Below are 898,542 nucleotides of genomic sequence, written 5' to 3'. Positions count from 1 at the left end.
GATGGAGTACGTGGCCATCCGCGAAAACGGCAAGCGCGAGTGGATGGAGCAGTACATGGCTGACGCAGGCCGCGAGCAGCGCCTGATGGGCAACCCGATGGGTGCCAGCATCCCGCGCATCATCACCCCCGAATTCGTGCGCGACGAAGTGGCCCGGGGCCGCGCCATCATCCCCGCCAACATCAACCACCCCGAAGTGGAGCCGATGGCAATCGGCCGCAATTTCCTGGTCAAGATCAACGCCAACATCGGCAACTCGGCCGTCACGTCGAGCATTGAAGAAGAGGTGGAAAAGCTCGTGTGGGCGATCCGCTGGGGTGCCGACAATGTGATGGATCTTTCCACTGGCAAGAACATCCACACCACACGCGACTGGATCGTGCGCAACTCGCCGGTGCCGATTGGCACGGTGCCGATCTACCAGGCGCTCGAAAAGGTGGGCGGCGTGGCCGAAGACCTGACCTGGGAAATCTTCCGCGACACGCTGATTGAGCAGGCCGAGCAGGGCGTGGACTACTTCACCATCCACGCGGGCGTGCGCCTGGCCTACATCCACCTCACGGCGCAACGGCGCACGGGCATCGTCTCGCGCGGCGGCTCCATCATGGCCAAGTGGTGCATGGCACACCACCGCGAGAGCTTCCTGTACGAGCACTTCGAGGACATCTGCGACATCATGAAGGCGTACGACGTGTCGTTCAGCCTGGGCGATGGCCTGCGTCCCGGCTGCGCGTCCGACGCCAATGACGAAGCGCAATTCGCCGAACTGCACACGCTGGGCGAACTCACGCAAGTGGCTTGGAAGCACGACGTGCAGACCATGATCGAAGGCCCCGGCCATGTGCCCATGCACATGATCCAGGCCAACATGACCGAGCAGCTCAAGACCTGCCACGAAGCGCCGTTCTACACCCTGGGCCCGTTGACCATCGACATCGCACCGGGCTATGACCACATTGCCAGCGCGATTGGCGCGGCCATGATCGGCTGGATGGGCACGGCCATGCTGTGCTACGTGACGCCCAAGGAACACCTGGGCCTGCCCGACCGTGATGACGTGAAGCAGGGCATCATCGCCTACAAGATCGCCGCCCACGCGGCCGACGTGGCCAAGGGTCACCCGGGTGCCCGCTCGCGTGACGATGCGCTGAGCCAGGCGCGCTTCGACTTCCGCTGGCAGGACCAGTTCAACCTGGGCCTGGATCCGGAAACAGCGAAGGAGTACCACGACGAAACCCTGCCCAAGGACTCGGCCAAGGTGGCGCATTTCTGCTCGATGTGCGGCCCCAAGTTCTGCTCGATGAAGATCACGCAGGAAGTGCGTGACTTTGCAAAGCAAAAGGGTGTGGCCGAGGCTGAAGCCCTGGCCCAGGGCATGCAGACCAAGGCTGCAGAGTTTCAGAAGAGCGGGGGCGAGTTGTACATCCCCCTGAAGCCCGTTTGAGAACAGTGCAATAAGCGCAGCTACTGGCCCCGAGGATTCCCTGAAACAGGGCCTCGGGGCCGTGCTTACCCTGTGCGGTGGATAGCCCCGCCCGGCATATAGTCCCGCCCACCCCCGGTTCAGAAGACCGGGAGGAAGGGCGTGTGGCACTAAATTTGCTATGCTGAGTTACCTGTTAAAAAATGTAAGGAAGAGCCATGAATGCTCTCGGCCGCTTCTCTATCCGCACACGTCTTTACTTCGGAACCGTTTTTTCGCTGATTCTTCTGATCGTCATTGGCGCCATGGGCTACGTGGCCCTGGACCGCACCCGGGGCACATTGCAAGAGCTGTTTTCGCAGCGGGTGCAAACCCTGACCGATATGTCCGACCTGCGCACGACCCTGGGTGACCTGCGCCGGACCGAAAAAGACATCATCATCAATTTCAACAACTCGGTCGAGGTCTCTGCCCTGCGCGAGTCCTGGGCCAAGACCCTGGCTGCCCTGCGCAAGAGCCTGGCCGAGGTGCGCCAGGTGCAGTCGGGCGATGCAGAGTTTGTGGCCTCCATCGACAAATCCCTGGACGAGATCAAGCAGTACGAAACCGGCATTGCCCCCATCTTCGAGAAGATCGAGGGGGCGCAGCTCGATGGTGCGGGGGGCGGTGCCTACGCCGACCGCCTGAAGGTCCACATGGAGGCCACCGACAAGCTGTTCTCCAGCCTGGCCAGCGCGGCCCGCTCGCAGATGGACGAGGCCCGTGCGGCGGTTGAATCGCGCACTTCCACCATGTCGGCGTTGATTGGCATCGGGCTGGTGCTGGGGTTGGCGGTGCTGATTCCGCTCACCTTCTTCAGCGTGCGCTCCATCACCAAGTCGCTGGGGCAGGCGCAGGAACTGGCCGACCGCATTGCCAGTGGTGACCTCTCTCGCGATGTGGCGGCCATGAACCAGGACGAGGTGGGCCAGCTGGTGTCGGCCATGGGCCGCATGCAGGACGCCTTGCGGGGCCTGGTGCGCCAGGTGCAGGACGCGGCAGGCAACATCACCACCGCCAGTTCCGAGATCGCCAGCGGCAACCATGACCTGAGCCACCGCACCGAGCAGACCGCGGCCAATCTGGAGGAAACCGCTTCGTCCATGGAGCTGCTGACCAGCACCGTGCAGCAAAGCGCCCAGTCCTCCCGCCAGGCCAGCGACTTCGCTTCGTCGGCCGCCGAAGTGGCCGCACGCGGTGGTGCCGTGGTGTCGCAGGTGGTGACCACCATGGACCAGATCACCACCAGCTCGCGCAAGATTGCCGACATCACCGGTGTCATCGACTCCATTGCCTTCCAGACCAACATCCTCGCGCTCAACGCGGCCGTGGAAGCCGCGCGCGCCGGTGAACAGGGCCGGGGCTTTGCCGTGGTGGCCAGCGAGGTGCGCAACCTCGCGCAGCGCAGCGCCGAGGCGGCCAAGGAGATCAAGGGTCTGATCGGTTCGTCGGTGGAACGCGTCGAAGATGGATCGCGCCTAGTCAGCCAGGCCGGGCAGACCATGACCGAGATTGTGAGCAGCGTGCGGCGCGTGTCCGACATCATTGCGGAGATCACCGCTTCGTCGGCCGAGCAAAGTGACAACATCGGCCAGATCAGCCAGTCCGTGAGCCAACTCGACCAGATGACGCAGCAGAACGCCGCGCTGGTGGAAGAGTCCACCGCTGCCTCTGAATCGCTGCGCGAACAGGCGCTGCACCTGAGCAGTGCGGTCAGCCAGTTCAAGCTGCAGGACGGCGGGGCTCCTGCACCCTCGGTCTTCAGCGCGGCAGCGGCGCCCGCTGCGCCAGCCGTGGCCCAGGCGCAGCGCAGGCCTGCGCTGCGCATACGTTAATTTTGAGCATTTTTGACCGCTAGGGACCCTCTGCACGAATCACCGCGCCGTGTGCATCTGCGGTCTCGGGAGGTCTGCGGCGTTGCAAAACCTCGCAATAGCTACGGCTATTGCTGCGTTTTGCGCCTTGCAGCCCATCACGATCCGCAGCGCACACTTGCCGCTCGATTCGTGCAGAGGATCCCTAGCGCTTATCTATTAAGCGCTAGTTGCTATCAAAATAATATCAAACTGGCCTCTGCGGCTGGCTAGTCCCGCGTCACCCGCAGCACTTCCTCGCGGCTGGTGATGCCTGCTGCAATCAGCCGTTCCCCATCCTCGCGCATCAGCGCCATGCCGTCGGCCAGCGCGGCGGTGCGGATGTCGGCTTCGGACGCCTGGTTGTGGATTTGCGCGCGGATCGCGTCGGTGGTCACCAGCAACTCGAACACACCGGTGCGGCCCGTGTAGCCCGTCTGGCCGCAGTGCTCGCACCCGCTGCCGTGGCAGTGGCTGCAGTATTTGCGCACCAGCCGCTGGGCCAGCACGCCGAGCAGGGACGACGACAACAGGAACGGCTCCACCCCCATGTCGGTCAGCCGCGTGACGGCGCTGGCTGCGTCGTTGGTGTGCAGCGTGGCCAGCACCAGGTGGCCCGTGAGTGAGGCCTGGATGGCGATCTGTGCGGTTTCGAAGTCGCGGATTTCGCCGATCATGATGATGTCCGGGTCTTGGCGCAGGATGGCGCGCAGGGCCTTGGCAAAGGTCAGCTCGATCTTGCTGTTGACCTGCGTTTGCCCTACCCCGGGCAGCTCGTACTCGATGGGATCTTCCACCGTCATGATGTTGTTGCGCGTGGCATCGAGCCGACCCAGCGCCGCATACAGCGTGGTCGTCTTGCCCGAGCCGGTGGGCCCTGTCACCAGGATGATGCCGTGCGGCTGGCTGATCAGCCCCTCGAAGCGGCGCAGCGTCTCACCCTGCATGCCCACGGCTTCCAGGCTCAGCTTGCTTTCGCTCTTGTCCAAGAGGCGCAGCACCGCGCGTTCGCCATGGGCGCTGGGCAGGGTGGAAACGCGTACGTCGATGGCGCGGGTGCCCAGGCGCAGGCTGATGCGGCCGTCCTGCGGCAGGCGTTTCTCAGAGATGTCCAGGTCGGCCATGATCTTCAGGCGCGAGATCAGCGCGGCGTGCAGTGCGCGGTTGGGTTGCACCACCTCGCGCAGGGTGCCGTCCACGCGAAAACGCACGCTGGAATGGCGCTCGTAGGGCTCGATGTGGATGTCGCTCGCGCCGTCGCGCGCGGCCTGCGTGAGCAGGGCGTTGAGCATGCGGATGATGGGTGCGTCGCCAGCCGATTCCAGCAGGTCTTCCACGGCGGGCAGCTCCTGCATCATGCGCGAGAGGTCCGCGTCGCTCTCGACCTCGCTCACCACGGTGGCGGCGCTTGATTCGCTGTGCGAATACACGGCGCTGATGCGCTGGGCCAGGGCCGGGGCGTCCAGCGGCAGCAACTGCTGCACCGGGTGTTTGCGCAGCACTTCGGACAGCGCACCGGCGTCGGGGTGGGGGCCATGCCACAGCACCAGCTGGTGGCCGTCGTCCTCCAGCAGCAGCTGGGCGGTGCGGGCAAAGGCGTAGGGCAGGGGGTGGCGCATGGGCGTGGGTCCGTCAGAGCGCCTTGGGCGAGACCGTAGCGTTGAGTGCCAGACTGCGCACGGTGGCGGCAGCGGCATTGGCAGCGTCTTCGGTGTTGTAGGGGCCCACACGCACGCGGGTGAGTGTGCCCCGGTTGGTGTCTACCGCCTGGATGGACAGGGGCAGTGCCGTGCTGCGCAGCTTGGTCATGGCGCTGCGCGATTCCGCATCCTTGCCAAACACACCCACGTTCACGTAGTACAGCGGCGCGGGGACCTGCGCCTGGGCTGTGGGGCTGGACTGCTCCACAGGCGCGCTGCTTTGGGGAGCAGTACCCGGTGTGGGTAGAGGGGGCGCTACAGGGGTGAGCTGCTGCATGGGAACGGGCACCGGCGCGGCGGGCTGCACAGGCATGGGGCTGGCGACCGAAGGCGCCCGCTCGGGCAGCGCGGGAAGGATGGGGGCGCCAGAGACCGAATTCATGACAGTGCTGGGGGCGGGCTGCGTGGCCTGCTGCAGCGCGCGGATCGCTTCGTAGCGGTCCACGACCAGTGCGTCGCTGGTGGCGTTGTCGCGCACCACGATGGGGCGCAGGAAGATCATCAGGTTGGTCTTGCGGCGCGAGCGGTTCTCGCTTTTGAACAGGTTGCCCACCACGGGCAGGTCACCCATCAGGGGTACTTTGTCCTCGCCCTGCGAGTAGGTGTCCTCCAGCAGGCCGCCGATGACGATGATGCTGCCGTCGTCCACCACTACGTTGGATTCGACCGCACGTTTGCTGGTGGTGGGGCCGGTGGCATTGGACAGGGTGGAGCGGTCGATCTTGGAGATCTCCTGGTAGATCGCCATTTTCACCGTGCCGTTCTCGCTGATCTGCGGGCGCACCTTGAGCATCAGGCCCACGTCCTTGCGCTCGACGGTGTTGAACGGATTCACGGTGCCGCTGTTGCCGGTGTTCGCATACGAGCCCGTGACGAAGGGCACGTTGTCGCCGATGAGGATGCGTGCCTCCTCGTTGTCCAGCGTCATCAGGTTGGGGGTGGACAGCACGTTGGCATCGCCGCTGTTCTGCAGGAAGTTGGCAAGCGCGCCCAGGTAATACTGGCCGTTGATGCGTGGCGCCAGAGCCAGGTTCAGGCCCCCGCCCAGGCCGCTCGCGGCAGTGGCGATGCTGCTGGTGCTGCCCGAAGCCAGCGCTGCCGTGATCCCCAGGATGTTGGCACCTGCTGCACCGGAGTTGGTGCCGATCACGCCCACCGTGCCATCGCCTTGTTTGCCCAGAATGCCCTGCCACTGGATGCCGAACTGCGCCACCTTGTTGGCGGCAACTTCCACGATCAGGCTTTCCACCAGCACCTGTGCGCGGCGTCCGTCGAGCTTGTCGATCACTGCACGCAACTGGCGGTACAGGGGCTCGGGCGCCGTGATGATGAGCGAGTTGGTGGTGGGGTCGGCCTGGATCTGGCCGCCCGTGGACGGCTGGTTGTTGTTGGTGCTGCTGGTGCCCATGCCACTGCTTCCCGAGCCCAGTCCCCCACTGCTGCCACCTGATAGACCGCTGCCTGTGGACAGCATGTTGCCGCTGGTGCCTCCACCGCCGAGGCCGCCACTGGGCGCGGCCGGTGCGGCGCTTGCGCCCGCGCTGCCACCGCCCGTGTTGCCGGTGCCGCCCATGGCTGCCATGGCGGCACGCAGCGTGGTGGCCAGCTTGGTGGCGTCGGCGTTCTTCAGGTACACCACATGGATGTTGCCGGTGGACGCACTGCTGCCGGGCGCAGGCGCCTGGTCCAGCTGTGCCACCAGCGCGCGCACCTGGGCCACACGGGCCGGGTTGGCGGCGCGCAGGATCAGCGCGTTGCTGCGCGGCTCGGCAATCAGCGTGGTCTTGAACGAGGTGTCCGCCTGCCCCTGTGCGGCGACCGGCGCGGCACCGCTGCCCCCGTCGATCAGGCGCGCCACCAGCGGCGCGAGGTCAGTGGCGACGGCGTTGCGCAGCGGGATCACTTCCACATCGCTGGCGTTGGAGACATCCATGGCCGCCACGATGCGCGCCAGGCGCTGCAGGTTGTCAGCGTAATCGGTGATCACCAGCGAGTTGTTGCCGGGGTTCACGTTGATGGTGTTGTTGGGGCTGATCAGCGGGCGCAGCACGGGCACCAGATTGGCGGCGTTTTCAAAGTTGAGCTTGAAGATCTGGGTGACGATCTGACCGCCACCGGGCGCGCTGCCAGAGCTGCCCTGCACCACGCTCACGCTGCCGCCTTGCAGTTTGGCGTCGGCCTCGGGCACCACCTTGTACAGGCCTGCAGCCTCCACCACCGTAAAGCCCTGCAGCCGCAGCGCGGCCAGGAACTGCTGGAAGGCGGCGGCGGGCGACACGGCGCGTTCGGTGACCAGGTTGAGCTGGCCCTTCACGCGCGGGTCGACCACCACGTTGCGGCCCGTGATGGTGGCCATGGTGCGGGCCACGGCTTCGATCTCGGCGTTGGCGAAGTTCAGGGTGACGGGCTCGCCGGCGCGCACGCTGCCGGTGCCGGTATCAATGGCGGTTTGGGCGATAATTTGCCCGCTAGCGCACGCCAGTATTGCGATAGCTGCTATTGCTTTAAGAGCAAAACCCAGGCGTGGTGACAACAAGGAGTTCATAGGTTCAACCCACGGTGATGATGGAGCGCGCGCCGTTGCGTCGTCCAATGATGTTCAGAAGATTCGACAGGGCGGCTTCGCGCTCGGGGGTGGCGCTGGCCTCGCCCGCAAAGCGCAGGCGGTTGCCCACCCACTGGCCGGTGCCGTTGAGCTGCAGGTGACCGTCCAGCGTGCTCAGCGTGAGCGTGGGCGCCTCGCCGCCCTGCACCGCCAGCCGGTAGCTGCCCATGGGGCGCAGGGTGGACAGGCGGGACGACATGGCCCGTGCATCCAGCTGCACCTGGCCTGCCAGGGACATGCGTCCGGCACTCCAGCGCATGGTGAAGCCACGGGTCTGCAGCGCCAGCTGGCCCTGGGGCTGCAGCGTGTTCCAGGGCGTGCCCAGCCCGGTCAGCACGGAGGCCGGCCACAGGCTCTCGCCGTCGATGATGGTCAGGCGCGTACCGGACCAGCCGGCACTCGCCTGCAGTCGCAGGGGTGTAGGGGTGCAGCAGCTGGCATTCAGTTGCGCGTGCAAGCCACCCCAGCCGGGGCGGATGCGCCAGTCCAGGCGGCTGGGCAGGGCGGCGCTGTCCTGGCTGGCCGAGCCCCCCGTCAGCACCAGTTGGGCCGAACCTGTCCAGACCGTACCGCGTGCCTGCAGCAACTGTACCTGTCCGCCCGTTGCGCTGGCGACACTTTGTGCCAGCCAGTGCGCGGGTGCAAACGCCACCACGGCAGGCACTACGCCCGCCACAGCGCCGACCAGCGCCCAGCCCCATGCGCTGCGGGGAGTGCGGGGTACGGGTTTTCGGTGTCGTGAGGAGGTGGCCACGGGAGAGAGTGTCTGTGCGGGGGCTGATTCAGGGCTGGGCAGGCGGCAGGGCCAGCACCAGAGTGCCGTCCCAACGTGGCATCGCCGTGGCCGCGTTGCCCAGTTTGACCGGTGCCGGGGCGTTGGGTGCGGAGCCTGCAGGGGCGGCGCTGCGCGTCAAGCGCGCCTCCACCGGGGCGGCGCGGGCGTTGCTGCGTGCCTGGGCCAGCCATTGGGCCAGCGCATCGGCGGGAGCGCCTTTGAGCGTGACCGTGGCGCGGTCTCCCACCACATTGAGCTGGGCCGTATTGCCCAGGCGCTGTGTGAGCGCGGTACGCAGCGCACCGACGGAATCGCCGCGCGTGTTGCGCGGGGCCGACTGCAGCTGCTGCGCTTCGGCGCGCAGGCCTTGCATGCGCTGCAGCTGTGAGTCCAGCTCGGCATGGCGCGCGGGTGCGGCGCGCAACGTGGACAGGGCCGGGGCCACGGCCAGCCACCACAGCAGGGCAAACGCGACGAGGCCACCTGCGGCCAGGACCAGGGTCTGCTCCCGGGGGGCCAGGGCCTGCCAGCGGGCGCGCAGGGCGGGAGAGGTGATGACAGTCATGGTGTGCCTTCAGCGCGCAGCAGCAGGCTGCCGTCGTCCAGCCGGGCCCGGTAGCCCGCAGCCTGCAGGCGGGCCGAGAGCACGGTTTCTTCATCGGGGGCCAGCGTGACGCCGCGCAGGCGCAGCTCGCCGGGGGCGTATTCGATGCCCGTGGGCTGGCGGCCGCTGGGGAGGGAGGCTCCGGCGGCGGCAAGCAGGGGCTCCAGGTCGCGGGCCGAAACGGCGCCGGCCGCCTGCCGCAGCTGGGCCAGCTCGCGCTCCATCTGCACCGGGGCATCCACCACCACCTGCACCTTGGGGAAAGTCTGGGTCAGCGTGGACCGCACGGCCGCCTGTTTGGCGGCCAGCGCCTTGCGCTCCTGCCAGGCCCAGGCATTGAGACCCACCAGATGCGCCACCACCAGCAGTGCTGCGCCCCAGCGCGCTGCGCGCCACTGCGGGGCGTTCAGCAGTGCGCTGGCCAGGCTGCCCGCCTTGCGCAGCGCCCGGGTGCGGCCGGTGCTGGCCAGATCGAACTGGGCCAGATCCCAGTCGCCGCGCGCGGCGTCCAGCGCCCGCTGGCTGGCCGTGTGCAGAGCCACGCGCTGGCCCAGCGTGCGCTCTGCCAGGGCCGCGACCGCAGGCTCGGCGCGCACCACGGGCGCATCGTCTCCGTCCGTGGCCGTATCCTGGGGGAGCCCGGCACGGGCCAGCATCACGGAGGCAATGGACAGGGGCAACACGGCCACGCCGTGTTCGGCGCCCTGCCCAGTCAGCACCACGCAGGCGTCTTCGGGGGTGCCCAGGGCGCACAGCTCGGGGCGGCCACTTTGGGTGGGGCCGGGGGCGAATTCAGGCACGACACGCGACACGCGGCGACCAGCGGCTTCCAGGGCCTGCAGGTTGTCGCGCAGCCAGGTGCGGTCGCACACCGCCACCCACACGGGTTCTCCGGGATTGGCATCCGGCTGGATGGCAAAGTGCAGCTGTGATGCGTCGTCGAGCAGGCGGTCTTCAAGCAGACCCTCCAGCACCGATCGCAGGCGCGGTGTCTGCTGGCCCGCGCCCAGTGCCAGGCCGGGCGGCAGTTGCACCCGTTGCCAGGACAGCGCCCGGGCGGGTACCACGGCCACCACTTCGCCGCCGGGGCGCGTGGGTTCGGGCAGCAGCGCGGCCGGGGCAGTGGCGTGGCGAAGGGCAGTGTGGCCGTCCGCCGTCAGCGTGTAGCTGTACTCGGTGGCCGGCCCCGGACGGGCCGGCGGCAGGAAAAGGATGAGGGTGCTCATGGACAGGTTTTGCGGGCCATTTTAGGGGGCGGGCTTGACAGTGCGGGCCGAACCTGCGGATGTGTTGCAGATGTGTCAGATTTCAGCGCTGCGCCTCCCGAGCGCCCGGGGCGGTTTCGCGGTCAAAAGCACCCCGTTCGCGCCACAGTGTGGTGACCTCGATGCCCTGTTTGCGCACCAGGGATCGCTCGTCCACCATGGCATCGCCCAGGCGCAGGCGGCCGCGCACCTCAAAGTACGAAGAGGCCACGGCATGGGCGCCTTCATTGATGTCGATGCTGGCACCCAGCAGGTCGCGCACCTCGCTGAGCGTGCGGAAATGCCGGGCCTCGCGGGCCTGCAGCATCTTTTGGGCGCTGGCCATGTCCAGGCCGTCGATGGCGGCCAGCAGCACGTCGATGTCGGCGGTGTTGAGGTTGACCGGCGCGCGCACGGGCAGCAGCGTCACGTGGGGCGCCAGGCGGGCCACGGTGGTGGGCGCCAGGCCCAGCCAGCCCAGTTGCGACATGGTGGGGGGCAGCAGCGGGGCGTTCGTGCTGTCGGTGCCGGTGGTGGCCTGCGCGCGCCGCAGGGCGTCGGTGAGCAGGCTCAGCTCCTGCAGCGGCAGGCCCAGGCGCTCGAACAGCCGCGTGAACTGCCGCAGTGCCAAGGTCTGAACATTGCCGTTGTCGACTAGGTTGGTCAGATTCATGCGGCCCTGCATGTCCGAGATCTGCCCCGACAAAAAGGCCTCGGTGGTGTCGGTGGTGGCGTCGTCCACCTGGCTGACGTTCTTGTCGGCCGCGAGAAAGGTGGACAGCCGTGCCTCCTGCAGCGGCACGGCCCAGGGCTCGGCCAGGTGGTCCGCACCGCCCGAGCGCCCGTCTTCGCGCAGGATCAGGCGCGACCAGTCGAGCGCGCCGACCAGAATCCAGGTGGACTGCACGCGGCCGCGCTCGGCCGTCTCGACCTCGACCGCGCGCCATTGCTGCCACATGGACGCCGCTGCAAAGGTTGCCACGAGGGTGACCGTGAGCATGGCCAGCAGCAGCGCCGCACCGCGTTCCCTGCGGACCGGGCGCGGCCCCATGTGGCGTCCCCCTGGAGCGCTGTGAAACTGGCGCGGCCCAAGCCCGTGCCACCGTGGAGCTGGCCTTGCCAGGCCACCGGTGGCGTCTCCTTGGGGGGAGGCGGCGCAGCCGCTCAGGGGGGGGCTGATCATGTCCGACCCCCACCCAGCACGGGGTTCACCCAATCGCGTGTGAGCCGCCCCACCAGGGCCTGGCCGGGCGGCAGGGTGATCTGCAGGCGCACGCCGTCGGGGATGGCCGAGGTGCCCACCGGGGTGGTGCCACTACTGGACAGCGGGTTGGACCACGCACCGCCCCGGTAATAGAAGATCTGCCAGTCCTCCAGCGGCAGCAGCGTCATCTCATGGCGCCGCTCGGCGTCGCCCGGGCTGCGCGCCCACTGCGCGGCCAGCTGCCACGCCTCCTGCCATTCGGCGCGCGTGCGCACCGGGGGCGACTGCCAGCGCATCCACTGGCCCACACCCTGGCCGCCCCGGCGCGTCCAGGCCACCACCAGGGCGCCCTCGTCGGGCACTGCGCTGGTGCGCCGCGTCAAACGCAGCACCTGGCCGTCCCAGTCGAGCGGCGTGGTGTTGGCAATGGGCAGCAGTGCATCCAGGTCCGTGCCCCACTGGCCCAGGGCAGACTGCAGCACCAGCATCTCGTCGGCCCGCTGGCGCGTGATCTCCTGCGCCCGCACCATCCCATCCAGCCCCCGCCAGCTCAGGATGGCCAGCAGGCTCATCACCGCAATGGCCAGCAGCAGCTCCACCAGCGTGAAGCCGCGCGCGCCTTTCAAAACCGGCGCGGCGCGAGGCCAGTGCACCCGTGGAACTGGCTCTGCCAGGCCACCGGGTGCGTCCCCCCCATGGGGGAAAGGCGCGAAGCGACTCAGGGGGGACATCTGGTCAATACCTTCCGATGATGGTCGAGATGCGCAGGATCGAGTTGTCGCCATCCAGCACCTGCGCGTCCATCCGGCGAAAGCTCGGGTTGGGCGTGGGCCGCACGATCAGGGCCACGGTGAGCTGGCGCCCGGCCTGTTCGCAGGTGACCTGGCTGTCGCCCACGCTGGGCATCTGGCGCGACAGGCGCGCATAGACCAGTTCGTTCTCGGCGCACAACTGGGCCAGCACGATGTCTGACTGGCGCAGCGCGTTGCGCGTGAGCGCCGTGGTGGCCTGCAGCCCTGCCATCAGTGCAATAGCCACGATGCTGAGCGCCACCAGCACCTCCACCAGCGTGAAGCCGCGCTGCTGCCTGCAACGGCGGTGGGGGGGCAGGGTGGACTTCATTGGACGGTCTCGACGGTGAAGGGGCGCACCCCGTCGGTGGAAATGCGCAGCGTGCGCTCGGGATAGGACTGGTGGGTGATCAGCACCTGCTGGGGGCCAATGAGGGGCTCTGGCCCCAGCACCAGCAGCGTGGGCGCGCGCACCGTGGTGCCCGCATCCAGCCACTGGCCGGGCATCGCCGCCAGTGCGCTGGGCGGCAGGCCCTCGAACCGGAACCCTCCGGCATCGGCACGCCAGCGCACGGGCATTCCCCCGGCGCGCGACTGCGCACGCGCAGATTCCAGTAACGCCGCCAGCCGGGCTGCCTCGCGCTCGACCAGCGTCTGCCCGCTGTCGCGCATGGCGATGCTCACACCGGCGGTGGCCAGGGCAATGATGCTGATGACCACCAGCAACTCAAGGAGGGTGAAGCCCCCCTGAGCCGCCGCGCGGCTTCCCTTCGGGGGGGAGATGCCGATGGCCTGGCGAAGCCAGTTCCACGACATCCCTGGCCGAGGGAGCGCCAGCTTCATGGAGCAGGGGTCTGTCGCGAAGAGCCGGTCGTCATTGCCAACTGCCAATATCAGCATCCTTGCCTTCACCGCCCGACTGCCCATCGGCGCCGAACGACATCACGTCGATCTCGCCCTTGATGCCAGGGTTCAGGTACTGGTACGGACGGCCCCAGGGGTCGTTGGGCAGTTTTTCGAGGTACAGCTTCCAGTTGTTGGGCACGGGGCCCGAGCTGGGCTTGACGATCAGCGATTGCAGGCCTTGCTCGGCCGTGGGGTAGCGCTGGTTGTCCAGGCGGTACAGCTTGAGCGCCTGCATGATGTTGGTGATGTCGGTGCGGGCAGCGGTCACGCGGGCGTCGTCGGCGCGTTCCAGCACATTGGGCACGATGAGGGCGGCCAGCACGCCGATGATGACGAGCACCACCATCAGCTCGATGAGGGTGAAGCCACGGGCCACGTTCGTGGCCAGGCGGTGGCGGGCGGAGCGCAAGAGGAGGGGGAAAGAAGTGTTCACTGCTGGCGGTCTCTGGGATGGTCGAATCGCGTGAATCATAATCCCCGCATGGTGACCAATACGTACAGCAAATGGGGCGTCCGCCTGGGGACTCTGGCGCTATGGGCCGCCGCAGGCGCCAGCGTGGTTTTTTGGGGGCTGCGCCTGTCGGCCCCTGCGGCCGGAGCGGCTGCGCCCGTGGTGCTGCCACCCCCCGTGGCGCCCGATGCGCAGGCTCTGGCCCGGCTGCTGGGGGCTGCGCCCGCTGCCCCGGGGGTGGTCGCAGCCGCCCCGGTGGCAACACTGGCCAGCCGCTTCGCACTGATCGGGGTGCTCTCGGGTCGCAACAGCGGGGGCGGCGCCGCGCTGATCGCGGTGGATGGCAAACCCGCCAAGCCGTTCCGCGTGGGCGCCGCGGTGGATGAAGGGCTGGTGCTGCAGGCGCTGGGCCCACGCCAGGCGCAACTGGGGCGCGATGCTGATGGCCCTGCCACGCTGACGCTGGACATGCCGCTCAAGCGTTGATGCTTGATGCCGGGGCGGGGGGCTCCGGCTCCTATCCCAGTTCGGTCCTCTCCCACTCGCCCCAGCCCGGCGCGGCTACGGGCCATTCTTCCGAGCGCGGCAGCACGCCGTTGCCGTGCGCCCTCAGCCACGCCACGCTGCGGATGACCCCGGCGTGGGTGATCCACACCACATCCTGTGTGGCCCCGGGGCCGTGGTCCTGCAGCGCAGCCGCCACGCGGGCCAGCACCGCTGCCAGGTTTTCCCCCAGGCCAGGGCGGTAGCTCGCGAAGGCGGCCGTCCAGGCGTCGATGTCGCTGCGGGCAATGGACTCCCAGGCCTGCCCCTCCCAGCTGCCAAAGTCCATTTCGCGCAGGCGGGCGTCGGGTTTTGATACCAAATCGGGCCGCAGCGCTTGAAGCTCTAGCGCAAGCTGCTCGCATCTTTGCAGGGTGGAGTGAATCACCCGCGACTGGGGTGGCAGCGCGGCGGCCAGGTGTTCTGCGGCAGCGCGCGTGGCGGCGGGGTCGGCGGGGATGTCCAGCGCCCCATAGCAGGTGCCGGGAGCCACCAGCGGCTGGGCGTGGCGCACCAGCCAAAGGCGAGTTTTGGGGGGGGCGCCGGTCACATCCAGCGCAAGGCCAGCGCCGCGCCCAGGTAAAAGCCGATTTCGCTGACCTGCTGCGTGGCACCCAGGCAGTCGCCGGTAAAACCCTGCAGCCTGCGCGCGAACCAGCGGGCCATCCAGGCGGCGGCAAGGGCGCTGCAGAGTATAGACGCTATAAAATAAATAGCTGATTGCGCTTGATAGACAAGCGCTAGCGGCACAAAACACCACAAAAATGCCGCCAGCAGCGCGCCGCCCGAAATCTGGTCGGCCAGCGGCTTGCTTTTGGACCGGGCGGTGTCGCCCACATGCGGCAGGCTGCGCACGATGAGCAGCGGCCAGAAACGCGACAGCACATGCGCCCCCACCAGCGCGGCCACGGCAGCCAGCAGGCTGTGGGCCCCCAGCAGCGCCAGCAGGCTGAGCTTGGCCAGCAGCGCCAGCACCAGCGCCATGGCCCCGAAGGCGCCGATGCGCGAGTCCTTCATGATGTCGAGTGCCCGCTCGCGATCGGCGCTGCCGCCCAGGCCATCGGCCACATCGGCAAGCCCATCCTCGTGAAAGCCGCCGGTCATCAGCACCGTGGCGATGGTGCAGAACACGGCAGCCACGGCCGGGGCCAGCGGGTTGGGCGCCAGGGCCCAGTGCAATGCGGCATAGATGCCCGTGGACAGCAGCGCGGCCAGCCAGCCAATGCCCGGAAAGTGCGCCGCGCTGGCCCGCAGCATGGCGGGGCTGTAGCCGACCCAGTCTGCCAGCCGACCAGTGACCGGGATGCGGGTGAAAAACTGCACGGCCAGCAGATAGTGGCGCAGGGCTTGCATGGTTTGGCTAGGGCTATGTCAGATTTGATAGCTGCCAGCGCTTGATGGATAAGCGCTGGAGGCCAATTTGGCCCATATTTTGGTTACTTGGATCGCAGGAACAGCCGGTAGGCCGGGTTCAGCGTCTCTTCCACATACGGATAGCCCAGCGTGGCCAGGAAGGCGTCGAACGTGGCGGCGTCTTCGGGCGGCACCTGCATGCCCACGAGGATGCGGCCATAGTCGGCGCCCTGGTTGCGGTAGTGGAACAGGCTGATGTTCCAGGTCGGCTGCATCAGGCTCAAAAACTTGAGCAGCGCGCCGGGCCGCTCGGGGAAGGTGAAGCGCATCAGGCGCTCGTCCTGCGCGAGCGCCGAATGCCCGCCCACCAAGTGGCGCAGATGCTCCTTGGCCAGTTCGTCGTGGGTCAGGTCCAGTGCCTCGAAGCCGTGGCGGCCGAAGTTCTTGGCGATTTTCTCCGACTCGCCCTTGCCATTGGTGGTGATGCCCACGAACACATGGGCCTGGGCGGCATCGCTGATGCGGTAGTTGAACTCGGTCACGTTGCGCGGGCCACCCGGCAGGCCGCCCACCACCTCGCAAAAGCGGCGGAAGCTGCCGCGTTCTTCGGGGATGGTGACGGCCAGAAGCGCCTCGCGCTCCTCGCCCACTTCGGCGCGCTCGGCCACAAAACGCAGGCGGTCGAAGTTCATGTTGGCGCCGCACAGGATGGCGGCATAGGTTTCGCCCTTGGTTTTCTTTTCAGCAACGTACTGCTTGATGGCCGCCACGGCGAGAGCCCCTGCGGGTTCGACGATGCTGCGCGTATCCACAAAGATGTCCTTGATGGCGGCGCAGACGGCGTCGGTGTCCACCGTGATGAATTCGTCCACCAGGCCGCTGTGGGCGATGCGGAAGGTCTCCTCGCCCACCAGCTTGACGGCGGTGCCGTCCGAGAACAAACCCACGTCGGCCAGCGTCACGCGCTCATGTGCGTTGACGGACTGGATCATGGCGTCCGAGTCGTTCATCTGCACGCCGATCACCTTGATCTCGGGCCGCACGGCCTTGATGTAGTTGGCCACGCCCGAGATGAGCCCGCCGCCGCCAATGGCCACAAACACGGCGTCGAGCTGGTTGCTGCCCAGGCTTTGCAGCTGGCGCAGGACCTCCATGGCGATGGTGCCCTGGCCGGCAATGACGTCCGGGTCGTCGAACGGGTGCACGAAGGTCAGGCCCTGTTCCTTCTCCAGCTTCACCGAATGGCCGTAGGCATCGGAATAGCTCTCGCCAAACAGCACGACCTCGCCGCCCAGCGTCTTCACGGCGTCGATCTTGAGCTGCGGCGTGGTGGTGGGCATCACGATGACGGCGCGCGTGCCCAGCTTGTGGGCGCTCATGGCCACGCCTTGCGCGTGGTTGCCGGCCGAGGCGCAGATCACCCCGCGTGCCAACTGCTCGGGCGTGAGGTGCGCCATCTTGTTGTAGGCACCCCGCAGCTTGAAGCTGAACACGGGCTGCTGGTCTTCGCGCTTGAGCAGCACTTTGTTGTGCAGGCGGCGGCTGAGGTTCTTGGCGGGCTCCAGCGCCGACTCCACCGCCACGTCGTACACGCGGGCGGTCAGGATTTTTTTCAGGTAGTCGGCGGGGGTGAGGTGCTGGGTCATGGCAGGGCAGGTGGGCCGCCACGGGGCAGCGGCGGGGGTCCACATCATAGGGGGTCGGTTTTTTGGGGGGCGATGCGCCGCTGAGGGAAGCTATCGAGGCCAGTTCAGCCAAAAAAAAGCCCCAAGCCGTGAGGCCTGGGGCTAATCCATCCTTTGAGGAGATGGAGGAGACAATCGGTGCGGGACAAGTGCCGAAAACCGGGCTTCTTGCCATCTGCCTTTTCCATCCAGAAAAAGCAGCGCTTGGTGGAAGTTTAGCGCGAGTCTTGTTGCATTGCAGCAAAATCAACACCAAATTTTTATTTCGCCGGGCCATTCCGTGCGAAAAAAACCACGCACCAAAAAGGAGATACACCATGGAATGCACAGTCAGCTGGACCGGAGGCACAGGAACCCGTTCTGGCATGGGCTTTGTGGCCGAGACCGGCAGCGGCCATGTTTTAACGATGGATGGCGCGCCCGATGCCGCCAATCCGGCCAACGGCGGGCTGAACCTGGCGCCCCGGCCCATGGAGACAGTGCTGGCCGGCACAGGCGGCTGCACGGCCTACGACGTGGTGCTCATCCTCAAGCGGGGCCGCCACGATGTGCGCGGCTGCAGTGTCAAGCTGACCACCGAACGCGCCCAGACGGACCCCAAGGTGTTCACCAAGATCCATATGCATTTCACCGTGACCGGCAAGGGTATCCCGCCCGCTGCGGTAGAGCGCGCGATCGCCATGAGCCATGACAAATACTGCTCGGCCAGCATCATGCTGGGCAAGACGGCGGAGATCACCACCGGGTTTGAAGTGGTCGAGGCATGAGGTAGACCTCCCCCTGAGTCGCCTGCGGCGCCTTCCCCCTCTCTCGCTGTGCGGGAGGGGGACGCACCCGGTGGCCTGGGAAGGCCAGTTCCACGGCGTCTGCTGGCTTGGGCTGCGCCAGTTTTTGAGGTCGTCGCGCGCGATGCACCCTGGCGCAAGCGGTCAGTGCGTGCGCAGTGCGGCCAGTGCTCAGAGGTAGTGCGCGGTGGTGGTCATCACCTTGGCGGCTACCTTCATCGCCGCCCGGGCGGGGGGCGGCAGTTCCAGCGCTCCGGATGCCCGTGCCTGGGCGGCATGGCGCTCCTCGTCGTCCTTCATACGGGCCACCACGGCCCGCGAGGGCAGGTCTTGTGTGGGAAGCCGTGCGAGGTGGCTTTGAAGGTGCGCCGCCACCTGGTTTTCCGTTTCCGCCACAAAACCCAGACTTGCCCGGTCGCTGACCTTGGCGGCGACCAGCCCCAGCGCGAAGGCGCCCGCAAACCACAGGGGGTTCAGCAGGCTGGGCCGGGCGCCCAGCGCGTCCAGGCGCTGCTGGGTCCAGGCGAGATGGTCTGTTTCTTCGCGGGCGGCCTCCAGCAGATGGGCTTGAAGCGCGGGGTCGCGCGTGATGGCTGCCTGCGCGGTGTACAGGGCTTGTGCGCAGACTTCGCCCACGTGGTTGACACGCATCAGCGCCCCCGCCAGCTTCTTCTGGGTGGGGTCGAGTGCTCCTTCGTCCATGCCGCGCGCCGGCGTGGGCTCCGATGCCCGGGGTGTTGCAAAAAGTGTGCGCAGTGCGGTGTCAGCCGCAATAAGCAAAGAGTCCATGGAGGCTTTCAGTTTGGCAAGAGCGCAGAAACACAATTTTCACTTGGATACAAATCTCAGGCGCTGGCAGGAGCTGCTACAAGGCGCAGCAGATCGATTTTGCCGAGGTTCATGGAAATGTTGCAACACTGCAACGATTTTTCCCTTTCGGGTCGATTGTGGGTGAATTCCTTTGCGAAACCTGGCCGGGTCTGGTGCAATAAGAGCAACTTCCCCACCAGGAGGTTGGCCCGGGGAACCGGCGGGACTGTGCAGGTGCTTTCACCATAGACCCCCCGTACCGGAGCCCGATGTTTAACCTTGGAGTAACTCGCAATGAAAAAATCCCTGATTGCCCTGGCTGTGCTGGCTGCTTCCGGCGCTGCAATGGCTCAATCGTCCGTAACCCTGTTCGGTATCGTTGACGCTACCTACGCATACGGTTCCGGCAGCGTCGCCAACAAGTCCCAACTGACGAACTCCGGCTACAACAGCAGCCGTCTGGGCTTCCGCGGTGTTGAAGATCTGGGTGGCGGCATGTCCGCTTCGTTCTGGCTCGAAGCTGGCGTGAACAACGACAACGGTTCCGGTGGCACCACCAGCACCAACAACCAAGGCGCAAGCGGCGTCACCGGCGGTGGCGGCTTGACCTTCAACCGTCGTTCGACCGTCAGCCTGAACGGCGGCTTCGGTGAAGTGCGTCTGGGCCGTGACTACACGCCCCAATTCTGGAACCTGACCGTGTTCGATCCGTTCGGCACGAACGGTGTTGGCACGACCCAAACCCTGAACTCCAGCCTGGGTGGCCCAACCACCGTGCGCGCTTCGAACTCCATCGGCTACTTCCTGCCTGGCAACCTGGGCGGTTTCTACGGCCAAGCCCAGTACTACATGGGTGAAAACCTGAGCAACGCAGCCAACAAGAAGGACGGCAACGGCCTGGCTCTGCGCGCTGGTTACGCCAATGGCCCCATCAACGTGGCTCTGGCTTTCTCTGACACCAAGTTCCTGTCGGGCAACATCAAGGCTGTGAACCTGGGCGGTCAATACGACCTGGGCGTGGCCAAGATCATGGCTCACTACAACCAAGACGACGTCAAGGGCGGCGCTGAAGGCAAGGGCTTCCTGATCGGTGGTCTGGTGCCCGTGGGCGCTGGTGAAATCCGTCTGGCTTACTCCACCTACAAGATCGACCAAGTTGGTGCTGACCCACGTTCGAACAAGATCGCTCTGGGCTACGTGCACAACCTGTCCAAGCGCACGGCTCTGTACGCAACGTACGCTCACGTGAGCAACAAGAACGGCGCTGCTCAGTCCCTGAACGGTTCCGTGACTGCTGCTGGCGACAACTCCAACGGCTACGACTTCGGTATCCGTCACAGCTTCTAATATCGAGACTGGCTTCTGGCCAGTTACCGGTATCAAAGCTAAAAAAGCCGCCTTCGGGCGGCTTTTTTTTGTCTGCTGATTTGTGCTTGGTGGTTGGTTGTGCGGACTTCCTGTATGTAACTCCGGGTACATCCGCCCTACGGATCGGTCGGATGATGTCGGGCAATGGCGTCCTTCGGCCTGTCTCCGAGGTTTCTTCCTCTTGTTTGCTTTGGTGCAGATTCTTGGCACCATCCTTGCGTGCTGCTTCCCTACAAAATCAGCCCTTAGAGGCCCTTCGTAGTGCCCGGGATTCAGGGATTTCCCGTTGGCTATAGAGCAACCTTTACTGCATAGTAAAACTTTTATTCAAGAGGGTTCCATGAAACTCAAATACAGTCTTTTGTCGGTGGCTGCGGCTGCTGCACTGCTTGTGGCGCCAGCCCTGCATGCCAAGCCCTTCAAATGGGCTAGCCAGGGGGAAATCGCGACCTGGGATATCCATTCCCAGAACAACGCGCTCCAGAATGGCATCCATGCGAATGTGTATGAAAGCCTGGTTTACTACAACAGCAAGACCTTTGACGTAGAGCCCGTGCTGGCAACGGCCTGGAAAGAAATCAGCCCCACGCAGGTGCGTTTCACGCTGCGCCAAGGGGTGAAGTTCCATGATGGTTCGGCCTTCACCGCCGACGATGCGGTGTATTCGCTGCAGCGCGCGATGGCCAAGACATCGAATTTCACCCCCTACATCCAGGGAATCAGCAAGATCAACAAGGTGGATGCGCAAACCATCGACGTCATCCTGACCGCTCCCAACCCTGTGCTGCTGCGCCAGATGACCGAACTGCGCATGATGAGCAAGGCCTGGGCGGAAAAGAACAAGTCGGTCGAGCCCAAAGACATCAAGGGCACCGACGAAAACTTTGCCCACCGCAATGCCATGGGCACCGGTCCTTACACGCTGGAATCGTGGCAGCCTGATGTGAAGATGGTGTTCAAGCGCAACCCCAACTGGTGGGGCAAGATGGACGGGAACGTGACCGAAATCGTCTACACCCCGATCAAGTCTGCTGCCACACGCATTGCAGCCCTGCTGTCGGGCGAAGTGGACATGGTGCTCGACCCCACTCCCCAGGATCTGGGCCGCTTGCGCGCCAGCCCCGACCTCAAGGTGATTGACGGCATTGAGAACCGCACCATCTTCCTGGGCATGGACCAGTTCCGCGACGAACTGCCAGGCTCGAACATCAAGGGCAAAAATCCGCTCAAGGACGTGCGCGTGCGCAAGGCCCTGTACCAGGCGATTGACGCAGAAACCATTTCCCGCAACATCATGCGTGGCCTGGGCAAGCCCACGGGCACCATCGTGGCCCCACAGGTGGCGGGTTATACCGAGGCCGTTGGCAAGCGGTTCCCCTATAGCGTTGAAGCCTCCAAGAAGTTGCTGGCCGAGGCCGGTTACCCCGATGGTTTTGAGGTGGACTTTGCCTGCCCCAACAACCGCTACATCAATGACGAAGCCATCTGCCAGGCCGTGACCGCCATGTGGTCGCGCGTGGGCGTAAAGGCCAAGCTGCGCACGCTGCCCCTGGTCAATTACTTCCCGATGATTCAGCGCTACGAAGCCAGCATCTACATGCTGGGCTGGGGTGTGCCGACCTTCGATGCGCTGTACAGCCTGCAATCGCTGGTCCGCACTGTGGGCCAAGGTGGTGACGGCAACTACAACGTGGGCCGCTACAGCAACCAGCGCATGGACTATCTGGTGGACCGCATCAAGGCAGAAACCGATGCACCGGTGCGCGCCCGCATGCTGACGGAAGCGCTGCAACTGTCCAACGACACCGTGTCCCACATTCCTCTGCATGACCAGGTGATCCCATGGGCCGTGAAGAAGAACATTGAACTGGTTCACCGCGCGGATAACCGCGTGGACATGCGCACCGTCAAGGTGAATTGACCGGTGCCTGACACACTGAGAGCAAGGGCCCCGAGGCCCTTGCTTTCTTTGTTTTGTTTTCTGGTCCGGTTTGACGACCGCTTATTGCCTGCCAGCGCCCTGCCATCAAAAGTGGCTGTGGCGTTCCCATCGAACACTCAATCGACTCTCCGATGCTCGCCTTTATATTGCGCCGCCTGATACAGGCTGTGATTGTCATGGTCACGGTGGCCTTCATCTCCTTCATGCTGTTCCAGTACGTGGGAGACCCTGTGGTGTTCCTGCTGGGCCAGGACGCCACCCCCGAGCAGATCCGCGAACTGCGCGCCTCGCTCGGTCTGGACAAGCCCTTTTTCGTGCAGTTCTGGCATTTTTTGGTCAACGCAGCCCAGGGCGAATTCGGCCTGAGCCTGCGCCAGGGTGCCAAGGTTTCGCGACTGATTGCAGAGCGCTTTCCCGCCACACTGGAGCTGGCTTTGGTGGCTGCTTTCCTGGCCCTGGTCATTGGCGTGCCCATGGGCGTGTATGCAGCCCTCAAGCGCGGCACCTTCACAAGCCAGCTGTTCATGACCATCTCACTGCTGGGCGTGTCGCTGCCAACGTTCCTGATCGGCATCCTGCTGATCCTGGTGTTCGCTGTCACCCTGGGCTGGTTCCCCAGCTTCGGGCGCGGTGAAGTGGTACAGATGGGATGGTGGAGCACGGGCCTGCTCAAGGCCAAGGGCTGGCACCACATCACGCTGCCTGCCATCACGCTGGCGATTTTCCAGCTCACGCTGATCATGCGGCTGGTGCGCGCAGAAATGCTGGAGGTGCTGCGCACCGACTACATCAAGTTCGCACGCGCCCGGGGCCTGTCCAATCGCGCCATTCACTTCGGCCATGCGCTCAAGAACACGCTGGTGCCCGTGATGACCATCACCGGCCTGCAGCTGGGTGGTCTGATTGCCTTCGCCATCATCACCGAGACCGTGTTCCAGTGGCCCGGCATGGGCCTGCTGTTCATCCAGGCCGTGACCTTTGCCGACATTCCGGTGATGGCCGCCTACCTGTGCTTGATTGCCTTGATCTTTGTGGTAATCAATCTGGTGGTGGACCTGTTGTATTTTGCGGTCGATCCTCGCCTGCGCGTAGGCAAGGCAGGAGGGCATTGAATGAACTCCCCCTTGAGTCGCTTCGCGCCATCCCCCCAAAGGGGGGACGCTCCCAGCGCGGCGGGGCGGCCCTTGCGCGGGAGCGCTGGCCTGTGCCGCGCCGGTTTTGCCGGCTGCTGGCGCTGCACGAGCTTTCGGGACGCCTGACATGCAGTCGCTTCGATACAAAGCCGGAGGCCGGGCGTTTGCGCACATCGCGCAGTACCACCCCGAGCTGACCGCGCTGCGCCGGGACCTGCACGCCCACCCTGAGCTGGGTTTCGAGGAGATCTACACCAGCACGCGCGTCAAAGAGGCCCTGAAGCTCTGCGGCGTGGACGAGATCCACGACGGCATTGGCCGCACAGGAGTCGTGGGCGTGATCCGCGGCCGCAGCACCTCCAGTGGCAGCATGGTCGGCCTGCGTGCCGACATGGATGCGCTGCCGCTGGCCGAGCACAACGATTTCTCCTGGAAGTCGTGCAAGCCGGGCCTCATGCATGGCTGCGGCCACGACGGCCACACCGCCATGCTGGTGGGGGCTGCGCGCTACCTGGCCGAGACCCGCAACTTCGACGGCACAGCCGTGCTCGTGTTTCAGCCGGGCGAAGAAGGTTTTGCTGGAGCCCGCGTCATGATGGAAGACGGGCTGTTTGACCGTTTCCCGGTGCAGTCCATCTACGCCATGCACAACTGGCCCGCGATGAAGCCCGGCACCGTGGGCATCAACTCCGGGCCCATGATGGCTGCGGCGGATCGCTTCACCATCGAGATCACGGGACGCGGCGGCCACGGTGCCCATGCCTACCAGACGGTGGACGTGCTGGTTGTGGCCGCGCACATCATTACGGCCGCGCAAAGCATCGTCTCGCGCAATGTGCGCCCCATTGAAAGCGCCGTGGTCAGCATCTGCGCCGCACAGGCTGGCGACCTGGGGGCCTTCAGTGTGCTGCCGGGCTCTGCCACCCTGGTGGGCACCGTGCGGACATTTGATCCGGTCGTGCAGGAGATGGTGGAAAAACGCCTCAAGGAGCTGTGCAACGCCATTGCCCTGGGCTTTGGCGCCACGGCCACGGTGCACTACGAGCGCATCTACCCGGCCACGATCAACAGCGAAAGCGAAGCCATCTTTGCCGGCGACGTGGCCGAATCCCTGCTGGGTGCCGACCATGTGGTGCGTGACCTGGAGCCCAGTATGGGGGCCGAGGACTTCGCCTTCATGCTCCAGACCCGCCCCGGTGCCTATCTGCGCATCGGCCAGGGCACAGGGGCCAGTGGCAGCGCCTTGCACAACAGCCGCTACGACTTCAACGACGACATCCTGCCCCTGGGCTCAGCGCTGCACGCAAGCCTTATCGAGCAGGCCATGCCTTTGGCGGCAGCTTGAAGCACCGTCCAACCAGCCTGCCCATTTGCACTACCGCGCCACGGCCCAACCCTTTCACCCCGCTTTCCCCAACCTGGAGGTTTCCATGAAATTCCATAAAAAAATCGCTCTGACCGCTCTCTTTACCGCGTTGGCGGCGGCGAGCCTGGTGGCCCAAGCTCAGACCATCCGCATCGCCAACCAGGGTGACTCGCTGTCGATGGACCCCCACTCGCTCAATGAGTCGCTGCAGCTGAGCGTCACCGGCAACGTCTATGAGTCGCTGGTCGGCCGCAACAAGGACCTGAGCCTGGCGCCTGCCCTGGCGACGAGCTGGAAGCAGACGTCGCCCACCGTGTGGCGTTTCGAGTTGCGCAAGGGCGTGCAATTCCACGACGGCACCCCTTTCACGGCCGATGACGTGGTGTTCAGCTTCGGGCGCACCCAGGTGGAAGGCTCGGACATGAAGAGCTACACCAACGACTTCAAGGAAGTGCGCAAGATCGACGACCACACGGTCGAAATCGAAACCAAGACCCCCTTCCCGATCCTGCCGGATGTGATCTCGCTCGTGTACATGATGAGCAAGAAGTGGTGCGAGACCAACCAGGCCCTGGGCCCGGTGGACCGCCGCAAGGGCATCGAGAACGCCGCCTCGTTCCGTGCCAACGGCACGGGCCCCTTCCGCCTGCGTGAGCGCCAGCCCAACGTGCGCTCGGTGTTTACACGCAACGGCAGCTACTGGGGCAAGATCGAAGGCAACGTCAGCGAAGTCGTTTTCACCCCCATCGGCAACGATGCGACCCGTGTGGCCGCCCTGCTTTCGGGCGAGGTGGACGTGATGGAACCCGTACCCGTGCAGGACATCGAACGCGTGAACGGCAGCGCTAACACCCGTGCCATCACCGGCCCCGAACTGCGCACCATCTTCCTGGGCATGGACCAAAAGCGTGACGAACTGCTGTACTCCAACGTCAAGGGCAAGAACCCCTTCAAGGACAAGCGTGTGCGCCAGGCCTTCTACCAGGCCATCGACATCGAAGGGATCAAGAAGACCGTGATGCGTGGTGCATCCAACCCCTCGGCCCTGCTCGTGGGTCCCGGCATCAATGGCTTCCAGCCTGACGCGAAGCGCCTTCCCTACGACGTCGAAGCTGCCAAGAAGCTGATGGCCGAAGCCGGCTATCCCAACGGCTTCGAAGTGGCCATGAACTGCCCGAACGATCGCTACGTGAATGATGGCCGCATCTGCCAGACAGTGGCCGCCAACCTCTCGCGCATCAACGTCAAGATCAACCTGCAGGCCGAAACCAAGGGCACCTACTTCCCCAAGGTGCTGCGCCGCGACACCAGCTTTTACATGCTGGGCTGGACGCCCGCCACCTACGACTCGCACAACGCGCTCAACGCCCTCATGCGCTGCGTGGATGACAAGGGGTCCGGCCAGTTCAACCTGGGCGCCTACTGCAACCCCAAGGTCGATGAGCTGACACTCAAGATCCAGGCCGAGACCGACAAGGTCAAGCGCAACGCGATGATCAAGGAAGTCTTCGATCTGCACGCGGCCGATGTAGGCCACATTCCCCTGCACCAGCAAGCGCTGGCCTGGGGCGTGGGCAAGAACGTCAAGCTCGTGCAGCTGGCCGACAACTTCATGCACTTCAAGTGGATGAGCATCACCAAGTAAGAAGGGGCGCAGAAGTCCCTACGTTAGTCGATCGCAGAGAAAAGAGAGAACGACCGGTTCTTTGAAAGTCCACACCAACGCATGGCCGCTACCCGGGCTCTGCGTTGGTGCTTGTTTACTGGTTTCCCACAATGAAAACAACCCTTGCCCGCTGGTTTGACAGCGATGTTGGCTACAGCTTCCGCACATCGCCCATGGCGATGGTGGCCGCTGCCATCGCGCTGATCTGTGTGTTCTGTTCGGTATTTGCCGGATGGGTCGCGCCCCATAACCCCTTTGACCTGGCCACGCTCGAACTCAGCGACGCGCGGCTGCCCCCGGCCTGGAGCGCCGAAGGCTCCATGAAGTACCCCCTGGGCACCGACGACCAGGGCCGGGACATTCTTTCCGCCCTCATCTATGGCGCGCGCATTTCCCTTGTGGTGGGCCTCGCATCGGTGGTGCTCTCCGTGGTGGTGGGCGTGGCGTTTGGACTGCTGGCCGGCTTTCGCGGTGGCTGGATCGATGCCGTGCTCATGCGCCTGTGCGACGTGATGCTTTCGTTCCCCGCCATCCTGGTGGCGCTGCTGATTGCGGGTGTGGGCCGTGCGCTGTTTCCCAACGCGCACGAGTCGCTGGCATTTGGTGTGCTGATCATCTCCATCTCGCTCACGGGCTGGGTGCAATACGCGCGCACGGTGCGCGGCTCCACCCTGGTCGAGCGCAACAAGGAATACGTGCAGGCTGCCCGCGTGACGGGCGTTTCGCCGCTGCGCATCATGCGCAAGCACGTGCTGCCCAACGTCATGGGCCCTGTGATGGTGCTGGCCACCATCCAGGTGGCCACGGCCATCATCACCGAGGCCACATTGTCCTTCCTGGGCGTGGGCGCACCGCCCACCTCGCCTTCGCTGGGCACGCTGATCCGCATCGGCAACGACTACCTGTTCTCCGGCGAATGGTGGATCACCGTGTTCCCCGGTGCCATGCTGGTGCTGATCGCCCTGAGTGTGAACTTGCTCGGCGACTGGTTGCGTGATGCCCTCAATCCGCGCCTGCGCTGAACAAGAACAAGAAAAGCGATATCCCCATGAGTCTCCTAGAAGTCAAAAACCTCGTTGTCGAATTCCCGGGCCGTCGCGGTACCCTGCGCGCCCTGGACGACATTTCCTTCTCCATTGCACCCGGCGAGATCCTGGGGGTGGTGGGGGAGTCCGGCGCGGGCAAATCGCTCACTGGCGCTGCCATCATCGGCCTGCTGGAGCCCCCGGGCCGCGTGGCATCTGGCCAGATCCTGCTCGAAGGCCAGCGCATCGACAACCTGAGCAATGAGGAAATGCGCCACATCCGTGGCCGCCGCATCGGCGCGATCTTTCAAGACCCGCTGACCTCGCTGAACCCGCTGTACACAGTGGGCCGACAGCTCACTGAAACCATCCTGGCCCACCTGCCGGTCACGCCCGCCGAGGCGCGCCAGCGTGCCATTGCGCTGCTGCAAGACACCGGCATTCCGGCCGCTGCAGAGCGCATCGACCACTACCCGCACCAGTTCTCCGGTGGCATGCGCCAGCGCGTGGTGATTGCCCTGGCCCTGGCGGCCGAGCCCAAGCTCATCGTGGCCGATGAGCCCACCACGGCGCTCGACGTGTCCATCCAGGCGCAGATCATCACGCTGCTCAAGAACATCTGCAAATCGCGCGGTGCCGCGGTGATGCTGATCACCCACGACATGGGCGTGATCGCCGAGACCTGCGACCGCGTGGCCGTGCTGTATGCCGGGCGCGTGGCCGAGATCGGCCCCGTGCACGACGTCATCAACAAGCCCTCGCACCCGTACACCAGCGGCCTCATGGCCTCCATCCCCGACATGACGGTGGACCGTGAACGCCTGAACCAGATCGACGGCGCCATGCCCCGTCTGAACGCCATTCCCCAGGGCTGTGCCTACAACCCGCGCTGCCCCCAGACTTTTGACCGCTGCATGACTGATCGCCCCGACCTGATGGACGCAGGCTCCACCCGCGCCGCCTGCTGGCTGCACGCTGGTGCCACGACAAAAACCGAGGTGACCGCATGAGCGCAGCAATGAAAAGCAAGGCTTTGGTGCAGGCGCACGACCTGGCCAAGACTTTTGACGTGTCCGCCCCCTGGCTCAACCGCGTGATCGAGCGCAAGCCCCGCACGCTGCTGCATGCGGTGGACGGCGTGAGTTTCGAGATCGAAAAAGGCAAGACCCTGGCCCTGGTGGGTGAGTCCGGCTGCGGCAAAAGCACCGTGGCGCGCCTGCTGGTGGGTTTGTACGAGCCCACACGCGGCGGCCTCACGTTTGACAACCAGGATGCGCACGCCGCCTTCAAGGGCAACGACGCCAAGGCCATGCGCCGCCGCATCCAGATGATCTTCCAGGACCCGTATGCCAGCCTGAACCCCCGCTGGCTGGTCGAAGACATCATTGGCGAGCCGCTCAAGGAGCATGGCCTCATCACCGACAAGGCTGAGCTCAAGCAGCGCGTGGGTGAACTGCTCAAGTCCGTGGGCCTGTCGCCGCTGGACATGGTGAAATACCCGCACCAGTTCTCCGGCGGCCAGCGTCAGCGCATCTCCATCGCGCGCGCCTTGGCCACCGAGCCCGAGTTCCTGGTGTGCGACGAGCCGACGAGTGCGCTTGACGTGTCGGTGCAGGCCCAGGTGCTCAACATCATGAAGGACCTGCAGCGCGAGCGGCACCTCACCTACCTGTTCATCAGCCACAACCTGGCCGTGGTGCGCCACGTCAGCGACCAGGTCGGCGTGATGTACTTGGGCCGCCTGGTGGAGCTGGCCGACAAACACACGTTGTTTGACACGCCCCGCCACCCGTACACCCGCATGCTGCTCGATGCCATCCCCAAGATGCACGACACCGGCAAGGCCCGCACCCCCGTGCAGGGCGAGGTGCCCAACCCGCTGAACCCACCACCCGGTTGCGCCTTCAACCCCCGCTGCCCGCATGTGAACGACCGCTGCCGCACCGAGCGCCCCCAGCTCAAGAGCATTGGTGGCATCCGCATTGCGTGCCATGCGGTGGAGGAAGGGCGGATCTGATGCCAGCCGCCACGCGGGTTTGCTGACGCGCGGCGGAGGGACTCATCCGGCATTGCTACTGTCGCAGTAGCGATTGCTATCAATAAAATAGCTGCTAGCGCAATGAATACCTGCGCTTGCGGCTATTTTTGCTTGTAAACGCGCAGAAGATGCTCATCCTGGCTCCGCAGTCACTCCTTGGCCGGCTGCCGGCAGGGCCCGCCCCAGCAGGTAGTCAATGCAGGTACGCACCGCACGCGTCTGGTGGCGGTTGGGCATGTAGAGCATGAACATCTGGGTGCCAAAAATGCTCAACCGCCAGTCGTCCAGCGTGGTCAGCACTTCCCCACTGGACACGGCGTCCTGCACCACGTAATCCGGTACCAGCCCTACGCCCAGCCCTGCCAGGATGCCTTGGCGCAGAAACGGAAAGTGCTCCGAAATGAGGGTGGGCTCCAGCAGGGCTTCCTGGCGCTGGTCACCCCGGTACCCGCGCAGGCGCAGCTGCTTGCCCACCACCCCTGCGGTGATCACCGGCGCGGCCTGCAGCGCTTCAAAGCTTTGGGGCAGCCCATGCGCCTCGGCGTACCCCCGCGATGCGCAGGCGATGTAGCGCACGCTGCCCAGGTCGCGCGCCACCAGCGTGGGTGGGGGCTCGGGCATCACGCGGATGGCGATGTCCACCTCATCGCGGATGAGGTCGTCCACCCGATTTTCAAAGCGCACATCCAGCACGATGCCAGGGTACAGCCGCTTGAAGTCGATCAGCCAGTCTGACATCACCATCTGCCCGTAGCCACTGGGCACGCTCAGGCCCACGCGGCCCTGCAGGCCCTGGCCCAGCGTGGCAATGGTCTCGCGCGCAGCCAGCATCTCGTTCTGAATGGCGCGGCCATGGGCATACAGGCGCAGGCCCACCTCGGTGGGCTCCACCCGGCGCGTGGTGCGGCGCACCAACTGCACACCCACTGACTTTTCGAGCTGGTGCAGGTGGTAGCTGACGTTGGCACGGGACATCTTCAGGTTGCGGGCGGCCTGGCTGAGGTTGCCGGCATCGAGGATGTCGACCAGCACGGTGAGGGAGGTGAGTTCCATTGAACAGGGAGGCGGCACGTGATGCCGTTGCGGGGGTGTTTGTCAAAAGATGTTTGACAGTCTGTCAACAGGCTATGTAATTGTCAAGATAACTTCACGCATCAACAATCACCGAGTCATTCACAGGCAGTCAATAGCCATCGACCAGGAGACTTTCCAGCATGGGCGCCGCCATTCCCGCATCTTCCGTTGTCACAACCGCGCTGCAGGGCGATGTGCTTGTCGTCACCATCGACAACCCACCCGTCAACGCCCTGGGCGCCGCCGTGCGCCAGGGCCTGTTGGCCGCCATGCTGCAGGCGCAGGCCGATGCCGCCGTGGCGGCTGTGCTGCTGGTGGGCGCCGGCAAGGCCTTCATTGCCGGGGCGGATATCCGCGAATTCGGCAAGCCACCGGTTGCTCCCATCCTGCCCGAGCTCTGCCGCGCCATCGAAAACCTGAACAAGCCCGTGGTCGCCGTGCTGCACGGCGCAGCGCTGGGCGGTGGGCTGGAGGTGGCTTTGTCGGCCCACTACCGGCTGGCCTTGCCCGCCGCCACGCTGGGCCTGCCCGAGGTGAATCTGGGCCTGCTGCCCGGCTCGGGCGGCACCCAGCGCGCCCCGCGCCTGATGGGCGTGCAGGCCGCCACTGCCCTCATGCTCAGCGGCCAGCCCCTCCAGGCGCAGGCCGCGTTGCAGGCAGGGCTGGTCGATAAGCTGGTGGACGGCACCGACCCGCTGGCCGCAGGCCTGGCCTACGTGCGCGAACTGCTCGCTACCAATGCGCCCGTGCGCCGCACGCGTGACCTCACCATCGCCGAGCCGCAGGCCGCGCTGGCCTGGCTGGAAGCGCAAAAGGCCGAGACCGCCAAAAAGTCGCGTGGACTGTTCTCGCCCCTCAAGATCATCGAATGCGTGCAGGCCGCGTTGCAACTGCCGTTTGACGAAGGCATGGCCCGCGAGCGCGCACTGTTCATGGAGTGCCTGGACAGCCCGCAGCGCGCCGGCCTCATCCACGCCTTTTTTGCCGAACGCGAGGTCGTCAAGGTGCCCGAAGCACAGGCCGCACAGCCGCGCCCCGTGGCCAGCATTGCCGTCATCGGCGGCGGCACCATGGGCGCGGGCATTGCAGTGGCAGCCCTCGATGCCGGCTTGCCGGTGACCATGATCGAGCGCGACGCCGAGTCCATCGCCCGTGGCCGCGCCAATGTCGAGAAGGTTTACAACGCCCTGGTGGCCAAGGGCCGCATGACTGAATCTGCCCAGGCCGCCGTGATGGCGCGCTACACCGGCAGCACCGACTACGCCGACATCGCCCAGGTGGACCTGGTGATCGAGGCCGTGTTTGAAGACATCGAGGTGAAGAAGGCCGTGTTCCGCGAGCTGGACCGCGCATGCAAACCCGGTGCCGTGCTGGCCACCAACACCTCCTACCTCGACATCGACGCCATTGCAGCTGCCACCGGCCGCCCGCAGGATGTGATCGGCCTGCACTTCTTCAGCCCCGCCAACATCATGAAGCTGCTGGAGATCGTGGTGCCCGCCAAGGTGGCGCCCGATGTGGTGGCCACGGCGTTCGAGCTGGCCCGCAAGCTGAAAAAGGTGCCTGTGCGCGCGGGCGTGTGCGACGGCTTTATCGGCAACCGCATCCTGGCCGTGTACAAGCAGGCCGCTGACTACCTGCTGGAAGACGGCGCAAGCCCCTACGAGATCGACGCTGCCGTGCGCGGCTTTGGTTTTGCCATGGGCCCATTCCAGGTGACAGACCTGGCCGGTGGAGACATTGGCTGGGCCACCCGCAAGCGCCGCGCTGCCACGCGCGACCCCAAGGCCCGGTACGTGGAGATTGCCGACCGCATCTGCGAACGCGGCTGGTTTGGTCAGAAGACCGGGCGCGGGTTCTACCTGTACCCCGACGGTGCCCGCACGGGCCAGCCCGACCCGGAAGTGCTGGCCATAGTGGATGCCGAGCGCGCCAAGAAGGGCGTCACCCCCCAAAGCTTTACCGCCGACGAGATCATGCGCCGCTACATGGCCGCCATGGTCAACGAAGGCGCCAATGTGGTGCATGAAGGCATTGCCCTGCGCCCGCTGGATGTGGATGTGACCTTTGTCGCAGGCTACGGCTTTCCGCGCCACCGGGGCGGCCCGATGAAGTGGGCCGACATGACGGGCCTGCCCCAGCTGCTGGCCGACATCGAGGCCTTTGCCAAGGAAGACCCGCTGTTTTGGAAGCCCTCGCCTTTGCTGGTGCAACTGGTGCGGGAAGGGCGCAACTTTGACAGCCTGAACCAGGCTGAAAAGAGCTGAGCCTGCCTCGCGATTCGATTTTCAGATTCATCAAATTCAAATCATTTTGGCCTCTAGCGCTTGATTAATAAGCGCAAGCAGCTATTAAATCAGGAGCAAATCATGCGTGAAGCCGTCATCGTTTCCACCGCCCGCACCCCGCTGACCAAGTCGCACCGGGGCGAGTTCAACGCCACGCCCGGCCCGCAGCTGGCGGCCTTTTCCGTCAAGGCGGCGGTCGAGCGCTCGGGCATCGACCCCGAGCTGATCGAAGACCTGGTGATGGGCTGCGGCTACCCCGAGGGCATCACGGGTAAGAACATTGGTCGTCAGACGGCACTGCGCGCCGGCTTGCCGCTGTCGGTGGCGGGCATGGTGGCCAGCCGGTTTTGCGCATCGGGTCTGCAGTCGGTGGCGATTGCCGCAGGCCGCATCGTGGCCGAGGGCGTACCCGCCATGGTGGCCGGTGGGGTGGAAAGCATCTCGGCCATCCGCGCAGGCAACCCGGCAGACATCGACCCCTGGCTGCAAGAGCACAAGCCCGACCTCTACATGGCCATGATCGATACCGCCGACATCGTGGCCCACCGCTACGGCATCAGCCGCGAAGACCAGGACCTGTTCTCGCTGCAAAGCCAGCAACGCACCGCCGCCGCACAGCAAGGCGGCGTGTTCGCCGACGAGATCGTGCCCTGCACCACGCGCATGATGGAAAAGAACAAGGAGACCGGCGAGGTCACCTACCGCGAGGTGACGGCCACGCACGACAACTGCAATCGCGCCAGCACCACGCTGGAAGGCCTTGCCAAGCTGGAGCCGGTGAAAGGTCCGGGCCAGTTCATCACCGCAGGCAACGCCTCGCAGCTGTCCGACGGCTCCAGCGCCTGCGTGCTCATGGAAGCGAAAGAAGCCGAGCGCCGGGGCCTGCAGCCCCTGGGCGCGTTCCGTGGCTTTGCGGTGGCCGGTTGCGAGCCCGACGAAATGGGCATTGGCCCCGTGTTTGCCGTGCCCAAGCTGCTGGCGCGCCACGGCCTCACGGTGCAGGACATTGACCTGTGGGAGATGAACGAAGCCTTTGCCTCGCAGGCCCTGTACTGCCAGCGCCGCCTGGGCATTCCGTCCGAGCGGCTGAACGTGAACGGCGGAGCGATTGCCATTGGCCACCCCTTCGGCATGACCGGCGCGCGCCTGGTGGGCCACCTGCTGCTCGAAGGCCGCCGCCGCAAGGCCAAGTACGGCGTGGTGACGATGTGCATTGCCGGTGGCATGGGCGCTGCAGGCCTCTTCGAAATCTTCTGACCGTGCGCCACACCACCGAACTCTGAAACTGCAAGCGACCCGATATGGACCTGAATTTCACTCCCCAAGAGGAAGCCTTCCGCGCCGAGGTGCAGGCTTTCTTGAAAGCCAAGCTGCCCGAACGCATCGCCACCAAGGTCAAGGCCGGGCAGCGCCTGACCAAGGCCGACCAGGATGAGTGGCACGCCATCCTGAACGAGCGCGGCTGGCTTGCCAACCACTGGCCCGAAGCCTATGGCGGCCCCGGCTGGGGCGCGGTCGAGAAGTTCATTTTCGACACCGAATGCGCGCTGGCCGGTGGCCCGCGCATCGTGCCCTTTGGCGTGAACATGCTGGGCCCGGTGCTGATCAAGTTTGGCAACGAAGCGCAGAAGCAATACTGGCTGCCGCGCATCCTGAGTGGTGAGGACTGGTGGTGCCAGGGCTACTCCGAGCCCGGCGCGGGCTCGGACCTGGCTTCCGTGAAGACCACGGCAGTGCGAGTCACGGACGAAACAGGTGACCACTACATCGTCAACGGCCAGAAGACCTGGACCACCCAGGGCCAGCACGCCAACATGATCTTCTGCCTGGTGCGCACCGACCGCGAGGCCAAGGCGCAATCGGGTATCAGCTTCTTGCTGGTGGACATGCAATCGCCCGGCGTGGAGCTGCGTCCCATCCGCACGCTCGATGGCGACAAGGAAATCAACGAAGTGTTCTTCACCGACGTGAAGGTGCCCGTCGAAAACCTGGTGGGCGAGGAAAACAAGGGCTGGACGTATGCCAAGTACCTGCTGACCTACGAGCGCACCGGCATCGCAGGCGTGGGCTTCTGCATTGCCGCACTGGCCAAGCTCAAGGTGGTGGCCGCCAAGGTGATGAAGAACGGCCAGCCGCTGGACCAGGACCCGCTGTTTGCCGCCCGCATGGCCCAGGTCGAGATTGACCTGGAGAACATGAAGACCACCAACCTGCGCGTGATTGCCGCCGTGGCAGGTGGCGGAGTGCCGGGGGCTGAAAGCTCCATGCTCAAGATCCGTGGCACCGAGATCCGCCAGGAGATTTTGTCGCTCATCCGCCGCGCTGTGGGCCCGTATGCGCTGCCGTTCATCGAAGAAGCGCAGTACGAGGGCCATGCCGATGAACCCGTGGGCCCGAAGGAGGCAGCGACGGCCGCCGCCAACTACTTCAACTACCGCAAGCTGTCGATCTTTGGCGGCTCCAATGAAATTCAGAAGAACATCATTTCCAAAATGATCCTTGGTTTGTGAGGTTGCCGCGATGAACTTTGAACATACCGAAGACCGCCGCATGCTGGCGGACACCCTGAACCGTTTTGTGGCCGAGCAGTACGGGATCGAAATCCGCAACCACATCGCCTACGGCGACAGCGGCATGGACGCAGCGCTGTGGGGACGCTTTGCGGAGCTGGGTGCGATTGGCGCGCTTTTCCCCGAGGCCGATGGCGGCTTTGGCGGTGCGGGCTTTGATGTGGCCGTGGTGTTTGAAGCCCTGGGCAGTGGCCTGGTGGTCGAGCCGTTTGTGGGTGCACTCATGGTGGGCCGGGCATTGGGCCTGGCGGGCAGCGCTGCGCAAAAGGAACACATCGCCAGCATCATCGACGGCAGCACCGTGGTGACCCTGGCGCACGAGGAAGCCGGCGCGCACTACGCACTGAACCGCGTGACCACCCGCGCCGTGCGCAATGGCGACGGCTGGTTGCTCACCGGCCACAAGGCCGTGGTGCTGCATGGCGACCAGGCTCAACTGCTGTTGGTCAGTGCCCGCACAGCGGGCGCCGTGGACGATGAAGAGGGTATCTCGCTGTTCCTGGTGCCCGCCGATGCCGCGGGCCTGAGCCGCCGTGGCATGGGCCGTGTTGACGGAGGGCGTATGGCTGAAATCACGCTGCAAAACGTGCAAGTCGGCGCCGGCGCGCTGGTGGGCTCGGAAGGCCAAGGTTTTGCCACACTGGAACATGCCGCGGGCTGGGGCATTCTGGCCGTGTGCGCCGAGGCGCTGGGCGCCATGGATGTGGCCAAGAAGCACACGCTGGAATACCTGCAAACGCGCAAGCAGTTTGGTGTGCCCATTGGCAGCTTTCAGGCCCTGCAGCACCGCATGGCCGACCTGCTGCTGGAAGTGGAGCAGGCGCGCTCTGCCGTCATCAACGCAGCGGCCGCGATGGACAGCACCGACCGCACCGAGCGCGAGCGCGCGCTGTCGGCCGCCAAGGTCACCATGGGCCGCATCGGAGCGTTGGTGGCTGAAGAAAGCATTCAGCTGCACGGCGGCATTGGCATGACGTGGGAGCTGCCCCTGTCCCACTACGCCAAGCGCCTCATCATGGTGGACCACCAGTTTGGCGATGAAGACCACCACCTGGCGCGCTTTATCGCGCTGGGTCGGAGTTGAAGCCATGGAGCAGCCACTGCCTCTGCTGCAACGCCGTGAGGGCGCGGTGCTCGTGCTCTCCAACAACAACCCTGCCGCGCGCAATGCGCTGTCGCCCGCGTTCTATGCGGCGCTGACCGAGGCACTGGCACAGGCCGAGGCCGACCCCACCGTGGGCGCCATCGTGCTCACGGGTGAAGGCGGGCACTTTTGCGCGGGCGGCGACCTGCGCCAGTTGGCCAAGCGGCGCGAGCTGCCCGTGGAAGAGCGCCGCGCCAAGCTCGAAGGCCTGCACGACCTGATCCGCACCGTGCGCGATTGCCGCAAGCCGGTCATTGCCGCGGTGGAGGGCGCTGCGGCGGGCGCCGGCCTGTCGCTGGCGCTGGCCTGCGACATGCTGGTGGCTGCGCGCAATGCCGTGTTCTCGGTCGCGTATGTGAAGGTGGGCCTCACGCCCGACGGCGGTGCTACCGCCTTCCTGGCCGAGTTCGTCTCGCGTCAGGTGTTGACCGAGCTGTGCCTCACGGGCGAACGCATCTCCGGCGAGCGGCTGCATGCGCTCGGCCCCGTCAACCGTCTGGCCGAGCCGGGCGAGGCACTCGCCCAGGCCGTGGCCCTGGCTGCGCAAGTTGCCACCGGGCCTGACACCGCGATGGCGAACATCAAGGCCCTGTGCCGCAGCGCCTATGTGCAGTCGCTGGCTGACCAGCTGGAGCTGGAGGCACAGCTGATGGTGATGTCACAGGCCACCGAAGAATCCCGCGAAGGCATCGCTGCGTTTCTGGAAAAGCGCCCCGCCGATTTCGCACGCTTGCGCCAAGCCGCTGCCACTGCCGCTACCCAACCCGACACTACGAAATGACCACTACAACACCGACACCCCCGCTGCCCGAGGGCATGGACTTCCCGCTCGACGGCGTGCGCGTGCTCGACCTCTCGCGCGTGTTTGCCGGGCCGCTGTGCGGCCAGGTGCTGGCCGACTTTGGCGCTGACGTCATCAAGGTGGAGCACCCCGGTCGGGGCGACGACACCCGCGACTGGGGCATGCGCATCGGCAAGACCGAGACCACCTACTACAACAGCATGAACCGCAACAAGCGGTCCATCACGGTGGATTTGCAGACCCCCGAAGGCGTGAAGATCATCCGCGACCTGCTGCCGCAGTGCGACGTGGTAGTCCAGAACTTCAAGACCGGCGGCGCCGAGAAGCTGGGCCTGGGCTACGAGCAGCTCAAGGCCATCAAGCCCGACCTCATCTACTGCTCGGTGGCGGGCTACGACAGTTCCGGCCCCGAGGCCAAGCGACCCGGCTACGACCTGGTGATTCAAGGCGAGGCCGGGCTGATGGCGCTGAACGGCGAGGCCAGCCAGCCACCGCTGAAGTTCGGCGTGGCTGCCGTGGACATGATGACCGGCATGTACGCGGCGCAGGCCGTGCTGGCCGCGCTGTTTCGCCGCAGCACTACGGGCAAGGGCCGCCACATCGAAATGGCGCTGTACGACTGCGGCCTGATGATCACCGGCTACTACGGGCTCGACGCCATGCTGCTGGGCCACGACCCGCAGCGCTACGGCAATGCCCACCCGTCCATCGTGCCCTACGGCATGTTCGAGGCACAGGATGGTCCGCTCATCATCGCCGTGGGCAACAACAGCCAGTTCGACAAGTTCTGCCGCCAGGTGGTGATGCGCCCGGATATCGTCGAAGACCCACGTTACGCCACCAACGTCGAGCGTGCCCGCAATCGACTGACCCTGTTGCCCCAGATGAAGGCGCTGATCGCCAGCTTCCCGCGTGATGTGCTTCTCGAACGCCTGAGCGCTGCTGGCATCCCTTGCGGCAGGGTGGCCGGCCTGCACGAGGCGCTGACCAGCGAGCGTACGCGCCGCGGCGGCCTGCTGCAGGAAATGCCCCACCCCGTGGCGGGCACTACGCATGTGTTCGCGCCGCCTTATCGACTCGATGGGCAGCGCCTGCCCATCCGCAACGCCCCGCCCACGCTGGGCGCCGCCACGCGGGAGGTGCTGCAGCAACTGCTGCAGCTGCCCGAGGCAGAGCTTGAAGCCCTGCGCGACAAGGGCGTGCTCACGCTTCCATCGCTCTAAATACTATAAAAATAATAGCTTTAATCGCTTGTTGGGTAAGCGCTGGAGCAAATTTTCAATCTCAACCAGGAGACAAACATGAAGTTCAATCACCTTCACCGCCGCTGCGTCCTGCAGGGCTTGGCCGCCTTGGCCAGCACCGGCCTGCTGGGTTCCGCCCTGGCCCAGTCGGGCAAGGAGGCCTGGCCCAGCAAGCCCATCAAGCTGATCGTGCCCTACCAGGCCGGTGGCGCCACCGACATCACCGCCCGCACGCTGGGCGAGAAGCTCTCGGCCCGCCTGGGCCAGCCCGTGCTGGTAGACAACCGTGGCGGCGCCGGCGGTGTGACCGGCACCGACCAGGCGCTCAAGTCACCGGCCGACGGCTACACGCTGCTGGTGTCGCTGGGCACCACCATGCTGATCAACCAGTACCTGTACGAGCGCCTGCCGTACCAGCCGCAAAAGGACCAGGCCCTCATCACGCAGATCGCCCTGGCTCCGGTGGTGCTGCTGGTGCATCCGCAGCTGCCGGTGTCCACCGCGGCCGAGCTGATGAGCTATATCGACCGCAACAAGGGCAAGGTCGCCTACGGCTCGTGGGGCATGGGCTCGTATGCCCACCTGGCTGGCGCCTGGCTGTCCGACAAGCACAAGGCCGACATGAATCATGTGGCCTACAGGGGCGAGGCGCCCATGCTGCAGGACCTGGTGGGCGGGCAGTTGCAAATGGCATTTGCCAGCCTGCAGTCGGCCCGGCCGTACATTGATTCCGGCCGCCTCAAGCCGCTGGCCGTGACGGGCACCCAGCGCATGGATGCGCTTCCCAAGCTGGCCACCATGGCCGAGCAGGGCATCAAGGACGAGGTGTTCCAGGTGACAGGCTGGTTGGGCATGAGCGCCCCGGCCAACACCCCGCCGGAGGTCGTGGCCCGCCTGGGCCGTGAGCTGCAGGCCGTGATTGCGCTGCCTGAGGTGCGTGAGCGCATCCAGCAGATGGGTTTCATCCCCGTCGGCAGCAGCCCCGAACAGTTCGGCGCCCAGTTCAAAAAAGATGCACCCGTCTGGGAGCGCGTGGTCAAGGTGTCCGGCGCCAAGCTGGACTGATGCAACCCCTCCAACAACCTGAGCCCGTTTTGACCCCAATGTTTGTCTCTCGCACCTTCGCAGCCCGCCGCGCCGTGCTGGCCGTGTCTGCCGCTCTGGCGGCCAGCGTCCTGTGGGGCACGGCCCCGGCACACGCCCAAGCCTGGCCCAGCAGGATGATCAAGCTGGTGGTGCCCTTCCCGGCAGGCGGCCCTACCGATACTGCCTCGCGCATCGTGGGCCAACGCCTGGCCGAACGGCTGGGCCAGCCCGTGGTGGTGGAAAACCGTGCAGGTGCTTCGGGCTCCATCGCTGCCGCCCAGGTGGCCAAGAGCCCGGCCGACGGCTACACGCTGATGATGCTGGCCACGCCCACGCTGCTGGCGCCGCATCTGTACAAGAAGGCGGGCTACGACACGGTGAAAGACTTCACGCCCGTGGCCACGGTGTACGACCTGCCCATCGTCGTGGTGGTCAATCCTGCCCAGATGCCTTCTGTGACCGACCTGCAAAAGCTCATTACCCATGCCAAGGCCCGTCCAGGTCAGCTCAACTACACCAGCTCAGGTGCGGGCAGCTTTGGCCATTTGAGCATGGAGCTGCTCAAGCAGATGGGGGGCTTTGAAATGCAGCACATTCCCTACAAAGGGGGCGTGCCCGCCATTACCGACACCATCGGCGGCCAGGTGCCGCTGATGTACGCCGATCTGGTGGCTGCGCTGCCGCACATCCAGACGGGGAAGCTGCGCGCCATCGCAGTAGGATCACCCCAGCGCGTGGCCATGCTGCCCGATGTCAAGACCATCGCCGAGCAGGGCTTCAAGGGCTACGAGGCCGTCTCGTGGGGTGGTCTGCTGGCGCAGCCCGGTACGCCCAAAGCCGTGGTGGACCGCATCGCAACCGAGGTGCAGCAAATCCTGGCCGAGAAGGACACGCAGGACAAGTTGTTGACTGCAGGCGCCATCGCTGCATACCAAGCGCCCGACAAGATGGCCCGCCGCATTCAGCAGGACTATGTCAAGTGGGGTACTGTGATCCGCGACAAGGGCATCTCGAACGAGTAAGCCTGCGCACCCGCACTCCCACAACAAAAATCAAGGAAAACAATCCCATGAAAGTTCTCGTCCCTGTCAAGCGCGTGGTGGACTACAACGTGAAGGTCCGCGTGAAGTCGGACAACACGGGTGTGGACATCGCCAACGTGAAGATGAGCATGAACCCCTTTGACGAAATCGCCGTTGAAGAGGCCGTGCGCCTGAAAGAAAAAGGCCTGGTGACCGAAGTCATCGCAGTCTCCTGCGGCGTGGCCCAGTGCCAGGAAACCCTGCGCACTGCCATGGCCATCGGTGCAGACCGCGCCATCCTGGTGGAAACCGACGTCGAGCTGCAGCCCCTGGCCGTTGCCAAGATCCTCAAGGCCCTGGTGGACAAAGAGCAGCCCGGTCTCATCATCCTGGGCAAACAAGCCATCGACGACGACGCCAACCAGACCGGCCAGATGCTCGCGGCCCTGGCAGACCTGCCCCAGGCCACGTTCGCCAACAAGGTCGAACTGACGGCCGACAAGGTCAGCGTGACGCGTGAAGTGGACGGCGGCCTGGAAACCTTGGCGCTGACACTGCCAGCGGTCATCACCACCGACCTGCGCCTGAACGAGCCCCGCTACGTCACCTTGCCCAACATCATGAAGGCCAAGAAAAAGCAGCTCGATACCGTCAAGCCCGAAGACCTCGGCGTGGACGTGGCCCCGCGCCTGAAGACCCTCAAGGTGACCGAGCCCGCCAAGCGCGGTGCTGGCATCAAGGTGGCCGACGTGGCCGCTCTGGTCGAGAAACTCAAGAACGAAGCGAAGGTGATCTAAATGTCGGTACTCGTTATTGCTGAACACAACAACGCGTCCATCAAGGGCGCCACGCTGAACACCGTGACGGCCGCTGTGGCCTGCGGTGGCGACGTGCACGTGCTGGTGGCTGGCCACAACGCCGGTGCAGCCGCCGCCGCAGCCGCCCAGGTCGCCGGTGTCGCCAAGGTCATCCACGCCGACGCCCCTGGCCTGGAACACGGCCTGGCCGAGAACGTGGCCGCGCAAGTGCTCGCCATCGCAGGCAACTACAGCCACATCCTGTTCCCCGCCACCGCCAGCGGCCGCAACGTGGCCCCCCGCGTGGCCGCCAAGCTGGACGTGGCGCAGGTCAGCGACATCACCAAGGTGATTTCTGCCGACACCTTCGAGCGCCCCATCTACGCCGGCAACGCCATTGCCACCGTGCAAAGCGCAGACAGCGTAAAGGTCATCACCGTGCGCGCCACGGGCTTTGACGCCGCAGCCGCCACGGGCGGTTCCGCAGCCGTTGAAACCGCCGCAGCCACCGCAGACGCTGGCAAGAGCAGCTTCATGGGCAGCGAAATCGCCAAGAGCGACCGCCCCGAACTCACGGCCGCCAAGATCATCGTCTCCGGTGGCCGAGCCCTCGGCAGCAAGGAAAAGTTCGACGAAGTGATGACGCCGCTGGCCGACAAGCTGGGCGCCGCTTTGGGTGCCAGCCGCGCCGCAGTGGACGCAGGCTACGCCCCCAACGACTGGCAAGTGGGCCAGACCGGCAAGATCGTGGCGCCGCAGCTGTACATCGCAGCGGGTATCTCGGGCGCCATCCAGCATTTGGCGGGCATGAAGGATTCCAAGGTGATCGTGGCGATCAACAAGGACCCTGAGGCACCGATCTTCAGCGTGGCCGACTATGGGCTGGAAGCGGATCTGTTCACGGCCGTGCCGGAGCTGGTGAAGGCGCTGTAGGAGCAGCGCATACGGAGCAAGGCATCCGGCACCGCGATTCGGGTGCTATTGAAAACATAGCTGTTTGCGCCTGATTGGAAAGCGCTACAGCCTGTTTTGACTAAAAAAGACCAAGGAGACAAGACCATGAACGCTTCCCTTTCCCGCCGCCGTGTCGTGCAAGCCGCTGGCGCAGCGCTGGCCAGCGCTGCCCTGCCCGCGCTGGCACAAACGGCCTGGCCGAGCAAGCCGATCAAGATCATCGTGCCCTACACGGCGGGCGGGTTTACCGACCAGATGGCGCGTCTGCTGACTTTGGGCCTGCAAAAGCAGTTCGGTCAGTCGGTTGTCATCGACAACAAGCCCGGCGCCAACAGCATCATCGGCGTGGATGCTGTCGCCAAGTCCACTCCGGACGGTCACACCTTTGGCGTGGTCATTCCGGCCTTTACCGCCAACACCACGCTCTACCCCAAGCTGCCCTACAACCCGCGCAAGGACCTGGTGGGGGTGTCGCTGCTGGGTGTTTCTCCACTGGTGGCAGCGGTGGCCCCCAATGCACCGTTCAAGACGGTGAAGGAACTCGTGGCCTATGCCAAGGCCAACCCGGGCAAGGTGAGTTTTGCCTCTTCAGGCACGGGCTCTGCCGCGCACCTGACCAGCGAGTTGCTCAAGTCACTCACCAAGACCTTCATGGTCCATATACCCTACCGCGGCGCCGCGCCGGCGCTGACGGATTTGCTCGGCGGCCAGGTGCCTTTGTTCCTCGACCCTCCGCCCAACCTGATTCAGCCCGCCAAGGCAGGCCGCATCACCCTCATCGGCGTGGCCAGCGAAAAGCGCTTGCCCATGTTGCCCGACGTGCCCACCTTCATCGAACAGGGCGTGCCCGGCATGCTGGGCAGCACCTGGGCCAGCATGATTGCTCCCGCCGGCACGTCGCGCGACGTTGTCAAGCGCATGTCGGACGCGGTGAACGCCATCATCCAGAGTGAAGAGACCAAAGCCAAGCTCGAAACCATGGGTACCTTCGGAGAGGGCACCACACCGGAGGCGTGCGATGCCTTCTTGGCTGCTGAAACGACCAAGTGGGGCAAGGTGATCCGCGACGCGGGTGTCACGCTGGACTGAGAAGGTGTGCACCCGGCCTGGCCTGACGGCCAGGATTTACGCGTAGCGCTTGGCCCGCAGGTTCTCTTTCATCTGCTGCAGGATCGGCTGCAGCGAGCTGCCGATGCGCAGCGCCACGCAGGTGGCCAGCACGTCGATGATGAGCAGGTGCATCAGCCGCGACACCATGGGGCTGTAGCGGTCGTAGCCCTCGGGGTGGTCGGCGGCCAGGTGGATCTGGCAGGTGCTGGCCAGGGGCGAGCCGCTGGCGGTGATGGCGATGGTGGTGGCGCCGTTCTTGCGGGCGATGTCGGCGGCGTCCATCAAATCGCGGGTGCGGCCCGAGTTGGAGATGATCACCGCGCAATCGCCCGGGCCGAGCAGGGTCGCGCTCATCACCTGCATGTGGCCGTCGCTGGTGGCAATGGACGTGACGCCCAGACGGAAGAACTTGTGCTGCGCGTCCTGTGCCACGATGCCCGAGTTGCCCACGCCGTAGAACTCGATGCGTTTGCCGGTTTTCCAGGTGGCTGCAATCGCCTCGGCCGCACGCTCCAGCGCCACGGTGCTGGCGGCATTGCGGTATTGCAAAAAGGCCGCCACGGCGTTGTCCACCACCTTCACCAGCACGTCGCCGGTCTTGTCGTCGGCGTCCACGCTGCGGTGGATGAAGGGCACGCCTTCGCTCACGCTGCCTGCCAGCTTGAGCTTGAAATCTGCCAGTCCGTCATACCCCATGCTGCGGCAAAAGCGCACCACCGTGGGTTTGCTCACGTGCGCGCGTTCGGCCAGTTCACGCACGGGCAGGCGTGCAAAAGTGCGTGGGTCGGTTAGCACCAGCCGGGCAACGCGCTGTTCGGCGGGGGCCAGGGAGGGCAGGGAGGCGGTGATGCGGTCGAGCATGTCTCAGTCAGGGTGTGCAGCGCGGGCTGCTCAGGTGAGGCCTTCGAACAGGTTTGGGGGAACCATTCTTAATGTAACTTGGTTCCCAAGGCGGCGGGGAGGGCGCCATCCCTGCCTTTCAACCTGCTTGCACCCGGTCTGGGAGTTTCCCCCCTGACCCTGGCCTGTCTGCAGGACTAGCATCCTTGCATCGCGTTAATCACGTTATCCAGATACTGAGGAGACTCCCATGCGCAAACCTTTGCTGACGAAACTTCTGGCCGGTGCGGCCCTGGTGGCCACCGCCTCCGGCAGCTGGGCCCAGGGCCAGGTCAACATCATCTGTTCGGTGCAGGCCGAGTGGTGCAACCTGATGTCCACGGTGTACGCCAAGACCACCGGCACCAAGGTCAACATGACGGCCAAGGGCTCAGGCGAGGCCCTGGCGCAGCTCAACGCCGAGCGCGCCAACCCCAAGACCGACATCTGGTTTGGCGGCACAGGCGACCCGCACCTGCAGGCGGCCGAGCAGGGCCTCACGCTCGAATACAAATCGCCCCAGTTGCCGCAGCTGTACCCCTGGGCGCAAAAGCAGGCGGCGGATTCCAAGTACCGCACGGTGGGCGTGTACCTGGGCCCGCTGGGCTTTGGCTACAACAAGGAGCTGCTGGCCAAGCGCAAGCTCAACCCCCCGCAGTCGTGGGCCGACCTGCTCAGGCCCGAGTTCAAGGGCGAGGTGCAGATGGCCAACCCGGCATCGAGTGGCACGGCCTACACCATGATCGCTACGCTGGTGCAGATCATGGGCGAGGAAAAGGCGTTTGAATACCTCAAGGCCCTGCACCCCAACATCAGCACCTACACCCGCTCGGGCACGGCGCCCGTCAAGGCGGCCGCCCGGGGCGAGACCACGGTGTCGGTGAGCTTCGTGCACGACGTGACCACTGAGGCGGTCAATGGCTTCCCCGTGGGCTCGGTCACGCCTTCGGAAGGCACGGGCGCCGAGGTGGGCTCCATGAGCATCGTCAAGAACGGCCCCAACACCGAGGCCGCCAAGAAGTTCTACGAATGGGCACTCACGCCAGGCGGCCAGCAGTTTGGCCTGGCGGCCAAGCAGTTCCAGCTGCCCAGCAACACGCAGGTGCCCAAGGACCCGCGCATGACCGACCCTTCCAAGATGAAGCTCATCAACTACGACTACGCCAAATACGGCGCCAGCGCCGAGCGTCGCCGCCTGATTGCGCGCTGGGAAAAAGACGTGCAGAACGCGGCGCGCTAAGGGGTGGTGGTGTCGGCAGCAGCAGCGGCGGCGCACGCAACCCTCCGAACCACGGCACCCAGCGCCTCGGTCAACCGGCCCTTGTGGGTCTGGCTGGTCGTGGGCGTGCTGGGTTATCTCGTGTTCCCCTGGTATGCGCAGCAGGATGCCAATGGCCTGCTCGCGGTGGGCCAGGTTTTCAGCGGCGAACAGGCGGCCAACGGGCTCATGCAGGCGGCATTGTTTGGTCGGCCCTGGCTCTGGCTAGGCCTGGCCGGTCTGGCCGTGGCGGGGCTGGGCGCCTGCCTGCCTGCGGGACGCAAGCAGGGCGCCGTGCTTGCGGCGGGGGGCGCGCTGGGGCTTGTGGCCTTGTTGCTCAGTGGCTTTGCGATTGGCGCACGAGGCTGGGCCTTTGAGTGGATGAACACCAGCCTGGGTGAACTGGGCGCGCGCCAGCCCGGCATGGGCTGGGGCGGGTTTGTGGTGTTGTCAGCACTGCTGGTGCTGCTGTCGTTCGGCGTGGCACGGCGAGGATTTTTCAAAGGCGATCTGTTCGTAGCGGCTGCGGTGGTGGGCTGTGGAAGCCTGCTCGCGCTGTTCATCGTGTTCCCGGTGCTCAAGGCGTTGTCGGCTGCGTTTTTTCTGGAGGATGGCCCGTTCTCGCTGGCCGTGGTGTGGGAGCGCATTGCGCACGAGCGCAACTTTGGTCTCTCGTGCCTGGCCGGTGGCCAGCGCTGCGGCGTGGCCTGGAACACGCTGTTCCTAGGGCTGATGACCGCCACCAGCACCACGCTGCTGGGCACTTTCATGGCGCTGATGGCCGAGCGCGCGTCGCGCCGCTATGCGCGGCCGCTGAACATCGTGGCGCTGCTGCCCATCATCACGCCGCCGTTTGTGGTGGGCCTGGGGCTCATCCTGCTGTTCGGCCGTGCCGGGGTGTTCAACCAGTTTCTGGAGTACGCGTTCGGCATCACGCCCACGCGCTGGTTCTACGGCTGGCTGGGCATCTGGGTGGCGCAGACCTTTGCGTTCACGCCCATCGCCTTCATGATTATGCGCGGCGTGGTACAGGGCGTGGCGCCCAGCCTGGAAGAGGCCGCCCAAACGCTGCGTGCCAGCCCGCACCGCACTTTCATGACCGTGACCCTGCCGCTGCTCAAGCCCGGCCTGGCCAACGCGTTTTTGGTGGGCTTTATCGAAAGCATGGCCGACTTCGGCAACCCCATCGTGGTGGGCGGGCAGTTCTCGGTGCTGTCCACCGAAATTTTCTTTGCCATCGTGGGCGCGCAGTACGACCAGGGCCGTGCCGCGTCGCTGGCCTGGATCCTCACGTTCTTTGCGCTCACCGTGTTTGCCATCCAGCGCGGTTTGCTGGGCAAGCAGAACTTCACCACCGTATCGGGCAAGGGTGATGCAGGCATTGCCATGCCGCTGCCCACCGGTGTGCGCCGCGTGGTGCATTCCATTGCACTGCCCTGGATGGCCTTCACGCTCATCGTCTATCTGTTTGCGCTGGCGGGCGGTTTTGTGCAGACCTGGGGGCGCGACTACACCATCACGCTGGCGCATTTCCGTACCGCGTTCAGCGTGGAATGGGGCGAATTTGGTGTGGTGTGGGCGGGCACCGCGTGGAACTCGTTTTTCACCACGCTCAAGCTCGCGGCCATCTCGGCGCCGCTCACGGCCACGCTGGGCATCGGCATTGCGTGGCTGCTGGCGCGCACCGAGTTCCGGGGGCAGGGCGCGTTCGAGTTTGCAGCGCTGCTGGCCTTCGCCATCCCCGGCACGGTGCTGGGCGTGAGCTACATCCTGGCGTTCAACGTGCCGCCGTTCGAGCTGACAGGCACGGCACTCATCATCGTGCTGTGCTTCATGTTCCGCAATCTGCCGGTGGGCGTGCGTGCGGGCACGGCGGCGTTCAAGCAACTCGACCGGTCGCTCGATGAGGCGTCCGTCATGCTGCGCGCAGGCAGCGTGCAGACGCTGCGCCATGTGGTGCTGCCGCTGCTCAAGCCTGCGCTGGTGGCGGCGCTGGTCTACAGCTTTGTGCGCGCCATCACCACCGTGAGTGCGGTGATCTTCCTGGTCACCGCCGAGAACGAGCTGGCCACCACCTACATCATTGGCCGCGTGGGCAATGGCGACTATGGCGTGGCGCTGGCGTACTGCACGGTGCTCATCATCCTCATGTCGGCCTCCATCGGGCTCATTCAGCTGCTGGTGGGTGACCGCAAACTCGGTCGGCGCGGTGGCTTATGACCCCCCCCTGAGTCGCCTTCGGCGCCTTCCCCCCAGGGGGGCGACGCCCTCGCTGCGGGGCGGCCCTTGCTCGGCGTCCCACGCCTGGACCGCGCCAGTTGCTAGGCGCAATCGTCAATTGAAAAGACAACCATGAACAACAACGACGCGGGCATCGTGTTCCGCAACATCACCAAGCGCTACGGCAGCGACAGCAGTGCGGCCCTGGCCGTCAAGGGCATCAGTTTTGAGGTGCCGCGCGGCACGCTCACCACCCTCCTCGGCCCCTCGGGCTGCGGCAAGACCACCACCTTGCGCATGATCGCGGGGCTGGAGTCGCCCACCTCGGGCGAGATCTTCATTGCCGGCAAGGACGTGACCACACTCGGCCCCGCGCAGCGCAACGTGAGCATGATGTTCCAGAGCTACGCGCTGTTCCCGCACATGAACGTGGTGGAAAACGTGATGTACGGCCTGCGCATGTCGGGCCAGCCCAAGGAGCAGGCACGCACCAAGGCCGTGGAGGCGCTGCGCGGCGTGGGCCTGGTGGGCTATGACGACCGCCTGCCCAGTGAACTCTCGGGCGGCCAGCAGCAGCGCGTGGCCCTGGCCCGTGCGCTGGTGCTGGAGCCCGAGGTGCTGCTGTTCGACGAGCCCTTGTCCAACCTCGACGCCCGCCTGCGCCGTGAGATGCGCGAAGAGATCCGCGCGCTGCAGCAGCGCCTGTCGCTCACGGTGGCTTACGTCACACACGACCAGGCCGAGGCCATGGCCGTGAGCGACCAGATCATCGTGATGAACCAGGGCTTGATTGCGCAGAAGGGCTCGCCGCGCGCGCTGTACGAAACCCCGCACAGCGAGTTCGTGGCCGGTTTCATGGGCGAGGCGATGCTGTTCCCCGCCGTGGCCGACGCTGACGGCATGGTGGCACTCGGCCCGCTGGTGCTGCGCCCCCGCATGGCGGTGAAGAGCGGCCCGGTAAAGGTGGCGGTGCGGCCGGAGGCCTGGCGTATTCACCGCCAGGGCGCGGGCCTGCTGCCCGCCCGGCTGGACAAGCGGGCCTACCTGGGCGCGGTGCACGAATACACCTTTGACACCACGCTCGGCCACATCTTTGTGGTGTCGTCCGACCTGGATGATGTGCTGGCCGTGGGTGATGACGTGCAGCTGAGCCTGGGTGTCCACGGCGTATCGGTGGTTGGTAGTACCGAAGGTGCCCAACGTGATGCGGAATAATGGCGCCATGAACCAACTCGACGCCCTCAAACAGTTCACCACCGTGGTTGCCGACACCGGCGACTTTCTGCAACTGGCCCAGTTCCGTCCGCAGGACGCCACGACCAACCCTTCGCTGATACTCAAGGCGGTGCAAAAGCCAGAATACGCGCCCCTGCTCAAGGACACCGTCGCCAAGTGGCAAGGGCGCGCCATGGACGAGGTGATCGACCGCCTGCTGGTGCGTTTTGGTTGCGAAATCCTGACCCACGTGCCCGGCCGCGTCTCCACCGAAGTGGATGCGCGTCTGAGCTTTGACACCAGCGCCACCGTCACGCGCGCCGAGCGCATCATCGAGCTGTACCAGGCCGAAGGCATCCACATCGACCGCGTGCTCATCAAGATCGCGGCCACGTGGGAGGGCATCCAGGCCGCTGCCCAGCTGGAGCGCAAGGGCATCCACACCAACCTCACGCTGCTGTTCTCGTTCGCCCAGGCCGTGGCTTGCGGCCAGGCCAAGGTGCAGCTGATTTCCCCGTTTGTGGGCCGCATTTACGACTGGTACAAGAAGCAGGCGGGCGCGAGCTGGGACGAGGCTGCGCGTGCCGGGGCCAACGACCCGGGCGTTCAGTCCGTCACGCAGATCTACAACCACTACAAGCGTTTTGGCATTGCCACCGAGGTGATGGGTGCAAGCTTCCGCAACGTGGGCCAGATCACGGCGCTGGCTGGGTGCGACCTGCTGACCATTGCGCCGGAGCTGCTGGCGCAGCTGGCGGCGAGCGATGCGCCGTTGCAGCGGGCGCTGGATGCTGGCGTTGCGAAGGGGATGGATCTGCCAGCGGTGAACTATGACGAGGCGGGGTTCCGTTATGCGCTGAACGAGGACGCGATGGCGACGGAGAAGCTGGCCGAGGGGATTCGGGCGTTTGCGGTGGATGCGGTGAAGCTGGAGAAGCTGATTCTGGCGGCTTGAGGTCAGCATTTTTAGTGGTTTTGGCGGCTAGCGCTTGTGTAGAAAGCGCTAGCTGCTATTGATTTTGTAGCTACGCGGTTTGCCCCATAGCGTTCGGGCTGAGCTTGTCGAGGCCTTGGCGCGCTGGTGTGAAAAGCATGCTGGGGTTGAAGGCGGAGGCCGGGACTCGCCCCGGCGGGCGAGGTACTTGTTCTTTGCTTCGCCAAAGAAAAGTACCCAAAAGAAAGGCGACCCCCAGTCTGCGACCCCTTCGCTGCGCTACGGGGCAAACCTGCGTCGGGGCAGTTGCGGGGTGCGCCGTGGAACTCGCTTTGCGCTGGCGCGCGCCGCTCGGACAACCACGGCGAGTCAGTGCACGAAGCACGCGCGCTCCGACGCGCGTGCCACCCCGCAACCGCCCCGCCGCAGGCGCAGCCAGCAGGGGGTTGGGCAGCCGAACATCCAACAGCCGAACAGCCACGCGGGCCATTGCTGCGCTCGGCCCCGCCTGCGCAGCGCGTGGCGCTTGCACCCGTGAGATGGGGCCGAGCAAAGCGATGGCCCGGATGGATGTTCGTTGGGTTCCCTTCTGTATGCGCCTGGGGCGCGCAGGGCGCGGGGTGGCATGTGTGCCGAAAGGACACACATGCTTCGTGAACTGACTCACCGCAGTTGTCCGAGCGGAGCGCCGCAGGCGCGCAGCGAGTTCTGCGGTGCACCTCGTGACCGAGCACCCCAGGTTGCCCCGTAGCGCAGCGAAGGGGGCGCAGACAGCAGGGTCGCTTTCTCTTTGGTGACTTTCTCTTGGCGAGACAAGAGAAAGTTACTGCGCCGCCGGGCGCACCCCCCGGCTCCCGCCCTGAAACCAGGCATACCGCACAGATCAGCGAGCGTGTGTGCCCTGGCTTCGACAGGCTCAGCCCGAGCGGGTGGGGGTGTGCCCCGGCTTCGGCAGGCTCAGTCCGAATAGCAAATGCAAAGTGCTATGAAAAAAAGTAGCTGTTCGCGCTCGTGGGCCAAGCGCAAGGCCCCAAAAAAATACCAAAAACACCTACCCTGCAGGCAGCCGCATCCCCACCCGCAACCCCCTCGGAACCACCCCCTCCGCCACCGTCCGGCCGCCATGCCGCAGCGCGATCTCCTCCACGATCGACAGCCCGAGCCCACACCCCCCCGCCTTGTCCGACCCGCGCCAGAAGCGCGCAAACAGATCGCCCAGGTGTTCGGCTGGCACGCCCGGCCCGTCGTCCTCCACCAGCAGCAAGGCCCAGCGCCCGGGCTCCTCGTGGCCAACACGCACTGTCACCGTGGCGCCGGGGCCTGCGTAGTGCAGTGCGTTGTCGATGAGGTTGTTGAGCGCCTCGCGCAGCAGCACCGGCTGGCCTTGCACGGGCAGGCTGTCGTCACCCTCGTAGCCCAGGTCCATGCCCTGCGCCAGGGCGCGGGCTGCCCATTCGCGAGCGACTTCGCGGGCCAGGCAGGCCAGGTCGATGGCCTGCATCTCCACGTTCGATTCGGAGCGCGCCAGCTGCAGCAGCTGGTGCACCAAGTGGGCGCTGCGCTGGGCGGCCGAAAGCACTTTCTGCAGCCGTTCCTGCACGGCGGGCTCATGGCTTTCGTGCAGGGCCAGCTCGGTCTGGCCGATGAGCCCGGCCAGCGGGGTGCGCAGTTGGTGCGCAGCGTCGTTGAGAAAGCGCTTTTCCTTTTGCTGGCCGCGCGCCACGGTCTCCAGCAGCCGGTTGATGGTGCTGGCCAGCGAATGCACCTCCTGCGGAGCCGAGGTCAGCTCGATGGGGGGCAGCGGTGTGGTGCCAGCCTGCGGCAGGGCGCCGGCGCGCTCGATCTGGGCCTCCAGGCGCTTCAAGGGCTGCAGGCCGCGCAGCACGCCCGCATACACCACGGCGCTCAGCGCCAGGCCCATCAGCCCCATGGGGAACACCATCTGCTCCAGCAGCTCCTGCGCGATGCGCTCGCGCACGGTGAGGCTCTGCGCCACCTGCACGCGCAGGGTCTGGCGCGTCTGGGGTGTGCCGTAGTCCACGTCCAGCAGCGCCACGCGCACGGGGCGGTCGTCCACGCGGGCGTGGTACAGGTAGGGGTCGCCTACGCGCACCTCCACGGGCGGCGGCGGGGGCAACTGGGCATTGCCCAGCAGAAAGCGGCCGGGCGGGGACGAGACCATGTAGGTGATGCGGTCGGCCGGGTCCTGCTCCAGGATGTCCTGCGCGGCCTTGGGAAAGTCCACCAGCAACCCGTCCCCGATCGGCTTGATCTGCCGCGCGAGCGCCCGCACCGACTGCGTCAGCGTCTGGTCAATGCCCTTCTCGCCGTTCTGTAGCGCAATGCGCCACGCCAGAAACCCGCCCGACAGCCACAGCACCAGCTGCGGCAGCAGCAGCCACAGCAGCAGCTTGCGTTGAAGAGAAACCCCAGGTACGTGGCGCATGAATGACCGCAAAAATCAAATGGCGCGCGGCTTGCAACTGGCGCGACCGAGGTCAGTGCCGCCGCGCAAGGGCCGCCAAGCCGCAGATACGGCGCTGCGCTTGTGTGCGCTGGCGGCGTCCCCCCCACGGGGGGAAGATGCGAAGCATCTCAGGGGGTGCTTCATCACGGCCTGTTCAGCATGTACCCCAGCCCCCGGATGTTGCGGATGGCCAGCGGCGAGGTGTCGAGCTTCTTGCGCAGGCGGTGCACATACACCTCCAGCGCGTTGGAGTTGAGCGGGGGCGCGGCGGTTTGTCCGGGCTCCGGGGGGCTGGCGCGCCAGGCGGCCAGCACATCGTCGCGCGTGACGACTTCGCCACAGCGGTTGACCAGCAACTCCAGCAGCTCCCATTCGCGCTGGGTCAGGTCGAGCAGGTCGCCATTGAGCGCCGCCGAATGGCTGGCGTGGTCCAGCACCAGCGGGCCGATGGTGGTGCTGGCGCCCCCTGCGGCGCTGCTGGCCTGGGTAAAGGCGGGCTGGCGCGCACGGCGCAGCATGGCCTGCAGGCGGGCCTGCAGCTCCTGCATGTTGAAGGGCTTGGTGATGTAGTCGTCAGCCCCGGCATTGAGACCCAGCACGCGGTCTTCCACGCCATCGCGCGCGGTCAGAATCAGCACGGGCAGGCCGGCAATGTGGGTGCGCGCCCAGGTCAGAAGCTCCATGCCGTCGGCGCCGGGCAGGCCCAGGTCCAGGATGATGCCGTCCACCGCCTGCGACTGCAGCAGCGTGGTGGCCTCGGCCACACTGGAGGCCGTGTGCACGCCGAATTCCAGCTGCTGGAGCTGGCCAGTCAGCGCGTCCAGCAGCAGGGCATCATCTTCAACAATCAGTATCGTGGCCATGGGATTGAGCATAACAAAGCACCCCGCCAGCGGCTCCTGCAGCACGGCAATGCTTGCACCCGCAGCGGTTGGTAATTCAATAACGGGCCAATGGCGTTGGTATGTAACCCACACCCGGGAAAGCCCTGATATGTTCATTAATTATTGTAATTAAAGTACCGACTGCGCTGAACAGCACCGGATTGCGGCGCACCAACGGATTCAAACATCGAGGAGACACGGGTATGTGGAAGATGACAAAAATCGCCGCAGTGGCGGTGGGCCTGGCGGCAGCGATGTCGGCCAGCGCGGGGGAGGTGGAGGTCCTGCACTACTGGACTTCGGGCGGCGAAGCCAAGTCGGTGGCCGAGCTCAAGAAGATCATGCAGGGCAAGGGCCACACCTGGCGCGACTTTGCCGTGGCCGGTGGCGGTGGCGACAGCGCCATGACCGTGCTCAAGAGCCGCGTGATCTCGGGCAACCCACCGTCGGCTGCGCAGACCAAGGGCCCGGCCATTCAGGAGTGGGCGTCCGAAGGCGTGCTGGCCAACATGGACACCCTGGCCAAGGCTGAAAAATGGGATGACCTGCTGCCCAAGGTGGTCGCCGATGTCATGAAGTACAAGGGCGCTTACGTGGCCGCCCCGGTCAACGTGCACCGTGTGAACTGGATGTGGGGCAGTTCCGAGGCCCTGAAGAAGGCTGGCGTGGCCGCCATGCCCAAGACCTGGGACGAGTTCTTTGCGGCAGCCGACAAGCTCAAGGCCGCAGGTCTGGTGCCCGTGGCCCACGGTGGCCAGAACTGGCAGGACTTCACCACGTTTGAATCGGTGGTGCTTGGCGTGGGTGGCCCCAAGTTCTACCAGGACGCCTTGGTCAAGCTTGACGACAAGGCCATCAACAGCGACACCATGAAGAAGTCGCTGGAGACCTTCCGCCGCATCAAGGGCTACACCGACCCCGGCGCCCCTGGCCGCGACTGGAACCTGGCCACGGCCATGCTGATCCAGGGCAAGGCAGGCTTTCAGCTGATGGGCGACTGGGCCAAGGGCGAGTTCCTGGCCGCAGGCAAGGCGCCGGGCAAAGACTTCCTGTGTGCTGCTGCACCGGGCTCGGCCAACGCGTTCACCTTCAACGTCGATTCGTTCATTCTGTTCAAGCTGAAGGATGCTGCCGCACAGAAGGCGCAGAGCGACCTCGCCAGCGCCATCATGAGCCCCGCTTTCCAGGAAGTGTTCAACCTGAACAAGGGCTCCATCCCCGTGCGTGCGGGCCAGCCCATGGACAAGTTTGACGACTGCGCCAAGGCCTCGGCCAAAGACTTTGTGGACACCGCCAAGAGCGGCGGCCTGGTGCCCAGCGCGGCCCACGGCATGGCAATTGCCCCGGCCACCGAAGGCGCCATCAAGGACGTGGTCAGCCAGTTCTGGAACGACGACAAGGTCAGCGTCGCCGATGCCATGAAGAAGATCGCGGCCGCCGCGAAAACCAAGTAAGCCGTGCAAGACACACGCGCACACACGCACTAAAACCAACCCCAGAGGGATCCCATCATGAAGACAAGAAACCGCCTTACGGCGGTGGCTTTGGCCGCCGCATGCGCGAATGGCGCCTTTGCTATGGATGTAGCAGGCTTTGAGTTCAACGGTTACTCGCGGGGCGGCCCGGTGTTCAACCACTCCGACGGCGTCAAGGGCAACCTTTCGCTGGGTGGCGAACTGCAGAAGTACCGCCTGGGCAACGAGGGTGACAACGGCATCGAAGTCAACTTTGCACGCGGTTTTGAAGCCGGCGGTGTCAAGTGGAAGGTCAACTACATGCCCGCCAAGTGGGGCAGTGGCGACATCAGCACCGAACAGGCATTTGTGGAAATGAGCGGCTTCTCGTTCTCGCCCGAAGCCAAGTTCTGGGTCGGCCAGCGCCGCCTGCGGATCCAGGACGTGCACATCGTCGACTACTTCCTGCTGAACTACGGCGACAACATCGGCGCCGGTGTGACCGACGTGCCCGTCGGCGGAATGAAGCTGGGCCTGGGTGTGTTCACCGGCGACAAGTTCGACGGTGGCCTGCCCAACAACGTGAAGGCACACCGCATCAACGCCGACCTGTCGGAGATCAACACCAACCCGGGTGGCAAGCTGCGGGTGCTGCTGACGGCGGTGGGGGGCAAGGGCCAGGTCAATGGCGGTTCGGGCTCGGGCATCTCCTTCATGCACACGCAAAAGGAATTCCTGCTGCCCAGCATCACCAACACGCTGTACCTGCAAACATCGCGGGGCCATGCGCGCATCGACGGAGAGTTCGAGGCCATCGAGGGCACCAGCGCTGGCAAGCGCGCCACCCGCATCGCCGACTCCATCAATTGGCAAAGCGGCCCGTTTGGTGGTCAGGCCCTCATTGGCTACCAGACCAACAAGGCTGATCTGACGGGCGTGGAGACCAAGGACTTCTCGCTGGGTGGCCGTGGCTCCTATGCGTTCACCAAGAACTTCAAGGGCCTGGTGGAACTGTCCACCACCACCCGCAAGGGCACTGGTGCTGACCAGCGCCTGTCCAAGGTCACGCTGGCGGGCGCCTTGGCCCTGTCGGAAGACTTCTGGTCACGTCCCGAGTTGCGTCTGTACGTGACCAAGGCCAACTGGAACCAGGCAGCGGCACTGGCCAATGCCGCAACCTTTGGCGCCAATGGCAAGACCTCGCGCACGCTGGTGGGCGTGCAGTACGAGGTGTGGTGGTGATCCGTTGAGTAGGTAGTGAGTTAGCGAGTTAGTCAGAGGTTACTTTGTTCATTTGGGGGGCACTCCTGCGTGTCCCCCGCTTTTTTTACATGCAGGACGATGACAAACACATACCGTGGCCATGAGCAAAAACACGTTTGAAACATGGCTGCCCAAGCTGGTCGTGACACCGGCTTTTGTACTGGGCTTTGCCTTCATCTATGGCCTGATGGTCTGGAATGGCGTGCTGAGCCTCTCCGCATCGCGCATGCTCCCCAACTACGAGTGGGTGGGCCTCGCGCAGTACGAAAAACTCTGGGAGATGGACCGCTGGTGGGTCGCGCTCAAGAACCTCGGCATCTTCGGCGTGGGCTACGTGGGCGGGTCCCTGGCCATCGGCGTCGTGCTGGCCGTGCTGCTGGACCAGAAGATCCGCGCTGAGGGCGCGCTGCGCACCATTTACCTGTACCCCATGGCCCTGTCGTTTGTGGTCACGGGCACGGCCTGGAAGTGGTTGCTGAACCCGGGCCTGGGCATCGAAAAAATGGTGCGCGACTGGGGCTTTCCGAATTTTGAGTTTGGCTGGCTGGTGGACACCGAGATGGCCATCTACTGCGTGGTGATTGCAGGCATCTGGCAAAGCGCTGGTTTTGCGATGGCGCTGTTCCTGGCGGGCCTGCGGGGCATCGACGACAGCATCATCAAGGCCGCGCAGGTCGATGGTGCATCCTTGCCACGCATCTACTGGCGCATCGTGCTGCCAGCACTGCGGCCCGTGTTCTTCTCCACAGTCATGGTGCTGTCGCACCTGGCGATCAAGAGCTTTGACCTGGTGATGGCGCTCACCGCCGGTGGCCCTGGTTTTTCCACCGACGTGCCCGCAACGTTCATGTACACCATGTCGTTCTCGCGCGGCCAGATCGGCCTGGGCGCCGCCAGTGCCACCATGATGCTGGCCACCGTGGCGGCACTGGTCATCCCTTACCTTTACAGCGAACTGCGGACCAAGCCCCATGACCGCTAAGCCCTCCCTCTTTCCGTCGCTCGGCCGCTTGCTGGTCTATGCCGTGCTGGCCCTGGCCACCGCGTTCTTCCTGCTACCGCTGTACGCCATGCTGGTCACCTCGTTCAAGGATGCCGAGGAGATCCGCAGCACCTCGCTGCTGGCGCTGCCCGCTGCGCTGAACGGGGCAGCCTGGGGCACGGCCTGGTCCAGCGCCTGCACGGGCGTGGACTGCAATGGCCTGCGCCCGTTCTTCTGGAATTCGGTGGCCATGGCCGTGCCGGCCGTGATGATCTCCACCGTGTGGGGTGCGCTCAATGGTTATGTACTGAGCCTGTGGAAGTTTCGCGGCAGCGATGCGCTGTTCGGCATGCTGCTGTTTGGTGTGTTCATGCCGTTCCAGGTGGTGCTGCTGCCCATGAGCCAGGTGCTGGGATGGCTAGGGCTTTCGAGTTCCATCACCGGGCTGGTGCTGGTGCACTGCCTGGCGGGGCTGGCGGGCACCACGCTGTTCTTTCGCAACTACTACGCGGCGATCCCGAAGGAGCTGGTGAACGCGGCGCGCATGGATGGCGCCAGCTTCTTCCAGATCTTCTGGCGCATCGTGCTGCCGCTGTCCACGCCCATCATCATGGTCACGCTGATCTGGCAGTTCACCAACATCTGGAACGACTTCCTGTTTGGCGTGGTGTTCTCGGGCACCGACTCGAAGCCCGTGACGGTGGGCCTGAACAACCTGGCCAACACCAGCAGCAGTGTGAAGGCCTACAACGTGGACATGGCGGCCGCGATCATCGCAGGCTTGCCCACCATGGTGATCTATGTTCTCGCAGGCAAGTTTTTTGTGCGCGGCCTGACGGCTGGCGCGGTGAAAGGTTAAGGAAAATCATGGCGTCTTCATTGGACATCGCGGGCATCAACAAGCGCTTTGGCAAGGGTGACAAGAGCGTGGAAGTGCTGCGCAAGATCGACATCCACGTGGCACCGGGCGAGTTCCTGATCCTGGTCGGCCCCTCGGGCTGCGGCAAATCCACGTTGCTCAACATCATTGCGGGCCTGGACGAGCCCACCGAAGGCGAGATCCGCATCGGTGGCAAGAACGTGGTGGGCATGCCCCCGCGCGACCGTGACATCGCCATGGTGTTCCAGAGCTACGCGCTGTACCCCACGCTCTCCGTGGCCGACAACATTGGCTTTGCGCTGGAGATGCGCAAGATGCCCAAGCCAGAGCGCCAAAAGCGCATCGACGAAGTCGCAGCCATGCTGCAGATCAGTCACCTGCTCGACCGCCGCCCCAGCCAGCTCTCGGGCGGCCAGCGCCAGCGCGTGGCCATGGGCCGGGCCCTGGCGCGCCAGCCGCAGCTCTTCTTGTTTGACGAACCGCTGTCCAACCTCGACGCCAAGCTGCGCGTGGAGATGCGCGCCGAGATCAAGCGCCTGCACCAGGCCAGCGGCATCACCAGCGTGTACGTGACGCATGACCAGGTCGAAGCCATGACCCTGGGTTCGCGAATCGCGGTGATGAAGGGCGGCGTGGTGCAGCAGCTGGGCACGCCCGACGAGATCTACAACCGCCCGGCCAATACCTACGTGGCCACCTTCATCGGCTCGCCCACCATGAACCTGCTGCGTGGCGCGGTCACAGGCGGGCAGTTTGGCATCCAGGGCGCGGCGTTGAACCTGGCACCTCCATCCCCCCCACAAAGCGGTTCCAACGAAGTGCTGCTGGGCGTGCGCCCTGAGCACCTGGTGATGCAGGAGACTGCCCCCTGGCGCGGGCGGGTCAGCGTGGTGGAGCCCACGGGCCCCGACACCTATGTGATGGTGGACACCGCCGCAGGCAGCGTCACGCTGCGCACCGATGCGCAGACCCGTGTGCAGCCCGGCGACGCCGTGGGCCTGGCGGTAGAGCCCGCCAACGCCCACTGGTTCGACGCCAAGTCCGAAGATCGATTGACAGGCTGAGCGGTTGGGAGCCCCGCCCCTGGGTCGCTGCGAGAAGGGGCTTTGGTCTTTGCCTGAAGCGGTAATTCAGGTAAAAAGAGGCTCTAGCGCTTATCTATCAAGCGTCAAAAGCTATATAAATAATAGCGTTGGCGATCCGCAGTCCGCCGTCTGCCGCAGGGCAACGGGGGCGTGTGACCTTTGGTTTTCATCTTTTTCCCATGCACCCTCAGCGCCTCCTTGCCGACATCGGCGGCACCAATATCCGACTGGCCTGGCAGAACGAACCGGGCGGCCCCTTGCACGACACGCGCGTGTTGCCCTGCGCGCAGTTCCCCACCGTGGATGCTGCGCTGGCGGCCTATCTGACAGAAGTGGGCGTACCCACCCCGCGCGAGGCGGCGTTTGGCATTGCCAACCCCGTCACGGGCGACGCCATCCGCATGACCAACCACAGCTGGAGCTTCTCGCAGCGCGCGGTGCGCGAGGCGTTTGGTTTTGAGCGCCTGGTGGTCATCAACGACTTCACCGCGCTGGCGTTGGCGCTGCCCCTGCTGACGCCCGACCTGCTGCGCCCCGTGGGCGGTGGCGAGGCCGTGCCGGGCGCCGCCATCGCGCTGCTGGGCCCGGGCACGGGCCTGGGCGTGTCGGGTCTGGTCTTCCCGCCGGGGTCCAGCAACGGCGTGCCCCTGTCGGGCGAGGGTGGGCACGTTTCGCTGGCCGCGCAGACGCAGCGCGAATTCGACGTGCTGGCCATCCTGCAAGAACGCTATGGCCATGTGTCCGCAGAGCGCGCGGTATCGGGTGCGGGGCTGGTGGACCTGTACCATGCGCTGCGCAGGCTGGCCCAGCGCGGCGGCAAGGAGATCAGTTCGGCCGCCGAAGTGACCGAGCTGGCACTGCAGTCCAACGACGCCTTGGCGCTGGAGGCGCTGGACCTGTTCTGCGGCTTTCTGGGTAGCGTGGCGGGTAACCTGGCCCTTACCCTGGGCGCGCGCGGCGGCGTGTTCATTGGCGGCGGCATGGTGCCGCGCCTGGGCACGTGGTTCGACAAATCCTCGTTCCGCGCACGGTTCGAGTCCAAGGGACGCTTTCAGCCCTACCTCGCGTCCATCCCCTGCTGGATCATCGACCCGAGCGCCACGCCTGCGCTGTATGGAGCTTCGCGTGCGCTCGATATTGCCGGCTCTGAAGGATGAGCAGCGAAGTTGCCGCACCGCCCGCGCCGGGGCCTGCGCTACAGGTCAGCGGTGTGCACCATGTGGCCATCATCGCCAGCGACTATGTCCGCTCGCGCCGCTTCTACACCGAGGTGCTCGGCCTGCGGGTGGTGCACGAAGTCTTTCGGGCGGAGCGGCAGTCGTACAAGCTGGACCTGCAGTTACCCGATGGAACGCAGGTGGAGCTTTTTTCCTTCCCCCATCCACCCAAGCGCCCGTCGTACCCCGAGGCCTGTGGCCTGCGCCATCTGGCGTTGCGCGTAGCCGATATGGAGGCCAGCGTGGGCACGCTGGTAGCGCATGGCGTGGCGGTGGAGCCGGTGCGGGTCGATCCGTTTACCGGCGCGTTGTTCACCTTTTTTGCCGACCCTGATGGGTTGCCGATCGAGCTGGTGAAGCCGGCCTGACCGGTGCGTGTTCTCCTTCGTTGTCCTGCGATCAGTCCACGGCGATACGGCGTTCTTTGATGAGCGCTGACAGGAGTTGCGTTTCTGCCCCGATGGTCTGCTGGAAGGCAGTGGCGCCTTGCACGATGGGTTCGGCCCCCAGGTCGGCAAAGCGGTTTTTGACCTCCGGCAGGGCGACCGCCTTGGCGATCTCGCCGGCCAGTCGGTTCACGATGTCGCTGGGCGTGCCTGCGGGCGCAAACACGCCAAACCAGTTGCCCAGCTCCACGCCCTTGATGCCCAGCTCGGTCAGGGTGGGTGCCTCCGGGAAGAAGGCCGAGCGCTTGGTGCCGGTCACGGCCAGCAGCCGTGCGCGGCCTTCGCGGATGTGCTGGAAACCGGTGGCCGGGTCGAAGTAGTAGTCGACCTGCCCGGCGAGGATGTCTTGCAGCGCCGGTGCCGCGCCCCGGTAAGGCACATGCACGGCGTCAAACCCCGCCTGCTGCTTGAAGAGTTCGCCCACCAGGTGCATCTGGGTGCCAGCCCCCCCGGAGGCATAGCTGAGCTTGCCAGGCGCCGCCTTGGCCATGGCCACCAGGTCGTTGGCGCTTTGCACAGGCAGCCCCTTCTTGGCCACGAGGTAGAGCTGGGCGTAGCCCAGGCTGGCTACGGGGCGCAGGTCGCGCTCGGGGTTCAGTGCAGGCTTGAACAGGAAGGGGTTGGCTGTCTGCACCGAAATGGGGGCCACCATCAGCGTGTGGCCATCGGGTGCGGCCTTGCTGGTTTCCATCACGCCCAGGTTGCCGCTGGCCCCCGGCTTGTTGTCCACCACGACGGGCTGGCCGAGCGACTGGCTCAGTGCCGCGCCTGCGACGCGGGCCATCACGTCGGTGGTACCGCCAGCCGGAAAGCCCACGACCAACCGGATGGGCTTGCTCGGCCACGCTGGGGGCTGGGCCAGGCTGGCGCCCGTGGTGGCCGCCAGGCAGGCTGCGGCGCTGGCGCGCAGCAGCAGATTGCGACGGGTGATGACGGTGCGAAGGGATGAGATGTGCATGGTTTGTCTCCGTTGATGTTGTATCTGGTGGTCTGGTGAATGCAATGGGGCAGGGCGGGTGTTGCTTCAGGGCTGGTGCGTCCTCCAGCCCGGCATGGGCGTTGCGCGGACAAGCCGCGTTTCCTGCGCCACGATCAGGTGCTCTGACGCTGCCAGGTAGGCGGGAAATGCTGGGTGGCTGTCGCGGGCCTGGCAGCGGCGCTCGTAGTCGGCCAGGTCTGCGTAGGCCCACAGGTGCACGAACTGGTTCAAGGGACCGACCTGGCTGACGTAAAACCCCACCGGGTGTGCCAGTGTGTCCATCAGCACGGGCATGGCCATGCGGTTGAACACCTCCAGGAACTCGCCCATCTTGCGCAGGCGGATGGTGTAGATGCGGTGGTCCACCAGGGGCTTGGTCAAGGGCTCATGCGGCATGGCAGGCCTCCTTGCGTATGGGCGCTGTGCGCTGGCCTGGCGGCCATGCGCCCGCCACGTGGCGGCCGGTGATCCAGCCAAAGGTCATGGCCGGCCCCAGCGTGATGCCGGCGCCAGGGTAGTTGCCGCCCATGATGCTGGTGCGGTCGTTGCCCACGGCGTACAGCCCGGGTACAGCCTGCCCGTCGGCACGCAGTACCTGGCCGTCGGTGGTGGTGCGCAAGCCCTCGAAGGTGCCCAGGTCGCCCATGACGACCTTGACGGCGTAGTAAGGGCCAGCACCGATGGGGGCCACACAGGGGTTGGGCTGCTGGTCGGGGTCGGCCAGGTAGCGGTTGAAGGCCGTGGTGCCGCGCCCGAACTGGCGGTCCTCGCCGGTGCGCGCGCCAGCGTTGTACTCGCGCACGGTGGCTTCCAGCCCCTCGGGGTCGATGCCAGCGGCCTGGGCCAGGTCGGCCAGCGTGCGGCCCTTGAAGAGATAGCCCTTGCGAATCAGGCCGCCCACGGGCATGGGCGCGGGCTTGGCATAGCCCAGGCCGTATTTGGACAGCGTGGCCTGGTCGCACAGCAGCCACATGGCGGTCTCGCACTGACCACGACAAGCCTCGATCATGGCAGCGCCTACGTCGTGGTACGAGTGGGACTCGTTGGTGAATCGCCGCCCGTTGCGCAGCACTCCGATGATGCCGGGCTTGTAGCGGTCCAGCAGGTGCGGAAACACCCCCGTGCGGCCTTGGCTCAGGGGCACGCGCGACACCGGCATCCAGGCGGCTGCGCCCACGCTGTCAAAGCGCTCATCCACTTGCCCCCCGACCTGCGCGCCCAGGCGCAGGCCATCGCCGGTGTTCTCTGCGGGCACAGGCGAGAGGTGCTCGCCACCACTCGCCAGGTGCGGGTAGCGCTGGGTGATGCGGGCCACATCGTGGGGGTAGCCGCCGCAGGCCAGCACCACGCCCCGGCGGGTGCGGATGCGCCGTTCGCCCCGGGGCGTGTGCACGCGTGCACCGGTCACGCGGTCATCAGCTTGCAGCAGTTCGCGCGCTTCGGCCTCGGTGTGGATCGGAATGCCTAGGTCGAAACAGGTCTTGGCCAAGCGCGCAGCCAGGGCGTTGCCACTGGTCACCTGCACGCCCCGGCGGTAGCGCAGCAGGTCCAGCAGGTGGCCCCCCAGGCGCCGTGCCACATAGGCAGCCGACACCACCGATTTGGTGGCGCGGAAGAAATGCTTGAGGTCGGCGTTCGACGAATTGAACATCATGCCCACGAAGGTGATCGTGGACAGCGGTGGGCGTAGCCGTGCCAGCTCTGGACCCAGCTGGCTCGCGTCATAGGGCGCGGCCAGGATGGAGCGGCCAATGGCAGCGCCCCCTGGTGCGTCGGGGTGGTAGTCGGGGTAGAGCGTGGGCACGAAGCGCACGGCAGTCTCGCGCTCGAACCAGGCCACCATCTCGGGCGCATGGTCCAGGAAGGCGTCGACCGCATCAGCTTGGTAGAACGGCCCCGTCTGGTCCTTCATGTAGGTGCGCATGGCCTCGCGGGTGTCTGGTGCAGCACATTGGGTGTTGCCGGGGATCCAGAGCACCCCGCCCGAGAAGGCAGTGGTGCCTCCGAAGCAGGTTGCCTTTTCGATCACGATGACATCCAGTCCGTGTTTCCTGGCCGCGATGGCGGTGGACAGGCCGCCGGCGCCGGAGCCCACGACCAGCAGGTCGCATGTCAGTTCCTGGCTGGAGGAAGGGTTGGCAGGGTTCATGTTGCAGTCTCCTTGTTGAGGGGCGTATGTGCAGGGGGCACCGGGCATTGCCCATGCGGCGGCCTGCACCGGTGGCGCTTGGTGCGTGGGTTCTGGTCAGGGGTGGCGCCGTGCGGGGCGGTGCGCGTCAGGTGGCTGGGGCCGGCGTGCGGTTGAAGCCCGGGCGCGGCACCATGTCCATCAACATGCAGCCCAGGCCGCCATCGACCAGCAGCTCTGCGCCGTTCATGTAGGCCGATCGGTCGCTGGCGAGGAACAGCGCGGGTTCGGCGATATCCCGGGGCTCGCCGACGCGGCGGCTGGCCGTGGCTGCTGCGCGCCGCGCCTCGAAGCCTGGCTCCTCATAGAAGCGGGCAGACAGCGCGGTGCGGATCATCCCGGGGCAGATGGCGTTGCTGCGCACGCCCCGGGGGCCCCACTCGGCCGCCAGCTGGCGCGACAGCAGCAGCACCCCCGCCTTGCTGGCGCTGTAGGCGCCGCTGGCGGTCTGCGGGTGCAGGGCCGATACCGATGCAACATGCACCAGTGAACCCCGGCCCGCCTGCAGCATGTCCTGCCCAAAGGCACGACTGCATAGCAGGTAGCCGGTCAGGTTGACGGTCAACACGGCGTTCCAGTCGGCCAGCGTGACGCTGTCAAGACTACCCGGACGAAGCAGGCCCGCGTTGTTGACCAGAACGGCGGCGGGTCCAAGGCTTTCACGCACCTGCACGGCTGCGGCGGACACAGCGCTTTCGTCGGTGATGTCGCAGGCCACAGCCAGCGCATGGCCTCCCTGGGTGGTCAATCGTGTGGCCACCTGTCGTGCGGCCTCTCCGTCACGGTCCAGCAACGCCACCTGGGCACCGACCGCTGAAAATGCGCCTGCAATGGCGGCTCCGATGCCGCTGCCGGCCCCCGTTACGACGCAGACGCGTCCCTTCAGTCGTAGCCAGTCCGCGCCCTGCGCGGAGGAAAATTCATCGTGAGCGATGCGGTTGTCGCTGTGGTTCATGGGCCGCTGTCTCCTTGTGGTGATGGGGTGAAGCATCCCGCACCCTGCGGCTTTTCTCAATCGACAAAGCGAGCGATAATCAGGACAATTCGTGCATATGCCACCCACTCGGAATGAGGGAAAACCATGAGAATCGAGCCCGGGACGGTGCGACAGTTCGCGCTCTACGGCACGCAGGACGCTTCGCCGGCCTGGGCCGATCTGGTGCATCTGGAGCGGGTGCCTGAACGTTCCAGCTTGTTTGGCTGGGAGATCGACTTGCATTTCCACGAGGGGCTGATCCAAGTGCTGTACCTGACGGCGGGCGGCGCGGGCGGCAGCGCGCTGATGGACGGCCAGCGCTGGCCGCTGCACCCGCCATGCCTAGTGGTGATTCCCGCGCGCACGGTGCATGGGTTCAGCTTTCATCCGGCCACGGACGGCCCGGTCATCACTGCGGCGCAGAAGCCGCTGGAGTCGCTGGCTGCCCTGGCGGCGCCGGAGTTGCTGGAGCACATCCGCCGCCCCCTGGTCCTGCCGGTGGATCCGGGTGGACGTCATGCGCAGGCGCTACAACCCTTGTTTGAGGTGATCGAGCAGGAGTCCCATGGCGACGGGGGCGTTAGGGCCGCAGGTATGCCCCTGCTGGTGGCTCTGTTCGTGCAGATTGCCCGTTTGGCGCAGACGTCCGCCGCGCTGCCGGGGCCTGGGCGCTCACGCAAGGCTGGGCAGATCGAGCGGTTCCGTGCCTTGCTGGATGTGCATGTCCGCCAGCACACGCCCGTGCGTTCCTACGCGGACGCGCTGGGGATTTCCGTAGGGCAACTCTCGCGCCTGTGCCGCGAAGTGCTCGGCATGTCGGCCCAAGATATGGTCAACGCGCGCGTGGTGCACGAAGCGCAACGAGAGCTGGTGTATTCGTCCCTGTCGGTCAAGCAGATCGCCGCCGAGCTGGGGTTTGAGGACGAGGCGTACTTCGGTCGGTTCTTTAAGAAACACACAGGCCAACGCCCCACCGATTTCAGGCGGGAGGCCCGGGCGCAGCTGGCGGGCGCCTGATTGATCTGCCGCAGCGCGGCGCGCCCGGGTGAAGAGCGTGATGGCGAGGAGAGACGTGGTGGAGAAAGGTGGCGTGAACGCCCCGCTCACATCTCCTCGCTCCAGCAATACCCATCGCGTGCAATCATCGCGCTGGCCGAGCTAGGCCCCCAACTGCCCGCCGTGTACGGGCGCGGCCCCACGGGGTCGTTTTTCCAGTGCTGCAGGATGGGCTCGACCCAGCGCCAGGCTTCTTCCTGCTCGTCGCTGCGCACAAACAGGTTCAGGCGGCCTGCAATCACGTCGAGCAGCAGGCGCTCGTAGGCGCCCACGCGCTCGGTGCCAAAGCGCTGGTCGAAGTCCAGGTTCAGGTGCACCTGCGACAGCGCGGGCTCCGTCTGGTGCTGGGCGGCGCCTTGGGCCAGCAGGTGCAGCTCCAGCCCGTCCTTGGGCTGCAGGTTGATCACCAGGCGGTTGGCGGCGCCCACCGGGGTCTTGAAGATGGGATGCGGCACCGGGCGGAAGTTGACGACGATGTGCGCGTCGCGCCCGGCGAGGCGCTTGCCGGTGCGGATGTAGAACGGCACTCCGGCCCAGCGCCAGTTGCTGATCTCGGTGCGCAGCGCGACAAAGGTTTCGGTGGTGCTGCCGGGGGCCACGCCTTTTTCCTGCGCGTAGCCGGGCACTTGCGCGCCGTGCACGTTGCCCGCAGCGTACTGACCGCGAATCACGTGCTGGCCGATGGTCTCCATGCTCCATGGCTTGAGCGATTGCAGCACCTTGAGCTTTTCATCGCGGATGGCGTTGGCGCTGGAGTTGATGGGCGGCTCCATGCCGATGGCGCACAGCAGTTGCAGCGCGTGGTTCTGCACCATGTCACGCAGGGCGCCCGTCTGGTCATAGAACGCGCCGCGCGTTTCCACGCCCAGTTCTTCGGCAATGGTGATCTGGATGTTGGCAATGGTTTCGCGCCGCCACAGGGGCTCGAACAGTGCGTTGCCAAAGCGCATGGCAAACAGGTTCTGCACCGAGGGCTTGCCCAGGTAGTGGTCGATGCGAAAGACCTGCTCTTCCTTGAGCACGCGGCGCAGCGTGTCGTTGATGGCCTGGTTCGATTGGAGGTCGTGGCCCAGCGGTTTTTCCAGCACCACGCGGGTAGTGGGGCCGTTCAGGCCCACGGCGGCGATCTGCTCGCACACGTTGGTGAACAGGCTGGGCGCGGTGGCCACATACATCACCACCGAGTCGGCGCCGCGTTCATGCAGCATGGCGGCCAGCTTGGTGTAGTCCTCTGTTTTGGACAGATCCATGCGCAGGTAGTGCAGCAGCGCGCCAAAGCGTTCGAACTCGTCCGGGGTGGGGCGCTTGGCCAGTTCCACGCTGTCAAACCGCGCCTTTATCAGGCTGCGGTATTGTTCGTGGCTCAGCTCGTCACGCGCCACGGCAATGATGCGCCCCCCCTCGGGCAGCGTTCCGTGCCGGAACGCCTGAAACAATGCGGGCATGAGCTTGCGCCAAGCCAGGTCACCTGTTCCACCAAACAGGACAAGGTCAAAACTCATGGGGTCTCCGTATCAGGGTGTTGTTGTGCGTCTGAGGTTGGAAATTGTAATCTCGTTACATTGAATTGTGTAGCTGTAGAGGCTGTAAAACGTTTTTTGACAGTTCGTGCGCAGAAAATTATTAGATAAATTGTGTAATCAAGTTACTATCTCGCCGGTTTTCACCTCCCCACATCCTGAATCCACCATGTCCTCCCTCCGTTGCGACCAAACTCCGCAGTGGCCTCAGTTGCAGGCCGCGTTCTCCGCAGATGGCAGCCGTCTGGACCTGCGGAAGGCCTTTGCCAGTGATGCGCAGCGCTTTGAGCGCTTCAGCCAGCATGCGCCCGAGGTGTTTGCGGATCTTTCCAAGAACCTCTGGGACGCCGCCACCGAAGCGCTGCTGCTGGACATGGCCCGTGCCAGTGGACTCACCCGGCACCGCGACGCCATGTTTGGCGGCCAGCCCATCAACAGCACCGAAGGCCGCGCCGTGCTGCACACGCTGCTGCGCCGCCCCCGGGGCCTGGCGTTGCCCGGCGACGGGCCAGACATTGCACACAAGCTGGCCCAGGTGCACACCACGCTGGATGCCATGCTGGCCTATGCCGACACGGTGCGTGCTCATGAGTCCATCACCGATGTGGTGAACATCGGCATCGGCGGCTCGGACCTGGGCCCGCACATGGCCGTGCTGGCGCTGGAGCAGTTCCGCGCACCGGGAAAGCGCCTGCACTTTGTCTCCAACGTGGACGGGCATGAGCTGCACACCACACTGCGCACGCTCAAGCCCGAGAGCACGCTGTTCCTCATCGCCTCCAAGACCTTCACCACGGCAGAGACCATGACCAACGCGCGCTCGGCGCTGGCCTGGTTTGCGGCGCAAGGCGGTCAGGATGTGGGGCGCCACTTTGCGGCACTGACCACCAATGTCGATGCCGCGCAGGCGCTGGGCATCACCACCACCTTCGGCTTCTGGGACTGGGTGGGCGGGCGCTATTCGCTCTGGTCCGCCATTGGCCTGCCGATCGCGATTGCGATTGGCTCGGCGGGCTTTCGCGATCTGCTGGCCGGCGCGCACGCCATGGACGAACACTTTCGCACCGCCCCCTTGGCGCAGAACCTGCCCGTGCGCCTGGGCCTGCTGGACATCTGGTACCGCAACTTCCATGGCTTCACCAGCCGCTGCATCGCGCCCTACCACGCAGCGCTGCGCCGCCTGCCGGCCTATCTGCAACAACTGGAGATGGAGAGCAACGGCAAGCGCGTGGGGCTGGACGGCCAGCCGCTGCCCTATGCCACATCGCCCGTGCTGTGGGGCGAGCCGGGCACCAACGGCCAACACGCGTTTTTCCAGATGCTGCACCAGGGCACCGACGTGCTGCCGCTGGAACTCATCGCCGTGCGCCAGCCCACCCACCCACTCCCGGGCCATCACAACAAGCTGCTGGCCAACGCCCTGGCGCAGGCCCAGGCGCTGATGGTGGGCAAGGAAGGGGAAGATGGGCACCGCCACTTCCCGGGCAACCGGCCCAGCACCTTCCTGCTGCTGGATGCGCTCACCCCCGCATCGCTGGGCGCGCTGATTGCGCTGCAGGAGCACCGCGTGTTTGTGAGCGGCAGCCTTTGGGGCATCAACAGCTTTGACCAGTGGGGCGTGGAGCTGGGCAAGGTGCTGGCCAAGGACATTGAGGCGCGCCTGGCCAGTGGCGACGCTGCGGGGTTGGATGGCTCGACCGCCGGCCTGCTGGGCCTTCTGCGCAGCGCGGCCTGACTCCCGGAACATTGCTCGTTTTGGGGCAGCGCTGGCGGCAGACCAGGCCCCCCACCGACAGAGGCCTGCACGGTCTCTGGCCTACAGCTAACGCATCAGGAGACACCCCCATGGCGATTCCGCCCTATCCGGACTTCCGCTCCGCAGCCTTTTTGCGCCAGCATCTGCGTGACACCATGGCGTTCTACGACCCCGTGGCCACCGACGCGAGCGGCGGGCAGTACCACTTCTTCCTGGATGACGGCGCGGTGTACGACACGCGCACCCGCCACCTGGTCAGCGCTACCCGTTTTGTGGTCACGCACGCCATGCTCTACCGCACCTTGGGCGAGGCACGCTACCAGGCCGGCATGTTGCACGCGCTGCAGTTTCTGCGCACCGCGTTCCTCGACCCCGCCACGGGCGGCTACGCCTGGCTGATCGACTGGAATGAAGGCCGCGCCACCGTGCAAGACGCCACGCGCCACTGCTACGGCATGGCCTTTGTGATGCTGGCCTACGCCCGCGCCTTTGAAGCTGGCGTGCCCGAAGCCCGCGAGTGGCTGGCCCAGGCGTTTGACACCGCCGAACAGCACTTCTGGCAACCCACCGCAGGCTTGTATGCCGACGAGGCCAGTCCTGATTGGCAGCTCACAGGCTACCGGGGCCAGAACGCCAACATGCACGCCTGCGAGGCCCTGATCTCGGCCTTCTGCGCCACGGGCGAGCGCCGCTACATCGAGCGTGCCGAGCAACTGGCGCAAGGCATCTGCCAGCGGCAGGCGGCGCTATCCAACCCTGCCAGCGCCCCGGCTGCCGAAGGTTGGGTGTGGGAGCACTTCCATGCCGACTGGTCGGTGGACTGGGACTACAACCGCCACGACCGCAGCAACATCTTCCGCCCCTGGGGCTACCAGATCGGCCACCAGACCGAATGGGCCAAGCTGCTGCTGCAGCTTGATGCCTTGCTGCCCGCCGACTGGCACCTGCCCTGTGCACAGCGCCTGTTCGATACCGCCGTAGAGCGCGGCTGGGATGCCGAGCACGGAGGCCTGTACTACGGCATGGCGCCTGACGGCAGCATCTGCGACGACGGCAAATACCACTGGGTGCAGGCCGAGAGCATGGCCGCCGCTGCCGTTCTTGCTGTGCGCACGGGCGACGATCGGTATTGGCAGTGGTACGACCGCATCTGGGCCTACTGCTGGGAGCACTTTGTGGACCACAATCACGGCGCGTGGTTTCGCATCCTGCACCGCGACAACCGCAACACCACCCGCGAAAAAAGCAATGCGGGGAAGGTGGACTATCACAACATGGGGGCGTGTTTTGACGTGCTGGGGGTGGTTGGTCGCTAGCAAAGCACTGCGTGCTGGTGCACGGATGCTATGTCTGCCCCTGTCTCTGGCGCGACGGCTGCGCTGCTACGCACTAGCGAATGAACGCCGGGGCGCCGGTGTTCGGTTCGAGTTCGGGCGGGGAAGGACGAAAGCCTTCCTCTGTCCTGGAGTGCTTGCACCCGGGGCTTGATGGGGAACCCACAGCTTCAATCTCAACCGATGCAGATAGGGTGGGGGAGGGTTGGACAAAAAAGAAGAGCACTTGGGCTGGGACGCCGTTTCGCTTCAATAGATTCGTGACATAGGCGGCTCTGGCTTCGGCCATGGTTTTGGTGTCGTGTTTGTCGATGAGGAACTTTGCTTCACCGATCACAACAACCAGCGGACACCAATCCGCTTCACGCAGAGATTCTGCAAATGTGGCCACTGCTTGTCGATCTGCTGCGGCAAGGGTGACGCCACTCTCATGGAATTGAACAACGTGCGTCTTGAGCGCCTTCATGCTGAGGGCCGAAGCGTCAAATGCCAGGCAGCTTCCCGCGAAAAAGGCGGCACATGTTCGAAGGGTGTAGTTCATGGTGAGGCGCCTTTTTAAGCTGCGCTCGTCGATTGTCCTTGGAGAAAATTCACTGGCAGTCCTGCCACTTCCACCCGCACGCTGAACAGCGATCCCGCAGGAGTCTTCGCCTCCTGCTCCTCCACCGGCCTCCCGGCCCGTGCCGACGTGACGTACAGCGTCCGCAGATCCTCCCCCCCAAAACACACCATGGTCGGGCACTGCACTGGCACTGCAAGGCGCTGCAGCACCTCACCCGATGGCGAGAGTTGCAACACACAAGCGCCTTCGTACATCGCGACCCAGTAGTTCCCCTCCACATCCACCGCAGCCCCATCGGGCCGCCCGCCGTAAGGCTGTCCGTCCACCTTGCGGTCAAACCGTACCCAGGGGCGGCGGTTGGTGATCTCCCCCGTGGCCACGTCAAAGTCAAACCGGTCAATGCGGTGCTCCGGCGTGTTTGACCAGTACATCGTGCGGTTGTCGGGGCTGAAGGCCAGGCCGTTGGCGGTGAAGTTGTCGCCTGCCATGTGGCGCACGCGGTAGCCGGTGGCGCTGGTCGGGTCGGCCTGCAGGCACCACAGCGCGGCATCCGGCGCGGTGCGAGGGCTGATGACCGAGCCCGCCCAGAATCGCCCTGCGGTGTCGCAGCGGCCATCATTCAGGCGCAGCACAGCGGTGTCGTGCTGATCAGGTGGCAGCAGGGCCAGGCAGGTGAGGGCGGTGGTGTCGGCACTGTCCTTCGCCGTATCCAGAAGGTAGAAACCGTTTCGTAACCCGATTACCAATCGCCCGCCCGATGCAGGCGCGCAGCAGCCGGGCTCACTGGGCATGCGCCATTGCCGGTGGCGACCGCTTTCAGGATGCCATGCGTGTACTGTTTGTCCCTGAATGTCACACCAGTAAAGGGATTTTTCCGTGGGGTGCCAGAAGGGTGATTCGCCCAGTTCGGAGGGCGGCAGGGGCAGGGTTTGCAGGGACATGGGTTGAAGTGGGGTGGTTATCGAGTTACATTCTAGGGCCTCAGACAACGGGCTCCGGCGCTATGCACGGGGTCCTGCCACCCACCGATGGAGACTTCCATGCACCCAGTTGTAGCGCGCGTGACCGAGCGCATTGTCCAGCGCAGCGCAGACACCCGCGGCGCTTACCTCGCAGGCATCGACGCCATGATCGCCCGCAAGCCTGCACAAGACCGCATGGGCTGTGCCAATCTGGCCCATGCCTATGCCGCACTACCCGGCGCCGACAAGTTCAAGATCACGGTCGAAAAAGCGCCCAACATTGGCGTGGTCACGGCCTACAACGACATGTTGTCGGCCCACCAGCCCTACCAAAGTTACCCCGCCGTTCTGCGGGATGAGGCCGCCCAGCACGGCGCCACGGTGCAGGTGGCAGGCGGCGTGCCTGCCATGTGCGATGGCGTGACGCAGGGCACGCCCGGCATGGAGCTGTCGTTGTTCTCCCGCGATGCCATTGCCATGGCCACTGCGGTAGCGCTGTCCCACGATGTGTTCGATGGCGCGCTGCTGCTGGGCGTGTGCGACAAGATCGTGCCGGGCCTGCTGATTGGCGCGCTGCACTACGGGCACCTGCCCTGCGTGTTTGTGCCCGCAGGCCCCATGGGCACCGGCCTGTCGAACAAGGACAAGTCCAAGGTGCGTGAGCAGTACGCGCAAGGCCTCGTGGGGCGGGATGAATTGCTCAAGGCCGAATCGGCCGCGTACCACAGCCCCGGCACCTGCACGTTCTACGGTACGGCCAACAGCAACCAGATGCTGCTGGAAGCCATGGGCTTGCACGTGCCTGGCGCGGCCTTTGCACCGCCCGGCACTGAAGAGCGCGAAGCCTTCACGCGGCAGGCCGTGCGCACGGTGCTCGACATTGGCAAGCGCGGTGCGCGCTTCACGCCCATCGGGCGCGTGGTGGACGAGCGCTGCATCGTCAATGCCATGGTGGCCTTGCTGGCCACGGGCGGCTCCACCAACCATCTGATCCACTGGGTGGCCATTGCGCGCAGCGCGGGCATCCTGATCGACTGGTCGGACTTTGACGAGCTGTCTTCCGCCGTGCCGCTACTGGCCCGCGTGTACCCCAATGGCGATGCCGACGTGAACCAGTTCCAGGCCGCAGGTGGCCCCGCGTGGATCCTGCGCGAGCTGCTGTCCGGCGGCTTCATGCACCCCGATGTGATGAGCGTGAACACCGGCGGCATTGCCGCAGGCGGGCAGGGCGCCCCGGCGGTGTCGGGCGACGAAACCGTGTTGCGCCCCGTGACCCGGCCGTTCTCGCCCACCGGCGGTCTGCGCCTGCTGCAAGGGCGCCTGGGGCGCGCGGTGATCAAGGTGTCGGCCGTGCCCGAAGACCGCCACATCATCGAAGCGCCTGCGCGCGTGTTCGATTCGCAAGAGGCTTTGCTCGCCGCCTTTGCTGCGGGCGAGGTGCAGCAGGACATGGTGGCCGTGGTGCGCTTTCAGGGCCCGCAAGCCAATGGCATGCCCGAGCTGCACAAGCTCACCCCTCCGCTGGCCGTGCTGCAGAACCAGGGCTTCAAAGTGGCGCTGGTCACCGACGGCCGCATGAGCGGCGCATCGGGCAAGGTGCCCGCCGCCATCCACGTCACGCCCGAGGCACTAGCCGGTGGCCCGCTGGCCAAGGTGCTGGACGGCGACATTGTGCGGGTGGACGCTGTGGCGGGCACGCTCGATGTGCTGGTCGACGAAGCCACCTGGGCCGCCCGCCCCGTGGCGCCGTACACCGTGCCTCCCGCCACCGGCTTTGGCCGGGAACTGTTTACCAACTTTCGCCGCCACGCAGGCGGTGCCGAACAAGGAGCCTGCACATGGTTGTAGCAGGATGCACCCCCTGAGTCGCTGCGCGCCTTCCCCCTCTCTCGCTGCGCGGGAGGGGGACGCACCCGGTGGCCTGGCGAAGCCAGTTCCACGGGTGCACTGGTATGGGCCGCGCCTCTGTCAAACGCCGCGTGCGGCATCCAACATCAAGGAGTATTCCCATGAATCCCATTGACATCGCCAGCCATGGCCCCGTCATCCCCGTCATCGTGATCGACCGCGTGGAAGACGCGCTGCCCTTGGCCGAGGCGCTGCTGGCCGGTGGCGTGAAGGTGCTGGAAGTCACACTGCGCACCGCTGCTGGCCTGCCCGCCATCGAAGCCATTGCGCGCAATTTGCCTGAGGCCGTGGTGGGCGTGGGCACGGTGCTCAACGCCGACGATGCGCGCCGCGCGAGCGAGGCCGGTGCACGTTTTGCGGTGAGCCCGGGTTACACCTCCGAAGTGGGTGGCGCCTGCAAGGGCCTGAATTTGCCGCTTCTTCCCGGGGTGGCCACGTCCAGTGAAATCATGGCCGCGCTGGCCGATGGGTTCTCGTTCCTGAAGCTCTTCCCGGCCGAGGCCGCGGGCGGCATCCCTCTGCTCAAGGCCTGGGCCAGTCCGTTTGGCCAGATCAGCTTTTGCCCCACGGGTGGCATCAGCCTGGCCACTGCGCTCAACTACCTGGCGCTGCCCAATGTGCGCTGCGTGGGCGGTTCGTGGCTGACGCCCGCCGACGCCGTGCGCGCGGGCGACTGGGCGCGCATCACCCAGCTGGCGCGCGAGACGCATGCGCTGCGCAAGGCCGTGTGAGTTTTCCAGGATTTGAGGCGAAATAGGGCTCTAGCGCTTGTCCTGTAAGCGCTGATAGCTATAAGAATAGAAGCATCCGTCGTTCCCTGGTCCGCCTGCAGAGTGAGGTGCAGTCGGTGGGGTGACTCGGCGTGTGGACTTGCTGCCCTGCGCGCCCCTATCATGGCGCAGGGCTTGGCCCTGCCACAACGGCTTTACGTTTCAAAGAGAGGGAGTTCAGTATGGATTTTGTTTCGGCTATCAAAAGCTGCCTGGGGCAGTACGCGGGTTTCTCGGGCCGCGCCGTGCGCTCCGAGTTCTGGTGGTTTTTCCTGTTCCAGGTCATCGTCATGGTGATCGCCAGCTTCCTGGGTGACGTGGTCTCCGGCATCGTCTCCATTGCACTGCTGCTGCCCGCATTCGCCGTGGGCGCGCGCCGACTGCACGACATTGGCCGCTCGGGTTGGTGGCAACTGCTGACGCTGACCGGCATCGGCGTGCTGCTGCTGATCTACTGGTGGGTGCAGCCCAGCGAGGGCTGATCTTTGCGACGCCGCTGCGGGCTCTCTTTGAGTCCGCCCGCGCCAAGCCCGCTGGTCTTACGGTCAGCGGGCTTTTTTGTGGGGGTGTGGCGGGGGCTCCGGGGTACCAGAGAGGTACCGTAACCTTGTGCAGCCCGAATACTGGTCAAAAGTGGCTCTGGCGCTTTCTTGACAAGCGCAAATAGATATAAAAATAGAAGCAATCTCACTGCGATCCGAGCGCAACTTGTTGCTGTTGTACGACATCTTCTGTCTGAAACGCGCACCTGTGTGATTTGATTTTTAGAATGGTAATCATTCTTATTTCTATTCTTGAAAATCATGAAGCTCCAGCATCAGCGGACCGCAGTCTGCATGGGTATTGCGTTGGCTTTTGGAGGCGTCCCCGCCTGGGTCGCGGCCCAGGCCCAGGACGTGGGAGCCACCTTGTCCGAGGTGCGCGTGGACGCGAGCGCCGAGAAAGAATCGGCCACCGCGCCGGTGGTCGGCTACCGTGCCCGCAACGCGGCCACGGCCACCAAGACCGACACGCCCCTGGCCGAAACCCCCCAGTCCGTCACCGTGGTCACGCGCGACCAGATCGTGGACCAGGGCGCGACGACCTTCCAAGAGGCGCTGCTGTATGCCGCCGGGGTGCGCAGCGACGCCTATGGCCTGGACAGCCGCGCCGACAGTGTGCGGGTGCGCGGCAGCTCCCCCGACACGTACCTGGATGGTTTGCGCCAGAACTACAACTGGTACACCAGCACCACCCCCGCCGAACCCTACACGCTCGAGCGCATTGAAGTGCTGCGCGGCCCGTCGGGCATGCTGTTTGGCGCGGGCACGGTGGCGGGCGTGGTCAACATGGTCAGCAAGCGCCCGTTGCAGGAAGCGCAGCGCGAAGTGGGCGTGCAGCTGGGCAGCTGGAGCCGCAAGCAGCTGCAGGCCGACCTGACCGGCCCGCTCACGAAGGACGGCGAATGGTCGTACCGTCTTGTGGCCGTGGCGCGCGATGCGGATACGCAGACGGACTACGTGCAGAACGACCGGAGCCTGATCGCGCCCTCGCTCGCCTGGCGCCCCAATGCCGCCACCTCGCTGGTGCTGCAGGCCCACTGGCAGCAGGACCGCACGGGCACCACGGCGCAGTTCCTGCCCTGGTCGGGCACGCTGTTGCCCAACCCCAATGGCCAGCTGCCCATCAACCGCTTTATCGGCGAGCCGGGCGACTATTACGACAGCGACCGGCAATCCCTCGGCTACCTGTTCGAGCACCGCTTCAACGACGCATGGGCGGTGCGCCAGAACCTGCGCCTGGCACGCAATGAGAACCGCGGTGGCTACCACTATGCCGATTTCTTCACCATCCCGGGTGGCTGGGGCGCAGACCCTGTCAACCAGCGGCTGATTGACCGCGTCTACGGCAAGAACGTCACGCGCACCCGCATGGCAGCGGTGGACACCCATCTGCAGGGCAACCTCACCACCGGCGCCCTCAGCCACCAACTGCTGCTGGGTGTGGACTGGAACCGGCAGACCGAGAACAAGAACGAGGCCGACGATGCGTACAACACGCCCATCGATGCCTACGCCCCGGTGTACGGCAACGTTCTGAACCCGACGCTCATCGCACGGCCTGAGAACGTGCAGCGCCAAAGCGGCCTGTATGTGCAGGACCAGATGAAGTGGGGCAACTGGATCTTCATCGCCGGCCTGCGCCATGACCGCGCCGTGAACAGCCTGGCGGGCCAGTCCGATGACCGCACCAGCGACACCACCAAACGCCTGGGTGTGATGTACCAGTTGGGGGGCGGCTGGACGCCCTACATCAGTTATGCCGAATCCTTCAGCCCCGTGAGCGGCACCAATGCCTCGGGCCAGCGCTTCAAGCCGCTGGAGGGCGAACAGATCGAGGTGGGCGTGAAATATGCCCCCTCAGGCGGCACCACCCAGTTCACGGCGGCGGTGTACGACCTCAAGGAAAAGAACCAGAAGGTGGCCGACCCGACCAACCCCGACAACTCGCTGCAGGTGGGCCAGACCCGCAACAAGGGCCTGGAGCTGGAATACAAGGCGCGCGTGGCCACGGCGTTTGACCTGACCGCCCACTACAACTACACGGACGTCGATCCGCTGCTGGAAAACCTGCCGCGCCACCAGGCGGCCGTGTGGGGCGTGTACCGGTTCTCCATTGGCGGCGTGCGCGGCTTCTCGGCCGGTGCGGGGTACCGCTGGCTGTCGTCGTTCCGCGACGGCACGGGGCCGAAGGTTCCGGCGGCCGGTGTGGTGGATGCGCTGCTGGCCTACGACAGCCAGGACTGGCGCTACGCGCTCAATATCAGCAACCTGGCCGACAAGAAGTACATGAGCACCTGTCTGGCGCGTGGTGACTGCTGGTGGGCGACACGGCGCAATGTGGTGCTGAGCGCGACCTACAGGTTCTGACCGACCCATCGGGGCGATCTGCTGCACCGGCGGCATTCACCCGTGGATGTCGGCCCGGCAAGGAAAAAACCCCGCAGGTTTTGCAACCTGCGGGGTTTCTTTTGGGGCTACCGGGCAGAACCTGGGTTCCACCCGGAGCGGCCGGCCATTACATGCCCATGCCGCCCATGCCGCCCATGCCGCCCATGCCACCCATGTCGGGCATACCGCCGCCAGCACCGGCCTCGTCCTTGGGTGCTTCAGCAACCATGGCTTCGGTCGTCAGCAGCAGCGATGCCACGGAGGCAGCGTTTTGCAGGGCCGTACGGGTGACCTTCGTGGGGTCCAGAATGCCCAGTTCGAGCATATCGCCGTAGGTGTCGTTCGAGGCATTGAAGCCGTAGTTGCCCTTGCCGGCCAACACAGCGTTCACCACCACCGAAGCTTCGCCACCAGCGTTGTTCACGATTTCGCGCAGAGGCGCTTCGATGGCCTTGAGCACCAGCTTGATGCCGGCTTCCTGGTCAGCGTTGTCGCCCTTGACCGAGTCGCCCACAGCTTGCTTGGCACGCAGCAGGGCCACGCCACCACCGGCCACAACGCCTTCTTCCACAGCGGCACGGGTAGCGTGCAGTGCGTCTTCCACGCGGGCCTTCTTTTCCTTCATTTCGACTTCGGTGGCAGCGCCGACCTTGATCACGGCCACACCGCCAGCCAGCTTGGCCACGCGCTCTTGCAGCTTTTCGCGGTCGTAGTCGGACGTGGCTTCTTCGATCTGCACGCGCACTTGCTTGACGCGGGCTTCGATGTCAGCAGCAGCACCGGCGCCGTCGATGATGATGGTGTTTTCCTTGCCCACTTCGATGCGCTTGGCTTGGCCCAGGTCGGCCAGGGTCACCTTTTCGAGCGTCAGGCCCACTTCTTCAGCGATGACCTTGCCGCCCGTCAGGATGGCGATGTCTTCCAGCATGGCCTTGCGACGGTCGCCAAAGCCTGGAGCCTTCACAGCCACAACCTTCAGGATGCCGCGAATCGTGTTGACCACCAGCGTAGCCAGGGCTTCGCCTTCGACTTCTTCGGCAATGATCAGCAGGGGACGGCCAGCCTTGGCAACTTGCTCCAGCGTAGGCAGCAGGTCGCGGATGTTGCTGATCTTCTTGTCGAACAGCAGCACGAAGGGGTTGTCCAGAATCGCGGATTGCTTTTCTGGGTTGTTGATGAAGTAGGGCGACAGGTAGCCGCGGTCAAACTGCATGCCTTCCACGACGTCCAGTTCGCTGTCCAGCGACTTGCCGTCTTCCACGGTGATCACGCCTTCCTTGCCAACCTTGTCCATGGCGTCAGCGATCAGCTTGCCGATGGTTTCGTCGGAGTTGGCGGAGATCGAACCCACTTGGGCGATTTCCTTGGACGTGGTGGTGGGCTTGGAAGCCTTCTTCAGCTCGGCAACCAGGGCCGTCACAGCCTTGTCGATACCGCGCTTCAGGTCCATCGGGTTGATGCCGGCGGCCACGTACTTGAAGCCTTCGCGAACGATGGCTTGTGCCAGCACCGTAGCGGTGGTGGTGCCGTCACCAGCGTTGTCGCTGGTCTTGGAGGCCACTTCCTTCACGAGCTGGGCGCCCATGTTCTGCAGCTTGTCCTTGAGTTCGATTTCCTTGGCCACGGACACACCGTCCTTGGTCACGGTAGGGGCGCCGAACGAGCGCTCCAGCACCACATTGCGACCCTTGGGGCCCAGAGTCACCTTAACCGCGTTGGCCAGGATGTTCACGCCTTCAACCATGCGTGCGCGGGCTTCGCCGCCGAAAACTACGTCTTTTGCTGCCATGTTTGGCTCCTAAATTCTGAAAATCGTTAAACGGATAACGGGTTGTGGGGAAAGAAAGCGTAGCGAGCAGGTGTCAGGCTAGGCGCACGGAGTGCAGCAACCGGAACGTACTTCCTGTACGTGAGGATTGCGAGCACCGCGCAACGACGCCTGGCGCCTGCGCAGTAGCTTTATTTCTCCACAACTGCGAACAGATCGTCTTCCTTCATGACCAGCAGCTCATCGCCGTTGACCTTGACAGTCTGGCCCGAGTACTTGCCGAACAGAACGCGGTCACCGACCTTCACGTTCAGGGCAATCACGTCGCCCTTGTCGTTCTTCTTGCCGGGGCCGACGGCCAGCACTTCACCTTGATCGGGCTTTTCAGCGGCGTTGTCAGGGATCACGATGCCGGAGGCCGTCGTGGTTTCGCTTTCGATACGCTTGACGATCACGCGATCGTGCAGAGGGCGAAGGTTCATTGCAATGCTCCTGTTTTCAGTAAAAAGCTGACGTACTCAGCGCCTGGAGGCCCAGGCGCTACCAAACTTCCGGCAGCCAAGGCGGTGTTAGCACTCGTCTGCGGTGAGTGCTAATGATACGGGCATTTGTGGCGGTTTCAAGATGCCCTACAGATTTCGGAACCTGGTGGGCGGTGCGGTGGCTGCTTGCGCAGGTGCGCTGCAGAGGGGGTTTGCGATCTGGCGGACGATGGGTTCAAAGATATAGTGAGTGGCCCTTGCCTGCATTGATTCATGAGCCCTTGCTGTCAGTCGAGAGGTTCCACATGCTGGTCTGTGGGCCTTCATTCGGCGGGGTTGGGGCGCGTGCTGCGCCCTCCGCCGTTGCATAGATAGGCCAGCTTTTGAGAAGTGCGTAAGAGGTGCGTTGAATGGCGCCCCTCCCGCCATCATCTTGATGTCCATTTCCGTTCTGATCGTGTCTCGAATTCTCTAATCTTCGAATAGATATATTTGTTATGAAATTTTCAGATATCCGCTGTACCGCGGATGGCGATCAGCATGGCGAACTATCCGGCCTTAAGACTCCATTTGCGTTCGTGCATATACCGAAATGCTCCGGGACCGCATTCGAAAACTATATTTTGTCTCAAGGCGTAGGTTTTGAGAAATCTCGGGCTTTTACTGGACTTGACAGAAATGACAAGCCGGAGTCGCTTGAAATGTATTTTCGAAATGAAGGGGCATCGCCATTTGTTTTTGGTCACTTTTACTATAAAGATCTCCTGCGATTCTGCCCGGGCGCGTTTTTGGCAACTTTTGTTCGTGATCCGTTGAAGCGCACTATTTCTCAATATAAATCTTGGCACGACGAGAAAAACTTCCAACCTGATGATCCTCATTATAAGGTTGCAAATACCGTGGAGCGTGATGCGCTTGTCTTTGCGCAGCGGGCCTCCCTGGAGGAGTTTGTGTGTTCAGATAATGCCGTGATTGTGGATGGTGCATTGGGTAATCAGCAAACCATGTATCTTTCTACCTATTCCGGTGATGATCTGGCGCAGCATCTTGAGAGTGCCAAGAAGAATCTGGCAGCTTTGGATTTTTTTGGAATCACTGAGAGTTTTCCAGAGTCGCTGGAACTTTTGCGTTGCATGATTCCAGATCTGAGTGATTATAAAATCGGCCCTGAAATGGAAAACAGATCTCGAATTTCAGTCGATCAAGTGAGTAATCGTGCAAGGGAAATAATTGCCGGGCAGGTTGAATACGACCAAAAATTGTATGAATACGCGTGCCAACTCTTCAAGGAGCGTCTTCAGGAGTGGCGTGCTAGCCCGCGGTCAACCTATTCAGTGAAGGGGTTTGGCCGAAGGGCCGAGGACGCCCAGGAATATGCGCCCGACGGCCAGCCATCCGGGGGTAAAAATGAAGCCACGCAACTAGAGATTTCAGCGTTGAAATCCGAAAACGAGAGAATTGAGACTGAAAACAGGATGTTGCGTTCTCAATTGGAGCAACTGGAAGTAGCGCACTTGCGGGCGTCAGAACTGAATCAAAATGCCGTGAGGGTAGCGCAGGAGAGCGCCGCAGAGGTTGACGCGGAGAATGGTCTGCTTCGCACTCAGTTGGCCCATCTCAGTGCAAGTCACATGCAGCTTCAGCAGGTTTACCGGGATATTGTGGGATCGCGATCGTGGCGCGTGATGCAAACACTACAGTCTGTGTTAAAGCCATTCCTGAAAAAGTAGGCTACTAAGTAAGCTGAATTTGAATGCGCGAATTTTCTGAATGCATTAAAACTATATTTATAATATATTGGTATTAAAAATGCTGTTTACATGGTGTGCATTTTTGCGCTTCTGAGAGTCTGGCGTCTTGGCGCGAGCGTAGCTGGGTTGGGCTTTGGATGGTCCTGGGGCCGGGAAGGGGTGGGAGGCGCAGGCGCACTCAGACTGGGTGTGGTGGACGCCACTGATAAGTGGCTTGCAGATGTTGCGGGATGGGCGTTGTTCCGTGAACATGGGAATTGCCTTTTTGCCTGATTTGGACCGCATCTCAGGAGCGCCTGGCTAGTGAAGATGCTCTTGCTGTTCTTACGCATTTGCGCTAGATTTTTGAGCTGCAGTCTTTGGGGTGCAAATCCTCACGTGTTGGGGGGGAGCGACCATGGGTGTGCTAAATTAATTTGGTGATCGTTTATCACTATGAAAAATAAAACAATGTTCGATAAATTGAGTTGGCGATTCACCAAATCTCTGGCAGTTGCTGCGTTTGCCTTCTATTTGGTGGGGGCTCATGCCCAGCAGATTATGGAGCTTACGCCGGGAGAGGCGCCGTCTGAAAAACTAGCGCTTACGGCCATGAGTATCAAGCCTGGCGAAGCCCTTCATATTCAAAATCTCAAAATTAATGATGAACTTCCTTCGGTTGTTAATCTCATATTGCGTCGCTCGGAAGTAATAAACGGGGATACACAGTTCATTGTTGTTGATGAAAAGGGTTCTAGGGCATTTCCGCTTGCTGCTAGTGCTCATTTCGTGGGAGTACTCGAGGGCAATTCTGATAGCTACGCCTTCGTCACGGTGAACCCTAGTGGCGAGATCAGGACGATCATTCACCGAGGAAAAGAAACCGTTGTTAATGAATTATTGCCTGCAAGGGGCGGCGGCTCAGGGGGCGCTGTTTCGCGCCTTGTCGATCATCAAAAGGACTTTGTCAACAGAGAATTCTCTTGCGGAGTAAGCCCGGAATTTCTTCAATCCGATCCTGGGCAGCGGAAGCTCGGCATTGAAAATCTACTGAAAACCGGTAGAGAGAATTCACAAAAAATTCTGGGTGAAGAGAAAGCAGGAAGCCCACGGCGTGCTGACATAATTATTGATAGCGACTACGAGTTCTATCAAAATTTTGGCTCTGAGTCGGCTGCGTTCACATACGTCACGGACCTGCTTACTTATGTCGGCAGTAGGTACCAGGCCGAAGTGGCTACCCGCTTCAATCTGAAGCAAATTGTGATCAGAACGACATCGGCTGACCCGTGGACCCAGACCGCCACAAGTGCAATGCTCGATGAGTTGCGGACTTTTTGGAACGCAGGGGCCAATGCATCTATTTCCCGGCACCATGTTCACTTGCTAAGTGGTAAAAATTCTGGAGGTGGCATTGCCTATGTAGGTAGCCTGTCCAACCAAGCGATCGCTTACGGGGTAAGTGCAAATATCGAAGGAAATTTCAACCCGTCAAATCCGCAAGTCATTTGGGATTCGGTTGTAGTTGCCCATGAAATCGGGCATGCGTTTGGTAGCTCCCATACGCATGATTACGATAATCCCTATATTGCACCAACTCCCAATACCGGTGGCGCGATTGATTGCTGCTATTCGGGCAACTCCACTGGGCAGTGTGGAATCGCCCTCGGGGGGGCAGGTCGTTTTGGCTTTTTACCGGGCCTGTCGTCAACTACGGGCGGTGGAGCCGGCCAGGGCAATGGGACCATCATGAGCTACTGCCATTTGCTCAGTGGCGGGATGAGCAATATCGCATGGACGTTTGGAACCAATCACGCCTATGGAGTGAATGCTGGTCGGGTTCCCACTGTGATGTCAGATCAAGCGCAGACAAAGCTGCCCCTGGATACTTCGGGCACCTTTGACCTGAGTGTGAGCAAAACGGGGACGGGCACGGTAACCAGCTCCCCAGCGGGTATTAATTGTGGCGTGGACTGCAACGAAAGCTACGCAGCGGGCACTGTAGTCACGCTGTCTGCAGTCGTGGGAACTGGGTACACCTTCTCTGGGTGGGGTGGCGATTGTTCAGGAACTGGGTCTTGCACCGTAACCATGAGTGCGGCAAGGAATGTGACCGCCACGTTCATTCCAACTCCCCAAGGCGTACTTTCCGTAGCCAAGATCGGCACGGGGACGGGCACAGTAAGCCGTACAGGGGGATTGCTCAATTGCGGTAGCACCTGTAGCGAATCACTGACCCCAGGCACCATCGCGACGCTGACTGCAAGCCCCTCGGCCGGAAGTGCCTTTGTTGGATGGAGCGGAGGTGCTTGTAGTGGGACGGGCGCTTGCTCATTCACGGTCAATGCCAATACCACCGTGACCGCGAACTTCAAGTCAAACAACGCAGGGGGCCCTGCCACAACGCCTCTTCTGGAGACAAATCTGACAGGGGCTGCAGGCTCTGTTCTCTACCGCACTGTAACGATTCCAGCAGGTGCCAAAAACCTGATTGTCCAGATAAGTGGCGGAATTGGGGATGTGGATCTCTTCGTCAAGTTCGGGCAGGTGCCAACGACAATTGAATACGATTGCAGGCCCTATTTGCCAGGAAACGAGGAGAGCTGTACGTTCCCAACACCGGCTGCGGGTACGTACCATGTGATGCTGCGCGGGTATAGTCAATATAGTGGAGTTACATTGGCGGCGTCATATCACAAAAAACCAATTAATCTTGCTCCGATACTGCAACTTCTTTTGGACTGAGGGATTTATATGAAAATAGTTAAAAAAGCTTCGTTCGCCGCTTGTGCCATACTTCTTGCATTTAATGTTCAGGCAGGAACGTCTTCTGGCAAAGTCACTACGATGATTATTAATGCCAGTAATTTTCTTTTCTTTACTGCTGGTACCAAGACGGGATCTCCTACTTGTGGAAACAACAATCAGTGGGCTATCAATCTAGCTACTGCGCAAGGGAAGACGATATACGCGTTGTTGCTTTCTGCGCAAGCACAAGAGAAGACCGTATCTGTTTTTGGTAATAACACCTGCAACAATTGGGGTGATCGTGAAGATGTTCTTTATGCCATTTCAGAGTGAATATCTGTTTGGTTGAAGGAGCGCCGTGACGGGAGTTGGGGGCAGGCCACGCTACAGCGAGACCCGTGCGCAATCCCCCTTGCTGGCGCTTTGCGCGAAGATTCAATAGTGGCACGCTCAGTTGCAAGAGACGCGTCTGCGAACCTCGGCGTGTGCCTCCCCCTTGAGGGTGGGCTTCAATGGTTGTTCAGCCCTGACTTAGCAGTTGGCACAGATCAGCAGGGCCACAGCGCGGTTTTCGTACGGGCAGGTCGTGTGCTTTACAGCCGAGTCGAGCGCTGTGCGATTGCCGGGGCCCCACGGGTCTGAAAAACAATGCAGAGCGGCACACTTTTTGGTGGCCGATATCCCGTCGCAACGAGGTCTTGTGGATTGATCCGCTCGGTCATAGCGGACAGCCGAACCTTCAGACTGGGGGAAGGAAACCCGATGTAACCTTGGCTGGCGCGTATAGGGGCAAAGATACAATGCGTTAAAGAAGTGCCGGACCGCTAGACCGGTGTCAAGTCTTCTTCTACGCGTGCGGCGCAGAGTCTGCCGCCATGGCTCCCCCAATTTTGAACGGGTCAGTTTCCAAGCGGTTAGGGCCGCAGCGAACACTGAAGCGCTCCTTTTTTGTCCCTTTTCATGAAGCACACACTGGTTCCTGTCGTCTTGTGTGGAGGTTCCGGCACCCGGCTGTGGCCTTTGTCGCGTGAAACCTATCCGAAACAGTTTCTGGCTTTTAACGGTGAGTTCACCTTGCTCCAGGACACCGTGTTGCGTCTGCACGGACTGCCAGAATGCGTTTCGCTGACACCGCCAGTGCTCGTATGCAACGTCGAGCACCGTTTTCTCGCCGCTAGTCAGCTGACTGCCGCCAAAATAGACAGCGCAAGCATCGTCCTGGAGCCCTCTGGGCGGAACACGGCCCCTGCCCTTACCCTCGCAGCCCTGCAAGCTTGTCGTGATGGAGGCGACCCGATACTGCTGGCCATGCCTGCGGATCATGTGTTCACTGATCGGCCCGCCTTGCACGCTGCAATCCTTCGAGCTTTGGGGATAGCTGCGCAAGGTGCAATGGTCACGTTTGGCATCGTGGCGGACAGGCCCGAGACGGGTTATGGATACATTCAGCGGGGCGCGGAGTATGAGCCCGGGACTTACCGTGTCGCCAATTTTGCGGAGAAGCCTGATGGTGATACCGCCCAAAGGTACATCGACTCAGGAGAGTATCTGTGGAACAGCGGGCTCTTCATGGTGCGTGCAAGTGTCTGGCTGAAAGCGTTGGGCGCTTGCAATCCGGAGATCCTCCAGGCGTGCACCCGTGCGATGGCGGAGGCGAAGTGCGATCTGGATTTTGTACGGCCTGACGTGAGCGCCTTCTCGGCCTGCCCGTCGGATTCCATTGACTACGCCGTCATGGAGCGTCTGCCGAAACGCCCAGACCTGGATATTCCTGCGTGTGTCGTACCGCTGCAGGCCGGGTGGTCTGACCTTGGCGCCTGGGATGCCTTGTGGGAAGTCCTGGGCCACGACGCCAATGGCAATGCCGTAGTCGGCGACGCAGTGTTAACCGATTCGACTGGGTCACTTGTAATGACGAGCAGCCGTCTGGTTGCAGGCGTTGGCTTGAAGAATATCGTGGTGATTGAAACTCCCGACGCCGTACTTGTTGCCGACAAGTCACAGACGCAGAGCGTCAAACATGTCGTGGCTCACCTCAAAGCGCACAAACGCGCTTTGGCGAACACCCACCGCAAAGTACATCGGCCTTGGGGCTGGTACGACAGTATCGATAGCGGTGAGCGGTTCCAAGTCAAACGCATCGTGGTCAATCCAGGTGCAAGCCTCAGCCTGCAAATGCACCACCACCGCGCCGAACACTGGGTGGTTGTTAAGGGGACGGCTCAGGTCACCAATGGGGATAAGGTCTTTCTCTTGGGTGAGAACGAATCGACTTATATCCCAGTGGGTCACGTCCACCGACTTTCTAATCCCGGAAAAGTACCGCTTGAGATTATTGAGGTCCAATCAGGAAGTTATTTGGGGGAGGATGATATCGTGAGATTTGACGATACTTACGGGCGGATGTGCTCCTAATCTAAGAAATCTACATTCAGGAGAGTGAATTGAAAAAGAAAATAGCACTTATTACTGGCATTACAGGGCAGGATGGAGCGTATTTGGCCGAGTTGTTGCTCAGCAAAGGCTACTCTGTTCATGGTATTCGCCGGCGTGCATCGTTGTTCAATACGGATCGTATTGATCATCTGTATCACGACCCCCATAGCGAAGGGCTGGATTTAACGCTCCATTATGGTGATCTCACAGACTCCTCCAGTCTTATCCGTATTGTCCAACAGGTTCAACCAGACGAGATTTATAATCTCGCGGCCCAAAGCCATGTCGCCGTGTCGTTTGAAGAGCCCGAATACACCGCCAATTCGGATGCCTTGGGTACGTTGCGCATACTAGAAGCCATACGTATTGCCGGTTTGGAAAAGAAGTCCCGCTTTTATCAAGCATCTACCTCTGAGCTTTATGGCTTGGTGCAGGAGGTTCCCCAAAAGGAAACCACCCCGTTTTACCCTCGATCTCCTTATGCGGTTGCAAAGATGTACGCCTATTGGATCACGGTGAACTACCGTGAAGCATACGGAATGTACGCTTGCAACGGCATCTTGTTCAATCACGAATCTCCCTTGAGGGGTGAAACTTTCGTAACACGCAAGATCACGCGCGCACTTGCGAGAATCAAACTTGGATTACAGGAATGCCTGTACCTCGGGAATATGAACGCTCTGCGCGACTGGGGTCACGCGCGCGACTATGTAGAGATGCAATGGCTAATGCTGCAGCAGGAAACAGCGGAAGATTTTGTAATTGCGACCGGAGAGCAGCACTCAGTTCGCGAATTTGTGGATCTTGCAGCGAAAGAGATCGATATCCATATCCAGTGGCAGGGGCAGGGTGTGGAGGAAAAAGGCTACGACACGGCAACGGGTAAATGTATTGTGGCGGTCGATCCCAGGTATTTCCGTCCCTCAGAGGTTGAAACACTGCTTGGCGATCCAACCAAGGCCAAGCAGAAATTGGGCTGGGTACCGACTACCACTTTCGCCGAGCTGGTTTCAGAAATGATGCGGGAAGACCTTAAGGAGGCACAACGCGACGAGCTGGTCAAACAGAATGGTTTTAAATACTTCAACCATCACGAATGATCGGCCAGGCATGATTCCGGTATACCAACCATATTTCAACGGACGCGAAAAAGAGTACGTCAATCAGTGCCTGGACTCCACTTGGATTTCCTCCAAGGGGGAATTCATTGGCAAGTTCGAGTCGGCCTTCGCAAATTATGTGGGTGCGCAAGGAGGTGCAACCAGTGTCTGCAATGGCACCGTGGCCATTCATCTGGCCCTGGCCGCATTGGGCATTGGTCCTGGCGATGAGGTGATTGTGCCAACCTTCACCTACATTGCTTCGGTCAACACCATCATCCAAACGGGCGCAACTCCCGTATTTGTGGACTCGTTGCAAGCTACATGGCAGGTAGACCCCGAAGATATACGGAAAAAAATAACACCAAGAACCAAGGCGGTGATGGCCGTTCATCTGTATGGGCAATCCTGTGACATGGATCCGATTGTTCAAATTTGCAAAGAGAACAATCTTCTCTTGGTTGAGGATTGCGCTGAGGCCTTTGGTAGCTATTACAAAGGGCGACATGTTGGCACCTTTGGTGATGTCGCCACTTTCAGCTTCTTTGGCAACAAAACCATTACCACGGGCGAAGGAGGTATGGTAATTGCCAAAGATGCAGCAGTGCTCGCGAAAGCATTTCACCTGAAAAATCAAGGCGTATCGTCAAGCCGGGAATATTGGCACGATATCGTTGCCTATAACTACCGAATGACTAATATCTGTGCCGCGATTGGATTGGCACAGCTGGAACAAGCAGACGTCATTCTTGAAAAGAAACGCCAAATTGCACTTTGGTATGAAGAGGCCCTGCAGGGATTGCCGCTGGAGGTGCATCGTGAAGAGTCCGGAACGACACATTCCTTCTGGATGTGCTCCGTTCTGGTGAACGATGCCACCCAACGGGACGGGCTTCGCCAGCACCTGCGCAAGCAAGGCGTTGAAACACGGCCCGTTTTCTATCCTGCGCACACCATGCCTCATTGTCAGGCTGAAGGCGTATTTCCTGTTGCTGAATATCTAGGGGCTAGAGGAATCAATCTGCCGAGCTTCCCCGCGCTTGCGTTTGAAAATGTACAAGATATCGCTAAGCACTTGCGACTATTTTTTGAGAATCTTGTGTAATGAAGTATGCGCTAGTCGCCACCACTGGCTATATTTTGCTGGTCGATCTAGATTCGAAGCGCGTTACCCCTTTGAAAAAAGATCAGCCAGAATATTATGGAATATCTTGGTTCCCGGGAGATTCGGAGCTGGTTCTTTCACATTCAGGTGTGAATAATTCAGATCTCATCGACATAGCATCTTATGCCCAATCTGAACAGGGCTGGCTCTCCAAAGGTACTCAGAATGGGAGGCGTTTCTTATCTGCTCCTCACCAGATATTGTGTGCGCCTGATGGTCGAATTATTTGTACGAACACGGGCAGAAATGTTATTTCGATAGTTGATTTGAATCGTCTCAATCTATTTCAAGAGGCGGGTATCAGTAACGCGCGATGGGACCGATTGTCGCTGGAAAAAATTACAGGCGATCACCTGAATTCCGTATTTCTCCAGAATGATCAACTGTTTGTAGTAGCGCATGGCCACAATAAAGGCTCTAAGTTGGCTGTTTTTTCATACCCGGATCTTGACTTGTTATCAGTCACTCCTCTCGGTGAGAGAACGGGGCTTCACAATATTTGGATTACCTCTGAAGGCCAGCGTATAAGTTGTCATTCTGAAATTGGGGCCCTGATCGATATAGATTGCGCAGAGCCTCTTTGGGAATCAGGCTCACCTGTATATACGCGCGGGCTGGCTGCTACCGATGATTACGTGCTTGTAGGAGAGAGCCAAAAGACCGGGAGAGATTTGCGTCGCAATTCGCTGAGTGCGATTTGGGTATTGGATCGAAAGCAATGGCAAGCGATTGACTACATCTGCTTGGGGCCTTATGGAGCAGTGAATGAGGTGAGATTGTTGGATGTGCCCGATCTGGCCCACCATGGCACTCCATTGCATAATATCCAGAATTTCCTCGCGGAAAGTGAGTTCCGGGATCTTCCCCCGGCTGAAATGGAAAAAAGCGAAAAAAATGGCCAGAATTTTAAAATGTCTAATGCCGATTTGGTTCAGGGCAAGCTTGATTTGGCTCGCGCTGTTTGGGGCGGGAAAGCCACCTGGTCGTCATACCCTTTGGTCCTCGGGTCACCAGAAACGTTAAATGATGGAAGTAAGCGAGCCGCTGTAGATAACCTGTGCCTAGCTTTGAAAAAGGACTCTGATAATCAATCTATGGCGTGCTTTTCCTATGCCCTTGAAGCTGGGCAGGTGTCGCATGTCTCTGCAGTGCTCGGTTACACGGGTAAGGGTGGGGATACCCATATGGCTGCATTACTGATTCAGAGTTCAGTCGGAGGAGGGGTATTGTCTGCATGGCGCCACAAAGGAGACGGGTGGAGGCAGTTGACGGAAATTGCAAATGTATTTGGACTTCCTCTGGAGGGAGATGTTCAGCTAAAAACTAGCCATTTGACGGCGATTCTATCTGTAGGAGGTACCGAGATATTGCGTCTGGATGCATCCACGTTGGGGCTGGACCACTGCAACAAAGGGCTGGGTATTCGATGGATAGGTGCAACGGTCAAACCACTGGACTAGTTTAATGAATCGATACTGGAAAGGGATATGGCAATCCCGCTATTTTTGGACCCATCTCGCTCTGGCTGACCTGCGCTCGCGTTGGCGGCGTTCCTTCTTTGGGGCCTTGTGGTCAATTATTCAACCCCTCGGCATGACGGCGTTACTGGCGGTGGTGTTCAGCCAAATGTTCAAGTCAGACATCACAACTTATGCCCCTTACATTCTCTCTGGCTTGATTGTGTGGGAATTTGTTGTTGCCAACGTTACGGGGGGAGCCCTATCGTTCGTTCAGGCAGATGCATATATCAAGCAGTGTAAACACCCATTGGCCATATATACCCTGCGCACCGTTTTAGGGAGCTTGGCTGTTCTGATGTTGGCAAGCGTTGCTCTGTTTGGATGGTCGCTGGTTGTGCTTCCGCAGAACTTCGGCTGGAGTTGGTTGGCGACGCTCACCATCTTCCCTGTTTTGGGTCTGATCGCGTGGCCCTTGGCTACGACCTTGGCGTATATTGGTGTGCGCTTTCGAGACGTCCCCCACGCTATGGGGCTATTGATGCAGGCCTTATGGTTTATATCGCCGGTCTATTTTGAAGCCAAAATGTTTAGGCAAGGGGGGATGGGTTTTCTGGTGGACTTCAATCCCATTTACCACGTGCTCCAGTTGGTTAGAGCGCCGTTGCTGGAGGGGGCATGGCCTACCGTCGAAAACTACAGCTATTCCTTTGCAATAGCTCTGGTGTTTGGTCTTTTCGCCTGGTTGGTGGGGCGGAAGGCTGAGAGCAAGGTTATCTTTTATTTATGAGCCAGCCTGAAATCAATCTTCAAGCAGTCAATCTGCATTATGCATCGGTTGCGTTCAAAGAGCGTTCGCTTAAATCTTTATTATCACGACCGTTTGGGAAAAGTGGTGCACGTGAGATCAAAGATGTTCATGCGCTCAAGAATATAACTCTTGAAATCAAAGGTGGAGAGCGTGTGGGGCTCCTGGGGCACAACGGCGCTGGAAAAAGCACTTTCCTCAAAACCGTTGCCGGTTTGTATCCAGTCTCCAGTGGCCAGGTCAATGTTCGAGGGCAGGTGCGTTCGCTATTTGATTTGAGCTTAGGGTTCGAGCCGGATGCTACCGGTCGTGAAAATATTTTATATCGGGGACTGTTGTTGGGATTAACGCCACGGTTCATGCGTGAAAAACAGGCCGAGATCGTTGAATTCGCAGATCTCCGGGAATTTATAGATTATCCTATTAAGACATATTCTGCAGGCATGCAAGTGCGATTGGCATTTGCTATATCTACTGCGGTTGGTGGGGATATATTATTGCTGGATGAGGTTATTGGTGCGGGGGATGCGAATTTTATGGGTAAAGCGAGACAGAGAATTGCGGAGTTGATTGAGCGCGCAGAAATTCTTCTGCTGGCTTCTCATGATTTTGGCGCCCTTAATAGCCTTTGCCAGAGAGGATTGGTTTTTCACCGTGGTGAGATAGTTTTTGACGGCTCCATTCCCAAGGCGGTAGTCGAGTACAAGAAGGTGAATAATATTCCATGAGGAATGATCAGCCCTTGCGTGTAATGTGGTTGCTTAACCACACGTCAGCACGAAAATTTGAGATTCCAATGCTGAAACGCATTGGCGTGGAGCAGATATTCCAGCCAAAAATATTTCCAGCTGACCCAAGCTTTCGGAGTGCAAATATTGACTTCTCAGAGGATGATAGACTGGCTATATCAGTGCATGATCTGCAGGTTTTAAATGCGGCGGATTGGTATGCGGGAGCAAGCCAAGATGCCTGGGAGATTGCAAATCGACACTTTGATGTTGTTTTCTTGATATTGCATTCAGCGGAGGTTTTGGTATCTGCTGCGAAGTATTTTCGTGGGTCCATCATTTTAAGGGCGTTCGGGACGGAAAAACCAGTCACTTATGAGAAAATAATAGCGCACTACGGAATCGCTTCAACTGTGAGGGGTTTGGGTGGGCGATTCTATTTTGGTGAGGCCTATCCACATCTGGGGGATCAAGAGGCTAAGTATCTTCGTGACAGAAGATGCTATCTCCCTTTGGGTATGGAAAGTGTTGATTATAAGGATAGCTGGGAAGGTGCGCTAAAACAGGTTGTTTTTGTCTGCCCAGATATTGGATTCAATTTTTACTATCGGCAGATATATGAATCATTTTGCCGAAGTTTTGGGGATCTACCCTATATCGTCGCTGGCGCACAACCGATTCAAGTGGATGACCCGAGGGTTCTCGGCTTCGTGAGCAATGAGCAGCATGCTCATAACATGACTCAAAGCCGCGTCATGTTTTATCACAGCCAAGAATCACATCATATTCATTACCACCCCTTTGAGGCCGTTCGCATCGGCATGCCGCTTGTATTCATGGGGGGCGGTATGTTGGATCGGATGGGCGGCTCGAAGCTTCCGGGGCGTTGCGAAACCATCCGTGAAGCGCGGCTAAAAATTGAACGTATCCTGAATGACGACCAAGATCTGATCCGGAGCATCCGAGGAAGTCAAACGATGCTTCTGGATGCGATGAATCCAGCGAACTGTGAAGGTGCATGGCAGGCTGGTTTTGCCCGCATCGCCTCAGAACTCGCCCTGGCGCGCGCAGAACAAGCGCGTCGACCCCTCGTGACGAAGCGCAAACGCATTGCGGTGATCTTGCCTGTGGGGTATCGCGGTGGCAGCCTACGAGGCGCGTTGTTGCTAGCCAAGGCGCTGTATATCGGCAGTCGCCAAGCAGGAGAGCCGACAGATGTTGTGTTTCTGCATCTGGACGACCCTGCGGTGTATTCGACAACTGATTTTGATGACTTGGCCGAAGGGGTCCAGCGAAGGCCATATAAGTGGAAGTCCCTGCGAGCTGGCGAGGCGCGCCGTGCCATGCGGTACGCGGGCTTTCCGGAGTGGGAGCCCCTAGTGCAGCAATACCTCGTGCCCGACGACGGAATTCAGCAGCTGCAAGATTGTGACCTTTGGCTTGTCGTCAGCGACCGTTTGTCGAGTCCTTTGCTTCCACTGAAGCCCAATGTGCTCATGGTGTATGACTATTTGCAGCGCTATGAAGCCGTCATGCCGCAGGGCGCGGACTACTTTTTTCTACTGGCTGCTCAGTCTGCTGCGCGCGTGCTTGTGACCACAGACTTCACTTGGCGAGACGCAACCCAATATGCGGGTCTTCAGCCTCGCTTGGTTCGTCGGGTTCCTATGTTGGCGCCTGAGTTTCCCATACGCAGGGCAGCCCACAATAAGGAACGAGGTTCGGGTCGGGGCTACTTTATCTGGACCACCAATGCTTCCCTGCACAAGAATCATGCTCGCGCGGCGCAGGCCTTAGAGATCTACTACGGCGAATTGGGCGGAAAGCTGGATTGCCGCGTTACGGGGGTCAACACCCGGGACATGCTGACCAGTCAGACTCCTCATTTGCGAGAAATGGCCAAGGTCTTTGAACGCAGTGAACTGTTGAAGGCGCGGGTTCAGTGGTGCGGCGAGTTGTTAGACGCCACTTATCGCGAACTCGTGGAAGGGGCCGTGTTCCTATGGCATGCAGGTAATATTGATAACGGAACGTTCAGCGTGATTGAGGCTGCTTGCTTGGGGGTTCCATCGCTGTCCAGCGACTATCCCGCTATGCGTGAGATGGATACGCAGTTTGCACTGAACCTCGCGTGGATGGACGCCAAGTCTCCCCGCGATATGGCGGTTCAACTTAAGCAAATGGAGTCTGACGCCCCTGGCAGGCGTGCCCACCTGCCTTCACCACAACAACTTGCCGGCCAGAGTGTGGAGGCGCTTGCACGCCAGTACTGGGAAGAGGTGCGCTCGTGCCTGTAAAAGAATACGGAATTTACGTCGCATATCCCCCCACGGTTGATTTGAGGGTGGAAGGTCTAGGTAGATACTTGGCGGCATTTCTCAAAGGGGCGGAGGGGCGCACTGACGTGCGCTTCACGATTGTTTGCCCCAGTTGGTCTCATGATTCATTGGAACAGCTATTCCTGAGCGAGGACGTTCCCATGGATCGCGTGCGCGTCATTGGACCTAAAGGAAAGCCGTACGCGCTCTACGTTTATGAGGCCTGGAAAAGTTACCTGAAACGCGAGCGAGGTTCGAGCTGGCTTCGGCGTCTGTCTCGTGGCATGGATAAAGTAGCCACTAGGGCGCAGATGCGCTTAGAGCGGCGGGGCATCACGGTAAACAGCTTATCCACGCTTTTGATGTTCTGCGTGGAGGCGCTGCCAGTGGGGGCCCTGCTTCTGATGCTGGCTCCCCTGTGGATTCCCATGCTGCTGGTCAATCGCTGGAAACCTCTCCTTCAACGCGGATTTCAGCGGCTGGCTCCCAGAATTGCTGTCAAAAGAGCTCGGCTGAAAGCTTTGCTGGATGAGCCTCAAGGGATAGGACTTGTTCAGCGTCTGTTTGCTGACATGGAGCACTCTGAGTCCCAGCGCATGCAGAAAGTCATTGAGCGGCTGCACGAGGTAACGGCTTGGTACTGCCCTACGGCCTTCTGGCCAGCGTTCAATGAGATCAAGGCCCCAAGGTTGATGTGTGTGCCGGATGTTGTATTGACTGATTTTCCCGTGGGTTTCTCATCGGTCAATGGAAACTACACTCTGCAGGTTTTTGAGAAGGTTCAAGAATCGATTCATTCTGCACACAACTTGGTGACCTACAGTGATGCAGTGAAATGGGGTACGCTGGTGGATCGCTATGGCGTTGATGCGGAAAAAATTTCTGTGATTCATCATGCTGCCAATAAATTGAACCGCTCTGTGGAAATTACAGGGTTTCCCGACACCGAAAAAACGGCAAAGCACCATTGTCAGAAGCTGCTATTCCAAGCACTACTACGTGCCACCAATATTGACTATACCTCTGGACTGGTCAATGGAGAGCTGCAGTTTATATTCTATGCGAGTCAGTTCAGGCCGAATAAAAATATTATTACCCTGCTTCGGGCATATGAGTATCTTTTGCGTAATCGCTATATTTCGCATAAACTGATATTGACTGGGCATCCGCGTTCGGCACCTGAGATACAAGATTTTATTTCTATCAATCGATTAGAGAATGATGTTCTATGCTTGCCCAAGCTCAGTATTGCTGAGTTGGCTGCTTGTTACAAGTTGGCGGCATTGGCTGTTAATCCAAGTCTGAGCGAAGGAGGATGTCCCTTTACCTTTACTGAGGCGCTGTCCGTTGACACTCCAGTGGTTATGGCGCGTATACCGGTCACAGAGGAAGTTTTGACAGATCCTCAATTGCAAGAGATTAGTTTTTTTGACCCTTATGATTGGCAGGACTGCGCACGGCGCATTGAATGGGGACTTGCTCATCCGCAGGAGTTGCTAGCACGGCAGCGCATAACCTATGATCAACTTAGCCAGCGTTCCTGGTCTGATGTTGTGAATGAGCACATCGAAGTTCTGGACCGAATTTCCAGGGTAGATCGAATCAAGAATCTGCAATGATGTCTCAAAAACTGATAATTTTCGGATATGGTGGCCATGCGCGTAGTGCAGCCGATTTGGCGCTGGCATGCGGGTACATCAGTTTATTGTTTGTCGACGAAAATGCACGGCCTGGGGAGAGTTTTTTAGGGCATTCCGTAGTTTCGTCTCTGGCGATAGATGATTTTCAAGAATATAGCGCTTTTCCCGCTGCCGGTGACAATAAACGCCGAAGTCAGCAGTGTCTGGCTATTGAGCAGCTGGGTTTGCCTTTGGTTTCCCTTGTTTCTCCGCTCGCCAGTGTGGGGGTTGGAAGTTCCATCGGAGCAGGCTGCTTCGTAGGCCATCATGCGCACATCGGTCCTTTGGCGTCCATAGCCACTGGTTGTATTGTCAATACGGGAGCTGTCGTTGAGCATGAAGCTCAGGTTGGCGAGTATGCCCATATCTCAGTGAATAGCACGATTGCCGGAAGAGGCAGCTTGGGAGCATATTCAATGCTGGGGGCTGGCGCTGTCATCATCGATGGCGTGTCAGTTGCCAGCGGAGTTATGGTGGGTGCGGGAGGCGTGGTGCATCGATCAATAGTCGAGCCAGGCATCTACACAGGTGTTCCGGCTCGAAAGAGCAAGTAGATAGATGAATTGACTTAGGTGGCCTGTGCTGGATGTTTGCGAGAAGTCGGAAAAGCCATCAGCATGATGTGCGGGCACGGCAGCATCACATAAAAAAGGCTCCTTGATGGAGCCTTTTTTATTCGCTGCTTACTGCAGACTCAACGTGCTTGTAGGTACTCCGTTGCCGCCATAATTTCCAGAATTCCTATTGTTCCCAAAACTCCGGATTTGTCCTCCCGATAATGCTTCAAGGCCCAGTCCGGTGTTGTTAGTAATGGTGCTGGACGAAATGCGAATTGACGATTGCGCACCAAACGAGCGCACACCACTTTGAATATTGCCGTCGGAGACCGAATTTTCGATGCTCATGCTGACAGGGCGCGATACGCTATTCGAAATAAAACCTGCATTGGTATTGGAGCTCACGATCGTATTCACGATGGATACGTCGCTTCCGTCATCAGCCCGGATACCGCGTTGACTTTGGTCGATACGAGTGTCGGAAATAGATACGGTAGCCAATGTGGCCGGACCAGGAACGATCCAGATGCCCCCGCCACCACAGTGGTCACCGAGAAATTTGCGAATGGCGAGATTGCTATCTGCCGGGGTTGTAGGTGCAAAATTGACGCATTGGCCGGTAACTCGGGACACTCTGACATTGTCGAGGATGACTCCCGCCGCGCTCAAGACATTGATGCCGTTGATGCCCGTGCCCGCACCGTCGATGACAACATTGCGAATGACAACATGTGCCGCCGCGTTATTGATGATGATGCCATTTGTCCCGGCAGAGAGTATGCCTCCAGCCTGCCCACCTGCCCCATCAATAGTGATGCTCTTGGTGATTGTGACTGCCCCAAAACCACCTGGGTCAAGTACGTTGATGGCCCCGTTGGTTGCAGTTTTGGAGATTGCACCCGCAAAGGTTTTGCAAGGAGCCGTTCGGCTGCAGGGATTTGCGTCGTCTCCTACCCCAGACACCCACGTACGCGTGGCTTGAGCATGGGCTGCGGACGCGGCCAGAAGAAGGCCGCAGATGAAGATGTAAATGTTGGGTTTGCGCATCGGAACCTCCAGTTGGATATTTGCTATCACTACTCTCTGTAACGCATGCTGAGCTTACGCTGAATTAACCGCTTTGCAAGTGATGTTGGTACCAGTTGGAGCCCTAACGATCTAGTGGCCTGAAGGAGGGAAACGGTTTGTGGGCGAACGTTAAAATCCATCGCTCCGTTCAGAGGTTTGGATGCCTAGGTGACGGGGCGCATTGCGAATGTGGCCGGCGGACGCACAGGCGTCTGCATGCAACTGGTTTTCTTACAACACTCAATCATGGCGCCACTTCAAATCACGACCACCTTGCTGGGCATCGGCCTTGCTGCCGTCATTCTGCTGCTCGTCCGGCGTGATCACCTCTACCTTCTGCACGGCCTGTTCTGGATATTGGTCGCGGGGGCTGCGGCCGTCTTGGGAGTCTGGCCGGGTCTGATTGATCGTCTCGCGGTGGTGGTGGGCATCAGTTACCCGCCCGCTCTGCTTTTGCTGGTGGCTGTGGTGATCGTCCTCGTCAAGACGCTGCACACCGACATTGTCAATACCCGGGTGGAAAGAGATGTGAGGCGCCTCAATCAGCGGCTGGCCATATTGGAGGCAGATAACGCTGCTTTGCGAGAACTCCGGTAGCGTTAGTTGTCGCCGAACACTGGCATCGGAGGGGCGTTGCTTGCGGTCCCCCGCGTAGTTAGGGAGCTAGCGTAGATAAACCGATGCCAAGGGGTGATGGTGGGCGAGTTTCCACGCCTTGGCCAATGAAACGCTGCTGAGAATCAAGGAGCAGCGCGACGGCTTGCTCGGCGCACTTGCCACCGCGCAAGGCATAGCAGCGTGGTGGCCGCCATGTACTTGGCCACACTGAACCATGAGTTGAAAATTCGCGACTTGCCGACCGCGCGCAGATTCATGGAAACGGGCACTTCGACAATACGCAAGCCGGCGCGGCGCACCAGTAGCAGGGCGCCCAGGTCCTGATAGTCCAGCAAGGTGGCTTCACGCGATGCGAGTACCTGCATGGCTTCGGCGTTGCAGAGCCTGAATCCCGAGGTGAGGTCGCGCAAGTCAAAACCTGCCAGGTGGCGAAACCAGTTCCAGGCCAGTTGCCGCGTGCGACTGGCGCGCTCTGGGTAGGCTCCTATCACCAGGTCGGCCTGATCCCGCGCTCGCAGCAAAACAGGAATCTCGTTGACCTCATGCTGGCCATCGGCATCCATGGTGATGACTGCTTGGTAGCCATGCAGCAACGCATAGCGAATCCCCGCTTGCATGCCACCCCATGCGCCCATGGGGAGCACAGGATTCAGCACGCGGGCACCTGCCGCGCTGGCAATGGCTGCCGTATCGTCCGTGCTCTGGTCATTGATGACCAGCACATCGTGCCAGCCCTGCGCATGCAGATGCTGCAGCACGCTGCCGATGGTGCCGGCTTCGTTGCGCGCCGGGATTACCACCAGGAGGTCCTTGCCCCGAGCTGGTTTCTCCGCCTCTGGGGTCACCAGCTTATAGCTGGTGGCGAGCGCTGTTGCACAGGCGGCAATGGAGAAATATTCAAGCAAGGCACGCTGTCCCGCCGCACCAAATGCCGCGCGTTGTTCGGGCTGGTCTTGCAAGTGCTGGAACGCCGCCCGCCAGCCCGAAATACCGTCTTCCGGAGGAACGCGCAAGCCAGCATCGGCCTTTGAGACGACCCAGGGCATGCCGGATCCGGGCAGGTCGCTCACGATGCAAGGCCGGGCATGGTGCATGGCTTCTAGCAGCACCATTCCGAAGGCCTCGGTCCGTTCGCACGAAGCAAGGCAGAAAACGTCACAACTCTGAAGCAGGGCATGTTTCTCGTTGTCACCCACGTTCCCCAAAAGGCGCACATTGGGCGGCTCGCCGGACCGGGTTTGGGTTGCAATGAGGGTCTCCAGCTCTTGGCGGGACTCGCCTTCTCCAATGATCAGCAGTTCCAGCCCTGGCTGGCCCGTCACAGCGCGGACCAGTGTCTCAAAACCTTTGTAGTAGGTGAGGCGCCCGATCGACAACAGGCGCAGTGCGCCGCCATCTTCGGCTGACCAGCTTTTCAGCGGTTCGGTGTCGTCGGGTGGTGCCGGGTTCGTGCAATCCAGGCCCAGGGGAACTACATCGCATTTGTCCCGCCATGTTCGAAGCGGCTCGCTGGCTTCCAGGTACGGCGTGGATGTGGCAATGACCCGCGCCGCCTGGCTGAGTACGGCTTGTTCAAAAGGCCTGTAAAGGCGGTAGGCGATGGCAACTGCCGTGCGGATGCGTGATACCACCACGTCGGAATGCCAGTGCACCACCCACGGAATGTCGCGCGCCTGCGCCAGGGTGAGCGCCCAGAAAACAGAGTTGTTGGGCATGTGCAGGTGCAGCACATCGGGCTGGATGCGCTGAATGGCCTGTGCCAGGGCTCTTCGAAATCCCAGTGCGATGGGTGCGTAGATCACGCTGAACTGCACAGGCACCCGCTGCAACCAGACGGGATCATCGGGCAGGGGATCGCCGTGCACCAATGCATGGACATCCAGGCCCTGGCGCCGCTGCTCTTGAATCAGGTCGGCAAGAAACACTTCCATCCCCCCTCGGTGCGGGGGATAAAACTTGCCAATGTGTAATACGCGCAAAGTCACAGCCTGCCTGTCTGGTCGCTACTTGTGCTACTTCTTTGGGGCAGCGATGACGGCACGCATCTGGTTGTACTGCGGGTTCCGAGGGTCCAGCTTGATGGCCTGATCGATGTCACTCAAGCTTGCTGCCTGCTGGCCCGCTTGGTGGTGGGCGATGGCGCGGCCGTAGTAGACCGGGGCACCGGGGTTGGTGGCAATGAGTTGATCAAACACCTCAATGGCTGCCTTGGTCTCGCCTTTGCCCACCCGTGCCATGCCAAGGCCGAGCAGCAGGCGCGGATCTTTGGGGTTTGTCTGCAGCAGCACCTTAAAACCGCTGATGGCCTCGTCATACCTTTGCAGGGCCATCGCGGTCTCCACCAGCCGTATGCGCACTGTGGGTACCGTACTCCGCAGTTGAGGATCTTTTTCAGCCTTGGCCACGGCAGTGTTGAAGCTCTCCAGCGCGTGTGCAAGTTGCCCCAGCGCTGCTTGGGATTCGCCTCGGTGGTAATACAGGGCGGGCTCTGTGTACCCCTGCGCCTCTGCCGCGGCAAAAGCCTGAAGTGCTTCCGCGTGCTTTTTCTTGAGCTGCAGAACCACGCCCGCGTTAAAGCGTGCACTGCGTCCCAGTTCGCCCAGGTCTCCAAGGGCTGCCGCAGTAGACAGGTTCCACTGCGCTTGGTCTGTCATGCCCTTGCGCAGGTAGTAGGCCCCCAGATTCAGAAAAGGGCGGCTGCGCCCAACGGCATTGGCGGGGGCTTTGACATCAATCTTCTCGGCGGCATCGGTCCATGCGGCGACTTCGTCGCTCAAAGAAAGGTTGCGCTCCAGGGCCAGCGCCCCAAACAACAACCCCAGCACAGCGCCCAAGGCATAGATTGCTTTGGGCTTGAAGCCGGTGAGCACAATCGCCAGCAAGCCAGGAAGCGCCACTGCCCACAGGTAGCTGCGATAAAGCACAAAAGGGTCTTGCACCCAGACGGTGATGAACTCCGTGGCAAACCACAAAAGTGGAAAAAGAAGGAGTACCGCAGCAAGACTCAATGCGCCTGTGCGACGAAGCAGCAGCCACGCGGCCCCTGCAAAGAGCGCCAGATATGCCACCGCACCAGCCAGGTGCCAGGACGATGCAAAGCCCAGCGGAAAGGCGGGACGCAGGTCGATAGACATCCAGCCAACATAGGGCACGATCCAGAGCAGCCCGTATGCAAAGAAGAGCCCTGCTTGATTCAGGATGCTCAGGGGAAAAATCTGCTGCGTAATGCCCGGGCGAAGCGCTTCGAGCTGCTGCGCAAAGGCCACAGATTGCGCATCAAAGAGCTGACCAATCAAGTCGCCGCGAAAGTGCAGCAGTGCGGCAGTGGCCACGCCCATCAGCAAAAGTGCAGCACCCAACACGACGGCAATGCTCTTCCAGCTGGGGCGCCGTATGTGGATGTAGATAGGAATGGTCAGGGCGGCGGTCATCACAGCATGCTCTTTGGACAACATGGCCAGCAGATAGGCCAGCAGTGCGCCTGCGTACCAGACCATTCGCTTGGTTTGCAGCCCACGCACAAAGGCCCAGCATGCGAGCACGGCAAACAGGGTTGCCATGAGGATGGATCGTTGGATCAGGTAGCCCACCGCGTAAACCGCCATGGGGTGGAGTGCAAACAATGCCACCCCAACCTGCAATGCAGCCCTTTGCGATGCGGCAAAGTGCGCCTGGTCCTCCATGTCCTGCGGGAAACGGGTGCTGGCCATCAGCGCTTTGAAGAACGCATACATGGCAGCCACCACACCCAGGTGCAAGGCAATGTTGACGATGCGTTGCTTCCACCAGCCAGCGCCTGCGATCTGGTCCACCCAGACGAAGCTGCCGTACGAGACCATGCGCGCCTTGAGGTCGAGCAGGCTGCCATAGCCACTAAAGATGGAGCCTTCCGTGAGCCGAATGTCGTCAAACAGCAGCTCGTTGTTCAGTCCTGGCACATACACGCCCAGCACAGCCAATACCAAAACCAGGGCGAAAAAGTAGGGGGCTTTGCCGGATTGGGCCATGGAAGGGCGTTTGGAGGAGGGCCAGAGCCCAGGTGGGACGGTAGACCGAACCAGTTTAGCAGACCAAAAAACGTCTCAAATCGTGAAAAATGTCGCAGAAGAGAGCCGTTAGATGGAGCGCGCTGCGGTGGTTTGTAGTGCCGGCCGCTTTGGGCGTGACCGCATATGTCTGTCTTGTCTCCGGAGGGCGGTTACGGTTGGGATTTCTGTGGGCCCCGTCCGATCATCAAATCCAGGTTCTGAACCGCCGCCCCCGATGCCCCCTTGCCCAGGTTGTCGAACACGGCAGTCAGCAGCACCTGGCCATGGCGGGCGTTGCTGAAAACGCCCAACTGCAGCTGGTTGGTGCCGTTGAGGGCCTGCGGGTCCAGGTGCTGGGTGTCTTGCGCTTGCGCCAGGCCCAGGACTTCAACATGGTCCGCACCGAGAAAGTGCTGGGCCAGGCAAGCGTGCAAACGCTCTCCGGTGGTGCCTGCGGGCAGCTGGCGCAGATGCAGCGCAATGGTGAGCGCAATCCCCTGGCGGAACGAACCATAGGCCGGAAGAAAAAACGGGCGTTGCGACAGCCCGGCATGCAGGGCGATTTCCGGCGTGTGCTTGTGTTCCAGGCCCAGGCCGTAGAGCTGGAAGGCCGGGGCGTTGGCAGCGTTCGTGCCTTCATGTTCGTCCACGCGAGCCCGTCCGCCGCCCGAATACCCCGACACCGCGTGGATGGTGATGGGAAGGTCAGCGGGCACGAGCCCCGCTTGCACCAGGGGCCGCAGCAGGGCGATGGCGCCCGTGGGGTAGCAGCCTGGGTTGCTGACCCGCTTGGCGCCAGCAATGCGCGCGGCCTGGGCAGCGCCCATCTCTGGAAAGCCATACACCCACTGCGGGTCCGTGCGGTGCGCCGAGCTGGCGTCGATCACGCGCACGGCGGGGTTGACGATGGAGGCGGCTGCTTCGCGGGCAGGGGCATCGGGCAGGCACAGGATGGCGATATCGCAGCTGTTGATGGCCTCGGCGCGGCGGGTGGCGTTCTTGCGTTCGGCCTCGGGCAGGGTCAGCAGCTGCAGATCCGTGCGGCCACGCAGGCGTTCGTGGATCTGCAAACCGGTGGTGCCTTGGTCGCCATCGATGAAGACAAGGGGTGGGGTGGTCATGGGGCGGGTTCCTGCAATGGAGGGGATGTGGAATCTTCGGTCCCGGTCTAAACTTTGAAAAGTTGAATTTCACAAACATCAGGATCAGGTTTACTGAACGTCATGCGCGAACTCAATCTTGACCGGCTGCGCACCCTGGTCACCATCGCCAACCTGGGCTCCTTCGCAGAAGCCGCGCGCACGCTGCACCTGGCGCCGCCCACGGTGAGCCTGCACATCGCGGACCTGGAGGCCCACATCGGTGCGCCATTGCTGGTGCGCAGGCGGGGCGAGGTGCGTCCGTCCGCCGTGGGTGAGGTGCTGGTCGAACGTGCGCGGCGCTTGCTGGCGGACGCGGATGAAGCGATGGACCTGGTGCAACGCCAGGTGCAGGGGCTGGCGGGGCGTGTGCGCCTGGGCGCCTCCACGGGGGCCATTGCACACCTGCTGCCCCAGGCCCTGGAGGCGCTGGGCCAGCACCACCCCGGCATCGACGTGCAGGTGGCCGTGCTCACTTCGCACGAAACCATGTCGCGGCTGGCCAATGGTGTGCTGGATGTGGGCCTGGTGGCCCTGCCACAGGCAGCCCTGCGCGGTGTGGCGGTGCTGCCGTGGCGGCGCGACCCAGTCATGGCGTTTGTGCCGTCCACCTGGCCTTCGCCCGCGCGGGTCACTCCCGGCTGGCTGGCGAGCCAGCCGCTGATCCTCAACGACGATGGCACCAGCCTGTCACGGCTGACGGGCGAGTGGTTTGCGCAAGCCGGCGAACACCCCAAGGCGCGCATCCAGCTGAACTACAACGACGCCATCAAAAGCCTGGTGGCGGCAGGCTATGGTGCAACGCTGCTGCCGCAAGAGGCTTCCACCTCCGTGCCACGGGACCCCCGCATCCGCATGCTGCCGCTGCAGCCCCGCCTGTGGCGGCCGCTGGGTATCGCGCACCGTGCAGGGCCAGTCGAGCGGGCCACCCAGCATGTGCTGGATGTGCTGTGGCAGCAAAAGCAGGGGTAGGGCAGTGGCAAGGCGGGGGCGGTACCGCCCATGTCCGTCGTGTTGCTCACCATGCGGCGCAAGATCGGATGCACAAATTACAGATAAAAATAGGCTCTAGCGCTTATCTATAAGGCGCAAGTAGCTATCAATATAGTAGCGTTGGTGGCTGCTTCAGAGGGGGTTCTCGGGCGCCAGCGCGCTGAGCACCATGCGCACGATCAGCTCCTCGGCCTTTTCGTAGTCGCGTTCTGTCAGTGCCGGTTTGCCCAGCAGCAGGGCGAACTGGGCCTCCTGCTCCGCATAGGCCTGCGTGACCGACCAGATGATGAACATCAGGTGCGTGAAGTTGACCTTGGCGATGCGGCCTTCTCGGGCCCAGCGTTCGAAGGTGCGCACCTCGGTCTTGAGCAGCGGCGCCACGCGCTCGATGATGGCGTTGCCATAACGTGGTGCACCGGCAATCACCTCTTTGGTGAAGACCTTGGCGCCCTGGGGGCGCGTGCGCGAATACTGCAGCTTGGCGCGGATATAGCGCCGCAGCGCCTGCTGGGGGTCGTCGCTGTGCGACAAGTCTTCCATCCCGGCCAGCCACTGGGTGAGCACGTCGTCGAGCACACGCTGGTACAGCGCCTCTTTGCTCGGAAAGTAATACAGCAGGTTGTGGCGGCTGATGCCGATGGCGGCTGCGATGTTTTCCAGCGAGGCGCCCTCAAAGCCGAACTGCGCAAAGTGGTTCTCGGCCTCAGTGAGGATGCCCTGTTCCTTGAGCAAGCGCGAGGCGGTGGGCGCGCGGGGCGTTGTCTCGTCGCTGGAGGTGGCGCGCGTTGTCCTGGGAGCGCGGGGGGCGGTGTCTGCGGGGGACGGGCGGGCGTCGGTCATCGCACCATTGTGGAACAAGCCAGGGGCCAAAAACTGGCATTTCGCTGGCGTGAGACGGAGATTTGTGGCGATTTGGCTGGCACGGGGTTTGCTCTAGGGATTTTACCAATTGGTAAATTTTTACGGGTTGGTAAATTGACCCACCACACAGGGCACCGCTGCGCCAAAGCAGCGGGCACCTGAATCCTACAGCGAGGCCCACGATGAAACCTCCGAAGTTTGCAAGCACAGGCGCCTGCGCCTGCGCTGCATTGGCTGGCCCCAGCCGCATGCGCAGCCAGCGCTGCGTGGCACGGGCGCATTGGAGCGTCTGCATGGCCTGCGCCCAGACCCCCACCCTGACCCTCTCGGAGGAAACCTGATGGACACACCCGCAAGCCGTGCCTGCGGCATTCATGCCGCACGCCTGAACCTGGCCGACTACGCTGCCAACTTCAGTGATGCGCACCCGCCGCTCACCAAACCCCAGGCCCTGATCGAGGCCGAGCGCTGCTACTACTGCCACGATGCGCCCTGCGCCACCGCCTGTCCCACGGGGATCGACATCCCATCGTTCATCCACCGCATTGCGCAGGACAACAACCGGGGTGCTGCCCGTGCCATCCTGGAGGCCAACCCGCTGGGCGGCATGTGCGCCCGCGTGTGCCCCACCGAAGTGCTGTGCGAACAGGCTTGCGTGCGCAACACCAACGAGGACAAGCCGGTGGAGATCGGCTCGCTGCAGCGCTATGCGACTGACGCATTTTTTGAAAAGCCCGGTGCACCGTTGTTCCAGCGCGCAGCCGTTACCGGCAAGCGCGTGGCCGTGGTGGGCGCAGGGCCGGCGGGCCTGGCCTGTGCGCATGGCCTGGCCGTGCGGGGGCATGACGTGGTGTTGTTCGAGGCGCGCCCCAAGCTCGGCGGCCTCAACGAATATGGCCTGGCCAGCTACAAGACCACCAACAACTTCGCGCAGAAGGAGGTGGAGTGGCTGCTGTCCATCGGCGGCATCGAGGTGCGCACGGGCCAGCAACTGGGCCGTGACATCACGCTCGACAGCCTGCTGGGTGCTTACGACGCGGTGTTCCTGGGTCTGGGCCTGCAGGGCGTGAACGCGCTGGGCGTGGCCGAGCCCACCGCCACCGGACTGCGCAATGCCGTGGATTTCATTGCCGAGCTGCGCCAGAGCGTCGACCTCTCGACCCTGCCCGTGGGCCGCCGGGTGGTGGTGATTGGTGGCGGCATGACAGCGGTGGATGCTGCCGTGCAGTCGCGCAAGCTGGGCGCGGAAGAAGTGACCATCGTCTACCGCCGGGGCGCAGAGGCCATGTCGGCATCGGCCGTGGAACAGCAATGGGCGCAGACGAACGGCGTGACCATCCGCCACTGGGCTGCACCGAAAGAGGTGCTGAGCGAAGGCGGCGCTGTCAAGGGCGTGCGTTTTGCCGCCACGGCGCTGAGCGGCGGCAAGCTGGTGGAAACCGGCGAAACCTTCACGCTCGATGCCGACATGGTGCTCAAGGCCATCGGCCAGACCTTTGTGGCCGAGCCTGTGGGCAAAAGCATTGCGCTAGAGGGCGGGCGCATCGCCACCGATGCCGAAGGCCAGACCAGCCTGGCGCGTGTGTGGGCCGGTGGCGACTGCCGCGTGGGCGGCCGCGACCTCACGGTGGAAGCGGTGGAGCACGGCAAGGTGGCCGCTGTCTCCATCCACGCCGCACTGATGGCCTGAACCCCTTCACCCAGTTTTCACGGGAGCACCCCATGGCAGACATTCGCAGCAATTTCCTGGGCATCCAAAGTCCCAACCCCTTCTGGCTGGCCTCCGCACCGCCCACCGACAAGGAGATCAACGTCACCCGCGCCTTCGAGGCGGGCTGGGGCGGCGTGGTGTGGAAGACGCTGGGCGAAGACCCACCGGTGGTCAACGTCAACGGCCCGCGTTACTCCACGCTGATGTCGCAAGACCGCCGTGTGATCGGCCTGAACAACATCGAGCTGATCACCGACCGGCCGCTGCAGACCAACCTCGAAGAGATCAAGCGCGTCAAACGCAACTGGCCGGACCGCGCCATGATCGTCTCGCTCATGGTGCCGTGCGAGGAGCAGAGCTGGAAGAACATCCTGCCGCTCGTGGAAGACACCGGCGCCGATGGCATCGAACTCAACTTCGGCTGCCCCCACGGCATGAGCGAGCGTGGCATGGGCGCGGCCGTGGGCCAGGTGCCTGAATACATCCAGATGGTCACGGCCTGGTGCAAGCACTACAGCAAGCTGCCCGTGATCGTGAAGCTCACGCCCAACATCACCGACGTGCGCCAGCCCGCACGCGCCGCCAAGGCGGGTGGAGCCGATGCGGTGTCGCTCATCAACACCATCAACTCCATCATGGGTGTGGACCTGGACCGCATGGTGATGAGCCCGAGCACCGACGGCTGGGGTTCGCACGGCGGCTACTGCGGCCCGGCCGTCAAGCCTATCGCGCTGAACATGGTGGCGGAGATTGCACGCGATGCGCAGACTGCGGGCCTGCCCATCAGCGGCATTGGCGGCATCACCACTTGGCGCGATGCGGCCGAGTACATTGCGCTGGGCTGCGGCACGGTGCAGGTGTGCACGGCGGCCATGGTGTATGGCTTCAAGATCGTGCAGGACATGTGCGATGGGCTGTCCAACTTCATGGACGAGCACGGCTACGCCACGCTCGACGACTTCAAGGGCCAGGCCGTGCCCACGGTCAAGGACTGGAAGAACCTCAACCTCAACCACATTGAAAAAGCCGTCATCAACCAGGACGCCTGCATCCAGTGCGGCCGCTGCCATGTGGTGTGCGAAGACACCTCGCACCAGGCCATTACCTTCACCAAAGAGGGTGGCGTGCGCAAGTTCGAGATCAACGAGGCCGAGTGCGTGGGTTGCAACCTGTGCGTGTCGATCTGCCCCGTGCCAGAGTGCATCACCATGCGCGCGCTCGCGCCCGGCGAAGTTGATGTGCGCACGGGCAAGAAAGTGACCGGCGAATACGCCAACTGGACCACGCACCCCAACAACCCGCAGCGCGTGTCTGCAGCGGCTTGATATGCGCCTCCTGCGTGCGTGTGCCACAGACCCTGCAAGGCTTTGTGACAGCACCCGTTGTGGTGCTGATTTGCAACGCATGCTGCACTGCATCTGGTGCAGTTCTTGCGTGATCTCTAGCATCGCTCGCTTCCCTTTGCCCGCCATCTGCCAGCGTGATGGCGCTGAAACAGACGGCGGGTTGTGTGCAACCCCAACGACGTCTTTGACAGGAGTACAGGCATGACCAACAGTACCGGCAGCGCTGCCCACGTGGCGGGGCTAATGCCCGGCGGAGCCTCCAACACGCTCGCCAATGAAGATCTGCTCCCCACCACCGCCGCGCAGCGACACTGGACCTGGAAAGACTTCGCCGCACTTTGGGTGGGCATGGTCGTGTGTGTGCCCACCTACACCATGGCCAGCTCCATGTTGGACCAGGGCTTCACCTGGCAGATGGCGGTGTGGCTGGTGTTCCTGGCCAACTGCATCGTGCTCGTGCCCATGGTGCTGATCGGCCGCGTGGGACCCAAATATGGTGTGCCGTTCCCGGTGTTGGCGCGCGCTTCATTCGGTGTGAAAGGCGCCAACCTGCCTGCCGTGTTGCGGGGCCTGGTGGCCTGTGGCTGGTTCTCCATCAATTGCTATTTCGGCGCGCTGGCGCTGCATGGTTTCCTGAACATCCTGGGTATGGGGCTCGCGGGCCCGGCCGAGGGGCAGACCATCAGCACCTCGCAGTTCATGTGTTTCCTCGCGTTCTGGGCAGTGCACATCTACTTCATCTGGAAGGGCCCAGAGTCCATCCGCAAGCTCGAAGTGATCGCCGCGCCGCTGATGATCATTGCGTCCATCGTGCTCGTGGTGGTGCTGATGATGAAGGTGCCTTCGGGCCAGCTCTTCAACCTGCCTGCCAAGGTGGTCGAGGGTGGCCCCAAGACCTGGGCGGCGCTGACGGGCCTGGTCGGCTTCTGGGCCACGCTGGCACTCAACATTCCCGACTTCACGCGCTTTGCCAAGTCGCAAAAGGACCAGGTCATGGGCCAGGCTATCGGCCTGCCGATTCCCATGGCGCTGTTCTCCATGGTAGGTGTGATCGGCTTCTCGGCCTCGGCCATCCTGTACGGCAAGGCGCAACTGTTCCCCGACGGCTTGCTCACGCAAATGGGCAGCGTGGCTGCGGGCGTGGGCCTGCTGGTGATCCTGCTGGCCAACCTGACCACCAACGTCGCCGCCAACCTGGTGTCGCCGTCGTATGACTTCAGCCAGGTCGCACCGTCCAAGATCAGCTTCCGCATGGGTGGCCTGATCGCCGCGCTGATTGGTCTGGTGTTCATGCCCTGGAAGCTGCTGGCCACCTCGGGCGGCTACCTGTTCACTTGGCTGGGCGGCTACGGCACGCTGCTGGGCGCCATCGCGGGCATCCTGCTGGTGGACTACTACCTCGTGCGCAAGAGCGAGCTGAAGGTGGACGACCTGTACCGCCGCGGCGGCGAATACGAGTACAGCAATGGCTGGAACGTGCAGGCGCTGATTGCCTTTGCGCTGGGCGTGCTGCCCTGCCTGCCGGGCTACCTGGCTGTGTCGGGCGTGATCGACAAGGCGGCTGTGCCCGGCCTGCTGCTGGCGCTGTTTGACTTTGGCTGGTTCTTCAGCCTGGCCGTGGCCGGCACCTACTACTACCTGACTGCCAAGAAAAAGTGACCCCTTGGCCCTGCCTGGGCCTGGTGCCAGTGCAGGGCCTTTTTTTGATCTGATCCGCATCCCTGAAGGAGACCCCCCATGACCCAAGCCCTTGTGATCCGCGGTGGTACCGTGGTCAACGCCGACCGTGAACAGCGCGCCGATGTGTTGTGCGTCGATGGCCGCATCGTGGCCGTGGGGGATGGGGCTGCGGCGCAGGCCCCCGCAGGTGCGCAGACGCTGGACGCCAGCGGCCAGTACGTGCTGCCTGGTGGCATCGACCCGCACACCCACATGCAGCTGCCGTTCATGGGCACCGTCACCATGGACGACTTCTTCACCGGCACGGCCGCCGCGCTGGCGGGCGGCACCACGAGCATCATCGACTTCGTGATCCCCGATCCGCAAGAACCCATCCTGGATGCTTATCGCAAGTGGCGCGGCTGGGCGGAGAAGTCGGCCGCTGACTATTCGTTTCACGTCGCCATCACCTGGTGGAGCGAGCAGGTGCGCGCCGACATGGCCACGCTGGTGCAGCAGGAGGGGGTGAACAGCTTCAAGCATTTCATGGCCTACAAGAACGCCATCATGTGCGACGACGAAACCCTGGTGAACAGCTTCAAGCGCGCGCTGGAGCTGGGCGCCATGCCCACGGTGCATGCCGAAAACGGCGAGCTGGTGTACCTGCTGCAGCAGGAGGTCGCCAAGATGGGCATCACCGGCCCCGAAGGCCACCCGCTGTCGCGCCCTCCCATGGTCGAGGCCGAGGCCGCCAACCGCGCCATTGCCATTGCCGACGTGCTGGGCGTGCCGATCTACGTGGTGCATGTGAGCTGCATGGAGTCGGCCGACGCCATTGCCCGCGCCCGTGCGCGCGGCCAGCGCGTGTACGGCGAGGTGCTGGCGGGCCACCTGCTGGTGGACGACAGTGTCTACCGTGATCCCGACTTCGCCAAGGCCGCCGCCTACGTGATGAGCCCGCCCTTCCGCCCAAAGGGCCACCAGGAGGCGCTGTGGCGCGGCCTGCAATCGGGCCAGCTGCACACCACGGCCACAGACCATTGCACTTTCTGCGCCGCGCAAAAGGCCATGGGCAAGGAGAACTTCGCCAAGATCCCCAACGGCACCGGCGGCGTGGAAGAGCGCATGGCCGCGCTGTGGGATGGTGGCGTGAACACTGGGCGCCTCACGCCCAGCGAGTTCGTGGCCATCACCTCGGCCAACGCGGCCAAGCTGTTCAACATCTATCCGCGCAAGGGGTTCATCGGCGAAGGTGCCGATGCCGACTTGGTGCTGTGGGACCCGCAAGGCACCAAGACCTTCTCGGCCAAGACGCAGTTCAGCAAGGGCGACTTCAACATCTTTGAAGGCCGCACCGTGCGCGGCATCCCCAGCCACACCATCAGCCAGGGCCGCGTGGTGTTTGCCAACGGCGACCTGCGGGCGGAGCAGGGCAAGGGCCGCTACATCAAGCGCCCCGCGTTTGGCGCCAACTTCCAGGCCGTGCAAAAACGTGCGCAAGACCTGGCCCCCACCGCCGTTGCACGCTGACCGCTGCAATGCATCCGGAGAACACCATGGACACCAAAGTGAAGACCGACATCGAGAACCTGCGCATCAACGGCGATCGCCTGTGGGCGTCACTCATGGAGCTGGCGCAGATCGGCGCCACCCCCAAGGGCGGCGTGTGCCGCCTCACGCTCACCGACCTGGACAAGCAAGGCCGTGACCTCGTGACCCGCTGGGCGCGCGAAGCGGGTATGACCGTCACCATTGACAAGATCGGCAACGGATTCATGCGCCGCCCCGGACGCAACAACAAACTGCCGCCCATCATGACCGGCAGCCACATCGACACCCAGCCCACGGGCGGGAAGTTCGACGGCAACTACGGCGTGCTGGCAGGCATCGAAGTCGTCCGCACGCTCAACGACCACGGCATCGAAACCGAGGCCCCCATCGAAGTCGCCTTCTGGACCAACGAAGAAGGCAGCCGCTTTGTGCCCGTGATGATGGGCTCGGGCGTCTTTGCCAAGGCCTTCACGCTGGAGCACGCCTACGCCGCCACCGACACCGAAGGCAAGACGGTGAAGGGCGAGCTGGAGCGCATCGGCTACATCGGAGACCAGGAACCGGGAGACCACCCCATCGGCGCCTACTTCGAAACCCACATCGAACAAGGCCCCGTACTCGAAGACAACGACAAGACCATCGGCGTGGTCAGCGGCGTGCTCGGCATTCGCTGGTTCGACTGCACCGTGACCGGCATGGAAGCCCACGCAGGCCCCACCCCCATGGCCCTGCGCAAGGACGCGATGCTGGCCGCCACGCGCATCATGCAAGACGTAGTCGCTGCCGCCCACCGCCACCCGCCGCACGGGCGCGGCACCGTGGGCATGGTGCAAGTGTTCCCCAACAGCCGCAACGTGATTCCGGGCCGGGTCAAGTTCAGCATCGACCTGCGCAACAGCACCGACGCGCTGGTCGACCAGATGGCTGCAGAGGTGAAGGCCTTTGCCGACCAGGTGGCCCAAGAACACGGCGTGCAGGTGCACATCGAGATGGTGTCGAGCTACCCCGCGCAACTCTTCCAGCCCGAGTGTGTGGAGGCCGTAGGCCGCGCAGCCGCCAAGCTGGGCTACAGCCACATGCCCGCTGTCTCGGGTGCGGGGCACGATGCGGTGTACATGGCCAAGCTCGCACCCAGCGGCATGATCTTCATCCCCTGCAAGGACGGCATCAGCCACAACGAGATCGAGGATGCGAAACCCGAGCACATCGAGGCCGGGTGCAACGTGCTGCTGCATGCCATGCTGGAGCGTGCCGGGACTTGATGCTATTCAAATAATAGCTTTATGCGCTTATTGGATAAGCGCTAGAGGCTGTTCTTGCTTGAAGTCTGGCTGCACGTTGTCAGTGCAGCTCCGTCAGCCCCAGGAAGTGGTCCAGCATGTGGAAGTGGTCTTCAAAGAATTCCTCTTCCATCCCCGCCAGCTGGTCGATGCGTGTCCACTGCACCAGCATCGCGTCGTCATCGGCCTGCACCAGCGGAAACGGCGCGTCCCCCAGGTCGAAGTAGTGCGCATGCGTGATGGTGCGGCCGCGCTGGCTACGGTCGGGGTGGTCGAACACGGCCACGGACTGCAGCGCGGCGCGCATGGTGGCCTCGGGCAGGTGGCAGTGGGTTTCTTCCACCAGTTCGCGCAGGCAGGACTGCCACACCGTTTCGCGCTGTTCGATGAAGCCACCGGGCACGGCCAGCTGGCCCTTGCCGGGTGCGTGTGCGCGGCGGATCAGCAGCACATGGTCCTGGCAGCGCAGCACCGCGTCCACCGTCACGAAGACGGGTGGGTAGGGCGCGGCGGCCCAGGCCTGGCGGTAGCCGCGCAGCATCTGCCACTCCTGCTGCAGCGCCAGGTAGTGCGGGGTCTGCGCAAACTCGGTCAGCGTGGCCAGGGTGCTGGCAGGCATCTGGTCGGCCAGGGGGGCGAGAGCAGACTGCACCGTGTCGGGTGTGGCGCCAAACCAGGCGTCGCGGATGGCGGTGGCGTCGATGGGGCCCTGGCGCTCCACATGGATCAGCTCCCAGCCCGGGAACGCGCTCAGGTAGCCGCTGGTGGCGTCCTTGAAGTGGCCCACCAGACCGATCCGCGCACCGGGTGTCGTCAGCCCCGCCACGCCCTGGCGCACGGCCTGCACCCAGACCGCCTCGTTGTAATAGTCGCGCATGGGCAGCACCACCATGCGGCTGCGGTCGGCCTCGGGCAGCGCATTGCGCAGCATGGCCTCGCGTTCTTGCCAGGTGAAGGGGTTCTTGGGCGAGCGCGCCTGCCAGGCCGAGCCCACCACCACGATGACCTGCTGCGCGCTGTCGAGCGCGCGCTGCAACAGCGCCATGTGGCCGTTGTGCACGGGCTCAAAACGCCCGATGTAGATGGCGGTATCGACCATGTGTCTCCAGTCGTTGTCGGGTAACTTTTAAGTGTTTTTGGCTTCTAGCGCTTATCCATAAAGCGCTAGCAGCTATCGTTTTAGTAGTGATTTTACCGTGGACCGATTTCACACATACCGCGCTGCAATCGGCATCTGCCGCCCGCTGCCAAAAGCCCGCGCCCGCACGCGCACGATGGGCGGGGCCTGACGGCGCTTGTATTCGTTGCGCGCCACCATCATGCGCACGCGCTGCACCAGGGCGCGGCCCGCGTCGTCGGTTTGCAGCTGGGCCACAAAATTCTGCGCCGCCTGGTGTTCCGCGGCAGAAAGTCGGTCGCCTTCGATCAGCAGCTTGAGCACTTCGTCGAGCACGGGGTAGGGCGGCAGGCTGTCCACATCGCGCTGGCCGGGGGCCAGCTCGGCAGAGGGCTCCTTGTCGATGATGGCCTGCGGAATCAGCGCGCGCCCGGCGTGTTCGTTGACGTGGCGCGACAGGGCAAACACCTCCGTCTTGTAGAGGTCGCCAATCAGGCCCAGGCCGCCATTGGTGTCGCCATACAGCGTGCAATAGCCTACCGAGATTTCACTCTTGTTGCACGTGGTGAGCAGCAGGTGGCCGAAGGCGTTGGAGTATTCCATCAGCACCGTTCCGCGAATGCGCGCCTGCAGATTCTCGAGCGGCAGGCCCACCAACGGTTTGCCAAAGCTGGCCTCGAACTGCTGCGCGTAGCCCGCCACCAGCTCGGCAATCGGGTGTGTGAAGAGCTGCACGCCCAGGTTGTCGCACAACGCCACCGAGTCATCGACCGAGCCGCTGCTGGAGTAGCGCGAGGGCATGGTGATGCCGACCACGTTGTCCGCACCCAGCGCTTCCACGGCCAAGGCGAGCGTCAGCGCGCTGTCGATGCCGCCCGAGCTGCCCACCACCACCTGCGTAAAGCCGCAGCGCCGCGCGTAGTCGCGCAGGCCCAGCACGATCTGTTGGCGGTAGAAGTCCATGGTGGGCAGGCCCTGTGCGGGCACGGGGGCGGGGCGTGCGCCTTCCGCGCTCAGAAAATGCCCGTTGTCGAACTGGAGGGTGCGCACGTCTTCCACAAACCGCTGCGCTTCAAAGACGACACCCGCATCGGGCTCGGCCGCGAACGATGCGCCGTCGTACACCACCTGGTCGTGCCCACCGATCTGATTCACGTACAGGATCGGCAGGCCGTGGCGGCGCGCGGCGTCGGCAAAGATCTGGTGGCGCTGCTCGCGTTTTCCAGTGTGGCTGGGACTGGCGTTGATGCTCACCACCAGGTCGGGCGCGGCATCGCGCATGCGCTCGAAGGGGTTGGTGGCGTAGTCGGCGCCGTGGTCGTTCCAGCCGTCTTCGCAGATCAGCAGGCCCACCTGCGTGCTGCCCACACGCAGCACCTTGGCCACGTCCGGGCCGGGCTCGAAGTGGCGGCGCTCGTCGAAGATGTTGTAGGTGGGTAGCAGCTGCTTGGCGTACTGCAGGCGCACAGCCCCGCCTTGCAGCACCAGCAGGCTGTTGTGCAGGCGCTTGCCGGGGCCGCGCGCGGGTGTGGGCGCGCCCACCACCCAGTGCAGTTGCGGAAGCTCGGCGGAGGCTTGCTGCAGCATGGCCAGGCCAGCCTCGATGCGTTGCTGAAAGCCGGTTTCCTCCAGCATGTCGCCGGGGTAGTAGCCGCACAGCGACAGCTCGCTGAACACGATGAGGTCGGCCTGTTCGCGCGCCGCCTGCTGCCCGGCGGCCACCATGCGGGCCACGTTGCCTTCGATGTCACCGACGGTGAAGTTGAGCTGGGCCAGGGTGATGCGGAGCATGGTGTCAGTCCTTCACGTTGAACACCTGACGCAGATAGGCCAGGTAGGTTTCATCGTCGCACAGCGTCTTGCCGGGCGTGTCCGACAGCTTGGCCACGGGCTGCCCGTTGGCGCGCACCAGTTTCATCACGATGTTCAGCGGCTTGTGGTCCGCGCCCATGTCGTTGGTGAGGTTTGTGCCGATGCCAAACCCGAGCTGCGTGCGGTCGCCAAAGTGGCGGTACAGCATGAGGGCGCGTTCCAGGTCGAGCCCGTCGGAGAACACCAGCCGCTTGGTGTGTGCGTCGATGCGCAGCCGGATGTAGTGGGCGAGGGCTTTTTCGCCCCAGGCCACCGGGTCGCCTGAGTCGTGCCGCAGGCCGTCGAACAGCTTGGCGAAGTACAGGTCAAAGTCAGCGAGAAAGGCGTCCATGCCCACGGTGTCGGTCAGCGCAATGCCCAGGTCGCCCCGGTATTCCTGCACCCAGTCTTCGAGTGCGGCCTTTTGGAAGTCGCGCAGCCGCACGCCCAGGGCCTGGTAGGTCTGCAAATACTCGTGCGCCATGGTGCCGATGGGCACCAGGTTCAAATCGCGCGCCAGCAGCACGTTGCTGGTGCCCTTGAACCACTGCGGCGCCTCTGTCGCAAAGGTCTGCACCACCTCGCGCTGCCAGGCGCCGCTGTAGCGGCGGCGCAGGCCAAAGTCGAACAGCTCGAAAGGGTGGCGCAGCGTGGCCTGTTGCGCCAGTGCCTGCAGCTGCAACACCTTGGCGGCCAGCCGTGCGCGGCCGCTGGCGAGGGCCTGGGCCGCGTCAAAACGGCGGAAGTACAGCTCGTTGACGATGGCCAGCACAAAGATCTCGAAGCCCATCACATGCACCTGCGGGCCACGCGCCACGATGTGCAGTTGCTCGCCGTCGGCCCAGGCGCTGATGAAGCTGCGCTGGAACTGGAAGATGCGCAGAAAGTCCACAAAGTCGCTCTTGATGTAGCGCAGCCCGCCCACGTAGGCCAGCTCGCCCTGCGTGAAGCGCAGGGTACACAGGTGGTCCAGCGCGGCGTTCACCTCGGGCAGCAGCTCGGCCAGCGGGTAGGCCGGGGTGTTGCGGCACACAAAGCGATATTCGCTTTGGGTTTGCGGGTGGCGGTGCAGCAGCGCCTGCCACATCGTGAACTTGTAGAGGTCGGTGTCGAGCAGGCTGGTGATGACGGGGTTCATGATGTTGCTCCAAAATTGGTAGCTGCTAGCGCTTGATAGATAAGCGCTAGAGCCTGATTTCATTCATATTGGCGAGCTGTGCACCGGCTGCGCGCATGGCGTCCAGAAACGCCCGGTGTTGCGCCTCGAAGCCGCCCACGGGGCTCATCCCGTCGGTCAGCAGCACGATGCGGCTGGCTTGCCAGCCGGGCAACAGGCGGGGCAGGTGCCGCACGATGTGTTCGGTGGTCGAGCGCACGCAGTGGCTGCTGGCCTCGCCCGCAATCAGCAGCACATCGGCCTGGCCCAGCGACTGCAGCAGGGCGGTGTTCAGCGCGGTGCTTTCGTCGTCCGCGTCGGGCACCTCGGCCTCGATGGCGCTGTAGTGTTCCGTCCAGGGGTTGGTGCCCTTGAACACATTGCGCACCGCGCGCTGGCGCCGGAGCTGCCAGACCCCAAAGGCGGCCAGCACATCGGCGTGTATGCCATGGCCCCAGCTGCCCACCTCGCAGTGCACGGGCCACACCATCAGCGTGTAGCGGCCCTGGGCTTCGAGTGCGTCCAGATACCCCAAGGTGCGGGGGAGGGCCGTGGTATCGCGCGGTGTGTAGTCGCCTGCGCGCACCTGGGCGGCGGTGATGGGGGTGAAGGGCGCCACATCGGCACCCGCGCCGGTCTGCCAGAAGCCAGGGTGAGCGATATCAAAGCGCTGGTGCGAATCGAGCGTAACGGTGATCCCATCAAGCTGGTCGCCCCGGTTGCGGATGAACTGGGCCAGGCGCTGCATGTCGGCATGGGCACCCGGCACAGGCAGGGCGGGTGCGGTGCGTTGGCCGGTCAGTACATCGGTGGGTTGCCAGGCCATGGGCAGGTCGCAGAAGTCGTTTTGGGGGTCGATCACCAGCAGCTGGATGTTGTGGGCCATGGTCTTCTCCTGGGTTGTTGGATGCAGTGTAATCTTGTTAGTAAAAAAAATGAACTAACTAAGTTGAAAGCACTTGTTTCGTATTGGTCTCAAAGAATTTGCGCTAGGGAATGTGGTTCGCGATCTGGGTGCCGGTTTGTTCATGCTTGTGACAAACTCGGCGCATGACCGAATCCGCTTTGCCCACTGTGATCTGTACCGTCGATGTGGTGTTGCTGACCTTGCAGCAAGGGGCGTTGCAAGTGGCCCTGTTGCGCCGTGAGCGCGCGCCGTTTGCCGGGGCTCTGGCGCTGCCGGGTGGCTACATCCATGCGCAAGAAGATGCCGATGCCCAGGCCAGCGCGGCCCGGGTGCTGCGCGACAAGGCGGGCTTGCAGAGCCCGTACCTGGAGCAGTTGGCCACCTTCTCCGGCCCGGTGCGCGACCCCCGGGGCTGGTCGCTGGCCGTCGCTTACTGTGCCCTGGTGCCGCCTGAGGTGCTGGCGCAGGCACCGCTAACGCTGGTACCCGTGGCCGAATTGCCTGCGCTGCCTTTTGACCACCGTGCCATGGTCGATGCCGCCGTGGCCCGCGTGCGCAGCAAAAGCCAGTATTCGTCCATGCCCGTGCACCTGTGCGCCGAGCCGTTCACACTGCCGCAGCTGCAGGCTGTGTACGAGGCGGTGCTGGGCGAGCCGGTCAACAAGGTGAGTTTTCGCCGCAAGATGGACGAGTTGGCCATGCTGGAGCCGGTGCCGGGAGCGCTGCAAGGCGGAGGCGCCCACCGCCCCGCGCAGCTGTACCGGGTGCGCCCGGCCTACCGGCGCAATCTGTCGCTGAGCGCACGCGGGCTGTAGCGCGGGCGCAGCGCACAAACTATTGGACCGCCGCACGGAAATCTGGCACAAACGCAAACTTTGTGTCCCACGAACGGTGGGTGCGTCGCGCGGGCCAGGGTGGCTGCCGTTGCACCACCAACAACAAGCCGGCACAACGCTGGCACCTGAGGGAAATCCATGTCTTTGCGGCTCAAATTCAACCTGGTGCTGGCGGCCGTGCTGCTGGTGGCAGCGGCGGGTGCGGGAGTTTATGTACACCGCTTTCTGCAGCAGTCTGCCATCGAGGAGGTGCAGCACAACTCGCAGATCATGATGCACGCGGCCATGGCGATCCGCGACTACACGACAGAGCTGGTCAAGCCCCACCTGGATGTGACGCTGGCCGAGAAATTCCTGCCACAGACGGTGCCTGCCTACGCGGCCACCGAAACCCTGCGCCGCCTGCAGAACCGGTTTCCGGGCTATGAGTACAAGGAGGCGGTGCTCAACCCCACCAACCTGCGCGACCGTGCCAACGAGTGGGAGGAGCGCATCATCAGCGACTTCCGCGAAGGCCGGGCCGACCTCAAGAAAGAGGTCACCGGCGAGGTGGGCGAGGGCATGCACCGCGCCATGTACGTGGCCCGCCCCATCACCATCAAGCAGGCGCAATGCATGGCCTGTCACAGCACACCGGCCGTGGCGCCGCCCACCATGCTCAAGGTCTATGGCGACAAGAACGGCTTTGGCTGGGGCATGAACGAGACGGTGGGCATCCAGGTGGTGAAGGTGCCGATGTACTTCCCGCTGGAGAAGGCGCGTCAGACCTTCAACACGGTGATGGCGGCGCTGGTGGGTAGTTTTGTGCTGCTTTTCGTCGGGCTCAACCTGTCGCTGTCGTCGCTGGTGATCGAGCCCATGGCGCGGCTCAACCGCAAGCTGGAAGACCTGGCCACCAAGGACTTCCTGACGGACCTGGTCAACCGCCGCCGCTTCTTTGAGAGGCTGGAGACCGAGATGGCCGACACCCGCATCAAGAAGGGCAGTCTGTCGGTGGTGATGTTTGACATCGACTTTTTCAAACGCATCAACGATACCTTTGGACATGACTCGGGCGATGTGGTGCTCAAGAGCACGGCGCTGCGCGTGCGCGAGCTGCTGCGGTCGTCCGACTGCGCTGCGCGTTTCGGGGGCGAGGAGTTCATCATCCTGCTCAAGGAAACCCCGGTGGATGCCGCCATGGCAATGGCCGAGGCGGTGCGCGCGCGCATTGCAGGCGTGCCGTTCGACGCGGTGGGCCATGTCAGCGCCAGTTTTGGCGTGGCCACCTGGGACCACAAGGAAGACAGCCACGCCCTGATCAAGCGCGCGGACACGGCGCTGTACAAGGCCAAGTCCAGCGGTCGCAACTGCGTGGTGCAGGCCGAAGAGTCCGTATGACCCCTTGCGTGTATCCGGGCCGAGCCCGGCACGCTCAGGCCATGGCGGCCTTGGCCTCCTCATAGTCAGCCCGGTAGTCCGCCGCCAGCGCGGTTTTTTGCTTCTCCGTCAGCAGCTTGCCAGCCATCTGGAAGAAGCGGTGTTCTTCTTCCTTGAGGTGGTGTTCCACCTTCTCCGCCAGTTTCTTGGCCAGCGGCAGCCAGCTGGGGCTCGCCGGGTCGGCCTCTTCCAGTGACTCCAGCAGTTCATCGAGCTGGTGGTGCTCTGAAATGGCGTGGCGGGACAGGTCGATGCCCGCGTCGTGCGCCATCAGTGGAATATAGAAGTGCCGTTCCTCAGCCCGTTCATGGGCCGTCAGTTCCTGCTTGAGCTGGTCAAACAGCTCGCGCCGCTCGGGGGTGTCTCCGCTGGTGTCGGTGAGTGCGGTGTACAGCGCTCGTTGGCGTTCGTGGCTCTCGCGCAGGGCTTCAAAGATATTGGTGGTGTCGGTCATAGTGCGGCTGTGTGGGGAATGTGGGGCTGTGACAAAGGTGCGTTGGGCTACTTGAGTACCTTGCGCGCGGCACCCACGCCGATGACGGCCAGCACCACAAACACCACGGCAATCACCAGGAACAGCACAAACAGCACCTTGGCGATACCCGCCGCGCCTGCGGCGACTCCGCTGAATCCCAGGGCGCCGGCGACCAGGGAGATCAGGGCAAAAATGATGGCGTACTTCAGCATGGTGGTCGCTCCTTGCAGTGGATGTTCAGGCAGCGCGGGGCTGCGAAAGGGTGTGCAGGAACGATACCGAGGGGCCGTCGGCAGCGCCGTCAGTGCGGGCGGGCGGTGGGTGTAGGAGAGGGCCGCTGGCGGGCAGTGGTGAAGCGTCAAAAGAAAAGCCGCAACGCGGAGCGTTGCGGCTTTGGAGGTGGGACGGCTCTGACGGTCTTTTGGTCTGCGCTCACATCGCTGACGCGATATGAGCTTCGCCCGCAGACCGAAAACCGCGCTATCGCGCGGCGGGCTTTACAGCCCGGCTGCAGCGCGCAGCGCAGCAGCTTTATCGGTCTTCTCCCAGCTGAATTCGGGCTCTTCGCGGCCGAAGTGGCCGTAGGCTGCGGTCTTCTCATAGATCGGGCGCAGCAGGTCCAGCATCTGGATGATGCCCTTCGGGCGCAGGTCGAAATGCTCACGCACCAGCGCTGCCAGACGCTCGTCCGACACCACGCCCGTGCCTTCCGTGTACACCGTGATGTTCATGGGCTCGGCCACGCCGATGGCATACGCCACCTGGATCTGGCACTGGCGCGCCAGGCCTGCGGCCACGATGTTCTTGGCCACATAGCGGGCAGCGTAGGCTGCCGAGCGGTCCACCTTCGTTGGGTCCTTGCCGCTGAAAGCGCCGCCGCCGTGGGGGCAGGCACCGCCGTAGGTGTCCACGATGATCTTGCGGCCGGTCAGGCCGCAGTCGCCTTGCGGGCCGCCGATGACGAAGCGGCCCGTGGGGTTGATCAGGTAGCGCGTGTTCTGCAGCCATTCCTTGGGCAGCACGGGCTTGATGATCTCTTCAATGATGGCTTCGGTGAACGAGGCCTTCATCTTGGTTTGCGTTTCGCTCTGGTCGGGGTGGTGCTGGGTGGAGAGCACCACGGTGTCGATGCTGTGGGGCTTGCCGTCCACGTAGCGCATCGTCACTTGCGACTTGGCATCGGGGCGCAGGAACGGCAGGCGGCCGTCCTTGCGCAGCTGGGCCTGGCGCTCGACGAGGCGGTGCGCGTAATAGATGGGCGCGGGCATCAGCTCGGGCGTTTCGTCGCAGGCGTAGCCGAACATCAGGCCCTGGTCGCCGGCGCCGGTGTTCAGGTGATCGTCGCTCGCGTGGTCCACGCCCTGGGCGATGTCGTTGGACTGCTTGTCGTAGGCCACCAGCACGGCGCAGCCCTTGTAGTCGATGCCGTAGTCGGTGTTGTCGTATCCGATGCGCTTGATGGTGTCGCGCGCCACCTGGATGTAGTCCACGTGGGCGTTGGTGGTGATCTCGCCCGCCAGCACCACGAGGCCAGTGTTGGTCAGCGTTTCGGCGGCGACGCGGCTGCGGGGGTCTTGCTTGAAGATTGCATCGAGAATCGCGTCCGAGATCTGATCGGCCACCTTGTCGGGGTGGCCTTCGGAGACGGATTCCGAGGTAAAGAGAAAGTCGTTCGCCATTTGAATAAACTCCTGTGTTCCGGCATTTGGGGCGTTGCCCTCACCCCGAAGGAGATCTGGCGAACGCTTTAGCAGATTTTTTTAACGTCGCCCTGCAAGTTGCTCATTTAACTCAGCGACCCCGTCATTTTAATGCCAGTCGTCTTTCGATTCTTTTCCGTATTTCCACTGTGGTTGCTGCACATCATGGGCGCGGCCATGGGCTGGATTGCGTTTTGTGCGTCGCCCACGTACCGGCGTCGCTTTCTGGCCAATTCGGCCCTGGCAGGGTATTCGCTCGGCGACGTGCGTGCCGCTGTGGCCCATGCCGGCCGCATGGTGGCCGAGCTGCCGCGCCTGTGGCTGGGGGCGCCACTGCCCTGCCGCATCGAAGGCGAGGCCTGTGTGGAGCAGGCGTATGCGGCCGGGCGCGGCATTTTGTACCTCACGCCGCACCAGGGGTGCTTCGAACTGTCGGCCCAGGCGGCGGCCCGCCGCTGGAGCGCGGAGCGCGGCCCCATCACCGTGCTGTACCGCCCCGCGCGCCAGGCCTGGCTGGCCAAGGTGATGGAGACCGCACGCAACCGGCCCGGCATGCTGGCCGTGCCCACCACACTGGCGGGTGTGCGCCAGATGATCAAGGCCCTGCGGCGGGGTGAGGCCGTGGGCCTGCTGCCCGACCAGGTCCCGCCGGACGGGCAGGGCCTCTGGGCGCCGTTTTTTGGCCGCGATGCCTACACCATGACCCTGGCCGTGCGCCTGGCGCAGCAGACGGGTGCTGCCGTTGTGCTGGTGCGCTGCGAGCGGCTGCCCTGGGGCCGTGGTTTTGTCACCCATTTCGAGCCGCTGGCGCAACCGCTGTCGGACCAGTTGGACGTTGCCGTTGTGCAGATCAACCAGGCCATGGAACACCTTATCCGCCAGTGCCCCGAGCAATACCTGTGGGGCTATGCCCGTTACAAGCAGCCGCGCGCCGAGGCAGCGCCTGCTGCGGGAGCTGCGGTATGACGGGACGCCTGGGTGTGTGGTTCATGCGGGTGCTGGCGCACCTGCCGCTGCCCGTGCTGCGCGGCATGGGATGGCTGCTGGGGCAGGTGGCCTTTGTGCTGGTGGCGCCTCGGCGCAAGGTGGCGCTGCGCAACCTGGAGTTGTGTTTCCCGGACTGGACCGAGGCGCGCCGCCGCGCCGTGGCGCGCGCCAGTTTTGTGGTGTTTTGCCAGACCTGGCTGGACCGCAGCTGGCTCTGGGCCGCGCCTCGCGAGGTGGTCGAGCGGCGCGTGCAACTCAGAGGTGCCGTGCACGAGCTCGACGGCGACACCCCCACGATACTGTTTGCCCCGCACTTCTATGGCATGGACGCGGGTGGCCTGGCGCTGCCGCTGCATTCGGGCCGAGCGTTCACGTCCATTTTTGCCACCCACCCCGATCCGGCGGTGGACGGCTGGTTCATGGCCGGGCGCCAGCGTTTTGGTGACGTGCGCATGCTCAACCGCTCGGACGGCGTCAAACCCATCATCGCCAACCTGCGCAAGGGCGGCCTGCTGTACCTGCTGCCCGACATGGACTACGGGCGCAATGATTCGGTGTTTGTGCCGTTCTATGGCGTGACGGCGGCCACCATCCCGTCGCTGTCGCGGTTTGCGCGGCTGGGACGCGCCAAGGTGGTGGGTGTGTATTCGCGCATGACGCCCACAGGCTACGTGGCCGAGGTCTCGCCCGCCTGGGCGAATTACCCCACCGACGATGCCGAGGCCGACACCCTGCGCATGAACCACGAACTGCAGGCCGTCATCAACACCATGCCCGAGCAGTACTACTGGGTGCACAAGCGTTTCAAGACACGGCCCGAAGGCGAACCGTCTTTTTACGCCTGAAAATTTGAGTCAAATCAGCATCTGGCGCCTATCTGTCAAGCGCTGGTAGCTATCATTTTGATTGCAAAAATCGCTGCAGTTCCAGGGCCACGCGCTCAGGGTGCTCGTGCACGATCCAGTGCGAGGCCTTCTCCACCTGCCGCAGCTGCAGCTGCGGCACCCAGCCCGGCAGGCCGTCGAGCAGGCCGGGCAGCAGGGCCGGGTCGTCCATGCCCCACAGGACCAGCGTGGGCACTGTCACCGTCAACATGGATTCGGGCAGGGTGATGGCTTGCGCGCCCGGGTCACCATCGCGGGGTGGGCGCAGGGGGCTGGCGCGGTAGTAGTTGCAGGCACCCGTCAGGCCCTGCTGCCACAGCGCGCGGTACTGGGCGCGCACGCTCTCGGTCAGCCACGCGGGGGCGCTGCCGTCTGGGGCGTTGAAAAATGCGAACAGGCGGCGAAAGTCGTCCTCGGCCAGCAGGGCCTCGGCATCAGGCCTGCACAGGAAGTGCATGTACTGGCTGCCCGCCTGCTGCGCAGCGTTGTGTGCCAGCTCCCGCACAAAGGCGCCAGGGTGTGGGGAGTTGATGATGGCCAGCCGCTTTATGAGCTGCGGCTGCTGGTTGGCCAGGTTCCAGGCCACAGCGCCACCCCAGTCGTGCGCCACCAGGCATTCCAGCGCGCCGCCGGGGCATTCGTGGGCAATCAGCGCCACCAGGTCCTGCACCAGATGCTTGGCTCGGTAGGCATCCACTTCGGCGGGGCTGCTGGAGGGGCCAAACCCGCGCAGGTAGGGCGCCACGCAGTGGTAGCCACCGTTTTCGGGGCGGGAAAAGTGCAGCAGCAGCTCATCCCAGATGAAGGCACCCTCGGGGAAGCCGTGCAAAAACAGCAGCACAGGGCGGCCCGCCACGCCGCTTACGCGGCAGTGCAGGGTGGTTCCGTGGGGCAGGGGAGCGGAGACGGTCTGGATCATGGCGCTATGCATTTAATAGCTGGTAGCGCTTGATGGATAAGCGCTAGGGCCTAATTTGACTGAATATCCTCAGAATCACCGAGCTCTGGGGGCTCAACGGCGGGGGCAGGGGCTGCGGCTGCGTCGCCCGAGGCTTGCACCGGGTGCGCCCACTGCCACAGCAGCTGTGCCACCTCGTCCACGCCTTGTTTCTTGAGGGCCGAGAACATCATCACCTCTCCGCCGGCTGCGTTCAGTCGCGTAATCGACAGGATCTTGGCTTGCTCCGAGCGTGTGAGCTTGTCCGCCTTGGTCAGCACGATCAGGAATTTCAGGCCTTCTTCGACCCGTGGTCGCAGCACTTCAAGCAGGGCCTCGTCCAGCTCGGTCAACCCGAGCCGGGGGTCACACAGCAAGACGATGCCGGTGAGCCCAGGGCGGCTCACCAGGTAATTGACCATCACCTGCTGCCAACGCACCTTGTCGGACCTCGACACCTTCGCGTAGCCGTAGCCGGGCAGATCGGCCAGTACCGCATCGGTCGCACCGTGCTTGCCCAGTGAGAAAAGGTTGATGTGCTGCGTGCGCCCGGGCCGTTTGGAGGCGAACGCCAGCTGCTTTTGCTGTGTGAGCGTATTGATGCAGGTGGATTTGCCCGCGTTGGAGCGGCCCACAAAAGCGATCTCGGGCACGTGGATGGGCGGCAGGTGGTGCAGCTGGGCGGCCGTGGTCAGGAACCTGGCGGTGTGCATCCACCCCATGGCGATCTTGGCGTCGGGAGCGGGCGGAAGGGAGCCAGCAACTGGCGCGGTGGAAGAGGTCGTCATGGAATATTGGGAGGCTTGGGAGCCTCATTGTAGAATCGCGAGGTTTTGCGCACATAAACACAGACCCTCGATATGAAGTTGCTCGCCTCTTTGCTGACGGCTGCCGCACTGGCAGCACCTGTTTTTTCGGCCTATGCGGCGGGCGATGCCCCCAAAGCGGCCAAGCCGGATCTCGTCAAAGGCGAGGCCAGCTACACCGCAGTGTGTGCTGCCTGCCATGGCGCCGATGGCAATTCGGCCATTGCGGCCAACCCCAAGCTGTCGCAGCAACACCCCGAATACCTGGTCAAGCAGTTGCAGGAATTCAAGTCCGGCAAGCGCAACAACGCCATCATGAAGGGTTTCGCCACCGCGCTGTCGGACGAGGACATGAAGAACATTTCGTACTGGGTGGCTTCCAAGGCGGCCAAACCCGGTTTCGCCAAGGACAAGAACCTGGTCTCCCTGGGGGAGCGCATCTACCGTGGCGGCATCGCCGACCGCCAGATCGCTGCCTGCGCTGGCTGCCACAGCCCCAATGGCGCAGGCATCCCTGCCCAGTACCCCCGCCTGTCGGGTCAGCACGCTGACTACACCGTGGCCCAGCTCAACACCTTCCGCGATGGCTCGCGTGCCAACAGCACCCAGATGACGCAGGTGGCGGCCAAGCTGAACGACAAGGAAATCAAGGCCGTGGCGGACTACATCGCTGGCCTGCGCTGATTGACTTGATTTTCGTCAATCTTGTGGCCCGCTAGACCGGGTTGCACGGAACCTACCGCCAATAACAATCCCAAAACGGGCGGGCCCATCGCACAGATGGTCCCGCCCTTTTTCTTTCCTTCTCTCGCGCCTCCTCGCCGTCTCCTTTCTTTTTCATCCATGTCCGATAACACCCAAGGCCTTCGCATCCAGTCTGGTTCCCAGGCCTGGCGCGCCGGGATCGAGCTGCTGTCCTCCATGCGGTTCGCGATCTCGCTGCTGACGGTGATCTGCATTGCCTCGGTGATCGGCACGGTGCTCAAGCAGCACGAGCCGGCGGTCAACTACGTCAACCAGTTCGGTCCTTTCTGGGCGAAGTTGTTTGGCGCCATCCAGCTCAATGCCGTCTACAGCGCCTGGTGGTTCTTGCTGATCCTGGCGTTTCTGGTGATCAGCACATCGCTGTGCATCGTCCGCAATACACCCAAGATCCTCATCGACCTCAAGGTCTACAAGGAAAACATCCGCGAACAAAGCCTGAAGGCCTTTCACCACAAGGCCGAGGCAACGCTTAGCGGTTCTGCCGAGGTCGAGGCGCGCCGCATTGGCACCCTGCTGGCCGGTGGCGGGTGGAAGGTGCGCCTGCAGCAGCGCGACACCACCTCTGGCCCCGGCACTGGCTGGATGGTGGCGGCCAAGGCGGGTGCTGCCAACAAGCTGGGCTACATCGCCGCGCACAGCGCCATCGTGCTGGTGTGTGTGGGCGGTCTGCTGGACGGAGATCTCATCGTGCGCGCCCAGATGTTGCTGGGGGGCAAGACACCGTACCAGGGCGGCGGCCTGATTGCCGATGTGAAGCCCGAGCACCGGCTTTCCGAGCGCAACCCCACCTTTCGGGGCAACCTGCTGGTGGCTGAGGGCACACAGTCGAGCACAGCCATCCTGAATCAATCCGACGGCGTGCTGTTGCAGGACCTGCCGTTTGCCATCGAACTCAAGAAGTTCATCGTGGAGCACTACTCCACCGGCATGCCCAAGCTGTTTGCCAGCGAGATCATCATCCACGACAAGGCAACGGGCGAGAAGACGCCCGCGCGCGTGGAGGTGAACCACCCGGCCAGCTACAAAGGCATCGAGATCTACCAGTCGAGTTTTGACGACGGCGGCTCGTACCTCAAGCTGCGCGGCGTGCCCATGGTGGCAGGCGCCAAGCCCATTGAGGTCGAAGGAGTGGTCGGAAATTCCACCCAGCTGACCAACAACGGTGGCGGCCCGGGCAGCGAGACGCTGACGCTGGAGTTCACAGCACTGCGTACCATCAATGTCGAGAACTTCGGGGGTGCAGGCCCCGGTGGCAGCGGTGTGGATGTGCGCAAGGTGGACCTGCGCGAGTCGGTGGAATCCCGCCTGGGCGCTGCCAACAAGACCGTCACCAAAAAAGAACTGCGCAACGTGGGCCCGAGCGTGAGCTACAAGCTTCGGGACGCAGCGGGCCAGGCGCGTGAGTTCCACAACTACATGCTGCCTGTCGACACGGGCGATGGCGTGCCGGTGTTTCTGCTGGGCGTGCGCGAAACCCCTGCAGAGCCATTCCGGTACCTGCGGGTGCCAGCCGATGACAAGGGCAGCATGGACGGCTTCGTTCGCATGAAGGCCACCCTGGCCGACCCCTCGGCGCGCGAGCAGGCCGTGCGCCGCTATGTGGCGCAGGCGATCGACACCTCGCGCCCGGATCTGGCCGAGCAGCTGCAGCAGTCTGCACTGCGGGCCTTGGCCCTGTTCGCGGGCCAGGGCATGGTCGATGGCAAGCCCACTGGTGGCCTGCAGGCTGTGTCCGACTTCATGGAGGCCAACGTGCCCGAGGCCGAGCGCGCGCGGGCGGGTGAGGTGCTGGTGCGCATTTTGAACGGCACGCTGTTCGAGGTGGCGCAGTTGTCGCGCCAGCGTGCGGGCCTGCCGCCGCTTCCGCAGGACGACCAGACGCAGGGCTTCATGACGCAGGCCGTGCTCTCGCTCAGCGACGCGCAGATCTACCCCGCACCGCTGGCGTTTGAACTCAAGGACTTCACCCAGGTACAGGCCAGTGTTTTCCAGGTGGCGCGAGCCCCTGGCAAGAATGTTGTCTATCTGGGATGTGCCTTGCTGATCCTGGGCGTTTTTGCCATGCTCTACGTGCGCGAACGGCGCGTCTGGGTCTGGGTAGCGCCACAGGACGGGCGTACCCATGCCACCATGGCCCTGTCCACCAACCGCAAGACCATGGACGGCGACCAGGAGTTTGTCCAGCTCGCACAAAAACTGATCGGGGCATCGCCCCGCGAAGGCACCGCATGAATACCGCGACTTCTTCCTCCACGGCCACCACGATCACCCTGAACGAGGGTTTTTTTGCCCGCCGCAACTGGTTCGACTGGCTGTTTGCCGCCATCGTGGCCGTGGGCGGGCTGTATGCGTTGCAGCGCTACGGCGCCTTCATGGACGTCTACGAGAAAGGTATTTTGCTGGGTGCCATTCCGTGCACGATCTGGCTGGGCTGGTTCTGGCGCCCCTTGCGCGCGCTGATGCTGATCGTGGCTGCGGTGGCGCTGTTGGCCATCGGCCTGTACCAGCAAGACGGTGCGGGTAGTCTGGCGCGGGCCGATACGGTGTTCGGCCTCAAGTATTTCCTGTCGAGCCAATCTGCCATCCTGTGGATGAGCATGCTGTTCTTCATGAGCACCATCTTTTACTGGGTGGGCATGTTCTCCCGCGGCGAGGGCCGCACCATGAGCATGCTGGGCTCGCGCATTGCCTGGGTGGCCGTGGCCATGGCGCTCATCGGCACGCTGGTGCGCTGGTACGAAAGCTACCTCATCGGCCCGGACATCGGCCACATCCCGGTGAGCAACCTGTATGAAGTGTTTGTGCTGTTCTGCTGGATGACGGCGGCGTTCTACCTGTATTACGAACAGCAGTACGACACGCGTGCACTGGGCGGGTTCGTGATGTTGGTAGTCAGTGCCGCCGTGGGCTTCCTGCTCTGGTACACGGTGGTGCGCGAAGCGCACGAGATCCAGCCCCTGGTGCCTGCACTCAAGAGCTGGTGGATGAAGCTGCATGTGCCCGCCAACTTCATCGGCTACGGCACGTTTGCGCTGGCCGCCATGGTGGCCTTTGCCTACCTCATCAAGCAGCAGGCCACCGAAACCCGCTGGTACAAGCTGGCGCCGCTGTGGCTGCTGGGCGTGGTGCTGTGTTTCGAGCCCATCGTGTTCCGCCAAGGCGCGACCGAGAACGGTGGCAGCTACTGGATGGTGTACTTCGGCATTTCGGCTTTCATCGTGGCTGGCATCCTGCTGGGCCGCAAGCGCATCGCGGCGCGCCTCCCCTCGTTTGAGATCCTGGACGACGTGATGTACAAGTCCATCGCCGTGGGCTTTGCGTTCTTCACCATTGCTACCGTGCTCGGCGCGCTGTGGGCGGCCGAGGCCTGGGGCGGCTACTGGAGCTGGGATCCGAAGGAGACCTGGGCGCTGATCGTCTGGCTCAACTACGCCGCCTGGTTGCACATGCGACTGATGAAGGGGCTGCGCGGCACCGTGTCGGCCTGGTGGGCGCTGGTGGGTCTGGCGGTGACCACGTTCGCGTTTCTGGGGGTGAACATGTTCCTGAGCGGTTTGCACAGCTACGGCACGCTGTGACGGGGTGAAGGCTCAGTCGGGCATCGGGGTGGGGCCGACAACTATTGCGTCTCCGGTGTAACCTGCGCGGTCTAGGGAACGAACTAACAGTTGTGCTGCTCTACTGCTGCAGCTGTTTCCACCAGACCATGACCGGAGCCTCTCCATGCTGATCCCTTCGCGCGATTCGGGTTTCAACCACCCCCACTCCTCCGAAATCACCCCCCGCGCGGTCTACGAAGACCGGCGCCAGATGCTCAAGCTCATGGCGGGCGGCGCTGCAGGTGCCGCGATGGCGGCCTGGGCCGGCCGCGAGGCACTGGCGCAGCAGGCGCAGGTGGTGCGGCCCAACAAGCTGGCTGCGCTGGCGGGTGCCAAGTCCACCGTGGCGGGCGCGGTCACGATGGAAAAGCTCACTGACTACAAAGACGCGAGTACCTACAACAACTTCTACGAATTCGGCACCGACAAGGCCGACCCCGCGCGCAACGCCCACACACTCAAGACCACGCCCTGGACGGTGGAAGTGGAAGGGCTGGTCAAGAAGCCGGGTAAATACGGCATCGAAGACCTGATCAAGCTCAGCGCGCAGGAAGAGCGCATCTACCGTCTGCGCTGCGTGGAAGGCTGGTCCATGGTCATCCCCTGGGTGGGTTATTCGCTGGCCGAACTGATCAAGCGTGTGGAGCCCCAGGGCAGCGCCAAGTATGTGGAATTTGTGACGCTGGCCGACAAGGCCACCATGCCTTTTGTCGGATCGCGCGTGCTCGACTGGCCCTATGTGGAAGGCCTGCGCATGGACGAGGCAATGAACCCTCTCACTCTGCTGGCTTTTGGCATGTATGGCGAAGTGCTGCCCAACCAGAACGGGGCGCCTGTTCGCCTGGTGGTGCCGTGGAAGTACGGCTTCAAGAGCGCCAAGAGCATTGTCAAGATCCGCTTTGTCGAGAAAGAACCCGGTACGGCATGGAACAAGGCGGCCAAGCAGGAATACGGCTTTTACTCAAACGTGAACCCTGAGGTGGACCACCCTCGCTGGAGCCAAGCCACCGAGCGACGCATTGGCGAAGATGGCCTGTTTGCCAAAAAGCGCAAGACGCTCATGTTCAACGGCTATGAAGCCCAGGTGGGGCAGCTGTACGCGGGCATGGACCTCAAGAAGTTCTACTGATCTTCATTCGCCTTTTTTCTCCGCCTAGCGTGTAGTTAAAGCGGCAGAAGAGGGGCGCGGAACACCATGCGCAAACTCTTGCTCCATCCTGCAGCCAAGCCCGTGGTCTTTGCACTGTGCCTGCTTCCGCTGGCATGGCTGGTCTACGCTGCGGCGGCCAATCAGCTGGGCGCCAATCCGGCCGAGGCCCTGATCCGCGCCACGGGCGACTGGACGCTGCGCGCGCTCTGCCTAGTGCTGGCCGTTACGCCGCTGCGCGTGATGACTTCCACGCCCCAGCTTGCGCGCTTTCGGCGCATGCTGGGCCTGTTCGTGTTTTTCTACGGCCTGCTGCACCTGCTGAGCTACGCCTGGTTCGACATGGGTTTTGATGGGACCGACATCGTGCGCGACATCATCAAGCGGCCGTTCATCCTGGTCGGGTCTCTGGCGCTGCTGGTGCTCACGCTGCTAGCCGCCACATCGTTCAACCGCGCGATCAAGGCATTGGGCGCAAAGCGCTGGCAGGCGCTGCACCGCAGCGTATACGCAGTGGCGGGCCTGGCCATCCTGCACTTCTTCTGGATGCGCGCTGGCAAGAATGATTTTGGCGAGGTGGCGGTGTATGCGGCGGTTTTGTCAGCTTTGCTGGGCTGGCGGCTGTGGCACCGGCTGCGCAAGCGTCGGCCAACCCAGGGTACGGCGGGGGCCAAGGCATCCCAAGCCGCCCGCACGTCGTAGCGCTGTGCTTGTGGAATTATTTGCTATATAAATAATAGCTGCTGGCGCTTGATGGTAAAGCGCCAGCAGCAAATTTAGCCTGAAATTCCAAGACCTGTGGCTACCGCGCCGGTGCCGCGCGCATCTGCCGGGTCACAGGATCGATGTAACCGGTGGGAATCTGGTAGGCCCGATCGTCAAACAGGTCGATGCCACACATGAGGTTCTCGATCCAGCTGAAGAAATCGCTGATCGCCTGCTTGCCCATGATGGGCGCGCCATGCTGTGGCACCAGCATGGCGATATCCAGTTGCCGTGCCATGCGGACCCACAGCCGCAGGATCTTGTTGGACACCATATAGCGGCGGTGAAATCCCTCCATGCGCGGGATGTGGGCCTGGAGGTCGGTCACTGGCACACGAGCCTCGGCGCCCGACATCATCGACACCCCCAGGTCGCCGGTGAACAGGATGCGGCTGACCGGGTCGTAGAAGTGAAAGTTGCCCTCGGAGTGCATGAAGTGCGCAGGCAGCAGCACCAGTTCATGGCGGCCCAGGGGCAGATGTCCGCCACTGTCGGGCACACCGATGACGCGATTTTCCGTCTTGCCTACCTTGGTGAAGTGGGGCGCAAAACGTTCCCAGACGCGTGAGATCACCAGGTCGGCCTTGGTGCTGGTCATCCAGCGATCCAGCGAGGCAATGATGTCTGGGTCTGCATGCGAAGCGATCAGGTACGACAGCTTGTGCGGTGGGAAGTGCTTGGTCATCCCCATGAACAGCTCGTTGAAGGCCAGGTTGCCACCGGGGTCGATGATGGCGCCGGTGTCGTCGTCCACGATCAGAAACTGGTTGGCCTGAACGGCCTGACCGTCTTCTTCGATGAGGTCGGTGAACATCAGACAAGCATGGTTCTTGTCGCGGTAGAGTTCGAGGGCCATGGCCATCCTGCGGTGCAATAAAGCACGAACTGTACGATTGACCCTCTGAGACGTCCTTGATAGAAATCAAGTGCCCTGGTGGTATTGGTGATCAGAACCGTTGTCCCGGTCCTTCTGCCGCTTTTCAGCGCGGCGCTGACGCTACGGCTGCGGGGGGCTGCGCAGGGCTGGCGGTACCGACGCCGGGGGTCAAGGTCTGGGGCAGGGTCGCACGCTGCGCAGCTGCCGGACTGCTGGGCAAATACAGGGGGCCCCGTTGACCGCAACCTGCAAGGGCTGCCGCACTGGCAGCAAGGACAAGCGTCCTGACTAGAATTTGGGAAGCTTTCAACATGCGTAAATTGTAATGACCGACCTCGAATTCATGGACCACGCCGAAAAACTGCTGCTTGCCGTCGAGCGCAGCTGCGATCGCATCAACGATGCGACCGATGCCGATGTGGACGCCCAGCGCTCCGGGGGCATGGTGACATTGACGTTCCCCAACCGCAGCCAGATCGTCATCAATCTGCAAAGACCTCTGCACGAGGTGTGGATGGCCGCGCGGTCCGGTGGTTACCACTATCGGTTTGACGGCCAAGCCTGGCAGGACACCAAAGGAGCAGGCGAGTTCTTTGAGTGCCTGAGCCGCGACGCAGCCGCCCAAGCGGGTTTGCCACTGCAGTTTTCAGCGTGAGCCACCCTCCTGGGTGGCTCACGTCTCTCAGGTAGATGGAAGAGCATCCGCAACGCCATCAGTTGCGGAACAGGTCCAGGATGCGGTTCCGCTCTTCGGTGGGCGGTGGCGCTTGTGGAGCCACAGCAGGTGATGCGGATCGGTCATCGAGACCCACACTTGGAATACCGCTGTTGCGCGCGTACTCGTCGTAGAACCATTCCCCGCCGACATTGACCACGCCAGCGGGCACTGTGGGCTCCATGACGGGGACACCCTTGAGTGCACGTTCCATGAAATTGATCCATACCGGCAGGCTGAGGCCGCCCCCTGTTTCGCGGCTTCCCAGGTTACGCGGCGTGTCGTAGCCAATCCAGGTCACTGCAGCGATCGTGGGTTGGTATCCGGCAAACCATGCGTCCACAGAATCGTTGGTGGTCCCGGTTTTTCCGTAGAGGTCTGGCCGCTTCAGAGTTGCTTGCGCCCGCGCTGCGGTACCGGAGCGCGTGACCTCTTGCAGCAAGCTGTTCATCACGAAGGCGTTGCGGGCATCAATGGCGCGCGGTTGTTCGCTGGTGACCGGCGGAGTCGTTTCAGAGATGACGCGACCCTTGTGGTCGGTGACCTTGGTGATCAGCCAGGGGTTCACGCGGTATCCGCCGTTGGCAAAGACGGAATAGGCCGTAGCCATTTGCAGGGGTGTGACGGAGCCCGCGCCCAATGCCATGGTGAGGTAGGCCGGGTGCTTTTCAGCATCGAAGCCAAAGCGGGATACCCACTCCTGCGCGGTCTTCGGCCCGACGGCCTGCAAGATGCGGATCGAGATCATGTTCTTGGACTTGGCCAGTCCCGTGCGCATGCTCATGGGGCCGTCGTACTTGCCATCGTAGTTCTTGGGCTCCCATGGTTGGCCACCGGTCACCCCTGCATCAAAGAACAGAGGGGCGTCGTTGATGACCGTTGCGGGCGTGAACCCTTTCTCCAGTGCCGCAGAGTAGATGAAGGGTTTGAAGCTCGACCCGGGTTGGCGCCATGCCTGTGCGGCGTGGTTGAACTTGTTCTTGTCGAAATCAAATCCGCCGACCAGCGCCCGGATGGCTCCAGTGCGCGGGTCCAGTGCCACCAGGGCGCCTTCGACTTCGGGCAGCTGTGTAATTTCCCAGGCGTTCTTGGGTGTTTTCACCACCCGGATCACTGCTCCACGGCGGATCTTGATGTTGGGCGCGGCCTTGTCACTCAGGCCGGACTGTGCGGGCTTCAGTCCATCGCCGGTGATTTCCAGTGTGTCGCCGTTCGCGCGGGCTGCAACGATCTTGCGAGGCGAGGCCTCCAGAACCACTGCAGAAAGGACGTCGCCGTTGTCCGGGTGGTTGGCCAGCGCGTCGTCAATGGCGTCTTCGACCTCCTGGGCCGCCGTCGGCAGCACCACAAACTTTTCCGGTCCTCGGTACTGCTGGCGCCGCTCGTAGTCCATGATGCCTCGGCGCAGCGCCGCGTACGCAGCCTCTTGTTCCGCAGCGTTAAGTGTCGTGTAGACGTTGAGTCCGCGTGTGTAGGCTTCGTTGCCATACTGCGTGAAGATCAGCTGGCGCGCCATCTCGGCCACGTACTCTGCATGAATCCGGGTACTGTCCGGGCCGGTACGGATCTTGAGTTCTTCTTTCTTGGCATCTGTCGCCTGCTCGGCGGTGATGAAGCCGTTTTCCTCCATGCGCTCAATGATGTAAAGCTGCCTGGAGCGAGCCCGCTTGGGGTTGCTGATGGGGTTGTACGCAGAGGGCGCTTTGGGCAGACCTGCAAGCATGGCCGCCTCAGCCACGGACACAGATTTCAGGGGCTTGCCAAAATAGGCTTCTGACGCCGCAGCGAATCCATAGGCACGATTGCCCAAATAAATCTGATTCATGTAAATCTCAAGAATCTGATCTTTGGTCAGTAAATGCTCGAGTTTGAATGTCAGTAAGATTTCGTAAATTTTGCGTGTAAATGTTTTCTCTGACGAGAGGTAAACATTCCGCGCCACCTGCATTGTGATAGTAGAGGCGCCCTGGCTTTTTACCCGGCCAAGATTAGCCAAGGCTGCGCGAATTACGCCTTTGTAGTCAACGCCGCCATGCTGAAAGAAGCGGGCATCTTCAATGGCCAATACCGCGTCCTTCATGACCTTCGGGATTTCACCAATGGGGGTGAGGTTGCGGCGCTCCTCGCCGAATTCGCCCAGCAAAGCGCCTTCGGCAGAGTAAACGCGCAAAGGCAACTTGGGGCGATAGTCAGCGAGATCAGAGATGTCCGGCAGGTTCGGATAGGCCACCGCCAGCGCCACTGCAATGGTCAGAGCCAATCCCACGGCGGCCGCAGTCGCCAGGCCCACCATCCAAAGAGTGGCGCGCACCAGCCAACGGAGCCAAGTGGGGCGGGAGGGAGCGGAAGGAGAGTCCTGCTTGTCAGAGGACTTCGATGAAGAGGGCGGCATATCGCTCCGGAGGGGTAAGACGGCCCATTATAAAAATGTCCGCTGCACCCCACTGAAAATCACAATGCCCGGCCCGTGCCCGTCTGCCCAAAGGTGCGTCATCGTTGCCAAACGGTGTTGCAAGGGCGGCTAAATTCGTCTGCTTTTGGCAACGCTCCGCAAGTGTTACGCGGGGAAAAATCTTTGCTGGAGAACTATCTTACTGATAGCATTCATGTGAAGTGTTAAGTTTTGTTGCCTCATTTTGGCAAGTTACAGGGGACCAATCTTGAGCTCAATGGGGTCTTTGTTCAGTCGCCAGTCTCCGCCGCTGCTGGGAATCGACATCAGTTCCTCCAGTGTCAAACTGGTGGAGCTTGGACGCGATAAGGCAGGCGGCTTGGTTCTGGAGCGTTGCGCGATCGAACCGCTGGAGCGTGGCTGGATCACGGATGGCAACATCGAAAAATTCGACGAAGTTGCGGACGCACTGCGCCGCCTAGTCAAAAAAAGTGGAACGCGCACGAAGAACGTCGCCTTGGCACTGCCGCCATCGGCCGTCATCACCAAGAAGATCACGCTGCCAGGGGGCATGACAGAACAAGAGCTTGAGGTTCAAGTCGAGTCGGAGGCCAATCAGTACATTCCTTTCTCGCTCGACGAAGTGAGTTTGGACTTCTGCGTCATCGGCCCCAGCAAAAATGCGCCGGGGGATGTCGATGTTCTCATTGCCGCATCTCGGCGAGAGAAGGTCCAAGACCGTCAGGGTTTGGCAGAGGCTGCAGGCCTCAAGCCCGTGGTGGTGGACATTGAATCCCATGCCTCCCGATTGGCTGCGGGGCGTCTCATTGAGGCCTTGCCCAAGAAAGGCGTCGACGCAATGGTTGCGCTTTTTGAGGTGGGAGCACTTACCACCAGCATGCAGGTTATCCGCAACGAGGAAGTTCTTTATGACCGGGACCAAGCTTTTGGAGGAGCGCAGCTGACCCAATTGATCGTCCGTCAATACGGTTTCTCAGTGGAAGAGGCGGAAAGTAAAAAGCGAAATGGCGACCTCCCAGAAGACTACCAAGCGGCTGTGCTGCGGCCGTTTGTAGACAGCATGGCCCAGGAGATCGGCCGAGCTTTGCAGTTTTTCTTCACCAGTACACCCCATAACCGTGTTGATCACATCATGCTTGCGGGTGGCTCCGCGCCACTGCCAGGCCTGACAGAGGCTGTTACCCAGCAGACCGGCTTTGCGTGCAGCGCAGTCAATCCTTTTGACGGTATGGAAATCGGAAGTTCCGTTCGTTTGAAAAAAATGGTGCGTGAGGCGCCGTCCTATCTGACCTCGTGCGGTCTGGCCATGCGGAGGTTCCTGCAGTGATTCTAATCAATTTACTTCCGCACCGGGAAGCTGCGCGCAAACGTCGGAAGGAAGCCTTTCAGGCGACGATGTTTGCATCATTTCTGATTGGTCTGGCAATCGCTGGCGCCGTGTATTGGTGGTTTCAAATGATGATCACCGCCCAGCAAGAGCGAAATGCTTTTCTTCAGAGTGAAATTAAGGTCCTTGAAGAACAAATCAAGGAAATTGCCACTATAGAAGACGAAATTGCGGCTTTGCGGGCTAGACAGAAGGCTGTGGAAGATCTTCAGTCAGATCGAAATCTCCCTGTTCACTTGCTCAATGAGCTTGTGCGTCAGATACCAGAAGGCGCGTATGTGACAAGCATTAAGCAAACCGAGCAAGTAATCGCTATGCAAGGGGTTGCCCAATCTAATGAGCGTGTTTCTGAAATGCTTCGCAATTTGACCGATAACACTCCTTGGCTGTCAAAGCCGGAGTTGGTGGAAATTGTGGCGAGCAATATTGCTTTGTCGTCCAGAGACCAGCGGCGAGTGTCCACGTTTAATTTGCGATTCCGTCTGATGCGTACGGGTGAAGCGCAAAAAGCCAAAGACTCGGCTAGCGCCGCGATTGGAAAATAAACATGGCAAAAAAATCAAAAAAAGATATTGATTTCTCTGCCTTGCAGGAAACTATCTCCCGGCAGTTCCGAAATTTAGATCCCAAAGATCCCTCTTTGTGGCCAGTAGCTCCAAAGATTCTGTTATGTCTTTTTATTTCCATTGCGGTGGCTGCTGTTCTCTGGTTTGCTAAGATCAATGAGTATGAAGTCGAACTTGAAACCGAGATCGCTAAAGAGCAAACCCTACGTCAAGACTATCAAGCAAAATTGACTAAAGCTGTGAGTTTGGAGGCTTTAAAGCGTCAACGAGAACAGGTCCAGCAGTACGTGATTCAACTGGAAAAGCAACTGCCAAGCAAGGCCGAGATGGCAGCGTTGCTCTCTGATATTAATCAGGCCGGGCTTGGAAGAAGTTTGCAGTTTGATTTGTTCCGGCCAGGTCAAGTGGTGGTTAAAGAGTATTATGCTGAATTGCCTATTCAAATTCGTGTAACTGGAAAATATCACGATATGGGATCGTTTGCGTCTGATATTGCCCATCTGTCGCGGATTGTCACTTTGAACAATATTTCCATTGCCCCGCTAGGGAAGGAAAAAGATGGGGCTGCGTTAACTATGGAGGCCACAGCCCGTACATTTAGGTACCTTGATCCTGAGGAGATTCAGGCTCAAAAGCAGGTGGCGAAGGGCGAAAAAAAATGACGTCACATAGACTGATTCCATTAATTGTTCTTGCTCTTGGCTTACCCGGTTGTGGTTCTTCAGGTGATGGTGAATTGCGTCAGTGGATGTCGGAGTTGAGGGCAACAACCAAACCTAAAGTTACCCCTTTGACTGAGCCCAAGCAATTTTTACCCCAAACTTATGCAATGGATTCAGGGGTCGAGCCGTTCAATTCGATAAAGCTAACACAGGCGTTGAGGCGGGAATCTACCCAGTCTGCCTCTAACGCCGCTTTAATTGCTCCAGAGATGGCCAGACGAAAGGAGCCTCTGGAGTCGTATCCGTTGGATGTAATGGCGATGGTAGGCAGTCTTGATAAAAAAGGTGCGCCGACCGCACTATTGAAAGTTGATAGGTTACTTTATCAAGTGCGAGTTGGAAATTATATTGGCCAAAATTACGGGCGAATAACAAAAATTACTGAGAATTCGATTCAGTTGCGCGAAATTGTTCAGGATGCGACTGGTGATTGGATTGAACGTGCGGCCTCCCTCGATCTGCAAGAGGACAAAAAATGAAATATCTGAAAATTTATCCATCAAAGATTTGTCAAATTGCAGTGGGATTCACATTTGCTGTATTGACACCTATCAGTGTTTTCGCGCAGGTTGTAGTCCAATCTGTAATGGGGAGTGTGCAGAACGGTGTAGATGTGGTCCGTATTGATTTTTCTGAACCACTGAAGACCGTGCCCACAGGATTTTCCATCCAATCGCCTCCTCGCATTGCCCTGGACTTTCCGGATGCATCTAATGCGACCGGAAAAAATGTTTTTGAAGTGAATCAGGGTAACGTTAAGTCGGTCAATGTGGTGCAGGCTGGTGACCGGTCTAGAATTGTCCTGAATCTTAAGCAATCCACCTCCTACCAGGCTGAAATTCAAGGGAAATCACTACTAATTTCCTTGGGTACGGTGCAGTCTGCCAATTCAGCAACTCAGGCGGTGTCTGCTCCAGTGTTTGCTGACACTGCTAATTCTGATGTTCAGACACTGAAAGATGTTGACTTTAGAAGAGGTGTGGATGGCTCTGGGCGTGTGGTGGTGATGCTTCCCTCAAGCCAAGTGGGTGTAGATATTCGCCAGCAGGGAAAAGGCTTGGTGGTGGATTTCCTCAAATCTTCATTGCCGGAAGGGCTGCGTCGGCGTTTGGATGTGGGTGATTTTGGCACGCCGGTGCAAGCTATTACCACCGTTCAGCAAGGTGAGCGGGTTCGCATGACCATCGATCCTGTTGGTGACTGGGAGCATAGCGCGTATCAGAGTGATAGCCAGTTCGTGGTTGAAATCCGGCAAAAGAAGGTCGATCTGAACAAGCTAACACAGGGCCCTGGATATAGCGGGGAGAAGTTATCGCTGAATTTTCAGAATATTGAGGTTAGGTCACTTCTGCAAGTCATTGCTGATTTTACCAATTTCAATATTGTGACCTCGGATACGGTCACTGGTTCGCTGACATTGCGTCTCAAAGATGTGCCTTGGGATCAAGCGCTTCAAATCATAATGGAGGCCAAAGGCCTGGGGATGCGGAAATCTGGCACGGTGTTGTGGATTGCGCCTAAAGATGAAATTGATGACAGGACGAAGAAGGACTACGAGGCCGCGTTAGCTATTCAAAAACTGGAACCACTCCGGACCCAAGCGTTCCAGATGAATTATGCAAAAGCGGTTGATATGGTCGCTCAATTGACGGCCTCAAGCGGTGGTGCATCGGGGGGAACCTCAAATAGATTCCTGTCGGAGCGAGGTAGCGCTATTGCGGAACCTAGAACCAATCAGCTTTTTGTGACTGACACGGCAAGTAAACTGGAGGAGGTGCGTCAGCTGCTCTCGACCTTGGATGTTGCTGTTCGGCAAGTGATGATTGAAGCAAGAATTGTTGAAGCATCCGATACGTTCGGGCGCTCCTTGGGCGTTCGATTGGGTGGGACAGACTTGCGTGCTAATCGTGGTGGTACTGGTGGATACAACATCGGCGGTGGCAATAGTGTGGCGTTTGGCACTAGTTATAACAATGCGGTAGCTTCGTCTGGTGCTGGTGGAACTACTAACACTTCGGGTACTTTTGTTAACCTTCCTGCGAGCGCTCAAGGTGGATTCGATCCGGCTAGTTTCGCTATATCGATTTTTAACTCGGCGGCCAACAGGTTTTTGAATCTAGAGATATCTGCGATGGAGGCAGATGGTAAAGGTAAGATTGTGTCTAGCCCCCGTGTTGTGACAGCTGATCAAACCAAAGCATCAATCGAACAAGGAACCGAGTTTCCGTACCCTGTAACAGCTCCAAATGGTGGAACGGTTATCGCGTTTAAGAAGGCGGTTTTGAAGTTGGAGGTCCTGCCTCAAATAACTCCAGAGGGTAATATTATCTTGGATCTTGATGTTAATAAAGATAGCCCAGGTGAAATTCTTCAGAATGTGCGCGCTATTAACACTAAACACATTAAAACCCAGGTGCTGGTTGAAAATGGCGGCACGGTCGTAATTGGTGGAATTTTTGAATTGTTCGAGGATGATGCTGAGGCAAAGGTGCCATTTTTAGGTGACATTCCCGGTGTTGGTAATTTGTTTAAAACAAAAACTAAACAAGCCAATAAGCAAGAAATGCTGATTTTCATTACCCCGAAGGTTCTCACTGAGCGTGCTGCGGTTCGCTAATTTTATATTGAATGGATGAGCAATGTTGAAAAATGCTAAATTTTTAACCCTTGCGTTAGCGGCAATCTTGTCGGCATGTGGTGGTGGCGGTAGCGGTGGTTCGGGCGAGACGCAGGAAAATTACAGCATCACGCTTCGGGCTGAGAAGACACAATTGCCATTGAATATTGCAGGCGCTATGCCTGGCATCGGGGCATATCGGCCATACACTACATCTCTATATGTAGAGGCTCGTAAAGGCAGTATGTTGATACCTGGTGGAGATAATATCTTTGGCTGTAACGTGGCTGGTGGGTTGGATTCTGGGTCGCTTTACTATTTGGATGGTGACCCAGAGCATGAAACGGAAGTTGATGATGGGAATGGCGGGACAATAAGAATCCCGAACGCCTATCGGAATATCACGTTGGGTGCGAATTCTGGAGGAAACTCATTTCACTTTCATGCTGGTGATCAGGCTGGAACTGCGCGTATTACATGCTCTGTGACTGATCCGCGTGACAATCAGCAGAAATCTGCCAGTGTGACGATTGCTGTGGGCGGTACCACCGGAAAGCCAGCTAGCGTGCGTATGGAAGCTCAGATTCCAGGTTATCTAGGTACCAAGAACAACGCTAACGGCCTTCTGAATCAGATGGGGATACAGGCGTTTGTGATGGATGATGCCAATCAGCCTACCGCAAGTGCCTCGGGGGCCAACATGCAGGTTCGCATTCTGTCGGGCACAGAAGCAGCCCAAGGCGCGCGTTTGGTCTCTGGTGCTCAGAGTGGCAGCATTTTGCAACTGCCGTCCATCGGCGGTGTGGCAACGTTCTCTCTGCTCAGCAGCACGGAAACAGGAGCAATTTTCCTGGAGTTGACCGCGGATCGTTTTGACAACAATGTGAGCAATGGCATCATTGACCCGATCACATCGATTCAACCGATTTCAGTGCTGGAGGCGCTGACGAGTGCGCCGACACTTGCCGATGTAGATTTGGGCATCGTAACCAAAGGAGTCCCATTCACGGCTCTGCTGACCGTCAGTGGGGGATTGCCGCCTTATGTTTGGTCGGCGACTGGATTGCCTGCCGGTTTGGCTATTGACGCCAGCACCGGTATGCTGAGTGGCACGGCTAGCACCAGCGCAGAAGAGCGTGATTACCGTGCCACAGTAACTGTGGTAGACAAGAACAAACGGTCTGCAACTGCTGTTGTTAAACTGAAGTTGGTAAATGGGTTGCCGGAAGACTTTGCAATCGGTGATTGCAACTCGACCGCTGTTTGCTCGTTGGGAACAATTCCTGTTGGGAATAGTTTTACCTACTCGTTTGTTGCCTCGGTAAGTGATGTGACCTGGAGTTTCACCAGTCTGCCTTCTTGGCTGACCAGTGGCACGACCGGTGCTGCCGGGGTTCTCAATGGAACGCCCAAGGTGGCTAACTGTGGCGAACAAAGATTCTTGGTGACTGCCACAAAGGGTGCGTCGAAGGTGACGCGGACGTTTAGCATCACTGTCGTAAGTGCTGGATCTGTTCCTCCCGGCGGAGACCCTGTCGACTACATCTGCCCGTAGCCGCCAAGTTCCTGCATCGTGTTTAGAAAGTGCACCTGACAATGGTTTGTTGTTAGGTGCCTCCGATTCTTAACCCCGGCTTGCCGGGGTTTTTTATTGTGAAACGCGGTGTGGGTCTATGGCCGCAGAGTCAATCTGGAACGGCACAAGCGTTGCTGTGGCCTGTGCGCTGCGTCCGTGCCTACGTTCAAAGAAGCCACATGCGCCACGTCGGGCGTTTAACATCGCCTGGCACTTTGGAAGAGTCCTTCGGTATGGGGGATTGGGCTTCCCCTCCGTCAGCCAAGCTGGCGACCAAGAACTCGCGGTGTGGCGTGGTATACGCCTTAACTGCCTCAGTCTTCAGTTTGCTGGGTAGGCAAGTGAAGCAGGCAAAATTGGGGTAGTGTGGCGTCGGCGCTGCTGCTTTTTTTACTTAACGTGTAACAACACTTCATGTCCCAGATTGATCCAGCAGTCACCATTGAACTGGCTGAGCGCAGCTATCACATCCTCATTGGAGGGGGAGTTTTGGCCAATGCCGATTCCTATGCAGATTTGCCCCGGGCCAGCGCAGCGCTGATTGTGAGTAACACCACGGTAGCCCCTTTGTACGTAGATGCTTTGCGGGCTGCGCTTGCTGGGCGCTATCCACAAATTCATGAGCTGCGACTGCCGGATGGTGAGGAATACAAAAACTGGCAAACATTGCAGCGGATCTTTGATTCGCTGCTGTCCAACGCGTGCGACCGCAAGACAACCATCTTTGCGCTGGGCGGCGGGGTCGTTGGTGACATGACGGGTTTTGCCGCAGCCAGCTACATGCGGGGTGTGCCTTTTGTGCAGGTACCCACCACGCTGCTGGCCCAAGTGGACTCTTCGGTGGGCGGCAAAACGGCCATCAACCACCCTTTGGGCAAGAACATGATTGGCGCGTTCTACCAGCCGCAGTTGGTGGTGTGCGACCTTGCGGTGCTCGATACGTTGCCAGCGCGTGAGTTCAGTGCCGGTCTTGCAGAGGTCATCAAATACGGACCAATCTCGGACATGGCCTTCTTTGATTGGCTGGAACGGAATATGGATGCCCTGATCGCGCACGACCGCGACGCCCTGGCGCACGCTGTACGGCGCAGTTGCGAGATCAAGGCCTGGGTTGTCGGCCAGGATGAAAAAGAGACGGGCCTTCGTGCCATCCTCAATTTTGGCCATACCTTTGGGCACGCCATTGAAGCCGGCATGGGTTATGGCGTGTGGCTGCATGGTGAGGGTGTTGGTGCCGGCATGGTGATGGCGGCAGAGCTTTCTCACAGGCTTGGCTTGGTGGGCGGCGAGTTTGTGGCCCGCCTGAATCTGCTGATCCAGCGCGCGGGGTTGCCCACCAAGGGGCCCATTCTGGACGCCGCAGACAATGCCGGCCGTTATTTGGAACTGATGCGCATCGATAAGAAATCCGAAGCCGGTGAGATCCGATTTGTCGTGATCGATGGCCCGGGCAAGGCGGCAGTGCGCGCTGCACCGGACAGCCTGGTGCGCGAAGTGATTGATGCCTGTTGTGCCTAGAAGGTGCTTGTCCCCAATTGCTATAAATAATATAGCTATTTGCGCTGTATAGATAAGCGCTGGCGGCAATTTTGATTCCGATCTCTGACCTGGCCCCGTACGCCTGCCACCCAGCTGCGACCAGGGGGCGGCGCTACCCCGAAACACCGGCACCCACGCGGACCGAATACCAGCGTGATCGGGACCGGATCGTGCACTCCACTGCATTTCGGCGATTGGTCTACAAGACGCAGGTCTTTCTCAACCATGAAGGGGACCTGTTTCGCACACGCCTGACGCACTCGCTGGAGGTCGCCCAATTGGGGCGGTCCATCGCTCGCTCCTTGCGCATCAACGAAGACCTGGTGGAAGCGATCTCGTTGGCCCACGATCTTGGGCACACGCCGTTTGGACATGCCGGCCAGGATGCGCTGCATGGATGCATGGCGGAGCACGGGGGCTTTGAGCACAACCTGCAGAGTTTGCGGGTGGTGGACAAGCTGGAGGAGCGTTATCCACAGTACGACGGACTGAACTTGACCTTCGAGACGCGTGAAGGCGTGCTCAAGCACTGTTCCAGGCAACACGCACAGCAGTTGGAGCGGGAAGAGCCCGGTAGCGTCGGTGCAAGGTTTTTGCGCCGGGAGCAGCCCAGCCTGGAGGCGCAGCTGTGCAACTTAGCCGATGAAATCGCCTACAACGCGCACGACATCGATGACGGCGTGCGCTCTGGGCTGATCACGCTGGCGCAATTGCAGGACGTGCCCTTGTTCGACCAGTACCGCGCTGCTGCCCAGGCCGAGTACCCGGATCTCGTGCAGCCGCTGCTGCAACGGCGCCTGTTGTTTGAAGCCATACGGCGCATGCTCAGCGCGCAGGTTTATGACGTGATTGATGCCACGCAGGCAGCACTGGCCAGGCACGCGCCCACTGATGTGCAGGCTGTGCGCCAATCGCCGTCGCTCGTGATGTTTGGCGATGCCATGCGTGCGCGCTCGCTGGAGCTCAAGCAGTTCCTCTTCAAAAACCTGTACCGCCATCCACGCGTCATGGAGACCACGGGACGTGCGCAGGAGGTCGTGCGCGACCTGTTTGCAGCGTACACGGCCTCCCCCCAAGAAATGAAGGCGGCGTTTGCCGAGCAGGCCTCTGTGGATTGCGGCCCGCGGCGGGCAAGGGCTGTGGCGGATTTCATTGCGGGCATGACAGACCGGTTTGCAGCGCGGGAGCATGAGCGCCTGACGGGGCGGCGGCTTTTCGACTAGCGGCTGTGGGGGTGGGCAGGGCGCCCGGTAAAATCAACCCCGCACTTCTTCGCGCCCCGTGCGCCTGTTTCATGACTTCCTCCCCCCCCTTTACGGCCTCGGTGGCCTCTTCGGAGCCTGCCGATTTGTTCGTTCGCAGCACCGTCCGTTGGCTGGAGCGAGCTGTGATCGGGCTCAACCTCTGCCCTTTTGCCAAGGGTGTTCATGTTAAGGGGCAGATTCACTACGTGGTCGCGCTGACCGGAGACTTGATGGACGTACTGGCTCTTCTGCGCAGTGAGCTGTCTGCCCTGGTGGCGACCCCTGCCGAAACGCGGGACACCACCTTGCTGATACTCCCTTACTGCCTCCAGGATTTTCTTGATTTCAACGATTTTCTGGGAGATGCGGAGGCACTGCTGGAGGCGATGGAGCTCGACGGCACGCTGCAGATCGCGAGTTTTCACCCCCAGTTTCAGTTTGCGGGAACCGATGGGGATGACGTGACCAATTGCACCAACCGTTCGCCATACCCCACACTGCATCTGCTGCGGGAGGAGAGCATCGACCGCGCCGTGGAGGTGTTTCCGGAGGCGGAAACAATTTTTGAGCGAAATATTGAGGTGCTGCAGGCATTGGGCATGCAGGGCTGGTCTGCGCTGGATGTGGGCCCCAGCGCTGGCACGCCATCGCTGCCGGAGGCGAACCAGGACGTTCGATGATGAGAAAGACCAAAGACCTCTCTGCAGCCCGCGCGCAGCAGCCACATGCTTCCCGCCCGAAGACAGCCGCCTCCAAGGCCGAGTCTGCGGAGCTTTCCGAACTGCGGCCGGGCCAGTCGATAGAACTGCTCAAGGAACTGCACATCCTCACGCGCGATGGACGCCTGAATCAGGACTCGCGGCGCAAGCTCAAGCAGGTCTACCACCTGTTCAACTTCATCGAGCCGCTGCTCACGGAGCTTGCCACCACCGACCAGGGGCCGACGCTCGCAGACCATGGGGCGGGCAAGTCGTATCTGGGTTTTATCCTGTACGACCTGTACTTCAAGGCCCTGGGGCACGGGCACATCTACGGGGTGGAAACGCGCGCCGAGCTGGTGGACAAATCCCGCCTGCTGGCGCAGAAGCTGGGCTTTGAACGCATGTCGTTCCTGAATGTGTCGGTGGCGGAATCCACCGGTGCAGATGAATTGCCAGCCAGGATCGATGTGGTCACCGCGCTGCATGCCTGTGACACCGCCACGGACGATGCCATTGCTTTCGGCCTGCAGAAACAGGCCCGGGCGATGGTGCTGGTGCCGTGCTGCCAGGCTGAGATGGCCGCCTGCCTGCGGCAGGGCAAGGCCTTGCAGCTGTCGCGCACGCCCTTGGCCGAGCTGTGGCGCCACCCGCTGCACACGCGCGAACTGGGCAGCCAGGTCACCAATGTGCTGCGCTGCCTGTACCTCGAGGCGAGTGGCTACCAGGTCACCGTGACGGAGCTGGTAGGCTGGGAGCACAGCATGAAGAATGAGCTGATCATTGCCCGCTACACGGGACAGAAAAAGCGCAGCGCCTCGGAGCGCCTGCGCGCCATTCTCGAAGAGTTTGGCCTCGACAAGGCGCTGGGGGCTCGCTTTGGTCTGAAGCCGGAGGCTCGCGATACCCAGGTTGCCCTGGAATTGGTGCCGGACTGACGTCGCGCCGTACGTTGTTGCCGGGGTGAGAAGAAATCGGGGACGGATTTATGATCATCCTCCCCCTAGCTCCCATCAACATCCATGGCCCGCCTGCCGCGCCTGACCCTGCCGGGTCATCTGCACCACGTCATCCAGCGCGGAAACAACCGCCAAAGCATCTTCGCGGACCGCGAAGACTTCGAGACCATGCTTTCGCTGCTGGCAGACAATGCACAGAAATTTGGTGTTGCGGTGCATGCCTATGTGCTGATGGACAACCACTTTCACCTGCTGGCCACGCCCACTACTGCTGACGGCCTTCCGCAGATGATGCAGGCGGTAGGGCGGCGCTACGTGCAGTATTTCAACCGGCGCCACGCCCGTACGGGCACCCTGTGGGAGGGGCGCTATCGTTCCACGGTGCTGCAGCCCGAGCGGTATCTCCTGCCTTGCATGGTCTACCTTGATCTGAACCCGGTGCGGGCCGGGCAGGTGGCGCAGCCTGGCGACTACCCGTGGTCCAGCCATGCCCATTGGCTGGGACTGCGCCATGACCGTTTGCTCACACCGCATGCTTTGTACTGGGCGCTGGGCAACACGCCGTTTGCGCGCGAGGCGGCGTATGCCGCGCTGGTGCAGGCGGGCATCGGCTCGCAGGAGCAGACTGTGCTGACGTCATCCGCACTCAGTGGTTGGGCGCTGGGCGACGCTGAATTTGTTCAAGAGTTGCAAAAGCACACACCGCGCCGGGTAACCCAGGGACAAGCCGGTAGGCCGGCGCTTCGCAAAACATCTGAATAAATATGGCATTAGCGCTTGCTGTTGTTGGGTTGATTGCTATTAAATTTGATACGTCCCTAATAAAAAATGAAATTCAATTTTCATTCGTAAATTAAGAATCTGACCCTAATTAATTTTCTTGCCAAAAGATGTTGCAATGCACTAATCTTCCACTCCCTGCGAAAAATATAGGAGTGCGCCATGACCACGGCTGCCGAGATCCAGCACCTGCAACAACACGGTTTGTATTCATCGGGTAACGAACACGACGCCTGCGGCCTCGGGTTTGTGGCCCACATCAAGGGCATCAAGCGCCACGACATCGTGACGCAGGCTCTGAAGATTCTGGAAAACATCGACCACCGTGGCGCGGTGGGTGCCGACCCGCTGATGGGCGACGGCGCCGGCATCCTGATCCAGATCCCTGACGCGCTGTACCGCGAAGAGATGGCCAAGCAAGGCGTAACCTTGCCAGCAGCGGGCGAATACGGTGTGGGCATGATTTTCCTGCCCAAGGAGCACGCCTCGCGACTGGCTTGTGAGCAAGAGATGGAGCGCGCCATCAAGGCCGAAGGCCAGGTACTGCTGGGCTGGCGCGATGTGCCGGTCAATGTGGACATGCCCATGTCCCCCACTGTGCGCAAGAAGGAGCCCATCCTGCGCCAGGTGTTCATCGGCCGTGGCAACGACGTGATCGTGCAGGACGCGCTGGAGCGCAAGCTGTACGTGATCCGCAAGACGGCCAGCGCCAACATCCAGGCCCTCAAGCTCAAGCACAGCAAGGAATACTACGTTCCCTCCATGTCCAGCCGCACCGTGGTCTACAAGGGCCTGCTGCTGGCCGACCAGGTGGGCGTGTACTACAAAGACCTGTCCGACGAGCGCTGCGTCTCGGCCATCGGTCTGGTGCACCAGCGTTTCTCCACCAACACCTTTCCAGAGTGGCCGCTGGCCCACCCCTACCGCTATGTGGCGCACAACGGTGAAATCAACACCGTCAAGGGCAACTACAACTGGATGAAGGCGCGCGAAGGCGTAATGGCCTCGCCTGTGCTCGCGGCCGACCTGCAAAAGCTCTACCCCATCAGCTTCGCCGACCAGTCCGACACCGCCACGTTCGACAACTGCCTCGAACTGCTGACCATGGCCGGTTACCCCATCAGCCAGGCCGTGATGATGATGATCCCCGAGCCCTGGGAGCAGCACACCACCATGGACGAGCGCCGCCGCGCCTTCTATGAATACCACGCTGCCATGCTGGAGCCTTGGGACGGCCCCGCCTCCATCGTGTTCACCGACGGACGCCAGATCGGCGCTACGCTGGACCGCAACGGCCTGCGCCCCTCGCGCTACTGCATCACCGACGACGATCTGGTCATCATGGGCTCCGAGTCGGGTGTGTTGCCGGTGCCCGAGAACAAGATCGTGCGCAAGTGGCGCCTGCAGCCCGGCAAGATGTTCTTGATCGACCTGGAACAAGGCCGCATGATCGACGACGACGAGCTAAAAGCCAACATCGTCAACACCAAGCCCTACAAGCAGTGGATCGAAAACCTGCGGATCAAGCTCGACAGCATTGACGCGGGCGCGCAAGTGGCCGCACCGCAGCCTGCCGATCTGCCGCTGCTCGACCGCCAGCAGGCCTTCGGTTACACGCAGGAAGACATCAAGTTTCTGATGGCGCCCATGGCCAAGAATGGTGAAGAGGGCATTGGCTCGATGGGCAATGACAGTCCGCTGGCTGTGCTGTCGGGCAAGAACAAGCCGCTGTACAACTACTTCAAGCAGCTGTTCGCCCAGGTGACGAACCCGCCGATCGATCCGATCCGCGAAGCCATCGTGATGTCGCTCAACAGCTTCATCGGACCCAAGCCGAACCTGCTGGACATCAACCAGGTCAACCCGCCGATGCGGCTCGAAGTGAGCCAGCCCGTGCTCGACTTTGCCGGCATGGCCAAGCTGCGCGACATCGAAAAGTACACGCAAGGCAAGTTCAAGAGCGTGACCATCGACATCACCTACCCACTGAACTGGGGCCGTGAGGGGGTGGAAGCCAAGCTCGCCTCGTTGTGCGCGCAGGCTGTGGATGCCATCAAGGGCGGCGCCAACATCCTGATCGTGAGCGACCGCGCCGTGAGCGCTACCCAGGTGGCAATCCCTGCGCTGCTGGCGCTGTCCGCCATCCACCAGCACCTGGTGGGAGCGGGCCTGCGCACCACGGCCGGCCTGGTGGTCGAGACGGGCACCGCGCGCGAAGTGCACCACTTTGCCGTGCTGGCGGGCTACGGCGCCGAGGCCGTGCACCCCTACCTGGCCATGGAAACCCTGGCCGAGATGCACAAGGACCTGGGCGGCGACCTGTCGGCCGACAAGGCCATCTACAACTACGTCAAGGCCATCGGCAAGGGCCTGTCCAAGATCATGTCCAAGATGGGCGTGAGCACCTACATGAGCTACTGCGGCGCCCAGCTGTTCGAGGCCATCGGCCTGAATACGGAAACCGTGGGCAAGTATTTCACCGGCACCGCCAGCCGTGTGGAAGGCATCGGAGTGTTCGAGATCGCCGAAGAGGCCATCCGCATGCACAAGGCCGCGTTTGGTGACGACCCCGTGCTCGAGACCATGCTGGACGCCGGTGGCGAATACGCCTGGCGCGCCCGGGGCGAAGACCACATGTGGACGCCCGATGCGATTGCCAAGCTGCAGCACAGCACGCGCGCCAACAACTGGAACACGTACAAGGAATACGCCCAGCTGATCAACGACCAGAGCAAGCGCCACATGACGCTGCGCGGTCTGTTCGAGTTCAAGATCGACCCCGCCAAGGCGATCCCGGTCGACGAAGTCGAGCCCGCCAAGGAAATCGTCAAGCGCTTCGCCACGGGCGCCATGTCGCTGGGTTCCATCTCCACCGAGGCCCACGCCACGCTCGCCGTGGCCATGAACCGCATCGGCGGCAAGAGCAACACCGGCGAAGGTGGTGAGGACGCCGCACGCTACCGCAACGAACTCAAGGGCATCCCGATCAAGAAGGGCGACACGCTCAAGAGCGTGATCGGTGCCGAGAACGTGGAGGTCGACCTGCCCCTGCAGGACGGTGACTCGCTGCGCAGCCGCATCAAGCAGGTGGCATCGGGCCGCTTCGGTGTCACGGCCGAATACCTGTCGTCGGCCGACCAGATCCAGATCAAGATGGCCCAGGGTGCCAAGCCCGGCGAGGGTGGTCAGCTGCCGGGTGGCAAGGTTTCCAACTACATCGGCAAGCTGCGCCACAGCGTGCCCGGCGTGGGCCTGATCTCGCCCCCGCCGCACCACGACATCTACTCCATTGAGGATCTGGCCCAGCTGATCCACGATCTGAAGAACGTGGCACCGCATGCGGGCATCAGCGTCAAGCTGGTATCTGAAGTGGGCGTCGGCACCATCGCGGCCGGCGTGGCCAAGTGCAAGAGCGACCACGTGGTGATCGCCGGGCACGACGGCGGCACGGGCGCATCGCCCTGGTCGTCCATCAAGCACGCCGGCGGCCCGTGGGAAATCGGCCTGGCCGAAACCCAGCAGACCCTGGTGCTCAACCGCCTGCGCGGCCGCATCCGTGTGCAGGCCGACGGCCAGATGAAGACCGGCCGCGACGTCGCCATCGGCGCACTGCTGGGCGCTGACGAGTTCGGCTTTGCCACGGCACCGCTGGTGGTGGAAGGTTGCATCATGATGCGCAAGTGCCACCTGAACACCTGCCCCGTGGGCGTGGCCACCCAAGACCCCGAACTGCGCAAGAAGTTCTCGGGCAAGCCCGAGCACGTGGTGAACTATTTCTTCTTCATCGCCGAAGAAGTGCGCCAGATCATGGCCCAACTGGGCATTCGCAAGTTCGACGACCTGATCGGCCGCACCGATCTGCTCGACATGCGCCAGGGACTGGAACACTGGAAGGCACGTGGCCTGGACTTCAGCCGCCTGTTCGCCCAGCCCAACGTGCCCGCCGATGTGCCGCGCTTCCACGTGGACGTGCAGGACCACAACATCGAGCACACGCTGGACCGCAAGCTCATCGAGCGCAGCAAGCCCGCCATTGAAAAGGGCGAACGCGTGCAGTTCATCGAGGTGGCGCGTAACGTGAACCGCTCGGTCGGCGCCATGCTGTCCGGTGCTGTCACCCGCGTGCACCCCGAAGGCCTGCCCGACGACAGCATCCGTATCCAGCTCGAAGGCACGGGCGGCCAGTCGTTCGGTGCGTTCCTCACGCGCGGCATCACGCTGTACCTGATCGGCGACGCCAACGACTACACGGGCAAGGGTCTGTCGGGAGGCCGCGTGGTCGTGCGCCCCAGCATCGATTTCCGCGGTGACGCCGTGCGCAACACCATCGTTGGCAACACCGTGATGTACGGCGCCACCACGGGCGAAGCCTTCTTCAGCGGCGTTGCCGGTGAGCGTTTCGCTGTGCGTCTGTCGGGCGCCACCGCAGTGGTGGAGGGCACGGGCGACCACGGTTGCGAATACATGACCGGGGGCACCGTGGTGGTGCTGGGCAAGACTGGCCGCAACTTTGCGGCGGGCATGAGCGGCGGCGTGGCATACGTGTACGACGAAGACGGTCAGTTCGACACCCGCTGCAACATGTCCATGGTGACGCTGGAGCGCATCCTGCCCGCCACCGAACAGGAAGCCACGGTGCCGCGCTCGATCTGGCACAACGGACAGACCGACGAAGCCCAGCTCAAGAAGCTGCTGGAAGACCACAACCGTTGGACGGGCAGCAAGCGCGCACGCGAGCTGCTCGACAACTGGGCCGCATCGCGCAGCAAGTTCGTCAAGGTCTTCCCGACCGAGTACAAGCGTGCGTTGGCTGAAATTTATGAACGAAAAGTGCTGGAGGAGTCCGCTACACCTGCGGTAGCTGCTACCAAAAAAGAAGTGGCACCCGCCAAGTAAGGCGACGTCACCCACCTTCGCACAGCATTCATAGACAAGGACATCGTCATGGGAAAAACTACCGGCTTCATGGAATACGAGCGCATCGAAGAGGGCTACAAGCCTGTGCCCGAGCGCTTGAAGCACTACAAGGAATTTGTCATCGGGCTGGATGAAAGCCAGGCCAAGGTGCAAGGCGCGCGCTGCATGGACTGCGGCACGCCGTTCTGCAACAACGGCTGCCCGGTGAACAACATCATTCCGGACTTCAACGATCTGGTGTACCACGCGGACTGGAAGAGCGCGATTGAGGTGCTGCACAGCACCAACAACTTCCCCGAGTTCACCGGCCGCATCTGCCCCGCACCCTGCGAGGCCGCCTGCGTGCTCAATGTGAACGACGACGCCGTGGGCATCAAGTCCATCGAGCACGCGATCATTGACCGTGCGTGGGAGGAGAGCTGGGTACAGCCACGCGTTGCCAAGCACAAAACGGGCAAGAAGGTGGCCGTGGTGGGCTCTGGCCCCGCAGGTATGGCGGCAGCACAGCAACTCGCGCGCGCTGGCCACAGCGTCACGCTGTTTGAAAAGAACGACCGCGTGGGCGGGCTGCTGCGCTACGGCATTCCGGACTTCAAGATGGAGAAGTCGCACATTGACCGCCGCGTCAAGCAGATGGAAGCCGAAGGCGTGGTGTTTCGCACCGGCGTGTTTGTGGGCGCCGCCAAGGACGGACTGGGCAAAGATTCCAAGGTCACCAACTGGGCCAAGGAAACCGTCACGCCCGAGCAGCTGAACAAGGAGTTCGATGCCGTGCTGCTGACCGGTGGCGCCGAGCAGTCGCGCGACCTGCCTGTGCCGGGCCGTGACCTCGATGGCATTCACTTCGCCATGGAGTTCTTGCCCCAGCAGAACAAGGTCAACGCGGGCGATAAGCTCAAGGGCCAGTTGCGCGCCGAGGGCAAACACGTCATCGTGATTGGTGGCGGCGACACCGGCAGCGACTGCGTGGGCACCAGCAACCGCCACGGCGCTGCGAGCGTTACACAGTTCGAGCTGATGCCACAGCCGCCCGAAGAGGAAAACCGCCCGTTGACCTGGCCCTACTGGCCCATCAAGCTGCGCACCAGCTCCAGCCACGAAGAGGGTTGCGAACGCGAATTCGCCATCTCCACCAAGGAATTCATCGGAGAAAAAGGCAAGGTCACCGGCCTCAAGACCGTGCGTGTGGAGTTCAAGGACGGCAAGATGGTCGAGGTGGCTGGGTCTGAGAAGATCCTGAAGGCCGATCTGGTGCTGCTGGCCATGGGTTTCGTGAGTCCGGTGGCTGCCGTGCTGGAAGCTTTTGGCGTGGACAAAGATGCCCGGGGCAATGCCCGCGCCACGACCGACTTCGATGGCGGTTATGCCACCAACGTGCCCAAGGTGTTCGCTGCTGGCGACATTCGGCGTGGTCAGTCGCTGGTGGTCTGGGCCATCCGCGAAGGCCGCCAGGCCGCGCGTGCAGTCGATGAGTTCCTCATGGGGTACTCAGACCTGCCGCGCTGATCGGCTGCGGAACATGCAATCGAAACGGCGCTGCGGCGCCGTTTTTCATGGCGGGTTGGTCAGGGCGTAAAGCGATCGGTGGATATGCCCTTGGAAGTTGGGAGGGGAGGGGCGGCGGACGCATTATTGGGCGAGGCCACCGACTGGACCCGGCGCGCGCCCGCCAGTCCAGGTGGATGGCCCCGCCTTCCACGTCTGCGCATCTTTATTGGCACAATCGAGGGTTCTGTCAATCCGGGGTTGTATGGCGTCTGAGCGACCATCCATCTCATGATGCAGATGCTTCAAGATGCAAACATACATGTATGTATGTTTGCATCTTGAGCTACCATCGCGGCTTCCTGCGGCCCGAGGAATCACTGTGTGGTGACTGACGACCCGGAATCCTGAATCTATTTGCATGTCTGACCCCTCCCACCTTGCCGAACTGCGCAATGTCACGTTCTCCTACGGAGACCGCGACATCCTGCGCGACGTTTCGCTGACCGTGCCGCGTGGCAAGGTCACGGCGCTGATGGGCGCCTCCGGTGGGGGCAAGACCACGGTGCTGCGCCTGATAGGGGGGCAGCAGCGGGCTTTGGGCGGTGAAGTCCTGTTTGACGGGCAGGACGTGGGTCGCCTTGATGCGTCTGGCTTGTACACCGTCCGCCGCCGGATGGGGATGCTGTTCCAGTTCGGGGCATTGTTCACCGACCTGAGTGTTTTCGAGAATGTGGCCTTTCCGCTCAGGGAGCACACCGACCTTTCCGAAGCGCTGATCCGCGACGTGGTCCTCATGAAACTGCATGCCGTGGGCCTGCGCGGCGCACGTGATCTCATGCCCAGCGAGATTTCGGGGGGAATGGCCCGGCGGGTGGCCCTGGCCCGTGCCATTGCGCTGGACCCGGAGCTGGTGATGTACGACGAGCCTTTTGCGGGGCTGGACCCCATTTCACTGGGAACGGCGGCGCAGCTGATCCGCCAGCTCAATGACGCCATGGGCCTCACGAGCATCGTGGTCTCGCACGACCTGGAGGAAACCTTCCGGCTGGCAGACCACGTGATCATCCTCGGGGCTGGCGTGGTGGCCGCTCAGGGCACGCCAGATGAGGTGCGTGCCAGCACGGACCCCCTGGTCCACCAGTTTGTCAATGCCTTGCCCACAGGGCCGGTACCCTTTCATTACCCTGGCCCTGACGAGGTGCAGGACTTCGGACCTGTGGGAGGGCGTGCACGGTGAGCTGGTACAACCCCTCCGATGTCGGTTTTGCCGTGCGCCAAAAGCTGGCCGACATTGGCATGGGCGCGCGTCTTTTTGTACGGCTGGTGCGGATGGTGGGTGCCACCTTCATGCGGCCTTCGCTGGTGCGCGACCAGGTGCATTTTCTGGGCAACTACTCGCTGGCCATCATTGCGGTGTCTGGCCTCTTTGTGGGTCTGGTGCTGGGGCTGCAGGGGTATTACACGCTGCAGCGCTACGGTTCAGCAGAAGCGCTGGGTCTTCTGGTCACGCTGTCGCTGGTGCGGGAGTTGGGGCCCGTGGTCACCGCCTTGCTGTTTGCGGGGCGGGCGGGCACGTCGCTGACGGCCGAGATTGGTTTGATGCGCGCGGGCGAGCAGCTCAGCGCAATGGAGATGATGGCGGTGGACCCCGTCCAGCGCATCCTCGCCCCCCGCTTCTGGGCCGGCGTGATCACGATGCCCCTGCTGGCGGCGGTGTTCAGTGCGGTGGGGGTGATTGGTGGCTGGAGCGTGGGCGTGCTCATGATTGGCATCGACCCCGGCGCTTTCTGGAGCCAGACGCAGGGCGGCGTTGACGTGTGGAAAGACGTGGGCAACGGTGTGCTCAAAAGCGTGGTGTTCGGTGTTGCCGTCACCTTCGTGGCGTTGCTGCAGGGCTTTACTGCCAAGCCCACGCCCGAGGGAGTGTCGCGTGCCACCACGCGCACCGTGGTGATGGCGTGCCTGGCCGTGCTGGGGCTCGACTTCGTCCTCACGGCCCTGATGTTCAGTATCTGAGGCTGGCGATGCTGGCAGTGAAGAGGAAACAAACAATGCAACGCTCCAAAAACGATCTCTGGGTTGGACTGTTCGTGATGCTGGGGGCCGTGGCACTGGTGTTTCTGGCGCTCCAGTCCGCCAATTTGCTGAGCCTGAATTTCCAGTCCGGCTACCGCATCACGGCGCGCTTTGACAACATAGGCGGGCTCAAGCCCCAGGCAGCGGTGCGCAGTGCTGGCGTGGTGGTCGGGCGTGTGGAGTCCATCACGTTCGACGACAAGACCTACCAGGCGCGGGTGACGCTGGCAATGGAAAACCGCTACGCTTTCCCCAAGGACAGCTCCCTCAAGATTCTCACCAGCGGCCTGTTGGGTGAGCAGTACATCGGTATCGAGGCCGGGGCGGACGAGAAGAACCTTGCTGCGGGCGACATGGTCACCGCGACCCAGTCTGCCGTGGTGCTCGAAAACCTCATTGGACAGTTTCTCTACAGCAAAGCCGAAGACGGCGGTAAGCCCGCAGGGGCAGGTGACAAGAAATGAAGAACTTTGAAACAACCACCCTGCCCACCGGCTCCAAGCAAGAGGGCTTGCCACGTGCGCTGGGCGGTTTGGCGCTGCTGCTTGCTGGCGCGCTGCTTTCGGGCTGTGCCACCGTGGCCAACCCCGACCCGCGTGATCCGCTGGAGTCCTACAACCGGAGCATGACCAACTTCAACGAGCAGGTTGATGCCATGGTGCTCAAGCCGGTGGCGATTGCCTACCAGGACATCACGCCCGCCCCGGTGCGCACGGGGGTGAGCAACTTTTTCGCCAACATCGGCGATGTCTGGTCGTTTGTGAACAACGTGCTGCAGCTGCGCGCGGAGGCCGCCGCCTCGACGTTCATGCGCGTCAATGTCAACACCTTCATGGGTCTCGGTGGGGTGCTGGATATCGCCAGCGAGCTGGGCATAGACCGCTACAAGCAGGACTTTGGCCTGACGCTGGGCCGATGGGGCGTGGGAACCGGCCCATACCTGGTGCTGCCGGTTCTCGGTCCGTCCACGGTGCGCGACACCTTTGCGCTGCCGGTGGACATGAAGGGCAACGTGGTGAGCTATGTGGACCCAGTCTCGGCCCGGAACACGCTCTATGCACTGCGGGTGGTGGACACGCGCGCCAATCTTTTGCGGGCAAGCTCCGTCCTGGACAGTGCCGCGCTGGACAAATACAGCTTCACGCGGGACGTTTTCCTGCAGGTGCGCAGCCAGGCTGGTGAGCTGCAGAACAGCAAGGGCTCGGACGGCAAAGACGCCAACGATGGCGTATTGCCGCAAGAGCCTCCCCGTTGAGGTGATCTTCGGGGAGGCTCTGCCCGCCGATGGCGGCTAGAGCGCGGGCGACCGTGTTGCACTTGCTTGCAAACCGCAACGCCCGCGACGCATGCGTTGTTTCTGCGGCCACCACAATGCAATACGGGCATGCCGGATGGCGGCTCATGACTGAACGAGAAAGTAGAGGATAGAGGACATGATGAACCGACGTTCCCTGGGCCACCTGGCACTGTGTGCTGCCGCCGTGGCATCTCTGGGCTTGCCGCTGGCCGCTCTGGCGGCAGACGAAGCGCCGGACGCGATGATCAAGCGCCTGTCCACCGACGTGCTCAACACTGTGAAGTCCGACAAGGCGATTCAGGGCGGCGACTTGACCAAGGTGATCGCGCTGGTGGACAAGACCGTGATGCCCAACGTCAACTTTCGCCGCATGACTGCCGCTGCCGTGGGGCCAGGCTGGCGCCAGGCCACGCCCGAGCAGCAAAAACGCCTGCAGGACGAGTTCAAGATCTTGCTGGTGCGCACCTATGCGGGTGCGCTGGCGCAGGTCAACGACCAAAGCATCCAGGTCAAGCCGTTGCGCGCTGCGCCCGAAGACAAGGACGTGCTGGTGCGCACCGAAATCGTGGGCCGTGGCGACCCCATTCAGCTTGACTACCGCCTCGAAAAAACCCCTGGCGACGGCGCAGGCTGGAAGATCTACAACCTGAATGTGCTGGGTGTCTGGCTGGTGGAAACCTACCGGGGCCAGTTTGCCCAGGAGATCAACGCCAAGGGTATTGATGGCCTGATCGAGACCCTGGCTGCGCGCAACAAAGCCAACTCCACCGCCAAGGGCTGAGCCTCCTCCATGCTGGTTCTCCCCCCCGAGCTGACCCACCGCCAGGCCACAGCCTGCCTGCAGATGCTTCTGCAGGGGCTGCGCGTGCACCGTGAAAGTGGTGTGGTGGTGGATGCGAGCGCGATGACGGTGTTTGACAGCTCGGCCCTGGCCGTGCTGCTGGAATGCCGGCGTGAGGCGCTGTCAGTGGGCAAGACCTTTGCCGTGCAGGGGTTGCCCACGGCGCTGCGCGGCATGGCGGGCTTGTACGGCGTTGGCACCTTGCTCACGCCCGTGTCCTGAGGCTGCATACCCTTCGCCATAACGCAGTTCGGGGCAAGGCCGTAAAATCAGGGGCTTCATGCCCGCAGTCTCCTTCCAAGCCATCTCCAAGACCTTTGCCACGCCCAAAGGCCCTTTTCAGGCACTGAACCAGGTCAACCTGGACATTGAGGAGGGCGAGTTCTTCGGACTCCTCGGCCCCAACGGTGCCGGTAAAACCACCCTGATCAGCATCCTCGCGGGCCTGGCGCGCGCCAGCAGCGGCCGTGTGCTGGTGCAGGGCAGCGACGTGCAGGCCGACTTTGCCGAGGCGCGCCGCAAGCTCGGTGTGGTGCCGCAGGAACTGGTGTTCGACCCCTTCTTCAACGTGCGCGAATCGCTGCGCATCCAGTCCGGCTATTTCGGCGTGAAGAACAACGACGCCTGGATCGACGAGCTGCTGGAGAACCTGGGCCTTACCGACAAGGCCAACGCCAACATGCGGCAACTCTCGGGCGGTATGAAGCGCCGCGTGCTCGTGGCGCAGGCGCTGGTGCACAAGCCGCCCATCATCGTGCTCGATGAACCCACGGCGGGCGTGGACGTGGAGCTGCGCCAGACCCTTTGGCACTTTGTCGCGCGCCTGAACAAGGAAGGCCACACGGTGTTGCTGACCACGCATTACCTGGAAGAAGCCGAAGCCCTGTGTGGCCGCATTGCCATGCTCAAGTCCGGCCAGATCGTAGCGCTGAACCGCACCAGCGAACTGCTGCAGGCGGCTTCAGGCAGCATCCTGCAGTTCAAGACCGATGCGGCTTTGCCACCCGCCCTGGCGATGGCGGCGCGTGTCACCGGTCGTATCGTGCAACTGCCCGCGCACGACGCCGCAGAGATCGAAAGCCACCTGGCAGCGCTGCGCGTAGCGGGCGTAGAGGTGCATGACATGGAGATCCGCAGGCCGGACCTGGAGGATGTGTTCTTGCAGGTGATGTCCGGTACGTCTGCGTCCAACATCCCACTCGAAGGTGTCGCGCTATGACCGGCTGGCAGACCCTGTTCTACAAGGAAGTCCTGCGGTTCTGGAAGGTCAGCTTCCAGACCGTTGCCGCGCCGGTGCTCACGGCCGTGTTGTACCTGCTGATCTTCGGTCACGTGCTCGAAGACCACGTCAAGGTCTACGACCGCATCAGCTACACCGCCTTTCTGGTGCCCGGCCTCGTGATGATGAGCGTGCTGCAAAACGCCTTTGCCAACAGCTCGTCGAGCCTGATCCAGAGCAAGATCATGGGCAGTCTGGTGTTTGTGCTGCTCACGCCGCTGTCGCACTGGGCCTGGTTTGTGGCCTATGTGGGCTCGTCCATGGTGCGCGGGCTGGTGGTGGGGCTGGGTGTGTTCATCGTCACGCTGGCTTTTGCGCGGCCAGAGTTTGCGGCGCCGCTGTGGATACTGGTGTTTGCGGTGCTGGGCGCGGGCCTGCTGGCCACGTTGGGGCTCATTGCCGGGCTGTGGGCCGACAAGTTTGATCAGCTCGCCGCGTTCCAAAACTTCGTGGTCGTGCCCATGACGTTCCTCTCGGGCGTGTTCTATTCCATCCAGTCGCTGCCGCCGTTCTGGCAGACCGTGAGCCACCTCAACCCGTTTTTCTACATGATTGACGGGTTCCGCTATGGCTTCTTTGGCCAGAGCGATACCTCGCCCTGGCTCAGCCTCAGCATCGTGGGCATCGCCTGGCTGGCCGTGAGCTTTCTCGCCGTGCACCTGCTGCGCACCGGCTACAAAATTCGCAACTGATTCCGAGCCCAACATGACCGCTGACCAACTCAAAGACATCATCGCCGCCGGCCTGGCCTGCGAACACATCACGCTGGAGGGCGATGGGCGCCACTGGTACGCCACCATCGTCTCGGCCGAGTTCGAGGGCAAGCGCGCCATCCAACGCCACCAGCGCGTGTACGCCACGCTGGGCGCGAAAATGCATACGGATGAAGTTCACGCGCTGTCGATGAAGACCTTCACCCCCGCCGAGTGGGCGGCGCAAGCGCAGTGACACTGCCTGTCTGGTTACTCATTTATTGATAGCAGTTGGTGCTTGATAGATAAGCGCTAAGGGCCATTTTCATTCATATTTTGGTTGTTAGATAGAGATGGACAAACTCCTGATTCGCGGCGGACGCACCTTGCAAGGCGAGGTGCTGGTCTCTGGCGCCAAGAACGCCGCCTTGCCGGAGTTGTGTGCCGCGCTGCTCACCGCCGACCCGGTGACCCTGCTCAACGTGCCCCAGCTGCAGGATGTGAGCACCATGCTCAAGCTCATCCGCAATATGGGCGTGACCGCAGAGCGCGCCGACGACGGCACGGTGCGCATCGACGCCAGTGCGCTCAACACGCCCGAGGCGCCGTACGAGTTGGTCAAGACCATGCGTGCCTCGGTGCTGGCGCTGGGCCCGCTGCTGGCCCGCTTTGGCGAGGCCACGGTGTCGCTGCCCGGCGGCTGCGCCATCGGTTCGCGCCCGGTGGACCAGCACATCAAGGGCCTGGCCGCCATGGGCGCCGAGATCGTGGTCGAACACGGCTACATGATCGCCAAGTTGCCTGCGGGTTGGACGCGTTTGAAGGGCGCGCGCATCACCACCGACATGGTCACGGTGACGGGCACCGAAAACTTCCTCATGGCCGCTGCGCTGGCCGAAGGCGAGACGGTGCTCGAAAACGCCGCGCAAGAGCCCGAGATTTCGGACCTGGCCGAGATGCTGATCGCCATGGGCGCGAAGATCGAAGGCCACGGCACCAGCCGCATCCGCATCCAGGGCGTGGACCAACTGCACGGCTGCACCCACCGCGTGGTGGCTGACCGCATCGAAGCGGGCACCTTCCTGTGCGCCGTGGCGGCCACGGGCGGTGATGTGGTGCTGCGCCATGGCCGCGCCGACCACCTGGATGCGGTGATCGAAAAGCTGCGTGAGGCCGGTGCCGCCTTGCAATCGGTCGAGGGCGGTATCCGCGTGCAAAGCGCGGGCGGCGCCACGCTCAAGGCCCAGGGCTTTCGCACCACCGAGTACCCCGGTTTCCCCACCGACATGCAGGCCCAGTTCATGGCGCTCAACTGCATCGCGCAGGGCACGGCCACGGTGACCGAGACAATTTTTGAAAACCGCTTCATGCATGTCAATGAGCTGGTGCGGCTGGGTGCCAAGATCCAGACCGATGGCAAGGTGGCGGTCATCGAAGGCCTGTCCACCACATCCAGCCGCCTGTCCGGCGCCACCGTGATGGCCACCGACCTGCGCGCGTCCGCCAGCCTCGTCATCGCAGGCCTGGTGGCCGATGGCGAAACCGTGGTGGACCGCATCTACCACCTGGACCGTGGCTATGACTGCATGGAAGCGAAGCTACGCGGCATTGGCGCCGACATCGAACGGATCTCAGCATGAGCAACAACATGATCACCCTGGCGCTTTCCAAGGGCCGCATCTTTGACGAAACCCTGCCGCTTTTAGCTGCCGCCGGCATCGAGGTGCTGGAAGACCCCGAGAAGTCGCGCAAGCTCATCCTGCCCACCAACCAGCCCAATGTGCGGGTGGTGCTGGTGCGCGCCACCGACGTGCCCACCTATGTGGAATACGGCGGCGCCGACATCGGCGTGACCGGCAAGGACACCCTCATCGAACACGGTGGCCAGGGGCTGTACCAGCCGCTGGACCTGCAGATTGCCAAGTGCCGCGTGAGCGTTGCCGTGCGCAACGACTTCGACTACGAGCGTGCTGTCAAGCAGGGCTCGCGCCTGAAGGTCGCCACCAAGTACACGTCGATTGCGCGTGACTTCTTTGCCACCAAGGGTGTGCACGTGGACATGGTCAAGCTCTACGGCAGCATGGAACTGGCGCCGCTCATCGGCCTGGCCGATGCCATCGTCGACCTGGTGTCCACCGGCAACACGCTCAAGGCCAACCATCTGGTGGAGGTCGAGCGCATCATGGACATCAGCTCCTACCTCGTGGTCAACCAGGCCGCGCTCAAGCTCAAGCAGGCACCGCTGCGCCGCATCATTGATGCGTTTGCTTCGGCCATCCCTGCCCCCAAGAACTGAACCCACCTTAGAACGCACTATGACTTTGGTAGCTGCTCCCGCCCGTCTGTCCACCGCTGCGGCCACTTTTGAGGCTGATTTTGCAGCCCGCCTGCATTGGTCTGCCGACACCGACGCGGCCATCGAGCAGCGCGTGGCCGACATCCTGGCCGACGTGCAAAAGCGCGGCGATGCGGCGGTGCTCGAATACACCGCCCGCTTCGACGGCCTCTCGGCACCGAACATGGCCGCGCTGGAGCTGACCCAGGCCGACTTCAAGGCCGCGTTTGACGCCATCCCCCAGGCCCAGCGCGACGCGCTGCAGGCCGCCGCCAAGCGCGTGCGCAGCTACCACGAAGCGCAGAAAAAAGCCTCGGGCGAGAGCTGGAGCTACCGCGACGAAGACGGCACGCTGCTGGGCCAGAAGGTCACACCGCTGGACCGCGTGGGCATCTACGTGCCCGGCGGCAAGGCCGCCTACCCGTCGAGCCTGCTGATGAACGCCATCCCGGCCCATGTGGCGGGCGTGCAGGAAATCATCATGGTGGTGCCCACGCCCGTACGCGGCAGCGTGGCGACCGGCGGCTCGGGTGAGGGCACGTCGACCCGGGGCGAGCGCAACGAGCTGGTGCTGGCAGCCGCCTACGTGGCCGGTGTGACCCGCGCCTTCACCATCGGCGGCGCACAGGCCGTGGCCGCGCTGGCCTACGGCACGGCCACCGTGCCCAAGGTCGACAAGATCACCGGCCCCGGCAACGCCTACGTGGCCAGCGCCAAGAAGCGCGTGTTCGGCACCGTGGGCATCGACATGATCGCAGGCCCGAGCGAAATCCTGGTGCTGGCCGATGGCACCACACCGCCCGACTGGGTGGCCATGGATCTGTTCAGCCAGGCCGAGCATGACGAGCTGGCGCAGAGCATCCTGCTGTGCCCCGACGCCGCCTACCTCGACGCCGTGCAGCGCGAGATCGACCGCCTGCTGCCCACCATGCCGCGCGCCGAGATCATCGCCAAGAGCCTTACCGGCCGGGGCGCGCTGATCCTCACCAAGGACATGGAAGAAGCCTGCGCGATCAGCAACCGCATCGCTCCGGAGCATTTGGAAGTGAGCAGCACCGACCCGCACCGTTGGGAGCCTTTGCTGCGCCACGCCGGTGCGATCTTTCTGGGGGCCTACACCTCCGAAAGCCTGGGCGACTACTGCGCAGGCCCCAACCACGTGCTGCCCACCAGCGGCACGGCACGCTTCTCGTCCCCGCTGGGCGTGTACGACTTCCAGAAGCGTAGCAGCATCATCGAAGTGAGCGAAGCCGGTGCCCAGGTGTTGGGCACGATTGCTGCCGAGCTGGCCTACGGCGAGGGCCTGCAGGCCCACGCGCAGGCGGCCGAGATGCGGCTCAAAGCTGGAGTCAAGCCGCGCTGATCGCCCCCCGGGGCAGGGCACCCTGTGTGGGTGCCGACGCCTTGGGCTGAGATGCGGCGGGTGCAGGCGGACAGGCGGCTCCTGCCACTGCCCGGTGCTGCGCCCAGTTCAGCCGCGCGGGCCGGTGGCCTTCGGCACTGACCCGCAGCCGCACCGGTCCGGCGAACGACAGACGCTGTCCGGCCTCCAGAAAATAATCTTCCAGCAGACCATCACAGGTCACCCAGACGCGGCCTTGTTCGACTTCGAGCAGGGCAATGTCGCCTGCGCGGAAGTCCAGCACCTGGACAGCCTGCAAGGGCGGCAGGGGCTGGCGCTTCCATTGCAGCGTGAGAGGAACCGCAGGCTGGCTGGGCAGTGCGGGCGACGGTGGGGTGGGGGTGTGCAGCGTGTTCATGCCTTCACTGTGCGGCCAGCTGCCGTGGGCCACCAGCCACAGGCGCGTGCGATCTGGCCCAGTACAGAACAGCGAACCGGCCCATCTGTACTGTACGCACTGGGCCGTCTCTGTACTGTCTGTCGGCCAAAGTGCCAGTACAGAATGCAGCATGGCCACCGATGACGCACCCCCGCTGTACCTTCAAATCGCCGAACAACTTGCGCAGCTGATCCGCAACGGCACCCTGGCGCGCGGCGAAAAGCTGCCCTCGGTGCGTGAGCTGGCGCGCCAGCACGGCGTGGCGCAGACCACGGTGGTGCAGGCCTACCACTGGCTCGAAGATGCGCGCCTGATCACCGCGCGCCCGCGCTCAGGCTTTTTTGTGGCGGCGCGGCCGGTGAGCCTGCCCGAGCCCAGCACACCGCGCCCGATGCGCCGCCCGCGCGAGGTGTCGGTGGACTGGCTGGGCCAGCGTATCCTGGGGCGCAACCAGCCGGTGGACATGATCTCGTACAGCAGCGGCACGCCCGGCCCCGAGCTGTTCAACCCCGACCGCGTGCGCCGCGCCGTGGTGCGCGCCGCGCAGCGCCACCGCAACCTGCTGTGCACTTACCCCGGTTCGTCGGGCCATGAGGACGCGCGCCGCGCCCTGGCGCGCTATGCCGTCAGCCTGGGCTGCAGCCTGGACCCCGAGAATATCGTGATCACCGGCGGCTGCATGGACTCCATTGCGCTGTGCCTGCGCGCGGTGACGCAGCCGGGCGACGTGGTGGCGCTGGAGTCACCCACGCATTTTTCGTTTCTGGAGGTGCTGCAGGGCCTGCACCTCAAGGCGCTGGAGATTCCCACCCACCCGCGCAACGGACTGTCTCTTGATGCGCTGCAGCTCGCGCTGGACACCCAGCCCGTCAAGGCCGTGATGGTGGTGCCCACGCTCAGCAACCCGCTGGGCAGCTGCATGCCCCAGGCCGAGCGCAGGCGCCTGGTGCAGATGGCGGCGCGGCACGACATGGCGGTCATCGAGGACGCGATCTACAACGATCTGGTCGAGGTGGACGAGATGCGCCGCACCGTCAAGTCGTACGACACCACAGGCCATGTGATGTTGTGCGACTCGTTCTCCAAGACGCTGGCGCCGGGCCTGCGCCTGGGCTGGCTGGAGGCCGGCCGCTGGGCCGACAAGCTGCGCGCCATCAAGGACCTGCAGGCGGGTGGCCAGTCCGCCGTGCTGGAGCTGGCCCTGGCCGACCTCATCACTCAGACGGGCCACGCCGCCGCCATGCGCCAGCTGCGTGCGGCCGTGGCGGCGCGCATGGATGAGGTGCGCCACGTGATTGCCGCGCACTTCCCGCAGGGTACGCGCGTGAGTGACCCGCCCGGCGGCCTGCTGCTGTGGCTGGAGCTGCCTCGCGCGCTCGATTCCGTGCAACTGCACGAGGCCTGCCTGGCCCGGCAGATCCTGATCGCACCCGGCACGGTGTTCAGCGCCAGCGGGCGGTTCCGCAACTGCCTGCGCATTGGCGTGGGCGGCGACTGGTCGCCTGCCCATCTGGAGGCGCTGCGCACCGTGGGTGACATGGCGTGCCAGATGCTGCAGGGCGGGGCACAGCGCAAGGCGGCTTGATTGTGGTGTTTTAATCAACACGAAATTCGTGGTACACGAAGTTCGTGTAATATTTAGTCCATGAAAAACATCACCGTGACCATGGACGACACCGTTGCCGAATGGGTCCGCGTGGAAGCCGCCAAGCGCGGCAGCAGCGTCTCGCGCCTGCTCGGTGAATGGCTGGCCGAAAAGATGCGCCAGGAAGACGCTTACGCCCAGGCCATGCGCGAGGCGCTGGGGTTTGAGAGCTGGGGCGCCTCCAGCGGGCCCTATGTGCCGCGCGAAACCTTGTTTCTGCGCTGAACCGGGAAAAACGCATGGCCACCGTCCCCATCTTTGTCGATACCGAAATCCTGCTCGCCAGCGTGGACGACCGCGATACCGGGCGCCAGGCGCGGGCGCGTGAATGGATCAGCTTTTGCTGGCAGACGCGCAGCGGCCGCATCAGCTCGCAGGTGCTCAACGAGCTGTACAACCAGGCCATCCAGCGTTTTGATGGCCCCCACGTGCTGCAGCAGGTGCGCGCCCAGGTGCGCCGCCTGCGCGTGTGGCTGCCGCCGCACCTCGACTCCTACACGGTGGACGGCGCCTGGGACCTGCAGGACCGCTACCGCCTGGGCTACTGGGATGCGCTCATCCTCTCGTCCGCCCATCAGCAGGGCTGCCGCTACCTGCTCACCGAAGCGTTGCCACACGACCAGCCGATGGACGCCGTGCGGCCGATCAACCCTTTTCTTGTCACCCCCAACGAACTGGACACCACCGAATGACTACTCCTGCGTCGTCTCCTCTCCAAGCCCTGGCCCGTATCCGCCCCGACGTGCGCGCCATGCACGCTTACGGCGTGCAGCCCTCCACCGGCATGCTCAAGATGGACGCGATGGAGAACCCGTTCCGCCTGCCCGCGCACCTCCAGGCCGCGCTGGGCCAGCGCCTGGGCGCGGTGGCGCTCAACCGCTACCCCGGCGACCGCCTGCTGGACCTGAAGGCGGCGCTCGCGAAATACGCCGGGATGCCCGAGGGCTACGGCGTGGTGCTGGGCAATGGCTCGGACGAACTCATCACCCTGCTGGCCCTGGCCTGCGCACAGCCCGGCACGGGCCAGCGCGCCACCATGCTGGCGCCCATGCCGGGTTTTGTGATGTACCCGCTGTCTGCGCAGCTGCAGGGCCTGGACTTTGTCGGCGTGCCGCTCACGCCCGACTTCGAGCTGGATGAGCCCGCCATGCTGGCCGCCATCGCGCAGCACAACCCCGCCATCACCTACATCGCCTACCCCAACAACCCCACGGCCACGCTGTGGGACGAGGGCGCAGTGCAGCGCATCATCGACGCCGCGGGCGCTCAGGGCGGCATCGTGGTCATGGACGAGGCCTACCAGCCCTTTGCCAGCCGCACCTGGATCGACCGCATGCGCGCCGAGCCCGCGCGCAACGCGCACGTGCTGCTCATGCGCACGCTCAGCAAGTTTGGCCTCGCAGGCGTGCGGCTGGGCTACCTCATCGGGCCCTCGGCGTTCGTGAGCGAGATCGACAAGGTGCGCCCGCCCTACAACGTGAGCGTGCTCAACTGCGAAGCCGCCCTGTTTGCTCTGGAACACGCCGAAGTTTTCGCCGCCCAGGCGGCGGAAATCCGTGCCGAACGCACCACGCTCATCGCAGCCCTGCGCCAGATGCCGGGTGTCGAAAAGTGCTGGGACAGCGAGGCCAACATGGTGCTGATCCGTGTGGCGGATTCCGCCAAGGCCTACGAGGGCATGAAAAACCGCAAGGTGCTCGTCAAGAACGTTTCTACAATGCACCCATTGCTGGCCAACTGCCTGCGCCTGACGGTAGGCAATGCCGAAGACAACGCGCAGATGCTGGCCGCACTCCAAGCCTCCTTATGACTTCCTCCGCACTTGTACCCTCCGCCCCATCGGCCGACCCGATGGCCGACCGCATCGCCGAGGTCAGCCGCAACACCGCCGAGACGCGCATCAGTGTGCGCATCAACCTCGACGGCACCGGCCAGGCGAAGCTGCACACCGGCATCGGCTTCTTCGACCACATGCTCGACCAGATCGCCCGCCATGGGCTGATCGACCTCGACATCGACTGCGAGGGTGACCTGCACATCGACGGCCACCACACCGTGGAAGACGTGGGCATCACGCTGGGCCAGGCTTTTGCGCGCGCCGTGGGCGACAAGAAAGGCATCCGCCGCTACGGGCATGCCTACGTGCCGCTGGACGAAGCGCTGTCGCGTGTGGTGGTGGATTTCTCGGGCCGCCCCGGGCTGCACATGGATGTGAAGTTCACGGCCGGGAGCATCGGCCAGCTCGACACGCAACTGGTGTTCGAGTTCTTCCAGGGCTTTGTGAACCACGCGGGCGTCACGCTGCACATCGACAACCTCAAGGGCGTCAACGCACACCACCAGTGCGAGACCATCTTCAAGGCGTTCGGGCGCACGCTGCGCGCGGCGCTGGAGCGCGACCCGCGCTCGGCCGGTGTCATCCCCTCCACCAAGGGTTCGTTGTGAAATTTTGGGTTAAATCAGGCGCTATCGCTTGATGGATAAGCGCTAGTAGCTATGAATATGGAAGCAAAAACAGTGGCGGTCGTGGACTACGGCATGGGCAACCTGCGCTCAGTGTCGCAGGCCGTGCAGGCCGCCGCCGAGGGCACGGGCTGGACCGTGGTCGTCACCCAGCGCCCCGAAGACGTGCGTGCCGCCCAGCGCATCGTGCTGCCAGGGCAGGGCGCCATGCCCGACTGCATGCGCGAGCTGCGCGAGTCCGGCCTGCAGGAATCGGTGCTCGAAGCCGCTGCCTCCAAGCCAATGTTCGGCGTGTGCGTGGGCATGCAGATGCTGCTGGACCACAGCGCCGAGGGGGATACGCCGGGCCTTGGCCTCATCCCTGGCGATGTGCTCAAGTTCGACCTGGCAGGCCGCACCCAGCCTGACGGCAGCCGCTTCAAGGTGCCCCAGATGGGCTGGAACCAGGTGCGGCAGATGCCCCACGCCCACCACGGCGGTGGCGTGCACCCGGTGTGGGCTGGCGTGCCGGACAGCAGCTACTTTTACTTTGTGCACAGTTTCTACGCCGTGCCGCAAAATCCTGCCCACTGCGCAGGGCAAACGGACTACGGCGGTTTGTTCGCCGCCGCCATTGCACGCGATAATATTTTTGCGACCCAGTTTCACCCGGAGAAAAGCGCGGAGCATGGCTTGGCCCTGTACCGCAATTTTCTGCACTGGAATCCCTGATCCCTTAACCGCCACCCGTTCGGGCCGAGCTGCGTCTCGCCCTTTTTCACCCGAACTTCACCACCATGCTGCTCATCCCCGCCATCGACCTCAAAGACGGCCACTGCGTACGCCTCAAACAAGGCGATATGGACCAATCCACCACCTTTGGTGAAGACCCCGCCGCCATGGCGCGCAAATGGGTGGATGCCGGTGCACGCCGCCTGCACCTGGTGGACTTGAACGGTGCGTTTGCGGGCGTGCCCAAGAACTACAGCGCCATCAAGTCCATTCTGAAAGAGGTGGGCGACGACATTCCCGTGCAGTTGGGCGGCGGTATCCGCGACCTGGACACCATCGAGAAATACATCGACGGCGGCCTGCGCTACGTGATCATCGGCACGGCTGCGGTCAAGAACCCCGGTTTTCTGAAGGACGCCTGCAGCGCCTTCGGCGGCCACATCATCGTGGGGCTCGATGCCAAGGACGGCAAGGTCGCTACCGACGGCTGGAGCAAGCTCACCGGCCACGAGGTCGTGGACCTGGCCAAGAAGTTCGAGGACTGGGGCGTCGAATCCATCATCTACACCGACATCGGCCGCGACGGCATGCTCTCGGGCATCAACATCGACGCTACGGTGAAGCTGGCCCAGGCTTTGAGCATCCCCGTCATCGCCTCGGGCGGCCTGTCGAACATGGCCGATATCGAGCAGCTGTGCGCGGTGGAGAGCGAAGGCGTCGAAGGTGTGATCTGCGGCCGCGCCATCTACAGCGGCGACCTCGACTTTGCTGCGGCGCAAGCGCGTGCCGACGAACTGAACGGCTGAAACCGATCACCCCCTGAGCGGCTTCGCCGCTTCCCCCAGTGGACGACGCCAGTGGCCTGGCGAAGCCAGTTCCACGGCGTCTGCTGGCCTCGGTAGCGCCTAATCAACGAATCGCTCACTGACATGCTCGCAAAACGAATCATTCCCTGTCTCGACGTCACCGGAGGCCGTGTGGTCAAGGGCGTCAATTTCGTCGAGCTGCGCGACGCAGGCGACCCGGTCGAAATTGCCGCGCGCTACAACGCGCAGGGCGCTGACGAGCTCACCTTCCTCGATATCACCGCCACCAGCGATGGCCGTGACCTCATCCTGCACATCATCGAGGCCGTGGCCAGCCAGGTGTTCATTCCACTCACCGTGGGTGGCGGCGTGCGCACTGTGGAAGACGTGCGCAGGCTGCTCAATGCGGGCGCCGACAAGACCAGTTTCAACTCGGCCGCGATTGCCAACCCTGACGTCATCAACGCCGTGTCTGCCAAGTACGGTGCTCAGTGCATCGTGGTGGCCATCGACGCCAAGCGTCGCTCGGCCGAGGATGCGCAGCGCCTGGGTGCCAACGGCCAGCCCGTGGGTGCGGGCTGGGACGTGTACAGCCACGGTGGGCGCAAGAACACCGGCCTGGACGCCATTGCCTGGGCCACCGAGATGGCGCAGCGCGGTGCGGGCGAAATCCTGCTGACCAGCATGGACCGCGACGGCACCAAGGCGGGTTTTGACCTGGAGCTGACCCGCGCAGTGAGCGATGCGGTGAGCGTGCCCGTGATCGCCTCGGGCGGGGTGGGCAACCTCGACCACCTGGCCGACGGCATCCAGACTGGCGGCGCCGACGCGGTGCTGGCCGCCAGCATCTTCCATTACGGCGAATACACCGTGGGCCAGGCCAAGGCCCGCATGGCCGAGCGCGGCATTCCGGTGCGTCTGTGACGACGGCATTCGCGGGCGCGCGTTGGGCGCTGGTGGTGGCCCTGGCGGCCATGGCACTGCCCGCTGCGGCGCAGCAGGTGCCGCCCCCGTCGTATGCGAGTTTTTCCGAGCGCCTGCCCTGTGTGCACCGCATTGGCCGCTGCTTTGACGCGACGATCGGCGGCAAGCCGGTGGAGGTGATTGCCGACAAGGCCGAATTCGAGAAGCTCAAGGCCCTGCTCCAGACGCTGAACAGCAATGTGCGTGACGTGCACTGGATCGTGCGCGAACCCGTGTTAGGCACGCTCGCGCTGGACGTGGAAACCCGCGCCAACACGCTGGGTTTGCCGCTGGTGGGCGATGAGAAGGAAGAGCCCGATGTCACCGTCTATGCCCTCGACGGCCAAGATCTGGAGAGCGAATCGGAGCTGGTAGCGCAGCAAAGCGTGCGCGTGAATGGCCAGCCCGTGGTGACGCAGCAGGAAACCCTCACGCAGGATTTTCTGCCCCCGGGGCGCTATGCGTTTGCCATCAAGTACCTGGGCCGCAAGAACTGGGATCGCAAGTGGGTGTTATTGACCGTGGCAAAGTAAATCTTCGATCAAAAGTGGTTCTGGCGCTGAGTGTGAAAGCGCTGATAGCTGTTGTTTTTGTAGTCAGATTTACGCGCTGCGCAGTGCTGCAATTGGCTGCAAGCTGCCCGACGATGCATCTGTTTTTTCATTGAACTCTCATTTTGATAGCTGCTAGCGCTTGATGGATAAGCGCTAGAGGCAAAAATGACCTCAAAACCGCTCGCGCGGCAGGCGGGCTGGTCATTCAAATCACCGACAATCCCGCCCATGAACTGGCTCAACGAAGTGAAATGGGACGCGCAGGGCCTGGTGCCCGTGATTGCGCAGGAGCAGGGCACGGGCGACGTGCTGATGTTTGCCTGGATGAACCGCGAGGCCCTTGCCAAGACGGCAGAACTCGGCCGCGCCGTGTACTTCAGCCGCTCGCGCAAGAAGCTGTGGTTCAAGGGCGAAGAGTCCGGCCACGTGCAGACCGTGCACGAGATCCGCCTGGACTGCGACAACGATGTGGTGCTGCTCAAGGTCACCCAGCTCGGCCACGAGCCTGGCATCGCCTGCCATACAGGCCGCCACAGCTGTTTTTTCAGCGTGCTCAAGGACGGAGCCTGGCACGCGGTCGATCCGGTCTTGAAAGACCCTGAATCCATCTACAAGTAATGGCAATGGACGACAAGACCATGAGTTCCAACGATTCCCTCGCACGCCTTGCCGATGTGATTGAAAGCCGCAAGCCTGCCAACGGTGGCGATCCCGACAAGAGCTATGTCTCGCGCCTGCTGCACAAGGGGCCGGATGCGTTTTTGAAGAAGATCGGCGAGGAGGCCACCGAAGTCGTCATGGCGGCCAAGGATGTGGACCACGGCGCCGACAAGTCCAAGCTGGTTTACGAAGTGGCCGACCTGTGGTTCCACTCCATGGTGGCCCTGGCCCACTATGGCCTCACGCCTGCCGATGTTCTGACCGAGCTGGAGCGCCGCGAGGGCACCAGCGGCATCGAGGAAAAAGCCTTGCGCAAGGTGGTTGCGCGCACTGCCGAAGAAGGGACCCCATGAACGACATCATCGATGTGCAAAGCAATGAGCAAAAGGCCCAGGGCCTGAAGAACATCGGCTGGGTCAGCTATGTGCTGCACCTCATCGTGGCCGTGGGGGCTGTGCTGCCAGGCGCGCAGGCCAGTGCGCTGTTGCTGGTCATTGCGCTGGTGATTGACTTGGTCAAGCGCAGCGATGCCGAGGGCACCTGGCAGGCCAATCATTTCTCCTGGCGCATCCGCTCGACGATCTGGGCTGGTGTTCTGTATGTGGTGACCGCGCCCCTGTGGCTGCTGCTGATTGCGCCGGGCTGGATTGCCTGGGGGCTGATCTCGCTGTGGTTCCTGTACCGCATCGTGCGCGGCATGCTGGCCATGAGCAAGAACCAGGCGGTGGATGCCTGAACCGACGGCGTCCCTGTCGCACTTGTCATCCCTGCCACGGCTGAACCTGGCCCTGCAGGGTGGGGGCTCCCACGGTGCGCTCACCTGGGGTGTGCTGGATGCCTTGCTGGAGGATGGCCAGTGGCAGTTTGATGGCGTGAGCGGCACCAGCGCCGGCGCGATGAATGCCGTGGCCATGGCGCACGGCTTTGCCAAAGCCGCGCAGGAGCACAAAGACCCGCACGAAGCGCACCTGGCCGGTTGCGTCCAGGCGCGTGAAACGCTTACCCGGCTGTGGGAGGGCGTGGGCACGCTGGGCAGCCTGATGTGGGGCTCGCCCCTGTCGGCCGCCAACCCCATGATGGGGCTGATGCGCCAGTGGCTCTCGCCCTACCAGACCAATCCGCTCGACATCAACCCGCTGCGCCGCCTGCTGGAGCGCGAGGTGGACTTTGACCTGCTGTGCACTGTGCGCCGCGCCAGCGCTGCGGCGGGCGGGCCCAAGGTGTTTGTGTGCGCCACCAACGTGCGCACCGGGCGCGGCGAAATCTTCTCTGGCCCCCGGCTGAGCGCGGATGCCGTGATGGCGTCGGCCTGCCTGCCAGCGCTGTTCAAGGCCGTGGAAATCGACGGTGAGCATTACTGGGACGGCGGCTATTCGGGCAACCCTGCGTTGCACCCGCTGATCTATCAGACCGAGACCTCCGACATCCTGCTTGTGCAGATCAACCCCATCGAACATCTGGATCTGCCCCACTCAGGCCAGGAAATCATGGAGCGCATGAACGAAGTCACCTTCAATGCCAGCCTGCTGGCCGAGTTGCGCGCCATCGAGTTCGTGCGCCGTCTGCTGGCCGAGGGCAAGCTGGATGCGCGCCGCTACAAAAGCGTGCGCATGCACCGCATCGACGGCGGCGCCGTGCTGGCGCCCTTTGGCGCCGACAGCAAGGCCCGTGCAGACATGGCCTTTGTGCGCAAGCTTTTCGCCCTCGGCCGCACGGCCGGGCAGGAATGGCTGCACGCGCACCGCAAGGATGTGGGTGTGCGGCCCACCATCAATATCGCTGAAAATACATGAAGCCCCCCTGTGCCGCCTACGGCGCCTTCCCCCTTGGGGGACGCCACCCGTGGCCTGGCAAAGCCAGTTCCACGGTGGCACTGGCTTCGCGCGCGCCGGTTGCGACCGCTTTGGATGGCGAGCAGCGCCTGGTGACCTGTTAATTTTGTACTGACATTTTCCTCATGCACGATCCGAACTGCCTCTTCTGCAAAATCATCGCAGGCCAGATTCCTTCGAAGAAGGTCTATGAAGACGAAGAAATTTTCGCCTTCCACGACATCCACCCCTGGGCGCCGGTGCACTTTCTGATGGTGCCCAAGCTGCATATCCCTTCGATGGCGCAGGTCACCGAGGAACACGCGGGTGTGCTGGGGCGCATGATGGCGCTGGCGCCGAAGCTGGCAATGGAGCAGGGCTGCAACCCGTACCCGGAGGGTGGCTTTCGCGTCGTGGTAAACACGGGGCTTGAAGGTGGGCAGGAAATCCACCACCTCCATATCCATGTGATGGGCGGTCCCCGTCCGTGGCTCAAAGGCTGAACCAGGCTGACGGGTCGTGCAGGGAGATTCCCGCAGTTCTGCTTGGGCTGTGAACTCCTGTCACGCCCCCCGTCTAAAATGATTGCAATTCGTTAGGAGATATTCCATGGGCTCTTTTTCCATCTGGCACTGGCTGATCGTGCTGCTGATCGTCGTCATGGTGTTCGGCACCAAGAAGCTCAAGAACATGGGCTCCGATCTCGGGGGCGCCGTCAAGGGCTTCAAGGACGGCATGAAAGACGGTTCGGCCGACGCGGCAGCCACCACCACCCCACCCGCAGGCCAGGTTGCCAACAACCCTGCGACCGACAAGACCACCATCGATGTCGAAGCCAAGCAAAAGAGCTGAGCGGGCTGTTCCCGCTGGCACCCGCACGCTTTGCGCTTGATCCATGATTGATATTGGCCTGTCCAAGATGGCGCTGATCGGCGCGGTGGCTCTTATAGTCATCGGGCCCGAGAAGCTCCCCCGTGTGGCCCGCACGGTGGGCACCCTGCTGGGCAAGGCCCAGCGTTACGTGTCCGATGTGAAGGCCGAGGTCAACCGGTCCATGGAGCTCGACGAGCTCAAGAAAATGAAGGACACGGTGGAGAACGCCGCACGCGATGTGCACAACTCCATCCAGACCAGCGCCAGCGAGTTCGAAAAGGACTGGGCCGAGGCTACCGACACCGCCAGCTCGGCGTTGCAGGACCAGACCGCCGTCGTGCCGGCTTACAAACACCCCGGCAAGAACTGGCGCCTCAAGCGGGGTGCGGTGCCCCAGTGGTACAAGGCCCGAAGCGGTGTGCGCACCAAGGCACAGTCCGGCGCGGCCCGTGTGGCGCGTTTCCGTCCCCGTAAATTCCATTGATGCAGCAGCCACCAGCGCACCGCGCGCTGCATGGGCGGCCCTGACGCCCACGAAAACCCAACATGTCCGAAACCCCTTCCAAAGAAGACGAGCTGGCCGGTACCGAGCAGCCGTTTGTGCAGCACCTGATGGAGCTGCGCGACCGGATGGTCAAGGCCATCATTGCCATCGCGATTGCGGCGGCGATTTTGTTCTTCTTCCCTGGCCCCGGCGCGCTGTATGACTTTCTGGCGGCGCCGCTGGTGGCCCACCTTCCCAAGGGCGCCACGCTGATCGCCACGTCGGTGATCTCGCCGTTCATGGTGCCGCTCAAGATATTGTTGATGTCGGCCTTTTTGCTGGCACTGCCGTTTGTGCTGTGGCAGGTGTGGGCCTTTGTGGCGCCTGGCCTGTATTCGCACGAAAAGAAGCTGGTGCTGCCGCTCGTGATCTCCAGCACGCTGCTGTTCTTCATCGGGGTGGCGTTTTGCTACTACCTGGTGTTTGGCCAGGTGTTTGCGTTTATCCAGAGCTTTGCGCCCAAGAGCATCACCGCCGCGCCAGACATCGAGGCCTACCTGAGCTTTGTGCTGTCGATGTTCCTGGCGTTTGGCTTGTCCTTCGAGGTGCCGATTGCCGTGGTGGTGCTGGCCCGCATGGGCATCGTGAGCGTGCAGAAGCTGCGGGAGTTTCGTGGCTATTTCATTGTGATCGCCTTTGTGATCGCTGCCATCGTCACGCCGCCCGATGTGGTGTCGCAGCTGTCGCTGGCGATCCCCATGTGTCTGCTGTACGAGGTGGGCATCTGGGCGGCGCAGATCTTCATCAAGCACACCAAAGCCCCGGAAGAGGGTAGCGAGCCCGCCTCCAACGCCTGAAGGTTGAGTTTTTCGTGAAAATGAGCTCTAGCGCTTGTTGGATAAGCGCTCCAAGCTATATTTTTAATAGCTGACGGGTTGCATCAGCGGCCATGTCGCGATGTTCTGCGCGCAGCCCCTAAAAACTGGCGCGTGCCCAATACCAGTGCCACCGCGGAACCGGCTTTGCGAGGCCGCTGGAGGCGTCTCCCTTTGGGAAAACGCGCAGCGCCTCAGAGGGGGCTTACCGCCTCACATTGCGCTGAGGCTTGGGGCGCACGCCGGGGTTGATGCTCAGTTCCACCATCTTGTCGCCACGCTGCACGTTGAATGGTGCTGCAGTGCCGGGCTTGAGCCCCGCCACGGCGGTCAGCAACTCGGACACATTGCTCACCTTCCTACCTTCAACCCGCACGATCACATCGCCGGGCCGCATGCCCGCCTGGGCGGCGGGGCCGTCCTGCAGCACGCCGGTGATGATCACGCCCTCGGTGGCTTTCACGCCGAAGGTTTCTGCCAGTTCGGGTGAGAGTTCGTTGGGCTCCACGCCAATCCAGCCGCGTGTGACCTGGCCGTCCTGCACGATGCCATCCAGCACCATGCGGGCCGTAGACACGGGGATTGCAAAGCCGATGCCCATGCTGCCGCCCGAGCGCGAGTAGATGGCCGTGTTGATGCCCATGAGGTTGCCATTTACATCCACCAGCGCGCCGCCCGAGTTGCCAGGGTTGATGGCCGCATCGGTCTGGATGAAGTTCTCGAAGGTGTTGATCCCGAGCTGTGTGCGGCCCAGCGCGCTCACGATGCCGCTGGTCACCGTCTGGCCCACGCCAAACGGGTTGCCTATGGCCAGCACCTGGTCGCCCACGGCGAGTACGTCCGAGTTGCCCAGCACGATGACGGGCAGCTTGTCGAGTTCGATCTTGAGGATGGCCAGGTCGGTGTCGGGGTCGGTGCCGATCACGCGGGCGCGGGCGCGGCGGCTGTCGGTCAGCGTCACTTCGATCTCGTCGGCGCCTTCCACCACGTGGTTGTTGGTCAGGATGTAGCCGTCGGGGCTCACGATCACCCCGCTGCCCAGCCCGGCCTGCGCCTGGGCCCCCTGGTCGCCAAAGAAGAACTGGAACCAGGGGTCGTTGCTGCGCGGATGGCGCACGGCCTTGCTGGTGTTGATGCTGACCACCGCAGGCGCCGCCTGGCGCGCCGCAGCGCTGAAGCTGCCCGCCGCAGGCTGCGCATTGGCCGGGGCAGGGGGTGCTTCGAGCAGCGCAATGCCCGCGCCGGAGCGTGTGGTGGCGCCCCGGCCCAGCCAGCTCGGCTGCAGGGTGGCGACAACGAAGTAGGCCGCAACGAACACCGTGACGGCCTGCGAGAACAACAGCCAGATGCGTTTCATGAAATTCTGTACAGGTGATGGGCTGGAGAAGGGGCGGCGGGCGGTGTGCATGCCACGGCTGCCTCCCGGAGAAAAGCATTGTCCCCCATGTGTGGGCGTGGGCCACGCGCGACAATAGCTGCATGAGCATTTCCCGCACCAAACTTTTGCAGGCGTTTGACAGCCTGCTGCAACCCGAGCGCTTCAAGGACTATGGCCCCAACGGCTTGCAGGTGGAGGGCAAGGCCGAGATCAGCCGCATCGTCAGCGGCGTGACGGCCAGCCGCGCCCTGATCGACGCGGCCATTGCTGCCCAAGCGGATGCCATCTTCGTGCACCATGGCCTGTTCTGGCGCGGGCAAGACGGCCGGGTGACGGGCTGGATGAAGCAGCGTTTGCAGTTGCTGCTCGCGCATGACATCAACCTGTTTGCCTACCACCTGCCGCTGGATGCCCACCCGGAACTGGGCAACAACGCCCAGCTAGGCCGGGTGCTGGGGCTCGTGGCCGACGCGCGGTTTGGCGAGAACGATCTGGGCTTTGCCGGGCCTGCCGCGTTTGCCGATGGGCAGGCCCTGGCAGACCATGTCGCGCAGGCCCTGGGCCGTCCCGTCACCTGGGTGCCGCCGGAAGGCGCTGCTGCGCAGCGGCCAGTCTGCCGCGTGGCCTGGTGCACAGGAGGCGCGCAGGGCTACTTCGAGGCGGCGATTGCGGCTGGGGCCGACGTGTTCATCACCGGCGAGATTTCCGAGCCCCAGGCGCATCTGGCCCGCGAGATGGGGGTGGGTTTTATCGCCGCAGGGCACCACGCGACCGAGCGTTATGGGGCGCCTGCGGTGGCGGCGCAGGTTGCAGGGCGGTTGGGTCTGGGCCACCAATTCATCGAGATCGACAATCCTGCCTGATCGCTGGTAGCCTGGGTTTTTAGCTATAAAAATAATAGCTATTTGCGCTTATCAATAAAGCGCTAGGGTCACTTTTTATCTGAAATCAAACTTCCATGAAGCCTCTCGCCATTACCCAGGGTGATCCTGCCGGCATCGGCCCCGAAATCGTGGCCAAGGCCTTTCGCGATGCGCCAGCCGATTTGGTGGGTTGCTTCGTGGTGGGCGATGTCGCCACCTTGCGGCGTGCGGCCCAGGCCATCGTGCGGCCCGGCGTGCCGATGGTGCCTGTCGCGCACATCACCTACCCTGCCAATGTGCTGGACATGCCGCCCCGATGTGTTCCGGTGTTGCAGTTGCCAAGCATTCCTGGCCCGCAGCCCTGGGGGCAGGTTAGCGCCGCCGCTGGCCGTGCCGCCGCAGACAGCGTGGTCTGGGCCGCCCACGCTGCGCTGCGGGGCGAGGTGGCGGGGCTGGTCACGGGGCCCTTGCACAAGGAGGCCCTGGCGGCAGCGGGCGTGGCGTTTCCGGGCCACACCGAGCTGCTGCAGGCCGAGGCCGCCGCGCACCAGGGGGTATCGCTGGCGCAAATGCCCGTGCGCATGATGCTCGCCAGCGACGAGCTGCGCACGGTGCTGGTCAGCATCCACATGTCGCTGCGCGATGCCATTGCGGCGGTCACCACGGACAACGTCCTGCAGACGTTGCAAATCACGCACGCTGCCCTGGTGCGCAGCCTGGGGCGGGCGCCGCGCATCGCGGTGGCGGGGCTCAATCCCCACGCGGGCGAGGGCGGGCTGTTCGGTAATGAGGAAGCCGAGGTGATTGCGCCGGCCATCGCCGCTGCGCGCGCGCAGGGGCTGGATGTACAGGGGCCCTTCGCTCCTGACACGGTGTTCATGCGCGCGCGCAGTACGCCCCATCGCGCTGGAGAGTTCGACGTGGTCATTGCCATGTACCACGACCAGGGGCTTATCCCGGTGAAGTACCTCGGGGTGGACAAGGGGGTGAACGTGACCCTGGGCTTGCCCCTGGTGCGCACCAGCCCCGACCACGGCACCGCGTTTGACATAGCGGGGCAAGGTATTGCCGATGCTGCAAGCCTCATCGAGGCCGTGCGCATGGCGCGGACCCTTTGTGGATGAAACAGTCCCATGGCGCTGTGGCTAAGCGCAAAAACAAAAAACTATCAATTCGATAGCGGATTGTTGAGGGATGGGGCTTCAAACTGGCGCGCCCCGAGCCAGCAGTCACCGCGCATGGGCCACTCCGCCCCTCTGGCGGCGTCCCCCTTCAGGGGGAAGGCGCGTAGCGACTCAAAGGGGCGTTATTTTTTCAAGCTATCTCTGATCTCGCGCAACAGGACGATGTCTTCGGCGGGTGCGGCTGGGGCTTCGGGGGCTGGCGCAGGGGCTTCGCGCTTGAGGCGGTTGATCTGCTTGATCATCATGAAGATGATGAACGCCAGAATGATGAAGTTGACGGCCACGGTCAGGAAGTTTCCATAGGCAAACACCGGCACGCCCGCCTTCTTGAGGGCATCGAGCGTCATGGCCGTGCCCGGTGGCACGGACCCCAGCACCACGAAGAGGTTGGAAAAGTCGAGTTTGCCGAACACCAGTCCCACCACCGGCATGATCAGGTCGGACACGACCGAATCCACAATCTTGCCGAACGCCCCTCCAATGATCACGCCGACGGCAAGGTCGATCACATTGCCCTTGACCGCAAACTCCCTGAACTCCTGCATCATCCCCATGGTGTGCTCCTTGTTTGAATGGTGATGCCGGAGTATTGCCCGGCGCGGTGCCCTGTCAAGACAGTCACCCACTTTGAAATAACCATTTTCACTCCGCTACAATTCGCGGTTGACCCAACAATAGCGATGTTTACCGAGGATCCCCATGAGTGACACACCAGTCGACACCAGTAAAAGGACGTGGCTGATTGCGTCCGGATGTGCCGGTGCCGCTGGCGGAGTGGCAGTTGCAGTGCCTTTCGTCAGTAGTTTTCAGCCTTCGGAAAAAGCCAGAGCGGCCGGTGCCGCTGTAGAGGTGGACATCTCCGCCCTTCAGCCCGGCGAAAAGCTGACCGTTGAATGGCGTGGCAAGCCCGTGTGGATCCTGAAGCGCACTCCCCAGCAGCTGGAGTCTCTCGCTCAGACGGAATCGCAGCTGGCCGATCCCAATTCGGATCGCAAGACGTACCCCACCCCCGAGTACGCCAAGAACCAGCACCGTTCGATCAAGCCGGAAGTGTTTGTGGGCGTGGGCATCTGCACCCACCTGGGTTGCTCGCCCGGAGACAAGTTCCAGACCGGCCCACAGCCCTCGCTGCCAGACGACTGGCACGGTGGCTTCCTGTGCGCCTGCCACGGCTCCACGTTCGACGTGGCTGGCCGGGTCTTCAAAAACAAGCCGGCGCCTGACAACCTGGAAGTGCCGCCGCACATGTACCTGTCCGACACGCTGCTGTTGATCGGCGAAGACAAGAAGGCCTGAGGTAAATCGACATGGCTGAATTCAAGGAAATCTCCCCCAACGCCTCGGCAGGCGCCAAGGTCACGAACTGGTTCGAGAACCGCTTCCCGACCGCTTTTGACGCCTACAAGGTGCACATGTCGGAGTACTACGCTCCGAAGAACTTCAACTTCTGGTACATCTTCGGCTCGCTGGCCCTCGTTGTGCTGGTGATCCAGATCGTGACCGGCATCTTCCTGGTCATGCACTACAAGCCCGACGCCAGCCTGGCGTTTGCTTCGGTCGAGTACATCATGCGCGATGTGCCCTGGGGCTGGCTGATCCGCTACATGCACTCCACAGGCGCCTCAGCGTTCTTTGTGGTGGTGTACCTGCACATGTTCCGTGGCCTTATCTACGGCAGCTACCGCAAGCCGCGCGAACTGGTCTGGATCTTCGGTTGCGCCATCTTTCTGTGCCTGATGGCAGAGGCCTTCATGGGCTACCTGCTGCCCTGGGGCCAGATGTCGTACTGGGGCGCTCAGGTGATCGTGAACCTGTTCGCTGCCATTCCTTTCATCGGTCCTGATCTGGCCTTGCTGATCCGTGGCGACTTCGTAGTGGGCGATGCCACGCTGAACCGCTTCTTCAGCTTCCATGTGATCGCTGTCCCGCTGGTGCTGCTCGGCTTGGTGGTGGCCCACTTGCTGGCGTTGCACGACGTGGGTTCCAACAACCCCGATGGCGTGGAAATCAAGGGCCCCAAGGCGCCCAAGGATGCCAATGGCAAACCGCTCGATGGCGTGCCTTTTCATCCCTACTACACGGTGCACGACATCTTCGCGCTGAGCATGTTCCTGATGGCGTTCACGGCCGTGGTGTTCTTTGCGCCTGAGTTTGGTGGCTACTTCCTGGAGTACAACAACTTCATCCCGGCCGATCCGCTGGTGACGCCGTTGCACATCGCGCCGGTCTGGTACTTCACACCGTTCTACTCGATGCTGCGTGCCATCACGACCGAGATGATGTACGTTCTGGTGCTGTGTGTGCTGGCTGGTGCTGCCTTTGGTGTGTTCAAGGCCAAGTTGCCCAGTTTCATCAAGGCCGGCATCGCCGGTGCCGCCGTCGTGGCAGTGGTGCTGATGCTGACGATCGACGCCAAGTTCTGGGGTGTGGTGGTGATGGGTGGTGCCGTGATCATCCTGTTCTTCCTGCCCTGGCTGGACCACAGCCCGGTGAAGTCGATCCGCTACCGTCCCGACTGGCACAAGTACCTGTATGGCGTGTTCGTGATCATCTTCCTGATCCTGGGCTACCTGGGTGTGCAGCCCCCTTCGCCCATTGGCGAACGTGTGTCGCAGGTGGGTACGCTGTTCTACTTTGGGTTCTTCCTGCTGATGCCCTGGTGGAGCCGTATTGGCGAGGCCAAGGCCGTGCCTGAACGCGTGACCTTTGTGGCGCACTGAGCCCCAGGAGATAACAACAATGAAGAAACTCATCCTCACGCTGGTGGCTGCCCTGGGTCTGGCTGCTGGCTCTGCACTGGCTGCGGGCGGTGGCATTCCGCTGGACAAGGCCCCCGTCAAGACGAACGATCTGGCCTCGCTGCAAAATGGCGCTAAGGTTTTCGTCAACTATTGCCTGAATTGCCACTCTGCAGCGTTCATGCGGTTCAATCGCCTGAAAGACATCGGTTTGACCGATCAGCAGGTCAAGGACAACCTGCTGTTCACTACGGACAAGGTCGGCGAAACCATGAAGGCGGCGATTGATCCCAAGCAGGCCAAGGCCTGGTTTGGTGCCAACCCCCCCGATCTGACCGTGATCGCCCGTTCGCGTGCTGGCGCGGGTGGTTCGGGTGCGGATTACCTGTACACCTACCTGCGTACATACTACCGCGACGAAACCAAGCCGACCGGCTGGAACAACCTCGTGTTCCCCAACGTGGGCATGCCCCACGTGTTGTGGGAGCTGCAGGGTGATCGCCGCCCAGTGTTTGAAGAGCACGAAAGCCATGGTCACAAGACCCAGGTTTTCAAGGGTTGGGAGCAGGTCAGGCCTGGTCTGATGACCCCGCTGCAGTACGACCAGACTGTGGGTGACCTGGTGAACTACATGCAGTGGATGGCAGAACCCGCGCAAAACACCCGCAAGCGCGTGGGTGTCTGGGTGCTGATTTTCCTGGGCGTGTTCACGGTGATTGCCTGGAGGCTCAACGCAGCCTTCTGGAAAGATGTGAAGTAACGCGCGCAGCAGTCATATCCATTGAAAGCACCCTTCGGGGTGCCTTGGTTTTTTTGCAGAGTGGGCGCTTTTGGCGTCCCACTCTTTTGATTTTTAGGAGCCTCCCACCATGATGGTGCTTTACTCGGGTACGACCTGTCCCTTCTCCCACCGCTGCCGTTTTGTCCTGTTCGAAAAGGGCATGGACTTTGAAATCCGTGATGTGGACCTGTACAACAAGCCCGAAGACATCAGCGTGATGAACCCCTACGGCCAGGTTCCCATTCTGGTCGAGCGCGATCTGATCCTGTACGAGTCGAACATCATCAACGAGTACATCGACGAGCGCTTCCCCCATCCCCAGCTGATGCCCGGCGACCCCGTAGACCGCGCCCGTGTGCGCCTGTTCCTGCTCAACTTCGAGAAGGAACTGTTCGTGCACGTGAACATCCTGGAGTCGCGCGCGACCAAGGGCAACGAAAAGGCGCTGGAAAAGGCGCGTGCGCACATCCGTGATCGCCTGACACAGCTGGCCCCTGTGTTCCTCAAGAACAAGTACATGCTGGGCGACAACTTCTCCATGCTCGACGTGGCCATTGCCCCGCTGCTGTGGCGCCTCGACTACTATGGCATCGACCTCAGCAAGAATGCAGCTCCGCTGCTCAAGTATGCAGAACGCATCTTCTCGCGCCCTGCGTACATCGAGGCGTTGACCCCATCCGAGAAGGTCATGCGCAAGTAACTTGCGGCCTGCCCCGCTCCCTATCCACAGCAGTTGCCTTTCACCTTCATGACCGCACAGGAATCCACGTCCACACGCCCGTACCTCATTCGTGCCTTGTACGAGTGGTGCACCGACAACGGGCTGACGCCGTATGTGGCGGTGCGTGTCGATGACTCGGTGCAGGTGCCGCGTGAATACGTGAAGGATGGTGAGATCGTCCTGAACATCAGTTTTGATGCGACGAGTGCCTTGCAACTGGGCAACGATTTCATCGAGTTCAAGGCCCGGTTTGGCGGCAAGCCGCGTGAGATCCTCGTGCCGGTGGGGCGGGTGATCGCCATTTATGCCCGTGAAAACGGGCAGGGTATGGCGTTTCCACCCCCGGTGGATGTGCTGGCTGGTGGTGCGGATGCTGCCGGGGCCATCGCGCCCGTGCTGGCAGAAGCGGTGTCTTCCGAAGATGCTTCTGCTGCAAGTGGAGCGCAAACTTCCGAGGACCGCGTGGTGCAGCTGGTATCTGCGGAAGACGGCAGGAAAGATGGCGACGAAGGGGGTGACGCACCGCGACCACCTCCGGCTGCGGGTGGTGCTCGGCCATCGCTCAAGCGGGTGAAATAACCGCCCCTTGTTTTCTTGAGGCTGCTTTTTCCACGATAAAATGCAGCCTTCGCCGGTTTAGCTCAGTTGGTAGAGCACCCGCCTTGTAAGCGGTAGGTCGTCAGTTCGATTCCGACAACCGGCACCAGTTTTCTCCTGTTCCTCACCGCATTCCCTGTTCCTGCCGTTGACCGTCAGGTTTGAACTTTCAGGCGAATCGCGTTAACCTCCCACCCCCGGCTGCGCAAATGCGCCTGCAAAGCAGGCAGCAGTTGGCGTATTTTTGCCGCGGCGGCATTGCTTTTGACCAGCAGGCACCAGGAGTCTCCATCAATGGGGCCGGCCTGGATCGCTGGGCGCAGCGCCGCAGGAATCAGCATTTCAATGGCCTTGAGCCGATCACTGGAGTCGCGTGTCAGCGCTGTGAGCTTGGCCAGCGTGGGAGAGTCCTCGCTGGCTTGCTGCAGGGTGACGGCGTAGTGGCGGCGGTTCATGGTGTGCGTCTTCGGGCGTGGAGAATTCGTAGTGCATCTGATTATCACGGACGCCAGGCTGGCGCGCAGCCGGGCCATTCACTTGTCGGGCACCCGCCTGATCCTTGCAGGGCTCTTGCTGTCGCTGTGCCTCATGCTGGTGGCTGCGACGCTGTACCACTGGGTGTTTCTCAAGGGCGCGCGTGAAGGCTGGCCGATTGTGGGGTCATTGGTGCGGTTGGTCGTCAAGGACGAGTTTGCAGAGCGGGACCGTTTCATGCGTGCCAATCTGGATGCCATGGCCCGCCGCGTTGGCGAGATGCAGGCCCGCATGGTGCAGCTGGAATCCTTGGGCGACCGCGTGCTGGGCCTTGCAGGCATGGCGCCGGCCGATGTCCAGAAGTCCGATGGGCGTGGAGGGGTGTTGGTCAGTGCACGCAATCTCTCCATGGAGGAACTGCAATCCACCCTTGACGAGCTGGAGCGCCTGACCAACCAGCGTGTGGATTTGATGACCGTGCTCGAATCGCGCCTTTTTGATCAGCACATCCGCAAGAAGATGATTCCTACCCATGCACCTGTCACCGGACGGGTGCCGGGCTCGGCGTTTGGCTGGCGCGTAGACCCAATCACCGGCCAGTCGGCCTTGCACACGGGCCTGGATTTTCAGGCAGATACCGGAACACCGATCCTGGCAGCTGCGGGGGGTGTAGTCGTGACGCAGGAATACCATCCGGCTTACGGCAACATGATCGAGGTGGACCACGGCAACCAGCTGGTCACGCGCTACGCCCACGCATCGCGCACCTTGGTCAAGCAGGGCGACATCGTGCGCCGTGGCCAGAAGATTGCCGAAGTGGGAACCACAGGGCGTTCCACCGGTCCCCACCTTCACTTTGAGGTGCTGGTGCAAGGGGTTTTCCAGGACCCACAGAAGTTTCTCAGCGCTGGCGGCACGGCTGCGGGTGCGCAGGTTGCGGCGATCCAGCCGCACGCATCGCCCGGCCAGCCGGCCACACCTGCAGCAGGCAGGTAAAATCGCGGGTCCGGTGTTCACGGCCCGGGATTGCAGTGCTTGCAATCCCTGGTGATGGACCCACCTGAACTCAATTCATCTTAGGGATTTCGGTCGCTTGACGCGCTGCTTGCAGCGGGGCAGGCGGTCCTGTTCGCATGGCCACCAACTTCCTCACCAAACTATTCGGCAGCCGCAACGACCGGCTCCTCAAGCAGTACCGCAAGACGGTGACCCGCATCAACGCGATGGAGCCCGACTACGAGAAACTGTCGGACGAGCAGCTCAAGGCCAAGACGCAGGAGTTCAAGGAGCGCGTGGCCAAGGGCGAATCGCTGGATGACATCCTGCCCGAAGCCTTTGCCGTGGTGCGCGAGGGCTCCAAGCGCATCATGAAGATGCGGCACTTTGATGTGCAGCTGCTGGGAGGCATGGCGCTGCACTTTGGCAAGATCTCCGAAATGCGGACGGGCGAGGGCAAGACCCTCACCGCCACCTTGCCCGTGTACCTCAATGCCCTGTCGGGCAAGGGTGTGCATGTGGTGACAGTCAACGACTACCTCGCCAACCGCGATGCGCAGTGGATGGGGCGCCTGTACAACTTCCTGGGCCTCACGGTGGGCATCAACCTGCCCAACATGCCGCGCGAGCAAAAGCAGGAGGCTTACCGCGCCGACATTACGTACGGCACGAACAATGAGTACGGCTTTGACTACCTGCGCGACAACATGGTCTATGAGGCGCACGACCGTGTGCAGCAAGGCCTGAACTTCGCCATCGTCGATGAGGTGGACTCGATCCTGATCGACGAAGCCCGCACACCGCTGATCATCAGCGGCCAGGCCGAAGACCATACGGCGATGTACATCGCCATGAACAAGGTGGTGCCGCTGCTGGTGCGCCAGGAAGGTGAAGCCGACCCGCGCACGGGTGAAGGCGTGACCAAGCCGGGCGACTTCACGCTCGACGAAAAGACGCACCAGGTGTTCCTGACAGAGCAGGGCCACGAGAGCGCTGAGCGCATCCTGGCTAGCCAGGGCCTGATTGCCGAGGGGGCCTCGGTGTACGACCCGGCCAACATCACGCTGATGCACCACCTGTATGCGGCGCTGCGTGCCAACCACCTATATCACCGCGACCAGCACTATGTGGTGCAAAACGGTGAGATCGTGATCGTGGACGAGTTCACCGGCCGCCTGATGTCGGGCCGCCGCTGGAGCGAAGGCCTGCACCAGGCCGTGGAAGCCAAGGAAGGCGTGAACATCCAGGCCGAAAACCAGACGCTGGCTTCGATCACCTTCCAGAACTATTTCCGCCTGTACAACAAGCTCGCCGGCATGACCGGCACGGCCGATACCGAGGCTTACGAGTTTCAGGAAATCTACGGCCTGGAAACCGTGGTCATCCCGCCGAACCGCCCCAGCCGCCGCGACGACCAGCTGGACCGCGTTTACAAGACCACGCGCGAGAAGTACGAAGCCGCCATCAAGGACATCCGTGAATGCCACGAGCGCGGCCAGCCCGTTCTGGTGGGCACCACGTCGATCGAGAACTCTGAAATCATCGACCAGCTCCTGAACAAGGAAGGCCTGCCGCACCAGGTGCTGAACGCCAAGCAGCATGCACGGGAAGCGGACATCGTGGCCCAGGCAGGCCGTGCGGGCATGATCACCATCGCGACCAACATGGCCGGTCGCGGTACCGACATCGTGCTGGGCGGCAACATTGAAAAGGATGTGGCGGCCATCGAGGCCGACGAGACCCTGTCTGAAACGGAGCGCGCTGCCAAGGTGGCGGCGTTGCGCGAGCAGTGGAAGATCGATCACGAGAAGGTCAAGGAACTGGGTGGCTTGCGCATCATTGCGACCGAGCGCCATGAGTCCCGCCGCATCGACAACCAGCTGCGCGGCCGCTCGGGCCGTCAGGGCGACCCGGGCTCGTCGCGTTTCTACCTGAGCCTGGACGATTCCCTGATGCGCATCTTCGCGGGCGACCGCGTCAAGGCCATCATGGACCGCCTGAAGATGCCCGATGGCGAAGCCATCGAAGCCGGCATTGTGACGCGAAGCATCGAGTCGGCCCAGCGCAAGGTGGAAGCCCGCAACTTCGACATCCGCAAACAGCTGCTGGAATACGACGATGTGTCCAACGACCAGCGCAAGGTGATCTACCAGCAGCGCAACGACATCCTGGATGCTGCCGACCTGTCGGACGTGATCGCTGCCATGCGCGAAGACTGCATGACCGATCTGGTGCGCCAGTATGTGCCCGCCGAATCGGTGGAAGAGCAGTGGGACCTCGCCGCGCTGGAGAAGGTGCTGGCTGAAGAATGGCAGGTGTCGATTGCCTTGCAGCAGGTGGTGCAGGGCGCCAGCGCCATCACCGACGATGAAATCCTGGAGAAGGTGCTTGCCGCTGCCCATGCCTCGTTTGACGCCAAGGTGGCGCAGGTTGGGCGCGAGAACTTCACGCAGTTCGAGCGCATGGTGCTGCTGCAGAGCTTCGACTCCAATTGGCGCGACCACCTCTCCGCACTGGACTATCTGCGCCAGGGCATTCACCTGCGTGGCTATGCGCAGAAGCAACCCAAGCAGGAATACAAGCGCGAGGCCTTCGAGCTGTTCCGCCAGCTGATCGACCAGGTCAAGAACGAAGTCACCAAGATCCTCATGACTGTGCAGGTGCAATCGCAGGAGCAGCTGGACCAGGCCGCACAAGAGATGGAAAGCCGCGGCGAAAGCATTGCCAACGTGACCTATACCGCGCCGACCGAAACGGGCGAGGTCGAAACTACGGTGGATGCGCAGGCGCAGGACTTGGCGCTGCCGGAGGGCATGCGTGTGGGCCGCAACGATCCTTGCCCTTGTGGCAGCGGCAAGAAGTACAAGCAGTGCCACGGCAAGCTCGCCTGATTTCCTGATCCACACAACACGGGCTTCGGCCCGTGTTTTCATTGGCGTGCCACGGTTTTCCGGATAATCGGCCGCAGTTTTTCAGAAGGACCCCCATGCCCGTCAATCTAGTTGCCCCCGTTGCCGCTGATCTGCACCCGATTGCTGGAGTGCGCATTGGCGTTGCCGAAGCCGGTGTGCGCAAAGCCAACCGCAAGGATCTCACCGTGTTCCTGCTGGATGAGGGCGCCAGCGTGGCGGGCGTGTTCACGCAGAACCGCTTTTGCGCTGCCCCGGTGCAGATCAGCCGCGACCACCTTGCCAGCGGGCAGCCCATCCGCGCCATGCTGATCAACACCGGCAATGCCAACGCTGGCACGGGCGCTGATGGCCTGGCGCGTGCGCGCGCCACCTGCGTGGCCCTCGCGCGCCAGCTCAGCGTCGCGCCCGAGCAGATCCTGCCGTTTTCCACCGGCGTGATCATGGAGCCGTTGCCCAACGACCGCATCGAGGCTGGCCTGCCCGCCGCCATTGCCGACGCGCAGCCGGGCTACTGGGCCCGCGCCGCAGAAGGCATCATGACCACGGACACCTTGCCCAAGGCCTTTTCTGCCCAAGTGAAGGTTGGTGGTGCCACCGTGTCCATCACTGGCATCAGCAAGGGCGCGGGCATGATCCGGCCCAACATGGCCACCATGCTCGGCTTCATGGCCACGGACGCTTGCGTGGCCCCTGCCGTCATGCAGCAGCTGGCTCGCGAACTGGCCGATGGCTCGTTCAACCGCGTCACCATCGATGGCGACACCTCCACCAACGATTCGTTTGTGGTGGTGGCGACCAACAAGGCCGCGCATGCGCCCATTACATCTCTGGCAAGCGCCGAGGGCCAGGCCCTCAAGGCCGCCATGCTGGCGGTATCGCAAAAGCTCGCCCAGGCCATTGTGCGCGACGGCGAAGGCGCTACCAAGTTCATCACCGTGCAGGTAGAAGGTGGCAAGACCGGCGAAGAGTGCCGCAAGGTGGCGTACGCCATCGCCCATTCGCCGTTGGTAAAAACCGCGTTCTATGCCAGCGACCCAAACCTGGGCCGCATCCTCGCGGCCGTGGGCTACGCGGGCATTGACGACCTCGACCAGACCGGTATTGATCTGTACCTGGACGACGTACACGTGGCCATTCAGGGCGGACGCAACCCCGCCTACCGCGAGGAAGACGGCCAGCGCGTGATGAAGCAAAGCGAGATCACAGTGCGCGTGCTGTTGGGTCGGGGCGAGGCCTCCGACACGGTGTGGACCTGCGATTTCAGCCACGAATACGTCACCATCAATGCGGACTATCGTTCGTAAAGAATGCTCCTGTTTTGATAGCTTTTGGCGCTTGATAGATAGGCGCTAGGCCCGAAATGAATCAAAAATTTGAACATCTGATCGAGCGGGCCGAGCAGTTGATCGCCCGCATCGAGTCTGTGCTGCCCCAGCCCCTGGGAGCGCCGGACTGGTCTTTGTCCATCGCCTGGCGTTACCGCAAGCGCAGCAGTGGCCACGGCACCCTGGAGCCCGTGCGCCATGTGGCCGCGATGCAGCTGGCGGATCTCAAAGAGATCGACGGGCAAAAGGAAAAGATTCAGCGCAATACCGAGCAGTTTGTGTTGGGCAAGCCCGCCAACAACGTGCTGCTGACCGGTGCGCGTGGAACCGGCAAGTCGTCGCTCATCAAGGCCTGCCTGAATGCGTACGCCGGACAGGGCCTGCGCCTGATCGAGGTGGACAAGGCGGATCTGGTCGACCTGCCGGATATCGTGGATGTGGTGGCCGACCGGCCCGAGAAATTCATCATCTTTTGCGATGACCTGAGCTTTGAAGACGGCGAGCCAGGCTACAAGGCGCTCAAGTCGATCCTGGATGGATCGGTGGCCGCCGCCACGCCCAATGTGCTGATCTACGCCACCAGCAACCGGCGCCACCTGTTGCCCGAATACATGGCTGAAAACCTCACGTACACCCACACCGCTGATGGCGAAGTGCACCCCGGTGAAGTGGTGGAGGAGAAGATTTCGCTGTCAGAGCGGTTTGGCCTGTGGGTGAGCTTCTACCCCTTCAGCCAGGAGGAGTACCTGACCATCGTCGCCCAGTGGCTGGCCTCCTTCGGGGTCTCTGGCGCCGCGATTACTGCGGCCCTGCCCGAGGCGCTGGTCTGGGCGCTGGAGCGCGGCTCGCGCAGTGGCCGCGTGGCCTACCAGTTTGCGCGTGACTATGCGGGGCGCCACGATGGTTGATTCTGTTGCCAAATCCGCTGCTGCGCCTGCAACACCGGCCGCGACCACGGCGCGCAAGCACACCGAGGTGGCTGTCGGTATCCTCTTGCGGGCCGATGGCGCGATGTTGCTCTCCACACGCCCGCCGGGAAAGCCTTATGCCGGGTATTGGGAGTTTCCGGGCGGCAAGGTCGAAGCGGGCGAAACTGTGGAGCAGGCGCTGCGCAGAGAGCTGGTGGAAGAGCTGGGTGTGACCATCGGCGCTGCCAGTGTCTGGAAAGTCACGGAACACGACTACCCACATGCCCTGGTGCGCTTGCACTGGTGCAAGGTCTGGGAATGGTCGGGCGAGTTCGAAATGCGCGAAGGGCAGACCATGGAGTGGCAGCAGATGCCACTGACGGTGTCACCGGTGCTGCCCGGTGCCTACCCGGTGCTGCAGTGGCTCGCTGAAGAGCGTGGCCTGGAATATTCGCCGGAATGACTTTCGTTCGCTACTGAATTGATAGCTGCTAGAGCCTCACTGGTACGCGCTAGAGCCCAATTTTGTTTGAAATCCTGGGCAATTCCCAGTCGAGGTCAGTGCTGCAGGCGAGGATCGCCATAAGGTTCGTCGGCGGGTGGAGCCTCTGCAGGCATGCGGAAATCCTCGCTGGCCCAGGCGCCGAGGTCGATCTGCTTGCACCGCTCGCTGCAGAATGGGCGGTACACGTTGGCGGGGCTGTAGACACTGTCACCGCCACAACTGGGGCAGGTGACGATGCGTGCTCGTGGTTGGGTGTGCGTAGAGTTGGCCATGCTCGTCGTCGTTCTCAATGTCCTTGCCTGCTGCCTATCTGGCGCCGCAGCTTATGCGCACAGGGTCAGCTCGAAGGCCGCATCTTCATTGCTTGCATGCAGGCGCCCATCACTTTCCAGGCGCATGAGCCGCACCGAGACGATCAGGCGGTTGCCACTGATCTCGGGAATCAGGTTCAGGGCCGGGTCAATGCGCAGACGCAGCAACTGGAATGTGCGGCCCTGCGGCAGGTTCTGCTGAAATTGACCGCGCTCTGCTGCCACCTTCTGGGGAACGCCAGAGTCGCGCAGCAGCTTGAGCAACACATAGATGGATTCGGCCAGCGGGGCCAGGGTCGATGCCCACTCTTCGAGGGCCTGCTGGCGCACACCCGGTTCATGGTGCTGCCACGCGTAATACGCAGGCAAATCGAACCCGCAGGTGCCACCGGGAATGCCCACCCGGCTGCGGATGCTCATCAGCCAGTCGTTTTCGGTGAGCAAGTGTCCGGACTTGCCTGATTGGGTGTTGAGAGCTGTGAAACAACGGTCGAGCTGGGCAATGACTGCGTCAAGGGCCGCTTCGGAGATCGAGGGATTGCCACGGTAGCTATCGAGCTGGTGCTTGTGCTTCTCGATGTCCTTGAGCACATCCGACTTGAGGTCGGCCCGTGCCGCCACATCCATGATTTCGAAGATGGTTACCAGCGCAAAGTGGTGGTCGAGCGCGTGGGAGCGGGGAATCAGTTCTCCCAACCGGCGGAACAACTGCTCAAGCCGCAGATAGGTTCTGAGACGCTCGTTAAAGGGATATTCGTAAAGGATCACGCTGGCGGGTTCCTGGGGGCTCAGGGAGTATTCTGACGCCGGTGGCGCACGGCATGGGGTGAAAGCACAAACGGTTTCGTTCGCATCATAGCCCGAACAGCGTGGCCACTTGCCGGGTCTGCAGGCGCAGGTCCTCTAGCGAGCAATCCCTGTCGTTGGCAATCACGGCATCTGCCACGGCGCGGCGTGCCGTGCGGCTTGCCTGCGAGGCGATGATGCCTTGCACCACCTCTCGCGCCAGGCCGCTGCGTTGCGTGACCCGCTTGATCTGCGTTTCTTCAGAGCAATCCACCACCACGACCGCATCGAGCCTGCGGGCCCACCGGCCGGATTCCGCCAGCAGCGGGATGTCAAATACGATCAGGGCATGGCCTTGGTCCGCAGCCTGCTGGGCCTTCGCGTTGCTATGCAGGGTAACCAGAGGGTGCACGATCCCTTCGAGCTGGGCGCGTGCCTCGGGGTGGCTGAAGACCAGAGCACGCATTCGCGCGCGGTCCAGTGCGCCGGAGGCATCCACGAAGTCTGCACCGAAAGTGGCTCTGATTGCGTTCATGGCCGCTCCTTGCGGGCCTGTCACGTCGCGAGCCAGCTGGTCTGCATCGATCAGGCTGCCTCCCAGCGCGGCGAACATGCCGCCCACGGTGCTCTTTCCGCTGCCAATGCCCCCGGTCAAGCCAAGGCGCAAGGGGCGCCTGCGCGGATTCATCGTTTATAGGCCCAGAAGGTTCAAGACAGCGTTAAGGATAGCGTTGGGGCCAAACACCATGGCGGTAAAACCAGCGCCGACCAGGAAGGGGCCGAAAGGGATGTAGCCGCCTTCACGCAGGCTGCTGAAGACTTTCATCCCGATACCGATGACGGCACCGATGACTGAGGACATCAGGATGATGGGGATCAGTGCCTGCCAACCGAACCAAGCACCCAGTGCGGCAAACAGCTTGAAGTCCCCATAGCCCATGCCTTCCTTGCCCGTTGCGAGCTTGAATCCCCAGTAAACCAGCCAGAGCGAAAGATACCCCGCTGCCGCGCCGAGCACGGAGGCATACAAGGGCACCTCAATCCACTGCAGCGCGGAAGCGAGCAGGCCAGCCCACAGCAACGGCAAAGTGATGTCGTCCGGGAGCAGCGTCGTGTCCCAGTCGATGAACGCCAAGGCGACCAAGGCTGCCGAGAACCCGCACCAGACGAGCCCCGTGGGCGTCATCCCCCAGCGCTGGATGCACAGGAAGAAAAGGGCCCCCGTCGCCATCTCGATCAAGGGATAACGTACCGAGATCCGCGCCTTGCACGCGGAGCAGCGCCCGCGCAGAAAAAGGTAGCTCAAAACAGGGATGTTCTCGTACCACTGGACCATGTGCCCACACGATGGGCAGCGGGAACGGGGAACCATGAGGTTGAACCGCTCCTGTTCAGCAGGTGCGGCACCGGCATCTCCTTGCGCGCTCTGCGCCTGCGCTGCCCGGATTTCCTCAGCCCACTGGCGTTCCATGATTTTGGGAAGCCGATAGATGACCACATTGAGAAAACTACCGATCAGAAGTCCCAATATCCCGCCCAAACTTGCATTCCACCAAACGGGCATCTCCATTACACAACTTGGCCGAGTTTGAAGATTGGGAGGTACATGGAGACGACGATGCCGCCAATCAGCGTACCCAAGAACACGATGATGATGGGCTCCATCAGACTGGACAAGCCCGCCACCATTTCGTCCACTTCGGCCTCATAGAAATCCGCAGCTTTGCCCAGCATGTGGTCAATGGAACCTGATTCTTCCCCGATAGCGCACATCTGAAGCACCATGGAAGGAAAAATATTTGCGTTGCCCATGGCTGCGGTCAGGCTGGTACCGGTAGAGACTTCCTGCTGGATTTTTTCGGTTGCCATGGAATACACCGAATTGCCCGAAGCACCACCGACGGAATCCAGAGCTTCAACCAGTGGCACCCCTGCCGCAAACATCGTGGACAGAGTACGCGTCCAGCGTGCAACGCAGGATTTATCGATCAAAGCCCCAAAAATTGGAATCTTCAATAGCACGCGGTCCATGAACATCTGCATCTTTTCATTTCTTTTCCAGGCCTGCATGAAAAAGAAAAAACCTCCACCAATCACACCGAAGATTAACCACCACCACTTAACGAAGATTTCACTAATACCCATCACGAAAAGTGTAGGGGCAGGCAAATCGGCCCCAAACGATGAAAAAACTTCCTTGAATGCAGGAATCACAAAAATCATGATGATCGTAACTACCACAAAGGCAACGATGATCACGGAAATGGGATACATCAAAGCTGATTTAATTTTTGATTTGATGGCCTCCGTTTTTTCCATGTAGGTGGCCAAACGGTCCAGCAGGGCTTCCAAAATACCGGCGGCTTCGCCTGCTTCCACAAGGTTGCAGTAGAGGCTATCGAAATACATGGGATGCTTGCGGAATGCAGCATTCAGGGAAGTGCCTGTTTCGACATCGGAGCGGATGTCGTTGAGTAGTTTGGTAACACTTGCGTTGGTATTCCCTCGCCCCACAATATCAAACGATTGCAGAAGTGGAACGCCTGCTTTCATCATTGTGGCAAGCTGGCGCGTGAACAAAGCGATGTCTTTGGGCTTTATCTTCTTGCCAGAGCGCATCCGGCGTTTCTTGATCTTTGTGGGAAAAACGCCCTGGCGGCGGAGCGTGGCTTGCACCTGGTTCTCGCCAGACGCACGCACCTCGCCCCGCACTATCTTGCCGTGGCGATCTTTGCCTTCCCATTCAAAAACAAAATCCTTGATATCCCGTGATGCAGCGGTTGCCATGCTGGACCCTCTAGTCGTTATTCGTTGGTGACGGCAAGCACTTCTTCCAGTGAAGTGAAGCCCAGTCTTGCCTTGTGCAGGCCGGATTCGCGGAGCGAGCGCACGCCTTCTGCTCTCGCCTGTTCGGCGATTTCTAGTGCACTCCCGTCGCGTAGGATGATACGTTGGATGTCCTCAGAGATCGGCATGACTTGGTAGATGCCGACCCGTCCCTTATATCCGTTGTTACAAGCGGAGCAGCCTACGGGGCGGTACGTGACCCAGCTTCCATCAATTTCTTCTTCTTTGTACCCTGCTTCGAGCAGCGATTCATGCGGTATATCGGCCGGCGCCTTGCAGGTGGGGCACAACCTGCGGGCCAAGCGCTGCGCTGTGATGAGAATAACGCTGGAAGCAATATTGAACGGGGCGATCCCCATATTGCGCATGCGCGTCAAAGTAGTGGGGGCATCATTGGTGTGAAGCGTTGATAACACCAAATGCCCCGTTTGTGCTGCTTTGATGGAAATGTCCGCAGTTTCCAGATCACGGATTTCGCCGACCATGATAATGTCAGGATCTTGCCGCAGAAAGGATTTGAGGGCTACCGCAAAGGTTAGTCCAGCCTTTTCATTCACATTGACCTGGTTAACGCCTGGAAGATTTATTTCGGATGGATCTTCCGCTGTGGCAATATTGACGCCTGGCTTGTTGAGAAGATTCAAGCAGGTATAAAGGGAAACGGTTTTGCCGGAGCCCGTGGGGCCCGTAACCAAAATCATTCCATAGGGACGCCCAATGGCTTCGAGCAGGCGCTCTTTCTCTTGGGGTTCATAGCCCAATGCATCAATACCCAGCTTGGCGCTGCTGGGGTCCAGAATACGGATAACAATCTTTTCCCCAAACAAGGTCGGGAGGGTGCTGACCCGGAAATCAATGACTCTGTCCGGGCCCACCTTGAGTTTCATGCGTCCGTCTTGCGGTACCCGCTTTTCAGAAATATCCAGGCGAGAAATCACCTTGATGCGAGATGCGAGCTTGTCCTTGATGGCTATTGGTGGGGACGCGATTTCTCGCAATTCACCATCAATCCGAAATCTCACGCGGTATTGATGCTCATAAGGTTCAAAATGTAAATCGGACGCACGCATGTTGAATGCGTCCAGAAGCATTTTGTGCAAGAACTTGACGATGGGAGCATCTTCTACATCAGTAGCTCCGGTATCGTTATTGTCTGGCGCCTCTTCGATGGGTGAGTCGTCAAATTCAAAATCACCACCACCACCCGTCAGTGTTTCCAAAGATTCACTGGCCGATTTGGTGGTGGTTTCTACCAGGCGGCTGAGCTTGTCATACTCCGCAATAATCCAATCCACCCCCATCTGGGTGGTGAATTTTATTTTCTCGGCTGCTTCCTGGTCCGTAGGGTCTGCAGTCGCAACAATCAGGCGATTATTGCGTTTGCTGAGCACAACAACCCGATATGCTTGGCATATCTTGCCATCGAGCAGTTCTTTCGGAAGCCGTAACGGATCAATCGCATCCAGATCGAGTAGGGGTGCACCAAACACAGCCGACACGGTATGGGCCAAGTCGGCAGCTGACACCGCGCCAGAACCGGTCAGTTCGGCAATAAAGCTGGTCCGGCTAGTTTGTGATTTTTTGTAAATGTCCTCTGCTGCCTTTTGGGTCAGCTTGCCAGCAGACATCAGGGCCCTGCCCAATCCGGGGAGGGCCACTGCGGAGGCTTCTTTAGGGGCAGTATCGACAGCGGCCATGTAACCGGAAATATGTTAGGTGTGGAAAAGAAACCATCCTATCATCACCGATCATCTGAAGGCTGTACAGAGATTCGAGATTGGCAACAGCACCACAAAAAGGGCGCTATTGCTGAAAATGCACTGGTATTTATGGTCGGGGTGAGAGGATTCGAACCTCCGGCCTCTACGTCCCGAACGTAGCGCTCTACCAGGCTAAGCTACACCCCGTATGCCGCGATTGCGCTCAGAAGCTGATGCAATGGGCAGATCAGTTGCGTCTTGTTAGCAACTGTGCGGCCAATTCTAGCAAAGCTGCTGAATATGCATTGGTGGGTAATTGCTCTGCAGCCGCCATGGCCCGGCGGGCCTCGCCAAAGGCGGCGGCCCGTGTGACTTCCAGTGCGCCGGTCTCGCGGACGATTTGCACGATGTCTGCCAGTTGGTCGGTCGAGCCTTGTTCAATGGCTTGGCGCACGACCTGCGCCTGAATTTCGGTGCCGCGCTCCATGGCAGCGATGAGGGGGAGTGTGGACTTGCCTTCGCGCAGATCGTCCCCCAGGTTTTTCCCCATCTCAGTCGCATCCCCGTCGTAGTCGAGGACGTCGTCAATGATCTGGAAAGCGGTGCCCAACGCTTGTCCGTAGGTTGCGCAAGCTTCCTCAATCTCAGGCGAGCTCTCGGCGAGTACTGCGCCGAGGCGTGCGCTGGCTTCAAACAGTTTGGCGGTTTTAGAGCGAATGACGCGCAGGTAACCCGCTTCGTCGAGCGATGCGTCATGCATGTTCATCAGCTGCAACACCTCACCCTCGGCGATCACGTTGGTGGCCTCCGAGAGTATCTCCATGATCCGCATGCTGCCTGCCTCGACCATCATCTGGAAGGAGCGGGTGTGCAGAAAATCGCCAACAAGCACGCTGGCGGGGTTGCCAAAGGTTTCGTTCGCCGTGGGGCGGCCTCTGCGCAGGGTGGATGCGTCCACGACATCGTCGTGCAGCAGTGTGGCGGTGTGGATCAGTTCCACAACGGCCGCGAGGCTGTGCCGATGTGCGCCCCGATACCCCAGGGCGCCGCAGACCATCAGCAGCAGTGCCGGTCGCAGGCGTTTTCCGCCAGCGGCAATGATGTACTGCGATATCTGGGCCACCAGAGGGACGCTGGACGTCAGGCGCTGACCAATGACCTTGTCGACCTCGTGCATGTCTTGTGCAACGAGCAAGAGAGGGGATGCTGCGGGGGCGGTGTGGTCAGTCAAGATGGTGGTCACAGAAAGAGACCGGATTATAGGAAGCCCCGGAGGCGCTTCGTTGCGACCATCGAGGCGGCGATGCTGTCGCTGAAAGCGGGGGTGGTGTGTTGTATGGCAATGCGCTATACTCTTGGGCTCTGCGGAAATTCGTCTGCAGAACTCATATCAAGAGGTCAACATGTACGCGGTCATAAAAACCGGCGGCAAGCAGTATCGCGTTGCTTCCGGCGAAAAAATTAAAGTAGAACAGATTGCTGCGGACGTAGGCCAGGAAATTGTGATCGACCAGGTTCTGGCTGTCGGCAACGGCGCTGAACTGAAGGTTGGTACGCCCCTGGTGTCCGGCGCAACCGTGAAAGCCACTGTCGTGGCCCACGGCAAGCACGACAAAGTGCACATCTTCAAGATGCGCCGTCGCAAGCACTATCAAAAACGCCAAGGCCATCGCCAGCAGTTCACTGAGCTGCAAATCGGTGCGATTGCTGCTTAATCGAAGGAGCTAGTCATGGCACAGAAAAAAGGCGGCGGCTCTACGCGAAACGGACGTGACTCCAAGCCAAAGATGCTGGGTGTCAAGGCGTTCGGTGGTGAACTGATCAGCGCTGGCTCGATCATCGTGCGCCAGCGTGGCACACGTTTCCACCCCGGCAACAATGTCGGCGTGGGCAAGGATCACACCTTGTTCGCCCTGGTGGATGGCCACGTGTCGTTCGGTACCAAGGGTGCGTTGTCCAAGTCCACGGTCAATGTGACTCCTGCCTGAGGTTCATTCCTCCGGTAGCCATCGAAGCCCCGCTTTGCCGGGGCTTTGTTGTTTGGTCTGTACGATGGCGCTCAAGTCGTCGGCAGACGGCGCCTGCAAGGCGTTCCGCAGTTCCGACAGAATCAGGCAGTCTGCTGCCGGCGCTGCGCCCTTTTGTAAACTGGATATCCCATGAAGTTCGTCGATGAAGCCTTTATTGACATTGCCGCCGGTGATGGTGGCAATGGCTGCGTGTCTTTTCGGCACGAAAAGTACAAGGAATTCGGCGGTCCCAACGGTGGGGATGGTGGTCGCGGTGGGCATGTGTTTGCCGTGGCTGATCCGAACCTGAACACCCTGGTGGACTTTCGCTATTCGCGCAGGCACGAGGCCAAACGGGGCGAGCATGGCATGGGATCGGACATGTTTGGCGCCGCGGGTGCCGACATCACCCTCAAGATGCCGGTCGGCACCATCATCACAGACGCCGAAACGGGCGAGGTGCTCTACGAGCTGCTGAACCCGGGCGAGGTCATCACCATTGCAAAGGGTGGTGATGGCGGCTTTGGCAATATGCGCTTCAAGAGCGCTATCAACCGGGCCCCGCGCCAGAAGACACCAGGCTGGCCCGGCGAGAAGAAGAACCTGAAGCTGGAGTTGAAGGTGCTGGCCGACGTGGGCCTGCTGGGCATGCCCAATGCGGGTAAATCCACCTTCATCACGGCGGTGTCCAACGCCCGCCCCAAGATTGCAGACTACCCCTTTACGACGCTGCATCCCAACTTGGGTGTGGTTCGCGTGGGGCCGGAGCAGAGTTTTGTGGTGGCTGATATTCCCGGTCTCATCGAAGGCGCTTCGGAAGGTGCGGGCCTCGGGCACCAGTTTCTGCGCCATCTGCAGCGCACCCGCCTGCTGCTGCACATTGTGGATCTGGCGCCTTTCGACGATGCGGTGGACCCGGTGGCTCAGGCCAAAGCCATCGTCAACGAGCTCAAGAAGTATGACCAGCAGTTGTACAACAAGCCGCGCTGGCTGGTGCTGAACAAGCTGGACATGGTGCCCACCGAAGAGCGAGAAGCCCGTGTGAAGGATTTCGTCAAGCGCTTTAAGTGGAAGGGGCCGGTGTTTGAGATTTCTGCCCTGACGCGTGAAGGCTGCGAGCCGCTGATCCATGCCATCTTCCGCCATGTGCAATCCGAACAGCGGGTGGAGAACGAGCCAGTGGAAGTTGATCCACGTTTTGCAGGGGATGCGCCAGCCTGATTTGTAGTCACGGTCTGCGTTCTCATTTGCTATATTAATAATAGCTATTGGCGCTTTTTGGATAAGCGCTAGCGGCCAAAAATACTTAAAAAATGGTTTCCAGCGTATTGCGTGACGCCCGCCGCATCGTGGTCAAGGTGGGCTCCAGTCTTGTGACCAACGAGGGCCGTGGCCTCGACGAAACCGCCATTGGCGAGTGGAGTCGTCAGCTGGCGGCTCTGGTGCGTGGCGATGGCGGGCTGCCGCGCGAGGTTGTGATGGTGTCCAGTGGCGCCATTGCCGAAGGCATGAAGCGCCTGGGCTGGACCACGCGGCCGAATGAAGTTCACGAGCTGCAGGCCGCCGCTGCCGTTGGGCAGATGGGGTTGGCGCAGATGTACGAAACCAAGCTGCGCGAGCAAGGCATGGGCAGCGCACAGGTGTTGCTTACGCATGCGGACCTTGCCGACCGCGAGCGCTACCTGAATGCGCGCTCGACCCTGCTGACGCTCTTGCGCCTGGGTGTGGTGCCGGTGATCAATGAGAACGACACCGTCGTCAACGACGAAATCAAGTTCGGCGACAACGACACCCTGGGCGCACTGGTGGCGAACCTGGTCGAGGCCGACGCGCTGATCATCCTCACCGACCAGAAGGGCCTGTACACGGCCGACCCGCGCCGCGATGCGTCCGCGCAGTTTGTGCACGAAGCCAAGGCCGGCGACCCAGCGCTGGAGGCCATGGCCGGTGGTGCGGGTTCCAGCATTGGCAAGGGCGGCATGATCACCAAGATCCTCGCGGCCAAGCGTGCTGCTGGTTCTGGCGCCTCCACGGTCATTGCCTGGGGGCGCGAATCCGATGTGCTGGTTCGCCTCGTTCAAGGGGAGGCGCTGGGTACGCTCCTTGTGGCCCAGACGCAAAAAAAGCAAGCCCGCAAACAGTGGATGGCCGACCACCTTCAATTGCGCGGCTCGGTGGTGGTGGACGCGGGGGCTGCGGCCAAGGTGCGTGATGAAGGCAAGAGTCTGCTGCCTATCGGTATGACGGCTGTGGAGGGTGACTTTTCGCGCGGCGACGTGATTGCCGTGCGCGACGCATCCGGCACCGAAATTGCCCGTGGCCTGGCCAACTATGCTGCGGCCGAAGCCAGAATGTTGTGCCGCAAGCCTTCGACCGAATTCGAAAAGCTTCTGGGTTACGTTGCCGAGCCAGAGATGGTGCATCGAGACAACATGGTGTTGGCCGCCAGCTGACGGCGAAAGCCAGCAGCCAACGTAGCTTCTCAAAGACACCATCAGTCCACCAACAAAAACGCCTGCAAATCGCAGGCGTTTTTCATGGGACTGGCGATCACCTCGCCATTGAATTAACGCGGCGTGGTGACCGCAGGCAGTCCGTCCAGCTCTCCGGGCACACTGTTCTGCGGATCTGGATCGAAACTGGCCCCCGGTGGAAGCTCCATGCCCGGATTGATCAGCATGGACCCCGTCCGAAACATGGTGCCCGCGTGTTCGCCCTCGCGCGTGCGCATGCCACTGCGCAGGTAGCGGTTGCGCTGCTCGTGGCGAGGCAGAAAGCGGGCCAGTTCCGTCAGCGCCATTTCATAGACGCCACGCTTGAATTCGACCACGACATCCAGCGGAACCCAGTAGTCATTCCAGCGCCAGGCGTCGAATTCCGGATGGTTGGTGGCACGCAGGTTCAGGTCCCAGTCGTGTCCTACCAGTTGAAGCAGATACCAGATTTGTTTCTGGCCCTTGTAGTGTCCGCGTGCATCGCGGCGGATGTACCGGTCAGGCACCTCATAGCGCAACCAGTCCCGGGTGCGGGCCACCACGCGTACGTGGTTGGGCAATAAGCCCACTTCTTCATGCAGCTCACGGAACATGGCTTGCTCGGGAGTTTCTCCCCGGTCAATGCCACCCTGCGGAAACTGCCAGCTGTGGGTGCGTATACGCTTGCCCCAGAACACCTGGTTTTTCTGGTTGAGCAGGATGATGCCGACGTTCGGCCGAAAGCCGTCCCGGTCAAGCATAATCAAACCCCAAATTTTTAAACTGTGTCCATTATGCACGGCGCCTAGCGCGCAGCAAGTGGACGGCCCCGTTCTGCCTGCAATCGATTCCGATGAAAGCCTCCCAATTCTTTATTTCCACCCTCAAGGAAGCTCCGGCGGATGCCGAAGTGGTCAGCCACAAACTCATGACGCGGGCGGGGCTGATCAAGAAGCTGGGCGCTGGCATCTATAACTACATGCCCATGGGGCTGCGGGTGATCCGCAAGGTGGAAGCCATCGTGCGCGAGGAAATGAACCGTGCAGGCGCCGTGGAACTGACCATGCCTGTGGTGCAGCCCGCCGAGCTGTGGCAGGAAACGGGTCGCTTTGAAAAGATGGGCCCCGAGTTGCTTCGCATCCAGGACCGCCACGGGCGCGACTTCGTGGTGCAGCCCACCAGCGAAGAAGTGATCACTGACATCGCGCGCCAAGAGCTCAAGAGCTACAAGCAGCTGCCGAAGAACTTCTATCAGATCCAGACCAAGTTCCGCGACGAGCGCCGTCCGCGCTTCGGCCTGATGCGCGGACGCGAGTTCATCATGAAGGATGCTTACAGCTTCGACCGCGACCAAGCCTCGGCCAAGGCCAGCTACCAGGTCATGGCGCAGGCTTACCGCCGCATTTTTGACCGTTTTGGCCTGACCTACCGCGCCGTGGCGGCCGACAGTGGTGCCATCGGTGGCGACCTCTCCGAAGAGTTCCAGGTGATCGCTGCCACGGGCGAAGACGCCATCGTCTACTGCCCACAGAGCGACTACGCCGCCAACATGGAAAAAGCCGAAGCGCTGGCCCCTGCCGGCCCACGCGGCGCAGCCACTCAGGCGTTGACCAAAACGGCCACGCCTGGCAAGAGCACTTGCGCCGATGTGGCAGAACTGCTGGGAGTGCCTCTGAACACTACGGTCAAGTCGCTCGTGCTGGCCACAGACGAAACCAGCGAAGCCGGCGAAATTGTCAAGACCCAGGTCTGGCTGCTGCTGCTGCGCGGCGACCACGACATGAACGAGATCAAGGTGGGCAAGGTGCCGGGGCTGGCGGGTTTCCGTTTTGCCACGGTGGGCGAAATCGAAGACCATTTCGGCTGCAAGCCCGGTTACCTGGGCCCCATCGGCCTGAAGAAGCCTTTGAAGATCGTGGCCGACCGCGAAGTCGCCCTGATGGCTGACTGGATCTGCGGCGCCAATGAGGTGGACTTCCACATCACCGGCGTGAACTGGGGCCGCGACCTGCCCGAGCCCGACGCCGTGGCCGACCTGCGCAATGTGGTGGCGGGCGACCGTTCGCCCGACGGCAAGGGCGAGCTGGCGATTGAGCGCGGTATTGAAGTGGGTCATGTGTTCTACCTGGGCACCAAATACAGCAAGGACATGAACGCCACCTTCCTTGGTGACGATGGCAGGCCGGCATTTTTTGAAATGGGCTGCTACGGCATTGGCGTCACGCGCTTGCCCGCTGCGGCCATCGAGCAAAACCACGACGAGCGCGGCATCATCTGGCCGGACGCGATTGCCCCCTTCACCGTGGTGGTCTGCCCCGTGGGCATGGACCGCAGCGAAGCCGTCAAGGCCACGGCCGAGCAGCTCTATGCCGACCTGCTGGCTGCCGGCGTCGACGTGATCCTGGACGACCGGGGTGAGCGCCCCGGTGCCATGTTTGCCGATTGGGAACTGATCGGTGTGCCTCACCGCGTGACCATTGGCGACAAGAGCCTCAAAGACGGCGTGGTCGAGTACCAGCACCGCCGTGACCCTGCGGCCACCAAGGTGGCGGTGGCAGACATCCTGGCCCACGTGAAGGGCCGCATGGCGGTATGAACGCGGCGCGGCTGGTTTCTGCGGCGGGCAGAGCTCCCGATGATGGGGGCTGTGTCTCCCGGCGCGTGTGCCTGACGGCGCTGTCGGCTCTGTCTGCACCTGCGGCTTGGCTGGCGGCGCCCTCGCTGGCCCATGCGGGCGGGCAGCTGGAAGAGCCCCTGATGGACTCTGTGCGCACCGCCCTCAGTTCGGCCATTGCCAACCAGGCACCGCCAGAGCCCCATTTTTTCACCACCGAAGCCCGCATTCACTACGTGCGCTGGCTCGCCGCCATGAGCGACCGCCTGCGCCGCCGCAAGCCCGAGTGGGAGGTCCGCCGCGACTTCCTGCAGACCGCCTGGTACGAATCCAAGCGTGCCGGGCTGGATGTGTCCCTGGTGCTGGGCCTGATCCAGGTGGAGAGTGCGTTCCGCAAATACGCGGTGTCCAGCGTGGGCGCACGTGGTTACATGCAGGTCATGCCCTTCTGGACACGGGTGATTGGGGATGGTGACCCGGGCAAACTGTTTCACATGCAGACCAATCTGCGCTTTGGTTGTGTGATCTTGCGGCACTACATCGACCGGGAGCGGGGCGACCTGTTCATGGCGCTGGGGCGTTACAACGGCAGCCGGGGGCGTTCGCCGTATCCGGACGCCGTGTTTCGCGCACAGCGCAACTGGTTGTTCGCCGAGGGTTCACAGCTGCCTGCTGCCTGATTTGCTATTGTTTATATAGCTGTTTGTGCTTATCCATCAAGCGCTAAATGCCAATTTGGCTGATTGTCTGAAACTCTGCAAGCGGCAACGGGAGTCAGCTCCCGAAAAGCCGATGGTGCCCGTTCGCCCACAGGCCTAGGTCGAAGTCGGCGTAGCGCTGTCTGCTGGGGAGGCCTGGATGGTCTGGCCGGAACCTGCTGACTGGGCGGTACCGAGGCGGGACACCATGACCTGGTCGATGCGGTAGCTGTCCACGTCCAGCACCTCGAACTTGTAGCCACCCCAGCTCACGCTGTCCGTCCGGCGCGGAACGCGCCGCAGCATTACCATCAGGAACCCGGCCAGGGTTTCGTAGTCGCCCGCGTGAGGCAGCTCGTCCAGCGACAGTGCGCGCAGCACGTCCTCGACCGGTGTGACGCCGTCGATGAGCCACGAGTTTTCATCGCGCCGCACAATCTGCTCTTCATCCGCCGGGCCGACCAGGTCGCCCATCACGGTGCTCATCACGTCGTTCAGCGTGACCACGCCCACCACCAGGCTGTATTCGTTGACGATGACGGCAAAGTCTTCGTGCACCTGGCGGAACTGTTCCAGCACCTCCGACAGCGTGAGCCGGTCTGGGACGATCAGCACCTTGCGCACCAGACTGTCATCGGCCAGCGAAATGGGCTGGTTGTTCAGCACGCGCTGGAACAGGTCCTTGGCATCCACATAGCCCACCACATGGTCGATGTCCCCCTCGCACACGGGGTAGGTGGAGAAAGGCTCGGCCGCAATGCGCAGGCGGATCACGGAGTCCGGCTCGTCGCGCAAGAAGAAGGCCACACGGTCGCGCGGCGACATGGCGCTGGACACCATGCGCGTGTCCAGCTCGAACACATTCGTGATGACCTGCTGCTCGCGGGCGGCCAGCACACCGGCACGCGCACCCGCTTCCATCATCGCCAGGATGTCATCCGAGGTGATGCGGTCGTCCCGCAACGACGACATGCCCAGCACCCGGAACAGCGCATCCGCCCCCCGGCTGTAGAACCACACCACAGGGCGCAGCAGCGCCATGCACCAGGCCATGGGCTGCGCCAGCCGCACCACCAGCCGCTCGGGATCGGCCATGCCCAGGCGTTTTGGGAACAGGTCGGCAAACAGGATGAAAAGGGAGGTGATGACCAGGAACGAGGCGAGAAAGCCCGCCTTCTGCGCGGCTGATTCCGACAGCCACAGGCCGAACAGCGTGGTGAAGTGGGGGCTCAGCGCACCTTCGCCCACGATACCGCCCAGGATGGCCACGGCGTTCTGCCCCACCTGCACCACGGTGAAGTAGTCGCCCGGCTGCTCCTGCATGCGCAGCACCTGGTCCGCCCTGGCATCCCCTTCGTCGGCCATCTGCCGCAGGCGCAGGCGGCGCGCTGCGGCGAGCGAGATCTCGGCCATGGAGAAGAAGGCGCTGGCTGCAATCAGCAGTCCGATGACAAAGAGGCTTTGGGAGAGGGTCATGAATGGCGACGGAGCGTGGCGCTGCGGCACACCGGATGACTGAGTGTATCTGGGCATTCCGCAGGCACCTACCCCAGGTGTGCACACACCGGGGGGCTGGTGGGCCTTCGGGGTTGGGGCCCCGAAGGCCAGTCCTGCGGGCGAGCGCAGGACTGGCGGCGGGGGCCTTGTTATTGCACGAAACCGATGCGGCTACGCCCTGACGCCGCCTTGGGCAGATCTGCAATCTCCACGGTGGACCGGCGGTCCAGCCGCGCATTGCCAAAGCCCGTCATCAGCGCACGCCGCATCTCACGGGGGGGCATCTGTGCCAGGTGGTCCAGCACGTCGTCCGTCGGCTCCGGATCCAGCAGGCGGCCCCAGTCGTGCCCTGCGCGGATGCCCTGGTACAGGTTGCGGGCAATGGTGCGCGCCTGCTCCAGCGTGGGCGCCTCCACCTCGAACACGTTCATGCGGTTCAGGATGGGGTCGGGGATGCCGCGCGTGTCGTTGGCGGTGGTGATCCAGATCACCTGGCTGGCGTCGATGGCCACCTCCGCAAACTCATCGGTAAAGCTCTGGGCGGTGTCGTACTCCAGCAAGCTGTACAGCGCGCCCAGCGGGTCGTACTGTGCATCACTGCTGGCCTTGTCGATCTCGTCCACCACGATCACGGGGTTGGCGTATTCGCCCTCCACCAGCGCCTCGAACACCTTGCCCGGGCGTGCGCCCTTCCACTGTGCGGACGAGCCCGACAGCAGCCAGCCTGCGGTCATGGAGCTCATGGGCAAGAGGTTCATGCCCGTGCCCAGCAGCTCGGCCAGGTGGCGCGCAAAGTGGGTCTTGCCGATGCCGGGCGGGCCCAGCAGCAGCATGGGCGTGACCTCCAGGCCATCGCTGCTGTCCTGCGCCAGCGCCACGTGGCGCTTGACGTCGTCCAGCACCTCGGTGAAGTTGGGCAACTGCTCATACAGGCTGGCCATGTCGGGGATGCCCGAGGGCTTGACCTGAAAGCGCTCCGGACCACGTTCCAGCATGCGTTCGTACACGGTGCGCAGGGTTTCGTATTCGCGCTGGTTGCCCGACTCCTGCAACCGTGCGAGCTTGCGCTCGACGTCACCGGGGTGGAACACATTGCGCATCTGGGCCACCGGCAAGCGCAGGGCGGGTGGCTGGGGAACAAGGCTATGGCTGGTCATTGCATGCTCCTGTGATGGTTACGTCACGCAACCATTCAAGCACACAACATGCCCGCTTCAGCACCGGAAAAGCCCCTGATTGGTGCCACTGTTGCGGGCAAACAAAAAGGCCGCCCGAAGGCGGCCTGGTTTGCACGGGGTAGTGGCCGCGTCGATCAGCCTTCGGTGCCCAGCACCTGCTTGAGTTCGCCCGACTCGTACATCTCCATCATGATGTCCGAGCCACCGATGAACTCGCCCTTCACGTACAGCTGGGGGATCGTGGGCCAGTTACTGTATTCCTTGATGCCCTGGCGGATTTCGTCGTCTTCGAGCACGTTGACGGTCACCACGCTCTTGGGGTCCACGCCGCAGGCCTTGAGGATCTGGATTGCGCGGCCCGAGAAGCCACACATGGGGAAGCTGGCGTTGCCCTTCATGAACAGCAGGATGTCGCTGGATTTGACGAGGGTGTCGATGCGTTGTTGGGTGTCGCTCATGGGAATACTCCTTGAAAGGGGCTGGCGGGCGTGGGGTTTTGAAAGCCCGCAATGGGGTGGATTATTTCACTGTCTGCGCCAGCGCCCACTGCCCGCCCGTGCAACGCGCAATGCCCGCGAGGTCATTGCGGCTTTGTACCAGGGCAAAACCCTGGGTGGCGAGCAGGGCCTGCACGGCTTCGGCCTGGTCGTAGCCATGCTCCAGCAGCAGCCAGCCGCCCGGCTGCAGGTGCGCGGGCGCCTGGGCGACGATGGTGCGGATGTCTTCGAGGCCGTCTGCGCCGCTGGCCAGGGCCTGCAGGGGCTCGTGCGTCAGCGCGGCCAGGTGGGGGTCGGCACTGGCGATGTAGGGGGGGTTGGAGATGATCGCGTCAAAAAAACCATCCACGCCTTGCAGCCAATCACTACGCTGAAACCGCACCGGCAAACCCAGCCGCTGTGCATTGGCCTGGGCCACGGCCAATGCATCGGCACTCGCGTCCACCCCCAATACCCTGGCGTTAGCGCGCTGGCTTTGCAGCGCCAGTGCAATCGCGCCGCTGCCGGTGCCCAGGTCCACCACGCGCGGCGATGTCAGCGGGGCGATCACTTCCAGTGCCCAGTCCACCAGGGTTTCGGTGTCGGGGCGTGGGTCCAGCACGCGGGCGTCCACCTGCAGCGGCAGGCCGTAGAACTCCTTGCGTCCGGTGAGGTAGGCAACCGGCTCGCCCGCCAAGCGGCGCTGGCACAGGGCGATGAATTGGGCATGTGCTGCCTCTTCCATCGCATCCGTGTCGTGCGCCAGCAGCCAGGCGCGGCCTGCGTCGTGGCGCGCCAGGGTGTGCAGCAGCAGCAGTTGCGCGTCGATGCGCGCCAGTCCCAGGGTGTGGGCCTGGTTCAGTGCCTGGGCGAGGGTGGGGGATGTGTTGGTCACTATTGATTTAATAGCGGCTAGCGCATGACAGATAAGCGCTAGAGGCCAATATTGTTCAAATTCTGAATATGGTGCAGCTTGCGGTACCCATCTCCAGCTCTTCGAGCTGTTCGGCCTCGCGGGCGTGGGCCAGGGCCTGCAGCACATCGCCCAGGTCGCCTTCCATCACCTGCAGCAGCTTGTACAGCGTGAGGTTGATGCGGTGGTCGGTGAGGCGCCCTTGCGGGAAGTTGTAGGTGCGGATGCGGTCGCTGCGGTCGCCGCTGCCGATCAGGCCCTTGCGCAGCGCGGCCTCCTTGGCGGCGCGTTCGCTGCGCTCCTTTTCCTGGATGCGTGCCTGCAGCACCTGCAGCGCCTTGGCCTTGTTGCTGTGCTGGCTGCGGCCGTCCTGGCATTCGGCCACGATACCTGTGGGCAAGTGCACCACGCGCACGGCCGAATCGGTCTTGTTGATGTGCTGGCCGCCCGCGCCGCTGGCGCGGAAGGTGTCGATGCGCAGGTCTGCCGGGTTGAGCTTGATGGCTTCATGCTCGTCGGGCTCGGGCATCACGGCCACGGTGCAGGCGCTGGTGTGGATGCGGCCCTGGGTTTCGGTGGCGGGCACGCGCTGCACGCGGTGGCCGCCGGACTCGAACTTGAGCGCGCCGTACACACCGCTACCGGAGGGGCCCGTACCGGGCTGGCCTTCAATGCGCAGCACGATTTCCTTGTAGCCGCCCAGCTCGGCGGCGTTCTCGCTCACTACCTCCACCTTCCAGCCCACGGTGGCGGCGTAGCGGGTGTACATGCGGGTCAAGTCGCCTGCGAACAGGGCGGATTCGTCACCACCCGTGCCCGCGCGGATTTCGACGAACGCGTTGCGTGCGTCGTCGGGGTCCTTCGGTAAAAGCAGGCGCTGCAGTTCGTCTTCCAGCTGCAGCAGCTCGGCCTCGGCACTGGTGATTTCTTCCTGCGCCATCTCGGCCATGTCGGGGTCGGCCAGCATCTCGCGCGCGCCCGCCAGGTCGGCCTCGCGCTGCTGGTAGCGGGCGTAGCGGCCTGCGACCTGCGTGACCTCGGCATGCTCAACGGAGATGCGCCGGTACTGCGCCATGTCGCTCATGATGTCTTCGCGCGAGAGCAGGAAGTCGAGTTCGCCCAGGCGCTGTGCGTAGCGCTCCAGCTGGCTTCGGAGAAAGGGTTTCATGGAATTCTGGAAAAATGGTTTGCTACATATTTAGTAGCTTGTGGCGCTTGTGTATCAAGCGCTAGGGGCCGATTTTGATGAAAACCGGGGCGGCTGCGGAGCGGGCGAGCGCCGCTACAGGCCGTTGTTGTTGGGCGTCTTGCTTTGCGAGCGCAGGAACAGACGCGAGACGGTCTGGGCTGTCTGGGCGCGCATCTCGGCGTCGCCCGCGCGCAGCTCGGCCAGTGTGCCGTGCAGCATCTTCTGCGTGAGGCCGCGCGAGAGGGCTTCGAGCACGGCGTCCACGTCCTCCCCCTTGGCCAGCAGCTTCTTGGCGCGCGCGATTTCCAGTGCACGCCACTCGTCGGTCTGGGCGTTGAGCTGCTGAATCAGAGGTACCACACCACCGGCTTGGCCGACAGGGCTGCGCAGCTCCATCCAGTGCATGAAGCTTTGCACGCCCGCGTCGATGATGGCCTCGGCCTGGGCCACGGCGGCCTGGCGGTTGGCCTGCGCGGTCTGCACCACACTGGCCAGGTCGTCCACGGTGTAGAGGTACACGTCGCCCAAGGCCTTGACCTCGGGCTCGATGTCGCGCGGCACGGCCAGATCGACCATGAACATGGGGCGGTGGCGGCGCTTCTTGAGGGCGCGCTCCACGGCACCCAGGCCGATGATGGGCAGGCTGCTCGCGGTGCAGCTGATGACGGCGTCAAACTCGTGCAGGCGCTCGGGCAGGTCGGCCAGGCGCATCACCTCGCCGCCAAAGCGGGTGGCTAGCTTTTCGCCGCGCTCCAGGGTGCGGTTGGCAATGGCGATGGCCTTGGGGTTCTTGGCGGCGAAGTGCGTGGCACACAGCTCGATCATCTCGCCCGCGCCGACGAACAAGATCTTGGTCTCGGAGATGTCTTCAAATAGCTGGCCCGCCAGACGCACTGCGGCGGCGGCCATGCTGATGCTGTGCGCACCAATCTCTGTGCTGCTGCGCACTTCCTTGGCCACGGCAAAGCTGCGCTGGAACAGCTGGTTGAGCGTGGTGCCCAGGGCGCCAGCGGTTTCGGCGGCGCGCACGGCGTCTTTCATCTGGCCGAGGATCTGCGCCTCGCCCAGCACCATCGAATCGAGCCCGCTGGCCACGCGGAAGGCGTGGCGTGCGACGAGGCTGTCTTCCAAGGTGTACGAGTGCGAGCGCAGCAGCGCGGGGCTGACGCCGCCGCTCTGGGCCAGCCAGCCCAGCGTATGGTCCATGGCTGCTTGCTCGCCCGCGCAGTAAATTTCGGTGCGGTTGCAGGTGGAGATGATGGCTGTTTCCACCCCGGGGTGGCGGCTGGTGGAGCCCAGCGACTGGCGCAAACCGTGCAATGTGGGGGCAATCTGGTCGAGCGCGAACGCGAACCGGCCACGCAGATCGAGCGGCGCGGTGGTGTGGTTGATGCCGAGGGCCCAGACTGCCATAAGCTGCGATTATAAAATTGTTGGCCCGAACAGGCGGCCTTGCTTGTTCAAGCCTTGATTTGGGTCAATTCCATGGGTCCACTGGACATCGCCAACCACCTTCTCAACTTTGTTGCACCCGCCGCCGCCATGGCGCTGGTGTTGGTGCTTTCGGGCCGTCTGGTGGGCTCCCGCAGTGCCTCGGCGATGTCGGTGTGGCTGCGCTGGGTGATTCTGTTTGCCGTGGGTGTGGCGGTGCTCGCAGCGGGGCTGGTGCTGTGGGGGCGTGACGGCAAGATGCTGACCTATGCCGCCCTGGTTGTGGCCTGCGCTACCTGCCAGTGGGTGCTGGTGCGGGGCTGGAAGGCTTGAAGCTTTCAGCAAGCCGTCACGTGTTTTGAGGGTTTGCGAGGGGTGGTTTTGGGGGCTCTGGCGCCCTTGTGTCTGATAGCCTTGGTGCCGCCCCCATGGCGTGCCATGTCATGGGTATTGGCGGTTTGACCCGCCGCTGACGAAGCCCCCTACACCGACTGCTGGAGACATTCCCCATGAAGCTGCTGCGTACCTGGATCACCCTGGCTGCGGGCTTGGCCCTTTCCGCTGCCGTGCACGCACAGGCTTTTCCGTCCAAACCCATACGTGTGGTCGTGGGCTTCCCGGCTGGCGGGCCTTTGGACCAGCATGCACGCCTGCTGTCCGATAAGCTGCAGGCCGTGCTCGGCCAGCCGGTGGTGCTGGACTACAAGGCCGGTGCCGGTGGCACCGTGGGCGCGCAGGACGTGATGAAAGCACCGCCCGACGGCCACACCATCATGCTGGCCAACACGGGTGTGATGGTGATCAACCCGGGGCTCTACAGCCGGTTGCCGTATTCGACTCTCAAGGACTTTGTGCCGATTGCGCGCACCGCCATGCAGCCACTGGCGCTGCTGGTGAACCCCAACGTGCCTGCCAAGAGCCTCAAGGAGTTCATGGACTACGCCCGGGCCAAGCCGGGCCAGGTCAACTTTGGCTCGGCGGGCAATGGTGGCATCAGCCACCTGGTGCCCGAGATGTTCAAGACCGCCACGGGTCTGTTCATGGTGCACATCCCCTACCGGGGCAGCGCCCCGGCGTTCACCGATCTCATGGGCGGGCAGGTGCAGTTCATGGCCGAGAGCATCCCGCAGGCCGCCGCGTACCACAAACAGGGCAAGGTGCGCGCCCTGGCGGTGACCAGCAAGGAGCGCAACCCCGCACTGCCCGATGTGCCCACGGTGATCGAGAGCGGCATCAAGGGATTCGAGGTGGTGGGTTTCTATGGCTTTCTGGCCCCGGCCGGCACGCCCAAGGAGGCTGTGAACAAGCTCAGCGAGGCCTTCGGCCAGGTGCTGCAGATGCCCGATGTGCGCAACCGCATGGTGAGCCAGGGGGCCGACCCGGCGTTTCTGGGCTCGGAGGACTTCGCGAAATTCCTGGCGTCCGAGATGCCACGCTGGGCCGAGGCGGTGAAGAAGTCGGGCGCGAAGCTGGACTGACCCACTGAGGCGCTGCGCGCCTTCCCTCTGAAGGGGGACGCCACCCCTGGCCCGGCGAAGCCGGTTCCACGGTGGCACTGGCTTGGGGCGTGGATGGTTTGAAGGCGCGCCCTATGGCGTGGCGGGCGAAAAGAAGTCCACGCGGTCGGTGATGATGCCGTCCGTGCCCAGGGCGATGAGCCGCTGTGCGGCCCAGTCGTCGTTCACCGTGTAGCTCAGCGCGCGCAGGCCGTCGCCGTGGACGCGCGCAACCAGCGCCGCATCCCACAGCGCGTGGTTGCAGACGATGGCCACGCAGCCCAGCTCGCGGGCCGTGTTGTGCCAGCCGTCCCACAGCGTGTCCAGCAACAGGGCGCGGGGGATGTGGGGTGCTGTGGTGCGGGCGCCAGCCAGCGCTTCGGGTCGGAATGACGAGAACAGGGGCAACACCGCCTGGCCGTGCCACAGCCGCGCCGCATGCTCGCCCACTACCTGGCCAGTCTTTTCCTCCACGCCGGGTGTTGGCTTGATCTCGATGTTCAGCAAGAACCCGTTGGCAATGCAGTAGTGCGCAATGTTCTCCAGCGTGGGTAGCGGCTCGCCTGCGTAGCTGCGTGAATGCCAGGCGCCAGCATCCAGCTGTGACAGGGCCGCCCAGGGGTGATCGCCCCCGACCGCGCTCGCTGCCGAGCCCAGTGCCTGCGCGCCATTGGTCGTGCGGTCCAGCGTGGCGTCGTGCATCAGAAACGGTACGCCGTCGGCACTCAGCTTGGCATCGCACTCGAACATGCGATAGCCATGCTGTGCTCCCAGCCGGAAGGCGGCCAGGGTGTTTTCAGGGGCGAGCTTGCCGGCGCCGCGGTGGGCGATCCAGCGGGGGTAGGGCCAATGGGCGAGGATGGGAGATGGGGCGCTCATGCGGGTTCACCAAATTTCAGCAGGTTGCCGTGGGGGTCGATGACGAACATCTCCTTCATGCCCCAGGGCTGGACAACAGGTGGCGCCAGCTGCAGGCCGCGCGCCGTGAAATCCGCGTGCAGCGCTTCTGTGTCGGCACGCACATAACACGAGGTGTTCTCTGCAATGTGGCGCTCGGTGCAGGGCCAGAAGTGCAGCTCGCAGCCATCGCGCTGCAGAATCAGGTAGTTGTCCATCTCCAGCAGCGGATCAAAGCCCAGGTTCCTGGTGTAGAACCGCAGGGTTTCTGCAAGGTCCAGAGACGCCAGCACCGGGACTGTGGCCTGAACCTTGCCCCCGGCACTGGCAGCTGGCTTGGGTGGCATCGGCTCAGGCCGCGATGCGCTTGCCGGTGGTGGCATCGAACGCGTGCAGGCGATCTGCGCGGGGCTGAACATGGATCACGGAATCGGGCGCAGGGGAGTGCGTGCCTTCTTCAACGCGCACGATGATCTGCTCGCCATTGATGCGGCCATAGATCAGGCGCTCGGCGCCCAGCAGCTCCACCGTCTCGACCGTGACCGCCCAGCCTTCGCTGCGCACATCCAGGTGCTCGGGGCGGATGCCCAGGATGGTGCCGGGGGCGGCGCTCGGCGCGTTCTTGAGCAGATTCATGGGCGGCGAGCCGATGAAGCTGGCCACGAAGGTGGAGGCGGGCGTGTGGTAGACCTCTTCGGGCGTGCCGAACTGTTCCATGTTGCCGGCGTTCATCACGATCATGCGTTCGGCCAATGTCATGGCCTCGACCTGGTCGTGCGTGACGAACAGGCTGGTGATGCCCAGCTCGCGGTGCAGCTTCTGGATCTCCAGGCGGGTCTGGGCGCGCAGCTTGGCGTCCAGGTTGGACAGCGGCTCGTCGAACAGAAACACCTGGGGCTGGCGCACGATGGCGCGGCCCATGGCCACGCGCTGGCGCTGGCCGCCCGAGAGTTCGCGAGGCTTGCGCTCCAGCAGGTGGCCCAGTTCGAGGATCTTGGCGGCCTTGTCCACGCGCGCCTTGATCTCGTCCTTGGGTACCTTGGCGATCTTCAGGCCATACGCCATGTTGTCGAAGTTCGTCATGTGCGGATACAGCGCGTAGTTCTGGAACACCATCGCGATGTCGCGCTGGGCAGGTTCCAGGTTGTTCACCACGCGGTCGCCGATGCGCAGCTCGCCGCCAGAGATTTCTTCCAGGCCTGCCACCATGCGCAGCAGGGTGGATTTGCCGCAGCCCGAGGGGCCGACGATCACGATGAACTCACCGTCCTTGACCTCGGCGTTCACGCCGTGGATGACCTGGTTGGCTTTGGGGCCGTGCCCGTAGCGCTTGATGATGTTGCGAAGAGAGATGGATGCCATTTTGCTATTAAATATGTAGCTGCTAGCGCAGATGTATGAAGCGGTAGGGCCTGTTTTGTCTTTATTTTTCGGTGTCCACCAGGCCCTTGACGAACCAGCGCTGCATGACCACCACCACAAAGGCAGGTGGCAGCATGGCCAGCAGGGCCGTGGCCATCACGATGTTCCACTCGTTGCCTGCGTCGCCGCCGGCCAGCATGCGCTTGATGCCGATCACCACGGGGTACATGTCTTCGGACGTGGTCACCAACAGGGGCCACAGATACTGGTTCCAGCCATAGATGAACTGGATCACGAACAGCGCGGCAATCGAGGTGCGCGACAGTGGCACCAGGATGTCCTTGAAAAAGCGCATCGGACCGGCGCCATCCACACGCGCGGCTTCGACGAGTTCATCGGGCACCGTGAGGAAGAACTGCCGGAACAGGAACGTGGCCGTGGCCGAGGCGATCAGCGGCACTGTGAGGCCCGCATAGGTGTTGAGCATGCCCAGGTCCGACACCACCTGGTAGGTGGGCCCGATACGCACTTCCACGGGCAGCATCAGCGTGATGAAGATCAGCCAGAAGCAGATGCCCTTGAAAGGGAAGCGGAAGTACACGATGGCAAACGCCGACAACAGCGAGATGGCGATCTTGCCCAGCGTGATGACCATGGCGGTGACAAAACTCACCCACATCATGTGCGCCACGGGTGCGGTAGAGCCCGCGCCGGTTCCGCCGCCGAACAAGGCGTCGTGGTAGGTCTGCCAGAAGTTGCCGCCGGGCACCATGGGCATGGGCACCTGCACGATGTCCTGCGCCGTATGGGTGGAGGCCACGAAGGCCAGGTACAGCGGGAAGCCGACGATGATCACGCCCAGCACCATGATGAGGTGCGAGAACGCTGTGAGGTAGGGGCTACGTTCGACCATTTTTAGTATTGAACCTTTTTCTCGACGTAGCGGAATTGGATGACGGTGAGCACAACAACGATGGCCATCAGCACCACCGACTGTGCGGCCGATCCGCCCATGTCCATGGCCTTGAAGCCATCGTGGTACACCTTGTAGACCAGGATGGAGGTGTCGCGGCCCGGGCCGCCCTGCGTGGTGGCGTCCACGATGGCGAAGGTGTCGAAGAACGCATACACCACATTGATCACCAGCAGGAAGAACGTGGTGGGCGACAGCAGCGGGAACTGGATGCTCCAGAAGCGGCGCCATGGGCCTGCACCGTCAATCGCGGCCGCCTCGATGAGCGACTTGGGGATGGACTGCAAGCCCGCCAGGAAGAACAGGAAGTTGTAGGAGATCTGCTTCCACACCGCCGCAATCACGATCAGCGCCATCGCATGGTCGGAGTTGAGCATGTGGTTCCAGTCGAAACCCGACTGGCGCAGCATGTAGGCCACCACGCCCAGCGAGGGCGAGAACATGAACATCCACAGCACGCCCGCCACCGCAGGCGCCACGGCGTAGGGCAGCAGCAGCGCGGTCTTGTAGACCATGGCGCCCTTGATGATGCGGTCGGCAAAGATCGCGAGGAACAGCGACAGCGTGATGCCGCTCACCGCCACCAGGATCGAGAAGAAGGCCGTGGTCTTGAACGATGCCAGGTAACCCGGGTCCTGGAACAGGTCCCGGAAATTGTCGAAACCGACCCATTCCTTCGAAAACCCGAAGGAGTCCTGCATCTGGAACGACTGCACCAGGGCCTGGCCGGCTGGCCAGAAAAAGAAGACGCTGATGATGGCCAGCTGGGGTGCCAGAAGCACCCACGGCAGCCATGCAGAGCGGAATAAAACGCGTTTTTCCATGTCGAAACTCTCAAAAAGAAAACCCCGCCGCCCCGTGAACCAATAGGGTTGACGGGGCGGCGGGCTTTCGATGCCACCCGGCAGTGCTGCTGGGCGGTATCGGCAGATGTTCGGCAGTGTTTACTTGTTGGCGCGGGCGAAGCGGCCCAGTTGCTCGTTGCCACGGGTCACGGCGGTGTCCAGTGCTTCCTTGGGCGACTTCTTGCCCGACCAGATCTGTTCGGTTTCCTCGTCGATGATGGCGCGGATCTGCACGAAGTTGCCCAGGCGGATGCCGCGCGACTTGTCCGTGGCCTTCTTGATCATCTGCGTCACGGCCACGTCGGTGCCGGGGTTCTTGGTGTAGAAGCCCGAAGCCTCGGTCAGCTGGTAGGCGCCCATGGTCACAGGCAGGTAGCCCGTGCGCTGGTGGCTCGCAGCCTGCACCTTGGTGTCGTTCAGGAAGTTCAGGAAATCGGCCACGCCCTTGTATTCCTCGGCCTTCTTGCCAGACATCACCCACAGGCTGGCACCACCGATGGCGGTGTTCTGGGGGGCACCCTTCACGTCAGGGTAGTAGGGCAGGGCCGAGATGCCGTAGGCAAACTTGGCTTCCTTGGCCACGCGGGCGTACAGGCCCGAGGAGCCCGTCATCATGGCGCACTCGCCCGATGGGAAGGATGCGTCCGGCACGTTGCCACGGCCCTTGTAGACGAAGCTGCCGTCCTTGGAGGCCTTGGCCAGGTTCTCGAAGTGGCGCACGTGCAGCGGCGAGTTGACCTGCAGCTGGGCGTCGTTGCCGTCAAAGCCGTTGTTCTTGGAGGCGAACAGCGTGTTGTGCCACAGCGAGAAGCTTTCAAGCTGCGTCCAGCTGATCCAGCTGGTGGTGAACGGGCAGCTGTGGCCGCTGGCCTTGAGCTTGGACGCGGCGGCAAACACTTCGGGCCAGGTCTTGGGCGGCTTGTCGGCGTCCAGGCCGGCCTTCTTGAAGGCGTCCTTGTTGTAATAGAACACCGTGGTGGAGCTGTTGAGCGGGTAGCTCAGCATCTGGCCATTGGGCGCGGTGTAGTAGCCAGCCACAGCTGACACGTACTGGGTGGGGTCGAACTTGAAGCCACCGTCGTTCAATACCTTGGCGACGGGCACGATGGCGCCCTTGCTGGCCATCATGGTGGCGGTGCCCACTTCAAACACCTGCAGGATGTGGGGGGCGTTGCCCGCACGGAAGGCGGCGATGGCGCCTGTCATGGATTCGTCATACGTGCCCTTGTAAGTGGGCACGACCTTGTACTTGGTCTGGCTGGCGTTGTACTGCTTGGCCAGGTCATTGACCCAGTCGCCCAGCGCTGCGCTCATCGAATGCCACCACTGAATCTCAACTTGCTGCGCCTGGGCTTGCGCAGGTGCGCAGACCGACAGGGCAATGGCAGCGCAGACCGCCAGATGCTTCGTTTGCATGAATATTTCCTCCGAGGATGACGAAAAGCACAAAGGCTGGATGCTATGCAGCCGATGTGACATTGATATGTCGTTGTCGCATGACCCCAGCGCTTGCAACAACCGGGAAACCCCTTGGGTAACCCGCAAGGGGAGCGATTGTGACTCTTTTGTGACAAGGTGTGGCGCATTTGCCGAGGCTTGCAAGGTTTTGTGCAATGCACCATGCTGGTGAGTGTTCGCTGGTCCCTGTCGCACCGGTTCGTTCGCGCCGCAGCGCGCCGGTTTGTTTTCTCCATCTCCTTCTTTCTTATTGCCATGGCCACCAATTCGCTGGACAAGAACAAGATCAAATTTCTGCTGCTCGAAGGCATTCACTCCTCTGCGGTGGATGTGATCCGCGCGGCGGGCTATACGCAGATCGAGACGGTGTCTGGCGCACTGCCCGACGATGAGCTCAAGCGCAAGATCGCGGATGTGCACTTTGTGGGCATCCGCTCGCGCACGCAGCTCACCGAGGAAGTGTTTGCCCAGGCCCACAAGCTCGTGGCCGTGGGCTGCTTTTGCATTGGCACCAACCAGGTGGACCTGAATGCAGCGCGCGAACGCGGTATAGCCGTGTTCAACGCGCCGTACTCCAACACCCGCTCGGTGGCCGAGCTGGTGCTGGCGGAAGCCATCCTGCTGCTGCGCGGTATTCCCGAGAAGAACGCGGTGGCGCACCGGGGTGGCTGGCTCAAGTCGGCCGACAACGCGTATGAAATCCGGGGCAAGACCCTGGGCATCGTGGGTTACGGCTCCATCGGCACCCAGCTGTCGGTGCTGGCCGAGGCCATGGGCATGCACGTGGCCTTCTTTGATGTCGTCAACAAGCTGCCCCTGGGCAATGCCCGCCAGGTGCAGCACCTGCACGACCTGCTGGGCCAGAGCGACATCGTGAGCCTGCACGTTCCCGAGTTGCCGTCCACCGAGGGAATGATCGGCGCCGCCGAGATCGCGGCCATGAAGCCAGGCGGCATCCTCATCAACGCCGCGCGGGGCACGGTGGTGGATATTGAAGCGCTGGCCGCAGCGCTCAAGGCCAAGAAGCTGCTGGGTGCAGCCATCGACGTGTTCCCGGTCGAGCCACGCACCAACAAGGACGAGTTTCAGTCCCCCCTGCGTGGCCTGGACAACGTGATCCTGACTCCCCACATCGGCGGCTCCACCATGGAGGCGCAGGCCAACATCGGCCTTGAAGTGGCGGAGAAGTTGGTGAAATACAGCGACAACGGCACCAGCACCTCGTCGGTGAACTTTCCAGAGGTCGCGCTGCCCGCCCACCCCGGCAAGCACCGCCTGCTGCACATCCACCGCAACGTGCCGGGTGTGTTGTCCGAAATCAACCGCATCTTCTCGGACAACCAGATCAACATCTCGGCCCAGTACCTGCAGACCAACGAGAAGATCGGCTATGTGGTGATCGACATCGACGCCGCCTCGTCGGACCTGGCATTGGACAAGCTTGCGCAGGTCGGCGGAACCCTGCGCAGCCGTGTGCTGTTCTGAGCACCAGAGTGGGGGCCGACGCGGGGAGGGCACCGTGGCATAAAATCACGCCCCCACCCCAGGTAGACCCCCATGAATGTTCCGATCGCGTTGGCGGCCTTGCAGACGCAGGCCGCCGAGCCTGCCCGTCTGCGAGAAATTCCCTATAACTACACCTCGTTCTCCGACCGGGAGATCGTGATCCGCCTGCTGGGGTCCTCATCCTGGGAGGTGCTGGACCAATTGCGCAAAGAGCGCCGCACCGGCCGCTCGGCCCGCATGCTGTATGAAGTGCTGGGCGATATCTGGGTCGTGCAGCGCAACCCTTACCTGCAGGACGACCTGCTGGACAACCCCAACCGCCGCAAGCTGCTGGTCGATGCCCTCCAGCACCGCCTGGGCGAGATCGAAAAGCGCCGCACCCCTGCCGATGACGCCGGACGCGACCGTCTGGTGGGTGAACTGGTCGTCGCTGCGCGCCGCGCAGTGGCCGAATTCAACGCCACCTTCGAGCAGGCCGCGCAGCTGCGCCGCCAGATCCAGAAGACGCTGGGCCGTCTGACGGCCAAGGACAACATCAAGTTCGACGGCCTCTCCCGCGTGAGCCATGTGACCGACGCGACCGATTGGCGTGTCGAGTACCCGTTCGTGGTGCTGACCCCCGACACCGAGGTCGAGATGGCGGGCCTGGTCAAGGGCTGTATCGAGCTGGGCCTGACCATCATTCCCCGGGGGGGCGGCACGGGCTACACCGGCGGCGCCATTCCGCTGACCTGGAAGAGCGTGGTCATCAACACCGAAAAGCTCGAAGCCATGACCGAGGTGGAGATGCGCCGCCTGCCGGGCCTGGACCGCGAGGTGGGCACGGTGTGGACCGAAGCCGGCGTGGTCACCCAGCGTGTGGCCGACGCGGCCGAGCGTGCCGGTTTTGTGTTTGCGGTGGACCCGACCAGCGCCGAGGCCAGTTGCATCGGCGGCAATATCGCCATGAACGCGGGTGGCAAGAAGGCCGTGCTGTGGGGCACGGCGCTGGACAACCTGGCCAGCTGGCGCATGGTCACGCCCGACGCCCAGTGGCTCGAAGTGACGCGCCTGGACCACAACATGGGCAAGATCCATGACGTCGAGACGGCCACTTTCGAGCTGCAGTATTTCGAGGCCGATGGCAAGACGCCTGTGCGCACCGAGCGCCTGAGCATTCCAGGCAAGACTTTCCGCAAGGAAGGCCTGGGAAAGGACGTGACGGACAAGTTCCTGGCGGGCCTGCCCGGCATCCAGAAGGAAGGCTGCGACGGCCTCATCACCAGCGCGCGCTGGGTGGTGCACCGCATGCCCGAGCACACGCGCACCGTGTGCCTCGAGTTCTTTGGCAACGCCAAGGACGCCGTGCCCAGCATCGTCGAGATCAAGGACTTCATGTTCGCCGAGCAAAAGCGCAGTGGCGTGCTGCTGGCGGGCCTGGAACACCTGGATGACCGCTATCTGAAGGCCGTGGGCTACGCCACCAAAAGCAAGAAGGGCAACGGCGGCCTGCCCAAGATGGTGCTGATTGGCGACATCGCGGGCGACAACGCCGACGACGTGGCCCGCGTGACCAGCGAGGTCGTGCGCCTGGCCAACACCCGCAGCGGTGAAGGTTTTGTGGCCATCACGGCCGACGCGCGCAAGAAGTTCTGGGCGGACCGCAAGAAGACGGCGGCCATCAGCCGCCACACCAACGCCTTCAAGATCAACGAAGACGTGGTGATCCCGCTGCCGCGCATGGCCGAGTACACCGACGGCATCGAGCGCATCAACATCGAGCTGAGCCTGCGCAACAAGATCAAGCTGTGCGACGCGCTGACCGAGTTCTTCGAGCGCGGCAACCTGCCCCTGGGCAAGCATGACGCCGACGACGAAGTCCCATCGCCCGAGCTGCTGCAGGAGCGCGTGGCCCAGGCCATCGCCCTGGTGGAAGAGGTGCGCGCCCTGTGGCAGGGCTGGCTGCACGATGTGGAAACGCTGTTCCCCCAACTGCAGGACCACACCCTGCGCGCGAGCTGGAAGACCCAGCTGCGGGCGCCGCTGCAAGGCATCTTCACTGGCGCGGCCTTCAAACCCATCCTGGACGAGGCCGTGGCCATCCACAAGCGCGTGCTCAAGGGCCGCGTGTGGGTGGCGCTGCACATGCACGCAGGCGACGGCAATGTGCACACCAACATCCCGGTCAACAGCGACGACTACGAGATGCTGCAGACCGCGCACGAGGCCGTGGCGCGCATCATGGTGCTGGCGCGCAGCCTGGACGGCGTGATATCGGGCGAACACGGCATCGGTATCACCAAGCTGGAGTTCCTCACCGACGAAGAGCTGCGCCCCTTTGCCGAGTACAAGCGCAAGGTGGACCCGGAAGGTCGCTTCAACAAGGGTAAATTGCTCCGAAATCAGGAGCTGCCAGTGCTTGATGGACAAGCGCTAGGGGCCAAAATCGCTTCAAACGCTGCGTTGATGCACGCCGATTTGACGAATGCCTACACGCCCAGTTTCGGGCTGATGGGCCACGAGTCGCTGATCATGCAGCAGAGCGACATCGGCGCGATTGCCGACAGCGTCAAGGACTGCCTGCGCTGCGGCAAGTGCAAGCCCGTGTGTTCCACGCACGTGCCACGCGCCAATTTGCTCTACAGCCCGCGCAACAAGATCCTGGCCACCTCGCTGCTGGTCGAGGCGTTTTTATACGAAGAGCAGACCCGCCGGGGTGTGAGCATCAAGCACTGGCAGGAGTTCGAGGACGTGGCCGACCATTGCACGGTGTGCCACAAGTGCGAAAGCCCCTGCCCGGTGAAGATCGACTTCGGCGACGTCACCATGAACATGCGCAACCTGCTGCGCAAGATGGGCAAGAAGACGTTCCGGCCTGGCAACGCGCTGGCGATGACCATGCTCAACGCCACCAACCCGGACACCATCAAGCTGATGCGCTCGGCCATGGTGGATGTGGGCTTCAAGGCTCAGCGCCTGGCCGTGGACCTGTTGCGCAAGGTGGGCCGCAAGCAAACGGCCAAGCCGCCTGCGACGGTGGGCACGGCTCCGATCAAGGAGCAGGTGATCCACTTCATCAACAAGAAGCTGCCGGGCGGCCTGCCCAAGAAGACGGCGCGCGCGCTGCTCGACATCGAGGACAAGGACTACGTGCCGATCATCCGCAACCCACAGGCCACCACGGCCGAGACGGAGGCGGTGTTCTACTTTCCCGGTTGCGGCTCCGAACGCCTGTTCAGCCAGGTGGGCTTGGCCACGCAGGCCATGCTGTGGCACGCCGGTGTGCAGACGGTGCTGCCGCCCGGGTACCTGTGCTGCGGCTACCCGCAGCGCGGTTCGGGCCAGTTCGACAAGGCCGAGAAGATGATCACGGACAACCGTGTGCTCTTCCACCGCGTGGCGAACACCCTCAACTACCTGGATATCAAGACCGTGGTGGTGAGTTGCGGCACCTGCTACGACCAGTTGCAGGGCTACGAGTTTGACAAGATCTTCCCGGGCAGCCGCATCATCGACATCCACGAGTACCTGCTGGAAAAGGGCATCCAGCTGCAAGGCAAGGGCGCCTATCTGTACCACGAGCCCTGCCACAACCCCATGAAGCTGCAGGACTCAATGAAGACCGTGAAGGCGCTGGTGGGCGAGCAGGTCTTGAAGAGCGAGCGTTGCTGCGGCGAATCGGGCACGCTGGGTGTGACGCGGCCCGACGTGTCCACGCAGGTGCGTTTCCGCAAGGAAGAAGAAATCAAGAAGGGCGAAGCCAAGCTGCGCGAGAGCGGTGCCGTGGGCGCCCAGGACAACGTGAAGATTCTTACCAGTTGCCCCAGCTGCCTGCAGGGCCTGAACCGCTACGAAGGCGATCTGAACAACGGCCTGCTCGAAGCCGACTACATCGTGGTCGAGATGGCGCGCGAGATTCTGGGCGAGAACTGGATGCCCGACTACGTACAGCGTGCCAACAACGGCGGCATCGAGCGGGTGCTGGTCTAGAAATGAAGCCCCCCCTGAGTCGCTTCGCGCCTTCCCCCTCTCTCGCTGCGCGGGAGGGGGACGACACCCTCGCTGCGGGGCGGCCCTTGCTCGGTGTCCCTGGCTTGGCGCCGCGCCGGTTTCAATCGATGCGGATGGCAAGCAGCGCCATGGAGTCGTGCCAATGAGTTGCCCACTGTGCGCTGAAGATGGCGGTGCGCTAGTCTGGCGTGGTGAGCGCCTGCGTGTCATCCGTGCGCAGGAGGCGGGGTTTCCTGCCTTCTATCGCGTGGTGTGGAATGCACATGTGGCCGAGTTCTCGGACCTGGCTGCCGTTGATCGTGTGCACTGCATGGAGGCAGTGGCCCTGGTGGAGCAGGCCCTGCGCCAGCACCTGTCGCCCACCAAGGTCAACATCGCGGCGCTGGGCAACATGGTGCCGCACCTGCACTGGCATGTGATTGCGCGGTTTGACTGGGACAGTCACTTTCCATCGCCCGTGTGGGCGGCGGCGCAGCGGCCCAGCCCGGCGGCGCAAGAGGTCGGCGTGCGGACCCTGCTGCCCGCGCTGGAGGCGCAGTTGCAATCGCGGCTGGCGCAGTTGCCTACCCGGTAACCCTGTTTGCGGTGTGCCCCAGAGCGGGTGGGACAATCGCAGAGGTCGTTTCTGACAACAGTTTTCTCACAGGTGAATCCATGGCAGGTTTGAAAGCGGGTGCGCCCACGCCGCAGGCAATCACGGTGCACGAGGCATCGCGGGTGCTCGAAGTAGGCTTCTCCGATGGCGCCACGTTCCGCATTCCGTTCGAGCTGATGCGTGTGTATTCACCGTCGGCCGAAGTGCAGGGCCATGGCCCAGGCCAGGAAGTGCTGCAGACGGGCAAGCGGGAGGTCACGCTGGTCAACCTGGAACCCGTCGGCAACTATGCGGTCAAGCCCACGTTTTCTGACGGGCATGACAGCGGCATCTTCACCTGGGACTACCTCTACGAACTGGGCGACAAGCAAGACGCGCTGTGGACCCAGTACACCGAGCGGCTGGCCGCTGCGGGGGCGGACCGCGATGCGCCGATGGCGTCTCAGGGTGGTGCCGGTGGCCATGCCTGTGGCAGCCATTGAGGCTGCGGGCCGGGTGTATTTCTGGCGGAGCACAGAACACGGCGGAAGCCCTTGTCTGTCAAGGTGCTATTGAAATGGTAGCTGTTGGTGCAATATAGAAAAGCGCTGGCGGCTGATTTCTTTTCAATAGCGTTGTCCAAATTGCGACAGATGCCCCATTTCAGTGCGGGGTTGTCGCTGTACCTCTGGCGTTCACGCGCCTAGCATGAATCTTATGAGCACCACGCATTTCGGTTTTCAGTCGGTGGACGAGCAGGAAAAAGCACGCCGCGTACGCGGCGTGTTCGACTCCGTGGCCTCCAAGTACGACGTGATGAACGACCTCATGTCGGCGGGCCTGCACCGTGCCTGGAAGGCCTACACCGTGATGGTGGCCAACCTCAGCGAAGGCAGCCAGGTGCTCGATATTGCAGGGGGCACGGGCGACCTGGCGCTGGCGTTCTCCAAGAAGGTGGGCGCCACCGGCCGTGTGGTGCACACCGACATCAACGAAGCCATGCTGCGCGTGGGGCGCGACCGCCTGATTGATGCGGGTGTGGTGTTGCCGACACTGGTCTGCGATGCCGAGAAGCTGCCGTTCCCCGACGCACATTTCGATGTGGTGAGCGTTGCTTTTGGCCTGCGCAACATGACGCACAAGGACCAGGCGATTGCCGAAATGTGCCGCGTGCTCAAGCCCGGCGGCAAGCTGCTGGTGCTGGAGTTTTCAAAGGTCGCAAAGCCACTCGAAAAGGTGTACGACTGGTATTCGTTCAAGGTGCTGCCCCAGTTGGGCAAGCTGGTGGCGGGCGACGACGCCAGCTACCGCTACCTGGCCGAGTCCATCCGCATGCACCCAGGGCAGGAAGAGCTCAAAAGCCTCATGCAAAAAAATGGCTTTGGGCATGTGGACTATCACAACATGACTGGGGGCATTGTGGCCTTGCATGTTGGAATCAAGTGCTGAGCGTTTCGCTCAGTCATTAACGGAGACGGAGAAGTCATGATGAAACTGTGGTCTGTGGTGTTGGTTGCGATGCTGGCGTTTGCGCACGCCGATGCCGACGCCCGGCGACTGGGCGGTGGTAAATCGACGGGGCAGCAATCGAGCAACGTTACGCAGCGTGAGTCGGCAGCGCCGGGTGCGCCCGCCCAGAATGCGACAAATGCGGCGGCTGCCAAGCCGCCTGCTGCGGGTGCAGCTCCGGCCGCTGCTGCGGCCAAGAAGCCTTGGGGCGCGATGCTGGGTGGCTTGGCCGCTGGCCTGGGCTTGGCCTGGCTGGCCAGCTCGTTGGGGCTGGGTGCAGGGTTTGCCAACATTCTGATGATTGCGTTGCTGGCCGTGGCCGCGTTTGCCATCTTCAAGATGGTGATGCGCGCACGCAGTGGCGGTGGCAACGGTGGCGCTGCTGCCGGTGGTGCGCCGTTCGCGTTCCAGGGCGCGGGTGCTGCCACGCCCGCCGCAGCGCAAGTGCCTCCACAGTACAGCCCCAACAACGTGGGCAACGACGCCTCGGCGCGCCCCTGGGAGCGCAGCAGCATGGCGTTTGATGCCTCGCGCGCTGCACAAGGCGGTGCGGGTTCGGGCGTGGTGATCGGCTCGGGCCTGTCCGGGTCGCAGAACTGGGGGATTCCTGAAGGCTTTGATACCGAGGGCTTCCTGTCTGCCGCCAAGCGCAACTTCGTCACCTTGCAAGCGGCCTGGGACCGTTCGGACATCGCCACCCTGCGATCCATGATGACCGACAGCATGCTCGGCGAGATTCGCACCCAGCTCACGGAGCGCGAAGACCACCGGGGCATGCAGCCCAACCACACCGATGTGGTCATGATCGAAGCCCAGTTGCTGGGCATTGAAGACCTGGGTGACGGCTACATGGCCAGCGTTGAGTTCTCCGGCATGATCCGCGAAGAGCCCTCAGCCGGCCCGAGCCCCTTCCGCGAGGTCTGGAACATGACCAAGCCCAAGGCCGGCAGCAGCGGCTGGCTGGTGGCCGGCGTGCAGGCCCTGCAGTAATAAAGGAAATGCCCCGCTGTGGGGCTATCCCAGTTCAGGGAATAATCGGGGACTATGGCAACACCACAGTCCCCTTTTTCGTTTCTGGACGGCCTCTTTGAGCGTGTGGCCGCCGGCCCCCAACCCCCCCAGTGGCTCGTGCATGAGATGCAGCAGCGCATGGTGCTGTTCCTCAACCATGTACTGATGCAGGAAAAAGAGGCCATGGACCGCCTGGTGCGTCAGAAGGGCCGCATCGCCCGCGTGCAGTGGCGTGCGTATTCGATGGCCCTGGTCATCACGCCCGCTGGGCTGTTCAACCTGGCGCCCGAAACTGCCGCGCCCGATCTGCAGCTTCACGTCACCGAGACCTCTCCCTTTGCGCTGGCCCAGACGGCCCTGCGGGGTGACAAGCCTGCCATCCGCATTGAGGGCGATGTGCAACTGGCCGCCGAAATCAACTGGCTGGTCGATCACGTGCGCTGGGATGTTGAGGAGGACCTGGCGCGTGTGATCGGTGACGCCCCCGCACACACTGTGGCGCAGGTGGCGAGCCGCGCTGCGCAAGCGCTGCGCCAGTTCGTGGGCACGCGCGTTGCACCAACGTCTTCAGCCGTCGCGCCCATGCCATCCGGACCCTCCACGCCTTCCGCGCCAAACAGCGGTTCCGACCGGGCTGGCGCATGAAGCAGTTCCTGAGGGGCGGCGCCATCCTGTGGGTGGTGTTCCGGTACGGCCTGGACGCCATGGTGCTGGACAGTTTCCAGAAGCCCTGGCTGCGATCGGTATCGCGCGTCCTGTCGTTCGGACGCAACCTGGATGCACCGCGCGGCCAGCGGCTGCGCTTGGCGCTGGAGCGCCTGGGCCCTATCTTCGTCAAGTTTGGTCAGGTGCTTTCGACACGCCGCGACCTGCTGCCGCCCGATGTGGCCGACGAGCTGGCCCGGCTGCAGGACCGCGTGCCGCCCTTCGACCCGGAGATCGCCATCGCCACGATCGAGCGGGCATTTCGGCGGCCGGTGGATGAGGTTTTCACATTCTTCGATCGCGTGCCGGTGGCCAGTGCCTCCATTGCGCAGGTGCATTTCGCCACGCTGCGGGACCGCCATGGCATCGAGCGCGAGGTGGCGGTCAAGGTGCTGCGCCCGGGCATGTTGCCCGTGATCGAGAAAGACCTGAGTCTCATGCGCATGATGGCCGGGTGGGTGGAGAGCCTGTCGGCCGACGGCAAGCGCCTCAAGCCCCGCGAGGTGGTGGCCGAGTTCGACAACTACCTGCATGACGAACTGGATCTGGTGCGGGAGGCCGCCAACGCTGCGCAGCTGCGCCGCAACATGCAGGGGCTGGACCTCGTGCTGATCCCTGAGATTTTCTGGGACTTCTGCCACCCCGAGGTCATGGTGATGCAGCGCATGAACGGTGTGCCCATCAGCCAGATCGAGCGCCTGCGGGAAGCCGGGGTGGACATCCCCAAACTCGCGCGCGACGGCGTCACCATCTTCTTCACCCAGGTGTTCCGTGACGGCTTCTTTCATGCCGACATGCACCCCGGCAACATCCAGGTGAGCCTGGATCCGGCCACCTTTGGGCGCTATATCTCGCTGGATTTCGGCATCGTGGGCACGCTCACCGAGTCTGACAAGGAGTACCTGGCGCAGAACTTCGTGGCGTTCTTCCGGCGCGACTACAAGCGCGTGGCGGAGCTGCACATTGAAAGTGGCTGGGTGCCGCCCGAGACGCGGGTGAACGACCTCGAATCGGCCATCCGCGCCGTGTGCGAGCCGTACTTTGATCGCCCGCTCAAGGAGATCTCATTGGGCATGGTGCTGATGCGCCTGTTCCAGACCTCGCGCCGCTTCCACGTCGAGATTCAGCCCCAGCTGGTGCTGCTGCAAAAGACCCTGCTCAATATCGAAGGCCTGGGCCGCGAGCTGGACCCGGAGCTGGACCTGTGGAGCACGGCCAAGCCCTTCCTGGAGAAGTGGATGCTGGAGCAGATGGGGCCGCAGCGCCTGTGGCGGGAGCTGCGGGCCGAGGCGCCCCACTATGCCAAGCTGATTCCCGAACTGCCGCGCCTGCTGCACGACGCCTTGCGGCAGCGCCCGGCTGACCAGCAGCAAGCCTTGCGCGAACTGCTGGAAGTCCAGCACCGTACCAACCGGCTGCTCCAGTCCATCATTTATGGCGGCGTCGGTTTTGTGCTGGGCCTTCTGGCGATGCAGTTGTTTGTGCGGATGCGGATTTTCTGAAACGGTGCGAACGGCACGAAAGTTGCCTTCATAATCCGCTGCAACTTTTGTTACGAATTTTGTAGCAAAGTGGTCACCCCTGGATCTGCAGGGGCCTCGGCGTGTCGGCCCACGGCACGCCGGGCGCACACCTGCTTTTTGTAACCTTCCTTGGAGTTTCGGAGCGGCGCCATGCTGATCACATTCATCGTTCTGTACCTGCTGGTCTCGATTGGTATCGGCCTGTATGCCGCCACGCGCGTGCACAACACGGCCGACTATGCGGTGGCGGGCCGCAGCCTGCCCCTGGCTGTGGTGATAGCCACGACCTTTGCGACCTGGTTTGGATCGGAAACCGTTCTTGGCGTGTCAGCCCGGTTTGTGGATGGTGGGCTGGGTGCGGTGGTGGAGGACCCATTTGGCGCCTCCATGTGCCTGGTTCTTGTAGGGCTGTTTTTTGCCTACAAGCTTTATAAGAAGAACCTCATCACCCTGGGTGACTACTACCGCCAGCGTTACGGGCGTGTGATCGAGGTGGCTTGTTCAGCCATCATCATGTTCAGCTACCTGGGCTGGGTGGCAGCGCAGATCACAGCTCTGGGGCTGGTGTTCAACCTGCTGACGCAGGGGTATGTGTCCGTCACCATGGGCATGGTCATCGGTACGGTCATCGTTCTGGTCTACACCCTGTATGGCGGCATGTGGTCGGTGGCCATGACCGACTTTGTCCAGATGATCGTGATCGCCGTGGGGCTGCTGGCCATCGCCTGGTACGCGGCGGACCTGGCCGGGGGTGCGGGCAAGGTTGTGGAATATGCCGCGCGTGAAGGCAAGTTCCAGTTCTTTCCCACGGGTGGGCTCAAGGAGTGGACCTTTTTCTTTGCCGCCGCGATCACGATGATGCTGGGCTCCATCCCCCAGCAGGATGTTTTTCAGCGCGTGATGTCGTCCAACAGCGCCGAGACAGCGCGCACCGGCCCGGTCATCGGAGGGGTGCTGTACCTGCTGTTTGCCTTCATCCCCATGTTTGTCGTTACGGCCGCCGTGCTGGTCATGCCCGAAACCGCCCAGGCACTGCTCAAGGACGATCCCCAGAAAGTGCTGCCCACGCTGGTGATGGAACGCATGCCGCTGATTCTCCAGATCGCCTTCTTTGGCGCGCTGCTCTCGGCCATCATGTCCACCGCCTCTGCCACGTTGCTCGCACCGTCCACCACTTTTGTGGAGAACATCCTGCACAACCTGCGGCCTGGCATGACCGATGCCCAGACACTGAAGGCCATGCGCATTTCGGTGCTCGTGTTTACCGCCTGCGTGCTCACTTACGCCATCACCATGCAGGGCACATCGATCTATGAACTGGTGTCGGGCGCTTACCAGGTACCGCTGGTGGGGGCTTTTGTCCCCCTGGTGTTCGGCCTGTACTGGAAGCGCGCGAGCACCCAGGGCGCCATCCTGGCGGTGGCCATGGGCCTGGGTGTGTGGCTGCTGTTTGTGGCCAGCCCCATGCTGTCCGAAGCGTTCCCGCAGCAACTGGCTGGGGTGCTGGCGGCACTGGTCGGCATGATCGGGGGCTCGCTGGCACCGCAGTGGATCGACGACCACAAAGGCCACGTCACCCACTACGAGGGCAGCGCCAGCTGATTGCATCGCCCCATGCCCAGTGCGTGGGGCTTGAGGATGGGCATGCCGCCTATAATTGAGGGTTTTGCACTTTCCCTCAACACACTGACATGCCTATTTACGCCTACAAATGCGGCTCCTGCGGCCATGCCAAGGATGTGCTGCAAAAAATCTCTGATGCGCCCCTCACGGTGTGCCCCGCCTGCGGCGCGGAAGCATTTTCCAAGCAGGTCACAGCGGCCGGCTTCCAGCTCAAGGGCTCGGGCTGGTATGTGACCGATTTTCGCGGTGGCAGCGGTGGCAGTTCTGCCCCCGCGACGGACAGCAAGACAGAACCGAAAATCGAGGCCGCGGCGCCGGCAAGTTCTGGTGATGCTCCTAAAAAAGAAGCATCTGGTGCAGCAGCATCAAGCGCTGGTGGCAGTTCTACCACTTCCACCTCCTCTGCGAGCTGAGTGACCCTCATGGCTGCCTTGCGCAAGTGGCTGTTGACCGGCCTTCTGGTGATCGTGCCGGGGGTTATCACGGCCTGGGTGCTCAACTGGATCGTGAGCACGCTGGACCAGACCCTGCAAATCCTGCCTGTTGCATGGCATCCCGACAAGCTGCTGGGCTTTCACGTCCCGGGCTTTGGCGTGGTTCTCACGCTGCTGATCCTGTTGGTGGTCGGTGCCGTCGCCAGCAACTTCGCGGGCCGCAAGCTCGTGCAGTGGGGCGATGCGGTGGTGCACCGCATCCCGGTGGTACGTTCGATCTATTCCAGCGTCAAGCAGGTGTCCGACACGCTTTTTTCCGAAAGCGGCAATGCCTTTCGCAAGGCCGTGCTGGTGCAGTGGCCGCGCGAGGGCGTCTGGACCGTGGCCTTCGTCACTGGCGCGCCCAATGGCGAGGTGGCGGCATACCTGCGCGATGAATTCGTGAGCGTGTATGTGCCCACCACGCCCAACCCCACCGGCGGGTATTTCGTGATGCTGCGCAAGAGCGACTGCGTCGAGCTCGACATGAGCGTGGACGCCGCCCTCAAATACATTGTTTCGATGGGCGTGGTCGCTCCGGCTGACCCCACGCTTGTTTCCCACAGTAAGTAAATCCCTTTAACGCGCCCCTTGGGCGCCGGAAGTTTCTGCCATGGCCATGCGTTCCCACTATTGCGGTCTTGTGACCGAAGCCCTGATGGGCCAAACCGTTACCCTGTCTGGCTGGGTGAACCGTCGTCGTGACCATGGCGGCGTGATCTTCATCGACCTGCGCGACCGCGAAGGCTACGTGCAGGTGGTGTGCGATCCCGACCGTGCCGAGATGTTCAAGACCGCCGAAGACGTGCGCAACGAGTTCTGCGTGCAGGTGGTGGGCCTGGTGCGCCCCCGCCCTGACGGCACGACCAACGACAAGCTCAAGAGCGGCCAGATCGAAGTGTTGTGCCACGAGCTGAAGGTGCTGAACCCCTCCGTCACGCCTCCGTTCCAGATGGACGACGAGAACCTGTCGGAAACCACGCGCCTCACGCACCGTGTGATGGACCTGCGCCGCCCGCACATGCAGCGCAACATGATGCTGCGCTACAAGACCTCCATCCAGGTGCGCAACTTCCTGGACAAGGAAGGCTTCATCGACATCGAAACGCCCATGCTGGGCAAAAGCACGCCCGAAGGCGCGCGCGACTACCTGGTGCCCAGCCGCGTGCACGACGGCCAGTTCTTCGCGCTGCCCCAGTCGCCCCAGCTCTACAAGCAGATGCTGATGGTGGCTGGCTACGACCGCTACTACCAGATCACCAAGTGCTTCCGCGATGAAGACCTGCGCGCCGACCGCCAGCCCGAATTCACGCAGATCGACTGCGAGACGTCGTTCCTGGGCGAAGAAGAAATCCGTGCGATCTTCCAGCGCATGATCACCGAGGTGTTCCAGCAGCAACTGGGCGTGGACCTGGGCGAATTCCCGATCATGACTTACCAGGAAGCGGCTTTCCGCTTTGGCTCGGACAAGCCCGACCTGCGCGTAAAGCTCGAATTCACCGAGCTGACCGAAGTGATGAAGGACGTGGACTTCAAGGTCTTCTCTGCTCCCGCCACCACCAAGGGCGGCCGTGTGGTTGCCCTGCGCGTGCCCGGCGGCGCACAGATCTCGCGCGGTGAGATCGATGCCTACACCGAGTTCGTGAAGATCTACGGTGCCAAGGGCCTGGCCTGGATCAAGGTCAACGAAGTGGCCCAGGGCCGCGAAGGGCTGCAGTCGCCCATCGTGAAGAACCTGCATGACGCGGCCATCGCTGAAATCCTCAAGCGCACGGGTGCGCAGGATGGTGACCTGCTGTTCTTCGGTGCCGACAAGGAAAAGATCGTCAACGACTCCATCGGCGCGCTGCGCCTGAAAGTGGGCCACAGCGAGTTCGGCAAGAAGAGCGGTCTCTTTGAAAACCGCTGGGCGCCGCTGTGGGTGGTGGACTTCCCCATGTTCGAGCATGACGAAGAAAACGACCGCTGGGCCGCTGTGCACCACCCCTTCACGTCGCCGAAGGATGGCCATGAAGACCTGATGGACACGGACCCCGGCAAGTGCATCGCCAAGGCCTACGACATGGTGCTCAACGGCTGGGAGCTGGGCGGTGGCTCGGTGCGTATCCACCGCGCCGATGTGCAAAAGAAGGTGTTCGATGCGCTCAAGATCACACCCGAAGACGCACAAGCCAAGTTCGGCTACCTGCTGGATGCCCTGCAGTACGGCGCGCCCCCACACGGTGGCCTGGCCTTCGGTCTGGACCGCCTCATCACGCTGATGACCGGTGCGGAATCGATCCGTGACGTGATCGCTTTCCCCAAGACCCAGCGCGCTCAGGACCTGCTCACGCAGGCGCCTTCGCCCGTGGACGAAAAGCAGTTGCGCGAGCTGCACATCCGCCTGCGCAACATCGACGCTGTCAAGGCAGCCTGATCCGGGGCTTTCCCCGAACCCGGCGCGGATCCACTCTCGTGGCATCGCACGACAAAGCGGCAAGGGCTTGGCAGCCTGCGCCGCTTTTTTCTTGGCCAGCCCGCGCCCTCGGCGATGTGGCGCTGGCACTGAAAGGACACTTTCCATGCGTTCAATGACGACCCGGGCTTTGTGGATGGGCGCCGTGCTGCTGGCCCTGGCAGGTTGCGGCGAAAAGAAGACCGAACTGGGCCAGGGCGGTTCCGTGGTCACTGGCTCGGCAGGGCCGGCAGGGGCCAGCAACGCTGCGCGCGAACTGGTGCGCTGCGAGGCGCCCGTGGCCACGCTGGCGCTGGCAGAAAACCCCAGCGGCTACACCATGGGTTCGGGCTACAGCCTCCCGCCATCCCCCGTGCCCCTGGTCAAGCTGCTGGCCCAGCAAAGTGGCTGCTTTCGTGTGGTGGACCGGTCGGCCGGGCTGCGCGGAACCATCCAGGAGCAGGATCTCAAGGACTCCGGCGTGCTGCGCAAGAACAACTCCACCGTGGCAAAGGGCAAGGGCTATGAGGCGCAGTACACGCTCACACCCAGCCTCACGTTCAGTGAGCAGGACGCGGGACGGGGCCTGGCGGGCGTGATTGCCATGATTCCGGTGCTGCGCGACATCGCGGGCCTGGCCGGCATGGTGGAGCAAGTCAAATTCAAGGAGGCGCAAACGGCACTGCTGCTGTCCGACAACGAAACCACCGAGCAGGTTGCCGCCGCCACCGGGTCTGCACGCACCACTGACCTGGGCGTGGGCGGGCTCGTGTTCGGCAAGCTCGGGGGCGCAGCGGGTGCGGGCTGGAGCAATACCAACGAGGGCAAGGTCATTGCCGCTGCCTTCCTGGACGCGCACAACCAGTTGGTGGTGCAGGTCAGGGCGCTGCAGACCAAGGAGCTGCCACCGCCCGTTCCCACCACTTCAGCCCCGCGTTCCAAGGCCGGGTAAAGAGGGAAGGTGTCGCCCATGGTGCCGACAGCGCAGCACCGGCCCTACAAGCTTCCAGAGTCGGTGCTGGTGGTCATCCACACGCCCGCCCTGGAGGTGCTGCTGATCCGCCGCACGGGCGGTGATGGGCACTGGCAATCTGTCACCGGGAGCAAAGACCGCCTTGATGAGTCGTTTGAAGAAACCGCCCGCCGCGAAGTGGCCGAGGAAACCGGCATTGACGCGCGGGCGCCCGGCTGCCTGCTGACCGACTGGGCCTTGGAGAACGTCTACGACATCTGGCCGCAATGGCTGCACCGATACGCCCCGGGGGTCGTGCGCAATCGCGAGCGGGTGTTTGGCTTGTGTGTGCCAGCAGCTACGCCCGTGGTACTGAGTCCTCGTGAACACGATGCTTTCGAATGGTTGCCGTGGCAGCGCGCGGCCGAGCGCTGCTTCTCGGCCTCCAATGCCGAGGCCTGCTTACTGCTTCCTCGTTTTGTGTAGGCAGACGTTGGTGCGCGCCCCGCACTGCGCGCGGCGGCGCCTGCAGCTCACTTGCGCTGGGCGAGGATGCGGATCAGGTGGTCTGCGAAGCCCTCCGCTGCAGGCGAGGTGGCCCGCCGTGCGGGGCTGTAGAGGCACACGTAGCGCATGACTTCGGGCGACAGGATGCGGCGGCGCACCAGTCCGAGTGGCTTGGCCAGTGCACCCACATAGTCGGGCGCCAGCGTAGCGGCCACATCGGCGGCAGCCAGGCCCATGGCGGTGGAGATGTTGTCCACGATCTCTACGGGGGTCACACGCTGCTCGCTGGGCAGCCCGGTGTGCATCTGCGCCACGCTGCGTTCGTGATCCCGCCCGGCAGCCACCAGTGGGTAGGCGTGCAGCTGCGCCCAGGTCACGTTGCGTTTGTGGGCCAGGGGATGGGTGGGCGCACACCACAGCACCCAGGGGCTCTCGAACAGCTGGGTACGCACGATGTCATCGCCACAGGCGCGATCCGGACCCAGTGCCAGATCGGCGTCGCCGCTGGCAACCGCATCGACGAGTTTTTCCACCGGCACGTCGCGAATGCGGATGTGCACCTTGGGCCTGGTTTGTGTATAGGCCTTGATGGCTTTGGGCAGGATCACGCTGGCGACGACCAGTGGTGCGGCGATTCGCACAATGCCCGCTGCGCGGTTGCGGACATCGCTGGCGGCCGACTGCGCTATGCGCATGTGCTTGAGCACCGACTCTGCCGAGGCCAGAAACTCCCGCCCCGCGCTGGTGATGTCAACCCTGCGCGTGCTGCGCTCAAACAGTTTGAAGCCGAGTGCGTCTTCCAACTCGCTCACGAGTTGGCTTACAGCAGACGGCGTAAGTGCCAAACGCTCTGCGGTGGCCGCGAAGCTGCGCAGCTCGGCCACGGTGACAAAGGCTTCGAGCTGGCGTGGCGTGAAATGGGGCAGAGACATGGCTGTTGCGGTTGAATCGCTGGGATCATGTCATTCATTAGAGCATCTTCACAATCCGTCATAAAGCATTGATTGTGTTCAAGGAAGGCGCTGCAGATACTTCGCGACGGATCGGGCAAGGTTGCCCGGCTCTGTTGTCTGACTGGAGAACTCCCTTGAGCAATGACATGCTGAATGTCGCCGGCATCGCGGTGTCGCCCCACCACTACATCGACGGCCAGCGCGTTGCGTCCGAGATGCGCTTCGATCTGCACTCGCCCATCGACCAGGCGCTGCTGGGCTCCATCAGCGAAGGATCGCCCGCCCATGTGGACGCCGCCGTCACCGCGGCGGCGCGCGCTTTCCCCGCCTGGAGCGCGCTCACGGCGGCGGAGCGCAAACCCTGCCTGGATCGTTTCGCCGCCGAGATTGGAAAACGCGCCGAGGCCTTCTGCACGCTCGAATCCAACGATGCTGGCGTGCTGCTCTCGCGCATGAAGCATGGCGTGGTGCCGCGCGCCATGCTCAACATCAGCTGGTTCGCCGAGCACGCGCTCACGCTGCAAGACCGGCCCATAGAGACGGATCAGGCCACCCACCTCGTGCGCCACGATCCGGCCGGTGTGGTGGCCATCATCACGCCCTGGAATGCGCCGCTGATGTTGGCCACCTGGAAGCTAGGACCGGCCCTGGCCGCGGGCAACTGTGTGGTCGTCAAGCCACCGGAATGGGCACCGCTGACCAGCAGTCTGCTGGCCGACTGTGCGCACGCCGCCGGCCTGCCGCCTGGGGTTTTCAACATCGTGCAGGGCGCGGGCGCCAGCACCGGTGCGCGCCTGGTCAGCGACCCGCGCTTGGCGCGTATCTCGTTCACCGGATCGGTCCCCACGGCCAAGTGGATTGCCCAGTCTGCCGGGGCCAACCTCGTGCCTTGCAGCCTGGAGCTGGGTGGCAAGTCGGCCTTCATCGTGCTGGAGGACGCTGACATCGACAATGCCGCTGCCACCGGCGCACTGATGTACCGCAACGCTGGCCAGGTGTGCCTGGCAGGCACGCGCCTCCTGGTGCACCGCAAGGTGCGCGACGCCTTCGTAGCTGCCTTGCGCGGCCATGTGGAAAAGCTCACCGTGGGCGACCCGCGCGAGGAGGCCACCGAGGTCGGGCCGATCATCCACCCGCGCCAGGTGGAGCGCGTGCACGGTTTTGTGCAGCGCGCCGTGGCCGATGGCGCCACGCTGCTCTGGGGTGGCGCGCACCATTCCTTCGGTGCGCAGTATTACCAGCCCACGCTGCTGGCTGGGGTGCGCCAGGACAGCGAGATCGTGCAGAACGAGGTCTTCGGACCTGTACTCACCCTGCAGGTCTTTGACAGCGACGAAGACGCTATCGCCCTGGCCAACGGCACGGACTACGGCCTGGGTGGCGTCTGCTACGGCGAGATGGAGCATGCGAGCGCCGTGGCGCAGCAGGTGCGCACCGGCTTCATCTGGGTCAACAGCTTTGGCATCCGCGATCTGGCTGCGCCGTTTGGCGGCATCAAGCGCAGCGGTGTGGGCCGCGAGGGCGGGGACTGGAGCTTCGAGTTCTTCTGCGATGTCAAGGATGTGGTGCTGCCCAAAAAGCCGTTCCGCGCAAGTTTCAGCCATCGCTGACCCCACCCCAATCACATGCAGGAGAACACCACCATGGGAAGCATTGTTGGCGCAGCCATCGTCTCGCACCATCCCGGCCTGATGCAATGCGAAGAGTTTCGCGTGCTGCAGGGCGCGGGGGCCGACTCGGACCTTATCCCCGGCTATGCCCGGCTGCGCGCCAAGCTCGCCGAAGCCCGGCCTGACGTGGTCGTCATCTTCGATTCACACTGGTTCACCACGGGCTACCACCTGGTGGATGGGGCCTCACGCTATCAGGGCAACTACATCTCGGATGAGATGCCCTGGTATCTGCACGGCGTGCCCTACAACTACCGGGGCCATCCAGGATTGGCGCTGGAGATCGAGGCCGTCTCGCGCGAACTGGGGGGCTACAACCGCGTCATCAACCATCCCGAACTCGGCCGACAGTACGCCACCATCAATCTGGTCAAGCACCTGCGGTTGGAGCACAGCGACACGCCGGTTGTCACTGTGAGTTCATGCCAGAACTGCGACTGGACGCATTTCGTGAAATCGGGGGAGGCCATTGGCGAGGCCGTGCGCCGCAGCAACCTGCGTGTGGCGCTGCTTGCCTCCGGGGCGCTCAGCCACAAGTTCAACCCCATCGACTGGAAGCCCAACCACCCGCGTATCTTCCATGAGAGCAATGTCTCGCGCCCAGAGAACATCGCGAGTGACAAGGGTGCAATCGAGCTGCTGCAGCAGGGCCGCCATGGCACTGTGCTCGACCGTTGGCAAGACGAATACCGAAAGCTCCCCTGGGAGGCCTTTGGCGCCCACTACCTGCAGATGGTGGGGGCCATGGGGGGCGCGGACTGCCGCGCGCGGGGTGAGACGCTGTCCGCTTACGAGAATGCGCGCGGTACCGGCAATGTGCATATGTGGTTCGATATGCAAGAGGTGGCGGCATGAATTTCGAATTCCCGCTCAAAGAACTGCCCGCCGTGATGCGTGGACCGCGCATGGAGCGCCGCCGCGTTCTGGTGGGTGGCAGTGCCTGCTGGGGCAGCATCGTGGAAGAGGGCGCACAACAAGGGCAATTGCGCCTGGACGATGGCCGCGTGGTGGACTTGGCGACCGTGCAGCACCTGCCACCGGTGTCGCCCAGCAAGATCATCGCCGTGCACATCTCGTACAGCTCGCGCAGCTTCGAGACGCGCAACCAACCCAGGCCGACCGAGACACCCACCTATTTCACCAAGCCGCCGACTTCGGTCAACGGCCATGGCTGCGAGATCCACAAGCCCGCTGACAGCCTGTACCTCAACTACGAAGGCGAATACGCCGTTGTCATTGGCAAGACCTGCCGCAACGTGTTGCCCGATGAAGCCTGGGACTACATCGAAGGCTTTTGCCCTGCCCTGGACATGGGCCTGCAGAATTACCGCGACACCGACCAGGGCAGCATGCTGCGTGTCAAAGGCGCGGACACGCTGCTGCCCATCGGCCCCGGCATTGTGCGCGGCGTGAACATTTTCGAACAGACGCTGCGCACCTATCGCAACGGTCTGGTGGTGCAGGAGGCGCACATCGGCGACGAGACCATCTGGGGCCCGCACTACGTGGTGGCCGATATCGCACGCCACATCACCCTGGTGCCGGGCGACGTGATCCTGATGGGGACGCCTTGCCATTCGCGCTCGGTAGACCCGGGCGACCTGGTGGAGTGCGAGATCACAGGCCTGGGGCGCCTGGCCGGCACGGTGGTTGCCATCCCGGCGCCGCGCGCGTCTGCCCTGGGCGTAGGGCACCAGCCCACCGACAGCCCCGAAGTGCGGCGCGTCGCCTTTGGATTTGACGAACGGGTGCCCGACCCCTTGAAAGCCAACTACCGGCAGGCGGCAAGAGGACGGACCCCATCGCCCTAGTGCTCCGCCTTTGCTTTTGCTTCCCCCGTGATCACGCCACAACAACCTGGAGACAAACCATGAAACCTTCCTTTTCCGCTTCGCGCCGCAGTGTTTTGCAATTTGCGCTGGCGGGCGCAGCTGGGTCTTTGCCGCTGATGGGCCGTGCGCAGTCCATCGACACCGTCAAGATACTGGCCGGTTTTGCCGCTGGCGGCACGGTAGACACCCTGGCCCGCCGTGTGGCCACCCAGCTGGCACCGGCCTACGCCAAGTCGGCTGTGGTGGAGAACAAGACCGGGGCAGGCGGGCAGATCGCCATTGCGACCCTCAAGGCAGCTCCGGCAGACGGTGCCACCCTCCTGGTCACCCCCATGTCCATGTTGGGCATCTACCCCCACACCTACAAAAAGCTGCCCTACGACCCGGCGGTCGATGTCACTCCCGTCTCGCTGGGCGTGGTGTTCGACATGGGGTTTGCCGTGGGGCCACAGGTGCCAGCGTCGGTGAAGACCGTGCCGGAGTTCCTGGAGTGGTGCAAGGCCAACTCGAACGGCGCAAATTTTGGCTCTCCTGCGCCAGGCTCGGTCCCTCACTTCGTGGGTGAACTCATCGCCCGCGCCGGCAAGGTGGACATGAGGCACGTGGGCTTTCGCGGATCGCAGCCTGCCATTCTGGATTTGATGGGCGGCCAGATCGCCGCTGTGTCGGCGCCTGTGGGCGAGTTCTTGCCCCACCTAGCGGGCGGCAAGGTGCGTCTGTTGGCCACTTCGGGTGCCACACGCAACAAGTTCGTGCCCGGTGTGAGCACGCTGGTGGAGCAGGGCTTCAAGGACATGGTCTACGGCGAGTGGTTTGGTTTCTTCCTGCCGGGCAAGGCACCTGCGGATCTGGTGCAGAAGGCCCACACCGCCATTCGTGCCGCGCTGGCCGACAAGGAGGTGATCGCCGGGCTGGCTGCCATGGGGCTGGAGGCCCGTTCGTCCACGCCTGCCGAGCTGGCGGCGCTGCTCAAGTCCGATGGCGAGAAGTGGGGCCCCATCGTGAAGGCCATTGGCTTCACCGCTGAGTCTTGAATACACCCCTGAGTCGCTTCGCGCCTTCCCCCTCAAGGGGGACGCCGCCAGCGCGGCGGGGCGGCCCTTGCGCGGCGGCCGCTGGCCTTGGTCGCGCCGGTCTTCGTGCGGTTGCCACCGTGCACAACCCTGAAGAAAGAACAACAGATGTTTGACGACGCAGTGATCCAGCAACTGGCCCGTGAACTGCACCAGGCCGAGAAGACCCGCGTGCAGGTAGAGCATTTCTCCAGGCGCTACCCCGGTATGACGGTGCAGGACGGCTATGCCATCTCGCGGGCCTGGGTGGCGATGAAGATCGCCGAGGGGCGCACGGTGCGCGGCCACAAGATCGGGCTGACCTCGCGCGCCATGCAGGTCGCCAGCCAGATCACCGAACCTGACTTCGGCACATTGCTGGACGACATGTTTTTTGCCGAAGGTGGCGACATACCCCTGCAGCGCTTTATCCTGCCGCGCGTGGAGGTGGAGCTGGCCTTCGTGCTCAACAAGCCGCTGCGTGGAGAACCTAGGCGCCCTCCGCTAAACATCTTCGACGTGCTGGCCGCCACCGAGTACGTGGTGCCTGCCATCGAGATCATCGACGCGCGCATCGAACAGCACGACCGCCACACGGGTGTGATGCGCAAGGTGTTCGACACCATCTCCGACAACGCCGCCAACGCCGGCATCATCACCGGCGGACGCCCGGTGCGCCCCGATGCGGTGGACCTGCGCTGGTGTGGCGCACTGCTCTACAAGAACGGCGTGATCGAAGAGTCCGGGCTGGCGGCTGCCGTGCTCAACCACCCGGCTACGGGCGTGGCGTGGTTGGTCAACAAGCTCGCCCCGTATGGAGAAGGCCTGGCGGCGGGGGAGGTGGTGCTGGGTGGCTCCTTCACGCGCCCCGTGGCCGCCGCAGCGGGCGACACCTTCCATGCGGACTACGGGCCACTGGGCAATATCGCTTTTCGCTTTGTTTGAGGGCTTGGGTATGCACACCCCTGTGAACACCTTCAAGGCAGCCCTGGCTGCGCGCACGCCGCAGATCGGCCTGTGGTTCGGCCTGGCCCATGGTTATGCGGCCGAGCTGGTGGCGGGTGCTGGTTTTGACTGGTTGCTGCTCGATGGCGAACATGCCCCCAACGATGTGCCGCTCATGCTTGCCCAATTGCAAGGTATTGCCAGCGCACGTGCCCTGTTGGGCACCGGGCCCCACCCGGTGGCGCGCGTGCCCGTGGGCGACACGGCGTTGATCAAGCAGTACCTGGACATTGGTGCGCAGACGCTGCTGGTGCCCATGGTGGATACCCCCGAACAGGCCGCGCAACTGGTGCGCGCCATGCGCTACCCGCAAGACGACGGGCAAGGCGGCATCCGTGGCCTGGGTGCAGGCCTGGCGCGTGCTTCGCAGTGGATGCGCTACCCGGGCTACCTCACGGAGGCCAATGCTCAGGTCTGTCTGCTGGTGCAGGCCGAGAGCACGCTGGCCATTCAGAACCTGGATGCGATCGCCGCCACGCCGGGGGTGGATGGCGTCTTCTTTGGCCCGGCGGATCTGTCAGCCAGCATGGGTCACGTAGGCAACCCTGGGCACCCCGATGTCCAGGCCGTGATCGAAGACGGAATACGCCGCGTGCTGGGAGCCGGCAAGGCCCCGGGCATTCTGATGGCCGACGAGACGCTGGCACGCCGCTATCTGGAGCTGGGCGCCGTCTTCGTCGCTGTGGGGGTGGACACCAACGTTCTGGTGGCGGCCATGCGGGACCTGGCGGCACGCTACGGCAGGCCGGTGAGCCTGGCTCCCTCCCGCAATGCACGATCGGTGGCCGTGTACTGATTCTGGCAGGCGCAGGGCCAGCGACCGGGGGCCTACCCTGGTGGCCGCAGCCGAAGCTTGTCCGCTGGATTGTCTGGCGCAGCGCTGGCAGGAGCCCTGGGATCGTCGCCCAGCGGCGGCCGGGCCGCTGAAGCTGGCTCGGCGGCGTTGCGCGAGCGGATGGCCACGCCCCCTGGGTGCCGCTCGCTGTCCTGCCCCAGGATAGCCCGTGCCGGGGTGGAGCCCACGCGGGCGCGCAGCGTGTCAATGGCCTCCTGCAATGGCTCGGGCGAGGCCATGCGTGCCCGGTGACGCAGCAGCACCTGCTGGGACATGTCCACCAGCTTGGAGTTGAGCGTTCGCTCGGCCTCTGCCAGCAGATGATGGACGGCACCGGTCGGGTCTCCGTGCAGGCTTTGCGCGATGGCGGCCTCGGCGGTTTTGTTGATGTGGACCAGGCATTCGCGCACCAGGTCGCCATACGGCGTGTGCAGGTTGCAGGCATTGGCCAGAAGCTCGGTCAGGCCGCGCGTGTTGGCATAGCGCATGCCCAGCGCACGCACCCAGCCTTCGCCGTCGGCCAGATCAATCGACGTGACGGCCAGCACCGCCAGCAGGCTGCCCAGGTTGCAAGCGGCCTCGAAATCAAAGCTGCTGGCCGTGATCTCGCGTGCCATGCTGCGCACCGACTCCACTGCTTGCGAGAACTGCCGCTGCTGGATGAGCTGCAGCGTGCGGGCCACCTCGGCAAAACGCTGCACGCGGGCGCTGCCCTGGTGGCGCTCCAGAATGCGGCCAAAGTCGGCCATGCAGCGTTCGATGCCCTTGCGGTCGTTCTCGGCAAAGTACGAGAACGTGAGCAGCACCAGCGACTGGAAGTCAAACAGCTTGGAGTCGATGCCCAGGATGGCAGCCCGCGCCAGCACCTTGGTGGCGGTTTCGCGGTCGCCCATGTAGTACGACATCATCCCAAGCTTCTGCAGCCGCACCACCGAATCCGGCGTCAGGCCGCTGGCCGTGCGGTAGGTTTCGATGGCCTGCGAGAAATTGCCCAGCTCCACCTGCGCCCGGCCCAGCACGTCGTAGGCATCGGCAAACGAGGCGTCTTCGCCAATCAGCTCCTGCAAGGTGGTCACGGCGCGCGCCGCCTGGCCCGACTCGATCTGCGCACGTGCCACGCCCAGTTTGGCCCAGGGCAGGGCGCGCGCGGCAATAACGGCTTCAAACAGCGTGCGGGCCTCGTCGTGGCGACCCAGGCGCAGCAGCAACTCGGAGCCAATGCGCGCGGCGTACAGCCAATAGGGTTGGCGAGACTCAAATCGCTCCACACACAGTTGGGCGGCACGCTCAAAATCTTCGGCTTCGATGGCGTCAAAAATGGGTCGCAGATGGATCTTGCGCAGCCGCGCCAGGCTGAGACGCTCGAACAGTGCGCTGGGGGTGAAGGGCTTGAGCAGATACCCGTCCAGCGCCGACTCGGCGGCCTCGGCCACGGCGGCATACGACGCCTCGGCCGTGACCATGAAAAACACGGTGGAAAACGGCAGCAGCTGTGCGCGCCGCAGATCGTCCAGCAAGGTCTGGCCCGAGTAGCCGCTTTCGCCAAAGTATTGTTCGCACAGCACGTAGTCAAACACGGTGTGCTCCAGCCGGTTGCGTGCGTCCTGCACACGGCTGCATTGCACGATGCGGGTCACGCCGTACTCACGCAGCTGCCCCACCAGAATGCTGCGTGATGTGGCATTGCTGTCAACAATCAAGGCCAGCACCTGGGGTGGGGCGGATTGTTCTTTCTCGGTTGCCATCGGTGGTGTGTACCGGCCCTGCTGCTGGCGTGGATAGGGGAAGCCCCCAGTGTAAGGGCGACCCGCACGGCGCAAATGCCGGGCAAACCCGCTGCGTGCGCGGCTTGCGACACAATCCCCCATCGCAGGCCCGGCATGGGGACTGGCAAGCGCGCTCAACTACTCCGATGAGGCTCATGGAACACGACGACATTCTGCGGGTGGCCACCTACAACATCCACAAGGGCGTACAAGGCATCGGCCCGGCGCGCCGGCTGGAGATCCACAACCTGGGGCTGGCGGTGGAGCAGCTCGACGCCGACATCGTCTGCCTTCAGGAGGTGCGCAAACTTCACCGGCGGGAACAGGCGTATTTCCAGCGCTGGCCCGAGTTGCCCCAGGCCGAGTTCCTGGCCCCCGAGGGCTACGAGGCGGTGTACCGCACCAACGCCATCACCAAACACGGCGAGCACGGGAATGCCCTGCTATCGCGCTGGCCCGTGATCGGCCACCAGCACGAAGACATTTCCGACCACCGCTTCGAGCAGCGGGGGCTGCTGCATGTGGAGGTGGACGCCCATGGCCGCCGCGTGCATGTGATCGTGGTGCACCTGGGGCTCATCCCTGGCAGCCGCATCCGCCAGATCGAACGCTTGCAGCGTTTTATCGAACGCGAGGTTCCTGGTGGCGCCCCGTTGGTGGTGGCCGGAGACTTCAACGACTGGGGCCAGCAGATCAAGCGCATGCTCGCGGGCTATTTTCTGTACGAGTTTGATGCACCGCGCACCTTCACCTACCCGGCTCGGCTGCCGCTGGCGCAACTGGACCATGTCTATGTGCGGGGCCTGACGCCGCTGTCCCTGCACGTGCCCAAGGGCCGCATCTGGTGGCGCATGTCCGACCATTTGCCGTTGATTGCCGAGTTCAGGCTGTGATGCTCCCCCCCTGTGTCGCCTTCGGCGCCTTCCCCCTGAGGGGGACGACACCCACGCTGCGGGGCGGCCCTTGCTTGGTGTCCCGCGCCTTGGCCGCGCCAGTTTCGCCGCGAGTTGGTGGCGGCCTGCAGAGATGAGAAGAAAGTCTTCCGCCACGCTGCGTGGATTCGAGTTTGCCGATGACCACCAGGTACGCCTGCTGCAAGGGGCCGAGGAGCTGTTCCCTGCCTTGATCCAGGCCATGGATGCGGCCTTGTCGGACATCCAGTTCGAGACCTACATTTTTGACTTCACTGGCGCAGGCGCTGCAGTGGCCGAGGCGCTGATGCGGGCTGCCGCGCGCGGCGTGCGCACCCAGCTGGTGGTAGACGGCGTGGGCACCGGCGCCTTACCACACGACTGGGCGCAGCGCCTGCAGGCGGCCGGCGTGCAATACCGCGTGTACTCGCCGCTCGGCCCGCTGGGGTTGCTGCTGCCGCACCGCTGGCGCAGGCTGCACCGCAAGCTGTGTGTGGTCGATGGCCGCATGCTGTTTTGCGGCGGCATCAACGTGCTGGATGATTTTCACGACCCCAACTACGGTACGCTGGATGCGCCGCGTTTCGACTTTGCGGTGCTGGCCACGGGCAGCCTGGTGGCGTCGGCCAGCGAGACCATGGACCAGCTGTGGTGGCGCATGCAGGCCGTGCGCGACGCGCGCCAGCGCCGCCTGCCCGAAGCCTTGCAGGCCCTGCGCGCGGCCAGCGCCGCCCAGCACGCGGCCCGGGTCGCCCAGGCAGGCCCGCCCATGCGGGCTGCGCTGGTGCTGCGCGACAACGTGCGCAACCGCAGCCGCATCGAGAAGGCCTACCGCAAGGCCATTGGCGCGGCGCGGCACGAAGTGATCATCGCCAACGCGTATTTCATGCCCGGCGGCAAGCTGCGCCGTGCGCTGGTGATGGCTGCGCGCCGGGGCGTGCGCGTGCGCCTGCTGCTGCAGGGGCGTTATGAATACTTCATGCAGTACCACGCGGCGCGGCCGGTGTATGGCGCGCTGCTGGAGGCGGGGGTGGAGATTCATGAATACGCGCCCAGCTTTTTGCACGCCAAGGTGGCTGTCATCGACGCGCTGGGCGACAAACCCTGGGCTACCGTGGGCTCGTCCAACCTCGACCCCCTGAGCCTGCTGCTGGCGCGCGAAGCCAACGTGGTGGTGGAAGACGCCGCCTTTGCCACCGACCTGCGCCAGCGCCTGGTGCATGCCATGCAGCATGCCGGTCGGCGCATGGACCCGGCCCGGTACGCAGGCCGCCCCCTGCGCCAGCGCGTGCTCGACCGCGTTGCCTTTGGCCTCATGCGGCTGGCGTTGTGGGTTACCGGAAACAGGTACTGAGCAGGCCCCCATAGGGCGCTGCGCGCCCCGCACGCGCCATTTGCCTGCGCCTGGGCCGTGGGCAGGTGGCATGAACGACGGAATCCTGCAAGGCATTGTGCTATTGTTTTGATAGCTTTTTGCGCTTGTCTATCAAGCGCTGGATGCCTAAAACCCTTGAACTCCATGCGCCAGCGTTCGCTGTTACGATTCTGGCCATGTCCAGCCAACCCGCCGCCGATATGACGCCCACCCCGCCGGATGATGAAGGCACGCCTGTCTCCGTGAAGATTCGCGAACGCCTTGCCGCCGCCCGCAAGCGCTTTCACGCCAATGACAACATTGCCGAATTCATCGAGCCCGGCGAGCTGGAAAAGCTGCTCGACGAGGTCGAAGTCAAGATGCAGGGCGTGCTCGACAGCCTGGTGATCAACACCCAGGGCGACCACAACACCAACAACACCGCGCGCCGCGTGGCCAAGATGTACCTCAACGAGGTGTTCAAGGGCCGCTACGTGGCGCAGCCGCCCATCACCGAGTTCCCCAACGCCGAGCACCTCAACGAACTGATGATCGTGGGCCCGCTCACCGTGCGCAGCGCCTGCAGCCACCACTTCTGCCCCGTCATCGGCAAGATCTGGATCGGCGTGATGCCCAACGAGCACACCAACGTGATCGGCCTGAGCAAATACGCACGCCTGGTGGACTGGATCATGGGCCGCCCCCAGATCCAGGAAGAAGCCGTGGTGCAACTGGCCGACCTGATCATGGAAAAGACCCAGCCCGACGGCCTGGCCATCGTCATGGAAGCCAGCCACTTCTGCATGTCCTGGCGCGGTGTGCGGGACAACGACAGCCGGATGATCAACTCGGTCATGCGCGGCGTGTTCCTCAAGGACAGCGCTCTGCGTCGTGAATTTTTGTCCCTCATTCCTGGAAAGAACTGACCATGCTGGTACGCCTGCTTTACGCCAGTCGCGCGGTCGATACCTCGCCCGCCGCCATCGAAGCCATCCTGACGCAGTCGCGCCAGCACAACCCAGGCTCCGGCATCACCGGCGTGCTGTGCTACGGCGGCGGCGTGTTTCTGCAAGCCATCGAGGGCGGACGCTCAGCGGTGAGCGAGCTGTATGGCCACATCCAGAAGGACCCGCGCCACAAGAACGTGGAACTGCTGCACTACGAAGAAATCGCCGAGCGCCGCTTTGGTGGCTGGACCATGGGGCAGGTCAACCTGTCCAAGATCAACCACTCGATCCTGCTGAAATACTCCGAAAAGCCCGAACTGGACCCGTATGCGGTGTCGGGCAAGGTGTCGTTTGCGTTGCTCGAAGAGTTGATGGCCACGGCCTCCATCATCGGAAGGGCTTAGAGATCACCCCCCTGAGGCGCTGTGCGCCTTCCCCCCGCTCTCGCACCGCTGCGCGGTGCGGGCAGGGGGACGCCACCGGTGCGGCGGGGCGGCCCTTGCACGGTGGCCGCCGGATTGGTCCACGCCAGTTGCGGGCGCTGTGGGCGGTACGCAGGTCTTGAATCGACAAACTCTTTAGCGCCACACCAAGCCGCAGCCCCCATGGAGCTGCGGCTTTTTCCATTCAAGCTGCTCCTTTTCACCCGTGACCTTCACCGCCTTCGCCCTCATCATCCTCGCTGGCCTCATCCACGCGTGCTGGAACATCGTGGCCAAGAAGGCCGGGGGTGACTCGCGGTTTGCGTTCTTCACCTCGGTGATCATGATGCTCGTCTGGGCGCCGCTGGGCTGGTACCTGGGGCGCGATGCGGTGCCGCAGTGGGGCGCGGTGGAGTGGGGTTTTGTCGCCGCCAGCGGGCTGCTGCATGTGGCGTACTTCGTCATCCTGCTGCGCGGCTACCGTGTGGCGGACCTCACCGTGGTCTATCCGCTGGCGCGCGGCTCGGGGCCGCTCTTGTCGTCGCTGGTGGCCATCACGCTGCTGGGCGAGCAGATCTCCGCGCTGGGCGCTTTGGGCATCGTGGGTGTGGTCGGGGGCGTGTTTCTGATCGCGGGTGGCCCGGGCCTGCTGCGCGCCGCTCATGACCCTGCCGCGCGGGCGCGGGTGCACAAAGGCATGCTGTACGGCCTGCTCACGGGGGCCTTCATTGCCAGCTACACGGTGGTCGACGGCTATGCGGTCAAGTTTCTGCTGATGTCGCCCATTCTGGTGGACTACATGGGCAACTTTGTGCGTGTGGGCCTGCTCGCGCCCGTGGTGCTGCGCGACCTGCCCACGGCCCGCACGCTCTGGCTGGCGCAGTGGCGTTTTGCGCTGCTGGTGGCGGTAGTGAGCCCAGTGGCCTATGTGCTGGTGCTGTACGCCATGCAGCAGGCGCCCCTGTCGCACGTGGCCCCGGCGCGCGAGGTGTCCATGCTGTTTGCGGCGCTGATTGGCGGGCACCTGCTGGGCGAGGGTGACCGCGTGGCGCGCATCTTTGGCGCGCTGTGCATTGCGGCAGGCGTCACGGCGCTGGCCTTGGGATGACGGCCGCCGCACAACAACCCCTGCTGCTGGGCTGCGATTTCTCCAGCAGTCCCACGCGGCGCAAGCCCATCGTGCTGGCGCTGGGCCTGCGCCAGGGCGCGCGCGTGTCGCTCACCACGCTGCAGCCGTTCGACACCCTGGCCGCGTTCGGCCAGTGGCTGGCCCAGCCCGGCGACTGGGTGGGCGGGTTCGACCTGCCCTTTGGCCTGCCGCGCGAGCTGGTGCAGGCGCTGGGTTGGCCCACCGACTGGCATGCCTGCATGCTGCACTACCGCAGCCTCAGCCGCGAGCAGATCCGCGCGCAGTTTGCGGCGTTCTGCGATGCGCGCCCCGTGGGCGGCAAGTTTGCCCACCGCGCCACCGATGGGCCCGCAGGCTCCAGCCCCTCCATGAAATGGGTGAATCCGCCCGTGGCCTACATGCTGCACGCGGGCCTGCCACTGCTGCTGGATGCGGGTGTGCACCTGCCCGGCCTGCACCCTGGCGCCCCTCACCGCGTGGCGCTGGAGGCCTACCCCGGCCTGCTGGCGCGCGAGGTGCTGCAGCGCCGCAGCTACAAAAGCGACGACCGCGCCAAGCAGACGCCGGATCGCCTCATTGCCCGCAAGGACCTGATCAACGCCTTGGAACTGGGCCAGACCCGCCTGGACCTGCGCCTCAAGCTCAGCCACGCCCAGCGCGATGCGTTGGTGCAGGACGCCAGCGGCGACAGCCTGGACGCTGTGCTGTGCCTGCTGCAAGCCGCCTGGGCCGAGCAGCACCATGCTGAGGGCGACGCACTCTATGGTCTGCCGCCGGGGCTCGACCCGCTGGAAGGCTGGATCGTCACGGCGGATAAGCCCTGACTGACGAACCTGCCGCTTTTCAGGGCATCGGCCCTGCGCAGGCTCAGTAGCATGGGTGGAAGTCGCCGGATGCTTTGTTTGCCCATGCCTTTCGCCCCCCGCCTTTTGTTCGCGCTGGTCCTGCTGGCCCCTCTGCTGGTACAGGCCGCCCCCGCGCCCTGGTATTACTGGCGCAGCCTGGTCGATGGCCAGCGCGTGTGTGCACAAACCTCGCCCGGCCACGGCTGGGAGCGCGACAGCGCTGCCTATGAAGGCCCTGGCTGCCAGCCCCGGCGCAAGGTGCTGATCGTGCCCATGCGGTAGCTGTGGCTGGCTGCCAATGGCTTCTGGTGATTGCGGTGCTTGTTATAAAAATAATAGCTACTAGCGCTTGCTGGATAAGCGCTAGAGGCCAAAATTGCTTGCATTAATGTGTGTACATTCGATAATGGCACGCATGACTGAATTGATCCTGATCCGCCACGGCGAGACCGACTGGAACCGCGAGCTGCGCTTTCAGGGCCACGTGGATGTGCCCCTCAACGCCACCGGCCACGAACAGGCCCGCCGCCTGGCTGAGCGTCTGGCTGCAGAGCGCCCGGTGGTGCACCACCTCATCTGCAGCGACCTCATCCGCACCCAGCAGACCGCCACACCCAGCCTGCAGGTGCTGTTCCCTGAGGCCCGCATCGACACCCTCACCGACAGCGCCCTGCGCGAGCAAAACTTTGGCGTGGTGGACGGCAAGCGCGTGGATGACGTCAAGCTGGAGCACGCCGACGCATGGAACCAGTGGCTGCGTTTTGAAGCCGACTACGGCATGCCCGGCGGCGAGACCACCCGCCAGTTCCACACCCGCGTGATGGACGCTGTCTACCGCATCGCGCAGCAGCACAGCGGCCAGACGGTGATGGTGGTCACCCATGGCGGCGTGCTCGACATGATCTGGCGCACTGCGCGTGGCACCGGGCTGGACGGCCCGCGCCAGAGCGACATCCCCAACGCGGGGCTCAACCGCGTGCGGGTGAGTGGCGAGGCGGTGGAAGTGCTGGACTGGGCCGATGTGCGGCACCTGGCGGATTTGCCGGAGCAGCCGGTGTATGACCAGACGAAGTTGGTGGTGCGGTGAGGTCAGAGAGTGGGAAGTCGGCTCGGATGGTCACGCGTCATAAATCAAGACTCGCGCAACTCATCTGCGACGGTTTGAAGTGCGTAAAGCATGCCGAAGAGCTCTTCGGGGTGATACCGAAAAATTGCCTTTTTTAGTGGGGCGCCCTCAGCAATCCACTTTTCTTCAAGCGTTGCGTACTGGTCTTCTGATAGCCCATCATAGCGCTCCCATGGATACCGTAAGGCGACAAAGTTCTGTCCCCATTCCTTGAAAAGGCTTTGGGCATTGTCCGTTAAGCCGGACGGCCCAATTCGCTCTCCTGCCAGGCGGATAAGGCGATCTTGCAGATCTTCCGGCAAGCGCTTGAACAGCTTGTCATATCTATGCCCGTGTGCCTTTTCATGGAGCGTTTTCTCAAAAACCACTTTGAGCAAAAGCTCCATGCCTAGCAAGCGCAGCAAATACTGGGAATCAAATTGATCGCCGTCGTCTGATGCGTTATGGAGCAATTCCGAGTCACTCAATCTTTGAAGTGCCTGCTGGTGCATCAGTCTCAGACGCAACTTGTTGATCTGTGAGGCGGGCTTTTTGTACTTTTCAGGTAGCCCCAATTGCTTGTTCACTAACCGCACCTGCTTCGCCAATCGCACCGACTCCGGCTGCCCATTCACCAACGGCTGCAACACGTTCTGCACCGCCCCCCACTGCCCATTACGCTGCAGCGCATCCACCCAGATCTGGTGGAACAAATCCCGCTGCGCATGGCTGCCGCCAATCTCCACCAGCCGGGGCAGGGCCACGCCCAGCTTCTCCACCGCCGTGGCCCAGTCGCCCTGCGCATGTGCCAGAAGGCCGTGCGCTGCAGGCACACACACCTGCTGCCACACAGTGCGCTCGTGCGCCTCGGTGCGGGTGTTTGCGTGGGCCTCAAGGTTACTTTGCAGCGTGCGCGCGGCCTCCATGCGCCCGGCGCGGGCCAGGCCGTAGAGGTATTGCAGGTCCAGGAAGGGCAACACGTGGTCGGCCAGACGCAGTGCCAGGTGGTCGGCCACGTCGGCCCATCGATCCCCCACATCCACGCCCGCCAGCTCCAGCCGAGCGAGCAGTGACACGGCGCCGATCTGGTCCTGCGTGTATTCCTTGACCACCCCCCAGACTTGGCTGTCATACAGCGCCAGCACTTCGGCGTGCCGGTCCTGCTCCAGCAGAAAGAGCGCCTGGTGCCACCAGTTGTGCGTGACCATGAAGGAGTTCAGGCCCGTCCAGGTGTCGCTCATGCTGGCCATGAAGTCGGTACCTTCGCGGATGCGTCCCTGCGTCAGCATCACGTGTGCCAGGGCGTGGTGGGCCCAGGGCTCCTTGCGGCACAGGTCGATGGCGTGGCGGGCGGAGGCCTCGGCGCGCTCGAGCAAATGGCATTGCTCCCAGCCAAAGGCCAGCATGCCGTGCAGGTAAGGCACATCGGCGGCGGCAGGCACAGCCTGCAGGGCCAGGCGCAGCATGCCGGGCGAGTCCCCCCGGTTGAACAAATGGTATTGACCGAGCTTGAGCGATGCCAGGTCGCGTGGAAACAGGCGCGCCTGCTCTTCATGCAGCGCAATCGCACGGGGCAGGTCGCCATCCACCCAGGCAGCCACGGCGGCGACAAAACGTTGCTCGCAGTCACTGGCTTGTGGGGCGTTGGCCAGTGCCTGGTTGATGAAGGGGCGCGCGTCGCGCGGTGCGTCGGCCGATTCGGCAAACATGTGCAGCGCCGCGCAACTGGCCTGCACGATGGGGCTGGTGTCTGCGGCTGCGTTCAGCACATTCACCGCGCGGGCTTCGCAGGCGATGAAGCCTTCGACAAAGTCGTTCAGGGCGGCGGCGCTTGCCGGGTCCTGCAAGGTGACGGGGTTGCCCAGGCTATCGGTCGTGCGGGTGTGCGTGGAGGATGGCATGGGGCATTGTTAGGGGTGGTGGATCAGCCGCCCTTGATCAGCGTCAGATAGGCCTTGCGGGTGTCGGCAGACACAGAGGCCACCAACTGCTCGTGCGGCGTCTGGTGGCGCGCCAGCATGCGGGCCGTGGCAATGGTCTTGGATTTGCAGAACCAGTGGCAGGTGTGCTGCATGAGGAACAGTTCGGCCGTCATCATGAAGGCCCGGTCCTTGGGCGCGAGGTGGCTAGTGTTCTGCACCACGTGCGCAATGCCGCGCGCGTGGATGGCCAGGGCCTTGCGCATGTCGAAGGTGAAGCTGGGCAATATCTTCTCGGCAAAGGGGATCGCCATTGCCAGGCGGCTGACGCGTGTGGTGGCCTCGGGCTCCTTGGCAAAGTCGGCGGCAAACCGGCTGAATTGCTCGGTGAGTTGCGCCTCGGTGGTGCTCAGCAGGCTCCAGATCTGCTGGCGGCGCTCGTCCGTGCTTTCGCCCAGGGCGCGCAGGTAGCCGTCGGTCAGGGCTTCCATGAGCTTTTCGATCTGGTAGTTGGCCAGGTGGCTGCCCAGCAGCGCAATGCGCTTGCGCTGCTCTTTGGCGTTGAGCATGTAGGTGCCGGTGGCGATCAGGATCGCCAGGATGAGGATGTCCATGCGGTGTGGTGCGTTCGTACAGGGGGTGGGAGAGTGGTGGCCCAGGGTGGCCCGGTGTCTGCCAACAAACCCCCAAGGTTACCAACAACCTCCGGCCATGCTTTCAGCCCGCTGGCGGCTGGGGCCAGGCCCGCTGGGGTTCACGGATCAGCTCGAATGCATGTGCCACCTGCAGCACGCCCAGGTCGTCAAAACGGGCGCCTGCAATCTGCAGGCCGATGGGCAGGCCGCTTGTGGTGTAGCCGCAGTTGACCGAGGCCGCAGGTTGCTCGGACATGTTGAAGGGCACGGTGAAGCCGATGTGCTCCAGCGGGCGAAGCGGGTCGTTGGTGGGCGAGGGCAGTTCGGCCTGGAAGGCGGGCATGGGCGCCACGGGGGAGATCACATAGTCAAAGGCACTGCAGGCCTTCACGGTGTTGACCCGCGTCAGGTGGAACTGGTGGCTGGCGTTGAAGACTTCGGTGCCACTCATGCCCGCTGCGCTGTCGGCCCAGGTGCGGATGTAGGGCAGCACCTTGTCGCGCCGTGCGGCAGGCAGTGCCTGCAGGTCAATGTGCGAGCGCATGCGCCAGAAATGGTCCATGCCGTCGAGCATGGCCTGGGTCATGAAAGGCGCCATGGGCACGATGGTGGCGCCCGCCGCCTCCATGAGTTTTGCTGCGCGTTCTACGGCGGCTTTCACCTCGGGCTCCACCGGCTGGCCGCATCCGGCGTCCAGCAGCAAACCAATGCGCAGGCCGCGCAAGCGTTCGGCGCCCTTGTTGAACTGGCTCCACGCGATGTCCTGGTAGGGCAGGCTCATGCTGTCGCGCGCGTCGGGCTGGCTCAGCACCTGCATCATCAGCGCGGCGTCGGCCACGGTGCGGGTCATGGGGCCTGCGGCGCGGCCGGTGTAGGGTGGATCGATCGGAATGCGGCCCAGGCTGGGCTTCAGGCTGAAGATGCCGCACCAGCTGGCGGGCAGGCGCAGCGAGCCGCCGATGTCGGTGCCGATGTGCAGTGGGCCGTAGCCTGCGGCTGCGGCAGCGCCACCGCCGGCGCTGGAGCCACCGGGGCCCTTGCGGGTGTCCCACGGGTTGCGCGACAGGGGGTGAAAGGTGGACAGGCCCGAGGACAACATGCCGTAGTCAGGCATGGTGGTCTTGGCCACGATGACGGCGCCCGCCTCGCGCATGCGGGCGGCGGGCGGTGCATCGGCAGCGGCGGGCACCAGCTCGACGGCGGCTGTGCCCAGCGGCGTTGGATCGCCTTCGGTGGCGATGTTTTCCTTGATGGTGCTGGGCACGCCGTCCAGCGCGCCCTTGGGCTCACCACGCAGCCAGCGGGCTTCTGATTCGCGGGCTTGTGCCAGGGCCATCTCAGGGCGCAGCAGGTAGGTGGCGCGGATGTGGGGCTCCCACCGCTCAATGTGGGCCAGCACGGCCTGCGTGACCTCGACGGGGGACAGCGTGCGCTGGCGGTAGGCGGCAAGGAGGTCGTGGGCGGGCAGGTCGTGCAGGGCTGTCATGGCGGGATGTGGGGGGGTATCAATAAAAAAGGCCGCCAGCGCTTACTGGTAAAGCGCTGGCAGCTATTGTTTTGGGAGCGCGCCGCACACACCGTGGCGAGTGCGGCGCGGGGGCATCAAGACCAGGAGAGCGACGAGATGTCGTTCACGAACACAGGCATGTCTTTCCACAGGCCCTTGAGGTTCTTGTTGGCCACCGTGATCCATTGGTTGGAGTACAGGAAGGCGTGCACTGCATCGTTGGCCAGCAGGCGCTGGGCATCGCCCAGCAGCTTGGCGCGGTCGGCAGGGCGGGCGGCGTTCTTGATCTGGGTGAACAGCTCGTTGAACTTGGGCGAGTTGTAGGCCCAGTAGTAGTCGGGCTTGGCAAAGTTGCCCAGGTCGAAGGGCTCCACGTGGCTGATGATGGTCAGGTCGTAGTTCTTGCTGCCATAGGTGCCGCTGAGCCACTGCGCCCATTCCACGTTCTGGATCTTGGCGATGATGCCGACCTTGGCCAGCTGGGCGGCCACCACCTCGCCGCCCTGGCGGGCGTAAGGCGTGGGAGGCAGCGTCATGGTCAGCTCCAGCGGCGTCTTGATGCCGGCTTCGGCCAGCAGCTTCTTGGCCTTCTCGGGGTCGTAGGGGTTCACGCCCGTGGTGTCCACATAGCCAAAGGCGCCGGGCACATAGTGGCTGCCAATGGGCGCACCGTACCCGTCGCCTGCGCCTTCGATCACGGCCTTGCGGTCGATGGCTGCGGCAATGGCGCGGCGCACGCGCACATCGTCCAGCGGCTTCTTGCCGTTGTTGATGGCCAGAATGGTCTTGGCGCGCGAGCCTGCCACGATCACCTGGTACTTCGGGTTGGCCTTGAACTGTGCCACGCTGCGCGGTGTGACGCGCGGGAAGGCGTCCACGTCACCGGCCAGCAGGGCGGCCACCTGGGCGGCGGGGTCGGAGATGAAGCGGAAGGTGGCGCGCTTGATCTTGATGGCCTTGGCGTCGCGGTAGCCGTCCCACGCGGTCAGCACCACGGACGAGCCCTTGTTCCAGGCCTGCAGCTGGTAGGGGCCGGTGCCCACGGGCTTGTTCGCGTTGGTGTCGGCGCTCTTGGGCTCCACGATGATGGAGGTGGCCTGGCCGAGGATGAACAACAGGTCGGGGTCGATCTCCTTGTTGAGCAGCACCACGGTGTAGTCGTCCACCACCTGGGTGGTGATGCCTGCAAAGGTGCGCTTGTCCTTGTTGGTGCTCTTCTCACCGCCCGCGCGGTCGTACGAGAACTTGACGGCCGCAGCGGTGAAGGGCTCGCCGTTCTGGAACTTCACGCCACGGCGCAGCTTGAAGGTGTAGGTCTTGAGGTCGGGCGAGACCTCCCAGCTTTCGGCCAGCAGGGGCGACACGCTGCCGTCGGGGTTGATCTTGGTGAGCGTCTCGAAGATGTTGTACTGAACGATCTCGGCGATGGCAGACGCGGCACCGGCTGTCGGGTCCAGGCCTGGGGGCTCCAGCGTCATCGCCAGCGTCACCGCATCTTTGCGGCTTTGCGCCATGGCGCCAAGCGAGGTGGACAAAGGCACAGCGGCGATGGCGCCAGTGGCAAGGACGGTACGGCGGTTCAGCATGTTCGGACTCTCCAGACAAAAAACCAGACGAAGACCCCGGCGCCTTTGCAATGGGTTACCGGGGAGCACAAAAGCTTTTTACACCATCACATCGGTATTTGGTTACACGTTTTTTGCTGCGGCCGCAGCAGCGGCACGGCGCGCCCTTGCACGGCCCGGCAGCACCTGCGGCACCGCACCCACCAGCGATTGCGTGTACGGGTGCTGCGCGTTGCGGAACAGCTCTCCGGGAGAGCCCCGCTCTACGATGCGGCCCTGGTACAGCACCACCACCTCGTCGCACAGGTGATTCACCACGGCGAGGTCGTGGCTGATGAGCATGTAGGTGATGCCGAACTGCTGCTGCAGGTCCTGCATCAGGTTCAGCACCTGGGCCTGTACCGACACGTCGAGTGCGCTCACGGGTTCGTCCGCCACGATGAGGCGGGGCCGGGTGATGAGGGCGCGTGCAATGGCGATGCGCTGGCGCTGGCCGCCAGAAAATTCGTGCGGGTACTTGCCCAGGTCGTTGGTGCGCAGGCCCACCTGGGCCAGCACCTGGGCGGCCTGCTCGCGCTGCTCGGCGCGCGTGGTCTGTCCTTGCGCCTGCAGTGGCTCGGTCACGATGCGCTCGACCGTCTGGCGCGGGTCCAGTGATCCATATGGGTCCTGGAACACCATCTGAAAGTCGCGCCGCGCCTGGCGCAGCTGCTCGGCGGGCAACTGGTGCAGGTTGCGGCCCAGCAGCTCGACCGTGCCGGAGGTGGGGGTATCGAGCGCCATTACCAGCCGTGCCAGGGTGGACTTGCCCGAGCCCGATTCGCCAACGATGCCCAGGCTGCGGCCCGATGCAATGGAGAAGTTCACGCCGTTGAGGGCATGCACCTTGCCGGGTGGCTTGAACAGATGGTCGCGCGGCAGCGTGTATTCACGCACCAGGTCTTTGACCTGCAGCAGCGGCGTTTCTGCGGGATGGGTGCTGTGCAGCGCCTGGGTCATGCGGCCACCTCGACGATGTTTACCACCTGGGCACTCTGGGCTTCGGCAATGGCCTCGCGCCGCAGACAGCGCACCTCGTGGTCGCCATCGGCATCGGTGGCCACGAGCGTGGCCTCGGGCTGGTTGTGGTGGCAGGCATCCACCGTGTAGCTGCAGCGGCCCGCAAAAGGGCAACCTGAAGGCAGGTCGACCAGCTCAGGCACCGTGCCGGGGATGGTGGACAGGCGAGGGCGCTGGCCGGGCGCGTGCACGGCGCCCAGGTGAGGCCGGGCGGCAAACAGGCCGCGTGTGTAGGGGTGGGCCATGGCCGAGAAGACCGAGGCGGTGGAGCCGCTTTCGACCACGCTGCCGCCGTACATCACCATCATGCGGTCCACGTTCTGCGAGATCACGCCCAGGTCGTGCGAGATCAGGATGAGCGCCATGTTGCGCTCGGCCACCAGATCGCTGATGAGGTCCAGGATCTGCTGCTGGATCGTCACATCGAGCGCCGTGGTGGGCTCGTCGGCAATCAGCAGGTCGGGCCCGCAGGCCAGCGCCATCGCGATGGTGATGCGCTGGCGTTGCCCGCCGGAGAACTGGTGCGGATAGGCGTCAAAGCGCTGCGCGGCGTTGGGAATGCCCACGCGGTCCAGCAGGGCAATGGCTTCGGTGCGTGCGGCTGCCGCATTCATGCCCCGGTGCAGGCGCAGCGGCTCTGCCACCTGGCGGCCTATGGTGTGCACGGGGTTGAGCGCGGTCATGGGCTCCTGGAACACCATGCCAATGCGGTTGCCGCGCATCTGGCACATCTGTGCATCGGTGCGGCCCACCAGCTCTTGGCCATCAAAGCGAATGCTGCCGGTGACCTGCGCGCTGTCAGGCAGCAGCCCCATGAGCGACATGGCGGTGATGGATTTGCCACAGCCCGATTCACCAATCAGGCCCAGGGTTTCACCGCGCGCCAGCGAAAAGCTCACGCCGCGCACGGCATCGGCCGGGCCCCGGTGCGTCTGCAGGCGGATGCGGAGGTTGGAGACTTCGAGCAGGAAAGACATGGAGAACAGTTCGTGCAAGGTTCGGCGGAGGTTTCAGCGCTTGCGCGACAAGCGTGGGTCCAGCAGGTCGCGCAGACCATCGCCCAGCAGGTTCAGCCCCAGCACGGCCAGCGCAATCGCCACACCAGGCCAGACGGCCAGCAGCGGGGCCTGGAACATCAGCGTCTGTGCTTCGCTGAGCATGCGGCCCCAGGAGGGTTGGGGCGGCTGGGTGCCCAGGCCCAAATAGGAGAGGGCGGCTTCGGCCAGGATGGCAATGGCGAACTGGATGGTGGCCTGCACGATGAGCACCGACAGGATGTTGGGCAGCACATGCTCCAGCGTGATGCGCAAGCTGCCCTTGCCGCAGGCGCGCGACGCCAGGATGTACTCACGCGACCACACCGCGTTGGCCGATGCACGGGTGACGCGCGCAAACGTCGGGATGTTGAAGATGCCGATGGCAATGATGGAGTTGACGATGCCCGCGCCGAACACAGCGGTGAGCATGATGGCGGACAGGATGGCCGGGAAGGCAAACGTAAAGTCGGCCAGCCGCATGATGAGTTCTTCGACCCAGCCGCGCTTGGCCGCTGCCAGCAGGCCCAGCGCCGTGCCAACGGTCAGCCCGATGCCCACGGCGATCACGCCCACCAGAATGGAATTGCGCGCACCCACCAGCAACAGCGACGCCACATCACGCCCAAAGGCATCGGTGCCCAGCCAGTGTGTGCCGGTGGGCGGCTGCAGCTTGGAGGCCAGGTCCATCTCGTAGGGCGACCAGGGTGTCCAGACCAGCGACAGTGCAGCGGCCAGCAGGAGCAGCAGCGACAGAACGGCGCCGATCACGAAGCTGCGGTGGCGCAGCGCGCGGTGCAGCCAGCTGGGGGCAGAGGTGACAGAAGGCGAAGGAATGACAGCGTTCATGGGGGGGTCAGATGTCGGAGGCCTTCACGCGCGGGTCGATCACGGCGTAAAGGATGTCCACCACGAAATTCACGATGACCACCATGGCGGCGAGCAGCATCACGCAGTTGCGCACCACGATCAGGTCGCGGTTGGAGATGGACTGGAAGATCAGGCGCCCCAGGCCGGGCAGGTAGAACACGTTCTCCACCACGATGGTGCCCGCCAGCAGGTTGGCAAACTGCAGCCCCATCACGGTGATCACCGGGATCATGGCGTTGCGCAGCACATGGCCCCAGAGCGCCGCGCGCTGCGACAGGCCCTTGGCGCGGGCAGTGCGCACAAAGTCTTCGCGCAGCACCTCCAGCACGGCCGAGCGCGTGATGCGCGCGAGGATGGCGGCCTGCACCACGGCCAGCGCAATCGCGGGCAACAGCAGGGCCTTGAGGGCTTCGAGTGGACTACCACCAGCGTCTTCGGTCCAGCCGGGGAAGCCACCGGCCGAGAACCACTGTAATTTCACGGAGAACAGCAGGATCAGCAGGATGGCGAACCAGAAATTGGGAATGGCAATTCCGATCTGCGCCAGCCCCATCACGCCGACATCACCGATCTTGTTGTGGCGCGATGCTGCATACACACCTGCCACCAGGGCCAGCACGGTGGTGATGACCATGGCCATCAGTGCCAGCGGCACCGTGAGGGCCAGGCGTTCCAGCACCAGGTCGAGCACGGGTGAGCTGTAGGCATAGCTGTCGCCCATGTTGCCCACCACCAGCCCGCTCACCCATTGCCAGTAGCGCAGGCTGGCGGGCTGGTCCAACCCCAGCTTGCTGGCCAGCGCAGCCACGGCTTCGGGCGAGGCGTCGGGTCCCATGAGCATTTGGGCGGCGTTGCCCGGCAGGATCTCCAGCACCAGAAACACAACAATGGACGCGCCGATCAGCGTGGCCAGTAGGGTAATAAACCGCTTGAGAAAAAACAGGCCCATGGGTGAGGTGGGTGAGGAGAGGGTTAGGGCGCGCGGGCGTCAAAATTAATGTGTATACACAGCATAACGGTAAAAACATCCCCGTCAGCGGTGGTGGGTTGCAGTGTGGCATGCAAGGCACATGCCACCAGCGCGGGATAATACGGAGCATGAACCGCGCCGCGTACCCCGTCTCCATTGTTTTTGGCCCTGTGCCCAGGGAGGCCGTATGGCGCTGATGATCACCGACGAGTGCATCAACTGTGATGTGTGCGAGCCCGAATGCCCTAACCAGGCCATCTATCTGGGGCAGGAGATCTACGAGATCGACCCGAACAAGTGCACGGAATGTGTGGGGCACTTTGACGAGCCCCAATGTGTGCAGGTCTGCCCCGTCGCCTGCATCCCCGTGAACCCGCAGCACGTCGAGAACCGCGAAACCCTGTGGCAGAAGTTCCAGCGGTTGCAGGCGCCAGCTTCGAGTTAGTTTGTAGTGTTTTTTGGTTCTAGCGCTTATCCATCAAGCGCAAGAAGCTATAAAAATAATAGCTATTGACCGAAGGGGATGCGACGGACCGTCGTTACCCCTGCCGTGCCGCTCAGTCTTCTGCAGGGCGGGGGGGCTTGGGGCGCGGCGGTTTGGTGGTGTGGATGAGCAAGGTGGCCTTGTCCATCTCGCCTGCCAGCATGGCCGGGTAGGCCTTCAGCGAATGGACGATGCTGTCTTCGATCAGCGTGCGCTGGTCGGGGGAGGGCTTTTTGAGCACCCAGTTGGCGACTTCGCTTTTCACGCCCGGGTGGCCGATGCCCACGCGCAGGCGCCAATAGTCAGGGGAGCCGAGCTGGCCATGGATGTCCCGCAGGCCGTTGTGCCCTGCATGGCTGCCGCCGCGCTTGAGCTTGACCTGCCCTGGCGGAATGTCCAGTTCGTCATGCACCACCAGGATTTCTTCGGGCTGGATCTTGAAGAAGCGCGCCAGCGAAGCCACCGACTTGCCGGAGAGGTTCATGAAGGTCTGTGGCTGCAGCAGCCAGACGCTTTGCCCATGCACCGTCGTGCGCGCTACCAGCCCGTGGTAGCTGCGCTCGGGCACCAGCGTGGCCTTGAGTTCGCGCGCCAGCGCATCAATCCACCAGAAACCGGCGTTGTGGCGGGTGGCTTCGTAGTCTGGCCCGGGGTTTCCAAGGCCTACAAACAGCTTGATCATTGGCGGGATTATCGGTGGGTGTGGGGTGGTTAGAGCCAGACGGTTTGCAGATGCGAATGGCTTTGCGCCAATGAAAACGGCCCACACAAGGTGGGCCGTTGGGGGTCAACGCCGCAGGGCGGGCTGACCGGGTGAAGTCATCGAGGTCGTTGACCGATTACTTCTTGCCCTTGCCCTTGCCCTTGGCATCGGCAGCAGGAGCGGCTTCGGCAGGGGTCTCAACGACCACCACTGGAGGCACCACGGACACCAGCACGGGGTTGTTGTTCTGACCGCCACGGATCTTGGCCGTCACGCCCTTGGGCAGCTTGATGTCCTTCAGGTGCAGGGATGCGCCCTTTTCCAGCTTGGACAGGTCCACAGCGATGAACTCAGGCAGGTCCGAAGGCATGCAGGTCACGTCCAGCTCATTCACGATCGGGTTGACCATGCACTTGTCGACCTTGACGGCGTTGGACTCGTCAGCACCGCTGTAGTGCAGTGGCACCTTCATGTGCAGCTTGGTCTTTTCGTCCACGCGCTGGAAGTCGATGTGCAGCACGAGTTGCTTGTAGGGGTGGTATTGCACGTCACGCAGCAGAACCTTGGAGGTCGTGCCGGCAACTTCCATGTCCAGCACGCTGGAGTGGAAAGCTTCCTTCTTGAGGGCGTGCCACAGTGCATTGTGGTCCACCTCGATGAGTTGGGGTTCGGCGGTGCCACCGTAGACGATGCCAGGCGTCTTGCCCGAATTGCGCAGACGGCGGCTCGCACCCGTACCTTGCTTGGCGCGCTCAAAAGCGACGAAGTTCATAACTAGCTCCTGAAAAGGACAGACCGCGACCAGTCTTGCCCTGTTTTAAAAAGGCCCGCGATAGCAGGCCACACTTCGTTCCCGAACCAACAGACAAGCCTCCCGAAGGAGGCTTGGTGTCCTGTTCAACCGTCTTTCCAAGCCGAAGGCCTCTTGCGAGCCCCGCGTTTGTCAGAACAGGTTGTCTTGGTCCGAGAACAGACTCATCACCGACTCACCCTTGGCAATGCGCTGGATCGTCTCTGCGATCAGCGGGGCCACGGAAAGTTGGCGAATCTTGGCGCATCCCCGGGCGTTGTCGCTCAGCGGGATGGTGTTGGTCACCACCACTTCATCGAGGGCCGAGCCCTTGGCGATGCGTTCGATGGCAGGACCCGAAAAAATAGGGTGCGTACAGTAGGCGTACACCTTCTTGGCGCCACGCTCCTTGAGCACTTCAGCGGCCTTTACCAGCGTGCCGGCGGTGTCGATCATGTCGTCCATGATCACGCAGTTGCGGCCTTCGATTTCGCCGATCACGTGCATGACTTCGGACACGTTGGCTTTGGGGCGGCGCTTGTCGATGATGGCCAGGTCGCAGTTGAGCTGCTTGGCCAGTGCACGGGCGCGCACCACGCCACCCACGTCGGGCGAGACCACAATCAGGTCTTCATAGTTCTTCTGACGCAGGTCGCCCAGCAGCACGGGCGACGCGTAGATGTTGTCCACCGGGATGTCGAAAAAGCCCTGGATCTGGTCGGCATGCAAGTCCATGGTCAGCACGCGTGCCACGCCCACGGCTTGCAGCATGTTGGCCACCACCTTGGCGGTGATAGGCACGCGCGTCGAACGCGGGCGGCGGTCCTGGCGGGCATAGCCGAAGTAGGGGATCACGGCGCTGATGCGCTCAGCCGATGCACGCTTGAGCGCATCAACCATGATCAGCAGTTCCATGAGGTTTTCGTTGGTGGGGGCGCAGGTGGACTGCACCACGAAAACATCGCGTGCACGCACGTTTTGCTTGATTTCAACGGTGACTTCACCGTCGGAGAATCGACCCACGTCAGCCGCACCGAGGGTGGTGCCGAGGTGTTGGGCAATTTCAGCTGCCATGCCTGGATTGGCATTGCCGGTGAAAACCATGAAGTCGGGGTGGTTGGCTTGCATGAGCGTCCCAGCAGTCTGAAATAAAAGCCCGTACGCGGAAAGCGTTTGGCAGGGGAAGAAGGATTCGAACCTTCGCATGCCGGAATCAAAATCCGGTGCCTTAACCAGCTTGGCGACTCCCCTACACAGGTCAACTACCGAAGGCAGCTAACCTTAATTCTTGCCTGATGCCCAACCTGCCAGAGGATGGACCATCAGATTTTCACATTCCTTAACTTGCCAGCCCTGTGGGGCTCCACTCAAGTCAACTGCATGTGACATATGCGCAAACACTGCACTTCCTGAGCCTGTCATCCTGCCTTGCAATCCTCGGGCATCGAACCATTCAATGGCTTCGGTAACCTCGGGGCAAAGTGCCTGGGCAACTGGCTGCAAGTCGTTTCGACCGAAGTCAAAGTGTGCTGCAGCAAAGCCTAAGATTGTAGCACTATCTGAATCGCGTTTCAAACTTGGTGACGAAAAAATTGCTTTTGTCTCCAAGCCTGCAGCGGGCTTCACGATGGCAAAGCGCGCTTGCGGTAGTTGCTGTGCTTTCTCAAGCGGCGTGATTGTCTCACCAATTCCTTCGACCCAAGCGTTGTGACCGCGTAAAAAAAATGGAATGTCTGCACCGAGCTTCAGACCAATAGCTTCCAGTGCCGATTGCGACAGGTTCAGACCCCACAACCTGTTAAGGGCAAGCAAGGTGCTGGCTGCATCGGAAGAGCCACCACCCATGCCCGCCTGCGAGGGGATGTTTTTCACGACGCCAATGTGTGCACCCTGGGTGCCGCCGGTGGCTCGCTGCAGTGCGAGCGCGGCCTTGATCGTCAGGTCTAGCTCTGGCAGTGCTGTGCCCAGGTCTTCGCGTGTGATAGCGCCACCGGCGCGGCGCTCGAAATGGAGGGTGTCGCACCAGTCGATCAACATGAAGACCGACTGCAGCAGGTGGTACCCGTCCGCGCGTTGGCCTGTGATGTGAAGGAAAAGGTTGAGCTTTGCCGGAGCCGGCACGTCATACAGGGATTGCATGGCAACGAATTGGGCGCGTGAGGAGGGCGGCTAGCGGGTCAGTGCGATGCGCAAAGTGGCCTGGGGGGCGGGGTCGTCGCGGTGTGCCACCAGTCGCCCCTGTTCCAGGGCCGAAAGATCGGCCCTCCAACCTGGCACAGTGGTTTGTACACCCTTGAGCCAGGCGAACAGGGCGGCCACGGGGATGCGCGTGCCCGTCACATCCTGCAGCAGTGCGTCGAGCGAATCAGAGGTCCGCGATTCCTGCGCGCTGGTCAGCTGTGCATGGCCATCTTTCCATTCCAGCTGTGCGATGCGGCTGCCGAGCGGGCTGATCAGTGCAAGCCCCCCGGTCTGTGCATTGCCCCGCAGTTCAAATATTGCAGAGAACGACTGCGATGCCTGTCCTTCCACCTGCAGGGCGATACGCCCATTCCAGGCATCTTCTTCGCCTGCAGGTACTTGTGGCGGCTGCGCGCAGCCGACCAGCCACAGTGCGCAGGCCACCCACAACAGCAGCCCGGCGAGACGTGGGCCGACCGTGAGGCGCGTAACGCGTTGAAAAGGAGTTCCTGAACCACCGTACATCAAAGGCTCACCCCAAGGCGCTTCAGCGTTTCTTTCAGCGTTTCATTGTCAGGGCTTGTCCGTGCGCCTTCTTTCCAGACCTTGAGGGCAGCTTCCTTGTCACCCAGGCTCCAAAGCACCTCACCGAGATGCGCTGCGATTTCTACATCCGGGCGAGCTTTGTAGGCGGTTTCCAGGTGCCGCTTGGCCTCTGCCTTGTTGCCCATGCGAAACTCCACCCAGCCTAGGCTGTCGGTAATGAAGGGATCGGAGGGGGCGAACTCCATAGCTTTCAGAATCAGCTGTTTGGCTTCGTCCAAGCGCACGCCCCGGTCTGCCAATGAATAACCGAGGGCGTTGTAGGCATGGTGGTATTGAGGCTTCTGGGAAATCACCTGCCTCAGCAGCTTCTCCATAGTCTCCGGGTGACCCGCTTTTTCGGCCAGCATGGCTTGGTCATACACCAGTTCGGCGTCATCAGGTGCGAGCGCCACAAGCTCGCTCTGGACTTGGTAGGCTTCCTGGTAAAGCCGCAGGTCACGCAGTAGCTGCACCTCGGCCAGCAGCTTCATGCGTTTGTCGTCAGCAGAGGTTCCTGGCAGGTTTCGCAGCAGTTCCCGCGCCTGGGCCACTTTGCCCTGCCGTGCCAGCAGGGACGCGCGGCGGCTTTGCGCACTGAAGGCTTCGTCCACGTTGTCGATGCGGTTCAGCCACGCTTCTGCAGCGGCAAAATCGCCCTTCTTCTCTGCGAGCTGTGCGGACAGCAAATAGGCTTGCGTAAGCCCTTTCTGACGCACTTCAGGATCGGTCGCGGCGGAGGTGAGCTCCATGAAGCGCTGCAGCGCACTCTCTGCAGCGGAGAGCCTGTTGTCTTGCAACTGCAGGGTGGCCAGCACCAGCCAGGCCTCTACCAAGTCCGGTTTCTCTTTGGTGACGTATTCCAGTTGGCGGGCAGCATCGGGATAGCGCTGCAAGCCCAAAAGAACCCGCGCATAGCCCATTCGCAACTCTGGCACGGGTTGTTTGGCAAGTGCTTGTGTTACCAGTGGTTCGGCCTCGGGGGTGTTCTCTTCCATCAGCTCCAGCGCCAGCCTGGCTGCCCCCTCGTTAGCGTCGTCAAGGGCCTGCGCGCGCCGAGCGGCATCCAGTGCCCCCGATTTATCACCCGCCGCGAGGCGAAGGCGACCCAGGGATACCCAGGCCACAGGGCCGGTGGCAGGGTGGGAAAGCTCGTCCACGAGGGCGGCTTCCACCACCTTCGCTGCCAGCGCCTTGTCGCTGGCACGCCCATACATCTGGGGCAGTGCAGACAGGGTCGAAGCCTTTGCGCGGGGGGATGATTGGGCGAGTTCCTGGCGCAGCAGATCGGGTGTTTCGCCAATACGGTTCAGTGCAACAAGAATTTGCAGCACATAGCGATTCGCCTCGCGCGACTGTGGCAGAGCCTCTTTCCATGCCTTGGCCGCTGCCAGTGCATATTCACCCGATCGTGACTGCAAGGCGATATCTGCGGCCCTTTGGTAGAGTTGGCCGTCTGCGCTGCGGCGTGCAGCCTCCAGCATGAAGGCATAACCAGCACCGGGGTCGCCTGTCCGGGCGCTGATTTCGCCCAGGAAAATCTCGTAGAACAATTCAGCATCCAGTGCCGGGTTGGATACCACTGGAGATTCATCTGTGGCGGGGCGGCTGTCACTGCCGGTCTGTTGTGCCCATGCTGAGTGGGCGGATACCGCGATCACGGTCGTCAATGCGGCAATCCGAAAGCTGTGAAATAGCACCATCGGGTCATAATAATCCATGCCTGTTAACCCATTGCCGGGGTCTTTGTATGCCTGAGTTGCCCGAAGTGGAAGTGACCCGCCGCAGTTTGGTTCAGGCCATCACTGGCGCCCGCATTGAGGCGGTCACCCTCGGCAAATCCTTGCGCTGGCCTCTGGGGTGCGCGCCACAGACTTTGGTGGGGCAGCAGGTGATGGGCCTGCGCCGCCGCGGAAAATATTTGCTGGCCGATACCAGTCGAGGAGTTCTGCTTGTGCATCTTGGGATGTCGGGCAGCCTGCGCTTCGGCCAGGGGTTACCGGCGGCCGGAGTCCACGATCACTTTGACATGCTGACCAGCCAGGGGACGCTGCGGTTGCACGATCCGCGCCGATTCGGTGCCGTGGTGTACGTTCATGGGGAGCAAGACCCTGTTGCGACCAAGCTTCTGGGCGGGCTGGGAATGGAGCCGCTGTCTGACGGATTCTCTCTTGCTGTTTTCCAGGCTGGTCTGAAAAAGAGCCAGATGCCCATCAAACAGTTGCTCCTGGCTGGCCGGCTGGTGGTGGGGGTTGGCAATATCTACGCGTCAGAAGTGCTTTTTCTGGCTGGAATCCGTCCCACGACGAGTGCGTCGCGTATCGGGCCTGCGCGGGTGCTCAAATTGCACGCTGCCATTCGGTCTGTATTGGCGCGGGCCGTGGATATGGGGGGCAGCACGCTGCGCGATTTTTCCAATGCAGATGGAATGGCAGGCCACTTTCAGACCCAGACCAACGTTTATGGACGCGATGGAGCGCCATGCCATGTTTGTGGCACTTCGATAAAGGTGCTGCGCCAGGGGCAGCGGAGCAGCTATTTTTGCCCGATGTGCCAGCGGCCTTGAATAAGGTCAAGCACCAATTCGCCGTGGCATGACGGCCCGCGAGCGGTCGATGCTATATTTTGTGTATGCCTGCCCTGCAGGCCATTCTTAGATCTCTGGGAGCAAAGTGGGACCTTCATTCAACGAACAGTTCGACCAGCATGGTGCCTGGCGGCGTGAGTTCGCCCAGCAACTCAAGCGGCTGGCCGAGTGGATGTCCTCGCACGAACTCATGGACGCAGCCGTCCAGGAGCGGCTGCAACGCCTGGAGGAGCAGGTTCGCAGCGACAAGGTCATGGTGGCGTTTGTTGCCGAATTTTCGCGCGGCAAATCTGAGTTGATCAACGCGATCTTCTTTGCAGACTATGGCCGCCGCATCATGCCTGCGAGTGCAGGGCGCACCACCATGTGCCCCACCGAACTTGGGTACGATGCCAGCGTGGCGCCCAGCCTTCGGCTGCTGCCCATTGAAACCCGACTGCAGATGCAGAGCCTAGCGGAGTGGCGGGTTAAAACGGACCGGTGGCAGGAGATCCCCCTGGATGTCGGAAACGCGGACCAGATTGCCAAGGCGCTCGAAAAGGTGGCCGAAGTACGAAAGGTCAGCCTGGACAACGCGCGGGCATTGGGCTTTTGGCACGATGATCTGACCGATGAAAACCCTGTGCCTGATGCCCAGGGCTTGGTGGAGGTGCCCATGTGGCGCCACGCCCTCATCAATATTCCCCATCCTTTGCTGAAACAGGGGCTGGTGATTCTGGACACACCAGGGCTGAATGCCGTGGGCGCTGAGCCTGAACTTACCGTCAACCTGATTCCGCAGGCGCATGCGGTGGTCTTCATTCTGAGCGCTGACACCGGAGTTACCCGCTCTGATTTGTCCATCTGGCGCGAGCACCTTGCCATTTCGGCGGACAGCATGGACGCCCGGCTGGTGGTGCTCAACAAGATAGACACCTTGTGGGACACGCTCAATTCTGCAGAGCAGGTGCAGGCGCAGATGGAGCGCCAGTGCAGTACGTCTGCAGAAATGCTGGGTGTTCCGCTGGACAGGGTTGTGCCCGTGTCTGCGCAAAAAGGGCTGGTCGCCAAGATCACTGCTGATGATCTGCTGCTGGAGACCAGCGGCCTGCCTGTTCTGGAAGAGGCGCTGGCCAAAGGAATCATGGGGCGGCGGCAGTCTATTTTGCGGGCGGCTGTGGCCAACGGCGTGGCCAGTTTGCGCACTGAGACTTCTCGGGTCATCAATATCCGACGCCGAGATCTTGACGACCAGATGGCCGAATTGCGAAGCTTGCGCGGCAAGAATGCGTCTGTGATCGAATCGATGCGGCACCGCATCGAACAGGAACAGCGGGAGTTTGACCTGAGCACTTCCAAAATCCAGGCGGTGCGTGCGGTCCATCTGAAGCTGCTTCGAGATGTATTTCAGCAGTTGGGAGCCAAGGCGCTCAAAGTCGAGCTTTCGGAATTGGCACAGACCCTGCAGCAAAAAGGGCTCAAGCTGGGGGTGAAGAAAATCTATCTTCAGACTTTCGACAAGTTGCGCGGTACGCTGGACAAAGCACAAGCGTCAGGCACTGAGATTCAGGCCATGTTGGGTGGCACCTTCAGGCAACTCAATGCCGAGTTCGGCTTTTCTCTGCAGGTCCCCTCGCCTCCGCAGCTGGAGCACTTTACGCACGATCTCAATCAGATCGAACAGAGCCATCTCCAATACCTCGGCATGGGGAACGCGCTCAAGCTGGCCCAGCCTGAGTTTGCGGAACGTCTGGTCCGGGCTCTTGCCATGCGTTTGCGCACCGTGTATGAATCGGCCGCGAACGATCTTGAACTGTGGAGCAAATCTGCTACGGCCCAACTGGATGCGCAGCTGCGTGAGCGTCGCCGTAGTTTTGCGCGTCGCATCGAGGCTGTGGATCGCATTCAGCAGGCTGCCAGCGGTTTGGTGGAGCGCATTGCGGAAATTGAAGCGAGTGAGGATGAGTTGGTCCAACTGGAGCAAAGGCTGCAGGAGCTGACCTCTCAGCTTGTTGCTCTGCCCGGTCTTGACTCCGTGACATCGGGTAGCCATCTGGTATCTGCATGAGCAGCGGCGGGCGGGAGGATGTGGCTGGGCTCGTGGTCGCATGGCAGGCGTCTCATGGCCGCAATCACCTGCCTTGGCAACAGACGCGCGATCCGTACCGGGTCTGGCTGTCCGAGATCATGCTGCAGCAAACGCAGGTTACGACGGTACTTGACTACTACGCGCGCTTTCTGGAGCGTTTTCCCGACGTAGTGGCCCTATCGCAGGCAGAGCAGGATGAAGTGATGGGTCTCTGGAGCGGGCTGGGCTACTACACCCGGGCTCGCAACCTGCATCGCTGCGCCCAGCAGGTTGTGGCAGAGCACGGAGGCTCCTTTCCTCGCTCCGCCGAGATGCTGGCTACCTTGCCGGGGATTGGTCGTTCCACCGCTGGAGCGATTGCCGCATTCTGTTTCTCTGAACGCGTGCCTATTCTTGATGCCAACGTGCGCAGGGTTTTGACGCGTTTGCTCGGCTTTGAAAAGGACCTCGCGTCGTCGGGAAACGAGCGTCTGCTCTGGAAGGAGGCGGAGTCACTGCTGCCGCAGAAAAATCTGCTTACGGCCATGCCCCGCTATACCCAGGGACTCATGGATCTGGGAGCGTCGATTTGTACGCCACGATTGCCACGTTGCGACCGGTGTCCTTTGGCGGGCCGCTGTGTGGCATTCAAAGACGGAGACCCACAACGCTACCCCGTCAAGACGCGCAAGCTGGCACGCCGGTCTGAGTCTTGGCAGCTTCTGGTACTTCGAAATTCTGCTGGTCAGGTGTGGTTGCAACGTCGCCCCTCTGCTGGGATATGGGCTGGCATGCATTGTGTGCCGGTCTTCGCCGACGGCGCCTCTTTGAACGGATATGTCAAATTCTTAGGTGATGCTTCTCGCATCTCCTGCAACGAACTCCAGCGTTTTCTCCATGTGCTGACACACAGGGATTTGCATCTTCACCCCGTGTTGGTCACGGGGGAGATTCCGGATCAGCCCACTGAAGAAGGGGCGTGGTTTGGGGTCAATGAGTGGTCCTCTATCGGCCTGCCTGCCCCCATCCGCAAGCTGCTTGATTCGACCCAAGCTCAGTTGTGGTGAGCGTGCCCGGGCTTTGTTGCGTAGATATCAGCGTCCGTCCAGCTCTCGGTGTCTCTTCAGGGTTGCCCAGCGGCTGCTCAAAACATCGGCTAGTCGTTCCACCAAGTAGACCGAGCGGTGCTGGCCGCCAGTGCAGCCCACCGCGACCGTGACATAACTGCGGTGGTTCCGGTCAAGCATTTCCAGCCAGTGCGCGAGAAATTGCTCGATATGCGCCTGCATCAGCGACACATCGGGTTGTTGGCGCAGGAAATGGGCGACAGGTTCGTCCAGCCCCGTCAGATCCCGCAGCGCAGGTTCATAGTGTGGGTTCGGCAACATTCGCACATCAAAGACGTAGTCAGCGTCCATCGGTATGCCACGCTTGAATGCAAAAGACTGGAATACCAGGGTCATCTGTCCCCGGGTGGTGACAAGCAAACTCTTCACGTAGCTTTGGAGCTGTGAAGCCCGTATGGTGCTTGTGTCGATCACATGCGACTGTTCTCGCAGTTCCGCCAGCAACTCGCGCTCCAATTCGATAATCTGCACGAGTGCTTTTCGACCCTGTTGAAGATCGTCGTGCGACAGCGGGTGGCGTCTGCGTGTTTCTGAGAAACGCCTGACAAGCGTATCGATGGTGGCGTCGAGGAAAACCGATTGCACCGAAACGCCCTCGCTCCTGAGCCGACTCAGCTCCTGTGGAACCTGATGCAATGAGGTGGCACTTCGAACGTCCATCGCGATAGCAACGCGGTTGCCGTGGTGACGGTGTTCCAGCGCCACAAAAGCTGGCAGCAGTTCTGGGGGCAGGTTGTCTACGCAGTAATACCCTGCGTCCTCCAGCGCATGCAGCGCCACGGACTTTCCTGATCCCGACATACCCGTGATTAAAACGATTTCAAGTGCCATCAGCCATGTCCTTCTCGTGCAACGGCCGCGAGATCCAGCATCTCGCTCGCGTGGGCGAGCGTAGTCTGGGTGGATCGTTCGCCGCCCAGCATGCGGGCAATTTCTGCCACACGGTTCTCGCCCTGCACCGTCGATACGGCGCTGGTGGAGCCATTCGGGCTCTTGCGTTTGGCCACCTTGAGGTGGTGGTGTGCGCAAGCCGCCACCTGCGGCAGGTGGGTGACCGCGAGCACCTGACGGTCGCTGCCAAGCTGCTGCATCAGCCGCCCCACTGTTTCAGCCACCGCCCCCCCTACGCCAGAGTCCACTTCATCAAAGATGAGCGTGGGGGCCATACCCAATTCACTGGTTGTTACAGCGATGGCCAGCGAAATGCGGGAGAGTTCGCCGCCCGATGCGACTTTGCCGATGGGTTTGGGTGTCATCCCGGGATGGCCCGCGACGAGGAATACCACGTCATCGATGCCGTGGTGCGAGGGCTCTGAGGCCTTGGTCATGGAAACCTCGAATTTTCCTCCCTCCATGCCCAGGCCCTGCATGGCTTGGGTAATGGCGTGAGACAGTTTCGGGGCGGCTTTGGCGCGACCCAGAGACAGCGCGCGTGCCGACGCGTGGTAGGCCTTGGCACTGGCGGCCTCGGCGGTCTCCAGTCGTTCCAGATCTGTCGCTGCGTCCAGCCGGCGCATCTCCTCCTTCCAGCTCTGGTGTAGAGCCGGCAGCTCTGCTGGCGTGCGCTTGTAACGGCGTGCCAAGGTCATCCAGAGCGAAATGCGGGTGTCGAGTTCGGCCAGACGCTGTGGATCTATTTCCACGTGCCTCAGATACAGCTGCAGCGAGTGGAGCACGTCGCTGGCTTGTGCGAGGCTGGAAGAAAGGATGTCTGCGAGCGGTGCGAACTCGGGCTCAATATGCTCGTGGCTTTGGAGAAGATCGTGCGCGCGTGCAAGCCCAGTCAGTGCACCAGCATCTTCATCTTGGAGGGCTTGGATGGCGCCCTCGGCCCCTTCCAGCAGCGCCTGCGCATGTGAGAGGCGTTTGTGTTGTGCGTCGAGTTCTTCCCATTCGCCATCAATGGGTGCGAGCTTGTCCATCTCGTTGATCTGCCATTGCAGACGCTCACTTTCCTGCTGCAAATTAGCCTGGGCCAGGCGTGCTTGCTCCAGGGCTTTCTGATCCTTTCGCCACTGGGTCCAGAGCGCTGCCGTTTCTGCTGTGCGCACCCCTGCAAATGCGTCCAGCAGGCCGCGTACCGAGTCGGGTCTTGTAAGGCTTTGCCAAGCATGCTGCCCGTGGATGTCTAGCAGGCTGTCTCCCAAAGTCCGCAGTTGGGCTGCAGTGGCTGGGGTGCCATTGATCCAAGCCCTGCTTTTGCCCTGAGAGTCCACGGTCCGACGCAAAAGCAACAGCTCATCAATATCAAAACCCGCTTCCTCCAGCCATGGCTGGAGATGGGGTGGGCAATCGAACTCAGCGCAAAGATCCGCTTTGTCAGCGCCTTCGCGAACCACACCTGCATCGGAGCGTGCGCCCAAAACGAGTTGCAGTGCATCAATCAGGATGGATTTCCCAGCGCCTGTTTCTCCCGTCAGCACGGTGAAGCCGGAACTTAGTTCAAGTTCAAGTGCTTGAACGATCACAAAATCGCGCAGGGTAATCCGCCGGAGCGCCATGGTCAGGAGCCCCCTTCGTTCCAGCGCAATTTTTTGCGCAGGGTGGCAAAGTAGTTCCAGCCTTGAGGATGGAGAAACCGCACGCAGTGCTCTGACCTTTTCACCAGAATGCGGTCACCATGTAGCAGTGAGGCCAGTGACTGCATGTCAAAGTTGGCACTGACATCCCGGCCACTCACCACCTCAACCGCCACCTCGGTGGCATCCGACAGAACAATCGGTCGGTTGGAGAGCGTATGAGGGGCGATGGGCACCAGCACCCATCCAGGAATGGAGGGGTGAAGCATGGGGCCACCGGCTGACAGCGAATACGCCGTTGACCCTGTGGGTGAGGCGATGATGAGTCCGTCTGCGCGTTGGTTCGCCACAAATCGGCCGCCGACCTCGACCCGCAATTCCACCATGCCTGAAGTCGCGCCTCGGTTCACAACGACATCGTTCATCGCGAGGGCTTCGAAGACGACGCGCTCGTCGCGCACGACCGTAGCGTGCATCAGCGGTCGCAAGTCTTCCTCGTATTCGCCCTGAAGCATGGGGGGCAGAGTGGCCTGATAGGTATCGAAAGGAATGTCGGTGATAAAGCCAAGCCGTCCCTGGTTGATGCCGATCAGGGGCGTCCCAAAACGGGCGAGCCGCCGACCTATGCCCAGCATGGTGCCGTCACCCCCGACCACCAAGCCCAGATCGCATCGACTGCCTATCTCGTCTACATTCAGGACTGGATAGTGTGTGAGCCCGGTGTTGCTTGCGGTCTCAGCTTCCAGCATCACTTCGCAACCCTGGCGTTCAAGAAAATGGGCGATGTCTTCCAGGGCTTGGCGGGAGCTTTCACCGATGGAGCCCGCCGAAGAAGCTTGGTACTTGCCTATCAGTGCGACATGGCGGAAATTGGACGTCATCGCGAAATTACATCATTAAAATCATTCCATGCTCGATGACCGTGCCAAGTTGTTGCTCAAAGCGCTGGTCGAGCGCTACATCGCCGATGGGCAGCCCGTCGGATCCCGCACGTTGTCGCGCGCGTCTGGGCTGGATTTATCTCCAGCCACTATCCGTAACGTCATGGCGGATCTGGAGGAGTTAGGGCTGATCGCGAGTCCCCACACCTCAGCCGGTCGCATTCCTACTGCACGAGGTTATCGGCTGTTTGTGGACACCATGCTGACAGTGCAGCGGGACCCTCTAACCCCTCCCCAGCTTGCGCCCGAACAGCCGCAAAAGGTGATCGCCAACGCTGCCCAGTTGCTATCCAATCTTTCGCAGTTCGTCGGTGTCGTTATGGCACCACGCAGAACATCGGTGTTCCGCCATATTGAGTTCTTGAGGCTGTCCGAGCGAAGATTTTTGGTCATCATCGTTTCGCCCGAGGGCGACGTTCAAAATCGCGTCATCTTCACGGACGTGGACTACTCCCAGTCGCAACTCATTGAGGCTTCCAACTTTCTGAACGCGCATTACGCGGGGCTTGCGATGGAGCAAGTGCGTGAGCGCCTGAAATCTGAGGTGGATGTGCTGCGCGGCGAGATCGCTTCGCTCATGCAGGCTGCGGTGAATGTGGGGTCTGAGGCTTTGTCCCAAGCGCAAGACGAGGTCGTGATTTCTGGTGAGCGCAACCTGCTGGCGGTCAGTGATTTCTCCAGCGACATGGGCAACTTGCGACGTGCCTTCGATCTGTTCGAACAGAAAACCCAGATTCTCCGGTTGCTGGATATCTCCAGCCAGGCCGAGGGAGTGCGCATCTACATTGGCGGTGAAAGCCATGTCGTGCCTTTTGAGGAGCTGTCCATCGTCAGTGCTCCGTATGAGGTAGACGGCAAAGTGGTCGGGACGCTAGGCGTGATCGGCCCCACGCGCATGCCATACGACCGGATGATTCAGATCGTGGACATCACATCAAAGCTGGTGTCCAACGCACTCAGCCATCGCAAGTAAAGCCCCTACAATACGGCGCTTGCCCCGTTGTATAGCGCTGGAGCATGGCCTGGGGCGTTAGCTCAGTTGGTTAGAGCAGAGGACTCATAATCCTTTGGTCGTTGGTTCAAGTCCAACACGCCCTACCACCCATCCATTCGAATGGGCGATCATCACGATCACGGCCAGTTTTCTTGTCGCAATGTGCGCCTTTCTTCTTTTGGAGTCTCTGGAGTGCATTACAATTGCGGCTTGCGTTGAGTTGAGCTTTTGCTGATCAGGCCCATGCGGCATGGTTACAGTAAAAAAGTTGATTTCAAGGATTGCCAAGAAATCATGCTATAATTCAAAGCTTAGCGGCTGTAGCTCAGCTGGATAGAGTACTTGGCTACGAACCAAGGGGTCGTGGGTTCGATTCCTGCCAGCCGCACCAATGTTTAAAGCCTGCAATCGCAAGATTGCAGGCTTTTTCATTTGTCAAAGCGTTTCTCGCTGACGGGGGAGATCTTCCATGAGCAAGGCCTTTACCAAAGAAACCGATGCTTCCGATGAGGATGAATTGGTGTTGCCTGCGTTGCCTGCGGGCGGCAAGAACTACATCACTCCGGCAGGATACGCGCGCCTGCGTGATGAGTTGCTGGATCTGATTGACAACGAGCGGCCCAAAGTGGTCGAAGCCGTGCACTGGGCTGCCAGCAACGGAGATCGGTCTGAAAATGGCGACTATCTCTACGGCAAGAAACGTTTGCGAGAGATTGATCGGCGCATCCGCTTTCTCACCAAGCGGCTCGAGATTGCCGAAGTGGTGGATCCCAGCCTGCATGCGGGCAGCAATCAGGTGTTTTTCGGCTCCACAGTCACGTACATCGATGACGAAGGTATAGAGCGCACGATCACCATCATGGGCATCGATGAGGCAGACAGCCGGGAATCGCAGGTGAGCTGGATCTCGCCGGTGGCGCGTGCGCTCTTGAAGGCCCATGTGGGTGACGAGGTGCTGCTGCCTACGCCAGGAGGCGTGCGAAGCCTTGAAGTGGTGGCAGTGCAGTATCCGCAGCGCGCCGCGCATGCGGACTGAGCGGGGTCCGCAACGCCGCTTTGCGCCAAGCCCAGCATGGGTTTATGGCGCCGCTCAGCGCTGTGAAGTGCTTACGTGGCCTGCGGGGTGATGCGTGCAGCGCGAATGACGGCCTGGGTGCGCCGCAAGTTGCGCAGTGCGGTTTCGAGGTGGGTCTGATCTCGCACCGCCACAATGAAGCGCAAGTCCGTGGTGTCGAGGGCCGCCTCGTCATCCATGTCCACATGGGTGATGTCAGCTTCTGAATTGGCCAGTTCAGCGGCCACGCGGGCGAGCACACCTTTGCCGTTGGTGACAGTCACCACGACCCCGGTTTCGAACATGCGCGTGGGCTCGTCCGACCAGTCCACCGCAATGAAGCGCTCGCTGTCCTTGTGCTGCAGCCGCTTGGCCACCGTGCAGTGGGCGTTGTGAACCACCAGGCCCTCGCCACGGCCCAGATAGCCCACGATGCTGTCGCCAGGTACTGGGCGGCAACAGGATGCGTACTGCACCGAGGCATTTTCGCTGCCATCCAGAGTTACCGCTCCTTGCGAAAGCGTCTCGTGGGATGTGTAGCGCTCCCGTGTCATGAGCAGCGCATCAGGACGATGGCCGTGTTCGGACATCAGCACCATGAGTCGCTTGGCCACGATGCTGGCGATGCGCTTGCCCAGGCCCAGGTCCGTCATCAGTTCGCTGCGGGTGCGGTTTCCTGTAAAGCGCAGCAGTTTGTCCCACATCGGTTGGGTCTCTGCGTCCTGGGGAGGGAGCTGCTCCAGGCCTTCCGCCCGGATGGCCTGGGTCAGCAGCTTCTCGCCCAGGCCTTCCGATTCGGTCTGTGCCAGCGTTTTCAGGTAGTGCCGGATCTTGGAGCGTGCGCGGCCCGTGCGCACAAAACCCAGCCAGGCCGGGTTGGGCGTGGATACCGGGGCTGTGATGATCTCCACCACATCGCCATTCTTGAGTTCGGTGCGCAGGGGCACTTGCTCATTGTTGATTTTTGCCGCCGTGGTGCGGTCGCCAACGTTGCTGTGGATGGCGTAGGCAAAGTCCACCACGGTAGCTCCGCGAGGCAGGGCCATGATCTGGCTCTTGGGGGTGAAAACGTAGACAGCGTCCGGGAACAGGTCCACCTTGACATGGTCCCAGAACTCGGCGGCATCGCGGGTCTCGTTCTGGATGTCCAGCAGGGACTGCAGCCACTTGGTCCCTAGTCGCTCGGCCGATGTGCCATCGCCGTCCTGCGCCTTGTACAACCAGTGCGCGGCCACACCAGCCTCGGCGATGACATGCATCTCGTCCGTACGCATCTGGAATTCGATGTTCACGCCGGAAGGGCCCACCAAGGTGGTGTGCAGGGATTGGTAGCCATTGAGCTTGGCGATGGCGATGTGGTCCTTGAACTTGCCAGGAACCGGCTTGTACATCTGGTGGAGCACGCCCAGGGCGGTGTAGCAGTCTGTCACCGTGGGTACGATCACCCTGAATCCGTAAATATCGGTGACCTGGGCAAAACTCAGGTGCTTGAGGTCCATCTTCTGGTAGATGGCGTACAGCGTTTTCTCGCGGCCGGCGAGGCGGACCTTCATACCGATCTTGGAGAAGGCGGTGTCCACCTCGGCCTGAACCTTTTGCACCAGATCGCGCCTGCGGTTGCGTGATTTGTTGACTGCCTTGGACAGCGTGGCGTAGCGCCATGGGTGCAGGTGCCGAAAGGCCAGATCCTGCAATTCCCGGTAGGTCTGGTTGAGGCCCAGGCGGTGGGCAATGGGTGCATAGATCTCCAGCGTCTCCGAGGAGATGCGGCCCCATTTGCTGCGCGGCATGTCCGACAGCGTGCGCATGTTGTGCGTGCGGTCCGCCAGCTTGATGAGGATGACGCGCACGTCGCGCGCCATGGCCAGCAGCATCTTGCGGAAAGACTCGGCCTGGTTCTCTTCGCGGGTGTTGAACTGCAGCTTGTCGAGCTTGGTCAGCCCATCTACCAGTTCAGCCACGGGGGCGCCAAAGCGGTCTATCAGGTCTGCTTTGGTGACGCCACAGTCTTCCATGGCATCGTGCAGCAGTGCGGCCATCAGCGCCTGGGCGTCCAATTTCCAGGTGGCGCACTGTGCAGCCACGGCAATGGGGTGCGTGATGTAGGGCTCACCGCTGTTGCGCAACTGACCCAGATGGGCCTCGTCAGCGAAGCGATAGGCTTGGCGCACCTGTTCGATGCTGGTCGCGTCCAGGTAGTCGAGGCTGTCTGTCAGCGCGGCAAAGCTGGCCGCAGCCGCATTGGCTGCCGCTGCGGCTGCCGACAAAGTTCCCGCCGTTGGTACTTCGCCGGGGCGGGCTTGCGTTGCAGAAGGTGAGTTGAGCACCGCGTTCATGCCTTAAATGTAGCGCGGGAGCGCATCAGGAGACTTTGGGGCAAAAAAAAGCACCGCTGTCGCGGTGCTCTTTGCGGGCTGCGCCCAGGAAAAAGCTCAACCAGGAACCTTCTTGAGCATTTCCAGGCCAACCTTGCCTTCTGCGATTTCGCGCAGGGCGGTCACGGCAGGCTTGTTGCGGCTTTCGATGCGGGGGGCGTGGCCCTGGCTCAGCATGCGGGCACGGTACGTGGCGGCCAACACGAGCTGGAAGCGGTTGGGGATCTTTTCCAGACAGTCTTCTACGGTGATGCGTGCCATCGTTTTACTCCGGGGATTCAGGTGATATTGAGCGACTGGAAGGTGTCAGCGCGGGCGCGGCGCTGGGCGGCGTACTTGAGTCGCTGGGCGTGAACTACGGCTTTCAGGTCGAAAAGCGCGCGCTCAAACAACTCATTGATTATAACGAAGTCAAATTTGCTCACCTGGGCCATCTCGGTAGCCGCGTTCTTGAGACGGACTTCGATGACATCGGGGGAGTCTTCGCCCCGTCGTTCCAGGCGCGAACGAAGTTCTTCCCAGCTGGGGGGCAGGATGAACACGAGGATGGCATTCGCGAAGGCTTCCTTGATCTGCAGCGCGCCCTGAAAGTCGATTTCCAGGATCACGTCCGAGCCTTGTGCAATGCGCTCCTCGATCGCCTTCTTGGAGGTGCCATAGCGGTTGCCATGTACATGCGCCCATTCCACGAAGGCGTTGCCTTCCACCATGGCATCAAACTCGGATTGCGACGCAAAGTAGTAGTCGCGGCCATGTTTTTCTTGCCCGCGCGGAGCGCGGGTGGTGTGGGAGATCGACAGGTGGACGTGGGAGTCCAGTTCCAGCAAGGCCTTGACCAGGCTGGATTTGCCTGCGCCGCTGGGGGCTGCAACTACGATGAGATTTCCGGGATAGTCCATAGTTGATGTGCGCGAAGCGCTATCAAAAAATGAGTGTTATTCGATGTTCTGTACTTGCTCTCGCATCTGCTCGATCAGCACTTTCATGTCCACGCTGATGCGGGTCAGGTCAAGGGCGGCAGATTTGGAGCCCAGCGTATTGGCCTCGCGGTGGAGCTCCTGGATCAGGAAGTCCAAGCGCTTGCCCACCTCGCCGCCCTTCTTGAGCAGGCGTTCGATCTCGTCCAGGTGGGAGTCCAGCCGGGTGATTTCCTCGGCCACATCAATGCGGATGGCAAACGCCGTGGCTTCGGTCAGCGCGCGGTCGCGGGCGGCCTCGGGCAGGGTGGCACCGTCGGTCAGCGCCATGGCTTCCTTCCAGCGCTCCATGAAGCGCAGCCGTTGCTGCTCGACCAGCAGCGGCACCATGGGGACGGCCTGTTCGGCCAGGGCGCGCAATTGCTTGACCCGGTCCAGCAGCATGGTGGCCAAGCGCTTGCCCTCCCGTTCGCGGGCGGCCATCAGGGCGGTCAGGGCTTCTTCGGCCAAAGCAGGAACGGCATCGCTCCAGTCCTCAGAGCCCGATGGGGCGTTGGCGCACAGGCGCAGGGCGTCGGCTACCGTGAGGGGTGCCGCGGTCGGCAGCCATGCCTTGACGGAATCTTGCAAAGAATTGAGCCGTTGCAGCAGCCGCGCGGGCGGGTCTTGCAGGGTGTTGCTGTCCTCGTTCTCCAGGGCGGCGCGGACTTCAACCTTGCCGCGCTTGAGGCGGGCGGTCAGCAGGCTGCGCAGCGCGGGCTCCATGGCACGCAGTTCATCGGGGAGGCGGAACGAAAGGTCCAGGAAGCGGCTGTTGACCGAGCGGATTTCCAGCCCCAGTCTGCGTGATTGGGGCGCGCGGGTGTCGTTTTCAGCGCCAGTGGCAGATGCGCCATGCTGTGCGCTGGCGTATCCGGTCATGCTGTAAACTGGCATTGGACTTTTTGATGGTTGCTTGCGATCCGGCGATTATCCGGGTTCCGCTCCACCCCCGAGTCATCTTCGCAAAATATGTCAAAAATCAAGCCGGCTCCTTTGCCGCCCGATACCGCAATTGGCGGCTACCGCGTGGTGCGCCGGTTGTCTTCTGGCGGCTTTGGTGTGGTCTATCTGGCCCTGGATGCCGAAGGGCAACAGGTCGCCATCAAGGAATACCTTCCTTCGTCGCTGGCCACGCGTGCACCGGGCGAGCTGCTGCCCAAGGTGCAGTCCGAAAAACTCTCGCTCTACCGCCTGGGGCTCAAGAGCTTCTTTGAAGAAGGCCGGGCGCTGGCCCAGATCTCGCACGCTTCTGTGGTGAGCGTGCTCAACTTCTTCCGCGAAAACGAAACCGTCTACATGGTGATGAACTACCTGGAGGGTGCGACCCTGCAGGACTTCATCATCACCGCGCGCGACCTGAAAACGCAGAAGGTCTTCCGCGAATCCACCATCCGCTCGCTGTTCGACGAGGTGCTGCGCGGGTTGCGCATCGTGCACCAGCACAAGATGCTGCATCTTGATATCAAGCCGGCCAACATCTTCATCACCGACGACAACAAGGCCGTGATGATCGACTTTGGCGCTGCGCGTGAGGTGCTGTCCAAAGAGGGCAATTTCATCCGCCCGATGTACACGCCCGGCTTTGCCGCCCCCGAGATGTACCGCCGCGATTCGTCCATGGGCCCCTGGACCGATATTTACGCGATAGGTGCCTGCATCTACGCCTGCATGCAAGGCTTTCCGCCCAACGAGGCGCCCCAGCGCATCGAAAAGGACCGCCTCTCGCTGGCCTTGACCAAGCTGCGTGGCGTGTACTCCGACAACCTCATCGAGGTGGTGGAGTGGTGCATGGCGCTCGATCCGCTGTCGCGCCCGCAGTCGGTGTTTGCGCTGCAAAAGGAACTCAGCCGCGAGGGTGAGCGCCGCTACACCAAACTGACGGTGGCCGAGAAGATGCGCCTGCAGCTCGACACCCTGGTGTCCGACACCAAGAAGAATGTGCAAAAGGTGGGTGAAGCCACCGGTATCGGAGCCAAACCCAAATGAACCCGAAGCCCTCTTTGCGTGAGTCGCTATGAAATTCTCGGTTTTCCAGATCAGCCGCCGTGGTGGCCGCGAGAAGAACGAAGACCGCATGGGCTATTGCTACACGCGCGAATCGGGCCTGTTTGTGTTGGCCGACGGCATGGGTGGCCACCCGGAAGGCGAAGTGGCTGCACAGATTGCACTGCAGACCATCTCGGCTTTGTTCCAGCGCCAAGCCAAGCCGCAGCTCAAGGATGTGCAGGAGTTTCTGTCGGGCGCGCTGCTGGCGGCGCACCACCAGATCCTGCGTTACGCCACCGACAAGGGCATGCTCGACACGCCGCGCACCACGCTGGTGGCGGCGGTTTTGCAGGGCGGCACGGCCACCTGGGTGCATTGCGGCGATTCGCGGCTGTACATGGTGCGCGACGGTGATTTGCTCACCCGCACCCGCGACCACTCCTACATGGAGCTGCGCAACTCCCCACCGCCGGGCCTGGAGCGCATCAACCGCAACGTGCTGTTCACCTGCCTGGGCTCGCCCACCAAGCCCATCTATGACATCACCGGCCCGGTTTACCTGGAGCAGGGCGACCGCATTTTGCTGTGTTCGGATGGGCTGTGGGGCACCCTCAGCGACGAGGAGATTTCCACCCAGCTCGGCCGCAACACCGTGTCGCATGCTGTGCCCGAGCTGGTGGAAGACGCACTGCGCAAGGCGGGGGACAGCAGCGACAACGTGACCGTGATAGCTCTGGAGTGGGAGACGCCCGACGCCTTCGAATCCACCCAGGGCGTCTCGACCGACAGCATCAGCGACGACGTGTTTGCGTCCACTATCCAGGCAGGGCCACTCGATGGCCTGGTGGATGACCTGGACGATGCCGCCATCGAGCGGTCCATCGCCGAAATCAACGAAGCCATTCGCCGCTCGGCCGCACGGAAAGCATGACACCCCCCTGAGTCGCTGCGCGCCTTCCACCTTCTCTCGAATCGCTGTGCGATTCGGGAAAAGGGACACTGCCAGTGCACGCAAGGGAGACGCAGCTACGCAGCCTGGGCGGCCCTCGCACGGCGATCGCTGGCCTTGGCCGCGCGTTTCGGGCGAGCCTTTGGTCATGCACGAGGCACGCCCATTTTTCTACTGAAAATTCTATGACCACCTTCACCCGCACCGGCGACCGGGCCGCCCACCAGCTGCGCCCTGTGCGCATCACCCGCCACTACACCATGCACGCCGAGGGCTCGGTGCTGATCGAGTTCGGCAACACCAAAGTGCTCTGCACCGCTTCGGTGGAAGAGCGCGTGCCGCCCCACAAGCGCGGCAGCGGCGAGGGTTGGGTCACGGCCGAATACGGCATGTTGCCCCGCGCCACCCACACCCGCAGTGACCGCGAGGCCGCGCGGGGCAAACAGACCGGCCGCACGCAAGAGATCCAGCGCCTCATCGGCCGCAGCCTGCGCGCGGTGTTTGACCTCAAGCTGCTGGGCGAGCGCACCATCCAGCTCGACTGCGACGTGATCCAGGCCGATGGCGGGACCCGCACCGCTGCCATCACCGGCGCCTGGGTCGCGGCGCAGGATGCGGTCAACCAGCTGCTGGCCAGTGGCAAGATCACGCAGTCCCCCCTGGTGCAGCCCGTGGCCGCCATCTCGGTCGGCATCGTGCAGGGCACGCCGCTGCTGGACCTGGAATATGTGGAAGACGTGGACTGCGACACCGACATGAACGTCGTGATGACGGGCGCAGGCCACTTTGTGGAAGTGCAGGGCACGGCCGAAGGCGTGGCGTTTACCCGGACGGAGATGGACCAGCTGCTCGCGCTGGCCGAAAAAGGCATCGCAGAGCTGGTGCAGTTGCAGCAACGGGCGCTGCTGGAAACCCCCTAACCCTCTAACCTGATATTGCTCACTAATTGATAGCTGCTTGCGCTTGATGGATAAGCGCTAGATGCCAATTTGAATCATGAAAATCGTTCTAGCATCCAACAACCGTGGCAAGCTGGCCGAGCTGCAGTCCATGTTCGCGCCACTCGGGGTCGAGCTGGTTCGCCAGGCCGACTTGGGCGTGGGTGAGGCCGAAGAGCCATTTCGCACCTTTGTGGAGAATGCCTTGGCCAAAGCCCGCTTTGCCTCGGCCCACACCGGCCTGCCCGCCTTGGCGGATGACGCCGGTATGTGTGTGGATGCCTTTGGCGGCCTGCCGGGCGTCGATACCGCCTACTACTGCACCCAGTTTGGCTACGAGAAGAGCGACGACAACAATGTGCGCGCCCTGCTGGAGCAGTTGCACGGCGTCGCCAACCGCCGCGCCGCCATGGTCAGCACTCTGGTTGCCGTGCGCAGCCCGCAAGACCCTGAGCCGCTGATTGCCGTGGGCCGGGTGGTGGGCGAGATCACCACCGAACCCCGGGGCAGCAACGGATTTGGTTTTGACCCTGTGATGTTTATCCCCGAATTCGGCAAGACCTTTGCCGAGCTGCCTGTGGAAGTGAAGAACGCCCACAGCCACCGGGGCCGCTCGGCCGCGCAGATGCTGGCGCTGATGCGCGAACGCTGGCTGTAGAAGGGACGACAAGAACGTGGCCCACATCCCGATCACGCCGCAGGCGGAGGCCGAACCCGCCGTGGCGCGCGACATCCAGCACTACATGCGCCCCGGCCTGCTGCAGCTGCCCAGCCTGCCGCCCCTGTCGCTGTATGTGCACCTGCCCTGGTGCCTCAAAAAATGCCCGTACTGCGACTTCAATTCGCACGAGGCCCGTGGCGACGGAGCGGGTGACAACGGGGTGCCCGAGCAGCGCTACATCGACGCCCTGATGGCCGACCTGGAGGCCGCGCTGCCGCTCATCTGGGGCCGCACGGTGCACAGCATCTTCATCGGCGGCGGCACGCCCAGCCTGTTTTCACCAGCCGCCATTGACCGGCTGATCGGCGACATCCGCGCCCGCCTGCTCCTTGCGCCCGACTGCGAGATCACCTTGGAGGCCAACCCCGGCACGTTCGAGAAAGACCGCTTCCGCGCCTTCCGGGCGGCGGGCGTTACGCGGCTGTCGGTGGGGGTGCAAAGCTTCAACGACCAGCACCTCAAGGCCCTGGGCCGCGTGCATGACCGCAGCCAGGCCTTGGCGGCGGTGGAAGAGGCTGCCGCGTCGTTTGACACCTACAACCTCGACATCATGTACGCGTTGCCGGGCCAGACGCCGCAGGAGCTGGAGCAGGACATGTTGACGGCATTGGCCTTCAAGCCGCCGCACATCTCCATCTACCACCTCACCATCGAGCCCAACACCTACTTCGCCAAGTTTCCCCCAGCCATCCCCGAGGACGACCAGGCCTACGCCATGCTCGACCGCATCACCGAGATGACGGGCCAGGCGGGCATGGCGCGCTACGAAATATCGGCCTATGCGCAGCCCGGCCACCAGTGTTTCCACAACACCAACTACTGGCAGTTTGGCGATTACCTGGGCATTGGCGCGGGCGCACACAGCAAACTCAGTTTTGCGCACCGCGTGGTGCGCCAGGTGCGCTTTCGCGACCCAGGCCGCTACATGGACAACGCCCTGGCCGGCAGGGCTTTGGCGCAGGATGAAGACGTGCGCCGGGCCGAACTTCCGTTTGAATACATGCTCAACGCCCTGCGCCTGCGCGGTGGTTTTGCGCTGCAGGACTTCATGGATCGCACGGGTTTGCCGCTGACCACCATCGCCAAGGGGTTGAAGGCGGCCGAGAGCAAAGGTTTGATCGAGCGCGACCTGACCCATGTGCGCCCGACAGAGCGGGGCTTTGATTTTCTGAGCGACCTGCAGGAGCTGTTCCTGGCGGACTGACCGGGGCTACCTACAATGCCGGGGCGTCGCCGCTCTTGGCGCGGTTGGCGCTGCGTGCAGCGCGCCGTCCCCCGCGTGGTCAGCCGCAGCGCACCGCCACAATGCGGCCGTTGGCATCCACCTCCAGGTTGAGCCGCTGGGCATTGAATTCCTTGGTGATGATCTGGCCGGGGCGCAGGACGCGGGCCATTTGTGCGCCCGACCGCACCCGGGCTAATTCCACCACCGATGCCGTGCTGTTTTGCCCCACCACCGACTGGGCCGGCTGGGCGTTGCACAGGCCGCCTGGCGCGGGTTCTGCCGGCGCCGGGCTGCCAGAGGGGGCCGGGGGCTGGCCTTGGCTGGCGCAACCCGTCATCAGCGCCGCAACCACTAGGCTGCCGGAGATGCCAAAAGGGATTTTCGTCATGGGTGAGGCTCCTGAAAACAAGACCCTCACCATACCGGATGCCCTGTGAGCGCGGGTGTCCACGCGTAACACGGGGGGGAGGACTGTCCCTCCCGGTGGTTGTGGGTGACTTGATGAGGGTCAAGAAAATGTTGGCTGAATGCGACAGGCCGCGCGCCTCCCTCACACGGCGGGTACCCGGCGATGGTTTGCCGTAAGGCCCTGTCCGCACAATGGATTGTTGGTGGTCTGCGCTCCCCGCTGGGTGGGCAGAACACCGGGGCCAGTGTGGAGCGCGCTGGCTTCTGGCAACCGAGTTTGTGCAGCCCCGAACAACCATGTCCGACGATCCCATCTTCAGCCTCATCCACTCTCTCGGCGACACCCTGGATGGTCTGGACGTCGCCTTGTGCGCGTTTGACGAAAACGATTGCACGCTCGCATGGAACCGTACGTTCTTCAAGTTCTTCCCGGAGCATGAGGGGCATGTCTACGTGGGCGAGCCCTACCACGCCAATCTGCGGCGCTTTTACACCGAGCGGCTGGATGCGCAGGAGCTGCCCAATATCGACCGCTACATCGCGGCAGGCGTGGAGCGGCACCGTGCACAGACGCGCCCCTACAGCTTTGAGCACCGGGGCCTGCGGGTCCACGTATCGTCGTTGCCGATCGCCGGTGTAGGGCGCGTGCGGGTCTGGCGTGCAGAGGCGGTCCAAAGTCCACAAGAACAGGAAAAGCTGGACAAGGTGGGCGATGCCAACATCCACGAGCCCGGCTATCCGCGCAGCCCCATGGTGGAAAGTACAGAGCTTTTTGACCGCATTCCCGATGGCTTGATGATCTGTGGGGAGGACCAGCGCATTCAATGGGTCAACGAGCCGTTCATGCAGATGTACAGCCTGGTTGATCGCGCCGCTGCAACGGGCCTGAGCTTTGAGGACATTTACCGGGGGGCCTGGGCTGCGGATGGGCCGGGTGACATGGCGCCCTTTTATGGGGGGCTCACCATCCTGCACGAACACATGCGATTTGCAGGCGCACCGTTTGAGGTGCCCTTGCCCCGCAACCGCTGGAGCCGCGTGATCGCCAAGCAGGGTTTGGACGGGACCGTGTTCTATGCACATGTGGATATCACCGAGTTCAAGCGCCAGCAACGTCGGCTTGCCCAGGCCGAGCGCAGTGCCCGCGACAGCGAGGCGCAACTGCGTGAGAAGTCCATCCTGCTGGAAGCCACGTTGGAAAACATGGACCAGGGCGTGGCCAAGATCAGTGCCACGGGCATTGTGGAGCTGTGCAATCGCCGCGCGCTAGAGCTGCTGGATTTGCCCGTCGAACTGATGGCCTCCAAGCCCTCGCTGGTGAATGTGCTGGCCTACCTGCGCGCACGGGGCGAGTTTGACGGGGCATCGCAAGAGATCCAAGACCTGCTGCTGAACAGTGACGGCGGGGTCGATCAGCAGCAGGTCTATGACCGCCCCCGGCCCGACGGGCGCATCCTGGAGGTCCAGACCGTGCCCATCAAAGGGGGAGGTGCGCTGCGCACCTTCACCGACGTGACGCAGCGCAAACAGGCCGAGCACCGCATACGGCATGTTGCCGAACACGATGGACTCACGGGGTTGCTGAACCGCTCGGCCTTCCTGCAAACCCTTCAGGCGGCGGTGCCCGATGCGCGGCGCCAGGGTCAGGGCTTTGCCGTGTTGTATGTGGACCTGGACGGCTTCAAGCCCATCAACGACCGCTTCGGACATGCCGTGGGCGACCAATTGCTGGCGTGGGTGGCCCGGCAGCTCGCCCAGGCGGCGCGCGAAAACGACGTGGTGGCGCGGCTGGGTGGCGACGAATTTGCCCTGCTGCAGCGTGGCGTCTCTGACCGCGACAGCGCTCTTCGGCTGGGCGAGCGCCTGGTGCAGGCCATTGCCCAGCCGACGGAGATTGAATCGCATTTCATCCAGATCGGTGCCTCTGTAGGCATCGTGATGTCGTCCGCCGACGCCACGAACGCCGAAGAGCTGCTGCGCAAGGCCGATTCCGCGATGTACCTGGCGAAAGCCTCTGGGCGCGGTTGTGTGCGGATTTATGGTGCGTGACCGCCCAGCGTGTACGCGCCGGGTGAGCGGGCTTGGAAGACGTCCTTCAGAAAGTCGAAGATGTCCTACACACCTCGCTCACGGGGCGGCCTATTATTTGTCCGTCGATACCCCGTCGACATCCCTCCCGCTTGCACAAGCAAGTGTTCAGCCCGCACCCTGCGGGCTTTTTTTTGCCCGTTTCCCGTCGTGCCAGTGCCTGCACCGCTAACCGCAAGACATGGGGCTTGTCATGAAAGAGCAGGCGAATACTGGGTTCTTTGACCTCATCCTCTGCACGTTGCGCTAGGGGGCTGCATCATTCACAGCCAGGTGGGGTGTCATCGTGGGGCAACCGCTTTTGATTACAAAACCAGAATGATTCTGTACAAGCCCGGGGCGCAATTCATCTACAAGGGCCGACGTGTCAGCGTGGACTACGTCATCATCCGAAGAACGGGCCTGTGGGTCCGATTGGCCGGCAGTGAAGAGGTGTGCCGACCAGAAGATCTGACACCCATTTCGCCCCATGCTTCTGACTTGTCCGAAGGCCGCCACTGACGGCGGGTAGGGTGGTGGGGCGCAAAGCACAACGGGCCGAGAAGGCCCGTTGTGCTGGATGTTTTGGCGGAGACTGTGAGATTCGAACTCACGGACGGTTGCCCGTCGGCAGTTTTCAAGACTGCTGGTTTAAACCACTCACCCAAGTCTCCGGGAGGGAAGGCGCGAATTCTAGCTGACTGCGGGTGCTGATTTTTTCAGCATGCCCCGGGTCTCGATGAACTTAACCACATCGGCCACGCCTGCCAGGGTTTTGAGATTGGTCATCACAAACGGCTTGAGGCCCTGGGCGTTGGTGCGCATGCGGGTGGTGTCGGCGTGCATCACGTCCAGGTTGGCGCCCACGTGGGGGGCCAAGTCGGTCTTGTTGATGATGAACAGATCGCTCTTGGTGATGCCGGGGCCGCCCTTGCGGGGGATTTTTTCGCCAGCGGCCACGTCGATCACGTAGATGGTGAGGTCCGAGAGCTCAGGGCTGAAGGTGGCGGCCAGGTTGTCCCCGCCGCTTTCTACAAACACGATGTCGGCGTTGGGGAACTCGCCCAGCATGCGGTCGATGGCTTCGAGGTTGATGGAGCAGTCTTCGCGGATGGCGGTGTGGGGGCAGCCGCCGGTTTCCACACCCAGGATGCGTTCGGCGGGCAGGGCACCGCTCACTGTCAGCAGGCGCTGGTCTTCCTTGGTGTAGATGTCGTTGGTGATGGCGATGAGGTCGTATTCATCGCGCATGGTCTTGCACAGCATTTCCAGCAGCGTGGTCTTGCCGGAGCCCACGGGGCCGCCGATGCCGACGCGCAGCGGGGGCAGGTTTTTGGTGCGGTTCGGGATGTGGTGCAGTGTGTTGGTCATGGCGTAATTTACTATCAAATCAATAGCTGCTAGCGCAGGATTCGCAAGCGCTAGGAGCGAAAAAGTCTTGAATATTGCACTTCGTGCTGGGCGCTCAGGATGGCCAGCATCGGCGAAAAGGCCTGGCGCTCGCTATTCATCAGGCCTATGGCGTGGTCGGCGGCGGCAGGTATGGCATCGGCCAGTTTTGCGAGGATGCGCTGGCCTGCGCTTTGGCCCAGCTGCATGGATTTGAGGGCGGCCTGCACCATGTTTTCGGCCCAGCCGAAGGCGTAGGCCAGCAGAACATCGCGCACGGGCGCCTGGGTGGTGGAGGCGGCCAGTGCAAATGCCACGGGGTATGTGGGGGGCAGGGCGGCCAGGTGGCGGATGGCGGGCAGGGACTCTTCGTTACCCTGGTGCTGGTTGCGCAGCCAGTCGGTCATCGACCGGCCCATCTGCTCGGTCTGCAGGCGCAGTTCGCTGGTTTCGCGGGTGTGTAGCACCCAGTCGTTGAGTTCGCGCACGTGCGCCCAGTCGGCGCGGCGCCAGGCGCCTGCTGCTTTGGCGATGAGGGCCATGTCGCCGCGCGCCTGCGTGATGTGCAACTGGTCCAGCAGCCAGTCGCCCACGGCGGTTTCGCTGGCGAGGCCCGCGTTTTCAATGGCGCTTTCCAGCCCTTCGGAGTACGAGAACCCGCCCACGGGCAACGCGGGGGAGGCCAGCCACATCAGCTGCAGGAAGCTGGCGGCGGGCAGGGGCGCGGGGCGGTCCAGGCGCATGGAGCGGGGAGTCAGTGGTCGTGGTTGCAGTGGGGGCCGTGCACATGCCCCTGGGCCACCACGGGGATGGACACGGTGCGCCCGGGGCCTGGGGCTGCGGTGCTTGCTGCTGCGTGGCTGTGATCATGGCTGTGATCGTGATCGTGATCGTGATCACGATCGTGCCCATGGTCATGTCCGTGATCATGCCCACCATGGTGGTGGTGCCCGCCACCGTGTCCCGCCGCATAGGCCCCGCCTTCGGGTTCAAAGGGCAAGTTCTGCTCGGTCACGATCAGGTGCATCGCGCGCAGCATGTCGGCCAGCACGTGGTCGGGTTCGATCTTGAGGTGGTCGGGCTGCAGCTCGATGGGCACGTGCCGGTTGCCCAGGTGGTAGGCGGCGCGGGTCAGGTCGAAGGGGGTGCCGTGCTGTGTGCAGTGCGTGATGACCAGCACGGGCTGCGGTGCGGCGATGACGCGGACCATGGAGCCGTCTTCGGCCACCAGCACGTCACCGCCGCGCACCAGCGTGCCGCGCGGCAGGAAGATGCCCAGCTCGCGCCCGGCGGAGTCGGTGGCGGCAAAGCGGCTTTTCTGGCGCACGTCCCAGTCCAGCTCGATGGTGGTGGCGCGCTTGACCAGTACGGGCGCAAGGCCCTTGCCTTGGGGGATCAGTTTGGAGGCTTGGATCATGGAGATTCTTTGTTGCAGCGGGCAAACGCGCATTGTGTGCCAGGGGCTCAACCCTGGGGAGCGCGTTTGTTTACAGCGTACGGGTCATGAAGAAGCTGTAAGGGTCGAGGCAGTAGTCGGCAAAAGGGCCGCATTCGACGAAGCCGTTCTGCAGGTAGAGCTGCCGCGCGGGGTCGAAGAACGGTTGCGTACCCGTCTCCAGGCTCACGCGGGCAAAGCCGCGTGCGCGGGCCTCTTGCAGCAAATGGTTCAGCAGCTGGCGCGCAATGCCCCGGCCGCGATGGCGGGTGCTGGTGCGCATGGATTTGAGTTCAGCGTGGCCGGCATCGAGCCGCTTGAGCGCGCCCGTGCCCACCAGCATGTCGCCATCCCCTCCGGTCAGCCAGGCAGACCAGAACGCAATGTTCGGCTGGCGCAACTGGTCCATGTCCAGCGCGTGCACGCTTTCAGGCGGTGAAACGGCGCGCATGTCCACCAGGTGCTCTTGCATGAAGGCTTCAATGCGCGGGTCGCTCAGGTCGTCCAGGCGGATCATCAGATCTTGCAATACGGCGCTCATGGGACGTGGGCCTCAGAACAAAAAGTAGCGCTGCGCCATGGGCAGCACGGTGGCGGGCTCGCAAGTGAGCAACTGCCCATCTGCGCGTACCGAATAAGTCTGCGCGTCGATTTCCATCTTGGGCGTGTAACTGTTGTGCACCATGTGCTGCTTGCGCACGCTGCGGATGTTGCGCACCGCGCTCAGCGTTTTGCGCAGTCCGAAGCGCTCACCGATGCCCGCCGCCAAACCCGCCTGCGAGACAAAGGTGAGGGAGGTCTTGGTAACCGCTCCGCCAAACGCGCCGAACATGGGCCGGTAGTGCACGGGCTGGGGCGTGGGGATGGAGGCGTTCGGGTCACCCATCGCCGCCATGGCGATCAGGCCGCCCTTCAGGATCAGCGCGGGCTTCACGCCGAAGAATGCGGGCTTCCAGATGACGATGTCGGCCCATTTGCCCACTTCGAGCGAACCCACTTCATGGCTGATGCCGTGCGCAATGGCGGGGTTGATGGTGTACTTGGCCACGTAGCGCTTGATGCGCGTGTTGTCGTTGCGGGCGGTGTCACCTTGCAGGCTGCCGCGCTGCACCTTCATCTTGTGCGCGGTTTGCCAAGTGCGCAGGATGACTTCGCCCACGCGGCCCATGGCCTGGCTGTCGCTGGACATCATGCTGATGGCGCCCAGGTCGTGCAGGATGTCTTCCGCGGCAATCGTCTCCTTGCGGATGCGGCTTTCGGCAAAGGCCAGGTCTTCGGCAATGCTGGCATCAAGGTGGTGGCACACCATGAGCATGTCCACATGCTCGTCCAGCGTGTTGTGCGTGTACGGCATGGTGGGGTTGGTGGAGCTGGGCAGGAAGTTGTCTTCGCCCACCACGCGCAGGATGTCGGGCGCGTGCCCGCCGCCCGCGCCTTCGGTGTGGAAGGCGCAGATGCCGCGCCCACCCACGGCGGCAATGGTGTTCTCCACAAATCCCGATTCGTTGAGCGTGTCGCTGTGGATGGCCACCTGCGTGTCGGTTTCTTCGGCCACGTCCAGGCAGTTGCTGATGGCCGACGGCGTGGTGCCCCAGTCTTCGTGCAGCTTGAGCCCAATGGCGCCTGCGTTGATCTGCTCATGCAGGGCATCGGGCAGGCTGGCATTGCCTTTGCCGAGAAAGCCCAGGTTCATCGGGAAAGCGTCGGCGGCCTGCAGCATGCGCTCCATGTTGAAGGGGCCCGAGGTGCAGGTGGTGGCCAGCGTGCCGGTGGCGGGGCCGGTGCCGCCGCCCAGCATGGTGGTCACGCCGCTGGCCAGGGCCTCTTCAATCTGCTGCGGGCAGATGAAGTGGATGTGGCTGTCGATGCCGCCTGCAGTGACGATGTTGCCCTCGCAGCTGATGACCTCGGTGCCGGGTCCGATGATGATGTCCACGCCCGGCTGGGTGTCGGGGTTGCCGGCCTTGCCGATGGCGGCTATGCGGCCTGCGCGCAATCCAATATCCGCCTTGAAGATGCCGGTGTGGTCCACCACGAGGGCATTGGTCAGCACCGTGTCCACCGCCCCCTGAGCGTTGCTGCGCTGGCTTTGTGCCATGCCGTCGCGGATGGTCTTGCCGCCGCCAAACTTCACCTCTTCGCCGTAGCTGCCTGCGCGCAGCGTGTGATCGGCCTCGACTTCGAGAATGAGTTCGGTGTCGGCCAGGCGCACGCGGTCGCCCACGGTGGGGCCAAACATTTCGGCGTAGGCGCGTCGTCCAATGGTTGCCATGGTGGGGTGCTCCGCTTTCCGGTGGGCGATAAATACTATTGTTTTAATAGCTGCCAGCGCTTATCTATCAAGCACTAGAGGCCAATTTGGCTCAAATTTTGGTGGTTCAGTGCTACAGCGCACCCTGCGTCAGGCCCTGAAAGCCGTACACCCGGCGCTCGCCCGCGTAATCCACCAGCTCCACGGTACGCTCCTGGCCGGGCTCAAAGCGCACGGCGGTGCCCGACGCAATGTTCAGCCGCATGCCGCGTGCGGCGGCGCGGTCAAAGCCCAGGGCGTTGTTGGTTTCGGCAAAGTGGTAGTGCGAGCCGACCTGGATGGGGCGGTCGCCGGTGTTGCGCACCACCAGCGTGAGGGTGCGGCGGCCGGTGTTGAGCGGGTGTTCGCCGGGTTCGGTGAAGAGTTCGCCTGGGATCATTGCGTGCTCCTGGTGGGTCAACGGGTCAGGCCATTTGCGCGAGCAGCGCACCACCGAACACCGCCACGCCCGCACCTGCGGCGCGCGCCAGCCAGACATGGCGATGGCGCAGTGCCCAGCCCGCCGCGAGACCCGTGCCATGCAGCAGCACGGTGGCGGTCAGCATGCCCGCAAGGGTTTGCCAGGCGCTGTCGCTGCCTGCCAGTTCGTAGCCATGGGCCACGCCGTGGAAGACAGCGAACACGCCCACACCCAGCGCCGCCACCAGTCCGGGCACGCGCAGGCGCGACACGACCAGCAGACCGGTGACCAGCAGCGACGCGGCAATCATCGGCTCCACCGCAGGCAGGTCCGCGCCCTGCAGGCCCAGCACGGCGCCCACCAGCAGCATGGCCGCAAAGCCCACGGGGCCCCATAGCAGTTCGCGCCCGGCGCTGCGCGCGGCCAGGGCGCTCCACAGGCCCACGGCCACCATGGCGGCCAGGTGGTCCAGGCCGAACAGGGGGTGGGCAAAGCCGCTGAAAAAACTGTTGTGGATGTGGGATTCAGCGCCGGTATGGGCGTTGGCGCACGTGCTGATTGCGCTGGCAGCTATGAAAAGGAGAGCGGCTGTGTGGCGGTGTGAGAGTGCGATGCGCATGGGGGCTCCACAGAGAGAACGAGGGACAGAGAGAAAGGGGGTCAGACGATCGGTTGATGGACGGTGACCAGCTTGGTGCCATCGGGGAACGTGGCCTCGATCTGGATGTCCGGAATCATCTCGGCGATACCGTCCATCACATCGGCGCGGGTCAGCACGCTGCGGCCCTCGCTCATCAATTGCGCCACGGTTTTCCCGTCGCGCGCACCCTCCATCACGGCGGCGCTGATCAGGGCCACGGCCTCGGGGTAGTTCAGCTTGAGGCCCCGGGCCTTGCGGCGTTCTGCCAGCAGGGCGGCGGTAAAGATCAGCAGCTTGTCTTTTTCGCGAGGGGTGAGTTCCATGGTGTACCGGGTGATCTAGTGGAAGCGAGCCCATCTTAGGCAGCAAGCCCCGTGCCCGCCATACGTCATCTGGCGCAGGGGCTGTGCTCATGTGGGTTGGCAGTGGCATGGAAACTGCACCGGAATGGGTTAACGCCGCCATTGCCCATGCCTTCTCACGCCGCTTCTATCGCCCCCGCTGACGCCGCACCGTTGCAGCCGACAGAGCCGGGCATGGCTGCACATGAACCCCAGCAGGCCCCGCAACAGGTGGTCAAGGTCCGACGCGACTACAACAGCTGGGTCGCCACCGAGACCATGGAGGACTACGCACTGCGCTACACCCCGCAGCGCTTTCGCAAATGGTCTGAATGGCGCGTGGCCAACACAGCGTTCGGGGCTGCGTCTTTCCTGATACTGGAAGCCGTGGGCGCCACGCTGCTGGTGCAGTACGGTTTCATCAACGCCTTCTGGGCCATCGTGGCCACGGGGCTCATCATCTTTCTGGCAGGACTGCCCATCAGCGTGTACGCCGCGCGCTACGGGGTGGACATGGACCTGCTCACGCGCGGCGCGGGTTTTGGCTACATCGGCTCCACGCTCACCTCGCTGATCTACGCGAGCTTCACCTTCATCTTCTTCGCGCTGGAGGCTGCGGTGATGGCCTATGCGCTGGAGCTGGCGCTCGACATCCCGCCCACCTGGGGCTACCTGATCTGCGCCATTGTGGTGATTCCGCTGGTCACCCACGGCGTGTCGGCCATCAGCCGCCTGCAGATGTGGACACAGCCGCTGTGGCTGGTGATGCTGGTGGTGCCGTTTGTGTATGTGATCGTGCGCGATCCTGGTGCGTTTTCCGGCATCGTGCACTACGGTGGTGAATCAATGCGGGGCGCCACATTCCAACTGCCCTTGTTTGGTGCGGCGCTCACGGTCGGTATTGCGCTCATTACCCAGATGGGGGAGCAGGCCGACTACCTGCGCTTCATGCCCGCATCCACCCCCGCCACACGTGGGCGCTGGTGGCTGGGCGTGCTGGTGGGCGGGCCGGGCTGGGTGGTGCTGGGCGTGCTCAAGATGCTGGGCGGCGCGCTGCTGGCTTATCTGGCGCTCACGCACATGGTGCCTGCCGAGCGTGCGGTGGACCCCAACCAGATGTACCTGGCCGCGTATGAATACGTGTTCCCCCACTACGGCTGGGCGGTGGCGGCCACGGCGTTGTTTGTGGTGGTCTCGCAGCTCAAGATCAATGTGACCAACGCCTACGCAGGCTCGCTGGCGTGGTCGAACTTCTTTTCGCGCCTTACCCACAGCCACCCGGGGCGCGTGGTGTGGGTGGTGTTCAACACCCTCATCGCCTTCATGCTGATGGAGATGAACGTGTTCCGCGCCATGGGCGAGGTGCTGGGGCTGTACTCCAACATCGCCATCGCCTGGATCATGTCGGTGGTGGCCGACCTCGTCATCAACAAGCCGCTGGGCCTGTCGCCCAAGGGCATCGAGTTCAAGCGCGCGCATCTGTACGACATCAACCCAGTGGGCGTGGGCTCGATGGCGCTCGCGTCGATCCTGTCCATCAGCGCGCACCTGGGCCTGTTCGGACCGCTGCCGCAGGCGTTCTCGGCGGTGATTGCGATGGCGGTGGCCTTTGTCACCGCACCGCTCATTGCCTGGGCCACTGGAGGGCGCTACTACATTGCGCGCCAGCCCGATCCCGCTGCGGTGACCGATGTGGTGGCGGTGCCCATGCACGGTCCGGTCAGCGGCAAACAAGGTGCTGACCTGGGCAGCTATGTGCGTTACACCGTGCAGCGCTGCGTGATCTGCGAGCGCGAGTACGAAGCCCCGGACATGGCCCAGTGCCCTGCTTACCGGGGGGCTATCTGCTCGCTGTGCTGCACGCTCGATGCGCGCTGCGGCGACCTTTGCAAACCCCACGCCAGTATGGCGGTGCAATGGTCCGCCGCGCTGCGCTGGGTGCTGCCGCGCGCCATGTGGCGCTATCTGGACACGGGCCTGGGGCACTTCCTGCTGCTGATGCTGGTGATAGCGCCGCTGCTGGCCTCGGTGATGGGGCTGCTGTACCACCAGGAGCTCAACACCATCGCCCAGGCGGCCACTGACACCGAGGTGATGGCGGCACCCGAAGTGGCGCTGCGCTCGGGCCTGCTCAAGGCCTATCTTGCACTGCTGGTCATTTCGGGCATCGTGGCCTGGTGGCTGGTGCTGGCGCACAAAAGCCGCCAGGTGGCGCAGGAGGAATCCAATCGGCAGACGGGCCTATTGGTGCGCGAGATCGAGCTGCACCGCCAGACCGACGAGGCCCTGCAGACCGCGCGCAGCGTGGCCGAGCAGGCGCGCCAGGTGGCCGAAGAAGCCAAGCGCGCCGCCGACCAGGCCAACCACGCCAAAAGCCGCTACATCAGCGCCATCAGCCACGAGATCCGCACGCCGCTCAACTCCATCTTGGGCTACGCGCAGCTCATGGGCGAGGACGCGGGAGTGCCCCCGCACCGCAAGCAGGCGGTGCATGTGATCCGCCGGGGCGGCGAGCACCTGCTCTCGCTCATCGAGGGCACGCTCGATATTGCGCGCATCGAATCCGGCAAGCTCACGCTGGACGTGACGCCCATGCGTTTTGCCGATGGCCTGCACGAGATGGCCAGCCTGTTTGAACTGCAGGCCGCGGCCAAGGGCCTGGCCTTCCAGTTTGATGTGCTGGGCGTGATTCCGGAAGTGGTGCGTGCCGACGAAAAGCGCCTGCGCCAGATCCTCATCAACCTGCTGGGCAACGCCGTCAAATTCACCGCGCACGGCACCGTCACGCTGCGCGTGCGCTATGCACGCGAAATGGCGCGCATCGAGGTGCAGGACACCGGACCAGGCCTCACGTCCGAGGAGATCGAGCGCATCTTCGAGCCCTTTGCGCGCGGCGGCTCGGGCGGTGGCAACACCGCGGCCGCGCCGGGCGCAGGCCTGGGCCTGACCATTGCCAAGATGCTCACCGCGCTCATGGGCGGCGAGCTGACGGTGAGCAGCACCCCAGGCGTGGGCTCGGTGTTCCACGTCAAGCTGTTTCTGCCCGAGGTGCATGGGGATGCGCTGGGCAAGGCGGCGGCGCCTGTGGCTGTGCGAGCCCAGCGCGCGCGCAGAGGGTATGCCGGCGAGCGCCGCCGCATCCTGGTCGTGGACAACGAAGAGCCCGACCGCGAGCTGCTGGTGCAACTGCTCGAACCCCTGGGCTTTGAGCTGCGCCAGGCGGCCAGCGGCCATGATGCGCTGGATCTGCTGGCCACCGGCTACCGGCCGCACGCCATCTTCATGGACCTGGCCATGCCGGGCATCGACGGGTGGGAGACTTTGCGGCGCGTGCGGCAGATGCGGTTGCCGAACGTGCATTGCGCCATTGTTTCCGCCAATGCGTTTGACAAGGCGCTGGACAACGACGTGGAGATCCGCCCCGAAGACTTCATCGTCAAGCCCGTGCGCCACAGCGAGCTGCTCGATTGGCTGGAGCGCCGTTTGGGGTTGCAGTGGCAATACGGCGAAGCCAATACGACCCCCGCCTTGCCTGCGGCAGCGGATGCGCCCCTCACGTACCCCGACACCACCGCCCTTGCCGCCTTGGCCCAGGCGGTGTCTTTGGGCTACTACCGTGGCATCCTCAACACGCTGGACGACATTGAACGCAGCCAGCCCGCGCACAGCGCTTTTGTGGGCACCATGCGGCAGCTGGCCAAGCAGTTCCAGTTCGATGCCATGGGCCAGATCCTGGAGCAGGCACCCTCGTGATGACCACCGCCAACCCATCTTCCTTGCACGCGTCTGCAGCGCCCGGTGCAGCGCTGGACCGCACCGACAGCGACGTGGTGCTGATCGTGGACGACGTGCCCGACAACCTGGCCGTGCTGCACGACGCGCTGGATGAATCGGGCTACACCGTGCTGGTCGCCACGCATGGCGAGGCGGCCTTGCAGCGTGCCGCGCAGGCCCTGCCCGACATTGTGCTGCTCGACGCCATGATGCCCGGCATGGACGGTTTTGAAGTGGCGCGGCGCCTGAAGGCATCGCCCGCCACGGCGCACATCCCCATCATCTTCATGACCGGCCTGACCGAGACCGAGCACCTCGTGGCCGCGCTGGAGGCGGGTGGCGTGGACTACGTCACCAAGCCCATCAAGCCCCGCGAGGTGATGGCGCGCATGGGCGTGCACCTGGGCGCAGCCCGCAAGGCCCGGCAGGACGCCCGCCAGGCCCGCGAGGCGCGCAACGCGCTCGATGCGTTTGGCTACGCCAGCATCACCGTGCGTGCGTCGGACGGCCGCATCGTCTGGCAAACCCCGCTGGCGCGCGAGCTGCTGCAAAGCTACTTTGGTGAAGTGAGCCCCGATGGCACGCCCACCGCCTTTGGCCAATGGGCGCCCGAGGCGGTGCAGGCCTGGCTGCGTCGCCATGTGCTGGCCGACAACGCGGCCGAGCTGCTGGCTGCATCGCTGGCCGAGCCTCCCCGCCTGGCTGTGGAGCAGGGCGCCCGCCGCCTCACCTTCCGGCTGCACCAGCAGGCGGGGGACAGCGCCGGCGGCGGCGACTGGCTCATCGTGATGCGCGAGGTGTCCGACGCAAAAATCATCGAATCCATGAGCCTGTCCTTCAAGCTCACCGCGCGCGAGGCCGAGGTGCTGTACTGGGTGGTCAAGGGCAAGATCAACCGCGACATCGGCGACATCCTGGGCGCGAGCCCCGCCACGGTGAAGAAACACCTGGAGCGCGTGTTCGCCAAGCTGGGGGTGGAGACGCGCACTGCGGCGGCGGCGATGGCGATGAACCGCATCCGGCAGCTGCACCCGCAGTTTGAGGGATAGATTTTTGGTGTTTTTGGCCGCTAGCGCTTGTTGCTAAAGCGCTGGTAGCTATGAATTTTGAAGAGCCAGTGTGACCGCCGTAGGCCGCGCGTCAGCGGCCCACAGCCTTCTCCAGCTCTTGCTCGTTCATTTTTGAGCGCCCCTTGATCCCCTGCCGTTTGGCGTCTTCGTAGAGCTGATCCCGGGTGCGCCCCTGCGGGCCACGGTGCGAGTTCCTGCCTCCGCGCACGGGCGCAGGCGTGGCACGCAGGGTCTGAGGGGCGGCGGTTTTACTTTCGCCGTGCTGTGCGCGTTCCTTGTTGACCGTGCGGGCCGCGATTTCCTCGGCCGTGTCTTCGTCCTTGCCGCGTTCCAGCAGGCTGTCCTTGATGTGTTCGTACTGGCGCTCGCGTTTGGCGCTCCAGGTTCCGCGTGGCATGGTGGGCTCCTTCGAGTGGCAGGGTGATGAGCGTTTCAGCTTAGGCCCTGGCCCGGCGGCCCCGGTCAGTGTTGCGCGGGGGCGGGTGTAGGACGCATGCCCCGCATGTCTTCTGAAGGGAGTGGTACGCCCTAGTCCACTGAAACCGAGAAATCGGCTGTGCGCCGAGGTGGCAGCGGGTGCAGCGCAAGGCGCGGGCTGCGGCCAAGGCTGGCCGCCTTGGCAAAGTCCGCAACGCAACGCAGCGATGCGCCTGCTGCCACCCCGGCTCGAAGGGTGAGGGCCTGGCAGGGCCGCCCTTGTCGTTGCCGTGCTCGCCGGGTGTGCAACCCGCCTGCGCCCGCCGCCTAGAGGGAGGCCCTGCCAGACCCTCACGAACAGCCGATTTCTCGGTTTCAGTGGACTAGTTGGGTCAAAAAACGGCTGTAGCGCTTATTTGACAAGCGCTTATAGCTATTATTTTTGAATGAACTACATCCCCAGCGACTTCAGCAGTGCGTCCGTGTCGTCCTGCCCCGCAGGCGGTGGCGCGGGCACGGGAGGGGCTTCTTGCGACTGGGCCATCAGCGCGTCGGCATCCGGCACTTCCTGCGCCTCGAAGTCGTAGAGCTTGATGAACTCGGTGCGGTCGATGGCCAGTTCCAGGTAGAAGATGTTGTTGTTGCTGGTATAGAAGGTCACGCGCCGGGCTTCGGGCTTGTCCAGGTTGGCGTCCACGCTCAGCATCACCTGCTTGTTCAGCACCAGCATCTTGGGCTGGTTCTGGGTGATGTGGGTCTGCAGCTCGCGGCGCACCTTGCCGGTGAAGTCGCCCACCACCTGGTTCATCAGCTCGCCCATCACATTGCTCACTTCGTCCGACGTGTAGGAGCTGACCAGATCGTCCTTGGACATGCCCATGTTCAGCAGGTAGTTGGCATACAGCTCCATCGCGGCCTGGGCCGAGAAGTTGATGATGACCAGCCCCGAGAAGCCGCCATCGAACAGCACAAAACAGCCGATGTCGGGCTTGAGGCACGTCTTGCTGATGCGCTGCACCATGCCGGAGTAGTGGATCTGGCTGTGGGTGGCCACGTTCAAGACCCGGGTGACGGAGTTGCACAGGCTGATCAGCAGATCTTCGGTGCCGTAGACGGGGGATTTATCGGGGAGGCTCATGGTGTGGGTAGGCATCTGCCAGGAAAAACAACAACAAAACTGCAACGCAGACAGAGCATAGGCGATGGCGCACCGCGAGGCCAGAGTGCTTTCCGCCCTGATGCGCTCAGCTGCGGGTGTTGGCCGTGCGGTTCTTGGGCGCAGAACTTGCGTGCCCTTGATCCGGGTCATACCACGTTGGCGCCCTGGGCCCGCATGGGATGCAGCGGATTGACAACCAACCGGGCAGGCGTATCGTGCCTCCCATACCAAAAGAGAGGGGCGCCAGATGGGTGTTGTCTATAACTATGGGTTGGCCGATTTCCAATCGATTGCGGCGGGCGCAGCGGTTTTGGCCAGTGGGGGGGGCGGCAGTTACCACGACGCTTGTTCGATCCTTCAGGAGCTGGCTGGTCAGGGCTGGAGCGGCACGGTCACGGTGCAGGACTATGACGGCGCCACCAACGCCTGTGTGCTCGCCATCATGGGCTCGCCCGATGCGGCCGACAGCCTCACGCTGTCTGCGGTGCAGAACTCGGTCAGCAACACCGTGGCCGTGATGGAGGCCAGTATCGGTGCCCTGCTGGGCGCCTTGATCCCTGTGGAGATCGGGCCCATCAATTCGCTGGTGCCGCTCATTGGCGCGGCCATGTCGCAGGGCGCGGTCTGGGTGGTCAACGGCGATGGCGCCGGCCGTGCCGTGCCCGAACTGCCCCAGACCACCTTCACCGGCGGTGCGCAGCTTGCGCCGTGCCCCGCTGTGCTGGCCAGCGATGCCTCTACGCTGGTGGATCTGGAATCCGCCGTGCTGGGCGCTTCTACCGCTGCGCGCGTGGAGACCCTGGCGGGTGGCGTGGTGGCCGGGTTTGGCGGGTATTCGGGCATTGCCATGTGGCCCTCCAACGCGGGCAACGGTTTTGCGTTGTCGGGCAGCTACATTCCGGGCACGCTGGAGCAGGCGCGGGGGCTGGGGCAGTTTCTGCTGCAGGCCGCCACGCCGCCCGCCACTGCTGCCGTGGCGGACGTGATCACCATGATCACCGGCCGCCCAGCCAGCGCGGTGGTGACCAATTTTTTCATCACCTCGGTCACGCAGTCCACCTCCAGCGCGTCGCTGGATTCGGGCATCATCCGCCTGGACAACACACAGGACCCGAGCCTGAGCACCGAGACGCACTATCTGTACAACCTGAACGAGAACCTCATCATGTACTCGTCTGCGAGCGTGGCGCCCGATGTCATCGCCCCCGACTCCATCTGCTACTACTCGGAAAGCACGGGCCGAGGCTTCTCCAACGCCAGTGACGACCTGGCCCTGTACTTTGACGCCGCCACAGGCAAAAGCACGGGCCAGATGGTGAGCGTGATCGCCGTACAGACGGCCCCCCAGCTTTTCAACACCCCGGGTGTCGTGGCTTCGTTTGCCGGTTTGCTGCGCAACATGGGTTACGCCGGGGCGATGCCGTCGGCCTGAAGAATCAAGGTTTTTGCCGCCATGGGTGATGAAGCAGACCTGAACAAGGAGCGGCTGGAGCTGGTGCTGGAGGCCGCCGGGCTGGACCTGTGGGAGAACGATCTGGTCAGCGGCCAGGTCACCCACAAGGCCACCAAGACCTTTGAGGAGCTGGGTTTTACCCAGGACGAAATCGTGACGGGCGTGCAGGACATCTTTGGCCTGTTCCACCCTGGCGACCTGGAAAGCGTCAAGCAGGCGGTGGCCGACCACGTGGCAGGCATCACACCGCAGTACCGTGCCGAGTTCCGGCTGCGCTCCAAGGCGGGCGAGTGGATCTGGTTTGCCAACTACGGCCGCATCATGGACCGAAGCAGCGCCACGCCCGGCAAGCGGTTGATTGGCGTCACCTTCAACATCCATGACCGCAAGCAGAAGGAAGACGAGATTGCGCAGATCAACCAGCAGCTGCTGGAGCAGAACAAGCTGCTGCAAGAGCTCAATACCGCGCTGGAGTTGCTGGCCGCCAATGACTCGCTGACGGGCCTGGCCAACCGGCGCACGCTGATGGAACTGGGCGCGAACGAATGCAAACGCACCGAGCGTTTTGACCACCCGCTGTCCCTGCTGGTGGTGGACATTGACCTGTTCAAGACGGTCAACGACGCCTGGGGGCACCTTGCGGGAGACCGCGTGATCTGCGCCGTGGCCCAGGCCTGCGCGGCGCGCAAGCGCAGCGGTGTGGACATCGTGGCGCGGTTCGGGGGCGAGGAGTTTGTGATCGTATTGCCCGAAACCGATGGCGTCAGCGCCTTGCGTGTGGCCGAATCACTGCGCCACGATGTGGCCGCGTTGAGCGTGCCCGTGAATGAGCAGGGTGCGAGCGCTTCGGTCACCGTGAGCATCGGTGTGGCCACGATGCACAAGGGCTCGGGCATCGGCTTTGAAGAGCTGGTCAACCGTGCCGACAAGGCCCTGTACCGCGCCAAGGGCACGGGGCGCAACGCCGTGTACTGCGCCGATGTGCAGCAGGGTGGGGCCCCTGCGGTCCATGTACTCATCGAGCCGGACGAAGACGCAGACGCAGACGGCGTTGTCACCGCCTGAGCACCGTCCGCTCCTCACTCCTCGCTCGTCCACTCCACCTGCACGCCCAGGCTGCGCAGGTTCTCCACGAAGTGCGGGTGGGCGCGGCGGATGGGTGTGGCGTTGCGGATCTCCGAGCGCCCGGGGGTGCTCGCCGCCACCATGAAGAGCGCAATCGCCACGCGGATGATGTAGGGGCTCTCGACCACCGCAGGCGTCAGCGGGTTGCCGCCAAAGGTGACCAGCCGGTGCGGGTCGGACTGGAACACATGCGCGCCAAACTTCGACAGCTCGCCCGCCCAGCCTAAAGCGCCGTCGTACACCTTGTTCCAGAACAGCGCATTGCCCTCGGCCCGCACACCCAGGGCGATGAAGATGGGCAGCAGGTCCACCGGAAAGTACGGCCAGGGCGCCGCCTCCACCTTGGTCAGCACATTGCTGGTGAACGGCGTCTGCACCTTGAGCGGGCCCGCGCAGTGCGCGCGCGACCAGCCGTCCTCGTGCGTGATCGTGACGCCAAACTTGGCAAAGGTGCGGTCGATGAGCGGAAAGTTCTCGGGCGCGCTGTTCTTCACCACCACGTCGCCCCCCGTGATCGCACCCAAGGCGAGGAAGGTGGTGATCTCGTGAAAATCTTCGTCAAAGCGGAACTCGCCACCGCGCAGGGTGGTGCCGCCGTGCACCGTGATGCGCGACGTGCCCATGCCCTCAATGCGCACGCCGATCATGGTCATGAAGCGGCAGAACTCCTGCACATGCGGCTCCGACGCGGCATTGGTCAGCACCGACGTGCCTTCGGCCGTGGCGGCGCACAGCACGAAATTCTCGGTGGTGGTGACCGATGCGTAGTCCAGCCAGTGGTGGTTGGCCTGCAGCCTGCCGTCGCAGCGGATCAGCAGCGAGCCTTCGGCCCGTTCCACGCGCCCGCCAAAGCGGTGGAACACCTCCACATGCGGGTCGATCTCGCGCACGCCCAGGGTGCAACCCTTGACGTTGTCCTCCAGCCGCGCCACGCCAAAGCGCGCCAGCAGCGGGGGCACCAGCATGATGGACGAGCGCATTTCCTCGGGCAGGCGGTGGTGGGCCGCGTCGAACGTGGTGGCGTGGTGGTGCAGGTTCAGTGTGCAAGTGGCGTGGTCCATCTGCACATCGCTGCCCAGCGTGCGGAAGATGTCGAGGATCTTGCGCACATCGGTGATGTCGGGCACGCCGAGCAGCCTGAGTGGCTCGTTGGTGAGCAGCGTGGCGCAGAGCACGGGCAGCACCGCGTTCTTGTTGGCAGAAGGAATGATGCGGCCCCGCAGCGGGGTGCCGCCGTGGACGACGAGGTTGGACATGGGGAGGGAGGAGAAGAGGCCTGGGCGGGCCAGGGGTTGCGCGAGGTCGATACTCTAACTGGGTTGTGTGTATGGGGGCGGTGTGCCTGGTTTGTGGGCGGAGGCCGGGGAGCGCGCCCGGCAGCGCGGTAACTTTCTTTCGCGTCGCCGAAAGAAAGTCACCAAAGAAAGGGCGACCCCCAGTCTGCGACCCCTTCGCGTTGCGAAGGGGCAACCTGCGGCGGGGCGGTTGCGGGGTGCGCCGTGGAACTCGCTTTGCGCTGGCGCGCGCCGCTCGGACAACCACGGCGAGTCAGTTCACGAGGCATGGGCGCTGCGACGCCCATGCTCACCCCGCAACCGCCCCGCCGCAGGCGCAGCCAGCAGGGGGTTGGGCACCCGAACATCCAACAGCCGCACAGCCACACGGGCCATTGCTTCGCTCGGCCTCGCGGTCGCGGCGCGAAGCGCCCGCGCGTTGTGGGCCGAGCGCAGCGCAGCGAAGCAATGGCCCGAGTGGATGTCCGCTCCCCGGGTTCCCTTCAGGATGCGCTGAGGAGCGCAGCGGCCAGCGGATCAGGGCTCGCGATTGTCTGAGCGCAACGAAGTGGAGCGAGTTCGAGCGAGACCCCGCTGGACGCGAGCACCGCAGGTTGCCCGCAGCGAAGCGAAGGGACGCAGCGTGTAGGGTCGCCTTCTCTTTGGTGACTTTCTCTTGGCGAGGCAAGAGAAAGTTACTGCGCCGCCGGGCGCACACCCCGGCCTCCGCCCTCTGCAAAGGCATGGGAATCGGCCAGTGCAGGGCTTCGACAAGCTCAGCCCGAACGGGCAGATGAACCGATCAGACCCTGACAAACTCAGCTCGAATGGCCGACAGCATGGGGTATGCTGCAAAAATAATAGCTATAAGCGCTTTATGGACAAGCGCCAGCGGCAGACACAACCAAAAATCAACCCCGCCCCTCAGCCGCCTGATGAATCGCCGCTCGAATCCTCGGATACGTCCCGCACCGGCACGCATTGCCCCCCATCGCCGCATCAATGTCCGCATCGCTGGGCTTGGGTGTTTTCTTGAGCAGCGCGCAGGCTGACATCAACTGCCCGCTCTGGCAGTAGCCGCACTGCGCCACATCCAGCACCGTCCATGCGGTGCGCAGGGCCGTGGCTTCGGGTCCTTGCAGGCCCTCGATGGTGGTCACATCGGCATCGCCCACGGCCGAGAGGGGCGTGATGCAGGCGCGCACGGGCTCGCCATTCAGATGCACGGTGCAGGCGCCGCACAGCGCCATGCCGCAGCCAAACTTGGTGCCGTTCATGTGAAGCTCGCCGCGCAGCACCCACAGCAGCGGGGTGTCGGGTTCGGCGGTGACGGAGATGGCTTTGCCGTTGATGCGCAAGGTCGTGGACATGGTGGTTCCTTGAATCGATTCAGGCCAGCTTCAGCGGCAGGGCGCGCAGGCGCTGACCGGTGAGTGCGAAAAGGGCATTGGCCACGGCGGGCGCAATGGGCGGCACGCCCGGCTCGCCCACGCCTTCTGGCGGCTCGGCGCTGTCGATGATGTGCGTTTCCACACGCGGGCAGTCGGCCATGCGGAGCAGTGGCACATCGTGAAAATTGCTCTGCTGCACCTGCCCGTCCTTCAGTGTGATCTCGCCATACAGCGCCGCCGTGAGGCCAAACACCACGCCGCTTTCCATCTGCTGCGCAATCAGGTTGGGGTTGATGGCCGCGCCGCAGTCGACAACGCACACCACGCGGTGCACGCGGATGGCCTTGTCCGCCCCCACCGACACTTCGGCCACCTGCGCCACGATGGAGCCGAACGACTGGTGCAATGCCACGCCGCGCGCACGCTTCTCGCCCGCTGCACCCGGTGCCAGCGGTTTTCCCCAGTCCGCCAGCTCGGCCGCCTTTTGCAGCACCTTCAGATGGCGCGGGTGCTTTTGCAGCAGTGCGGCGCGAAACGCCACCGGGTCCTGCTTGGCCGCTGCTGCGGCCTCGTCCACAAAACTTTCCTTGAAAAACGCCTGGTGCGAGTGTCCGACCGAGCGCCAGAAGCCGACCGGCAGCGGCAGGTCGACGATCTCGTGCGCAATGCGCGCATGGGGCCATTCGTAGGGCTGGTCGAACGCGCCTTCGGACGTGGTCTTGTCCGGCCCTGCGCCTGCGAGGCCAAAGGTGCGCACCAGCACCTGCGGCACGATGGCCTGGCCCACCGACACGTTGTGCCAAGCCACCAGCTGGCCCTGCGCGTCAAACCCCGCCTTGAAGCGGGCCATGCAGGCCGGGCGGTAGAAGTCGTGCTGCGTGTCCTGCTCGCGGCTCCACAGCGTTTGCACCGGCGCACCACCGGCCACCTTGGCTATGGCGGCGGCCTGGGCCACGTAGTCGGCCTCCAGCCTGCGGCCAAAGCCGCCACCCAGCAGCAGCTGGTGCAAGGTCACTTTTTCGTCGTCGATGCCTAGCGCCTTGGCCGCCGCGCGGCGCGCCAGGCCCGGCACCTGGGTGGATGTCCACACGGTGGCAGCGCCGTCTTTGAACTGCACTGTGCAGTTGATGGGCTCCAGCGCGGCGTGGGCCAGGTAGGGCGCGCGGTAGTCGGCGGTGATGGTGGTCGCAGCGCCTTGCATGGCCGCGTCCACATCGCCCGCGCTGTGGTAGCCAAAGCCTTTGGCCTGGTCCAGCGCCTGGGCCAGTCGCGCCATCACGGTGTCGCTCGACAAGGTGGCGGCGGGGCCGTGGTCCCATTCCACGGTGACTGCGGCGGCGGCCTTTTTGGCGTGCCACGGCGTGTCGGCAATCACGGCCACACCGCCCGTGCCGCCGTGGTAGGGCGCCACTTCGAGCACGTGCTTCACGCCGGGCAGCTTCTGGGCGGCGGCTGCATCAAAGCGGGCCACCTTGCCGCCGCGCGTGGGGCACATTACGAGACTGGCGTGCAGCAGGCCGGGCGGGTTGGCGTCGATGCCGAACACGGCCGTGCCGTCGAGTTTGGACGGCGCCTCGATGCGCGTGAGCGGCTTGCCGATCAGCTTGAACTGCGCGGGCTCTTTCAGCGTGACCTTGCCCGGCATGGGCTGCTGCGCGGCCAGGGCGGCCAGTTCGCCAAAGGTGGCGCGCTGGCCTGCAGAGTGTTCTACCCAGCCTGCGTTGGCCGTGCACTCGGTCGCCTGCACGCCCCACTGCGAAGCGGCAGCGCGGATCAGCATCGCACGCGCATGGGCGCCAGCTTCGCGCATGGGCAGCCACAGGTCTTTGATGCTGCTCGATCCGCCCGTCATCATCACGCCCACCTCGCGCATGGTCTTGGCCGTCAGCCAGCCCGCCACGGCTTTCATCGAGCCGTCGTTGTCGGGGTGAAAGGGCAGGCCGTCCACCACCGTGGCGAGGTTGTTGTAGATGTCGTCGATGGGCGTCATCTCCAGCCGCACCTGCGCCCAGTCGGCGTCCAGCTCTTCGGCCAGGATGGCGGCCAGGCCCGTGTGCGCGCCCTGGCCCATTTCGGACTTGGCCATCATCACCGTCACGGTGTTGTCGGCCCCCACTTTGACCCAGCCGTTCAACGCGGCCTGTCCGCTGGTCTGCGGCAGCGGGTCGGACGGGTGCAGGCGCTGGCGTGGCGGCATCACGCCCCAGCCAATGACCAGCGCGCCCGCTGTTGCGGCGCCGCCGAGGAGCACTGTGCGTCGTTTCACCATGGGTTCATTCCTTATTGGGGCCTTAGCCGCCCATCGTAAATCCGAGAGGCGTTTCTCCACCACCGGGATTGCCGCAGATTTTGAGTGTTTTTGGCCTCCAGCGCTTATATATAAAGCGCTATTAGCTACTGATTGCATAGCGTTTCGCCTACCCGACACAACGCGGGTGACCTGGCTTTACGCGTTCGCGCCGTGCCACCGTGTACGCCACCCGGCGTATTTCCCAAGCAGGCCCCGCTCTCCAGAATCCATTCCATCGCTCGATCACCCAGGGCCCCGCAAGGGACCGGCGAGCGAAGCGGTTTGATTGATTGAAACCACCACCGGAGAAGCACACATGCAACGTCGTTATTCCCTCAAAGCCCTTGCGGCCGTCGCTACGCTCGCTGGCCTGTCTGCGCTGCCAGCCCACGCCCAGGACACGATCAAGGTCGGTATCCTGCACAGCCTGTCGGGCACCATGGCCATCTCCGAGACCGTGTTGAAAGACACTGTGCTCATGGCCATCGACGAGATCAACGCCAAGGGCGGCGTGCTGGGCAAGAAGCTCGAACCCGTGGTGGTGGACCCGGCCTCCAACTGGCCCCTGTTCGCTGAAAAAACCAAGCAGCTGCTCGGCCAGGACAAGGTCTCGGTCATCTTCGGCTGCTGGACCTCGGTGTCGCGCAAGTCGGTGCTGCCCGTGGTTGAAGAAATGAACGGCCTGCTGTTCTACCCCGTGCAGTACGAGGGTGAAGAGCTGTCCAAGAACGTGTTCTACACCGGCGCCGCGCCCAACCAGCAAGCCATCCCTGCGGTGGACTACCTGATGAGCAAGGACGGCGGCAGCGCCAAGCGCTGGGTGCTCTTGGGCACAGACTATGTGTACCCCCGCACCACCAACAAGATCCTGCGCGCCTACCTCAAGTCCAAGGGCGTGAAGGACAGCGACATCGACGAGAAGTACACCCCGTTCGGCCACTCTGACTACCAAACCATCGTGGCCGACATCAAGAAGTTCAGCCAGGGCGGCAAGACGGCGGTGGTCTCCACCATCAACGGCGACTCGAACGTGCCGTTCTACAAAGAGCTGGGTAACGCAGGCCTGAAGGCCAAGGACGTGCCTGTGGTCGCCTTCTCGGTGGGTGAGGAAGAACTGCGCGGCGTGGACACCAAGCCGCTGGTGGGCCACCTGGCCGCATGGAACTACTTCCAGTCCATCAAGAGCCCGGCCAACACCGAGTTCATCAAGAAGTGGAGCGACTACGCCAAGGCCAAGGGTATCGCTGGCCACAAGGACAAGCCGCTCACCAACGACCCGATGGAAGCCACCTACATCGGCATCAACATGTGGGCCCAGGCCGTGACCAAGGCCAAGAGCACTGACACCGACAAGGTGATTGCCGCCATGGCCGGCCAGACCTTCAAGGCGCCCTCGGGCATCGTGAGCAAGATGGACGAGAAGAACCACCACTTGCACAAGAGCGTGTTCATCGGCGAGATCAAGGCCGATGGCCAGTTCAACGTGGTGTGGAAGACCCCCGGCCCGGTAAAGGCCAAGCCATGGAGCCCGTACATCGAAGGCAACGACAAGAAGAAGGACGAGCCGGACGGCAAGTCGAAGCTGTAATTCGGTACACCCCCCTGAGGCGCTAGCGCGCCTTCACCCCCTCTCTCGCCTCGCTGCGCGATGCGGGAGGGGGGACGATGCCAGCGGCCCGGCAAAGCCGGTTCCGCGGCATCCCTGGCCTGGGTCCGCGCATGTTCCGCGGCCCGCTGCTTTTTCAGACGCCACCGGCTTGTGCCATGCTTTCATCCATCTTTTCCCGCCTGATCGCCTGCCTGCTGCTGTGTGCAGCCGTGCAGGCGCACGCACTCACGGCCGAGGCGGCGCGGGCCATGGCCAGTGGCGATACCGACGAGCGCATCGCCGCGCTGCAGCAGGCCATTGCCACACCCGACGACGCCACGCTGGCCTTTATCCGCGCCATGGGTGAAGACGCCGTCAAGATCGCAGGCGACAAGGCCATCGTCATGAAAGACGACAAGGGCTACGACCCGGTGAGTGGCGCCGAGGTGACCGTGCCCGACGATGCCGAAGACATCGTCAACAACAACCGCATGCGGGGCGAGTTCGACGCAGCGCTGGCTTCGCTGCAACTGCTGTCGCCCGATGTGGCCCAGCGCCGCACCGCCATCGACGCGCTGCGCGAAGAGACCGACGAGGCGCGTCTGCCCCTCATCGAGAAGGCCCTTGCCGCCGAGAAGGACGTTGCCCTGCAAGCCCGGCTCGAAGCCATCCGCGCGCGCATCCTGCTGGCGAGCAGCGATGCGTCGCAACGCCTGAAGGCCGCGCAGTATCTGGCCACCAGCGGCAACCCCGGCACGCGCACCGTGCTGCTGGAGCAGCTGCGCAATGAACAGGATCCGCAGGTCAAGACTGCCATCCAGGCCGCCCTGACTGCGGTGGAAGGCCGCTTGCAGTGGGGCGAGAAGCTGGCCGCGCTGTTCACTGGCATCAGCCTGGGCTCCATCCTGCTGTTGGTGGCGCTGGGCCTGGCCATCACCTACGGGCTGATGGGCGTGATCAACATGGCCCACGGTGAACTGATGATGATCGGCGCCTATGCCACCTATGTGATGCAGGGTGTGTTCCAGCGGTACTTTCCGGGTGCGTTCGACTGGTACCTGGTCGCGGCCGTGCCGGTGGCGTTCATGGCGTCAGCCCTGATGGGCGCGGTGCTGGAGCGCAGCGTGATCCGCTTCTTGTATGGCCGCCCGCTGGAGACGCTGCTGGCCACCTGGGGCATCAGCCTGATGCTGCAGCAGCTGGTGCGCACCGTGTTCGGTGCGCAAAACGTGGGCGTGGAAAACCCCGCGTGGATGAGCGGCGGCGTGCAGCTCATGGAAAACCTGCAGCTGCCCTGGAACCGCGTGATCATCGTCGCCTTCGCGCTGGCGGTGCTGGCCGGTGTGGCCTTCCTCATCAGCAAAACGCGCCTGGGCCTGTTTGTGCGCGGTGTGACGCAGAACCGGCCCATTGCCTCGTGCATGGGCGTGAACACGGCGCGGGTGGATACCTATGCCTTTGCGCTGGGCTCGGGCATCGCGGGCCTGGCGGGCTGTGCGCTGAGCCAGGTGGGCAACGTGGGGCCCGACCTGGGGCAGAGCTACATCGTGGACTCGTTCATGGTGGTAGTGCTGGGCGGCGTGGGCCAGCTGGCCGGCACCGTGTATGCCGCGCTGGGCCTTGGTGTGCTCAACAAGTTCCTCGAAGGCTGGACGGGCGCCGTGCTGGCCAAGATCGCCGTGCTGGTATTCATCATCATCTTCATCCAGAAGCGGCCGCAGGGCATCTTTGCGGTCAAGGGGCGTACGGCCGATTGAGGCCGATAGAGACAGACTGATATGACTACGCCATCTCCTATCCAACTTCCTGCTCCGGCGCCGCTGCTCACGCGCGGCGGCTGGTCGGCCTTCTTCGTTGCGCTCATCGTGGTGTGCGCCGTGGCCCCCGTGCTCAACCTGTGGGTGCCCGCAGGCAGCATGTTCCACCTGTCGGACTACGCCGTGGCGCTGCTCGGCAAGATCATGTGCTACGCCATCTGCGCACTCGCCATGGACTTGATCTGGGGCTACACCGGCATCCTGAGCCTGGGCCACGGCCTGTTCTTCGCTTTGGGGGGCTATGTGATGGGCATGTACCTCATGCGCCAGATCGGCCGCGACGGCAACTACAAGAGCGACCTGCCCGACTTCATGGTGTTCCTCGACTGGAAGGAGCTGCCCTGGCACTGGGCGCTGTCCGACAGCTTTGTGGCCACCTTAATCCTCATCGTGGCGGTGCCCGGCGTGATCGCGTTTGTGTTCGGCTACTTCGCCTTCCGCTCGCGCATCAAGGGTGTGTATTTCTCCATCATCACCCAGGCCATGACCTATGCGGCCATGCTGCTGTTCTTTCGCAACGAGACGGGCTTTGGCGGGAATAACGGCTTTACCGACTTCAAGCGCATTCTGGGCATGCCCCTGGCCACACAGAACATGCGCATGACGCTGTTCGTGCTCACGGGCGTGACGTTGCTGGTGTTCTTTTTGCTGGCCCGCTGGCTGGTGCGCAGCAAGTTTGGCCGCGTGCTGCAGGCGGTGCGCGATGCCGAAACGCGCGTCATGTTCTCGGGCTACTCGCCGCTGCCCTACAAGCTCACCATCTGGACCATCAGCGCCATGATGTGCGGCGTGGCGGGCGCTCTGTATGTGCCCCAGGTCGGCATCATCAACCCCGGCGAGATGAGCGCCGCCAACTCCATCGAGATCGCAGTGTGGGCTGCAGTGGGTGGCCGCGCCACGCTGATCGGGCCCATCGTGGGGGCGTTCATCGTCAACGGTGCCAAGAGCTGGCTCACCGTGACGGCGCCAGAGTTCTGGCTGTACTTTCTGGGCGCGCTGTTCATCGCCGTCACGCTGTTCCTGCCCGATGGTGTGGTGGGCCTGGTGAAGAAGTTGAAGAAGAACAACAACAAGAAGACCGAAGGAGCCGCGCCATGACGCCTGATCTGATGGACGAAGGCGCGCGGCGCATTCAGGCCCGGCTGGCACCTGCTGCGCTGGGCCAGACCGAATCCGGTGGCCGCACTGCAGGCTTCTCGCGCATCGCCACGCCCGGCGAGGTGGATATCACCCACGGCCGCATCCTGTACCTGGAAGATGTGAACGTAAGCTTTGACGGCTTCAAAGCCATCAATAACCTGAGCCTGGACATCGCACCCGGCGAGCTGCGCTGCATCATCGGCCCCAATGGTGCGGGCAAGACGACGATGATGGACATCATCACCGGCAAGACGCGGCCGGACAGCGGCACGGTGTATTTCGGCTCGACCATCGACCTGCTGCGCCACAACGAGCCGGAGATCGCTAGCCTGGGGATCGGCCGCAAGTTTCAGAAGCCCACGGTGTTTGAGCATCTCAGTGTGTTCGAGAACCTGGAACTGGCCTTGAAGACGCACAAGGGCGTGACGTCGAGCATGTTCTTCCGTCTCGACTCAATGCAGTCGGACCGGCTGGCCGAGATCCTGCACACGATTCATCTGGCAGACAGCGTGGCGCGCATGGCGGGGAACCTGAGTCATGGGCAAAAGCAGTGGCTCGAGATTGGCATGCTGCTGATGCAGGACCCCAAGTTGTTGTTGCTGGATGAGCCGGTGGCGGGGATGACGGATGAAGAGACGGCGCGCACGGCGGAGCTGTTCTTGACGTTGAAGGGCAAGCATTCGTTGATGGTGGTGGAGCACGACATGTCTTTCATTCGCACCATTTCTGAGATCGTGACGGTGTTGTGTGATGGGTCTGTGCTGGCGCAGGGGACGCTGGACCAGGTGCAGGCGGATGAGCGGGTGATTGAGGTTTATTTGGGGCGGTGATGGTGCTTTGCCGCTCTGGTTCCTTTGGTCTTGAGAACGTCCGCTATCCGTTCGGGCTGAGCCTGTCGAAGCCGGGGCTTGCGCGCTGGTTTGGGCGGTGTGCTTGTGTTGAGTGCGGAGGCCGGGTTGTCGCCCCGGCAGGCGACTCACTTTTCTTTGCTTCGCCAAAGAAAAGTAAGCAAAAGAAAGGCGACCCCCAGTCTGCGACCCCTTCGCGTTGCGAAGGGGTAAACCTGCGTCTGGGCGGTCGCGGGGTGCGCCGCAGAACTCGCTGCGCGCCTGCGGCGCTCCGCTCGGACAACCACGGCGAGTCAGTTCACGAAGCATGGGCGCTTCGACGCCCATGCTCACCCCGCAACCGCCCCGTCGCAGGCGCAGCCAGCAGGGGAGGGACAGCCGAACATCCAAACATCCACACGGGCCTTTGCTTCGCTCGGCCGCGTGTGCGCAGCGCGTGGCGTTTGCGCCCGCGAGATGGGGCCGAGCGCAGCGCAGCGAAGCAATGGCCCGTGTGGATGTCCGATCCCCGGGTTCCCTTCTGTGCGTGCCGAGAAGCGCAGGGCAGGGGGTGCGTGCGTGTGCCGAAGGACACACGCACTTCGTGCACTGACTCACCGCAGTTGTTCGAGCGGAGCGCCAAAGGCGCGCAGCGAGTTCTGCGGTGGCACCCTCTGCCCGAGCATCACAGGTTGCCCGTAGCGCAGCGAAGGGACGCGCACAGTAGGGTCGCCTTCTCTTTGGTGACTTTCTCTTGGCGAGGCAAGAGAAAGTTACTGCGCCGCCGGGCGCACACCCCGGCTCCCGCCCTCAACAAAGGCACGCGGCCAGATCAGCACGAGAGCCCCGGCTTCGACAAGCTCAGCCCAAACGGGCAGTGAAGGCTATCAACAATATAGCTATTACCGCTTGCTGAATAAGCGCCAGAGGCCAAAAACACTCAAGAAACCACCATGCTCACCGTCCAAAACATCAACCAGTACTACGGCGGCTCCCACATCCTGCGCGACGTGAGCCTCACCGCCCAGGCCGGCAAAGTCACCGTCCTGCTAGGCCGCAACGGCGTCGGCAAAACCACGCTGCTCAAAAGCCTCATGGGCCTCGTCCCCATCAAAAGCGGGTGCATCACGTTCGACGGCAAACCCATCGACAAAACCACTCCCTATGACCGGGCGAGAGCAGGCATCGGCTTCGTCCCCCAAGGCCGCGAAATCTTCGGCCGCCTCACGGTCGAAGAAAACCTGCGCATGGGCCTGGCCTACAAAAGCGGCTCCACGCCCGTGCCCCCGCACCTGTACGAGCTGTTTCCCGTGCTCAAGCAGATGCTCAAGCGCCGGGGTGGTGACCTATCCGGCGGGCAACAGCAGCAGCTGGCCATCGCCCGTGCCCTGGCCCCCGGCCCACGTCTGCTGATCCTCGACGAGCCCACCGAAGGCATCCAGCCCAGCATCATCAAAGACATCGGCCGCGTCATTCGCATGCTGGCCGACAAGGGTGAAATGGCCATCCTGCTGTGCGAGCAGTACTACGACTTCGCGCAGGAGCTGGCCGACGACTACCTAGTGATGGAGCGCGGCGAAGTGATTGCGCGCGGCCCGGGCAGCGAGATGGAAGCCAAGGGAATTCGCAATCTGGTCGCCATCTGAATGAAGGCGACAGACGCTCAGGCCTGCACCAGGCGGTTTTGTGAACCACGCCAGCGCGACACACTCTCCATGATCAGCACCGTGCACAGCACCCAGGTGCCCGCCAGCAGCCAGCCCGCCAGCACATCGCTGGCGTAGTGCACCTGCAGCACCACGCGGCTCCAGCCAGTGGTGAAGATGAGCGCACCCGCTGCCAGCACCGCAGGCAGGTGCCAGGGCCTTGGCAGCAGGCGGGTAGCCAGGTAGGCCAGCATGGCGAAGGCCGCCATCGACGCGCTGCTGTGCCCGCTTGGAAAGCTGAAACCGTGGGCCTGTGCAATGCCATGTTCGTGTTCCGGCCGCACGCGTTCGAACAGTTTTTTCAGGATCTTGGTCAGTGCACCATTGCCCGCCAGGGCCACCAGCCAGCCGGTGGCCAGTAGGCGCTGCTGGCACGCCCACAGCAGCGCCGCCACCACCACGGTGCACCCAGTCAGCACCCACGAATCGCCCAGGTGCGTTAGCACCGCAAACCACTGCAGCACGGCCGTGTCGGCGTGCGTGCGCAGTCCTTGCGCAATGGCATCGTCCAGTGTTCCCCAACGGCCGCCCTCGCTCCAGCTTTCGGCCAGTTCGGCCATCGTGGCGCCCGCCAGCACCAGTGCGAATGCGCTGGCTCCCATGGCGGCCAGCACCACCCCATACGCCTGCGCGGGCAAAAACCTGCGCAGCGGCGGGCTGTGGTGCTGCGCGGTTCGCAAGCCGACCAAGGCCAGCGCGCCCACCAGGGCCGAGGCCACCATGCCTGCCACCCACCATTCCATCGGGTAGCGCGCCAGCAGCGCCCCCAGCGCGGCAAGGTCCATCGGGGTCGTGAGTGTCGTTGTCGTCATCGGGTGCTGGTGGCTTTCTGCGTTTTGTTTTGGAAGTCAATATGAGGGAGCCGGGCGTTGTAACCGAGTTCCCTACACCCCGCCACAGCGAAGGTGTATGCCCCCTTGCCATGGGGCGTCTGTCGGCAAACTCTGACAGGGCAAGGGCGCAGCTGCTGGCTGCGGCAGGGGCGCGGCGGGGCGATCATTCAGGTCACCGCATTACACAATTCAGGATGGCTGCAGGGGGCTCCCGGGCACAATCCGTGCCCGACGCTCCAGGCGTTGCCTCCTGACGCAGCCGTCGAACCATGACCCCTTCCGAGCATCCCCATCCTGTCCGTCCCCACGGGCCCATCCACCTAGTGGTGCCCAAGCGCCCCGGGGCCGACCTGGACCTGCTGCGCGCCAAGCTGGAAGGCGTGCCCGCCTTGCAGGAGCACGACGTGGTCTGGCATGTGCCCGACCAGCGCGGCGACATCGTGCAGCTGGCGCGCGATGCCGCGCAGGCTGCGCTGGCCGATGGCGGGCTGGTGGTGGCGGCAGGGGGTGACGGCACCATCAACGCCGTGGCCTCGGCGGCGCTGCTGGCGGGGGTGCCACTGGGGGTGGTGCCCATGGGCACTTTCAACTACTTCAGTCGCGAACACGGCCTGGCGCTGGACCCCGAAACCGCCGTGCAAGACCTGCTGCAGGCGCTGCGCAACGGCGACCTGCGCCCGGTGCAGGTCGGTTTTGTCAACCGGCGCATGTTTGTGGTCAACGCCAGTGTGGGCCTGTACCCCAAGATGCTGGCCGACCGCGAAATGGCCTCGCGCCGCTTTGGTCGAAAGCGCTGGGTGGCCGTGGCGGCTGCGGTATGGAGCATGTTCCGCCCCTCGGCGGGCCGCCGCTGGCGCGTAGTGATGAAGACCGACCGTGGTGCCCAGGCGCAGCAAGAGGAGCATCTGGTCACCACGCTGTTTGTGGGCAACAACCCTTTGCAGCTCGACCGCATGGGCCTGCCGCAGGCGCAAACAGTGGCCGACGGCGGCAAGCTGGCCGTGGTCATGCTCAAGCCCCAAGGCCGCTGGGCCATAGCGCGCACCGTGTGGAACGCGGCCACGGGGCAGCTGCACAAAGACAATGCCGTGGTCAGCATGGCCTGTACCGAGCTGACCGTCACCCCCGCCAGTTGGCGCCCACCGCAAGTTAAGCTGGCGTTTGATGGCGAGCGCGAATGGATGGTGCCGCCCCTGCATTTCCGCCTGAGCGAGCGCCCGCTGTGGCTGGTGGCGCCCACCACCTTGATGCGTGATGATGAGCAGGAGGGCGAGACCCAGGGTGCGCCAGTTGCAGCGCCAGAGCCCGCGTCGGTGCCCGGTCTCATGCCTGCATGACACTGGTTTGAGAGACTGAAAGTCCTTTATCCATGCCCGCCTTGCACGCAAAAACGTCGCGACTCGAGCCCGGCTAAAAAACTCTCAGCCTCTAACGCCAGCACGTCCCAGGGCAAAAGACACCTCTTCAGAAAGCACCGATGACCGTTTTGATGCACCTCTCGGATCTGCACTTCGGCGCACACGATCCTGCGGTGTGTGCGGCGGCCCAACGGCTGGCGCAGCGGCTGGGCGTGGCGATGGTGGTGGTGTCGGGCGACCTTACGCAGCGCGCCACCGCGGTGCAGTTTGAGCAGGCCGCGCGATTTGTCAAAGGCCTGCATGCCCGCTCTACCCTGGTGCTGGCGGGCAACCACGACCTGCCGCTGTTTGCCTGGTGGATGCGCTGGGGCCGCGCCTACGAGCGCTATGCCCACCAGTTCGGCATCGACCAGGAGCCTGTGCGGCAGATGGGCGCCTTTTATGTGGTGGGCGTGAACACCACCCGCGCCTGGCGGCACGAGCGGGGCAGCCTGTCGTCGGCGCAGATCGATCATGTGGCCATGCTGCTGGCGCGCGCCCCGCCGGATGCCTGGCGCATCGTGGCCAGCCACCACCCCCTGGTGTCCCGCGACGCCGCCGACCGCGCGCACCGGCCCCACCGGGCGGACGAAGCATTGCAACGCTGGCGCGCGGCGGGCGCCCATATGCTGCTGTCAGGCCACGTGCATGAACCCAGCGTGTTGCAGCCCCTGCCGGGCCTGTGGGCCTGCCGCGCGGGCACGGCGGTGTCGCACCGCCTGCGCCACGGCAGCCCCAACAGCCTGGTGGTGCTGACGGTAGAAGCCTCAGGCGCAGCCGTGGGGGGCTGGGCCCGCTATGCCGCGCGCTGGGACTACGACGAAGCGGCGGGGGAGTTTGTGTGTGTGCTGCGGCAGGCGGTGGGGGCGGAGTGAGCCACACGCTGTATAAGCAGTGTTGCCCATCAAGATACTCCTATTTTGGTAGCTACAAGCGCTTTCTGGATAAGCGTTAGATGCCAAAAAAACACTAAATATTCAGAGCGCAGGTTCTGAGCAGGCGCATCGCTCCTCCCTCTTGTGCGAAAGGTGCAGGGGACGGGGCTGTACCGGCGTGGCGCTTGGCCTGCCCCTCTCCCAAATCCTCCACCGCGGGGGAAGGGAGCCCGGCCGCGCTCGCTGTTGCGGTTTTGCCCGGAGTGTTTTCACTGGTTGACCGTCGGGGGCTGCCCCGCCTATTCTGGCTGGCAGGGGGCCGGTGATGCCCCCTATACCAACGAACACCCCCACCTCCCCCGCGCCATGCACAAAGAATTCCACCACGATGCGGTGCGCCGCCTGCAGACGCTGATCGAGCGCGAGACCGGCACGCCGCTGCGCGAAGAAGCCCTCGCCGAGATGGCTGCCATCCTGCGCCAGGGCGACGGCCCGGAAGGTGCGGCCACCGATGACCGGTCTGTGGCCCCACGTGAGGTCACCATCCTGCTCGCCGACCTGCGCGGGTTCACCGCACTGTCGGGCTCGCAACCGGCGTCGGTGGTGATTGCGGCGCTCAACCGCTGCCTGGCGCGGTTGTCCGAAGTGGTGTTCAAGTACCAGGGCAGCATCGACAAGTTCATGGGCGACTCGATCATGGTGCTGTTCGGTGCGCCCGTGGCGCGCGAGGACGATGTGGATCGCGCGCTGCTGTGTGCCGTGGAGATGCAGATGGCCATGCGCGAGCTGAACCTCGCCCACCTGCGCGAGCGGCTGCCCGAGGTTTTTTTGGGCATTGGCGTGAACACGGGCACGGTGATGGCGGGGCGTTTTGGCTCGGACGTGTATTCCGAATACACAGTGATCGGCGAGGCCGTCAATCTGGCCTCGCGCATCGAGGCGCTGAGCCTGCGTGGCCAGGTGCTCATCAGCGACACGACGTACCAGCGCTGCTGGGGTCTGGTGTCGGCGTCTGCCCCCATGCAGGTCTACGTCAAGGGCCGCACGCAGCCCGTGAGCCTGCGCGAGCTGATCGCAATCCCATCGCAAAAACTCAAGGTGCCGCGCCAGGAGTTTCGCCGCAGCCACCGTGTGGATGCGCGCCTGCCCTGCCTGTGCCAGCGCATGCAGGACAAGATCGTGGTGCCCCACATCGTGCACGGCGCCATCCGCGACATCGGCTACCACGGCCTGCTGGTGGAGCTGATCGAGCCGCTGGAGCCACACAGCGAGATCAAGCTGGAGTTTGAGCTGCCTTTGGTCGACTACCGCGTGGCTGATGTTTACGCGCGCGTCATCACCTTGAAACAGGAAGGCGACGAGTGGGTGGCCGGGCTGGAGTTCACCTCCATCAGTGCCGAATGCCACGCCAAGGTGCAGATGTTTGTGCAGCTGCTGGTGGCGCACTGAAAGGCCTCGCCCTGGCGTCTGGCGCGCTCATGGCTTGGGTTGTTTGGCGGGCCTCGCCCAGTTGGCAATGCTCACCTGCTTGCCCCGCGCCACACTCAGCGCCCCCGGCGCCGTGCTCTTGGTAATCGTGCTGCCACCACCCACCGTGCCGCCCGCACCAATGGTCACGGGCGCCACCAGCACGCAGTTGCTGCCCACATGCACATCGGCCTCGATCACCGTGCGATGCTTGTTGGCGCCGTCGTAGTTGGCGGTGATGCTGCCTGCGCCGTAGTTCACGCGTTCGCCCACCGTGGCGTCCCCTAGGTAGGCCAGGTGGTTGGCCTTGGCACCATCAGCCAGGGTGGAATTCTTCACTTCCACAAAGTTGCCGATGTGCACCTCGCGGCCCAGTTGGGCGCCGGGGCGCAGGCGGGCAAACGGGCCGATCAGCGCGCCCTCGCCCACGGTGGCGCCCAGCTTTTCGCCGTCGATGTGGGTGTAGGGGTGGATCACCGCGCCTGCTGCGATGCGTGCGTTGGCAATGCAGCAGTTCGCGCCAATGCTCACGCCCTCGCCCAGCTCCACACGGCCGGTGAAGACGCAGTTCACATCAATCTCCACATCCTGCCCGCAGACCAGCTCGCCACGCACGCCGGTGCGGGTGTCGTCGCGCACATCGAACCGGGCCGGGTCGGCCAGGCGCACGCCCTGCTCCATCAGCGCCCGCGCCTGGCGCAGTTGGTGCGCACGCTCCAGCTCGGCCAGTTGCAGCGGGCTGTTGACGCCTGCCACCTGCAGAGCGTCGGTGATGCGGTGGGCCACCACGGGCACACCGTCGGCCACGGCCATGGCGACGATGTCGGTGAGGTAGTACTCGCCCTGCGCGTTGTTGTTGGTCAGCCGCGCCAGCCAGGGCGTGAGCAACCGCGCGGGCACGGCCATGATGCCGCTGTAGATCTCGGTGATGGCGCGCTGGGCGTCGCTCGCGTCCTTGTGTTCGACGATGCCTTGCACGGCATCCGATGTATTGCGCACGATGCGGCCATAGCCCGTGGGATCGGGCAGGGTCACCGTGAGCAGCGCCAGCCGCTCGCCACCGCTGGCAGCCACCAGGGCGCGCAGGGTGTCGGCCTGGGTCAGGGGCACATCGCCCGAGAGCACCACCACCGTGCCGTCTTCGCGCAGGTGCGGCACGGCCTGCAACACGGCATGGCCCGTGCCCAGCTGGGGTTCCTGGCGCACGAATTTGAGGTCAAAAGAGGCGCCATCGCCTGCTGCACCTGCGGTAGCCGCTTCTACTTCTGTAGCGCCATGGCCGGTGATGACGATGGCGCTGCGCGCCTGCAGGTGCGCGGCCTGGTCCAGCACATGGTGCAGCAGGGGGCGGCCGGCCAGGCGCTGCAGGACCTTGGGCAGGCGGCTTTTCATGCGCGTGCCCTTGCCGGCCGCCAGGATGAGGATGTCGAGTGGGGTCATGGGGTGTGGGTGTTCTGGGCGCGGCCGGACGCCCCCTGCAATGCCAAGGGGCTGCCGGCACGTCGGCCTGGAGTGCGTGGCCGCAGTTTCAGGCCGTGGCGGTCTGCGGGGCCACAGGCAGGGCCAACAGCTGGCAGACTTCCTGCGCAAATCGGCTGGCCATTTGCTGTGCCCGCAACGCGGTGCGGCACTCGACCAGCACCCTGACGACAGGCTCAGTGCCCGAGGCGCGCAGCAGCATCCGCCCATCGTCGCCCAGCGCCTGTTCTGCGCGCAGCTGGAAATGCGGTATCCACGCTCCATCGCCCATCCCGGCGCCCGGGGTGACAGGCACATTGACCAGGCACTGGGCGTTCATGCGCAGGTCGCCACACAGCTGGGCCAGGCTGCGTTGCGAGCGCTGCATCGCGGCCACAACGCGCAGGGCGGACATCACGCCGTCCCCTGTGCTGTGCCAGTCCAGCCCAATCAGGTGCCCGGAGCCCTCGCCCCCCAGGCGCCAGCCGCGCTGCTTGAGCAGCTCCAGCACATGGCGGTCACCCACTGCAGAGCGTGCAAAACCGATCCCACGGCGCTGCAGCGCCAGCTCCAGCCCCTGGTTGCTCATCACCGTGCCCACCACGCCACCCTGCAGACCATCGTTGGTCTGGGCATCGACGGCCAGCACGTACAGCAACTCGTCGCCCGCGAAGATGCGGCCGTCGCTGTCCACCATCACCAGCCGGTCTCCATCACCATCCAGCGCCACCCCGACGTCCGCCTGGTGGGCCAGCACGGCTGCGCTCAGGTGCTGCGGCGACGTGGCGCCGACCTTGTCGTTGATGTTCTGCCCATCGGGCGAGGCGCCCACCGCAATAACCTCTGCGCCCAGCTGCCGGAACACTTCCGGCGCGATGCGGTGGCAGGCCCCATGGGCGGCGTCAACCACGATCTTCATGCCCCGCAGGTGCACGCCCGCAGGTACGGCCTTGCGGCAAAACTCGATGTACAGGCTGGACGCCTCTGGCAGCTGCGATACGCGCCCCAACTGGGAGGAGGGCAGGCACACCATGGGCTGGTCCATGGTGCGTTCAATGTCGGCTTCCATGCCGTCGGGCAGCTTGTCGCCCGTGGCCGAGAAGAACTTCACCCCGTTGTCTTCACAAGGGTTGTGCGATGCACTCACCACCACCCCGGCCTGGTAGCCGCGCAGGCGCGTCAGGTAGGCCACGCCCGGGGTGGGCAGCTCGCCGCACATCACGGTGTCCACGCCCGCCGCCGAGAAACCCGCCTGTAGCGCCGCCTCGAACATCGGCGCCGACCCCCGCGTATCGGTGCCCACGGCGACCACGGGCCGGGGATTGGGGCCGGTGTGCGTGCGGTGCAGCAGCTGGCCGCAGGCATGCGCCAAGCGCATGATGGTCTGGGGCGTCATGGGCTCCATGCCGACCGGGGCGCGCACCCCGTCGGTTCCAAACATCTTTTGCGTCTTCATGGGGGGTCCTTGGTATGGAAGATTCGCCATCTCCATCTGTTTCGCCGGAGACCAGGGCGAGGGCGAAACATAATTTCTGGCGGCAGGGGTGGTCTGTGCGCTGGCGAACACCTCCCGCATGTGTTCGCCAGCGCACAGACCGTGTGGTGCGATGGCGCTGAACATGTCAGCCCATGCCACGGATCTCCCATTGAACCCACACTCCCCACCGCGATCGCGACGCAGCCTGTGGCGCCCCCGGCAATGCCTGCAACGGCTTGTCCGCAGCGCCATCACCTGGGCTGCGATTGGGGCATCGTTCGGCGCCCCTGCCGCAACGCTCGACTTGGCAGGGTATTCCGATGCCTCGGGCGCGATCACGGTGCAGCACGGCGGGGATACGGTGGACCCGTACTTCGCGCTGCAGGCCCTGCTGCTGGCGCACAGCCACGGGCTGGATATTTCTGTACCTGCCAAAGCGTGGGGTGCATGGCTGTTGCCACGGCAAAAGCCCGACGCCACGTTCGACCGCTTTTGCCGCAACGGCCCGGTGTGGGCCGCCTGCAAGACGGCCGACGCCGACGATTCCCAGCTCGGCCTGTGGCTGGCTTTCATGGACACCCTGCCCGCCGCGCAGCGCAGCCAGGCCGCATGGGTGCGCAGCCGCACGGCCACCAGCGCAGCGCTGGCCAAGTTGGTCGATCCGGGCAAGGGCATCTACCTGGTCTCCCCGGTGTACCAGCATGGCCTGTTGATGGACAACCTGGAGCTGTGGGAATACGCCTTTACCCACAGGGCTGCAGAAAGCGCTCGCCATCCCAGCTTCACCAAAACACTGGCGTCCGTGTTCTGGGACGGGCAGCGCAAGCGCTTTCTGGTCTCAACCCAGCCAGGCCAGCGTGACACCACCCATGCCTTCTACCCCGATGCGGTGGCGCAGATCTTTCCCTTGCTGGTGCGCTTTCCGCTCATTCCGGGGGGGGCGCGTGCCCATTACCGCCGCTGGATGGAGGAGCACCGCACCGAGTGGCTCGCCCAGGTGAAGGGCGACTTTGCGTGGGGCCTGGTCGCCATCGTGGCGCTGCAGCAAAACGATATTCCCTCCGCACGTTGCTGGCTGCAGTCCGCGCTGCCGCACCGGCACAGCGCCCATTGGACGGTGACGGACGAAGTCGCTGCACAAATCTTGCAAGCGCGCGCCATCACACCGGCCCCGGAGACCACCGCCTGCACCGTTCCCAGCAACTCCTCCCACCCCGCATCATGAACGCTCTTCCATCCCGCGCTTCCACCGGCGCCCGCGCCCTTGTTTTGGCCCTCGGGTGCATGGCGGCCTGCCTGCCAGTGGCCCACGCGCAAGGCACCGCTGCGGCGGACCTTCCCGCGCCCGTTCGGGGTCTTGAGGCCTATGCCAGCAGCCACCACCTCAGCAACGGTTATGGCAACTGGCATGAGACCGGCGTGCGCGGCCAGTACGGGATGGGCAGCCATCTCTGGGCCGCAGAAGTCGCCACCATGCGGCGTTTTGGCGAGTCTGGCCGGTTCATCGGGTTGTCCGACACCTGGACCCTGAACGAAGACTGGTTCACTGCGGTGTCTGTGGGCGCAGGCGACGGGGCCGCTTACCTGCCGCGCTATCGGGTGGACGGCTTCGTCAACCGCAAATTGCTGGCGTCTCGCCAATGGGTTGCCACACTGGGCGCGGGCTACTACCGTGCGCCCGATGGCCACATCGACCGCAACATCAGCCTGGGCTCCACCTACTACTTCGAGTCGCCCTGGGTGGTGCAGGCAGAGGTGCGCTTCAACAACAGCTCCCCCGGGCAGGTACGTACGCACCAGCAGTTTGTGGCCGCGACCTGGGGCCGCGCAAAACAGACCCAGGTGATCGCGCGCCATGGCTGGGGCGCCGAGGGCTACCAAGCCATTGGGGGCGGTGCGTCCCTGGTCAACTTTGACAGTCGGCAATCTCAGCTCACACTGCGCCAGTGGGTCGGCCCTCAATGGGGGTTTACGGCGGGCATGGAGCGCTACAGCAATCCTTTCTACGATCGCAACGGCGCCAGGCTGTCGCTGTTTTGGGAACTGCCGTAGCGTTGTGCTTGCGCGGCGCTTCGACAGCCCAGCGTGCGTGGCTTCAAGTGTGTGGGAGCCGACGCTGTAGCGAGCCCGACATCACCTGTTCATAGATTCGCTTGTCCTGGAGAAAACAGCCGCAGCTTTGTGCCAGCAACGCCGGGCTGTCCAGCACCAGGATGTGCCCGCGCGCGTACTGGATCACACCACGCTCTTGCAGCTGGCCCGCTGCAACGGTCACGCCCGCACGGCGAACGCCTAGAAGCTTGGCCAACCCGGCATGTGTCATCTCGATATCCGGGCTGCGCAACTGGGTGGTGCTTGCCAGCAGCAACCGGGCCAGTCGCTGAGCGAGCGAGTGACAGTGCACACAAGCCACCATGGTTCCCATCTGCGACAGCTGGACATATTGGTAGCGGGCGGCGATCACCCGCAGCGACCGGCTGGCAAGGCACTGGCCGCGCCAGATATTCAGTCGGATCCGCCAGGCCTGGCCTGCCCCCGACACCACGGCGTCGAAGGCGGACGCCGACACTCCTGACCCTGTACCGGCGCCCAGCATCCCCTCAAATCCGAGCTGGCTGGCCCCGCAATTGCGCGCGCCATTCAGGTTCGACAGGAGCGAGACCATGCTGTTCGTCGGGAAGTACACATGGCTGAGCCGCTCGCCAGCCCGCCCTAGCATTTGCTGGCGGTCCAGTTCGACCCACTCGGCTCGCGACAGAAGGCGTGACCGCTCTGCGGGCCGTAGCAGGGCCAGCAGGCGGTTGGCGAGGGATTGGTCGATATGCGGCTTTTTTGGAAGTCCGGGATGGACTGCAGTCCATTCTGGTGGCTCCCTCCCTCCCTATCTGTCTGTTAGCGTACTGGGGGCGCGTGGGCCTTCAGGCCGACAGGTTGCCAGCCAGCACGGACTTTGTGCGCTGGTAGAAGCCCAGTTCATTGATCGTCACCAGTCTGCGGTTGGCTGCAAACAGCTTGTCGATCGTCGCCAGTTGCGCGCTGGCCAGCCCAGTTTGCCCGCGCAGGGCAGCGACATAACCCAGAATGGCCCAGGGAAACGGGTCGTGGCTTCCCGTTTCCCAACCGGGTGTGTGTGTGTTGAAGTAGTTCCAACCGGCCGTGAATTGCCCAGCCAGTTCTCTCAGCCCAAAGGCCTGCGGGTAGACTTGGCAAGTGGTCCCGGGGTAGAAGTCTGCGGTCAGTGCGGGCGTTGCGTCACTCGACAAGAATGCTTGCGTGGGTGCCTTGAAGAGAAAGCGCGATACGCCCTCTGCAGTGTTGGACGCCAGCAAGTCGTAGTAGTTGGCTTCGTGCAGCTCGCTGCGCGACCGCAACAAGGCCGCGAAATCGCGCAGACCCCGATAGCCCTCGCAGTTGTCCATGAGGTATCCGCTGGAATTGCTCTGGTTGCGCGGCGACTGAAAGACCGATGTCAAACCCGAAGGCTTGGCGGTCAGCGCCAGATTGCGATAGGCCATGTTTTTCAGGGCAGCCTTGTTCGACTCCCACCAGGCCCAGTTGCCGCTGGTCACCACATAGCGTGTGGCCAGCGATAAAAACGTGGCGGCATAGGAATCGTCCGAATCGGATGCCACTTTTTTGAACACTGAGGTGTTGGCACGCCCATACGGCAATTCAATGTCTGCAATGGTGCTGGTGGCGGCGTTGACATTCGCCAGGTACAGGTTGAGGTACGGCAGCACGTGGGACTGCAGATCGGCGGCGCCCAGCATGGGGACGATGGCAACCAGCCCCAGGTTGGCAAAGTACCAGTTGAGGCCCCCATTGGGTGCCAGCTCATAGCCGCCGGCATAGGGTCCTGATGGAATGCGCAGCGCCTTGATCTCGGCCACTGCATCGATGGGGGTTGAATCGATTGCCGCCCGGGCTGAGGTGCCCAGGAGCCAACCTGCGGCCAGTGCCGCTGGCACCTTGGTGATCAATGAACGACGCTGCATGTGCCCAATCTCCGAATGAAGACCCGAACACCGCTTTCATCATCTGGAGAGCAACAGCGCAGAAAAAAATGGCGCACTGCCAGGAAGGCCGCCGCCCCCGGGGAAAAGGACAGCGACCTGATTTTGCGAAGATTGCCCGCATTTATTCGGCGCCGTACGTAGGCGTACCGATCCGCTCACACGGCGATTTTGGGCGTATGGAAGGCGTCGAGTTTGCAGGGCGCCCGGCTGCCTCTCAATGGGTGGCGGACAGAGGGGCCGTGCTTGCAGCCCATGCGTAAAGGGCCACAAAAACCATCATGTCGAACAGGGCTCCAAAGCACAGGTACAAAACCGGCATGAAGACCACCGACAGGTGCTGCAGGATCAGCAGGTGCACCAGCGCCTGCTGCGGCACCATGACCCCAAAAAACATGAGGATGAGCAGCGTGTGCACGACTTTGGCCTGCCAGCTGATCTGCAGCGGGTAGTAGCCCAGCGCCATCAGCACCGGTATCGACAACATCAGCAGATAGCCTGCATCCAGCAGGTCCACCGCATGGCTCAGCAGCTGGTGGGGGAACGGCATGGGCGCGAACCAGAAATACAGCAGGGCCAGCGCTTGCACCACACACAGCACGCGCACCAAGTATTGGGCGGGCAACCAGCGCCCGCGCAGGCGCAGCGACAGCCCCCATGCCGCAACGACCACCACCGCAGCGAGCGCCGCGCCGGTGGTGGTGGTCAAGCCCAGGTCGCTGGCGCCGGGCGACCAGCTCAAGCCCAGCAGATCCTGGCGGGAAAGCACGTCGGCGGGCACGAGCGGCAACTGAAGCCATTGCGCCCAGGTCAGCAGATAGCTGCGCCAGAAGCCGTACAAAGGCTCCCGCAAGCCGTAAAGTAGCGCCAGCCATGCCAGGGGCAACCCCACCATCTGCAGCAAAAGCCACGGACTCATGCGAACGCGGCCCAGCGCCCGGTGGGTCAGCTGGTGTGTGTGTGTTTGCTGAGCACGTGCCAAAAGATCCCTGGCAGCGGCAAAGGCGGTCTCACGGTCTTGCCGGCTGTGGGCAATGGGGGATGGATGTGGCACAGAGAGCCCTCAGGTTCCGGATCAATGAAAGGACGCTGTGGGGGTGGCAGCTCCGGCTGTCCATACAACCCCGAGACGGCGTGCCCATACCGTTCCATGGGCACGGGCCCCGGCTTCGGCCATGATGGTCTCGGCGCTGACCGTGGTGAGCGCCTGCGGCGTACCCACCTGAACGCCCGCTCCCAGCAAGATGCCTGACTCCGAGACCAGCGGCCCCGTGACATGGGCGTGGTCCAGAATCTGGATCTGTTTTTCACTGCACAGCGCCCCCTGAACCCGGGCCCCGGCCCCCATGACGATGCCGTCCCGCGCTTTGACATCGCCCAGAATTTCCGTGCCCGCACCAATCAGCAGGCGCCCGGTGACCACCAGCGATCCGTGGTAGCGGTGCATGCGCGGCAGCTTGCAATTGCCCCGGATCAGCGTGACATGGTCGCTCTGTCGCACCGCGCCTTCCAGCCGCTCAAAACTTGCATCGACCAGTGCGTGAGACTCGCGTTCCGGCTCCACGGTGGCATCGTCGCCGAAGGAAATACTGGGTGCCTGAATTCGCTCAAAACAGCAGTCCGCCTCCAGCTCCACGGAGGTGGCCGACGACAGGCGTCGCAGCCCGGAGCAACCCCGCATCAGATGCAGTGATGCATCTGCGTGCGCCCATTGCCCCACCTCGCACCCCGCGCCCAGCCAGATGCGCCCTTGGGCCAGCAGGCCCACAAAACGGCTGTTGGCCTGGGCTTCAAAGTCGCCATGAATGAAGACGGGGGCCGAGCACACGATGGCGCCCTGGGGCTTGATCGACCCCAGGCACACCAGCGGGCGGCGCATGGCGGCCCAGTTCATGCCCTCCAGCGCAACGGGTGCGAAATCAAAATCAATGGTGGTAGGGCTGGACAACGGACTAGGCAACTGCGTCTGGTGCGCCTGCACCAGCGCCCGGAACCGGTCGGAAAAATGTTCGATGTCGGTTGTGTATTGCGGCAACACCTGCAACGCTGCGGTATCTGTGGGGTGCCTCCACTCGCGCCAGGTGGGGCCAAAGGCAATCACTGCCAAGGCCACGCTGAGCAAAAGGAAAGCCAGGTAGAACAAGGTGGTGTTCATTGTTCGACGCTCGGCTGGCGGTAGCGCACCGTCTTGTCCCACACCATGTCGCGGCGCAAGAGCTTGTCCATCAACTGCCCCCACACGGAGGACGAAATGGCGAACAGGCTGATGATGAAACCCAACAGGCTCAAAGGCAGCAAGCGCAGGCGCCGGCGTTTACCGTCGAGCAGCACCGCCACCGCGATCTCGAAGAACGCCGCAAAATTGCCCAGCGTGCCGTAGGCCATCAGTGCGAACACCGAAATCAAACCGGTCAGCATGTCGCCAGCGTTGAAGAAATACAAGCCGATGGCCAGCAGCCAGCCCACCAGCAGCAGCGGCGGCAACGCAAAGACGAACAGCAGCAACAAGCCATCCAGCCGCTCGGGCCAGCTCAGATACGGGCTGAACGCAAACCGCAGGCCGTAGCGCACCATCACCTGGTTGTGCCCCTTGGCCCAACGCTTGATCTGCTTGATGCGAACCGGCCAGTCCTGCGGCACCTCTTCGTAACACTCGGAGCGGTTGGTGTAGACGGTTTTCCAGCCGTTCAGCAGAAGGCGGTAGGTGATGTCCGTGTCTTCGGCCAGCGTGTCGTCATGCCATCCGCCGACGGCCGCCACGGCAGAGCAGCGCACCCCGCCCACGGTGCCGCCGTACTGGGGTACCAGGCGCAGGTTCATGCGGGCCTGCTGGTCTACCTGGTAGCCGCCGCTGCGTTCCAGATCGAGCATGCGCGTGAGCAGGTTCACCCCGGTGTTGACCGGCACCACACGTCCCATCACTGCGCCCACCTCGGGGTCAAAAAACGGTGCCACCAGCTGCTTGAGCAAGCCTCGGCCCGGCACATAGTCGGCATCAAAGATGATCACGATGTCGCCCTGCGCATGTTGCAGGGCATCCTTGAGCGCTGCGGCCTTGCCGGGCTTGCCCTTGGTGCGGTGAAACGGCACGATGCGCCCCGGATAGCGGCTTACCCAGTCGTCGATGATCTCGCGGGTGCGGTCGGTGGAACGGTCATTGACCGGCACCACCTTGAGCCTTTCCAGCGGATAGTTGGTGTTGAGCAGGGCCTGCAGGCATCCGGCAATCACCTTTTCCTCGTTGTGGGCGGCGATGAAGACCGTGACCAGCGGCCAGTCTGCCTGGTCAATGTCGAGGTAGGGATGGCGCTGGTGCCCAAGCAGGCGGTTGAGCGTGAGCAAGCCATGGCGTGCCGCATAGACCATCATGACGACGATGATCAGGGCCAGCACCACGGCCATTGCCGACAGAATGGTGTGCGCCACAGGCCCTGGCACCCAGGATTGCGCCAGCGGGTCTGTCGAGCGTGCAGGCAGCGGCAGCAAGGCCGCCCACGCAGCCGCACTGCCGCCCATGGCGGCTGCCGCCGCTACGCAGGTCCGCCACGGCAAGCCCCGGGCGGCGGTGAGCTGCGCAGCCACACGGTGCCTCATGCCCCTCCGATTCGAATCCATGGTTCGCCCTTTTGCTTCAACGGTTGCAGGCCCTGTATGAGGCATGCCGTGAGGGGTCCGAAGGACGCTGTACGCCAATCCACAAAGGGGTGTGCGTGGAATGTAAGTAACGTGTCCAAACGGGTCTGTTCGTTGCCGCACAGAGGTTCGGCGGGTTGGTGCCGGACGCGGTGGGTCGATCGAATCGCCCCTGCTTGCGGGGGGCGCGTGCATCCCTCAATCAGCCGCGCAAAGCCGGTCGGCAATGTGGCGTGCCGCGTTGCCATCGCCAAAGGGGCTCAGCTCCAGCTGCATGGCGCGGTAGACCGCACCATCGCGCAGCAGCTCGGAAGCTGCGGTAACCATGCGCGTGATGTCGGTGCCCACCAGCACGGCACCACCGGCCTCAACCAGCTCCTGGCGCTCGGTACTGTCGCGTGCAATGAGCACCGGCCGCGCCAGTGCTGAGGCTTCTTCCTGGATGCCGCCCGAATCCGTCAGCGTGAAATAGCAGCGCTCCAGCAGGGTGATCAAGGCCGGGTAGTCCACGGGGGCCGTCAGGCAGACGCGCGCGCGCATGGCATTGGGCAGTGCTGCAATCACAGGCTGCACCGCCTCGCTGACCGCCGGGTTGGGGTGCAGCGGCCAGACCACGACCAGGTCGGGATGGGCGGCCAGAAGCTGCCCGATGGCCATTGCGATGTTGCGGATGGGCTCGCCCCAGTTCTCGCGCCGGTGTGCCGTCACCAGCAGCAGCCGCTGGCTGGCATGCTCGCCCAGGAAGGCCTCAACACCTGCGGGCAGGGTTGACGGTACTGACGTTGTGGAAGGCTCGAGCTGTTGCTGCGTCCAGCGTGCTGCATCGATGACCGTGTTGCCCACCACCGAGATGCGCGCGTCTGCAATACCCTCGCGCAGCAGGTTGTCCCGTGTCCTTGCGGTGGGCGCGAAATGCCAATGGGCCAGCCGGGCAATCAGCTCGCGGTTCTTTTCTTCAGGGAACGGCTCGCGTGTTCCGGTCCGCAGGCCCGCTTCGATGTGCGCGACCGGCTTGTCGTTGTAGTAGCCGCTCAATGCCCCCACCAGTGCTGACGTGGTGTCACCCTGCACCAGGACCACGTCCGGCTGGGATTCGGAGACCGCACGATCCACCCCTTCGAGCAGCAGCGCCGTGAGGTCGCCCAGCCGATTGCTGCGCCGTTCGGGGGGAAGGCGCACATCCGGGCCCATGCCAAAGAATCGGTACAACACCTCGGCCACCGCTTCGTGTTGGCCGGTGTGGAGCACCACCACGCGATGACCGCGCTGCTGAAGCTCGCGGTGCAAGGGGGCCATCTTGATGATTTCCGGGCGGGTGCCCAGACAGGCGAGATAGGTGGTCATCAATTCTTTCAGTGTTGAAATGGGCGTTTTCGGGGGAGGGCAGGGAGCGCGCAGACGGCGGTCCGGTCGCAAGCTGGGCGCGCACCGCGAAGCCTCCGGATCGCGCGGATGGTGCGTTGCGGTGGTGAGGCACGTCTGTTGTCCACCGCACATAGCCAGTGAGAGCCAGTGAGGGCGCCGGAGGTGTGGGAGCGCTGGCCCCAAGGGTGTTGTGGAGCCGCGCAGCAAGAACGTGGCTGCGGTGGCGCGGGCCTGCAAGCTTGTCGAAGCCCTGCGCAGCTTCGACGCTTCAACACGGTCAGGGCTTCAGCCTCAGCCTGACCTGTTTTGAGCTTTTTAGGGGGGGTGTCAGCAGCCCAGCATCCGCGCCACGTCGTTCATTCCCGTGGCATGCAAGTCGTTGCCCGGCTCGGGTGTCCCATCTTTGGGCCGGGCCTGCCCCAGTTCGTGAGGCCGCTCGACATACACAGTGCGCAGGCCACATGCGCGGGCAGCGGCCAAGTCGTCGTGGTGCGTGGCTACCAGCGCCACCTGTTCGGGCTGCAGGTCAAACACGCGCGCTACGCCCAGGTAGGTCTCCGGGCTGGGTTTGTAGGCCTTGAACACCTCGGCGCTCAGCACGCAGTCCCACGGTAGCCTGGCACGCTTGGCCATGTTGGTGAGCAGGCCGATGTTGCCGTTGGATAGCGTGGTGATGGTGAAGCGTGTCTTGAGCCGCGTGAGGCCTTCCACGCTGTCGGGCCAGGCATCGAGCCGGTGCCACACATGGTTGAGGTGGCGGCGTTCGGCGTCAGACAGTTGCGCCAGGCCAAAGCGCGGCAGGATCTCGTCGAGGATGCTTCGGTGCAGGTCGTCGACCAGTGTCCAGCCCTGCTCACCCCGCATCACGCGGGCCATTGCCGGTTGGTAGCCGGCGCGCCACGCCAGCGCAAGCGCGTCTCCATCTACCGCAGGGTACAGCGCCTGCATCTCGCGCACGATGCTGCCGTGCCAGTCCACCACGGTGCCAAAGATGTCGAACGCCAGCACCTTTACGGTGCTGGCGATGTGGTCTGCTGTGCTTGGAGTGGTCGTCATTCGCAGTCCTTGAAAAAGGAGGAAGGGCGTGGTCAGGGCGTCAGCGTAGCAGCCATTGCTGGAATGGCTTTGAACCTGGGTTACATATTTCCCCGCTTCAGCAAGGAGGTGCTTTGCATGCTATGGTTACAAAAATCGGGTTTACCCCCGTAACTGCGTTTCTTTCTCTCCTTCTCCCTGTCTCGTCTACCTCCTGCGCCCTGCCGTCGCTTGCCGGTGCAGCGTCTCCTCTGTTGTTGCCATGACCGCGCCCCTTTCTCCCACGTCCATCGCCGCCACCCCCACCGACGACCGCACCCTGGTGCGTGCCGTGCTGGCCCTGGGGGTCGGCGGCTTTTCCATCGGCACGGGTGAATTCGTCATCATGGGCCTGCTGCCTGAGGTGGCGCGCGACATTGGTGTGAGCATTCCGCAGGCCGGGCATGTCATCAGCGCCTATGCGCTGGGCGTGGTGGTGGGCGCGCCGGTGCTGGCAGTGCTGTGTGCCCACTGGGGACGGCGCGCGCTGCTGATGGCGCTGATGGCGGTGTATGCGTTGGGCAATTTCGCATCGGCGCTGGCTCCGGGCTATGGGGCGCTGAGCGCCATGCGCCTGTTCACCGGTCTGCCACACGGCACCTACTTTGGCGTGGCCGCGCTGGTGGCTGCCGCCCTGGCGCCACCGGGTCGCCGCGCACGCGCGGTGGGGTGGGTCATGCTGGGCCTTACTACCGCCACGCTGGTGGGCGTGCCCATTGCTGCCGCGCTGGGCGAGGCGTTTGGCTGGCGAGCTGCGTTTGTGTTTGTGGGGTTGATCGCGGTGGCCGCCGTGGTCATGGTGCGCCTTTGGGTGCCAGCCATGCCCGCGTCGCACGGCGCCAGCCCGCTGCGCGAGCTGGGCGCGCTGGCGCGCAAGCAGGTGTGGTTCACGCTGGGCATTGGCGCCATTGGTTTTGGTGGCATGTTTGCAGTGTTCAGCTACATCAAGCCTACCTTGATCGAGGTGGCCGGCATGCCGCCCGCGCTCATGCCCTTTGTGCTGTCGCTGTTTGGCCTGGGTATGGTGGTGGGCAACATCGTGGGCTCGCGCATGGCCGACAAGGCGCTGATGCCTGCTGTGGGCAAGGTGCTGGTGTGGTCCATCCTCGTGCTGGCGCTGTTTGTCCCCGCCGCACACCATCCTGCCAGCGCCGCGCTGGCCACGTTCTGTTTGGGAACCTTGGTGGCCATCGGCCCTGCGCTGCAGATCCGCCTTATGGACGTGGCGGGCGACGCGCAGACCCTGGCCGCCGCGCTCAACCACTCGGCCTTCAACGCCGCCAATGCGCTGGGCGCGTGGCTGGGCGGCGTGGGCATTGCGGCAGGCTTGGGCTGGACGTCTACCGGGTGGGTGGGCGTGTTGCTGGGTCTTGGCGGCGTGGGCATGTTTGCGTGGGCGCTGGTTAGCGAGCGAAACACCAGGCGCGTCGCCGCCTGAAGACCACGGGCCACTGACCTGTGTCGTGTAGCGGCGGTGCGACACTGCCGCAATCCACGGGGAAATGACCGCGTTGTGCCTTAAAGTGGCAGCGGGCGGGCCTTTCTGCCAGCCACGTCGCTCGGACGGTTCCGGGCGCTTACGTGAAAGTCACCACAGCATGTCTGCTTCTCAAGGCAAGCGCCGCTTTGCGCGCATCGATCGCCTCCCTCCCTATGTCTTCAACATCACGGCTGAGCTGAAACTCGCTGCCCGCCGCCGTGGGGAAGACATCATCGACATGAGCATGGGCAACCCCGACGGGGCCACGCCGCCGCACATCGTCGCCAAGCTCACCGAAGTGGCCCAGCGGCCCGACACCCACGGCTACAGCGCCAGCAAAGGCATCCCGCGCCTGCGCCGCGCCATCAGCCACTGGTACAAAGACCGCTACGCGGTGGACATCAACCCCGACACCGAGGCCATCGTCACCATCGGCTCCAAGGAAGGCCTGGCCCACCTGATGCTGGCCACGCTGGATCGGGGCGACACCGTGCTGGTGCCCGACCCGAGCTACCCCATCCACATCTACGGCGCGGTGATTGCCGGTGCCGACATCCGCAGCGTGCCCGTGGCGCCCGACGTGGACTTTTTTGCCGAGCTGGAGAAGGCCATTCGCGGCAGCTACCCCAAGCCCAAGATGATGATCTTCGGCTTCCCCAGCAACCCCACGGCGCAGTGTGTGGAGCTGAGCTTCTTCGAACGCGTGATCGCCCTGGCCAAGAAGCACGACATCCTGGTGGTGCACGACCTGGCCTACGCCGACATCGTGTACGACGGCTACCGCGCCCCCAGCATCATGGAGGTGCCCGGCGCCAAGGACGTGGCGGTGGAGTTCTTCACCCTGAGCAAAAGCTACAACATGGCCGGCTGGCGCGTGGGCTTCATGGTGGGCAACCCCGACCTCGTGGCTGCGCTCGCCCGCATCAAGAGCTACCACGACTACGGCACCTTCACCCCCCTGCAGGTCGCAGCCATTGCTGCGCTGGAGGGCGACCAGCAGTGCGTGAAAGACATCGCCGCCCAGTACCAGCGCCGCCGTGACGTGCTCTACAAGGGCCTCACCGAAGCCGGCTGGGCCGTGGACTGCCCCAAGGCCAGCATGTACATCTGGGCCCGCATCCCCGAGCCGTATCGCGCGCTGGGCTCGCTGGAATTTGCGAGGCAACTGCTGGACAAGGCCAAGGTGTGTGTGTCGCCGGGCATTGGCTTTGGCGACCAAGGGGACGAATACGTGCGCTTTGCGCTGATTGAAAACGAGGCGCGGATCCGGCAGGCGGTGCGGGGGATTCGGGGGATGTTTAAGGCCGATGGTTTACTGAAGGTGCCTGCGGCCGCTGCGGCTTGAGGCCTGCCGAAAACACCTGCAGTGATGACTGCGGGCACCTGCGGGACGGCTTGCAGCTGAACTGGTGGGTGCGCACGGGCCCATCAGCGTATAGGTATTGCTGGCGAATGCCTATACGATCCCTCTCCTGTTGCTTAACAAAACGCGGAGGGGAGTCCATGAAGGAACGTATGAAGAATTGGCTCGTGGCGCTTGTGATGCTGTGCGCCGCAGCGGCGTCCCATGCGCAGTCCACGACCTACGTTGCCACCGCGACGGGCAACTACACCGCACTCATCAATTTCACGCTCTGTGTGGCGGGCCCCTGCCAGAACTTCAATACCGGCATAGGTGCATCCGGCTCGTTCACGACGTCCGCCCCGCTGGCGGCCAATCTGTCTGCCGCGAACGTGGCGCCTCTGGTCACGGCCTTCAGCTTCTCGGATGGAATCCACACCTATTCCAGCGGAGACCCTGCTGCCCGCATCTTCCTTTTCAACGTATCCACCAACGCCTCCGGCGCCATCACCATCACGGACATCCGGATCCAGCGCTGGCTGACCGGAACCTCTCCCCATGTACCGGGAGACCGGCATTCCTGGATCTTCTTTCAGGCAACAGGGGAGGTCGATCACAACGCGCAGTGCCTCACCGTCGGCGCCTCGCCCGCGGGTGTGCTGGATTCGTGCGTTCTCGTCCTGGGTGCTGACACCAGCCGGTCGCTGGCATTTGGGTCCACCCGGGCTTGGGCCGTGGCGCCCTCTGCCGTCACCGCTGTTCCCACCCTGGCCGAATGGGGCCTGGTCCTGATGGGCGTGTTGATGGGGGTTGCCGCTTTGGCGCCCCTGAACCGTCGTTTCCGGGCGAGCGCTGGCACTGTGGCCTCTTGACGGGGCGCGGCCTAGAGTCGCCGGGCGCACCGTTGCAATGCTTTGGCAGTGCCGCGTGCGCCGCCTTGGTCAGGCCTCGCCGGTGGGCACGCAGGCCCGCCAGCCTTACATCGCCCAGATGCGGGGCGCTTCTCCGTTCAACCCCCACATCACCTCCCGCCAGGCCACCCGCACCGCCTTGAGCAGCTTCATCGCAGGCTCCACCTGCGGCGCCAGCACGCGCACCACCACCATGCGGTCGTTGGGGCTGGTGGCGCCGGCGGTGGCTTTGACCTGGGGGTGCTGATCCATCACTGCACGGGCCGCGTCCAGGGCCGCGTCGCGGCGCGTGCGGTCGAGCGGCGTGCCTGCGGCAAAGAACATGCTGGCCATGCAGCGGTGGCCTGCTAAACCCAAGGGGCTGCTCAGCAGCCGGTCGTCTGCGGCGTCGATCACGCCCCGCTCCAGCCACAGGCCTGGCACTTCCAGGTGCTGGGTGAAGCGGCCTTGCTCAAACGACTGGCCCGCGTGCGGCAGGCCCAGTGCGGTCACGTCCCAGGCAATGCATTCGGCGCCGGGGGCGAGGTTCAGCGTGAGGTGGTTTTCGGCGTGGCAGGCGCTGTAGCACAGGGCTTCCAGCGGCAGCCATTCCAGGCGCGCGCCTTCGGCCAGGGTGAGGTGGCTACGCTGCAGGGCCAACGGGCCGGTGGACCGGTAGAAGCGCGTGGCGCCGGGGGTGGTGACCAGGCCGTGAGCGCCGGGGCCGACGGTGGTGGTGATGTCCAGCGTGTCGCCGCCCACCAGGCCGCCGGGTGGATGCACCAGCACGTTGTGGCAGATGGCGTCGCCCTCGGGGTACAGGCTTTGCAGTATGCGCAGCGGGCCGTTGTGCTCGTAGCGGGCTACGGTGCGGGCGTTGTTGTTTTGTGCCGTGTAGTCGAGCTGCAGGCGGGCGTGCCAGGACATGGAGGAGTCTTTGCTATCAAATAAGTAGCTTATTGCGCAATGCAGATAAGCGCTAGGGGCCTTTTGGGCAGAATAATAGCTGACGGTAGGTGGGTGCTTGGTTTGTTTTCGGAGACGGGCCGGTGGCAGGGCTGCACCGCATCGTCTGCTCCCCCCTTTGGCAGGCCCTCCCTCGCGACAACGGCGCGAGGGGCGATTTTTGTGAGCTGTTCTAAAACTCCAGGTTGTCAATCAGCCTCGTGCTGCCCAGCCGCGCAGCCCCCAGTGCAACCAGCGAGCCCGCTGCATCGGCCGCTGTGGCGGGCAACAGGTCGGCGCGGCGGCGCACGGTGAGGTAGTCCGGTGCCCAGCCCCGCGCGCGCAGGGCGTCCAAGGCCCGGGGCTCCACCGCGCTGCGGTCGTTGGGCGCAGCGTTCAGCCATTGCTGTGCCAGTTGCTTCAATGCCTGCGACAGGGCTACGGCTTCTTGCCGCTCTTCCAGGCTGAGGTAGCCGTTGCGTGAACTCAATGCCAGGCCATCGGCCGCGCGGCAGGTCTCGCCCGCTACCACCTCAATCGGCAGCGCAAACTGCTGCACCATGTGGCGGATCACCATGAGCTGCTGGTAGTCCTTCTTGCCGAACACGGCGGTGCCGCCCGTCTGGCCGAGCACGCAGGCAAAGAGCTTCATGACCACTGTGCTCACGCCCACAAAAAAGCCGGGGCGGAAATGGCCTTCCAGCATGTCGGCCAGCAGCGGATCGGGGTGCACCTTGAAGGTCTGGGGCTGTGGGTACAGATCAGCCTCGCGCGGGGCAAACAGCACATCGCAGCCCGCAGCTTGCAGTTGTGCGCAATCGGCCTCCCAGGTGCGGGGGTAGCTGTCAAAGTCCTCGTGTGGCAAAAACTGCAGGCGATTCACAAAGATGCTGGCCACCGTCACGTCGCCCAGGGGCTTGGCCTGGCGCACCAGGGCGATGTGCCCGTCGTGCAGGTTGCCCATGGTGGGCACAAAGGTGGGGTGGCGATAGGAGGCCAGGGCCTGGCGCAGGTCTGCAATGGAGCGGGCAATCAGCATGGGGTGGGAGAGGTCGAAAAGAAATGAAGAAATGCGGTGAAGGCTCACCAGGCGTGCAAGGCGTTGTCCGGGAACTGCCCCTGCTTCACAGCCTGCACATAGGCCTCCATGGCGCCGCGTACGCTGCCTGCGTCCTGCATGAAGTTGTGGACGAACTTCGGCATCTTCCCGAGGTTCATGCCCAGCATGTCGTGCAACACCAGCACCTGGCCGGCCGTGCCGTTGCCCGCGCCGATGCCGATGGTGTGGCAGTGCAGCAGCTCGGCAGTGAGGTTGGCGGCCAGCGCGGCGGGCACCATCTCCAGCACCAGCATGGTGGCGCCTGCGTCTTGCAGCTCATGTGCCTCCTTGCGCAGGGTGCGGGCGTCATTGTCGGTCTTGCCCTGAACACGGTAGCCGCCCAGGGCATGCACCGTCTGCGGTGTGAGGCCCAGGTGGGCGCACACCGGCACGCCGCGCCGCACTAAAAACTCCACCGTGGGCGCCGTCCAGCCCCCGCCTTCGAGCTTGACCATGTGCGCTCCCGCTTGCATCAATACGCAGGCGCTGCGCAGCGCCTGCTCTCGGCTCTCGGCATAGGTGCCGTAGGGCAGGTCGGCCACGAGCCAAGCCGTGCCCTGCACCCGGTGCAGGCCACGCGCTACGCTGGCCGTGTGGTAGGCCATGGTGTCCAGCGTCACGCCCACCGTGCTGGGCAGGCCCTGGCACACCATGCCCAGCGAATCCCCCACCAGAATGCATTCCACCCCCGCCGCATCGGCCACGGCCGCAAACGTGGCGTCGTAGGCGGTGAGCATGGTGATCTTCTCGCCCGCTGCGCGCATCTGCGCCAGGCGCGGCAGGCTGACCGGGCGGCGTTGGGGCAAGGGGGATGCGGGCGGCAGAGTGCCGTAGGGCGTGGCGGGGGGGGCTGCAGGGCTGGTCATGGGGCGCTCCGGTCGGGGGCTGTGAAATTGCGGCCGAGTCTAGGCGAGATGGGCGCGGCGCTTGCCACACCCCATACTTGAGAAAGTGCTATTTATTTGATAGCTAATTGCGCTTTATTTGCGATACTCAGAAGGCTATTTGGCTTGGGTTGGGGCTGCACGGCGTACGCCCCCAGGGCGGGTGTCAACGCTCGGGCAGTGCGCGCCAACGACGCCATAGGGGCGACAAGGCGGCCACCAGCAGGGCCGTGCTGACGGCCACGGCGGGCGCGCCCGTCAGTAGCTCCGGCCACGAACCGTCGGGCAGCTCCAGCGCGCGGGCGGCTTCGTCCCACACGCTGGCCGACCCCGCCAGGGACAGCGCCAGGCCCAGGCCCAGCAGCGTGGAGCCCCCCCAGGGGCGGCGCAGCAGCGCAATGCGCACCTAGGCCAGCGCCAGCAGCGTGGCCGGCACCAGCGGCAGCATGATGTTGTTGGCCAGGCCCGCCACGCCCAGAAGCATCAGTGCAGGGGCGGCCAGCGTGAGCGCGCCACACAGGGCAGCAATCTGCCGCAGCGACAGCAGCCGCGCGGCGATCAGCGCCAGCGCCGCGAAGAAGCCCGCGCTGGCGGCGGCCAGCACACTGCTGCGCTGGCGCTCCTGCGCCCTTTGCGACGGCGTGGCGCCTTCCAGGTGGTGGGCGACGAGGCCGGGCTGTGCCATGCCGTAGCGGGGGTGTGCCCATTGCACCAGGCGGGGCGGCGGACTGAGGTGCTGTTGCAGCGCGCTGTGCAGGTTGTCGCGCCATTGGCTGGGCGAACGCGCGAGGTCGCTGGCAAAGCAGGCACGGGGGTCGCGAGAAACGGCGACATCGCAATCCCGCCCATCCCGGGGAGACTGGGCAGCCCGGGCGTCCCGTGCGCGGTCCTGCGGCTGCGCGGTGCCTGCATGCTGCGCCTTGGAGTTGCGCCACTCTTGGGCCAGGGGCGATTGCAGGGCGGCCTGGTAGGCGCTGACGAGCTGCTGCGCCTGGTCCTGCGCCGACGCCCCCGGCCGCACGGGTGCGTATCCCCATCGGCCCAGCGCCGCGCCGTAGTGCGCCAGTTGCTGCGCAATGGCATCGGTGTCGGCCTGGGCCAGCCAATGCAGGGATTGCAGCGCGTTGGTTGCGCAGCCGGGGTCGTATTCCCTGTACCTCTGGTTCTCGTTGCATTTGTCGTTGTCATGGATCTCGGCGGCGGCTGTGGACGGCTCAGCAGCCTGCATGGCCTGTGCGGCCTGTGTCCACTCGACCAGCCGCGCCGCGTTGTCCGGCGCCAGCAGCAGCTCCCAGCGGCGCACATGCCAAGCCGCCTGCTGCTGGGCGGCGGTGTCCTGGCCCTGCCACAGGCGCTGGATGCGATCGCGGTAGGCCGTGTCCAGCAGCAGCGTGGGGGCCAGCAGCAGGGCGAAAAACAGTGCGCCCCACAGGTATTCGCACCACAGGCCCAGGCGCGGCGCGGGTGCGATCTCGCGCCAGCGGTTGTGGATGCGCACGCGCCACAGCCACCACAGCGCCAGGCCAAAGGCGATGATCCAGGCGATGATGCCGCCCACCTGCCGCGTGGTGTCCTCGGGCCGGTTCCACGTGGCGACCACTGTGCCTTCGGGGCTGCCCATCCAGCGCGCGGGTTCGGCCGTCCAGCCAATCCACCCGCCTAACATCAGCAGGCACCACAGCAGCGCCAGCGGCAGATACCAGTGCAGGCGCAACTGCCACAGCAGCGGGCTGTGCATCAAAAACCATTGATCCCAGGCAGTGGTCAGGCGGCGCATGGTGTGTCAATCTTTCACGAAAAGGCGGCGGGTGGAGCCGGTGATGTCGCGCAAATAGCCCAGCGGCAGCCCCGCATCCACGGCGGCGCGCAGGAAGTCGGCGGCGCTGGTGTCGCCCTGAAAGCTCACGATGTGTGTGTGCCCGTTGACCTGGTGCGTGTGCGGGGGCAACTGGCCCAGCCAGGCGCTCAGGGCGGGCTCCGACCAGCTTGTCTCGAACTCGATCGCGCAACCCACCATCTGCGCAAAGCGTTCCTGCACGCTGCGCGGCTGGCCGTGCTCCAGGAACAGCACGGCATCGGCCACTTTCTCCACCTCATACAGTTGCTGAGAGCTGAGCACCAGTGCCATCGGGCGCCAGGGCGAGCGCGCCAGCGATTGCAGATCAGACAGCAAGGTCTGCTGGGCGTTGATGTCCAGGTTGGCCAGCGGTTCATCAAGCAACAGCACGCATGGCTGGGTGAGCAGCGCGCGGGCGAGTTCAAAGCGCATCTTGTAGCCCGAGGAGAGCTGCTTCCACTGGTGGCCGCGAAAGGGCCGCAGCGACAGCCGGGCAATCACCAGCTCCACCAGGCAGCGGTTGGCCTCGCCCACCACGCCGTGGCTGCGCGCGGCGAACTGCAGGTGGTCCATGAGCTGCCCGCCCCAGGGGTGTGGGCGCTGCGGGATGTAAGCCAGCTGTGATCGCAAGGCATAGGGGTCGCGGGCAGTGGCGCCCCAGTCGAGCTGGCCGGCGTCTGGCGCCAGGTCGGCCGCGAGCAGGCGCAGCAGGGTGGTCTTGCCATTGCCGTTCTCGCCCACCAGGCCCAGGATGTGGCCTGGCGCCACCTGCACGTCCACCGGGCCCAGGGTGAAAGCCCCCTTGCGAAAGCGCTTGACCAGCCCCGAGCCCTGCACCCGCCGGGCCTGCCTGCCTGCTGCTGTGAGCGTTGCGCTGTGGGTGTGGTGGTGGGCGCCGCGGACGGCGGCGAGAGCGGTGTGCAGCAGCGCGGCGCGTTGTGCTGCCGGGGCCTGGGCTGGTAGTGCATCCCAGGCATCCAGGCTGGCCAGCACCTGCTGCTGCACGGACGGAGGTACGGGCAGGGCTGCGTCCAGCAGCGTGCGCCAGGCGCCGTGCCATTGGCCTGCGCCCAGTGCGTGCTCGGCCGCCAGCGCCCATGGCGGCGCGTGCGCAGGGGCGGGCTGCGCCGAAGCCGTGGCATTGTTTTCCATGTGGACTCCCTCTGTGGATAGGCCCGTCTGTGCGGGCTGCGGGTGCCGGCGTGCGGGCCGCACCCGGCACGTCGGTGGCGGGGCTTTATAGCATTTGCCCCGGTGGGGGGAGCGATGCCGCTATGCTTGGCGCCCCATGAACAAACGCCGCGACAACCCGATGACTCCTGAAGCCCTGGCGACACTGGCGCGCGAGGATGTGCACCGCGCCCTGCAAGAAGACGTGGGCAGCGGTGACCTGACCGCCGGCCTGATCGACCCCACCCGCCGCGCCCGTGCCCGCATCCTGGCGCGCGAATCCGCCGTGATCTGCGGCGCCCCCTGGGCCGAAGCCGCGCTGCGCGCACTCGATCCTACGGTGCAGATCACCTGGCATGTGGCCGAAGGCCAGCGCTGCGCGCCCGACCAAGTGGTGCTGGAGCTGGAAGGCAATGCCCGCGCACTACTGTCGGCCGAGCGCACTGCGCTCAACTTTCTGCAGCTGCTGTCGGCCGTGGCCACCAAGACCCGCACCTATGTGGATGTGGTGGCGGGCACCCGCGCCCACATCGTGGACACGCGCAAGACATTGCCGGGCCTGCGGCTGGCGCAAAAGTACGCCGTGCGCGTGGGCGGCGGCACCAATCACCGCATCGGTCTGCACGACGCAGTGCTCATCAAGGAAAACCACATCGCCGCCGCCGGTGGCGTGACGGCTGTGCTCAAAGCCGCCCAGGCTGTGGCAGCTCAAGCAAAGTTCATCGAGATTGAAGTGGAAACCCTGGAGCAACTGACCGAGGCGCTCGATGCCGGTGCCGAGATGGTGCTGCTCGACAACATGCCGCTGCCCACGCTGCGCGAGGCGGTGCGCATCAACGCGGGCCGTGCAATTTTGGAAATATCGGGTGGCGTCACGCTCGAAGGCTTGCGCGAACTGGCCGAGACGGGGGTGGATCGCATCTCCATCGGCACGCTGACCAAAGACGTCAAGGCGACGGACTTTTCCATGCGCCTGCAGGAGCTGTCATGACCACCGCTGTAATGAACCGCATCGACGTGGAGTACGAGCAGCCGCTCGATACCGAGGAAGGCTCCGTCTGCTCCACCAAACACGCCTGGGCGCGCGTGCCACCCGAACCCACGCAGGCCGAACGCCTCGCGCTCAAGGACAAAATCCGCCGCCTGCTGAAAGAGAAAAATGCGGTGATGGTGTCGCACTACTACGTGCACCCCGACCTGCAGGATCTGGCCGAGGAAACTGGCGGCCTGGTGAGCGACTCGCTGGAGATGGCCCGCTTTGGCCGCGACCATGCCGCGCAGACCCTGGTGGTGAGCGGCGTACGCTTCATGGGTGAGACGGCCAAGATTTTGAGCCCCGAAAAGACGGTGCTCATGCCCGACCTGGATGCGACCTGCTCGCTCGATCTGGGCTGTCCTGTGGAGGAATTCAGCGCGTTCTGCGACGCCCACCCCGACCGCACCGTGGTGGTCTACGCCAACACCAGCGCGGCCGTGAAGGCGCGGGCCGATTGGCTGGTCACATCCAGCTGCGCGCTCGACATCGTCGGCGCCTTGAAGGCAGCACGGCAAAAGATCCTGTGGGCGCCCGATCGCCACCTGGGCGCCTACATCCAGCGCGAAACCGGGGCCGACATGGTGTTCTGGAACGGCGCCTGCATCGTGCACGACGAGTTCAAAGCCTTCGAGCTGGAGGCGCTCAAAAAAGAACACCCCCACGCCAAGGTGCTGGTCCATCCTGAAAGCCCTGCAGACGTGATCGCCCTGGCCGATGCCGTGGGCTCCACCAGCGCCATCCTCAAGGCCGCACGCGAGATGGATGCCACCGAATTCATCGTAGCCACCGACAACGGCATGATGCACAAGCTGCGCACGCTGAACCCCAGCAAGGTGTTCATTGAGGCCCCCACCGCCGGCAACAGCGCCACCTGCAAGAGTTGCGCACACTGCCCCTGGATGGCGATGAACGGCCTGGCCGATGTGGCGCGGGTGCTGGAGACCGGCGCCAACGCGATCCATGTGGACCCGGCGCTGATCCCGCGCGCGCGCCAGCCGATTGACCGCATGTTGGCCTTCACGTCCGCGCTGAGGAACGGGCAGCCCACGGCGGGCCTGGTCCCTGGCATCGGGGCCGCCTGAGGCATCACGCAGGTATTGAATCGTGGCGCACCCGATGGGCGCGGACTACGCCACGCCGTCCACAATGACGTGCCGCGTGCCCGCCGAGCAGCTTTCAATGCGGGCCCGGATGCGATAGACATCGCGCAGCATGGCTGCAGTAATCACCTGCTCGCAAGGCCCGCTGTGCTGCGCCTGGCCGTTGGCGATCACCAGGGCATGGTCGCAGTAGCGCAGCGCCTGGTTGATGTCGTGCAGCGCGATGAACACGATCAGCCCCCGCTCCTGTGCCAGCGAGCGCATGAAGTCCAGCACCTGGATCTGACGGTGCAGGTCGAGCGCGCTGGTGGGCTCGTCCATGAGCAGGATCTCGGGGTCGCGCGCCAGCGTCTGGGCGATGGACACCAGTTGGCGCTGGCCGCCACTGAGTTCCCCCAGATTGCGAAAGGCAAGGTCTGCGATGCCCAGTGACACGGTGATGGCGTCCACCTGTGCCAGTTCGGCATCGCTCACCGCCCAGCCCTGGTGCTGCTGTTTGGCGGCCAGCAGTATGGATTCAACCACCGTGAGCCGCGCGGTTGCGCTGATGTCCTGCGGCATGTAGCAGATGCCCTCGGGCCCCTTGCGGGTGCCCTGCAGCACGATCTGGCCCGGTCCCTTGAGCATGCCGGCCACGCGCTTGAACAGGGTGGATTTGCCCGCCGCATTGGGCCCGATCACTGCCACCACCTGCCCCGCGTGGAAGACGGGGGTGTTGACGTTCGCAAGTACCGTGCGGCTGCCATAGCGCGCGCCCACCCCTTGCAACTGGAGCGTCACCATGAGCGCTCCCTGCGGCCCAGGATGAGCGAGATGAAGAAGGGCACGCCTATGAGCGATGTCACGACGCCGATGGGAAAGATGGCCCCGGGGATCAGCGTTTTGCTGACCACCGAGCTGATCGACAGCAGCAATGCGCCGGTCATGACCGACGCGGGCAGGAAGAACCGCTGGTCCTCGCCGATCAGCATGCGCGCGATGTGCGGGCCAACCAGGCCCACAAAGCCGATGGTGCCCACAAACGCCACCGGGAAGGCAGCCAGAAGGCTGATCAGCACCAGCGTTTGCAGCCGCAGGCGCGCCACGTTGATGCCGAAGCTGGCGGCCTTGTCATCGCCCAGGCGCAGGGCCGTCAGTGCCCAGCTGTTGCGCGCAAAAAGGGGCAGCGTGACCACGAGAACCAGGCAGGTCACACCCAGCTTCGGCCAGGTGGCCTTGGTCAGGCTGCCCATGGTCCAGAACACCACGGCCGCCACGGCCTGCTCGGTGGCGAAATACTGCACCAGCGCCAGCAGCGCATTGAAGGTGAACACCAGCGCAATGCCCAGCAGCACGATGGTCTCGGTGGTCACGCCGCGTTTCATGCTCAGCAGGTGGATCAACCCGGCGGACAGCATCGCCATCACAAAGGCATTCAGCGGCACCACATACCCGGCCACCGTGGGGAACAGGGCAACGCCGAAAGCCAGCCCGAGCGCGGCGCCAAAGCTGGCCGCCGCCGAAATACCCAGCGTAAACGGGCTGGCCAGCGGGTTGTTGAGCGTGGTCTGCATCTGTGCGCCCGCCACCGACAGCGCAGCACCCACAGCCAGCGCCATGAGCGCGGTGGGCAGGCGGATGTCCCACACCACCACGCGCAGTTGCACGGGTACGCTGTCGGGCCACAGCACGGCCTGCACTACGTCCTTCACGCTGTAGCCCACCGGCCCAAGCGCCAGGTCCAGCAGCAGGCTCAAGGTCGTCAGCATGAAAAACCCCAGCAGCAGCCAGCGCTTGCGGCGCACCAGGGCACGGTAGCCAGCCCCCTGGCTTGCAGGGGGTGCCATCGCAGTGGCCGTCATGGGGCAGCCGTGACGGTGGAGGGCGCTGCGGAGGCTGTGGGTGTGGCGCCATCCAGGCTCACGAAGTAACCGGGTTCATAGGGCACGGGCAGAAAGCGTTCGTGCATCTCACGGTAAGTGGCGTCCGGGTCGAGGTCTGTGAACAAGGCCGGGTGGAACCACTTGGCCAACTGCTGGATGGCCACAAACTCGTACGGACTGTTGTAGAACTGGTGCCAGATGGCGTGGAACGCGCGGTCTTGCGCAGCCCGGGTGCCGGTGTAGGCGGGGCGGCGGGTATAGGTCTCCAGCTTGCGCCGGGCCTCTGCCAGGTCGGCACCAGGGCCCACGCCAATCCAGTGGCCGGAGGGTACGTAGGCCTCCCAGTTGGCGCTGGTGACCACGACCTGATCGGGGTTGGAGGCGATTACCTGCTCAGGGTTGAGCTGGCCGAAGGTGCCGGGAATCACGCCCTTGGCAACGTTCGTGCCCCCCGCCACTTCCACGTATTTGCCGAAGTTCTCGTTGCCAAAGCTCAGGCAGCAGTCTTCGGTGTAGCCGCCGATGCGTTCGATGAACACCTTGGGGCGCGGGGGCTGCTCGGCGGCGATGGTGTCTGCCACGCGCCGGATCTGCGCCGTGCGGTAGGCGATGAACTCTTCGGCACGCGCTTCCTTGCCAAACAGCCGGCCCATCAGGCGCATGGTGGGCTCGGTGTTCTCCATGGGGCGATGGCGAAAGTCTACATACACCACCGGAATTCCCAGCGCCGCCAGTTTCTCGATGTAGCGCGCGTCATCGGTGGCCCGTTGGGCCTCGATGTTCAGCAGGATCACATCGGGCTTTTGCGCAATGGCCTGCTCGATGTCGAAGGTGCCGTCTTCAAAGCCCCCAAAGGTGGGAATGTCGGCGATGCGCGGAAATTTCTTGGCGTACGCCGAATAGGTGTCAGGGTCGGCCTGGATCAGGTCCTTGCGCCAGCCCACGATGCGCTGGATCGGGTTGTCCGTATCGAGTGCGGCCACCAGGTACAGCTGCCGCCCTTCGCCCAGGATCACGCGCTGCACAGGCACCCGCACCTGCACGTTGCGCCCCAGCAGGTCGGTCACCGTGACGTGGTGGCTGCTGGAGGTCGGGGGGGATGCAGCGCCTTCGGGGGCTGCGGTCGGGGAAACCAGAAAGATGCCGACGGCGGCGATGCCTGCCAGCACAAGGATAAGAAGCGCGATGCGCCAGCGGTGACCCATTGCCATGTCAAAGACTCTTTGTGAATGAAGGGGTGGGGAGGAAAAAGATGTGATGCGCCGTGGAGGTCATGGCCCGGCAAGGCCGGCTGCGCCTTGCCGGGTGCCGCGCATGCGCAGTACGGCGACGATGACCGCGAGGGCGCAGGCATAGGCCCCCGCTACGAGGAAGTAGGTGGTGTGCAGGCCCAGCAGTTGGGTCAGGCCCCCGCCCAGTGCGATGCCGGCCATGGACGAGAACTGGGCGGTGCTCTGCGCCACGCCCAGAATGCGCCCCTGGTGTTGCCCGCTCGTGGCATGCGAAATCTGGGCCATCAGCACCGGTGTGGTGGCACCCAGCAGCACGCCCCAGGCAAAGTGCAGTGCGATAAAAAAAGCCACGCTGTGAGTAGCCCCCGCCAGCACCATCAGCAAGGCGCAGGCGGCAGCCACCCAGGCCATGCGGACCAGGGCGTCGGAGCCCTGCAAACGCTCGAAGTAGCGCGCCCAGAGCGTGGCCGACACGATGAACCCCATGGAAAGAAGCCCGTAGCACAGGCCCACCACCCAGTTGTCCACGGCAAACACCGAGCGGACATACATCGCAAATGGGGTTTGCGTGAGCATGCGGGCCACCAGCAGGATGCCCAGCACGGCCAGCAGCCCTGCCACTGGGGACGCAAACCAGGACGATGGTTGCAGCGGCGCTGCGTTGCCTGACAAGGGGGGCAGTGATGGCAATTCCGTCACGCCCAGGGCGCTGCCTGCGGCAGGACGACGCGGCAGCAGCACGGCCACGGCCGCAGCGCACAGTGCGCACAGCAGCGCTGCGATGAGGTTGATCCAGAAGAACGTGGCGTGGTCCAGGATGAGTCCGCCCGCCAGCGCCCCCGCCAGCGAGCCCACGTTCGTGGACACCTGCAGGTAGGCAAACAGGCGCCCCCGGACCGCTGGCACCACGGCGCTCACACCGTAGGCCTGCGCCGGTGCCAGATAGCCTGCGCAAGCCCCTTGCAGAAAGCGCAGCGCCAGGACCGTCCAGACATCCTGCGTAAAGGCCAGGGCCAGCTGTGTGATGGCCAGCCCCAGGAGCGCCCGGACCATCATGGGCTTGTGCCCGAAGCGGTCCCCCACCTTGCCCCAGAACGTGCTGGTGAGCGCCACGCCCAGCATGGGGCCCACATACACGGCAATGCCCGCAAACGCCAGCACGCCGGGCGATGCGCCCAGGGACTGCAGGTGCACCGGCCAGAAGGGCCCGCTCATTTCCATGGCGCCCATGGAAATGAGCTGGATCACGAACAGTGCGTGAACCAGGCGGGGCAGGGCGCCGGATGCGGCTGGCGTGGGGGCCATCACACCTTCCCGCAGGTCGGGGGCGCGCCCAGCGGGTTGGGCAGACGGTGCTGCAGGCGGTAGTCTGCGTATTGCTGCAGGTGCATGCGCAACACCGAGCGCGTGGGCCAGGCCGCGTGCAGAAACTGCTCGCGCTCCGCGCGCCACAACTGCGGCTCGACACGCGCCTGCACCGCATCGAAGGCGCCCTCGGTTTCCTCGCGAAGAATCTCCCAGAGCCAGGTAGGGGGCAACTGGTACTCGTGCGTGAGCGCCAGGGCCAGCTCATGCAGATGGCACACAAAACAGGCGTCGAGCACGAAGGTGCGCACGGGTTCGATGTCGTCCCGGAAAACAGTGGGCAGGATGCCCGGGTGCATATAGGGCTGCAGTGTGTAGCCGCGCGCTTCCAGGAGCGGGGCAAACGTGCGTCCGTCGCCAAAGTCCCGGATCAGCAAACCCCGGGGGCTGCCATCCTCGGAACACAGCACGGACGTGTTTTGCTGGTGGGCCTCCAGGCCGATGCCGTAAAGCAGGTAGATCGCGACCACAGGCCGTGTGACGGCGCGCGCGTACTGCCTGAAATACGCGCCCACCGTTTCAGGCGTGGCACGGCCCGCTGCGCGTTCGATCAGTTCCGTCACCAGCGGCCGTGCGTCCAGCGGCGAAGCCGTGAACAAGGTGGCCACCGTGATGGGCAGCAGACCGTCGCTGCGGTCCAGCGCCTGGCGGGCCCCGCGGTAGGCCACCGAGAGGTGCCGCCCCGGGCGGTCCTCCTGGCGGACCGCGTGGCGGTAGTGCAGCGCCACTTCTTCGGGAAAAATTTCAAGGCGGCGGTCAAAGCCGCTTTCCTCGGCCAGGATACGTTCGATCACTGCGCTGATGCGCGGCCCCATGTGGATCGACTTGGCCTGCAGGCTGCGTTGTTCGCTGGTGAGCCACAGCGCCAGGGGCAGCTTGATGAACGGCGTGGCCCCGGGCAGCTGCGGCACCATGGTGCGAAACGACATGGTGGGGCGGGTATCGATGTCGATGCCGTCGGTGATGAGCACACCCTCGGCAATTTCGTCCGCGTAGGCTTCCTTCACGTAGTGCTCCAGGTGCCACGTGTGGATGGGCAGGGGCAGCCAGTCGTCAGCGTTCTGCTGCCGTGCCCGAAGGCTATCGCTCCAGCGCTGCCACACATCTGGGAACTGTTGGGAAAACCAGGTGCGGTAGTCCCGCACATGGGGCATGCGTTCCACATAGGCCATGTCGGCCCGCAGTGCAGCGATGCGCACGGGCACGCACGCATTGAATTCCGGTGACAGCTGTGCGACTTCGGCGGGGCTCAGCTGGGGCTTGGTTTTCCAGGTGGGGTAGAAGGGGTGCCCTTCGAGCGAGCCCCACTGCTCCAGCAGCACCGCGGCATCCCGCGCGGTACGGTGGTGGCGCACATAGTCCACCAGGCCCTTGGAGCCGGTGTCCAAAATGGCTCGTCGCAGTTCTTCGTTCCAGTGGCGGCGGTGGCTGCGTGCCAGCGCGTCATTGGCGACGCTGTTGGCCATGTCGTTCTTGAGCCCGGCGAGGCCCTGGGGCGTGGCGGTGAAGTCAAAACAGGGCGCGAGCAGATCGATGAGCTGGTCGGGTGTGTCGATGGCCGTCTTCTTGCCGCTCGGCTCCACGAGGGTGATCGTGCCGTCGAGCAGGAACGTGCGGGCGGGTGCGGCCCGCAGCGCCGAGAAATACACCAGGGCATGGTGCTCCCACAGCGGGAACCAGGCCGTATCGCCGTGCGGGGCAAAGACCAGTGATCCACTGTCGAGAATGTCCTCGGCGAACAGGCAGCGCACCAGGCGCCGCAGTGCGTTGTGCTGCGCGAGAGCCTGTGCGTCTTGTGGCGGAGGGATCGAGGCCGAGCTGGGTTCTGGCCGGGCCAGGGTATTGGTAGAGAGGTGCATGGGAAAGCAGGGCAGGGCACGCCCGTCAGGCGGGCCAGGTGGATGGGAAGTAGTCGAGCGCCGAGCCGCGCAGGCCCTGCATGTAGTCCACGTTCCAGTCGAAGATCTCCTGGATGTGGGGCAGCGGCACGTCCAGCCGCCGTCCCATTTCCACCAGCACGGCCAGGCCGTAGGCGACATCCTCCTGGAACGCGCGGCTGTCCTTGTCGATCACGTAGCCGGGTTGGCCAGCGGCCTGCACCATCGGGGCTTCGATCGCGTCATAGGCCTGGTTGGAGCGCAGCACGGACAGCAGCGTGCGGGGGTCGCGTACCTGGTCTCCGTAGGCTTCGACGATCTCCTGGTGCAGGGGTTTGACCGACGACAGGTTGATGCCCAGGCGTTGCTCGGCGGCCTTGCACAGCCGCTGGTTTTCTTCGTCGCTGCGCGCGAGGAAATACGCGCCCAGCTCGGTGCAGTCCGTCCACCAGCAGACGGGGGCGGGAAAGGGGCGTCCATGCGACTGGCTGTAGGGGCCCGCCAATCCATAGACCACCGAGCTGTGCATGATGGGATTGCCCGGCGTCAGCGTGATTTCGAGGTAGTGGTCGAGCAACTCCACCGGTGCTGCGTACAGGCGCTGCAGCATCCGTTGCAGGGCTGTGCGTGCGCTGGCGCCCTCTCGGGCGTGGGTGCCCACGTGCAGCAACTGCTTGGCGCCCCCCATGCGCACCGAAACACCGGGATGCAGGTCGTACGCGGTGTGGGGCACGTCCTTCATGCCCCAGATCACCGCGTTGGGCCGTTCTGCCAGGATCTGCTCGGCCAGCCAGTCAAAGCCGCAAAAGCCCGGGATGGCCCCCACATACACGGGTTTGTCGCGCGGCAGCGCCTGCACCATGCCGCGCAGCCAGGCGGCGCGCACGTGGGCCGGCACGGTGAGGATCACAAGGTCTGCGTTGGCGACCAGGGTGGCATCGTGGCCCACTGTGTCCAGCCGCGCCCGCAGCGGGGGCGAGTCCGGCACCAAGGCGGTCAGGCCGTAGGGACTCTTCTGGTGGCGCGCGATGACGTCCTGCCGCGTGGTGAGTAGCGACACGCGAACGCCGGGCACCTGCTTGAACAGCACCGCGTTCAGGTGCCCCGTTCGACCGCCGCCGCAGACAACCACGTCCAGGTCTTGCATGGCACCCACGTTCAGGCCACCTTCAGCCGGTCGTTGGCACGCGGCAGTTCGTCCACCACGTCCTTGGCCAGCCAGCCGTCGAGCTGCGCCCAGACCGTGGGGTCGATGATGTTGCGCTCCTTGAGCCATGCCTCGTTGAACACGGTGTGCAGGTACTTCTCGCCCCCGTCCGCCACCACCGCCACCACGTTGCCCGCGATCATGCCGCTGTGGATGAACTCCAGGGCCTTGTAGAGCACGCCGCCGGTGGATCCGCCCACCAGCAGGCCCGTGTGCTGCGCGAAGTAGCGGGCGGTTTCAAAGGCCTGTGCATCGGTCACCTGCACGCCCAGATCGATGCAGCTGTAGTCCAGCACCAGGCCCACGGTGTCTCCCTTGGGCGTGCCCGTGCCCGACTGGTAGTACGGCCGCCCTGGCTGCCCAAAGATGATGGAACCTGCAGGCTCGACCGCGATGGTGCGGGTGCGGGGGTTGTGCAGCTTGAGCCCGCGTGCAATGCCCGTCATCGAGCCGCCCGTGCCCACGCAGCCCACATACGCGTCCACCGGGCCTTGGACCTGGTCGATCACTTCGCGCACGAAGTCGAAGTAGCCGCCCGCATTGGCCACGTTGTCCGACTGGTTCATGAACACCGCACCGGGAATCTTGGAGGCCACCTCGGCCGCCAGGCGCTGGCGCTCCACCACGGCCACCTCGTCCTCGCGGTAGTCACCCTCTACGTAGCGGATCTCCGCGCCCAGTGCGCGCATCACGGCGATCTTGTCGGGCGCGGCATGGTGGTCTACCACCGCGATAAAGCGCAGGCCGAACTCGATGGCGGCAATGGCCAGTCCAATGCCGGTGTTGCCTGACGAAGACTCCACCACCACGCCCCCGGGCTGCAGGCGGCCGGAGCGCATCGCCGCGACGATCATGTTGCGCGCCATGCGGTCCTTGATGCTCCCGCCCGGGTTGTTCTTCTCGATCTTGAGCAGCAGCCGCGTTTTCTTCGAAGGAATCGGGATGCCCAGGATGGGCGTGTTTCCGATCAGGTCCGTCACTTTGCTGAGAATCATGTCTTTACTCCGTTCGGTCGTCGTCTGGCGAAAAGGCCATGGCACCTGCCGCAGTGTGGGTGACTGCAATGCGGCGGGGCATGGGATGGCGGTGAAACTCGTTTTCCAGCAGGTCCATCTGGTAGCCCGCTGTGTTGGCATACACCAGCAGGTCACCTGCCTGCGGTACACGCGCAAAGCCGATCCAGCGGTGGGTCAGAACATCGTCGTCCAGGCAGCTGTGCCCGGCGATGTAGGCATGGCAAGCCTGTGGCGGTGCGGGGGGCGATCCGTTGGCACTCCCTGGCACCAGCACCGGGTCCACCAGGAACTCGGAGCCGAACCAGGTCTCGCAGGCGCTGAAGCTGCTGCCTTCCACAAAGATCACATACCGTCCGTCGGCCAGCGGTTTCACCTGCGTGGCGCGAAAGACCGAAATGGCGGCCTGGTCCACCAGGCTGCGCCCGGGTTCGATGGCCAGTGTCAGGCCTGCCGCGTTCAGGGCCTGTGCCACGGTCATGCCCTCCGTGCACGCCGAGCACAGCAGTTGCTCCATCCACATGCAGGCGTCCACAGGCCCGCCATAGGGGTAGAACGATGTGGGCACCTTGCCGTTGCGGTAGTGCGCGCCATCCTGCGCTGCGAGAAAAGCGCTGTAGGCGGCGGTGTCCACATACCGGATGGGCAGGCCACCGCCGATGTCCAGCATCCGGGCGTTCAGCCCCATGCGGCGGGCTTCATGCACCCAGGGCAGCAGCTCGCGCACGGCCTGCACACGCGGCTCGACCGCATAGCCCGACAGATGAAAGTGAAAGCCCTCCAGAACCATGCTTGCCTCTGGTTTTGCCAATCGGGCAAGGCCCGCGCGCAGGTCGCCAGCGTCCATGCCAAAGCGACTGGTGGCCAAGGCCTGGGGCCGGTAGCGCAGCAGCACACGCGCCCGCTGGCCCGCGCCAGCAGACTGCAGGCAGTGATCCAGATCCTGCAACTCCTGCAGCGAGTCGATGGAAATGAGGGATGCGTTGTCCAGCAGCAGCTTGTGGAACGCCCGGGTCTTGGCCGGGCCGGTGGCGCACAGCCGCGTGGGGTCTGCACCAGCACGCAGTGCGTCATCTGCCTCGTAGAGGCTGGATACGTCCACGCCGATGCCAGCCTGCACGGCCGCGCGGACCAGGGCGGGCGACTTGTTGACCTTGGCCCCGTAAAAGATCTCAAAGGGCATGGGGTGGGACTGCAGCACGGCCACCAGCTTGCGCACGTTGTCTTCCAGCCGCTGCGGCCAGACGAGGTGCAGCGGCGAGCCGTATTGGGCAACCAGGCCCGGCAGCATCGCGGGTGATGCGTGCACCAGTGCTGCCACCGCTTCATCCAGCAGCGGTGGCAGGGCTGGGTACACCTTGGCTGCCGTGGCCGCTGGCGGGGGCTGCGGCGTTGGCGCAGCCGCGGGTACAGGGGGTGCATGCCGGTGCGCCGCCGTAACTTTGTTCATGCCCGCCAGGTCCGCCAACTCACCATGGTGCTGGGCTCGCATGGTGGTGCCTCAGAAATCAACGGTGGCCGACACCACAAGGGAACGTGGCGCACCCTGCACCAGGCTGCCGTACTGCGATACGCTGGCCCAGTAAGCGCGGTCTGCCACGTTGCGCAGGTTGGCACGGAACGTCGTGGGCTTGCCGGCGATCTGTGTGCGGTAGCGGGCGCCCAGGTCTGCGGTGGTCCACGATGGAATGCCCAGCGTGTTCGCGCGGTCCACATACTGCTTTCCGGTGTGGGTGATACCCCCGCTCAGTGCCAGGCCCGGCACCCAGGGCAGATCCCACTCCAGCCCCAGGTTGGCTTGCACCGAGGGGACGCCGATGGCTTTCTTGCCCTGCGTGGCCGCGCTGTTGGTCTGGCTCAGCACACCTTGCAGCAGCGTCACGCCGCCGGTGACGGACACGCCAGACACCACACGGCCGGAGGCGTTCAGTTCCACCCCCCGATTGCGCTGCTTGGCATCCACTGCGAACAGGCCGTTGGTCTGCTGGCCGCTGGGCTTGGTGATCTCGAACAGGCTCAGCGAGCTGATCATCCGGCCCCATTCGAACTTGGCGCCGATTTCCTTTTGTTTGGCCTTGTAGGGCGCAAACACCTCGCCCGCGTTGGAGGCCGTGGCCGGAGCGATGTCGCCCTTGCTGAGGCCTTCGATGTAGTTGGCGTAGAGCGATACGTTCTGCCAGGGCTTGACCACCAGGCCCGCCAGCGGCGTCGCTGCGCTCTGGTCGTACGACGAGGCGACGGCGCCCGTGGTGGTGTTGAAGTTGTCGGATTCCACACGCTGGCGGCGCACGCCCAGCAGCACCTGCACCCGGTCGTCCAGCATCGACAGGGTGTCGGCCAGCGCGATGCTGGACAGCTCTGTGTCGGCCACCCGCGCGACCTGGGCCGGGGCGGCCACGTTCTGCGCCGGGCTGTTCACCGGCGCGTAGATGTTGGACAACACGGTGGTGCCGTTGACGGAACCACGACCCAGGCGGTCGTGGTAGGTGCTGGCCTGCAGCGTGACCGTGTGGCGGACGCCGCCGGTGGCGAACTTGGTGCGCAGCCCGGCGTCCGCCGTGCTCCGGTCCACCTCGAACTGAAAGCGTTGCGGCAACGTGCTGGTGTCGCCCTGCACATTGAGCAGGGTGGGGTTGCCAAAGAGCCGGTCTACCCGTGTGCGTCCGCCGCCTGCGTTGGCGAACGCGGTGGTCTGGTCGTTCAGGTCGTATTCCAGGCGCAGCAGCAGGGAGCGGTCGGTGGTTTCAAACCATTCCCAGGGCTGACTCACGTTGCGCCGGCCATCGGGTGCGGCCGGTACGGCCGTGGCCCCTGCGGCCAGAAACGGCCGACGCTGTGGCGCATCGACACTTTCCTTCTGCGCGATGGCGTCCATGGTGGCGCGCAGCCGTTCTCCCTGGTAGTCGAGCGCGATCGCTCCCACGTCCGCCTTGCGCGACTGGTTGTCCAGCAGCGTGTCGCCCTGGTGGTGGCTGCCGTTGATGCGCACGCCCCACTGGCGTTCGGGGCCAAACCGGCGGCTCAGGTCGATCTGGCCACCCCCCTGTGCGGAGGGGCCAACGTCGGCGGAGATGCGTGTGAGCGGGGCGCTGGTGGCACGCTTGGGCACGATGTTGATGGTGCCGCCCACGCTGCTGGCCGGGGACATGCCAAACAGCAGCGCTGCGGGCCCTTTGACCAGCTCGATGCGCTCCGCATAGTCGGCCAGCACGCGGTAGTTGGGGGCGATGCCATAGACGCCGTCAAAGGCGATTTCGCCCGAGTTCTGGTCGCCCACCGGGAAGCCGCGGATGAAGAACGAGTCCAGCTGGTCGCCGGAGTGGCCCGAGAGCCGGACCGCCGAATCGTTCTTCACGATGTCGGCAATGGTGACGGCCTGTTGGTCCTGCACCATCTGCGAGGTGTAGCTGGTGGCGCTGAGCGGTGCGTTCAGGGTGTCGGTGTTGCCCAGCAGCCCCAGCCGGCCGCCGCGCGCTGTGTGCCCGTTGCCGATGGTGGCGGGCAGCCCTGCATCGCCGTCTGCCGCGACCTGGACCTCGGGCAGGGCACGGGGGCGGTCGGCGGCGTCCGGAGATGCGGTCTGAGCGCCTGCCGGGGCCATGATGCCGGCCGTGACCAGACTGGCGAGCGCCAGGCGTGTGGCTGCCGCGAGGGGGTGAAGGGGGGCCGCGCGAGCGGCGTCCATCGAAGAAGAAGAAGGCAGAGAGCCTGGCACGGTCGGTGGCAGCACAGTGGTTCCTTGAGGGGGCAGGAGGCTGGCTGGCGACGGCTGGCTGCTTGGGGCGCATGGCAATGCACCGTATGGCAAAAATTATAAACAAGAATTATTCGCATTTGATGGATTTTTTGCTTGCACTTGCAACAGGACCGCGCTGCCCACCCTCCGCAGAGTCCGTGCCCTGCGGCGTTTACGATAGGCGGCTGCCCCTGCTTGCCGCAGGGCGCTCGTTTCCTTCAAGGTGCTGCCGCCGCGCCCGCCATTTCCATGAATTCCTGCATCGACTTCAGTGCCGCGCTGGCCCCGTCAGCGCCCCGCCTTCGCCATGCCTTCCGCGCGCCCCGCGCCGTGCTGTCGGCCCGTGACCTGGCCGAGGTGCGCCTCGTTCTCGATGCCGTGTTTGCTTCCGCACAGGCAGGCGCATGGTGCGTGGGCTACGTGCGCTACGAGGCGGCTCCGGCCTTCGATGCAGCCTTGCAGGTGCATGCCGCCCAGGGGCCGCTGGCCTGGTTTGCCGTCCATGACGAAGCGCTGCCGTGGCCTGGGGATGCCGCGGCCGATGTCGCCCATGTGGAGTGGGCCTCGGGCCCCTCGCGCCCGGAATTCGATGCAGCCCTGGCCCGCATTCACCAGGCCATCGGCGATGGCGAGCTGTACCAGGTCAACTACACCGCACCGCTGTCGGGCCCGTTGCTGCAGGGCAGTGCACAGGCCTTGTTCCAGGCTTTGCAGCGCTCGCAGCCCGGCGGCTATGCCGCGTTCATCGACACCGGCAACGAACAGGTGCTTTCGGTGTCGCCCGAATTGTTCTTTGACTGGGAAAGCGGAGCCCATGGTGACCCGGCGGGTGGAGCCATCCTGGCGCGCCCCATGAAAGGCACCGCGCCACGTGGCGCCACGCCTGCGCAGGATGTTGCCAACGTTGAGCACCTGCGCTCGTCGCCCAAGGAGCGGGCTGAGAACGTGATGATCGTGGACCTGCTGCGCAACGACATATCCCGCATCGCGCTGCCGCACAGCGTGCGTGTGCCCGCGCTGTTTGCCACCGAAGCCCTGCCCACCGTGTGGCAGATGACGTCGGACGTGACGGCCCGCACGCGGCCCGGTACCACGCTGACCGACGTGTTTGCTGCGCTGTTTCCCTGCGGCTCCATCACCGGTGCGCCCAAGGTGCGCGCCATGCAGATGATCCATGCGGTGGAGCCCGCGCCGCGCGGCGTGTACTGCGGCGCCGTGGGCGTGGTGCGGCCTGTGGGTGCCGCCGGGGCGGATGGGCAGCACCGCGTGGCGGCCACCTTCAACGTACCCATTCGCACCGTGGTGCTGCGCACCGACGGCGGCCACACCCAGGCCACCTGCGGCATTGGCAGTGGCATCACCTCGGGGGCGCAAGCGGACGCCGAATGGAACGAGTGGCGCCACAAGCGCGCCTTCGTGGAGCGTGCGAGCCAGCCTTTTGACCTGCTGGAAACTTTGGCGCTGGTGGACGGCCAGTGGCGCCATCTGCCCGAACACCTGGCGCGACTGCAGGCGGCGGCGGTGCATTTTGGCTACCCCTTTGATGACAAGCTGGTCGAGCAGTGCGTGCGGATGCTGGCAGCGGGACATGGCGCAGGCCTCTGGCGTGTGCGCCTGCTGCTCAATGCCGCAGGTGAGCCCCGGGCCGAGGCCTTTGCACTGGCCCCCACGCCCGAGCCCGTGCGCCTGCAGCTGGCGCGCAGCCCACTACCGGAGGCCCATGGCGAATTCGTGCGCCACAAGACCACGCGCCGCGCGCACTACGCGGCCTTTGCGCCCACGGCCGCCGGGGTGTTCGACACGGTGTTGTGGAACGAGGCGGGTGAGATCACCGAAAGTACCTTCGGCAATATCGCCCTGCTGCTCGATGGCCGCTGGGTCACGCCGCCGCTGGCCTGTGGCCTGCTGCCCGGCGTGGGCCGCGCGGTGGCGCTGCGCGAGGGGCGTGTGACAGAAGCCGTGGTGCGGCTGCAGGACCTGCCCCGCGTGCAGGGCTGGGCGTTCATCAACAGCCTGCGCGGCTGGTTGGCTGCGGAGTTGGTGGCAGAAGACCCAGGCTGATGCATCAGGGCACCCGCCGGGCTTTTGGGGCACAGCGTTTTGCTATCAAAATAATAGCTATCAATGACTATGGATAAGCGATAGGGCCGAATTTATTCAAAAATTGCCGCCGCTGGTTCAGAGCCGCTCCTTGGCGTATGAGCCCCGGTCCATATCGACGATCTCCACGCTCAGCTGCACCATCACGCCCTGGGGCTTGGGCGTGCGTTCGCGCAGCACGGCGGCGATGCGGTCGGACAGCTCCTTCTTGGCCTCGGGCGTGCGGCCCGCGAGCAGGCGCAGTTGGGCATGCACAAAAGCGCGGTTGGCGGGCGCGATGCCGATCTCGAAGCTGTCGGCCACGATGAAGCGGGTCTTCAGGTCCGCCTCGTCCTGCACCTGGGGGTGGGCGCACAGGGTGGCATTCAGGGCCGTCAGCGTTTCGGCCTCTGGGTAGTGGGGCAGGTTGGCCGAGTATTCAATGGTCAGGTGGGGCATGGAGGGGGTCCGGTTCGGTCGAGTGAATTCACTTCAAAGCCATGGTAGACAGGTTCTAAGAACCTGTTCAAGATCTTTTCAGGGTCGCACAAGGCCCGTTCCCGAAGGGTTGGAGCGAAATCGGGCTGACGAACTTGGAAGTGTTTGGCGCCCCGGCTGCTTGCATGGGCATGAGCCCATGCGGCGCCTCCGAAGCATCCACGTCCATCACGATGGCACTCCAATGCGATCCCCGAAAAGATTCTGAACAGGTTCTTAAGCCAGCAACCCTTGGGCCGTCAGTGGCACCCAGCAGTTTAAGCCGCCGTTAAGCAAGGCTGCTGACTATCACGCGGCTGCTTGCAGCAGCTTGTTTTTCATCAACTTGTTGTTCCTTAAGAGCCATGACACCCCCCTTCTTGATCCAAAAAACCACATTGTTTGCCCTCCTGCTGTGCGCCGCCACCTGGGCCAGCGCCGAGGGCGCCCACCCGCACTGGGAATACAAGGGCAAACACGGCGCCGCCCACTGGGGCGCGCTGGAGCCTGGTTTTGAGGCCTGTGCACGTGGTGCGGCGCAAAGCCCCATCGACATTCGCAATACCGTGAAAGAGGCGCTGCCTGCGCTGGATTTCCAGTACACGGCAGGTGCCCCCACGCTGGTCAACAACGGGCACACGGTGCAGGTGAACATGCCTGCGGGCAGCAAGCTGGTGGTGGACGGCAAGGCGATGGAGCTGCTGCAGTTCCACTTCCACACCCCCAGCGAAGAGGCCATTGGCGGCAAGCACGCGGCCATGGTGGCCCACTTTGTGCACAAGGCTGCGGACGGAGGACTGGGCGTGGTGGCGGTGCTGATCCAGCCGGGCAAGACGAATGCGGCCTGGGCCCCCATCTTTGCGCACCTGCCGCGTGTGGGTGAGCAGCTGACGGTGGACGGGCTCACGCTGGACGCCAGCACCCTGTTGCCCGCCAAGAAGGGTTACTACAGCTTTGCAGGGTCGTTGACCACGCCGCCCTGTTCCGAAGGCGTGCAGTGGATGGTGCTCAAGGAACCCGTGAAACTGGGTGCCCAGCAGATCAAGGCGTTCCGCCAGCTCTATAACGCCAACGCGCGCCCAGTGCAGCCGCTCAATGGCCGCATCGTGAAAGAAAGCACCTGACTGTGACCAGCCGGTCCGCGGGTTCCAGGGGGCGGCTGAGTCGCAGGTCGATGTTCAGGCCATAGTCAGGCTGTAGCGGCCGCAGGCGCCACGCTGGTGTCTTCGGTTTTTTGGTGAAGAGCCACCACGCAGTCGGCGGCATGTGCCGCCAGCGCTGCCAGCAACGCATCCACATCCGCCGCCGTGTGCGCGGCAGACAGCGCAATGCGCAACCGGGCCGTACCCACGGGCACCGTGGGCGGGCGGATGGCGGGCACCCACAGGCCCCGCTGGCGCAGGCTTTCCATCGCGGCCAGGGCCGCTTCGTTGCTGCCGATGACGAGCGCCTGCACCGCCGTGTGGGATGGCAGCAGGTGCCAGCCCAGTTCCGGGGGCAGCGCGGCCAGGCCTTCGCGCAGTTGCGCAATGCGCTTGCAAAGCCCCTCTCGCAGGTCGTCCGCAGTGGCGATCAGCTCCAGGCTTTTGCGCAATGCGCTTGCCAGCAGGGGCGGTGCGGCCGTGGCAAAGATGTAGGTGCGGGTCTTTTGCAGCAGCCATTCAATGAGTGCAGCATCGCCCGCCACAAAGGCGCCCGCCACGCCCGCCGCCTTGCCCAGCGTGGCCATGTAGAGCACGCGGCGCGAGGCGGTGGTGCCCGTCAGGCCCGCTTGCGCCAGGCTACCGCGCCCTTGGGGGCCGAGCACGCCAAAACCATGGGCGTCGTCCAGCAGCAGCAGCGCGTCGTAGCGCTCGCACAGCGCCAGCAGGGCGGGGATGTCGATCAGGTCGCCATCCATGCTGAACACCGCATCGCTGACCACCAGCTTGCGCCGTGCAGGGCTGGCGGCTAGCGCAGCCTCCAGGGCTGCGAGGTCGGCATGCGGGTAACGATGGATGGTGGCGCGCGACAGGCGCGCGCCATCGATCAGGCAGGCGTGGTTGAGCGCGTCGGAGAAGATCGCATCGCCATCGCCCACCAGCGCGGGGATGATGCCGGTGTTGGTGGCGTAGCCCGCGTAGAAGTACAGTGCACGGGGCAGCTGCACAAAGGCGGCCAGGTCGCGCTCCAGCGCATCGTTCGCGGCGCTGTGGCCGCTGACCAGGGGTGATCCGCCCGAGCCCACGCCAAAGGTGTGCGTGGCGTCGCGAGCGGCCTCGGCCAGCGCAGGGTGGCCGGCCAGGCCCAGGTAGTCGTTGCTGCAAAAGGCCAGCATGGGCTGGCCGTCCACCAGCAGGTGGGCACCGCCCGCGGGTTGCACCACGCGGCGGCGGCGCAGCAGGTGGGCGCGCTCGATGTCGGCCAGGCGCCCCGGGATCTCGTCGAGCCAGGAGGTGGGGTGGGATTCCTGCGTCATAGCCATTCCCCGGGCAGTTCAAACACCAGGCTGCGCGCATCGGGAAGGTCCTGGTACGGCACCTCGGCCAGCAGCGGCACGCCCAGGCGCGCACGCAGGTAGGCGATGTTCTCGTCAGCCGCCTCCATCTCGGGGTCCACACGGTTGGCCACCCAACCCACCAGCACGAGGCCACGCGCCCGGATGGCCTCGGCAGTCAGCAACGCATGGCTGAGGCAGCCCAGCCGTAAACCCACCACCAGCACCACGGGCAGGGCCAGGGCCTGGGCCAGGTCGGCACCGGTCTGGGTGTCGGTCAGCGGCACATGAAAACCGCCCGCGCCCTCCACCACCACGGCATCCGCCTGGGCGGCCAGCGCCTGGTAGCTGCGCACGATGGCCGCGATATCAATCTGCACCCCGGCACGTTCGGCCGCAATGTGGGGCGACAACGGGTCGAGCAGCAGCACGGGGTTGTCCAGCTCGGGTGCGACGGCCAGGGTGGAGGCCGAGCGCAGCGCGATCGCGTCCTCGCTGGCCCAGTCCTCGCCCCAGGGCACCACACCGGCCGCCACGGGCTTCATGCCGACCACACGGCGGTGGTGCGGCGCCAGGGCGTGCAACAGGCCGGTGGACACCAGCGTCTTGCCGACGCCGGTGTCGGTGCCGGTGACAAAACATCCAATCATCAATTCTCCTCTTGCAGCGTGGCGTTCAGCGCAGCGAGCGCGCCGCTGGCCAGGCATTGCACGGCTTCGTCGTCGAGCACGTAGGGCGGCATGGCATACAGCGTCTTGCCGATGGGACGCAGCACCAGCCCCCGCGCCATGGCGTGCTGGTGGTAGCGGCGGGAAAAGTCGGGCAGCGTGGTGTCCACATCCCAGGCCCAGATCATTCCGAGGCGGCGCGCATGGCGCACACGTGGATGCTGTGCCAAGGGTGCGCACGCCGCATCGATGCGTTGCACCAGTGCCTTGTTGGCATTCAGCGCATCCAGCTGTTCAAACAACTCCAGCGTGGCCAGCGCCGCGCGGCAGGCCAGGGGGTTGCCGGTGTACGAGTGCGAATGCAGAAAGCCGCGCGCCACATCGTCGTCGTAGAACGCGGCGTACACCACATCCGTGGTCAGCACGGCCGACAGCGGCAGCGTGCCGCCAGTCAGTCCCTTGGACAGACAAATGAAATCCGGCCGGATGCCCGCCTGCTGGTGCGCGAACATCGTGCCCGTGCGGCCAAAGCCCACGGCGATCTCGTCCACCACCAGGTGCACCTCGTAGCGGTCGCACAGCGCGCGCGCCAGGCGCAGGTACTCGGGGTCGTGCATCGCCATGCCAGCAGCACATTGCACCAGCGGTTCGACGATGAAGGCGGCGGTGGTGGTGTGGTGGTCCTGCAGCCAGGTCTCCAGCGCGGCGGCGGCGCGCCGGGCCACGTCCTGTGCGGTTTCGCCAGGGGCTGCGCTGCGCGCATCGGGGCTGGGCACGGTGTCGGCCAGGCGCACCAGCGGGGCATAGGCCTCGCGGAAGATCGCGATGTCGGTCACGGCCAGCGCGCCCACGGTTTCGCCGTGGTAGCCACCGGCCAGGCCTACGAAGCGGCTCTTGGCGGGGCGCCCGGTGTTGCGCCAGTAGTGCGCGCTCATCTTGAGTGCAATCTCGGTGGCAGCGGCGCCGTCGCTGCCGTAGAACGCATGGCCCAGGCCAGTGAGGGTGGCCAGGCGCTCGGACAGCTCCACCACCGGCGCATGGGTGAAGCCCGCCAGCATCACGTGGTCGAGCTGGCCCAGCTGGTCCACCAGCGCGGCCTGGATGTGTGGGTGGCTGTGGCCGAACAGGTTGACCCACCAGGAGCTGATGCCGTCCAGGTAACGCTGGCCGTCGGTGCCATAGAGCCACGGGCCCTGGGCGCGCGCAATGGCCACGGGCGGCTGGGCCTCGTGCCGCTTCATCTGCGTGCAGGGGTGCCAGACGGCGGCCAAGCTGCGGGCCACCAGCCCGTCGTGTTGTGGCTGCATGCTTACAGGGCCTGGGTGGGCACGGCGTGGCGCAGTTCGGTCTGGCGGTTGTGCTCGTCCACAAACACCAACTGGGGCTGGTGCGTGGCCACCTGGTCTTCATGCACCTGGGCGAAGGCGGCAATGATGATGAGGTCGCCTGCGGATGCGCGGCGTGCGGCCGATCCGTTCACCGAGATCATGCCGCTGCCGCGCTGGCCCTTGATGGCGTAGGTGACGAAACGCTCGCCGTTGTTGATGTTCCAGATGTGGATCTGCTCGTTCTCGGCGATGTTGGCCGCATCGAGCAGGTCTTCGTCGATGGCGCAGGAGCCTTCGTAGTGCAGCTCGCACTGGGTCACGGCCACGCGGTGGATCTTGGATTTGAGCAGAGTGCGGAACATCGGCTTCCTTCAATGAAGTCTGTGAATGGGGGAGGGCCTGCCGGCGGCAGGGCCGTGGTCGGTCAGGGCTGCGGAAAGTCCAGCATGCAGCTGTCGCCCAGCGCTTCGCGCCACACGCGCACGCGACTCACGCTGGCGCGCAGGTCGGCGGGCAGCGCCTGGGCGATGAAAACGCACAGGTTCTCCAGCGTCGGCGTGCCCAGGCCGGGCACGTCGTCCAGCATGTGGTGGTCCAGCTGCTCGCGCACCACCTCCAGGCCCCTGCGCAGCAGGCCCAGGTCCAGCACCATGCCGGTGGCGGGGTCGCGTGGGCCGCTCAAAAAGACCTCGGCGTGGTAGGTGTGGCCGTGCACGCGGCGGCTGCCTTCGGCCTCGATTTCGCGGCGCAGGGTGTGGGCGGCGTCGAAGAAGAAGCGCTGGGAGATGGTGAACAACATACGGGAACCAAAAAAAGAAAGCTGCTCACCGGATGTCGGTGAGCTTGTGGGTTTGCAGGCTCAATCGCCATGCGGGGTGGGCCAGGCAGGCGTCAATGCAGGCGGCAGTGTTCTGGCGCTGCAGCAGGCCGTCCATGGGCTGCAGAAAGCGGTGGGTGAACTGCGTGTCCTGCTCCAGCGCCTGCAGGTCAAACCCCGGCTGGGGCCACACGAGCTTCAGTTCCTGCCCGCTGCGTTGTACCCACGGGGCACCCGCCTTGGGGCTGATGCACAACCAGTCGATGCCCTCGGGCGCGGCCACGGTGCCATTGCTTTCCACAGCGATGCGGAATTGCTGCGCGTGCAGTGCGTCGATGAGCGCCGTATCGACCTGCAGGAGGGGCTCGCCGCCGGTCAGCACCACCAGGCGGTGGCCCGCGTCTGCAGGCCATTGGGCGGCGATCAATTCCGCCAGTGCCGTGGCCGTTTCGAACTTGCCGCCCAGCGTGCCGTCGGTGCCCACAAAGTCGGTGTCGCAGAACTGGCAGATGGCCTGCGCGCGGTCCTGCTCGCGGCCCGTCCAGAGGTTGCAGCCTGCAAAGCGGCAGAACACGGCCGGGGTGCCCGCTTGGCCGCCTTCGCCTTGCAGGGTGTAGAAAATTTCTTTGACGCTGTAGGTCATCGGGGCACCGGAGGGACTAAGAGGGTGGGGGCAGCGGGGGCCGCCATGTCGGGATAGTCGCGGCTGTAGTGCAGGCCCCGGCTTTCGCGGCGCAGCTGGGCGCTTTTCACGATCAGGTCGGCCACCTGCACCAGGTTGCGCAGCTCCAGCAGGTCGCGTGTGACATGGAAGTGGGCGTAGAACTCCTGGATCTCGCCCTGCAGCATCGCAATACGGTGCGCGGCGCGCTCCAGCCGCTTGTTGGTGCGCACGATGCCCACGTAGTCCCACATGAAGCGGCGCAGCTCGTCCCAGTTGTGGGAGATGACGACGGATTCATCCGCATCGGTCACGCGGCTGTCGTCCCAGGCGGGCACGGTGGGCAGTTCTGTGGTCGGGGCTGCAGCGATGGCCTGCGCGGCGGCGCGGGCGAACACCATGCATTCGAGCAGCGAGTTGCTGGCCAGCCGGTTGGCGCCATGCAGGCCGGTGCAGGCCACCTCACCCACGGCAAACAGGCCGGGCAGGTCGGTGCGGCCCGCCAGGTCGGTCAGCACGCCGCCGCAGGTGAAGTGGGCCGTAGGCACCACGGGGATGGGCTCCTTGGTGATGTCGATGCCCAGCGACGCGCAGTGCGCGAGGATGTTGGGAAAGTGCTCCTGCAAAAACGCGGGGCTCTGGTGCGAGATGTCCAGGTGCACGCAGTCCAGGCCGTGTTTTTTCATCTCGAAGTCGATGGCCCGGGCCACCACGTCGCGCGGGGCCAGTTCGGCGCGCGGGTCGTGGTCGAGCATGAAGCGCGTGCCACCCGCCGATGGGGGCAGCAGCAATTTGCCGCCCTCGCCACGCACGGCCTCGCTGATGAGGAAGGATTTTTCGTGCGGGTGGTAAAGGCCTGTGGGGTGGAACTGGATGAACTCCATGTTCGCCACGCGGCAGCCCGCGCGCCAGGCGGCGGCAATGCCGTCGCCCGTGGCGGTGTCGGGGTTGGTGGTGTACAGGTACACCTTGCCCGCACCGCCCGTGGCCAGGATGGTTTGTGGTGCGCGGAAGGTGACGACCTCGTCGGTGTCGCTGTCGAGCGCGTACAGACCCAGGCAACGGTTGCCGGGCAAGCCCAGCTTGCGCGTGGTGATCAGGTCCACCAGCGTGTGCTGCTCAAACAGCGTGATGCCGGGGGTGGCGCGCACCACGTCGATCAGTGTGCGCTGCACGGCCGCGCCGGTGGCATCGGTCACATGGGCAATGCGGCGCGCGCTGTGGCCGCCTTCGCGCGTCAGGTGCAGCTGGTCGCCTTCGAGCGTGAAGGGCACACCCAGCTTGCGCAGCCAGGCAATCGAGGCGGGGGCGTTCTCCACCACAAAGCGCGTGGTGGCCAGGTCGCACAGGCCTGCGCCGGCGACCAGCGTGTCTTCAATGTGGGCGGCAAAGCTGTCGTCGTCAGCCAGCACGGCGGCAATGCCGCCCTGGGCCCAGCCGCTCGATCCATCTTGCAGCGTGCGCTTGGTGATGACGGCCACGCGGTGGGTGGGCGCCAGGTGCAAGGCAGCCGAGAGGCCAGCGAGGCCGCTGCCTACGATGAGAACGTCGAAGTCGTGGGATGCCATGGCTTGCGGGTGAAGAAAGGGGTAACGCCACGGCCACCGGCCAGGGCGGTGAACAGGGGAGCCAGCCTAGACCGGCGTGTAAGCGAGGCGCACGTAAATGGGGGCAAAAGCCTCGGCCTGCGTGATCTCGATCAGCGTCTCTTTGGCCAGCTCCAGCAGGGCGATGAAGGTCACCACCAGCACGGTGCTGCCTTTTTCGGGCTCGAAGAGTTCTTCAAACTCCACAAAGCGGCGGCCCTGCAGCGTTTTGAGCACCATGCTCATGTATTCGCGCACCGAGAGTTCCTCGCGCGTGATCTTGTGGTGCTGCACAAGCTTGGCGCGTTTGAGGATGTCGCGCCAGGCGTCCTGCAGCTCCACCACGTGCACGTCTGGAAAGCGCGGCTGCAGGCTTTGTTCGATGTAGACCTGGGCCTTCAGGAAGTCGCGGCCGTACTGCGGCATGTGCGACAGGCGCATGGCCGCCATCTTCATTTGCTCGTATTCGAGCAGGCGGCGCACCAGCTCGGCGCGGGGGTCTTCGGGCTCCTCGCCGCCTTCCTGCTTCTTGGGCGGCAGCAGCATGCGCGACTTGATCTCGATGAGCATCGCCGCCATCAGCAGGTACTCGGCTGCCAGCTCCAGGTTGCGGCTGCGGATCTCGTCCACATACGCCAGGTACTGCTTGGTAACCCCCACCATGGGGATGTCGAGGATGTTGAAGTTCTGCTTGCGGATCAGGTACAGCAGCAAATCGAGCGGGCCTTCGAAGGCTTCCAGGAAGACTTCGAGCGCATCGGGCGGGATGTACAGGTCTTGCGGCAGCGCAAACAGCGGCTCGCCGTACAGGCGTGCCAGCGCCACCTGATCCACCACCACGGGCATGCCTGCCGCGTCCAGCGCGGACAGATCCGGCGAATCGGCCACGTTGGCTTCGTTCGCTGTGGTCATGGTTTGCTATAAAAAAATGAGCTACTAGAGCTTATTGAATAAGCGCTAGAGGCCATTTTGATGCTTAATCTGCGTTGGTCTGGTAGACGTACGGCTTTTGCTCGACCTGGCCTTCGCGGTACTCGGTCCAGATGCTGCGGTCCACCTTCTTGTCCCACAGCAGGGCACGGCCTGCCAGCTGCTGGCTTTCCAGTTCGGGGCGGCTGGCCTTGAGCTGGTTGATGAACTGGGTGGCGTCGGATTGGTAATCGGGGCGGCGGAAAATAGACATGGACTGTGAATCTCTTTCTTGGAACGCATCAGGCACAGTGACGCACCAAAGGTCCAAGATTTTACCGGGACGAATTTATGCGCTTGATATATCGCGCCGCTGCCCTGGCAGCTGCCGCTTTTTCCCTGATCGCTCTTACCGCCTGCGACCCCCAGCGCATCAGCGAGCTGAAAGAGGGCGTATCGACCGAAGCCGACGTGCGCGACCGCTTTGGCGCCCCCGAGAACGTGTGGGAAGAACCGGGCGGTGCCCGCACCTTCGAATACAACCGCCAGCCCGCAGGTCAGGTCAACTACATGATCACCATCGGCCCCGATGGCCGCATGATCGCGCTGCGCCAGGTGCTCACGCCCGAAACCTTTGCGCGCGTCGTGCCTGGCATGCGCATGGATGAGGTGCGCCGCCTGCTGGGCAAACCCGCAAAGGCCACGCCCTACGAGCTGAAGAAAGAGACGTGGGTGGACTGGCGCTATCTGGAGGCGCCCAACCAGGCCAAGGTGTTCACGGTGGTCCATGGGGCTGACCTCGTGGTGCTGCGCACGCAGACGGGGGCCGACCTGGACGCGCCGGAGTTCAAGGGCGGCAAGTAAACGGTTGCCCCGCGCCCTGCCGACAACTACACATCCACGCTGGCGCCGCCCTGGGCGGCCAGCCGGTCGGCAAAGCCCGATCGCTCGATCAGCGAGCGTGGCTGCTCGTGCAGGTTCACCACCGACATGCGCCCACCGCGCGCTGCCACGGCTTTCAGGATCTGCTCCAGCGCATCCAGCCCGGTCGTGTCCAGCGCCACCAGCTCGCAGGCGTCCAGCACCACATCCATGCCGGGCAGGCCGGTTTCCACCGCCTGCACGATGGGGTCGATCTTGGCGGCTGCGCCAAAAAACAGCGCGCCGTGCAGGCGCCAGCGGGCCACAGTGCGCTGCCCCGGCGCAGCGCCCGGCGGTGTTGGAATGGGTTCGGGCTCGCGCACCGCGCGAAACAACCCGCTCATGCGCCGCACAAACAGCGCGCAGGCCATGAACAGGCCCACCTCCACCGCCACCGTGAGGTCGAACACCACCGTGAGGAAAAACGTGCCCAGCATCAGCAGCCGGTAGTGGTTGCTGAAATGCTTGAGCCGCACAAACTCGTGCCACTCGCCCATGTTCCAGGCCACAAACAGCAAGATGCCCGCCAGCACCGCCAGCGGAATGTGCAGCGCCAGCGGCGCAGCCACCAGCACGATCGCCAGCAGCGTGAGTGCATGCACCATGCCCGCTACCGGCGACGTGGCGCCCGCGCGGATATTGGTCACCGTGCGCGCAATGGTGCCGGTGGCCGGCATGCCGCCAAAAAACGGCACGATCATGTTGGCCGCGCCCTGGGCCATCAGCTCTTGGTTGGGGTCGTGTTTTTTGTGGTGCGGGTCGGTGGCCAGCTGGTCGGCCACGCGGGCGCACAGCAGCGACTCGATGGCACCCAGCAACGCGATGGTGAGTGTGGGGGTGACCAGCAGCCGCACCGTCTCCCACGAAAAATCGGGCAGCGCAAACACCGGCAGCGCCTGCGGAATGCCTCCAAAGCGCGAGCCGATGGTCTCCACCGGAAACCTGAGCCCCCAGGCCAGCAGGCTCAGCGCCACCAGCGCCACCACGGGTGCGGGCACCCGGGCAAACCGGCGCACCGTGTGCCCCTCCATGAGCCGGATCACCGGCGAGCCCTTGAGGAACAGCCGTGGCCAGAGGAACAGTAGCGCCACACACGCCAGCCCCAGCCCGAACGCATAGGGGTTGAAGGTGCCGATGTGCTGCGCCAGCGTGCTCACCTGCGAGAAGAAGTTGCCCGGCATGCGGTCAATCGACAAGCCCAGCCAGTCTTTCACCTGTGACAGCGCAATCAGCACCGCAATGCCGTTGGTAAAGCCGATCACGATGCTGACCGGCACAAACCGCACCAGCGTGCCCAGGCGAAACAACCCCAGCAGCACCAGAATCACGCCCGCGCAGGCGGTAGAGATCAGCAGATTGGCCACGCCATAGCGCTCCACAATGCCGTAGACGATCACGATGAACGCGCCCGCCGGCCCACCAATCTGCGTGTTGGCGCCCCCAAGGGCAGAGATGAGGAAGCCCGCAATGATGGCCGTCCACAGCCCCGCCTCGGGCTTGAGGCCACTGGCAATCGCAAACGCCATGGCCAGCGGCAGCGCCACAATGCCCACCGTGACCCCCGCACCCACGTCGGCCAGCCAGCGGCTCTTGGTGTAGCCGCGCAGGGCGTCGATCAGGCGGGGGCGAAAGGCGGGCGAAAACGGCATGGAGGCAACCAGTGTAGTGAGCGCTTCTTGAAGTGCAACCGATGGCGGTCCCAACCGCCCGATGGCGTCACACCGGCGCTGCAATAGCGCCACAACAGGGCCACAAACAGAGCCTCCGCAACTTCGATAGCTTCAGCTCCATGTCGGTGTCGTACCGAATTTGCTCCTGATTTGATAGCTATTGACGCTTGCTGTATAAGAGATGGATGACAAAAATGCCTGAAATCTGCCAAGACTGGCAAGGGAAAGCAGCCCCTGCGCACTGGCGCGTTGCTTGCTAGTTGTGGTGCACTGCATCCCCACCTGCTCCCATGCCCGACACCGTTCACCCTCCTGCCATGCCGACGCCCGAAATGTCCCCCCCGCCATCGCTGCGCCACGGCCTGTTCGAAGACGCGCAGGCCCTGTTCGCGGGCACCTTGTTTGTGGCCATGGCGCTCATGCTTTTCAACCAGGCGGGCCTGCTGGTGGGCGGCACCGCGGGCGTGGCGTTTTTGCTGCACTACGTCACGGGCATTTCGTTCGGCAAGCTGTTTTTTGTGGTCAACCTGCCGTTCTACTGGTTTGCCTGGACGCGCATGGGCCACGAGTTCACCATCAAGACCTTTGTCTGCGTGGGCCTGCTGTCGCTGCTGACCGAGCTGTTTCCGCACGTGATGCATGTGGACTACCTGAACCCGCTGTTCGCCTCGCTGCTGGGCGGGCTGCTGCTGGGCACGGGCTGTTTGTTTCTGGCGCGCCACCGCTCCAGCCTGGGCGGTGCCACGGTGGTGTCGCTGTATCTGCAAAGCCGCTATGGCATGCGGGCGGGCAAGGTGCAGATGATGATCGACGGCTCCGTGGTACTGCTGGCGCTGTTCGTGGTGCCGGTCGAGCGTGTGGCGTATTCGGTGCTGGCCGTGCTGGTGATGAGCGGGTTCTTGTGGATCAGCCACCGGCCAGGGCGCTACGTGGGGCATTGAGGGACGGGGCCGCCAGCGCGACGGCCGCCTGTCTCCGATCGTGACCGAGTCCTCAGGGGTCTGAGCTCCCGTCGAACGCCCCTGCGCGACTCCATTGCACCCGTCAACCCTGCTTCAGTGGGGGTGTGTTTGCGCGTCCACCCACCATAGAGTTCGTGCTACCCCGCCTGCGCCCGCACGAGGGGCGCCGGGCTCGCCCGCGCCTCCTGAATAGGTGAAGTGCCCACCCCGTTCACTTGCCCGGAGAACCCTTGATGTACCGAACTTTTTCCGCCAGCGCTGAAGCACTGTGGGCGAGGCTTGGTGGGGCGGCAAGGCTGCTTCTTTTGATTGCGAGCGGAGTCTTGATGGCCTGCGGCGGTGGCGAAGACCCTGCTGCGCCCCCGCCGCCCCCGCCCGTGGCGCAACATGCTGTGGGCGGCACTGTGACGGGGCTGGTGGGCACGCTCGTCCTGGCCAATGGCACGGAGGCGGAGCTGACCATCACGGCGAACGGCAGCTATGCCACCAACGTTTTGCAGGGCCAGGCCTACAACATTGTTGTGCGTACCCAGCCCGCCGGGCAGACCTGTGTTGTGGAAAACGGTTCGGGTGTGGTGGCAGGCCCGGTTACCAACATCTTGGTGACATGCACCACCAATACCTACACCGTCGGTGGATCGATCACGGGCCTGCTGGGCGTGGTGACGTTGCGGCTCAACGGCGCTGCGGATCTGTTGGTGGCCACCAATGGCGTTTTCGGGTTTGCCTCACCGCTGACCCATGGCAGCTCTTACGCCGTGACGGTGCATGTACAGCCTGCGAATCAGGTTTGCACGGTGGAGGCTGGCACCGGGGTTGTCGTGGCGCCCGTGACCCAAGTGAGAGTGCGTTGCAGCACCGTCTCATCGCCTCCGCCTCCTGCTCCCCCCCCTCCACCGGCTCCACCCACGCCGGGTGGCCTGGGCATTGCCTATGGGACGAAGGCACTGGTCTTTTCGTGGACCTCGACGCCCGGCGCAACCCGCTACACGGTGTACGAAGACCCGGACGGCGCGGGCCCGCTGGTACCCGCGCAAATCGGGTCGACCGCGGCCACCGGGCTGACCTACGCAGTTCCGGTGCTGCTGCACCTTCGGGTGAATGCGACGTACACCGTGCAAGCCTGCAACGCGGGCGGGTGCAGTGCCCCATCGGCCTCCATGGCGGCAGACATGGTGCGTGCCATTGGCTACTTCAAGGGATCGACTACCACCGCCGAAGGCCGGTTTGGCAACCGCGTGGCCTTGTCCAGCAACGGCACCACCCTGGCCGTGGGGGCGTATGGAGAGGGTGGCAACACGGGGGCGGTATACGTATTCACGAAGAGCGGCGCCACGTGGTCGCAGCAGGCGCGCATTGCGGCCCCCAACGGCGAGGCCAACGATTATTTTGGCAATGCCGTGGCGCTGTCGGCCGACGGCAACACGCTGGCCATTGGCGCGGATGGCGAGAGCGGCGACCAGAAGGGCACGTTTGCGACCATGCCCGCCACCAACAACCTGGCCAGCAACTCAGGCGCCGTCTATGTCTATTCCCGCACGGGCGCCGTCTGGTCGCAGCAGGCATTCATCAAGGCGAACAACGCGGATGCCGACGATCTTTTCGGTTCATTCGTAGCCCTCTCGAACGACGGCAACACCCTGGCGGTGGGGGCCTACAACGAGGATGGTGACCTGACTGGAACACACGGCAATGGAGCCTATGCTGCGTCCGGGGCTGCCTACGTCTTTGCCCGCACGGGCACCAGCTGGGCACAGCAAAGTTACCTCAAGGCCTCCAACGCAGGCGCGGGAGATTTCTTCGGCATCTACCTCAGCCTGTCTGGCGCAGGCGACACCCTGGCGGTGGGCGCGTTCTTTGAGCGCAGCGCCTTGGCGAGTGATCCTGCGGACGACACCCTGGCCAATGCCGGTGCGGCCTACGTGTTCCAGCGCAATGCGGGGGCATGGTCGCAGCAGGCCTATCTGAAGGCTCCGAATCCCAAGGCGCAGGACCGCTTCGGCGTCTCGGTCATCCTGTCAGGCGACGGCAACACGCTGGCGGTTGGCATGGACGGAGACAGCAGCAACTACACAGGCACCTTCGTGGTGCCGCCACCCAGCAACACCCTTGCACTCAACTCTGGCGCGGTGTTTGTGTTCATTCGCGCAGGTGGCGTCTGGCAGTCACAGGCGTACTTGAAAGCCTCCAACACCCGCACCCCCCACCGGTTTGGCAACAACCTGGCGATGTCGAGCGATGGCAACACGCTGGTCGTGCCGTCGTACCGCGACGACAGCAATGCGCGCGGATTCAATGGCGACCAGGCCAACACCGCCGCTGCGGATGCGGGCGCTGTGCTGGTGTTCCGCCGCAGCGCAGGCACCTGGGCGCAACAGGCCTACCTGAAGGCACCCAATACGGGCGCTGGGGACCGGTTTGGTGGACGTGTGGCGATATCGGGTGACGGCACTACGCTGGCCGTGGGGGCATCCACTGAAGACAGTGGATCGACTGGCATTGGGGGCAATCAGTCGGACGAAAGCAGCGCCAACGCGGGCGCGGTGTACCTTTACTGAGAGCTTGCTTCAGGGCGGCAGTCAACATGCCGCCCCTTCCTCTGTCGGCGGATGGCGAGGGGCTCAGCACCCCTCGGCATCCTTGACGGTTGCTTTGTCTATGAGCGTTGCACGCCTTACCGCACCCGCATGCCGGGCGTGGCGCCGGGCCAGGGGTTGAGCACGTAGATGCCGGGGTTGGCCTTTTCGTCGCCATGGCTGGCGGCCAGCACCATGCCTTCGCTCACGCCAAACTTCATCTTGCGCGGCGCCAGGTTGGCCACCATCACGGTGTGCTTGCCCACCAGATCTTCGGGCTTGTAAGCGCTGGCAATGCCGCTGAACACGTTGCGCGTACGGCCTTCGCCCACGTCCAGCGTCAGGCGCAGCAGCTTGGTGGAGCCCTCGACCGGCTCGCAGTTCACGATCAGCGCAATGCGCAGGTCGATCTTGGTGAAGTCGTCGATGGTGATGGTGGGGGCGAGTTCTTCGCCACCAGGATGGGAGTTGGCTGCTACGGTTTCAGTAGCTGCTGGCGCTTGTTCTGCTTGCGCTGGGGCTTCAAACAGTGCTTCAAGCTGTTCGGGGGTGACGCGCTGCATCAGGTGCTGGTAGGGCTGGATGGCCTGCACGTCCCCCGCCACGTTCCACTGCTGCATGTTCACGCCCACAAAGCCTTGCACCGCTTGGGCCAGGCCCGGCAGCACGGGGGCCAGGTAGCGGGTGAGTGCGGCGAAGGCGTTCACGAGCACCGAGCACACCTGGTGCAGGGCCTCGTTGTTGGCAGCGTCCTTGGCCAGATCCCAGGGCTTGTTCTGGTCCACATAGGCGTTGACCTTGTCGGCCAGCAGCATGATCTCGCGCGTGGCCTTGCTGTATTCCCGCGTTTCGTACATCTGCGCGATGGCGTCGCTGGCACCGCGCACCTCGGCCAGCAGGGCTGCGCCCGTGGTGCCAAATTGGTCGGTCAGCTTGCCGTCAAAGCGCTTGGTCAAGAAGCCCGCCGCCCGGCTGGCAATGTTCACGTATTTGCCGATCAAATCGCTGTTCACACGCAGCATGAAGTCTTCGGCATTGAAGTCGATGTCCTCATTGCGTGCGCTCAGCTTGGCCGCCAGGTAGTAGCGCAGCCACTCGGCATTCATGTTCAGGCTCAGGTACTTGAGCGGGTCCAGGCCCGTGCCCCGGCTCTTGCTCATCTTCTCGCCGTTGTTCACGGTCAAGAAGCCGTGCACAAACACGTTGTTGGGCGTCTTGCGGCCGCTGAAGTGCAGCATGGCGGGCCAGAACAGGGTGTGGAAGGTGACGATGTCCTTGCCGATGAAGTGGTACTGCTCCATCACCGGGTCGGCCATGTAGGCGTCGTAGCTCTCGCCGCGCTTTTCCAGCAGGTTCTTGAGTGACGCGAGGTAGCCCACGGGGGCATCCAGCCACACGTAGAAGTATTTGCCGGGCGCGTCGGGGATCTCGATGCCGAAGTAGGGCGCGTCGCGGCTGATGTCCCAGTCGCCCAGGCCTTCGCTGGTGGTGCCGTCGGGGTTGGTGCGGACGGTGAACCACTCCTTGATCTTGTTGGCCACCTCGGGCTGCAGCTTGCCGTCCTGCGTCCAGTTTTCCAGAAACTCCACGCAGCGTGGGTCCGACAGCTTGAAGAAGAAGTGCTCTGAATTCTTCAGCTCGGGCTTGGCACCCGACAGGGCTGAGAAGGGGTTGATGAGGTCGGTGGGCGCGTACACCGTGCCGCACACTTCGCAGTTGTCGCCATACTGGTCCTTGGCGTGGCACTTGGGGCATTCGCCCTTGATGTACCGGTCGGGCAGGAACATGTTCTTCTCGGGGTCGAAGAACTGCTCGATGGTGCGTACTTCGATCAGGCTGCCGTCGGCACGGTCGCGCAGGTCGCGGTAGATCTGGCGGGCCAGCTCGTGGTTTTCGGGCGCATCGGTGCTGTGCCAGTTGTCAAAGCTGATGTGAAAGCCATCGAGGTACTGCTTGCGGCCGGCCGCGATGTCGGCCACGAACTGCTGGGGCGTTTTGCCCGCTTTTTCGGCCGCAATCATGATGGGCGCGCCGTGGGTGTCGTCCGCACCCACAAAGTTGACCGCGTTGCCCTGCATCCTTTGGTACCGCACCCAGATGTCGGCCTGGATGTATTCCATGATGTGGCCGATGTGGAAGTTGCCGTTGGCATACGGCAGGGCGGTGGTAACGAAGAGTTTGCGGGCGGAGGTCGTCATGGGATGCGGCTTTCTCAGGCGGAACCCGCGATTTTAGGCGGTCGTCAGTATCCCTGGCCATTGCGGGCGCTGCGGTGGCCTCCCCAGGTCGCGCAGGTGCCAATCAGGGCGTGCGTGCAGGCCGCCTATGGCGCCACAATGCCCCGCATTCCAACAATCAACAGGAGACAACACATGGCCAGCACATGGGCAAAACGGGTGGGGTGGGGCGTGGGTGGCGCGATATTGGCGGTGGCTGCCTATCTGGCGGCGTGGCCTGTGCCCATTCAGCCGGTGGCCTGGACTGCGCCTGCCGCCCCTGGCTACCAGGGCGTGCACGCCCCCAACCAGCGCCTGGCCCAGCTGAACATCATCGACCTCAAGGGCGAGGTGGGCCCCGAGCACATCGCCTTTGGCAAGGACGGCAAGCTCTACACCACCGTGCTCAGTGGCAGCATTTTGCGCATGAACCCCGACGGCTCGGGTCAGGAGGTGTTTGCCAACACCGGCGGGCGGGTGCTGGGGTTCGACTTCGATGCGGCGGGCCACCTGATCGCGGCCGATGCCATCAAGGGCCTGCTGTCCATTGCGCCCGATGGCAAGGTCACCGTGCTGGCCGACAAGGTGGGCAACGACCCCATCCGCTATGCCGACGCTGTGGTGGTGGCCCAAAGCGGAAAGATGTACCTGAGCGACGCCTCCACCCGTTTTGCCCCCAAGGACTGGGGCGGTACGTTTGAGGCCAGCGTGCTCGACATCCTGGAGCAGGCCAGCACCGGCCGGGTGATTGAATACGACCCCGCCACCCGCACCGCACGCGTGGTCGCCCGGGGCATCAGCTTTGCCAACGGCGTGGCGCTGAGCCAGGACGAGAAAAGCCTGTTCGTCAACGAAACCGGCAAATACCGGGTGTGGAAGATTGCGGTGGATGCGAATGACCTCGACATTGGTCAGGCCAGCCCCCAGGCCCGCGTGCTGCTCGACAACCTGCCCGGCTACCCCGACAACCTGATGCGCGGGCAGGGCGGTAAGGTGTGGCTGGGCTTTGCCAAGCCGCGCGGGGCGGCCATCGACAACATGGCGGGCAAGCCCTGGCTGCGCAGCCTGACATTGCGCCTGCCGCGCGCGCTGTGGCCGATTCCCCAGCCGTACGGGCATGTGATCGCGTTCACCGACGACGGCAAGGTGGTGGCCGACCTGCAGGACCCGAGTGGCGCCTACCCCGAGACCACTGCGATCACCGAGACGGCGGACCGGCTGTATGTGCAGAGCCTGCACGCGCACGGCCTGGGGTGGCTGCCCAAGCCGTAGGGTTCAGGCCTGGGGCGTTTCAGGCGGTTTCCCCATGGTGCCGGGTCTTCACCTCGGCACCTGTATCCGTCCACCCAAAGAACCTGCACACCTCGGCCCGCATTGCAAGGGTGTCGGCCCGGCCCAGGGCCATGAGCTCCTGGGTGTAGCCGGATTCGAACAGCAGGTAGCTGGCCAGCGCCGCGCCGCGCACATCGGCCATGTTGGACGTGACGCCCAGGGCGCCCAGCATGGTGCGCACGGGCGTGGGCAGGTCGCCCACATGGCGCGCGGCCACGGCATCCAGGCGCTGCGAGGGGGCAATCACCAGCAGCTCGATGGGGCGCAGTGCGCTGTGCAGGCGCTTTTCTTCGGGGATGAGCGACAGGGTCTGGTTGATGCGCTGCACGCGCTCCACATCCACGGCCAGCGCATCCAGAAAGATGTTGGACAGCGCATGACCCGCAATCTGCGCCAGCGTGGGGTAGGTGGCCGTGGGGTTGGCGGCGGCATCGCCCTTGGGCTCGTGCATGCGGCCAGCGCCGATCACCAGGATGCGCTCGGCCCCCAGGTGAATGGCCGGAGCAATGGGCGCCGACTGGCGCATGGAGCCGTCGCCGAAATATTCGACGTGGTCATCCACCTCAATGCCTTTGGCCGGAAAGATGAACGGAATGGCAGAGGATGCCAGCAGATGCTCGTGCGTGATGCGGTCGCTGGCCGCCTTGCGCTGCGAGCGCACCCAGGGCTTGACGGGTGCGGCGGCTTCAAAAAAGGTGACGTGTTCGCCCGAGCTGTAGCTCGACGCCGTTACCGCCAGCGCTGTGAGATGCCCTTTGCGGATCAGCCGGGGCAGGCGCACCAGCGGCACCATCTTGACCAGCAGTTTTTCGAGCGGGGTGTTGTCCAGCAGCGACTTGGGCCGCATGCGCCGCCAGCGCGCCAGCGCCCAGCCCAGCGACACCAGCGTGAGCCAGCGCGCACCGCTGCGCATCACGCTGAGCGAGTCGGCGCCATACACCTGGCTGGCGTGGAACTGCCGCCACACACGCGCAATGCGGCGCACGGCGCGGTCAAAGTTGTCAGCCCCGCAGGCCAGCGCCGCCGCGTTGATGGCCCCGGCCGAGGTGCCGGTGATGATGGGGAAGGGGTTGGGTCCGCTCCCCTCGCCGCAGGCCTGGCGCAGGTCAGCAATGGCTTCGAGCACGCCCACCTGGTAAGCAGCGCGGGCACCGCCGCCGGTGAGCAGCAAGCCGGTGGCGGGTCGGGCTTCGGCGGGGATATCAGAAGTTACCAAGGGCGGCATGAATGTGTGTGGGGTGGTGTCCCAAGTGTCGGTGGGTGGCTGGGAGCCTTTCATGTGGGAAAACCCGCATGGTTGAGGCGACACTTCGCTTTTCGCTGGGGCGTTCAAGCTTGCCAGGGGAAGTCAATTGTTTGCGCCAGAGGTGGGTTCGTGCTGCTCCCCGGCCTGTGGCATGCTCAAACGCACTTTTTTGGGGAGATGGCTTGAATCCGAGCATCATCGTTTCGCTTGATTTCCCTGCTGCTGCGCCTGCGGTAGATCTGGTCGGGCAGCTGGGCTCTGCTGCGTCTGTCTACAAGGTGGGTTTGCAATTGCTCACGGCGGCTGGACCGTCCTTCGTCCGCGATCTGTTGGATGCTGGCAAGCAGGTCTTTTTGGACCTGAAACTGTTTGAAATCCCGAGCTCGGTGGCTGACGCAGTTGCCGCGGCGGGGCAACTTGGGGCTTCTATGGTGACGGTTCATGCGTCGGCAGGATCTTCTGTGCTGGAGGCTGCAGTGGCGTCGGCAGCACACTTCCCTGAGCTCAAAGTGCTGGCACTCACTGTGATCACCAGCATGGACGACGAGGCGCTGCGCGAAGTGGGCGTGGCATCGACAGTGCCAGAACAGGTGCTGCGTCTTGCGCGCCTTGCACACGCAGTTGGCTGCCACGGTGTGGTCGCATCGCCGCTAGAAGCCAGGCTTCTGCGCAACGCGCTGCCGCGGGGCGCGCTCATCGTCACGCCTGGCATACAGCCGCTGGAGTTTGCAAAAGGCGACCATGCCCGTTTCACCACCGCCAGTGAGGCCATCAAGGCGGGTGCAACGCACGTCGTGGTGGGGCGGCCGATATCGCGCGCTTTGAACCCTGCCGCTTCTTTTGCTGCCCTGTGCGCAGAACTAGAAGGTTGAAAATTTGGCCCGGGATGGGGCAGATCGCCGTTTTTCTGCAGCGTTACAGCTGTGATTCTGTGGGCCGGAGGCCCCGGCACATCGCTGTCTACGGTTGGCGCAGCAGCAGCTGTGCCACCGCGTCACCCTGCAGCACCACAATGCCGTGCTCCCGGGCAAACGCCTGGGCGTTGTCGCTGACCTGCCCCAGGGCAGCCACATAGACGCCTGCGGGGGCCTCGCTGGCAAGCATGGCCGCGTGCAGCTCGCGCAGGGGCTCTACGCCGTGGGTGGCCGCTTTCCAGCGTTTGGCGCTGACCAGCGTGGTACTGCCACCCTGGGTCAGTCGCATGTCAGCGCCTGCGTTGTTGCCGTTGATCCGCTCTACGGAGTAGCCCGCCCGTGCCCAGGCCGATGCCAGGGTGTCGGCAAAGCTGCGCCAGGGCATGCTGGCCACGGCCTCCAGCATCTCGGCAACCCGGGCGGGGTTGGGGGCACGCAGCTGCTTCCACGCGGCGATGCAGCCCACCACGAAGATGGGGAAACCGGCCAGCGCACCCACCACGAAATATACCTTGGGCAGCAGCGCACCTGCCGCCAGAACGATGAGGCCGACCACCACAAAGCTGATCCACCAGGGCGAGCGCAGCAGCATGGCAAACAGGGATTTCTCGGCCATCTTGAATTTCACGGGGGTCCTTTTCGTTCGGTTTCTCAGGGTGCCGGCTGCTGTGGAGCCAGGGGCAAAGCGTGCGCATTGTCCTTCACGCGCCGGGGGAACAGCGCTTGGATAGACTACCGGCCCCACAGGAGTTAATTGAATGGCAGTCACCGAACAGGGCCTTTTGGCCGCACTTTCCAGCGTGCTGGACCCTCACACGGGCAAGGATTTCGTCAGCACCCGCGCCCTGCGCAATGTGCAGATCAGCGGCGGCGACGTGGCCTTCGATGTGGAGTTGGGCTACCCCGCCAAGAGCTTGGTGCCCGAACTGCGCCGCAATCTCGTGGCCGCTGCCAAGGGCGTGGGGGGCGTCGAGAACGTGTCGGTCAACATCACCACCAAGGTGATTGCGCATGCCGTGCAGCGCGGCGTGCAGCTCTTGCCCCAGGTCAAGAACATCATCGCCGTGGCCTCGGGCAAGGGCGGCGTGGGCAAGAGCACAACGGCCGCCAACCTGGCCCTGGCCCTGGCCGCCGAGGGCGCCAGCGTGGGCGTGCTCGACGCCGACATCTACGGCCCCAGCCAGCCCATGATGCTGGGTATCAACCGCCGCCCTGAGAGCGACGACGGCAAGACCATGGAGCCGCTGGAGAACTACGGCGTGCAGGTGATGTCCATCGGCTTCCTGGTGGACCAGGACGAAGCCATGATCTGGCGCGGCCCCATGGCCACGCAGGCGCTGGAGCAACTGCTGCGCCAGACCAACTGGAAAGACCTCGACTACCTCATCATCGACATGCCCCCCGGCACCGGCGACATCCAGCTCACCCTGAGCCAGCGCGTGCCCATGACCGGCGCGGTGATCGTGACCACCCCGCAGGACATCGCCCTGCTGGACGCCAAGAAGGGCATCAAGATGTTTGAGAAGGTGGGCGTGCCCATTCTGGGCATCGTCGAGAACATGGCCGCGCACGTGTGCAGCAACTGCGGTCACGTGGAGCACATCTTTGGCGCCGATGGCGGCAAGAAGATGGCAGCCGAATACAACATGGACTACCTGGGCGCACTGCCGCTCGATATGAGCATCCGCCTGCAGGCCGACAGCGGCAAGCCCACCGTGGTGGCCGACCCGGACGGGGACGTGGCCAAGATCTACAAGAAGGTCGCGCGCGACGTGGCGGTGAAGATCGCGCAGCAGGCCAAGGATTTTTCGAGCAAGTTCCCGACGATTTCGATCAGCAAGAACACCTGATCTTCCTGAGTCGCCCCACCGTGCCATGAACCTGCTCGCGTCCCTGCGCTACCTGGTGGCGCTGCACGAGCACCGGCACTTTGGCCGGGCGGCGCAGGCCTGCCACATCACGCAGCCCGCGCTGTCCAACGCACTGCGCGCGCTGGAAAAGGAGTTTGGCGTGGTCGTGGTGCGCCGGGGCCGCAGCTTCGAAGGCTTCACGCCCGAGGGCGAACGCGTGCTGGCCACGGCGCAGCGCATGCTGCACGAACACCAGGTGCTGCAGCAGGACCTGAGCAGCGACGCCGCCCACCCGCGCGGCACGCTGCGCCTGGGCGCGGTGCCCACGGCCATGCCTATCCTGGCGCGGTTTGCCGCGCAGCTGCAGGCGCGGCACCCGGGCATTGTGCCGGTCGCGCTGTCGATGAGTTCGCAGGCGCTGGAGGCGGGGCTCGAAAATATTGCACTGGACTTGGCCCTGGGCTACACCGAGCGCATGCCTGTACGCGGCGGCACGCTACGGGCTTGGCCGCAGTATGTGGAGCACTACTTTCTGCTGCGCCGTGCGCCCCGGCCGCCCAAAGGCGCAGCGCGCGGGCTGCAGATCGGCCCACCCATGGCCTGGGCCGATGCGGCGGCGCTGCCGCTGTGCCTGCTCACCCCCGAGATGCACAACCGTAGCTTGGTGGATGGTGCCTTCCGCGCTACAGGCGCCACGGTCATGCCCGCCATGGAAACCGATTCGGTACTGACCCTGGCGCTCAGCGTGGTGGCGGGCCATGTGTGCAGCGTCCTGCCCGGTGCGCTGGTGGACGCCGTGCGCGGCCATGATGGACTGGAGGCCCTGCCGTTGACGAGCCCGGTGCTCACCACCCCCATTGGATTCATGTCGCACCGGCAGGTGCAGCCCACCCGGGCGCTGGATGCGGCACTGGCGCTGTCGCAAGATCGTGAGTGGTTGCAGCACGCCGCAGCGCACAGCGGATTGCTGGCGGCGGAGCCGCCGTAGGCGCAGGTTTCTCAGGCCCTACCCACGCGAAATGGGCCGGGCCGCCCCAGTGCTGGTAGCCACGCGCCGCTGCCACGCGATGAAGGCCGGCGCACCCACCAGCTCCAGCACCGTGAACCCGATAAATGGCGCGGGCGGCAAGCCCAGAAAGGCCATCGACAGCGCCCGGCCCACGCCGCCCAGAAACACCGCGCCCCACAACACCGCAAACATCCGCCCCTCGCGGTCGATGCGCGGCACCAGCGACCCCATTGCCAGGCCCAGCGCCAGCCACACGCCGCCAAAAAAGCGCAGGTTGCCGTCGAGCAGCGCATCGCGCGGCAGGCCGCTGGTGCGGTAGATCGGGTCGTAGATGCCCATCATCGTCAGCACGCCAGTGGCAACTGGGATCAGCGCCATCACGGCGGTAGTGGCTTGGAGCAGGCGTCGGGTCATGGTCTATCTTTACGGTGTCAGGATGAGGTATTGTTGGGGTGTATCTTGACTGTGTCAAGATTGCCGCCATGAACTCAGCTGAAACTCCGCGCGCCACTTACCACCATGGCGACTTGCGCACCGCACTGGTGTCTGCCGCCGAGGGCTTGCTGGCGTCCGGGGCCACGCTCAGCCTCCGCGCGGTGGCCAAAGCGGCGGGGGTGTCGCATGCGGCCCCATACCACCACTTCGCCAATCTGGATGCGTTGCTGGCTGCCGTGGCCACGCGCGGTTTTCACGACCTGGCGGCCGACATGGAGGCCGCACACCCCGGTGTGGACACCGCCGCCAGACTGGTGGGGCATTGCACCGCCTACGTGGCCTTTGCGCTCGCGCGTCCCGCCGCGTTCCGGCTGATGTTCAGCCCGCTGCTGCAACACAAGGCCGACCACCCGGCGTTGCAAGCGGCGGCGGACGGGTCTTTTGAGGTGCTGCGCAAAGCCGCCCATGCCCATGTGGCCGAGGGGGCGGACGAGCTGGCACTGGCGGGGTGGAGCCTGGCCCACGGGCTGGCCAGCCTGGCGATCGATGGCGCCCTGTCCACCGCGCCCGTGCCCATGCCTTCGGCGCAAGACCTGGCGGCGCTGCTGGCGAGCCGGTTGCTGGAGAACCTGCCAACGGGCAGAGCAGGCAGTGCAGGTGGCGGATGAGTTGGCCCCACGCTGTACAGCGCAATGCCACGGTGCGCAGCTCATTTGTTTTTGTGATCGACCCATGTGCATCCGCAATTTGACGCACCGGGGTGCCTCGCCGACACTGCGACCGCCCAGCCGCCTTATGCAGGCGGCTTCATAAGCACCACAACAAGACATCCCACGATTTCGCTCCATGCACCTCGCCCCCGAAGCCCCCACCGCAACCGTCGTGGCCGCCGTGTCGGTCAACGACATGCGCGAGCGCATCCGCCGCAAAAGCCGCCTCAAGGGCCGCCAGCCCGAGGACGCTGCGATGGCCGATGTGGCGCAGTTGCTGGGCCCGCGCCCGGCCGACGGCTTCCGGCGCGACCTGCTCATCGAATACCTGCACCGCCTGAACGACCATTTCGGCGTGCTGCACGACCGGCATCTGGTGGCGCTGGCCAAGCAGCTGAATCTGCCCATGGCCGAGGTGTACGAGGTGGCGAGCTTCTACCACCACTTCGAGATCGTGCGCGGCGAGGATGCCCTGGCCCCGCGCCTGGTGCTGCGGGTGTGCGACAGCCTGAGCTGCAGCCTGGCGGGTGCGCGCGAGCTGCTGGCCGCGCTGCCCGAGCGCCTGCGCGCCGCCGGGCAGGGCGATGTGCAGGTGCAGGCCGTGCCCTGCGTGGGCCGCTGCGAACAAGCGCCCGTGGCGGTGGTGCACCAGTGCCCCGTGCCAGACGCCACGGTCGATACCGTGCTGAAGGTGGTGAAATCCAGGCCAAATCGGGCTATAGCGCTTCATCCACAAGCGCTAGTAGCTATCCATTTTGATATTTCTGAGCTGTCCGAGAAGAGCGTGCCAACGCAGCCGGACGGGATCAGCCCCGCGCACACCGACCTTGTCACCTACCGTGCCCACGGCGGCTACCAGACCGCCGCCGCGCTGGTCAACGGAGAGATGGACGCCGAGGCGGTGCTCGCTGCCATGGAGGACTCGGGTTTGCGCGGCCTGGGCGGCGCGGGCTTCCCGGCGGGGCGCAAGTGGCGCATTGTTCGGGACCAGCCCGCGCCGCGCCTGATGGCCGTCAACATCGACGAGGGCGAGCCCGGCACCTTCAAGGACCGTACTTATCTAGAACGCGACCCGCACCGCTTTCTGGAAGGCGTGCTCATCGCCGCCCAGGTGGTGGGTACCGAGGCCATCTATATCTACTTGCGCGACGAATACCACGGCTGCCGCGCGCTGCTGCAGCGCGCCCTGGACGACCTGCGTGCCGAGCCGCCATGCCCGCTGCCGCACATCGAGCTGCGGCGCGGTGCGGGCGCCTACATCTGCGGCGAAGAGTCGGCCATGATCGAGAGCATCGAAGGCAAACGCGGCGAACCCCGCATGCGCCCGCCCTACATCGCGCAGGTGGGGCTGTTCGGCCGGCCCACGCTGGAGCACAACTTTGAGACGCTGTACTGGGTGCGCGACATCGTCGAGCGCGGCCCGCAGTGGTTTGCCAGCTTCGGCCGCCACGGCCGCAAGGGGCTGCGGTCTTTCAGCGTGAGCGGCCGCGTGAAGCACCCCGGCGTCAAGCTCGCTCCGGCGGGCATCACGGTGCAGGAACTCATCGACGAATACTGCGGCGGCATGCTGGACGGCCACCAGCTCTACGCCTACCTGCCCGGCGGCGCCTCGGGCGGCATCCTGCCCGCCAGCCTCAACCAGATTCCCCTGGACTTTGACACCCTGCAGCCCTACGGCTGCTTCATCGGTTCGGCCGCCGTCATCGTGCTCAGCCAGCACGACCGGGCGCGCGATGCGGCGCTCAACGTGATGCGGTTTTTTGAACACGAAAGCTGCGGCCAGTGCACGCCCTGCCGCGTGGGCACGGCCAAGGCGGCTGCGCTGATGGAGGCGCCGCGGTGGGATGCCGACCTGCTGGACGACTTGGCGCAGGTGATGGCCGATGCGTCCATCTGCGGCCTGGGCCAGGCGGCGCCCAACCCCATCCGCTGCATTCACAAATACTTTCCGCATGAGGTGGGCGAGGGCCCCTGGCCGGGCGATTTGCCCAAGCCGCGCAACAGCCCGCTCACCGAGCAATTGCCCGGAGGGTTGAAGCCATGAGCGCCGTGTTGACATCTACTGCTGCGGCGCAGCCCGCCGTGGCCTTCGAACTGGACGGCCAGCCCGTCACCGCCCATCCCGGCGAAACCATCCTGAAGGCCGCGCAGCGCCACGGCGTGGAGATTCCGCACCTTTGCTACAGCGACGGCCTGCGTCCCGACGGCAACTGCCGCGCCTGCGTGGTTGAGATCGCGGGCGAACGCACGCTGGCCCCTAGCTGCTGCCGCGCACCGGCTGAAGGCATGAAGGTGCAGGCGGCCAGCCCGCGCGCCCGCAAGAGCCAACAGATGGTGGTGGAGATGCTGCTGTCCGACATGCCGGACGTGGGATACCGGTGGAACGATCAAAAGGAAAATACTCCTGAATTGATAGCTGGTGGCGCTTATCCATCAAGCGCTAGCGGACAATTTGACTCAAAAAATTCAGAAACGATAGGCCACCATGGCGAGCTGAGCGCCTGGGCGGACCGCCTGGGCGTGGCCGTGCGCCCCGCGCTCCAGGCCCTGCGCCGCGAGCAGCCTGCGCCCGACCTGAGCCACCCGGCCATGGCCGTGAATCTGGATGCCTGCATCCAGTGCAACCGCTGCGTGCGCGCCTGCCGCGAAGAGCAGGTCAACGACGTGATCGGCTACGCGCTGCGCGGGGCCGACAGCAAGATCGTCTTCGACCTCGACGACCCCATGGCCGAGAGCACCTGCGTGGCCTGCGGCGAATGTGTGCAGGCCTGCCCCACGGGCGCGCTCAGCCCCAAGACCCACGTCGGCTCGCAAAAGGTGGACCGCAAGGTCGATTCGGTCTGCCCCTTTTGCGGCGTGGGCTGCCTCATCACCTACAACGTGCGCGATGAAAAGATCATCAGCGTCGAGGGCCGCGACGGCCCGGCCAACCACGGCCGCCTGTGCGTGAAAGGGCGCTTCGGTTTCGACTACGCCCACCACCCCGACCGCCTCACGGTGCCGCTGATCCGCAAGCCCGGCGTACCCAAGGAGGTGCGGCCCTACGGCGCTGACTGGCGCGACACCTTCCGCGAAGCGACCTGGGACGAGGCGTTGGGCCTGGCTGCCGGCGCGCTCAAAGCCCTGCGCGACACCCACGGCCCCAAGGCGCTGGCGGGCTTTGGCTCCGCCAAGGGCAGCAATGAAGAAGCGTATTTGTTCCAGAAGCTGGTGCGCACCGGCTTTGGCAGCAACAACGTGGACCACTGCACGCGGCTGTGCCATGCGTCCAGCGTGGCCGCGCTGCTCGAAGGCGTGGGCTCGGGTGCGGTGAGCAACCCGGTGAATGACGTGGAGCATGCCGAGCTGATCTTTGTGATCGGATCCAACCCCACGGCCAACCACCCGGTAGCCGCCACCTGGATGAAGAACGCTGCCCAGCGCGGCGCCAGGATCGTGCTGGCCGACCCGCGCGTCACCGACATCGGCCGCCATGCCTGGCGCAACCTGCAGTTCAAGGCCGACACCGACGTGGCCATGCTCAATGCGCTGATTCACACGGTGATCGATGAGGGCCTGGTGGATGAGGCCTTTATCAAGGATCGCGCCAACAACTTCGAGGCCCTCAAGGCCAACGTGATGGGCTGCAGCCCCGAGGCCATGGCTCCGGTGTGCGGCATCCCGGCCGAGACGCTGCGCGAGGTGGCGCGGGCATTTGCCACCGCCAAGTCCTCCATGATCCTCTGGGGCATGGGCGTGAGCCAGCACGTGCACGGCACCGACAACGCGCGCTGCCTGATCGCGCTGTGCGCCATCACCGGCCAGATCGGCAAGCCCGGCTCGGGCCTGCACCCGCTGCGCGGCCAGAACAACGTGCAGGGCGCAAGCGACGCAGGGCTGATCCCCATGATGTTCCCCAACTACCAGCGCGTGGACAACGCCGGGGCGCATGCCTGGTTTGAAGACTTCTGGGGCACCAAGCTGGACGAAGCGCCGGGCTACACCGTGGTCGAAATCATGCACAAGGCACTGGCCGACGACAGCGACCCGCACAAGGTGCGCGGCATGTACATCATGGGCGAGAACCCCGCCATGAGCGACCCCGACCTGAACCACGCGCGCCACGCGCTGGCCAGCCTGTCGCACCTGGTGGTGCAAGACATTTTTCTGACCGAAACCGCCTGGCTGGCCGACGTGGTGCTGCCCGCCAGCGCCTGGCCCGAAAAGACCGGCACCGCCAGCAACACCGACCGCATGGTGCAGATGGGCCGCCGCGCGTTGAACCCGCCGGGCGATGCGCAGCCGGACCTGTGGATCATTCAGCAACTTGCTCGACGGATGGGGCTGGATTGGAACTACGAAGGCGAAGAGTCCGGCGTGGCCGCTGTCTACGACGAAATGCGCCAGGCCATGCACGCCAGCATTGAGGGCATCACCTGGGACCGCCTGGAGCGGGACTCCAGCGTGACCTACCCCTGCCTCACGCCCGACGACCCCGGCCAGCCCATCGTGTTCACCGAGAAATTCCCCACGCCCACGGGCCGCCTGCAGCTGGTGCCCGCCAGCGTGATCCCGGCGGCCGAAAAGCCCGATGCCGACTACCCCCTGGTGCTCATCACGGGCCGCCAGCTGGAGCACTGGCACACGGGCAGCATGACGCGGCGCAGCACTGTGCTCGACGCCATCGAGCCTATGGCCACCGCATCGCTGCATGGCGACGAACTTGACCGGCTTGGCGTGGCGCCCGGTGCGCTGGTGGGCATCCGCTCGCGGCGCGGCATGGTGCAGGTGCGCGTGCGGCGCGACGACGGCACGCCGCGCGGCACGGTGTTCATGCCTTTTGCGTACGTGGAGGCGGCAGCCAACCTGCTCACCAACGCGGCGCTGGACCCGTTTGGAAAGATCCCGGAGTTCAAGTACTGCGCGGTGGCGGTGGAGGTGCTGGAGGGGGCTGCAAGCTGACCGTGCGCGGAGGGGCTTTACGGACAAAGCTGCTGGTGGCCTTGCGCCGGGGTAAAGTCTGCGCCCATGACTGAGCGCCCCTACACCGACGTTGCCGTGATCATGCGGTGCGAGCACATCGACAACCGCTGGCAGCCCTGGCGGTGGTCGCTGGCCGAGGTGGTGATCAACGAGCCCGCCTTTGGCACCGAGCCGCGCCAGATCCTCCGGGACGAGCGCGAGCAGCGCTGGTTGTTCCCGGGGTTTCGGGCAGAGCTGTTTCGCGACGACGCCGAGGGCTATCACCTCAACCTCACTTCGCCCGCCCCGTGCTGGTTTGTGATGTGGCGCCGCGATGACGACCCCGGCACTGGCGAGATCCCGCTGGCCCGCCCCGTGGCCGTGAGCCTGAGCTACCACGACGCAGGCCGCTGGCTGGACGCGCAGGAAACCGTGGAACAGGTGCCCGCAGTGCCCGAGGTGGTGGAAGCGCTGCGCGCCTTTGTGGCCGAGCACTACCAGCCCGAACCCAAACGCCGCAAGCGGCCGGACAGTTTCCGCACGCTGCAAGACCGGTTTGGAAACCCAGCATCCGTGTCCACTGAAAAAACGCGTGGTGGAGGTGGCGGTCATGGCTGACGGGTTCCTGGGCCGCTGGTCGCGCCGCAAGCAGGAGGTGCGCGAAGGCAAGCCGGTGGAGGAACCACCACCACCCGCGCCGTCGTTGCCACCGGCCGCGTCTTCGTCGTCACCGCCTAACCCGTCCTCCGTGGCAGCCGGCGCCCCCCCCACCGCCGCAGAAGGCGCTGCGCCCGCTGCAGAAGCCCCTCCGCCACCCACGCTGGCCGATGCCCAGGCGCTTACGCCCGCGTCCGATTTCAAGGCCTTTGTGGCCCGCGATGTATCGCCCGAGGTGCGCAACCTGGCCATGAAGAAGCTCTTTGCCGACCCGCACTTCAATGTGATGGATGGCCTCGATATCTACATCGGCGACTACACCCAGCCCGACCCGCTGCCCGAAGGCATGCTGCGCAAAATGGCCAGCGCCCATGCGATGGGCTTTTTTGATCATGAAAAGAAGGCTGATGCAGCGCCTGATGTTCCAGTCAATGGCGCCGCCGTAGAAGCCAGTGCAGACGCAGAGGCAATAGCCCCTGCCCTTGCTCAGCCTCGGGATGATGCGGAGGGGCACGCCCCCGCAGACGTGGCACAGTCCGGGGTATGCAACGCTATTCCTAGCGCCCCCTCCAGCGAGCTTGAGATGGCCACCCGCCCCCATAAGGATGCGGTGGCCCTGCCAGCCAGCCACACAGAACATGACCACGACGCTCATCTGCGACTGCAACCAGACGATGCCCCTCAACGCGAAGGCGTTGGGCGCGGCGCTGCATGAAGACCTGACACTCCACTCCACCCTGTGCCGCCGCGAGGCGGGGGCCTTTCAAAAGGCCATCCAGTCGGGTGACGATGTGGTGGTGGCTTGCACCCAGGAGCAGCGCTTGTTTGGCGATCTGGGCCAGCAGACCGAAGGCGCAGTGTCGCCCATCCGGTTTGTGAACATCCGCGAAACCGGTGGCTGGAGCCGCGATGCCGCCAAGGCCAGCCCCAAGATCGCCGCGCTGCTGGCCGCCGCCCGCCTGCCTGATCCACCGCCCGTGCCCACGGTCACTTACAAGAGCACGGGCCGCTTGCTCATCATCGGCCCCCTCGACCAGGCCGAACAGGCTGCCGCCCTGGTGTCGGATGTGCTGGATGTGACCCTGTTCACCCAAGGCCCCGGCAATGCGGGTGGTGCGCAGGCGCGGCGTTTTCCCGTGCTGGGTGGGCGCATTACGGGCCTTACCGGCTGGCTGGGTGCGTTTGAGCTGCAGTGGAAGGCCGACAACCCCATTGACCTGGACCTGTGTACACGCTGCAACGCCTGTGTGGCGGCCTGCCCCGAGAACGCCATCGGCCTCGACTACCAGATCGACATGGCGGCCTGCAGCTCGCACCGCGACTGTGTGAAGGTGTGCCAGGTGGCGGGTGCCATCGACTTTACCCGTGACGCCACGGCGCAGACCGAGCGCTTTGACCTGGTGCTCGACCTGCGTTCGCCCACCGCCACGCCCACCTTCTTGCAGCATGCGCTGCCGCAGGGTTACCTGCGCTGGGACGGGCGTAGTGATGGGGTCAATATGACCACGCTGCTGAAACTGCGCGAGCTGGTGGGCGAGTTCGAAAAGCCCAAGTTTTTTGTCTACAAACAAAAGCTCTGCGCCCACAGCCGCAACGAAACCGTGGGCTGCAATGCCTGCGTGGACATCTGCTCGGCCGAAGCCATTGCCAGCGACAAAAGCCGTCAGCAAATCAAGGTGAACCCCAACCTGTGTGTCGGCTGCGGCGCCTGCACCACCGTGTGCCCCACGGGCGCGCTGACCTATGCCTATCCCAGTGCGACAGAGCAGGGCACCAAGCTCAAAACCCTTTTGTCCACCTACGCCGCTGCAGGCGGCAAGGACGCCGTGGTGCTGCTGCACAGCCAGGAGCGAGGCCAGGCGCTGGTGGAAGAGCTGGGTCGTGCCGCCCAGTTGAAACTGGCGCAGGGCGTGCCTGCCAACGTGATCCCGGTGGCGCTGTGGCACACCGCCAGCACCGGGGTGGACCTGTGGCTCAGCGCAATTGCTTACGGCGCCTCGCAGGTGGTGTTGCTGACGACCCAGGAGGAAGCACCGCAGTACCTCGACGGCCTGCAGGCGCAGATGGATGTGGCGCAAGCCATCTTGCGGGGCCTGGGCTACACGGGCACCCATGTGCAGCTGCTGCGCGCCACCCATCCCACCGAGCTGGACGCCGCCTTGCAGGCCCTGGGCCAGACTCGCCAGAAGACCCCGGCCGTGGCCGCGCGCTTTGCCGTGGCGCAGGAAAAGCGCAGCACGCTGGAGATGGCGTTGGACCATCTCATCGAGCAGGCCCCGATGCCCGTGGCCGATCGGCCCGCAGCCATCGCTTTGCCCGCAGTGGGTTCGCCCCTGGGCACGATTGAAGTCAACAAGGACCGCTGCACCCTGTGCCTGAGCTGCGTGAGCGCCTGCCCCGCCAGTGCGCTGCAGGACAACCCGCAGCTGCCGCAGTTGCGCTTTATCGAAAAGAACTGCGTGCAGTGCGGCCTGTGTGCCACCACCTGCCCGGAAGACGCCATCACCCTGCAGCCGCGCCTGCTGCTGGCGCCGGAGCGTGCGCAACTGCGCGTGCTCAACGAGGCCAAACCCTGGGCCTGTGTGCGCTGCAGCAAGCCCTTTGGCACCGTCAAGGCCATCGAGGCCATGCTGGGCAAACTGTCGGGCCACGCGATGTTCCAGGGCGACGCGCTGGAGCGCCTGAAGATGTGCAGCGATTGCCGCGTGATCGACCTGTATTCCTCTCAAAGCGAAACGAAAGTGACGGACCTGTGAGCGCCCAACCTGCTTCTTTGACCCCCCCTGGCGGCAGCTCTGCGCTGGATGAAGAAACGGCACGCGCCGAACTCTATGGTCTGCTGTCGCAGCTGTACTACGCCGCGCCCAGCGCCGAGTTGTTGTCTGCCTTGCGGGTAGCCGTGACCGAGGCGCCCGCCGACGGCGCCTTTTTGCAAGAGCCTTGGCAGATGCTGGTGGGCGCGGCCCGCGAACTGAGCGATGCTGCCATCGCGCAGGAGTTCGACCGTCTCTTTGGCGGTGTGGGCAAGCCCGAGGTGTTTTTGTATGGCTCGCATTACCTGAGCGGTTTTCTGAACGAAAAGCCACTGGCCCGTTTGCGCACCGACCTGGATCGGCTGGGACTGGCACGCGACGATTCCATGTCCGAAACCGAAGACCACATCGCGTACCTGTGCGAGGTGATGCGCTACCTGATCGCGGGGGATGATGTAGCTGTCTGCAACCTGACGGCGCAGCGCGACTTTTTTGCAACGCATCTGCAGCCCTGGGTTTTGCAGTTGTGTGATGCCCTGGCTGCCCAGCCGCAGGCGCGCTTCTATGCTGCGCTGGCCCAGTTCACACGGGCCTTCGTGTCGGTGGAGGCCCAGGGCTTCGACATGCTCGACTAACCTCTGGGAGGCTCGAAAAGCCTGCTCAGGTTGCTACAAAAGATGAGTGTCTTAGTGGGAGGTGTAAAGCTCGATTGCAGGCTTTTACACACTGACATAGACTGTATGAATTCCGTTTCATAGCTGCCAGCCATTCTGGAGACAAGCATGCAGAACCGCCAGCCCAATTCCTCACGCCGGAGCTTCTTCTCCGGCGCCGCCACCGTAGGGGCTGCAGCCGCAGCCGTCGTGGCACTCCCCCATGTAGTTCCCTCAGATGCCGTCGTGTCTGAACCCGCTCGGGTGGCGCCAGAAAAAGGCGGTGGCTATCACCTGTCTGCGCACGTGAAGCAGTACTACAAGACCACCCAACTCTGAAGCGGGGCGTGCCATGTTGCTAACCAAGAAGTCCTCCCACGCTGCGCAGGTCGCATCGTCTCCTTTTGTGCACAGCTTGCGCCGTGGCCTGTCGCAGGCGCTGCCCACGATGGACCGCCGCTCGTTCCTGCGCCGCTCCGGCCTGGGGGTGGGCGTGGGTATTGCGGCGTCGCAGCTCACGCTGGTCAAAAAATCCAATGCTGCCGAGGGTGCCAAGGCGGGCATTGGCGACAGCAAGATCGAAGTACGCCGCACCATCTGCACCCACTGCTCGGTGGGTTGTGCGGTGGATGCGGTCGTCGAGAACGGCGTGTGGGTGCGGCAAGAGCCTGTGTTCGATTCGCCCATCAACCTGGGCGCCCACTGCGCCAAGGGTGCGGCACTGCGTGAACACGGCCACGGCGAATACCGCCTGCGCTACCCCATGAAGCTCGTCAACGGCAAGTACGAGCGCATCAGCTGGGACACGGCCCTGAACGAAATCACGGCCAAGATGAAAGAGCTGCGTGCCGCCAGCGGCCCGGACAGCGTGTACTTCGTCGGCTCGTCCAAGCACAACAACGAGCAGGCCTATCTGCTGCGCAAGTTTGTGAGCTTCTGGGGCACCAACAACTGCGACCACCAGGCGCGCATCTGCCACTCGACCACCGTGGCAGGCGTGGCCAACACATGGGGCTATGGCGCCATGACCAACTCGTACAACGACATGCAAAACAGCAAGGTCGCTCTGTACATCGGCTCCAACGCGGCCGAGGCCCACCCGGTGAGCATGCTGCACATGCTGCACGCCAAGGAAACCGGCTGCAAGATGATCGTGGTGGACCCACGCTTCACCCGCACCGCAGCCAAGGCCGACGAATACGTACGCATCCGCTCGGGCACCGACATCCCGTTCCTCTTCGGCCTGCTGTATCACATCTTCAAGAACGGCTGGGAAGACAAAAAGTACATCAACGACCGTGTCTATGGCATGGAGAAGGTGCGCGAGGATGTGCTGGCCAAGTGGACACCCGACAAGGTGGAAGAGGCCTGCGGCGTCAAGGAAGACCAGATGTTCAAGGTCGCCAAGATGCTGCACGACAACAACCCTGGCACCATCGTGTGGTGCATGGGCCAGACCCAGCACACCATCGGCAACGCCATGGTGCGTGCCTCGTGCATTTTGCAACTGGCACTGGGCAATGTGGGAAAAACAGGCGGCGGCACCAACATCTTCCGCGGCCACGACAACGTGCAAGGTGCCACCGATGTCGGTCCCAACCCCGATTCGCTGCCCGGCTACTACGGCCTGGCCGAAGGCTCGTGGAAGCACTTCGCCGCAGTCTGGGGGGTTGACTTCGAGTGGATCAAAAAGCAGTACGCATCGCCCGCGATGATGACCAAGAGCGGCATCACCGTATCGCGCTGGATCGATGGTGTGCTGGAGAAGAATGAGCTGATCGACCAGGACTCCAACCTGCGCGGCGTGTTCTTCTGGGGCCATGCGCCCAATTCGCAGACCCGTGGCCTGGAAATGAAGCGGGCCATGGACAAGCTGGATCTGCTCGTGGTGGTGGACCCGTACCCCTCGGCCACCGCTGCCATGGCCGCCATGCCCGGCAAGGCCGAAGACCTGAATCCCAACCGTGCGGTGTACCTGTTGCCAGCCGCCACGCAGTTTGAAACCAGTGGATCGTGCACGGCCTCCAACCGCTCCATCCAGTGGCGCGAGAAGGTGATCGAGCCGCTGTGGGAGAGCCGTTCGGACCACATGATCATGCACCAGTTCGCTGAGAAGCTGGGCTTTGCAGCCGAGCTGTCCAAGAACTACAAGATGCAAAAGGTCAAGGGCATGGACGAGCCCGTGATCGAAGACATCCTGCGCGAAATCAACAAGTCGGTCTGGACCATTGGCTACACGGGCCAGAGCCCCGAGCGCCTGAAGGCCCACATGCGGAACATGCACCTGTTCGATGTGAAAACCCTGAAATCGAAGGGTGGCAAGGACAAGGAAACCGGCTACGACTTTGGGGGTGACTACTTTGGCTTGCCATGGCCCTGCTACGGCACGCCGGAGCTCAAGCACCCTGGCTCGCCCAACCTGTACGACACCTCCAAACACGTGATGGAAGGCGGCGGCAACTTCCGCGCCAACTTCGGCGTCGAGAAGGATGGCGTCAATCTGCTGGCCGAGGACGGCTCGCATTCGGTGGGCAGCGAGATCACCACGGGCTACCCCGAGTTCGACCATGTGCTGCTGAAAAAGCTGGGCTGGTGGGACGACCTGAGTGACGCCGAGAAGGCCAAGGCCGAAGGCAAGAACTGGAAGACCGACCCTACGGGCGCGATCATTCGCGTGGCCATGAATCATGGCTGCCATCCGTTTGGCAACGCCAAGGCCCGCGCTGTGGTGTGGAATTTCCCCGATGCCATTCCGCAGCACCGCGAACCGCTGTATGGCACCCGGCCCGATCTCATGGCCAAGTACCCCACCCACGACGACAAGAAGGCCTTCTGGCGCCTGCCCACGCTGTACAAGAGCGTGCAGGAGAAAAACGTGGCGGACAAGGTGCACGAGAAATTCCCGCTCATCCTCAGCTCTGGCCGTCTGGTCGAGTACGAAGGCGGTGGCGAGGAAACCCGCTCCAACCCCTGGCTGGCCGAGCTGCAGCAGGAGTCGTTTGTCGAGATCAACCCCAAGACTGCCGCAGACCGGGGCATCCGCAACGGCGAGCGTGTGTGGCTCAGCTCTCCCACTGGAGCACGGATCAACGTGCAGGCCCTGGTCACCGAGCGCGTGGCGCCCGATACGGTGTGGATGCCGTTCCACTTCTCGGGCCGCTGGCAGGGCGCGGACATGCTGGCTTATTACCCCAAGGGCGCGGCGCCTGTGGTGCGCGGTGAGGCCGTGAACACCGCAACGACGTATGGCTACGACAGCGTGACCATGATGCAAGAAACCAAGACCACGATCTGCAACGTGGAACGCGCCTGATCGCGCCACGCAAGGAGACACACATGGCACGAATGAAATTCATCTGTGACGCAGAGCGCTGCATCGAATGCAACGGCTGCGTGACCGCCTGCAAAAACGAACACGAGGTACCCTGGGGCGTGAACCGCCGCCGCGTGGTCACGCTCAATGACGGTGTACCGGGCGAAAAGTCCATCTCGGTCGCGTGCATGCACTGCAGCGATGCACCCTGCATGGCTGTTTGCCCCGTCAATTGCTTTTATCGCACCGAAGAAGGTGTGGTGCTGCACGACAAGGATGTGTGCATTGGTTGCGGCTATTGCAGCTACGCCTGCCCCTTTGGCGCGCCGCAGTTCCCTTCGTCCGGTACCTTCGGCGTGCGTGGCAAGATGGACAAGTGCACCTTCTGCGCCGGTGGCCCCGAGGCCCACGGCAGCCAGGCCGAGTTTGAAAAATACGGCCGCAACCGCCTTGCCGAGGGCAAACTGCCCGCCTGCGCAGAAATGTGCTCCACCAAGGCCCTGCTGGCCGGTGATGGCGATGTGGTGGCAGATATCTTCCGCAACCGGGTGGTGCAGCGTGGCAAGGGCGCCGAAGTGTGGGGCTGGGGCACGGCCTATGGGTCACAACAGGCAGGCCAGCCTGCAGGAGGCAAGTCATGATGATGAAGCGTCTTGTTCATTCGGCCCTGGCCGCCGCTGTGGCGCTGGTGGCGCTGACCGCCTGTGGCGAGAAGCCGCAGACCGGCGCGGGCATCCGCAGCGATGCAGCTCCCTATGCAGGTACGGGCAGCAATTTCATGCAGCCCGGCTGGAAGGCCGGAGACAAAGCCGGTTGGGAAGCGCAGTTGAAGGCGCGTCAGCTGTACGGCCAGAACGAATACACCCGCACTCAGTCCAAGTGAGGCCCGCCATGAAACACATCATGTGGTCCCTGGCTTTGGCGGCGGGATGTGCCTGGGGGCCAGCGGGTGCCCAGGCTCCGGCAGCGCCAGATGCCGCCGCGCCTGCGGTCACGGCATCGGCTGCTCCCGCAGCGACCGGCGGCATTCAAAGCCAAAACATTTTCGAGGTCAAGCCAGACGCCAGCGCAGACCCCAAATACGCCGAGCAGACCAATGGCGAACGCGCCAAGGTGCAGCCCGGCAACAACGCGCCCATGTGGCGCCAGGTGGGGCAGGGCGTGACGGGCTATAGCAGCCTGCCGAAAAGCCAGGCGCCCGAGGCGGGCAACCTGATCCAGCCGTTCGTGCAGTACCCAGGCTCGCGTTTCACCAACGCAGGCGAGGCATGGCGCCAGGTACGCAACCACTGGATCATTCCTTACGGTGCGGCCTTGTTTGCCATCGTGTTGCTGGCGTTGGGCATCTTCTACTTTGTCAAAGGTCCGCTGGGGCATGAGCACCCTGACGGCACCGGCGCCCGCCGCATCGAACGCTTCACACCTTTCGAGCGTGCTGCGCACTGGTCCAATGCCTTTGCGTTCATTGCGTTGGCCATCTCTGGCATCGTCATGGCGTTTGGCAAGTTCTTCCTGCTGCCCATCATGGGGGCCACGCTGTTTGGCTGGCTTACGTATGCGCTCAAGAACGTACACAACTTCATGGGACCGCTGTTTGCTGTCTCATTGCTGGTGATCATCCTTACCTTCGTCAAGGACAACATCGCCAACCGGGCCGACTTTGTGTGGCTGTCCAAGGGCGGCGGCATGCTGGGGGGTGACCACCAGGTTCCTTCCCACCGCTTCAACGCCGGCGAGAAGGGCCTGTTCTGGTGGGGTATCACCATCCCCGGCATCTTTGTGGTGGCCACCGGCTTGGTGCTCGACAAGCTCATTCCTGGCTTTGGTGACGTGCGCGGCGACATGCAGATCGCCCACATGATCCACGCCACCCTGGCGATCTGGATGATGGCGCTGATCTGCGGCCACATCTACATGGGCACGGTGGGCATGCGCGGCGCCTACAAGGCCATGAGGACGGGGTACGTGAGCGAGGGGTGGGCCAAGGAGCACCACGAGCTTTGGTACGACGACGTGCAAGCGGGCAAGATTCCCCGCCAGCGCAGCGCCAACCCATCCGCAGCCGATGCTGCAGCTACACCATCTGCGGGCCAGCCCGCGCAGGTATGAGGTTCCGCACCATGATGCAATTTTCTCGATCTTCCCTGCTGGCGTTGTGCGCGGCCAGCGTCTGTACCCTGGCATCGGCCAAGCTGCCTGCGCCTTCACCGGAGGCTGCCGCCAAAGCTGCAGAGGCGGCGGCCAAAGCCGCCTGGGCCGGCAAGGTGGACAACTACAAGTTGTGCCTGTCACAAGACCGTGTGGCGGCCCACTACCGCAAAACCACGCCAACAGCCAAGCCTGCAACGGCAGCAGGCGCTGCGTGCACCGACCCCGGCCCCTTCGCCTACACACCGCCCGCTGCCAAGCCCATTGAAGCGGCGGGTGCCCATTCGCCACCGGGCACGGCCAGCAGTCCACCCAGCACGCTGGCACCTGCCGCAGCTGCGTCAGCGCCCAAGTCCTGACGCCAACCACTGTCCCTCCGTCAAAAAGAGCCGCGCCCACTTGGTGGAGCGCGGCTTTTTTTTTGGTGGTCGCAGTACGTGCTTTTCCCCGATTCAGATGCCCCATGCCCCTCCTTGGGGAGAGGTACTGCGTATATTCGCACCATGTCTCTTTCATCACCGTCCGCCTCCCCGGCTGCGCCCGTGCTGCCGCGCCTGACGCAGGCGCATGCGCCCCTTACCCACAGCGTGGAGGTCGTGAACGAACTGGGCGAGCGCGAGCAGGTACAGATCCCCGCCGAGCGACCGCTCACCATCTATGTCGACAAGCGTGAACTCGTCACCCTCATGACCCTGGGCGCGCAGCCGGAACTGCTGGTGCTGGGCTATCTGCGTAACCAGCGGCTGGTGGAGTCCGTGTTCGACATCGAATCCATCACCGTCGATTGGGAGGTGCACGCCGCCGCCGTGCGCACGCGCCACGGCATCGCCCGCATTGAAGAGCGCACCGCGAGCAAGGTGGTCACCACCGGCTGCGGCCAAGGCAGTGTGTTTGGCGGGCTCATGGACGAGGTGGACCGCATCACCTTGCCCGAGGCACGCCTGACACAGGGCGAGTTGTACGGCATCGTCAACGCCATCCGCCTCAAGGAAACCACCTACAAGTCCGCAGGCTCCGTGCATGGTTGCGCCTTGTTCCGGGGGGAGGCGCTGCTCACCTTTGTGGAAGACGTGGGGCGCCATAACGCCATCGACACCATTGCAGGGTGGATGTGGATGAATACAGATGGCAAGGTGCCGCAAGGGGGCGCTTCCTCCACGCTATCCGGCGGCACGCCTGCAGAAAATGCCGCTTCGGAGAGTCTGCACGCGCCCATGTCCGGTGCAGACAAGGTGTTCTACACCACGGGCCGACTCACCAGCGAAATGGTCATCAAATCTGCGCAGATGGGCGTCCCCATCGTAGTGTCCCGCAGCGGCATGACCCAGATGGGACACGCCGTAGCGCAGCAACTGGGCCTGTGCGCCATCGGGCGCGCCACCAATCGCCGGTTTGTCTGCTATAGCGGTACAGATCGGCTGGTGCTGCAGCCGGAGCTGGCGCAGATACCCGTCGTACCGGTGGCCAGGGGCGGAGCTGGAACTGTCTCCTGAGGAGGCGGGGCTGTGTGAAGGGGGCGTTACGCGATTTCGGGAAACATCGCAGTCCGAACTACCGGCTGGTGGTTGAAAGAAACCGCTCCCACAATGGCATGATCGCCCCATGAAAGACCTGAACGCCAAGAGCGCCTGGGCCGATACCCTGCCCAGCCAGTGGGGGCCCGAGTCCGCCAAGATTGAAATTCCCTTGGGGGAGCAGCCGCCCGCGCCGTCTGTCGGCGCCGCATCCACCATGGCCCCGGCTCCCGCCAAGTTGTCCCTGTGGGACTGGATGCGTGAAGGCCTGCGGGCCGCGTTGTTCCTGTCGCCGCGCACTGCTGCTGCAGCGCCTTCACCCTGGCAGGTGCTGGTGCTGTCGCTGCTGGGTGGCGCGTTGCTGGTGGGGGCTGCGCGGTTTCAGGTGGCGGGGCCTGTGCAGTTCAATCTGCGGGGCTGGCTGGCGCCGATGTGGAGCAGCCTGGTGCTGATGTGGCTGGCCTGGTGGGCCATGGCCCCGGCCCAGCGTGCGGCGGCACAAGAGCCCTCGGCGGGTGCTTCGGGGCCTTCGGGCGGGCTGGCGGCCTGGTATGTGTTGTCCGCGTGGGCTCCGCTGGCGCCTTTGTTGCTGCTGTATGCCTTGATGGGGGCCGTGGCGCACAAGCCAGACCTGTGGGGCGGGGCGGTGGCTGGCAATATTTTCTGGGTGGCCTATGGTGTGCTCACGCTGTGGGTGCTGGCCACGCTGGTGGTGGTGAGTGCACGCTTCATCCGCTCGCGGCTGCGCACGGCCATCTTTTCGGTGGCGATGGCAGCCGTGATCGGGGTGGGCATGTGGCAGTTCCAGGACCAGCCCTGGGAGCTGGACGCCTTGGCCGCTGCATCTGCCCAGTCGGGCGAGGAGGGACAGGCACAACCGGAGCCCGCGCACCTTGTGCTCTCGCAAGCAGTCTTTGAAAACCAGCAGGTGCTCTGGGATCGGCAAGTGCAGGCCCTGCCCGCTGGCCGCGATGGCGTGGTGGATGTCTATGGGCTCGTGTTCGCCCCCTACGCCAGCGAAAACGTGTTCCGGCGAGAAAGCACCATGGTCAGCACGCTGCTGCAAGAGCGCTTTGACGCCCAGGGCCGTGTGGTTCACCTGCTCAACCACGCAGAAACCGCCGATACGCATGCCTGGGCCACGCCGCAGAACCTGCAGCGTGCCATCGCTGCGCTGGCCCAGCGCATGGACCGTGACAGCGATGTGCTGGTGATCTACATGACCTCGCACGGTGCGCGCAACCATGAGCTGGCGGCCTCGCACTGGCCGCTGGAGGTGCCCCCCGTCACGCCCGAAATGCTGCGCGCCATGCTGGACGAGGCGGGCATCCGCCACCGCGTGATTGCCGTGTCGGCCTGTTTCTCGGGCGGCTGGATCGAGCCTTTGGCCACCGACAGCAGCCTCATCATGACCGCCGCCGATGCCACGCACACGTCATATGGCTGCGGCACGCGCTCCGAGCTGACCTTCTTTGGCCGGGCGGTGTTCCACGAACAGCTGCGCCAGACACATTCGTTCACCGAAGCCTTTGCCAAGGCCATCCCCGTGATTGCGCAGCGCGAGGTGGAGGCGGGCAAGCAAGACGGCTTCTCCAACCCGCAGATCCATGTTGGCGCGCAGATTGTGCCGGTGCTGCGTGCGCTGGAGCATCGCCTGCAAACGGCAGAGGCAGAAGGCAGCGCAGAGGCCCAGGTGGCCGCAGCGGGCGCAAAGCCCTGAGCTTCGCCAGAGCGTTCCATTTGCGCTAAGGTTCTGCGCCATGAACCTGTCTTTTTTACGCTTGGGCTGGCGCACCCTGGCCCGTGACCTGCGCGCGGGCGAGTTGCGGCTGCTGATCGTGGCCGTTACGCTGGCGGTGGCAGCCCTCACGTCGGTCGGTTTTTTTGCCGACCGCCTGCAAGGTGGCCTGCAGCGCGATGCCTTGCAGCTGCTCGGGGGCGATGCCGTAGTGGCCAGCGACAACCCCACGCCCCCCGCCTTTGTCGAGCAGGCCAAGGCCCTGGGCCTGCAGACCGTGACCACGCTGGGCTTTCCGACCATGGGCCGCGCCAGTGACGCCCAGGGCGGCGCCAGCAAGCTGGTGGCGCTCAAAAGCGTGCCCCCGGGCTACCCGCTGCGTGGCAGCCTCAAGGTGGCAGACGCCCCCGGCGCGCTCGACCAGCCCACCCGCGACATCCCGGCGCGCGGCGAGGTGTGGGTGGATGCCCCGCTGCTCGAATCGTTGAACCTGGCGATGGGCGACATGCTGCTGCTGGGCGATTCGCAGCTGCGCATTGCACGCATCATCGTGATCGAGCCCGACCGCGGCGCCGGTTTCATGAGCTTCGCCCCACGGGTGATGGTGAACGAGGCCGACCTGCCCGCCACCGGCCTGGTGCAGCCCGCAAGCCGCCTGACCTACCGCTTCGCCGTCATCGGGTCGGCCCCTGCGGTCAAGGCGTTCAGCGAATGGGCTGTTGCCGAATCGAAAAAGCCCGACGTGCACGGCGTGCGCGTGGAGTCGCTCGAAAGCGGCCGCCCGGAAATGCGCCAGACGCTGGACCGCGCGCAGAAATTCCTGAGCCTGGTGGCCCTGCTGGCAGCGCTGCTGTCGGCCGTGGCCGTGGCCCTGGCCGCGCGCGGCTTTGCGGCCGAGCACCTGGATGCCTCAGCCATGCTGCGGGTGCTGGGCCAAAGCCAGCGCACCATCGCGGGCGCCTACACGGCCGAATTTGCGTTGGTGGGCCTGTTTGCCAGCTCATTGGGCGTGGCGCTGGGCTATCTGGTGCACTACGCCTTTGTGCTGCTGCTGGCGGGCCTGGTCGAGTCGGCCCTGCCGCCGCCCAGCCTGTGGCCTGTGGCGTTTGGGCTGGGCATGGGGCTCACGCTGCTGTTTGCCTTTGGTCTGCCCCCTGTGCTGCAACTGGCCCAGGTACCGCCGCTGCGGGTGATCCGGCGCGACGTGGGCGGGCTCAAGCCTGCCTCGCTGGCGGTGCTGGGCATTGGGGTGGCAGGCTTTGCCGCCTTGCTGCTCACGGTCAGCAGCGACATCACGCTGGGCCTGATTGCCGTGGGTGGCTTTGCCGGGGCGGTGGCCCTCTTTGCCGGGCTGTCGTGGGTGGCGGTGAAGCTGCTGCGCAAAAGTGTGAACGAGGCCACCGCGCCCCGCTGGCTGGTACTGGCCACACGGCAGATTTCTGCGCGCCCGGCCTATGCCGTGGTGCAGGTGAGCAGCCTGGCCGTGGGGCTGCTGGCGCTGGTGCTGCTGGTGCTGCTGCGCACCGACCTGGTGGACAGCTGGCGCAAGGCCACCCCGCCCGATGCGCCCAACCGTTTTGTGATCAACGTGATGCCCGACCAGGCCGACGCCTTCCAGCAGACGCTCAAGGACGGTGGCGTGGCCAAGTACGACTGGTACCCCATGATCCGGGGCCGCCTGTTGGCTGTGAACGGCAAACCCGTGGGCCCGGCCGACTACACCGACGACCGTGCCAAGCGCCTGGTGGACCGTGAGTTCAACCTGTCGAACGCCGTGGAGGCACCGCCCCACAACCAGGTGGTGGCCGGTGCCTGGACGCCGGGCGAAGAGGGTGCGATCAGCGTCGAAGAAGGCATTGCCGAAACCCTGGGCCTGAAGATGGGCGACCGCCTGCTGTTCGACATGGGCGGCGTGCAGAACGAGGCACGCATCACCAGCCTGCGCAAGGTGGACTGGGGCTCGATGCGGGCCAACTTCTTCGTGATGTACCCCGTGGCCACCGTCAAGGACGTGCCCGTGACCTACCTGGCGGCCTACCGTGCGCCCGAGACCAACGGCTTTGACAACGGCCTGGTGCGCCAGTTTCCCAACATCACCAACGTAGACATGGGTGCCACCATTGCCCAGGTGCAGCGCGTGCTGGAGCAGGTGATCCGCGCGGTCGAATTCCTGTTCGCCTTCACCCTGGCTGCTGGGCTGGTGGTGCTGTTTGCCGCCGTCACGGCCACGCGCGAAGAGCGTGCTCGCGAATACGCCATCATGCGCGCCGTGGGCGCCCGCGCCAGCCTGCTGCGGCAGGTGCAGCGCGCCGAGCTGATGGGCGTGGGCCTGCTCGCGGGCTTTCTGGCCAGCGCCGTGGCGGTGGGCGTGGGCTGGGCGTTGGCGCGATTTGTGTTCGACTTCACCTGGACGGCTGCCCCCTGGGTGCCCCTGGCGGGCGCCGTGGCTGGGGCCGTGCTGGCGCTGGCTGCGGGCTGGTGGGGCCTGCGTGAGGTGTTGCTGCGCCCGGTGGTCGATACGCTGCGGCGCTCGGCAGAGTGAGCAGGTGCATGGCCTTGGCCTGTGTTGTAGTTGATTTGCTATATTTTCGATAGCTTGTTGCGCTTTATGGATAAGCGCTAGGGCCTGTTTTGCTATGAATTCTGATACCCCCCAAGCTGGTAGCGAAGGCACCGAAGCCGTGGCTGCCGTCATCCCCTTCGAATGGATCGGTGGCGAAAGCCGGGTGCGCGCGTTGGTCGAGCGCTTTTACGACCTGATGGACCTGGAGCCAGGCTACGCGGAGCTGCGGGCCGCCCACGGCAGCGACCTGGGTCAGGCGCGGCAAAAGCTGTTCATGTTCCTCTGCGGCTGGCTTGGCGGCCCCTCGTACTACACCGACCAGTTCGGCCACCCCCGGCTGCGCGCGCGCCACATGCCGTTTTCTATCGGTATCAAGGAGCGCGACCAGTGGGTGGCCTGCATGGACCAGGCCATGGGCGAGACCGGCGTGCCCGCAGACCTGCGCGCGCGCTTGAAGGAGAGCTTCATGGGCACGGCCGACTGGATGCGCAACAAGGGCGTTTGACAACCGCTGGGTTTTGGTGGGCGTGCATCCGGTGTGCTGTGCTGTGCGCTGTTTTTTGAGAAAAGGAGCTGTTTTTTATGTCCCGCGATGCCCGTTTTCAGGAACAGGCCCAGGCCCTGGGCTACAGCTTTGATGGCGAGATCAAGATCGGCGGCAACTACGTGCCGCTGGTTCGCGATGGGCACCACATCTACCTGAGCGGCCAGATCCCGCGTGTGGGCGACACGGTGGTGGTCACCGGGGACGCGGGTGCCGGGGCGTCGCTGGCCGATGCGCAGAAGGCTGCGAAGGTGTGCGCGATGCGCGCACTGGCGCTGTTGCAACGCGCGCTGGGCTCGCTTGATGCGGTGCAATCCATCCTGCGCATCACGGTCTACGTGCAGTCGGCGCCGACATTCACGCAGCAAAGCGAGGTGGCCGACGGTGCGTCGGAAATCCTGTTTACCGTGCTGGGTGAGGCGGGCGCGCACACCCGCACGTCGGTGGGCGTGCTGCAGCTGCCCAAGAACGCGACGGTGGAGGTGGACCTGATCGCTTCAGTGAGCCCCTCTGCCGCAGCTGCTGCACCTTGAGCCTACACGGTCACTGCATCGCATCGCGCCCATCCCCCAAGGAAGAACGGCCATGAACAACCCCGTTGTGCACCAAGGAAGCTGTCTGTGTGGCGGCGTCCGCTATGAGACCACCGCGCCCGTCAAGGCCTCGTCGCACTGCCACTGCTCCATGTGCCGCAAGGCCCATGGCGCAGCGTTCGCCAGCTATGGCAACGTGCGTCGCGAGCGCCACCGCTTCGTCCAGGGCCAGGCGCTGGTGCGCACCTACCAGTCTTCGGCCCAGGTCACACGCACGTTCTGCTCGGTGTGTGGCTCGCCCCTGCTGTGGCACAGCGAGGGCGCCCACGCCGACTGGGTGGCCGTGCCGCTGGGCACGCTGGACACGCCCTACGACACGCCGCCCCAAAAACACATCTACGTGGACTCCAAAGCCCCCTGGGTGGTGATCGGGGATGGCTATCCGCAAGAGCCGCAGGGGTAGGGGCCATGGCGGTCAGAGACCTTGTTGATCAGGACCTTCCGCAGGTGTATGCCTTGCTGGTTGCGCACGGCTGGTCGCACCGGCTAGGCACCCTGTCGAAGTTCGAGGCGCTGGTGGCTGCGTCGCAGTGCAACCTGGTGGCGCTGCACGGGGACGAGGTGGTGGGCTATGCGCGCGCCGTTACTGACGGGCTGAGCAATGGTTATTTGTCCATGCTGGTCGTGGCCCCTGCGTTTCGGGGCCGGGGGCTGGGGCGCGCGTTGGTGCAACAAGCATTGGCCAAGGCGCCCGCAGCCACCTGGGTGTTGCGCGCTGGCCGTCCAGGTGCATCCGAATTTTTTGCGAGAATGGGTTTTGCCCCGTCGGCGATTGCAATGGAGCGCACACGCTCCACCTGACACGCTTGAATCCCATGAACCACCCGCGTTTCCATGTTTTTGGCCGCATCGTCGAGGTGCGGCGCGAAGGTGCGCTGTGGCAGGCCTACCGCGTGGGCGCTGATGGTAAACGCACACCCTCAGGCTTTGTGATCCCCGACTTTGTCGAAGAACATGAACTGGCGCAGTTCCTCGAAGACCTGTTCCACGAAAGTGCTTCCCCGCACAACGGCGACGTGCACCGCATCGACTGACATCCTGACGACGGGGTGCCGCGTCACACCGCTGTCAAACCCCTGCCAGACACTCGGTCCCTTCTTTCACCCAGGGACTGTTCATGTCTGCGCGCACTCCAATCCATTCGCTTCTTTCTTCGCACATGTCGCGCCGCGTTGCCGCGCTAGGCATGGTGGCACTGGCGGCTTCGCTGGCTGCTTGTGGTGGCAGCGACGACAGCAATAACAATGCGGGCGCCACGGCCACGCTGGCCGTGCTGGAGACCACCGACCTGCACTTCAACGTGCGCAGCTACGACTACTTCAAGCTGGCCGAGGACAAGAGCTATGGCTTTGAGCGCACGGCCACGCTGGTGCGCGCCGCGCGCAAGGAGTTTGCCAATACGCTGCTGGTGGACAACGGCGACACCATCCAGGGCACGGCGCTGGCCGACTACGAAGCCACCATCAACCCCATCCCCTGCACGCAGCAGCTGTCGATGTACAAGGCCATGGGCTCCCTGGGCTTTGACGCGGGCACCCTCGGCAACCACGAATTCAACTACGGCTTGCCCTTTCTGAACCAGGTGCTGGGCGGCGGCCTGGATGTGGACGGCGTGGATGGCTCCAAGAAGTGCGCTGGCGCGGGCTTCCCGGTGGTGCTGGCCAATGTGGTCAGCAACAAGACCAAGAAGCCGCTGGTGCAGCCCTACACGTTGCTGGAGCGCACCCTGGTGGCCAAGAGCGCGGATGGCAAGGACGTGAAGCTGCCCATCAAGATCGGCGTGATCGGCTTCACCACGCCGGGCATCATGAACTGGGACAAGCGCTACCTCGAAGGCAAGGTCACTACCGAAGGCGCGGTGGAGGCGGCCAACAAGTACGTGCCCGAACTGCGCGCCAAGGGCGCTGACCTCGTGGTGGCTCTTCTGCACGGCGGGCTGGACGGCGCGGCGTATTCGCCCACCATGGAGAACCCCGGCCTGTACCTGTCGAAGGTGGCTGGCATCGATGCGATGGTGATGGGCCACCAGCACGGCGTGTTCCCCGACACGGCGGCCATCCCCGGCTTCAAGCTGCCGGGGGTGGACCACAAGGCGGGCACCATCAACGGCGTGCCAGCGGTGATGGCCAGCTCCTGGGGCAAGGCCTTGGGTGTGGTGCAGCTCGCGCTGCAGTGGGATGGCACCAAGTGGGTGGTCAACAAGTCCGCCAGCAAGAGCGAGTTGCGCAACATCCAGAGCAAGAACGCTGCGGGCACGACGGTCACCGTGGATGCCGACCCTGCCATCGCCCCGCTGATCGAGACGCAGCACCAGGCCGCGATCCAGTACGTGAAGACGCCCATCGGCCAGACCGACTTCCGCATGAGCACGCTGTTTGCCGATGTGGGTGACCCGGGCGCGATTCAGATCGTGAACCAGGCCCAGCAGGCCTATGTGGCGGCCTATGTCAAGGCCAACCTGCCGCAGTATGCGCAGCTGCCCGTGCTGTCGGTGAGTGCGCCGTTCAAGAGCGGCTTCCAGGGCGGCGCCGACTACACCGACGTGGCCGTGGGCCCGCTGGCCATCAACAACGCAGCTGACCTCTACCTGTACCCCAACACGGTGTATGCGGTGAAGGTCAATGGTGGCGACATCAAGAACTGGCTGGAGGCCGCCGCCAAGCGCTTCAACCAGATCGACCCTGCCAAGACCGGCGAGCAGCAGCTCATCAGCACGTTCCCTGGGTACAACTTTGACATGTTCACCACCGCCGACGTGCAGTACGAGATCGACGTGACGCAGCCCGTGGGCAGCCGCATCAAGAACTTGAGCTACCTGGGCAAGCCCATCGACGTGGCGCAGGAGTTTGTGATCGCCACCAACAACTACCGCGCCACCAGCGGCAAGAGCTTTATCGACAAGCTCGATGGCTCGGGCACCATCTGGGCCTCGCCCGACGCCAACCGCGACGTGGTGATCGACTACATCCGCAAGAACCCGGCGGTGACCCGCGTGGCCAACGGCGCGGCCAAGAGCTGGCGCTTTGCCAAGGCCACGGCGGCGGGCCCGGTGGTGTTCAGCTCGGGCGCCAATGCGCTGAGCGTGGCACAGGCGGGCGGGCTGGCCAATGTGTCGCTGCTGGCGGCCGATGATGGATCGGGCAAGGGCACGTCGAAGTACGCGATCGACCTCTCGAAGTAAGTCTGAACGGACACAAATACCGCTCTTGGAGACAAAGTGTTACGTGTTAGAGTGACCGCCATGGGTGGAGCAGGCTCCTCTATTGGGGGCTCATTGCCCGCCATTCTCTTTTTGGAGTCAGTATGAACCGAACCGCTATCCGCCGCTGGGCCTGTGCTGGCCTGGGGTTGTTTTCCTCTTTGGCAGCGCTGGCGCAGCCGGCTTCCGGCGGAGTCATCAGCTTTGGACTGAGTTCCTCGATCCCCACGTTGTCTGACTTGGGGATGCTGGCTTTGGTGGGTGCCCTGGGATTGCTGGCTTGGAATGCCTTTCGGCGCCAGGGGCAGAGCGGCAGGTTCTACTCGCTGCTGGCGGCAGCCGTGGGGGTGACCCTGGTGCTGGGCGGTGTCTTTGGTGCACGCAATGCGTACTCGAACGGCAGCATTGATGCGGCCAACTACATCGGGTCCTCGTACAACTTCCCCGCCAATATTGATGAGGTGGTCTACAACTCCGGGGATGAAGATGTGTTGATCCTGAGCATCCAGGCAACCCCCGGTTACACCGTCGTGACGCCAAATACCTTGCCCCAGTGCCAGGTAGGTATGCGGATCCCTGCCCACAGCGCCATCCCCTTCTGCTACGTCCGGGTGCAGGGTGCTCCGGTTTGACCGGAAGCTTACGGCCAAATTCTGGAAGCGTTCCGTGCGGGTGCTGCTGTAGTATTTGCTATGAAATAGATAGCTACCAGTGCTTTTCTGTCAAGCGCTAGGCCCTATTTCCGCAGCATCTTCTGCGCCGAGCGTAGCAGGACCACCAACGCACCTGCTCCACCTTCATCCCCCCGGGCTTGCACAAAGGCCAGGACTTCGTTCTTCTGCACCAGCCAACTGTGCACCCGGCCTTTGAGGACCGGGCTCTTTCCCGGTGAGCCCAGGCCCTTGCCGTGCACCACGCGCACGCAGCGCAGGCCGGTCTTGTGGGCGTGGCGGATGAAGTCGCCCAGCGCCTCGCGCGCCTCGTCCACGCGCAGGCCGTGCAGGTCCAGCTGGCGCTGGATGCTCCAATGGCCTGCGCGCAGGCGGCTCGTCACTTCCACGCCGATGCCGGGGCGGCGGAAGCTCAACTGGTCGTCCGTGTCCAGCAGCGTGGTCACGTCAAAGTCGTCGCTGATGGATTCGCGCAGCACGCGCTCTTCATCCAACCAGTGCTGCACGGGCAGCGGCGGGGGCTGGTGCTTGCGCAACCGCGCCACGTTGGGGTTGCGCAGTGGCGTGACGGGGCCCACGCTGCGGCTGAAGAGGTGGTGCTCGGCCTCGGCCCGGGCGGCGGCTTCGCGCTGGGCTTTCTCCTCGGCCTCGCGGCGCTCCTGGTCCTCGCGCAGGCGGCGGGCCACGGTGGCCAGGTCCTGCAACTGGGTGATGCGTTCGCCTGCCCGGCGAGGGGCAGGTGGTGCACGGCGTCGGGGCGGTGCCGGGTTGTCGCTGATGGAGGGTGGCGCGGGGGCATGACGGACAGGCCGCATCGCCGCCTTGGCCGCAGCCTTCTTGTCGGCCAAACCTGCGCGCCGGGCGGACCGGGGCACGGCGGTGGTAGTGGGGGCAGGGGCAGGCTGGGCGGCGCCCATAGGGCCTTCGGAGCCGCGCGCAGCGCGTGCCAGCGCGGCGTGTAATGCCGTCGTCGGGTGGGCCGGTGCGGGCGCAGGCGCAGTCACACCAGGCCCTTTTCCGCCATCGACAACGCCTGGCCCGGCGCAACGATCACGTGGTCGAGCACGCGCACATCCACCAGTGCCAGCGTGGTCTTCAGGGTCAGGGTCAGCGCCTCGTCGGCCCGGCTGGGTTGCACGCTGCCGCTAGGGTGGTTGTGGGCCAGCACCACGGCGGCCGCCTGGTGGTGCAGGGCGCGCAGCACGACCTCGCGCGGGTACACGCTGGTCTGCGTGAGCGTGCCGCGAAACAGCTCCTCCAGCGCCAGCAGGCGGTTTTGTGCATCGAGGAACAGCACCGCAAACACCTCGTGCCCCTTGGCCGCCAGGTGCAGCTGCAGGTAGTGCTTGACGGTGTCGGGCGAGTCGAACACCTCGCGTTCGCGCAGCTGCTGGGCGAGGGCGCGGCGGGCCAGCTCCAGCACCGCCACCAGTTCGGCGCGCTTGGCGGGGCCCAGGCCCTTGATGCGTTCCAGGTCGGCCGCGCTGGTGTGCAACAGCCCGGCAATGCCGCCAAAGCCGCCGGTGATGGCGCCCGTGTCCGGGTCGATGCCGGGCGGGTCCAGCAGCTCCTGCGCCATCTGCAGCACGCCCTTGCCCACGATCCCCGTGCGCAGCAGGATGGCCAGCAGCTCGGCATCGGCCAGCGCGGCAGGGCCGCGCGCCAGCAGTTTTTCGCGGGGCTGGGCGTCGGCGGGCAGGTCTTTGATGGCCATGGGAGAGGGGGTGGGACGCGCCAGCAGCGGTGGCCGCGGTAGGGGTTTGCCCGGTTTTCTACAATCGCGGCAGTTTATCGGGACTCTCATGACCTCTATTTCCACCTCCCTTCCCACCGTTCAGCCGGGCTCCTTCCTCACGCTGCACTACCGCCTGGCCGGCCCGGCGGGGGATGTGATCAACACTTTTACCGACAAACCCGCCACCCTGTCGCTGGGCACGGGCGAGCTGTCGCCCGCCATGGAGCAGCGCCTGCTGGGCCTGGCCGAGGGCACGCGCACCACGTTCGAGCTGCCTGCGGGCGAGGCCTTTGGCGAGCGCAACCCCGACATGCAGCAGTGGGTGGCCCGCAAGCTGATGAACGAGCTGGGCGACCCCGACGAAAAATACAACGTGGGCGATGTGGTGCAGTTCCCCACGCCCGATGGCCAGGGCAGTTACGCAGGCGCCGTGCAGCAAGTGCGTGAAGATGGCGCGGTGCTGTTTGACTTCAATCACCCGCTGGCGGGCCAGCCCGTGACCTTTGAAGTGCAACTGATCGGGATCCTGTGATGCAGGCACCGCAAGAAATCCTGCTGGCCGAGCCGCGCGGGTTTTGCGCAGGGGTGGACCGCGCCATCGAGATCGTGGAGCGCGCCATCCAGAAATTTGGCGCCCCCATCTACGTGCGTCACGAGATCGTGCACAACACCTACGTGGTGAACGACCTCAAGGCCAAGGGCGCGATCTTCATCGAAGATCTGTCGGACGTGCCGCCCGGCGCCACGCTGGTCTTCAGCGCCCACGGCGTGAGCAAGGCCGTGCAGCAAGAGGCCGTGGCGCGTGGCTTCAGCATTTTTGACGCCACCTGCCCGCTGGTGACCAAGGTGCATGTCGAGGTCGCCAAGCTCGCCAAGGAGGGCTACGAATTCATCATGATCGGCCACAAGGGCCACCCCGAGGTCGAAGGCACCATGGGCCAGCTCGACCAGGGCATCCACCTGGTGGAAGACGTGGAAGACGTGGCGCACGTGCAGCCCGCGCAGACCGAGAAGCTGGCCGTGGTCACGCAGACCACGCTCTCGGTGGACGATGCCGCCGAAATCTCGGCCGCCGTGCGTGCGCGTTTCCCCAGCGTGCGTGAGCCCAAGCAGCAGGACATCTGCTACGCCACCCAGAACCGGCAGGACGCCGTGAAGGTGCTGAGCCCGCAGGTGGACGTGGTGATCGTGGTGGGCAGCCCCACCAGCTCCAACAGCAACCGCCTGCGCGAGCTGGCCGCCAAGCTGGGCACCACCGCCTACATGGTGGACAGCGCCGACGAGCTGAAGGGCGAATGGTTTGATGGCCTCGCCCGCGTGGGGCTGACCGCCGGAGCCTCAGCGCCGGAAATCCTGGTGCGGCAGGTCATCGACCGCATCAAAGCGCTTGGTGCTGTGTCGGTACGCACCATGGCGGGCATCGAGGAAACCATCAAGTTCCCGCTGCCCAAGGGGCTCAAAATCGACGCGACCACCGGCTTGAGCATCACCGAACGCACACCAGAGACCGGGCCTGCGGGGCATTGATCTGGGGGCAGCGGGCGCCTCATGGGAAGGTGTTTGTTGGTTTTTGCTTCTTAATTGATAGCTGCTAGCGCTTGATAGATAAGCGCTAGGGCCTGATTTGAATCCTATTTTGTCGCCGTGCAGGATAGGTTGCGCTACAGCGCCATTGCAGGCCCGCTCCACAAATCCAGCGGTGGGTCCGCCGCCACCGCGCGCAGGATGTCGGTGCGGGAGATAAAACCCGACAGCACGCCCGCCTCGTCGGTCACCGGCAGGCCGGGCAGGCCCGTGTCCAGCAGCACGGCGGCCACGCGGCGCAGCTCGGTGTCGGGCGACACGGTGGGCACGGGGCTCACCATCACTTCGGATACCGGGCGGCGCGCCAGGTCGATGGCCTGCTTGACGGCACCGGGCTCGGGCAGCAGGTCCAGCGGCGCCATGTCGGCCCGCAGCAGCAGGCCAATCACGCGGCCCAGCGCATCCACGACCGGCGCCTGCGCCACCTTGTGCTCGGCCAGGGTCTGCCAGGCATCGTTCACGCGCACACCGGGCGCCACACTCACGCCACCGGTGGTCATTACGTCGCTCACCTTGGTCAGCGGCTGGCGGGCGGTGGCCTGGGGGCCTTGTTCGGTTTGCGCATAGGCGCTCACGGCGTCGTGCATGCGCAGGTTGACGATGGCGGCAGGTGCGGCAGCGCTGGCATCGGCCGCAGTGGGACGGGGCGAGGCCGTGAAGATGGGCCCCGGCTGGCCATCTTGCGCGTCCATGGCCCGCGTGCGCAGGGCCTGCGGGCGCTGCACGCTGCGCACCGCAGAAATACGCGCCAGGTTTTCGGGTCCACCCCGGTACATCTGGCCCGACGGGCCGAACACAAAGAACATGCTTTTTCTCCTGCGCGCAAGCCGACCACCGCGTTGGGGTGGGGGCTGCTCTGCCCATGTTATCGGCAGTTGTGCGGCGCGCGTGCAGTCAGCGTTGTGTCTGCATGTTGCGGGCAACCCCTACACTGCCCCTTCTTCTGACCCCACCAGCTTCACCGGAGCCCCTGCATGATCGACCGCGCCGCCATCGCCGCCGCCCGCCACCAACTGGCCACCCAGCCTGATTTTTTGCGCACCACGCCGCTGATGCGCGTTTCTGGCAAATCCCTGGGCGTGGATTGCGCCGAGGTCTGGCTCAAGCTGGAGCACCTGCAGGTGGGCGGCAGCTTCAAGGCGCGCGGCATGTTGTACCGGCTGCTCGCCAACCCTGTGCCCGAGAGTGGCGTGATCATTGCATCTGGCGGCAACGCCGGAATTGCAGTGGCTGCTGCCGCCAAGGCGCTGGGTGTGCGCTGCGAGGTGTTTGTGCCTGAGGTGTCGCCCGAGGCCAAGCGCGCCCGCCTGCGCGCGCTGGGCGCCGAGGTGGTCGTCACCGGCGCTGCCTATTCACAAGCCTTCGAGGCCTGCGTGGCCCGCCAGAAGGCCACCGGCGCGCTGCAGGCCCACGCCTACGACCAGCCCGAGGTGGTGGCCGGTGCAGGCACCTTGGCACTGGAGATGGAAGAGCAGGGTGGCCGCCTGCCCGACACGGTGCTGGTCAGTGTGGGCGGCGGTGGCCTCATCGGCGGCGTGGCCGCGTGGGTGGAGAGCCGCGCCCATGTTGTCGCGTTGGAGCCAGAACTTGCGCCCACCCTGCACGCGGCGCGCGCCGCAGGCCAGCCGGTGGATGTGGACGTGGGTGGCGTGGCCGCTGATTCCCTCGGCGCGCGCCGCATCGGCGCCATTGGCTGGGAGGTCAGCCAGCGCCATGTGCACGATGCCCTGCTGCTGCGCGACGACGCCATCCGCGCCGCCCAGCTGTGGCTGTGGAAAGAGCTGAAACTGGCCGTGGAGCCCGCTGCCGCGCTGGGTTTGGCGGCGTTGCAGATCGGTGCCTACAAGCCCCAGCCGCAGGAAACGGTGGCCCTCATTCTCTGCGGCGCCAACTTCGACCCGGCAATCCTTGCCTGAGCCCAGTCCGACCACCCCTTTAAAATCCAGCCATGCTTGACATTCTTCTCCTCCGCAAAGACCTCGACACCGCCATCGCGCGGCTGGAAACCCGCAAAAAGCCCCAGGCCTTCCTGGACGTCTCCGCATTCCAGGCCCTGGAGTCCGAACGCAAGACGCTGCAGACCCGCACCGAAGAGCTGCAGGCTCAGCGCAACCAGCTGTCCAAGCAGGTCGGCATGCTGATGAGCCGGGGCGACAAGGATGGTGCCGAAGCCATCAAGGCCCAGGTGGCCGCAGGCAAGGTGGAACTGGAGCAATCCGCTGCCCGCCTGGAACAGATCCAGGCCGAGCTGCTGGCCATGCTGGTGGCTGTGCCCAACCTGCCACACGAATCCGTGCCCGTGGGCAGCGATGAAGCGGGCAACGTGGAAGTGCGTCGCTGGAGTCCTGACGAAAAAGGCCCGCGCACCTTTGATTTCGAGGTGAAAGACCATGTTGACGTAGGTACCCCGCTGGGGCTCGATTTCGACATGGGCGTCAAGCTCTCGGGCTCGCGCTTCACCGTGATGAAGGGGCCCATTGCCCGCCTGCACCGTGCCCTCAGCCAGTTCATGCTGGACGTGCAGACGCAAGAGCACGGCTACACCGAGTGCTATGTGCCCTACGCTGTGAATGCCGATTCCCTCAAGGGTACCGGCCAGCTGCCCAAGTTTGAAGGCGATCTGTTTGCCGCCAAGAAGGGCGGCCAGGACGGCGAGCCTGTGCCGGACAACGCTGCGCTGTACCTGATCCCCACCAGCGAAGTACCGCTGACCAACTTTGTGCGCGACGTGGTAGTGGCCGAATCCGACCTGCCCATCAAGCTCACGGCCCACACGCCGTGCTTCCGTTCTGAGGCTGGCAGCTACGGCCGCGACACGCGCGGCATGATCCGCCAGCACCAGTTCGACAAGGTCGAGATGGTGCAGATCGTGCATCCCGACAAGAGCTACGAAGCGCTGGAAGAAATGACCCGCCACGCAGAGACCGTCCTGCAGAAGCTGGGCCTGCCCTACCGCGTGATGAGCTTGTGCACCGGCGACATGGGCTTTGGCGCCGCCAAGACCTACGACCTGGAAGTGTGGCTGCCCGCACAGAACACTTACCGCGAGATCAGCTCGGTGAGCAACTGCGAAGCTTTCCAGGCACGCCGCCTGCAGGCCCGTTTCAAGAACGCACAAGGCAAAAACGAACTGCTGCACACCCTGAACGGCTCTGGTCTGGCCGTGGGCCGCACGCTGGTGGCGGTGCTGGAAAACTATCAGCGTGCGGACGGAACCGTCGAGGTTCCGGCCGTTCTCCGTCCCTACATGGGCGGAGTGTCGGAGCTGACACCCGCGGCCTGACCGGCCTACGTGTTGCGCCCCGGATCGGCTTTGGCCGGGCGCACCCCGCAGGGCCTGCCCACGCAAATCAAATGCGCGGGCAGGCCCTGTTGTTTTTGCGGCCCCGCAATGGTTGTGGGCGCCGATTCGGGACAATGCGGCCATGACTTCTCCCGACACCCCTCCTGGCAACGCCTCCCCCAGCACCCCCATCCGTCTCACCCAATACAGCCACGGTGCAGGCTGTGGCTGCAAGATCAGCCCCAAGGTGCTCGACGTGATCCTGGCGGGCAGCGGCGCCCAGAACCTGGACCCCCGCCTTTGGGTGGGCAACGCGTCGCGGGACGACGCTGCCGTGTACGCGCTGGACGACGAACGCGGTGTGGTGTCCACCACCGACTTTTTCATGCCCATCGTGGACGACCCGTTCGACTTCGGGCGTATTGCTGCCACCAATGCCATCAGCGACATCTATGCCATGGGTGCAGACCCCCTGATGGCCATTGCCATCCTGGGTTGGCCGGTGAATGTGCTGCCGCCCGAGGTGGCACGCGAGGTGGTACGCGGCGGACGCGCGGTGTGCGACGCTGCAGGCATTCCGCTGGCCGGCGGGCATTCGATAGATGCGCCGGAGCCCATCTTCGGGCTGGCCGTGACGGGCGTGGTGGAAAAACGCCACCTCAAGCGCAACGACACCGCCACGGCGGGCTGCCGCCTGTACCTGACCAAGCCGCTGGGGATCGGCATCCTCACCACCGCAGAGAAAAAGGCCAAGCTGCGGCCCGAGGACGTAGGCCGCGCGCGCGACCTGATGTGCACCCTCAACCAGCCCGGCAGCCGTTTTGGCAAGTTGCCGGGCGTCATGGCCATGACCGATGTCACGGGCTTTGGCTTGCTGGGCCACCTGGTCGAGATGGCCGAGGGCAGTGGCCTGACGGCGGTCCTTGACTATGCCGCCGTACCGCGCCTGAGCGGCGTGGAGTACTACCTGGCCGAAGGCTGCGTGCCCGGCGGCACCCAGCGCAACTTCGACAGCTATGGCGCCAGGATTGCGCCGCTGGACGACACGCAGAAGCAACTGTTGTGCGACCCACAGACCAGCGGCGGCTTGTTGGTTGCCGTGGCACCCGAAGGCGAGAGCGATTTTCTGCAAGTGGCAGCCGGGTGTGGCTTGGAGCTCGCGCCCATCGGCCACTTGACCGCGCGACAGGCCTTCGCTGTCGTTTTGGGTTGACCATGGAGAACCTGGCCGACTACCGGCACATCTTTCTGAACGATGTGCCCATGATGGATGTGCGTGCACCCGTGGAGTTTGCCCAGGGGGCTTTCCCTGCAGTGGTCAACCTACCCTTGATGGACGATGCCGAGCGCCAGCAGGTGGGCACCTGCTACAAGCAGCGGGGCCAGCACGCGGCCATTGCGCTGGGGCACACGCTGGTGTCCGGCGACATCAAGCGGGCGCGCATCCAGGCCTGGGCCGAGTTTGCACGGGCCCATCCGCAGGGCGTGCTCTATTGTTTTCGCGGCGGCTTGCGCTCCCAGATCGTCCAGCAGTGGCTGCAGAGCGAAGCGGGCATCGACTACCCCCGTGTGATCGGTGGTTACAAGGCCATGCGCACCTTCCTGCTGCAGACCACGCAGGCTGCTGCCCAGGAATGCCGGTTTGTGGTGCTTGGCGGGCTCACGGGCACCGGCAAGACCGAGTTGATTGAACAGCTGGCCAGCGGACTTGACCTGGAGCGGCACGCGAACCACCGGGGCTCCAGCTTTGGCCAGCGTGTGAGTGGCCAGCCCGCGCAGATTGATTTCGAGAACCAGCTGGCCATCGACATCCTCAAGAAGCGTGCGGCAGGGCAGCGGCTGTTCGTCGTCGAGGACGAGGGCCGGCATGTGGGGCGCTGCGCTGTGCCGCTGGAGCTAAGGCTGTGCCTGGAGCAAGCCCCGATGGTTTATGTCGACGAGCCCTTTGAAGCCAGGGTCGAGCGCATCCTGCGGGACTACGTGGTCGCGCAGTGCGCTGAGTTTTGTGCTGCGCAGGGCGAGGTGCAGGGGTTTGACGCCTTCTCTGCCCGCCTGCTGGAAAGCCTGGACAAACTGCACAAGCGTCTGGGGGGAGATCGTCACCAGCTTCTGCGGGCGACGATGCTCCGCGCCCTGGCCCAGCAGAAGGAGCATGGCGATGCTGCGCAGCACCGCGACTGGATCACGGCGCTGCTGCGGTATTACTACGACCCCATGTACGCCTACCAGCGTGAAAGCCGGGCTGACCGCATTGAGTTTCAAGGGGCACACGGTGAAGTCCTGGCGTATTTGCGGGAACGCGCCGGGCCCTCAAGCTGCCAGTCGTAGGGACCCTCTGCACGAATCACCGCGCCGTGTGCATCTGCGGCCTCGGGCGGTCTGTGGCGTTGCAAATACTCGCGCTAGCACGGCTATTGCTGCGTTTTTGCGCCTTGCAGCCCATCCCGCTCCGCAGCGCCCACTTGCCGTTCAATTCGTGCAGAGGATCCCTAGGGATGTCCTGCATAACTCCCTGCGGTCTGTGATAGCGCGGTCTCGGGCAGTCCGCTGCGTTGCTTTTCTTGCCAATAGCCCGGCTATTGGCTGCCAAAAGACGCCTTGCGGCCCCACCCGATCCGCACTACCACCGACTCGCGAGGGTTATGCAGGACATCCCTAGCGCAGGCGACACCGAAAAGTCCACCTCTGCCTGCGCCAGGCGTTGCATGGCGGGGATCAGTGCCCGCGCATCACCCCGGCGCCACTGGAAGCTGTATTGCAGCGGCGCTAGTGGCGTGCGTGCGCCCGGGGCGCGCAAACCCAGCGGGCCCACCCACCCCGAGGGCAGAAACCCCACACCCACTCCTGCGCGCAGCATGCCCGCCACGGCCCCCAGGCTGTTGCACAGGATGTGCTCGCGGACGGTGACACCTTGCGCCAGCAACCAGTCGTCCAGCAGCCGCGTGGTGCCAGCGCCTGGCGGCAGCGTGACGAGGGGATGCTGCTGCAGCAACGCTTTGATGCCCAGGCGGCTGGCGCCCGCCAGGCTGGGTGACAGGGCCCAGGCGAAGCGCGCGGCGCCCACGGGCTGAGATAGCAGTGTGCTGCGCGACGAGCGTCCTGCGATCACGGCAAAGTCCAGTTCGCCGTCGTCCAGGCGGCGCTCCAGCACCCCGCCCACATCCACGCAAGGTTCCAGAGCCAGGCGTGGGTGCGTTCGCCGCACTGCCGCCACAAAGGTGGGCAGCCACGTGAGCGCAGAGAGGTCACCCACGCCAAAACGGCAGCGGCCCGCAAGCTCCTCGCGGGAGCCTAGCGTATGGCCCAGCGCCGCCATGGCGTTGAGTACTTCCAGTGCGGCCGGCAGCAGACGCTCCCCCGCCTCGGTGAGCACGGCACGGTGCCCGCTGCGGTCGAACAGCGACTGGCCCAGCGTGGACTCCAGTTCGCTGATGCGTTTGGACAGCGACGAGACCGACAGGTGCACCCGCTCCGCTGCCGTGGCGAAATTGGCGCAGGTGGCCGCCCACCAGAAGGCTTCAAGTTGTTTGACCGAGGGATGGGGCATGTGCAGAGATATTGGCAAAAAGCGAACAAAGTCATTCTAAATATTCCGCTTTTATTCACTGATGCGGAAATCTACAGTGGCGCTGATCCCTCAACGCAATGACCATCTGCCATGCCCGTCTCCACTGCTACGCCGTTTACCACCGCGCCGCGCTCGCCTGCGGTATTGCGCCGCATGCTGTCGCTGCACGACTTTGAGGACGCCGCGCGCAGGCGTCTGCCCCGGCCCATCTTCGGGTACATCGCCGGTGCGGCGGAGGACAACGCCTCGCTGCGCGACAGCCGCGCGGCGTTTGGAGACTTTGCCTTCGTGACGCGGGTCCTGCGCGATGTATCGCAACGGTCGCAATCCGTCGAGCTCTTTGGCGAACGCTACAGCAGCCCTTTCGGGATAGCGCCCATGGGCATCAATGCGCTGTCCACCTACCGGGGCGATCTTGTGCTGGCGCGTGCTGCACGGCGCATGGGCATTGCGTCTGTGATGAGCGGTACGTCGCTGATTCCGATGGAAGACGTGGCCCGCGACAGCCCGGGCACCTGGTTCCAGGCCTACCTACCTGGCGATCAGGCACGCATTGATGCGCTCATCGACCGCGTGGAGCGTGCGGGTTTTCGCACCCTCGTCGTCACGGTGGATATCCCCATCTCCGCCAACCGTGAGAACAACATCCGCACGGGTTTCTCCACACCCTTGCGCCCCAGCCTGCGTCTGGCATGGGATGGTCTCGTCCGGCCGCGTTGGATGGCGGGAACCTTTTTGCGCACGTTGCTGCGCCACGGCATGCCGCACTTTGAAAATTCGTTCGCCACGCGCGGTGCGCCCATTGTTTCTTCCACGGTCCTGCGCGACTTCTCGGCGCGCGACCATTTGAGCTGGCGCCACATTGAGGCCATTCGCCGCCGCTGGAAGGGGCCCTTGGTCGTGAAGGGCCTGCTCAGCGTGGAGGACGCGTTGCAGGCGCAGCATGCCGGGGCCGATGGCGTGGTGCTGTCCAACCACGGGGGGCGCCAGCTCGACGGGGCCATATCGCCCATGCGCGTGCTGGAAGACGTGGTCGCGGCCGTGGGCCCGAGTTACCCGGTGCTGGTGGATGGGGGCTTTCGGCGCGGCTCCGACGTGCTCAAGGCCATTGCGCTGGGCGCGCGCCTGGTTCTGGTGGGCCGACCCTTCAACTATGCAGCCGCCGTTGCCGGTGAAGCGGGGGTGCTCCACGCAATCACCCTGCTGCGCGACGAGGTCGATCGCAACCTCGCCATGCTCGGCGCCACGGGTTGCAGCGAACTGGGACCCCAGCACATCGCGCGCCAGAGAAGCTGAGGGATGGATTACAAGGGACGGCGGTGGTGTCGCCCTTGTCCGTTCACGATGCGCCAAAGAAAAAGCCCTGCGCTATCGATTAAATAGCATCAGGGCTTTGTCAGTGGCGGAGAGGGTGGGATTCGAACCCACGGTAGTGTTGCCACTACGCCTGATTTCGAGTCAGGTACATTCGACCACTCTGCCACCTCTCCTGTGTGTCGAAGCCTGTGATTATAGCCAGATTTTCAGGGACACCAGCGCCTCTCTCTATCTTCCACGCCAAATGCGGTCGCTTGCCGTGGGCCAGCGCGCGCCGTCTGGTGGAGCTCCTGCCTGTAATTGCCTGTAATCGCTTTGCTTTGCGGGCCTGCCTACAGTCGCATCACTGCTTCAAAAACGCAGTGCCAAGCAACCCAGCGACAGGACATCAGGTAGGAGTCCCCATGGATATCAAGCTGCGATTTGTGAACCAGTCCCGCGACGGCAATAAGTCGGAGGTGGTGATGTATCAGAAGAACCAGCTCACCGGCATGGCCTCGCTGGCAATGGCCTGGAAGGTGATCCGGTTCTGCGGACGTGACTGTTACCACCCCTTTGTTTTCCCAGCGGGTTTCGAAGTGGGCGTTGCCGATGAGTACGGCAATTTTTCACCCCGCATGGCCGCAGAAAACGGCCAGATGCTCAGGCTGGAGTCCACCGCATCGGGGGGGCGGCGCCTGCGGCGTGCGGGGCTGGCCAGTGCCTCCAATGAGCTCGATGTGCTCAACGACTTGGGCCAGGGCGCGGTCAATATCTGCGTCTTCAGGGATGGCCGGATGGTGGGCATGAAGACTGCCGTCACACCTGGCCAGAAGGCCGTGTTCCAGTACCAGCCGGTGCTGTGGATTGGCGTTGCATCCCAGGTGGCGCAGGGCGTGGCGATCAGCTCTGCCGTCATGAGCAATGCGAACACAGAACTGTCGCTGTTGGGCATCGCCAGCGCAGACGTCGTGATGTCGGGCGGTGGGCCAGGCGAGGGCTCCACCCCCTACGAATTCAATCTTGAAAACATCGTGCAGATCTGACCATCCGGGCAGGTCTGCATCCACAGAGTTCGCTTTTCGGGCTTCAAGGCCGGGGGGCAAACGGGCAACGCATGGCGTGTTGCCACCACTTTCACCAACAGGAGAAACTCATGGGCGTTCAACTCAACTTCATCAACAACTCCAACGACACGAACAACTCGGAGGTCGTGATATTCCAGAAGAATGTCGCCACCAATTTCGACGAGCTGTCGGTGGCCTGGCAGGTCATCAAGTACTGTGGCCAGGGCGACAACCATCCGTTCACGTTTCCCATGGGCATGCAGGTGGGGGCCAGTGACAGCTACGGCAACTACACGCCACAGCTGGATGCCCAGAACGGCGAACTGTTCCAGATGTCCTTGACCACGTCTGGCGACCGGCTCGTCCGCGCAGGCAGCGGCACCAGTTCCAAGGAAGTGCAGGTGCTCAACGCGCTGCCCAAGGGGGCCATCAACGCCAGTTGCTACAAGGACGGGAAGCTCCTGGCCATCAAGACCTCGATCGCGCCCCAGCAAAAAGCGGTGTTTGAGTTCAAACCCACCATCTGGATTGGTGTGGCCTCCCAGGTCGTGCAGGGCCAGGTCATGAATTCGGCCATCATCTCCAACATCAACACCGAGCTGTCCCTCCTGGGCATTGCCAGCGCGGACATTGTGATGACGGGTGGCGGCCCTGGCGCCAACTCGACGCCGTTCGCGTTCAACCTCGAAAACATTGTGATGTGCTGAAGCGGTGCGTCGGTGCGGGGGGCTGTTCAGCGCCCCCGCGCCGATGCTCCGCAGCTCTCCCCGTCCACCCAGGAAGCATGCCGTGAACGAAATGGTCCAAAGAAGATGGAGCGCCATGGATGGCTGCCTGATCTTCGACATCACCATCAACCGTGCACCCCACGACGATGTCCCTTCCTGTGTCAGCGTGTCCTGCAGTTCGGGGGAGTCGGAGCGCCAACGGGTCACCGTCACCAGACACTGGCCCGCACAGCCGTTTGAGTTCAGATTCTCCTCGGGCTGCTATGTGTCGGGCTACCTGCAGCAAAAAACGCCGGTGCACATCGACGGCGTCCCCAATACGGCCATCTTTGCCGACATCCACTATGGAATGCGAGGGCAGGCGGATGACCACCACTTTGAAGGCCTCATGGCAGCGTGCCCCATGCGTGGGCCCCTTCCGCCCCCTCAGCCTCCCAGTCCATTGCCGCCTGTTCCCACGCCGGTGCCGCCAGCCCCGCCGGTCGATCCCGTCGAGCCTCTGCCTGTCATCAATAGCCATCCGGAGGAGCTGTTTCCTTACGTGTACGTGCGCCGCTGGCCCAAGATCTCAGCCTCGGATCTTTTGCATGGCTTTGTCCAGTACGCCAGTGCCAGCCCTCCTTGCTGCAGTTTCTTTGAGGACCTGGTAGCGGCACGCGCCCAAGGCCGTGAAGCCGTGCAGTCACTGGCGCTGCGGTTCATTGACGGAGATGCCCCTTACCAGGGGCTCTTCATCGGAGACCTGGACAGCCTTCCCGGGCCCATGGGCCAGTTTGCGTCCTTGCTGGAGCAACTGCCCTCGCCCCATGACAAGCCGCTTGAGTGGCTGGCGACCGCCCGTGCAGAAGTCGTGCAGTTGCTGCAGCGGTACGCCCTGACCTGGAGCTGTTTGGAGTCTGGAAACTACCTGCAGACCATGGACAGGGTCTGGCAGAGTTACTTCGCCCTGGTCATCACCCTGGGGTATGACGCTGCCTTGCTGGATGGGTTGACCCGCACCTTGCAGATGGCCCATCTGATCGCGGTGGCATTGCAGCCCAAAGCCAAGGACATAGCTGCAGTCGGCGCCGCATCAGAGACGCCAGCGCCCTTGCAGCCGGCCCCCATCAGTGCCGCCCAAATTGCATTGCTGCGCGAGGCCACTGTGGTGCTGCCGGCCCAGGTTTTTCCTTTGCCACCGGCCCGCTCGGCAGACAGATCTCCGCCCGTGGCCCCCGACGGTTGGATCGAGCCCTATGCAATTGGCGACTTGCAGATGGTGCGCCAGCGCCTTCTGCGTTACCAAAGCGGAGAGATCGCACGCATAGAAAACGTGATGCGCGGTGAGCGCCGGGAGGTCACGCATAAACGCACCCACCGGCAAAAGGATGAGCAAAAGCAGACGCTGGCCGAGATGCAGGTCCTGCAGAACGATGCGGCGGACGAACGCAGCAATCTGCAGGAAGAGTCTCGCAAGACCGTGGCTGAGGCGACCGAGACCCACCAGTACAACAAGTTCACCAGCAGCTACGGCCCTCCCACGCAGGCCACCCTGGATGGTTCCTGGACCAAGGCCGTGCAGCAAGGCGCCAACCCGGGGCTGGACGACACCACCCGCTTTGCACGCGACATTCTGAACAAGACGGTCAACCGCATCAGCCGCAGTGTCAGCCACACGCGCTCCAGCAGCACGATGAGCCAGACCGAGGACGCGGTGGTCAGCCTGATCGACAACACCGCGGGCACCCGGAACATGCGCGCCGTGTTCCGCTGGGTGAACAAGGTGTACGAGGCGTGCGTTGTGAATTACGGCCAGCGGTTGATGATGGAGTTCATGGTGTGCCAGCCCGCAGCGGGCTTCATCGCACAGGAGCAGGCGCTGGCGGGGCAGGACTTCGCCAAGCCAGTGCCACCGCTGCAACTGGGGGTTGCCACCTTTGAGGACATCAAGGTGGACGGCCCGCGCAACTACGCACAGCTCGGGGCCTACTATGGTGTGCTGGATCTGGATCCGCCCCCGCTGGCAGAGCGCTTTGCCTCGGCCACACTGCGCAACGGTGAAGAAAAGCAGATCGCCGTTCCCGCAGGGTACGGCGCTACCCAGGCCTTTGTCAGCTGGGTAGGAGCGTCCCCTGGCCAACAGGCGCCTGTCGTGCTGGTGGGGCGGCAAACCGTGACCCCTGGCGCTGCGGCCAGTCCCGTGGCGCTTCACGGAGAGGACGATACCGTACCGGTGTCCGTGATGGACTATCCACCCGGCTTCTCGCCACCCGGCGACCAACCGGTGCAGGTCAATGTGGAGATCGGCTGCGCGCCTTCCAGTCGATGCATGGACCAGTGGCGCATCCGTACCTACGCCAGCATCGTGCGTGGCTATCAGGAGCGGTTGGCGGCATACCAGGGCCGCGCCCAAGGCGGCGTGCCGTCGTCTCCCGCACCGGCCTGTTCGCCGCTGGCCCGTCGGCAGATCGAGCAGCGCGAGCTGAAGAATGCCTGTCTGCGCCTGTTGCTGGAACGCCTGCTGACCCTGACTGGCATGTTCGCAGGTGCCGCGTGGGGGTCTCCGCCATCGCAATTCATGGTCAATGAGCCCCGCTATCTGCAGTTCTTCGACGAAGTGCTGGAGTGGAATGAAATGGCCTACAGCTTCTATGCCAGCCCTGGCCTGGGCGCTGCGGGCGGGGTGCCGGAGCTGGGGAGCCTTGCGGCCGACGACGATGCCTTGTTCGCCAGTTTCTTGCAGGCTGGTCAGGCGCGCGTGCTGCTGCCCGTGCAGCCAGCGCATGTCCTAGCCTTTCTGTATTTTTATTCGGCGGGCATGCTCTGGAGCGCCCCGGATCGGCTTGCCCCCGTCAATGCGGACGACATCGCACTGGTCAACGACCTCAAGCATGCAGGGCCCCGGCAACAGAGTCCTGCGCACCGCCTGGGGCCGTGCTGGCAGGTGGTGGTGCCTACCTCCATGCAGGTGCTGGATGCGCCGGGCGACGAAGGGGGTGCGGACCTGCCCGCCCTTGGGGGGGCTGCACCATGATCGTGGTACCGGGGGCAGCCAGCCCCTTCTTCTGTCGGCCAGCTTTTGGCGACCTCCCCGTGGGTTCGGTGACGGCGTTTGCTGGCACGTTGGGGCCGCCCGACAGCGCGAGCCCTGCTGCTGCGGTGAGCCCAGCCGCTTACACCACCAACCCCCTGGAGGCGTGGGGATGGATGGTTTGCGATGGCCGAACGTTGCCTTGTGTGGACTACCCCGAACTGTTTGCCGTGCTGGGCTACGTGTATGGCGGTGCTGACGACAACTTCAACATCCCCGACTACCGTGGTTACTTTCTTCGCGGTATTGGCACGGGCACCCGCAACGATCCGGACATCGACCAACGCAGCCAGCCGCCTGGCGGCCAGGGTGCGAGCGATGGTGTGGGTTCCATCCAGCCGTTTGCCGTACAGACGCATGAGCACACCTACAGCAGCGCACCAGCCCCTTCGGCCACCTCCCCCAGTGGAACAGCAGCAGGCGCGCCCAGCGTCGCCAGCACGCTGACCACGGGTGGTCCGGTTGCGGGCGCGGGCCAGGCGCAGGCGGTGCAGGTGAGCCCGAACGAGACGCGCCCCCTCAATGTGTACGTCAACTACCTCATCAAGTTCACCTACGGACTGCTCCCGCTTTTGAGATGACCGCGCACGTGTCCCCAGAACCCTTTCCAAGGAGAAAATTGCATGGCATACACCAACGTCCAATTCATCGGCTACGTGCTCGACACGGCGCCCCAGGTGAACCCCGATGGATCCAAGACCTATCTGGGGTTGAACGATCCAAAGCTCGACATTGAGGCGCGCTGCGATGTGATGTTGCGCGCCATGCAGACGGCCCGGGATGCGCTGCCGCAGGCGTCTCCACCGACACCCGAGGCGGAAACCCTGAAGGTCTTCATGGCCCCCGAGTTCTTTTTTCGAGGTGCCTCGGGGGCTTACCAGATGGACGATGTCCAACGCGCCATTACCTCCTTGCAGCGCATGGCGGCCGATGACCAGTGGGTGGACTGGGTGTTTGTGTTCGGCACCATTTTGGGCGCGTCGTCGGCCACCCAGCAGACGCCGCCGTACGACATCGACCCACTCGCGAGCACCGAGATCTACAATTTTGCGCTGGTGCAGCAAGGGGGCGTGGCGGCGCAGGGCGATGCGGGGGCGCGGATGGTGATGAAGGAGTTGATGTCGGGGGTTGATTTCATCGCCACTGCCGTGAATCCGGGCGGCCTGTTGTTGGGCGACGTGGAATACTGGCCTGCATCGACCGGCGGTGGGCTGGGACGTGAGCAGCAAGAGGTCAACTATGACGGTGCCGGCGTGTTCGAGTTGGCAGGCATCACCTGGGGGCTGGAGGTCTGCCTGGACCACAGCGACACGGTGCGCCGACTACAGAGGTCGCCGCAATTGCCGGGCCAGAAGCTGATTCAGCTGCAGGTGGTGCCATCGTGTGGCATGGGCATCCAGGCGCCGAGCGTGATCACGCAGGCGGGCGGCTATGTCTTCAATTGCGATGGCTCGGGCGCGGCAAGCCACTCCACCCTGGTGCAGCAGGTGCCACCGTTGGCCAATGTGCCCATGCTTTGCAGTGCGCCGGTCAGCGATGTCGATGTCGCGCTGCAAAGCACCTCGCCGCTGGAGGATGTTGCTCTCAGTGCCCTCTACGCCAGGGGGCCGGGCGTGGTCAATATCTATCCGGCACTGGCCTTGCCTGCACAGCAGGTGGTGGTCGGCAACACCGTATGCCTCGACTGGCCCGCCAGCCCGGACTACCGTTTCATCTTCCAGCTGGTCTACAACAGCAGTGGCAGCTTCGTGACGCTGGTGTGCGAGATACGCAGCAAGAAGGCCAACTTCTACGGGAACAACTATTTCCTGCCGCTTTCGCTGCAGACGCAGGACTCCTGGAAACAGGATGTGCGCATCCAGATGACCTTGGCGGCGGGCAGCAGCCCTTATGCTGGCGCCGTGTGGTGCAAGATCAACGTGCCCGGATTCATCTTTGAAGGCAATGCCTTTGAGTTCAGTGCCACGTATGACGGCCCCACGCCGTTCACCATCTGGCAGTCCACGGACACGGGTGGCCTGGCCAATGACAACCTGTGACCCTGGCGCCGAGAGCGCACTGCAAGCACTGAGCGTGTCGGTGGGCCCGCAGGCCTTCCTGGTGCGTGCCAATACGGCCCGGTGCGCGTTCTGGCACCGGGTGCAGGCTGGCGCGTGGGAGCCGCAAACCTTCGAGGTCTTCCGGCGTTTTCTGCAACCAGACCGCTCCTACATTGACCTGGGTGCCTGGATCGGCCCTACGGTGCTCTATGGCGCGACGCTGTCGCGCAGCGTGCATGCCCTGGAGCCTGACCCGGTCGCCTTTGCAGAGCTGGACCGCAACGTGCGAGCCAACCCTGGGCTGTGCAAAAAAATCCATCTGTACTCCTTCGGCATTGGCCCCGAGTCTGGTCCGCTGCAACTCTATGCCGGTGGCCTTTACTACGCAGGGCGCAGCGAGTTCGGGGACAGTATGTCGGGCATGTTGGCCGCGCCGGATGTGCCTGGCCAGCCTTGCCACGAGGCGCGGGGTGTGGACATGGAACGCTTTCTGGACATGTATGCCGGGAAGGACTGCAACTTCATCAAGATGGACATAGAGGGTGGCGAATACGCTGTGATTCCCGGCCTCTGGCGCCGTTTGTGGCGGTGGGGGCCACCCACCCTTTGTGTGTCCTTTCATGCTCCGGAAATCGCCCGGCGCGAGTCCTTGGTGCGGGCCTGCATTGAAGAGCTGCTGCTGTGTTACCCGCGCTTTTATGCGGCTGCCGACACCAAGGCCGTTGCGCTCGAAGAACTGGCGGACGCGGTGCATGACTGGGGCGACGAAGCCCCTGGCAGCCCCTGGCGCAAGCTGGAAGCGCTGCTGGGAGCGGGTCTGGTGGCGACCAGTGAGGAGTGGTGAATGACTGCTGCACCAGATCGCCAGATCCTGATTGGGGTGCATGTGACAGGGGCGGGCGAAGGCCTGGCCGCCACGCTGTCCAGTGTTTTCGAGAACACGCCGCTGACCTTCGGGCTGCGGATATTGCCGGACAGTGCCGCCGCATCCCAGGACCCGGGTTTGCTGCAGTTGCGGCTTGTCCCTGGGTCTCTGGTGCAGCGGCCCAGCCCGGCGCAGCCGGGGGCTGCTGCCTGCTTCAACCAGCTGGTGAGCGAGCCTGCCGACATCTATGTGTTTCTGGAAAATGGCGTCCGGGTCTGCCCTGGCTGGCTGGAGCTGATATTGGCGGCGCTGGACAGCGACGTCAGCCATGGCTTGGCGGGCCCCTCCACCAACCGGGGGTGGAACGAACAGGCCGTGGCACCAAACTGTGGCAGCACCCAGGAAGCCCTGTGGGACCAAGCGGACACCTTGCTGGCCCGCTATGGCAATGCCTGTGTACCCTTGGCGCCCCTGCACAGCCTGGCGGACTTCTGCTACGTGGTGAAGAACGAGGTGGTGGCTGCCATTGGCGCGGCGGACACGGCATACACCCAAGGCCCCTGCTGGGAGATGGACTACAACGTGCGCGCTGCCCGCGCCGGCTTCCTGGGTGTTTGGGTGCAGGGCGCCTTTGTGCACCGTGCGCCCCGCTGCGCGGTGCTGGCGCCTGTCCACGATGGACTGCTGGAGGCGAACAAACGGCTGTACCAGGACCGGTTCTGTGCCTGGCGCCGCGAGAGCCACCCGCAGGCGCCGCCCTACCACGGCCACTGCGTGGGAGACGAATGCCGCTACTTTGCCGTGCCCGAGCAGATGCGTATCTTCGTGCCACTGCCTGGCAATGTGGAACCCGCACCACTGGTGCCTGCGGCCACCGCATTACCTTTGCTGAGCTGTGTCATGCCCACGCGAGGGCGGGCGGCCTTTGTTGCGCAGTCGATCCTCTACTTCCAGCGGCAAGACTATCCCGCGCTGGAACTCATCATCGTCTACGAGGATGAGTCCGACCTCCCTGCTGGCATTGATGACCCGCGCATCCGCTGCATCCGAATGCCGGCCCGCACCAGCATCGGCGCCAAGCGCAATGAAGCGGTCCGCGTGGCGTGGGGCGAACTGATCGCGCATTGGGACGATGACGACTGGTATGGCGCGCAGCGCCTGAGCCGCCAGGCCGCGCCCATTTTGCACAACCTGGCGGATGTCACCGGGCTCAACGACATGCTGTTTATGGCCCGGCCGCTGGCCGAGTTCTGGGCCAGCAGCCGGGCACTGTTTCGCCGGTTGTTTGTAGAAAACGTGAGCGGCGGCACTTTGGTTTTCCGGCGCAGCCTGTGGGAGCATCATGGGCGGTATCCCGATACCTCGCTGCGGGAGGATGCGGATTTCCTGCTGAAGACCCTGCGGGGCGGTGCGCGGCTGTGCCGCATCTCGGGGCGTTCGCTGTGCATCTATGTGCGCCACGATGGGAACACCTGGAAGTTCAAGGAAGGCCATTACCTGCAGCAGGCCGCCTGGACCCTGGTGCCTGCACCGGAATGCCTGTCGGACGATGATCGCGATTTCTACTTTCCTGCCGCCCCCGGTGGCACAGGCGACACTGTTGGCGCTGTTGGCGCTGTTGGCACAGAGGGCTCGCCGACGCCCGCGATGCCGCTGGTGTCGTGCATCATGCCCACCGCAGACCGGCGTGAGTTTGTGCCCCAGGCCATTCGGAACTTTCTGGCGCAGGACTATGAGCCCCGCGAACTGATCGTGCTGGACGACGGGCGCGACAGCGTCGCCGATCTGATCCCATCGCACGGCAGCATCCGATACCTGCGCCTGGACCGCAAATCCACCGTTGGTGCCAAGCGCAACATGGCCTGCGAGTTGGCGCGCGGCGAGGTGATTGCACACTGGGACGACGACGACTGGATGGCGCCCACCTGGCTCAGTTCGCAGGTCAAGGCCTTGCGCGGCCAGGGGGCCGACATCTGCGGCCTGGACAAGGTGTTCTTCTATGCGCCAGACGCGCGCCGGGCCTGGCAGTATGTGTATGACGGGCGCACACCCTGGGTGTGTGGGGGCACGCTGTGTTACCTGCGCGAGTTCTGGCGCAGTGCGCCGTTCGCCGATATCGATGTGGGGGAGGACAACGCTTTTGTCTGGTCGGTGCGGGACAAGCGCATTGCCACCAACCCGGACCAGCACCTGTATGTGGCCCGCGTCCACGACCGCAACACCAGCCCCAAAGACACATGGAACCGGCGCTGGCACAGTTACCCGGTGGAGCATGTCGAGAGGCTCATTCGCTGACTCTGTTCAGGCCTACTGGAGGGTGACGGGTGCCAGCCGGTACAACGGCTCGGGTTCCGGCGGGTGGGTCTTGCTGGTGCTGGCGTAGGCCTCCATTTTCACGCTGCCAGCCAGCTCATGGTGCGCGCGGTGGCTCAGCAGAACGGTTCCGGGGCCTGCTAGGCTGTTCAGGTGCAGCGTCACGTTGGCCGCGTGGTGGCTGTCCAACGGCTCACCGTGGGCTTGCAGGGTGGCCGTGTGCATGCTCCCTGATATTTCCAGGCGCACGCCATGCTGCACCTCCAGCATGCGGCTTCTTCGTTGCACCCGGATGCACAGGTCCTGTGCCAAGGCTGCTGCCTGCTGCAGGTTCTGTGCGCTGCTGGGGCCCTGCTCGAAGTGGAACAGCATGCAGTCTCCCAGCGTCCCCGCGCCATGGCCCTGGCCCGACTGCACGGCGTTGGCGCACCAGCGCAACTGCTGTTCGCGAATCTCCTGCAGGTCGGACAGGGCAAGTGACGCATCGCGGGCGGGGTACAGGCGCAGGGTCAGGCACAGGATGGCGCGCGAAGCAGCCCCGAGGTTCTGCGACCTGGCACGTTCCAGCGAATCCATGGTGGCGTGCTGCGCCTGGCCGGATGTGGACGGACCTGCAGGGCTCGGCCCTGCCGCGTGGCTGGGTGGGCGAAGTTGGCGCACCTGCGCTGCGCACTGGGCAAGGTCACCGTACAGTTGCGCGGCATCGGCGGTACGCCGGCGCACGTCTTTTTGCAAGGCCCGCTGGAGCAGCGCGGCCAGCGGACTGCCCTCTAGTTCCTCTGGCAAGGCGACGATATCTGTGCTCAGCTGGCGCTGCAGCACCTCGGTCAGGCTGGAGCCCTGGATGCTTGGTCGTGCGCTCAGGCACTCCACGAACATCAAGGCCCAGGCATAGATGTCGGTGGCGGGCCCGCACACCTCGCCGCGCAGCTGTTCGGGTGCGCAGTAGGCGGGCGTGCCCTCGGCTCCCGCGGTGAACTGGGGTTCTCCGTGGTGGCTGGCAAGCCCAAAGTCCAGCACCTTGGCGTGCAAGGTGGTGCCGCTGGAGATCACCATCACGTTCTCTGGCTTCAGGTCGCGGTGCACGATATGGTGGGCATGCAGGAAAGCCAGGGCATCGAGCAGCTGCGCCATCAGCCCCACCGTGTCCGGCAATGAGAGCCGGCCCTGGCGCTGCAGGAATTCGCGCAGCGTTTCGCCAGTCACGTACTCCAGCACGGCAAACGGCACGCCCTTCTGGGCCAGGCCTTTATCGATGAGCCGGACCACATGGATGTGGTGCAACAAAGACAGCACCCGGGTTTCCTGGTGCAGCCGCTGCTGCACACGCCGCCGGTTGGCGGGATCGCGCGCGGCTGGGGTGCTTGGAATCTTGATGGCCACGAACTGGCCGGTGCTGCGCTGCCGGGCCTTGAAAACCTGGCCCGATGCGCCCTGGCCCAGCAAACCCAACGATTGATAGCCCGGCACACCCACGGGAAAACCGTGCGTGGGCACTCGTGTCATTGCGATGGGGGGCAGGCTCAGGCCGCAAGCGACTCTTCAGCGTGGATGGGGCTGATCAGGGCCAAGGGGTCGAAATCGGCTTCCCGCTGGGTACCCCGTGTGATGCTGAAACGCAGGCAACCAAAGCGCAAGGAGCCACGGCGCCTTTCGATCAGCTCGGGGACATGGGAGTCGCCGGGCATGGCCAGTGCAAGTTGCTTGCGCATGCGGAAGATCTGGATGTTGAGGTGCCCGGGCTCCACACCCAGCATCTTCGCCAAGCACTCCAACTCGACCCAGCCATGGGCCTGGCTGTCCCGGTGGCGCTGCGCATCGGCCCATCGCAAACGTGCCAGCGTCAGCAGTGCGTAGTGGTGGGTGCGCTCGCCCAGGTCGAACTGCCGGTCTCCCTCCTGCACTTGCAGGCGCACATGTTCCTCATCCAGGCTGACGTTGAAATGCAGGCTCGTGCGTGGACGAATACACGGCGCTGCGCCAACCATGGCCTCCATGGTCGATGTGACCTCCTGCGCCGCAAGGAAGCACCACGCCTGGTTGGAAAATCGGACCTCGTCGCCGTCTTCCAGCACCCAGCTGCCCTGGGGCGTGGTACATATCCACCGGCCTTGCTCGGCGCAGTGAATGGACACTTCGGCATGCTGGCCCTGGGGCAGCAGGTTGGACCGCTCCAGCGGCACGGGAGCGCTGTCGTGTCCCAGCGGCCAGAGCAGATTGGCGGGGGCTGCAAGGTCTTCCACAACCCAGCCAGAGCCGTCGTCACGCCCGAAGCCGATGGTGCTTCCCACGCGGAGTGCAAAGGCTCCGCTATGGGACAGCAGCTCGCCATCGAGCAGGGTTCCGTTGCGGCTGTGGTCGTGCAGTTCCCAGGTGCTGCCTGTCCAGCGGATCGATGCATGCAGTTGCGAAGCATCCGGGTTTTCCAGCAAGGTGTCCGAGGAACGGCCTCGCCCAAACACGTGAAGTGTTCGCAAATGGATCTTGCGCTGTGTTGCGCGGTTTTTCAGGATTGCCATCAGTCAGTCCCTCATTTTTTCTTCGTCACACCTTGCGGCGCGGTTTCCTTTGGCCCCGCGCATGGCTGAATGTGATGCCTCGCAGCCCGTGGCATGCCGCTGTGCAGCGGACGCGGGTTTCCTGTCCGGGCGTTCGCCAAGAATTCCCGATGCAGCCCAATGAGTGTGTTGGCGCTGTCCTCCCCACGCAACTACCAAATCTGGTAGTTAACGTTCTGCTTGCAATTGCGCGAGATATCAACGGCGTGACGCCCCGTTGCAAGGCATCGCGCAGCCCAGCCAGATTTTTGACCCCGCTGTTTGCAGGGCCGGGCAGTTTGGGGTTTGACTGCAGCGGCACGACGGTGCAAAGAATCTGCTCCCAGGCCGGCTGCGGACTGGTGTGCAGAGCGGTGGGTCAGTACCTGTGATGGCGTGTAATGGGCTGTAATCGCCAAGCGAGAAAAGGGTCTCCACAATGTATCGAGCGAGATGCGCTTGCCATCCGCACCGATCCATTGACGGAGAAAACCATGCCTTACCTGTCTGACACTCAACGCAATTTGCTGGCTCCTGCGGGCCAGCCACATCCTCGCAACGGTGCCACGGTGCCAACCTCGCAGCAGGCGCCCTTTGTGAACGCCGCCTGCTGGGGTTGGGCGTTGAATGGCGAATACGTGAATGCTGATGACCCCTACGCAGCCACCACCATCTATACCTCGGACAACGGCGCCTTCGTGTTCAATGCCGAGCGTGTTCCCACCGGTCTGAATGCGGCGTTTTTTGCGGTCACCGATGTGATCTTTCCGCAGACGGTGCCTTACCACACCACACTGGCCGCCAATTTCGCCAACGCACTGGGTGGCAATGTGGCAGCGCAGGACGCCTGCCGTTTTGCCCTGATGAAGCTCACGGCAGAACTCAATGGGCATACGGTGTTGCCCGACAACGGCTCAGCGGTCTACACCATGGTCATGAAGTCGCCGAGCTGGTACGGCTGGTGCCATTGGGGAATTGGCATTCAGGGGGCAGGCGGTGGGGACACTACCTACCAGCAAAAGGTCAACGGCAGCGTCCTGAACCCCAACACCCTGCAATACAACTGCGGCGTTATGTGGGATGAAGGCCAGCCGCTGACCACGACGATCCGCATTGATGGTCTGTTGCAGACCCAGGTCGACATGCTCAACCGCGTGGTGTGACGCCATGACAGTCCAAACCCGTGGCATCGACGTCAGTCACTACCAAGGCAACGTCAACTGGCCCAGCGTGGCTGGCAGCAACGTGGCCTTTTCCTTCATCAAGGCCACCGAAGGCATCGCCTATGTGGACCCGCTTTTCCGTGCCAATTGGTCCGGCAGCGCCGCCGCAGGATTGCGCAGAGGCGCCTACCACTTCGGCCATGCTGGCAGCGATGCCGTCGCCCAGGCACAGTTTTTCTACAACACGGTCAGCGCCGATGGAACGCTCGGGCCCGGGGACTTGCCGCCGGTGCTGGATCTGGAAACCCTGGATGGGCAAAGCCCCGCCGAAGTCCTGCAGTGGGCCCTGGCATTCCTGTCTGAGGCCGATGCGCTGTTCGGGCGCCAGACCATGGTCTACACCGACACGGGCTTCTGGCAGGCGCTTCAGACGCTTCCTGGTTGCCAGGTGCTGGCCTCTCGCCCGCTGTGGCTGGCTGCGTACTCGGCCTACCCGCACGTGCCGCCGCCTTGGTCGTCCTGGACGTTCTGGCAGTACAGCGATGGCTCCTCCAATGGCGGCAGCCCGGTGGCCGGTGTGGTGGGTGCCGTGGACCAGAACTGGTTTGCAGGCTCAGTGGCGCAGCTTGGCCAGCTGGGCTAGCAAGTTCTTTTCTGGGTCAACTGCCCAGAGGCAATACCAGCCTGAACTCCGCCCCCCGTCCCACATCGCTGTCCACTTCCAGCGTTCCGCCGTGCCGGTGGATCACGGTGTGCACCAGGGCCAGCCCCAGGCCGACACCGCCGATGGCGGGGTGGCTGCGGTCGTGCAGTCGCTGGAACGGTGCGAACAGCTGGCCCTGCAGTTCCGGGGCGATGCCGGGGCCTTCGTCGCGTACTGACACGATCCAGTGTGCCCCCCGTTGCACGATGGAGCACTGCACCGTGCCTTCTTCGGGGCTGAACTTGACGGCGTTGTTCAGCACGTTGGCCAGCGCGCGGGACAGCAGGGCGCGGTCGCCCACGGTGGGGGCGGTTTCCGGCGCGGTGGCGATGGTTACCTCCACGCCCCGGTCGCGGGCCAAGGCCCAGATGTCGTCCACGGTTTCGGCCAGCACGGCCACCAGGTCCAGGGGCGCCATGCGGTATTCCTGCGACTCGGCGCTGGCGAGCTTGACGAAGTTTTCGGCCATGCCCAGCGACGCGCGTGCATAGCGCTCGATGCGCAGCATCAGCTCGTCATCCGGCATGCGGCCAGGGTAGGCTCGCTGCATCTCCAGCAGCGTGAGGATGGATGCATTGGGTGCACGGATGTCGTGCGAGATGAAGTTCATTGCCTGGTCGCGCTGCAGCTGGGCGCGGCGCATGTCTGTCAGGTCCACCAGGGTCAGCAGCCAGCCGGCCTTGGCCAAGTCGGTGAAGGGCTTGCACAGCACCAGCAGGTTGCGGCCTTGGGCATCGCGGCCTTCGCTCTGTTCGGGCATGTGGTGGTTGTGCAGTTTGTCCTGCGTGACCAGGGGCTGGCCGGTGCCGGTGTGCACCAGGTCGTGCAGCAGTTCGACCACGGACTGGCCCTGCAGCGGCACCTGGGGGTCTCCGCCCACGTGCCGGCGTGCCGCCATGTTGGTGAGCAGGATGCGCCCCTGCGGGTCGCAGACGATGGTGGGGGAGGGCAGCTGCTGCAGGCTTTCGCTTACGAAGTGGTGCAGGTCGCGCAACTGGCGCGATGCGCGTTCCACAGCATTGATGCGTTTTTCCAGAAAGTCACCGGAATCCCCGGGGCGGTGCAGCAGTCGCATCGACAGGCCGTCGCGTTGCAGGCGCTCCATCTCCAGTCGCAGGAAGTGTGCGGCTGCGCTCAGGCGCCGCCAGCTCCACAGCGGATAGGCCAGCACCAGCCCGGTCAGAGCCGCAGCGGGTGCGAACTGCAGGCCTATCCACGAAGGCAGGGCCACGCTGAGCAGCAGGGTGACCACGCCCAGCGCTGCGCTGGTGAGCAAGGCCACGAAGGGGCCCAGCAACAGCAGAGCCAGCAGCGCGCACACCACGGGCGCCAGGTTGAACAGGGTGTTGAGGGCGGTGGCGGCAGGCTCGATCCGCACGCCCGACAGGCGGCCGTCCAGCACCTGGGCCACCACCTCCACGCCGGGCATCAGCCGCGATTGCTCGCTCACGGGTGTGGCAAACATGTCGCCCAGGCCCGAGGCCGCAGCGCCCACGATCACGTACTTGCCGCGAAACGCATCTGCCGGCACCTGGCCGCGCAGCACGTCGATGTAGGAGTACGTGGTGAAGTGGCCGGGGCCGCCGGCATAGGCAATCAGCGTGCGGTCAGCGCGTTGCCAGGGGCCACTGCCTGGAGGCTCTGTGGCTGCAGCGCCGCCGGCCACCGGTGCGGCGCGCGCTGCATTGCACTGGGGCGATTTGTGTGATGCGGATGTGGAAGCGGCCACGCATTGCAGCGCCATGCTGAAGTGCTGCCAGGACGCGGCTGCGGGTCCTTCCTGCAGGTAGAGGCTGCGCACCACGCCGTCGTTGTCGGGGGCCACATGCACATGGCCCAGGCCGGCTGCGGCGTCTGCAAGTGCGGGCCAGGGCAGGTCGGCTATGTTGGCTGCCGGGCCATGACCGCGCCGCAGCACCGGAAGCACCACCCGCCCACTGCGCCGCATGGCGTCGGCCAGCAGCACATCGTCCTCGGGGTAGTCCAAGTCTTCTTCGTTGAACAGCACGTCCATGCCGATGGCGCGGGGCTGCTGTGCCGATACGCGCGCGATCAACTCTGCGTGTAGCGCCCGGCGCCAGGGCCAGCGGCCAATGGCCGCGATGCTAGGGTCGTCGATGGCAACGATGACGATGTCGGGGTGCGCGGGGCGCGAGAGCAGGCGCAGGCCAGCGTCCTGCACCAGGTGGTTCATCCGGCTCAGGCTGTCGGCGGTGCTGAGCCAGGCCACCAGCCCTAGCAAGGCGGCGGCCAGAAGGCTCCATTCCAGGCGCCGCTGCTGGCCCCGGGTGCGTCCGGCGGTCATCATGGGCTCAGAACCCTCGGGCTCGGGGCAAACGGCGTGCGCGGCTCAAGGGCGTGCCACGGGCTGGCCGTTCGAGGTGGAGACCGGCAGACCCGAACCCGTGCTGATGCCCGAGCCGACCCGGATCTGGCGCGGCGGCGAAAAGTCGCTCTGCAGCCCCGTAGGATCCAGCACCTGGATGCGCACGAGGTAGTCGCCTGCAGGCAGGTTGCTGGCGGTCCATGCAGGGGTGTCGAGCTGGGTGTCGAGCACGACCTTGTCAAACGCCAGGTCGTTGGCTGGGGCCAGTTGCAGGCGGAACCGCTGGCCAGGCTGCGCGGGCCAGTGCACCCGCACCGTGGTGTCGCCATCCTGCGCTTGCAATGACTGGGGCGACAGCGTGGCGGGGCGGTCTGTCACCGAGAAGGGCTGGGGTGGGGCAAACGGACCTTGGTCGGCCTGACTGCTCGGACTGTTTGGCAGCTGCAGCAGGCTGGCCGCACGCCAGAAATAGTTGCCTACCGGCAGCGTGTTCAGCGGCAGGCGGCATTCGGTGAGGCGTTGCTCGTCCAGCACGGGCTGGGTGAACTGCGCATCGCGGGCCACCTGCAGGCGGTACCAGGCCACACCGGGCACCTGCGTGCACCGCAGCTCGCCCGTGCCGCTGGCCAGCACCGCGCCGGGCGCAGGTTGCTGGTACAGCGGGGCCACGGGGCGCGTCTTGACTACAAAAGGCTGCACGGCAGGCACACCGGGGATGCCCGCGTCGTCCAGGGCGCGCACCGACAGGTAGTACCGCCCGTCTTCCACGGCTTTCCAGCGCAGCTGGCCGTCGGCAAAACTGCCGTGGCGCAGCACCTGGGTGAAGTCGGCGTCCTGCGCCACCTGGGCCTGGTAGCGCGCGGCGCCCGGCAGTGGTGGCACGTTGATGGCCAGAATGCTCGCATCGCTGAGCATGGCAGGGACGCCCGATGTGTCGGGCGCCACCAGCAGCGGGCGGGGTGCGCCCACGCTGCCATCGGCCGCCACTGCCAGCCCTTGCCCCGGAGCCAGCATCGAGGCCGCTGCCGCAGACGAATTGGATGGGCCAGTGGTTTCTTGTTGGCGGGACTGTACGGCCACCGAGCCGCTAAGCACCGATGCGGTGGTCTGGCCCGATTCGCCCATCGCAACGCCAAAGTGGGTGCCGCGCACACTGGTCACGGCCAGGGGCGTGCGCAGCTCAAAGCGGCGAAAAGCCTCGGCATTGGGTGGCACGCTGGATTCCACCGCACCGCTGCGCATCTCCAGCACCGACTGCAGGCTGCCCGCACGCCCCCGGCGGCGCAGCTGCCGCAGCAACAGCTCGGACTGCGCCTGGACCCGCACAACGGTGCCGTCGGCCAGCTTGACGGAGACAAAAGCATCCGGCCCCACCTGCAGCGCGGTGCCCTCTTCAAGCTTGCCGCCCTGGGTGACGGGCGCCGGGGCGTCGCCCGCGCGGGCTTGGGCGGTGACCGTGCCGTGCACGAACTCCACCGTGGCCGACTCGGCGGGTTGCAGGCGCACCGGAATCCACACAACCGAACCCGGCACCAGGCGCCGGGGGTTGGCCACCTTGTTGCGGGCCTGCAGCAGCGGCCACTGCCGGGGCGCGGCCAGATAGGCCTTGGCCAGGCCTTCGAGCGTGTCACCCTCCTGCACGGTGTGGGCAATTTCATCGCCCTGCGGCGTGGTGGCGGCAGGGGGAGCCGCCTGGGCACTGGTGCCCGCCACGCTACCGAGGAAACCCAGGGTCAATGCCGCGCTGGCGCGCAGGGCCCAGCGGGGGCGGCCGGTGTTCGTTGCCACGTGAAATCTCCTTCGTGCCGCTCGGTGCAGGCGGGCTGGCGATGGCATCCTGTGAGGATGCCGCCGTTGATAGTTGGGGGTCAGGCCCTTCGCTGGGCCTCAACAGCTTCAAAACGGTAACCCACACCGTAGACCGCCGAGACGATGAAGCCGTTGGCGGGCCGCAGGTCCAGCAGGGTGCGCAGGCGCGAGATGTGGGTGTCCAGCGAGCGCGACATGACATCCGCCACCTGGCCCCAGACGATGTCCTTGAGGTGGTCACGCGACAACAGTCGGCCCATGTTCTGAAACAGAAACAGGGCGAGATCGTACTCGCGGTTCTTGAGCTCCACGGGCACGCCGTCAATTTCGATGGACCGGGTTTCGGACAGGAAGCGGTAGCGCCCGAACTCCACCACGCCCCCCACATTGGCTGGGTAGGCCCGCCGCAGCAGGGCCGACACGCGGGCATTGAGCTCGCCAATGCGCACCGGCTTGACCATGAAGTCGTCGGCGCCACTACCCAGGCCTTCGACGATGTCGCGCTCTTCCTGGCGGTGCGTGACGAACAGGATGGGCAACTGGGTGCCCACATTTTTGCGCACCCAGCGCACCACTTCAGGCCCCGTCGTGTCTGGCAGGTGCCAGTCCACGATCAACAGGTCAAAGGTCTCGCGGCGCATCTCGCGCAGGAAGTCGGCACCGTTGAGGTGGGTGTGGCAGACATGGCCCATTGCCTCCGTGGCCTGTTTGATCAGATCCAGCTGGAGCGCATCGTCGTCCAACGCGGCTATGCGCATGGTTTTCTCCCCTGTCGAAAATGCAATTGCGGATTATTCGCGATAACCGCTGTCTGCGCTGCTGCGCACCGGCCTACCGCCCGGCAGTTGACATTTGTTAACGCTCTCTCGTTCGCCGCGACCGGGGAAGGGGCTGGGGAGAGATTTCGCGCACCAGCCGCATGCCGACCAGGGTGTACCGGGTTTGCGGGCTGTTCCAGTTGCGGTAGCCGCAGCGGGCATAAAACGACCAAGTGTGCCACGAGCCCCCACGGCGCACCCGCACGGTGCCGTCTGCGGGGCCTTGTGGATCATTGCGCGGGGAGTGCGCATAGTAGGTGTCCCCGTGCCAGTCCGACACCCACTCCCAGGCATTGCCCAGCATGTCGTGCAGGCCAAAGGCATTGGGCGCATAGCTGCCCACCGGGGCGGTGAAAACATGGCCGTCGCTGCCCGCCAAGGCGTGCTGCTGCCAGCGGGGCCACAGCGGGGCGACCTCCTGGTCAAAGGTGTTGGCTGTGTGCAGCAGGCCCTGCGGGTCGTCGCCATGCGGATAGCGGGTGCGGGTGCCAGCGCGGCAGGCGTATTCCCATTCGGCCTCGGTGGGCAGGCGGTAGTGGTGGCCTTCGGTGCGGCTCAGCCATTGGGCCAAGGCCTGGGCGTCGTTCCAGGTGACGTTCACGACGGGATGGTCTTGCCCCTGCGCAAAACCCGGGTTGCGCCACGAATAGCGAGGGTCGCGGCCCTCAAAGGCATCGCCGCGCTGGGTGGTGGCGGGGTCGTACTGCGCGTTGTAGCCGTAGCCGCCCGTGCCATCGGCTTCCGATTCGGGCTGGTAGCCCGAGGCCTCCAGAAAGCGCTGGAACTGCCCCACGGTGACCTCGTGCCGACCCAGGTAGAACGCCCGCCGGATGTGCACCGTGTGCGCGGGGCCTTCATCGGTCAACTCGGTAAAGCGCCTGGCCTCCAGCGACGGGTACGCGCGTGCCAGGGTATCGGGCGGCTCCACGCCTCCCATCGTGAAGCGGCCTGCCGGGACCTGCTGGAAGACCATGCCCAGGCTGTTGGTCCAGGTGGCGGGGGCGGTGTTTTGCGCAGGCCCCGCATGGGCGCAGGCGCAGACCAGCGCGGCTGTCAGGCCCACGCCATGCGCCCTGAGGGGGCGCCGCAGAAACCAGGCCATGTCGGGGATCAGGGTTGGCGGTCGGGGGCTTCGCTCACGCATTCAAAAATCAGGCGCGAGCCATCGTTGCGCAGCAGCTTGGGGAACAGCGCCAGCCGCTGGCATTCGCGCGTGGCCGCTGCATAGGCGGGCGACGTGTCGGTGCCGTACACGGGCACGCTGAAGGTGCGGTCACGGCCCGATGCCATGGGCCCCGAGGGGTGGTGGGGGCTGGTAGCGTTGCAGCCCGCCAGCACGGCGAGCACGGAGAGGGTGGCAACTGGCAGTTTCATGGGAGTCTCCAAGAACAGAACGGACAGTTTACGCACAAGGCCCACGCCGACAGCGTAGGCGCATTGCGCACACACCACAATCTTCCGTCGCGGCCCAGGCGGGTATTCTGCGGATTCACCCTGGAGGTGAATATTTGAATGATTTTGGCCGCTAGCGCTTATTGGTAAAGCGCAAGCAGCTATCAAAAAGTGACCGCTTCCCCCAACGCATTCCGACTTCGGATCCCGCGTTGGACAGGGACAGAGCGGTTTACGCGGCGGCTGCAGCCTCTGCCAGCGCCTGCAGCGCGGCTGCCACATCGTCGGCGCTCACGCCCTCCACCGGTGCCAGGCGCTGTGCCAGTGTCTGCAGTGCGTCCGGGTCTTTTTGCAACTGGGCAATGGCCTGGCCTGCTTCCTTGGGCGCGTCAAAACCGGTGCTTTGCAGCAGCAGGCGGCCATCGGCATCCACCAGCTTGAAGTAGAACTTGCCGTCGGCTTCGCGGTATTGCTTGAACGAAGGCAGCGTTGTCTTCGCGGCCTTGGCGGGCTTGGGCGCCGCAGTGGCCTGGGCCAGACTGCGCAGGCCCACAGCGGCGCGCAGCTCGCGGATGAACGGCGTGGCCAGCGCACGGGCGCGTTCGGCACCGGCCAGCAGGGTCTGCTCGATGCGGGCGGGGTTGTGGATGAGTTCTTCGTACTGCGCACGCATGGGGGCGATCACCTGGTCCACACGTTCGAACAGGGTGTTCTTGGCATCACCCCAGGCGATGCCGTCGGCGTAGGCCTGGCGCAGGGCGGCGGTTTCGTCGGGCGTGGCAAACGCCTGGTAGATCTGGAACAGCGCCGATCCCTCGGTGTCCTTGGGCTCGCCGGGTGCGCGCGAATCGGTCAGGATGCCACCGATCAGCTTCTTGAGCTGCTCGCGCGAACTGAACAGCGGGATGGTGTTGTCGTAGCTCTTGCTCATCTTGCGCCCGTCCAGGCCGGGCAACGTGGCCACATGGTCGTCAATGGCAGCCTCGGGCAGCACAAAGTGTTCGCCATACAGGTGGTTGAAGCTCGCAGCCATGTCACGCGCCATCTCGATGTGCTGGATCTGGTCGCGGCCCACGGGCACCTTGTGCGCCTTGAACATCAGGATGTCCGCGCCCATCAGCACCGGGTACATGAACAGGCCGGCCGTCACGCCGTCGTCGGCATCGCGGTCGGCGGCAGTGTTCTTGTCCACGCTGGCCTTGTAGGCGTGGGCGCGGTTGAGCACGCCCTTGCCCGTCACGCAGGTCAGCAGCCAGGTCAGTTCGGGGATCTCGGGGATGTCGGACTGGCGGTAGAACGTGACCTTCTCGGGGTTCAGCCCTGCGGCCAGCCAGCTGGCGGCGATCTCCAGCGTGGAGCGCTGGATGCGCACCGGGTCTTCGCACTTGATGAGCGCGTGGTAGTCGGCCAGAAAGTAAAAGCTCTGCACGCCGGGCGTGAGGCTGGCGGCCACCGAGGGGCGGATGGAGCCCACGAAGTTGCCCAGGTGGGGTGTGCCCGTGGTGGTAATGCCGGTGAGAAAACGCGTGATGCTCATGGGAAGGATGTCAGCAAGAAACGGGGGGAGAAGAATTAACGCAACAGTGCTGTGAGCGGGGTGAGCAGAAACTGGATGACGCCGTAGCCCAGCGACATCAGCGGGCGTAGCCACAGCGTCCCCACCACCCCAGCGATCACCAAGCCCATCACAATGAAAAAGCCCCAGGGTTCGATGCGAGAGACCATGTGCGCCTGTTTCCAGGGCAGCAGGCCCACCAGGATGCGCCCGCCATCCAGCGGCGGCAGCGGAAACAGGTTGAACGCCCACATCACGAGGTTGACCAGCACGCCAGCGCGGGCCATCTCGATGAAAAAGCGCTCCTCCACGCCAGAGCCCACCAGTGCCACCAGCAGCACGGCCCAGCCAATGGCCTGGATGAAGTTGGACGCCGGGCCCGCCAGCGCCACCCAGACCATGTGTTTCTTGGGATTGCGCAGGTTGCCGAAATTGACCGGCACCGGCTTGGCATAGCCAAACAGGAAGGCCCCCGAGGTCGCAAAGTACAGCAGCAGCGGCATCAGGATGGTGCCCACCGGGTCGATGTGTTTGATCGGGTTGAGGGTGATCCGGCCCATCATGTACGCAGTGTTGTCGCCAAAGTGGCGCGCGGCGTAGCCGTGGGCTGCCTCGTGCACGGTGATGGCAAACAGCACCGGCAGGGCGTAGATCAGAACGGTTTGGATGAGATTGGAGATGTCCACCCGGTGATTGTCTCAGACGCCCGCCACCCCAGCCGTTGCCGGGGCGACCCGCGCGGAGTACACGGCATGCCGGTGGTGGGATGACTGGCGCACAACAGGACTCGGGCAAGTGGCTCACCCCCAGGCAAGGCGGTTGTTGCATCCCGATTCGCGCAAGTTCTATGTGGGATGTACGTATGCCGAGGGCGCCCGCAGCGCCGTGATCATTGCTAGCATCTGACAGTTGCCCCCGGGGCGACCCAAAAAACCAAAACAACAGCCCTGGAGAGGCACAACATCATGTGGAACAACCTGAAAATTGGAACGCGCCTGGCCCTGGCGTTTGGCGGTATGGCACTGCTGGTGCTGCTGTTGATGGTCATGGCGCTGGCTGGCATCGGCGGGGCCGAGCAGGCACTGCAGGGCGCGCCTGTGACGGCGCCCCAGGCCCAGGCAGCACAGGCGCACCTGCAAAGCGCCCGGGCATGGATCATCGGCTGCAGCTGTGTGGCGTTTGTGCTGGCGCTGCTGGCTGTGTTCAGCCTGCGCATGAGCATCGTGGCGCCGCTCAACCAGGCCATCCTGATTGCAGAAACCGTGGCTTCGGGCGACCTGAGCCAGGAATTCAGCTCCGATCTGCAGGGCGACTTTGGCCGGCTCCTGAACGCCCTGGGCACCATGGAGGACACGCTGACCGACCTGGTGTCGCGCATCAAGCAGGACGCCGATGCCATCAGCGCCTCTGCCGCAGACATCGACCATGGCAACACCGACCTTTCCCGCCATGCGGAAGACCAGGTCTCTTCACTCACCGAAACTGCTGCCAGCATGGAGCAGCTGACCGCCACCGTGCGCCAGAACGCCGAGCGCGCCCATTCCGCCAGCGACCTCGCGGTGAAGGCCTCGGGCATTGCAGAGCAAGGGGGCGCGGTGGTGGGCGATGTGGTGTTGACCATGCAGGCCATCAGTGGCAGCTCACGCAAGATTGTGGACATCATCCAGGTCATCGAAGGCATTGCCTTCCAGACCAACATCCTGGCGCTCAACGCTGCTGTGGAAGCCGCCCGCGCGGGCGAGCAGGGCCGGGGCTTTGCGGTGGTGGCCAGCGAGGTGCGCAATCTGGCCCAGCGCAGCGCGGTGGCCGCCCGCGAGATCAAGGCGCTGATCAGCGCGTCGGTCGAGCAGGTGGAAAACGGTGCTGGCCAGGTGGGCAAGGCGGGCAAGACCATGCAGGAGATCGTGGCGGCCGTCGGGCAGGTCAGCGCACTGCTTGGCGAAATCTCCCACGCCCTGCGCGAGCAGAGCGACGCCATCAGCCATGTGAACGGCGCCGTGTCGCACATGGACGGCACCACCCAGGAAACGGCTGCGCTGGTTCAGAACGCGGTTTCGACCGCCACCTCGCTCACGGCGCAGGCGCGCGATCTGGAGCAGGCTGTGGGTGCGTTCAAGTTATAGCCCCCTGAGCGGCTGCGCCGCTTCCCCCCTCAGGGGGACGCCACCGGTGGCCTGGCAAAGCCAGTTCCACGGTGGCGCTGGGATGGGGCCGCGCCAGTTGTGGAGGCCCCGGGCAAGCGCTATGGCAGTCGAGGTGAGGAGCTGCGGCTACAACCCCAGCGCCTGCAGGCTGCCCCGGCCTTCGCGCACCACTTCGGGCTCGCCACCATTGCCCATGGGGGTCAGGTCCACCACAGTGGTGGGCTCCAGCGGGCAGGCGCCTGCGTCCACGATGGCGTCCACCAGCTTTTCGTAGCGTTCGCGGATTTCCTGCGGGTCGTTCAGGGGCTCGGTCTCGCCGGCCGGGATCAGCGTGGTGGCCAGCAGCGGGGCGCCGTGCAGCTCCAGCAGCAGCTGCAGGCCCTTGCGGTCGGGCACGCGCAGACCGATGGTCTTGCGCGAAGGGTGGCTCACGCGGCGCGGCACTTCCTTGGTCGCTTCGAGGATAAAGGTGTAGGGCCCGGGCGTGCCCAGTTTGAGCAGGCGGTACTGGCGGTTGTCCACGCGGGCATAGTTGGCCAGTTCCGACAGGTCACGGCACAACAGGGTGAGGTGGTGCTTGTCGTCCACCTGGCGGATGCGGCGCATGCGATCGACGGCATCCTTGTCGTCCAGGTGGCAGACCAGCGCATAGCTGGAATCGGTGGGCACGGCCAGAATGCCGCCCTTTTGCAGCAGCATGGCGCCCTGCTTGAGCAGGCGCGGCTGGGGGTTGTCGGGGTGGACTTCGAAATACTGGGCCATGAAATGGTGCGTCTCGTCTCAAACGGCAGCGGGGTGCCGGATGCGTTCAGCCAGCAGTTCCCAGACCGGGGTGAGCTGGCCGGGTAGCAGCGGCAAGGTCCCCAGGTCGGTGTGGGACTCGTCCGGGCTGTGGAAGTCGCTGCCGCGTGAAGCGGCCAGCCCAAACTCCTTCGCCATCGCGGCGTAGGTGACATATTCGGCTGCGCTGTGGCTTCCGGTGACGACTTCCACCCCGCGCCCGCCGTGGGCCTTGAACTCGGAAAACAGCGCAAATTCTTCGTTGGCACTGAACTTGTAGCGCGCCGGGTGGGCAATGATGGCCATGCCGCCTGCCTCGGTGATCCAGCGCACGGCGTTGCCCAGCGACGCCCAACGGTGCGGTACATAACCGGGCTTGCCTTCGATGAGGTATTTGCGAAATACCTCGGAGGTGTCCTTGCAGACCCCGGTCTCCACCAGAAAGCGGGCGAAATGGGTGCGTGAAATCAATGCCGGGTTGCCTACGAACTGCAGCGCGCCCTCGTAAGCGCCCGGAATACCCGCCTGGGCCAGTTGTTCGGCCATGTCCTTGGCGCGTTCGCCGCGCCCACCGCGTGTAGCGGCCAGGCCCTCGGCCAGTCGGGTGTCGTGGGGGTCGAAACCCAGGCCGACGATGTGGACGGTGGTGTCGGCAAAGGTGACCGAGATTTCAACGCCCGTGAGGTAGGCCATGCCCTGCGCATGGGCAGCGGCGGCGGCGCGGTGCTGGCCGCCGATTTCGTCATGGTCGGTGAGCGCCCACAACTCGACACCGTTGGCTTTCGCGCGGGCGGCCAGATCCTCCGGGGTCAGGGTTCCGTCGGATACCACGGAATGGCAATGCAGGTCGGCGTTCAGTATGGATGTCACCGTGCCATTTTAGGGCTTGTACCGATATCGCGCGCCACCGCGCAACCCCTGTGCCGTCGTGGACGGGTTCTCCGGAGTCCTGCCAGGTGCCGCTGACCCCCGGGTGGGCCGTCCTGTCACCTCCGGCACCTTGGGTGCGGGTTTCTCCCGGGAAAAAGAGGGCAGGGCAGTGCCTGGGCTGGCGTAGGCTTGTGGCCTGCTGTTGACGCAATCGGATGTTGCGTGCCGCGCGTTGGCCGCACACTTACATTTCCAGGTCCACGAGGAAAAAGAACCATGCAAATCGACAATATCCGCGTTTCGCGCAAGCTGTGGGGAGCATTCATCCTGCTGATGCTGGCCATGCTGTTGATCTCCGGCTTCCAGCAGTACCGGGCCAACAGCTCCATGTCGGCTGCGATGGACCAGGTGGTCGAGATCGAAGAGCGCATCTCGGCGGCCATACGCTGGCGGGGTGCCACAGAAACCGCCGTCAATATGGTGATGGGAGGAGCCGTCACCACCGACGCGGTGCTGGCCCAGCAGTACGACGCCAAGGTCAAGGAAATCATTGGCGGCATCAACAAGATTCAAGAGGGGATCGTGGCCGGTGCCACGGGGCCCGAGGAAAAAGCGGCGCTCGACAAGGTGCTGGCCGAACGCAAGCTGGTGCTGGCCGCCACCGCCAAGACCTGGGAGCTCAAGGGCGCGGGCGATGGCGTGGCCACCCAGCAGTTTGCCGACAATGAACTCACCCCCATGGTGGCGCGCTACCTCAAGGCGCAGGATGATTTTGTTGCTGTCCTGCAAAAGCGCCGCGAGGGGATCCGGGCCGAGACCACGCAACGGCGGGTTGCCTACGCCATCCAGGGCCTGGTGGTGTCGGCCGTGCTGGTTGTGGTGGTGCTGCTGCTGGCCTGGAAGCTGGTGCGCTCCATCACCGTGCCATTGGACGAGGCGGTGGAAACCATTGACGCCATCGCCGCTGGCGACCTCACGCGCGAGCTGCAATCCACCCGCAAGGACGAGTTCGGCCACATGCTGAGGTCCCTGTCGGCCATGTCCACCCGCTTGCGGGGGGTAGTGAGTGAGGTGCGGGTGGGTGTGGATTCCGTCTCGTCGGCCTCGATCCAGATCGCCAACGGCAACCACGACCTGTCGGCCCGCACCGAGCAGACTGCCTCGAACCTGGAAGAAACCGCCGCCAGCATGGAAGAACTTACGGCCACGGTGAGCCAGTCGGCCGACACCGCGCGCCAGGCCAACCAGCTCGCGGGCACGGCGGCCCAGGCGGCGGCGCGCGGCGGCGAAGTGGTGGGCCAGGTGGTCACCAGCATGCAGCAGATCACCGACAGCAGCCGCAAGATCAGCGACATCATCGGCGTGATCGACGGTATTGCCTTCCAGACCAACATCCTGGCGCTCAACGCCGCTGTGGAAGCCGCCCGCGCGGGCGAGCAGGGCCGGGGCTTTGCGGTGGTGGCCAGCGAAGTGCGCAGCCTGGCCGGGCGCAGCGCCGAGGCCGCCAAGGAGATCAAGAATCTGATCAGTGCCTCGGTGGAAAACGTCGAGTCGGGCTCTGCCCAGGTGGCCCAGGCGGGCCAGACCATGGGCGAGATTGTGGCCAGCGTGCAGCGCGTGAGCGACCTGATTGGAGAAATCACGGCATCTTCCTCCGAGCAGCGCGACGGGATTGCCCAGGTCAACCAGGCCGTGACGCACCTCGACCAGATGACGCAACAGAACGCGGCGCTGGTGGAGGAGTCCACCGCCGCCGCAGCCTCGATGCGCGACCAGGCCCAGCGCCTGGCCGAGGTGGTGGCGGTGTTCAATGTGGGCGCGATGGCGGTTCGCGCACCGGCAGCGCCCCGCCCGGCTCCGCCTGCGGCGCCCCGGCCAGCGCCTGCGGCCAGAACCGCCCTCGGCAACCAACCCGCAGCACCCAAGGCAACCAAGCCGACCAAGGCACCCGCCGCTGCACGCCCCGCTGCCACCCCTGGCCCATCGGCCGCGCCCGCTGCACCTGCGCCCCGGGCTACAGCCCAAGGCGGGGATGACGACTGGGAAAGCTTCTAAAGGCCGCTGGGTGTGGTGGATTTTGCTATTTAAATGCTAGCTGTTTGCGCTTTTCTATCAAGCGCTGGTGGCAAAAAAAGCCTCGAGATTTTTGCACCCCACCCCCGAGGCAGCCCCGGCTGCCTTTGTCTTTGTTTTTTGCGATGGACGAAAGGATCTGCCCATGCCCTTGGTCAACATCCGCCTCGCGCGGCGCGAACTGCCCACCACCGCAGCCCAAAAGGCAGCCCTGATCGCCGGTGTCACCCAACTCATGCAACAGGTGCTGGACAAGCGCCCTGAAAGTGTCACCGTCATCATCGACGAGGTGGACCCTGAGAACTGGGGCCAGGGCGGCGAGCCGGTGACGGTGATCCGCCAGCGCAGCAAGGGCCCTGCGCAGGCGTGAGCGGGGTGGGGCCTTGCCCTAGATCTGAGCCCCCTCCACCAAAAACTGCACCTTCCGCTCGCCCTTCCACTCGTTCACATCGAGCCGAAAGGCCAGCAACACGCGCGCAGGCAGCTGCTCGGTGTGGCCGAACCAGATGGCGTCCACCGGGTTGCCCTGGTGCATGAGCTTGATCGACAGGTGGTTTTTGGCCTCGCCCACCAGGCGCTGGCTCACGATCTGCACTTCTTCGCTGAAGGTGGGGGGCGCAAAGCCCTGGCCCCAGACCTCGTGGTGCAGGGTGTCCACCATGTCGGCGCGGCAGTATTCCGGGGCCAGGGGGCCGTCGGTTTCGATGCGGCGGGTGAGGGTGGCGGCGTCCAGCCATTCCTGGGCGACCTGGGCCAGGGCCTGCTCGAAGGTGTCGAACGAGTCAGCGTCCACCGTGCAGCCCGCCGCCATGGCGTGGCCGCCAAATTTCAGCAACACGCCCGGGTGGCGTTTGGCCACCAGGTCGAGCGCGTCGCGCAGGTGAAAGCCGGGGATGGAGCGGCCGGAGCCCTTCAGCTCGTGCTCTTTGCCCGGCGCGCTGCTGGCCGCGAACACAAAGGTGGGGCGGTGCAGTTTGTCCTTGATGCGGCTGGCCACGATGCCCACCACGCCTTCGTGAAAGTCCGGGTCGAACACGCTGATGGCCGGGGGCGGTTCTTCGTCTTCCTGGAACAGGCTTTCGGCCATCAGCATGGCCTGGTCGCGCATGCCGCCTTCGATCTCGCGGCGCTCGCGGTTGATGCCGTCGAGCGTGCCCGCCAGTTCGGCGGCGCGGCCTGCGTCGTCGGTGAGCAGGCATTCGATGCCCAGCGTCATGTCGGCCAGGCGCCCTGCGGCGTTGATGCGCGGTCCTAAGGCGAAGCCAAAGTCGAAGGTGGTGGCCACGGGCGCTTTGCGGCCGGCGGCGTGGAATAGGGCGGCAACCCCGGCAGGCATTTGCCCTGCGCGGATGCGCTTCAGGCCCTGGGCGACCAGGCGGCGGTTGTTGGCGTCGAGCTTGACCACGTCGGCCACCGTGCCCAGCGCCACCAGGGTGAGCAGCGGGTCGAGCTTGGGTTGGGTGGCCGCATCGAATATTCCGCGTGCCCGCAGCTCTGCCCTTAGCGCCAGCAGCACGTAGAACATCACGCCCACACCGGCCATGGACTTGCTCTCGAAAGTGCAGCCGGGCTGATTGGGGTTGACGATGGCGTCGGCCGCGGGCAGTTCGGGGCCGGGCAGGTGGTGGTCCGTGACGACGACCGTGAGGCCCAGCGCCTTGGCTTCGGCCACGCCCTCCACGCTGGCGATGCCGTTGTCCACGGTGATCAGCACATCGGCCCCGCGCTCGGCCACGCGGCGGGCGATGGATGCGGTGAGTCCATAACCGTCCGTCACGCGGTCCGGCACGAGGTAATCCACCTGTTGAGCGCCCAGCAGCCGCAGCCCGCGCACGCCCACGGCGCAGGCGGTGGCGCCGTCGCAGTCGTAGTCGGCCACGATGACGAGGCGCTTGTTCTGCGCCATGGCGTCTGCCAGCAGGCGCGCGGCGGTGTCAATGCCTTTGAGGCCCGCGGGGGGCAACAACCTGCCCAGGCCGTCGTCCAGCTCGTCCCTGGCACGCACACCGCGCGCGGCATACAGGCGCGCCAGCAGCGGGTGCACACCGGCCTGTTCCAGCGCCCAGGCGGCACGGGGGGGAATGTCTCTTGCTACTATTTTCATAGCTTATCGCGCATGTCTGCAAAGTGCTGGGGCCTGAAAAGGCTTTGAAAACGCTGGGCCAGGGTGCGGGGGGCGGTGTGGAAGGCCAGCGTGTTGCGCTCGCCGCACAGGGTCAGTTGCACCGGCTCGCCGCCTTCGGACTTGCGCAGCAGATCGGCCACCGGGCCTTCGTCCAATGCGGTCCACGCTGCGGCCCAGGCGCGCCAGTCCTCGTTCAGTGCCGCATCGCGCAAGGTGGTGAGCACCGTCGGCGTGGGGAGGGCAGACGGGGCAGGGGTGGGAATTGGGCCGGTGCCATGCACCCAGAACGAGTTGATCACCGGCAGCCCGCGCTCCGAGCGCTCGTCGTTGAAGGCGTGGGTGTAGAGCAGCATCTGCATCTCGCTGTGCAAACGGTGCAGGGTCCGGGCCGCCTTGGCGTCCGGCATCCAGGCGCGCACGTCGCGCTGCAGCACGCGCTCCAGCGAGGCGGTGGCCAGGTCGGCAAACAGGGGGCTGGTGGCCAGCCAGCGTGTGGGCTGGTCGTAGTGCAGGGTGATGCCATCTTCGGCAAACCAGGGTGAGACGATGGCCAGCAGCGCGCGCGACGCGGCTTCATCCAGCGCGAGGTGCTCGGGGTTGCGCAGCGTGACATGGTCGGTGCTGACCTGCCACTGGCAGGGCGTGACAAACGCCCAGGCGTCACCGTTGGGTGACTGGCCTTGCTGGTGGCGGTGCCACGCGGCCCAGGGGATGCGCCCGTCCTGCGCTGGCAGTCCCAGCGCGCGCGCCAGGGCGCGTTCGTGGGGGGCGGAGAAGCTGGTCTCCTCGCCGCTGTCACTGTGGGTGGGATGGGGGCTGAGCCGGGCCAGAAGCCGGTCCAGGTGGGGCAGGGCCAGGCCCTGCAGGGCTTGCTGGCATCCGGCGGCTGCGCTGGCGGCGTAGGGAACGAGCAAATGGTTGGTGTCCGACATGGGCCTATTGTCCGGGATGCCACAATCTGGCCGGCCTGTGGCGTGCATTCCGCACTCTGCAGTGCCTTCTTTCCTTATCCATGCAAATCCCCTACGAACTGGCCCTGGGCTGGCGCTACACGCGCGCGGGCCGCGCCACGCGGCGCAATGGCTTTATCTCGTTCATCTCGGGCGTGTCCATGCTGGGCATTGCGCTCGGGGTGGCGGCGCTCATCATTGTGTTGTCGGTGATGAACGGCTTTCAGAAAGAAGTGCGCGACCGCATGCTGAGCGTGGTCTCGCACATCGAGATTTTTGCGCCCCAGGGCGCTGCGTTGCCCGACCCGGCGCGCACGCTCGCCGAGGCGAAGCAAAACCCCAACGTGGTGGGCGCCGCACCGTTCGTGGCCGCGCAGGCGCTGCTGGCGCGCGGCGAGGACATGAAGGGTGCGCTGGTGCGCGGCATCGACCCGGCGCTGGAAGGCGCCGTGACGGACCTGGCCGCCACCAACGAAAAGACACTGAATCTGCTGGTGCCCGGCGAATTCCGCGTTGTGCTGGGGGGCGAGCTGGCCCGCATGCTAGGCGTGCGCGCTGGTGATGTGGTCACCCTGATCGCGCCCGCAGGGCAGGTCACGCCGGCGGGCGTGGTGCCGCGCCTCAAGCAGATGACGGTGGCGGGCACGTTTGATTCGGGCCACTACGAATACGACTCGGCCTTGGTGCTGCTGCACCACGAGGATGCGCAGCGCATCTTTCGCCTGGAAGGCCCCACGGGCGTGCGCCTGAAGCTCAAGGACCTGCACCAGGCGCGCGAGGTGGCCCAGCAACTGGCGGGCAGTCTGAGCGGCCAGTTGCTCATCCGCGACTGGACGCAGCAGAACCGCACCTGGTTTGCGGCCGTGCAGCTCGAAAAACGCATGATGTTCATCATCCTCACCCTCATCGTGGCGGTGGCCGCGTTCAACCTCGTATCGACCCTGGTGATGACGGTGACCGACAAGCGCGCCGACATCGCCATCCTGCGCACCCTGGGCGCCAGCCCCAAGAGCATCATGGGCATCTTTGTGGTGCAGGGCGCCATGGTCGGCGTGATCGGCACGGCCGTGGGCCTGCTGCTGGGCCTGGGCATCGCGTTCAACATCGACGTGATCGTGCCCGCCATCGAGAAGGCGCTCAACGCGAGCTTCTTGCCCAAGGACATCTACCTCATCAGCAAGATGCCGAGTGAACCCCAGAGCAGCGACATCATGCCCATCGGCATCATTTCGCTGGTGTTGGCTTTTGTGGCCACCCTGTACCCCAGCTGGCGCGCCAGCCGTGTGAACCCCGCCGAGGCGCTGCGCTATGAGTGATCAGAAAGTTGGAGTGGTGGTATTGGAGGCCAAGGGCCTCACCAAGCGATTCACAGAAGGCCGCCTCGATGTGACGGTGCTCAAGGGCGTGGATCTTCAGATCCGCGCGGGCGAAACGCTGGCCATCGTCGGCGCGTCGGGCTCGGGCAAGAGCACGCTGCTGCATTTGCTGGGCGGGCTGGATGCGCCCACGGCAGGCACCGTGCGCCTCAAGGGCGAAGAGATGTCTTCGCTGTCAGCAGAGCGCCAGGGCCAGCTGCGCAACCAGCACCTGGGTTTTATCTACCAGTTCCACCACCTGCTGCCCGAGTTCAGCGCGCTGGACAACGTGGCCATGCCGCTGCGCATCCGCCGCCTGCCGCTGGCGCAGTGCCATGCCGAGGCTGAGCGGGTGCTCACCTCCGTCGGTTTGAAAGAGCGTCTGATGCACCGACCCGCCGAGCTATCGGGCGGCGAGCGCCAGCGTGTGGCGATTGCGCGTGCCTTGGTGACGCGGCCCGCGTGTGTGCTGGCGGATGAGCCCACGGGCAACCTGGATCGCAGCACCGCCGACGGCGTGTTTGACCTGATGCTGCAGCTGGCGCGCGACCAAGGCACGGCGTTTGTGATGGTGACGCACGATGAGTCGCTGGCGGCGCGGTGTGATCGCGTCTTGCGGCTGGTGTCTGGGGTTTTGGGGTGATTTTGGACCCTGGCGCTTGTCTGGAGAGCGCTGGGTGCTATTGTTTTTGTGGTTTTGTGGTGCCCTCCAGTCCGTTGGGGCTGAGCTTGTCGAAGCTTGTTCTTGCTGGTTGGGACAGCATGCTTGGGTTGAGTGCGGAGGCCGGGAGTCGCCCGGCATGCGAGTAACTTTCTTTTGCTTCGCCAAAAGAAAGTCACCAAAGAAAAGGCGACCCCCAGTCTGCGAACCCTGCGCTTCGCTACGGGGCAAACCTGCGTCGGGGCGGTTGCGGGGTGCGCCGCAGAACTCACTGCGCGCCTGCGGCGCTCCGCTCGAACAACTGCGGCGAGTCAGAGCACGAAGCATGGGCGCTCCGACGCCCATGCCACCCCGCAACCGCCCCGCCGCAGGCGCAGCCAGCAGGGGGTTGGGCAGCCTAACATCCAAACAGCCACACGGGCCTTTGCTTCGCTCGGCCCCATCTCGCGGGCGCAAGCGCCACGCGCTGCGCAGCCTGGGCCGAGCGAAGCAATGGCCCGAATGGATGTCCGCTCCCCGGGTTCCCTTCAGGATGCGCCGAGGAGCGCAGCGGCCAGCGGATCAGGGCTCGCGATTGTCTGAGCGCAACGAAGTGGAGCGAGTTCGAGCGAGACCCCGCTGGACGCGAGCACCGCAGGTTGCCCGCAGCGAAGCGAAGGGACGCAGCGTGTAGGGTCGCCTTCTCTTTGGTGACTTTCTCTTGGCGACGCAAGAGAAAGTTACTGCGCCGCCGGGCGCACACCCCGGCCTCCGCCCTCCAACCAGGCATGCGGCAAATCCAGCGCTCAAACCCTGGCTTCGACAGGCTCGGCCCGAACGGTCAGGGTGACGCCCCGGCTTCGACGAGCTCAGTCCGAACGGATCGTGCGGGGAAGCGGTCGGGAGGCAGGCCCTTCACGCGCCCAATTTACCCAAGGCGCGCAACACATTCTCCGCAGTCGCCGGTGCCATCAACACCACGGGCTCCGTAGCGTCCTGCCCCTCACGTCCTGCAGCCACCGCATTGCGCAGAGCCTCGTACACACTGATCGCCAGCATGAACGGCGGCTCGCCCACCGCCTTGCTGCCTCCCACGTTGTCTTCCCGGTTGGCCTCGGGCCACAGTTCCACCTTGAAGTGTTGGGGGATGTCCCCCGTCGCCGGGATCTTGTAGGTGCTAGGCGCGTGCGTGGCCAGATACCCTTTGTCGTTCCACACCAACTGCTCCGTGGTCAGCCAGCCCATGCCCTGTACAAAACCGCCTTCGATCTGCCCGATGTCGATGGCCGGGTTGATGCTGTGGCCCACGTCGTGCAGGATGTCCACGCGCGCCACGCGGCTTTCGCCGGTCAGCGTGTCGATGACCACCTCGGAACAGGCAGCGCCGTAGCTGAAGTAGTAGAACGGCCGGCCCGTGAGCGTGGCCTTGTCGTAGTGGATCTTTGGCGTGCGGTAAAAGCCATCGCTCCACAGCTGGATGCGGTTGGCGTACGCCTCCTTCACCACATCGTCGAACGCGCGCACCTTCTTGGGCGAGATCACCTGGCCGCCCTCGAAGCGGATGGCACCCGCACCGCAGCCATCGAGCCCGCACACGAACGAGGCCAGGTTGTCCCGCACATTGCGGGCTGCGAACTGCGCCGCGCGGCCGTTCAGGTCGGTGCCGCTGCTGGCGGCGGTGGCGCTGGCGTTGGGCACCTTGCTGGTGTCGCTGGCCGTGACCAGCACGCGGTGCAGCGGCACACCCAGCTCGTCGGCCACGATCTGCGCCACCTTGGTGTGCAGGCCCTGGCCCATTTCGGTGCCGCCGTGGTTCACCTGCACGCTGCCGTCGGTGTACACATGCACCAGCGCGCCCGCCTGGTTGAACAGCGTGGCGGTGAAGCTGATGCCGAACTTGACGGGCGTGATGGCCAGGCCGCGCTTGAGCACCGGGCTTGTGGCGTTCCACGCAGCGATGGCGGTCTGGCGCTGGCGGTAGTTGGCATCGCGCTCCAGCTGGGGCATCAGCGCGTGGAGGATGTTGTCCTCCACCGTCATCTGGTAGTGCGTGACGTTGCGGCCATCCGCTGCATCCTTGCCGTACAGATTGACCATCCGCACGTCCTGCGCATCGCGACCCAGCGCGCGGGCGATGTCGCCCAGGATGGCCTCGATCACGATCACGCCCTGCGGTCCGCCGAAGCCGCGAAACGCCGTGTGGCTCTGCGTATTCGTCTTGCAGCGGTAGGAGGCGATTTCCACATCGCTCAGGTAGTACGCGTTGTCGGCATGGAACACGGCCCGGTCGGCCACGGGGCCGGACAGGTCGGCGCTGAAACCGCAGTTGGCGGCCATCTGAAGCTTCAGGCCCGTGATGCGGCCGGTGTCGTCAAAACCCACGTCGTACTCGTACGCAAACGGGTGGCGCTTGCCGGTGACCATGAAGTCCTCGTCGCGGTCCAGCCGCAGCTTGACGGCGCGGCCGAACTTATTGGCAGCCACGGCGGCCCACACGGCCAGGTGACCCGCCTGGGTCTCCTTGCCGCCAAAGCCGCCGCCCATGCGGCGGCATTCCACCTTGACCGCGTGGTTGTCGATGCCGAGCGCGTGTGCCACCCAGTGCTGCACCTCGCCGGGGTGCTGGGTGCTGGAGTAGATCCACCACTGCTTTTGCTCCAGCGGCAGCGCGTAAGCGATTTGGCCTTCCAGATAAAAATGCTCTTGCCCGCCCACTTCAAAGGCGCCGCTGAGGCGGTGGGCGGCTTGGGCCAGGCCTGTCGCAGCGTCGCCCCGGCGCACGAACACGGGGGGCAGCACGTAGCTTTCGGCTTTCAGTGCCTCGTGCACGGAAAGCACGGCGGGCAGTGGGGCGATGTCGAGCTTCACGGCACGCACCGCACGCCGCGCCTGCATGACCGAGTCGGCCACCACCAGGCCGATGACCTGGCCGATGTGCTGCACGGTGTCGACTGCAAAAACGGGCTCGTCGTGCGCAAAGGCGGCCAGCAACTTGTCGCCGGGAACGTCTTGCGCCAGCACCACGCCGCGTACGCCGGGCAGGGCCAGGGCGGCGCTGGCATCCACGCCGTTCAAGGTGCCATGCGCCACCGTGGAGAGGATGGGCGCTGCGTACAACGTGCCCTTCACCTCCGGCAGGTCGTCGATGTAGTGGGCGGCACCGGCCACCTGGGCGCGCGCGCTTTCATGGATGTGCGACTGGCCCATGGCGCGGGGACTGGCGGGTGCGCTGTTCTGCTGCGGGGCTTGGGGCTCGGCGGCGTGGGCGTCGGCGGTGGCAGCCACCGGGTCGTCCACGGCGTCGCGGCTCACCGGGAGGTCCGTGGGGAGAGATTCGCGCTGGTTCATATCGCAGCCTCCAGTCGGAAGTTCTCCACGCTCACGGCCTCTTCGCCCTGGCTCTCCAGCCAGAAGCGCTGCAGCAGGCTGGCCAGCACCGTGCGGCGGTAGGTGCCGCTGGCGCGCATGTCAGAGATGGGGTTGAACTCGCCTTGCAGCGCTTGCGCAGCGCGGGCGATGGTGTCGGCATTCCAGGGCTGGCCGGTCAGCGCGGCTTCGGTCTGGCGCGCGCGGGCTGGTGTGGCAGCCACACCGCCCGCGCCGATGCTGGCGCGGCGCACCACGTCGGCTTCGATGTCCAGGTTGATGACAAGGCAGACGGCAGAAATATCGTCGTCGAAGCGCTTGGAAATCTTGTAGGCCCGAAGCACTTCCGTGACACCCGGCCTGGGCACCACGATGCGTGCCAGCAGTTCGTCGGGCGCCATCACGTTCTGCCGGTAGCCGGTGTACAGGTCTTCCAGCGCCATGGCGCGTTCGCCGCGCACGCTGGCCAGCACCACCTGGGCGCGCAGTGCAATCAAGAGCGGCATCGAGTCGCCAATGGGCGAGCCGTTGGCCACGTTGCCCCCCAGCGTGCCCGAGTTGCGCACGGGCAGGCCCGCAAAGCGCGTGGCAAAGCTGTGCAGCTGCGGCCACTGCGCCGTCAGCGCCGCAAAGGCGTCGGTGAGGGTGACGGCGGCGCCTATGGTGATGTGGTGTGCGTCCTGCTGGATCTGCCGCAGCTCTGCCGCGCGAGTCACATCCAGAATCTGCGCGTACTGTTTGTGCTGCTTGGTCACCCACAGGCCCACATCGGTGCAGCCTGCCACGACCTGCGCCGCAGGGTGCGCGGCGCGTGAGGCCAGCAGGTCGGGCAGCGTGGTGGGTGAAATATAAGAAGAATTGGCATCTGGCGCTTGATGGTCAAGCGCGAGCAGCTCTAATTTTTGTAGCAAAAGCGGCTCGTTCACCGCCATCGCTGGCAGGGCGGCCATCTGCTGTGCGGCGTCCAGGATGGGGCGGTAGCCGGTGCAGCGGCACAGGTTGCCCGAGAGTTCTTCCTGCGCCAGCTCGCGGGTGATGGGTTGGCCATGGCACACATGGTTTTGGTACATGCCAAAGAGGCTCATCACGAAGCCGGGGGTACAAAAGCCGCATTGCGAGCCGTGGCACTGCGCCATGGCTTCTTGTGCTGGATGGAGCGTGATGGTTTGACCAGGAGCCGTTGCGGCATCGCCCACGGGCTGGATCAGTGGGTCTTCCGCCAGGTCCTCCACCGTCCACAGCGCCATGCCATCCACCGAATGCGCCAGGCGGATGCAGCTGTTCACCGCGCTGTAGTGCAGCTTGCCGTCCCGCGCCTCTCCCAGCACCACGGTGCAGGCGCCGCAGTCGCCTTCGCCGCAGCCTTCCTTGGTGCCGGTGCAGCCCAGGTCTTCGCGCAGCACCTCCAGCAAGGTGCGCTCGGGTGGTACATTGCCCAGCGCCACGGGCTGGCCTCGGCGCAGGAATTGCAAGGGTCTTGTTGTCATGACAAACGCCACTTCGATCTTGGATGGAAAGGTTCAGCAGAGGGTAGAACGCAGTACCGTTACCGGCATATGCGCAAGCTTATGGCACCCATGCCCACACCGCTATGAGAGACCACGCCCTTTTCGACAAGATAGACCTCCATCTCATAAGGGTCTTGCACACCGTGCTCACAGAACGCAGCGTATCGAGGGCCGCCGTCCGCCTGGGCATGCACCAGCCGGCGGTGTCGGCTGCGCTCAAGCGGCTGCGCGACCTGGCGGGCGACCCGCTGCTCGTGCGCTCGGGTGCCAGCATGATGCCCACCGATGCTGCGCTGCGCATGGTGGAGCCTGCGGGCGCGATCCTGCGCTCGGCCGAGGCGCTGTTTTCAGACGCACGCGGGTTTGACCCGCGCACAGCCACCCGCACCTTCCGCGTGGCCGCCAGCGATTACCTCGACCCCCTTTTTCTACCCCAGCTCGTGGCCCGCATCAAGGTCGAGGCCCCTTTGTGCCCCATCGAGATCCTGCCCCTGTCGGCCGACACGCACTATCACGCGCACCTGGCGCAGGGTGAGGTGGACGTGGTGATCGGCAACTGGCCCCAGCCGCCGGACGACCTGCACATGGGCCGCCTGTTTGGTGACGAAGTGGTCTGCCTGGTCGGCAAAGACCACCCCGCCGTGCGGCGCGGCTGGGACGTGGAAAACTGGCTGGCCGCCGAACACATCGCGCCCACGCCCACCCACCCCGGCGCGCGCGGCGTGATCGACGCCCACCTGGACAGCCTGGGCATGCAGCGCCACATCACGGCGCGCTGCGCACATTTCAGCCTCATCCCCAGCATCGTGGCATCGAGCTTGCTTGTGCTGACCACCGGCCGCCAGTACTGCGAGCGGTATGTGGAGCAACTTCCGCTGGCCATATTGCCGTGCCCGGTGCCGTTTCCTCGGCTCATGTACTACCAACTGTGGCACGCCCGCACGCACCACTCGGCCGCAGCGGCCTGGCTGCGCGACTGTGTGAAAACCGTGGCTGCTTCGCTACGAAAAGAATAGCTGCTTGGGTATGCTGAACAAGCGCAAGAAGGCTTTTTCATTCTTATAACAAGTTGTAAAACTGAGAGACAATCCCCGCATGAGTTCTCCCTCCAATCCTTCAGCGCCTGGTGCGGCGCCGCCACGGCTGCAGCTGGTGGGCATCACCAAGCGCTACCCGGCCGTGGTGGCCAACAGCGGCGTATCGCTCACGGTGCTGCCGGGTGAAATCCACGCCGTGCTGGGCGAAAACGGCGCGGGCAAGTCCACGCTGATGAAAATCATCTACGGCTCGGTCAAGCCCGATGAAGGCAGCGTGTTCTTCAACGGCCAGGCCGTGCAGGTGCGCAACCCGCAAGAAGCGCGGGCCCTGGGCATTGCCATGGTGTTCCAGCATTTCAGCCTGTTCGACACCCTGACGGTGGCCGAGAACGTGTGGCTGGGCCTGGACAAGAGCCTGACGCTGGCCGAAGTGACCGGCCGCATCACCGCCAAGGCCACCGAATACGGCCTTGACATCGACCCCCTGCGCCCCGTGCACACGTTGAGCGTGGGCGAGATGCAGCGCGTGGAAATCATCCGCGCGCTGCTCACCAACCCCAAGGTGCTGATCCTGGACGAGCCCACCTCGGTGCTCACGCCCCAGGCGGTCGAAAAGCTTTTTGTGGTGCTGCGCAAGCTGGCCAGCGAGGGCTGCAGCATCCTCTACATCAGCCACAAGCTGCACGAAATTCGCGCGCTGTGCACTGCCTGCACCGTGCTGCGCGGCGGCAAGGTGACGGGCGTGTGCAACCCGGCCGAGGAATCCAATGCATCGCTGTCGCGGCTGATGATCGGCGCCGAGCCGCCGGCGCTGGAACACCGTGCCGTGCAGACTGGCGCCACGGTGCTGCGCGTCAAGGGCCTGTCGCTGCCGCGTGCCGACCAGTTCGGCGTGGACTTGATCGACCTGCAGTTCGAGGTCAAGGCGGGCGAAGTGGTGGGCATTGCCGGCGTGTCGGGCAATGGGCAAAAAGAGCTGCTGTATGCGCTGTCGGGTGAAGACCAACGGGCCGAGCCTGCGAGCATCCAGGTCTCGGGCCAGAACGCGGGCCGCATGGGTCCCGGCCAGCGCCGTGCGCTGGGCCTGCATTTTGTGCCCGAAGAGCGCTTGGGCCGGGGCGCCGTGCCCACCATGGGGCTGGCGCACAACCTGCTGCTCACGCGCACCAATTCGGTCGGCGGCAGTGGCTGGATCAAGGTGGGTGCGCTGCAAAAACATGCCGAGGACATCATCCGGCGCTTCAATGTGAAGGCGGGTGGACCCAACGCAGCGGCCAAGTCGCTGTCGGGTGGCAACCTGCAGAAGTTCATCGTGGGACGCGAGATTGACGCCAACCCCAAGCTGCTCATCGTCTCGCAGCCCACCTGGGGCGTGGATGTGGGCGCCGCCGCACAGATCCGGGGCTCCATCCTGGCCCTGCGTGACGCAGGCTGCGCCGTGCTGGTGGTCAGTGAGGAGCTGGACGAATTGTTTGAAATCTGCGACCGGCTGCATGTGGTGGCCAAGGGGCATCTGTCGCCTTCGGTGCCGCGCGCCGAGGCCACGGTGGAACGCATCGGTGAATGGATGAGCGGGCTGTGGCATGCCGATGTCCAAGCGCACCTCGCACAACAGGCCAAGGCAGCGGAGGTGCAGCATGCTTAAGCTGGAACCACGCCCCCAGGCTTCCAAGCTCTGGACCTACGGCTCGCCCCTGCTGGCGCTGGCCTTTACCGTGCTGATCGGTGTGGCCTTGTTCATTGCGCTGGGCAAAGACCCGGTGCGCGGGCTGCAGGTGTTCTTCTGGGAGCCCATCAAGACGCAGTACGCCATTGGCGAACTCATGGTCAAGGCCACGCCACTGTTGCTGATTGCGCTGGGGCTGGCCGTGTGTTTCCGCTCCAACGTGTGGAACATCGGTGCCGAAGGCCAGTTTGTCATCGGCGCCGTGGTGGCGGGTGGCGTGGCGCTGCTGGCCGACAAGACCACGGGCCCCTGGATCGTGCCCGCCATCCTGCTCGCCGGGGTGCTGGGTGGCATGGCCTGGGCGGGGCTCACGGCGCTGCTGCGCGACAAGTTCAATGCCAACGAAATCCTGGTCAGCCTGATGCTGGTCTATGTGGCCACGCTGGTGCTGGGCTATCTGGTCTATGGCCCGTGGAAGGACCCGATGGGCTACAACTTTCCGCAGACCAAGACGTTCGAGAAAGTCACGCAGATCCCGCGCCTGATGCAGGGCTCGCGCGTGTCCATCGGGCTGCTGCTGGCGCTGGCGGGTGCTGCGGCCTTGTGGGTGTTTCTGTTCCGCACGCGGGCCGGTTTTGCCCAGCAGGTGGGCGGACTGGCCCCCGCTGCGGCGCGCTACGCGGGCTTCTCGTCGCGCAAGGCGTTGTGGACGGCGCTGCTGATCTCAGGCGGCGCGGCGGGCCTGGCGGGCGCGCTGGAGGTGGCCGGGCCCATTGGCCAGCTCACGCCGTATGTGCCCGCAGGCTACGGCTTTGCCGCCATCATCGTGGCCTTTGTGGGGCGGCTGCACCCGGTGGGCATGATTTTGTCGGCCATCCTCATGAGCATGTTCTACATCGGCGGCGAGCTGGCGCAGTCGCGCATGGGCCTGCCCAAGTCGCTCACGGGCGTGTTCCAGGGCCTGCTGCTGTTTACGCTGCTGGCCTGTGACACCTTGATCGCCTACCGCATCCGCTGGGTGGCCGCGAAGGGAGGCAAGTAATGGAATCCTATGCACTCCTGATTGGCGCCACGCTGAGCGCGGGCACCGTTCTGGCCATCGCGGCCCTGGGCCTCTTGATCAATGAAAAAGCTGGCATCGTCAACCTGGGGGCCGAGGGCATGATGCTCTGCGCCGCCATTGCAGGGTTTGCCACCGTGGTGCACACGGGCAACACCTGGCTGGGGTTTGCGGCGGGCATGGCCGCTGGCGCGCTGCTGGCGGCCATCTTTGGTGTGCTGGTGATCTGGCTCAACACCAACCAGTACGCCACGGGGCTGGCGCTCAGCCTGTTCGGCGTGGGTTTTTCGGCCTTTGCGGGCATCAGCTACGTCCAGGCCAAGCTGCCAGAGCTGCCCAAATACGTGATCCCGGTGCTGGGCGATGTGCCGCTGCTCGGCCCCGCGCTGTTCCGGCAGCACCCGCTGGTGTATATCACCATGCTGCTGGTGGTGGGGATGATCTGGTTCCTGTACCGCACGCGCGCCGGGCTGGTGCTGCGCTCGGTGGGGGAATCGCCCGAGTCGGCCCATGCACTGGGCTACCCCGTGCGCCGTATTCGCTTGGCCGCCGTGGTGGCCGGTGGCTCGCTGTGCGGGCTGGCCGGTGCGTACATCTCTACTGTTTACACCCCGCTGTGGGTGGAGGGCATGGTGGCCGGGCGCGGCTGGATCGCGCTGGCGCTCACCACCTTTGCCACGTGGCGCCCGGCACGGGTGTTGCTTGGTGCTTACCTGTTTGGCGGCGTGACCATGCTGCAGTTCCATTTGCAGGCCACGGGCGTGCAGGTGGCCAGCCAGTTGCTGAGCATGCTGCCCTATGTGGCGACCATCGTGGTGTTGGCGCTGATCTCGCGCAATCCAGCGTGGATCCGCATCAACATGCCGGCATCGCTCGGCAAGCCGTTTTATCCGGGCTCGTGAACAAGCACTGGTCCCAAGAATTGCTGGTTACCCGGTGGTAGATCGCCCCATAATTAGTGTTTTCGTCCCTCAACCTTTGCAAGTCTTACTTCTTCAATAAGGAAACCGACATGACTGATCTGCAGAAACGCTCCATGCTCAAGGTGGCAGCGCTCTCCGCCGTGGCCGCTGCTGCCCTCGTGGGCTGTGGCAAGAAGGAAGAACCGGCACCGGCCCCCGCGCCCGCACCGGCTCCCGTGGCAGAAGCACCGGCGCCCAAGCCCGAGCCTCTGAAGATCGCGTTTGCCTACGTCGGCCCGGTGGGCGATGGTGGCTGGTCGTTCGCCCACGACAACGGCCGCAAGGCCATCGAAAAGGAATTCGGCGACAAGGTCGTGACGAGCTTTGTGGAAAGCGTGCCCGAGTCCGCCGACGCCGAGCGCGTGCTGCGTGACCTGGCCGGCCAGGGCAACAAGCTGATCTTCGGCACGACCTTCGGCTACATGGAGTCCATGCTCAAGGTCGCGGAAGACAACAAGGGCGTGAAGTTCGAGCATGCCACCGGCTACAAGACGGCCGAAAACATGCGCACCTACGACAGCCGCACCTACGAAGGCGCGTACATGGCGGGCATCATTGCCGGTGCCATGACCAAGTCCAATACTCTGGGCGTGGTGGGCTCGGTGCCGATTCCTGAAGTGATCCGCAACATCAACAGCTTCACGCTGGGTGCGCAGTCGGTCAACCCCAAGATCAAGACCAAGGTGGTCTGGGTGAACGAATGGTTCAGCCCACCCAAGGAAACCGAAGCCGCCACCAGCCTGATCAACGGTGGCGCGGACGTGTTGTTCCAGAACACCGATTCGCCTGCTGTGCTCAAGACCGCACAAGAGAAGGGCAAGCGCGCCTTCGGTTGGGACAGCGACATGACTGCCTACGGTCCCAAGGCCCACCTGGCTTCGGCCGTCATCAACTGGGGCCCGTACTACATCAAGGCCACCAAGGACGCACTGGAAGGCCAGTGGGCCACCGGCCAGAGCTGGTGGGGCGTGAAGGAAGGCGCCATCGACATCGTCTCCATCGCCGAAGACGTGCCTGCCGACACCAAAGCCAAGGTCGAAGCCGTGAAGAAGGGCCTGGCCGACGGGTCGTTCCAGATCTGGAAGGGCCCGATCGTGGGTCAGGACGGCAAGGAAGTGCTGGCCAAAGACACGGTGGCCGATGACAAGTTTCTGGGCGGTGTGAACTTCTACGTCAAGGGCGTGGAAGGCAAGATCCCCGGCGGCGAGAAGAAGTAAGTCCATGGGTTGGTCAGCGGGCCTGACGGCTTGCTGCATACAGTGAGGGGGCCGCCTGCGGGTGGCCCTTTTTCATTTCTGTTTTGTTTTTAGAGCCTGTTTACGATCTCGCAGCGGTCGCCTGGGAGATCGTAAACAGGCTCTTAGAGGTACTGGCAGATGGTCGAATCAAGCTTGTGGCATCCGGTGGCCTTGGTGGGCAATGTGGCGCAGGCCACTGTTGCCGTGCGGCTTCTGGAACAACCGGTGGTGGTGTGGCGCGACGCGGCGGGTGCGGTACAAGCTTTTGCCGACCAGTGTCCGCACCGTGGAGCCCGGCTTTCGCTGGGCCGCGTGACACCGCAAGGACAACTGGAGTGCCCGTACCACGGCTGGCAGTTTGCGGCGGGCGGCCGCTGCACCCACGTGCCAGCGCTACCCGCGTTTGTTCCGCCGCCCGGGCACTGCGCACGGACCTTTGAGGCGCGGGAGGCCTATGGCCTGATTTGGGTGCGCATGGAGCAGGGCAGTGCAGCGCTCCCCGAGTTTGTGGCCGAAGGCGACGCGCGGTTGCGCAAGCTCAACTGCGGGCCGTACGATGTGGCGGCCAGTGCTCCGCGCATCATCGAGAATTTTCTTGACATGTCGCACTTTGGTTTTGTGCACGAAGGCTGGCTGGGCAGCCGCGACGTCCCTGCGATTGATGACTACCGCGTTGAGGCCACAACCACTGGCTTGCTGGCCACCGGCTGCAAGGCCTGGCAACCCCAGTCCAACCTGCACTCCACCGCCCCGGCCCAGGTGGAGTACACCTACGAAGTCACGGCACCCTACGCGGCCGTGCTGACCAAGGTGCCCGAGGCGGGCACCACGGCCGTGGATGGCTGGCGGGAGTCCATAGCGCTGTTCATCTGCCCGATCACCCCGGTGCGCAGCCGCGTGTGGTTTCGCCTGGCCGTGGCAGATTTCGATTCGCCCGATGAGAAGCTGCAGGCCTTTCAGCACACCATCTTCACGCAAGACCAGCCCGTGCTGGAGTCGCAGACGCCACAGTGTCTGCCGCTGGACCTGCGGGCGGAGTTGCATACCGCCGCCGACAAGGCATCATCTGCCTACCGCCGCTTTTTGCGCCAGAGCGGCATCACCTTTGGAGTCTGCTGATGTTTAAAGTGCCCCCCATTTCCGCCGAGCGCCTGCCCACGCTGCTGCGCGCCATGCCCAAGGCCGAGCTGCATATCCATATCGAGGGCTCCCTGGAGCCTGAGCTGATCTTTGCACTGGCGCAGCGCAACGAATTGACCTTGCCCTATGCCAGTGTGGAGGCACTGCGCAGCGCCTACGCGTTCACCAACCTGCAAAGTTTTCTGGACATCTACTACGCGGGTGCCAGCGTGCTGCTGCACGAGCAGGACTTTTATGACATGGCGCGCGCCTACCTGGGGCGAGCAGCGCGCGACAACGTGCTGCACGCTGAAATCTTCTTCGACCCGCAGACCCACACCGCACGCGGCGTTGCCATGGAGACGGTCATCAACGGCCTGTACCGGGCCTGTGAAGATGCACGCAGGGAGCTGGGCATCAGTGCCACGCTCATCCTGTGTTTCCTGCGCCACCTCAGTGAGGAGTCCGCCTTCGAGACCCTGGAGCAGGCGATGCCCCTGCTCGACAAGATCGTTGGCGTAGGGCTGGATTCCAGCGAACTGGGCCACCCACCCGAAAAGTTTGCCCGCGTGTTCGCCCGCTGTCGCGAACTGGGCCTGCACCTGGTGGCCCATGCAGGCGAGGAGGGCCCTCCTGCCTACATCTGGAGCGCGCTCGATGTGCTCAAGGTCGAGCGCATCGACCACGGGGTCCAGGCGGTGCACGACGCGGCACTGATGCAGCGCCTGGCGCAGGATCGTATTGCGCTCACGGTGTGCCCCCTGTCCAACCAGAAGCTGTGCGTGTTTCCCAACCTGGCGGACCACAACCTGGGCAAGCTGCTCGACGCCGGGTTGGCCGCCACGGTCAACTCGGATGATCCCGCTTACTTTGGCGGCTACATGAACGAGAACTTCACCCAGGTGTTTGCCGCCACGGGCCTCACGGCGAAACACGCCTACCAATTGGCGTTCAACAGCTTTGAGGCGAGTTTTGCCAGCAATGCCGACAAGCGTGTGTGGGAGCACAAGCTCAAGGAAACCTTTGAGCGGTGTGTGGAGCACGACTACTGAGCTGTGTGCGGCGGGCATAGCGCGGATTGCCAGTGCGAATCGGCGGGTTGGTGCGCTGTCACCCGCGCGGCAGGGCGGCGGCGTGGGTAAACCCTTAAAATAGTAAGTATTCGTTCGAATTGCGTCCGGCCCAGGCCCACGGGGTGATCCACCACCATGGCCCTTACCCAGCGCTCCCTTGCGGAGTGCACGGGTGCCGTGTAGCCCCCTTTTTTGGAGCCTTCCATGTTTCTCAGTCAAATCTCCATTGGCAAGCGCCTGACCCTGGTGCTCGGCCTCATCCTGGCGCTGTTTTTTGCCAGCAGCGTGGTGGCCGTGGTCAAGCTCAGCCAGTTGGGCAAAGAGATCGACGCCATGGTCAACGACAACATCAAGACCGAGCGCGCTGGCTCGGACTGGCTGCGCCACACCACATCGGGCGTGCAGCGCGCGGCAGCCATTGCCAAGAGCAGTGATGCCAGCCTGATCCCCTACTTTGCGCCCGCCACGGCCGCGTCGATCCGCGATACCAACGAGCTGCAGAAATTCATCGAGTCCAAGATGGACACGCCGGAGAAGAAGCAGCATTTTGCCAAGGTGGGTGACCTGCGCAAGGACTACCTGGCGGCCCGCGAGGAAGTGAGCAAGTTCAAGCAGGCGGGCGATGCCGAGAACGCCAACAAGGTTTTCACCGAGCGGTTCGAGCCCACCTCCCGCAGCTATCTGGCGGGCGTGCAGCAGATGGTGGATGGCCAGCGCGCCGAGCTCGATGCTGCCGGCAAGCGCAGCGAAGAGCTGCGTGCCCAGACCACGCTGCTGCTGCAGATCTGCACCGGGGTGTCGCTGCTACTGGGCGCCTTGCTGGCTTGGCTGCTGACCACCAGCATCACGCGCCCGCTGCGCCAGGCCGAGGCCATTGCAGAGACCATCGCCAACATGGACCTGACGGGTGCCCCCCAGGCGAGCTACGCCAATGACGAAACCGGCCACCTGCTGCGCGCCCTGGATGCCATGCGCAGCGCTCTGCACCGTTCGCTGCAGCAAGTGCGTGGTGTGGTGGACAGCATCTCCACCGCCAGCACCCAGATCGCCATCGGCAACCAGGACCTGAGCGCACGCACCGAGCAAACGGCCAGCAGCCTGCAGGAGACCGCCAGCTCGATGGAAGAGCTGACGAGCACCGTGCGCCAGAGCGCCGATTCGGCCGTGCAGGCCAACCAGCTGGCGGTGTCGGCCGCACAAGTGGCCCAGCGCGGCGGTGAAGTGGTGGCGCAGGTGGTGACCACCATGGACGAGATCAACACCAGCAGCAAGAAGATTGCCGACATCATCGGCACCATCGACGGCATTGCGTTCCAGACCAATATCCTGGCCCTCAACGCCGCCGTGGAAGCCGCCCGTGCGGGCGAGCAGGGCCGTGGCTTTGCCGTGGTGGCCAGCGAAGTGCGCTCACTGGCCCAGCGCTCGGCCCAGGCGGCCAAGGAGATCAAGACACTGATCGGCGTGTCGGTGGAGAAGGTCGAGTCGGGTGCTGCCCTGGTGCAGAACGCCGGCACCACCATGGGCGAGATCGTGAGTTCCGTGCGCCGCGTGACCGACATCATTGGAGAGATCAGCGCAGCCGCTTCGGAACAGAGCCAGGGCATTGGCCAGGTGAATGTGGCGGTGACCCAGCTGGACCAGATGACCCAGCAGAATGCTGCCCTGGTGGAAGAGTCCACCGCTGCCGCCGAAAGCCTGAAGGACCAGGCGTCGCGCCTGGCCGAGGTGGTGGGTGCCTTCCGCCTGGGCGCAGGCCCGCAGGCGCTGCGGCTGAACTGAAATTGCTCACGGGGCTCTGCGCGCTGCCGCAGCGCCCCGCCCGTGCTTGAAAGCGCTTTTTTTCCGGCAGTCTTTGCAACATCGCTTCATGTAGTTTTCGCACAGTCTGACCTTCCCGGTGGCACCGTCGTCCTGCGGCACTTCCGGTCTATTTCATCAGGGCCATGTAGAGGAACACCATGTACAAAAACCTCGCTGCCACGCTCGTGGCCGCCTGTTTTTTCTCCCCCGCTTTTTCCCAGACCACGCCCGCCAAGGGGAGTCCGGCCGATCCGGTCAAAGCCGGTTTTGTCTATGTCTCGCCCATCACCGAGGCAGGCTGGACGCGCCAGCATGACGAAGGCCGCAAGGCCGTCGAGGCCGCGCTGGGCAATCAGGTGAAGACCACCTTTGTCGAGAACGTGGCCGAAGGCGCCGATGCCGAACGCGTGATCCGTGATCTGGCGGCCACGGGCCACCAGATCATCTTCACCCCCAGCTTTGGCTACATGGAGCCCACGCTCAAGGTGGCGCAGGACTATCCGCAGGTGAAGTTCGAGTCCATCACGGGCTACAAGACCACTCCCAATGTGGCCGCCGCCAATGCGCGCTACTACGAGGGGCGTTACCTGGCGGGCATTGCCGCAGGTCGCATGAGCAAGACCGGCGTGGCCGGTTTTGTGGCGGGCTTCCCCATCCCGGAGGTGCTCCAGGGCATCAACGCCTTCACATTGGGCATGCGCTCGGTCAACCCGCAGGCCGCGGTGAAGGTGGTGTGGCTCAATGTGTGGTTCGACCCACCCAAGGAGCGTGATGCGGCCATGGCGCTGTTCAACCAGGACGTGGACGTGATTGCGTTCCACACGGGTTCCACCGCCGTGATGGCCGCCGCGCAAGAGCGCGGCAAGATGGCCGTGGCCTACCACTCCGACATGCGCAAGACCGGGCCTGACGCCCAGATCGTGGCTGTGACGCACCAGTGGGGCAGTTACTACACCGAGCGCGTGCGCGCCGTGCAGAACGGTACCTGGAAGAGTGCCAACCTGTGGGGCGGTGTGCGCGAGGGCATGATCCGCGTTGGCGACTTTGGCCCCAAGGTGCCTGCCGCCGTGCAGCAGGAGGTCCTGAATGCGCAAAAGGTCATCGGTGCTGGCAAGCTCCAGCCCTTCCGCGCGGGCAAGGCGCCGGTGCGCGACAACGACGGGCAAGAGCGCATCGCTGCGGGCCAGGCGCTGACTGATGCGCAGATCCTGCAGATGAACTGGCTGGTGGAAGGGGTGGTGGGCAAGGTGGCGCGTTGAGCGCTCCTGTGCCCAGCCAACTGCCTTCCATAGCCACTATGGGGCGCGCCGTATGCTGGCGCCAGGCGGTGCCGCTAAGCTAGCGCACCATGCCTGTATACCGTTCCGCCCTTTTGCGATTTGCCGACGATGGCCGCGCCCTCTATGACGAAGATGGCCTGCTGGCCATTGGCCCGGATGCCCATGGCCGCCAGCGGGTGCTGGCAGCCGGCGCCTGGCAGACGCTGTCGCACCAGTACGCCCACGAGCCCGTCACGCACCTGCCGGGTCGCATCCTGGCCCCTGGGTTTGTGGACATGCACATCCACTTTCCGCAGACCGACGTGATTGGCTCGCCCGCGGATGGTCTGCTGCCCTGGCTGGAGAACTACACCTTTCCCCATGAATCGCGCTTTGTCGCATCCGACTACAGCGCGCAGGTGGCAGAGTTCTTTGTGGCCGAGCTGCTGCGCCATGGCGTGACCACGGCGCTGGCTTTTGCCACCTCGCACCCCGCCTCAGTGGATGCCTTGTTCACCGAGGGGCAACGCCAGCACATGCGCCTGATCACCGGCAAGGTGCTGCAGGACCGCCACTCGCCCGATGGAGTGCGTGACGATACCGAACAAAGCCTCATTGACACCGAGGCGCTGATCCAGCGCTGGCACGGCGTGGACCGCCTGGGCTATGCCATCACCCCGCGTTTTGCGCCCACCAGTACCCATGAACAACTGCGCGGCGCGGGCGAGCTGGCTGCGCGTTACCCCGATGTGTGGATTCAGTCCCACGTGGCCGAAAACCGCGACGAAATCCGCTGGGCGCGCGAACTGTTCCCCGCCGCGCGCAGCTACCTGGGCGTGTACGACGACTTTGGCCTGATGCGCGAACGCGCGGTGTACGCGCACTGCATCCACTTTGATGACGACGACCGCGCGCTGATGCGCGACACCGGTGCGGTGGCTGCGGTCAGCCCCACCAGCAACCTCTTTCTGGGCAGCGGGTTCTTCGACTACGCCGGTGCCGACCGCGTGGGGTTTGGTTATGGCCTGGCCAGCGATGTGGGCGGGGGCACCAGCTTCAGCCCGTTCCACACCATGCTGGCCGCGTACTACGTGGGGCGTGAGGGCCAGACCAAGCAGGGGCTGAGTCTGTCGCCGCAGCAGCTGTGGTGGCAACACACGGCGGGGGCCGCCAAGGCGCTGGGTCTGGCGGGTGTGGTGGGCAATTTGCAGCCGGGCTGCGAGGCCGACTTTGTGGTGCTCAACCCTCGGGCTACGCCTCTGCTGGAGCGCAAGACCTGTCAGGCGCGCAGCCTGGACGAGCTTTTGTTTGCGCTGATCGTGCTGGGCGATGACCGTGTGGTGGAGCAAACGGTGATTTCTCAAGCAAAATACGGCCCCAGCGCTTGATCATCAAGCGCTAATAGCTACATATTTAATAGCGCCCGGCTGTTTGCCGACGGCCAGGGCCACAGCGCAGGAAATTCAGCCATGAGCATCAAGAGCGACAAGTGGATCCGCCGCATGGCGGCCGAGCACGGAATGATCGAACCCTTCGAGCCGGGCCAGGTGCGCGAGGTGGAGGGCCGCAAGATCATCAGCTACGGCACCAGCAGCTACGGCTACGACATCCGCTGCGCACCCGAATTCAAGGTGTTCACCAACATCCACAGCACGGTGGTGGACCCGAAGAATTTCGACGAGAAGAGCTTTGTGGATTTCGAGGGCGACAGCTGCATCATCCCGCCCAACAGCTTTGCGCTGGCCCGCACGATGGAGTACTTCCGCATCCCGCGCAACGTGCTCACCATCTGCCTGGGCAAAAGCACTTATGCACGCTGCGGCATCATCGTCAACGTGACCCCATTCGAGCCCGAGTGGGAAGGCTATGTGACGCTGGAGTTCTCCAACACCACGCCGCTGCCCGCACGCATCTACGCGGGCGAGGGCTGCGCGCAGGTGCTGTTCTTCGAGAGCGACAAGGACGATGTGTGTGAGGTCAGCTACCGTGACCGGGGCGGCAAGTACCAGGGGCAGGTCGGCGTGACGCTGCCCAAGGCCTGACCTCCCGCCCGCCGGACCTTCGGCATGCGCTGCAATGTGTTCGCAGGGGTTGCGTCCTACAGCGCCAGTGCCCATTGGCTGAAATGCAAGCGCAGGTAAGGTTCTTAGCATGGTGTCATGCCGCCGGGCCCTCCGGTGGCCACGGAGTCCACCATGCTGACCTTTGCTGCGATGACCACACCCGCCAAGGCCCGGGGAGCTGCGCTTTCTCTACATGACCCTGCAGGTGCCACAGGCGACTTGGCCTCGGACCACGGCGCATTGCGCCCGGCAGCCGTGTCCCACGCCTACTATTGGCCCTGCGAGCTTCTCAACGCTTTCGTTCTGAAGATGGCCGCCACGGGCCACTGTGTGAATACCGCCATGATGCTGGGGCACCGGCCCTACGCGCTCGAACAGCTGGCCGTGGCGCGGGCCGTTCAGGACCACAGCCTGAATGCGCTGGCCTTGCGGCTGCAGGCCTATTTTGATGCGGCCGCGCCCCAGGGCTGCGCCGTGGTGGCCGAGATCAGCGAGGTTTAGAACAGGTTCCTGGCGGGTCTCTTGCACGCCGCCGGCCTTGCTGTGCGCTGACCGCTGTTCATGGACTGTGGTCATGCCTCCACGCAGACCCTGTTGCGCCCCTGGCCCTTGGCTTCATAAAGCGCCGCATCGCCCCGGCGCAGGATATCGAGGCCGTTGTCCTGCAGGCCGCGCATGCTGGCCACACCCGCGCTCACGGTGATGCGGCCCACGACCGGGTCGTGTTGTTCGGCCATGGCTTCGACCAGGGCCTGGGCGATGGCTTGGGCCCCCAGAAGGTCGGTGTCGGGCAGCAGCACCACAAACTCTTCACCCCCCAGCCGTGCGATCACATCCGAGTTGCGCAGGCGCATTTCCAGCGTGCGGGCCAGCCGGCGCAGGACTTCGTCGCCGGTTTCGTGTCCATAGGTGTCGTTCACGCGCTTGAAATGGTCCACGTCGACTGTGATCAGGCTCAACGGCCGGCCGCTGCGCCGCGCCAGCGCCAGGGCAAACGCCATCTGCGTTTCAAAACCCCGGCGGTTGAGCAGGCCCGTCAGAGCATCGGTGCGGGCCTGCAGGTCCAGGGCGCGGTTGGCAGCCTCCAGCTCCAGCGTGCGCAGGCGCACTTTTTCCTCCATGGCTTCGTGGGCTGTCAGAAGCCGGTGCGTCATGCGGCCCAGTGCGCCTGAAAGCTTGCTCACTTCCCGGCTGCTGTGGGCCTGGGGAATGCGGGTGCCGGGCTTGTCGGCCTCCACGGCGCTGGCGGCATCGGCCAGCGCGTACAGGTCATCGCTCAGGCGGCGTGCCGCCAGCCATGCCAGCACCGAGGCCAAAAGCGCGGCGCCGAGCCCGATGGCCAGTGCCAGTTGCACGGTGCGGTGGGCCTCGGCGAAGGCCAGTTCCACGGGTTCGCGGGCGACAATGCGCCAGCCGAGGTCGCTGGTGCTGTTGCGTGCCTGCATCGGTGCGGTGGCCGTGAGGTAGCTGCGGCCATCCAGCCACCTCGCCACGACGGCCCGGCCTGCGGCGCGGTCAGACGCCACCGGGTTGTTGGCCTCGACGGGCAGGCGCTGCCCGGCTACTTGCAGGGCCCGGGTCTGGCCCCCAGGGGCGTAGATAAGCTCGCCTTTGCGGTCGAAGACGAACAGTTCTACCGCCTTGTCGTCCGTACGTACCGGGGTCAGGCTTTCCATGACCTCATGGGTCCATTCCCAGCTGCCGTGGATAGCCACCACGCCGATGGTGGTCGGGCCCAGGCGAATGGGCGCCGCAAAATCCACAAACCGGTAGGGCTCGCCCGAAGGCGGCGGGGCCAGCAGCTGCTCCAGCAGCTTGGCCGGGTGGACATCTCCCACGTGCAGTGTTTGCAGGCCTTCCTTGAACCACGGGCGCTCTGCCACGCTCTGGCCCACCAGCAGCCCGCCCGTGGCGGCGCGCACCACGCCCTGGGCATCGGCCACACCGATCCAGGCGCTGTGGGGGTGGGTGGCCTGACTGCGTGCCAGCATGTGGTGGGCTTCGGCACTGTCGAGCCCTTTGGTCCAGACGGCCTCGGCGGCCGCCAGGACCTCGGCCTCGCGGCTGCGCTCCTGCAGGCCGTTGGCCAGCAGCTTGCCTGCATTTTCGGCAATGACCTGCAGGGCGGTCCCGGCATCGCGCTCGATGCGCAGCTTGAGCAGTTCGCCAAATCCCAGTGACAGCAGCACCGCCAGGCCCACCACCAACGTACCGAACACCAGCGCAATCTGCGAGCGCAGGCTGTGGTCCGAGAACCGGAGCAGGCTCATGGCGTGGCCTGCGTGGGTGGGGCACCCTCTGTACCAAGGCGCATCGCCAGGCGGGCCGCAGCCAGGTCCCAGCCCGCCCAGCCGCAGCTCTTGAACAGCACCGGCCCTGCGGACGGAGCGCGCTGGCGTTGCAGAGCTTCCCGCAGTGTGGGCAGTATGCCCACGTCGAGGCCCGCCTGCAGCAGATCGCCCGCCTCGTGGCGTGCGTCTTCACTGTCCACCACGATATGCCCGTGTGCTGCCACATGGCGGCAGAAGGTGGGGGCCAGTTCTGCCATGGCCGGGGTGAAGGCCCCAACCGCTGCCACAAAGGCGTCGGGCCGTGGTGGCACGCTCAGCACCACGCTGTGCGCCGGGGTGCACACGGCAATCAGCGGGCAATGGGGCACCGCAGCGTCTGCATCGGCCACCGTGCGTGCCTGGGCGCCCAGCGCCTGGGCGCGCAGGACCAGGGCCTCGGCGCTGGCGGCACTGCGCGAGGCCACCCACACATCACGCACCCCCAGGCCCTGCACAAAGGCTTCCAGGTGGGCCAGTCCCTGCACGCCCGCGCCGACGATGAGCAGCGGCCCCTGGGCCTGCGGCGCCAGATGCTGTGCCGCCAGCAGCGACACCGCCGCTGTGCGCCGTGCAGTGATGGTGGGGCCGTCCAGCACCAGGCGGCGTTCGCCCGTGGTCACGTCAAACACCACGACGTCGCCCTGGATCGCGGGGCGGCCGGTGCCCGTGTTGGCAGGGGTCAGCGTGATGAGCTTGGCCATCGCCACGCGGCTGTCGGTGGCAGGCATGACAAACAGGCTGCCGCCCTGGGGCAGTGGCAGCACCGTGCGGGCAGGCACCGAGACGGTGCTGTCCCGCAAGAGGGCCGCGATCTCGGTGGCCAGCGCGTCCCATGGCAGACACGCCGCTGTGGCAGCTGCGTCCAGCGTGCCGGGGGCCGGGGAGAGGGAGGTGAAGGACATTCGCCGACTTTACACAGCGAGGGCGGAGCCGGGGAGCGGGCAAGCCCCCAGTCCGAGGCCATGATTTCAGTGCGTGGCACCCGCCCCGAGCGCTATGTCGCTCTGGTGAAGCACAGCGGCCCACAGGGCTGCGTGGATGCCGCGCACCATGTCCCGCAGTGCCAGGGAGGGTGTGCCTTGCCCGGGCAGCCAGGGCACGTGCACAAATCCGCCCCGGGCGCCCGCAGGGCCAACGCCTTGTGCCTGCAGCATGTGCATCAGTCCGTACAGCACATGGTTGCAGACAAAGGTGCCCGCTGTTTGTGAGACCTCGCAAGGCACGCCAGCCTGCTGTACGGAGCGCAGCATGGCCTTGAGTGGCAGGCTCGCAAAGTAGGCGGCAGGCCCGCCGGGCACCACCAGCGTGTCGATGGGCTGGGCGCCCACGTTGTCGGGAATGCGGGCGTCGTTGATATTGATGCCCACCCGCTCCAGCGACAGCGCGCTGCGCCCTCCTGCCTGGCCCAGGCAGATGGTCAGCGCGGGCCGGTGGGCCGTGGCCAGCGCCCGCAGCTGTTGCAGCGATTCGCCAAAGACGGTGGGCAGTTGCGCCGCCACCACGCGGTGGCCCGCGATGCGCTGCCCGTCCAGCGCCTGTGCCACCAGCCAGCTGGGGTTCAGGCTGTCGCCGCCAAAGGGGTCAAAGCCTGTGATCAGAATCACCTTGTCGCCGATGGGGGCGTAGTGCGAGGCGTCGTGGAGCATGGGGCGGTTCGGGTGGGGCGTGGAAGGGGGGAATCGTGCCAGCGGGCGCCGACAGGCAGGCCATCGTAATCGGCCCCTCCGGTTCCTGCACCGCGCGTAATATGCGCCATGCCCTCCGCACGGTGAGGGCGCTGGAGATACGGCATGAAATGGGAAGGCAATCGCGAGTCGGACAATGTGGAAGACCGGCGCGGTGGCGGCGGCGGCTCGCCGATTTTCGGCGGGCGCAGCATTGGCATCGGCACCATCGTCATCGCACTGGTGGGCGGGTGGGTGCTGGGCATCAATCCGCTGACGATCCTGGGGCTGCTCAGTGGCGGCGGGCCATCTGCGCAGGTGCAGTCGCAGGGGCCTGCCCAGCGCCCCCCGGCCGACGACACCATGGCCCGTTTTGTATCGACCGTTCTGGCAGATACCGAAGACGTGTGGCAGGCCGTGTTCCGCCAGGGTGGCGGCACCTATCAGGAGCCGCGCCTGGTGCTGTTTCGGGGCGCTACGGCCACGGCTTGCGGCACCGGGCAGGCGGCGATGGGCCCGTTCTACTGCCCGGCGGACCAGAAGGTCTACATCGACCTGGGCTTTTATGAAACCCTCAAGAACCGCCTGGGCGCGCCCGGCGATTTTGCCCAGGCCTATGTGATTGCCCACGAGGTAGGCCACCATGTGCAGAACCAGCTGGGCATCAGCGGCAAGGTGGACCAGATGCGTGGCCGCGTGAGCAAGGCGGAGTACAACGCGCTCTCGGTGCGGCTGGAGCTGCAGGCCGACTGTTTTGCCGGGGTGTGGGCACACCATGCGCAGAACGCGCGCCAGATTCTGGAGCAGGGCGATGTGGAAGAGGCCATGAACGCAGCGGCCAAGATTGGTGACGACGCCCTGCAGCGCTCGAGCGGCGGGGCGGTGGTGCCCGAAAGCTTCACCCACGGCACCAGTGCTCAGCGGCAGCGCTGGTTTCACAACGGGCTGCAGAATGGCAGCGTCAAAGCCTGCGATACCTTCGCGGCGCGGAGTCTTTGAAACACCCCCTGAGCCGCTTCGCGGCTTCCCCCCGCTCTCGCAACACTGCGCGTTGCGGGCAGGGGGACGCAGCCGGCGCGGCGGGGCGGCCCTTGCGCGGCTGCCCGGGGATGGGCCGCGCCGGTTTAGTGGTGTGTGGATGACTTACGGCGCCATGGAGAACTGAGATGTCCCCTGCTGAGTCCCTGCAGCCTCTCCGGTCGCCGGGCATCGCCGCCGCGTGGTCGGCGGCGGCGGTCACGGTGCCGCATGCCGTCGGCCTGGGCCTGCTGGCTTTTGCACCCCTGGCGGCCGACCATTCCCTCGCAGCGCTGGCGCTGTGGTCGGCGGCCCTGCCGGGCCTGCTGCTCACGCTGGTGGTGCCACGTGCCGGGGTGGTCTACGCGCCCACTACGGTGGTGGCGCTGCTGTTTGCGGCCGTGCTGGCGACCGCCCATGGTGCAGCCCCTGCGCTGGGCCTGAGTGCGCGCCAGGTGCTGGCCGTGAGCGGGGCCACGGTGGCGCTGGCGTTTGTTTTTCAGTGGCTGCTGGGGGTGCTGCGGCTGGCCTCGGTGGCGCGGTTCCTGCCCGTTTCGGTGACGCATGGTTTTGCGGCCGGGGTGGGGCTGTCGATGGTGGTGGGCCAGGTGCGCAACGGCTTTGGCGCGGGGAGCGACGCCCTGTGGAACGCCCGCACCGGCTGGCACCTGCTGGCGGCGCTCGCCGTGGTGGGGCTGGCCTGGGCGTTGCGCTGGCGCTGGCCCCGCATGCCGGGGCTGCTGTCGGCTGTGGTCCTGGTGGCGCTGGCCGTGGCGGTGGCGGGGGTGTGGGGTGGTGGTCTGGGGGATGTGTTTGCACCCGCCGTGCAGCCCAGCCAGTTTGCCGGCCCGCTGTGGCCCGACTGGACGGGTGTCCCCTGGATGGCGCTGGCGCAACAGCACGGGTCGGACCTGGTGGTGCTGGCGCTGTTGATGGCGCTGGTCAACAGCCTGGAGATACTGGTGTTCAACCAGGAGCTGGAGCTGGACCACGGTCTGCGTGGCAACGCCAATCTGACCCTGCGCCGCGAGAGCCTGTTGGGCGTGTTGTGCGGGCTGGCCGGGATGATTCCTGCATCCACCAGCGCATCGCGCTCGCGCATTGTGCTGGCGCAGGCGGGCCCCTCCCGCGACGCACCGCGCTGGCATGCCGGCATCATGCTGGGCGTGGCAGTGACGGGCGCCTGGTGGCTGCACTGGGTGCCCATGGCCTGCCTGGCGGGGGGGCTGGTGCTGGCCGGGCTCATGCAGGTGCCAGGTCTCATGTGGTCGCTGCGCTACGCGCAGCGCTCGCGGGTGACCTGGGCGCAAAGCTGGCTGGTGGCGCTGGTATTTGCCGTGATGGGCGGCGTGGGCGCGCTGGTTGCGGGCCTGGTGGTGGCCACCTTTGTGTTGCTGCACGACTCCGCCGCCAAGGTGCTGCGCCATGTGCGGCTCGATGGCGAACTGCGCTCGCGCCGGCTGCGGCGCGCGGGCTCGGACACCTGGCTCTCGCCGCGCATGAACCAGGTGGCTGTGTTTGAACTGCAGGGCGTGATGTCGTTCGGCGTGGCGGCCCACTTGGCCGAGCAGGTGCGTTTGCTGCTGCAGCCGCGCCACCGCTGGGTGATTCTGGATGCGGGCCGCGTGCCCGCCTGGGACAGCACGGCACTGGCGCAACTGCGCGCGCTGGTGCGCGACCTGGGCCAGCAGGGCATTGCCGCTGCCGTGGCCGCGCTCGATCCTGTGGCCGCTGAACATGCAGGCGACCAGGTACGCGCCTTTGCCGACCTGGACCGCGCCTTGGAATGGGCCGAGGCCGGCATCCTCTCGCAACGCCCCATTGAGCAACGCCCCGCGCGTCCCGAAAGGGATCTGCTGGGCGAGATCGGCGAGGGCGTGCCCCGGGCGGCGGCCAATGCCCTGATGGCCGTGCTGGAGCCTCTGGCCGTGCCGCCCCACGGGGTGGTGTTCAGCGCGGGAGACACCGACCACGACCTGCTGGTCGTGAAGTCGGGCCACATCACGCTGGTGACCCAGTGGCCGCCCGACAAGGGGCTGCGCTTGGCCACGGTCGGGCCGGGCATGGCGTTTGGCGAGATGGCGTTCCTCAACGGCGCTGCGCGCAGCGCTTGTGCGGGGTCTGAGCGGGGGCCTGCGCACCTGGTGCGCCTGTCGCGGGCGCACTTTGATGCCTGGGCCCGGCAATACCCCGAGGCAGCGCTCACCGTGATGAATAACCTCGCCCAGATCGGGGCGAGGCGTCTGGCGGTGACCACACGCCAATTGCGGGCGGTGTTGGAGTAATTTTGAATAAAAAGTGCCAATAGCGCTTGATGGATAAGCGCTGATAGCTATTAAAAATGTAGCTTATTGCTGTGACTTGCTCAATGAATAAATGCGCTCTGTACCACGCCCCCATGGTGAAAAATCGCTTTTTGGGCCACCGGTGCGACAATAGAGGGCTAAATGACAAGTTCCTTTTCCAATCTATCGCTGGCTGAACCGCTTGCGCGCGCCGTAGCCGAAATGGGCTACGAGTCCATGACGCCCATCCAGGAGCAGGCCATTCCGGTGGTGCTCACAGGGCAAGACGTGATGGGCGCAGCCCAGACCGGCACCGGCAAGACGGCGGCTTTCTCGCTGCCCCTGCTGCAACGCCTGCTCAAGCACGAAAGCAGCTCCACATCCCCGGCCCGCCATCCTGTGCGCGCCCTGGTGCTGTTGCCCACGCGCGAGCTGGCCGACCAGGTGGCCCAGCAGATCGCGCTGTACGCCAAGTACACCAAGCTGCGCAGCACCGTGGTGTTTGGCGGCATGGACATGAAGCCCCAGACCATCGAGCTGAAAAAGGGCGTCGAAGTACTGGTGGCCACACCAGGCCGCCTGCTGGACCACATCGAAGCCAAGAATGCCGTGCTCAACCAGGTCGAGTACGTCGTGCTCGACGAGGCCGACCGCATGCTGGACATCGGTTTCCTGCCCGACCTGCAGCGCATCCTGAGCTACCTGCCCAAGCAGCGCACCACGCTCCTGTTCAGTGCCACGTTCTCGCCCGAGATCAAGCGCCTGGCCAGCAGTTACCTGCAAAACCCCATCACCATCGAGGTGGCCCGCCCGAACGAAACGGCCTCCACCGTGGAGCAGCGCTTCTACAGCGCCAATGACGACGACAAGCGCCGCGCCATCCACCAGGTGCTCAAGACCCGGGGTATCAAGCAGGCGTTCATCTTCGTCAACAGCAAGCTCGGTTGTGCCCGTCTGGCGCGCAGCCTGGAGCGTGAAGGCCTCAAGACCACCGCGCTGCATGGCGACAAGAGCCAGGACGAGCGCCTGAAGGCGCTCGAAGCCTTCAAGAGCGGCGAGGTCGATCTGCTGGTGTGTACCGATGTGGCCGCGCGCGGTCTGGACATCAAGGACGTGCCTGCGGTGTTCAACTTCGACGTGCCATTCAACGCCGAAGACTATGTGCACCGCATCGGCCGCACGGGCCGTGCTGGCGCCTCAGGCCTGGCGGTGACGCTGGTGTCGGGCAGCGATGCCCGCCTGGTGGCCGACATCGAGAAGCTGATCAAGAAGAAGATCGATCTCGAAGCCATCGAATACGAAGAAGACCAGCCCCGCGGCCGCATCAACGACGGCCGCCGTGCCTGGCGCGAAGCCGGTGAGACGGGCGACGGGCGCGATGCGCTGCCGGCCGCCCCCGCTGCGCCACGGCGCGAGCGTGACCAGCGCGTCGGGCGCGAGGGGCGCGAACAACACCGGGGCTTTCGCCCGGCCGTGGCATCGCGCGACCCCTTCTTCGAGAAGCCGTATGAGGCCAGCGCAGCTGCCGACGCAACCCCCGCCTGGGAAGCTGCCAAGTCGGCCCCGCGCAGCAGCGTGTCGGCCAACATCAAGCCCAAGCGCAAGGTGGCAGCACTGTTCAAGGCTGCCCAGCCAGAGACTTCGGTGCAGTGATGAAATACAGGCCTTTTTGGGCCTGTAGCGCTTGATGAATAAGCGCAGGAAGCTATATTTTCAATAGCAATTGAGGCCCCGTCAGTCTGAATGCAAACGGTGGTCGGCCCGGAGGTTCGGGGCCAGCCTGCGCAGCAAGGCCCCATCAATGGCGCCGAAGGGGACCGCCCGCCCCCCACGCTGCTGCACAAACTCCTGTGCAGCCTCCGCATCGGCAAACGCGGGCAGATTGCCCGCCCGCATCGGCCCCCTGGCCGAAGAACCTGTCACATACACCGCCTCGTGCGCGTTCAGCCAACCACCCGAATCGGTATCGGTCACATACCGGGCCACGATGGCGTCGGCCGTGCGGCCCCGCGTGTAGTGGGCCACGTTGCCCAGGTACAGCATGAGGCTGAGCGGTGAGTCAAAAAAATACGCATCCCCGTCCGCAAAAATGACCTGCGCTGCCCACGCCCGTGCGCGGGCCGGGTACATGCCACACACCGGGCAGCGTGCGTCGGCGGGCACCTCGCGGGCGGCGGTCAGGGGCTGGCCCAGCGCAGGGTCGTAGGGCGTGGGCGGCGCCACCACGCACACATCGTCGCCGATGCCCTCCAGGGCGGCGTTGCCGGATGGACGGGGCGGAGTGCGCTGGGGCCATTGCCATGCCACCAGGCCTGCCGAGCCCAGCAGCAGGGCTGCAAGGGCTGTGCGCCGGGTGGTTGCGTGTGGGCGGGGCATCAGCGCAGGCATGGGCGGCTCACATCCGCGTGTCGTGCAGTGCCCCGCCGCTCAGGTCCACCATGGCGGGCGTGATCTCGGCAAAGCGCAACACTTTGCCGCCATATTCAGCAGCAAACTTCTTCGCTTCTGCCTCTTGCGCAAAGCTGCCGATGGTGGGACCCATGGAGCCGTGGCGCTTGCCGCCCACCACATAGATCGCACTTTTGCCGTCGATCCAGTGGCCCTGCGGTGCGTTCCAGTCGGCCTGGCCCATGTCCTGCACATACACGGCCTGCACGGCACGAACCTGCTCACCGGCCAGCAAGGTGCTGAACAGCTCCACCGTGTCGCAAAAGAACGAGGGCTTGTCCTGCCCCGCGAAGCGCACCTGCGCCTTGGGGCCGGGGTAGTCGGCCAGCAGCATGCCGTCGAGTTCGCAGCTGGTGGTGCGGTCGATCTCCACGGGTTGGAGAGATTGCACGCTGTTGTCCGCCTGGCTGCAGCCCGTGAGGCCAGTCAGGCCCGTGAGTGTGCCGAGCGAAGCGAGTGCGGCCCAGCCCAGCAATTGCCGGCGCGTGGTGCAGCCGCACCGGGGTTGGTAAGAATGGTTCATGGTTTGAATCTCCAGCTTGCAAGACCGAGCGGCACCACGATCCAGCCCGCCATCACCGCGCCCATGAGCCATGGCTTGGCCAGGGCAGGGGGCACGATGCTGGTCAGGCCGTACAGGGTGCGCACGTCGTCGAGCGAGAACACGTTGAGGATGCGGAAAACGTCGGCCGGGTTGAGCAGCAGCAGGTAGGCCATGGCTTCGCCGCCCACGCTGCCGCCCGTGGCCACCAGGGCGCCCAGCAGCAGCAGGTCAAACACCAGCACAAAAAAGAACCAGGCGGCAATCGCCAGGCCGGAGGCGCGTGTGCGCTCGTGCGTGAGCACCGATAGCAGCACCGCCATGCTCAAAAAGGCCAGCCCCAGCAGCACCGAGCTGATCATGAAGCCGCCGTAGTGGAACAGGGCCGCCCCGCTGAACTGCCGCACCAGCAGCACGGCCACCAGCCCGAACCCCGCCAGCGTGGAGAGCGTGAGCGCCGCCGCCAGCCCCAGGTACTTGCCCAGCAGCAGCTCCAGCCGCGTGATGGGCAGCGACAGCAGCAGGTCGAGCGAGCCGCGCTCGCGCTCGCCCACGATGGCGTCAAAGCCCAGCAACAGCGCGATCAGCGGGATGAGGTAGATCACCAGGCTGACCAGGCTGGCGATGGTGAACTCGATGGACCGAAAGCCCACGGTGCCCTGCTGCGCGCCGCCAAAGTAGGCGATGGCCAGCGAGAACACGGTGAACACGAGCGCCACGGCCAGCACCCAGCGGTTGCGCATGCGGTCGCGGAACTCTTTGCCCGCGATGGTGAAGATTTGGTGGAATTCCATATCAGTGATCCATAACCCACCCAGCGGGCGGTGTTGCTCCCTCTCGCCTTGTGGGAGAGGGCGGGGGAGAGGGGGCGATACAAGCGTGGCGCGTGCTCAGGCCCCCTCTCCCCAACCCCTCTCCCGCGAGGGGAGAGGGGCTTTTGCTCGGTGGAAGCAGAGGGTGTTTCATTTTTCACGCAGCCCGAAGTACACGTCTTCCAGCGATGGCTCCTGGATCTGCAGGTCCTGCAGCGCGGTGCCCAGTGGTGCCAGCGCACCCAGCACGGCCATCTTGCTGCCGCGTGGGCAGTCCACATGCAGGCCTTCCGGCGTTTCCGCTGCGGTGATGCCGGGCACTGCAGAGAGCAACCCCAGCGCGGCAGGCCGGTCGGCCGCAGCCAGGGTGAGGTGGATGGTCAGCGGCATGTGCGCCTGTTCGCGCAGCGCCTGCACGCTGCCCAGGGCCTGCAGCTTGCCGGAGGCCAGGATGGCCAAGCGGTCCACGCGCTCCTGTAGCTCGGCCAGGATGTGCGAAGTGATGACGATGGTCACGCCACCCGTCTGCAGCTCGCGCAGTGTGGCGTAGAAGTCGCGGATGGCCTGCGGGTCCAGGCCGTTGGTGGGCTCGTCGAGCAGCAGCACGTGGGGCTCGCCCAGCAGGGCCTGTGCAAACCCCAGGCGCTGGCGCATGCCCTTGGAGTATTCGCGCACGGCGCGGTTGCCCGCGTGGGCCAGGCCCACGCGTTCCAGCAGCGCGGGGCATTGCGTGAGGGGCGCACCCTTGAGGCGGGCGAAGAACCGCAGCGTCTCCAGCCCGTTCAGGTTGTCGTAGAGCACCACGTTCTCGGGCAGGTAGCCCAGGTGGCGGCGGGCGGCGCGAAAGTCGCGGCCCTGCACGGTGGCGCCGCCCACCCGGATCTCGCCCGAGGTGGCGGGCGTGAGGCCCAGGATCATCTTGAACAGCGTGCTCTTGCCCGCGCCGTTGTGGCCGATGAGGCCAAAGATCTCGCCGCGCGCAATGCGCAGGTCAATGCCGTCCACGGCGTGCAATGCGCCGTAGTGCTTGTGCGCGCCCCGCACCTCGATGGCGGGGGGCTCGCTCAGGTCAATGGGGGGAGGGTTGCGTGTCATGCTGAAAATTCCGTTGGGGTTGGTTCGGTTGCATGCGGGGCTGGGGGTCCACCACGGTGGGCACGCGCAGCACCGGAAACTGCTGGCCCACTAGGCGCAGTGCCTGCACGGCGGGGCTGGCCAGCAGCAGCTTGATGGTGGGGTGGCGCCAGGTCAGGCGGTCCACCATGTCGTTGGCCTCGTAGGGCACGTCGCCCACGCCGTTGCCGTCGCGGTCCCAGCCCAGGTAGTTGCTCCAGTGGTTGCCGCCTTCGGTGCCCCAGCGCTCGTCGCGGGCGCCCACATAGCGCACCTGCTCGCGGTTGCCGATGAAGTCGTTGCCTTCGACCTTGTTGTTTTTGGAGCCGGCCGACAGGTGCACGCCCACCGTGTTGCGGGTCACCAGGTTGCCGCGCAGGGTGATGTACTCCACGTCGTAGATGAAGAAGCCTCGGGAGTTCTCGGCCACCACGTTGTTCTCGATCACCGAGTCCTGCAGGGTGCGCAGCATGATGCCGTGGTCGCTGTTGCCCCACGCGCGGTTGTTGCGCACCACCTGGTCGCGCACCTCCATCAGTGCCAGGCCGCCACGGTTGAGGTAGGTATCGTTGTCCTCCCACAGGTTGTAGTAGGAGTTCATGTAGTGCGTGCCGTAGCGGCTGTGGTGCATCCGGTTGCCGCGAAACACCGCGTGGTGCGACACGTCCACATACAGCGCGTCGCGCACAAAGCTGATGTGGTTGCCCTCGATGCGTGCGCCCGTGGTGTTGTACAGCTGCACGCCGTTGCCGCGCTGCGACGAGTTCACATCGCGCAGGCCGGTGATGGTGTTGTGCAGCACCTGTACATCGTTGGCCTTCTCGATCCACAGGCCGAACAGGTTGTAGGTGAGGTCGTTGTGGCGCACCACGGCGCGGTGTGCACCGGGGTAGATGTAGATGCCTGCGTTCTGGTCCTTGAGGCTGGTGCCCGAGTCGCGCACGATCAGGCCTTCGATCACCACGTCGGGCGCGGTGACGCGGATGGTGTCGCCCGTCTGGCCGCCGCTGAGCGTGGGGCGGTCGATGCCGCGCAGGGTGAGCTGTTTGTCGATGCGCAGGTTCACGCGGTAAAAGCCCCGCTGCACCTCCACCGTGTCGCCCGGTTTGGCGGCCGTGATGGCAGCTTGCAGGTCTTGCCCGGGGCGCACCTGCACGGTGGCAGCGTGGGCGGGCAGGGCCAGCAGGCACGCAGCCAGCGCCACGAGTGCGGTGAATGCGGTGGCAGCAAGAGGGGACTTCATCACGCCAGTCCCACCAAGGCCTTGATGGCCAGGAAGAGTGCTGCGCCGATCAGCAGGTTCTTGAAGCCCACGTAGCTCAGCATGTCCATCACGCCCGCCCGGCGGTACTGGTCGCGCCACCACGGGCCGTCCTTCACATAGCGCTTGCCCGACAGGCGGATCAGCACCTCGTACACGCTCCAGCCAAACCACCAGCCGATGATGGCGCCCGACGACAACGTGCCCAGGGCGGTCATCACCCAGGCCACGCTGGCAGCCAGGGCGAGCGAGAAGCCCGCGATCTGCAGCGCGCGCCGCGACGCCCAGCCTTCGCGGCTCCAGGGCCACAGATGGTCCACCAGCTCCTTCGCCATCCAGCGCAGGCCGCACGAGCCTGCCTTGGTCTGCGGCAGCACTGGCGCCGTAGGCCAGCGTGGGTCCGGCCCCTTCGCGGCCTTGGCCGAGATCTGGTCCTGCACCGTGGCAGGGTGGATCGGGATGAAATAGCCGTTCTTGCCGACGGGCGTGATTTCCAGACCATCTTTCTCGCGGCGCTTGCGCTCCTTGGCCAGGGGCGGGCAGCCCTTGGTGTCGGTGTACAGAATCATGCAGTCGAGGCAGTGCAGGCATTCGCGGTGGTCGATGCGGCCGTCGGCGTCGATGGCCTGTGCACCGCAGCCCACGGCGCAGGCCTTGCAGCTGTTGCAGTCCTGCTTGCGCTTGAGGCCAAACCAGCGGAACGTGCTGGGCATGGCCAGCGAGGCACCCAGCGGGCAGATGTATTTGCAGTAGGGTCGCTCGATGAAGATCGAAACGCCCAGGATGGCCGCCACAAACAGGCTGTAGGGCCAGGCGCGATTCATTACACCGACCAGGAAGGTCGTCTTGAACGGCTCCACCTCGGCCAGCTTCTCGGCCAGGCCCATGGAGAACATCGACACCGCGAGCAGCCCAAAGAACACCGCGTACTTGACCCACTTGAGCCGGTCGTGCCACTTCTGCGGCAGCTGCGTCTGAAAGCGCTTGAAGCCCACCGCACGCGCGATCTTGTAGATGCCCTCCTGCAGCGAGCCAAACGGGCACATCCAGCCGCAAAACAACCCGCGCCCGAACAGGAACACGGTGACGATGATGAAGATCCAGAACAGGAAGATGAACGGGTCGGACAGGAACAGCGACCAAGTCCACTGGAACAGCAGCGCGTGGAACCAGGTCAGCACCTGCGTGATGGAAGGCTGTGCCATGGCGCCAAAGCCGATCCAGCCGATGCTGAGGGCCCAGAAGCTGTACTTGAAGGCGTTGACCGGCCACTTGTTCTTGTGGGTGGACAGGCGCGTGAGCTTCTCGCGCAGGGCGTACACCACGGTGACGGCAATCAGCAGCGCGGCGAACAGCGCAATCTCTACCGCACGCGACTTCCACACGCGCACCCAGGGGTCGTCGGGCTCGTTGATGGTGGGGCGCCCGCCTTGCAGCATGGCGGCGGGCAGCCAGTAGGGCGTGTCAAAGCTGGTGAAGCTGCGTGTGCCCGTGGCCCGGTCCACGCGGTTGCCCAGAAAGCTCAGCTTCCAAGGATAGGCGGCCGAGAAGGCGGGTGAGCGGATGATGAAGATGACCGATTCGTTGTAGCTGGGTGCGCCTGCGGCCTCGATGCCGTACAGGTTGAGCGCGTCCAGGTCGCGGAAGGTGAACGAATCCGCCCCCTGGCGCACCTGCACGCGGTCGTAGATGCCGCCGCGCACAAAGCCCGAGCCCTTGAACGATTCCTTGCCGCCGGTGCGGACGATGAAGAAGGCGTGCTCGCCCTCCTTGAGCTGCAGGCGCAGGTTGTTCCAGCCGTTCTCGCCCAGCAGGCTCTTGCCAATGTCGGGGTGGTTCAGGTCGCCAAACCACAGCTCGATGAACGGGTCGGGGCCCTTGTCCAGGCCCACCTGTTCGGGCTGCACGCGCAGGCGCTGCACGGTGCCTTGTTGCACCAGCTCGGCCCAGCTCAGGCGCCTGCCGGTTTCGGCATAGCGTGCGGGCTCGCGCACCGTGGGCGCGAGGATGCCCACCTGCCGCGCCACGGCGGAGCCCGAGGCCATCATGACCTGGTTCTGAGCGATGACGGTGACGGTGGCGCCCGAGATGGCGTCGAGACCCAGCACGTTTTCATCAGGGCGCGACTGGCCCACCTCGATCTTGTCGGCCACGGACTTGCCCAGGTACTGGGCGTTGAACTTCAGCAGCGCAGATTCAGGGATGCCCAGCAGCAGGATGGGCTCGGAATGCTTGAGCACCTTCACGCCCACGAAGCGGCCCTGTGTGTCCATGCCGATCAGCGTGACCACGGGCTTGCCCGAGTAGGCAGGGGTGTCGGTGATGTCGGTGGAGAGCATCACGTAGCCCAGCAGCTTCTTTTGCGCGCTGTCGTTGTCGTAAGCCTCTACGTAGGGCGGCTGGCCCTTGCGTTCAGAGAAATGGCTGGCGCCGGGAAACACGTCCTTGCACGGCACCAGCGCGCACATGTCGCGCGCGGTAGAGAGTTCCGCAGGCAGTTCGGCTTCGTAGGCGCCTGCCGCAGCATGCGCGCGCGGCGCCAGCCAAAGTGCTACCAACAAGACCAGAAGAAGCGTGGCGAACAGCCGACGGAGGGAAATCATGGGACTATCTTTTTGATAGCTGCTAGCGCTTATTCATCAAGCGCTAGCGGCCAATATGATGCGAAGTGGAGCGCAGTCGTCGCAACTGGCGCGCCCCAGGCCAGGGATGCAGAGCAAGGGCCGCCCCGCAGCGAGTGCATCGTCCCCCTTCCCGAATCGCGCAGCGATTCGAGAGAAGGGGGAAGGCGCGGCAGCGCCTCAGGGGGATCGCCCCCTCAAGCTTCCACAATCATCCGAGTGCGCATTTCCAGGTGGAGTGCGTGGCAGAAGTGCGTGCAGTAGCACCAGAACACACCGGGCTTGTCGGCCACAAAGCTCACCGACTTGGTCTCCAGCGGGTTCACGATGAAGTTCACGTTGTAGTTCGGGATCGCAAAGCCGTGCGTCAGGTCTTCGATCTTGTCCAGGTTGGTCAGGATCAGCGTGACCTCGTCACCCTTCTTGAGCTTGAACTCGCGCAGGCTGAAGGCCGGTGCTTGCGAAGTCATCTTCACAGTGACCTTCTTGCCGTTGCGGAACACGCCGGATTCCTTGGGGTCCTTGACCGCCAGCGGGAACTCGTCGAGCGTGTAGACCTGCTTGGGGCGCACCAGGTCGCGCTTGAAGATGATGAAGTCATGGGGCTCGCCACGCACGGGGTGGTCGGCCAGCAGCACCATCTTCTCGCCCGAGATGTCGATGAGCTGCTCGTTCTCGGGGTGCAGCGGGCCCACAGGCAGGAAGCGGTCCTTGGAGAACTTGCAACCCACGGCCAGGTACTTGCCGTCGGCGGCCTTGGTCTCGGACTGCGAGGCGTTCAAGTGGCCCGGCTGGTATTGCACATCGAGGCGGTCCACCACGTACTTAGCGGTCTTGTCGCCCGCGTGGAACTTGATGGCGGCCTCCACGTTCCACTTTACGACCTGGCTGTCCAGGAACAGGGTGGTGTAGGCATTGCCACGGCCGTCGAAGGCGGTGTGCAGCGGGCCCAGGCCAAGCTCCACCTCGGCCACGATGGCGGAGTCCAGCTTTTCAAGCTTGCCGTCAAAGTAGTCCAGCACCATGGCCAGCTCGATCACGGTGCCGGTGGGCGACAGCTTGCCGGCGCAGATGAAGTATTTGCCATCGGGGCTGGCGTTCACGCCGTGGGGGTTCTTGGGCACCGAAACGTAGGCAGTGAGTGCTGTCTTGGGGTCCTTGTTGGCTTCATGGGTGCCGTCCACCACGGGCACCTTGCTGGTGCCGATGGTCTTGAACTTGCCAGCCTTCACGGCAGCCTCAATGCGGCCCACGTTGAAGAACAGGCAGGCATCGCGTTCGGCGGACATCATGTCCTCGTACTTGGCACCCATCTCCACGTTGTACTGGTTGGTGGCGGCCAGCTTGCCGTCGTATGACGTGGCGACCAGGTCGCAGTTGCCGTCGATCAGCACTTGCCAGCGCACTTCCATCGTTTCTGCATCGACGCAGCTGAACATCGAACGGTATTTGCCCGAGTCTTCCGTGCCCGTGTTGGGCAGGGGGATGGCGAACTCGCCGCCGCAGAACACGCGCGTGGTGTAGTTGATGGCAGGGTCCACCGGGTCGGCCTTGTCCGGGAAGATGCCGTGAAAGCCCTGCACGTTGGGCAGCTCGGTGATCTTGTCGCACACGAAGTAGTCGAGGCGTATGCGCGCGATGCGGCTGTTGATCTTGTCGTTGATCCAGGCGTAGCGGCCGTCGTAGTTGCCGTCCTTGTACGAGGCATGTGTGTGGTGGGTGTCGGCCACCGTGTACTTCAGGCTGCCATCGGCCTTGGTGCCCATCACAGCTTTGGATTCATTCGTGATGCCCCAGCCCACCAGGGCGTCGGGTACGAAGCAGGGGATGCGGGTGATCTCGCGGCCCGAGGGCAGGCCCAGCACGCGCATGTCGCCCGTGTGGCCGCCGCTCCAGAGGCCGTAGTAGGTGTCCAGCTCGCCGGGCTTGAGGTGCACGTTGGCGCCAGCGGCGGCATGGCTGGCCGCAGGTGCTGCAGGGGCGGGGGCCGCAGGCGTTGCAGCGCTGGGCTTTTCGTTGCATGCGGCGACGCCTGCAGTCAGCCCGACCAGGGCCGCCGTGTTGATGAAGCTGCGTCGGCCCAGGCCAGCAGCGGGAAGGGGACTGTCTTTTCTCTCGGTCATGGTTTTCCTCTTTGGGATCGCTCAGTTGAAAAGGGGTGGTGCGCGGGCAGGGGGGCTGAACGCCACCCCTGTGCGTGGGAAAAGTGGTGTGTGAAAACGGGGCTGGAAGGTGGGGGCTGCGGCAGTGGTTGCCGCTGCGAGATGGGTGGTGGGTGGCGTGTCGGCCCCGAGGCACACAGGGCAATCGAGACCGGTGGCGTCTGCCGCTACCAGGCCCTCAGCGGTCTTCACCACCAGCTTGGCGCTGCCTGTGCCGGAGCAGACCAGCTCCATGCTTCGCGGCACTACCAGCGGTGAAGCCACCGCAGCAGCCAGCGCCATGACAAACCACGCCAGCACCCAAAGGCGCAGTGTTCGCAGGATGTGATGGCTTTGCATGGCACGGATAATAGATTCACGTAATATGAATCAATTTGATCTGGATCATGCTTTGGCGGCGCTCGCCTATGCCCAAAAGTGCCTCTTGCACCTACAGTCAATGCACCGGTCTGAAGCGGTGCCTGTGCAATGCCCGTAGGGGTTTTTCAGGCCGAGTGCTGGACGCATTTCGTCGCGTTTCTCGCGCAGCCACAGGCCCTCTCAGATTTTTCTAACCCCAAGAACAGGATGTATGCGATGCAAAAGAAAACCGTGATGGTCGCCGTAGCGATCTTGGCCACACTGCTGGCCGGTTGTGGCGACAAGAAGTCGGAACCTGCTCCGGTGGCTGCACCCGCTGCGGTGACGGCCCCAGCGCCCTCAGCGGCCCCCGCCGCACCGGCTGCCGCAGAGAACGAACTGGGCAAGAGCGTGTTTGGCAAGACTTGCGCCATGTGCCATGCCGCTGGCGTGGCCGGTGCCCCCAAGCCGGGCGACAAGGGCGACTGGGGCCCGCGCATTGCCCAGGGCAAGGACACGATGTACAAGCACGCGATCGAGGGCTTTACCGGGGCGAAGGGCATGATGCCTGCCAAGGGGGGCTCCGCCAATCTGACCGACGCTGAGGTCAAGGCCGCTGTGGATTACATGGCCGACAAGTCGCTCTGAGCGGAGGCACCATGCAGCAAGCTTCTCTGCCCCCTCAGGGTCTGTCGCGCCGTCGAATGGTGATGGCATTGCCCTTGCTGGGTGGTGCGGTCTGGGGTGGTGGCGCGTCAGCGGGCGCACGGGTGGTGTCTGAACGCAGCTCGCGTCCCCTGATGGGAACGCAGGTGGATATGGCCGTGGAGGGTGTTGATGGCCCGCAGTTGCGCCGCGCCATGGACCGGGCCTATGCAGAGATGCTGAGGCTGGAAGCGCTCATGAGCCGCTACCAACCCCGCAGCGTGGTCAGTCGCATCAATCTGGCTGCAGGCGTGACGCCAGTGATGGTTCCGGCCGAGGTCATGGCGGTACTGCAGAGTGCACAGCGTGTGTCGGCAACAAGCCGTGGGGCCTTTGATGTGACCGTGGGGGCTTTCAAGTCCTGGAACTTCGGCCCTGGCGACAAGGTGGTGCCAGGGGCCAGCGAGATCGCGCGGCAACTGCCCCTGGTGGATGCGCGCGGCCTGGTGCTGGACGTGGCCGCTGGCACGGCCTTCCTGGCCCGCCAGGGCATGGCGCTGGACCTGGGGGGCATCGCCAAGCTACCGATCCTGGAAGCCGGCATGAACATGCTGCGCTCCGAAGGGGTTGAGAACGCCATGATCAACGGTGGTGGCGACGTGCTGACCCACGGGCTGTGGCAAGGCAGGCCCTGGCGTGTGGGGCTGCGCGACCCGCGTTCCCCCGAGCGCCTGCTGGGTGTGGTGGCCGTGGCGGGCGCGGGTGTGGTTGCCTCGTCGGGCGACTATGAACGCTTCTTCTTCCACCAAGGCCAGCGCCAGCACCATGTGCTCAATCCGCGAACAGGGCGCCCGGCATCGGGCGTGCATGGCGTGAGCCTGGTGGCGCGCGACGTGGCGGCCGTCAACGGACTGGGCGCCGCGCTGATGGTGCAGGGCCCGCAGGCCGGCAGGGCACTGGCGCAGCGCATGTCGGGGCTGGCCGTGCTGATCGCCGGGCAGGACGGTGGTGTCTGGCAGTCCACCGCCATGTCGGCGTTGCTGGAGCCAGAGCCGTCCTGAACCTGCTGCGGTTTAGTCAGCCCGGGGCCTGGGCTTGCTCGCAATGCACCTGCAGCAGCTCACGCTCGGCCAGCGTCGCGCCAAAACGCACGGCGCTCAGGCAGCCGCCCCACACGCAGCCCGTGTCCAGTCCGAGCAGATCGCTGCGGTTGAGCCAGCCCAGCGTGGACCAGTGACCGAAGGCCATCAGCGTGCCCGCTGTGCGCCGCCCTGGCACGTCGAACCAGGGCATGAGGCCGGGCGGGGCGGCGCTGGCGCTTTCGGTGCTTTCAAAATCCATCACGCCGTCGGCCGAGCAAAAGCGCAGCCGGGTGAGCGCATTCACGATCACCCGCAGGCGATCCGTGCCGGTCAGATCGTCACTCCAGTGGTCGGGGATGTTGCCGTACATGGCGTGCAGAAAATCGGGCAGGTCAGGGCCGCGCAGTACTGCATGGACTTCGTCCGCGTACGCGAGAGTCTCTGCGGCCGTCCAGGTGGGCAGCACACCGGCATGCACCATCAGCAGCGTTTGCCCCGCATGCGTGTGGGTGCGGGCCAGGGGCTGCTGGCGCACCCAGTCGAGCAGGGCAGCGCGGTCGGGGGCGTCCAGCACCGTGCCCAGCGTGTCGCGCCGCGAGGGCTTGCGCGCACCGTGTGCGGCGGCCAGCAGGTGCAGGTCGTGATTGCCCAGCAGGCATCGGATGGCGTCGCCATGGCGCATGCAGCGGCGCAGCACGGCGGCCGAGTCAGGCCCTCGGTTGACGAGGTCACCCAGCAGGTAGACCGTGTCGCGGCTAGGGGAAAAGCCGATGGTGTCCAGCAGGCGGTCCAGCGCGGCGTCGCAGCCCTGGATGTCGCCGATACAGTAAAGCGCCATGGTGATCTTTATGAGTGAAGCACGGATTTTCTGCTGATCGCGTCGCCGACCTTGCTCAGCATGTGCCGGAGTTGGGCGTTGAGGCCGAGGACGCGCGGTGTCCGCATGGACGGGCGGCGAAATTTCTGCCCGAAACCCTCAATGGGGTGGAGTTGCTGGAGCAGTTACGGGCCCGTTCTGGGCGCATGGTGGTTGTGGGCGATGAATATGGTGTGGCGCAATGCATCATGACCCGCGCCATTTACTGAAAGCCATTCCCGTTGAATTGCAGCCCGGGGGGCCGCGATGCCTGGGCCCCGCAGCGCGATGACGGAGGCTGGCTGTTGGATGGCTGGGGATGTCCTGCATAACCCTCGCGAGGCGGTGGTAGTGCGGATCGGGATGGGACGCAAGGCGTCTTTTCTTGCCAATAGCCCAGCTATTCGCAAGAAAAGCAACGCAGCGAACCGCCCGAGGCCGCGCTATCACAGACCGCAGGGAGTTATGCAGGTCATCCCTGGATACGGGTGTCGGAACTCAAGGCGCGCCTGGATATTCGCAATTTACCGGGTGAGGACCGTGGTTGCTATAACACGCGGGCGGCCCGTTTGAGGGAAGAAACGGGGCATTTGATGGAAGTGGGTGACCGCATTCGGTGCATGGGCTGGGTATTTGAGGTGCTGGCGCTGGAATGCAAGCGTATCGACAACGTATTGCCCCAGCCAGAAGACGGAACCCCGGTCGCCTCCAGCAAGCATCAATACCCCGGTTGTTCAGCCAGACGCAAACCATGCATCAATGGGTGTTGGGGGTTAATGCCAAGAATTTTTAATGAAATTCTGAAAGTGGTTGCACAAAAAAGGCACATTATTCTTATAATTCGCGGGTCTTCACCCTTATCCAAAATCCAGACACCATGACCAGCTACAAAGAACTGTTGAAGCAGCGCGAAGCCCTTGAGCAACAAATCAGTGAAGCCCGGCGCCGGGAACTGTCGGACGCTGTGTCGCAGGTCCGTTCACTGGTGGCCGAATATGGGCTGACTGCCCAGGACGTGTTCCCCACCGGCAAGGCGTCTGGCAAGACAGGCCGCAGTTCTACGGCCGGCACCAAGGTGGCGCCCAAGTACCGCAACCCCGCCACCGGCGAAACCTGGACAGGCCGTGGCAAGGCTCCCAAGTGGATTCAAAACGAAAACCGCGAAAAGTTTGTGATTTAAGGGTCTTTGCCCTGCATTAAAAAAGCCCGCTGATGCGGGCTTTTTTAATGGGCTACTCTTGGCCAGGACAAAAGGTGCTCAGGCGGGTGGCGCCTCGACAACGGTACGCACTGTGCGACGAACAGGAAATGCATGTGCGGTAACTCCGCGCGCAGTGTCTGCGATTTATCGGCAGCGCAATGCGCTTTGTGGAGCCATTTGGTGAATCGGATGGTCATCGTTTTAATTTTGCACTGCGCGCATTGATTGCACCCTCACAGTGCACAGGCATTACGTTCAGCCTTCTGCAACTCCGGGGTTTTCCTGCGCAATCTTGCGCAATACCTGTGCCGTGAAATCGTCCGCCGGAAAGAAGGATTCCACTGCCAGCTCCTGCAAGGTCACATCCACCGGCGTTCCGAATATCGTGGTGGTGCTGATGAGGGAGAGCATTCCATGCACGCTTTCAAAGCAGAACGGCATTACCACGCCCAGCATTTCACCTGCCAGTACCAGGGCATCGGATTCCGGCGGGGCGGGATATTGCAGCAGTTCTGCCTGCAGTGCGATCAGTGCCGGGTCGGCCGTGGCCTGTATCTGCTGGCGCAGGCGTTCAAACAGGTGCGCCCGCCACTGCGCCAGATTGGCGATGCGCGGCGCCAGCCCCTGGGGGTGCAGGCTCAGCCGGAACACGTTGACAGGTGGCGCCAGCAGTTCGGGACTGACGTGGGCAGACAGCAGGGCCAGCGCGGCGCGGTTGGTGGCCACCACGTTCCAGCAGCGGTCGAGGGCAATGGCGGGGCAGGGTTCGTGGCCCTTGAGCACCAGTTCCACCGCCTGGCGCGCCGCGGCCAGCGCAGGGTCGTCCAGCGCGCGTTCGCGGTACATGGGGGCGTAGCCGGCGGCCACCAGCAGGGCGTTGCGCTCACGCAGTGGAATGGCCAGGCGCTCGCACAGGCGCAGCACCATGTCGCGGCTGGGGTTGGTGCGGCCGGTTTCCATGAAGCTCACATGGCGCGTGGAGATGTCCGCCTCGTCGGCCAGCTCCAGCTGGCTCAGGTGCCGCTGCTGGCGCCAGGTGCGCAGGTGGTCGCCAAACGAGGTGGGCCCCGCCGGTGCCACGCGGTGCGGCAAAGGATGGCGTGGAGAGCGGTGAGAGGACGGTGCGGTGGAGGTCATGGCCGCCATCCTAGGCGCTAACCGCACACGGGCCATTACCTGGCAGGTCATCGACGCGGTGCGCCAGGGCGGGAACGATGGAGCCTTCTTTCTTCCTCAACCAAGGAGCTTTCCATGTTCAAGCTGATGTCCTCCCCTCGATTCCTGCGTGCCGTGGTCTGGTTCGATGCCTCCACGGGGGTTCTGCTCGGTGCCCTGCACCTGCTGCTGACAGCGCCCCTGGCCGAGTGGCTGGGCCTGCCGCCCGGGCTGCTGCAGGTGACGGGCGCCATGCTGCTGGGCTATGCCGCCCTGGCCATAGCGATTGCCCGGTCTGAGCCCATGCCGCGTGGCTGGCTGTGGGTGCTGATCGTGGGCAACTTGGCCTGGGCGTTGGCCAGCCTGTTGCTGCTGCTGGGCTCCACGCTCACGCCCACCTTGCTGGGCCAGGCCTATTTGCTGGTGCATGTGGTCTCGGTGGCCATGCTGGCCGAGCTGCAGTGGTTTGGCGTGCGCCGCCTGCCAACCTGGGCTGCGGCGTGATGGAGATGGTTGTTTGCTCCTGAAAATATAGCTGCTTGCGCTTGTCCATCAAGCGCCAGGGGCATTTTTGATGCCGATATCGGGCACGGGTGGCGTGGATCGGGCGACCCGACCACGCCGCACAGGGTTGGGGGCCGCGTTTGCATAGCCCCACGATTGCACCGCCATGCAAGACTGCCAGAATAGGCTTTGTTGCCTTTTACAGGAGTTTGCCATGGCCGTATCACGCAAGTTGTCGACCAAGCCCGCCCGCCACGCGTTTGCCAACACCCTCAAGAGTTTCAAAACAGCGTCTGGCAAAGAAGGCCAGTTCTACTCGCTGCCCGCGCTGGCCAAGCAGTTCCCCCAGATCCAGCGCTTGCCCGTGTCGATCCGCATCGTGCTCGAATCGGTGCTGCGCAATTGCGATGGCCGCAAGGTGACCGCCGAGCATGTGCAACAGCTTGCGCACTGGGCGCCCAATGCCGCGCGTACGGACGAGATTCCATTTGTCGTCTCCCGCGTGGTGCTGCAGGACTTCACCGGCGTGCCGCTCTTGGCCGACTTGGCCGCCATGCGCAGCGTGGCCGTGAAACTGGGCAAGAACCCCAAGAAGATCGAGCCGCTGGTGCCCGTGGACCTGGTGGTGGACCACTCCATCATGGTCGACCACTACGGCAAGAAGAATTCGCTCGACCTGAACATGAAGCTCGAATTCCAGCGCAACCGCGAGCGCTACGAATTCATGAAGTGGGGCATGCAGGCCTTTGACACGTTTGGCGTGGTGCCGCCGGGCTTTGGCATCGTGCACCAGGTCAACCTCGAATACCTGGCGCGTGGCGTGCACAAGCGCAAGGACAACGTCTACTACCCCGACACCCTCGTGGGCACCGACAGCCACACCACCATGATCAACGGCATTGGCGTGGTGGGCTGGGGCGTGGGCGGCATTGAGGCCGAGGCCGCCATGCTGGGCCAGCCGGTGTACTTCCTCACGCCCGACGTCGTGGGCTTTGAGATGACGGGCCAGCTGCGCGAGGGCGTGACCGCCACCGACCTGGTGCTCACGGTGACCGAACTGCTGCGCCAGCACAAGGTGGTGGGCAAGTTCGTGGAGTTTTTTGGCGAAGGCACGCGCACCTTGGCGTTGCCCGATCGGGCCACCATCGGCAACATGGCGCCCGAATACGGCGCGACCATGGGGTTCTTCCCGGTGGACGAAAAGACCATCGACTATTTCAAGGGCACGGGCCGCACCAAGGCCGAGATCGAAGCGTTTGAGGCCTACTTCAAGGCCCAGGGCCTGTTCGGCGTGCCGCTGGCGGGCGAGGTGGACTATTCGCAGGTGGTGAAGCTCGACCTTGGCAGCGTCACCCCCAGCCTGGCTGGCCCCAAGCGCCCGCAAGACCGCATCGAGCTGGGCAAGGTCTGCAGCCAGTTTGCCGACCTGTTCAGCAAGCCCAATGCACAAAATGGTTTCAACCGCCCCGCCGAGCTGCTGCACACGCGCCACCATGTCCGGGCCAGTGATGCTCCTGTCGATGTGGGCGCTCCGGCAGAGGTGCCAGCACCATCGGGTGCACCGCGATTCATCGTGGAGATGGAGCAGAACAAGCCCACGCTGGCGGCCGCGCATGCCGAAGTCCCCGCCCAGCAAGCCAGCCGCACGGGTGACGTGACCGTGGGCAATGGCGACGTGCTGATTGCCGCCATCACCAGCTGTACCAACACCAGCAACCCAAGCGTGCTGCTGGCCGCAGGCCTCTTGGCCAAGAAGGCAGTGGAGGCGGGGCTCAAGGTCAAGCCGCACATCAAGACCTCGCTCGCCCCTGGCTCGCGCATCGTCACCGAATACCTCACGCAGACCGGCTTGCTCCCTTACCTGGAAAAGCTGGGCTTTGCGCTGGCGGGTTATGGCTGCACCACCTGTATCGGCAATGCGGGCGACCTCACGCCCGAGCTGAACGAGGCCATCACCAGCAACGACCTGGTGTGTGCCGCGGTGCTGTCGGGCAACCGCAACTTCGAGGCGCGCATCCATCCCAACCTCAAGGCCAACTTCCTGGCCAGTCCGCCGCTGGTGGTGGCCTATGCCATCGCCGGCACGGTGCTCAAGGACCTGATGACCGAGCCGGTGGGCAAGGGCAAGGGTGGCAAGGACATCTACCTGGGCGACATCTGGCCCAGCAGCGAAGAGGTGCACGCCCTGCTCAAGTTCGCCATGAACGGCAAGGCCTTCCGCGAGAACTACGCCAAGGTGGCCACCGACCCTGGCAAGCTGTGGGAAAAGATCAAGGGCGTGAGCGGCACCGCCTACACCTGGCCCGCCAGCACCTACATTGCAGAGCCTCCGTTTTTTGCACAGTTCGCTCTTGAAAAAGGAGCTGCTAACGCAGATCCATCAAGCGCTGGAGGCCAAAATGATGCCAAACTTCCATCGGTGATCGGTGCCCGCATCATGGCGCTGTTTGGCGACTCCATCACCACTGACCACATCTCGCCCGCAGGCTCCATCAAGGAAAGCTCACCCGCTGGCCAGTGGCTGCGGCAGCATGGCGTCCAAAAGGCCGACTTCAACAGCTACGGCGCGCGCCGGGGCAACCACGACGTGATGGTGCGCGGCACCTTTGCCAACGTGCGCATCAAGAACCTGATGATCCCGCCCACAGCCGACGGCTCGCGCGAAGAGGGGGGGGGTGACCGTGTTCCAGAACGAAGGCGCGCTGCAGGGCGAGAAGATGTTCATCTTCGATGCCGCCATGCAGTACATGGCGCAAAAGACGCCCACGGTGATCTTTGCGGGCGAGGAATACGGCACCGGCTCCAGCCGCGACTGGGCCGCCAAGGGCACGCAGCTGCTCGGCATCAAGGCCGTGGTGGCGCGCAGCTTTGAGCGCATCCACCGCTCCAACCTGGTGGGCATGGGGGTGCTGCCGCTGCAGTTCAAGGCGGGCGAATCGTGGGAGACGCTGGGCCTTACGGGCAATGAGCTGATCGATGTGGTGCCCGACCCGGCGCTCACGCCACAAAGCGACGCGCAACTGGTCATCCGCCGCGCGGACGGCTCGCGCCAGGAAGTCACCGTCACGCTGCGCATCGACACGCCCATCGAGGTGGACTACTACCAGGCCGGCGGCATCCTGCCGTTTGTGCTGCGCCAGTTGTTGCAGGGGTGACACTGCCCTGTCGGCGGTGCAGGGCACCGGCATCGTCGGCAACGGGGCTTCGGCCCCGTTTTGCATGGAGCCCGATGGTGGGGGGAAACACGCACCCCCGCGCCTTACTCGTCGATACACTTGTGACGCTATGTAGAACCCGGTAGAAACACTCCAGACCATGCCGCTGTCGTCCTCTCCCACCCGCACCCCGCCTGCGCGTTCACCGTGGGCGGATGCGCCCGCCCTGACGGTGGTGCTGGTGGTCGCAGCATTGACGCTGGTGATCGTGCCAGTGGCCCAGATGCTGGGGCCGGGGGCGGGTTCCCAGCACGGCCTGGAGCCATTTATGGAACTGGTGGCGGTTCTGTTGGGGTTGCTGGTGGTATCGGTATCCCTGCACACACTGGACCCGTCCGAGCAGGCCCGGGCCAATGTGCTGGTGGCAGGCTTTGGTGTCGCGGCGGTGTGCAATTTTCTGCACGGCGTGCTGGCACATTCCACGCCCGTGCACATGCCATCGGGCACGGCCCACATCTCACTGTGGCTGAGCAGCTGGGCGCGGGTGGTCGAAGTCGTCACCCTGCTGCTCACAGCCGCGCGGCTGGCAATGCCCGGCCCGGCCAAGGTCTGGCTGGCCGCCTCGGGCGTGGTGGCGCTGCTGCTGGTGGGCTCGGCCATGGGGCCCCTGCCGGGCTGGTTTGCCGCTGCAGCGGGCGGGTCATTGCGGCAATACCTGGCCTTTGTGCTCGTGGTGGCGCTGGGCGTAGCCGCAGTATGGCTCCACCGCAATCCGGGCCGGCGCGAACGGGTGTTTGCCTGGGCAGCCGTGGCCTTTCTGGGGGGGGAGCTGGTGGTGGGCCTGATGGGTGGGCATTCGTCCATCGGGGGGCCGTTGGCGCACGGTCTGCGGATTTTGGCGTATGCGTTGTTGTACCAGGCCGTTTTTGATGCGGGCATACGGGCGCCGTTTGCCCGTGTGCAGGAGGCCGAGGGGCGCCTGCGCGAGAGTGAAGGGCGTCTGTCGCTGCTTGGGCGCAACCTGCCCCACAGCGTGTTGTTCCAGGTGGTGCGCGAGCTGGATGGCAGCTCACACTTTGTGCACATGGGCGATGCGATCGAGCGGCTCAATGGGGTGACGGTGCAAGAGGTCATGGCCGATTTCCGGGTGTTGTATCGCCAGGTGTTGCCCGAAGACATCGACCGCCTGCGACAGGCCGAGCGGCAGTCTTTTCTGACCATGACCAGCATGGAGGCCGTTTTTCGCGTGCGCCGCACCGATGGCCAGATACGCTGGATGCACCTGAGTTCATCGCCCCGTCTGCTCGACGACGGGCGTGTGCTGTGGGATGGTGTACAGACCGACATCACGGCCCACCGCCTGGCCGAGGAGGCTGCGCATGCCCACGAAGCCCTGATGGCCAACATGCTGCGCCAGGTGCCCGGCGGTGTGGCGCGCTTGGACCGGGATCTGCGCGTCTTGTATGTCAATGCGCAGCAGGCCAGCTGGCTCTACCGCAAGCCCGAGGAGCTGCAAGACCGTCTGCTGCAGGAGGTGATCCCGGCCGATGTTTTCGCCCGCATGCAGCCCCATTTCGCCAAGGCCTTTGCGGGCGAGACGGCCGTGTTCGAGAACCGCATGGACGGGCCTGACGGCCTGCAGGTTCGCCACACCACCATCGCGCCCGAGAGCGTTACCGAGCAAGGCGTGCCTGCCGTTGTGCTGTTTGCCTACGATCTGACCGGGCTCAAGCGTGTGGAGGCCGAGCTGGCCGACCAGAAGGCCCATCTGGCCCGCGTGGTCAACGCCATGCCCGACATGGTGTTCTTGAAGGATGCCAGCGGCGTGTACCTGTCCGTCAATCCGGTGTTCGAGCGATTTGCGGGCAGGTCGGAGCGGCAGATCGTGGGCTGCAACGATTTTGACCTGGTGGCCCCGGCCGAGGCTGAGCGCTTTCGCAAATACGACCAACGCGCCATGCAGGCTTGGCAGCCGCTGGTTTACGAAGAAACACTGACCTTTGCCGAAGATGGCTACCGAGGCCAGTTCGAGACCATCAAGACCCCCATCCGTGACCTGACCGGCCGGGTGACGGGGGTGCTGGGGGTGTGCCGCGACATCACAGACCGCAAGCGCGCAGAACAAGAAATCGAGCGCCTGGCCTTCTTCGACGCCCTCACAGGCCTGCCCAACCGCCGCCTGCTGCTGGACCGCCTGCAACGCTCCATCGCCGCCTGCCAGCGCACCAAGAACCTCGGCGCCCTGCTGTTCATCGACCTCGATAACTTCAAAGACCTCAACGACACCCTGGGCCACGACATGGGCGACCAGCTCCTGTCCCAGGTCGCCACCCGCCTGGTGGGCAGCGTGCGCGAAGCCGACACCGTGGCCCGCTTTGGCGGCGACGAATTCGTCGTCATGCTCGAAGCCCTGGCCCCCGACCTGCAAGATGCCGCCACCCAGGCAGAAACCGTGGCCGAGAAACTCCTGGCCAGCCTGAACCAGCCCTTCGAACTCGACGGCGCCCAGCACTACAGCACCCCCAGTATCGGCATCACCCTCTTTGGCGACGAACGCCTCACGGTGGACGAACTCCTCAAACGCGCCGACCTGGCCATGTACCAGGCCAAGGCCGCAGGGCGCAACACCCAGCGCTTCTTCGACCCCGACATGCAAGCGGCCGTCAACGCCCGCTCCAACCTGGAAGCCGACCTGCGCCAGGGCCTGGCCCGGGGCGAACTGCTGGTGCACTACCAGCCCGTCGTGGACCACCAGTCCCAGCTCATGGGCGCAGAAGCCCTGGTGCGCTGGCGCCACCCCCAGCGCGGAATGATCAGCCCCGGCGACTTCATCCCCCTGGCCGAACAGACCGGCCTGATCCTCCCTTTAGGCCAATACGTGCTGCAAACCGCCTGCGAACAACTGCAGCGCTGGGGCCAGCACGAAGCCACCGCCCACCTGTCCATCTCGGTCAACGTCAGCGCCCGGCAGTTCCGCCAGCCCGGCTTTGTGGCCGAAGTGCTGCAGACCCTCAAGAACCACCACGCCGACCCCCGCAAACTCAAGCTCGAACTCACCGAAAGCCTGCTGCTGGGAGACATCGAAGACACCATCGCACGCATGGTGCAGCTCAAGAGCGAAGGCGTGGGCTTTGCGCTGGATGACTTTGGCACCGGCTACTCCTCCCTGTCCTACCTCAAGAGATTGCCCCTGGACCAGGTCAAGATCGACCAGAGCTTTGTGCGGGACGTGCTGACGGACCCCAACGACGCGGCGATTGTGCGGACCATCCTGGCGCTGGCCAAGAGCCTGGACCTGGAGGTGGTGGCCGAGGGGGTGGAGACGACGGGGCAGCTGAGTTTCCTGAGGCTGCATGGGTGTGAGGGGTTTCAGGGGTATCTGTTTGGGCGCCCGGTACCCATGGATGTGTTTGCGCGCGAACACCAGCTGGGCTTGTTTGCCCAGCCCGCGCTGGCCCTGCCGGAAGGACGCAAGCCATGACCGAGCCGGGCATTCTCTGGGTGGACAGCGACACGCAGCATGCAGCGGCAGCGCGGCATCTGATCGCCACCCGCTACCCCGACTGGCGTGTCGTGAACAGCCCCACACCCGAGGCCGCCCGGGCGCCGCTGGCGTCGCAGGCCTGGGATGCCGTGGTGTTGTGCCTCAAGCCTTCAGTGCAGGACCTGCCCGGCGTGCTGGAGCTGTGCGCGGGCCGTCCGGTGCTGATGTGCATCGACGCCCACCAGGAGGCATTGGCCGCACGCGCGTTTCGCTGCGGGCTGGGTGACTACATGGTGCGCGAGGCAGATGGTGTGGCACACCTGCCGGAGCTTTTGCACCGTCTGGCCGTGCTGCTGCAGGGAGCCCAGGGGCAGGGCCAGCCTGTTCGCATGGTGGACGCTCGCATCTGGCAAGAAGCGCTGACTTTGCTGCAGGAGCAGCGCACGGCCCTGCAGGCCACCCTGGCCAGCATGAGCCAGGGCATCTTCAAGACGGCGCCGGATGGCAGCATCACCGTCTACAACCAGCGTGTGCTGGAACTGCTCAATCTGCCCGAATCGCTGATGGCCACGCGGCCCACGCTGGCCGACTTGACGCGCATCCAGGCCGAGCGTGGTGACTTTGGCGAAGGCCACCGCCTGGTGGACCGGCGCGGGCATGACTACGTGGCAGGGGGGGCCGTGGCGCCTGCGCCCGCCGTCTACTGGCGCACCACATCCGATGGCCGCACGTTTGAAGTGCGCACCACCGGGCTGCCCGATGGGGGCCTCGTGCGCACTTTTGCGGATGTCAGCGACTACGTGCGCGTTGAGAACGAGCTGCGTGAGAGCGAGGCGCGCTTTCGATCGCTGAGTGACCTGTCGTCCGACTGGTACTGGGAGCATGACGCCGAAGGGCGCTTTGTGCAGCTGGCGGGCGACCTGAGCGTCAATGGCATACCGCTGTCCAACGTGATGGGCCGTACGCGCTGGGAGATCGGCGCGCTCAACATGACCGAGACCGACTGGGCTGCGCACCGCGCGGTGCTGCAGGCCCACCAGCCGTTTCGCGATCTGGAGCTGCAGCGTCAGCGGCCCGATGGCAGCATGCACTGGATCTCGGTCAGCGGTGTGCCTGTGTTTGACGCGCAGGGCGCCCTGTGGGGCTACCGGGGCGTGGGCCGCGACATTACCGAGCGCAAGCGGGTCGAGAGCCAGATCGAGCAGCTGGCGTTTTACGATGTGCTCACCGGCCTGCCCAACCGCCGCTTGCTGGTGGACCGGCTGCAGCGCGCCACGGCGGCCGTGGCACGCTCAGGCGCGCAAGGGGCTCTGCTGTTCATCGACCTGGACAACTTCAAAGACCTCAACGACACCCTGGGCCACGATACAGGCGACCAGCTGCTGGTGCAGGCGGCCCAGCGTCTGAAGGCTTGCGTGCGCGAGGCTGACACCGTGGCACGGTTTGGCGGCGATGAATTCGTGGTGCTGGTGGAAGGCCTGAGTGCCGATGGCCCGCACGCCAGTGCCGAGGCCGCGCTGGTGGCCAGCCATATCGCCACCACGCTGGGCAAGCCCTACGCGCTGGGCGATACCAGCCACCACAGCACCCCGAGCATCGGTATTGCGCTGTTTGGCCAGCAGACCGTGAGTGTGGACGAGCTGCTCAAGCACGCGGACCTGGCGATGTACCAGGCCAAAGCTGCAGGGCGCAACACCCAGCGCTTCTTCGACCCTGACATGCAGGCCGCAGTGAGCAACCGTGCGGCCCTGGAGGCCGACCTGCGCCGAGGTCTGCAAGACAAGGAACTGGTGCTGTACTACCAGCCCGTGGTGGACGGCAAGGGCCGCCTGCAGGGCGCGGAAGCCCTGGTGCGCTGGAAGCACCCCCGGCGTGGGCTGGTGTCGCCAGCTGAATTCATCCCGCTGGCCGAGCAGACAGGGCTCATCCTGCCGCTGGGGCAATGGGTGTTGCAGGCCGCTTGCGAGCAGCTGGTGGTGTGGTCGCGCAGCTCGCTCACGCGACAGTTCTTCCTGTCGGTGAACGTGAGCGTGCGGCAGTTTCGCCAGCCCGATTTTGTGGAGCAGGTGCTGGGCTCACTGCAGTCCAGCGGGGCCAACCCCGAGCGCCTGAAGCTGGAACTGACGGAAAGCCTGCTGCTGGCCGATGTGGAGGATGTGATCTCGCGCATGGAGTACCTGCGGCGCTATGGTGTGGGCTTCTCACTGGACGACTTTGGCACCGGCTATTCCTCCCTGAGCTACTTGAAGCGCCTGCCGCTGGACCAGCTCAAGATTGACCAGAGTTTTGTGCGCGACCTGCAGACCGACCCCAACGATGCCGCCATCGTGCGAACCATTCTTGCGCTGGCGCACAGCCTGGATCTGGCCGTGGTGGCCGAAGGCGTGGAGACCACGGGCCAGCTGGAGTTCCTGCAGCGCCATGGCTGCCAGGCTTTCCAGGGCTACCTGTTTGGCCGCCCCATGCCACCAGAGGTTCTGGAGCGGGCGCTGCGGCCTGCGCTGTGACGAGCGACGTATGGCGTGGTGTGGTGTCTGGATGTGGTTGCAGGGCCCCTGCGCCATGACAAACATCCAGGCACGCCCGCACGGCACAATCGGTGCATGAAGAAGCAGGTATTGGTCGCCGGTGGCGGCATTGGCGGCTTGGCCGCCGCGTTGGGCGCATCGCGCGCGGGGTGGGACGTGCGGCTGTACGAACGCGCGGCAGCATTCAGCGAAGTGGGCGCCGGCGTGCAGATCGGGCCGAACGTAGTGCGCCGCCTACAGGCCTGGGGCCTGCAGCAGCCGTTGCAGGCAGTAGCCGCGTTCCCCAGCCGCTTGCAGGTGCGCAACGCCGTCAGTGGCAAGGAACTGGCCGTGCTGCCGTTGGGCCCCACGGCGGTGCAGCGCTATGGTGCGGCCTACGCCACCATCCACCGCGCCGACCTGCATGGCCTGCTGCTTTCCGCGGTGACCAAATACACCGACACGCAGTTGCATCTGGAGCACGCCATCGACGGATTCACCGATGCCGAGGGCGTCGTGACTGTGCGCACCAGCCGGGGCAAGGAGGTGGAAGGCGATGCGCTCATTGGTGCCGATGGTCTGTGGAGCCGCACGCGCACCCAGCTGCTCGGTGCCGTGCCGCCCCGCGTGACGGGGCATCTGGCCTACCGCGCGCTGGTGCCGCAGCATGCACTGCCCGATGCATTGCGCACAGGCCAGGTCACCGCCTGGCTGGGCCCGCGCCTGCATGCTGTGCAGTACCCCGTGCGCCGGGGCGAGTTGCAGAACATCGTCGTCATTGTGCAAGGCCCCGCGCCGCACGATCTGGAAAACTGGGACCACGCTGCCAATGCTGCGGACCTGGAGCACGCCCTGCAAGGCACCTGCACGGCGCTGCAGGATGTCGTGCGCAGCGTAGGTGCCGCTGGTGGCCCCGGCTGGCGCCTGTGGCCGCTGTGCGACCGCCCACCGGTGCGCGCTGCCGACGAGATGGCGCAAGGCCTGGTGGCCCTGCTGGGCGATGCGGCCCACCCCATGCGCCCCTACCTGGCCCAGGGCGCTGGCATGGCCATTGAAGACGCGGCCGAGCTGCAGCGTGCGCTGGCCATGCACGACCTGGACGTGCCGCTGCGCCTTACCCGCTACGCCCTTAACCGCTGGGAGCGAAACGCCCGGGTGCAGGCGCGCTCCATCCGCAACGGCCGCATCTTCCATGCCACCGGGCCTGTGCGCTGGGGCCGCGATCTGTCGCTGCGCCTGCTGGGCGAGCGGTTGCTGGATGTGCCCTGGTTGTACCGGGGCGATGGCTCCAGCGCCAGTTCGTTGTGAGTTCATTGCAGTGGGCGGGGTGGTGGTAACTGCCCGCCCCGAGCCGCCCGGTTCATGACCCTGCAGGGTGGGTGAACAGCGCCGCCAGGTTGTCAGGATATTCCCTATCCGGGGCAACCCCTGCATGCGCTGCGCGGGATGAACTTTGCGCAGTGTGCCACGCTCTATCCCTGTGTGTGCAAAGCCCCGAAAAGGCAACGGATGCGCCAGCGAATTTGCTGTTCAAGCGCACGCCGTGGTGCTACAAAGGGCCAAGCCGGTAGCGATTCCCACTGCAACACCGTGGCACCACCCGAGCCCGCCGGGGGTGCCGCCACAGGAGGTCGTATGGATGCCATCAGCAGTTTCGCCGCGCGTTATGCCCGTAGCCGCGAAGAGGAAATGTCGATTGACGAGTACCTCGCCGAGTGCAAGCGCGATCCCATGGCCTACGCCACGGCCGCCCAGCGCATGCTGGCCGCCATTGGCGAGCCCGAGATGGTGGACACGCGCAATGACCCGCGCATGTCACGGCTTTTTGCCAACAAGGTCATCAAGCGCTACCCGGCCTTTGCCGAGTTCTACGGCATGGAGGACGCCATCGAGCAGGTGGTGAGTTTCTTTCGCCATGCCGCGCAAGGGCTGGAAGAGCGCAAGCAGATTCTTTATCTGCTGGGCCCTGTGGGTGGCGGCAAGAGTTCGATCGCGGAGCGGCTCAAGCACCTGATGCAGAAGGTGCCTTTCTATGCGCTCAAGGGCTCGCCGGTGAACGAATCGCCGCTGGGCCTGTTTGATGCGCTGGAGGACGGCCCCGTGTTGGAGGAACAGTTCGGCATCCCCCGCCGCTACCTGCAGCGTGTGCTCTCGCCGTGGGCGGTCAAGCGGCTCGACGAGTTTGGCGGCGACATCCGCCAGTTCCGCGTGGTCAAGCGCTACCCCAGCATCTTGAAGCAGGTGGGCATTGCCAAGACCGAGCCGGGCGATGAGAACAACCAGGACATCTCCAGCCTGGTGGGCAAGGTGGACATCCGCAAGCTAGAAACCTTTGCGCAGGATGACACCGACGCCTACAGTTACAGCGGAGGCCTCTGCCTGGCCAACCAGGGCCTGCTCGAATTCGTGGAAATGTTCAAGGCACCCATCAAGGTGTTGCACCCGCTGCTCACGGCCACGCAGGAGGGCAACTACAAGGGCACGGAGGGCTTTGGCGCCATTCCGTTTGACGGCGTGGTGCTGGCGCACAGCAACGAGAGCGAGTGGAAGGCATTTCGCAACAACAAGAACAACGAGGCGTTTCTGGACCGCATCTACATCGTCAAGGTGCCGTACTGCCTGCGCGTGAGCGAAGAGACCCGCATCTACGAAAAACTCATCCGCGAGTCGTCGCTGGGCAACGCCGTGTGCGCGCCGGGCACGCTCAAGATGATGGCGCAGTTCGCCATCCTCACGCGGCTGAAGGAGCCCGAGAACTCCAGCATCTTCAGCAAGATGCAGGTGTACGACGGCGAGAGCCTGAAAGACACCGACCCGCGCGCCAAGAGCTACCAGGAGTACCGCGACTACGCAGGCGTGGACGAGGGCATGACGGGTATATCGACCCGCTTTGCGTTCAAGATTTTGTCGAAGGTGTTCAACTTTGACAGTGCCGAGGTGGCCGCCAACCCGGTGCACCTGATGTATGTGCTGGAGCAGCAGATCGAGCGCGAGCAGTTCCCTACAGAGCTGGAGACCAAGTACACCAGCTACATCAAGGAGTTCCTGTCCCCCCGCTATGCCGAGTTCATTGGCAAGGAGATCCAGACCGCCTACCTGGAGAGCTACAGCGAGTACGGCCAGAACATTTTTGACCGCTACGTGACCTACGCAGACTACTGGATCCAGGACAACGAGTACCGCGACACCGACACCGGCGAGGTGTTCGACCGGGGCGCACTCAACGCCGAGCTGGAAAAGATCGAGAAGCCCGCAGGCATTGCCAACCCGAAGGACTTTCGCAACGAGATCGTCAATTTTGTGCTGCGCGCGCGCGCCAACAACCAGGGCCAGAACCCCAGCTGGACCAGCTACGAGAAGCTGCGCCTGGTGATCGAGAAGAAGATGTTCTCCAACACCGAAGAGCTGCTGCCCGTGATCAGCTTCAACGCCAAGGCCAGCGCCGAAGAGGCGCGCAAGCACGAGGACTTTGTCACCCGCATGGTGAACAAGGGCTACACGCCCAAGCAGGTGCGGCTGTTGTGTGAGTGGTACTTGCGTGTGCGCAAGAGCAGCTGATCAAGGGACTGGATTGCCAGCGCAGCCCTGCGGGCGCTGGTTCATGCATGGGGGCAACGGATGGCATTGCAAATCATCGATCGCAGGCTCGCTGGCAAGAACAAGTCGGTGGGCAACCGCGAGCGATTTGTTCGCCGTTACAAGGAACAGATCGCGGACGCGGTGCGCCGTGCTGTCTCGCAGCGCGGCATCCGCGACATGGAGCAGGCCGAGAGCATCACCATACCGCGCAAGGACATCAGCGAGCCCGTGTTCCACCATGGCCAAGGCGGCATCCGCGACACGGTGCACCCCGGCAACGCAGAGCATGTGCGCGGCGACCGCATCGAACGGCCCCAGGGCGGAGCGGGCGGGCGCGGCTCGCAGGCCAGCGACAGTGGGGAGGGCGAGGACGACTTCACCTTCACGCTGACCAAGGAAGAGTTCATGCAGCTCTTTTTTGAAGACCTGGCGCTGCCGCACCTGCTGCGCACCCACATTGGCGAGAACCCGCAGTGGAAGTCGCGCCGCGCGGGCTACAGCCAGGATGGAATCCCCAACAACCTGGCTGTGCTGCGCACCATGCGCGGGGCGCTGGGGCGGCGCATTGCGCTGGGCAAGTCGACCCACCGCGAGCTGCTGGCGCTGCAGGCCGAGCTGGACGCCCTGCTGGCGCAGGACGACGGCACGAGCGAAGCGGTGGCCGAGCTGCAGCGCCGCATCGATGCGCTGACGGCGCGCATCGACAAGATTCCCTACCTCGATCCCATCGACCTGCGCTTTCGTGCGCGTACGCCGGTGCCAGTGCCCAGCAGCCAGGCGGTGATGTTCTGCGTGATGGACGTGTCGGGCTCCATGGACGAGACGCGCAAGGACCTGGCCAAGCGGTTCTTCATCCTGCTGTACCTGTTTCTCACGCGGCACTACGAGACCATCGACATCGTGTTCATCCGCCACCACACCCAGGCGGCCGAGGTGAGCGAAGAGCAGTTCTTTCACTCCACCGAGAGCGGCGGCACCGTGGTCAGCAGCGCGCTGGCGCTGCTGGACCAGATCATCCGTGCGCGCTATCCGCAGGGCGACTGGAACATCTACGTGGCCCAGGCCAGTGATGGCGACAACTTCACCAACGACAGTGGCATCTGCCGCAACCTGCTGGTGGACAAGATCCTGCCGCTGGTGCGCTACTTTGCCTATGTGCAGGTGGCAGAAGAGGAGCAGAACCTGTGGGACGAGTACAGCCAGTTGATGCCGCTGTTCTCCCACTTTGCAATGCGCAAGGTCGCCGCACCCGGCGACATCTACCCGGTGTTCCGCGACCTCTTCAAGAAAGAGGGGGTGGCCGCATGAACAACGTTGTGCAGTATCCCGTGCTGGAGCGCCGCATCAGCGACAACCCCTGGAAAGCCGCCGCCGTGGGTGAGCGCCGCCACCGCGCCGTGCCCGGCCAGCCCCTGCCTGCGGGCGCGCGGCCTGCCGAGCCGTTGCCCGACCCGAGCGACTGGACGTTTGAGCTGATCGAGCGCTACCACGCCGCCATTGCCGCCACGGCAGAGCGCTTTGGCCTCGACACCTACCCCAACCAGCTGGAGATCATCACCGCCGAGCAGATGATGGATGCCTACTCCAGCGTGGGCATGCCGGTGAACTACCGGCACTGGAGCTACGGCAAGGAGTTTCTGGCCACCGAGCGGCGCTACCGGCGCGGGCACATGGGGCTGGCGTATGAGATCGTCATCAACTCCAACCCCTGCATCAGCTACCTGATGGAGGAGAACACCACCGCCATGCAGGCGCTGGTGATTGCGCATGCGGCCTACGGGCACAACAGCTTCTTCAAGGGCAACTACCTGTTTCGCATGTGGACCGACGCGTCCAGCATCATCGACTACCTGGTGTATGCCAAGGACTACGTGGCCCAGTGCGAAGAGCGCTACGGCATGGCCGAAGTGGAGCGGCTCATGGATTCGTGCCACGCGCTGGCCAACTTTGGAGTGGACCGCTACCGCCGCCCCTCCAAGAAGAACCTGGCGCGCGAACGGCTGGAGCGCGCGCAGCGCGAGGCCTATGCCCAGCAGCAGGTGAACGAGCTGTGGCGCACCCTGCCCATGCGTCCCGGCAAGGAGGATGCCACTCAGGAGCACAACCGCTTTCCGCAGGAGCCGCAAGAGAACATCCTGTACTTCATCGAAAAAAACGCGCCCCTGCTGGAACCCTGGCAGCGCGAGATCGTGCGCATCGTGCGCAAGATCGCGCAGTATTTCTACCCGCAGCGCCAGACCCAGGTGATGAACGAAGGCTGGGCCACCTTCTGGCACTACACGCTGCTCAATACGCTGTACGACGAGGGCTACCTGAGCGACGGGGTGATGATCGAATGGCTGGGCTCGCACACCAACGTCATCTACCAGCCGCCCGTGGGGCACCGCGCCTACAGCGGCATCAACCCCTATGCGCTGGGGTTTGCCATGTACCGCGACATCCAGCGCATCTGCCAGAACCCTACGGAGGAGGATCGGCACTGGTTCCCTGACATCGCGGGCACACCCTGGCTGCCCGCGCTGGACCACGCCATGCGCAACTTCAAGGACGAGAGTTTCATCGGCCAGTACCTCAGCCCGCATCTGATGCGCGAGATGCGTCTGTTTGCGCTGCACGACGATGCTAACGAGCGCGAGCTGGTGGTCAGCGAGATCCACGATGAGAACGGCTACCGCCGCCTGCGCCAGATGCTGTCGCAGCAGTACGACCTGGGCACGCGCGAGCCCAACATCCAGGTGTGGAACGTGAACCTGCGCGGCGACCGCAGCCTGACCCTGCGCCACACCCAGTTCCAGGGCCGCCCGCTGGCCGACGACACGCAGGAGGTGCTGCGGCATGTGGCGCGCCTGTGGGGTTTTGGGGTGCAGATCGAGAGTGTGGATGCCGATGGCAACCACCCCGTGCTGCTGCACTCGGTGGCCTCATCGGCCGCGTGAACAACAGGGGCTGAGCGGGGGGGAGGTGGCAGCGCGATGCGCGCCTGCAGACCTGCTGCACGTGCCGTGGGCCAGCGCCCATTTCTTGCAGGATGATTGCTATTAAATATATAGCTGGATACGATTATTGGATAAGCGCTAAGGCCTGTTTTTGCTTGATATTTTGGAGGCTGCCGACGATGAGGGACCATTGCGCCATTCAGGCGGCTGCAGCGGCCCCACGCAGTGGGCAGTCCGTGGCCACCCGCTCGGCCAGAGTCTGGCGCAGGGCCTGCAGCGCGGCAATGCGTGCGTCGATCTCCTGCAGCTTCACTGCCAGCACCTGGGCCGGCGCTGGGCCGGGGTCGGCGGCGTCCCAGATGGCGGGCAGCCGGTCGCCAATCTCTGCCAGCGTAAAGCCCAGCTGCTGCGCGGTGCGGATGTACTGCACCAGCATCGCCGTTTCGGCCGGGTAGTCGCGGTAGCCATTGGCCAGGCGTCGCGATCGGATGAGGCCTTGTTGTTCGTAAAAGCGCAGTGCCTCGCGGCTCAGGCCGGAAGCATTGGCGAGTTCACCGATCAGCATGGGGGTTTCCTTGTGGCGTGAAAACAAATGCCACCCCTGGAAGGGGCTTGACCCTGAAGCGTACTTCAGGGCTGAACCTCGGGGCTTCTTTCATCCCCAGGTTGATCCTCATGCCCTTATCTTCAATTTCCACTCCGCGCTACCTGCGTATCGTGCGCGCCAGCGGCTGGTACGACCTGCTGGTGACTTGGCCTTTTGCGATGCCGTGGACCTTTGCGTGGCTGTATGCTCAGTTGGGCATGTTGGCCGCCGTGCTGGGCCTGCCCGGCACCCTGCACCCGTTGGACACCACCCACATGTTGCTGGCCAACCTGCTGGGGTCGGTGGTGGTTGTGTGGTCGGTGGCGCGCATCGTGGCGCCCACGGTGCTGCTGGGGCGGCTGGATGGCGTGGCGCGGTTTCTGTTTGCGGCCTGGCAGATCTATGCCGTGGCCCACGGCGCCAATGTGATCGTGCTGGGCTTCACGCTGTTTGAGCTGCTGTTTGGTGTGCTGCAGTGGTGGCGCGTGGCGGGCACGTCCCCAGCACGGGTCAGTGTGCTGGCACCGGCAGGCACCTGAACGCCAGGGCGCCTGTCGCCAGCATGGCGGCAATGGTCAGCATCACAGCCACATACGGGTCTGCGCCCTGTGCGGCGGCGATGGAGGCTGCCACGCCGGTCACCCACTGCATCAGTGCCACGCCCAGAAACAGCGCCATCGTGAACACCGCCATGGCGCGCCCGGTGACGGCGGGTGCGTAGGCCGAACGCACGTCTGAATACTGCAGCACCATGTAGCCCGACAACAGGCCCACCGCGATGGAGCCCGCCACGTCCAGCCACTCGGCGTGGAGCAGGCCGATGGCACCGAAGAGGGTTGCCAGCAGCACCGTGAAGCCCGTGATCCAGCGGCGGCGTTGGCCAGGCCCCGGGTCGAGCCGCCCGAACAATGCCGGTGTGAACAGCGACACCAGCGACGACAACATGGCCACGTTGCCGCTGGCCACCAGCGAATAGCCATGCCGCTCAATGAGCAGCGGCCCCAGCCACAGCCCGCGCAGCGTGAGGAAGGAGGCATACGTCGTCAGCGCTAGCAGCATGATTCCGGCGGTGTGCGGCAGCAAGAACAGCGCGCCAAACCCGCGCACCGCCTGCAGCACCGATTCGCGCGGGGGCGCGTTGTGCGTGGGCTGCACGGGCTCGTGCACTTTCCAGAAGATCAGCAGCCAGGCCAGTGCCGCAAAACCCGCCAGCACCGCAAAACCCATGCGCCAGGACGACAGCTGCACCAGCCACGCCAGCGGCGTGCCCGTGAACAACATGCCCAGCCCACCCACACCCATGGCCACGCCCGAGACCATCGCAAACCGGCTGGCCGGAAAGTAGCGCGCAATGAACACCGTGCACACCAAAAACGCGGGCGCGCAGCCGACGCCGATCAGCACCTGCCCCAGCAGCACCGCGCCATAGCCAGGCGCCAGCGCCGACAGCACCGAGCCCGCAATCGCCAGCGGAAACGCCACCAGCAGCGTGCGCCGCACGCCATAGAGGTCGATGCCGATGCCCATGAAGAGCTGCATGGTGCCGAAGGCGAATGCGAACGCTCCGGCAAACACGCCCAGCGCCTGCGCCGACAGGCCGAACTCTGCCCGCAGGCCCGTGGCCATGATGGCCGTGATGGTGCGAAACGCCTGGCTCAGCGCAAAACCCGTCACCAGTGCCAGCAGCATGGCCCAGGCGGCGCGGAGGGGGAGCAGTGGGGTAGTGGGTGTGGGGGGCGGGGGCACCTGCACGGTGGTGGGTCTCCAAAAAGGGGTGGCAACAGGCTGCCCCGTTCCGAGCGTACATGGACAGGGCGGTGACCGCTGTCTCGCGTGAATCGCACGGGTTGCCGGGTCCGCCAATCTGCACCAGATGGGAGCGGCCGACGGGCGCGTGGGGCAGGCAGTAGGGGCGTTGGGGGAGGGATAAGGGTCATGACTTGCGCAAACCAGGGCTCGGGCCAGCGGTGCACCTTTGGGCAAGGGCGGCTGTTGCTTCCCGATTTGCGAAGGTTCATTTGCGCAGGTTCTAAGGGTATGTCCCGAGCCGTCGCCGCAGGCGCTCCAGTCGCCAAGGTGACGTGGCGTTTTGGGGCCAAGCTGCGCGCAATCTGGTGTCAGGTCCGTGCATTGCAACCATGCGTGCCTGCAATGCCGTGTTGGACGGGGCAGTCTTGCCCGTCATCGGGGCGCCACGGAGCGAAGTCAGACTTTAGAGAAGGCTCTCGATGTGGGGATCACCCCAATCGACGGGGCGTGGACCGTGCGGCACTCTCATGGGCATGCCCTGCGCTGGGTGTGGATGGCGGCTGAAACCGTTCCTCGGTTTCGGCTTCTCGCCTGCAGCGGAGTGGTGGCAAGGTTTGTGCTTGGGAGCCCCAGTGACCCCGGTGGTCGGTGGCCACAAGCAGTTTGCAGGTTGGAGTGTGTGCCGCAATGCACATCGCTACTCAGGAGTGACTGATGAAGAAGATGGTTTCGCTGTGTTCAGGTGCGCTGGCAACGCTGTTGATGTCGGGATGTGCGAGCCAGCCACCCGTGATGCAGGCCTTTAGCGAGCCAACGGACCGCGGCAGCATGCAGTTCGCCTGCGGCAATGGCGAAAAGGTGGAGATGCAGTTCTACCCCGAGCAAGGCCGCAGCGTGTTGCGGCGCAGCGGCTGGACGGTGGAACTGCCCAAACAGGCCACGGAAACCGGCTACGCCTTCAGCAACGGCCCCACCACCGTGCTCGGCAAGGGCAATGAGCTGACCATCCAGATTGGCCATCTGGCACCGATCTGGTGCCGTAGCAACCGCCCCATGATGGTGGCGGGCGTGCAATAGGCGGGCTGCAGAGCAGGCCACCCCCGCGCCCGGTAGTTTCGGGTTGCGGCATTCTTCAAAAACAATAGCTGCCAGCGCCTATGAACAAGGCGCTGGTGGCTTTTTTTGTGGGTAATTTCTAGGTCGCTTTTCCGGGTGGTGGGGTGATGCGGGTCGGCACTCTCACGCTGCCGCTGTGAACGAATTCATGCACCACTGCGCAGCCGCTGCAACTCGGCCTCCGCAACGTCGATGCGCACCGTGCCCTGCGCCACCAGCACCTGCGCAACGCGGTCGATCTCGTCGCCCGCGGCGCCCGCCATCATCGCGATGTTCTGCGCGTGCAGGGCCATGTGCCCCTTCTGGATGCCGGTGGTGGCCAGGGCCTTCATGGCCGAGAAGTTTTGCGCCAGGCCCACGGCCGCAATGATCTGGGCCAGCTCGCGGGCCGACGTGACACCCAGAATCTTGAGCGCTGTCTTGGCCGTGGGGTGCAGCTTGGTGGCGCCGCCCACCAGGCCCACGGCCATGGGCATTTCGATGGAGCCTGCCAGGTCGCCGTCGTTGGTCACCTCCCAAGTCGTCAGGCTGGTGTAGCGGCCGCCGCGTGCGGCGTAGGCGTGGGCACCGGCTTCTACCGCGCGCGTGTCGTTGCCGGTGGCCAGCACCACGGCGCTCACGCCGTTCATGATGCCCTTGTTGTGCGTGGCGGCGCGGTAGGGGTCGGCTGCCGCAAAGTGGTAGGCGGCCAGCATGCCGTCGCGCACCGCCTCGCCGCCGATGTCGGCCGTGCGCCACACGCAGCGTGCACGCGCCAGGCGCCGGTCGGCCAGGTTCGACAGGATGCGCAGGTTGGTCTGCCCGCCCGTCCATGCCGCAATCTGCGGCGCAATCTTTTCGGCCATGGTGTTGACGGCATTGGCGCCCATGGCGTCGCGCGTGTCCACGATGAGGTGGGTGATCACCATGGTGCCGCCGCGGGTGTCGATGACCCGCACCTCCAGGTCGCGGAAGCCGCCGCCCAGCTTGACGAGGATGGGGTCGCAGGCATCGCACAGCGTGCGGATGTCTTCCTTGTGCTCCAGGATGCGGATGCGTGCGTGCTGCGGGTCAGACACCTGCGTGAGCTGGATCTGCGCAATCATCTCGGTGCCCGACATGGACGTGATGAAGCCACCGTGGTCATAACACTGGCGTGCCGCGTTGCACACCGCGGCCACCACCGACGATTCTTCGGTGGCCATGGGGATCAGCCGGTCTCGGCCGTCGATCTTCATGTTGGTGGCAATGCCCACGGGGATGTTCATCGTGCCGATGACGTTCTCGATGAGGTGGTCGGCCAGTTCGGCAGGCAGGTTGCCGGTGTTCAGCAGGTGGGCCTTGTCGTCGTCGCCAAGGCCCGCAAACTGGGCCACGGCGTCGATGCGTGCGGGAATGGCGAGCTTGTGAAAACCGCCGATGCGGCTGCTGGGGTGTGCGGTGGAAGTCATGGACGTGTTTGGGATAAATGGGTGAACAAGCGGCTCAGCGCGACGCCATCAGCCGGGGCAGGTAGGTGACCAGATCGGGGAAGGCCGCGCAGATGAGCAGGCCGACGAACTGCAGCCCGAAGAACGGCAAGATGCCCCAGTACACGGCGTTCATTCCAATGTGGCTGGGCAGCGTCCCCTTGATGTAGAACAGCGTGTAGCCGAACGGCGGGCTGATGTAGCCCATCTGGATGGTGATGGCGTACAGCACGCCAAACCACAGCTCGTCAAAGCCCAGCAGCCGCACGATGGGCAGGAACACCGGGACCGTGAGCAGGATGATTCCCAGCTCGTCCAGCACCGTGCCCAGGAACACCAGCAACAGCATCATGGCCGCCAGGATGAGCCAGCGGTTCACGTCCAGCCCCTGGATGAACTGCAGCAAAGTGTCCGCCCCGCCCAGGCCGGTGAAGATGGCCACATAGGCCTTGGCGCCCAGCGTGATCCACAGGATCATCGCCGTGGCTTTCAGTGCATCGGTCGCTGCGCCGCGCAGCATGCCGCGCTCCCACCGGCGCTTGATAAGGCTGGGCAGCAGCGCTCCGGCCACGCCTACCGCCGCAGACTCGGTCGGTGTCGCGATGCCGAAGAAGATCGAGCCCAGGATCATCACGATCAGCATGGCGGGTATCACCAGGGCCTTCAGTGCCACCAGCTTTTCGCGCAGCGGTGCCTTGCGGGTGCTGGGGTCCAGGGGCACCCACTCGGGCTTCACCCAGCCCACTACGATGATGTAGGCGATGTACAGCGTGGCCAGGATGAGGCCCGGCACGATGCCTGCAATCAGCATCTGGCCGATGGATATCTGGGCCGTGACGGCGTACACGATGGTCAGCACCGATGGTGGGATCAGGATACCCAGCGTGCCCGACGCGCAGATCGTGCCTAGCGCCAGCTCGGGCTTGTAGCCGCGCCGCAGCATCTCTGGCAGGGCGAGGATGCCCATGGCCGTCACGGCCGCACCCACCACGCCGGTCATGGCCGCCATCACCACGCAGATGATGACGGTGCCGATGGCGAGGCCGCCTTTGAGACGCCCAAACCACAGCTCCATCGCGCGGTACAGGTCTTCGATGACACCCGAGCGCTGCAGGATGCAGGCCATCAGGATGAACAGCGGGATCGCGAGCAGTGCCTCGGACTTCATCGTGTCGAAGATCTGCAGCACCAGCACGATGACCGCGTTGGGCTCCCACAGCGTCACAGTGAACAGCAGCGACAGGCCGCCCAGCACGAAGGCAATGGGCAGACCGGTGAGCATGAACAGCGTGAGGCTGCCGAACATCAGCACCAGAATCATGTTGGAGGTCATGGGTGGGCCTCCGCGGGGGACGCGTCAACGGTTGCTTCGCCAAACAGCGTGCGAAAGAACTCCACCACGGCCTGCAGGAGCATCAGCGCCAGGGCCAGCGGCACGGCGGCCTTCACCGGCCAGATAGGTGGGTTCCAGGCTGAAAAGCTGGTCTCGCGGTAGGTGAAGGCGCTGTAGGCTGCGGGTGCGCTGAAGTACAGCAGGATGGCGCAGAACAGCACGATGATGGGAAAGTTCACCAGGTCCAGCCGCCGCTGCCATGCGGGGCTCAGGCGCTGGCGCGCCACGTCGAGCGCCACATGGCCCTTGAGGTGCAGTAGGTACGGCCCGCCCAGCAGAAAGTACGGGCCGAACAGCAGCACGGCCAGCTCCATGCCCCACACCGTGGGCGCATTGAACACATAGCGTGCAATGACTTCATAAAGCATGACGGGGACCACGATGGCCATCAACCACACCGTGGCCTGGAAGATCCAGCGGTTGAGCGTGGTGATGGCAGACGTGGAGACAGAGAGCCATGACGGCATGGGTGACTCCTTGGGACAATGGCAGGTGCGCCGGGCGCCCATGGCGGGCACCCGGGGCTAGGGCTTTCCAGCGCTGTTTAGGCCAGCAGGCCCAGCTCTTTCATGAAGGCCACCTGGCTGTCCAGGATCTTGGTGGCGAGGGCGTCGCCCTTGGTGGCGGTGCGCCACGCGGCCATGGCCTTGGGCCGTGCAGCTGCGATGTCGGCTGCGCTGAATCGGATGATCTCGCAGCCCTTGGCCTGGTACTTGGCCAGCACCGCAGCGTCGCTCACCAGGATGTGCTGGCGCAGCGCCGCCGAAATCTCGCGAGCGGCCACCGCCAAGGCCGCCTTGAACTCGGCGGGCAGCTTGTCGTGTGCGGCGCGGTTGGCCACGTAGCTGGTGGCGGTGGTGGGCTGGTGAAAGCCCGGCACCACTACAAACTTGGCCACCTCGGCCAGGCCTGCCTCAAAGTTCGCCGTCAGGTCGCCCCGGTCGGCCATGTCGATCACGCCCTTGTCCAGCGCCGAATACACCTCGCCCGTGGGCAGTGGCGTCACTGACACGCCCATGGCGCCCATCACGGCCGAGGCCAAGCCCACAAAGCGCCCCTTCTTGCCCGTCAGGTCGGCGATCTTGCGGATTGGCACCTTGGAGTGCAGCGGCTCCTGGCCGTACACCGTGGGCGCGATGTAGTGCAGGCCTGCGGGCGCGTACGCCTGGCGCACCAGGTCCAGCCCGCCACGCTCGTAGAACCAGGCTTCGTATTCGTCGCTTTCGGCAAAGCCGAAGGGGATGGTGCTGGTGAACGCAAACGCCGGGATCTTGCCAGCCTCGTAGCCGTCGAAGGTTTTCATCAGCTCAAACGCGCCGCCGCGCACGGCATCAAACGCTTGCGCGGCGGGCACGATCTGGCCGGCCGCAAACAGGTTGATCTTGAAGCGGCCACCGGTCAACTCTGCCACGCGGGCCACAAAACGCTCTTCAAACTTTTGCGGCGTGGTGCCGCCGTCCCACAGCGCCTGCATGCGCCAGGTGACGGTGGCCTGCGCGTGGCTGGCCAGGGGCGCCGCTGCGCCCACGGCAGCGGCTGCAGCCAGGGTGGATTTGAGGATGTTGCGTCGTTGGACGGCTTTGTCTGCCATGTCTTGTCTCCGGTTGGTTTGGAATGTGTGCCCCATCGCCGTGGGGTTGCTGCCTCGGCCCAATGCGCAGTCTGGGCTGCGGGCGAGTTCGAAAAGTATATGGACAATGCAGCCGGTGGTTGGATACAGTTTGGGCACAGATCAGAAAACTGTACCCATCAATTCAGGGGTACAGATAAGGAGACAGACCCCATGCCTCACCCCGAAGAAGACGCATCGCCCGACAGCAAGGTCGAAGCACTGGCGCGCCGCATTGCGCAGTCCATCGAACAAGGCAGCGTGCTACCCGGCACCCGCCTGCGGTCCATCCGCGATGCAGCCGCCAAGGACGGTGTGGGCCGCAACACGGTGGTGGAGGCGTACAACCGCCTGGCCGCGCGCGGCTATGTGGAAGCGCGGCCCGGTTCGGGCTATTACGTGCGCAAGCCCAGCAGCGGCGTGCATGCCCAGGCCCCCGCGCCACACGTGACCGAAGCGGTGGACGTGGTGTCGCTGCTGCGTGAGCAACTGGAGCAGCACTACGAGGTGCGTGTGGGCGATGGCCGCCCGCCCGCGTCGTGGATGGAGGGGTCCGAGCTGGGCAGCTCGCTGCGCCGCGCGCGCTCGCAAGGGTTGACGGACATCGAGCATGGCTACGGCACTCCCTGGGGCTACCTGCCACTGCGCGAGACCATTGCGCGCATGCTGGGCGAGCGTACCATCCCGGTCAATCCGCGCCAGGTGCTGCTGACCCAGGGCGCCAACCACGCGCTGGACCTCATCGTGCGGCACCTGCTGGACGCGGGCGATGAGGTGCTGGTGGATTCACCCGGCTACTACCCGCTGTTTGGCAAGCTCAAGCTCGCCAAGGTGGAGATGCTGGGCGTGCCCCGGCTGGCCGATGGCCCCGACCTGGATGCGCTGCAGGCGCTGCTGGAAAAGCACCGGCCCAAGGTGTTCTTCACGCAGTCGCTGGCGCACAACCCCACAGGCGGGTCGATCAGCCTGCCCAAGGCCCACCGCCTGTTGCAGATGGCTGCGGCCCACGGGTTTCTGGTGGTGGAGGATGACCCATTTGCCGACCTGCAGCCGCCCAACGCCCCGCGCCTGGCAGCGCTGGACCAGCTGGAGCGCGTGATCTACGTGAGCAGCTTTTCCAAAACGCTGTCGGCCGGTCTGCGCGTGGGCTACATCGCAGGGGCGGCGCACCGCATCAATGCGCTGTGTGACCTGAAGATGGTGACGGTGGTGTCCACGTCCGATTTTGTAGAGCGCGTGGTGCACCAGCTGATCTCTGCGGGCCAGTACCGGCGCCATCTGAGCCGTCTCAAGGCCCGGCTGGACAGTGCGTTGGGCCCTGCGCAAAAAGCATTGGCACGCCTGGGCCTCACCGTGCACCCCAGCCCGCCGGGCGGCTATTACCTGTGGGTGGAGTTGCCGCATGGCATCACCGAGCTGGGCCTGGCCCGCAGTGCGGCAGAGCGGGGCATTTTTCTGGCGCCGGGCGCCGTGTTCTTTCCGCAGCGGCAGGGCCAGCAGCAGCCTTTGCAGGCCATGCGCGTGAACGTGGCTTATGCCAATGACGCGCGGTTCTTGCGGTTTCTGCAGGCCGCACTGAAGGCGGCGGGTTGAGGGCTTGTCGCGCCCAGGTTAGAGGTCCGTGCGCAGCTTCCAGATCTCGGGGAACAGCACCACGTCGAGCATCTTGCGCAGGTAGCTCACCCCGCCCGTGCCGCCCGTGCCGCGCTTGAAGCCGATCACGCGCTCCACCGTGGTCACGTGGCGAAAGCGCCACAGGCGGAAGGCGTCTTCCAGGTCAGTCAGCTCTTCGCCCAACTGGTACAGGTCCCAATGTTCTTTGGGGTTGCGGTACACCACCAGCCAGGCCTGCTCCACCGCCTCGCTTTCGGCGTAGGGCAGCGTCCAGTCCCGGTCGGTGTGGCTGGCGGGCACGGGGATGCCACGGCGCGCCAGCAGGCGCAGGGCTTCGTCGTACAGCGACGGTGCTTCGTACGCCGCCTGCACCTGCGCCAGCAGGTCGGCGCGGTGCTCGTGCGGCTTGAGCATGGCGCGGTTCTTATTACCCAGGGCAAATTCAATGCTGCGGTATTGATAACTTTGAAACCCGCTGGACTGCCCCAGGTAGGGCCGCATGGCGGTGTATTCGGGCGGCGTCATGGTGGCCAGCACATCCCAGGCGTGCACCAGCTGTTCCATGATCTTGCTCACACGTGCCAGCATCTTGAACGCCATCTGCAACTCGTCGTTGGCGATGTGCGCAATGGCGGCGCGCAGCTCGTGCAGCATCAGCTTCATCCACAGCTCGCTCGTCTGGTGCTGCACGATGAACAGCATCTCGTCGTGTGCGGGCGACAGCGGCTTTTGTGCGGTGAGGATGGCGTCGAGCTGCAGGTAGTCGCCATAGCTCATGCTCTTGCTGAAGTCGAGCTGGGCGCGCTCTTCGTGCACGATGGATTCGGGCAGGGCGGCAGATGCCGGGTTGTTGCCATCGGCAGGGGTTTGCGAGAAAGGGCACATGGTGGTTTGCCTTTCCGATCAGGTGACGGCGTGTGTCTGGTTGAACTCGGCCTTTTGCCACTCGCCGCTCTCCAGCACCTGGCGCAGGTGCTCCACGGCGTTCCACACATCCTCAAAGCCCAGGTACAGCGGCGTGAAGCCAAACCGCAGGATGTCCTTGTGGCGGCCCGTGCCGCCATCGCCCTTGCGGAAGTCGCCAATCACGCCGCGCGCAATCAGCGCCTGCACGATGGCATAGGCACCGCTGCCCTGGCCGCCCACGCCCGCGCCTTCGTCGCGCGTCAGGCACACCTGCGAGCCGCGCTGTGCATGGTCACGCGGTGTGGCCAGGCCCAGGCCGTGGCCTGCGCAGCGCTCTTCCACCAGCTGGATGAACAGGTCAGTGAGCGCCAGCGACTTGGCGCGCAGCGCGGCCATGCCGCCCAGGCTTTGTGCGGCGGTGAACACATCCAGCCCGCATTGCAGGGCCGACAAGCTGATGATGGGCTGCGTGCCACACAGGTAGCGCGTGATGCCCGGGGCGGGCTGGTAGTCGGGCGTGAAAGCAAACGGTGCGGCGTGGCCCCACCAGCCGGACAGCGGTTGCCAGAAGCGGCTGGCATGGCGCGGGTGCACCCACACAAACGCCGGGGCGCCGGGGCCGCCGTTCAAATACTTGTAGCCGCAGCCAATCGAGAAATCTGCGCCTGCGCCGTTCAGATCGACCGGCACCGCGCCCGCGCTGTGCGCCAGGTCCCACACGCACAAAATGCCCTGGGCGTGCGCGGCGGCGGTGATGGCGGCCATGTCGTGCATGGCGCCGGTGCGGTAGTTCACGTGCGTGAGCATCAGTACAGCCACGTCGTTGGTGAGTGCTGCGGTGATCTCTTCGGGCTCCACCAGCACCAGCTCCAGGCCGCGCTCCTTGCACAGGCCTTCGGCAATGTAGAGGTCGGTGGGGAAGTTGCTGCGCTCGCTCACGATGCGCTTGCGCGCGGGGCTGTCTTCGCGCGCAATGTTCAGCGCCGCGCTCAGCACCTTGTAGAGGTTGATGGAGGTGCTGTCGGTGCACACCACTTCATCCTTGCCCGCGCCAATCAGCGGGGCGAGCTGGTTGCCCAGGCGCTGGGGCAGGTCGAACCAGCTCGCGGTGTTCCACGATTTGATGAGGTCGGTGCCCCATTCGCGGGTGACCACATCGGCCACGCGCGCGGCGGCGGCCTTGGGGGCCACGCCCAGTGAATTGCCATCCAGGTAGATCACGCCCGGGGGCAGGGCGAAGTGGCTGCGCAGCGGCGCGAGGGGGTCTTGCGCGTCGAGCGCGCGGCAGTCTTGCAAGGTGGTGGTCATGGTGTTCAGAGTGGTTTGCTTCTGTTTTGATAGCTGCTAGCGCTTGATGGACGAGCGGTAGAGGCCAAAAAAGCTTGAGATTTTTGGGCTACAGCGCCCGCAGCACGGCGCGCACGGGCGATGCGTCGGCCGTGGTCAGCTTGAGCGGCAGGGCAATGAGTTCGTAGTCGCCCTCGGGCACGGCGTCGAGCACCAGGTTTTCAAGCACGCGCAGGCCCCGGCGGCGGATGACCTGGTGGCTCTCCAGTGTCTTGCTGTCGGCCGGGTCGATGCTGGCGGTGTCGATGCCTACCAGCAGCACGCCCAGGTCGGCCAGGCGTTCGATGGTGCCGGGCGCATAGGCGGCCAGCTGGGCATCCCAGCGGTCCACAGGCATGTGTTCGTAGGTGCGCACCAGCACGCGCTGCGGCAGGGTGCCATCCACCGCGTGGGCGATGTGCTCCCAGGTGATGAGCGGGCCGCAGCCGATAGCGTGGACCACGCGGCAGGGGCCCAGAAAGGCGTCGAGCGACACGTCACCGATGGTGGCGCCCTGTGCGTCGTAATGCAGCGGTGCGTCGGCGTGGGCGCCCACGTGGGGCGACATCGTGATCGCGCTCACGTTGACCGGGCAGCCGGGGCCGATGGTGGCGCACCACTGCTGGCTGTAGGCCGTGTCGCCGGGGAACACGGGGCTGCCCGCAAACACGGGCGGCGAGATGTCCCAAAGTCGGCAGGCGGTGGGGGAGGAGGGCGTTGGCATGGGACAAAGTTTGCATGTCCCGAAAAACCCGTGGTGTCGGTTATTTCCAACACCTGGTCGATTTTTTGTTGAAGCCTAAACTACTTTGATGCGGCAGTAGCCCGGCTGCTGGAGGGTGTCACTTCAGAAGCCGGTGCCTTCCGCCAGCGGCGCCAGCCCGTGCCGCGCACGCGCCTTGTGGCAGGCGTAGTCGCCCGCCGAGAACTCGCGGCAGGGCGCCGGGCGCAGTTCGTAGATGCTGCAGGCCACCTGCTGGCCCACCTGGCCGGTCAGCGCGGCGCAGCGGATGGGCACTTGCTCCGTGCCCCGCATGCGGCAGGTGCTGCCGTTCACATCCAGGGCCAGACCGTCGGGCACCGTGCCGCCCATTGCCTGCATCTCGTACACGGCAAAGTCCACACGAAAGCTGGCGCAGCAGGCGCCGCAGCTCAGGCACGGGTGGGTGGAATCGGCGGTGGTCATCGTGGTCGCGTCGTCGGACATGCGGGGCGGGCGGTGGGCCTACGGCGGGGCCGTCAGGCGCTGTGCGGGAGGGGAATGCTAACGAAAAAGCCCACGCCCCGGCCGTTCAGGCCCGCACCGATCTGCACCTGCCCGCCCATGCGCAGCACCGCCTGCCGCACGATGGCCAGGCCCAGGCCCGAGCCGTTGGCGGCATGGCCCAGGCCCCGGTAGAAGCGCTCGAACACATGCGATTGCTCGGTGGCCGCGATGCCCGGCCCGTCGTCCTGCACCGACAGGTGCAGCGCCGTGCCCTCGCGCCACAGTGCCACCGCCACGTTGCCGCCGTCAGGCGTGTAGCGCACCGCGTTGTCGATGAGGTTGTGGGCGATGGATTCGAGCGCAGGCTGGTCTAGCCGGGCGGGCAAGGTGTCGGGCGCGTCCAGCGACAGCTCGATCTGCCGCTCCATCGCCTGCGGCGCGGCCTGCGCCAGCGCGCCACGCAGCCATTGCGCCACGTCCAGGTCACGCGGTGCGGGGCGCTGTGCGTCGTCCAGCGCGGCCAGGTCGAGCAGTTGTTGTGCCAGGTGCGAGGTGCGGGCGATGGCCTGCTCCAGGTGCGCCTGGGCCTGCATGCGTTCCTCTTCGATGGGCGAGCGGGCCATCACGTGGGCCTGGGCAGTGATAACGGCCAGCGGCGTGCGGATCTCGTGCGCAGCGTCCTGCACAAAGGCGCGCTCGCGCTCCACCTTCTGGCGCAACTGGGCGAAGAGGTGGTCCAGCGACTGCTCCAGGGGCTTGAGTTCGCGGTGGCGGGCGTTGAAGCCCACGGGCTGCAGGTCGTCCTTGCCGCGCTGGGCAATCAGGCGTGCTAGTCGCTGCAAGGGGCGCAGGCCGTTGCGCACCGAGAGCCAGACGGGAAGCAGTACGAACGGCATGGCCAGTAGCAGATAGGGAAGGATGAATCGGCCGTTGTAGGCCAGAAACGCGGAATCCGTACGTTTGGGCTCAAACACCTGCAAGGCCCACCGGGCGTTGCGGCCCGTGTAGATTCGATAAACGCTGCCGCCCGTGCTTGTTTCAATGATCACGCCGACTGCTGTGGGTTGCGCGGAAGGCAATGTCAGGTCCTTTAGCTCAGGCGAGGTATACACCGGCTGCCCTGCCGTATCGCTGAGTGCATGCAACGTCTTGCCAGGAAAAACACCGCCTTGCCTGCGCCGTATGTACGTCCATGCTTCGGTCGATGCGATAGCTGCGGCCGCTTGCCCGGGGTCTGCAATGTTTTGTAGCGATACGAGCAGCGCATCGCCATACTTTTGAAGCCCTGGGTCATTGGCAATCGCATGCTTGTAGGTGACGAAGATGTAGGCCAGCAGAACCGCCCACACCAGCACAAAGGCCAGCAGCACCGACACCACACTACGGCGCACCAGCGTGGGCTCGGTCAGCTTGGCCCAGGTAGTTTGCAGATGGCGTGAAAGAGAGAAGGGACGTGTCATGGCTGCAGCAAGTAGCCCACGCCGCGCACCGTGCGGATCAGCTCCGCCCCGATCTTGCGCCGCAGGTTGGACACATGCACTTCGATGGCGCCAAAGTCCACGGGCTCGCCCAGCGGGTCCAGCCGCTGCGACAGCACGCTTTTGGACACCACCACCCCCGGCTCGCGCGCCAGCTCCAGCAGCAGCTGGAACTCGCGCGGTGACACATCCAGCACTGAGCCGTTGCGCTGCACTGCGTGGCGGCGGGGCTCGATCACCAGCTCGCCCAGCACCCAGCGCTCGCTGGCCTGGCGGGCGCTGCGGCGCAGCACGGCGCGGATGCGCGAGAGCAGTTCGGCCGTAGCAAAAGGCTTGACCACGAAATCATCGGCCCCGCCATCCAGCCCGGCCAGCCGGTCTTCCACGGCCGAGCGCGCGGTGATCACGATGATGGGCACCTGCTCGCCCTGCGCCCGCCAGCGTGCCAGCAGGCCGAAGCCGCTGCCGTCGGGCAGCGTCAGGTCCAGCAGCACGCAGTCGATGGTGGTGGCGTCGACAGTGGCCGGGGCATCCACCGTGCGGCGCAGCCATTCGCTGGTCAGGCCCTCCACCTTCAGCGCGGACTGCAGCGCGCGGCCCAGGTCCAGATCGTCTTCGATGAGCAGAATGTGCATGGGGTGCGATTGTGGCGGGTGCAAAGCCTGCGGGGCGTTGTCTGAAGCGGTGTCTTTGGCTGGCGTTAAGGCTGTGGTTTGCACAATGTCAGCGGGCGCAGCCCAACGTGACTCGCGCACCGACGTTTGAGGGAGAAGAAGAATGAATGGAAGAAGCTGGGGAGGATGCTCTTGTGGGTGATGACAAATCGATGACGAATGTATCGGCCCCTTCAGGGCTGGTGCTGCGGCCGTTTCGCGGCCCGTCGGACTTCCCGGCCATGGCCGAGGTGGCCAATGCCAGCTTTGATGCCGACGGGGTGCTCGCACGCCGCGCGCCCGAAGACCTGGCACGCGACTACGCCGCCTTCACCAACTGTGATCCGTATCACGACGCAATCATGGCCGAGCTGGATGGCGAGCTGGTGGGCTATGGCCGGTGCTGGCGGTTTACCCAGGCCGACGGGTTGACGCTGCACGCGCAAATCGGTTTTGTGCCCGGGCGTTGGCGCGGGCGCGGCATTGGCCGTGTGCTGCAAGGTTGGATTGAGCGGCGGCACCACACCGTGGCAGCGCAGCAGCCGGGCGGCCCGCACGTGCACCATGCCTATGTGCAGCAAGGCGAGGAAGCGCGCGCGAAGCTGCTGCAGGCCAGAGGCTATGCGCCAATGCGGTACTTCTTCGAAATGCTGAATACCGAACTGCATGCTGCGCCGGACTTTCCCCTGCCGCAAGGGCTGGAGTTGCGGCCGGTGTTGCCCGAGCACTACCGCGCCATTTGGGACGCTCACCACACTGCATTTGAAGACCATTGGGGAATGGTGCCGCCCTTGCCACGCGACTACGACACCTGGCTGGAGAGCAAGATTTTTCGGCCCGCGCGCTGGCAGGTGGCGTGGGAGGGCAATGAGGTCGCAGGCCAAGTCCGCACGTATATCAACGAGGATGAGAACCGCCATCTGTCACGGCGCCGGGGCTACACCGAGTTCATCAGCGTGGGGCGCAAGTGGCGCAGACGCGGTCTTGCAAGGGCATTGATCGCCCGCAGCCTCCGCCTGTTGGCCGACGAAGGGATGGCCGGGTCGGCGCTGGCGGTGGACGGTGAGAACCTGACGGGCGCTAATCGTGTGTATGCGGACTGCGGCTTTCAGGTGGTCAAGCGCAACACGATTTACCGCAAGCCGTTGGAGGTGCCCAAGCTGTAGTCGCGGCGTGCGTTGGCTCCGGAATCACCTGTCGCGTGGATGCTGCAGTTCAGCGACACCCAGGGGCACAGGCATAGGTCTTAGGCTGCGCTTAAGCCTTGCCCTCGGACAATCTGGCGCAGAGAGGGCATCTATGAAGCAAACAATAAACAACAGCCATCGCATTGCCATCTGGGCGACGTGCTTGGCCTCTGCGGCAGGGAGTTCGTCATGGGCGCAGGGTACGCCGGAGGGAACGGGCGGCGCTACGCCATCGCTTGATGGCGTCACGGTCACGGCACGCAGGTCGTTGGAGCAGCGTTTTTTTGCAGCCGGGTCGCTGGTGGTGGTGGACCGCAGCGACATCGAGCAAATGGGCGCGTTCTCGGTGGCCGACGTGCTGCGCCAGCTGCCGGGCGTCCAGGTGACGCCAAGTGCTGACGGCAGCGTGGAGATCCGCATGCGCGGCATGGAGCGCGGTGCCACGCAGTTGCTCATCGACGGCCAGCGCGTGGGCGGCAAGCGCACGCAGTTGCCCATTGACCAGCTGCCGCCCGAGCTGATCGAACGCATCGAGGTGGTGCGCGCGCCAAGCGCAGAGTTCTCGGGCGCCACGGGCGGCACGCTCAACATCGTGTTGCGCCAGGCCACCGTGAAGCGTGAAACTACGCTGCGCCTGACCGACAACCACGTGTGGGGCCGCAATGCGGGGCAGGCGTTTTTCTCGCGCACCGGACCCTTGGGACCAACTTCCACGGGCGCCGACGAGCCTCGCGAAGCGGAGGCCAGCCAGCCCTGGTCGTACTTCGTCGCTGCGTCTGCAACAGGCCTGCTGCTGGGTTCAGACACGCACCGCAGCACGCAGCGTGACGGGGCTGACGTGGCGCAGTCCGACACCAGCGCCCGCTACAAGCGCACCGACTACGCGCTGGTGCCGCGCATCAGCGGGAAGCTGGGGGCGGCAGACCAGGTGACGCTGCGGGCAACCCTCAGCAAGGCTGACTTTGGCGGCACAGCCGACAGCGTGGGCAGTGGCGATGGCACATATGCCCTGAACTCGCAGGAGTCGCACCAGTACGACCGTCGCTATCTGCAAGCAGCCGCCGACTGGACACACCGCTTTGCTGCCAGCAAGCTCGAAACCACGCTGACCGCCAGCCGGGCCAGCGACACCGTGGACCGCAGAGGAGATCTGTTGCGCAACATTGGCGCGGGCGGTGCAGTGGTCACCGACAGCTACAGCTTTGTGGACGACCGGCGCGAGGATGTCTGGAGCCTCAGCAGCAAGCTCACCGGCACGGCCGATGCACTGCTGTGGAGTGCCGGGGCGCAATTTGAAGACCGCAAACTCTTCGTCAGCACCACCGCGAGCGGCGCCCTGCCGGTGAACTCGGGCCTGGACGCTGGCATCCGCCGGTGGGTGGTCTGGGGGCAGAACGAATGGGAGCTGCCGGCCAGCACCACGCTCACGCTGGGCCTGCGCGGCGAGCGTGTGGAGCTGAACGGGGGAAGCTCGGCAGTGGCGGGCAGCAAGCAGTGGAACATCCTCCAGCCATCGCTGCACACCCGCACGCCGTTGTCCGACGACCTGCAGTGGCGTGTGAACCTCGCCCGCGTCACCCAGCTGCCGCGCGTGTGGGACTTGGTGGACCGGGTCATCCCCAGTCAGGGCAGCAACAGCCTGGGCAACCCCGACACCATCGGCAACCCCAACCTGCGCCCGCAGGTAGCCTGGACGCTGGACACCGGCTTCGAGCGGCGCCTGACCAACGGCCACGCAGGCCTGAACCTGTTTGTGCGGCAGATGAGCGATGTGCTGGCGCCCACGCTGCAATTGAACGGATCGCGATGGGTAGAGCAACGTGCGAACGTGGGCGACGCGATGGTTTGGGGCCTGGAAGCGGATGCCCGCACGGGGCTCGCTTGGCTGGGCCTGGGACGCGACTGGACGCTGTCGGCCAACGCGAGCCTGCTGCAATCGCGCATGACCAGCGGGCCCAATGAAGGGCGGCGCATCCCCGGGCAGGCACGCTACGTGGCCACGCTGACCGCTGCCAAACCCATGCCGCGCACCGGCGGCTGGTATGGCGGCGCCACGTTGACCATGACCGGGCGTGCCGACCAGGACATCAACTCCACACTCACCGGCCGAAACCGCGCGAACGCCATGCTGGACTTCTACGTGGGGCAGCTGGTACGCGGACTGGGATATTGGCGGCTGGGCGTGTACAACGTGGGCGACGCGCACTTCCGCCGAGATCGCGTGGATGCTTCGGGCGCGGTGCCTGTGGTCAGCCGCAGCAGCATGCAGTGGACGCCGCGTGCGTACCTGACCGTAGGGACGCAGTTTTGAACTCGCTGCGCAACGGTGGTGTAGCGTCCGTCAGCGCTCTCAGTCAGCCGAGTGAGCGAGAAAGGTCAGCATGAAAACAGGAACGAGGTTTGCAGCAGTTTCTAGCCAACTCTCTGTACTTGTGGTCACAGCGTCGCTGTGCTGCGCCATGGTGGCCGACGCAGTCGCCGCACCGTTTGGCTCTGCAAAGCAGGTTGATCAAGGCGCTGCCACGGCAGAACCGGTTTTCACGCGGGCCCGCTTAGTGTCCGTTCAGCCTGATCGGGACGGCCGACTGCTGGTGCGTTTGAAGCTGCTGCCGCGCTCCAAGATTCCGTTCACCACGCAGACGTTCACGGTGCGCGACAGGGAGCTTCTGGCTGACATTCCCGAGGGGGCGTGGGTTAAGTTCACGGCCCGAAATATCGATGGTGAAAATACGCTGACCAGCATTCACGCAGTGCCGGAATGCAAGCGCTTTCAGTCCTGCGACTGATGTAGCGCTGTCACGCCCGACCCTGGTTTCCGGTACAGCGCGTTACTTTGTCTCCGGGCCGTAGAGCCGCCCTTCGGTCAGCGCCTCCAGCGCATGGCTCAGGTTCGTGCGCGCCTGGGCTTCGTGCCGTTGGTAAAGCAGTTCCTTGCCGTAAATGCGCGGCCGGTCAAGAAACCCCTGCAGCACCGCACTGCGCCCCGCCACATAATGCGGCCAGCGCACAAAAAAGTATTCGCGCCGCACATTGCGTTCGAACTGGCGGTACACCGCGTCGCTCTGGCCGAGGATGGACAGGTCGATGTCGACCACCCACTGTGCATCGCCCGTGAGTGGGCCGGGGGTGTGGCGGGTGTCGAGGATGTGCTGGTGCACGGTTTGCGCCAGCGTGGCGGGTAGGCCCTGGCCCAGGATGAAGCGGCTTGCCCAGTCGGCGCTGCGCTCTTCATTGTGTTTGCTCCACGGCCAGTAAATGGCATCGTGATACCACAGGGCCAGCGCAACAGCTTGGGGGTTGTCGAGTGCGGCGGGTTGCTGATCCTGCACCGCGTGCCAATGCCGCAGGCAGGCCCAGAGGTGGGTGGTGTCGTGGTAGGCGCGCGGCCAGCGCGCCCAACTGAGCACAAGCCGTCGCCCCTCTTTACGCCACGCCGGTGTATCCCGGCCGAGTGCTTGGCCCAGCGATGCCCAGTGTGCCAGCAGTTCAGCGCTGTGGGCGGGCTGGCGACGCCAAGGCATGGAGAGCCAAAAAATCAGGCTATGCGGCCGAGCAGAAGGTACTCCATGAGTGCCTTCTGCACGTGCATCCGGTTCTCTGCCTCATCCCACACCACCGACTGCGGCCCGTCGATCACATCCGCCTCGACTTCCTCGCCCCGGTGCGCAGGCAGGCAGTGCATGAACAGCGCATCAGGCTTGGCGGCGGCCATCATCTCGGCGTCTACGCACCAGTCGGCAAACGCCTTTTTGCGCTCTTCGTTTTCTGCCTCGTAGCCCATGCTGGTCCACACATCGGTAGTGACCAAGTCGGCGCCTTGGCAGGCTTCAAGCGGGTTGCTAAAAAATTGATAGCTGCTTGCACTTGTCCCACCTGCGCCAGCGGCCAATTTCTCATCAATTTCGTAGCCACGGGGTGTGCTCACATGCACCTTGAAGCCCAGCAGCGCAGCCGCCTGCAGCCAGGTATTGGCCATGTTGTTGCCGTCGCCCACCCAGGCCACCGTCTTGCCCTGGATGGAGCCACGGTGCTCGATGTAGGTGAAGATGTCCGCCAGGATCTGGCAGGGGTGGTATTCGTTCGTCAGGCCATTGATGACCGGCACGCGGGAGTTGGCGGCAAAACGCTCGATCTTGGCCTGCTCGTAGGTCCGGATCATCACCAGGTCCACCATGCGGCTGATGACCTTGGCGCTGTCTTCAATCGGCTCGGCGCGGCCCAGCTGGCTGTCGCCGGTGGTCAGGTGCACCACGCTGCCGCCGAGCTGGTACATGCCGGCCTCGAAGCTCACGCGAGTGCGTGTGCTGGCCTTCTCGAAGATCATGGCCAGCGTGCGGTCTACCAGAGGGTGGTGCTTCTCGTAGGCCTTGAACTTCTTCTTGATGAGCGCGGCACGCTCGAACAGGTAGGTGTATTCGTCGGCGGTGAGGTCGTTGAACTGTAGGTAATGTTTCATGGGCTTGTGTCTCGGTGCCGGCCGATTACTCGGCCAGGATAGCTTTGACCAGCGGGGTCAGTTTGGCGACGATTTCGTCGGCCTCGGCGGTGGTCAGGATCAGCGGGGGAACCAAACGGATCACGCTGTCGGCCGTCACCGACAGGAGCAGGCCGGCTTCCGCAGCGCGGCCAATCAGTGCACCGCAGGGCTTGTTCAGTTCAATGCCCAGCATCAGGCCCTGGCCGCGAATTTCCTTCACGCCGGGCAGGCTGCCCAGTTCGCGCTGCAGCGCTGCCCGCAGGTGGTCGCCCACCGTGGCCGCATTTTGCAGCAGGCCTTCTTCTTCCATGATGCGGATGGTCTCGACCCCTGCGCGCATGGCCAGGGGGTTGCCACCAAAGGTGGTGCCGTGGTTGCCGGGCTGCAGTACGTTGGCGGCCTTGGGGCCAGCCACCACTGCGCCAATCGGCACGCCCGAGCCCAGGCCCTTGGCCAGGGGCATCACGTCGGGCACGATGCCTGCCCATTGGTGCGCAAACCACTTGCCGGTGCGGCCCACGCCACACTGCACTTCGTCAATCATCATGAGCCAGCCGCGCTCGTCGCACAGCGTGCGCAGCTGCTGCAGATATTCCACGCGCATCGAATTGATGCCACCTTCGCCCTGGATGGTTTCAAAGAACACGGCCACCACATTGGGGTTGCCTTCGGTAGCCTTTTTGATGGCCTCGATGTCGTTCATGGGCACGCGGATGAAACCTTCGACCAGCGGGCCAAAGCCGCTGTGGATCTTGGGGTTGCCCGTGGCCGACATGGTGGCAATCGACCGGCCGTGGAAGGCCTTCTCGTACACCACGATCTCGGGCTTGGCGATGCCTTTGTCCACGCCGAACTTGCGCGCGATCTTGAGCGCGGCTTCGTTGGCTTCCAGGCCCGAGTTGCAGAAGAACACGTTCTGCATGCCCGACAGCTCCACCAGCTTGGCGGCCAGTTGCTCTTGCAGCGGCACGTGGTAGTAGTTGGAGGTGTGGATCAGCTTGGTGATCTGGTCCTGCAGCGCGGGCACCAGCTTGGCGTGGTTGTGCCCCAGCGTGTTCACGGCGATGCCACCCAGGCCATCGAGGTATTCCTTGCCGTTCACGTCCCAGACTCGGCAGCCTTGCCCACGGGCCAGCGCGATAGGTACGCGGCCATAGGTGTTCATCACGTGGGGCGAAGCTGCCGGGGTGGTAGCGGTCATGCAGAAATCTCCAGACGGTGCGGTGATGGGTTGGCTTGTGGCCTGTATGAAACCCGAAAAAGCGAAGCACGATTCTAGGGGGAGCCCGGTGCATGGCTGTTGAAGATTGCGCATCACTGCAATGCGGGCACTACCTGAGTTTTGGCCCCTATGTGCAGCCCGACGCAGGGTTTAGGGAGTCAGCTCTTATATAAGAGTTAGAATGTCGCGCTGCGGTGCAGCATGCAGTGATCCTGTGTCTGGCGCGCTCACTACCACTCCAATCCCCGATGGTTTCCCCCTCCTCCAAAGAAGTCTTTATTCAGGGCATCACCCACGATGGGAAAACCTTTCGGCCCAGCGACTGGGCCGAGCGGCTGGCCGGGGTGATGAGCAGTTTCCGCCCCGGCGGAGCGCGCCCTGGCAGCCATCTGAGCTACTCGCCCTGGTGCATTCCCACCACGCTCAATGGCGTGAAATGTGTGGTGGTGCACCGCGACCTGCAGGGCCACGAGCCCATGGCCTGGGATTTCGTCATCAATTTCGCGCGCGACAACAATCTGCAGGTGGCTGAAGCCTGCCTGCTGCCCGATCCCCCGTCCTCCAAGCTCTGAGCCGGCTTGTGTCCTGACCGCTTGCGGGCCAGTCTTTGTCGGCCTTTGCGCTGGCTCTCTCACGGATTTCAGCATGGGCTGCCCCAAAGCGGGGCCCTCATGCGTCCGGCTCTGTTGGCTCGGCCCTTCCTTCCCGTCCAGAAACGAAAAAACCGCCCGAAGGCGGTTTAATTCGTTTTTCTTTTGCTGGCAGCGCACCCGTTACAAACGGCGAACGGCACATGCCGTTCGGGCTGTTTGCCTGCCGGGGCAGGCGGAGGGGTTGGTTTAGGCGGCTGCCAGTGCCAGGGCTTTCACCTTGGCAGACAGACGGCTCTTGTCGCGAGCAGCCTTGTTCTTGTGGAAGATGCCCTTGTCAGCCACGGTGTCCACCACGGCTTGCATCTTGGCGAACAGTTCGGTCGCCTTGGTCTTGTCGCCAGCCAGAACAGCCTTTTCGACGTTCTTGACAGCGGTACGGTATTTGGAGCGCAGCGAGGTATTCGCAGCGTTGAGCTTGATGTCCTGACGGACGCGCTTGCGGCCCGACGCCAGGCGCGGGTTCTTTTTCTTGGGTTTAGCGGATGCCATGATTTAGTTCCTTGGGTCTGTGGATGATGCCAGCAAAGCCCGCGATTATAGCCCAAGGCTGTTTGTTCATCGCCATGGTGTTCAAAACCGGCGTAGCGCCATCGCTAGCGTACCCCTGGAACTGGCTCTGCCAGGCCACAGGGTGCGTCCCCCTCTGGGGGAAGGTGCGAAGCGGCTCAGGGGGAATACACTCCCGCCCGTGTCACTGTTCAAAGCCGCCTCCACCGTTTCCCTTTTGACCCTTGCCTCCCGCATCACCGGGCTGGTGCGAGAGCTTCTCATGGCTTCCGTCTTTGGGGTTAGTGCCATGACGGACGCCTTCAATGTGGCATTTCGTATCCCCAATCTGTTCCGGCGGGTGCTGGGCGAGGGCGCCTTCAGCCAGGCTTTTGTCCCGGTGCTGTCCGCCACCCGTGCCCAGGAGGGCGAAGAGAGTGCCCGCGCGCTGATCGACCATGTGGGCACCTTGCTGGCATGGACGCTGGTGCTGCTGTGTATTGCTGGCGTGCTGGGCGCCCCCTGGATGGTGTGGGGCATGGCCAGCGGGCTCAAGCAGTCGCCCCAGGGCTTTGACGCCGCCGTCACCATGACGCGCTGGATGTTCCCGTACATCGGCTTCATGTCGCTGGTGGCGCTGGCGGGGGGCATTCTCAATACCTGGAAGAAGTTTGCAGTGCCGGCGGCGTCGCCGGTGCTGCTCAACATCGCACTGATCCTGTCCATCACGGTGGGCGCACCCTGGTTTTCCCGCCATGGCATCGAGCCCATTTACGCCCAGGCGGCGGGGGTGATGCTGGGTGGCTTGCTGCAACTGGCCATCCAGGTGCCTGCGCTGGTGCGCCTGGGGTTGCTGCCGCGCATTGGGGTGCGCTGGGCGGCCATTCGTGCCGCCTGGTCCGACCCCACCACGCGCAAAGTGGCACGGCTGATGCTGCCCGCGCTGCTGGGGGTGAGCGTGGCGCAGATATCCCTGCTGATCAATACGCAGATTGCCTCGCACCTGCCCACAGGCAGCGTGAGCTGGATCACCTACGCAGACCGCCTGATGGAGCTGCCGACCGCGCTGCTGGGCGTGGCGCTGGGTGTGGTACTGATGCCGCAACTGGCCAGCGCCCGCGCCAAGCAGGACGACGACCAGTACTCGGCCATGCTCGACTGGGGGCTGCGCTTGGTGGTGCTGTTGTCCGTGCCCTGCATGGTGGCCTTGCTGGTCTTTTCAGAGCCGCTGGTGGCGGTGCTGTACCACTATGGGGCCTTTGGCGATCAGGACGTGCGCCAAACCACCCTGGCACTCACGGGTTATGGCGTGGGCCTGGTGGGCATTGTGGCCATCAAGGTGCTGGCGCCGGGCTTCTATGCCAAACATGACATGCGTACCCCCATGCTCATTGCGGTGGCGGTGCTGGTGCTGACCCAGTTGATGAACCTGGTGCTGGTGCGTTACCTGCAGCATGCGGCCCTGACGTTGACCATCGGCATTGGCGCACTCATCAATGCCGGTTGGCTGTTGATCGGTTTGCTGCGGCGCGGCAGCTACCGGCCCCTGCCGGGGTGGGGCAAGTTCGCCCTGCAGGTGATCGCTGCGAGCGCCTTGCTGGCCGTGCTGCTGGTATGGGGTGCGCAGCATTTCGACTGGGTGGAAATGAGGGGGCAAACCCTGCAGCGGATAGGGTTGCTGGCGGCGCTCATGGCTGCTGCTGCCGTGCTGTACTTTGGCGCGCTGTGGGCAGCCGGGCTCAAGCTGCGCCAGTTGCTGCGGCGCTGATTTCACCGAAGGCCACAAATGCCCTGTCAAGAAGGGCTTTCTGTCGCTTGACGCCGCCCGCCCCGGCACTTACAACACCACCATGTCACTGAGCTATTCCGTACCCACCTCGCTGGAGTACTTTGCATCGCTGGTGCAAAGCGATGATCACTTCCCGCTGCTGGAGGCAGCGGCCAGCCTAGCGCAGGACGAATACCCTGAGCTCGACATGCAGCAACTGCTGGGCGATATGGACCAGTTGCTTGCGCGCATCAAGCGCCGCCTGCCTGCCGATGCCCCTGCGCTGCAGCGCCTGCGTACGCTCAACCAGTTTTTCTTTGTCGACCTGGGCTTTGGCGGCAACATCAATAACTACTACGACCCTGAAAACAGCTATCTCAACGCCGTGCTGCGAACGCGCCGGGGCATCCCCATCAGCCTGGCCGTGTTGTGGATGGAGCTGGCCCAGGGCCTGGGCCTGCATGCCCGGGGCATTGCATTCCCCGGGCACTTCATGGTCAAGGTGCTGATGCCCAAAGGACAGGTGGTGCTGGACCCGATCTCGGGCCAGTCATTGAGCCGCGAAGAGCTTGCCGAACGGCTGGAGCCTTACAAGCGCCGCAACGGCCTGGTGGACGACTACGACGTGCCGCTGGGCCTGTACCTGCAGGCGGCCACACCGCGCGACATCATTGCGCGCATGCTGCGCAATCTGAAAGAGGTGCACCGCACGCAGCACGACTGGCAGCGCTTGATCACCGTGCTCGACCGGCTCATCGTGCTGCTGCCTGACGCCTGGGGCGAGCGGCGGGATCGGGGGCTGGCCCATGCCGAGCGGGGCAACACCCTCGAAGCGATGGCCGATCTGGAAGCCTACCTGGCCCACGCCGAAGACGGGCTCGACATCGACCTGATCGCTGACCGGCTGAGCGCGCTGCGCAACGCCAACGGCTAACGCTCAGAACGGCGCGCTGCCTTCTGGCAGTGCCGCCTGCAATTGCGCCACCTGCCGACGCAGCTCGGTGTTCTCTGCCGTCAGTTCTGCCACGCGGGCCCGCAGGGCCTGCAGTTCATCGGCGCCCGCTTCAGCGCCCGGGCTGGCGTCCTTGGCCGCAGGGCTTTCGTCCGATGGCGCTTCTTCGCGTGGCTTGCGCTTGTTGAGTTCGCGCACGCGCTTGGCGGCCTGCTTGAGTTCGTCCTTGCCTGCCACGACGGCTGCCACCTGCTCCTCGGCGGGCAGCGTGGCTACGGCAGCTGCCGCATTGATGGAGATGGTGCCGGACTTCACGGCCGCCACCAGTTCCGGTGCGGCCTGCTTCTGGATTTTTTCGATCATCACCACCTGGCTGCTGCTCAGGCGCGCGGCCTTGGCAATGGCTTCGCGGCTGTCCAGGGGCGAGGGTGCGGGCAGGGCGGCCGCAGCTTCGGGGGTGTCAGGGGTGGTGGCGGCCGCTTCGGTGTCTGCGGCCGTCGTTGCGCGGGCCTTGCGGTCGGCCATGATCTCGCGCTTGCGCAGCGCCAGTACGCCGCGCTGGAAATCCGATACGCTGCGGCGCCCCAGGTGCTGGTCGATCATCCACAGGTGCACGTCTTCCATCGACTGAAAGCGCGGGTTTTGCACGGTCTGGAACGGCAGGCCATGCTTTTGGCAGATGCCATAGCGGTTGTGGCCGTCCACCAGCACATCGCCCCACAGCACCAGCGCGTCGCGGCAGCCTTCGGCCAGGATGCTGCGCTCCAGCGCCTCGTGCTCGTCGGGGGTCAGGGGTTCGATATAGGCTTTGAGTTCTTCGTTGACGACGATGTTCATGGCAGGGCAGGCAATCGGGAGCGGGGAAGGGGCGCGATTGTAGAGGCCCCGACAAGAGTCCTGGGCCAGGGCGCCGCCCTGGGCACTACTGGTCTCGCGTGCCCCGCAGCGCCAGCCAGCCCGCTACCGCTGTAAAGGCCGCCACCACTGCCACGATGATCCAGAAGCCATGCCCGTTGTCGGCCAGCGGCACGCCGCCCACGTTCATGCCGAACAGGCCGGCCAGGATGTTGATGGGCAGGGCCAGCACGGTTACCACCGTCAGCACAAAGAGGCTGCGGCTGTTGGCTTCCTGCACGCTGGCTGCGATCTCTTCCTGCAGCAGCTTGATGCGCTCTTGCAGTCCCTGCATGTCGCGCAGCACCACCGAGAACTCTTCCGTGGAGTCGCGCAGCTCCTGCGCATCGTCCGAGCCCATCCACGCCGGGGGATGCTGCAGTAGGCGGAACAATGCAGCAGGTTCGGGCGCCAGCAGCCGCTGCAGCCGCACCAGCAGCCGCCGCAGCACACCCAGGCGTGCGCGTTTGTGGTCCAGGCGCCCGGCCAGCAACGCGTCTTCCACGTCGTCGATGCGCTGCGTCACGCCGCGCACGATGTCCACCAGACCCGAGGCCTGCGTGCGCATCAGCTCGGCCAGCAGGGCCACGCTGGAGCAGGGCGCATTGCCGCTGCGCACGGCGGTGCGCAGTGCGTCCACCGACCGCAACGGGCGTGTGCGCCCAGTCACCATCAGGTGCGGCGCCACGCTGGTCCACAGGGTGGCGATGTCCGAGGGCTCGAACGCAAAGTCAAAGTGCGCGTCGTTGAGCACCGCAATCAGGGTGTCGTCGTCGCGCTCGATGCGGGTGGACACAGAACGGTCCTTGAGCGCGTCAAAAAAAGCTTCGGGCAGGTCGGCATGCCGCTCCATCCAGCGCACGGCCTGCGCGTGGCTGAGGTTGAAATGCAGCCACAGGAACTGCCCTTGCGGTGCGGCTCCTGATGGAATGCTTGCCAGCCACTGCGCCGCCTGCACGGTATCGACCTCGCGCGGCGCGGTGTTTGCGGCGAGCAGGTAGCCGCAGATGAGCCCGGCGGCATCACCCCCATAGTTCAGGCTGTTGCCTGCAGGCGCAGCGTTGGGGCGGTGAGGGGCGGGGGGAGCGGAGGGCACGGGCCTGCATCCTGGCTGCTGCACATGACATGGCCGTGACAGATCACACCCGTGTCACGGTCCTGTCACTTGGCGGTACCACCATGGCGCCATCTTTTTTTGCACCGCCGGACGGCACCATGTTCCACAGCAACACCCTTGACACCCAGGAGCTGATGCAGCGCATCGCCAACGACCTCATCGACAGCTACGACGAAGAGCTGGAGCTGGAGATCGAGGACCGCAATGTGGACGACATCGGCGCGCCGCAGCCCACCGATCGCCTGGCGCGCCAGCAGTATTTCAAGGATCTGTTCCAGCTGCAGGGCGAACTCGTCAAGCTGCAGGACTGGGTGCAGCACAGCCGCCAGAAGGTGGTGATCCTGTTCGAGGGACGCGATGCAGCCGGCAAGGGCGGCGTGATCAAGCGCATCACCCAGCGTCTGAACCCGCGCGTGGCCCGTGTGGCGGCACTGCCTGCGCCCAACGACCGCGAGCGCACCCAGTGGTACTTTCAGCGCTATGTGGCGCACCTGCCTGCGGCCGGCGAGATGGTGCTGTTTGACCGCAGCTGGTACAACCGTGCGGGCGTCGAGCGGGTGATGGGCTTTTGCAGCGACGACGAATACGAAGAGTTCTTCCGCACCGTGCCTGAGTTTGAAAAGATGCTCGTGCGCTCGGGCATCACACTCGTCAAATACTGGTTCTCCATCACCGACGAAGAGCAGCATCTGCGCTTTCTGGGCCGCATCCACGACCCGCTCAAGCAGTGGAAGCTCAGCCCCATGGACCTGGAAAGCCGCGTGCGCTGGGAGGCCTACACGAAGGCCAAAGAGACGATGCTGGAGCGCACCCACATCCCCGAGGCGCCTTGGTGGGTCGTGCAGGCGGTGGACAAGAAAAAGGCCCGCCTCAATTGCATCGCCCACCTGCTGTCGCAACTGCCCTACCAGGACGTGCCCCATCCGACCGTGGTGCTGCCCGAGCGGGTGCGCAACCCCGAATACCTGCGCCAGCCGGTGCCCGCGAGCATGTACGTGCCCGAGGTGTATTGAAGAATTGCTATCAAATTAATAGCTATCTGCGCTTGTCTATCAAGCGCTAGCGGCCAAAATCAGCGCGCCAGCTCCTCTCGCACGGCCGCGACTTGCCGGCGGGAGACCGCCAGCAATTCGGTGGATCCCTGCAGCCGCACCGCCCAGCCTTCGCCCTCTTCGGGGTCGTAGTGTTTCTCCAGTGCGCGTACGGCGCGGCGGGCCACGAGCGCATTGCGGTGGATGCGCAGGAAGCGCGGGGCGAACTTGGTTTCTATCTCGCTGAGCGAGCCGTCCATGATGTAGCTGCGGGTGGTGGTGCGCACGGTCACGTACTTCTGCTCGGCCTTGAAGTACAGCACCTCGGCCAGGGGCAGGCGTTCGGTGCGGCCCCGGTCCTGGATCAGCAGGGTTTCGCCTTCGGGCAGGCTGGGCGCCTGGGCGGGTGCGGAAGGGCGTGCGCTGCGCTGCGCCTTGGCCAGTGCCTGCTGCAAGCGTTCGCGGCGTACGGGCTTGGTCAGGTAGTCGGTGGCGTCCAGCTCGAACGCGCTCACGGCGTGGTCGGCGTGGGCCGTCACAAACACCACCGCCGGGGGCTGGGGCAGGGTCTGCAGGGTGTGGGCCAGGGCCAGGCCGTCCTGGCCGGGCATGTGGATGTCGAGCAGCACCAGGTCAAAACCCCGTCCGCCCGTGGGCCCCAGCAGTGCCATGGTTTCGCTCGCGTTGGAGGCCTCGGCCACCGTCATACGCTGAGCGGGCTGGGCCTGGGCGCAATCGGCCAGCAGGGTGCGCAGGCGGCTGCGGGCGAGGGCTTCGTCGTCAACGATCAGGATGTTCATGGTCTCTCAAGGGGCTGTTGTTGTCGTTGGGGCTGTCCACCATGCGGCGCTGCAACGGCGCCGCGCGGCTGCCATGGCGGTTGCCGGGGTTGCCAGAACTGCGGCGCGCGGGCGGTGCTGTGCTGCGCCCACCCCGGGGGCGGGGCTGGGGGTCGGGGGCGGGCAGGGTAATGCGCACCTGGTAGAGGCCGTCCTGCACGCCAGCGGTGAACTCGCCCTGCACATCGTGCAGCAGCGCCAGCCGCGCACGCACATTGGCCAGCGCAATGCCGTGGCCGCGGGGCGCGGTGTCTTCTCCATTGCCATGGCTGTTCTTGCCTTCCTTGGGGGGAAGGGTGTTGGTAATGCGCACCACCACACGGCTGCCGCGCAGCTCGGTCAGCACGCGGAGCTTGCCACCCCGGTCGCTGGGCTCCACGCCGTGTTTGACGGCGTTTTCCACCAGGGGCTGCAGCAGCAGCGGGGGCAGGCGGGCGCCGTCGGTGCGGGGGTCCAGGTTCCACTGCACCTGCAGGCGTTTGCCAAAGCGCACCTCTTCGATGCCCAGGTAGCGGCGCGCGAGCGTGATTTCTTCGGCCAGCGTGGTCGATTCACCCTGCTCGATGAGGGCGACCCGAAACAGGTCGGACAGGTCTTCCAGCAGCGATTCGGCCTTGGCCGGTTCTTCGCGAACCAGCGCGATGGCGCTGTTGAGCGTGTTGAACAGAAAATGGGGGCGGATGCGTGACTGCAGCTCCGTCAGGCGCGCCGTGGTGGCCGCGGGCGTGCGGCCCCGCGCGCGCAGCACCAGCGCTGCCACCAGCATGGCGGCCAGCAGCGCGCCCGTGGCGGCGCTGGCCAGCCAGGGGGCCGAGGTGGGCTGCGCCACCAGCGCCAGCATGCCGCAGGCATAGGCCCCGGCCAGGGCACCCAGCAGCACGCCCGCCAGGTATTGCTGCACGGTGGTCAGGCGCTGCAGCACGGTCTTGAGGCTGCAGGCCGTGACCAGCCACAGCAGCGTGGCGGGCAGCGCACCGCCCGTCAGCAGTGCCAGGGTGGCCAGCCATTCCACAGGGTTGCCCGCCCCATACATCGCGCCCACGCCCACCACCAGCTCCACGAACAGCACGGCCCGCAGCACCACGCCCACCTGGCAGGCGTCAAACACCAGGGCCCGCCCGCGCGGCGGCTGGCCGCCCGGCCCGGCGCCAGCGGCCGCCCGCACGCTGTGCGCAGACCTTTCTGGCGGGCCAGAATCTGGCAGCGGGGGCTGGGTCGATAAAATTTGCGTGTTTTGCATTGCGGCGCCCGGGTTGTCCGGGTGTCTGAACCTCCGGATTATTGCCCTCCTTATGTCCAAAGCCCAAGCCACCAGCGCCGACTCTGCGCCGTCCCACAACCAACTCGACACCAAGGCCCAGGCCTGGTCGGCGTTGTTTTCCGAGCCCATGAGCGACCTGGTCAAGCGCTACACCTCCAGCGTGTTCTTCGACAAGCGTCTGTGGCAGGCCGATATTGCAGGCAGCCTGGCACATGCCGAGATGCTCGCCGCGCAGGGCATCATCTCTGCCTCCGACCACGCCTCCATCCAGCGCGGCATGGCGCAGATAACGTCGGAGATCGAGTCCGGTGCCTTTGAATGGAAGCTCGACCTGGAAGACGTGCACTTGAACATCGAAGCCCGCCTGACCCAGCTGGTGGGCGATGCGGGCAAGCGCCTGCACACCGGCCGCAGCCGCAATGACCAGGTCGCCACCGACGTGCGCCTGTGGCTGCGCGGCGAGATTGATTTGATCGGCGACCTGCTCAAAGAGCTGCAGGTGTCGCTGGTCGATGTGGCTGAGCAGAACGTCGAGGTGATCCTGCCCGGCTTCACCCACCTGCAGGTGGCCCAGCCCGTGAGTTTTGGCCACCACATGCTCGCCTATGTGGAAATGTTCAAGCGCGACGCAGAGCGCATGGCCGACGTGCGCCGCCGCACCAACGTGCTGCCCCTGGGCAGCGCGGCCCTGGCCGGCACCACCTACCCGCTGGACCGCGAGCGCGTCGCAAAAACTCTGGGCATGGAGGGCGTGTGCCAGAACAGCCTGGACGCCGTGAGCGACCGCGACTTCGCCATCGAATTCACCGCCGCCGCCAGCCTGTGCATGGTGCACGTGAGCCGCCTGTCCGAAGAGCTCATCATCTGGATGAGCCAGAACTTCGGCTTCATCAAGATCGCCGACCGCTTCACCACCGGCTCTTCCATCATGCCGCAGAAGAAGAACCCCGACGTGCCGGAACTGGCGCGCGGCAAGACCGGCCGCGTGGTGGGCCACCTCATGGGCCTCATCACCCTGATGAAGGGCCAGCCCCTGGCCTACAACAAGGACAACCAGGAAGACAAGGAGCCGCTGTTCGACACGGTGGACACGCTCAAGGACACGCTGCGCATCTTTGCCGAGATGGTGGGCGGCCAGCTGAACCCCGCCACGGGCCAAAAAGAAGGCGGCATCACCGTGAACGCCCAGGCCATGGAGCAGGCCGCGCTCAAGGGCTACGCCACGGCGACCGACCTGGCCGACTATCTGGTGAAAAAGGGCCTGCCCTTCCGCGACGCGCACGAAACCGTGGCCCATGCAGTGAAGGCGGCCACCTCGCACGCGTGCGACCTGTCGGAGCTGCCTTTGACGGTGCTGCAGGGCTTTCACCCCGCCATCGAGAAGGATGTGTACGAGTGCCTGAGCCTGCGTGGCTCGCTCAACGCCCGCAACACGCTGGGGGGTACGGCCCCCGCGCAGGTGCGCCTGCAGTTGGAGCGCCATCGCGCACGCCTGGCCTGATTTTTGCGGTGCCCATTGCACATCCTTTTGGAGCTTTTGCCATGACCCCATCCCGCCGCAGCCTGTTGTCCCGTCTTTTGCGCACCAGCGCCTTTCTGGGGGCTGCGCTGACCGTGGGGCTCGCGTCGGCGCAGTCGGCCAAGCCCATTCGCCTGCTGGTGGGGTTCCCGCCCGGCGGTGGTTCGGACGCCATTGCGCGCACCTTGTCCGAGAAGCTCAAGGATGAACTGGGCGTGCCAGTGGTGGTGGAAAACCGCCCTGGCGCCGGGGGCCAGATTGCGGCCCAGGCGCTCAAAGCCGCAGTGCCCGATGGGACCACGCTGTTCATCACGCACGACCACACCATCTCCATCCTGCCCCAGGTGGTCAAGAACGCCGGCTTCGACCCGGTGCGCGACTTCGTTCCCGTCGGTGGCTTTGCCACCTTTGTGAATGCATTTGCCGTCTCTGGAGGCACGCCCGCCAAGTCGTTCGGCGACTACGTCAACTGGGTGCGCACGGCGGGCCAGGGCAAGGGGGCCGTGGGTATCCCGGCGCCAGCTTCCACCCCCGAATTCCTGGTCAAGCTGATCGGGCAGAAGTACCAGATCGACCTGGTGTCCGCCCCCTACCGGGGCAGCGCGCCCATGATGGCCGACATGCTGGGCAACCAGATCGGTGCAGGCGTCGCCTCGGTGCAGGATTTCATCGAGAACCACAAGGCGGGCAAGGTGCGCGTGGTGGGCGTGCTCGGCACCAAGCGCCAGGCCGCCATGCCCGATGTGCCCACGTTCGACGAAATGGGCCTCAAGGGCTTTGAAGACCTGCCGTACTACGGCATCTACGCCCCCACCGGCACACCGCAGAAGTTCATCACCGAGTTCTCCATCGCCCTGTCCAAGGTGGTGGCGATGCCGGATGTGCGCGAGCACCTGACGGCCATGGGCCTCACGGTGGGCTACATGACACCGCAGCAGCTGGCCACCCGCCAGGCGGCCTACACCGAGGCTTGGACGCGCATCATCAAGACCAGCGGGTTTGTGGCGCAGTAGGCCAGGGCGTGCTTGGTGTGGTCATTCGAGCGGATGTCGCTGCATCCTCCTGTTCCTGAGAACGGTCGAATTGCGGAAATTCAAACTGCGGATTCACGTGCTGCAGATTTCTAAGGCTGGGCCGGGCCTTTGACTTGGTGCGCCGCAAAAGCCGTGACCCGGTCAAAGCGCTCCTCGGGCAGGGTGTCCAGAGTCTGCTGCGGGCGCGGGGCCTGCAGACGTTCATTCTCATCGGCGCGATGGCTCTTTCATGGCAGTGTCTGTGCCGTCGCGGCGGGTGCCTTTTGGGGCCGTGGCCGAGGCTGCGAAGCGGGCCGGTGCCCGCAGTTCAGTGCGCGCGCGCCCGGCCCGTACCCTGCGACGGCGTGCCTCCGCGCCCGAACTGGTGCCAGGCCCGGCGCAGCTGGGTGTCGGAGCTGAACCCCGCCATCAGCGCCGCCTGCGTCACGTTCTGGCCAGACCGCAGCGCGGCCTCGGCCGTGGCCAGGCGGATGCGCCGCAGGTACTGCAGCGGGGCGATGCCCGCATGTTCCAGAAACAGCCGCGTGAGGTGGCGCGGCGAGGTGTGTGCCACCTCGGCCATCTGCGGCACGCTCCAGTCGGCCTGCGGTTGCTGGCCCACGGCGTCCTGCACGCGGTGCAGTGCGGGGTGCATGTGGTTGCGGTGGTGCAGAAACGGCGAGAACTGCGGGTCGTCCGGCCCCCGGCGCAGCCCGATCACCATGGCCTGCGCCACCTGCACCGCCACCGTGGGGCCGCAGATGTCGGAGATGCGGTGGAGCAGCAGGTCGATGCCGGTGGTCACGCCTGCGCTGGTGTAGATGGGGCCATCGGCCACGAACACGCGGTTGGCGGCCACGTCGCAGCGTGGGTCTACCAGGGCCAGCTCGTCCAGGTGCAGGTGGTGCGTGGTGGCGCGCCGGCCGGTCAGCAGTCCTGCATGGGCGGCCAGCACCGCGCCCGCGCACACGGTGACCAGCTCCAGCTGCCCCGCCACCGGGCGCAGGCCGCGCAGCCAGTGCAGCAGGGCCTGGGCTTCGGGGCCGCTCACGTCGATGTGGTGGCCTGCCAGGCCCACCAGCACCACCCACGCGGGGCTGGGCAGTGTGTCAGGCAGCGGCGCCAGCCCGGTGACAGCGACCCCCACGGACGACATCGACTCGGGCGTGGGGCTCACGAAGTGCTGCACAAAGCGCTCTGGTTGGCCTAGGGCGACCAGGGTCTGGTTGGCAATGCGCAGCGCCTCGGCCGGGCCGGCCCAGTCCAGCACCAGGCTGCCAGGCAGCAGGGCGAAGTACACGTGGATGGGGGAATGTGTTATGTCCTGCATGACAAGTTCTTGAAAAAGGCGCCGCTCCCAAGGCGTTTTATGGCTCCCTGTTCCACGGGGTGTCCATCTGGCGGGCGGTGCGCTCCGCAAGTGCTGCGCTCGCCAGCCGGGTGACCAGGTGCAGGCTCATGTCAATGCCGGCGCTGATGCCGGCCGACGTGACCAGCGCCCCCCGGTCTACCCAGCGCACATTTTCCCGCACATCCAGGGTGGGAAACCGCGCCCGCAGGTCAGCAATGTCCTCCCAGTGGGTGGTGGCAGGGCCTTCGGTCAGCACGCCTGCGGCTGCCAGGATGAATGCTCCTGTGCACACCGATGCGGTCATCTGCGCACCACGCGCCGCCTGGGCCACCCAGGCGCGGGTGTCTGCGCAGGCCGCGGCGGCGTCCACCACGCCGCCGGGCACGATGAGCACATCGGGCGCGGTGGCGTTGGCGAAGTCCGCGTCCGGCAGCACGCGCAGACCAGCGCGGGCCCGCACGGGGGCCAGGCTGCGGGCCACGCACTGCACGGCAAATGGCGCGGGTGCGCCAGGCTGCAGGCGCTGCGCCATGCGCACGGCGGTGGTGAACACTTCGTAGGGGCCGCCCAGGTCCAGGGCTTCCACCTCGTCAAAAACGAGGATGGCGACTTGCAGGGGCTTTGGGGGTTTGATGGCAGATGGTGTGGTCACGGTGTGGTGCGGGGAGGGTGGTGGGCAAACACATAACGCGGGTAGGTGCCGTGCGCAGTCGTTGCGGCGTTCAGGTCGATATCGACGGTGCAAAAGGGTTGTTCTGCCGTGGTGCGGGCGAGCAGGGCGCCATCGGGGCTGATGACCCAGCCCGCGCCGCCATAAGTGCCTGCGGCGTGGTCCGCGCGGTTGGACGACAGGCTGTAGGCGCCAGTGCGCACGGCGGCCACGGTGCCCACGGCCAGCCATTTGTCCGTGGTGGCGGCCGCTGTGGCGCGCGGCGACAGGATGGCCTGCAGCCCGCCCAGCGCCGCATAGTGGGCATAGGTGTCCAGCGCCCAGAGTTCGGTGCAAATATTCAGGCCGAAGGCTAGCGGCCCGGCGTTGAAACGGGGAAATGCTGCATCACCGCGCTCAAACCACTGGGCCTCCCAGCCACCCGGTTCATCGGGCAGGTGGAACTTGCGCCGCAGGGGCGCGTAGCCGGTCTGCGCGGACCAGAGAAAGCCCTCGTTCAGGCGCTGCCCGCCCGCAGTGACCGGGCGCGCGCCCACCACCCAGTCGGCGCCCAGCTCGGGCAGGCGGGCTGCCCAGGCGTCGCTGAGTGCGACGGCGGCGCCCCAGCGTGCAGGATCGGCGGGGAGCGATTCCCACACCGGCTCGACAAAGGCGAACTCGGGCAGCAGCACCAGCTCGGATTGCGCGCTGTGGGTGTGGGCGCACAGTGCTACCCAGGCAGCTTCGAGCAGATGGGGTTGGTAGGGCAATTCGCAGACAGTGGCGCGCATGGTGTTCTCCGGCGGTCAGGCTGCGGCCGCTTCCAGGGCGTCCAGGGCTTCCCGCACGGTGCGCAGGGTGGCAAAGCGGCCCTGCAGCACCGTGGCGGTGCGGGTCTTGATGTCGGCGGCTGACAGCACCTGGCCGTCGGGCTGCATCATGTCCCAGGTCAAGGTGGCGTCGGTCACATAGTCCACCTCCCAGCCCAGATCCGAGGCGTGGCGCGTGGTGGTTTCGCAGCATTGTTCGGTGCGGATGCCGCTGATGATGAGGCGCTGGATGCCATGGCGCGTCAACCACACGTCCAGTCCCGTGCCCACCAGCGCGCTGTGGCGCGACTTGGTGAAGGTGGCGGCCGCCTCGAAGGGCGCCAGGCCATCGAGTGCGCGCACCTGGCCCGACACCTGCGAAAACGCATTCTCGGGCACTTCGGGGCCTTCGCTGTGGAACACCCGCACCACCGGCACGCCGCGCGCCACGCAGCCTTCGATCAGGGCGTTCTGGGCCTGCAGATAGGCGGGCAGGTCGTGCGTGGTGAAGTAAGGGCGGTGGCGAAAGGACTCCTGGACGTCAATCACTATCAGACATGTTTTCATGGTGTGCTTCTTTCGATGGATGGTTTGAAGCCTCTATTTTTATTAAGCTAAGGCGTGGAGTCCGCGCCAGACGGGACAGGTTTCGATCAATTTACGCCATCGGTGGAGGTCTTGGTGAGGTTTCACTGGGAATGGTGGGCAAGCGGGCCATGGGGTTGTCTGGAAAAAGGCGACTAACGATTTGTGGGTAATGTTTTGTAGCTATCAAATTGATAGTTTTGCGCGGTGAGCCGCATAAGCTGTTATGGTGATTAGGGTTTTCCCTAAATTTTTGACCTCTACAGCCCACCCACTACACAACTCCTTGCCATGGCCAGACGCTCCCGCTTGTTTTCCCTGTCAGCGCTGACGCGGGCCTACCAGCGCAACCTGAAGGCCTTTGCCCGGGCGGCGCGCCCTGTGCGCGCCAAGGCCCCGGCTGCGCCGCGCCGGGTGGTGCCTGCGCCAGCGGTGCCAGCCCGGCGCGCGGCCAGCAAGCCCGTGCCCGCTCGCGGAGAGTGGGTCGGTGGCGTTGCACCCGGGCCTGCGGGCGCGCGGCGCTACCACCTCTACATCCCGCCAGGGCTGGCGCTGAAAGCAGACGAGAAACTGCCCTTGCTGGTCATGCTGCATGGCTGCGGCCAGACGGGGGGCGATCTGGCTGCAGCCACGCGCATGAACCGGCTGGCCGCGCGCGAGCGTTTTCTGGTGCTGTACCCTGAGCAGGAGCGCATGGCCAACGCCCATGGATGCTGGAACTGGTTTGAGCGCCGCAACGGCAAGGCCCAGGCCGAGGCAGCCACGCTGCTGGCTGCGGTGGACAAGGTGGCGCGCCGCTACCCGGTGGACCTGGCCCGTGTGGCCGTGGCGGGCTTGTCGGCCGGTGCCAGCATGGCCGTGCTGATGGCCGCGCTCTATCCCCAGCGGTTCTGTGCCGTGGCCATGCATTCCGGGGTGGCACCGGGCACGGCCGAATCGGCCGCCACGGCGCTGGCCGCCATGCACGGGCGGCGCGCTGCGCACCTGCCAGAGCCCCTGGGTGTCTCCCTCAACCAGGGCGCAACCCCTTCCGCGCTGCCGCTGCCGCCCCTGCTGGTGCTGCATGGCGATGCCGATGGTGTGGTCTCGGTGCGTAACGCGGCGGCCACGGCCCTGCTGTGGGCGGACGCGCTGGGCGCGCGGGCCGGAGCCTTGCGCACCCTGCAGCGTGGCCAGCGCCATGCCATGCGGGTGACCGAATTCAAGACCCGGGGCCGCACCGTGGTGGCGCTGCGCGAAGTGGCGGGGCTGGCCCACGCCTGGAGCGGCGGCGTGGCGCAATTGCCGTTCAGCGACCCGGCCGGGCCGGATGCCTCGGCCCTGGTGTGGGCCTTTGTGGCGCGGCAGTTTGCAAAAAATGAATAAAAATAGGCTCTAGCGCTTATCTGTCAAGCGCGAGCAGCTATTAAATTTGTAGTGAATGTGGTGTTTGATGCTGCCCGTGGCAGCATCCATGGTCGGCTATACCAGCCGCGCTGCCACCAGCTCCTTCTTGAGGTAGGCATAAAACAGCGGGGCCGCCACCAGCCCGGCGGGGCCAAACACGGCCTCGGCCACGAACATCACGCTCAGCAGCTCCCACACGCCCATCTGCGTGCGGCGGCCCACCACCTTGGCGTTGATCACGTATTCGGCCTTGTGGATCAGGATCAGAAAGCCCAGGCAGGCGGCCGCCGCCAGCGGCGACACCGACAGCCCCACGATGGTGATGACCACGTTGCACACCAGGTTGCCCACGATGGGCACGAGCCCGGCAATGAACGTGAACGTGATCAGCACGGGCGTGTAGGGCAGCTCCAGATTCCACAGCGGCAGCACAAACAGCAGGAACAGCGCGGTGAGCAGGGTGTTGAACGCCGCAATCCAGAACTGCGCGGCCACGATCTGCCGGAACGCCTCGCCAAACAGTGTGATGCGCAGCTTGAGCTGCTGGGCCAGCGGGCCGCGCGCGAGGGCTGGTGGGCGCACGGCCGCCAGCGCGCCGATGAGCAGGCCCACATAGGCAAACAGCAGCCCTGCCAGCCAGGCGCGCCCGGCCATGGCCAGCGCGCCGGCCTTGGCGCCCAGGTAGTTGGCGATGATGCGCTGGATTTCAGCCGCGCCCTCGGGCAGGTGGGCCGCCATGTCGGCAGGCAGCTTCAGCCGCAGCTCCAGCACCGTGCGCGCCATGTAGTTGAGCAGCTCACGGTATTGCTGCGGGGCATCGACCAGATAACCCCGCGAGTGCGTCAGTCCGGCGGCCAGCAGCGCCAGCGGCAGCAGCATGACCAGACCTGCCGCCACCACCTGCGCCACCCGCAGGCTGCGGGCGGAAGGGGTGGACTGGCGCTGCACCCGTCCCAGGCCCTGGGCAAACCAGCGCGTGAGGGCCCGCGTGAGCAGAAAGCCCAGGCACACGCACAACAGGCCCGGCAGCAGGCCGCGCCACATCACCAGCAGCAGCACGGCCGCCACCAGCAGGTAGCTGGCCACCACAACGCCCCGGGTCAGGGCGCGCGGTGGCAGCGTGGTGGGCTCGGGCGGTGCGGGGGCGACGGGGGCAGAAGGGGGGCGCTGCGCCATGCGCTGAAACTGGTCGTGTGCGGTGGGGTTGAATGAACGCGGGCGGGGGCGATCAGGCCACCACCACGGCGGCGCCTTCGCCGCGCGCAGCGATCGTGCCAATCGTGTACACCTGCTCGCCCGCAGCGCGCAGCGTGGCGGCTGTGGCCTCAGCGTTGGCGGCATCCACCACCACCACCATGCCAATGCCGTTGTTGAAGGTGCGGTTCATCTCGATGTCGTCGATGCCGGCGGTCTTTTGCAGCCAGGCAAACAGCTCGGTCTGGGGCCAACTTCCCTTGGTCAGATGGGCGGCCGTGCCTTCGGGCAGCACGCGGGGGATGTTCTCCAGCAGGCCGCCACCGGTGATGTGGGCCAGGGCCTTGATCGGATGGACCGCCAGCGCAGCCAGCACATTCTTTACGTACAGGCGGGTGGGTTCCATGATGGCCTGCTTGAAGGGCTTGCCGTCCAGCGTGGCGGGCAGGGTGCCAGCGGCTTCGGCGCGGTCGATGCACTTGCGCACCAGGCTGAAACCGTTGGAATGCACACCATGGCTGGCCAGGCCCAGCACCACGTCGCCGGGCTTGACGTCCTTGCCGGTCAGGATCTTGGACTTTTCGACCGCACCCACGGCAAAGCCGGCCAGATCGTATTCACCGGCAGGGTACATGCCGGGCATTTCGGCCGTTTCGCCGCCGATCAGCGCGCAGCCGCTCAGTTCGCAACCCTTGGCGATGCCGCCCACCACGGCCGCAGCCGTGTCCACATCGAGCTTGCCGCAGGCGAAGTAGTCCAGGAAGAACAGGGGCTCGGCGCCTTGCACCAGCACGTCGTTCACGCTCATGGCCACCAGGTCGATGCCCACGGTGTCGTGCATGTTCCATTCAAACGCCAGCTTGAGCTTGGTGCCCACGCCGTCGGTGCCGGAGACCAGCACCGGCTCCTTGTAGCGCTTGGGCACTTCGAACAGCGCGCCAAAGCCGCCAATACCCGCCAGCACACCTTCGCGCATGGTCTTCTTGGCCAGGGGTTTGATGCGTTCGACCAGGGCATCGCCCGCGTCGATGTCAACGCCAGCGTCTTTGTAGGACAGGGGGGTGGGGGAGGTGGCAGAGGTGCTCATAGGGGTGCTCAAGGCAGGGACGGCACGGAACAGCGTGCGCAGCAGACTAAAATTTGCCCAGATTTTACGGGTTGCGCACCCAGTGCCACCCGCTCACCCCTTCACACCGCCCTGTTTTGTCCTTCAAGCCCATGCTGTTTCGTGCCCCAACCCTCTGCCTGCGTGCCTGTGGGCGGCAGCCATGATGAAGCAACTGGCACTGGACATCGGCCTGGCCACAGGGCCCACGCTGGCCCGGTTTTATGCAGGCCCCAATGAAGCCGCCCTGCAACATCTGCGCCTGGCCGCTGGCGAAGGCAGCAGCGAGGCCACCCGCTCCCCCGTGCCCACCTACCTGTGGGGCGAGCCCGGCAGTGGCAAGACCCATTTGCTCCAGGCCGTGCGCCAGGCCCTGCGCGAGCAGGGCTCCAGCGTAGGCTGGCTCGACCCGGCCGTCGCCGAACCCCCTGATTTCGACGAAAACTGGGCAGCCGTGCTCATGGACGACGTGCACCTGTACAGCACAGCCCAGCAGGCCACCGCGTTCAATTGGTTCGTCAACGCCATCAGCCCCGCCAGCGGCAGCCAGCGCTGGGTGCTGGCTGCTGGCAACCTGCCCCCGGCAGACCTGCCCTTGCGCGACGACCTGCGCAGCCGCCTGGGTTGGGGCCATGTGTTCCAGTTGCAGCTGCTGGGCGAGGCCGAGCGCCGCGCCGTGCTGCGCCAGGAGGCCGACGCACGTGGCGTGTTCCTGGGCGACGAAGTCATGGACTACATGCTCAACCGCTTCTCGCGCGACCTGGGCAGCCTCATGCAGCTCTTGGACCAGCTGGATGCCTTTGCCTTGCGCACCCAGCGCGCCATCACGATTCCCTTGCTCAAGACAATGTTGGAATCGGAATAACGCCGTGCCCCCACGTCTTTTTTTACGTGTGAACCTGAATGACTTCTGAACCCCGCCGCTTGCGGCTTGCGCTGTTTGACCTGGACCACACGCTGCTGCCGCTCGACTCTGATTACGAGTGGGGCGAATTCACCATCCGCATCGGCTGGAACGACCCCGTGGAGTTCGCGCGCCGCAACGACGAGTTCTACGCCCACTACCAGGCTGGCACGCTCGATGTGCACGACTACGTGCGTTTTGCGACCGAGGCGGTGCGCCTGCGCGGGCCCGAGGCGGCGGCGGCCGCGCACCAGCAGTTCATGCGCGAGGTCATCACCCCGGCCATCAAACCAATGGCGCTCCACCTCATCCGCCAGCACCAGGCTGCAGGCGACGAGGTGCTGATCGTCACTGCCACGAACGAATTTGTGACCACGCCCATCGCGCAGGCGCTGGGCGTGTCGCAACTTCTGGCCGTGCAACTGGTGCGCGACGCCAGCGGCTGGTACACCGGCGAGATCGACGGCATTCCCACCATGCGCGAAGGCAAGGTGCGCCGCATGGAACAATGGCTGGCCGAGCGGCAACTGGCCTGGGGAGATGTCGAAAGCACGTTCTACAGCGACTCGATGAACGACGTGCCCCTGCTGGAGAAGGTGAACCACCCGGTGGCCACCAACCCCGACCCGCGCCTGCGCGCCCTGGCCCAGGAGCGCGGCTGGCGCATACTGGACCTGTTTGCGGCCGATGCCGAAACGCCTGCACCACCAGCTGAATGATGAGCGCCTTGCAGCCCCCACCAGCCGCCGTTTCGTGCCCGACCCCCTGAAACCTTTCACTCCATGATCAAGAAGTTCCTAGACAAACTGATGGGCAAATCGACGCCCGGCACCTCGGGCGGCAAGCCCCACTTCGGCAAGCGCGAGGAGGTGCCCGCCTCGGTGCACGGCATCAACCCCGAACTGGTGGACCGCCGTGCTGCCGAGGTGGTTGCCACGCTCAAGCAAGCAGGTTTTGAGGCCTACATCGTCGGCGGCGCCGTGCGCGACCTGCTGCTGGGCCTGCGCCCCAAGGACTTTGACGTGGCCACCAACGCCACGCCCGAGCAGGTCAAGGGGCTGTTCCGCCGCGCCTTCATCATCGGCAAGCGCTTTCGCATCGTGCACGTGGTGCACGGCCGGGGGCGTGAGCATGAAGTGATCGAGGTCTCCACCTTCCGCGCTTACCTGGACAACGCCGCTGCAGGCCAGGTGGCGGGCAACGAAAAGACCAGCAAGGCCCAGCTGTCGGGCATGCAGCACGCTGTGGATGCCAGCGGACGCGTGCTGCGCGACAACGTCTGGGGCCCGCAGGACGAAGACGCCACGCGCCGCGACTTCACCGTGAACGCCATGTACTACGACCCGGTGAGCCAGATCGTGGTCGACTACCACAAGGGCCTGCAGGACGCCAAGAAGAAGACACTGCGCATGATTGGCGACCCCGCCACGCGTTACCGCGAAGACCCGGTGCGCATCATCCGTGCCGTGCGCTTTGCAGCCAAGCTCAGCGGCCTGGGTTTCAGCATCGAGGCCAAGTCGGCAGCCCCGCTGGTGCAGTCGCAGGCGCTGCTGGCCGAGGTGCCGCAGAGCCGCATGTTCGACGAAATGCTCAAGCTGCTGCAAACCGGCCACGCCATTGCCACCATTGAACAGTTGCGCAAGCTGGGCATGGCCAAGGGCATCTACCCGCTGTTGGACGTGGCCGTGGAGCGCGCCGATACGCCGTTTGTCAAAGCCGCCCTGGTGGACACCGACCGCCGCGTCAACGAAGGCAAGCCCGTCGCCCCGAGCTTCCTCCTGGCCTGCGTGCTGTGGGAAGACGTGCGCAATGGCTGGCAGACGCGCCTGAACCAGCGCCAGCACCCGCTGCCCGCGCTGCAGGAGGCCATCGACGAGGTGTTCGACAAGCGCATTGGTGATGTGTCCGGCCGGGGCAAACTGGCCGCCGACATGCGCGAGATCTGGGTCATGCAACCGCGTTTTGAAAAGCGCGTGGGCAACACACCGTTTGGCATGGTGATGCAGCCGCGCTTTCGCGCCGGTTTCGACTTCATGCGCTTGCGCGCCGATGTGGGTGAGGTGGAAGAAGCGCTGGCCGAGTGGTGGCAGGACTTCCAGACCGCCGACGATGAGCGCCGTGATGACCTGATGGACCAGGCAAAAGAAGAACAGAAAGCCCGCCAGAAAGCGCAGCCCGTGGTCAAGCGCGTGCCCCGCGCTGCACCCGCCCCCGATCCGCGCGGCTTGCCCCAAGGGTCAGACGCCGGACCGGTCGACAGCGACGCTGAGTTCCCCTCCGAAGGTGGTGCCCCCAAGAAGCGCCGCCGCCGCCGTCGCAAGCCCGGTGGTGCGGGAGGCGGCGAAGGCGCAGCCCCTGCGGCGGCGGGCGAGTGAATCTGCCGGACCTCGGCGACGAGCGCGAACGGCCCGCCCTGGTCTACGTGGGCCTGGGCGCCAATCTCGGCGAGCGTGAGACGGCCTTGCGCAATGCTTTGGCGGCAATCGACCAGTTGCCAGGCACCCGGGTCACACGCGTGTCGCCGCTCTACGGCAGCGCGCCGGTCGATGCCGGTGGGCCCGACTACCTCAATGCCGTGGCCGAGCTGACCACGGCACTGGCCCCGCAGCCCCTGCTGCAGGCCCTGCAATCCATCGAACAAGCCGCTGGCCGCCAGCGCCCCTACCGCAACGCCCCGCGCACGCTGGATCTGGACATCCTGTGGTTTGGCGGCCAGGCCATCGACACCCCCGAGCTCACCGTGCCCCACCCTCGGATGGCCGAACGCGCGTTTGTGCTGCGCCCCCTGGCCGATCTTGCGCCAGAGCGGGTGGATGCCGCAGCGCTGCAGGCCGTGGCATTGCAGGACATCCACCGGCTCGAAGGCCCGGGTTGGGCGGACGCGGTGGTGGGTAGATGATTTGCTTCTAAATCAGGAGCTGCTAGCGCTTTGTAGATAAGCGCTAGAGGCTAAAAAAAGCTTAAAAATATTACCCTGCGCGACGGATGGACCCGCACCGGATGAAACTGGCGCAGCCCAACGCCAGTGCCACCGTGGAACCGGCTTTGCCGGGCCACGGGTGGCGTCCCTCTTGGGGGTTGAGATACTGCCGCTCAGGGGGTCAATCCACCTTCGCGCCGGACGCCTTCACCACCTGCTGGTACTTCGCGCGTTCGCTGGCCATGAAGCTGTCGAACTGCTGCGGTGTGGTGGGTACGGGTTCGGCCAGCAAGGCTCCAAAGCGGGTCTTGGTTTCTGGCGCATTGAGGGCGGCTACAAAGGCCTTGTTCAGCTTGTCGATGATGGGCTTGGGCGTGGCTGCGGGTGCCACGAGGCCCCACCAGGTGTCGATGGAAAAGCCCTTGAATGTAGCGGACAGGGGCGGCACGCCCGGCAGCGAGGGCGAGGCGTCCAGCGAGGTCACGGCCAGGGCCTTGAGCTTGCCGGCACGGATGTTGGGTGCGGCGGCCGCTAGGTTGTCGATGTTGAAGTCCACTTCGCCCGCCAGCAGTGCCAGCTGCGCGGGGTTGGCGCCGCGGTAGGGGATGTGGAGCGCAAAGATGCCCGCGCGCTGCTTGAACATCTCACCTGCCAAGTGGCCCGCGCTGCCATTGCCGCCACTGCCGTAGTTGAGCTTGGCGGGGTTGGCCTTGGCGTAGGCGATCAGGTCGGCCAGGGTGTTGATCTTGAGCTGCTCGGCTTTGGCGGCGTTGATGACCAGCACGTTGGGAACACGCACCATCTGCGTGATGCCCGCGAAGTCCTTGCCCGCGTCGTAGGGCATCTTGGCGTACAGCCAGGGGTTCACTGCATGCGTGGCCGTGGCGGCGATGCCGATGGTCAGGCCATCGGGTGCGGCTTTGGCAATGGCGTCGGCACCGATGTTGCCGCCGGCACCGCCCTTGTTTTCAATGATCACGGTGCCCAGCGAGTCGCGCACGCGCTCGGCCAGTGCACGCGCCGTCACGTCGATGGGCCCACCGGGTGCGTAGGGCACGACCAGACGGATGGGCTGGCCGGAGTCCTGCGCAAGCGCGACCGAGGCCGCGAAGGGGGATGAAAAAGCCGCTGCAACAGCGGCACTGGCGATGAGGTGGTTTCTGCGGTTCATGGTGCCATTGTGCAAAAAATAATAAGACTGCTTACGAAAACTGGTGGACGGCAGCTGTGGAGGGTGCCTGTGGAGGGCTGTCACAGCGTGCGCAACGTGTTTTCTGCCAGCCCCAGATCTTCCACCAGCATGCCCAGCTCGTGCGACGAGCGGATGTCCAGTTTCAGGAAGATGGCAGAGCGGTGCGTGTCCACCGTGCGCGGGTCGATAGGCCGCTCCGGGTCGCGCTGGGCCAGCGCGCGGGCCACCTCCTTGCTGCTGATGCCGGTGGCCAGCAGGCGCGCCACCTCTTGCTGGCGCGGGCTCAGCGTGTTCCAGCGCTCCCGCAAGGTGTTGCGCCGCTGTGCGCGCTGTGCGTCTTCCAGCGACAGGTTCGCGGCCCGGAGCACGGCGGCCAGCAGGGTTTGCTCGTCGCAGGGTTTTTCGAGCCAGTCCACGGCCCCTTGCTTGACGGCGGTGACGGCGGAAGACAGTTCGCCATGGGCGGACAGGAACACGGTCTTGAGCACGGCATTGCGCTCGCGCAGCGCATCGAACACCTGCAGGCCGCTCATGCCGTCCATGCGCAGGTCCAGCAGCACGCAGCCCGGGTGGGCGAGGTCGGCGCGGGCCAGGAACTCAGGGCCGCTGGCAAACGTGCGGGGCGCATGGCCACCGGCCAGCAGCAGGGCGGCCAGGGAGTTGCGCACGCCCTCGTCGTCGTCCACGACGTAGACATTCGCGGGAACTGTGGTGTTGACGGTGACGGGAGTGGTCGGATGGCTGTCGGTCATGGTGGGGGCAAGAAAATGCGGGGCAACCGGATCTCAAACACGGCGCCGCCGCCGTCGCGGTTGCGCGCCAGCAGCTCGCCGCCCATGCTTTCGACAATGGAGCGGCAGATGTTCAGGCCCAGCCCGAGGCCGTCGGAACGGGTGGTGAAGAAGGGCTCGAACAGGCGTTCGGCGATCTCCGGTGGCAGGCCGGGCCCCCGGTCCAGCACTTCGAGGCAGGCAAACCGGGTATCGGCCGTGGTGCGCAGCAATAGTTCGTGCGCCTCGGGCGGCGGGGCATCTGCGCGCATCGCCTGCATGGCCTGCAAGGCATTGAGGCCCAGGTTCAGCACCACCTGTTCGAGCAGCACGCGGTCGGCATTCACGCGCAGCGGGCCGTGGGCCAGGTCCAGCCGCACCGCCACCCCGTGCCGCCGCGCCTCGGCGCGCAGGAGCAGGCCCAGGGACTGGTCCACGGCGGCATTGAGGTCGCAGGGCTCGCGGGCCTCGGGGTGCTGGCGCACCCAGCGGCGGATGCGGCCGACGATGTCGGCGGCGCGCAGGGCCTGGCTGGAGAGTGCGGTGAGGCTGTCGTTCAGCAGCTCGGTTTTGCCCTGCGCCGCCAGTGAGCGCGCTGCGGCGGCGTAGTTGACCAGGGCGGCCAGTGGCTGGTTCAGCTCGTGCGCCAGCGTGGAGGCCATCTCGCCCACGGTGATCACACGCTGCACGCGCTGCAGCTGGGCCTCGCGCTGCTGCTGCTGTTCTTCGGCGCGTTTTTGGGCGGTGATGTCCACCACCGAACTCATCCAGCCGATGTGCTGGCCGTTGCCGTCGATGAGGCGTGCGGTGTAGAACATGGTGTACACGTCGGAGCCATTGCGGTGCCGCAGCCGGTTTTCGTTGCCCTGGGGCGCGGCTTTGCCGGCCAGGGCGGTGTCGCTGTCGTTCCAGTGCCGGTCCAGGTCGTCCGGGTGCCAGTAGGGGTAGGGCGGCAGGCAGCCGATCAGCTCGTCTGCGCTGTAGCCCACCATGTCGCACATGGCGGCGTTCACGTAGACGATGCGGCCTTCGAGGTCGCGCGCGCGCATGCCCACCAGCAGCGAGTCTTCCATCGACTGGCGAAATGCCTGCGCCTGCTGCAGTGCATGGGTGCGCTCCTGGACGCGCTGCTCCAGCTCGATGCGGGCCTGCCGGTTCTCTTGCAGGCGCCGTTCGCGCAGCTGCCAGTACAGTGCACCGAGCACCAGCAGGCCCGACGCCAGGCTCGCCAGTGCCCAGGCCTGTTGGCGCGCCAGGGCGATGGCCTTGCTGTCGGCCGTGAGGGTCAGCGTCCAGCCCAGATCGGGCAGGCGCTCTTCAAGGGCCAGATAGCGCTTGCCGGTGCCGGGCACGAGGATCTCGGTGCCTGGCTGGCCGTCGCGCTGGAGCGTTTTCCAGGGCACGGGCTGGGGTGTCCAGCGTGCGCCATACTGCTCGTCGAATTGCACCTGCTGCACGTCCTGCTCGGGCAGTGGGCGCGTGGTCTGGTACAGCCAGGGGAGTACCGAGCCGAGAAAGAGGATGCCGCGCTCGTCGGTCACGAAGACCGGGTCGCGCAGTTGCGCCCAGGTGTCCACGATGGGCTGCATCCACACCTTCACGGCCACGACGCCGATCACCCGGCCGTTTTCCACCACGGGTGCCGATGCAAAAAGCCCAGGTTCGCCGGTGGTCTTGCCCACGCCGTAAAACCGCCCCGGCTGCCCTTGCAGTGCATCGCGGAAATACGGGCGGTTGCCGTAGTTCTGGTTCACGAAGCTGGTGGGGGTATCCCAGTTGCTGGAGGCTACCGTGAGCCCGTCGGTGTTCATCACATACAGCGTGTCCGAGCCTGCATTGGCATTGATGGTCTGCAGGTAGGCATTGGCAGCGCTGCGCAGCGGTTGTGCGCCGGGGTTGTGCAGCAACTCGGCAATCAGCGGCTGCTGCGCCGCCGTGAAGGGCAGATAGCTGTAGCGGGTGGCCACGCCGCGCAGTGCCAGGGCCTGCACCTCGCCCGAGCGGCGCAGGTTGTCCCACTGGTTATCGAGTTCGCTCTGGGTTGCCCATTCTCCCGCGCCCAGCACCAGGAGCACCGCCAGCCCCACCACGGCCGCCATGGGGCCCGTGCCGCGCACTGCGGCGCGCCATCGCGAAATCCGCCCTGGTGGGAGCGCAGTGCCGGGAGGCGGCAGCGCCAGCGGCGCACGGGGTGCAGCGGGCTCAGCCGGGGTGGTTGGCATGTGCGCCCCGGTCAGCCGCCGTGCTTGTCCGCCTCGGAGGTGAAGGCATCCGCATAGAACTCTTCTGCGGGCAGGCCGCGCTGTGCACTGTAGGCATCGCGGGCCGAGTCCACCACGATGGGCGCCCCGCAGGCATACACCTGGTGGCCCGAGAGGTCGGCAAAGTCGTCCATCACCGCCTGGTGCACAAAGCCGGTGCGGCCAGTCCAACCGTCTTCGGGCATGGCATCGGACACTACGGGCACGTAGGTGAGGTGGGGCATTTCGGCCGCACGCGCCAGCACCCAGTCATGCAGGTACAGGTCGCCCGGCCGGCGGCCGCCCCAATACAGCGCGGTCGGGCGTGTGATGCCCTTGAACTGCATGTGCTCGATCAGTGCCTTGATGGGCGCAAAGCCCGTGCCCGAGGCCAGCAGCACGATGGGCTTGTCGGAGTCCTCGCGCAGGAAAAAACTGCCAAACGGGCCTTCCACCCGCAGGATTTCCTTTTCCTTCATCGCGCCGAACACATGGTCGGTGAACTTGCCGCCCGGCATGTGGCGGATGTGCAGCTCCACGCCCGGCGCTTCAGCCTGCGTGTGGGGCGCGTTGGCCATCGAGTAGGCCCGGCGGGCGCCATCCCGCAGGATGAATTCGATGTACTGGCCCGCGTGGTAGCGGAAGGTATCGGCGGCGGGCAGCTGCAGGCGCACCTGCATCACGTCGTGGGATTTTTTTTCCAGGGTAGATACGCGCACCGGCATCTTCTTGATCGGATACGCGCTTTCGTCAGTGACCTGGCGTGATTCGAGCACCACGTCGGTCAGCGGTTGCGCGCAGCAGGTCAGCACCAGGCCTGCAGCCTCTTCATCGGCCGTGAGTGCCTTGGACTGGTGTTCGCCGTGGTGCACGGCGCCGCTGATCTTCTTGCACTTGCACGAACCACAGGCGCCGTCCTTGCAGCCGTAGGGCAGGCCCACGCCGCTGCGGATGGCGGCGGACAGGATGGCCTCGCCCGCATTGGCACTGAAAGCGCGGCCGCTGGGCTGCACGGTGATCTGGAACGCTGCGGGGGTTGCAGCCTCTGCGCTGGTCATGTGTGGGTATCCTTGGAATCGTCTTCGATCAAACTATCGGCCCAGCAAAAGCCAAGCAAACGGACCCAATTTTGCCTTCAATACAAAGCCCCCTTGGCGCCCTCCCTGCGCGCTTTCGCCGTGAACGCCTCCTGATCGTGGGTTGCGGTGATGTAGGTCAACGCATCCTGCGCGATCTGCAATCAGGCCCCGGCGCCGCACGCATGCGGGTGATGGCGCTCACGTCCAGCCCCTCGCGGGTCGCGGGGCTGCGCGCCCTGGGAGCCAGGCCCATCGTGGGCAATTTGGACGATGCGCCTTCGCTGCGCAGGCTTGCCGGGCTGGCCACCCGGGTGTTGCACCTGGCGCCCCCTCCGGGCGAAGGGGCCGGAGGAAATGCCTGGTGGCTGGATCCCCGCACCGTGGCCTTGGCCCGCGCGCTGCGGCTGCGAAGCCTGCCGGTGTCCTTGGTGTATGCATCGACGAGTGGGGTGTACGGCGATTGCCAGGGGGCCCTGGTGCCTGAGACGCGGGCCGTGGCTCCCGGCACCCCGCGGGCGCAGCGCCGCGTGAACGCAGAAACTGCGGTACGCCACCTGGGCCGTGCCGGTGTGCGGGCCAGCGTGCTGCGCATTCCGGGTATCTACGCACCTGACCGTGAAGGCGGCACGCCCGAGGCCCGTCTGCGCAGAGGCACGCCGGTGCTGGTGGCCGAAGACGATGTGTTTACCAACCACATCCACGCCGATGACCTGGCCCGCGCCTGCATGGCTGCGGTGTGGAAAGGGCGGCCGCAGCGCACTTACAACGTGAGCGACGCCACCCACCTGAAGATGGGCGATTACTTTGACCTGGCCGCCGACCTGTACGGCCTGCCGCGCCCCCCGCGTGTGCCCCGCACTGCAGCGCAGGAGCAGTTGTCGCTGATGCTGCTGAGCTTCATGAGCGAGTCACGCCGGCTCGACAACCAGCGCATGGTGCGGGAACTGGGGTTACGGCTGCGCTACCCCAGCGTGGCCGAGGGGCTGAGCGGGCAGCCGCAACGTTAGGGCCTGTTGCTACGCGCCCGTGGCATCAGCAGGGCGCCTGGCCGCCGTTTGAGCGGCAGACCCCACCGGGCCCGGGAAACCGTCCCGGACCTGTGCGGGGGTAGGTGTTGCCCAGGTTGTCGGTGCAGCGAAAGTCGCCACATTGGGTGAGGCGTGGTGGGGGTTGTGGGGTACCTGCCTGGGGAAACGGATCGGGGTAGAGAGGGCGGTGCCTGGAGGGAGGAACCACCACCACACGCGGCTGGTTGGCACGTGCCTTTTCGACCTCGGCATAGCCCTGGGGGCCCAGGCAGTCCAGGTCCACCTGCCGCTGGGCCGCTTCGAGCCGCAGTTCCTGCTCATAGGTCGAGCGCGACAGGCCTGCAGCCACCATGTCGAAATTGCGCCGCGAACGTGCACATTCCGGGGAGCGGGCGTAGTCCTGCGGTTGTGGGGCTGCGGCAGCGGCCTGCGCAGCGCGTGCCCGGTCGCGCTCGGCGTTGCGGCGGGCCTCGGTCTCTGCGGCGGTGGCCTCGGCCTGCAGCCGCTGCTGCTTGCGCTCCAGCGCCTCAGCGGCCTGTTCGCGTTCCAGTTGGAGTTCTTCCGGCGTTTTGCGCGCTTCCACTTCGCGCGCCGCCGCTCCGCCCGTACAGGCCCCGTCGGTATAGGTCACCTTGCCGGTGCGGGTGTCGGTGCATCGCACCACTTGTGCGTGGGCCACTGTGCCCAGCCAGGCTGCGCACACACAGAGGAAGAGGGCGAGATGGCGGTTGGGGAGGCTCATGGTCTGCGGCCAAGGTGGGCAAAAGCGTGGCGGTGGGAGCCCTGGTCAGCCCCTGTCAGGGCTTGTCGGGGCTGTTGGACTGTTGGCGGGAGCGCCAGTCGTGGGGGTCAAACGAGTAGCTGCCTGGCGCAACACGGCCTGGAGGGGGTTGGCGGTTGCGGCGATCGTCTGCGGCGCGGCGGTCGCGCTCAGCCTGCTCGCGCAGGGCCTGGTCACGGTCGCGCTGGCGGCGGTCGAGCTCGCGGGCCTGCTGTTCGCGGCGATCACGCTCGCGTTCCCGGGCCTGCCGGTCGCGCTCGGCACGTTCCCGTTCGCGTTCACGTTCTCGCCAGTCGTTACGGTTGCGGTCTCGCTCCCAGCGGTCGTCCCGGTCACGTCCACCGTAGTAGATAACGGCTGGGGGCGCCGAATACGCGGGGTACACCGGCGGGGCGTTGTTGTAGATGTAACCCGGCTGCTCATAAACACGGTACGGAGTGGGTTCGTAGTACGGGTCACCCTGCACCGTGGCGCAGCCGGTCACCGCGGCGCCCAGGACCGTGGCAGAAATAAGGCGGGCAAGTGTGTTTGTCATGGTGGTCAGACCCTGGCAGGGAGTGGCCGTTCCACCCTGCTCGTAAAGTCCCCGAAAAGCACCCCGGCGGGGTGTTACAAATTTCGGAGGCTGGCGCGTTGAAGCCGCTTTCAATGTAGCGCGTGGCCCCCCGTTTTGGTTGACCTGCCTGCCGATGTGCCGGGTAGGACGGCGCCTATTGTCCCATCCGTCGGGGCCGGGCGCTGCCGTGGAGAAACTTCAAAAACAATAGCTATGAACCATTGCCCGATTAGCGGAAGCGGCCAATTTTTTACCCAATATCTGACCGTGGGGGCGGGGCGCCTGCTCCGCGGCAGGCCGCCCTGCCTTTAAGGCTTGGGCAGCACCCGGCGGATGGTTTCGGCCAGGTCTTCCGCCACAAACTTGGCGACGTACCCATCGGCTCCGACGCTGCGCACGTGGTCTTCATTGGCCGAGCCCGACAGCGAGGAGTGAATGACCACGGGCAGCCCATGAAAACGCGCGTCCTGCTTGATGTTGCGTGTCAGGGTAAACCCGTCCATTTCCGGCATTTCCAGGTCGGTCAGTACCATGGCGACGCGGTCCAAGACCGTTTTTCCCTCGGCTTCGGCGCTTTTCGCGATGGCGTTGAGACGGTCCCAGGCTTCCTTGCCGGACTTCACCATTTCATACGGGGCGTTGAGCACTTTGAGCTCTTGCTCGATGAGCGAGCGGGCCACGAACGAGTCGTCGGCCGCCAGGATGATGCAGCCGGGCTTGAGCTTGAGCTTGGCCCCAACCTTTTCTTCGGTGACCTCGTGGCCGTCCGAGGGTGAGATCATCTGAAGGATGGCCTCCACGTCCAGCACCTGGGCCAGGCGGGATTCATCGGTGTTGCCGTCCAGGCGGGCAATGCTGGTGACCAGCTTGCCAGCGGCGCCGCTGGTTTCGGCCGAGAGCACCTGTTTCCAGTCCAGTCGCACGATGTCTTCCACCGACTCGACGGCAAACGCCTGGGTGGTGCGTGCGTACTCTGTCACCAGCATGATGTTCAGGCCCGTCTGTGGCTTGCAGCCCACGATGGAGGGCAGGTCCAGCACCGGAATCACCTGTCCGCGCAGGTTGACCACCCCGAGCGAATGGGCCGTGGTGCCCGCGATCGGCGTGATGCTGGGCATGGCCACGATCTCGCGGATCTTGAACACGTTGATGCCAAACAGCTCTGACTTGCCCAGGGCACTGTCGGTGCCCAAGCGAAACAGCAGCAGTTCGAACTTGTTGGTGCTGGTGAGGTTGGTCCGCTCGTCGATATCCTGCTGCACTGCTTTCATGATGGGTCCTTCGCGCAGAAAAGAAGAAGATACGCGCGTTTACAAATTCTAGGATCAGAACGGGGTGCGCAGTGCGCTAAATGTTCAGGCAATACCCGAATAGTGCACTGCCGCATCCTTGCGTGGCAGCGCTGTCACACGTTGGAGCCGGGTTGCGGGCTCAAGCCGGGGCTGGCAGGGCCACCGGCCCACAGTGCAATACCGTGGGGAAAGGGTCGTAGAAGTGGTGCAGGAGCTGTTTCCAGTCCTGGTACCGGGCCGACTGGCGAAAGCCGATCTCATGGTCTTCCAGGGTGACCCAGCGCACCAGCAGCACGTAGTCCTGCGGGCGCTCCAGACAATGGCCCAGTTCGTGTGACAGGTAACCGGGCATCGAGGCAATGATCTGTTGCGCCTGGGCAAAGGCGTGCTCGAAGGCCGCGTTCTGGCCGGGGCGGATGGTGAGGTGGGCGATTTCGAGAACCATGGTGGGCTGGGGCGTGCTGTGCGCTAGGGAAGTGCCTGTTTCTACCGCAAGACTGCCGGGTTACCGTATGCAGCCTGTTGTTCTGTGCCCACCCACACCGGGAGGCGGGAGGCTCAGGCAACGCTGCTCTGGGGAATCACAGAGGCCTTCAAACTGTCGGCCAGGCGGCCCAGCAGTGCGAGCATGGGTGCATCCGAGGCATCGCAGGCCAGACCCAGGTGGCGCGAGAACGCCAGGGGGCCATCGAGGGGGCGAGTGACCGAGCGGCGAGCATGCGCTGCGTGGGACTGTGGCACCACCGCCACGCCCAAGCCGCTGTCCACCATGTGCAGCAACAGCTCTTCGCGTGCGGCGCTGGCCTGTACCTCCAGGGCAATGCCGCGCTCGGCCAGCAGGCGGATGAACGACTGGTGCAGCGGGCAGTAGGGCCATTCAAGAAGCGGCACCCCTTGCAGATCCGCCAGACCGAATTTCTTCTTGAAGCGCAGGGGATGCTGCTCGGGCAACAGCATCACATAGGGCTCGCGCCACAAGGACACAAACGTGTCGCCGGGCGGTTTGCAGTGCTCCGCCACCAGGCGCAGCCGGGCCTCCTGCGCTGTGGCCGTGAGTCGGACCAGCGTGTTGGGCAGGAGGTCGGCAATCTGCGCAAACAGCGGCGCGGCTGGGCCCACCATCAGGTCGTCCTGCAGGAACACGCCCAGCGTTTCGCGGGGCGCATCGCGAAAGTCGCGCACCATGGCGCTGGATTGCGCCAGCAGGCTGCAGGCGCGCGGGTACAGGCGGTGGGCGGCGGGGGTGGGCGCCAGACCCTGGCGGCTTCGCTCGAACAGCACGGTGTCCAGCGCGTCCTCCAGCCCCTTGATGGCCATGCTGATGGACGGCTGCGCCACAAAGCAGCGGCGCGCCGCCGTGGTCACGGATCGTTCTTCGTAGGCCGCGACGAAGTAGCCGAGGGCGCGCAGGTCAAACAGCATGGGGTTTCAGCGGCCGGGGCCACAGTCAGGTAGGGGTGATCGTGGTGACGGTTTCGCGAAAGTAGTCGAGCTGGCCGTTTTGCGAGTGGCTCAGGATCCAGGTCAGCGACTCCACTTCGCGCTGTTGTACTCCATAAAAGAAGCGTTGGCTTAGCTGGGTCATCACCCAGTCGTCGCCCAGCGGCTGGCTGTGGGTGTGAACGATTTGCGTGCCTTGCGGAAAGATCTCCGTGCCCAGGCGCTGCAGCACCGTCAGCAGATCGGCCTGGTTGCGGGCGACCTGCCAGCTGGTGTCTGCATCATCGCGATAGTGGTCGATGCGGAAATCCAGGTCATCGGCAACGCTACCGAGCAGCGTGGGGACATCGCCTTTTTCAAAGGCGGCCAGTACGCGGTCGATGGGGAAGTTTGTGGTGAGGTTGGTCGTCATGTGCGCTCTCCAGTCGGGGGGTTAAAGGGCCAGAAGCAGGCCCTTGGGGGGCGACTGTAGGCAGCCGGCGCTGCCTGCACAACGATGGAATTTGTGGGTTTGAACGATAAAAAAATGATGGATAAACAGTGGCAGCGATATCCCTGCTAAGGAAGGCGCCGAAGGCAGTCACCCACGGACTGTTCCCCTCTCATTCCGTGACGCCGGGCAGCTGGCTCAGATAGCGGTGCAGCGCGGCAATGGTCTGGCGCACCTTGGCGGGCTGGGCGTCGCGCTGGGGCGTCATGGCCCAGATGTCCAGGGTGCCAAACGACCAGTCGGGCAACAGCCGCACCAGCCGCCCGGCCTGCAGCGCATCCTGCGAATCCATGCTACCCACCAGCGCCAGGCCCAGCCCCGCCTCGCACATCTGCTGGATCGAAAGCTGGTTGTTGCTGGCAATGCGCGGCTCCACCCGCAGGGCCCGGGGATCGCCCGTGGGGCTGCGCAGGTCGATCAGCAGGCCGCCGTTCTCGCGCGCAAAGCCCAGCCAGCTGTGCGATAGCAGTGCGTCCGGGTGCTGTGGCACGCCGTGGGCAGCCACCCAGCCGGGCGCCGCGCACAGGTACCACTGCATGCCTCCCAGGCGCCGTGCTGCCCAGGTGGAGTCCTGCAGGCGCCCGTAGCGCACGGCCAGATCGATGCGGGCATTGATGAGGTCAATGGGCGAATCGTCTACCAGCAGGCGCAGGCGCAGCGCCGGGTGGGCGGCCAGCAGCTCGCCCAGCGCTGGGGCAATGTGGCGTGCAAACCCGACGGTAGCCGACAGCCGCAGCTCGCCACTCGGGGCATCGCGCGAAGCGGCCAGCTCGGCCCGCGCCTGGTCGGCTGCGGCACACATGGCGGCGCAGCGCGCGTGGTAGCGCTGGCCTGCTTCAGTGAGTGCAAGCTTGCGCGTAGAGCGGTGAAGCAGGGTCACACCGCCATCGCTTTCCAGCTTGCGCACCTGCTGGCTCACGGCGGAAGTGCTCATGCCCAGGGCGCGGGCGGCGCCGCTCATCGAGCCGTGCTGCACCACGGCGGCAAACACCGCCATGCGTTTGAGGTCTTCCATATCAGGTCCTCTCGTCAATCCCCACTGGGCTGTTGTCCGCCCCCAGACCTTGGAACTGGCGCGACCAAGTCCAGTGCCCCCGCGCAAGGGCCGCCAAGCTTCTTGTGCGGCGCTTCGCTTGAGTGCGCTGGGGGCGTCCCCATCCCGCATGGCGCAGCCATGCGAGAGAGGGGGAGGGCGCAGAGCGACTCAGGGGGGTGATTCATCAATTGTGAAGTTGAGCTTCAAAGAGAAGGCCAATTTAGCCATCTACCGCCAGCTTTGACAATCTCCTATTCTCACTACATCGCAACTTCGACCCCAAGGACATCGATATGAACATCGCCCTGATTGGCGCCTCCGGCTTTGTTGGCGCTGCCGTGCTGAATGAACTGCTGCAACGCGGCCACCGCGTGACGGTACTGGCCCGCAACCCCGCCAAGCTCGCCGCGCGCGAAGGTCTTACGGTAGTGGCGGCCGACGCGCAAGACGCAGCCCAGGTCGCCAAGGCCGCTGCCGGCCATGATGCTGTGGTCAGCGCCTATAACCCCGGCTGGGAGAACCCCAACATCCACGACGAGTTCCTGAAAGGTACCCGCGCCATCATCGACGGCACCAAAGCGGCTGGCGTGCGCCGCTTTCTGATGGTGGGTGGCGCTGGCAGCCTGTTTGTGGCGCCCGGCGTGCAGCTGGTGGATACGCCCCAGTTCCCCGCCGAATGGAAGCAGGGCGCCCTGGCCGCGCGCGAGGCGCTGAACTGGATTCGCACCGAAAACACGCTGGACTGGACCTTCCTCTCGCCGCCCATCCTGCTGCAGCCTGGCGAAGGCACGGGCCAATACCGCCTGGGCGACGAAGCGCCGCTGATGAATGGCGAGCAACCCGGCAGCATCAGCGTGGCCGACCTGTCTGTGGCCATCGTGGACGAGCTGGAGACGCCGCGCCACGTGCAAAAGCGCTTTACGGTGGCGAACTGAGCGCCCATGCTTCCCGGGGTGCAAAGGCCGAAAAGGCCAGAACACTCCTGTTTTGATAGCTGCTAGCGCTTTATGGATAAGCGCTAGCGACCAATTTGGCTATAAATAGTCACGGTTTAGCCGATAAACCACCGCATCGGCACCAGCACGATGGACGGGAACAGCACCATCAGGAACATCATCGCGAACTGAGCGCCCATGAAGGGGAGCACGCCCCGGGTGACTTCGTCCATGCGCATGCGTCCCACCCCCGCCACCACGTTCAGCACCGTGCCCACCGGCGGGGTGATCAAGCCGATGGCGTTGTTCATGATGAACAGCACGCCGAAGTAGACAGGGTCGATGCCTGCGGCTTTGACCACCGGCATCAGCATGGGGGCCAGGATCAGGATGGTGGGCGTCATGTCCATGGCGGTGCCCACGGCCATCACCAGCAGCATGATGGCCATCATCAGCAGGATGGGGTTGTCCATGAAGGGCTTCAGCAGCGAAACCAGCTGTCTGGGGATGTCGGCCACGGTGATGAGCCACGCGCTCACCATGGCGGCGGCCACCAGGAACATGATCACGGCCGTCGTTTTGGCAGCGCTCACGAACACGGCGGTCAGCTGGCGCCAGTGCAGTTCGCGGTACACCACCGTGGCCACGAAGAGCGCATAGACGGCGGCCACGGCGGCGGCTTCGGTAGGGGTGAACACGCCCATCTTCAGACCCACGATCACGATCACCGGCAGGAACAGCGCCCAGGTGGATTCCTTCAAGGCCTGCAGCTTCTCTGCGGTCGTTGCTCGGGGCGGCGGCAAAATGCTCTCGCGCTGCGATACCCAGTACCAGGCCGCAGCAATGGACAGTCCCATCAGCAGGCCCGGCACGATGCCCGCCAGAAACAGCTTGCTGATCGACACGTTGGCCGCGACGCCAAACACCACAAAACCAATGGAAGGCGGAATCACCGGCGCGATGATGCCCGCCGAGGCAATCAGCCCCCCGGCGCGCGCCTTGTCATGCCCGGCCTTCACCATCATGGGCAGCAGCAACGCGGCCAGCGCAGCGGTGTCTGCCACGGCAGAGCCCGACAGCGCCGCCAGCATGCAGGCCGCGAGGATGGCCACAAAGCCCAGGCCGCCGCGCTTGTGGCCCACCAGCGTGAGCGCCAGCTTGACGATGCGCTGCGACAGGCCGCCCGCATTCATGATCTCGCCTGCCAACATGAAAAACGGCACGGCCAGCAGCGGGAACGAGTCCGCGCCGTTGATGACGTTCTGCGCAAGGATCTGCGCGTCAAACAGGTCCAGGTGCCACATCAGCGCCACCCCGGACACCAGCAGCGCGTAGGCAATGGGCACACCAATGGCCATGGCCGCCAGCAGGGAGCCGAGAAAGATGAATACGGTCATGCGAGTGTCTCCGGGGGTGGGCTCAATGGGATGGCGGCTTGCGTGACGGCAACGCCGCGCGGTCCAGCTGCATGTCGGGCAGGGTGGCCACATCCTCCGACCCGGAGGTCTGCACCAGCTGGTCGTCTGGTACCTGCCCCGACAGCAGCCTCCACAGGTTGAGCAACAACAACAGGCCCGACGCCACGGCAAACACCACCCCGGACGCATAGAAGATCGCCACCGATGCGCCGGTTACCGGCGCTTCCACATCCCAGTTGATGCGTGCCTGCGACAGGGCGCCACTGAACAGCAGCCAGGTGCAAAACAGCATGAGCCCGTGGCTGATGACAAGGCACACCCGTTGCGCGACGGGTGGAAGCTTGGTGAGAACCAGGTCGGTGCCCAGGTGGCCGTGTTCCTTCACCGCCACGATGGCGCCCAGGAACGTGATCCACACGAACAGCCAGCGCGACACCTCTTCGCTGACCGCAATGCCCGAGTTGAAGGCGTAGCGCAGCACCACGTTGCCGAACACCATCACCACCATCACGGCCAGTGCCAGCGCGATGAGAACGTTGATCCACCGGCAGCACCGGTCTATGAGGGCGTTGAGCATGGGTGTCTCCTTGGTCTTCTTCTGGTGTGCGTGCCGTTGCGGCCTGTGGCTCAAAGCGCTGCGTCGCGCAACAGGCCGCGCTGCGTCAGGTTACTGATAAAGGCGCGCAAACCAAAGCGCCAGGGCGGCGCCGCCTCGCTGTGCGCCACGCGGTTGTGCAGGCCACCCAGCCACGCGCTCTGGATGGACACCAGGTCGCCCAGGTGGTGGGTGAAGCCACCCCCCGGCTGGTCGCGGTCTTCAATGGGCGCGAACAGCGTGCCCAGAAACAGCATGAAGCCGTCCGGGTACTGGTGCGCGGCCAGGGTCTGCGCCACCAGGTCGCTGGGGTCGCGGCTGATGCTGGCCATGGTGTTGATGCCGCGCAACTCATAGCCATCCACCCCCGCAACGCTCAGGTGCACGGTTTCGCTGCGCACCTTGTCCATCCCGAAGCTGGCGTCGAACAGGCGGATGAACGGGCCTAACGCGCACGAGGCGTTGTTGTCCTTGGCCTTGCCCAGCAGAAGGGCGCTGCGGCCCTCGATGTCCCGCAGGTTCACGTCGTTGCCCAGCGTGGCGCCCACGATCTGGCCCCGGCTGTTCACGGCAAGCACCACCTCGGGCTCGGGGTTGTTCCAGGCCGAATCGGAGCGGATGCCGATGTCGTCCCCGCAGCCGACGGACGCCAGCACCGGCGCCTTGGTGAACACCTCGGCATCGGGGCCAATACCCACCTCCAGATACTGCGACCACAGGCCTTTGTCTTGCAACAACGTTTTGAGTTCCATGGCCTCGGGCGAACCAGGGCGGATGTCGGCAAGGTTCTCGCCGATCAACTCGATGACCTGGCTTCTCAAGGCTTGCGCACGGCTGGCGTCGCCCCGGGCCTGTTCTTCGATCACGCGCTCGATCAGGCTGGCGGCAAACGTCACGCCCGCAGCCTTGACCACCTGCAGATCGCACGGCGCCAGCAGCCAGGGGCGGCTCGTGTCGCGCGTGCCAGGCAGGCTGTTGGCCAGCAGGTCTTCCACGCTGCACAGGTACTGGCCGGTGGCTGCACGCACGGCCTCGGCGGGTGCCAGGGTGTCGAGCAGCGTGCTCATGGTGGGGTAGTGCGCGCTGAGGTCGAACACGCCTTCGGGCCGCAGGGCCACCACAGCCGGGCCGGGAACGGCACCATTGGGCACCCACACCCGGCCCACCAGCGTGCCTTGCAGGCCGTCGTCGGGAAGCACTTGCAATGCGGTCTGGGGCGCGCGAGCCCGTTCGGCAACTGCCGCCGCCGTCATGTTGTTCATGGAGAGTCCTTCGAAAAAATCCGGGTGTGGCGCCGGTGGCCCGCCCGCTCGTTGTCAGTGGTTGTGGCGTGGTGTCTTTTCGGAAATGCGCTGGAATGCCAGCGCGAAGTCCAGCGCCGCGCCATCGGCCAGCTGCCCTGTCTTCTCGCGGTACAGCGCTTCCCAGGGGGACTGGCTCGCGGGCACGGGTGGGGCGGGCAGGTCGCGCTGTCGGCGGGCGATTTCCTCGGGCGCGACCAGCGCATCGCAGCGCCCGGTGTTGAGGTCGATGCGGACCGTGTCGCCGCTTTGCAGCCAGGACAGGCCCCCGCCCACGGCGCTCTCGGGCGATGCGTTGAGGATGGACGGGCTGTCTGCTGTGCCCGACTGGCGCCCGTCACCCAGCGTGGGCAGGGTGTTGATGCCGCGCCGGATCAGCGCATCGGGCGGCTGCATGTTGACCACCTCGGCCGAACCGGGCCAGCCGATGGGCCCGGCGCCGCGCATGACCAGGATGCAGCCCTCGTCGATGTCGAGCGCTGGGTCGTTGATGCGTGCGTGGTAGTCGTCCGCGCCTTCAAAAACCACGGCACGGGCTTCGAAGATGCCCTCGCGGCCCGGCTGGCTCAGGTAGCGCTCGCGAAACGCGGGCGATATCACCGAGGTTTTCATGATGCCGAAGTCAAACAGGTTGCCGCTGAGCACCAGGAACCCAGCTTTTTCCATCAGCGGCGCGCTGAAGGGGCGAATCACTTCACGGTCGCGCGCTTCGTGGCCCTGCAGGTTGTCGCCGATGGTTTTGCCCGTCACGCTGGCGCAGTCGTTGTGCAGGCGGCCCGCTTGCTGCAGCTCCCACATCAGCGCAGGCACACCGCCCGCGCGAAAGAACCGTTCGCCCAGGAACTGGCCTGCAGGCTGCATGTTCAGCAGCAGGGGCAGGTCGTAGGCGTGGTCCGTCCAGTCCTGGGCCTCCAGTACCACGCCCGCATGGCGCGCCATGGCCATCACGTGCACCTGCGCATTGCTGGACCCCCCGGCCACACTGATGACCGACAGCGCGTTCAAGAAGCTCTCGCGCGTCAGGATGCGCGAGGGTCGCAGGTCTTCATAGGCCATATCAACAATGCGCCGCCCGGTTTCGTAGGCCATCTGACCGCGTTCTCGGTACGGTGCAGGAATGGCCGCGCAGCCGGGCAGCGACAGGCCCAGAGCTTCTGCCACTGCGTTCATGGTGGAGGCCGTGCCCATGGTGTTGCAGTGGCCCGCAGACGGCGCGCTGCTGCAGGCGCGCTGCAGAAACTCTTCTTCATCAATCTCGCCCGCTGCCAGCTGGCGGCGGCTGCGCCAGATGACGGTGCCCGAGCCCACCAGTTGCCCGTCGTGCCAGCCATCGAGCATCGGTCCGCCCGAGAGCACGATGGCCGGAATGTCCACCGTGGACGCGGCCATGACGCCAGCAGGCGTGGTCTTGTCGCAGCCCGTGGTCAGCACCACCGCGTCGATGGGGTAGCCGTACAGGATCTCCACCAGCCCCAGATAGGCCAGGTTGCGGTCCAGTGCGGCCGTGGGCCGGCGGCAGTTTTCAAAGATGGGGTGGACGGGGAACTCCATCGGAATGCCGCCCGCATCGCGGATGCCGTCGCGCACGCGGCGCGCCAAGTCCAGGTGGATGCGGTTGCAGGGCGACAGGTCGCTGCCCGTCTGCGCGATGCCGATGATGGGCCGGCCCGAGCGCAGTTCCTCGGGCGTGAGCCCGTAGTTCATGAAGCGTTCGAGGTACATCGCGGTCATGTCCGAGCGCTCGGGGGCGGCAAACCAGTCGCGGGAGCGGAAGGGGCGGCGGGGTGTTTGGGTCATGGGGTCGGGGCGTCGCAAAAGGAGGGGCGGGACGCAGCTGCAACCAGCTGCGCCCCGGGAGGCGAATCGCTTACTTCCCGCCCCGGGCCTTCGCCAGCTCGCCCATCATTTCGCTGGTGGTCTCTTCACCAAACTCCTTGCCGTACTTGGCCAGCACGGGCTGCAGCTTGGTGCGCAGCTTGGCCTGCTCGGCGGCGGGCAGCTCGGTGATCTGCATGCCGGCCTTCTTCAGCTCGCCCAGGGCGGTCTCGCTGAAGGCACGGATGGTCTTGCGTTCGAACAGCGTGGCCTCGCGCGCGGCCTCCTGCACGATCTTCTTCTCGTCGGCCGAAAGGCCGTCCCAGGTCTTCTTGGAGATGAGCAGCACCCACGCGCTGTACATGTGGCGCGACAGCACCAGGTGCTTTTGCACCTCATAGAACTTGCTGGCCAGGATGGTGGCAGGCGGGTTCTCCTGGCCGTCGACGGCCTTTTGTTCCATGGCCGTGTACAGCTCGGTGAACGGCATGGGCGTGGCGTTGGTGCCCAGCGCGTTGAAGGTGTCGAGGAACAAGGGGCTCTGGATCACGCGCAGCTTCAGGCCTGCCAGATCGTCGGCCGTGTTGATAGGTCGGCGCGAGTTGGTCACGTGGCGGAAACCGTTCTCCCAGAAACCCAGGCCGATCAGGCCCTTGTCGGGCAGCATGGCCAGCAGCTTCTGGCCGAAGGGGCCGTCGAGCAGGGCATCGGCTTCGGCCTCGGTGTTGAAGGTGAGCGGCAGGTTCAGCACGCCAAAGGGCTTGATCAGCGACATCAGCGTGGACGAATCGGGAATCGTCATCTCCAGCGTGCCGCCGCGCAGGGCCGAGGTCATGCTGACATCGTTGCCCAGCGCACCGCTGGCGAACAGCTTGGCGTTCATCTTGCCGCCGCTCTTGGCCTGCAGGCGCTCGGCAAAGTGGCGCACGGCCTGGGCCTGCGGGTGGTCGTCGCTCAGGCCGATGCCGACCTTGAAGGTGTGTTCCTTGACTTGTGCTGCGACGGGGGCGGCGAGGGCGGCCAGCAGCGTGGTAGCAAATGCCAAGGATTTAGCGAGGGAATTGAAATGCATGGTGTCTTGTCTCCGTTGGAATGGCGGGACCCCGCTGGCGAGGCCGTCGGCGAATGCAGCTTTTTGGCAAGCCGTCATGAACGCAAGGCGAAGGTTAGGTTTCGCGCCCCTGCGGGTCCACTGAATGTTTTGCGACAATCCATTCCAAACGCTTATGAGTCCAGACGAATTTCCGGGTAAACCCTTGTCTTTGGCGCAGGCCTGTGCGCGGCTGCGCTTTCGGCATTTGCAGTTTCTCGACATCCTGGGCCGCACGCGCAACCTGCGGCTGACAGCCGAGCAGATGCACGTCACGCAGCCTGCGGCGACCAAGATCCTCATGGACATCGAGGAGATCCTGGAGGCGCGCTTGTTCGACCGCCTTTCGCGCGGCATGCGGCCCAACGAGCTGGGGCTTTTTACGCTGCGCTACGCCAGCGCAGCGCTCGATGGGCAGCGCAAGTTTGTGGACGAGTTCAACGCCCTCAAGCAGGGCGGCCACGGCCATGTGACGGTGGGCGCCATCACCGGCTCGGCCGCGCATGTGCTGGTGGCGTCGGTGGTGGAGATCCAGCGGCTGCGGCCCCTCTTGGTCATCAAGATCCTGGAGCAGAGCAGCGACCAGCTCATCGCCTGGCTGGCCGAGCGCAAGATCGACCTGATGATCGGCCGCTTCACCACCGAGGACCAGCGCAGCCAGTTCCACTACGAGCACCTGTCCGCCGAGCCGCTCCATGTGGTGGGTGGGCAGCACCACCCGCTGCGCGGCGCCACCGACCTGTCGCTCACCGAGTTGGCCCACTGGCCGTGGATTCTGTACCCCGCCTCCACGGCCGTGCGCAAGGTGTCGGACGACCTCTTCGGCGGCGCCGGCCTGGCGCTCACGGCGGGGGTGGTGGAGACGCCGTCCTTCCTGTTTGCGCTGGAGCTGATGAACACCACCCACATGATGTCGCTGCAGCCTGCCGCGCTGATCCAGAAATACGTGGACCGGGGCCTGCTCTCGCGCATCCCCGTCGAGCTGCCCGACCGCATGCCCAGCTATGGCCTCATCACTCGGCTGGGCGAGCCGCCCACCCCTTCGGCGCAGGCTTTCATCGACGTGCTGCGCGAGACGGCGGGCGTGGCGCTGGACCCTTCGGCAGAGTGACAAGGTCCGCGCTATGCACGGCCTTTTTCGATAACCAACGGTTATTGAAGATCTGGGCCACCAGGCCCTACCGTTATGCTCTGCGCCCTTTCCCGCAACCCAGGCCTTTTTCTCCATGACCGACGCACCCGACACGCCCGACACCATCCAGGAACCCCGCTGCTGGAGCGATGGGCGCTGGACGGCGCAGGTCATCAAAAACGAAGACGACGATGGGTGGGCGGTGTCCATGACGCTCAAGGGCGAGGCCGAGCCCGCACTGGTGGGCCCCTGGACCATGGGGCGCGACAAGAAGAACCCCAAGCCGCTGGATGTGTCGGCCTTTCACACCCTGGTCAAGACCGCGAGCGAGGTGGTGCGCCGCCATGAGCAGCAGCTGCACGCGCAGTTGAACAAGAGCGTGCACATCACCACCGCCGACGGCCAGCGCCTGCGCGTGGCGCTGGCCATCGTGCCCGACGAGGAAGGCGCCACGGCCACGCTGAGGGCGCAGGACGAGCTGGGTGAAGAGGTTGCCTGTGCGTCCGCGCCGCCCACTTTCAAGCTCACGCCCGCCAGTGCAGCGGCCTGGGCCGAAGGCGGGTTTCAGCGCGTGCGCTGAGCAGACTTCGGCATTCAATACAGCCCACAGCCGCAGAAACCGGCACTGCCAGTGCAGGCAATCGCCTGCGCGACGGCGTACCGCGTGCCTGCCGCCTAAAATCCCACCCGTCGGCCCCGGATGACCTTCGGGGCCGACAGCGTTCTCAGGGCGGGGTGGAATTCCCCACCGGCGGTATTTGCAGGCTGAAAGGCCGGCAAGAGCCCGCGAGCGCCTGCGGTGCCGTTCTTCGGAACAACAGGCCTGCAGGGTCAGCAGATCTGGTGCGATGCCAGAGCCGACGGTCACAGTCCGGATGAAAGAGATCGCGAAACCCACAGCACCCGCACCGGGGGGCTGGGCCATCGGCGTTTGCCTGCGTGCTTTGTTGCGCGCTGGCATGGCGCAGGGCCTGGGCCGCCTTGTGCAGGTGCCGTGTTCGCGCGCGCCCTGATTCTGGTACGACCTGTTTTGAGGAACCCATGAATCAGTCTTCTTCACCTTCCGTTTCCCCCCTGGCCCCCGTCGCCGCCCACCGTGGCGCCCGCGTGGCCATCATCAGTGCCAGCTGGCACCAGGACATCGTGCACCAGGCGCGTGACGCGGCCCTGGCCGAGTTCGACCGCCACGGCCTGCCACCCGCGCAGGTGGCGCTGTTCGATGTGCCCGGTGCGTTCGAGATCCCGCTGTTGGCCCGCAAGCTCGCGCGCAGCGGGCGCTACGACGCCATCGTGGCCTGCGCGCTGGTGGTCAACGGCGGCATCTACCGCCACGAGTTCGTCACCACCGCTGTCATCGACGGCCTGATGCGCGTGCAGCTAGATACCGAGGTGCCCGTGATGTCGGCTGTGCTCACCCCGCGCGACTTTCACGACCACGAAGACCATGTGCGCTTCTTTCGCGAGCATTTCGTGAAGAAGGGCACCGAGGTGGCCCAGGCCTGCCTGCAGACCATGGCCTACCTGCGCAAGCTCGCCTCGCCCACGTTGGCCTCCGTGCAGCAGGCTTCGCCGGTGCTGGCAGAAGTCTGAGTCGATGGCTTTTTGATTGCTATCTTTTGGATAGCTTTTAGCGCTTGATGGTAAAGCGCTAGAAGCCGATTTGGCCTGGAATTTTTGCGCGACATCAGCCAGCGGCCAGACGGGGCTGGTGCTGCCCGGGCACTGGCAAGTGGGCGCGTGTGGGAGCGCTGGCTTCAGAGTCCGCCAGTCGGAACACCGCCACCGCCTGCACCAGCTGCTGCGCCTGCACCTTCAGGCTGTCGGCAGCTGCCGCGCTCTGTTCGACCAGCGCCGCGTTCTGCTGCGTGGCCTGGTCCATTTCGGTGATGGCGTCCCCCACCTGGGCCACGCCTGCACTTTGCTCGCTGCTGGCGGCGCTGATCTCGCCCACGATGTCCGTCACACGGCGGATGGCGCTGACCACCTCGCTCATCGTGGCGCCCGCCTTGTCTACCAGCGTGGTGCCCAGCTCTACGCGCTCCACGCTGGCGTGGATCAGGGTCTTGATCTCCTTGGCGGCGTCTGCGCTGCGCTGGGCCAGGTTGCGCACCTCGCTGGCAACCACCGCAAAGCCCCGGCCCTGCTCGCCCGCGCGGGCTGCTTCCACGGCGGCGTTCAGCGCGAGGATGTTGGTCTGGAAGGCGATGCCGTCGATCACGCTGATGATGTCGGCAATCTTCTTGCTGCTGTCGTTGATGCCCTTCATGGTCGTCACCACCTCGGCCACCACATCACCGCCCTGCACGGCCACGGTGCTGGCGCTCACGGCCAGCTGGTTGGCGGTGCGCGCGTTTTCGGCATTGGCCTGCACGGTGGAACTCAACTCCTCCATCGACGCCGAGGTTTCTTCCAGCGCGCTGGCCTGCTGCTCGGTGCGGGCGCTCAGGTCGTTGTTGCCCTGTGCGATTTCGGTGCTGGCGGCGGCCACGCTGTCGGCGTTGTTGCGCACATTGCTCACCACGTGCGACAGGCTGATCTGCATGTCGTGCAGGGCATTCAGCAGCAGGGCGATTTCGTCCTTGCCCTGCACTTGCCGTGCCACGGTGAGGTCGCCGCTGGCCACGGCCTGCGACACGCGCACCGCGTTGTCCAGCGGGTTCACTACGGTGCGGCTGAAGGCAATGGCGCCCGCAATACCCAGGGCGCACACCACCAGCATCACCACCAGGCTGATGGTGGTGGCGCGCTGCGCTGCTTTGGCGGCGCGCTCGGCCACTTCGCTGCTGGCCTTGGCGATCAGGCCACCGGCCTGGTCCAGCAGCTGCGAGGGCTCGCGGTCCATGCCCGCCACGGCCTTGTCGCCCGCCTGCGGGTCGTGGTCGGCGGCCTTGAAGGCCTCAAACCCCTTGCGGTAGGCCGCGCCCATGCGTTCGTGGGCCTGTGAAAACTGCTGCACGCGTTCACGGCCTTCGCCGGGGGGCAGGGCGACCACGAGCTTTTGCGCCTCGTCCTTGATGGCCTTTTCCTGCTTTTCAAACGCGGCCCAGTAGCGCGTGAGCTGTGCCGGGTCCTTGCCGCGCAACAGCACGTTCTTCCACTCCTGCACCTGCACCTTGAAGTTGTTGAGCATGTCCGCCGCCATGCGCTCGTGCTCGAAGCTCTGGGCCACGGTGGTCTGGTAGGTGTCGAGCGCCTGGTTCAGGCGGCTGATGCCAAACAGCGCCGCCGCAAACAGCAAAAGCAGCGACACGGTAAAGGCCAGGGGGAGCTTGAGGCTGAGCTTCATGGGGAACTCCTGTGGGGTCCACGATTCGCCGCTGGGGCGGGGCAAAGTGCATGCGGCCCAGCCGGACTTCCCCGTACGTTGCGGCGGTTGTCCCACTGCGCCTCTCGTCTCGGTCAACCGGCGCGTGCTGTGCGCCGTGCCGGAGAGATTCCCGCTGCCATTATGGAGAGATGTGTAAATTTTTGTACATGTCTTTTTTACCAAGGTGCGAACACATGTAGGCGCCGAGAGCACCAAGATTTGTTATCAAATTGATAGCTGGTAGCGTTTGGTGGATAAGCGCTAGAACCTGATTTGGTTCAGATGGTGCAGACAAAAAAGCCTTGCCGGTCAGGGCAAGGCTGTTCAATGGCGGGGGCGTTGCGCAGCTCGGTGCAGCGTGGGTCTGGCTACAAAACCCCGTTGGCCCGCAGCGCCGCAATGCGTGCCGCATCCAGTCCCATTTCGCGCAGCACTTCGTCGGTGTGCTGGCCCAGTGCCGGTGGCGCGTTGCGCAGCACGGGTGGCGTGGCCGACAGGCGCAGTGGGCTGGCCACGCCGGTGATCTGCTGCACCTTATCGGTGGCGGCCTCGCCGTCCTTCCAACGCGGCAGCGTCACGGCCAGGCCACGGGCCTGCACCTGCGCGTCGTCAAACGCCTGGGCGATGGTGTTGATGGGGCCGCAGGGCACGGCCTTGTCTTCCAGCAGTGTGATCCAGTCGGCCGTGGTGCGCGTACGCGTCACGGCCTCCATGGCGGGGATCAGGTCGGTGCGGTTTTGCACGCGCAGCGTGTTGGTGGCATAGCGCGGGTCGCTGGCCCACTGGGGCTGCTCGGCGGCGGCGCAAAAGCGCTGGAACTGGCCGTCGTTGCCAATGGCCAGCAGCATGTTGCCGTCCTGCGTGGGGAAGTCCTGGTAGGGCGCGAGGCTGGGGTGGCTGTTGCCCATGCGGCCGGGCGCCTTGCCGGTGGCGAGGAAGCCCGAGGCCTGGTTGGCCAGCACGGCCATGCCCACGTCGAGCAGCGCCATGTCGATGTGCTGGCCCTGGCCCGAGCCATTGGTGGCGTTGTCGCGCACGTGCAGCGCGGCCAGGATGGCGTTGCTGGCATACAGGCCAGTGAACAGGTCAATGACGGCCACGCCCACGCGCATGGGGCCGCCGCCGGGTTGGTTGTCGGCCTGGCCGGTGATGCTCATCAGGCCCGTCATGGCCTGCACCATCAGGTCATAGCCCGCGCGCTCGGCATAAGGCCCGTCTTGTCCAAAGCCGGTGACCGAGCAGTAGATGAGGCGCGGGTTCAGCGCGCGCAGGCTCTCGTGGTCCAGGCCGTATTGCTTGAGGCCGCCGACCTTGAAGTTCTCCACCACGATGTCCGCCTCTTGCGCCATCTGCTTGATGAGCGCCTGGCCCTCGGGCGAGGCCATGTCGATGGTGACGGAGCGCTTGTTGCGGTTGCAGGCGGTGTAGTAGCTGGCCTGGTTGGTGTCATTGCCCTCGGCATCTTTCAAGAAGGGCGGGCCCCACTGGCGCGTGTCGTCGCCCACGCCGGGGCGCTCCACCTTGACCACATCCGCACCCAGGTCGGCCAGGATCTGCGTGCACCACGGGCCTGCGAGCACGCGGGAGAGATCGAGCACCTTGATGCCCGCGAGGGCGCCAGCGTTGGGGGAGGGTGTGGTCATGGGGGATCGGTTTACTATTAAATTGATAGCTGTTAGCGCTTATCTATAAAGCGCTAGAGGCCTAAAACACTTGAAATATGCGGCGATGGGCCCTGGAAACTCCCTCTCCCCTCGCGGGAGAGGGTGGGGGAGAGGGGGCGATCAGGCACAACGTATGCGCCGCTGCCTCCTCTCCCCCGGCCCCTCTCCCGCGAGGGGAGAGGGGAGTTGGTGCAGGGCTCAGTTCGCGAACGCAGCAATCCCCGTCTGCGCACGGCCCAGAATCAGCGCATGCACATCGTGCGTGCCTTCATACGTGTTCACCACCTCCAGGTTCACCAGGTGGCGGGCCACGCCAAACTCGTCGCTGATGCCGTTGCCGCCCATCATGTCGCGCGCCAGGCGGGCAATGTCCAGCGCCTTGCCGCAGCTGTTGCGCTTGATGATGGAGGTGCCTTCCACGCTGGCCGTGCCCGCGTCCTTCATGCGGCCGAACTGCAGGCAGGCCTGCAGGCCGATGGCGATCTCGGTCTGCATGTCGGCCAGCTTCTTCTGGATGAGCTGGTTGGCGGCCAGGGGGCGGCCAAACTGCTTGCGGTCCAGCGTGTACTGGCGGGCGGTGTGCCAGCAGAACTCGGCCGCACCCAGCGCGCCCCAGGCGATGCCGTAGCGTGCGCTGTTCAGGCAGGTGAAGGGGCCCTTCAGGCCCTGCACTTCAGGGAACGCGTTTTCTTCGGGCACGAACACGTCGTCCATCACGATCTCGCCGGTGATGGAGGCGCGCAGGCCCACCTTGCCGTGGATGGCAGGGGCCGTCAGGCCCTTCATGCCCTTCTCCAGCACGAAACCGCGGATGGGGCCCACAGCGCCGCCTTCGGACACTTCCTTGGCCCAGACCACGAACACGTCGGCCACGGGGCTGTTGGTGATCCACATCTTGCTGCCCTTGAGCTTGTAGCCGCCGTCGACCTTGTAGGCGCGCGTGGCCATGCTGCCGGGGTCGGAGCCGTGGTCGGGCTCGGTCAGGCCAAAGCAGCCAATCCACTCGCCGGTGGCGAGCTTGGGCAGATACTTCTGCTTTTGTGCTTCGGTGCCGAATTCATGAATGGGCACCATCACCAGCGACGACTGCACGCTGGCCATCGAGCGGTAGCCCGAATCCACGCGCTCCACTTCGCGGGCGATCAAGCCATAGGCCACGTAGCTCAGGCCGGGGCCGCCGTACTGCTCGGGGATGGTGGGGCCGAGCAGGCCCACTTCGCCCATCTCGCGGAAGATGCTCACGTCCATCTTTTCATGGCGGAAGGCGTCCAGCACGCGGGGCGCCAGCTTGTCCTGGCAATACGCTGCGGCGGCGTCGCGGATGGCGCGCTCGTCGTCGGTCAGTTGCTGGCTCAGGAGGAAAGGGTCATCCCATTGAAAAGCGGCGTGGGCCATGTGTGTCTCCGGTCGGAAAGAAGGTGAAAGAAACGGGTCTGAAGCGCATCGTAGGCCCTGGTGTGCCAGCCCGCAAGCGAGTTCTTTTCATCCAGATATGCGTTGTTGGAATGTATGGAATACTCGCGTCCATAGGTTGCAAGTGAGATAACCTCGTTAAAAGTTCCTCTTCATCATGCGCCGCAACATCCCATCGACCCAGGCCCTGGCCTGTTTTGAAGTCGCCGCCCGACACGAGAGCTACACCCGCGCCGCGCAGGAGCTGTCGCTCACCCAAAGCGCGGTGTCGCGCCAGATCCAGGCGCTGGAAGAATTTTTGGGCGTGGCGCTGTTTCGCCGCACGCGCCACGGCGTGGTGCTGACGCCTGCGGGCGCCCACTACGGCCGCCAGGTGGCGCGCTGGCTGCAGGGCTTGGAGCGCGATACGCTGGACGTGATGGCCCACCAGGGCGAGGGTGGCGCTCTGTCGCTGGCCGCAGTGCCCACCTTTGCCACGCGCTGGCTCATCCCACGCCTGCCGCTGCTGGCGCAGGAGCATCCGGACATCGTGGTGCACATCGACACGCAAACGCGGCCTTTTCTGTTTGCCGACACCACCTTCGATGCCGCCTTGTATGCAGGCACACCCGAGCAGGTTGCCAACTGGCCCGGCGTGCAGGCCCTGCTGCTGATGCACGAAGACGTGGTGCCCGTGTGTTGCCCCCGCCTGCTCGAATCCGCCGCGCCCCGGGGCCGCGGCCGCGCCCACCAGCCGATCGCTGCCGAGGCGCTGGCCGAGCTGCCGCTGCTGCAGCAAAGCACACGCCCCTATGGCTGGCGCCAGTGGTTTGATGCGATGGGTGTGGATGCCCCGCATGCGCTGGATGGCCCGCGCTACGAGCTGTTCTCCATGCTGGCCGTGGCCGCCACGCATGGCATGGGCGTGGCGCTGATGCCGCCTTTGTTGATCGAGGCCGAACTGGCCAGCGGCGAGCTGGTGGTGGCCTGCAACCGCCCGCTGCGTGGCGAGCGTGCCTACTACCTCATCAGCCCCGCGCAAGCCCAGCCGCCGGTGTTGGGGGCGTTTGCACGGTGGCTGCAGGGCATGGCAGCGGCGGCAGGCGGAGTGCCGCCGGTCGCCGGGGCAGACGGCAAGGGATGACGCGCTTGCATCCGCCCAGGGGCTGAACTAATCTGGTGGCGCTGGAGTCTGTCTGCACATACCGATCCGGGAGTGACCCCATGACCACCTACCATGCCCCGCATTTCGACCCCACCGTGGACGAGATCGAGACCCTCAAACAACTCGAAATGGGCCAAGTCATTACGTTGCCCCATGCGCTCAAGGACCACGTGTCTGGCCGCCTGCTCGAATGGGGCTTCATCACCAAAGGCTCCGGCGGCGAACTGGCCATTACGCCCAGCGGTCGGCAACTGATTCGCCGACAGGACAACTAGTGTGATGTTGCACGCTATCCGGCACTTAAAACCGCGTCTTTTCGACCAGGGCTGCGTTGCAAATCCGCGCGATACCTACGGGTATCGCTGTGGTTTGCGCCTTGCCCTGGCCAAAAAATCCATCGGTTTTCAATGTGCCGTCAAGCATGCAACACCACACTAGCCCCACGGCGCCGCAGAGCGCCACCGATGGCAAGGTCCCCACCGCACTGCTCCACAGTGTCGGGGCTGTTGACAATCCTCGCGCAGTTGGCGGGGTATTGCAGCCCGCAAATTTCTCCGTGCAGCATTGGCCCTATCCTGCCTCTCTTGCTTTCCTTTCTTCACGAGGAGCTTCTGTGCGCGCACCGTCCCTGATTCGCAAAGCACTGTGTGTTGCCACCCTGGCGGCATGTGGGCTGCTGTTGCAAGGCTGCAGCACTGTCAAGCTGGCCTACAACCAGGTGCCGCACCTGGCCTACTGGCAGCTGAACAGCTACCTCGGCCTGTCAGAAACCCAGACCGAGCGCGTGCGCGACGAACTGGGCGACCTGCACCAGTGGCACCGTGACACCATGCTGCCCCGGCATGCCGAGTTGCTGCAAAAGGTACAGCAACAACTGCCATCCGCCATATCGCCCGGCCAGGCCTGCCGCACCTACGACGCAGTGCGCACCCAGATCGACAAGGTCATCGCCCAGGCCGAACCCAAACTGGCCTGGCTGGCCGCCCAGCTCACCGACACCCAGATCCGCAACCTGCAAAAGAAGCAGGCCGACAGCAATGCCGACTGGAAGAAGGAATGGATAGACATCACGCCCGACAAGCTGCGAGAGCAGCGCTTCAAGCAGCTCTTGTCCCGCGCCGAAGGCTTCTACGGCGCCTTGGACGAACCGCAAAAATCCGCACTGCGCACCTTCATCGCCCAGTCGTCGTTTGACCCACAGCGCACCTATGCCGAACGCCTGCGCCGCCAGAAAGACCTGGTGCAGGTGCTGCAGAAAATCGCCGAAGACCGCACCAACACCGACCAGGCCCGGAGCCTGCTGCGCGGTTACCTCGCACGTTTTCAAACATCGCCCGACGCGGCCTACCAGCGTTATGCGCAGGCGCTGGTGGAAGAGGGCTGCGAAGGCTTCTCTAACGTGCACAACGCGATGACGGCTGCGCAGCGGTTGAAGGCAGTGCAGTCGGTAAAGGGGTATGAGCAGGACTTTCTGGTGCTGGCGGCGCAGTGAGCGTGGAAGTTAGAAATACGAACAAGAGATGAACAAAAGGCCGCGTTGCCCCTGAAGCCGCTCAGGGTCGCCTGTGACGCCCGACCATGTCCCGCGTGTGGCATCGAGGTCGCCCGCGCCAATTGCTGTCATGCCCAGCCCCCATTCCCTCAGGTACTTACTTGTATGCGTTTCAGCGGCTATTGCACTTTGGTCATCGCGATAACCGTGGCAGGTTTCGCCATCGCTCAGCCTGCGAATCCGGCGGACAACCACACCTCGTGCACTGCAGAAAAGGCGGACGTCGAAAAACGCATGGAAGTCGCGCGATCCAAGGGGCAGATGCTGCTACGTAGGCAACTGGCTGACCAACTGGCGGCGCTGCAATCGAGCTGTCAGTCGCTCGCGGTTGATCAGGGCCACACGGCGAATATTGAAAGGCTGGAGAAGGAAGTCCGGGCGCTCAGGGCAGAGCTTGAAGCTGCCGAAGAGCAATTGCGCAAGTTGAAAAGCGAAGCAAATCGCTAGACGGTGAATGGACTGCAGGAGCCGCGCCAGGGGACGCAGACTCGGCGTCACGCTGCGGGTTGAAAGATTTCCACGCCAGATGGCAGCCGTAAAAATGAACCCGGGGTGTGGGGCTGGTTGGGCTCTGTGTGCCGGTGACTGTAGCCTCGCAGACCACCCCAAAGTAACGCGCTGAAATAGCACTTTAGAAGATGAAAGCCCCTGTGAATCAACCTGTTGCCCATGCCGAGCTGATCGCCACTTTCAAAAGGGCGCAGGCAGACGCCGCCCACAAGCACGGCCTCATCAAGGCTGTCGGCGCCAAGGGCCCAAAAGCCATTCAGGCGGCTGTTGATACGTCAGCCAAAGCAGCGAAGCGCAGGGATTCGTATGCGGAAAAGCTCGCTGCGCTGGGGGTGGTTCTCAAGGATTGAGCGGGGTACGGCGATGGCATGCTCCTCAATGGTAGAACGCGCACAGCCCATCATCTGGGCGACTTCTTCGGTGGTGAAAATTTCCTTTTCGGGTGTCATGGTGTGATTCTCCGATGTTCATGCACCTGAACTTGGGCCAGGCAACCGCTCACCAGCAGAATCCACGCGCCGTTGAAGCCGGCCCGCTGAAAGATGCGCCACGTGGGGACCACGAGCAACGCCATCAGAGGCGTGAACATGGCAGGACGATGAGCCAGTGGAGCGGACTGAATGAACCCATGAAGGACCCCCGTGTAGCACGGGGCGGTAGCATGTCAACTGAAGTTCCGTCGCAGGCGAATCCCCGTAGACCCTTGTGGAAAGAAGTGGCGTTTTAGCACTTGCTGGAACTTCTGCGAGCCTTTGGTGCACAATACATTGACCAGCCAACATTTGTGGACTGGTTTTTTGGCGTCGATTCGGCGCTTGACATCACCAACTTGAAGGAGCACCTGATGATGAACATGTTCCGTGAAGGCTATGGCCTGGGTTGACCGACCATATTTCCTTTTAAGGCCCAGCAGATTGCTGGGCTTTTTGCTTTTGGGCTTGGTGGTTTCTACTGCGTTGCTGGTGTACTGGATTAAGTCGGAAGCAACATTGCCAGTTTTGAATATTCCCGCACCCAAATGGAGGCTGGGCAACCTGGTTACTGTCGTGGTTGCGATCATGGTTTGGATTGGCACTTCATATGTGACCATGCGAAACCTTGTGAAGCAACACACAATTAATACATTGCTGCAATCGCGTCTTTCTGCTACTTACATGGAAAATGCCCGAGCCTTAAACAAAGGTTTCTTTGGCAAGCACGGGGAGCTGATCCCCTTGACACAAGAGGAAGTCATTAATCCCCCGGCGGAGGTCAACCTCCAGGCGCTCAACTACATGCTGAACTACTTTGAGTTCATCGCTGTAGGCATTCGACATGGGGATTTGGATGAGTCGGTAATGAAGAATTCCCTCAGAGGGATTGTGTGCAGTGTTTTTTGCGTTGCAGAAAACTATATTCATACTCGCCGTTCCGATGTTCGGGATCCAAGTAAAGCCAGAACCTACGAGCACTTGTGTTGGTTGCACGCCCGTTGGAGAGATGACTCTCAATTACCACCGCGAAAATTGCGCGAAACTGCGGAACCAAAAATACTCGGCATGCCTGAAAGAATAGCTATTCTTCTGACGGGAAAAATTCCAGAAAACAAGCGGTGAAGCTCGTCGAGCAGACGCTTTGCCTCTTGCAAAGACCCATTCGGAATAGGCATCATGACTCCCCCAACAACAGTAGACAACGGATGACACCTCGCGAATGGCCAGCCGAGACCAAACAGCGCGCCGAGAAGGCGATGGCTGACCTGGAAGCCTTCTACGGCGACTTCTGCAACCGGACTCCGTTTGGCCGGCGGCCAGAGACGCCTAAGCTGGAGCAGCTTCACTCGCGGGTGATGGGCGCGTCCTGAGCAAGCTCACCTCGCTTACTGGCTTCTGCAAGCGACTGGCCATCCAATGTCCGCCGCTCGACTTCGACGACGCTGACGACGCGTGCCGTCAAGGGCTGAGTTGTGTGTCAAGTATCCGCGCGCAGCTGCATATGCACGGCTTGGTCGAGCACTACAGCAGACCCTAGCACTCGCCGAGCTCACGGTAGAACACCGTTGGCCTTGTGGCCAAAGGCGAACAAATGCCCGGTGCGAAGTCTCCACCACCGGCGAGCAGCCGCTTCAAGCGAACCGGCGTCTGCAAGCAACGGACTCCCTTTTCCCACGAGATAGCCGCCAAAAGAGCTGAGTCGCTTGCCGTCTTTCTCAACAATCCCCCCGCTGTCCGGGACAGTGAACGTTTGGGGGCCGTAGCTGGTGCTTCGATAGATGAATTCAGCCATTTCATATCTCCGTGCGGCACTTTATCAGGGCGGGTGTAGACGAGAATTCAGCTACTACCCACTTGGAGATTTCATGCGCGACATCTTGTCGGCAGCCATGCTCACTCTGAGCGTGCCTGTCTTGGCCGCTCAGCCCATGACCTTTGCACCGCGGGATTCGGGCTTCGTTGTGAGCTCGACGGCATCTGGCGCCGTTAGGAAGGACGGGCCTTTCCTTGCTGTCACATTGGCGAGGCACACGCTCCGCGCAGGCAAGGAGTCCAAGACGCCCACGAAAGTCATTGGGTACAGGGTGGGCCTTGCTCGAAACAACGCTCAGGGTTTCTGGGACATCGAGCGGTGGTCCGATGTTGTCCCCGTCCAGGCTTCCATGGCCACAGGCGACACCAAGCAGCTGCCGACGACTCTCTCGCTCATACCCATCGACAACTTGCCATCGCTCAGGGGCACATGGTTGGTCATTCAAGTGGAGGTGCAGCGCGAAGGTGTTGTCGGCAGCACTTACTCACATAGCAGCGAGTTGACGCTGGACTAGGCGTGTAGCGGCACTGGATACCGCTGACCAGAACCATGTAACCAGAACATTTGCAAGTCGCTTCACAATGCACCTCCTTCCCGCAGTTTCTGCGGATCAACACCGGCCCATGCCTTTGCTCCGCGCTCGGTGAGGGTGGATAGGTCGGGCATCGTCTCAGCCTTCCACCACCCCACAAACCCAGCGAAGTCAACAAACCCCCGCTGAGGCTGCGTTCCCTCTACTTGCCGCTCAAAGCAGTAGCCGGTGATCCGATACCCATTGGCCTGCAGCTCTGCCAGCTTGCGGGCGGCTACGCCGGTGAAGTCGGGGACTGTGGGGTTAGCCATGGTCGGCTCCTGTTTTTGCATCCCAGCCGCGCTCAAATCCGGCCTTGAAAACCCTGCGGCGGTCGTTGGTGTCGATCTGCGGGCGCGCCCCAAAGTAGCTTTCGCTCCCCGCGCTTTCGTAGGCTTCGCGAATTGCCCGCTCCTGTTCGCTCGTCAGCGGCACCGCCCCGGCCTGCGCCTGGCTGTTGGCGCCATGGTCTTCGCAACACCCGACAGTCCCACGGCTGCAATTGCGCGGCCCATGGTAGAACGGGTTTTTCCTGCATGGAGTCTCGTCCTGCGCCTGGGTGGGCTGCGGGGTGGTGTAGAGCTTGGTTCCTGGTTCTGGCATGTGCGCGTCACGATAAAGGCGCGCATGGAACCCGCCAGTGAAACGCAGTGACGACTCGACCTCACCCACCGGCTCTACCGCCCCTGCAGGTGTGCCCCACTTTGCCAAAACCGAGCGGGCGATATCAGTGAATTCATCCGGATCGCAGAACAGCAGGAATTGCTCCTCCGTGGCGAAAGCGAGCAGTTCCGCATCCGTGGGCTGTGTTTGCTCAGTCATGTTTGCCTCCTTGCTTGCGTGCTGCGTCCAAAGTGGTTTTGATTTCCGTCAGAAATGCGAGTACCCGCTTCACGCTGTAAAACTCGTCGTCGTTGTCAGCCGTCAAACATGGCCCGTTGTTTACGGTGAATTTCTGGATAGGCACGTTGAACGGGAACAGCGCCAAAACCTTTTCGATGGCCTCGCGCGCCGCATCCTCCAGCACGCTGTCTGCCGCCTGGGTGGGCGGGGCGGAGACAAGCGCCCGCAACTGGTCGGCGCGTATAACCACCGGCAGGGTGTTGCACAGACTTTCCAAGTGGTCTTGGCCGTCGCCCTGCCAGTACCAGCATTCGCCTCGCTGGTGCTCGTAGAGGGCCTGCAGACGCGCACGGTCTTCGCGGTGCCTTCCTTCTTGGAATTTCAGATCAGCGATCAGTTCGGCGATCTTGCTGGCTTGTCGGCCGCAGTCGCGGGTCAGCGTCTCCACCTGGGCGCGCAGGGCTCCACCCGCTGGTGCCGTCACGCTGTCTGCCGGGGCACGGGCTGCGCGGTATGCCGCAAGCTCTGCCGCCATGCTGCGCACTTCTTCCGGTGTGGCCCGCGCTTCGTGGTTGATCACGATGTTCAGCAAGGAGTCCAGCACTGGCGCTGGCTGGCTGTCTGCCTGGGCGGCTGGGGTGGGCGTGGCGATGAATCCGGTGTCTGCTTGCGCATAAAGACGCTCACCAATGCTCAGCCATCGCCAGCGGCCATCTATTTCGCGCAGGGTTTGTTGCCCCATCGTCCCGCACTCCACCACCTCCGCGACAGGAACCATACCGGCAGCCACCGGCCCCGCAACTGCGCCAGCGGCTGGTGCCGCCTGTGCCGTGGGGGTGGGCTGGTGTACGGCCTGTTGAGCGTCAATCATTCGACTGTTTGCCGTGCTATTGCCAAAAGACCAATCCTCGGATTCTCCCCCGATAGTCTCTGCGTCACGGCACGCTGCCCAGCCTTCGCGGTAGGCCTGTTCCAGCCACTCGGCAGGCACGGCGTTTCTCTCCAACGTTTGCTGGGCGGCTGGTGCCGCCTGTGCCGTGGGGGTGGTGATTGAGCCCTCCGCAATAAGGCAGTACATGCCGCCGCACTTTGGGCACGCAGCAACCATAGTGCCGTCTTTCCCGCAGCTTGGGCAATGATCTTCTTTCGGGCTGGTGCCGGACCAATCACACGAATTGCAAGCGGCGTCAGTGCTTTCATCGTTGATCCCGACGTGGTTGCATTCACGGCACTCCCGCGCTGCGACGTAGGTTCCAGTCCAAACAAGGCAATCAGCATCCTCCTGGCATTTGCCAAGCAATATTTCTAGGGTCGTCATGGTCGTAAAAAAGCCCGCTACTGCGGGCCTTTGGGTGGGGTGTGGGAGGTCAAGTAATGGACAGCCGGTCCTTGCGCACGATGCGCGCACCAGCCACCGCTTCACCGGCCTTGATTGCGGCCTTGATCTTGGTTTTGCTGGGTGTTGGTGGTTTCGGGTCGTTGCACAGCGATGCGGGAAACTCGGCATCTGCATCAATCTCAACCGATTCATCACGCTCCACATACAGCTTTGCGGCGAACAGGCCCAGCTCATGTTTCACCTCGGTGATCCCAGTGGCCTTCATACAGTCTGCAAGGTAGGCTTCAAAACGCTCCAGGCGCTTTTCGCGAGCCTCGATCTTGGCAAGCATGTCCTTGATCATGGCCTTTGCACTGGCAAGCGTGGCGGCCTCTTCCTTTGCGTAGGCCACACAAGCCACGGCTTTGTTTTGGAACAGCTCGCGGCTCTCGGCGTAGGGTCCGGAACTTACACGGACTGGTCCGTGCAGGCGAAATACAGAGTCGTGGTTGCGCCAAAGGCATCCGGCGAAACCAGCAGCATCGCCTGGAAAAATGCCGCGACCGCAGGCCCGACCGACACGCAGACGCTTGTCGAGGGCCGGGCCTCCACCTACGCCATGGCTGCCGCTGGCACATCGACCGTATACCCAATGGCGTGGTGGGCGCGCGGCTTGTCCATCGGTGTCTACCCCACGGAGCAGCCAGAGTTCTTTGGGACATGCCACGACGAATCGGCAATCGATGTGCCGGGCGTTCTGGCACAGATGACCCAAGCCGAATGGGAGGCCCTGCGAGCCGATGAAATGCTGGCGCGCAACCCTGTTCCCGCCACTGTGACCCGGGCGCAGGGCAAGGCCGCGCTGATCCAGGCCGGGCTGTGGTCTGGTGTTCTGGCCTACGTCGCGGGGATTGATGACGAAACCCAGCGTGCCCTGGCGGAAGTCGCGCTCCATGACACCACGCTCTGGCAGCGCAGCAGCCCGTTTCTCACTGCTGCCGCGCATGCGCTGGGAATGAACGATGACGCGCTTGATGCGCTGTTCGTGGCCGCCGCTGGGGTGGAGCTATGACGCCACCATTGAGCCCACCAACCAACCCGCCTCTGGCGGGTTTTTTCATGACCACAGAACAAAGATAACCGAGGGAGAAAATGCCAGAACCAACATCAACATCAGGCATCAGCCTGGCTGCAGTTTCCATCGCCCTGCTGGGTCCAATGGCCGGGCCATACGCTCTGATCGTCTTTGCTGCCCTGGCTGGTGCGCTGTGGCCACTAAGCGCTGCGGACACCATGACACGCAGCGCTGGCTTCTGGCTGATGCTGCGCTGCACGCTTACCGCTGTGGCGCTCACTTCTGCGCTGTCACTGCTGCTGCAAAGCCGGTGGCAGATCCCGGCGAACGAGACATTGGCCCCCGTTGCATTTGCCATTGGCGCCTTGGGCAACGGATGGCGTCCTGTGTTCGAGGCCATTGGGTCAGCTCTGCAGGCCGTGCTTTCCAAAGCCGGAGGGCCAAAGCCATGAACACCTTGCTGATTGCGCATGAGATGGCGTGCCTGCTGCTGTTCTTCACGGTGTTCTGCCGAATGCAGAAGACCAACCGGCGCACGCGCGCCGCAATCCGCCTTTCATTCTGGGCTCTGGGCACCGTGGCCGCCATGGGCATGGCCTGGCCCCTGATGGGGTGGCCGCTGCCGTGGTTCGGAGTGCTGCTGGCTCTTGCCATAGTGCAGGTGCAGTGGGTCACATCGCATTACTGGTCGGGCGGAGTGCCTGGGCCGTTTGACAAAGGAGCGCAACATGACACTGTTTCGTGATCTGATCGATCGCGTGCTTTCCCACGAGGGCGGCTACGTGAACCACCCAAACGACCCTGGCGGTGAAACCAAGTTTGGGATTGCCAAGCGCAGCTATCCAGCAGTGGATATCAAGGCGCTGACGCGCGATGAGGCTGTGGCCATCTACGAGCGCGACTTCTGGCAACGCGTGCAGGGCGACAAGCTGCCGCGCGCACTGGCGTTCCAGGCGCTTGACGCTGCAGTGAACCACGGAATCGGAAACTCAGTGCGGTGGATGCAGCGTGCGGCCGGTGTTGCTGATGATGGCGTCATCGGCCCTGCCACCCTGGCCGCCGTGGGGCGAGCCGACCCTGCCGACCTGGTGCTGCAGTTCAATGCTGAGCGTCTGGAGTTCTACGCCAAGCTGCAGACCTTCGACACATTCGGTCGCGGATGGGCCCGGCGCGTCGCTGGAAATTTGCGGTACGCCGCGCAGGACAACTGATGCTGCCCGGCCTATACACCCATGCAGCCGCCGCCATCGGCGGCGCCGTCCTTGCGGGCGCGCTGGCCTGGAACGTTCAGGGCTGGCGGCTTGGCGAGGAAATCAACGGCATCAAGGCCCAGTACGCCGCCGAATCCGCCAAGGCCCAGGCCGACACCCGGGCGAAGGAACTCGCCTTCAACCAACGACTGCAGGACGCCCAAAATGAAGCCACGAAACGTGAAACAAAGCTGCGCGGCGATGCTGCTGCTGCCCGCCGTACTGCTGACGGGCTGCGCGGCGCCCTCTACGAATTCCGTGCAAGTCTCCCCAGCGCTTCCACAAGCGCCCTCATTGCGCGAGCCGATACCGCCGCAGAGCTACTCGGAGCGTGCGTCAGCGAATATCGAAGCGTGGCAGAAGCGGCTGACCGACATGCTGGGGACGCGCTGATGCTGCAGGCGGCTTGGCCATCACAGCCGCGCTGAAATGCTCTCTGCAGTCTCGCGGTAGTAGCGCTTCATGAGGATGTTCAAGTCCTTGTGGCGAGAGATGCGCGCCAGGGTGAGTGCATCCATCTTGCGAGACAGCAGGGTGAGCGCCGTGGCCCGGGCGTCATGGAAGGTCAATCCTTTGATGAGCAGCTCCGAGCACAACCGGCTGAACAGCGCCGAACCCTCATTCGCGCCAACTGTGAACTTTGGCAGCGGCTCCAGCAACTTGCGGGCACGGCTGACAACCGGCATGACCACTGGGCGGCGTTCTCCCTTGCTGATCGGCAGCACAAGCACCTTTCGCGCCGTGTCATAGCGGCACGTCAGCACCTCCTGCAGGCGCAAGCCGGTATGCAGGGCAATCCTGAACGCAGCCTGCATCTGTGCCGTCTTGCCCGACCTGGGCGCGCGCAGCACCCTGCGAATATCCCTCCAGCCCCATAGCGTCTCGCGCGCGGGGTTTTCTTCAGGCAGGCGCACGCCATCAAAAGGCGAAGCGTCAAGCCATCTCCATTCTTTGTGGGCGATCTTAAACATGTTGCGAAACAGGTTCACTTCCCGCAGGACCGTGGACCCGCTCACCGTCTTGAGCCGCGCGTCCCGCCAATCCCCAATGGCCTCGCTGGTGATCTCGGCCAGCGCCACATCCCCGAAGTGCTGCGCGAACGCGGCGAAGCGTCGGGCCTCCCACTGGGTGGCGTTCGCCTTGGTGGGGGATACCGATTCCAAATACTTGTTGATTGCCTCTTGCAGGGTGTGGCCGCGTTGCGCGCCTGCGTCAATTTCTGCCTCGACCCGGGTGGCCCAGGCCAGGGCCTCGCGCTTGGTTGGCCAGACGGCAGATTTGCGCACGCCTTTGCGGGCAACCTGCGCCCGCCATTGGTCCCCGTGCGGCTTGATGGATGCCATGCGTAATTCCCCATGATGCGTAAATTTGTGGGGAGACTTTAGCAATAACGGCGAACAAAAAGCAAAAACGGCGGCTTCCGTGATTAGCTGGAAGCCGCCGTAAGTGCTTGATCTGACAAAGAAAATCGGTAAAAAGCGGGAATGTTCAACTACCGCAAAAATAACCGATGGTGCCCGGGGCCGGAATCGAACCGGCACGCCTTGCGGCGGGGGATTTTGAGTCCCCTGCGTCTACCAATTTCACCACCCGGGCTGGAATTCGTGAAGCCCCAAATTATGGCACAGTAGGGCGCATGAAATATCCGACGATTGAAGATGCAGTGGGTAACACCCCTCTGGTCGCTTTGCAGCGCATTGGGGCCAAGGACAACGCGGCGCGCGGCAATGTGGTGCTGGGCAAGCTGGAGGGCAACAACCCTGCCGGGTCAGTCAAGGACAGGCCCGCGCTGTCGATGATCCGCCGGGCCGAGGAGCGTGGCGACATCCGCCCCGGCGACACGCTGATCGAGGCCACGTCGGGCAACACCGGCATTGCGCTGGCGATGGCGGCGGCCATCAAGGGTTACCGCATGGTGCTCGTGATGCCCGAAGACTTGTCCATCGAACGCGCACAGACCATGAAGGCCTTTGGTGCCGAACTTGTGCTCACGCCCAAGAGCGGCGGCATGGAGCACGCACGCGACCTGGCCGAGGCCATGCAAAAGCGCGGCGAGGGCAAGGTGCTCGACCAGTTCGGCAACCCCGACAACCCACGCATCCACTACGAAACCACCGGCCCGGAGATCTGGGAGCAGACGGGCGGGCGCATCACGCACTTTGTGAGCGCCATGGGGACCACGGGCACCATCACCGGCGTGTCGCGTTTCCTCAAGGAGAAGAACCCCGGCATCCAGATCATCGGCGCGCAGCCAGAGGAAGGCTCGCGCATCCCGGGCATCCGCAAGTGGCCGCAAGAGTACCTGCCCAAGATCTATGACCCGAGCACGGTGGACGAGCTGGTCTATGTGAACCAAGACAGCGCCGAAGACATGTGCCGCCGTCTCGCGCGCGAAGAGGGCATCTTTGCAGGCATCTCTGCCGCAGGCGCGTGCTGGGTGGCGCAGCAGATTGCGGCGCGCGACAGCAATGCCACCATTGTGTTCATCGTGTGCGACCGGGGCGACCGGTATCTGTCTACCGGTGTGTTTCCTGCGTGACAGGCGGCCGTCGGCTGCCGGGTTCGAAGGTTTTAATGAAATTGGCTGCTAGCGCTTGATGGATAAGCGCTAGAAGCTATAAAAATAATAGCTCTACCATGCACTACGAAGTCCGCCACTGCACCCACTGCGGTACCGCGCTACAGCCCATCACCCTGGCCGAAGACGGAGGCGACAAGGAGCGGCTGCGCTGCCCCGCCTGCGGCTGGACCCACTGGAACAACCCCACGCCCGTGCTGGCAGCGATTGTCGAGATCGACGGCAAGGTGCTGCTGGCGCGCAACGCGGCCTGGCCGGGCAAGATGTTCGCGCTGATCACCGGCTTCATGGAGGCAGGCGAGTCGCCCCAGGAAGGCATTGCGCGCGAGGTGAAGGAGGAAACCAACCTCGACGTGCAGTCCACCACCCTGGTGGGCGCCTATGAGTTCCTGCGCATGAACCAGATCATCATTGCCTACCATGTGGTGGCCACGGGGCAGGTTCAGTTGTCGCCCGAGCTGGTGGACTACCGGCTGTACGATCTGGCAGACCTCAAATGCTGGCCGGCGGGCACGGGCTACGCGCTGGCCGACTGGCTGCGCACCAAGGGGCACGAGCCGGTGTTTTTTACCGCTGAAGAAAATGCAGAACGGCGGCGCGGCCTGGATGAACAACCGCCGCAGCCGCCAAAGGATTGACGACCATGGACATTCACAAAGAAATCGACACCCGGGGCCTGAACTGCCCCTTGCCCATCCTCAAGGCCAAGAAGGCGCTGTCCGACATGGCCAGCGGCCAGTTGCTCAAGGTGGTGGCCACCGATGGCGGGTCGCTGCGGGATTTTCAGGCGTTTGCCAAGCAGACGGGCAACGAGCTGGTGGAGCAGCAGACGGTGGGCGAGGAATACATCCACATCCTGCGTCGTCGGTAGATTTAAGAAAAAATAGCTACCAGCGCTCTATGGATAAGCGCTGGCAGCTATTAATTTGGAAGCGTTTGAGGCGCTTCCAGTGTGAGCCCGGACTGTGGCTTACAGCGCCAAGGTCTTCAGATATTCCCGGAACTGCGCGCCCACCTGCGGGTGTTGCAAAGCCAGCTCCACCGTCGCTTCCAGAAACCCTTCCTTGCTGCCGCAGTCGTAGCGCTTGCCTTCGTACTGGAAGGCGTACACGGCTTCGTGCTGCATCAGGCGGGCGATACCGTCGGTGAGCTGGATCTCGCCGCCCACGCCGCGTGGCTGGTTGCGGATCTCGTCGAAAACGCCGGGCGTGAGGATGTAGCGGCCGGCCACGCCCATGCGCGAGGGGGCGACATCGGCCTTGGGCTTTTCCACGATGCGTTCAATGCGGATCAGCGGGCCGCCAGCGGGCTCGCCGGCCACGATGCCGTATTTGTGGACCTGGTCTTCCGGCACTTCCTGCACCGCGATGACCGAGCGGCCTTGCTGGCGGAAGGCGGTGGCCATCTGGGCCAGCACGGGCTGGCCGCCTGGGGGGCCCACCATCAGGTCGTCGGCCAGCAGCACGGCAAAGGGCTCCTTGCCCACCAGCGGCTCGGCGCACAACACGGCGTGGCCCAGGCCCAGCGAGCGGGGCTGGCGCACGAACGCGCAGTCCATGTCGTCGGGCTGGATGGAGCGTACCAGCGCCAGCAGTTCCTTCTTGCCGGCGGCTTCGAGTTCGGCCTCCAGCTCATACGCCGTGTCGAAATGGTCTTCGATGGCGCGCTTGCTGCGGCCGGTCACGAAGATCATGTGGCGGATGCCAGCGGCATAAGCCTCTTCCACAGCGTACTGAATCAGCGGCTTGTCAACCACGGGCAGCATTTCCTTCGGAGACGCCTTGGTGGCAGGCAGAAAACGGGTGCCCAGGCCAGCGACGGGAAATACGGCTTTGCGAACGGTGGTGGCAACAGTCATGAGACTCCTTGAGTGAAGACAGGGATTCGGGGTGTTGTGGTCGTCGTGGATATGCAAGTGTCAGGCCAGAGCTGCCCGGCCCTTCACTTTTGTTCTGTCAGCCCAGGCGACCCAGCTGGTCGCGCAGGCGGGTCAGCGTGGCGCCGAAGTCAGCGATGCGCTTCTTTTCCTGGTCGATCACGGCCGGTGGGGCCTTGGCCACAAAGGCTTCGTTAGAGAGCTTGTTGTTGGCCTTGGCGACTTCGCCTTCGATGCGGGCGATTTCCTTGGACAAGCGGGCCTTCTCGGCGGCCACGTCAATCTCCATGTACAGCGCCAGCCGAGCTTCGCCCACCACGGCCACAGGCGCTGCCTGCGCGGCAGCGGCCCAGGCGGCCTCGTCGTCAAACACCTTGACCTCGCTGAGCTTGGCCAGGGCCTGCAGCACCGGGCCTACGCCGCGCATGAAGTCGGTGTCGCCCACGGTGTACAGCGGCAGGCGGGTGGACGGGGACACGTTCATTTCGCCACGCAACGCGCGGCAAGCGTCCACCAGCCCCTTCACGCGGCCCATGTGGGCTATTGAAGCCTCATCGATCTTGTCCAGTTGCGCCTGAGGGTAGCGGGCGATGCTGACCGATTCGCCGGGGATTCCGGCCACAGGCGCCACCACCTGCCACAGGGCTTCGGTGATGAACGGGATGATGGGGTGCGCCAGGCGCAGGATGGCTTCGAGCGTGCGGATCAGCGTGCGGCGCGTGGCGCGTTGCTGCGCTTCGGTGCCGTTCTGGATCTGCACCTTGGCGATTTCCAGGTACCAGTCGCAGTACTCGTTCCAGACAAAGTCGTAGATCGTGTTGGCCACGTTGTCCAGGCGGTATTCCTCAAAGCCCTTGGCGACTTCGGCCTCGGTCTTCTGCAGCAGCGAGCTGATCCAGCGGTCGGCCTGGCTGAACTGCATGTAGCCGTGGGCGCTGCCGCCGGGCTGGCACTCTTCCTTGGTGTGCTCTTTCAGGCCGCAGTCCTGGCCCTCGCAGTTCATCAGCACAAAGCGGCTGGCGTTCCAGAGCTTGTTGCAGAAGTTGCGGTAGCCCTCGCAGCGCTTGCTGTCAAAGTTGATGCTGCGGCCCAGCGATGCGAGCGCTGCAAAGGTGAAGCGCAGCGCATCGGCGCCATAGGCCGGAATGCCCTCGGGGAATTCCTTTTGCGTGTTCTTGCGCACGGTGGGCGCGGTCTCTGGCTTGCGCAGGCCGGTGGTGCGCTTGTCGAGCAGGGGCTCCAGCGCAATGCCGTCGATCAGGTCCACCGGGTCGAGCACGTTGCCTTCGGACTTGGACATCTTCTTGCCCTGCGCGTCGCGCACCAGGCCGTGGATGTACACATGCTTGAACGGCACGCGGCCCGTGAAGTGCGTGGTCATCATGATCATCCGGGCGACCCAGAAGAAGATGATGTCGTAGCCCGTCACCAGCACGGTGCTGGGCAGGTACAGGTTGAAGTCGTCGGTGGCGCTGTCGCCCTGGTTGGGCCAGCCCATGGTGCTGAAGGGCACGAGGGCGGACGAGTACCAGGTGTCCAGCACATCCTCGTCGCGACGCAGCTTTTTGCCGGGCGCCTTGGCCTGGGCTTCGGCTTCGTCGCGGGCCACGATCACGTTGCCGTCTTCGTCGTACCACGCCGGGATCTGGTGGCCCCACCACAGCTGGCGGCTGATGCACCAGTCCTGGATGTTGTTCATCCACTGGTTGTAGGTGTTCACCCAGTTCTCGGGCACAAAGGTCACCTCGCCGCTGGCAACGGCGTCGATGGCCTTTTGCGCAATGCTCTTGCCGGTGGCGTCGCCTTCGCCCACCTTGCTCATCGCCACGAACCACTGGTCGGTCAGCATGGGCTCGATCACCTGGCCGGTGCGGGTGCAGATGGGCACCATGAGCTTGTGCTTCTTCACCTCGACCAGCGCGCCGATGGCTTCGAGGTCGGCTACCACGGCCTTGCGGGCCACAAAGCGGTCCATGCCCTGGTACCTGGCGGGCGCGTTTTCGTTGATGGTGGCTTGCAGGGTCAGCACCACGATCATGGGCAGCTTGTGGCGCTGGCCCACGGCGTAGTCGTTCTGGTCGTGCGCAGGCGTTACCTTCACCACGCCCGTGCCGAATTCCTTGTCCACGTACTCGTCGGCAATCACCGGGATCTGGCGGTCGCACAGCGGCAGGTTGACCATCTTGCCGATCAAGTGCGTGTAGCGTGAATCCTCGGGGTGAACCATCAGCGCCACGTCGCCCAGCATGGTTTCAGGCCGGGTGGTGGCCACCGTCAGGCTGCCCGATCCATCGGCCAGTGGGTAGGCGATGTGCCACAGCGAGCCGTCTTTTTCTTCGCTCTCGACTTCCAGGTCGGACACGGCGGACTGCAGCTTCGGGTCCCAGTTCACCAGGCGCTTGCCGCGGTAGATCAGGCCCTGCTCGTACAGCTTCACGAAGGTGTCGGTCACCACCTTGGAGAGCTTGTCATCCATGGTGAAGTACTCGCGGCTCCAGTCCACGCTGTCGCCCATGCGGCGCATCTGCGTGGTGATGGTGTTGCCGGACTTCTCCTTCCACTCCCACACTTTGCTCACAAAGTTCTTGCGCGCCTCGGGCGGTGTGGGGCCCATGTCGTAGCGGCTGATGCCCTGCTCCTGCAGCTGGCGCTCCACCACGATCTGCGTGGCGATGCCCGCGTGGTCGGTGCCCGGCACCCAGACGGTGTTGAAGCCACGCATGCGGTGGTAGCGCGTGAGGCTGTCCATGATCGTCTGGTTGAACGCATGGCCCATGTGCAGCGTGCCCGTCACGTTGGGCGGGGGCAGCTGGATGGAAAAGGCGGGCTCGCCCGCCTGGGGCTGGCCCGTGCCACGGTGGCCTGCGGTGCCATACCCGCGCTTTTCCCATTCGGGGCCCCAGTGGGCTTCCAGCGCGGCGGGTTCAAAGGACTTGGACAGGCTGTCGAGGCCGGGTTGTGCTTGGGGCGTGCTCATGGGGTTTGGCAGAAGGAAGAGGCAGGCACAGGGCGTGCCTCAACGGTCAAGAGGGTGGACCGGGCATTTTACGGGAGCGCCAGCCGGTCTTCCCCTGCGCTCGCATCCCACCGGCATTCCGTCTGTCGGGCATTTCTCGCCAATTGTTACCTTGTCGCTCGACCTGCCCGCCGTGGCGTCTTGATAATCCCGCCCGGTGGAGCGAGAGGGCCCCTGGAGAGGGGGCGGGCTCCACGCATTGCCCGGGTCAAAAACATACAACCAATCGGTCCCATCCATGCATCTTCCATCCGCACTCCGCGCGGGCCTTGCCAAGGTCTTTGTCTACGCGCTGCTGGCGCTTTTTCTCATCCCGGCGTTGACCTATGGGTTCACCGTCTACGCGCAGCGCGACCAGGACGCGAACTTTGTGGCCGGCATCAGCCAGCGCATCGACGCTGAAAAGGGCATGCCGCCCGCCGAGAAGCAGGCGCGCAAGGATTACTACCGCAGCAATCCGCCGTCCACCATTTGCAGCAGCACCGACCCCGACGCGCAGGACTACCGCGAAGCCCTGTGTGAGCGCTATTCCGACGTGTGGCAGTTCCACATGGCGCGAGCCGTGTCGTTCTGGACCCTGGTGGCCAGCGGCGTGCTGCTGGTGGCGGTGCTGGGCCTGGGCGCGCTGGCCTTTGCCGACCGCACGCTGCAGTACACCAGCTTTGTCGCGGGCTGGCGCCTGACCACCTGGGCCAGTGCCGCCGCGCTGGTGGTGCAGGGGGCGATGGCGGTGTGGCTGTCGTTCTGGGTCACGGCGTTCTTCTTTCACAAGTATTCGCCCAAGCTCATCATCGTCGTGGGGCTGGCCGTGGCGGTGGGTGTGTTTGTGGCGGTGGCGGGCATCTTCAAGCGCGTGCAGTCTGACAACCATGCCGTGGGCGAGCTGGTGTCCGAAGACGATGCGCCCCTGCTGTGGAAGCGCATCCGCCACATGGCCCAGCGCCTGAAGACCGAGCCTCCGCAGAACATCGTGGCGGGCATCGATGCCAACTTTTTCGTGACCGAGGCACCGCTCACGGTGGGCAACCACACGCTCACGGGCCGCACGCTGTTTGTCAGCCTGCCGCTGCTGCGCATCCTCGACCAGGCCGAGGCCGACGCCGTGTTCGGCCACGAGCTGGCCCACCTGCGCGGCGGCGACACCCAGAGCAGCGCCCGGCTGGGCCCGAAGCTGGTGCAGTTTGACCACTACCGCCATGCGATCCGCAGCGGTGGGCTCTCGGCCGTGGTGTCGCCAGTGCTGGACCTGTACCGCACCATCTTCGAAATTGCCCTGGCGCGCGACAGCCGCGAGCGCGAGTTCAAGGCCGACCGCATCGCTGCCAAGCTCATCTCGCCAGCGGCCATTGCGCAGTCGCTGGTCAAGATCGCGGCCTACGCGCAATACCGTTTCAAGATCGAGGACGAGCTGTTTGGCCGCAACGAGCGGCACGACACCACCACGCTGGGCATCGCCCGCTTTGTGGCCCAGGGGCTGGCGCCCTATGCGGCGTCCAGCGATTTTGTGGATGCGATGAAGACGGCCAATGTGCCGCACCCCTTTGACTCGCACCCCGCCATGCCCGAGCGCCTGCGCAACGTGGGCATGGCACTGAAAGAGCGGGACTACGGTGCCATCGCCGTGCGCGCGCCCGCTGCCACCTGGGTGCAGGAGATATTGACGGCGGACGCGATCGAGCAGCGCCTGTGGAGTGACTATGAACAGCAGTTTGCGCAAGACCATGAACGAAGCCTGGCCTACCGCTACGAGCCCGCCACCGACGAAGAGCGCGCGCTGGTGCTGCGCTACTTTCCACCCGTGGTGTTTGCGCTCAAGGGGGAGAACACGGTGGAGGTCAGCATCGACGGCATCCGCACCTCGGCCGACGAGACCACGGTGTTCTGGGACGCCATCAAGGCGCTGGAATTCAAGGAAAGCAGCTTCGGCAATGCACTGGTCGTAACGCACCCCGAAAAGAACGCCCTGGGCCTGGGCGCCAAGACCAGCAAGATCAAGCTGTCCGGCCTCACCAAGGAAAAGGACCAGTTCAACGCCGTGGTGGGGGCCTACTGGCAGCGCCACCAGATCATGCGGGCGCAGCAGCAACAGCCTCAGGAAGGCTGATTGCGACCGGCGGAGTGGTTGGTGGAGTTTTGCTACCAAATAGATAGCTGTTAGCGATTGTTGGTAAGGCGCTGGAGGCTATTTTTATCTGTATTTTTATCGCTGATGCCACGTTGCACGTTGGGTGTGCAACGTGGCGGTGCCAAAAGCTTGTCAGCCTTTGACGAACTCTGGCCGGTCGTTCTGCTGCGGCTTGAGCGGTACCACCGCCTTGCCTTCAGCGCGCTCCTTGCGCCACTGCTCCTTGCGCGCAGTCCACTCGTTCAGGCGGGCGTGGGCCACGGTGCTGTCCTTGGCCATCTGTTCTTCGTCGGCCAGCTGGGCCGACAGTTCCAGACGGATACCGTTCGGGTCAAAGAAATAGATGCTGTGAAAGATGTGGTGGTCCGTTACGCCCAGCACCTCGATGCCGTGGGCCTCCAGGCGCTTCTTGGTGTTCTCCAGCTCCTGCACCGTGTCCACGCGAAAAGCGATGTGGTTGACCCACAGCGGCGTGTTCGGCGAGGGCTCTGCCTTCACGTCGTCGCCCAGGTCGAAGAAGGCGATGAAAGAACCGTCCTTGAGGCGAAAGAAGAAGTGCGTGTAGGGGCAGTATTCGCCCGTGCTCGGCACGTAGTCGCTCTGGATGATGTGGTACAGCGGCAGGCCCAGGATGTCCTCATAGAACTGGCGCGTTTCTTCAGCGTCACGCGCCTTGTAGGCGTAGTGGTGCAGCTGCTGGATAGGCGCGGGCGGGGGCAGGGTGGCCAGATCAGGTTTCAGGATGGCGTTCATGCAGAGTCTCCTCAAATCGGTTTTGTGATTCTACTATTCGTAATTGATTTACGTTAAGTTAATTTTTTGCCAACCGGGATTGCGGTACATTCCGCAGTCGTCCTTCTTTGCCCCTGAGGTATTCGTCCGATGCGCCTGTAAGCCCCTCAAGCCTTTCCTTCCTGATTGCCCTTTGCCGGGCCATGCGGTTGTATGTCTTGTCTGGAGTGCTTTTGCATGGCGACACCTTCAATGCCGGGCGATTCCGCCCATCGCAGCCGCAGCGCTGCCGCAGCCTCGGCGGCTGCCTTCCCTCCTCGGCCCTCTATTGCCGCGCCCCGCAGTGCGGCTTCGTCTGCGGGTCCCGTTGTCCTTCAGTTCCACGACGTCACATTCAGCTTGCCTGATGGGCAGGCACTGTGGGCACGCCCGCTGAATGTGGCCCTGGGCCAAGGCGTAATCGGCTTGGTGGGCGCCAACGGCGTTGGCAAAAGCGTTTTCTTGCAGCTTGCGCAGCGCATGCTGCAGCCAGCAAGCGGTGTGGTGGCGGGCAGCCCTTCCGTGCACGCGGTGGCGCAGGAGGTCGGTGCAGCACCTTTGGCCACCGTCGCCGATGTTGCAGGCCTGGGCCCGGTTCTGGGTGCACTCGACCGACTGGAAGCGGGCCGGGGCACGCCCGATGATCTGCTTTTGGCCGACGGGCGGTGGGACCTGCCCTCGCACTGGCAGCAGGCGCTGCACGCGCTGGGTTTGGGCCACCTGCCGCCGGGACACGCGGCGCAGCACCTTAGCGGTGGCGAGCGCATGCGCGTGGCACTGGCGGGGGCATTTCTGTCGGGCGCCGAACTGCTGGTGCTGGATGAGCCCACCAACCACCTGGACCGCCCGGGTCGGCGCTGGTTGATGGAGTCGCTGGCGCAGTGGCGCGGTGGCGTGCTGGTGGCCAGCCACGACCGCGAATTGCTGGGCATGGCGAACAACATGGTTGCGTTGTCTGCAGCGGGGCTGCAGCGCTACGGCGGAAACTGGTCCGTGTACGAGGAACAGCGCCAGGCCGAGGCTGCTGCTGCCCAGGCCGCGCTGGACCACGCGCGCACCGAGCGCGAGCGGGGCATGCGGGCGCTGCAGCGCGAGCACGATGCCCAGCAGAGCCGCGCCGCGCGGGGGCGCGAGGCCGGCCGCACTGCCAACCAGGCATCCGTCCTGCTGGACCGCAAGAAGAACAACGCCCAGGCCCACGCGGGTCGCGAGCACGAGCGGCAGCAGCAGGAGCGCCTGCGGCTGAACGATGCGGTGCGCGAGGCCGCTCAGCGTGTTCCTGCAGGGGGCGCTACGGCGCTGGTGCTGCCCCAAAGCGCCGTGCCTGCGGGCAAGCAGGTGCTGGCGTTCGAACAGGTCCATGTGCCGCATGCGCCGCCCGGCTTTCCTCCGCTCCATGGAGTCTGGAACGGGCCCATCCGCATCGCCATCACTGGGCCCAACGGCTGCGGCAAAAGCAGCCTGCTGCGCACCATTGCCAACCCTGCGTTGGCCACTGCGGGGCGGGTGTTGCGGGGTGTGCGGGCCGCCTGGCTGGACCAGCACAACGCCGACCTGCTTCCACCCCAGCACGGTGTGTTGGCGCGCCTGCAGGCGCTCGGCACGCCCCTGCCCGAAGCGGCGCTGCGCACGCACCTGGCCCAGATGGGGTTGGGCGCGGACAAAGTGCAGCGGCCTGCGGGCGTGCTCAGCGGTGGAGAGCGCATCAAGGCCGCCCTGGCCTGCGCCCTGTGGTCGGGCGAGCCCGCGCAAATGCTGCTGCTCGATGAGCCCACCAACCATCTCGATGTGGATGTCATCGAAGCGCTGCAGTCCGCCTTGCAAGCCTTCACGGGCGCGCTGGCCGTGGTGTCGCACGACGTCACCTTCCTGCGTGCGCTTGGGCCTCATGTGGTGTGGGCATGGCAGCCGCAAGGCTGGAATCTGGATGCCACGCTGGACGCTGCCTGACACTCTTGGCGAAGTGCGCGTGCATGAAAAAGCCACCCGCTGCGTGAACGCAGGGGTGGCCCGTGGGTTTGGCGCGCAGCAGCCGCCCTTCAGGGGCGAGCAGCCCGCGTGCCTGCCGATGGTGGATTACTGCTTCACAGCTTCAATCTGCACCACCAGGCGCACGTTCTTGGGGAAGCCCCATTCCACGCCGTAGTTCATGCCCCACTGGGTGCGGTCGATGGTGGTTTCAAAGTCGCCACCGCACACTTCGCGCTTGAGCATGGGGCTGTCGTAGCAGTTGAACTGCGTGGCCTTGAGGGTGACGGGCGCGGTCTTGCCCAGCAGCGTGAGCTGGCCGGTCACTTCGCTGACCTTGTCGCCGTTGAAGCTGAACTTGTCGGACACGAACTTGATCGTGGGGTGCTTGGCGGCGTCAAACAGGTCGGCGCTTTGCAGGTGCTTGTCAAAGGGAGGCGTGCCGGTATTCACCGAGGTGGTGTCGATGGTGATGTCCACCTTCCCGGTCTTGGCGGCGCGGTCAAATTCCACAGTGCCTTGCTTCTTGTCGAAGCGGCCACGGTTGGTGGTGGCGCCAAAGTGGCTGATCTCGAACGTCACGAAGGTGTGCGTGGGGTCGATGGCGTAGTTGGCGGCCTGGGCAGCGCCAGCGGTCATTGCGGTGGCAGCGGCCACGGCGAGCAGGGAGAAGAGGGACTTGCGCATGAAAAAGACTCCTTGAAAAGAGGAACTACGAAACGAACCAGGGGAAAAACGGAGGATGAAAGAGGCGTAGCTGGAGCCAGAAGCTGGTCATAGCTTGCCGACGCCAGTCAGTGCGAGCTTGAACTTCACGGTGACGTCGTCGGCCACCATCGAGGTGTCGGCCCACTCGTTTTCGCCGATCTTGAAAGCCAGCCGCTTGATCGGCAGCGTGCCGGTGGCCGTGGTGGTGGGGCCGCTTTGCGTGAGCGCCACGGGCACCACCACGTTCTGCGCGGTGCCCTTGATGGTGAGCTTGCCCGCCACCTCAAACTTGCCGCCGCCCAGTGCCTTGATGGCAGTGGATTCGAACTGCGCCTGCGGGAACTTGGGCACGTTGAACCAGGTGGGCTTGGGCAGCTCGGCATCGGTTTCGCGCGAGCCCAGTGTGGCGCTGCCGGTGTCTACGGTGAAGGCGATCTTGCTCGTGGCCAGCTTGGCGGGGTCAAACGCCACCTGGGCGCTGAACTTCTTGAAATGGCCATCCAGCGGCACGCCCATCTGGCGCGCGGTGAACTGCACCTCGCTCTGGGCGGGGACCAGTTGCTGCTGGGCCAGTGCGGCCTGCGCGCTCAAGGCTACGGCGGCCACCAGGAGGGTGCGAGACAGGTGGGAAGACAGGTTCATGCAAAAAACTCCGTTCAAAAGACAGAAAGTGAAAACCAGATCCATGATCTGGAGGGCGGTGCGTTGCCCCGCCATGCACGCGACTCAGGGGTGTTTCATCTGCCCGGCAGCATGCGGGCGATGAGCCCATCGCGGTCCACGATCTGGTGCTTGAGCGCGCCTGCGGTGTGCAGCACCACCAGGCCCGCCATCGCAAAGGCGGTGTACTGGTGCCAGGGTTTGATCGCCTCGGCCAGCTCCTTGCTCACGGGCACGAAGTCGGGCAACTGCCACAGGCCCAGAAACACGATGGGAAAGCCTGCTGCCGAGCTGTAGGCCCAGCCAATCAACGGCACGGCGAAAAACAGCGTGTACAGCAGCCCGTGCGTGGCGTGGTGCGCCAGCTTTTGCCAGCCCGGCATGGTGTTTTCGATGGCTGGCGGCAGCGCGGGAGGGCGGTGCGTGGCGCGCCACAGCAGGCGCAGCACCGACAGCACGAGGATGGTGACCCCCGCCCACTTGTGCCAGTTGTAGAGCTTGAGCCGCTGCGGCGAGAACGGCAGCCCGGTCATGTAAATACCCACGCCAAACAGGCCAATCAGTGCCAGGCCCAGCACCCAGTGCAAAAGCATGGCGGTGCGCGTATAGCGGCGGGGCGGGGCGTCTGCAGCGGTGCGGGTGGCGGTGGCTGAAGCAGTCATGAAGAGAGGAAACGTGGGGCTGTTGGACGGAGCGCCGGGCGGGGTCGCCAGCCCGTTCGGGGCTGACATCCGTCAAGCGATGGGGCAGTGTAGGAAGCCGTTGCCGCATTCGGCTTCAGGCAGATTGATGCTTCAATTCAAAAAAAATGAATTGATAAGGCCTGAGCGCTCAAAGTTCCCCAATGCTGTGCACGTTGCACCCGCGTGTATCCGATGGGGTGTGAGGGCGGCGGATTCACCAGGGATGCCCTGGTTCGGTGCGGCCCAGAGCGCTGCGGCCCGGGCTTTTTTACGCAAAGGGCTGCGCCTGGAAGGCGCAGCCTTGCAAAGAAGGCCGTTTACCGGCCGAGCGCGGCCTTCTTCCAGGCCTCGGCGGCGGCGCTGTCGTCGCCGCGTTTTTCTGCCAGCTCGGCCAAGTGGCGCCAGGCGCTGGCCCGCAGGCTGGTGTCGCCCAGTTGCTGCGCCGCCTGTGTGAGCAACTGCTGGGCCTTGCCCCACAGCTGGCGCTTGAGGCAGGCCATGCCCGCCAGGTACTGCAGGCGTGCGTCGCGGGGATTTCCCTGGTAGGCCGATTCGATGCGCGCCAGCCAGGGGGCGTCGAGGTCGTCCAGCCCGGCTTCGAGTGCGCGCACCAGCTTCAGCGCGTGGTGTTCGGCCAGCGCGTCGGGCAGGTCCACCATGCGGTCCCACACGGGCAGCAGCCAGGCGCGCACCTGCGTCGCGTCGCCGCCCAGGGCTGCCAGCCGCTGCGCGGCGTGGATGGCCAGCTCGGGCATGCTGCGCTCGGACGATTCCAGCGACATCCAGGTCTGCTGCAGCTGCGCGGTGTCGTGTGCGCTGTTGATGAGTTCAATGGCCAGGCCCCGCACGATGCTCTGGGCCGCAGCGGGCGAGAAGGCGCGGTGCTTGCCCAGCAGGCGTGCGGTGTCCAGCGCCTCCTGCGTCTGGCGTGCCAGGCGCGTGGCCTTGAGCTTGATGCGCAGCGACAGCGTGCGCCGGGCGGCACCCTGCGGCAGGGCGGCCAGGCGGTCGAGCGCGGCGTTGGCATCGCGGTCGTCCAGCGACCAGCGGGCGGCACGCATCTGGGCGCCCTCGCGCATTTCCTGTTCGTTCACGGTGCCGCGCAGCGGTGCCTCTTGCAGGGCGTCCTGCAGATGGCTTTCGCGCGTGGCGCTGTCTTGCAGCGCGTGCGAGGCCTCGGCCGCAATCATGTGGGCCAGTGCGCGCAACTGGCGGCCGTGGGGCACGGCCTCGCCAGCGGTGGCCAGCGCGTTTTCTTGCGACAGCGCAGCCACTGCGGCCTTGCGCGAGCGGATGAAGCGCCCGCCCAGCATGTGCGTCAGGGCGTCCAGCAAGGCCGCGTGCATGGCGCGCTCCTTTTGCTGCACGCGCCAGCGCCGGGCCTGGTGGGGCAGCTCCAGCAGCGCCGCCAGGGCGCGCAGCGCGGCGTACACGGTGACAAACCCGCCCACCAGCAACAGCACCACCAGGTTCAGCGACAGGTCGATGCGGTACGGCGGCCAGTACAGGGTGACGGTGCCCTGGTTGTTGCCCGCAAACAGCGCGGCGGCCACGGCCACGCCAAACAACGCCAAAAGCCAGAGTGCTGCACGCATGCGTACCGCTCCCTTACCGGCCGGCTGCAGCTGTTGCCAGCGCAGAGAGCGTTTCGTCCAGGCGCGGCTGCTCGGCCGCCTTCATGCTGGCCTGGGCGGTCTGCAGCGTGCTGGCAGCGTTCTGCGTGCGGCGCGATGCCGGGTCAAAGTATTTGTTGAGCGCAGCGTTGGCGGCGGCCAGGTCGGCGCGGGCCGATTCGAACTGGCGCGCCAGAACGCCCAGGCGGGCGTTGAGCAGCTTGAGCTTGAGGTTCTCGCGCAGGAAGAAGGTCTGCTCGGGCGCCAGCAAGATGGCCTCGGGCTGGTCGATGCGGCTCACGCGCACCAGGCCCCGGGCCTCGTCGCGCACCACTTCCCAGCTGCGCTGCAAGGCTGCCTGCCACCAGGCCAGGTCGCCCTGGTTGAGTGTTGGCGTGTTTGTGGGCGCGGGTGTGGCTGCCAGGCGGCGTGTGGCGGCGGCCTGGGCCACGGCGTTCAGCACGGGCAGCTCGTCCACCTGGCGTACCAGGTCGTCCAGACGGGCCAGCAGGCCGGCGGTGTCGGTCACGGTGGCGCGGGTCAGGCGGTCCAGGTCGCGGCCAATGGCGCGCTGCACGGGGGCCAGGCGGGGCTGTGCGGCGCGTTCGATGCGCTGGTTGGCGCTTTTGAGCGCGGCCACCAGGGGCTCCAGGCTGCCAGTGAGCTGCGCCTGTTGCTGCGCCAGGCGGATGGCCGATTCGATGTCCACCACCAGGTTCTCGTCGCGCGAGCGCGACAGGCTTTGCATCAATTCTTCGAGCTGGCTGCGCTGCAGCGCCACTTCGCTCACCCGCGCTTCTGCCACCGACAGGCGGGCTGCCGTCTCGCGCACCAGTTCTTCGGCCTGGCGGGCCATGGTGCGGGCCTCGATGGCCTGCGCGCCCGAGTCTGCGGATTGACGGGCCAGTTGCTCTTGAATGGCGCTGAGTTTTTGCCACAGCATGCCGCTGCTGACCAGCGCGGCAGCGGCCACCGCGCCCAGCAGCAGCGTGACGGCGCCACCCCGGCCCGGGGTAGGTGCTGGAGGTGCGGGCGCGGCTGCCGGGCCCACGGCCGGTGCGCCCACGGATGCCGCGGCAGGTGCCGCCATGGGCGCTGCGGTGGGTGCGGGGGGCAGATCGTTGGGGGGCACGGAACTCATGCGGCCGATTCTATCGAGGCCACCACATCCTCCAGCGCCGGACGGCATTCCCGCACGGTGCCAAAGCCCGCTGCGCGGGCCGCTTCGGCGATGCGCGGGTGGGTGGCCAGTGCCTGCGCGGCGCCCCAGTGCTGGCCGGGCAGGGCCTCGGCCAGGTGGGCTACGGCTTCAGAGCTGCTCAGCAGCCAGATGGAGCCATCGCACGCCGCCTGTTGCGCCAGCGCCACCTCGTGCGCTGAAAAATGCGGTGCACCGCGTTGGTAGGCCACCACAAACTCCACCGTGCCGCCCGCCGCCTCGATCTGGCGCGCCAGCCAGTCGCGGCCGTTGCCTAGGCTTTCATGCACACCCTTGGGCGTGGAGGACCTCCCGCGCACGATCAGCACGCAGTCGCCGGGCCGGATCTGCCCAGAGACCTGCTGCCACAGCGCTTCCGAGTCGAACTGGGGGGCATCCGGTGCCGGGCCGTCGATGCAGCCAGGCGGCACACCGGCCTGCTCCAGCGCACGCGCCGTGCCGGGGCCCGGAGCCCATGCTCTTGTTTTGATAGCTGATAGTGCTTGTCCATCAAGCGCTAGGGCCTTATTTGGCTCAAAAAAATGAAACACCGCATTGCCACTGACAAACATCAGGGCCCGGTACTGCGCAAGCCGCGCATGCGCCTGGGTGAGTGCTTGCTCTGCCGCTGCGTCACGGCAGGGGCCGATGGCGATGAGCGGCAGGGCCACGGCATCCACACCACGCGCGCCCAGCAGCTTGACCCAGTGCGCAGCCTCGCGGGCGGGCCGCGTGACGATCACCCGGGGCATGGCATGCGCGTTCAAACCAGGGGTTCGGCGCCCCGGGCACCACCGGCACGCAGGCGCTGCGCAATCGCGTCGCCCAGCGCTTCGGCCTGCGCCAGCGTGGTGACGGCGGCGCTGGCCGCTGCGCGCACCAGGGGGGCCTGCGCGTCCACGTCGCCCCAGGCGGCGTCGAGCTGCAGCACGCCATCGGTGAACGTGCCGTGCGCGGCCAGCGGCATGGAGCAGCTGCCGCCCATGGCGCGGCTCACGGCGCGCTCTGCGGCCACGGTCAGCCAGGTGGGCTGGTGGGCCAGCGGGGCCAGTGCTGCGATCAGGTCTTGCCGGTCGCTGCGCACTTCAATGCCCAAGGCACCCTGGCCGGCTGCGGGCAGCATGGCCGTGGGCGGAAACGTGGCGCGGATGCGGGATTCGAGCCCCAGGCGCTTCAAGCCCGCAGCCGCCAGCACGATGGCGTCGTACTGGCCTTCGTCCAGCTTGCGCAGGCGGGTGTCCAGGTTGCCGCGCAAGGGCTCAATCTTGAGGTCGGGCCGCAAGGCCTGCAGCAGCACCTGGCGGCGCAGGCTGGAGGTGCCCACCACTGCACCCTGGGGCAGGGCATCAATGTTCGGGTAGTTGGGTGACACAAACGCATCGCGCGGGTCTTCGCGCTCCATCACGCAGGCCAGTGCAAAGCCCTCGGGCAGCTCCATGGGCACGTCTTTGAGCGAATGCACCGCAATGTGCGCGCGGCCTTCTTCCAGCGCCACCTCCAGCTCTTTCACAAACAGGCCCTTGCCGCCCACCTTGCTGAGCGAGCGGTCCAGGATCTGGTCGCCCTTGGTGGTCATGCCCAGCAGCTCCACCGTGTGGCCCTGTGCGCGCAAAAGAGCCTGTACATGCTCGGCCTGCCACAGCGCCAGGCGGCTCTCTCGGGTGGCAATGACGATGGAAAGGGGGGAATGGGCAAGGCTCAAGTTCGTAACCTGTTTGTAATCATTCAGGGGCGGGCGATGCTAGCATGCGCCCGCACTGGGGCCGGTGCGCCCCGGGGGACGCGGGGGCAGGCGGCGCCAGGTCACCTACCCACCTCCGGAGACCCACGCACCATGAAACGATCCGACAAGGACCAGCCCCTGATTGACGACATCCGCCTGCTTGGCCGTATTCTGGGCGATGTGATCCGGGACCAGGAGGGCGTGGCCGCCTATGAACTGGTCGAGCAGGTGCGCAAGCTTTCGGTGGCCTTCCGCCGCGATGCCGACCAGGAGGCCGACCGCGCGCTCAAGAAGCTGCTCAAGTCGCTGTCGGGCGACCAGACGGTGAGCGTGATCCGCGCCTTCACCTACTTCAGTCACCTGGCCAACCTGGCCGAAGACCGCCACCACATCCGCCGCCGCGCCGTGCACGAACGCGCGGGCGACACGCAAGAGGGCAGCATCGAAGTCGCCCTGTCGCGACTGCGCTGGGCTGGCATTGCGCCCAAGACCATCTCGCAGACGCTGGCAGGCAGCTACGTAGCCCCCGTGCTCACCGCCCACCCCACCGAGGTGCAGCGCAAGAGCATTCTGGATGCCGAGCGCGACATCGCCCAGTTGCTGGCCACGCGCGACGACATCCAGGTGCGCGCCCAGCTCTACAACAGCGCCAAAGACGCGCTCACCCCCCGCGAGCTGGCCGCCAACGAAGCCCTGCTGCGCGCCCGCGTGGCCCAGCTGTGGCAAACCCGCCTGCTGCGCTACAGCAAGCTCACCGTGGCCGACGAGATCGAGAACGCGCTGTCCTATTACGAAGCCACCTTCCTGCGCGAGATCCCCAAGATCTATGCCGACCTGGAAAGTGAACTGGGCCAGTACCCCGTGCACAGCTTTCTGCGCATGGGCCAGTGGATCGGGGGTGACCGCGACGGCAACCCCAATGTGACGGCGCAAACCCTGCAATACGCGCTGGGGCGCCAGGCCGAGGTGGCCCTGCGCCACTACCTGACCGAAGTGCACTACCTGGGCGGCGAGCTGTCATTGTCGGCCCGCCTGGTGCAGGTATCGGCCGAGATGGAGGCCCTGGCCCAGCGCTCGCCCGACACCAACGAACACCGCGTGGACGAGCCCTACCGCCGCGCCCTGACAGGCATCTACGCGCGCCTGGCCGCGTCGCTCAAGGACCTGACCGGCGGCGAGGCCGCCCGCCATGCCGTGGCCCCACAAAACGCCTACGCCAGCGCCGAAGAGTTCCTGGCCGACCTGCGCGTGATCGAAGCGTCATTGAAGTCGCACCACGGCGAAGCCCTGGCCGCCGAGCGCCTGCACCCGCTGATCCGCGCCGTGCAGGTGTTTGGCTTTCACCTGGCCACGGTGGATTTGCGCCAAAGCTCTGACAAACACGAAGAAGTGGTGGCCGAGCTGCTGGCCAAGGCGCGCATTGAGCCCAACTACGCCAGCCTGCAAGAGGCCGCCAAGCGCGCCCTGCTGATCAAGCTGCTGAACGACGCACGCCCCCTGCGCGTGGTGGGTGCCGAATACTCTGCCCATGCCAAGGGCGAGCTGGCCATCTTTGAAACCGCCCGCGTCATGCGCGAGCGCTTCGGCCACGAAGCCATCCGCCACTACATCATCAGCCACACCGAAACCGTGAGCGACCTGCTCGAAGTGCTGCTGCTGCAAAAGGAAGTGGGCCTGATGAATGGGACCTTGGACACCGAGTCCAAGAACCACCTCATCGTGGTGCCGCTGTTCGAAACCATTGAAGACCTGCGCAACGCCGCGCCCATCATGCGCGAGTTCTATGCACTGCCCGGCGTGGCTGCGCTGGTGCAGCGCAGCGGTGGCGAGCAGGACATCATGCTGGGCTACAGCGACAGCAACAAAGACGGCGGCATCTTCACCAGCAACTGGGAGCTGTACCGCGCTGAAATCGCCCTCGTCGAACTCTTCGACGAACTCGCCACCAGCCATGGCATCCAGCTGCGCATGTTCCACGGCCGGGGCGGCACCGTGGGCCGGGGCGGCGGCCCCAGCTACCAGGCTATCCTGGCCCAACCCCCCGGCACCGTGCGCGGCCAGATCCGCCTGACCGAGCAGGGCGAAGTCATCGCCTCCAAATACGCCAATCCCGAAATCGGCCGCCGCAACCTCGAAACCCTGGTGGCCGCCACGCTCGAAGCCACCCTGCTGCAGCCCACCAAGCCCGCCACCAAGGCGTTTCTGGACGCCGCCGCGCAGCTCTCACTGGCCAGCATGGGCAGCTACCGCGCGCTGGTGTACGAGACCCCCGGTTTTACCGAGTATTTCTTCAACTCCACCCCCATCCGCGAGATCGCCGAGCTCAACATCGGCTCCCGCCCCGCCAGCCGCAAGGCCAGCCAGAAGATCGAAGACCTGCGCGCCATCCCCTGGGGCTTCAGCTGGGGCCAATGCCGCCTCACGCTGCCCGGCTGGTACGGCTTTGGCTCGGCCGTCGATGCGTTTGTGAACGTGGAGGGCAAAGACCCCAAAGCCCAGCTGGCCCTGCTGCAAAAGATGTACCGCCAATGGCCGTTTTTCCGCACCCTGCTGTCCAACATGGACATGGTGCTGGCCAAAAGCGACCTGGCCCTGGCCTCACGCTACAGCGAACTCGTCACCGACGCGCGCCTGCGCAAGAAGGTCTTCACCAGCATCGAGGCCGAATGGCACCGCACGGCCGAGGCCCTCACCCGCATCACCGGCGACAAACAGCGCCTCACACACAACACGGCGCTGGCCCGCTCCATCAAACACCGCTTCCCGTACATCGACCCGCTGCACCACTTGCAGGTCGAGCTGGTGCGCCGCTGGCGCGCAGGGCAGGGGGATGAACGGGTGCAGACGGGGATTCACATTTCCATTAATGGGATTGCGGCGGGGTTGCGTAATACCGGCTGAGTGGCGGACAGCGCAGCGCGATTCGAACCTGCGCATCGCGGCCTGTTTTGATCGCAGGCACCCATAACAAAAAGGGCTCCCAAAGGGAGCCCGATCTGCCTGCCCGCCCCTGCGGTTCAGTTAACACTCCCCATGGCAGCGCCACCCGCAAATGCAAAGTGCCACCACCATGGGAAGTCCCGCAACTGCTTCAACCAATCTCAAGCAGTTGGCCTGCCAATTACATGGCGCTGAATTCGCCCGAAGGGATCTTGCCGGTGCGCAGGGCTTCCGCAGCCTGGGCACGCACGGCAGCGCGGTCAGCGGTGGAGGTGTAGGTCACCACACGCGAACCAGCAGGTTCTTGGCTGCGCGTCTGGGCCACGGTAGCGGCTTCAGCGGCCACTTCAGCGCGGGTGCGGTTCGTGTCGAACTTCAGGGCGAATTGCGAGCTGTCGGCTTCGTCAGCCTGGGCGCCAAAAGAAGCGAAAGCGGCAACAGCAGCGACGGAGAGGAAACGGGCGGTCTTGTTCATGATGAAAATCCTTGAAGGTTAAAAAGCGTCTCAAAAAAGCCGGATCAAAAACCATTCCTGAACCGGGTTCGGTGAGTCGCCTTGCGGGTTCGGCTCATCGATGGGATGAACTGTACGCCGATGGTGTTCGCGGAAAAACTACCTGGTCGCGAACTAACTGTTCCAGTATTGGAAACAATCTTTGAGGCCGCCTTGACCTCCTGGGCCACGCCGGAGCGCCGTGATGGCGAGTGATATGGGTGGCGTGGGTGAGGTGGGGGCTGAGATGCCCATCGCCCCGCAGCGTGGCGGGGGAGGCATCTGCCGGTTTGCGGCAGATGCCGGGTATCAATCCCCCAGCAATTCGCCCACGGCCTTCAGGTCTTCGACCCGGTCGCACACGGCCTTCACGGCCATCATCACCGGGATGCCCAGCAGCAGGCCCCACAGGCCCCACAGCCAGCCCCAGGCGAGCACGCTGACGAACACGGCCACAGGGCTCATGCTGCTGGTGCGGCTGGTGAGCCAGGGGGTCAGCAGGTTGCCTACCAGGGTGTGAATGACCAGCGATGCACCGCCGATGGCCAGGGCCATGTCCAGGGTGCCGAACTGCAGGAAGGCCACCAGGGCCGATGCGCCGGTGACCAGGGCCGAGCCGATGTAGGGCGCGAGGTTGAGCACCCCGGCCGCCACACCCCACACGGCGGCGTTCTCCAGGCCCAGGGCCCAGTAGGCAAGGCCGGTGGCCACGCCCACCAGCACGCTGGTGAACACCTGCACCATCAGGTAGCGCTGGATCTGGTTGGTGATGTCTTCCAGCACGTGGATGGTGACCTTGCGCCGCTCCAGGCTGGTGCCCGCGATGCGCAGCAGCTTGTTGCGAAACAGGTTGCCCGATGCCAGCGCAAAGTAGGTAAGGAACACCACCACCGTGAGCTGCCCCAGCGCGGACATGAGCCCCATGGTGCCGCTCCACAGGTAGTCGCGGATGTTGAAGGGCGGGCGCTCCACTACCACGCGCTGCACGCCGCGCCGGGGTGGGTTGGCGGTGGCGCTGTTCTCGTTGGCGGCCTGTTCGATCTGCGTGGCGGCCTTTTGCATGGTGTCGAGCGGGCTGCTGGCGCCGGTGCGCGCCTTGAGGCTGTCGCGCACCTTCTTGGCAGCCACGGGCAGCGAGTCCACCAGTTGCGCGGCGCCGTCGCTCAGCGACCAGGCGGCGCTGGCCAGGCCCAGAACGATGGCGATCAACAGCACACCGGCCCCCAGCCAGCGGGGCACGTAGCAGCGCCGCAAGACTTCCACCAAGGGCCGCAGCGCCGTGGTGAGCAGCAGGCTGAGCATGATGGGGATGAACACCGCGCTGGCCCAGTGCAGCAGGGCCACGCTGGCAAACAGCGCCAGCAGCGCGAGCGAGAGGTTGCGCACGTCCACGGGCATGTGGAGCATGAGTGGACCGGGGAGGGATGCGGTGGCTGCGGGCGCGCCGCTTGGTGGTTGCGCAGGCGGTGGGGGGCTGTCAGGGGTTGACCGGGCTTGGGCGAGTGGGGCCGCTTGATCCGCATCGTCGGCTTGGGCCGTTTGGGCCACTGGTGCGGGGCCGTCCGCCGCAGGCGCGTGGGGGGGCATGGTCGGGGCTGCTTCAGCGGCGGGGCTGTCTGGCTGTGGCGGCTCGGCAGCGCGAGCGGGCGGGGATGCAGGGGTGGGCTCGGTCATCATGCGCGGATTGTGATGGGACTCGGGCCTGCTGGGTTGTAGGTCGGGCTGACATGCAGCGTGTCGGCGGGGGGATGTGGCGATTCGGAAGCTCTGGCGGGTGGTTTGCCCGGCGACCCGCCAGCGGTGCCTGTGTGGCAGGGTTCGGCGCCCTGCCCGTTGGCATCAGCACAGCGGCAGCGGGCGCTTCTTGTTGAGAGCATCCACCGTGCCCAGCAGCTGCTGCCAGTAGGTGGGCAGTGATGACCACGAGGCGCCGATGGCCAGGTTGGTGGCATAGACCATGCCGGTGTTCAGGCGGGGCCGGTGGGCGTGCTTCACGGCAGCCTGCATGTCGGTGCAGGTGCTGGCGGTGTGGACCAGCATGGCCTGGGCGGTGTTGTCCTTGGCGTAGACCCAGGTGCTGGCGGGCTGGGGGTCTGTGGCCTGGTAGGCGGCGGCATTGCCAGCGTAGGTGACCAGCGTGTCGGCCACACCCGCATAGGCCGCTACGGGGTAGGTGCCTGGGTTGCCGATCACGGTGGGCGCGTTGGGCGGCGTGGCGCCTTTGCTCATGCCCGAGGCCCGGGCCTTGGCGTAGTTGTAGACGTCCTGAAAGTACGCCAGCCGTGCGCTGTCGGTGGCCATTCCGTCCAGGAAGAAGCCGTCGAGCTGGTCGGGGTAGAGGCGGATGTAGTTGTCGATGGTGGCCTTCACGTCAGCCACCGAGCGCGACCCGCCGCTGCCCGAGGTGGCCACGTAGGCGACGACTTTGTTGGTGGTGCCCGCCACGGCCTTGAAGTCTGTGATGGCCGTGAGCAGGTCGTCGTCAACCTCGGAGTCCGCGGTCAGCACGCCGTCGCTGGCGCTGGCCACGGCGGTGATCTGCACGTCCGGGTAGCTGGCTGCGCCGCTGGTGAGGGTGGCCCAGGGCGATGAGGTGCCGCTGGCGCTGAAATACGCGGGCACCAGCACCTGCAGGCTTTTGTGGGTGGGGCGCACGTAGTACGTGAGGCTGTCGCCCGCCGTGTTGGCGCTGCTGGTGGCCGTGGCGCTGACCTGGAAGGTGGCGCTGGGCGGCAGGCTGCTCACGGTGAGCGTGGTGCTGGCCACGCTGGCCACGGTGGTGGGCGCCACGGGAGAGAAGGTGGCGGCTGCTGAGGGGTTGACGGTAAAGGTGACCACCGTGCCGTTGGGGGCTGCGCCGCCGTTGACGGTAACGTCGGCCGCCAGCGGCTCAGATGCGCCGGGTTCGAGCACGTTCTCGGTGGGCTGCACGAAATGCAGCGTGACGGGCGCGCTCGCGGGTGGCGGTGGGGCGGTCGTGTTGTTGTCCTTGTCCGTGGCGCCGCCGCAGCCCGCCAGAGCCGCAGTGAGGGCCATCAATGACGCGAGGCGGTGGGTGCGGGTTGTGGTGAGCATGGTCTTCACGGAGGGTTGGTATGAATGGGTTGATTGTGAAGGCTTGCGCCAGCAGCTCCAAGGGCTGAAACGGCCGCTTTGGCCGGGAAAAACGGCCTTGTTGCGCCGATTGCCGCAGGCGGTCGCCAGTACCATGGCCCACATGCCATCCTTCCTTCACCGCATTCCGGCCGCCGCAGCAGCCTTGCTGTGCGCAGCGCTGCTGGTCGGCTGCGGCACGCTGGACGTGCCGCGTGCCGACAACTACCCCGCCACCGGCCAGAAGAAAGCCCGTGCCGTGCACCACTGGGATGTGCTGGCGGGCGATGTGGCCGGGCGCGTGGCCGAAAAGATCGCATCCTGGCCCGAGGGCGAATACCCGCTGTACGTCACGGTGGCGGACAACTCCAGTTTCAACCAGAGCTTTCTCAAGTTGCTCAAGGTGCACCTGCTGAACCGGGGCGTGGCGGTGTCCACGGTGCCCACGGCGGTGGAGCTGGAGGTGCAGACGCAACTGGTGCAGCACGGGTCTGGCTCACCGCGCGGCTTGCCCGTGCCCATGGCCGGCACCATCATCGGCGCTGGCGTGGGCGTGTGGCGCGATTGGGCGGTGCACTATTCCGACCGCACCCTGTTGCCGGGTGTGGCCACGGCCCTGGGCGTGGGGGCAGGGGTGGCGCTGGACATGGCCCAGCTCTACACCCAGGGCGCCGCCGCAGGCGGACCCACGCGCACCGAGGTGCTGATCACGTCCACGCTCAAATCGCGCGACCGGTACCTGGCCGGAACGGCCGATCTGTATTACATCGAGGGGGCCGACGCGGTGCTGTATCAGCCCGAGCGACCGCCCGCGCCTGCACCGATGACGCCCGTCAAGACCTGGCGGGTGGTGGCGCCATGAAGGGGCTGTGGACGTCGCAACAAGTTCCCCGGGGCGCACGCGCCGCCAGCTGGTGGGCGGCTGCCGCCCTTGCGCTGGGGGGGCTGCAGGGCTGCGAGACCACCAACCCCATGCACAGCTACTACTACGGTGACCGGGCGGGCGGAATATCGCGCTCCAACCTCATCGAGCTGAATGAACACGCCACCGATGCGCTGCTGCAGACCGCACCGCTGGATGCCAACCAGCCCGTGCTGGTGGCCACGCTGGTCAATGTGGACCGGCTCACTGAATCGTCGCGGCTGGGCCGCATCTTCTCGGAGCAGATCGCGGGCCGCATGGTGCACCGGGGCCTGAAGGTGACCGAGGTGAAACTGCGGGAGAACCTGCTGCTGCAGCGCGACCAGGGTGAGCTGCTGCTGTCGCGCGAAGTGCGCGAGGTGAGTCAGTCGCAGAACGCGCAGGCCGTGGTGGTGGGCACGTATGCGGTTTCCACGTCGGTGGTGTACATCAGCCTCAAGCTGGTGAACCCGGTAGGCAACACCGTGGTGGCGGCGCACAACTATGCCGTGCCAATGGATGAAAACGTGCGCGCGCTGCTGGCTGGAAGATAGATGACATCCCCCTGAGCGGCTTCGCCGCTTCCCCCTTCTCTCGCGCGCTACGCGCGGGAAGGGGGACGCCGCCAGCGCGGCGGGGCGGCCCTTGCGCGGCGGCCCTGGCGGGTGCAGCGCCCATTTTTCGGTCGTGGTGGGAATCAGGCTAGCGCGCCCGTTTGGTAGGTGCAAAAAGCTAATGCTTTGATATCCATCTCAGTGCAACATGAGTGCGCCAGCCGTCTTGCTCTTGCCGGCGCGGGCGGGTGGGTTGCACAGGCCGCAGGTGAAGTGGCGGTTCTCATACAGCTCGGTCACGAACTGGCCGCTGCACTGGCTGCACTTGGTGCGCGTCAGCATGCCAGCGTCCACAAATTTCACCAGGCGCCAGGCGCGCGTGAAGGAGAGCAGGGGTTCGATCTCGGCCGTGGCGACCTGTTCGTTGTACAGGCGGTAGGCTTTGGTCAGCAGCTCCACCGAATCCAGGTCCACGCCCTTGGACAGGTATTCGTAGATGTTCAGGAACAGCGAGCTGTGGATGTTCTCTTGCCAGGTCAGGAACCAGTCAGTGGAGAAGGGCAGCTGGCCTTTCGAGGGTGACTTGCCCGCGATCTCTTTGTACAGCCGGATCAGGCGTTCATACGACAGTGTGGTTTCCGATTCAAGCACCTGCATGCGGGCGCCCATCTGGATCAGCATGGCCGCGCGTTCGATCTGCTTGGATTCGTTCAGCACGCTCTTGGCGGGGGCTTTGGCAGCGGGGGCGTTGGTGGACATGGCGGGCTTTCGGTGGAGACTGGGGGAAGAGGGCTGCGGGCAAATGCGTCAGAGTACTTCCGACACGCGGCTGGCCATCAGGATGTTGGCGTGCAGCGTGTTGGTGGCTTCGTTGCCCACCTTCTTGGCCGAGTGGTTGGTGAGCAAGCTCCACACCAGGTTGTCGTCCACGCGGAAGCTGCAAAGAAGCGTGTTGCGGGAGGCCAGTTTCATCACTTGCGCTGGCGACAGCGATGCCAGAATGTCGGCAGACTCTTCGTTCATGCCCAAGCGGAACACGGCTTCGGCCTTGTCCTGACGGATCAGGGTTTGGGCCAACATCAGGTAGGTGAGGTTGGCTTCGCGGATTTCAGCGAGGATTTGTTCGTTGGTCATGGCAGCTTCCTTTTTTCCAGTACCGGGTCTTGCGTTGCCTGCTGATTGCAGGTTTTGCGTGATCCGTTGAAATGGATTGTGAAACCGCCCCAATCAGAAATTAAGTCGGGGTTTGGCTGTGCCGCGTGTCTGGTTCTGCGGTGGGCTGTGTAGGAATTTGCCCTACACGCACATCAGGTGCAGGCTGGCATTTCAGGCGATGGCCGCTGCTGTGGCAGTGGGCCCCGGTTACCCACTTCTGTTCATGGTTTTGATAGCACCCTCAAAACCATCTTTTTTGCACTTTTACAACCTGCGCTGTCGTGCTGGACGCTGGATCAGCCTTTTTCGACCGGGCGCGTGGGGTCTGAACACCACTCGCTCCAGCTGCCGGCAAACAGTGCTGTCGGGCCGAGGCCAGCTATCTCCATGCCCAGCAGATTGGGCACGGCGCTCACGCCGCTGCCGCACTGGTGCACCACGGTGGCGGGGTCACGGCCGCCCAGCAGCGCTACAAATTCAGCGCGCAGCACGTCAGCAGGCTTGAAGCGGCCATCCGCGCCGATGTTTTCGGCAAAGGGGCGGTTCAGCGCGCCCGGAATGTGGCCGGCCACGGGGTCCAGCGGCTCCACCTCGCCCCGGTAGCGGGCGCCTGCACGGGCGTCGATCACGGTCTGGCCGGGCTGCTGCAGGCGCGCGAGCACCTCGCTGGCCGTGGCCAGCTGGCGCAAGGGGGTGCCCAGCTGGAAATTGGTCTGGAAGTGCGCGGGCTCTTCGCCGCTGTTCACCGCCCCACCGGCGGCCTGCCAGGCTTGCAGCCCACCGTCGAGCACGGCCACGGCATCGTGCCCCGCCCACTTGAGCATCCACCACAGGCGGCCACAGTAGTTGGCGCCCTGGCGGTCGTACACCACGGCCTGCATGCCATTGGCAAAACCCACGCTGGACAGCCACATGGCAAAACGCTCGCGGCTGGGCAGGGGGTGGCGTCCACCGGATGCCGGCTGGTCGGCTTCCTGGGCGGTCAGCGTGCCGTGAGCGCCGGGGGCACCGTGTTTGGCGCTGAGGTCGTTGTCAAGGTTGGCGTACACCGCGCCGGGGATGTGCGCCTGTGCGTACTGCTGGGCACCGGCCGTGGGTTGCATCAGTTCGAAGCTGCAGTCAAACACCATCAGCGGCGCACCGCTGGCGATCAGGGATTGCAGGTCGGGGGCAGAGATGAGCGTGGTGTAGGTGGTCATCGGCAGAAAATGGGCAAAGTGACGGAGTGCGTCGAAAGGGGCTCCATTGTGGCCATCCCGGTGGGGCGTGTCCTCGTGTGGCCGTATCTGTTTTTGTATCCGTCAGTGTTCTTCGGCAGGTGCCCCGGGCGCAGCCCGCGCGCGCAGGATGGTGGCCACGATGCCGCTGCCCACGATGAGGGCCATGCCGAACCAGCCGATGGGCGGGATCTTGTCACCAAACAGCAGCACGCTGTAGACGGCGGCAAACACGATGCCCGAATACTGCAGGTTGGCCACCACCAGCGTGCCGCGCTGGGTCTTGGCGCTGGCGTAAGCCTTGGTCATGCACAGCTGGCCGCCCGCAGCCAGCACACCGATGGGCAGCAGCCACAGCGCCTGCCAGCCTGGCCAGTCCGACACGCCGGTAAACAGCATGGCCCCGCCCCCCGCCACCGCAGAGCCCACGGCGAAGTAAAAAACGGTGCGCGATTCGGGCTCGCCCAGGCGCGACAGCGCCACCACCTGCATGTAGGCAAATGCAGCCGTCAGGCCGGACATCAGCCCGATCAGTCCGGCAAAGGCCTGGTTCTGGTCCAGGCTGGGGCGCAGCATCAGCACCACGCCCACGAATCCGGTGAGTACGGTGAGAATCAGCGGCCCTTGCAGGGCGGGCCGTGGCGATGCCGCAGAAGGGCGCCAGGCCAGCAGCGTGCCGCCGACCAGGAAGGCGGCGATCCACACGCTGCTCATGTAGTTGAGCGTCATGGCCGTGGCCAGCGGCAGGTGGGCAATGGCGTAGAACCATGCGCCCAGCGACGCCACCCCCACCAGGCTACGCCAGGCGTGCATGCCGGGGTATTGCGTGGCCAGCGTCACTTTTTGAGAGCGTGCCAGCAGCCACAGGATGGCCATGCCGATCAGACCCCGGTAACACACCAGTTCGGCCGAGTTGAAGAAGTCCGATGCGATCTTGACGCACACCCCCATGCTGGCAAACAAGAACGCGGCCAACACCATCCAGAGGGCTTGCATCGTGACGTGATCCTGTGAAAGGCCGCGCGCCGCACGTGGGGCATAGGATTGCACGGCTTGAAATAAAAATAGCTGCCAGCGCTTGCGGATCAAGCGGTGGCAGCTATTGTAATGAGAGCGGTCAGGGTGGTCGTCGCGAATGGATAGCGTTTACCTCGCTGTTCGAGACTTCACGGATCGACGGCACAAACTCAGGTTGGGGCCTCTCAAAACTGGCGCCGCCCAGGCCAGTGCCCCCGCGCGAGGGCCGCCAAGCCGCGGATGCGGCACTTCGCTTGCGTACGCCGGGGGGCGTCCCCCGTGGGGGGAAGACGCGAAGTGGCTCAGGGGGGGCTTCCCATGACCTGGCGGTACCACTCGTGGAAGTGCTGCATGCCATCTTCCATGGGGCTCTGGTAGGGGCCGACTTCGTTGTCGCCGCGCGCCAGCAGGGCCTTGCGGCCTGCGTCCATGCGCTCGCCGATTTCGTCGTCCTCGATGCAGGTCTCCATGTAGGCGGCCTTTTGCGCCTCGACGAATTCGCGCTCGAAGGCCGCGATCTCCTCGGGGTAGTAGAACTCCACCATGTTCAGTGTCTTGGTGGGGCTGATGGGGTGCAGCGTGGACACGGTGAGTACATGCGGGTACCACTCGATCATGATGTGCGGGTACAGCGTGAGCCAGATGGCGCCGTACTTCGGCGGCTTGCCTTCGCGGTAGTCCAGCAGCGCCTTGTGCCAGCGCTCGTACACCGGGCTGCCGGCCTTGCCCAGTCGATTGGCCACACCCACGGTTTGTACCGAGTAGTTCTTGCCGAACTCCCAGCGCAGGTCGTCACACGTCACGAAGCTGCCCAGGCCTGGGTGGAAGGGGCCGACGTGGTAGTCCTCCAGATAGACCTCGATGAAGGTCTTCCAGTTGTAGTTGCACTCGTGCAGCTCCACGTGGTCGAGCACGTACCCGTCAAAGTCCAGGTCGGCACGCGGGCCCATCTGGGCCAGGTCGGCGGCCACGTCGTAGCCGTTGTCTTCAAACAGCAGGCCGTTCCACTCGCGCAGCTTGTAGTTGTTGAGGTTCAGGCACGGGTCATGCGCAAAGTGGGGTGCGCCCAGCAACTCGCCCTGGGGGTTGTACGTCCAGCGGTGCAATGGGCACACGATGTTGCCGCCCGCGCTGCCCTTTTGCTGGGTGTTCAGCGAGCCTTTGCCCTTGAGCATGACGGCCTGGCGGTGGCGGCATACGTTGGAGACCAGCTCAATGCCGCCTTGGGCGTTGCGCACCAAGGCGCGGCCCTCGCCCTCCTGGGGCAGTGCGTAATAGTCGCCCGTGTTGGGCACCGCCAATTGGTGCCCCACATAGCGGGGCCCGCGCTGGAAGATGGTGTCCAGCTCGCGCTGGAACAGCGCATCGTCAAAGTAGCTTGAAACTGGTAGTTGGCTTGCGGCCTGCTGCAGTTGAAGACTTAAATCAGACATGGGTGACCTGACCTAAAGACTCCCCACAGGGAGAAAGTGCGGGAGGTGCGCCGGGGAATGCGCATCTGGAAAAAAGGAAACCGGCTAGGGTGGCTAGCCGGCTCGACTGGAATGGGATTATAGGCGGTGGGGTTATTCCCGCACCCCCGCTACGTGAATAGAAAACATCGCTTTCTGAAAATAGAGCGGCGTCACGCATCGGACCGCGTCTGACACGAAGGGCGTACCGGTGCGCCTAAAATCATCGGTTTTTCACCCGCGCTCTGCCGCCCCCTCCATGCCCAACGCCCCCGCAGCCCCCGCTCCTCCCGCCGAACCTGCCAGCTACGAGGCGGCCCTGGAAGAGCTGGAGCAACTCGTGGCCCGCATCGAGTCGGGCCAGTTGCCGCTGGACCAGATGCTGGCCGGCTACCAGCGCGGCGCCACGTTGCTGGCGTTTTGCCGCCAGCGGCTCGAAGCCGTGCAGGACCAGATCAAGGTGCTGGATGAAGGGCAACTGCAACCATGGAACCAGGAATGAGCGCGGTGCCAACGAATTTCGAGAGCCAGCCGCTGGACATGAACCTCTGGAGCCAGAACCACCTGGCCCGGGTGGAGCAGGCCCTGTCGCAATGGGTGGGCGATGGCGCACCCGCCGGGCTGGGCGACGCCATGCGCTATGCCGTGCTCGATGGCGGCAAGCGGCTGCGGCCCCTGCTGGTGCTGGCGGCCTATGAGGCGGTCTGCAGTGGCGCACCGGCCTCTGCGGTGGTTGACGATGCCGCGCTGCGCGCTGGCCTGGACGAGGCGGCCCTGCGGGCCGCGTGCGCGGTGGAACTCATTCATGCCTACTCGCTGGTGCACGACGACATGCCCTGCATGGACAACGACGTGCTGCGCCGTGGCAAGCCCACCGTGCATGTGCAGTTTGGCGAGGCCCAGGCGCTGCTGGCGGGCGATGCCTTGCAGGCCTTTGCATTTGAGTTGCTCACGCCCGACAACACCCTCATCCCCGCCGCCACGCAGGCCACGCTGTGCAGGCTGCTGGCGCGGGCCGCCGGATCGGCCGGCATGGCGGGCGGGCAGGCCATCGACCTGGCCAGCGTGGGTGTGGCGCTGACCGAAGACCAGTTGCGCCAGATGCACCGGCTCAAGACCGGCGCGCTGCTGCAGGGCAGTGTGCTCATGGGGGCGGCGTGCGGCCACGCCGTGGGCGCGGCCTACCAGGCGCTGTCCGACTATGGCGCCGCCATGGGTCTTGCGTTCCAGGTGGTGGATGACATCCTGGACGTGGTGGCCGATTCGGCCACGCTGGGCAAGACGGCCGGCAAGGATGCTGCGGCCGACAAGCCCACCTATGTGTCTTTGCTGGGGCTAGCGCGGGCGCAGGCCTATGCCCAGGAGCTGCTGGCCGAGGCCTATGCGGCCCTGGCCCGCAGTGGCCTGCCCGATAGCCGCGCGCTGGCGGCCCTGGCGGACATGGTGGTGCGCCGCTCGCACTGAGCCTGGCCCGATGATCCGTGCTGCACCCTGTTCATGCCCGTTGCAGTGAAATCAATGCCAAATTGGCCTCCAGCGCTTTCCTGTAAAGCGCTGGCAGCTATGAAAAGAATAGTAAATGTCCACGATGTCCTTTCCCCTGCTGCAGACCATCAATGACCCGGCCGACCTGCGCCAGCTTTCGCGCGCAGATCTCAAGGCCCTGGCGACCGAGTTGCGCGGGTTCGTGATCGAAAGTGTTGCGCGCACGGGCGGACACCTCAGCTCCAACCTGGGCACGGTGGAACTGACGATCGCGCTGCACCATGTCTTCAACACCCCTGAAGACCGCCTGGTGTGGGACGTGGGCCACCAGACCTATCCGCACAAGATCCTGACCGGCCGCCGCGACCGCATGCACACGCTGCGCCAGTTGGGCGGTATCTCGGGCTTTCCGCAGCGGGCCGAGAGCATTTACGACACCTTTGGCACCGCGCATTCGAGCACCAGCATCTCGGCCGCGCTGGGCATGGCGCTGGCCGCCAAGCGCAAGGGCGAAAACCGCCACGCCGTGGCGATCATCGGCGATGGCGCCATGAGTGCGGGCATGGCGTTTGAGGCACTGAACAACGGGGGGGTGGCCGATGCCAACCTGCTCGTGGTGCTGAACGACAACGACATGAGCATCAGCCCGCCCGTGGGCGCGCTCAATCGCTACCTCGCTCAGCTCATGAGCGGGCAGTTCTACGCGGCTGCCAAGAACGTGGGCAAGACCGTGCTGCGCCCCGTGCCGCCCCTGCTGGAGCTGGCCAAGCGCTTTGAGCAGCAGGCCAAGGGCATGGTGGTGCCTGCCACGTTGTTCGAGAAGTTCGGCTTCAACTACATCGGCCCCATTGATGGGCATGACCTCGATTCGCTGATCCCCACGCTGGAGAACATCAAGGGCCTCAAAGGCCCGCAGTTCCTGCACGTGGTCACCAAAAAAGGCCAGGGCTACAAGCTGGCCGAGGCCGACCCCGTGGCCTACCATGGCCCCGGCAAGTTCGACCCCTCCGTGGGCCTCACCAAGCCCGCCACGCCGCCCAAGCAGACGTTCACGCATGTGTTTGGCCAGTGGCTGTGCGACATGGCCGCACACGACTCTCGCCTGGTGGGCATCACGCCCGCCATGCGCGAGGGCTCGGGCATGGTGGAGTTTGAAAAACGTTTCCCGGACCGCTACTACGACGTGGGCATTGCCGAGCAGCATGCCGTAACCTTTGCCGCCGGCATGGCCTGCGAAGGCGTCAAGCCGGTGGTGGCGATTTACTCCACCTTCTTGCAGCGCGGCTATGACCAGCTGATCCACGACGTGGCCCTGCAAAACCTGCCCGTGGTGTTTGCGCTGGACCGCGCGGGTCTGGTAGGCGCCGACGGTGCCACGCATGCAGGCGCGTACGACATTCCGTTTGTGCGCTGTATTCCCAACATGAGCATGGCCTGCCCTGCTGACGAGCGCGAATGCCGCCAACTGCTCAGCAGCGCCTTCGAGCAGGACCACCCCGTGGCCGTGCGTTACCCGCGTGGCAGCGGCGCCGGTGTGGCACCGCTGGCGGCGTTGGATGGCCTGCCTTTTGGCAAAGGCGAGATCCGTCGCGAGCGCCAGGGCACCGATGCCAAGGCGCCGCGCATTGCGATCCTGTCGTTTGGCACGTTGCTGTACCCCGCGCTGGAAGCGGCCGAGGCTCTGGACGCTACGGTGGTCAACATGCGCTGGGCCAAACCCATCGACGAGGCCTTGTTGCGCGAGGTGGCCGAGCGCCACGATGCGCTGGTCACGCTGGAAGAGGGCGCGATCATGGGCGGTGCGGGCAGCGCCGTGACCGAGGCGCTCCACAGCATGGGCATCGTGCGGCCCGTGCTGCAGCTGGGCCTGCCGGACGTGTTCATCGAACATGGCGACCCGGCCAAGCTGCTTGCGTTGCAAGGGCTCGATGCCGAGGGAATCCGCCTTGCGATCGAGCGGCGGTTTTTGCCCGCGCTGCAGTCTGTGCGGGCGGCCTGATCTGCCAGGGTGGTCTGCTGCAGTCCCGTTTTGCAGCGGGGTGTGTGCGGCTGTCCCCAAGATGCTTGCAGAAGCCTGAAGCCATGTGTAAGGGCAGGGATTTTCGCGGGAAAACCCGCAAAAGTCTGAGGGGGCATGTTTCTACAATGAACCCGGCTCAAACAAGTCCTTGACGGCGCCGTGCACAACGCGTGCGCCCAAGTTTCGCAATCACTATATCGGAGAGAACCTCATGGATCGTCGTTCAATCATCAAGCAGGCTGGCATCGCTGGCGTGCTGGCTGCAGGCGTTGCGCCTGCCGTCCACGCCCAGGCTGCCATTCGTTGGCGTCTGGCTTCCAGCTTCCCCAAGTCGCTGGACACCATCTATGGCGGCGCTGATGTGTTCTCCAAGGCCGTCAAGGCCATGTCGGGTGGCAAGTTTGAAATCTCCGTGCACGCTGGTGGCGAGCTGATGCCCCCCTTTGGCGTGATGGACGGCGTGCAGCAGGGCACCGTGGAGATGTGCCACACCGTGCCTTACTACTTCTACGGCAAGAACCCCGCCTTCGCGCTGGGTTCGGCAGTGCCCTTCGGCTTCAATGCCCGCCAGATGAATGCCTGGATGCTGCATGGCAATGGCCGCAAGCTGATGAACGAGTTCTACGCGAACTACAACGCCATCAGCTTCGCTGGCGGCAACACCGGCACCCAGATGGGTGGCTGGTTCCGCAAGGAGATCAAGTCGCCGGATGATTTCAAGGGCATGAAGATGCGCTTGGGCGGTGGTCTGGTCGGTGAAGTGATGCAAAAGCTGGGCGCTGTGCCCCAGAGCATCCCTGGCGGCGAAATCTACCAGGCCCTCGAAAAGGGCACGCTGGACGCTGCTGAATGGGTGGGTCCGTACGACGACCAGAAGCTGGGCTTCAACAAGGTGGCTCCGTTCTACTACTACCCCGGCTGGTGGGAAGGTGGCCCGGAAGTGGACTTCTTCGTCAACCAGAAGGCCTTCGACGGCCTGTCTGCCGAGAACAAGGCCATCATCGAAGCCGCAACCAACGTGGCCCACATCGACATGCTGGCCAAGTACGATGCGCTGAACCCCACGGCCCTCAAGCAACTGGTGGCTGCCAAGACCAAGGTGCTGCCGTTCTCGCAAGCCGTGATGGACGCTTCGTTCAAGGCCTCCATGGAAGTCTTCGCTGCCAACGACGCGAAAAGCCCCGAGTGGAAGAAGATCTACGCCGACATGCGTGCATTCCAGCGCGACCAGGTGCTCTGGTTCCGCTTTGCCGAAGCCCGCTACGACTCGTTCATGTCTTCGCAGAAGCTCTGATCCCGAGTGGCTCTGGAGTGGCGGCGCAAGCTGCCATTCCAAGGTCTGCAAAACCCGTCCACTTTTGGGCGGGTTTTTTTTCGTCCCTGTGTTCTGCGAGGCGGCACCTTGCTGTGGCCATGCGGCCCCCTCAACCGCAGGAAAGTGGGCGAGGTCCCAAGCCCCCAAGCCCCCAAGCCCCCAAGCCCCCAAGCCCCCAAGCCCCCAAGCCCCCAAGCCCCCAAGCCCAGCCCGACCAGGCTGCTTGACTCTCGATGCCTTGGAGTGCGCGGCCGGTGCCTGTTTCCTGCTGAAGCCTCTCGATTCGTGAAGAGGCTTCGTTGGGGCTGTTCGCCGCCAAGAAAGGGGGCAGGGGATCAAGAGTCTCGTCTGCTTGCGCGATGTGCCAAAGTCGATGCCCCACCGCTACCTCCATGATCCATGGCGCACCGGACCCCCTCCGCGTCTGCTCCATAAAAAAACCTCCGCAGAGGTTTCCCATCTGCGGAGGTTTGAGGACCAGGGCGCGGGGCCCGGGTCAGACTGAATCACGGTCGTCTTGCAAGCGGTGTACTCACTTCTTGTCGGTGGACATGGAGTCTTGCAGTGCCTTCAGGGGGTCGTCTGCTGCAGGAGCAGGCGCGGGGTCCGCAGCGCCTGCCATGCCGGCAGTCGGATCGGCCGCTTCGGCGCTAGCGTCGGGCATGGCGGCTTCCATTTCCATGCGGACCTTGTCGAGGTCATAGACCTGCTTCTCGTCGAGCCCGCTGGAGACAATGCCCGGGAAGGCGATCACCAGAGCCACCATCAGCAGCTGGATGCACAGGAAGGGAATGGCACCCCAGTAGATCTGGGGGGTGGTGACCGGCGCAATCATCTTCTTGGTGACCTTGTCCATGTACTCCTTCGCCGGGGCCACGCTGCGCAGGTAGAACAGCGCAAAGCCAAACGGTGGGTGCATGAACGACGTCTGCATGTTGATGGCCAGCAGCACGCCAAACCAGATCAGGTCAATGCCCAGCTTGTCGGCCACGGGGGCCAGCAGGGGCACGACGATGAAGGACAGTTCAAAGAAGTCCAGGAAGAACGCCAGGAAGAACACCATGACGTTCACGACGATCAGGAAGCCCAGCTGGCCACCGGGCAGGCCGGTCAGCAGGTGCTCCACCCACAGCGGGCCGTCCACGCCCTGGAAGGTCAGGCCGAACATGGTGGCGCCCACCAGGATGAACACCACAAAACATGACAGCTTGGTGGTGGTGGTGACAGCCTGGCGCAGCAGCGACATCGTGAGGCGGCCACGGATGATGGCCATGATGCCCGCGCCCAATGCGCCCATGGCGCCGCCTTCGGTGGGGGTTGCAACGCCCAGGAAGATGGTGCCCAGCACCAGGAAGATCAGCAGCAGTGGCGGGATCAGCACAAACGTCACGCGCTCGGCTGCGCGGGACAGCAGGCCCATGCGGGTGATCTTGTTGATGCTGGCTGCCACGAAGGCCAGTGCCACGCCAAAACACATGGACACCACGATGGTTTCGTCCAGCGCCACGCGGTCCACGGCTTCACCGGACCACCAGGTGTGCAGGGCAGGCATGTTCTTGGCCACATACATCGATGCCGCCACGCAGATGCCGGTCAGCACCAGCAGCGAGGTCACACCGCTCTTGCCATTGTCGTCCCGCAGCGTGCGCGCTTCGGGCGGGATGGCAGGCACCCACTGGGGCTTGAAGATGGCCAGCAAAATGACGTAGAGCGCATAGAAGCCGGTCAGCATCAGGCCGGGGAGGAACGCGCCCTTGTACATGTCGCCCACGCTGCGGCCCATCTGGTCGGCAATGATGATGAGCACCAGGGAGGGCGGAATGATCTGTGCCAGCGTGCCGGAGGCTGCGATCACCCCCGCCGCGAGTCGCCGGTCATAGCCGTAGCGCAGCATGATGGGCAGCGAGATCAGGCCCATCGAGATCACCGATGCGGCCACCACGCCCGTGGTGGCTGCCAGCAGCGCACCCACGAAGATCACGGCCAGTGCCAGGCCGCCACGGATGGGGCCGAACAGTTGTCCGATGGTGTCGAGCAGGTCCTCCGCCATCCCGCTTCGCTCCAATATGAGCCCCATGAGCGTGAAGAACGGAATGGCCAGCAAGGTATCGTTCTGCATGATGCCGAAGATGCGCAGCGGCACGGCTTGCAGCAGGGCTTCGGGCAGCACGTTCAATTCAATGCCGATGAAGGCGAAGAACAGTCCGCAGGCGCCCAGGCTGAAGGCGACCGGGAAGCCCACCAGCAAAAAGCAGATGAGCCCCGCGAACATGATGGGGGCAAGGTTGTGGGTAAGAAATTCCATGGTGTGTGTCTCCGCTTGGTGGGGCCGCTCAGTGGGCCTCGGCCTTGTTCTTGCCGTTGCCCTTGGCGGCTTCGGCCAGGTTGCGGATGGATTCGGCCAGTTCTTCTTCAGCTGTTTTTTCAATCTTCTTGACCGTGGGGTCTTCGATCAGGCCCTGGAGGAAACCCAGGCGCTTGATGAGTTCGGAGATGCCTTGCAGCCACAGCAGGGCAAAACCCAGCGGCATCATCAGGTACACGGGCCAGCGAATCAGCCCGCCAGCGTTGTTCGACATTTCGCCCGACGCGAGGGCGCGGGTGAAGAAGGGAATGCCATACCAGAGCACCGCCAGGCACATGGGCGTGAGGAAGACGATGTAGCCGAACACGTCGATCCAGATCTGAGTGCGCTTGGAAAAGCGGCTGGAGATCACGTCCACCTTGACGTGTTCGCCCTGGAGCAGCGTGTATCCGGCGGCCAGCAGGAACGACGCAGCAAACAGGTACCACTGGATTTCCAGAAAACCGTTGGAGCTGATGTTGAACGCTTTGCGCACTATCGCGTTCACGCCGCTGATTACCGTGGAGGCCAGGATGAGCCAGACCACGTATTTGCCGACCTGGGTGTTAAGCCAGTCGATCCCCCTTGATAACTTCAGTAGAGCCTGCATGGTGTCTCCAATAAAAAGGCTTTGCGTGCGATATGCCGACCCACGCGCCGGTAAGCGCAACGATTCGACAAACTTTTACAACGGCGCGATTCTACGGAGCACTGTAGGCCCAGGCTGACGGCAGCGTGACGGTGTTATCCCGCAGCCGGTACTCATTCTGTAGCTATAAAAAAAGTAGCAATTAGGGTTTCTTCCTAGGCTCGGAAGTGCGCTTTTTGCGGGTGAACTGCCACCACGGCAGCACCGTGTTCATGGCCTGCACCTCGCCGCACTGCCAGGGGCTGTAGCCCGGCAAGGTGGCCATCTGGGCCAGCCATTCGGGGGTTTGCAGCAAGTTGCGCAGGGCCAGCGTGGCGGGTTGGTCCAGGCTGGCTTTCAGGCAGGCCAGGTGGTAGCGCTCGTGCACCAGCGGCACAAAATCCAGCCCACGCGCCCGGGCTGCCACTTCAATACCCATGCCCACATCGGCCGCGCCCGCAGCCACGGCCTGGGCAATGGCGGTGTGAGACGGTTCGTTGAGCGCATAGCCACGAATGGCCTGGGCCTCCACGCCGGCCTGGGCCAGCAGGTCGTCGAGCAGCACGCGGGTGCCGGTGCCCAGTGGCCGGTTGAGAAATCGGGCGCTGGTGCGGGCCACGTCGGCCAGACTGCTCAGCCCGAGCGGGTTGCCCGGTGCCACGATGAGGCCCTGGGTGCGCTGGGCAAAGCCGATGATCTTGTGCAACCCGGGCTGCAGCAGGGGCTTGTAGGTGCGCGCAGTCAATGAATCGGCGGCGGGGTGCTCCACAGTGTGAAAACCCGCCAGCGTGCAACGCCCCTCATTCAGCGCACGGATCGCATCCACACTGCCCGTGAAGCGGATATCGAGGTGCAGCGCGCCCGCATCGGCCTGCGCGGCGGCGTGGGTGCGCAGCGCCACCAGCGCATCGTCATGGCTGGCGTACAGGGTGAGCACATGGGCGTTGGGGTCAAAGGCCACGGCAAAGGCGCGCTCCAGGTCGGCGTGCAGCGCGGCGATCTGCGGCGCGAGCCGCGCCTGGGCCTGGCGCTCGGCCCACAGCAACTTGGTGCCGAACTCGCTGAGCTGCGCCGACTGCCCCTTGCCCCAGATGATCAGCTCGCCGCCCAATTGCTCCTCCCAGCGCTTGAGGGCGCCCCAGACATGGCGGTAGGACAGGTCCAGCGCGCGCGCCGCGCCCGAGATGGAGCCCTGCTCGGCCACGGCCTGCAGCAGTTCGGGCAGTGGGTTGCGGATCAGCGCATTGCCTGCATCGCGGCTGAGCGTGTAGTGAAGTTGGACCCTATGCACGGACGTTCATATCGCTGGATATTGGTGAGGTGCCTACGATAGCCGAACCCATGTCCACACTCTCGGAAAGCGCGAGCACAGCGCTGCAACTCACCCTCTCCTCCGACCCCGTCCTGTGGACCATCGTGGGCCGATCCTTGTCCGTCAGCGCCACCGCCTGCCTGATCGCCTGTGGCGTGGGCCTGGTGCTGGGCGCCTGGCTCGGCGTCGCCCGCTTTGCCGGGCGCGGTGCCGTGCTGGCGGTACTCAACACCTTGCTGGCGGTACCGTCGGTGGTGGTGGGGCTCGTGGTGTACCTGGTGCTCTCGCGCAGCGGGCCGCTGGGTGCGCTGGGCTGGCTGTTCAGCTTCAAGGCCATGGTGCTGGCGCAGGCCATTTTGGTGCTGCCGGTGGTCACGGCGCTGACGCGGCAGGCGGTGGAAGACGCCGAGCGCGCGCATGGCGAACAACTGCGGTCGATGGGCGCGAGCCCGCTGCTGCGCAGCCTGCTGCTGGCCTGGGACGAGCGCTATGCGCTGCTCACGGTGCTGTTGGCCTCGTTTGGCCGTGCGATCTCCGAGGTGGGTGCGGTGATGATCGTGGGCGGCAATATCGACGGCTTCACGCGGGTGATGACCACCGCCATTGCGCTGGAGACCAGCAAGGGCGACCTGCCCCTGGCGCTGGCGCTGGGCATCATCCTGCTGGCCGTGGTGCTGGCGCTCAATGTGCTGATCGCTTTGGTGCGCCGCTGGCGCGAGCGGGTGGATGGATCGGCCTCCAGCACGCCCGTGGGGGTGGCGGCATGAGCGGTCCTTCGGCAAACCCCTGGGTCGATCTGCGCCAGGTGACCGTGCGCTATGGCCGCGTGCAGGCGCTGGACCAAGTTACCCTGCGCATCACCCCCGGTGAGCGCGTGGCGCTGGTGGGCGCCAACGGCAGTGGCAAAAGCACGCTGCTGCGCGTGCTCAACGGTCTGGCGGACGCCAGCGGCGGCTTCCAGTGCAACACAGGCATGCGTCAGGCCATGCTGTTCCAGCGCCCCCACATGCTGCGCACCAGTGCGCAAAACAACGTGGCGCTGGCGTTGTGGCTGCGCGGCACGCGCTGGCGTGATGCGCGGCTGCAGGCGCTCACTGCGTTGCAGCGTGTGGGCCTGCAGGGCATCGCCGCGCAGAACGCCCGCACCCTGTCGGGCGGCCAACAGCAGCGTGTGGCCCTGGCCCGCGCCTGGGCGTTGCGGCCCGATGTGCTGCTGCTGGACGAGCCCACCGCCAGCCTCGATCCCCACGCCAAGCGCGAGGTCGAAGCCCTGATGGCCGACTTTGCCGCCAGCCACAGCGCGGCAGGCCCGGCCCACCCCGTGACCATGGTCTTTAGCAGCCACAACCTGGGCCAGGTCAAGCGCCTGGCCAGCCGCGTGATCTATATGGAGCACGGCCGCCTGGTGGCCGACCTGCCGGTACACGATTTTTTCAATGGCCCCTTGCCCGAGGCCGCCCGTTTGTTTGTCAAAGGAGAACTGGTATGACGAATTTCAAGAATTTTTGTGCCCCAGCGCTTATCCATAAAGCACTAGCAGCTATTGTATTTGTAGCATCCGGCCCGGTGCTCGCGCAGAGCATCACCATGGCGTCCACCACATCCACGGAGCAGTCCGGGCTGTTCGGCTACCTGATGCCTGAATTCAAGAAGGCCAGTGGGTTGGACGTGAAAGTGGTGGCGTTGGGCACCGGCCAGGCGCTCGATATGGCGCGCCGCGGCGATGCCGACGTGCTGTTTGTGCACGACCAGGTTGCCGAAGAAAAGTTTGTGGCCGATGGCTGGGGCGTGAAGCGCTACCCGGTGATGTACAACGACTTCATCCTCATCGGCCCGAAGAATGACCCGGTGGGCACCAAAGGCAAGGACATCGTTCAGGCCCTGCAGAAGCTGTCTGCCGCCAATGGCAACTTCATCTCGCGGGGCGACAAGAGCGGCACCCACGCGGCCGAGCTGCGCTACTGGAAGCTCGCAGGCGCTGACGCAGCCAAGGGCAGTGGCTACAAGGAATGTGGCTGCGGCATGGGCCCTGCGCTCAACATTGCGGCATCGAGCGGCGCCTATGTGCTGGCCGACCGGGGCACCTGGCTCAACTTCAAGAACCGCGCCGACCTGGCCATTCTGGTCGAGGGCGACACCAAGCTCTTCAACCAGTACGGCGTGATGGTTGTGAACCCCGCCAAGCACCCGCATGTGAAGGCGCAGGACGCGCAGAAGTTTGTGGACTGGGTGGTGTCGCCCGCCGGCCAGACAGCCATTGCGGGCTACAAGATCGGCGGCGAGCAGCTGTTCTTCCCGAACGCAGCGCAGTGAGCGGCCTCCATGGCAACCCGTTCACAGGCGGCGGTAGCCGCTGCGGCAACCGGTCTGGCCTTGGCCCTGGCCGGTTGTGCGGTGGCGCCCGCCAAGGCTCCCATGGCTGACGCCACTCCCGTGCAGGTGTACGCCGCCGGCAGCCTGCGCGAGGCTTTCACTGAGATCGCGCGCGACCACGAGGCCCGTACGGGCCAGAAGGTGGCGCTGACCTTCGGCGCCTCAGGCCTGCTGCGCGAGCGCATCGAAAAGGGCGAGCCCACACAGGTCTTTGCTTCGGCCGACACCGACCACCCGCAGCGCCTGGCGGCCCGGGGCGGCTGGCAGGCGCCTGTGGTGTTCACGCGCAACGCGCTGTGTGCGCTGACCAGCGAGCAGATCAGCGCCACCCCTAACACCTTGCTGGCAACTATGCTGCGCAGCGATGTGCGCGTGGGCACTTCCACGCCCAAGGCTGACCCGTCGGGCGACTACGCCTGGGCGATGTTTCGCCAAGCCGACAAGATTCAGCCGGGTGCCTACGCGCAGCTGGATGCCAAGGCCCTGAAGCTCACGGGTGGCGCGGATTCGCCCAAGCCGCCTGCAGGCCGCGGCACCTATGCCTGGGTGATGGACCAGCGCCAGGCCGATGTGTTTTTGACCTACTGCACCAACGCGGTAGCGGCCCAGGCCGAGGTGCCGCGCCTGCGCGTGGTGCAGCTGCCTGCAGCGCTGCAGGTGGGCGCTGCGTATGGCCTGACCGTACGCGCCGACGCGCCCGCTGCGGCGCAGGTGTTTGCCAGTGCGCTGCGCCAACCGGCCGCCCAGGCCGTGCTGCAGCGGATGGGGTTTGGGCAACCCTGACCGAGTTGCAGTCCGTTGACGTGCTGCGGGCTTGCACACCCGCGGCTCCCCACCTGGTGGGGAGCCGCGGCGTGTTTTTTGCAGCGCTCAGTCGTCATCGCGGTGGTGGCTGCTGCGCCAGATGGCCCGCACCAGCCACAGGCCACACACCACGGCACCAAAGAACCCCAGGAAGCCAAACGCTGGCAGACCAAACAGCGTAGGCCCACCCTTCACGGTCATCACGATGGACGAGCCGATGATCAGCGCGGCAATCACCAGCGCCATCGCCAGCCGGTTGGCCGACCGGTCGATCTGGTCGCCCACGCGCTTGAGGTGGGCCAGCTCGATGCCCACCTGCAGGTGCCCGCGCCGCGCGTTGCGAAGCAGCCGCCCGAGGTCGTCGGGCAACTGCTCCACCGTGGCGAGCGCACGCCGCAGAGTGCTCCACGCGCGCCCGGCCAGCACCTTGGGCTCGTAGCGCTCGCGCACCACTTGCTTGAGCAGCGGCAGGGCTTCGGTGGCCATATGGAAGTCCGGGTCCAGGTTGCGGCCCATGCCTTCGAGCGAGATGAACGCCTTGATCAGCAGCGCCAGGTCGGATGGCAGGCCCAGGTGGTGCTCGCGCAGGATGGCCGTCACATCCGCCAGCATCTGGCCCAGGCTCAGCTGTGCCAGCGGCACGCCGTGGTACTGGTCCACAAAGGCCTCGATCTCGGTTTCGAGCTGGCCCAGGTTCAGTCCCTGCGCGTCGCCCGTCCAGTCCAGCAGCACGTCGGCCACGGCCTGGGGCTGGTGTTCGACCAGGCCCAGCAGCAGTTGCAGCAGCTCGTCGCGCCGGCGCTGCGACAGGCGGCCCACCATGCCGAAGTCGATGAAGGCAATGCGGTTGCCGGGCAGGTAGAACACGTTACCGGGATGCGGATCGGCGTGGAAAACGCCGTCCTTCACGATCATCTGCAGCACTGCCTGCGCGCCCCGCTGCGCCAGCACGGAGCGGTCAAACCCGGCCTCGGGCGTCAGCGCCGCCAGGGCGCCGCCGGGTGTGCCGTCGATGAAATCCTGCACGTTAATGCGCTCGCGCGTGTAGGCCCAGTGCACGCGCGGGATCACGATGTGGGGCAGCGCCGCCATGTTGATGGCAATGCGTTCGGCCTGGCGGCATTCGCCGGCCAGGTCCAGCTCGCGGCGCAATGAGCGCGCGAACTCGCGCACCAGTTGCTGGGGCCGGTAGGGCTTGAGCGCGGGCAGCTCGGCCTCGGCCAGCGCGGCCAGGCGCTGCAGCAGGCGCAGGTCGGCCTGGATGGTGTCTGCAATGCCGGGGCGGCGGATCTTGACGATGACCTCGCTGCCGTCCTGCAGGCGGGCGCGGTGCACTTGCGCAATCGATGCGGCGGCCAGCGGCGTGGTGTCGAACCAGGCAAAAACGGCTTCGGGTTCGGCGCCCAGGTCTTCGCGCAGTTGCGGGCGCAGCGCATCGATGGGCACAGCGGGCACCTGGCTGTGCAGTTTCTCGAATTCTGCAATCCACTCCGGGCCAAACAGGTCGGCCCGGCCCGCGAGGATCTGGCCAAACTTGACGAACGCGGGGCCCAGCTCTTCGAGCGCCAGGCGCACCTGCACGGGCGGCTCCAAGCGGGCCAGGTCTGCTGCGTGGGTCCAGTTCAGTGCCTGGCCCGCGCGCTCCAGCCGGTCGGCCAGGCCCAGGCGGCGCACGGTGTCGCCAAACCCGTGGCGCACCATCACGCCCAGGATTTCCTTCAGGCGCCCCAGGTCGCGGGCAGTGTCCAGGGTCTCGATCAGCATGGGGCGATGATAGGTTCAGAAGTTCAGGGCGGGCTTGTTCACCATCAGGTAGAACACCACGGCCATGGCCACAAAGGCCGGATAGCCCAGCGCCTCCCACCAGCGGGCGTAGCGCCAGTACAAGGGCGGCAGCACGCCGCCGCCTGGTGCGGACTGCGCCGCCTCTGCGGTCTCTTTCGCCATGTCGCGCATGCGCAGCTGTAGCCACACCACGGGCAGCCAGCAGGCACCGGCCACCAGGTACAGCGCAATCGATACCGCGAGCCACGGCGTGCTCCAGGGCAGCCCGGCCATGGCCGCCATGGCAAGCCCTGTGGCGGGCTGGATGAACACCGTGGGTGTGGTGAACCACCAGTCCGCCCGCACCACCAGGCGTGTGACCACGGCTTGCGCCTGAACATTGCCGCTGCGGTTGGTGAAGAACATGTAGAACGCCGAGCCCAGGCCGGTGCCCACCAGCAGCACGCTGGAGATGATGTGCAGCCATTTGAGGGTGAGGTACAGGCTCATGGCTTGGGTGGTGTCGTCGTCGCGTCTTGCAGCAGCACAAGCAGGATGGCGGCGATGGGCAGGTTTTTAGTCAGCGGGCCCAGCGGGTGCAGCCACCAGGACGGATCAACGAAAGTGGCCAACAGCGTCATGACCCCCATGAGCAGCAGCGCCGCCAGGTAGACGGCCCTGCCGGGGCGCCAGGCCATCCACAGGCCGATGACGGCGTCGGCGGTGGCACCCGCAAGGATCAGAAAGTGAGCCAGTCCTGGGGTACTCCAGGCTGGGGGCAGGCTGACCAGCAGTGCCCGGCTTTGTCCATTCAACTCCACCACGCTGACGATGGCCGTGGCCAGCCACACAAACACCAGGCTCCAGCGCAGCAAGGCATAGGTGGCAGGGGTCATGGCTCCTCCACGATGTCCGTCACCATGCCCCACTTCGCAAACTCGGGTGCAAAGGCCGACAGCGGCAGCAGGCTGGTGCTGGTGTGTGCGCCGGTGGGCAAGGGTTGCCCAACAGCCAGTTGGCGCGCCAGCAGGATGGCGGCCATGCAGGGGATCTCGGGGCCATGGTCGTGGTCGGCTGCAATGTGCCAGGCGCGGCGGCGGGGCTGGCCTTGCGCACCGGTGCCCGCCACACGCACCACCATGCCGCCCAGCGGCGTGCCCAGAAAGTCCAGCGCGCCGCCCGCGTGGTGCATCAGCCAGGCCAGCTTTTCGGGATGGGGCAGCACGCCCCAATGGCGCAGCGCTGCAAGGGTGGCGAAGGCTCTCTGTGCCAGGCCCACCTCCAGCGCGGCGCGGAAGGTGACGCGGTCGCGGGCTTTGTAATGGGCCGGGAAAATTTCCAGATCCGGGATGTCGCAGACCGCCCCCAGGCGCGGTCGCAGCCGCTGGAACTGGACCGGCGTGGGCTGCGCCCAGCCCCGTTTCGGCTGCCAGCGGCCGTCTTGCCACACATCGATGACCAAGCCACAGTAGCTCAGCACGGCCGCCAGCGTGGCCTGTCCGCGTGGCGCGCGTTGCGCGGGGGCGATGCAGATGTCGATGCTGTCAATGCACTGCCAGTCCGCGCACAGGTGGTCGATGACGGCCGAGGACAGCGCGGGCACGGTGCTGGCGCCAGCGATGGCGGTGCGTCCGGCGGCGGTAAACGCGGCCTGCAGGGCAGCTGGAAAGTCGCACACAAAACGGCGGCCATCGGCCAGGTCGATATAGTGCGCGCCCGCCTCAGCGGCGGCCTGGGCCACGCTGTAACCCTGCGCCTGAAAAGGCCCCGCAGTGTGGATGACCAGATCCACGCCCCATTCGCGCAAGGTGGCAGCCAGACCCGGGGCCTGGTGGTCGAGGGCCACGCCCTGGACGCCGTGGCCCAATGTGTTCGCCAAGGCCTGGGCGCGGGATGCATCGCGGCCTGCCACCAGCAGGGCGATGTGCTGGCGCGTAGCCGCGTCGCCTGCCAGTGCGCGGCAGATGCGTGCGCCAAAGTTGCCGTACCCGCCCAGGACCAGTGTTGTGAGTGTTGCCATGGGTTCAGAGTCCGGGGGCTGGCGCGATGGCGGGCGGGAGTGCTGAAAACGGTGTGGAACCCGCCGGGCGCAGCAAGGCCTGCAGCGCTGCGCGCTGGGGCTGCATGTGGGTGTGGTGCCAGTCGGGCACGTGGGCTGCTGGAATGGGTTTGCTGAACACGTAGCCCTGGATGCAGTGCAGCCCAATGGCGGCAAGCGTCTGCAGCTCCTCCACGGTCTCCACGCCTTCCACCACCACAGACAGTCCGAACTCGCCGGCCAGCGCGCTGATATGCCGCAGCAGCATCTGTCGCCGGCTGTCCTGCGGCAGCTTTCGCACGAAGAGCCGGTCGCATTTGATGCCTGCAATCGGCAGGTCGGCCAGCATGCCCAGCGACGAGTAGCCGGCGCCAAAGTCGTCCATCCACACCACAACACCCATGGCGCTGAGTGTGTGGATGGCGGCCACCATCTCCGTGCCCAGCGCAATGATGGCGTGTTCGGTCATTTCGAGTTTGAGGGTGCGCGGCGGCAGGCCGCGCAGGGCCAGTTCTTCACGCAGCCACGGGGCAAAGCGGTCGTCCAGCAGCGTGATGGGGGCCACGTTCACGCTGATGGTCGTGTCGTTCAGGCCCTGGGCTTGCCAGGCCTTGGCACTGTCGAGTGCGTTGCACAGGATCATCCGGTCCACTTCGGGCGTCTTGCCCTGCAACTCGCACACCAGCAGGAAGGTTTCAGGATTGATGGCGCCCAGGGTCGTGTCGGTCATGCGCAGCAGGGCTTCGAACTGCACGCCACGCTGCTGAAAATCGACGATGGGCTGAAAGTGCAACGCCAGGTTCTCCGGGTGCAGCAGCCGGTGCAAATGGTCTGCAATGAGCGACAGCTGCATGTCGCGCTGGGCGTTTTGCGCCGTGGCCGATGACCGCATCATCGACAGCCCGCGTCGCAAGAGCTGCTGGCGGCCAGCGTCCGAGCGCATGTTGCTCATCTGTTCCAACGCTACGGCAATGGCAAAGGCCAGCACGGTGACCAGCAGCGCAATGCCGTCGGACTCACCGCTCGGGTCGCCCAGGTGCAGTGCAAAGGTGTTGACCAGCATCCAGTGCAGCACCAGGATGGCGGCGCCGCACAGCACCTTGTCTTCCCAGGTTTGTGCGCGGTAGCGGGGCGTGAGCATGCTGAGCTTGGCCGACCGGTGCCGGATTGCGGTGCACGCCGCAAGGGCCACGGCCGTGGCCATGGACGCCATGATTGCCAGCACATTGACCTGCGAAAAACTCTGCACGTGGCCCCAGGTGATCGCAAAGTGCCCCGTCAGCATGCCAGCCGCCAGCCACACACCGGCCACCACAATGCGCGCCTTGCTGGCGCTGGTGCTGAGTGTCGGAATGGTGAGTCGCGCACTCACCGCCATGATCAGCAGGCCACTGAGGGCGGGCACCAACTCCAGCACGTGGTGCGCCAACTCGGCATACATGAACAGACCCACCACATCCAGGGCCCAGACAATGCAGCCAATGCACAGGGCAGCTTGCGAGGCGCTGATGCGGCGGCTCGATGGATCGACCGAAAACGCCGTGTGTTCGACCAGGCGCTGGCACACATGCACCACCAGCGACGCGAAGATCCAGAACAGCAGGCTTTGGAGCAGCGGCGGAAACCCCACTGCAAACGCAACGGTGGCGTCGTGCCAGATTGAAACCATTTCCACCCCTTGTTCCCACCCTTGTTTTTTGACGGTCATCATACGACCGATGGGAGGCCCTGGTGGCCACTGGGTTCGCCTGTGAGGCCTTCGGTGGGGAGGCCCGGATTGCGCAGCCCTTCAGTTCACGATGGCAATGCCCTTCACCTGCGCAAATACGGGTTGGCCGGGCGCCAGCGCCAGCGCCCGGGCCGAGCGTTGCGTGACCCGCGCCAGCAGCCGTGTGGTGCCTGCATCCAGGGCCACCATCATTTGCCCGGGGCTGTCTTCGCCCAGCGCCACCACCGTGGCTGGAAGCACATTGAGGATGCTGGTGTCGCTGGGGGCGGTGAGTGCCAGGCTTACATCACGCGCCTGCACCCGCAGCCGGATGGGCTCGCCCGTGGCGTGTGCCCTGGGGCTGACCAGCATCAGGTGCCCACCGCTGAATGCCACGGTCGTGATGTGGTCCTGCGGGTCGTGCTGTTGCACTGTGCCTTCGATCACCGTGGCGGCGGTGTCGCCATGGGCCAGGGGCAGGTCCAGCCGTACGATCAGTTCGCTGGTGCGGCCCTGTGCCAGTACACGGCCCTCACGCAACAGCACCATGTGCTCGGCCAGACTTGCCACCTCGTCGATGGCGTGGCTCACATACAGCATGGGGATGTCGAGGGTGTGTTGCAACCGTTCCAGATAGGGCAGGACCTCTGCCTTGCGCTGGGCGTCCAGCGCAGCCAGGGGCTCGTCCATCAGCAGCAGGCGGGGGCTGGTGGCCAGCGCGCGGGCGATGGCCACGCGCTGGCGTTCGCCGCCCGACAAGGCCTGGGGCTTGCGGTCCATCAGGGGGGCGATGCCCAGCAAGTCCACCGCCTGCTCCAGCGCCACCTTGCGGCGTGCGGGGGGCGTGCGCTTCAGGCCGTAGTCGATGTTTCCACGCACGCTCAGGTGGTCGAACAGACTGGCCTCCTGGAACACATAGCCCAGGCCCCGCTCGTGTGTGGCGCGCCAGATGGTCTGTGCATCGTCCTGCCACACCTCGCCGTTGACCTCCACACGCCCAGGTTGCGCGCGCTCCAGACCTGCAATCGTGCGCAGGCAGGTGGTCTTGCCGCAGCCCGAGGGGCCGAAGAGGGCGGTCACACCCCGGCCGGGCAATTGCAGGTCCACATCCAGCGTAAACCCGGGGCGAGTCAGCGTCAGTTGCGCGGTGATCTGTGCCGAAGAAGCAGTGGTGGCCATCACTGCACCATCGACAAAGTTTTGCGGCGGGTGAGGTTCAGCCCCAGCAGCACCACAAACGAAAACAGCACCATGCCGCCCGCCAGCCAGTGCGCCTGGGTGTATTCCAGCGCCTCGACGTGGTCGTAAATCTGCACAGACACCACGCGCGTGACACCCGGGATGTTGCCGCCCAGCATGAGCACCACACCAAACTCGCCCACCGTGTGCGCAAAGCTCAGGATCGCGGCGGTGATGAACCCGGGGCGCGCCAGCGGCAGCGCTACGGTGAAGAAACGGTCCAGCGGCCCTGCGCCCAGCGTGGCCGCAGCCTCCAGCGGGCGCCGGCCGATGGCTTCAAAAGCGTGCTGCAGAGGCTGCACCGCAAAAGGCAGCGAATAGATGAGCGAGCCCACCACCAACCCCCAGAAGGTAAAGGGCAGGGTGCCGAACCCCAACCACTGCGTGAACTGCCCCAGGGGGCCGTTGGGGCCGAGCGTGACCAGCAGGTAAAAGCCGATCACCGTGGGCGGCAGCACCAGCGGCAGCGCCACCACGGCCGACACCGGGCCGCGCCAGCGCGACGGCGTGTGCGCCAGCCACCAGGCCAGGGGCGTGCACAGCACCAGCAGCAACACCATGGTGGTGCCCGCCAGCCGCAGCGTGAGGCCGATGGCTGCCAGATCAGCGCTGGAAAATGGCATGAAGATGGGCGATCCGTCGATGGGGCTATAGGCGGTCAGAAACTATAGCCGTACGATTGAATGATTGCGCGCGCCTTGCTGCCGCGCAGGTAGGTCAGCAGTGCGCTGGCCGCCGCGCTGTCCTTGCCTGGCATCAGCAGCACGGCATCTTGCCGGATGGGTTCGTGCAGGCTGGCCGGCACCTGCCAAGCCGAGCCACTGCGGATCTTGCCATCGGCCATCACCTGCGACAGCGCCACAAAGCCCAGCTGCGCATTGCCGGTGGAGACAAACTGGAAGGTCTGGGCGATGTTCTCGCCTTGCACCAAGCGCGGCTGCAGGGCCGTCGCCACGCCCAGCTTTTCCATCACCTGCAGGGCCGCCGCGCCATAGGGCGCCAGCTTGGGGTTCGCAATGGCCAGGTGCTTGAAATCACCCGACTTGAGCACATCGCCCTTGGCATCCACGGTGCCGGGTTGTGCGCTCCACAGCACCAGCGTGCCGATGGCATAGGTAAAGCGCGAGTGGGCTACGGCCTTGCCCTCGCGCTCCAGCCGGGCAGGTGTGGTGTCGTCGGCCGACAGCAGCACCTGAAACGGCGCCCCGTGGGTGATCTGCGCGTAAAACTTGCCGGTGGCACCGAACGAGAGCTCGGCCTTGTGGCCCGTGTCGATCTCAAAAGCTGCGGCGATCTTCTGCATGGGCGCCGTGAAATTGGCGGCCACCGCGACCGAGACGGTGTCGGCATGTGCCACCCCTAGCATGGCCCATGCAACACCAGCACAGGCGAGGGTGCGGATCATGGATGCGGCGATTTGGGGCATGGTGGCTGGCGCAAAAGCGCTATTCGTTTATGGAATAGCGAGAGTATAGGCAAGGTCATGAGTTTTCCCTGCCTGCCTCTGTCTATCCTTCTCGCGCGACGACCCGCGCCACCAGCTTGCGAGCCAGCGGCGCCGCCAGCATGACCGCCGGGAAGGCGAACAGCCACCCCGTGAGCCACGCGCCCGCCCAGAGGCCTAGAAACCCCTGGTCCACCTGCGCGGCTCGAAAGGTGGAGATGCCGGACACCAGCAGCGACATCACGCCCGACAGGATGAAGCTGAACAGCACGGGGCCGTAGCGGGCGGGGATCATGCAGCCACCGCCTCAGCGGGTTGGTGTGCCGCCACACCGCCCAGGCGCTGCAAGGTCTCGGCGAAATGCCGCCCAAACATGCGGGCGGTCTTGGTATCGCCTGGCACAAACGCATCCGCTGCCACCCCATGGCCTGCCTGCGCCATCAGGCCCGACCAGGATCCGAGACGGTTGGCTGCTTCGTCATACGGAACCCCGGTGTGCTGCTCGGGCAGGATGGGGTTGCCCACCCACACCATGCCGTGCTGCATGGCAAACACCCACATCGACAGCAGTGTGGACTGCTTGTCGCCCGCAGGCAGCGACGACACGGTGAAGCCCGCCGCGAGCTTGTTCTTGAGCTGCTGCGTTTTCCACAGACGGCCGGTGGCGTCCATGAAGGTCTTGAACGGCCCGGAGACTCCGCCCAGGTAGGTGGGCGAGCCCAGGATGAAGCCGTCGTAGTGCAACAGGCTGTCGGGTGCGTGGGCCAGGTCTTCGGCTTGGCGTAACTCGGCATGGATGCCGGAAACGCCCTGGGCGCCCTCCAGAACGTGGCGGGCGATGTGTGCGGTGTGCCCGTGGGCGCTGTGATAAATGATGGCGATGGTTTTCATGGCATGGGTTCCAAACAAGTGATTTCGAGGGGAAAAACGCGCAGAACCGTCATCGAGAAATCAGTGCGATGGCGAGCGCAGACAGGTACAGGCCGAAGCCAAAGACGGTGTGGTTGGCCAAGCTGCGCAGGCAGTTCTTGAGCGGCGTGGGCGTGCGCGATGCCGCAAAGCCCGAGCCCATGGCGGGCTGCATCACCAGCAGCGGCGCCGCCACGGTGCAGACGCCCACGGCCAACGCGGGCAGCAGGGTGGGGCTGCGTACCCAGTCGGCGCCCTGGATGCCGACCAGCACGGTGGCAAACGCCATGCCCACGGCGTAGTGCGTGAGCCAGCCCCAGGCCAATTCCCCCCGGATGGGCACCGCCTTGGCGATGGCGGCATGGGCAAACTGGCCCCGAAACAGATGGCCCACCCAGCGGCCGATGAAGGCGAAGTTGAGGGTGGGGACGCCCAGATGCTTGAGCAGCAAAAGCCATGCGTCCATGACGGCGGTGGCGCCGATGCCGATCAGCATCGCGAGGGGAAATTCTTGCAGTGGGAGTGTCATCAAAGCACCTCGAAAAGTTGACGGAAGGAGGTTTTGAAGGGAATATAGAAGTTCAAGTCAACTTGAAGTCAAGGGGTTTTTTGATGGACATTGCCGAAGTCGCCAAACGCTCCGGGCTGCGGGCCTCCACGCTGCGGTATTACGAGGAAAAGGGGTTGATCCACTCTGTAGGCCAACCTGGCGAGCGCCGTCGTTTTGCGCCGGGCGTGCTGGACCAGCTGGCGCTGATTGCGCTAGGACAATCGGCCGGGTTCTCGCTGGACGACATCCGTGCCATGTTTTTGCCCAGCGGCGAGCCCAGCATTGACCGGCAACTGCTGTCGGCCAAGGCCGATGAACTCGATGCCATGGTCAAACGCCTCAAGGCCATGAGCAACGGTCTGCGGCATGCGGCAGCCTGCCCGGCCGAGAGCCATGCGCAGTGCCCCTCCTTTCAGCGGCTGCTGAAGGCAGCAGCGACTGGCGCGCTGGAGCGCCAGCAGAAGCTGGCAAAGCCTGTCACGGGGCTGCGCCGCAAGGCGGCGTGAAGGGAGAGCTCAGGCATCATCCGCGCATGCCTGTTTCTCTTTCTCTCACGGATGCGCTGGGCCATGCCCTGGCCGACAAACGCATCGACATCCTGCGCCAGATTGGCACCTGCGGCTCCATCTCGCAGGCCGCGCGTGCCGTGGGCGTGAGCTACAAGGCCGCGTGGCAGGCGGTGGACACGCTGACCAATCTGGCGGGCACGCCGCTGGTGGCACGCGCGGTGGGTGGGGCAGGGGGCGGCGGTGCGCAGCTGACCGAGGCGGGGCACCAGCTGCTAGCTGCGGCCGACGCGATGGCGCAGGCGCGGGGCGCTGTGCTGTCGCGCTGGCAGGCCACGCCCCATGCGGGCCCTGCGCTGGCGCGGCTGGCGGTGCGCACCAGCATGCGCAACCAGTTGCCGTGTGTGGTGGAGCGGCTGGTGGTGCAGGGGCAGATCGTGGCGGTGCACCTGCGGTTGGGCAATGCGAGCGATGGCGACGGTGCCGCAATGGGCGTGCCTGCAGCACTGGCCGCGCGCATCACCCGTGAGAGTGCGGAGCTGCTGGGCCTGCAGCCAGGGCTTGCCGTGCAGACGCTGTGCAAGGCCACGGCCGTGCGCGTGGAGCGGGGTGGTCGTTTGGCATCAGCGTCTGGGTCTGCGGTGGCCGATGCACCCGGCATCCACCGCCTGCCCGCAAAAGCCACGCGCGTGGTGCGGGGCGAGTCGGGCGACGAGGTGTCTGCCGAGCTGTCGGGTGGCTTGCAGATGGTGGGTTTTGCGGCGCCCGGCAGTGGCCTGCGCGCGGGCAGCCCGGTCGTGCTGGTGGTGGAAGACAACGCCGTGGTCCTGGCCTTGGCCGAGGTCTGAGACTGGGCCCGTTGTGGGAATTGAGCTATACATTTTATAGCTATTGGCGCTTGCTGGGTAGGCGCTAGCGGCCAATTTGATGCAAATATCTGCTACGCCTTGTTGGCAGGTGCCGCAGCCGCCGATCACAGCCCCTTGGGATGGCCCAGTTTGCGGTACACCGTGGCGCGGCTGATGCCGAGCACCCGGGCAGCTTCTGCCACATTGCCACGGGCGTCTTGCACGGCTTGGCGAATCAGGGCGGTTTCAGCCTCGCGCAGCGGTGCGGCCGTGGGCGAGGCGCTCGCCAGCGCCTGGGACAGGGTGGCAACAGGCTGGCTGGCGCCACGGGTGTTTTCTGGCCGTTGCGCTAGCGCCTGCAGGCGCAGGCCCGACCACAGGGGCAAATCGATCGGCTGCGCCGGGTGCCGCCGCGCAGCATCGAACAACATGGCCCACGGCATGGCCAGCAGGTCGCTGGCGTGGGTGGGCGCACCCGGGGTGCGCAGTGGCTGGGGCACCAGTTGGCGGGCCATGCTGTTGCAGCCCACCACAAATCCATCGCCGTCCAGTGCCAGCAGGCCGTCGCCCTCGCTGCCCAGCGGGCCGCCGGGCCAGTTCACGCGCAGCAGCAGGGCATGGGGCAATTGCAGCAGCAAGGCGTCTTCCATGGCGCGGGCCGATCGGGCCACCAGGTGGCGCAGCTCGGGCCGCTCGGGCACATCCACGCCGGTCAGGTCCAGCATGCCCACACACTGGCCCTGCGGGTCGAACAGCGGTGCGCCTGCACAGCTGTAGCTGGCGTTGTCATCAAAGAAGTGTTCGCCCCGGTGCAGCCACACCGGCTGTAGTTCGGCCAGCGCAGCGCCGATGGCTGTGGTGCCCACTGCCGCTTCCGACAGGTCGATGCCCACGCGGCCAATGGCGCTGGCGCGCGGGTCGCCCGGGTCGCAATGGCCTTGCACGTCCACCACGATGCCGCGTGCGTCCGTCAGCATGGCGAAGTAGTGCATGCCCGCAATCGCGCGGGTGAGCTGTTGCAGCACGGGCCGGGCCGCGCGCAGCAGGTGGTGGTTCTGTTCCTGGCTACGGCGCAGCGCCGTGGCGCTGACGGCGTCAAATGCCACACGGTGGGTGGGGTTGAGCCCCTGGGCCAGGCAGCGTTGCCACGACCGTGCAATCCATGGCTCCACCTCGGCCCGCAGGGGCGCTGCGCCATCCGCCAGCAAGCTTTGGCGCGCCTGTGCAATCAGTGCGTGGCGGTGGGCGGGGGAGGTGGGCGCGGAGGACAGCATGGTGAACCGAATCCTTGAGCTGCGCATGATGCGCTGGTGTGCGCTGCAACATGTTTCATTTTGAGAATATCCGGCCGGGGCTGCCGGAAATCTAGGGTTGTCCCTAGGGATGGGTGGTGGGGCGCGGCAGAAGATGCGCGAAGAACGTGTTCACGATCTCCCAGGGGTCGCGCAGCGGTCTTTGCGGGATGGGATGCTAGGCGCGGTGCGCAGTGGATAGCTCGGCTATCCACAAGCGCCGCAACGCAGCAGACCGCCCGCAAAGACCACCGCCCGAAGGGTTGTAGCGAAATCGGGCGATTGGACGCTCCGGCTGCTTGGATGGGCATGAGCCCATGCGGCGCACCCGAAGCATCCACTCATCCCGATTGCGCTCCAACGCGATCCCCTGCGAGATCGTGAACACGTTCTTGTCCAGCCAAAACCTATTCAGGAGACAGCCAGATGCAAGTCCAGTTCACGGTCAACGGGCGCGCTGCCAGTGTTGACGTCCCCCCCAATACCCTGCTTGTCCATGCGCTGCGAGAGCACCTGCTGCTCACCGGCACCCATGTGGGTTGTGACACCAGCCAGTGCGGGGCGTGTACGGTGCATGTGAATGGCAGGGCCGTCAAATCCTGCGCCATGCTGGCGGTGCAGGCCCAGGGGGCCGAGGTGACCACCATCGAAGGCATGGCCACCCCCGACGGCACCATGCACCCCATGCAGGCCGCGTTCAAGGAGTGCCATGGCCTTCAGTGCGGCTTCTGCACCCCGGGCATGGTGATGAGTGCGGTGGACCTGTGCAAGAACCACCCCAACGCCAGCGAAGGCGAGATCCGCGAGCTGCTCGAAGGGAACATCTGCCGCTGCACGGGCTACCAGAACATCGTGCGCGCAGTGCAGGTTGGCCAAAAGGCCATGGCTTCAGCGTAAACACACAGGAGAAGAACCATGGGTGCATCCGACTTTTCCAAGCTGCCGCACATCGGCGAATCGCTCAAGCGCAAGGAAGACTACCGCTTCCTGACCGGCGCGGGCCAGTACACCGACGACGTGGTGCTGGCCGCGCAAAGCCATGCGGTGTTTGTGCGTTCGCCGCACGCCCACGCCAAGATCAACAGCATCAACGTGGAAGGCGCCAAGGCCGCGCCCGGCGTGCTGGGCGTGTTCACTGGTGCCGACGTGGCGGCCGACAACATCAACGGCTTGCCTTGCGGCTGGCTCATCACCAGCACCGATGGCCAGCCCATGAAGGAGCCGCCACACCCCATCCTGGCGCAGGGCAAGGTGCGCTATGTGGGCGACCATGTGGCCATGGTGGTGGCCCTCACGCAGCAGCAGGCGCGTGATGCGGCCGAGCTGGTGGAGGTGGATTACGACGTGTTGCCCGCCGTGGTCAGTGTGGCCGATGCGGCCGCAGGCACCGTGGCCGGCGCAGGGCTGCATGACGCAGCGCCGGACAACCATTGCTACAAATGGGCCATTGGCGACAAGGGCGCGGTGGACGCCGCATTTGCCAACGCCGCGCACGTGACGAAGCTGGATCTGGTCAACAACCGCCTCATCCCCAACGCGATGGAGCCCCGCGCCGCCATTGGCTCCTACAGCCGCGCCAACGACGAATACACGCTGTACGTCAGCAACCAGAACCCGCACGTCGAGCGCTTGCTCATGACGGCGTTCGTGATGGGGCTGCCCGAGCACAAGGTACGCGTGATTGCGCCCGATGTGGGGGGCGGCTTTGGCTCCAAGATCTTCTTGTATGCCGAGGACGTGTGCCTGACCTGGGCGGCCAAGAAGCTCAACCGCAACATCAAGTGGGTGGCCGATCGCAGTGAGTCTTTTGTGTCGGACGCGCATGGCCGCGACCATGTGAGCCATGCCGAAATGGCGATGGACAAAGACGGCAAGTTCCTGGCCATGCGCGTGCACACCGACGCCAACATGGGCGCCTACCTCAGCACCTTTGCCAGCGCAGTGCCCACCATCCTGTATGCCACCTTGCTGGCAGGCCAGTACACAACGCCGCAGATCTATGTGGAGGTGGATGCCTGGTTCACCAACACCGCACCAGTCGATGCCTACCGCGGCGCAGGCCGGCCCGAGGCCACCTACCTGCTGGAACGGCTGGTGTCGCGCTGTGGCTGGGAGATGGGCCTGGGCCAGGACGAAATCCGCAAGCGCAATTTCATCACCAGCTGGCCCTACCAGACGCCCGTGGCACTGCAGTACGACGTGGGCGACTACCACGCCTGTATGACGCAAGCGCAGGAACTGGCTGACGTGGCGGGCTTTGCGGCGCGCAAGGCGGCCAGCGAGGCCAAGGGCTTGAAGCGTGGCATCGGCTACAGCAGCTACATCGAAGCGTGTGGGATTGCGCCGTCGAACATCGCGGGCGCCCTGGGCGCGCGCGCAGGTCTGTTTGAATGCGGCGAAGTGCGTGTGCATCCCACCGGCAGCGTGACGGTGTTCACCGGCTCGCACAGCCACGGCCAGGGGCACGAGACCACCTTTGCGCAGGTGGTGGCCGCGCGCCTGGGCATCCCGGTGGAGAACGTGGACATCGTGCACGGTGACACGGGCCGCGTGCCGTTTGGCATGGGCACCTATGGATCGCGCTCCATCAGCGTGGGCGGCGCGGCCATCATGAAGGCGCTGGACAAGATCGAGGCCAAGGCCAAGAAAATTGCTGCGCATTTGATGGAGGCCAGCGACGCCGACATCGACTTCAGCGGCGGCGAGTTCACCGTGCGCGGCACGGACAAGAAGATCCCGTTCGGCCAAGTGGCGCTCACGGCCTACGTGCCGCACAACTACCCGCTCGACAAGCTCGAACCGGGGCTCAACGAAACCGCGTTCTACGACCCGACCAACTTCACCTTCCCTGCAGGCACCTACATCTGCGAAGTGGAGGTGGACCCGGTCACAGGCAGCACCCGCGTAGACAAGTTCACGGCCGTGGACGACTTCGGCACCATCATCAACCCCATGATCGTGGAGGGCCAGGTGCACGGCGGCCTGGTGCAGGGCATCGGCCAGGCGCTGATGGAAAACTGCGTGTACGACCGCGAGACGGGCCAGCTGCTGACCGGCAGCTTCATGGACTACGCCATGCCGCGCGCCGACGACTTCCCCGAGTTCAAGCTGGGCCATGTGTGCACGCCTTGCACCCACAACCCGCTGGGCACCAAGGGCTGCGGCGAGGCGGGGGCGATTGGCTCGCCTCCGGCGGTGATCAATGCGGTGCTGGATGCACTGCGCCCGCTGGGGGTTAAAGAGTTCGACATGCCCGCATCGCCACACCGTGTGTGGGAAGCGATTCAGAGTGCCAAAGCCTGAGGAGAACCAGCATGTACGCATTCACCTTTGAAAATCCCTCCTCCACCGCCGCCGCTGCACAGCTCATCGCCCAGGGCGGCAAGCTGCTGGCCGGTGGCCAAAGCCTGCTGCCGTCGATGCGGCTGCGCCTGGCCAACCCCGAGAAGATCGTTGACCTCAACAGCATCCCCGAGCTGGCGGGCATCCGCCGCGAGGGCAACGCGCTGGTCATCGGCGCCATGACGCGCCACATCGATGTGGCCAACAGTGCAGACGTGAAGGCTGCCATTCCCGCACTGGCCGACCTGGCCGCGCACATTGGCGACCGGCAGGTGCGCGCACGCGGCACGCTGGGTGGTTCGGTGGCCAACAACGACCCAGCGGCGTGCTACCCCAGCGCCGTGCTGGGCCTGGGCGCCACAGTCATCACCAACCAGCGCGAGATTGCGGCCGACGACTTTTTTGTGGGCATGTACACCACGGCGCTGGAAGAGGGCGAGATCATCACCGCCATCCGCTTCCCCATCCCCAAGCGCGCTGCGTACCTCAAGTTCAAGCAGGCGGCCTCGCGCTTCTCGCTGGTGGGCGTGTTTGTGGCGCAGACCGACGGCGGTGTGCGCGTGGCCATCACGGGCGCGGCTAGCAGCGTGTTCCGGCATGCGGGGCTGGAGGCAGCGCTGAACCAGAGCTTTACGCCAGCATCGGCGGCGGCGGTGAAGATCGATGCAAGCGATCTCAACGCTGACATCCACGCCAGTGCGGCCTATCGCGCCAACCTTATCAGCGTGCAGACCCAAAGAGCAGTAGCGCAAATCCTGGGCTGATGGGGGATAGCACCCGCGCCCGGCATACTGCATCCAGGGGCGGGTGTTTGAAGGAAATTGGCCTCTAGCGCTTTTCTATCAAGCGCTATTAGCTATAGAAACTATAGTAATGAACGCTTCCCCTCCCGTGCCCGTGCCCGTGCCCGTGCCCGTGCCCATGACCGCGCCTGCGCTGTCCTCCATCGACGCCCTGGTGTCGGCCTTGCAGGGCGTGGGCTATTTTGCCGACCGGCGGCTGGCCACGGCCGTGTTCCTGGCGCTCAAGCTGCAGCGCCCGCTGCTGCTGGAGGGCGAGCCCGGCGTGGGAAAGACGGCGCTGGCCCAGGCGCTTGCCAAGGTGCTGGAACGCAGCCTGATCCGCCTGCAGTGCTACGACGGCCTGGAGCAGCGCGAGGCGCTGTATGAATGGAACTACGCGGCCCAGCTCTTGCACATGCGCGCAGCGGAAGGCAAAGGCAGCGCCGACATGGCGCAGGTGGAGCGCGAGGTCTACCAGGACCGCTACCTCATCCGACGCCCTTTGCTGCAGGCGCTGCAGGCGCCAGAACCCGGCGCCGTGCTGCTGATCGACGAAGTGGACCGTGCCGACGAGCCCTTTGAGGCGTTTTTGCTCGAGTACCTGGGCGAGTACCAGGTGAGCATTCCCGAGATCGGCACCGTGCGCGCCACGGCCACGCCGGTCACCATCCTCACCAGCAACCGCACGCGGGATCTGCACGACGCCGTCAAACGCCGCTGCTTGTACCACTGGCTGGACTACCCCGAGCGCGAGCGCGAACTGGCCATCGTGCGTGCGCAGGTGCCGGACGCCAGCGCGGCTTTGGCCACCCAGGTGGCGGATTTTGTGGGCCGCCTGCGCAGCCAGCCGTTTGCCAACGCTTTTCAGCGCGCGCCGGGCATAGCCGAGAGCGTGGAGTGGGCCAAGGCGCTGGTCGCGCTCGACACCATCGTGGTGGACCCCGAAGTGGTGTCCGACACCGCGGGCATCTTGTTCAAGCAGCGCGAGGACGTGGCTGCGCTCACGCGCGACATGGCGGCGCAGTTGCTGCAACCCGCTGAGGCCGATGCCTGAGGGCTCAACCGTGGCAGAGGTCAAAACGATTTCCCAGCTGGGCGATGCCCGCACGGGCAAGCTCGCCGACAACCTCAGCGGTTTTGGCCGCACCCTCCGCCGCGCTGGTGTGCGCGTGGACGCCGCCCGCATGGCGCTGGCCCAGCAGGCGGTGATGCTGGTGGGCCTGCGGCGCGAGGATTTCAGCGCCGCACTGGAGGCCGTGCTGGTCAGCCGTGAGCAGGACCGTTTGATCTTCCGCGAGTTGTTCGACGCGTACTTTCGCAATCCCAACGTGGCGCAGAAGCTGCTGGCGCAGATGCTGCCCAGCGCTGAGTCCAAGGCCGAGCCCGCCAAACGCCGCCCGCGCGTGAGCGAGGCGCTCGCCCCCGTGCGCGCCGCCCGCAACACCCCCCCGCCGCGCGAGGACGAGAAGATCGATTTCGACGCCGCCATGACGGCCAGTGACCTGCAGCGCCTGCGGCAGGCCGACTTCAACCAGCTCTCGGCCAGCGAATACCTGCTGGTGGAGCGCCTGGCGCGCGAGGTGCCCTTGCCCCTGCCGCGCTTCGCCGCCCGCCGCACCCGCCCCGGTGGGCGCGGCAGCCGCCCGCACTGGCCCGGCGCCATGCACCACGCGGCCCGCAACGGGGGCGAGGTGCTGCGCATCCCGCTGCTGCAGCGGCGCCAGCAACCGCTGCCGCTGCTGGTGCTGGTGGATGTGTCGGGCTCCATGGAGCGCTACGCGCGGCTGCTGCTGGCGTTTTTGCATGCCGCCACGGCACCGCGCCACACCGGCGATGCCGTGCGCCGCGACGTGTTTGCGTTTGGCACCGGGCTGACCGACCTCACGCCCGCCTTTCGCCTGGCCGACACCGACGCGATGCTGCAGGTGGCCAGCCATTCCATCAATGATTTTGCGGGGGGCACCCGCATGGGCGACAGCCTGGCCCAGCTGCGTTTGCAGCATGCCCGGAGGCTGGTGGGGCGGCGCACCCTGGTGCTGCTGATCAGCGACGGGCTGGACACCGGCACGCCCGAGGTGCTGGCGCAGGAACTGGGCTGGCTGCGCCGCCATTGCGGACGCCTGCTGTGGCTCAACCCCTTGCTGCGTTTTGAAGGCTATGCACCCACGGCACGCGGCGCCTCCGAACTGCACCGCCAGGCCCACGGCATGGTGGCCGTGCACAACCTGAGCCGCTTGCAGGATCTGGCGGCCAGCCTGGCGGCCGTGCTGCGGCAGTGACCGATTTCAGAGATAACCAGACAACACCAGACAACACAAGGAACCCACCATGGAAATGCAAGCCAGCCGCACCCTCGCCGTGAGCCAGCAGCAGGCCTGGGAAGCGCTCAACGATCCTGAGGTGCTCAAGCTGTGCATCCCCGGCTGCGACAAGGTCGAGGCGACCGGTGACAACCAATACGCGGTCGCCATGGCGCTCAAGATCGGCCCCGTGTCGGCCAAGTTTGCGGGCAAGATCACGCTGTCGGACATCGTGCCGCCAGAGAGCTACACCATCGCCTTCGACGGATCGGGTGGTGTGGCGGGTTTTGGCAAGGGCAATGCGCAGGTCAAACTGGTGCCTTTGCCCGCGGATGCCGCTGGGCAGGAAAGCTGCGAGCTGCACTACACCGTGCATGCCACGGTGGGCGGCAAGATCGCTCAGCTGGGACAGCGGCTCATCGACGGCGCGGCCAAGAGCATGGCAGAGGATTTTTTCAAGCGCTTTGACAACGAAATGCAAAGCCGCCATCCGCGCGCGCCGGCAGACGATGGTGCGGCATCCTCTGAAGCGCCCACCGAGCCTGGGGCACTGGCGGCGTCGGCGGGGGAGGATATTCCCCCCAGCGGCATTCCGGTTTGGGTGTGGGTGGTGGGCGCGGCGGCGCTGGTGCTGATAGCCTGGGCAATCAATTGACTCCTCCTGAGCCGCTTCGCGTCTTCCCCCGGAGGGGGACGCCTCCGGTGGACCGGCAAAGCCGGATCCACGGTGGCGCTGGCCTGGGCGCCGCGCGGTTTCAGACGCAGCGGGCGTAGATGGGAATATCTGAATAAGCGGCAGAAATGAATTGGTGACGGAACGATGGAAAACCTGGATGTGATGGTGTTGCGCACGCTGCAGGGCTGGCGGGCCGCCGGGCGGCGGGCGTTGCTGGCGACGGTGGTGCGCACGTGGGGCTCTTCACCCCGGCCGGTGGGCTCCATCATGGCGCTGTGCGAAGACGGTTCGGTGGTGGGGTCTGTGTCGGGCGGGTGCATTGAGGACGATCTGATTGACCGCCACACCCGGGCCTATGCGCAGGGCGCGCCCACGGCGAATGCGGTCGGAGACAAGGATCACCGTATTCCCAGCGGCCCGCCGACGTTTGTGAAGTACGGCGTCACTGCCGACGAGGCGCACCGCTTCGGCTTGCCCTGTGGCGGAACGCTGGAGCTGTTGCTGGAGTACGACCCGGCCCCGGAAAGCCTGGCAATACTGATCACCGCGCTGGAGGCTGGGCGCCTGATGCAGCGCAGCGTGCGCTTGGTCGACGGCGCGGTCACGCTAACGCCTGCGGCAGCGCCCACCGAGCTGGTGGTGGATGCTGAGCGGCTTACCAACACCTTTGGGCCCGAGTACCGCATGCTGCTGATCGGCGCAGGCCAGCTGGCGGAATACCTGGCCACCATGGCGCTGTTCAACGGGTTTGCGGTAACGGTGTGCGACCCGCGCGAGGAATACCGGGGTAGCTGGAACGTGCCCGCTGCCACGGTGGTGAGTGACATGCCCGACGATGTGGTGCTGGCCTTCAAGCCCGACCGACGCAGTTGCGTGGTGGCCCTCACGCACGACCCCAAGCTCGATGACTTGGCGCTGCTGGAGGCGCTGAACACGGATGCGTTCTATGTGGGTGGCATAGGCTCGCGCCGCAACAACGAGGCGCGCCGTGCCCGCATGATCGAACACTTCGACCAGACCGAGGAGAGCCTGGCGCGCCTGCGCGGGCCGATCGGTATCTACATCGGCAGCAAGACACCACCCGAGATTGCGGTGAGCGTGATGGCCGAAATTTTGGCCGTCAAAAACGGTGTCACCCTGCCGCGCGACATGGAAGTGGCCCAGGCCAAGAATGACCGGGAGCTGGCGCACAACGACCCCGGTGCGCTGGTGTGTGGGGTGCGCGCCGCGTAGTGCTAAAGCGGCCTGGACCGCCGCTGCAACTGCTGCCGCACATGGTGCAGCAGGCCATCACAGGCGTCTTCCACCAGGTCCAGCACCTCCTCAAAACCAGCGGCCCCGCCGTAGTACGGATCGGGCACCACGGGGCTGTCGAACCGTTGGCAGAACTCTGTCATTCGGCGCAACTTGCGGGCGTGTTCGGGTGGACAAAGGTCTTGCGCAAGGGCCAGGTTGTCCCAATCCATCGCCAGAACCAGATCGTGGCGTTCAAAGTCGTTGGCCAGCATCTGCCGAGCGCGCAGATCCGACAGGTCATACCCCCGTTGCGCCGCATGGCGTTGGGTCCGCTCGTCCGGTGCCTTGCCGGGGTGGTAGTTGTGGGTGCCTGCCGAGTCCACACGCACCTGGCTGGCCAAACCACTGTGAACCACCTTGTGCCGGAACACGCCGTGGGCCGTGGGGCTGCGGCAGATGTTGCCCATGCACACAAAAAGCACCGAGTAGGTAGCGACGCGGTCAGGCATCTCTGTGATCCCGACGATGTTCAGGCGGACATCACCACCGGGCCACCCTTGGCAATGCCGCGCTGGTACGCGGGGCGGGCCTCCATGCGCTGCTTGTAGGCCAGAAGGTAGGGGCACGCACCGGCCTTGCTGGCGCGTGAGAGGGCAGCCTCCACCGCAAAGCTCATCTGAAAATCGGCCATGGTGAGGTGCTCGCCCGCAAACCAGCGGTGCGTGCCCAGGTGCTGCTCCATGAAGTCGAGCGCGGTGTTCACATTGGGGTCGATCAATTTCTCCTGCACCGTGCCGCACAGTGCCTTGGCGATGGGCTTGACGAAGAACGGCATGGGCTGGGTGGGGATGGTCATGAACACCAGCTTCATCACCAGCCAGTTCATGAGCGAGCCTTCGGCGTAGTGCATCCAGAAGCGGCACTGGCGGTACTCTGGCGTGCGCGGCGCCGGTTGCAGGTGGGCCAGGTCGCCGCTCGCCTGGGCTCCGTAGGTTTCCACCAGGTATTCGATGATCGCGCCCGACTCGGCGATGACCTCTTTGCCGTCGGTGATCACCGGTGATTTGCCCAGCGGGTGGATCTTCTTGAGTTCGGGCGGGGCCAGCTTGGTGGCCTTGTCGCGCTGGTAGATTTTCAGCTCGTAGGGAACACCCAGTTCTTCGAGCAGCCAGAGAACGCGCTGCGAGCGCGAGGTTTCGAGGTGGTGGACGGTGATCATGGGTGAATATTGGCACAGGTTGCCGGAGCAAGGCGCCACCGGCCGGGTGGTGTGAAAGCCCCAGAAAGCAAAAAGCCCTCTGGCGAGGGCTTTCTTGCAAGGAACCAACCGCAGTCGGCCCGTGGCGATCTGGCGATCAGCCGCCCTTCTTGGAGCGCTTGCCAGGGTTCTTCTTGCTGCGGGTTGCCACACCGCGTTCCAGGCTCACGCGCTGGCCACGGCCGGGAGTGGCCAGGGTGTAGCCGGGCACGGGCGTAGGGCGGGGGGTGCGCTTGCGGTCTGCTTCGGTGACGATCTTGTTGCCCATGGTAGGTCTCTGAGTTGGTGGAAAAAGGAGAGATTTTAGGCCACAGCCGGGTTGCCGGGCTTTCAAAGGTGTTTGGCAGGTGTTTTGTGGGTGCTCAGGCCGCCACAAAACCTGCGGCCACACCCGCCGCCACACCTGCGCCGTGGTCGGTGGACAGCGCTTGTGTGCAATGGCGGGGCAACTCAAAACCCCGCGCGGCATCCTGAATGGCCATCGTACGGATCACGGGGGGCTTGGCCCACACGCCACCGAAGATGGTGGCAAAGGCCACATCGGCCGCATCCCTCCCCACACCAAACCGCAGCAGGCCCATGGGGATCGCCGTGCCAGACGGGTCAAAGATGTACCAGCGGTCGCCCAGGTACACCTCGACATAGGCATGAAAGTCGGGGGGGCCCAGGGCCGGGTCAGCGCCGTAGTCGGTTCCGGTGGTGAAGCGGGCCGGGATGTTGATGGCGCGGCACAAGGCAATCATGAGGTGGGCGAAGTCACGGCACACGCCCACCTGCTCCACCAGCGTGTCCACCGCAGAGGTGTTGGAGTTGGAAGTGTTGGAGGTGAACGCCACGTGCCGCTGCACCCAGTCGCAGATCGCCTGCACGCGGCTGTGCCCTTGCCACAGCGCACCAAACTCGTTCGTCGCCAGGCGCAGCAGCCGGTCGGACTGGCAATACCGGCTGGGGTAGATGTAGCCCATTACCTCTTGCGGCAGGCGCCGCACCGGTACTTCTGCCAATTGGGAGGGGTCGATGCGGTAGTGGTTGATATCGACCGTGGCTGAATACGACAGCTCGAGCGTGCCGGGCTCTCCATGCAGCCGCAGGTAGCGGTTGCCCGTGGCTGGATCGGTATGAATGTGGTGGGCAATGGGCTGGTTGATGACCAGGCGCTCTGCGCTTACCGACTGGTTGGGTGTCTGCGCCGCGTGGATGTTGAAGACAAAATCGGCACCATGCTGGTCCACCTCGTAGCTCAGATCAATCTGCAGCTCCATGCGTACGCGGTCATGGCTTGGCTGGTCTGCAGGGACTGTGCCGACTTGCTGGGCGGGGTAGGGGGCAGGCCAGGTGGCAGCGTTGCGGGTATTTGACTGCGGGGGAGGGCTTTGGGTGTTTGCCATGGGCATGTCCTTCGTGCACCGCGTTCCGGGGCATCCGGCACAGCAGCGTGGCTTGAGGATAGTCCTTTCCCCCGCGCCCGATGTAGGCGAACGACCCGCCGCCATGCCCGCCCGCTACCCATTCGCGGGAAGCCGCCAGGTCACCCCGTCAGGCGGGTATGGAAAGACGCGCCAGGACCTCGACGTTGCCACTGCGATCTGCCCGGAGAATCAGCCCCTCGCCCGAGCTGGTGTTGGTATTTGCCAGGTCGGACAGCACAAACATGTGGGTGAACCACACTTCGAAACGACCGGGCTGAGACGACGCTGTGGCCAGCGCTGTACGCAGTTCACGCAGGTGGGCAGCACCGGTGGTCTCCGGGCTACCCCGGGGCGACCCGAGTGCCGCCCAGACCTGCGGCGTACCAAAGGCGAGGGTGGCACTGTCCACGCAGCGACACCAGGGGCTTGATAAAACCTTGCCAGGTTGGAGTTGGCGCTGCTGAAACCACGCCCCCACGCTGCGTGCCTGTGCGCGGCCTTCTTCGCTCAGATTGCGCTGGGTGCTGCAGTCACCCAGGCGGAATCCTGGGGGGTCAAACGTGCCGGGGGCCAGCGAGTGGCGGAAGGCTGCCACCACCCCGCCCTTGCGCAACAAGGCTTCGGCATCCGCGTCTTGCGCCGCCCAGCCGCGCAGGCTGGCCAAGGCCAGCCCGGCGCTCAGCACCGCACGGCGGGCAATGCGGGGCTCAGGCGGCAGGCTGGAAGGCATAGCCATTGCCAGAAGCCGCCATGCGGCCAAACGCAGGGAACGGGAAGTGGAAGCCGCCCAGCATGGCATTGCTGGCGGTGATGCGCTGGAACACATCGCGCCGCACCTTGCGCGCAGCCTCGGCGTCCATGTCAAAGGTCACAGCCCAGTCGGGATTGCGTGCGAACAGTGCAGGCACATTGGTCAGGTCTGCCACGTAGAAGAACTTCTGGCCCGACGAGGTCAGCTCGAACAGCGTATGGCCCGGCGTGTGGCCATAGGCCGCCACAGACTTGATGCCCGGCGCCACTTCCGCATCGGCCGCAAACTGCACCAGCGTGTCTGCGGGCATGGTGGCAAAAGTGCGGCGCACGTTATCGAATGCACCCTTCATGCCAGCGGGCGCAGCGGCCATGCGGGCGTCGTCCATCCAGAACGCGTGTTCGGCGGCGGGCACCATCACCTTGGCCTTGGGGAAAACCAACTCACCGGCCTTGTTGCGGATGCCGTTGATGTGGTCGCCGTGGTAGTGGCTGATCAGCACGGTGTCGATGTCGGCTGCCTGCATGCCCGCCGCGCGCAGGCTGTCGAGCAGCTTGCCGGTGGTGGCGCCACCAAACTCGCCCAAGCCGGTGTCGATGAGGATCTTGCGCGCGCCTGCCACCACCAGAAAGGGTGTGTAGGGCACGTCGATGTAGTCGGTGGGCAGTCCTTGCGATGCCAGCAGCGCACGCACCTCGGTCAGCGGCGCGTTCTTCACAAATTCCTCTCCCAGCGGGCGGCGCGTGATGCCATCGTTCAGCGCAATCACCTCCACATCGCCCACCTTCATGCGGCGAAAGCCGGGGCTGGGCAAGGTGGGGGTTCCGAAGTTGGGCGCGTTCTGGGCCCACACGGGGACAAACGAGCCCGCTGCGTAAACGGTGGTGGCCAGGCTTGCACCCAGGAAGTGGCGGCGTGACAGCATGAAACTCTCCGGTCTTGAGTTGAACTGATGAGTCGCAACTGTAGCGATGCCCGAGAGATTGCCGCTTGCCGACGCGCTAACCTGTTCGCAACGTGGGGCTTTTGCTGGTAATTGGGGCTATGGAGGCTATTCGATCGCGAAGGCGTCGCGCAACGCACCGCAAAAGTCAGCATTTCCGCTGATTGTCAAGGTGATCGTGGTCCGGGGTGGGGCGGGGTTGCCTGGCGCCGCACGCAGTTGCCCGGCGTTGTCATCAAACGTCAGCACCAGCGGTGTGCGGATCTCCTGCACGCCTTGCAGGTCGTAGTGCCATATGCCCCCATCTTCCGACGGGCCGCAGGCATCGGGCCAATGCTGGTGCGCCCAGACCAGTACGGCGCTGATCTCTGCATGTAATGCGGGAATCTGCGCGGGCTGCACGCTCGCCATGGCGTCAAACGTACCTACGCCGTCCGCGTCTTCGCTGTAGTCAAAATCCAGGTAGTTCAGGTTCATGGTGTCCGTTAAAGAGATGTCATGTCCAGGTACGGCCCAGCGCCTGGGCGGCTTCGCCCAGGCGGGTCACCTGCTGTAGCGCCTGCGCCAGCGGCATGCGTGCCGCCGGTGCTTGCAGGGCCACGGCGCAGCGTACCTGCCGCCGCCCGCTGCCCAGCACAGGCACAGCCACACAAACGAGACCGTCCACAAACTCTTCGGCATCTGTGGCGTAACCCTGCCGCAGGATCTGCTCCAGCTCGGCCTCCAGGGCGGTGCGGTCGGTCAAAGTGGTGGCCGTGTGGCGGGTCAGCGGCAGTCCGTTCAGGATCGCCGCCCGGCGCGCGGCTGACAGGTGGGCCAGAAACAGCTTGCCGCTGGCCGAGCAGTGGATGGGCACGCGCGTGCCGGGCCGCAGCTCCATGCGCAGCGGAAAGGCCGACTCCACGCGGTCCAGGTAGATCACCTCGGCGCCGCTGAGCGCCGTGAGGTTGCAGCTCTCGCCAATATCGGCCACCAGCTGGCGCAGCACCGCATGGCGCACGCCATGCTGGGTGCCCGCGCTGAGCGTGCTTTCGGCCAGGCGCAGCAGGCGGGGTGCGGGGGTGTAGCGGCGCCCATCGGGCTCGCGCGCCAGCAGGCCACCGCTTTCGAGCTGGCCCAGCATGCGGTGCACGCTGGGTTTGGGCCAGCCTGTGGCCTCGATGGCGTCCGCCAGGCTGAACGGGCGACCATGGGCGCACATGATTTCCAGCAGTTCAAACAGACGCAGGCTGGGGGATGAGTTGGTCATAAATCCCGGAATTCGAGACGAATCCATAAAACATTTCGGGATTATTGAGCATTGTGGCTAAGCTGCAAACCAACATTTCACGGGGTGCTCATGGCGGCGACTTTTCGGAACGCGGTACTCACAGGCGCTTGTGGTGGCCTGGGCCAGGCCCTGGCGCGGGAGCTGATCGGCCAGGGCGCCGCCGTGGCGCTGGTGGGGCTTCACTTGCCCACGTTGCAGGCACTGGCTGCGCTGGCGCCTGGGCGCTGCGCGGTGTACACGCCCGATGTGTCCGACAGCACGGCGATGCAGGCCATGGCGGCCGACTGGATGGCGCGCTCGGCCGCGGTGCCCGACCTCGTCATTGCCAACGCGGGCGTGGCAGGCGGCTTTGACACTGCCGAAGCCGACGACCTCGCGGTGCTGCGCCGTATGCTGGAGATCAACCTGCTGGGCGCGGCCACCACCTTTCAGCCGTTTGTGAAAGCCATGCGCGCTCAGCGGCGCGGCGCCCTGGTGGGTGTGGCCAGCATTGCGGGCTGGCGCGGCATGCCGGGCAACGGTGCCTATTGCGCGAGCAAGGGCGGGCTCATCCGCTACCTGGAGAGCCTGCGTGCCGAGCTGCGCGGCGAATCCATTGTGGTCAGCACGGTGAGCCCTGGCTACCTTCGCACCGCGCTCACGGCGGGCAATCGTTTTGCCATGCCGGGCCTGATGGAGCCCGAAGCCGCTGCCCGGGCTCTGCTGGCGGGCGTCGCGCAAGGTCGTACCCACATCGTGCTGCCCGCGCGCATCGGCTGGTTGGCCCGCTTGCTGAACCTGTTGCCCGACGCCCTGCACGACCGACTTCTGCTGGGCCAGCCGCGCAAGCCGCGCGTGGGCGAGGCGGGGGCCACGGCCATTCCGGGCCTGCCGTTGCCTGCAGAGACACCGATACACAACGAAAGCAAAAACGCATGACAACGGAGACAACACCCACTGTGGCAGATACCCGCACCCAGATCGCTCTGATAGGCGCAGGCCCCAGTGGCCTGGCGGCTGCGCGCAACCTGCAAAAGCTGGGCGTGCCCTTCCAGGGCTTTGAGGCACACACCGACGTGGGCGGCCTGTGGAACATCGAGAACCCGCGCAGCACGGTGTATGAGTCCGCGCACCTCATCTCCAGCAAACACACCACGGAGTTCACCGAATTCCCCATGCGACCCGAGGTGGCCGACTACCCCAGCCAACGCGAGATGCGGCAGTACTTCATGGACTTTGCCGCGCACTTTAGTTTGCGCCCGCACTACTGGTTTGGTACCCGCGTGCTGAAGGTCGAGCCCGTGGGCGAGGGCGCAGCGCCGCTGTGGCGCGTCACCTGGAGCCAGCACGGCGGACCCGCGCAGACCGCAGAGTTCAAGGGCGTGGTGATTGCCAATGGCACGCTGGCCGAGCCCAACATGCCGCGCTTTGAAGGCCAGTTTGATGGCGAACTGCTGCACACCAGCGCCTACAAAAGCGCCGAGCTGTTCAAGGGCAAACGCGTGTTGGTGGTGGGCGCGGGCAACTCGGGCTGCGACATAGCCGTGGATGCGGTGCATTACGCGCGCAGCGTGGATCTGTCGGTGCGGCGCGGCTACTACTTCGTCCCCAAATACGTGTTCGGCCAGCCCGCCGACACGCTGGGGGGAAAGTTCAAGATGCCGCCCTGGCTCAAGCAGAAGATCGACAGCGTGGTGCTGCAGTGGTTCACCGGCGACCCGGCGCGGTTTGGCCTGCCCAAGCCCGATTACAAGATGTACGAATCGCACCCCGTGGTCAACTCGCTGGTGCTGCACCACCTGGGTCACGGCGACATTCATGTGAAGCCCGATATTGCGCGCCTGCAGGGCCACACCGTGTTTTTCAAGGACGGTAGCGCGCAAGACTACGACCTCGTGCTCTGCGCCACCGGCTACAAGCTGCACTACCCTTTTATCGACCACAGCCTGCTCAACTGGAACGGCATGGCGCCGCAGCTGTACCTCAACATCCTGTCGCCGCGCTTCGACAATCTGGCGGTGATGGGGATGATCGAGGCCAGCGGCATCGGCTGGCAGGGCCGTTACGAGCAAGCGGAGCTGGTAGCGCGCTTTTTCAAGGCGCAGTCAGAAGGATCGCCGCGCGCCGAGGCCTTGCGCCAGGCCAAGGCCGGGCCTCCACCCGATCTGTCGGGTGGCTTCAAGTACCTGAAGCTCGAACGCATGGCGTACTACGTGCACAAGGACACCTACCGCAACGCGGTGCGGGCAGCGGCCGCTGCCCTGGCATGAAAGCCCCCCTGAGGCGCTGCGCGCCTTCCCCCCGCTCTCGCAGCGCTGCGCACTGCGGGCAAGGGGACGACGCCCTCGCTGCGGGGCGGCCCTTGCTCGGCGTCCCGCGCTGTCGCTGCGACAGTCTCGTGCGTTGCGCGTTGCGCAATACGCGGTGAAGAACTGAACTCAAAGGTTATCTATGCTGCCCGTCGACGAAATACGCCTCAACTTCAACCCTGCATCGCTCGTGGCGCTCAATGTAGTGCTGGGTTTTCTCATGTTCGGCATTGCGCTCGATACGCGCGTGGCCGACTTCAAGCGCGTGCTGCGCATGCCCGGAGCCATGGCAGTGGGCATTGCGGCGCAGTTCATCGTGCTGCCTGCCGTGACCTTTGCGCTCACGCTGCTGCTCCAGCCCGGCCCCAGCATTGCGCTGGGCATGATCCTGGTGGCCTGCTGCCCGCCGGGCAATGTGAGCAACATCCTCACGCACCGCGCCGGGGGCAATGTGGCGCTGTCGGTGTCGATGACGGCGATCTCCAACGCGCTCGCGATTGTGCTTATGCCGCTCAACTTCGCGTTCTGGGGCGGTTTGCACCCCACGGCGGCACCGTTGTTGCGCAGCATTGCGCTCGACCCGCTGGAGATGGCGGGGCACATCGTCGCCATCATCGGGCTGCCGTTTGCACTGGGCATTCTGTGTGCGGAGAAGCTGCCGCGTTTCACGCAGCGGGTGAACAAGCCCGTGCGCATCCTCAGCTTTGTCTGCCTGATCGGTTTCATCGTCGGGGCCGTGGCGGGCAACTGGCGCTACTTCCTCGACTACGTGGGGCTGGTGCTGCTGGCCGTGGTATTGCATGACGCGCTGGCCTTTGGCACCGGCTACGCCTGCGCGCGGCTCAGCGGCTTGTCGGACTACGACCGGCGCGCGGTGAGCATTGAGGTGGGCATCCGCAACGCGGGCCTGGGCCTGGTGCTGATCTTCAGTTTTTTTGGAGGACTGGGGGGCATGGCCGTGGTGGCGGGTGTCTGGGGCTTTTGGGACATCATTGCCGGCCTGGCGCTGGCGGGATGGTGGGGCCGCAGACCTGCGGTGGTGCCGCTGGGGGCTTCGGCCAAGGAGCACGGCGCATGACGGCTTCTTCATTGGCAACGCGCCACATCCTGGTGACCGGGGCCGACGGTTTTCTGGGCCAGGGTGTAGTGGCCGCCCTTGCGCGCGAGGGTGTGCACACGCTGGTGGCGGCCGATGTGCGCGAGGTGCCTGCCGAGCGCCGCCTGCCTGACGTGATCTATCTGGTGCAGGACGTGCGTGACCCCGCGCTGGCGCAGACGCTCGCCGACCATGCCATCGACAGCGTGGTGCACCTGGCCTCCATCGTCACGCCGGGCAAAGGATCCAACCGCGAATTCGAATACTCCGTGGATGTGCTGGGCAGCCAGAATGTGCTCAACGCTTGCATGGCCACGGGGGTGAAACATATTGTGGTCAGCTCCAGCGGCGCGGCCTATGGTTACCACGTCGACAACCCGGCCTGGCTGCGGGAGACCGATGCGCTGCGCGGCAATGAGGTTTTTGCCTATGCCCACCACAAGCGGCTGGTGGAAGAGATGCTCGCGCAGTACCGCGCGGACCACCCCGCGCTGGCGCAGACGGTGCTGCGCATCGGCACCATCCTGGGCGAGCGGGTGGACAACCAGATCACCGCGCTGTTCGACAAACGCCGCCTGCTGGCCATCCGTGGCAGCGAGAGCCCGTTTGTTTTCATCTGGGACGAGGACGTGACCGGCGCCATCCTGCATGCGTTGCGCACGCAGCGCGCTGGCTGTTTCAACCTGGCGGGCGATGGTGCGCTGCCACTGCGCGAGATCGCCCGGCGCCTGGGTAAACCGGTGCTGGAGTTGCCTGCGGGCCTGCTGCGTGCAGCTCTGGCGGTGGGCACCGCGCTGGGCCTGAGCCGCTACGGGCCCGAGCAGCTGGATTTTCTGCGTTACCGCCCCGTGCTGCTCAATGCCGCGCTCAAGGAGGTGCTGGGCTACGTGCCCGGCAAGACCAGCGCAGAGGCGTTCGAAGCCTTTGTGGCTGCCCGGGCGCGCCAAGGGCGGCCGGTGGCTGTGGCTGCGGCGGTGGCTGCATGACGGCGCTGGCACTGAGCCGTGGCGACTTGCTGCGCGCGCTGGCCGTGGTGGTCATCTGGGGGCTGAACTTTGTGGTGATGAAGCTGGGCTTGCAGGGGCTCAGCCCCATGCTGCTGGGTGCCCTGCGTTTCACTGCGGCATCCTTGCCGTTTCTGCTGTTCGTGCCCCGCCCATCGATGCCCTGGCGCTTTGTGGTGGGCTACGGGCTGGCGCAGGGGCTGGGGCAGTTCGGCTTTCTGTTCCTGGGTCTGCAGCTGGGCATGACGGCGGGCATGGCCTCGGTGGTCATGCAGACGCAGGCGTTTTTTACGCTGCTGCTGGCTGCACCGCTGCTGGGTGAGCGCGCCCAACCCTGGCAGTGGTGGGGTCTGCTGCTGGCGTTTGGCGGGCTCATGACCATTGGTCTTGCCCATGGAGAAGGGCCCGGGCAGATGACGCTGGCCGGTTTTGTGCTCACCCTCGGCGCGGCCTTCATGTGGGCGGTGTCCAACCTGGTGGCACGCCGCGCTGCGCAGGCAGGGGCTTACGCGCCGTTTCCGTTCATCGTGTGGAGCAGCGTGGTGCCCATCGTTCCGTTCTTTGCGCTGGCGGTGTGGACCGAAGGCGCCAGCGGTGTCGTGGCGCAATTGCAGGCGGTGGACGGCAGGGCTTTGCTCGCAGTGCTTTACCTCGCATTGCTGGCCACCTTGCTGGCCTACACGCTGTGGACGCAGCTGCTGCAACGCCACGCGGCCGGGCGGGTGACGCCGTTTTCGCTGCTGGTGCCAGTGGTAGGGCTGTGGGCTGCGTATGCGTTTTTGGGCGAAACGCCCTTGCCGCTGCAGTGGGCGGGCGCAGCCGCTGTGTTGTGTGGCCTGGTGGTCAACCAGACCGGTGGCTGGCTGTGGGCACGGTGGCGGCGCAAAGCCGAGACCCACTCGACCGCTCTCTAGAATCCTGGACCGGCGCAGGCTTGTACGGAATGTCCTGCGCAACAAACCCAAGGAAGCAGGATGTCTGAGAACGTGGTGTTGCAGGTGGAGGGGCTGTGTTTTGCCTATCCCGAATGTGGGGTGCTCAACCAGTGGTCGGTGGCGCTGCCTGCAGGCCTGGCGCTGGTGCGTGGCGACGAAAGCAGTGGCAAGACCACGCTGCTGCGCCTGCTGGCGGGTGAACTCACGGCACAGGCCGGGCGCATCACGCTGCAGGGTGTGAGCCTGGGCGACGCGCCCAAGGCCTTTGCGCACATGGTGTTCTGGGTTGATCCCCGTGCTGGCGACCTGGACAAACTCACCGCCCGTGGCTGGCTGGACAGCCTGCCCGCGCACTACCCGCTGTGGGATGCGGCAGCGCTGGCCACGCACATTGAAGGCTTCACGCTGCACGAGCATCTGGACAAGCCGTTCTACGCGCTGTCCACCGGCAGCAAGCGCAAGGTGCTCATGGCCGGGGCGCTGGCCTCGGGCGCGCCGCTGACCTTGATCGACGAGCCTGTGGGCGGGCTGGACAAGCCGTCGGCCACCTACCTGGGCCGCGCCCTGGCGCAGGTGGCGGGCCAGCCCGGGCGGGTGGTGGTCGTGGCGCATTACGAGGCTTTGCCCGGCGTGCCCTGGGGCACGGTGGTGGAACTGAACGGTTGAGTGGTGTCCGGGGCACCGAGCGCCTGCGCCTTCCGCCCCCGCTTGTTTTAGACTGGGCCGCTATCGGGTGTTTTCCCGTTCTCTGAAGGACTGTTCCATGGACGCGCTTCTTTTTGCCCCGGTGGCGGTTGCCATTGCGCTCACGCCCGGCCCCAACAATTTCTGTGGCCTCAACAACGGCATTCGCGCGGGGATTGGTGCGGCCATGGTGGCGACGCTGGGGCGGGTGGCTGCGTTCGCGATTTTCCTGACGGTGTCTGCGGTGGGCCTGGGTGCCATGCTGCTGGCGTCCGAGGCGGCCTTCACGGCCGTGAAGTGGGTAGGGGCCTGCTACCTGTTCTGGCTGGGCTGGCGCGCGTGGCGCAGCCGCGAGTTCAGCGGGCTGGATGTGGTGGATGGCGCAGACGGAGGTGCGGTCAAAGCGGGCGGTGCACCGGTGCGCCTGCAGTCGCTCATCGCGCAGGAGTTCTTGCTGGGCATCACCAATCCCAAGGCCATCATCCTGTTTGCAGCGGTCTTTCCGCAGTTCATCGACCCCGGCCAGCCGGCCCTGCGCCAGTTTGTGGTGCTGGGGGCGGTGTACCTGGGGGCTGAGTTTGTCTCCACGGCGGTGTATGCGGCGGGGGGCCGGCAGATCCGCCGGTTTATCCGCACCTCGCGGGGTGTGGTGCGTCTCAACAAGGCCACCGGCGGGTTCTTCATGGGGGCGGGTGGCCTGCTGCTGGCCACCAATCGGTAAACACGTTCTAAGAACCCTCGGGGACTACATCGCCTTGAAAAGGTGCGCGTAAAGGCGGCTCACGGGCAGCTTCTCGGTCCGGCCCGCCAGCTCCAGATGCAGCTTGCCCGCCTCGTCGCGCGTCACCGTGGTGATGGCGCTGGCGCGCACCAGGGTGCTGCGATGGATCTGCCAGAACACCTGCGTATCAAGCTGGCTCGTCAGCTCCTTGAGCGGCGTGCGGATCAGGTACTCGCGCGCCGCAGTCAGCACCCGCACGTATTTGTCGGCCGCTTCAAAGTACAGCACGTCGGCCACCGGCACCATGTGGATCTGGCTGCCGCTGCTGGCCTGGATGAGGGTGAGGGGGGCGGTGCTGCTTGGTGCCGCTGCAGCGGATGGCGAGGCAATGCCGGGCGCTGCCAGCAGGTGGCGCAGCTGCTCCATGGTTGCTTCTAAATTGATAGCTGGTTGCGCTTTATTCATAAGCGCTAGCTGCAGTTTTTGCACTGTTTTTTGCAGCCGGGCCGCCTGCACGGGCTTGAGCAGGTAGTCCACAGCCTGGGCTTCAAACGCTTGCACGGCGTACTGGTCGTAGGCCGTCACGAATACGAGTGCGGGAAACGGTTTGTCGTCGGGCCAGGCGTCGGCCAGTTCCACGGCGGCATCCAGCCCGCTTTGGCCCGGCATGCGGATGTCAAAGAAGAGCACGTCGGGGAGCAGGGCCAGCGCCTGGCTGACGGCCGACAGGCCGTCGCCCACGGTCGCGGCGATCTGCAGCGCGGGCCAGGCGCGGGCCAGCTCCTGCTGCAGTGCGGCAGCCAGCAGGTGTTCATCCTCAGCAATCAGGGCGCGGGGGGCGGGCTGGTTCATGGGTTGGGGGCGGATTTCAAAGGAAAAACGACGCTAGCGCTTGTCCCACCTGCGCTAGCAGCTATCAAATCAAGAGTGCCTGATGCGCCGTGCAAGGTGGCCAGGCGTTCGCGCACCTGGGTCAGGCCAAAGCTCTGGCCGGGACCCGGCGTGGGCAGGGTGCCGGGCAGGCCCACGCCGGTGTCGTTGACCTCGATCACCAGCAGCGGGCCATTGGCGCCCGGGCGCGTGCTGGCACGCACGGTGATGTGGCCGCCTTCCACCTGGGGCTCCAGGCCGTGGCGTATGGCGTTTTCCACCAGGGGCTGCAGCAGCAGTGGCGGTACGGGCACATCCCGCAGTGCCTCGGGCAGGTCCAGCGTGTAGGCCATGCGCGGGCCCATGCGCACCGCCATCAGCTCCAGGTAGTCGCGCAGGCGGTCAAACTCGTTGGACAGCGGGTGCTGGGTGCTGCGCGACGCGGTGAGCGTGGCGCGCAGGTAGGCAATCATGCGGTCCAGCATCTCTTGCGCACGCGCGGGGTCTGTGCCGATCAGCACGCGCAGGTTGGCCAGCGTGTTGAACAGCATGTGCGGTTCGAGCTGGGTTTCCAGCAGCTTCAGGCGCGCCTCGCTCGCGTGCATGCGCGCCTCGGCCATCTTGTCTTCCAGATACGCCGATTTGTGGATGGCGTAGAAGTAGTAGCTGCCCACCAGCCCGGCAATGGCCGTGATGAGAATGGATGTGCGCTGGTCAGACCCGGTAGTGGACGTGCCCGGTGGGTAGAAGTGAAAGTAGTACACGCACAAGGCGTTGGCCAGCGCTGTGCCTGCCACGTACCCCACAACGATGCCCCCCGCCACCAGCGCCATGCCTTGCCACCCATGCGGCCAGCCCGTTTCGGCGGCAGACGGTATCAATTCGCGCCCCAGGTCGATCACGGCCCAGGTGAAGGTGCCGATCAGTATCGAATACACCACCGGCGGCCCGTAGGGCTTGTCGGGCATGAAGGCATATTGGATAGTCGCAACGACCAGGGTGAAGGCGAGCACCTGAAGGAAGTGCCGCAGCTTGCTGATGCCGTTGAAGGGGCGTCGCAGCATCATGGCCGGTGCTGATCTTGCTGCTTTTGGGCTTGTTCGCGCTGCAGGGCTTCGCGCTCGCGCTGCACCATGCGTTCGCGCAGGCCGTCGCCGCTGCCCAGCAGGAACACCGACACCCCATGCAGCACCAGCCCCAGGCCCCAGCCCAGCAGTGGATAGATCGACCAGGGGCGCGTACCGAATGCGTAGCGCGACATGGCAAAGAGCAGCGCGTTCACCAGCACGAACGCTGCAGCGTGCACGTACCAACCCAGCTTGGCGCTGGCGCGCCGGCGGGCCAGCGTTTCGATTTCTTCGGGGCTAAGAGGGGAGGTCATGGCGGGGCGGTCGGGGGTGAAAAGCTCGGGGCGCTGCAGGGATTCTAGGGGCGGGCTACGCCGGGCAGGCGTGGCGCGCCACCGTGGCCACAGCCTGGGCGTCCAGCGTCAGCCCCATGTGGTTCACGCCGGGCACCAGGGTCACGGGCACAGGCTTGCCCGACTGGGCAAACAGATCGGCAAAGCGGTCGGCGTAAAAAAGCTCATCGTCCTGCCCGGCCACGATGCAGACCGTGCCCCGGGCATTGCGGATGTCGGCCTGGTAGTCGTCGTGGGGGCGAAAGTTGGTGGCCACCGTGTACGAATAGCGGGGCGTGAGCAGCTCGCGGGCTACGTCGTTGAGGGCAAAGCTCAGCACGGGCAGGTGGTTCCACCGGGTGATGCCGATCTGATTGAGCAGCGTGATGGCAACCATGCGGGGCAGGCCCACCGACACCCAGCCGCCGCTGTCAGGCCGCGATGTGGGGGCGTTGTGGTGCAAAAAAGGCGAAAGCAGCACATAGCGGTCGAACAGGTCCTGCCGCGCGCTGCCCGCAAACCGCAGCGCAAACCCGCCGCCTGCCGAAAACCCCATCAGCGTTTGCGGGCCAGCGTGCGGCACGGCGCGCAGAAAGTCCTCGATGTCGTCTTCCATCTGGCCGATGTACGCGGCCTGGCCCCTGGGGCCGGACGCGCCGTGCCCCCGCATGTCCAGGGAAGCCACGGCATAGCCCTCAGCCGCCAGCGCCTGTGCCAGCACGTGGTTGGACTGCCCGCGTGCGGAAGACCCATGCACCAATACCACCCGGCGCTGTGGTGTGGCTGCTGTTGCCGGACTGGGGCTGTAGCCATGCCACGCCAGTGAAGTACCGTCGCGCGCTGTGTAGCGCTGGGCTGGTGGAACACCGCCGTAGTCCACGCCCTTGAACGGATTGTTGATGCTGGACAGTGGCGGGATGTCGTGGGGGCCGCCCCAGGCGATGGCGGCAGCAAGTCCGGCAAGCCCCATGGTCAGCAAGGCGGCAGCGATGAACAAGGGGTACCTGCTGCGGGGCCGCAATCTGGAGGTTTGCGTCATGGTGGCGAGCAGGCCGAGGGTGGCGGCAGAGATGAGGAGCATGGGGGCGTGTGACGCAGGATGGCCGCGTTAGGGCACTGGTTGAAAGGGGTGCAAGGGTTGCATGTGCTGGGCGAAGAACACCACGATGCGTGCATCCACCTCGGGCAGCACCTTGCGGTCAAAGCCGGGCGGGTCGCCCAGCAGCGCGGTCTGCACGTCGCTCAGCAGGTGCAGCGGTGGCATGGGCGACAGCATGGCGCCGTGGCTGGCGTCCGGCAGGTGGGCTACGTGGGTGCAGCGGTCCTGGCAGGCCGCGAGCACGGCGTCACTGTGAAAGCGCGGTACCTGGTTCACATCCATGCCCGCAGTCACCAGCCCCAGCGCGATGCTCGGGGTGGCAAGGGTGGCCATGTCAAAGTCGGCTGCAAAGGGCACGCTGGCCACGGCGGCTTGTATGCGGGGGTCCTGGTGTGTGTAGGCGGTGTCATCGCCAAAGCGGTGCCGTATCACGGTCAGTGCAAACCACTTCTTCAGGCCATCCAGCAGGTTGCCGTGCAAACGGGTGATGAACCCGACACAGGAGGAAAAATCATCGGCAATGTGGGCCTCGCAGTGCTGACGAAAGCGAGCGGGCGACCACGCGCCGCCCGCCAGCGTCAACGCCGTGTGGCCACCGGCGGAACCACCGAAGACCCCCACCTTGTCCAGGGTGAGCAACGGGGCCAGGCGGTTGTCTTGGGCCACGGCGTCGATGGCGCGGGAGACCTCGACGGGGCGGCGCTTCCAGCTCTCGGGGCCGGGGGTGGATGGGTCTTTGGAGTTGTCTCCCGCATGTTCGGGCAATGCCACGACAAAACCTGCGGCCACCATTGCACGCGCAAGGTCGGTGTGGACCCACGGATTGCCGCCCGAACCGTGTGTGATGACGATCAGGCGGCCGTTGCCCCGCACGGGGCTGCCTTGCCAGGCCAGCTGCAGCTGGAAGGGGCCGCGCTGCACAGGTTCGTCGGCACTGCTGCTGGGGTAGAACACCGTGATGGGGCCATCCCCCAGCAAGCCGGGCAATTCCATCAGCCCCGTGCCCGCCTGGGAGGCGGTGGCCGCACCCCATGTCGCCAGTGTCAGCAGGGCCAGGGTCAGTCGTCGGAGCATCTTCATGGGATTTCTTTCGTGCGGAAGGAGGGTGTAGATGGGTTCAAGGACGTTGCCCCTGCTGCGCCAGACGGTCGCGTTCGGCCTGCACCATGCGCTCATGCAGCCCGCCGCCAGCGATCAGGAACACCACCGCCCCATGCACCACTAGGCCGATGCCCCATCCCAGCGCGGGGTACACCGCCCAGTGCCGCCCGCTGGCGGCCGACAGGGTGATCAGCAGCAGGTTGACCAGCAGATAGACGCCAGCGTGCATGTACCAGCCGAGTTTGGCCCCGGCGCGTTTGCGGGCCAGGCGTTCGATGGGGTCTTGGGTGGGGTGGACGTAGTGCATGGTGATGTCTCCAGACAAGGTGAGTCAGTTCGATGGGTGGGCAGGGTTCTGGCGGGGCTCAGGCGCCCACGGGGGATGCGCCGTAGACCACGCTTTGCTGCGCCAGGCGCCACATCCGCAGGGCCCGGGCGGCGAACAGGCCGTTGAACACCCCATAAAGGGCCGAGATCTGCAGCGCGAAGGTGCCGTCCCGTGCCAGGGTGGGTTGCATGGCCAGCTCCACCCCTACGAAATACTTGGTCAGGAAGATGCCAACGATCAGCGCGAGCGGCATGGCGCTGCCCGGAATGTAAAAACTGCGCGAAGAGGCGCTGTAGAGCGTGCCGGTGGGCGCCGTGGGCTGGAACCACAGGGCCAGCGCCGTGGTCGCCGTGGCGGCTGCCAGCCAGAGACCCACCGCCTGAACGCCGGAGGAGGCCGAACCGCCGAATGCCGACAGCAGGCCTGCCACCGAAAAGGCGGCCATGCCCAGCGGCATGAGCTGGGTTCGCAGCAGGCTGGCGCTGCGGTCGCGCAGCTGGCTGGCGCCCAGCCCCACCAGGCCGGCCAGCATGCCCCAAACCCAGTAGGGGGTGTGACTGATGACCTGGAGCATTGCTTGGGGTTGGTGAACAATCAAATTGAGCAGCATGGGGATCTCCTGAGTGGAAAGGGCAGATGGAGAGGGAACGGCAGGGTCAGATCACGCCCAGTGCCGACCAGAGCGAATGGCCGAGAAAGCGATCAGGCAGCAGAGTGAAGCCACCGGCCACCACGCAGGCGCCGATGTAGACGCGCTGCATCGTCTTGCGATGCCCGTCGATGTTGCGCCGGGCCAGGAAGACAAAAGACAGCACCAGCATCCCCAGCGTGACCGGTATCAGCAGGTGGATCAGCCCGAAGCTGCCCCAGCGCGGGCCCGGACCCCCACTGATGAAAATGGCCGACACGGCTGTGGCCACCATCAGGGTTACCCAGGCATACCCGGCGGCGCGGTGCAGGCGCGGGCGTTGGGTGGCACCCTTGCGGGCCCACAGGGCGATGGGGCCGATGGCGGTCGCGGCGAGCGCTGCGGCGAGGTGGATGGCGATGACGGGGGTGAGTTGCATGGTGTGGCTCCGGGCTCGTTCTTCAATGGAGCGGACTGTGCCGACACCGCCCCGTCGCTGCCAGCGGCTTGCGACGAAATGCGCCAGGGCCGCCGCGAAATGCAGGAGCGCGGCGTGACTTGCAGGGCATTTTTGGTGGTCGGCCCGTTGGTGGATGCGTCTTCCCTACGAATTGCTTTGACCCCAAGGTTTACTTTTCTTCGCACAGCGTTCAAAGCAACGCGTGAACTGAGCCTCTACGATCCGGTACGGTTGACAGTGCTGACACCCGCCCAGCACGCACCCCGAGAACACGAATCAAGACCGCCATGAACCCTCAAGAAGTCAACGCGCCCCCGCCATCGGCCATTCCTCCCGCTCCCCCCGGCAAACCGCCACGCCGATCCCGATGGGTAGGAAGCCTGCTGGCGCTGGTGTTGGTGGGGCTGGTAGGAGGGGCGGCGTGGTATCTCATCCAGCGGGCCAATGGTGAATCCAGCGGCGGTCCGGGCTTTCCGGGGGGCGGGCGCCCCATGGTCACGGTGGGAGATGCCGTGGTGCGCAAGGCTGAACTGCCGGTGATCATCGATGCGCTGGGCACCGTGATCCCCTCCACCACGGTCACGCTGCGGCCCCAGGTGTCGGGCATGCTGACCCAGGTGCTGTTCACCGAGGGGCAGATGGTCAAGAAAGGGCAGTTGCTGGCGCAGATCGACCCCCGCCCCTTCGAGCAGGCGCTGATGCAGGCCCAGGGCACCCGCCAGCGCGACGAGGCGCAGCTGGAGAACGCGCGCCTCACGCTGGAGCGCTACCGCACATTGCTGTCGCAAGACTCCATCGCCCGCCAGGACGTGGATACGCAGGCCGCGCTGGTCAAGCAACTCGAAGGCACGGTGATGACCGACAAGGCCCAGGAGGGCACGGCGCGCCTGAACCTGGACTACACCCGCATCACCGCGCCCGCGTCGGGGCGCATCGGTCTTCGCACCGTGGATGCGGGCAACTACGTGACCTCGGGCGACACGGCGGGCCTGGCCACCATCACGCAGGTGGCGCCCATCGACGTGCAGTTCTCGGTGCCGCAGGACCGCGTGGCCGACATCCAGGCAGCGCAGGGCGCAGCGGACGCCCTGGCCGTGACGGCGCTGGACCGCACGCGCAAGGCCGAACTCGACAAGGGGCGTTTCTCTACGCTGGACAACCAGGTGGACACCACCACCGGCACCGTCAAGGCCAAGGCGCGGTTCGAGAACGCGGCGGGTGCACTGTTTCCCAACCAGTTTGTGAACGTGCAACTGCTGCTGCGCAACGTGCCCGCGCTGGTGGTGCCCGTGACCGCCGTGCGCACCGGCGCCAATGGCGACTACGTCTATGTCATCAACGAAGACCGCACGGTGTCGCTGCGCAAGGTCAAGCGCGGTCAGGCCACGGTGGGGCTGATGGCGATCACCGAAGGCCTGAAGGAAGGCGAACGTGTGGTGACCGAGGGCGGGGACCGCTTGCAGGATGGCATGGCCGTGCAGCTGCCGGGTGCGCAGGCCGCCCGTGCACCGCGTGCGGGGGCCAGCGGGCCGCGAGGGGAGCGTGGAGAAGGTGGCCAGCGCCGCCAGCGTCCTCCTCAGAATCCCTGAGCGCGACACGACAACATGAGTCCTTCACGTCCATTCATTGAAAGGCCCGTGGCCACTGCGCTGCTGATGATTGCCATCGTGCTGGCAGGGCTGGTGGGGTTCCGCTTTCTGCCGCTGTCGGCCTTGCCCGAGGTGGACTACCCCACCATCCAGGTGCAGACCCTGTACCCTGGGGCCAGCCCCGAGGTCATGAGCCGCACGGTGAGTGCGCCGCTGGAGCGCCAGTTTGGCCAGATGCCCGGGCTCACGCGCATGGCGTCCACCAGCGCCTCGGGGGTGTCCATCATCACGCTGCAGTTTGGCCTGGGGCTGGCGCTGGATGTGGCCGAGCAGGAGGTGCAGGCGGCCATCAACGCGGGCAATTCGCTGCTGCCCGCAGACCTGCCCGCACCGCCGGTGTACGCCAAGGTGAACCCTGCCGACGCGCCGGTGCTCACGCTGGCCATCAGCTCTGACACGCTGCCGCTCACCGAAGTGCAGAACCTGGTGAACACGCGCCTGGCGCAGAAGATCAGCCAGGTTTCGGGTGTGGGGCTGGTGTCGCTGGCGGGTGGGCAGCGGCCTGCCGTGCGCATCCAGGCCGACACCAAGGCGCTGGCGTCGTACGGCATTGGCCTCGATACCCTGCGCACGGCCATCACGTCGGCCAACGCCAACAGTGCCAAGGGCAGTTTTGACGGCCCGCAGCGCTCGTACACCATCAATGCCAACGACCAGTTGCTGACGGTGGACGACTACAAGAACCTCATCGTGTCGTGGCGCAACGGCGCGCCGGTGCGCATGCTGGAGGTGGCGCGTGTGGTGGAGAGTGCGGAGAACAACCGGCTGGGCGCGTGGGCGGGGCTCAACGACCCCCTCCGCGCCGCGCCGGGCCGCCCAAAGCAAGCGGACGCGCCCTCGGGGGGCAGCGAACCACACGAAGTGGGGAACGTGGGGGCTTCCATCACTCCAGCGATCATCCTCAACGTGCAGCGCCAGCCGGGCGCCAACGTGATTGCCACGGTGGACAACATCAAGAAGCTGTTGCCCGAGCTGCAGGCGGGCCTGCCCGCATCGCTCAAGGTGCAGGTGCTGTCGGACCGCACCACGGGCATCCGGGGTTCGGTCCACCATGTGGAGCTGGAACTGGTGCTGGCCGTGCTCATGGTGGTGCTGGTGATCTTCTTCTTTCTGCACAGCCTGCGCGCCACGGTGATTGCCAGCCTGGCCGTGCCCATTTCGCTCATTGGCACCTGCGGCGTGATGTACCTGCTGGGCTACAGCCTCAATAACCTGAGCCTGATGGCGCTGACGATTGCCACCGGCTTTGTGGTGGACGATGCCATTGTGATGATCGAGAACATCGCGCGCTACCTGGAGGCGGGCGAGCCGCCTTTCCAGGCGGCGCTCAAGGGCGCGACGCAGATTGGCTTCACCATCATCTCGCTCACGGTGTCGCTGATCGCGGTGCTGATCCCGCTGCTCTTCATGAGCGATGTGGTCGGCCGGCTTTTTCGCGAGTTCGCGGTCACGCTGGCCATCACCATTCTCATCTCGGGCGTGGTGTCGCTCACCCTTGTGCCCATGATGGCTGCGCGCTGGCTGCGCGCCGAACCTGCGGGTGGCCCGAAGGGCGTCGCGGGCCGTATCAACCGGGGTTTCGAGCGGGTGATTGGCGGCTATGACCGCTGGCTGCAGTGGGTGCTGCGCCACCAGGGCGCAACGCTGGTGGTGGCGGTGATGACGCTGGCCCTCACGGCGCTCTTGTATGTGGTGATCCCGAAGGGGCTTTTTCCCACGCAGGACACCGGGCAACTGCAGGCGCGCGTCGAGGCGTCGCAGGATGTCTCGTACGCCCGCATGAGTGAACTCCAGCAAGCCGCCGTACGCGCCATCTTGCAAGACCCCGACGTGTTGTCACTCAGCTCGTTTGTGGGTGTGGATGCGGCCAACAACACCATGCTCAACGCCGGGCGCATGCTGATCAATCTCAAGCCTGACCGCGACGGGCAGGAGGCCATCATGCAGCGGCTGCGTGAGCGTGTGCGGTCTGTGGCGGGTGTCACGCTGTACCTGCAGCCCACGCAGGATCTGACGATCGATGCGGAAACCGGCCCCACCGAGTACCGCGTGTCGATTGGCGGTGTGGATGCCGCGCAGGTCAACGACTGGACCCGCAAGCTCGCCGAGCGACTGCAGCGCGAGCCCAAGGTGCGCAACGCCACGACCGATGCGGGCGCGCAGGGCCTGTCGGCCTTTGTGGACATTGACCGCAACACGGCATCCCGCCTGTCGGTCACGGCAAGCAGCGTGGACGACACGCTCTACAGCGCGTTTGGCCAGCGCATCGTTTCCACCATCTTCACCGAGACCAACCAGTACCGCGTGATCCTGGAAGCCCAGCAGGAAGGCATGAACACGCCCGAGGCCCTGGGCACCTTGCAGCTGCGCACAGGCTCCGGCACGCCCACGCCGCTGGCGGCTGTGGCCACCATCCGCGAGCAACTGGCGCCGCTGCAGATCACGCGCGTGGCCCAGTACCCGGCGGCAACGCTGGGGTTTGACAAGGCCGAAGGCGTGTCCTTGGGCAGTGCGGTGGACGCCATCCGCGCTGCCGCGAAGGAAATCGGGATGCCGCAGGGCTTGTCGATGGAGTTCCTGGGGGCTGCCGGGGCTTACGAAAAATCGTTGTCGAGCCAGCTGTGGCTCATTCTGGCGGCCATGGTGTGCGTGTACATCGTGCTCGGCGTGCTGTACGAGAGCTATATCCACCCGGTCACGATCCTCTCCACCCTGCCTTCCGCCGGGGTGGGGGCGCTGCTGGCGCTCATGGTGTCGGGCAACGACCTGGGGGTGATCGGCATCATCGGCATCATCCTGCTGATCGGCATCGTCAAGAAGAACGCGATCATGATGATCGACTTCGCCATCGACGCCGAGCGCCACCAGGGCATGGGGCCGCAGCAGGCCATCCACCAGGCCGCGCTGCTGCGCTTTCGCCCCATCCTCATGACCACTCTGGCGGCGCTGTTTGCCGCGCTGCCGCTGATGCTGGGCTGGGGCGAGGGCGCGGAACTGCGCCGGCCCCTGGGGCTGGCGATTTTTGGCGGCCTGATCCTGAGCCAGATGCTCACCCTTTTCACCACGCCGGTGATCTATCTGGCGTTTGACCGGCTGGGCCGCCGTTGGACGGGGCGGGGCACGGCGGCGGCGCCGGTCCAGGCCGGGGAGGTGTCGTGAATCTCTCGCGCCCCTTCGTCGAGCGGCCGGTCGCCACCGTGCTGCTGACCATTGGCGTGGCCCTGGCGGGGATCGCCGCATTTTTTGTGCTGCCCGTATCGCCTTTGCCGCAGGTGGACTATCCGGCCATTTCGGTCTCGGCCAGCCTGGCGGGCGCCAGCCCCGAAACCATGGCCACCAGCGTGGCCACCCCTCTGGAGCGGCGGCTGGGGGTGATTGCCGGGGTCAACGAAATGACCTCGACCAGCTCCAACGGATCGGCGCGTGTGAGCCTGCAGTTCGACCTGAACCGCAACATCGACGCGGCCGCGCGCGAGGTGCAGGCCGCCATCAACGCGGCGCGGGCCGACCTGCCCGCCACGCTGCGCAGCAACCCCACGTATCGCAAGCGCAACTCGGCGGCATCACCCGTCATCATTCTGGCGCTGACCTCCAAGACGCGCACGCCGGGTGAGATCTACGATGCCGTCTCCAACGTGGTGAGCCAGCGCCTGTCGCAGGTGGACGGTGTGGGCGAGGTGGAGATTGGCGGCGGCTCGCTGCCCGCCGTGCGGGTGGAGCTGCTGCCCTTTGCGCTCAACCGCTACGGCATCAGCACCGAAGACGTGCGCGCTGCCATCCAGGCCTCCAACGCCAACCGTCCCAAGGGCGCCATCGAAGGCGACGGGCGCCGCCTGCAGATCTATACACCATCGCCAGCGCGCAAGGCGGCAGAGTACGAATCGCTCATCGTCGCCTGGCGCAACAATGCCGCCGTGCGGCTGGGGGATGTGGCGCGCGTGGTGGACGGGGTGGAAAACCGCCGCACCGTGGGGCTGTTCAACGGCGACCCCGCCATCATCGTGCTGGTCACGCGCCAGCCGGGTGCCAACATTATCGAAACGGTGGATGCCGTGCGCGCGCTGTTGCCCGACCTGCAGGCCCAGCTGCCGCAGGACATCCAGGTGGCCGTGGCGTCGGACAGCACCAACTCCATCCGCTCCTCCCTGCATGAAATCGAGCTGACCCTGATGGTCTCCATCGCCCTCGTGGTGCTGGTGGTGGGCCTCTTCCTGCGCAAGGCGCGGGCCACGGTGATCCCGGCGGTGGCCACTGTGGTGTCGCTGCTGGGAACCTTCGGCGTGATGTACTTCCTGGGCTTCAGCCTGAACAACCTGAGCCTGATGGCGCTGACCGTGGCCACAGGTTTTGTGGTGGACGATGCCATCGTGGTGCTGGAAAACACCATGCGCCACATCGAGGCCGGCATGGACCGCATGCAGGCCGCGCTGCAGGGTGCGCGGGAGGTGGGCTTCACCGTGCTGTCCATCAGCCTGTCGCTGGTGGCGGTGTTCATTCCGCTGCTGTTCATGGACGGCCAGGTGGGGCGGCTGTTCCGCGAATTCGCCATCACGTTGTCAGCGGCGGTGATGATTTCGCTAGTGATCTCGCTCACCACCACGCCCATGATGTGTGCGTGGCTGCTGCGGGCGCACGACCCGGCCAGCGACAAGCCCCCGTCGCGCCTGGCGCGGTGGGCAGAGCGCGGCTACCAGGGCGTGCTGCGCGGGTATGGACACAGCCTGGACTGGGCCCTGGCCAGCAAAGGCCTGGTGGTGCTCATCCTGCTGGCGGTGATCGGGCTCAACGTGTACTTGTTCGCGAAGATCCCTAAAGGGTACTTCCCCGAGCAGGACAACGGCCAGCTCAACGCGGGCCTCAGGGCCGACCAGAGCATTTCGTCCGAAGCCCTGGCGCGCAAGCTGCGCCAGGCCGTGGAGATCATCCGCAAGGACCCAGCGGTGGACACCGTCGTCGGCTTCTCGGGTGGCAGCCGGGCCGGGGGTGGGTTCATGTTTGTGAACCTCAAGCCTTTGAAGCAGCGCACGGACAGCACACCGGCCGTCATTGCGCGGCTGCGGCCGCAGCTCAACCAGATCACCGGCCTCAGGGTGTTTCTGAACCCCGTGCAGGACCTGCGCATGGGCGGGCGCTCCAGCAACTCCACCTACCAGTACACGCTCAAGAGCGACAACATGGCGGACCTCAAGCAATGGGCGGGCAAGCTGGCCGACCGGCTCAAGGACGAAAGCCTGCTCAAGGACGTGGACACCGACCAGGCGGAAAACGGCGTGGAGACCTATGTGGAGGTGGACCGCGACAGCGCTTCGCGCCTGGGCGTGAGCGCCTCGGCCATCGACAACGCGCTGTACAACGCGTTCGGCCAGCGTTCGGTGGCTACGATCTATGGCGAACTCAACCAGTACGCCGTCATCATGGAGTGGGCGCCGGAGTACACCCGGGGCCCGCCGGCCCTGAAAGATATCTACGTGGCCAGCAACCCGACCGGTGCCACGGGGACGGCCGCCAACCCGGGCCAGCGCGGTGCGTCCACGGGCAATGTCATCAGCACTGCGGCGTCGACCATGGTGCCGCTGAGCGCTGTGGCGCGCGTGGTGGAGCGGGCCTCACCCACGTCCATCAGCCACCAGGATGGCGAGCTGGCCACCACCATCTCGTTCAACATCGACCCCGGAACCTCGCTGGCGCAGGCGCGCCAGGTCATCGAGCAGGCCGAGGCCGACATTGCCATGCCCACCAACGTGCGCGGCAGCTTCCAGGGCACGGCGCTCAGCGCCCAGCAGTCGCAGGGGCAACAGCTGTTCCTGATCCTCACCGCCATCGTGGTGATCTACATCGTGCTGGGTGTTCTGTATGAAAGCCTGATCCACCCGATCACGGTGCTGACCACGCTGCCGTCGGCGGGGGTGGGCGCCGTGCTGGCGCTGCTGCTGTTCAACATGCAGTTCACCATCATTGCGCTCATCGGCGTGTTCCTGCTGATCGGCATCGTCAAGAAGAACGCGATCATGATCATCGACTTTGCGCTGGACGCCGAGCGCGCGCGCGGGCTCACGGCCCTGGAGGCCGTGCGCGAAGCCTGCCTGCTGCGGTTTCGCCCGATCCTGATGACCACGATGGCTGCTGCGCTGGGTGCACTGCCGCTGGCCATCGGCTTCGGGCAGGGCTCGGAGCTGCGCCAGCCGCTGGGCGTGGCGATCATCGGCGGGCTCATCGCGAGCCAGTTGCTCACCTTGCTGACGACGCCGGTGGTGTATGTGCTGCTCGACAAGCTGCGCAAGCCCGCACCCAACGAACAACAACTCAGCCGCGCCGGATCCCCCGGTGCCGCTGTCTGATTGCGCACCATGACCCGTCTCTTCATACCCCTCGCACCGGGTGCACGCGCCGCACGCTTGGCCAGCCTCGGGCTCGCGCTGACGCTGCTGTCTGCCTGCTCCGTCACTCCGCCGTACCAGCGCCCCGAGATGCCAGTGCCGGCCACGTTCAAGGAGGCGGGCGCCACCTGGGCGCCAGCCGCGCCTGCCGACGCGCTGGACCGTGGACCCTGGTGGGAGCTGTTCGGAGACGCCGAGCTGAACCGGCTGGCGGAGCAGGTGCAGCTATCCAACCAGAACATTGCCGCAGCAGTGGCTGCCTATGCCCAGGCGCAGGCCGTGGTGCGGCAGCAGCGCGCGGGGCTGCTGCCTTCCGTCAGCCTGTCGGGCGGTGCCACGCGTTCGGGTGGCGAGGGCGCCAGCCGGTCCGGCACCACGACCCAAGCCTCGTTGGGGGTGGACTGGGCCCCGGACCTGTGGGGGCGGCTCGAAAGCGGCGTCAACAATGCCCAGGCCAGTGCGCAAGCCAGCGAGGCCGACCTTGCGTCGGCCCGCCTGTCCGCCGTGGGCAGCCTGGCCTCCGCCTATTTCCAGCTGCGCGAGGCTGATGCGGAAATCGGGCTGCTGCAGGCCACGGTGGAGGGCTACGAGCGCAGCCTGCAGATCGCCAGGAATCGTTATTCCGCCGGAGTGGTGGCCCAGACCGACGTGCTGCAGGCGCAGACTCAGCTGGCAAACGCGCGGGCCGACCTGGCCACCGCGCGCCAGAACCGGGCGCGGTTCGAGCACGCGCTGGCGGTGCTGACGGGGCAGGCGCCCTCCGACTTCGTCGTGCCCAGTGCGCCGTGGGTGGCCCAAGTGCCCGAGGTGCCACCAGGCGTCCCCTCAACCCTGCTGCAGCGCCGCCCCGACATCGCGTCGGCAGAGCGGGCCGTGGCCGCTGCCAACGCGCAGATCGGCATCCAGCGCGCGGCGTACTTTCCCAGCCTGAGCCTGGGCGCCACCCTCGGCAGCGGTGGCAGCAGCGTGGCGGATCTGTTCAAGGCGTCGGGCACTGTGTGGTCGCTGGGGCTGTCCATTGCACAGACTGTGTTTGATGCAGGTGCCACCGCCGCCCGCGTGGAGGAGGCGCAGGCTGCACGCGATGCCCGTGTGGCCGTTTACCGCCAGACCGTGCTGACGGCCTTCCAGAGCGTGGAAGACCAGCTCACCGTGCTGCGCACCCTGCGAGAACAGGAGCCCCTGCGGCGCGAGGCCGTATCGGCCGCCGAACGCACGGCGCAGCAGCTGCTCAACCGCTATCGCGAAGGCCAGGTGGGCTACACCGAGGTGGTGACCGCGCAAGTGTCAGCGCTGTCTGCCCAGCGCGCCCTGCTGCAGCTGCAGGTCAACCGCCAGCTGGCCGTGGTGGCGCTGGTGCAGGCGCTGGGGGGCGGGTGGCAGGCGCCGTGGCAGCCCCCCGCCTGAAGGCTGCGCGGGGCTGCTCGGCATATACTCCTGTTTTGATAGCTGCTAGCGCTTGATAGATAAGCGGTAGAGCCTTGTTTGATTCAAATTTTCTCAAGGAGTGTGCGTGGACGTTGTATTGCTGGTCAAGGCTGCCATCATGGGCGTGGTCGAAGGCCTGACGGAGTTCCTGCCCATTTCTTCCACGGGGCACCTGATCCTGGCGGGCTCTCTGCTGGGATTTGATGATGCCAAGGCCAAGGTGTTTGACATTGCCATCCAGACCGGTGCCATCTTTGCGGTGATCCTGGTGTATTGGCAGAAGATCCGCGCCACGCTGGTGGCCTTGCCCACGCAGCGGCAGGCGCAGCGGTTTGTACTCAATGTGCTCATCGGGTTTTTGCCCGCTGTGGTGCTGGGCCTGTTGTTTGGCAAAGCCATCAAGGCCCATCTGTTTACCCCTGTGGTGGTGGCCAGCACCTTCATCATTGGGGGCTTCATCATTTTGTGGGCAGAGCGCCGATCTCCTGCGGCCACCCGCATCCAGTCGGTGGATGACATGACGCCGCTGGACGCCCTCAAGGTGGGCCTGGTGCAGTGTCTCGCCATGGTGCCGGGCACCAGCCGCAGTGGCTCCACCATCATCGGGGGCATGCTGCTGGGCCTGTCGCGCAAGGCAGCCACCGATTTTTCGTTCTTTCTGGCCATTCCCACGCTCATTGGCGCGGGGGTGTACAGCCTGTACAAGGAGCGCGCGCTGCTGTCGGTGGCCGATCTGCCCATGTTCATCACCGGGCTGGTCTTTTCTTTCCTGAGCGCCTGGCTGTGTGTGCGCTGGTTGTTGCGCTACATCAGTACCCATAGCTTTGTACCGTTTGCGTACTACCGCATCGTGTTTGGCATCGTTGTTCTGGTGACAGCATGGACTGGATGGGTGCAGTGGGCGGACTGATAATCCACCCATGAGCCGTTTTGCCCCCATTGCACCCCTGGTTTCTTGTGCTTCGTTGCTGGCTTGCCTGTGCTCCTGGCCGGCGGCGCACGCCGCGGATGCGCCTGCGGCCGAAGAGCCGCCCAAACCGTTGTTCAACTACGCGCTGGGCGCCATCGTGGGCTCCAGCCCGGACTACGCGGGCGGTGATGGGCGCAAGAACAGCTTGCGGCCCGCATGGGCCATCGAATATGGACGTTTCAGGCTCAGTACCTCGCGTGGCAGCGCCTTCATGGGGCATGGACTGGGTCCGCGCGAATCGGGTGCCAGCGCCACGCTGGCGCAGGGAGATCAATTCAACCTGAGCGCCTCGCTGCGCATCGACAAAGGCCGTGACGGCTCGGACGCACCGATCCTGGTGGGGTTGCCCTCGGTCCGGTCCACGCTGCGCGCGCGGGTGAGCGCTGGGTATGCGCTGACGCCACGGTGGTCTGTGGGCGCCGGGCTTTCGCAGGACATTCTGGGGCGCGACGGCGGCGCGCAGTTGTCCACTAGCGTGGGCTATACCTGGCCCGTGACCGAGCAGACCAAAGTCACTTTCGGCGCAGGCGCGAGCTTTGGGGATCGCACCTATCTGCGCGGTCATTTTGGCGTGCCTGCGGGTGGTTCCGGGGCCTTGCCTGCCTTTGATCCGGGCGCAGGCCTGTACAGCGTGGATGCCGGTGTGGAGGTCATGTCGGCCATCAATCGCCACTGGGTGATTCTGGGTGCGGCGCGTGTATCGCAGCTCAAGGGCGACGCCCGCCGCAGCCCGCTCACCGTCGAGCCCACAGGGTATTCCGTGTCCGTCGGCCTGGCATATCGTTGCTGCCGCTAGTCCACTGAAACCGAGAAATCGGCTGTGCGTGAGGGCGGCCCTGCCAGGCCCTCACCTTTCGGGCCGGGGTGGCAGCAGGCAGCATCGCTGCGTTGCGGGCCTTGCCAAGGCGGCCAACCTTGGCAAGGCCCGCGCCTTGCGCTGCACCCGCTTCCACCTCGGCACACAGCCGATTTCTCGGTTTCAGTGGACTAGCGTGCAACACCGTGCGGGAGCCGGCCTTTTGCGAAGGCCCGTGGGGCCTGCGGGGGCTCCATTGGCCGAAAGTGATAAGCTGGTGCTGACACACTGTTACCTGTAGCAGGGCGATGCAAAGCGGCCACCGCGAAGGAGGTGCAGCGTTGGATCGCCCCCCTGTCGATGACCATCTGCCCGCCGGGGCTATCGCCGCATGATGCAAGACGAGCCTGAGTTGTCGCAGCCCCCCACAGCCGTCCATCAGGATTCCTGGTCCAAGGCTGAATTGCTGGATCTGATCACCCGCAGCGCGGGTGCCACCATGGCCGTGATCGACCGCAGTCTGGCCATGATCTATGTCAACGAGGAATACGCCCGCTGGTTCGGCGCCGTGCCCCAGCAGTTGGTGGGGAAAACTCTGGTCGAGGTGTATGGTGAGAGCGACTGCGCCCGATTCATGCCCTTCGTCGAGCGTGTGCTGCAGGGCGAGCGGGTGCAGTACCAGCGCCTTCTGCGCACACCGTATGGCATTGATGAATGGCGCACCATCTGCCTGACCCCCTGGCACAACCGGCAGGGGCTGGTGGACGGCTTCATCACCACGGCGCTCGACGTTCATGAACTGCAGGTCACCATGAATGCGCTGCGCGCTGCCAACCAGCGGCTTTCCTCGCACATGGAAAACAGCCCGCTTGCGGTGCTGGAGATGGACCACAACCTCAGGCTCCTGCACTGTTCGCAGCGCGCTGTGCAGCTCATGGGCTGGCTGCAGGTGGCGGGGCTGGAGGGGCGGTTGCTGACGGAACTTGTGGATCCCTCACTTCAGGACGATGGGCTTCAGAGTGCGCTACAGCGCCTGCAGACGGGGCAGGAGTCCCAGAACCGCGCGGAGACCTGCTTTGTGCGGGAGGACGGTAGCGAAGTGCATTGCGAGTGGTTCAACTCCGCACTGACCGACGCCCAGGGGCAGGTCACATCGATCATGGCGCTGGTCCAGGATGTCTCGGCCAAGATCCAGATCGCCCGCCAGCAGCACTATTTGGCCAACCACGATTCACTCACGGGCCTGCTCAATCGTGCGGCTTTTCAGAGCCGTCTGGAGCAGTCCCTGACGCAGGCGCGATGCAATGCCGGGTCTGTGGCCTTGCTGTTCATCGACCTCGATGGGTTCAAGGGGGTGAACGACGCCGAAGGCCATCGCGCCGGTGACGAAGTGCTGCGCATTGTGGCCCAACGCATTGCCAGCACGGTGCGTGCGGGCGACACCATGGCACGCCTGGGTGGCGACGAATTCCTGGTCATGCTCGACCGAGATGTCACCCGCGACGTGACCGACACCATCGGCCACCGCATCATCGAGGCATTGCACCAGCCCATGGTTGTGGAAGGGCGTGACCTTTTCATCGGCGCCAGCATTGGCGTGGCCGTGTATCCCCCGCTGGAGGGGGATATCGACGCCCTGATGAACCGCGCCGACCAGGCGATGTACTCGGCCAAACGCGCGGGCAAAGGCCGGCTCCATTACGCGGAAGCGGCCCGTTCCTGAGCGGTGGTCTACCGCTCCAGGGAGGCTGGCCTGCAGCGCCTCCTCTACAGGCTGGGCAGCCGGACGCTCTGCTGAAAGTGGAAGAAGTTCCCGGGGTCGTACTGGGCCTTGACCTGCTGAAGCTGCGGGTATGCAGGGCCCCAATAGGCCTGGGCAAAGTCCTGCAGGCTTGCGTCGGGATAGTTCTGGTACACGTGGCCGTTCAGGAAGGGTTTGACCAGGTTCATGAACCCATCGAGCCAGGCTTCCATCTGGGCCCGCTCGGTGTCATTGGTCCAGAACACGTCCACCACGAGGTCGGCATCCACATGGCGGTGGATGAAAGCGCTGTCGGCCACGGGATAGCGGTTGATGGCGCCGCCATAGGGTTCCAGATAAGCCAGCGACCAGGGGTTGGGCGAGGTCTTGAAGTAATCGATGATGCGTTGCCAGTCGGCTGTTGACAGCGGCGTGCTGATGTAGCCGCAGGCCTTGGTTTCCGCCACGCCGTCGGGCAGGTTGTCTGGCAAGGTGTAGGGGTGGTCTTCCAGCCAGATATTCATGTCGGGGTAGGTGCCCGTCTTGTCCACCAGCAGCTGTGCGCTCGGTATCGCCATGAGGCGTGCAATGGCCTTCATGCCCTCATCGCGCGTGCCGCAGAACATGCCTTGCACCATGTAGACCGGCGTACTGTTCTGGTAGCCCAGGTTCATCATGTAGCCCAGGGCATCGGGTGCGCCGGTTTTCATGTAGTGGGCTTGCATCGTCGTCAGGACTTCGGCGGCATGCGCGGCGTCCCAGCTGATGGCCCAGGCCCACACCTGGTCCAGCCGGTGCATGCGGTAGGTGACCTGCAGCAACACACCAAAGTTGCCGCCCGTGCCACCGCGCATGGCCCAGTAGAGCCCCGGGTTCTCCTGCGCGCTGGCCGTGACGATGCTGCCGTTGGCAAGCGCCACCCGGAACGATTCCACCAGATCGCTCTGGATGCCGAAGGCCCGCGATGTATAGCCATAGCCGCCACCCTGCACGAAGCCCCCCACGCACACGCTGCCGCACGCTCCCGTGGGCACATGCCAGCCGGTGTGGTTCATCGCGCCGTTGAAATGGTCGAAATCGGTGCCCGGCAGCACATGCACGCGTTCGCGGGGTGGGTCCAGCACCACGCCTTTCAGGTCGCTCAGGTCCACCACCATGCCGCTGTTGACGGAGTAGCCTGCCGTGCTGTGCCCGCCGCAGCGCACGGCCACCCACAGGTTGTAGGTGCGGGCCACGGCAAGGCATTCGAGCACGTCGTGTTCGCAGGCGCAGTAGACGATGATCTCGGGATAAGCCTGAAACGCGGGGTTGGACTCTTGCCGCGCGGCGTTGTAGTCGGGGCTGGACGGCAGCACGATGCGGCCCACCAGCTTGGCCTCCAGCGCAGCCACGGCGTCCCAGGTCAGGGTTGCGCCCGGCGCGTTCGGTGCGGCCTGGCGTGTAGCCAGCGACTCAAAATGCGCAATGCGGGCGTCTTTGGCAATGCGGGCGGGACTTTTGCGATGGGCCATGGTGAACAATCCTTGGGTGGTAACGCGAAGCCCCGTGTTTAACGGAAGCCAGGCCGTTTGACCAGTTCGGAATGGCCCTTGGGGCTCAGCCGCCGGGTGCGGTGTGCACTGGTAGCGCTCAGGCCGACGACAGCGCCAGGTCCCCGGTGTTGCGGCGAAGGCAGAATTTCCCCCCTTGCTTGCCGCTGTACATTGCCGCATCCGCCAGCTTCAGCAGGCCCAGTGCATCGTTGCTGTCGTCCGGTGCAATCGCGTAGCCGATGGTCAATCCCACTTCCACCTGTAGATCGCCCAGCGAGAAAGGGGTGCGAAAAGCTTCCAGCAGTTTGAGCCCCAGCTCCTGGGCTTGCTGGCTGCTGCCAAGGTGGCCCGCCATCACCACAAATTCATCGCCGCCCAGGCGCGCTACCACGTCACTCTGGCGCACATGGCCTTGCAGCCGACGGGTCACGGCGATCAGCAGTTCATCGCCCACATCGTGGCCGTGCCGGTCGTTGACGGGCTTGAAACCATCGAGGTCCATCACGTACACGGCCAGCAGGCTGTTGGGGCCGCTGTGGGGCAGGGCGGAGGCCAGGGCAATGCTCAGGCCACGCCGATTGGGCAAGCCGGTCAAGGGGTCGGTATGGGCCAGCGAGTGCATCGCGTCGCGCTCGCGGTTGGCATCCAGCGCCTCGAGCCGCAATGCCTTGGTGCGCAGGCCCAGCACGCGCATGAAGAGCAGCATGTCCAGCGTTGCACCAAACTGGAAGGAATGCAAAGTCCAGAAATTCACCGGCACCCAGCCGTTGATGACGCCGATGACGATCGCGGTCGCAATGAAGTAGACCAACCAGGCCAGCAGCAGGCTGGTGCCGACCCCATCACCCCGGATCGCACGGCGTGCCGCACCGGGGATGCCCATCAGGGCGGGTACAAGGCCCAGGATGCTCACAATGGCTGCAATGGCGCGGGTGGAGATGGCATCCAGTCCGTATGCCAGTGCAAGGAGCACACACAGTGCCGCTCCACAGCGCATGAAGCGCAGAAAGCGTTTGTTGGAGTCGGGCTCCGACAGGGCCTGTCCGATGAAGAGGAACGAACCACAGGTGGCGAGCAAGGCAGAGAGCCCTCCCATGTGGACTTCATGCCAGAGGCTGTCGCTCCAGAGGAACTGCCGACCCACGCCGAACAGGTGCATCGAAAACAGCAGGCTGCCGGATGTGAGCAATGCGTAGTAGATGAACAGTGGCTCGCGCAGGCTCAGCCACTGGCCCACGCTGTACACAAGCAGGCACAGGGCCAGCCCGGTCAATACGCCCTGCAGCATTTGCTCGTTGACCGCCTTGCTGAGCATGGCTGCAGGCTTGTAGAACGAGATTGGCAGGATCATCGCCCCCCGGGTCTGGATGCGCACCAACAGTTCGTACTGCAACCCGGGCCTCAGATTCAGCGTGAGCGCGTGGGATCGGCTTTGCAATGGACGGTGCGCGTAAGGGTGCAGGCTGCCCAGGGTTGCTTGCTGGACCACATAGCCGCTGGTCGTGAGGTAGACGCCGATGTGGTTCAGGTCGGAGTGGTTGACATCCAGGATCCACTGGGCGTCAGACGTCGAGGCCACTTCGAACGGGATGCGCAGCCAGACTGCATCGGGCCTCACCCCCAACGTAGCGCCCACGCTAGGGGGCGGGGTGAACTTGTCGGACTGCGCCAGTACATCTTCCACTGAAAGCTGAAGGCTGGGATCGCTCAGTAGCGTGACGGCTGGCCATGCATCGATGGCTCCCCGCTCGTCGTTCAGCAGCAAGGGTGAGCTACCTGCCCACGCCCAGGGGCAGACCATCAACGCCCAGAGCAAAGCCAGCCAAGGGAGGTGGTGGGGCCGGGGCCGGTTCGGCATGGGGTGACGGCGGGGCATGGTCGGGCTGGTTCAGTATAGGCAAGGCACCACGGTGCAGGAGGCCTGTTTCATGGCGCAAGCGCCAGTTCGCCACTGTTGCGCAGGATGGAGCTTTTGCCCCCTTGCTTGCCGGCATACATGGCTGCATCGGCAAGACGGATCAACCCATGGGAGTCGTCGCTGTCCAGGGGGGCCAGGGCATAGCCGATGGTCAGTCCCACCTTCAGGTTCAGGTCGCCCAGGGAGAACGGCGCATCGAAAGCGTGCAGCAGGGATCGGCCCAGCTCTTCGGCATGGTGCGGACTTTCGAGATGGCAGGCCATGACGATGAATTCATCCCCGCCCAGCCTTGCTACCAGGTCCGTCTGCTGGCGGACACTGGTTTGCAGCCGCTTGCCCACAGCCACCAGCAGGTCGTCGCCCACATCGTGGCCATGTGAGTCATTGATGGGCTTGAACCCGTCCAGATCGATCAGATACACCGCGACCAGATGGCTTGGTGAGCTGGAAGACAGCGCAAGTTGCAGCGCATGCTGCAGCCCACGCCGGTTGCTCAGACCTGTCAGTGGGTCGCTGTGCGCCAGCGAATGCATGATGTCGCGCTCGCGCAGCGCCTCCTGTGCTTTCATCCGCATGGCTCTGGCGCGCAGCCCCATGACGCGCAAGAACAGCAGCATGTCCAGCGTGGCGCCGAACTGGAATGAGTGCAGCGTCCAGAAGTTCGCGGGCACCCAGCCCTGCACCAGGCACACCATGAGTGCGGCAGCCACACCGTAGGCAATCCAGGCCGCCAGCAGGGTGGTGCCGATGGGGTCTTTTTGCCGCACCCGCGTGATGGCAGCAGGCACGCTGATAAGAGAAGGCAGGGGGCCTACCAGACTCATGAAAGCGATGGCGATGGGGATGCTCAGCCAGCCCAGCGTGACGGCAACGCAGACCACTGCTGTGATCGCTGCACCTGCGCGCATGGCGCGTGCGTACCGGCTTTGCGGGTTGTCTGCCAGTGCGGCACTCAGGAACAGGAACGAGCCCGCCAGGGCAATCAACCCAGCGGCCAGTCCTGCATACCGGCTCATCCACAGATTGCCCGGCCATAAAAACTGGTCGCCAATGCCGAAGAACTGCAGCGAAAAACCCGCGCTGCCCAGCACCACCAGTGCATAAAAGCCGAACAAGTGCTCGCGCTGCGTGAACCACTGGATCAGGCTGTACGCCAGCAGGCACAACGCCAGCCCGTTGAGCAGACCCTGCAACATCTGCTCGCGCAGGGCCTGGTGCATCTGGTAGGGCATTTCGCCGACCGTGATGGGCAGGATCAGTGGTCCGGTGGCTTGCACCCGTATCAGCAGGTCGTAAGCCTGTCCGGCCTGCAGGTCGAATGCCATCGCTGGCGTGCGGCTGGATAGCTGCATCTGATCACGCTGGCTGGTGCGAATCTGCTGGAGCACTCGGCCGCCACTGGTCAGGTAAATCTCGGCCTGCAGCGAGCTGTAGCCGATATCCACCATCCAGGGGGCGCGCGGTGTCTTGGGCGCGACGATGGGAATGTGCAGCCACATGGCTGCCTTGTGCACACCCAGCGAGCCACCGCGCCGGGCAGGCGCCTCGAACTCATTCAGGCGTTCCAGCATGTCCTGCACCGAAAGCTGGTACGTGGGATCGGCCTTGAGCGTGATGGCTTCCCAGGCATTCATCTGCGGCCGATCCTGCGTCAGCACAAGAGGCGCGTTCGCCTGCACGCCCGCAGGCAGAGCCATGATGACGAACAGCCAAAGCAGGCTGGACGCCACGCCGCAGCGCGCACGACCAAGCCGGGTGATCGTCAGGAGGGCGCAGACCAGCGGGGACATTGGCGTGGGAACAACGGCTATGTGGGTTGCTGCGCCTGGGCGGGGTGTGCGGCAGGGGCCTGGGCGGCCAGGCCCGCGCTCCAGCTGCCGCGCGTCGTCAGCCGGTCTTCGATCCGGTTGATCCAGCCCGGCGCGTGGGGGTCATCGCTCCAGCTGTGCACCACCTCGTCCACCTGGTTGAGCAACTCGGTGGGCAGTTGGAGGGGGCGGGTCTGGCTCATCAGCACGCGGCTCATGAAGTGGTAGCCCAGGATGCGCGTGAGTGTCCTCACGATCGAGAACCGGGGCAGCACCAGGCGCAGCACGGTGTCGATGGCACGGGCGATCAGCAACACCCCCCAGAACAGCAGCGCCGATGGCCACGGAACAGGCTGGGTCAGGCCCAGGTCGCTGGCCGTGTCGCGCCCGCACAGGTAGCGGGTCATGAGTTCGGGAAAGGGTTTCACAATGTTCCAGGGCAGCGAGTTCTCCATGGTCTGCATCAAGGCCCGGCCCAGGGCAGGGCGGGGGTCCGGTGTGACGGGTTCGGCGCGGCCCCGGGCCTGCATGCGCGCCATCAGGGCCTGGCCCTGGTCCATGGTGTCCACCATCAAGGCCCGGTCGATGCCCAGGATGTGGCCCACCACGTTCCAGGCGTGCAGGTAGGCCTCTTCGTCGGCCGTGCGCAACCTCAGCCCCAAGCGGCGCAAGCTGCGCAAAAACACATAGCCAAACGTTAGCAAGGTGTAGGCCAGCTCTTCCTGGTTGCAGGGCAGTCCATCGCCTTTCAGGTTCCAGCCGCGGGCGTACAGCGTCTGGAACATGGCCTGACGCCCGCCCCCGCTGGGCAGGGCTTGTGGTGCCACCTGCCCGCTGCCCCCGGCCAGCAGCTGTTTGACGGCACTTTGCGGGCTGCCGTGCAGGATCAGGTTGCGGATGGTGGCGTGGATCAGCCGCACCTTGAGCACCTGCGCCACGCCCGCGCCGCGCTGGCTGAGGCCACCGTGCAGCATCACGGGGAAGATCATCGCGGCCGTGGACCGGATGCGGTACTCGGCGTTCTGCTCCAGCTGGCCCGAGGTGTGCAGCACGCTGGAGAGGTCGGGGATCACATAACACTCGGGCAGGCTGGCGCAAAACAGCAGGATGCACGACAGCGCCCCATGCTCCATGAACAGCTTCTCGGCACGCTCGATCTTTTTCGCATCGGCCCAGGACGGCAGCGCTTGCGCGGTCTGCACGTAGTGGTTCAGTGCCCGGGCCATGGCTGCATCCACCCCGTCACCTTGGGCGGTCCAGCCCACCAGGCTCTTGTTGTCCGTCCATTGGCCGAACAGGCGGTTCACGGTGTCGATGCGCGCCCATTGCGGCGCATCCACCGCGACGTCCCCTGCGGGCCAGTCGCCCAGGATGTCGGCGATGGTCTGGTCGGCCAGGGGGTCGGCGTGGTGCTGCATACCCGCCAGTTCGGCGTCCGAGATGGTGTTGGAGTGTGACGTGTTCTGGTTCATACGCTGGCCTTTGCGGGGGCTGCCCAGCGCTGGTACCCGGCCAGCGCGCACAACAAGGGGATGCCCATCGCAAACGGCGCAATGGAGCGGATTTCCACCGGATTGCCCAGGATCATCTGAAACACCATATTGCTCCCATACAGTGCCAGCGGAACCAGGGCATGGTGGCGCAAGAACGGGCTGGATGGCTGCAGGGCCTGTTTGCGAACCGACATGCGGAAACCGAAGATGATGACGAAGGACACGAACACCCAGCCAAAAAACCCCTGCACCGTCTCCCCAAACCATGCGCCATCGGTCTTGGTCATGATCCAGGCCTTGAGGGTGTACACCATGTAAGGGTCGGCGCCCAGATCAAACGCCGTGACGATCATCGCTGCCAGAAATGACAGCATGGCGGCATTGCCCAGGCCCCGCGCGCCGTCCACCGCGCTTTGCCAGACGATGAGGTTGCAGATCACATACCCCGCATAGGTCAGCGAAAACCACATCAGCGGGATGACCAGGGGCACGTCCCCCAGACGGGGACCCAGCACGTCGGTGTAGGTGTACTGGCCAAAGAACCAGCCGCGCGAGGAGCCCATCTGCTCGGCAAACCAGCCAAAACTCACGGCAATCAGCACAAACTGCAGCGCTGGCCGCGCGCCCAGCAAATGGGTGGCACTGGCCCAGCAGCAGGCAAACATCACGACCGAGGCAATCACCAGGGCAATGGTGGTGTCGTTGTGGGTGCGGACTGCGAGGATGACCAGATAGACGGCCAGCAGCACATAGCTGAGCACAGGCAATCGCGAGGCAAAGTGAGGCAGGGTGGGCATGGGGGTGTATCACACTGTAACAACTCCCCCAGTGTAGGGGATTGCTCCACTCCGGGCGAACCTTGTTTGCCCTGATCGAAGGCCGTCTTGGCGGGGCTTTTCGGCGCTATTCGGGGCATTGCAGGAGGTATTGGGTGCTATGCCGCCCCAAACCCCGCAGCCCCCCAACACTGCGGGTGGGTCGTCAGTGCTTGACCGGGTTCAGCGCCGCCAGATTGAGCAGCGCCGCCTCAATGGCCGCCGCCGTGGCCACGGGCTGCTCCATCGGAAACAGATGGCTGCCGTCCAGCATCATGGTGCGGCCTTTGGTGATGCGCAGTGTCATGGCCATGCCCACCTGCCGCATCTCGTCCGAATCGCGCCCGCCGATGAAGGCGGCCGGGCACTGCAGGGGGTGGGTGCTGAGCAGCCGTCCCAGGTTGTGCGGCAGCGTGTTGTAGATGGCGGTTTCCACTGCGCGGTCAAAGCCCAACACGCGCTTGCCGTCGTGGTCCACCAAGCCGTGGGTGATGTAGTCGCCCAGCACTTCGGGGTCCCAGTGCGCAAAGGCCTTTTTCTTGCGAAAGTGTTCCAGCGCCTCTTCGTTGCTGGCCCAGCTGAAGCGCCGTTGTCGGCTGACCTTGCCCGGCGAGATGGAGCCCACGACCTGCGTGCGTTTGGCCACATCGACCGCGTTGGCCTTCCAGCCGCCCAGCAGGGGCGAATCGATCAACAGCACACCGCGCACCAGGTGGGGGTGGCGGGCGGCGGCCATCACGCTCAAAAAGCCGCCCAGCGAATGGCCCACCAGAAATACAGGCTGGCCCAGGCGCTCCACCTGCGGCGTGGCGAAGTCTGCCAGCTGCTGCACCAGATGGGGCCAGTTGTTGGTCACCGGGTACTTGGGGTCGTGGCCGTAGCGTTCCACCGCGCTGACCTCAATCCCCCGGGCCTTGAGGTGCTGGAAGAGCACGCGGTACGTGCTGGCCGGGAAGCTGTTGGCGTGCGAGAAAACGATGGGGAGCATGGGGATACCGGCGGGGCAGGGCGAACCCCGCCGTCAGAGAAATCAGATGAGCTTGTCGGTGTGGTTGGTGATCTTCTTGAGCGGCTTGCTGCGGGCCGGGTTCACCATGATGGGCACGGTGGTGGCGCCACCCCCCCAGGCCGGGTCTTCGATGCTGTCGAACACCTGGCGCAGCTTCTGGCCCCAGCTGTCGTGCAGCATGCGGAAGTAGGGGTTGTTCTCGTCGATGCAGACCACCTTGGAGGTCGAGAAGCTGTCGGCCTCGTACACCACCAGGTCCAGCGGCAGGCCCACCGACAGGTTGGACTTGAGCGTGCTGTCCATGGACACCAGCGCGCACTTGGCGGCTTCGTCCAGCGGGGTTTCGGGGGTGAGCACCCGGTCGAGCACGGGCTTGCCGTATTTGGATTCGCCGACCTGGAAGTACGGTGTCTCGGACGTGGCCTCGATGAAGTTGCCGGCCGAATACACCTGGAACAGGCGCATGCCTTCACCCTTGATCTGGCCGCCGAACACCATGGACACATTGAAGTCCACGCCCGAGCGCTTGAGCGCTGCGCCGTCGCGTTCGTGCACATGGCGCACCGCAGCACCGAGCACGCGGGCCGCGTCGAACATGCTCTTGGCGTTCCAGATCGAGATCGTCTCGCCCGAGTCACCGTCCTTGAGCTGCTCGGTCTGCAGGATTTCGCGCACCGACTGTGAAATGGACAGGTTGCCTGCCGACAGCAGCACCATGAAGCGGTCGCCCGCCTTCTCGTAGACCATCATCTTGCGGAAAGAGCTGATCTGGTCCAGGCCGGCATTGGTGCGCGAATCGGACAGGAAAACCAGTCCAGCGTTGAGTTTGATGGCGACGCAATACGTCATGGAAGAAGTGGGTCGTTGTAAGAGGGGAACCCGCGAGTTTAGTCCGGCGTGGGAAGGCACCCTTGGGCAGAGTGCGGGCCAGTCATCGCGTGTGCCGTAGCCGGTATCCTGTATTGATAGCAACCAACGCTTGGTGGATAAGCGCTGGAGGCCATTTTTACTCAAGAATTGGCAGGTCCCGCCCTTTTGCGTTCACCCGAAGTTCCGGCGGCAGCCAAGGCAACTGCCGCCCCGGGGGTAAAGGGCTATTGCTCACGGGTCAGGCAGTGTGTGCCCGTCGCTCCTATCATCCGCCGCTTCACCTGGAGGGGCCTTGCCGTGTTGAACCCACTGATCTTGTCTGGAACCCGCCGCGCCAGCGCGCTGGCCTTGGTGGCATTGCTGGCGGCCTGTGGCGGGGGCAGCGCGCAAGACCCCGGCGATGGCGGCAACACTCCGGAGCCACCTCCCGCACCGGCGCGTTCCGGCCAGCTCGAATCCGCCGCCTTGCTTGGCACCGTGCCGGCCGCTGATATCGCTGCAGCGCTGGCCGCCAAGGAGTCGCTGGCCCAGGACGTGGTGCCGCGCTACAGCGTCACTTCTTACCGGATCGAGTACCTCACCACCGATGCCGACGGCAAAGAGGTGCGCGCCTCGGGGCTGGTCAGCGTTCCGCAAAAGCCAGCGGGCGCCAAAAGCCCGGTGCTCAGTTACCAGCATGGCACCCTCTTTCGCGATGCCGAGGCGCCCAGCAACAACGCGGTTGCGTCCGAGGTGGCGGTGGTGCTCGCATCGCTGGGCTATATCGTGCTCGCGCCCGACTACGTGGGCTTTGGCGCTTCCAAGGGCACGCCCCACCCCTACCTGCTGGCGGCGCCGTCCGCAGCCGCCACGGTGGATTTTCTGACCGCCACCCGCACCTGGCGCGGCCAGGCCAACGTGGCGGACAACGGGCAGCTCTTTCTGACCGGCTACTCCGAAGGCGGCTACGTCACCATGGCCACACACCGCGCGCTGCAAGCAAGCGCTTCGCCCCACCTGCAACAGCTGCGCATGGTGGTGCCGGGCGCGGGGCCTTACAACGTGCAGACCACCATGGATGGCCTGGTGGACCTGGTGCGGCAAGAACAGCCGGTGATCGGCGCGCTCATCAACCCGGGCTTCCTGCGCTACCTGGGCGGCAGCGTGCAGCGTGAGGTGCGCCGCCTGCTGCTGCGCGCGCTGATCCCGGGCGATGCCGATGTGGCCTACGACACACGTTTCATCGACCACTTCCTGGCCGACGACGTGTTGGCCCTGGCCAGCGCCAGCAACGTCTACGACTGGAAACCCAATGTGCCAGTGCGCCTGTACCACGGCCGCGATGACCGCACCGTGCCCTACGCCAGCTCGGTCAGCACCGTGCGCGCGATGCAAAGTCGCGGCGCGGGCGATCTGGTCAGCCTGACTGAATGCCGCGCACAACCGGTGGCCGGGCACCTGCCCTGTGTGCCGCCATTCATCACCTTCATGCTAGGGCAGCTGGCGCCGGTGGCGCAGGATCTTTAAGCCGGGCAGGTGGCGGGGCTCGCGTTGGTGGCGAGTGCTACCCGCTGGGGTGCGTGACTGCGTCAGCCCACCATCTTCTTGAGCTGGTAAAGCGCATCCAGTGCTTCACGCGGGCTCAGTGCATCCGGATTGATGCCTGCGAGCGCAGCTTCCAGCGGGCTGGCGCCCGCACTCTCAGGCACCTCGGGCGCAGCGAACAGGTCCACCTGCAATTCATCTTCGCCTGCCCGCTCTTCCAGCGCCGCCAGCGCATGCCTTGCGTGGTGCAGCACGGGCGAGGGCATGCCCGCCAGCTTGGCCACCTGAATGCCGTAACTGCGGCTGGCCGGGCCGGGTTGGATCTCGTGCAGGAAGACGATGTCGGTGCCGCTCTCGGTGGCGCTCACATGCATGTTGATGGCATGGCGCGCCTTGGCGGGCAGCTCCGTCAGCTCGAAATAGTGCGTGGCAAACAGCGTGAAGGCGCGGGTCTTGTCGTGCAGGTGCGTGGCAATGCCGCTGGCCAGCGCCAGGCCGTCGAACGTGCTGGTGCCCCGGCCGATCTCGTCCATCAGCACCAGGCTGTGGGGCGTGGCGGCGTGCAATATCTGCGCGGCCTCGGTCATCTCCAGCATGAAGGTCGATTGCGCATTGGCCAGGTCGTCCGCCGCGCCGATGCGGGTGTGGATGGCGTCGATGGGCCCCAGGCGGCAACTGGCGGCGGGCACGTGGCTGCCCATGCTGGCCAGCAGCACGATCAGCGCGACCTGGCGCATGTAGGTTGATTTACCGCCCATGTTGGGGCCGGTGATGACCTGCATGCGCGTGTTGGCGTTCAGGCGCGTGTGGTTGGCGATGAAGCTGCCGCTGGATGTCTCAGCCAGACGGGCTTCGACCACGGGGTGGCGGCCGCCTTCGATCTCGATGCAGGGCTCGGGCACGAACTGCGGCGCGCACCAGTTCAGCGTGAGCGAGCGTTCGGCCAGTGTGCACAGCACATCCAGCGTGGCCAGCGCCTGGGCCAGGCGGGTGAGGGCGGGCACGTGGGGTTGGAGCTGGTCGAGGATCTGTTCGTACAGCCACTTCTCGCGGGCCAGGGCACGCTCGTTGGCCGACAGGGCCTTGTCCTCGAAGGTTTTCAGCTCGGGTGTGATGAAGCGCTCGGCGTTCTTCAGCGTCTGGCGGCGGCGGTAGTCGTCGGGTACACGGTCGAGGTGGCTGCCGGTCACTTCAATATAGAAGCCGTGCACCTTGTTGAATTGCACGCGCAGGTTGGGGATGCCGGTGCGCGCCTTCTCGCGGGTTTCCAGATCCAGCAGAAAGGCATCGCAGTTGGTCTGGATGGCGCGCAACTCGTCCAGCTCGGTGTCAAAGCCGTTGGCGATCACACCGCCGTCGCGCACCAGGGCGGCGGGCTCTTCGGCGATGGCGGCCTGCAGCAGGCCGGTGCAGCCCTCGGGCGGCTGCAGGTGGCCGAAGATTTGAATCAAATAGGGCTCCAGCGCTTGTCCATTCAGCGCGAGTAGCTCTGCTTTTTGTAGCGTTTTGCCCAGGCCCACCAATTCGCGCGGGCGCACCTGGCGCAAGGCGATGCGGGCGGTGATGCGCTCCACATCGCTCACCCCTTTGAGTTCGCCGCGCAGCAAGGCCCAGGGGCCGCTGCCGCCACCGGCGCCGCCCGCACCGCGCAGCGCGGTGGTGGCCGACAGGCGCTGGCGCGCCTCGGCGCGGTCGCGGCGCGGCTCCAACAGCCAGGTCTTGAGCAGGCGGCTGCCCATGCCGGTCATGCAGGTGTCGAGCAGCGAAAACAGCGTGGGCGCATCGTCGCCGCGCAGGGTTTTGACGAGTTCCAGGTTGCGGCGCGTGGTGGCGGGCAGGTCGATGAGGTCGTCGTTGCGCTGCACCTGCACGCTGTGCACGTGGGTGAGGGTGCGGCCCTGCGTGTGCTCGGCATAGGTCAGCAGCCCGGCGGCGGCGGCGTGCGATTCGCCCAGGTCTTGCGCGCCCCAGGCCTGCAGGCTGGCGGCGCCCAGGTTTTCGAGCAGCTTGCGTTCGCCCAAGGCGCTGTCGAATTGCCAGTCGGGGCGGGGGCTCATGGGGCAGGTGAAGGCGCCGCCCTGGCGCAGCACTTGCAGCTGTTGCTCAAAGCGCTCTGTCACGCCCGCGCTGTAGATCAGCTCGCTGGGCGCCACGCGCGCCAGCCAGGCGCCCAGTTCGTCCTGCGCACATTCGGCCAGGAAGACGCGGCCCTGCGTCACGCTCAGCCAGGCCAGTCCACAGCGCGCACGCGGCGCCTGGTGCACGGCCATCAGCAGCGATTCGGATTTGTCGGACAGCAGCTCCGTGTCGGTCAGCGTGCCGGGCGTGACCACGCGCACCACCTTGCGCTCCACCGGGCCCTTGCTGGCGCCCACTTCGCCCACCTGCTCGGCAATCGCCACCGACTCGCCCATCTTGATGAGGCGCGCCAAGTAGTTCTCCAGTGCATGGAAGGGCACACCCGCCATCACCACCGGCTGGCCGCCCGACTGGCCGCGCTGCGTGAGCGTGATGTCGAGCAGCCGCGCGGCCTTCTCGGCGTCTTGCCAGAAGACCTCGTAGAAGTCGCCCATGCGGTAGAACAGGAGCGTTTCAGGGTACCCGGCCTTGAGGGCCAGGTACTGCTGCATCATGGGGGTGTGGTGTTCGAGCGTGTCGGACATGCTGGGGGCCGAGAAATGAGGCGTGGACTGTAGCAGTTCGCTCCACGGGCCTGCACTGCATGCGGCAGGGGGCGGAGCCCGTTGGCCCAGGCGGATACGGTGATCGCCGTGCTGCGCGGAGGGCTCCGGGTTTTCCCTTGGGCAAATGCCACAGGTTTTTAATGTCCGTTACGTTTTGACATACTCTTGCCTGTATGCTGGCACATTGGCTGTGACCCTCGGCCCCGCCTTGCGCAGGCGGGATTCCTACCCACCGCAGGCTTCAAAGGTTTCAGAGCGACCGTGATCTCGTCCGAACTGTTGACCGATCTCCTTGCCCCCGTTGGCGAGGGCCACATAGAGCCGATGGCGCAGGCGCGTCTGCAGGCGCTGGTCGATGCCGTTCCGGTGGCCTTGATGGAGTTCCGGTTGCAGCACGGCCGTCTGCTGCTGCTGGCTGCCAACGCTGCCGCACGCCGCATGCCCGGCCTGGGGGCGGTGCGCAACCCCGGAGCGGATGCCTGCGAGGTGTTTGACCTGCTGGCGGGCACCCCCCTCATGGACCAACTGCAAGGCGTGGCCCGCGTGGGTGCGCCGCTCGAATGCCGCCAGGTGGTGCGCGAGCCCGGTCGGCTGCTGCTGGCCTGGGATCTGTCAGCCCGCCGTGTGACCAGCGACTGCATCGTGGTCACTGTGCGCGATGCCACCGAGGCCGAAACCCTGCGTGCCGCGCTGGCAGCGTCCGAACGTGCCCTGGAAGAAGTGCGCCGCGAACTGCGCGAACAGACCGAGGTCTTCAACACCATGGAGAGCCTGGCCCGCACGGGCCATTGGCGCCGCATCGAAGACCCGGGCGAAACGGTGCTGCTGTGGTCGCCCGGCCTGTGCGACATCGCTGGCTTCGAACAGCAGGAATGGGTGGACCCCGAGCGCGCCGTGAGCGGCATCCTGCCCGAGGACCGCCATGTGTTCGACAAGGCCCGCATGCCAGGTGCCGGCCTGGATGTGGAATACCGCTGGCGCCGGCCCGATGGCGAAGTGCGGTGGATGCGGTCGCGCGTGCAGCGCACGTTGCCACGCGACGGGGTGCAGGTGGTGATGGGCGTGGTGCAGGACGTGACGGACGAACACCGCGCGGCCGAACAGCTGCGCGAGCAGCTGCTGTTCATCCAGCGCATTGCCAGCCGCATCCCGGGCTTTATCTACGAGTACCGACTGCATGCTGATGGCGGCACCAGCGTGCAGTACATCAGCGATGCAGTGCGTGACTTCATGGGCGTGGAGCCGAGCCAGGTGACCGCCGACCACGGCGTGCTCATGCTCCGGGTGTTGCCCGAAGACCTACCACAGGTGCAGCGCTCGGCGATCACGTCGGTGCGCAGGCTGGTGCCCTGGCAGTGTGAGTACCGTGTGCGCATGCCCGACGGCAGCGTGCGCTGGCACATGACCAATGCCATTCCGCACCGCGAGCCCGATGGCTCGGTGGTGTCCCATGGCTTCACCATGGACATCACGGACCGCAAGCGCGCAGAACAAGAAATCGAGCGCCTGGCCTTCTTCGACGCCCTCACAGGCCTGCCCAACCGCCGCCTGCTGCTGGACCGCCTGCAACGCTCCATCGCCGCCTGCCAGCGCACCAAGAACCTCGGCGCCCTGCTGTTCATCGACCTCGATAACTTCAAAGACCTCAACGACACCCTGGGCCACGACATGGGCGACCAGCTCCTGTCCCAGGTCGCCACCCGCCTGGTGGGCAGCGTGCGCGAAGCCGACACCGTGGCCCGCTTTGGCGGCGACGAATTCGTCGTCATGCTCGAAGCCCTGGCCCCCGACCTGCAAGATGCCGCCACCCAGGCAGAAACCGTGGCCGAGAAACTCCTGGCCAGCCTGAACCAGCCCTTCGAACTCGACGGCGCCCAGCACTACAGCACCCCCAGTATCGGCATCACCCTCTTTGGCGACGAACGCCTCACGGTGGACGAACTCCTCAAACGCGCCGACCTGGCCATGTACCAGGCCAAGGCCGCAGGGCGCAACACCCAGCGCTTCTTCGACCCCGACATGCAAGCGGCCGTCAACGCCCGCTCCAACCTGGAAGCCGACCTGCGCCAGGGCCTGGCCCGGGGCGAACTGCTGGTGCACTACCAGCCCGTCGTGGACCACCAGTCCCAGCTCATGGGCGCAGAAGCCCTGGTGCGCTGGCGCCACCCCCAGCGCGGAATGATCAGCCCCGGCGACTTCATCCCCCTGGCCGAACAGACCGGCCTGATCCTCCCTTTAGGCCAATACGTGCTGCAAACCGCCTGCGAACAACTGCAGCGCTGGGGCCAGCACGAAGCCACCGCCCACCTGTCCATCTCGGTCAACGTCAGCGCCCGGCAGTTCCGCCAGCCCGGCTTTGTGGCCGAAGTGCTGCAGACCCTCAAGAACCACCACGCCGACCCCCGCAAACTCAAGCTCGAACTCACCGAAAGCCTGCTGCTGGGAGACATCGAAGACACCATCGCACGCATGGTGCAGCTCAAGAGCGAAGGCGTGGGCTTTGCGCTGGATGACTTTGGCACCGGCTACTCCTCCCTGTCCTACCTCAAGAGATTGCCCCTGGACCAGGTCAAGATCGACCAGAGCTTTGTGCGGGACGTGCTGACGGACCCCAACGACGCGGCGATTGTGCGGACCATCCTGGCGCTGGCCAAGAGCCTGGACCTGGAGGTGGTGGCCGAGGGGGTGGAGACGACGGGGCAGCTGAGTTTCCTGAGGCTGCATGGGTGTGAGGGGTTTCAGGGGTATCTGTTTGGGCGGCCCGGGCCGGTGGGGGACATTGATGCCTTGCTGTATCCCGCTCGGTAAGAGCCGCTCGCTGGTTGGCCAGGGCTTGGACGGAGGTTCCGCGTGACGCGGGTGGGTGAGGGCGTGGGCGGATTTCTGGACAAGGTGCTGGACCGCAATGCCCCGGGCGTGCGCGGTCTGGTGCTGGTGGTGGCTGCGGCAATGGTGGGGGCCTGGCTGGTGGTGCTGGGGGCCATGCACTGGCAAGGTGCCCAACGTGCTGACGAGCGCGCCAAGCTGCTGCAGCAGACCGTGGACACGCTGCAGGCCCGGATCACGGGTGGCGGCATGCTGGGCGCGGTGTCGTTGCTGGGCCTGAGCGAGCCGCTGCTCAAGGCCATGGCCCTGGGGCAGCTGGCACCGGACGACCCTGAAGCCCTGGTGCGGCTGGGGGTCGCCCGGGGGCGGTTTCTGGTCAACGGCGTGTATGTCATGGCGGCCGATGGCACGGTGGTGGCGCACGAGACGCCGGGGGGCCGATCCACCGGCATCAACCTGGCGTTTCGTCCGTATTTTCAGCAGGCCATCAAGGGCGCCATCAGCGTGTATGCCGCCATTGGCAGCAACTCGCAGGAGCGTGGCCTCTATTACGCCGCGCCGCTGTATGAAAACGACACGCCTTCCAGCTCCATCATCGGTGTGGTGATGTTCAAGGTGGGGTTCGAGTTGTTTGACGAGGTGCTCAAGAGCACCCAGTTGCCCACGGTGCTGTTGTCTCCGCAAGGCGTGGTGTTCGCCTCGACGCGGCCCGAGTGGCTGTTTGCCGTGGCGCCGCCCCTCACGCAGGCGCGCATTGATTCGATCCGCGCTTCGCGCCAGTTTGGCAACCACTTCGACAAGGGCCTGGCTTCTTCCCTACCCTTCGCGCCGGATGCGGGCGAGGTTGTCATCGACGGGGTGAACTACGCAGTGGAGCGCCGCCAGGTCGATTGGGGCGACCCCGGCGGCCAGTGGCAGCTGGCGATGCTGGATGACGTGAGCACCCTGATGACGGGGGCTGAGCGCCTGAAGGTGGGAGGGGCTGCCTTCGTGCTGCTGAGCCTGCTGGGGCTGCTGCTGCTGGAGCTGCTGCGCAGCCGTGCGCGGGTGAGCGCTGCGCTGGAGCGCTTCAGGGTATTGGGCGCTGCGCTGGGGAGCAGCCCAGTCTCGGTGGTCATCACCGATGGAGACGGGCGCATCGACTGGGTCAATCCGCAGTACGAGCGCAACTCCGGCTACACACTGCAAGAGGTCCGTGGCAAGAAGCCGTCGGTGGTGTCCAGTGGCCAGACCCCGGCGCAGACCTACCAGGAGATGTGGTCCACGCTGCTCTCGGGCCGCTCGTGGCAAGGGCAGTTTGTCAACCGCCGCAAGGACGGAAGCCTCTACCACGACGAGGCTACGCTCTCGCCCGTGTTTGACGAGCGTGGCAAGCGCATTGCCATCGTTGGCCTGCACGAAGACGCCTCGGGGCGTATCCAGGCACAGAAGGAGCTGGAGCGGCGTGAGCGTCTGCTCAACGAGCTGCTGGAGCAGCAGACGGCCATCTTTGACAACGCGCCCCCCATTGCGCTGGTGGGGGACGGGAAGTTCCGGCAGTTCAACCCGGCGTTTGTGGAGCTGATGGGCAGCACGGCGTCCGAGCTGCTGGGGCTGGACGTCGGGGTGTTGCTGGGTGGGGAAGACCGCGCAAGGCAGTTCTACGGCCAGGTCGGTCCCGTGCTGAACGCCGGGGGCGCCGTGCGGCAGGTGTCGACGCTGTTTCGCCTGGATGGCCACAGCTTTGAGGCACGCATGGCAGGACGCAGCGTGCAAATGGAGGGGTTCAAGAACGCATCCCTCTGGGTGATCGAGGACGTCAGCGAGCAGCGCCGGGCCGAGATCGCCATGCAGCAGGCCAAAGACCGGCTGGAGCTGGCGCAGGAGGCCGGAAAGATCGGTGTGTTCGACATTGACCTGCTCACCTCCCAGGTGCTGTGGAGCGAGAAGTTGCTGGCGTTGCTCGGCCTGGCGCCGGGCACGGAGGTGCGCTCCCAGCGTGACTGGCAGGCGGTTCTGCACCCCGATGATCGCGCCCGCGCGGTGGCCGCCTTTTCGAGTGCCCTGGCCGGCGGCGAGACCCACCTTCGCGATTCCTGGCGCATCGTGCGGCCCGACGGTGAGGTGCGATGGTTCCTGTCCGCGGCCCGCATATTTCGCGATGGCAACGGGCGGGCGGTGCGGGTGGTGGGCGTCAACGTGGATATCCACGAACAAAAGCTGCTGGAACAGCAGGTGGCCGAGCAGCTGGATTTCCAGCAGGCACTGATTGACGCCATCCCCGTGCCGCTGTTCTACAAGGGCGCGGACGGCCGGTACATCGGCTTTAACCGCGCCTACGAGCAGGCCTTTGGGGTACAGCGCGAGGCACTGATCGGCAAGACCGTGCGGGACCTTGCGTTCCTGCCCGAGACCGAGCGCGAACGCTTCGATGCGGACGCGCAGGAGGCCTTGCACGGGGTCCAGTCGGTGCACAAGGAGGTGGACCTGCCGTATGCCGACGGAAAGGTGCACCACACGTTGTTCTGGCTGCACGGCTTCTCGCGGCCCGACGGCTCGCCGGGCGGGGCCATTGGGACCTTTGTCGACATCACCGACCGTCAGCGCGCCGAGCAGGACCTGCGCCGCGCCAAGGAGCTGGCCGAGGAGTCCACCGCACTCAAGTCCAACTTCCTGGCCAACATGAGCCACGAGATCCGCACGCCGATGAACGCGATCATCGGCATGTCGCACCTGGCGCTCAAGTCGGGCCTGACAGCACGCCAGCACGACTACGTGAGCAAGATCCAGCAGGCCGGCCAGCACCTGCTGGGCGTGATCAACGACATCCTGGATTTTTCCAAGATCGAGGCGGGCAAGCTCATGGTGGAGAAGCAGCCCTTTGTGCTCGACCGCATGCTGGAGAGTGTGTCCGACGTGGTGGGCTACAAGGCCGGTGCCAAGGGGCTGGAGCTGGTTTGCGATGTGGCGGCCGACGTGCCTCCCAACCTAGTGGGTGATTCGCTGCGCCTGGGCCAGATCCTCATCAACTTTGCCAACAACGCCATCAAGTTCACTGAAACGGGCGAGATCAGCATTGCCGTGCGGCTGCTGGAGGCAGAGGGCAACCGGGTGATGCTGCGGTTTGAAGTGCGTGACACCGGTATCGGACTTACGCCCGAGCAGATGGGACGGCTTTTCCAGAGCTTCCAGCAGGCGGACACCTCCACCACGCGCCGCTATGGCGGCACGGGCCTGGGCCTGGCTATCTGCAAGAGCCTGGCGGAGCTGATGGGCGGCGAGGTGGGAGTGCAGAGCACTTATGGCCAGGGCTCCACATTCTGGGTCACTGTGCCCCTCGAACGCGGTGCACCCGCGCGCGTGCTGCTGCCACCCCCGGACCTCCGGGGCCGCCGTGTGCTGGTGGTGGACGACAACCAGACAGCGGCCACCGTGCTGTCCGACATGCTGCTGGCCATGGGTTTTGAGGTGGAGCAGGCCCACTCCGGCCTGGAGGCGCTCGACCGGCTGCGCGAGTCCATGGCACGACACCAGCCGTTTGGCCTGCTACTGCTGGACTGGCACATGCCGGGCATGGACGGCGTGGAGCTGGCGGGCCACATCCGGGGCCTGGGCATGGCGCAGGTGCCCAAGATGCTCATGGTCACGGCCTACGGCCGCGAGGACGTGATGCGTGCCGCCCGCGTTCAGGGCATCGATACGGTGCTGATCAAACCCGTCAACGCATCGCTGCTGTTCGACACGCTGATGCAGCCGCTGGAACACTCCACCTACAGCCAGCGCCGCGCGGTCACCCCCGCGCCCGCTGCCGACGAGCTGCCGCTGGAGATCCGGGGAGCGTCGGTGCTGCTGGTGGAGGACAACGAGCTCAACCAGATGGTGGCGGTCGAACTCTTGCTCGAAGCCGGTTTTGCCGTGGATGTTGCCGAGAACGGCCAGATCGCCCTCGACCGCATCGAGCGCAATGCTTATGACGTGGTGCTGATGGACATGCAGATGCCTGTCATGGACGGCGAAACGGCCACGCGGCAATTGCGCAGCAATCCGCGCCATGCTCACCTGCCCATCGTGGCCATGACGGCCAACGCGATGGAGTCCGATCGCCAGCGCTGTTTTGCGGCCGGCATGAACGACCATGTGGCCAAACCCATCGAGCCTGCGGCCTTGTGGGCCGCCCTGAGCCGCTGGATTCGACCCCGGCCGGGGCTGGGCAAACCGCCTGTGGAGGGGGGGGGGCCGCGCAGCAGGCGTTGGTGCCAGTTCGGATTGGGGGGCTGATGGGATGGCGCCGGAGGGGGCTGACGCTGCGGTGGCGGCAGCTTTCCCCGCAGTTGCCGGGCTGGACACCCGCCTGGGTCTGCAGCGCGCCTTGGGCAAGCCGGGCTTGTACGCCGAGATGCTGCGGCGATTTGTGCAAGGCCAGTCGTCGGTGATTGCGCACCTGGAGCAGGCCGTCGCCAGCGCAGATGTGGTGCTGGCCGAGCGGCTGGCCCACACCCTGCGCTCGGTCGCGGCCAACATTGGCGCGCAGGAGGTGTCGGCCCATGCACAAGCGCTGGAGCAGGCCTTGCGCAGTGGGGCGCATGCCGAAATGTCCGCGGGACTGACGGCCACCCTGGGCGCCGCGTTGCAGCCCCTGCTGGCGGGATTGCAGGCGTGGATGCAGGGGCAGCAAACGGGGCGGCCGGAAGGCCTGGAAACCCCTGCTGGGGCCGCGCTGCAGGGAGTGGGCGCCACGGCGGTCCTGCAAAAGCTGCGCACGCTGCTGGAGCAGGACGACCCTGCAGCCCCGGAGTTTTTCCAACACAATGTCCAGGTGCTCCGATCCGCGCTGGGGAGCAGCTTCACGGTGGTCGAGATGCACACCCAGAATTTTGATTTTGAGCAAGCACTGGCGGCAATGGCCGCCGTGTCAGGCCCCGAACACCCTGCCGTTCACACCCCTTGAGCGGCACAACACCCAGGAACTTCCATGGACAACGCGCCCTTTGCCTCCCCACAGGCCGCTCTTGTTGACAAGCCGATCGCCACGGTGCTGGTGGTGGACGACACGCCGGACAATCTCACCCTCATGGGCAGCCTGCTGCGCGAGCATTTCCTGGTGAAGGTGGCCAACCACGGCGAGAAGGCCCTGAAGATCGCGCAGTCCGACACCCCTCCCGACCTGATCCTGCTCGACATCATGATGCCCGAGATGGATGGTTATGAAGTCTGCCGGCGCCTGAAGGCTGCGGCGGCCACGCGCGACATCCCGGTGATCTTTCTCACGGCGCGTTCCGACACCGACGACGAGCGCGCGGGCCTGGCCCTGGGGGCCGTGGACTACATCACCAAGCCCATCAGTCCGCCCATCCTGCTGGCGCGGGTCAACACCCATCTGGCGCTCAAGGCCACGGCGGATTTCCTGCGCGACAAAAGCTCCTACCTGGAGCGCGAAGTGGCCATGCGCACGCTGGAGGTGCAGGCCATCCAGGACGTGACCATCATGGCCATGACATCGCTGGCAGAGACGCGCGACAACGAAACCGGTAACCACATTCGCCGCACCCAGCTGTATGTGAAGACGCTGGCCGAGCGGCTGCGCCACCACCCGCGTTTCGAGCCCGTGCTCAACGACCGCATGATCGAGCTGCTGTACAAGTCCGCTCCGTTGCACGACATCGGCAAGATCGGCATCCCCGACAGCATCTTGCTGAAACCCGGCAAGCTCACGGTGGAAGAATTCGAGATCATGAAAACCCACACCACCCTGGGCCGCAACGCCATCGACGAAGCCGAGCGGCGCCTGGGCATGCGCGTGGCGTTCTTGAGCGTGTCCAAGGAGATCGCCTACAGCCACCAGGAGAAGTGGGATGGCTCAGGCTACCCGCAGGGTCTGGCGGGCGATGCCATCCCGGTGTCGGCGCGCCTCATGGCCGTGGCCGATGTGTACGACGCACTCATCAGCAAGCGCGTCTACAAGCCCGCGTTTTCACACGACCAGGCCTGCAACACCATCATTCGCGGCAAGGGCACGCACTTTGACCCCGACATGGTGGATGCATTTGTGGACATTGCGGAAGACTTCCGCAGCATTGCCCAGAAATACCCCGACCCTGGATAAAGGACAACCCCCTGAGCGACTTCGTCGCTTCCCCCTTCTCTCGAATTGCTGCGCAATTCGGGAAGGGGGACGCAGCCAGTGCGGCTTGGCGGCCCTTGCACGGCTGCACTGGTGTGCGTCTTGCCCGCTGCGTAGTCCAGTTACGAGACCTCAGCAGTGGTCATCGTGCGCTGTCTTCACTGCTGGCGGCGGTAGTTGAGATCAGAACGGCGCGTCTTCGCTCTTGGGGGCGTCGGCCTGTGGGGCGGCACCTGTGGTGTCGGACTCCGCATCGGCTGCAGCCTCGGCTTCAGCGCTGACGGGTGCGTCTGTCGCAGCCGCCTGGCGCACAGCCGCCTTGTCGCCAGCGCTCGCAAACTTGCTGTACTTGCCCAGAATAGGCACCAGCTGGCCGTAGATGCGGGGGCTGCCGGCCAGGCACTCGCGCTGCTCCAGAAAGTCCGCTTCGCCCGTGAAATTGCCCACCAGGCCACCGGCCTCGGTCACCAGCAGCGAGCCCGCAGCCACGTCCCAGATCGACAGGCCGGTTTCAAAGAAACCATCGGTGAAGCCCGCAGCCACATAGGCCAGGTCCAGCGCGGCGGCGCCGGGGCGGCGCAGGCCGGCGGTGCGCTGCATCACGTCGGCCATCATGTTCAGGTAGCTCTTGAAGTTGTCGCCCGGGCGGAAGGGGAAGCCGGTGGAGATCAGGCAGTCCTTGAGCTGGGTGCGCTTGCTTACACGAATGCGCCGCTCGTTCAGGTAGGCGCCACGGCCCTTGGTGGCGGTGAACAGGTCGTTGCGCGAGGGGTCATAGATGACGGCCTGCTCGACCTTGCCGCGCACAGCCAGCGCGATGCTGATGCAGTACACGGGAAAGCCGTGGATGAAGTTGGTGGTGCCGTCCAGCGGGTCGATGATCCAGACAAATTCCGAATCCTTGGCGCCGTATTCGCTGCCCGACTCTTCGGCCAGGATGCCGTGGCCGGGGTAGGCCGTCAGCAGCGTCTCGATGATGATTTTTTCGGACGCGTGGTCCACTTCGGTCACAAAGTCGTTGATCTGCTTTTGCGAGATCCGCACCGATTCCACGTCAAGGGCCGCGCGGTTGATGATGGCGCCGGCGGCGCGTGCGGCCTTGATGGCCACGTTAAGCATGGGGTGCAGGTTGGACGACATAAATTGTGGTGGTGAGCAGGGCGCCGTGCGTCAACAATGAAGCGAGGCAGCCTGCGAATCAGGAGCGGTGCGATCCGACCCGGCGATGCGGGCGGCGACAATGAGGGCAGGATTTTACCCGCAGAGCCTCTTTTTCGCCTAACCGCTTGCCTTTTCCCTTGTCCTGCACCTGCCCATGAAGACCCGTTTTGTCCTGATCAACACCAGCCACGCCGGCAATGTGGGCGCTGCCGCCCGCGCCATGAAAACCATGGGTTTTGATGACCTGGTGCTGGTGGCCCCGCGCTGGGCCAACGTGCTGCGGCGCGAGGAGACCATCCAGCGCGCCAGTGGCGCGCTCGACGTGCTGGAGAACGCCCGCATCGTTGCAACGCTCGATGAGGCGCTGGACGGCATGAGCCACCTGTGCGCCACGGCGATGACCCCGCGCGACTTCGGGCCGCCCACGGCTGCGCCGCGTGCCCATTTCGAGTTGCTATTAAAAAAAGAGCTGTTAGCGCTTGGTGGAAAAGCGCTAGAGGTCAAAAACACCTCAAATCCAGAAGATCCATCGGCTGCGGCAGCCTGCCAGGCCGGTGTCGCCTTCCTGTTTGGCTCCGAGCGTTTTGGCATGACCAACGAGGATGTGTACCGCTGCCACGTAGCACTGTCGATTCCGACCAACCCCGGCTTTGGCTCGCTCAACCTCGGCGCCGCCATCCAGGTGATTGCCTACGAATGGCGCATGGCGCTGGGCGGGTTCCCGGTGCTGGATGCCACACCACAGCGCGCCCTGGCCGACGCCGCGCAGGTAGCGGGCATGCTGAAGCACTGGGAGCAGGCGCTCACCGGCATCGGCTTTCTGGACCCCGCCGCACCCAAGAAGCTCATGCCCCGCCTTAACCAGCTTTTCAATCGCGCGCAGCTCAGCCCTGAAGAAATCCACATCTTGAGAGGTGTCGCCAAAGCCATGATCGAGGCCACAGAGGCGAAACGCTAGACTGTGCAGCCCATAAACACATAACCAAAAGAAACGAGCCACGATGTTCGCCCGCCTGCGCTCCGATATCCAGTGCATCCTCGACCGCGATCCTGCCGCGCGCAGCACGTGGGAGGTGATCACCTGTTATCCGGGCCTGCACGCGATCTGGCTGCATCGCCCCGCGCACTGGTGCTGGCACCACGGCCTGAAATGGCTCGGTCGCTTTATTTCGCATTTTGCGCGCTGGTTCACGGGCATCGAGATTCACCCCGGCGCGAAGATTGGAGAGCGCGTGTTCTTCGACCATGCGATGGGCGTGGTCGTGGGCGAGACGGCCGAGATCGGCGACGGCTGCACCATCTACCAGGGCGTCACGCTGGGCGGTACCTCGCTGTACAAAGGTGCCAAGCGCCATCCGACGTTGGGCAAGGACGTGGTGGTGAGTGCGGGCGCCAAGGTGCTCGGCGGCTTTGAAGTGGGTGACGGCGCGAAGATCGGCAGCAATGCCGTGGTCATCAAGCCGGTGCCTGCGGGCGCCACGGCGGTGGGCATTCCGGCCCGGATCATCCCGTCCAAAGCTGGCGAAAGCGCGGACGTGACCGAGCCGCAGCAGGCGCGCAAGTTCACGGCCTATGGCATCACGCAGGAGGACGATCCGCTCTCGCAGGCCATGCGCGGGTTGATCGACAACGCCTCGTCGCAGGAGCACCAGATCGCGCTGCTGTGGCAGGCCATCGAGAAGCTGTCCACCAACCCGCAGAACAAGGACTGCGTGCCGTGTGATGCTGCGCTCAAGGAGCAGTTCGAGGCGGGCAAGCTGAACGAACTGGTGGGCAAGTAGCGGCGTGCCTGCGCTGCCCTGTTTTATTTGGTTGCTATGAAAAATATAGCTGCTTGCGCTTATCGATTAAGCGCTAGCGGCTATATTTGCTTCAGATTCTGACGTATCAAGCTGGGCGAGTTGCCCGCACAGCGCTCTTGGGGCGGAACGCTTTGCAGACCTCGTCCCGCGTTTCCAGATACGGCCCGCCAATCAGGTCCACGCAGTAGGGTACGGCCGCAAAGATGCCGGGCACGATTTGCTTGCCATCCGCATCCTTCAAGCCTTCCAGCGTCTCGGCAATCGCCTTGGGCTGGCCGGGCAGGTTGATGATGAGGCTCTGGTCGCGCACCACGGCCACCTGGCGCGAGAGGATGGCGGTGGGCACGAACTTCAGGCTGATCTGGCGCATCTGCTCGCCAAAGCCCGGCATCTCCTTGTGCGCCACGGCCAGCGTGGCCTCGGGCGTCACGTCGCGCAAGGCAGGGCCCGTGCCGCCGGTGGTCAGCACCAGGCAACAGCCTGCGTTGACCAGTTCGATCAGCGCCGCGCTGATGCCTTCCTGCTCGTCGGGGATCAGGCGCGATTCGAAGGTGATGGGGTTGTGCAGTGCGCGCGTGAGCCAGTCCTGCAGCGCGGGCAGGCCCTTGTCTTCATAGACACCGCTGCTGGCGCGGTCGCTGATGGAGACGATGCCGATCTTCACCGGGTCGTGCAGGGCGGAAGGCTCACTCATCGCCGTGGTCCTCATCGGTATCGCTGGCGTCGTCTGCACCCGTGCCGCCCAGGTGCTCGCGCACCAGCTGGAACAGCTCGCGGTAGGCGCGGCCCTTGCGCGGGGCCAGGCCTTGCGAGACCTGGACATTGGCCTCCTTGCCCGCAGGCTGTGCGTCCTTGCGGGCTTGGCGGATCAGGGCGCGCAACTGCTGCGTGTCGGTGGTGGGGTGCTCGGCCATCCAGGGGGCCAGCGCGTCATCGTCGGCAATCAGGCGGTCGCGCCAGTGTTCGGCCAGGTGCAACTGCATCTTTTCGGTGGCCGAGCCCTTGTGCTGCTCTTCCAGCGCCTGGCGGGCGGCCTGCACCAGCTCGGGTTCGAGCTTGCGCATGATCTTGCCCACGTACTGCATCTGGCGGCGCTTGCCTTCAAAGTTGGTGATGCGCTTGGCCTCGGCCAGCGCGTCCACCAGCTTGTCGGGCAGTCCCACCGCCTCGAACAGGTCGGCGCGCAAGCTCAAAAGCTCTTTGCCCAGCTCCTGCAGTTCGTCGCTTTCGCGCTTGAGATCGGTGCGGCTGGCATCGGGCGTGCCTTTGAGTTCGGCCTTGAGCTGAATGTCCATTTCGCTGCCTTCGGCAACGAACTGGCCTCGCACAAAGTAGCCTTTTTTGGGTTTGCGTGACATGGGTGGGGGCAAAAAGAGAAGCGGCGCAGAGCGCGCCACAGCGGCAAGTATCATAGCTGCCGCTATGAATAAACCCTCCACCCGCGCCGCGCGCGCCCAAAGCGCGGCTGCCGCTGCGCCCGCGCCTGCCACCTCCCGCACCCCTGACAACGGCTTCAGCTACAGCCGCGCGTTCTTTGAAGACCTGGTGGACCGCGCCCTGGCCCATGCCAAAAAGCTCGGCGCCACCGACGCAGGCGCCGAGGCGTCCGAGGGCTGCGGCCTGTCGGTCAGCGTGCGCAAGGGCGAGCTGGAGAACGTGGAGCGCAACCGCGATAAATCCCTGGGCGTGACGGTGTACCTTGGCAAACGCCGTGGCAACGCCAGCACGTCCGATTTCTCGAACAAGGCCATCGAGCAAACCGTGCAGGCAGCCTACGACATCGCCCGTTTCACGGCCGAAGATCCCATGGCAGGCCTGCCGGACGCCGATGACATCGCCCCGGCCGACACGCACCGTGACCTGGACCTGTTCCACCCCTGGGCCATCACCAGCGAAGAGGCCGCTGAAATCGCCAAGGCCTGCGAGGCCGCCGCGCTCAAGACGCACCGCCGCATCACCAACAGCGAAGGCGCGGGCGTGTCGGCCCAGCAAAGCCACTTCTTCAGCGCCCACACGCGCGGCTTTCGCGGCGGCTATGCCAGCTCGCGCCACAGCTTTTCGGTCGCACCCATCGCCTCGCTGCCCGGCCGCAACGCCGAGATGCAGCGCGATGCCTGGTACAGCTCCATGCGCGACGCCACCGAACTGGCATCGCCCGAGGCCGTAGGCCGCTACGCCGCGCAGCGCGCGTTGAGCCGCCTGGGCTCGCGCAAGATACCCACCACGCAATGCCCGGTGTTGTTCGAATCCACCCTGGCCGCCGGCCTGTTGGGCGGCTTTGTGCAGGCCGTCAGTGGCGGCTCGCTGTACCGCAAGAGCAGCTTTTTGCTCGATTCGCTCGGCAAGATGGTCTTTCCCAAACACATCGACATTTTGGAAGACCCCTTCATCTTGCGCGGCAAGGGCAGCTCGCCCTTTGACGAAGAAGGCGTGCGCGTGGCGCCGCGCAAGGTGGTCAAAGGAGGGCGCGTCGAGGGCTACTTCCTGTCCAGCTACTCGGCCCGCAAACTGGGCATGAAGACCACGGGCAATGCGGGCGGCTCGCACAACCTGGTGATGACCTCGCGCCTCACGCAAGCCAGCGACAACCTCGACGCCATGCTGCAAAAGCTGGGCACGGGCCTCTTTGTTGTGGAGCTGATGGGCCAGGGCGTGAACTACGTGACCGGCGACTATTCGCGCGGCGCGAGCGGCTTCTGGGTGGAGAACGGCAAGATCGCCTACCCGGTGCACGAGATCACCATCGCGGGCAACCTCAAAGATATGCTCAAGGGCATTGAGGCCGTGGGTGCGGATGCCTACAACTACGGCGCCAAGACCGTGGGCTCCATCCTGGTCAACCGCATGAAGGTGGCGGGGAGCTAACGCCTGGTCCGTAGCGCAGCCGCCGCAAAGGGCCGCGCTGATGCAAAAAAGGCCCTCGCGACGAGCGAGGGCCTTTTTGTTTTTTGAGCAGCTGTTGCGCTACGTGTTGCCTGCCCGCGCACCCGCCAGCAAGGCCTGCACTGCTGCTTGCAGCACAGGGGTCGCCTCCTCGCCGCTGAGCAGGCCTGAACTCACGAAAGCCCCATTGATGAGCACAGCCAGCTGGGCCGCCAGGGCCTCGGGCCGGGGCACGCCCAGCCGCTCTGCAATGCCGTGCAGGCGGCTGCGCAGCGTCACCATGTGCTGCCGGGCCACCAAGCGGGCAGGGTGGTCCTGCTCGGCAAATTCGGCCGCCACGTTGATCTGCGGGCAGCCCCGGTAGTTGGAGCGGCCCAGCCGCTCGCCGATCCACTGCATGTGGGCCTGCAGCTCGGCGGCCGGGTCGTCGGCATGCTGCGCTGCCACCGCATCCCACAGGCCCCAGAAGTCCACGTCTTCACGCTCCAGAAACGCCACGATGAGGTCGTCCTTGGTGGGGAAGTAGCGGTACAGGCTGGTCTTGGCCACGGCCGCTTCGGCCACCACCAGGTCCACCCCCACGGCGCGCACACCGCGTTGGTAGAACAGGCTCGACGCCGTGTCGAGGATGCGCTCGCGCACGTCCTGCACGGGCTCGCTGGAGGCCGTCGCAGCGCGCCGTGACGAAGGCTTGGGGTGGGCGCCTGGCGCGGTTGCCGGGAGGGGATGGGAAAAAGAATGTGCGGCCATGCTTGACATGATACAGACCTGTCTGTAATCTTCAAAAAACAGACAGGTCTGTATCGTCAATTTTCCCCTCCACTTCTTTCCCGAAAGGTTCTCCATGACATCCTCTGTTCCTTCCATCGCGGTGTACGGTGCCAGCGGCCATACCGGTCAGTTTGTGGTGCAGGAGGCCTTGCGCCGTGGCCTGCGCGTGGTGGCCGTGGGGCGCAATGCCGCCCGGCTGGCTGCGCTGTTTCCATCAGGCGTGGAGTGCCGCGTGGCGGCGCTGGACGACCCGGCGGCGCTGGTGCAGGCCTTTGCCGGTTGTGGCGTGGTCATCCATTGCGCGGGGCCATTCATGGACACGGCCACCCCGGTGGCGCAGGCCGCGCTGCAGGCGGGCGCCCACTACATCGATGTGACCGCCGAGCAGCCCAGCGCCCAGGGCACCTTTGCCGATTTGCAGGCACCTGCAGTGGCCGCCGGGCGCGTTGTGGTGCCCGCTGCCGGTTTCTACGGTGGCTTGGCCGACCTGCTGGCCAGCGCGCTCGCCGCGCCCGGCCCCATCGACGAGATCACCGTGGCCATGGGGCTGGACCGCTGGTGGCCCACCGAAGGCACGCGCCTGACGGGCGAGCGCAACAAGGCGCCGCGCCAGGTGGTGCAGGGTGGGCGCCTGGTGCCGCTGGTCCCCGCTGCCGACGTGCCCGACTGGACCTTTGCTGCACCCCTGGCGACCTATGCCATGGTCGAGCTGCCGTTCAGCGAGACAATCACCCTGGCGCACCACCTGCAGGCCGACACCATTCGCTCGCTCATCAACCGCTCGGCCCTGGCCGACATCCGCGATGCCAGCACCCCGCCGCCCACGGCGGTGGATGGCAGCGGCCGGTCGGCCCAGCGCTTCGAACTGGTGGTGCGGCAGGTGCAAAACGGCGTGGTGCGGACGGCCGGTGTGCGCGGCCAGGACATCTATGCCGTGACGGCGCCCCTGGTGCTGGAGGCCGCGCAGCGCCTGATGGCCCCGGCGTACCAGCGCAGCGGCGCGCTGGCCTTGGGCGAGGCGGTGGACCCTGCCGATACGCTGCGGGCGCTGAACGGCCAGGCGCTCGAAGTCTTTGGCGATGTGCAGGTAGCCTGAATGGCGACCCCGAGTGCGGGTGCCAGCCGCGATCCATGCCCGGGAAAGTCGGGCGGGTCGCCAGAACCCAAGGCGATATGCTTCGTGCATGCCCTCTGAGCGCCCGCACCCATTGCCCTCCAGCGAGCCCGCCGCGCCGTCGAAACAGACGTCGGGTGCGGCTATTGCGCCGCAGGACCCGGCCCTGCTGCGCCGCCTGCTGCGCGCCAAGGACCGCATGGACGCCGCGTCGCACGAGGCCTGGCCAGTGCAGCGGCTGGCCGAGGTCAGCGGCGTGTCGGAGGCGCATTTCGCCCGCTCGTTCCGGCAAGCCTTTGGCATCCCGCCCCACCGCTACCTGCTGACCCGCCGCATCGAGCAGGCCACCACGCTGCTGCGCGACACGAACCTGCCCGTCACCGAGATTGCTTTTGCCACCGGCTGGGAGAGCCTGGGCACCTTCGGGCGCATCTTTCGCGACATCACGGGGATGAGCCCCAGTGCGGTACGGCTGGAGGCCCAGGCCAGTGCCACGCTCCTGGATCAGGTGCCCGCCTGTGTGTTGAAAGCCGCACAGCGTCCCGACCTCACCACAGCAGTTTTGGAGAAGCGCCGCCGCCTGGCGGAAGGTACAAATCGGTCCTAGAGCCTGTTCAAGGTCTTTTTGGAGTCGCACAAGTACCTTGCCGGGATGGGATGCAAGGCGCGGTGGGCAGCCAATAGCGCGGCTATTGGCAAGCGCCGCAACGCCGCAGACAGCCCGGCAAGGCACTTGCCCGAAGGGTTGGAGTGAAATCGGGCGATTGGAAGCCCCGGCTGCTTGCATGGGCACGAGCCCATGCGGCGCATCCGAAGCATCCACTCCTCCCGATTGCACTCCAATGCGATCTCCAAAAAGACCTTGAACAGGCTCTTAGCAACCAAGGAGATCTGATGACGAAGAACCAAGGCGTTGGTGTGGTGGGGGTGTATGTGGACGACCAGGACGAAGCGCTGGCGTTCTATGTGGGCAAGCTGGGGTTTCGTGTGCACACCGACGTGCGCAACGGCCCCTACCGCTGGCTGACGGTGCAGCACCCCGATCAGCCAGACTTTCAGCTGGGGCTGTTCACACCCGGCCCGCCCATCCACGATGCCGCCACAGCGCAGACGTTGCGCGCCATGGTGGCCAAGGGCGCCATGCCGCCGCTGGTGTTGCATGTGGCAGATTGCCGCGCTGCGTATGCCCGGCTGCGCGACCAGGGTGTGGAGTTCACGCAGGAGCCCGTGGACCGGTACGGCAATGTGGATGCGGGTTTTCGGGACCCTGCGGGCAATGGCTGGAAGATGATCCAGCTCGTGGCCGGAGGTGCGCAATGAGCGCCGGTGTGGGCATTCGGCGGTTTCACCGCTGGGTGTCGATGGCGTTCACGCCAGGGCGTGCCACCCTTCAATTCCCCCACGCGCTGGCCGCGCAATGCGGATGGATGCGCGAAGGGGGGGCGCAGCCCATAGTCATCTATGGGCAAGCCACGCGACAAAGCAGACGCCGCATTGCGCGGCCAGCCCGGAGGGAAAGCCAGCCAGGCCGCGCATTGCGTCGTTGCCCTTCGCTTGTGTAGCCAAGCTACACGGCACTCAGGGCGCCTAGCACTGCACGGCCTGGCTGGCTTTCGCGTGAGGGAATTGAAGGGTGACACGCCCTAGCCGTCATTGGCAATTTTGTGGTCCGTGCGCAGGGTGCAGGCAACCCGCCGGATTGGGTGACGTATGCACCCCTGCCGCCGCTGGCGCTGCTGCTGTTGACGGGGCTGTACCTGTTTGTGCAGCCCTATTTGCGGCGGTCTGCGGTGCGGCGTGCCCCAGGCGCTCCGGTTTGACCACCCGTGTGATGGCGGGCGGCAAGCCCAGCTGTTACTCCCCAAAGTCCGCAAATTCGACCAGCAGTTGCAGCACGCCCTCCACCGCAGGTGAGGGCGGTGGCTGGTGGCGGTGCGCCACAGCCATGGGGCGCATGAGCGGCGGCTGCAGAGGGCGGATCTGCACATCGGGCGTGCCCTGCAGGTCCTCCACCTCCTCCATCGGCAGCAGCGCGGCGCACTGGCTGGCCACCGCCATGCTCTTGAGCGCGCCGGGGTAGCTCAGCGCCAGAAAGGGGCGCGGGTGGTGGCCCGCCTGGCCAAACCAGTTCGCAATCAGCCCGTGCATTTGTGTGGCGGGTGCAAACGATGCCCAGCGGCGGCTGGCCAGCCAGTCGGGGGTTGCGAACGCGGGCGCCTCCCACGCTGCAGGCAGAAGGGCCACCATGGGGTCGTTGCGCCAGGGGGTCTGGCCCACCTCGGCCAACGGTGGTTGGGGGCTGGCGATGATGCCAATGTCCAGCGTGCCTGCCTTGAGCCGCTGCATGGACTCGGCCGATCCCACGGCCTCCAGCCGGATCTCCACCCCGGGGCAGCGCACCGCCAGCGCCTCCAGCATGCGCGGCAGCAGGCGCGTGCTCACGCCCGCCGACACGCCCACACGCACGATGCCCTCGCGCCCCGAGGCGCGGCGGCGCACGCGCTCCATCAGATCGTCGCAGGCAAGCAGCAGCTGGCGCCCCTCCTGCACCAGCACCTCGCCTGCGGGCGTCAGCTCGGCCTGCCGCCGACCCCGCACCACCAGGTCGGCCTGCAGGCGCGATTCCAGTTCCTTGATGTGCAGGCTGATGGTGGGCGGCGCCAGGTGCAGCGCCTGCGCGGCCGCCGCAAAGTTGCCGAGGTCGGCGATGGCGATCAGCGTCTGCAGGTGGTCCAGGTTGAAGTTACGCATCAGTTTTTATGAATTGAAGCTTCATTGAATTCAACTTTACAGATGGTACGCCAAGCCCGAGCATCCGGGCCATGTTGCATCCCACCCGTCTGGACCCCGAAAGCACCACCCGCCAATCCCAGGCCTGCCAGCCGCCGGGGGTTGTGCCACAGCACTTGGGCCATGGGGGCCACTGGCCCCGGCGGGTGCGGCGCCTGGGTGGGCGGTGGCTGCGGGCGCTGGGTGCCGCCCTGGCGCGGGCGGAAAAGCGCATCAGCGAGAACTTCAGGGTGCCGCCCCATGGGGGGTGACGAGGGTGGGCCTCCTCACTGCCTGTACTGCTTGCACTGGTGAGGCGGAGGGGATCGGCCTACACTGCACCACCGGTCAGGCGGCCCGGACCGGGGCCTGGTGTGCGCCAGGGGGCTGCAAGGCCCGGGGCCGGATTGAGCGAAAGGACCTGGTATGTTGTCCGATGCTTCTGTAACCACCATGCTGCCTGTGATGGACATGGACCGCGCCCGTGCTTTCTATGAGGGCTGCCTGGGCCTGAAACCCGGCGGCTTCCGGCCCGATGGCAAGTTTGTCTATGCCGTGGGGGGCAGCACGCTGGCGCTGTTCCCCAAGCCGGAAGGCACCAAGGCCGACCACACGGCCATCAGTTTCCAGGTGGCCGACATAGCGGCCACCATCGAGGCGCTGAAACGCGCGAAGGTGGTCTTCGAGGACTACGACTTCCCGGGCCTCAAGACCGTCAATCACGTGTGTGTGCTGGGCGCCGAGAAGGCCGCGTGGTTCAAAGACACCGAGGGCAACTACCTCTGCCTGCACGAGAACATTGCTACCTAGTCCGTTTTTTCAAGCAAAAAAGGCCGTTGCCGCGCGGTGGGTGTGCCTTTTAAGCTATTGAAATAGAAGCATTAGGGTGATGGCCATGGCTCAGTGCCCAGCCACCCGCGCGGCAATCGCCTCGCCCACCTGCGTGGTGCTGGCCGTGCCCCCCAGGTCCGGCGTGCGCGGGCCGCTCTTGATGACTTCTTCGATGGCCGTGACGATGGCGTCATGTGCCGCCCGTCCTGCACCCACGCCCTGCGTGAGGAAGTCCAGCATCAGCGCCCCCGACCAGATCATCGCAATCGGGTTGGCAATGTTCTTGCCGTAGATGTCCGGTGCCGAGCCGTGCACGGGCTCGAACAGGCTGGGGAAGTTGCGCTCGGGGTTCAGGTTGGCCGAAGGCGCCAGGCCGATGGTGCCGGTGGTGGCCGGGCCCAAGTCACTGAGGATGTCGCCAAACAGGTTGGTGGCGGCCACCACGTCAAAACGGCCGGGCTGCAGCACAAAGCGGGCGGTGAGGATGTCGATGTGCTGCTTGTCCAGCGTGACCTCGGGGTAGCCCTTGGCGACGTCGTCGGCGCGTTGGTCCCACCAGGGCATGCTGATGGCAATGCCGTTGCTTTTGGTGGCCAGGGTGACGTGCTTTTTGGCGCGGCTTTGGGCTAGGTCGAAGGCGAACTTCAAGAGGCGGTTCGCACCGTGGCGCGAGTAGACCGATTCCTGGATCACGATCTCGCGGTCGGTGCCTTCGTACATGATGCCGCCGAGCGAGGTGTATTCACCCTCGGTGTTCTCGCGCACCACGTAGTAGTCGATGTCGCCGGGCTTGCGGCCGGCCAGGGGGCAGGGCACGCCCTCGAACAGGCGCACGGGGCGCAGGTTGATGTACTGGTCGAACTCGCGGCGGAACTTGAGCAGCGATCCCCACAGCGACACATGGTCGGGCACGGTGGCGGGCCAGCCCACGGCGCCGAAGAAGATGGCGTCCATGCCCGACAGTTGCGCCTTCCAGTCGTCGGGCATCATTTTTCCGTGGGCGGCGTAGTAGTCGCAGCTGGCCCATTCGAATTCGTGCAACTGCAGTTCAAAGCCAAAGCGGGCGGCGGCGGCCTGGATGGCGCGCACTCCTTCGGGCATGACTTCTTTGCCGATGCCGTCTCCGGGCAGGACGGCGATGCGGTAGGTCTTGGTGGTGGGTGCGTTCATGGTGCTGGGTATGGTGGGGGCAGGGTAGAGGGAAGCCGCAGGTGAGTGCGGATGGTGTGTGCACTGCATTATTCCGAGCGCCATCAAAAACTACAATCTGCCAACTGTGGCTCCATTCTTCACAAATCGTGCATAAAAACCCCGCTGCCGACGATTTGCGCGTTTTCACGGCGGTGGTGCGCCAGTCCAGCTTTGGCGCGGCTGCTGCCGAGCTCGGCACTTCGCCCGCCTACGTGAGCAAGCGCATCCGCCTGCTGGAGCAGGACCTGCAGGTCAAGCTGCTACATCGCACCACCCGCCGGGTGGCGGTGACGGAGGAGGGCGAGCGCGTTTTCCACTGGGCGCTGCGCATCCTGGACGACATGGAGCAACTCATGCAGGAGGTGGCCATCACGCGCAGCGAGCCACGCGGGCTGCTGCGGGTGAGCAGCAGCTTTGGCTTCGGCCGCCAGATCGTGGCGCCCGCGCTGTCGCGGCTGGTGGAGCAGCACCCGGGGCTGCAGGTGCGGCTGGAGGTGTTCGACCGGCTGGTGGACGTGGCGGGCGAAGGGTTTGACCTGGACGTGCGCGTGGGCGATGAAATTGCCCCGCACCTCATTGCCCGCCGCCTGACCGACAACCACCGCGTGTTGTGCGCAGCGCCCGCCTACCTGCAGCGCAAGGGCTCGCCGCGCACGGTGGCCGACCTGGCCGCGCACGATTGCCTGGTGATCAAGGAGCGCGACCATCCGTTTGGCGTGTGGCGCCTGCGCAGCAGCGCGCAGGAAGAGTCGGTCAAGGTGCGTGGCCCGCTGTCGGCCAACAACGGCGAGATGGCCGTGCAGTGGGCGGTAGACGGGCGTGGCGTGGTGCTGCGCTCGTTGTGGGATGTGGGCGCGCACCTGCAGACTGGGCGCCTGGTGCAGGTGCTGCCGCAGTGGCAGCAAGAGGCCAATGTGTGGGCCGTGTTCCCGACGCGGCTGGAGCGGTCGGCCAAGGTGCGGGTGTGTGTGGAGTTTCTGCAGGCGCATTTCCGCGCCGGGTGGATGGCGCGGGATGCCGATACTGGGGGAAATACCCCGGTTTGAATCAAAAATAGCCGCTACCGCCCGTCTGGCAAGCGGTAGCAGCTATCAAAAAGATACTGACTGGGTGGTGGTAAGGGGGCGATCAGCCCGCCAGCGCCGCCTTCACCGCAGCCGACACCTGGCCCATGTCGGCCTTGCCCGCCAGGCGGGTCTTGACCACGCCCATCACCTTGCCCATGTCGCCAGGGCCTGATGCGCCGATTTCGGCCACGATGGCCTTCACAGCGGCCAGCGTTTCTTCGGCCGACATGCGCTCGGGCAGGTAGGCTTGCAGCACGGCCATCTCGGCCTTTTCCTTGTCGGCCAGGTCCTGGCGGCCAGCGCCTTCAAACGCAGTGATGGAATCCTTGCGCTGCTTGATGAGCTTGTCCACGATGGCGACCACGGCGGCGTCGTCCAGCACGATGCGCTCGTCCACTTCCTTTTGCTTCATCGCAGCCTGCAGCAGGCGGATGGTGCCCAGGCGCTCGCTGTCCTTGGCGCGCATGGCGGTTTTCATGTCTTCGGTGATCTGGTCCTTGAGGCTCATGGCGGCTTCCTTTTTTGGGTTTCAAACAGGGACAAGGGTTTGCCAAAAGGCTTTCTGGCTAGGCGTCAACGCCGCAGACAGTAGTCTCGCTACGGCAAGGCGTTGCAACGACGCCAGAAAGCCTTTTGGCAAACCTGAAAAACAAAAACCCGCGCTTGGCGTCCCTAGCGCGGGTTCTGGGACCCAAGCAAAAAGCTCGGGGCCGAAGATGGATCAGTACATCTTCTTGGGCAGTTGCATGCTGCGAACGCGCTTGTAGTGGCGCTTCACGGCGGCTGCCTTCTTGCGCTTGCGCTCGGCGGTGGGCTTTTCGTAGAACTCACGGGCGCGCAGGTCGGTCAGCAGGCCGAGCTTTTCAATGGTGCGCTTGAAGCGGCGCAGTGCAACGTCAAAGGGTTCGTTTTCTTTTACGCGGATCGTAGTCATTAGCTAATGGTTTTCCAAATGGTGCCTGCAGAGGGGCTTGGGGAGATCGGGCCTCAAGTCCGTACAAAGCGGTTTCCCCGTCTGTAACTAGTATTTGGCCGACGGGGCATTGCCAGCAAAGCCGGAGATTATAGCCTTTGTGGCGCGGATGAGAAGTACCCCCTGTGCAGCTCTCTGCGTCCCGTCCCTCGCTGCGGGGCGCCGCCACTGATGGCCTGGCTGGGCAAGGGCCATGTGGCACTGCTGAGGGCCGCGCCCGAATAAGGACTGAGGTCGTTCTCACCGGAGACATTGCCTTCGTCCATCCTCGGGCCGCGCAATGGCGTGGAAATTGCTTCATGTTGTAACAATCACTTACCACCGTCGGTGGGTTGCCCAGGTCACCCGCCCGGGCGGGCCTGCCGCTACAGACACCATGGCATTCATGCACCGCGTTTCGGGCTGGCTGGGCCGCCTCAGTGTGGGGCGCAAGCTCATGCTCATCTACCTGCTGGACCTGTCGGCGGTGATCTATGTGTCCAGCATTCTGATCCACGAAAAGTACGTGGCCATCGATTTCACACGCAAGGAGATCGTGGGCACCACGTATGCGGCGGTGCTGCGCGACGGGCTCATGGGGCAGTTTCTGGATGCATCCCAGCAGCCGCCGCTGGCGGGCGATGTGATTGCACGGCTGACGGGTGTGCGCAAGGCGTATGACGAGCAGTTGCGCACACAGGAAGTGGGCGAACGCTTCAGCATGGTGCTCGGGCAACTGGCCGCCAGGCCGCCGTCTGCAACGGATGCGCAGGTGCTGACCGGGATGCGCAGCCAGCTGCTGCGCGAGGGCCGCGAGCTGCTGACCACGGTAGGCAACCAGTCCAACCTGATTCTGGACCCGGATCTCGACAGCTACTACGGCATGTCGCTGGTGGTGCTGCGGTTTCCAGAACTGCTGCAGGCGGTGCACGACACGGTGGTGTTCTTGAACGCGGCGCAGACCGGGCGCGGTCCGCAGTGGTCCTTTGAGCTGCTCACGCTGGTGGGGCGGCTGGATGCTGTGATGCAGGGCATTGAGGCGGACTACAACCAGGCATTCATCGCAGGCTCGCCCGAAATGCGGGCCGCCTTGCAGGGTCCGCGCGAGGCGCTCCACCAATCCCTGGAGGGCTTCCAGGCGTTGTTGCAGGGTGTGGCGGCGGGGGAGTCGCGCCTGACCATGGCGCAGGTGGGCACGCAGCAGATGCAGGTGCTGGGCGCGCTGCGCGATGCCTGGACCGTGGGCATCGTGGACCTGGAGCGGCTGCTCAACCGCCGTGTGGATGGGCTCTTCGCTCGCATGTGGCTGCATTTGGGCACCGCGCTGGTGCTGCTGGGCTGCATCCTCTCCCTCGTGACGCTGGTGGCGCGGCAGATCGCCAAGCCGCTGCAGCAACTGGCGCGGGTGGCCGACGAGGTGCGCAAAAGCGGCGACCACACACTGCGCGCGCACTGGGTCAGCCGTGACGAGATCGGGCGTCTCGTCACGGCTTTCAATGAAATGCTGTCCCAGCTTGACCGCGACCGCGTGCTACAGCAGGAGCTGGCCGCCAGCGCGCGCGCGGCCGAGGCCCAGCGCGAGCTGGTGGAGGCCTTCCCCATCCCCATGGTGGTCACCTCGGTGCCCGAGCACGAGGTGCTGCACTCCAACGCCCCGGCTGCCCACTGGCTGGGTGACCGCAAGACCGACCCGTGGGCCGTGGGGCTGGAGCCCGGCGTGCGGGCGCGCTTCTTCCAGCGCCTGGCGGACCAGGGCTCGGTCGATGAGTTCGAGGTGCGCTGGAAGGGCACCGCCGAGCCTTCCTGGGCCGTGCTGTCGGCGCGGCGCCTGCAGTTCCAGGGGCGCGATTCGGTGCTCACCGCGTTCACACCCATCAATGTGCTCAAAGTGATGGAGCAGCGGCTGGAGCTGTGGGCCAAGGTGTTCGAGGCCTCGTCCGAGGGCATCATCATCATGAACGCCGATCAGCAGATCATCAGCGTGAACAAGGCGTTCTGCCGCAGCACGCACTACGACTTTTACGAGGTCATCGGCGAGGACCTGGGCTTTCTGCTGGAAGAGTCGGGTGCCGAGCCGCTGTCGGCGCAGATCCACCGCACCATGCTCGACAAGGAGTCGTGGCAGGGCGAGGTGCGGTTTCGCCGCCGCTCGGGCGAGACCTATCCGGCCTGGCTCATGGTGTCGGCCGTGCGCGAGACCAAGGGTGGTACGTTGGCCAACCACATCGGCATCGCCATCGACATCACCGACCGCAAGCGCAGCGAAGAGCGCATTCAGTTCCTGGCGCACCACGACGTGCTCACCGAGTTGCCCAACCGTTCCCTGTGCGTGCAGCGTCTGCAAATGGCGCTGGCGCAGGCGCCGATCACGGGCGAGAAGGTGGCCGTGCTGTTCATCGACCTGGACCGCTTCAAGGCCATCAATGACACGCTGGGTCACCACATCGGCGACGGCCTGCTGCGCTCGGTGGCCGGGCGCCTCACGCAGGCCGTGCGCAGCCGCGACACGGTCAGCCGCCTGGGCGGCGACGAGTTCGTGGTGGTGATGCGCGACGTGGCCGGGCGCGAGGATGTGCAGCAGCTGGTGGAGCGGCGCCTGATTCCGCTCATCCGCCAGAGCCACCCGGTGGAAGGGCACGAGTTGAACGTGTCGTGCAGTGTGGGCATCGCCGTCTACCCCGAGGACGGCAGCGACATCGACGAGCTCATGCGCCGTGCCGACGCCGCCATGTACGAGGCCAAGACCACGGGCCGCGACATGGCGCTGTTCTATTCGGCCGAGACCGACCAGCGCGCGCTGGCCCGCCAGACGATGGAGCAGCAACTGCGCCGCGCGCTGGAGCGCCAGGAACTGAGCCTGCACTACCAGCCGCGCCTGTCCGCCAAGGGCGGCGGCCTGCTGGGCGTGGAGGCCCTGCTGCGGTGGAACAACGCCACCCTGGGCCACATCCCGCCCAGCGAATTCATCCCCATTGCCGAGGAGACCGGCATGATCCGCGCGATCGGCGGCTGGGTGCTGCAGCAGGCATGCGAGCAATGGGTGCGATGGCAGGTGCCGCTGTCGGGCCCATCCGCGCGCGGGCTGGTCCATCCGCTGGCGCATGTCTCCATCTCGGTCAACCTCTCGGCCGCGCAGCTGGCTGACCCGCTGCTGGTCAGCGACATCGAGGCACTGCTGGCGCGCACCGGCATGCCGGCCCACCGGCTGGAGCTGGAGATCACCGAGTCACAGCTCATGGACAACGCCCACGCGGCCGAGCAGCAACTGGCCGCGCTCAAATCGCTGGGCGTGCAGCTGTCCATCGACGACTTTGGCACCGGGTATTCCAGCCTGGCCTACCTCAAGCGCTTCGACATCGACCGGCTCAAGGTGGACAAGTCCTTCGTGCACGACATGCTGAGCAACCCCGCCGACATGGCGATCACGCGCGCCATCATCGCGCTGGGCCACACGCTGGGCCTCAAGATTGTGGCCGAGGGGGTGGAAGACCTGGCCACGGCCCAGGTGCTGAGCGCGCTGGACTGCGAAGAGCTGCAGGGCTACCACTTCAGCCGCCCGCTGCCTGCCGACCAGTTAGAGGCCTGGGCCCGACAGCATCGCGGATTGTTGACGCGAGAGGTTGCGGCAGCGTAGCGAGAGCGGGGGGAAGGCCCGCAGGGCCTCAGGAGGGTGTCACTGCCAACGCCTGCGCGCACGCCGCAGCGCTGGCCCAGGCCCACTGGAAGTTGTAGCCCCCCAGCCAGCCCGTCACGTCCACCACTTCGCCAATGAAGTACAAGCCGGGCTGCGTCTTGCACTCCATGGTCTGCTGCGACAGCGCCTTGGTGTCCACGCCGCCCAGCGTGACCTCGGCCTTCTTGTAGCCCTCGGTGCCCGTGGGCGTCAGCTCCCAGCGCGCCAGCTGCTCGGCCAGCCGTGCCAGGGCCTTGTCGCTGGCCTCGTTGATGGGGCGCTGCCAGTCGGCCTCGCGCTGCGCCCAGGCGTCGGCCAGGCGGCTGGGGACCAGGGTGGCCAGTTCGTTGGCGATCAGCTTGCGGGAGCGGGCCTTGCCCTGCGCCAGCGCGGCGGGCAGGTCCACCGTGGGCGCGAGGTTGATGGCCAGCGGCGTGCCTTCCTGCCAGTAGCTGGAGATCTGCAGCACGGCCGGGCCCGAAAGGCCCCGGTGGGTGAACAGCAGGTCTTCGTCGAAGGCCATACGGGTTTTCTTGGCCCCGGTGCTGATTTGCACCGGAAGCGCCAAGCCCGCGAGTTGCGCATACGGCGCCCAACCCGTGCCATCAAAAGTCAGCGGCACCAGGCCCGGGCGGCGCTCGACAAGCGGGATGTTGAACTGCTGCGCCAGCCGGTAGCCAAAGTCGGTGGCGCCGATCTTGGGAATGGACAGCCCTCCCGTGGCAATGACCAGCGAGCGCGCTTGCACCGGGCCACGGTCAGTATCAATTTGATAGCTGGTAGCGCTTGATGGATAAGCGCCAGGGGCCAAAAACTTTATATTTTTGACCGCACAAGGTTGCCAGTGCGTCACCTGGCCCACCGCGCACTCGGCCAGCAGCATGGCGATGATGTCCTCGGCCGAGCGGTCGGCAAACAGCTGTCCCTTGTGTTTTTCGTGGAAGGCAATGCCGTGCTTTTGCACCAGCGCAATGAAGTCGGCGGGCGTATAGCGTGACAGCGCCGAGCGGCAGAACTGCGGGTTCTGCCCCACAAAGTGTTTGTGGGGCGCGGCGGGGTCCAGGTCGCGGTTGGTGAAGTTGCAGCGCCCGCCGCCCGAGATGCGGATCTTTTCGGCCACCTTTTCGGCATGGTCGATCAGCAGCACCTTCAGGCCCCGCTGGCCCGCCTGGCCCGCGCAGAACAGGCCGGCAGCACCGGCGCCGATGATGACGACGTCAAAAACAGGGGAAGTGTGGGACACAGTGATGAACAGGCAGCGGTGACAGGGCCGCCATTGTCGCCGCAGCGTTCACAGGGCCCTCACGCCATCACTGCCGGTACACCCCGCCAGAGCCCACCACCGCGATGTCCACGTAGTTCGAGCCGTGGTGGTTCTGTGGGCTGAACTGGTAGCTGTAGCCGCCCAGGTCAAGGTTGCCCAGGCCTTCCATGGCCTGGACCAGGCTGGCCCGGGTGACGCCCGGCCCTGCTGCGCGCAGGCCTTCAATCAGCACGCGCGCATCCATGTAGCCGGTGTAGCGGTCGTAGTCCACAGGCTTGTCGTGGCGCTTCATGGAGGCCTGGAAGTCCCGCGTGAGCGCGATGGTGGGCTTGGTGGGCGAGGGGCCGGTGCGTGCCACGGCCAGGCCGCGCGCGTCGTCACCCAGCGCCTTGAGCACTGCGGAGCCTGCGCCCAGCGACAAGGTGTAGACCGGCACTCCGAGGTGCGCGCGGTTGGCCCGCACGTAGGCCACCACAGGCGGCCCCGCCGCCACCAGCAGCACGGCTTGTGGTTTCTGGGCGGCCAAGGCCTTGGCGGCGTCGTTGGCGTCTGCCCCGGTTGGCGCGATGGCATGCGAGCCGGCCAGCGTCGCGCCTTCGGCGGCAATGGTTTTTTCGACCAGCGGCAGCAGCAGCTTGCCAAAGTCGTTGTTCTCGTAGGCCACGGCAATGCGAGAGGTCTGCACTGCCACCAGGTTGCGCACGATCTTGACCAGCTCGTCGGCATAGCTGGCGCGTGTGGTGAAGAGGTAGGGATGCTGCTGCGCCCGGATGGCAGGGCTTCCCGTGTACACCGAGATCAGTGGCAGCTTGGCTTGCACCAGGTAGGGCAGCAGCGCCATCACCTGAGAGGTGCCCGACACGCCCAACAAGGCCAGCACGCCCTCCTTTTCGCTCAGCTGCCTGGCGTTCTCCAGCGTGCGGCGCGGATCGAACCCGTCGTCGAGCGTCACCAGGCGAATCTTGCGTCCGCCAATGCCGCCCTTGGCATTGGCGTCTTCCACTGCAGCGTCCTGTCCTTCATGGATGGGCGCAAGAAAAGGGGCCATGCCACCCGATAGCGCGGTAGACCGGCCAATGAGGATGTCGCCCTTGCCCGGAGCGGGTTGCGCCCTGGCAGACAGGCTGGCCAAGGCCGTACCGCCTGCCAGCGCCAGCATGAGGCTGCGGCGGCGCGCCTGGGAAAGCCGCTGGCTAACGGGCAAGGCAACGTGGGTCTTCATCAAACAGCTCCTCCTGGTCGTGGCCACCGTGGCCTCAAGGTGCGGCGATGGTAGGAGTGCGGTAGCCGCGCACCCACCGGGTTTTTACCGGGGGTGCGTCAAGTTAGGGACAGGCGTCTATCCCAATCCCTTTTTGAAACTGGAGCGGCTGCCCCCAGCCCTGGGGCACGCCTTGTTGGTGTCGGTCAAGGCCTCGATGCCACCAAGGAGGCTCTGAACCGGTCGTGCGCGGCGCGGTAGCATGTGGCATCCACCCGCCGAGGACTATTCCATGAAACCGATACGCTGTGCCGCCTGCGCCCTGGTGCTGGGCTTTCTGGCCCCGGCCTGGGCCGTCAACAAATGCACGGATGCCGATGGCAAGGTGTCGTTCCAGGATGGCCCTTGCCTGGGCCAGGGCGAGAAGATCGAGGTGAAGCCAGCCATGCAGGGCGCCACCCCTGTTCCACCCGGCCCCTCCACCGCGAAGGAGGGCGCCTTCGGCCCCACCTGGCAGCGCAAACACTATCTGCAGAACCAGGGCGTGCCGCAGGCGCGCGCGGCCCTCGAACGCAACCAGCAGGAATGCGCGGCAACGGCACCGGATGCCGCAGTGGCGCATGCAGGCCCGCTGCGGCGCAGCACCCTGGCACAAGGCTCCCAGTTCGCGCAGGAACGCGCGGCTGCAGCGGGCAAGGACAAAGCCGCGTGTGAGGCCCGAACCGAGGAGCTGCGCAACCAGCTCAAAGCGCTCGAAGCCGAACTCGGCAAGCTGTAGCCCTCCTCGGTGTGGGAGGTGAATCAGCCTCTCAGCCCTTCCATGTGAACGGAAACTTGAACTGCTTCACAAACCCGTTGGGCACGTAGTCGCCCAGCACGCCGTAGTGTTCTGGCCAGAGCTTGGTGCTTTTGACGGCGGTGCCAAACAGGTAGTCCAGAAACGCAAAGTGCGCCGCGTAGTTCTTGTCCAGCGCCTCCTGGTCCTGGCTGTGGTGCCAGTGGTGGAAGTTGGGCGTGACGAGCACGTAGCGCAGCGGGCCCAGGCGCACGCTCACGTTGGCGTGGTTGAAAACGGCCTGGAAGCCCACGATGACGATGTAGGCGTCGATCACTTCCTTGCTGAAACCCAGAACGTAGATGGGCGCCAGCACCAGTGTGCGGGTGATGAGCAGCTCCAGGATGTGCTGGCGCGAGCCGGCCATCCAGTCCATGCTTTTCACGCTGTGGTGCACCGCATGCAGGCGCCACAGCAGCGGCACCTCGTGGTAGGCACGGTGCGTCCAGTACTGCACCAGGTCGGCCACCAGCACGATGAGGAACAGCGCCACCCAGAAGTTCAGGCCCTGTACCCAGCCGCGCATACCCTCGTTGGCCGCCCAGCCAAAAAATTTGTGCACGATGAGGTTGGTGGCCAGGAGCACAAAGCCCACCACCATGTGGTTCACGATGAAGTGGTGGAAGTCGGTTTGCCACTCGGCGCGGAAGATGGGCTGGTCCTTGCGCAGTGCAAAGAGTTTCTCGATGAAGATGAAGATCAGTGAGCTGCCCAGCAGGTCGAGGATGAACCAGTCCAGGCCGATGTACGGTGTGTTGTCAGGGAAGTTCGGGTCCACCTCCACCTTGTGGCCGCCCAGGAACGCCGCCAGCGCCACCATGGCAAAGGCAAACGTGGCCAGCCAGCGCGAACGGTTGAAGAGGATGTTGACGAGGGAGATGCCCCCCGCGATGGCCATGGCGGTCAGCATGATGGTGCGAATCACCGTCACGTCGTAGCTCTTGCGCAGCTGTGGTGTCGTCAGGTACTCGGGGAAGTGGAAGGCCAGCACGCCCAGAAAACACAGGATGGCCAGCGTGAGTGCAATCACGCCCGACACCAGCCCGCGCCCGGTGCGCAGCGCGCCATGGCTTTCGGTGAATTCATTGAGCTTGTCGATTTCGAGCATGGTTTCCCCTCTGGCCTCCCGGCCTGCTTGGCTTTTTTGATGGGCCGTGATCTGGCTTGTGTGGCGCGAGTGTAGCGGCCTGCAGCGTTGCGCCTGCGACACGGGAGAGCCCTAAAATCGCGGCATGAACATCCCTTCACACCAACTCAGCATGACGGTGCTGATGTCCCCCGACATGGCCAATTTTTCGGGCAATGTGCACGGCGGGGCCATTCTCAAGCTGCTGGACCAGGTGGCCTATTCGTGCGCAAGCCGCTATTCGGCCTGCTATGTGGTGACGTTGAGTGTGGACCAGGTGATGTTTCTGCAGCCCATCCATGTGGGAGAGCTGGTGACCTTCCTGGCCAGCGTGAACTACACCGGTTCCTCGTCGATGGAGGTTGGCATCAAGGTGGTGGCCGAAGACATCCGCTCGCAGGTGGTGCGGCATGTGAACAGCTGCTTCTTCACGATGGTGGCAGTGGACGAGGCGCGCAAGCCGGTGCAGGTGCCGCCGCTGTCGCCTTCCACGCCCGACGAACGCCGCCGCTGGGATGCGGCACTGCTGCGCAAATCCTTGCGCAAGGAGCTGGCGGAGCGTTTCAGGCAGGTGCGCGAGACTGCTGGCGGGTAGGCCGGGAACCCGGAACAAAAAAGGGCCCCTGCATGGCAGGAGCCCTTGTTCAATTGAGGAAAAAGTTGCTTAGCGCGCGGCGCAGAAACCGAATTCGGCCGCTGCCCCGGGGGCGAGGGTCTTGTTCCAGTCCACGCCGGACGCGTTCAGGTTGCTGCCAGCCTGCGTCCATGTGGCATTCCAAAGATTGTTGATGGTGCCGCTCACGGGGATGGTGATCGCCCAGTTGCCAGCGGCGGTGCCCTGGTTGGTAACGCGGACCCGCTGGCAATAGCCTGCGTTCCAGACACTGTCCATCATCTCCTGCACCGAGAAGCCACCGGTAGGCGTCGGTGGGGTTGGCGTTGTCGGCGTTGTGGGGGGGGTTGGCGTCGTAGGTGTTGTTGGCGTCGAACCATCGCCCCAGAGGCGCTGCAGCAACTGGACCTTGTCGGTGCGCACGGTGGTCCAGTCATCGTCCAGAATGCCGCCGGTGTCGCCGCTGTTGGGGTTCCACGACCAGTAGAAGCCGCTGCGCATGCCCTTGCCGACCATGTAGTCCACCAGCGCGTTCTGCCACTGCACATCCCGCGCATCGCCCCGGCCAAATTTGCCGCCGAACTCGCCCAGCATGACGGCATAACCGGCCTGCACGAACTGGCCAAAATGCTGGTCCCAGATGGCCGGCATGTTGCTTGGGAAGTTCGAAGCATTGAAGTAAGGCTGGACGTAGACATCCGGCCCGTAGGTGTGCGGCGCCAGCAGCAGGCGGTTGGCGGGGATGTTCAGGGGCGTGCAGGCCAGAGGTTCGAGGTTTCCACCCCAGAAGTGCGCGTTGCTGCCCGAGCAGCTGGGGTTCTCGCCAATGCCTTCCACGGCAATCAGCCAATGGGGAGCCAGCGGCAATACGGCAGCGGCTGCGCGCTCGGCGGCGCGGTTCCAGTCGGTGGCGTTGTTGCCCGTGCCCCAGGTGGCGGCACCGTGGGGTTCGTTCTTGATATCGATGCCGATGACGCCGGGTACGCCTGCGTAGCGCTGGGCGACAAAGGTCAGATCACTGATCCATTGCTGTTCGCTGTAGCTCTGGGTGTACCAGAGTTCACTGATGGTCTGGCAATCGGGGGTGTGATGGTCCAGCAGCACATACATGCCACGGTTGCTCAGTTCCGTGACCACCTTGTCCATCACCTGGATGGCCGAGAGGCCCTGTAGGTCGGCATTGCGGCCGTAATCGATGCTGCTGGGCGGCGCCGAGCCGTGCAGGGTGGCGGGGCAGAACGGCAGGCGCACGGCGTTGAAGCCCTGGGCCTGCATTTGCGTGATCATTTCAGTCCAGTTGCGCGCCCACAGGCCATGCACCACATGGTTGTTGGTCTCAAAGCCAAACCAGTTGACGCCGCGCAGCTGGATGGCCTTGCCCGCACCGTCCAGCACCTTGCCTGCGTTGATTTCGTAGCTCCAGGCCATGCTGGTACTTGCCAGCAGGCAACCGGCCAACGCCAGGCTCTTGCACAGGGTGGTGATCTTCATGGCTTACGCATCTCCCGAAAGTGTTGTGTGTCTGGCGTGAAAGAGTACAGGCCCGCTACAGCCGGGCTACGGCCCGGTGGTGGGCTGAGTGTGGGCGCTCTGCCCATCGGCCACCGTTTCCAATGGCTGCAATTGTAAGTGCCTGTTGCGCCCTTTTCAGGCTGCGCCACGGCTGCGTCCAGCCAGCGATACTGCCTGTAGCGAAAGGCCGTCTATTTCGTTGGTGATACCCGACAGTACGTTGGCCACCACCGCGAATTCCCGTCCGTGCTGGCCTGCGCGGGCGGCCATGACCTGGGCATTGAAGCTGACCACCTTGGCCTCGCGGGCCACTGTCTGGATGGAGGCCACGATGCCCGCCAGTTCTTTCATGAGGGTTTCGGACTTGGCCTTGCCCACTTGATCGAACGCGGTGGTGGCGGTATTCAAGGCCTCCAGTGCGCTGTCGGTGGACTCCACCAGCCGCGCCAGCGCGTCTTCCACACGCGGGCTGTGGCGCTCTGCCAAGTCTAGCGTGGTGCCCACCTGCTGTGCAAACGCATCAATCGTGGCGCCAACGCCGTTGGGGCCGTGGTAGGTCTTGCGGATGATGTCGCCGTTGGCGGCATCCAAGTGACCGGCAGTGTCTACCAGCTTGGCTTGGCTGTCGGTGAAGAGCGTCAATGAGCTGCGCGCCGCCTTCATGTGCAGATCGCTGCCGCGTGCGGCCAGCACCGTCTGCAACACCATGCGCTGCGACAGCATGCGCTGGCGTGCCGCCAGGTTGACCAGCGACATCTCGCCGTCACGGCCGGTTGAAGACCCGGCCTTGGGCGCCAAAGACAGCGTCGAAGAGGGGGGCGAAAAGGACGTCGAAGCTGGCGTTGAGGAAGTGGCCATGCCGTTGCGGGTGGAGATGGGGAAGGCTGCCATGGTGTTCCTTGTGCTGATTGCATTCAGATACATCTGGTCAAGCAATACCCGGGCCAGTGTCACGGTCGCAGCCGCTTTCGATGCGATGGATGCAGACGCACTGACGAGGTTTGGCCCGCGCCCGCTACCAGCCGCGCAAGGTGCTCTGGCACGTTGGCGGCAGGGAAGGGCGCGTGCGGCGCGGCGCTGGGCGCTCAGTACAACGCTGCGAAGCGCTCCACCATGCGCGTGGGGCCTGCCACGATGAGGTGGTCGCCCGGTTTGATTTCGGTATCTGCCTTGGCGTAGATGAAGTCGAGGTGGCGACGTTTGATGCCCACCACCGTAATGCCATGGCGTTTGCGCACGTCGGATTGCGACAATGGCTTGTTGTGTGTCTCCATCGGCGCCCGGGTTTTGGCAATGGCAAAGCCGTCGTCAAACTCGATGAAGTCGATCATCTTGCCGGTGACCAAGTGCGCCACGCGCTCGCCCATGTCCGCCTCAGGGTAGACGACATGGTGCGCACCCACCCGCTCGGCAATGCGGCCGTGCTGGGGGTCAATGGCCTTGGCCCAGATGTCCTTGAGCCCCAGCTGGCTCAGGTTCAGGATGGTGAGCACGCTCGCTTCCAGGTTGCCGCCGATGCTCACCACCGCATGCGCAAAGTCGGGCACGGCCAGCTGGCGCAGGGTTTCCAGGTCGGTGGCGTCGGCCTGCACCACATGGGGTAGCACGCTCGCCAGCGACTGCACCGTCTCGGCATCGCTCTCGATGGCCAGCACGTCGTGGCCCAGCTCCACCAGTGATTTGGCAACCCCGGTGCCAAAGCGGCCCAGGCCAATCACCACCACGCTGCCCGACAGGTTCTTTACGGCTTTATCCAACAATGGGTTTCTCCTCGGGGTAACGGTAGTTGCGGCGCATCTGGTTGGTGGCCAGGGCCACGGCCAGGGTGACCACGCCCACGCGCCCAATGAACATGAGCGCAATGATGATGGCCTGCGCCCCCGGCACCAGGTCGGCGGTGATGCCCGTAGACAGCCCCACGGTGCCGAACGCTGAAATCACTTCGAACAGCACCTTTTCCAGCGGTAGCGGCGTGAGCGGCAAGATGAGCAAAATGGCCAGTCCCACCACGGCCGCGCTGAGCACCAAGATGGTGATGGCCTGGCGTTGCACCGAATCGGCGATGCGACGACCGCGAAACTCGACGTCGCGGTGCCCACGGATTTCGTTCCACACCACCAGTACCAACACAAAAAACGTGGTCACCTTCACGCCCCCGGCGGTGCCCGCGCTGCCCCCGCCGATGAACATGAGGATGTAGTGCAGCGCCAGTGATTCGGTGCTCAGCGCTCCGATATCGACTGCATTGAACCCTGCCGTGCGTGCCGATACCGAGGTGAACAGTGCCACCAGCCCCTTGTGCGCCCAGCCCATGGGCCCCAGCGTTCCCGGATTGTCGAACTCGGCCAGAAAGATCACCACCGTGCCCAGTGCGATCAACGCCAGCGAGCCCCACACCGTGAGGGCGGTGTGCATGGACCACAGTGGGCGTTTGCGTCCGCGTTCGGCCAGCAGCTCGTGCAGCACCGGAAACCCCAGGCCTCCGATGATGATCGCCAGCATCAGCGGAGCCAGCACCAGCACATCGGACGAGAACCGCACCACGCTGTCTGCCCAGGTCGAAAAGCCCGCATTGTTGAAGGCCGATATGGAGTGGAACATGCCTTGCCAGGCAGCCTCTCCCCAGGGCATGCCATAGCCCAGTGCGAACCGCAGGCCCAGGGCCAGCGCCATCAGCAGCTCGACGGCAACCGTCACTTGGAGCACGATCTTGGCAACGCTCTTTACGTCCCCCAGCGCCAGCGAATGGGTCTCTGCCTGCAGCAGCAGTCGGGTGCGTATGCGCATTTGCCCACTGATGAGCAGCCCCATCAGCGTGGCCGACGTCATCATGCCGAAGCCGCCCAGCTGAAACAGGCCCATGATGAGGGCTTGGCCTGTGCCGCTCCAATAGGTGCCGGTGTCCACCACCACCAGTCCTGTCACGCACACGGCGGAGGTGGCGGTGAACAATGCCGTGAGAAATGGCGCGCTCTGCCCCTGGGCGTGCGAGAGCGGCAGCATGAGCAAGACCGTGCCGGCAGCGATGACGGTCAGAAAAGACAGCACCAGAACCGCTGCGGGGTGCACGACACGTTGGTTCAAACGAATTCCTGGGCGGGTGGCAACAATGCGCGGCCCGTGAGGGTCGGGGCTTGGCGAAGACTCTCTCCAGAGTCTGCGCGCGGCGATGCTATCAGCTTTGGATAGATCGCTCGCCTGCTGCGGCGCTGTGGAGGCGGCCGGTGCCGCGCACAGCCGCAGGCACCACCACGTCGTCAGACAGCGCGCCGCGCCCGGGGTGCTTCGGATTTTTCAGACGTGGAATGCATCGCGTCCTGCGACGCCAGCGCCACACCCCGCACCACATCCCCCACCACGATCACCGAGGGGCTGGCGAGCCCGTCGCGCGTGATGGTAGTGTGCAGGGCTCCCAATGTGGTGACCGCGTGGCGCTGATGGGGCAGGCTGGCGTGCTGGATGATGGCCACGGGCGTGCTGGCGGGCAGGCCGGTGAGCAGCTCCTGCTCGATTGTGGCGGCGCCGCTCACACCCATGTAGATCACGAGCGTGAGCTTGGCGTCGCGGGCCGTGGCGGCCAGTTGGCGCCAGTCGGTGCCCGCATCGCCGGGCTTGGCGTGGCCGGTGACGAACACCACGCCGTGGGCATGCTCGCGGTGGGTGAGCGGCGCGCCCAGCGATGTCAGGCCCGCCAGGCCCGCCGTGATGCCGTTGATGACGGTGACCGGCACGCCTGCCGCGCGCAGGTGCTCCACTTCTTCTCCACCCCGGCCGAAGATAAACGGGTCGCCGCCTTTAAGGCGCACCACGTTCTCACCCTCGTTCACCGCCAAGAGCATCAGCTTCTCGATGAAGGCCTGGGGCGTGCTCTTGCAGCCACCGCGTTTGCCCACGTAGACGATGCGGGCCGTGGGCGACGCGTGCGCCACGATGGCGTCGCTCACCAGGTCATCCACCAGCAGCACGGTGGCGGCCTGGATGGCCTTGAGCGCCTTGATGGTGAGCAGTTCCGGATCGCCGGGGCCAGCGCCCACCAGCGTGCAGCTGCCTCCCGTTCCGAGGTGGGGCTTGGAAGGGGGCAGGGTGTTGGTGTGGGTGGGGCGGCTCATGGGGATGTCTCCGAATTGGTTTGTTCCGCAAGTCGCAAGATATGTTCCACCTGGCGCTCAATCGCAGGCGGAATCGGCAACTCGCCCGCCAGCACGCAGCGGGTGTAAGTGGCCGTTGTGGCCACGTCGATCTCGGCGGGTAAGCCAGGCACCTCGCTGGCGGTCCCGGGCTGCTGTGATTCCAGCACCGCGTGCACGCCGTGCACAAAACCGTCGTATCGCGGTGTGCGGCGCGGATCAGTAGCGACCTCGCCCTCCAGCCCGCGCGAGAGCAGCGCGCTCACGCCCAGCGTGCGAAAGGTGGTCTGCAGCATCTCGAAATATTCAGGGTGTGTGTACGCAGTGACCACCACCGACGGCCCCGCGCACGGGCTCATCAGCTTGACCACGCTGTGCCCCGGGTTGCGCAAGCCCACCACCTCGCGCACTGAGAGCAGGCGCGCCAGGCCTGCGTGCAGGTGTTGGGTGTGGATATGGCGCACGGTGCCGTTTGCTACTTTTTCAGGAGCTGTTAGCGCAGGTACATCAAGCGCTAGAAGCACATCGGATGCCAAAATGCGCCGCGCCTCGGTGCGCATGCCGTGCAGCAGCACGGGCAGCCCCTCGCGCGCCAGCAGCAGCGCCAGCAGCGGCGTCAGCACCGGCAGCTTGCGCGCGCCGTTGTAGCTGGGCAGCACGATGAGGGGGCGGTCGGTGGCGGGTAGCAGGGCCAAGCGCTGGTGCGTGGCATCCAGAAAGCCGCACATCTCTTCGGACGTCTCCCCCTTGATGCGCATGGCCAGGCAGAACGCGCCGATCTCCAGGTCGCTCACCTGCCCGTCCAGCACTTGGCCGAACAGGTCGGTGGCCTGCTCGCGCGTCAGTGGCTTGGCGCCGCGCGCGCCGCGGCCGATTTCCTTGATGTACTGGGCGATGGCCATGGTCTTTGGTGGCGGGACTTGTGAAACAGGGCTTCAGCGTCGTTATTTCGGCTTGCCGTACAGGCGTACTGTCTGTGCCGAAAGCGCCTGGCTGCAGCCCTGTTGCACAAGTCCTGGTGGGGTTTGTTGGTTTGAAAGCTATTTTCTCGCAACCCAGAGAACTTTTGGTTATATGGTGGCCTGCGCCACGGGCTTGGACGCCAGTGGGCCCGTGGCGCGCACCATGCGCTTGAGTTCGGGCAGGCACGAGCCGCAGTTGGTGCCGCAGCGCAGCTTGCCCTGTAGCTGCGCCAGCCGGTTGTCGTCGGTTCCGTGGCAGTGCGCCAGCTCGGCGGTGATGGCGGTGTCCGTCACGTTGAAGCAGGTGCACACCGACTTGCCACGCGACTGCACGGCCACGGGGGCCTTGGCGCCAGGCACGAGCAACAGGCGGCCATAGGTCTGCGCTGGCAGTTCTTCTTGCAGCAGGGTCTTGAGCCAGCCCTCGGCGCTGGTGTCGCCCGCGAGCACGATGCCTTCGAGCGTGGTGGTGTCCCCATGGCGAGCCAGCCGCGCGGCGCGGCGCTGGCCGCGTTTCTTGTCGGCATAGCGCAGCGTGTCGGCCGTGGCCAGGCCCATCAGAGATTCGATGCGCTCCACAGTGGCGTCGGGCGGTGCCTCGTGCGCGGCGGCGCGCAGCAGCACGCCCACGCGCTCACGGCCGGGTTCGCCCAGCGGTGTGTTGTTGCTGAAGGGCACGCAGCTCGCAAACGGGAACTGCGCCATCAGCGCGGACAGCGCCTCGCGCGTGGCCTGGGCGCTGTCGGCGGGCAGCCAGGCCATGGCCAGCAGCGTCCAGGGCAGCTCGGCCTTGAGCACCTTGACGGCCGCGTGCTTGAGCTCGGGTTGCTTGGAGGTGGGGCAATACGCCGAGGTGGTGAGCGCGTTCACGCCCGCCAGCCGCTCCCCGGTGGACGAGCAGCCGCTCAAAAATTCGCTGCCCCAGTGCATGGCCATGAAAGCCTGCGACAGGCCCAACGTGGTGTCGACCTGCGCTGGCACCACGATGGTGCCGCGCTTGCTCGTCACATAGACCAGGTCGCCGTTCTTCAGGCCGCGCCGCTCCATGTCCTGCGGGTGCAGTTGCACGCTGGGCTCTGCCACATGGCCGAACAGGCGGCCCAGGGTGCCGGTGCGGGTCATGCCGTGCCACTGGTCGCGCAGGCGGCCCGTGGTCAGGCTGAAGGGGTAACGCGACTCGCGCTGCTCCGCCGTGGGCTGCCAGGCGTGCGCGGCAAAACGGGCGCGGCCATCGGCGGTGGGGAACACGCCGTCTTCGTACAGGCGGGCCTTGCCCGTGGTGGATCCCTCAGGCAATGGCCACTGTTGGGGGCCTGCAGATTCGAGCATGCCCCACGACAGACCGGTGATGTCCAGGTCACGCCCGCGGGTGCTCTCGCGGTGCTCATTCCACACAGTTTCGGCGCCCTGGTCGGCGTGGTTGGTGGCGTAGGGGAACAGTGTGGGCTGGCCGGGGCGCAGGCGTGCCTCCAGCTGGTGCGCAAACTGCACCGCAATAGCCCAGTCGTGGCGCGCCTGGCCGGGCGCGGGCACGGCAGTGCGCACGCGCGAGATGCGGCGTTCGCTGTTGGTCACGGTGCCGGTCTTTTCGCCCCAGGTGGTGGCGGGCAGCAGCAGGTCGGCATAGGCGCAGGTGGCGGCGGTGGCAAAGGCCTCCTGCACCACCACAAACTCGGCGCGCTGCAGTGCGCGGCGCACGGTGGCCTGGTCGGGCATGCTTTGCGCGGGGTTGGTGCAGGCAATCCACAGGGCCTTGATCTCGCCGTCGGCGGCGGCCTGGAACATTTCCACGGCCGTCTTGCCCGGCTTGCTGGGCACATCGGCCACGCCCCAGAGCGCGGCCACTTCGGCGCGGTGCTGCGGGTTGGCCAGGTCGCGGTGGGCGCTGAGCAGATTGGCCAGGCCACCCACTTCGCGCCCGCCCATGGCGTTGGGCTGGCCGGTCAGGCTGAACGGGCCCGCGCCGGGCTTGCCGATCTGTGCGGTGGCCAAGTGCAGGTTGATGAGCGCTGCGTTCTTGGCCGTGCCGCTGCTGCTCTGGTTCAGGCCCTGGCAGTACAGGCTGAGCGTGGCGTTGGACTGCGCAAACCACTTGGCGGCGGTGGTCAGGTCGGCCACGCTGATACCGCAGGTCTGCGCCACGCGTTCGGGTGTGTAGTCGCGCACCAGGGCCTTGAGCTCGTCAAAGCCCGTGGTGTGCGCAGCGATGTATTCGGCGTCCGTCCAACCCTCCCACAGCATCAGGTGCAGCATGCCGTTGAACAGCATCACGTCGCTGCCGGGCTGGATGGGCAGGAACAGGTCGGCCATGCCGGCCGTGTCGGTGCGGCGCGGGTCGACCACGATGACCTTCATGCCCGGGTTGGCGGCGCGCGCGTCTTCGATGCGGCGGAACAAGATGGGGTGCGCCCAGGCCGCGTTGCTGCCCACGATGAACAGGCACTGCGCGTGTTTCACGTCGTCGTAGCAGGCGGGCGGCGCGTCGGCCCCCAGGGTCTGCTTGTAGCCCGCCACGGCGCTGCTCATGCACAGGCGCGAGTTGGTGTCGATGTTGTTGGTGCCGATCAGGCCCTTGGCCAGCTTGTTGAAGACGTAGTAGTCCTCGGTGAGCAATTGGCCGCTCACGTAAAAGCCCACGGCATCGGGGCCGTGGTTCTGGATGGTGTTTGCGAATTTTTCGGTGGCCAGGTTCAGCGCGGCGTCCCATGGCAGGGGCTGGGGAGCATCGCTGCGTTGCGCGCGGTGCAGGGGCTGTAGCAAGCGGGTCTGCAGCGTGATGGGGCTGCTGGCCGTGAGGTGCAGGGTCGAGCCCTTGGTGCACAGGCGGCCAAAGTTGGCGGGGTGGGTGGGGTCGCCGCGCACGCCGGTGATCTGCGCGCCATCGGATTCGATGATCACGCCGCAGCCTACGCCACAGTAGGGGCAGGTGGATTTCGTTTCTTGCATGGCGTGGATTCCAGATGTTTTTGGGCTCTAGCGCTTAATGGAAAAGCGCTGATAGCTATGTATTTAATAGCTTTGGTGTTCGATGGACGTTGCGGGATGATCAGGCCGCCAGGCCGCCAGGCCGCGCCGCGCCGGCCCTGCTACGGGGCGCGTCAAATCGACCGCATGCTCGTCCAGCTCCAGGGCATCCAGATACACCGCGCCATCTTCCACCTTCACGGCGAATTTGGGCGTGCAGCCTTCGTCGGGAGCCGATGCCTGCCCATCGCACAACCCAATCGTCCAGTTGTGCAGCGGGCACGCCACCTGCGTGCCAAACACAATGCCCTGCGACAGCGGGCCGCCCTTGTGAGGGCAGCGGTCGAGCAGTGCGAACACGCCTCCGGCATCGTTGCGGAACACGGCCACATCCAGGCCCTGTGGGCGCGCCACACGGCGCGAGCCCAGCACGGGGATGTCGTCCACGCGGCAGATCAGCTTCCATTGCGGGCTGTTGGTTGTGGTCATCATGGTTCCTTCGGTGTCTTTGGGTGTTGTCGGGGAGCCTGCCAGGGTCATCGTGGGGCGGCTCGTTATTTTTTTGAGTAAGTCTTGGGTGGGCTCAGGCCGCCAGCGCCGCATACATGCCGGTCACGCGGTCCATGCTGGAGAGCAGGTTTTCGCTGGCCACGTACACCTCGGCCACTTGGCGGTTCACGTTGCCGCCGCCCTGCATGCGCTGCAGCGCAGCGTCAAAAAACACCCACTGGCCGTCGGCCAGCTGCAGTTCCTGGCGGATGCGGTTGGTGGCCTGGGGGGCATTGCGCAGCAGCTCAGTGGCTGCGATGAATTCACTGCGGGCCTTGGCGATTTCGGTGGTGGCGGTGGACGCGTCCACCGGCAGCATGGCGGCCAGGTAGAACTTGGCCATGCGCTGGCTCAGCATGCGCTGACGGCCTGCAATGTTCACCAGGTGGCCCACGGGCTTGCCCGAGGCTGCCTCGTACTGCGTGGTGCCCAGATGGGCCAGGGCCAGCACCTTGGCATCGGCCTGCAGCATGGCGCTGGCATTGTCGGTGGACGATGTGGCGGCAGCCAGCGTGGTCTTGTGGGCGGCCCACGCGGTTTCCAGCTTGGTGTACGTTTCGCGGATGGTGGGCGAGGGCGCATAGGCCTTGAGTTCCACCAGCTGGCGCTCGAACAGCGCGATGGACTGCTCCATCACCTGGCGTGCCGTGGGCGTGTCGGCCTTGTGGGCCAGGGCCAGCCAGGCCTTGCCCACACGCTGGCTCAGCATGCGCTGGCGCCCAGCCTTGTTGATGGCGTCGTTGAGGTCGGTGACCTGGGCGTGGGCGCTGCCCAGCGGGGCGAGGGCGCTGCACGCAGCGGCGCAGCTGGCGGCGGTCAAAAGGGTTCTGCGGTGCATGGTGGGGGTCTCTCCGGACTTGGGGCGATCAGGCGCTCAAGGGCGCGAACTGGCGTGTGTCCACGGCCGCCTTGTCAAAGTCGAACCAGGGATCGGGCTCGCCGTCCAGCGCAAACTGCAGCTGCTCCCACAGCGCCTTGCGGCCTTCGTGGTCTTCCAAAATGCGCTTCTTCACATAGTCCAGGCCCACACGGTTCACGTAGTGCACGGTGCGCTCCAGGTACCAGCCTTCCTGGCGGTACAGCTCGCAAAACGCGCCGGTGTACTCCAGCACTTCCTCGGCGGTTTTGAGCTTGGTGAAGAAGTGCGCCACCTCGGTCTTGATGCCGCCGTTGCCAGCCACATACATCTCCCAGCCGCTGTCCACGCCGATGATGCCCACGTCCTTGATGCCCGCCTCGGCGCAGTTGCGGGGGCAGCCGCTCACCGCAAACTTCACCTTGTGCGGCGCATACATGCGCCACATGGCGCGCTCCAGATCCTTGCCCATCTGGGTGCTGTCTTGCGTGCCCATGCGGCACCACTCGCTGCCCACGCAGGTCTTCACGGTGCGCAGCGCCTTGGCGTAGGCGTGGCCGCTGGGCATGCCGATGTCCTTCCACACATTGACCAGGTCTTCCTTCTTCACGCCCAGAAGGTCGATGCGCTGGCCACCGGTGACCTTGACGGTGGGGATCTTGTATTTGTCCACCGCATCGGCAATGCGGCGCAGTTCGTCGGCCGTGGTCTCCCCGCCCCACATGCGGGGGATCACGCTGTAGGTGCCGTCTTTCTGGATGTTGGCGTGGCTGCGTTCGTTGATGAAGCGGCTTTGCGGGTCGTCCTTGGCTTCTTTCGGCCAGGTGCTGATGAGGTAGTAATTGACCGCCGGGCGGCAGGTGGCGCAGCCGTTGGGCGTCTTCCATTCCATGAACTTGAACACCTCGGCAATGCTGACCAGCTTGCTGCCGCGGATCGCGTCACGCACGGCCTGGTGGCCGTGGTCGGTGCAGCCGCAGATGGCCTTGGTCTTGGGCGTGGCGCTGTAGTCGCCACCGGCGGTGAACATGATGATCTGTTCCACCAGCCCCGTGCACGAGCCACAGCTGGCGCTGGCCTTCGTATGCTTGCGTACTTCATCCAGTGTGAACAGGCCTTTGTCCTTGATGGCCTTGCAGATGGCGCCCTTGGTCACGCCGTTGCAGCCGCATACCTCGTCGCTGTCCTGCATGGCGGCAGCCTTGCTCTGGCCCTGGTGGCCGGTGTCGCCCAGGTGCGATTCGCCAAACATCAGCTTGTCGCGGATGTCAGTCACGCTGCGGCCATCGCGCAGCAGCTTGAAGTACCAGCTGCCGTCCACAGTGTCGCCATACAGGCAGGCGCCCACGAGCTTGTCGTCTTTGATGACGAGCTTTTTGTACACGCCACCGAAGGGGTCGCTCATCACGATCTCCTCGGTGTCGTCTCCTCCTTGAAAGTCTCCGGCCGAGAACAGGTCGATGCCCGTCACCTTGAGCTTGGTGGACGTGAGCGAGCCCTGGTAGCGGCCGATGCCGAATTCGGCCAAATGGTTGGCCAGCACCTTGCCCTGCTCGAACAGCGGGGCCACCAGGCCATAGGCAATGCCCCGGTGCGCGGCGCATTCGCCCACGGCGTAGATGCGGGCGTCGGTGGTGGTCTGCAGCGTGTCGCTGACCACAATGCCGCGGTTCACGTGCAGGCGCATCTTTTCGGCCAGGGCGGTGTTGGGGCGGATGCCCACGGCCATCACCACCAGGTCGGCAGGCACCTCGGTGCCGTCCTTGAACTTCACGCTGGCCACGCGGCCTTCGGCGTTGCCCACCAGCACTTGTGTTTGTGCTTTCATCAAGAACTGCATGCCGCGCTCCTGCAGCGACTTTTGCAGCATCTTCCCGGCCACGTCGTCCAGCTGCCGTTCCATCAGCCAGTCGCCCACATGCACCACGCTCACTTGCATGCCGCGCTTCATCAGGCCGTTGGCGGCCTCCAGGCCCAGCAGGCCGCCGCCGATGACCACGGCATGCTTGTACGTGGCGGCCGCGTCGATCATGGCCTGTGTGTCGGCAATGTCGCGGTAGGCCAACACGCCCTGCAAGTCTTTGCCGGGGATGGGCAGGATGAAGGGGTTGGAGCCTGTGGCGAGGATCAGTCGGTCGTATTCGGCGGTGACCACCGTGCCATCCTTGCTGGTGGCGCTGACCACGCGGCGCACGCGGTCCACGTCGGTCACCGTAAAACCGGTGTGCAGCGTGATGTGATTGTCGGCATACCAGGACCAATCGTTCAGAATGATCTCGTCGATGGTCTGCTCGCCGGCCAGCACGGGCGAGAGCAGGATGCGGTTGTAGTTGGGGTGGGGCTCGGCCCCAAACACCGTGATGTCGTAAAGATCAGGGGCAATCTTGAGCAGCTCTTCCAGCGTGCGCACACCGGCCATGCCGTTTCCTACCATCACCAGCTTGAGCTTTTTCATCGTGACTCCGTCGGTTCTATCGCCTGGGCGATTCGAAAAACAAAAAAGGCGTCCACACGATGCCGTTTCGAATTCCTGTCGAAACCGCATGTGCGGACGCCTTCGTCCGGGCAATCCACCCCTGCGCCATTGCACGGGTGGATTGCGTGACCCTGTGGGGTCGTTGCTGGAGTTAAGCAATGCTTGTGCCAGTCGATTTGCACTGAGGTGGGGCGGCTTCTGGGGGTGTTTTGAGACCCGCGTGTGGGGGGTGGTGCAGTGCTGCCCCGGCTCTGCGCAGGCGCCACGGGGGTATGCCCTTGTCTGGCGCGGGGTGCACCACCTTGGGCACGGAACCTGCAAGGAGCTGGTGCATGACTTTTGAACTGGATTTCGGCCACACCTCGCAGGCTGGGCGCAAGGAGGTGAACGAAGACTTCGCCGCGCTCGTGCTGGGCCAGGGGCGCGACCGTGAGCGCGGAGCCATCGCGGCCATCGCCGACGGCGTGAGCACCGGCGGCAATGGCCGCGAGGCCGCCCAGACTTCAGTGAACACGCTGGTGAACGACTACTTCGCCACGCCCGACACCTGGGACACCACGGTGGCGCTGGACCGCATCCTGTCCGCACACAACGGCTGGCTCGCCTCCATGAACCGGCGCCGCCAGCCTGCGGTGGGGTTGACCACGCTGACCGCGCTGGTGCTGTGTGGCCAGTCCTACACGCTGGCCCATGTGGGAGACACGCGCGCCTACCTGGTGCGCGAGGGCCGCCTGCAGCAGCTGACCACCGACCACGTCATGGCGCAGCACGATCTCAGGCACCAGCTCACCCGCGCCATGGGCCTGGACGACCACGTGGTGGTGGACTACAGCCAGGGCGAGCTGCGCAGCGGCGACCTGTTTGTGCTGCTGTCGGACGGCGTGCACGGCAGCGTGCCCGAGCGCGAACTGCGCCAGCTGCTGCGCCAGGAGATACCGGCCCAGGCGCTCACCGACGAGCTGGTGCAGGTTGCCCTGCGCCGTGGCAGCAGCGACAACGTGACCGCGCTGGTGGTGCGGGTGCAGGGCGCGCTGGAGGCCACGCTGCAAGACGAATCGCGCCGCGCCCAGGACCTGCCCGTGCTGCCCCTGCTCAAGGTGGGCGACACCGTGGACGGCCTCACGGTGACAGCCATCGTGGCCGACAACGGCATCCACCGGCTGTACCAGGTGCGCGACGGGGCCACGCAGCGGCTGTATGCCCTCAAGACCCTGCTGCCCGCGCGCGCCCACGACGCCGAAGAACGCGCCACGCTGGCGCACGAGGCCTGGGTGGCGCGGCGCATGCAGTCGGGCCAGGCCGCCGCCCATCTGGCGAGGCTCAACGACTGGCCGGTGGGAGACGGCGGCTTTGGCGATGGCGCCGCAGCCAGCGCGTTTTACCTGCTGTACGACTGGCATTCCGGCGACACGCTGGGGCAGCGCCTGCGCCATCGCCAGCACCTGGCCGTGGGGCAGGTTGTGACGGTGACCGTGCAGGCCGCGCGCGTGCTGGGCTGGCTGCACCGCCAGGGCGTGGTGCACCGCGACATCAAGCCCGACAACCTGCACCTGGGCGACGACGGGGTGCTGCGTGTGCTGGACCTGGGCGTGGCCCTCTCAGGCCGCGAGCCCGAGGCCACCCGCCGCCTGCACGCCGGAACCCCCAGCTACATGAACCCGGAGCAGTGGCCGGGCTATGAAAAGGGCGGCGACCCCTCCGGTCAGTTGCCCGACGCGGGCAGCGACCTGTTTGCGCTGGGGGTCACGCTGTACCAGCTGCTCAGCCACGGGCGCCTGCCCTATGGCGAGGTGGTGCAGTACCAGCTGGGCCGCTACCACCGCGACCCGGTGCCCCCCAGCCGCCACAACCCGGGCGTGCCGATCTGGCTCGACCAGATTGCCCTGAAGGCCGTGGCCCGCAACCGCGCCCAGCGTTTTGAAACTGCCGAGGAACTGCTGCTGGCCCTGGAACGCGGCGCTTCACGCCCCCTGTCGGCGACCGGGCCCCAGCCGCTGATGCAGCGCGATGCCACGGCCCTGTGGAAGATCGCTCTGGCCGTGAGCGTGCTGGTGAATGTGTTGTTGATTTATTGGCTGCTGTTTTTGCCGCGGTGAGCTTTCGCGGCGATTTGCTATTAAAAACATAGCTTTTAGCGCTTATGAGATAAGCGCTGGGGCTTGTTTTTGTCAAAGACCAGTGCATGCACGACGCCCGTTGAGCGACTGCGCTTTGGCTGGAAGTGGGGTGAGCGCTGACGCGCTCACGGCTGCGCCGTTCACGCACTGCGCGCACGTCCACCCTTCTAGCGAAAGCGCGGGCAACGCTGCGCGTTGGCTGGCTGCGCCAGCTCAGGCACTGCGTGCCCGACTGCCCTTTTGCTGGAAGTGTGGCGAGCGCTTGCGCGCTCACCGGCTACGCCGGTCATGCGCTGCGCGCACGTCCACCCTTCTCCGCCCACGTGCGCGTCCAGCGGATCTGCATCACCCGCAGCAGCAGCAGCATGGCCAGGGCGCAGGCAGCAATGCCCACAAAGCCCCAGAGATACGTGCCGGTGTACTGGCGCGAGATGCCCATGCCGTTCGGGATGAGGCCGCCGCCCAGCGCGCCGATCTCGCCGATCATCGAGCCTGCCACCGCCGTGGCCAATGGCCAGCGCAGCGGCACCAGCTGGAACAGGGCGCCGTTGCCTGCCCCCAGGGCCGCAAAACACACCAGGAACAGCAGCATGGTCACGGGCAGTGATTTTTCGGCCAGGCCACACAGCACCATGCTGGCGGCGGTGATGGCCAACACGCCGGTCAGGGTGTTCACACCGCCCCAGTGGTCCGACAGCCAGCCACCAAACACGCGCAGGGCCGCGCCCAGGAATGCCGCCATCATCGTGAGTTGGCCGGCCGCCACCTTGCTCACGCCGAACTGGTCATAAAAGTAGCTGGGCAAGAAGGTGGTCAGGCCAATGAAGCCGCCAAAAGTCACGGCGTAGATCAGGCTGAAGGCCCAGCCGTCTTTTTCAAACAGGCAGGCGATGTGCTCACGGAAGCTGGCGTGGGGTGCCAGGTCGGGCGGCTCCTTGGCATACACCGCCATCACCAGCGCGGGTATCGCCACACTCACGGCAGCAAAGCCATACACGGCCTGCCAGCCAAACTTCTGCGCCAGCATGGGCGCGAGCAGGGCTGCCACCGCAGTGCCCACGTTGCCGGCGCCCACGATACCCATGGCCAGGCCTTTGTAGCGCGGCGGGAACGAGCCCGAGCCCAGTGACAGGGCCACCCCAAAGCTGGCACCCGCCACGCCCAGCAGGATGCCCATGGCGAGCAGGTCGTTGTACGAATGCACGAACAGGTAGCCGTAGCCCATGGCCACAAAGATCCCCGCCATCTCGACCAGCGTGGCGTTCTTGCGACCGATGTACTGCGCCAGGATGCCCAGCGGAAACCGCATGAGGGCGCCCGCAAAGATGGGAATGGACAGCATCATGCCCATCTGCGTCGGCGTGAGCTGGAAGGCATCGCGGATGAACGGTGCCATGGCACCGTTGATCACCCAGACTGCGCACGAGAAACCGAAATACAGAAAGGACGACCACAGCGTTGGGGCGTGGCCGGACTTGAGAAACTCTCGAAATTGAAGCATGGCGATCTAGCGCAAAGAGGCTGCTGTGCTGCTGCAAGCACACCCACAACCGGGCAGAAAAACAAAAAGGCGCCAACACGGGCCGCGCGGGCTTGCTGGTTTGTTTGCAAGCCCCACACATTCCATGAAGACGCCAACGTCTTGTTCGCCCAATCCGCCGTTGCACCGGGCTGACACACGGCCAGCGTTGACCGTGGTGCTGAACATGCAAAGGATGTGCCAAGTTCTGATGGCACTTGGTTTGAGTAAAAACGGCAGCTGGCGCTTGCGTATCGAGAGTTTTTTGCTATCAAATTTGAAGTTAAAATTGCCTGCCAGTCCAAGTTAGTGCAGCGTGCTCCGGTGTGATGCACTTTTTTGGCGCGATGCACCAATTTGGTGGCTGCAAACCAGCAGAGCCACTTAGGTGTTTCAAATCATAAAAATTCAACATAGGATGTATTCGGTTCATCCGTTGCCGTGTTGCCCGGTTATGAGGTGACGAGGCATTCCCTGAGGAGGGTCCCCATGCGCGTCAATCTCCCGATCAGCACGCAGGAATATGCGTTCCCCAAAGGCCAGACCCTGGTGTCCACCACCGATCTCAAGGGCCGCATCCTGTACTGCAACCCGATGTTCATCGAGGTCAGCGGGTACGAGAAGGAAGAGCTGCTGGGCCAGCCCCACAACATCGTCAGACATCCCGACATGCCCGAGGAGGCCTACCGAGACATGTGGGAGACCATTGCCAGCGGCAACCCTTGGTCGGCCCCGGTCAAGAACCGGCGCAAGGACGGCACCTTCTACTGGGTGATGGCCAACGTCACCCCGCTCATGCAGGGCGACCAGCCCACGGGCTACATGTCCGTGCGCACCGAGGCCACCCGCGACCAGATACAGGCCGCCGACCAGCTCTACCGCCAGATGCAGGCCGAAAAACAGGCTGGAACCCTGGTGCACGTGCTGCGCGAGGGGCAGATCGTCAAGAACACGCTCTGGGGGCGCATGGCCCGCGCAGTGCAGCTCGGGCCGCTCGGCAAGATCATGCTGTGCACGCTGCTGCTGGTGTTCGCGTCGTGGGGGGCCGCGCTGCTGGGCGGGCACACCATGACCGTCGCGGCTGGCGCAGCCTGGCTGGGCGTGGTGCTGCTGGCGCTGGGCATGGCGGTGTACCTGCACCGGGCCACCGTGGCGCCGTTGTCGCAGATGCTGCGCTGGGCCAACCGCATGGCTGCAGGAGACCTTACCCAGAAGATTGCGGCGTCGCGCAGCGACACCGTGGGTCAGCTGCAAAAGGCGCTGGCCCAACTCAATGTGAACCTGTTGTCCATCGTGCGCGATGCGCGCCAGGAGAGCGAACACATGCAGCTTTCCACCCGCGAGATCGCGCAGGGCAACCAGGACCTGTCGGAACGCACCGAAGCCCAGGCCAGCAACCTGGAGCAGACGGCGGCGTCGATGGAGGAAATCACCGGCACCGTCAAGCAGACGGCCGAATCGGCCCGCCAGGCCACCGTGCTGGCCACCCAGGCCACCCAGGTGGCTGAGCGCAGCAGCGAGGCCGTGGACGGCGTGGCCAGCACCATGAAGCAGATCCAGACTGCCTCCGGCCGCATCAGCGAGATCACCCAGCTCATCGACTCCATTGCGTTTCAGACCAATATCCTCGCGCTCAACGCCGCCGTGGAGGCCGCGCGTGCGGGTGAGCAGGGGCGCGGGTTTGCGGTGGTGGCCTCCGAGGTGCGCAGCCTGTCGCACCGCACGCTCTCGGCCGCCAAGGAAATCCGCCAGCTCATCGACGACTCGGCCACCAAGGTGAGCGAAGGCCACGCAAAGACCGACGCAGCGCAGAAGACCATGACCGAATCGCTGGAGCTGGTGCGCCGCGTGAACACGCTGATCGGTGAAATTCACAGCGCGTCCAACGAGCAGCTCAGCGGCATCTCTCAGGTCAACGCCGCCGTGGCGCAACTGGACACCATCACGCAGCAGAACGCCGCGCTGGTGGAGGAAAACGCCGCCTCGGCGATGCAGCTCAACGGGCAGGCGCAGACGATGACCGAGACGGTGCAGGTGTTCCGCATCGATGCGTCGGCGCCCAGCCAGGCGCGGGACGCGGTGGCGTTGCGCAAGGAGATGAAGGCTGGCAAGGGCGCATCGTTGTCCAGCCGCGCCTTGGCGGCGCTCTGAGCGCCAAGGGATTTCACGCAGTCCTGGAAACTGGCACGGTGCCATCACCAGTGCCACCGTGGAACGGCTTCGCAAGGCCACAGGTGGCGTCCCCCTGGGGGAAGACGCGAAGCGGCTCAGGGGGCTTATGTACTTGCCCGCACTGTCAGCTCAAACCCCAGATTCACTGAATTTTTCTCCGGCATCTCGCCCCGCATCAGCGTCAGCAGCATCTGCGCACTGGCCTCGCCGATGGCCGAGCGCGGGGTGCGTACGGTGGTTAGCGGCGGCAGCATCTGGTCGCTGCCTGCCAGATCGTTAAAGCCGGCGATGGCCACGCGGCCAGGCACGTCCAGACCCAGACGCTGGGCGGCCAGCAGACCACCCTGCGCGAGGTCGTCGTTGCAGAAGAACACGGCGTCCACGCCAGGGCGGGTGCGCAGCACCTCTTCCAGCAGCTCTGCGCCCAGGCGGATGGATGAAGGCTGAGGGCTGAGCAGCTCCAGCCGTGGGTCGTACATCCCCGCCTCGCGCAGGCAACGGCGGTAGCCTTCGGCGCGCTGCATGGTGCGTGGGTCCAGCTGGGCGGCAACGAATGCGATGTTCTTGTGGCCGCGCGACAGCAGGTGGGTTGTCATCGCATGGCCTGCGTCCTGCTGCGAAAAGCCCACGCAGAACACGCCGGGTGCGGGCGTCATTTCCATCAAGTGCACGCAGGGCACGCCGCTGGTGGCAATCATGTGGCGGGCGGCCTCGGTGCGGTCAAAGCCCGTGACGAGCAGGCCCGCGGGGCGATGGGCCAGGTAGGTGCGCAGCAGCTGCTCTTCTTCCTGCGGGTCGTAGTGCGTCACGCCAATCAGGGCTTGGTAGCCGTGCGGGAAGAGGGTGCGGTGCACGGCCTCCAGCACGTCTACAAACAGTGCGTTGGACAGCAGCGGCACCAGCACCGGCACCTGCACACTGCGCTGCGAGGCCAGTGCGCGGGCGGCGGGGTCGGGCACGTAGCCCAGTTGTGCGGCGGCGTCTTTCACACGCTGCACCAGTTCTTGCGCCACGCCGCGCTCGCCGCGCAGGGCACGGGACGCGGTGATGGGACTCACCTCGGCGGCCTTGGCCACGTCGTTCAGCGTGATGCGGCCGCTGGAGCGGCGTCTTGTCTCGGGTTTGTTCAAGGGTTAACCCTCATGGGGGTTGAGATTCATCTGGTTAGGATAGCGCTGTCCAAGCGATGGGGCAAGGCGATGCCCGCCATTTTGGATGAAGTTGAAGAACTTGCCACAGTTTGGGCGGCATCCGGGACCGGATGCCTTTTTTACGGATTGCTTGGATAGCGCTACCAATATGAGTGTTTTGCCGTCAACGGTTTATCTGGTGGTCATGGGTGTGGCCGGATGTGGCAAGTCCAGCCTCGGCGCTGCGCTGGCGCAGGCCGAAGGGCTGCCCCTGATCGAAGGGGACGACCACCACAGCCCGGCCAGTCGCGAAAAGATGCGCCAGGGTATTGCCCTGACCGACGAAGACCGCGAGGGCTGGCTGGCCACGCTGGGGCAATTGCTGCAGGCGCACCCGCACGGCGCGGTGCTGACCTGCTCTTCGCTCAAGAAGGCCTACCGAGACCGGCTGCGCGGCGCCTGTCCGGGGTTGCGGTTCGTGTTCCTGGAGATCGACCGCGCCAACGCAGGCCAACGTGTGGCGGCGCGCGCGGGCACCCATTTCTTTTCCAGCGCGCTGGTGGACAGCCAGTTCGCCACGCTGGAGTCACCGGTGGGCGAGGCGGGCGTGTTGCGGCTCGATGCGCTGTTGGATCTGGCCACGCTGCAGCAACAGGCTTCGGCCTGGATCGCCGCCCAGGAGTCTGCATGAATTCCCCTGCACAACAAGCGCAACTGCAGCCGTCGCTCAGCCGGTTCGCCAGGATCTCCCAGCTGCTGATGGCCAGCTGCCTCGGCGTGATGGCCGTGGCGGTGTTCATCAACGTGGTGCTGCGCTACGGCTTTGGCAGCGGTGTGGCGGCCAGCGAAGAGCTGTCGCGCCTGCTGTTTGTCTGGATGGTTTTTATCGGTGCCGCAGCGGCCTACCCCGCCGGTGAGCACATGGCTTTTACCAGTCTGGCGGGCCTGTTGGCAAAGCGCCCGGTGGCCTTCGGCCTGTTGACGGCCGTGATCCGGCTGCTGGTGATCAGCGCCAGCGCCATGTTGGCCTGGGGCGCCTGGCAGCAGGTAGTGGTGGGCATGGGCAGCCGCTCCGTCGTCATGGCCTACCCGGCGGCGTTGCTACCACTGCCGGCCTTTTTGTGCGCGGTGGCCATTGGAGTGATGGCGGTCATCGAGTTGATTCAACGCAAGCCGCTGGACCTCGGTCACGGCGCCGAGGTGGAGTAAGTGATGATGGCCATGGGACCCGAAGCGCAGGCTTTTATCGTTTTTTCGCTGGGCATGCTGGTGCTGATGGGCACCGGCATGAACATGGGCCTGGCCCTGGTGCTCACTGGCGCTGGCATGGCCTGGGTACTCGATTTTTTCGACACGCAATTGCTCGCGCAGAACCTCGTGGCCGGGGTGGACAGCTTTCCGCTGCTGGCCGTGCCGTTCTTCATCCTGGCCGGTGAGCTGATGAACTCAGGCGGCATCAGCCGTCGCATCATCGACATGGCGCAGGCATGGGTGGGGCATATCCGGGGCGGGCTGGGTTATGTGGCCATCGGCGCTGCGGTGCTGATGGCCAGCATGAGCGGGTCGGCTCTGGCCGACACGGCCGCGCTGGCCACCATCCTGCTGCCCATGATGCGCCAGCAGGGCTACCCGATGAACACCTCGGCAGGGCTGATCGCCTCGGGCGGGATCATTGCGCCCATCATTCCGCCGTCCATGCCGTTCGTGATCTATGGCGTGACGACCAACACCTCGATCTCGGCGCTGTTTGTGTCGGGCATCGTGCCTGGCTTGATGATGGGCGCGGGCCTTATCTTTGCCTGGCGCTGGGTGCTGCGCGGCTTGGATCTGCCCAAGGGCGAACCCTTGCACGCCAAGGACCGCTTGCGCGCCACGGCACGCGCCTTCTGGGCCATGCTGATGCCGCTCATCATCATCGGCGGCATGAAGACGGGGGTTTTCACCCCCACCGAGGCCGCCGTGGTGGCCGCGTTCTATGCGCTGGCGGTGGCACTTTTCATCCACCGCGAGATGAAGCTGGCGGACATCTATGGCGTACTGGTGCGCGCGGCCAAGACGACTTCCATCGTGATGTTCTTGTGCGCCGGTGCCCAGGTGGCCAGCTACATGATCACGCTGGCCGACCTGCCCAATGTGCTGACCAGCTGGCTGGGCCCGCTGGTGGAGAACCCGCGCCTGTTGATGGCCGTGATGATGATCGTGCTGGTGCTCATCGGCACGGCGCTGGACCTCACGCCCACCATCCTGATCTTTGCGCCCGTGATGCTGCCCATCGCCGTCAAGGCGGGGATCGACCCGGTGTACTTCGGCCTGATGTTTGTGCTCAACGGCGCCATCGGCCTCATCACGCCGCCCGTGGGCACCGTGCTCAACGTGGTGGCCGGGGTGGGGCGCATCTCGATGCACAGCGTGATCAAAGGCGTGAACCCGTTCCTCTTCACCTATGTGCTGATCCTCGCGCTGCTGGTCGTGTTTCCGCAGATCGTGACCGCTCCGGTTCTGTGGATGCGTTGACGATGCTGCGCCCTCTTTTCCCGTGCCTTTCTTTCCTTCGCCAATGGAGACAACCATGAAAACTTTCCGCCGTACCCTGCTCGCCGCCCTGTCGGTGGCCGCCATCACCTGCTCGTTCCAGGTCGCTGCGCAAGACATCAAGCCGCGCATCATCCGGTTTGGCTATGGCCTCAACGAGGTGTCCAACCAGGGCCGCGCCACCAAGCTGTTTGCCGAAGAGGTCGAAAAAGCCTCGGGTGGCAAGATGAAGGTGCGCGCCATCGGCGCCGCCGCGCTGGGTTCGGACGTGCAGATGCAGCAGGCGCTGATCGGCGGCGCGCAGGAAATGATGGTCGGCTCCACCGCCACCCTGGTGGGTATCACCAAGGAAATGGCGATCTGGGACACGCCCTTCCTGTTCAACAACGCCAAGGAAGCCGACGTGGTGCTGGATGGCCCCGTGGGCCAGAAGGTGATGGACAAGCTGCAGGAAAAGGGCCTGGTGGGCCTGGTGTACTGGGAGAACGGCTTTCGCAACCTCACCAACAGCAAGCGTCCCGTCAACAAGCTGGAAGACATGGACGGCATCAAGCTGCGCGTGATGCAGAACAACGTGTTCCTCGACAGCTTCAAGACCCTGGGTGCCAACGCGGTGCCGCTGCCGTTCTCCGAGCTCTTCACCGCGCTCGAAACCAAGACGGTTGACGGCCAGGAGAACCCCTACAACACCATCCTGTCGAGCAAGTTCTATGAGGTGCAGAAGTACCTCACGGTGACCAACCACGTCTACAGCCCCTGGATCGTGCTGGTGAGCAAGAAGTACTGGGATGGCCTGTCGAAGGCCGAGCAGAAGGTACTGCTCGACGCCGCCAAGAAGAGCCGCGACTTCGAGCGCCAGGACACGCGTGCCGAAGCCGACAAGGCCCTGGCCGACCTCAAGGGCAAAGGCATGCAAGTGAACGAGCTGCCTGCCGCCGAAGCCAACCGCATGCGCGAAAAGCTCAGCGCCGTGAACGCGAGCATTGCCGCCAATGTGGGTGAAAGCCTGTGGAAGGATGTGCAGGGCGCTGTGGCGCAGGCGCGGGCTGGCAAGTAAACCAACGCTTGTTGACGGGGCTCAGCCCCGGCAATAGAAAAGGCCGAGGCCCCATGCGGGGCCTCGGCCTTTTTGCATTTGCAATTCAGGGTCTGCGCCACGGCGCAGACCCGGCAAATTACAGCGAACCGATTTCGCCGGAAGAGATCTTGCCGGTGCGCAGCGCGTCCACAGCCTGAGCATTCACTGCATTGCGGTCAGCCGTGGAGGTGTAGACCAGAGCACGCGAACCGACGGGGATGGCGCCGCTGGTCTGGGGCACGGTGGAGGCTTCAGCCATCACTTCAGCGCGGGTGCGGCTGGTTTCGAACTTCGTGGCGAATTGCGATGCATCGGCTTCGTCAGCCTGGGCACCGAAGGAAGCGAAAGCGGCAACAGCAGCGATGGAGAGGAAACGTGCGGTCTTGTTCATGGTGAAACTCCTGTGAAATTCAAAAAATGGGGACGAGGTGTCTGGAATACGTGAAGCGCGAAGCCGTGGATTCAAAAAGGTGAATCAACCGCCTTCAGCGGGGCCCACGCGGCCAGTGCGCATGGCTTGTGCGGCAGCTTCGGCACGCACTGCAGCGCGGTCTACCGTGGACTTGTAGGTCACCACGCGGGAGCCTGCTGGCTCCTGGCTGCGCATTTGGACTGCGGCGGCGGCTTCGGCAACCACTTCGGCACGGGTGCGGTTCGTGTCGAATTGCAGGGCAAATTGCGAACCATCAGCTTCGTCAGCCTGCGCACCGAACGAAGCGAAAGCAGCCACAGCGGCGATAGAGAGAAAACGTGCAGTCTTGTTCATGATGAAAGTCCTTGAAGTTAAAAAAAGCGTCTCAAAAAAGCCGGAGCGAAGATCAAAAACAACGTGCTTCGCACCGGGTTCGGTGAGTCGCCTTGCGGGTTCGGCTCATCGATGGGATGAACTGTACGCCGCAGGTGGATGAAGAAAAACCAGCTGGTCGCAAACTAACTGTTCCAGTTTTGGAAACAATCTGGACGCTTGTTTCCTGCCTGTGGCCAATGAGAAGAATCTCAGGCCCGCAGCCGGTCGCAAGCGATCGATCCGAGGCAAGAAGGGTGGGCGTTGATTCCTTTGGAAGTGCGTTGGACATGGGCTGTATCGTGCCCGGCCGGCGCTGCGGCGTCGTCTCGTCGCCGTTTCGGTTCTTTTCAGTTTGTTTCGGGTTAGGCCGAATGCAACAGGGTCGAAACATATGCATCGCTGTTGCCACACCGGGCCCAAAAGCGGGATAAATCGGGCTTGCGCGGCTTGCGCCCGTTGGGCTTATGGGCTGAAATCTCTCTGTACCTGTTCCAGGTGTTACGAGGGAGGTTCCATGACCGTAGTCGCCAAAATTCTTCAGTCCAAACCGGACGCCACTGTCCACACCATTGCGCCCACGGCGTCGGTGTTCGATGCGCTCAAGCTCATGGCCGACAAGGGCATCGGCGCCCTGGTGGTTACCGAGGGGGATGCCATCGTGGGCATCTTCACAGAGCGCGATTACGCGCGAAAGATTGCCCTGCTGGGCCGCACGTCAGCCGCCACGCTGGCGCGCGATGTGATGACCACCTCGGTACGCTTTGTGCGGCCCGAGCAGACCAGCGAGCAGTGCATGCAGATCATGAGTACCGGCCGCCTGCGCCACCTGCCCGTGGTGGACAACAACGGCAAACTCGTGGGCATGATCTCGATCGGGGACTTGGTCAAGGACATCATCTCCGAGCAGAAATTCATCATTGAACAGCTGGAGCAGTACATCACCGGAACGCATTAAAGGGCAACTCCCTGAGGCGCTGCGCGCCTTCCCCCTTCTCGAATCGCTGCGCGATTCGAGAAGGGGGACGCCCCCAGCGCGGCGGGGCGGCCCTTGCGCGGGGGCGCTGGCCTGGGGTTGCGCGCGTGCGACGGCCCTGCCATGGGGATAAAACGAAAAAGGGCTCTGACCGATCTGGTCAGAGCCCTTTTGATTTGCCGTGTTGTCGGGCCTGGAGCCCAGCGGTTCAAGCAGCTTTTTCGACGTGCCCCTGGCGGGTGTAGAGGAAATCGATCACCGCCTTGCGGTAGTGCACGTACTGCGGGTCTTCGGCCAGTTCTACGCGTTTGCGGGGGCGGGGCAGGTCGACGGTCAGCACTTCGCCAATCGTCGCGGCCGGGCCGTTGGTCATCATCACGATCTTGTCGGACAGCAGCACGGCCTCGTCCACGTCGTGCGTCACCATGACCACGGTGCTGTGGGTGCGTGTGACGATTTCCAGCAATTCGTCCTGCAGCTTGGCGCGGGTCAAGGCGTCCAGCGCGCCAAAGGGCTCGTCCATCAGCAGCACCTGGGGCTCCATGGAGAGTGCCCGGGCAATGCCCACGCGCTGCTTCATGCCGCCAGAGATTTCACCGGGGCGTTTTTGTCCAGCGGGCGTGAGGCCCACCAGGGCCAGTGCGGCGTCGGTGCGGGCCTTGAGCTGGGCCTTGCTTTCCTTGCCGCCAAACACGCGCTCCACGGCCAGGTAGATGTTGTCGAAGCAGGTGAGCCAGGGCAGCAGCGAGTGGTTCTGGAACACCACGGCGCGCTCGGGGCCGGGGCCCTTGATCTCCTTGTTGGCACACAGCAGCGCACCGTTGGTGGGCGTGGTCAGCCCGGCGATCAGATTCAAGAGCGTGGACTTGCCGCAGCCCGAGTGGCCGATCAGCGCGACGAACTCGCCCTTGGCAATCGTCAGGTTGATGTCGCGCAGCGCGGGGAACAGGCCCTTGGCCGTCTTGAAGGTCTGCTCGACGCCGTGGACTTCGATGAACTTGGTGCTCATGGAGGGGTGTGTGGATGCTGCCGTGGTGGTCGTGTTCATGCTTTCACCTCTTCAAACGTAAATGCGGTGGCCAGCTTGATGAGCGCAAACTCCAGCACCAGCCCGACGATGCCGATCACGAAGATCGCGATGATGATGTTCTTGACGTTGAGGTTGTTCCACTCGTCCCACACCCAAAAGCCGATGCCCACGCCGCCGGTCAGCATCTCGGCCGCCACGATCACCAGCCACGCGGTGCCCACGGCCAGGCGCACGCCGGTCAGCATGTAGGGCAGCACGGCGGGGAAGAGGATCTTGGTGGCGATCTTCCACTCGCTCAGGTTCAGCACGCGGGCCACGTTCATGTAGTCCTGCGGCACACGCTGCACGCCCACGGCGGTGTTGATGATCATGGGCCAGATGGAGCAGATGAAGATGGTCCAGATGGCGGCGGGGTTGGCGCCCTTGAACACCAGCAGACCGATCGGCAGCCACGCCAGAGGCGATACCGGCCGCAGCAGGCTGATGAGCGGGTTGAACATGCGCGACAGGAAGTTGAAGCGCCCGATCACGAAGCCCGCCGGAATGCCCACCAGCGCCGCCATGCCAAAGCCCACGGCCACGCGCTCCAGCGACATCAGCACATTCCAGCCCACGCCTTGGTCATTGGGGCCATTGCGGTAGAACGGGTTGCTGAAGATTTCCAGCGCCTGCTTCCACGTCTCCACCGGATTGGGGATGCTGCCGCCGGTGGTGGTGGATACCACCGCCCACAGACCGATGAGCAGGCCCAGGCCACAGAGCGGCGGCAGTACCGCCATCCAGAAGCTGCGCGACAGGGCCGCCCAGTCGCGACTGGCAGGGGCGGGGCTCGCCGTTGCTTCAGTTTTGGACTGTTTTTGGCTTCTGGCGCTTGCTGGTGAAGCGTTGATAGCTACATTATTCATAGCGTTCTGTGCAGCCACGGGGGCTGCATCCAACGGGGAGTGAAAGACGGCACTGACCATGGTGTTCTCCTTGGCAGGGTGGGCGGGGCAGGGCGCTTACGCCTTGATCTTGAAGCTGTCGGCGTACTTGGCGGGGTCTTTGCCGTCCCACACCACGCCGTCCATGAGCTTGGCGGTGCGCATCGGGTCCTTGGGCACGTTGATCTTCATGGCGCTGGCAACCGACTTGTAAAGGTCCACCTGGTTGATCTCTTTGGCCACGGCCAGGTAATCGGGGTGGCTCTTGATCAAACCCCAGCGCTTGTGCTGCGTCAGGAACCACATGCCGTCCGACAGGTAGGGGAAGTTCACCGCGCCGTCGTTGAAGAATTTCATGTGGTTGGGATCGTCCCAGGTCTTGCCCATGCCGTTCTGGTAGCGGCCCAGGATGCGCTGGTTGATGGCGTCCACGCTGGTGTTGATGTAGGACTTCTGGGCCACCGTTTCGGCCATCTTCATCTTGTTGGACAGGCTGGCGTCAATCCACTGGCTGGCCTCCAGCACGGCCATCATCACGGCGCGGGTGGTGTTGGGGTTCTTCTTGACGAAATCGGCCGAGGTGCCCAGCACCTTCTCGGGGTGGTCCTTCCAGATGTCCTGGGTGGTGTTGGCGGTCACTCCGATGCCATCCATGATGGCGCGGTGGTTCCAGGGTTCGCCCACGCAGAATCCATCCATGTTGCCCACGCGCATGTTGGCCACCATCTGGGGTGGCGGCACGGTGATCAGCTTGGCGCCCGACAGCGGGTTGATGCCGGCGGCGGCCAACCAGTAGTGCATCCACATCGCGTGGGTGCCGGTCGGGAAGGTGCCTGCGAAGGTGTACTCGCGCTTGTTGGCGGCCATGAACTTGGCCAGGGACGGGCCATCCACTGCGCCCTTGTCGGCCAGTGCCTTGGACAGCGTGATCGCCTGGCCGTTGTTGTTCAGGCTCATCAGCACGGCCATGTCCTTCTTGGGGCCGGCCGTGCCCATGTGCACGCCGTACACCAGGCCATACAGCACGTGGGCAAAGTCGAGTTCGCCATTTACCAGCTTGTCGCGCACACCGGCCCACGACGCTTCCTTGGTGGGGATGATGGTCACGCCATACTTCTTGTCAAAGCCCAGCACCGAGGCCATCACCACGCTGGCGCAGTCGGTCAGCGGGATGAAGCCAATCTTGACTTCCTTTTTCTCTGGGGCGTCCGAGCCCTGGGCGTGCACCAGGGCACGCAGTGCCGGGCTCACGCCCACTGCGCCCACGGTGGCGGCCTGCAGCACGGTGCGGCGGTTGAGGCTGGTTTTCAACAGATCGGTCATGGGGCGGTTCCTCGGTGCGTTAGAAAACAAAAAAGGCGTCCTCCCCTGGCCTGGTTGCATGCGCAAACGAGCTTCGGAGAGGGACGCCTTTGTCCATGGCAAAGCCCATTGGGGGGCTTTGTGTCAGCACCGGCCCGCCATTGGGTCAGTGCTGTCAGTGGTGGGACCGTCTTTGGTCTTGCCAGGGTTAAAGCAAGCAGTGTGCCAGCCTTTTTCATACCGGCCTTGCTCCAATACAGCGCATGATCTGCTACCAAATTAGTAGCTGTTTGTGCTTATTTATAAGGCGGTAGCGGCCAGTTTGGCTTGTAAATTTGCGGAGATGGTGCGCGCGCCGAGTGCTGCACTGCATTTGTGCGGCGCACCATTTGGGGAGAAGCCGGTGGACCCGGGCGCGACCCAGGCGAGGGATGTCAAGCAAGGGTCGCCCCGCAGCGAGGGCATCGTCCCCCTTCCCGAATTGCGCAGCGATTCGAGAGAAGGGGGAAGCGGCGCAGCCGCTCAGGGGGTTGTTCCCTATCTCTACCCCAGCAGATCCATCACATCGAGCATGCGCTGGGCCACGTCCACCAGCTTGAGGCCCTTGTCCATGGCGGTCTTGCGCAGTTTCTCGTACGCGGCTTGTTCGCTCAGGCCCTGGCGCTGCATGAGCAGGCCCTTGGCGCGGTCGATGGTCTTGCGGTCTTTCAGTTCGGTCTTGGCGTCGGCCAGTTCGGCACGCAGGGCCTGTTCGTGCTGGAAGCGCGCCATGGCCACGTCCAGGATGGGGCGGATGCGCTGGGGGGCCAGGCCCGCCACGATGTAGGCCGACACGCCCGCCGCCACCGCGTCCTTCACGTGCGAGGTGTCCTCGTCGTTGGTGAACATCACGATGGGGCGGCGCTCGTCGCGCGTGGCCATCACCACATGTTCGAGCGCGTCGCGCGCCTCGCTTTCGGCGTCCACGATGATGAGGTCGGGCTGCAGCTGGGCGATGCGCTCGCTCAGGAAGACATCGGCAGGCAGGGTGGCCACCAGGTTGAAGTTGTTCTCCAGCAACCCAATGCGCAGCGCCCGCGACCGTTCCGCCTGAAGTACGGCGTGTTCGTCGGCGGGGTCGGCGACTGCCAGATCCGGGGCAACCACCACGATGCGCAGAGACTCGTTCATACCCAGGAGCATAAGCAATTTTTACGCCACAAAATGGTGCATCGAAGCGGTGCGTTCCGGGGCTGCAGGCTGGCAGGAGGTTGTGGCCGCTTCCAAGGCCTGAAACTTGCTAATAGTTTGTCGATGGGCAGGGCATACCCGATAGCAGCTACCCGGTCGCATCGCATATACATCTGGTCACATTGACCCATTCAAGAGGATTTGCATGAACAAGCACATTGACCGGCGGCGTATCTCTGCCGGCTTGGCCCTGACCACCGTGGCGGTATCCGCGCTGCTGGTGTTGACAGGCTGCAGCAAGGTGCCCGACACCATCAAGATCGGCGTGGCCCAGCCCCTCTCCGGCCCCTTGGGCGCGCTGGGGCAGGATTTGCTCAACGGCGTCAACCTGGCCGTGGCGGAACTGAACAAGGGTGGCTACACCGTGGACGGCAAGCGTGTGACGCTGGAGGTGGTGTCGGTGGACGACAAGGCCGACGCCGCCACCGGCAAGACCGTGGCGCTGCAGCTGGTGGACTCGGGCGTGGTGGCGGTGATCGGGCACCTGAATTCGGGGGTGAGCATTGAGACGGCCCCGATTTACGCCGCCAAGGACATCGCCCAGATCGCCATCTCCACCAACCCCAAGTTCACGCAACTCGGCTTCCCAACCACCTTCCGCATGGTGGCCAATGACACCTTGCAGGCGCGCGCTATCGGCTCGTTTGCCGCCACACAGCTGGGTGCCGCCCGCTACGCTGCGCTGGACGATGGCACGCCTTACGGCAAGGGCCTGGCCGACGGTGCTGCCGAGCAGCTCAAGGCTGAAAAGAAGGAAGTGGTGGTGCGCAAGTCGTTTGACGACAAGACGGTGGCTTTCGATGAACTGGCTGGCGAGCTGAAGGCCGCCAAGGTCGAGGTCATCGTGTCCACCCTCAACGACTTTCAGGCCCTGGCTCTGCTCGAAGCCCTGCGCAAGGTTGACCACACCAAGGTTAGCCTGCTGGGCGGGGACACCATCAAGACCACCGACATGACCAAGGCCATGGGCATGGTCGAAGGCGTCTACGCCACATCGCCCGTACTGGAAGCCAAGGAGTTCACCACCGGCAAGCCCTTCCTTGAAAAGTACATCGAGGCCTACAAGAAGCCCCCGGCCTATGGCGGCCACTACAGCTACGACAGCACCTATGTGCTGTCAGCCGCCATCCAGAAGGCCAAGTCGGCCGATCCGAAAGCGATCACCAAGGCCATGCACAGCATCAACGGCTATGCGCCCGTGATCGGCACCATGACCTGGGACGACAAGGGCGAACAGCGCTACGGCGCCGTGGGCGTGTATGAACTGCGCAGCGGAAGCTGGGAACTGCGCATGCGTTCGGACCGCTGGTAGCCAAGCCACCAGGTCGTCAGGCGCCATCCATCCGCACAACCCCTGCTGGCGACTGCCAGCAGGGGTTTTTGCATCCGACCCTGAACGGGGCCGGGTTTTACACTCGGGGCATGAGTTTGCTGATCCTCGGTATTGAATCTTCGTGCGACGAAACGGGCGTGGCATTGGTCCGTTCCACGGGCAATGCCGTGCCCACGTTGCTATCGCACGCGCTGCACAGCCAGATTGAGATGCACCAGGCCTACGGTGGCGTGGTGCCCGAGCTGGCCAGCCGTGACCACATCCGACGTGTGCTGCCGCTGGCAACGCAGGTGCTGACCGAGTCCGGCCAGTCGCTGGCCGATGTGGACGTGGTGGCCTACACCCGCGGGCCGGGCCTGGCGGGTGCGCTACTGGTGGGGGCGGGCGTGGCGTGCGCGTTGGGCGCTGCACTGGACAAGCCGGTGCTGGGTGTGCACCACCTGGAGGGGCACCTGCTGTCGCCCTTCCTCAGCGCCGACCCGCCTGAATTCCCTTTTGTGGCCCTGTTGGTGTCGGGCGGCCACACCCAGCTGATGCGTGTGGACGGCGTGGGCCGCTACGAGATCCTGGGCGAGACCATTGACGATGCGGCTGGCGAGGCGTTCGACAAGTCGGCCAAGCTCATGGGCCTGGGCTACCCGGGTGGGCCAGCGCTCTCGCGCCTGGCTGAGCAGGGCGATGCCGCAGCCTTCAAGCTGCCGCGCCCGCTGTTGCACAGTGGCAACCTCGATTTCTCTTTTGCCGGGCTCAAGACGGCGGTGCTAACGCAGGCCAAGAAGTTGGGCGATGAGCTGGAGGCACGCAAGGCCGACCTGGCGGCGAGCACCGAGGCTGCGATTGTCGAAGTGCTGGTGAAGAAGACGCTGGCTGCGCTCAAGCAGACCGGTCTGAAGCGCGTGGTGGTCGCCGGTGGCGTAGGGGCCAACCGGCACCTGCGTGCGCAACTCAATGCGGCCTGCGCCGCGGCCAAGGTGCGCGTGCACTACCCTGAGCTGCACCTGTGCACCGACAACGGCGCCATGATTGCCATGGCGGCGGCCATGCGGCTGCAGGCTGGGCAGCAGCAGGCCAACACCGACTACGCCTTTGACGTGAAGCCGCGCTGGCCGCTGGATGCGATCACGGTTTGATTATCTGAATAAAAAAGGCCGCTACCGCCTGTCCAGCAAGCGTTAGCAGCTATCTTTTTTGATTTTCAAAAGGGGTAGTGGCGGGGTGTCGTCTGCACCGTGATCCAGCGCAACTCGGTGAACTCGCGCACGCCCGCCATGCCGCCAAAGCGGCCGTAACCCGAACTTTTCACGCCACCAAACGGCATCTGCCCTTCGTCGTGCACCGTGGGGCCGTTGATGTGGCAGATGCCCGACTCGATGCGCGCGGCCACGTTCCAGGCCTTGGCCACATCGCGGCTGAAAACGGCGGAGGACAGGCCGAACTCGTTGTCGTTGGCGCAGGCAATGGCTTCCTCGACGCCGTTCACGCGCACCACGGGCTTGACGGGGCCGAACGATTCTTCGCGGTAGATGTCCATCTCGGCCGTCACATGGTCGAGCACCGTGGCCTGCATCAGCGTGCTGTCGCTCTTGCCGCCGCAGACCAGCGTGGCGCCCTTGGCCAGCGCGTCGTCGATCAGGGCGTTGCAGCGCTGCACCGTGGTCATGTCCACCACCGAGCCCAGCACCACCGGGCCCTTGCGTGGGTCGCCCAGGGGCAGAGCCTTGGCGCGCTCGCCGAGCTTCGCCACAAACGCGTCGGCCACTGCGTTGTCCACGATGATGCGTTCGGTGGACATGCAGATCTGGCCCGAGTTGGCGAATGCGCCGAACACGGTGCCTGCGACAGCGGCGTCGATGTCCGCGTCATCCAGCACCAGCAGCGGGGCCTTGCCGCCCAGCTCCAGCACCACGGGCTTGAGGTACTTGGCGCAGGTCTGCGCAATGATGCGGCCCACCTTGGTGGAGCCGGTGAAGTTGATGCGGCGCACTGCCGGGTGGGCCACGATGGCCTCGACGACGGCACCTGCATCCGCCGGTGCGTTGGTCACAAAGTTCACCACACCGGGGGGCAAACCGGCCTCCTGCAGCGCCTCGATGATGAGGCCGTGTGTGGCGGGGCACAGCTCCGACCCCTTCAGGATCACCGTGTTGCCGCAGGCCAGCGGTGTGGCGATGGCGCGCACGCCCAGGATGACGGGTGCGTTCCACGGTGCAATGCCCAGCACTACGCCCGCCGCCTGGCGCACACCCATGGCCAGGCTGCCGGGCACGTCGGACGGAATCACTTCGCCTGCAATCTGCGTGGTCAGGGCGGCGGCTTCCTGCAGCAGGCCGGCAGCCAGGTGCACGTTAAAGCCCGCCCACATGCCCGAGGCGCCGGTCTCGGCCGCCATGGCCACCGCAAAGTCGGCCGTGCGGGCCTCCAGCGCATGTGCTGCCTTGAGCAGCAGCGCGCGGCGCGCGTTGGGGCCCAGGGCCGACCAGGCAGGGAAGGCCTTGGCGGCTGCGTCGGCAGCGGCCTTGGCGTCGGCCACGCTGGCAGCGGGTGCCGTGGTGGCGACCGAACCGTCCAGCGGGTTGCGACGCTCAAACGTGGCGCCGCCGGTGGCTTGCACGCGCTCGCCGTTGATCAGCATGGAAATGGCAGTCATTGAAAGCTCCTGAAAAAGAACAGATAAAAAAGGGGGAAAGAGGTATTCAGGTCACGCCCAGGTAGGCTTGTCGAACCACGTCGGACTGCAGCAAGTCAGAGGCTGCGCCAGACGCCACGATGCGTCCTCGCTCCAGCACATAGCCGCGCTGCGCGATCTGCAGTGCCTTGCGCACGTTCTGCTCCACCATGAGCACGGTGACGCCCTGCGCGGCAATGCGCTGCACGATGGCCAGCAGCTCATCGACCATGCGCGGCGCCAGGCCCAGCGAGGGCTCGTCCAGCATCAGCAGGCGCGGGCCGCTCATCATGGCGCGGGCCACGGCCACCATCTGCTGCTCGCCGCCGCTCATGGTGCCAGCGAGCTGGGTGGCGCGTTCCTTGAGGCGGGGGAAGTCTTCAAACGCTTGGTGCAACCGCTCGGCGCGCACCCGCGACGGCACCAGCCAGCCGCCCAGCTCCAGGTTTTCGGTCACCGTCATCTGCGGGAACAGCTGGCGACCTTCGGCGACCAGCGCCAGGCCGCGTTGCACGCAGGCCGTGGCGTTCATCGCAGGCACGGCCTGGCCGTCGAGCGTCACCGCGCCCTGGCGCGGCAGCAGGCCCGCCAGGGCCTTGAGCAGCGTGGTCTTGCCCGCGCCGTTGGGGCCCACGATGACGGTGATGCCGGGCGCGGCTTCCAGTGCCAGGTCCTGCAGCACCTGAAAGCCGTGGTAGCCCGTGGTCAGGTTCTGCACGGTGAGGTGTGCGCCGCTCATGCCGTGGCTCCTTCGCTGGTGGCTGTCATTTCGTCACCCAGATAGGCCTCGATCACCTGCGGGTCGCGCACCACTTCGGCGGGCGTGCCGTCGGCAATCTTGCGGCCCTGGTGCAGAACCAGCACACGCTCCACGTACTTGAGCAGCGTGGTCACCGCATGCTCGATCCACACCACGGTCAGGCCCCAGTCATCGCGCAGGCGGCGGATGCGCTGGGCCATGGCGTCCACCTCGGCCTCTGTCAGGCCCGCAGCCACCTCGTCGAGCAACAACAGGCGCGGGCGTGTGCCCAGGGCCATGCCGATCTCCAGCAGGCGCTGCTGCGACGGCGTCACATCGGCGGCAGGGCGGTCGGCCAGGTGCGCCAGGCCCAGCATGGCCAGGATCTCGCCCTCGCTGCGCAGGCCCTCGGGCCCCTGGCGGTGGCGGCCTGCGAACTGCATGCCAAAGCGCACGTTGTCGCGCACCGTCATGTCGGGGAACACGCGCGGCGTCTGGAAGGTGCGGGCAATACCGTGGGCTGCATAGTGGTGCGGGCCCTTGCCGGTCAGGTTGTCGGCACCACAGTGCAGCGTGCCCGAGGTAGGCGGCTGCACGCCCGAGATGGCGTTGAAGAATGTGGTCTTGCCCGCACCGTTGGGGCCGATGATGCCGATCAGCTCGCCCGTGTGCAGCGTGGCGCTCACGCCATCCACGGCAGTCAGGCCGCCAAAGCGCACGGTCACGCTGTCAATGGTCAACAGGGCTTCAGCCATGGTGCACCTCCGCAGCAGGCTTGCGCCGTTGCCACAGCGTGGCCAGGCCATTGGGCAAGTACATCACGCACAGAATCAGCAGCAGGCCCAGCACCATCATGTAGCCGTAGGGCAGCTGCAGGCGCAGGGTTTCGGCCAGCAGGCTGAACACGATGGCTGCGAGGATGGGGCCGCCAATGCTGGTCGCGCCGCCAATCAACGCGATCAGCACCGTCTGGAAGCCGATGAAGGGGCTGAACACGGCTGCGGGCTCGATGTAGGTCCAGCGCACGGCCATGGCCGCGCCCACGGCGCCTGCAAAGGCGGCGGTGATACCAAAGCCCGCGATCTTGGCTAGGCGCGTGTCCACCCCAAGCGTCTGCGCGCGCTGCTCGTCGGCGCCGATGCCTGCCAGTGCGAGGCCAAAGCGGCTGCGCTGGATGGCAATGGCGGTGGCAATGGCCGCCGCCGCGATCAGCAGCACCGTGAGGTACACGGTCTCGTTGCTGGGCACCACCGTGAGCACGCGGCCCACGGTGCCCGACACCTGCTTTTCGACAAAGGTCACCGCGTGGCGGATCAGCTCCGTCATGCCGAAGGTGAGCACCGCAAAGTAGGTGCCGCGCAGGTGCAGCACGGCAGCGCCCATCACGACCGCCACGATGGAGGCAATCAACGCACCGGACAGGATCACCAGCGGCCACGGCAGTACGGTCAGCAGCGTGGCACTGGTGTACGCACCAATGCCGAAGAAGGCCGACGTGGCGAGTGAGAGGTAGCGGGTGGCGCCGCAGAACAGCGACCAGCTAGTGGCCAGCGCGATGTACATCAGGCAGCTGAGCAGCACCGAGGTGGCGAACTCGGACACCAGCCAGGGCAAGGTGGCGACCACGGCCACCCCCGCTGCCAGTGCGAGCCAGGGCTTGTTGGAATGGAGGAGTTTCATTTCTTGCTAAACAAACCGTTGGGGCGCCAGATCAGCACGCCGATGAACACTGCATAGCTCAGCAGCATCTTGAGAGACGGGCTGCTGAAGTGCATGCCCAGCGCCTCGACCACCCCCAGCAGCAGGCCACCGGCCAGACTGCCCGCCAGGCTGCCAAAGCCGCCCAGCGTGATGACGATGAGCGCCGTCACGGTGTAGGGCTCACCCATCGACGGAGAAATCTCATACGTCATGGACAGCAGCGCACCCGCCACGCCCGACAGGCCCAGGCCAATGCCAAACATCATCGGGTGCAGGCGCCGCGTGTTGATGCCCACCAGCTGCGCGCCCGTGGGCGACTGCATCAGCGCCCTCACCGCCTTGCCCAGCAGCGTGAGCTTGAGCAGCGCGATCAGCGCGGCCGACAGCGCCAGTGCCACGCCAAACAGCACCAGCTTGTTTTCAGTGAAGCGCATGCCTGCAATCTGCACCGGGTCGGCCAGGTATTCATAGCCACGCAGATCGCCGCCCCAGATCAGCAGGGCGGTGTTCTGCACCAGGAACATGAGGCCAAAGCCCACCATCAGGCTGCGCGCCTCGAACACATCCACATTGGGTGCGCGGGCGGCCAGGCGCTTGAAGCACAGCGCATGCACCACCACGCCCAGCGCAAACAGCGCGATGAAAGCCAGCGGCATGAGCAGCAGCGGCGAGATGCCCCACAGGGTGTGCGCGGACCAGGTGAGGAATGCGCCCAGCATCAGGAACTCGCCATGCGAGATGTTCATGATGCGCATCAGCCCGTACTGCAGGTTCAGGCCCATGGCCACCAGCGCATAGATGCCACCGGTAATGAGGCCACTGGCGACCAGTTCGGCCCAGGAAGTCAGAGACACTTTGTTATTTCCAGGCTGGTTTCGCGGTGTTCAACTGTGCGGTGGCACGGTCCTTGGGCCACACGACTTCGAAGTCGTTGCCCTGCCACTGGCTCACCGTGCCGGGGATGGACGCGTTCTCGCTGCCCTGGAAGCGGATGCCGCCCAGGATGGTCTGGAACTCGTTCTTGGCGATGTGTTCGCGCAGGGCCTTGCGGTCCAGGCCCGCCTTCTCCACGGCCTGCTGCAGGATCTGCAGGCCTGCCCACGCGTGGCCGCTGGCCCAGCGGTCGGGCTCCTTGTTGAACTTCTTCACGTGGGCGTCGAAGTAGGCCTTGGCCTCGGGGCTGGTCTTCACGCTCCACGAGCCCATGCCGATCACGCCCTCGGTGTTGGCCTGCATCACGTTCTTGTAGAGCTGGAAGGCCGTGCCCACCGAAGCGTAGAAGAACTTGGGGTTCAGGCCCACCTCGCGCGCCTGGCGGCTGGCCAGGATGGTGTCGGGCGGGTAGGTGATGCCGATGAAGGCGTCGGGGTTCTGGTCCTTGATGCCGCGCAGCACGGGGGCCAGGTCCTTCACGCCCAGCGGATAGCTCTTGCGCTCCAGCACCTGGATGCTGGTCTTCTTAAGCGCATTGTTCAGCGCGGCGAAGTTCTCCAGGCCAAACAGGTCGTCCATGTAGACGATGGCAATGGTCTTGACGTTGTTGGCCACCAGCATGTCCACCAGCGCACCCATCATCTTGTCGGGCTGCTGCAGCAGCGAGAAGAAGTAGGGCAGGTTCATGTCGATCAGCTTGCGCGACAGCGCCGTGGGTGCCAGCAGCGGGTAGCCGAAGCGGTTGGCCAGCGGCGCGATGGCGAAGTTGGCGCCCGAGCCCCAGGGCGGCAGGATCAGGTCCACCTTGTCGCTGCCCATCAGCTTTTCGTAGGTGCGCACGCAGGTTTCGGTCTCGCTGCGGTCGTCGTAGCCTATGAGTTCGATGGGGCGCTTGGTGCCCTTCACGCTCAGGCCGCCCGCTGCGTTCACCTGCTCGGCCCACAGCAGGTAGTTGGGCTCCTGGCTCACCTGGGCACCGGCCGCCCAGGGGCCGGTGCGGGCAATGGCATAACCGATGCGCACGGGTGCCGCGCTGCTGCCCTGGGCCCACAGCTGGGGCGCCACGGCCAGGGTGCCGACCGCGGCGGCGGCGCCCTTGATCCACTGGCGCTTGGAGGGTTGGTGTGCTGTCATTGTGTGTCTCCTCGGATGGGGCCTGCGTGGTGCACGCCGTGCCGGGAATCGTAGGCAGACGCGTTCATGCGCGCTGCGCTCAGCGTGCACAAAACGCTTGCCTCAGCGTGCAGACGGCAGCGGGTTTACCCGGATTTCCCTCGGTGGCACGGGGTAACGGGGAGTCCGATAATTCAGCCGCATAACCATCAGGCTTGCGCAACCCGCACTGGAGACACCATGGCCCATCCCCTGACCGAGGTATCCACCGACGCCGTGCCTGCGCGCGACCGCCTGCACCTGTGGGGCGATGCGGTGTGGCGCCTGATTGGCGGGCTGGAGTCCGACGCGTTTGGTGACGATGCCTTTGCAGGCCACATCACCTCGGGCCAGGCGGGCTATGTGAACCTGTGCCAGCTGGACGTGAGCCGCCACCGCGTGGTGCGCACCCCCAGCCTCATCCGGGGCAGCGACCGGGCCTACATCAAGGTGGTGGCGCAGCTGGAGGGGCGCGCGTGCTTCGAGCAGAACGGCCGCCAGGTATGGTTGTCGCCGGGTGAGTGGAGTGTGTACGACACCACGCGCGCCTACGCCGTGAGCAACCCCGAGGCCGTGCGCCAGATGGTGCTGATGATCCCCAAGGAACAACTGCCCGAGCGCAAGCTCAAGCTCGATGACCTGATGGTGCAGCGCTTCTCGGGTACATCGGGCGTGTCGCGGCTGGCCTGGGACACCATGCGCGCCGCGTTTGCCGAGCTGCCCACCATGTCCGACGCAGCCGCCGATGGCGTGGCCGATGTGATCACGCACCTAGTGCAGCTGTCGCTGCTGGAGCGCAACGGGCAGCAGAGCCTGCTGTCGCAGCGCGAGGCCCTTCGCGACCGCATCAGCCAATACATCGACCGGCACCTGGGCGACCCCGACCTCACCATCGACCGCATGGCCCAGGCGCTCAACTGCAGCAAACGGCACCTGTACAACGCGGTGGCTGATGACGAGGAAACCCTGGCCGCGATGATCCAGCGCCGCCGCCTGGAGGCCTGCCTGCGCGACCTGCGCCACCCGGCGCATGCACAGCGCTCGGTCACCGACATTGCACTGTCCTGGGGCTTCAGCAACAGCGCGCATTTCAGCCGCGCGTTCCGCTCGCATGTGGGGTGCAGCCCCAGCGAATACCGGGCCCGCGCGTTGGCTCCGGTGGTGCTGTTGCGGGACGAGTCGCGGCTCGCGCACTGAGCGGCACCCCGGCCCCTTGCGTGTGGGGCCGTCTGCGCGGCAAAGCACGCTCACCCGTTCTACGCATGCGTATGCATCGGCATGCAGTGGCGTGAGCTTTGCCTTGCATCAATTCTTTACGCGGGCTTGACCCAGTGGGTACGTTGTTGGCGCAATCGCTGCTCACAATGGGGTTTTCCCCTGCGTAGCCATTGCCCATGCGTTTTCTCCCACTGGCCTCTCCCGGCACACCCACTGCCCGCGCAGCGCAACCTTGGCGTGCTGTGCCGTGGAGGCAAACGGCCTTGTTTTTGTGCGTGCTAGCTACCGCCGGGTGTGCCAGCCTGGCACCCACGGATCGCGCATTGCCCGCAGTGGCCGTTCCCCCGGCCTGGTCTGCGGGGGGCAGTGGCACAGCGCAAGGGGCTACGGCTACATCCCTGGCCCAGTGGTGGCAGCGGTTTGACGATGCGGTGCTTACCTCGCTGGTCGAGCAAGCCTTGCGCGCCAACAGCAGCGTGCGCACCGCCCAGGCCGCGCTGCAGCAGGCGCGTGCGCAGGTGGATGTGCAGTCGGCCGGCCTGCTGCCCAGCGTGGGTGCATCGGCTTCGGCGCAGCGCAGCCGGGCCAGCAACAGCACCGGTAACACGTTCCAGGCCGGTTTTGATGCGAGCTGGGAGCCCGATGTGTTTGGCCGCCTGCGCAGCGGCGTGAGCGCCAGCGAGGCTGACGCCCGCGCGGCAGAGGCCAGCCTGGCTGACGTTCAGGTATCGCTGGCCGCCGAGGTGGCCGTCAACTACATCGAGCTGCGCGGGCTGCAGCAGCGCCTGGCCATTGCGCGCAGCAACCTGGCCAGCCAGCAAGAGACCCTGCAGCTCACCCAGTGGCGCCTGCAGGCCGGGCTCACCACCTCGCTCGTCACCGAGCAGGCCCGTGCAGCGGCCGAGCAGACCGCCGCGCAGATTCCCAGCCTGGAAGCCAGCCTGGCGCAGTCGCGCTACAGCCTGGCCGTGCTGACAGGCCAGGTGCCAGGTGCCCTGGATGCCACGCTGGCCGCCAGCGCGCCCGTGCCGCAGCCCACCGCAGAACTGGCGCTGGCAATCCCGGCCGAGACGCTGCGCCAACGCCCCGATGTGCGTGCGGCCGAGCAGCGCATTGCAGCCGCCCTGGCGCGCGTGTCGCAGGCCGATGCGGCGCGCTACCCCAGCTTCTCCCTCGGTGGCTCGCTGGGCCTGCGTGCCCTCACCCTGGGCGCACTGTCGGCGGGCAGTGCGGTAACCAGCGCCTTGCTGGGCAGCGTGTCTATCCCGCTGCTGGATGGGGGCGCCGCCCGCGCGCAGGTGCGTGTGCAGTCTGCCGCGCTGGAGCAGGCCCGCGTGGCCTACGAAGCCACCGTGCTCACGGCCCTGCAGGATGTGGAGAACGCGCTGGTGACCTTGCGTGGCGACCGGGAAAAACTGGAAAGATTGACGGCCGCTGCAGACGCTGCCCGCAACGCCGCCCTGCTGGCGCAGCAGCGCTACAGCAGTGGGCTGATTGACTTTCAAGCGGTGCTGGAGACGCAACGCACGCTGCTGTCCACGCAAGAGAGCGTGGCCACCACTACCGCTGCGGTCGCGGCAGACCATGTGCGCCTCTATAAGGCGCTGGGCGGCGGCTGGAAGACATGAAGCCCCCCCTGAGTCGCTGCGCGCCTTCCCCCCGCTCTCGCATTGCTGCGCAATGCGGGCTGGGGGACGCAGCCTTCACTGCGGGGCGGACCTTGGCTTGCTGCCTGCACTTTGGCCGCGCCAGTTTCATGCGCTATGAGTAACTGATTTGATCTTATGACTGATAAACCTTCCTCTCCCCCGTCCAGCCTCGAAGCACTCCTGGGTGCCGACCGTCCGCGCCGCTGGTGGCAGCGCACTACCGTGTGGCTGGGGGTGGCCGCGCTCGTGGTGGTGGGCGGTGGCTTGTACGCCTGGCAATCGCGCCAGAGCGCCAGCACTGCACCCACCTATGTCACCGAAGAGCTGCGCCGGGGCAATCTCACACTCACCGTGTCGGCCAACGGCACGCTGCAGCCCACGCGCTCGGTCACCATTGGCAGCGAGCTGTCGGGCACCGTGCGCAAGGTGCTGGTGGATGTGAACGACAAGGTCAAGAAAGGGCAGCTGCTGGTGGAGCTGGACACTGCCAAGCTTGAATCGCAGGTGCTGCGCTCGCGCGCCTCGCTGGCGTCGGCGCAGGCCCGCCTGGCCCAGGCCGTGGCCACCACCAAGGAGGCCATTGCCAACTTTGGCCGGCTCGAAGAAGTGGCCCGCCTGTCCGGCGGCAAGGTGCCCTCGGCCTCCGAGCTGGACGCAGGTCGCGCCACGCTGGACCGCGCCCGCGCCGACGAAACCAGCGCCCGCGCCACGGTGGAAGACGCACGCGCCGCGCTGTCCACCGACGAGACCAACCTGTCCAAGGCCTCCATCCGCTCGCCCATCGACGGCGTGGTGCTGACCCGCACGGTGGAGCCCGGCAACGCGGTGGCCGCATCGCTGCAGGCTGTGACGCTGTTCACCGTGGCCGAAGACCTCACGCGGCTGCGGCTGGATGTGAGCGTGGACGAAGCCGACGTGGGCTCGGTCAAGGTGGGTCAGGACGCGAGCTTCACGGTCAGTGCCTATCCCTCGCGCCGCTACCCGGCCCAGGTCACGCGGGTGTCGTTTGGCTCCACCAAGACGGACAACGTGGTCACCTACATCACCTGGCTGGAGGTGAACAACAGCGACATGAGCCTGCGCCCCGGCATGACGGCCGCTGCCACCATCACTTCCACTGAACGCAAGGACGTGCTGCTGGTGCCCAACACGGCGCTGCGCTTCACGCCTGCGCAGGCCGCAGGGGCCGATGCGAAACCCCGGGCGGGTGGCGCCAAGCCCGGCGCGTCGGGCAGCGGCAGTGGTGGCGGCATCATGTCGCAGCTCATGCCGCGCATGCCACGGTCTGGCTCGGGCCCACGCAAACCGGGTGCGGGGGGCGAGGCGGGCGATGGCGCGGGCAAGACGCGGCAGGTGTGGGTGCTGCAGGACGGTGCCGCCAAGCCCATCGATGTGCAGGTGGGCATCAGCGATGGCCGCCATACCGAGGTCACGGGCGAGGGCCTCACGCCCGGCATGGCCGTGATCACCGACCAGCGCGCGGCCGGGGCCAAGCCATGAGCGTGGCGGGCGACACCCCCATCATCCGCCTGCGTGGCGTGACCAAGGTCTATGGCGAAGGGGCGCTGGCCTTTCAGGCGCTCAAGGGCGTGGACCTGGACATTGCACAGGGCGACTTTGTGGCCATCATGGGCCCCAGCGGCTCGGGCAAGTCCACGGCCATGAACACGCTGGGCTGCCTGGACCGGCCCACCACGGGCGAATACCTGTTCAAGGGCGTGCATGTGGAGTCGCTCTCGCGCGACGAGCGGGCACGGCTGCGGCGGCGCTACTTTGGCTTTGTGTTCCAGGGCTTCAACCTGCTGGCGCGCACCTCGGCGCAAGAGAATGTGGAGCTGCCTCTGCTGTACCGGGGCGAGTCCGCCACCGCGCGCCACGCGGCGGCCGCGCGTGCGCTGGAGGCCGTGGGCCTCAAGGGCTGGGAGCACCACACGCCCGCCGAGCTGTCGGGCGGGCAGCAGCAGCGCGTGGCCATTGCGCGCGCCATCGTCACCGAGCCCGATGTGCTGCTGGCCGACGAGCCCACCGGCAACCTCGACACCCAGCGCAGTGTCGAGATCATGGAACTGCTGTGGCGCCTGAACGCCGACCACGGCATCACCGTGCTAATGGTCACGCACGAGCCCGACATGGCGCAGTATGCGCGGCGCATCGTGCGGTTTGTGGATGGCGTGGTGGACAGCGACGCGCCCAACCCGCACCCCAAGGGCCTGGACGCTGATGCTGTATCGAACGTATCGAATGTGGTCACTGCGGATTCAGGAGGCCACTGATGTTGCTCAACACCCTGCTGCTGGCGCTGCGCTCCATCCGGCGCAACCTGATGCGCTCTTTCCTCACCATCCTGGGCATCGTGATCGGCGTGAGCGCGGTGATCACCATGGTCACGCTGGGCAACGGCGCCACGCTGGCCATTCAGAACCAGATATCCGGCCTGGGCACCAACCTGCTGCAGGTACGCCCCGGCCAGCGCATGGGGCCCGGCGGCGGCACCGGCGCCCCGGCCTTCAAGGACACCGATGCCGACGTGATCGCGCAGCAGATCGGCGGCATCCTGGCCGTGGCGCCCGAGGCGCGCGCCGCCGCCACCGCCGTGGTGGGTGGACGCAACTGGACGACCAGTGTGATCGGCAGCACCAACGCCTGGCTGGAGACCGGCAATTGGACGGTGCGCACGGGCCGCGTCTTTACCGACGCTGAATTGCGCGCGGGTGCCGCCGTCTGCCTGATCGGTGAGACCGTGCGGCGCGAGCTGTTTGGCACCGCCGATGCCGTGGGCGGCCAGCTGCGCGTGAAGGCGTTTTCGTGCGAGGTCGTGGGCGTGCTGGCGTCCAAAGGGCAGGGTGCGTTTGGCAACGACCAGGACGACACCGTGCTGGTGCCGCTGCGCACGCTGCAGCGCCGCGTGACGGGCAACACGCGGGTGAACACGCTGCTGGTGTCCATGAAGGACGGCAGCGACCCCGAGCGGGTGAAGGCCAGCCTCACGCAACTGCTGCGCGAGCTGCGCAAGCTGTCGGACTCGGACGAAGACAACTTCAACGTGCTCGACACCAAGCAGCTGGCCGACACGCTCTCGGGCACCACCAAGGTGCTGACCACGCTGCTGGGCGCGGTGGCCGCCGTGAGCCTGCTGGTGGGCGGTATCGGCATCATGAACATCATGCTGGTGAGCGTGACCGAGCGCACGCGCGAGATCGGCCTGCGCCTGGCCATCGGCGCGCTGGAGCGCGAGGTGCTGCTGCAGTTCCTGATCGAGGCCGTGGTGCTGGCCGCTTTAGGCGGGCTCATCGGCATCGTGCTGGCCACGGGCGCGTCCCTGGCGCTATCGGGGCTGATGGGGGTGCCCTATCTTTTTAACCCCGGGGTGAATCTGCTGTCGTTCCTTTTCTCTGCGGGCATTGGCGTGGTGTTTGGCTACTTCCCGGCACGGCGCGCTGCCCGCATGGACCCCATCGATGCGCTGCGGCATGAGTAATACAGCAGGTCTGGAAAGAGAATTTGAATGAAAAACGCCCGTACCGCTTATGGTACGGGCGTTTATAGCTATTAATTCAATAGTTAGTGGATCGTGAGCGTGGTGGCCTTGCTGGCAGGCTCCACCTTGGCCAGGGTCAGCGTCAACACGCCGTTTTCCAGCTTGGCGCTGCTGTGGGCGGCATCGATGTCGGCCGCCAGTTCCCAGGCGCGCTGCACCTTGCGGGGGGCTCCTTCCACACTTTGCAGGCGCACCACGTTGCCTTCAATGCTGATCTGCAACTGCTCGCGGGCCAGGCCGGGCACATCCAGCTGCAAGGTGGTCGCTTTGTCGTCCTGCGTGACAGTGCAGCCTGCTGCAGAACGTGCGGCAGCGGGGTCAGCCAGCGTGCCCATCAGAAAACGCTGCAGTGCCTGGTCGGCGGAACGGGGTGCTTGGGCGTAGGCGGCGCGGCGGATCACGGGGGCGAAGATCATGGGGTACTCCTATACACTGCGCGGCTCTCGACGTGGTCGCCGCATGCCAAAGAGGTGTGTGCGGCCACACCGCATTTCAAGGGAAAAATGGCATGAATAAATTGCACTCCGTGGGCTTGAAAACAGGCGCAGCGGCATTACGTCAATCCGTTTTGGCCGCAGCAGCCACGCTGTGCTGCGTGCTGCTGCCGGTGTCCGCCAGCCATGCCCAGGCTGCAGCGCCAGCCGCTGCCGTGGCGCAGGCCAAGCCCGTGAAGGTGGCGCTCATCGAAAGCCTGTCGGGCGCATTTGCCAACACGGGCGAAGCGGTTTACCGCAACATCTACTGGGCCATGGAACGTGTGAATGCGCGGGGTGGCGTGCAGTTGCCAGCCGCTGCGGGTGGCCCCCGCCCGCTGGCGCTGGAGCGCTACGACAGCAAGGGCCAGAACGAAGAGGCGCTGTCGGCCCTGCGTGCGGCCATCGACGATGGCGCGCAGGTCATCCTGCAGGGCAATTCATCGGCTACGGCGGCGGTGCTGATCGAGGCGATCAACAAACACAACGAGCGCGAGCCGAACAAGCGCGTGATTTTTCTGAATTACTCGGCGGTGGACCCCATCCTCACCAACGAGAAGTGCAGCTTCTGGCACTTTCGCTTTGACGCCCACGCCGACATGCGCATGGCCGCGCTGATGGATGTGATGCGCGAAGACAAGTCCCTCAAAAGTGTGTACCTCATCGGCCAGGACTACAGCTTTGGCCAGGCCGTCCTGCGCGAGGCCAAGAAGCAGCTGGCCGCACAACGCCCCGATGTGGCGGTGGTGGGCGACGAGCTGCACCCGGTGGGCCGCGTGAAGGACTTTGCACCCTACGCCGTCAAGATCAAGACCAGCGGCGCGCAGGCAGTGGTCACAGGCAACTGGGGCAATGACCTGACCCTGCTGGTGAAGGCCGCGCGGGAAGTGGGCTACGAGGGCAGCTTCTACACCTTCTATGGCAACGCGCTGGGTGCGCCCGCTGCCATGGGCGATGCAGGCATTGGCAAGGTGGTGGCGGTGGCCGACTGGCTGCCCAATGTGCCAGGCGCCCAGAGCGAGGCGTTCTACCAGTCTTTCCGCGAGCGTTTTCCCAAGCCGCAGGACGACTACGTGCACATGCGCATGCAGCTCATGGTGGAGGCCCTTGCCCAGTCCATCGAGCGTGCGGGCAGCACCGACGCCGTGGCCGTGGCGCGCCAGATGGAGAAGGCCGATGTGCGGCTCTCGGGCCAGGGCGGCAGCATGCGCGCAGCGGACCACCAGTTCCAGCAGGCGCTGGTGGTGGGCGTGATGGACAAAAAAGGCGCACCGGGCGTGAAGTTTGATGTGGAAGGCTCGGGCTACGGCTTTCGCGTGGTGCGGCAGATTCCTGCTGCCAGGGCGCAGCAGCCGCACAGCTGCAGCATGCAGCGGTATTGAGTCCACGTCCTGAACCGTTCACGCTGAGCCCGCCGAAGGGCTCAGCGTGAATGTTTTTGGGGCGGTGGGCTCAACGCCGGATGCGGCGCCCCGTCTTGAACACCCACCACACCACGACGAGGCACGCGGCCATGAACACCAGCGTCATGCCCGTGCTCACGCCAATGTGGACATCGGCCTGGCCATAAAACGCCCAGCGCAGTCCGCTGATGAGATAGACCACCGGGTTGAACAGCGAAACGGTCTGCCAGAACGGTGGCAGCATGTTGATGCTGTAGAACGCCCCGCCCAGAAAGGTCAGCGGCGTGATGACCAGCAGCGGGATGACCTGCAGCTTTTGAAAGCTGTCGGCCCACAGGCCGATGATGAAACCGAACAGGCAGAACGTGACGGCGGTGAGTACGAGGAAGCCCACCATCCACACCGGGTGCGCCACTTCGTAGGGCACGAACACCCGGGCCGTGGTGAGGATGAGCACAGACACCAGCAGCGACTTGCTGGCCGCTGCGCCCACGTAGCCCAGCAGCACCTCCACCCAGTTCACAGGTGCGCTGAGCAACTCGTAGATGGTGCCGGACCACTTGGGCATGTAGATGCCGAAGGCCGAGTTGGAAATGCTCTCGCTCAATAGCGACAGCATGAGCAGCCCGGGGATGATGTAGGCGCCGTAGCTCACGCCGCCGATGTCGCCCATGCGCGAGCCGATGGCGGAGCCAAAAACAATGAAGTAGAGAGCGGTGGTGAGCACCGGTGCGATCAGGCTTTGCATCCAGGTGCGAAAGGCCCTGTTCATCTCGAAGCGGTAGATGGCGCGCACGCCATGCAGGTTCAGGCCGGTCATGCTTGGGGTGCTTTCTGTTCGGAGGGGGCCTGGTTCCGGTCTCGGTGTACCAGGCTCACGAAGATGTCTTCCAGCGAGCTTTCGCTGGAGTGCAGATCCTTGAAGTCAATGCCGTGCTCGGCCAGTGCGCGCAACAGTGCGGCAATGCCCGTGTCCTCCTGCTGCGTGTCGAAGGTGTAGGTCAGCGCGGTGCCGCCCTGGCTCAGCACGAGCGGCCAGCGTGCCAGCGCGTCGGGCACTTGGTCCATCGGCTGCTGCAGGGTGAGCGTGAGCTGCTTCTTGCCCAGCTTGCGCATCAGCACGTCCTTGTCTTCCACCACGATCAGCTCACCCTTGCGGATCACACCGATGCGGTCGGCCATGTCTTCGGCTTCTTCGATGTAGTGGGTGGTGAGGATGATGGTGGTTCCCGCGTCGCGCAACTCGCGTACCAGGCGCCACATGTCATGGCGCAGCTCCACGTCGACGCCAGCACTGGGTTCGTCCAGGAACAGGATTTTGGGCTCGTGCGACAGCGCCTTGGCGATCAGCACGCGGCGCTTCATGCCGCCCGACAGCGCGAGGATCTTGCTGTCCTTCTTGTCCCACAGCGACAGGTCCTTGAGGATCTTCTCGATGAACGCCGGGTTGGGCGCCTTGCCAAACAGGCCCCGGCTGAAGTTGACGGTGGCCCACACGGTTTCAAACGAATCGGTGTGCAGCTCTTGCGGCACCAGGCCAATGGCCGCGCGGGCGGCTCGGTAGTCGTGCACGGTGTCGTGGCCGTCTGCGGTGATGGAGCCGGCCGTGGCATTGCTCATGCCGCAGATCACGCTGATGAGCGTGGTCTTGCCCGCGCCGTTGGGCCCGAGCAGGGCAAAAATCTCGCCGCGCCGGATGTCCAGGTCGATGTTCTTGAGCGCCTGAAAGCCGCCCGCGTAGGTTTTACTCACGCCGCGCACCCGGACGATGGCGTCCACAGCGGGCGTTGGAGAAGGTGATACAGGCATGAAGAAAAGGGGTGGGGTGGGGGTGGGCAAAGAGGTGTGCCGCTGCTGCAGGGCTGCCGGGCCAGCGGTCCAAGCCGGGCATTGTGGACTGACTTGCGCAAGCGCGCTTGCAGGCGCCGCCAAACCCCGCATCGGCCGTCCGGCCGTCCTCATGCCGGGCCTGCGGTGCGCTGCCGCGCCTCCCCCCAAAAAGACGCCCCGGTGCGCCTGCGCGGGTCAGCGCGCGCGCGCCGCCGCCACTTCGCGGCCCAGCTCGATCACCGCCATCGCGTAGTAGCTCGACCAGTTGTAGCGGGTGATGGCGTAGAAATTATCGGTGCCCGCCACATAGCTCGGCGCCTCTGCGCCGTTTTGCAGCTCCACCAGCGCGAGCGGGCCGTTGTGTTGTACGCCAGCCGCGTCGAGCACAGCGCCCTTGGCTTGCATGCTGGCCACGCTGAAGGTGGGCAGGATGTCGGGCGCCAGCAGGTCATCCATCTGCAGCCGTGCCGTGTCGAACTGCACGCCAAAGTGCGTGGGCATGCCCGGCGTCCAGCCGTGGCCCCGGAAGTAGTTGGCTACCGAGCCGATGGCGTCGGCCGGGCTGTTGAACAGGTCCACGCGGCCATCGCCGTCATAGTCCACGGCGTAACGCACCCAGCTCGACGGCATGAACTGTCCCAGGCCCATGGCACCAGCGTAGCTGCCGCGCGGCTCGAACGGGTCGGTGTTGCTGCGGTTGGTGAGGCTCAGGAACTGCTCCAGCTCGCGGCGGAAAAATTCGGTGCGCTCCTTGGCGCGAGGATGGGCTGATGGGAAATCAAACGCCAGCGTGGCCAGCGCGTCCATCACGCGGAACGTGCCCATCTGCTGGCCGTAGATGGTCTCCACGCCGATGATCCCCACGATGATCTCGGCAGGCACGCCGTACTCGCGCTCGGCCCGCTCCAGCATGGCCTGGTTCTCCTGCCAGAACCGCTGGCCTGCGCGGATGCGGATGGGGTCGATGAAGCGGCTGCGGTACACGCGCCAGTTCTTGGCCGTGCCCTTGGGTGGCGGCAGCATGAGCCGGGGCACCTGCGGCAAAAAATGCGCCTGCCCGATGGCCTGGCGCACCCATTCGCGGTCCAGGTCGCGGCGCGCAGCCAGGTCATCGGCAAACTGCAGCGCCTCGGGGCGCGATGCGTAGAGCACGGCTGGCTTTTGCTTTGTGATGCTGGTTTTGGAGGATTTTTGCGGGCTAGCGCTTACTGGTAGTGTGCAAGCAGCTATCAAAAATATAGCTGTTGTGATCCATGGAGCTGTCTTCTTCATTTGGGTTGTTCGTTACTTTGTTTTGTCCCTGCGCCCCGAAACCTACGCGACCCAGGCCAGGGATGCCAAGCAAGGGCCGCCCCGCAGCAAGGGCATCGTCCCCTTGGGGGGAAGCGGCGAAGCCGCTCAGGGGGGATTCATCGGTTTGGCCAGGGCAGTGCGCGAAACTCGCGCCGCAGGGCTCCCAGTTCGGTGTCGGGGTGGGGGGCGTAGCGCAGGCGTTCCAGCCGCAGCAGCCAGTCTGCCACCCCAGCAGCCTGCGGGCCGAAGTGCGCGCGCACCCGTTCGGCCATGGCGCGAGGGGGCAGGGTTTCGGGCAGCGTCAGGCCGGCGCGCGCCAGGCGCTGGCGCGTGCGGGCCAGCAGCCGCAGCCAGGGGTCGTGCTGGGCACGTTCCCAAAGGCTCCAGCCCATGCCGCCCAGTGCAGCCGCGATGACCAGGCTGCCCAGCACGGTGGTGAGGTCCTGCCAGCTCGGAGATTCAAACCCCAGCGCCTTGAGCAGGTCCATCTGGCGGCTCTGGGTGTAGTTGAGCACCCACTGGTTCCAGCCGTTGTTGACGGCTTCCCACACGGCCCGCAGGTTCTGCACCATGCCCGGGCTGAGGGTGCCCAGGGCGTTGGCGAACGCACCCTGGGGCGCGCGCAAACGCTGGAACTGGCCCACGCGGTTCGGCGAGACGGCGCCTGTGGGATCTACACGCACCCAGCCACGCCCCTCCATCCAGACTTCGGACCAGGCATGGGCATCGGCGTTGCGCACCGTCCAGTAGCCATCGACGGGGTTGCGCTCGCCGCCCTGATAGCCCGTGACGATGCGTGCTGGCACATCCATCGCGCGCATCAGCACCACGAAGGCCGAGGCAATGTGTTCGCAAAAGCCTTCCTTGCGGTCAAACCAGAACTCGTCGGCGGTGTGCTCGCCAAAGACGCCTGGATCGAGGGAGTAGTTGTAGCCCCCTGTGCGCAGGCGTTGCAGGACGGCATTGACCAGAACTTCCGTGCGGGCGTTGGCCAGTGCAGGGTCTGCCCGCATCTGTGCCGCCAGCTCCAGGGTGCGCGGATTGAAGCCGGGCGGCAGCTCGGTGTATACGCGCAGTTGCCGCACCGACTGCTGGGGGCCGTGGCGGAACTCGGGGTAGCTCACGGCCTGGTAGCGCATCACCTCGGTGATGGGACGTGCCGTCATCCACTGCAGATCCTGCGTCATGTAGGCCTGCATGTTGTTGGGCAGCTGGGGCGCCTCGGGGGTGGCCTCCAGCACCATCAGCCAGGGCTGGCGCTGGGGTTCGAGCGTCACCTCATAGCGCACCGCCGGGCCGCTGACCTGCAGATTGGCGGGCAGGGCTGCACGTGCGGCCCAGGCGCTGTCTTCGCGGAAGGGCTCGGCCTGCCATTCCCGGCCATCGAACGCGGTCATGACGGGCCCACGAAAGTACAGCGTGGATTGCGCAGGCACATCGGTGGGCGCCCCCTCAAAGCGCAGGCGGATGGCCACCCGCTCATCCAGTGCGATCTCGGCCATGTCCCCGATCTTCATCGTGCCCGACAGGCCGCTACGCCCGGAGGGGTTTTCGCCGGGCATGCCCCACAACGGTGACATGCGTGGGAACAGCATGAACAGCGCCACCATGATGGGCGCGCCCAGCAGGGCCATGGTGCCCGCCATGCGAAAGGTCTGCGCCAGCGGCGGGCGCCCTACCGGCATGTGGGCATTGACCAGTGCCATGAGCAGCCCCAGCAGCGCCACCAGCATGGCGGCGGCAGTCAGCAGAGATTGCGAGAAGAAGAAATTGCTGAGCATCGTGAAGAAGCCCAGGAAGAACACCACCATGGCATCGCGGCGTGCGCGCAGCTCCAGCATCTTGAGGGCGAGCAGCATGACGATGAGGGTGACACCCGCATCCCGCCCGAGGATGGTGCGGTGCGTGAACAGTGTGCCTGCCACCGCTACCAGGAGCAGGGCGGCCACTGTCCAGCGGCCGGGCAGGGGGCGGCCCGTCCAGGCCAGCCAGCCGCGCCACAGCAGCAGGCCGCCAGCCAGCAGGCTGGTCCACACTGGCAGGTTGGACACCTGCGGCGCGATCACCCAGACGATCACGAACAGCAGAAAAAGCGTGTCGCGGGCGTCGCGAGGCAGGGAAACAAGGGTCTGTCGCAGGTTCATGGCAAGGGGGCACGCCTGACAGGTGGTGATTGATTTGCTATCAAAAATGTAGCTTTCTGCGCTTTTCTAGCAAGCGCAAGGTGCCAGTCTGATCTAAATTTTGAGGGACGAATCAGCACAAAGCCAGTGCCTCCAGACAATTTCTGCGATGGGCCGCCCCCGTGTCCGGGGCGATCTCCACACCCGGCAGGCGCAGGCCATAGTCCAGCCCCAGCCGGTCGGCCTGCAGCACCCAGGCGGTGAGGCGCGAGATGCGGGCCTCGTGGTCGGGCAGTGAGGCACGGGCCAGGTCCAGCCACAGCTCGTGCCGCTGGGCCTGCTGGGCGTCGCGGCTCACCAGGTCGTCGGTGCCAGTGGCCAGCGACTTGGCGGCCTTCTTCCAGACCACGAGCTTGAGCGGATCGCCCCGGCGGTAGGCGCGCACACCGTCGAATTCGCCAATGCCCTGTGTGGGCGTGTTGCCCGCTCCGCCCGCGCGCGGTTCGCCAGACGGCAGGGGCGGCGTCGGGGTTTCGGGCGCGGGGTAGACCAGCACCTGGGCCGCGGGGCGCCAGTAGGTCCAGACGCGGAAGGTACCCAGCGGAAAGCGGGTCTCAGCCGTCAGCGTAGGCACGCGGTGCAGGCCCCGGCGCTCGGGCTTGAAAGCGACTTGCACGCTGGACTGCCCTTGCGCTGGCACGTCGGTCCAGGCCCAATGATGGGGTTCCTTTTGCGCCTCCTTGCCCGTGCCGTGCACCGACAGGGCGATGCCGTAGCGCGGGGTCTTGCGCTCGCTGGACAGCTGGATGTCAAACGCGGTGCTGCTGCCCATGAAGTGCGGCTCGGGTGCTTTCAGGTGCAGGGTCAGGCCGCGCAGGTTGGCGTGGCAGATGTGCATGCCGATCACCGCACTGCCCGCCAGCAAAAAGGTGAGCAGGTAGCCCAGGTTGAGCTGGTAGTTGATGGACGCGATGAGCAGCACGATCAGCGTCAACGCCAGCATCCAGCCCGAACCGGTGGGCAGGATGTAGACATTGCGCTGCGTGAGCGCCAGCGTGTCGCTCAGCGGCAGGCGCGCCTGCCACCAGCGCTGGAAGCGGCGGCGCAGCGGCGCAAATGGGTTGAGCGTGGCGGCCAAGCTGCGCCAGCGCGCAAGAGGTGGGAGGGGCGGTGGGGTGGCGGATTCCATGGGTCAGGGCAACGGAACCGCTTCGACCATCGCGCGCACCTGCTCCACCGCGCCGCGTCCGGCGTCGCCCACGGGCACCAGGCGGTGGGCAATGGTCTGGGGCAGCACCGCCTGCACATCATCGGGCGCCACATAGTCGCGCCCGCTGATGAGGGCCTGCGCCTTGGCCGCGCGCACCAGGGCAATGCCCGCGCGGGGCGAGAGCCCTTGCAGAAACCACCGGCCCGAGCGGGTGGCCGCAATCAGGTCCTGGACATAGTTGAGCAGCGGATCGGCCGTGTGGATGGCCTGCACCTGGCGCTGCAGCTCGGCCAGTTCCTCGTCGGACAGCAGGGGCAGCATGGTGTCCACCATGTCGCGCCGGTCCGCGCCCGCCAGCAGCACACGTTCGGCGGCGCGGTCGGGGTAGCCGATGGAGATGCGCATCAAAAAGCGGTCGAGCTGCGACTCGGGCAGCGCGAAGGTGCCCAGCTGGTCGTGCGGGTTCTGCGTGGCGATCACGAAGAACGGGTGGGGCAGGGCGCGGGTTTCGCCCTCCACCGACACCTGCTTTTCTTCCATGGCTTCGAGCAGCGCGCTCTGCGTCTTGGGGCTGGCGCGGTTGATTTCGTCGGCCAGCAGCACCTGGGCAAACACCGGGCCGGGGTGGAACACGAAGGCTTCCTTGCCGCGTTCGTACACCGACACGCCGGTCAGGTCGCTGGGCATCAGGTCGGCCGTGAACTGCACGCGCGAGAACTGCAGGCCGAAGGTGCGTGACAAGGCGTGGGCCAGGGTGGTCTTGCCCACCCCGGGCACGTCTTCGATCAGCAGGTGCCCCCCCGCCAGCAGGCAGGCCACGCAGTCCTGGACCTGGGCCTGTTTGCCCACGATCACCGTGTTAAGCTGATCCAGAAGTGATTTGATTTTGTGCTGTGCGTTCATGGCATGACGTTATCCGAAAAATTGAGAAAAATGCGACACGCGGGGACAAGACTGTGAGCAAGACGGGCTATTTCACCCATCGGGATTGTTGGAAGCACGAGATGGGCCCGGGCCACCCCGAATGCCCCGAACGGCTGGACGCCATTGAGGATCGCTTGCTGATCACCGGCGTGGCCGACGCGCTGGAGCGCTACGACGCCCCCGAGGCCTCGCTGGCCGACATCGAGCTGGCCCACGGCCGCATGCACATTGCGGCGTTGCGCGGCCTGTCAGACCGGCTCAACGAAGAGCTGATGGCTGGCGGCCCCAACTACGCGCAGATCGACACCGACACTTCCATCAACGCCCACACCTGGAAGGCGTCGCTGCGCGCTGCGGGGGCGGCACTGGCCGCCACCGATGCCGTGATGGCGGGCGAGGTGGAAAACGCGTTCTGCTCGGTGCGCCCCCCCGGCCACCATGCCTGCCGCGACAAGGCCATGGGTTTCTGCTTTTTCAACAACGTGGCCGTTGCGGCCAAATATGCGCTGCAGCGCTACAACCTGCAGCGCGTGGCGGTGGTGGACTTTGACGTGCACCACGGCAATGGCACCGAGGACATCCTGGCCAATGACCCCCGGGCGCTGATGGTCAGCATCTTCCAGCACCCGTTCTACCCCTACAGCGGCGACCATGATCCCGCCCCGAACATGGTCAACGTGCCCGTGCCCGCCTACACGCGGGGCATGGACATCCGCGAGATCATCGAAATGATGTGGATGCCCCGGCTGGAAGCCTTCAAGCCCGAGATGATTTTTGTGAGTGCGGGTTTTGACGGCCACCGCGAGGACGACATGGGCCAGCTGGGCCTGACCGAGCAGGATTACGCCTGGATCACCCAGCGCGTGAAGGACGTGGCCCGCCGCTATGCCAAGGGCCGCATCGTGTCGTGCCTGGAGGGCGGCTATGTGATGGGGCCGCTGGCGCGCAGTGTGGAGGCACATTTGCGGGTCCTCGCGGATTTGTGACCAACCCCCTGAGCGGCTTCGCCGCTTCCCCCTTCTCTTGCATCGCTGCGCGATGCGGAAGGGGGACGCCGCCAGCGCGGCGGGGCGGCCCTTGCGCGGCGGCCCCCCGCCTGGGCAGTGCCAGTTTCAGTCGGCGTGCAGATGGCTGAGAGGAGCAAACTATGACGACAAAGAACTTCGATGATGTGCTGACAACCACCCGCGACGCCCGCGGCGTGGTCACCTTGACCCTGAACGACCCGGCCCGCTTCAACGCGCTGGGTGCAGAGATGCTCTCTGCGCTGCAACAGGCGCTGGACGATGCGGGCCGCGACGAGTCCGTGCGGGTGGTGGTGCTGGCCGCAGCAGGCAAAGCCTTCTGTGCCGGGCACAACCTCAAGGACATGGCGGCGAACCCGGAGCTGGCGTACTACCAGAAGCTGTTTGCGCAATGCAGCCGCATGATGCTGACCATCCACAAGCTGCCAGTACCCGTGATCGCCAGGGTGCAGGGCATGGCGACGGCGGCGGGCTGCCAGCTGGTGGCGCAGTGCGACCTGGCGGTAGCGGCCGACAGCGCCAGCTTTGCCACCAGTGGTATTCACTACGGTCTGTTCTGCGCAACGCCGAGCGTGCCGCTCGTGCGCAATGTGCCCGCCAAGCGGGCTATGGAAATGTTGGTCACCGGCGATTTCATCGATGCGCCCACCGCGCTGGCGCAGGGTGTGGTGAACCGTGTGGTGCCCGCCGATGCGCTGGATGCCGAGGTCGAAAAGTTGGTGGAGTCCATCCTGCAAAAGCCCCGCGTGGCCGTAGCCATGGGCAAGGCGCTGGTGTACCAGCAGCGGGAGCTGGGCATCGATGCGGCCTACCAGCTGGCGGGCCAGACCATGGCCACCAACATGATGGACGCCGCCGCGCAAGAGGGTGCGCGCGCCTTCGCCGAAAAGCGCCAGCCTACCTGGAAGCGCTGAGAGCCATGGCCACGACAGAAACCCCCATGCTGGAAGATGTGGGCCGCTGGGCCGAGGCGTTTCTTCGACCCACGGTGCTGGTGGAATTTGCCGCCCTGGCTGCCTGCCTGGGCCTGGCCTGGTTGCTGGTGTCGCTGCTGCAGCGTGGGCTGCACCGGGGTGACCCGCGCTCCATCCTGTTCGGCACGCGGATTGTCGATGGCGCACTGTTTCCGCTGGCGTTGCTGTGCCTGGCTTATGTGGCGCGCACCGTGCTGCTGCAGTGGGTTCCGCTGGCCGTGTTCAAGGTCGCCGTGCCGGTGCTGGTGTCGCTGGTGGTCATCCGCATCGGGGTGAAGGTGCTGCAGGTGGCCTACCCGGATGCCGCCTGGGTGCGGCCGATTGAACGTTCCATCTCGTGGCTGGCCTGGCTGGGCATGGTGCTGTGGGTCACAGGGCTCTTGCCCTTGGTGCTCGAAGAGCTGGACCAGATCCACTGGAAGGTGGGAGGCGCCACGCTGTCGGTGCGCACCATGATTGAAGGGGCACTGACGGCTGCTGCCGTGCTGCTGATCGCGCTGTGGATATCTGCCGCCATCGAGTCGCGCCTGCTGCGCTCGGCCACCGGGGCCGAGCTGTCGCTGCGCAAGGCGGTGAGCAATGCCGTGCGGGCGCTGCTGATCTTCGTCGGGCTCATCATGGCCCTGTCGGCCGTGGGCATTGACCTGACCGCGTTGTCTGTGCTGGGCGGCGCTGTGGGGGTGGGGATTGGCTTTGGCCTGCAGAAGCTGGCGTCCAACTATGTGAGCGGTTTTGTGATCCTGGCCGAGCGCAGCATGCGCATTGGTGACAATGTGCGGGTGGACAATTTTGAGGGGCGCATCACCGATATCAATGCGCGCTACACGGTGGTGCGCTCGTCCACGGGCCGCGAGTCCATCGTGCCCAATGAGATGCTGATCATCCAGCGGGTGGAAAACCTGTCGCTGGCGGACCCCCGCGTCTGGTTGTCCACCGTGGTGAGCGTGGGTTATGACAGCGATGTGGACCTGGTGACGCGGCTGCTGGGCGAGGCCGCCTTTGCCAGCAGCCGTGTGCTGCGCGATCCGGCGCCCAGTGTGTCCTTGTCGGCGTTTGGTGCCGATGGGCTGGAGTTCACCGTGGGCTTCTGGATTGCCGACCCCGAGAACGGTTCGCTGGGCCTGCGCTCGGAGATCAACCGCGCCATCCTGAGTGCACTGCGCGCCCACAAGATCGAAATCCCTTATCCGCAGCGGGTCATGCATGTGCAGGTCGAGGGAGCACTGCCCCCTGCTGTGTCGAATGCGGCGGTGGGCCGCGCACTGGCGGGTTCTGAGTAGCCTTGCCCGCTTGTCCGGCAGCTGCAGGTTGCCCAAGGCGACAGCAAACTCTAGACAGGTACTGCGCCCACTCGCCTATAATCCACAAAAAGCACGATCGTTCTTTTTTCTAATCGTGTGATCTGTGTGCTGGGCCCGTAGCGCTTTCGTTGCAGTGCCGCATAGAATGTTCCAGTTTACGTAAACGTCAATTCAACCAACTCTAGGAGCCGCAGCAATGAAGGTCTTGGTCCCTGTCAAGCGCGTGGTGGACTACAACGTGAAGGTCCGCGTGAAGTCGGACAACACGGGTGTGGACATCGCCAACGTGAAGATGAGCATGAACCCCTTTGACGAAATCGCCGTTGAAGAGGCCGTGCGCCTGAAAGAAAAAGGCCTGGTGACCGAAGTCATCGCAGTCTCCTGCGGCGTGGCCCAGTGCCAGGAAACCCTGCGCACTGCCATGGCCATCGGTGCAGACCGCGCCATCCTGGTGGAAACCGACGTCGAGCTGCAGCCCCTGGCCGTTGCCAAGATCCTCAAGGCCCTGGTGGACAAAGAGCAGCCCGGTCTCATCATCCTGGGCAAACAAGCCATCGACGACGACGCCAACCAGACCGGCCAGATGCTCGCGGCCCTGGCAGACCTGCCCCAGGCCACGTTCGCCAACAAGGTCGAACTGACGGCCGACAAGGTCAGCGTGACGCGTGAAGTGGACGGCGGCCTGGAAACCTTGGCGCTGACACTGCCAGCGGTCATCACCACCGACCTGCGCCTGAACGAGCCCCGCTACGTCACCTTGCCCAACATCATGAAGGCCAAGAAAAAGCAGCTCGATACCGTCAAGCCCGAAGACCTCGGCGTGGACGTGGCCCCGCGCCTGAAGACCCTCAAGGTGACCGAGCCCGCCAAGCGCGGTGCTGGCATCAAGGTGGCCGACGTGGCCGCTCTGGTCGAGAAACTCAAGAACGAAGCGAAGGTGATCTAAATGTCGGTACTCGTTATTGCTGAACACAACAACGCGTCCATCAAGGGCGCCACGCTGAACACCGTGACGGCCGCTGTGGCCTGCGGTGGCGACGTGCACGTGCTGGTGGCTGGCCACAACGCCGGTGCAGCCGCCGCCGCAGCCGCCCAGATCGCCGGTGTCGCCAAGGTCATCCACGCCGACGCCCCTGGCCTGGAACACGGCCTGGCCGAGAACGTGGCCGCGCAAGTGCTCGCCATCGCAGGCAACTACAGCCACATCCTGTTCCCCGCCACCGCCAGCGGCCGCAACGTGGCCCCCCGCGTGGCCGCCAAGCTGGACGTGGCGCAGGTCAGCGACATCACCAAGGTGATTTCTGCCGACACCTTCGAGCGCCCCATCTACGCCGGCAACGCCATTGCCACCGTGCAAAGCGCAGACAGCGTAAAGGTCATCACCGTGCGCGCCACGGGCTTTGACGCCGCAGCCGCCACGGGCGGTTCCGCAGCCGTTGAAACCGCCGCAGCCACCGCAGACGCTGGCAAGAGCAGCTTCATGGGCAGCGAAATCGCCAAGAGCGACCGCCCCGAACTCACGGCCGCCAAGATCATCGTCTCCGGTGGCCGAGCCCTCGGCAGCAAGGAAAAGTTCGACGAAGTGATGACGCCGCTGGCCGACAAGCTGGGCGCCGCTTTGGGTGCCAGCCGCGCCGCAGTGGACGCAGGCTACGCCCCCAACGACTGGCAAGTGGGCCAGACCGGCAAGATCGTGGCGCCGCAGCTGTACATCGCAGCGGGTATCTCGGGCGCCATCCAGCATTTGGCGGGCATGAAGGATTCCAAGGTGATCGTGGCGATCAACAAGGACCCTGAGGCACCGATCTTCAGCGTGGCCGACTATGGGCTGGAAGCGGATCTGTTCACGGCCGTGCCAGAACTGGTCAAGGCCCTGTAAGAACGCCCCTGTGCGCACAAAGGCATCGCTCGCGATGCCTTTTTTTTGACGAAATTTTGCTTTCCCGGAGACACCCATGAGCTACACCGCCCCCGTCAAGGACATGCTGTTCGCCATCGAGCACCTAGCCAACATTGAACAGATTGCGCAGATTCCCGGCTTTGAAGACGCCGGCCTGGACACGGCGGCTGCCGTGCTGGAAGAGTGCGCCAAGTTCAATGAAGGGGTGCTGTCGCCGCTCAACTGGGAAGGCGACAAGAATCCATCGAGCTTTCAATCCGGCGTGGTCACCACCACCCCCGGTTTCAAGGAAGCCTTCCGCCAATATGGCGAAGGCGGCTGGCAAGGCCTGCAGCACCCGGCCGACTTTGGCGGCCAGGGCCTGCCCAAGACCATCGGCGCGGCCTGCATCGAGATGACCAACAGCGCCAACATGAGCTTTGCGCTGTGCCCGCTGCTGACCGATGGCGCCATTGAGGCGCTGCTCACCGCAGGCAGTGACGAGCTCAAGGCCACGTATCTTGAAAAACTGGTGACCGGCGAATGGACCGGCACCATGAACCTGACCGAACCCCAGGCGGGCTCAGACCTGGCCCTGGTGCGCACGCGCGCCGAACCCCAGCCCGACGGGACGTACAAGATTTTCGGCACCAAGATCTTCATCACCTATGGTGAGCACGACATGGCCGAGAACATCATCCATCTGGTGCTGGCCCGCGTGCAGGGCGCGCCTGAGGGCGTCAAGGGCATCAGCCTGTTCGTGGTGCCCAAGTTCATGGTCAACAAGGATGGAAGCCTGGGCGCGCGGAATGACGCCCATTGCGTGAGCATCGAGCACAAGCTGGGCATCAAGGCCAGCCCCACGGCCGTGCTGCAGTTTGGCGACCATGGCGGCGCCGTGGGCTACCTCGTGGGCCAGGAGAACCGCGGACTCGAATACATGTTCATCATGATGAACGCGGCCCGCTACGCCGTGGGCATGCAGGGCATTGCGATTTCCGAGCGCGCCTACCAGAAGGCTGTGCAGTACGCCAAAGACCGCGTGCAGAGCCGCCCCGTGGACGGCAGCATCAACGCCAGCGCCGCCATCATCCACCACCCCGATGTGAAGCGCATGCTGATGACGATGCGCGCCACCGTGGAAGGCTGCCGTGCCATGGCCACCGTGGCCGCAGCAGCGTTCGATGCTGCCCACCACCACCCCGATGCGGAAACGCGCAAGCAGAACCAAGCGTTCTATGAATTCATGGTGCCGCTGGTCAAGGGCTACAGCACCGAGACCAGCCTGGAAGTGACCAGCCTGGGCGTGCAGGTGCATGGTGGCATGGGTTTCATCGAAGAAACCGGCGCGGCGCAGTACTACCGCGACGCCAAGATCCTGACCATCTACGAAGGCACCACGGCCATCCAGGCCAACGACCTCGTGGGCCGCAAGACGGCGCGTGACGGCGGCCAGACCGCCAAGGGCATCGCCGCACAGATCGAGAAGACCGAGGCCGATCTGTTGGCCAGCGGCACCCCCGCCGCGCTGGCAGTGGCCAAGCGCCTCACGGCGGCGCGCAAGGCGCTGCTCGACGTGATCGACTTTGTAGCCGGTGGCACCAAGGCCCAGCCCAATGCCGTGTTTGCGGGCAGCGTGCCTTACCTGATGCTGGCGGGCAATGTGGTGGCGGGCTGGCAGCTGGCGCGCAGCCTGCTGGTGGCACAGGACCTGTTGCAAAAGGGACAGGACGAAGCGTTCATGCGCGCAAAAATCACTACGGCCCAGTTCTACGCTGATCACATCCTGGTGAAGGCCCCGGGCCTGCGCGACAGCATTGTGGAAGGCGCGGCCAGCGTTACCGAGTTGGCGCTGGAAGCCTTTTGAAGGTTGAGCGTGTTGTGAGGAGACGGACTGCCCGCAGAGCGGGCAGCTCATTGATATAAAAATGATAGCTGTTAGCGCTTGATGAATAAGCGCTAGAGCCCTATTTCATCCAAAAACCTGTTCAGGAAGTTGTTGCCATGTCCAAACTGCCCGCCGCGCTGCAAAACCTCTCGCTGCCTGTCATCGGCTCGCCGCTGTTCATCATCAGCAACCCCAAGCTCGTCATTGAGCAGTGCAAGGCGGGTGTGGTGGGCTCCATGCCCGCGCTCAATGCCCGCCCCGCTGAGCTGCTCGACGAATGGCTGGCCGAGATCACGGAGACGCTGGCTGCCTACAACAAGGCCAACCCCGACAAGCCGGCCGCGCCTTTTGCCATCAACCAGATCGTGCACAAGAGCAACGACCGGCTGGAGCACGACATGCAGGTGTGCGCCAAGTACAAGGTGCCGATCATCATTACCAGCCTGGGCGCGCGCGAGGATGTGAACCAGGCTGTGCATGCCTGGGGTGGCATCGTGCTGCACGACATCATCAACAACAAGTTTGCCCACAAGGCGATTGAAAAGGGCGCCGATGGCCTGATCGCTGTGGCCGCCGGTGCGGGCGGCCATGCGGGTGTGAAGAGCCCGTTTGCGCTCATCCAGGAAATCCGCCAGTGGTTCGACGGCCCCGTAGCGCTGAGTGGTTCCATCGCCAGCGGCGACGCAGTGCTGGCCGCGCAGGCCATGGGTGCAGACTTTGGCTACATCGGCTCGGCCTTCATCGCCACGCACGAAGCGCGCGCCAGCGATGCCTACAAGCAGGCCATCGTGGACGGCAACTCCGACGACATCGTCTACAGCAACCTGTTCACCGGCGTGCACGGCAACTACCTGGCTCCGTCGATTCGCGCTGCGGGCATGGACCCCGACAACCTGCCCGAGTCCGACCCCAGCAAGATGAACTTTGGCGGCGATGCCAAGAAGGCCTGGAAAGACATCTGGGGCTGCGGCCAGGGCATTGGTGTCATCAACGCCGTGACCAGCACCGCCGAGCTGGTGGGCAAGCTGCGCCGCGAGTACGAGGCTGCGCGCGCGCGCCTCAAGCTCTGATGCTGCGCTGAGCTTTTTGGGCTCCACACCGCCGCCGCTGCCCAGGGCGTGGTGGCCTTGGGCAAGAGGGCTTCATTCGCCCGCAGTGCGCCTGGTGTGCACTGCGGGCGAAGCTGTTTCTGGCGCTCCCGAGGCAAGGGCAAACCCCCATAAGCCTGTTCTGGTGGCTGCGGATAATGATGATGATCAATAACCAAAGCGCGTGTGCTTGGGTTGCTCGGTCAGCACATTCTTTGCAAGGTGGGTGCGTGATGTTTCGTTCTTTTCTGGTGCTGCTGGTTGCCTTGTGCACAGGTGGCCTGGGCCATGCCCGCAACGAGGGCGTGACCGCCGATGAAATCCGTCTCGGCGCATCGGCGGTGCTGTCGGGGCCGCTCGGGCCACAGACTGCGCAGTATGGCGAGGGCTCGCGGCTCATGTTCGACGCGGTGAATGCGCAGGGCGGCGTGCATGGCCGCATGATCCGATACACCACACTTGACGACGGCTTCGATCCCCAGAAAGCGGTGGAGAACACGCGCCAGCTGCTGGAGACCGACAAGGTCTTCATGATCTACAACAGCACCGGCACGGCGCAGACGGCCGCCATATTGCCCCTGATCAAGGAGCACCGCACCCTGCTGTTTGGCCCGGTCACGGGCGCTTCGGTGTTTCGGGAAACCCTCAACCCCTACGTCTTTCATGTGCGCGCAGGGTATGCGAGCGAGGCTGCAAAAATCGTCTCGCAGCTGCGCCAGCAGGGCATCAGCCGCGTGGCCGTGTTCTACCAGGACGACGGACTGGGCAAAACCTTGCTGGCCGAACTCAAGAAAGCCTCCGATGAGGAAAAGCTGGCCTTCGTGGCGGAGATCAAGGTAGATCCCAAACAGCCGGACTTCGCTGCTGCGGCGCAGGCCACCGAAAAGGCACAGCCCCAGGCCGTGATCGTTGCAACCGCAGGAACCACGTTCACCAGCTACATCAAGGCCGTGCAATCGACAGCGGCGCGGCCCGCGTACTACGGGTTCTCTGTAGCCAGCATGGACGTGATCCACCGCGAACTTAAAGAAAGGGCGCGCGGCATCATCCTCGCGCAGATCATGCCGTCGCTGCGCAGCACCACGGTGCCCGTGGTGGCCGAATACCTGGCCCTGCTGCGCGCCAAGTCCCCCAGCGCCCTGCCTTCGGCTTCACAGTTCGAGGGATTCGTGCATGCCCGGCTGCTGGTGGAGGGGTTGCGCCGCACGGGGCGCAACCTGACCACGGAGTCATTCATCAAGACGATGGAGGATGCCGGTGAAATATCCTTTGGGCGCTTTAACGTCAAATACTCGCCCAAGAGCCACAACGGCTCGACTTATGTGGAGCTGGCCATTGTGGACGCGGAAGGGAGTCTGCGGTATTGAGCGGAGGTTTCACAACCCGTACGTCAGCTCCCGCGCCTTGCCCCAGAACACCCGGTACATGAAGATGGTGTAGGCAATGATCGCTGGCAGCGTGATGGCCACGCCGATGCCGATCACCACCAGCGATTCCGTGGCGCTGGCGGCCTGCCACACTGTCAGGCGGTCGATCACGATGTAGGGATAGATGCTGTAGGCCAGCCCCAGGAAGGCCAGCACAAAGATCAGCACGGTGGCGCCGAACACGATCCAGCCGTAGCCCGCCTGCACGACGCGCGGCGTGGCCAGCACATGGCGGATGGCAAAGAAGGCCGCCACGCAGGCCAGCGGAATGGGCAGCAGCGCAAACAGCTCGGGCAGTACAAACCACTTGGCAAACACCATGGGACTGACCAGCGGCGTGGCCAGCGAAATTCCCATGAGCGCAAACCCCATGGGCCACAGCGCACCCTGGCCCCAGCGGGCGGCCTTGCGCTGAAGATCGCCATCGGTCTTCATGAGGAGCCAGCCCGCGCCCAGCATCGCGTAGGCCGCAGGCAGGGTGATGGCAATGCCTGCGGAAAACAGCAGGCCCCAGGTGTCGTTCTGAAAGCCGGTGATGTAGGCCCCCAGCATCCAGCCCTGGGCCAGGGTGGTCGCCAGTGAGCCTGCCGCAAACAGGCGGTTCCATGTGGTCTTGTGCGAGTCGCGGGCCTTCACGCGAAAGTCGAAAGCCACGCCGCGCAGTATCAGGCCCACCAGCATCACGGCCACCGGCAGGTACAGGGCCGACAGCACCACGCCGTGCGCGGTCGGAAAACAGATGAGCAGCACCCCCACGCCCAACACCAGCCAGGTCTCGTTGGCGTCCCAGAAAGGGCCGATGCTGGACACCATCACGTCCTTCTCCGCATCGGTGGCAAAGGGCAGGAGGATGCCCACGCCCAGGTCGTAGCCGTCGAGGATCACATAGGCCAGCAGGGCCAGGCCCATAACGGCCATGAAGATCAGGGGCAGGGCGGTGGCCCAGTTCAGTGCGTCCATGGAGGCCTCCTTAAACGGCGCGAGGGGCTGGCGCGGGATGGGGCGCCGCCGGTGTGGGCATGGCTGGGTGTTCGGCCATGTACTTGATCACGCCCACATAGGCCACCAGCAGCAGCCCATAGACGATGAGATAGGCAGCCAGCGTGCTGGCCACCATGGCGGGCGCGTGGAGGGCCACGGCGTCGGCGGTCTTGAAAAGGCCATAGACCAAGTAAGGCTGGCGACCGATTTCGGTCACGTACCACCCGGCCAGCGTGGCCACCCAGCCTGAGAACGCCATACCCACCAGCGTGTAGAGCAGTGGACGGGGCAGGGTGGCCAGGTCTTGCTTGCGGCGGCGATACAGCACCAAAGCACCCACCCAGGCCACGGCCAGCATGAGCAGGCCCACACCCACCATCACGCGGAACCCCCAGAACACGGGCGCCACGGGCGGATGGGAACCTGGGAATTCGTTGAGCCCCTTCAGCTCGGCGTCGCTATCGTGCGCCAGGATCAGGCTGGCCGCCTTGGGGATCTGCAAGGCGTAGTCGGTGCGACCTTCCTTCTCGTTGGGCAGGCCAAACAGCGTAAGTGGCGCGCCCTTCTCGGTGTGCCAGATGCCCTCGATGGCGGCGATCTTGGCGGGCTGGTGCTCCAGCGTGTTGAGACCATGCAGGTCGCCCATGAAGATCTGCAGCGGGATCACGACGGCCACTGCGGTGATGGCCGTGCGCAGGGCCTTGCGCGTGCCTTCGTTGGCCGTGCCCTTGATGAGCTGCCAGGCACTCACACCGGCGATCAAAAAGCCTGCCGTGAGGGCCGATGCCAGCAGCTTGTGGCCCAGTCGGTAGGGGAAGGACGGGTTGAACACAATCGCCAGCCAGTCCACCGCGTGGAACTTGCCATCGATGATCTCGTAGCCCACGGGCGTCTGCATCCACGAGTTCAAACTCAAGATCCAGAAAGCCGACAGCGTGGTGCCAAAAGCCACCATGAGCGTGGCGACAAGGTGCATGCGCTCGGACACGCGCCCCCGGCCAAACAGCATGATGCCCAGGAAGGTGGCCTCAAGGAAGAACGCCGTCAGCACCTCATAGCCCAGCAGCGGTCCGGCAATGTTGCCCACATGCTCCATGAAGCCAGGCCAGTTCGTGCCGAACTGAAAACTCATGGTGATGCCCGACACCACGCCCAGCGCAAAGGTCAGCGCAAACACCTTGGTCCAGAAGTAGTAGGCCTGCTCCCAGCCCAGCGCCGCCGGTGTGCCGCGCGTGGCCGTGTGCCGCAGGCGGAAGAACACCAGAAACCAGCACAGCGCAATCGTGATGGTGGGGAACAGGATGTGAAAGCTGATGTTGGCCGCGAACTGGATGCGCGAGAGCGTGAAGGCGTCCATGGCGTCAAACTCCTGAGGGATTGCTCTTTGGCGAGTGATTGCCCTTGCCGGTCAGCCGGTCCTTGAATTCGAGCACCCGGGTAACGGCGGTGCCCATGCCCATGAGCTGCATCGCTGTTTCAGGCGCCAGGCGCTGCACGTCGTCGAACCATGTCATGAGCCGGTCGATCAGTTCGTGCATCTCGCGCATGCGTTCCTGGGCGTGGCGCTCTTCATCGGAGGAGGGCTCTTCGAGCAGCGCCATGCGCAGCATCGACAAGGTGGGTTCGATCTCGCGGCGGCGGCGTTCCTCGGCCAGCACACGGAAGATCTCCCACACGTCCTTGGGTGCCTCGAAGTACTCGCGCCGGTCGCCCGGCTGGTGGCTCAGTTTCACCAGCCGCCAGGCCTGAAGCTCCTTGAGCCCCATGCTCACGTTGGAGCGCGAAAACTCCAGCGTTTCAGCAATCTCGTCGGCATTGAGCGGGCGAGGAGACAGGAAAATGAGTGCATACATCTGGCCGACCGTGCGGTTGATGCCCCAGCGGCTGCCCATCTCGCCAAAGTGGGCCACGAACTGGCGATTCAGAGGGGGTAAATGGTTGACGTAGGTCATATAGGCATGTATTGTGCGCTTGATTTTTTGAAATTTCAGTAATTTCTGAAAATTCAGGAAATTGCATCCCCAGAAGGCGGGGTACCGCGGCAGGCTCTGGGGCTGCGCAAACTGCTGGATGCGGGGGACAATAGAGGTTTTTGTCTGCCGGTGCGGCCCCGCCTCGGCACATGCCATACCTCCCCGCTCCCATGTCTTCGTCTCCTTCCCGCATGCCCCTGATCGATATGGTCAAGGGCGTGGCGTGCATCACCATCGTCTGGCACCACCTGGCCTTTTATGGCCCGATGTCGGACATCGCCCAGCCTCTCGCCCCCGCCTTGATGGCCTGGCTGTATGACTATGGGCGCATGGCGGTGCAGGTGTTTCTGGTGCTGGGCGGCTACCTTGCCGCAGCCAGCCTGGCGCCCCAGGGCGTGGCGCGGTTTGACCATGCTGGCAATGCAGTGGCCAAGCGTTTTGTGCGGCTGGTGGTTCCCTACGCGGTGGCGTTGTTGCTGACGGTGGTGGTGGCTGCCTTGGTGCGCCCCTGGATGGAGCACCCTTCTGTGCCGGAAGAACCCACCTTGGCGCAATTGCTGGCCAATGCCTTGCTGCTGCAGGACATCGTGGACGAAGATGCCCTGTCTGCCGGTGTCTGGTATGTGGCCATCGACTTCCAGCTTTTCGCATTGAGCGTGCTGCTCTGGGCGGGCGTCAGGGCCCTGCCGGGCGCGTGGGCCCAGCGGCACGGGGCTGTTTTGGCCCGGGTGCTCATCGTGACAGGTGTGGCAGCGTCGCTGTGGGTTTTCAACCGCATGGCCGGGCTCGACATGTGGGCGATCTACTTCCTGGGTGCCTATGGCCTGGGCATGCTGGCGTACTGGGCTGTGCGCGCAGCCAGCCCGGTGGGGTGGCTGAGCGCCATGGTGCTGCTGGGCGGTGTGGCCCTGGCGCTGGACTTCCGGGGCCGCATTGTGGTGGCGCTCGTCACGGCGCTGTGCCTGGTGGTGGCGTTGCGGTCCGAACGTCTGCGTGCCTGGGGCGGTTTTGCGCCACTGGTTCGCGTGGGGCAGATGTCCTACTCCATCTTCCTCGTGCACTTTGCAGTGTGCCTGCTGGTCAATGCCGTGGTCAGCCACCTGTGGCCTGCTTCGCCGGTGCCCAATGCGCTGGGCATGCTGCTGGCGTTTGTCCTGTCCCTCGCCGCCGGGCGCCTGCTCTACCTGCGGGTAGAGCGGCATGTGCCCACCTGGTCCACCGCATTGCGCTGGCAGGCGGGGCTGGTGGGCACCGGTCTGCTGGTGGCTGTTACCAACAACGGGTTCTGAATGAGGGCTCGTGAAGAGCCCTTCAACCCTGTAGCTTGCGCTCGCGCCGCTTGCGCTGCCGGTCCAGAAACCAGGCCATGAAGGGCAGGATCAGCATCGAGCCCGGAATCACCCAGATGAACAGGTAGGGACTCACGGACGAGGCTGACCGCATCACATCCCGCAAATGGGCGCGCTCTGCGGCATCCCAGTTGCCCTGGCGGCGCTGCTGCACCAGCCACACCACCGAGCCCTTCATGGTTGCCATCTCGCGCTTGAGGCGGCTCTTTTCGCGGCTGTTTCCCGCCAGGAAGGAGCAGAACCATTCAGGAGCCCGCTCCATTCGCCGCTGGAATGCGACCGTCGAGTCCGGGTCGAACTGGTCAATCGATGGAGGGATGTCTGGCGTGTGCGGTGCGGGCGGTGTGGTCATGGCGGCTGCCATTGTCGCGGCTCATGGCGCTTTGCACCACCCCAATCCACGGCATCTGCACCCTCCAGGCTGGACTCGCCGGGAATAGAAGGCGCGCAGTGCTCCAGCGGGCTCCTGCTACCCAATAGCCTCAGAAACCGGCGTGCTCAAAGGCCAGGGCAGCCAAGCAAGGGCCGCCCCGCAGCGAGGGCGGCGTCCCCCCGCCCGCAGTGCGCAGCGCTGTGAGAGCGGGGGGAAGGCGCGCAGCGCCTCAGGGGGGTGTCCCGAATTCAACGATGCAGTTCGCCGGCACTTTCAGGCTGGTACAGGATGTCTTTCACGCGCACCGTCATCGACTTGCCGCCCGGTCCGGGCCAGGCCAGTTCATCGCCCACCGCCAGGCCCAGCAGGGCGCTGCCCACGGGCGCGAAGATCGAGATGCGGTCTGCAGTGCCATCCGCGTCGCGCGGGTAGACCAGGGTCAGGCAGAACTCCTTGCCCGTCTCCAGGATGGAGAACTGCACGGTGGAGTTCATGGTCACCACGTTGGGCGGGATGTCTTCGGGCGGCACCACATCGGCCCGGTCCAGCTCTGCTTGCAGGTCCGCCTTGCCCGGGAAGACACTGGCCGGGATGGCGGCCAGCAGGGCTTCGATGCGGTCAACGTCGAGCGACGACAGGATGATCTGGGGCTTGCGCGCCATGGCAGTACCTCTAAGGTGGTGACAAAGCGCGGGACTGTAGACCATCGCGAATCTCGCACTGCCGCGCGCGGTCAATCTCCCTGGATGTTGCGCGCCTTGATCAGGGCGCCAAACCGTGCGCTGTCGATGGAAGCCCGTGCGTTGAAGTCGGTGGGCGACATAGGGGCAGGCACCCCGCCCAGCGCCGTGATGCGGTCCTTGACGGCCTGCGTGCCCAGCACCTTGTTGATCTCGCGGTTCAGGCGCGTGACCACGTCGGGCGGTGTGCCCGCCGGTGCATAAAAGCCAAACCAGGTGTCTGCGTCAAAGCCCTTCAGGCCTACTTCGTCCAGCGTGGGAACGTCCGGGAAGAGGGGTGAGCGCTTGGCGCTGCCCACGGCCAGCAGCCGGAGCTTGCCCGCTTTCACATGCGAGAGGCCGATACCCGGGTCGAACATGAAGTCCAGCTGCCCACCCAGCAGGTCCTGCATGGCCGGTGCCGCGCCCCGGTAGGGCACATGCACCGCAAATACATTGGCCTGGGTCTTGAGCATCTCGGCCGCCAGGTGGGGCGAGCTGCCGTTGCCCGGCGTGCCAAAGCTCAGCTTGCCGGGGTTGGCCTTCAGGTGCGCGAGGAACTCCTGGATGGTGTTGACCGGCAGCGAGGGGCGCACCTCCAGGAAGACCAGCACCCGTGCAGCAGCAGCCACGGGTGTCAGGTCCTTGACGGGGTCGAAAGGCATCTTGGGATACAGGTGCGGGTTGACCGACACCATGCCGCCCGAACTCATGAGCAGGGCATAGCCGTCGGCCGGGGATTTGGCCACGGCCTCCCCGCCGATGTTGCCGCCCGCACCGCCCCGGTTTTCCACCACCACCGGCTGTCCCAGCGCGGCCTGCAGGGGCTGGGTGACGGCGCGCGCAATCTGGTCGGCGGCGCCCCCGGCGGGGAAGTTGACGATGACTTTGATCGGCTTGCTGGGCCAGGTGTCTGCCATGGCGGCGGTGCTGAGCAGCACGCTGACAGCGGCGCATGCCAGCGTGCGCAGCAGGTGGCGGGGGGTTGGGGAGGGCGGGTTGTGAACGGGGTGCATGGTTGTCTCCAGTCAAGGTGAGCGCCCGGGTGCGCCGGGTCTGGTGTGTTGTGGTGATGGGGTGAGCCGGGAAGAACGGGTTGTGCAGGGCCTGTCAGGCCACGTCCACCTCAACCAGGATGGCGCGCGGGCTGGCCAGTGCATCGCGCAGCGCCTGGTGCAGCAAGGCGGGGTCGCTCACACGCACGGCCTCGCAGCCCTGGCCACGGGCGAGCGCGAGGAAGTCGAGATCCGGCAGGTCGGTGCCTTCGAGCTTGTCGCCTTCGTGGAAGCCGAAGGTGGGGGCAAACTCCTGCAGCGCCGCGTAGCGGCGGTTCTTGAGGATGATGAAGGTGATAGGCAGCTTCAGCTGCGCCGCGCTCCACAGGGCCTGGATGGAATACATCGCCGAGCCGTCGCCCAGCAGTCCGATCACCTTCTTGTCGGGTTTGGCCAGCGCCACGCCCACGGCGGCAGGCATGCCATAGCCCAGGCCGCCGCTGCACATGGTGTAGAAGGTTTCGCTTTGCACAATGGGCAGGTAGGCGTGCATGGCTGCGCGCGAGCTGGGCGCTTCTTCCACCACGATGGAGGCCGCATCGCGCACCTCGGCCAGGGTCTGCATCACATAGGGCACGCTCATCAGCGGCCCCGTGGGCTCCACACGCGGGCGTGCGGGGCGCGGTTGTGGCAAGGCGCGTGGCGGTGGTGCGGGGCGCGCCAGCAGGTCGAGCACCCCGAGCCGGATGCCGCCCACGGCCGAGGTGCCTTCAGGCGTCCAGGCTGCGGTGCCGGGGTCTTCAATCAGCTGCACCAGTTGCGCGCCCGGCGGCACATGCGGGCCAAAGCCTTCCACGTGGTACGTGAACGCCGCGGCGCCCAGCGCAAACACCAGGTCGTGGCCGGCGAGCAGCGCGACGATTTTCTCGCGCATGGCGGGCAGCACCCCGGCGAACAGGCGGTGGTCCTGCGGAAAGCCGCAGCGGCCCGCCATGGGGGCAATCCACACGGCAGCGTTGTGCCGCTCGGCCAGCGCCACCACCTCGTCCCAGGCACGGTCGCGGTCCACGGCGGCACCCACCACGAAGACGGGGCGCCGCGCGGCATCCAGTGCATCGCCAATGGCCTCCAGCACGCGGGGCTCGGGACGCGTTTCGGTGCTCACGGTGCGCGCCTTCAGCGGCTCGCAAGGCTTGTCCCAATCGTCGGCGGGGATAGACACCAGCACCGGCCCACGCGGCTGCTGCATGGCGATGTAGTAGGCGCGGGCGATGGCCAGGGGCACATCTTCGGCGCGCGCGGGCTCCACGCTCCACTTCACGTAGGGCTTGGGCAGCTCGGTGGCCTGGCCCGAGAACAGGAAGGGGTCGAACGGCAGGATGGAGCGCGCCTGCTGCCCGGCCGTGATGACCATGGGCGTGCGGTTCTTGTGCGCCGTGAAGATATTGCCCATGGCGTGCCCCACGCCGGCCGCCGAGTGCAGGTTCACAAAGGCGGCGTTGTGGGTGGCCTGCGCATAGCCGTCGGCCATGCCCACCACCACCGATTCCTGCAGGCCCAGGATGTAACGGAAGTCGCTGGGAAAGTCGAGGAACAGTGGCAGCTCGGTGGAGCCCGGGTTGCCAAAGATGGTATCGATGTGAAAGCCGCGCAGCAGGTCGAGCACGGCCTCGCGCACGGTGGGGAGATGGGGTTGTTCTGAAGGCATCCCCGCATCTTCGGATGGCTTGCTCTATCCATCAATACAATGAAGTGACTAAGCGGTATTCACTCAATGCATATTAAAGACATCGACCTCAACCTTTTGCGCCTGTTCGATGCCGTCTACCGCACGCGCAACGTGAGCCGGGCCGCCGAGCTGCTGGACCTGACACAGCCGGCAGCCAGCCAGGCGCTGACGCGGCTGCGTTTGCTGATCAAAGACCCGCTGTTTGTGCGCGCGGGCGGCGGCGTGCAGCCCACCCCCAAGGCCGACCGGCTGGCCAACGCCGTGCGCAGCGCGCTGGGCCTGCTGGAAGAGGCCCTCAACGAGTCGGCCCTGTTTGACCCTTTGCAGTCGCACAAGGTGTTCCGCATTCACATGAGCGATATTGGCGAAGGCCGTTTTCTGCCCGACCTGATGGTGGCGCTGCAGCATCAGGCGCCCGGAGTGCGGCTGGAGACATTGCCCGTGCCACGCCACGAGATCCCCCAGCGGCTGGACAGCGGTGCCATCGACTTCGCCTTTGGCTTTTTGCCCACGGTGAAGGATACGCAGCGTGTGCAACTCATCCAGGATCGCTACGTGGTGCTGCTGCGCGCAGGCCACCCCTTCGCCGCCACCAGGCGCAGCGGCCCTGTCCTGCTCAGCGCCCTGCACCAGCTGGAGTTTGTGGCCGTGCGCACCCACTCCGACACCCTGCGCATTCTGGAGATGCAACAGTTGCAGGACCGCATCCGCCTGACCACCGAGCACTTCATGGTGCTGCCCGCCATCGTGCGGGCCACGGACCTGGCCGTGGTCATGCCCCGCAACATCGCACGCACTTTTGCGGCCGACGGTGGCTACACCCTGATCGAGCCCGCACTGCCGCTGCGTGACTTCACGGTGTCGCTGCACTGGAGCCGCCGCTTTGAAAGCGACCCCGGCAACCAGTGGATGCGGGGGCTGATCGAGCAGCTGTTCAAGGAGTAAACCGTGCCAAGGCCGCGCGCATGCTTGCGGGGGCGGAGGGGCAAGCACGCAGCACCAATTGGCTGTATATTTATACAGTTATGTCTCGCACCTTCACGGACAAGTCCGACATCCCTGCGCCGCCCGAAGAGGTCCGCATCCCGCTGCAGGCCATCCGTGGCCGGGGCGCGGCCACGGCCCTGGCTCACCGGTTTGCGCGCGATGTGCGCGACGCGGCCGACGACGGCTGGGGCCAACTGCCGGGGGGTAACGATGCGGACGACGATGCACCCGCCGCCCCCGTCGCCACCCGCGTGCATCTCGAAGCCGCGCGCAGCGCCATCTGCGCCAACGACTCGCCGGACATCTTCTTTGAACTCTCGGTGAACCCCTACCGGGGCTGCGAACACGGATGCATTTACTGCTACGCGCGGCCTACCCACAGCTACCTCAACTTCTCACCGGGGCTCGACTTTGAAACGCAGATCGTGGCCAAACACAACATTGCCGAAGTGCTGCGTAGCGAGCTGTGCGCGCCGCGCTACGTGCCCCGTTTGATCAATATCGGCTCGGCCACCGACTGCTATCAACCTGTGGAGCGCGAACTGAAGCTCACCCGCAGCCTCATCGAAGTGATGCGCGACGCGCGCCACCCGTTTTCGCTCATCACCAAATCCAGCGGTGTGGAGCGTGACCTGGATTTGCTGGCTCCGCTCGCAGCGCAACGCCTAGCGGCGGTGTACGTCACCATCACCACGCTCGATGCCACGCTGGCCCGCCGCATGGAGCCCCGCGCCGCAGCGCCCCACCGGCGCCTGCGCACCATCCGCGCGCTTGCCGAGGCTGGTGTGCCCGTGGGCGTGAGCGTGGCGCCACAGATCCCCTTCATCACCGAAGACATGGAACAGGTGCTGGAGGCCGCGCGTGACGCGGGTGCGCGCAGTGCCTTCTACACCGTGCTGCGCCTGCCGTGGGAGCTGGATACGCTCTTTCGCGAATGGCTGCAGGTGCATTACCCCCAGCGCGCCGCGCGCGTGATGGCCCGCGTGCAAGACCTGCACCACCTCAGCGACGCCGAGCGCCGCGCGGGCAAAACCTACAACAGCGACTTCGCCACCCGCATGAAAGGCACCGGCCTGTGGGCCGACCTGGTGCGCCAGCGTTTTGCCACCACCTGCCGCAGGCTGGGCCTGAACCGCGAACGCGTGGAGCTGGACCTGGGCCAGTTCCGCCCCGGGCTGCTGCAGGGGCAAAGCAGCCTGTTCTGACCCGGCTGTGTGGCGCAGTGGGTTGAAAATTTAAATAAAAATGGCCGCTTCCGCTCGTCCAGCATGCCTCAATAGCTATTTAAATGATAGCTATTGAACCAGGCTCCACAAGCGCACGCCAGGGCCACGTGTGGGCTGTGTGTATCGCCCCCTCACACGGTCCACAGGCTTTGCACCACCTGCGTGTACAGCGGAATGCCCAGCACGATGTTGAGCGGAAACGTCAGCCCCAGCGACAGGCTCACATACAGCGACGGGTCGGCCTCAGGGATGGCATAGCGCACCACCGCAGGCACGGCGATGTAGGACGCACTGGCCGCCAGCACCATCAGCAGCACCGCATCGCCTGCAGGCACAGCCACCAGCCAGGCCAGGCCCAGCGCCAGCGTGGCGTGGGTGATGGGGCCCAGCACCGCATAGGCCAGCAGCCAGGGCGACTGCTGGCGCACCGCAGGCAGGTTGCGTGCGGTCGATAGGCCCATGTCCAGAAGGAACAGGCACAACATGCCCTTGAACAGATCACCCGAGAATGGCTGCATGGCCGCCTTGCCCGCATCGCCCGTCAGCAGGCCAATCAGCATCGCGCCCAGCAGCAGCAACTGCGTGCCATCGGTGAACGACTCGTGCAGGATCTTGCCCACCGGCAGGTGGGGGCCGCCCTTCCCATTGACGTTGCCCGGGCCATGACCGCCCAGCGTGGCGGCGCCCCCGCCTGTCATCGCCACCACGGGCGGGGCGGTGGTGGCCACGGCCACAGCCTGCTGTTTTTGCCGCAGCGCATTGGCCAGCAGCACTGCGAGGATGATGGCGGGCGACTCCATCAGCGCCATCGCCGCCGCCATATGGCCGCCGTAGGCGATGTGTTGCGACTCCAGGTACTGCGTGGCCGTCACAAACGTCACCGCGCTCACCGATCCATAGGTGGCTGCCACCGCCGCCGCATTGAAGCCCGACAGCACCCGCCGCAAGAGCGCATAGCCCACCATCGGCACCACGATGGCCAGCAGCACCGCCAGCCCCAGGCTGGTGGCCACGTTGGACGTAAAGCCCGACGCCGCCAGCGCAAACCCGCCCTTGAGGCCCAGTGCCATTAGCAGGTAGATCGACAAGAACTTCGAGATCGCCGCAGGCATCTCCAGGTTGGACCGCACCAGGCCCGCAAACACACCCAGGGCAAAAAACAGGATCGCAGGGTCCAGCAAGTTTTGCATCATTCAACTCCTTGGGCGCCAATGCTATGCAGTGCAGGGTGCAAAGTAAAATCGATTCGAATGCGCTTATCTATAGATAAAAATCTATGAACATCACCTTTCGCCAGCTGCGCCTTTTTCTGGCGCTGGCCGAAACCGGCAGCGTCAGCGCCGCCGCCCGGGTCATGCACGTCACCCAGCCCACCGCCTCCATGCAGCTGCGCGAGGTGTCTCAGGCCGTGGGCCTGCCGCTGTACGAAGTCATCTCGCGCCGCGTGCACCTCACCGAAGCGGGGCATGCCCTGGCCCGCACCGCGCGCGCCATTGCGGGCGAGTGGGATGCGTTTGAGCAGCGCGTGTCTGGCGCCAAGGGCCTCACCAGCGGACGCCTCAAGGTCGCCGTGGTCAGCACCGCCAAATACTTTGTGCCGCGTCTGCTGGGCAGCTTTTGCAAGCTGCACCCGCAGATCGACATCTCGCTGGAGGTGCTCAACCGCGACCATGTCATCAACCGGCTGCGTAGCAACCTGGACGACCTCTACGTCATGTCCATGCCGCCGGCCGATTTGCCGCTGGAAGACCATATCCTCATGCCCAACCCGCTCGTCGTCATCGCCGCCGCAGGCCACCCACTCGCCGCGAAAAAGCGCGTCAAGTTCACGCAATTGCAGGCCGAGCGCTTCATCCTGCGCGAAAAAGGCTCCGGTACCCGTATGGCCACCGACGCGCACCTGCGCCAGCTGGGCTTTGTTCCCAGCGCCGTACTGGAGCTGGGCAGCAACGAGGCCATCAAGGAATCGGTGGAAGGCCAGCTGGGCGTCTCCATCGTTTCCCGCCACAGCCTCGGCCCCCACCACGAGGGCCTGGCCGTGCTCAACGTGCAAGGCTTCCCCATTCAGTCGCAATGGCACCTGGTCTGGCCCAAGGGCAAGCAGCTGTCACCGATTGCGGAGGTGTTCCGGGGGCACCTGATGGGCGAGGTGAAGGGGTGGATGGAAGGACGGTGAGGGTGACGCTTCTTGCTTGAATGGCTGATATCGGCCACCCAAGACCCCATCACCGACGTGGAGCCCTCTGTACAGCCGCATTCAATGATGGGCGTTGCAAGCCAGGCTTGGGTTCTGGCAGATCACGGTCCAGCAGGCAGTCGATGAAAGCCGTCAATGCCGGTGATGGATGGCGCCGGTTGGAGTAGTACAGGAACAGGCCGGGCTTTGCCACCGACCAGTCGGCAAGCACCTGCACCAGCCGCCCCTGGTCAATGTGGTTGTCCACCCGCTCACGGTCAAACGCATAGGCAATGCCCAGGCCCTGCACGGCCGCAGCCACGCCCATGTCCGAGTGGTTGGTCACCAGCGGTCCTTCTGCGGCAATCTCCACCCGTTTTCCTTTTTTCTCGAACTCCCAGCGGTAGGTCCGGCCATCCATCTGAAGCCGCCAGTTGATGCACGCGTGGCCGTGCAGGTCGGCGGGCGCCTTGGGCGTGCCGCGCTGCGCCAGGTAGTCGGGCGAGGCCACGGCAATCATCTTCACGTCCGGTGTCAGGCGCACGGCGATCATGTCTTTTTCCAGCCGCCCGCCCACGCGGATGCCCGCATCAAAGCGGCCCGCAACGATGTCGCTCAGCCCGTCGTCCACCACGATGTCCAGCACCACATCCGGGTGGGCCTGGTGAAACCGCCCAAGCCGTGGCGCGATGACCTGCGTGGCGGCCATGCCCAGCGTGTTGATGCGCAGCGTGCCCCCCATCTGGCTGGCCGACGCACTGGCTTCGGCCACTGCGTCGGCCATGTCCCGAAATAGCGGGGCCATGCGCGCATACAGCTGCGCCCCGGTGGCCGTGGGCGCCACGCTGCGCGTGGTGCGGTTCAGCAATCGCGCGCCCAAGCGGGCTTCCAGCTGGCGAATCGTCTGGCTCAGCGCCGACGGCGACAGCCCCAGGTGCTCCGCCGCGCGCGCAAAGCTCGCGCGCTCGACCACGGCGGCAAAGGCCTTCAGTTCTGCAAAATCCGATCCGCGCATTCTGTATTTTTTTCTACATAGCTTATTAAAATTCTAGGCCATTCACTAATTGGTTCTGCAGGCGCATCCTGACGACTCCACCAACCCAACGACTAGGGGTGACCTGCATAACCCTCGCGAGGCGGTGGTAGCGCGGATCGGGATGGGGCACAAGGCGTCTTTTCTTGCCAATAGCCGCGCTATTGGCAAGAAAAGCAACGCAGTGGACAGCCCGAGACCGCGCTATCACAGACCGCAGGGAGTTGTGCAGCTCATCCCTAAACCAAGGAGATCGTCACCATGACCCCTTTGAGCCTCCCTGACCCCATTGCCGCCTACTTTGCGGCCGACCAACAAAAGAACGCTGAGGCCATTGCCCGGTGCTTCACGGCACAGGCCGTCGTCAAGGACGAGGGCCGCACCCATTCGGGCATCGACGCCATCAAGGCCTGGAAGGCCGCGGCATCGACAAAGTACACGTACACCACCGAACCCTTTGCGCTGCAGCAGAGCGACGGCCACCAGGTCGTCACCAGCCGCGTCGAGGGCAACTTCCCTGGTAGCCCGGTCGATCTGCGCTACCGCTTTCGCCTTGAGCGTGGCCTGATTGCGTCGCTGGAGATCACGGTATGAGCTTCGACCTTCAACTGCGCGGCCAGCGCGCACTCGTCACGGGCGGCACCAAAGGCGTGGGCGCGGCAGTGGTGCAGGCTTTGGTGGACGCCGGTGTGCAGGTGATGGCTACCGCGCGTTCAGCCCCTGCGCACCCGATTGGCGGCGTGCTGTATGTGCCTGCCGACGTCTCCACCGCAGAAGGCGCTGTAGAGGTTGCGCAGGCGGTGCTCACGCACTGGGGCTGCGTGGACATTCTGGTCAACGTGGTGGGCGGCTCCAGCGCGCCAGGCGGGGGCTTTGCAGCGCTGGACGATGCGCAGTGGTTCAACGAACTGAACCAGAACCTGATGCCCGCCGTGCGCCTGGACCGCGCTTTGTTGCCCGCCATGCTGGCCCAGGGCGCGGGCGTCATCGTCCACGTCAGCTCTATCCAGCGCGTGCTGCCGCTGCCCGGGTCCACCACCGCCTACGCTGCTGCCAAGGCGGCCCTGTCCACCTACAGCAAGGCCTTGTCGAAAGAGGTCACGCCACAAGGCGTTCGCGTGCTGAGCGTCTCGCCCGGCTGGGTCGAAACCGAAGCCGCCGTCGCCCTGGCCGAGCGCGTGGCCACCCAGGCAGGCACGGACTACGAAGGCGGCAAGCAGATCATCATGCAGTCGCTGGGCGGCATCCCGCTGGGCCGCCCCGCCAGGCCGCAAGAGGTGGCCGACCTGATCACGTTTTTGGTGTCACCGCGTGCGGGAGCGATATCGGGCTCGGAGCATGTGATTGATGGGGGCACGGTGCCGACGGTTTAGAGGCGCAGCAATGCGGCTTTTCACATCAGCCCTGGTGGAACGCCAGGAACTGACACCCGGTTGAGCTGCGGTTCGTCTTACCGCACCCCTGTCAGGCCACCGCCACCGACAGCCCGCGTTACGGGGCAGTTGATGACGATATCGGTGACTTCGAGCGAGACCAGGCCTTTTTCTTCGGCAGCCAATAGCTCCTCCTCCGATGTCAGCTCGGGCCCCGGATCGTGTGTCGTTCTCGTCACCAGGACGAGGCGCCACAGTGGGCTGTAGCTTCGGTCCGTGTTCGCCGCGCCCACGGGACGTGGCGCAGATTGAAAGATGCTGATCTGTTCGCCCTGCGAGAATTTGTACACACGCTCCAGCACCGAGGGGCGCGCGGCGATGGCGTCGCGCAGGCGAGGGACGTGGTTCACACCGGCGGCCTCTGCCATGGCGCCGTCCGAGATGTCTGTCGTGATGTACTCCACCTGTCGCCCGTCAACCCAGGCACGGTGCAGTGGAAGTACCGTTTCTGTCCGTCCGGCATCAAAACGGGGCCCCGCGCATCCGATGAGCAGAACCACGGATGCAATGGCGATGGTGAGACGAATCAAGTGCGACGCTCCTGGTGAGGCTGAACGTTGATCCTGAGCAGCATGTGGTGGCTAGCCGAGGTGAGTCGGCTCGTGCGACGGATGGGAGTGCTGGCGCATGGTGCTGCCATTTTGCCCAAGCGACCTCTGACACCAAGAAGCAAAAAACCCCGGCGAACGGAACCAGTCAGTGGGTTGAGGCTGTCGCGTCCCCGTCATAGGGCCTGCCTAAACCAGCACATCCCGAATAGCCACGTCCTTGTCAAACTGTGCCTTGGCAAATGGGCACAGCGGGACCACCTTGGTGCCCGTAGCCCGCGCCCACTGCACCAGCGCGCCCAGCAACTCGCGCCCGACACCTTGCCCGCTGAGTGATGGATCCACCTCGGTGTGGTCCACGATGACCATCGTGGCGTTGGTGCGGCTGTAGGTCATCTCGGCCAGGCGCTGGCCGCTGTTCTCGATGGTGAAGGCGCCTTTGGCGTCTTGTTCCTGGTGCTGGATGGTGTACTGCATGGGGTGGGGAATGAAGCAGATGGAATAGGTGCCGGAGTATGGCGCAGCAGGTATTGCCGCCGCTGACCGACTGATGAATGGGTTGCTTCTTCGGTCGGTCGGCCAGTTCAGGTTTGCTGATGCTTTGGTTGCGAAGGCAGCGCCAAGCAGCATGCCGTGTTCCGCTACGCCTGACCAAATGCCTCCGACAGAAACTCTGCCGTGGCGCGGACGCGTGCGGTGCGCTGCAGGTCGGGGTGCATGACTTGCCAGACCTCGTAATCGGTGGCGCGGCGGCGTTGGGGCCAGATGCGGACCAGGCCTTCGCGCTCGCCCATCCACACCGGCATTTCACCAAGGCCAATGCCCGCTGCCACCGCCTTGCGCACCAGCAGGCTGGAGCGCACGGCCATGGCGATGCGGGCTTGGCGGGCGGGCACACCGGCCATGGTCAGAAACGGGCTGTGCTCCAGGTAGGGGCCATAGGCCACCAGGTGGTGGCCGCGCAGTTCGTCGTCGGGCACGGGTTCGCCAAAGTGCTCGATATAGCCCGCGCTGGCAAACAGGCCCACCGGCCATGACACCACGCGGCGCACGACCAGGTCGGGCGTCTCCGGGCGGACGTTGCGAAACGCAATGTCCACCTGCCTGCGGCTGAGGCTGAGCAACTGGGTGGAGACCTCCAGGTCCACACGGATGTGGGGCCAGTGCCGCTGCAGGCGCTCGACTGCGGGCAGCAGCAGGTCGATGGCGATGGAGTCGGTACTTGTGACGCGCACGATGCCGCCGGGGTTTTCGTCCTGGCCTTCGATTTTGGTGCGCAGGTCGAGGGCTGCGCTTTCCATGCGGCGGGCGGCTGCCAGGGCCGTTTCGCCTGCCGGCGTGAGCAGGTATCCATCTTTGGCACGCAGGAACAGCTTGGCGCCCAGCTCGGCCTCCAGTGCATTCAGCCGCCGCCCCACGGTGGCTTGGTCAATGCCCAGGCTGCGCGCGGCGGCGCGCAAGGAGGGGGCTCTTGTCAGCGCGAGAAAGACGCGGGTGTCGTCCCAGTTCATGGTGGTATTCATCGGGTGGGAGTGATGCAATTTTGCATCACTACAGAGCGAAATTGCTGCGTTTGAATTGTGTGTTGGCGCTGTAACCTTGCAGGCCTGAATGACATTTTTGAGGACTGCAACCCATGCCCACCGCTTTGAGTGAACAACATACCGCCACTGTGCAGACCGCCGTACCACCCACCATGCAGGCCATCGTGTTCGACGACTTCGGTGGGCCTGAGGTGCTGGTGGCCCGGGAGGTCCCGACCCCCGAGGTGCGTCCGCACGACCTGTTGGTGCGCAACGCCTCCATCGGCGTGAACCGCGCTGATCTGTTGCACCGCAAGGGGGCTTACGGTCGCGCCTACTTTGGCGATGCGGACACCATGGGGCTGGAGATCGCGGGCACGGTGGTCGCGGTGGGCCCTCTGGTGCGCGGCTTTGCCGTGGGCGACCGTGTGATGGGCATTGTGGGCGGCGGGGCCTACGCCGAGCTGTCGCGCATCGACCACCGCATGGCCATGCATGTGCCGGAGGGCCTGGGCCTGGTGGCAGCGGGTGCGGTGGCAGAGGTGTTTGTGACTGCACACGAGGCGCTGTTCCACCTGGCCAACCTGCAGGCGGGCGAGTCGGTGCTGATCCACGCAGCCGCAGGCGGCGTGGGCTCGGCGGCGGTGCAACTGGCGAAAGCGGCGGGCGCACGGGTGTTTGGCACAGCAAGCGGTGACAAGCGCGATGCAGTGCTGGGCTTTGGCGCGGATGTGTTCATTGATTACCGCAGCGAGGACTTTGCGGCCGTGGTGGCGCAGGCAACGGACTGCAAAGGTGTGGACGTGGTGATCGACTTCATTGGTGCGCCATACCTGGAGCGCAACGTGCGGTCGTTGGCCGTGGGCGGGCGCATGGTGGCCGTGGGCTTGCTGGGTGGTGCGCAAGGCGCCACGTTGCCGATGGACGCCGTGCTATACCGCCATCTGCAGATCTTTGGCACGGTGATGAAGTCGCGCCCGCCCGAGGTCAAGCAGGCCATGGTGCAGCGCTTTGCCGAGCGGTGGCTGCCTGCGCTGGCGGCCGGTGCGATCTGGCCGGTGATTGACAGCACCTACCCGTTGGCAGATGCCGCGCAGGCCCACAGTCGCATGGAATCTGGCGTCAACGTCGGCAAGATTCTGCTGCTGCCAGGGGCGGCGTGAGGCGCGCAGAAGTTCATTGTTGCGGTTGGGGCATGGCGCCCGGGCAGGCCCGACTCCGCGTCAGCCCGCCGCTCTGGCCGCCCCCGCCGCCTGTCGGCAACCTGCAAACATGTCCAGCCCCGCGCTGTACGCCCCGGTCTTCACATCCATCAGCCCCAGCACCGAGTGAAAGTAGTTGTCGTGGGTGATGCGCCGCTCGGCCAGCTCGTGCTGCAGGCAGCCGGTGGCGACCTGGGTGCGCGCCTGCATGGCGGGCGAGAGCCAGGTGATCCACGGCACATGCTTTTGCACGTCGGGCGCAATGGAGTAGGGCAGGCCGTGCAGGTAGAGGTTGTTCTCGCCCAGTGATTCGCCGTGGTCTGCTACGTAAATCATAGCTGTTTGCGCTTTGCTATCCTGCGCTGTGAGCCATTTGAGCACTGAATCGAGGAAAAAGTCCGTCTCCACGACGCTGTTGTCATACGCGTTGACGACCTGCTGGCGCTCACACTCCTGCAGGGAGGTGGATGTGCATTCGGGGCCAAACTTCTTGTTGTCGGGCGCCGAGCGTTTGTAGTACGCGGGGCCGTGGCTGCCCATCTGGTGCAGCACGACCACGGTGCCGCGCTGGCGCTGTTCCGCGGGCAGGGCGGCGATGCGGGTGTCCAGGTCTTGCAGCATCACGCGGTCCAGGCACTCGCCGCCGGGGCACAGGGCGGGGTCGGGCGTCGGGCTTTTTGGCGCGCTGGTGAGGGTCTCGCCAATGCGGTCGCACACGCCTTTGCAGCCGGACTGGTTGTCCACCCACAGCACGGCCAGGCCTGCGTGGTGCAGCACGTCGATGAGGCTTTCAAAGTTGGCAGCGCGCGCTTCATAGCCCGTGCGGCCCAGGTGCGAGAACATGCAGGGCACCGATGCAGCGGTGCTCGTGCCACACGACCAGGCGTTGCGGGCGCTGATGAGGTCCGTGCGGGCCGCGAGCAGCGGTGTGGTGTTGCGCTCATAGCCGTTGATGCCGAAGTTGCCACTGCGGCCGGTTTCGCCCAGCACCAGCACCAGCAGCGGCGGCTTGACCTGACCCGCATAGCTGGCGCCCAGCTGTGCATCGCGCCCCAGGGGCAGCAGCTTGCTGGTATCCATGCGCAGGGGCTTGGTGGCGATGTTGCCCAGCGCGTACACGCTGTTGAGCGGGTTGATCAGGTAGCGCAGCTTGGTGTGGTTGCGCATGGTCGATGCAAAGTCCTGGAACACCAGCAGCAGGCACACCACGATGAGGGCGATGGCGCCCGCCAGCAGCAGCCCGTTGTGCGCCGCGTGGCGCAGGGTGCTCAGCCGCAACACGGGGCGGCGCAGCAGCCACCACAGCGGTGGCACGGCCAGCGCCAGCACGGTGGCCAGCATGCGCCAGTTGAGCAGGTCACCCGCCTCTTTGACGTCGGTTTGCAGCACGTTGGTGAGCATGCTGGCGTCAATGGCCACGCCGTAGGCCAGCATGAAATACGCGCCAAACGCAGCCATCACCACCAGCACGGTGGCGGCGGGCTTGAGCGTCCAGCGCCAGGCCAGCAGGCTCAGCAGTGCGGCATTGCCCGCTGCCACGATGAGCGCAAACGCGATGGCAAAGCCCCAGCCGCGCAGGCTGCCCTGGCCCGGCAACAGCGCCACCTCGCGCCACAGCGGCACATTGCAGGCCGTGGCCAGCCAGGTGCTGATGAGCACCACCACCCAGGCGGGGTGCAGGTGGCGTGTTGCGGTGGAAACGGGCCGGGGCGCGGTGCCCGTGGCCAGGTGGGGAAGCAGCAGGCGCTGCAGTATCAAAGGCATGGGGCGCACTGTGGCGCCCGAGGCTTAAGGCCGCATTAACGTGCGGACTGCGGCAGCAGGTTTCTGGCGTGGTGCGCCAGGTGGTCGGCCATGAAGGTCTGGATGAAGTAGTAGCCGTGGTCGTAGCCCGCGTGGCGGCGCAGGCTGAGCGACTGGCCGATGGCCTGGCACGCAGCTTCGAACAGGTGTGGATGCAGTTGGTCGGCCAGAAACTTGTCGGACAGGCCTTGGTCGATGAGGATGCCTGCAGGGTACGGCGCGACCGGCTGGTGCTGCATGAGCACCGTGGCGTCGTGCTCGATCCAGCCCGTGCGGTCAGCGCCCAGGTAGCCCGTGAAGGCTTTCTCACCCCATGGGCACTGGGTGGGCGCGCAGATGGGGGCAAAGGCCGACAGGCTCTGGAACCGGCCCGGATGGCGCAGCGCCAGCGTGAGCGCGCCATGCCCGCCCATCGAGTGGCCGGTGATGCCCAGGCGGGTGCCGTCGATGGGCAACTGGGCTGAGACCAGCGGCAGCAGCTCTTTCAGCAGGTAGCTCTCCATGCGCCAGTGGCGTGCCCAGGGCTCGGCCGTGGCGTCCAGATAAAAGCCTGCGCCCACGCCGAAGTCCCAGCTGTCGGCCTCACCCGGCGCATTGGCTCCGCGCGGGCTGGTGTCGGGCGCGATGAGTGCCAGGCCCAGCTCGGCCGCCAGGCGCTGGGCACCGGCCTTGACCATGAAGGTCTCTTCGGTGCAGGTCAGCCCCGCCAGGAAGAGCAGGGCGGGCACGGGCCCTTGCTGCGCCTGCGGGGGCAGGAACACTGAGAACTTCATGGGCAGCCCGATTTCGGTGGAGGCGTGCTGGTAGAAGCGCTGCTCGCCGCCAAAGCAGGCGTGGCTGCTGAGGAGTTCCAGGGAGGTGGTCATGGTAGATGCTCTGAAAATAATAGCTGCTAACGCTTTATGGATAAGCGTTAGAGGTCTTTTTTGTTTGAATTGAAAATTGACCTTAGACCGAGCCCGTTTGCCCTGAGCCTGTCGAAGGGTTGGTGGCAAGGCGTGCCATGGCTTCGACAGGCTCAGCCCGAACGGGTAAAGGGGCGTTCGGGCGTCTCAAACGTTGGCTGCTCTGAAGGGCTCAGGCCACTGCGTATTTAACGACGGAGCGTATCGACTTGCCTTCGTGCATCAAATCAAACGCTTCGTTGATGTCCTTGAGGCCCATGGTGTGCGTGACAAACGGCGCGAGCTGGATCTTGCCCGCCATCGCGTCTTCGACCATGCCGGGCAGCTCGCTGCGGCCCTTGACGCCGCCGAACGCCGTGCCCATCCACTTGCGGCCGGTGACGAGCTGGAAGGGGCGGGTGCTGATCTCTTGCCCCGCGCCTGCCACGCCGATGATGACCGACTGGCCCCAGCCGCGGTGCGCGCATTCGAGGGCGGCGCGCATCACGTTGACGTTGCCGATGCACTCAAAGCTGTGGTCCACGCCCCAGGTTGTCATCTCCACGATGACCTGCTGGATCGGCTTGTCGAAGTCCTTGGGGTTCACGCAGTCGGTGGCGCCAAAGGTGCGGGCCAGATCGAATTTGGACGGGTTGGTGTCCACGGCGATGATGCGCCCGGCCTTGGCCAGCTTGGCGCCTTGAATGACCGCCAGGCCGATGCCGCCCAGGCCGAACACGGCGACCGTATCGCCCTCTTGCACCTTGGCAGTGTTCTTGACGGCGCCCAGGCCCGTGGTCACGCCGCAGCCCAGCAGGCAGACCTGCTCGGGGTTGGCGTTGGAGTTGACCTTGGCGAGCGACACCTCGGCCACCACGGTGTATTCGCTGAAGGTGCTGCAGCCCATGTAGTGGTAGATGGGCTGGCCGTTGTAGCTAAAGCGCGTGGTGCCGTCGGGCATCACACCCTTACCCTGTGTGGCGCGCACGCTCACGCACAGGTTGGTCTTGCCGCTCTTGCAGAACAGGCACTCGCCACATTCGGCGGTGTAGAGCGGGATCACATGGTCGCCGGGCTTCACGCTGGTCACGCCTTCGCCCACCTCCACCACGATGCCAGCGCCTTCATGGCCCAGCACCACGGGGAACAGGCCTTCGGGGTCGTCACCGCTCAGGGTGAAGGCGTCGGTATGGCACACACCGGTGTCGGTGATCTTGATGAGCACTTCGCCCTTCTTGGGCGGGGCGACGTCGATCTCGACGATCTGCAGGGGTTCTCCGGCTTTGAAGGCGACGGCGGCACGGGATTTCATGGGGTGTTCCTTTCGGTCAATCGGATGGGGACGGTCTATTTATTTGAGGTAGGAGCGAAGCAACGCCAGTGTTTCGTCAATGGCCTGCTGCGACGGTGCTGGTTTTTCCGCCAGCGTCTCGCGCACATGGCTGTCGAGCAGGTCGGCCATCAGTCCGTGCACGGCGCCCCGCATGGCCGCCAGCTGCTGCAGGATGGGGGCACAGTCGCTGCCCGCCTCCACCGCGCGTTCCAGCGCCTCGGCCTGGCCCTTGATGCGGCGCAGTCGGGTGATGGCGCGTTGCTTGTCTTCGGGGGTGTGGGGCATGGGTTGCGGGTATGGGGTGTGGGGGCTGTCTTTGTACTGGGCGGCAGTATAAAAGATAACCCCATACTGGTCGTGCGCTAGGTCGTCAAAAAACCTTTTAACTAGGGGGGAGTATGTGCATCCGGCACGGCTTGGCCTGTGTGGGGTGCCCATGAAAAAAGCCCGCAGGCACTGCCTGCGGGCTTCGGGAGGGGGTGGACGGCGCGCGGGGCGCCGTACCGGTCAACGCTTGGCCAGTGGTGGCACGTCGCGGCGCTCGGAGCCGGTGAACAGCTGGCGGGGGCGGCCGATCTTGTACTCGGGGTCGCCGATCATTTCGTTGAGCTGGGCGATCCAGCCCACGGTGCGGGCCAGGCTGAAGATGCCGGTGAACAGGTTCACAGGAATGCCGATGGCGCGCTGCACGATGCCGGAGTAGAAGTCCACGTTCGGGTAGAGCTTGCGCTGCACGAAGTAGTCGTCTTCCAGGGCGATCTTTTCCAGTTCCTTGGCCAGCTTGAACAGCGGGTCGTTTTCCAGGCCCAGCTCGGCCAGCACTTCATTGCAAGTCTCTTGCATGAGCTTGGCGCGGGGGTCGTAGTTCTTGTACACGCGGTGGCCAAAGCCCATGAGCTTGACGCCGGAGTTCTTGTCCTTGACCTGCTTGATGAAGTCGCCGATCTTTTCCACGCCGCCTTGGGCCTGGATGTCGTACAGCATGTTCAGCGCTGCTTCGTTGGCGCCGCCGTGGGCAGGGCCCCACAGGCAGGCCACGCCCGCCGCGATAGCCGCAAACGGGTTGGTGCCCGACGAGCCGCACAGGCGCACGGTGGAGGTCGAAGCGTTCTGCTCGTGGTCTGCGTGCAGGATGAAGATGCGGTCGAGCGCGCGTTCCAGCACGGGGTTGACCTTGTACTCTTCGCAGGGTGTGCCGAACATCATGCGCAGGAAGTTGCCTGCATACGAGAGGTTGTTCTGCGGGTACATATAGGGCTGGCCCATGCCGTACTTGTAGGCCATGGCGACCAGCGTGGGCATCTTGGCGATCAGGCGGATGGCGGCGATCTCACGGTGCTGCGGATTGTTGATGTCCGTGCTGTCGTGGTAGAAGGCCGACAGGGCGCCCACCAGGCCGGTCAGCACGGCCATGGGGTGCGCGTCACGGCGGAAGCCACGCAGGAAGAACTGCATCTGCTCGTTGACCATGGTGTGGTTGGTCACGCGGCTCGTGAAGTCGGTCTTCTGCGCTGCGTTGGGCAGGTCACCGTACAGCAGCAGGTGGCAGGTTTCCAGGAAGTCGCAGTTTTCAGCCAGCTGCTCAATGGGGTAGCCGCGGTACAGCAGTTCGCCCTTGTCGCCGTCAATGTAAGTGATGGCCGACTGGGTGGCTGCCGTTGACAGGAAGCCTGGGTCATAGGTGAACATGCCCGTCTGCGCATACAGCTTGCGGATGTCGATGACATCCGGGCCAATGGTGCCCTGGTAGACCGGCAGGTCCACGCTGGGACCGCCGTTACTGAACGACAGGGTGGCTTTGTTGTCAGCTAGCTTCATTGTTACTTTCCTTAGGTTTGCCGATGATCATCCGGTCTGGTGGGGCTGGGATCTTTTCAGAGCGAGAAAACCCGCTCGTCAGGTGCCCAGCACGGGGGTGCCGCCGCTTTCCCGCAGCATGCCCAGCACTTCATGCACCTCGGGCGCATCCAGCGTCTCACTGGGTTCCTTGCGGCAAAGCAGCAGGTCCAGGAGGTCGTTGTCGGCGAGGTCCATCAGGGCCGCAAGGCCCTGGGCGTGGCGCTGGTTCAGCTCAGGCTCGAAACGGGTGAAGAACTGCTCGATGAACAGATCGTTTTCCAGCAGGCCGCGCCGGCAGCGCCAGTGCAGCTTGCTGAGTTCGCGTTCCGTCAGCAGCGGCGAGGCTGCCGAGGGGGCGGTGGTGGCGGTTGCACCCATGGCGGTCCTGGGCCCCGGTCAGATGGCGCGACGCACCATCAGTTCCTTGATCTTGCCGATGGCCTTCGTGGGGTTCAGGCCCTTGGGGCACACGTCCACGCAGTTCATGATGGTGTGGCAACGGAACAGGCGGTACGGGTCTTCGAGGTTATCGAGGCGCTGGCCGGTGGCGTCATCGCGGCTGTCGGCGATGAAGCGGTAGGCCTGCAGCAGTCCGGCAGGGCCCACGAACTTGTCGGGGTTCCACCAGAAGCTGGGGCAGCTCGTGGAGCAGCTGGCACACAGGATGCACTCGTACAGGCCGTTGAGCTCTTCGCGCTCTTCGGGAGACTGCAGGCGCTCGCGGTCGGGTGGAATCTGCTCGTTGATCAGGTAGGGCTTGATCGAGTTGTACTGCTTGAAGAACTGCGTCATGTCCACGATCAGGTCGCGGATCACTGGCAGGCCGGGCAGGGGCTTGAGAACAATCGTGCCCTTCAGGGTGTTCATGTTCGTCAGGCACGCCAGGCCGTTCTTGCCATTGATGTTCATCGCGTCGGAGCCACAGACGCCTTCGCGGCACGAGCGGCGGAACGACAGCGTGGGGTCCTGCTCCTTGAGCTTCATCAGGGCGTCCAGCAGCATGCGTTCATGGCCGTCGAGTTCGATCTCGATGGTCTGCATGTAAGGCTTGGCGTCCTTGTCCGGGTCGTAGCGGTAGATTTGGAATGTGCGCTTTTGCATGGTTCTTCTCTCGTGGGGCTACTGTTTAGAACGTACGGACCTTGGGGGGCACGCTGTCCACCGTCAGGGGCTTGAGGTTGACCGGCTTGTAGGCGAGGCGGTTGCCTTCGCTGTACCACAGGGTGTGCTTCATCCACTCCTGGTCATTGCGGCCCAGGGGGAACTCGGCGTGGTCGGCTGGGTGCTCGTAGTCGTACACGGTGTGGGCGCCACGGCATTCCTTGCGGGCGGCGGCCGACACCATGGTGGCCTGCGCCACTTCGATCAGGTTGTCCACTTCCAGCGCTTCGATGCGGGCGGTGTTGAACACCTTGGACTTGTCCTTCAGCGTCACGTTGGCCACGCGGCTGCGGATCTCGGCGATCTTCTTGACGCCTTCGTCCATGCTGGCCTGGGTGCGGAACACGCCGGCATGCTGCTGCATGGTGGAGCGGATGTCGCCAGCCAGGTTTTGCGCGTAGATGCCTTCGTTCGACTTGTCGAGCTGGTTCAAGCGCTCCAAGGTGCGGTCGGCCGCATCCTTGGGCAGGGGCTTGTGCTCCTTGTTCTTGTTGTTGAACTCGACGATGTGGCGGCCAGCGGCCTTGCCGAACACCAGCAGGTCCAGCAGCGAGTTGGTACCCAGGCGGTTGGCGCCGTGCACCGACACGCAGGCGCATTCGCCCACGGCGTACAGGCCGTTGACCACTTCGTTGTTGATGCCGTTGGCTTGTGCAACCACCTGGCCGTTGATGTTGGTAGGCACGCCACCCATCTGGTAGTGGATGGTGGGCACCACAGGAATAGGTTCCTTGGTGATGTCCACGTTGGCGAAGTTGACGCCGATTTCGTACACCGAAGGCAGGCGCTTATGGATGGTGTCTGCACCCAGGTGGTCGAGCTTGAGCAGGATGTAGTCCTTGTTGGGACCGCAGCCGCGACCTTCCTTGATTTCCTGGTCCATGCAGCGGGACACGAAGTCGCGCGGGGCCAGGTCCTTCATGGTGGGCGCATAACGCTCCATGAAGCGCTCGCCGTTGCTGTTGAGCAAAATAGCGCCTTCGCCACGGCAGCCTTCGGTCAGCAGCACGCCAGCGCCGGCCACGCCCGTGGGGTGGAACTGCCAGAACTCCATGTCCTGCAGCGCAATGCCGGCACGTGCCGCCATGCCCAGGCCGTCACCGGTGTTGATGAAGGCGTTGGTCGATGCCGCAAAGATGCGGCCAGCACCGCCGGTGGCCAGCAGCACGGTCTTGGCTTCCAGGATGTACAGGTCGCCGGTTTCCATTTCCAGGGCGGTCACGCCCACCACGTCACCGTCGGCGTCGCGGACCAGGTCCAGCGCCATCCATTCGACGAAGAAGTTGGTCTTGGCCTTCACGTTCTGCTGGTACAGCGTGTGCAGCATGGCGTGGCCAGTGCGGTCGGCAGCGGCGCAGGCGCGTTGCACGGGCTTTTCGCCATAGTTGGCGGTGTGGCCGCCAAAGGGGCGCTGGTAGATGGTGCCGTCGGGGTTGCGGTCGAACGGCATGCCGAAGTGTTCCAGCTCATACACCACCTTGGGTGCTTCGCGGCACATGAACTCGATGGCGTCCTGGTCGCCCAGCCAGTCGGAGCCCTTGATGGTGTCGTAGAAGTGGTAGTGCCAGTTGTCTTCGGACATGTTGCCCAGCGATGCGCTCACGCCGCCTTGTGCAGCCACGGTGTGCGAACGGGTGGGGAAAACCTTGGACAGCGAGGCCACGTTCAGGCCTGCGCGGGAGAGTTCAAGCGCGGCACGCATGCCGGAGCCGCCTGCGCCGACGATGACGACATCGAACTTGCGGCGGGTGATGTTAGCGTTGGTGTAGCTCATTATTTTTTGCCTTCAGTCGCGGGGATCAATCAGAGACGCCACAAAACCTGGATACCCCAGCCGGCACAGCCGACCAGCCAGACGATGCTGAACACCTGCAGTGCCAGGCGCAGGCCCACGGGCTTGATGTAGTCCATCAAGACTTCACGCAGGCCGATCCAGGCGTGCCAAGCCAGTGCAACGATCACGGAGAAGGTCAGCACCTTCATCCACTGGGCCGAGAAGATACCGGCCCATTTGTCGTAGCCGATGGGGCCTTTGGAGAAGATCACCTGGGCCAGCAGTGCCAGGGTGAACAGGGCCATCAGGACTGCCGTGACGCGCTGGCTGAGCCAGTCGCGCAGGCCATAGTGGGCGCCGACGACGACGCGCTTGGAACCGTAATTGACGGACATGGGAATTTCCTCTCGTTCTTCGGCGGGCACTGCCTGGCAGCAGCCGCCGCTTTTTGGGGTTGATCGATCAGTACAGGCCGAAAAGCTTGGCGCCCAGCACCAGGGTCAGCGTGATGCTGATGGCCAGGACGGCAAAGGCCGAGGACTTGCCGAATTCCTTGTTCACGGCGCTGTGGCTCACATCCATCCACAGATGGCGCAGGCCAGCGGTGAAGTGGTGCAGGTAGGCCCAGATCAGTGCCAGGGCCACCAGTTTGATGAACCAGCCGGGCACGAAGCCAATGCCGATGTTGAAAGCCGCCGAGAACCGGGCGAACGAGATTTCAGACGACACCGAAGTGTCGAACATCCAGATGATGAAAGGCAGCAGCAGGAACATGATCAGCCCGCTGCCGCGGTGCAGGATCGAAACCCACGCGGCAGGAGTCATGCGGTAGGTGGTCAGGTCCTTGAAGGCATTGATGTTGCGGAATTCAGGCCGTTTTTTGGCGAGTTCTGTCATGTTGTGTGCTTTCGTGGATGTAACTGCTTTGTAATTTGAAGATGCAAAGAACGCAAAATTCTATTGCAACGCAACAAGAAGGGTTTGCTCCAGCCCGAATGTTCTACGTTTCCGCTCAGTTGCCAGGGTGGTGTCAGCTCAGTTCGTTACGGTAATGGTGCGTGTCGGTCAGGTACAGGCCGCGCCGTAACTCCATCGGAACGTCGTTGTAGGTGTAGGCGATGCGCTCCACGCTCAGCAGCGGCGTGGCCTGTGGGATCTGCAGCATCGCCGCCTGGTCGGCATCGGGCAGTACGGCACGTATTTTCTCCTCGGCACGTACCATGCGTACGCCGAAGTCGAGTTCAAACATGGCGTAAGTAGGGCCTTGGTAGTTGGCCAACTGTTCGGCCGTCAGCCCTTTGAAAGCCTGGCCGGGCAGCCAGATGTCTTCCAGGATGGTGGGTACGCCTGCGAATGACAGGACTCGCCGCGCCTGGACCACCGGGTCGGCGCTACGCAGTGCCAGTGCGCGCGCTACGTCAGCGCTGGCACGCACACGCCGACAATCGATCACCTTGCGCTGTGCAGGGCCCTCGACGCGGACGTCTCCCGTGTCGGGCATGAGCTTGAGAAAACGGTACTGCACATGCTGCTCGGCATGGGTGGCCACAAAGGTGCCCTTGCCCTGGCGCCGCATCACGAGGTTTTCGGCCGCCAGCTCGTCAATGGCCTTGCGCACCGTGCCCTGGCTCACGCGAAAGCGTGCAGCCAGCTCCATCTCGCTGGGGATGGATTCGCCCGGTTTCCACTCGCCCTGTTGCAGACTTTGCAGGATGAGCCCTTTGATCTGCTGGTACAGGGGGCTGAACGCGGGCGTGGCAGAGCCCGTGCCTGCCAAAGGCTGCGCAGGGTTATCGGCGTTGAGCGGAAGCGAGGACATGGCGATCGGGAGAAGGGCAGGCCGCACACGAAGTGATACGCGGGCTGTGTCAGGGTGTTAATCATATCTTATATAAGACATAAGACAAATTGACCGAGGTGTCCAATCAGCGGTACACTCCAAGGCTGTTTTGCGGGGCACGGGCTGCTGGTAACAGGCGCTGGTGCTTGCGTTGCACTCACACCTGTTTTCCTCACTTCCCTGGAGTTTTCACCATGAGCAAGAAGCCTGTTCGCGTCGCCGTCACCGGTGCCGCTGGTCAAATTGGTTACGCCCTGCTGTTCCGCATCGCCTCCGGCGAAATGCTGGGCAAGGACCAGCCCGTCATCCTGCAATTGCTCGAAGTGCCTGTCGAAGGCCCCCAGAAGGCGCTCAAGGGCGTGATGATGGAACTGGACGATTGCGCGTTCCCCCTGCTGGTGGGCATGGAAGCCCACAGCGACCCCATGACCGCTTTCAAGGACGCCGACTACGCCCTGTTGGTCGGTTCGCGCCCCCGCGGCCCGGGCATGGAACGCGCCGAACTGCTGGCTGTCAACGGCGCCATCTTCACGGCACAGGGCAAGGCCCTGAATGCCGTGGCTTCGCGCAACGTGAAGGTGCTGGTCGTCGGCAACCCTGCCAACACCAACGCCTACATCGCCATGAAGTCGGCCCCCGACCTGCCACGCAAGAACTTCACCGCCATGCTGCGCCTGGACCACAACCGCGCTGCCAGCCAGATCGCAGCCAAGACCGGCAAGGCCGTGGCGGACATCGAAAAGCTGACCGTCTGGGGCAACCATTCGCCCACGATGTACGCCGACTACCGCTTCGCCACCATCAACGGTGAAAGCGTCGCCAAGATGATCAACGACCAGGAATGGAACGCCAACACTTTCCTGCCCACCGTGGGCAAGCGCGGCGCTGCCATCATCGAAGCGCGTGGCCTGTCGTCGGCTGCTTCGGCTGCCAACGCCGCCATCGACCACATGCGTGACTGGGCCCTGGGCACCAACGGCAAGTGGGTCACCATGGGCATTCCTTCGGACGGCCAGTACGGCATCCCCAAGGACACCATGTTCGGTTTCCCCGTGACGTGCGAAAACGGCGAGTACAAGATCGTTGAAGGTCTGGAAATCGACGCGTTCTCGCAAGAGCGCATCAACATCACGCTGGCTGAGCTGCAAGGCGAGCAAGACGGCGTCAAGCACCTGCTGTAAACCAGGTGAGCGCCATGCAGCCGACGCCACAGGCATCGGGCCTTCGGGCCGCCCGGGTCCCCGCGCAGGGGCAGGGCGCTGCGCCATCCCATCCACGCGATGTGTTGCTGGGCGCCCAGGCGCAGACAGGCTTCCTGCCGGTCTGTGACCACTACAGCGGCGTCGAAGCGCGCATGCGCAAGAGCCTGCAGCTGCAGGCCGAGATGACGCAGGAGTTCGGTACCTGCGTCTTTGATGTCACCCTCGATTGCGAAGACGGCGCCCCCGTCGGCCTTGAAGCCGACCACGCCCGGCTGGTTGCCCGTCTGGCCCTGGGCGCTGCACCCGGTGCCCGCGTGGCCGCCCGGGTCCACGCGGTGGACCACCCGGCATTCGCCAACGATGTCGCCACGATAGCGGGCGAAGCAGGCCATCGGCTCAGCCACATCATGGTTCCCAAGGTGGAATCAGTGGACGACGTACTGGCCGCGGAGCGGGCGCTGGAGAAAGCCTCTGCCGCCCCGGTACCGATCCATGTCCTCATCGAATCCCCTGCTGCGGTGCACCGTGCTTTTGAAATCGCAGCCCACCCGTGCGTGCAGAGCCTGAGTTTTGGCCTCATGGATTTTGTGTCGGCCCATGGTGGCGCCATCCCTGCGCATGGCATGACTTCGTTGGGGCAGTTTTCTCACCCACTGGTAGTGCGTGCCAAGCTGGAGATTGCCGCTGCCTGCCATGCCCACGGCAAGGTGCCATCGCATTGTGTGGTGACGGAGTTCGCCGATACGGTGGCCATGCAAGGCGCCGCCAGCCGTGCCGCGCGCGAGCTGGGCTATACCCGCATGTGGAGCATCCATCCCGCACAGATCCGACCCATCCTGCAGGCGTTTGCGCCTCAGCAGGATGACATCGAAGTTGCTTCGAAAATAATAGCTGCTGCCGCAGATTCTGATTGGGCTCCCATCAGCTTTGAAGGCACGTTGCACGACCGCGCCAGTTATCGCTTTTACTGGCAGGTGCTGGAGCGCGCCCACCGTACCGGGCGCACACTTCCTCTTGCCGTGCGCCATTGGTTTGGCGCGTCGGCCTCCGTTCCGTTGTGAACATTCCTGAATTTTTCCACGCAGGACCTCCCATGAAATCCTTTATCGCCTCTGCCCTGATGCTGCTGGCTCCAGCCCTCGCCCTGGCGCAAACCCCTGCCAAGACCGAAGCCAAACCCGAGACCAAGGCTGCCGCCAAACCTGCAGCAAAGCCCGCTGCCAAGCCCGATACGAAGTCTGCCAAGGCTGCGGACAAGGCGCCTGCCGCCAAGAAATCTTCGGTAGCCAAAACCGAAGGCACCAGCAGCCGCAGCCAGCTCAAGAGCGCGGCGAACCAGGTGGCCACCGGCATCATTGCTGCCGAAGCCGCGCTGTCCCCCGAAGAACTGGCCATTGCCGAACGTGTGCACGTGGGCCGCATTCCCTGCGAACTCGGTGCCTTTGTCACCGTGACCGCCGAGCCCGCGAGCCCAGGCCACTTCCATGTGGAAGGCAAGGGCTTCAAGTACTTCATGGCCCCGGTCGCTACCACCACGGGCACGGTGCGCCTGGAAGACCAGAAGGGTGGCGCCGTCTGGCTGCAGATCGCCAACAAGTCCATGCTGATGAACCAGAAGCTGGGTCAACGCCTGGCCGACGAATGCATGAGCCCGCAGCAGGTGGTGGTGGCCGAGGCCATCAAGAAAAACCCGCCCGTCAGTGTGCTGGAACCCCTGAAGTAAGCCCTTCACCAGCGCAGCGCCACAGAGCAGAAAACCGCACGACCCCGCGCATGCAGGCGCCCTGGCTATCGAAAAACGCCGCCGCGCTGCACGCCGCCCCACTTTAGAACGCAACCGGAGAAAAATGATGTTGAAAGCCTACCGTGACCACGTGGCCGAGCGCGCCGCCCTCGGCATCCCGCCCCTGCCGCTGACCGCCAAGCAGACCGGCGAGCTGATCGAGCTGCTCAAGAACCCTCCTGCGGGCGAAGAAGCCACGCTGGTGGACCTGATCACGCACCGCGTGCCTGCCGGTGTGGACGACGCCGCCAAGGTCAAGGCCAGCTATCTGGCTGCCGTGGCGCACGGTACGGAGGTGTGCACGCTGATTGGCCGCGAGCGCGCCACGCAGCTTTTGGGCACCATGCTGGGCGGCTACAACCTCACCCCCCTGATCGACCTGCTGGACGACGCTGCGGTGGCCTCCGTCGCCGCCGAAGCGCTCAAGAAGACGCTGCTCATGTTCGATCAGTTCCATGACGTTAAGGAAAAGGCCGACAAGGGCAACACCTTCGCCAAGGCCGTGCTGCAGAGCTGGGCCGATGCCGAGTGGTTCACCAGCCGCCCCGAAGTGCCCCAGAGCATCAAGCTCACCGTGCTCAAGGTCACTGGCGAAACCAATACCGACGACCTGTCGCCCGCACCGGACGCGTGGAGCCGCCCCGACATCCCGCTGCACGCGTTGGCCATGCTCAAGAACAAGCGCGACGGCATCACGCCCGAAGAAGACGGCAAGCGCGGCCCGGTGAAGTTCATCGAAGACCTGCGCGCGCGTGGCAACCTGGTGGCCTACGTGGGCGACGTGGTCGGTACGGGTTCGAGCCGCAAGTCCGCCACCAACAGCGTGCTGTGGTTCACGGGCGAAGACATCCCTTTTGTGCCCAACAAGCGCTTCGGCGGCGTGTGCCTGGGCAGCAAGATTGCGCCCATCTTCTACAACACCATGGAAGACGCTGGTGCACTGCCCATCGAACTGGACGTAAGCCAGATGCACATGGGCGACGAGATCGAACTGCTGCCCTACGCTGGCAAGGCGCTCAAGGACGGTAACGTGATTGCCGAATTCGAAGTCAAGAGCGAAGTCCTGTTCGACGAAGTGCGTGCCGGTGGCCGCATTCCGCTGATCATTGGCCGTGGCTTGACTGCCAAGGCCCGCGAAGCCCTGGGCCTGCCGCCTTCCACGCTGTTCCGCCTGCCGCAAGTGCCTGCCGCCACCGGCAAGGGTTTCACGCTGGCCCAGAAGATGGTCGGCCGCGCCTGCGGCCTGCCTGAAGGCCTGGGTGTGGTGCCCGGCACCTACTGCGAACCCCGCATGACCTCGGTGGGCTCGCAGGACACCACCGGACCCATGACCCGCGACGAACTCAAGGACCTGGCCTGCCTGGGCTTCAGCTCCGATCTGGTGATGCAGTCCTTCTGCCACACGGCTGCGTACCCCAAGCCCGTGGACGTGAAGATGCACCACGAGCTGCCTGACTTCATCAGCACGCGCGGCGGCATCTCGCTCAAGCCTGGCGACGGCATCATCCACAGCTGGCTCAACCGCATGCTGCTGCCCGACACCGTGGGAACGGGCGGCGACTCGCATACGCGTTTCCCTATCGGCATCAGCTTCCCTGCAGGTTCGGGCCTGGTGGCGTTCGCCGCAGCCACGGGCGTGATGCCCCTGGACATGCCTGAGTCGGTGCTGGTGCGCTTCAAGGGCCAGATGCAGCCCGGCGTCACGCTGCGTGACCTGGTGCACGCGATTCCCCTGTACGCCATCAAGCAAGGCCTGCTCACAGTGGCCAAGCAGGGCAAGAAGAACATCTTCTCGGGCCGCATCCTGGAAATCGAAGGCCTGCCTGACATGAAGGTCGAGCAAGCGTTCGAACTGTCTGACGCCTCGGCCGAGCGCTCTGCCGCTGGCTGCACGGTGCGCCTGAACAAGGAACCCGTGATCGAGTACATCAACTCGAACATCGTGCTGCTCAAGAACATGATCGCCCAGGGCTATGCCGACGCACGCACCATCGGCCGCCGTATCAAGGCCATGGAAGCCTGGCTGGCCAACCCCCAGCTGCTGGCACCTGATGAAGATGCCGAGTACGCGGCCGTCATCGAGATCGACCTGGCCGAAATCACCGAGCCCATCGTGTGCTGCCCCAACGACCCCGACGACGCCAAGACGCTGTCGGACGTGGCGGGTGCTGCCATCGACGAAGTGTTCATCGGCTCGTGCATGACCAACATCGGCCACTTCCGTGCAGCCTCCAAGCTGCTCGAAGGCAAGAAGGACATCCCCGTCAAGCTGTGGATGGCCCCGCCCACGAAGATGGATGCACACCAGCTCACCGAAGAAGGCCACTACGGCGTGTTCGGCGCGGCCGGTGCCCGCATGGAAATGCCCGGCTGCTCGCTGTGCATGGGCAACCAGGCGCAGGTGAAGGAAGGCGCTACCGTGATGTCCACCAGCACGCGCAATTTCCCCAACCGTCTGGGCAAGAACACCAACGTATACCTGGGCTCGGCCGAACTCTCGGCCATCTGCTCCAAGCTGGGTCGCATTCCTTCCAAGGAAGAGTACCTGGCAGACATCGGTGTCATCAACCAGAACGGCGACAAGATCTACAAGTACATGAACTTCGACCAGATCGCCGAGTTCAAGGAAGTGGCAGACGGCGTGACCGCCTGATCCTTCCCCTCGGGGATGGATGGACCAGCAAAAAGCGGCTCTTCGGAGCCGTTTTTTTATTGGCGCTGGATGTTCGTTGCAATCCACGCAATCTCCAAGCCATGCCACGGCGTGTCACGCAATAGACGCGTGTTTGTCACGCAAATGTCATGATTTCGTCGCTATGCTCCAGCCATAAAAACAAAACGAAATGGGGGGACATCCATGGCAAGAGAGAAAAACAATGCCGACAAGACCAGCAGCGTAGGGGCACGCCTCGCGGCGCTGCTGATCAGCGCGGTCTTCGCTCTGGGGTTTGGGTTGGGCGGCTACCACGCCGGGCTCAAGCCCCTCGCCCGTACGCTCGATACTGCCCTGCAGGTGCGTGGCTGGCAGCCTGTGCAGGCCGAAGTCCTGTCGGCTGAACTCAAGACGCACCACAGCAGCGATGGCGCCACCTATGAAGTGCAGGCCCGCTACCGCTATCAGGTGGCGGGCAAGGCCTACGAAGGCACCCGCGTCGGCCTGGACGCGCGGGGCAACAGCGACAACATCGACGACTGGCCGCGGCAGTGGGCGGGGCGTCTTCAGAGCGCGCAGGCACGGGGGCAGGGCATCACGGTCCTGGTCAATCCCCACGATCCGTCGCAGTCGCTTATCGATCCCTCCATCCGCTGGTCGCTGCAGATTTTCCGCATTCCGTTTGCCCTGGTTTTTACCTTGGTGGGGCTGGTGGCGGCCTGGTTTTTTCTGCACACCCTGCTGGGTCTGGCCAGGGCCGGTGGGGCATCGCCGGAAGCTGGCAGGGGCGGCCTGCAGCCGGGCTCGTCGCCCACCAGCTTGTTCGCGAAGGGCGCTTCCGGCACTTCGGTGGGTGCCATCTGGTTTTTCACCATCTTCTGGTGCGGTATTGCGTTCCCTATGGCGGCCTTGCTGTGGACCCAATCCAGCGCCCCCTGGTTTGCCAAGGCCTTCATCTCCCTCTTCGTGATGATCGGCCTGGGGCTGGTGGCCCTGTCGGTGCGCCATACCCACATGGCCTGGCGCTACGCGGGCGCAGAGCTGACCGCACTGCCCACAGTCCCGCGTGCGGGCCACCCGGTCGAGATGACACTGCTCCTGCCCGAGCGTGCCGCCGCCTACCAGCAGGGCCAGCAGTTGCAACTGCGCCTGGCCCAGTACCGGGTGGATGAATCGAGCTCCGGTTCGCCGGAGCGTTGTGTGGAGTCTTTCTCTGAAACCGCGCGTGTGCAGCCCACGGCCGATGGCGGGCTGCGGCTGACGGCCCGTTTTGACCTGCCACCCGACGCGCCCCCGCACGGCGCGCAGCGCTCTGGTGAACGTGTGGACTGGCGGCTGGAGTTGCTGCGCACCCCGGGCGGGGACGTAGAACTGACCTACGACGTGCCCGTGCAGGCAGCCCCACAGGCGTTTGGTCACGAGCAGGCCGATCGCTTTGACCGGCGCGCTATCTGGAAGAAAGTGACCCCCATCGCGCCCGCTGATCCGGCCCACGGAGAAGGAGAAGCGGGCCTGGATGGTGAGGGCGCCTTGCTCCTGCCCGCTTCCGTTACGCTGCTGGAGACCCCGCATGCGTGGCAGTTTGAATTCAGCCGTCGCGGCTGGCGCTGGGCTGCAGGCCTGGTGCTGGCGGGTCTTGTGGCGGAGGCCTTCGTGAACGGCCGTTTCGGCTCTGGCGGAATCGCATTGCCACCATTCTTTGTGGCCACCGGCGCCTGGTGGCTGCTGGTCGCCTTTGTCCTGCAGGCTGCCACCTGCCGCTGGACCCTGTCTGTGCGGGATGAGGGCATCACCGTGCGCCGCTACTCTGCGCTGTGGTCCCGGGCAGACGCCCTGCCCGGACAGGCCAGCCAGAGCCTGGTGCACAAGCTGCTGTTTTCCACCGGCAGCGGCGCCAGCGAGACCCCTTACTTCGCTGTCTATGCGCGCGAGCGCGATGGCACCCTGGTTCGGTTGACCCCCGGCGTCAGTGGCGAAGGGGCTGCCACTGCGTTGGGCCAATCCATCGCGCGGGCCTGGTCGCACCGCCGGGACCATTTCAGCCCTGGCGCACAGCGGCCTGCCCGCTCCGGGCATTCGCGCCCGGCCTGGGGATTGCTGCTGCTGGCAGTTGCTCTGGCCTGGTGGATCTGGGGGCCGTCCCTTGTCGGCCTGGTGCGCCCGGCTCTGCCTGGTCCATCCGCTGCGCCCGTCGCCGCCGCCGTACAGCCATCTGCGCCGTATTCTCCAGTGGACGACGCGCTGCTCGACGCGCAGGACGCCGGTGATGCCCAGGCCGTGGGCGCAGCCCTGGCAGCGGGCGCCAACCCCAATCTGCTCGCGCCCAGCGGCTCGTCCGTGCTCATGCTGGCGGCCCACCGGGGGCAGCTGGAGCACATCGAGCTGCTGTTGCAGGCTGGTGCACAGCCCGACCTTCGCCAGACACACAAAGACAGCGAGCGTGGCGACACCGCGTTGTTGCGCGCCTTCTACGGCGGCCACCTCGCTGCCGCCCAACGCCTGGTGCAGGCCGGGGCCAGCATGGCGGCCCGCAACCGGTGGGACTGGGGCCCGGCGCATATGGCAGCGCAAAGTGGTTGTGTGCCTTGTTTGCAGTGGCTGGCCGAACAGGGGCAGCCCCTGGACGAGCCCGCGCCCGCAAGCCGGGGCGAGACGCCTGCGATGCTGGCTGCTGCCAAAGGGCGCATCCAGACGCTGGAGTGGTTGGAGGTGCGGGGTGTGGACCTGTGGCGCAAAGACCCGCATGGCAAGAATGCGCTGGATTGGGCGCGGTTTGGAAAGCAGCAAGAGGCGGAGCACTGGCTTGTGCAGCGCCAGCGCTGATGTGAGGCCAGGCCTCAGGCGCAAAGGGTGTCTATGGATGGGCTGAGGCGGTTGATGGCTGCTCTCATGGGATTTGCTATAAAAAATATAGCTAACAATGAAGCCCTTTAAGCGCTAGCAGCCAATTATTCTTGAAATATTGAGCCCTGGTTCCGGTGCCCGCCTAACGAACCTGTTTCTTTTCCAGCTTGCGGGTCAGGGTGCGGCGGTGCATGCCCAGGCGCCTTGCCGCTTCCGAGAGATTGAAGCCGGTTTCTGCCAGCACCTCGTTGATGCGCTCCCATTCCAGCGTCTTGATGGAACTGGAGCGGTTGGTCAGCTCCACTTCGGTGTTGCCGGCCTTCAGGCCAAAAGCGGCCTCGATGTCGTCGGTATTGGACGGCTTGGCGAGGTAGTGGCAGGCGCCCAGTTTCACGGCCTCCACGGCGGTGGCGATGCTGGCAAAGCCGGTCAGCACCACGATCAGCATGTCTTCGCTGGCGGCATGCAGCTTTTGTACGCAGGCCAGGCCCGAGGCTTCGCCCTTGAGCTTGAGGTCCACCACCGCAAAGCCGGGCGTGTGGTGTGCTAGCAGGGTTTCGACCTCGGGCAGGCTGGCAGCCTGCAGCACGCGGTAGCCGCGCCGTTCGAAAGAACGGGCGAGCGTGCGGGCAAAGGCCTCGTCGTCTTCCACGATGAGCAGCAGTGGTTGCGCTTGTTCTCGTTCTTCGTCGTCGTTAGGGCTCATGGCTTCAGGCTTTGGCTTCAGGCAGTGCGATCGCCGCCAGTGGCAGTTCGATGGTTACTTCGGCACCCCCTTCGGGGCGGTTGCGTGCCGCCACGCTGCCACCCAGCGTGCGTGCCACGTTGAGCACAAGGTACAGGCCCAGCCCACCGCCCGGGCGGTCTTTGGAGGACTGGTAGGGCGTGCCCAGCTTGGCCAGCATGTCGGGGGCAAAGCCCGGCCCTGCGTCGGTCACCGTGATGCGCAGTGCATCGGCGTTGCGGGTGACGGCCAGGCGCACCCAGCCGGGCGAGGCGTCGCGTGCATTGTCCAGCACATTGAAAACCATCTGCTGGAGCGTGGTGTCAGACACCATGGGCGTATCCGCGCCGAAGTCGTTGTCGTAGATGAACTGCGGCATCGACCGGGTGCTGCGCCATTCTTCGGCCAGAGCATCCACAAAGGTGCGCACGGTGGTCTGCATGGAGGCTTCGCCGCGTGTCTCTCCGGCCGAAAGCAGGATGCCGCTCACGATGCTCTTGCAGCGCTGCACCTGGGCCTGCATTTCGTCGATGTCCTCCTTCAGCGCTGGGTGGGCCGCCAGCTGCTTGTCATGCTGCCAGTCCCCCAGGATCACGGCCAGCGTGGACAGCGGCGTGCCCAGCTCGTGGGCAGCGCCTGAGGCCAGGAGGCCCATGCGCACGATGTGCTCTTCTTCCACGCGGCGGCGGCGTGCTGCGGCCAGGCGCGCATCGCGTTCACGCAGGTTCAGGTTGATGCGGGTGATGAAGACCACCACCAGCGTGGCGTTGAGCACAAAGCACACCAGCAACCCGATCACGTAAAGGCTCGACAGGCCCTGGTGCAGGTCCTGCGGCAACTCCAGGGGCAGGTGGTGTGTGGCCAGCACGCCAAAACACAGCAGTGTGATGATCACGATGGACCAGATGTAGGCACCGCGCAGTAGCACGGCCCCCAGCGTGATCTGCAGCAGGTACAGGAAGACGAATGGGTTGCTGGTGCCCCCGCTCAGGTACAGCTGCACTGTGAGCACGGCCACATCGATCAGCAGGGCCAGAAAAAGCTCCACATTGCGCACCATCACACCGGTGCGCAGCCGCAGCAGGCTCACTACGTTGAACACCGCCAGGCAGCCCACCACCAGCAGCATCTCGCGCACAGGCAGCGTGAGGTTCAGGCTGTAGTGCGCCATCTCGATGGTGAACACCTGGCCGACCACGGCAATCCAGCGCAGCTCGATCAGCTGCTGCAGGTTCTTGATGCCTGCGGCGGCATCGGCCGAGCGTGCGTTGCGCTGCGGCGCGGCGGTCGCAGTATCAGGACGAAGAGGTGTCATCAGGGGCGAAGGTGGTGGCAGGGCGCGCAAAGCCGCGCAGGCGGCGCTCGTAGCGTGCCACATACCAGCTGGCACCCGCAACCATGAGGGCCAGACCGTACCAGGTCAGTGCGTAGACCAGGTGGCTGTTATGGAAACGGATCACCGTCATGCCAGCGCGCGGCCAACTGGTGTCCGCTGCCGGGGGCACAGCGGCGCCTGGTACGGGAGGCAACCCCGCATCGATGAAGAAGGGGGCAGTCTCGGGCAATTGCAGCCAATGGCCGATGGCCGCAATGTCGCGCGAGTACCAGCGCTGCTCAGCCGGGGCATTGGTGCGCAGAAAACCACCGTCAGGCTCGCTCATGCGCAGCAGGCCCTGGACAGTCGCGGTGGTGGAGGTAGGGGGGGTGGAGGCGGGCATAGGCTTTGCCAGCCATTGGGCGCGCTGCTCCTGCGGCACGAAACCCCGGTTCACCAGCACCTGCGCGCCATCGGCCAGTTGCAGTGGCGTCATCACCCAGAAGCCCGAGCCCAGCTCGGTCAGGGCCTGGGTAAGCACGGTTTTCTCGGGCAGCCACCGGCCCTGCGCGGTGACGGGCAGGTATTCGTGGCTGGCTGCACTCACCTGGGGCCACTCTGGGCGGGAGGGCAGGGGTACAGGAGCAGCGTGCACGCGTTGATCGACGCGCTCGATCAACGCGAGCTTCCATGCGCGGCGCTGCACCTGCCAGGTACCCAGCGCGATAAAGCCCAAAAACAAGGCGATGCCCACCACTGCGAGCACCGCCTGGCGAAGCCGCCGGGACTGGGGGTCCGGGGCTGTGGGGTGGAATGGCATCAGGGCGTCGAGTGGCCCGGCGCCTCATGCGTTGCGGGCGTGGGGGTGGGGTGCTCGGGCATCATGTTCGCGTTCATGTGGAACATGACCCACAGCGTGCCCGCAATGGCAATGGCTACGAACACCACGGTGAAGATGGTGGACAGCATGGTCCAGCCGCCTTCGACCTTGCCGTTCATGTGCAGGAAATACACCATGTGCACCAGGATCTGGATCACGGCGAAGCCGCCCAGCACCAGCACGGCGGTGTTGCGGTCGGCGATGACCTTGGCCATGACGAGCCAGAAGGGAATGGCCGTGAGGATGACCGAGAGCACGAAGCCGATCGTGTAGTCGCGCAGGCTGCTGTGCGGTTCCGCGTCGCCGTGGTGGTCGTGGCCGCCATGGTCATGCGCGCCGTGTGCGTGTGTTGTGTGTTGTGCGCTCATAGTTACAGCACTCCCATCAGGTACACAAAGGTGAAGACGCCAATCCAGACCACGTCCAGAAAGTGCCAGAACATCGACAGGCACATCAGGCGGCGGGTGTTGGCAGGGATCAGGCCGTGTTTGCCGATCTGCACCATCAGCACCACCAGCCAGATCAGACCAAAGGTCACGTGCAGGCCGTGGGTGCCCACCAGCGTGAAGAAGGCCGACAGGAAGGCGCTGCGCTGGGGCGTGGCACCCTGGTGGATCAGGTGGGCAAACTCATAGAGTTCGAGGCCCAGGAAGCACAGGCCGAAGAAGCCGGTGACGGCCAGCCACAGCAGCGTGCCTTTCACATCCTTTTGCTGCTTGCGCAGCATGGCAAAACCGAAGGTGATGGACGACAGCAGCAGGAAGGCCGTATTGATGGCCACCAGCGTCAGGTCGAACAGCTGCGCACCGGTGGGGCCGGCCGCATAGCTGCGGCCCAGCACGCCATAGGTGGCAAACAGGGCGGCAAAGATCAGGCAGTCGCTCATCAGGTAGAGCCAGAAGCCCAGGGCGGTACCGTTTTCGGGATGGGGCTCGTGCGCAAGGTGGTAGTCGCGCGGGGCCAAGGCGCCTGCGGCGGCGCCAGCGTTGAGGCGGAGTTCAGACATGGCGTGCCAGTTGGAGTGTGCGGGCTTCTTCGGTGGCGGCGACTTGGGATGCCGGGATGTAGAAGTCACGCTTGTAGTTGAACGTGTGGATGATCGAAGCCAGCAGCAGCGCCGCGAACGAAACGCCCGCAAGCAGCCACATGTGCCAGATCAGCGCGAAGCCAAAGACCAGCGACAAGGCCGAGATGACCGCGCCCGAGCCGGTGTTGGCAGGCATGTGGATGGGCGCAAAGCCGGCGAGCGGGCGCTTGTATCCATGCTTCTTCATATCCCACCACGCATCGATTTCATGCACGACGGGGGTGAAGGCAAAGTTGTAGTCGGGCGGGGGCGATGAGGTGGCCCATTCGAGCGTGCGCGCATCCCACGGGTCGCCCGTGTGGTCGCGCAGCTGGTCGCGCTTGAGGTAGCTCACCACGATCTGGATCAGGAAGCACGCAATCCCCAGCGCAATCAGGAAGGCGCCGAACGCGGCAATCTGGAACCAGATCTGCAGCGACTGGTCTTCAAAGTGGTTGGCACGGCGCGTGACACCCATCAGGCCCAGCACATACAGCGGGCCGAACGCCACCCAGAAGCCCACCACCCACAGCCAGAAGGAGCGCAGGCCCCAGGTGCGGTCGAGCTTGTAGCCAAAGGCCTTGGGGTACCAGTAGTTGATGCCGGCGAACAGCCCGAACAGCACGCCACCGATGATCACGTTGTGGAAGTGGGCGATCAGGAACAGGCTGTTGTGCAGCACGAAGTCGGCCGGGGGGACGGCCAGCAGCACGCCGGTCATGCCGCCGATGGCAAACGTGATCATGAAGGCCACGGTCCACATCATGGGCAGCTCGAAGCGAATGCGGCCCTTGTACATGGTGAACAGCCAGTTGAAGATTTTCGCGCCCGTGGGGATCGAGATGATCATCGTCGTGATGCCAAAGAAGGTATTCACGCTCGCACCCGAACCCATGGTGAAGAAGTGGTGCAGCCACACCAGGTACGACAGGATGGTGATCACCACCGTGGCGTAGACCATGGAGGTGTAGCCGAACAGGCGCTTCTTGCAGAACGTGGCCACCACTTCAGAGAAGATGCCGAAGCAAGGCAGGATCAGGATGTAGACCTCGGGGTGGCCCCAGATCCAGATCAGGTTCACGTACAGCATGGGGTTGCCGCCCAAGTCGTTCGTGAAGAAGTTGGTGCCCGCATAGCGGTCGAGCGACATCAGCACCAGCGCAGCCGTCAGCACGGGGAAGGACGCCACGATGAGCGCGTTGGTGCACAGGGCCGTCCAGGTGAAGACGGGCATGCGCATCAGGTTCATGCCGGGGGCGCGCATCTTGATGATGGTCACGATCAGGTTGATGCCTGACAGCGTTGTGCCGACCCCCGCGATCTGCAGCGCCCAGATGTAGTAATCGAGCCCCACGCCCGGGTTTTGCGCCCCCAGGTTGGAGAGCGCCAGCCAGCCCGCGGTGGAGAACTCGCCCAGGAACAGCGACACCATCACCAGAACGGCACCGGCGGTGGTCATCCAGAAGCTGAAGTTGTTCAGGAACGGGAAGGACACGTCGCGCGCGCCAATCTGCAGCGGCACCAGGTAGTTCATCAGGCCCGTGACCAGCGGCATCGCCACGAAGAAGATCATGATCACGCCGTGGGCGGTGAAGATCTGGTCGTAGTGGTGCGGTGGCAGGTAGCCCATGTTGTCGCCAAAGGCCATGGCCTGCTGCAGGCGCATCATCACGGCGTCGGCAAAGCCGCGCAGCAGCATCACCAGGCCCAGGATCATGTACATGATGCCGATGCGCTTGTGGTCAATGCTGCAGATCCAGTCACGCCAGAGCGTGCCCCAGAGCTTGAATTTGGTGATGGCGGCCATCACGGCCAGGCCACCGAGCAGGGTGGCGATGAAGGTCCACAGCACGATGGGCTCGTGCGCCATCGGTATGGAGTCCCAGGTGATTCGGCCCAGGGCCCAATGCGGTTCGGTTACAACGGGTGAGGTGGACATGTTCGTCAGTCTCTTATGCGCAGATCATTGGCGGGAGAGGGTGCGGTCGTAGACCGTGGCGTGGCGCGCTTCGAGTGCTGCCACCACCTGGGCGGCGTTGTCCACGGTGCAGACGTCCTGGGGCAGGTTCAGGCCCTGGGCCTTCATGAAGGCCTCGCCACCGCGCTCGTCGATGGACATCATGTGGTGCATGCACATCTTGCCGTCCTCGACGCAGCGGTTCAGCACCTTGTCGTACAGGCCGTCTTCCACGCTGGCGAAACGCTGCACGGGGTCGCGCTCGCTGGGCTTGACCAGATCCAGGTAGGCCTGGCGCGTGAGGGGCTTGCCTTCGGACTTGTTCTTGGCCACCCACTGCTCAAAGTCGCCCTGGCTCAGGCCATGGAACTTGAACGTCATGCCCGAGAAGCCGGAGCCGCTGTAGTGCGAGGACATGCCCTTGTACACGCCGGGCTGGTTGATCACGGCGTTCAGCTCGGTCTGCATGCCGGGCATCGCGTAGATCATCCCGGCCAGGTCCGGCACGTAGAACGCGTTCATCGTGGACGTGGCCGTGAGCTTGAACAGAATGGGGCGGTCCACCGGCGCAGCCAGTTCATTCACGGTGGCAATGCCCAGTTCGGGGTAGAAGAACAGCCACTTCCAGTCCATGGCAACCACCTGCACTTCCATGGGGGTGGATTGGGCGTCCAGCGGTTTGCTGGCCGAGATGCGGTCCAGCGGGCGGTAGGGGTCGAGCTTGTGGGTGCCGATCCAGGTCAGGGCGCCGAGGGCGATGACGATCAAGAGCGGCACGGTCCAGATCACCAGCTCCAGCGTGGTGGAGTGGTGCCAGTCGGGATCGTAGTCGGCCTCGGTGTTGGCAGTGTTGTTCTGGCGGTACTTCCAGGCAAACCACAGGGTGAGGGCAATCACCGGAACGATGATGATCAGCATCAGCAGCGTGGCCTGGATGACCATGTGGCCTTGCTGGGCCGCGATGTCGCCGGCGGGGTTGAGGACGACCGCCTTGCTGCAGCCAGCCAGGCTGCCCAGAGCGGCCATGGCGGCGAGCCAGACAGGCACGCGAGGTAAAGGTAGTTTGGACATGTGACAGGCGCAACCAAGGCGTTTAAGGGTAAACGCGGATAACGAAGTGCCGTCGAATGTAATAGCGCTAGCTTTTTTGTACATTGGACATTTTGTCCAAGGTCAAAGTAATGCGCCCCACTTTGGTGCATTTCCGGCCCCTGCGGTGTTGTCCTGCACACGGCATAGTGAAACCGCACTTGTCCCAGATCAAACTTGCGTGTAGAACCAGAATGTCTTATCCAAACAACGACAAGGAGCCCTGTTCATGAGCAGCCCCGCCTCTGCCACTTACCCTGCGGCCGGCTTTGAAGAAAGCCCCGCCTCTCTCTCGCGGGCTGATACGCATGAAGACGTGACCCCCAGCGAAATTGCTGTGGGCGTGATCATCGGACGCTCGTCCGAGTATTTCGACTTCTTCGTTTTCGGGATCGCCTGCGTTCTCGTCTTCCCGTCCTTCCTCTTTCCATTCCTCTCGCGCCTGGATGGCACGCTGATGGCGTTTGCGCTGCTGGCGGTCGCTTTTGTCGTGCGCCCGGTGGGCACGGCCATTTCCATGGCCATCCAGCGGCGCTGGGGCCGGGGCACCAAGCTGACCATTGCACTGTTCCTGCTGGGCGTGTGCACGGTGGGGATGGCGTTCTTGCCGGGCTACAAGGACGCGGGCCTGACTGCCGTGGTGGCGCTGCTGATCCTGCGCATTGGCCAGGGTCTGGCGCTCGGCGGTTCGTGGGACGGCCTGCCGTCGCTGCTGGCCATGTCGGCGCCCAAGGAACGGCGGGGCTGGTTTGCCATGATCGGGCAATTGGGCGCGCCTGTCGGGTTTGTGCTGGCGGCGGGTCTGTTTGCCTATCTGTACAGCAGCCTCAGCGTGCAGGAATTTCTGGCCTGGGGCTGGCGCTATCCCTTCTTCGTGGCCTTTGCCGTGAACGTGGTGGCCCTGTTTGCCCGCCTGCGCCTGGTGGTGGGGCAGTCATACGCCGAGCTGCTGCAAGAGCGTGAACTGCAGCCCGTGCCTGTGAGCCGTGTGATACGTGACGAAGGCAGCAATGTGGTACTGGGTGCTTTTGCCGCGCTGGCCAGCTTTGCGCTGTTCCACCTGGTCACGGTGTTCCCGCTGTCTTGGATCACGCTGTATTCGGACCAGCCGGTGACCCAGATTCTGGGCGTGCAGATCGTAGGCGCCTTCCTGGCAGCGGGGGCCATCATGGTGTCTGGCTGGCTGTCGGACCACCTGGGCCGCCGCAAGCTGCTGGGCGGCATGGCGGTGTTGATCGGCGTGTTCAGCTTCATGGCCCCCGTGCTGCTCAACTCGGGCGAGGTGGGCAGCACCATGTTCCTGCTGCTGGGTTTTGTGCTGCTGGGCTTGTCGTATGGCCAGGCTTCGGGCACGGTCACGGCCAATTTTTCGCCCCAATACCGCTACACGGGCGCCGCTCTCTCGGCCGACCTTGCCTGGATCATTGGCGCCGCGTTTGCACCGCTGGTGGCCCTGTACCTGTCGGCCCAGTTCGGGCTGCTGGCGGTCACGGTGTATTTGCTGTCGGGCGTAGCCTGCACGCTGGGCGCGCTGAACCTGAATCGGCGCATGGAGCGCCGGGACCGGTAAGGGGCAGAGATTTGCTATTGTTTGTATAGCTATTTGCGCTTGTCTACAAAGCGCTAGAGGCTAAAAATGCTCTAAAAATGAGCGCCCGGTACTACCCGGGCGCTTCTTTTTGTGGAGGCTCAGTCCTGTGGCCTGAAGCCAATGGTCAGTGAAGGCGGCACGCGGCCATCCACATCGCGCGGCAGGGTCTCGGTCTTGTCCAGGGCACGGAGCACTGCGTCATCCCAGGCCTTGTTGCCGCTGGACTGCACCAGGCGTTTGCCCACGATGGTGCCATCGGGCGAAAGGCGGACTTCCACCTCGGCGCGCGGGTTGCCTGAGATCGCGTCGGGGTACACGATGTTGGGCTTGACCTTGGCTGCAACCTTGCCGCCATAGCTGCCCGACGGACCAGCGCTGCGCTGGGCTGTGCCTGTGGCGTTCTCGCCGCCCGTGGCCCCCGCCAGGCCCTGGAGGCGGCGCAGGTTGGCTTCCCGCTGTTCTGCCAGCTGTTTGGCCTCCGCGTCGGCCTTGCGCTTGGCGGCTTCGTCGGCCTTGCGCTTGTCTTCGGCCAGCTTCTTTTGCTTGTCCTGCTCGGCCTTCTTCTGCTCAGCCAGCTGCTTTTCGCGCTGTTCCTTTTCTTTTTCCTTTTCCTTTTGCAGGCGTTCCTTCTTTTCCTGCTCCAGGCGGTCGCGGCGTTCGTCTTCCTTGCGCTCACGGTCGCGCTTTTCACGTTCCAACTGCTGCTCGCGCGCCTTCTTCTCCTGCTCCAGGCGCTTTTTTTCGCGTTCGATGGCGATGTCCGCCTCGCGCGTGTCGGGCGGCTCCACGGCGCGGGGGGGCGGTGGTGGTGGCGGAGCGGGCGGACGCACTTCCGGGGGAGCGGGTGGTGGCGGCGGAGGCTCCACGGCGCGTGGTGCGGCCTGCTGGGGCACCGCAGCCCACAGTTCAGCCTCCACCGCAGGCTGGTCGGCGCTGTTCTTCCAGTTCACTCCCCAGGTGAGCGCACCGATGAGCACGACATGCACAAGCACCGCCAGTGAAATGGCGCGCAAGCGTGCCGGGGGGCGGGGCGGGGAAAACTGGTCGCGGTCGTTGTGGGCGTGCATGGGCTTCAGAGCGGCGGGCGTGCGTTCGGTTCAACCACCCTGTTTGACGGAAAGACCCACGCGTTGCACGCCCGCCTTTTGCAAGGCATCCATGGCTTTCACCACGTTTTCGTACTGCACGCCCTTGTCGGCGCTGATGACCACGGCACTGGCGCTGTCAGCACCCTGGGCCTTCTGCCAGCGGCTGGCCGCGTCGCCGATCTCGCGCTGGTTCAGACTGCGTGTGGCTTCGGGCGTCTTGAACTGCAGCGTGCCGTCCTTGTTGACGATGACCTGGGCCACCACCTTGGGCATGTTCTTGCCTTTGCCCACGCTGGGCACATCAACAACGCCCGGCGTCAGCATGGGCGCCGTCACCATGAAGATGATGAGCAGCACCAGCATGACGTCGATGAACGGGACCATGTTGATCTCGTTGATGGTGCGGCGGCCTCGACCGCGGGATGCCATGGCGGGCATGTGGGCCTCCGTGCTCAGTGGCCCGAGGCCGTATGGCCTGCGGGTGCGGGCTGGGCGCCCAGATTGCGCTGCAGGATGTTGGAGAACTCTTCGATGAAGGTCTCCTGGTGCGTGGCCACGCGGTCGATGTCGCGGGCAAAGCGGTTGTAGGCGATCACAGCGGGGATGGCGGCAAACAGGCCGATCGCGGTAGCCACCAGGGCTTCGGCAATGCCAGGCGCCACAGTGGCCAGCGTGACCTGTTCCATGCCCGCAAAGCCGGTGAACGCGTGCATGATGCCCCACACGGTGCCAAACAGGCCTACGTACGGCGACACGGAGCCGACCGACGCCAGGAATGACAGGCTCGACTCCACCACGTCCATCTCGCGCTGGAAGCTCGCGCGCATGGCGCGGCGTGCGCCGTCGAGCAGGGTGCCGGGGTCCACGATGCGGCGTTCACGCAGCTTCTGGTATTCACGCATGCCGCTGGCAAAAATACGTTCCATGGGACCGGCCTGCTTGGCGTTTTGTGCGGCACTGGCGTACAGGTCGTTCAGGCTGGTGCCCGACCAGAACTCGCGCTCGAAATCCTCATTGAGCGCTTTCACGCGCTTGAGCGAAAACAGCTTGCGGAAGATGGCTGCCCAACTGGCGACGGAGACGCCCAGCAACAGCAGCATCACGAGTTGCACCACCCAGCTGGCGTGCAGCACCAGGGTGATGATGGACATGTCTTGGGAGTTCATGGTGAGAGTTGTTCCAGCAGGGTGTTCGGAATTCTTGCGGGGCGCATGGTGGCAGCATCAACCCATCCGATGCGGATGGTGCCTTCGCTTAGCAACAAAGGGGCTTGTTCGGTCATCTGCTCTGGTTTCAGGAGCGCGCGCTGCACTATTGTCAACGATGCGCGGCCCGAGGCCTGCAGGGCGGCGGTAACAATCAGTTCATCGTCCAGCCGTGCAGGCCGGTGGTAGCGAAGCTGGGCATCGGTTACGACAAACATGCCCCCGGTTTGTTCCCGCAATCGCTGCTGACCCACGCCCAGCGACCGCAGCCATTCGGTGCGAGCGCGCTCGAAGAATTTGAGGTAGTTGGCATAGAACACGATGCCGCCGGCATCGGTGTCCTCCCAATACACGCGGATGGGGAACTCGAATGCCATCGCGCGTTACCCCAGCACGCTGCGCAGCCGCGCCACAGACTCTTGGAGTTGCGCCATGGAGTTGGCGGTGGAAAAGCGCACAAAACGTTCTGGCTCGGCCGTGCCGAAGTCACGCCCTGGCGTCACGGCGATGTGCGCACGGCGCATCAGCTCAAAAGCAAAGTCCCAGCTGCCGCTGACACCCAGGCGCTCGGCGGCCTGCGTGCAGTCCGCCCAGGCGTAGAAGGCGCCGTCGGGCATCACCGGCACCGAAAGGCCCATGGACTGCAGGGCGGGGATAAAGAAGTCGCGCCGGGCCTTGAACTCGGCGCGGCGGCGTTCGTATTCAGCAATGCTCTCTGCCTCGAAGCAGGCCAGCGCCGCGTGTTGCGACACGGTGCTGGCGCAGATGAACAGGTTCTGCGCCAGGCGCTCGACCACCGGCACCATGGCTTCGGGCACTACCATCCAGCCCAGGCGCCAGCCGGTCATGTTGAAGTATTTGCTGAAGCTGTTGATGCTGATGATGTTGTCGTCGATGGCCAGTGCGGTGTGGCCAAACTCTTCCTCGTACGACAGGCCCAGGTAGATCTCGTCGATCATCGTGATGCCGTCATGCGCGCGGACCACTTCGTGGATTCGGCGCAGCTCACCGGGCGCGATGGAAGTGCCGGTGGGGTTGGACGGCGATGCGAGCAGCACACCCCGCGTCTTGTCCGTCCAGGCCGCACGCACCTTGTCGGCGCTCAGTTGGTAGCGTTCTGCGGCCGTGGTGGGCAGCAGTACGGCCTTGCCTTCTGCGGCGCTCACGAAGTGGCGGTTGCAGGGGTAGCTGGGGTCGGGCATCAGGATCTCGTCGCCCGACTCGATCAGCGCCAGGCACGCCAGCTGCAGCGCGGCCGAAGCACCGGCCGTGACCACGATGCGGCGTGCAGGCACGTTGACGCCAAAGCGGCTCTGGTACCAGCCGCTGATGCGCTCGCGCAGCGCATCCAGCCCCAGCGCGTTGGTGTACTGCGTAGCGCCGCTGTGCACGGCGCGCGCGGCAGCCTCCTGCACCAAGGGCGGCGCGGTGAAGTCCGGTTCGCCGATGTTCAGGAAGATCATCGGCTCGCGCGTGCCCGCCACCTCGCGGGCCAGGGCCTGCGCGGCCTTGGCGACCTCCATCACATAGAACGGTTCGATGCGCTCAGCGCGCGTGGAAAACTTCATGGGAAGGTGTCCTGCCCGTGCGGGTCGGGTGTTGCTCGGAAACTCAAGAAAGAAGGCCCCGTGCGTGGCAGTGGGTTGCACGCGCGGGAGCCTTTCGGCGGGGTGCGCTCAGGCTTCGTCGACGGGCGCGCCAGGCATTGCGCCCGGAGCCTTGTCGGCCGCCACTTCCAGCGCACGCAGCTTGGGGGCCAGGCCGTTGAGCACGGCGTTCACGTACTTGTGGCCATCGGTGCCGCCAAACTCTTTGGCAAGCTCAATGCACTCGTTGAGCACCACACGCCACGGCACGTCCAGGCAGTGCTGAAACTCGTACACGCCGATCCACATCACTGCATGCTCGATGGGCGAGATCTCGGCCATCTTGCGGTCCAGCAGCGGGGTGATCAGCGCGTCCAGGTCGGCGGCGGTGTTGATGCAGCCGTGCAGCAGTGCGTCGTAGTGCACCGAATCGGCCTTGTGAAAGCCCGCCAGGTCGCGGGTGAACGCGTCGATGGCGTGCGCATCGTTGCCGCCCACCAGGTGCTGGTACAGCGCCTGCAGCGCGAATTCGCGCGCGCGGCTGCGGTTGGACTTGGAGGCTGCCTTGCGCGTGCCCGTGCTCTTGAGCCCGGTGCGGGCCTGCTTGGGCGGGCGTGCCGACGACGGCGTGGGGGTGTTTTCGCTCATGACAGCTCGTCCAGCAGGTTGGCCATTTCCACCGCAACGCGGGCGGCATCGGTGCCTTTTTCGGTCTGGCGGGCGATGGCCTGCTCGACGTTTTCGGTGGTGATGATGGCGTTGGCAATCGGGATCTGGTAGTCCAGCGACAGGCGCGTGACGCCCGCGCCGGATTCGTTGGCCACCAGTTCGAAGTGATAGGTCTCGCCACGGATGATGCAGCCCAGCGCGATCAGCGCGTCGAATTCATCGCTTTCGGCCATGGCCTGCAAGGCCACGGGCACCTCCAGCGCGCCGGGCACCAGCACGTGCTTGATGTTTTTCTCTTGCACACCCAGCGCGAGCAACTCGGCGCGGCAGGCGGCCGCCAGCGTGTTGGTGATGCTCTCGTTGAAGCGGGCCTGCACGATGCCGATGTGCAATTTCTTGCCGTCCAGCTTGTCCGCTGTTCCTTTGTCTGCGCCAAACATGTTCTTTATTCCTTGGGGATGAAGCCGGTGATTTCGAGGCCATAGCCCGCCATGCTGGGCATGCGGCGGGGCTGGCCCATCAGAGCCATCTTGTGCACGCCACATTCGCGCAGGATCTGCGCGCCCACGCCATAGGTGCGCAGGTCCATGCGGCCGCGTTCAGGCGCTTGGGCTGCGCGGGCGGTGCCTTCAAACTGCGCCAGCAGCTGGGCGGCGCTTTCACCGCAGTTGAGCAGCACGGCCACGCCCTTGCCTTGCTTGACGAGGTATTGCAGGCTGGTATCGAGGCCCCACGAGTGCATGGAGCGGTTGACTTCGAGCGCGTCGAACACCGACAGGGGCTCGTGCACGCGCACAGGTACCACGTCGTCGGCGCTCCACTGGCCCTTGACCAGCGCCAGGTGCACGGCCTGGCTGGGTTTGTCGCGGAAGGCGTGGGCGGTAAATTCGCCGTAGGCGGTCTGCAGCGTGCGCGTGCCGACCTTTTCGACCAGCGACTCGTTGCGGCTGCGGTATTCGATGAGGTCGGCAATGGTGCCGATCTTGAGGCCGTGCTCGGCCGCAAACAGCTGCAGGTCGGGCAGGCGGGCCATGGTGCCGTCGTCCTTCATGATCTCGCAGATCACCGATGCGGGGCTGCAGCCTGCCATGGCGGCCAGGTCGCAACCGGCTTCGGTATGGCCTGCGCGCATGAGCACGCCACCGTCCACGGCCTGCAGCGGGAAGATGTGGCCTGGTTGGACCAGGTCGGTGGGCTTGGAGTTGCGGTCCACCGCCACCTGCACGGTGCGGGCACGGTCGGCCGCCGAGATGCCGGTGGTCACACCCTCGGCCGCCTCGATGGAGACGGTGAACGCCGTGCTGTACACCGTGCCATTGCGCGCGGCCATGGGTGGCAGCTTGAGGAACTCGCAGCGCTCACGGCTCAATGTCAGGCAGATCAGGCCCCGGCCGAAGCGGGCCATGAAGTTGATGGCCTCGGGCGTCACGTGGTCGGCGGCCAGGACGAGGTCGCCTTCGTTTTCGCGGTCTTCTTCATCCACCAGGATGACGATGCGCCCGGCGCGCATCTCGGCCACGATGTCCTCGACGGGGGAGATCGGCACGGGGGTGAGGGGGGAGGTCATGGAAGGGCGGGCTTTCGGTGGGCCGCGCGGGTGGCGCGCACCGCACGCTGTCCGGCCACGACCCGGGCGGGTCGATTCCAAAGAGCGGGCAGTGCGGGGCTGGCCGCACGGTGCGGGAGCGCTCTGCGCCCCGAAAGCCGAGATTTTAGTTCACTTGGGGCGCGGCCAAGGCGGATCACGCAGTCGAGCGGCCGCCGTCATGCCCGGCCAGCGCGCCGGCCACGATCAAGCCGACCAGCAGCATCAGGGACAGCATCTTGACGCCGCTGGCCACCGTCAGCACTGTGGGCCAGTGGGCGAGGTGCATGTGCAGCGTGGCAAAGTTTTCCACGAGGTCCGACACCACGAGCGCGCCCATCGCCCAGTGTGCATGGCGCGAAAGGCCACCCAGGGCCCGGCCCGGCGGCACGGCCCGTGCGACCAGCCGCCGCACGGCCCACGCCACCGGGTAGGCCAGCCACAGGGTGTAGCAGGCGAGCAGGGCCCAATCCAAGGCGATGACGCGGCGCACGCCCTCGGCGTTGCACATCACCTCCCAGCTGGCATGCCAGTGGGCCGACAGCTGAAAGCCCGTGGGCAGGATCTGCAGCCACAACGGCGCGGTATCCAGGTCGCAGGCGCGGTAGCCAGCGAGGGTGGTGATGGCGTATAGCACGGCCGTGGCGGCTGCCAGCGCTATGCCCATCCAGCGCCAGGGTTGCGTGCGCGGCACGGTGCTGGCGGGCACGGCGCCGCCCACCGGGCGGGCCGTGGGGTCGATGAAGTCGCTGGTCTCACGGCCACGGGCGTTCAGGCCGGTCCAGACCCAGTAGGGGCAGTCATACGCCTGGTCGTGCATGGCGGTGAGCGGGTCGCCGGGCTGCAGCCGGCTCTTGTCCACCCGCAAGCCGTGGGCAGCGGCTTCGTCCACCATCCAGGCCAGCGTGATGTTGGACAGCCCGTCGCGCGCGTACGAGCCGCCCACGTCGCTGTGCACGCCGCGGAACCAGCGCTGGTCGTAGCTGCGCCAGGGCTGCTCCTCGGCGGTGAAGTGCGGGTCTTCGTAGCGGCGGGGCGTGTACTTGCTGCGCGATTCATACAGCGACATGGCATGGCGCACGTGGGCAAAGCGCTTGCAGTCGAAGTCGGTGGAGTTGCTGATCTTGATGCTGCCCAGTCCGCCCAGGCCGATGGCCTCCACCGTGTCCCACACGCCCACGAAGTGCACCAGCGGCGTGCGGCCCAGCGAGAAGTTGTTGATCACGTCCTCCGCAAATTTCTCCCGGTCTTTGGTGCCAGCCTGGTTTTTGTGGCCGCGCGGCGCAAAGTAGGTGCGCACCAGCGTTTCGATGAGCGGCAGCCCCTCGGTGTGGATCAGGCCGTACATGTTGATCATCCCGGCCACCGACCGCGCCGTGAATGCGCCGCGCGAGAAGCCGAACAGGTAGATCCGGTCGCCCCGCTGGTAGGTATTGACGAGGAACCGGTAGGCCTCTGCGATGTTGGGGAACACGCCGTTGCCCAGTGCCAGACCTGCCAGTTGCCGCAGCTGGTTCTTGGCCTCGGACACGATGCCGTCCGCCGGGAACTCGTTGGTGGTGCCCACGCCGGGGTCGTAGTAAACGAGCTGGGTGGGCTCCTTGCCCGATGGGTCGTGGCCCTTGCCGAGCATGCGCAGCAGTTTGACCACGTTGGTGTCCTGCTGGTTGCCCAGAATGTTGCCGGTGCCGTCGAACAGCAGCACCAGGTTGCGGCCGGGCTTTTCGGCCCATTGCGCGTCCGCCGCGATGCACTGGGTCAGGATGTCCTCGCGGGTGGGGGGACGGTAGGCGGCGCGCGGTGGATTTGTGGCTACTGCGGCCGGTGTGGCAAGTGCGTTCATGAAGTCCCCCCTCGCTCTGCAACCAATCATGGATGACGCAAACAGTGCTCAGGCAAGCGACGCGCCCACGGCAGAGCCGGTTGCTGCATCCCGATTGGCGTAAGTCCTCAATGTATGTGCCGCAGATTCTGGGTGACTACTGCCGGGCATGGCAAGCAGGAAAGCGCCATTCGGGGGGGCGAGCCGGGGCAGGGGGCGGGCCCCTTCAGCCAACGTCAGATGCTTTGCGCTTGCAACCGCACGTCGCTTGCCGGGTAGGCCACGCAGGGCAGCACGCAGCCCTCGGCCTTTTCTTCGGCGGACAGGCCGGGCCATTCGATGGCATAACGCACTTCGCCTTCGATCAGCATGCCGAGGCAGGTGCGGCAGGTGCCGTTGCGGCAGGAGCTGGGCCAGTCGATGCCGCCTTGCTCCAGCGACAACAGCAGGGGCTGCTCGGGCCAGGCGTCGCATTGCTGGCCGTCGGGCTCGACCTTGGCGATGAAAAAGGGGGCTGCGGTGGGTGTGTTCATGGGGTGCGTTTCTTCAAGCGTTGCGGGAGGCGTGTGTCCAAACCAGCAGCAGGTTGTTGGCGGGCATCGCATGCCGTGCGGCCAGTTGCAGGTCGGCCTGGGCGGCGACGGCGGCCACGTCTTCGATGCGGCGGATGCCCCAGTCGCCGTCTTGTGCGCGCAGGCTGGCGTCGAAAGACAGGTTGCCAGGCGCGGTGGGCACGCCATCTTCCAGGTACGGGCCGTAGGTGACGAGGTGGCCGCCCGGCGTCAGGTGGCGGGCGGCGCCTTGCATCAGCCCCGTGCAGCAGGCCCAGGGCGCGATGTGCAGCATGTTGGCACAGTAGACCAGGTCGAACGACGCGGCGCCGAACGCCGGGCCTTCGCTGGGCCAGCGGTCATGCAGCACGTCCAGCCGCTGTGGCGCCCGCACGTTGCGGGCACCTGCCTGCTCGGCCCAGGCGGTGATCGATGCGAAGTGGGTGTTGTGCAGGTCTGTGGGCTGCCAGGTCCAGCCGGGCAGGGCGGTTGCAAAGTGCGCGGCGTGCTGGCCGGTGCCGCTGGCAATCTCCAGCGCGGCGCCGGTAGGTGCCAACAGGGCCAGCAGCTTCGCCAGGATGGGGCCCTGGTTGCGTTCGGCGGCGGGGCTGTGCTGGAGGGAGGCGGTGGTCACTAAATATTTTGGTATTTTTAGCCTCTGGCGCTTATCTGGTAAGCGCTATTAGCTATGAAATAAGGAGCACTTCGAAGCATGCCGACGGGGACTGTACCCCAGATGCTTTGTCCAGGCTGCGCTGCCTGTTTTTTAAGCGGCCTAAGAAGTTTCCTTGTAAATCAATGACTTAAAACTGTCATACAAGGCTTGTTCAGAGTTATCCACAAGATTGTCCAGTCCGGGAAGGGATAACCGGGGGTTTTTGGGGCCGTTTGAGGGCGTTGGCGGCGGGGGCGGATCGGGTTTTGTAATTGCCTGTTTTTTGAGCGTCACAAGGATATTCCTTGTAAATCAATCACTTAAAGCGTCCATACAAGGCTTATCCAAGGTTATCCACACCATTGTCCAGTGCAGAACGGGATAACCATCGCCATGGTGTTCTGCGTTGCCTAAAAATGAGGCAGTGCAGGGTGATTCTTTATAAATCAAGCACTTGGCGTTGTCATACAGGGCTTGTCAAAACTTATCCACATGATTGTCCAGTGCTGGCAGGGATAACCCGCAGGTGGTGGGCTGCGGGGTGTTCACGGGGTGACCTTCACGCCCTTCCAGAACGCCACGCGGCCTTTGATTTCTTCGGCTTCGGGCTTGGGGTCGGCGTAGAACCAGGCGGCGTCGGTGTTCATTTCGCCGTTGACCAGCAGCGACAGGTAGCTGGCCTGGCCCTTCCAGGCGCAGGTGGTCTTGTGGTTGCTGAAGGTGAAGTAGTCGCGGTGGAGTGCGCTTTCGGGGAAGTAGTGGTTGCCCTCCACCACCACGGTGTCGTCGCTTTCGGCAACTACTACGCCGTTCCAGACTGCTTTCATGGGAAATCCTTGGTAAAAATGGCCGCTGGCGCTTGATTTATAAGCGCTGTTAGCTATGAAATTGTGAGTCAAGGGGTGCCGCTGCGGCAGCAAGCCCCCGGAACGGGATTGCGAGGCTGATTATTCCCAATGCGCCGCAGCTGTGCACGGGCCTCTGGGAACGCAGGGTTTTAGACGGATATGCCTTCATTTATTCAGTCGCCTGCGCAACCGGCGGCCAGCGCCGCGTGGCTTACAGTGCAGCGCGCGGTGCCCGCACATTGGGGCTGGGCGCCAGAGGCGGTTTAGAGAGATGCGTTTCGTTTCTATTCCACTGATTGATGGACCAACCAAGACAACAGGACAGGAGAACCTTCACCATGGGTATTGATTTCAAAGGCCGTGTGGCCATCGTGACGGGCGCAGGCGGTGGCCTGGGCCGCCAGCATGCATTGGCTTTGGCAGCGCGCGGCGCCAAGGTGCTGGTCAACGATCTGGGCGGCGCGGTGGACGGCAGCGGCGGTACCGTGAGTGCTGCGCAGGCCGTGGTCGATGAGATCCGTGCTGCGGGCGGCGAGGCGCTGGCCAACGGCGCATCCGTCACCGACTTTGCCGCAGTCGAGGCCATGGTGCAGCAGGCCATCGACGCCTGGGGCCGGGTGGATGTGCTGGTCAACAACGCAGGCATCCTGCGCGACAAGTCGTTCGCCAAGATGAGCATGGACGACTTCCGCCTGGTGGTGGATGTGCACCTGATGGGCGCCGCCAACTGCTGCAAGGCCGTGTGGCCGCACATGGTGGCCCAGCAATATGGCCGCATCGTGATGACCACGTCGTCCACCGGTCTGTACGGCAACTTCGGCCAGGCCAACTACGGTGCGGCCAAGCTGGCCCAGGTGGGGCTGATGCAGACCCTGGCCATCGAGGGCGCCAAGTACAACATCCACGTGAACGCCCTGGCCCCCACGGCCGCCACGCGCATGACCGAGGGCCTGATGCCCCAGGAAGTGCTGGACGCCCTGAAGCCCGAGGCCGTGGTGCCCGCCATGCTGGTGCTGGCCCATGAAAGCGCGCCCACGCGCACCATCCTGTGTGCGGGTGCGGGCACGTTCGAGGCCGCCCACATCACCCTGACGCAGGGCGTTCATCTGGGCATTGGCGCTGATGTGCCCGAGCAACTGGCGGCCCACCTGGCCCAGGTGACGGACCGTGCCGGCGAGCAAGTACCACAAAGTGGCGCAGCCCAAGGAACCAACGAAGTTGGAAAGGCCTTGGCCGCAAGGGCTTGATTTCCCCAGAGGCGGGCCAGCGCTCAACGTGCTAAGTTCCGGGCCGACAGAAGTTGGATCGGTATAAACATATGAGCACACTGCACGAGAGACTGGCCGCCTACCCGGCGGACGCCCTGGGGGGGATTCGCCGCGGCATCGAGAAGGAAGGGCTGCGCGTGCTGCCCACCGGCGGCCTGGCCCTTACACCCCACCCGCTGGCCCTGGGCTCTGCCCTCACGCACCCGCTGATCACGACCGATTACAGCGAGTCGCAGCTGGAGCTGATCACCGGTGCCCACAAGGGCGTGCAGCAGTGCCTGGATGAGCTGACCGAGGTGCACCAGTTCGTGCACCACACCCTCAAGGACAGCGGCGGCGAGCTGCTGTGGGCCTCCAGCATGCCCTGCGGCCTGCCCACCGACGAGACGATTCCGATTGGCCGCTACGGCAGCTCCAATGTGGGCCGCGCCAAGAGCGTGTACCGCATGGGCCTGGGCCACCGCTATGGCCGCCGCATGCAGACCATCTCGGGCATTCACTACAACTGGTCGCTGCCGGGCGTGGACAGCGAGCAGTATTTCGCACTCATCCGCAACTTCCGCCGCCACGCGTTTGTGCTGCTGTACCTGTTCGGCGCGTCGCCCGCCTTGTGCCCCTGTTTTGTGGAAGGGCGCGAGCACCGCCTGGAGCGCATGGAGGGCGGCAGCGCGCTGTACCTGCCCCACGCCACGTCGCTGCGCATGGGCCGCCTGGGCTACCAGAGCGACGCGCAGGCCACGCTGGCCGTGAGCTACAACGGCCTGACGGGCTACGCCAACTCGCTGCACGAGGCGTTGACCAAGCCGTACCCCGCCTACGAAACCGTCGGCGTGCGCAACCCCGGTGGCGACTACAACCAGCTGGGCACCAGCCTGCTGCAGATCGAAAATGAGTTCTACGGCACCATCCGCCCCAAGCGCACCGTGCGCACCGGCGAGCGCCCGCTGCACGCGCTGCGCGAGCGGGGTGTGGAATACGTGGAAGTGCGCCTGATGGACCTGGACCCGTTTGTGCCCGTGGGCATCACCGCGCCCACCATGCGCCTGCTGGATGTGTTCCTGCTGCACTGCCTGCTGTCCGACAGCCCGCCCGACACGCCGGCCGAAATTGCCGAACTCAAGCAGAACCAGCACCTCACCGCAGAGCGTGGCCGCGAGCCCGGTTTGCACCTGTCGCGCAACGGCCAGAGCGTGCCGCTGACCGAATGGGGTGCCGAGGTGCTGGCCGCCTGCGAGCCGCTGGCTGCCGCGCTGGATGCCACCCATGGCACCGACGACTACAGCACCGCGCTGCGCGATGCCCGCGCGCTAATGGCTGCGCCCGAGCGCACACCATCGGCCCGCGTTCTCGACAGCATCGTGCAGAGTCACCACAACAGCTTTGAATCCTTTGCCCGCCAGCAGTCCATCGCTGCGCGCGACGCGTTGCTGGGCCTGCCGTGGACGCCTGAACAGCAGGCGCGCTACCTGGCGATGGCAGATGAATCGATTGCCGCGCAGAAAGCCATCGAGGCGGCAGACACGCTGCCGTTTGAAGAATGGCGCGAGCAGTACATGGCGGTGAAGGAGCTCGGGTGATGGGGGGCGCAGGCGTCAGGAAACTCCTGATTTGATAGCTGCTTGCGCTTATTCATCAAGCGCTAGAGTCTGTTTAGACGCTAATTTCAGCCTTGCAGCTGCAGCAGCGCCTCTTGCCGCCAGTATTCGGCCGCGTCCAGAAAGCCCTCCCATACGCAGCCATTGCACCCGCGCCCACAGCAGGTCGTTGGCTCGGGCGGCGGGGTGCGCAGCGCAATGCCCATGTCTGCAGCGCGTTGCTGCAGCGACTGGAACATCTGCTGCGCGGTCGCGCCGTCTACAGCGCGGGCCGGGGTTGCCATGGTGAGTGAAGTCACGGCTTGTGGCGCCCGGACTTGGCGCGGCGCACGGCGTACTGCACCCCAAACGCAATGCCCAGCACCAGCGCAAACCAGCCCACCAGGGCCGCCTGGCTCATCAGATCGCGCACGCTGGCAGAGCGGGCGACGTACGGCGCCAGCAGGATGACCAGACCAATCAGGGCCAAGGTCACGCTCTTGAACAGCAGATCCTTGTGGGCCTTGGTGGCGGTGGCTTTGCGCGGGGTGTCGAGAGGGGCTGGCATGCGGGTTTACAACGCTGTGGCGTGGGTAAGTGAGGTCCGCGATTATCCTTGCCACCCTCAGACTGTATTGAAAACACCAGAAAGTACCCCCGCATGGCCATCCAGTGGTTCCCCGGTCACATGCACCTGACCCGTAAAGCCATCACCGAACGCATCAAGGACATTGACGTGGTGATCGAGGTGCTGGACGCCCGCCTGCCCGGCTCCAGCGCCAACCCGCTGCTGGCCGAGATCACCGGCCACAAGCCCACGCTCAAGGTGCTCAACAAGCAGGACGTGGCCGACCCCGAGCGCACGGCGCAGTGGGTGGACTGGTACAACGCCCAGAGCGACACGCGCGCCTTGCCACTCGATGCGTCCGACCCGGCCCCCACGCGCAAGCTGATTGACGCGTGCCACCTGCTGTCGCCCAACCGGGGCGGCATGGCCAAGCCCATGCGGGTGCTGATCTGCGGCGTGCCCAACGTGGGCAAGTCCACGCTCATCAACACGCTCAGCAACAAGCGCCAGGCCAAGACGGGCGACGAGGCCGGCATCACCAAGCTGGAACAGCGCATCACCCTGGCCGACGACTTCTACCTGTGGGACACGCCCGGCATGCTGTGGCCGCGCATTGTGGTGCCCGAAAGTGGCTACAACCTGGCCGCCAGCGGCGCGGTGGGCCGCAATGCCTACGACGAGGAGTTGGTGGCGCTGGAACTGCTGCGCCGCCTGCAGAAAAACTACGTCCCACTGTTGGAGGCTCGCTACAAACTGGGCCTGCCCGAGGGGGCCGTGGCAACGATGCACGACGAAGAGCTGCTCGAAGCCATTGGCCGCAAACGCGGTGCCATGCTGGGCGGCGGCAAGGTCAACCTGCAAAAGACAGCCGAGATCGTAATGACGGATTTCCGCACCGCCATCCTGGGCCGCATCACGCTGGAGACGCCCACCGAGTTTGAAGCCTGGCGCGCTGCGGGCCTGGCCGAAGACGCCAAGCGCCAGGCCAAGAAGGATGCGCGCGCCAAGTCCAAAGGCAAGGGCTCGGGTGTGCGCGAGCCTGCACCGGGCAGCGACGACGGCACGGACTGACCGGGTTCCCGGCGCATCCCAGCGGGCGCGCAGGATGCCCGCCGTCGGCGTTGCGTGGCCGCCGCTGCTGGCGTTTTGCTGGTAGCCGATCCGTAAGAACCTGTTCAAGATCTTTTCGGGGATCGCATTGGAGTGCAATCGGGATGAGTGGAAGCTTCGGATGCGCCGCATGGGCTCATGCCCATGCAAGCAGCCGAGGCATTCAATCGCCCGATTTCACTCCAACCCTTCGGGCAAGTGCCTTGCCGGGCGGTCTGCGGCGTTGCGGCGCTTGCCAATAGCCGGGCTATTGGCCGCTCACCGCGCCTTGCATCCCATCCCGGCAAGGCACTTGTGCGACCCCGAAAAGATCTTGAACAGGTTCTAAGAACTTGAACAGGTTCTAAGGCAGCGGTTACGATGGCCTTCCTCCCGCTACCCCCGTCGCCATGGCCGAAGCCCCCGCTGTTCCGCTGCCCGACCACGAAGACGCCACCACACGCCATCTGGTGCGTGTGGCAGGGTGGGCCGTGATGCTGCTCGGTGGCGTCATCGGCGTGCTGCTGATGTTTGACGACCCCGTGCAGCCTGCGCGTGTGGCGCTCAATCTGGTGGCGGGCTTGGTGGGGGGCTCAGCGCTGTGGCTGGCGCGCCAGCAGCGCTGGACGCAGGCGGCCCACCTGCTGGTGTGGGGCGTGTGGGTATCGGTGTCGCTGGTGGCGGCCCGCAATGGCGGTGTGAACGGCCCCAACCTGCTCAACTACCCGGTGATCATCGTGCTGGCCGGCTGGCTGCTGGGGGCCAGGGCCACCCTGACACTGGTGGGGCTCACGGCGCTGCTGTTCCTGGGGTTCATCTGGGCCGACATCCAGGGCATGTTCAAGCCGGTGCAGGTGGCCAACCGGGTGGCCGGTGCGGTGTACCTGGCAGGCATTCTGGTGCTGACGGCAGCGGCCACGCTGCTGTCGCGCCGCAACTACATGAGCCGGGTGCAGGAGGCGCAGCAGACCGCTACCAACCTGGCTGCCAGCGAGGCCGCACTGCGCAAGCTGTTGCGGGCTGTGGAGCAGAGCCCCGAGAGCATCGTCATCACCGATCTGAAAGAAGACATCGAGTACGTGAATGACGCCTTCGTGCGCCGCACGGGTTATGAGCGCGATGAAGTGGTGGGCAAGGCATCGGCCGACTATTCCAGCAATGGCCTGGCGCCCGCGCAGCGGGACGGCCTGCGCGCCACCCTGGCACGCGGCGAGAGCTGGGCGGGCGAGCAGGTCAACCGCCGCAAGGACGGCGCCGAGATTGCCGAGGCCGTGGTGGTGGCCCCCATCCGCCAGCCTGACGGCCACATCAGCCACTATGTAGAGCTCAAGCAGGACGTCACCGAGCGCAAGCGCGCTGCGCAGGAAATTCATCGCCTGGCGCATTTCGACAGCCTCACCAGCCTGCCCAACCGCTTCACGCTGATGGAGCGGCTGTCTGCGCTGCAGGGCCGCGCTGGCCGCCCGCCCACCACGCAACACGCGCTGCTGCTGCTGGACCTGGACCGCTTCACCACCTTCAACGATGCCCGCGGCAGCGAGATGGGCGACCGCCTGCTGTGTGCCGTGGCGCTGCGCCTGTCCGAGATACTGCCCCCCCAGGGCCTGCTGGTGCGTGTGGCGGGCGACGAGTTTGCCGTGGTGCTGCACGGCCTGGGCGCCGATGCCTCGCTGGCGGGCCGGCGTGCCCTGGCATTTGCCGAAAAGCTGCAGACAGCGTTGCTGCGGCCGCTGCACCTGCAAGACAACGACACCGAAGAAGCCCAGCTGGGTGCGAGCGTGGGCATCACGCTCTACCCGCAAAGCGCCAATGATGTTGCGCACGACGCCCTGCGCCGTGCAGGCACGGCGCTGCACCGCGCCAAGCAGGCCGGTGGTGGGCGGGTGGCCTTCTTCGAGCAAGGCATGGGCGAGGCGGCCGAGCAGCGCTTTCGCGTGGAGCGCGAGCTGCGCCAGGCCATCGGCGCGGGCGAGCTGCGGCTGTACCTGCAGTCGCAGGTGGACGTGTTGGGCCAGATCACCGGGGCTGAGGTGCTGGTGCGCTGGCAGCATCCGCGGGACGGCCTGGTGGCGCCGGGCGTGTTCATCCCCGTGGCGGAAGAGTCGGACCTGATCGTGAGCCTGGGCGGCTGGGTACTCTCCCATGCCTGCGCGCTGCTGGCGCAGCCATTGTTTCAGGAGCGGCGACTGCGGCTGTCCGTCAACCTGAGTGCCCGGCAGTTCCGGCAGGCGGGTTTTGTGCCGCAGCTGCGCGCCATGCTGGCTGCCAGCGGTGCCGACCCGCGCCTGCTCACCCTGGAGGTGACCGAAGGCCTGGTGATCGACGATTTTGACGACGCCGTGGCCAAGATGGGCGAGCTGGCGGCGCTGGGGGTGGACATGTCGCTGGACGACTTCGGCACGGGCTATTCGTCGCTGGCCTATCTCAAGCGCCTGCCGATCCAGGAGATCAAGATCGACCGCTCCTTTGTGCGCGACGCCCCCACCAATGCCGACGATGGCGTGCTGGTGGAAGGCATCCTGTCGGTGGCCCGTCACTTCGGCCTGCGCATGGTGGCGGAAGGGGTCGAGACCCGTGACCAGGCGGATTTCCTGAGCCAACGCGCACCCGATATCGTGTACCAGGGCTACCTCTTCGGGCGCCCCGAGCCCGATGCCGACTGGCTGGCCCGTGCGGCGCTGGTGGGCACTGCCACCGTAGAGGATGAGGGCTGAATTTCAAGAAAAAATAGCTGCCAGCGCTTATTGGTAAAGCGCTGGCAGCTATTTTTATGATAGCAATCGGCCTGTCGGCGCATGCGCGCCTCAGCGCCACGGCCTGCAGGTGCTGGGTGACTTACTTGTTCTTCTCTTTGCCACGCGGGATGACGGCGGTCACCGGTGGCATGGGGCGGTCAGAGCCGCCGCTTTCCTTGGGCAGCGAAGTGTCCTTCTTGGGTTTCTTTGCCATCTTGTTGCTGCGTTGTTCGCCTTTGGCCATGGTGCCTCCTGTAAAGGTCTCGGAATGGGACCGTGCCGGGATGGTACGTCACAAACCGGCCCCTTTCAGCGCACGGCGGGCTGCGCCGCAGCGGGGTTCGCTGCCGCAGGATGCGCTCGCAGAGCCAGGCGCTGGTCATGCGCCAGCGCCAGGGCGTTGAGCACCGCGATGCTCCCACCCAGCGCACAGGTGGCGTCCCAGCCGCCCCACAGCCAGGCCACAGACCCGAGCGCCGACCCGCTGGCCGCGCCGGTGAAGTAGCTGGTCATGTACACCGCGTTGATGCGCGCACGGGCCGTGGGGTCCAGCCGGTAGATCACGTTCTGATTGCTGATGTGCACGCCCTGCAGCGCCAGGTCCACCACCAGCATGCCCACTACAAACCACACCAGGCTGGTGGCGCCCAGCCAGAGCGCGCCCCAGCCCAGCAGCAGCAACCCCACCGAAACGGCCGTGGCCACCTGGGCCTGACCACGGTCGGCCATGCGGCCCGCCACATTGGCCATGAGTGCACCGGCCACGCCCGCCAGCCCCACCAGGCCGATGCCCGCATCGCCCAGGCGGTGGGCAGGCCCCGCCAGCAACAGCGCCATGGTGGAGAACAACACGCTGACCGACGCAAACGACAGCCCGCCCAGCAAGGCGCGGCTGCGCAGCCGGGGGTGGCGCAGGGCCAGTGTGCCCAGAGAGCGCAGCACCTGGCCATACCCCTGGGCCCGCCCAGCATTTCGCGAGCGGGGCATTACCCACCACAGCGCCAGCGCCACGGCCACCATGGCCACGCCCGCCACGCGGTACACCAGCGTCCAGCCGCCCAGTTCAGACAGCAGTCCTGCCACGCTGCGCGCCGCCAGAATGCCCACAAGCAGCCCGCTCATCACCAGCCCCACCGCCCGCCCACTGCGGCCCGGCGCAGCCAGCGTGGCCGCCAACGGCACCAGCACCTGCGCAGCCACCGAGAACAGCCCCGTCAGCACCGTGCCTAGCGCCAGCAGGGCGTAGCTGCCCGCAAACCCGCTGGTGAACAGCCCCAGAGCCGCCAGCAACATCAGCGTGGTGATGAGCCGCCGTCGCTCCAGCATGTCACCCAGCGGCACCAACAACAACAAACCCGCCGCGTAGGCCACCTGCGCCAGCGTGACGATGAGCGCCGCCGAGGCGTCACGCACCTGCAACTGCGTGGCAATGGAGTGCAGAAGGGGCTGGTTGAAGTAATTGCTGCCCGCGCACAACCCGCAGGCCACGGCCATGAGCAGCAGCACCGGCGTGCTGAGGCCTGGCGCCTCTGGGTGGGGCGTGCTGGGCGGTGTGGTGGATGCGGAGCGGGAGTGCGGTGGAGTGCTCATCTTGGGGACAGTGGTTGCCTGGGGTGGTGTGCATGCACAGCTCATGCCTGCATCACTCCTGTGGCCTCGATTTCAATCAGCATGCCGTCGAGCGCCAGCCGGGGCACCGGGATCAGCGTGCAGGCCGGTGCCGCCCCATCGGGCCACAGGCTGCGCACCGCCTGGCTGAACAGCGCCAGCCGCTGCTCGGTGTGGTCCACCACCAGCACGGTGAGCTTGGCCACATCGTGCACGCTGGCCCCCGCGCCTGCCAATGCGATACGCAGGTTGGTGAAAGCCTGGCGCAGCTGCTCGCCAAAGTCGGCAGACAGCTGGCCCGCCGCGTTCTCGCCACCTTGGCCCGCCACAAAGACAGTGCGTGCCGGGGCGGGCGCCACCACCACATGGGTGTAGCCATTGGCACGCGGGTCGTACAGGCCCGGCGGGTTGATGAAGCGCAGCGTGGAAGTTGCCGTGGCGGGGTGCTGGGTTGTTGCGGTATCAAGGCGCATGGTGCAGAAATCCTGAGAGGGGATGTGAAGGTGAAGACCACGGCGGAATTGCCAGAAAGCCTGGGCGACCGCAGTCGCAGCGGCATCGGCGGCGGTTGCAAGGGCTTCGTGGGTTAGTATCAAACCTTAAGTTAAATTGAGGTCAATCGCCGTGAAGAAAGCCCTTGCAGAAGCTGTTGTGAAACCAGGCAAGCTCCGCATTCCCGTCGCCCGCGTGGTAGCGGACGCGCAGGCTGACCCGTCCGAGCTGTGCGAAAAATCCGAGCTGTCGGTGGGCGAGGTCGCCAGCCGCAGCGGGCTGGCCGTGTCGGCCCTGCATTTTTATGAATCGCGCGGGCTGATCGCCAGTGTGCGCAATGCGGGGAACCAGCGGCGCTACCCGCGCTCCGTGCTGCGCCGCGTGGCGGTGATCAAGGTGGCGCAGCGCATGGGCGTGCCGCTGGCCGCCATCGCCGAGGCCTTGCAGGCGCTGCCCGCCGGGCGCACGCCCACGGTGGCCGACTGGCGCCGCCTGTCCGCCCGCTGGCGCGATGACCTGGACGAGCGCATCCGCACGCTGACGGCGCTGCGTGACCAGCTGGATGGCTGCATTGGCTGCGGTTGTTTGTCGCTCAAGGTCTGCCCGCTGCGCAATGCGCAGGATGCGCTTGCAGAGGAGGGGCCTGGGCCGCATTTTTGAGATGCGATGTGTGATTTGCTGCGCCCGCCGACGAAAAGGACGCATGGATTCCTGAAGGTCCTGTCCATTCATCCCCTCAATCTGCTCCGCCCGCGCGTGCCCAGGCCCGCCACCGCCATCACGCATGCGTTGAGCCGCTTCCGACTGCTGAAGGGCCCAGACCAATGCCTTTTGATCGTCATTCATGCTTGTCTCCCGTTGCGTAATTCGGTAGTCCATCTGCGGCCGCCCTTGCGGGGGTGGAACCTGCGGTGGTTGTATGGGGTATCGGCATGAGCCGTCACGCAAGCCCGAATGACTTGCGCAAGCCCTTCCCGACAGGGCCTGCAGGCATGAAGCGGCGAAGTTTGGCCAGCATCGACGCTTCACCCTTGGGTGTGTGGCGCATTTTCCAAGTCCCCAGCGCGGCACGGACGATGGTGTCGGCCACGCCCTGGGGCGGGGGCGCCTTCTGCACGTTGCTCTGGATCGCTTGCGACACGACGTCCAGCTCCTTGCTGTAGTCAGCAATCCGGGCCACCGTTTGGGGCGCGTTCAGATCCAGGTTGGTCTTGGTGAAGGAGGGCTCGACCAGCGAGACGCGGATACCGAATTGGCGCACTTCGTGGTCCAGCGTTTCAGCCAGCCCTTCAACGGCGTGCTTGGACGCTGAATAGAGAGCCATGTAGGGCGCGGGCAAAAATCCGAGCACCGAACTCACATTGACGATGCGGCCAGAGCGCTGCCCGCGCATGTGCGGCAACACTGCCTTGATCACGCGCAAGACGCCGAAGAGGTTCGTGTCAAACAGCTTCTGAGCCTCCTCCACAGATGTTTCTTCCGCAGCGCCCAGCAGAGTCACCCCCGCGCTGTTGATCAGCACGTCGATGCGTTGGGCTTGCGCGATGATGGTCTGGATGCCGCTTTCAACGGACATTTCGTCGCGGATGTCCATCTCAACGAGCGTCACGTTGGGAATGGCGTGCGCTTTGGCGGTGTTGCGCACGGTGCCGAAAACCCGGCAGCCCTGTTCGGCAAACTTCATGGCGGCAGCACGACCGATGCCCGAGGACACGCCGGTAACAACGACAACTTTGGATTTCGACATGGCAGTTCCTTTGATAGTGAGATTCGCAAGGGGAATCAGATAGATGCAGATGCGGGGGCTGAGCGAATGGGCCGGATGCCGAACCAGATCGAATACATCGCGGGCAGGAACACGAGCGTCAGTACCGTGCCGGCCAGCGTGCCGCCGATCAAGGTGTAGGCCAACGTTCCCCAGAACACGGAGTGCGTCAGCGGGATGAACGCCAGGATCGCGGCCAGGGCGGTAAGGATCACCGGGCGGGCACGTTGCACGGTGGCTTCCACCACGGCGCGGAAGGGGTCGAGTCCGGCGTCTTCGTTTTCGCGGATCTGCCCGATCAGGATGAGCGTGTTGCGCATCAGAATGCCGGACAAGGCGATCAGGCCAACCAGCGCATTGATGCCAAAGGGCTGTTGAAACAACAGCAGTGTCGGCACCACTCCGATCAGGCCCAGCGGGCTGGTCAGGAAGACCATGACCATCCCTGAGATGGAGCGAACCTGCAGGATGATGATGAGCAGGGTGGCTGCCAGCATGATCGGGAAGATTGGCAGCATGGCGACCGTCGCCTTGCCGGCTTCCTCGATAGAGCCTGCTTCCACGATGCGGTAGCCGCCAGGCAGCTTGTCCATGAGGGGCTTCAGTTGCTGGGTGATGGCCGTGGATACGTCCGGAGGCTGCAAACCTTCAGCAATGTCGCCGCGCACCGTGATCGTCGGCGTGCGGTCACGCCGACGCAGGATGGGATCTTCCATGCGCACCTCGACCTTGCCCACCTGCGACAGCGGGATGCGCTGCCCGCTCGATCCCACCAGCGACAGGCCCGAAATCTTCGCAGGGTCGAGACGGACATCGCCGGCGGCCCGGCCCATCACTTGCACCGAGCGGATATCCTCGCGCACCTCCGTCAACGGGGCTCCGCTCAGCAGGAACTGCAGTTGCAGCGCCACCGAGCTGGAGCTGAGTCCCACGGCACTCAGGCGGTCCTGGTCGAGTGTGAAATGCAAGGTCGGAACACGCGGGCCCCAGTCCGTGTTGACGGTGCGCATCATCGGGCTGGTCTGCAGGACCGCCTCGACCTCGGCGGAAATCTCGCGCAGCTTGTCCAGATCGGGCCCCATGACGCGGTAAGCCACGGGGAAGGGCGAAGGCGGGCCAAACACGATTTGCGTGACACGCACCCGTGCCTCGGGCGCCAGGCCATCTGCCACCGCATGGCGCAGTCTGAATTTGAGCTCTTCCCGTTCCTTGTCATTGCCGGTGAGCACCACGATCTTGGCGAACGACGGGTCCGGCAGCTCGGGCGACATGGCCAGGAAAAAGCGCGGGGCACCCTGGCCGATGTAGGCGGTCACGACCTTGGCCTCCTCCTGCTTGGCCAGCCAAGCCTCCACCTTGGCCGTCGCAGCGCTGGTTTGTTCGATGGACGTGCCGTAGGGCATCTGCACCTCGACCAGCACTTCCGGCCGGTCGGACGTGGGGAAGAACTGCTTCTTGACCAGCGCCATCCCCAGCATCGACACCACAAACAGGATGACGACGGAGGCTGCAACAATCCATTTGCGCGCAATGACGCGGCCAAGCAGCTGGCGGAACTGGTTGTAGCGCGGTGTGTCGTAAATGGCGTCGTGTCCGCCTTCGACCTTTTTGAGGTCAGGCAACAGCTTGACGCCCAGGTAAGGCGTAAAAACCACCGCCACCACCCACGACGCAATCAATGCAATGCCTACGATCCAGAACATGTTGCTGGTGTATTCACCCGCCGTGGAGCGTGCGAAACCATTCGGCATGAAGCCAATGGCTGTGACCAGGGTGCCCGAAAGCATGGGGGCTGCCGTATGGCTCCAGGCGTAGGCCGAGGCCGCCACACGGCTGTAGCCTTCTTCCATCTTCACCACCATCATTTCAATGGCAATGATGGCGTCGTCCACCAGCAGGCCCAGGGCCAGGATGAGTGAGCCCAGCGTGATCCGGTCAAAGTTCTTGCCAGAGGCGGCCATGATCACGAACACCGCCGCCAGCGTCAACGGCACGGCGGCTGCCACGACGATGCCCACACGCCAGCCCATGCTGACAAAGCAGACCACCATCACGACGAGCAGGGCGACAAAAAACTTGACCATGAACTCGTCCACTGCCGAGCTGATGTTGACGGCCTGGTCGGTCACCTTGGTCAGCGTCATGCCCCTGGGGAGTTCTGCATTGATCTTGGTGACCTCGGCCTCCAGCGCTTTGCCCAGATCGAGCCCGTTCCAGTCGTCGCGCATCACGACGCCCAGCAGCAGGGCTGGCTCGCCGCCGTTGCGCACCAGGAAGGTTGCGGGGTCTTCATAGCCGCGCTCGATAGTCGCCACATCCGACAGCTTCAGCGTACGCCCCTGCGCGATGATCGGGGTCTGCCGGATCTTCTCCAACGTGTCGAACGCGCCATCCACACGCAGGAATACCTGTGGTCCCTTGGTTTCGATGGAGCCTGCGGGCGTCAGCACGTTCTGGCTGTTGAGCGCGGCAAAAATGTCCTGCGGCGCCACGCCCAGCGTGGCCAGGCGATCATGGGAGAACGAGACGTAGATCCGCTCGGGTTGTTCCCCAATGATGTTGACTTTCTTGACGCCGGCCACATGCAGCAGTTGCTGGCGCAACACTTCCGCGTCGCGGACCAACTGTCTTTGGGGTTCACCCTTGGCCTTGAGGGCGAAGAGCGCAAAGGTCACGTCTGCATATTCGTCGTTGACCATAGGGCCGATGACGCCAGCAGGCAGTTTCCTCGCCTCGTCGCTGATCTTCTTGCGAGCCTGGTAGAACTCCTCCTGCACTTGCGACGGCGGTGCGCTGTCCAGCAGCGACACCATGGTGAAAGCCAGGCCGGGGCGGGTGAAGGTTTCTGTGCGGTCGTACCAGCGCAATTCCTGCATGCGCTTTTCCAGGGGTTCTGCAACCTGATCCTGCATCTCCTGGGCCGTGGCGCCAGGCCACGCCGTAACGATCGTCATCTGCTTGATGGTGAAAGGCGGGTCTTCAGCGCGCCCGAGTTTGGCAAACGCGAGAATGCCTGCTGCAGAGATCAGGAAGATCAGGAAGAGGGTGATGGCGCGCTCGCGCACTGCGAGCGCCGACAGGTTGAAACGGCCTTCGCTCACGGACGTGCTCCTTCCTTCGGAGCAGCTGCGGCAAGATCTGCCAGCCGGACCTGCTCGCCTTCGCGCAACAGGTGCGCACCCAGTGCGACGATTCGCTCCCCGGGCTTGATGTGGCCCGTCACGTAGGCGCCTGCATCGTCCAGGCGCTGGACGGCCACCGGCTGCCAGGCAACCTTGGCCGGTTCACCGCGAAGCACCCAAACTCCTGGGCCCTTGCCCGCATCGAACAAGGCGCCGATGGGCACCTGCAGGCCCGCCGCCGCAGAGGACTTTTCGTCCGGAATGCGAACCACCACCGTGGTGCCCAGGGGCGCGTTGGCCAAATCCCCTTCGAGCACATAGCGGGCCTCGAAGGTGCGCGTCACCCGGTCTGCCGAGCTGGAAAGCTGTCGCAGCTTGGCCGAGACGGCGGCCTCCTCCTTGCCAAACAAGGTGGCTTGTGCCTGCGACCCTATGGCGGGGCGCAAAGTCTCCGGCAGCTGCACGAGCGCTTCGCGTCGGCCTGCATGGGCCAGGCGGACTACCGGTTGCCCGGCGCTCACCACCTGTCCGGGTTCGGCCAGCGTTTCCACGACGACGCCGTCGCCGTCTGCCACCAGCTCGGCATAACGGCTTGCATTGCGGGATACATCCGCCTGGGCTTCGGCCGCACTGAGCTGCGCCTGGGCTGCGTCTGCAGCCGCCTTCACCTGGTCATAGGCCGCAGCGGAGATAGCGCCTGTGCCGCGCAGGTCGCGGTACCGTGCTTCATCGTCCGCCGTCTGGCGAGCACGGGCACGCGCAGCGGCCACAGCCTCTTGCTGCGCATGGGCGGCCAGTTTCAGATCGACCGCATCGATGCGCATGAGCAGCTGCCCGCGTTTGACGGTCTGCCCCGCATCCACTAGCCGTTCCAGCACCTTGCCCGAGACGCGAAAGCCCAGGTCGCTCTGCACCCGGGCCGCTACGGTACCCGTGAACGCCCTGGAGGCAGCTGCGGCCTCCTGAACAATGGCTGCGCGCACCAGCGGCGCTTCGGTGCGTGGATCGGAAGAAGCCTTTTCGCCGCAGGCGACCAGCGCCAACGGCAAGGCAGAAATGAGAAACAGAGTGGCGAGGCGAGGCCGAAGCATGAAAGTCCCTTGTGCAGATGGATCGGGACTTTCATTGTGATTCTTGTGACCAAATTAGTCAATAGTCACAAATAAACTTTCGCTCATGGGGACAGGCTGCGCAGGACCAGGCTGGACAACTGGGTGGGCGCCTCGTTGGCGTAGTCCAGGCTGTGCTGCAGGATCAGCGGATTGAGGTAGGGGCGCATCACCAGGTGGATGGCTGCAGTGGTTTCATCCAGCGGCGTCTTGCGCTCGAAGTCGCCGGTCTGCCGGCCTTCCTGCAAAACATCCCGCAACAGCGCCTGCAGGCGCTCCTCGTACACGATGGTGGACTGCCAGCGTTCGGTTGCCGCAGAGGTGGCGATCTCGTAGAGCTTTCTGTCCTGGAAAAAGAGACGCAGGCTCGACTCCACAATGGCTTTGAACATGCGCCGCAGCTTCTCGGGTGGCCGATCGGCCTGGGCCACGGCCGCCCGGACCTCGCTCTCGATATCGCTCAGGCAGTTGGCGCAAATCATCTCGCCGATGGCCTGCTTGGATTCGAAGAACTTGTAGATATAGGCTTTGGAAAAACCGATCTCCTTGGCCAGGTCGGACACGGTGGTTTTTTCGTAGCCGTAGCGGCTGAAGTGCTCGGTGGCGGCGGTCACGATCTGGTTTCGCACCTCGTGGTCCGCAGGGCCCCGGCCTGCGGCGGTGGGATGGCTTGTTTTGGTCATGGGCAAAGCTTACGCCAGTCTTGGTGACTAGACAACGAGTGACTATTTGGTATTATGGTCACAATTCAATTGAACCATGACCGAAAAAACCATGCTGCCCAAACGCACACTCGCCGCCCTTCTTGTGGCCAGCCTCTCCGCCGGCTGCGCCGTGGGGCCGGACTATGTCCGGCCCGAGATTTCCCTGCCTGGGCATTACCAGGATCAGCCCGGCAGCAATCAACAGCCAGAGAAGGCCGCCGCCGAACTGGCCTCCTGGTGGTCTGCGTTTGGCGATCCTCAACTCACGCGATTCGTGTCGCTCGCGCTGGCGCAAAACCTCGATCTGGCGCAAGCCGCTGCACGGGTCGCCCAGGCGCGTGCGGGGCTGGGCGCGGCCGACGCCGCACTGTTGCCGTCCGCAGCCGTGTCGGGCCAGGCTGCGCGGGCCTATCAGTCCACGCAAACACCCTTGGGACAGGTCTTGAGTTCGACGCCGGGTTTTGACCGGTATGGCAGCGCTTACGAGGCAAACCTGGGCGCAAGCTGGGAGCTGGATGTGTTTGGCGGCCTGCGCCGGGGGCGGGAGGCGGCCACCGCCGAATACCAGTCTTCGGAGGCTGGTGCTGTTGCCACCCGATTGGCCGTGGCGGCACAGACCGCAGATATCTACATCACGATTCGCGGCCTGCAGGCCCGCCGAGACGTGGCCCGCCAGCAGGTGCAGACGCAACACGACCTGCTGTCCAACGTCAGGCTGCTGCACAGTAAGGGTCTTGCGGCAGAGCTCCAGGTGAGCCAGGCGGAGGGGGCGCTCTCGCAGGCGCAAGCAGCGATCCCGGTGCTGGACGCTTCCTTGGACACGGTAATGAACGCCATGGATGTCATCCTGGGAACTCCCCCGGGCACCCACCGCGCAGAACTGACCGCGCCGGGCGGCATTCCGGCAACTCCCCAAGGAATTGCGACGGGCTCGCCGAGCGAGCTGCTCAGGCGCAGGCCGGACCTCATCGCTGCGGAGCGCCGCTTGGCTGCATCCAATGCGCGCATTGGCGCCGCCATCTCCGAGTACTACCCCAAACTCTCTCTCAGCGGCCTGGTGGGGAGTGCAACGTCTGTGTCCAGCGGCAGCCTGTTCTCGGGCGGCGCCAGCCAGGCCACAGGCGTGCTCGGGCTGCGCTGGCGTCTTTTCGACTTCGCGCGCATCAATGCGCAGATAGAGCAGGCCAAGGGCCAGGAGGCAGAGATGCTGGCCGCCTACCGATTGGCGGCGCTGCGGGCCACGGAAGATGTGGAAAACTCGCTCTCCGCGTTTTCCAGGCGCCAGGAGCAAGTTTTGGTGTTGAAGGCCGGTGTCGATTCGCTGGGTCGCGCTCGCGCAGCGTCGTTCTCGGCCTACCAAAAAGGCGTTGTCAGCTTGATCGAAGTCTTGCACGCCGATGAGACCTTGCTCCGGGCTGCCGATGCGCGTGTACAGGCGCAGACGGAATCTGCCCGTTCGGCAGTGGCCATCTTCAAAGCACTGGGGGGAGGGTGGGAGTCCGGTGCATCTCCGACCTAGTCCACGTTCAATGGCCACGCCCAAAGCAGCGTTAACTTCCGACGAGTACGGTCACATCGCCTACCACCGCAACGGCCCGGTTTCATCGCTCCAGAAGATCCACCGCCGCACCTCCGCATACGGCGATGTGCCGATGGAATACGGGTCCATCCCCGTCTCCACGCGCTCCAGGTGCACCAGGTAGCCGCCGTAGCTGGCGGCCCATAGGGTGCTGCCGTCGGGCGACATGTCCATGGCACTGATGGTGCTGCCGATGTGGTGGCGCCACAGCGGGCGCCCGTCGTCGCTGAGGGCGTGCAGGTAGCCATTGGCATCGCCCAGCACCACCATGCGCGGCAGGGTGGCAGATGCATACACGCGCCACTGGGTGTTGATGGCCGGGGCTTCGTGTGTTTCTTCTTCTCCACTGTCTGCCGCGAGGTCTGGCAACGCTGCACTCACTGGCGCGGCCAGCGTGCAGCCCCCGTAGAAGTGGCAGGAGTTGGCAAACAGCTGCGTGCCGTCGTGTGAGAAGGTGGTGTGGTGCGGGTAGGACGACAGGGGCTCGTAGCGGCGCACCACCTGGCCTCGGGCGTTCAGCAGGATGTGCACGCTGTCCTGGTCGCCCACGGCGATGTAGCGCTCGTCCGGTGACAGGGCCATGTGCAGCATGTCGAGCGCCAGCATCGTGACCTCGGCGCCGTTCACCGATTCGTCCTGCTGGTTCTTGGGCCAGGTGTAGGGGCCGTCTTCGTCAAAGGTTTGCGGGTGGATGCGCTGCACGGGGCTGCTGGCTTCCTCGGCACCCTCGGCGTGTAACAGATAGACGCCCGTGGGGTTGCGCAGCAGCACACGCTGGCCGTCGTTGAAGGGGATCAGCTCGTCGCAGAGCTGGCCCAGGGGGCCGGGCGATACCACCACCTGAGCTGGCAGTGCTTCGTTGCCCTGGGGCAGTGCAAAGCGGGCGATGACGGGGCCGTCAAAACCATCGTGCGTGGTGACATGCTGGCCGTCGCTTTGCGCAAAGCAGCGCCGGTTGGGCGAGCGGCCGAGGCCGCGTAGTGCGGGCAAGGGGATGTGCCGCAGGCCCTGCAGGGCCACCCAGTGCGCCGTGTCGTCGTAGGGGGCGCCGATGCGCGCCAGCACGCGGCCGTCGTCCAGCGCGAACACCGGGCCGATGAAGCGGCCCGCATCGGCGGCGTGTCGCACGAAGGCGTCGGGGGCAAATGCAAAGCGCTGGCGAAAGCGGTCGGCCAGGTCTTCGTCGGCGTGGGTGTTGACCACGCGGGCCAGCTGCAGCACGGTGGCTGCGGCCGCCTTGCGCGGGTCGGAGGGCAGGTCGCTGTCTTCGTTTTCTTCTTCTTGTTCTTCTTCGGTATCGCCGTTGCCTTTCTGCACCTCGGCCGCATCCAGAGCGAGCTGGTGCGCGCGGATGGCGGCCACATAGCTTTGCCCATCGGCCTGCCATTGGTCGGACAGCGTCATCAGCTCGACAGGGAAGACCGCTGCATCGGGCAGGTCGGGCGCCAGCGGGGGCGTGGCCAGCAGGTGCACGGCGGCTTCGATGCGCCGCGCCTCGGCCTGGCGGGCCTGCTCCTGTTCGTGCTGATCGCGCACGCGCAATTGGACCGCACCGTAAAAACGCAGCAGCCGCGTTATGTGGTCGGCGGCACTCCGGGGCAGGGTGGTGCGGGCATCGCACTGGCGCTGCGCATAGGTGAACTCCACCACGGCAGGCCCGTCCAGCGCGGCTTCCACGTTGATCTGGTAGGCGCTGTGGGCGTTGTCGTCTTCGTCGCCGGGGGCTTCGTCGCCGTTTTCCCAGCTGAGCTTGAGGGCGCGGCCCCAAGGCTCGCCTTCGTGCATGCAGGGCTGGCGTGCACCCACCCACACGTCGCCTTCCCACCAGCCGTTCTTGTCGCTGTCCCACCAGTCGTTGTAGCGCTCGGTGAACACGGGCAGGGTGGTGAAGTCTTCGATGCGTTCTGCGGTCAGCTCGGCCACCAGGCGCTGGTACAGCGGGTAGCGGGCGCGGTGCTGGCCCACGGCCTTGCGCAGGTAATCCAAGACGCCGCGCCAGGCCAGCGTGCAGGCCTGCCAGGCTTCGGGGGCGGTGTCGGGTGCCAGGGGCAGCCATTCGCCGGGCTCGCCTTCGCTATAGGCGCGGTACACCAGCGTGAGCTGCGCGGTGGTGGGCACCTTGCGGCCCCGCACGGCGGCGGCCAGGCGCGCCAGCAGCCCCTGGCGTTCGGGCACCTGCGCCACCGAGAGGTAGAAGTCCCAGGTCTTCCAGACGGTGATGAACACGTTGTCATCGCGCTGGTCGCCATCGGCGTCCACATGCCGCTGGCACAGCGAAAAATCAGTCTGCTGAAACCACCCGGTGGCCGTGTGCTCCTTGGGGCCGATCACGGGCGTGTGCACGGCGGCCAGGATGTTGCGCACGCTGATGGCCTCATTGGCGAACAGCTCGGCCTCCAAGGGCATCAGCGCGTGGATCTCGGCGCTGCTGCGCGTGGCGTTCTCGCCCGCGCGCACGGCGGCCACCACGCGGGCGCGGTCCAGCACGTAGCTGACGCCGCTTTCGCCATCGTCGATGCCGTCATGGAACTCAGGCAGGAACACGATGCCTACGATTTCGCTGGAGAACTCCGCCAGGTGCGGCACGCCGCGCACCTCGTCCATGAGGAACTCCACCTGTTCGGGCCCGGTGATGTCTACGGGGTATTCATCCGTGAACAGTGCCACCCGCGCCGTGAGCCCGCCACGCACGGTGAGCCCGCCGTGGTTGTAGTCGCCCCACAGCAGGTCGGCCACTTGCAGCGCGCCCTGCACATAAAGCAGCTGGCCGCCCACCACGGCGTTGTGCATGCGCGCGTCGCCCAGTACGACCAGGTGCGTGGCGCCATCGGTGTCGTCGCAGGTGAGCGCGCCGTCAATCTGCAGATGCCCTTCTATCAGGATCAGAAAGGGCTGGCCCGTGGGAGCTTGGTTGGTGTTGTTGCCGTCCTGCAGCAGCGCCCGCAGCGGGCTGCCGCTGGCCAGGGGCGCATCCAGGTGCAGCTCGGGCACCAGCACATCGCCGGTGATGCAGAGCACGGTTTCCGTGGCCAGCGCATCCGGGTCCTCTGCAAGGCGCTGGGCGATCCAGCTGTCGGCGGGCAGTCGGGCGGCCACATCGGCCAGCGGGCAAAGTCGGGCAGTGGGCATGGTGCGGGAAAGCGGTGGAACAACGGGCGGGGCATCGTACACCGCGTGCGGTGTGGTTTCTGTTTTGCGCAGAGAATGATGTGTTGTCTTACTAATTGGCCGCCATGACACAAAACTCTCCCGTTTTCGAAGTCCTTCCCCGCGACCTGTCTGCCTACCGCCAGGGCAATGTGGGCATCGACTACGTGCACCGTTTTGAATCGGCCCAGCCAGGCCCCCACGTGCTCATCAATGCGCTCACGCATGGCAACGAGATCTGCGGCATGGTGGCGGCCACGCACCTGCTGGACACGGGCGTGCGCCCGCGGATTGGCACGCTGACCATCAGCTTTGCCAACGTGGCGGCGTATGCATCGTTTGACCCGACCCGTCCGTTTGAAAGCCGCCAGCTGGTGCACAACCTCAACCGCATCTGGTCCGCCGGTGAACTGGACGGCACGGCTGCAAGCCCCGAGCTGGACCGCGCCCGTGCGTTGCGCCCGGTGGTGGCTGCGGCCGATCACATCCTGGACATCCACTCCACCAGCCAGGACGTACAGCCTTTCTGGGTGTACCCCGCCTATCCGCGCAATGCGCAGGTGGCGCTGGCCATTGGCAGTCCGCCCGTGCACCTGGTGATGCCCAGCGGGCTGGGCTCGGGCACGCCGCTCATCCAGCACGGCCGCCATGGGCTGGCTGAGAGCGATGGGGTGGCTTTGGTGGTGGAGTGTGGCCAGCATTTCCGCCAGTCGGCGGCCGACGTGGCCACGGCCGTGGCGCTGGATTTTCTGGCGCATTTCGGGCTGGTCGAAGCTGCTGCCAACCGCCCAGCGCCAGGCCCGCAGCGCCGCTATGAACTGCTGGAGACCTGCATGGTGCGCACGCCGGACTTCCGCTTCACACGGCCTGTGCAGGGCTTTGAGGTGTTTGCCCAGGGCGAACTCATCGCCACCGATGGCCCGCACGAGATCCGCGCGCTGTGCGACGACTGCACGGTGATGATGCCCACGCGCGAGCCCATCGTGGGCCGCGAGGCGGTGTACCTGACCCGGCCGATCTGACCGGCAAGGACCGGCAGGCTCAGAAGGACGAGCCGGGCTGCGCGAGGAAGGCCAGCTCCTGCGCCGTAGACGTGCGCCCCAGCACGGCGTTGCGGTGCGGATAGCGCCCGAAGCGCGCAATGATGTCGCGGTGCGCCACCTCGAACTTCAGGTTGTTTTCCAGCCCCGGCTGGTCAAACAGCACCATCGCCTGGGCGTGGATGGCGGCGGATTCGCTGTGCATGTAGGGCATGTAGGCAAAGGCGCGCTCGGTGGGGGCCAGTGCCTTGTCGTGCTGCCCGGCCACCAGCTCCTGCGCCAGGGCCAGCGCCTGGGCGTCTTGCGCAAACGCAAGCGGCGAGCCCCGGTGGATGTTGCGCGAGAACTGGTCCAGCACCAGGATCTCTGCCAGGCGGCCTTGGGGCGTGCCGCGCCAGTTCCACAACTCGCACTGCCGCGCTGCCTGCCAGGTGGCACCGAAGCGGACACGGATCATCGCGTCGATGGCGTCCTCTTGTGCGAAGTGCTGGGCGGGGGTGAGTTCTTCGAACCAGAAATGAAGGATGTCTTCGGCTTGCATCGTGAATATCGCATGAAATAGGGCTCTGGCGCTTGATCATAAAGCGCTGGCAGCTATCCATTTCATAGTATCCGATGCGGACCGCTCAGTTCTGGAGGCGGATTTTTCCCTCGCGCACATATTGGTTGAACTGGTCCTTCGGGATCGCGGCGGAGCCCACGGCATCGTTGTCTGCGGTCCAGCTCAAGGTGGTGCTGTCTTTGGAAGGCGCCAGCTCTACGGGGCCTTTCGGAATGGTCAACGGCGCTCCGTCACCCGGGGTGTAGGTAACGTGGCCTGCAATGGTGGCGTGCTGGGTCATGGTGAATTCCTTTTTGGTGGTGCCGATGTGATGGAGCTTCCATTGCACTGCGCGCACGCGTACCGGGGTGTAAGACCATGCCGTGCCACCGCGCGGGCCGTGGCCGCCACCCGTAGCCCTTGAAACTGGCGCGGCCCAGGCGAGGGACGCCAAGCAAGGGCCGCCCCGCAGCGAGGGCGTCGTCCCCCTGGGGGGAAGGCGCGCAGCGACTCAGGGGGGACTCCTGCTCATGGAGGCACCACCGCCTGCGTCCGCTCCTGCCGCACCAGATACAACCCGCTGCCGATGATGATCGCGCCGCCCAGCAATGTGGAAACCCCCGGCACGGCCTGCCACAGCACCCAGTCGAGCCCCATGCCCCAGGCCAGGGCCGTGTATTCAAACGGTGCCACCACCGACGCCTGCCCGTGCCGGAACGCCTCGGTGATCGCCAGCTGCCCCAGAAACCCCGTGACCGCCAGGCCCGCCACCAGCGGCCAGTGTGCAGCGTCCACGCCCACCCAGCCCGGCCAGGCCAGCGTGCCCGCGCCCAGCGCCAGCAAGGCGGTGGTCCAGAAGACCAGGCTGGCGCTGGAGTCTGTGCGGCTGAGCACGCGCCCCGTGATGGCCGACACGGCGTATCCACACGCTGCGCCCAGCACCGCCAGCGCGCCCAGCGTGAAAAATGCGTCCTGGCTGGGCTGCAGGGCCACCACCACGCCCACCATGCCCAGCACGATCGCCACCCAGTGGGCGGCGCGCACCTTCTCGCCCAGCACCACGGTGGACAGCGCCGTGATCAGCAACGGGGCGATGAAAAACAGCGTGTAGGCCTCGGCCAGGCCCAGCTCCTTGAGTGCGTAGGTGAACAGGCCCAGCATGGTCACGTTGAGCACGCCACGCAGCAGGTGCAGCGGCCAGCGCACCTTGAGCAAGCCCCGCACCTCGCCGCGCCACAGCACATACAGCGTCACCAGCGGCAACGCAGCCCAGCCGCGCAGCGCCGCGACCTGCATGGCGGGGTAGCTGGCCGACAGGGTCTTGAGCAGGGCGTCCATCAGCGAAAAACACCCCACCGCCGCGACCATGGCGACGATGCCGCGCAGGTTGCCCGAGGCTGCCGCCTGCGCTGTGGTGGCCGTCGCAGTTGTGGTTGCGGCTGCAGATGCCGCAGGCTGAGCCTCGGTGTCGCTCGTCCGCGTCATGGTTGTACCGCCGCAGGAAGGCTGCAGGCTGTGGCGGGTGGCAGGGTGGCAAACGGCGCAGGAGCTGTGCCGCCAAGGCAGCGGTGCTGCGCTGGAAGACTGTGCATGGGGTAACGAGATGTGGCTGCCTGCGGCGCGTGGGCCTGCGCCGCAGCCAGGGGGTCGGTGGGCCAAAAAGTGTAGCGCAGCCCGCGCCAGCGCGCTGCCTCGGCTCGGCTCGGCTCAGTCCGCCTTGTGGTTGGCTGCGTTGCGGCTCACCTTGTCGTGCAGCATCGGAATGGCCCACAGCACCACCAGCGCGAGCACCGTGCTCAGCACCGCCGTGGCTTCGCGGCCTAGCCCGGCGGCCACGCCGATGGCGGCCGTGAGCCAGATGCCAGCGGCTGTGGTCAGGCCCTTGACCTGGCTTTCGGCATCGCCCTTGAGGATGGTGCCCGCGCCCAGAAACCCCACGCCCGCGATGATGCCCTGCAGCACGCGGCTGTTGTCTGCCGCTTCAATGCCGGCCTGCTGCGCCACCAGCACGAACAGGGCCGCGCCCATGGCCACCAGCATGTGCGTGCGCACGCCGGCGGCCTTGCCCGCGTGTTCGCGTTCCCAACCCAGCAGCCCGCCCAGCAGCGCTGCCATGGCCAGGCGCACCACGATGCGCGTGGCCTGTGTCGCATCGGGCACGTCCGAGAATTCCGAGGCCACCGTGCTGGCGATCTCCTGCCAGAGGTCAGCCATGGCCATAGTCCTTGCACCCGGTGACCGGCGTTGTGGCGAGGGAGGACGGTGTGCTCAGAGAGCGGTGCGCGTGTGGTGGCATGGCGGGGAGTCCAGCGGAGGAGGGGCGCAGCAACAGTGCTGCCCTGCGACTGTGCTGCTCCTGCGCGGCAGCGTCTACCGGTGGCGGGCGAGCGCGGGGGTAGGACACTGCCGACGCACGCCAACGACCGCTTGGCGGGGTGTGGGCGCCAGGTTTTGATAGAAATTGGCATCTGGCGCTTGATGGTAAAGCGCTGGTAGCTATCAAAAGTGAAGCGTCTGGCGATGGCCGCCCATAGCCATGTTCCTCCCGCGCCTCCCCAGCCCGTCCCTGCGGGTGGCGCCATCTGCTCGGCGCTTGCACCCCGGGGTTGCGCGTGTCACGATTTGCCTTGGTGCCTGCAGCGGCCGCCATCACCGGCGGGCCTGGCGCCGCGAGGAGTTTTTGCCATGACGCCCCAACGCATTCTTCTGATACAGGGCCACCCGGACGCGAGTGCTCCCCACCTGTGCCACGCGCTGGCGCAGGCCTATGCGCAGGGGGGCATCGCGGCGGGCCACGAGGTGCGCGAGATCGAGGTGGCTGCCATCGACTTTGCGCTGCTGCGCAGCCAGCACGAGTGGGAGCTGGGCCTGCTGCCCGCATCGCTCAAGCCTGCCCAGGCGGACATCGGCTGGGCGCAGCACATCGTGCTGTTCTTTCCGTTGTGGCTGGGCGACATGCCAGCCCTGCTCAAGGGTTTTCTGGAGCAGGTGGCACGACCCGGGTTTGCCTTCAATACCGAAGGCAGCAACCCCTTTGGCCGCAAGGGGCTCACAGGGCGCAGTGCGCGGGTGGTAGTCACCATGGGCATGCCTGCGCTGGTATACCGCTGGTACTTCCGCGCGCACAGCGTGAAGTCGCTGGAGCGCAATATCCTGGGCTTTGTGGGCATTGCGCCGGTGCATGAGACGCTGGTGGGCAGCGTGGAGCAACTGGGCGACGATGGGATTGCCAAGTGGAAGGCGCGCATGCGTGCGCTGGGCGCGAAGGCGGCGTAGAGCCCTGGCCCTACCTCTGCGCTGCGATGGCGATCAGCCAAATGACCGCGCTGCGGCCAAGGCGCCCATGCGTTGGCTGATCGCAAAGAACTCCTGCACTGTGTCGTCAATGATCTGCTGCGCGGTCTTGACGGAATCGATGAGCCCGGCGGTCTGGCCTGCGAGGGCCGGTGCGGCCTCCATGTCGCCGTCAAAGTACACGCGCTGGATGCCAGCAAAGCTGTCTGCGGGCATCAGGCCTGCCTCATGGATGGCCTGGGTGCGCTGCGACTTGAGCGCGCGGATGCAGGGGCTGGCCTTGGTGTTGAGCATCCAGGTGCCGGTCACGCCCGCATCGACGATGGCGTTCTTGTAGTTGGCGTGCACGGGGCTTTCGGCGCAGCTCACAAATCGTGTGCCCATCTGTACCGCCTCAGCCCCCAGCGCAAAAGCCGCCGCCATGCCGCGCCCGTCGCAGATGCCCCCGGCCGCGACCAGCGGCACATCCACCCGCGCGCGGATGGCCTGCAGCAGCACCAGGGTGGAGACCTCTTCGGGGTTCTTGAAACCGCCGCCTTCACCACCTTCGACCACCAGGCCGTCGATGCCAGCGTCCACGCATTTGAGCGCCGCGTCCACCGTGGGCACCGCGTGGTACACGGTGATGCCCGCATCCTTGAGCGGCGCGATGAACTTGGCCGGGCTGCCCGCCGAGGTGGTCACAAACTTCACGCCCGACGCGCACACAAAGCGCAGCATGGCGTCGTCCTTCAAAAAGCGGATGGGCAGATTCACGCCAAACGGCAGGCCCAGTGCGCTCATCTTGGTGATCTCGGCCTGGCAGTTGGCGGTCTCGCCCGACGATGTCTCGATGATGCCCAGCCCGCCCGCGCGGGACACTGCCGATGCCAGCTGCGTGCGCGCGATCCAGCCCATGGGCGCCTGGATGATGGGGTAGCGCGCGCCCGTGTGGGCGAGGACGCGGTTGGTGGCGGGTGCGGTCATGGGCGGAGTCTCCTGATTTTTGGAGTGCCCATTATTTCGACGGGTGCGCTGTCGTCGTGTCGCCCGGGTTACGGTGCAGTGGGCGTGCCTTGCGTCTCTTCCCACGGCAAGCGTGCAAACAGCCGCTGCCAATCGGAGACGGGGCTGGCGTTGGCAATCTCTGCCGTGTCGTGCCCGGGGCCCCAGCCCGCAGGCCCCGGCCATGGCAGCCCGCTGTCAAACGTCATCACAGCGCCCGACACGGGGTGTGGCACCGTCAACTGCCATGCATGCAGCCACAGCCTTTGCTGCCCCAGCCGCTCGGCCCACCAGCGGTTGAGGGGACCTTTGCCGTGTGTCGCGTCGCCGATGATGGGGTGCGCCAGGTGTTTGAGGTGGCGGCGTATCTGGTGGCGCCGCCCGGTGGTGGGGATCGCCTCGACCAGCGAGGCGCGGGTGGTGGCAAAACGCACATCGCTGGCCTCGTCGAGCGTGAGCTGCGCCAGGCGCCGAAAGCGGGTGTGGGCGTCCTGGACGGCCGCATCGGCCGGGGCATCGTCGGGCTTCAAGGCGTGGTCCACCTCGATGGCCTCGGGCGCCCAGCCGCGCACCAGGGCCAGGTAGCGCTTGTGCGTAGCGCAGTGCTCGAAGGCCTGTGAAAGTGCCCGCGCCGCATCGCTGTGCAGCGCCATCACCAGCACGCCGCAGGTGCCCTTGTCGAGCCGGTGCACCGGGAACACATGCTGGCCCAGCTGGTCGCGCAGGGTCTGCATCACAAACCGCGTCTCGCCCGCGTCCAGCCCCGTGCGGTGCACCAGCCAGCCCGCAGGCTTGTAGACGGCCACCAGGTGCTCGTCGCGCCAAAGGATGTGCAGAGGGGGCATGGAAGAAGGTAGAGAAAAAAGGGGCGGGAGGCCGTAGACAGGAGTCCAACCGCACGACAGCACGGCTGATGCCGGGGCTGGCGCAGGGGCTCATGCGGTGGCATCGTTTCTACTATACGGCGGTGGGTAGGGCGCCCGGCTGGCCTGGCCTGCACACTGCTGACAAATTCTGGCAGCTGGGGCGGTAAGCTTTCCATCCACCAGAGAGAGGGCTCCATGAACCACCGCTTTCAATGCCAGTGTGCCAAGGTCGTCGGCGAGGTGGCCGACACGCGCTCCGCCATCCACGCCGTCTGTTATTGCCGAGACTGCCAGGCCTATGCCCACCATCTGGGGCAGCCCGACGCGGTGCTGAACCCTCTGGCCGGCACCGAGGTGGTGGGCACGCATGCCCGCAACGTGTCTTTCACCCGCGGCGCCGAACAGCTGGCCTGCCTGTCGCTGTCCGAGGCGGGATTGCTGCGCTGGTATGCGCGCTGCTGCAATACCCCCTTGGCCAATACGGGGCGCGACTGGCGCATGCCCTATGTGGGGCTGGTCCACCTGTGCCTGCGCGCGGGCGGCGAGCCGCTTGCGCCCGCGTTTGGGCCGGTGCAGATGCACCTGGAGACCGCCAGCGCCAAGGGCACGCCGCCCCGCATGCGCTGGAGCCAGCTGAAGGCGCTGCTGGGCTTCATGCCCCGCATTGCGGCGGCGCGATTCACCGGTAGCTACCGCCGCACACCATTCTTCACGGCCACTGGCGCGCCTGTGGTGGCGGTGCGTGTGCTGTCCGCCGCCGAACGCGAAAAGGCCGTGGCAGCGGTGTAGCAGCTGGGCCGGGTGCCGTAGTTCTTTGCGCTACCACCCACGCGCCAGGGCGTGCCAGAATGCCGACGGTTTGCCATGGAGCCCCTGGTCTGGAGGCATGTGCATCGGCCCGCGCTGCGCTCCTCGCAAAACCGAAAAACAATACAAGGAGACCCCATGTCCGCTGGAGACTGGAAAGACATGTACGCCGCCGCAGTGGCGGGCGACCTGGCACTGGTGCGCCACCACATCAGCGCGGGCGTCAACCCCAACTACCAGCACCCCGAAATTTTGTGCACACCGCTGGTGGCCAGCCTGATCCATGGCCACAGCGAGATCGCGCACTACCTGCTGGCCCACGGTGCTGATCCGCAGCTCAAGTCTGACTTTGACGACATGACACCGGTGCAGGCGGCCCGGCGCCATCAGCGCAGCGAGTTCATTGCGCTGCTGCAGGCCCGGGGCGCGAAGGAAGAGCGCAAACCGTTCTGGTGGCGCTGGCTGCCGGTGTAGACGCCGAGCACACGCGCATCCGTAGAGCCCGCGCAGTCCAGGCCAGCGGCCGCCTCGCCGCCCGGGCGGTGTCCCACTCGGGGGGAAGGGCCGAATGCGACTCAGAGTGGGCTTCCTTCCTTTGCCCGCATCTTGGCCGCGATGTACTCGCCATGCGTCACATGCAACAGCCCGGCCACCTTGCTGATGGTGTGGTTCTCGTTGGCATCGATGTGGGCGTCGGCATACGCCACCTGCCACATGGCCTCCACGAGCTGGATCTTCTGGTCCTGCGTGAAGTGATCGTTGAGGCTGCTGGTAAATCGCTGGTAGTCGTAGGCGGTCTTCGATGTGGTTACGGCCAGCTCCAGCAGGCGCTCCAGCTCATCGTCGCTCAGCGCAAATTTGCTGCGCAGGGCGGTCACCATGGTGGAACGCTCGGCGTCGTCCATGGCGGCATCAAACCGCACCACCTCCACCAGCAGCACGGCGGCTGCCAGTTGCACGGCGTGGGCGCGCGCGGCGGGCGACTGGGTGGTGGAGGGCTGCGTGAAGCTGTCAAACAGGTCTTTGAGGGTTCGGAACATCGGGTGCTTTTCGGTGTGCGGGGCAAATGGGGTGGAGGCGCGGTGGATGGGTTGGTTCCCGCAGCGCGCGCGGGCGGGCTGCGCACTTTGCGTTCGCGTGGTGTACCGCCCCGGCGACAATCGGGGGCCATGACGAAGAAAACCATACTCCCCCTGCAACTGCTGGTTGCCCCCGACAAGAACGATCCCAAGCCGCTGATCCTGTACCACGGGCGCAATTGCCCCGACGGCTTTGGCGCGGCGCTGGCCGCATGGTTGTACTACGGCGACAGTGCTGAATACGTGGGGCTCGACCACGGCGATGTCAAGTCTGTGGACGACCTGCCGCCCCTGCAAGGCCGTGCGGTTTACATCCTCGACTTTTCTTTTGCCGCCGAGGTGATGGCTGCCATCGACGAGCGTGCCGCCAAGCTGGTGATGCTGGACCACCACAAGAGCGCCGCCGAAAAACTCACTGGCTTTGCCTGCCGCTGCGGTGTGGTGCACTTCGACATGAGCAAGTCGGGCGCGCGCCTGGCGTGGGAGTTCTTTCACCCGCACGAGCCTATCCCTGAGCTGCTCAAGTACGTGGAAGACCGCGACATCTGGAAGTGGGAGTTTGCCGAGAGCGCCGCGTTCTTGTCGGCCCTCGACATGGAAGAACAGGGCTTTGCGCGCTGGCGCGAGATCGCGGCCTTCACGCCCGAGCAGCTCCAACAGTTCATGGTGCGCGGTGAGGCCATGGACCAGAAGTACAAGAAGCTCTGCGCCGACATTGCCGAAGGCGCGCAGCCGCTGGTGTTCAACGGCATCACCGGCCTGATGGTGAATGCGCCCGGTATGTTCCACAGCCTGGTGGGCGACATGCTTTCGGCCAAGACTGGCACCTTTGCGCTGATGTGGAGCGCGGGCGAAAAAGGTGTAAAGGTGGGGCTGCGTGCGCAGCGCAACTTTGACTGCATCGCGCTGGCCGAAAGCATGGGCGGCGGCGGGCATGCCCAGGCCTGCGGCTTCAAGATGAAGGTGGAGCGCCTGCCCGAGCTGCTCAGTGGCACCTTCAACGCCTGAAGCCGGGGCCGGTTCTGAATAAAAATCGGCCTTTGCGCTCTATGGATAAGCGCTGATAGCTATTAAATATATAGCAATCGGCGCAAGCTACACCAGCCGCAAGTCCGCCCCCTTCGTCCCCGGAAACACCCGCGCCACGGCGGCCGCGTTCAACCCGTACAACCGGGCGAACAACCCGCCCAGCACGGCGCGGTAGTCGTTGAGCACGGGGTAGTCGCGGTTCTGGAACAAGGTGGCGGCCGTCAGCGCCTGCTGCTCGCCCACAATGCGCCCGCCGCCCACACCACCGCCCAGCACCCAGAACACGGTGCCGTGGCCGTGGTCGGTGCCCCGGTTGCCGTTCTCGCGGAAGGTGCGGCCAAACTCGCTGACCACCACGACCACGGTGCTCTTCCATGCCGGACCCATCTCGTCGGCAAAACCCGCCAGGCCCCGGCCCAGCTCTTCAAACCGGTTGGCCAGCGCGCCCGTGGCCGCACCATGTGCCACATGGGTGTCCCAGCCGCCTACGTCCACAAAGCCCAGTTGGTAGCGCGTCTGCATCAGCTTTGCCATGCGCCGGGCCGTGCCTTCAAAACCCTTGGTGCTCAGCGCGTTGCGGCTGGCGGCTTCCATCTCGCCCTGCATGGTGCGGGCGACCTCTTCGCGCGTGGCAAAACCTTCGGCCACGGGTGTGGCCAGTGGCGTGCCCCGGTACATGGATTCGATGAGCTGCGCCTGCCGCGCGTCCACGCCACTGCGGCCCGCCGCCGCGCTCAGCAGCGTGTTGGGCACATCCACTGCTCCGCGCAGCACCAGGGGCAGGGTGCTGGTGAAGGCCATGGGCTGCAGCGCGGCCGTGGCCGGGGTGTTGCCGGTGCGCGGGTTCAGCTCGGCCACCAGCCGGTTCAAGAAACCTGAGCGGTAGTCGCGCCGCCCGCCCACGGGCTGGCCCAGCTCCATGCTGTCTTGCGTGTCGAAGTGGCTGCGCGAGAGGTCGTCGGTGCCTGCAAAGGGCACAAAGGCCAGCTGGCGCTGCTGGTACAGCGGCAGCATCGATTCGGCCAGCGCGGGGTGCAGGCCCCAGTCGGGCGTGAGCGGCAGCGCGCCGCCGTCCTGCCCGGGTCGGGCGATGGCGATGTTCGGGCGCGTCTCGTAGTAGTAGCTGCTGGCCGTGGGCACCAGCAGGCTGGCGCAGTCATAACCACCGCGCAAGAACACAAGCAGAAAACGCACGTCCTGCGCGCCGGGGGTGGCCATCGCGCTGGCGCTGTGCACGCCGAGGGCGCTGGCGCCCAGAGCTTGAAGAAGGTGTCTGCGTCGCATGGTGATTTCCTCAGCCGTGCATGAATTCCGGTGATGCAAGGAACAACAGGTTCCACTCACGCGGTGATGTTGCCTGCGCCAGCGCATTGCGCGTGGCGGCCGACCAGGCGGGCTGCAGGGCGCGCACATAGGCACTCTGCGCCAGCGGCGGGGGCGTGCGCTGCGATGCCGACTGTTCGGCCATCCTCATCTCCTTCTCGCGCGGGGTGGGCATGGGGGCGGTGGCCACCCCAGCCCCGATGGCGCGGGCGATCTCGAAGCGGGTGGACATCTGCCCCGAGCCCGCCCATGCCGCCGCATCCAGCGGGTAGCCGTCGGGCGTGGCGCGGCCATACAGGGGCTCGGCCAGGCGCTGCAGCCAGCCCAGTGCGGGCTCCGCGCCGGGCAGCACTGCGTCGCCATGGGCCAGGCGCAGGCTGGCCAGCACATAGTGCACCGGGTCGCGAAAGCGCTGGCCCAGCGATGCACGAAATTCGGGTGCGTTGAACAGTGCCTCCAGCACGGCGGCGATGTCGCCATCGGTGCGCTCGAACGTGCGGGCCAGCGTCTGCAGCAGTGCGGGCGGTGGCTTGTCGCCCACCAGGAAGAGCGCGATCTTGCGGGTGATGAAACGCGCCGTGGCCGGTGCGCGGGCCAGGCGGTCCAGCGCTTCGTCCACCTCGCCCAGGCCTTCGGCGCGCAGGGGCTGGCCCAGCAGGGTCTTGGGCTCCCAGTCATGCCGCTGGGGGTTGAACTCGAACAGGCCGTCGCGCACGTAGTGGCGGCGCAGCGCGGGCTTCATGCGCGGGGGCTCGTCGCTGTCTGGCTGGCGCGCAATGCCCACGCCGGTCAGCACGCGTGCCAGCTCCTGCACGTCCTGCTGGCTGTAGCCGCCGTCCACGCCCAGGGTGTGCAGCTCCATCAGCTCGCGCGCGTAGTTTTCGTTGATGCGGCCCGCTGCGTTGCGGGCGTTGTCCAGGTAATGCAGCATGGCCGGGTGGCGCACCGTGGCACCCAGCAGGTCGCGAAAGCGGCCCAGTGCGTGGGGGCGGATGGCGCGTTCCTCGTAGTCGCCCACCAGCACACGCAGGTTGCCTTTGCCCGCAAACACGCTGAAGTGGTTCATCCAGAACCAGGTCATCTTCTCGCGCAGCTGGGTGGGCGAGTACAGCGCGCGCAGCACAAAACGCTCGGCCGCCTCCTGCTGTAGCGCGCGCATGTCCTGCTGCCAGGCCTTGAGCGCGGCCTTGCGGCCATCCTCGGTGGGCTGGGCCTTGGCGGCCTGGTGCTGGGCCTCCATGCGCGCGGCCAGCTCGGGCAGGGGCGTGCGGGTGATGGCCATGGCGTCGATCTGCGCCTGGGCCGCGCGCGGCAGCGTGGCGGGCGTGGGGCGCAGCTGCGCGGCCAGGTAGGCGGCAACCCCTTGCGGTGGCAGCGCCTGTGGGCCCTGGGCGGTGTTGCCCCAGGTTACGCGGTCCAGCAGGCGGGCCAGGGTGGGCTCGTCGGCGGTGTTCCAGGCAGCGGCGCCCGCCGGGGTGGCGGCGCGGGCCAGGCCCAGCGGGGCGGTGGCAGCCATGCCCAGCAGGCCAGCGAGCACGGTGCGGCGGGGAAGAGGGCCGGGGAGCGGGGCGGAAGGAGCGTTCATGGGGCGCACAGGGGGCAGGCAGTGGAGCGCATGGTGCTCCGCCCCAACGCGCCGTGCAAGCCTGCCGCGCGGGTTTTACCTGCGCGACACAAACGCCCCGGAGCTTGTTTACAAGGCCTGTCGCTCCGTCGCTGAACCGCTCACCTGCTCAGCTGCTGGCCTGCGCAGCTTCCTCGAAACGGTCCACCGTGCGCAGTGTCTTGAACGCCAGCATCCAGCCACCCACCACGCCCAGCGTGCACAGCCCGCCCACCACGGCGGCGGGCACCACGCCCAGCCAGGCGGCGCTGGTGCCCGCGCGGAACTCGCCCAGCTCGTTGGACGAGCCGATGAACAGCATGTTGACCGCGTTCACCCGCCCGCGCATGGTGTCGGGCGTGGAGAACTGCACCAGCGCGCCGCGGATGTACACGCTCACCATGTCGGCCGCGCCAGCCACCATCAGCGCCGCAAACGACAGCCAGAACCAGTGCGAGAGCGCAAACACCAGGTTGGCCACGCCAAACACCGCCACGGCGATGAACATGGTGCGCCCCACATGGCGGTTGAAGGGCCGCATGCTCAGGTACAGCCCGGCGCCCACCTCGCCCACGGCCATGGCGCTGCGCAGCGCGCCCAGGCCCGCCGGGCCCACATGCAGCACCTCTTGCGCGTAGATGGGCAGCAGGGCCACCACGCCGCCCAGCAGCACGGCGAACAGGTCCAGCGAGATGGTGCCCAGGATGATGGGCCGGGTGCGGATGAAGGTGATGCCTGCGCCAAAGCGCTCGAACATCGTTCCCTGCGCGGGGCCGGGCGCAGTGGCATGGGCCACCACCACACGCAGCAGCAGCGCCACGCCCAGCACAAAACACGCGCAGCACACGGCATAGGTCAACTCGCCCCCGCCCAGCGCATACAGCAGCCCGCCCAGCAGCGGCCCTCCGATGCTGGCGACGCGCATCAGCATGCTGTTGGCGGCAATCGCCTGCGCGAGCTGCCCGCGCGGCACGATCTGCGGCAGCAGGCTTTGCATGGCTGGCCCCGAAAAAGCGCGTGCGCAGCCATACAGCACCAGCACCGCATAAATGCCCGCCACGCCGCTGGCCCCATGGCCCGCCAGCCACCACAGCAGCGCACTGCACACGCCGCCCACCGACCAGGCCAGCGCCAGGATGCGCCTGCGGTCAAAGCGGTCGATCAAATCGCCTGCTGGCAGCAGCAGGGCCAGCATGGGCAGAAACTGCGCCAGACCCACATAGGCCAGTGCCAGCGGCTCGCGGGTGAGGTCATACACCTGCCAGGCCACCACCACGGCCTGCACCTGGGTGGCGACCACGGCCACCACGCGGGCGATCAGAAAGGAAATGAAGCCGGAGTGGCCGTAGACGCTGGAGGTCTCCGCATCGGGTGCTGCAGGGGGGGAATGGGGGACTGTCATGAAAACGGAACGGGGGCGGCCGGGGCAGCGCACGCTGGGGGCCAGATGGGAAAGACCCCAGGATGCTAGCGGCTGTGCAGCCTGCACGCTGGGGGCTTGGGGGAAGACCCGCAGAAAGGGGTCTTCAGGTTTTGCCCTGGCCCGCCGATAAGGCAGAGAGGAAGAAGCGGGTTTGCGGCCTCGGCGCTGCTGCTGCGTGGGGCTGGGCGTGCCGCTTCGACCGGTTTGTACCGTTTGTCTATTCATCTGCTTTGACCAGGAGTCCCAGGGGCGTGCCATGGCGTTGACGATCAACACCAACATGATGTCGCTGAATGCGCAGCGCCGGCTTGGCGGTGCACAGAGTGATATGGCCACGACCGTGCAGCGCCTGTCCTCGGGCCTGCGCATCAACAGTGCCAAGGACGACGCAGCGGGCCTGGCGATCTCCGAGCGGTTCACTTCGCAGATCCGGGGGCTCAACCAGGCGGTGCGTAACGCCAACGACGGCGTTTCGCTCATGCAGACGGCCGAGGGCGCGCTGCAGAGCGTCACGGCCAGCCTGCAGCGCATCCGCGAGCTGGCCGTGCAGGCCGCCAACGACACCAACAGTGCGTCTGACCGCCAGGCCATCCAGGCCGAGGTGACGCGGCTGGCGCAGGAGATCGACCGCACCGGGCGCACCACGCAGTTCAATGGCATGGACGTGTTCGATCGCTCCGACGCCAGCGTGGTGGGCGACGAGAACCTGCTGTCCGTGTTTGACGGCCTGACCAGCGCGGGCAGCTGGCTGGAGAGCAGCGAAAACCTCATCCGCAACTACTTTGGTCTGCAGGGCGATGGGGCGGCCATCGACATCCGCTACACCGGCTTTACCGACAACGCGGGCGGTGTGGCCGCCTATGTGCAGGTCACCGGGTTTGACGGGCAGGGGCGGGGCAACAACCTGGTGCTGCAGGTGGACATGGCCGACTTCGTGCCGCCCAACCCGCCCAATGGGGGCTCCGCACCGTTCTACAACGACCGTGTGATTGCCCACGAAATGGTGCACGCGGTGATGGCCCGCTCCACCAACTGGCAGAACATCACCGGCAGCCACTTGTGGTTTGCCGAAGGCGCGGCCGAATTCATCCACGGCGCCGAAGAACGGGTTCGCGCCGACGTGGCCAACCTGGGCGTGGCGGCCGTGGTGGCGGCCATTGGCGGGCCCAGCAACACCAGCGAGTTCTACTCGTCCAGCTACTCGGCCGTGCGCTACATGCACGAGCGCATCAAGACGGCGGGCGGCACCGGCATCAAGGATGTGCTCACCTACATGAGCAACAACCCCGGCTCCACGCTGGACGCGGCCATTGGCGCAGCCTCGGCCGGGGCCTTCACCAACGCGGGGGATGTGCTCACGCAGTACGGGCTCAACGGTGCGGCCTTCATCGGCAGCTTTGACCTGAACAATGCCGACACCGGCGCCATTGGCGGCGCCGACGTGGACGGCGGCATGGTGCGCGACGCCAAGGCGGCGCTGCCCAACCAGGGCAGCCGCTCGGGCAAGGACGCGCTGCAGGGCTTCACCGAGACCTACGAAAACATCGCCTCGACCAGCGGCGCCATCAGCACCAAGGTGTTCCAGGTGGGCGCCAATGCCAACCAGACGCTGGAAACCCGAGTGGGCGCGATTGGCCTGGGGGCCATGGGCCTGCGCAACACGCTGGATGTGACCACCTCGGCCGCGCAGGCCATCGTGTCGGTAGACCGCGCGCTCGACTATGTGAACAGCCAGCGCGCCGTCATCGGCGCCCAGTCCTCGCGGCTGGAGTCGGCCATTGCCAACCTGCAGATCGGCAGCGAAAACCTGTCGGCCAGCCGCTCCCGCATTGTCGACACGGATTTCGCGGTAGAGACCGCCAGCCTGGCCCGCCAGCAGATCCTGCAGCAGGCGGGCAACGCCATGGTGGTGCAGGCCAACCAGATGCCCCAGGGCGTGCTGGCTTTGCTGCGCACCTGATGCATCCCTCTCCAGCCCAGCTCAGCGCTGGCTGCGTCGGTGCCGGTAGTCCCACGGCGCCAGCGGCCGCTTCTGTGACCACAACCCTGTGCCGCTGCTGCGCGCCTGGCGCTGCAGAGCCACCAGCTGCGGGCGGGATTCGGCATAGGGTGTGTACACCCAGGCCAGGCCGGCGCGCACCTGTGCCGTAGCCACGTCTGCGCTGCCGCAGCGCACATGGGCCACCGTGCGGCCGTAGTTGTCTTCGTCCACCGGCTGCAGCGCGGCGCGTTGCCTGAAGCACAGCTGCGCCAGGTGCTGCCGTGACTTCTGGCCAAAGGCCTGGCGTGACTCGGGCGCGTCGATGGCGGCGATACGCACCTTCACCTGCTGGTAGGCGCCGGGCGCGCCGCAGCGCACGGTCAGGGTGTCGCCGTCGCTGATGGCGACGACCAGGCAGAGCAGGGAGGCAAGGGGCACGGCAGCAGAGGGAGAGAGAAATGGTGGAAGGCGAGCAAGAAGGCAGGTGACAGAATGTTGTGCCAAATTGCCACTTCGCGCTTTATGGATAAGCGCTAACAGCTATCAATAGTGTAGCATCTGGCGTGTTGTCTCTACGGGCTGCTGCAAATTGATACCTTGACGCGTGCAATGCCCGAAATGGTGCGCAGGGCGTGCGTGCAGGGCTTTGGGCTGTGGTTACCACGCTTTCAGCCCCTCCACGGGCAAGGGCGTTGTGCCAGGCTGGGCATAGGGCTTTCTAGAATCGACGGGAACCGGGTGTGGTGCAGACTGTCAGAACGCCATGGCAGCCGTTCTTCGCCGCTATGGCAACCGGAAATGCCCCCCCGCAATGACGACTTTCTTGATGATGTTGATGACCCCGAAGGAGTGCCCGCCCTTGCGTTTGTGCCTTTTCCCGACCCGCTTCACTGTTCGTTCTGGTGCTGCTGCAGGTGGCGTGGCTCTTGCCGCATTGCTGGCAGGCTGTGTGGGCACCACGCCCAAGACGTTTGGGGTGCAGGAGAGTTTTGGTTCGGTGGCCACCTACTCGCGCCTGTTTGACGCTACGCCCACCCAGACCTGCGAGGCATCGCGCCGCGCGCTGCTGAGCCAGGGCTACATCATCTCCACCCACCAGCCGGAACTGGTGGAGGGCAAAAAGAGCTTCCAGCCCGAAGCCGAGTCGCACCTGCAGATGGTGGTGCGCGTGGTGTGTGTGCCCGAGGCCACGGACGGCAAGGTGAGCCTGGGCTTTGTGACGGCGCTGCAGGACACCTATGCCCTGCGCAAGACCAACAACTCGGCCAGCGTGGGCGTGGGCGCCATCGGGTCCGTGTCGCTGCCGTTTTCTGCCAGCAGCGAATCGCTGGTCAAGGTGGGCAGCGAGACCATCTCGAAGGACGCTTTCTACGAGAGCTTCTTCGATCTGGTCAAGCGCTACCTCGTGATGGACCAGGCGCAAGCCATCGGTGGCTGACGCGGAGGTTCCAGGCACTGGGGCCTGAGCGCTCTGGGCCTGCGCTCTCAGAGGGGCGTGGCAATCCCCGCAGCAGTTCTCACTCTCCGCGCCAGCGCGCCACCAGCTCCCATCCCTGCGGCCAGTCACCCAGGCCACTGTCGGCATTGAGGTGGCCCCGCGCACCCAGCACCACGTGCTCGGCGTTCCAGGCGCTGGCGCACTGCGCCGAAAAGCCGGGGGTGGAATACGGGTCGCTGGTGCTGCTCATCAGCACCCGTCTCGGCAGGTCGCGCTGGGCGGGCAGCACGGCAGGCAGTGGGGCAAAGCCTTTGGCGTCGGCCGGAAAATTCGGCCCCCCGGGGTCTGGCACCGCCACCAGCAGCAGCGCATGCACGGGCCGGTGGTGGCGCGCGGCCCAGTGCACCGCGACCAGGCAGCCCAGGCTGTGTGCCACCAGGATGGGGGGCTGGGGCGATGCAGCAACGGCGTCATCGAGCGTGCGCACCCAGGTGTCGCAATCGGGGTGGTCCCAGTCGGCCTGCTCCACCCGCGCTACGCCCGCGTGCCGGGATTGCCACAATGACTGCCAATGTGTGGGGCCCGAGTTGTAGATGCCCGGAATCAGCAAGACAGGTCGCGTCGTCATTCAATGTCCTTGTTCTCAAAGCAGATCCATCACTGCCCGCCAACAATAGGAAACCGCCGCTGTTCCGGCCAGGGGGGCTCATCGGAAATCGCCCGCCCAAACCTTGAAGTCATCGTTAAGAGCCTGTTCAAAGAAAGCACCCCGTGGAACTGGACAAAAAAGACCGACAGATCCTCATGGCCCTGCAGCATGACGCGCGGCAAAGCCTGTCGGCGCTGGGCAAGCAGATCGGCCTGTCGCAGCCTGCGATGAGCGAGCGTGTGAAAAAGCTCGAAGACGCGGGCGTGATTGCAGGCTACGCGGCCCGCATCAACCTGGACGCCGTGGGCCTGGGCCTGCAGGCGGTGGTGCGGGTGCGCACCACGCACGAGCACATCCAGCGCTATGTGTTGCTGTTCCAGTCCCTGCCCGAAGTGCTGGATGTGGTGCGCGTGACCGGCGAAGACTGCTTCGTGGTGCGCTGCGCCTTCGGCCAGCCCGCCGACCTGGAGCGCGTGGTGGATGCGCTGGCCGCGTTTGGCAGCGTCTCCACATCACTGGTGCTGTCGCACCCGGTGAACAAGGCGGTGCCGCTGGGTTAAGAGTTTTTCGTCCAAAGAGCCGCTGGCGCTTGATGGATAAGCGCAAATAGCTATGAAAACAATAGCGTCAAGAGGCGTGGCTATGGGTTGCGTTGCGAGGCTGGCGGCACCTTGTACCGCAGCTCTGCAAAGATGCCGCCCAGCGTTGTCACCGACTGCAGGCGCAGCGCCGGTTGTGTGATCCGGCGTGGCAACAGCGGCTTGCCCGCACCCAGTGTGACCGGTGCGATCTGCACGATCAACTCGTCCAGCAGGCCCGCGTCACAAAACTGCCCCACCAGCTCGCCCCCGCCCACGATCCACACATTGCGCCCCGCTGCGGCTCGCACCATGGACTGGTGCACGGGCCGCACATCGCCACGCACAAAGCGCACATCGGCGCCCGGGATGGCGCGCAGCGTGCGCGTGCTGAACACCCATGTGGGCTGCACGTAGGGCCAGGGCTGGCCTGCGTCGATGGCGTGTTTCAGCATCCATTCATAGGTGTGCGACCCCATGGCCAGCGCACCCACGTCGCGGATGAAAGCGGGGTAGCTGGAGCCCTCGATCTCGCCGAACTGCAAGAGCCAGCCAAGGTCATGGTCTGGCGTGGCAATGAAGCCGTCGAGGCTGGATGCGCCGTAGAACTGTGTGAGGGTCATGGCGGCGCACTGTAGAGACCGGCTGCTGACAACGTGCTGGCAGCAAGCTGGGAGGGCGGCGGGAAGGCCCGAGTGCGTCAGGGTAACTGCACCGTCTCCGCCAGATGCCCGTACACCGTGGCAATGCGCCGCAGGTGCCGCGACTCGGGGTGCGTCAGCAGCCACAGCTCGGTTTCACAGTCGGCCAGCGACCCGGTGAGGGGGCGCAGGTCGCTGCGGCCCTGGGCCAGAAAGAGGGGCAGCACCCCCACGCCCATGCCCAGGGCCACCAGCTCCATCACGGTGAGCAGGCTGTTGACGCGGTAGGTGGGCGGCGCCTTGGGGTATTGCTTTTTGCGCCAGCGCACCGAGGGGTGGTCGGGCAGCGCGTCGTCGGGCGCAATCCAGGCTGCGCGGCCCGCCTCCACGTCGGACAGGGCCAGCGGGCTGGCGGTGCCTGCGTACAGCGCGGATCGGATCATGCCCAGTTGCCGACCCACCAGGTGTTGTGGCGGACGCTTGGTGGCGCGCACGGCGATGTCGGTGTCTCGGCGCGTCAGGCTCACCAGTTCATTGCCCGCATGCAGTTCGTATACCAAGGCCGGGTGCCGGGGCTGCAGCACCTGCAGGGCCGGGGCGATGAGGCCGTGCAGGAGGGTGTCGGTGGTGGAGATGCGCACCGTGCCCGACACCTGCTCGGGCTGTGCCTGCGTGGCCGTGCGGGCGGCCTCCAGGGCGGCTTCCACGCGCTCGGCCTGCTCGGCCAGGGCCTGGGCCAGCTCTGAGGCGCGGTATCCCGCGCGCGAGCGCTCGAACAGCAACTGGCCCAGCCCGCGCTCGATGCGCTGGATGGCACGGAACACCGTGGACGCATCCACGCCAAGCCGTTCACCGGCTGCTGCCAAGGTGCCGGTGCGCACCATGGCCAGCAGCACTTCCAGCTCTGCGGCGCCCAATTGGTATTGCGTGGGTGCAATCGATGTTTTCATGTTTGCTTATTTTGTTTGCGTCAATGCAATCATAAATTCTGCTGGTCGCCATACGTCGGTAGATACACCGCGGGCGATGTCTACCCCCTTGCTATAGAAAGCCCGCCTATGAAACACACCTGCACCTGCATTGCCTGCCTGTTGAACACCCTCTGTGCCCCACACGCTCAAGGATGGGCCGCATGAGCTCGCGAACAGCCGCATCCGCACTCACCCTGGTCTCGCACGCGCTGTGCCCCTATGTGCAGCGCGTGGCCATCGTTCTGCACGAAAAAGGGCTGGCGTTTGAGCGCCGCACCATCGACCTGGCCCGCAAGCCCGACTGGTTTCCGGCTATCTCGCCGCTGGGCAAGACCCCGGTCTTGCAGGTGCAGGGCCAAAGCCTGTTCGAGTCCGCTGTGATCTGCGAATACCTGGACGAAGTGGCCATGCCCGTGTTGCACCCGTCAGATCCGCTGCAACGCGCACGCCACCGGGCATGGATGGAGTTTGGCTCTGCGGTGCTGAACACCATCGGCGGCTTCTACGCCGCGCCGGATGAGGCCACGCTGCAGGCCCGCGCGCAGGACCTGCGCAGCCGCTTTGTGCAGATCGAAGAGGCCCTGGGCCAGCGCAGCGCGCCGGGGCCGTACTTTGCCGGGCCGCACTTTGGCATGGTGGATGCGGTGTTCGGCCCGGTGTTCCGGTACTTTGACGTCATCGACACCTTGCCGGGCATGGATGACCTGGCGCTCTGGCAGGGTTTGCCGCGTGTGCTGCACTGGCGTGCTGCACTGGCTGCGCGCCCTTCGGTGCAGCAGGCCGTGGGGGCCGACTATGCCGAGGGCTTGCGGGCCTTTTTGCTCGCGCGTGGGTCCGCGTTGTCGCGGCGCATGCAGGCGGTGGCCGCGTAGGCCCCGCACGCCTACCGGTTCAATCCGCCCAGGTGCCCGGCGCCAGCCCGTCCAGCGTGTACGGCCCGATGGCCGCACGGATGAGCCGCAGCGTGGGGTGGCCCACGGCGGCCGTCATGCGGCGCACCTGGCGGTTGCGGCCTTCGCGGATGACCAGCTCGATCCAGGCAGTGGGGATGGCCTTGCGTTCGCGGATGGGCGGGTTGCGGTCCCACACCGCAGGCGCGGGCTCCAGCAGCCGTGCGCGGGCGGGCAGGGTGGGGCCGTCGTTCAGCACCACGCCGCTGCGCAGCGCGGCCAGCGCGGCCTCATCGGGGACGCCCTCCACCTGCACCCAGTAGGTCTTCT

809 protein-coding genes, 8 tRNA genes, 4 pseudogenes and 1 riboswitch (2 of these 822 cut by a window edge) are annotated in these 898,542 nt (G+C 64.6%); of the genes and pseudogenes, 419 read left to right on the top strand and 402 right to left on the bottom strand.

Features of this window, described 5'->3' with window-relative positions; all coding sequences use genetic code 11:
• Both thiC and ACQ4MJ_RS16955 read left to right on the top strand, forming a co-directional pair.
• Window positions 1-1,444, top strand: partial view of a phosphomethylpyrimidine synthase ThiC gene (gene thiC, locus ACQ4MJ_RS16960; RefSeq protein ID WP_431151892.1) — the 3' portion only. It extends 449 nt beyond the left edge of the window; only the last 1,444 of its 1,893 coding nucleotides appear in the window; its start codon lies beyond the left edge, outside the window; it ends in the stop codon at window positions 1,442-1,444.
• A 197-nt stretch (window positions 1,445-1,641) separates the two neighbouring features.
• On the top strand, window positions 1,642-3,297 hold the full coding sequence (locus ACQ4MJ_RS16955) for a methyl-accepting chemotaxis protein (protein WP_431151893.1): 1,656 nt from the start codon (window positions 1,642-1,644) through the stop codon (window positions 3,295-3,297).
• 248 nt (window positions 3,298-3,545) lie between these two features.
• Here the strand turns inward: ACQ4MJ_RS16955 and ACQ4MJ_RS16950 are convergent, their stop codons facing one another.
• The 10 genes from ACQ4MJ_RS16950 to gspG form a co-directional block, all read right to left on the bottom strand.
• Entirely contained in the window at window positions 3,546-4,934 is a 1,389-nt protein-coding gene (locus tag ACQ4MJ_RS16950; RefSeq protein WP_121422318.1) for a GspE/PulE family protein, read from the bottom strand.
• A gap of 13 nt (window positions 4,935-4,947) precedes the next feature.
• On the bottom strand, window positions 4,948-7,560 hold the full coding sequence (gspD, locus tag ACQ4MJ_RS16945; RefSeq protein WP_431151894.1) for a type II secretion system secretin GspD: 2,613 nt from the start codon (window positions 7,558-7,560) through the stop codon (window positions 4,948-4,950).
• Between the two features lie 4 nt (window positions 7,561-7,564).
• The gene (gspN, locus tag ACQ4MJ_RS16940) at window positions 7,565-8,374 is read right to left on the bottom strand and encodes a type II secretion system protein N (RefSeq protein ID WP_121507533.1); all 810 of its coding nucleotides are present in this window, start codon (window positions 8,372-8,374) and stop codon (window positions 7,565-7,567) included.
• Between the two features lie 28 nt (window positions 8,375-8,402).
• Entirely contained in the window at window positions 8,403-8,960 is a 558-nt protein-coding gene (gspM, locus tag ACQ4MJ_RS16935; RefSeq protein ID WP_055398546.1) for a type II secretion system protein GspM, read from the bottom strand.
• Window positions 8,957-10,225, bottom strand: a complete 1,269-nt coding sequence (gspL, locus tag ACQ4MJ_RS16930) for a type II secretion system protein GspL (protein WP_431151895.1) — start codon at window positions 10,223-10,225, stop codon at window positions 8,957-8,959. The genes gspM and gspL overlap by 4 nt, the downstream gene beginning before the upstream one ends.
• An 82-nt stretch (window positions 10,226-10,307) precedes the next feature.
• On the bottom strand, window positions 10,308-11,294 hold the full coding sequence (gene gspK / locus ACQ4MJ_RS16925) for a type II secretion system minor pseudopilin GspK (RefSeq protein WP_431151896.1): 987 nt from the start codon (window positions 11,292-11,294) through the stop codon (window positions 10,308-10,310).
• Between the two features lie 128 nt (window positions 11,295-11,422).
• Window positions 11,423-12,178, bottom strand: a complete 756-nt coding sequence (locus ACQ4MJ_RS16920; protein ID WP_431151897.1) for a PulJ/GspJ family protein — start codon at window positions 12,176-12,178, stop codon at window positions 11,423-11,425.
• Between the two features lie 4 nt (window positions 12,179-12,182).
• The gene (gene gspI / locus ACQ4MJ_RS16915; RefSeq protein WP_121507530.1) at window positions 12,183-12,569 is read right to left on the bottom strand and encodes a type II secretion system minor pseudopilin GspI; all 387 of its coding nucleotides are present in this window, start codon (window positions 12,567-12,569) and stop codon (window positions 12,183-12,185) included.
• The gene (locus ACQ4MJ_RS16910) at window positions 12,566-13,081 is read right to left on the bottom strand and encodes a prepilin-type N-terminal cleavage/methylation domain-containing protein (protein ID WP_431151898.1); all 516 of its coding nucleotides are present in this window, start codon (window positions 13,079-13,081) and stop codon (window positions 12,566-12,568) included. Before ACQ4MJ_RS16910 ends, gspI begins: the two co-directional genes overlap by 4 nt.
• A gap of 31 nt (window positions 13,082-13,112) precedes the next feature.
• Window positions 13,113-13,577 (bottom strand): type II secretion system major pseudopilin GspG, encoded by a 465-nt coding sequence (gene gspG, locus ACQ4MJ_RS16905; protein ID WP_370109541.1) that lies wholly within the window; start codon window positions 13,575-13,577, stop codon window positions 13,113-13,115.
• A gap of 48 nt (window positions 13,578-13,625) precedes the next feature.
• On the opposite strand from gspG, the gene ACQ4MJ_RS16900 reads away from it, so the two are divergent.
• Window positions 13,626-14,081, top strand: a complete 456-nt coding sequence (locus tag ACQ4MJ_RS16900) for a type II secretion system protein N (RefSeq protein WP_055398539.1) — start codon at window positions 13,626-13,628, stop codon at window positions 14,079-14,081.
• A gap of 31 nt (window positions 14,082-14,112) precedes the next feature.
• Here the strand turns inward: ACQ4MJ_RS16900 and ACQ4MJ_RS16895 are convergent, their stop codons facing one another.
• The 3 genes from ACQ4MJ_RS16895 to ilvA form a co-directional block, all read right to left on the bottom strand.
• Window positions 14,113-14,694, bottom strand: coding sequence for a histidine phosphatase family protein (locus ACQ4MJ_RS16895; protein ID WP_431153055.1), 582 nt, complete (start codon window positions 14,692-14,694; stop codon window positions 14,113-14,115).
• Complete coding sequence (gene cobS / locus ACQ4MJ_RS16890; RefSeq protein WP_431151899.1) at window positions 14,685-15,491, bottom strand: adenosylcobinamide-GDP ribazoletransferase; 807 nt, start codon at window positions 15,489-15,491, stop codon at window positions 14,685-14,687. The genes ACQ4MJ_RS16895 and cobS overlap by 10 nt, the downstream gene beginning before the upstream one ends.
• Window positions 15,492-15,574: 83 nt before the next feature.
• Complete coding sequence (gene ilvA / locus ACQ4MJ_RS16885; RefSeq protein WP_431151900.1) at window positions 15,575-17,137, bottom strand: threonine ammonia-lyase, biosynthetic; 1,563 nt, start codon at window positions 17,135-17,137, stop codon at window positions 15,575-15,577.
• 356 nt (window positions 17,138-17,493) lie between these two features.
• Between ilvA and ACQ4MJ_RS16880 the strand changes: the two genes are divergently transcribed.
• Complete coding sequence (locus ACQ4MJ_RS16880) at window positions 17,494-17,943, top strand: OsmC family protein (RefSeq protein WP_055398537.1); 450 nt, start codon at window positions 17,494-17,496, stop codon at window positions 17,941-17,943.
• 189 nt (window positions 17,944-18,132) lie between these two features.
• Here the strand turns inward: ACQ4MJ_RS16880 and coq7 are convergent, their stop codons facing one another.
• Window positions 18,133-18,750, bottom strand: coding sequence for a 2-polyprenyl-3-methyl-6-methoxy-1,4-benzoquinone monooxygenase (coq7, locus tag ACQ4MJ_RS16875; RefSeq protein WP_055398536.1), 618 nt, complete (start codon window positions 18,748-18,750; stop codon window positions 18,133-18,135).
• Between the two features lie 315 nt (window positions 18,751-19,065).
• On the opposite strand from coq7, the gene ACQ4MJ_RS16870 reads away from it, so the two are divergent.
• From ACQ4MJ_RS16870 to ACQ4MJ_RS16835, 8 genes are all read left to right on the top strand, one after another.
• Window positions 19,066-20,118 carry a porin gene (locus ACQ4MJ_RS16870; RefSeq protein ID WP_121422331.1) on the top strand — a complete coding sequence of 351 codons (1,053 nt, stop codon included), beginning with the start codon at window positions 19,066-19,068 and terminating at the stop codon, window positions 20,116-20,118.
• A gap of 361 nt (window positions 20,119-20,479) precedes the next feature.
• Window positions 20,480-22,060 (top strand): ABC transporter substrate-binding protein, encoded by a 1,581-nt coding sequence (locus tag ACQ4MJ_RS16865; protein WP_121507525.1) that lies wholly within the window; start codon window positions 20,480-20,482, stop codon window positions 22,058-22,060.
• A gap of 152 nt (window positions 22,061-22,212) precedes the next feature.
• Window positions 22,213-23,193 carry an ABC transporter permease gene (locus tag ACQ4MJ_RS16860; RefSeq protein ID WP_121422333.1) on the top strand — a complete coding sequence of 327 codons (981 nt, stop codon included), beginning with the start codon at window positions 22,213-22,215 and terminating at the stop codon, window positions 23,191-23,193.
• A 148-nt stretch (window positions 23,194-23,341) separates the two neighbouring features.
• Entirely contained in the window at window positions 23,342-24,559 is a 1,218-nt protein-coding gene (locus ACQ4MJ_RS16855; RefSeq protein ID WP_121507524.1) for a M20 aminoacylase family protein, read from the top strand.
• A gap of 85 nt (window positions 24,560-24,644) precedes the next feature.
• Window positions 24,645-26,225: an ABC transporter substrate-binding protein gene (locus ACQ4MJ_RS16850; protein WP_431151902.1), complete on the top strand. Its 1,581-nt coding sequence runs from the start codon at window positions 24,645-24,647 to the stop codon at window positions 26,223-26,225.
• A gap of 131 nt (window positions 26,226-26,356) precedes the next feature.
• On the top strand, window positions 26,357-27,268 hold the full coding sequence (locus ACQ4MJ_RS16845; protein ID WP_055398531.1) for an ABC transporter permease: 912 nt from the start codon (window positions 26,357-26,359) through the stop codon (window positions 27,266-27,268).
• 26 nt (window positions 27,269-27,294) lie between these two features.
• Window positions 27,295-28,281, top strand: a complete 987-nt coding sequence (locus tag ACQ4MJ_RS16840) for an ABC transporter ATP-binding protein (protein WP_121422335.1) — start codon at window positions 27,295-27,297, stop codon at window positions 28,279-28,281.
• The gene (locus ACQ4MJ_RS16835) at window positions 28,278-29,288 is read left to right on the top strand and encodes an ABC transporter ATP-binding protein (protein ID WP_121422336.1); all 1,011 of its coding nucleotides are present in this window, start codon (window positions 28,278-28,280) and stop codon (window positions 29,286-29,288) included. The genes ACQ4MJ_RS16840 and ACQ4MJ_RS16835 overlap by 4 nt, the downstream gene beginning before the upstream one ends.
• Before the next feature lie 153 nt (window positions 29,289-29,441).
• On the opposite strand, the gene ACQ4MJ_RS16830 is transcribed toward ACQ4MJ_RS16835, so the two are convergent.
• Window positions 29,442-30,362: a LysR family transcriptional regulator gene (locus tag ACQ4MJ_RS16830; RefSeq protein WP_056745237.1), complete on the bottom strand. Its 921-nt coding sequence runs from the start codon at window positions 30,360-30,362 to the stop codon at window positions 29,442-29,444.
• Between the two features lie 161 nt (window positions 30,363-30,523).
• Here ACQ4MJ_RS16830 and ACQ4MJ_RS16825 point away from each other — a divergent pair, with 161 nt between their 5' ends.
• The 11 genes from ACQ4MJ_RS16825 (at window position 30,524) to ACQ4MJ_RS16775 (ending at window position 43,379) form a co-directional block, all read left to right on the top strand.
• The gene (locus ACQ4MJ_RS16825) at window positions 30,524-32,650 is read left to right on the top strand and encodes a 3-hydroxyacyl-CoA dehydrogenase NAD-binding domain-containing protein (protein ID WP_431151903.1); all 2,127 of its coding nucleotides are present in this window, start codon (window positions 30,524-30,526) and stop codon (window positions 32,648-32,650) included.
• A 102-nt stretch (window positions 32,651-32,752) separates the two neighbouring features.
• On the top strand, window positions 32,753-33,928 hold the full coding sequence (locus tag ACQ4MJ_RS16820; RefSeq protein ID WP_055398527.1) for an acetyl-CoA C-acyltransferase: 1,176 nt from the start codon (window positions 32,753-32,755) through the stop codon (window positions 33,926-33,928).
• Between the two features lie 44 nt (window positions 33,929-33,972).
• On the top strand, window positions 33,973-35,181 hold the full coding sequence (locus ACQ4MJ_RS16815) for an acyl-CoA dehydrogenase family protein (protein ID WP_431151904.1): 1,209 nt from the start codon (window positions 33,973-33,975) through the stop codon (window positions 35,179-35,181).
• Between the two features lie 10 nt (window positions 35,182-35,191).
• Window positions 35,192-36,325, top strand: a complete 1,134-nt coding sequence (locus ACQ4MJ_RS16810) for an acyl-CoA dehydrogenase family protein (protein ID WP_431151905.1) — start codon at window positions 35,192-35,194, stop codon at window positions 36,323-36,325.
• Between the two features lie 4 nt (window positions 36,326-36,329).
• Window positions 36,330-37,166 carry an oxepin-CoA hydrolase, alternative type gene (locus tag ACQ4MJ_RS16805; protein WP_431151906.1) on the top strand — a complete coding sequence of 279 codons (837 nt, stop codon included), beginning with the start codon at window positions 36,330-36,332 and terminating at the stop codon, window positions 37,164-37,166.
• Complete coding sequence (locus tag ACQ4MJ_RS16800) at window positions 37,163-38,410, top strand: CaiB/BaiF CoA transferase family protein (protein ID WP_431151907.1); 1,248 nt, start codon at window positions 37,163-37,165, stop codon at window positions 38,408-38,410. Before ACQ4MJ_RS16805 ends, ACQ4MJ_RS16800 begins: the two co-directional genes overlap by 4 nt.
• A gap of 78 nt (window positions 38,411-38,488) precedes the next feature.
• On the top strand, window positions 38,489-39,496 hold the full coding sequence (locus tag ACQ4MJ_RS16795; protein WP_121422343.1) for a Bug family tripartite tricarboxylate transporter substrate binding protein: 1,008 nt from the start codon (window positions 38,489-38,491) through the stop codon (window positions 39,494-39,496).
• 38 nt (window positions 39,497-39,534) lie between these two features.
• Window positions 39,535-40,539, top strand: coding sequence for a Bug family tripartite tricarboxylate transporter substrate binding protein (locus tag ACQ4MJ_RS16790; RefSeq protein WP_431151908.1), 1,005 nt, complete (start codon window positions 39,535-39,537; stop codon window positions 40,537-40,539).
• 47 nt (window positions 40,540-40,586) lie between these two features.
• Entirely contained in the window at window positions 40,587-41,336 is a 750-nt protein-coding gene (locus tag ACQ4MJ_RS16785) for an electron transfer flavoprotein subunit beta/FixA family protein (RefSeq protein ID WP_431151909.1), read from the top strand.
• Window positions 41,337-42,269, top strand: coding sequence for an electron transfer flavoprotein subunit alpha/FixB family protein (locus ACQ4MJ_RS16780; protein WP_431151910.1), 933 nt, complete (start codon window positions 41,337-41,339; stop codon window positions 42,267-42,269).
• A 126-nt stretch (window positions 42,270-42,395) separates the two neighbouring features.
• On the top strand, window positions 42,396-43,379 hold the full coding sequence (locus ACQ4MJ_RS16775; RefSeq protein WP_431151911.1) for a tripartite tricarboxylate transporter substrate binding protein: 984 nt from the start codon (window positions 42,396-42,398) through the stop codon (window positions 43,377-43,379).
• Between the two features lie 36 nt (window positions 43,380-43,415).
• Here the strand turns inward: ACQ4MJ_RS16775 and ACQ4MJ_RS16770 are convergent, their stop codons facing one another.
• The gene (locus ACQ4MJ_RS16770; protein ID WP_055394300.1) at window positions 43,416-44,261 is read right to left on the bottom strand and encodes a MurR/RpiR family transcriptional regulator; all 846 of its coding nucleotides are present in this window, start codon (window positions 44,259-44,261) and stop codon (window positions 43,416-43,418) included.
• Between the two features lie 229 nt (window positions 44,262-44,490).
• On the opposite strand from ACQ4MJ_RS16770, the gene ACQ4MJ_RS16765 reads away from it, so the two are divergent.
• From ACQ4MJ_RS16765 to tal, 4 genes are all read left to right on the top strand, one after another.
• Complete coding sequence (locus ACQ4MJ_RS16765) at window positions 44,491-45,519, top strand: ABC transporter substrate-binding protein (protein ID WP_431151912.1); 1,029 nt, start codon at window positions 44,491-44,493, stop codon at window positions 45,517-45,519.
• A gap of 99 nt (window positions 45,520-45,618) precedes the next feature.
• Complete coding sequence (locus ACQ4MJ_RS16760) at window positions 45,619-47,757, top strand: ABC transporter permease (protein ID WP_370449771.1); 2,139 nt, start codon at window positions 45,619-45,621, stop codon at window positions 47,755-47,757.
• A 132-nt stretch (window positions 47,758-47,889) separates the two neighbouring features.
• Complete coding sequence (locus ACQ4MJ_RS16755; protein ID WP_431151913.1) at window positions 47,890-48,972, top strand: ABC transporter ATP-binding protein; 1,083 nt, start codon at window positions 47,890-47,892, stop codon at window positions 48,970-48,972.
• A 7-nt stretch (window positions 48,973-48,979) separates the two neighbouring features.
• A complete protein-coding gene (tal, locus tag ACQ4MJ_RS16750; RefSeq protein ID WP_121422352.1) occupies window positions 48,980-49,927 on the top strand; it encodes a transaldolase in 948 nt (315 codons plus the stop codon).
• Between the two features lie 1,030 nt (window positions 49,928-50,957).
• Here the strand turns inward: tal and ACQ4MJ_RS16745 are convergent.
• Window positions 50,958-52,352, bottom strand: coding sequence for a sensor histidine kinase (locus ACQ4MJ_RS16745; protein ID WP_121422354.1), 1,395 nt, complete (start codon window positions 52,350-52,352; stop codon window positions 50,958-50,960).
• Window positions 52,353-52,516: 164 nt separating this feature from the next.
• Entirely contained in the window at window positions 52,517-53,236 is a 720-nt protein-coding gene (locus ACQ4MJ_RS16740; protein WP_055395176.1) for a response regulator transcription factor, read from the bottom strand.
• 224 nt (window positions 53,237-53,460) lie between these two features.
• Here ACQ4MJ_RS16740 and ACQ4MJ_RS16735 point away from each other — a divergent pair, with 224 nt between their 5' ends.
• The 7 genes from ACQ4MJ_RS16735 to gloA2 all read left to right on the top strand — a co-directional run bounded on the left by ACQ4MJ_RS16735 (window position 53,461) and on the right by gloA2 (window position 60,506).
• A complete protein-coding gene (locus tag ACQ4MJ_RS16735; protein ID WP_176888375.1) occupies window positions 53,461-54,711 on the top strand; it encodes an ABC transporter substrate-binding protein in 1,251 nt (416 codons plus the stop codon).
• 123 nt (window positions 54,712-54,834) lie between these two features.
• Window positions 54,835-55,953, top strand: coding sequence for a carbohydrate porin (locus ACQ4MJ_RS16730; RefSeq protein ID WP_121507506.1), 1,119 nt, complete (start codon window positions 54,835-54,837; stop codon window positions 55,951-55,953).
• Window positions 55,954-56,074: 121 nt separating this feature from the next.
• Window positions 56,075-56,956 (top strand): carbohydrate ABC transporter permease, encoded by an 882-nt coding sequence (locus tag ACQ4MJ_RS16725; protein ID WP_121422357.1) that lies wholly within the window; start codon window positions 56,075-56,077, stop codon window positions 56,954-56,956.
• On the top strand, window positions 56,946-57,815 hold the full coding sequence (locus ACQ4MJ_RS16720) for a carbohydrate ABC transporter permease (protein ID WP_121422358.1): 870 nt from the start codon (window positions 56,946-56,948) through the stop codon (window positions 57,813-57,815). The genes ACQ4MJ_RS16725 and ACQ4MJ_RS16720 overlap by 11 nt, the downstream gene beginning before the upstream one ends.
• Window positions 57,816-57,823: 8 nt before the next feature.
• Window positions 57,824-58,900, top strand: a complete 1,077-nt coding sequence (locus ACQ4MJ_RS16715; RefSeq protein WP_121422359.1) for an ABC transporter ATP-binding protein — start codon at window positions 57,824-57,826, stop codon at window positions 58,898-58,900.
• 200 nt (window positions 58,901-59,100) lie between these two features.
• A complete protein-coding gene (gene glk / locus ACQ4MJ_RS16710) occupies window positions 59,101-60,078 on the top strand; it encodes a glucokinase (protein ID WP_121422360.1) in 978 nt (325 codons plus the stop codon).
• Window positions 60,075-60,506 carry an SMU1112c/YaeR family gloxylase I-like metalloprotein gene (gloA2, locus tag ACQ4MJ_RS16705; protein WP_431151914.1) on the top strand — a complete coding sequence of 144 codons (432 nt, stop codon included), beginning with the start codon at window positions 60,075-60,077 and terminating at the stop codon, window positions 60,504-60,506. Before glk ends, gloA2 begins: the two co-directional genes overlap by 4 nt.
• 31 nt (window positions 60,507-60,537) lie before the next feature.
• On the opposite strand, the gene ACQ4MJ_RS16700 is transcribed toward gloA2, so the two are convergent.
• The 4 genes from ACQ4MJ_RS16700 to ACQ4MJ_RS16685 form a co-directional block, all read right to left on the bottom strand.
• On the bottom strand, window positions 60,538-61,542 hold the full coding sequence (locus ACQ4MJ_RS16700; RefSeq protein WP_431151915.1) for a tripartite tricarboxylate transporter substrate binding protein: 1,005 nt from the start codon (window positions 61,540-61,542) through the stop codon (window positions 60,538-60,540).
• 66 nt (window positions 61,543-61,608) lie between these two features.
• Window positions 61,609-61,959, bottom strand: a complete 351-nt coding sequence (locus ACQ4MJ_RS16695) for an NIPSNAP family protein (RefSeq protein ID WP_431151916.1) — start codon at window positions 61,957-61,959, stop codon at window positions 61,609-61,611.
• Window positions 61,949-63,712, bottom strand: a complete 1,764-nt coding sequence (locus ACQ4MJ_RS16690; protein ID WP_431151917.1) for an FAD-dependent oxidoreductase — start codon at window positions 63,710-63,712, stop codon at window positions 61,949-61,951. Before ACQ4MJ_RS16690 ends, ACQ4MJ_RS16695 begins: the two co-directional genes overlap by 11 nt.
• 127 nt (window positions 63,713-63,839) lie before the next feature.
• On the bottom strand, window positions 63,840-64,706 hold the full coding sequence (locus ACQ4MJ_RS16685) for an SDR family NAD(P)-dependent oxidoreductase (RefSeq protein ID WP_431151918.1): 867 nt from the start codon (window positions 64,704-64,706) through the stop codon (window positions 63,840-63,842).
• Window positions 64,707-64,832: 126 nt separating this feature from the next.
• Between ACQ4MJ_RS16685 and ACQ4MJ_RS16680 the strand changes: the two genes are divergently transcribed.
• Window positions 64,833-65,744, top strand: coding sequence for a helix-turn-helix domain-containing protein (locus ACQ4MJ_RS16680; RefSeq protein ID WP_218298762.1), 912 nt, complete (start codon window positions 64,833-64,835; stop codon window positions 65,742-65,744).
• Window positions 65,745-65,830: 86 nt separating this feature from the next.
• On the opposite strand, the gene zwf is transcribed toward ACQ4MJ_RS16680, so the two are convergent.
• Window positions 65,831-67,285: a glucose-6-phosphate dehydrogenase gene (gene zwf / locus ACQ4MJ_RS16675; RefSeq protein ID WP_121422369.1), complete on the bottom strand. Its 1,455-nt coding sequence runs from the start codon at window positions 67,283-67,285 to the stop codon at window positions 65,831-65,833.
• Between the two features lie 187 nt (window positions 67,286-67,472).
• Between zwf and pgi the strand changes: the two genes are divergently transcribed.
• Both pgi and ACQ4MJ_RS16665 read left to right on the top strand, forming a co-directional pair.
• Window positions 67,473-69,038: a glucose-6-phosphate isomerase gene (gene pgi / locus ACQ4MJ_RS16670; protein ID WP_431151919.1), complete on the top strand. Its 1,566-nt coding sequence runs from the start codon at window positions 67,473-67,475 to the stop codon at window positions 69,036-69,038.
• A gap of 110 nt (window positions 69,039-69,148) precedes the next feature.
• The gene (locus ACQ4MJ_RS16665; RefSeq protein WP_431151920.1) at window positions 69,149-70,375 is read left to right on the top strand and encodes an AGE family epimerase/isomerase; all 1,227 of its coding nucleotides are present in this window, start codon (window positions 69,149-69,151) and stop codon (window positions 70,373-70,375) included.
• Between the two features lie 73 nt (window positions 70,376-70,448).
• Here the strand turns inward: ACQ4MJ_RS16665 and ACQ4MJ_RS16660 are convergent, their stop codons facing one another.
• Window positions 70,449-70,934, bottom strand: coding sequence for a hypothetical protein (locus ACQ4MJ_RS16660; RefSeq protein WP_228898860.1), 486 nt, complete (start codon window positions 70,932-70,934; stop codon window positions 70,449-70,451).
• A 14-nt stretch (window positions 70,935-70,948) separates the two neighbouring features.
• A complete protein-coding gene (locus tag ACQ4MJ_RS16655) occupies window positions 70,949-71,896 on the bottom strand; it encodes an SMP-30/gluconolactonase/LRE family protein (protein WP_228898859.1) in 948 nt (315 codons plus the stop codon).
• A gap of 99 nt (window positions 71,897-71,995) precedes the next feature.
• Here ACQ4MJ_RS16655 and edd point away from each other — a divergent pair, with 99 nt between their 5' ends.
• From edd to ACQ4MJ_RS16635, 4 genes are all read left to right on the top strand, one after another.
• The gene (gene edd, locus ACQ4MJ_RS16650) at window positions 71,996-73,765 is read left to right on the top strand and encodes a phosphogluconate dehydratase (RefSeq protein WP_431151921.1); all 1,770 of its coding nucleotides are present in this window, start codon (window positions 71,996-71,998) and stop codon (window positions 73,763-73,765) included.
• 161 nt (window positions 73,766-73,926) lie between these two features.
• Complete coding sequence (gene eda / locus ACQ4MJ_RS16645; protein WP_431151922.1) at window positions 73,927-74,556, top strand: bifunctional 4-hydroxy-2-oxoglutarate aldolase/2-dehydro-3-deoxy-phosphogluconate aldolase; 630 nt, start codon at window positions 73,927-73,929, stop codon at window positions 74,554-74,556.
• A gap of 221 nt (window positions 74,557-74,777) precedes the next feature.
• Complete coding sequence (locus tag ACQ4MJ_RS16640) at window positions 74,778-75,077, top strand: DUF805 domain-containing protein (protein ID WP_121507494.1); 300 nt, start codon at window positions 74,778-74,780, stop codon at window positions 75,075-75,077.
• A gap of 321 nt (window positions 75,078-75,398) precedes the next feature.
• Window positions 75,399-77,504: a TonB-dependent siderophore receptor gene (locus ACQ4MJ_RS16635; protein WP_431151923.1), complete on the top strand. Its 2,106-nt coding sequence runs from the start codon at window positions 75,399-75,401 to the stop codon at window positions 77,502-77,504.
• 148 nt (window positions 77,505-77,652) lie between these two features.
• On the opposite strand, the gene groL is transcribed toward ACQ4MJ_RS16635, so the two are convergent.
• Together groL and ACQ4MJ_RS16625 are read right to left on the bottom strand one after the other, a co-directional pair.
• Window positions 77,653-79,314, bottom strand: a complete 1,662-nt coding sequence (gene groL / locus ACQ4MJ_RS16630; RefSeq protein WP_431151924.1) for a chaperonin GroEL — start codon at window positions 79,312-79,314, stop codon at window positions 77,653-77,655.
• Window positions 79,315-79,484: 170 nt separating this feature from the next.
• A complete protein-coding gene (locus ACQ4MJ_RS16625; protein ID WP_055395161.1) occupies window positions 79,485-79,775 on the bottom strand; it encodes a co-chaperone GroES in 291 nt (96 codons plus the stop codon).
• 497 nt (window positions 79,776-80,272) lie between these two features.
• On the opposite strand from ACQ4MJ_RS16625, the gene ACQ4MJ_RS16620 reads away from it, so the two are divergent.
• From ACQ4MJ_RS16620 to ACQ4MJ_RS16565, 12 genes are all read left to right on the top strand, one after another.
• On the top strand, window positions 80,273-81,505 hold the full coding sequence (locus ACQ4MJ_RS16620) for a hypothetical protein (RefSeq protein ID WP_431151925.1): 1,233 nt from the start codon (window positions 80,273-80,275) through the stop codon (window positions 81,503-81,505).
• Window positions 81,506-81,961: 456 nt separating this feature from the next.
• The gene (locus ACQ4MJ_RS16615) at window positions 81,962-84,250 is read left to right on the top strand and encodes a M12 family metallo-peptidase (protein WP_431151926.1); all 2,289 of its coding nucleotides are present in this window, start codon (window positions 81,962-81,964) and stop codon (window positions 84,248-84,250) included.
• Between the two features lie 9 nt (window positions 84,251-84,259).
• Window positions 84,260-84,586: a hypothetical protein gene (locus tag ACQ4MJ_RS16610; protein ID WP_431151927.1), complete on the top strand. Its 327-nt coding sequence runs from the start codon at window positions 84,260-84,262 to the stop codon at window positions 84,584-84,586.
• A gap of 627 nt (window positions 84,587-85,213) precedes the next feature.
• Window positions 85,214-86,668, top strand: a complete 1,455-nt coding sequence (locus tag ACQ4MJ_RS16605; RefSeq protein ID WP_121507490.1) for a mannose-1-phosphate guanylyltransferase/mannose-6-phosphate isomerase — start codon at window positions 85,214-85,216, stop codon at window positions 86,666-86,668.
• 29 nt (window positions 86,669-86,697) lie between these two features.
• Window positions 86,698-87,789 carry a GDP-mannose 4,6-dehydratase gene (gene gmd / locus ACQ4MJ_RS16600; protein WP_121507489.1) on the top strand — a complete coding sequence of 364 codons (1,092 nt, stop codon included), beginning with the start codon at window positions 86,698-86,700 and terminating at the stop codon, window positions 87,787-87,789.
• 10 nt (window positions 87,790-87,799) lie between these two features.
• Window positions 87,800-88,894: a DegT/DnrJ/EryC1/StrS family aminotransferase gene (locus ACQ4MJ_RS16595; RefSeq protein WP_121507488.1), complete on the top strand. Its 1,095-nt coding sequence runs from the start codon at window positions 87,800-87,802 to the stop codon at window positions 88,892-88,894.
• Complete coding sequence (locus ACQ4MJ_RS16590; RefSeq protein WP_431151928.1) at window positions 88,894-90,414, top strand: hypothetical protein; 1,521 nt, start codon at window positions 88,894-88,896, stop codon at window positions 90,412-90,414. Before ACQ4MJ_RS16595 ends, ACQ4MJ_RS16590 begins: the two co-directional genes overlap by 1 nt.
• A gap of 4 nt (window positions 90,415-90,418) precedes the next feature.
• Entirely contained in the window at window positions 90,419-91,201 is a 783-nt protein-coding gene (locus ACQ4MJ_RS16585) for an ABC transporter permease (RefSeq protein WP_121507487.1), read from the top strand.
• The gene (locus tag ACQ4MJ_RS16580) at window positions 91,198-91,947 is read left to right on the top strand and encodes an ABC transporter ATP-binding protein (protein ID WP_431151929.1); all 750 of its coding nucleotides are present in this window, start codon (window positions 91,198-91,200) and stop codon (window positions 91,945-91,947) included. Before ACQ4MJ_RS16585 ends, ACQ4MJ_RS16580 begins: the two co-directional genes overlap by 4 nt.
• A 23-nt stretch (window positions 91,948-91,970) precedes the next feature.
• A complete protein-coding gene (locus ACQ4MJ_RS16575) occupies window positions 91,971-94,244 on the top strand; it encodes a hypothetical protein (RefSeq protein ID WP_431173653.1) in 2,274 nt (757 codons plus the stop codon).
• Between the two features lie 182 nt (window positions 94,245-94,426).
• The gene (locus ACQ4MJ_RS16570; RefSeq protein WP_431151931.1) at window positions 94,427-95,884 is read left to right on the top strand and encodes a glycosyltransferase; all 1,458 of its coding nucleotides are present in this window, start codon (window positions 94,427-94,429) and stop codon (window positions 95,882-95,884) included.
• A complete protein-coding gene (locus ACQ4MJ_RS16565; protein ID WP_431151932.1) occupies window positions 95,884-96,498 on the top strand; it encodes a NeuD/PglB/VioB family sugar acetyltransferase in 615 nt (204 codons plus the stop codon). The genes ACQ4MJ_RS16570 and ACQ4MJ_RS16565 overlap by 1 nt, the downstream gene beginning before the upstream one ends.
• Window positions 96,499-96,627: 129 nt before the next feature.
• Here ACQ4MJ_RS16565 and ACQ4MJ_RS16560 read toward each other — a convergent pair whose 3' ends face one another.
• Window positions 96,628-97,548 carry a right-handed parallel beta-helix repeat-containing protein gene (locus ACQ4MJ_RS16560; RefSeq protein WP_431151933.1) on the bottom strand — a complete coding sequence of 307 codons (921 nt, stop codon included), beginning with the start codon at window positions 97,546-97,548 and terminating at the stop codon, window positions 96,628-96,630.
• A gap of 267 nt (window positions 97,549-97,815) precedes the next feature.
• On the opposite strand from ACQ4MJ_RS16560, the gene ACQ4MJ_RS16555 reads away from it, so the two are divergent.
• Window positions 97,816-98,166, top strand: a complete 351-nt coding sequence (locus ACQ4MJ_RS16555) for a DUF2304 domain-containing protein (protein ID WP_121508820.1) — start codon at window positions 97,816-97,818, stop codon at window positions 98,164-98,166.
• A 143-nt stretch (window positions 98,167-98,309) separates the two neighbouring features.
• Here the strand turns inward: ACQ4MJ_RS16555 and ACQ4MJ_RS16550 are convergent, their stop codons facing one another.
• The 3 genes from ACQ4MJ_RS16550 to argC form a co-directional block, all read right to left on the bottom strand.
• Window positions 98,310-100,118: a glycosyltransferase gene (locus ACQ4MJ_RS16550; protein ID WP_431151934.1), complete on the bottom strand. Its 1,809-nt coding sequence runs from the start codon at window positions 100,116-100,118 to the stop codon at window positions 98,310-98,312.
• Between the two features lie 81 nt (window positions 100,119-100,199).
• The gene (locus ACQ4MJ_RS16545) at window positions 100,200-102,194 is read right to left on the bottom strand and encodes a tetratricopeptide repeat protein (RefSeq protein ID WP_431151935.1); all 1,995 of its coding nucleotides are present in this window, start codon (window positions 102,192-102,194) and stop codon (window positions 100,200-100,202) included.
• Window positions 102,195-102,385: 191 nt separating this feature from the next.
• Window positions 102,386-103,336: an N-acetyl-gamma-glutamyl-phosphate reductase gene (gene argC / locus ACQ4MJ_RS16540; RefSeq protein ID WP_228898846.1), complete on the bottom strand. Its 951-nt coding sequence runs from the start codon at window positions 103,334-103,336 to the stop codon at window positions 102,386-102,388.
• 102 nt (window positions 103,337-103,438) lie between these two features.
• Between argC and ACQ4MJ_RS16535 the strand changes: the two genes are divergently transcribed.
• Window positions 103,439-104,326 carry a LysR family transcriptional regulator gene (locus ACQ4MJ_RS16535; RefSeq protein WP_431151936.1) on the top strand — a complete coding sequence of 296 codons (888 nt, stop codon included), beginning with the start codon at window positions 103,439-103,441 and terminating at the stop codon, window positions 104,324-104,326.
• A gap of 153 nt (window positions 104,327-104,479) precedes the next feature.
• Here the strand turns inward: ACQ4MJ_RS16535 and ACQ4MJ_RS16530 are convergent, their stop codons facing one another.
• Complete coding sequence (locus ACQ4MJ_RS16530; protein WP_176888401.1) at window positions 104,480-105,187, bottom strand: TetR/AcrR family transcriptional regulator; 708 nt, start codon at window positions 105,185-105,187, stop codon at window positions 104,480-104,482.
• A 203-nt stretch (window positions 105,188-105,390) separates the two neighbouring features.
• Here ACQ4MJ_RS16530 and ACQ4MJ_RS16525 point away from each other — a divergent pair, with 203 nt between their 5' ends.
• From ACQ4MJ_RS16525 to ACQ4MJ_RS16500, 6 genes are all read left to right on the top strand, one after another.
• Window positions 105,391-105,549, top strand: coding sequence for a hypothetical protein (locus ACQ4MJ_RS16525; RefSeq protein WP_431151937.1), 159 nt, complete (start codon window positions 105,391-105,393; stop codon window positions 105,547-105,549).
• Window positions 105,549-106,898 (top strand): NAD(P)-dependent oxidoreductase, encoded by a 1,350-nt coding sequence (locus ACQ4MJ_RS16520; RefSeq protein ID WP_431151938.1) that lies wholly within the window; start codon window positions 105,549-105,551, stop codon window positions 106,896-106,898. The genes ACQ4MJ_RS16525 and ACQ4MJ_RS16520 overlap by 1 nt, the downstream gene beginning before the upstream one ends.
• Before the next feature lie 32 nt (window positions 106,899-106,930).
• Window positions 106,931-108,244, top strand: a complete 1,314-nt coding sequence (gene preA / locus ACQ4MJ_RS16515) for an NAD-dependent dihydropyrimidine dehydrogenase subunit PreA (RefSeq protein ID WP_431151939.1) — start codon at window positions 106,931-106,933, stop codon at window positions 108,242-108,244.
• A gap of 222 nt (window positions 108,245-108,466) precedes the next feature.
• On the top strand, window positions 108,467-109,924 hold the full coding sequence (locus ACQ4MJ_RS16510; RefSeq protein ID WP_121507475.1) for an NCS1 family nucleobase:cation symporter-1: 1,458 nt from the start codon (window positions 108,467-108,469) through the stop codon (window positions 109,922-109,924).
• Between the two features lie 78 nt (window positions 109,925-110,002).
• A complete protein-coding gene (gene hydA / locus ACQ4MJ_RS16505; protein ID WP_431151940.1) occupies window positions 110,003-111,454 on the top strand; it encodes a dihydropyrimidinase in 1,452 nt (483 codons plus the stop codon).
• 26 nt (window positions 111,455-111,480) lie between these two features.
• Window positions 111,481-112,737 (top strand): Zn-dependent hydrolase, encoded by a 1,257-nt coding sequence (locus tag ACQ4MJ_RS16500; RefSeq protein WP_431151941.1) that lies wholly within the window; start codon window positions 111,481-111,483, stop codon window positions 112,735-112,737.
• 79 nt (window positions 112,738-112,816) lie between these two features.
• Here the strand turns inward: ACQ4MJ_RS16500 and ACQ4MJ_RS16495 are convergent, their stop codons facing one another.
• From ACQ4MJ_RS16495 to ACQ4MJ_RS16480, 4 genes are all read right to left on the bottom strand, one after another.
• Entirely contained in the window at window positions 112,817-113,854 is a 1,038-nt protein-coding gene (locus ACQ4MJ_RS16495; RefSeq protein ID WP_431151942.1) for a bifunctional nicotinamide-nucleotide adenylyltransferase/Nudix hydroxylase, read from the bottom strand.
• 108 nt (window positions 113,855-113,962) lie between these two features.
• Window positions 113,963-115,663, bottom strand: coding sequence for an NAD+ synthase (locus tag ACQ4MJ_RS16490; protein ID WP_431151943.1), 1,701 nt, complete (start codon window positions 115,661-115,663; stop codon window positions 113,963-113,965).
• A 4-nt stretch (window positions 115,664-115,667) separates the two neighbouring features.
• Window positions 115,668-116,861 (bottom strand): nicotinate phosphoribosyltransferase, encoded by a 1,194-nt coding sequence (gene pncB, locus ACQ4MJ_RS16485; protein ID WP_431151944.1) that lies wholly within the window; start codon window positions 116,859-116,861, stop codon window positions 115,668-115,670.
• Window positions 116,862-116,907: 46 nt separating this feature from the next.
• Entirely contained in the window at window positions 116,908-117,765 is an 858-nt protein-coding gene (locus ACQ4MJ_RS16480; RefSeq protein ID WP_431151945.1) for a cysteine hydrolase, read from the bottom strand.
• A gap of 164 nt (window positions 117,766-117,929) precedes the next feature.
• Here ACQ4MJ_RS16480 and ACQ4MJ_RS16475 point away from each other — a divergent pair, with 164 nt between their 5' ends.
• Window positions 117,930-118,601, top strand: a complete 672-nt coding sequence (locus ACQ4MJ_RS16475; protein WP_055399308.1) for an NUDIX hydrolase — start codon at window positions 117,930-117,932, stop codon at window positions 118,599-118,601.
• 159 nt (window positions 118,602-118,760) lie between these two features.
• Window positions 118,761-120,002 (top strand): diguanylate cyclase, encoded by a 1,242-nt coding sequence (locus tag ACQ4MJ_RS16470; protein ID WP_055399306.1) that lies wholly within the window; start codon window positions 118,761-118,763, stop codon window positions 120,000-120,002.
• Window positions 120,003-120,036: 34 nt separating this feature from the next.
• Here ACQ4MJ_RS16470 and ACQ4MJ_RS16465 read toward each other — a convergent pair whose 3' ends face one another.
• From ACQ4MJ_RS16465 to metK, 3 genes are all read right to left on the bottom strand, one after another.
• Entirely contained in the window at window positions 120,037-120,495 is a 459-nt protein-coding gene (locus ACQ4MJ_RS16465) for a hemerythrin domain-containing protein (protein WP_099731133.1), read from the bottom strand.
• A 47-nt stretch (window positions 120,496-120,542) separates the two neighbouring features.
• On the bottom strand, window positions 120,543-120,728 hold the full coding sequence (locus tag ACQ4MJ_RS16460; RefSeq protein WP_055399302.1) for a DUF1328 domain-containing protein: 186 nt from the start codon (window positions 120,726-120,728) through the stop codon (window positions 120,543-120,545).
• Between the two features lie 285 nt (window positions 120,729-121,013).
• Window positions 121,014-122,195 carry a methionine adenosyltransferase gene (gene metK, locus ACQ4MJ_RS16455; RefSeq protein WP_056060126.1) on the bottom strand — a complete coding sequence of 394 codons (1,182 nt, stop codon included), beginning with the start codon at window positions 122,193-122,195 and terminating at the stop codon, window positions 121,014-121,016.
• A gap of 132 nt (window positions 122,196-122,327) precedes the next feature.
• Between metK and ACQ4MJ_RS16450 the strand changes: the two genes are divergently transcribed.
• Together ACQ4MJ_RS16450 and ACQ4MJ_RS16445 are read left to right on the top strand one after the other, a co-directional pair.
• Window positions 122,328-123,182, top strand: a complete 855-nt coding sequence (locus ACQ4MJ_RS16450) for a lysophospholipid acyltransferase family protein (protein ID WP_055399298.1) — start codon at window positions 122,328-122,330, stop codon at window positions 123,180-123,182.
• A complete protein-coding gene (locus ACQ4MJ_RS16445; protein WP_055399296.1) occupies window positions 123,179-124,048 on the top strand; it encodes a lysophospholipid acyltransferase family protein in 870 nt (289 codons plus the stop codon). Before ACQ4MJ_RS16450 ends, ACQ4MJ_RS16445 begins: the two co-directional genes overlap by 4 nt.
• A 52-nt stretch (window positions 124,049-124,100) precedes the next feature.
• Here the strand turns inward: ACQ4MJ_RS16445 and ACQ4MJ_RS16440 are convergent, their stop codons facing one another.
• Window positions 124,101-125,006 (bottom strand): alpha/beta fold hydrolase, encoded by a 906-nt coding sequence (locus ACQ4MJ_RS16440; RefSeq protein ID WP_431151947.1) that lies wholly within the window; start codon window positions 125,004-125,006, stop codon window positions 124,101-124,103.
• A gap of 50 nt (window positions 125,007-125,056) precedes the next feature.
• Complete coding sequence (gene yihA / locus ACQ4MJ_RS16435) at window positions 125,057-125,812, bottom strand: ribosome biogenesis GTP-binding protein YihA/YsxC (protein WP_055399291.1); 756 nt, start codon at window positions 125,810-125,812, stop codon at window positions 125,057-125,059.
• A gap of 72 nt (window positions 125,813-125,884) precedes the next feature.
• On the opposite strand from yihA, the gene ACQ4MJ_RS16430 reads away from it, so the two are divergent.
• From ACQ4MJ_RS16430 to ACQ4MJ_RS16410, 5 genes are all read left to right on the top strand, one after another.
• Window positions 125,885-126,514, top strand: a complete 630-nt coding sequence (locus tag ACQ4MJ_RS16430) for a c-type cytochrome (RefSeq protein WP_055399289.1) — start codon at window positions 125,885-125,887, stop codon at window positions 126,512-126,514.
• A gap of 159 nt (window positions 126,515-126,673) precedes the next feature.
• Window positions 126,674-128,827, top strand: a complete 2,154-nt coding sequence (locus ACQ4MJ_RS16425; RefSeq protein WP_431151948.1) for a cytochrome c biogenesis protein ResB — start codon at window positions 126,674-126,676, stop codon at window positions 128,825-128,827.
• Window positions 128,824-130,173: a c-type cytochrome biogenesis protein CcsB gene (gene ccsB, locus ACQ4MJ_RS16420; protein WP_121507460.1), complete on the top strand. Its 1,350-nt coding sequence runs from the start codon at window positions 128,824-128,826 to the stop codon at window positions 130,171-130,173. The genes ACQ4MJ_RS16425 and ccsB overlap by 4 nt, the downstream gene beginning before the upstream one ends.
• A 145-nt stretch (window positions 130,174-130,318) precedes the next feature.
• Entirely contained in the window at window positions 130,319-131,323 is a 1,005-nt protein-coding gene (gene msrP / locus ACQ4MJ_RS16415) for a protein-methionine-sulfoxide reductase catalytic subunit MsrP (protein ID WP_055399284.1), read from the top strand.
• A 66-nt stretch (window positions 131,324-131,389) separates the two neighbouring features.
• Window positions 131,390-132,043 (top strand): sulfite oxidase heme-binding subunit YedZ, encoded by a 654-nt coding sequence (locus ACQ4MJ_RS16410; protein ID WP_431151949.1) that lies wholly within the window; start codon window positions 131,390-131,392, stop codon window positions 132,041-132,043.
• Between the two features lie 100 nt (window positions 132,044-132,143).
• Here ACQ4MJ_RS16410 and ACQ4MJ_RS16405 read toward each other — a convergent pair whose 3' ends face one another.
• Both ACQ4MJ_RS16405 and lptM read right to left on the bottom strand, forming a co-directional pair.
• Complete coding sequence (locus tag ACQ4MJ_RS16405; protein ID WP_218298730.1) at window positions 132,144-132,962, bottom strand: MBL fold metallo-hydrolase; 819 nt, start codon at window positions 132,960-132,962, stop codon at window positions 132,144-132,146.
• Window positions 132,963-133,086: 124 nt separating this feature from the next.
• Window positions 133,087-133,296 carry an LPS translocon maturation chaperone LptM gene (gene lptM / locus ACQ4MJ_RS16400; protein ID WP_431151950.1) on the bottom strand — a complete coding sequence of 70 codons (210 nt, stop codon included), beginning with the start codon at window positions 133,294-133,296 and terminating at the stop codon, window positions 133,087-133,089.
• A 12-nt stretch (window positions 133,297-133,308) separates the two neighbouring features.
• Here lptM and cyaY point away from each other — a divergent pair, with 12 nt between their 5' ends.
• Window positions 133,309-133,638 (top strand): iron donor protein CyaY, encoded by a 330-nt coding sequence (gene cyaY / locus ACQ4MJ_RS16395; protein WP_431151951.1) that lies wholly within the window; start codon window positions 133,309-133,311, stop codon window positions 133,636-133,638.
• A 58-nt stretch (window positions 133,639-133,696) separates the two neighbouring features.
• Here the strand turns inward: cyaY and ACQ4MJ_RS16390 are convergent, their stop codons facing one another.
• Window positions 133,697-136,090: a penicillin-binding protein 1A gene (locus ACQ4MJ_RS16390; protein WP_431151952.1), complete on the bottom strand. Its 2,394-nt coding sequence runs from the start codon at window positions 136,088-136,090 to the stop codon at window positions 133,697-133,699.
• A 268-nt stretch (window positions 136,091-136,358) separates the two neighbouring features.
• Between ACQ4MJ_RS16390 and ACQ4MJ_RS16385 the strand changes: the two genes are divergently transcribed.
• The 25 genes from ACQ4MJ_RS16385 (at window position 136,359) to hisD (ending at window position 164,487) form a co-directional block, all read left to right on the top strand.
• Window positions 136,359-137,438, top strand: a complete 1,080-nt coding sequence (locus ACQ4MJ_RS16385) for a pilus assembly protein PilM (protein ID WP_121422415.1) — start codon at window positions 136,359-136,361, stop codon at window positions 137,436-137,438.
• Window positions 137,435-138,043, top strand: coding sequence for a PilN domain-containing protein (locus ACQ4MJ_RS16380; protein ID WP_121422416.1), 609 nt, complete (start codon window positions 137,435-137,437; stop codon window positions 138,041-138,043). Before ACQ4MJ_RS16385 ends, ACQ4MJ_RS16380 begins: the two co-directional genes overlap by 4 nt.
• Before the next feature lie 2 nt (window positions 138,044-138,045).
• A complete protein-coding gene (locus ACQ4MJ_RS16375; RefSeq protein ID WP_431151953.1) occupies window positions 138,046-138,726 on the top strand; it encodes a type 4a pilus biogenesis protein PilO in 681 nt (226 codons plus the stop codon).
• Window positions 138,723-139,265: a pilus assembly protein PilP gene (locus tag ACQ4MJ_RS16370; protein ID WP_431151954.1), complete on the top strand. Its 543-nt coding sequence runs from the start codon at window positions 138,723-138,725 to the stop codon at window positions 139,263-139,265. Before ACQ4MJ_RS16375 ends, ACQ4MJ_RS16370 begins: the two co-directional genes overlap by 4 nt.
• Window positions 139,262-141,403, top strand: a complete 2,142-nt coding sequence (gene pilQ / locus ACQ4MJ_RS16365) for a type IV pilus secretin PilQ (RefSeq protein ID WP_431151955.1) — start codon at window positions 139,262-139,264, stop codon at window positions 141,401-141,403. The genes ACQ4MJ_RS16370 and pilQ overlap by 4 nt, the downstream gene beginning before the upstream one ends.
• Window positions 141,404-141,425: 22 nt before the next feature.
• Window positions 141,426-142,958 carry a putative Ig domain-containing protein gene (locus ACQ4MJ_RS16360; protein WP_431151956.1) on the top strand — a complete coding sequence of 511 codons (1,533 nt, stop codon included), beginning with the start codon at window positions 141,426-141,428 and terminating at the stop codon, window positions 142,956-142,958.
• Between the two features lie 435 nt (window positions 142,959-143,393).
• Window positions 143,394-144,497: a 3-dehydroquinate synthase gene (gene aroB, locus ACQ4MJ_RS16355; protein ID WP_431151957.1), complete on the top strand. Its 1,104-nt coding sequence runs from the start codon at window positions 143,394-143,396 to the stop codon at window positions 144,495-144,497.
• Window positions 144,498-144,571: 74 nt separating this feature from the next.
• Window positions 144,572-145,741, top strand: a complete 1,170-nt coding sequence (locus ACQ4MJ_RS16350) for a deoxyguanosinetriphosphate triphosphohydrolase (RefSeq protein WP_431153056.1) — start codon at window positions 144,572-144,574, stop codon at window positions 145,739-145,741.
• Between the two features lie 71 nt (window positions 145,742-145,812).
• A complete protein-coding gene (locus ACQ4MJ_RS16345; protein WP_431151958.1) occupies window positions 145,813-146,442 on the top strand; it encodes a DUF1415 domain-containing protein in 630 nt (209 codons plus the stop codon).
• Complete coding sequence (locus tag ACQ4MJ_RS16340) at window positions 146,442-147,398, top strand: class I SAM-dependent methyltransferase (protein WP_431151959.1); 957 nt, start codon at window positions 146,442-146,444, stop codon at window positions 147,396-147,398. Before ACQ4MJ_RS16345 ends, ACQ4MJ_RS16340 begins: the two co-directional genes overlap by 1 nt.
• A gap of 84 nt (window positions 147,399-147,482) precedes the next feature.
• Window positions 147,483-148,181 (top strand): transposase, encoded by a 699-nt coding sequence (locus ACQ4MJ_RS16335; RefSeq protein WP_176888457.1) that lies wholly within the window; start codon window positions 147,483-147,485, stop codon window positions 148,179-148,181.
• Between the two features lie 180 nt (window positions 148,182-148,361).
• A complete protein-coding gene (locus ACQ4MJ_RS16330; protein WP_121422425.1) occupies window positions 148,362-153,095 on the top strand; it encodes a glutamate synthase-related protein in 4,734 nt (1,577 codons plus the stop codon).
• 48 nt (window positions 153,096-153,143) lie between these two features.
• Window positions 153,144-154,622, top strand: a complete 1,479-nt coding sequence (locus tag ACQ4MJ_RS16325; RefSeq protein WP_431151960.1) for a glutamate synthase subunit beta — start codon at window positions 153,144-153,146, stop codon at window positions 154,620-154,622.
• A gap of 400 nt (window positions 154,623-155,022) precedes the next feature.
• Window positions 155,023-155,841, top strand: coding sequence for an ABC transporter ATP-binding protein (locus ACQ4MJ_RS16320; protein WP_431151961.1), 819 nt, complete (start codon window positions 155,023-155,025; stop codon window positions 155,839-155,841).
• The gene (gene mlaE, locus ACQ4MJ_RS16315; RefSeq protein ID WP_055399256.1) at window positions 155,838-156,620 is read left to right on the top strand and encodes a lipid asymmetry maintenance ABC transporter permease subunit MlaE; all 783 of its coding nucleotides are present in this window, start codon (window positions 155,838-155,840) and stop codon (window positions 156,618-156,620) included. The genes ACQ4MJ_RS16320 and mlaE overlap by 4 nt, the downstream gene beginning before the upstream one ends.
• A gap of 35 nt (window positions 156,621-156,655) precedes the next feature.
• Window positions 156,656-157,144 (top strand): outer membrane lipid asymmetry maintenance protein MlaD, encoded by a 489-nt coding sequence (gene mlaD, locus ACQ4MJ_RS16310; protein WP_426306557.1) that lies wholly within the window; start codon window positions 156,656-156,658, stop codon window positions 157,142-157,144.
• Entirely contained in the window at window positions 157,141-157,935 is a 795-nt protein-coding gene (locus ACQ4MJ_RS16305) for an MlaA family lipoprotein (protein ID WP_431151962.1), read from the top strand. Before mlaD ends, ACQ4MJ_RS16305 begins: the two co-directional genes overlap by 4 nt.
• 178 nt (window positions 157,936-158,113) lie before the next feature.
• Entirely contained in the window at window positions 158,114-158,758 is a 645-nt protein-coding gene (locus ACQ4MJ_RS16300; RefSeq protein WP_055399250.1) for an MlaC/ttg2D family ABC transporter substrate-binding protein, read from the top strand.
• 9 nt (window positions 158,759-158,767) lie between these two features.
• Window positions 158,768-159,040 (top strand): STAS domain-containing protein, encoded by a 273-nt coding sequence (locus ACQ4MJ_RS16295; RefSeq protein ID WP_055399248.1) that lies wholly within the window; start codon window positions 158,768-158,770, stop codon window positions 159,038-159,040.
• A 58-nt stretch (window positions 159,041-159,098) separates the two neighbouring features.
• Entirely contained in the window at window positions 159,099-160,037 is a 939-nt protein-coding gene (locus ACQ4MJ_RS16290; RefSeq protein WP_055399246.1) for an ABC transporter ATP-binding protein, read from the top strand.
• Window positions 160,034-160,789, top strand: a complete 756-nt coding sequence (locus ACQ4MJ_RS16285) for an ABC transporter permease (protein WP_121507446.1) — start codon at window positions 160,034-160,036, stop codon at window positions 160,787-160,789. Before ACQ4MJ_RS16290 ends, ACQ4MJ_RS16285 begins: the two co-directional genes overlap by 4 nt.
• Before the next feature lie 13 nt (window positions 160,790-160,802).
• Complete coding sequence (locus tag ACQ4MJ_RS16280; protein WP_010462096.1) at window positions 160,803-161,045, top strand: BolA family protein; 243 nt, start codon at window positions 160,803-160,805, stop codon at window positions 161,043-161,045.
• 97 nt (window positions 161,046-161,142) lie between these two features.
• A complete protein-coding gene (gene murA, locus ACQ4MJ_RS16275; RefSeq protein ID WP_431151963.1) occupies window positions 161,143-162,429 on the top strand; it encodes a UDP-N-acetylglucosamine 1-carboxyvinyltransferase in 1,287 nt (428 codons plus the stop codon).
• Window positions 162,426-163,085, top strand: coding sequence for an ATP phosphoribosyltransferase (hisG, locus tag ACQ4MJ_RS16270; RefSeq protein WP_431151964.1), 660 nt, complete (start codon window positions 162,426-162,428; stop codon window positions 163,083-163,085). The genes murA and hisG overlap by 4 nt, the downstream gene beginning before the upstream one ends.
• Window positions 163,086-163,104: 19 nt before the next feature.
• Window positions 163,105-164,487, top strand: coding sequence for a histidinol dehydrogenase (gene hisD / locus ACQ4MJ_RS16265; protein WP_431151965.1), 1,383 nt, complete (start codon window positions 163,105-163,107; stop codon window positions 164,485-164,487).
• Here the strand turns inward: hisD and ACQ4MJ_RS16260 are convergent.
• Window positions 164,474-164,884, bottom strand: a complete 411-nt coding sequence (locus ACQ4MJ_RS16260; RefSeq protein WP_431151966.1) for a DUF2917 domain-containing protein — start codon at window positions 164,882-164,884, stop codon at window positions 164,474-164,476. The genes hisD and ACQ4MJ_RS16260 overlap by 14 nt on opposite strands.
• Before the next feature lie 151 nt (window positions 164,885-165,035).
• On the opposite strand from ACQ4MJ_RS16260, the gene ACQ4MJ_RS16255 reads away from it, so the two are divergent.
• The 9 genes from ACQ4MJ_RS16255 (at window position 165,036) to ACQ4MJ_RS16215 (ending at window position 172,026) form a co-directional block, all read left to right on the top strand.
• A complete protein-coding gene (locus ACQ4MJ_RS16255) occupies window positions 165,036-166,490 on the top strand; it encodes a PLP-dependent aminotransferase family protein (protein ID WP_108497076.1) in 1,455 nt (484 codons plus the stop codon).
• Window positions 166,491-166,550: 60 nt separating this feature from the next.
• Window positions 166,551-166,775 (top strand): hypothetical protein, encoded by a 225-nt coding sequence (locus ACQ4MJ_RS16250; RefSeq protein WP_015012682.1) that lies wholly within the window; start codon window positions 166,551-166,553, stop codon window positions 166,773-166,775.
• 14 nt (window positions 166,776-166,789) lie between these two features.
• Window positions 166,790-167,242, top strand: a complete 453-nt coding sequence (locus tag ACQ4MJ_RS16245) for a PIN domain-containing protein (RefSeq protein WP_121507442.1) — start codon at window positions 166,790-166,792, stop codon at window positions 167,240-167,242.
• Window positions 167,239-168,360: a histidinol-phosphate transaminase gene (hisC, locus tag ACQ4MJ_RS16240; protein ID WP_121422433.1), complete on the top strand. Its 1,122-nt coding sequence runs from the start codon at window positions 167,239-167,241 to the stop codon at window positions 168,358-168,360. Before ACQ4MJ_RS16245 ends, hisC begins: the two co-directional genes overlap by 4 nt.
• Entirely contained in the window at window positions 168,357-168,995 is a 639-nt protein-coding gene (gene hisB / locus ACQ4MJ_RS16235; RefSeq protein WP_015012685.1) for an imidazoleglycerol-phosphate dehydratase HisB, read from the top strand. The genes hisC and hisB overlap by 4 nt, the downstream gene beginning before the upstream one ends.
• Window positions 168,996-169,046: 51 nt before the next feature.
• Complete coding sequence (gene hisH / locus ACQ4MJ_RS16230) at window positions 169,047-169,724, top strand: imidazole glycerol phosphate synthase subunit HisH (protein WP_055399227.1); 678 nt, start codon at window positions 169,047-169,049, stop codon at window positions 169,722-169,724.
• A gap of 65 nt (window positions 169,725-169,789) precedes the next feature.
• The gene (gene hisA / locus ACQ4MJ_RS16225; protein WP_055399225.1) at window positions 169,790-170,530 is read left to right on the top strand and encodes a 1-(5-phosphoribosyl)-5-[(5-phosphoribosylamino)methylideneamino]imidazole-4-carboxamide isomerase; all 741 of its coding nucleotides are present in this window, start codon (window positions 169,790-169,792) and stop codon (window positions 170,528-170,530) included.
• 123 nt (window positions 170,531-170,653) lie between these two features.
• Window positions 170,654-171,454, top strand: a complete 801-nt coding sequence (hisF, locus tag ACQ4MJ_RS16220; protein ID WP_121422436.1) for an imidazole glycerol phosphate synthase subunit HisF — start codon at window positions 170,654-170,656, stop codon at window positions 171,452-171,454.
• Window positions 171,451-172,026 (top strand): hypothetical protein, encoded by a 576-nt coding sequence (locus ACQ4MJ_RS16215; RefSeq protein WP_431151967.1) that lies wholly within the window; start codon window positions 171,451-171,453, stop codon window positions 172,024-172,026. Before hisF ends, ACQ4MJ_RS16215 begins: the two co-directional genes overlap by 4 nt.
• 8 nt (window positions 172,027-172,034) lie before the next feature.
• Here the strand turns inward: ACQ4MJ_RS16215 and ACQ4MJ_RS16210 are convergent, their stop codons facing one another.
• The gene (locus ACQ4MJ_RS16210) at window positions 172,035-172,277 is read right to left on the bottom strand and encodes a hypothetical protein (RefSeq protein ID WP_228898915.1); all 243 of its coding nucleotides are present in this window, start codon (window positions 172,275-172,277) and stop codon (window positions 172,035-172,037) included.
• Between ACQ4MJ_RS16210 and hisI the strand changes: the two genes are divergently transcribed.
• The 8 genes from hisI to tatC all read left to right on the top strand — a co-directional run bounded on the left by hisI (window position 172,267) and on the right by tatC (window position 176,732).
• Window positions 172,267-172,665 carry a phosphoribosyl-AMP cyclohydrolase gene (gene hisI, locus ACQ4MJ_RS16205; RefSeq protein ID WP_176889144.1) on the top strand — a complete coding sequence of 133 codons (399 nt, stop codon included), beginning with the start codon at window positions 172,267-172,269 and terminating at the stop codon, window positions 172,663-172,665. The genes ACQ4MJ_RS16210 and hisI overlap by 11 nt on opposite strands.
• A gap of 20 nt (window positions 172,666-172,685) precedes the next feature.
• Window positions 172,686-173,060 carry a phosphoribosyl-ATP diphosphatase gene (locus tag ACQ4MJ_RS16200; protein ID WP_121423050.1) on the top strand — a complete coding sequence of 125 codons (375 nt, stop codon included), beginning with the start codon at window positions 172,686-172,688 and terminating at the stop codon, window positions 173,058-173,060.
• Window positions 173,057-173,443, top strand: a complete 387-nt coding sequence (locus ACQ4MJ_RS16195) for a DUF4870 family protein (RefSeq protein WP_121422438.1) — start codon at window positions 173,057-173,059, stop codon at window positions 173,441-173,443. Before ACQ4MJ_RS16200 ends, ACQ4MJ_RS16195 begins: the two co-directional genes overlap by 4 nt.
• Window positions 173,436-174,500 (top strand): patatin-like phospholipase family protein, encoded by a 1,065-nt coding sequence (locus ACQ4MJ_RS16190; RefSeq protein WP_431151970.1) that lies wholly within the window; start codon window positions 173,436-173,438, stop codon window positions 174,498-174,500. The genes ACQ4MJ_RS16195 and ACQ4MJ_RS16190 overlap by 8 nt, the downstream gene beginning before the upstream one ends.
• Before the next feature lie 164 nt (window positions 174,501-174,664).
• Window positions 174,665-175,021 carry a histidine triad nucleotide-binding protein gene (locus ACQ4MJ_RS16185; RefSeq protein ID WP_055399213.1) on the top strand — a complete coding sequence of 119 codons (357 nt, stop codon included), beginning with the start codon at window positions 174,665-174,667 and terminating at the stop codon, window positions 175,019-175,021.
• Window positions 175,022-175,127: 106 nt separating this feature from the next.
• Window positions 175,128-175,370 carry a Sec-independent protein translocase subunit TatA gene (gene tatA, locus ACQ4MJ_RS16180; protein ID WP_055399211.1) on the top strand — a complete coding sequence of 81 codons (243 nt, stop codon included), beginning with the start codon at window positions 175,128-175,130 and terminating at the stop codon, window positions 175,368-175,370.
• Between the two features lie 43 nt (window positions 175,371-175,413).
• Complete coding sequence (tatB, locus tag ACQ4MJ_RS16175; RefSeq protein ID WP_055399209.1) at window positions 175,414-175,875, top strand: Sec-independent protein translocase protein TatB; 462 nt, start codon at window positions 175,414-175,416, stop codon at window positions 175,873-175,875.
• 62 nt (window positions 175,876-175,937) lie between these two features.
• Window positions 175,938-176,732, top strand: a complete 795-nt coding sequence (gene tatC / locus ACQ4MJ_RS16170) for a twin-arginine translocase subunit TatC (protein ID WP_121422440.1) — start codon at window positions 175,938-175,940, stop codon at window positions 176,730-176,732.
• 223 nt (window positions 176,733-176,955) lie between these two features.
• Here the strand turns inward: tatC and ACQ4MJ_RS16165 are convergent, their stop codons facing one another.
• Window positions 176,956-178,107, bottom strand: coding sequence for a S1C family serine protease (locus ACQ4MJ_RS16165; RefSeq protein ID WP_055399373.1), 1,152 nt, complete (start codon window positions 178,105-178,107; stop codon window positions 176,956-176,958).
• 122 nt (window positions 178,108-178,229) lie between these two features.
• Between ACQ4MJ_RS16165 and ACQ4MJ_RS16160 the strand changes: the two genes are divergently transcribed.
• Both ACQ4MJ_RS16160 and pdxA read left to right on the top strand, forming a co-directional pair.
• Entirely contained in the window at window positions 178,230-178,991 is a 762-nt protein-coding gene (locus ACQ4MJ_RS16160) for a Nif3-like dinuclear metal center hexameric protein (protein ID WP_055399371.1), read from the top strand.
• A gap of 95 nt (window positions 178,992-179,086) precedes the next feature.
• Window positions 179,087-180,115: a 4-hydroxythreonine-4-phosphate dehydrogenase PdxA gene (gene pdxA / locus ACQ4MJ_RS16155; RefSeq protein ID WP_431151971.1), complete on the top strand. Its 1,029-nt coding sequence runs from the start codon at window positions 179,087-179,089 to the stop codon at window positions 180,113-180,115.
• A gap of 182 nt (window positions 180,116-180,297) precedes the next feature.
• Here pdxA and mscL read toward each other — a convergent pair whose 3' ends face one another.
• The gene (mscL, locus tag ACQ4MJ_RS16150) at window positions 180,298-180,729 is read right to left on the bottom strand and encodes a large conductance mechanosensitive channel protein MscL (protein WP_055399204.1); all 432 of its coding nucleotides are present in this window, start codon (window positions 180,727-180,729) and stop codon (window positions 180,298-180,300) included.
• A gap of 145 nt (window positions 180,730-180,874) precedes the next feature.
• Between mscL and petA the strand changes: the two genes are divergently transcribed.
• From petA to ACQ4MJ_RS16120, 6 genes are all read left to right on the top strand, one after another.
• On the top strand, window positions 180,875-181,471 hold the full coding sequence (gene petA, locus ACQ4MJ_RS16145; RefSeq protein WP_431151972.1) for a ubiquinol-cytochrome c reductase iron-sulfur subunit: 597 nt from the start codon (window positions 180,875-180,877) through the stop codon (window positions 181,469-181,471).
• A gap of 11 nt (window positions 181,472-181,482) precedes the next feature.
• Window positions 181,483-182,895: a cytochrome b gene (locus tag ACQ4MJ_RS16140; RefSeq protein ID WP_431151973.1), complete on the top strand. Its 1,413-nt coding sequence runs from the start codon at window positions 181,483-181,485 to the stop codon at window positions 182,893-182,895.
• Window positions 182,896-182,914: 19 nt separating this feature from the next.
• Window positions 182,915-183,673, top strand: a complete 759-nt coding sequence (locus ACQ4MJ_RS16135; RefSeq protein ID WP_431151974.1) for a cytochrome c1 — start codon at window positions 182,915-182,917, stop codon at window positions 183,671-183,673.
• Window positions 183,674-183,782: 109 nt separating this feature from the next.
• Entirely contained in the window at window positions 183,783-184,394 is a 612-nt protein-coding gene (locus ACQ4MJ_RS16130) for a glutathione S-transferase N-terminal domain-containing protein (RefSeq protein ID WP_007854512.1), read from the top strand.
• A gap of 48 nt (window positions 184,395-184,442) precedes the next feature.
• Window positions 184,443-184,994, top strand: coding sequence for a ClpXP protease specificity-enhancing factor (locus tag ACQ4MJ_RS16125; RefSeq protein WP_431151975.1), 552 nt, complete (start codon window positions 184,443-184,445; stop codon window positions 184,992-184,994).
• A 51-nt stretch (window positions 184,995-185,045) separates the two neighbouring features.
• A tRNA-Thr gene (locus tag ACQ4MJ_RS16120) sits at window positions 185,046-185,121 on the top strand.
• Between the two features lie 46 nt (window positions 185,122-185,167).
• On the opposite strand, the gene ACQ4MJ_RS16115 is transcribed toward ACQ4MJ_RS16120, so the two are convergent.
• Window positions 185,168-185,467, bottom strand: a complete 300-nt coding sequence (locus ACQ4MJ_RS16115; RefSeq protein WP_055399197.1) for a hypothetical protein — start codon at window positions 185,465-185,467, stop codon at window positions 185,168-185,170.
• A gap of 31 nt (window positions 185,468-185,498) precedes the next feature.
• Here ACQ4MJ_RS16115 and ACQ4MJ_RS16110 point away from each other — a divergent pair, with 31 nt between their 5' ends.
• From ACQ4MJ_RS16110 to ACQ4MJ_RS16090, 5 genes are all read left to right on the top strand, one after another.
• Entirely contained in the window at window positions 185,499-186,482 is a 984-nt protein-coding gene (locus ACQ4MJ_RS16110) for a M23 family metallopeptidase (RefSeq protein WP_228898777.1), read from the top strand.
• 137 nt (window positions 186,483-186,619) lie between these two features.
• The gene (gene secA, locus ACQ4MJ_RS16105; RefSeq protein ID WP_431151976.1) at window positions 186,620-189,373 is read left to right on the top strand and encodes a preprotein translocase subunit SecA; all 2,754 of its coding nucleotides are present in this window, start codon (window positions 186,620-186,622) and stop codon (window positions 189,371-189,373) included.
• 95 nt (window positions 189,374-189,468) lie between these two features.
• On the top strand, window positions 189,469-190,698 hold the full coding sequence (gene argJ, locus ACQ4MJ_RS16100; RefSeq protein WP_431151977.1) for a bifunctional glutamate N-acetyltransferase/amino-acid acetyltransferase ArgJ: 1,230 nt from the start codon (window positions 189,469-189,471) through the stop codon (window positions 190,696-190,698).
• A 56-nt stretch (window positions 190,699-190,754) separates the two neighbouring features.
• Window positions 190,755-191,627: an ATP-binding protein gene (locus ACQ4MJ_RS16095; protein WP_431151978.1), complete on the top strand. Its 873-nt coding sequence runs from the start codon at window positions 190,755-190,757 to the stop codon at window positions 191,625-191,627.
• Window positions 191,620-192,090, top strand: coding sequence for an NUDIX domain-containing protein (locus ACQ4MJ_RS16090; protein ID WP_431151979.1), 471 nt, complete (start codon window positions 191,620-191,622; stop codon window positions 192,088-192,090). Before ACQ4MJ_RS16095 ends, ACQ4MJ_RS16090 begins: the two co-directional genes overlap by 8 nt.
• Before the next feature lie 95 nt (window positions 192,091-192,185).
• Here the strand turns inward: ACQ4MJ_RS16090 and ACQ4MJ_RS16085 are convergent, their stop codons facing one another.
• The 8 genes from ACQ4MJ_RS16085 to ACQ4MJ_RS16050 all read right to left on the bottom strand — a co-directional run bounded on the left by ACQ4MJ_RS16085 (window position 192,186) and on the right by ACQ4MJ_RS16050 (window position 198,953).
• Complete coding sequence (locus tag ACQ4MJ_RS16085) at window positions 192,186-192,404, bottom strand: DNA gyrase inhibitor YacG (RefSeq protein ID WP_055399187.1); 219 nt, start codon at window positions 192,402-192,404, stop codon at window positions 192,186-192,188.
• A 51-nt stretch (window positions 192,405-192,455) separates the two neighbouring features.
• Window positions 192,456-193,211: a cell division protein ZapD gene (zapD, locus tag ACQ4MJ_RS16080; protein WP_055399185.1), complete on the bottom strand. Its 756-nt coding sequence runs from the start codon at window positions 193,209-193,211 to the stop codon at window positions 192,456-192,458.
• Between the two features lie 85 nt (window positions 193,212-193,296).
• Entirely contained in the window at window positions 193,297-193,917 is a 621-nt protein-coding gene (gene coaE, locus ACQ4MJ_RS16075) for a dephospho-CoA kinase (RefSeq protein WP_431151980.1), read from the bottom strand.
• A 3-nt stretch (window positions 193,918-193,920) separates the two neighbouring features.
• Window positions 193,921-194,799: a prepilin peptidase gene (locus tag ACQ4MJ_RS16070; protein WP_431151981.1), complete on the bottom strand. Its 879-nt coding sequence runs from the start codon at window positions 194,797-194,799 to the stop codon at window positions 193,921-193,923.
• A complete protein-coding gene (locus ACQ4MJ_RS16065; protein WP_431151982.1) occupies window positions 194,799-196,016 on the bottom strand; it encodes a type II secretion system F family protein in 1,218 nt (405 codons plus the stop codon). The genes ACQ4MJ_RS16070 and ACQ4MJ_RS16065 overlap by 1 nt, the downstream gene beginning before the upstream one ends.
• Before the next feature lie 17 nt (window positions 196,017-196,033).
• Complete coding sequence (pilB, locus tag ACQ4MJ_RS16060) at window positions 196,034-197,773, bottom strand: type IV-A pilus assembly ATPase PilB (RefSeq protein WP_055399177.1); 1,740 nt, start codon at window positions 197,771-197,773, stop codon at window positions 196,034-196,036.
• Between the two features lie 133 nt (window positions 197,774-197,906).
• Window positions 197,907-197,983: transfer RNA gene (locus tag ACQ4MJ_RS16055), tRNA-Pro, on the bottom strand.
• Window positions 197,984-198,023: 40 nt separating this feature from the next.
• The gene (locus ACQ4MJ_RS16050; RefSeq protein ID WP_431151983.1) at window positions 198,024-198,953 is read right to left on the bottom strand and encodes a polyprenyl synthetase family protein; all 930 of its coding nucleotides are present in this window, start codon (window positions 198,951-198,953) and stop codon (window positions 198,024-198,026) included.
• Window positions 198,954-199,179: 226 nt separating this feature from the next.
• On the opposite strand from ACQ4MJ_RS16050, the gene rplU reads away from it, so the two are divergent.
• Both rplU and rpmA read left to right on the top strand, forming a co-directional pair.
• A complete protein-coding gene (gene rplU, locus ACQ4MJ_RS16045; RefSeq protein WP_005794184.1) occupies window positions 199,180-199,491 on the top strand; it encodes a 50S ribosomal protein L21 in 312 nt (103 codons plus the stop codon).
• A gap of 15 nt (window positions 199,492-199,506) precedes the next feature.
• A complete protein-coding gene (rpmA, locus tag ACQ4MJ_RS16040; protein WP_008905145.1) occupies window positions 199,507-199,764 on the top strand; it encodes a 50S ribosomal protein L27 in 258 nt (85 codons plus the stop codon).
• Window positions 199,765-199,767: 3 nt separating this feature from the next.
• On the opposite strand, the gene ACQ4MJ_RS16035 is transcribed toward rpmA, so the two are convergent.
• A complete protein-coding gene (locus tag ACQ4MJ_RS16035) occupies window positions 199,768-200,067 on the bottom strand; it encodes a hypothetical protein (RefSeq protein ID WP_233559615.1) in 300 nt (99 codons plus the stop codon).
• Here ACQ4MJ_RS16035 and cgtA point away from each other — a divergent pair.
• Window positions 199,996-201,006 (top strand): Obg family GTPase CgtA, encoded by a 1,011-nt coding sequence (cgtA, locus tag ACQ4MJ_RS16030; protein WP_431153057.1) that lies wholly within the window; start codon window positions 199,996-199,998, stop codon window positions 201,004-201,006. The two genes, ACQ4MJ_RS16035 and cgtA, sit on opposite strands and share 72 nt — an antisense overlap.
• 92 nt (window positions 201,007-201,098) lie before the next feature.
• Window positions 201,099-202,238, top strand: coding sequence for a glutamate 5-kinase (gene proB / locus ACQ4MJ_RS16025; protein WP_121507427.1), 1,140 nt, complete (start codon window positions 201,099-201,101; stop codon window positions 202,236-202,238).
• A 113-nt stretch (window positions 202,239-202,351) separates the two neighbouring features.
• Here the strand turns inward: proB and ACQ4MJ_RS16020 are convergent, their stop codons facing one another.
• Window positions 202,352-203,020, bottom strand: coding sequence for an RNA pyrophosphohydrolase (locus tag ACQ4MJ_RS16020; protein ID WP_055399169.1), 669 nt, complete (start codon window positions 203,018-203,020; stop codon window positions 202,352-202,354).
• A gap of 92 nt (window positions 203,021-203,112) precedes the next feature.
• Between ACQ4MJ_RS16020 and ACQ4MJ_RS16015 the strand changes: the two genes are divergently transcribed.
• Together ACQ4MJ_RS16015 and ACQ4MJ_RS16010 are read left to right on the top strand one after the other, a co-directional pair.
• Window positions 203,113-204,855 (top strand): proline--tRNA ligase, encoded by a 1,743-nt coding sequence (locus tag ACQ4MJ_RS16015; protein ID WP_218298703.1) that lies wholly within the window; start codon window positions 203,113-203,115, stop codon window positions 204,853-204,855.
• Window positions 204,852-205,553 carry a lytic transglycosylase domain-containing protein gene (locus ACQ4MJ_RS16010; protein ID WP_218298702.1) on the top strand — a complete coding sequence of 234 codons (702 nt, stop codon included), beginning with the start codon at window positions 204,852-204,854 and terminating at the stop codon, window positions 205,551-205,553. The genes ACQ4MJ_RS16015 and ACQ4MJ_RS16010 overlap by 4 nt, the downstream gene beginning before the upstream one ends.
• A gap of 135 nt (window positions 205,554-205,688) precedes the next feature.
• On the opposite strand, the gene ACQ4MJ_RS16005 is transcribed toward ACQ4MJ_RS16010, so the two are convergent.
• The 6 genes from ACQ4MJ_RS16005 to hemA form a co-directional block, all read right to left on the bottom strand.
• On the bottom strand, window positions 205,689-207,047 hold the full coding sequence (locus ACQ4MJ_RS16005) for a hemolysin family protein (RefSeq protein ID WP_431151984.1): 1,359 nt from the start codon (window positions 207,045-207,047) through the stop codon (window positions 205,689-205,691).
• Between the two features lie 170 nt (window positions 207,048-207,217).
• A complete protein-coding gene (locus ACQ4MJ_RS16000; protein WP_055399161.1) occupies window positions 207,218-208,225 on the bottom strand; it encodes an AAA family ATPase in 1,008 nt (335 codons plus the stop codon).
• A gap of 155 nt (window positions 208,226-208,380) precedes the next feature.
• Window positions 208,381-208,704 carry a Grx4 family monothiol glutaredoxin gene (grxD, locus tag ACQ4MJ_RS15995; protein WP_055399159.1) on the bottom strand — a complete coding sequence of 108 codons (324 nt, stop codon included), beginning with the start codon at window positions 208,702-208,704 and terminating at the stop codon, window positions 208,381-208,383.
• A 61-nt stretch (window positions 208,705-208,765) separates the two neighbouring features.
• Window positions 208,766-209,617, bottom strand: a complete 852-nt coding sequence (prmC, locus tag ACQ4MJ_RS15990; RefSeq protein WP_431151985.1) for a peptide chain release factor N(5)-glutamine methyltransferase — start codon at window positions 209,615-209,617, stop codon at window positions 208,766-208,768.
• Between the two features lie 55 nt (window positions 209,618-209,672).
• Window positions 209,673-210,803 (bottom strand): peptide chain release factor 1, encoded by a 1,131-nt coding sequence (gene prfA, locus ACQ4MJ_RS15985; RefSeq protein ID WP_431151986.1) that lies wholly within the window; start codon window positions 210,801-210,803, stop codon window positions 209,673-209,675.
• 114 nt (window positions 210,804-210,917) lie between these two features.
• Window positions 210,918-212,237, bottom strand: coding sequence for a glutamyl-tRNA reductase (gene hemA / locus ACQ4MJ_RS15980; RefSeq protein ID WP_431151987.1), 1,320 nt, complete (start codon window positions 212,235-212,237; stop codon window positions 210,918-210,920).
• Window positions 212,238-212,309: 72 nt separating this feature from the next.
• Between hemA and ACQ4MJ_RS15975 the strand changes: the two genes are divergently transcribed.
• Together ACQ4MJ_RS15975 and ACQ4MJ_RS15970 are read left to right on the top strand one after the other, a co-directional pair.
• On the top strand, window positions 212,310-212,588 hold the full coding sequence (locus tag ACQ4MJ_RS15975) for a hypothetical protein (RefSeq protein WP_121422462.1): 279 nt from the start codon (window positions 212,310-212,312) through the stop codon (window positions 212,586-212,588).
• A gap of 176 nt (window positions 212,589-212,764) precedes the next feature.
• The gene (locus ACQ4MJ_RS15970; protein WP_055399149.1) at window positions 212,765-213,733 is read left to right on the top strand and encodes a Bug family tripartite tricarboxylate transporter substrate binding protein; all 969 of its coding nucleotides are present in this window, start codon (window positions 212,765-212,767) and stop codon (window positions 213,731-213,733) included.
• Between the two features lie 111 nt (window positions 213,734-213,844).
• On the opposite strand, the gene ugpQ is transcribed toward ACQ4MJ_RS15970, so the two are convergent.
• From ugpQ to ugpB, 6 genes are all read right to left on the bottom strand, one after another.
• Window positions 213,845-214,630, bottom strand: a complete 786-nt coding sequence (gene ugpQ, locus ACQ4MJ_RS15965; protein WP_431151988.1) for a glycerophosphodiester phosphodiesterase — start codon at window positions 214,628-214,630, stop codon at window positions 213,845-213,847.
• The gene (locus ACQ4MJ_RS15960; protein WP_431151989.1) at window positions 214,627-214,995 is read right to left on the bottom strand and encodes a bleomycin resistance protein; all 369 of its coding nucleotides are present in this window, start codon (window positions 214,993-214,995) and stop codon (window positions 214,627-214,629) included. The genes ugpQ and ACQ4MJ_RS15960 overlap by 4 nt, the downstream gene beginning before the upstream one ends.
• A 4-nt stretch (window positions 214,996-214,999) precedes the next feature.
• Window positions 215,000-216,010, bottom strand: coding sequence for a sn-glycerol-3-phosphate import ATP-binding protein UgpC (locus ACQ4MJ_RS15955; RefSeq protein WP_055399144.1), 1,011 nt, complete (start codon window positions 216,008-216,010; stop codon window positions 215,000-215,002).
• A gap of 61 nt (window positions 216,011-216,071) precedes the next feature.
• A complete protein-coding gene (gene ugpE / locus ACQ4MJ_RS15950) occupies window positions 216,072-216,923 on the bottom strand; it encodes a sn-glycerol-3-phosphate ABC transporter permease UgpE (protein ID WP_121422465.1) in 852 nt (283 codons plus the stop codon).
• Between the two features lie 2 nt (window positions 216,924-216,925).
• A complete protein-coding gene (gene ugpA, locus ACQ4MJ_RS15945; protein ID WP_121422466.1) occupies window positions 216,926-217,807 on the bottom strand; it encodes a sn-glycerol-3-phosphate ABC transporter permease UgpA in 882 nt (293 codons plus the stop codon).
• A 120-nt stretch (window positions 217,808-217,927) separates the two neighbouring features.
• Complete coding sequence (gene ugpB, locus ACQ4MJ_RS15940; protein WP_055399138.1) at window positions 217,928-219,244, bottom strand: sn-glycerol-3-phosphate ABC transporter substrate-binding protein UgpB; 1,317 nt, start codon at window positions 219,242-219,244, stop codon at window positions 217,928-217,930.
• 297 nt (window positions 219,245-219,541) lie between these two features.
• Between ugpB and serA the strand changes: the two genes are divergently transcribed.
• From serA to nudB, 14 genes are all read left to right on the top strand, one after another.
• Window positions 219,542-220,771: a phosphoglycerate dehydrogenase gene (gene serA, locus ACQ4MJ_RS15935; RefSeq protein WP_306553523.1), complete on the top strand. Its 1,230-nt coding sequence runs from the start codon at window positions 219,542-219,544 to the stop codon at window positions 220,769-220,771.
• Between the two features lie 72 nt (window positions 220,772-220,843).
• The gene (locus tag ACQ4MJ_RS15930; protein ID WP_431151990.1) at window positions 220,844-224,761 is read left to right on the top strand and encodes a DUF3683 domain-containing protein; all 3,918 of its coding nucleotides are present in this window, start codon (window positions 220,844-220,846) and stop codon (window positions 224,759-224,761) included.
• 163 nt (window positions 224,762-224,924) lie between these two features.
• Window positions 224,925-225,356, top strand: coding sequence for an HIT family protein (locus ACQ4MJ_RS15925; RefSeq protein WP_431151991.1), 432 nt, complete (start codon window positions 224,925-224,927; stop codon window positions 225,354-225,356).
• An 80-nt stretch (window positions 225,357-225,436) separates the two neighbouring features.
• A complete protein-coding gene (locus ACQ4MJ_RS15920) occupies window positions 225,437-225,859 on the top strand; it encodes a gamma-butyrobetaine hydroxylase-like domain-containing protein (RefSeq protein WP_431151992.1) in 423 nt (140 codons plus the stop codon).
• A gap of 214 nt (window positions 225,860-226,073) precedes the next feature.
• Window positions 226,074-226,805, top strand: coding sequence for a bifunctional demethylmenaquinone methyltransferase/2-methoxy-6-polyprenyl-1,4-benzoquinol methylase UbiE (gene ubiE / locus ACQ4MJ_RS15915; RefSeq protein WP_121507415.1), 732 nt, complete (start codon window positions 226,074-226,076; stop codon window positions 226,803-226,805).
• A gap of 36 nt (window positions 226,806-226,841) precedes the next feature.
• On the top strand, window positions 226,842-227,855 hold the full coding sequence (locus tag ACQ4MJ_RS15910) for a Tim44 domain-containing protein (RefSeq protein WP_055399128.1): 1,014 nt from the start codon (window positions 226,842-226,844) through the stop codon (window positions 227,853-227,855).
• Between the two features lie 54 nt (window positions 227,856-227,909).
• A complete protein-coding gene (locus tag ACQ4MJ_RS15905; RefSeq protein ID WP_121507413.1) occupies window positions 227,910-228,521 on the top strand; it encodes a ubiquinone biosynthesis accessory factor UbiJ in 612 nt (203 codons plus the stop codon).
• On the top strand, window positions 228,518-230,083 hold the full coding sequence (ubiB, locus tag ACQ4MJ_RS15900; protein ID WP_121422474.1) for a ubiquinone biosynthesis regulatory protein kinase UbiB: 1,566 nt from the start codon (window positions 228,518-228,520) through the stop codon (window positions 230,081-230,083). The genes ACQ4MJ_RS15905 and ubiB overlap by 4 nt, the downstream gene beginning before the upstream one ends.
• A gap of 171 nt (window positions 230,084-230,254) precedes the next feature.
• Window positions 230,255-231,706: a sodium:solute symporter family protein gene (locus tag ACQ4MJ_RS15895; RefSeq protein ID WP_431151993.1), complete on the top strand. Its 1,452-nt coding sequence runs from the start codon at window positions 230,255-230,257 to the stop codon at window positions 231,704-231,706.
• A gap of 89 nt (window positions 231,707-231,795) precedes the next feature.
• Complete coding sequence (locus ACQ4MJ_RS15890; RefSeq protein WP_431151994.1) at window positions 231,796-232,140, top strand: FmdB family zinc ribbon protein; 345 nt, start codon at window positions 231,796-231,798, stop codon at window positions 232,138-232,140.
• Window positions 232,141-232,149: 9 nt separating this feature from the next.
• Window positions 232,150-232,773 (top strand): DUF502 domain-containing protein, encoded by a 624-nt coding sequence (locus ACQ4MJ_RS15885; RefSeq protein WP_055399363.1) that lies wholly within the window; start codon window positions 232,150-232,152, stop codon window positions 232,771-232,773.
• Between the two features lie 40 nt (window positions 232,774-232,813).
• Window positions 232,814-234,616: an aspartate--tRNA ligase gene (gene aspS, locus ACQ4MJ_RS15880; protein ID WP_431151995.1), complete on the top strand. Its 1,803-nt coding sequence runs from the start codon at window positions 232,814-232,816 to the stop codon at window positions 234,614-234,616.
• A gap of 154 nt (window positions 234,617-234,770) precedes the next feature.
• Window positions 234,771-235,586 carry a CsgG/HfaB family protein gene (locus tag ACQ4MJ_RS15875; protein ID WP_431153058.1) on the top strand — a complete coding sequence of 272 codons (816 nt, stop codon included), beginning with the start codon at window positions 234,771-234,773 and terminating at the stop codon, window positions 235,584-235,586.
• 18 nt (window positions 235,587-235,604) lie between these two features.
• Window positions 235,605-236,072, top strand: coding sequence for a dihydroneopterin triphosphate diphosphatase (gene nudB / locus ACQ4MJ_RS15870; protein WP_055399114.1), 468 nt, complete (start codon window positions 235,605-235,607; stop codon window positions 236,070-236,072).
• Between the two features lie 47 nt (window positions 236,073-236,119).
• On the opposite strand, the gene ACQ4MJ_RS15865 is transcribed toward nudB, so the two are convergent.
• Entirely contained in the window at window positions 236,120-237,025 is a 906-nt protein-coding gene (locus ACQ4MJ_RS15865) for a LysR family transcriptional regulator (protein ID WP_431151997.1), read from the bottom strand.
• Between the two features lie 167 nt (window positions 237,026-237,192).
• Between ACQ4MJ_RS15865 and ACQ4MJ_RS15860 the strand changes: the two genes are divergently transcribed.
• The 6 genes from ACQ4MJ_RS15860 (at window position 237,193) to ACQ4MJ_RS15835 (ending at window position 243,401) form a co-directional block, all read left to right on the top strand.
• Window positions 237,193-238,656: an aldehyde dehydrogenase family protein gene (locus tag ACQ4MJ_RS15860; protein WP_431173651.1), complete on the top strand. Its 1,464-nt coding sequence runs from the start codon at window positions 237,193-237,195 to the stop codon at window positions 238,654-238,656.
• A 33-nt stretch (window positions 238,657-238,689) separates the two neighbouring features.
• On the top strand, window positions 238,690-239,571 hold the full coding sequence (locus ACQ4MJ_RS15855) for an extradiol ring-cleavage dioxygenase (RefSeq protein ID WP_121423055.1): 882 nt from the start codon (window positions 238,690-238,692) through the stop codon (window positions 239,569-239,571).
• Window positions 239,568-240,527, top strand: coding sequence for a fumarylacetoacetate hydrolase family protein (locus ACQ4MJ_RS15850; RefSeq protein ID WP_431151999.1), 960 nt, complete (start codon window positions 239,568-239,570; stop codon window positions 240,525-240,527). The genes ACQ4MJ_RS15855 and ACQ4MJ_RS15850 overlap by 4 nt, the downstream gene beginning before the upstream one ends.
• Window positions 240,528-240,586: 59 nt before the next feature.
• The gene (locus tag ACQ4MJ_RS15845) at window positions 240,587-241,582 is read left to right on the top strand and encodes a Bug family tripartite tricarboxylate transporter substrate binding protein (RefSeq protein ID WP_121422482.1); all 996 of its coding nucleotides are present in this window, start codon (window positions 240,587-240,589) and stop codon (window positions 241,580-241,582) included.
• A gap of 147 nt (window positions 241,583-241,729) precedes the next feature.
• Window positions 241,730-242,545 carry a 2-oxo-hept-4-ene-1,7-dioate hydratase gene (gene hpaH, locus ACQ4MJ_RS15840; RefSeq protein ID WP_431152000.1) on the top strand — a complete coding sequence of 272 codons (816 nt, stop codon included), beginning with the start codon at window positions 241,730-241,732 and terminating at the stop codon, window positions 242,543-242,545.
• Window positions 242,546-242,555: 10 nt separating this feature from the next.
• Window positions 242,556-243,401, top strand: coding sequence for an aldolase/citrate lyase family protein (locus ACQ4MJ_RS15835; protein ID WP_431152001.1), 846 nt, complete (start codon window positions 242,556-242,558; stop codon window positions 243,399-243,401).
• A 32-nt stretch (window positions 243,402-243,433) separates the two neighbouring features.
• On the opposite strand, the gene ACQ4MJ_RS15830 is transcribed toward ACQ4MJ_RS15835, so the two are convergent.
• Window positions 243,434-245,185 carry a tetratricopeptide repeat protein gene (locus ACQ4MJ_RS15830; protein ID WP_431152002.1) on the bottom strand — a complete coding sequence of 584 codons (1,752 nt, stop codon included), beginning with the start codon at window positions 245,183-245,185 and terminating at the stop codon, window positions 243,434-243,436.
• Between the two features lie 176 nt (window positions 245,186-245,361).
• Between ACQ4MJ_RS15830 and ACQ4MJ_RS15825 the strand changes: the two genes are divergently transcribed.
• From ACQ4MJ_RS15825 to ACQ4MJ_RS15790, 8 genes are all read left to right on the top strand, one after another.
• Window positions 245,362-246,099: an endonuclease/exonuclease/phosphatase family protein gene (locus ACQ4MJ_RS15825; protein WP_055399101.1), complete on the top strand. Its 738-nt coding sequence runs from the start codon at window positions 245,362-245,364 to the stop codon at window positions 246,097-246,099.
• A gap of 133 nt (window positions 246,100-246,232) precedes the next feature.
• Window positions 246,233-247,471: a cardiolipin synthase ClsB gene (gene clsB / locus ACQ4MJ_RS15820; protein WP_431152004.1), complete on the top strand. Its 1,239-nt coding sequence runs from the start codon at window positions 246,233-246,235 to the stop codon at window positions 247,469-247,471.
• 197 nt (window positions 247,472-247,668) lie between these two features.
• The gene (gene folE / locus ACQ4MJ_RS15815; RefSeq protein ID WP_055399357.1) at window positions 247,669-248,397 is read left to right on the top strand and encodes a GTP cyclohydrolase I; all 729 of its coding nucleotides are present in this window, start codon (window positions 247,669-247,671) and stop codon (window positions 248,395-248,397) included.
• A 2-nt stretch (window positions 248,398-248,399) separates the two neighbouring features.
• Complete coding sequence (locus tag ACQ4MJ_RS15810) at window positions 248,400-248,822, top strand: BLUF domain-containing protein (RefSeq protein WP_055399097.1); 423 nt, start codon at window positions 248,400-248,402, stop codon at window positions 248,820-248,822.
• Window positions 248,823-249,066: 244 nt separating this feature from the next.
• The gene (locus ACQ4MJ_RS15805) at window positions 249,067-249,948 is read left to right on the top strand and encodes an EamA family transporter (RefSeq protein WP_431152005.1); all 882 of its coding nucleotides are present in this window, start codon (window positions 249,067-249,069) and stop codon (window positions 249,946-249,948) included.
• Window positions 249,945-250,793, top strand: coding sequence for a DUF429 domain-containing protein (locus tag ACQ4MJ_RS15800; RefSeq protein WP_431152006.1), 849 nt, complete (start codon window positions 249,945-249,947; stop codon window positions 250,791-250,793). The genes ACQ4MJ_RS15805 and ACQ4MJ_RS15800 overlap by 4 nt, the downstream gene beginning before the upstream one ends.
• 84 nt (window positions 250,794-250,877) lie before the next feature.
• On the top strand, window positions 250,878-251,096 hold the full coding sequence (locus ACQ4MJ_RS15795) for a hypothetical protein (protein ID WP_431152007.1): 219 nt from the start codon (window positions 250,878-250,880) through the stop codon (window positions 251,094-251,096).
• A gap of 133 nt (window positions 251,097-251,229) precedes the next feature.
• Window positions 251,230-251,901: a histidine phosphatase family protein gene (locus ACQ4MJ_RS15790; protein ID WP_209817548.1), complete on the top strand. Its 672-nt coding sequence runs from the start codon at window positions 251,230-251,232 to the stop codon at window positions 251,899-251,901.
• 581 nt (window positions 251,902-252,482) lie between these two features.
• On the opposite strand, the pseudogene ACQ4MJ_RS15785 reads toward ACQ4MJ_RS15790, so the two are convergent.
• From ACQ4MJ_RS15785 to ACQ4MJ_RS15750, 8 genes and pseudogenes are all read right to left on the bottom strand, one after another.
• A pseudogene (locus tag ACQ4MJ_RS15785) lies at window positions 252,483-253,820 on the bottom strand (tetratricopeptide repeat protein); the annotation flags it as partial.
• 23 nt (window positions 253,821-253,843) lie between these two features.
• The gene (locus ACQ4MJ_RS15780) at window positions 253,844-254,452 is read right to left on the bottom strand and encodes a hypothetical protein (protein WP_055399085.1); all 609 of its coding nucleotides are present in this window, start codon (window positions 254,450-254,452) and stop codon (window positions 253,844-253,846) included.
• Between the two features lie 103 nt (window positions 254,453-254,555).
• A complete protein-coding gene (locus ACQ4MJ_RS15775) occupies window positions 254,556-255,959 on the bottom strand; it encodes an amidase (RefSeq protein ID WP_431152008.1) in 1,404 nt (467 codons plus the stop codon).
• A 116-nt stretch (window positions 255,960-256,075) separates the two neighbouring features.
• Window positions 256,076-257,566, bottom strand: a complete 1,491-nt coding sequence (locus tag ACQ4MJ_RS15770) for an ABC transporter substrate-binding protein (RefSeq protein WP_431152009.1) — start codon at window positions 257,564-257,566, stop codon at window positions 256,076-256,078.
• Between the two features lie 102 nt (window positions 257,567-257,668).
• Window positions 257,669-258,544 (bottom strand): ATP-binding cassette domain-containing protein, encoded by an 876-nt coding sequence (locus ACQ4MJ_RS15765; RefSeq protein WP_431152011.1) that lies wholly within the window; start codon window positions 258,542-258,544, stop codon window positions 257,669-257,671.
• Window positions 258,541-259,581: an ABC transporter ATP-binding protein gene (locus tag ACQ4MJ_RS15760; protein WP_121423058.1), complete on the bottom strand. Its 1,041-nt coding sequence runs from the start codon at window positions 259,579-259,581 to the stop codon at window positions 258,541-258,543. The genes ACQ4MJ_RS15765 and ACQ4MJ_RS15760 overlap by 4 nt, the downstream gene beginning before the upstream one ends.
• Before the next feature lie 33 nt (window positions 259,582-259,614).
• On the bottom strand, window positions 259,615-260,487 hold the full coding sequence (locus ACQ4MJ_RS15755; protein ID WP_055399077.1) for an ABC transporter permease: 873 nt from the start codon (window positions 260,485-260,487) through the stop codon (window positions 259,615-259,617).
• Window positions 260,488-260,494: 7 nt separating this feature from the next.
• A complete protein-coding gene (locus ACQ4MJ_RS15750) occupies window positions 260,495-261,457 on the bottom strand; it encodes an ABC transporter permease (protein ID WP_055399075.1) in 963 nt (320 codons plus the stop codon).
• A gap of 208 nt (window positions 261,458-261,665) precedes the next feature.
• Between ACQ4MJ_RS15750 and ACQ4MJ_RS15745 the strand changes: the two genes are divergently transcribed.
• Window positions 261,666-261,923 carry a YfhL family 4Fe-4S dicluster ferredoxin gene (locus tag ACQ4MJ_RS15745; protein ID WP_055399073.1) on the top strand — a complete coding sequence of 86 codons (258 nt, stop codon included), beginning with the start codon at window positions 261,666-261,668 and terminating at the stop codon, window positions 261,921-261,923.
• A gap of 112 nt (window positions 261,924-262,035) precedes the next feature.
• Here ACQ4MJ_RS15745 and pth read toward each other — a convergent pair whose 3' ends face one another.
• The 7 genes from pth to ACQ4MJ_RS15710 all read right to left on the bottom strand — a co-directional run bounded on the left by pth (window position 262,036) and on the right by ACQ4MJ_RS15710 (window position 267,939).
• Complete coding sequence (gene pth / locus ACQ4MJ_RS15740) at window positions 262,036-262,644, bottom strand: aminoacyl-tRNA hydrolase (RefSeq protein ID WP_055399071.1); 609 nt, start codon at window positions 262,642-262,644, stop codon at window positions 262,036-262,038.
• Between the two features lie 157 nt (window positions 262,645-262,801).
• Entirely contained in the window at window positions 262,802-263,437 is a 636-nt protein-coding gene (locus ACQ4MJ_RS15735) for a 50S ribosomal protein L25/general stress protein Ctc (RefSeq protein WP_055399069.1), read from the bottom strand.
• 171 nt (window positions 263,438-263,608) lie between these two features.
• On the bottom strand, window positions 263,609-264,583 hold the full coding sequence (locus tag ACQ4MJ_RS15730; RefSeq protein ID WP_055399067.1) for a ribose-phosphate pyrophosphokinase: 975 nt from the start codon (window positions 264,581-264,583) through the stop codon (window positions 263,609-263,611).
• Window positions 264,584-264,629: 46 nt separating this feature from the next.
• Window positions 264,630-264,706 (bottom strand) — tRNA-Gln (locus ACQ4MJ_RS15725).
• A 30-nt stretch (window positions 264,707-264,736) separates the two neighbouring features.
• A complete protein-coding gene (ispE, locus tag ACQ4MJ_RS15720) occupies window positions 264,737-265,594 on the bottom strand; it encodes a 4-(cytidine 5'-diphospho)-2-C-methyl-D-erythritol kinase (RefSeq protein WP_431152014.1) in 858 nt (285 codons plus the stop codon).
• 30 nt (window positions 265,595-265,624) lie between these two features.
• Entirely contained in the window at window positions 265,625-266,080 is a 456-nt protein-coding gene (locus ACQ4MJ_RS15715) for a lipoprotein insertase outer membrane protein LolB (RefSeq protein WP_431152015.1), read from the bottom strand.
• A gap of 80 nt (window positions 266,081-266,160) precedes the next feature.
• Window positions 266,161-267,939, bottom strand: coding sequence for a tetratricopeptide repeat protein (locus ACQ4MJ_RS15710; RefSeq protein WP_306553444.1), 1,779 nt, complete (start codon window positions 267,937-267,939; stop codon window positions 266,161-266,163).
• 29 nt (window positions 267,940-267,968) lie between these two features.
• Here ACQ4MJ_RS15710 and mutM point away from each other — a divergent pair, with 29 nt between their 5' ends.
• From mutM to mutY, 3 genes are all read left to right on the top strand, one after another.
• The gene (mutM, locus tag ACQ4MJ_RS15705) at window positions 267,969-268,784 is read left to right on the top strand and encodes a bifunctional DNA-formamidopyrimidine glycosylase/DNA-(apurinic or apyrimidinic site) lyase (RefSeq protein WP_431152016.1); all 816 of its coding nucleotides are present in this window, start codon (window positions 267,969-267,971) and stop codon (window positions 268,782-268,784) included.
• 106 nt (window positions 268,785-268,890) lie between these two features.
• Window positions 268,891-270,852, top strand: a complete 1,962-nt coding sequence (locus tag ACQ4MJ_RS15700) for a dynamin family protein (protein ID WP_055399056.1) — start codon at window positions 268,891-268,893, stop codon at window positions 270,850-270,852.
• The gene (mutY, locus tag ACQ4MJ_RS15695; protein WP_431152018.1) at window positions 270,849-271,919 is read left to right on the top strand and encodes an A/G-specific adenine glycosylase; all 1,071 of its coding nucleotides are present in this window, start codon (window positions 270,849-270,851) and stop codon (window positions 271,917-271,919) included. Before ACQ4MJ_RS15700 ends, mutY begins: the two co-directional genes overlap by 4 nt.
• A 27-nt stretch (window positions 271,920-271,946) precedes the next feature.
• Here the strand turns inward: mutY and rapZ are convergent, their stop codons facing one another.
• The 3 genes from rapZ to ACQ4MJ_RS15680 are packed head-to-tail and all read right to left on the bottom strand — an operon-like array spanning window position 271,947 to window position 275,379.
• Window positions 271,947-272,810, bottom strand: a complete 864-nt coding sequence (gene rapZ, locus ACQ4MJ_RS15690; protein ID WP_121422498.1) for an RNase adapter RapZ — start codon at window positions 272,808-272,810, stop codon at window positions 271,947-271,949.
• Window positions 272,810-274,480 carry a DNA repair protein RecN gene (recN, locus tag ACQ4MJ_RS15685; protein ID WP_431152019.1) on the bottom strand — a complete coding sequence of 557 codons (1,671 nt, stop codon included), beginning with the start codon at window positions 274,478-274,480 and terminating at the stop codon, window positions 272,810-272,812. Before recN ends, rapZ begins: the two co-directional genes overlap by 1 nt.
• 2 nt (window positions 274,481-274,482) lie before the next feature.
• Window positions 274,483-275,379: an NAD kinase gene (locus tag ACQ4MJ_RS15680; protein ID WP_055399049.1), complete on the bottom strand. Its 897-nt coding sequence runs from the start codon at window positions 275,377-275,379 to the stop codon at window positions 274,483-274,485.
• A gap of 28 nt (window positions 275,380-275,407) precedes the next feature.
• Here ACQ4MJ_RS15680 and hrcA point away from each other — a divergent pair, with 28 nt between their 5' ends.
• From hrcA to greB, 4 genes are all read left to right on the top strand, one after another.
• Window positions 275,408-276,412 carry a heat-inducible transcriptional repressor HrcA gene (gene hrcA / locus ACQ4MJ_RS15675; RefSeq protein ID WP_055399047.1) on the top strand — a complete coding sequence of 335 codons (1,005 nt, stop codon included), beginning with the start codon at window positions 275,408-275,410 and terminating at the stop codon, window positions 276,410-276,412.
• 51 nt (window positions 276,413-276,463) lie between these two features.
• Window positions 276,464-276,540 (top strand) — tRNA-Ile (locus tag ACQ4MJ_RS15670).
• A 207-nt stretch (window positions 276,541-276,747) separates the two neighbouring features.
• A tRNA-Arg gene (locus ACQ4MJ_RS15665) sits at window positions 276,748-276,824 on the top strand.
• A gap of 78 nt (window positions 276,825-276,902) precedes the next feature.
• Window positions 276,903-277,469: a transcription elongation factor GreB gene (greB, locus tag ACQ4MJ_RS15660; protein WP_176888572.1), complete on the top strand. Its 567-nt coding sequence runs from the start codon at window positions 276,903-276,905 to the stop codon at window positions 277,467-277,469.
• Window positions 277,470-277,540: 71 nt separating this feature from the next.
• Here the strand turns inward: greB and ACQ4MJ_RS15655 are convergent, their stop codons facing one another.
• From ACQ4MJ_RS15655 to ACQ4MJ_RS15640, 4 genes are all read right to left on the bottom strand, one after another.
• Window positions 277,541-279,823 carry a RelA/SpoT family protein gene (locus ACQ4MJ_RS15655; RefSeq protein ID WP_055399042.1) on the bottom strand — a complete coding sequence of 761 codons (2,283 nt, stop codon included), beginning with the start codon at window positions 279,821-279,823 and terminating at the stop codon, window positions 277,541-277,543.
• Between the two features lie 96 nt (window positions 279,824-279,919).
• Complete coding sequence (gene rpoZ, locus ACQ4MJ_RS15650) at window positions 279,920-280,123, bottom strand: DNA-directed RNA polymerase subunit omega (protein WP_005794722.1); 204 nt, start codon at window positions 280,121-280,123, stop codon at window positions 279,920-279,922.
• Window positions 280,124-280,140: 17 nt separating this feature from the next.
• Window positions 280,141-280,761, bottom strand: a complete 621-nt coding sequence (gene gmk, locus ACQ4MJ_RS15645; RefSeq protein WP_055399040.1) for a guanylate kinase — start codon at window positions 280,759-280,761, stop codon at window positions 280,141-280,143.
• A gap of 36 nt (window positions 280,762-280,797) precedes the next feature.
• Window positions 280,798-281,715 (bottom strand): YicC/YloC family endoribonuclease, encoded by a 918-nt coding sequence (locus ACQ4MJ_RS15640; protein ID WP_121422508.1) that lies wholly within the window; start codon window positions 281,713-281,715, stop codon window positions 280,798-280,800.
• Window positions 281,716-281,790: 75 nt separating this feature from the next.
• Here ACQ4MJ_RS15640 and ACQ4MJ_RS15635 point away from each other — a divergent pair, with 75 nt between their 5' ends.
• The 5 genes from ACQ4MJ_RS15635 (at window position 281,791) to hemW (ending at window position 286,619) form a co-directional block, all read left to right on the top strand.
• Complete coding sequence (locus ACQ4MJ_RS15635) at window positions 281,791-282,807, top strand: serine/threonine protein kinase (protein ID WP_008905072.1); 1,017 nt, start codon at window positions 281,791-281,793, stop codon at window positions 282,805-282,807.
• Between the two features lie 28 nt (window positions 282,808-282,835).
• The gene (locus tag ACQ4MJ_RS15630) at window positions 282,836-283,738 is read left to right on the top strand and encodes a PP2C family protein-serine/threonine phosphatase (protein WP_431152021.1); all 903 of its coding nucleotides are present in this window, start codon (window positions 282,836-282,838) and stop codon (window positions 283,736-283,738) included.
• Between the two features lie 203 nt (window positions 283,739-283,941).
• The gene (gene rph, locus ACQ4MJ_RS15625) at window positions 283,942-284,676 is read left to right on the top strand and encodes a ribonuclease PH (protein ID WP_121507388.1); all 735 of its coding nucleotides are present in this window, start codon (window positions 283,942-283,944) and stop codon (window positions 284,674-284,676) included.
• A gap of 76 nt (window positions 284,677-284,752) precedes the next feature.
• Window positions 284,753-285,352, top strand: a complete 600-nt coding sequence (rdgB, locus tag ACQ4MJ_RS15620) for an RdgB/HAM1 family non-canonical purine NTP pyrophosphatase (protein ID WP_055399032.1) — start codon at window positions 284,753-284,755, stop codon at window positions 285,350-285,352.
• Window positions 285,353-285,368: 16 nt separating this feature from the next.
• On the top strand, window positions 285,369-286,619 hold the full coding sequence (gene hemW, locus ACQ4MJ_RS15615; RefSeq protein ID WP_431152022.1) for a radical SAM family heme chaperone HemW: 1,251 nt from the start codon (window positions 285,369-285,371) through the stop codon (window positions 286,617-286,619).
• A gap of 79 nt (window positions 286,620-286,698) precedes the next feature.
• Here the strand turns inward: hemW and ACQ4MJ_RS15610 are convergent, their stop codons facing one another.
• Window positions 286,699-287,028, bottom strand: a complete 330-nt coding sequence (locus ACQ4MJ_RS15610; protein WP_121507385.1) for an I78 family peptidase inhibitor — start codon at window positions 287,026-287,028, stop codon at window positions 286,699-286,701.
• A gap of 317 nt (window positions 287,029-287,345) precedes the next feature.
• Between ACQ4MJ_RS15610 and ACQ4MJ_RS15605 the strand changes: the two genes are divergently transcribed.
• Complete coding sequence (locus tag ACQ4MJ_RS15605; protein ID WP_431152024.1) at window positions 287,346-289,097, top strand: diguanylate cyclase domain-containing protein; 1,752 nt, start codon at window positions 287,346-287,348, stop codon at window positions 289,095-289,097.
• 357 nt (window positions 289,098-289,454) lie between these two features.
• Complete coding sequence (locus ACQ4MJ_RS15600) at window positions 289,455-289,637, top strand: hypothetical protein (RefSeq protein ID WP_431152026.1); 183 nt, start codon at window positions 289,455-289,457, stop codon at window positions 289,635-289,637.
• Window positions 289,638-289,701: 64 nt separating this feature from the next.
• Here ACQ4MJ_RS15600 and ACQ4MJ_RS15595 read toward each other — a convergent pair.
• From ACQ4MJ_RS15595 to ACQ4MJ_RS15555, 9 genes are all read right to left on the bottom strand, one after another.
• A tRNA-Ser gene (locus tag ACQ4MJ_RS15595) sits at window positions 289,702-289,789 on the bottom strand.
• Between the two features lie 19 nt (window positions 289,790-289,808).
• Window positions 289,809-290,486, bottom strand: coding sequence for an urease accessory protein UreG (gene ureG / locus ACQ4MJ_RS15590; RefSeq protein WP_228898687.1), 678 nt, complete (start codon window positions 290,484-290,486; stop codon window positions 289,809-289,811).
• A 50-nt stretch (window positions 290,487-290,536) separates the two neighbouring features.
• Window positions 290,537-291,247, bottom strand: a complete 711-nt coding sequence (locus ACQ4MJ_RS15585; RefSeq protein ID WP_431152028.1) for an urease accessory protein UreF — start codon at window positions 291,245-291,247, stop codon at window positions 290,537-290,539.
• 11 nt (window positions 291,248-291,258) lie between these two features.
• Window positions 291,259-291,921, bottom strand: coding sequence for an urease accessory protein UreE (ureE, locus tag ACQ4MJ_RS15580; RefSeq protein ID WP_431152029.1), 663 nt, complete (start codon window positions 291,919-291,921; stop codon window positions 291,259-291,261).
• Window positions 291,922-291,991: 70 nt separating this feature from the next.
• Window positions 291,992-292,480, bottom strand: coding sequence for a GNAT family N-acetyltransferase (locus ACQ4MJ_RS15575; RefSeq protein ID WP_431152030.1), 489 nt, complete (start codon window positions 292,478-292,480; stop codon window positions 291,992-291,994).
• A 12-nt stretch (window positions 292,481-292,492) separates the two neighbouring features.
• Window positions 292,493-294,211 (bottom strand): urease subunit alpha, encoded by a 1,719-nt coding sequence (gene ureC / locus ACQ4MJ_RS15570; RefSeq protein ID WP_431152032.1) that lies wholly within the window; start codon window positions 294,209-294,211, stop codon window positions 292,493-292,495.
• Between the two features lie 112 nt (window positions 294,212-294,323).
• Window positions 294,324-294,629, bottom strand: coding sequence for an urease subunit beta (locus ACQ4MJ_RS15565; protein ID WP_431152034.1), 306 nt, complete (start codon window positions 294,627-294,629; stop codon window positions 294,324-294,326).
• 25 nt (window positions 294,630-294,654) lie between these two features.
• Window positions 294,655-295,269 carry a HupE/UreJ family protein gene (locus tag ACQ4MJ_RS15560; RefSeq protein ID WP_431152035.1) on the bottom strand — a complete coding sequence of 205 codons (615 nt, stop codon included), beginning with the start codon at window positions 295,267-295,269 and terminating at the stop codon, window positions 294,655-294,657.
• Between the two features lie 41 nt (window positions 295,270-295,310).
• Window positions 295,311-295,613, bottom strand: a complete 303-nt coding sequence (locus ACQ4MJ_RS15555; protein WP_431152036.1) for an urease subunit gamma — start codon at window positions 295,611-295,613, stop codon at window positions 295,311-295,313.
• Window positions 295,614-295,760: 147 nt separating this feature from the next.
• Here ACQ4MJ_RS15555 and ACQ4MJ_RS15550 point away from each other — a divergent pair, with 147 nt between their 5' ends.
• Both ACQ4MJ_RS15550 and ACQ4MJ_RS15545 read left to right on the top strand, forming a co-directional pair.
• Window positions 295,761-299,384, top strand: a complete 3,624-nt coding sequence (locus ACQ4MJ_RS15550) for a hybrid sensor histidine kinase/response regulator (protein ID WP_431152038.1) — start codon at window positions 295,761-295,763, stop codon at window positions 299,382-299,384.
• Window positions 299,384-300,454, top strand: coding sequence for a response regulator (locus ACQ4MJ_RS15545; protein ID WP_228898667.1), 1,071 nt, complete (start codon window positions 299,384-299,386; stop codon window positions 300,452-300,454). The genes ACQ4MJ_RS15550 and ACQ4MJ_RS15545 overlap by 1 nt, the downstream gene beginning before the upstream one ends.
• Window positions 300,455-300,545: 91 nt before the next feature.
• On the opposite strand, the gene ACQ4MJ_RS15540 is transcribed toward ACQ4MJ_RS15545, so the two are convergent.
• Both ACQ4MJ_RS15540 and ACQ4MJ_RS15535 read right to left on the bottom strand, forming a co-directional pair.
• A complete protein-coding gene (locus ACQ4MJ_RS15540; protein WP_431152039.1) occupies window positions 300,546-300,872 on the bottom strand; it encodes a plasmid stabilization protein in 327 nt (108 codons plus the stop codon).
• A 471-nt stretch (window positions 300,873-301,343) separates the two neighbouring features.
• Entirely contained in the window at window positions 301,344-302,030 is a 687-nt protein-coding gene (locus ACQ4MJ_RS15535; RefSeq protein WP_121422533.1) for a DUF3334 family protein, read from the bottom strand.
• Between the two features lie 268 nt (window positions 302,031-302,298).
• Between ACQ4MJ_RS15535 and ACQ4MJ_RS15530 the strand changes: the two genes are divergently transcribed.
• Both ACQ4MJ_RS15530 and ACQ4MJ_RS15525 read left to right on the top strand, forming a co-directional pair.
• Entirely contained in the window at window positions 302,299-303,483 is a 1,185-nt protein-coding gene (locus ACQ4MJ_RS15530; protein WP_431152040.1) for a DUF917 family protein, read from the top strand.
• Between the two features lie 21 nt (window positions 303,484-303,504).
• Window positions 303,505-304,569 (top strand): sensor domain-containing diguanylate cyclase, encoded by a 1,065-nt coding sequence (locus ACQ4MJ_RS15525; protein WP_121507372.1) that lies wholly within the window; start codon window positions 303,505-303,507, stop codon window positions 304,567-304,569.
• A gap of 14 nt (window positions 304,570-304,583) precedes the next feature.
• Here the strand turns inward: ACQ4MJ_RS15525 and ACQ4MJ_RS15520 are convergent, their stop codons facing one another.
• The 3 genes from ACQ4MJ_RS15520 to ACQ4MJ_RS15510 form a co-directional block, all read right to left on the bottom strand.
• Complete coding sequence (locus tag ACQ4MJ_RS15520; protein WP_431152041.1) at window positions 304,584-305,885, bottom strand: UDP-N-acetylglucosamine 1-carboxyvinyltransferase; 1,302 nt, start codon at window positions 305,883-305,885, stop codon at window positions 304,584-304,586.
• A 929-nt stretch (window positions 305,886-306,814) separates the two neighbouring features.
• Complete coding sequence (locus tag ACQ4MJ_RS15515; protein ID WP_228898656.1) at window positions 306,815-307,273, bottom strand: (2Fe-2S)-binding protein; 459 nt, start codon at window positions 307,271-307,273, stop codon at window positions 306,815-306,817.
• Between the two features lie 19 nt (window positions 307,274-307,292).
• Window positions 307,293-309,563 carry a molybdopterin cofactor-binding domain-containing protein gene (locus ACQ4MJ_RS15510; protein ID WP_431152042.1) on the bottom strand — a complete coding sequence of 757 codons (2,271 nt, stop codon included), beginning with the start codon at window positions 309,561-309,563 and terminating at the stop codon, window positions 307,293-307,295.
• Window positions 309,564-309,900: 337 nt separating this feature from the next.
• On the opposite strand from ACQ4MJ_RS15510, the gene urtA reads away from it, so the two are divergent.
• The 5 genes from urtA to urtE all read left to right on the top strand — a co-directional run bounded on the left by urtA (window position 309,901) and on the right by urtE (window position 316,602).
• Window positions 309,901-311,172, top strand: a complete 1,272-nt coding sequence (gene urtA, locus ACQ4MJ_RS15505; RefSeq protein ID WP_121423059.1) for an urea ABC transporter substrate-binding protein — start codon at window positions 309,901-309,903, stop codon at window positions 311,170-311,172.
• Window positions 311,173-311,348: 176 nt separating this feature from the next.
• Window positions 311,349-312,929, top strand: coding sequence for an urea ABC transporter permease subunit UrtB (gene urtB, locus ACQ4MJ_RS15500; protein WP_431152043.1), 1,581 nt, complete (start codon window positions 311,349-311,351; stop codon window positions 312,927-312,929).
• Between the two features lie 21 nt (window positions 312,930-312,950).
• A complete protein-coding gene (urtC, locus tag ACQ4MJ_RS15495) occupies window positions 312,951-314,087 on the top strand; it encodes an urea ABC transporter permease subunit UrtC (RefSeq protein WP_431152044.1) in 1,137 nt (378 codons plus the stop codon).
• Window positions 314,084-314,959 carry an urea ABC transporter ATP-binding protein UrtD gene (gene urtD / locus ACQ4MJ_RS15490; RefSeq protein ID WP_431152045.1) on the top strand — a complete coding sequence of 292 codons (876 nt, stop codon included), beginning with the start codon at window positions 314,084-314,086 and terminating at the stop codon, window positions 314,957-314,959. The genes urtC and urtD overlap by 4 nt, the downstream gene beginning before the upstream one ends.
• Window positions 314,960-315,909: 950 nt before the next feature.
• Window positions 315,910-316,602 (top strand): urea ABC transporter ATP-binding subunit UrtE, encoded by a 693-nt coding sequence (gene urtE, locus ACQ4MJ_RS15485; RefSeq protein ID WP_431152047.1) that lies wholly within the window; start codon window positions 315,910-315,912, stop codon window positions 316,600-316,602.
• A gap of 17 nt (window positions 316,603-316,619) precedes the next feature.
• Here the strand turns inward: urtE and ACQ4MJ_RS15480 are convergent, their stop codons facing one another.
• Window positions 316,620-317,474 carry a phosphatase PAP2 family protein gene (locus ACQ4MJ_RS15480; protein ID WP_431152048.1) on the bottom strand — a complete coding sequence of 285 codons (855 nt, stop codon included), beginning with the start codon at window positions 317,472-317,474 and terminating at the stop codon, window positions 316,620-316,622.
• A gap of 290 nt (window positions 317,475-317,764) precedes the next feature.
• On the opposite strand from ACQ4MJ_RS15480, the pseudogene ACQ4MJ_RS15475 reads away from it, so the two are divergent.
• Window positions 317,765-318,175: pseudogene (locus ACQ4MJ_RS15475) on the top strand (diacylglycerol/lipid kinase family protein); the annotation flags it as partial.
• Here the strand turns inward: ACQ4MJ_RS15475 and ACQ4MJ_RS15470 are convergent.
• On the bottom strand, window positions 318,085-318,822 hold the full coding sequence (locus ACQ4MJ_RS15470; RefSeq protein ID WP_431153059.1) for a DUF2694 family protein: 738 nt from the start codon (window positions 318,820-318,822) through the stop codon (window positions 318,085-318,087). The pseudogene ACQ4MJ_RS15475 and the gene ACQ4MJ_RS15470 overlap by 91 nt on opposite strands.
• Before the next feature lie 150 nt (window positions 318,823-318,972).
• Between ACQ4MJ_RS15470 and ACQ4MJ_RS15465 the strand changes: the two genes are divergently transcribed.
• Together ACQ4MJ_RS15465 and ACQ4MJ_RS15460 are read left to right on the top strand one after the other, a co-directional pair.
• The gene (locus ACQ4MJ_RS15465) at window positions 318,973-319,767 is read left to right on the top strand and encodes a metallophosphoesterase family protein (RefSeq protein WP_176888598.1); all 795 of its coding nucleotides are present in this window, start codon (window positions 318,973-318,975) and stop codon (window positions 319,765-319,767) included.
• Between the two features lie 366 nt (window positions 319,768-320,133).
• Entirely contained in the window at window positions 320,134-321,216 is a 1,083-nt protein-coding gene (locus tag ACQ4MJ_RS15460) for an adenylate/guanylate cyclase domain-containing protein (RefSeq protein WP_431152049.1), read from the top strand.
• Between the two features lie 27 nt (window positions 321,217-321,243).
• Here the strand turns inward: ACQ4MJ_RS15460 and glmU are convergent, their stop codons facing one another.
• Window positions 321,244-322,674, bottom strand: coding sequence for a bifunctional UDP-N-acetylglucosamine diphosphorylase/glucosamine-1-phosphate N-acetyltransferase GlmU (gene glmU / locus ACQ4MJ_RS15455; protein WP_431152050.1), 1,431 nt, complete (start codon window positions 322,672-322,674; stop codon window positions 321,244-321,246).
• Between the two features lie 88 nt (window positions 322,675-322,762).
• The gene (glmM, locus tag ACQ4MJ_RS15450; RefSeq protein WP_431152051.1) at window positions 322,763-324,148 is read right to left on the bottom strand and encodes a phosphoglucosamine mutase; all 1,386 of its coding nucleotides are present in this window, start codon (window positions 324,146-324,148) and stop codon (window positions 322,763-322,765) included.
• 190 nt (window positions 324,149-324,338) lie between these two features.
• Between glmM and ACQ4MJ_RS15445 the strand changes: the two genes are divergently transcribed.
• A complete protein-coding gene (locus ACQ4MJ_RS15445; RefSeq protein WP_431152052.1) occupies window positions 324,339-325,394 on the top strand; it encodes a hypothetical protein in 1,056 nt (351 codons plus the stop codon).
• Entirely contained in the window at window positions 325,391-326,221 is an 831-nt protein-coding gene (locus tag ACQ4MJ_RS15440) for a YaiO family outer membrane beta-barrel protein (protein ID WP_431152053.1), read from the top strand. Before ACQ4MJ_RS15445 ends, ACQ4MJ_RS15440 begins: the two co-directional genes overlap by 4 nt.
• Window positions 326,222-326,264: 43 nt before the next feature.
• On the opposite strand, the gene ACQ4MJ_RS15435 is transcribed toward ACQ4MJ_RS15440, so the two are convergent.
• From ACQ4MJ_RS15435 to ACQ4MJ_RS15405, 7 genes are all read right to left on the bottom strand, one after another.
• Entirely contained in the window at window positions 326,265-326,834 is a 570-nt protein-coding gene (locus ACQ4MJ_RS15435; protein ID WP_431152054.1) for a helix-turn-helix domain-containing protein, read from the bottom strand.
• Between the two features lie 253 nt (window positions 326,835-327,087).
• Window positions 327,088-328,164 carry a hypothetical protein gene (locus ACQ4MJ_RS15430; RefSeq protein ID WP_431152055.1) on the bottom strand — a complete coding sequence of 359 codons (1,077 nt, stop codon included), beginning with the start codon at window positions 328,162-328,164 and terminating at the stop codon, window positions 327,088-327,090.
• Window positions 328,165-328,399: 235 nt separating this feature from the next.
• Complete coding sequence (locus ACQ4MJ_RS15425) at window positions 328,400-329,101, bottom strand: hypothetical protein (protein ID WP_431152056.1); 702 nt, start codon at window positions 329,099-329,101, stop codon at window positions 328,400-328,402.
• Window positions 329,102-329,257: 156 nt separating this feature from the next.
• Complete coding sequence (locus tag ACQ4MJ_RS15420; protein ID WP_431152057.1) at window positions 329,258-330,337, bottom strand: polymer-forming cytoskeletal protein; 1,080 nt, start codon at window positions 330,335-330,337, stop codon at window positions 329,258-329,260.
• Window positions 330,334-331,776, bottom strand: coding sequence for a glycosyltransferase (locus ACQ4MJ_RS15415; RefSeq protein WP_431152058.1), 1,443 nt, complete (start codon window positions 331,774-331,776; stop codon window positions 330,334-330,336). The genes ACQ4MJ_RS15420 and ACQ4MJ_RS15415 overlap by 4 nt, the downstream gene beginning before the upstream one ends.
• Before the next feature lie 237 nt (window positions 331,777-332,013).
• Window positions 332,014-333,159 (bottom strand): non-hydrolyzing UDP-N-acetylglucosamine 2-epimerase, encoded by a 1,146-nt coding sequence (wecB, locus tag ACQ4MJ_RS15410; protein ID WP_431152059.1) that lies wholly within the window; start codon window positions 333,157-333,159, stop codon window positions 332,014-332,016.
• A 348-nt stretch (window positions 333,160-333,507) separates the two neighbouring features.
• A complete protein-coding gene (locus ACQ4MJ_RS15405) occupies window positions 333,508-334,236 on the bottom strand; it encodes a haloacid dehalogenase type II (RefSeq protein ID WP_431152060.1) in 729 nt (242 codons plus the stop codon).
• 241 nt (window positions 334,237-334,477) lie between these two features.
• Here ACQ4MJ_RS15405 and ACQ4MJ_RS15400 point away from each other — a divergent pair, with 241 nt between their 5' ends.
• From ACQ4MJ_RS15400 to ACQ4MJ_RS15390, 3 genes are all read left to right on the top strand, one after another.
• The gene (locus tag ACQ4MJ_RS15400) at window positions 334,478-335,692 is read left to right on the top strand and encodes an MFS transporter (protein WP_431152062.1); all 1,215 of its coding nucleotides are present in this window, start codon (window positions 334,478-334,480) and stop codon (window positions 335,690-335,692) included.
• Window positions 335,693-335,852: 160 nt separating this feature from the next.
• The gene (alaC, locus tag ACQ4MJ_RS15395; protein WP_431152063.1) at window positions 335,853-337,079 is read left to right on the top strand and encodes an alanine transaminase; all 1,227 of its coding nucleotides are present in this window, start codon (window positions 335,853-335,855) and stop codon (window positions 337,077-337,079) included.
• A 170-nt stretch (window positions 337,080-337,249) separates the two neighbouring features.
• Window positions 337,250-337,948, top strand: coding sequence for an IPTL-CTERM sorting domain-containing protein (locus tag ACQ4MJ_RS15390; protein WP_431152064.1), 699 nt, complete (start codon window positions 337,250-337,252; stop codon window positions 337,946-337,948).
• Window positions 337,949-338,053: 105 nt separating this feature from the next.
• Here the strand turns inward: ACQ4MJ_RS15390 and ACQ4MJ_RS15385 are convergent, their stop codons facing one another.
• The 6 genes from ACQ4MJ_RS15385 to ACQ4MJ_RS15360 form a co-directional block, all read right to left on the bottom strand.
• Entirely contained in the window at window positions 338,054-338,893 is an 840-nt protein-coding gene (locus tag ACQ4MJ_RS15385; RefSeq protein WP_431152066.1) for an urease accessory protein UreD, read from the bottom strand.
• Window positions 338,894-339,104: 211 nt separating this feature from the next.
• Window positions 339,105-339,950 (bottom strand): pantoate--beta-alanine ligase, encoded by an 846-nt coding sequence (panC, locus tag ACQ4MJ_RS15380; protein ID WP_431152067.1) that lies wholly within the window; start codon window positions 339,948-339,950, stop codon window positions 339,105-339,107.
• A gap of 44 nt (window positions 339,951-339,994) precedes the next feature.
• On the bottom strand, window positions 339,995-340,876 hold the full coding sequence (gene panB / locus ACQ4MJ_RS15375; protein WP_431152068.1) for a 3-methyl-2-oxobutanoate hydroxymethyltransferase: 882 nt from the start codon (window positions 340,874-340,876) through the stop codon (window positions 339,995-339,997).
• 184 nt (window positions 340,877-341,060) lie between these two features.
• A complete protein-coding gene (locus tag ACQ4MJ_RS15370) occupies window positions 341,061-341,300 on the bottom strand; it encodes a hypothetical protein (RefSeq protein WP_431152069.1) in 240 nt (79 codons plus the stop codon).
• Window positions 341,301-342,671 carry a hypothetical protein gene (locus tag ACQ4MJ_RS15365; protein ID WP_431152070.1) on the bottom strand — a complete coding sequence of 457 codons (1,371 nt, stop codon included), beginning with the start codon at window positions 342,669-342,671 and terminating at the stop codon, window positions 341,301-341,303.
• 6 nt (window positions 342,672-342,677) lie between these two features.
• On the bottom strand, window positions 342,678-343,883 hold the full coding sequence (locus tag ACQ4MJ_RS15360; protein WP_431152071.1) for an ATP-binding cassette domain-containing protein: 1,206 nt from the start codon (window positions 343,881-343,883) through the stop codon (window positions 342,678-342,680).
• 136 nt (window positions 343,884-344,019) lie between these two features.
• Here ACQ4MJ_RS15360 and nadC point away from each other — a divergent pair, with 136 nt between their 5' ends.
• Together nadC and nadA are read left to right on the top strand one after the other, a co-directional pair.
• The gene (nadC, locus tag ACQ4MJ_RS15355; RefSeq protein WP_431152072.1) at window positions 344,020-344,892 is read left to right on the top strand and encodes a carboxylating nicotinate-nucleotide diphosphorylase; all 873 of its coding nucleotides are present in this window, start codon (window positions 344,020-344,022) and stop codon (window positions 344,890-344,892) included.
• Window positions 344,889-346,019, top strand: a complete 1,131-nt coding sequence (nadA, locus tag ACQ4MJ_RS15350; protein WP_431152074.1) for a quinolinate synthase NadA — start codon at window positions 344,889-344,891, stop codon at window positions 346,017-346,019. Before nadC ends, nadA begins: the two co-directional genes overlap by 4 nt.
• Before the next feature lie 45 nt (window positions 346,020-346,064).
• Here nadA and ACQ4MJ_RS15345 read toward each other — a convergent pair whose 3' ends face one another.
• Genes ACQ4MJ_RS15345 through ACQ4MJ_RS15305 form a run of 9 tightly spaced genes read right to left on the bottom strand, consistent with a single transcriptional unit; the run spans window position 346,065 to window position 358,323 of the window.
• Window positions 346,065-346,820, bottom strand: coding sequence for an ABC transporter ATP-binding protein (locus ACQ4MJ_RS15345; RefSeq protein WP_431152075.1), 756 nt, complete (start codon window positions 346,818-346,820; stop codon window positions 346,065-346,067).
• A complete protein-coding gene (locus ACQ4MJ_RS15340; RefSeq protein ID WP_431152076.1) occupies window positions 346,814-347,878 on the bottom strand; it encodes a FecCD family ABC transporter permease in 1,065 nt (354 codons plus the stop codon). Before ACQ4MJ_RS15340 ends, ACQ4MJ_RS15345 begins: the two co-directional genes overlap by 7 nt.
• Window positions 347,875-349,110 (bottom strand): ABC transporter substrate-binding protein, encoded by a 1,236-nt coding sequence (locus tag ACQ4MJ_RS15335; RefSeq protein WP_431152077.1) that lies wholly within the window; start codon window positions 349,108-349,110, stop codon window positions 347,875-347,877. The genes ACQ4MJ_RS15340 and ACQ4MJ_RS15335 overlap by 4 nt, the downstream gene beginning before the upstream one ends.
• 60 nt (window positions 349,111-349,170) lie before the next feature.
• Window positions 349,171-350,436 carry an MFS transporter gene (locus ACQ4MJ_RS15330; protein ID WP_431152078.1) on the bottom strand — a complete coding sequence of 422 codons (1,266 nt, stop codon included), beginning with the start codon at window positions 350,434-350,436 and terminating at the stop codon, window positions 349,171-349,173.
• Window positions 350,436-352,355 (bottom strand): IucA/IucC family protein, encoded by a 1,920-nt coding sequence (locus tag ACQ4MJ_RS15325; RefSeq protein WP_431152079.1) that lies wholly within the window; start codon window positions 352,353-352,355, stop codon window positions 350,436-350,438. Before ACQ4MJ_RS15325 ends, ACQ4MJ_RS15330 begins: the two co-directional genes overlap by 1 nt.
• A 25-nt stretch (window positions 352,356-352,380) precedes the next feature.
• Window positions 352,381-353,520 (bottom strand): NAD/NADP octopine/nopaline dehydrogenase family protein, encoded by a 1,140-nt coding sequence (locus ACQ4MJ_RS15320; protein WP_431153060.1) that lies wholly within the window; start codon window positions 353,518-353,520, stop codon window positions 352,381-352,383.
• A gap of 11 nt (window positions 353,521-353,531) precedes the next feature.
• Entirely contained in the window at window positions 353,532-354,575 is a 1,044-nt protein-coding gene (locus tag ACQ4MJ_RS15315; RefSeq protein WP_431152080.1) for a PLP-dependent cysteine synthase family protein, read from the bottom strand.
• Window positions 354,576-354,579: 4 nt separating this feature from the next.
• Entirely contained in the window at window positions 354,580-356,085 is a 1,506-nt protein-coding gene (locus tag ACQ4MJ_RS15310; RefSeq protein WP_431152081.1) for a Y4yA family PLP-dependent enzyme, read from the bottom strand.
• Between the two features lie 9 nt (window positions 356,086-356,094).
• Window positions 356,095-358,323 carry a TonB-dependent receptor gene (locus ACQ4MJ_RS15305; protein WP_431152082.1) on the bottom strand — a complete coding sequence of 743 codons (2,229 nt, stop codon included), beginning with the start codon at window positions 358,321-358,323 and terminating at the stop codon, window positions 356,095-356,097.
• A 255-nt stretch (window positions 358,324-358,578) separates the two neighbouring features.
• Here ACQ4MJ_RS15305 and ACQ4MJ_RS15300 point away from each other — a divergent pair, with 255 nt between their 5' ends.
• A complete protein-coding gene (locus ACQ4MJ_RS15300; RefSeq protein ID WP_431152083.1) occupies window positions 358,579-360,390 on the top strand; it encodes a chorismate-binding protein in 1,812 nt (603 codons plus the stop codon).
• A gap of 117 nt (window positions 360,391-360,507) precedes the next feature.
• On the opposite strand, the gene ACQ4MJ_RS15295 is transcribed toward ACQ4MJ_RS15300, so the two are convergent.
• Window positions 360,508-360,867, bottom strand: coding sequence for a 5-carboxymethyl-2-hydroxymuconate Delta-isomerase (locus ACQ4MJ_RS15295; RefSeq protein ID WP_121507342.1), 360 nt, complete (start codon window positions 360,865-360,867; stop codon window positions 360,508-360,510).
• Between the two features lie 383 nt (window positions 360,868-361,250).
• On the opposite strand from ACQ4MJ_RS15295, the gene ACQ4MJ_RS15290 reads away from it, so the two are divergent.
• Window positions 361,251-362,009: a carbonic anhydrase gene (locus ACQ4MJ_RS15290; protein ID WP_121507341.1), complete on the top strand. Its 759-nt coding sequence runs from the start codon at window positions 361,251-361,253 to the stop codon at window positions 362,007-362,009.
• A 65-nt stretch (window positions 362,010-362,074) separates the two neighbouring features.
• On the opposite strand, the gene bioF is transcribed toward ACQ4MJ_RS15290, so the two are convergent.
• The 9 genes from bioF to ACQ4MJ_RS15245 form a co-directional block, all read right to left on the bottom strand.
• Window positions 362,075-363,343 (bottom strand): 8-amino-7-oxononanoate synthase, encoded by a 1,269-nt coding sequence (gene bioF / locus ACQ4MJ_RS15285; protein WP_431152084.1) that lies wholly within the window; start codon window positions 363,341-363,343, stop codon window positions 362,075-362,077.
• Complete coding sequence (gene bioD / locus ACQ4MJ_RS15280; protein WP_121507339.1) at window positions 363,340-364,011, bottom strand: dethiobiotin synthase; 672 nt, start codon at window positions 364,009-364,011, stop codon at window positions 363,340-363,342. The genes bioF and bioD overlap by 4 nt, the downstream gene beginning before the upstream one ends.
• Window positions 364,011-365,336, bottom strand: a complete 1,326-nt coding sequence (gene bioA, locus ACQ4MJ_RS15275; protein ID WP_228898589.1) for an adenosylmethionine--8-amino-7-oxononanoate transaminase — start codon at window positions 365,334-365,336, stop codon at window positions 364,011-364,013. Before bioA ends, bioD begins: the two co-directional genes overlap by 1 nt.
• Window positions 365,337-365,338: 2 nt before the next feature.
• Complete coding sequence (gene panD / locus ACQ4MJ_RS15270) at window positions 365,339-365,719, bottom strand: aspartate 1-decarboxylase (protein ID WP_121421048.1); 381 nt, start codon at window positions 365,717-365,719, stop codon at window positions 365,339-365,341.
• 62 nt (window positions 365,720-365,781) lie between these two features.
• Window positions 365,782-366,156 carry a 6-carboxytetrahydropterin synthase gene (locus ACQ4MJ_RS15265; RefSeq protein WP_121421047.1) on the bottom strand — a complete coding sequence of 125 codons (375 nt, stop codon included), beginning with the start codon at window positions 366,154-366,156 and terminating at the stop codon, window positions 365,782-365,784.
• A gap of 25 nt (window positions 366,157-366,181) precedes the next feature.
• Window positions 366,182-366,817, bottom strand: a complete 636-nt coding sequence (queE, locus tag ACQ4MJ_RS15260; protein ID WP_431152085.1) for a 7-carboxy-7-deazaguanine synthase — start codon at window positions 366,815-366,817, stop codon at window positions 366,182-366,184.
• Window positions 366,814-368,403, bottom strand: coding sequence for an L-aspartate oxidase (nadB, locus tag ACQ4MJ_RS15255; protein WP_431152086.1), 1,590 nt, complete (start codon window positions 368,401-368,403; stop codon window positions 366,814-366,816). Before nadB ends, queE begins: the two co-directional genes overlap by 4 nt.
• Before the next feature lie 66 nt (window positions 368,404-368,469).
• Window positions 368,470-369,333: a segregation and condensation protein A gene (locus ACQ4MJ_RS15250; protein ID WP_370641480.1), complete on the bottom strand. Its 864-nt coding sequence runs from the start codon at window positions 369,331-369,333 to the stop codon at window positions 368,470-368,472.
• Between the two features lie 64 nt (window positions 369,334-369,397).
• Window positions 369,398-369,604 carry a DUF3460 family protein gene (locus ACQ4MJ_RS15245; RefSeq protein ID WP_055402867.1) on the bottom strand — a complete coding sequence of 69 codons (207 nt, stop codon included), beginning with the start codon at window positions 369,602-369,604 and terminating at the stop codon, window positions 369,398-369,400.
• Between the two features lie 77 nt (window positions 369,605-369,681).
• Here ACQ4MJ_RS15245 and ACQ4MJ_RS15240 point away from each other — a divergent pair, with 77 nt between their 5' ends.
• On the top strand, window positions 369,682-370,194 hold the full coding sequence (locus ACQ4MJ_RS15240) for a hypothetical protein (protein ID WP_055402865.1): 513 nt from the start codon (window positions 369,682-369,684) through the stop codon (window positions 370,192-370,194).
• A 26-nt stretch (window positions 370,195-370,220) separates the two neighbouring features.
• Here ACQ4MJ_RS15240 and ACQ4MJ_RS15235 read toward each other — a convergent pair whose 3' ends face one another.
• Window positions 370,221-371,900, bottom strand: coding sequence for a SulP family inorganic anion transporter (locus tag ACQ4MJ_RS15235; RefSeq protein WP_431152088.1), 1,680 nt, complete (start codon window positions 371,898-371,900; stop codon window positions 370,221-370,223).
• Between the two features lie 311 nt (window positions 371,901-372,211).
• Here ACQ4MJ_RS15235 and ACQ4MJ_RS15230 point away from each other — a divergent pair, with 311 nt between their 5' ends.
• Together ACQ4MJ_RS15230 and ACQ4MJ_RS15225 are read left to right on the top strand one after the other, a co-directional pair.
• Window positions 372,212-372,862 carry a YitT family protein gene (locus ACQ4MJ_RS15230; protein ID WP_055402863.1) on the top strand — a complete coding sequence of 217 codons (651 nt, stop codon included), beginning with the start codon at window positions 372,212-372,214 and terminating at the stop codon, window positions 372,860-372,862.
• A gap of 398 nt (window positions 372,863-373,260) precedes the next feature.
• Window positions 373,261-375,441: an FG-GAP repeat protein gene (locus ACQ4MJ_RS15225; protein WP_431152089.1), complete on the top strand. Its 2,181-nt coding sequence runs from the start codon at window positions 373,261-373,263 to the stop codon at window positions 375,439-375,441.
• Between the two features lie 116 nt (window positions 375,442-375,557).
• Here ACQ4MJ_RS15225 and metG read toward each other — a convergent pair whose 3' ends face one another.
• Window positions 375,558-377,657, bottom strand: coding sequence for a methionine--tRNA ligase (metG, locus tag ACQ4MJ_RS15220; protein WP_431152090.1), 2,100 nt, complete (start codon window positions 377,655-377,657; stop codon window positions 375,558-375,560).
• Window positions 377,658-377,831: 174 nt separating this feature from the next.
• Here metG and ACQ4MJ_RS15215 point away from each other — a divergent pair, with 174 nt between their 5' ends.
• Entirely contained in the window at window positions 377,832-378,947 is a 1,116-nt protein-coding gene (locus ACQ4MJ_RS15215) for an SMP-30/gluconolactonase/LRE family protein (protein WP_431152091.1), read from the top strand.
• Window positions 378,948-378,966: 19 nt separating this feature from the next.
• Here ACQ4MJ_RS15215 and ACQ4MJ_RS15210 read toward each other — a convergent pair whose 3' ends face one another.
• The gene (locus ACQ4MJ_RS15210; RefSeq protein ID WP_218298618.1) at window positions 378,967-380,232 is read right to left on the bottom strand and encodes a patatin-like phospholipase family protein; all 1,266 of its coding nucleotides are present in this window, start codon (window positions 380,230-380,232) and stop codon (window positions 378,967-378,969) included.
• Window positions 380,233-380,435: 203 nt separating this feature from the next.
• Between ACQ4MJ_RS15210 and pyrF the strand changes: the two genes are divergently transcribed.
• Window positions 380,436-381,125: an orotidine-5'-phosphate decarboxylase gene (pyrF, locus tag ACQ4MJ_RS15205; RefSeq protein ID WP_431152092.1), complete on the top strand. Its 690-nt coding sequence runs from the start codon at window positions 380,436-380,438 to the stop codon at window positions 381,123-381,125.
• Window positions 381,126-381,213: 88 nt separating this feature from the next.
• Here the strand turns inward: pyrF and ACQ4MJ_RS15200 are convergent, their stop codons facing one another.
• Window positions 381,214-381,783, bottom strand: a complete 570-nt coding sequence (locus ACQ4MJ_RS15200) for a restriction endonuclease (protein WP_431153061.1) — start codon at window positions 381,781-381,783, stop codon at window positions 381,214-381,216.
• A gap of 142 nt (window positions 381,784-381,925) precedes the next feature.
• Between ACQ4MJ_RS15200 and apbC the strand changes: the two genes are divergently transcribed.
• Together apbC and ACQ4MJ_RS15190 are read left to right on the top strand one after the other, a co-directional pair.
• Window positions 381,926-383,017 carry an iron-sulfur cluster carrier protein ApbC gene (apbC, locus tag ACQ4MJ_RS15195; protein WP_055402851.1) on the top strand — a complete coding sequence of 364 codons (1,092 nt, stop codon included), beginning with the start codon at window positions 381,926-381,928 and terminating at the stop codon, window positions 383,015-383,017.
• A gap of 25 nt (window positions 383,018-383,042) precedes the next feature.
• A complete protein-coding gene (locus ACQ4MJ_RS15190) occupies window positions 383,043-384,005 on the top strand; it encodes a LysR family transcriptional regulator (protein WP_431152093.1) in 963 nt (320 codons plus the stop codon).
• A gap of 18 nt (window positions 384,006-384,023) precedes the next feature.
• Here ACQ4MJ_RS15190 and ACQ4MJ_RS15185 read toward each other — a convergent pair whose 3' ends face one another.
• Complete coding sequence (locus tag ACQ4MJ_RS15185; RefSeq protein WP_431152094.1) at window positions 384,024-384,440, bottom strand: DUF4345 domain-containing protein; 417 nt, start codon at window positions 384,438-384,440, stop codon at window positions 384,024-384,026.
• Between the two features lie 68 nt (window positions 384,441-384,508).
• Here ACQ4MJ_RS15185 and ACQ4MJ_RS15180 point away from each other — a divergent pair, with 68 nt between their 5' ends.
• The 23 genes from ACQ4MJ_RS15180 to ACQ4MJ_RS15070 all read left to right on the top strand — a co-directional run bounded on the left by ACQ4MJ_RS15180 (window position 384,509) and on the right by ACQ4MJ_RS15070 (window position 410,419).
• Window positions 384,509-385,129, top strand: a complete 621-nt coding sequence (locus ACQ4MJ_RS15180; protein WP_431152096.1) for a TetR/AcrR family transcriptional regulator — start codon at window positions 384,509-384,511, stop codon at window positions 385,127-385,129.
• Between the two features lie 178 nt (window positions 385,130-385,307).
• Window positions 385,308-387,215, top strand: a complete 1,908-nt coding sequence (locus ACQ4MJ_RS15175) for an NAD(P)H-dependent oxidoreductase subunit E (protein WP_431152097.1) — start codon at window positions 385,308-385,310, stop codon at window positions 387,213-387,215.
• The gene (gene fdhF, locus ACQ4MJ_RS15170) at window positions 387,212-390,112 is read left to right on the top strand and encodes a formate dehydrogenase subunit alpha (RefSeq protein ID WP_431152098.1); all 2,901 of its coding nucleotides are present in this window, start codon (window positions 387,212-387,214) and stop codon (window positions 390,110-390,112) included. Before ACQ4MJ_RS15175 ends, fdhF begins: the two co-directional genes overlap by 4 nt.
• Window positions 390,113-390,178: 66 nt before the next feature.
• On the top strand, window positions 390,179-390,730 hold the full coding sequence (locus ACQ4MJ_RS15165; RefSeq protein ID WP_431152099.1) for a DUF3305 domain-containing protein: 552 nt from the start codon (window positions 390,179-390,181) through the stop codon (window positions 390,728-390,730).
• Window positions 390,723-391,484, top strand: a complete 762-nt coding sequence (locus ACQ4MJ_RS15160) for a DUF3306 domain-containing protein (protein WP_431152100.1) — start codon at window positions 390,723-390,725, stop codon at window positions 391,482-391,484. Before ACQ4MJ_RS15165 ends, ACQ4MJ_RS15160 begins: the two co-directional genes overlap by 8 nt.
• Window positions 391,444-393,525 (top strand): 4Fe-4S binding protein, encoded by a 2,082-nt coding sequence (locus ACQ4MJ_RS15155; RefSeq protein ID WP_431153062.1) that lies wholly within the window; start codon window positions 391,444-391,446, stop codon window positions 393,523-393,525. The genes ACQ4MJ_RS15160 and ACQ4MJ_RS15155 overlap by 41 nt, the downstream gene beginning before the upstream one ends.
• Entirely contained in the window at window positions 393,522-394,157 is a 636-nt protein-coding gene (locus ACQ4MJ_RS15150) for a TorD/DmsD family molecular chaperone (RefSeq protein ID WP_431152101.1), read from the top strand. The genes ACQ4MJ_RS15155 and ACQ4MJ_RS15150 overlap by 4 nt, the downstream gene beginning before the upstream one ends.
• 147 nt (window positions 394,158-394,304) lie before the next feature.
• Window positions 394,305-394,514, top strand: a complete 210-nt coding sequence (locus ACQ4MJ_RS15145) for a formate dehydrogenase (RefSeq protein ID WP_055402831.1) — start codon at window positions 394,305-394,307, stop codon at window positions 394,512-394,514.
• Between the two features lie 13 nt (window positions 394,515-394,527).
• On the top strand, window positions 394,528-397,488 hold the full coding sequence (locus ACQ4MJ_RS15140; RefSeq protein ID WP_431152102.1) for a formate dehydrogenase subunit alpha: 2,961 nt from the start codon (window positions 394,528-394,530) through the stop codon (window positions 397,486-397,488).
• A 23-nt stretch (window positions 397,489-397,511) separates the two neighbouring features.
• Window positions 397,512-398,129, top strand: coding sequence for a formate dehydrogenase FDH3 subunit beta (gene fdh3B, locus ACQ4MJ_RS15135; protein WP_108616030.1), 618 nt, complete (start codon window positions 397,512-397,514; stop codon window positions 398,127-398,129).
• Window positions 398,129-398,371 carry a hypothetical protein gene (locus tag ACQ4MJ_RS15130; protein WP_055402825.1) on the top strand — a complete coding sequence of 81 codons (243 nt, stop codon included), beginning with the start codon at window positions 398,129-398,131 and terminating at the stop codon, window positions 398,369-398,371. Before fdh3B ends, ACQ4MJ_RS15130 begins: the two co-directional genes overlap by 1 nt.
• Window positions 398,372-398,379: 8 nt before the next feature.
• Window positions 398,380-399,597 (top strand): formate dehydrogenase subunit gamma, encoded by a 1,218-nt coding sequence (locus tag ACQ4MJ_RS15125; protein ID WP_121421027.1) that lies wholly within the window; start codon window positions 398,380-398,382, stop codon window positions 399,595-399,597.
• A gap of 11 nt (window positions 399,598-399,608) precedes the next feature.
• The gene (locus ACQ4MJ_RS15120; protein ID WP_121422843.1) at window positions 399,609-399,995 is read left to right on the top strand and encodes a hypothetical protein; all 387 of its coding nucleotides are present in this window, start codon (window positions 399,609-399,611) and stop codon (window positions 399,993-399,995) included.
• A 144-nt stretch (window positions 399,996-400,139) separates the two neighbouring features.
• On the top strand, window positions 400,140-401,129 hold the full coding sequence (locus ACQ4MJ_RS15115) for a formate dehydrogenase accessory sulfurtransferase FdhD (protein ID WP_121507320.1): 990 nt from the start codon (window positions 400,140-400,142) through the stop codon (window positions 401,127-401,129).
• A gap of 109 nt (window positions 401,130-401,238) precedes the next feature.
• The gene (locus ACQ4MJ_RS15110; RefSeq protein ID WP_431152103.1) at window positions 401,239-402,870 is read left to right on the top strand and encodes a C13 family peptidase; all 1,632 of its coding nucleotides are present in this window, start codon (window positions 401,239-401,241) and stop codon (window positions 402,868-402,870) included.
• A 40-nt stretch (window positions 402,871-402,910) separates the two neighbouring features.
• The gene (locus ACQ4MJ_RS15105; protein WP_306554514.1) at window positions 402,911-405,430 is read left to right on the top strand and encodes an ABC transporter permease; all 2,520 of its coding nucleotides are present in this window, start codon (window positions 402,911-402,913) and stop codon (window positions 405,428-405,430) included.
• A gap of 94 nt (window positions 405,431-405,524) precedes the next feature.
• Window positions 405,525-405,956, top strand: coding sequence for a group II truncated hemoglobin (locus ACQ4MJ_RS15100; RefSeq protein ID WP_055402812.1), 432 nt, complete (start codon window positions 405,525-405,527; stop codon window positions 405,954-405,956).
• Window positions 405,957-406,033: 77 nt separating this feature from the next.
• On the top strand, window positions 406,034-406,528 hold the full coding sequence (locus tag ACQ4MJ_RS15095; protein WP_431152104.1) for a RidA family protein: 495 nt from the start codon (window positions 406,034-406,036) through the stop codon (window positions 406,526-406,528).
• Between the two features lie 52 nt (window positions 406,529-406,580).
• Window positions 406,581-406,991 (top strand): GFA family protein, encoded by a 411-nt coding sequence (locus tag ACQ4MJ_RS15090; protein ID WP_228898554.1) that lies wholly within the window; start codon window positions 406,581-406,583, stop codon window positions 406,989-406,991.
• Between the two features lie 5 nt (window positions 406,992-406,996).
• Window positions 406,997-407,389 carry a GNAT family N-acetyltransferase gene (locus ACQ4MJ_RS15085; protein WP_431152106.1) on the top strand — a complete coding sequence of 131 codons (393 nt, stop codon included), beginning with the start codon at window positions 406,997-406,999 and terminating at the stop codon, window positions 407,387-407,389.
• A gap of 14 nt (window positions 407,390-407,403) precedes the next feature.
• Window positions 407,404-407,622 carry a DUF7661 family protein gene (locus tag ACQ4MJ_RS15080; protein WP_121507315.1) on the top strand — a complete coding sequence of 73 codons (219 nt, stop codon included), beginning with the start codon at window positions 407,404-407,406 and terminating at the stop codon, window positions 407,620-407,622.
• 125 nt (window positions 407,623-407,747) lie between these two features.
• Window positions 407,748-409,769, top strand: coding sequence for a bifunctional 2',3'-cyclic-nucleotide 2'-phosphodiesterase/3'-nucleotidase (locus ACQ4MJ_RS15075; protein WP_431152108.1), 2,022 nt, complete (start codon window positions 407,748-407,750; stop codon window positions 409,767-409,769).
• Window positions 409,770-409,891: 122 nt separating this feature from the next.
• Entirely contained in the window at window positions 409,892-410,419 is a 528-nt protein-coding gene (locus ACQ4MJ_RS15070; RefSeq protein ID WP_431152109.1) for a midcut-by-XrtH protein, read from the top strand.
• A 104-nt stretch (window positions 410,420-410,523) separates the two neighbouring features.
• Here the strand turns inward: ACQ4MJ_RS15070 and ACQ4MJ_RS15065 are convergent, their stop codons facing one another.
• Together ACQ4MJ_RS15065 and radC are read right to left on the bottom strand one after the other, a co-directional pair.
• Window positions 410,524-411,273: a Smr/MutS family protein gene (locus tag ACQ4MJ_RS15065; RefSeq protein WP_431153063.1), complete on the bottom strand. Its 750-nt coding sequence runs from the start codon at window positions 411,271-411,273 to the stop codon at window positions 410,524-410,526.
• A gap of 185 nt (window positions 411,274-411,458) precedes the next feature.
• Window positions 411,459-412,172, bottom strand: a complete 714-nt coding sequence (radC, locus tag ACQ4MJ_RS15060; RefSeq protein ID WP_431152110.1) for a RadC family protein — start codon at window positions 412,170-412,172, stop codon at window positions 411,459-411,461.
• A gap of 88 nt (window positions 412,173-412,260) precedes the next feature.
• Between radC and ACQ4MJ_RS15055 the strand changes: the two genes are divergently transcribed.
• Window positions 412,261-412,725: an FKBP-type peptidyl-prolyl cis-trans isomerase gene (locus ACQ4MJ_RS15055; RefSeq protein WP_431152111.1), complete on the top strand. Its 465-nt coding sequence runs from the start codon at window positions 412,261-412,263 to the stop codon at window positions 412,723-412,725.
• Window positions 412,725-413,720, top strand: a complete 996-nt coding sequence (ispH, locus tag ACQ4MJ_RS15050; RefSeq protein ID WP_431152112.1) for a 4-hydroxy-3-methylbut-2-enyl diphosphate reductase — start codon at window positions 412,725-412,727, stop codon at window positions 413,718-413,720. The genes ACQ4MJ_RS15055 and ispH overlap by 1 nt, the downstream gene beginning before the upstream one ends.
• Window positions 413,721-413,854: 134 nt before the next feature.
• Here ispH and ACQ4MJ_RS15045 read toward each other — a convergent pair whose 3' ends face one another.
• On the bottom strand, window positions 413,855-414,583 hold the full coding sequence (locus ACQ4MJ_RS15045; protein WP_055402248.1) for a CBS domain-containing protein: 729 nt from the start codon (window positions 414,581-414,583) through the stop codon (window positions 413,855-413,857).
• A gap of 168 nt (window positions 414,584-414,751) precedes the next feature.
• Between ACQ4MJ_RS15045 and ACQ4MJ_RS15040 the strand changes: the two genes are divergently transcribed.
• The 4 genes from ACQ4MJ_RS15040 (at window position 414,752) to mnmH (ending at window position 419,388) form a co-directional block, all read left to right on the top strand.
• Window positions 414,752-415,693: a threonine/serine dehydratase gene (locus ACQ4MJ_RS15040; RefSeq protein ID WP_176888657.1), complete on the top strand. Its 942-nt coding sequence runs from the start codon at window positions 414,752-414,754 to the stop codon at window positions 415,691-415,693.
• A 32-nt stretch (window positions 415,694-415,725) separates the two neighbouring features.
• Entirely contained in the window at window positions 415,726-417,060 is a 1,335-nt protein-coding gene (serS, locus tag ACQ4MJ_RS15035) for a serine--tRNA ligase (RefSeq protein WP_176888658.1), read from the top strand.
• Window positions 417,061-417,202: 142 nt separating this feature from the next.
• On the top strand, window positions 417,203-418,273 hold the full coding sequence (gene selD, locus ACQ4MJ_RS15030) for a selenide, water dikinase SelD (RefSeq protein WP_431152114.1): 1,071 nt from the start codon (window positions 417,203-417,205) through the stop codon (window positions 418,271-418,273).
• A gap of 2 nt (window positions 418,274-418,275) precedes the next feature.
• Entirely contained in the window at window positions 418,276-419,388 is a 1,113-nt protein-coding gene (gene mnmH / locus ACQ4MJ_RS15025) for a tRNA 2-selenouridine(34) synthase MnmH (protein WP_431152115.1), read from the top strand.
• 292 nt (window positions 419,389-419,680) lie between these two features.
• On the opposite strand, the gene ACQ4MJ_RS15020 is transcribed toward mnmH, so the two are convergent.
• Window positions 419,681-420,607, bottom strand: a complete 927-nt coding sequence (locus tag ACQ4MJ_RS15020) for a LysR family transcriptional regulator (protein WP_431152116.1) — start codon at window positions 420,605-420,607, stop codon at window positions 419,681-419,683.
• A gap of 111 nt (window positions 420,608-420,718) precedes the next feature.
• Between ACQ4MJ_RS15020 and ACQ4MJ_RS15015 the strand changes: the two genes are divergently transcribed.
• On the top strand, window positions 420,719-421,924 hold the full coding sequence (locus tag ACQ4MJ_RS15015; protein ID WP_431152117.1) for an alpha-hydroxy acid oxidase: 1,206 nt from the start codon (window positions 420,719-420,721) through the stop codon (window positions 421,922-421,924).
• Window positions 421,925-422,028: 104 nt separating this feature from the next.
• On the opposite strand, the gene ACQ4MJ_RS15010 is transcribed toward ACQ4MJ_RS15015, so the two are convergent.
• A tRNA-Ser gene (locus ACQ4MJ_RS15010) sits at window positions 422,029-422,118 on the bottom strand.
• A 231-nt stretch (window positions 422,119-422,349) separates the two neighbouring features.
• Between ACQ4MJ_RS15010 and ACQ4MJ_RS15005 the strand changes: the two genes are divergently transcribed.
• The 7 genes from ACQ4MJ_RS15005 (at window position 422,350) to ACQ4MJ_RS14975 (ending at window position 431,988) form a co-directional block, all read left to right on the top strand.
• Window positions 422,350-422,970, top strand: coding sequence for a hypothetical protein (locus tag ACQ4MJ_RS15005; RefSeq protein WP_431152118.1), 621 nt, complete (start codon window positions 422,350-422,352; stop codon window positions 422,968-422,970).
• Between the two features lie 110 nt (window positions 422,971-423,080).
• A complete protein-coding gene (locus ACQ4MJ_RS15000; protein WP_121421007.1) occupies window positions 423,081-423,698 on the top strand; it encodes a hypothetical protein in 618 nt (205 codons plus the stop codon).
• Between the two features lie 91 nt (window positions 423,699-423,789).
• Entirely contained in the window at window positions 423,790-426,732 is a 2,943-nt protein-coding gene (locus ACQ4MJ_RS14995) for a hypothetical protein (RefSeq protein WP_431153064.1), read from the top strand.
• On the top strand, window positions 426,729-427,370 hold the full coding sequence (locus tag ACQ4MJ_RS14990; protein ID WP_228898534.1) for a tail fiber protein: 642 nt from the start codon (window positions 426,729-426,731) through the stop codon (window positions 427,368-427,370). Before ACQ4MJ_RS14995 ends, ACQ4MJ_RS14990 begins: the two co-directional genes overlap by 4 nt.
• Before the next feature lie 42 nt (window positions 427,371-427,412).
• A complete protein-coding gene (locus ACQ4MJ_RS14985) occupies window positions 427,413-428,828 on the top strand; it encodes a hypothetical protein (RefSeq protein WP_431152121.1) in 1,416 nt (471 codons plus the stop codon).
• Window positions 428,815-429,672 carry an FkbM family methyltransferase gene (locus ACQ4MJ_RS14980; protein ID WP_228898525.1) on the top strand — a complete coding sequence of 286 codons (858 nt, stop codon included), beginning with the start codon at window positions 428,815-428,817 and terminating at the stop codon, window positions 429,670-429,672. Before ACQ4MJ_RS14985 ends, ACQ4MJ_RS14980 begins: the two co-directional genes overlap by 14 nt.
• Window positions 429,673-431,988 (top strand): glycosyltransferase family 2 protein, encoded by a 2,316-nt coding sequence (locus ACQ4MJ_RS14975; RefSeq protein ID WP_431152123.1) that lies wholly within the window; start codon window positions 429,673-429,675, stop codon window positions 431,986-431,988.
• Window positions 431,989-432,000: 12 nt separating this feature from the next.
• Here the strand turns inward: ACQ4MJ_RS14975 and ACQ4MJ_RS14970 are convergent, their stop codons facing one another.
• The gene (locus ACQ4MJ_RS14970) at window positions 432,001-433,512 is read right to left on the bottom strand and encodes a protein kinase domain-containing protein (protein WP_431152125.1); all 1,512 of its coding nucleotides are present in this window, start codon (window positions 433,510-433,512) and stop codon (window positions 432,001-432,003) included.
• Between the two features lie 17 nt (window positions 433,513-433,529).
• Window positions 433,530-434,525 (bottom strand): FHA domain-containing protein, encoded by a 996-nt coding sequence (locus tag ACQ4MJ_RS14965; protein WP_431152127.1) that lies wholly within the window; start codon window positions 434,523-434,525, stop codon window positions 433,530-433,532.
• Between the two features lie 512 nt (window positions 434,526-435,037).
• Here ACQ4MJ_RS14965 and ACQ4MJ_RS14960 point away from each other — a divergent pair.
• The gene (locus ACQ4MJ_RS14960) at window positions 435,038-435,706 is read left to right on the top strand and encodes a hypothetical protein (RefSeq protein WP_431152129.1); all 669 of its coding nucleotides are present in this window, start codon (window positions 435,038-435,040) and stop codon (window positions 435,704-435,706) included.
• Window positions 435,707-435,710: 4 nt separating this feature from the next.
• The gene (locus tag ACQ4MJ_RS14955; protein ID WP_431152131.1) at window positions 435,711-436,349 is read left to right on the top strand and encodes a glycoside hydrolase family 25 protein; all 639 of its coding nucleotides are present in this window, start codon (window positions 435,711-435,713) and stop codon (window positions 436,347-436,349) included.
• Window positions 436,350-436,365: 16 nt separating this feature from the next.
• Here the strand turns inward: ACQ4MJ_RS14955 and ACQ4MJ_RS14950 are convergent, their stop codons facing one another.
• The 7 genes from ACQ4MJ_RS14950 to ACQ4MJ_RS14920 form a co-directional block, all read right to left on the bottom strand.
• Complete coding sequence (locus ACQ4MJ_RS14950) at window positions 436,366-438,717, bottom strand: CHASE2 domain-containing protein (RefSeq protein ID WP_431152133.1); 2,352 nt, start codon at window positions 438,715-438,717, stop codon at window positions 436,366-436,368.
• 42 nt (window positions 438,718-438,759) lie between these two features.
• On the bottom strand, window positions 438,760-440,523 hold the full coding sequence (locus ACQ4MJ_RS14945) for a FecR family protein (protein WP_431152135.1): 1,764 nt from the start codon (window positions 440,521-440,523) through the stop codon (window positions 438,760-438,762).
• An 80-nt stretch (window positions 440,524-440,603) separates the two neighbouring features.
• Window positions 440,604-441,302 carry a response regulator transcription factor gene (locus ACQ4MJ_RS14940; protein WP_121507291.1) on the bottom strand — a complete coding sequence of 233 codons (699 nt, stop codon included), beginning with the start codon at window positions 441,300-441,302 and terminating at the stop codon, window positions 440,604-440,606.
• Between the two features lie 97 nt (window positions 441,303-441,399).
• Window positions 441,400-442,464 (bottom strand): formylglycine-generating enzyme family protein, encoded by a 1,065-nt coding sequence (locus tag ACQ4MJ_RS14935; RefSeq protein WP_431152137.1) that lies wholly within the window; start codon window positions 442,462-442,464, stop codon window positions 441,400-441,402.
• Between the two features lie 8 nt (window positions 442,465-442,472).
• Window positions 442,473-442,736, bottom strand: a complete 264-nt coding sequence (locus tag ACQ4MJ_RS14930; protein WP_055393485.1) for a hypothetical protein — start codon at window positions 442,734-442,736, stop codon at window positions 442,473-442,475.
• A gap of 250 nt (window positions 442,737-442,986) precedes the next feature.
• A complete protein-coding gene (locus ACQ4MJ_RS14925) occupies window positions 442,987-444,291 on the bottom strand; it encodes a tryptophan--tRNA ligase (RefSeq protein ID WP_431152138.1) in 1,305 nt (434 codons plus the stop codon).
• A 35-nt stretch (window positions 444,292-444,326) separates the two neighbouring features.
• Window positions 444,327-444,995 (bottom strand): site-2 protease family protein, encoded by a 669-nt coding sequence (locus tag ACQ4MJ_RS14920; protein WP_055393480.1) that lies wholly within the window; start codon window positions 444,993-444,995, stop codon window positions 444,327-444,329.
• 279 nt (window positions 444,996-445,274) lie between these two features.
• Between ACQ4MJ_RS14920 and ACQ4MJ_RS14915 the strand changes: the two genes are divergently transcribed.
• Entirely contained in the window at window positions 445,275-446,432 is a 1,158-nt protein-coding gene (locus ACQ4MJ_RS14915; RefSeq protein ID WP_121420992.1) for a methyl-accepting chemotaxis protein, read from the top strand.
• Window positions 446,433-446,579: 147 nt separating this feature from the next.
• On the opposite strand, the gene ACQ4MJ_RS14910 is transcribed toward ACQ4MJ_RS14915, so the two are convergent.
• Together ACQ4MJ_RS14910 and ACQ4MJ_RS14905 are read right to left on the bottom strand one after the other, a co-directional pair.
• Window positions 446,580-447,215: an L-threonylcarbamoyladenylate synthase gene (locus tag ACQ4MJ_RS14910; protein ID WP_055393476.1), complete on the bottom strand. Its 636-nt coding sequence runs from the start codon at window positions 447,213-447,215 to the stop codon at window positions 446,580-446,582.
• An 18-nt stretch (window positions 447,216-447,233) separates the two neighbouring features.
• Window positions 447,234-448,103 (bottom strand): 3',5'-nucleoside bisphosphate phosphatase, encoded by an 870-nt coding sequence (locus ACQ4MJ_RS14905; RefSeq protein ID WP_176888678.1) that lies wholly within the window; start codon window positions 448,101-448,103, stop codon window positions 447,234-447,236.
• A 276-nt stretch (window positions 448,104-448,379) separates the two neighbouring features.
• Between ACQ4MJ_RS14905 and ACQ4MJ_RS14900 the strand changes: the two genes are divergently transcribed.
• Complete coding sequence (locus tag ACQ4MJ_RS14900; RefSeq protein WP_431152140.1) at window positions 448,380-450,158, top strand: methyl-accepting chemotaxis protein; 1,779 nt, start codon at window positions 448,380-448,382, stop codon at window positions 450,156-450,158.
• A gap of 163 nt (window positions 450,159-450,321) precedes the next feature.
• Window positions 450,322-450,546: a tautomerase family protein gene (locus tag ACQ4MJ_RS14895; RefSeq protein ID WP_121420989.1), complete on the top strand. Its 225-nt coding sequence runs from the start codon at window positions 450,322-450,324 to the stop codon at window positions 450,544-450,546.
• Window positions 450,547-450,564: 18 nt separating this feature from the next.
• Here ACQ4MJ_RS14895 and recJ read toward each other — a convergent pair whose 3' ends face one another.
• Window positions 450,565-452,280 carry a single-stranded-DNA-specific exonuclease RecJ gene (recJ, locus tag ACQ4MJ_RS14890; protein WP_431152141.1) on the bottom strand — a complete coding sequence of 572 codons (1,716 nt, stop codon included), beginning with the start codon at window positions 452,278-452,280 and terminating at the stop codon, window positions 450,565-450,567.
• Window positions 452,277-453,233: a phosphoglycerate mutase gene (locus ACQ4MJ_RS14885; protein ID WP_431152142.1), complete on the bottom strand. Its 957-nt coding sequence runs from the start codon at window positions 453,231-453,233 to the stop codon at window positions 452,277-452,279. The genes recJ and ACQ4MJ_RS14885 overlap by 4 nt, the downstream gene beginning before the upstream one ends.
• Window positions 453,234-453,313: 80 nt before the next feature.
• Between ACQ4MJ_RS14885 and ACQ4MJ_RS14880 the strand changes: the two genes are divergently transcribed.
• A complete protein-coding gene (locus ACQ4MJ_RS14880; protein WP_121422572.1) occupies window positions 453,314-454,567 on the top strand; it encodes a lipoprotein-releasing ABC transporter permease subunit in 1,254 nt (417 codons plus the stop codon).
• Entirely contained in the window at window positions 454,560-455,249 is a 690-nt protein-coding gene (gene lolD, locus ACQ4MJ_RS14875; RefSeq protein ID WP_121422573.1) for a lipoprotein-releasing ABC transporter ATP-binding protein LolD, read from the top strand. The genes ACQ4MJ_RS14880 and lolD overlap by 8 nt, the downstream gene beginning before the upstream one ends.
• A 912-nt stretch (window positions 455,250-456,161) precedes the next feature.
• Here the strand turns inward: lolD and xdhB are convergent.
• Together xdhB and xdhA are read right to left on the bottom strand one after the other, a co-directional pair.
• Window positions 456,162-458,594 (bottom strand): xanthine dehydrogenase molybdopterin binding subunit, encoded by a 2,433-nt coding sequence (gene xdhB, locus ACQ4MJ_RS14870; RefSeq protein WP_431152144.1) that lies wholly within the window; start codon window positions 458,592-458,594, stop codon window positions 456,162-456,164.
• Window positions 458,591-460,099, bottom strand: coding sequence for a xanthine dehydrogenase small subunit (gene xdhA / locus ACQ4MJ_RS14865; RefSeq protein ID WP_431152145.1), 1,509 nt, complete (start codon window positions 460,097-460,099; stop codon window positions 458,591-458,593). Before xdhA ends, xdhB begins: the two co-directional genes overlap by 4 nt.
• Before the next feature lie 104 nt (window positions 460,100-460,203).
• Here xdhA and ACQ4MJ_RS14860 point away from each other — a divergent pair, with 104 nt between their 5' ends.
• The 12 genes from ACQ4MJ_RS14860 to ACQ4MJ_RS14805 all read left to right on the top strand — a co-directional run bounded on the left by ACQ4MJ_RS14860 (window position 460,204) and on the right by ACQ4MJ_RS14805 (window position 473,898).
• Window positions 460,204-461,136, top strand: a complete 933-nt coding sequence (locus ACQ4MJ_RS14860) for a LysR family transcriptional regulator (protein WP_431152146.1) — start codon at window positions 460,204-460,206, stop codon at window positions 461,134-461,136.
• A 79-nt stretch (window positions 461,137-461,215) separates the two neighbouring features.
• Window positions 461,216-462,802, top strand: a complete 1,587-nt coding sequence (locus ACQ4MJ_RS14855; RefSeq protein ID WP_431152148.1) for an ABC transporter ATP-binding protein — start codon at window positions 461,216-461,218, stop codon at window positions 462,800-462,802.
• Entirely contained in the window at window positions 462,795-463,865 is a 1,071-nt protein-coding gene (locus ACQ4MJ_RS14850) for an ABC transporter permease (RefSeq protein ID WP_431152149.1), read from the top strand. The genes ACQ4MJ_RS14855 and ACQ4MJ_RS14850 overlap by 8 nt, the downstream gene beginning before the upstream one ends.
• A complete protein-coding gene (locus tag ACQ4MJ_RS14845) occupies window positions 463,865-464,785 on the top strand; it encodes an ABC transporter permease (RefSeq protein ID WP_409883971.1) in 921 nt (306 codons plus the stop codon). Before ACQ4MJ_RS14850 ends, ACQ4MJ_RS14845 begins: the two co-directional genes overlap by 1 nt.
• Before the next feature lie 110 nt (window positions 464,786-464,895).
• The gene (locus tag ACQ4MJ_RS14840) at window positions 464,896-466,062 is read left to right on the top strand and encodes a BMP family ABC transporter substrate-binding protein (RefSeq protein ID WP_055401936.1); all 1,167 of its coding nucleotides are present in this window, start codon (window positions 464,896-464,898) and stop codon (window positions 466,060-466,062) included.
• Window positions 466,063-466,221: 159 nt separating this feature from the next.
• On the top strand, window positions 466,222-467,202 hold the full coding sequence (locus ACQ4MJ_RS14835; protein WP_431152151.1) for a Rieske 2Fe-2S domain-containing protein: 981 nt from the start codon (window positions 466,222-466,224) through the stop codon (window positions 467,200-467,202).
• Window positions 467,202-468,254, top strand: coding sequence for an adenosine deaminase (locus ACQ4MJ_RS14830; RefSeq protein ID WP_121507273.1), 1,053 nt, complete (start codon window positions 467,202-467,204; stop codon window positions 468,252-468,254). The genes ACQ4MJ_RS14835 and ACQ4MJ_RS14830 overlap by 1 nt, the downstream gene beginning before the upstream one ends.
• Window positions 468,255-468,479: 225 nt before the next feature.
• Window positions 468,480-470,054, top strand: a complete 1,575-nt coding sequence (locus ACQ4MJ_RS14825) for a methyl-accepting chemotaxis protein (RefSeq protein ID WP_431152152.1) — start codon at window positions 468,480-468,482, stop codon at window positions 470,052-470,054.
• A 179-nt stretch (window positions 470,055-470,233) separates the two neighbouring features.
• Window positions 470,234-471,334, top strand: a complete 1,101-nt coding sequence (locus ACQ4MJ_RS14820; protein WP_431152153.1) for a BMP family ABC transporter substrate-binding protein — start codon at window positions 470,234-470,236, stop codon at window positions 471,332-471,334.
• Between the two features lie 89 nt (window positions 471,335-471,423).
• Window positions 471,424-472,722 carry a guanine deaminase gene (gene guaD / locus ACQ4MJ_RS14815; protein WP_431152154.1) on the top strand — a complete coding sequence of 433 codons (1,299 nt, stop codon included), beginning with the start codon at window positions 471,424-471,426 and terminating at the stop codon, window positions 472,720-472,722.
• Window positions 472,723-472,803: 81 nt separating this feature from the next.
• Window positions 472,804-473,376 (top strand): dCTP deaminase, encoded by a 573-nt coding sequence (gene dcd, locus ACQ4MJ_RS14810; RefSeq protein ID WP_055401412.1) that lies wholly within the window; start codon window positions 472,804-472,806, stop codon window positions 473,374-473,376.
• Window positions 473,377-473,529: 153 nt separating this feature from the next.
• Complete coding sequence (locus ACQ4MJ_RS14805) at window positions 473,530-473,898, top strand: hypothetical protein (protein WP_431152155.1); 369 nt, start codon at window positions 473,530-473,532, stop codon at window positions 473,896-473,898.
• 71 nt (window positions 473,899-473,969) lie between these two features.
• Here the strand turns inward: ACQ4MJ_RS14805 and ACQ4MJ_RS14800 are convergent, their stop codons facing one another.
• The 3 genes from ACQ4MJ_RS14800 to pcp all read right to left on the bottom strand — a co-directional run bounded on the left by ACQ4MJ_RS14800 (window position 473,970) and on the right by pcp (window position 477,373).
• Window positions 473,970-475,667 carry a diguanylate cyclase gene (locus ACQ4MJ_RS14800; RefSeq protein WP_431152156.1) on the bottom strand — a complete coding sequence of 566 codons (1,698 nt, stop codon included), beginning with the start codon at window positions 475,665-475,667 and terminating at the stop codon, window positions 473,970-473,972.
• Window positions 475,664-476,629, bottom strand: coding sequence for a delta(1)-pyrroline-2-carboxylate reductase family protein (locus tag ACQ4MJ_RS14795; protein WP_431152157.1), 966 nt, complete (start codon window positions 476,627-476,629; stop codon window positions 475,664-475,666). Before ACQ4MJ_RS14795 ends, ACQ4MJ_RS14800 begins: the two co-directional genes overlap by 4 nt.
• Window positions 476,630-476,695: 66 nt before the next feature.
• Window positions 476,696-477,373 (bottom strand): pyroglutamyl-peptidase I, encoded by a 678-nt coding sequence (gene pcp / locus ACQ4MJ_RS14790; protein WP_431152159.1) that lies wholly within the window; start codon window positions 477,371-477,373, stop codon window positions 476,696-476,698.
• Between the two features lie 144 nt (window positions 477,374-477,517).
• Between pcp and ypfJ the strand changes: the two genes are divergently transcribed.
• The 3 genes from ypfJ to ACQ4MJ_RS14775 all read left to right on the top strand — a co-directional run bounded on the left by ypfJ (window position 477,518) and on the right by ACQ4MJ_RS14775 (window position 482,346).
• The gene (gene ypfJ / locus ACQ4MJ_RS14785) at window positions 477,518-478,390 is read left to right on the top strand and encodes a KPN_02809 family neutral zinc metallopeptidase (protein WP_431152160.1); all 873 of its coding nucleotides are present in this window, start codon (window positions 477,518-477,520) and stop codon (window positions 478,388-478,390) included.
• A gap of 167 nt (window positions 478,391-478,557) precedes the next feature.
• On the top strand, window positions 478,558-480,693 hold the full coding sequence (locus ACQ4MJ_RS14780; protein WP_121422588.1) for a SulP family inorganic anion transporter: 2,136 nt from the start codon (window positions 478,558-478,560) through the stop codon (window positions 480,691-480,693).
• 162 nt (window positions 480,694-480,855) lie between these two features.
• A complete protein-coding gene (locus ACQ4MJ_RS14775; RefSeq protein WP_121422589.1) occupies window positions 480,856-482,346 on the top strand; it encodes a DEAD/DEAH box helicase in 1,491 nt (496 codons plus the stop codon).
• A gap of 81 nt (window positions 482,347-482,427) precedes the next feature.
• Here the strand turns inward: ACQ4MJ_RS14775 and ACQ4MJ_RS14770 are convergent, their stop codons facing one another.
• From ACQ4MJ_RS14770 to ACQ4MJ_RS14735, 8 genes are all read right to left on the bottom strand, one after another.
• Window positions 482,428-483,069: a nitrous oxide reductase accessory protein NosL gene (locus tag ACQ4MJ_RS14770; RefSeq protein WP_431173648.1), complete on the bottom strand. Its 642-nt coding sequence runs from the start codon at window positions 483,067-483,069 to the stop codon at window positions 482,428-482,430.
• 19 nt (window positions 483,070-483,088) lie between these two features.
• Window positions 483,089-483,664 carry a nitrous oxide reductase accessory protein NosL gene (locus ACQ4MJ_RS14765; RefSeq protein WP_431152163.1) on the bottom strand — a complete coding sequence of 192 codons (576 nt, stop codon included), beginning with the start codon at window positions 483,662-483,664 and terminating at the stop codon, window positions 483,089-483,091.
• The gene (locus ACQ4MJ_RS14760) at window positions 483,661-484,476 is read right to left on the bottom strand and encodes an ABC transporter permease (RefSeq protein WP_431152165.1); all 816 of its coding nucleotides are present in this window, start codon (window positions 484,474-484,476) and stop codon (window positions 483,661-483,663) included. The genes ACQ4MJ_RS14765 and ACQ4MJ_RS14760 overlap by 4 nt, the downstream gene beginning before the upstream one ends.
• A gap of 168 nt (window positions 484,477-484,644) precedes the next feature.
• Entirely contained in the window at window positions 484,645-485,589 is a 945-nt protein-coding gene (locus tag ACQ4MJ_RS14755) for an ABC transporter ATP-binding protein (RefSeq protein WP_431152167.1), read from the bottom strand.
• Window positions 485,564-486,850 (bottom strand): nitrous oxide reductase family maturation protein NosD, encoded by a 1,287-nt coding sequence (locus ACQ4MJ_RS14750; protein ID WP_431152169.1) that lies wholly within the window; start codon window positions 486,848-486,850, stop codon window positions 485,564-485,566. The genes ACQ4MJ_RS14755 and ACQ4MJ_RS14750 overlap by 26 nt, the downstream gene beginning before the upstream one ends.
• Window positions 486,850-489,471, bottom strand: a complete 2,622-nt coding sequence (locus ACQ4MJ_RS14745; protein WP_431152170.1) for a 4Fe-4S binding protein — start codon at window positions 489,469-489,471, stop codon at window positions 486,850-486,852. Before ACQ4MJ_RS14745 ends, ACQ4MJ_RS14750 begins: the two co-directional genes overlap by 1 nt.
• A 215-nt stretch (window positions 489,472-489,686) precedes the next feature.
• Complete coding sequence (nosZ, locus tag ACQ4MJ_RS14740; protein ID WP_431152171.1) at window positions 489,687-491,612, bottom strand: TAT-dependent nitrous-oxide reductase; 1,926 nt, start codon at window positions 491,610-491,612, stop codon at window positions 489,687-489,689.
• 21 nt (window positions 491,613-491,633) lie between these two features.
• The gene (locus ACQ4MJ_RS14735) at window positions 491,634-491,990 is read right to left on the bottom strand and encodes a DUF2946 family protein (RefSeq protein WP_431152172.1); all 357 of its coding nucleotides are present in this window, start codon (window positions 491,988-491,990) and stop codon (window positions 491,634-491,636) included.
• A gap of 237 nt (window positions 491,991-492,227) precedes the next feature.
• Here ACQ4MJ_RS14735 and ACQ4MJ_RS14730 point away from each other — a divergent pair, with 237 nt between their 5' ends.
• Together ACQ4MJ_RS14730 and ACQ4MJ_RS14725 are read left to right on the top strand one after the other, a co-directional pair.
• On the top strand, window positions 492,228-492,638 hold the full coding sequence (locus ACQ4MJ_RS14730) for a c-type cytochrome (RefSeq protein ID WP_431152173.1): 411 nt from the start codon (window positions 492,228-492,230) through the stop codon (window positions 492,636-492,638).
• 11 nt (window positions 492,639-492,649) lie between these two features.
• Complete coding sequence (locus tag ACQ4MJ_RS14725) at window positions 492,650-493,696, top strand: FAD:protein FMN transferase (protein WP_431152174.1); 1,047 nt, start codon at window positions 492,650-492,652, stop codon at window positions 493,694-493,696.
• Window positions 493,697-493,712: 16 nt separating this feature from the next.
• Here ACQ4MJ_RS14725 and ACQ4MJ_RS14720 read toward each other — a convergent pair whose 3' ends face one another.
• Window positions 493,713-494,555 carry a symmetrical bis(5'-nucleosyl)-tetraphosphatase gene (locus ACQ4MJ_RS14720; RefSeq protein WP_228898456.1) on the bottom strand — a complete coding sequence of 281 codons (843 nt, stop codon included), beginning with the start codon at window positions 494,553-494,555 and terminating at the stop codon, window positions 493,713-493,715.
• A gap of 14 nt (window positions 494,556-494,569) precedes the next feature.
• Between ACQ4MJ_RS14720 and ACQ4MJ_RS14715 the strand changes: the two genes are divergently transcribed.
• From ACQ4MJ_RS14715 to ACQ4MJ_RS14705, 3 genes are all read left to right on the top strand, one after another.
• A complete protein-coding gene (locus tag ACQ4MJ_RS14715) occupies window positions 494,570-494,803 on the top strand; it encodes a hypothetical protein (RefSeq protein WP_055393523.1) in 234 nt (77 codons plus the stop codon).
• Window positions 494,804-495,061: 258 nt separating this feature from the next.
• On the top strand, window positions 495,062-495,454 hold the full coding sequence (locus ACQ4MJ_RS14710) for a hypothetical protein (protein ID WP_431152175.1): 393 nt from the start codon (window positions 495,062-495,064) through the stop codon (window positions 495,452-495,454).
• On the top strand, window positions 495,451-495,753 hold the full coding sequence (locus ACQ4MJ_RS14705) for an H-NS histone family protein (RefSeq protein ID WP_055393525.1): 303 nt from the start codon (window positions 495,451-495,453) through the stop codon (window positions 495,751-495,753). Before ACQ4MJ_RS14710 ends, ACQ4MJ_RS14705 begins: the two co-directional genes overlap by 4 nt.
• Window positions 495,754-496,029: 276 nt before the next feature.
• Here the strand turns inward: ACQ4MJ_RS14705 and ACQ4MJ_RS14700 are convergent, their stop codons facing one another.
• On the bottom strand, window positions 496,030-496,911 hold the full coding sequence (locus ACQ4MJ_RS14700; RefSeq protein ID WP_121508796.1) for a helix-turn-helix domain-containing protein: 882 nt from the start codon (window positions 496,909-496,911) through the stop codon (window positions 496,030-496,032).
• A 114-nt stretch (window positions 496,912-497,025) separates the two neighbouring features.
• Between ACQ4MJ_RS14700 and ACQ4MJ_RS14695 the strand changes: the two genes are divergently transcribed.
• The 8 genes and pseudogenes from ACQ4MJ_RS14695 (at window position 497,026) to ACQ4MJ_RS14660 (ending at window position 513,094) form a co-directional block, all read left to right on the top strand.
• Window positions 497,026-497,433: a hypothetical protein gene (locus ACQ4MJ_RS14695; protein WP_121422602.1), complete on the top strand. Its 408-nt coding sequence runs from the start codon at window positions 497,026-497,028 to the stop codon at window positions 497,431-497,433.
• A gap of 214 nt (window positions 497,434-497,647) precedes the next feature.
• Window positions 497,648-500,588: pseudogene (locus ACQ4MJ_RS14690) on the top strand (aconitate hydratase).
• A gap of 160 nt (window positions 500,589-500,748) precedes the next feature.
• Window positions 500,749-504,069, top strand: coding sequence for an EAL domain-containing protein (locus ACQ4MJ_RS14685; RefSeq protein WP_431152177.1), 3,321 nt, complete (start codon window positions 500,749-500,751; stop codon window positions 504,067-504,069).
• Window positions 504,066-506,579 (top strand): putative bifunctional diguanylate cyclase/phosphodiesterase, encoded by a 2,514-nt coding sequence (locus ACQ4MJ_RS14680; protein ID WP_055401741.1) that lies wholly within the window; start codon window positions 504,066-504,068, stop codon window positions 506,577-506,579. Before ACQ4MJ_RS14685 ends, ACQ4MJ_RS14680 begins: the two co-directional genes overlap by 4 nt.
• Window positions 506,580-506,675: 96 nt before the next feature.
• The gene (locus ACQ4MJ_RS14675) at window positions 506,676-507,887 is read left to right on the top strand and encodes an FAD-dependent monooxygenase (RefSeq protein ID WP_431152178.1); all 1,212 of its coding nucleotides are present in this window, start codon (window positions 506,676-506,678) and stop codon (window positions 507,885-507,887) included.
• Window positions 507,888-508,214: 327 nt separating this feature from the next.
• A complete protein-coding gene (locus ACQ4MJ_RS14670; RefSeq protein WP_218298546.1) occupies window positions 508,215-510,137 on the top strand; it encodes a PrkA family serine protein kinase in 1,923 nt (640 codons plus the stop codon).
• Between the two features lie 60 nt (window positions 510,138-510,197).
• Window positions 510,198-511,466, top strand: a complete 1,269-nt coding sequence (locus ACQ4MJ_RS14665) for a YeaH/YhbH family protein (protein ID WP_121419245.1) — start codon at window positions 510,198-510,200, stop codon at window positions 511,464-511,466.
• Complete coding sequence (locus ACQ4MJ_RS14660) at window positions 511,463-513,094, top strand: SpoVR family protein (RefSeq protein WP_121419246.1); 1,632 nt, start codon at window positions 511,463-511,465, stop codon at window positions 513,092-513,094. The genes ACQ4MJ_RS14665 and ACQ4MJ_RS14660 overlap by 4 nt, the downstream gene beginning before the upstream one ends.
• A gap of 199 nt (window positions 513,095-513,293) precedes the next feature.
• Here ACQ4MJ_RS14660 and ACQ4MJ_RS14655 read toward each other — a convergent pair whose 3' ends face one another.
• A complete protein-coding gene (locus tag ACQ4MJ_RS14655; RefSeq protein ID WP_431152180.1) occupies window positions 513,294-513,659 on the bottom strand; it encodes a MerR family DNA-binding protein in 366 nt (121 codons plus the stop codon).
• 110 nt (window positions 513,660-513,769) lie between these two features.
• Here ACQ4MJ_RS14655 and ACQ4MJ_RS14650 point away from each other — a divergent pair, with 110 nt between their 5' ends.
• Window positions 513,770-514,219 carry a hypothetical protein gene (locus tag ACQ4MJ_RS14650; protein ID WP_431152182.1) on the top strand — a complete coding sequence of 150 codons (450 nt, stop codon included), beginning with the start codon at window positions 513,770-513,772 and terminating at the stop codon, window positions 514,217-514,219.
• Here ACQ4MJ_RS14650 and ACQ4MJ_RS14645 read toward each other — a convergent pair.
• Complete coding sequence (locus ACQ4MJ_RS14645; RefSeq protein WP_431152184.1) at window positions 514,191-515,369, bottom strand: MFS transporter; 1,179 nt, start codon at window positions 515,367-515,369, stop codon at window positions 514,191-514,193. The genes ACQ4MJ_RS14650 and ACQ4MJ_RS14645 overlap by 29 nt on opposite strands.
• A 774-nt stretch (window positions 515,370-516,143) precedes the next feature.
• Here ACQ4MJ_RS14645 and ACQ4MJ_RS14640 point away from each other — a divergent pair.
• Complete coding sequence (locus ACQ4MJ_RS14640; RefSeq protein ID WP_055394413.1) at window positions 516,144-516,506, top strand: MliC family protein; 363 nt, start codon at window positions 516,144-516,146, stop codon at window positions 516,504-516,506.
• Window positions 516,507-516,691: 185 nt separating this feature from the next.
• On the opposite strand, the gene ACQ4MJ_RS14635 is transcribed toward ACQ4MJ_RS14640, so the two are convergent.
• From ACQ4MJ_RS14635 to dctP, 4 genes are all read right to left on the bottom strand, one after another.
• Window positions 516,692-517,975 (bottom strand): hydroxymethylglutaryl-CoA reductase, degradative, encoded by a 1,284-nt coding sequence (locus tag ACQ4MJ_RS14635; RefSeq protein ID WP_431152185.1) that lies wholly within the window; start codon window positions 517,973-517,975, stop codon window positions 516,692-516,694.
• 34 nt (window positions 517,976-518,009) lie between these two features.
• Entirely contained in the window at window positions 518,010-519,326 is a 1,317-nt protein-coding gene (locus tag ACQ4MJ_RS14630) for a TRAP transporter large permease (protein ID WP_431152187.1), read from the bottom strand.
• Window positions 519,323-519,853, bottom strand: coding sequence for a TRAP transporter small permease subunit (locus ACQ4MJ_RS14625; protein ID WP_121507247.1), 531 nt, complete (start codon window positions 519,851-519,853; stop codon window positions 519,323-519,325). The genes ACQ4MJ_RS14630 and ACQ4MJ_RS14625 overlap by 4 nt, the downstream gene beginning before the upstream one ends.
• Window positions 519,854-519,930: 77 nt before the next feature.
• A complete protein-coding gene (gene dctP / locus ACQ4MJ_RS14620; protein ID WP_142144121.1) occupies window positions 519,931-520,977 on the bottom strand; it encodes a TRAP transporter substrate-binding protein DctP in 1,047 nt (348 codons plus the stop codon).
• Window positions 520,978-521,169: 192 nt separating this feature from the next.
• Here dctP and ACQ4MJ_RS14615 point away from each other — a divergent pair, with 192 nt between their 5' ends.
• Window positions 521,170-522,588, top strand: a complete 1,419-nt coding sequence (locus ACQ4MJ_RS14615) for a PLP-dependent aminotransferase family protein (RefSeq protein WP_431152189.1) — start codon at window positions 521,170-521,172, stop codon at window positions 522,586-522,588.
• 18 nt (window positions 522,589-522,606) lie between these two features.
• Here the strand turns inward: ACQ4MJ_RS14615 and kynA are convergent, their stop codons facing one another.
• The 6 genes from kynA to ACQ4MJ_RS14585 form a co-directional block, all read right to left on the bottom strand.
• Entirely contained in the window at window positions 522,607-523,494 is an 888-nt protein-coding gene (gene kynA, locus ACQ4MJ_RS14610) for a tryptophan 2,3-dioxygenase (RefSeq protein WP_431152190.1), read from the bottom strand.
• A gap of 18 nt (window positions 523,495-523,512) precedes the next feature.
• Window positions 523,513-524,823 carry a kynureninase gene (kynU, locus tag ACQ4MJ_RS14605; RefSeq protein WP_431152191.1) on the bottom strand — a complete coding sequence of 437 codons (1,311 nt, stop codon included), beginning with the start codon at window positions 524,821-524,823 and terminating at the stop codon, window positions 523,513-523,515.
• 88 nt (window positions 524,824-524,911) lie between these two features.
• Window positions 524,912-525,565: an arylformamidase gene (gene kynB, locus ACQ4MJ_RS14600; RefSeq protein WP_431152192.1), complete on the bottom strand. Its 654-nt coding sequence runs from the start codon at window positions 525,563-525,565 to the stop codon at window positions 524,912-524,914.
• A gap of 123 nt (window positions 525,566-525,688) precedes the next feature.
• Entirely contained in the window at window positions 525,689-526,048 is a 360-nt protein-coding gene (locus ACQ4MJ_RS14595; RefSeq protein ID WP_431152193.1) for a YkgJ family cysteine cluster protein, read from the bottom strand.
• Between the two features lie 32 nt (window positions 526,049-526,080).
• On the bottom strand, window positions 526,081-527,508 hold the full coding sequence (locus ACQ4MJ_RS14590) for a sensor histidine kinase (RefSeq protein WP_431152194.1): 1,428 nt from the start codon (window positions 527,506-527,508) through the stop codon (window positions 526,081-526,083).
• Window positions 527,505-528,161 carry a response regulator transcription factor gene (locus ACQ4MJ_RS14585; RefSeq protein ID WP_431152195.1) on the bottom strand — a complete coding sequence of 219 codons (657 nt, stop codon included), beginning with the start codon at window positions 528,159-528,161 and terminating at the stop codon, window positions 527,505-527,507. The genes ACQ4MJ_RS14590 and ACQ4MJ_RS14585 overlap by 4 nt, the downstream gene beginning before the upstream one ends.
• Before the next feature lie 191 nt (window positions 528,162-528,352).
• On the opposite strand from ACQ4MJ_RS14585, the gene ACQ4MJ_RS14580 reads away from it, so the two are divergent.
• The 3 genes from ACQ4MJ_RS14580 (at window position 528,353) to ACQ4MJ_RS14570 (ending at window position 532,152) form a co-directional block, all read left to right on the top strand.
• Window positions 528,353-529,345 (top strand): GNAT family N-acetyltransferase, encoded by a 993-nt coding sequence (locus ACQ4MJ_RS14580; RefSeq protein ID WP_431173646.1) that lies wholly within the window; start codon window positions 528,353-528,355, stop codon window positions 529,343-529,345.
• A gap of 133 nt (window positions 529,346-529,478) precedes the next feature.
• The gene (locus tag ACQ4MJ_RS14575) at window positions 529,479-531,677 is read left to right on the top strand and encodes a TonB-dependent receptor plug domain-containing protein (RefSeq protein ID WP_431152199.1); all 2,199 of its coding nucleotides are present in this window, start codon (window positions 529,479-529,481) and stop codon (window positions 531,675-531,677) included.
• Between the two features lie 70 nt (window positions 531,678-531,747).
• On the top strand, window positions 531,748-532,152 hold the full coding sequence (locus tag ACQ4MJ_RS14570; protein WP_431152200.1) for a hypothetical protein: 405 nt from the start codon (window positions 531,748-531,750) through the stop codon (window positions 532,150-532,152).
• A gap of 42 nt (window positions 532,153-532,194) precedes the next feature.
• On the opposite strand, the gene ACQ4MJ_RS14565 is transcribed toward ACQ4MJ_RS14570, so the two are convergent.
• From ACQ4MJ_RS14565 to ACQ4MJ_RS14555, 3 genes are read right to left on the bottom strand one after another with little or no spacing between them, the layout of a single operon-like run.
• Entirely contained in the window at window positions 532,195-532,887 is a 693-nt protein-coding gene (locus ACQ4MJ_RS14565) for an HD domain-containing protein (protein WP_431152201.1), read from the bottom strand.
• Window positions 532,888-532,901: 14 nt separating this feature from the next.
• Window positions 532,902-533,822, bottom strand: a complete 921-nt coding sequence (gene argF / locus ACQ4MJ_RS14560; RefSeq protein ID WP_121507236.1) for an ornithine carbamoyltransferase — start codon at window positions 533,820-533,822, stop codon at window positions 532,902-532,904.
• A gap of 25 nt (window positions 533,823-533,847) precedes the next feature.
• Entirely contained in the window at window positions 533,848-535,044 is a 1,197-nt protein-coding gene (locus ACQ4MJ_RS14555) for an aspartate aminotransferase family protein (RefSeq protein WP_431152202.1), read from the bottom strand.
• Between the two features lie 269 nt (window positions 535,045-535,313).
• On the opposite strand from ACQ4MJ_RS14555, the gene ACQ4MJ_RS14550 reads away from it, so the two are divergent.
• Window positions 535,314-535,637, top strand: coding sequence for a DUF3579 domain-containing protein (locus ACQ4MJ_RS14550; RefSeq protein ID WP_121507234.1), 324 nt, complete (start codon window positions 535,314-535,316; stop codon window positions 535,635-535,637).
• Window positions 535,638-535,904: 267 nt separating this feature from the next.
• On the opposite strand, the gene rpsT is transcribed toward ACQ4MJ_RS14550, so the two are convergent.
• Complete coding sequence (gene rpsT / locus ACQ4MJ_RS14545; RefSeq protein ID WP_008905691.1) at window positions 535,905-536,207, bottom strand: 30S ribosomal protein S20; 303 nt, start codon at window positions 536,205-536,207, stop codon at window positions 535,905-535,907.
• Between the two features lie 199 nt (window positions 536,208-536,406).
• On the opposite strand from rpsT, the gene murJ reads away from it, so the two are divergent.
• Both murJ and ACQ4MJ_RS14535 read left to right on the top strand, forming a co-directional pair.
• Window positions 536,407-537,972: a murein biosynthesis integral membrane protein MurJ gene (gene murJ, locus ACQ4MJ_RS14540; protein ID WP_121419265.1), complete on the top strand. Its 1,566-nt coding sequence runs from the start codon at window positions 536,407-536,409 to the stop codon at window positions 537,970-537,972.
• An 82-nt stretch (window positions 537,973-538,054) separates the two neighbouring features.
• Window positions 538,055-538,906 carry a SirB1 family protein gene (locus ACQ4MJ_RS14535; RefSeq protein ID WP_431152203.1) on the top strand — a complete coding sequence of 284 codons (852 nt, stop codon included), beginning with the start codon at window positions 538,055-538,057 and terminating at the stop codon, window positions 538,904-538,906.
• Window positions 538,907-538,909: 3 nt separating this feature from the next.
• Here the strand turns inward: ACQ4MJ_RS14535 and ACQ4MJ_RS14530 are convergent, their stop codons facing one another.
• Both ACQ4MJ_RS14530 and ACQ4MJ_RS14525 read right to left on the bottom strand, forming a co-directional pair.
• Window positions 538,910-539,761: a plasmid replication/partition related protein gene (locus ACQ4MJ_RS14530; RefSeq protein WP_431152204.1), complete on the bottom strand. Its 852-nt coding sequence runs from the start codon at window positions 539,759-539,761 to the stop codon at window positions 538,910-538,912.
• 85 nt (window positions 539,762-539,846) lie between these two features.
• On the bottom strand, window positions 539,847-540,914 hold the full coding sequence (locus ACQ4MJ_RS14525) for a transporter (protein WP_370628600.1): 1,068 nt from the start codon (window positions 540,912-540,914) through the stop codon (window positions 539,847-539,849).
• 119 nt (window positions 540,915-541,033) lie between these two features.
• On the opposite strand from ACQ4MJ_RS14525, the gene ppk2 reads away from it, so the two are divergent.
• Window positions 541,034-541,948 (top strand): polyphosphate kinase 2, encoded by a 915-nt coding sequence (gene ppk2 / locus ACQ4MJ_RS14520; RefSeq protein ID WP_218299068.1) that lies wholly within the window; start codon window positions 541,034-541,036, stop codon window positions 541,946-541,948.
• 59 nt (window positions 541,949-542,007) lie between these two features.
• Here ppk2 and ACQ4MJ_RS14515 read toward each other — a convergent pair whose 3' ends face one another.
• Window positions 542,008-542,766, bottom strand: coding sequence for a LytR/AlgR family response regulator transcription factor (locus tag ACQ4MJ_RS14515; protein WP_055394454.1), 759 nt, complete (start codon window positions 542,764-542,766; stop codon window positions 542,008-542,010).
• Window positions 542,747-544,045: a sensor histidine kinase gene (locus ACQ4MJ_RS14510; RefSeq protein WP_431152205.1), complete on the bottom strand. Its 1,299-nt coding sequence runs from the start codon at window positions 544,043-544,045 to the stop codon at window positions 542,747-542,749. The genes ACQ4MJ_RS14515 and ACQ4MJ_RS14510 overlap by 20 nt, the downstream gene beginning before the upstream one ends.
• Before the next feature lie 52 nt (window positions 544,046-544,097).
• On the opposite strand from ACQ4MJ_RS14510, the gene argH reads away from it, so the two are divergent.
• Together argH and ACQ4MJ_RS14500 are read left to right on the top strand one after the other, a co-directional pair.
• Entirely contained in the window at window positions 544,098-545,567 is a 1,470-nt protein-coding gene (gene argH, locus ACQ4MJ_RS14505; protein WP_431152206.1) for an argininosuccinate lyase, read from the top strand.
• A gap of 41 nt (window positions 545,568-545,608) precedes the next feature.
• The gene (locus ACQ4MJ_RS14500) at window positions 545,609-546,598 is read left to right on the top strand and encodes a Bug family tripartite tricarboxylate transporter substrate binding protein (protein WP_121419270.1); all 990 of its coding nucleotides are present in this window, start codon (window positions 545,609-545,611) and stop codon (window positions 546,596-546,598) included.
• A 328-nt stretch (window positions 546,599-546,926) separates the two neighbouring features.
• On the opposite strand, the gene ACQ4MJ_RS14495 is transcribed toward ACQ4MJ_RS14500, so the two are convergent.
• The 4 genes from ACQ4MJ_RS14495 to ACQ4MJ_RS14480 are packed head-to-tail and all read right to left on the bottom strand — an operon-like array spanning window position 546,927 to window position 549,974.
• Window positions 546,927-547,928 carry a GlxA family transcriptional regulator gene (locus tag ACQ4MJ_RS14495; protein ID WP_431152207.1) on the bottom strand — a complete coding sequence of 334 codons (1,002 nt, stop codon included), beginning with the start codon at window positions 547,926-547,928 and terminating at the stop codon, window positions 546,927-546,929.
• 37 nt (window positions 547,929-547,965) lie between these two features.
• Window positions 547,966-548,601 (bottom strand): DJ-1/PfpI family protein, encoded by a 636-nt coding sequence (locus tag ACQ4MJ_RS14490; protein ID WP_431152208.1) that lies wholly within the window; start codon window positions 548,599-548,601, stop codon window positions 547,966-547,968.
• Complete coding sequence (locus tag ACQ4MJ_RS14485) at window positions 548,598-549,389, bottom strand: carbon-nitrogen hydrolase family protein (protein ID WP_431152209.1); 792 nt, start codon at window positions 549,387-549,389, stop codon at window positions 548,598-548,600. The genes ACQ4MJ_RS14490 and ACQ4MJ_RS14485 overlap by 4 nt, the downstream gene beginning before the upstream one ends.
• A 15-nt stretch (window positions 549,390-549,404) precedes the next feature.
• Window positions 549,405-549,974: a cysteine hydrolase family protein gene (locus tag ACQ4MJ_RS14480; RefSeq protein WP_431152210.1), complete on the bottom strand. Its 570-nt coding sequence runs from the start codon at window positions 549,972-549,974 to the stop codon at window positions 549,405-549,407.
• 309 nt (window positions 549,975-550,283) lie between these two features.
• Here ACQ4MJ_RS14480 and ACQ4MJ_RS14475 point away from each other — a divergent pair, with 309 nt between their 5' ends.
• On the top strand, window positions 550,284-551,357 hold the full coding sequence (locus tag ACQ4MJ_RS14475; protein WP_228899844.1) for an extracellular catalytic domain type 1 short-chain-length polyhydroxyalkanoate depolymerase: 1,074 nt from the start codon (window positions 550,284-550,286) through the stop codon (window positions 551,355-551,357).
• 96 nt (window positions 551,358-551,453) lie between these two features.
• Here the strand turns inward: ACQ4MJ_RS14475 and ACQ4MJ_RS14470 are convergent, their stop codons facing one another.
• Both ACQ4MJ_RS14470 and purM read right to left on the bottom strand, forming a co-directional pair.
• Complete coding sequence (locus tag ACQ4MJ_RS14470) at window positions 551,454-552,554, bottom strand: AI-2E family transporter (RefSeq protein ID WP_121419276.1); 1,101 nt, start codon at window positions 552,552-552,554, stop codon at window positions 551,454-551,456.
• Window positions 552,555-552,606: 52 nt separating this feature from the next.
• On the bottom strand, window positions 552,607-553,659 hold the full coding sequence (gene purM, locus ACQ4MJ_RS14465; RefSeq protein WP_121507226.1) for a phosphoribosylformylglycinamidine cyclo-ligase: 1,053 nt from the start codon (window positions 553,657-553,659) through the stop codon (window positions 552,607-552,609).
• Between the two features lie 184 nt (window positions 553,660-553,843).
• Between purM and hda the strand changes: the two genes are divergently transcribed.
• From hda to folK, 4 genes are all read left to right on the top strand, one after another.
• Window positions 553,844-554,542 (top strand): DnaA regulatory inactivator Hda, encoded by a 699-nt coding sequence (gene hda, locus ACQ4MJ_RS14460; RefSeq protein WP_055395116.1) that lies wholly within the window; start codon window positions 553,844-553,846, stop codon window positions 554,540-554,542.
• A gap of 38 nt (window positions 554,543-554,580) precedes the next feature.
• Window positions 554,581-555,300: an HAD family hydrolase gene (locus ACQ4MJ_RS14455; protein WP_431152211.1), complete on the top strand. Its 720-nt coding sequence runs from the start codon at window positions 554,581-554,583 to the stop codon at window positions 555,298-555,300.
• A 63-nt stretch (window positions 555,301-555,363) separates the two neighbouring features.
• Window positions 555,364-556,956: a polynucleotide adenylyltransferase PcnB gene (gene pcnB / locus ACQ4MJ_RS14450; RefSeq protein WP_431152212.1), complete on the top strand. Its 1,593-nt coding sequence runs from the start codon at window positions 555,364-555,366 to the stop codon at window positions 556,954-556,956.
• Window positions 556,953-557,480, top strand: coding sequence for a 2-amino-4-hydroxy-6-hydroxymethyldihydropteridine diphosphokinase (gene folK, locus ACQ4MJ_RS14445; protein ID WP_431152213.1), 528 nt, complete (start codon window positions 556,953-556,955; stop codon window positions 557,478-557,480). The genes pcnB and folK overlap by 4 nt, the downstream gene beginning before the upstream one ends.
• Window positions 557,481-557,682: 202 nt before the next feature.
• Here folK and ACQ4MJ_RS14440 read toward each other — a convergent pair whose 3' ends face one another.
• The 4 genes from ACQ4MJ_RS14440 to ACQ4MJ_RS14425 form a co-directional block, all read right to left on the bottom strand.
• On the bottom strand, window positions 557,683-558,672 hold the full coding sequence (locus ACQ4MJ_RS14440; RefSeq protein ID WP_055395087.1) for a tripartite tricarboxylate transporter substrate binding protein: 990 nt from the start codon (window positions 558,670-558,672) through the stop codon (window positions 557,683-557,685).
• A gap of 80 nt (window positions 558,673-558,752) precedes the next feature.
• A complete protein-coding gene (locus ACQ4MJ_RS14435) occupies window positions 558,753-559,445 on the bottom strand; it encodes a response regulator transcription factor (RefSeq protein WP_431152214.1) in 693 nt (230 codons plus the stop codon).
• The gene (locus ACQ4MJ_RS14430; RefSeq protein WP_431152215.1) at window positions 559,442-561,685 is read right to left on the bottom strand and encodes a PAS domain S-box protein; all 2,244 of its coding nucleotides are present in this window, start codon (window positions 561,683-561,685) and stop codon (window positions 559,442-559,444) included. The genes ACQ4MJ_RS14435 and ACQ4MJ_RS14430 overlap by 4 nt, the downstream gene beginning before the upstream one ends.
• Window positions 561,686-561,696: 11 nt before the next feature.
• Complete coding sequence (locus ACQ4MJ_RS14425; RefSeq protein ID WP_431152216.1) at window positions 561,697-562,761, bottom strand: CDP-6-deoxy-delta-3,4-glucoseen reductase; 1,065 nt, start codon at window positions 562,759-562,761, stop codon at window positions 561,697-561,699.
• 71 nt (window positions 562,762-562,832) lie between these two features.
• Between ACQ4MJ_RS14425 and ACQ4MJ_RS14420 the strand changes: the two genes are divergently transcribed.
• A complete protein-coding gene (locus tag ACQ4MJ_RS14420) occupies window positions 562,833-563,789 on the top strand; it encodes an NAD-dependent epimerase/dehydratase family protein (RefSeq protein ID WP_431152217.1) in 957 nt (318 codons plus the stop codon).
• A gap of 25 nt (window positions 563,790-563,814) precedes the next feature.
• Here ACQ4MJ_RS14420 and ACQ4MJ_RS14415 read toward each other — a convergent pair whose 3' ends face one another.
• From ACQ4MJ_RS14415 to ACQ4MJ_RS14385, 7 genes are all read right to left on the bottom strand, one after another.
• The gene (locus ACQ4MJ_RS14415) at window positions 563,815-564,552 is read right to left on the bottom strand and encodes a DUF4124 domain-containing protein (protein ID WP_431152218.1); all 738 of its coding nucleotides are present in this window, start codon (window positions 564,550-564,552) and stop codon (window positions 563,815-563,817) included.
• 55 nt (window positions 564,553-564,607) lie between these two features.
• Window positions 564,608-565,126, bottom strand: a complete 519-nt coding sequence (locus tag ACQ4MJ_RS14410; protein ID WP_228899876.1) for a hypothetical protein — start codon at window positions 565,124-565,126, stop codon at window positions 564,608-564,610.
• Window positions 565,127-565,455: 329 nt separating this feature from the next.
• Window positions 565,456-566,418 carry a chemotaxis protein gene (locus ACQ4MJ_RS14405; RefSeq protein ID WP_121419286.1) on the bottom strand — a complete coding sequence of 321 codons (963 nt, stop codon included), beginning with the start codon at window positions 566,416-566,418 and terminating at the stop codon, window positions 565,456-565,458.
• A gap of 160 nt (window positions 566,419-566,578) precedes the next feature.
• Window positions 566,579-566,884, bottom strand: coding sequence for an antibiotic biosynthesis monooxygenase family protein (locus tag ACQ4MJ_RS14400; RefSeq protein ID WP_431152219.1), 306 nt, complete (start codon window positions 566,882-566,884; stop codon window positions 566,579-566,581).
• A 113-nt stretch (window positions 566,885-566,997) separates the two neighbouring features.
• Window positions 566,998-567,861: a LysR family transcriptional regulator gene (locus ACQ4MJ_RS14395; RefSeq protein ID WP_121507216.1), complete on the bottom strand. Its 864-nt coding sequence runs from the start codon at window positions 567,859-567,861 to the stop codon at window positions 566,998-567,000.
• Between the two features lie 25 nt (window positions 567,862-567,886).
• Window positions 567,887-568,291, bottom strand: a complete 405-nt coding sequence (locus ACQ4MJ_RS14390) for a hypothetical protein (protein ID WP_055395103.1) — start codon at window positions 568,289-568,291, stop codon at window positions 567,887-567,889.
• A 190-nt stretch (window positions 568,292-568,481) separates the two neighbouring features.
• Window positions 568,482-569,384, bottom strand: coding sequence for a LysR family transcriptional regulator (locus ACQ4MJ_RS14385; protein ID WP_121419288.1), 903 nt, complete (start codon window positions 569,382-569,384; stop codon window positions 568,482-568,484).
• Window positions 569,385-569,698: 314 nt separating this feature from the next.
• On the opposite strand from ACQ4MJ_RS14385, the gene ACQ4MJ_RS14380 reads away from it, so the two are divergent.
• On the top strand, window positions 569,699-570,340 hold the full coding sequence (locus ACQ4MJ_RS14380; protein WP_431152220.1) for an NAD(P)-dependent oxidoreductase: 642 nt from the start codon (window positions 569,699-569,701) through the stop codon (window positions 570,338-570,340).
• A 116-nt stretch (window positions 570,341-570,456) separates the two neighbouring features.
• Here the strand turns inward: ACQ4MJ_RS14380 and ACQ4MJ_RS14375 are convergent, their stop codons facing one another.
• From ACQ4MJ_RS14375 to ACQ4MJ_RS14355, 5 genes are all read right to left on the bottom strand, one after another.
• Window positions 570,457-571,737, bottom strand: coding sequence for a TRAP transporter large permease subunit (locus ACQ4MJ_RS14375; RefSeq protein WP_431152222.1), 1,281 nt, complete (start codon window positions 571,735-571,737; stop codon window positions 570,457-570,459).
• A 22-nt stretch (window positions 571,738-571,759) separates the two neighbouring features.
• Window positions 571,760-572,335: a TRAP transporter small permease gene (locus ACQ4MJ_RS14370; protein WP_431152223.1), complete on the bottom strand. Its 576-nt coding sequence runs from the start codon at window positions 572,333-572,335 to the stop codon at window positions 571,760-571,762.
• A gap of 50 nt (window positions 572,336-572,385) precedes the next feature.
• Window positions 572,386-573,615 carry a fumarylacetoacetate hydrolase family protein gene (locus tag ACQ4MJ_RS14365; protein ID WP_431152225.1) on the bottom strand — a complete coding sequence of 410 codons (1,230 nt, stop codon included), beginning with the start codon at window positions 573,613-573,615 and terminating at the stop codon, window positions 572,386-572,388.
• 54 nt (window positions 573,616-573,669) lie between these two features.
• Window positions 573,670-575,451: an IlvD/Edd family dehydratase gene (locus ACQ4MJ_RS14360; protein ID WP_431152227.1), complete on the bottom strand. Its 1,782-nt coding sequence runs from the start codon at window positions 575,449-575,451 to the stop codon at window positions 573,670-573,672.
• 70 nt (window positions 575,452-575,521) lie between these two features.
• A complete protein-coding gene (locus tag ACQ4MJ_RS14355; protein WP_176888753.1) occupies window positions 575,522-576,541 on the bottom strand; it encodes a TRAP transporter substrate-binding protein in 1,020 nt (339 codons plus the stop codon).
• 154 nt (window positions 576,542-576,695) lie between these two features.
• On the opposite strand from ACQ4MJ_RS14355, the gene ACQ4MJ_RS14350 reads away from it, so the two are divergent.
• From ACQ4MJ_RS14350 to ACQ4MJ_RS14340, 3 genes are all read left to right on the top strand, one after another.
• Window positions 576,696-577,670, top strand: coding sequence for a LysR family transcriptional regulator (locus ACQ4MJ_RS14350; RefSeq protein ID WP_431152228.1), 975 nt, complete (start codon window positions 576,696-576,698; stop codon window positions 577,668-577,670).
• Window positions 577,671-577,785: 115 nt separating this feature from the next.
• Window positions 577,786-578,271 (top strand): hypothetical protein, encoded by a 486-nt coding sequence (locus tag ACQ4MJ_RS14345; RefSeq protein ID WP_431152230.1) that lies wholly within the window; start codon window positions 577,786-577,788, stop codon window positions 578,269-578,271.
• A 137-nt stretch (window positions 578,272-578,408) separates the two neighbouring features.
• Window positions 578,409-578,582: riboswitch (FMN riboswitch) on the top strand.
• A gap of 150 nt (window positions 578,583-578,732) precedes the next feature.
• A complete protein-coding gene (locus ACQ4MJ_RS14340) occupies window positions 578,733-579,281 on the top strand; it encodes a 6,7-dimethyl-8-ribityllumazine synthase (protein ID WP_121419297.1) in 549 nt (182 codons plus the stop codon).
• A 94-nt stretch (window positions 579,282-579,375) separates the two neighbouring features.
• On the opposite strand, the gene ACQ4MJ_RS14335 is transcribed toward ACQ4MJ_RS14340, so the two are convergent.
• The 3 genes from ACQ4MJ_RS14335 to ACQ4MJ_RS14325 form a co-directional block, all read right to left on the bottom strand.
• Window positions 579,376-580,977: a methyl-accepting chemotaxis protein gene (locus ACQ4MJ_RS14335; protein WP_431152232.1), complete on the bottom strand. Its 1,602-nt coding sequence runs from the start codon at window positions 580,975-580,977 to the stop codon at window positions 579,376-579,378.
• A gap of 389 nt (window positions 580,978-581,366) precedes the next feature.
• Window positions 581,367-582,641 (bottom strand): CaiB/BaiF CoA transferase family protein, encoded by a 1,275-nt coding sequence (locus tag ACQ4MJ_RS14330; protein ID WP_431152234.1) that lies wholly within the window; start codon window positions 582,639-582,641, stop codon window positions 581,367-581,369.
• 219 nt (window positions 582,642-582,860) lie between these two features.
• Window positions 582,861-584,057 (bottom strand): acyl-CoA dehydrogenase, encoded by a 1,197-nt coding sequence (locus ACQ4MJ_RS14325; RefSeq protein ID WP_121507204.1) that lies wholly within the window; start codon window positions 584,055-584,057, stop codon window positions 582,861-582,863.
• 175 nt (window positions 584,058-584,232) lie between these two features.
• Here ACQ4MJ_RS14325 and ACQ4MJ_RS14320 point away from each other — a divergent pair, with 175 nt between their 5' ends.
• The 8 genes from ACQ4MJ_RS14320 (at window position 584,233) to ACQ4MJ_RS14285 (ending at window position 589,124) form a co-directional block, all read left to right on the top strand.
• The gene (locus ACQ4MJ_RS14320) at window positions 584,233-585,198 is read left to right on the top strand and encodes a LysR family transcriptional regulator (protein ID WP_431152235.1); all 966 of its coding nucleotides are present in this window, start codon (window positions 584,233-584,235) and stop codon (window positions 585,196-585,198) included.
• An 80-nt stretch (window positions 585,199-585,278) separates the two neighbouring features.
• Window positions 585,279-585,494 (top strand): hypothetical protein, encoded by a 216-nt coding sequence (locus ACQ4MJ_RS14315; protein ID WP_055401611.1) that lies wholly within the window; start codon window positions 585,279-585,281, stop codon window positions 585,492-585,494.
• A 338-nt stretch (window positions 585,495-585,832) separates the two neighbouring features.
• Entirely contained in the window at window positions 585,833-586,711 is an 879-nt protein-coding gene (locus tag ACQ4MJ_RS14310; RefSeq protein WP_431152237.1) for a DUF6279 family lipoprotein, read from the top strand.
• 165 nt (window positions 586,712-586,876) lie between these two features.
• Entirely contained in the window at window positions 586,877-587,218 is a 342-nt protein-coding gene (locus ACQ4MJ_RS14305; protein WP_431152239.1) for a DUF1090 family protein, read from the top strand.
• 191 nt (window positions 587,219-587,409) lie between these two features.
• Window positions 587,410-587,631: a hypothetical protein gene (locus ACQ4MJ_RS14300; protein WP_431152241.1), complete on the top strand. Its 222-nt coding sequence runs from the start codon at window positions 587,410-587,412 to the stop codon at window positions 587,629-587,631.
• A gap of 380 nt (window positions 587,632-588,011) precedes the next feature.
• Window positions 588,012-588,164: a hypothetical protein gene (locus ACQ4MJ_RS14295; RefSeq protein WP_431152244.1), complete on the top strand. Its 153-nt coding sequence runs from the start codon at window positions 588,012-588,014 to the stop codon at window positions 588,162-588,164.
• The gene (locus ACQ4MJ_RS14290; RefSeq protein WP_431152245.1) at window positions 588,151-588,876 is read left to right on the top strand and encodes a DUF4760 domain-containing protein; all 726 of its coding nucleotides are present in this window, start codon (window positions 588,151-588,153) and stop codon (window positions 588,874-588,876) included. The genes ACQ4MJ_RS14295 and ACQ4MJ_RS14290 overlap by 14 nt, the downstream gene beginning before the upstream one ends.
• A gap of 83 nt (window positions 588,877-588,959) precedes the next feature.
• Window positions 588,960-589,124, top strand: coding sequence for a hypothetical protein (locus tag ACQ4MJ_RS14285; RefSeq protein ID WP_431152247.1), 165 nt, complete (start codon window positions 588,960-588,962; stop codon window positions 589,122-589,124).
• Between the two features lie 179 nt (window positions 589,125-589,303).
• Here ACQ4MJ_RS14285 and ACQ4MJ_RS14280 read toward each other — a convergent pair whose 3' ends face one another.
• A complete protein-coding gene (locus ACQ4MJ_RS14280) occupies window positions 589,304-589,546 on the bottom strand; it encodes a hypothetical protein (protein ID WP_431152248.1) in 243 nt (80 codons plus the stop codon).
• Between the two features lie 73 nt (window positions 589,547-589,619).
• Between ACQ4MJ_RS14280 and ACQ4MJ_RS14275 the strand changes: the two genes are divergently transcribed.
• A complete protein-coding gene (locus ACQ4MJ_RS14275) occupies window positions 589,620-590,081 on the top strand; it encodes a hypothetical protein (RefSeq protein ID WP_431152249.1) in 462 nt (153 codons plus the stop codon).
• Between the two features lie 62 nt (window positions 590,082-590,143).
• Here the strand turns inward: ACQ4MJ_RS14275 and ACQ4MJ_RS14270 are convergent, their stop codons facing one another.
• Genes ACQ4MJ_RS14270 through ACQ4MJ_RS14255 form a run of 4 tightly spaced genes read right to left on the bottom strand, consistent with a single transcriptional unit; the run spans window position 590,144 to window position 592,738 of the window.
• On the bottom strand, window positions 590,144-590,410 hold the full coding sequence (locus ACQ4MJ_RS14270; RefSeq protein WP_431152250.1) for a hypothetical protein: 267 nt from the start codon (window positions 590,408-590,410) through the stop codon (window positions 590,144-590,146).
• Window positions 590,403-590,960 carry a hypothetical protein gene (locus tag ACQ4MJ_RS14265; RefSeq protein ID WP_431152252.1) on the bottom strand — a complete coding sequence of 186 codons (558 nt, stop codon included), beginning with the start codon at window positions 590,958-590,960 and terminating at the stop codon, window positions 590,403-590,405. Before ACQ4MJ_RS14265 ends, ACQ4MJ_RS14270 begins: the two co-directional genes overlap by 8 nt.
• A complete protein-coding gene (locus tag ACQ4MJ_RS14260) occupies window positions 590,953-592,299 on the bottom strand; it encodes a hypothetical protein (protein WP_431152253.1) in 1,347 nt (448 codons plus the stop codon). The genes ACQ4MJ_RS14265 and ACQ4MJ_RS14260 overlap by 8 nt, the downstream gene beginning before the upstream one ends.
• Before the next feature lie 49 nt (window positions 592,300-592,348).
• Window positions 592,349-592,738, bottom strand: a complete 390-nt coding sequence (locus tag ACQ4MJ_RS14255; RefSeq protein WP_431173711.1) for a siphovirus Gp157 family protein — start codon at window positions 592,736-592,738, stop codon at window positions 592,349-592,351.
• Window positions 592,739-592,783: 45 nt separating this feature from the next.
• On the opposite strand from ACQ4MJ_RS14255, the gene ACQ4MJ_RS14250 reads away from it, so the two are divergent.
• From ACQ4MJ_RS14250 to ACQ4MJ_RS14230, 5 genes are all read left to right on the top strand, one after another.
• Window positions 592,784-593,371 carry a hypothetical protein gene (locus ACQ4MJ_RS14250; RefSeq protein WP_431152257.1) on the top strand — a complete coding sequence of 196 codons (588 nt, stop codon included), beginning with the start codon at window positions 592,784-592,786 and terminating at the stop codon, window positions 593,369-593,371.
• A gap of 221 nt (window positions 593,372-593,592) precedes the next feature.
• Window positions 593,593-593,826, top strand: coding sequence for a hypothetical protein (locus ACQ4MJ_RS14245; protein ID WP_431152258.1), 234 nt, complete (start codon window positions 593,593-593,595; stop codon window positions 593,824-593,826).
• Entirely contained in the window at window positions 593,823-594,119 is a 297-nt protein-coding gene (locus ACQ4MJ_RS14240; protein ID WP_431152259.1) for a hypothetical protein, read from the top strand. The genes ACQ4MJ_RS14245 and ACQ4MJ_RS14240 overlap by 4 nt, the downstream gene beginning before the upstream one ends.
• Complete coding sequence (locus ACQ4MJ_RS14235; protein ID WP_431152260.1) at window positions 594,103-594,585, top strand: glycoside hydrolase family 108 protein; 483 nt, start codon at window positions 594,103-594,105, stop codon at window positions 594,583-594,585. Before ACQ4MJ_RS14240 ends, ACQ4MJ_RS14235 begins: the two co-directional genes overlap by 17 nt.
• Window positions 594,585-595,052 (top strand): hypothetical protein, encoded by a 468-nt coding sequence (locus ACQ4MJ_RS14230; RefSeq protein WP_431152261.1) that lies wholly within the window; start codon window positions 594,585-594,587, stop codon window positions 595,050-595,052. The genes ACQ4MJ_RS14235 and ACQ4MJ_RS14230 overlap by 1 nt, the downstream gene beginning before the upstream one ends.
• On the opposite strand, the gene ACQ4MJ_RS14225 is transcribed toward ACQ4MJ_RS14230, so the two are convergent.
• Together ACQ4MJ_RS14225 and ACQ4MJ_RS14220 are read right to left on the bottom strand one after the other, a co-directional pair.
• A complete protein-coding gene (locus ACQ4MJ_RS14225) occupies window positions 595,038-595,967 on the bottom strand; it encodes a tyrosine-type recombinase/integrase (RefSeq protein ID WP_431152262.1) in 930 nt (309 codons plus the stop codon). The two genes, ACQ4MJ_RS14230 and ACQ4MJ_RS14225, sit on opposite strands and share 15 nt — an antisense overlap.
• 168 nt (window positions 595,968-596,135) lie before the next feature.
• Window positions 596,136-596,220: transfer RNA gene (locus ACQ4MJ_RS14220), tRNA-Leu, on the bottom strand.
• Window positions 596,221-596,260: 40 nt separating this feature from the next.
• On the opposite strand from ACQ4MJ_RS14220, the gene cysM reads away from it, so the two are divergent.
• From cysM to ACQ4MJ_RS14205, 3 genes are all read left to right on the top strand, one after another.
• On the top strand, window positions 596,261-597,163 hold the full coding sequence (gene cysM / locus ACQ4MJ_RS14215) for a cysteine synthase CysM (protein ID WP_431152263.1): 903 nt from the start codon (window positions 596,261-596,263) through the stop codon (window positions 597,161-597,163).
• Window positions 597,164-597,261: 98 nt separating this feature from the next.
• Window positions 597,262-597,840 carry an NUDIX domain-containing protein gene (locus ACQ4MJ_RS14210; RefSeq protein WP_055401638.1) on the top strand — a complete coding sequence of 193 codons (579 nt, stop codon included), beginning with the start codon at window positions 597,262-597,264 and terminating at the stop codon, window positions 597,838-597,840.
• A gap of 5 nt (window positions 597,841-597,845) precedes the next feature.
• Complete coding sequence (locus ACQ4MJ_RS14205; RefSeq protein ID WP_010459874.1) at window positions 597,846-598,073, top strand: sulfurtransferase TusA family protein; 228 nt, start codon at window positions 597,846-597,848, stop codon at window positions 598,071-598,073.
• A gap of 99 nt (window positions 598,074-598,172) precedes the next feature.
• Here the strand turns inward: ACQ4MJ_RS14205 and galU are convergent, their stop codons facing one another.
• Together galU and ACQ4MJ_RS14195 are read right to left on the bottom strand one after the other, a co-directional pair.
• Window positions 598,173-599,060 carry a UTP--glucose-1-phosphate uridylyltransferase GalU gene (gene galU / locus ACQ4MJ_RS14200; protein WP_055401640.1) on the bottom strand — a complete coding sequence of 296 codons (888 nt, stop codon included), beginning with the start codon at window positions 599,058-599,060 and terminating at the stop codon, window positions 598,173-598,175.
• Window positions 599,061-599,157: 97 nt separating this feature from the next.
• Window positions 599,158-602,055 carry a valine--tRNA ligase gene (locus ACQ4MJ_RS14195; protein ID WP_431152265.1) on the bottom strand — a complete coding sequence of 966 codons (2,898 nt, stop codon included), beginning with the start codon at window positions 602,053-602,055 and terminating at the stop codon, window positions 599,158-599,160.
• Window positions 602,056-602,332: 277 nt separating this feature from the next.
• Between ACQ4MJ_RS14195 and ACQ4MJ_RS14190 the strand changes: the two genes are divergently transcribed.
• Window positions 602,333-604,198 carry a M48 family metalloprotease gene (locus ACQ4MJ_RS14190; protein ID WP_431152266.1) on the top strand — a complete coding sequence of 622 codons (1,866 nt, stop codon included), beginning with the start codon at window positions 602,333-602,335 and terminating at the stop codon, window positions 604,196-604,198.
• 153 nt (window positions 604,199-604,351) lie between these two features.
• On the opposite strand, the gene ACQ4MJ_RS14185 is transcribed toward ACQ4MJ_RS14190, so the two are convergent.
• Window positions 604,352-604,972: a VOC family protein gene (locus ACQ4MJ_RS14185; RefSeq protein WP_431152267.1), complete on the bottom strand. Its 621-nt coding sequence runs from the start codon at window positions 604,970-604,972 to the stop codon at window positions 604,352-604,354.
• Window positions 604,973-605,188: 216 nt separating this feature from the next.
• Here ACQ4MJ_RS14185 and ACQ4MJ_RS14180 point away from each other — a divergent pair, with 216 nt between their 5' ends.
• Window positions 605,189-606,940, top strand: a complete 1,752-nt coding sequence (locus tag ACQ4MJ_RS14180; protein WP_431152268.1) for an ABC-F family ATP-binding cassette domain-containing protein — start codon at window positions 605,189-605,191, stop codon at window positions 606,938-606,940.
• A gap of 126 nt (window positions 606,941-607,066) precedes the next feature.
• Here ACQ4MJ_RS14180 and ACQ4MJ_RS14175 read toward each other — a convergent pair whose 3' ends face one another.
• The 7 genes from ACQ4MJ_RS14175 to hemC form a co-directional block, all read right to left on the bottom strand.
• The gene (locus ACQ4MJ_RS14175) at window positions 607,067-607,645 is read right to left on the bottom strand and encodes a YceI family protein (RefSeq protein ID WP_228899928.1); all 579 of its coding nucleotides are present in this window, start codon (window positions 607,643-607,645) and stop codon (window positions 607,067-607,069) included.
• Window positions 607,646-607,732: 87 nt separating this feature from the next.
• Entirely contained in the window at window positions 607,733-608,308 is a 576-nt protein-coding gene (locus tag ACQ4MJ_RS14170; protein WP_431152269.1) for a YceI family protein, read from the bottom strand.
• A gap of 95 nt (window positions 608,309-608,403) precedes the next feature.
• Window positions 608,404-608,988 (bottom strand): cytochrome b, encoded by a 585-nt coding sequence (locus ACQ4MJ_RS14165; RefSeq protein WP_431152270.1) that lies wholly within the window; start codon window positions 608,986-608,988, stop codon window positions 608,404-608,406.
• 338 nt (window positions 608,989-609,326) lie between these two features.
• On the bottom strand, window positions 609,327-610,604 hold the full coding sequence (locus ACQ4MJ_RS14160) for a heme biosynthesis protein HemY (RefSeq protein ID WP_431152271.1): 1,278 nt from the start codon (window positions 610,602-610,604) through the stop codon (window positions 609,327-609,329).
• Window positions 610,605-610,617: 13 nt separating this feature from the next.
• Entirely contained in the window at window positions 610,618-611,763 is a 1,146-nt protein-coding gene (locus tag ACQ4MJ_RS14155) for a uroporphyrinogen-III C-methyltransferase (RefSeq protein ID WP_431152272.1), read from the bottom strand.
• Window positions 611,760-612,572, bottom strand: a complete 813-nt coding sequence (locus ACQ4MJ_RS14150) for a uroporphyrinogen-III synthase (protein ID WP_431152273.1) — start codon at window positions 612,570-612,572, stop codon at window positions 611,760-611,762. The genes ACQ4MJ_RS14155 and ACQ4MJ_RS14150 overlap by 4 nt, the downstream gene beginning before the upstream one ends.
• Window positions 612,573-612,583: 11 nt before the next feature.
• Window positions 612,584-613,522: a hydroxymethylbilane synthase gene (hemC, locus tag ACQ4MJ_RS14145; RefSeq protein ID WP_121419313.1), complete on the bottom strand. Its 939-nt coding sequence runs from the start codon at window positions 613,520-613,522 to the stop codon at window positions 612,584-612,586.
• Window positions 613,523-613,654: 132 nt separating this feature from the next.
• Here hemC and ppc point away from each other — a divergent pair, with 132 nt between their 5' ends.
• Window positions 613,655-616,444, top strand: a complete 2,790-nt coding sequence (gene ppc / locus ACQ4MJ_RS14140; protein WP_431152274.1) for a phosphoenolpyruvate carboxylase — start codon at window positions 613,655-613,657, stop codon at window positions 616,442-616,444.
• A gap of 220 nt (window positions 616,445-616,664) precedes the next feature.
• On the opposite strand, the gene ACQ4MJ_RS14135 is transcribed toward ppc, so the two are convergent.
• From ACQ4MJ_RS14135 to ACQ4MJ_RS14125, 3 genes are all read right to left on the bottom strand, one after another.
• Window positions 616,665-616,958, bottom strand: a complete 294-nt coding sequence (locus ACQ4MJ_RS14135) for a DUF4148 domain-containing protein (RefSeq protein ID WP_431152275.1) — start codon at window positions 616,956-616,958, stop codon at window positions 616,665-616,667.
• A 327-nt stretch (window positions 616,959-617,285) separates the two neighbouring features.
• Window positions 617,286-618,653, bottom strand: a complete 1,368-nt coding sequence (locus ACQ4MJ_RS14130; protein ID WP_431152276.1) for an AI-2E family transporter — start codon at window positions 618,651-618,653, stop codon at window positions 617,286-617,288.
• Between the two features lie 162 nt (window positions 618,654-618,815).
• The gene (locus tag ACQ4MJ_RS14125; RefSeq protein WP_431152277.1) at window positions 618,816-620,051 is read right to left on the bottom strand and encodes a spherulation-specific family 4 protein; all 1,236 of its coding nucleotides are present in this window, start codon (window positions 620,049-620,051) and stop codon (window positions 618,816-618,818) included.
• A gap of 142 nt (window positions 620,052-620,193) precedes the next feature.
• Between ACQ4MJ_RS14125 and ACQ4MJ_RS14120 the strand changes: the two genes are divergently transcribed.
• Together ACQ4MJ_RS14120 and ACQ4MJ_RS14115 are read left to right on the top strand one after the other, a co-directional pair.
• Window positions 620,194-620,931, top strand: a complete 738-nt coding sequence (locus ACQ4MJ_RS14120) for a hypothetical protein (protein WP_431152278.1) — start codon at window positions 620,194-620,196, stop codon at window positions 620,929-620,931.
• The gene (locus ACQ4MJ_RS14115; RefSeq protein ID WP_431152279.1) at window positions 620,928-621,524 is read left to right on the top strand and encodes a FlgO family outer membrane protein; all 597 of its coding nucleotides are present in this window, start codon (window positions 620,928-620,930) and stop codon (window positions 621,522-621,524) included. Before ACQ4MJ_RS14120 ends, ACQ4MJ_RS14115 begins: the two co-directional genes overlap by 4 nt.
• Window positions 621,525-621,722: 198 nt before the next feature.
• On the opposite strand, the gene flhC is transcribed toward ACQ4MJ_RS14115, so the two are convergent.
• From flhC to ACQ4MJ_RS14090, 5 genes are all read right to left on the bottom strand, one after another.
• Entirely contained in the window at window positions 621,723-622,283 is a 561-nt protein-coding gene (gene flhC / locus ACQ4MJ_RS14110; protein WP_010459839.1) for a flagellar transcriptional regulator FlhC, read from the bottom strand.
• 48 nt (window positions 622,284-622,331) lie between these two features.
• Window positions 622,332-622,658: a flagellar transcriptional regulator FlhD gene (flhD, locus tag ACQ4MJ_RS14105; protein ID WP_055400499.1), complete on the bottom strand. Its 327-nt coding sequence runs from the start codon at window positions 622,656-622,658 to the stop codon at window positions 622,332-622,334.
• A gap of 317 nt (window positions 622,659-622,975) precedes the next feature.
• Entirely contained in the window at window positions 622,976-623,878 is a 903-nt protein-coding gene (locus tag ACQ4MJ_RS14100) for a sulfurtransferase (RefSeq protein WP_431152280.1), read from the bottom strand.
• Between the two features lie 102 nt (window positions 623,879-623,980).
• On the bottom strand, window positions 623,981-624,892 hold the full coding sequence (locus tag ACQ4MJ_RS14095) for a DMT family transporter (RefSeq protein ID WP_121419317.1): 912 nt from the start codon (window positions 624,890-624,892) through the stop codon (window positions 623,981-623,983).
• Window positions 624,893-625,215: 323 nt separating this feature from the next.
• Entirely contained in the window at window positions 625,216-626,346 is a 1,131-nt protein-coding gene (locus tag ACQ4MJ_RS14090; protein WP_121419318.1) for an aromatic ring-hydroxylating oxygenase subunit alpha, read from the bottom strand.
• A 277-nt stretch (window positions 626,347-626,623) separates the two neighbouring features.
• On the opposite strand from ACQ4MJ_RS14090, the gene ACQ4MJ_RS14085 reads away from it, so the two are divergent.
• From ACQ4MJ_RS14085 to ACQ4MJ_RS14070, 4 genes are all read left to right on the top strand, one after another.
• Window positions 626,624-626,866: an exodeoxyribonuclease VII small subunit gene (locus ACQ4MJ_RS14085; RefSeq protein ID WP_431152281.1), complete on the top strand. Its 243-nt coding sequence runs from the start codon at window positions 626,624-626,626 to the stop codon at window positions 626,864-626,866.
• The gene (locus ACQ4MJ_RS14080) at window positions 626,863-627,828 is read left to right on the top strand and encodes a polyprenyl synthetase family protein (RefSeq protein WP_431152282.1); all 966 of its coding nucleotides are present in this window, start codon (window positions 626,863-626,865) and stop codon (window positions 627,826-627,828) included. Before ACQ4MJ_RS14085 ends, ACQ4MJ_RS14080 begins: the two co-directional genes overlap by 4 nt.
• 115 nt (window positions 627,829-627,943) lie before the next feature.
• Window positions 627,944-629,848 (top strand): 1-deoxy-D-xylulose-5-phosphate synthase, encoded by a 1,905-nt coding sequence (dxs, locus tag ACQ4MJ_RS14075; RefSeq protein WP_431152283.1) that lies wholly within the window; start codon window positions 627,944-627,946, stop codon window positions 629,846-629,848.
• Between the two features lie 232 nt (window positions 629,849-630,080).
• Window positions 630,081-631,163, top strand: coding sequence for a TRAP transporter substrate-binding protein (locus ACQ4MJ_RS14070; RefSeq protein ID WP_121419321.1), 1,083 nt, complete (start codon window positions 630,081-630,083; stop codon window positions 631,161-631,163).
• Between the two features lie 553 nt (window positions 631,164-631,716).
• Here the strand turns inward: ACQ4MJ_RS14070 and ACQ4MJ_RS14065 are convergent.
• The 3 genes from ACQ4MJ_RS14065 to ACQ4MJ_RS14055 form a co-directional block, all read right to left on the bottom strand.
• Window positions 631,717-633,489 carry a TRAP transporter large permease gene (locus ACQ4MJ_RS14065; RefSeq protein ID WP_431152284.1) on the bottom strand — a complete coding sequence of 591 codons (1,773 nt, stop codon included), beginning with the start codon at window positions 633,487-633,489 and terminating at the stop codon, window positions 631,717-631,719.
• Window positions 633,490-633,517: 28 nt separating this feature from the next.
• On the bottom strand, window positions 633,518-634,138 hold the full coding sequence (locus ACQ4MJ_RS14060; protein ID WP_121507186.1) for a TRAP transporter small permease subunit: 621 nt from the start codon (window positions 634,136-634,138) through the stop codon (window positions 633,518-633,520).
• Between the two features lie 181 nt (window positions 634,139-634,319).
• Window positions 634,320-635,447, bottom strand: coding sequence for a substrate-binding domain-containing protein (locus ACQ4MJ_RS14055; protein ID WP_431152285.1), 1,128 nt, complete (start codon window positions 635,445-635,447; stop codon window positions 634,320-634,322).
• A 50-nt stretch (window positions 635,448-635,497) separates the two neighbouring features.
• Between ACQ4MJ_RS14055 and ACQ4MJ_RS14050 the strand changes: the two genes are divergently transcribed.
• From ACQ4MJ_RS14050 to ACQ4MJ_RS14035, 4 genes are read left to right on the top strand one after another with little or no spacing between them, the layout of a single operon-like run.
• A complete protein-coding gene (locus ACQ4MJ_RS14050; RefSeq protein ID WP_431152286.1) occupies window positions 635,498-636,235 on the top strand; it encodes an ABC transporter permease in 738 nt (245 codons plus the stop codon).
• Window positions 636,232-636,957, top strand: a complete 726-nt coding sequence (locus tag ACQ4MJ_RS14045; protein WP_431152287.1) for a phosphate ABC transporter ATP-binding protein — start codon at window positions 636,232-636,234, stop codon at window positions 636,955-636,957. The genes ACQ4MJ_RS14050 and ACQ4MJ_RS14045 overlap by 4 nt, the downstream gene beginning before the upstream one ends.
• A complete protein-coding gene (locus ACQ4MJ_RS14040) occupies window positions 636,954-637,781 on the top strand; it encodes an extracellular solute-binding protein (protein WP_431152288.1) in 828 nt (275 codons plus the stop codon). Before ACQ4MJ_RS14045 ends, ACQ4MJ_RS14040 begins: the two co-directional genes overlap by 4 nt.
• Window positions 637,782-637,790: 9 nt before the next feature.
• Window positions 637,791-638,624 (top strand): molybdate ABC transporter substrate-binding protein, encoded by an 834-nt coding sequence (locus ACQ4MJ_RS14035; RefSeq protein ID WP_431152289.1) that lies wholly within the window; start codon window positions 637,791-637,793, stop codon window positions 638,622-638,624.
• Window positions 638,625-638,711: 87 nt separating this feature from the next.
• Here the strand turns inward: ACQ4MJ_RS14035 and ACQ4MJ_RS14030 are convergent, their stop codons facing one another.
• From ACQ4MJ_RS14030 to ACQ4MJ_RS13980, 11 genes are all read right to left on the bottom strand, one after another.
• Window positions 638,712-640,409: an ABC1 kinase family protein gene (locus tag ACQ4MJ_RS14030; protein ID WP_121419328.1), complete on the bottom strand. Its 1,698-nt coding sequence runs from the start codon at window positions 640,407-640,409 to the stop codon at window positions 638,712-638,714.
• 15 nt (window positions 640,410-640,424) lie between these two features.
• Window positions 640,425-640,919, bottom strand: a complete 495-nt coding sequence (locus ACQ4MJ_RS14025) for a DUF2269 family protein (RefSeq protein ID WP_431152290.1) — start codon at window positions 640,917-640,919, stop codon at window positions 640,425-640,427.
• Window positions 640,916-641,305: a DoxX-like family protein gene (locus tag ACQ4MJ_RS14020; protein ID WP_431152291.1), complete on the bottom strand. Its 390-nt coding sequence runs from the start codon at window positions 641,303-641,305 to the stop codon at window positions 640,916-640,918. The genes ACQ4MJ_RS14025 and ACQ4MJ_RS14020 overlap by 4 nt, the downstream gene beginning before the upstream one ends.
• Window positions 641,302-642,429: a saccharopine dehydrogenase family protein gene (locus ACQ4MJ_RS14015; protein ID WP_431152292.1), complete on the bottom strand. Its 1,128-nt coding sequence runs from the start codon at window positions 642,427-642,429 to the stop codon at window positions 641,302-641,304. The genes ACQ4MJ_RS14020 and ACQ4MJ_RS14015 overlap by 4 nt, the downstream gene beginning before the upstream one ends.
• Before the next feature lie 4 nt (window positions 642,430-642,433).
• Window positions 642,434-644,116, bottom strand: coding sequence for an EAL domain-containing protein (locus ACQ4MJ_RS14010; protein ID WP_431152293.1), 1,683 nt, complete (start codon window positions 644,114-644,116; stop codon window positions 642,434-642,436).
• Window positions 644,117-644,236: 120 nt separating this feature from the next.
• The gene (gene modC, locus ACQ4MJ_RS14005; protein WP_431152294.1) at window positions 644,237-645,334 is read right to left on the bottom strand and encodes a molybdenum ABC transporter ATP-binding protein; all 1,098 of its coding nucleotides are present in this window, start codon (window positions 645,332-645,334) and stop codon (window positions 644,237-644,239) included.
• Window positions 645,334-646,017, bottom strand: coding sequence for a molybdate ABC transporter permease subunit (gene modB, locus ACQ4MJ_RS14000; protein WP_431152295.1), 684 nt, complete (start codon window positions 646,015-646,017; stop codon window positions 645,334-645,336). The genes modC and modB overlap by 1 nt, the downstream gene beginning before the upstream one ends.
• A 35-nt stretch (window positions 646,018-646,052) precedes the next feature.
• Complete coding sequence (gene modA / locus ACQ4MJ_RS13995) at window positions 646,053-646,820, bottom strand: molybdate ABC transporter substrate-binding protein (protein WP_431152296.1); 768 nt, start codon at window positions 646,818-646,820, stop codon at window positions 646,053-646,055.
• 82 nt (window positions 646,821-646,902) lie between these two features.
• Entirely contained in the window at window positions 646,903-647,133 is a 231-nt protein-coding gene (locus tag ACQ4MJ_RS13990; RefSeq protein ID WP_431152297.1) for a DUF2798 domain-containing protein, read from the bottom strand.
• Window positions 647,130-647,729, bottom strand: a complete 600-nt coding sequence (locus ACQ4MJ_RS13985; RefSeq protein WP_431152298.1) for a flavodoxin family protein — start codon at window positions 647,727-647,729, stop codon at window positions 647,130-647,132. The genes ACQ4MJ_RS13990 and ACQ4MJ_RS13985 overlap by 4 nt, the downstream gene beginning before the upstream one ends.
• 49 nt (window positions 647,730-647,778) lie before the next feature.
• A complete protein-coding gene (locus ACQ4MJ_RS13980; protein WP_431153065.1) occupies window positions 647,779-648,243 on the bottom strand; it encodes a DUF2938 domain-containing protein in 465 nt (154 codons plus the stop codon).
• 116 nt (window positions 648,244-648,359) lie between these two features.
• Here ACQ4MJ_RS13980 and ACQ4MJ_RS13975 point away from each other — a divergent pair, with 116 nt between their 5' ends.
• Both ACQ4MJ_RS13975 and ACQ4MJ_RS13970 read left to right on the top strand, forming a co-directional pair.
• On the top strand, window positions 648,360-648,803 hold the full coding sequence (locus tag ACQ4MJ_RS13975) for a helix-turn-helix domain-containing protein (protein WP_228899978.1): 444 nt from the start codon (window positions 648,360-648,362) through the stop codon (window positions 648,801-648,803).
• Between the two features lie 26 nt (window positions 648,804-648,829).
• Window positions 648,830-649,651 carry a TOBE domain-containing protein gene (locus ACQ4MJ_RS13970; protein WP_431152299.1) on the top strand — a complete coding sequence of 274 codons (822 nt, stop codon included), beginning with the start codon at window positions 648,830-648,832 and terminating at the stop codon, window positions 649,649-649,651.
• Between the two features lie 125 nt (window positions 649,652-649,776).
• Here ACQ4MJ_RS13970 and ACQ4MJ_RS13965 read toward each other — a convergent pair whose 3' ends face one another.
• Complete coding sequence (locus ACQ4MJ_RS13965) at window positions 649,777-650,925, bottom strand: helix-turn-helix domain-containing protein (RefSeq protein WP_431152300.1); 1,149 nt, start codon at window positions 650,923-650,925, stop codon at window positions 649,777-649,779.
• A 444-nt stretch (window positions 650,926-651,369) separates the two neighbouring features.
• Between ACQ4MJ_RS13965 and ACQ4MJ_RS13960 the strand changes: the two genes are divergently transcribed.
• The 7 genes from ACQ4MJ_RS13960 to ACQ4MJ_RS13930 all read left to right on the top strand — a co-directional run bounded on the left by ACQ4MJ_RS13960 (window position 651,370) and on the right by ACQ4MJ_RS13930 (window position 659,276).
• Window positions 651,370-651,840, top strand: coding sequence for a (2Fe-2S)-binding protein (locus ACQ4MJ_RS13960; RefSeq protein WP_055396291.1), 471 nt, complete (start codon window positions 651,370-651,372; stop codon window positions 651,838-651,840).
• An 18-nt stretch (window positions 651,841-651,858) separates the two neighbouring features.
• Window positions 651,859-654,246, top strand: a complete 2,388-nt coding sequence (locus ACQ4MJ_RS13955) for a xanthine dehydrogenase family protein molybdopterin-binding subunit (RefSeq protein WP_431152301.1) — start codon at window positions 651,859-651,861, stop codon at window positions 654,244-654,246.
• Between the two features lie 11 nt (window positions 654,247-654,257).
• Window positions 654,258-655,049, top strand: coding sequence for an FAD binding domain-containing protein (locus tag ACQ4MJ_RS13950; protein WP_431152302.1), 792 nt, complete (start codon window positions 654,258-654,260; stop codon window positions 655,047-655,049).
• A gap of 157 nt (window positions 655,050-655,206) precedes the next feature.
• A complete protein-coding gene (locus ACQ4MJ_RS13945) occupies window positions 655,207-656,121 on the top strand; it encodes an AAA family ATPase (RefSeq protein ID WP_121507169.1) in 915 nt (304 codons plus the stop codon).
• Window positions 656,114-657,346, top strand: a complete 1,233-nt coding sequence (locus tag ACQ4MJ_RS13940; RefSeq protein WP_431152303.1) for a vWA domain-containing protein — start codon at window positions 656,114-656,116, stop codon at window positions 657,344-657,346. The genes ACQ4MJ_RS13945 and ACQ4MJ_RS13940 overlap by 8 nt, the downstream gene beginning before the upstream one ends.
• A 49-nt stretch (window positions 657,347-657,395) precedes the next feature.
• Window positions 657,396-658,022, top strand: coding sequence for a CoxG family protein (locus tag ACQ4MJ_RS13935; protein ID WP_218299136.1), 627 nt, complete (start codon window positions 657,396-657,398; stop codon window positions 658,020-658,022).
• A 165-nt stretch (window positions 658,023-658,187) separates the two neighbouring features.
• Entirely contained in the window at window positions 658,188-659,276 is a 1,089-nt protein-coding gene (locus ACQ4MJ_RS13930) for an XdhC family protein (RefSeq protein ID WP_431152304.1), read from the top strand.
• A gap of 2 nt (window positions 659,277-659,278) precedes the next feature.
• Here the strand turns inward: ACQ4MJ_RS13930 and ACQ4MJ_RS13925 are convergent, their stop codons facing one another.
• From ACQ4MJ_RS13925 to ACQ4MJ_RS13890, 8 genes are all read right to left on the bottom strand, one after another.
• Window positions 659,279-659,788: a low molecular weight protein-tyrosine-phosphatase gene (locus tag ACQ4MJ_RS13925; RefSeq protein WP_121507166.1), complete on the bottom strand. Its 510-nt coding sequence runs from the start codon at window positions 659,786-659,788 to the stop codon at window positions 659,279-659,281.
• Between the two features lie 20 nt (window positions 659,789-659,808).
• A complete protein-coding gene (locus tag ACQ4MJ_RS13920; RefSeq protein ID WP_431152305.1) occupies window positions 659,809-660,498 on the bottom strand; it encodes a glutathione S-transferase family protein in 690 nt (229 codons plus the stop codon).
• 136 nt (window positions 660,499-660,634) lie between these two features.
• A complete protein-coding gene (locus ACQ4MJ_RS13915) occupies window positions 660,635-660,805 on the bottom strand; it encodes a hypothetical protein (RefSeq protein WP_162995995.1) in 171 nt (56 codons plus the stop codon).
• A gap of 94 nt (window positions 660,806-660,899) precedes the next feature.
• Entirely contained in the window at window positions 660,900-661,799 is a 900-nt protein-coding gene (locus tag ACQ4MJ_RS13910; protein ID WP_121507164.1) for a transglutaminase-like domain-containing protein, read from the bottom strand.
• A 274-nt stretch (window positions 661,800-662,073) separates the two neighbouring features.
• On the bottom strand, window positions 662,074-662,676 hold the full coding sequence (locus ACQ4MJ_RS13905) for a histidine phosphatase family protein (RefSeq protein ID WP_431152306.1): 603 nt from the start codon (window positions 662,674-662,676) through the stop codon (window positions 662,074-662,076).
• Complete coding sequence (locus tag ACQ4MJ_RS13900) at window positions 662,654-663,622, bottom strand: MBL fold metallo-hydrolase (protein WP_121507162.1); 969 nt, start codon at window positions 663,620-663,622, stop codon at window positions 662,654-662,656. The genes ACQ4MJ_RS13905 and ACQ4MJ_RS13900 overlap by 23 nt, the downstream gene beginning before the upstream one ends.
• A 126-nt stretch (window positions 663,623-663,748) precedes the next feature.
• Window positions 663,749-664,117, bottom strand: coding sequence for a hypothetical protein (locus tag ACQ4MJ_RS13895; protein ID WP_431152307.1), 369 nt, complete (start codon window positions 664,115-664,117; stop codon window positions 663,749-663,751).
• A gap of 19 nt (window positions 664,118-664,136) precedes the next feature.
• Window positions 664,137-664,889 carry an IclR family transcriptional regulator gene (locus tag ACQ4MJ_RS13890; RefSeq protein WP_426306914.1) on the bottom strand — a complete coding sequence of 251 codons (753 nt, stop codon included), beginning with the start codon at window positions 664,887-664,889 and terminating at the stop codon, window positions 664,137-664,139.
• A 90-nt stretch (window positions 664,890-664,979) separates the two neighbouring features.
• On the opposite strand from ACQ4MJ_RS13890, the gene ACQ4MJ_RS13885 reads away from it, so the two are divergent.
• From ACQ4MJ_RS13885 to ACQ4MJ_RS13855, 7 genes are all read left to right on the top strand, one after another.
• Entirely contained in the window at window positions 664,980-665,828 is an 849-nt protein-coding gene (locus ACQ4MJ_RS13885) for an SDR family oxidoreductase (protein WP_431152308.1), read from the top strand.
• Window positions 665,825-667,159: a flavin-containing monooxygenase gene (locus ACQ4MJ_RS13880; RefSeq protein ID WP_055396272.1), complete on the top strand. Its 1,335-nt coding sequence runs from the start codon at window positions 665,825-665,827 to the stop codon at window positions 667,157-667,159. Before ACQ4MJ_RS13885 ends, ACQ4MJ_RS13880 begins: the two co-directional genes overlap by 4 nt.
• A 181-nt stretch (window positions 667,160-667,340) precedes the next feature.
• Window positions 667,341-668,276 (top strand): bile acid:sodium symporter family protein, encoded by a 936-nt coding sequence (locus ACQ4MJ_RS13875; protein ID WP_082437355.1) that lies wholly within the window; start codon window positions 667,341-667,343, stop codon window positions 668,274-668,276.
• Complete coding sequence (locus tag ACQ4MJ_RS13870; protein ID WP_431152309.1) at window positions 668,273-669,280, top strand: NAD-dependent epimerase/dehydratase family protein; 1,008 nt, start codon at window positions 668,273-668,275, stop codon at window positions 669,278-669,280. Before ACQ4MJ_RS13875 ends, ACQ4MJ_RS13870 begins: the two co-directional genes overlap by 4 nt.
• Window positions 669,277-670,212: an EamA family transporter gene (locus ACQ4MJ_RS13865; RefSeq protein WP_426306919.1), complete on the top strand. Its 936-nt coding sequence runs from the start codon at window positions 669,277-669,279 to the stop codon at window positions 670,210-670,212. Before ACQ4MJ_RS13870 ends, ACQ4MJ_RS13865 begins: the two co-directional genes overlap by 4 nt.
• 60 nt (window positions 670,213-670,272) lie before the next feature.
• A complete protein-coding gene (locus ACQ4MJ_RS13860; protein ID WP_431152310.1) occupies window positions 670,273-670,899 on the top strand; it encodes an ABC transporter ATP-binding protein in 627 nt (208 codons plus the stop codon).
• Window positions 670,900-670,996: 97 nt separating this feature from the next.
• Window positions 670,997-671,638, top strand: a complete 642-nt coding sequence (locus ACQ4MJ_RS13855; RefSeq protein ID WP_055396280.1) for a LysE family translocator — start codon at window positions 670,997-670,999, stop codon at window positions 671,636-671,638.
• A gap of 24 nt (window positions 671,639-671,662) precedes the next feature.
• Here ACQ4MJ_RS13855 and ACQ4MJ_RS13850 read toward each other — a convergent pair whose 3' ends face one another.
• Genes ACQ4MJ_RS13850 through ACQ4MJ_RS13815 form a run of 8 tightly spaced genes read right to left on the bottom strand, consistent with a single transcriptional unit; the run spans window position 671,663 to window position 677,502 of the window.
• On the bottom strand, window positions 671,663-672,490 hold the full coding sequence (locus tag ACQ4MJ_RS13850) for a LytR/AlgR family response regulator transcription factor (RefSeq protein WP_431152311.1): 828 nt from the start codon (window positions 672,488-672,490) through the stop codon (window positions 671,663-671,665).
• Entirely contained in the window at window positions 672,487-673,575 is a 1,089-nt protein-coding gene (locus ACQ4MJ_RS13845; RefSeq protein WP_121419360.1) for a sensor histidine kinase, read from the bottom strand. The genes ACQ4MJ_RS13850 and ACQ4MJ_RS13845 overlap by 4 nt, the downstream gene beginning before the upstream one ends.
• Window positions 673,572-673,889 (bottom strand): 2TM domain-containing protein, encoded by a 318-nt coding sequence (locus ACQ4MJ_RS13840; RefSeq protein ID WP_121419361.1) that lies wholly within the window; start codon window positions 673,887-673,889, stop codon window positions 673,572-673,574. The genes ACQ4MJ_RS13845 and ACQ4MJ_RS13840 overlap by 4 nt, the downstream gene beginning before the upstream one ends.
• Before the next feature lie 55 nt (window positions 673,890-673,944).
• Entirely contained in the window at window positions 673,945-674,988 is a 1,044-nt protein-coding gene (locus ACQ4MJ_RS13835) for an alpha/beta hydrolase (protein ID WP_431152312.1), read from the bottom strand.
• 27 nt (window positions 674,989-675,015) lie between these two features.
• Complete coding sequence (locus ACQ4MJ_RS13830; RefSeq protein WP_431153066.1) at window positions 675,016-676,080, bottom strand: alpha/beta hydrolase family protein; 1,065 nt, start codon at window positions 676,078-676,080, stop codon at window positions 675,016-675,018.
• Window positions 676,081-676,123: 43 nt separating this feature from the next.
• On the bottom strand, window positions 676,124-676,414 hold the full coding sequence (locus ACQ4MJ_RS13825) for a 2TM domain-containing protein (RefSeq protein WP_431152313.1): 291 nt from the start codon (window positions 676,412-676,414) through the stop codon (window positions 676,124-676,126).
• Window positions 676,415-676,472: 58 nt separating this feature from the next.
• A complete protein-coding gene (locus ACQ4MJ_RS13820; RefSeq protein WP_142144400.1) occupies window positions 676,473-677,045 on the bottom strand; it encodes a DUF6622 family protein in 573 nt (190 codons plus the stop codon).
• Between the two features lie 46 nt (window positions 677,046-677,091).
• Window positions 677,092-677,502, bottom strand: a complete 411-nt coding sequence (locus ACQ4MJ_RS13815; RefSeq protein ID WP_121419366.1) for a DUF2306 domain-containing protein — start codon at window positions 677,500-677,502, stop codon at window positions 677,092-677,094.
• A 308-nt stretch (window positions 677,503-677,810) separates the two neighbouring features.
• Between ACQ4MJ_RS13815 and ACQ4MJ_RS13810 the strand changes: the two genes are divergently transcribed.
• The 7 genes from ACQ4MJ_RS13810 (at window position 677,811) to ACQ4MJ_RS13780 (ending at window position 690,466) form a co-directional block, all read left to right on the top strand.
• The gene (locus tag ACQ4MJ_RS13810) at window positions 677,811-679,112 is read left to right on the top strand and encodes an efflux RND transporter periplasmic adaptor subunit (protein WP_431152314.1); all 1,302 of its coding nucleotides are present in this window, start codon (window positions 677,811-677,813) and stop codon (window positions 679,110-679,112) included.
• A gap of 15 nt (window positions 679,113-679,127) precedes the next feature.
• Window positions 679,128-682,331, top strand: coding sequence for an efflux RND transporter permease subunit (locus ACQ4MJ_RS13805; RefSeq protein WP_431152315.1), 3,204 nt, complete (start codon window positions 679,128-679,130; stop codon window positions 682,329-682,331).
• Window positions 682,328-685,510 (top strand): efflux RND transporter permease subunit, encoded by a 3,183-nt coding sequence (locus tag ACQ4MJ_RS13800; RefSeq protein ID WP_228900030.1) that lies wholly within the window; start codon window positions 682,328-682,330, stop codon window positions 685,508-685,510. The genes ACQ4MJ_RS13805 and ACQ4MJ_RS13800 overlap by 4 nt, the downstream gene beginning before the upstream one ends.
• A gap of 9 nt (window positions 685,511-685,519) precedes the next feature.
• Entirely contained in the window at window positions 685,520-686,956 is a 1,437-nt protein-coding gene (locus ACQ4MJ_RS13795; RefSeq protein WP_431152316.1) for an efflux transporter outer membrane subunit, read from the top strand.
• A gap of 106 nt (window positions 686,957-687,062) precedes the next feature.
• On the top strand, window positions 687,063-687,887 hold the full coding sequence (locus ACQ4MJ_RS13790; RefSeq protein ID WP_121422620.1) for an undecaprenyl-diphosphate phosphatase: 825 nt from the start codon (window positions 687,063-687,065) through the stop codon (window positions 687,885-687,887).
• A 10-nt stretch (window positions 687,888-687,897) separates the two neighbouring features.
• The gene (locus ACQ4MJ_RS13785) at window positions 687,898-688,743 is read left to right on the top strand and encodes a MipA/OmpV family protein (protein WP_233573352.1); all 846 of its coding nucleotides are present in this window, start codon (window positions 687,898-687,900) and stop codon (window positions 688,741-688,743) included.
• Between the two features lie 391 nt (window positions 688,744-689,134).
• Complete coding sequence (locus ACQ4MJ_RS13780) at window positions 689,135-690,466, top strand: diguanylate cyclase domain-containing protein (protein WP_431152317.1); 1,332 nt, start codon at window positions 689,135-689,137, stop codon at window positions 690,464-690,466.
• 44 nt (window positions 690,467-690,510) lie between these two features.
• On the opposite strand, the gene ACQ4MJ_RS13775 is transcribed toward ACQ4MJ_RS13780, so the two are convergent.
• From ACQ4MJ_RS13775 to ACQ4MJ_RS13745, 7 genes are all read right to left on the bottom strand, one after another.
• Complete coding sequence (locus ACQ4MJ_RS13775; RefSeq protein ID WP_431152318.1) at window positions 690,511-691,995, bottom strand: FAD-binding oxidoreductase; 1,485 nt, start codon at window positions 691,993-691,995, stop codon at window positions 690,511-690,513.
• Window positions 691,996-692,113: 118 nt separating this feature from the next.
• Window positions 692,114-693,892 carry a diguanylate cyclase gene (locus tag ACQ4MJ_RS13770; RefSeq protein WP_218299156.1) on the bottom strand — a complete coding sequence of 593 codons (1,779 nt, stop codon included), beginning with the start codon at window positions 693,890-693,892 and terminating at the stop codon, window positions 692,114-692,116.
• 50 nt (window positions 693,893-693,942) lie between these two features.
• Window positions 693,943-695,724 (bottom strand): diguanylate cyclase domain-containing protein, encoded by a 1,782-nt coding sequence (locus ACQ4MJ_RS13765; protein ID WP_431152319.1) that lies wholly within the window; start codon window positions 695,722-695,724, stop codon window positions 693,943-693,945.
• Between the two features lie 17 nt (window positions 695,725-695,741).
• Window positions 695,742-697,214 (bottom strand): oxygenase MpaB family protein, encoded by a 1,473-nt coding sequence (locus ACQ4MJ_RS13760; RefSeq protein WP_228900054.1) that lies wholly within the window; start codon window positions 697,212-697,214, stop codon window positions 695,742-695,744.
• The gene (locus tag ACQ4MJ_RS13755) at window positions 697,211-698,032 is read right to left on the bottom strand and encodes a carotenoid biosynthesis protein (RefSeq protein ID WP_055397363.1); all 822 of its coding nucleotides are present in this window, start codon (window positions 698,030-698,032) and stop codon (window positions 697,211-697,213) included. Before ACQ4MJ_RS13755 ends, ACQ4MJ_RS13760 begins: the two co-directional genes overlap by 4 nt.
• A gap of 184 nt (window positions 698,033-698,216) precedes the next feature.
• A complete protein-coding gene (locus ACQ4MJ_RS13750; protein ID WP_055397361.1) occupies window positions 698,217-699,038 on the bottom strand; it encodes an alpha/beta fold hydrolase in 822 nt (273 codons plus the stop codon).
• A gap of 42 nt (window positions 699,039-699,080) precedes the next feature.
• A complete protein-coding gene (locus ACQ4MJ_RS13745; RefSeq protein WP_010459683.1) occupies window positions 699,081-699,908 on the bottom strand; it encodes a proteasome-type protease in 828 nt (275 codons plus the stop codon).
• 318 nt (window positions 699,909-700,226) lie between these two features.
• Here ACQ4MJ_RS13745 and ACQ4MJ_RS13740 point away from each other — a divergent pair, with 318 nt between their 5' ends.
• A complete protein-coding gene (locus tag ACQ4MJ_RS13740) occupies window positions 700,227-701,435 on the top strand; it encodes an alpha/beta hydrolase family protein (RefSeq protein ID WP_431152320.1) in 1,209 nt (402 codons plus the stop codon).
• Between the two features lie 62 nt (window positions 701,436-701,497).
• Here ACQ4MJ_RS13740 and mutS read toward each other — a convergent pair whose 3' ends face one another.
• Window positions 701,498-704,116, bottom strand: a complete 2,619-nt coding sequence (mutS, locus tag ACQ4MJ_RS13735; RefSeq protein WP_431152321.1) for a DNA mismatch repair protein MutS — start codon at window positions 704,114-704,116, stop codon at window positions 701,498-701,500.
• A 282-nt stretch (window positions 704,117-704,398) separates the two neighbouring features.
• Here mutS and ACQ4MJ_RS13730 point away from each other — a divergent pair, with 282 nt between their 5' ends.
• The 3 genes and pseudogenes from ACQ4MJ_RS13730 to ACQ4MJ_RS13720 all read left to right on the top strand — a co-directional run bounded on the left by ACQ4MJ_RS13730 (window position 704,399) and on the right by ACQ4MJ_RS13720 (window position 713,045).
• Entirely contained in the window at window positions 704,399-706,945 is a 2,547-nt protein-coding gene (locus ACQ4MJ_RS13730; protein ID WP_431152322.1) for a putative bifunctional diguanylate cyclase/phosphodiesterase, read from the top strand.
• A 42-nt stretch (window positions 706,946-706,987) separates the two neighbouring features.
• Window positions 706,988-711,890: pseudogene (locus tag ACQ4MJ_RS13725) on the top strand (PAS domain S-box protein).
• A 24-nt stretch (window positions 711,891-711,914) separates the two neighbouring features.
• The gene (locus ACQ4MJ_RS13720; protein WP_055400172.1) at window positions 711,915-713,045 is read left to right on the top strand and encodes a response regulator; all 1,131 of its coding nucleotides are present in this window, start codon (window positions 711,915-711,917) and stop codon (window positions 713,043-713,045) included.
• Between the two features lie 201 nt (window positions 713,046-713,246).
• Here ACQ4MJ_RS13720 and ACQ4MJ_RS13715 read toward each other — a convergent pair whose 3' ends face one another.
• Window positions 713,247-714,203: an inositol monophosphatase family protein gene (locus ACQ4MJ_RS13715; protein WP_431152324.1), complete on the bottom strand. Its 957-nt coding sequence runs from the start codon at window positions 714,201-714,203 to the stop codon at window positions 713,247-713,249.
• A 175-nt stretch (window positions 714,204-714,378) separates the two neighbouring features.
• Here ACQ4MJ_RS13715 and ACQ4MJ_RS13710 point away from each other — a divergent pair, with 175 nt between their 5' ends.
• Window positions 714,379-715,182, top strand: coding sequence for an RNA methyltransferase (locus tag ACQ4MJ_RS13710; protein WP_431152325.1), 804 nt, complete (start codon window positions 714,379-714,381; stop codon window positions 715,180-715,182).
• Between the two features lie 43 nt (window positions 715,183-715,225).
• Entirely contained in the window at window positions 715,226-716,005 is a 780-nt protein-coding gene (cysE, locus tag ACQ4MJ_RS13705; RefSeq protein WP_055400178.1) for a serine O-acetyltransferase, read from the top strand.
• Between the two features lie 106 nt (window positions 716,006-716,111).
• Here cysE and mog read toward each other — a convergent pair whose 3' ends face one another.
• Together mog and yjgA are read right to left on the bottom strand one after the other, a co-directional pair.
• Window positions 716,112-716,720, bottom strand: a complete 609-nt coding sequence (gene mog, locus ACQ4MJ_RS13700) for a molybdopterin adenylyltransferase (protein WP_228900210.1) — start codon at window positions 716,718-716,720, stop codon at window positions 716,112-716,114.
• Window positions 716,713-717,384 (bottom strand): ribosome biogenesis factor YjgA, encoded by a 672-nt coding sequence (gene yjgA, locus ACQ4MJ_RS13695; protein ID WP_121507132.1) that lies wholly within the window; start codon window positions 717,382-717,384, stop codon window positions 716,713-716,715. The genes mog and yjgA overlap by 8 nt, the downstream gene beginning before the upstream one ends.
• Window positions 717,385-717,448: 64 nt before the next feature.
• Between yjgA and pmbA the strand changes: the two genes are divergently transcribed.
• Window positions 717,449-718,891 (top strand): metalloprotease PmbA, encoded by a 1,443-nt coding sequence (gene pmbA / locus ACQ4MJ_RS13690; RefSeq protein ID WP_121507131.1) that lies wholly within the window; start codon window positions 717,449-717,451, stop codon window positions 718,889-718,891.
• 99 nt (window positions 718,892-718,990) lie between these two features.
• Here the strand turns inward: pmbA and ACQ4MJ_RS13685 are convergent, their stop codons facing one another.
• A complete protein-coding gene (locus ACQ4MJ_RS13685) occupies window positions 718,991-719,659 on the bottom strand; it encodes a TetR/AcrR family transcriptional regulator (protein WP_218299164.1) in 669 nt (222 codons plus the stop codon).
• A 94-nt stretch (window positions 719,660-719,753) separates the two neighbouring features.
• On the opposite strand from ACQ4MJ_RS13685, the gene ACQ4MJ_RS13680 reads away from it, so the two are divergent.
• The 3 genes from ACQ4MJ_RS13680 to ACQ4MJ_RS13670 all read left to right on the top strand — a co-directional run bounded on the left by ACQ4MJ_RS13680 (window position 719,754) and on the right by ACQ4MJ_RS13670 (window position 722,114).
• The gene (locus ACQ4MJ_RS13680) at window positions 719,754-720,776 is read left to right on the top strand and encodes a saccharopine dehydrogenase NADP-binding domain-containing protein (protein WP_431152326.1); all 1,023 of its coding nucleotides are present in this window, start codon (window positions 719,754-719,756) and stop codon (window positions 720,774-720,776) included.
• Between the two features lie 88 nt (window positions 720,777-720,864).
• Entirely contained in the window at window positions 720,865-721,401 is a 537-nt protein-coding gene (locus tag ACQ4MJ_RS13675; protein ID WP_431152327.1) for a helix-turn-helix domain-containing protein, read from the top strand.
• 287 nt (window positions 721,402-721,688) lie between these two features.
• A complete protein-coding gene (locus ACQ4MJ_RS13670; RefSeq protein WP_431152328.1) occupies window positions 721,689-722,114 on the top strand; it encodes a VOC family protein in 426 nt (141 codons plus the stop codon).
• 534 nt (window positions 722,115-722,648) lie between these two features.
• On the opposite strand, the gene ACQ4MJ_RS13665 is transcribed toward ACQ4MJ_RS13670, so the two are convergent.
• Complete coding sequence (locus ACQ4MJ_RS13665) at window positions 722,649-723,545, bottom strand: LysR family transcriptional regulator (protein WP_431152329.1); 897 nt, start codon at window positions 723,543-723,545, stop codon at window positions 722,649-722,651.
• Between the two features lie 71 nt (window positions 723,546-723,616).
• Here ACQ4MJ_RS13665 and ACQ4MJ_RS13660 point away from each other — a divergent pair, with 71 nt between their 5' ends.
• Window positions 723,617-723,835 carry a hypothetical protein gene (locus ACQ4MJ_RS13660; RefSeq protein WP_431152330.1) on the top strand — a complete coding sequence of 73 codons (219 nt, stop codon included), beginning with the start codon at window positions 723,617-723,619 and terminating at the stop codon, window positions 723,833-723,835.
• A gap of 154 nt (window positions 723,836-723,989) precedes the next feature.
• Window positions 723,990-724,373 carry a VOC family protein gene (locus ACQ4MJ_RS13655; protein ID WP_431152331.1) on the top strand — a complete coding sequence of 128 codons (384 nt, stop codon included), beginning with the start codon at window positions 723,990-723,992 and terminating at the stop codon, window positions 724,371-724,373.
• Between the two features lie 90 nt (window positions 724,374-724,463).
• On the opposite strand, the gene ACQ4MJ_RS13650 is transcribed toward ACQ4MJ_RS13655, so the two are convergent.
• Complete coding sequence (locus ACQ4MJ_RS13650) at window positions 724,464-725,564, bottom strand: tartrate dehydrogenase (protein WP_431152332.1); 1,101 nt, start codon at window positions 725,562-725,564, stop codon at window positions 724,464-724,466.
• Window positions 725,565-725,692: 128 nt separating this feature from the next.
• On the opposite strand from ACQ4MJ_RS13650, the gene ACQ4MJ_RS13645 reads away from it, so the two are divergent.
• Complete coding sequence (locus ACQ4MJ_RS13645) at window positions 725,693-726,631, top strand: LysR substrate-binding domain-containing protein (protein WP_431152333.1); 939 nt, start codon at window positions 725,693-725,695, stop codon at window positions 726,629-726,631.
• 82 nt (window positions 726,632-726,713) lie between these two features.
• Here ACQ4MJ_RS13645 and ACQ4MJ_RS13640 read toward each other — a convergent pair whose 3' ends face one another.
• Together ACQ4MJ_RS13640 and rpsU are read right to left on the bottom strand one after the other, a co-directional pair.
• The gene (locus tag ACQ4MJ_RS13640) at window positions 726,714-727,160 is read right to left on the bottom strand and encodes a GatB/YqeY domain-containing protein (RefSeq protein WP_055400197.1); all 447 of its coding nucleotides are present in this window, start codon (window positions 727,158-727,160) and stop codon (window positions 726,714-726,716) included.
• A gap of 213 nt (window positions 727,161-727,373) precedes the next feature.
• Window positions 727,374-727,586, bottom strand: a complete 213-nt coding sequence (gene rpsU, locus ACQ4MJ_RS13635; protein WP_005799779.1) for a 30S ribosomal protein S21 — start codon at window positions 727,584-727,586, stop codon at window positions 727,374-727,376.
• Window positions 727,587-728,001: 415 nt separating this feature from the next.
• On the opposite strand from rpsU, the gene ACQ4MJ_RS13630 reads away from it, so the two are divergent.
• Window positions 728,002-731,238, top strand: coding sequence for an EAL domain-containing protein (locus ACQ4MJ_RS13630; protein WP_431152334.1), 3,237 nt, complete (start codon window positions 728,002-728,004; stop codon window positions 731,236-731,238).
• A gap of 28 nt (window positions 731,239-731,266) precedes the next feature.
• Here the strand turns inward: ACQ4MJ_RS13630 and ACQ4MJ_RS13625 are convergent, their stop codons facing one another.
• Both ACQ4MJ_RS13625 and ACQ4MJ_RS13620 read right to left on the bottom strand, forming a co-directional pair.
• Window positions 731,267-732,520 carry an NAD(P)/FAD-dependent oxidoreductase gene (locus ACQ4MJ_RS13625; protein ID WP_431152335.1) on the bottom strand — a complete coding sequence of 418 codons (1,254 nt, stop codon included), beginning with the start codon at window positions 732,518-732,520 and terminating at the stop codon, window positions 731,267-731,269.
• A gap of 67 nt (window positions 732,521-732,587) precedes the next feature.
• The gene (locus ACQ4MJ_RS13620) at window positions 732,588-733,763 is read right to left on the bottom strand and encodes an ABC transporter substrate-binding protein (RefSeq protein ID WP_431152336.1); all 1,176 of its coding nucleotides are present in this window, start codon (window positions 733,761-733,763) and stop codon (window positions 732,588-732,590) included.
• A 271-nt stretch (window positions 733,764-734,034) separates the two neighbouring features.
• Between ACQ4MJ_RS13620 and ACQ4MJ_RS13615 the strand changes: the two genes are divergently transcribed.
• Window positions 734,035-734,520 carry a DUF4124 domain-containing protein gene (locus tag ACQ4MJ_RS13615; RefSeq protein ID WP_055400285.1) on the top strand — a complete coding sequence of 162 codons (486 nt, stop codon included), beginning with the start codon at window positions 734,035-734,037 and terminating at the stop codon, window positions 734,518-734,520.
• Window positions 734,521-734,551: 31 nt separating this feature from the next.
• Here the strand turns inward: ACQ4MJ_RS13615 and ACQ4MJ_RS13610 are convergent, their stop codons facing one another.
• Window positions 734,552-735,685: a sterol desaturase family protein gene (locus ACQ4MJ_RS13610; RefSeq protein WP_431152337.1), complete on the bottom strand. Its 1,134-nt coding sequence runs from the start codon at window positions 735,683-735,685 to the stop codon at window positions 734,552-734,554.
• 124 nt (window positions 735,686-735,809) lie between these two features.
• On the opposite strand from ACQ4MJ_RS13610, the gene ACQ4MJ_RS13605 reads away from it, so the two are divergent.
• Entirely contained in the window at window positions 735,810-736,298 is a 489-nt protein-coding gene (locus ACQ4MJ_RS13605) for an acyl-CoA thioesterase (protein WP_010459986.1), read from the top strand.
• Window positions 736,299-736,367: 69 nt separating this feature from the next.
• Here ACQ4MJ_RS13605 and ACQ4MJ_RS13600 read toward each other — a convergent pair whose 3' ends face one another.
• The 10 genes from ACQ4MJ_RS13600 to nirB all read right to left on the bottom strand — a co-directional run bounded on the left by ACQ4MJ_RS13600 (window position 736,368) and on the right by nirB (window position 749,741).
• Window positions 736,368-737,807 carry a cellulase family glycosylhydrolase gene (locus tag ACQ4MJ_RS13600; protein ID WP_431152338.1) on the bottom strand — a complete coding sequence of 480 codons (1,440 nt, stop codon included), beginning with the start codon at window positions 737,805-737,807 and terminating at the stop codon, window positions 736,368-736,370.
• Between the two features lie 156 nt (window positions 737,808-737,963).
• A complete protein-coding gene (locus tag ACQ4MJ_RS13595) occupies window positions 737,964-738,719 on the bottom strand; it encodes a methyl-accepting chemotaxis protein (RefSeq protein WP_431152339.1) in 756 nt (251 codons plus the stop codon).
• A 194-nt stretch (window positions 738,720-738,913) separates the two neighbouring features.
• Window positions 738,914-739,585, bottom strand: a complete 672-nt coding sequence (locus ACQ4MJ_RS13590; RefSeq protein WP_233573357.1) for a potassium channel family protein — start codon at window positions 739,583-739,585, stop codon at window positions 738,914-738,916.
• Window positions 739,578-740,912, bottom strand: a complete 1,335-nt coding sequence (locus ACQ4MJ_RS13585; protein ID WP_431152340.1) for a TrkH family potassium uptake protein — start codon at window positions 740,910-740,912, stop codon at window positions 739,578-739,580. The genes ACQ4MJ_RS13590 and ACQ4MJ_RS13585 overlap by 8 nt, the downstream gene beginning before the upstream one ends.
• Window positions 740,913-741,085: 173 nt before the next feature.
• Window positions 741,086-741,937, bottom strand: coding sequence for a uroporphyrinogen-III C-methyltransferase (gene cobA / locus ACQ4MJ_RS13580; protein ID WP_431152341.1), 852 nt, complete (start codon window positions 741,935-741,937; stop codon window positions 741,086-741,088).
• Window positions 741,934-742,857, bottom strand: a complete 924-nt coding sequence (ybiB, locus tag ACQ4MJ_RS13575) for a DNA-binding protein YbiB (RefSeq protein WP_431152342.1) — start codon at window positions 742,855-742,857, stop codon at window positions 741,934-741,936. Before ybiB ends, cobA begins: the two co-directional genes overlap by 4 nt.
• A gap of 168 nt (window positions 742,858-743,025) precedes the next feature.
• Window positions 743,026-745,863: a molybdopterin-dependent oxidoreductase gene (locus tag ACQ4MJ_RS13570; protein WP_431152343.1), complete on the bottom strand. Its 2,838-nt coding sequence runs from the start codon at window positions 745,861-745,863 to the stop codon at window positions 743,026-743,028.
• A gap of 63 nt (window positions 745,864-745,926) precedes the next feature.
• Window positions 745,927-746,370 carry a nitrite reductase small subunit NirD gene (gene nirD, locus ACQ4MJ_RS13565; protein ID WP_431152344.1) on the bottom strand — a complete coding sequence of 148 codons (444 nt, stop codon included), beginning with the start codon at window positions 746,368-746,370 and terminating at the stop codon, window positions 745,927-745,929.
• A gap of 94 nt (window positions 746,371-746,464) precedes the next feature.
• Window positions 746,465-747,268: a type IV pili methyl-accepting chemotaxis transducer N-terminal domain-containing protein gene (locus tag ACQ4MJ_RS13560; protein WP_121419395.1), complete on the bottom strand. Its 804-nt coding sequence runs from the start codon at window positions 747,266-747,268 to the stop codon at window positions 746,465-746,467.
• A 28-nt stretch (window positions 747,269-747,296) separates the two neighbouring features.
• The gene (nirB, locus tag ACQ4MJ_RS13555) at window positions 747,297-749,741 is read right to left on the bottom strand and encodes a nitrite reductase large subunit NirB (protein ID WP_431152345.1); all 2,445 of its coding nucleotides are present in this window, start codon (window positions 749,739-749,741) and stop codon (window positions 747,297-747,299) included.
• A 353-nt stretch (window positions 749,742-750,094) separates the two neighbouring features.
• Between nirB and ACQ4MJ_RS13550 the strand changes: the two genes are divergently transcribed.
• Complete coding sequence (locus ACQ4MJ_RS13550; protein WP_431152346.1) at window positions 750,095-751,858, top strand: protein kinase domain-containing protein; 1,764 nt, start codon at window positions 750,095-750,097, stop codon at window positions 751,856-751,858.
• A gap of 307 nt (window positions 751,859-752,165) precedes the next feature.
• On the opposite strand, the gene ACQ4MJ_RS13545 is transcribed toward ACQ4MJ_RS13550, so the two are convergent.
• Window positions 752,166-753,380 (bottom strand): MFS transporter, encoded by a 1,215-nt coding sequence (locus tag ACQ4MJ_RS13545; protein ID WP_431152347.1) that lies wholly within the window; start codon window positions 753,378-753,380, stop codon window positions 752,166-752,168.
• Window positions 753,381-753,887: 507 nt separating this feature from the next.
• Between ACQ4MJ_RS13545 and ACQ4MJ_RS13540 the strand changes: the two genes are divergently transcribed.
• Window positions 753,888-755,549 carry a methyl-accepting chemotaxis protein gene (locus tag ACQ4MJ_RS13540; RefSeq protein ID WP_431152348.1) on the top strand — a complete coding sequence of 554 codons (1,662 nt, stop codon included), beginning with the start codon at window positions 753,888-753,890 and terminating at the stop codon, window positions 755,547-755,549.
• Between the two features lie 125 nt (window positions 755,550-755,674).
• Here the strand turns inward: ACQ4MJ_RS13540 and ACQ4MJ_RS13535 are convergent, their stop codons facing one another.
• Window positions 755,675-756,700 (bottom strand): LacI family DNA-binding transcriptional regulator, encoded by a 1,026-nt coding sequence (locus ACQ4MJ_RS13535; protein ID WP_055400227.1) that lies wholly within the window; start codon window positions 756,698-756,700, stop codon window positions 755,675-755,677.
• Window positions 756,701-756,905: 205 nt separating this feature from the next.
• Here ACQ4MJ_RS13535 and ACQ4MJ_RS13530 point away from each other — a divergent pair, with 205 nt between their 5' ends.
• From ACQ4MJ_RS13530 to ACQ4MJ_RS13515, 4 genes are read left to right on the top strand one after another with little or no spacing between them, the layout of a single operon-like run.
• A complete protein-coding gene (locus tag ACQ4MJ_RS13530; RefSeq protein ID WP_228900224.1) occupies window positions 756,906-757,391 on the top strand; it encodes a gluconokinase in 486 nt (161 codons plus the stop codon).
• Window positions 757,388-757,909, top strand: coding sequence for a TRAP transporter small permease (locus ACQ4MJ_RS13525; protein WP_055400231.1), 522 nt, complete (start codon window positions 757,388-757,390; stop codon window positions 757,907-757,909). The genes ACQ4MJ_RS13530 and ACQ4MJ_RS13525 overlap by 4 nt, the downstream gene beginning before the upstream one ends.
• Before the next feature lie 12 nt (window positions 757,910-757,921).
• Complete coding sequence (locus ACQ4MJ_RS13520) at window positions 757,922-759,214, top strand: TRAP transporter large permease (protein WP_431153067.1); 1,293 nt, start codon at window positions 757,922-757,924, stop codon at window positions 759,212-759,214.
• A gap of 55 nt (window positions 759,215-759,269) precedes the next feature.
• Window positions 759,270-760,289, top strand: coding sequence for a TRAP transporter substrate-binding protein (locus ACQ4MJ_RS13515; protein WP_121422628.1), 1,020 nt, complete (start codon window positions 759,270-759,272; stop codon window positions 760,287-760,289).
• Window positions 760,290-760,407: 118 nt separating this feature from the next.
• Here ACQ4MJ_RS13515 and ACQ4MJ_RS13510 read toward each other — a convergent pair whose 3' ends face one another.
• On the bottom strand, window positions 760,408-760,701 hold the full coding sequence (locus tag ACQ4MJ_RS13510; protein ID WP_055400235.1) for a hypothetical protein: 294 nt from the start codon (window positions 760,699-760,701) through the stop codon (window positions 760,408-760,410).
• A gap of 84 nt (window positions 760,702-760,785) precedes the next feature.
• Complete coding sequence (locus ACQ4MJ_RS13505) at window positions 760,786-761,076, bottom strand: DUF4148 domain-containing protein (RefSeq protein ID WP_431152349.1); 291 nt, start codon at window positions 761,074-761,076, stop codon at window positions 760,786-760,788.
• 535 nt (window positions 761,077-761,611) lie between these two features.
• On the opposite strand from ACQ4MJ_RS13505, the gene ACQ4MJ_RS13500 reads away from it, so the two are divergent.
• Window positions 761,612-762,052 (top strand): CBS domain-containing protein, encoded by a 441-nt coding sequence (locus tag ACQ4MJ_RS13500; protein ID WP_121507105.1) that lies wholly within the window; start codon window positions 761,612-761,614, stop codon window positions 762,050-762,052.
• 226 nt (window positions 762,053-762,278) lie between these two features.
• On the opposite strand, the gene ACQ4MJ_RS13495 is transcribed toward ACQ4MJ_RS13500, so the two are convergent.
• The 4 genes from ACQ4MJ_RS13495 to ACQ4MJ_RS13480 form a co-directional block, all read right to left on the bottom strand.
• On the bottom strand, window positions 762,279-763,118 hold the full coding sequence (locus tag ACQ4MJ_RS13495) for an ABC transporter ATP-binding protein (protein WP_431152350.1): 840 nt from the start codon (window positions 763,116-763,118) through the stop codon (window positions 762,279-762,281).
• Window positions 763,115-764,065: a nitrate ABC transporter permease gene (gene ntrB / locus ACQ4MJ_RS13490; RefSeq protein ID WP_431152351.1), complete on the bottom strand. Its 951-nt coding sequence runs from the start codon at window positions 764,063-764,065 to the stop codon at window positions 763,115-763,117. The genes ACQ4MJ_RS13495 and ntrB overlap by 4 nt, the downstream gene beginning before the upstream one ends.
• A 36-nt stretch (window positions 764,066-764,101) precedes the next feature.
• Complete coding sequence (locus ACQ4MJ_RS13485; RefSeq protein WP_121419413.1) at window positions 764,102-765,346, bottom strand: CmpA/NrtA family ABC transporter substrate-binding protein; 1,245 nt, start codon at window positions 765,344-765,346, stop codon at window positions 764,102-764,104.
• Between the two features lie 522 nt (window positions 765,347-765,868).
• Window positions 765,869-766,495, bottom strand: a complete 627-nt coding sequence (locus ACQ4MJ_RS13480; protein WP_121419414.1) for an ANTAR domain-containing response regulator — start codon at window positions 766,493-766,495, stop codon at window positions 765,869-765,871.
• 205 nt (window positions 766,496-766,700) lie between these two features.
• On the opposite strand from ACQ4MJ_RS13480, the gene ACQ4MJ_RS13475 reads away from it, so the two are divergent.
• Window positions 766,701-767,867 (top strand): branched-chain amino acid ABC transporter substrate-binding protein, encoded by a 1,167-nt coding sequence (locus ACQ4MJ_RS13475; protein ID WP_431152352.1) that lies wholly within the window; start codon window positions 766,701-766,703, stop codon window positions 767,865-767,867.
• A 110-nt stretch (window positions 767,868-767,977) separates the two neighbouring features.
• The gene (gene tsaD / locus ACQ4MJ_RS13470) at window positions 767,978-769,018 is read left to right on the top strand and encodes a tRNA (adenosine(37)-N6)-threonylcarbamoyltransferase complex transferase subunit TsaD (protein ID WP_228900132.1); all 1,041 of its coding nucleotides are present in this window, start codon (window positions 767,978-767,980) and stop codon (window positions 769,016-769,018) included.
• Window positions 769,019-769,083: 65 nt separating this feature from the next.
• Here the strand turns inward: tsaD and ACQ4MJ_RS13465 are convergent, their stop codons facing one another.
• Genes ACQ4MJ_RS13465 through ACQ4MJ_RS13440 form a run of 6 tightly spaced genes read right to left on the bottom strand, consistent with a single transcriptional unit; the run spans window position 769,084 to window position 775,060 of the window.
• On the bottom strand, window positions 769,084-770,535 hold the full coding sequence (locus tag ACQ4MJ_RS13465) for an aldehyde dehydrogenase (RefSeq protein ID WP_431152353.1): 1,452 nt from the start codon (window positions 770,533-770,535) through the stop codon (window positions 769,084-769,086).
• Window positions 770,536-770,581: 46 nt separating this feature from the next.
• Window positions 770,582-771,292: an ABC transporter ATP-binding protein gene (locus ACQ4MJ_RS13460; protein ID WP_431152354.1), complete on the bottom strand. Its 711-nt coding sequence runs from the start codon at window positions 771,290-771,292 to the stop codon at window positions 770,582-770,584.
• Window positions 771,289-772,047, bottom strand: coding sequence for an ABC transporter ATP-binding protein (locus ACQ4MJ_RS13455; RefSeq protein WP_288851518.1), 759 nt, complete (start codon window positions 772,045-772,047; stop codon window positions 771,289-771,291). The genes ACQ4MJ_RS13460 and ACQ4MJ_RS13455 overlap by 4 nt, the downstream gene beginning before the upstream one ends.
• On the bottom strand, window positions 772,040-772,972 hold the full coding sequence (locus tag ACQ4MJ_RS13450; RefSeq protein WP_431152355.1) for a branched-chain amino acid ABC transporter permease: 933 nt from the start codon (window positions 772,970-772,972) through the stop codon (window positions 772,040-772,042). Before ACQ4MJ_RS13450 ends, ACQ4MJ_RS13455 begins: the two co-directional genes overlap by 8 nt.
• On the bottom strand, window positions 772,969-773,847 hold the full coding sequence (locus ACQ4MJ_RS13445) for a branched-chain amino acid ABC transporter permease (RefSeq protein WP_108498983.1): 879 nt from the start codon (window positions 773,845-773,847) through the stop codon (window positions 772,969-772,971). The genes ACQ4MJ_RS13450 and ACQ4MJ_RS13445 overlap by 4 nt, the downstream gene beginning before the upstream one ends.
• 4 nt (window positions 773,848-773,851) lie before the next feature.
• Entirely contained in the window at window positions 773,852-775,060 is a 1,209-nt protein-coding gene (locus ACQ4MJ_RS13440; RefSeq protein WP_431152356.1) for an amino acid ABC transporter substrate-binding protein, read from the bottom strand.
• Between the two features lie 219 nt (window positions 775,061-775,279).
• Between ACQ4MJ_RS13440 and ACQ4MJ_RS13435 the strand changes: the two genes are divergently transcribed.
• From ACQ4MJ_RS13435 to ACQ4MJ_RS13415, 5 genes are all read left to right on the top strand, one after another.
• Window positions 775,280-776,275: a helix-turn-helix domain-containing protein gene (locus tag ACQ4MJ_RS13435; protein WP_431152357.1), complete on the top strand. Its 996-nt coding sequence runs from the start codon at window positions 775,280-775,282 to the stop codon at window positions 776,273-776,275.
• A gap of 296 nt (window positions 776,276-776,571) precedes the next feature.
• Window positions 776,572-777,924, top strand: a complete 1,353-nt coding sequence (locus tag ACQ4MJ_RS13430) for an efflux transporter outer membrane subunit (protein WP_431173710.1) — start codon at window positions 776,572-776,574, stop codon at window positions 777,922-777,924.
• Window positions 777,925-778,080: 156 nt separating this feature from the next.
• Complete coding sequence (locus tag ACQ4MJ_RS13425) at window positions 778,081-779,445, top strand: efflux RND transporter periplasmic adaptor subunit (protein WP_431152359.1); 1,365 nt, start codon at window positions 778,081-778,083, stop codon at window positions 779,443-779,445.
• Window positions 779,442-780,218, top strand: coding sequence for an ABC transporter ATP-binding protein (locus tag ACQ4MJ_RS13420; RefSeq protein ID WP_431152360.1), 777 nt, complete (start codon window positions 779,442-779,444; stop codon window positions 780,216-780,218). The genes ACQ4MJ_RS13425 and ACQ4MJ_RS13420 overlap by 4 nt, the downstream gene beginning before the upstream one ends.
• The gene (locus ACQ4MJ_RS13415; RefSeq protein ID WP_146871519.1) at window positions 780,218-781,423 is read left to right on the top strand and encodes an ABC transporter permease; all 1,206 of its coding nucleotides are present in this window, start codon (window positions 780,218-780,220) and stop codon (window positions 781,421-781,423) included. Before ACQ4MJ_RS13420 ends, ACQ4MJ_RS13415 begins: the two co-directional genes overlap by 1 nt.
• 83 nt (window positions 781,424-781,506) lie before the next feature.
• Here the strand turns inward: ACQ4MJ_RS13415 and ACQ4MJ_RS13410 are convergent, their stop codons facing one another.
• Window positions 781,507-781,899, bottom strand: a complete 393-nt coding sequence (locus tag ACQ4MJ_RS13410; RefSeq protein ID WP_431152361.1) for an Hsp20/alpha crystallin family protein — start codon at window positions 781,897-781,899, stop codon at window positions 781,507-781,509.
• Between the two features lie 92 nt (window positions 781,900-781,991).
• Between ACQ4MJ_RS13410 and ACQ4MJ_RS13405 the strand changes: the two genes are divergently transcribed.
• Window positions 781,992-783,338 (top strand): branched-chain amino acid ABC transporter substrate-binding protein, encoded by a 1,347-nt coding sequence (locus tag ACQ4MJ_RS13405; protein WP_431152362.1) that lies wholly within the window; start codon window positions 781,992-781,994, stop codon window positions 783,336-783,338.
• Window positions 783,339-783,408: 70 nt separating this feature from the next.
• Here the strand turns inward: ACQ4MJ_RS13405 and ACQ4MJ_RS13400 are convergent, their stop codons facing one another.
• The 6 genes from ACQ4MJ_RS13400 to ACQ4MJ_RS13375 form a co-directional block, all read right to left on the bottom strand.
• Window positions 783,409-784,170 (bottom strand): ABC transporter permease, encoded by a 762-nt coding sequence (locus ACQ4MJ_RS13400; protein WP_431153068.1) that lies wholly within the window; start codon window positions 784,168-784,170, stop codon window positions 783,409-783,411.
• A gap of 5 nt (window positions 784,171-784,175) precedes the next feature.
• Complete coding sequence (locus tag ACQ4MJ_RS13395) at window positions 784,176-785,168, bottom strand: ABC transporter ATP-binding protein (protein WP_431152363.1); 993 nt, start codon at window positions 785,166-785,168, stop codon at window positions 784,176-784,178.
• Between the two features lie 216 nt (window positions 785,169-785,384).
• Window positions 785,385-786,461: a lytic murein transglycosylase B gene (mltB, locus tag ACQ4MJ_RS13390; protein WP_431152364.1), complete on the bottom strand. Its 1,077-nt coding sequence runs from the start codon at window positions 786,459-786,461 to the stop codon at window positions 785,385-785,387.
• 137 nt (window positions 786,462-786,598) lie between these two features.
• Window positions 786,599-788,626, bottom strand: coding sequence for a transglutaminase TgpA family protein (locus ACQ4MJ_RS13385; RefSeq protein ID WP_431152365.1), 2,028 nt, complete (start codon window positions 788,624-788,626; stop codon window positions 786,599-786,601).
• 112 nt (window positions 788,627-788,738) lie between these two features.
• The gene (locus ACQ4MJ_RS13380; RefSeq protein ID WP_121419432.1) at window positions 788,739-789,794 is read right to left on the bottom strand and encodes a DUF58 domain-containing protein; all 1,056 of its coding nucleotides are present in this window, start codon (window positions 789,792-789,794) and stop codon (window positions 788,739-788,741) included.
• A 3-nt stretch (window positions 789,795-789,797) separates the two neighbouring features.
• Complete coding sequence (locus ACQ4MJ_RS13375) at window positions 789,798-790,718, bottom strand: AAA family ATPase (RefSeq protein WP_010460095.1); 921 nt, start codon at window positions 790,716-790,718, stop codon at window positions 789,798-789,800.
• A gap of 53 nt (window positions 790,719-790,771) precedes the next feature.
• Here ACQ4MJ_RS13375 and ACQ4MJ_RS13370 point away from each other — a divergent pair, with 53 nt between their 5' ends.
• The 8 genes from ACQ4MJ_RS13370 to ACQ4MJ_RS13335 all read left to right on the top strand — a co-directional run bounded on the left by ACQ4MJ_RS13370 (window position 790,772) and on the right by ACQ4MJ_RS13335 (window position 800,261).
• Complete coding sequence (locus tag ACQ4MJ_RS13370; protein ID WP_176888873.1) at window positions 790,772-791,725, top strand: histone deacetylase family protein; 954 nt, start codon at window positions 790,772-790,774, stop codon at window positions 791,723-791,725.
• Between the two features lie 161 nt (window positions 791,726-791,886).
• Window positions 791,887-792,678 carry an enoyl-CoA hydratase gene (locus ACQ4MJ_RS13365; RefSeq protein ID WP_431152366.1) on the top strand — a complete coding sequence of 264 codons (792 nt, stop codon included), beginning with the start codon at window positions 791,887-791,889 and terminating at the stop codon, window positions 792,676-792,678.
• A gap of 5 nt (window positions 792,679-792,683) precedes the next feature.
• Window positions 792,684-794,018, top strand: a complete 1,335-nt coding sequence (locus ACQ4MJ_RS13360; protein ID WP_431152367.1) for a mechanosensitive ion channel family protein — start codon at window positions 792,684-792,686, stop codon at window positions 794,016-794,018.
• 217 nt (window positions 794,019-794,235) lie between these two features.
• Window positions 794,236-794,985 (top strand): electron transfer flavoprotein subunit beta/FixA family protein, encoded by a 750-nt coding sequence (locus ACQ4MJ_RS13355; protein ID WP_431151909.1) that lies wholly within the window; start codon window positions 794,236-794,238, stop codon window positions 794,983-794,985.
• Window positions 794,986-795,918, top strand: a complete 933-nt coding sequence (locus tag ACQ4MJ_RS13350) for an electron transfer flavoprotein subunit alpha/FixB family protein (protein WP_121507083.1) — start codon at window positions 794,986-794,988, stop codon at window positions 795,916-795,918.
• Window positions 795,919-795,994: 76 nt separating this feature from the next.
• Window positions 795,995-797,785, top strand: coding sequence for an acyl-CoA dehydrogenase (locus ACQ4MJ_RS13345; RefSeq protein ID WP_431152368.1), 1,791 nt, complete (start codon window positions 795,995-795,997; stop codon window positions 797,783-797,785).
• Between the two features lie 137 nt (window positions 797,786-797,922).
• Window positions 797,923-798,876 (top strand): NAD(P)H-dependent flavin oxidoreductase, encoded by a 954-nt coding sequence (locus ACQ4MJ_RS13340; RefSeq protein WP_431152369.1) that lies wholly within the window; start codon window positions 797,923-797,925, stop codon window positions 798,874-798,876.
• Between the two features lie 251 nt (window positions 798,877-799,127).
• Window positions 799,128-800,261, top strand: coding sequence for an ABC transporter substrate-binding protein (locus ACQ4MJ_RS13335; protein ID WP_431152370.1), 1,134 nt, complete (start codon window positions 799,128-799,130; stop codon window positions 800,259-800,261).
• Between the two features lie 9 nt (window positions 800,262-800,270).
• Here the strand turns inward: ACQ4MJ_RS13335 and ACQ4MJ_RS13330 are convergent, their stop codons facing one another.
• The 3 genes from ACQ4MJ_RS13330 to ACQ4MJ_RS13320 are packed head-to-tail and all read right to left on the bottom strand — an operon-like array spanning window position 800,271 to window position 803,254.
• On the bottom strand, window positions 800,271-801,281 hold the full coding sequence (locus ACQ4MJ_RS13330; protein WP_431152371.1) for a cytochrome d ubiquinol oxidase subunit II: 1,011 nt from the start codon (window positions 801,279-801,281) through the stop codon (window positions 800,271-800,273).
• Window positions 801,282-801,291: 10 nt separating this feature from the next.
• Window positions 801,292-802,659 carry a cytochrome ubiquinol oxidase subunit I gene (locus ACQ4MJ_RS13325; RefSeq protein ID WP_431152372.1) on the bottom strand — a complete coding sequence of 456 codons (1,368 nt, stop codon included), beginning with the start codon at window positions 802,657-802,659 and terminating at the stop codon, window positions 801,292-801,294.
• Window positions 802,660-802,663: 4 nt separating this feature from the next.
• Complete coding sequence (locus ACQ4MJ_RS13320) at window positions 802,664-803,254, bottom strand: GbsR/MarR family transcriptional regulator (RefSeq protein WP_055394259.1); 591 nt, start codon at window positions 803,252-803,254, stop codon at window positions 802,664-802,666.
• Between the two features lie 191 nt (window positions 803,255-803,445).
• Here ACQ4MJ_RS13320 and ACQ4MJ_RS13315 point away from each other — a divergent pair, with 191 nt between their 5' ends.
• Entirely contained in the window at window positions 803,446-804,564 is a 1,119-nt protein-coding gene (locus tag ACQ4MJ_RS13315) for an acyltransferase family protein (protein WP_431152373.1), read from the top strand.
• A gap of 22 nt (window positions 804,565-804,586) precedes the next feature.
• Here the strand turns inward: ACQ4MJ_RS13315 and ACQ4MJ_RS13310 are convergent, their stop codons facing one another.
• The 4 genes from ACQ4MJ_RS13310 to mdlC all read right to left on the bottom strand — a co-directional run bounded on the left by ACQ4MJ_RS13310 (window position 804,587) and on the right by mdlC (window position 808,419).
• Window positions 804,587-804,976, bottom strand: a complete 390-nt coding sequence (locus ACQ4MJ_RS13310; protein WP_431152374.1) for a hypothetical protein — start codon at window positions 804,974-804,976, stop codon at window positions 804,587-804,589.
• A gap of 269 nt (window positions 804,977-805,245) precedes the next feature.
• A complete protein-coding gene (gene rnk / locus ACQ4MJ_RS13305) occupies window positions 805,246-805,659 on the bottom strand; it encodes a nucleoside diphosphate kinase regulator (protein WP_055394263.1) in 414 nt (137 codons plus the stop codon).
• A 71-nt stretch (window positions 805,660-805,730) separates the two neighbouring features.
• Entirely contained in the window at window positions 805,731-806,732 is a 1,002-nt protein-coding gene (locus ACQ4MJ_RS13300; protein WP_431152375.1) for a Bug family tripartite tricarboxylate transporter substrate binding protein, read from the bottom strand.
• A gap of 94 nt (window positions 806,733-806,826) precedes the next feature.
• Window positions 806,827-808,419 (bottom strand): benzoylformate decarboxylase, encoded by a 1,593-nt coding sequence (gene mdlC / locus ACQ4MJ_RS13295; protein WP_431152376.1) that lies wholly within the window; start codon window positions 808,417-808,419, stop codon window positions 806,827-806,829.
• Window positions 808,420-808,485: 66 nt separating this feature from the next.
• Between mdlC and ACQ4MJ_RS13290 the strand changes: the two genes are divergently transcribed.
• Entirely contained in the window at window positions 808,486-809,385 is a 900-nt protein-coding gene (locus tag ACQ4MJ_RS13290) for a LysR family transcriptional regulator (protein WP_431152377.1), read from the top strand.
• 80 nt (window positions 809,386-809,465) lie between these two features.
• Window positions 809,466-810,632, top strand: a complete 1,167-nt coding sequence (locus ACQ4MJ_RS13285) for a PA0069 family radical SAM protein (RefSeq protein WP_431152378.1) — start codon at window positions 809,466-809,468, stop codon at window positions 810,630-810,632.
• 152 nt (window positions 810,633-810,784) lie between these two features.
• Here ACQ4MJ_RS13285 and ACQ4MJ_RS13280 read toward each other — a convergent pair whose 3' ends face one another.
• Window positions 810,785-811,843 carry a sodium-dependent bicarbonate transport family permease gene (locus ACQ4MJ_RS13280; protein WP_431152379.1) on the bottom strand — a complete coding sequence of 353 codons (1,059 nt, stop codon included), beginning with the start codon at window positions 811,841-811,843 and terminating at the stop codon, window positions 810,785-810,787.
• 86 nt (window positions 811,844-811,929) lie between these two features.
• On the opposite strand from ACQ4MJ_RS13280, the gene ACQ4MJ_RS13275 reads away from it, so the two are divergent.
• Entirely contained in the window at window positions 811,930-812,829 is a 900-nt protein-coding gene (locus ACQ4MJ_RS13275; protein ID WP_121419447.1) for a LysR family transcriptional regulator, read from the top strand.
• Between the two features lie 49 nt (window positions 812,830-812,878).
• On the opposite strand, the gene ACQ4MJ_RS13270 is transcribed toward ACQ4MJ_RS13275, so the two are convergent.
• Window positions 812,879-813,844, bottom strand: a complete 966-nt coding sequence (locus ACQ4MJ_RS13270) for a LysR family transcriptional regulator (protein ID WP_431152380.1) — start codon at window positions 813,842-813,844, stop codon at window positions 812,879-812,881.
• 279 nt (window positions 813,845-814,123) lie between these two features.
• On the opposite strand from ACQ4MJ_RS13270, the gene ACQ4MJ_RS13265 reads away from it, so the two are divergent.
• On the top strand, window positions 814,124-814,456 hold the full coding sequence (locus ACQ4MJ_RS13265) for a nuclear transport factor 2 family protein (RefSeq protein WP_431152381.1): 333 nt from the start codon (window positions 814,124-814,126) through the stop codon (window positions 814,454-814,456).
• Window positions 814,453-815,235 carry an SDR family oxidoreductase gene (locus ACQ4MJ_RS13260; RefSeq protein WP_431152382.1) on the top strand — a complete coding sequence of 261 codons (783 nt, stop codon included), beginning with the start codon at window positions 814,453-814,455 and terminating at the stop codon, window positions 815,233-815,235. Before ACQ4MJ_RS13265 ends, ACQ4MJ_RS13260 begins: the two co-directional genes overlap by 4 nt.
• 77 nt (window positions 815,236-815,312) lie before the next feature.
• Here ACQ4MJ_RS13260 and ACQ4MJ_RS13255 read toward each other — a convergent pair whose 3' ends face one another.
• The 3 genes from ACQ4MJ_RS13255 to ACQ4MJ_RS13245 form a co-directional block, all read right to left on the bottom strand.
• On the bottom strand, window positions 815,313-815,825 hold the full coding sequence (locus ACQ4MJ_RS13255; protein WP_431152383.1) for a DUF7482 domain-containing protein: 513 nt from the start codon (window positions 815,823-815,825) through the stop codon (window positions 815,313-815,315).
• A 207-nt stretch (window positions 815,826-816,032) separates the two neighbouring features.
• The gene (locus ACQ4MJ_RS13250; RefSeq protein ID WP_431173642.1) at window positions 816,033-816,473 is read right to left on the bottom strand and encodes a GNAT family N-acetyltransferase; all 441 of its coding nucleotides are present in this window, start codon (window positions 816,471-816,473) and stop codon (window positions 816,033-816,035) included.
• Between the two features lie 11 nt (window positions 816,474-816,484).
• On the bottom strand, window positions 816,485-817,354 hold the full coding sequence (locus ACQ4MJ_RS13245) for a LysR family transcriptional regulator (protein ID WP_218299734.1): 870 nt from the start codon (window positions 817,352-817,354) through the stop codon (window positions 816,485-816,487).
• Between the two features lie 185 nt (window positions 817,355-817,539).
• Here ACQ4MJ_RS13245 and ACQ4MJ_RS13240 point away from each other — a divergent pair, with 185 nt between their 5' ends.
• The gene (locus ACQ4MJ_RS13240; RefSeq protein WP_431153069.1) at window positions 817,540-818,529 is read left to right on the top strand and encodes an NAD(P)H-quinone oxidoreductase; all 990 of its coding nucleotides are present in this window, start codon (window positions 817,540-817,542) and stop codon (window positions 818,527-818,529) included.
• Window positions 818,530-818,589: 60 nt separating this feature from the next.
• Here the strand turns inward: ACQ4MJ_RS13240 and ACQ4MJ_RS13235 are convergent, their stop codons facing one another.
• The 11 genes from ACQ4MJ_RS13235 to ACQ4MJ_RS13185 form a co-directional block, all read right to left on the bottom strand.
• Window positions 818,590-820,332 carry a phosphoethanolamine transferase gene (locus tag ACQ4MJ_RS13235; RefSeq protein WP_431152385.1) on the bottom strand — a complete coding sequence of 581 codons (1,743 nt, stop codon included), beginning with the start codon at window positions 820,330-820,332 and terminating at the stop codon, window positions 818,590-818,592.
• A gap of 35 nt (window positions 820,333-820,367) precedes the next feature.
• Window positions 820,368-821,237: an S-formylglutathione hydrolase gene (fghA, locus tag ACQ4MJ_RS13230; protein ID WP_431152386.1), complete on the bottom strand. Its 870-nt coding sequence runs from the start codon at window positions 821,235-821,237 to the stop codon at window positions 820,368-820,370.
• Between the two features lie 211 nt (window positions 821,238-821,448).
• The gene (locus tag ACQ4MJ_RS13225) at window positions 821,449-822,567 is read right to left on the bottom strand and encodes an S-(hydroxymethyl)glutathione dehydrogenase/class III alcohol dehydrogenase (RefSeq protein ID WP_431152387.1); all 1,119 of its coding nucleotides are present in this window, start codon (window positions 822,565-822,567) and stop codon (window positions 821,449-821,451) included.
• Between the two features lie 39 nt (window positions 822,568-822,606).
• Window positions 822,607-822,873 carry a metal/formaldehyde-sensitive transcriptional repressor gene (locus ACQ4MJ_RS13220; RefSeq protein ID WP_055402789.1) on the bottom strand — a complete coding sequence of 89 codons (267 nt, stop codon included), beginning with the start codon at window positions 822,871-822,873 and terminating at the stop codon, window positions 822,607-822,609.
• A 222-nt stretch (window positions 822,874-823,095) separates the two neighbouring features.
• Complete coding sequence (locus ACQ4MJ_RS13215) at window positions 823,096-824,406, bottom strand: citrate synthase (protein ID WP_121419457.1); 1,311 nt, start codon at window positions 824,404-824,406, stop codon at window positions 823,096-823,098.
• Between the two features lie 78 nt (window positions 824,407-824,484).
• Window positions 824,485-824,805: a succinate dehydrogenase assembly factor 2 gene (locus tag ACQ4MJ_RS13210; protein WP_055393121.1), complete on the bottom strand. Its 321-nt coding sequence runs from the start codon at window positions 824,803-824,805 to the stop codon at window positions 824,485-824,487.
• An 18-nt stretch (window positions 824,806-824,823) separates the two neighbouring features.
• Window positions 824,824-825,528 (bottom strand): succinate dehydrogenase iron-sulfur subunit, encoded by a 705-nt coding sequence (locus ACQ4MJ_RS13205; protein ID WP_055393124.1) that lies wholly within the window; start codon window positions 825,526-825,528, stop codon window positions 824,824-824,826.
• Window positions 825,529-825,553: 25 nt separating this feature from the next.
• Window positions 825,554-827,362, bottom strand: a complete 1,809-nt coding sequence (gene sdhA, locus ACQ4MJ_RS13200) for a succinate dehydrogenase flavoprotein subunit (protein WP_055393127.1) — start codon at window positions 827,360-827,362, stop codon at window positions 825,554-825,556.
• Window positions 827,363-827,391: 29 nt separating this feature from the next.
• The gene (sdhD, locus tag ACQ4MJ_RS13195) at window positions 827,392-827,757 is read right to left on the bottom strand and encodes a succinate dehydrogenase, hydrophobic membrane anchor protein (RefSeq protein ID WP_055393129.1); all 366 of its coding nucleotides are present in this window, start codon (window positions 827,755-827,757) and stop codon (window positions 827,392-827,394) included.
• Between the two features lie 67 nt (window positions 827,758-827,824).
• Window positions 827,825-828,259, bottom strand: a complete 435-nt coding sequence (sdhC, locus tag ACQ4MJ_RS13190; protein WP_121419458.1) for a succinate dehydrogenase, cytochrome b556 subunit — start codon at window positions 828,257-828,259, stop codon at window positions 827,825-827,827.
• A gap of 133 nt (window positions 828,260-828,392) precedes the next feature.
• Window positions 828,393-829,181: a GntR family transcriptional regulator gene (locus tag ACQ4MJ_RS13185; protein ID WP_055393133.1), complete on the bottom strand. Its 789-nt coding sequence runs from the start codon at window positions 829,179-829,181 to the stop codon at window positions 828,393-828,395.
• Window positions 829,182-829,396: 215 nt separating this feature from the next.
• On the opposite strand from ACQ4MJ_RS13185, the gene ACQ4MJ_RS13180 reads away from it, so the two are divergent.
• From ACQ4MJ_RS13180 to ACQ4MJ_RS13160, 5 genes are all read left to right on the top strand, one after another.
• Window positions 829,397-830,383, top strand: a complete 987-nt coding sequence (locus ACQ4MJ_RS13180; RefSeq protein WP_055393136.1) for a malate dehydrogenase — start codon at window positions 829,397-829,399, stop codon at window positions 830,381-830,383.
• A gap of 14 nt (window positions 830,384-830,397) precedes the next feature.
• A complete protein-coding gene (locus ACQ4MJ_RS13175) occupies window positions 830,398-831,465 on the top strand; it encodes an HpcH/HpaI aldolase/citrate lyase family protein (protein WP_431152388.1) in 1,068 nt (355 codons plus the stop codon).
• Window positions 831,466-831,497: 32 nt separating this feature from the next.
• A complete protein-coding gene (locus ACQ4MJ_RS13170) occupies window positions 831,498-832,127 on the top strand; it encodes a hypothetical protein (protein ID WP_431152389.1) in 630 nt (209 codons plus the stop codon).
• Between the two features lie 127 nt (window positions 832,128-832,254).
• Complete coding sequence (gene acnB, locus ACQ4MJ_RS13165; RefSeq protein WP_055393150.1) at window positions 832,255-834,840, top strand: bifunctional aconitate hydratase 2/2-methylisocitrate dehydratase; 2,586 nt, start codon at window positions 832,255-832,257, stop codon at window positions 834,838-834,840.
• A gap of 204 nt (window positions 834,841-835,044) precedes the next feature.
• Window positions 835,045-837,663 (top strand): ankyrin repeat domain-containing protein, encoded by a 2,619-nt coding sequence (locus tag ACQ4MJ_RS13160; protein ID WP_431152390.1) that lies wholly within the window; start codon window positions 835,045-835,047, stop codon window positions 837,661-837,663.
• A gap of 163 nt (window positions 837,664-837,826) precedes the next feature.
• On the opposite strand, the gene ACQ4MJ_RS13155 is transcribed toward ACQ4MJ_RS13160, so the two are convergent.
• Genes ACQ4MJ_RS13155 through cyoA form a run of 7 tightly spaced genes read right to left on the bottom strand, consistent with a single transcriptional unit; the run spans window position 837,827 to window position 844,697 of the window.
• Entirely contained in the window at window positions 837,827-838,390 is a 564-nt protein-coding gene (locus ACQ4MJ_RS13155) for a response regulator transcription factor (protein ID WP_431152391.1), read from the bottom strand.
• Window positions 838,391-838,394: 4 nt separating this feature from the next.
• A complete protein-coding gene (locus ACQ4MJ_RS13150) occupies window positions 838,395-839,723 on the bottom strand; it encodes an ATP-binding protein (protein WP_431152392.1) in 1,329 nt (442 codons plus the stop codon).
• On the bottom strand, window positions 839,704-840,543 hold the full coding sequence (locus tag ACQ4MJ_RS13145) for an SURF1 family protein (protein WP_431152393.1): 840 nt from the start codon (window positions 840,541-840,543) through the stop codon (window positions 839,704-839,706). Before ACQ4MJ_RS13145 ends, ACQ4MJ_RS13150 begins: the two co-directional genes overlap by 20 nt.
• A complete protein-coding gene (cyoD, locus tag ACQ4MJ_RS13140; RefSeq protein WP_055402912.1) occupies window positions 840,543-840,971 on the bottom strand; it encodes a cytochrome o ubiquinol oxidase subunit IV in 429 nt (142 codons plus the stop codon). The genes ACQ4MJ_RS13145 and cyoD overlap by 1 nt, the downstream gene beginning before the upstream one ends.
• A 2-nt stretch (window positions 840,972-840,973) precedes the next feature.
• Window positions 840,974-841,609, bottom strand: a complete 636-nt coding sequence (gene cyoC, locus ACQ4MJ_RS13135) for a cytochrome o ubiquinol oxidase subunit III (protein WP_055402914.1) — start codon at window positions 841,607-841,609, stop codon at window positions 840,974-840,976.
• A complete protein-coding gene (gene cyoB, locus ACQ4MJ_RS13130; RefSeq protein ID WP_431173641.1) occupies window positions 841,602-843,608 on the bottom strand; it encodes a cytochrome o ubiquinol oxidase subunit I in 2,007 nt (668 codons plus the stop codon). The genes cyoC and cyoB overlap by 8 nt, the downstream gene beginning before the upstream one ends.
• Window positions 843,609-843,632: 24 nt before the next feature.
• Window positions 843,633-844,697, bottom strand: a complete 1,065-nt coding sequence (gene cyoA / locus ACQ4MJ_RS13125) for a ubiquinol oxidase subunit II (protein ID WP_431152394.1) — start codon at window positions 844,695-844,697, stop codon at window positions 843,633-843,635.
• 247 nt (window positions 844,698-844,944) lie between these two features.
• Between cyoA and ACQ4MJ_RS13120 the strand changes: the two genes are divergently transcribed.
• Window positions 844,945-846,285 (top strand): MFS transporter, encoded by a 1,341-nt coding sequence (locus ACQ4MJ_RS13120; protein ID WP_055402920.1) that lies wholly within the window; start codon window positions 844,945-844,947, stop codon window positions 846,283-846,285.
• A gap of 119 nt (window positions 846,286-846,404) precedes the next feature.
• On the opposite strand, the gene tolA is transcribed toward ACQ4MJ_RS13120, so the two are convergent.
• The 12 genes from tolA to ACQ4MJ_RS13060 form a co-directional block, all read right to left on the bottom strand.
• On the bottom strand, window positions 846,405-847,373 hold the full coding sequence (tolA, locus tag ACQ4MJ_RS13115) for a cell envelope integrity protein TolA (RefSeq protein WP_431152395.1): 969 nt from the start codon (window positions 847,371-847,373) through the stop codon (window positions 846,405-846,407).
• A 30-nt stretch (window positions 847,374-847,403) separates the two neighbouring features.
• Window positions 847,404-847,832, bottom strand: coding sequence for an ExbD/TolR family protein (locus ACQ4MJ_RS13110; protein ID WP_055398910.1), 429 nt, complete (start codon window positions 847,830-847,832; stop codon window positions 847,404-847,406).
• A gap of 14 nt (window positions 847,833-847,846) precedes the next feature.
• Window positions 847,847-848,560 (bottom strand): protein TolQ, encoded by a 714-nt coding sequence (tolQ, locus tag ACQ4MJ_RS13105; protein ID WP_055398908.1) that lies wholly within the window; start codon window positions 848,558-848,560, stop codon window positions 847,847-847,849.
• The gene (ybgC, locus tag ACQ4MJ_RS13100; protein WP_121419468.1) at window positions 848,557-848,976 is read right to left on the bottom strand and encodes a tol-pal system-associated acyl-CoA thioesterase; all 420 of its coding nucleotides are present in this window, start codon (window positions 848,974-848,976) and stop codon (window positions 848,557-848,559) included. Before ybgC ends, tolQ begins: the two co-directional genes overlap by 4 nt.
• Window positions 848,977-848,982: 6 nt before the next feature.
• Complete coding sequence (locus ACQ4MJ_RS13095) at window positions 848,983-850,167, bottom strand: pyridoxal phosphate-dependent aminotransferase (RefSeq protein WP_121419469.1); 1,185 nt, start codon at window positions 850,165-850,167, stop codon at window positions 848,983-848,985.
• A 108-nt stretch (window positions 850,168-850,275) separates the two neighbouring features.
• The gene (nusB, locus tag ACQ4MJ_RS13090; RefSeq protein ID WP_176885355.1) at window positions 850,276-850,833 is read right to left on the bottom strand and encodes a transcription antitermination factor NusB; all 558 of its coding nucleotides are present in this window, start codon (window positions 850,831-850,833) and stop codon (window positions 850,276-850,278) included.
• Window positions 850,830-851,294: a 6,7-dimethyl-8-ribityllumazine synthase gene (gene ribH / locus ACQ4MJ_RS13085; protein ID WP_121419471.1), complete on the bottom strand. Its 465-nt coding sequence runs from the start codon at window positions 851,292-851,294 to the stop codon at window positions 850,830-850,832. Before ribH ends, nusB begins: the two co-directional genes overlap by 4 nt.
• Before the next feature lie 5 nt (window positions 851,295-851,299).
• Window positions 851,300-852,421 carry a bifunctional 3,4-dihydroxy-2-butanone-4-phosphate synthase/GTP cyclohydrolase II gene (gene ribBA / locus ACQ4MJ_RS13080; protein WP_055398900.1) on the bottom strand — a complete coding sequence of 374 codons (1,122 nt, stop codon included), beginning with the start codon at window positions 852,419-852,421 and terminating at the stop codon, window positions 851,300-851,302.
• 175 nt (window positions 852,422-852,596) lie between these two features.
• Entirely contained in the window at window positions 852,597-854,282 is a 1,686-nt protein-coding gene (locus ACQ4MJ_RS13075) for a DUF2235 domain-containing protein (protein WP_431152396.1), read from the bottom strand.
• Between the two features lie 215 nt (window positions 854,283-854,497).
• Window positions 854,498-854,794, bottom strand: coding sequence for a 2Fe-2S iron-sulfur cluster-binding protein (locus ACQ4MJ_RS13070; protein ID WP_055398898.1), 297 nt, complete (start codon window positions 854,792-854,794; stop codon window positions 854,498-854,500).
• 13 nt (window positions 854,795-854,807) lie between these two features.
• The gene (locus ACQ4MJ_RS13065; protein ID WP_431152397.1) at window positions 854,808-855,446 is read right to left on the bottom strand and encodes a DUF938 domain-containing protein; all 639 of its coding nucleotides are present in this window, start codon (window positions 855,444-855,446) and stop codon (window positions 854,808-854,810) included.
• A gap of 566 nt (window positions 855,447-856,012) precedes the next feature.
• Window positions 856,013-856,294 carry a DUF427 domain-containing protein gene (locus ACQ4MJ_RS13060; protein ID WP_055398894.1) on the bottom strand — a complete coding sequence of 94 codons (282 nt, stop codon included), beginning with the start codon at window positions 856,292-856,294 and terminating at the stop codon, window positions 856,013-856,015.
• A gap of 359 nt (window positions 856,295-856,653) precedes the next feature.
• Here ACQ4MJ_RS13060 and ACQ4MJ_RS13055 point away from each other — a divergent pair, with 359 nt between their 5' ends.
• Together ACQ4MJ_RS13055 and gshA are read left to right on the top strand one after the other, a co-directional pair.
• Entirely contained in the window at window positions 856,654-857,562 is a 909-nt protein-coding gene (locus tag ACQ4MJ_RS13055) for an SDR family oxidoreductase (RefSeq protein ID WP_055398892.1), read from the top strand.
• Window positions 857,563-857,633: 71 nt separating this feature from the next.
• Window positions 857,634-859,160, top strand: a complete 1,527-nt coding sequence (gene gshA / locus ACQ4MJ_RS13050; RefSeq protein WP_431152398.1) for a glutamate--cysteine ligase — start codon at window positions 857,634-857,636, stop codon at window positions 859,158-859,160.
• A gap of 86 nt (window positions 859,161-859,246) precedes the next feature.
• On the opposite strand, the gene ACQ4MJ_RS13045 is transcribed toward gshA, so the two are convergent.
• On the bottom strand, window positions 859,247-859,462 hold the full coding sequence (locus ACQ4MJ_RS13045) for an oxidoreductase-like domain-containing protein (protein WP_055398886.1): 216 nt from the start codon (window positions 859,460-859,462) through the stop codon (window positions 859,247-859,249).
• An 11-nt stretch (window positions 859,463-859,473) separates the two neighbouring features.
• Window positions 859,474-859,725, bottom strand: coding sequence for a hypothetical protein (locus ACQ4MJ_RS13040; protein WP_121507050.1), 252 nt, complete (start codon window positions 859,723-859,725; stop codon window positions 859,474-859,476).
• Between the two features lie 93 nt (window positions 859,726-859,818).
• Between ACQ4MJ_RS13040 and ylqF the strand changes: the two genes are divergently transcribed.
• Together ylqF and ACQ4MJ_RS13030 are read left to right on the top strand one after the other, a co-directional pair.
• Complete coding sequence (gene ylqF, locus ACQ4MJ_RS13035; protein WP_431152399.1) at window positions 859,819-860,796, top strand: ribosome biogenesis GTPase YlqF; 978 nt, start codon at window positions 859,819-859,821, stop codon at window positions 860,794-860,796.
• A gap of 428 nt (window positions 860,797-861,224) precedes the next feature.
• Window positions 861,225-863,528 carry a putative bifunctional diguanylate cyclase/phosphodiesterase gene (locus tag ACQ4MJ_RS13030; protein ID WP_431152400.1) on the top strand — a complete coding sequence of 768 codons (2,304 nt, stop codon included), beginning with the start codon at window positions 861,225-861,227 and terminating at the stop codon, window positions 863,526-863,528.
• A 121-nt stretch (window positions 863,529-863,649) separates the two neighbouring features.
• Here ACQ4MJ_RS13030 and ACQ4MJ_RS13025 read toward each other — a convergent pair whose 3' ends face one another.
• From ACQ4MJ_RS13025 to ACQ4MJ_RS13015, 3 genes are all read right to left on the bottom strand, one after another.
• Window positions 863,650-863,793, bottom strand: coding sequence for a hypothetical protein (locus ACQ4MJ_RS13025; RefSeq protein WP_199727021.1), 144 nt, complete (start codon window positions 863,791-863,793; stop codon window positions 863,650-863,652).
• A 65-nt stretch (window positions 863,794-863,858) separates the two neighbouring features.
• Window positions 863,859-865,139, bottom strand: a complete 1,281-nt coding sequence (locus tag ACQ4MJ_RS13020; protein WP_431152401.1) for an MFS transporter — start codon at window positions 865,137-865,139, stop codon at window positions 863,859-863,861.
• Window positions 865,140-865,180: 41 nt separating this feature from the next.
• Complete coding sequence (locus ACQ4MJ_RS13015) at window positions 865,181-865,630, bottom strand: RidA family protein (RefSeq protein WP_431152402.1); 450 nt, start codon at window positions 865,628-865,630, stop codon at window positions 865,181-865,183.
• 214 nt (window positions 865,631-865,844) lie between these two features.
• Between ACQ4MJ_RS13015 and soxR the strand changes: the two genes are divergently transcribed.
• Window positions 865,845-866,309 carry a redox-sensitive transcriptional activator SoxR gene (gene soxR, locus ACQ4MJ_RS13010; RefSeq protein ID WP_304505251.1) on the top strand — a complete coding sequence of 155 codons (465 nt, stop codon included), beginning with the start codon at window positions 865,845-865,847 and terminating at the stop codon, window positions 866,307-866,309.
• 280 nt (window positions 866,310-866,589) lie between these two features.
• Here the strand turns inward: soxR and ACQ4MJ_RS13005 are convergent, their stop codons facing one another.
• From ACQ4MJ_RS13005 to ACQ4MJ_RS12990, 4 genes are all read right to left on the bottom strand, one after another.
• Window positions 866,590-867,396, bottom strand: coding sequence for an oxidoreductase (locus tag ACQ4MJ_RS13005; RefSeq protein WP_431152403.1), 807 nt, complete (start codon window positions 867,394-867,396; stop codon window positions 866,590-866,592).
• A 35-nt stretch (window positions 867,397-867,431) separates the two neighbouring features.
• Entirely contained in the window at window positions 867,432-870,515 is a 3,084-nt protein-coding gene (locus ACQ4MJ_RS13000) for an efflux RND transporter permease subunit (RefSeq protein WP_431152404.1), read from the bottom strand.
• The gene (locus ACQ4MJ_RS12995) at window positions 870,512-871,627 is read right to left on the bottom strand and encodes an efflux RND transporter periplasmic adaptor subunit (protein ID WP_218299246.1); all 1,116 of its coding nucleotides are present in this window, start codon (window positions 871,625-871,627) and stop codon (window positions 870,512-870,514) included. The genes ACQ4MJ_RS13000 and ACQ4MJ_RS12995 overlap by 4 nt, the downstream gene beginning before the upstream one ends.
• Window positions 871,628-871,710: 83 nt before the next feature.
• A complete protein-coding gene (locus ACQ4MJ_RS12990) occupies window positions 871,711-872,328 on the bottom strand; it encodes a TetR/AcrR family transcriptional regulator (RefSeq protein ID WP_121419489.1) in 618 nt (205 codons plus the stop codon).
• A gap of 91 nt (window positions 872,329-872,419) precedes the next feature.
• On the opposite strand from ACQ4MJ_RS12990, the gene ACQ4MJ_RS12985 reads away from it, so the two are divergent.
• Window positions 872,420-873,868, top strand: a complete 1,449-nt coding sequence (locus ACQ4MJ_RS12985; protein ID WP_431153071.1) for an efflux transporter outer membrane subunit — start codon at window positions 872,420-872,422, stop codon at window positions 873,866-873,868.
• A gap of 60 nt (window positions 873,869-873,928) precedes the next feature.
• On the opposite strand, the gene ACQ4MJ_RS12980 is transcribed toward ACQ4MJ_RS12985, so the two are convergent.
• Window positions 873,929-877,057 carry a WD40 repeat domain-containing protein gene (locus tag ACQ4MJ_RS12980; RefSeq protein ID WP_431152405.1) on the bottom strand — a complete coding sequence of 1,043 codons (3,129 nt, stop codon included), beginning with the start codon at window positions 877,055-877,057 and terminating at the stop codon, window positions 873,929-873,931.
• A 104-nt stretch (window positions 877,058-877,161) separates the two neighbouring features.
• Between ACQ4MJ_RS12980 and ACQ4MJ_RS12975 the strand changes: the two genes are divergently transcribed.
• Window positions 877,162-878,097, top strand: coding sequence for a succinylglutamate desuccinylase (locus ACQ4MJ_RS12975; RefSeq protein WP_431152406.1), 936 nt, complete (start codon window positions 877,162-877,164; stop codon window positions 878,095-878,097).
• A gap of 19 nt (window positions 878,098-878,116) precedes the next feature.
• Here the strand turns inward: ACQ4MJ_RS12975 and ACQ4MJ_RS12970 are convergent, their stop codons facing one another.
• From ACQ4MJ_RS12970 to ACQ4MJ_RS12955, 4 genes are all read right to left on the bottom strand, one after another.
• Window positions 878,117-878,656, bottom strand: coding sequence for a DUF924 family protein (locus ACQ4MJ_RS12970; RefSeq protein WP_121507042.1), 540 nt, complete (start codon window positions 878,654-878,656; stop codon window positions 878,117-878,119).
• A gap of 85 nt (window positions 878,657-878,741) precedes the next feature.
• On the bottom strand, window positions 878,742-878,957 hold the full coding sequence (locus tag ACQ4MJ_RS12965) for a hypothetical protein (RefSeq protein WP_431152407.1): 216 nt from the start codon (window positions 878,955-878,957) through the stop codon (window positions 878,742-878,744).
• A gap of 227 nt (window positions 878,958-879,184) precedes the next feature.
• Window positions 879,185-880,141: a DMT family transporter gene (locus tag ACQ4MJ_RS12960; protein WP_431152408.1), complete on the bottom strand. Its 957-nt coding sequence runs from the start codon at window positions 880,139-880,141 to the stop codon at window positions 879,185-879,187.
• Between the two features lie 222 nt (window positions 880,142-880,363).
• Window positions 880,364-880,870 (bottom strand): MgtC/SapB family protein, encoded by a 507-nt coding sequence (locus tag ACQ4MJ_RS12955; RefSeq protein WP_373692578.1) that lies wholly within the window; start codon window positions 880,868-880,870, stop codon window positions 880,364-880,366.
• A 471-nt stretch (window positions 880,871-881,341) separates the two neighbouring features.
• Here ACQ4MJ_RS12955 and ACQ4MJ_RS12950 point away from each other — a divergent pair, with 471 nt between their 5' ends.
• Window positions 881,342-881,932, top strand: coding sequence for an NAD(P)H-dependent oxidoreductase (locus tag ACQ4MJ_RS12950; RefSeq protein ID WP_431152409.1), 591 nt, complete (start codon window positions 881,342-881,344; stop codon window positions 881,930-881,932).
• A gap of 33 nt (window positions 881,933-881,965) precedes the next feature.
• Here ACQ4MJ_RS12950 and ACQ4MJ_RS12945 read toward each other — a convergent pair whose 3' ends face one another.
• On the bottom strand, window positions 881,966-882,916 hold the full coding sequence (locus ACQ4MJ_RS12945; protein WP_176885375.1) for an NAD(P)H-dependent flavin oxidoreductase: 951 nt from the start codon (window positions 882,914-882,916) through the stop codon (window positions 881,966-881,968).
• Window positions 882,917-882,984: 68 nt separating this feature from the next.
• Window positions 882,985-883,779 (bottom strand): pseudouridine synthase, encoded by a 795-nt coding sequence (locus tag ACQ4MJ_RS12940; RefSeq protein ID WP_431152410.1) that lies wholly within the window; start codon window positions 883,777-883,779, stop codon window positions 882,985-882,987.
• A gap of 216 nt (window positions 883,780-883,995) precedes the next feature.
• On the opposite strand from ACQ4MJ_RS12940, the gene ACQ4MJ_RS12935 reads away from it, so the two are divergent.
• Window positions 883,996-884,589 (top strand): DUF6151 family protein, encoded by a 594-nt coding sequence (locus tag ACQ4MJ_RS12935; RefSeq protein ID WP_218299253.1) that lies wholly within the window; start codon window positions 883,996-883,998, stop codon window positions 884,587-884,589.
• A 156-nt stretch (window positions 884,590-884,745) separates the two neighbouring features.
• The gene (locus ACQ4MJ_RS12930) at window positions 884,746-885,081 is read left to right on the top strand and encodes an ankyrin repeat domain-containing protein (RefSeq protein ID WP_431152411.1); all 336 of its coding nucleotides are present in this window, start codon (window positions 884,746-884,748) and stop codon (window positions 885,079-885,081) included.
• 101 nt (window positions 885,082-885,182) lie between these two features.
• Here the strand turns inward: ACQ4MJ_RS12930 and ACQ4MJ_RS12925 are convergent, their stop codons facing one another.
• A complete protein-coding gene (locus ACQ4MJ_RS12925) occupies window positions 885,183-885,647 on the bottom strand; it encodes a TerB family tellurite resistance protein (RefSeq protein WP_121419499.1) in 465 nt (154 codons plus the stop codon).
• A 129-nt stretch (window positions 885,648-885,776) separates the two neighbouring features.
• Between ACQ4MJ_RS12925 and ACQ4MJ_RS12920 the strand changes: the two genes are divergently transcribed.
• Window positions 885,777-886,694 (top strand): DHH family phosphoesterase, encoded by a 918-nt coding sequence (locus tag ACQ4MJ_RS12920; RefSeq protein WP_431152412.1) that lies wholly within the window; start codon window positions 885,777-885,779, stop codon window positions 886,692-886,694.
• Window positions 886,695-886,781: 87 nt separating this feature from the next.
• Here ACQ4MJ_RS12920 and ACQ4MJ_RS12915 read toward each other — a convergent pair whose 3' ends face one another.
• The 3 genes from ACQ4MJ_RS12915 to ACQ4MJ_RS12905 form a co-directional block, all read right to left on the bottom strand.
• Window positions 886,782-887,999 (bottom strand): DUF1501 domain-containing protein, encoded by a 1,218-nt coding sequence (locus ACQ4MJ_RS12915; protein ID WP_431152413.1) that lies wholly within the window; start codon window positions 887,997-887,999, stop codon window positions 886,782-886,784.
• A 10-nt stretch (window positions 888,000-888,009) separates the two neighbouring features.
• Window positions 888,010-889,623 (bottom strand): DUF1800 domain-containing protein, encoded by a 1,614-nt coding sequence (locus ACQ4MJ_RS12910; RefSeq protein WP_431152414.1) that lies wholly within the window; start codon window positions 889,621-889,623, stop codon window positions 888,010-888,012.
• A gap of 148 nt (window positions 889,624-889,771) precedes the next feature.
• Entirely contained in the window at window positions 889,772-891,043 is a 1,272-nt protein-coding gene (locus ACQ4MJ_RS12905) for an MFS transporter (protein ID WP_228894369.1), read from the bottom strand.
• Window positions 891,044-891,320: 277 nt separating this feature from the next.
• Between ACQ4MJ_RS12905 and ACQ4MJ_RS12900 the strand changes: the two genes are divergently transcribed.
• Window positions 891,321-893,024, top strand: coding sequence for a flagellinolysin (locus tag ACQ4MJ_RS12900; protein WP_431152415.1), 1,704 nt, complete (start codon window positions 891,321-891,323; stop codon window positions 893,022-893,024).
• Window positions 893,025-893,045: 21 nt separating this feature from the next.
• Here the strand turns inward: ACQ4MJ_RS12900 and ACQ4MJ_RS12895 are convergent, their stop codons facing one another.
• Window positions 893,046-893,483, bottom strand: a complete 438-nt coding sequence (locus tag ACQ4MJ_RS12895; protein ID WP_218299260.1) for a thermonuclease family protein — start codon at window positions 893,481-893,483, stop codon at window positions 893,046-893,048.
• A gap of 421 nt (window positions 893,484-893,904) precedes the next feature.
• On the opposite strand from ACQ4MJ_RS12895, the gene ACQ4MJ_RS12890 reads away from it, so the two are divergent.
• Window positions 893,905-894,483: a DUF2242 domain-containing protein gene (locus ACQ4MJ_RS12890; RefSeq protein ID WP_431152416.1), complete on the top strand. Its 579-nt coding sequence runs from the start codon at window positions 893,905-893,907 to the stop codon at window positions 894,481-894,483.
• A gap of 79 nt (window positions 894,484-894,562) precedes the next feature.
• On the opposite strand, the gene ACQ4MJ_RS12885 is transcribed toward ACQ4MJ_RS12890, so the two are convergent.
• Entirely contained in the window at window positions 894,563-895,111 is a 549-nt protein-coding gene (locus ACQ4MJ_RS12885) for an RBBP9/YdeN family alpha/beta hydrolase (protein WP_431152417.1), read from the bottom strand.
• Between the two features lie 143 nt (window positions 895,112-895,254).
• On the opposite strand from ACQ4MJ_RS12885, the gene ACQ4MJ_RS12880 reads away from it, so the two are divergent.
• On the top strand, window positions 895,255-895,692 hold the full coding sequence (locus tag ACQ4MJ_RS12880; RefSeq protein ID WP_055398842.1) for an Lrp/AsnC family transcriptional regulator: 438 nt from the start codon (window positions 895,255-895,257) through the stop codon (window positions 895,690-895,692).
• Window positions 895,693-895,772: 80 nt separating this feature from the next.
• On the opposite strand, the gene ACQ4MJ_RS12875 is transcribed toward ACQ4MJ_RS12880, so the two are convergent.
• Window positions 895,773-896,333: a dihydrofolate reductase family protein gene (locus ACQ4MJ_RS12875; protein ID WP_431152418.1), complete on the bottom strand. Its 561-nt coding sequence runs from the start codon at window positions 896,331-896,333 to the stop codon at window positions 895,773-895,775.
• Window positions 896,334-896,410: 77 nt separating this feature from the next.
• Window positions 896,411-897,301, bottom strand: coding sequence for a LysR family transcriptional regulator (locus ACQ4MJ_RS12870; RefSeq protein ID WP_431152419.1), 891 nt, complete (start codon window positions 897,299-897,301; stop codon window positions 896,411-896,413).
• A 182-nt stretch (window positions 897,302-897,483) separates the two neighbouring features.
• Between ACQ4MJ_RS12870 and ACQ4MJ_RS12865 the strand changes: the two genes are divergently transcribed.
• Window positions 897,484-898,194 (top strand): glutathione S-transferase family protein, encoded by a 711-nt coding sequence (locus tag ACQ4MJ_RS12865; protein ID WP_431152420.1) that lies wholly within the window; start codon window positions 897,484-897,486, stop codon window positions 898,192-898,194.
• 19 nt (window positions 898,195-898,213) lie between these two features.
• Here ACQ4MJ_RS12865 and ACQ4MJ_RS12860 read toward each other — a convergent pair whose 3' ends face one another.
• Window positions 898,214-898,542 carry the end of a pseudouridine synthase gene (locus ACQ4MJ_RS12860; RefSeq protein ID WP_431152421.1) on the bottom strand. 334 nt of this gene lie beyond the right edge of the window, so 329 of the gene's 663 nt are visible here — the last part of the coding sequence; its start codon lies beyond the right edge, outside the window; it ends in the stop codon at window positions 898,214-898,216.

Source organism: Acidovorax facilis (genome assembly GCF_050626955.1).
Classification (GTDB): Bacteria; Pseudomonadota; Gammaproteobacteria; order Burkholderiales; family Burkholderiaceae_C; genus Acidovorax; species Acidovorax facilis.
Note: the sequence above shows the minus strand (reverse complement) of the source record. Positions and strands in the feature narration are given on the sequence as shown.

Coding starts and splice junctions, on each gene's coding strand:
- ACQ4MJ_RS16955 (WP_431151893.1), top strand. CDS start 1,642: ATGAATGCTCTCGGCCGCTTCTCTATCCGCACACGTCTTTACTTCGGA.
- ACQ4MJ_RS16950 (WP_121422318.1), bottom strand. CDS start 4,934: ATGCGCCACCCCCTGCCCTACGCCTTTGCCCGCACCGCCCAGCTGCTG.
- gspD (WP_431151894.1), bottom strand. CDS start 7,560: ATGAACTCCTTGTTGTCACCACGCCTGGGTTTTGCTCTTAAAGCAATA.
- gspM (WP_055398546.1), bottom strand. CDS start 8,960: ATGACTGTCATCACCTCTCCCGCCCTGCGCGCCCGCTGGCAGGCCCTG.
- gspL (WP_431151895.1), bottom strand. CDS start 10,225: ATGAGCACCCTCATCCTTTTCCTGCCGCCGGCCCGTCCGGGGCCGGCC.
- gspK (WP_431151896.1), bottom strand. CDS start 11,294: ATGGGGCCGCGCCCGGTCCGCAGGGAACGCGGTGCGGCGCTGCTGCTG.
- ACQ4MJ_RS16920 (WP_431151897.1), bottom strand. CDS start 12,178: ATGTCCCCCCTGAGTCGCTTCGCGCCTTTCCCCCATGGGGGGGACGCA.
- gspI (WP_121507530.1), bottom strand. CDS start 12,569: ATGAAGTCCACCCTGCCCCCCCACCGCCGTTGCAGGCAGCAGCGCGGC.
- ACQ4MJ_RS16910 (WP_431151898.1), bottom strand. CDS start 13,081: ATGAAGCTGGCGCTCCCTCGGCCAGGGATGTCGTGGAACTGGCTTCGC.
- ACQ4MJ_RS16900 (WP_055398539.1), top strand. CDS start 13,626: ATGGTGACCAATACGTACAGCAAATGGGGCGTCCGCCTGGGGACTCTG.
- cobS (WP_431151899.1), bottom strand. CDS start 15,491: ATGCAAGCCCTGCGCCACTATCTGCTGGCCGTGCAGTTTTTCACCCGC.
- ilvA (WP_431151900.1), bottom strand. CDS start 17,137: ATGACCCAGCACCTCACCCCCGCCGACTACCTGAAAAAAATCCTGACC.
- ACQ4MJ_RS16880 (WP_055398537.1), top strand. CDS start 17,494: ATGGAATGCACAGTCAGCTGGACCGGAGGCACAGGAACCCGTTCTGGC.
- coq7 (WP_055398536.1), bottom strand. CDS start 18,750: ATGGACTCTTTGCTTATTGCGGCTGACACCGCACTGCGCACACTTTTT.
- ACQ4MJ_RS16870 (WP_121422331.1), top strand. CDS start 19,066: ATGAAAAAATCCCTGATTGCCCTGGCTGTGCTGGCTGCTTCCGGCGCT.
- ACQ4MJ_RS16865 (WP_121507525.1), top strand. CDS start 20,480: ATGAAACTCAAATACAGTCTTTTGTCGGTGGCTGCGGCTGCTGCACTG.
- ACQ4MJ_RS16860 (WP_121422333.1), top strand. CDS start 22,213: ATGCTCGCCTTTATATTGCGCCGCCTGATACAGGCTGTGATTGTCATG.
- ACQ4MJ_RS16855 (WP_121507524.1), top strand. CDS start 23,342: ATGCAGTCGCTTCGATACAAAGCCGGAGGCCGGGCGTTTGCGCACATC.
- ACQ4MJ_RS16850 (WP_431151902.1), top strand. CDS start 24,645: ATGAAATTCCATAAAAAAATCGCTCTGACCGCTCTCTTTACCGCGTTG.
- ACQ4MJ_RS16845 (WP_055398531.1), top strand. CDS start 26,357: ATGAAAACAACCCTTGCCCGCTGGTTTGACAGCGATGTTGGCTACAGC.
- ACQ4MJ_RS16840 (WP_121422335.1), top strand. CDS start 27,295: ATGAGTCTCCTAGAAGTCAAAAACCTCGTTGTCGAATTCCCGGGCCGT.
- ACQ4MJ_RS16835 (WP_121422336.1), top strand. CDS start 28,278: ATGAGCGCAGCAATGAAAAGCAAGGCTTTGGTGCAGGCGCACGACCTG.
- ACQ4MJ_RS16830 (WP_056745237.1), bottom strand. CDS start 30,362: ATGGAACTCACCTCCCTCACCGTGCTGGTCGACATCCTCGATGCCGGC.
- ACQ4MJ_RS16825 (WP_431151903.1), top strand. CDS start 30,524: ATGGGCGCCGCCATTCCCGCATCTTCCGTTGTCACAACCGCGCTGCAG.
- ACQ4MJ_RS16820 (WP_055398527.1), top strand. CDS start 32,753: ATGCGTGAAGCCGTCATCGTTTCCACCGCCCGCACCCCGCTGACCAAG.
- ACQ4MJ_RS16815 (WP_431151904.1), top strand. CDS start 33,973: ATGGACCTGAATTTCACTCCCCAAGAGGAAGCCTTCCGCGCCGAGGTG.
- ACQ4MJ_RS16810 (WP_431151905.1), top strand. CDS start 35,192: ATGAACTTTGAACATACCGAAGACCGCCGCATGCTGGCGGACACCCTG.
- ACQ4MJ_RS16805 (WP_431151906.1), top strand. CDS start 36,330: ATGGAGCAGCCACTGCCTCTGCTGCAACGCCGTGAGGGCGCGGTGCTC.
- ACQ4MJ_RS16800 (WP_431151907.1), top strand. CDS start 37,163: ATGACCACTACAACACCGACACCCCCGCTGCCCGAGGGCATGGACTTC.
- ACQ4MJ_RS16795 (WP_121422343.1), top strand. CDS start 38,489: ATGAAGTTCAATCACCTTCACCGCCGCTGCGTCCTGCAGGGCTTGGCC.
- ACQ4MJ_RS16790 (WP_431151908.1), top strand. CDS start 39,535: ATGTTTGTCTCTCGCACCTTCGCAGCCCGCCGCGCCGTGCTGGCCGTG.
- ACQ4MJ_RS16785 (WP_431151909.1), top strand. CDS start 40,587: ATGAAAGTTCTCGTCCCTGTCAAGCGCGTGGTGGACTACAACGTGAAG.
- ACQ4MJ_RS16780 (WP_431151910.1), top strand. CDS start 41,337: ATGTCGGTACTCGTTATTGCTGAACACAACAACGCGTCCATCAAGGGC.
- ACQ4MJ_RS16775 (WP_431151911.1), top strand. CDS start 42,396: ATGAACGCTTCCCTTTCCCGCCGCCGTGTCGTGCAAGCCGCTGGCGCA.
- ACQ4MJ_RS16770 (WP_055394300.1), bottom strand. CDS start 44,261: ATGCTCGACCGCATCACCGCCTCCCTGCCCTCCCTGGCCCCCGCCGAA.
- ACQ4MJ_RS16765 (WP_431151912.1), top strand. CDS start 44,491: ATGCGCAAACCTTTGCTGACGAAACTTCTGGCCGGTGCGGCCCTGGTG.
- ACQ4MJ_RS16755 (WP_431151913.1), top strand. CDS start 47,890: ATGAACAACAACGACGCGGGCATCGTGTTCCGCAACATCACCAAGCGC.
- tal (WP_121422352.1), top strand. CDS start 48,980: ATGAACCAACTCGACGCCCTCAAACAGTTCACCACCGTGGTTGCCGAC.
- ACQ4MJ_RS16745 (WP_121422354.1), bottom strand. CDS start 52,352: ATGCGCCACGTACCTGGGGTTTCTCTTCAACGCAAGCTGCTGCTGTGG.
- ACQ4MJ_RS16740 (WP_055395176.1), bottom strand. CDS start 53,236: ATGGCCACGATACTGATTGTTGAAGATGATGCCCTGCTGCTGGACGCG.
- ACQ4MJ_RS16735 (WP_176888375.1), top strand. CDS start 53,461: ATGTGGAAGATGACAAAAATCGCCGCAGTGGCGGTGGGCCTGGCGGCA.
- ACQ4MJ_RS16730 (WP_121507506.1), top strand. CDS start 54,835: ATGGATGTAGCAGGCTTTGAGTTCAACGGTTACTCGCGGGGCGGCCCG.
- ACQ4MJ_RS16725 (WP_121422357.1), top strand. CDS start 56,075: ATGAGCAAAAACACGTTTGAAACATGGCTGCCCAAGCTGGTCGTGACA.
- ACQ4MJ_RS16720 (WP_121422358.1), top strand. CDS start 56,946: ATGACCGCTAAGCCCTCCCTCTTTCCGTCGCTCGGCCGCTTGCTGGTC.
- ACQ4MJ_RS16715 (WP_121422359.1), top strand. CDS start 57,824: ATGGCGTCTTCATTGGACATCGCGGGCATCAACAAGCGCTTTGGCAAG.
- glk (WP_121422360.1), top strand. CDS start 59,101: ATGCACCCTCAGCGCCTCCTTGCCGACATCGGCGGCACCAATATCCGA.
- gloA2 (WP_431151914.1), top strand. CDS start 60,075: ATGAGCAGCGAAGTTGCCGCACCGCCCGCGCCGGGGCCTGCGCTACAG.
- ACQ4MJ_RS16700 (WP_431151915.1), bottom strand. CDS start 61,542: ATGCACATCTCATCCCTTCGCACCGTCATCACCCGTCGCAATCTGCTG.
- ACQ4MJ_RS16695 (WP_431151916.1), bottom strand. CDS start 61,959: ATGCCGCATGAGCCCTTGACCAAGCCCCTGGTGGACCACCGCATCTAC.
- ACQ4MJ_RS16690 (WP_431151917.1), bottom strand. CDS start 63,712: ATGAACCCTGCCAACCCTTCCTCCAGCCAGGAACTGACATGCGACCTG.
- ACQ4MJ_RS16685 (WP_431151918.1), bottom strand. CDS start 64,706: ATGAACCACAGCGACAACCGCATCGCTCACGATGAATTTTCCTCCGCG.
- ACQ4MJ_RS16680 (WP_218298762.1), top strand. CDS start 64,833: ATGAGAATCGAGCCCGGGACGGTGCGACAGTTCGCGCTCTACGGCACG.
- zwf (WP_121422369.1), bottom strand. CDS start 67,285: ATGAGTTTTGACCTTGTCCTGTTTGGTGGAACAGGTGACCTGGCTTGG.
- pgi (WP_431151919.1), top strand. CDS start 67,473: ATGTCCTCCCTCCGTTGCGACCAAACTCCGCAGTGGCCTCAGTTGCAG.
- ACQ4MJ_RS16665 (WP_431151920.1), top strand. CDS start 69,149: ATGGCGATTCCGCCCTATCCGGACTTCCGCTCCGCAGCCTTTTTGCGC.
- ACQ4MJ_RS16660 (WP_228898860.1), bottom strand. CDS start 70,934: ATGAACTACACCCTTCGAACATGTGCCGCCTTTTTCGCGGGAAGCTGC.
- ACQ4MJ_RS16655 (WP_228898859.1), bottom strand. CDS start 71,896: ATGTCCCTGCAAACCCTGCCCCTGCCGCCCTCCGAACTGGGCGAATCA.
- edd (WP_431151921.1), top strand. CDS start 71,996: ATGCACCCAGTTGTAGCGCGCGTGACCGAGCGCATTGTCCAGCGCAGC.
- eda (WP_431151922.1), top strand. CDS start 73,927: ATGAATCCCATTGACATCGCCAGCCATGGCCCCGTCATCCCCGTCATC.
- ACQ4MJ_RS16640 (WP_121507494.1), top strand. CDS start 74,778: ATGGATTTTGTTTCGGCTATCAAAAGCTGCCTGGGGCAGTACGCGGGT.
- ACQ4MJ_RS16635 (WP_431151923.1), top strand. CDS start 75,399: ATGAAGCTCCAGCATCAGCGGACCGCAGTCTGCATGGGTATTGCGTTG.
- groL (WP_431151924.1), bottom strand. CDS start 79,314: ATGGCAGCAAAAGACGTAGTTTTCGGCGGCGAAGCCCGCGCACGCATG.
- ACQ4MJ_RS16625 (WP_055395161.1), bottom strand. CDS start 79,775: ATGAACCTTCGCCCTCTGCACGATCGCGTGATCGTCAAGCGTATCGAA.
- ACQ4MJ_RS16620 (WP_431151925.1), top strand. CDS start 80,273: ATGAAATTTTCAGATATCCGCTGTACCGCGGATGGCGATCAGCATGGC.
- ACQ4MJ_RS16615 (WP_431151926.1), top strand. CDS start 81,962: ATGAAAAATAAAACAATGTTCGATAAATTGAGTTGGCGATTCACCAAA.
- ACQ4MJ_RS16610 (WP_431151927.1), top strand. CDS start 84,260: ATGAAAATAGTTAAAAAAGCTTCGTTCGCCGCTTGTGCCATACTTCTT.
- ACQ4MJ_RS16605 (WP_121507490.1), top strand. CDS start 85,214: ATGAAGCACACACTGGTTCCTGTCGTCTTGTGTGGAGGTTCCGGCACC.
- ACQ4MJ_RS16595 (WP_121507488.1), top strand. CDS start 87,800: ATGATTCCGGTATACCAACCATATTTCAACGGACGCGAAAAAGAGTAC.
- ACQ4MJ_RS16590 (WP_431151928.1), top strand. CDS start 88,894: ATGAAGTATGCGCTAGTCGCCACCACTGGCTATATTTTGCTGGTCGAT.
- ACQ4MJ_RS16585 (WP_121507487.1), top strand. CDS start 90,419: ATGAATCGATACTGGAAAGGGATATGGCAATCCCGCTATTTTTGGACC.
- ACQ4MJ_RS16580 (WP_431151929.1), top strand. CDS start 91,198: ATGAGCCAGCCTGAAATCAATCTTCAAGCAGTCAATCTGCATTATGCA.
- ACQ4MJ_RS16575 (WP_431173653.1), top strand. CDS start 91,971: ATGTGGTTGCTTAACCACACGTCAGCACGAAAATTTGAGATTCCAATG.
- ACQ4MJ_RS16570 (WP_431151931.1), top strand. CDS start 94,427: ATGGATCGCGTGCGCGTCATTGGACCTAAAGGAAAGCCGTACGCGCTC.
- ACQ4MJ_RS16565 (WP_431151932.1), top strand. CDS start 95,884: ATGTCTCAAAAACTGATAATTTTCGGATATGGTGGCCATGCGCGTAGT.
- ACQ4MJ_RS16560 (WP_431151933.1), bottom strand. CDS start 97,548: ATGCGCAAACCCAACATTTACATCTTCATCTGCGGCCTTCTTCTGGCC.
- ACQ4MJ_RS16555 (WP_121508820.1), top strand. CDS start 97,816: ATGGCGCCACTTCAAATCACGACCACCTTGCTGGGCATCGGCCTTGCT.
- ACQ4MJ_RS16550 (WP_431151934.1), bottom strand. CDS start 100,118: ATGGAAGTGTTTCTTGCCGACCTGATTCAAGAGCAGCGGCGCCAGGGC.
- ACQ4MJ_RS16545 (WP_431151935.1), bottom strand. CDS start 102,194: ATGGCCCAATCCGGCAAAGCCCCCTACTTTTTCGCCCTGGTTTTGGTA.
- argC (WP_228898846.1), bottom strand. CDS start 103,336: ATGACCACCCCACCCCTTGTCTTCATCGATGGCGACCAAGGCACCACC.
- ACQ4MJ_RS16535 (WP_431151936.1), top strand. CDS start 103,439: ATGCGCGAACTCAATCTTGACCGGCTGCGCACCCTGGTCACCATCGCC.
- ACQ4MJ_RS16530 (WP_176888401.1), bottom strand. CDS start 105,187: ATGACCGACGCCCGCCCGTCCCCCGCAGACACCGCCCCCCGCGCTCCC.
- ACQ4MJ_RS16525 (WP_431151937.1), top strand. CDS start 105,391: ATGAAACCTCCGAAGTTTGCAAGCACAGGCGCCTGCGCCTGCGCTGCA.
- ACQ4MJ_RS16520 (WP_431151938.1), top strand. CDS start 105,549: ATGGACACACCCGCAAGCCGTGCCTGCGGCATTCATGCCGCACGCCTG.
- preA (WP_431151939.1), top strand. CDS start 106,931: ATGGCAGACATTCGCAGCAATTTCCTGGGCATCCAAAGTCCCAACCCC.
- ACQ4MJ_RS16510 (WP_121507475.1), top strand. CDS start 108,467: ATGACCAACAGTACCGGCAGCGCTGCCCACGTGGCGGGGCTAATGCCC.
- hydA (WP_431151940.1), top strand. CDS start 110,003: ATGACCCAAGCCCTTGTGATCCGCGGTGGTACCGTGGTCAACGCCGAC.
- ACQ4MJ_RS16500 (WP_431151941.1), top strand. CDS start 111,481: ATGGACACCAAAGTGAAGACCGACATCGAGAACCTGCGCATCAACGGC.
- ACQ4MJ_RS16495 (WP_431151942.1), bottom strand. CDS start 113,854: ATGGTCGATACCGCCATCTACATCGGGCGTTTTGAGCCCGTGCACAAC.
- ACQ4MJ_RS16490 (WP_431151943.1), bottom strand. CDS start 115,663: ATGCTCCGCATCACCCTGGCCCAGCTCAACTTCACCGTCGGTGACATC.
- pncB (WP_431151944.1), bottom strand. CDS start 116,861: ATGAACCCCGTCATCACCAGCCTGCTCGACACCGACCTCTACAAGTTC.
- ACQ4MJ_RS16480 (WP_431151945.1), bottom strand. CDS start 117,765: ATGGCCCACAACATCCAGCTGCTGGTGATCGACCCCCAAAACGACTTC.
- ACQ4MJ_RS16475 (WP_055399308.1), top strand. CDS start 117,930: ATGACCGAATCCGCTTTGCCCACTGTGATCTGTACCGTCGATGTGGTG.
- ACQ4MJ_RS16470 (WP_055399306.1), top strand. CDS start 118,761: ATGTCTTTGCGGCTCAAATTCAACCTGGTGCTGGCGGCCGTGCTGCTG.
- ACQ4MJ_RS16465 (WP_099731133.1), bottom strand. CDS start 120,495: ATGACCGACACCACCAATATCTTTGAAGCCCTGCGCGAGAGCCACGAA.
- ACQ4MJ_RS16460 (WP_055399302.1), bottom strand. CDS start 120,728: ATGCTGAAGTACGCCATCATTTTTGCCCTGATCTCCCTGGTCGCCGGC.
- metK (WP_056060126.1), bottom strand. CDS start 122,195: ATGGCGAACGACTTTCTCTTTACCTCGGAATCCGTCTCCGAAGGCCAC.
- ACQ4MJ_RS16450 (WP_055399298.1), top strand. CDS start 122,328: ATGCCAGTCGTCTTTCGATTCTTTTCCGTATTTCCACTGTGGTTGCTG.
- ACQ4MJ_RS16445 (WP_055399296.1), top strand. CDS start 123,179: ATGACGGGACGCCTGGGTGTGTGGTTCATGCGGGTGCTGGCGCACCTG.
- ACQ4MJ_RS16440 (WP_431151947.1), bottom strand. CDS start 125,006: ATGATCCAGACCGTCTCCGCTCCCCTGCCCCACGGAACCACCCTGCAC.
- yihA (WP_055399291.1), bottom strand. CDS start 125,812: ATGACGACCTCTTCCACCGCGCCAGTTGCTGGCTCCCTTCCGCCCGCT.
- ACQ4MJ_RS16430 (WP_055399289.1), top strand. CDS start 125,885: ATGAAGTTGCTCGCCTCTTTGCTGACGGCTGCCGCACTGGCAGCACCT.
- ACQ4MJ_RS16425 (WP_431151948.1), top strand. CDS start 126,674: ATGTCCGATAACACCCAAGGCCTTCGCATCCAGTCTGGTTCCCAGGCC.
- ccsB (WP_121507460.1), top strand. CDS start 128,824: ATGAATACCGCGACTTCTTCCTCCACGGCCACCACGATCACCCTGAAC.
- msrP (WP_055399284.1), top strand. CDS start 130,319: ATGCTGATCCCTTCGCGCGATTCGGGTTTCAACCACCCCCACTCCTCC.
- ACQ4MJ_RS16410 (WP_431151949.1), top strand. CDS start 131,390: ATGCGCAAACTCTTGCTCCATCCTGCAGCCAAGCCCGTGGTCTTTGCA.
- ACQ4MJ_RS16405 (WP_218298730.1), bottom strand. CDS start 132,962: ATGGCCCTCGAACTCTACCGCGACAAGAACCATGCTTGTCTGATGTTC.
- lptM (WP_431151950.1), bottom strand. CDS start 133,296: ATGTTGAAAGCTTCCCAAATTCTAGTCAGGACGCTTGTCCTTGCTGCC.
- cyaY (WP_431151951.1), top strand. CDS start 133,309: ATGACCGACCTCGAATTCATGGACCACGCCGAAAAACTGCTGCTTGCC.
- ACQ4MJ_RS16390 (WP_431151952.1), bottom strand. CDS start 136,090: ATGCCGCCCTCTTCATCGAAGTCCTCTGACAAGCAGGACTCTCCTTCC.
- ACQ4MJ_RS16375 (WP_431151953.1), top strand. CDS start 138,046: ATGGCAAAAAAATCAAAAAAAGATATTGATTTCTCTGCCTTGCAGGAA.
- ACQ4MJ_RS16370 (WP_431151954.1), top strand. CDS start 138,723: ATGACGTCACATAGACTGATTCCATTAATTGTTCTTGCTCTTGGCTTA.
- pilQ (WP_431151955.1), top strand. CDS start 139,262: ATGAAATATCTGAAAATTTATCCATCAAAGATTTGTCAAATTGCAGTG.
- ACQ4MJ_RS16360 (WP_431151956.1), top strand. CDS start 141,426: ATGTTGAAAAATGCTAAATTTTTAACCCTTGCGTTAGCGGCAATCTTG.
- aroB (WP_431151957.1), top strand. CDS start 143,394: ATGTCCCAGATTGATCCAGCAGTCACCATTGAACTGGCTGAGCGCAGC.
- ACQ4MJ_RS16345 (WP_431151958.1), top strand. CDS start 145,813: ATGACTTCCTCCCCCCCCTTTACGGCCTCGGTGGCCTCTTCGGAGCCT.
- ACQ4MJ_RS16340 (WP_431151959.1), top strand. CDS start 146,442: ATGAGAAAGACCAAAGACCTCTCTGCAGCCCGCGCGCAGCAGCCACAT.
- ACQ4MJ_RS16335 (WP_176888457.1), top strand. CDS start 147,483: ATGGCCCGCCTGCCGCGCCTGACCCTGCCGGGTCATCTGCACCACGTC.
- ACQ4MJ_RS16330 (WP_121422425.1), top strand. CDS start 148,362: ATGACCACGGCTGCCGAGATCCAGCACCTGCAACAACACGGTTTGTAT.
- ACQ4MJ_RS16325 (WP_431151960.1), top strand. CDS start 153,144: ATGGGAAAAACTACCGGCTTCATGGAATACGAGCGCATCGAAGAGGGC.
- ACQ4MJ_RS16320 (WP_431151961.1), top strand. CDS start 155,023: ATGTCTGACCCCTCCCACCTTGCCGAACTGCGCAATGTCACGTTCTCC.
- mlaD (WP_426306557.1), top strand. CDS start 156,656: ATGCAACGCTCCAAAAACGATCTCTGGGTTGGACTGTTCGTGATGCTG.
- ACQ4MJ_RS16305 (WP_431151962.1), top strand. CDS start 157,141: ATGAAGAACTTTGAAACAACCACCCTGCCCACCGGCTCCAAGCAAGAG.
- ACQ4MJ_RS16300 (WP_055399250.1), top strand. CDS start 158,114: ATGATGAACCGACGTTCCCTGGGCCACCTGGCACTGTGTGCTGCCGCC.
- ACQ4MJ_RS16295 (WP_055399248.1), top strand. CDS start 158,768: ATGCTGGTTCTCCCCCCCGAGCTGACCCACCGCCAGGCCACAGCCTGC.
- ACQ4MJ_RS16290 (WP_055399246.1), top strand. CDS start 159,099: ATGCCCGCAGTCTCCTTCCAAGCCATCTCCAAGACCTTTGCCACGCCC.
- ACQ4MJ_RS16285 (WP_121507446.1), top strand. CDS start 160,034: ATGACCGGCTGGCAGACCCTGTTCTACAAGGAAGTCCTGCGGTTCTGG.
- ACQ4MJ_RS16280 (WP_010462096.1), top strand. CDS start 160,803: ATGACCGCTGACCAACTCAAAGACATCATCGCCGCCGGCCTGGCCTGC.
- murA (WP_431151963.1), top strand. CDS start 161,143: ATGGACAAACTCCTGATTCGCGGCGGACGCACCTTGCAAGGCGAGGTG.
- hisG (WP_431151964.1), top strand. CDS start 162,426: ATGAGCAACAACATGATCACCCTGGCGCTTTCCAAGGGCCGCATCTTT.
- hisD (WP_431151965.1), top strand. CDS start 163,105: ATGACTTTGGTAGCTGCTCCCGCCCGTCTGTCCACCGCTGCGGCCACT.
- ACQ4MJ_RS16260 (WP_431151966.1), bottom strand. CDS start 164,884: ATGAACACGCTGCACACCCCCACCCCACCGTCGCCCGCACTGCCCAGC.
- ACQ4MJ_RS16255 (WP_108497076.1), top strand. CDS start 165,036: ATGGCCACCGATGACGCACCCCCGCTGTACCTTCAAATCGCCGAACAA.
- ACQ4MJ_RS16250 (WP_015012682.1), top strand. CDS start 166,551: ATGAAAAACATCACCGTGACCATGGACGACACCGTTGCCGAATGGGTC.
- ACQ4MJ_RS16245 (WP_121507442.1), top strand. CDS start 166,790: ATGGCCACCGTCCCCATCTTTGTCGATACCGAAATCCTGCTCGCCAGC.
- hisC (WP_121422433.1), top strand. CDS start 167,239: ATGACTACTCCTGCGTCGTCTCCTCTCCAAGCCCTGGCCCGTATCCGC.
- hisB (WP_015012685.1), top strand. CDS start 168,357: ATGACTTCCTCCGCACTTGTACCCTCCGCCCCATCGGCCGACCCGATG.
- hisH (WP_055399227.1), top strand. CDS start 169,047: ATGAATATGGAAGCAAAAACAGTGGCGGTCGTGGACTACGGCATGGGC.
- hisA (WP_055399225.1), top strand. CDS start 169,790: ATGCTGCTCATCCCCGCCATCGACCTCAAAGACGGCCACTGCGTACGC.
- hisF (WP_121422436.1), top strand. CDS start 170,654: ATGCTCGCAAAACGAATCATTCCCTGTCTCGACGTCACCGGAGGCCGT.
- ACQ4MJ_RS16210 (WP_228898915.1), bottom strand. CDS start 172,277: ATGGGCGGGATTGTCGGTGATTTGAATGACCAGCCCGCCTGCCGCGCG.
- ACQ4MJ_RS16200 (WP_121423050.1), top strand. CDS start 172,686: ATGAGTTCCAACGATTCCCTCGCACGCCTTGCCGATGTGATTGAAAGC.
- ACQ4MJ_RS16195 (WP_121422438.1), top strand. CDS start 173,057: ATGAACGACATCATCGATGTGCAAAGCAATGAGCAAAAGGCCCAGGGC.
- ACQ4MJ_RS16190 (WP_431151970.1), top strand. CDS start 173,436: ATGCCTGAACCGACGGCGTCCCTGTCGCACTTGTCATCCCTGCCACGG.
- ACQ4MJ_RS16185 (WP_055399213.1), top strand. CDS start 174,665: ATGCACGATCCGAACTGCCTCTTCTGCAAAATCATCGCAGGCCAGATT.
- tatA (WP_055399211.1), top strand. CDS start 175,128: ATGGGCTCTTTTTCCATCTGGCACTGGCTGATCGTGCTGCTGATCGTC.
- tatB (WP_055399209.1), top strand. CDS start 175,414: ATGATTGATATTGGCCTGTCCAAGATGGCGCTGATCGGCGCGGTGGCT.
- tatC (WP_121422440.1), top strand. CDS start 175,938: ATGTCCGAAACCCCTTCCAAAGAAGACGAGCTGGCCGGTACCGAGCAG.
- ACQ4MJ_RS16165 (WP_055399373.1), bottom strand. CDS start 178,107: ATGAAACGCATCTGGCTGTTGTTCTCGCAGGCCGTCACGGTGTTCGTT.
- ACQ4MJ_RS16160 (WP_055399371.1), top strand. CDS start 178,230: ATGAGCATTTCCCGCACCAAACTTTTGCAGGCGTTTGACAGCCTGCTG.
- pdxA (WP_431151971.1), top strand. CDS start 179,087: ATGAAGCCTCTCGCCATTACCCAGGGTGATCCTGCCGGCATCGGCCCC.
- mscL (WP_055399204.1), bottom strand. CDS start 180,729: ATGGGGATGATGCAGGAGTTCAGGGAGTTTGCGGTCAAGGGCAATGTG.
- petA (WP_431151972.1), top strand. CDS start 180,875: ATGAGTGACACACCAGTCGACACCAGTAAAAGGACGTGGCTGATTGCG.
- ACQ4MJ_RS16140 (WP_431151973.1), top strand. CDS start 181,483: ATGGCTGAATTCAAGGAAATCTCCCCCAACGCCTCGGCAGGCGCCAAG.
- ACQ4MJ_RS16135 (WP_431151974.1), top strand. CDS start 182,915: ATGAAGAAACTCATCCTCACGCTGGTGGCTGCCCTGGGTCTGGCTGCT.
- ACQ4MJ_RS16130 (WP_007854512.1), top strand. CDS start 183,783: ATGATGGTGCTTTACTCGGGTACGACCTGTCCCTTCTCCCACCGCTGC.
- ACQ4MJ_RS16125 (WP_431151975.1), top strand. CDS start 184,443: ATGACCGCACAGGAATCCACGTCCACACGCCCGTACCTCATTCGTGCC.
- ACQ4MJ_RS16115 (WP_055399197.1), bottom strand. CDS start 185,467: ATGAACCGCCGCCACTACGCCGTCACCCTGCAGCAAGCCAGCGAGGAC.
- secA (WP_431151976.1), top strand. CDS start 186,620: ATGGCCACCAACTTCCTCACCAAACTATTCGGCAGCCGCAACGACCGG.
- argJ (WP_431151977.1), top strand. CDS start 189,469: ATGCCCGTCAATCTAGTTGCCCCCGTTGCCGCTGATCTGCACCCGATT.
- ACQ4MJ_RS16095 (WP_431151978.1), top strand. CDS start 190,755: ATGAATCAAAAATTTGAACATCTGATCGAGCGGGCCGAGCAGTTGATC.
- ACQ4MJ_RS16090 (WP_431151979.1), top strand. CDS start 191,620: ATGGTTGATTCTGTTGCCAAATCCGCTGCTGCGCCTGCAACACCGGCC.
- ACQ4MJ_RS16085 (WP_055399187.1), bottom strand. CDS start 192,404: ATGGCCAACTCTACGCACACCCAACCACGAGCACGCATCGTCACCTGC.
- coaE (WP_431151980.1), bottom strand. CDS start 193,917: ATGAATCCGCGCAGGCGCCCCTTGCGCCTTGGCTTGACCGGGGGCATT.
- ACQ4MJ_RS16070 (WP_431151981.1), bottom strand. CDS start 194,799: ATGGAGATGCCCGTTTGGTGGAATGCAAGTTTGGGCGGGATATTGGGA.
- ACQ4MJ_RS16065 (WP_431151982.1), bottom strand. CDS start 196,016: ATGGCAACCGCTGCATCACGGGATATCAAGGATTTTGTTTTTGAATGG.
- pilB (WP_055399177.1), bottom strand. CDS start 197,773: ATGGCCGCTGTCGATACTGCCCCTAAAGAAGCCTCCGCAGTGGCCCTC.
- ACQ4MJ_RS16050 (WP_431151983.1), bottom strand. CDS start 198,953: ATGCACGAGGTCGACAAGGTCATTGGTCAGCGCCTGACGTCCAGCGTC.
- rplU (WP_005794184.1), top strand. CDS start 199,180: ATGTACGCGGTCATAAAAACCGGCGGCAAGCAGTATCGCGTTGCTTCC.
- rpmA (WP_008905145.1), top strand. CDS start 199,507: ATGGCACAGAAAAAAGGCGGCGGCTCTACGCGAAACGGACGTGACTCC.
- ACQ4MJ_RS16035 (WP_233559615.1), bottom strand. CDS start 200,067: ATGCCCACCGCGACCACCATCCCCACCGTTGGGACCGCCGAATTCCTT.
- proB (WP_121507427.1), top strand. CDS start 201,099: ATGGTTTCCAGCGTATTGCGTGACGCCCGCCGCATCGTGGTCAAGGTG.
- ACQ4MJ_RS16020 (WP_055399169.1), bottom strand. CDS start 203,020: ATGCTTGACCGGGACGGCTTTCGGCCGAACGTCGGCATCATCCTGCTC.
- ACQ4MJ_RS16015 (WP_218298703.1), top strand. CDS start 203,113: ATGAAAGCCTCCCAATTCTTTATTTCCACCCTCAAGGAAGCTCCGGCG.
- ACQ4MJ_RS16010 (WP_218298702.1), top strand. CDS start 204,852: ATGAACGCGGCGCGGCTGGTTTCTGCGGCGGGCAGAGCTCCCGATGAT.
- ACQ4MJ_RS16005 (WP_431151984.1), bottom strand. CDS start 207,047: ATGACCCTCTCCCAAAGCCTCTTTGTCATCGGACTGCTGATTGCAGCC.
- ACQ4MJ_RS16000 (WP_055399161.1), bottom strand. CDS start 208,225: ATGACCAGCCATAGCCTTGTTCCCCAGCCACCCGCCCTGCGCTTGCCG.
- grxD (WP_055399159.1), bottom strand. CDS start 208,704: ATGAGCGACACCCAACAACGCATCGACACCCTCGTCAAATCCAGCGAC.
- prfA (WP_431151986.1), bottom strand. CDS start 210,803: ATGAAACCCTTTCTCCGAAGCCAGCTGGAGCGCTACGCACAGCGCCTG.
- hemA (WP_431151987.1), bottom strand. CDS start 212,237: ATGGCAGTCTGGGCCCTCGGCATCAACCACACCACCGCGCCGCTCGAT.
- ACQ4MJ_RS15975 (WP_121422462.1), top strand. CDS start 212,310: ATGGGTCCACTGGACATCGCCAACCACCTTCTCAACTTTGTTGCACCC.
- ACQ4MJ_RS15970 (WP_055399149.1), top strand. CDS start 212,765: ATGAAGCTGCTGCGTACCTGGATCACCCTGGCTGCGGGCTTGGCCCTT.
- ugpQ (WP_431151988.1), bottom strand. CDS start 214,630: ATGAGCGCCCCATCTCCCATCCTCGCCCATTGGCCCTACCCCCGCTGG.
- ACQ4MJ_RS15960 (WP_431151989.1), bottom strand. CDS start 214,995: ATGCCACCCAAGCCAGCTGCCAGTGCCGGGGGCAAGGTTCAGGCCACA.
- ACQ4MJ_RS15955 (WP_055399144.1), bottom strand. CDS start 216,010: ATGGCATCCATCTCTCTTCGCAACATCATCAAGCGCTACGGGCACGGC.
- ugpE (WP_121422465.1), bottom strand. CDS start 216,923: ATGGTCGAACGTAGCCCCTACCTCACAGCGTTCTCGCACCTCATCATG.
- ugpA (WP_121422466.1), bottom strand. CDS start 217,807: ATGGAAAAACGCGTTTTATTCCGCTCTGCATGGCTGCCGTGGGTGCTT.
- ugpB (WP_055399138.1), bottom strand. CDS start 219,244: ATGCAAACGAAGCATCTGGCGGTCTGCGCTGCCATTGCCCTGTCGGTC.
- serA (WP_306553523.1), top strand. CDS start 219,542: ATGGCCACCAATTCGCTGGACAAGAACAAGATCAAATTTCTGCTGCTC.
- ACQ4MJ_RS15930 (WP_431151990.1), top strand. CDS start 220,844: ATGAATGTTCCGATCGCGTTGGCGGCCTTGCAGACGCAGGCCGCCGAG.
- ACQ4MJ_RS15925 (WP_431151991.1), top strand. CDS start 224,925: ATGAGTTGCCCACTGTGCGCTGAAGATGGCGGTGCGCTAGTCTGGCGT.
- ACQ4MJ_RS15920 (WP_431151992.1), top strand. CDS start 225,437: ATGGCAGGTTTGAAAGCGGGTGCGCCCACGCCGCAGGCAATCACGGTG.
- ubiE (WP_121507415.1), top strand. CDS start 226,074: ATGAGCACCACGCATTTCGGTTTTCAGTCGGTGGACGAGCAGGAAAAA.
- ACQ4MJ_RS15910 (WP_055399128.1), top strand. CDS start 226,842: ATGATGAAACTGTGGTCTGTGGTGTTGGTTGCGATGCTGGCGTTTGCG.
- ACQ4MJ_RS15905 (WP_121507413.1), top strand. CDS start 227,910: ATGGCAACACCACAGTCCCCTTTTTCGTTTCTGGACGGCCTCTTTGAG.
- ubiB (WP_121422474.1), top strand. CDS start 228,518: ATGAAGCAGTTCCTGAGGGGCGGCGCCATCCTGTGGGTGGTGTTCCGG.
- ACQ4MJ_RS15895 (WP_431151993.1), top strand. CDS start 230,255: ATGCTGATCACATTCATCGTTCTGTACCTGCTGGTCTCGATTGGTATC.
- ACQ4MJ_RS15890 (WP_431151994.1), top strand. CDS start 231,796: ATGCCTATTTACGCCTACAAATGCGGCTCCTGCGGCCATGCCAAGGAT.
- ACQ4MJ_RS15885 (WP_055399363.1), top strand. CDS start 232,150: ATGGCTGCCTTGCGCAAGTGGCTGTTGACCGGCCTTCTGGTGATCGTG.
- aspS (WP_431151995.1), top strand. CDS start 232,814: ATGGCCATGCGTTCCCACTATTGCGGTCTTGTGACCGAAGCCCTGATG.
- ACQ4MJ_RS15875 (WP_431153058.1), top strand. CDS start 234,771: ATGACGACCCGGGCTTTGTGGATGGGCGCCGTGCTGCTGGCCCTGGCA.
- nudB (WP_055399114.1), top strand. CDS start 235,605: ATGGTGCCGACAGCGCAGCACCGGCCCTACAAGCTTCCAGAGTCGGTG.
- ACQ4MJ_RS15865 (WP_431151997.1), bottom strand. CDS start 237,025: ATGTCTCTGCCCCATTTCACGCCACGCCAGCTCGAAGCCTTTGTCACC.
- ACQ4MJ_RS15860 (WP_431173651.1), top strand. CDS start 237,193: ATGCTGAATGTCGCCGGCATCGCGGTGTCGCCCCACCACTACATCGAC.
- ACQ4MJ_RS15855 (WP_121423055.1), top strand. CDS start 238,690: ATGGGAAGCATTGTTGGCGCAGCCATCGTCTCGCACCATCCCGGCCTG.
- ACQ4MJ_RS15850 (WP_431151999.1), top strand. CDS start 239,568: ATGAATTTCGAATTCCCGCTCAAAGAACTGCCCGCCGTGATGCGTGGA.
- ACQ4MJ_RS15845 (WP_121422482.1), top strand. CDS start 240,587: ATGAAACCTTCCTTTTCCGCTTCGCGCCGCAGTGTTTTGCAATTTGCG.
- hpaH (WP_431152000.1), top strand. CDS start 241,730: ATGTTTGACGACGCAGTGATCCAGCAACTGGCCCGTGAACTGCACCAG.
- ACQ4MJ_RS15835 (WP_431152001.1), top strand. CDS start 242,556: ATGCACACCCCTGTGAACACCTTCAAGGCAGCCCTGGCTGCGCGCACG.
- ACQ4MJ_RS15830 (WP_431152002.1), bottom strand. CDS start 245,185: ATGGCAACCGAGAAAGAACAATCCGCCCCACCCCAGGTGCTGGCCTTG.
- ACQ4MJ_RS15825 (WP_055399101.1), top strand. CDS start 245,362: ATGGAACACGACGACATTCTGCGGGTGGCCACCTACAACATCCACAAG.
- clsB (WP_431152004.1), top strand. CDS start 246,233: ATGAGAAGAAAGTCTTCCGCCACGCTGCGTGGATTCGAGTTTGCCGAT.
- folE (WP_055399357.1), top strand. CDS start 247,669: ATGTCCAGCCAACCCGCCGCCGATATGACGCCCACCCCGCCGGATGAT.
- ACQ4MJ_RS15810 (WP_055399097.1), top strand. CDS start 248,400: ATGCTGGTACGCCTGCTTTACGCCAGTCGCGCGGTCGATACCTCGCCC.
- ACQ4MJ_RS15800 (WP_431152006.1), top strand. CDS start 249,945: ATGACGGCCGCCGCACAACAACCCCTGCTGCTGGGCTGCGATTTCTCC.
- ACQ4MJ_RS15795 (WP_431152007.1), top strand. CDS start 250,878: ATGCCTTTCGCCCCCCGCCTTTTGTTCGCGCTGGTCCTGCTGGCCCCT.
- ACQ4MJ_RS15790 (WP_209817548.1), top strand. CDS start 251,230: ATGACTGAATTGATCCTGATCCGCCACGGCGAGACCGACTGGAACCGC.
- ACQ4MJ_RS15780 (WP_055399085.1), bottom strand. CDS start 254,452: ATGGACATCCTCATCCTGGCGATCCTGATCGCCACCGGCACCTACATG.
- ACQ4MJ_RS15775 (WP_431152008.1), bottom strand. CDS start 255,959: ATGACAGCCCTGCACGACCTGCCCGCCCACGACCTCCTTGCCGCCTAC.
- ACQ4MJ_RS15770 (WP_431152009.1), bottom strand. CDS start 257,566: ATGCTGAACCGCCGTACCGTCCTTGCCACTGGCGCCATCGCCGCTGTG.
- ACQ4MJ_RS15765 (WP_431152011.1), bottom strand. CDS start 258,544: ATGACCCAGGCGCTGCACAGCACCCATCCCGCAGAAACGCCGCTGCTG.
- ACQ4MJ_RS15760 (WP_121423058.1), bottom strand. CDS start 259,581: ATGTCTTTCCTGCTCGAAGTCTCCAACCTCCGCATCCGCCTGCAGACG.
- ACQ4MJ_RS15755 (WP_055399077.1), bottom strand. CDS start 260,487: ATGAACGCTGTCATTCCTTCGCCTTCTGTCACCTCTGCCCCCAGCTGG.
- ACQ4MJ_RS15750 (WP_055399075.1), bottom strand. CDS start 261,457: ATGGGCCTGTTTTTTCTCAAGCGGTTTATTACCCTACTGGCCACGCTG.
- ACQ4MJ_RS15745 (WP_055399073.1), top strand. CDS start 261,666: ATGGCGCTGATGATCACCGACGAGTGCATCAACTGTGATGTGTGCGAG.
- pth (WP_055399071.1), bottom strand. CDS start 262,644: ATGATCAAGCTGTTTGTAGGCCTTGGAAACCCCGGGCCAGACTACGAA.
- ACQ4MJ_RS15735 (WP_055399069.1), bottom strand. CDS start 263,437: ATGAACTTCGTCGCTTTTGAGCGCGCCAAGCAAGGTACGGGTGCGAGC.
- ACQ4MJ_RS15730 (WP_055399067.1), bottom strand. CDS start 264,583: ATGCAAGCCAACCACCCCGACTTCATGGTTTTCACCGGCAATGCCAAT.
- ispE (WP_431152014.1), bottom strand. CDS start 265,594: ATGCAATCCCTGTATGACGTGCCGGCTCCGGCAAAGCTCAACCTTTTC.
- ACQ4MJ_RS15710 (WP_306553444.1), bottom strand. CDS start 267,939: ATGGATTATTATGACCCGATGGTGCTATTTCACAGCTTTCGGATTGCC.
- mutM (WP_431152016.1), top strand. CDS start 267,969: ATGCCTGAGTTGCCCGAAGTGGAAGTGACCCGCCGCAGTTTGGTTCAG.
- mutY (WP_431152018.1), top strand. CDS start 270,849: ATGAGCAGCGGCGGGCGGGAGGATGTGGCTGGGCTCGTGGTCGCATGG.
- rapZ (WP_121422498.1), bottom strand. CDS start 272,810: ATGGCACTTGAAATCGTTTTAATCACGGGTATGTCGGGATCAGGAAAG.
- recN (WP_431152019.1), bottom strand. CDS start 274,480: ATGGCGCTCCGGCGGATTACCCTGCGCGATTTTGTGATCGTTCAAGCA.
- ACQ4MJ_RS15680 (WP_055399049.1), bottom strand. CDS start 275,379: ATGACGTCCAATTTCCGCCATGTCGCACTGATAGGCAAGTACCAAGCT.
- hrcA (WP_055399047.1), top strand. CDS start 275,408: ATGCTCGATGACCGTGCCAAGTTGTTGCTCAAAGCGCTGGTCGAGCGC.
- greB (WP_176888572.1), top strand. CDS start 276,903: ATGAGCAAGGCCTTTACCAAAGAAACCGATGCTTCCGATGAGGATGAA.
- ACQ4MJ_RS15655 (WP_055399042.1), bottom strand. CDS start 279,823: ATGAACGCGGTGCTCAACTCACCTTCTGCAACGCAAGCCCGCCCCGGC.
- rpoZ (WP_005794722.1), bottom strand. CDS start 280,123: ATGGCACGCATCACCGTAGAAGACTGTCTGGAAAAGATCCCCAACCGC.
- gmk (WP_055399040.1), bottom strand. CDS start 280,761: ATGGACTATCCCGGAAATCTCATCGTAGTTGCAGCCCCCAGCGGCGCA.
- ACQ4MJ_RS15640 (WP_121422508.1), bottom strand. CDS start 281,715: ATGCCAGTTTACAGCATGACCGGATACGCCAGCGCACAGCATGGCGCA.
- ACQ4MJ_RS15635 (WP_008905072.1), top strand. CDS start 281,791: ATGTCAAAAATCAAGCCGGCTCCTTTGCCGCCCGATACCGCAATTGGC.
- ACQ4MJ_RS15630 (WP_431152021.1), top strand. CDS start 282,836: ATGAAATTCTCGGTTTTCCAGATCAGCCGCCGTGGTGGCCGCGAGAAG.
- rph (WP_121507388.1), top strand. CDS start 283,942: ATGACCACCTTCACCCGCACCGGCGACCGGGCCGCCCACCAGCTGCGC.
- rdgB (WP_055399032.1), top strand. CDS start 284,753: ATGAAAATCGTTCTAGCATCCAACAACCGTGGCAAGCTGGCCGAGCTG.
- ACQ4MJ_RS15610 (WP_121507385.1), bottom strand. CDS start 287,028: ATGACGAAAATCCCTTTTGGCATCTCCGGCAGCCTAGTGGTTGCGGCG.
- ACQ4MJ_RS15605 (WP_431152024.1), top strand. CDS start 287,346: ATGTCCGACGATCCCATCTTCAGCCTCATCCACTCTCTCGGCGACACC.
- ACQ4MJ_RS15600 (WP_431152026.1), top strand. CDS start 289,455: ATGATTCTGTACAAGCCCGGGGCGCAATTCATCTACAAGGGCCGACGT.
- ureG (WP_228898687.1), bottom strand. CDS start 290,486: ATGACCAACACACTGCACCACATCCCGAACCGCACCAAAAACCTGCCC.
- ACQ4MJ_RS15585 (WP_431152028.1), bottom strand. CDS start 291,247: ATGCGCCTGGACCGCCCCGCGCCCCTGCCCGCCGCCAGCTTCCTGCAG.
- ureE (WP_431152029.1), bottom strand. CDS start 291,921: ATGATCCAAGCCTCCAAACTGATCCCCCAAGGCAAGGGCCTTGCGCCC.
- ACQ4MJ_RS15575 (WP_431152030.1), bottom strand. CDS start 292,480: ATGAGCGCCGTATTGCAAGATCTGATGATCCGCCTGGACGACCTGAGC.
- ureC (WP_431152032.1), bottom strand. CDS start 294,211: ATGGCAACCATTGGACGACGCGCCTACGCCGAAATGTTTGGCCCCACC.
- ACQ4MJ_RS15565 (WP_431152034.1), bottom strand. CDS start 294,629: ATGATCCCAGGCGAACTCTTCACCGAACCCGGCGAACACCCGCTCAAC.
- ACQ4MJ_RS15560 (WP_431152035.1), bottom strand. CDS start 295,269: ATGCGCATCGCACTCTCACACCGCCACACAGCCGCTCTCCTTTTCATA.
- ACQ4MJ_RS15555 (WP_431152036.1), bottom strand. CDS start 295,613: ATGGAACTCACCCCTCGCGAAAAAGACAAGCTGCTGATCTTTACCGCC.
- ACQ4MJ_RS15550 (WP_431152038.1), top strand. CDS start 295,761: ATGCCTTCTCACGCCGCTTCTATCGCCCCCGCTGACGCCGCACCGTTG.
- ACQ4MJ_RS15545 (WP_228898667.1), top strand. CDS start 299,384: ATGACCACCGCCAACCCATCTTCCTTGCACGCGTCTGCAGCGCCCGGT.
- ACQ4MJ_RS15540 (WP_431152039.1), bottom strand. CDS start 300,872: ATGCCACGCGGAACCTGGAGCGCCAAACGCGAGCGCCAGTACGAACAC.
- ACQ4MJ_RS15535 (WP_121422533.1), bottom strand. CDS start 302,030: ATGAGCCTCCCCGATAAATCCCCCGTCTACGGCACCGAAGATCTGCTG.
- ACQ4MJ_RS15530 (WP_431152040.1), top strand. CDS start 302,299: ATGGGTGTTGTCTATAACTATGGGTTGGCCGATTTCCAATCGATTGCG.
- ACQ4MJ_RS15525 (WP_121507372.1), top strand. CDS start 303,505: ATGGGTGATGAAGCAGACCTGAACAAGGAGCGGCTGGAGCTGGTGCTG.
- ACQ4MJ_RS15520 (WP_431152041.1), bottom strand. CDS start 305,885: ATGTCCAACCTCGTCGTCCACGGCGGCACCCCGCTGCGGGGCCGCATC.
- ACQ4MJ_RS15515 (WP_228898656.1), bottom strand. CDS start 307,273: ATGTCCACGACCTTGCGCATCAACGGCAAAGCCATCTCCGTCACCGCC.
- ACQ4MJ_RS15510 (WP_431152042.1), bottom strand. CDS start 309,563: ATGGTGAAACGACGCACAGTGCTCCTCGGCGGCGCCGCAACAGCGGGC.
- urtA (WP_121423059.1), top strand. CDS start 309,901: ATGCAACGTCGTTATTCCCTCAAAGCCCTTGCGGCCGTCGCTACGCTC.
- urtB (WP_431152043.1), top strand. CDS start 311,349: ATGCTTTCATCCATCTTTTCCCGCCTGATCGCCTGCCTGCTGCTGTGT.
- urtC (WP_431152044.1), top strand. CDS start 312,951: ATGACTACGCCATCTCCTATCCAACTTCCTGCTCCGGCGCCGCTGCTC.
- urtD (WP_431152045.1), top strand. CDS start 314,084: ATGACGCCTGATCTGATGGACGAAGGCGCGCGGCGCATTCAGGCCCGG.
- urtE (WP_431152047.1), top strand. CDS start 315,910: ATGCTCACCGTCCAAAACATCAACCAGTACTACGGCGGCTCCCACATC.
- ACQ4MJ_RS15480 (WP_431152048.1), bottom strand. CDS start 317,474: ATGACGACAACGACACTCACGACCCCGATGGACCTTGCCGCGCTGGGG.
- ACQ4MJ_RS15470 (WP_431153059.1), bottom strand. CDS start 318,822: ATGAGACCGGGCACCGACGCGGGCTCTGGCGCTGCAACTGGCGCACCC.
- ACQ4MJ_RS15465 (WP_176888598.1), top strand. CDS start 318,973: ATGACCGTTTTGATGCACCTCTCGGATCTGCACTTCGGCGCACACGAT.
- ACQ4MJ_RS15460 (WP_431152049.1), top strand. CDS start 320,134: ATGCACAAAGAATTCCACCACGATGCGGTGCGCCGCCTGCAGACGCTG.
- glmU (WP_431152050.1), bottom strand. CDS start 322,674: ATGACCCCACTCGACATCCTCATCCTGGCGGCCGGCAAGGGCACGCGC.
- glmM (WP_431152051.1), bottom strand. CDS start 324,148: ATGAAGACGCAAAAGATGTTTGGAACCGACGGGGTGCGCGCCCCGGTC.
- ACQ4MJ_RS15440 (WP_431152053.1), top strand. CDS start 325,391: ATGAACGCTCTTCCATCCCGCGCTTCCACCGGCGCCCGCGCCCTTGTT.
- ACQ4MJ_RS15435 (WP_431152054.1), bottom strand. CDS start 326,834: ATGGTCTCGCTCCTGTCGAACCTGAATGGCGCGCGCAATTGCGGGGCC.
- ACQ4MJ_RS15430 (WP_431152055.1), bottom strand. CDS start 328,164: ATGCAGCGTCGTTCATTGATCACCAAGGTGCCAGCGGCACTGGCCGCA.
- ACQ4MJ_RS15425 (WP_431152056.1), bottom strand. CDS start 329,101: ATGAGTCCGTGGCTTTTGCTGCAGATGGTGGGGTTGCCCCTGGCATGG.
- ACQ4MJ_RS15420 (WP_431152057.1), bottom strand. CDS start 330,337: ATGAACACCACCTTGTTCTACCTGGCTTTCCTTTTGCTCAGCGTGGCC.
- ACQ4MJ_RS15415 (WP_431152058.1), bottom strand. CDS start 331,776: ATGAGGCACCGTGTGGCTGCGCAGCTCACCGCCGCCCGGGGCTTGCCG.
- wecB (WP_431152059.1), bottom strand. CDS start 333,159: ATGACCACCTATCTCGCCTGTCTGGGCACCCGCCCGGAAATCATCAAG.
- ACQ4MJ_RS15405 (WP_431152060.1), bottom strand. CDS start 334,236: ATGACGACCACTCCAAGCACAGCAGACCACATCGCCAGCACCGTAAAG.
- ACQ4MJ_RS15400 (WP_431152062.1), top strand. CDS start 334,478: ATGACCGCGCCCCTTTCTCCCACGTCCATCGCCGCCACCCCCACCGAC.
- alaC (WP_431152063.1), top strand. CDS start 335,853: ATGTCTGCTTCTCAAGGCAAGCGCCGCTTTGCGCGCATCGATCGCCTC.
- ACQ4MJ_RS15390 (WP_431152064.1), top strand. CDS start 337,250: ATGAAGAATTGGCTCGTGGCGCTTGTGATGCTGTGCGCCGCAGCGGCG.
- ACQ4MJ_RS15385 (WP_431152066.1), bottom strand. CDS start 338,893: ATGTCCTGGCACGCCCGCCTGCAGCTCGACTACACGGCACAAAACAAC.
- panC (WP_431152067.1), bottom strand. CDS start 339,950: ATGCTGATTGCCCGCTCCATTGCAGACCTGCGCCAGGCCCTGGCCTCC.
- panB (WP_431152068.1), bottom strand. CDS start 340,876: ATGACCAGCCCTGCAGCCCCCCCCGCCACGCCCTACGGCACTCTGCCG.
- ACQ4MJ_RS15365 (WP_431152070.1), bottom strand. CDS start 342,671: ATGCGCCGCCTGACCACTGCCTGGGATCAATGGTTTTTGATGCACAGC.
- ACQ4MJ_RS15360 (WP_431152071.1), bottom strand. CDS start 343,883: ATGGAAAACAATGCCACGGCTTCGGCGCAGCCCGCCCCTGCGCACGCG.
- nadC (WP_431152072.1), top strand. CDS start 344,020: ATGAACAAACGCCGCGACAACCCGATGACTCCTGAAGCCCTGGCGACA.
- nadA (WP_431152074.1), top strand. CDS start 344,889: ATGACCACCGCTGTAATGAACCGCATCGACGTGGAGTACGAGCAGCCG.
- ACQ4MJ_RS15345 (WP_431152075.1), bottom strand. CDS start 346,820: ATGGTGACGCTCCAGTTGCAAGGGGTGGGCGCGCGCTATGGCAGCCGC.
- ACQ4MJ_RS15340 (WP_431152076.1), bottom strand. CDS start 347,878: ATGACGGCCACTGCGATGGCACCCCCTGCAAGCCAGGGGGCTGGCTAC.
- ACQ4MJ_RS15335 (WP_431152077.1), bottom strand. CDS start 349,110: ATGGCAATGGGTCACCGCTGGCGCATCGCGCTTCTTATCCTTGTGCTG.
- ACQ4MJ_RS15330 (WP_431152078.1), bottom strand. CDS start 350,436: ATGGCCCCCACGCCAGCCGCATCCGGCGCCCTGCCCCGCCTGGTTCAC.
- ACQ4MJ_RS15325 (WP_431152079.1), bottom strand. CDS start 352,355: ATGCACCTCTCTACCAATACCCTGGCCCGGCCAGAACCCAGCTCGGCC.
- ACQ4MJ_RS15320 (WP_431153060.1), bottom strand. CDS start 353,520: ATGCAAGACCTGGACGTGGTTGTCTGCGGCGGCGGTCGAACGGGGCAC.
- ACQ4MJ_RS15315 (WP_431152080.1), bottom strand. CDS start 354,575: ATGATTCTCAGCAAAGTGACGGACCTGATCGGAAACACGCCCATCCTG.
- ACQ4MJ_RS15310 (WP_431152081.1), bottom strand. CDS start 356,085: ATGCGAGCCCAGCACCATGGTGAGTTGGCGGACCTGGCGGGCATGAAC.
- ACQ4MJ_RS15300 (WP_431152083.1), top strand. CDS start 358,579: ATGAATTCCTGCATCGACTTCAGTGCCGCGCTGGCCCCGTCAGCGCCC.
- ACQ4MJ_RS15295 (WP_121507342.1), bottom strand. CDS start 360,867: ATGCCCCACCTGACCATTGAATACTCGGCCAACCTGCCCCACTACCCA.
- ACQ4MJ_RS15290 (WP_121507341.1), top strand. CDS start 361,251: ATGACACCCCCCTTCTTGATCCAAAAAACCACATTGTTTGCCCTCCTG.
- bioF (WP_431152084.1), bottom strand. CDS start 363,343: ATGACGCAGGAATCCCACCCCACCTCCTGGCTCGACGAGATCCCGGGG.
- bioD (WP_121507339.1), bottom strand. CDS start 364,011: ATGATTGGATGTTTTGTCACCGGCACCGACACCGGCGTCGGCAAGACG.
- bioA (WP_228898589.1), bottom strand. CDS start 365,336: ATGCAGCCACAACACGACGGGCTGGTGGCCCGCAGCTTGGCCGCCGTC.
- panD (WP_121421048.1), bottom strand. CDS start 365,719: ATGTTCCGCACTCTGCTCAAATCCAAGATCCACCGCGTGGCCGTGACC.
- ACQ4MJ_RS15265 (WP_121421047.1), bottom strand. CDS start 366,156: ATGTTGTTCACCATCTCCCAGCGCTTCTTCTTCGACGCCGCCCACACC.
- queE (WP_431152085.1), bottom strand. CDS start 366,817: ATGACCTACAGCGTCAAAGAAATTTTCTACACCCTGCAAGGCGAAGGC.
- nadB (WP_431152086.1), bottom strand. CDS start 368,403: ATGGCATCCCACGACTTCGACGTTCTCATCGTAGGCAGCGGCCTCGCT.
- ACQ4MJ_RS15250 (WP_370641480.1), bottom strand. CDS start 369,333: ATGACCACAGCGAACGAAGCCAACGTGGCCGATTCGCCGGATCTGTCC.
- ACQ4MJ_RS15245 (WP_055402867.1), bottom strand. CDS start 369,604: ATGTCTATTTTCCGCCGCCCCGATTACCAATCCGACGCCACCCAGTTC.
- ACQ4MJ_RS15240 (WP_055402865.1), top strand. CDS start 369,682: ATGCGCTTGATATATCGCGCCGCTGCCCTGGCAGCTGCCGCTTTTTCC.
- ACQ4MJ_RS15235 (WP_431152088.1), bottom strand. CDS start 371,900: ATGCCGTTTTCGCCCGCCTTTCGCCCCCGCCTGATCGACGCCCTGCGC.
- ACQ4MJ_RS15230 (WP_055402863.1), top strand. CDS start 372,212: ATGCCCGACACCGTTCACCCTCCTGCCATGCCGACGCCCGAAATGTCC.
- metG (WP_431152090.1), bottom strand. CDS start 377,657: ATGACGACCTCCGCCCGCAAACTCTTCGTTACCACCGCCCTGCCGTAT.
- ACQ4MJ_RS15215 (WP_431152091.1), top strand. CDS start 377,832: ATGGCCAGCACATGGGCAAAACGGGTGGGGTGGGGCGTGGGTGGCGCG.
- ACQ4MJ_RS15210 (WP_218298618.1), bottom strand. CDS start 380,232: ATGCCGCCCTTGGTAACTTCTGATATCCCCGCCGAAGCCCGACCCGCC.
- ACQ4MJ_RS15200 (WP_431153061.1), bottom strand. CDS start 381,783: ATGGCCGAGAAATCCCTGTTTGCCATGCTGCTGCGCTCGCCCTGGTGG.
- apbC (WP_055402851.1), top strand. CDS start 381,926: ATGGCAGTCACCGAACAGGGCCTTTTGGCCGCACTTTCCAGCGTGCTG.
- ACQ4MJ_RS15190 (WP_431152093.1), top strand. CDS start 383,043: ATGAACCTGCTCGCGTCCCTGCGCTACCTGGTGGCGCTGCACGAGCAC.
- ACQ4MJ_RS15185 (WP_431152094.1), bottom strand. CDS start 384,440: ATGACCCGACGCCTGCTCCAAGCCACTACCGCCGTGATGGCGCTGATC.
- ACQ4MJ_RS15180 (WP_431152096.1), top strand. CDS start 384,509: ATGAACTCAGCTGAAACTCCGCGCGCCACTTACCACCATGGCGACTTG.
- ACQ4MJ_RS15175 (WP_431152097.1), top strand. CDS start 385,308: ATGCACCTCGCCCCCGAAGCCCCCACCGCAACCGTCGTGGCCGCCGTG.
- fdhF (WP_431152098.1), top strand. CDS start 387,212: ATGAGCGCCGTGTTGACATCTACTGCTGCGGCGCAGCCCGCCGTGGCC.
- ACQ4MJ_RS15165 (WP_431152099.1), top strand. CDS start 390,179: ATGACTGAGCGCCCCTACACCGACGTTGCCGTGATCATGCGGTGCGAG.
- ACQ4MJ_RS15160 (WP_431152100.1), top strand. CDS start 390,723: ATGGCTGACGGGTTCCTGGGCCGCTGGTCGCGCCGCAAGCAGGAGGTG.
- ACQ4MJ_RS15155 (WP_431153062.1), top strand. CDS start 391,444: ATGCCCCTCAACGCGAAGGCGTTGGGCGCGGCGCTGCATGAAGACCTG.
- ACQ4MJ_RS15145 (WP_055402831.1), top strand. CDS start 394,305: ATGCAGAACCGCCAGCCCAATTCCTCACGCCGGAGCTTCTTCTCCGGC.
- ACQ4MJ_RS15140 (WP_431152102.1), top strand. CDS start 394,528: ATGTTGCTAACCAAGAAGTCCTCCCACGCTGCGCAGGTCGCATCGTCT.
- fdh3B (WP_108616030.1), top strand. CDS start 397,512: ATGGCACGAATGAAATTCATCTGTGACGCAGAGCGCTGCATCGAATGC.
- ACQ4MJ_RS15130 (WP_055402825.1), top strand. CDS start 398,129: ATGATGAAGCGTCTTGTTCATTCGGCCCTGGCCGCCGCTGTGGCGCTG.
- ACQ4MJ_RS15125 (WP_121421027.1), top strand. CDS start 398,380: ATGAAACACATCATGTGGTCCCTGGCTTTGGCGGCGGGATGTGCCTGG.
- ACQ4MJ_RS15120 (WP_121422843.1), top strand. CDS start 399,609: ATGATGCAATTTTCTCGATCTTCCCTGCTGGCGTTGTGCGCGGCCAGC.
- ACQ4MJ_RS15115 (WP_121507320.1), top strand. CDS start 400,140: ATGTCTCTTTCATCACCGTCCGCCTCCCCGGCTGCGCCCGTGCTGCCG.
- ACQ4MJ_RS15110 (WP_431152103.1), top strand. CDS start 401,239: ATGAAAGACCTGAACGCCAAGAGCGCCTGGGCCGATACCCTGCCCAGC.
- ACQ4MJ_RS15105 (WP_306554514.1), top strand. CDS start 402,911: ATGAACCTGTCTTTTTTACGCTTGGGCTGGCGCACCCTGGCCCGTGAC.
- ACQ4MJ_RS15100 (WP_055402812.1), top strand. CDS start 405,525: ATGAATTCTGATACCCCCCAAGCTGGTAGCGAAGGCACCGAAGCCGTG.
- ACQ4MJ_RS15095 (WP_431152104.1), top strand. CDS start 406,034: ATGTCCCGCGATGCCCGTTTTCAGGAACAGGCCCAGGCCCTGGGCTAC.
- ACQ4MJ_RS15090 (WP_228898554.1), top strand. CDS start 406,581: ATGAACAACCCCGTTGTGCACCAAGGAAGCTGTCTGTGTGGCGGCGTC.
- ACQ4MJ_RS15085 (WP_431152106.1), top strand. CDS start 406,997: ATGGCGGTCAGAGACCTTGTTGATCAGGACCTTCCGCAGGTGTATGCC.
- ACQ4MJ_RS15080 (WP_121507315.1), top strand. CDS start 407,404: ATGAACCACCCGCGTTTCCATGTTTTTGGCCGCATCGTCGAGGTGCGG.
- ACQ4MJ_RS15075 (WP_431152108.1), top strand. CDS start 407,748: ATGTCGCGCCGCGTTGCCGCGCTAGGCATGGTGGCACTGGCGGCTTCG.
- ACQ4MJ_RS15070 (WP_431152109.1), top strand. CDS start 409,892: ATGAACCGAACCGCTATCCGCCGCTGGGCCTGTGCTGGCCTGGGGTTG.
- ACQ4MJ_RS15065 (WP_431153063.1), bottom strand. CDS start 411,273: ATGCGGCCTGTCCGTCATGCCCCCGCGCCACCCTCCATCAGCGACAAC.
- radC (WP_431152110.1), bottom strand. CDS start 412,172: ATGGCCATCAAAGACCTGCCCGCCGACGCCCAGCCCCGCGAAAAACTG.
- ACQ4MJ_RS15055 (WP_431152111.1), top strand. CDS start 412,261: ATGACCTCTATTTCCACCTCCCTTCCCACCGTTCAGCCGGGCTCCTTC.
- ispH (WP_431152112.1), top strand. CDS start 412,725: ATGCAGGCACCGCAAGAAATCCTGCTGGCCGAGCCGCGCGGGTTTTGC.
- ACQ4MJ_RS15045 (WP_055402248.1), bottom strand. CDS start 414,583: ATGTTCTTTGTGTTCGGCCCGTCGGGCCAGATGTACCGGGGTGGACCC.
- ACQ4MJ_RS15040 (WP_176888657.1), top strand. CDS start 414,752: ATGATCGACCGCGCCGCCATCGCCGCCGCCCGCCACCAACTGGCCACC.
- serS (WP_176888658.1), top strand. CDS start 415,726: ATGCTTGACATTCTTCTCCTCCGCAAAGACCTCGACACCGCCATCGCG.
- selD (WP_431152114.1), top strand. CDS start 417,203: ATGACTTCTCCCGACACCCCTCCTGGCAACGCCTCCCCCAGCACCCCC.
- mnmH (WP_431152115.1), top strand. CDS start 418,276: ATGGAGAACCTGGCCGACTACCGGCACATCTTTCTGAACGATGTGCCC.
- ACQ4MJ_RS15020 (WP_431152116.1), bottom strand. CDS start 420,607: ATGCCCCATCCCTCGGTCAAACAACTTGAAGCCTTCTGGTGGGCGGCC.
- ACQ4MJ_RS15015 (WP_431152117.1), top strand. CDS start 420,719: ATGCCCGTCTCCACTGCTACGCCGTTTACCACCGCGCCGCGCTCGCCT.
- ACQ4MJ_RS15005 (WP_431152118.1), top strand. CDS start 422,350: ATGGATATCAAGCTGCGATTTGTGAACCAGTCCCGCGACGGCAATAAG.
- ACQ4MJ_RS15000 (WP_121421007.1), top strand. CDS start 423,081: ATGGGCGTTCAACTCAACTTCATCAACAACTCCAACGACACGAACAAC.
- ACQ4MJ_RS14995 (WP_431153064.1), top strand. CDS start 423,790: ATGGTCCAAAGAAGATGGAGCGCCATGGATGGCTGCCTGATCTTCGAC.
- ACQ4MJ_RS14990 (WP_228898534.1), top strand. CDS start 426,729: ATGATCGTGGTACCGGGGGCAGCCAGCCCCTTCTTCTGTCGGCCAGCT.
- ACQ4MJ_RS14985 (WP_431152121.1), top strand. CDS start 427,413: ATGGCATACACCAACGTCCAATTCATCGGCTACGTGCTCGACACGGCG.
- ACQ4MJ_RS14980 (WP_228898525.1), top strand. CDS start 428,815: ATGACAACCTGTGACCCTGGCGCCGAGAGCGCACTGCAAGCACTGAGC.
- ACQ4MJ_RS14975 (WP_431152123.1), top strand. CDS start 429,673: ATGACTGCTGCACCAGATCGCCAGATCCTGATTGGGGTGCATGTGACA.
- ACQ4MJ_RS14970 (WP_431152125.1), bottom strand. CDS start 433,512: ATGACACGAGTGCCCACGCACGGTTTTCCCGTGGGTGTGCCGGGCTAT.
- ACQ4MJ_RS14965 (WP_431152127.1), bottom strand. CDS start 434,525: ATGGCAATCCTGAAAAACCGCGCAACACAGCGCAAGATCCATTTGCGA.
- ACQ4MJ_RS14960 (WP_431152129.1), top strand. CDS start 435,038: ATGCCTTACCTGTCTGACACTCAACGCAATTTGCTGGCTCCTGCGGGC.
- ACQ4MJ_RS14955 (WP_431152131.1), top strand. CDS start 435,711: ATGACAGTCCAAACCCGTGGCATCGACGTCAGTCACTACCAAGGCAAC.
- ACQ4MJ_RS14950 (WP_431152133.1), bottom strand. CDS start 438,717: ATGATGACCGCCGGACGCACCCGGGGCCAGCAGCGGCGCCTGGAATGG.
- ACQ4MJ_RS14940 (WP_121507291.1), bottom strand. CDS start 441,302: ATGCGCATAGCCGCGTTGGACGACGATGCGCTCCAGCTGGATCTGATC.
- ACQ4MJ_RS14935 (WP_431152137.1), bottom strand. CDS start 442,464: ATGGCCTGGTTTCTGCGGCGCCCCCTCAGGGCGCATGGCGTGGGCCTG.
- ACQ4MJ_RS14930 (WP_055393485.1), bottom strand. CDS start 442,736: ATGAAACTGCCAGTTGCCACCCTCTCCGTGCTCGCCGTGCTGGCGGGC.
- ACQ4MJ_RS14925 (WP_431152138.1), bottom strand. CDS start 444,291: ATGAGCATCACGCGTTTTCTCACCGGCATTACCACCACGGGCACACCC.
- ACQ4MJ_RS14915 (WP_121420992.1), top strand. CDS start 445,275: ATGTGGAACAACCTGAAAATTGGAACGCGCCTGGCCCTGGCGTTTGGC.
- ACQ4MJ_RS14910 (WP_055393476.1), bottom strand. CDS start 447,215: ATGGCCCAGTATTTCGAAGTCCACCCCGACAACCCCCAGCCGCGCCTG.
- ACQ4MJ_RS14900 (WP_431152140.1), top strand. CDS start 448,380: ATGCAAATCGACAATATCCGCGTTTCGCGCAAGCTGTGGGGAGCATTC.
- ACQ4MJ_RS14895 (WP_121420989.1), top strand. CDS start 450,322: ATGCCCTTGGTCAACATCCGCCTCGCGCGGCGCGAACTGCCCACCACC.
- recJ (WP_431152141.1), bottom strand. CDS start 452,280: ATGAAAATAGTAGCAAGAGACATTCCCCCCCGTGCCGCCTGGGCGCTG.
- ACQ4MJ_RS14885 (WP_431152142.1), bottom strand. CDS start 453,233: ATGTCGGACACCAACCATTTGCTCGTTCCCTACGCCGCCAGCGCAGCC.
- ACQ4MJ_RS14880 (WP_121422572.1), top strand. CDS start 453,314: ATGCAAATCCCCTACGAACTGGCCCTGGGCTGGCGCTACACGCGCGCG.
- lolD (WP_121422573.1), top strand. CDS start 454,560: ATGAGTGATCAGAAAGTTGGAGTGGTGGTATTGGAGGCCAAGGGCCTC.
- xdhB (WP_431152144.1), bottom strand. CDS start 458,594: ATGAACCAGCGCGAATCTCTCCCCACGGACCTCCCGGTGAGCCGCGAC.
- xdhA (WP_431152145.1), bottom strand. CDS start 460,099: ATGACAACAAGACCCTTGCAATTCCTGCGCCGAGGCCAGCCCGTGGCG.
- ACQ4MJ_RS14860 (WP_431152146.1), top strand. CDS start 460,204: ATGAGAGACCACGCCCTTTTCGACAAGATAGACCTCCATCTCATAAGG.
- ACQ4MJ_RS14855 (WP_431152148.1), top strand. CDS start 461,216: ATGAGTTCTCCCTCCAATCCTTCAGCGCCTGGTGCGGCGCCGCCACGG.
- ACQ4MJ_RS14850 (WP_431152149.1), top strand. CDS start 462,795: ATGCTTAAGCTGGAACCACGCCCCCAGGCTTCCAAGCTCTGGACCTAC.
- ACQ4MJ_RS14845 (WP_409883971.1), top strand. CDS start 463,865: ATGGAATCCTATGCACTCCTGATTGGCGCCACGCTGAGCGCGGGCACC.
- ACQ4MJ_RS14840 (WP_055401936.1), top strand. CDS start 464,896: ATGACTGATCTGCAGAAACGCTCCATGCTCAAGGTGGCAGCGCTCTCC.
- ACQ4MJ_RS14835 (WP_431152151.1), top strand. CDS start 466,222: ATGGTCGAATCAAGCTTGTGGCATCCGGTGGCCTTGGTGGGCAATGTG.
- ACQ4MJ_RS14830 (WP_121507273.1), top strand. CDS start 467,202: ATGTTTAAAGTGCCCCCCATTTCCGCCGAGCGCCTGCCCACGCTGCTG.
- ACQ4MJ_RS14825 (WP_431152152.1), top strand. CDS start 468,480: ATGTTTCTCAGTCAAATCTCCATTGGCAAGCGCCTGACCCTGGTGCTC.
- ACQ4MJ_RS14820 (WP_431152153.1), top strand. CDS start 470,234: ATGTACAAAAACCTCGCTGCCACGCTCGTGGCCGCCTGTTTTTTCTCC.
- guaD (WP_431152154.1), top strand. CDS start 471,424: ATGCCTGTATACCGTTCCGCCCTTTTGCGATTTGCCGACGATGGCCGC.
- dcd (WP_055401412.1), top strand. CDS start 472,804: ATGAGCATCAAGAGCGACAAGTGGATCCGCCGCATGGCGGCCGAGCAC.
- ACQ4MJ_RS14805 (WP_431152155.1), top strand. CDS start 473,530: ATGCTGACCTTTGCTGCGATGACCACACCCGCCAAGGCCCGGGGAGCT.
- ACQ4MJ_RS14800 (WP_431152156.1), bottom strand. CDS start 475,667: ATGAGCCTGCTCCGGTTCTCGGACCACAGCCTGCGCTCGCAGATTGCG.
- ACQ4MJ_RS14795 (WP_431152157.1), bottom strand. CDS start 476,629: ATGTCCTTCACCTCCCTCTCCCCGGCCCCCGGCACGCTGGACGCAGCT.
- pcp (WP_431152159.1), bottom strand. CDS start 477,373: ATGCTCCACGACGCCTCGCACTACGCCCCCATCGGCGACAAGGTGATT.
- ypfJ (WP_431152160.1), top strand. CDS start 477,518: ATGAAATGGGAAGGCAATCGCGAGTCGGACAATGTGGAAGACCGGCGC.
- ACQ4MJ_RS14780 (WP_121422588.1), top strand. CDS start 478,558: ATGTCCCCTGCTGAGTCCCTGCAGCCTCTCCGGTCGCCGGGCATCGCC.
- ACQ4MJ_RS14775 (WP_121422589.1), top strand. CDS start 480,856: ATGACAAGTTCCTTTTCCAATCTATCGCTGGCTGAACCGCTTGCGCGC.
- ACQ4MJ_RS14770 (WP_431173648.1), bottom strand. CDS start 483,069: ATGCCCCGCCCACACGCAACCACCCGGCGCACAGCCCTTGCAGCCCTG.
- ACQ4MJ_RS14765 (WP_431152163.1), bottom strand. CDS start 483,664: ATGAACCATTCTTACCAACCCCGGTGCGGCTGCACCACGCGCCGGCAA.
- ACQ4MJ_RS14760 (WP_431152165.1), bottom strand. CDS start 484,476: ATGGAATTCCACCAAATCTTCACCATCGCGGGCAAAGAGTTCCGCGAC.
- ACQ4MJ_RS14755 (WP_431152167.1), bottom strand. CDS start 485,589: ATGACACGCAACCCTCCCCCCATTGACCTGAGCGAGCCCCCCGCCATC.
- ACQ4MJ_RS14750 (WP_431152169.1), bottom strand. CDS start 486,850: ATGAAGTCCCCTCTTGCTGCCACCGCATTCACCGCACTCGTGGCGCTG.
- ACQ4MJ_RS14745 (WP_431152170.1), bottom strand. CDS start 489,471: ATGATTTCCCTCCGTCGGCTGTTCGCCACGCTTCTTCTGGTCTTGTTG.
- nosZ (WP_431152171.1), bottom strand. CDS start 491,612: ATGACCGAGAGAAAAGACAGTCCCCTTCCCGCTGCTGGCCTGGGCCGA.
- ACQ4MJ_RS14735 (WP_431152172.1), bottom strand. CDS start 491,990: ATGCAAAGCCATCACATCCTGCGAACACTGCGCCTTTGGGTGCTGGCG.
- ACQ4MJ_RS14730 (WP_431152173.1), top strand. CDS start 492,228: ATGCAAAAGAAAACCGTGATGGTCGCCGTAGCGATCTTGGCCACACTG.
- ACQ4MJ_RS14725 (WP_431152174.1), top strand. CDS start 492,650: ATGCAGCAAGCTTCTCTGCCCCCTCAGGGTCTGTCGCGCCGTCGAATG.
- ACQ4MJ_RS14720 (WP_228898456.1), bottom strand. CDS start 494,555: ATGGCGCTTTACTGTATCGGCGACATCCAGGGCTGCGACGCCGCGCTG.
- ACQ4MJ_RS14705 (WP_055393525.1), top strand. CDS start 495,451: ATGACCAGCTACAAAGAACTGTTGAAGCAGCGCGAAGCCCTTGAGCAA.
- ACQ4MJ_RS14700 (WP_121508796.1), bottom strand. CDS start 496,911: ATGACCTCCACCGCACCGTCCTCTCACCGCTCTCCACGCCATCCTTTG.
- ACQ4MJ_RS14695 (WP_121422602.1), top strand. CDS start 497,026: ATGTTCAAGCTGATGTCCTCCCCTCGATTCCTGCGTGCCGTGGTCTGG.
- ACQ4MJ_RS14685 (WP_431152177.1), top strand. CDS start 500,749: ATGCCGCTGTCGTCCTCTCCCACCCGCACCCCGCCTGCGCGTTCACCG.
- ACQ4MJ_RS14680 (WP_055401741.1), top strand. CDS start 504,066: ATGACCGAGCCGGGCATTCTCTGGGTGGACAGCGACACGCAGCATGCA.
- ACQ4MJ_RS14675 (WP_431152178.1), top strand. CDS start 506,676: ATGAAGAAGCAGGTATTGGTCGCCGGTGGCGGCATTGGCGGCTTGGCC.
- ACQ4MJ_RS14670 (WP_218298546.1), top strand. CDS start 508,215: ATGGATGCCATCAGCAGTTTCGCCGCGCGTTATGCCCGTAGCCGCGAA.
- ACQ4MJ_RS14665 (WP_121419245.1), top strand. CDS start 510,198: ATGGCATTGCAAATCATCGATCGCAGGCTCGCTGGCAAGAACAAGTCG.
- ACQ4MJ_RS14660 (WP_121419246.1), top strand. CDS start 511,463: ATGAACAACGTTGTGCAGTATCCCGTGCTGGAGCGCCGCATCAGCGAC.
- ACQ4MJ_RS14655 (WP_431152180.1), bottom strand. CDS start 513,659: ATGCTGATCGGTGAACTCGCCAATGCTTCCGGCCTGAGCCGCGAGGCA.
- ACQ4MJ_RS14650 (WP_431152182.1), top strand. CDS start 513,770: ATGCCCTTATCTTCAATTTCCACTCCGCGCTACCTGCGTATCGTGCGC.
- ACQ4MJ_RS14645 (WP_431152184.1), bottom strand. CDS start 515,369: ATGCTGCTGGCACTGGTGACGGGTTTTGCGCTGAGCCAGGCGTTTCGC.
- ACQ4MJ_RS14640 (WP_055394413.1), top strand. CDS start 516,144: ATGAAGAAGATGGTTTCGCTGTGTTCAGGTGCGCTGGCAACGCTGTTG.
- ACQ4MJ_RS14635 (WP_431152185.1), bottom strand. CDS start 517,975: ATGACTTCCACCGCACACCCCAGCAGCCGCATCGGCGGTTTTCACAAG.
- ACQ4MJ_RS14630 (WP_431152187.1), bottom strand. CDS start 519,326: ATGACCTCCAACATGATTCTGGTGCTGATGTTCGGCAGCCTCACGCTG.
- ACQ4MJ_RS14625 (WP_121507247.1), bottom strand. CDS start 519,853: ATGCCGTCATGGCTCTCTGTCTCCACGTCTGCCATCACCACGCTCAAC.
- dctP (WP_142144121.1), bottom strand. CDS start 520,977: ATGGCAGACAAAGCCGTCCAACGACGCAACATCCTCAAATCCACCCTG.
- ACQ4MJ_RS14615 (WP_431152189.1), top strand. CDS start 521,170: ATGCCTCACCCCGAAGAAGACGCATCGCCCGACAGCAAGGTCGAAGCA.
- kynA (WP_431152190.1), bottom strand. CDS start 523,494: ATGTGCCCTTTCTCGCAAACCCCTGCCGATGGCAACAACCCGGCATCT.
- kynU (WP_431152191.1), bottom strand. CDS start 524,823: ATGACCACCACCTTGCAAGACTGCCGCGCGCTCGACGCGCAAGACCCC.
- kynB (WP_431152192.1), bottom strand. CDS start 525,565: ATGCCAACGCCCTCCTCCCCCACCGCCTGCCGACTTTGGGACATCTCG.
- ACQ4MJ_RS14595 (WP_431152193.1), bottom strand. CDS start 526,048: ATGTCCGACGACGCGACCACGATGACCACCGCCGATTCCACCCACCCG.
- ACQ4MJ_RS14590 (WP_431152194.1), bottom strand. CDS start 527,508: ATGACACGTCCCTTCTCTCTTTCACGCCATCTGCAAACTACCTGGGCC.
- ACQ4MJ_RS14585 (WP_431152195.1), bottom strand. CDS start 528,161: ATGCACATTCTGCTCATCGAAGACGATCTGGACCTGGGCCGCGCGCTG.
- ACQ4MJ_RS14580 (WP_431173646.1), top strand. CDS start 528,353: ATGACGAATGTATCGGCCCCTTCAGGGCTGGTGCTGCGGCCGTTTCGC.
- ACQ4MJ_RS14575 (WP_431152199.1), top strand. CDS start 529,479: ATGAAGCAAACAATAAACAACAGCCATCGCATTGCCATCTGGGCGACG.
- ACQ4MJ_RS14570 (WP_431152200.1), top strand. CDS start 531,748: ATGAAAACAGGAACGAGGTTTGCAGCAGTTTCTAGCCAACTCTCTGTA.
- ACQ4MJ_RS14565 (WP_431152201.1), bottom strand. CDS start 532,887: ATGCCTTGGCGTCGCCAGCCCGCCCACAGCGCTGAACTGCTGGCACAC.
- argF (WP_121507236.1), bottom strand. CDS start 533,822: ATGAAACATTACCTACAGTTCAACGACCTCACCGCCGACGAATACACC.
- ACQ4MJ_RS14555 (WP_431152202.1), bottom strand. CDS start 535,044: ATGACCGCTACCACCCCGGCAGCTTCGCCCCACGTGATGAACACCTAT.
- ACQ4MJ_RS14550 (WP_121507234.1), top strand. CDS start 535,314: ATGGTTTCCCCCTCCTCCAAAGAAGTCTTTATTCAGGGCATCACCCAC.
- rpsT (WP_008905691.1), bottom strand. CDS start 536,207: ATGGCATCCGCTAAACCCAAGAAAAAGAACCCGCGCCTGGCGTCGGGC.
- ACQ4MJ_RS14535 (WP_431152203.1), top strand. CDS start 538,055: ATGTCACTGAGCTATTCCGTACCCACCTCGCTGGAGTACTTTGCATCG.
- ACQ4MJ_RS14530 (WP_431152204.1), bottom strand. CDS start 539,761: ATGAACATCGTCGTCAACGAAGAACTCAAAGCCTATATCGAACCCCTG.
- ppk2 (WP_218299068.1), top strand. CDS start 541,034: ATGTTCCACAGCAACACCCTTGACACCCAGGAGCTGATGCAGCGCATC.
- ACQ4MJ_RS14515 (WP_055394454.1), bottom strand. CDS start 542,766: ATGAACATCCTGATCGTTGACGACGAAGCCCTCGCCCGCAGCCGCCTG.
- ACQ4MJ_RS14510 (WP_431152205.1), bottom strand. CDS start 544,045: ATGCAAAACACGCAAATTTTATCGACCCAGCCCCCGCTGCCAGATTCT.
- argH (WP_431152206.1), top strand. CDS start 544,098: ATGTCCAAAGCCCAAGCCACCAGCGCCGACTCTGCGCCGTCCCACAAC.
- ACQ4MJ_RS14500 (WP_121419270.1), top strand. CDS start 545,609: ATGACCCCATCCCGCCGCAGCCTGTTGTCCCGTCTTTTGCGCACCAGC.
- ACQ4MJ_RS14495 (WP_431152207.1), bottom strand. CDS start 547,928: ATGCAGGACATAACACATTCCCCCATCCACGTGTACTTCGCCCTGCTG.
- ACQ4MJ_RS14485 (WP_431152209.1), bottom strand. CDS start 549,389: ATGCGCGCCACTGTCTGCGAATTGCCCTACCAACCCCATCTGCTCGAA.
- ACQ4MJ_RS14480 (WP_431152210.1), bottom strand. CDS start 549,974: ATGAAAACATGTCTGATAGTGATTGACGTCCAGGAGTCCTTTCGCCAC.
- ACQ4MJ_RS14475 (WP_228899844.1), top strand. CDS start 550,284: ATGGCCAGACGCTCCCGCTTGTTTTCCCTGTCAGCGCTGACGCGGGCC.
- ACQ4MJ_RS14470 (WP_121419276.1), bottom strand. CDS start 552,554: ATGGCGCAGCGCCCCCCTTCTGCCCCCGTCGCCCCCGCACCGCCCGAG.
- purM (WP_121507226.1), bottom strand. CDS start 553,659: ATGAGCACCTCTGCCACCTCCCCCACCCCCCTGTCCTACAAAGACGCT.
- hda (WP_055395116.1), top strand. CDS start 553,844: ATGAAGCAACTGGCACTGGACATCGGCCTGGCCACAGGGCCCACGCTG.
- ACQ4MJ_RS14455 (WP_431152211.1), top strand. CDS start 554,581: ATGACTTCTGAACCCCGCCGCTTGCGGCTTGCGCTGTTTGACCTGGAC.
- pcnB (WP_431152212.1), top strand. CDS start 555,364: ATGATCAAGAAGTTCCTAGACAAACTGATGGGCAAATCGACGCCCGGC.
- ACQ4MJ_RS14440 (WP_055395087.1), bottom strand. CDS start 558,672: ATGAACCGCAGAAACCACCTCATCGCCAGTGCCGCTGTTGCAGCGGCT.
- ACQ4MJ_RS14435 (WP_431152214.1), bottom strand. CDS start 559,445: ATGACCGACAGCCATCCGACCACTCCCGTCACCGTCAACACCACAGTT.
- ACQ4MJ_RS14430 (WP_431152215.1), bottom strand. CDS start 561,685: ATGCCAACCACCCCGGCTGAGCCCGCTGCACCCCGTGCGCCGCTGGCG.
- ACQ4MJ_RS14425 (WP_431152216.1), bottom strand. CDS start 562,761: ATGACCAGCGCAGAGGCTGCAACCCCCGCAGCGTTCCAGATCACCGTG.
- ACQ4MJ_RS14415 (WP_431152218.1), bottom strand. CDS start 564,552: ATGAGCCTCCCCAACCGCCATCTCGCCCTCTTCCTCTGTGTGTGCGCA.
- ACQ4MJ_RS14410 (WP_228899876.1), bottom strand. CDS start 565,126: ATGACAAACACACTTGCCCGCCTTATTTCTGCCACGGTCCTGGGCGCC.
- ACQ4MJ_RS14405 (WP_121419286.1), bottom strand. CDS start 566,418: ATGAAAGCAGTGCAGCAGGATATCGACGAGCGGACCAACCTCACCAGC.
- ACQ4MJ_RS14400 (WP_431152219.1), bottom strand. CDS start 566,884: ATGGTTCTCGAAATCGCCCACCTCACCATCCGCCCCGGCCAGAACGCG.
- ACQ4MJ_RS14395 (WP_121507216.1), bottom strand. CDS start 567,861: ATGCTGTTTGACCTGCGCGCCCTCGGCTACTTCGTCGCGGCCTACGAA.
- ACQ4MJ_RS14390 (WP_055395103.1), bottom strand. CDS start 568,291: ATGACGACCAACCTCACCACAAACTTCCCCATCGACCGCGTACTGGCC.
- ACQ4MJ_RS14385 (WP_121419288.1), bottom strand. CDS start 569,384: ATGGAAGACCTCAAACGCATGGCGGTGTTTGCCGCCGTGGTGCAGCAC.
- ACQ4MJ_RS14380 (WP_431152220.1), top strand. CDS start 569,699: ATGAACATCGCCCTGATTGGCGCCTCCGGCTTTGTTGGCGCTGCCGTG.
- ACQ4MJ_RS14375 (WP_431152222.1), bottom strand. CDS start 571,737: ATGACCGTATTCATCTTTCTCGGCTCCCTGCTGGCGGCCATGGCCATT.
- ACQ4MJ_RS14370 (WP_431152223.1), bottom strand. CDS start 572,335: ATGCTCAACGCCCTCATAGACCGGTGCTGCCGGTGGATCAACGTTCTC.
- ACQ4MJ_RS14365 (WP_431152225.1), bottom strand. CDS start 573,615: ATGAACAACATGACGGCGGCGGCAGTTGCCGAACGGGCTCGCGCGCCC.
- ACQ4MJ_RS14360 (WP_431152227.1), bottom strand. CDS start 575,451: ATGACCCAAACACCCCGCCGCCCCTTCCGCTCCCGCGACTGGTTTGCC.
- ACQ4MJ_RS14355 (WP_176888753.1), bottom strand. CDS start 576,541: ATGCATTTCAATTCCCTCGCTAAATCCTTGGCATTTGCTACCACGCTG.
- ACQ4MJ_RS14350 (WP_431152228.1), top strand. CDS start 576,696: ATGAGTCCAGACGAATTTCCGGGTAAACCCTTGTCTTTGGCGCAGGCC.
- ACQ4MJ_RS14345 (WP_431152230.1), top strand. CDS start 577,786: ATGACCGACGCACCCGACACGCCCGACACCATCCAGGAACCCCGCTGC.
- ACQ4MJ_RS14340 (WP_121419297.1), top strand. CDS start 578,733: ATGAATCAGTCTTCTTCACCTTCCGTTTCCCCCCTGGCCCCCGTCGCC.
- ACQ4MJ_RS14335 (WP_431152232.1), bottom strand. CDS start 580,977: ATGAAGCTCAGCCTCAAGCTCCCCCTGGCCTTTACCGTGTCGCTGCTT.
- ACQ4MJ_RS14330 (WP_431152234.1), bottom strand. CDS start 582,641: ATGACCACACCCTCCCCCAACGCTGGCGCCCTCGCGGGCATCAAGGTG.
- ACQ4MJ_RS14325 (WP_121507204.1), bottom strand. CDS start 584,057: ATGGCCCACGCCGCTTTTCAATGGGATGACCCTTTCCTCCTGAGCCAG.
- ACQ4MJ_RS14320 (WP_431152235.1), top strand. CDS start 584,233: ATGCGCCGCAACATCCCATCGACCCAGGCCCTGGCCTGTTTTGAAGTC.
- ACQ4MJ_RS14315 (WP_055401611.1), top strand. CDS start 585,279: ATGACCACCTACCATGCCCCGCATTTCGACCCCACCGTGGACGAGATC.
- ACQ4MJ_RS14305 (WP_431152239.1), top strand. CDS start 586,877: ATGCGTTTCAGCGGCTATTGCACTTTGGTCATCGCGATAACCGTGGCA.
- ACQ4MJ_RS14300 (WP_431152241.1), top strand. CDS start 587,410: ATGAAAGCCCCTGTGAATCAACCTGTTGCCCATGCCGAGCTGATCGCC.
- ACQ4MJ_RS14290 (WP_431152245.1), top strand. CDS start 588,151: ATGGCCTGGGTTGACCGACCATATTTCCTTTTAAGGCCCAGCAGATTG.
- ACQ4MJ_RS14285 (WP_431152247.1), top strand. CDS start 588,960: ATGACACCTCGCGAATGGCCAGCCGAGACCAAACAGCGCGCCGAGAAG.
- ACQ4MJ_RS14280 (WP_431152248.1), bottom strand. CDS start 589,546: ATGGCTGAATTCATCTATCGAAGCACCAGCTACGGCCCCCAAACGTTC.
- ACQ4MJ_RS14275 (WP_431152249.1), top strand. CDS start 589,620: ATGCGCGACATCTTGTCGGCAGCCATGCTCACTCTGAGCGTGCCTGTC.
- ACQ4MJ_RS14270 (WP_431152250.1), bottom strand. CDS start 590,410: ATGGCTAACCCCACAGTCCCCGACTTCACCGGCGTAGCCGCCCGCAAG.
- ACQ4MJ_RS14265 (WP_431152252.1), bottom strand. CDS start 590,960: ATGACTGAGCAAACACAGCCCACGGATGCGGAACTGCTCGCTTTCGCC.
- ACQ4MJ_RS14260 (WP_431152253.1), bottom strand. CDS start 592,299: ATGACGACCCTAGAAATATTGCTTGGCAAATGCCAGGAGGATGCTGAT.
- ACQ4MJ_RS14245 (WP_431152258.1), top strand. CDS start 593,593: ATGACACGCAGCGCTGGCTTCTGGCTGATGCTGCGCTGCACGCTTACC.
- ACQ4MJ_RS14240 (WP_431152259.1), top strand. CDS start 593,823: ATGAACACCTTGCTGATTGCGCATGAGATGGCGTGCCTGCTGCTGTTC.
- ACQ4MJ_RS14235 (WP_431152260.1), top strand. CDS start 594,103: ATGACACTGTTTCGTGATCTGATCGATCGCGTGCTTTCCCACGAGGGC.
- ACQ4MJ_RS14230 (WP_431152261.1), top strand. CDS start 594,585: ATGCTGCCCGGCCTATACACCCATGCAGCCGCCGCCATCGGCGGCGCC.
- ACQ4MJ_RS14225 (WP_431152262.1), bottom strand. CDS start 595,967: ATGGCATCCATCAAGCCGCACGGGGACCAATGGCGGGCGCAGGTTGCC.
- cysM (WP_431152263.1), top strand. CDS start 596,261: ATGAAATATCCGACGATTGAAGATGCAGTGGGTAACACCCCTCTGGTC.
- ACQ4MJ_RS14210 (WP_055401638.1), top strand. CDS start 597,262: ATGCACTACGAAGTCCGCCACTGCACCCACTGCGGTACCGCGCTACAG.
- ACQ4MJ_RS14205 (WP_010459874.1), top strand. CDS start 597,846: ATGGACATTCACAAAGAAATCGACACCCGGGGCCTGAACTGCCCCTTG.
- galU (WP_055401640.1), bottom strand. CDS start 599,060: ATGACTGTTGCCACCACCGTTCGCAAAGCCGTATTTCCCGTCGCTGGC.
- ACQ4MJ_RS14195 (WP_431152265.1), bottom strand. CDS start 602,055: ATGAGCACGCCCCAAGCACAACCCGGCCTCGACAGCCTGTCCAAGTCC.
- ACQ4MJ_RS14190 (WP_431152266.1), top strand. CDS start 602,333: ATGCATCTTCCATCCGCACTCCGCGCGGGCCTTGCCAAGGTCTTTGTC.
- ACQ4MJ_RS14185 (WP_431152267.1), bottom strand. CDS start 604,972: ATGAACGCCATCCTGAAACCTGATCTGGCCACCCTGCCCCCGCCCGCG.
- ACQ4MJ_RS14180 (WP_431152268.1), top strand. CDS start 605,189: ATGGCGACACCTTCAATGCCGGGCGATTCCGCCCATCGCAGCCGCAGC.
- ACQ4MJ_RS14175 (WP_228899928.1), bottom strand. CDS start 607,645: ATGCGCAAGTCCCTCTTCTCCCTGCTCGCCGTGGCCGCTGCCACCGCA.
- ACQ4MJ_RS14170 (WP_431152269.1), bottom strand. CDS start 608,308: ATGAACCTGTCTTCCCACCTGTCTCGCACCCTCCTGGTGGCCGCCGTA.
- ACQ4MJ_RS14165 (WP_431152270.1), bottom strand. CDS start 608,988: ATGACTGCTTCAGCCACCGCCACCCGCACCGCTGCAGACGCCCCGCCC.
- ACQ4MJ_RS14160 (WP_431152271.1), bottom strand. CDS start 610,604: ATGCGTGCAGCACTCTGGCTTTTGGCGTTGTTTGGCGTGGCCGTGGCC.
- ACQ4MJ_RS14155 (WP_431152272.1), bottom strand. CDS start 611,763: ATGAGTTCCGTGCCCCCCAACGATCTGCCCCCCGCACCCACCGCAGCG.
- ACQ4MJ_RS14150 (WP_431152273.1), bottom strand. CDS start 612,572: ATGCCCCGGGTGATCGTCACGCGGCCCGCCCGCGAGGCTGCGCACTGG.
- ppc (WP_431152274.1), top strand. CDS start 613,655: ATGAAACGATCCGACAAGGACCAGCCCCTGATTGACGACATCCGCCTG.
- ACQ4MJ_RS14135 (WP_431152275.1), bottom strand. CDS start 616,958: ATGAACAAGACCGCCCGTTTCCTCTCCGTCGCTGCTGTTGCCGCTTTC.
- ACQ4MJ_RS14130 (WP_431152276.1), bottom strand. CDS start 618,653: ATGATGACCGAGCCCACCCCTGCATCCCCGCCCGCTCGCGCTGCCGAG.
- ACQ4MJ_RS14125 (WP_431152277.1), bottom strand. CDS start 620,051: ATGCTCACCACAACCCGCACCCACCGCCTCGCGTCATTGATGGCCCTC.
- ACQ4MJ_RS14120 (WP_431152278.1), top strand. CDS start 620,194: ATGCCATCCTTCCTTCACCGCATTCCGGCCGCCGCAGCAGCCTTGCTG.
- ACQ4MJ_RS14115 (WP_431152279.1), top strand. CDS start 620,928: ATGAAGGGGCTGTGGACGTCGCAACAAGTTCCCCGGGGCGCACGCGCC.
- flhC (WP_010459839.1), bottom strand. CDS start 622,283: ATGTCCACCAACGCCCCCGCTGCCAAAGCCCCCGCCAAGAGCGTGCTG.
- flhD (WP_055400499.1), bottom strand. CDS start 622,658: ATGACCAACGAACAAATCCTCGCTGAAATCCGCGAAGCCAACCTCACC.
- ACQ4MJ_RS14100 (WP_431152280.1), bottom strand. CDS start 623,878: ATGACCACCTACACCACGCTCATCTCTGCCCCCGACCTGCAATCCCTG.
- ACQ4MJ_RS14095 (WP_121419317.1), bottom strand. CDS start 624,892: ATGCAAGCCCTCTGGATGGTGTTGGCCGCGTTCTTGTTTGCCAGCATG.
- ACQ4MJ_RS14090 (WP_121419318.1), bottom strand. CDS start 626,346: ATGTCTGATTTAAGTCTTCAACTGCAGCAGGCCGCAAGCCAACTACCA.
- ACQ4MJ_RS14085 (WP_431152281.1), top strand. CDS start 626,624: ATGCCCAACGCCCCCGCAGCCCCCGCTCCTCCCGCCGAACCTGCCAGC.
- ACQ4MJ_RS14080 (WP_431152282.1), top strand. CDS start 626,863: ATGAGCGCGGTGCCAACGAATTTCGAGAGCCAGCCGCTGGACATGAAC.
- dxs (WP_431152283.1), top strand. CDS start 627,944: ATGTCCACGATGTCCTTTCCCCTGCTGCAGACCATCAATGACCCGGCC.
- ACQ4MJ_RS14070 (WP_121419321.1), top strand. CDS start 630,081: ATGGATCGTCGTTCAATCATCAAGCAGGCTGGCATCGCTGGCGTGCTG.
- ACQ4MJ_RS14065 (WP_431152284.1), bottom strand. CDS start 633,489: ATGGAATTTCTTACCCACAACCTTGCCCCCATCATGTTCGCGGGGCTC.
- ACQ4MJ_RS14060 (WP_121507186.1), bottom strand. CDS start 634,138: ATGCAGGCTCTACTGAAGTTATCAAGGGGGATCGACTGGCTTAACACC.
- ACQ4MJ_RS14050 (WP_431152286.1), top strand. CDS start 635,498: ATGTCCACACTCTCGGAAAGCGCGAGCACAGCGCTGCAACTCACCCTC.
- ACQ4MJ_RS14045 (WP_431152287.1), top strand. CDS start 636,232: ATGAGCGGTCCTTCGGCAAACCCCTGGGTCGATCTGCGCCAGGTGACC.
- ACQ4MJ_RS14040 (WP_431152288.1), top strand. CDS start 636,954: ATGACGAATTTCAAGAATTTTTGTGCCCCAGCGCTTATCCATAAAGCA.
- ACQ4MJ_RS14035 (WP_431152289.1), top strand. CDS start 637,791: ATGGCAACCCGTTCACAGGCGGCGGTAGCCGCTGCGGCAACCGGTCTG.
- ACQ4MJ_RS14030 (WP_121419328.1), bottom strand. CDS start 640,409: ATGCTGATCGAGACCCTGGACACTGCCCGCGACCTGGGGCGCCTGAAG.
- ACQ4MJ_RS14025 (WP_431152290.1), bottom strand. CDS start 640,919: ATGAGCCTGTACCTCACCCTCAAATGGCTGCACATCATCTCCAGCGTG.
- ACQ4MJ_RS14020 (WP_431152291.1), bottom strand. CDS start 641,305: ATGACCCCTGCCACCTATGCCTTGCTGCGCTGGAGCCTGGTGTTTGTG.
- ACQ4MJ_RS14015 (WP_431152292.1), bottom strand. CDS start 642,429: ATGGCAACACTCACAACACTGGTCCTGGGCGGGTACGGCAACTTTGGC.
- ACQ4MJ_RS14010 (WP_431152293.1), bottom strand. CDS start 644,116: ATGGTTTCAATCTGGCACGACGCCACCGTTGCGTTTGCAGTGGGGTTT.
- modC (WP_431152294.1), bottom strand. CDS start 645,334: ATGGCCACCACTGCTTCTTCGGCACAGATCACCGCGCAACTGACGCTG.
- modB (WP_431152295.1), bottom strand. CDS start 646,017: ATGCCATTTTCCAGCGCTGATCTGGCAGCCATCGGCCTCACGCTGCGG.
- modA (WP_431152296.1), bottom strand. CDS start 646,820: ATGCCCCAAATCGCCGCATCCATGATCCGCACCCTCGCCTGTGCTGGT.
- ACQ4MJ_RS13990 (WP_431152297.1), bottom strand. CDS start 647,133: ATGATCCCCGCCCGCTACGGCCCCGTGCTGTTCAGCTTCATCCTGTCG.
- ACQ4MJ_RS13985 (WP_431152298.1), bottom strand. CDS start 647,729: ATGAAAACCATCGCCATCATTTATCACAGCGCCCACGGGCACACCGCA.
- ACQ4MJ_RS13980 (WP_431153065.1), bottom strand. CDS start 648,243: ATGCTGATCGGCATCGGCGCCACCGCCGTCATGGACGCATGGCTTTTG.
- ACQ4MJ_RS13975 (WP_228899978.1), top strand. CDS start 648,360: ATGGACATTGCCGAAGTCGCCAAACGCTCCGGGCTGCGGGCCTCCACG.
- ACQ4MJ_RS13970 (WP_431152299.1), top strand. CDS start 648,830: ATGCCTGTTTCTCTTTCTCTCACGGATGCGCTGGGCCATGCCCTGGCC.
- ACQ4MJ_RS13965 (WP_431152300.1), bottom strand. CDS start 650,925: ATGCTGTCCTCCGCGCCCACCTCCCCCGCCCACCGCCACGCACTGATT.
- ACQ4MJ_RS13960 (WP_055396291.1), top strand. CDS start 651,370: ATGCAAGTCCAGTTCACGGTCAACGGGCGCGCTGCCAGTGTTGACGTC.
- ACQ4MJ_RS13955 (WP_431152301.1), top strand. CDS start 651,859: ATGGGTGCATCCGACTTTTCCAAGCTGCCGCACATCGGCGAATCGCTC.
- ACQ4MJ_RS13950 (WP_431152302.1), top strand. CDS start 654,258: ATGTACGCATTCACCTTTGAAAATCCCTCCTCCACCGCCGCCGCTGCA.
- ACQ4MJ_RS13945 (WP_121507169.1), top strand. CDS start 655,207: ATGACCGCGCCTGCGCTGTCCTCCATCGACGCCCTGGTGTCGGCCTTG.
- ACQ4MJ_RS13940 (WP_431152303.1), top strand. CDS start 656,114: ATGCCTGAGGGCTCAACCGTGGCAGAGGTCAAAACGATTTCCCAGCTG.
- ACQ4MJ_RS13935 (WP_218299136.1), top strand. CDS start 657,396: ATGGAAATGCAAGCCAGCCGCACCCTCGCCGTGAGCCAGCAGCAGGCC.
- ACQ4MJ_RS13930 (WP_431152304.1), top strand. CDS start 658,188: ATGGAAAACCTGGATGTGATGGTGTTGCGCACGCTGCAGGGCTGGCGG.
- ACQ4MJ_RS13925 (WP_121507166.1), bottom strand. CDS start 659,788: ATGCCTGACCGCGTCGCTACCTACTCGGTGCTTTTTGTGTGCATGGGC.
- ACQ4MJ_RS13920 (WP_431152305.1), bottom strand. CDS start 660,498: ATGATCACCGTCCACCACCTCGAAACCTCGCGCTCGCAGCGCGTTCTC.
- ACQ4MJ_RS13915 (WP_162995995.1), bottom strand. CDS start 660,805: ATGGGCAACAAGATCGTCACCGAAGCAGACCGCAAGCGCACCCCCCGC.
- ACQ4MJ_RS13910 (WP_121507164.1), bottom strand. CDS start 661,799: ATGGAGCTGCAGATTGATCTGAGCTACGAGGTGGACCAGCATGGTGCC.
- ACQ4MJ_RS13905 (WP_431152306.1), bottom strand. CDS start 662,676: ATGCCTTCCAGCCTGCCGCCTGAGCCCCGCATTGCCCGCCGTGCGGTG.
- ACQ4MJ_RS13900 (WP_121507162.1), bottom strand. CDS start 663,622: ATGCTGTCACGCCGCCACTTCCTGGGTGCAAGCCTGGCCACCACCGTT.
- ACQ4MJ_RS13895 (WP_431152307.1), bottom strand. CDS start 664,117: ATGAACCTGAACTACCTGGATTTTGACTACAGCGAAGACGCGGACGGC.
- ACQ4MJ_RS13890 (WP_426306914.1), bottom strand. CDS start 664,889: ATGACCAACTCATCCCCCAGCCTGCGTCTGTTTGAACTGCTGGAAATC.
- ACQ4MJ_RS13885 (WP_431152308.1), top strand. CDS start 664,980: ATGGCGGCGACTTTTCGGAACGCGGTACTCACAGGCGCTTGTGGTGGC.
- ACQ4MJ_RS13880 (WP_055396272.1), top strand. CDS start 665,825: ATGACAACGGAGACAACACCCACTGTGGCAGATACCCGCACCCAGATC.
- ACQ4MJ_RS13875 (WP_082437355.1), top strand. CDS start 667,341: ATGCTGCCCGTCGACGAAATACGCCTCAACTTCAACCCTGCATCGCTC.
- ACQ4MJ_RS13870 (WP_431152309.1), top strand. CDS start 668,273: ATGACGGCTTCTTCATTGGCAACGCGCCACATCCTGGTGACCGGGGCC.
- ACQ4MJ_RS13865 (WP_426306919.1), top strand. CDS start 669,277: ATGACGGCGCTGGCACTGAGCCGTGGCGACTTGCTGCGCGCGCTGGCC.
- ACQ4MJ_RS13860 (WP_431152310.1), top strand. CDS start 670,273: ATGTCTGAGAACGTGGTGTTGCAGGTGGAGGGGCTGTGTTTTGCCTAT.
- ACQ4MJ_RS13855 (WP_055396280.1), top strand. CDS start 670,997: ATGGACGCGCTTCTTTTTGCCCCGGTGGCGGTTGCCATTGCGCTCACG.
- ACQ4MJ_RS13850 (WP_431152311.1), bottom strand. CDS start 672,490: ATGAACCAGCCCGCCCCCCGCGCCCTGATTGCTGAGGATGAACACCTG.
- ACQ4MJ_RS13845 (WP_121419360.1), bottom strand. CDS start 673,575: ATGATGCTGCGACGCCCCTTCAACGGCATCAGCAAGCTGCGGCACTTC.
- ACQ4MJ_RS13840 (WP_121419361.1), bottom strand. CDS start 673,889: ATGACCTCCCCTCTTAGCCCCGAAGAAATCGAAACGCTGGCCCGCCGG.
- ACQ4MJ_RS13835 (WP_431152312.1), bottom strand. CDS start 674,988: ATGCTCCTCATCTCTGCCGCCACCCTCGGCCTGCTCGCCACCATGACG.
- ACQ4MJ_RS13830 (WP_431153066.1), bottom strand. CDS start 676,080: ATGCTCCGACGACTGACCCTGGCCCTGCTGACACTGGCGACATGGGGT.
- ACQ4MJ_RS13825 (WP_431152313.1), bottom strand. CDS start 676,414: ATGCACTACGTCCACCCCACCCAAGACCCCATCGAACGCCTGGCCCGC.
- ACQ4MJ_RS13820 (WP_142144400.1), bottom strand. CDS start 677,045: ATGCTGCTCAATTTGATTGTTCACCAACCCCAAGCAATGCTCCAGGTC.
- ACQ4MJ_RS13815 (WP_121419366.1), bottom strand. CDS start 677,502: ATGCAACTCACCCCCGTCATCGCCATCCACCTCGCCGCAGCGCTCGCC.
- ACQ4MJ_RS13810 (WP_431152314.1), top strand. CDS start 677,811: ATGAACCCTCAAGAAGTCAACGCGCCCCCGCCATCGGCCATTCCTCCC.
- ACQ4MJ_RS13805 (WP_431152315.1), top strand. CDS start 679,128: ATGAGTCCTTCACGTCCATTCATTGAAAGGCCCGTGGCCACTGCGCTG.
- ACQ4MJ_RS13795 (WP_431152316.1), top strand. CDS start 685,520: ATGACCCGTCTCTTCATACCCCTCGCACCGGGTGCACGCGCCGCACGC.
- ACQ4MJ_RS13785 (WP_233573352.1), top strand. CDS start 687,898: ATGAGCCGTTTTGCCCCCATTGCACCCCTGGTTTCTTGTGCTTCGTTG.
- ACQ4MJ_RS13780 (WP_431152317.1), top strand. CDS start 689,135: ATGATGCAAGACGAGCCTGAGTTGTCGCAGCCCCCCACAGCCGTCCAT.
- ACQ4MJ_RS13775 (WP_431152318.1), bottom strand. CDS start 691,995: ATGGCCCATCGCAAAAGTCCCGCCCGCATTGCCAAAGACGCCCGCATT.
- ACQ4MJ_RS13770 (WP_218299156.1), bottom strand. CDS start 693,892: ATGCCCCGCCGTCACCCCATGCCGAACCGGCCCCGGCCCCACCACCTC.
- ACQ4MJ_RS13765 (WP_431152319.1), bottom strand. CDS start 695,724: ATGTCCCCGCTGGTCTGCGCCCTCCTGACGATCACCCGGCTTGGTCGT.
- ACQ4MJ_RS13760 (WP_228900054.1), bottom strand. CDS start 697,214: ATGAACCAGAACACGTCACACTCCAACACCATCTCGGACGCCGAACTG.
- ACQ4MJ_RS13755 (WP_055397363.1), bottom strand. CDS start 698,032: ATGCCCACCCTGCCTCACTTTGCCTCGCGATTGCCTGTGCTCAGCTAT.
- ACQ4MJ_RS13750 (WP_055397361.1), bottom strand. CDS start 699,038: ATGCTCCCCATCGTTTTCTCGCACGCCAACAGCTTCCCGGCCAGCACG.
- ACQ4MJ_RS13745 (WP_010459683.1), bottom strand. CDS start 699,908: ATGACGTATTGCGTCGCCATCAAACTCAACGCTGGACTGGTTTTCCTG.
- mutS (WP_431152321.1), bottom strand. CDS start 704,116: ATGTCCGACACGCTCGAACACCACACCCCCATGATGCAGCAGTACCTG.
- ACQ4MJ_RS13720 (WP_055400172.1), top strand. CDS start 711,915: ATGGACAACGCGCCCTTTGCCTCCCCACAGGCCGCTCTTGTTGACAAG.
- ACQ4MJ_RS13715 (WP_431152324.1), bottom strand. CDS start 714,203: ATGTCGTCCAACCTGCACCCCATGCTTAACGTGGCCATCAAGGCCGCA.
- ACQ4MJ_RS13710 (WP_431152325.1), top strand. CDS start 714,379: ATGAAGACCCGTTTTGTCCTGATCAACACCAGCCACGCCGGCAATGTG.
- cysE (WP_055400178.1), top strand. CDS start 715,226: ATGTTCGCCCGCCTGCGCTCCGATATCCAGTGCATCCTCGACCGCGAT.
- mog (WP_228900210.1), bottom strand. CDS start 716,720: ATGAGTGAGCCTTCCGCCCTGCACGACCCGGTGAAGATCGGCATCGTC.
- yjgA (WP_121507132.1), bottom strand. CDS start 717,384: ATGTCACGCAAACCCAAAAAAGGCTACTTTGTGCGAGGCCAGTTCGTT.
- pmbA (WP_121507131.1), top strand. CDS start 717,449: ATGAATAAACCCTCCACCCGCGCCGCGCGCGCCCAAAGCGCGGCTGCC.
- ACQ4MJ_RS13685 (WP_218299164.1), bottom strand. CDS start 719,659: ATGGCCGCACATTCTTTTTCCCATCCCCTCCCGGCAACCGCGCCAGGC.
- ACQ4MJ_RS13680 (WP_431152326.1), top strand. CDS start 719,754: ATGACATCCTCTGTTCCTTCCATCGCGGTGTACGGTGCCAGCGGCCAT.
- ACQ4MJ_RS13675 (WP_431152327.1), top strand. CDS start 720,865: ATGCCCTCTGAGCGCCCGCACCCATTGCCCTCCAGCGAGCCCGCCGCG.
- ACQ4MJ_RS13670 (WP_431152328.1), top strand. CDS start 721,689: ATGACGAAGAACCAAGGCGTTGGTGTGGTGGGGGTGTATGTGGACGAC.
- ACQ4MJ_RS13665 (WP_431152329.1), bottom strand. CDS start 723,545: ATGCGTAACTTCAACCTGGACCACCTGCAGACGCTGATCGCCATCGCC.
- ACQ4MJ_RS13660 (WP_431152330.1), top strand. CDS start 723,617: ATGTTGCATCCCACCCGTCTGGACCCCGAAAGCACCACCCGCCAATCC.
- ACQ4MJ_RS13655 (WP_431152331.1), top strand. CDS start 723,990: ATGTTGTCCGATGCTTCTGTAACCACCATGCTGCCTGTGATGGACATG.
- ACQ4MJ_RS13650 (WP_431152332.1), bottom strand. CDS start 725,564: ATGAACGCACCCACCACCAAGACCTACCGCATCGCCGTCCTGCCCGGA.
- ACQ4MJ_RS13640 (WP_055400197.1), bottom strand. CDS start 727,160: ATGAGCCTCAAGGACCAGATCACCGAAGACATGAAAACCGCCATGCGC.
- rpsU (WP_005799779.1), bottom strand. CDS start 727,586: ATGACTACGATCCGCGTAAAAGAAAACGAACCCTTTGACGTTGCACTG.
- ACQ4MJ_RS13630 (WP_431152334.1), top strand. CDS start 728,002: ATGGCATTCATGCACCGCGTTTCGGGCTGGCTGGGCCGCCTCAGTGTG.
- ACQ4MJ_RS13620 (WP_431152336.1), bottom strand. CDS start 733,763: ATGAAGACCCACGTTGCCTTGCCCGTTAGCCAGCGGCTTTCCCAGGCG.
- ACQ4MJ_RS13615 (WP_055400285.1), top strand. CDS start 734,035: ATGAAACCGATACGCTGTGCCGCCTGCGCCCTGGTGCTGGGCTTTCTG.
- ACQ4MJ_RS13610 (WP_431152337.1), bottom strand. CDS start 735,685: ATGCTCGAAATCGACAAGCTCAATGAATTCACCGAAAGCCATGGCGCG.
- ACQ4MJ_RS13605 (WP_010459986.1), top strand. CDS start 735,810: ATGAACATCCCTTCACACCAACTCAGCATGACGGTGCTGATGTCCCCC.
- ACQ4MJ_RS13600 (WP_431152338.1), bottom strand. CDS start 737,807: ATGAAGATCACCACCCTGTGCAAGAGCCTGGCGTTGGCCGGTTGCCTG.
- ACQ4MJ_RS13595 (WP_431152339.1), bottom strand. CDS start 738,719: ATGGCAGCCTTCCCCATCTCCACCCGCAACGGCATGGCCACTTCCTCA.
- cobA (WP_431152341.1), bottom strand. CDS start 741,937: ATGAGCCGCCCCACCCACACCAACACCCTGCCCCCTTCCAAGCCCCAC.
- ybiB (WP_431152342.1), bottom strand. CDS start 742,857: ATGGCCATCGCCCAGTACATCAAGGAAATCGGCCGCGGCGCGCGCGGC.
- ACQ4MJ_RS13570 (WP_431152343.1), bottom strand. CDS start 745,863: ATGCAAGAAACGAAATCCACCTGCCCCTACTGTGGCGTAGGCTGCGGC.
- nirD (WP_431152344.1), bottom strand. CDS start 746,370: ATGACCACAACCAACAGCCCGCAATGGAAGCTGATCTGCCGCGTGGAC.
- ACQ4MJ_RS13560 (WP_121419395.1), bottom strand. CDS start 747,268: ATGCACCGCAGAACCCTTTTGACCGCCGCCAGCTGCGCCGCTGCGTGC.
- nirB (WP_431152345.1), bottom strand. CDS start 749,741: ATGAAAAAGCTCAAGCTGGTGATGGTAGGAAACGGCATGGCCGGTGTG.
- ACQ4MJ_RS13550 (WP_431152346.1), top strand. CDS start 750,095: ATGACTTTTGAACTGGATTTCGGCCACACCTCGCAGGCTGGGCGCAAG.
- ACQ4MJ_RS13545 (WP_431152347.1), bottom strand. CDS start 753,380: ATGCTTCAATTTCGAGAGTTTCTCAAGTCCGGCCACGCCCCAACGCTG.
- ACQ4MJ_RS13540 (WP_431152348.1), top strand. CDS start 753,888: ATGCGCGTCAATCTCCCGATCAGCACGCAGGAATATGCGTTCCCCAAA.
- ACQ4MJ_RS13530 (WP_228900224.1), top strand. CDS start 756,906: ATGGGTGTGGCCGGATGTGGCAAGTCCAGCCTCGGCGCTGCGCTGGCG.
- ACQ4MJ_RS13525 (WP_055400231.1), top strand. CDS start 757,388: ATGAATTCCCCTGCACAACAAGCGCAACTGCAGCCGTCGCTCAGCCGG.
- ACQ4MJ_RS13520 (WP_431153067.1), top strand. CDS start 757,922: ATGGGACCCGAAGCGCAGGCTTTTATCGTTTTTTCGCTGGGCATGCTG.
- ACQ4MJ_RS13515 (WP_121422628.1), top strand. CDS start 759,270: ATGAAAACTTTCCGCCGTACCCTGCTCGCCGCCCTGTCGGTGGCCGCC.
- ACQ4MJ_RS13510 (WP_055400235.1), bottom strand. CDS start 760,701: ATGAACAAGACCGCACGTTTCCTCTCCATCGCTGCTGTTGCCGCTTTC.
- ACQ4MJ_RS13505 (WP_431152349.1), bottom strand. CDS start 761,076: ATGAACAAGACTGCACGTTTTCTCTCTATCGCCGCTGTGGCTGCTTTC.
- ACQ4MJ_RS13500 (WP_121507105.1), top strand. CDS start 761,612: ATGACCGTAGTCGCCAAAATTCTTCAGTCCAAACCGGACGCCACTGTC.
- ACQ4MJ_RS13495 (WP_431152350.1), bottom strand. CDS start 763,118: ATGAACACGACCACCACGGCAGCATCCACACACCCCTCCATGAGCACC.
- ntrB (WP_431152351.1), bottom strand. CDS start 764,065: ATGGTCAGTGCCGTCTTTCACTCCCCGTTGGATGCAGCCCCCGTGGCT.
- ACQ4MJ_RS13485 (WP_121419413.1), bottom strand. CDS start 765,346: ATGACCGATCTGTTGAAAACCAGCCTCAACCGCCGCACCGTGCTGCAG.
- ACQ4MJ_RS13480 (WP_121419414.1), bottom strand. CDS start 766,495: ATGAACGAGTCTCTGCGCATCGTGGTGGTTGCCCCGGATCTGGCAGTC.
- ACQ4MJ_RS13475 (WP_431152352.1), top strand. CDS start 766,701: ATGAACAAGCACATTGACCGGCGGCGTATCTCTGCCGGCTTGGCCCTG.
- tsaD (WP_228900132.1), top strand. CDS start 767,978: ATGAGTTTGCTGATCCTCGGTATTGAATCTTCGTGCGACGAAACGGGC.
- ACQ4MJ_RS13465 (WP_431152353.1), bottom strand. CDS start 770,535: ATGACTGCCATTTCCATGCTGATCAACGGCGAGCGCGTGCAAGCCACC.
- ACQ4MJ_RS13460 (WP_431152354.1), bottom strand. CDS start 771,292: ATGAGCGGCGCACACCTCACCGTGCAGAACCTGACCACGGGCTACCAC.
- ACQ4MJ_RS13455 (WP_288851518.1), bottom strand. CDS start 772,047: ATGGCTGAAGCCCTGTTGACCATTGACAGCGTGACCGTGCGCTTTGGC.
- ACQ4MJ_RS13450 (WP_431152355.1), bottom strand. CDS start 772,972: ATGAAACTCCTCCATTCCAACAAGCCCTGGCTCGCACTGGCAGCGGGG.
- ACQ4MJ_RS13440 (WP_431152356.1), bottom strand. CDS start 775,060: ATGACAGCACACCAACCCTCCAAGCGCCAGTGGATCAAGGGCGCCGCC.
- ACQ4MJ_RS13435 (WP_431152357.1), top strand. CDS start 775,280: ATGGCCCATCCCCTGACCGAGGTATCCACCGACGCCGTGCCTGCGCGC.
- ACQ4MJ_RS13425 (WP_431152359.1), top strand. CDS start 778,081: ATGACTGATAAACCTTCCTCTCCCCCGTCCAGCCTCGAAGCACTCCTG.
- ACQ4MJ_RS13420 (WP_431152360.1), top strand. CDS start 779,442: ATGAGCGTGGCGGGCGACACCCCCATCATCCGCCTGCGTGGCGTGACC.
- ACQ4MJ_RS13415 (WP_146871519.1), top strand. CDS start 780,218: ATGTTGCTCAACACCCTGCTGCTGGCGCTGCGCTCCATCCGGCGCAAC.
- ACQ4MJ_RS13410 (WP_431152361.1), bottom strand. CDS start 781,899: ATGATCTTCGCCCCCGTGATCCGCCGCGCCGCCTACGCCCAAGCACCC.
- ACQ4MJ_RS13405 (WP_431152362.1), top strand. CDS start 781,992: ATGAATAAATTGCACTCCGTGGGCTTGAAAACAGGCGCAGCGGCATTA.
- ACQ4MJ_RS13395 (WP_431152363.1), bottom strand. CDS start 785,168: ATGCCTGTATCACCTTCTCCAACGCCCGCTGTGGACGCCATCGTCCGG.
- mltB (WP_431152364.1), bottom strand. CDS start 786,461: ATGAAGAAGACAGCTCCATGGATCACAACAGCTATATTTTTGATAGCT.
- ACQ4MJ_RS13385 (WP_431152365.1), bottom strand. CDS start 788,626: ATGAACCTGCGACAGACCCTTGTTTCCCTGCCTCGCGACGCCCGCGAC.
- ACQ4MJ_RS13380 (WP_121419432.1), bottom strand. CDS start 789,794: ATGGAATCCGCCACCCCACCGCCCCTCCCACCTCTTGCGCGCTGGCGC.
- ACQ4MJ_RS13375 (WP_010460095.1), bottom strand. CDS start 790,718: ATGAACGCACAGCACAAAATCAAATCACTTCTGGATCAGCTTAACACG.
- ACQ4MJ_RS13365 (WP_431152366.1), top strand. CDS start 791,887: ATGACGACAAAGAACTTCGATGATGTGCTGACAACCACCCGCGACGCC.
- ACQ4MJ_RS13360 (WP_431152367.1), top strand. CDS start 792,684: ATGGCCACGACAGAAACCCCCATGCTGGAAGATGTGGGCCGCTGGGCC.
- ACQ4MJ_RS13355 (WP_431151909.1), top strand. CDS start 794,236: ATGAAGGTCTTGGTCCCTGTCAAGCGCGTGGTGGACTACAACGTGAAG.
- ACQ4MJ_RS13350 (WP_121507083.1), top strand. CDS start 794,986: ATGTCGGTACTCGTTATTGCTGAACACAACAACGCGTCCATCAAGGGC.
- ACQ4MJ_RS13345 (WP_431152368.1), top strand. CDS start 795,995: ATGAGCTACACCGCCCCCGTCAAGGACATGCTGTTCGCCATCGAGCAC.
- ACQ4MJ_RS13340 (WP_431152369.1), top strand. CDS start 797,923: ATGTCCAAACTGCCCGCCGCGCTGCAAAACCTCTCGCTGCCTGTCATC.
- ACQ4MJ_RS13335 (WP_431152370.1), top strand. CDS start 799,128: ATGTTTCGTTCTTTTCTGGTGCTGCTGGTTGCCTTGTGCACAGGTGGC.
- ACQ4MJ_RS13330 (WP_431152371.1), bottom strand. CDS start 801,281: ATGGACGCACTGAACTGGGCCACCGCCCTGCCCCTGATCTTCATGGCC.
- ACQ4MJ_RS13325 (WP_431152372.1), bottom strand. CDS start 802,659: ATGGACGCCTTCACGCTCTCGCGCATCCAGTTCGCGGCCAACATCAGC.
- ACQ4MJ_RS13320 (WP_055394259.1), bottom strand. CDS start 803,254: ATGACCTACGTCAACCATTTACCCCCTCTGAATCGCCAGTTCGTGGCC.
- ACQ4MJ_RS13315 (WP_431152373.1), top strand. CDS start 803,446: ATGTCTTCGTCTCCTTCCCGCATGCCCCTGATCGATATGGTCAAGGGC.
- ACQ4MJ_RS13310 (WP_431152374.1), bottom strand. CDS start 804,976: ATGACCACACCGCCCGCACCGCACACGCCAGACATCCCTCCATCGATT.
- rnk (WP_055394263.1), bottom strand. CDS start 805,659: ATGGCGCGCAAGCCCCAGATCATCCTGTCGTCGCTCGACGTTGACCGC.
- ACQ4MJ_RS13300 (WP_431152375.1), bottom strand. CDS start 806,732: ATGCACCCCGTTCACAACCCGCCCTCCCCAACCCCCCGCCACCTGCTG.
- mdlC (WP_431152376.1), bottom strand. CDS start 808,419: ATGCCTTCAGAACAACCCCATCTCCCCACCGTGCGCGAGGCCGTGCTC.
- ACQ4MJ_RS13290 (WP_431152377.1), top strand. CDS start 808,486: ATGCATATTAAAGACATCGACCTCAACCTTTTGCGCCTGTTCGATGCC.
- ACQ4MJ_RS13285 (WP_431152378.1), top strand. CDS start 809,466: ATGTCTCGCACCTTCACGGACAAGTCCGACATCCCTGCGCCGCCCGAA.
- ACQ4MJ_RS13280 (WP_431152379.1), bottom strand. CDS start 811,843: ATGCAAAACTTGCTGGACCCTGCGATCCTGTTTTTTGCCCTGGGTGTG.
- ACQ4MJ_RS13275 (WP_121419447.1), top strand. CDS start 811,930: ATGAACATCACCTTTCGCCAGCTGCGCCTTTTTCTGGCGCTGGCCGAA.
- ACQ4MJ_RS13270 (WP_431152380.1), bottom strand. CDS start 813,844: ATGCGCGGATCGGATTTTGCAGAACTGAAGGCCTTTGCCGCCGTGGTC.
- ACQ4MJ_RS13265 (WP_431152381.1), top strand. CDS start 814,124: ATGACCCCTTTGAGCCTCCCTGACCCCATTGCCGCCTACTTTGCGGCC.
- ACQ4MJ_RS13260 (WP_431152382.1), top strand. CDS start 814,453: ATGAGCTTCGACCTTCAACTGCGCGGCCAGCGCGCACTCGTCACGGGC.
- ACQ4MJ_RS13250 (WP_431173642.1), bottom strand. CDS start 816,473: ATGCTGCTTGGCGCTGCCTTCGCAACCAAAGCATCAGCAAACCTGAAC.
- ACQ4MJ_RS13245 (WP_218299734.1), bottom strand. CDS start 817,354: ATGAACTGGGACGACACCCGCGTCTTTCTCGCGCTGACAAGAGCCCCC.
- ACQ4MJ_RS13240 (WP_431153069.1), top strand. CDS start 817,540: ATGCAGGCCATCGTGTTCGACGACTTCGGTGGGCCTGAGGTGCTGGTG.
- ACQ4MJ_RS13235 (WP_431152385.1), bottom strand. CDS start 820,332: ATGCCTTTGATACTGCAGCGCCTGCTGCTTCCCCACCTGGCCACGGGC.
- fghA (WP_431152386.1), bottom strand. CDS start 821,237: ATGACCACCTCCCTGGAACTCCTCAGCAGCCACGCCTGCTTTGGCGGC.
- ACQ4MJ_RS13225 (WP_431152387.1), bottom strand. CDS start 822,567: ATGAAATCCCGTGCCGCCGTCGCCTTCAAAGCCGGAGAACCCCTGCAG.
- ACQ4MJ_RS13220 (WP_055402789.1), bottom strand. CDS start 822,873: ATGCCCCACACCCCCGAAGACAAGCAACGCGCCATCACCCGACTGCGC.
- ACQ4MJ_RS13215 (WP_121419457.1), bottom strand. CDS start 824,406: ATGAAGCTAGCTGACAACAAAGCCACCCTGTCGTTCAGTAACGGCGGT.
- ACQ4MJ_RS13210 (WP_055393121.1), bottom strand. CDS start 824,805: ATGGGTGCAACCGCCACCACCGCCCCCTCGGCAGCCTCGCCGCTGCTG.
- ACQ4MJ_RS13205 (WP_055393124.1), bottom strand. CDS start 825,528: ATGCAAAAGCGCACATTCCAAATCTACCGCTACGACCCGGACAAGGAC.
- sdhA (WP_055393127.1), bottom strand. CDS start 827,362: ATGAGCTACACCAACGCTAACATCACCCGCCGCAAGTTCGATGTCGTC.
- sdhD (WP_055393129.1), bottom strand. CDS start 827,757: ATGTCCGTCAATTACGGTTCCAAGCGCGTCGTCGTCGGCGCCCACTAT.
- sdhC (WP_121419458.1), bottom strand. CDS start 828,259: ATGACAGAACTCGCCAAAAAACGGCCTGAATTCCGCAACATCAATGCC.
- ACQ4MJ_RS13185 (WP_055393133.1), bottom strand. CDS start 829,181: ATGTCCTCGCTTCCGCTCAACGCCGATAACCCTGCGCAGCCTTTGGCA.
- ACQ4MJ_RS13180 (WP_055393136.1), top strand. CDS start 829,397: ATGAGCAAGAAGCCTGTTCGCGTCGCCGTCACCGGTGCCGCTGGTCAA.
- ACQ4MJ_RS13175 (WP_431152388.1), top strand. CDS start 830,398: ATGCAGCCGACGCCACAGGCATCGGGCCTTCGGGCCGCCCGGGTCCCC.
- ACQ4MJ_RS13170 (WP_431152389.1), top strand. CDS start 831,498: ATGAAATCCTTTATCGCCTCTGCCCTGATGCTGCTGGCTCCAGCCCTC.
- acnB (WP_055393150.1), top strand. CDS start 832,255: ATGTTGAAAGCCTACCGTGACCACGTGGCCGAGCGCGCCGCCCTCGGC.
- ACQ4MJ_RS13160 (WP_431152390.1), top strand. CDS start 835,045: ATGGCAAGAGAGAAAAACAATGCCGACAAGACCAGCAGCGTAGGGGCA.
- ACQ4MJ_RS13155 (WP_431152391.1), bottom strand. CDS start 838,390: ATGAGCCCTAACGACGACGAAGAACGAGAACAAGCGCAACCACTGCTG.
- ACQ4MJ_RS13150 (WP_431152392.1), bottom strand. CDS start 839,723: ATGACACCTCTTCGTCCTGATACTGCGACCGCCGCGCCGCAGCGCAAC.
- ACQ4MJ_RS13145 (WP_431152393.1), bottom strand. CDS start 840,543: ATGCCATTCCACCCCACAGCCCCGGACCCCCAGTCCCGGCGGCTTCGC.
- cyoD (WP_055402912.1), bottom strand. CDS start 840,971: ATGAGCGCACAACACACAACACACGCACACGGCGCGCATGACCATGGC.
- cyoC (WP_055402914.1), bottom strand. CDS start 841,609: ATGTCTGAACTCCGCCTCAACGCTGGCGCCGCCGCAGGCGCCTTGGCC.
- cyoB (WP_431173641.1), bottom strand. CDS start 843,608: ATGTCCACCTCACCCGTTGTAACCGAACCGCATTGGGCCCTGGGCCGA.
- cyoA (WP_431152394.1), bottom strand. CDS start 844,697: ATGTCCAAACTACCTTTACCTCGCGTGCCTGTCTGGCTCGCCGCCATG.
- ACQ4MJ_RS13120 (WP_055402920.1), top strand. CDS start 844,945: ATGAGCAGCCCCGCCTCTGCCACTTACCCTGCGGCCGGCTTTGAAGAA.
- tolA (WP_431152395.1), bottom strand. CDS start 847,373: ATGCACGCCCACAACGACCGCGACCAGTTTTCCCCGCCCCGCCCCCCG.
- ACQ4MJ_RS13110 (WP_055398910.1), bottom strand. CDS start 847,832: ATGCCCGCCATGGCATCCCGCGGTCGAGGCCGCCGCACCATCAACGAG.
- tolQ (WP_055398908.1), bottom strand. CDS start 848,560: ATGAACTCCCAAGACATGTCCATCATCACCCTGGTGCTGCACGCCAGC.
- ybgC (WP_121419468.1), bottom strand. CDS start 848,976: ATGGCATTCGAGTTCCCCATCCGCGTGTATTGGGAGGACACCGATGCC.
- ACQ4MJ_RS13095 (WP_121419469.1), bottom strand. CDS start 850,167: ATGAAGTTTTCCACGCGCGCTGAGCGCATCGAACCGTTCTATGTGATG.
- nusB (WP_176885355.1), bottom strand. CDS start 850,833: ATGAGCGAAAACACCCCCACGCCGTCGTCGGCACGCCCGCCCAAGCAG.
- ribH (WP_121419471.1), bottom strand. CDS start 851,294: ATGTTTGGCGCAGACAAAGGAACAGCGGACAAGCTGGACGGCAAGAAA.
- ribBA (WP_055398900.1), bottom strand. CDS start 852,421: ATGACCTCCCCCCTCACCCCCGTGCCGATCTCCCCCGTCGAGGACATC.
- ACQ4MJ_RS13075 (WP_431152396.1), bottom strand. CDS start 854,282: ATGAACGCACTTGCCACACCGGCCGCAGTAGCCACAAATCCACCGCGC.
- ACQ4MJ_RS13070 (WP_055398898.1), bottom strand. CDS start 854,794: ATGAACACACCCACCGCAGCCCCCTTTTTCATCGCCAAGGTCGAGCCC.
- ACQ4MJ_RS13060 (WP_055398894.1), bottom strand. CDS start 856,294: ATGAAAGCAGTCTGGAACGGCGTAGTAGTTGCCGAAAGCGACGACACC.
- ACQ4MJ_RS13055 (WP_055398892.1), top strand. CDS start 856,654: ATGGGTATTGATTTCAAAGGCCGTGTGGCCATCGTGACGGGCGCAGGC.
- gshA (WP_431152398.1), top strand. CDS start 857,634: ATGAGCACACTGCACGAGAGACTGGCCGCCTACCCGGCGGACGCCCTG.
- ACQ4MJ_RS13045 (WP_055398886.1), bottom strand. CDS start 859,462: ATGGCAACCCCGGCCCGCGCTGTAGACGGCGCGACCGCGCAGCAGATG.
- ACQ4MJ_RS13040 (WP_121507050.1), bottom strand. CDS start 859,725: ATGCCAGCCCCTCTCGACACCCCGCGCAAAGCCACCGCCACCAAGGCC.
- ylqF (WP_431152399.1), top strand. CDS start 859,819: ATGGCCATCCAGTGGTTCCCCGGTCACATGCACCTGACCCGTAAAGCC.
- ACQ4MJ_RS13030 (WP_431152400.1), top strand. CDS start 861,225: ATGGCCGAAGCCCCCGCTGTTCCGCTGCCCGACCACGAAGACGCCACC.
- ACQ4MJ_RS13025 (WP_199727021.1), bottom strand. CDS start 863,793: ATGGCCAAAGGCGAACAACGCAGCAACAAGATGGCAAAGAAACCCAAG.
- ACQ4MJ_RS13020 (WP_431152401.1), bottom strand. CDS start 865,139: ATGAGCACTCCACCGCACTCCCGCTCCGCATCCACCACACCGCCCAGC.
- ACQ4MJ_RS13015 (WP_431152402.1), bottom strand. CDS start 865,630: ATGCGCCTTGATACCGCAACAACCCAGCACCCCGCCACGGCAACTTCC.
- ACQ4MJ_RS13005 (WP_431152403.1), bottom strand. CDS start 867,396: ATGTCGAAATCCAAAGTTGTCGTTGTTACCGGCGTGTCCTCGGGCATC.
- ACQ4MJ_RS12995 (WP_218299246.1), bottom strand. CDS start 871,627: ATGCTTCGGCCTCGCCTCGCCACTCTGTTTCTCATTTCTGCCTTGCCG.
- ACQ4MJ_RS12990 (WP_121419489.1), bottom strand. CDS start 872,328: ATGACCAAAACAAGCCATCCCACCGCCGCAGGCCGGGGCCCTGCGGAC.
- ACQ4MJ_RS12985 (WP_431153071.1), top strand. CDS start 872,420: ATGCTGCCCAAACGCACACTCGCCGCCCTTCTTGTGGCCAGCCTCTCC.
- ACQ4MJ_RS12980 (WP_431152405.1), bottom strand. CDS start 877,057: ATGCCCACTGCCCGACTTTGCCCGCTGGCCGATGTGGCCGCCCGACTG.
- ACQ4MJ_RS12975 (WP_431152406.1), top strand. CDS start 877,162: ATGACACAAAACTCTCCCGTTTTCGAAGTCCTTCCCCGCGACCTGTCT.
- ACQ4MJ_RS12970 (WP_121507042.1), bottom strand. CDS start 878,656: ATGCAAGCCGAAGACATCCTTCATTTCTGGTTCGAAGAACTCACCCCC.
- ACQ4MJ_RS12965 (WP_431152407.1), bottom strand. CDS start 878,957: ATGACCCAGCACGCCACCATTGCAGGCCACGTTACCTACACCCCGGGT.
- ACQ4MJ_RS12960 (WP_431152408.1), bottom strand. CDS start 880,141: ATGACGCGGACGAGCGACACCGAGGCTCAGCCTGCGGCATCTGCAGCC.
- ACQ4MJ_RS12955 (WP_373692578.1), bottom strand. CDS start 880,870: ATGGCTGACCTCTGGCAGGAGATCGCCAGCACGGTGGCCTCGGAATTC.
- ACQ4MJ_RS12950 (WP_431152409.1), top strand. CDS start 881,342: ATGACGCCCCAACGCATTCTTCTGATACAGGGCCACCCGGACGCGAGT.
- ACQ4MJ_RS12945 (WP_176885375.1), bottom strand. CDS start 882,916: ATGACCGCACCCGCCACCAACCGCGTCCTCGCCCACACGGGCGCGCGC.
- ACQ4MJ_RS12940 (WP_431152410.1), bottom strand. CDS start 883,779: ATGCCCCCTCTGCACATCCTTTGGCGCGACGAGCACCTGGTGGCCGTC.
- ACQ4MJ_RS12935 (WP_218299253.1), top strand. CDS start 883,996: ATGAACCACCGCTTTCAATGCCAGTGTGCCAAGGTCGTCGGCGAGGTG.
- ACQ4MJ_RS12930 (WP_431152411.1), top strand. CDS start 884,746: ATGTCCGCTGGAGACTGGAAAGACATGTACGCCGCCGCAGTGGCGGGC.
- ACQ4MJ_RS12925 (WP_121419499.1), bottom strand. CDS start 885,647: ATGTTCCGAACCCTCAAAGACCTGTTTGACAGCTTCACGCAGCCCTCC.
- ACQ4MJ_RS12920 (WP_431152412.1), top strand. CDS start 885,777: ATGACGAAGAAAACCATACTCCCCCTGCAACTGCTGGTTGCCCCCGAC.
- ACQ4MJ_RS12915 (WP_431152413.1), bottom strand. CDS start 887,999: ATGCGACGCAGACACCTTCTTCAAGCTCTGGGCGCCAGCGCCCTCGGC.
- ACQ4MJ_RS12910 (WP_431152414.1), bottom strand. CDS start 889,623: ATGAACGCTCCTTCCGCCCCGCTCCCCGGCCCTCTTCCCCGCCGCACC.
- ACQ4MJ_RS12905 (WP_228894369.1), bottom strand. CDS start 891,043: ATGACAGTCCCCCATTCCCCCCCTGCAGCACCCGATGCGGAGACCTCC.
- ACQ4MJ_RS12900 (WP_431152415.1), top strand. CDS start 891,321: ATGGCGTTGACGATCAACACCAACATGATGTCGCTGAATGCGCAGCGC.
- ACQ4MJ_RS12885 (WP_431152417.1), bottom strand. CDS start 895,111: ATGACGACGCGACCTGTCTTGCTGATTCCGGGCATCTACAACTCGGGC.
- ACQ4MJ_RS12875 (WP_431152418.1), bottom strand. CDS start 896,333: ATGACCCTCACACAGTTCTACGGCGCATCCAGCCTCGACGGCTTCATT.
- ACQ4MJ_RS12870 (WP_431152419.1), bottom strand. CDS start 897,301: ATGAAAACATCGATTGCACCCACGCAATACCAATTGGGCGCCGCAGAG.
- ACQ4MJ_RS12865 (WP_431152420.1), top strand. CDS start 897,484: ATGAGCTCGCGAACAGCCGCATCCGCACTCACCCTGGTCTCGCACGCG.